We start from the raw sequence: 918,480 nt of genomic DNA on the forward strand, positions 1-918,480 counted from the left end.
CCATCAACGTTCTGGCTGAGACGACACTCGAACTTATCCCCCTCCACCGTCCACTCCACATTCTCCATGCGAGTCTGGAAAGTCAGGGCCTGGGCAGGCAAGGCAAGGCCCAGCAACAAAGCGATGGAAAGGCGTGGCAAAAGGAAAGCTCCCGCATCAACGGCTACAGGAACCACATCGGCGGGAGATGGGGAAACTTTAGTTAATACAGAGCAGTACCGGGCGGCACCTGGTTCCCTTCGGCAACCTGCACGTTATAGCCGCAGCATGACCCAACCTGCAAAAAGGCCCGCGCACCGACCACTACACCCCCGGCAAGTTGCACACCCACACCGATGTGCGAAAGGTCACCCATTTTCACATCATGATCCACAGTGGCATTGGTATTAATGATTACACCCTTGCCCACCTCGGCGGCCGAGCCAACCACCGCCCCAGCCAACACCGCAGTCCCCGCTCCAACGCTGGCTGACGGGCTGACCCAGGCTCTGGGATGCACCACAGAGGCCAGCGCGAGACCATGCCGTTCGATCGACTCGATCCACTGCTCTCGCACAGCGTTATTACCCACCGCCGCAATGGCCCCCTGGCAAAGCTCAGCCACCTTGCCAATATCCGCAACCTTTCCCATCACCTTGCAACCCAGTGACTCTTCGATCTGCGGCCATGCATCATCAAGGAAAATGACCGACTCCCATTCCCCCTGAAGTAACGCCGCTTCGGCAACCGACCTACCGTGTCCGCCTGCTCCTAATATCAGTAAAGTCCGCATGTCCTTATCTCTCACCCATTAGTAACATCGAAGCAGTGACGCAATCCTTGCTCCAGGCTGTAGGGCGGATCCCAGCCCAACACACTTCTCGCTTTACTGATATCAACCTGCAGAGAGCCCAGCAACCGTTGTGCTGTTACCTGCTTACCAAGGACAGAAGCCACAACGAGCAGAAGCCCAGCCGGTACCGGGACCAGGCGAGTGGTCCGCCCCATCGCCCGCCCCACCTCGCGCAAGAGCTCAGTAGTGGATATATCTTCGCCGTCTCCGACAAGAAACACTTCATTGGCCGCAGCCGGATGGGTAATACAGACCGTAATCAGGTCCAGAAGATTATCTAATCCAACCAGCGTTCGCTTGTTATGCACAGCCCCAAGCGGCAGAGGTGTCCCTTTTGCCACCCACCTTACCAACGCACCAAAGTTGCCTGGCGCATTGGCGCCATATGTCAAAGGGGGGCGAATGATGACCAACTCCATGCCTGTTTCCCTTTGCAAGTCCCAGAGACCTTGCTCCGCCTCCCATTTAGACAATGCGTATGGTCCAGCTGGGTTGGGGTCATCCTGCTCGGTAAACGGGCGCGAACTGGACGCGCCGTTTACGCCAATTGAACTGATAAATACAAAGCGCTTAACACCTGCAGCCGCAGCCTGACGGGCGAGATTCAACGTGCCGATTACATTGACCTGCCGACATTCGGCCAAAGGATCGGACGTACCACTCTCCTTGAGGACATGGGCACGTCCCGCAGTGTGAATCACCACCTGCTGCCCCTGGAGAGCAGTTGACCAATCTGTTTCTGCGCCCAGGCCACCCATGACGAAAACAGGAACATGCTGGATAGCGCAGGGAGAGCGTACTGCTGCAGATACCGCCACACCACCAGTGTCGGCAAGCCGCGCAAGCAACGCGGTTCCAATAAAGCCGGTCGCGCCAGTTAGCAGGATATTCATCACCCCTCCTCTGATACCGCGAACCTTACCCAGCTAGTCATTGAAGAATGCATCCATCATCCTCTCGCCGGCCATTTCATAGTATTTCTCAGGACTAAAATTCAATAACCTATTGGACTCTTTCCCCACGGATAACATTGCACTTGCAAAGCTCTGCACATCAGGCTTTACCACCAAGCACCCTGTATCCTGAAGCACTTCTCTAACGGCAGGAATATCACTCCCAATACAATAGGTGCCCAGACTCATAGCTTCCATCAAAACCAGACCCTGCCCCTCATAGAGGGAGGGAAACACCAAACAGTCAGCCCGCCGCATCAATGGGTAAGGGTTATCAACGTGTCCCGTAAAAATAACCTGATCGTAAACTCCTAATTCCGCCGCAGCAGAAACAAGGCTTTTAGAAATCCCACCGTCCCCTACGATCACGAGCACGGCATCTTCGTTCTGTTTCGCGACCAGGCTGAAAGATTCCAGCAACATATGCAGATTTTTTTCAACAGAAAGCCGAGACACTGAAATATAAACCATAGAGCTTTCCGGAATGCTAGCCAACTCTGGACATAGCACCTCCAGCGGCAGCATTGATTTCTCAGCGACCATATTAAAATCAACCAAGTTCGGTATTGATATACAAACCGCACCCTTATAATGGTCAGCCAGACTACTCTCGTTTACTTCCTTGATTGCTCCAGAAACAGAAGCGACCCTATCGAAAAACTGGTAATTATAAAAAACCTGCCGCAGATACTTGTGCCCTCTCAATGAGTTATCTGCTTCAGCCTTCATATCACTATGCTGATAGATAATTTTCCTGCCCGCAGGAATAGCCGATACAAATCTGGACCAATAATAAGAATAACCGGAGAAATCCACCACGCAATCAAGCCTAGCTTCTGGCAAATGACGCATTACCTCCCTGTCGAACATCCTCCGCAAGACGCTCTCATCGACAGAGGAAAACTCATTGAAACGAGAAGTAAACTTCTTTAGCGCCAAATACTCAGATGATTTTCGAGAACCAACCTGGCTTATAAAAATCACCTTCGCATTCTGAACGATAAACTCCAGATTTTGTTTAAAGGAAGCTATACCTTTTTCGTGTTTAGGGTCCACCACCACGTAGACATCGCATTCGATATGCGCCAAGAAAGAAAGCAAGCTTTTGAAAGCAGAGGTAATACCGTTTGCCTTTAACGACCCTGGAAAGATCAATATTGATTTTTTATCTCGGCTTTTAGGCAGATTATTCATTCCACCGAATGCCAGATCAACTACTCGATCGGAGGCGCCGCCATCCTCTTTAGGCAAAAAACGCGACATCATATTGCCATAAAGCGGGTAAGCTGATGGCCTCTTTAGCTTTCTAACTTCGTCGACCAGGCTATTAGCGGAGTACACAACAGAGCAGGGTAGTTCTGACAATTCTACATACATCCCCCGTTCAAGCCGGTAAGCCTCATAATCTGGGACATAAAGAACAACTGGCCTATCAAGCACTAAAAAGTCTACCAATATACTGGAGTAGTCTGAGATAAGAACATCCACTACCTGCAACAACTCATTTATATCGATAGTATCCGGAACCATATTTACCTGAAGGTTCCTTTCTTTCACACTTTTTCTAGTCAGGTGATGCAAGGACACAAATATTTCGTACTCTTGCCCCAAGCTTTTTTCTAAAGCTTGCAGTGCCTGGAGCTGGTCATCGATCTGAGAAGACACTGAGAATATAGATCCACGCCAAGTAGGTGCGTACAGTAGAACACGCTTCCCTTCTCCAACCCCCAGTCTTCTTAGAACATCTCCCCTACTGGCCGTTATCGTCAAATCGACCCTAGGCGACCCAACATAGTATACATTTCCTTTGTAACAAGCTGCTCCATACGCACGAACAACGTTATCAAACTCATACTCCCCAGCCACAGGAATAATATCAGCAACATTGAAGTTTCGCTGCGTATTCATAGAGTGAATCGCAGCCTGATCAATATCCAAGCCGAGCCTTTTTAATGGTATACCGTGCCAGGTGTTAATAAAAACCTGTTTATTTTTTTTCACAAAAAATGGAAGGAAGTTTGAGTTACATATAAGATATTTAGCAGTTAAGAGCGCATCTGCATACTCCTTGCTATCATGCTCCACAAAATCGACATTGACATTATCTGCAACATCATCAGGCGTAGACACCCCTTTATTCTTTACCCAAACGACCTTAAGGTCTGGGCGCCGCCTGACCATCGCCTTATATATCGCATAAGGGTCACCACCAACTTTCCTCCCCCAAAAACAATCAAAAAACGCCATATTTTCATCAACGTCGGTGAGGTCGAAATTCTTCACATAGTGGTGCGCAACCAGCTTTCTATGCAGCACCCTTCGCATCCCCAACGCGGTCCTAACGGCATTTAGCGTCTTATGAGAAATGTACTCATACGTCGAATTATCTCTTAACAGCACATCTCTCTCCTTGAACCTCCTTAGGAAAGAGAACACCGCACGCCTAAAATTAAAAGCCATAAAAACTCCCTTTCGCTCCCACTATTCCAAATCCCGACGCAGCAATTCTAAAACCTCAAATGCCTTCTTTAAATCATCTGGTGAAATAGACAAAAATCTCTTAAGGGATCTTTTCAGTTCTGTAGTTGAAATGTTTTTTGTGCGCGGCATATAAACCACTTCACAGTACTCGCTCAGGAAATCGAATTTCCCTTGCCAGTCATCCCCAATAGCAAACACGTTAACATCGTAATGCTGCACATCTAGAATCTTCTGATCCCAACATGTTTCAGGGATAACCATGTCCACGCAATCGATGGCCTCTACGATTGCAGCGCGCTGCTCGTATGGAATGAGCGTCTTCTTTCCTTTTTGGGAATTAAACTCATCTGCGGAAACGGCGACAATCAGCCTATCGCCCATCTCGGCGAGGCGCCGTAAAAGTTTAAGGTGTCCTATATGGAACATATCAAACGTCCCATAGGTGATAACTGTCTTTCCCATCAAAAACCCCGGATCACGGTATAAGCTTTATAATATAAAGGCTTTCAACCGAAAAACGGTTCAAAGCCTGAAACACCATTCTGGAAACCAGCAATAGAAATATGGCGGCATATACACCCATATCAAAATAAATGAGCTCTATCGCTAGAACAGCAAAAACCAACAAAAAATTCGCTGATGACACATAATCGATAAACTGACGCCTGTGCAGCTTGAGGAATGTCAAACGATCATGATCTGCAGCGTCAAAAGCATAGGCATGAAACAGCCACAGATTCAAATACAACAGCAGTAACCAAGATACTGCAACCATCGGATCAAGAACGAGGGCAAAAGCAACTGAAACACCTATTAACCCTGCTTCTGAGAAGGCCTTGGAGACATGGTTGTGTGCTTTTTTTACATGGTTGTTCGGTATCTTTTTACCGCTAATCAGCAACTCGTTTTTGCCAAAACGCATTATATGAAAATCTATAAGCCAGCGATAAACGATACCCAAGCCAATAAATGCCCCATAAATGACGGGTACCAGCACACAAAGTAGGAGAAGAATATCGTTTTGCTCCATGCTCTGCGGAAAAATATCAAAGTAGCTAGGCACTTCCCCAGAGTGGATGATAATAAAAATCTTGAGTGGCAGAAAAAATGCCGCCAGTTGGCAAACCCGGGAAACAGCCAACGCCGCGCAGCCAACAACAAAGGCAACAACGGACACTCTACTAAAGCCTAAAACTGCACTAACGACGCTACGCAAGTATCCATTAAGGGCGGTCATGGCGCACACGCTCTGCTGAGGGTTGTAGCTGCTGGAAACTACGAACCACTTTAAGCCCCCCTTCCTGCTCAATAGTCACGCCCGAAGCAATAAGCGTTCTACGTAACTTCTGCGCCTGCTGCCCATCATTGGCAGAAAAGACCGCAAGCCGCTTCAAAAATAGAGCGACGGACAAGAAGTTACGCGATACAACCAGGTTAGGCGTACCTGTGGTGCAATCAAAATCCTTTACTGGCGTCTTCCAGTCACCGTAGTTTTCGGCCAGATAGCGATCGGCATCTTCCGGTATATATACCGGAACACCTTCCAACTCACCTCGCGCCAGTGCAAATGGAGAATTCTCCCAACGATGAATGATGGAGCCGTGCCAACAGCTGCCGTTTTCTGTGTAATGGATGAATACATCCAGGTTGAGACCATTTTGATGTATCAGCTTGACCAGCGCTGGCACCTTTACCAGACGCAGGTGCCCCTCTGCATCTTGGGTAATATCAATGTGGTGGTCGACTTTCTTGGTGACAAAGCGGGAGTGGGCGTCCAACGTAGCAATCAGATTGTCTACCGAAACGCTTTCACCATGAATACCAATATCAATGTCGTAATCGTGGGCAAGGAATCCTCCCTCCCGGTGCAGTCCCAGAAACGTGCCCGACACCAGGTACCAGCGCCACTGCTCCAGCGGTAAAGCGTCGGCAAAGTCTTGCAGCGCTTCCACGGCATCGCGCTTGGAAAAATCATCCTTGCGGTCAATATCAGCTGCCAGCGCTGGCGGCGGACAAGCTGGAAGAGCAGCCAAGGCGCGATCTGCCTCGTCATAGAATCCGGTTACCTGCTGATTCAGGTAGAACCCGCGCCTGTCTTGCTCCAATAAGCCATGTAGGTCAGCCGCATGGATATAGAGCAGGTCGGTGGAGTACACAGAGTCGCTCAAGCGCTTGCGGTACCGTTTTATGAAACGCTCCAGTCCCGCACGCTCTTGGGAGCTGGTCTCCATGGTGAAATCAAAGAATGGGTCTTCAAATACGTTCAGCTTTGGGAATACGCGCCCCGCAAACCAGCCCGCACGACGGAACGCCAATCGAAAATCATCTCGGATAAAGTCGCGTCGCAATAATCCACCCACAGCGGAGGATTGTGAGAACAGACAACCCCCTAGCCAAGCAAACGCACCCAGAATATAGCGAGATAGAGCCGAATGCCGACGGTTGAGATAACGCAGCAACCGATAGCTCTTATTGAATTGCATGAGCAACACTCTCTAATACAAAACTCTTGAAACTGTCCATTCCCCCAACGGAAGCTCTGTCAGAGAATCCCCGCATGGTTTGGCCCTGATAGACAGCCAAAGACGGCTCTGCGAATTCCTGCCACACATCTCTGGTTAGGCCTACCGGCGGTGAGCTTGGAGGCCATGCGGGGTGAAGCAAGGCATCATCGGCGAGTTGAAATTTCATGATGTCATTTACACGGAACACAGGAGGTCTGCAGGAGATCAGATGGCCATTCAAAATAGGCGTGAAATCATAACGTAATATAAGCTGATGTATATTCAACGGCATGGGAGTGACCTTGTCGCAACCAGCGAGCTTGGCGCTAGTCGGCCAGGCTCACCTACAGTGAGCCTGATAAGCCCGCTTACCGTGACTAACCACAATGCCTCGACGCGGTCGATCTCACAATCCGTCGACGCACGCTTATATTGGACGAGAGGCATGGTACTCCTTTATCCGACAACAAATAAGAAAATCTGCATCCGCAGACCAGCGACCATACCTTATCGAGCCACAAACTAGCGGCCGACCCAAAAATTCTCTTACTGCAACGGACTAATCCTAACGGCAGCATTTACAACGGCAAACGAGCCCATGTGCGCTCAAATGCACACAGGCGACACAATTAGGGATGGTCAGTTTTGTATTTTTTCTTGTCTACCGCAGCCCAGCCTGAGCATCCCCAGGCTTGCAACTGCAAAAAGAATTGCAAACAGAACCGGACCCGAATGTGGCACACGATTAGCCAACCAGGATACCGGCACCAGAACAAACAGCATCACTGCGCCGTAACCCAAGGTAACCGGCAGGTGTCGCCCAGCAAAGCGGACCGTCAACTTCTGGTAAGCATGCAGCCGATGGGCAGCGAATATGTTCTGATGGGTGACAAAGCGCACAATCAATGTGGTTGTAGCATCGGCAATGAACAATGTCAGCAGGATGATCCAGCTCCACATGCTGACCGACGACTGCGCCGCAGACAGCAGCATCATGAAGCCGATAATAAAGCCAAGGAAGCCACTACCACCATCGCCCATGAATATCTTGGCCGGAGGCCAGTTCAGAATGGTGAATCCCAGGACCGCAGCCAGGATAAACAGACAGATCCACGCCCACTGTCCGTAGCCCAAATACCAGAAGTTCAACGCCATGCCAGCGAACAGCACCAACCCCTGAACCGCGGCCAGACCGTCAATGCCATCCATGAAATTATAGAGATTGATCAACCATACCCAGCTCAGCACCAACAGCGGCCACAGCAAAAATGCGACCGCGCTGTCCACTTCCATCCCGAACAACGAGAACACTGGCAATCGTGGAATCGACCACATGCCGACAATAACCACAGCAAAATGTGCGCACAAACGCAGCTTGGCCGAAACATCACCAAAATCATCCCACACGCCGAGCGCCAGCATCATGAAACCGAGGGATATAAAGGCAAGCATCGAAGAGTCCGGCACCCAATCCAGCACCGAAAACAGAACGCCCAGAATGATGGACATGGAAGCGATGGCGATGCCACCACCATGGGGAGTTGGGATAGTGTGCGAGCAGCGCTCACTCGGGTGAACCAGTGCGTTTCTCCGCATCGCCCAGGAACGTACGGCGACGGTAAGCCCAGCGGCCCCGATAACCACCGATAACATCATCAAACAAAGCGCGACAGACAGCGAAACAGGCGTAAGGTTCATGACACAATCCGAAAAATTTCCGCATTGTAACATACTGTGAAGTGATGGCAACGAGCCACTCAATGGGTCACCCTTTCCTGATCAAAAGATTATATTGTTGTGAGAGCCAACCTTAACTCCGGGCCTAAGAACAGCTGGCTTCCTCCCCCGTAGTGGGTATTGCAAAACCCATCCTGAACTTCTTATATGAAACGCTTGCTCCCAATGACAAGGACCAAGTCATGCCCCAACGCCGGCTCATCCTCTGCCTGGACGGCACCTGGAACTCCAACGACAAAAGCACCAAGGTAACCAACGTCGTCAAACTCCTGCGCTCCATCCCACCGGTCGCGGGCGACGGCACCAGCCAGATCCTCTACTACGGCCGCGGCGTCGGCACCGCCAAGGGTGACAAGATGCGCGGCGGCTTCAGCGGCGCGGGGCTGGACAACAATGTCATCGACGGCTACCGCTTCCTTGGCAATAACTACCAGCCGGGGGACGAGATCTACCTCTTCGGTTTCTCAAGGGGCGCCTATACTGCGCGCAGCCTGGCAGGATTGATCAACCTCGCCGGCATATTCCATCCGTCCTGCCTCGGCAAGCCATTGGAGCAGCTGCTCGATATTCGCCGATCAGACCAGCATTCTGATAGCGACGCAAGAAAAAGCGCCATCGCCACGATAGATAATCTAGAACGCTACGAACAGGTAAGCATCAAATGCGTAGGGGTCTGGGACACCGTCGGCTCACTGGGTATTCCCGGCGACTGGGCAAAGACACTCTCTTTCGCGTCCCGTTGGTACTTCCATGATGTCCACCTGGGCCCGCATATTGAAGTCGCCCTGCACGCCCTGGCCATCGACGAAAAGCGCGCCGCCTTTCCGCCTACCCTATGGGAGAAACCCATAGGCCAACCGCTACCGCCGGGCCAGATAGTCGAGCAGGTCTGGTTCTCCGGAGTACACTCCAACATAGGCGGCTCCTATCCCGACAGCGACCTATCCGACATCACCCTCGACTGGATGATCAAACGCCTCCGCGTTCACACCGGCCTGGCGATCGACATACACGACGTAACCCTGGACGCCAGCCGCCCCATGAAAGAACGTATCAAAGGCAAAGGTATCGAAAGCCGAACATTGCTGTACCGCGCCATGCTCAGCCATACCTACCCCTACCTGCGCACCCTCTGCAACGTCCTTACCCCGCCCACCGGCAAACTCGACGGCCTGATTCGCGACCATGTCAGCCTCGCAAACAGCCGGCGCAATTCACCCAAGCCAGGGGAAGAAACCGTCAACGAACGCCTACACATCTCCGCCCTGCAACGCTGGCAACTGCAGCACGTACAGCATGACGCGCCTGCGGACAAAGACACCAAACCAACACCCTATCGACCACCCAACCTGACCGCCGTAATCAAACAGGCGCAGGCTCAGCCATCCGCGATCATCCCCGTGGTCGATTGGAACGGTGAACTGATACCACCAGAAGACGTACCCTGGCCGATGCTGTAATTCTCGGGCGTCAGAAACAACAAAGCCACTGCCTGCAGAAGCAGAGCAGCGGCTTTGTTAAGACAATATGATTAAAGAGGCTAATTAAACCCCCGCCTCTCTCATCACCTCATCAATTGCGGCGCAGGTCTTCCTGATCTCATCCTCAGTTAACGTCGGATGCACCAGGAACATCAAGCTGGTTTCCCCCAGCTCCCGCGCCACCGGCAGGCGCTCAGCCGGACGCCAACCGGTATTATCGAAAGCCTTTTCCAGATACACCTCAGAACATGACCCCTGAAAACACGGCACACCCCGGGCTACAATCTCCTCAAGCACCCGATCCCGCGTCCAGCCTTCAGCCAACTGTTCCGGGCGCACCTGCACATAGCACTTGTAGTGCGCATGAACGTAATCAGCAGTCAGCATAGGTACCCGCAGGGCCGCATGCTGGCGGCAGGCTTCCCAGATCCGCTCCGCGTTACGTGTACGGGCAGCAGTCCAATCGGCCATACGCTTGAGCTGAATGCGACCAATCACCGCCTGAACTTCAGTCATCCGCCAATTGGTACCAAAGCTCTCATGCAACCAACGAAAACCCGGCGGGTGCTCTCGCTCATAAATGGCATCCCAGGATTTACCATGGTCCTTGTATGACCACATACGCTTCCACAGGTCCCGGTCGTTGGTAGTCACCATGCCACCCTCACCACCGGTGGTCATGATCTTGTCCTGACAGAACGACCACGCACTGATATGGCCAATCGAGCCAACAGCACGCCCCTTGTAGCGCGCACCATGGGCCTGCGCGCAATCCTCGATCACATACAGCCCGCGCTCCTGTGCCAACGCCATGATCGGGTCCATATCACAGGACCAACCGGCCAGATGCACACAGATCACCGCCTTGGTGCGCTCGGTCAGTACCGCACGCACAGTCTCAGCAGTAATGTTCTGCGAATCAGCATCCACATCTGCGAAAACCGGTACGGCTCCGGCGGTAACAATGCTGGAAGCCGAAGCCAGGAATGTACGTGACGTCACCACCACCTCATCACCCGGCCCAATCTCCAGCGCCTTCAATGCCAAGTCGAGCGCTACCGTGCCATTGGTCAACGCAACGGCATACTCAGAATCGGCCCAGGCAGCAAACTCCTTCTCAAACTCGCGGCCTTCCTGGCCTGTCCAGTAATTAACCTTATTGGACAGCAACACATCACGCGCAGCATTGGCTTCTTCCTCAGTGAAGGAAGGCCAGGGAGAAAAAGGAGTGTTAAGCATGGAGAAAACCTTCTAATGAAGAAAACCAGAATTAATCAACAACTACCGCACCCTCGCCGGCACACCAGCCACGACGCAGGCATCAGGAATATCCGACACCACCGCAGCCCCCGCACCAACCACAACATCGCAGCCGACCCGAGCCAACTGTCGCACAGAGCTGCCAATACCCACCCAACTGCGATCACCCACGCAAACCCCGCCCGCAAGGTGTGCGCCAGGACTCACATGCACCGCATCACCAAGAACGCAGTCATGATCAATCGTCGCACCGGTATTGATGATCCCGCCGTTACCAATACGGCAATCCACATTCACCACAGCACCCGCAAATAGAACCGAACCAGCACCAATCACCGCATAACGGCTCACGACTGCGGCCGGATGCACCAACACCGGCAACGTCGCCCCCTGCTCAGACAACGCGCGCAGCTTGGCTTCTCGTACACTGTTGTTACCGATGGCAACCAGCACACCATCAAAATCCCCAACGCGGGCCAACAATGAATCCGTATTACCGATGACAAACCAAGCACCATTGCTCTGCTTCTCCGGCCAGGCATCATCAAAAAAACTGACAGACTCCCAACCGCATAGCTCAGCGCAGTCAGCCACCACTTTGCCATGGCCACTGGCACCCAGAATCGCCAGTCGCTTCATGAACCGTTACCAGTGAATTTCGACATAGTCGCTTCACCATCAGCGCTGATGCCATCGCGCACCACCACCTTCTTGACCGTCAGAAACAGAATTTTGATATCCAACCATAGGGATCGGTTGTCGACATACCACACATCCAGCTTGAATTTCTCATCCCAACTGAGCGAGTTCCGACCATTGATTTGCGCCCACCCCGTTACACCCGGGCGAGCTTCATGGCGGCGGTATTGCTCAGTGGAATACAAGGGCAGGTATTCCATCAATAGCGGACGCGGGCCGACCAGACTCATATCACCCTTGAGCACATTCCACAGCTCCGGCAATTCATCCAGGCTGGACGAACGCAAAAACTGGCCGAACGGCGTCATACGCTCGGAGTCAGGCAGAGGATTACCGGCAGCATCAACAGCATCCTTCATGGTGCGGAATTTAACCATTTCGAAGGGTTTGCCATTCAAACCGGGGCGTACCTGGCGAAACAGTACCGGAGAGCCCATTTTGCGGCTGATTTGCCATGCAACGATTGCAATCACTGGAGACAGAAGCAACAAAGCTATTGCCGAGGCAACCACGTCGAATATACGTTTCAACATAACGTTAGCGTCCTGCCCCCGAAAAAGCATCCTCCAACCACCCCACCCACTGATCAGACAATTTATCTCGATCAAACTCCCGCTCCGCCAGCCCTCGGCTGTTAGCACCCATCGCTTTCAGTCCAACGCGATCTGCAGCTGCACCCTCCAAAGCGTCGGCAAATGCCTTCGGGTCTGCCGGCGGTACCGCATAACCGCATTGTTCGCGCTCAATCATGCCCGCCAGCCATCCAGGGTAGTTGTTCAATACCGGCAGTCCGGCAGCAATGTAGTCGAAGAATTTATTGGGTGAAGTTCCGTAGTAGAAGGCCGGCACATTCGCCAGAATCTGCATCCCCAGATCGGTGGACTTCATCAATCCGGCCAAGCGAGTCTTGTTTACCGGATCATGAAACACCACATTATCCAGTCCTTCTCTGCTCGCACGCTCCTGCAATGTTGGCTTGAACTTACCATTGCCTATCAGCAGCAGCTTGATATCACTACGACCACGCCGCTTGAGTTCAGCAGCAGTATCCAGAACCGCGTCCAGCCCGTTGGCCATCCCGTGAGTACCGGCAAATATCGTCATCAAATCAGAATCAGCGATTCCTTCCGGCCGCCACGGCTCCACATCCGCTGTAAAGATATCGAGATCGCAACCATTGGGGATCATCGTGATCCGTTCAGACGGTACGCCGCGTTTCTCGATACCCTCCACAATGCCAGGCGACAATCCAACCAGACGATGAGCGGAACGATAGCTAGCCCACTCAAGTACGCTCATTGCCCATAATATTACCGGGTTGGTGATCACGCCCATCGCCTTGGGCAGCTCGGGCCAGAGATCTCGTACCTCGAAAACAAACGGCTTGCCCCGCAGCCACCGCGCCAGAATGCCAGGTATACCCGCCGTCAAAGGTGTCGTCGTGGCAAAAACCAGATCGTACTTCTCGGTCATAGCAACTTTTACACTGCGAAAGGCGAAACTGAGGAACGTCTTGATCCGCTTGGCAAAGCCATCGCTATTGGAATATTCCAGATTCAATTCCAATACATCAATGCCATCAACCGTTCCTCGGCGCTGACCATTGACGAACTCACCCGTCAGGCCTGTGGTGCCGCCCTGGGCGCTGCCACACACCATGGTGACGCTATGGCCTCGCTCAATCAGCTTACGCGCCATGGCATAGGACCGTATTGCCCCTGCCCCTTTTGGAGTAACAAAATGCTGATGGAAATAAAGAACTTTCACACGGTCATCCATTCGATAGTGGTGATCAACTCACCTGATTGATCAATTTCGATTTCCAGAACCGGTAGCAGGTCTTGTCAGATGTTAGCGTGACTCGCACTCTTCAAGTACTCACAAATCCGCTCACTGGCCTTACCATCGCCGTAGGGGTTGTGGGCAAGAGACATTTTTTCATACAGCGCTACATCATCCAGCAGGCACTGCACTTCCCGCACAATCAGGTCGGCATCGGTTCCCACCAGCCTCACCGTACCCGACTCCACAGCTTCTGGGCGCTCGGTGGTGTCGCGCATCACCAGCACTGGCTTACCCAACCCAGGGGCTTCTTCCTGCACCCCACCGCTGTCGGTCAATACCAGATAAGCATTTTGCATCAGGTAAACAAACGGCTCATAGCCTAGCGGCTCGATCAACTGGACATTGTTTGAATCACCCAGCAAACGTTTCACAGGCTCTTGCACATTGGGGTTCAAATGCACGGGATAAATAAAGTGAGTGTCAGGGTTTGCGGCAGCCAATTGGCTAAGCGCCTCGCAGATATTCTCAAAGCCTTCACCAAAATTCTCACGACGATGCCCTGTTACCAGCACATATCGTTTGTTTAACAAATCCGTGTTTAATCCCGCCTGCTTCAAAACAGACTGGATACTGTTTTTCAGCGCAGCCGACTGATCAATCTTTCTCACTACCCACTGCAAAGCATCAATCACCGTGTTGCCGGTAATAGTGATCTTGTCGGAAGCAATATGTTCATGCAATAGAGCATTCTGATTACGCTCGGTCGGCGCAAAATGCACAGCGGCCAGGCGGCCGGTCAGCACACGATTGGCTTCTTCCGGCCAAGGCGAATACATATTACCGGTACGTAAACCTGCTTCCACATGACCCACAGGAATCTGCTGATAAAAAGCAGCCAGCGTAGCAGCAAAAGTGGTAGCCGTATCACCATGTACCAGCACGATATCAGGCTGAAACTCCTTCAGCACATCCCGCAGCCCAAGCAACACGCCCGACGTAATGTCGTACAAGTCTTGGCCGGCCTTCATCAGGTTCAGATCATAGTTCGGCGTGATCTCGAACAGCTCCAGTACTTGGTCGAGCATTTCCCGATGCTGCGCTGTCACGCACACCCTAGCATCAAAAAAATCATCTTCAGCCAGTGCCTTAGCCAGTGGAGCCATTTTAATGGCTTCCGGGCGTGTACCGAATACGGACAGAACCTTCATTATTTTGTCACCCCACAAAAATCCAGCACCACTTTGCCTGTAGGTATATCCAACTGTTTGAACTCATTGTGCGCGACCAGAAACACAACCATATCAGCCTGCTCAACCGCCTCTTTTACATCGGTTATCTTGTAGTAAGCATGTTCATGAATGTTCGGCTCTACAATGAAGTAATTCTCGTTACCGGCTTCCTGCAGTACTTTTTGCGCGATGTAAACAGCAGGAGACTCGCGTAGATCATCAATGTTTGGCTTGAAGGCGAGGCCCATCAAGGCAACAGAAGGAGCTCTACCCTGACTGATGGCAAAATCACGAATGGCATGTCTGGTCTTTTCTGCACACCAAAAAGCCTTGTAATTGTTTATTTCACGCGCCTTACCGATGATCTGAGACTCCATGGGGAACTCAGAAGTAATAAAGTAGGGGTCAACCGCGATGCAATGCCCACCTACCCCGCTACCAGGCTGCAGGATGGTTACACGGGGGTGCTTGTTGGCAAGACGAATAAGCTCCCATGCATCAATACCTGCTTTATCGCAAATGAGCGATAGCTCGTTGGCGAACGCAATCTGCACATCACGGCTGGCGTTCTCAGTAAGCTTGCACATTTCAGCGGTGCGGGCATTAGTGCGGTGTAATTCACCTTTGACAAACTGCTGGTAAAATTCACAGGCTTTCTGAGTGGCAGCATCATCCACACCGCCAATCACACGGTCGTTGTACACCAGCTCGTACATAACGTTGCCAGGCAGTACCCGCTCCGGACAATAGGCAATATGTAGCTTGCCATTTAACTCCGGCCGCTGGGAGTAGATAAAATCACGCATGCGCTCGGTTGTGCCCACCGGTGAAGTGGACTCAATGATGTACAAATCACCTTCTTTGAGCAGTTGTAAAATACTTTCGGTAGCCGCCTGAATATAAGAAATATCCGGCTCGTGACTCCCGCCCTTGAAGGGCGTAGGCACTACTACCAGATATACATCCGCTGGTACCGCCAAGGTGTCAGCACGCAGAAATCCCGCCGCCACCGCACTGGCTACCGCAGTATCCAGTTCAGGTTCAACAATGTGAATTTTGCCCGCATTGATGGTGTCCACCACCTTTTGAGAAATATCCACACCGTGAACGGAGATATTGTTGGCCGCAATTAGCGCGGAAGTTGGTAAACCTATATAGCCTAAGCCGATAGTGACGACATGTGGTTGCATCAATTTCAAAGTCTCCTTGGGTGTTTTCAACTTCAAGATATAGTGCTAGATCAGCGACTTATAGAGCCCGGACAGTTTTGACTCTTCTATAGACCAGTTGAAGACTCGCTCGACCGCTTGTCGGCCATTACGCCCCATCTGCTCAGCTTCCACAGGATTTTTGATCAAATAATCAATCGCATCAGCGATAGCTGCGGGCTCAAGTGGATTAACACAAACACCGCATTTATTTCCGTCAATGATCTCACACCACAGAGGAAAGTTTGACGCAATGACCGGCAAGCCAGCAGCCATGTACTCGAACATTTTAACGGGCAGCGAATCTAGGTAATTAATCGCGGGACGAAGCGTTACCAAACCTGCCACAGAGCCTGCAAAGCTGTCGCGAACACCTTCTCGATCAAGCCATCCTAGTGCATCGACCTTCAACCAGCCCTTCTCGGCCCGCACTTCTTTTTCAAAGCTTGCCTCAGTAAAGCTCCCACCTAACTGCAAGCGCGTATCCGTTTTTACAAAGCCCATAGCTTGCACCATTTCGAGAATACCGCGAATCCTGCCTAATCCGCCCACATAGCATACTTCGTCCCGTTTCTCGCTCCAGTCAACTTCTCCTAGCGCTAGTTCGCCCAACAGAGGAAAGTTATTGATATCGACAGACTTGACACCCATCGCGAGATACTTATCCCGGATATAAGGTGTAGCCGCAATCACCGCATCAAACTTAGGGGATGCCCAGCGCTCATACGCAGCAAAAGTTTTGGACAAAACCCATTTCGCAGCCTCATTCAAGTATGGTTTACCCAGCAATTGTTTGGGTACATCTTCATGAGCATCGAAGATTACAACTTTACCGGCTTTTTTCAATTTCAAGCCGATAGGAATTAGCTCAGGATCATGTAAATGGTAGATACTCGCATCAATGTCTAGCGCTTTTTTGAGCACAAGAGCAGGTGCATTGCGAATCCGATCCAAGCGCCCTTTTGATACTCCTACATCATTAATACTAATGCCATTCTTTACCTCGTCACCTTTACCATCAGCGACGACCAAGAACACTTCATAGCCAAGAGCCGAGAGAGAACCACACTCTTTTAGAAATATGCGGGTATCATAGCGACGATGAACAGAAGTAAGATGCGCGACTTTAAACATATCAATTACCATACTTAAGCAACTTGGGCTCTCGAATCCCTAAAAAGCAACAACATAACAAGAGCAATTAAGAGACCATGAGTTAACATAGTCGTAAGCAAATCAGATGCTATAAGAGTTGAGCGCAACGGAATTAACATCATACATACTGCCAACCAAGTTGGAATATCCGATTTAATCACCACGCAATCAACAATTTTTATAAAATATGCCAGTATCACAGAGTATATAACAACCCCCATAACTCCTGCATGCGCATAGCCTGAAGCAATAAACCCATTATTAGCTCCAGCGCCACTACCATTATACTCACCAATCACATGCGGTAAACCAACATCATATGGGTAAGCAATAAAGCTGGAAAGAACTGAGTTACTCCAATAAACAAACTGATTATTAAAGAAAAATTCGAAGTAATCAAACATCAATAAGGAGGGCACATAGAAAACACGACGAATAAACAATGAGCCTACCATTACCTCCCCAAGATAGAGATAGGCTGCCAGCGACCCAACGACCACAAGTAAAAAGCCCACCGGCATAATCGTCAAGCTATTAAAGCGCCTAAAATAGTACCAAACACCAAAAATCATAATTGGGGTAAAGAAAACAGCTTTGTGATTAGAAACTCCGTAAAAAAAGACTTGGGCAGCACAAAGGGCCGCAAAAAACAAAAAGTTTCTTTTGTAAAGTGAATAGCTTATCAGAAACACTGAAAATACTTTGTACACCCAGTTATTCAAATACGCTAGAACCCCTACATTTGCTAACTCTGCACTTTGCTCGCGGTAATCATAAACCTTGGAGAAATTCAGGTTAAAATGCATAACTGCGCCCGAGGCGAAGTACCAAAGAATCAGAAAAACGACAGCGACAAATGCGATATACAGTGAGACCTTTCTACCTCGGGCGAGCCTAGGCACCTTTGGCGGTGGCATTAGCGGTGAAAGGGGACCACCATATTGAAAAAGCTTAAAGAAAAAGAATACCGCGATAACCACAAAAAAAGGAAAAACGCTATAATTCCCCAAGCCGATCATACTGCTTAGCGGGGCTATAATAGCAAGTAAGAACGTGACTATGAAGTAGTCTGATATGACGTGTAGCATGTGCCTTACTAAAATGGTGCATATGCCATATACCAGCCACGACATCAAGTACCTATCTACAGAAACCTCGAGAGAATACCCTTCATAGAAAAAAACTTTACTAACAAACAAAACATATGAAAGATCAAGAGCCACCCGAAACAGCAGGCAGGAAAAAATGAACACCACCCTATTATTTAAAAGCTTAACCATAAATCAGTAACACCTTCTCTTAGATATGGCGACACATGCCATATGTAATGACACCCCTGTCTCGCTCCGACGTACAGTACCGATTGGCTTCTTGTAAACACCCTGTGCTTCCTGCCTCTTCTTAAACACAAGACGTCAGTACTTCATTTGATCACCAAGTCTTTATAAAACAGGAAATCATCTTGAGACATAAAATGGCTATTGTGCCATAACAGTGTAAACATCCCATTTACAGCCTTACACTTCCCTTTTAATTCTTGGAATTTTTCTAGGGCGCCCTGAGTGTAGGCAAGCCCCATATATCGTTCCGCAATGATGGTGCTCTCCATCACTATCAAAGGCCTTATTCTAAGCTCCAGCGCTTGCTGGCTTTGCGGGTTGAAGGCCGGGTACTCGAAGCAGGTTCCACAGCGAAAGCCTGGGTGATCAGCGTAACCTAGCGTGGTATCGTAAGCCATACCAGCATCTTCCCATGCTTGGAGGGTGGTGGGATGCTGCCACCGAAGAAAGTGCATACGCCCCCCCCATTGCTCTTGGTATATACCTTCTTCAGCACAGATATCTTTCAGTCGAGCCGCTTCTTGGCGAATCAACTCAGGTGCCTGGTAAGTATCGTAACTGGGATGCAGTCCGACTTCATGTCCACGCCGGTGAATACGTCGCATCAATTCACGAATAACTGGATGCTCCGGTTCATAGTCTGAATCTTTGCTGGGATCAGTACGACCACAGATAAAATAAAAAGCACTTTGAAGGTTATTTTCGTCGGAAATGTCCATCAGCCAATCAAAAGTATTGAATGGATCATCTATATGCAACTGCTGCTTCGTATTCAACCGTACCCAAGGTGCGAGCAGCGCGCGTTTGAAGTTTCGGTGCTTCAATATGTCGCCCGCTATGGAGCGCATAAACGAAGCGAAAGAGCTGAACGCATATCGACTAGGGTTGTCCACATCATGACTGACTTTCATACTGAATCTATGCCGTTTTAGCTCTATTAGCGGCCATACCCTCTGAATCACCTGTCCAAGGACGTGTAACCATTCATCAACAATCGGCCGTTCCAGATAACCATACTTAAAAGCATGCGACGATGCCGCAGGGAAGCGGCCATGATTGTCCAAGTCGTTGCGCCCAACCTCTTCCAAACGACTGAGCATCCAGTATGTAAACCCCAGAATATCGTAGTGTATAACCACATTATTACCCTGCTGCTCCACCAATGGGATCGGCGGATTTGCCAGGCCTGGAGTCGCCAAATGCTCATCCAGAGCGGGAGAGAACCCTTCATCCCTTGCATCCCAATGACCGCAAGGGAAGTCAGAATCGGCCTTATTAAAACAAGGCAGCATAACCGGGAAAATAATTGACCGGTAATCCTCCGATTTATCTGCAAGTCGAAGGTGAAGATGCTGATCAGCCCTCTCCACGATAAAATCATGGCCATAGCGCTCTTTCAAGAGCGTACAAAGCCAGGCTAATGCAGATTCAGTCAAGTTCTTCATTCATTGCCTTTGTTTTCTAACACCAGGTTATTTTACCTTGTCCTTCTGAGAGAACGGCGTAAAGGAAAAGCAGTTCATTCATTCCGGTACTTCACAACTTTAGCTGGACTACCAACCACCACTGCATTGGCAGGAACGTCGCCTACAACTACGGCACCCGCCCCAATAACAGCTCCCGTGCCTATTTTAACACCCTTAAGTATCGTCACGTTAGCAGCTATCCACACATCATCACCTATAACTATGTCTTCCTTGTGGTGCGGCTGTTTTTTCATTGGCATGCCTAACTGCATACCATGATCACGTCCCCAAATCACCGTCTTGGGGCCGATCATTACATCGTCACCAATAACTATATTGCCTAACAAATGACAATTAGAATTAAGGTAAAAATTATTACCTATAATAATCTTAGGATCGCCAACCAGACGGCAGTATGGCTCAATTACAGAACTACCCAGAAATGTGACACCTGAGAACACAGTATTGTTGTATATTTTCACCCCCTGCCGTCTCAGCGCAATTTTTTTGAAGGTCAAAATTATCGAATTTTTAATCGTTTTAGGCATGCGCTCACGACCGCTCTTGTTAAAAGGTAAAAACTGTAAACAAATGGTTTGATGTCGGATGACTCGTAAATCGCCCACACGCGCTTGTCACCTCCCCAAACATTATGCTTGAAGTGCCGCCAATACCCTTTTCTGCTTATTAAATTTCCAATCTCATGCATCATGTAGACGAAATGGATAACAACGTCTCTATTCTGTATATCTACTACAACCTCCTGATTTGTCGCATAATCGTACATGGACTTATGCAACCGTACGCCACTGATTTTGCCAGTGCGATTCCACATCATTGAACGGAGGTTTACTTCCATTAATTTATATTTCTTATCTCTGCAATCATATTTGAATTCTGGTTCAACTACCCCAAAGGCGTCCAGCGCTGTCACAAGCGCTCTTCCTTGCTTTAAAACCTCATCAGAGGCTTCATTGGAGGAGCTACAAAAGACACCGTAATTATCCGGATACTGAGTCAGCTTTTTACCAACCCACTCATTCTGTATATCCCCATCCGGCGAACGGAAGCAGGTATATGCGTAGATATTGGTATCATCACCTGGCACGAACTCTGAGACTATGAATTCGACACCATCACATAAAAAGTCAACGAACGTATGTTTATTCTTCTCGAAATCCGCCAATGATTCTATATACATATTCCGGAATATGTTTATTACAGCATCGACTCGAGTAGAGGGCTTTATGAGAACCGGAAAAACCAATTCACTTACCCTCTCCAGATCTTTTTGTTCTTTTATCTGTACTGTCTTAGGATACGGAATACCAATTTTTTCGCACACAGCATATTGATAATACTTGTCAAACGACTGCATCACTGTAACGGGATTCAAAGGTACAAAGCAAAAGTGCTCGATTTCGTGGCGGATTAGAGAAAGGTTCTCTACCTGCAAGTCATCTGTAGGGAAAATAACGATATAATCAAATTGCTTATTAAGCTCCTTAAGAGCATGCAGAAGCGAGCCAGGCGTCTTATCTATACGCGCATGGTAGTTAATTTTGTTACTATAACCAGCAACGGAACGTCCGTAATCAAATAGCGCTATATTAGAAACACCCTCTTCCGTGAGCTCCTTGACTATGGAATAGCCATTAACATATCCACCCAGGACCAGCGCAGCATTATTCATCCCATCTCCTAAAAATCTTTTTAGTGCTTTAGCAAGGTTACTTAACCCAACTGCTTAAAATTAAAAACCTGACCTACACTTACCCAGTAAGCGTGTAACAAATTCCACCGCATTTTTATCCGCAAAGTTTGGATAAGTTATCTGTGCTGGAGATTTTATCTAGAAAGTCGAAAACAAAAGATCAGACAGCCCACATGAGCTTTTTCCGTCATAATGACAGTACCTTGCTTGCATACGATGAAAATGCATACCTACAACTGCCGTAACAGCTTTATCAACCAACAACCTCTTGGGTAAGTTGTATATCTTCGATGGACGGACCCACACTTTCTCTATTCTCCAGTGGAGGTGCAATCACTTTAAGGCCGGCTCAAAATTAACAACCTTCGACAGCCTGATGAAAAAACGCATTAACAATGACACTATGACAGCTTGGACACAGCAGGTCTTCACCCAGAAATCAATCATCAGCAAATAGAATTCATATCTTTGCCTCAGAAACCAACTTTAGCAGCGCGAGCAATAATAAATAGTGGATCGTTATAACAATGGAGTATGTCCTTAGAAACATCTCAAAACTAAAATCAAGGTACCCGCAGACAAACAAACAAAGCATAGACAGCACCAGAAAAGCAACCTGCCAAATAAGTGACAGCTTTTGACGCTCAAAAATGCTGTTCGTATTACTGAGGGTGGCACTAACAAAGCGAACTGCGAACACAGGCAAAATTATTTGTGCATAAATTCCCGCCGCCTGCCATTGCTCGCCAAACGCCAGCTCAAAAAGCGCCGGCACTAAAAAATATAAAGGTATGAAAAATGCACATGACAACACTACAAGTCTTTTCGATGTAGCTCTAAATATCTTAACCGCCTTCCCGGTCTCATTTTTCTCTTTTGTAGCCTGCTGAAAATAAACCTGACCGATAGAAATGCCGATTAAATTAGTTGGCATCCCCAATATACGCTGAGCTAGAGAGTAAAAACCTAACGTAGCCACGCTATAATAAGCAGTAATTAATATGTTCAAAAGCTGTACCGACAAGGTATTCGCAAAAACCGCCCACATTGAATATTTTGGAAAATCTATGTAACGCCTTGCCACTCGACGCATACTTAACCACTTCACGCTCGCGATACGGTAGTTATTCCTCACGTTCATCGCCAAACGTGCGTTCGCCATTATATGCGATGCAATTTGACCACTAATCAAACCACTTGCTGTTCCCTTCAAGGCACCATAACCAAGCTGCACCATAGCCTGCGCAACAGATTTATAAACAGTGGCTTTGGCCATATCCATATAGGCTTTTTTTCTATTATTAAGATAGTTAAGCACATTATAAAGACCAATCAACCATACAACTAATGGAACAAAATATAACCAGTATGCGATAAACTCGTTATCTAGAACGGCAGCCAGATAGTTGTTAAAGTACACAGCAGGGAAAACAAGCATTAGCGCTAATACTGTAGCAATCAGCATTCCCATTGCTGCAATATTTAAGGCGTCATCATCCTCGACAGGCAACATAATTGCCAACTCATATCTCCCATTCGCTACCGACCCGATAATGGTAGCAATGGCTACAAATAGAGCGAAGACGCCAAAATCTTCCGGTGTGTACATCCTTGTCAGAACTGGGGTTATCGCAATAGGGATCGCTTGAGCAATAGTTGTGCCCGTCATCAGCGTGAGCACATTCTTGGCAAAACTACTTTTAGGCAATATCTTATTTAACATTAAGCCACTTCGATAAGATCATTTAACGGACAACCCCATTATTCCAAAACAGAAAAAACCACTCTCTCCACGTTCGCATCGGTCATGTAAGGATGCATGGGTAAGCTCATAATTTCGTCGGCCACTCTGTCGCCTACCGGCAGTTGAGCAGTGATGTCTGCTACTGCAGGCTGCTTGTTCAACGGAATAGGATAATGAACTGCGGTGGGTAGACCCTTCTGTTTGAGTTTCTCCTGCATGTCTGCACGATCTTGCAGGAGAATACTATATTGAGCCCAAGCACTAATGTTGTGGGGTTCGGTATAAGGAATTATCAATCTGTCGCTTTCGCGACAATGAAGCGTAAACAGTTCGCTATAACGAGCTGCAACTTGCTGCCGTAATGCTAGTTCGTCGTCAAAGATATCTAATTTCGATAGTAAAATGGCGGCTTGCATTGTATCCAAGCGGCTATTCACCCCTATACGAACGTGATGATAGCGACGATCCTGACCATGACGAGCAATCTGCCGAAGAATTGTTGCCAGCTCTTCATCGTTAGTGAATATGGCACCACCATCACCGTAGCAACCCAGTGGCTTACTGGGGAAGAAACTAGTGGTGGCTATGGTGCTGAGGTTACAAGAACGCTTACCCTTGTAGCTAGCGCCGAAGCTTTGGGCGGCATCTTCAATTACCGGTATTCCGTGTTTCTCGGCAATCGCATTGATGACGTCGAAGTCCGCACATTGACCGAACAATGAAACAGGGATGATTACTTTAGTGCGCGGCGTAATGGCAGCTTCCAGCAGTCTTGGATCTAAATTGTAGGTGCACGGGTCGATGTCCACATATACCGGCTTTGCGCCTAGCAGAGCGACGGTTTCGGCGGTCGCGATGTAGGTAAAGCCGGGAGTAATTACTTCATCATCCGGTCCTATGCCAAAAGCCATTTGGGCAATTTGTAAGGCGTCCGTGCCGTTGGCACATGTAATGCAGTGTTTAGCACCAACAAAGGCAGCAAGTTTTTCTTCTAGCTCGGTTACTTCCGGGCCGAGGATGTACTGTCCATGGGCAAGCACTCGCTGGATACCAGTATCAATCTTGTCTTTAATGCGTGCTTGCTGGGCTTTAAGGTCAATAAATTCAATCATTTACTGCGCATCCACTTTGTTTAGACGGTTGTCGCTCAAGACATAGCTCGCGCCCGTGTGGGCGCAGCTTACCTCGCCTGTCCCTTGCACCGGCAACTCCAGCTGCTCACCAAACTCGCTCATCCAGCCAATCTGTCGGGCCGGCACGCCAACCATCAGGGCGTAAGCGGGCACGTCTTTATTAATGACAGCGCCAGCCCCCACGAATGCATATTCACCGATGGTTACACCGCATACGATGGTGCAGTTGGCCCCCAGGGTCGCGCCTCTTTTTACCAAGGTATCGCGGTACTGATCTTTGCGTTCAATCAAGGAGCGAGGGTTATAAACATTGGTAAAGACCATGCTTGGTCCACAGAACACTCCTTCTTCGAGCGTGACGTTGTCATAGACTGACACGTTGTTCTGTACCTTGCAGTGATCCCCAATAAGTACCTTATTCCCCACGAATACGTTCTGCCCCAGAGAAACGCCCTTCCCGATGCGCGCGCCTGCGCACACGTGGACGAAATGCCAGACGCGCGAACTCTCGCCTATGTGCGCCCCTTCGTCCACGATGGCGCTCGGGTGTTGGTAGTAATCAGCCATGCAGCACCTTTTTGAGTAACGGGTGAGGGTTTTCCGGGTTCCGGACTAGTTCAGCTTTGCGCATTACGTCAACGGTTTCGATCGCAGCGCGATTATCTTCTACGCCATAACCTTGGCCAGTAAGAATACGCTGATAGCTTTGAGTGTGTAGATCGGTGAATCCACCCGAAAACTCCAGTTCCTCGCCTTCGATATCGATACTGCGATAGGTAAGCTTTTCACCCTGAACCGCATTTTCCGGCAGGTGCTTCGCATCGATGGATAGGAACCAGCGCACATTGGCGCGCTCGTACTTCAAGAAACCGGACGAGGTTTTTTCATCACGATAATGCACTTCGTTGTGGATAATTTTGCCGAAGATGAAGTGCAGCATGTCGTAGAAATGCACACCGATGTTGGTCGCTACGCCGCCGGACTTCTCGTCAAAGCCCTTCCAGGACTTCAGGTACCACTTACCGCGTGAGGTCAGATAGGTCAAGTCGACATCAAAAATCTTTCCAGCAGGAGCTGCCTGGACTTTGTCCCGTAGCGCGATGATGGAAGGGTGCAAACGCAGCTGCAAGATGGAGTTGACCTTCGCCCCGTACTCTTTCTCATACCGGTTCAGCGTATCCAGGTCGGCGGTATTCAGCACAAGGGGCTTTTCGCAGATCACATCAATGCCGTTTTGCAGTGCGAATTTCATATGCGGCAAATGCAGATAGTTCGGCGAGCAGATAGCGATGTAATCAAGCTTCTGGCCACTTTGTTTCAGGTCTTCAACAAAACCGGAAAACTCTTCAAACCGCGTGAAAAACTCGGCCTCGGGAAAATGACTGTCCATGATGCCGACGGAGTCGTTCACATCCATCGCTACAATCAGGTTGTTGCCCGTTTCCTTGATGGCTTTCAAATGGCGGGGGGCTATATAACCTGCGGCGCCAATCAGCGCAAAATTCTTCATAATCATTCCTTGCAGACTGCGGGGCTGGATCAAGCTTTGATGATGTTATCTGCCGGAGTACGGTACTTGCCGCGGCTATCAATGACCAAGCGTGCATGCTGTTTAATCAGCTCGTAATTAAATCCGTCATGATCGGTTGCCAATACAACTGCATCAAAGCTTGCGATATTGTCGGCGATCATAGGCTCGCTGCTTAGCTCGAAATGGTGTTCGCGCATTTTCGGGAATACTGGGACGTGCGGATCGCTGTAAGCCACGATGGCACCTTTGGCTTCGATCAGCTCCATTAACTCCACGGAAGGTGATTCGCGCATATCATCCACGTTCTTCTTGTATGCGATACCCAGTACCAAAACACGGCTGCCTTTCAGTGCTTTCCCGCTGTCGTTCAGACCTTCCACCAACTTACTCAGTACGTATTCCGGCATTGCACGATTGACTTCACCAGACAGCTCGATGAAACGCGTGTTAAGTCCGTACTCGCGCGCCTTCCACGTCAGATAGAAAGGATCGATCGGGATGCAGTGGCCGCCCAGGCCGGGGCCAGGATAATAGGCGGTAAAGCCAAATGGCTTGGTAGCGGCGGCATCTACGACTTCGAAGATATCTATCCCCATGCGGTCGGCGACCACCTTCATTTCATTGACCAAACCAATGTTGACGGCCCGGTGAATATTTTCCAACAGTTTGGTCATCTCCGCCGCCTTGGTTGAGCTGACGGGTACGACCTGATCAATGGCCTGCTCGTACAATGCCAATCCCACTTCCAGGCAGGCGGGGGTATGGCCTCCGATCACTTTAGGAATAGTACGTGTTTCGAAGTCAGGGTTGCCTGGGTCTTCACGCTCGGGGGAGTAGACCAGGAAAATGTTCTCGCCTACCACCAGGCCGCGTTCCTGCACACGCGGCAGCAGTTCTTCTTCAGTAGTACCGGGATAGGTTGTGCTTTCCAGCGAGACGATCTGCCCTTCACGCAGATATGGTTTCAGCGCATCCGTGGTGTTGATTACGAAGCTCATATCTGGTTCGCGATATTTATTCAGCGGGGTTGGGACGCAGAGAATCAGCGCGTCACACTCGCTGACGCGACTGAAATCAGTGGTCGCTTCAAACCCGCTTTGACCTGCCGCCGCTATTTTCTCCGCTGGGATATGCTCAATATAGCTTTCACCTGCGTTCAGCTTGCTTACTTTGCCTTCGTCAATGTCGATCCCCAAGACGCGAAACCCGATCGCGTTGTAGCGCAGCATCAGGGGCAGCCCAACATAACCCAGGCCGACGACGCCGATCAGCGCCTCTTTTTGTTTGAATTTCTGGATAGCGGTTTGTTGCGTGTTTGCAGTCATATGAAGACCTGATTGTTTAGTTGTGTAACGGACTGGAAGGTTCTGCGGAACCTGAGATGTCTATTCAACGGTGACTGATTTGGCCAGGTTTCTTGGTTTGTCTACGTCAGTGCCTTTTACCAATGCCACATGATAACTGAGCAGTTGCAGCGGCAGGGTGTAAATGATCGGCGATACGCTTTCGTATACCCAAGGCATTTTGATGTGGGTGATACCTTCGCCGTTATCCAGCTCTGCCCTTTCGCAGGCGAAGTTAATCAGCTGACCGCCGCGGGCGCGGACTTCCTGGAGATTGGATTTGAGTTTTTCCAACAGGCTGTCGCTGGGGGCAACGCTAACGACAGGCATGTCCTCATCCACCAGAGCCAAGGGGCCGTGCTTGAGCTCGCCAGCGGCGTAGGCTTCGGCATGGATGTAGGAGATCTCTTTGAGCTTGAGCGCTCCTTCCATGGCGATGGGGTAATGGGTGCCGCGGCCGAGGAATAATGCGTGATGCTTGTTAGCAAAGCTCGCAGCCAAAGCTTCGATTTCACCATTCAGCTCAAGGGTTTGCGCAGTGAGCGCCGGCAGGTTGCGCAGTGCGCGCACGTTGGCGGCAATCAGCTCGTTAGCGCGACCACGCTCCTGAGCCAGAGCGGTAGTCAACCACAGCAGCGCCACCAATTGGGTGGTAAAGGCCTTGGTAGAGGCCACACCGATCTCCGGGCCTGCCTGGGTCAGCAAGCGCCAATCCGCTTCGCGTACCAGGGAGCTGCCGGCCACGTTGCAGATGGCCAGGGTGCTGAGGTAGCCCTGGGACTTGGCGTGGCGCAGTGCGGCCAGGGTGTCGGCAGTTTCCCCTGATTGGGAGATGGTAATAAGGAGAGTATTCGCCGGTACGGCGACCTGACGATAGCGGAACTCGCTGGCCACTTCCACCTGGCACGGCAGGCCAGCCTGCTCTTCGATCCAGTAGCTGGCAACCAAGCCGGCATGGTAGCTGGTACCGCAGGCAACGATGTGGATGTTCTCGATATCCTTGAGACGGGTTTCTGCATCCGGCCCGAGAGTAGCTGTAAGAACGTGATCATCACCCAGGATGCCGCTCAGGGTATTAGCGATGGCAACGGGCTGCTCATGAATTTCCTTGAGCATGTAGTGACGGTATTCACCCTTGTCCAGACTGTGAGCGGCATGCTCATAACGCAGCACCGCATATTCCATCGGTACGTTCTGCTTATTCCAGATTTCCCGGCTTTCCAGGGTCAGGCGAGCGTGGTCGCCTTCGTCCAGGTAGATGAACTGGTCAGTTACCTGCAGCAGGGCCAGCGGGTCGGAGGCGATAAAACGCTCTTCACTTCCTTCACCAATGACCAGCGGGCTGCCCATCCGGGCACAATAGAGCGTATCGGGTTCATCCTGGTGAATGACGCCCAGCGCATAAGCGCCGTGCAGCTCTGTCAGGGTGGTACGGAAGGCGCAGAGCAGGTTCTGCTTTTGCTTGTAGTTGTGGGCCAGCAGGTGGGCAACAACTTCGGTGTCGGTATCAGATGTGAACGTGTAGCCCAGGTCCGTCAGCTTCTTACGCAGAGCACCGTGATTTTCGATGATACCGTTGTGAACGACGGCCAGGCGCTCGGACAGATGTGGGTGGGCGTTGTGTTCGGCTGGCTTGCCGTGGGTGGCCCAGCGAGTGTGGGCGATGCCCAGGTGGCCGTGGGCTGGTGTCAATTCCAGAGCATTTTCCAGCTCTGCCACCTTGCCGGCAGCGCGTACGCGCTTGATGCCGTTGCCGGTAGCCAGTACGGCCACACCGGCTGAGTCGTAGCCGCGGTATTCAAGGCGGCGCAAGCCTTCAATGAGGATGGGAGTGATGTTGCGTTTGGCTACTGCACCTACGATTCCGCACATATATTCTTCCTGCTGGATGCTGTGTTTTGTCTTTCAGTCGAGCTGTGACTGCGTGTGCATCCGTGCACCGTTATGGCGCTCTCACGCTGGCCTTGGCCACGCTACCGCCCCAAGATTTGATGTCGATCTCTTGAGGACATATCCGTTTTCAGATTTTGACGCCGACATATTGGCGCAGCGGCTCTAAGACCGCGCCAGTTTCGGAATGTTCAGATTGATTTGAGTTGTTGTATTGGTATACGGATCTGCTGTTCACGGTGCAGCATAGTTAGCAAAATGATGGCACGCTCGTCACCGTCAGACTTGCAGAAGATAGCATCCAGATCCTTGAAGGGGCCTTCAGTTACCATCACTTTGCCACCCTCTTCAAACAGGGGCCTGCCATGGATACTGGCCAATCGCGACTGCAAGTTATCAATTATCTCGTCCGCTACCGCCAGGGGTTCATTAGCAAAGGTCACCAGCCGCAGCACCCCCCGGGTAGAGCGGATGCTGTGCCAGTTGTCGGTGAGCCTGCACAGGTTTATGAAAAGATAACCGGGAAATAGTGGCTGTTTTGTGACAACTTTCTTGCCCTGCTGGATCTTCTCTACCGTATGAACGGGGCAATAACAGGGAAAGTGTTGGTTGCGCAGGTTCTCAGCGGCTCTGGCTTCCTGCCGTGGTTTGCACTGGATGAGATACCATTGTGCTGCTGCAGAGTCTTTAGCCACGTTACTTTTCCTTTTTCTAGCGCGGCTCTCGGAAAAGGCATCTTGTTAATGCCGCCGACCATGTCGCAAGGGCTGAGATATTACTCAGCCTAGGCTGACTGTTACAAGTCCTGAACGCCTCTACCACAGGACTTTTCGCATACTACAGCTGCTCTAACATTCGCATACTTATCTTGCAACTGTCTTTTCGTTATATACCGTCACTCGCCGGGAATAAGGATTTCAAACATATGTTTGCTTGAACTCGCTTTTTCCCGCAGCTTCACCGCCAGCGCTTGCTTGGCGCCCCTGTCACCATGCACCAACCGCACCTCCGCTGGCCAGTGGCGCATGCGAGTGACAAAGTTGACCAAGCCTTTTTGATCGGCGTGTGCTGAGTATCCACCCAGGGTAGTCACCCCAGCGCGAATGTTGAGCCGCTCCCCTTCCACGTCCACATAACCGCCCTGCGGGCCGTATTGCTGAATGGCCCGTCCTGGAGTACCCGCAGCCTGATAACCGGTGAAGACAATATTGTGCCGGGGCTCCTCCAGCATGGCCTTCAGATAGTTGACGATGCGGCCTGCACTGCACATGCCGTTACCGGTAATGACGATAGCCGGCTGACGGGTCTGGGCCAGCCGATTAACCATGGCCAGGTGCTGAGCGTGGGTATTGACCGTGAGTAATTGATCGAAGCCCAGCGGCTTGTGCCCCTTGGCCACACGAGCCAGTGCTTCCCTGGCCCAATAGGGTTTCAGTTCGCGATAAAGCTGGGTGAAGCGACTGGCCAATGGCGCATCGAGGATGATCGGCATCTGGCTCCAGACGCCCTTTTGGCTGGAGATGATGCTTTCCAACTCGTAAAGCAACTCCTGGGTGCGGCCGATGCTGAACGCCGGGATGAGCACGGTACCGCCATCGGCCAGCGCCTGCTCCAGTGCCGCTTGAAAGCGTTGACGGCGCGTGCGGCGGTCTTCGTGCAGGCGGTCGCCGTAGGTGCTTTCCAGCACCACTACGTCTGCTCGATAGGGAGTGTCCGGCGGTGGCAGCAAAGGGGCATGAGGTGCCCCTAGGTCGCCGGAAAAGATGATACGGCGCCTGCGACTTTCCTTCGGGTAATGCACATCGAACTCTACCCAGGCAGAGCCGAGAATATGCCCTGCTCGCTGAAAGCGGACTTTGCAGCGCAGGTCGGGTTGCTCTATCAGGGTTGTCCATTCCCGGTAGGGCTTGCCGTTGAGCATGGGCTCGACCAGCTTGATAAAGCGCTCGGCCAATCGGGCGTCACGCTGGATGCCGACCATGAAGGCATCTTCCAGCACGGTGGGCAGCAGTTTGGCGGAGGGCTTGGTACAGTAGATAAGGCCTTTGAAGCCGGCGGCCAACAGCCAGGGCAGCCTGCCGACGTGGTCTATATGAACATGGGTAAGCACCAGGGCTTGCACACTCTCTAACGGGAATTCGATGCCGAGATCGTTGGCTTCGGCGCCTCGTTTGGAGGCTTCTGCCCCCTGGAACAGCCCGCAGTCGATCAACACGCTGGCGGTTGGGGTCAGGTGGAGCTGATGGCAGGAGCCGGTGACGCCGTTGGTGGCGCCGTGGTGCTCGATGTGGGGGTAGCGGGTCATGGGAAGTCCTTTTCTTGTTTTTGGTTATTGCGCCCCGGGTCGTGCTTGGGTGTTGCGCTTGAGAAAGCGTACCGTAAGGAGGCCGCGGGCCGGGGTGGTGGCTTTGTAGACTGTGGTCGGGTAGACATTTTTAAAACAATTGAGCCGCCGTCATTAAAGTGGCATATACGCCATGCATGCTTCAGCACTTCTTGACCTTGATAGGGGTTCTATCTACAGTTGCGAACTTGATCGCCTGCCTATTTACGGATGCCACGGTACTGCATGTTCAAATCTATTCTGGTTGTTTGTGTGGGCAATATTTGCCGTAGCCCCACTGGCGAAGCCCTGTTGAAACAGAAGTTGGCAGGAAGAGACATAACCATAAGCTCAGCGGGGCTTGGCGCACTGGTTGGCAAGCCGGTGGATGTTACTGCTGCGGAGTTCCTCGACACCGCAGGCTGCCCCCTCCCCGATCACCAGGCTCGCCAAGTCACTCCAGAGATGTTGCGTGAGGCTGATCTGGTGTTGGCAATGGAGCAACGCCACCTGCAATCTATCCATTCACTCGCGCCTGAAGCACGGGGTAAAACTTTTTTGTTCTCCAAGTGGTCTGATGGGCGGGATGTGCCTGACCCCTACCGTCAGCAGCGCCCCGCTTTTGAGCATGTGTTCAAGATTCTGGATAACGCCGCCACTGCCTGGCTGCCTTATCTCAAGTGATGTTTTTTCAGTTATAGAGAGCCCCTGATGCAGAATACGCCTGCCGTTGCGCCACCTAAATCCAGTGATGAAATCGATCTATTGGCGCTGCTGGGCGCGCTGCTGGACAACAAGGCCATCATCATTGCCTGTACCGTTTTCTTTGCCGTAGTGGGTATTGCCTATGCGGTGTTGAGTACGCCGGTCTACCAGGCCAATGGCATGATCCAGATTGAAGAAAAGTCCTCCGGCGTTGGCAGCTTGCTGGGAGACAGCGAAATGTTCGCTACCAGCTCACCTGCCGTAACTGAGATCGAGTTGCTCAAGTCCCGCCAGGTGATTGGCCAGGCTGTGGACAACCTCAAGCTGACCATTGTTGCCGAGCCCAAGTTGTTTCCAGTGATTGGGCCCTTCATGAACCGCCGCTTTCAGGCCGAGCCTGAACAGCCCGTGGCCAGTGCCTTTCTCGGCTTTGGCAGCTTCGCCTGGGGTGGCGAGCGTATCGATATATTCCAGCTTGAAGTACCTTCTGCCTATGAGGGCAAACCCCTGGTTCTGGTAGCGGGTGAGAATGGTGCTTACACCCTTCTCAACGAAGATGGCCAAGAGCTGGTAAGCGGCACTGTGGGTGCTGCTGTAAGTATCGACGATTTCAAAGTTCAGGTAGCCGAACTCACAGCTCGCCCCGGCACCGAGTTTAACGTCGTGAAGCGTGGCCGACTGAGCACTATTCTTGGCCTCCAACGTCAGATTGCTGCCAGCGAGAAAGGCAAGGACTCCGGCATCCTCTCCGTCGCTCTTCAGCATACCAAGCCCGCCTTCGCCATAGCAGTATTGGATGAAGTCAGCCGGCTGTATGTGCGCCAGAATGTTGAGCGCAAATCCGCTGAGGCCCAGCAGAGCCTGGAGTTCCTGACCGACCAGCTACCCAAGGTACGCAAGGACCTGGAGCAGGCCGAGAGTGCGCTGAATGCCTACCAGGCCAGCGCGGGTTCGGTAGATATCACCATCGAAACTCAATCCGTATTGAATCAGGTCGTGGAGCTGGAGGCGGCCATCTCTGAACTCACCCTCAAGCGCGAAGAGCTGCAACGCCGCTTTACCCGTGACCACCCCAGCTATCAGGCGTTGATGAGTCAGATGGGCCAGCTGGAAAGCCGGCGGGACCGCCTGCTGGAAGAAGTCGGCGGCCTACCGGAAACCCAGCAGGAACTGCTGCGCCTGACCCGTGATGTGCAGGTGAGCACCGAGATCTACACCCAGATGCTGAATAAATCCCAGGAGCTTGACGTGATGCGTGCCGGCACCGTAGGCAATGTGCGCATCATTGACAATGCCGCCGTGGATACCAGCGCGCCGGTCAAACCGAAGAAGGCCTTGATTGTGGTGCTGGCTACCCTGTTGGGGGGCATGTTGGGTGTCGCTATCGCCCTACTCCGTCATGCGTTGAACCGTGGCATCGAGAACCCCGAGTTGATCGAGCAGATCGGCTTGCCGGTCTACGCCTCGGTACCCTTCAGTAAAGACCAGGAGGTAATGGAGCGCGACTTCAAGGGTAAGCCCAACCATGTACAAGGGTCGCACCTGCTGGCGGCCACCAACCCAGCGGACCTGTCAATCGAGGCGCTGCGCAGCCTGCGCACCAGCCTGCACTTCGCCATGATGGAAGCGAAGAACAATATCCTGATGATTTCCGGCCCCAGCCCAGGGGTGGGCAAATCCTTCATCTCGGCCAACCTGGCAGCCATCGTGGCCCAGAGTGGCCAGAAAGTGGTATTGGTCGATGCCGATATGCGCAAGGGTTATCTGCACAAGCTGGTCAACATCAGCCCGGACGCTGGTCTGTCGGGGTTGCTGGTGCATACCCACACCCTGGCGGATGTAATGCACAAGACCGAGGTGGAGGGCATGCACTTCATCAGCCGGGGTACCATTCCGCCAAACCCATCTGAACTGTTGATGCACTCCAACTTCCAGGCGCTGATGGATCAGCTCAGTTCGATGTATGACCTTGTCATTGTCGATACACCGCCTATTCTTGCAGTGACTGACGCCGCCCTGGTGGGCAGACTGGCTGGCACCAGCCTGATCGTGACCCGTTTCGGCCTTAACCCGGTGAAGGAAGTGGAGCTGACCGTACAGCGCTTCCGCAATAATGGTATCGAGATCAAGGGCGCCATCTTCAATGCGGTGGAGAAGAAGGCAGCAGCATACGGCTACGGTAATTACGGCTACTATCAGTACGAATACAAGTCGGACGCTAAATAATCAGTTTGCAATATGGAACCATTATGGTTTAGTGGGTTCCCATGGGTAACCAAGTCGGTATAATCCGACAGACACGAACTTTTAAGGGGTCGAGATATGAAAAAACAAGCAATCGCATTGGTGGCCAGTGGTCTTCTGCTCGCCTCCGGCTTTACCTTCGCCCAGCAGGACGCTCCTGCTGAAACAGGCGCACCGACAGCTGCTGCCGGCACCGACGCTGGCGCAGGCACAGGTGCAGCTGCAGGCACCCTGGGCTCCTACGGTGGCGTAGCACTGGGTGTTGCGGCTGTGGGCCTGGCTGTAGCAGCGGCTTCCGACAGCGACAGCAGCGGTGGCACTTCTACATCGACAAGTACTGCCACCCAGACCAACTGATTTATCGTTGCGGCTGGAAAGAGCCACCTGAAACCTCGCTTCAGGTGGCTTTTTTTTACTTGGAACACCACGGAAGAATACCAACCATGATCCGATTCCCGCTTGTCGCTCTGGGCGCCTCCACCCTTCTCCTCCAGGCTTGCATGTTCTCCCCCGGGATGCACATGGATACCGACCGCCTGATCAGTCAGGACTCCGCTGAAAACAGCATGGTGGAAATGGTCCAGATCACGCCCAAGCTGATCGCTCAGGATCAGGCTGTCAATGACAGACTGGTAGTACCTCAGCCGCTGCTTGACTATTCCCCGGAGAACTACCGGATCGGCGCTAACGATGCGCTGTTCATTACCGTTTGGGACCATCCCGAGCTGACCATTCCCGGCGGCCAGCAGCAGCCCTCCAGCGCCAACGCCCGGGTAGTGCGGGATGACGGCACGCTGTTCTACCCCTTTATCGGTAATGTGCATGTGGCGGGCAAGACCCTTGAAGAGCTGCGTGACATCATCGCCACCCGCCTGGCGCGCTATATCGAGCAACCTCAGGTTGACGTTAACGTCATCGAATACAACAGCCAGAAGATCTACTTCAGCGGCGCCTTCGAGAATGCCGGCATTCTGCCGGTGAATGCGCAACGGTTGACACTGCTGGAAGCGGTCGGCCAGGCCGGCATCAATCCCCAAACTGCTGACCTATCCAACCTGCAGATCATCCGCGATGGTGTGACCTACCGCCTGGACTATGACCGCCTGACCAGCATGCCGAGCCGCATTGGTGATGTTTACCTGCGCCCCGGTGATAAGGTGCATATGGGCCTGAACGATGCGCGCAAGATCTTGGTCATGGGCGAGATTGGTCGCCCTGGCGCACTGCCCTACCGCACCAGCAAGATGACCCTCAGCGAAGTGCTGGGTACCGTCGGCGGCCCTTCGCCTCTGAGCTCCAGTGGCAAAGAGGTGTATGTGATTCGCGGCGTCGAGAATATCGAGAACGAGAAAGCGACCGTGTTCCAGCTTAATGCCCAGTCACCTTCGGCCTTCATCTTGGCTAATCAGTTCGAGATGCAACCCCAGGATGTGGTGTTTGTGGGTGCTGCAGGCGTGACGCGCTGGAACCGCTTTATCAGCCAGTTGCTGCCCACTGCCACCATTCTCTATACCGGTGCCAGAACGGAAGATGAAGTAAGAAGCAACAACTGAGGACGCCCCGGTGAAGACCTTTTTACGTACGGTCGTACTGGGCATGGCCATGGCTGGCATGACCGGGTGCAATTCGCTGTCAGGCGATGCGCTGCAAACCATGAAGCTGGCCATATCCGGGCCTGAGTCGCCGATTACCGTTGACAAGGTGCACGCCGTCAACGGCCCGGCGCTGGCTGTTCGCCTGGGCGCGGCCGAGGCGATGCTGGTCAGCAATGGTACCGGCACCGGCCTGGTCGAGTGGTACGGCAATACGGAGATGCTGCTCACGCAGCATGGTCGTGTTACCCGGACGGCTGGGCTACCCGCTGACGTTATCGCGCCGCTGGTGGCAGGCGACCCCTTCAATGCTGGCTTGTTGAACGTGGCCGATGGCACCGAGGTTGTTCGCCTGGTGGATTACCCCGCTCAATACCAGACCGGCCTGCGCCAATATGCGCGCTATAAGCGTGGCCCCGTTGAAACCATCGAATACATGGGGCAACGCCACCAGCTGCAGCGCGTGGATGAGCATATCCGCATGCCGGAGCTGGGCTTCAAGGCCACCAATCATTATTGGCTGGAACCGGACACCGGGTTGGTGCGCCGCAGCGTTCAACACTTTGCTCCGGATCTGCCGCCCTTGCGCCTTACTCTGCTGAAAACCGCCGGGGGTCAACCATGATCGCCCTGCGCTCTCTTCGTCGCGCTGCCATGGCGGCGCTATTTACTGGTTCGCTGGTTGCCCCCCTCGCTGCTGACACCATTTATATCGATGGCGCGGTGTTGAAGCCCGGTGAGTATCAATGGCACCAAGGTGCTCGCCTGCATGACGCGGTAGTGGCCGGTCAGGTGAGTGCCCAGGCCTGGCCGCTGGGCGCCGCCCTGCTGCGCCAGAGCGCCATCGAGCCACAACAGCGCCTGAAGGCTGGTGTGTTGTACGAGTTGCGAGCCAATGGCTTGTATGCCCGGGGCGAGAATAACGCTGAGCTGCAACAGTTGCTCGAACGCATGCACTCCTTTGTCGAACGCCTGCCCGTTACCGGTCGGGTCGTCGCTGAGCTGGACCCTTTCCAATTGCTGCTCGCCAGTAAGAATGACTTGCTCGAAGCGGGCGATGAGCTGGTCTACCCCCGCCGGCCGAGCACTATTCGGGTGCTGGGCGCCGTGGCTGCCGATTGCCAGTTGCCCTTCGATGCCAGATTGCAACTCAAGGACTACCTGCGGCAATGCCCAGCCCATGCATCGGCTGGTCGCGACTATGTGCATGTAATTCAACCCGATGGCACCACCGAGCGGGTGGGTATTGCCCACTGGAATCAGCAACCGGTCACGCTGGCCGTTGGGGCGATCATTTACGTGCCCGTAAACTCCGCCGCCCTGTCACCGGATGCCCGGGACTTGAATAAGGACATGGCAGCGCTGCTGGCTACCCAGTACAGCCTGGGAGGCCGCTATAGTGAGTAAGTCTTTGCATAAGCAGGCAGCGGTTTTTGTACCCACGCTGCTGACCCTGGCCATTCTCTCGCAGAATGCGCTGGCTGATCGGTACCGTACCACCCAGAGTGATTTTGGCGGCGTGGGGCTGCTGCAGACTCCCTCGGCACGGTTTGCTGATGAAGGTGCTTTCAGCTTCAACGCCAACCGGGTATCGCCCTACAGTCGTTACAGTATTTCTGTCACCCCGTTGCCGTGGCTGGAAGGGACATTGCGCTATACCGCCATGACCAACCTTACCTATGGTGGCGAAGACAGCGACTTCGGCGGAGATCAAAGCAACAAAGATAAGTCCATGGATGCGAAGTTCCGGCTGTGGGAAGAGTCCTACTGGATGCCGCAGATCGCGCTGGGCTTTGTGGACATCGGCGGTACAGGTCTCTTCTCCAGCGAATATTTTGTGGCCAACAAACGCTTCTGGGATCTGGACCTGAGCCTGGGCCTCGCCTGGGGTTATCACGGCAGCCGGGGCGATATCAGCAACCCCTTCGGCGGCCTGCGCGACAGTGAACGCGCTGGGCGTGCAGAGGGTGACCGGGGCGGTAATTTCAATACCAGTACCTATTTCAGCGGTCCGGCGGCCTTTTTTGGAGGGGTCGAATACCAGACGCCCTGGGATCGGCTGCGCCTGAAAGTCGAATTGGACGGTAACGACTATTCGTCCGAGCCGGGCGACCCGGATTTTGAGGTAGCGGATTCGCGTTTCAATATTGGTGCGGTGTTCAAGGTCAGAGACGGCATTGATATCAGTGCCGGCTGGGAGCGCGGCAATACCGCGATGATCGGTATCACTTTCAGCACCAACCTGAAAACCGGGCGCGGGCCGGAAAAGTTTCTCGATCCCGAACCAGAAGCGCGCCGCCCCCTGCCCGCGGGTGTATCCGGGCAAACGGTCGATTGGGCCAACGTCAGCGATCGCCTGAAAGACAATGCCGGCTTCGAGGTGGAAGAAATCGCCATCAAGGACCGGGAAGTCATCGTTACCGGCGAGCAGACCACCTATCGCAACGAAGCCGAAGGCGTTACCCGCGCCTCCCGGGTGCTGGACAACAGCCTGGGTGAAGGCACCTACGACTGGTACACCCTGGTCAACAAGCCCCGCGGCATGGCCGTGAGCGAAACCAGCATCAATCCGCAGCGGCTGCGCGATTACGAGCAGAATGCAGCCGACACCGAAGACCTGCGCCGCGGCATCGTCAATGCCACGCCCAGCGTGGTGAGCAAGGATGTGGTGCATACCGCTGAGCTGGATAAGTTCGACTGGGGGCTGTCGCTGGGCTACAAGCAGAACATGGGTGGCCCAGACGGGTTCATTCTTTATCAGCTCCTGGCTCGCGTTAATGCCGAATACCGCTTCAACCGCAATAACTGGGTGCGCGGTAACCTGGGTGTGAACCTGCTCAACAACTACGACAAGTTCGAGATGCGCGGCACCAGTAATCTGCCCCAGGTGCGTACACATATCCGTGAGTATCTGGTGACCTCGGACGTGGTGCTGGAGAACCTGCAGTACACCCATACCCGACAGCTGGACCGTGATGTGTATGCCATGGCTTATGCCGGTCTGCTGGAGAGCATGTTCGGTGGTGTCGGTGGTGAGGTGCTGTACCGGCCCTTCGATGCTGGCTGGGCGATCGGTGTGGATGCCAACTGGGTGAAACAGCGCGGCTTCCGCCAGGACTTCGACTTCCGCGATTACTCCACCTGGACCGGGCATATCACCGGTTACTCCCAGACTCGCTTCTGGGACATCCTCGCCAAAGGCAGCGCCGGTCGCTACCTGGCCGGGGATTACGGTGCCACCCTGGATCTGTCTCGCCGCTTTGCCAATGGTGTGACTGTGGGGGCCTGGGCGACCAGGACAGATGTCTCGTCGGAAGACTTTGGTGAAGGTAGCTTCGATAAGGGGATCTATTTCACCTTCCCATTCGATGCCTTCTTCTCCCGGTCAACGACCTCTGCCGGCACCATCGCCTGGAACCCGACCACCCGAGACGGTGGTGCGAGGCTGGCGAGGCAGTATGGTCTGTACAACATGACCAATGCGCGGAACATTGACCATTTCAATGATGGCTTTGGGTTGATGACGGAGTGATCCACTCCGCTCTGCCAACCCCTTCGCGGGCAAGCCCGCTCCCACAGGAAGCGCTCATCCAGCAGCGCTTCAAGCCTAAGCTCGGTATTAGAGCAGGCTCTGTGGGAGCGGCCTTGGCCGCGAAGCTTTTCCATCAGCCAACGTCTGCTTTCCGTATTAGGAATTCTCTGCCGCTATGTGGATAAGCCTTTTCCGCCACTGGACCCGCTACCGGCTCCTTTACAAGATCCTGTTTTTCTCGGTGCTGTTCCTGGGCATGTATCTCGGCATGCGTCCGGGCCCGCCGCCGACGCCATTCAAATTCAATATGGTCTATTCCCTCTACCACGCCGGTGGCCTGTTCACCTGCACCCTGCTCAGCTACCTCGCCTTCCCCCGGTGGCGCTGGTGGTTGCGTGGCGTACTCATGTTCAGCGTGGGAGTGGCGGTAGAGTTCGTGCAGTCCTTCCACCCCACCCGCTCTGCGGACATCCACGATATCTACGCCAACAGCGTGGGGGTGGGAGCCGGGTTGCTGGTAGTATTGGCGTGGCAGTGTTATTCCATGCGCAGGGTGTGACGGCAGGCCGCGTATCATCCCGGCCAGGCCCTATCGCCACTTTTCAAGTTCTATTCCGGTCAATAGCGGGGTAAAAAGTGAAAATGACCAAGCAGAATGCAACGTCCGTGGCACTTGTAACAGGGGCTACGTCGGGAATTGGTGTAGAGATCGCCAGGCGGTTGATTCAGGACGGTCTGCACGTTCTCATTACCGGTCGATCAGAAGAGCGCGGGCGTCGGGTCGCTGATGAACTTGGTGAGCGCTGCCGATTCATCCGTGCCGACCTGAACCAGCCTGGTGCTGCAGACAAGCTGATCGAAGCAACGCTCGCCGAGTGGGGACGCCTTGATGTACTCGTCAATAATGCGGCAATCGACCATACGAATGACCTGCTCGCTGTGGGTGAGGAAGAGATTCGCAGTACCTTCGAGACCAACACCTTCGCTCCCATGAATCTTCTGATCGCTGCAGCAAGAACCATGAAAACGCAGGGTGAGGGAGGCTCGATCATCAATATCACTTCACGTCTTGCGAGCATCGGCGTCCCGACCATGGGTGTCTACAGTGCCAGCAAAGGGGCGATGCTCGCCTTCACCAAGGCCGCTGCCATCGACCTGGCCCCGGAGAACATTCGGGTCAATGCCGTTGCCCCCGGCATGACCCGTACCCCGCTTTATCAGCAGTGGCTGGATAGCCTGCCAGACCCTGAGGGGGAAGCAGAACGTGTGGCGTCTGCGATTCCTCTGGGCCGCATCGCCGAATCAAACGATGTTGCCTCGGTCGTGAGCTTCCTCGCTTCGCCAGACAACTCTTATCTGACCGGGATATCCATTCCCGTCGATGGTGGGTATCTGGCCAAATAGCCGTTGTATAACAGTATTACGCGCTCATGCTATGCTCAAAAAACCGCGATTTCACTCAATGAGGCGTCATGAGCCCGCATAAGCTCCGAACTGTTTCGGTAGTAGAAGCCATTGCTGAACAACTCAGCGAAGACATCTTCAGCGGGATGTTCCGCCCCGGAGAGACGCTCATCGAAACGCAGCTCGCGGCCCGATTCGAAGTACCACGGCAAACCATTCGCTCAGCCGTCGTGATGCTCATACATGATGGTATTCTGCGCCGCGAGCCCAACAGGAGTGTTTACATTCCTCGGTTTTCAGAAAGTGATATTCGTGATCTGTTCGCGGTGCGCCGGCTGATTGAGCTCGAAACAGTCCGTATTCTCACCACCCGGAAGGTGGTGCCGAAAGACGCCGAAAACGCGGTCAGGTTCATGGAAGTACTGCGCGACGAAGATGGTTGGGATGAAGTTCTCAAGTTCGATTTCGAGTTTCATCAGGCGCTGGTCGCAGCTACCGGCAGCACTCGTCTGCAAAAGTTTTACCGCAGTATCTCCGCGGAAAAGCGGCTTGCACTGACCTACTTCCGTTCCAGCCATGAATCACCCAGCGAGATTGCGCGCCAGCATCGCGTACTACTGGATACCATCCGCGCGGGAGACCCCGACGCCGCAGTCGAAGCGTTCAGCGTCCACCTGGATGAATCCGAAGCCTTTATCGACCAGGTTATACACTCCCAGCAAAAACAGCCCAGCCCTACCCCGCCATCCTCAGCGACGACGGAGAATGATGGGGTGGTATCGCATACTTGAACCCTGCGCCCCCGCCTGCGCAGGGATCCAGGGGGTGAGAGAGGGTTATTTGCCTAACCAGTTGGGCAAAAACATCGAGATCTGCGGCACGTAGGCTATGACGAATAGCATCACGATGAGCGCGGCCACGAATGGGAGCGCTGCGAGACTCACCTTTTCGATCGAGAGCCCGCTGATCGCACTGGCGACGTTGAGGTTATCCCCCACCGGCGGAGTGGCGAATCCGATCATCGACGCCATAATCATGACCACGCCAAAGTGCACCGGGTCCATGCCCATTGCCGTGACCACAGGCACAAGAATGGGGGCAAGAAGGATGATGCCTGCGATGGTTTCCATGAACATGCCAATGAACACCAGCAGGATCAGGATCACCGCCAGAATCGCCCAGAACGGTACTGGTAGTGCACCGAGAAAATCAGCGATGAGCGTGGGGATGCGTTCGAGTGTCAGCACCCTGGCATAGGTCGATGCGGTCGCAATGATGACCAGGATCATCCCCGAGATAAGGAAGGTCGCCTTCAGCATTATCGGGATCTGGGTAATCTTCGTCTCACTGTAGATGAGGGCGAGCACCAGGCTGTACGCCACGGCAACACCGGACGCCTCTGTGGGGGTGAAAATGCCTCCGTAGATGCCGCCAAGCACGACGACGGGCATCAGCAGTGTCCATTTGGCATGCCATAACGCAGCCCGGCGCTCCTTCCAGCTGGCCTTGGGTACATCACCACCATAACCGTGCTTCTTCGACATATGGCGGCTCATGAGGTACAGCAGAAGCACGATGGCGAACCCGGGGACAAAGCCCGCCAGGAACAGGTCGCCGATTGAGGTGTTCGTGGTGATCCCGTAGATGATGAGCGGAATGCTGGGCGGAATCACGATGCCGATCCCGCCACCAGTGGCCACCAGCCCGGCACTGAACCCTCGCCCATACCCCTCTCGGATCATCGCTGGGATCATGATGCCGCCAATCGCGGCCACGGTTGCGGGCCCCGAGCCGCTCAACATCGCGAATACTGCTGTGCCCAGCAAGGTAACTGCCGGCAGGCCACCGGTCATGTGGCCGACGAAGGCTTTCGCCGCATCGATGAGCCTTCGGGAGAGCCCGCCATACTCCATGATGACGCCGGAGAGTACAAAGAGCGGGACGGCCAGGAGCGAATAGGAGTCCACCGCGCCGAACATGGTCTGGGTGAGATAGTTGACCGGGACCACTCCGGTAGCGAGAACAGAGAGTAGCGATGAGATGCCGAGCGCAAACGCAACCGGCATGCCCAGGATAAGCAAGATCAGGAAGCTCAGGAAAAGAACGCTGATGCCCATGGGTCAGTCTACCTCGGTCTGTGACGGAGGGATGGGTGCAAAGGGTTGCCTGACGATATCGATGATGGCCCTGGTCGTGTGCTGCAATACGCGAAAGGACATCAGCAGCAACCCGAGGGGAAGCCCCAGATAAACAAGATACATGGGAATTTGAGAGGCCGGCGCGCGCTGCCCCGTTGTGAACTGCCGATCGACCATGTCAACCGCAAGCTTCAGCATGAAGATGAGAAATGCGAGCCAGAGTACCAGCACGAAAAGGCGGATGATTCGCTGGGCCAGAGGCACCTTCCTGCCAATCAGGTCGACGATCACATTGAACCTGACATGTCGCTGATACTTCACCGCATAGCTCCCGCTGAGATAGACGAACCAGACGAGGGCGTAGCGGGCGATTTCTTCGGACCAGACTGATGGGTTGTTGAATACATACCGCATGACGACTTGAAAAATGACGAGTGAGGCGAAAACGGTCAATGCCACGGTAGCCAGATAGGTCTCCACATGCTCATCGAAGTGCGCATAGATACTTTTGAGCATAGGCAGCAATCCCCCAAGTGCCGAGAAAACAGTGTGCCCCTGCCTGAGGACACTGTCCTTGGCAGGAGCACATTCAACAGCGACTACTGAATGGCTTCGAGGTAGGTAGTGTTACCTGCTGCCTCAAGAATGGCTTTGAGTTTCCCCGTGTCGACTTTGGATGCATTCTCCTTGTAGAACGGGATCGCGGAATCGATCCACTGTTGGCGTTCTTCATCGGTCAAGTCGGTTACCGTTCCACCGGCGGCCACGATCTTGGCCCGGATCTCGTCACTGATAGTCGACTTGAGCGAACGGATCTTCGCTACCATTTCATCTGCAGCATCTCGGATGATCTTTTGATCTTCAGCTGAAAGGCCCTCAAAGAAGGTCTTGCTGATGAGAATGACCTCGGGATCGTAGATGTGCCTGGTCTCGGTGAGGAAGTGCGCCGGCTCGGTAAATCTTGCCGAGAAGAGCAGCTCGTACGGGTTTTCAACCCCGTCGACTACGCCCTGCTGGAGGGAGGTGAAAACCTCGGGGAAAGGCATGGGGGTTGGCGCTGCGCCGATACTCCGCCAATAGGCGATATGCATTGGTACCTGCATGGTGCGCAGCTTGATACCCCGCATGTCCTCAGGCGTTCTGACCGTGCCTTTGACCATCGCCAGGTTGCGGAAACCGTTCTCGCCCCAGCCCAGTGCGATCAAGCCGCTGTTTTCAAGACCGGCAAGCATCTCGTCACCCAGCTCGCTATCGAGGACTTTATATGCGGTCTCGGCATCCTCGAAGATGAAGGGAAAGTCGAAGACCTCGAGTGACTTGTCAAAGTTGGCAAGCACACCGACCGAGGGAGCCGTCATCTCGATGTCACCGAACTGCGTGGCCTCGATCATTTCACGTTCGCCCCCGAGTTGACTGTCCGGGTAGACCTGCACCTTGATGCGTCCGTCAGAGCGCTCTTCCACAAGCTCAGCGAATAATGCGTACCCCTGGTTCTGGGTGTCACCGACCGAAATGACGTTGCCGAATTTAATGGTATAGCTATCGCTTTGCGCAACAGCATGACCACCCTCACCGCCTGCCCAGATAGAAAGCCCCAGTGCAGCGGCAATACCTACAGCGATACAACCAGCCTTGCGAATCATCATGAATCTCCTTTTATTAGACTTTGGTGTCCGGAGTATTTGGTTGATTCTGATTCCCTCCTCGGTGGCTCAGGCCACCTGCCGATGTCGCATTTACCGGGTCTCACGCCGGGCAATGTTGTAGAAACGGATCTCCTGGTACTCTTCGAGCCCCTCGTGACTCCCCTCTCGCCCGAGACCCGATTGCTTCATGCCGCCGAACGGCGCTGCGGGGTTCGAGGGTACGCCGTTATTGATACCGACCAGGCCGGTTTCCAGCTGGTCGGCGACGTTAAGTGCGCGGTCGAGGTTCTCGGTAAAGACGTATCCGGCCAGCCCGAACGGGGTGTCGTTGGCGCGCTGGAGCACCTCTTCCTGTGTAGAGAAGCGGGAGATAGCTGCAATCGGGCCGAAGATCTCCGTATTGGCGATATCTGCATCGGCCGGCACCCGATCGAGAACTGTGGCCTCGAAGAAGTAGCCGGCGCCCCCGGGAGCGCGGCCACCGGTGCGCAGCTCGGCACCCCGGGTGACCGCATCATCGACAAGGCGCTGGAAGTTGTTCACCGCGGCGCGGTTGATCACCGGGCCCAGGTCCACTCCCTCGGCGATAGAATGCCCGAGCACCATCTCCGACATTCTCTTGCTGAACGCCTCGACGAAGTCGTTGGCAATGCCGTCCTGGACGTAGATGCGGTTGGCTGCGACACAGGACTGCCCGCCATTACGAAGTTTCGCCAGTATCGCCCCTTCCACCGCACGCTCGAGGTCGGCGTCGTCGAACACGATGAGTGGCGCGTTACCGCCCAGCTCCATTGAGCTTTTAACGATGTTTTTCGCTGCCAGGCCCATGAGCGTGCTGCCTACGCTGGTGGAGCCAGTGAATGAAATCTTGCGCACGCGAGGGTCGGCGAGTACTGCCTCACTGAAGGCCGATGACTGGGTGGTGGTGACCACGCGCATCAGTTCGCGAGGCACGCCGGCCTCGGCCAGCAGTTCAACCGTGAGCAGCGTCGTAAGCGGAGTAAGCCCCGCCGGCTTGATCACCGATGCACAACCGGCCGCGATGGCGGGCGCGATCTTGCGGGTGATCATCGCCATCGGGAAGTTCCACGGCGCTATGAGCAGCGCGAGGCCGATCGGCGCTCGCTTCGTCAGAATCGTCGAGCCTCCGGCGGGGTTATCCCGGTATCCTCCCGCCGGACGCAATAGCTCATCCGCATACCACCGCACATAATCGGCGGCATACTGCACTTCACCCTGGGCCTCGGCGAGCGTCTTCCCCATCTCACGACTGATGACATAGGCAAGCCGTTCCTTGTTGGCGATGAGCACCAGGTAGGCGTTGTGCAGCGTGTCTGACCGATGGCGCGGTGTCGTCTTCGCCCAGGCTCGACCAGCTTCGTGCGCAATGGCAACCTGTGCGATGGCCTCCTCCGGGCTAAAGCTCGGCAGGGTGGCGATGCGCTCTTCGGTCGACGGGTCGAGTACGGCGAACTCCTGCGCGCCCGGCTCGTGATTGCTATAGCCCGGCAGACTTCGTAGCGCGTCGTCTGAAGCCGCAAGTCGCTCGGCTGAGGGGGTAGGCAGACTCATGATGCTCCGTTCTCCTTGGTTTGCTTACGCTATAGCGGCCGTCTTGGTCTTCGCGGCGTTAAGCACCGCGCGCACCGCACCAACGAGATCGCGTACTTCCTGATCCGTGGTGATGAAGGGCGGGCTGATCTGCACGGTATTGCCGCGCAATGGGCGAGTGATGAAGCCCCGCTCGATGATCTGATCGGTCACCAGCTCGGCGCTGACATCGCTGGACAGCTCGATGCCACCGAGAAATCCGCCGACGCGCGTACTCGTTACAAACTCATGCGATTCAATCGCCTTGAGCTCTCTGGCAAGCACCTGTTCAAGTTCCGCCGACCGCGCGACGAGACCCTCACGCTCCAGAATCTCGAGGTTCTTCAGCGCCAGGGCGGCGGTGACCGGATGCCCAGAGTAGGTGGTGCCGTGGCGATAGATTGGTGAGTTTGCACTTCTTTCAAAGAAGGGTTGCCACACCCGAGGGGCGACGAGGATGCCGCCAAGGGCTGCGTACCCCGAGGTTATCCCTTTGGCGAAGACGACAATATCAGGCTGTAACCGATATCGGCTTGAAGCGAACATTTCGCCCGTGCGGCCGAAGCCGGTGATGACCTCGTCGGCGATGAAGAGAATGTCATGCTCGCGGCACAGACGCTGGATCTCCTCAAAATAGCCTGCCTGCGGGGGATGCACCCCACCGGTGCCCATGACCGGCTCGGCGATGTACGCGGCGATATTCTTCGCGCCAATGCGCTCGATTGCCGCAGCGAAGGCACCTGCGTCGTGCATGGCAACGCGCTCGGTGTCTGCCACCAGGGAGTCGGTACCATAGCCTTCACGATTGAAGTCGAGACCGGCGATACTGGTGCCATATGCGTGGAGCCCATGATAGGAGCCTTCCCGGCTGATCATGACTTTCTTGTCCGTGCGCCCCACATGGTTCCAGTAGCGACGCGCCAGCTTCAGTGCGACATCGATCGAGTCGGAACCGCCGCTGTTCAGGATCACCTTCGGGTCATCGATTGGCGCAATGCTCACGAGTTTCTCGGACAGCTCGATCGCCCGCTCGTTGGTATAGCGGCCGAACACATGGTAGACCTCAAGCTTCTTCATCTGCTCGTATGCCACCTGCGCCATCTCTTCGCGGGCGTGGCCTATATTGGCGTACCAAAGCGACGCGGTACCGTCGAATAACCGCGCGCCGGTATCGGTGGTGAGATACGCACCTTCAGCGGACACCACGTTGATCTGGCGACCGATTACCGAGGGCATGTGCGCCTGTGCGCTCCATAATGCCGGAGTAGTCATATCGAACTCCTCTCAAAGTGAGAACAGGTAAATTGTAATACAATCCCTCACAACACTAACTGTAGTACTGTCTTACAATTAATCCAAACCACGACCTCAGACTTCCTGAAACGTTGGTCGCACGCTGGGTGCCCCGCCGTCAGAAATGGCTCTGGCAATAGCGCGGCCCAGGATCTCTGTCGTTCCCTGCCCTCCTATATCAGGCGTCAGCACGCTGTTGTCGCAGGCGGCAAGTACCGCCTCGAAAGCCGCGACAATGGCGTTTGCGGCCTCCTGATGACCCAGATGTTCGAGCAGCATGGCGCCGGACCAGATCTGGCCGATCGGATTGGCCACCCCGCGCCCGGCAATGTCCGGCGCACTGCCGTGTACCGGCTCGAACAGGCTCGGAAAGGTGCCCTCAGGGTTGATGTTGGCCGAAGGGGCCACACCGATGGTGCCGGTGCAGGCCGGGCCCAGGTCAGAAAGAATGTCGCCAAACAGGTTGCTGGCCACTACCACGTCGAACCAGTCCGGGTGCATGACGAAGTGGGCGGTGAGGATGTCTATATGAAACTGATCGACGGTTACCTCGGGATAGCGCTGCCCCATCGCCGCAACGCGCTCGTCCCACCAGGGCATGGTGATGGCGATGCCGTTTGATTTGGTGGCTGAAGTGAGTTTCCGCCGGGGCCTGCTTTGGGCCAGATCGAATGCGTACTTCAACACCCGGTCGGTGCCATGGCGGGTCATCACCGTCTCCTGGATCACCACCTCGCGCTCGGTGCCCTCGAACATTTTGCCGCCGACGCTGGAGTATTCTCCCTCGGTATTCTCGCGTACCACGTAGAAGTCGATATCTCCGGGCTGCCGGTCGGCTAGCGGGCTTTTGATACCGGGAAGCAGCCTGCAGGGGCGCAGGTTGACGTACTGGTCAAAGCGGCGACGAAACTGCAGCAGTGATCCCCATAGAGAGATATGGTCAGGCACCGTCTCGGGCCACCCCACGGCCCCGTAGAAAATGGCATCAAACCCCTTGAGGGTCTCGAACCAATCATCGGGCAGCATCTGGCCATGCTCGATGAAGTAATCGCAGCTGGCGAAGTCGAAATATTCGAATTCCAGCTCGATATTGAAGCGCTTGGCCGCGGCCTCAAGCGTCCGCACACCTTCGGGCATTACTTCTTTGCCAATGCCGTCGCCGGGAATCACTGCAATGCGATGGGCCACGTTCACTCCCCCTGCCAGTGGAATGACTCCAGTCTAGTCCCTGATGTGAAGGCGACAATCAGTCTAAGATGCAATCTACTATTGAATAAAAGTGGAGGGTTCATGTCCAAACTCGATGACCTGGCTTTCTTTCAACACCTGGCGCGGGCTGGCAATCTCACAACCACCGCCCAGGGGTTGGGCCTCTCCCTTTCGGCAGTAAGCAAACGCCTCAAGCTACTCGAGACCCGGCTCGGGGTTACTCTGGCCAGCCGCACCACCCGGCGGCTGACCCTGACGGCAGAGGGCGAGCGCTACCTGTTACGTGGTGCAGTCATACTCGAAGAGCTATCCGAGCTGGAGGAAGCCCTCGGGGCTCAGCGTGCGGCGCTGTCGGGGCCGCTCAAGATCAATGCCACATTTGGCTTTGGACGGCGTCATGTGGCCCCGCTGCTATCTGACTTCTGCGCGCGCAATCCTGGGATAGACGCATCGCTGGAGCTATCCAACTTTCCAATGTCCCCTGGTGAACAAGGGGTTGATATCGCCATCCGGGTAGGAGAGTTGCCCGACTCGCGATTGGTAGCCCGTCTGGTTCTCGCCAATCGTCGGGTGTTATGTGCCGCCCCCGCCTATGCGTCGAGCATTGCCCCGCTGGACACGCCGGCCAGCCTGGCAGATCACCCGTGTCTGGTGTTGCGCGAAAATAATGACAACTATGCTATCTGGCGCTTCACTCACCGCGAGCACGGCGAGCGAGAGCAAGCGGTAAAGGTGGCGGGGCCTTTGGAAAGCAACGATGGGGAAGTTATTGTGCGCTTCGCCCTGGATGGGCACGGGATCATTCTGCGTTCTTACTGGGATGTGCGCGAACACCTGTCAAGCGGCCGGCTGGTGGAGCTGCTCCCGGCCTGGAAGGCCGAAAGTGCAGACTTCCATGCGGTCTATGAGCATCGGCGCTTTGTTCCCGCCCGTATCAGAGAATTTGTGAGCTACTTGCAGGCCGAGCTCCCGGACCGCGTAAATCCAATCTACTAGCGACCCGTGCTGGCGTCTAGGCGCCTGTCGGGAGCCGCCCGGGCAGGCGGCTCCCAGCTCAGCTTACGCTGATAGCTCTTCCAGCGGCCCGAAGAACTCGTAGCGCTGGTTTTCTGCGGGAATGCCAAGGGCATTGAGCAGTTTCTGGCAGTTCTGCATGAAGGGCTTCGGGCCGAGGAAGTAGACATCCACATCGGGGCCGTCGGGCAACATGGCACTGAGCTTCTGCTGGTCGAAGAAGCCGGTATCATGGGGCTGGTCCCCTACCAGCGGGTGGCTGTACACATAGCTGATCGACAGGTTGTCATGCTGCTGCGCCAGCGCATCAACATGCTCGCGAAACGCATGGGTGCTGCTGTTCAGTGCGCCGTGCAGAAAGTGCACCTGACGACCACTTTCCAGTGCCGGCTGCAACATGCTGATGGCCGGGGTGATACCCACGCCGCCGGTCAACAGTACCAGCGGGCGTTGCTGCTGGTTCAGCATGAAGCTGCCGCTCGGTGCGGTCAGGCGCAGTTCATCACCGACCTGGATGCGATCATGCAGGAAGCTGGACACCTCCCCTTCGGCTTCGCGCTTGACGCTGATGCGGTAGTGCCCAAGGCCCGGGCGGTCGGACAGAGAATAGTTGCGGCGCACACTTCTGCCGTCGATATCCACCACCAGGCAGGTGAACTGCCCGGGCACGAACTCGGCCAGCGGGCCGCCATCACTGGGCACCAGGTAGAAGGAGGTGATCACGTCGCTTTCGCGCTCCTTGCGCTGCACGGTAAAGCTACGCTCGCCGCGCCAGCCACCGGTTTTCTGTTCGTTCTGCTGGTAGCGCTGCTCTTCGGCGCCGATCAGAATATCCGCCAGTTGCCCATAGGCTTCACCCCAGGCACCCAGCACGGCGTCGCTGGCGGCTTCGCCAAGGACTTCCCTGATAGCGGCCAGCAGACATTCGCCGACAATCGGATAGTGCGCCGGCTGGATGTTCAGCGATACGTGCTTCTGGACGATCAGCGAGACGGCATCACCCAGCACCTCCAGGCGATCCAGGTTGGCGGCGTAGGCAACTACCGCGTTGGCCAAGGCCTCGGGTTGCGTGCCCTGCCCTTGGTGCGCCTCGTTGAAAAAGCCCTTTACCTCGGGGTAGCGCTCGAACATCAACGGGTAGAACACTGCGGTGATGGTCGCGGCATGCTCACGCACGACAGGCAGCGTGGCGGCGATGATGTCTTTACTCTGTTGGGATAGCATTTTTTCTCTCTTGTAAAATTGACTCATATCAAGGCGGTATGAGGGAGAGCATGTATCGTGCCAGAGGCACGTTTGGCGCCAGGGTTGGACTTCAGCGCGGTATGTGTATAAATAACAACACTACTTTCGCTGTATTAAGCACAACCGAGTTGTATATATGACAGCACACCAGACCTCCCCATTGCTGAGCGTGATCAGCGATCTGGCCCGTGATATGGCGCCCAGCCAACGCTTCCAGCAGTTGCTGGCGACCATCCGCCAGGTGTTACCCTGCGATGCCGCTGCGTTGTTGCAGTTGCGCGGCACCGAGCTGATCCCGCTGGCGGTCGATGGTCTGAGCACCGATACCCTTGGCCGGCATTTCGTGACCGATGATCACCCGCGCCTGGCCAGGATCCTGCTCAGCCATGAGCCCGTGCGTTTTGCCGCCGACTCGCCGTTGCCCGATCCCTATGACGGACTGCTGCATGCGGTGGAGGGTGACCTGCATGTGCATGATTGTCTGGGTATCGCGCTGTATCTGCAGGGTGTGCCCTGGGGCGTGCTGACGCTGGATGCGCTGAATGCCAACGCCTTTGATCAGATCGATCCGGCGGAGCTGCGCTATCTGGCGCGCCTGAGCGAGGCGGTAATTCGGGTGGCCGAGCTGACCAATCAACTGCAGAGCCGCACCGAGCATCACCAGGCCATGACCCAGGCGCTGGTCGCCGATGGGCAGCAGCAGCTGATCGGCAGCAGCCGGACCATGCAGCAGTTGCAGCAGGAAATCGAGATGGTCGCCCACTCGGACCTGGCGGTGCTGATCACCGGCGAAACCGGCGTTGGCAAGGAGCTGGTGGCCCGGCAGGTGCATGGTCTGTCCAACCGCGCCCGGGCCCCACTGATCTATCTCAACTGCGCCGCGCTGCCGGAAAACCTGGTGGAGAGCGAGCTGTTCGGCCACACCCGCGGGGCGTTTTCCGGGGCGGTGCAGAGCCGGGTCGGCAAGTTCGAACTGGCCCATGGCGGCACCCTGTTTCTGGACGAGGTGGGCGAGTTGCCGCTGACGGTGCAACCCAAGCTGCTGCGCGCCTTGCAAAGCGGCGAAGTGCAGCGGGTGGGCAGCGACAGCCATCACCAGGTGGATGTGCGCATCATTGCCGCCAGCAACCGGGACCTGCACCGCGAAGTGGCCGAGGGGCGCTTTCGGGCAGATCTCTATCATCGCCTGGGGGTGTATCCCATTGCCGTGCCGAGTCTGCGGGAACGGAACAAGGATGTGCTATTGCTGGCGGGGCACTTTCTCGAACAGAACCGCCGCCGCATCGGCTTGCGCGGCCTGCGCCTGGATGCCAGCGCCCGCGAGGCGTTGCTGGCTTACAGCTGGCCCGGGAATGTGCGTGAGCTGGAACACCTGATCAGCCGCGCCGTGCTCAAGGCCCAGGCCGGCCAGGATGGTAATCGGCGACTGCTGACCATCCGCGCCGAGTTGCTGGCACTCGGCGGCCCGCAGTCGGACATACCCCAACAGACGCTTGCCGCCACGGTAAATACGACTCTGCCGCTCGCCCAGAGCCTGCGCGGCGCCACTGAGCACTTTCAGGTGCAGCTCATCCGCCAGGTGCTGGAAAAACACCAGAACAACCAAAGCCGCGCCGCCCGGGAGCTGGGTGTGGATCGGGGCAACTTCTCCAGGTTGGTGAGGCGGCTGGGGATCTGATCCCCAGTATGCGCACGGGTTTCGGGGCGTAGCGTCCTGCTCCGCAATGAGGCGCTACGCCAGCCAGCCGCGCAGTGCACTCACACCTCCACCGGTTCTCCCACCCACCCCCATCTGCTAGACTCTCGCCCCTCATCACCCGGAGTCCGTCATGAATACCAATCTGCCCTATCACCGCTACCACCTCGCCCTGCTGATGAGCCTGTTCGACACGCTGCGGGCGCAGTCCGTGCTGATGGCTCAGGTGCCTGAGGAAAGCAACGTGCTGTTCCTGGAGCGCTTCGAGGAGATGGTGACGCAGCTGCAGGCAGGTGATCAGGACGCGCTGTACGCTGGCCAGGAGATCATCTGCCAGATCATCACCCGCTACCCCCAGGTCGCCCACATGATCCCGCGGGATCTGCTGTGGTACTTCGGTGGCGACTGCCTGCACTACATGCCTGATGAGGAGATCGCCCAGTATCAACTGCTGGATGAGCACCAGGCACAGGCCGAGGCCCGTGGGGAAGAGTTTGATTGGGAGCAGGCGCGGCTGTTGCTGATGAGCGAGCATCTGCGTAATTCCTGAATCCGCGGAGCGCTGCCTGAAATAATGCTCATCGAGCTGGTGCTCGACGTTCCCAGGAAAGACAAAACCGGCGCCCACTCCCTGGGACGGTCGAGCACCAGCTCGACCAGCGCACCAACCCAAAACTCCAAATACCCTCAAGCTGGTGCTCGACGCTCCAGGAGAGACGAGCTCGACGCAGCCTCCTGGGACGGTCGAGCACCAGCTCGACCAGCGCACCAGCCCGAAACTCCAAATCCCCATCAAGCTGCTGCTCAACGCTCCAGAAGAGACGAGCCCGACGCAGCCCCCTGGGACGGTCGAGCACCAGCTCGACCAGCGCACCAGCCCGCCCCCCGCCCTCTCACCCCAGCGCCGTATCCAGAAACATCATCACCCCAAAGCCCACCATCAACCCGATAGTAGCCGATGTCTGGTGGCCGTTGCGGTGGGTTTCGGGGATGACTTCGTGGGAGACGACGAAGATCATTGCACCGGCGGCCAGACCCATGCTGACGGGATAGGCGACGGCGAAGGCACTGGACATGCCGATGCCGATCAACGCCCCCAGCGGCTCCATCAGACCAGTCGCCGCGGCAACCAGGGCCGAGCGCATGGCTGACAGGCCCGTCGTGCGCAGCGCCAGCGCGACGGCCAGGCCTTCGGGGATATCCTGGATGGCGATGGCCGATGCGATGGACAGGCCTACCGGCATATCCCCTGCGGCAAAGCCGACACCAATCGCCATACCCTCGGGGATGTTATGCAGGGTGATCGCCAGGACGAACAGCCAGACGCGGCTGATGCGATCGAATGCAGGGCCATGGTGGCCGCTTATTTCATGGTGGTGCGGGGTGAAGTAATCGAGTCCCAGCATCAGCACCACACCCAGCCCCAGCCCGATCGCCACGGTCGCGGCGGCAGCCATGCTGTTGCCGAGAATATCCTCCGCTGCAGCGATCCCCGGCAGGATCAGCGAGAACGCGGCGGCGGCGAGCATCATGCCCGCGGCAAAGCCGAGCATGCTGTCCTGTCGCCGTACGGAAATGGCCTTCATGGAAAGACCCAGGAAGGCGCCCAGCGACGTCGCCAAGAAACCTGCCGTACCACCCAGCAATGCGTGACGCAGATTGATGGTGTTGCCGCCACTCACCGCGCTGACGACGCTCGCAATAATCAGCGCGAGAATGACCAGTACCGCCCCGGCAAGGCCGAAGGAGATATAGGGGCTGCGTTGGGCCTGGTCAATCCAGGCGCTGCGCAGCTCTGCTGCCAATGAGACGGTTTTTTCCATGATCGCTGCTTACCGATGGTCTTGGTTGTCCGAAGTCTATCAGGTGACAATCCCGCGCACCGTTGATTCAGTGCAAGCGGATCATTGAGGAAATATATCGGGATAGGGAGGTTTCCGGGCAGCCTCCGCCACACTCAACTATATTGTGCTCTAACGATTTTGACCGTTGCGCTGATCCTTCCACTGCGGGGGTTAGGAAACGGTACCGAGGTAATGGACAGCACCCCAGAGCAGAGGGCATTTGCATGACAGACCAGACCTTTCAGTTAATCGCCATCAGCCTGTATTTCCTGGGGATGCTGGGTATCGGTTACTACGCCTATTTCCAGACCTCCAGCCTGGATGACTACATGTTGGCCGGCCGCAGACTCCCACCGAGCGTCGCGGCCCTTTCTGCCGGCGCATCGGATATGTCCGGCTGGCTGTTGATGGGGCTGCCGGGCGCCATTTATACCACCGGCCTGGTGGAAGCCTGGATCGCCATCGGCCTGACCATCGGCGCCTACCTGAACTGGCGCTTCGTGGCACCGCGACTGCGCTCCTATACGGAGGTGTCCAGCAACTCCATCACTCTGCCGAGCTTCCTGGAGAGCCGCTTCAAGGACGGCACCCGCCTGCTGCGAATCACTTCGGGCCTCATCATCCTGGTGTTCTTCACCTTCTATGTATCCTCCGGTATGGTCGCTGGCGGGGTGTTCTTCGAGGCATCCTTCGACGCGCACTACCTGTTCGGCATGCTCCTGGTGGCCGGCATCACCTTGACCTATACCCTGTTCGGCGGCTTTCTGGGCGCCTCCCTGACCGACGTTGCACAGGGGTTGCTGATGCTGGCCGCGCTGATTGTCGTTCCTCTGATCACTGTTTTCAGCATGGGCGGCGTGAGCGAGACCATTGCCGCGATCAATGCCGCAGATGCAGCCCACAACCTGGCCAACCCGGATGACGAACTACATCGCACCTCCTTGCTGTTCGGCGGCAGCCTGCTGGCGATCATCTCGGCCGCGTCCTGGGGGCTTGGCTACTTCGGCCAGCCGCACGTCATCGTGCGCTTCATGGCCCTGCGTTCATCGGCTGACGCCAAGGCCGGTCGCCGCATCGGTATTGGCTGGATGATCCTGGTCGCCACCGGCGCGGTATTTACCGGCCTGATCGGCGTCGGCTATTTTCACGCCAGCGGACAGACACTGGATAACCCGGAAACCGTCTTCCTGCTGCTGTCACAGATTCTGTTCCACCCGCTCATCGCCGGTCTGGTACTGGCTGCCGTGCTGGCCGCGATCATGTCCACCGTCTCTTCGCAGCTGCTCGTCTGCTCTTCAGCGCTGGTCGAGGATCTGTACAAGATTTTCGGCAAGGAACTGTCGGTCTCGCAGCAGGTATTGCTGGGCCGTCTGGGCGTACTGGTCGTAGCGGTGATCGCCGCCCTGCTGGCCATTGACCCACGCTCCAACATTCTCGGGCTGGTCGCCTTTGCCTGGGCGGGATTCGGTGCGGCATTCGGCCCGATCATCCTGCTGTCGCTGTTCTGGCGCAAGCTCACCGCGATGGGCGCGCTGGCCGGAATGGTTGCCGGTGCCGTGGTGGTGGGTATCTGGGGCAATATTGCCAGCTTGCAGGCGCTGATGTATGAGATCGTACCGGGCTTCCTGGCCTGCGCTGTGGTAGCCGTCGTCACGTCTCTGCTGACCAGGCGCCGGGAGAACGAACAGATCCAGTCAGAGTTCAGCAAGATGGAATCGTACCAGTGACCGGGCGCGCGCCAATGGCATCATCGCGTTGGCCGGACAGGACGGGGGAGCTTAAACCCGAATCGCAGACATGAAAAAAGGGCCTTTCGGCCCTTTTTTCACCAATCTGCAGACTCCGATAGATGCCTGCAGATCTATATTGGAGCGGGAAACGAGACTCGAACTCGCGACCCCGACCTTGGCAAGGTCGTGCTCTACCAACTGAGCTATTCCCGCAAATCTGACGCCGTAATGGCGTCCCCTAGGGGACTCGAACCCCTGTTACCGCCGTGAAAGGGCGGTGTCCTAGGCCACTAGACGAAGGGGACGTATCCGGACTTCACAGTGCCGAGGTATCAACCTTGGCTACTTGCTGCGTCTTCCGCGTTGCGTTGTTCGCTGCAAGTGGCGCGCATTTTAGGCATGGCCCCAGGGTCCGTCAACCCCCCAAGCCAATCTTTTTTCAGGTTTTTTCAGGTTTTTGATTCTCCCCGCGAAAACCGTGGCCTACAGCTGTGATGAGAGTCTGGTCACAATAATCATCCAGCGCAAGCCCACCTGTCGCTCCAGCTGATTGTATTGAAATGATGGATATGGCATAACGACAGCTCGTGCCCATGGAGAGCTTTCCCTTGTCCCCTATGCTCATCGCTGCCCTCGTCATTGGCGGCTTGGCGATACTTATCTGTATCGGCTTCATCAATCAGGCGGTGGAGCGAGCGCGCCTGGAGCGCGCCCGCAAGCAATCCGAGCTGCAGGCACGCTGGAAGCACTGCGCAGCGCTCGCCGCAGAGGTACCGGGCCAGTTCATGACCGCGGAGCTCAAAACGCTGCTGTTGCATATTGAAGCGTCGCTGCTGGAACGATTGATCCGGCTGGATAATAAACACACCGCCCATGCTGAGCAGTTGAAGGAAATACGCCAGCAGCTCGACAAGGGCGAGCCGCGTATCAACAATGCGCCAGTGGTGATCGCCGATGAGGTGGTCGCGCAACGGACCAAGCAACTGCTGAGTGACCTGCTCCGCTTGCTGGACCAGTCGCGGCAGGACGGTGTGCTGGACAATCCGGGCTTCCAACGCTGGAGCCAGGTGTTGAACCAATATCTGCTGCAAACCACCCTGACGATGTACCAGGCGGTCGCCAATAGCGCCCTGCAGTCCGGCAAGCCCCGGGTCGCCAAGTTGCAATATGAACGGGCAATCGACTTCCTGAACAAGCACCAGCAGGCCGATAAGGGCCAGCTGGCGGTGTTTCGGCAATTGCTGCTCAATGCTGAACAGGCTGCCTTGCAACAAGAGCGGGGCGCTGACCCCAGTACAAATGAGTTAAGCGCCGGTATACAGGCCCTGGAAGAAGACGATCAGGCCTGGAAGAAAAAAGCTCTGTACGATGACTGAGTTAACCCCTGACGGAATGTACCCCCATGTCCCTGATCCTCTACGGGGCGATTCTTTCGCCCTTCGTTCGCAAGATCCGCATTCAGCTCGCTGAGCAGAACATTGAGCATGAACTGGTCAACCAGACGCCCTTCATGCAGCCCGACTGGTATTACGAGATAAGCCCGCTGGGACGCATTCCGGCGATCAAGGACGGCGATTTGAGTCTGGCCGACTCCAGTGTGATTGCCCAGTACCTGCAGGAAACCCGCGATGGTATCCGCCTGTATGGCAGAACCCCGGCGGAAGCGGCGCGGGTGCGCTGGCTGGAAAAGTACGCAGACTATGAGCTCGCCGGCCCGGCGACCTTCAAGACATTCTTCAACCGCGTGGTTCATCGGCTGATGGGCAAAGCCTGCGATGAAGAAGCGGTGCAGCAAGCTGTGAAGCAGGATCTGCCACCGCTGCTCGATTACCTGGAAACGCAGCTGGGCAACCAGCATTACTTCCTCGGCGACCAGTTCAGCATGGCGGACATTGCCGTGTGCAGCCAACTCATAAACCTGGCCCATGCCGGCGAGCTGATCGACGAAGAAACCTGGCCCGCCCTGTCCTCCCTGCTGAGCCGGGTCACCTCCCGCACCAGTGTGAGCAGCCTGTTGCCGGGGGAGCACCGGATCGTGGGCATGGTGAATGGCGCGAGCGTCTCCGCGACGTAAAGGGCCCTTCCGGATGTAGCGCGCGGTTCGGGGTGTAGCGCTCTGGTCCGCAATCAGGCGCTACGCCTGCGGCCTCGCCGCTACCTCAAACCCCGTCGTCGAGCCCGAGCGTGGACCGGGGTTCGACAACCGACAACCACGCTCCGGCACTACTTCTTCAGCAGTTCCCGCCCTACCCACGACCGCGCAAATTGCCACGCACACCGACCGTTGCGGTTACCCCGTGCCTGGGCCCAGCGGATGGCTTCTTTCTGCAGCTGTTCGCCCCACTCCCACTCCAACCCGTGCTCCGCCGCCATCGCCGTCAGCCAGTGCCGTACCACTTCGAGATAATGCTCCTGGCTGAACGGATAGAACGACACCCATACCCCGAAGCGGTCCGATAGTGCGATCTTCTCCTCAATCGCCTCGCCAGGGTGCAGTTCGCCATCGACCATGCTGGCACCAAGGTTGTCGCTGCGCTGTTCGGGCAGCAGATGCCGGCGGTTGGAAGTGGCGTAGAGCAGCAGGTTGTCCGGCGTCGCCTCAACGGAGCCGTCCAGCACGGTTTTCAAGGTCTTGTAGGCACTGTCATCCGCCTCGAAAGCCAGGTCATCGCAGAACAGCAGGAAGCGCCAAGGCTGGTCGGCGATCTGGGCCACGAGCGCTGGCAGGTGAACCAGGTCGCCCTTGTCGATCTCGATCAGCCGCAGCCCCTGATCCGCCCAGGCTGCCAGCAGCGCTCGCACCAGTGAGGACTTGCCCGTACCGCGAGCGCCCCACAGCAAGGCGTTATTGGCAGGCAGACCTTTGACGAATTGTTCGGTGTTAGCCTCAAGCAAGGCTTTCTGCCGATCAACGCCCACCAGATCACCCAACCCATGCCCCGCGGTAACCTCCAACGGCTTGAGCCACCCCCCGTCGCCCTGCCCCACCCACCGCGCCGCTGGCGTCTGGCTCCAGTCGATGACCGGCGGCACAGGAGGCAGGCTCTGCTCATAGCGATCAAGAAAGGCGACGACCCGCTGCATGAAGTCGGCGGTGGAGATATCGGACATGGTGGTTTCCTGGCAGGTGAATGGGTGCGGCAATGTGTTTGCTATGGAAGAGGAAAATCGTTGGTGGGTCAACTGGTTGAGCAATCGTTATGGAAGGTCGAGCCAGATGATCAGCTTCGTTGGGCTGATGATGACTCCTTCATCGAGCTGGTGCTCGACGTTCCCAGGAAAAGCAAGCCGGTGCCCCTGGGAGGGTCGAGCACCAGCTCGACCAACAGAGGTGCAGGCAGACATCCCGGCCAAACCAAGCATCACATACGGAAGCCGGCTAGTCCGCTCATCGAGCTGGTGCTCGACGTTCCCAAGAGAAGCAAGCCGGTGTTCCCTGGGAGGGTCGAGCACCAGCTCGACCAATGGCGGCGCAGGCAGACATCCCAGCCTGACCAAACATCGCCTATGAAAGCCGGCTAGTCCGCTCATCGAGCTGGTGCTCGACGTTCCCAGGAAAAACAAGCCGGTGCTCCCTGGGAGGGTCGAGCACCAGCTCGACCAATGGCGGTGCGGGTAAACACCGCCGACCAAATCAGAGCACCACTCTATCTCGGCTCCAGTCGCAAACACACCGAGTTGATGCAATACCGCAGCCCGGTCGGGGGTGGGCCGTCGGGGAAGACGTGGCCGAGGTGGGCGTCGCAGCGGGCACAGAGCACTTCGGTGCGGTGCATACCATGACTGTAGTCCTCGGAGGTGGTGATGGCATCGTCGTTCACCGGCGCGTAGTAGCTGGGCCAGCCACAGCCGGCATCGAACTGGGTGTCGGTATCGAACAGCGGCGCATCGCAGCACACGCAGTGGTACTGCCCAAGCTCGCCCTTGAGGTGATACTCGCCGGAAAATGGCCGTTCGGTACCCTTGAGTCGGCATACCTGATACTGGGCGTCGTCCAGTTGGTCGCGCCAGGCGTCATCCGACTTGATTACTTTGTCCATATTTCCTCCGCAAGATTGTGTGTTCGGGCTTTCTTCGCCGGAACCGCAGTCGTATGATGCTCGCTTTGCTTTTGCGATCAAAGCCCCTCACCACCCGATGATTTACAGGTAAGTATCATGCAGGTTAGCAAGTCCAACAAATTGGCCAATGTCTGCTACGACATTCGCGGGCCCGTCCTGCGCCATGCCAAACGCCTCGAAGAGGAAGGTCACCGGATTCTCAAGCTGAACATCGGCAACCCGGCGCCCTTCGGTTTCGAAGCGCCCGAGGAAATCCTCCAGGACGTGATTCTCAACCTGCCCACGGCACAGGGCTACAGCGACTCGAAGGGGCTGTTCTCGGCACGTAAGGCGGTGATGCATTACTGCCAGACGAAGAACATCCAAGGTGTCGGCATCGAGGATATCTACCTGGGCAACGGGGTGTCCGAGCTGATCGTGATGGCCATGCAGGCGCTGTTGAACAATGGCGATGAGGTGCTGATTCCAGCGCCGGATTATCCGCTGTGGACCGCCGCTGTCAGCCTGTCGGGCGGCAAGCCGGTGCATTATCTGTGCGATGAGCAATCGGAGTGGTACCCGGATATCGAAGATATCCGCAGCAAGATCACCCCCAACACCAAGGCGATGGTGCTGATCAACCCGAACAACCCTACCGGCTCGGTATACCCGCGCGAAGTGCTGGAGCAACTGGCCGAGGTGGCCCGCGAACACAAGTTGCTGGTTCTTGCGGACGAGATCTACGACAAGATCCTGTACGACGGTGCCGAGCACGATTCCTTCGCCGCTATCGCTCCGGATCTGCTGTGCCTGACGTTCAATGGTCTGTCCAAGTCCTACCGGGTGGCGGGTTTCCGTTCCGGCTGGATGATCATCAGCGGGCCGAAGCAGAAGGCTGCAAGCTATATCGAAGGCCTGGAGATTCTGTCGTCCATGCGTCTGTGTGCCAACGTCCCATCGCAGCACGCCATTCAGACGGCGCTGGGTGGCTATCAGAGCATCAATGACCTGATCCTGCCTGGTGGCCGCCTGCTGGAGCAGCGTGATACCGCCTGGGAACTGCTCAATGATATCCCCGGGGTGAGCTGCACCAAGCCCAAGGGCGCGCTCTACCTGTTCCCGAAGCTGGATCCGAAGGTATATCCGATCCACAACGACGAGAAGATGGTGCTGGATCTACTGCTGCAGGAGAAGATCCTCGTTGTTCAGGGCACCGCCTTCAACTGGCCCTGGCCGGATCACTTCCGCATCGTCTCCCTGCCCCGCAAGGATGATCTGGAAATGGCGATTGGCCGGATCGCCAACTTCCTGCACGGGTATCGGCAGTAACGGGAGCCAGGTAGTGGAAGCCGCTTTTCCATAGGAGCGGCTCTTGGCCGCGAAGCTTTTCTGCCAGGTCCATTCGCGGGCAAGCCCGCTCCTACAGGACAGTGCCGGCTTGCTCGCCATGAAGCGCTGCCCAAGAGCTCGGACTCGTTTCTTGTGGTAGCGGCCTTGATGCGAAGCTTTTCTATCAGCCGACCCACTCGCTCACGCTCAACGCCCTACCCCGACACGCTTTGATACAGACTGCCGATTGAATCCCAACCGGCCAACCCCAAATATACGCCTAGCTATTAGCCTTAGGAGTTTCACTTAAATGATGCGTATTGTGCTTTTCCTGGCAACCAACCTTGCCATTCTGATGGTTGCCAGCGTCACCTTGAGCTTGCTGGGTGTCGGTAGCGTGCATGACGGTCAGGGCGGGATGAACCTGACATCGCTGTTGATTTTCTGTGCGGTATTCGGTTTTGCCGGTTCCTTTATCTCCCTGTTCCTGTCCAAATGGATGGCCAAGCGCGGTACCGGCACCCGGGTCATCACCCAACCGCAGACCCGCCAGGAACAGTGGCTGGTGGATACCGTTGCCGAGCTGGCGCGCGACGCCAATATCGGCATGCCGGAGGTGGGTATCTTCCCGTCGCGGGCGTCCAACGCCTTTGCCACCGGTTGGAACAAGAACGCTTCGCTGGTCGCGGTATCCGAGGGAATGCTACAGCGCTTCAGCCCCAACGAGATTCGTGCGGTCATGGCGCACGAGATCGGTCACGTGGCCAACGGCGACATGGTGACCCTGACCCTGATCCAGGGCGTGGTAAACACCTTCGTGATGTTCTTTGCGCGCATCATCGGCAACTTCGTTGACCGGGCGGTGTTCCGCAACGAGGGTTCAGGTCCGGGGATCGGTTATTTCATCTCGACCATCGTGGCTGAGCTGGTGCTGGGTATTCTGGCCAGCATCATCGTGATGTGGTTCTCGCGCCAGCGTGAATTCCGTGCGGATGCAGCCGCAGCGCAGCTGACCGGCAGTGGCAACATGATCGCCGCTCTGGAGCGCCTGCGCGCTGAACAGGGTATTCCGGTGGAGATGCCCGGCGAAATGACCGCCTTCGGCATCAACGGCAACCTCAAGAATGGCCTCGCCGGCCTGCTGATGACCCACCCGCCGCTGGAACAGCGTATCGCCGCGCTGCGCGCCGGGAATTATCGCTAACCGCAGATAAGTATCGGGCTCGCTTGTCGAGTGTAGCGCCCGGGCCCGCAATCGGGCGCTACACCGAAGGCTTACAGTCTCCCGAACCCTTGTCGTCGAGCCCCGAAACCAGCGCTCGACACACCTGTGCAAGGGGTTGTTTTTCGGGGTGTAGCGCACTTGCGCTACACCGGCGGGCTCCCAACTCCCCCCTTTCGCAAGCTTCTCACCCCACTTTTGCTCCTTCCCCCAGGAAATATTCTGTCATCCCGTGGTCACAACCTTGGTCTATCCTTCGTTATGTCAGGCATCGCAGAGTTGCCGGCATTACCCGATTAGAACTGGTTTGGAGAAGATCATGAGTCTACAGGTACAGCAGAAACAGCGTTCTCTCACCGAATTTCTGCCCCGCCCGTCTCTGCAGGCACGGGGCTTTCTGGTGGATGAACATGGCCGGGAGATTGCCATTACCGAACGCATGATCCAGCAGGCCTGTGAAGAGCTTGACCAGCAGTGGGTTGCGCCGCGCGCGGCCAATCGCTAACACCTGGGACGGTCGAGCACCAGCTCGACCAGCAGCGACGCAGGCAATACATCCCCCACCAAAACAAACATCGCGCCATGGAAGGTTGATTGCGGTGTTCCGTGGTCAACCTTCCATGACTGTCTGTTGACTCCGCTCATCGAGCTGGTGCTCGACGTTCCCAGGAGAAGCAAGCCGGTGTTCCCTGGGAGGGTCGAGCACCAGCTCGACCAACAGAGGTGCAGGCAGACATCCCGGCCAAACCAAACATCACACTATGAAAGCCGGCTAGTCCGCTCATCGAGCTGGTGCCCGACGTTCCCAGGAGAAGCAATCCGGTGTTCCCTGGGAGGGTCGAGCACCAGCTCGACCAATGGCAGTGCAGGCAGACATCCCGGCCAAACCAAACATCGCACTATGGAAGCCGGCTAGTCCGCTCATCGAGCGGGTGCTCGACGTTCCCAGGAATCCAGCAGCCCATCCACCGACATGATTCCGGGAAGAGGCCAATCCGGCAGACTCTTCAGCTCTCATCATCCGACACAAACCCCGCGGCCAGCAGGCGCCGGGCTACTTGAGGTTCGGACGTGGCGGTGCTGATCCGCAGCAGGTTGCATTCCCGGCGCAAGGGGTAGTCCTTGCGCAATCGATCGAACCCTTCCCGACTGGCCTGTTCTGATTCGGCAGCCGCGACCATGGCGCGCAGGCGGGCGTCATCGTCCCGTACGTCGTATACCTGCCGCAGGGCTTTGCTCAGCAGCCAGTCAGCCGGGCTGCCCGGCTCCATGATCCAGGCTCCCGCGCCGGTACGCGGCGCCAGTTGCTCCAGCGCCAGCGTCGCAGGGATATCAAGAAAGCGGCACAACGCCTGGTAGATCTGCGCAGTGCCGCGCAGCTTGCCATCGAGGCTGTAGCCGGCGATGTGCGGCGTCGCCAGGGCGCAGCGGGCAGCCAGTTGCGGGTCGACCAGGGGTTCGGTTTCCCACACATCCAGCGCGACCAATAGATCCGGGCGCTGCTCCAGTACTGTGTTCAGGGCGATATTGTCGATCACCGGCCCGCGGCTACTGTTGATCAACCAGGCGCCAGGGCGCAGGGCCGCCAAACGTTGCTCGTTGAGCAGGTGATGGGTAGCGTGGGGGCCATCGCTGGTCAGGGGAACGTGACAGCTGATGACATCGCAGCGGCTGATCAACTCATCCAGCGTAATCATGCCGTCGGCGCCCTGCTCGGCCCGCGGCGGATCGCAGAGCAGGGTCTTGATGCCGAGCGCCTGCAGCGTGCAGGCCAGACGCGAGCCCACCTCACCCACGCCGACAATCCCAACCGTCTTGTCTTGCCAGGCACTGGCGCTGCGCTCGGATAATGTCAGCAGACAGCTCAGCACATACTCGACGACGCCCCGCGCATTGCAGCCGGGGGCGCTGGCAACCTCGACACCGGCTGCAGCCAGGCCCGGCAGGTCGAGATGGTCGGTGCCGATGGTGCAGGTGCCGACAAAGCGCACCGGGGTGCCAACCAGCATGGCGGCGCTGACCTTGGTCACCGAGCGCACCAGCAATACATCGGCGTCCTTCACCGAGGTGTGATCGATCAGGCGCCCCGGCAAGCGGGTCAGGCGGCCGAAGCCAGCGAGAAATTCATCGAGCAGGGGAATATTTTCGTCAGCGACTATGTGCATGATGCGGGTCCGTGATGAGCAATGACTTCATTGTCGGAGTGGTTACGGGCCCTGTCCAGCGGGGCCGCTTACAGGCAGTCGAGATTGAAATCGCTGAGTTGCAGCGTCGCCTGGGGGCGGTAATGCATCAGCAGCGCATCGATGAACCGTGCCGGGCGCTCAGGAATACCATCGTTCAGGTAAGAATGGACGTGCTCGACCACGCGCCTCTTGAAGGGGGTCGGATCGGTTGCGTCGCCGCTGAGGTTGTCCAGACTGACCCGGAACCCATGCCCGGCCGCCGCACAGAACAACCACTCCAGTGCCTGGGGCTTGACTTCAACCTGCTCGAAGGCGCTCTGCTGATCCGCGCTGCGGCCATCGGGAGCGTACCAATAGCCGAAGTCCACCTGCTGACGACGAGCCGCACCCGCGACGCACCAGTGGGCGATCTCGTGCAAGGCGCTGCGGTAATAATCCCGGGTGAAGATGATCCGGTGCATGGGCTCGTCGGCATCGGCCGGCAGGTACACCGGTTCGGACGCGCCACCGACCAGCCGAGTATTGAAATCAACGGCGAAACAGTCTGCGAACAGGCGGATCAGATCCTGACAATCGTAATTCATTGAATGATGGACAATATTCGGCAAATTGATAGGATGGTCTGCTTTTTTCTCCGATGCCGCTGCATCAGGCTGATGATCAGATGACCCAAAACCTCCCTTCCCGCGGGCGCCGCAGTGTAACAGAATTGCGTGCGCTGATCTGGCTCGCGCTGCCTATCATCGCGGCGCAGATGTCGCACACCCTGCTGGGCTTCGTCGATACGGCCATGGCCGGCCGGGTGAGCGCGGTCGACCTGGCGGCCGTCGCCCTGGGGAATTCCTTCTGGGTGCCGACGCTGCTGTTTCTGACCGGTGTGCTGATGATCATCACCTCGAAGGTGGCTGCCAGCAATGGGGCCGGCCGCCCCGAGGAAACCGGCCCGCTGGTGCGTCAGGCGGTCTGGCTTGGGCTGTGTCTCGGGGTGCTTTGCGCTGTGGCGCTGTTTTCGGTTGAGTCGTTGCTGTACTGGGCCGGTGTACAGGAAGAGTTGATTCCCAAATCAGTAGATTACATCAGGGCAGTGGCTCTGGGCTTTCCCGCGATAGGCATGTACCAGGCGCTACGCGGCTTGAGCGACGGCCTGTCACGCACCAAGCCGACCATGGTGATCGGCTTTCTCGGGCTGGCGCTCAACGTGCCAGCCAATTATGTGCTGGTTTACGGCAAGCTGGGCTTTCCCGCCATGGGCGGCGTCGGTTGTGGCGTCGCCACCACGTTGGTGATGTGGTTCATGCTCGGCTGCATGTTGATCTATCTGAAGCGGTCGAAAATCTATGACGCCTGCCGGCTGTTCGAGCGCTTCGAGTGGCCACGCTGGACGGTTCAGCGACATCTGCTGGGGCTGGGTCTGCCAATCGGCATATCGCTGTTTTCCGAAACCAGCATGTTTGCCCTGATCGCCCTGCTGATCGGCAGCCTGGGCGCGGTAGTTGTGGCCAGTCACCAGGTGGCGCTCAATCTCAGCTCGATCGTGTTCATGGTGCCCTTCAGCCTGGGGTTGGCCATCACCGTACGGGTGGGCCACAGCCTGGGCATGGATGGCGCCCGGGCGGGTCTGTTCGCGGCCAAGGTGGGGATCGCCGTGGCGCTGCTGTTTGCCTTCCTGGCAGCGTCAAGCTTCTACCTGCTGGATGACCTGCTGCCTCGCCTGTATACCAACGACCCCGAGGTGCTGGCGCTGTCTACCGCTCTGCTGTTCTATGCGGCGCTGTATCAGTTTTCCGATTCGGTGCAGGTCGCCTGCGCCGGGGCGCTGCGCGGTTATCAGGACACCCGTATTCCCATGTTGTTGACGCTGGTCGCCTACTGGCTGATCGGCCTGCCCAGCGGTTATATCCTTGGCCTGACCGATCTCTACGGCCCGGCACGGGGGCCGGCAGGATTCTGGCAGGGGTTGATCATCGGGCTGAGTGCAGCGGCGCTATTTCTATCGCTGCGGCTGGCGGTTATTGGCGGGCGACGCAAGCGGCGGTTTCCGCAGGATCGGAGTCATTTGGTGGAGTGAGGCAGGAGGTTGCGCAACCTCCACCTTCTCCAGAGCCATTCATTGCACGAACCTTTTTTGCAGGAGCGGGCAAGCCGCTCCTACACGTGAACCTGGTTACGCGCCCTTGCGGATCAGATACCAGAACTCCCCGCCCCGCTCTCCCTGCTCCATCAGCTCATGCCCCAGAAAACTGCAGAATCGCGGAATATCCCGTTGTGTCGAGGGGTCGGTGGCGAGGACTTCCAGGCATTCACCGGCAGCTATATCACGCACCGCATTGTGCAGCAGCATGACCGGCTCCGGGCACATGAGCCCGCGGGTGTCGAGTTGGGTAGGTTCGGTTGACATGGCAATACACAGCTCTGAAACGTAATGCTGGATTATCCGCAAAACACCGGCCACTTGCCAGTCGCGACGTCCCGGTCAACACTGACGGTATCCATCATCAAGAAGGAGTGACCATGATCAAGGTGTTGATCGAACGCATCATTGCCGAAGGGCTCGAAGAGCCTTACGAAGCTGCGGCCCGCGGCATTCTGCAGCAGGCCATTCAGTCGCCGGGATACCTGTTCGGGGAATCATTCACCGACCTGCAACATCCCAATCACCGCTTCGTGATAGTGACCTGGCAAAATATCCGTTCGTGGGAACGCTGGGAGCAATCACCGGAGCGCCGGGAATGCCTGACGGCCTTCGCCCCGATATTGGTGGAGGAGGAAAAGATCACTTTGCTGGAGCCGCTATAGTTTGCGGCGGGAGAGTTTTTCGGGGTGTTACACCCCGAAAACCAGTAGCTTACTGCTCCACCTTGTAGCTCGCCGCATGCAGTATCCGCACGTGGCAGGTCACTTCTTCCCGGTCGGTATACAGCTGCTTGCAGGCGATATGGGCGCGGATGTTGGCTTCGTCCAGCGCATCCTGCACGTGCTCCAGGCATTGCATGACTTCCCGGTAGCGTTGCTTCATCGGCAGCTTGAAGTTGACGATAGCTTCACGGCACCAGCCACGGGTCAGCCAGCGGGAGAGCATGGCGCTGCTGCGGGCGGGTTTGTCGACGATGTCGCAGACCAGCCATTGCACCGGCTTTTTCGGCTTGAACATGTAACCGTCGGCTTCCACATGTTCGACCTGGCCGCTGTCCATCAGGCTTTTTGCCATGGGGCCGTTATCCACGGCGGTGACCTTCATGTGGCGATTGACCAGTTGCCAGGTCCAGCCGCCAGGTGCGGCGCCCAGGTCGACGGCGGTCATGCCTGGCGCCAGGCGCTTATCCCATTCATCCCGAGGGATGAAGTGGTGCCAGGCTTCTTCAAGCTTCAGCGTCGAGCGACTGGGTGCGTCGCGCGGCACCTTGAGCCGTGGGATGCCCATCGGCCAGGGTGCGGCATTGCCGGCCCAGGACCAGCCGACGAAGAGCCGCTCGCCGCTTTCAAAGAATACATGCAGTCGCGGCGCATCGGTTTTTGCCGGGCGCACGAAACGGGTCTTGGTCAGCGCTGTTTCCAGGGGGCGACCGAGCTTTTTGGTCAATGCGGCAAGCGCCTTGCCGTCGTTGGTGTCGGCGGTTTCCAGCCACATGCTGGATGCGATGGGGCCTTTGGCGCAGGCGCTGATGATCGGCGAGATGCGGTCGTCAGCCGGAACGTCGAGCCAGGTGCCTACCGCCCATTGGCGAACGAAGATCAGCTGGCGGAAATCGAGCTTGCGCATCAACCGGCCGGCATCACCGTCTTCGGGGCAGACAAAACGCACCACGGCAGCGCCGTCGCGGGTGATGGGATAGCCAGCGATGCCCTTCTGCGCCGATAGCTCCTGCATTTCGGCGGCGACTTCGCTTTCAAAACCCGGACGACAGTGCAACAACAATTCCTGCATGACAAACCCCAAAGGTGAGAACGGGCGCTACTGTAACGCCGCCGGGGGGTGTGGTGCCAGCGGCAATACAGGTCAATGGTCAGCTACGAGCCGGTACCAGAGGGAGCGAGCAGGCCCGCGAAAAGCCTGTCAGCAGACAGGAGGCGCCGGCTGATGGAAAAGCTTCGCAGCCTTGTGCAGCAGGCGCAGCATCTCTGCCACCTGCGGCACCCGTGGAGAGTGGATGTCGCCAATGATCAACGGCGGCTTCACGCAGAAGGTTGTGAGCCAGCGCCATTTCCATATCCAAGCCTGTCTCGTTGAATGGCACCTATGGTCACTACTAACAAATAATGAATCAAACTCATCATGTTAATGCTAAACTTCGATTTCACTCATGATGAAGGATGGACTCATGCTCGAACTGCGTCATTTGCGTACGCTGCTGACACTCCGCGAAGCCGGAAGTCTGGTCGAAGCTTCGGAACGGCTACACCTGACGCAGTCGGCGCTGTCCCATCAACTGAAGGATCTGGAGCAGCGCCTGGGTACCAGCCTGTTCGTGCGCAAGACCAAGCCAATCCGCTTCACCACTGCCGGCCTGCGCCTGCTGCGTCTGGGCGACAATGTATTGCCTCAGGTACGGCAGGCGGAACGGGACCTGCAGCGGCTGTCCGGCGGCCAGGCGGGCCGGTTGCACATGGCGATCGAGTGCCACAGCTGCTTCCAATGGCTGATGCCGACCATTGATCAGTTCCGCAATGCCTGGCCGGAGGTGGAAGTGGATTTCGCCTCCGGATTCTTCTTCGCGCCGCTGCCAGCACTGGCCCGCGGGGAGCTGGACCTGGTGGTGACGTCCGATCCGCAGGATATCCCGGGGCTCAGTTATGTGCCGCTGTTCACCTATGAGGCGATGTTGGCCATCGGCAATCAACACCGGCTGACCGAGCGCAATCACATAGAACCCCAGGACCTGGCTGGCGAGACGCTGATCTGCTACCCGGTGGAACGTAACCGGCTGGATATCTTCACCCAGTTTCTGGAACCTGCCGGCGTCGAACCGGCGGATGTGCGCAATGCAGAACTGACAATCATGATGATGCAGTTAGTGGCCTCGGGCCGTGGCGTGTGCTGCCTGCCGAGCTGGGCGATTACGGAATATCTGCAACGCGGCTACGTCAGCGCTCGCCCATTAGGGCCCGATGGATTGTTCGGTACGCTGTATGCGGCGGTACGCGAAGACATGCTGGATATGTCGTACCTGCAGGATTTCCTGCTGACAGCGAAGGACATTTCCTTTGCGACGCTGGAGGGGGTGACAGCCAAGACGGTGGGGTAAGCCGCCCGGCTCTAACTCCGCTGTCGTCGCGCTGATGTGCGACAACCCGAGACCTCACTCAATGCCACAATCGTATTCAAGACCGTCTCGCCATGGCGTTTTGATATCCTTGTGAGACTTGACTGCCAAAACGAGAACAACGTCAACTTGTATCACTTTTCACCCGTATAGGCGAGTGTCGCCCTCATGAACGGAGTCTAGGGTTTGTCTCGGACTGATAGCAATATCTGTCCAGCTATCCCTATAAGAAACCAACAAGAGACTCCCATCATGAAAGCACCTGCATTCAAGTTAACCGGTCTGGCTATGGGCATGTTGCTCTCTGCCGGCGCCATGGCGATCAACCCTGGCAATCCCGACCCAGATCCAGGTACGGGCTCCGGCTTCCCCGGCGTGTCCGACTTCGCGGCCAGCGGTCCTTTTTCGGTTACCAACAGCAACGTCAATACCACCTGCGCCGTCTACCGCCCGCGTACGCTGGGCGAGAATGGTCTGCAGCATCCAATTATCCTGTGGGGTAACGGTACCGGCAGCTCGCCCAGTACCTACGGCTCGCTGCTGCAACATTGGGCCAGTCATGGCTTTGTAGTCGCGGCGGCACGTACTTCCAATGCCGGCTCCGGCGAACAGATGATCGCCTGCCTGAATTATCTGGTGGAACAGAATGGCCGCAGCACCGGCACCTTCGCCGGCAAGCTGAATGTCAATCGCGTCGCCACTGCCGGCCATTCCCAGGGGGGTGGCGGCAGCATCATGGCAGGCCAGGATAGCCGCGTGACAGTGACCGCCCCCTTCCAGCCATACACCATCGGCCTGGGCCATCGCAGCTCTTCCCAGAGCAATCAGAACGGCCCGATGTTCCTGATGACCGGTGGTGGCGATACCATCGCTTCGCCGACACTCAACGCGCGGCCGGTATTCAACCGGGCCAACGTGCCGGTGTTCTGGGGTGAGCGACGCTCGGCGAGCCATTTCGAGCCGGTTGGCAATGGCGGCGATTATCGCGGCCCGTCCACCGCCTGGATGCGTTACCACCTGATGGATGACGAGAGCGCCGAAGGTACTTTCTATGGCAGCAACTGCGGGCTGTGCCGCGATGCTCGCTGGGATGTGCAGCGCAAGGGCATCAACTGATCTGACTTGAGCGGTGCATCAGGCCAGTCGCTTGCGGGCGACTGGCCTTTTTTATGTCCGCTGGCCACAAACCGTTCCGCTGCTTCGCTAGTCGCCTATTTGTCTCGCAGGTTAATTTTGGCTGTGACTGTCCAGTCCTCGATGTTTTTACCATGGACGGGACACTTTTTTCCTTGGTATCATCCAGCCATTATTATCGCAAGTACAATATCAAGGCATATTTATGAGCACCCCCGCTACACCTCTGTCCCTGGCTTTGTCCCAACGCAAGTCCGATGAACGTGCTACGCCATTGACAGCCTTTCGCATGGCGCGCCGCTGGTGGCTCGAAGGCCGCCGGCTGAACCTGTCGCTGCTGGCCGAGGAACTGGGCGTTGGCCGCGCCACCCTCATGCGCTGGGTCGGCAACAAGGACCTGCTGATGGGCGAAATCCTGTGGTCGCTGTACAAGGGCATCTATGATCAGGCGATTGAGAAAGCCAAAGTCGATCATCCGCAAAAAGGCATCGATTATCTGGGTCAGATCTACAACGACGTCAATATTGCACTGATCAATGCCAAGCCGATGCATGATTTCCTGGCTGCCGAGCCGCAATGGGGCTTGCAGCTATTGACGTCCAACCTTTCCGGTCTGCAGAAGCGGCTGATCGATGAATGGCAGGCGCTGTTCGAAGAGGAAATCAAAGCCGGCCGGATCAATCCGGAAATGGATGCGGACAGCCTGGCCTACTACATCATTCGCATTGGTGAAGGCGCCATCTACTGTGACCTGATCTGCGGTCGCACGCCTGATCCGGTACGCGCCGCCCAGGCGTTCCGCCTATTGGCCAACGGCCATACCCGGTAGGGCCTGCCGCTAGCGGCGCCGTAACGGCCATTCGATGACGAAGCAGGCTCCACCAAGGGTCTGCGACGCTTCAGCTCGTGCCCTGCCGCCATGCCAGAACATGACGCGGCGCACAATCGACAAGCCGAGCCCATAGCCCCCCGATGAACGTGTGCGACTCAGGTCCATGCGCATGAACGGTGTGAAGACTTTCTCCCGGTAGGCCTCGGGAATACCCGGGCCGTCGTCCTCGATGGATATCCGACACATGCCATGCTGCACCTGGGTAGTGAGCCTGACCTTGCGGACTGCATGACGCATGGCGTTGCCGGTGAGATTGGTAATCGCCCGCTGAATGTAGCGCGGCTCGGCATCCACATGCCGGCCCAGCCCCCAGGTGTTGTCTACATGCTCCAGCTCGATGCTGGCATCCAATGGCGCCAGCTCGGCGATGACATGCTCGACCATCCGTGGAATATTGGTGCCTTTCATGGTGATGGCCGGCGCGCCTTGCTCCAGCCGCGCATAGGTAAGGATCTCATCCACCAGCCGGTCCAGTTCGTTGAGGTCCCCATCCATCCCTTCGCTGAAGCGCTTGCGGTCTACAGCGGTTTCAGCGGCGTCGAGCATTTCCAGACCAAAGCGCAGACGGGCCACGGGCGTGCGCAGCTCGTGGGATACCGCCCCGATGGTTTCTCGCTGAATGCGCATCAACCGCTGCACATGGCCGGCCATTTCATTGAAGGCACGGGCCAATCGCCCCACCGAATCCTGGCTGTGAATATCGACCCGCGCGTCGAGATTGCCGCCACTGATCCGCACCGCGGTGGACTCCAGCGTCATCAGCCGCTGTTCCAGCTGGCGTACCAGCAGATAGATCAGCAGGCCGATCAGGGTCAGTGCCAGTAACCCCATGATGATCAGCAGCTCTGGTGGATAGGGGCGCATCTGGTACAGCGGCCCCAGGTGCAGGATCCACTGAGTGTCGGGAATTTTCAGATAGAGCATCACCGAATCGCCGTCCGGCCCGAGGGTCATCACGGTATCGCTTTCATCCAGGCGGCGGATCTGGTCCGGATCCAGATCCGACTCGTGTCGACGGGTAAGCTGCAACGGGTAACCGAAGCCCTTCTCCCTGCGCAGCTCCTGCAGCCGGGCCGGCATGTCTGCCTCCGGCCGGCGTACCAGTTCGTCGGCGATGAGAAAAAGCGTTGCCCTGCCCAACTGCTCGGAAATGCGCTGGATATCCGCCATCAACACGGCTTCATCGGCCATATCCACCAGCGCCAGCACCCGTATCTCATCCGGCTCGGCGGGCTCCACCAGGACCCGGCCACGAATCAGTTTCGTCCGACTGGATGAGTCCAGCCGCAAAGATTCGATGTTCTCGATATGCAATGGCACACCCATTAGCCGTTCCCACAGACTCAGTACGCGCTGGCGCTCGGACGTGTCCATCGGCTGGAGATTGTCCGCCATCATCCGAAAGGTGCCGCTGGCGATACGCTCACGGTAGTCTCCGGCCCGCACCCCGTTGATCAGCTGAATGCTCAGCAGACTGACCAGCGATACCGTGATCAACACCAACAGCATCCCCCCGTAGATGCGCAGGAAGATTGAGTTCACGGCAGATCCGGCTCAGGGGCAACGAACAGATAGCCCTTGCTGCGTACGGTCTTGATCAGTCGCGGCATATCAGGATCGTCACCGATTTTGGGCCGGATGCGCGAGATGCGTACGTCGATGGAGCGGTCCTGGCCGTCATACTCTATACCGCGCAGGGCGACGAAGGTCTCTTCACGACTGAGAGTGCGCCCGGCGTTGCTGGCCAACAACCAAAGCAGATCGAATTCGGCGCCGGTCAGATCGATCAACTCATTGTTCAGCCAGGCTTCACGACGAATGTTGTCGATCACCAGGGCACCGAAGGCGAGCCGCGTCGAGGGGGCCGCCGGGGCGCCGGCTTCGGTCCGCCGCAGCAGCACACGGATACGCGCGAGCAGCACCTGGGGCCGCACGGGTTTGCTGACGAAGTCATCCGCGCCCTGCTCCAGACCCTGGATATGATCCTGATCATCGTTGCGCGCGGTCAGCATCAGAATCGGGCGGGCGAAACCGCCCTCTCGCAGGCGACGGCAGATCGACAGACCATCTTCGCCCGGCAACATCAGATCCAGTACCACCAATGCCGGGGGGTTGGCCAGAATACGCTCGACCGCCTCTGCGCCATCTTCGATCAACTCGACCTGCAAGCCCTGCGACTGCAGAAATTCGCCGATCAGCGCTGCCAGCTTGATGTCGTCTTCGACAATGACAATACGTTCTTTCTCTGCGTGCATTCCCACTACCCTTGGGTTACATCCGGAAGGAGACGCAGATTGTATCATCGGCAATAGAAAAGGCCGGCGAAATGCCGACCTTTGTCTGAGGGGGAGTGGATCAGGTCTTGTCGATCTGGTCCTTCAATGCGCTCTTGGCGCGCCCTTTCACCTGCTGGGCTTCACCCTTGCGCTCCTGCATGCGACCTTCGGCGCGTGTGCTCGGCTTGCCACTGGCCTGCTTGCCCTTGCCCACGACTTCGTTCACTTTGCCTTTCATCTTGTCTTTTGCTGCGGTCATTATTTGAACCTCTGTCAGCTGAGTACATAATATCCGACTGGGCGAAGCGACAAGGGTTCAGTTATTTCACCAGCAGGACCGGCACGTTCACATCATGCACCACCCGCGTGGCGACCGACCCCATGACCAGATTGCCCAGGCTGCCCATGCCGCGGGTGCCCATGACCACCGTGTCGCAGTTATGCCGCTTTACCGCCGCGACAACTTCGGAAACCACATCACCTATCGTCTCGTGAGTTTCATAACGCACGGAGGCGGCCTGCAGCATCTGCACCGCTTCGGCATTGATTGAGGCCGCATGTTTCAGCGCTCCCTGACGGAGGTCTTCCAACATCGACGCAGGGACGTAATTGCCGTACAGATTGGCTTCCCGCTGGACGTTCAGCACATGCACCAGGATATCCGGATAGGCCTTGGCGGCCTCGACCAGATAATTCACGGCGCGCTTGGCGGAATCGGATCCGTCGAATGGAACCAGTACGTTCTGCATAATCTACTCCTTTCTCGTGTTCTGCTCTGCCTTGAGCATAGTTCGTAAACCCTTGTCGCGCATTTGATCTGCGTCAAGGATGGGCAAAAAGGCCGCTTGGCTTATCAAGCGCACCGGCGCGGTGCGGGCGTACTCATCCCGACCCACAATCTGGATTATGTTTTCCTGATAACCTATTGAATAAAAACGTAAAAATAGATATGGCGAGAAAATTGCTATGTAGAAAGTGCCAACCGATCCCTTTTGCGGATCATCGACACGGAGTAATACATTAAATGAAAAAGCTCACCATCTGCATAGCCACCATCAGCACGCTGGGTCTCTCCAACCTGAGCCATGGCGAATCCTTCGATACTGCCGTCGGCCAGATCGATACCAGCATGAATGTCATGCTGGCGACCGACTATATCTGGCGCGGCCAGTCACAGACCGCCGGCAAGGGCGCGATTCAGGGTGGATTGGATATCAGTCATGAAAGTGGCCTGTTTATCGGCACCTGGGCATCGAATGTGGATGACGAGGCGTTTGGCGGGGCCAGCGTCGAATGGGATTACTACGCCGGCTTTGCCGGCGAGCTGACCGAGGCGCTGAGCTATGACCTGACCTGGATCGCCTATGAATATCCCGGCGGCGATGATGTGGACACATCGTATGAGATCATCAGCACCCTGGGGTTTCACGACCTGACGCTGGGCGCCAAGTATGCCTACCACCCGAGCTCGGCCATCTACGGTTTCGTCGGGTATGAATTCGCCCTGCCGTGGGAGACCACACTTGGGCTGCATTATGGCTATACCGATAGCAAGGACAGTCTGAGCGAGGTGGAGAGCGGTGAGAGCTACCAGGATTGGGCGGTGTCGGTGGGCAAGACGGTGATTGGTCTGGACCTGGCGTTGATGTATTCGGACACCAGCCTGAAAGATGGGACCTGCGAGGAGTGGTATGGCAAGGCGACTTACTGCGATGCCAATGTCACCTTCTCGGCGTCGCGGTCGTTCTGACAGGCCCGCGCTCCGGGCACTTCATAAAGCAGCGAAGGCCGGGCTGGTGCCCGGCCTCCAGCAAAGAGGTAACTCAGGCCCGCGGCAGGGTAACGCCGCGCTGGCCCTGGTACTTGCCACCCCGATCCTTGTAGGACACTTCACAGGCTTCGTCGGACTCGAAGAACAGCATCTGCGCCACGCCTTCATTGGCGTAGATCTTCGCCGGCAGTGTGGTGGTGTTGGAGAACTCCAGGGTGACGTGACCTTCCCATTCCGGCTCCAGCGGGGTGACGTTGACGATGATGCCGCAACGGGCGTAGGTACTCTTGCCCAGGCAGATGGTCAGTACGTTACGCGGGATGCGGAAATATTCCACGGTGCGGGCCAGCGCGAAGGAGTTCGGCGGAATGATGCAAACGTCACTCTTGACGTCGACGAAGCTCTTCTCGTCGAAATGCTTCGGGTCGACGGTGGCCGAGTGGATGTTGGTGAACACCTTGAATTCATCGGCGCAGCGTACATCGTAGCCGTAGCTGGACACGCCGTAGGAGATCACCCGCTCGCCCTCCTCGCCACGTATCTGACGCTCGACAAAGGGCTCGATCATCCCATGTTCCTGGGACATGCGGCGTATCCAACGGTCCGATTTGATGCTCATGGGTTTGTCCTGATCCAAGCGTTGAAAAGAGGGCCTGCATATTACCGGGTATTGGGCGGACACTAAAGCCTCGGGCAACATCGTCCGCCTTTCGGGTGTAGCGCCCGGCGCCATGGGCGGTGGATCAGTCCTCGCTGATGCTGATATCCGGCATGGCGCTCTGGCCGGCGCGGGCGGCGATGCGGGCGCCGACATGACGGGCCATGTCCTGGTAGATCATGCTGATCTGGCATTCCGGCTCGGCGATGACCGTGGGTTTGCCGCCATCGGCCTGCTCGCGGATCATCATCGACAACGGCATGGATGCCAACAGGTCAACGCCGTATTCGTCCGACAGCCGCTCGCCGCCACCCTCCCCGAACAGGTGCTCGGCATGGCCGCAGTTGGAGCAGATGTGCACGGCCATGTTCTCCACCACACCCAGTACTGGAATATTGACCTTGCCAAACATCTCGATGCCCCTGCGCGCATCCAGCAGGGCGATGTCCTGGGGAGTAGTGACGATAACCGCGCCGGTAACGGGCACTTTCTGCGCCAGGGTCAGCTGGATGTCGCCGGTACCCGGCGGCATGTCGATCACCAGATAGTCCAGGTCATCCCAGACACTCTGGGTCAGCAGTTGCATCAGGGCGCCGGAGACCATCGGCCCGCGCCAGGCCAGAGGGGTATTGTCATCGGCGAGAAAGGCCATGGTCATGACCTGCAAGCCGTGGGCATGGGGTGGAACAAAGAATTTCTCGTCGCGTACCTGAGGGCGGGTACCGGAGGGCACGCCCAGCATCATGCCCATGCTGGGGCCATAGATATCGGCATCCAGTACACCGACCCGCGCTCCTTCACCGGCCAGTGCCAGCGCCAGGTTAACGGCGGTGGTGGATTTGCCGACGCCGCCCTTGCCTGAGGCAACAGCGATGATGTTCTTGACGTTGGCCAGGGCCGGAATGCTGCCCTGCGCAGGAGCGGCGGGCACTTCCCAGCGCACCGTGATGGCCGCCGAATCCACACCCGCCACATTCTCGACCGCCACCTTCAGCATCTCGCCGATGCCATTGACGATGTTGTTCGCCGCATAGCCCAGCACCAGCTCGGCAGTCACCCGGTTGCCATTGATCTGCAGCGACCGCAGACAACCCGAGCTCAGCAGGTCGGTCTTGAGGTAAGGGTCCTGGTAGCTGGCCAGGGCCTGTTCTACAGCGGAGCGGTCAATCTGCGTCATGGCGTATATCCTATGGGGAAACAATACCCCACATGCTACTGCCTGGAGCGCCGATTGACCACGCCGCAGAGCGGTCAGGGAGTTACCGACTCCGCAGCATCATCACTGGCGTTGTCGGCATGGTCCAGCTCGGGCTGCGTTGGCGACTCGCCCGGTGCGATGCTGTCATTGGTCTCGGTGGTCGGTACCGGCTCGTCCGCCGACTCGGGGGCGCCCTCCTCGACCAGTTCAAGCAATGCATTGAGCAGGTTCTCGCCCCGGTCACCGACCATGTCCACGAACACATCACGTACCGGCAGGCTGCGCTCACGGAACACCGCCCGCTCCTCAGGAGTGAGACGGATGACTTCGATGTCGCTGTTCTCGGTGATGATGTTCAGCCGCTCGGTGTTCAGCCGGGTCTGGACCTCGTGAATGTAAGGCACCAGCTCGACAACGGCATCTTCGATGACCTGCTCATGCTCGTCGGACAGGTTGTCGTACCAGTCGGCATTGGCCATGACGGTAGCGATGAACTGGGCCTGGTTGGCAAAGATCATGTAATCCTGCACCTGGTAAAAGTCCATTTCCTGGTGGGCGAACACCGGCTGGATGTTGCCGTCCAGCTGTCCCAGTTGCAGGCCGCTGTAGAGCTCGCCGTATTCCATGGTGGTGGGGTTGGCACCATAGGCGCTGTAGGTCTCGCGCAACAGCCGGTTATCCATGGTGCGGATGGCCAGCCCGGCGAAGTCCTCGGGAGTGCGTACCGCCTTGTTGGCAGTCCAGACCTGCCAGCCCTCGGGCACGATCGCCAGGGGATGCAGACTGCGTTCCCGGAAGGAGTCGATCAGATCATCGTTTTTGCGAAACGCTTCGTCATTGAGGATCTGGGTGTTGCGCAGCTCATCGTCGGTAAGAATGAAGTTCAGACTGAACAGCTGAGATTCAGGCACCGTGCCGCCGAGAAAGCCTGAACCGAACGCCAGTTGAACTGAACCAGCCTGCACCTGATCATAAATATCGGTGAGACCGCCAAGCTGGCCGTAGGGAAACAAGCGGACTTCCACTTGCCCGTCAGTCTTTTCACTGACTATTTCTGCGAAGCGATTGGCGTATTCATATTGCACACTGCCTTCGATTTCTTCCAACCCGAAACGCCAGACTTCGACCTGGCCGGTTGCCGGTTGTTCATCCTTGGCAGTCTGCGCTTTCTGCTGCTCATCGTCTCCGCCACAGGCCGTCAGAATCAAGGCCGCAGCGCCTATCCATCCATTTCTCCATTTCATGGAACATTCCTCATCTATTGTTCTTGTAACCACAGGAAACACTATCACAGGCTTCGCAGATGTCCATGTTTGGGCCGTGCAATTGAAAAAAAGATCCTGTATTTTTGAAAAACAAGCGCAGCGGCGGCGATTATCCTTCGTACAAGAATGATAAACTTAGCAGCAGCCGAACCAGGAAGGAGTGTATGCCCAAGCCCGCAGACTCGACGGCAAGCCCTGTTGTCCGAGCACTGAGCACCATCGACCGCCTCACCGAAGGGGTGGAAAAACTGATTCTCGGCGGCAGCGTACTGTTTCTGACTGCTCTTCTGGTACTTCATGTGCTGGCGCGGCAGCTGTTTGACAGTGGCATTCCCGGCCAGGTCGAGCTGACCCAGTTCAGCCTGGTCATCATGACCTTCGCCGGCCTGGGTTATGCCGTGCGCCGGGCACGCCACATCGCCATGTCAGCCTTTTATGATCAGTTGCGCGGCCGACCACGCAAGGCATTGCTGGTATTCATCTGCCTGGTCTCGGGCGCAATGATGATGTTCTTCGCGTGGCATGCCTGGGGTTATGTCAGCAGTATCCGTGCCGTGGGCCGTACGTCCTCAGCGCTGGGCATTGCTCTGTGGATTCCCTATCTGATGGCGCCGATCGGCTTTGCCCTGGCCGGCATCCAATATTGGCTGACGGCCACGCGCAATATCACCTCCCGGCACATCTACCGCTCCTTCACCGAGCTGGAACGCTACGACGACGTGCCGACCGAGGGTGCGGTCGAGACTGGGACCAACTGATGCTGACGCTCACCCTGATTGTGACCGTGATCCTGCTGCTGATGGGCTTTCCGATGATGCTGCCGCTGCTGGCCGCCAGCCTGATGCTGCTGTTTCTGGTATTGCAGATGGACAACGTCGGCCTGCTGATTGGCCAGATGATCAGCGGGGTGCAGAGCTGGGCGCTGGCCGCCGTGCCGCTATTCATTTTGGCCGCTGACATCATGACCCGCGGCCATACCGCCAACCGCCTGCTGGATCTGGTGCAAAGCTTCGTCGGCCATCTGCGCGGCGGACTGCCAATCACCACGGCCGCCAGCTGTACACTGTTCGGTGCGGTGTCCGGCTCGACCCAGGCAACGGTCGTGGCCATGGGCGGGCCAATGCGCCCCAAACTGCTGGAAAAGGGCTACTCGGATAAATTCAGCATGGCCCTGATCATCAATGCCAGCGACATTGCCCTGCTGATTCCGCCCAGTATCGGCCTGATCATCTACGGTGTGGTATCGGGCGCCTCGATTGGCGACCTGTTTATCGCGGGCATCCTGCCCGGGCTGCTATTGTTGGTGCTGTTTTCGATCTACTGCTGGATCGCCTCCACCCGCATGGGCATCGAACCCGAGCCGAAGGCGACCTGGCGATATCGTTGGCAGGCGCTGAAGAGAGCCGTTTTGCCGCTGGGCTTTCCGCTGGTAGTGGTAGGCGGTATCTATGGCGGTATTTTCAGCCCAACCGAGGCGGCAGCCATCGCGGTGCTCTATGCCGTGATTCTGGAAGTCGTGATCCTGCGGTCGGTCAAGATCACCGAGTTGTGGGATGTCGCCCTGTCCACTGGCCTGATCACCGCCGTGGTGTTCATTCTGGTGGCCGCGGGCAATGCCTTTACCTACACCATCTCATTTGCCGGCATTCCCCAGGCGATCCTCAATCCGATCATTGCCGATATCGGCCACAGCCAGGTGCTGGTGTTGTCGCTGATTGCGGTGTCTTTCTTCATCGGCTGCATGTTTGTCGACCCCATCGTGGTGATCCTCATCCTGACGCCACTGTTCAAGCCGGCGGTGGCCGCGGCCGGGCTGGACCCGGTGCATGTGGGCATCATTGTCACGCTGCAGGCGGCCATCGGCTCGGCCACCCCACCCTTCGGCTGCGATATCTTCACCGCCATGGCGATATTCCGTCGCCCCTACTTCGATGTAATCCGCGGCACACCGCCATTCATCGCCCTGTTGTTGCTGGCGACAATCATTCTGATCCTGTTCCCTTCGATTTCCCTGTGGCTGCCTTCTCTGGCGAACTGATTACAAATTGACACTCTTGTTTGAGACAGTTCTGCCGATAAGGTGGCGAGTAGCACTTTGAGACCCCATGTCTCAGGTGACTCATGGACGAAACATAACAATGCTCCGGAAAGGGGCAATGGGGGAATCATGCAGGCTATCTCCACACCCAACGACACCCAAACCGCTATACGTTTTTCCCCAGCTGGCGCCGTTACTGGTACCGGCGTGGCACTGGCGATCTGTATTCTCGGCCTGGGCAGCCTGCTGCTGTGGCTGGGGGACGGCCTGATCCGCACTCTTGCGCTGGGTCTGATGGCTGTCTCATTGTGCTTCATCTGGCAGTTGGTGCGACAACCACAACATACAAACCCTCTGGCTGAGCGGCTGGAGCAGGCCAATGCATTGCAGATCAACCTGGCCGTAGCGACCCTTCAGGATGACTCTGCCGCCAGTCAGGCATTTGCACGCTTCAGCGCCCGGCTGCGCAGCATGCTGCTCGATCTGCAGCATCAGAGCATGAGCATCGCCCTGGCGTCAGCACGCAACCGGGTACTGACCGAGCACGCGGAACGCGAGGCCAAGGCGCAACAGCAGCTATCCGAGCTGATCTTCCAGGCCAGCGACCAAACCAGCAGCGCGCTGCAAGATATCGCTGCCCGCACCAGCAATATCACCGGCATGACGGCACGCAACCTGGATGGTGCCAAGACATCCCAGGCGCAGCTGAGCGAAGCCTGTGAACGCATGCAGCAGATCAGCGAGGCGATGACCGGCTTCAAGGCCAACATCGACGCGCTGGGCGCCAGCTCCGGACAGATCCGCAAGATTCTGACGACGGTTCAGGATTTCTCCGCGCAAACCAATATGCTTGCGCTGAACGCGGCCATCGAAGCGGCGCGGGCCGGCGAGCAAGGCCGTGGCTTTGCCGTGGTGGCTGATGAGGTGCGTAACCTGTCGATCCAGGTCGGCAATGCCGCGGACCAGATCGACCAGCTCATGGGGCAAATGCTAGGCGCGATGAACGGTGCCGAGGAGCAGACCCTGCGCATGCAGCAGCAGTCGGACAGTGCCGGGGGCGCGGTGCAAGCGGCGGCGGCCCAGTTTGGCCAGATGGTCGAGGACTTTCAGTTGACCAATGATGACCTGCTGATGGTCAGCAGCGCCCTGGAAGAACTCGCAGTCGGCAATCAGGAGACCCATCAGCACAGCAGTGCCATCCGGGACAGCAGCCTGGGGATCAGCCGGAGCATGGAGCAAAGCTTTGTGCTGGCGGATCACCAGCGCGATGAAAGCAACGCAGCGCTGCAGACACTGAGCCTGGTCCGCCTGGGCGAAGGCCGGCTGGAACAGGTTAGCGATATATTGCTCGCGCGCCGCAGCCGGCTGGAATCCGCGCTGCAGGAACTCACTGAACGTGGCGTGGATGTGTTCGACCGCAATTACCAGGCAATCAATGATCAGCCGGGCAAACACCGGGTCAGTTGGGCAGAGCCCTTCCGCCAGTCGGTCCAGCCGCTACTGGATGAGTGGGACCGCGGCGGTGAGGATGGTGTGCTCTACACGACGGCCATCGATGACCACGGTTACATGGCTGCGGCCCGCACCGCCGCCTCCCAGCCGCCGAGCGGCGATCCCCGCAAGGATGCCATGCGCAGCACCCATATGCGCTTCACGATCAGCAACCCGGTGGAGCTGGAGAATCTGCGCAAGTGCACCTATATAGGCCTGGGCACCTTCATCCTGCCCGATGGACGCCCGATCTTCGTCCTGTTCGTCCCCCTGATGCTCAATGGGCGGCGCTGGGGCACCCTGACCGCCGGGATTCTGCCGGATGCCCTGGGATTGCAGTAACGGAAGCGTGCTAGCCCCTGGGAGCGTCGAGCACCAGCTCGATGAGCGGGGTTAGCCGGAAACACTGACGTCGCCGGCTGATTTTGGTACGAGCTGGTGCTCGAACCTCCCAGGGAGTGCCGGCTGGTTTTTCCTGGGAGCGTCGAGCACCAGCTCGATGAGCGGAGTTAGCCGGAAACACCGACGTCGCCGGCTGGTTTTGGTACGAGCTGGTGCTTGAGCCTCCCAGGGAGTGCCGGCTGGTTTTTCCTGGGAGCGTCGAGCACCAGGTCGATGAGCGGACTAGCCGGAAACACTGACGTCGCCGGCTGATTTTGGTACGAGCTGGTGCTCGAACCTCCCAGGGAGTGCCGGCTGGTTTTCCTGGGAGCGTCGAGCATCAGCTCGATGAGCGGAGCTAGCCGGAAACACTGACGTCGCCGGCTGATTTTGGTACGAGCTGGTGCTTGACCCTCCCAGGGAGTGCCGGCTGGTTTTTCCTGGGAGCGTCGAGCACCAGCTCGATGACCGGAGCTAGCCGGAAACGCTGACGTCGCCGGCTGGTTTTGGTACGAGCTGGTGCTCGAACCTCCCAGGGAGGGCCGGCTTGTTTTTCCTGGGAGCGTCGAGCACTAGCTCGATGACCGGAGCTAGCCGGAAACACTGACGTCGCCGGCTGGTTTTGGTACGAGCTGGCGCTCGAACCTCCCAGGGAGTGGCGGCTTGTTTTTCTTGGGAGCGTCGAGCACCAGCTCGATGAGCGGAGCTAGCCGGAAACACTGACGTCGCCGGCTGGTTTTGGTACGAGCTGGCGCTCGAACCTCCCAGGGAGTGCCGGCTTGTTTTCCTGGGAGCGTCGAGCACCAGCTCGATGAGCGGAGCTAGCCGGAAACACTGACGTCGCCGGCTGATTTTCGTACGAGCTGGTGCTCGAACCTCCCAGGGGGCGCCGCCCGGTGCCCGCGAATCAACCCAGCATAAAGGCTGCGGCCCGCTCCGCTGCCTGATCGATCAGGTCAGTCTGGGTCAGGCCACTGCTCTTGAGCGGCTTGAGGTCATGATCGCCGGTATCCAGCCAATCGACCTGGACCTGAGCTGATAACGGGTACCGCGCCACTTCATCGGTCTTGCCGAAGGGATCGCGGGTGCCCTGCAGGATCAGCGTCGGCGTGCGCAGCTCCGCCAGATGCGCAGTCCGCGTTTTTTCCGGCTTGCCCGGCGGATGAAAGGGATAGCCGAAGCAGATCAGCCCATCAGGCTGCAGCTCGTCGGCCAACAGACTGGCAACCCTACCGCCCATCGATTTGCCTCCTATATAAAGAGGCTGCGGCGCAGCACGGTAATGCTCGCGAAAACTGTCCTGCAGCACCGGCATGGGATTGGGCGGGCGTTTGCTGCCGCCTTCGCGCCTGCCGGCCATGTAGGGAAACTCGAACCGCAACACCCGCACGCCGCGCGTCGCCAGTGCCCTGGCTAGTTGATCCAGGTAGTCGCTGTCCATCGGTGCACCGGCCCCATGGGCCAGCAGCAGGGTTGCCCGAGGCGGGATGGCGGCCGGGGTGTCGAGAAAAGATGTCAAATGGCTGCTCCGATGGCGATATCTTGACGAGTAACTGTATCTTCGGCCAAATAACCTTGATCTTGATCATCTGCGACATCATGCCACAGCGGCGTGTCGGAACCATGCCTTCACAGGCACTACCCCGGGGACTATCCTAGCAAGCCCGGTCAGATGGCCCCGTGCCGAAGGCCGCCCGACCCCGGAGCAACCGCCACGGAATGACGCGGTTTGGCCTTCCCGAGAGCATCGCCAAACCACGCCAATTGCGCAGCACCGCCCCAGGCAGACCGGGCCATTACATTGACATGTGTCATTGCAAAGAGTACGGGCATTCCTCATACTTGCCGCCGCTTTGACCCCCTTTAACCATTGCTATCCGTGGAAATCTCTCGCATGAGCACAGCTACCACTCCGACAGCCTATAACTACAAGGTGGTTCGCCAGTTCGCCGTCATGACGGTGGTCTGGGGTATCGTAGGTATGGCATTAGGTGTCTTCCTTGCGGCCCAGTTAGTTTGGCCCGCACTCAACTTTGACCTGCCCTGGACCAGCTTCGGCCGCCTGCGCCCGCTGCACACCAACGCAGTGATCTTTGCCTTTGGCGGTTGCGCGCTGATGGGTACCTCCTTCTATGTTGTGCAGCGCACTACGCAGGCGCGGCTGTTTTCCGACCGTCTGGCCTCGTTTGTATTCTGGGGTTGGCAGGCTGTCATCGTGTTGGCCGTGATCACCCTGCCACTGGGCTACACCAGCACCAAGGAGTACGCCGAGCTGGAGTGGCCTATCGACATTCTGATCACGATAGTGTGGGTGTCCTATGCGGCGGTGTTCTTCGGCACCATCGCCAGGCGCAAGATGAAGCACATCTACGTCGCCAACTGGTTCTACGGCGCCTTCATCATCACCATCGCGGTGCTGCATGTCGTCAACAATGCGTCGATGCCTGTCAGCATGTGGAAGTCCTACTCCATGTATGCCGGCGCGACCGATGCGATGATTCAGTGGTGGTACGGTCACAACGCGGTAGGCTTCTTCCTGACGGCAGGCTTCCTCGGCATGATGTATTACTTCGTGCCCAAGCAGACCGGGCGCCCGGTATACTCCTACCGCCTGTCCATCGTGCACTTCTGGGCGCTGATCGGCCTGTACATCTGGGCTGGCCCGCACCACCTGCACTACACCGCCCTGCCTGACTGGGCACAGACCCTGGGCATGGTGATGTCACTGATTCTGCTGGCTCCGAGCTGGGGTGGCATGATCAACGGGATGATGACGCTGTCCGGCGCCTGGCACAAACTGCGCACCGACCCAATCCTGCGCTTCCTGGTGGTAGCACTGGCCTTCTACGGCATGTCCACCTTCGAAGGCCCGATGATGGCGATCAAGACCGTGAATGCCCTGTCGCATTACACCGACTGGACCATCGGCCACGTACACGCCGGCGCGCTGGGCTGGGTTGCGATGATCTCCATTGGTGCCATCTACCACATGCTGCCGAAGGTGTTCGGCCGCGAAGAGATGCACAGCATCGGTCTGATCAACGCGCACTTCTGGCTGGCGACCGTCGGTACCGTACTGTACATCGTCTCCATGTGGGTCAACGGCATCACCCAGGGTCTGATGTGGCGCGCGGTCAACGTTGACGGCACCCTGACCTACTCCTTCGTTGAAGCGCTGGAGGCCAGTCATCCGGGCTTCATCGTGCGCTGGATCGGTGGTCTGTTCTTCCTGATCGGCATGCTGCTGATGGCCTACAACACCTGGCGCACCATCCGTGCTGCCAAGCCGGCCGAAGCCCAAGCCGCAGCCCAGATCGCCTGAGGAATTGATTGATGAAACAGCATGAGATAGTTGAAAAGAACGTTGGTCTGCTGATCGTGCTGATCGTGGTAGCGATCAGCTTCGGCGGCCTGACCCAGATCGTACCGCTGTTCTTCCAGGACGAAACCACCCAGCCGGTTGAGGGTCTGCGCCCCTACACCGCGCTGGAGCTGGAAGGCCGCGACATCTATATCCGCGAAGGCTGTGTAAGCTGCCACTCGCAGATGATCCGTCCGTTCCGTTCGGAAACCGAGCGTTACGGTCATTACTCCGTTGCCGGTGAGAGCGTCTGGGAGCACCCCTTCCTGTGGGGCTCCAAGCGTACCGGTCCGGACCTGGCCCGGGTTGGCGAGCGCTACTCCGACGACTGGCATCGTGCGCACCTGATCAACCCGCGTGACGTGGTGCCGGAATCGAAGATGCCGGCCTACCCCTGGCTGCAGGAAAACGTCCTGGATGGCAAGCACACCGCCAAGAAAATGGAAGTACTGCGCAAGCTGGGCGTTCCATACACCGATGAAGACATTGCCGGAGCCACTGCGGAAGTCAAAGGCGTCGCCGAAATGGACGCCCTGATTGCCTATCTGCAGCACCTGGGCACTGTCATCTCCGACCGCCGGTAACCAACAATGGATATCAACACTCTACGCGGCATCGCCACCATATTCGCCATGGTGGCCTTTATCGGCATCGTGGTATGGGCCTACAGCTCGTACAAGAAGAAGGACTTTGATGAGGCCGCTCAGCTACCCTTCGCCGACGACGATGAAGACCAGAAGACGCGGGAGCAGCAAGACACCGGGAGTAATGAAAAATGAGCAATTTCTGGAGTGGGTACATCATTACCCTCACCTTGGTCTTCCTTTTCCTGACCACCTGGCTGCTGTTTGCCACGCGCAAGGGACAGCGGCCTGACCAGACCGACAGCACCACCGGCCATGAGTACGACGGCATCGCCGAGCTGGATAACCCCCTGCCCCGCTGGTGGTTCATGCTGTTCATCGCAACGCTGGTGTTCAGCGCGATCTATCTGGTCCTGTACCCCGGCATGGGCAAATGGCCGGGCGTTCTGAACTGGACCCAGGTCAATCAGTACGAACGTGAAGTGGCGCGCGCCGAGGAGCAATTTGCACCGATCTTCGCCCGCTACACCGATCTGCCGATCAGCGAAGTGGCCCGTGACGAGGAAGCTCTCCGCATCGGTCAGCGCCTGTTCGCGACCAACTGCTCGGTATGCCACGGTTCCGACGCTCGCGGCGCCTTTGGCTTTCCGAACCTGACCGATAATGACTGGCTGTGGGGCGGTGAGCCCGAGCAGATCCTGACTACCCTGCGTCAGGGTCGCCAGGCTGCGATGCCGGCCTGGTTGGCGGTGGTCGGTGAGCAAGGCGTTCGCAACGTCGCCGGCTATGTGCGCAGTCTCTCCGGGCTGGAGTCCGAAGGCGTAGATATCGACGCCGGCAAACAGGTATTTGCCAGCAACTGTGTGGCCTGTCACGGCCCTGATGGCAAGGGCAACCCGCTGCTGGGCGCGCCCAACCTGACCGATGATAACTGGCTGTATGGTTCCAGCATGTTGCAGGTCCAGCACTCCATCCGTGCCGGCCGTAACGGTAACATGCCGTCCCAGGCTCACCTGGGTGAAGACAAGCTGCACATGCTTGCCTCCTACGTCTACAGCCTCTCGCTGGACGACGAGTAACACCCCCGCGCGACGCCCTGTCGCATGGTTCGAGACGCCCGTCCGGTTTAAGCTGGTCGGGCGTCTTCGCATATCCTGACCAGCACTGCTCTGGCCAGGCGTCCCTTCTCATAACGATATGGCCAGCCTGATATGAGCGAGAAGATACCCGTTAAAGATGTTTCCCCGGACAAGATAGAAGCCGTCGACCTGTATGCCAAGCGCGAGAACATTCATACGCGCTCCTACCAGGGCTTTTTCAAGAACATCCGCCTGGCGGGTGTGGCGGCGTTGTTTCTGCTGTTCTTTGGTACCGTGTGGCTGAATATCGACGGTCGCCAGGCGGTGCTGTGGGATCTGCCCGCACGCCAGTTCCATATCTTCGGTGCCACCTTTCAACCACAGGACTTCTTTCTGCTGTCTTTCCTGTTGATCATCTGCGCCTTCGGCCTGTTCTTCATCACCACCTTCGCCGGGCGCATCTGGTGCGGTTATACCTGTCCGCAAACCGTGTGGACCTGGATTTTCATGTGGGCCGAGCGCGTCACCGAAGGCGAGCGCAACGCGCGTATCAAGCTCGACGCGGCGCCAGTAAGCGCCAACAAACTGCTGCGCCGCAGTGCCAAGCATACGTTGTGGATCGGTGTGTCACTGGTCACCGCGCTGACCTTTGTCGGTTACTTCACGCCCATTCGCGGCCTGCTGGTCGACCTGGTCACCTTCAACCTGAACGGCTGGGCGGCCTTCTGGATATTTTTCTTCACTGCGGCGACCTATATCAACGCCGGCTGGCTGCGCGAACAGGTGTGCTTCTACATGTGCCCCTACGCGCGCTTCCAGAGCGTGATGTTCGACAAGGACACCATGGTGGTGACCTATGACTATCATCGCGGCGAAGACCGTGGCCCGCGCAAGAAGGGCGTCGAACCCGCCGAGCTGGGCCTGGGCGATTGCATCGATTGCACGATGTGCGTACAGGTCTGCCCCACCGGGATCGACATCCGCGACGGCCTGCAACACGAATGCATCCAGTGCGCGGCCTGTATCGACGCCTGTGACGACGTCATGGACAAGATGGGTTACGACCGTGGCCTGATCCGCTACACCACCGAACACAACATGGCTGGCCAGAAGACCCGCATCCTGCGTCCGCGCCTGATCGGCTACGGGGCCGCGCTGGCGCTGATGATCGGCATGTTCATCTTCACCATTGGCAATATGGCTCAAGTCAGCCTGGATGTGCAGCGCGACCGAAACGTTCTGTATCGGGAAGCCCGTGGCGGGGCCATCGAAAACGTGTACATAATCAAGGTCATGAACAAGGGTCAGCAGGCCCGCACCTTCAATCTGACGGTAGAAGGTCATCCGGAACTGGAGCTGGTACTGGCCGCCAATCGGCTCGCCATCGAGCCCAGCAGCCTGCTGCAGGTGCCGGTCAACGTCCAGCTGGAGCCAGAGTTCATGCAAGGCACCAACATGCCAATCACTTTCATCGTTACCGCGGCCGATGATGACAGCGTCTCGGCAACCTCCGAGAGCCGCTTCATGGGCCCGACACTCAGGTAGACACATGCAACACGACGAAAACATACCCCCGTGGTACAAGCAATTCTGGCCCTGGTTCCTGATCAGCATCCTGGTGTTTGCCGTGGTGATCGGGCTGGGCCTGTTGTACGTCTCCATGCTCAACCCCGACAGCATGGTGCGCGACAACTATTACAAGGAAGGCCGCGCGATCAATATGCACATGGGGCGCGATCATCGCGCCAGCGAGCTGGGTCTGAGCGCCAGCTTCACGGTCGACGAGCTGACCGGTGATATCAGCCTCCAGCTTGATGGAGAGCTGCAGCAGTTGCCGCCCCAGTTAGCCCTGGAGCTCATATCACCCACCCATGCCGAGCGTGACCGTACAGTGATGCTGCAACAGATTTCCGGCAACCGCTACACCGGTCAGTTGGAGTGGGGCATCCGGGGTCGACATTATATCGACCTGAGCGATCCGGCCCTGCCCGGCGAAACTGGCTGGCGCCTGACCGACGAAATCACTCTGGTCATGGGACAGCAGCACCAGCTCGCCGCAAAATGACCCAACCCGCGCCTTGCTATCACTGCGGCGAACCGGTTCCGTCCGGTTCGTCATGGTGCAGTATCATTCTCAGCGAGCAGCGCGCCATGTGCTGCCCCGGTTGCCAGGCCGTGGCCGACGCCATTGTCGCCGGCGGCCTGGAGTCCTACTACACCCACCGTACGGAAAACTCCGCCAATCCTGAAGCCCTGCCCCGGGCTCTGCAGGATGAGCTGGAGATGCTCGATCGCAGCGATGTACAGCAACGCTATGTCCGCAGCGAGGGCGACCACCAGCAGATCGAACTACTGATCGAGGGCATCAGCTGCGCCGCCTGCGGCTGGCTGATCGAAAAGCGCCTGGCACAGATGCCGGGTGTAATCGAAGCCACGCTGAATCTGGGCAACAACCGGCTGAATCTGAGCTGGGGCGCTGCCGATACGCGGCTGTCCGCATTGCTGGGTGAGATCAAACGCATCGGCTATGCCGCCCATCCCTACGAGCCAGACAAGGCCAGCGAGCAGATTGCCAGGGAAAACCGCCAGTATCTGCGCCGCCTCGGCCTGGCCGGGCTGATGTTCATGCAGGTGATGATGGCGACCATGGCACTGTGGGATGGTTTCAATCAGGACCTGACCCAGGAGATGGCGGTTACCCTGCGCTGGGCCGCCCTGCTGATGACCACCCCGGTGGTGCTGTACAGCTGTGCGCCGTTCTTCCGCGGCGGCTGGCGCGACCTGAAGAACCGTCGACTGAGTATGGACGTGTCGGTCTCCATGGCGATCGGCAGTGCCTATGGCGCGGGCATCTGGGCGACCTTGACCAATTCCGGCGAGATCTACTTCGATTCGGTGACGATGTTCGCGTTCTTCCTGCTGGCTGGCCGCTATCTCGAACGCCGCGCCCGCCAGCGTACCGTGGAAAGCACCGCCAAGCTGGTCAACCTGCTGCCGCCCAGCACCATCCGGGTAGATGCGCAAGGCCAGCCACAGCGGATCATGCTGGACGATGTGCGCCCCGGCGATCTGCTGGAAATCAAACCTGGGGAAAGCATACCGGCGGACGGCATCATCACTCGCGGTGTCAGCAGCATCGATGAATCTGCCCTGTCCGGTGAATACCTGCCGCTGGCCAAGCAGGTCGGCGATCAGGTTACTGCGGGGACCCTCAATGTCGAAGGGCCGCTGCAAATCCGGGTCAATGCCGTGGGTACCGAGACCCGCCTGTCAGCTATCGTCCGCCTGCTGGAACGCGCCCAGGCCGACAAGCCCAGACTGGCGCAGTTGGCCGATCAGGTAGCGCAGTACTTCCTGATCACCGTGCTGCTGGCCATCGTACTGGTCGGCAGCGCCTGGTGGTGGTTGGTCAATGGCGAGACGGCATTCTGGATCATCATCGCCATGCTGGTGGCAACCTGCCCCTGCGCCCTGTCACTGGCCACACCGACAGCATTGACCACAGCCACCGGCAGCCTGCAGAAGCTCGGCCTGCTGATCACCCGCGGGCACGTGCTGGAGGGCCTGAACAAGATAGATACGGTCATTCTCGACAAGACCGGCACGCTTACCGAAGGCCGCATGACCCTGGAGCGGATCCTGCCCTTCCCCGGCCACGACGGGGAGCAGGCGCTGCTGCAGGCGCGCATGATCGAATCGCGCTCCGAACACCCTATCGCCCGCGCCTTCGGCCGTAGCGCGGCCCAGGCCGACAGCGTGACCAGTCATCCGGGTCTGGGGCTGGAGGGGCTTTGCGACGACCAATTGCTGCGTATCGGCAAACCTGGCTATGTGGCAGAGCTGGGCAGCTGGAGCGCACCCGCGGTGCCCGACGAACCCGGCCAGTGGCTGCTGCTGGGCGATGCCCAAGGGCCGATAGCCTGGTTCGTGCTCAATGATCGTCTGCGCACCGATGCCGGCCAACTGATCCGCCAGCTCAGGGATCGGGGCCTGCGGGTGGTGTTGCTGTCGGGGGACCATGCGCCGGTGGTAGAGCGCATGGCCCACAATCTGGGCATCGAGGAAGCCATCGGCAATGCCACACCGGCGGACAAGCTGGCCTTTGTTCAGCAGTTGCAGGATCAGGGCGCCCAGGTACTGATGCTCGGTGATGGCGTCAATGACGTGCCGGTGCTGGCCAGCGCCAATATCTCGGTGGCCATGGGCGAGGCTTCTGATCTGGCCAAGACCAGCGCCGATGCGGTGCTGCTCAGCAGCCACCTGCAAGTACTGAGCGATACCTTCACCGTAGCCAGACGCACCCGGCGGATCATGATCCAGAATCTGTTCTGGGCAGGGGCGTATAATGCCGGGATATTGCCGCTGGCTGCGCTCGGACTGGTCTCGCCGGCCCTCGCTGCGGCGGGCATGTCCGCCAGCTCGCTGCTGGTGGTACTCAATGCCTTGCGTCTCAGCCGGTTACCACACAGCACGCGACGCCCGTCATCCAAGCCCCTACAGGAGCAGTTCGCATGACTATCCTCTACATTCTGGTGCCGGTCGCCATAGTGCTGGTGATCATTGCCATCTGCGTCTTCAACTGGGCCGTCAACAATGGCCAGTACGACGACCTCGACAGTCCCGCCCACAGCATCCTGTTTGACGAGGAAGATCCTGCTCACCTGGCCGCCCGCAAGAAAGCCGATCAGAGCGGCACGCCATCGAAGGATGACGGTCAGGACGAGGGTCGCAGCTGAACATGGAGCTGTTACCGCTGTTTCTTACCGCATTGGCCCTGGGGTTGCTGGGCGGCGGCCATTGCATTGGTATGTGCGGCGGGCTGATGGGCGCGCTGACGCTGGCGATTCCTGCCGAACAGCGCCACGGCTGGCGACTATGGCGTGTGCTGCTGGGCTACAACGCCGGGCGCATCGCCAGTTACGGTATGGCTGGCGCATTGATCGGCAGTCTCGGCTGGCTGATTCAGGATCTGGGGCTGGGCCAGGGGCTGCGCGTCATCGCCGGTCTGCTGATGATTGCCATGGGGCTGTATCTGGCCAATTGGTGGGCCGGGCTGACGCGCATTGAGCGACTCGGCCGCGGCCTGTGGAAACATCTGGAGCCACATGCTCGCAAGCTGCTGCCGGTCAGCCGGCTGCCCCAGGCTCTGCTGCTCGGCGCCCTATGGGGCTGGCTGCCCTGCGGGCTGGTCTACAGCACCCTGGTCTGGGCCAGCAGTCAGGGCGATGCGGCGGTGTCCGCAGGCCTGATGATGACCTTCGGTCTGGGCACGCTACCGACGCTCCTGGCTACCGGGCTGTTCGCCAACCGCATGATGGCCATCCTGAAGAAACGCGCGGTGCGCATCACCGCCGGCCTGCTGATCATCCTGTTCGGTATCTGGACCATACCCGGGCCGCATACCGCCTGGTTGATGGGCGGGCATCATGGCAGCGAGCAACATCAGGCGCCCCATACCGGGCATTGAACTCAAAGCGGTGGTAGAATTCCTGCTTACCCGACAGAGCACGCCGGCTGTTCGGCTACCGGCCGCAGGAATAGTTGAGGATCGACCCGTCATGACCGATGCCATGCCATTGTCAGCCCGCGAGGCGCACTGCAAGGACTGCAGCCTGGCCTGCATGTGCCTGCCCATCGCGCTGCATGCCGATGAGATGGACGCGCTGGATCGTATCGTCAAGCGCGGCCGGCCGCTGCGCCGCGGCGAGGTGTTGTTTCGCCAGGGCGACGAGTTCAACTCCATCTATGCATTGCGTACCGGCGCGATCAAGACCTACAGCCTCTCCGATGAGGGCGACGAACAGATCACCGGCTGCCATCTGGCCGGCGAACTGATCGGTATGTCCGGGATGGACACCAGTCGCTATACGGTGACCGCCGTGGCGCTGGAGACCACCTCGGTATGCGAAATCCCCTTCGAGACTCTCGACGAGCTGACCGCGGTCCTGCCGCAGCTGCGCAAACAACTGATGCGCCTGATGAGCCGGGAGTTGCGTGAGGATCAGGAGATGATGTTGCTGCTGTCGCGCAAGAATGCCGATCAGCGCATCGCCACGCTGCTGATCAACCTCTCGGCGCGCTTCCGGGTGCGCGGCTATTCGGCCAAATCCTTCCGGCTGGCCATGTCGCGCAGCGAGATCGGCAACTATCTGGGGCTGGCGGTGGAAACCGTATCCCGGGTATTCACCCGCTTCCAGCAGCAGGGGCTGATCACCGCCGAAGGCAAGCAGATCGAAATCCTCGACTATATTCAGCTCTGTGCTCTGGCCGGCGGCCAGAACGATTGAACCAGGACCCGTTTATCCCATGATTTTTGACGAATTCACGATCAAGTCCCTGATCCGCCCGGTACCGGGCTTCCCCAAGGAAGGCGTCACCTTCCGCGACATCACCCCGCTGTACCAGTCGCCGCGTGCCATGCGCATGGTCGCTGACAGCCTGATCCAGCGCTATGTCGAATCACCGGTTACCCATATCGGTGCGATCGATGCCCGGGGCTTTCTGCTGGGCGCGGTACTGGCCTACGAGCTGAACAAGCCGCTGATCCTGTTTCGCAAGGCCGGCAAGCTGCCCGCCGATTGCCTGCGCGAGGCCTACAGCACCGAGTACGGCGAGGCCCATATCGAAGTCCACCGTGACGCCCTGAAAGAGGGTGACCAGGTACTGCTGCTCGATGACCTGATCGCCACCGGCGGTACCTTCCTGGCTGCCGCGCGCCTGGTTTCCCAGCTCGGCGCCGAGGTATACGAAGCAGCTGCCATCATTGACCTGCCTGACCTCGGTGGCTCGCGATTGATCCAGGACGCCGGCATCGCCACCTTTACCCTCTGCGCCTTCGAAGAGGCCGAATAAGCCGATGCCTGCAGAGGCAAGTGCCCCCGCTCTGATCGAGCGGGGCACACCCGCTTTCCGCCGCGCCAGCCTGGCGCTGTTCATCTCCTCGCTGGTGATCTTCGGCAACCTGTATGCCATTCATCCTCTGCTGCCGCTGATCTCCGCACAGTACGACGTGAGCACCCTGCAGGCCAGTAATGCCTTTACCCTGAGCAGCCTGACCCTGGGCCTGTCATTGCTGCTGCACGGGCCGCTGTCCGATGCCTTTGGCCGGCGTGCTCCATTGATCATCGGCCTGGCCATGACCTCGCTACTAACCCTGGGCATGGCCTTTATCAGCAGTTTCAATGCGCTGTTGTGGATGCGCGTGGCGCAGGGCGTCGCGCTCGGCGTGCTCCCTGCCACCGCCGTTGCTTACCTTGGCGACAGCATGAACCGCCAGGCCCTGATCGGCGCCGTAGGTCTGTACATTGGCGGCAATACCCTGGGTGGCGCCGGTGGGCGCGTGCTCGGCGGCTTCATTGCCGATCATCTCGGGCTGCAGATGGTGTTCCTGATCCTTGGCGCCGGCAGCTTGGTGTGCGCGCTCGCGGTCGCCCTGCTGCTGCCACCGGCCAAGGCCTTTCGTCCGCAACGTTTGTCGCTGGGCGGCAGCCTGCGCACCTTTGCCAGCCATCTGCGCAACCGCGCGCTGTTACCAGCCTATCTGGTCGGCGGGCTGGGGTTCATGGTATTCATCAATCTCTACACCTTCATCACCTTCCGTCTCAGCGCGGCGCCCTGGCAACTGGGCGCCAGCAGTCTCGGCCTGCTGTTTCTGACCTACATGGCGGGCACTTTCTCAGCCAGCATGTCCGGTCGCATCAACCCAGCGCGCGCGGCCCAGGGCATGGCTGTGGGGGTGGTAATCTTCATGGTGGGTTGCCTGATCACCCTGGCCGAACCGCTATGGCTGATCATTACCGGCCTGATCTTCAACGCGTTCGGCTTCTTCCTCACCCATTCGCTGGCCAACAGTTGGGTCAACCAGCATGCCGCCCACGGCAAGGCCAGCTCCGCCTCGCTGTACTCGGTGTTCTACTACCTGGGTGCGGCTATCGGTATCTACTATCTAGCCCCCTTCTGGCGCGCTGCAGGCTGGCCGGCGGTGGTTGCCGGGAGTCTGCTGGTATTGATGGTCAGTCTGGCACTGATCTTCCGCTTGCACCGCGTTCGGCAGCACAGCTGACTGGACGTACCCGGCGTGCTTGCCTATCATCACTCCGAGAACAAAAACACCATCCTGTCTCAAGACAGGACAAGCCAGGGAAATGCCGGCATGCCCATAGCTACTCTGCCCCCCGACACCCGTCTGTTGCTGATCGATGATCACCAGATTTATCTCGACGGTGTGACCTTGACCCTCAATACGCTGTGCAAGGGTATTGAGCTGGACCACGCCCGCAATGCCAGCGAAGCGGAACAGCAGGTCCGTCAGCACACTTATGACCTTATCCTGCTGGACCTGCATCTACCTGACAGTAACGGTCTGATCCTGCTGGAAAAGCTCCGCGCCATCGACCCGCTGACACCAATAGCCATTCTCACCGGCAGCAACAACCCAAGCGACATGGATGCCGCTCTGCACCTCGGTGCCGCCGGTTTCATCAGCAAGACCGCTGATGGCCCGATGCTGATCAGCGCCGCCTTGCGTCTGCTGTTCGGTGAACAGGTGGTAATGGCTAACGAACACCAGCCGCTGGATCGTCAGACCAATGCCCGCGAGCAAGGCATCACTCCGCGGCAGCTGGAGATCCTCGACCTGCTGGCCGAAGGGCTGCCGAACAAGGTGATCTGCCAACGGCTGTCCCTGTCCGAAGATACTGTCAAGACCCACCTCAAAGCCGTCTTCGCCGCCCTCGGCTGCCACAACCGCACCGAATGCGTAAACACCGCGCGCCGGCAGGGTTTGATCAGCAGTTAGCCGCTCACGCACGACAAGGAAAAGCGCCCAACCCGCGTTCGGGCGCTACGCCTGTGGCATTAGCTCAGGTGATGGATGCCATCTGTCCCTGCAGCAGTGACTGCACTAGTCGTCGCAGGCGCGCGGGCAAGACGGGTTTGTAGATGAGCAGGACATTTGCTGCTTCGGCGCTGCGGGCCAGCTCGTCGCTGGTGTCGGCAGTGACCAGCACGGCGGGTCCGGTGTAGAGCTCTTCCTGGCGCATTGCTTCGATCAACTCCAGGCCAGTCATGCCGCCTTCCAGATGGTAATCCGCGAGCAACAGGTCGACTTCGCCATCACGCCGGTCGCCGCGCAGCAGTCTCCCCCCCTGCTCATGACTTTCGACCTCGCAACCCCAGTGGCGCAGCAGAACTTCCATGGCCTGGCGGTTAACCAGGTCATTCTCCACCAGCACCACCCGACCCTGCAGCCTCGCGCTACCCGACAGGGCTGCAGGCTGTGCTTCCTCCTGCCACTCACCTTTGGGCACTTCAACCCAGAAGGAAGAACCCTGCCCCGGTTCGGATTCAACGCCGGAAGGGTATTCCAGCAGACGCTGCAGCTGACGACAGATCGACAATCCCAGCCCAACGCCCTTCTCCAGCGTACGCGCGGGGTTGCGCAGCTGGGTGAACTCTTCGAATATTCGCGCCTGCTCATCGCGACTCAACCCACAGCCATTGTCCACCACGGCAATGCGCAGTTGCTCGTCCCGTTCGCTCACCACGACCCGCACCTGTGTGGCGCCGGCGTGTACCAATGCATTGTTCAGATAGTTGCGCACCAACCGCTCCAGCAGCATGGGATCGGTATACAGCGCGCAGTGCGGCGGGCAGTCGAGCACCAGTTCGATATCCCGCTCCCCGGCGCTGACCTCGAAGCCAGCCAGCAGCCGCTGCAGCCAGCCGCGCAGATTGATGTGGCGCAATTGCGGACGCACCATGCCCACCGAGAGCCGGGAAATATCCAGCAGCGAGTTGAGCATCGCCTGCAGCAGATGGGTCGATTCGGCCAGCCGGGTGACGCTTTTGCGGGTTTCCGGCTCGATCACCTTTTCTTCCAGATGGCGGATGAACAGGGTCATGGCATGCAGGGGCTGGCGCAGGTCATGACTGGCGGTGGCCAGAAAGCGCGTCTTGCCCTGGCTTTCCCGCTCGGCACGGTCCCGGGCAGCCTGCAATAACTGCTCGTTGAGATAGGCCCGGCGCAGCATATGTTCGTAGGCATAGGCGCCGATGCTGCCCATCAGGGTGAAACAGCCGAGAAACAGGCCATTACCCAATACGATCTGCCGCGAGGAACCGATTGCCGCTTCCCCGGCCAGATAGCTGAGCACGATGAACCAGGAGCCCAGCGCGGAGCTGCGCATGGGCAGCCCCAGCAAGAAACAGCCCGACAGCAGAATCAGATACAGTCCATCGTGCGTGACCGCCACCGGCACTTGCTGCGTCCGGCAAACCAGGATGACCATGATCACCATCAACCCGGTAGATATATATCCCAGGGTGGCGATATCGAAGGCGGATCGCGGACTTACTCGCCCCGGCCGGTTGGAGTACCACAGGCAGAAGCACACCAGTAGCAGCACCAGCACCCGCACGGTGATGCTCAGGTGATACACGGATGCCGGCAGAAACGCGTAATCCACCCAGATGAACAACAGCATGAAGCCGATACTGGAGACTGCCACCGCCCATACCCGGCTGCACATTTTGCGGTGCATGTAGGCCTGGAAGTCCGCCTCGATCGGGACGGGAAATCGCAGCCGGCCAAGGCGACGACTTTGGGCCAACAACCCGGGTTCATCCAGCGGCTCGGCCAATCCGGCCTGGGTGACTTGCGTCATCTTGTTGTTATCCTTTGGTTCGGTATCGTGCAAGATTACCCCTTTGCGCTCAGACCACCAAGTACGCGCTGGGCCACAGGTTTCAGTTGCCCTCGCCCACCTTGTTTACTAACTTGATAGCTCATCCGCTACGCCCGCCATGCTCAGGCGAGCCATTTCACACCGGGGAAGTCACATGCCGCAAACCGCCACTATCAACCGCCAGATTCTGCTCGCTTCACGCCCGGTGGGCGCACCGGTGCCGGACAACTTCAAACTGGTCGAAACCCCGGTCCCCCACCCTGGCGAAGGTCAGATGCTGCTGCGCAACCTATGGATGTCGCTGGACCCATACATGCGCGGCCGCATGAGCGATGCCAAGTCCTATGCCGACCCGGTAGCGGTCGGTGATGTGATGCCCTGCGGTGCCGTCAGCCGGGTAATGGAATCCAACCTGGATGGTTTTTCCGCCGGTGATCTGGTGATGTGCTACACCGCCGGCTGGCAGGATTACAGCCTGTCCAATGGCAGCATGGTCTTCAAGCTTGACCCGAATATGGCCGAGCCGTCCCAGGCGCTTGGCGTGCTCGGCATGCCCGGTTTCACCGGCTATATGGGCTTGCTGGATATCGGTCAGCCCAAAGCCGGCGAGACGGTGGTAGTGGCTGCGGCCACTGGTCCGGTCGGCAGTGTGGTCGGCCAGGTGGCGAAGCTCAAGGGTTGCCGCGTGATCGGTATCGCCGGCGGACCGGACAAATGCGCCTATGCGGTGGATGAACTGGGCTTCGATGCCTGCCTGGATCACAAGCTCGACAGCCTGGCCAATGACCTGGCCAATGCCTGCCCCGACGGCATCGACGTATATTTCGAGAACGTCGGCGGCAAGGTATTCGATGCGGTCATGCCACTGCTCAACCCCCACTCTCGGGTTCCCATCTGTGGACTGATCGCCCAGTACAACGCCACTGAGCTGCCACCGGGCCCGGACCGCCTGCCGCAACTGATGCGCTTGATGCTGAGCCAGCGCATCCGCATGCAGGCGTTCATCATCTTCGACAACTACGGTCCGCATTATCCCGAGTTCCTGCAGACCATGACCCCCTGGGTCGCCGAGGGCAAGGTAAAGGTCAGGGAGGATCGGGTCGAGGGGCTGGAAAACGCGCCCCAGGCATTCATCGGCATGCTCGAAGGGCAGAACTTTGGCAAAATGGTGGTCAAAATAGCTGACTGAGACCGCCCATGACGCCCGCCACCAAAGTGCTCGACAAAGCCAAGGTCGGATACCAACTGCACCGCTACGAACATGATCCACAGGCCGAGTCCTATGGCGGTGAAGCCGCCGATAAACTCGGCCTCGACCCGCAACAGGTATTCAAGACCCTGTTGGCCAGCACCGACACCGGCGAACTGCTGGTGGCGGTGGTGCCGGTCAATGGAGTGTTGGACCTGAAATTGCTGGCCAAGGCTGCCGGGGCGAAGAAAACTGCCATGGCCGACCCCGCCGCCGCCCAGCGCAGTACCGGTTATCTGTTGGGCGGTATCAGCCCGCTGGGCCAGAAAAAGCGTCTGCGCACCTTCATCGATGCCAGTGCCAATGACTGGCCAAGAGTGTTCGTCAGCGGCGGACGACGCGGCCTGGAGATAGAACTGCAACCACAGGATCTGGCCAGCCAGACCGGCGCCAGCTTCGCCGCTATCGGCCGGGCCAGCTGATCATCCACAGGACCTCGGGGACCGCCTCAATGCCGAAACATCTTCTCGCCATCGATCAGGGCACCACCAGCAGCCGCGCCATGCTGTTCGATGAGCACTGCCAGCCGGTGAGCGTGGCACAACAGGAGTTCACCCAGCACTTTCCCCGGGATGGCTGGGTGGAGCACGATCCGGAGGACATCTGGCAGAGCGTGTTGGCGGTGGTACGCGAGGCGCTGACCAAGGCCGAACTGGATGCCGCCGATGTGCTGGCCATCGGTATCACCAACCAACGCGAAACTACTGTGGTCTGGGATGCAGCCACCGGTGAACCGGTCTATCCGGCCATCGTCTGGCAGGACCGGCGCACCGCCGCCTTTTGTGATCGCCTGCAATCCGAGGGGCACGAGCCCCTGATCAACCAGCGCACCGGACTGCTGATTGATCCGTATTTCTCTGCGACCAAGCTGCGCTGGGTGCTGGACAATGTCGCTGGCACGCGCGAACGCGCCGAACGGGGTGAGCTGCGCTTTGGCACGATCGACAGCTTTCTGCTGTGGCGCCTGACCGGCGGCCGGGTGCACCGCACCGACGCAACCAATGCCTCACGCACCATGCTGTTCAACATTCACAACCAGCAGTGGGACGAAGATCTGCTGCAGCTGCTGGACATACCGCGCAGCCTGCTACCGGAGGTGCTGGATAACGCTGCGGATTTCGGTCAGACCGACGCAGCGCTGTTCGGCGCCAGCCTGCCGATCGCGGCCATGGCCGGGGATCAGCAGGCCGCACTGGTCGGCCAGGCCTGCTTCGCCCCCGGCAGCGTCAAGAGCACCTATGGCACCGGCTGCTTCATGGTGATGAATACCGGCGAGCAGCCGGTAGCCTCTTCCCACCGGCTGCTGACCACGGTCGGCTATCGGCTCGGCGGGCGGACCACCTACGCACTGGAGGGCAGCATCTTCGTCGCCGGCGCCGCGATCCAGTGGCTGCGCGACGGCCTCAAGCTGATCCGCCACGCCGATGAGACCGAAGCCCTCGCCGAACAGGTGGGCGATCAGAGCGGTGTGTACCTGGTACCGGCCTTCACCGGCCTGGGTGCGCCCTACTGGGACCCGCTGGCGCGGGGGGCGATCTTCGGCCTGACGCGGGATACCGGCATCGCCGAAATCGTCACTGCGGGACTGCAGTCGGTGTGCTTCCAGACCCGCGATCTGCTGGAAGCGATGATCGCCGATGGCGCCATCGCCACCTCGGCCTTACGGGTGGATGGCGGCATGGTGGTGAATAACTGGATGGTCCAGGCCCTGGCCAATACCCTCGGCGTCCCGGTGGACCGCCCCCAGGTAACAGAAACCACCGCCCTCGGCGTGGCTTGCCTGGCGGGTTTGCATATGGGCCTGTTCGACAGCCTGGATGCCATTGCGGCGCGCTGGGATTGCGAGCGCAGCTTTCAGCCAGCCATGCCAGAAGAGCGCCGTGAAGCGCTCTACAGCGGCTGGCTGGATGCGGTCAGCCGAATCAGGAATCAGCATCCCTGATCGGCTTGTCCTGCGTCGGAATAACCGGCTCAGCCGTCGCCAGGGCGTTCTCTTCAGCCAGCTCGGCCTGAGACAATTCCTCGGTCGGCACGGCAACTACTTCCTGCTCCTCCCGGGCTTCGGCGTACAAGCTCCAGGCAGCGATGAATAGCGCCGCAATCAGCGGCCCGATGACAAAACCGTTGAGCCCGAACAACGCCAACCCGCCCAGAGTGGAAATCAATATCACATAGTCGGGCAGTTTGGTGTCCTTGCCTACCAGGATGGGGCGCAGTACGTTATCCGCCAGACCGATGACCACCGCGCCGAAAGCGGTCAGTATTGCCGCCTCCCACATGGCTCCGGTTGCCAGGAAGTAGATCGCCACCGGCCCCCAGATCAGTCCGGCACCGACTGCCGGCAGCAACGACAACACCGCCATGATCACACCCCAGAGCAGCGCGCCCTGCAGCCCCAGCGCCCAGAAGATGAACCCGCCCAGCGCGCCCTGCACCACCGCCACCGCGATGTTGCCCTTGACCGTGGCCTTGATCACCGTAGTGAACTTGCTGAGCAGGTGCTGTTTGTAGCCTTCACCCAGCGGAATGGCCCGGCGGATTCTCGACGCCACCTGCCGGCCATCGCGCAGCAGGAAGAACAGCAGATAGAGCATGATCGCGAAGCTGATCAGGAACTGGAAGGTGTTCTGACCGATGCTGAAGGCCTTGGTCGCCAGATATTGGCTACCGCTCATCGCCAGCTGGGAAATACGTTCCTGCACGCTGGAAATATCGGTCAGGCCGAATCGCGCCAGCAGATCCTGGGCAAAGCCGGGCAAGGCGTTGATGACCTGTTGCAGGTAGGCACCAAAGTCGAGGGTACCCGTATCGATACGCTGGTAGATGGCTGCCCCTTCCTGGACCAGCGCACCGGCCAGCAGGCTGACCGGCAAAATCACCATCAACAGGATGATGGCCAGGGTAATCAGCGCCGCCAACCCCCGCCGCTGATTGAGCCGCGTTTCGAAACGCCGCTGCATCGGCTGAAAGATCAATGCCAGGACAGTGCCCCAGAAGACCGCACCATAAAACGGCAACAGCAACCAGACGAAGGCCACCGAGACCAATGCCAGCAGCAGGATGAAACTCTTGTTTTCAAAATTCTCGTTGAGCATGACCGGCCAGCGACTCCAGATTCCGTGGAAACACGAAGAATACCAGTGGTAACCGATTGCAGATAGCACGCTGCATGGCAATTCCTGTACGTATGTGTGCTGCCGCAAAATTAACCAAACCCTGCGACCAGCTCATTGTCCCAATGGATGAGTACCATTTCATTGGCACACCGGAGATTCCCCATGAAAACCCTGGCACTGATCTTCACTACCGCGCTGCTGGCCACCCCGGTCGCGTTTGCCGAGGATGTCACCTGCACATCCAACATGCAGGAGCTGGCGCGCTATTCTTCGGCGCCCCTGGATCAACTGTCCGACGAAGCCCGCACCCAGCTCGAAGATCATATCCGCCTGGCCGGTGAAGCCCAGGCGCAAGGTGATGAGGAAAGCTGCGTCGTCCATTCCAGCAAGGCATTGCAGGAAATCAACAGCATCGGCAATGAAGAAGGCGCTATGGATAACGCCGACAGCTAGCGCTCAATCAGGCAACCAGAAACCAAAAAAGCCCTGACTCTTGCGAATCAGGGCTTTCGGTATTGGTCGGAGCGACTGGAATCGAACCAGCGACCTTCTCGTCCCGAACGAGACGCGCTACCAGGCTGCGCTACGCTCCGTGTTTGTGAGGCGGCATTTTACATAATCGTCCGTTTTTCACAAGAGGGGGTTGAAAAAATCTTTTGTCATCCGGTGCTTAGGGGAGCTTTCCCATACGGTCGGGCACAAAAAATCCCGTCACGACCAGGCCGGGACGGGATCTTTTCAGTCCACTGGACCTCACTCCGCAGTGGCGGCGCTCACCATGGTCTGCAGTTCGCCGGAGTCGAACAGTTCCTGGATGATGTCACTGCCGCCGACCAGTTCACCCTTTACCCACAGCTGCGGGAAGGTCGGCCAGTTGGCGTACTTGGGCAGCTCCGTGCGGATGTCCGGATTCTGCAGGATGTCAACGTAGGCGAACTTCTCGCCGCAGCTCATCAGCGCCTGAACCGCGCGGGCGGAAAAACCGCACTGGGGCGCGTTGGGTGCGCCTTTCATGTAGATGAGTACCGGGTGGCTGGAGATCTGCTCTTTGATGGTGTCGATGGTGCTCATGGGAGTCCTCAATGGCGTGGCCCGAAATTGCGCTCATTGTACCGCAAAGTGGATCTCGTTGCCGAGGAGCAGCGACAGGGGCACGGGTATTTGCCTTGCACCGGATTTTCCCTATAAGATCCCCGCTTCTCACTTTTTCGCGTATGGCTTGTACCGGGCCGTCAGGTCACGGTAAGGCCCACTGTTTCCGGTCGACAGCCGACCGATGTAACCAGGTAGCACAAGATGACTGTACGGCATTTTCTTTCGTTGATGGATTGCACCCCGGCAGAACTGGCTGGACTGCTGAAACGCGGTATCGAGCTCAAGTCACTGCATCAGCAGGGCGTCATCTACGAGCCGTTGAAAAACCGTGTGCTGGGCATGATCTTCGAAAAGGCCTCGACCCGGACCCGGGTGTCCTTCGAGGCGGGTATGATCCAGCTGGGCGGTCAGGCCATCTTCCTGTCACCCCGCGATACCCAGCTGGGTCGTGGCGAGCCGATCGAGGACAGCGCCCGGGTGCTGTCGCGCATGTGCGATGCGGTCATGATCCGTACCTTTGCCCACAGCACTCTGGACACCTTCGCCGCCCATTCACAGGTGCCGGTGATCAACGGCCTGAGTGATGACCTGCATCCTTGCCAACTGCTGGCCGACATGCAGACCTTCCTGGAGCACCGCGGCAGCATCAAGGACAAGGTAGTGGTCTGGATCGGCGACGGCAACAACATGTGCAACAGCTATATCCAGGCGGCGATGCAGTTCGACTTCCAGTTGCGTATTGCCTGCCCCGAGGGTTATGACCCGGACCCGGCGTTTCTCGAACAGGCTGGCGGTCGCGTCACCCTGCTGCGCGATCCCAACGAGGCCGTTGCCGGCGCCCACCTGGTATGCACCGATGTCTGGGCCTCCATGGGTCAGGAAGAGGAAGCACAGGCTCGCATGCAGAGTTTCGCGCCCTATCAGGTGACGCCAGCAATGCTCGACCGGGCGGACGAGTCGGTGATCTTCATGCACTGCCTGCCGGCTCACCGGGGCGAGGAAGTATCGGCGGCGCTGATGGAGGATCCGCGCAGCGTGGTCTGGGATCAGGCGGAGAACCGCCTGCATGCACAGAAGGCACTGGTTGAATTCCTGCTCATCGACTGACGGTAGCCCCCATGTCCGATATCGTTCTGGAGCTGAATAATCTCGCCTGCGGCTATGCCGGGCACAAGGTGGTACAGGAGCTGAGCATCCATCTGCGCGCCGGCGATATCGGCTGCCTGCTCGGCCCGTCCGGCTGCGGCAAGACCACGACCCTGCGCAGCATTGCCGGTTTCGAGCCGGTCAGCGCCGGGGAGATTCGCCTGGATGGCCAGGTACTGTCGAGCCCTACCCATAACGTACCGCCGGAGCAACGGCGGATCGGCATGGTATTCCAGGATTACGCCCTGTTCCCGCACCTGACCGTGGCGCAGAACATTGCTTTCGGCATCAACAAACACCCCGAACGCCAGCGCATTGTTGGCGAGCTGCTGGAGCTGGTCAAACTCGGCAAGCTCGGCCAGCGCTATCCCCATGAGCTGTCCGGCGGCCAGCAGCAGCGGGTAGCACTGGCCCGCGCACTGGCACCGGAACCCCGGCTGCTGCTGCTCGACGAGCCCTTCTCCAATCTGGACGGCGAGCTGCGCCGGCGGCTGTCGGGTGAGGTGCGCGACATCCTCAAGGCCCGCGGCACCAGTGCGATGCTGGTCACCCACGATCAGAGCGAAGCCTTTGCCGTTTGTGATCAGGTTGGGGTACTGCGCGAGGGGCGCCTGCAACAATGGGACACGCCCTATAACCTGTACCACGAGCCGGCTACGCCTTTTGTCGCCAGCTTCATTGGTCAGGGCTACTTCATTCGCGGCCAGTTGCTTACGCCCGATACGGTGCAGACCGAGCTGGGCGTGATCCGCGGCAACCGCGCATATCAGTTGCCCACTGGCAGCGCCGTGGATGTATTGCTGCGCCCCGACGATATCGTTGGCCAGGAAGGCAGCAGCCTGACAGCCACCATCACCGGCAAGCTGTTCCTCGGCGCCAGCACACTGTATCGCCTGCAACTTGCGACGGGCAGCGTGCTGGAGGCGATTTTCCCGAGCCATGACGATCATTCACTGGGCGAGGTGCTGGGCATCCGCGTGTCGGCCGACCATCTGGTGATTTTCTCCGCCCAGGGTAGCGTCAATGTCAGTGCGCAGTTGCCGCTGGAGCAGGTATTGGCGTCCGGGGTTTCGGTCTGACCCGTCGCGACTTGGCAAGAGCGCGACGGGTCCGGATAATGGCGCCTTTACAACCAGCCTGATGAGTCATTCATGCAGATCGCAAAAAATACGGTAGTCGAGTTCCACTACACCCTCTCCGATGCCAATGGCGAAGTCGAAAGTTCGCGCCAGCACGAACCCGTGCTGTACCTGCACGGTCAGCCCGGTCTGCTGGATGGTTTGGTCGAGGCCATGGAAGGGCGCGAAGCCGGTGACGTCTTCAGCGTCGAGCTGCCGGTCGACAAGGCCTACGGCCCGCGCCAGGACAATGCCACCCAGAAGGTCCAGGTCAAGCATCTGCAAGGTGCGAAGAAGTGGAAGCCGGGCATGCTGGCGGTGATTCAGACCGAACAGGGCCCGCGCCAGGTGACTGTGGTCAAGGTAGGGTTATCCCAGGCCGAAGTGGATGCCAACCATCCGCTGGCTGGTCGCGATCTGACTTTTGATATCGAGATTCTGTCGGTCCGCGAAGCGACTGCCGAAGAACTGGCGCATGGTCATGCCCACGGCGTAGGTGGCCACCAGCACTAAGCTTCCCCGGTGTCCTCAGAGCCGTTTTTGCGTAGACGAAACGGCTTTGAAAAAAGCAGCCAAGCAATGTTGACACAAATAGTGTATTATGGTTGTTTTTTCCGCCAAGAGGGTACCACATGTCCACCAAACCCGCTGTCAAACCTGCCGTCAAGCCCGCAGCAAAAACCGCCCCTGCCAAACGTAAAGCCGATGCGGCCGTAGCCACCAGCGAGTCCATCGACAACCAGATTGCAGCCTTCCTTGCCTCGGGCGGCGAAATCCAGAGCATCCCCAGCGGCACCAGCGGCCAGACCTACGGCAAGCCGGCCAGCAAGACTGCAGCCAAGCCCCAGAAAGCTTGATCCGCTTCCGCTTTCAGCACAATTAACGGCGGTTGTTGCCCAATAATCTCAGATCCTCGCTATACAGCGAGGTGAGCAACGCAGTCCCGTCAGCCGCCACCCGGAAACCACCCCAGTGCGCAGCCTCATAGAGCGCAGCCTTACCTTCCTGGAAGAAAAACCCATTAGGCCCCAGGCTTGCGCCACCCGCACCTGGCCGGATACGCATGGATACTCTGCCCGGCTCGTTGATGGGTGTGTCACCGGTACCGATGAAAGTCGTTCGCGCGCCTGCACCCAGCTGCAAATGGGCATAGGCAGGCCACTTGCCATTTTCGGCCCGCAGCTGTGAATCCAACTCAAAGCGCAGCGCCATATAGTCGCCCTGCATCAGCGAACGCGGGTCCACCGGGGCCAGGCGCAGCAGTACCAGTTGGCCGTCGCGCAAGGTACGTTCATGACCAAGGACCGCATACCCGGCCACTGCCATCACCAGCAACCAGGCAGCAATAACGCCCAAGACGTATCGACTCATTCAGCCCTCCTCAACGGCATGACCAGCCATTGGCGCAGCGCCAACAGCAACAAGCCACTGGCGACCAGCAATATCGATTTGACCAGCAGCGTGATATGCAGGCTGTAATACAGGTCGCTCAAGTAGAACGCCACACCCACTCCCACCAGCACCGACCAGAGCCGATCACAGGCGTGGAATACCGCCAGCCAGAGGGCCGCGGCAATCAGTAACCCCGGCGCCGGACTGCTCAGAGCGGCAAGCACAAGCACGCCGGCCAGAGCACCCAGCCGAACCGGCCATTGAACGGCGCTGGTCAGCCAGACCAGAGTCGCCAGCAACACCAGCGTGGCGCCCAGCGGATAGAGCCACGCCAACCATCCGGCGTTGTCGCCCTCCAGCGCCAGAATCCAGCGTAGGCCGCCCATTGACGGCTGGCCGATGATGCCTGATGCCATGGCCACTAGCGTAGCCGCACCGGCAACTGCGCGGATCATCCCGGCCTGAGGCAGATGTGCCCAGTGGGCGCGCCGCAGCCAGAGCCAGACGGCCAGCGCCGCCAGCACCACGGCTTGGATCGATAACAGGAAATAAGAGTCGAACAACAGCACCAGACCCAGCATGGCCGCCAGGGCGCAGACAAACCGGTGTCCACTGCCGGCAGGCACCAGCAGCATGCCAATAGCCACCAGTAGCGCCACCAGTGCCGGAAGCCTCAGAAAATCCATCTGCTGCAGCTCAGCACTGAAAAACACCAGCAATGCCTGCCCGAGCATGGAAAAGGCCAATCCCAGCTGGGGGACGAAGGCCCCCGAGCCGCGCAACAAACCAATAGCTGTCAGTAACAAAAGCACGCCGGCAAACAGGTTTGGCAGCGGCCCGCTGCCCAGACTCATCACCCAGGCCGCTAGAAGCATCAGCGCCGCAAACCAGGCGGCGAAGCCGGACAGCGCCGTCATATACCAGGGTGCCGCCTGCCCGGCCTGCAGTCGCATACCCTCGTCCTGCTCCAGTATCCGCCGCTGCTGCAACTCGTCGAGCAACGCCTGCTGCCAACTCCTATTCATTGCTGGTCCTCCCGATAGCAACGCTGCAGCCAGACCGACACCATGGCGCTGCCCACCAGCACGAACAGGCCGAGCAGCCAGACCAAGGCGAAGTCGTCGATATCCTGCAGCAATCGCGCCAGGCCCGCGGTCAGCACCGCCACCAGCGAATACAGCTGCATGGCCAGCAGCAACAGGTCAGGTCTGAAGCGTCGGTAGATGGGAATGCCCACCAGATAGATCGCAGCCAGTATCAGCAACAGGTGGCCCAGCCCCGGACGCCACCAGGCAATCATCGCGCCCAGACCGAGCGCGGCGAGTGCTCCACAGCCCGCCAGGCGTGGCAGGAGGCGGCTGGGCTGCAGCAGCAAGCGACCGCCCCAACATTCGAATAACACCAGCAGCAGCGCATTGAACGCGGCCAGACTCAATAATCCCGGAGAGACACCGTGCAGCCCGCCGAACAGCCAACTGCCGGTGCTGGCGAAATAGCGCACCAGCGCCAGGTTGGCGACCAGCCAGAATAGCACCCAACAGGCGGCAGACCGCGACAGCAGCGCCCAAGGCAGGCTCAATACCGCCCAGACGGCAAATAGCTGCCAGATATCCGCCCCGGTTTGATAAGTCTGTCCAATCAGCGCCAGCAATCCACCCGTCGCCAGCGCCGCCCCCATTAACGTGGCCCGCCCGACGACGGATTCCCGTGGCATCAGCAAGGCAATGCCGGCAAAGCCGCTCAGCGCCGCTGCGGCCAGCGCCAGTTTGGTGAAACGGTGCAGTTCTTCCCAATTGAAGGCGAAGAAGAACAGCACGCCAAGTGCCAGCAACAGACAACCATAGAACGCCAGCACTCGGTCGAGCGCCGCCAACCAATGGCGGGCGGCCGGCTGCGGCCGCTCCGGTACCAACGCCCGTTGAAGTTGCTCCCGGCTGAGCAGACCCTGCTCGGTCCAGTCCAGCAATTGATCGCGCCGTCGTATGTCGTCCATCAGCTTCATTTGCCAGCCCACGCCTTGAGTCGGTCGGTGAATTCGGGCACGGCCAGAAAGATATACAGACTGACCATTACGTTGAGCAGCGAAACCACCAGGAAGAGTTGCGGAATGCTAACCCCCACCAAGCCCAGCATCAACATGGCGAAAATGGCGGAAATCACCATCAGCAGGGAATTGAGAATATTGTTGGCGGCAATGACCCGGGAACGCTCGCTGTCCGCCGTTCTGGACTGGATCAAAGCATACAGCGGCACTATGTAGAAACCGCCGAAGACACCCAGACCCAGGATGCAGGCCATGACCGCCCAGGCGGCCGGCTGCAGCAGCAGATCCAACCAGCCGAGCCCACCCTCGCCCATGTCAATGAAACCCGCGCCGCCCCACAGCAGCAGCCCGAACAGCGTCAGGCCGATAGCGCCCAGCGGTACCAGCCCCAGCTCTACCTTTTTGTTCGAGAGCCGCTCGCACAGTAGCGAACCGGCGGCGATCCCGGTGGAAAAGACCGCCAGGATCAGCGTGACCACAGTTTCATCGCCGCCCAGGTAATCCCGGGTAAAGCCGGGAATCTGCGCCAGATAGGTGGCCCCAAGAAACCAGAACCAGGAGTTGGCCAGCAGCGACCGGGATACCGCCTTCGATTGCTGGACCAGCCCCAGATGAAGAATCCGCGCCGACTGGCGGAAGATATTCCAGTCCAGTTGCAGGTGCGGCAGCGCAGCGGCGGTGGGCGGAATCGCCAGACTGGTGAGAAAGCCACACAACGCCAACAAGACCACCGCTACCGACACCCAACTCGCCCACTGCTCACCAGACATCAGCACACCAGCGAACAGGGTGCCGCCGAGAATCGCCAGGAAGGTCCCCATTTCTACCAGGGCGTTGCCCCCGATCAACTCCCGCTCAGCCAGGTGCAACGGCAATATGGAGTATTTCACCGGACCGAACAGGGAGGATTGCGCCCCCATGGCAAAGAGCACCGCCAGCATCAACGGCAGATGCCCCAGTAGCACGCTGGCCGCCCCTGCCAGCATGATGATGATCTCGGCACACTTGATCAGACGGATCAGCCGCTGCTTGGGATATTTCTCGCCGAATTGCCCGCCCAGAGCGGAAAAGAGGAAGAACGGAAGGATAAACAGCAAGGCGCTGAGGTTGATCAATACATTGGGATCGGCGCTGACCCCGATCTTGAACAGGATCGCCAGCACCAACGCCTGCTTGAACACATTGTCATTGAACGCACCCAGAAACTGGGTGATGAAGTACGGCAGAAAACGCCTGCTGCGTAACAGACCGAACTGAGACCGCTCCGACATCGCTGCCATCCTTCCTAACCTCTGCTGAAGGATGACAGCATAACGGAACAACCTGTCAGTTGCGCGACTGCGATATGACTGGCGAAAAAAGCTTGGTGGCCAAGGCCGCTTTCACAGCCGCGCGACTCGGGCGCACCCAGACACCTCCCCTTTGGGAGCGGGCTCGCCCGCGAACAGACCAGGCACCGCAGTCACCCTTAATCTGCCTCCACAATCTGCAACCGCACATTGCGCCGCTGGATCCACTGGCGGATGCGCTCCTGTCGATCAGAGGTCAGCGGGTAACGGCGCGCCAGCATGAAGGCTGCCATGTACATGAGCACGGGGCCGATGATGTAAAGCACCCGCAACGACATCAACTGTTGCTCGCTGTGCACCGTCTGGGTCGCATCGAAGCCCACCAGCGCCAGCAGGCCCAGCGATAAGCCGAGACCGACGGCCATGGCCATCTTCTGGGCCATGCCGGACATGGCAAAGAACAAGCCGGTGCGATGTTCCTTGCTGCGCGCCGTGTCCAGATCGACGATATCAGCCAGCATCGACAGCGGCAAAAACTGGAAGGCCGCAAAGCAGAAGCCCTTGATTGCGAACATGATGGCAAACGGCAACAGCTGGCCAGCCTGCAGGAAGAACATGCCAAGGATACTGAGACTGGAGATGCCAACCGCCACACAGAAAGCGCGGTGCTTGCCAATCCGGCGCCCCAGCGCCAGCCAGAATGGGATACCCAGGATGCCAATGCCGAAATACAGCAGATACATCATGCCGATGTGCGCCTGAATCTGGATCACGTGCTGCATGAAGAACACCGACATGGCATTACGGAAGGATTCACCGGTAATCACGATCAGCAGAATCAGCATCAGACGTTTGAACGGCCCGTTATTCTTCAGTACACGCAGCCCCTTCTTCCAATCGGTACGTTGCACCGAACGCGGCGGCGCTTCGCGCACGCAGGTGACCACCAGCAACACGGTGATGGGCAGCAGGATCAGCAGCAACCAGCCCATCGAGGCCAGAATGGGCCCGTAGCCGATCCCCAGTTCGCCATCGCGGCCCACCAACCAGACTGCGGTACGCATCAGCAGACTGTCGGTATCGCCCGCCGCATAGCGCGCGCCCAGCGCCTGGACAATGGCCGGCGCCAGGGCAGCGATGAACAACCCCAACAGAATGAAACCTTCACGGGAGGCGGTAACGCGGCTGCGCTGATGATAGAGCGTCGACAGCTCCGCTCCCCAGGCGCCGTACGGCAGCGTGACCATGGTCCAGCCGAGGTACATCAATATGGTCCAGCCCATCAGATGCATGATCCCCGCCCCTTCCGGCGGCATGAAGATCATTACCGTGCCCAGCAGCATCAGCGGCGTACCCATTATCAGCCAGGGCTTGCGGCGCCCGAACCGCGTCTGCCAGCGATCACTGATCATGCCGACCAGCGGGTCGGTGATGACATCGGAAAATCGTGCCAGAACGAGCACCAACGCCATCAACGCCATGTTCAAGCCCATTTCCTGGGCGTAAAACGGTGGGAGATAGACGGCCAGCGGATAACCGATGATGGCCAGGGGGATGCCCACGGAACCGTGGACGAGAATGGTTGATCGTTTCAGAATGCCGGACTGACTCATGGGACGACTCCGTTGCTCAGGCAGGGAGCCAGGCCCCGCCCCTTTTCTTGTAATAGTCGATGCGAGTCTATGCCAGCCGGCGATCAATATCCGAGCCTGATTTCAACGAGATGTAACGAGGGTTTGCCCAGGCATCGCGCCGTACCGCTGCGCATCAGGACTGGCGCGGCATCCAGACATCATCAGAGCGGACGATGGGCGATATTCAGCGCACTGATGCCGTCCACAAGGGGGTTGCGCACTGCTTAAGCGGACCGCCCGTCTATCTTTTTGCGAATCGCATCGATAGTTGTTTGACAATTATTCTCATTATGATTAGCGTATAGCCATTGCTCAGCTGACACCTTGGAGTGGCACCGATGTACGTATGTCTTTGCAAGGGAATTACCGATACCCAGATTCGCGACGCTGTTACCGATGGCGCCTGCAGCATGCGGGATCTGCGAGAGCGTCTGGATGTCGCCAATCAATGCGGTAAATGCGGTCGTGAATGCAAGTCCATCATCGGTGAATACCGCCAGGCTGCCACCACCAGCTTCGTCAACGCAGGGCAGTTCGCAATGGCATGAATGCGTCTTGCATGCCATCGCGAAACATTTCTATCTTCTTGATTTTCAAGGCTTGTATTTGACAGTTCGCCGCGCGGATAGCACACTCAGTGAATTGATCCCGCACTGAGGAATTCCGTCATGAAAGGCGACGCACAGGCAATCCGCCATCTCAACATTCTGCTCGGCAACGAGCTGGTTGCCATCAACCAGTACTTCCTGCATGCCCGCATGCTGCAGGATTGGGGTCTGGATAAGCTCGGCGACCATGAATACCATGAATCCATCGATGAGATGAAGCATGCCGATGCTCTGACCAAGCGCATCCTGTTTCTTGAAGGCATCCCGAATCTGCAGGATCTGGGCAAATTGCTGATCGGCGAAAACACCCGCGAAATCCTCGAATGCGACCTGCGTCTGGAAATGAAGGGCATCCCCGATCTCAAGGCCGCCATCGCCTATTTCGAAAGCATCGGTGATTACGGCAGCCGAGAGCTGGCCGAAGACATCCTGACCTCGGAAGAAGAGCACGTCGATTGGATCGAAACTCAACTGAGCCTGATCGACAAGGTAGGTATCGAGAACTACCAGCAGTCGCAGATCAGCTGACAGTTCTACCGTGACAAAAAAGAGCCCGCCATATTGGCGGGCTCTTTCGTTTCAGCTGTTCAGGCTGTCCAGGATATCGGACACCGCTGCCGCCGGGTCTTCGGCACGCGTGATGGGACGCCCGATCACCAGGTAACTGCTACCGTTCTCCATCGCCTGGCGTGGCGTGACAATGCGCTTCTGATCATCGACACTGGCATCATCCGGGCGGATGCCCGGTGTCACCAGCTTGAAATCCTCGCTGAGTGCGTTTCTAAGCGCTTTCGCTTCACGCGCCGAGCAGACCACTCCATCCAGGCCGCAATCCTGCGTCAGACGTGCCAGGCGCTGCACCTGCACCATGGGCTCGATATCAATGCCCACTTCCTGCAGATCTTCCTGCTCCAGACTGGTCAACACCGTGACCGCGGTGAGCAGCGGGCTCGGACCGGAGCGGCGCTCCAATACCTCGCGGCAGGCTTCCATCATCCGCCGGCCACCGCTGGCATGCACATTCACCATCCACACGCCCAGCTCGGCCGCCGACCGAACGGCGCTGGCGGTGGTGTTGGGAATGTCGTGAAACTTGAGATCCAGAAACACCTCGAATCCCTTGCTCTGCAGCGCCTCCACGATGGCCGGCCCAGTCGCAGTGAACAACTCCTTGCCTACCTTGAGGCGGCACTGTGCCGGATCGAGACGGTCGGCCATGGTGACCGCGGCGGTCATATCGGGGAGGTCCAGGGCAACAATTATCGGGCTATTGCAGGGCATTTATCTTTCCTGTGTCAGATGGTTCTCAGCGACGGGCTGGCGTTAGCCGGCTCCGGTCCCTTCAAAGGTCTTGTCGTTGACCAGCCGTGGCAGGTCGGGCATTGCCAGTGCAACTGCCTGCCGGAAAAACCGCAGGCCTGGCAGCGATACTTGTGCTTGTCGATCAGCAATGCTTCAACGATCCCGCGCAGAATCATCAGATTGGCATGCCCGCGGGGCTCGACATTATCCTTGTGCAGATCAATCAGATACAGCAATCCGCGCAATGAGGGCTGCTGCTGCAGGTGGGCAAGCACGTACCGGCTGGTGGCAGCGAGTCCGGCGCGCTTGTTCAACTCATCGGCACGCGCCAGCACGGTCGCTACCATCGGCGGTTGGGCATTTTCCAGTACCTCGTCGAGAAAAGCCAGCAGATCCAGATGATCAGCCGCCGCAAGGTTCTGCAATAGCGGCAGCGCCTGGGGAATGAAATCCGGATCGTTCACCGCCAACCGGCGCAGCCACTTGAGCACCTCACGATCACGCCCCTGCCCCGCCTCCAGCTCGGCCAGCATCAGCATGGCGCGCACCGAGTTGCGCTGGGTAGCAAGCGCATCCAGCAGATGGCGCCGCGCCTGCGGCCACTCCTGACGCGCCTGCGCCTCGCGGGCCAGTTCGCAGTGGTAATGTGCCAAGGTGACCGCGAAGCTCTCTCGCTCACGCAGCAGGCGCTTGCCTACTGCCACCGCCTGTTGCCAGTCACGCTCGCGCTCGTGAATGCGCACCAGATCGGACAGCGCATCGGCGCTGAGGCTGGAGCCCGACTCCACCAGCTCGTCCAGCAGCCGTTCGGCCCGATGGTGCAACCCGACCGCCAGATAATCCCGGGCCAGCTCGAACTGCACCCGGTCGGCCTGCTGGGTAGTGAGATTGGGCCGCGCCAGTAGGTTCTGGTGCACCTTGATCGCCCGCTCGACATCACCACGCTGACAGAACAGCTTGCCGATGGCGATATGGGTCTCAACCGTTTCGGGGTTGACCTCAAGGGCGCGGATAAAGGTCTCGATCGCCTCGTCCGGTTGCTCATTGAGCAAGTAGTTGAGACCGATGAAATATTGCTTGTCGATGGCACTACCGTGGGGCGCCAGCATTACGCCGACCTTGATGGCCTCACGGCGACCAAGAAACCAGCCAATCCCCAACGCCGCCACGAACAAGCCGAGGAACATCAGTTCCTGCATGGCAATCAGCCTTTGACAGCCTGGGTACGCAGCTTGTCGACTTCCTTGCGATAGCGATTGAGTTCATTGCTCTGCACCATCAAACGCAGCCGCAGGCGGGTGGTCAGCAGCCAGCCAATCAGAACACCCAGCACACTGCCGAGAATGAAGGCGATGATGATGAAAAGGGAAACCGGATATTCGGGAGAGGATATTTCAAGAAACTGCAACGCGATGTTCTGCTGGTTTTCCAGCATGAAATCGATGGTCGCCAGTGCTACCAACAACAGCACGATGATCAGCACCGCGCGTTTCAGCCATTGCATGCCGCCACTCCCCTTTCTTGTGCAGGGAGGCAGTATAGCGCAGCCTGAGGATGAGTCATATGCCGGGTCAGGCGGTTTCCAGCGAGTCGTTGACCCGATCCCGCAACTCTTTACCGGGTTTGAAATGCGGCACGTACTTGCCGTCGAGCTGTACCGACTCGCCGGTCTTGGGATTACGGCCGACACGCGGCGCCCGATAATGCAGCGAGAAGCTGCCAAACCCTCGTATCTCGATACGCTCGCCCGTGGCCAGCGCGGTCGACATATGTTCCAGCATAGTCTTGATGGCCAGCTCCACATCCTTGGCTGATAACTGGCCCTGTTGTTCGACTATACGTTCGATCAACTCCGACTTGGTCATGATTTTCCCTTTTTATTCAATCGGCTAGGATCCGTTTTGATTTGTTTTACCATGCTTGACTGGATTTGAACAGCCTGATATGGCCAACCACGCCAGACCAGGAACAGCGAGCACAAAAAAGGGCGACCGAAGTCGCCCTTTTTCAATGGATCACACTGGCAATCAGTTGCCCTTGTTTTCCATCTGTTGCTTGATCAGATCACCAATGGTGGTCGGACCGGCAGCCAGCATTTCCTGCTTGCGCAGGTCCTGGATGGCTTCTTTCTCGTCTTCAACGTCCTTGGCCTTGATCGACAGGCTGATGACACGGCTCTTGCGGTCAACGCTGATGATCTTGGCTTCGACTTCGTCGCCGACGTTCAGCACGTTGCGCGCATCTTCAACGCGGTCACGGCTGATTTCGGAGGCCTTCAGAGTACCTTCGATGTCTTCGACCAGGGTGATTACCGCGCCCTTGGCGTCAACTTCCTTGACGGTACCGGTAACGATGGTGCCTTTCTCGTTCAGGGATACGAAGTTGGAGAACGGATCGTCTTCCAGCTGCTTGATACCCAGGGAGATGCGCTCGCGCTCCGGATCGACCGACAGGATGACGGTTTCGATCTCGTCGCCCTTCTTGAAGCGACGTACGGCTTCTTCGCCGACTTCGTTCCAGGAAATATCGGACAGGTGAACCAGACCATCGATGCCGCCGTCCAGACCAATGAAGATACCGAAATCGGTGATCGACTTGATGGAGCCGGAGATCTTGTCGCCCTTGTTGAACTTGCTGGAGAACTCTTCCCACGGGTTCATCTTGCACTGCTTGATGCCCAGGGAGATACGACGACGATCTTCGTCGATGTCCAGAACCATGACTTCCACTTCGTCGCCAACCTGAACGACCTTGGAAGGATGGATGTTCTTGTTGGTCCAATCCATTTCGGAAACGTGAACCAGGCCTTCAACACCCTCTTCCAGCTCGGCGAAGCAGCCGTAGTCGGTGAGGTTGGTGACCTTGGCGTTGACACGAGTGCCTTCCGGATAGCGACCGGTGATGGCAACCCATGGATCTTCGCCCAGCTGCTTCAGACCCAGGGAAACGCGGTTGCGCTCGCGGTCGAACTTCAGCACTTTGACGTCGATCTCGTCGCCAACGTTGACGATTTCGGACGGATGCTTGATGCGCTTCCAGGCCATGTCGGTAATGTGCAGCAGACCATCTACGCCGCCCAGGTCAACGAACGCACCGTAGTCGGTGAGGTTCTTGACGATACCTTTGACAACTTGGCCTTCCTGCAGGGTTTCCAGCAGGGCTTCGCGCTCGGCACTGTTCTCGGCTTCGAGAACGGCGCGACGGGAAACGACAACGTTGTTGCGCTTCTGGTCGAGCTTGATGACCTTGAATTCCAGTTCCTTGCCTTCCAGGTGCGCGGTGTCGCGGACCGGACGGACGTCGACCAGGGAACCCGGCAGGAACGCACGAATGGTGTTGACGTCGACGGTAAAGCCACCTTTGACCTTGCCGTTGATGACACCCTTGACGATTTCTTCTGCGGCGAAAGCTGCTTCGAGGACTTTCCAGGATTCGGCGCGCTTGGCCTTCTCACGGGACAGTTTGGTTTCACCGAAACCGTCTTCGACGGCGTCCAGTGCAACGTGTACCTCATCACCCACGCTGATGGTCAGTTCGCCCTGATCGTTCAGGAACTGCTCGCGCGGAATGACACCCTCGGATTTCAGGCCGGCGTGAACGGTGACCCAGTCAGAGTCGATGTCCACAACGATACCGGTGATGATGGAGCCTGGCTCCATATCAAGGGTTTTCAGGCTTTCTTCAAAAAGTTCGGCAAAGCTTTCGCTCATTTGGATTCCTGTAAAAGTGTAATAAGGCAGTAACCGCCTGGCCGCTCAAACGCGTGCCCTGCAGCCAACTTGCCCGCCACGCCACCAGCTTGCGTGGGTTGATTATATTGATACCTTTTCCGGTAGTGCTGATTACCCGGTCAAGGACTCGCCTGATCAGTCCAGCAGGTTGCGCTTGCGCGCTTCCGTCTGCACTGCTTCAAGTACTTTTTCGATGCTCATGTGCGAAGAATCGATCAGGATGGCATCCTCAGCTGGCCGCAATGGCGCGATGCTGCGGTTCATATCCCGCTCGTCCCTGGCATTTATTTCATCGAGAAGACCCGCAAGACTAGCAGTTTCGCCCTTTTCGAGCAACTGCCGGTAACGGCGTTCAGCACGGATTTCCGGGCTGGCGGTCAGAAATATCTTCAGTTGGGCATCGGGAAACACCACAGTACCCATATCGCGGCCATCGGCGACCAGCCCGGGCGCCTCGCGGAAGGCCTGCTGACGGCCTAGCAGCGCCTGACGAACGGCTGGCAGGGAAGCCACCCGGGATGCGCCGGCGCCGGCCGTTTCAGTGCGAATACCCCGGGTAACATCCTCGCCTTCGAGAATGATGCGCTGCTCCTGGCCTTCTTCAGCCAGGAACCGCACGTCCAGATGGGCTGCCAGGCTGGTCAGGGTCTGCTCATCGGCAAGATCCACCCCGTGATTGCCGGCGGCGAAGGCCAGCACCCGATACAGTGCGCCGGAGTCCAGCAGATTCCAGCCCAGCCGGGCGGCCAGCATGCCGGTGAGAGTGCCTTTGCCGGAGCCTCCCGGCCCATCGATGGTGATGACGGGCGCCATGTCTGTGTCAGCAGTCACGCGTTGTCCTCCTGGCGGATATTGATGCCCACCGAGCGCGCCAGATCGAGGAAGCCGGGGAACGAGGTGGCGACATGGACGCAGTCGGTGATGCGAATCTCGCCGGTGGCACGCAGCGAGGCGATGGCGAAGGACATGGCGATGCGGTGGTCCATGTGGCTGTCAACGGTCGCACTGCCCATCACGCCGCCATCGATGATGATGCCATCGGGGGTCGGCTCGGCCTTGATACCCAGCAGTTGCAGACCATCGGCCATGACCTGGATGCGGTCGGATTCCTTGACCCGCAGCTCTTCAGCGCCGCGTAACACGGTGCGCCCTTCGGCACAGGCCGCGGCAATGAACAGCGCCGGGAATTCGTCGATCGCCAGAGGCACCTGGTCCAAGGGGATCTCGATACCCTTGAGGCCGGCGTAACGCACCCGGATATCGGCGACCGGCTCGCCACCCACTTCGCGCTCGTTGCTCAGGGTGATGTTGCCACCCATGGCCCGCAGGATATTGATCACGCCGATGCGGGTCGGGTTGATGCCCACATGCTCCAGGGTCAGGTCCGAGCCTTCGGCGATGCTGGCCGCAACCATGAAGAAGGCTGCCGAGGAAATATCCGCCGGCACGTCGATCTTGCCGCCGGTCAGCTTGTGGCCGGATTCAACGGTCGCGGTGGCACCCTTGACCTGCACCGGGTAGCCGAAGCCCCTGAGCATGCGCTCGGTGTGGTCACGGGTCGGCGCCGGCTCGGTAACGGAGGTCTTGCCCTCGGCATAGAGGCCAGCCAGCAGCAGGCAGGATTTGACCTGGGCGCTGGCCATGGGCATGACATAGTCCATCCCCTTGAGCTGGCTCTGGGCGCCATTGATCAGCAGCGGCGGACGCCCCTCGGCGGCAGTATCGATGCTTGCCCCCATCTCCCGCAGGGGATTGGCAACACGACCCATGGGGCGCTTGCTCAGGGAAGCATCACCGGTCAGTTCGGTGGTGAAGTTCTGCCCGGCCAGCAGGCCCGCCAGCAGCCGCATGGAGGTTCCCGAATTACCGACATAGATCGGCCCGGGTGGAGCCTGCAGACCGTGCAGGCCGACGCCCTGGATGGTGACCCGTCCATGGTGTGGCCCTTCGATGACGACGCCCATGTCGCGGAATGCCTGCAGGGTGGCAAGACTGTCCTCGCCTTCCAGGAACCCCTCGACCTCGGTCACGCCTTCGGCAATGGAGCCGAGCATGATCGAGCGATGGGAGATGGACTTGTCACCCGGAACGCGGATACGACCCTGTACGCTGGCGCCGGGATTGGCGATGAAATTGATTGATTGAGTCTGCATGGGTTCCATATATGCCCTGCGGGCCAAAATCTTGCTGAAATGCTCGCGTGCGGATCGGGCTCGGGTGAATACCCCCAACAGGGCGTTGGCATCCCCGTCCTCGACCGCTGCGCGCAAGCGGCTTAAATCGTGGGTGAAGTTGTCCAGGCTGCGCAGAACTGCGTCGCGGTTGGCCAGGAATACATCCCGCCACATGACCGGATCGCTGGCAGCGATCCGGGTGAAATCTCGAAAACCACCGGCAGCATAGCGGAATATCTCCAGGTTTTCGCTGCGTGAGGCCAGGGTGTCGACCAGCGAAAAGGCCAGCAGATGCGGCAGGTGGCTGGTCGCTGCCAGCACCTCATCGTGGTCCGCCAGCGGCATATCCTCGACATCCGCGCCCAGCGCCCTCCAGCTCCGGCGCACCAGTGTCAACGCGGCCTCGCTGGTCTCGGCCAGCGGCGTCAGTATCACCTTGTGGTTGCGGAACAGCAGTGCATCGGCTGCTTCCACCCCGCTCAGCTCGGACCCGGCAATCGGATGTCCGGGCACGAACTGTGGCGGTAGATAACCAAAGGCCCCGCGCACGGCATCGACCACAACGTTCTTGGTGCTTCCGGCGTCGGTGATCACTGCCTGGCCCAATTCCAGCTGAGCCAGCTGGCCCAGCACCTGCTCCATGGCCAGCACTGGTACCGCCAGCATGATCAGATCGGCGCCCTGTACCGCGCTGGCCAGGTCATCGGTGATGAAGTCGACCACGCCCAGGGGCATGGCCTGGCGCAGCGTGGCCGGGTCGCGATCACAGCCCACCACTTCACGGCACAGACCGGACTCGCGCATGCCCTTGGCAAAGGAACCGCCGATCAGACCCAGACCGATCACCGCCAGACGACCGATTATCGGCTCGGCAGATGACGTCGTCATGACGCTGTCATTCACCGTTCAGAACCCGGGCCAGAGCATCAAGGAAGCGCTTGTTTTCCTGCGGCAAACCGATGGACACCCGCAAATGGTTGGGCATGCCATAGCCTGCTACCGGGCGGACGATGACGCCCTCCCGCAGCAGCCCCTGATAGACAGGTGCAGCCTCGCGGCCCAGGTCCACGGCGATGAAGTTGCCGCGTGAAGATATCCAGCCCAGGCCCAGCTCACGGAACCCCTGCTCAAGCTGCAGCATGCCTTCGCGGTTGGCGCGGCGGCTTTCGGCCAGATAGGCGGTATCTTCCAGGCTCGCCACAGCAGCAGCCAATGCCAGGCTGTTGACGTTGAAGGGTTGCCGCACCCGGTTCAGCACATCAGCAACCTGCGGATGGCTGATGGCGTAACCCACGCGCAGCGACGCCAGGCCGTAGGCCTTGGAGAAAGTGCGGGTGACGATCAGGTTGGGACAGCGATCAATGAAGTCGAAGCCGTTGAGCGCATCATCGGCGGTGACGTATTCAGTGTAGGCCTCGTCCAGCACCACCAATACCTGCTCCGGCACCTGTGCCATGAAGGCTTCGAACTCGGCGCGCTCGATCCAGGTGCCCGTCGGGTTGTTCGGGTTGGCGATGAACACCAGCCGGGTGGCCGGAGTGATGGCCGCAGCCATGGCTTCCAGGTCGTGACCCCACTCACGGGCCGGCACCTGCACCGCGGTTGCGCCCACTGCCTGGGTGACAATGGGATAGACGGCAAAGGCATGCTGACTGAACACGACTTCACTACCCGGTGCGAGAAACGCCCGGGCCAGCAATTCGAGCACGTCGTTGGAGCCATTACCCAGGGTGATCATCGACAAGTCGAAACCGAAACGCCGGGACACTGCCTGTTTGAGGGCAAAGCCGTTGCCATCAGGATAGCGGGTCAGCTCCGGCAGGGCTTCCTGGATCGCCTTCAGCGCCATAGGCGCCGGGCCGAGGGGGTTTTCGTTGCTGGCCAGCTTGATGATCTCGGCGGGATCGAGGCCGAACTCCCGGGCCAGCTCTTCCACCGGCTTGCCGGGTACATAGGGGGACAGTTCTTGCACGCCTGGCAGCGCCAGACCGAGGAAATCGCAACTCATGACAAAGCCTCAAGCTACAAGCCGCAAGCTCCGAGCAACCCTCTGCCAAACCGCGTGCAGCTTGCCGCCGGTAGCTTGCCGCTACGGTTAAAGTACCGCCTTCGGATAGGACCCCAGGATCTTCAGCGCCACGGATTCCTCACGAATCTTCTCCAGCGCATCGCGGATCAGCGGATCGTGCTGGTGACCGAAGAAATCGATGAAGAATACATAGGTCCATTTGCCGCTGCGTGAAGGCCGGGTTTCGATGCGGGTCAGGTCGATGCCGTTGTCATGGAACGGCTGCAACAGATGATGCAGCACGCCCGGACGGTTGTTCATCGAGACGATGATGGAGGTCTTGTCGTCGCCGGTCGGCGGGACTTCCTGGTTGCCGATCATGAGAAAGCGCGTGGAGTTGTCCGGGCGGTCCTCGATCTTCTCGGCAATACAGGTCAGGCCATACAGCTCGCCGGCGATGTCGCCGGCAATCGCCGCCGAGTTCCACTCACCCTTGACCCGGCGCGCCGCCTCGGCGTTACTCGCCACGGCCACCCGCTCGACATTGGGGTAATGGGCGTCCAACCACTTGCGGCACTGGGCCAGGGATTGGGCGTGGGAGTAGACCCGGGAAATCTTGTCGGTACGGGTGTTTTCGCCCACCAGCAGATGATGATGGATGCGCAGCTCTACTTCACCGCAGATCACCAGATCATGCTCGAGGAAACTGTCGAGGGTATGGTTGATCGCCCCTTCGGTGGAGTTCTCCACCGGTACGACACCGAAATGCACCGCCCCAGCCGCCACTTCGCGGAAGATCTCGTCGATCGCCGCCATGGGTATGCTGCGCACCGAATGGCCGAAATGCTTGAGCGCCGCGGCCTGGGTAAAGGTGCCCTCCGGCCCCAGGTAGGCCACCCGCAGGGGCTCCTCCAGCGCCAGGCAGGCAGACATGATCTCGCGGAACAGGCGCGCCACTTCTTCGTTGTCCAGTGGCCCCTTGTTCAGCTCCATGATGTGCTTGAGCACCCAGGCTTCCCGCTCGGGCCGGTAGAACACCGGCTTTTCGCCTTCGGTCAGGGTCTTCTGCTTGACCTCGGCTACCGTCTGGGCGCAGCGGGCTCGCTCGCTGATCAGTTCCAGCAACTTTTCGTCGAGCGAGTCGATCCGGTTACGCAGAGCAGAGAGTTGCGCTTCGTCTGACATGTCATTCAACCGTGCTGTTTTTCGAATTCGGCCATATAGGCCACCAGCGCATCCACTGCCGCTTCCGGTACCGCGTTGTAGATGGAGGCACGCATGCCGCCCACCGAGCGGTGACCTTTCAGGTTGAGCAGACCGCGCTCCTCGGCCCCGACCAGGAATAGCTTGTCCAGGCGGTCGTCGGCCAGACGGAAGGGAATGTTCATCCACGAGCGGTCGGCAATATTGATCGGGTTGCTGTATAGCTCGCTACCGTCGATGGCGGCGTACAGCTTGCGCTGCTTGGCGCCATTGATGCGTTCCATGGCTTCGACACCGCCCTGGGCCTTGAGCCACTGGAACACCAGACCGGACAGATACCAGGCGAAGGTCGGCGGCGTGTTGTACATGGAGCCGTTCTGTGCCGCGACACTGTAGTCGAGCATGGTCGGGCACTTGCTGTGGGCCTTGCCCAGCAGGTCGTCACGAACGATGACGACGGTCAGGCCGCTGGGACCGATGTTCTTCTGCGCGCCGGCGTACAGCAGGCCGAAACGCGACACATCCAACGGGCGCGACAGGATATCGGACGATACGTCCGCCACCAGCGGCTTGTCACCCACCTCGGGAATCCAGTTGAATTCCACCCCGCCAATGGTCTCGTTGGGCGTGTAGTGAACATAGGCCGCATCGGCAGACAACTGCCATTCGTTCTGGCCGGGAATGGCGAAATAGTCGTATTCCCTGGCGGACGCAGCGACATTGATGTGGCCGTAGCGGGACGCCTCTTCAATGGCCTTGCGCGACCAGATGCCGGTGTCGATGTAGTCGGCACTGCCATCTTCACCAAGCAGGTTCAGCGGAATCTGGGCGAACTGCTGGCTGGCACCGCCCTGCAGGAACAGCACCTTGTAGTCCGACGGGATGCTCAACAGGTCACGCAGATCCTGCTCGGCCTGCTCGGCGATGCTGACGAACTCGTCACTGCGGTGACTCATTTCCATGACTGACAGGCCCTTGCCGTGCCAGTCGGTCAGCTCGTCCCTGGCTGTCTGCAATACTGCTTCCGGCAAGGCTGCCGGTCCCGCACAGAAATTGAACAGTCGCTTGCTCACCTTAACCTCTACTCTTGATCGCCAGTGGTTCCGGCGCCTTCTTCAGCCGCGCCGACATCGGTCTCGCCAACATCACTATCTTCGCCCAGGTCGCCCTCGCCTTCCTCATCGGACGGCTCCTGCACGCGCTCCAGGCCGACCAGCTTCTCGCCATTGGCCAACTTGATCAGGGTCACACCCTGAGTGTTGCGCGACAGGCTGGACACTTCCGCTACGCGGGTGCGCACCAGGGTACCCTGGTCGGAGATCAGCATGATCTCTTCGCCATCGACCACCTGCACGGCGCCGATCAACGGGCCGTTGCGGTCGTTGGTGACCATGGCGATCACGCCCTGGCCGCCACGCTTGTACTGCGGGAAGTCTTCCACCGGCGTGCGCTTGCCGTAGCCGTGCTCGGAGGCGGTGAGAATCTCGGTACCGTCCTCGGCAATCAGCATGGAAACCAGGCGCTGACCTTCGGCCAGGCGCATGCCCCGAACACCGCGGGCAGTACGGCCCATGGCACGGACATCGGTTTCATTGAAGCGGGTAACCTTGCCGCCGTCGGAGAACAGCATGATCTGCTTGTTGCCATCGGTCAGCGCGGCGCTGATCAGGGTATCGCCCTCGTCCAGATCCAGCGCGATCAGACCGACGCTGCGCTGACGGCTGAACTGCGGCAGCGGGGTCTTTTTCACGGTGCCGTTGGCGGTCGCCATGAAGATGAACCAGCCTTCGGTATATTCCTCGACCGGCAGCATGGTGGTGATGTACTCACCCTCATCCAGCGGCAGCAGGTTGACCAGCGGACGACCACGGGCAGTGCGCGAGGCTTCCGGAATCTCGTAGGTCTTCAGCCAGTACACCTTGCCCTTGCTGGAGAACAGCATCAGCGTGGTGTGGCTGTTGGCAACCAGCAGGTGCGAGACGTAATCCTCATCCTTGACGCCCGTGGCGGCCTTGCCTCGCCCGCCTCTACGCTGGGCATTGTAATCAGAGAGCGGCTGACTCTTGGCATAACCGCCATGGGAGATGGTCACCACGCGATCTTCTTCGGTAATCAGATCAGCCACACTCAGATCCAGGCGCGAGTTGAGAATCTCGGTACGCCGTGCATCGCCAAAGTTGGTTCTGATTGCCTCCAGCTCCTCGACGATGACCTCCATCAGGCGCTGTTCGCTGTTGAGAATGCGCAGCAGCTCACCGATCTGCGTGAGGATCTCCTGGTATTCGGTCAGCAGCTTCTCGTGCTCCAGACCGGTCAGGCGGTGCAGACGCAGGTCCAGGATGGCCTGGGCCTGTTCCGGCGATAGATAGTAGCGACCGTCACGCAGGCCGTACTGCTCAGGCAGCTCATCGGGACGGCAAGCATCCGCACCGGCACGCTCGACCATCTCGACCACCGCGCCCGGCTCCCAGGCTTCGGCCAGCAGGCGCTCACGGGCTTCGGCCGGGGATGGCGACGCCTTGATCAGGGCGATCACCGGGTCGATGTTCGATAGGGCGACCGCCTGACCTTCGAGAATATGGCCACGCTCACGCGCCTTGCGCAGCTCGTAGACGGTACGACGGGTCACCACTTCGCGGCGGTGGCGGATGAAGGCGTCGAGCAGTTCCTTCAGATTGAGGATGCGCGGCTGACCATCCAGCAGGCCGACCACGTTGATGCCGAACACGTTCTGCATCTGGGTCTGGGCGTACAGGTTGTTGAGGATGACCTCAGCCACCTCGCCCCGGCGCAACTCGATCACGACGCGCATGCCGTCCTTGTCGGACTCGTCGCGCAGCTCGCTGATGCCTTCGAGTTTCTTTTCCTTGACCAGCTCGGCGATGCGCTCGATCAGCTTCGCCTTGTTCACCTGGTAGGGCAGCTCATTGATGATGATCTGCTGGCGACCGCCGACCTTGTCGATGTCCTCGATTTCGCAGCGGGCGCGCACGTAGATCCGGCCGCGGCCGGTCTTGTAGGCTTCGACGATACCCGCACGGCCGTTGATGATGCCGGCAGTGGGGAAATCGGGACCGGGGATGTGCTCCATCAACTCTTCGATGGAGATATCCGGATTGGCGATCACCGCCAGACAACCGTTGATGACTTCAGTCAGGTTGTGCGGCGGGATATTGGTCGCCATGCCCACGGCGATACCGCTGGAGCCGTTGACCAGAAGGTTGGGTACCCGGGTCGGCAGCACCTCGGGGATCTGTTCGGTGCCGTCATAGTTGGGCACCCAGTCCACGGTTTCCTTGTCCAGGTCGGCCAGCAGTTCGTGGGCCAGCTTGGTCATGCGGATTTCGGTGTAACGCATCGCCGCGGCGCTGTCGCCATCGACCGAACCGAAGTTACCCTGGCCGTCGACCAGCAGGTAGCGCAGGGAGAACGGCTGGGCCATGCGGACGATGGTGTCATATACCGCCGAGTCGCCATGGGGGTGGTATTTACCGATGACGTCACCGACCACACGGGCGGACTTCTTGTATGGTTTGTTCCAATCGTTGTTCAGTTCGCTCATGGCGAACAGGACGCGACGGTGCACCGGCTTGAGGCCGTCGCGCACGTCAGGCAGTGCCCGCCCGACGATCACGCTCATGGCGTAGTCAAGGTACGATTGCTTCAGCTCGTCTTCGATATTGACTGGAAGAATTTCTCTGGCCAGCTCACCCATGAAACGGCATTCCTTTTATTGTTGGCGACCTGATGGTGCCAATGCGCACGCAGCGCGGAACGGGCCCGGCTTGGTGCCGGATCAAAGCCCAGAATGATACCACACTGCTGAATCCGGCGGGAGATAGCGCACCTTCCTGAGCGCCAGTTCACACCGCCTGCCCGGCAGACCCGGGCAACGGCTCAGTGCAGCCGTCGCGGGCTCAGCAATCCGGCCAGCCTGGCCTGATCAGGGCGCTCGACGATACCCTTTTCCGTGACGATCACATCAATCAGATCGGCCGGCGTAACATCGAACAGCGGCTGCCCGCCCTGCCCTGCCAATACATCGCCAAGCTCGATATCGTCGGCCGCCTCCAATTCCAGATCGATACTGGCACTGGAGGCGACCACCATGAAACGCAAACCGTGATGCATGGCCAGCACCGCCAGGCCGTAGGTACCGATGGTATTGACCACGTCGCCGTTGCCGGCGATCCGCTCGGCGCCCACCACTACCCAATTCGGATTCGCGACTTTCATCAGATGCGCGACAGCGGCATCAGCATGCAGCACCGCAGGCAGATCGTTCTGGCTCAGTTCCAGATGAGGAATCGCGCCGGCGTTGCCCGGATAGCTCGCACAGACGTCCACCCGAGAAACCAGGCCAGCGTCATGGGCAGCCCGGATAACGCCCAGGGCGCTACCGTGACCAAAGGTGAGCAATGCCTGGGGCTGGCGATCATGCCGGCGGATCACTTGCGCGCCCAGCTTGGCCATGGCGCGGTTAGCTTCATCGTCACTGGTATGGATGGCGATCGCTGCCTCGGCCAGCAGCGCCGGTACATCTGCCGCCACGCCCAGCGGCCGGCGCAGCCGATCCTGCAGCATCCGCAGAGCCCAGCCGAGGTGCTCAGCCGACGGCCGCGCCGCCGCGAGCAGGGCGAAGTCCGCGCTCAGCGCCTGCGGCCAGTCCGCGGCCTGGCCGATATGCCTGGCTGCCAGAGCGATGCCATAGGCCGCCGCGATGCCCACGGAAGCCGCACCCTGCAGCACGCCATCGCGAATCGCTTCGGCCACCGACACGGCATCACGGCACTCGATCCAGAGAGTTTCTTCGGGCAGGTATCGCTGATCAAGGATGCGCAGGCTGTCACCGCACCACTCCAGGGCCTGGACGCCGCGCTGGTCGGCACTTTGGGGTTGAAACTGCATGAACGACTCCAGCGGGAAAACGTCATTATACCCGGGGGCGCACTGAATGACTGCAGGGCGACCTCGCCCCGTGAACAAATGTCGCTGCCCGCTGCAAAAGCCAGAGGGTATACTGCCAGCCATACGATGGACGAAGGGGGCAGCCAGCCCCTTGTGAACACACTGAACGCCGGGCCCGGAACGGGGCCAGGCAGATTCAACGAGGGGATCATGATGACGCTGAATGTCGACCGGGCGGAAATCGCCAAATTCGAAGCCCTGGCCAGCCGCTGGTGGGATCGCGAAAGCGAATTCAAGCCGCTGCATGAGATCAACCCGCTGCGTACCAACTGGATCGATGAGAAAGCCGCGCTGGCTGGCAAGGAAGTGCTGGACGTCGGCTGCGGCGGCGGCATTCTCGCCGAGGCCATGGCCCAGCGCGGCGCCCGCGTTACCGGCATCGACATGGGTGAGGCGCCGCTATCCGTGGCCCGCCTGCACCAGCTCGAATCCGGTGTGGAAGTGGAATACCAGCAGTGCACCGCCGAAGAAATGGCCGAACTGCACCCGGGCCGTTTCGACGTGGTGACCTGCATGGAGATGCTTGAGCACGTCCCGGACCCCGCCTCGGTGATCCGCGCCTGTGCCGCCCTGGTCAAGCCCGGCGGCCATGTGTTCTTCTCGACCATCAACCGTAACCCCAAGTCCTTCGCATTCGCCATCGTCGGTGCGGAGTACCTGCTGCGCATGCTGCCGCGCGGCACCCACGAATATGCCAAGTTCATCCGTCCGGCCGAGCTGGGCCGCTGGTCCCGCGACGCGGGGCTGGATATGCAGGACATTATCGGCCTGACCTACAACCCGCTGCTGCGTCACTACAAGCTGGCCAACGATGTGGACGTCAATTACATGATCCACTGCCAGCGCGGAGTCTGAGATGCTGGACAGCGTTCTGTTCGACCTGGATGGCACCCTGCTGGACACTGCCGATGATTTTCTGGCGATCATCCACAGCATGCGCCAGGATCGTGGCCTGCCGGAATCGCCGCTGCACCTGATTCGCTCGACGGTGTCCGATGGGTCAGCCGGCATGCTCTGCGCAGCCTTCTCCATCACCCCAGAACACCCCAACTTCGCTGGCTTGCGCGACGACTTTCTCGAGCGCTATCAACGTCAGCTGGCGGTGCACACCCGTCCTTTTCCTGGCGTTCCCGGGCTGCTCGACTGGCTGGATGCCGAGGGGCTGCCCTGGGGCGTGGTGACCAACAAGATGAGCTGCTTCAGCATCCCGCTGCTGGAAGCTGTCGGCCTGAGCAAGCGCTGCGCCAGCCTGGTCTGCCCGGACCAGGTCACGCACGGCAAGCCACACCCGGAACCCTTGCTCAAGGCTTGCGCCGAGATGGGCGTGGACCCTGCACGCAGCGTCTTCGTGGGCGATCATCTGCGCGATATCCAAGCGGGTCAGGCTGCCGGCATGCGCACCGTTGCCGCCCTTTACGGTTACCTGCCAGCGGGCGATGATCCGCAACACTGGAATGCCAGTTACAGTATCGAGAATGCCGCTGCTCTGCGCCCCTGGCTGGAGCAGCAACGGACCAAGGAGTTTTGCCATGTTTGACTACCGCGCCCCCGCTGACCTGCTGCAAGGACGAGTGATACTGGTGACCGGTGCCGGCGACGGCATCGGCCGGGCCTGTGCGCTGAGCTGCGCCGCCCACGGTGCCACCGTGGTGCTGCTCGGCCGCACCCTGAGCAAACTGGAAGCCGTATACGATGAGATCGAGGCCGCAGGCCACCCGCAGCCAGCGATCTGCCCGCTGAATCTGGAAACCGCCGTGGAGAAGGATTACAACGACCTGGCCGACCAGTTATTCGACACCTTCGGAAAGCTCGACGGCCTGGTACACAACGCCGCTCAGCTCGGCCCGCGAACGCTGATCGAGAGCGTCAAGCACGAAGCCTGGCTGGAGCTCATGCAGGTCAACGTCAACGCGCCCTTCTTCCTGAGCAAGGCGATGTTCCCCCTGCTGCGCGCCGCACCTGATGCCTCGGTGGTCTTCCTGTCTTCCACCGTTGGCCGCAAGGCGCGGGCTTACTGGGGGCCCTACGCGGTCACCAAGTTCGCTGTCGAGGGTCTGATGCAGGTAATGGCCGACGAACAGGACGGCACCAGCGAGATCCGCGTCAACAGCGTCAACCCCGGCGCCACCCGCACCGCCATGCGCAAGGCCGCCTACCCTGCCGAGGAGCCGGAGAAGAACCCGGAGCCTGCGGATATCATGCCGGTTTTCCTGTATCTGCTCGGACCGGATAGCAAAGGCGTGAATGGCCAGGCGCTGGATGCGCGGGGGTAACCGAGAGGCCGTCTTTGCACATTTGTCGCGCCCCTAGCGGGGCGTGTGCAGAATCATGACAGCGGTAAAGTCTTATTTGTTGCCGTGCAGCTTGAGCATCAATTCGGCTTCGCTGCGGGTCAGGCCGCAGGATTGCATGAGGTCGTCAAGGCTGGCGCCCATGCCGACCAGGCGGCTGGCCTGATTGTAGGGCATGGTGTGCATGTCCTGCTGTTCCAGCCGCTGCTGCTTGTTTTCCAACTGAGATAGCTTGTTGCGCAGGCTGATCAGCTCTTCACCCATACGAATATGGCTCTGCTGGTATTCAGCCAGCCGCTGATTGAGCTTATCCAACCGGACCTCGGTCGCGGCCTTCAGCTCAAGCTGTCGCTGCCCCAGCCGCCGGACCGCCAGGACCGAAGCCACCAGCGCGGCGACCAACAGACCCAGCAGCAATCCAGCCAACAACAGCAGGGAGCGCTCTTCCATGTGGCTCAGATATCCTGCAGTTCGGCCCACTCATCCTCGGTCATCATCTTTTCCAGATCGACCAGAATGAGCAGTTCGTCGTTCTTGTTGCTGACGCCTTGGATGAACTTGGCCGACTCGTCGGTGCCGACGTTCGGCGCGGTCTCGATCTCCGACTGACGCAGGTAGACCACTTCCGCCACACTATCGACCAGGATGCCGATCACCTGGCGATCCGCCTCGATGATGACGATACGGGTCTGGTCAGTGACCGGTGCCGACACCAGACCAAAGCGCTGGCGAGTGTCGATGACCGTCACTACGTTGCCCCGCAGGTTGATGATACCGAGCACATAAGACGGTGCACCGGGGACCGGAGCGATTTCGGAATGGCGCAGCACTTCCTGCACCTGCATCACGTTGATGCCGTAGGTTTCATTATCCAGGCGGAAAGTCACCCACTGCAGAATCGGATCGTCGGCGCGCTGTGCGGTATTGTCTTTCATCTTGTTCAGCTCTCAACCTTGTAGATTCCCTGCCAGGCTCTGCAGCTGGGTAGGGAGTTATGGGATTCATCCTAATCGCGCATCGGCCTGTTTGCCAGCGGTGATCAGTTCGGCAAGCGCCTCCACGTCCACCAGCGCGCACATCTGATCAATTACTGTGCCCGCCAGCCAGGGCCGCTTGCCCTGCCCGGATCGCCACTTCACCTGAGCCGGGTCCAGGTGAATCGACTGGCTCACGCCATGCACCGCCATGCCCCACTCGTGGCCCTGCACGGAAATCACGAAGCGCAGAGTGTCACGCAGCTCCGGCGCGTAACGCTCCGGCATGATCCAGCGGGCGGTATCCAGCACCTTCAGGTTGCCCGCCTGGGTCGGCAACAGGCCGAGAAACCAATCCGGCTGGCCGAACAGCGGCGTGATCGGGCCATCCAGGGAATGAATGCTGCCCAGGGAAATCAGCGGCACCGCCAGAGTCAGGCCGCCGACATCGAACAACAGGGCTTCGAAGGGTGCTTCACGCCAGGCCGGCGTGGCCGCAGCGGCAGGCGCAACCGGCTCGGGCTGCTCGATCAGCGGCTGCACCATTACCGGTTCCGGCACAGCGGCAATGGCCGGCCCAGGTGCAATGGGCTCCGGCCCCGCCACCGGTTGAGGCGCCTGCTCAGCCAGCGCCAGCTCCATGGCGGCGTCCTGCAACAGCGCATCCAGGTAGGACTGGATGGTCTGCTCGGGAACATAATGCTGTACGGGCAAGGGGTTGTTCATTTGTCGTCTGGGGTTCCGAATCGAATCTGCGAAGCCGGCACGGCCGGGTCTATCAGGTTATCGGCCGCGGGGCGCCGAGCATTAGCCAACAGCGCTGCACCGCCACTCAGGCCACCTCCCTCGAATTCGGCATTACATGTACCAGCAGGTAGCGCAACAGCGCACGGTAGGCCAGCACACCGCGGGCATTGTTTTCCAGGCGCGACGGCACGATACCGGCCAAGCTCGCGTCACGCAGCTTGGTGTCAATCGGCACGTAAGCCTGCCACAGCTGGTCGGCATAATCGCGCCGCAGCGTACGCAGGGTGCTCAGCGAGGCCTGGGTACGGCGGTCGAACAGCGTGGGCACGATGGTGTACGGCAGCGCCTGGCGCCGCGAGCGGTTGACCATGTTCAGGGTATGGACCATGCGCTCCAGCCCCTTCATGGCGAGGAACTCGGTCTGCACCGGAATCACCAGCTGCTCGCAGGCGGCCAGCGCGTTGATCATGGAAACACCCAGCAGCGGCGGACTGTCGATGATCGCGAAATCGAAATTCCCACGCAGTTGCTCAAGGGCTCGGGAGATTACCAGGCCAAACCCGCCCTGGGCCGCCGACTGACGTTCCAGCGTTGCCAGCGCAGTGCTCGAGGGCAGTAGCCGGATGTGCTCATGGGAGGTATCCAGCAGCAATGCCACTGCCAGCCCCTCGGGCACCCGCCCCTGATGCTGGAACAGGTTGAAGACGCTGCTGGTCAGGCGGTCCGGGTCGTGGCCGAAGTAACTGGTCATCGAGCCATGGGGGTCCAGGTCCACCACCAGCACGCGCTTGCCCTGGTCCGCCAGCAGACCGGCCAAGGCCACCGCCGAAGTGGTCTTGCCCACTCCGCCTTTCTGATTGGCTACTGCCCAGACTCTCATGTCGCTGTACTCCTAACCGTTTGCTGCCGCATCAGTTGATCCCCTGCATGCCGCTGCCGTTACCCGCATTGACCATCGACCGACCGCCATCAGCACTCTCGGCCCGGGCCTGACGCATATTCTGCAAATCCACCGCACCTTCCGTCGCCGGCTGATGCCGGGTTTCGGTATAGCGCGAGACCAGCAACACCACCCGGCGATTGGCGCGCCGCCCCGCCGCCGAGGCGTTATCGGCCACCGGCCGGTGTTCGCCATAGCCGACCGCTGCTAGCCGGCCAGCACCGATACCACCGGCGCTGAGCAGCCGCACCACGCTCGCCGCCCGCGCCGCAGACAGCTCCCAGTTGGTGGGATAGACCTGCGACTTGATCGGCACGTTGTCGGTAAAGCCTTCGACATGCACCGGATTGTCATAGGGCGCCAGGATCCCAGCGATCCGCTCGATCAGCCCAAAGGCGCCATCCAGCGGCAGTGCGTCGCCACTGGGAAACAGCAAACCGGAATTCAGTTCGATCTCGATCCACAGCTCGTTGGCATGAATCTGCAGATCCCCCACCGAGATCAGCTCACCAAAGGCCGCCTGCATGGCCTCGGCAATGGTCTCCAGCGGGTCATCGCCGGTGCCGCTGTCAGCCCCGGCCCCCATCAGCGACGACGCCGGCGGCGCTTCCTGCACCGGCGCCAGGGTGCGTGGCGTCTGCTCACCAATCTGGATCGGCTCGGCAGTTTTCGGTGCCTGGCTGAACACGCCGATCAGCGATTCCGTGAGGACCTTGTACTTGCCTTCATTGACCGAGGAAATCGAATACATCACCACGAAAAAGGCGAACAGCAGGGTAATGAAGTCCGCATAGGACACCATCCAGCGCTCATTATTGACGTGCTCCTCTTCGCGGCGGCGGCGCATGACTCAGTCCAGGAAGCCTTCAAGCTTCATTTCGATGGAACGTGGATTTTCCCCTTCGGCGATGGACAGCAGGCCTTCGAGCAGCATTTCCCGGTAACAGGACTGCTCAAGAATGACCGCCTTGAGCTTGTTGGCGACGGGCAAGAGGAACAGGTTGGCCAGTGCCACCCCATAGATGGTGGCGACAAAGGCCACCGCGATACCGCTACCGAGCATCGAGGGATCGGCGAGATTGCCCATGACGTGGATCAAGCCCATCACCGCGCCGATGATGCCGATAGTCGGGGCATAACCGCCCATGCTTTCGTACACCCGGGCCGCCCGCAGGTCACTGTTCTCCCGGCTGACCAACTCGACTTCGAGAATGCTGCGCAGGGTATCCGGCTCGCAGCCATCGGCCAGCAGTTGCAGGCCTTTGCGGGCGAACAGATCGGATTCCATCTCGGCGATGGCTTCCAGGCCGAGCAACCCGTCTTTGCGCGCGGTGTTGCTCCAGTTGACCACCTTGCCGATGCCCTCGCGCAGCGGGATATCAGGGGAGGCAAACACCCAATGGGCCAGCCCCAGGGCGCGTTTGAAGGCCGGCAACGGCGTCTGGATGAAGGCCGCTCCCAGCGTACCGCCGATGACGATCAGCGCCGCCGGCCCGTTGAGCAGTGCATTGATATGGCCGCCTTCCAGATGGTTGCCACCGATGATGGCAACCAGGGCCAGGATGACGCCGATGATACTGAGGATATCCATCAGCCCAGCTCCGTCAGGTAGCGGCCGATCTCATCGAGATCATAAATACCGTCGGCCAGATTGGCCTTGGCCACGGCCATTGGCATGCCATAGATCACGCAACTGGCTTCGTCCTGGGCCCAGATGCTGCTGCCGGCCTGCTTCAACATGCGGGCCCCTTCGCGGCCATCGGCACCCATACCGGTGAGAATGATGCCCAGCACCTGGTTCTGCAGCACCTTGGCCGCGGAACCGAAGGTCACATCCACACTGGGCTTGTAATTGAGCCGCTCATCACCGGGCAGGATGCGAATCACCCCGCGGCTATCGAGCATCATCTGCTTGCCGCCCGGCGCGAGCAGCGCCAGGCCCGGGCGCAGGGTGTCCCCGTCTTCGGCTTCGCGTACGGTGATGCGGCATAGCTTGTCCAGCCGTTCGGCGAACGCCTTGGTGAAGGTCCCCGGCATGTGCTGAATCAGCAGCAAGGGCGCCGGGAAACCGGCCGGCAGTTGAGTCAGGACTTTCTGCAGCGCCACCGGACCACCGGTGGAGGTGCCGATCGCCACCAGTTTGTAGCTGCGCTTGCGCGGTGCGGCGCTACGGCGGGATGGCTCTGCCGCAGGCTGAGCAGGCGATGACAAAGGGCGAGCCGGTGCCCGGGCCGCAGATGATGAAACAGCCGCAGAGGACGTGACCGGTGCCGTGGCAGGCGCAGGCGCGGTAGCAGGTGCTGCGGAGAAACCCAGCGAACGGCGATTACTGCGTGCCAGTGCATGCACCCGGTCACACAGCAGTTGGCGGACTTTATCCGGATTGCGCGAGATATCCTCGAAATTCTTCGGCAGATAATCGGCGGCGCCGGCATCCAGGGCGTCCAGACTGACCCGGGCGCCTTCGTAGGTCAGCGACGAGAACATCACCACCGGCGTGGGCTGCCGCTGCATGATATGACGTACCGCGGTAATGCCATCCATGACCGGCATCTCGTAATCCATGGTGATCACGTCCGGATGCAGCGCCAGCGTCTGCTCCACGGCCTCCTGGCCGTTGGTTGCGGTGCCTACTACCTCGATCCGCGGATCGGCTTCGAGTATCTCCTTGACTCGGCGGCGAAAGAACCCCGAGTCATCCACTACCAGCACCTTGACGGTCATATGTCCTCCCTTACCCTCGCCGCGCGTAGCGCTTGAGCAGGCCGGGAATATCCAGAATCAGCGCGATGCGCCCGTCACCAGTGATGGTCGCTCCCGCCATGCCGGCCGTGCCATGGAGCATACGCCCCAGCGGCTTGATGACCACTTCTTCCTGCCCCACCAGTTGGTCGACCACAAAACCGACCCGCTGGGTACCAACCGACACGATCACCACACTGGCGGCGGAGCGGTCGACTTGCTGGTCGGCACCGGGCATCAGCCAGCGCTTGAGCCAGAACAGTGGCAGCGCCTTGTCACGTACCAGGATCACTTCCTGGCCATCCACCACGTTGGTGCGCGACAGGTCGAGATTGTAGATTTCGTTGACGCTGACCAGCGGCAGGGCGAATGCCTGATTGGCCAGCATGACCATCAGCGTCGGCATGATCGCCAGGGTCAGCGGTACCTTGATAGCAATTTGCGTGCCCTGGCCCTTGGTCGATTCGATGGAGATAGTGCCGTTGAGCTGGGCGATGCGGGTACGGACCACATCCATACCGACTCCGCGGCCCGACACATCGGAGACCTCGGTCTTGGTCGAGAAGCCGGCGGCCAGGATCAGGTTGAAGCATTCACTCTCGCTCAGCCGCTCGGCGGCGTCGCGGTCCATCATGCCTTTTTCCACCGCCTTGGCGCGCAGCACTTCGGGGTCCATGCCCCGGCCATCATCGGTGATGGTCAGCAGAATGTGATCACCTTCCTGGCGGGCGGCGAGCACCATCGTGCCGACCCGCGATTTGCCGGCGGCCTCGCGCTCGTCCGGCATCTCGATGCCGTGGTCGACCGAGTTGCGCACCAGGTGCACCAGCGGGTCGGCCAGGGCTTCGACCAGATTCTTGTCCAGATCGGTATCTTCACCGATCAGCTCCAGGGTGATTTCCTTCTTCAGGCTACGCGACAGATCGCGCACCACTCGCGGGAAGCGGCCGAACACTTTCTTGATCGGCTGCATGCGGGTCTTCATCACCGAAGCCTGCAGATCGGCTGTCACCACGTCCAGATTGCCCACCGCCTTGGCCAGCTCTTCATCCTCGCTGCCGACACCCAGGCGCATCAAGCGATTGCGTACCAGCACCAGCTCGCCAACCATGTTCATGATTTCATCCAGGCGCGCGGTATCGACCCGCACCGTGGTTTCCACCACCGGAGCATCACCACCCGCCTCGGACTTTTTCTCTGCACGTGCGCTGGCCGGGGGCTTGCCCGCGACCGCAGGTGCAGCCGGTGCCGGAGTTGGAGCCGGAGCGGGCTTGGCTGCCGGAGCCGGCGGTGCAGCGGGCTCCGGCTGGCTGGCGGCAGGTGCCGCACTGTCAACACCCGGCCCCTTGCCGGGACCATGCAATTGATCCAGCAGGGCTTCGAATTCGTCGTCGCTGATCAGCTCGCCGGCTTCGGCCGTTACGCCGTCAGCGGGCTTTTCATTTTCAGATATCGCTACCGGCTCTGGTGACGTTGCGACCTCAGCCGCACCCGGCCCCTTGCCGGTACCGTGCAACTGGTCCAGCAACGCCTCGAATTCGTCATCAGTAATGTCATCGTTGTCCGCAGCGGGGGCTGGTTCGTCCTCTTCCGGCGTTACGTGCAGCGCTTCAAGCAACAGCTCAAACTCGTCGTCGGTAATGTCACCGTCGGCAGTTGCATTCGGTTCGGGCGACGTGGGCGCAGGTACATTGCTGACGGAAGCCGCTTCGGCAGCGGACGCTGCTGCGATAACGGCCTGGGGCTGGGCCAGAGCTGAAAGAGCCGCCAGCAGTTGCGGGTCGGCGGCAGTTGGCGCCTCTCCTTCACGCACCTGGGCGAACATGCCATTGATGGCATCCAGTGCCTGCAGCACCACATCCATCAGTTCGGCGTCGACCTGCCGCTCACCCTTGCGCAGGATGTCGAATACATTCTCGGCGATATGACAGCAGGCGACCAGGGCATCCAGCTGCAGAAAGCCGGCACCACCCTTGACGGTATGAAAACCACGAAAAATGGCATTGAGCAGATCGGTATCGCCCGGGCGGTTTTCCAGATCCACCAGCTGCTCCGACAACAACTCGAGAATTTCCCCAGCCTCTACCAGAAAGTCCTGGAGAATTTCTTCATCCGCATCAAAGCTCATTCAACGCTCCCTTGCCCCAGCGACAATAATACTAACGGTGTCACCAGCCTCTAGAACCCGAGGCTGGACAGCAGGTCATCGACTTCATCCTGTCCCGACACCACATCATCCCTCTTATCGGCATGAATCTGCGGACCTTCACCCTGAGGCGAGGTTTTTTTCCTATCCAGCCCCGGAAGGTTATGCTGAATACCCGCCATCCGGTCGACCTGACCGGCCATGCGCACCAGGTTCAGCAGACTTTCCTCGACATCGTGCACCAGGGTAATGACCCGTTTGATCACCTGACCGGTGAGGTCCTGGTAATCCTGGGCCATGAGAATGTCGTTCAGATTCGCTGACACTTCCCCGCTCTGCTGCTCGCTGCGCTCAAGGAACGCCAGAATGTTGCGCGACAGCTCGCGGAATTCCGCCGCGCTCATCTCGCGGCGCTGCAGCCGTGCCCACTCGGTGCGCAGGTTCGCCGCCTCTTGGCCCAGCGCGGACACCACCGGGGCGCTGCTCTCAACCAGATCCATGGTGCGGTTGGCGGCCTTGTCGGTCAGCCGAACGACGTAGTCCAGACGGTCCGAGGCGTCGGAAATCTTCGATGCCTCGGTCGCTTCGGCATCGCCGTCCAGCGTGCGGGCCGTGTCTATCTGGAAATTGATGATCGAGTTATGCAGCGCACGGGTCAGCTTGCCGACTTCGTAATACAGGCTGCGGTCGCGGGCCTGATTGATCTCGTGTATGACCAGTACTGCCTCGCCGTAGTCCCCCTCTTCGAGGTGGTCCACCAGCTTCCGGGCATTGTTTTTCAGGGAATGCTCGAATTCATCAGCGATTGCCTGGCCGGGATTGTTGCTCAGTGCCATAACGCCCCCCGGTGCCTATCTGGCCTCGATTCGCTCGAAAACCTTTTCGATCTTTTCCTTCAGTGCCTGGGCAGTGAAAGGTTTGACCACATAGCCGTTCACCCCGGCCTGAGCTGCTTCGATGATCTGGTCACGCTTGGCTTCGGCAGTCACCATCAGCACCGGCAGGTGTTTCAGGCGTTCGTCGGCGCGCACGGCGCGCAGCAGGTCGATACCGCTCATGCCGGGCATGTTCCAGTCGGTTACCAGAAAATCGAAACTGCCGCTCTGCAACATCGGCAGCGCGGTGGTGCCATCGTCCGCTTCGGCGGTATTGGTAAAGCCCAGATCCCGCAACAGATTCTTGATAATGCGTCGCATCGTCGAAAAATCATCGACGATGAGAATTTTCATGTTCTTGTCCAAGTCGACCTCCATACAAACCAGAAGAAGCGCACTTGCGTGCGCCTCGCGAAACTGTTGCTACTGACCAGGCGAAGCGCTGGGAAAGCCGGATCAATCGTCGCGCCAATCGGCCATCCGTGCGCGCAGGCGGGCGGCACATTGGCTGTGCAACTGACTGACCCTGGACTCGCTGACGCCGAGCACCGCACCGATCTCCTTGAGGTTCAGTTCCTCATCGTAATACAGCGACAGCACCAGTTGCTCGCGCTCGGGCAACCGACCTATCGCCTCGGCCAGCGCCTTGCGAAAACGTTCATCCTCCACTCCGTCGAGGGCTTCATGGTCAGAGCCGACTTCGGCCGGCGCCCCGGCCTCCAGCAGATCTTCGAAGCTGAACAGCCGACTGCCGGCCGTGTCGTTGAGAATCGCATAGTAATCTTCGAGGCTCATATCCAATTCGGCAGCAACCTCGTGATCTTTAGCGTCACGACCTACTTTTGCTTCAACGGCGCGGATCGCGCTGCTGACCAGGCGGGTGTTACGGTGGACCGAGCGGGGGGCCCAATCACCCTTGCGCACATCATCCAGCATGGCGCCACGGATCCGGATACCGGCATAGGTCTCGAAGCTGGCACCCTTGCCATGATCGAATTTGCGTGCAGCCTCCAGCAGGCCCAGCATGCCGGCCTGTATCAGATCTTCCACCTGCACGCTGGCTGGCAGGCGCGCCAGCATATGGTAGGCAATCCGCTTGACCAGCGGCGCGAACTGCTGCACCAGGCGGTCCTGCTCATTGGCCACGCCCATGGTGCGCGCATACATATTGACGCCACCTCCCCCCACGCTCATGAAGGGGTTCCGGTTCCGGTCCGCTGCACCAGGCGTTCGACGAAGAATTCCAGGTGCCCACGGGGGCTGGATGGCAACGGCCAGCCGTCCACGTTGCGTGCGATAGCGCGAAATGCCAGCGAAGCCTTGCTGCGCGGAAAAGCTTCATAGGTGGCGCGCTGTTTCTGTGCCGCCTTGCGTACTGTCTCGTCGTAAGGCACAGCGCCGACATACTGCAGCGCCACTTCCAGGAAGCGGTCGGTCACCTGCAGCAGTTTGTTGAATACGTTGTGACCTTCCTGGGGGCTGTGCACCATGCTCGCCAGGATGCGGAACCGGGAAACACCGTGGTCGCGGTTGAGCAGCTTGATCAGCGCGTAGGCGTCGGTGATCGAAGTAGGTTCATCGCATACCACCACGATCACTTCCTGGGCAGCGCGCACAAAACTGACCACCGAATCGCCGATACCAGCGGCGGTATCGACCAGCAGGACATCCATGTCATCACCGATATCGCTGAAGGCCTGGATCAGGCCAGCATGTTCACGCGGCCCCAGGTTGACCATCTCCGCTGCGCCGGACGCCGCCGGGACGATACGAATACCACCCGGCCCGTTGATCATCACCTCACGCAGATCGCAGTTGCCGGCCAGAACGTCCGCCAGGGTCGCCTTGGGCCGCAGACCCAGCTGTACATCGACATTGGCCAGCCCCAGGTCTGCGTCCATCAACACCACGCGACGGCCGAGCTCTGCCAGCGCCAGGGCGAGGTTGACCGACACATTGGTCTTGCCCACGCCGCCCTTGCCGCCAGTGATTGCAATTACCTGAACCGGATGATTGCCCATCTGTGCTGTCGCCTTTCTCAATTCGTTAACTTGCGCACTGGTTGTGGAGTATACCGGCAAACACATCGGCCATGGTCTGGTCCTCGGCCATCTCGTTACCGGCCAGACCAACCGCGCGACTGACCAATTGGTGACCAACACCACGAGACAGATCATCCGGGATGCGCTGGCCATCGGCCACATAGGCTACCGGGAGACGCTGTTCCATGGCCAGCCCCAATGCTTCGCCCAGCGTAGCAGCTTCGTCGACCTTGGTCAGAATGCAGCCGACCGGATGACAGCAGCGATAATTGTGCCAGGCGGCCTGGAGCACCCGATACTGGCTGGTCGCCGCCAGCACCAGCAGAGTGCTGATGCGCGCACCCTGGGCCGCGAGCTCGCTGAGCTGGCCACGCAGTTGCGGGTCCTGGGCTTGCAGGCCGGCGGTATCGACCAATACCAGTCGCTTGTTGCCGAACTCCTCCAGTACCTCGCTCAGGCTGTTCTGTTCATCGACCACCCGCACCGGTACGTTGAGAATGCGGCCCAGGGTACGCAGCTGTTCATGGGCACCAATACGGTAGGTGTCCATGGTAACCAGCGCCACATTCTGGCTGCCGTGCTTGAGCACATAGCGTGCAGCCAGTTTGCCCAGTGTGGTGGTTTTGCCGGCGCCGGTCGGGCCAACCAGGGCAATCACCCCGCCCCGGTCGATCAGCTCCTCGCGCATCACCGGCAGGCCCTGGGCCAGGTGGGCCAGCAGCAGGCGCCAGGCCTGGCGTACATCGGTCACGTCGGCAACCTTGGCCAGCAGCTGCTTGCACAGCTCGGCGGGCAGGCCCAGATGAATCAGCTTGCGCCACAGGCTGGCCTGGCGCGGCTGATGCTGATTGACCTGGCCCCAGGCCAGGCCACCCAGCTGGGATTCGAGCATGCCTCGCAGGCCGGCAATTTCCGAGCGCATGGCGTCGAGATCATCAGTTGCCGGGGGCTTGGAGGTCACCTCGGCTGCCGGCGCGGCACGTTCGCTGTTCAGGCGCTCCAGCAACCCCTGGGCGACCGGCGAGCCCTGCTCGGCAGCCTGGCGCATGCTGTCACCAAACAATTGACGGTTGACGCTGGGGCCATCGGCAGGACGCTCCCCCTCTTCCAGGCTGGCCCGGGCGCTGATAATGCGCTCCTGGGTCTTCTTCAGCTCCAGATCCAGGCCGGGCGTAGGCGGCGTCAGCCGCGGCGCTTCGTAATCCAGCGCCGCCGTCAGTTCGACACCACCCGCTACGCGCCGGTTGGCGATGATGGACGCATCCGCGCCCATCTCGTCCCGTACCAGCTTCATTGCCGTGCGCATGTCTGCCGCAAAAAAACGTTTGACTCTCATGGCCTGATCTCACCCTGTGTAATCAATTCTGTCCGACGGTGGCAACGATGGTGACCTGCTTGCTGTCCGGAATCTCCTGGTAGGACAGCACATGCGCGCCAGGCGCCGCGTAGCGGACGAACCGGGCCATCATGTTGCGAACCGGACCGGCCACCAGCAATATCGCCGGTTTGCCCTGTATCTCCTGGCGCTGCACCATGTCCGCCAGCGAACGTTGCAGCTTCTCCGCCATACCCGGTTCCAACAGAATGCCGTCATCATTGCCTTGCCCGGCCTTCTGCAGACTCTGAAGCAATATCTGTTCCAACCTCGGTTCCAGCGTGATTACAGGCAGCTCGGACTCAAGCCCGACAATGCTTTGCACGATAGAGCGAGACAGAGCGATGCGCACCGCACTGATCAACGCGCCGGTATCTTGACTCTTGCCTGACTGGTTGGCGATGGCCTCGGCAATAGTCCGAATGTCCCGCACCGGCACCTGCTCTTGCAGGAGCCCCTGCAGCACCTTGAGCAAACCCGACAGGGAAATTATGCCCGGCACCAGTTCCTCGGCCAGTTTCGGTGAGGCCTTGGCCAGCACCTTGAGCAGTTGCTGAACCTCCTCATGACCGAGCAGTTCATGGGAATGCTTGTAGAGAATCTGGTTGAGATGGGTGGCGACCACCGTACTGACATCCACCACCGTATAACCCAGCGATTGGGCCTGATCCTTCTGCGCCGGCTCGATCCATACCGCATCCAGACCGAATGCCGGGTCCTTGCCGGGAATGCCCTTGATCTCGCCGAATACCTGCCCGGGGTTGATTGCCAGTTCGCGGTCGGCGTGGACCTCCGCCTCGGCCACCCCGACACCCATCAGCGTGATGCGATAGACGTTGGGCGCCAAATCCAGGTTGTCGCGAATATGTACCGAGGGCATCAGAAAACCCAGGTCCTGGGACAGCTTCTTGCGGATCCCCTTGATCCGCGCCAGCAATTGCCCGCCCTGGCTGCGATCAACCAGCGGGATCAATCGATAGCCGACCTCCAGACCAACCATGTCCACCGGCGTCACGTCGTCCCAGCCCAGCTCGCGGGTTTCCGGCGACGGCACTGCCGGCAGTTGCGCCTTCTGCTCTGCCACCTGCTCGGCCTCGGCCTTGATCTTCTGCTGTCGGGCAATGTAATAAGCTCCACCGGCAGCAAGCACACCCAGACCGAGGAACGACAGGTGCGGCATACCCGGGATCAAGCCCATGACGATCATGATGGCTGCGGCGATGCCCAACGCCTTGGGCGACGCGAACATCTGCCGCTTGACCTGACCACCCATGTCCTCGGAGGTGGACACCCGGGTGACCATGATGGCCGCTGCGGTGGATAGCAGCAGCGAGGGAATCTGCGCCACCAGACCGTCGCCGATGGTCAACAGCACATAGATTTCGCCGGCGTCGGTAAACCCCAGTCCATGCTGCGCCATGCCAATGGCCAGACCGCCAATGACGTTGATGAACAGGATCAGCAGACCGGCGACCGCATCCCCCCGGACGAACTTGCTGGCACCGTCCATGGAGCCGTAGAAGTCCGCTTCCTGGGCGACTTCCAGGCGCCGGGTCTTGGCTTCCGTCTGATCGATCAGGCCGGCGTTGAGGTCCGCGTCAATGGCCATTTGTTTGCCGGGCATGGCGTCCAGGGTGAAGCGCGCACTCACCTCGGAAATACGCCCGGCCCCCTTGGTCACCACCACGAAGTTGATGATCATGAGGATAATGAACACGACCAGACCCACCACGAAGTTGCCGCCGATCACCACCTCGCCGAAGGCCTGGATCACCTTGCCGGCCGCGTCGCCGCCCTCATGGCCGTTCAGCAGTACCACCCGGGTCGAAGCCACGTTAAGCGCCAGGCGCAGCAGCGTGGCGACCAGCAGAATGGTTGGGAAGGCGGCAAAATCCAGCGGTCGCAACGCATAGGCGCAGACCAGCAAGACCACTAGCGACAGCGCGATATTGAAGGTGAAGAAGACGTCCAGCAGAAATGGCGGCACCGGCAGCATCATCATGCCCAGCATCGCCAGCAACAGGATCGGCACGCCCAGGCTACCGTGCCGCAGGCCCGCCAGGTTGCTGCGCATGGAACTGATCATCTCACCGCGGTTGGCAGCCATTCCCCTCAGATACTCCGATCAAAAATTTGACGTGAAAGCTTTCCTGATCTGTTTCAGGCAAGAACTGTTCCACAAATTCAGAAAAAACCCAGCGCGCAAAAGAAATTGCCTTACCGCCATCGCTCGGCACCATGCATAATCCGTGTCCACGGGGTGATGGTTCCGCAAACGAGAGAGCTCATGCGCGCATTATCCGTACTGTTGTTATCGTGCTGCCTGGCTGGCTGCGCTGCCTCGCCGGAAGAGTCCAGTCTATGGTCAGGTGCCGGTGAACTGGGGCAACGGTTGATGGGTGCGGTCGGCAGTGGCTCGAACGACAGCCGGGCGGCAGACCAGGCGATGCATGCTCAGGTCGCACAACTGCTGGACCAGCCGCGGATCGACCCGCTGACCCGGTTTCTCGAGCAACATGCCGCTCAGGATGCCAATGACCGCAGCTATCAGTACATCCTCCGCGAGCGCAACAGCCGCTGCCGCGCCATTGGTACGCGTTTTTCGCAGCAAGCACTCACCGACGAGAATCTGGCTTTGTTCCGCAGCGGTTACCAGTATTCCTGCCCGGATCAGGTCGATGCCTTCGCCCAGCGCCTAGCGCTCACTCCCCCGGCCACAGCGTCGCCCGCCGAAACTATCGCGCCCGGCCCTGTGTCGGCACGGCAGCAGAGGCAGGCGAACAGCTGCTATCTATTGTTCACCATCAAGAACTACCAGCAGGCGCTGCCGTCCTGTATTGAAACCGCCGAGCGTGGCGATGCCAAGGCGCAACATCACTTGGCCGGCATTCTGCAGGTTAACGACGATCCGGATCAGGCATATCACTGGGCCCGTCACTCCGCCGCACAGCACCACGCGCCCGGACAGTTGCTACTGGCGCAGTTGTACCAGCAAGGTCAAGGCACGCCCATTGATCAGGTCAAAGCACTGACGCTGTTAGAGGACGCAGCGGAGAGTGGTTTAGCCGCAGCGCAGTACGAGGCCGGTGTGGCCTATCTGCATGGCTCCGGCAAAGCGGCTGATCGAGGCGCAGCGCAGCGCTGGCTGGAGCGCGCCGCCGGGCAGGATCATCTCCCTGCGCAGCTGCAGCTGGCCGACCTGCACTTCAATGATTCTGGCGCCGAACAGGCCTACGCGCGCCAATGGTTGCTGCGCGCCGCCTCCCAGGGATCAGCCACCGCCCAGTACCGCCTGGGCGCCAGCTACATGGACGGCACCGGTGGCCCCCCCGATTACACCGAAGCCTATATCTGGCTGAGTCACGCGTTACGTAACGGTGAACCGCGCGCCAAGCCCCGAATACAGGCCCTGACCGGGCAGTTGACGGCCGATCAGCTCCACACTGCACGCCAGCGTATCGCCGCCGGGTTCAGTGGTCGACTGCCCTGAGCTTGCCCCCATGAACCGACGCAAAAGCTCCATCATGCTGGTCCTGCTACTGCTGATCAGCCTGTTCATCGCCGGCATGTGGCTGATGTCGAGTCTGAACCTCAACTTTGCCCAGCGCGCCATGTCGGAGCAGCGCCAACAGCAGATTGCCGACACCTTCCATTCCAATCTGGATCGCATCAATGCCCATCACTTTCTGATGGAACAGAATACCGGCGCCCTGGCCCGCATGGGCGAACTTTTCGCCCGGCAGAAAGAGATTTCCGGCCGCGATAACCTGGCCGAACTGGAGCGCAGCGTGGGCACAACCCTGCGTAGCCTGCATGACCTGTACGGAGGCGGCATCCTGTTCCATCCGGGCGCCTATCGGCTGTCCGATGTCGGCATCTACGGCCACAGGAACAGCACCGCAACCCATATCACTTATCGGGAAACCGGTTTCGAGAACAAGGATTGGTACCGGCGGCTGCAACCATCTTCCCCGCCGGGAAAGCCCAATGAGCTGTACCACTGGACTGCGGCCTACTACCGCCCACAGTTCGACACCGTGGTCATCAGCGTCAGCACCCCGCTGCACGACAGCACCGGCCAGGTCATCGGTCTGGCGGCCACCGACTGGCAGGCCGACGAGGTCATCCGTCTCGTCAGCCGGGTGCGCATTACTCCGGGCACCTTCTCTTTTTTGCTCGACCGGGAGAATCGCAACCTGTCGAGCCTGGCCGAAGCCGCCGACGTACAACAGGCCCAGCAACTGATGGAAGCCATCACCGCCCTGCAGCTACCACGGCAATCTCCAGCGCAACAGGTGCCGGCCAGTCTCGGCAGTCGTTACCCCGCCTCACCCATGCAGAGCCACAGGCTGTTCGTCGGCGAGGCCGAATATGCCCTGTTCCATGCGCCCACCGAAGCGGGCATGATCTTCGGCATAGGCATTCCCCAGGCGGAAATCGATGCGGTACTGGCACCGATGCGGGCCAGCAATTTTCGCATCGTGGCAATCATCGTCAGTATTCTGTTGTTGCTCTCGGGACTGATCCTTTACCTGGTCGCCACTACCCTGAAACAGCTGAACAGCCTCTACACCGACGCGCTGACCGGTCTGCCCAACCGCGAGCGGCTGCTGCTCGATCTGCAGAAGGACCGGCCCATGACGCTGGTTCTGCTCAATATCGACGCGTTCAAGGAGATCAATGATTTCTATGGCAACCAGTGCGGCGATCATGTCATTCGCGAGCTGGCAGACGGGCTGCGCCGCCATGTGCATGACACGCCTGCATGGAAGGCGGTGCGGGTCTATCGCATGCCCGGTGACGAAATGGCCCTGCTGTTTCCCGATAGCCCCGGGCAGGAGGTGCTTGAACAGCGGCTGGAGAATCTGCGGACTTTCATCAAGGGGCTGACCATCCGTTGGCAGGAAGAGCAGGTTCCGCTCCAGGCGACCCTGGGCCTGGCAGCCAGTGTGCAGCCAGACGGCTCGCCACTGGCCAGCGAGCAGCTCCTGCCCTCGGCCAATATCGCACTCAAGCTGGCCCGGTTGAGCAAACTGAACTATCTGGTTCACGATCCCGCGCACCGCATGCGCGAAACCTATGAACAGAATCTGGTCTGGGCCAACCGGCTGCGCACGGCACTGGAACAGAACCGTATCGTGCCGTGGTTTCAGCCGATCATGAACCTGCATACCGGCCGCATCGACAAGTTCGAGTGCCTGGTGCGCATGCTCGATGGTGACGATACGCCCATCAGTCCGGCCCACTTTCTGCCGGTCGCCCGCAAGATCCGCCTGTACCGGCAGATCACCCGGCGCATGGTCGACCAATGCCTGGCGCGTTTCGCCGAGACCGACCTGCAATTCTCGCTGAATCTCTCCTGCGACGACCTGCTGGACAGCGAACTGAGCGAGCACCTGTTGCAACGGCTACAGAATCCGGCGCTGGCCCGGCGGCTGATCTTCGAGATCCTTGAGTCAGAGGGTATTGAGAACTACCAGGCGGTGCGCCAGTTTATTGACAAGGCCAAGGCCCTGGGTTGCCGTATCGCCATCGACGACTTCGGCACTGGCTATTCCAACTTCGAACACCTACTACGGCTCGATGTGGACCTGATCAAGATCGACGGCAGCCTCATCCGCCAGCTGGACTGCGACGCGGATGCCCGGGCGGTTACCCAGGGCATCGTACGTTTCGCCCAGGAACTGGGCATGCAGACGGTCGCCGAGTTCGTGCACAACGAGGCAATTCTGCAGCAGGTGCGCGCGCTGGGCATCGACTTCGCCCAGGGCGCCCGAATCGGCATGCCCGCCCCCGAACTGCCCGCAGGGCTATGCCTTGATGACATCCAGGGTTAGCGCGCCATAGCTCAACCGAGTTCAGAAAAAAATCATGTCAGCCGCAGGTCTTCCAGTGCCAAGGCAAGCCGCTGCCGCTGTTCGCCCTGCAATGCTTTGAGCGGATCCGGTAGGCAGGGCTGCTGGACATGCCCGAGCAACTCCGCAGCGGTCGCCACTACCCGCAGACTACCGTGCTGACGAAACAACTCCCATATCGGCTCCAGCCGCTCGGACATCTGCACCGCCGAGCTGGCGTCGCGGGCCTGAGCAGCGCGAGTGATTCGCACCAGCACCTCGGGAAACAATCCACCGAGGGCCGAATACCAAGCGTCGCAGCCACCCAGCAGCCCCGCCACCGCAGTGGCATCACCGCTGATCCCAAGACTCACCTGGGCTGGCAATAACGCTCGCAGAGGCTCGATCCGCTCTCGGGCCAGCGCCAGATCACCCGACACCGGAGGAATCTTGATTGAGCGCACGTTCGGCAGCTGCGCAATTTCTGCGTGCAGCTCATCACTGAATGCAAAACGCGTGGTACCCGGGTTGTCATATACCACCAGCGGCACGGATAAGACACGAGTGACATCCCGGTAAAGACCGAATACCTCATCGGCGGTCAGTGGCTGATAGGACATCGGCGCCAACAACACCGCCCCGGCTCCGGCCCGCTGCGCATCCTCGGCCAAGGCCAGCACTCCGGCTGTACGCAGTGACGAAATCCCCACCATTAACGGCACCTCACCGGCGCTCGCCACCGCCAGCTCGGTAACCCGCCGACGCTCGCTACGCTCCAGATACGCATAGTTACCTGTCGAACCCAGCACGCAGATGGAATCAACATCCGCCATTGCAAGCCGCTCGACCAATCGAACGAATGCATCCTCGTCGATACGACCGTCCTGCAGAGGCGTCAAGGGAAAGGCGCTGAGACCAGTGAACATGGTGAATACTCCTGCTGTGGAACGAATCCGTGATGTCCTCCCTATCATTGCACTGTCGTTCCCAGTCTGTCATGGCGACAGCTACAGCGTCCCACTACGCTCGCCCAGTATTCCGATCTCGACGAGTCCAGGGCTATGCCTTGATGACATCCAGGGTTAGCATGGGCCATACATCCCTGCTGTTCCGGAGCCAACATGACCACCTCAGCCGTACCGCTCTCGATTCTGGATCTCTGTCCCGTCACCCTGAATTCGACCCCGGCCCAGGCCCTGCGCAACAGCCTGCAGCTGGCCAGGCATGCCGAGCAACTGGGCTATCAGCGCTTCTGGGTCGCCGAGCATCACAACATGACCGGGATCGCCAGCGCGGCCACCTCGGTGGTCATCGGCTACCTGGCCGCCGGTACCGAGCGTATCCGCATCGGCTCGGGCGGCATCATGCTGCCGAATCACTCGCCGCTGCAGATTGCCGAACAGTTCGGCACCCTTGAATCGCTGTATCCCGGTCGCATCGACCTGGGTCTCGGGCGCGCGCCCGGCACCGATATGGCCACCGCCCGCGCGCTGCGCCGTGGCCGCACCGATGGTGAGGACTTTCCGCAGATGCTCGACGAGCTGCGACACTACTTCGCCGAGCCCGAGCCCGGTCAACGGTTGGTTGCGGTGCCCGGCGCCGGTCTGGACGTGCCCATCTGGCTGCTCGGCTCCAGCACCTTCAGCGCCCAGCTGGCCGCCAGCCTCGGCCTGCCCTTCGCCTTTGCCGGCCAGTTCTCACCCGACTATCTGATGGCGGCAATGCGTGCCTATCAGGATAATTTTGTGCCGTCGGCCACGCTGGAAAAACCCCAGGCGATGCTCGGCATCAATGCCTTTGTCGCCGAAACCCGAGACGAAGCACATTATCTGGCCAGTTCGCACCAGCAATCTTTCCTCAACATGATTCGCGGCGAGCGCGGCCAGCTACGGCCTCCTGTAGAGGATATGGACGCGCTCTGGCAGCCCCATGAGCGCCATCAGGTACTCTCGACCCTGGCCGGCACCCTGATCGGTGACGAGCAGACCGTCGCCCAGCAGATGGCGGACCTGCTGGAGCGCACCGGTGCGAATGAACTGATCGTCAACAGCCCGATCTATGACCAGGACAAGCGCCACGACAGCTACCGACGCCTGATGGATGCAGCCGCGCGGCTTTGACCAGCGCGGCAACATGACTCGAACTTTGGCGGCGCAGGCCTTTCCAAAACGGTACCCCCGTCCGGAAAAGTCGAGAGCCCACCATGAGCCGCATCCCCCGGGACACCCAGTTTGATAGCAGCGCAGGCTTTCTGCGCAACGGTTACAACTTCATTGCCAATCGCTGCCAGGACCTTGGCAGCGACATCTTCCAGACCCGCATCATGCTGCGACCGGTGTATTGCATCACCGGCGAAGACGCCGCACGCATGTTCTATGTGCCCGGCCGCTTCACCCGCAACCATGCGATGCCACCGACCACGCTGTCGCTATTGCAGGACAAGGGCAGCAGCCTGACGCTGACAGGCGAAGCCCATGCCCGGCGCAAGGAAATGTTCATGGCGCTGATGGGCCCGGCCCGGCTGGAGCAACTGGTGGCGATCTTCGAGGAAGAATGGCAGGCGAGACTGGCCCGCTGGCAGAGCATGCCCGCGGTGGTACTGCAGACCGAAGCCGAATATATTCTCTGCCGCAGCGCCTGCCGCTGGGTCGGCATTACGCTGGATGAGGGCCAGGCAACACAACGTGCGACGGAACTGGCTGCCATGGTCGAAGGCGCCGGCAGCATCGGCCCGCGCAACTGGAAGGCGCAGCTGCTGCGCCAGCGCACCGAACACTGGGCTAAGGAACTGATCCACCAGGCCCGCAACCATCCGCGTGCCGATCCGGCCACACCGCTCGATATCATCGCCCATCACACCGCACTGCACGGCCATGGGGTGGACCACCGCACTGCTGCGGTGGAACTGCTCAACCTGCTGCGCCCCACCGTTGCCATCGCCCGGTATATCACCTATTCGGCGCTGGCCTTGCATCATCACCCCGAGTACCGCGACCGGTTGCAGCAAGGAGAGGAAGGCCTGGCAGAGCTGTTCGCCAACGAAGTGCGGCGCTTCTACCCCTTCTTCCCTGCGGTCGGCGGCATCGCCCTGGAAAACTTCGAATGGCGCGGCCACTCTTTCCACAAAGGCGACTGGATGTTGCTCGACCTCCACGGTACCAACCACGATCCGCGCATCTGGCAGCAACCGGAGCGCTTCTATCCGGAGCGCTTCAAAGATTGGGATCACAGCCCCTACAACTTCATCCCCCAAGGCGGCGGGGAATACTCGCATGGGCATCGCTGCGCCGGGGAATGGCTGACGATTGAGGTGATCAAGGCCGCATTGAGAATGCTCACCACCCGCATGACCTACCAGATCCCCCACCAGGATCTGAGCATTCGCCTGTCGCGCATGCCGGCCATGGTACAGAGCCGTCTGATCCTCACCGAGGTGCGCGGCGTCAGCCCAGAATAGATTGCCGAAGCCGTGACAACCGGCGTAGAATGCCTCGCGCTGCGGGTGTAGCTCAATGGTAGAGCAGAAGCTTCCCAAGCTTACGACGAGGGTTCGATTCCCTTCACCCGCTCCATTCAAGATGATCGATCAGCTTCGCACGTCGCTAATGCTGCCTTCGCTTCGCCGTTCCCCCCGCAAGAAAACAACCCTCCGGTAGCTCGCGACCGATGGACTGATACCGTCCGCTGATCGAGCATGAGCCCGATCAGCGGACGGTATCAGGCGTTCTGCCGCGGCGTCCGGCGAATGGTCTTGAGCAGTTCCTCGGGGGTGATCGAGCCGACGATATTGGCGCCGCTACCGGGCTGCGGCAGGTTGAGGATGTTGCCCTTGATCTTGCCGATGACGTGCATTTCACAGGGCTTGCAATCGAACTTCAGCGTCAGTACCTCATCGCCGTGGACCAGCTGCATGGGCGCAACCTTGGTGCGCACGCCAGTGACGCCCTTGGCCTGCTTGGGGCACAAATTGAAGGAGAAGCGCAGGCAGTGCTTGGTGATCATCACCGGCACATCGCCGGTTTCCTCATGCGCCTCGTAGGCGGCGTCGATCAGTTCCACGCCGTAGCGCTGGTAGAACGCCCGAGCCTTTTCGTTATAGACGTTGGCCAGGAAGGTCAGGTGTGATTGCGGATATACCGGTGGCGGTACGCTGACCGGTTTGCGATTGCCGTGTGGGAAAGCAGCGATACGCGCCTCGCTCAGTTGCTCGATCAGTTCCCGCCGCAGGCTCTTGAGTTGCGAGTTGGGCACGAACGGTACGAACGGTGCGTCGATTTCCACCTGCTCAGCGTGATACTGGGTGGTGCCCAACTGACCCAGCAGGTCGTGCAGTTGCTCCAGCGCCTGCTCGGGCTTTTTCGCCGACTCGAACGGACCGCTCAACTGATGGCTGACCTCGATGCCCTCTTCGCTGATCGCGGTGAGCTTGAGGCTGTCGGCACTCAACTCGGCATGCCAGCGCAGCCCGATACGACGCTCTGCGGACGTCTTTTGCAAAGCCTGCTGCCAGTTATGGTCCAGGTTGCGACTGAGCGTTTGCGGCAGGCGCGCGCGGCGCAGTTGCTCGGGCAGCTCGTTGGGCTCGATACGGTACTGCCAGCGCGGCTCGCCCTCTTCCTCGTAACGGGCCAACTCCTGGGCGACATTAGCGCGAAACCCTACTACCTCGCGCTTGACCAGGACGTTGAGGCCGTCCCCATTGGACAGGGGCTCGTGGGTCACCGCCAGCAGATCATGCTTGCGCACCTGCTGCAGCTCGCCCACCACCAGGCCGGTGAAGGTCGGTGAATCGAAGGCACCGATATCGATCTTGCGGTCGGTGACGAAGTAATCGGTGCTGCCCCGGTGGAAGGTCTTGTCCGGGTCGGGCACGAAGAAGTGGGCGGTACGACCGCTGGAAGCGCGCGCCAGATCGGGGCGGCCCTCCAGAATATCGTCCAGCCGCTGGCGGTAATAGGCGGTGATGTTCTTCACATAGCCCATGTCCTTGTAACGCCCTTCGATCTTGAACGAGCGCACACCCGCATCGACCAGCGCGCGCAGGTTGGCGCTCTGATTGTTGTCCTTCATCGACAGCAGATGCTTCTCATAGGCGACCACGCCGCCATGCTCGTCCTTGAGGGTATACGGCAGTCGGCAAGCCTGAGAGCAGTCGCCACGGTTGGCGCTGCGGCCGGTCTGGGCGTGGGAGATGTTGCACTGCCCCGAGAAGGCCACGCACAGGGCGCCGTGGATGAAGAACTCGATGGTCGAGTCGACCTCCGCATGGATCGCCTTGATCTGCTGCAGGTTCAGCTCCCGGGCCAGCACCAACTGGGAGAAACCGGCCTGATCGAGGAACCGGGCCTTGTCCAGGGTGCGGATATCGCACTGGGTGCTGGCGTGGATTTCGATCGGCGGAAGGTCCAGTTCCATGACGCCCATGTCCTGCACAATCAGTGCGTCGACACCGGCGTCGTAGAGCTGATGGATCAGCAGCCGGGCCCCTTCCAGCTCGTCGTCATGCAGAATGGTGTTGAGCGTGACGAAGATGCGTACATGGAACAGCCGGGCAAAGCGCACCAGCTCGGCGATATCAGCCACGCTGTTCTCGGCGTTATGCCGTGCGCCAAAACTCGGGCCGCCGATATAGATGGCATCGGCACCATGCAGGATGGCCTCACGGGCGATGGCGACATCCCGGGCTGGGCTGAGCAATTCGAGATGGTGCTTGGGAAGGGGCATGGCAGAACCGTCGAGTGGAAAAACGGCAGATTGTAGCTGTTACGGCAGAATGCTGCACGATCAGGTGATGCGCGGCCAGCCATGGCGACTTTTCGCCATGGCTGGTTCAGCTCAGTTCGCTCCGCAGGCAGGCAAGCCAGGCCGCTGAGGGTTGGTGAAGGTACAACCGTAGTCCGCATCAGCTACCACTGTAGCGTCAAGCACTTCATCCCCGGCCGGTTTGTCGTTGTCATTCACCCAGTCCAGCCAGTCGTTCATCGCCCGGGTAACTTCCTGGCTGGAGAATTCGCAGTGGCCGGTTGCCCGAATGGCGCGCTGCACCAGCAGATCTTCGTTGCCATGTGCCTCAGCCCCCTCGCGATACAGCTGCTGATGCCGGAACGGCACATAGAAGTCACCCAGCGTGTGCAAGGTCAGCACCGGCACCTCGAAATCCCCCTGGACCAATGGAATCCAACGCACCCCATCTTCCCGCTGTAGATTGGCGTCCTCATCAGCGCTGACTCGCGCGATCTGTTCGTTAAAGGCCAGCTCATCCGCGGTCGGCTCCGGATCGCTGGTCCAACGATAAACCTGATTTTCATTGCCGTAGCCGTTACGCGCAAGAATACCTTCGATATCACCCTCAGAGCCGCCGGTACCCAGCACCGCACCCTGCCACATATTAACCGCGAAGCCTTCGTCGAAGATCGGACGCTCCCCACCGGTGAGATTGCGGGCAATGCCTACGAGCCGCTCGCCGTTCACCCCGCGCGGCGAGCTCCAGTCCGGTGAGGTGCCGTTGAAATTGAATAAGGTACCGAGCATCTGCGGCAGCAGGTCCTGGAAGTCTGCATAATCCGCGTCACCATAGCCGCTCAGCTCCATCACCGCCCGGGGATAGTCGCCCAGCCACTGGAACTGGTTCTGTTCCGCCTGACACATCGGCATGGCGCCCGCATAAGGCACCTTGCTCAAGGTTCTTTCCATGTTCTCGCGATCCACCGCCGCCGCAGCAACATGACCGCCGAGAGATTCACCAGAAATCAGGTACTGATTGGGTTCGAGAAACCGCACACCATGGTCTGCCTCGAGATAGTCGATGAGGTTCAGCGCCAGCTTGTTGGTGTCTTCGACACCAGCTCGCACATCGTAATAGTTGGCCGAATAGGATGACGAAGCCCAGGCGTACCCTGCGGCCAGTGCTGCATCACGCCATGGATCCTGCGGTACCGATGGCAGCAGATTCTCACCGGTACCGCGATAGCCATGGGTATACATGATCAGACCATCGCCATCCCATTCATCGGGGATTTCGACGACATAGACCGCTCCACCCTGAATTCCATTATAGGTACCCACATAAGTGCTGCTGCCAGGGCGGGCCGCAATCTCAGCAACTACTGGTGTGAAAACGCGATCATCATGCTCTCTGGTCATTTCTGGCGGTGCGATATCATCATCAGAATCACCACCGCTGCTGCTTCCGCCGCCTCCACCGAGACAACCGGTCAGCAATAAGGCACTCAAGGTGAGGGGTAAAGCAGCCAGGGGGAAAGGTGTGATGCGCAAGGTAAACCTCCATTGTTTTTGTAATAACTACCTGGGCGCAGACAGCCCAAGCGCATTCATGAGCTTAGTCGAGGCGGCATGATCTGCCGCTCCATAAACTACGCTGATATCACCCTAAAAAGGCACCACTCAAATGGGTGATACGAAGCTCGCGATCGCGTCAGGCTACGAGTTTGGAGAACATCCGCGCCGATGGCCTGGAAGACAGGTCCACGCCGGCGCGAACGTTTCAGGCGAGTTACTTCAGCCCCAGCCGCCGCGCCAGCTTGTGCAGGTTGCTGGCATCCAATTCCAGCAGGCGCGCTGCGGCGCTCCAATTGTCATCAACGGCGAGCAGAGCCTGGCGGATCTGCTCGCGCTGGCAGGCTTCCACGCTAATGCGCAACGGTTGGATGTTTCCAGTATCAGCTGTGGCCTGAACATCAGGACTACTCGTGCTGGCATTGCCACCGCCGATGGGAATATCCAGCAGCGCCGCATCCAGCGACAACATGGACTGGCGGGACCCGTTACGCCCCAATGCCTTGATCGCCGCTCGGCTGATGACGTGTTCCAGCTCGCGTACGTTACCCGGCCAGTCATAGGTCAATAGCGCCTGCTCGGCATCCGGAGACAGGCGCAGACTGCGCACCCCGAGGCGGGCGCGGTTGAGTTCGAGGAAATGGCCTGCCAACAGCAACACATCATTGTCCCGATCTCGTAATGGCGGGACCGGTACCGGGTAGACCGAGAGGCGATGATAAAGGTCAGCGCGGAAGTCGCCCTTGGCTACTGAATCGGCCAGGTTGCGGTTGGTGGCAGCGATGATCCGCACATCCACCCGCAGCGGCTGGTCAGCACCCAGGCGCTGAATCTCGCCGTTCTGCAGGGTACGCAGCAGTTTGGCTTGCACATGCAGCGGCAGCTCACCGACTTCATCGAGAAACAGCGTGCCGCCGTTGGCCGCGTCGAAGCGCCCGCCCCGATCACTGCTGGCGCCCGAGAACGCACCTTTAACGTGACCGAACAGCTCGCTTTCCGCCAGAGACTCCGGCAGCGCAGCGCAGTTGACCTGCACCAGCGGTTTGTTCGCCCGTGGTGAGTGGCGGTGCAGCCAGTGGGCGAACAGTTCCTTGCCGACCCCGGTTTCACCGGTGATCAGCACGGTCAGGTCTGAATCTGCCACCACCGCCAACTCGTCCAGCAAGCGTGTTACCGCCGGGCTGTGACCGACGATGCCATGCTGTTGAACACCCGGCAGCGCCCGGTGATCATCGGCGCGAACCATGCGCAGCGCGCGGTTCTCCTGCTCCAGCCGGGTTACCCGCAACAACGCCTCGACCAACGGCAGCAGGCGTAGCAACTTGATCCGGGCGCGCTCGTCAAAGGTGCCGGCCTTGAGCGCATCGAGGGTCAAAGCACCCCAGAGCTCGCCCTCCACATATAGGCTCACTCCCATGCAGTCGTGCACCGGCAGCGGTTCGCCCGGTGACTCATCGAGCAGCCCATCGTAGGGGTCAGGCAAGGTGCTGTCGGACTCGAACCTGGTGATTTCCCGGCGCGACAGCAACGCCGCCAGGCGTGGATGCCGTGCCAGGTCAAAACGCCGGCCCAGGGCGTCCTGCACCAGCCCGACCGCAGCCACCGGCCGCAGGCAATCATCCTCGCGCTGCAACAGCACTACCGCACCGCAGGTAAAGCTTTCGCGCAATACCTGCACCAGGCGTTGCAGACGGACCGCAGCCGGCAACTCTGCCACCAGATCAGGCAAGAGAAAATCTTCAATCATGGTCAGATGCACCCCATATGGTTTGGAGAACCATAACGCAGCAGGGTATAAACAACCAATAAAAATAATTTCCTTTAAAATTCAATCAATTGCGTATGGCATATGTCTTGCTGGGTTAATCGATAGAAGCTGCGGTTGTTCATTCCCCTATCGGAGTAATCAGCATGTCCCACCATTCACCTGACATTTCCACCGCAATCACCGGCTCGGCGGTGGGCGATGACCAGCAAATCTGGGCGCAAGCGCCAACGGATGACCTGATTCACCATATCCTGATCCGCTATCATCAGCGCCACCGTGAGCAGTTGCCGGAACTGATTCGCCTCGCTCGCCGTGTTGAACAGGTGCATGGGGATCACGCGGAATGCCCGAACGGGCTGACTGACCATCTCTCAGATATTCAGCAGGCACTGGAAAGTCATATGTCCAAGGAGGAACAGATCCTGTTCCCCATGCTGCTGCGCGGCGAACACAGCCTATCGCGCGGGCCGATCAGCGTGATGCGTTTCGAGCATGACCAACACGATCAGGCGCTGGACCAGCTGTACGCATTGACCAACGACATCACCGCTCCACCCCACGCTTGTAATACCTGGCAGACGCTTTACCGGGGGTTGGACGAGTTCTGCCGGGACCTGGCCCAGCATATCCAGCTGGAAAACGAAGTACTGTTCGATGGCCCGGCGGCCGGGAAGACGCTATAGGACAAACATGCTCTTGGCGCAGATGACCAGCAGCACGGCATGTACCAGCAGGCTCACATTGATCAGGTGCATGCCCCGCTCGCCGATGTGCTGGCCGCGGCGCAGAAAGATCAGCGCGGCATAATGCCCTATGATCAACAGCGCCAGCAGGATCTTCAGGCTGAGCAGCGTGGCGAAATGGCTGGCAAAGGGATCGGCCAGCACACCGCGATAACGCCACGCCAACGTCAGCCCAGCCCCGTAGAGCACGATGGCAACCACATGAATCACTCGCCGCGCCTGCTGCCCCAGGGCTTGGCTCATGGGGCCACGAACCGACGCGTCCAGACGCCGACCTGCCGGCGCCAGAATCAGTACCTGAAAGAACAGCGTGCCGACAAAAGCCATCGCAGCGAGCAGATGCAGCGTTTTAATCAACAGATATGTCATACAGTTGTTCCAGAAAGAAAGGCGTAGCCTGACACGGCGCGCAACGAGCATAACAAGCAATCAGGAGATTTTCATGCCGAACAGTCGTACCCATCTACCCGCGCTGTTTGCATTGGGTTTTCGCCCTTTGTTTCTCGCGGGCAGCCTGTTTGCCGTTCTCGCCGTGCCGCTGTGGATCGCCGCTTACTTCGGGCACATCGATCTGACACCCGCTGGCGGCTGGCTGGCCTGGCATCGCCATGAAATGGTCTTCGGTTTCGGCGTGGCGATCGTCGCCGGCTTTCTGCTGACCGCAATCCAGGCCTGGACCGGGGTACCGGCCTTGACCGGTATGCCGGTGCTGTTGCTGGCGGCGCTGTGGTTGCTCGCCCGCGTGCTCTGGTTGTTCGGCGCGCCGCTGTGGCTGCTGATCCCGCTGGACGTAGCGTTTCTGCCGCTGGTCGCGGTGGCCATAGGCCGTTCACTGTGGAAGGTGAAGCAGGTGCGCAACTACCCGATCATCCTCATGCTGGGGTTGCTGACCTTCTGCAATCTGTTGGCGCTGATTGGCCTGGAGCGCAATGAGTTCGCCCTGCAGCGCCACGGCGCCGTCGCGGCCCTCTGGTTGATTGCCGGGCTGATGGGCCTGATCGGTGGTCGGGTCATTCCTTTCTTTACCCAGCGCGGGCTGGGCCTTCAGGAACCGGTCGAGGCCTGGCCCCGGCTGGATAACCTGCTGATGGCCGGCAGTATCTTCATCGCCCTGCTCATGCTGAGCGGTATCGGCCTGCGGCCCTCGCTATGGCAGGCGCCCCTCTATCTGCTACTGGGCCTGGGGCATATCGTCCGCCTGCTGCGCTGGCATCATCCGAAGATCTGGACCGTGCCGCTGCTCTGGTCGCTGCATCTGTCCTACGCCTGGCTGGCGCTGGCATTGATTGCCATGGCGCTGTGGCATGGCGGCTGGTTCGGCGGCTTCAGCCAGGCCACCCATTTGCTGGCTATTGGCGGCATGGCCGGAATGATCCTGGCGATGATCTCGCGCGTCAGCCTCGGCCATACCGGCCGGCCTTTGCAGCCAGCCAGGGCCATGAGTCTGGCCTTTATCCTGATCAATCTGGCGGTACCGCTGCGGGTATGGCTGACCATTGCCCTGCCCCAGACCGGGTTCTGGCTGGCGAGTCTGTGCTGGGCGGCGGCGTTTGGTTTGTTCGTCTGGTACTACGCGCCGATTCTGCTGGCGCCGCGGCCGGATGGGCGGCCGGGATAGGCTGGGGTTGTTTGCCCCTCTCCCCAGCTCTCTCCCGCGAGGGGGAGAGAGTAAGCCGTGCGGCTCGAAACGGATTCGCTAGCCTGCGGGGAGAGGGGCCCGGCTCACAGCAATTCCTTACGCAACTCCGCGCCTGACTTGGGCGACAGCAGCCCCGGCGCTACGTCCAGTACTGTCTGCGCACCAATCACGCCGCTCTGATTCAAACGCCAGGTTGCCCGGGCATAGGCAACCAATACCGCTGCGGTGAATTCGGGGTTGCTGCCCAGTTTGAGGGTGTATTCCATGACCTGGGTAGTACCGGCGTCCGAGGTACCGCTGCGGATCACGACGCCGCCGTGGGGCATGGCGGCATGGTCGCGACGCAGCTCCTGCTCGCTGATGAAGTTGACGGTGGTGTCGTAGTCGGCGAAGTAGTGCGGCATGCTGACGATGTTCTGCTCGACTTCCTTCGCATCGGCGCCGTCCGCCAGCACCACGTAGCATTCACGCTTGTGCTTCTCGCGGGTAGCCAACTCCGGTAGCTCGCCGTTGCGCACGCGCTCGATCGCGGCTTCGGCAGGCAGGGTGTACTGCACGCCCGCCTTGACGCCTGGTACCCGGCGCACGGCATCGGAATGCCCCTGGCTCAGACCCTTGCCCCAGAAGGTGTAAGTGGCGCCAACCGGCAGAATGGCTTCACCGTACAGGCGGTTCAGGGAGAACAGTCCCGGATCCCAGCCCACCGAGATCATCGCGGTGTAACCCGCTGGCTTGGCGGCACTATCCATTGCAGCGTGGTATTCGGGGATGGTGGCGTGGGTGTCGAAGCTGTCGACGATGTTGAACATGGCGGCCAGGGCCGGACCCTGTTCGGGCAGGTCGTTCTTCGAGCCGCCGCACAGGATCAGCACATCGATCTGGTCACGAAACTGGGCGATATTGTTCTGGGCATGCACCGGGATGTTGCTGTCGAGCAGTTGCACGTCGGCCGGATTACGGCGGCTGAAGACGCCGACCAGTTCCATGTCCGGACTCTGGGCGATGGCCATTTCCACGCCCTTGCCGAGGTTGCCGTAGCCGGCGATGCCGATTCTGATTTTGCGCTGCATATGAAGACCTGACCCCTTCTCTGTGTGCCAACCCCACCCTGAGTCATGCGGGGTAAAGCGCGAATTATACAGACTGTGACGGCGTTTTCGGCCCTGACGGCCAATGCGTCGCCTCAACCCTCGATGGCAGCGGTCTTGAGCCCTTCCAGCTCGCGCACCGGCACGCCCATGTCCCGCCACTTGTCCGGATGGCAGCTGAACAGCAGCACCTGATGCCGCTGGGCCGCATCAAACAGGATGCGTTTCATCTGCCCCAGCCGGGGTTGATCGCTGTGCACCAGGGCATCATCCAGAATGATCAGTGTCGGGCGGCCGGCTTCACGCAGCAGATCGGCATAGGCCAGCCGGCTGATCAGCCCCATCTGCTCCCGGGCGCCGAAACTCAGTGCCGCGAATTCGCTGGCGTCCTGACCATGGCGCAGCAGGCGGCCGGGCATCAGGTTTTCATCGACCTCCAGCGTTGCCTGGGGAAACAGCAGTTGCAGGTAATGATCCAGATGCTTCTGCAGCGGCGCTTGCAGGCGCCGGGTCAGTTGCTGACGTTTCTCGCTGAGCAGGTCGTGCAGCAGCGCCAGCGCCCGCGTGCGGCGGTCGAGCTGATGGTAGCGGCGATGCTCGCTTTCCAGCTCGGCGGCCAGGGAGGCACGGTGCTCTTCCAGACCATCGGCGCCCTCCCCCTGCAGCCTGCCCTGCAGCGCAAGCAGCTCTTCACGGCGCTGGTTGAAACCCTGTTCCAGTTGTGCGGCGCTGCTGCGGTAGCGCTGGATGTCCTGCTGCAGGATGTCCGGTCGGGCGCTGGCAATACGCGCGGCGCGCTCATTGCTCTGCTGTTCCAGCCGCGCCTCTTCGGCGCGCAGCGTCAGCAGGTTGTCATTGAGCTTGCGCTGCTGTTGCATACGCTGGGGATCATCCAGCCGCGTCTGCAGCAGGCGACATTCTTCTTCGGCGCTGGCCAGATTCTGGCGCAGACCGATAAGTTGCTCGTTGTGCTTGCCGGTGGCTGCTTCACGCTGCTGCAACTGTGCGGCGGCCTGCTGCAGTATCTGCTCGGCCAGGCCGGTATCGACGGCCGCCTCGCCCACCGGCATCTCAAGAGCACCCAGCTCCTGTTCCAGTTCGGCCAGACGCGCAACAACACCGGCCGCGTCCTGCTCCAGCGCCTCGATACCGGCGGGCGCATGACTGGCCAGTAGTTTGCGGTTGGCATGGATAGCGGCGTTCTGGGCCTTGGCAAGCTGCAGTTGCTCCCGCGCCTCATCCAGCGAGCTGACGCGCAACTGCTCCAGCAAGACTTGGAGCTGGTCCCGGGCGTGTTCGGTCTTGCGGGCCAGGGTAGCCAGATCTTGGCCGCCGGGCGTGATGATCAGCTTGCCGATACCGGCAATGTCCAGTTGGGTTTCCTGCAGCAGCAACAACTCATCGCTGCCACTGAGCTGCTGCTGATCCAGGCTGAGCTGCTGACCGGGCAGCAGTTCATAGCGCAGCCGCGTGGCAATGCTCTGCTGGCGAATATCCAGCTCCCGCAGTTGGTTATGCAATTGTTCCAGTTGGGCCAACTGCTGGTCATTGATCCGCACCGCGGCCAGCGCCTGCTGCTGAGTAACCAATTCGTTCTGCAACAGGCGCGCCTGCTCCAGACTGAGCTGCAACTGTTGCTGTTGCTTCAGCAACCGCTGCCGCTCCCGCTCCAGGGTCTCCCGGCGGGCCCACTGGCGCGCCTGACGCTCCTGCTGCTGGGCCTGCTGATAGGCGGCCAGCGCAGCATCCTGCGCAGCCACCAACTCGGCCTGCTGTCCGGCGAGTTGTTCCAGTTGTTGCTGCAGCTGCTGGCATTTGCCCTGGCGTTGCTGCAGGTCCTTGGCCTGCTCCTCATGGCTGCGCAGTTGCTCCAGCACTATCTGCCGATGGCCGCGTACCTGCTCCAAGGCTTGCAAGTCGCGCTGCTGCTCCTCGGTCTGGCGCTGGACTTCGGCATACTTGCGCTCAGCCTCCTGCTGCTGCACGCGCAGCGCCTCCCAGGGCTTGTCAGCTTCATCACCGGCTTGTTGCTGGCGCAGTTCACCCAGGCGGTCGACCTGCTGGCGATAGGCGCCGATGCGCTGATCCAGCGCCTGCAACTCTTCATCCAGCACCGCGATGCGCTCACCGCTGAGTTTGTAATCGCCACGGGGTTTGCCGGTGCCGGTGAGCAGTTCATCCAGTTGGACGCGGACCTGCCTGATAACCTCGTCGCCTCCGCTGCTGGTGACTTCCCCAAGGCTCGCGCCCAATACCGATTTAAGATGATCACCCGCATGGCTGACTGCCTCGTCCAGCTCCTGACCCATGCCCTGCTCGATCCACAGCAGCCCGGGGATACCCCAGTGCTCGGCCTTGCTCGCGCCCCGGGTCGCGACATTGAAGCCAAGCATGGCGGCGAGCTGTTCCTCCGCTTCATCACCATTGAACCGCTGGCCATCGATGGTCAGGTCACAGCGCTTGCGCTGCAGGAAACGCTTGCTCAGTTGCCATTGCCGGTCGGCGTGGGAAAAGCGCAGCTCCACCTCGGGCGCCGCGCCGGAATCGCCCCAGGGCCGCAGGTCGGTGAGCGTGCCGGAGCTGTGCCGTTCGAAGAACGCCGCGCGGATGGCACGCACCAGGGTGCTCTTGCCGGATTCATTGGGTCCGCAGATCAGGTTCAGCCCCGGGCCGAAACCGTCGATGACCAGCGGCTCGCGAAATTGCCGGAACTGACTGATACGCAACTGTTCCAGCTTCATACCGCTGTCCCTCCGGTCTGCCGTTCGCGCAGCAGACCCGCGAGGATCGCGAGTGCCTCCCGGGCGACTTCCGGCTCGTCGGCCTGCTGCATATCGCGCAACTGACCGACCACCTCGTCCAGATAGCCATCGGCCTGCAGCGCCGCGATATCCGCCTCGGTAGGCAGCAGGCGCATGCCATCCAGCTGGCATTCCAGCACCCGGTGCCGCGCTTCTGCGCGGCCCAGGGCCGCTTGCAGCCGCTGCTCGCCCGCCAGATCCAGCTCCCCTTCCAGGGTCAGGCTGATAACACTGCTGCGCTCGATCTGCTCCAGCTCCTCGATCAAGGCATCCAGGTCCGAGGCCACCTGCAGCCGCCGCTGCCATTGCAGCCAGGTGAACTCGCCCATGGCGACAGGTTTTACCTGCGGTGCGGCGCCGGGTGCATCGATCTGCACATCCAGCACCTGCCCGGCGCCATTGCTCTTGAAGCGGTCCTGCTCCGGCGTGCCGCTGTACCAGGTGCGATCGTCGATCTGCCGGCAGCCATGCCAATCACCCAGGGCCAGATAATCCAGGCGCGCGCGCGCGGCGCGCTGCGGGTCGATGGGGTTGGGCGAGTCGATATCCTCGGCGAGAATGCCCTGCACGCTGCCGTGGGCCAGGCCGATTCGCAGCAATTGCGGCGGTGTCGGCGCATGGTCGAACCAATCGGTCAGATCACTGAAGGTCTGGCGCTGGGTCAGCGGTGCCGGGAGAATCGCCAACCCCTGCTCGGCCAGCAGCAGCGGCTCGGCGGTCAGCAGCACATGGACATTATCGGGAATGGCATTCAATCGCCGGGCGCGGCTCCAGATGCTTTCCGCCAACGCGGCATCATGGTTGCCGGGCAGCATGACCCAGGGCCCGCCAAACCCCTGCAGCGCCATGAACAGGCGCCGTACCGTTCGGTCGGAGATGGTCTGGGCATCGAACACATCGCCTGCCACCAATACCGCATCCACGGCCAGCTCGGTGGCCAGGGCGGCAATCCGCTCCACAGTGGTCAACCGCGCCTGGGCCAGCGCGGGGCCGTCTTCCGGGCCGAAGCGGTCGTACTGGCGGCCGATCTGCCAGTCGGCGGTATGCAGAAAGCGGGGCATGTCCTCTCCTCGTCCGGGGCTGATGTCCGGATTGTAAACGCAAGAGGTGCCGAAGGGTGACGCAACACTCCGTTTGCTCAGATTATCTGGGCGTACCGACTCCGATCAGTGACATGCTGATAGGCATCGAACACCATGCATACGCTGGCTATCAATGGCCGGCCTGCCGGCAAGACCTCGATACCCGTCACGTCCAAGCGAATGACGCCGTCGCGGTGCAGTTGCCCCAGCATCCCCTGGCAATCGGCGAAATAGGTCGCGAAGTCGATGCCGAAGCGCTGTTCGATATCCGCATAGCGCAACTGATAAGTGCAGAGCAGGCGGTTGATCACTACCCGCCGTAGCCGATCATCGGCGGAACACTTCAGGCCGCGGTGCAATGCCAACCGGTGTTGCCCCAGGCTTTCCTGGTACAGCTTGATGTCGCCGGTATTGCGACAGTGAAGATCTCCCACCTGACTGATGGCCGAGACGCCCAGCCCGATCAGGTCGCCCTGCTCTCCCGACATATAACCCTGCAGGCCGCGCGCCAGCCGGCCGATCTCCTGGGCGTTGCTGAGACTGTCATCCGGCAGCGCGAACTGACCCATGCCGATATGCCGATAGCCCGCCGCCAGCAACTGGGCGAAGCTTCTGCGGCAGATCTCCAGCCGACTGTCCGAATCGGGCAACTCCGCCAGGCTGATCTTGCGCTGGGGCAGAAACAGGTCCGGCAGGTGGGCATAGTTATACAAGGTCAGCCGATCCGGATGCATCTCGATGACCTTGGTCACGGTACGGGCAAAGGAGTCGGGCGTCTGACCCGGCAGGCCGTAGATCAGGTCGATGTTGACCGAGCGGAAGGCCAATGCCCGCGCTGCGTCCACCACGGCCTGGGTCTGCTCCAGACTTTGCAGGCGGTTGATCGCTCGCTGCACATCCGGATCAAGATCCTGCACCCCAAAACTGATGCGGTTGAAGCCCAGCTCCCGCAGCAGGCCAATGGTCGCCCAGTCCGCCTCCCGCGGGTCGATCTCGATACTGTAGTCAGCGGTGTCATCTTCATGCAGCGTGAAGGCATTACGCAGACGCTCCATCAGCCGGCGCAGGTCGTCATGACCGAGAAAGGTCGGCGTACCGCCGCCCACATGCAGCCGCTCGACCCGCTGGCCGGGACTCAGATGGCGGCTGGTCAGCCTGATCTCGCGCTCCAGGGATTGCAGGTAAGGTTGCGCCCGGCTGCGGTCCTTGGTGATGATCTTGGTGCAGGCGCAGTAATAGCAAATATTGGCGCAGAACGGGATGTGCACATACAAGGACAGCGGTCGGCCGGCAGTACGGCTCTCCTGCAACGCCGTGATCAGATCAGCCGGCAGCACGCCTTCGGCATAATGGGCAGGCGAGGGATAGGCGGTATAACGCGAGCCTGCCTTGTCATAGCGGCGGATCAGGCCGGCGTCCCAACTGACTGAATCGGACATGGATGGGTGCTCCGGTGCGAGGCTTTCTTTATGGCCGCGAGACTACGCCCTTCCGGGGTGCGCCACGTTGACGCATATCAAGAAGACCGGGGATCAATCTTTGCAGGAAAATACTTCCGGGAGGTCTGGCCTGTACAACCGGAAATGCTTAACCTGCAACAAATCACTCAAAGGCGGCAGATATGGCTCTGACTCAGGAACAACGGCAGATGATTCTGAATCATTCGCTGTTTTCTCATTTCAACCCCCAGGCTCAGGAAGAGCTGTTGGCCGATGCCCAGGTACGCGACCACGCCCCGCAAGCGTTGATCCAGCGCCAGGGTGATCCCGCCGAGCGCTTCTATCTGGTGCACTCCGGCAAGGTGAAACTGTTCCGCATTTCCGCCGACGGCAAGGAGAAGGTGGTCGAGATAATTACCCCCGGCAACACCTTTGCCGAGGCGGTGATGTTCATGCAGAAATCGGTATTCCCGGTATGCGCCGAGGCACTGGAGCCGGTGAAGCTGATCGGCTTCTCCAATCGCCTGATGCTCCGGCATCTGGAACAGAACCCGCACACCTGCCTGCACCTGCTCGGCCACATGAGCGTGCGCCTGCATCAGCGTCTGGATGAGCTGGAAAACCTGACCTTGCAGAACGCCACCCAGCGGCTGGCGTTGTATCTGGTCAGCCAGGTCCGCGATCGCGCCAAGGACAGCGCCGAGATCGAGCTGGTGCTGCCCAAGAGCCTGATCGCCGCGCGATTGTCGATCAAGCCAGAGACCTTTTCCCGCGCCATCGCCAATCTGCGCGAGCGAGGGCTGATTGACAGCCGCGCCCGGCATATCAGCATCCCCAGCATTACCAATCTGCTGAATGAGTTTGCCGGCGGCCAGCAGCATATCGAGTACAAGGCAGGTTTAATCGCAACCGACAACAACTAGATGCTGATGAAATTGCTATGGCGCAGTGTCGCTTCGCTGGCGCTGGGACTCGGTGCTCTGGGGGTGTTGCTGCCGGGTTTGCCGACCACGCCCTTTCTGCTGGTGGCGGCCTGGGCCGGCTCGCGGGGCTGGCCGGAGCTGGAAGCACGTTTGCTCAAGCATGAGAAATACGGACCGCTGATTCGCAATTGGCGGGATCACCGCGCTGTGCCCCGCCGGGCCAAATGGTTGGCCAGCGGATTGATGCTCAGCAGTATCCTGATGATCTGGCTGTTGCCAGCGCCGATGATTCTGCGCTGGTTTCTCAGCCTGTTTCTGCCTTGTGTGGCTTTGTGGTTATGGACGCGGCGGGAGAGTTGAAATTGCCGCGTACATGACATGCCCTGGCCGGGAAACCCGGCCAGGGCATAGGGCTCAGTACACGTCGTGCTGAGTGTTGTGCACGTTGAACTTGCCGGTCGGCGTGATCAACCGCTTGTCACGGATCACCTTCTTCAACTCCAGGGTCTTGTCGTCGACCACCACGATAGCCGACTCCTCATCCTGGCCGCTCCACACCGAGAACCAGACCTCATCCCCTGCCTCGTTGTATTCGGGCTGCACCACACGGCGCGAGCCGCTTTCGATACCCGACCATTCGGCAATTGGCAGCACCTTGAAGCCAGCTTCTAGGTTATTGATGTCGAATACCGCAGCCGACTGGGCCACCGCCGCGGTCGGGTTGAAGGTGGTATCCACGTACAAGTTGGTGGATTTCGGGTGAGTCTTGATGAACAACGAACCACCGCCCTGCCCCTTCAACGTATCCACCACCTTCCAGGCCTGCTCGGGGTGGTTCTCGGGATCGGTGCCGATCAGCGAGATGGTGTCATCACCCAGGTGACTGGTGCCCCACACCGGACCGAATTCCGGATGCACGAAGTTGGCCCCCCGGCCGGGGTGCGGGATCTTGCCCACGTCCACGATGGCTGCCAGCTTGCGGTCCTTGGAGTCGATCACCACCACCTTGTCGGAGTTGTTCGCTGCGGTCATGAAGTAGCGGTGGCTGCTGTCCCAACCGCCATCATGCAGGAACTGCGCGGTGCCGATATTGGTGATGCTCATGTTGTCCAGGTCTTCGTAGTTGACCAGCATGACCTGCCCGGTCTCCTTGACGTTGACGATGAACTCGGGATGCTCGTGGGAAGCGATGATCGCTGCCACGCGCGGTTCCGGGTGGTATTCCTGGGTGTCCACCGTCATGCCGCGGGTGGAGACGATTTTCAGCGGCTCCAGGGTTTCGCCGTCCATGATGGTGAATTGCGGCGGCCAGTAATCACCGGCGATCACGTACTTGTCCTCGAAGCCCTCGAACTTGGAGGTTTCCACCGAGCGGGCCTCGATGCCCACCTTGATTTCCGCCACCTTGGTCGGCTCCTTGGCCCACAGGTCGATCATGTCGATCTTGGCGTCGCGGCCGATCACCAGCAGGTAGCGCCCCGAGGCGGACATGCGCGAGATGTGGACCGCGTAACCGGTGTCGATGGTCTTGACGATTTTCTTGCTGTTACCGTCGATCAGGGCAATCTTGCCGTCGTCACGCAGGGTCACCGAGAACAGGTTCGGCAGGTCCAGCTTGTTCAGCTGCCTGGTCGGGCGATCTTCCGGCTTGACCAGCACCTTCCAGCTGTCACGCATGGCGGCCATACCCCACTCCGGCGGAGTCGGCGGCTCGTGCTGGATGTAGTTGGCCATCAGGGTAATCTCTTCCGGCGTCAACTCGCCGGAGGTGCCCCAGTTAGGCATGCCGGCGGGTGAGCCGTAGGAGATCAGCGCCTCAAGGTAGGCCTGGCCGCGCTGCTGGGTGATATCCGGAGTCAGCGGCTTGCCGGTGGCACCTTTGCGCAGTACACCATGGCAACCGGCGCAGCGCTGGAAGTAGATTTCCTTGGCCTTGTCGAAATCGGCTTCGCTCAGATCCGGCGCGCCAGGGGTATGTACCACTCTGGCCAAGGCCGGATCAACGGCGGAAGCTTCGCCCTGGTAGGCTGCAGCTGCCTTTTCCGGGTCCGAGCCCTGGGCGAATGCAGCGGCGGTTATCGTCAGTGCCAATACACTGATTGCAGTGGTCAACGGTTTGGTCATTCTCATGTGCAGTCCTTTCCTGGAAAACATAGTTGGCTAATCAGGTACAGCGGTTGGTCAGTGTCGACGTGAGTGCATCATGGAGGATCCGTGAAACGGAACGTTTGACCTCTGTCAAGAGTTTATGCGTCAAGCTGACGCACACAACAGGGTGCGACATACCATCGCAGGCAAAATCAGGTAATTTAAACCACAAATGGTTTATCAAACCCAATTCAATCTAGGTTATAAAAACCACAAATAAAAATAACCCAGCATTTTCAGCATGTTAGACACTGGCATGATCCTTGATGGAGTAATAGCGAACGCATCTATCCAAGGACTCATCAATGGACGCAACCCGGTTAGACCTCCATCCGCAGCAGCAGTCGGGGCTGTACTACCACGCCAGTGGTGCAGAGGTTGAGCTCTTTGAGCAGGCCGACCGCTTCGGCATGCCGGTGCTGATAAAAGGCCCGACCGGCTGTGGCAAGACCCGCTTCATCCAACACATGGCCGACCGCCTGGGCCGCAAGCTGTATACCGTTGCCTGCCATGACGACCTGACTACCGCCGACCTGGTCGGGCGCCACCTGATCGGCGCCAACGGCACTTTCTGGCAGGACGGCCCGCTCACCCGCGCCGTGCGCGAAGGCGCCATCTGCTATCTGGATGAAGTCATCGAGGCGCGCAAGGACATCACCGTAGTACTGCATCCGCTGGCAGATGACCGGCGCATCCTGCCGCTGGAAGCCACCGGTGAAGAACTGCAGGCCGCACCCGGCTTCATGTTGGTGGTCTCCTACAACCCCGGCTACCGCAACCTGCTCAAGGGTCTCAAGCCCAGTACCCGACAGCGCTTCGTGGCGATGGCCTTCGATTACCCCGAGGCGGTGGCGGAAAGCCGCATCCTGCAGCACGAGTCCGGCCTCGATCCGGCCCAGGCCAATCAGTTGGTCGCCCTGGGCAATGCCCTGCGCCACCTTGGCCAGCATGATCTGGAGGAAGCCCCCTCGACCCGTTTGCTGATCCATACCGGCCGCCTGATCGCCGCCGGCATGGACCCGCGCCAGGCCTGTGAAGCCTGCATGGCACAGCCGCTCACCGATGAGCCCACCGCCCAGGCGGCGATCATGGACATCGTCCGCGTGCACTTTGCCGAACCCGGACAACAACCAACCAGAAGAACCGCCTGACCGGCGAGCATGCAATCCGCATAACCCGAGGAGATCAACATGTCGGAGCGCTTTACCAAGGGCATGGCCCGCAACATCTACTACGGTGGCGGCATGTTTTTCATGCTGCTGTTCATTGGCCTGACGGTAGATACCGTCACGGCGATCCCGGAACGGGAGAACCGTGACCAACTGACCGCCGAAGTCGCCCATGGCAAGGAGCTGTGGGAGCAGAACAACTGCGTCGGTTGCCACTCGTTGATGGGCGAAGGAGCGTACTTCGCGCCGGAGCTGGGCAACGTGTTTCAGCGGCGCGGCATGGATAACGAGGCAGCGTTCAAGGCCTACTTCGGTGCCTGGATGAAGGCCATGCCCACCGGTGTGGAAGGCCGTCGGCAGATGCCCCAGTTCCATCTCAGCGATGAGGAGCTCAATGCCATGGCCGAGTTCCTGATCTGGTCATCGCGCATTGATACCAACGGCTGGCCGCCGAACAAGGAAGGCTGACACCCTGACCACACTCTGACAGCATAAGGAATCACATCATGAAATACGCTTCACAGGCGGTGGCAAAACCCTATTTTGCCTTTGCCATGCTCTTGTTCGTCGGTCAGATCGTGTTCGGCTTGATCCTCGGCACGCAGTACATCATCGGCGATTTCCTGTTTCCGGAAATCCCCTTCAACGTGGCCCGCATGGTGCACACCAACCTGCTGATCGTCTGGTTGCTGTTCGCCTTCATGGGTGCCACCTACTATCTGGTACCGGAGGAAACCCAGACTGAACTCTGGAGTCCCAAGCTCGGCTACGCGCTGTTCTGGATCTTCGCCGCGGCCGGGGTGCTGACCATTCTCGGCTACCTGCTGGTGCCCTACTCGACCCTGGCGGAAATCACCGGGAACAAATACTTCCCGACCATGGGACGCGAGTTCCTCGAACAACCGACCATTACCAAGATCGGCATCGCGGTGGTCTGCGTGGGTTTCATCATCAATATCCTGATGACCGTGCTCAAGGGCCGCAAGACCGTGGTGAACATGGTGTTGCTCACCGGGCTGATCGGTCTGGCGGTGTTCTGGATGTTCTCCTTCTACAACCCGACCTCGCTGGTGATGGACAAGTATTTCTGGTGGTGGGTCGTGCACCTGTGGGTGGAAGGCGTCTGGGAACTGATCCTGGGTGCGATCCTGGCCTTCATTCTGATCAAGACCACCGGTGTCGACCGTGAAGTCGTGGAAAAATGGCTGTACCTGATCATCGCCATGGCCCTGATCTCCGGCATCCTGGGGACCGGTCACCACTACTTCTTCATCGGTGCGCCAGCGTACTGGCTGTGGATCGGCTCGATCTTCTCCGCCATCGAACCGCTGCCCTTCTTCATGATGATGGTGTTCGCCTTCAGCATGCTGAAACAGCGTCGTCGCGAGCATCCGAACAAGGCCGCCGTCACCTGGGCTGTCGGCTGCACCATCATGGCGTTCCTCGGCGCCGGCGTATGGGGCTTCCTGCATACTCTGGCTCCGGTCAACTACTACACCCACGGTACCCAGCTCACGGCAGCCCACGGTCACCTGGCTTTCTTCGGCGCCTACGCGATGATTGCCATGGCCATCATCTCCTACGCCTGGCCGAAACTGCACGGCAATGAATGCAGCAGCCCGCAGGCCCAGCGTCTGGAGATCATGTCTTGCTGGGTAATGAGTCTGAGCATGCTGGCCATCACCCTGCTGCTGACCTGGGCCGGCTGGATCCAGATCGAACTGCAGCGCCTGCCCGAATCAGCTGGAGCCCTCGGTTACATGCAGACCCAGGACGCCATCATGACCGTGTACTGGCTACGCCTGTTCGCTGGCCTCGGCTTTGCCGTCGGCCTGGGCATGTACCTGTACAGCTTCCTCGTGGCCCGCTCCACCCGTGAGGATGCCCCTGCACTGATGAGCGCCGCCTGATCTGAAATACCGGCGTCGGGCACCCGCCCGATGCCGGCTGCAGTACCGCGCTGCTCACCGCAGCGCCCCATTCTTCGATACCGGCCACGGCCGGGATCGACTTCGACCACTGGGAGAAATGCAATGGAAGAAGCCGTAGGTATCCGCTGGCACAAGCTGATCACCCGATTGGCCGGCAATGGCTTTCCCGCAGCGCAGATCCACCTCGATGACGAGGGCCCGCGCCTGGCCATGGTCTTTCGCGCTCTCAGTGGCGACCCGGGGCTGACCATCAAGGCCAGCACCGAACGCAGTATCAATACCTGGCGCCCCCTGGCCCATCGATTGGCCGGTACCGGCCGCCGCCATGCGCTGGCCTGGCGTGAAACCGACGCCTTGCGCGTACCGGAGAGCCTGGCGGTATTCCCCGACAAGCGCATGAACCGCGACCTCTATCTGTGGCTGACCGCCATGGCCAGTCTGGCCGAAAGCGATACCAGCGACGACTGGCTGCAGGCCAACCAGCAGCTGGTTCTCAAGACGCTGGCTGCCTACCCCGGACTGACCTGCCTGTACCAGCGCCTCGCCGAATGCCTGGTCGATATCCGCCGTGCCCAGCGCAAGCTACCCGCCATCCAGGCTGCGCGGGAAGCCGTGCTGCAGGCAGCATTACTGGCACCGGATAATCTGTCCCGGCTGCCCGCCGCCCCGGGCGAACCCTGGCCGGTACCCTTGTGGCTTTATCCGCGCGCCGAAGAAGTCCGGTCGATTCCGTCCGCCGCAAACGATGACGGCAAGGACGGCGAATCCAACGGCAACGGCAAGGTCCGTCAGAGCAAACAGCGCAAGCAGGGCCGTTATATCGACGATCCGAACAAGCGCAATGGCTTGATGATCTTCCGTCTGGAAAGTCTGTTTTCCTGGTCCGAGTTCGTGCCCGTCGATCGCTGCGAGGATGACCAGGATGACGACGATGCCGAGCGCATTGCCGAGGACCTGGATTATCTGACCCTGTCGCGCAACCCCAGCACCAGCGCCTCGCGCATCAAGCTCGACATGGACCTGCCGTCCGCCTCGGAAGATGACATTCCGCTGACCGACGGCTGTCTGTTTCCCGAGTGGGACTGGAAGCAGCAGCAGCTCAAGGACAACCATTGCCGGGTAATTCCCATGTTGCCCCGTAACGCCGAGCCCGCGCCCATGCCGGAACGCCTGGGGGCACTGGCCAACAGCCTGCGGCAACGCTTCGAAGGGCTGCGGCCCCAGCGCGTCTGGGAAAAGCGCCAGCCCAGCGGCACCCTGCTCGACCTGGACGCCTGCCTGCATCACGCAGCGCAAGTGCGCCGTGGCCGAGCCAGTTCACACCCGGCATTGTGGCGTCGGGAAACCGCCCGTCATCGCGACCTGTCCTGCCTGGTGCTGGCCGACCTTTCGCTGTCCACCGAAGCCTGGGCAGACAATACCCATCAGGTGATCGAGGTGATTCGCGACAGCCTGCACCTGCTGGGTGAGGCGCTGGACGCCGGCCAGGATGATTTTGCCATGTACGGCTTCTCATCCCGCCGCCGTGACCATGTGCGCTTCAACCTGATCAAGAACTTTGCCGAACCCTGGGGCGAGGCCATTCACGGTCGGATCAAGGCGCTGAAACCGGGCTACTACACCCGCATGGGTGCGGCTATCCGCCAGGCCACCGACATCCTCAAGGACAAGCCTGCCGAGCAGCGGTTGTTGTTGCTGCTGACCGATGGCAAACCCAATGATCTGGATGTATATGAGGGGCGCTACGGCATGGAAGATACCCGGCAGGCCTTGCTGGAAGCACGGCAGGCCGGCATCCAGCCCTTCTGCGTGACCATCGACCAGCAGGCCGCCGACTACCTGCCCTACCTGTTCGGCCAGCAGCGCTACCAGTTGATTCACCAGGCTGCGGAACTGCCGAGCCTGCTGCCGAAACTCTATCTCTTGCTGACCGGGAGGGCCAACTGATGTCCAGTGCCGAGTCCACTGTCATTGAAGCCGACAAGCAGGTACAAACCCGCCACCTGCCGGGCGATCTGGCAATGTGGTGCTTCATTCTCGCCGAGCTGCTGGCATTCCTGTTGTTACTGGGCAGCATGGCCTTCGCCCGTGGCCACTGGAACGAGATGTTCAGCGCCGGCATCGCCACCCTGCACCCAGAGGCCGGGCTGGTGAATACGCTGATCCTGTTGACCGGCAGCTACTTCGCCGCCAACGCGGTCAAGCGCACCGCAGCTGGCGACCAGCGCGCGCTGAGTCGGGGGTTCGTGTTGGCGGCGCTCTGCGGGCTGGCCTATGTGGCTATCAAGATCACCGAATACGGCATCCTGTTCGGCGACGGCTACAACCTGCGCACCGATACCTTCTACTTCTTCTATTTCTTCACCACCTTCTTTCATATGGCCCATGTGTTGATCGGCATGGCCATCCTGCTGGTGGTCGCCCAGCGCAGCCGCGCAGGCCACTATGCCAACCAGGAGAAAGTGCGCATGGCCGGCGAGTCGGCGGCCAGCTACTGGCATATGGTCGACCTGGTCTGGCTGGTGCTGTTTCCCCTGCTGTACGTCCTGCCCTGATGAGGTACGTCATGAAACATCTGCTGAAATTCGCCCTCGCCGGCCTGTTGCTGCTCACCCTGATCGGCTGGTGGCTCGGTCACAGCTTCGATGGCACCTGGGTGGTCGTCTGCGTGCTGGCACTGACCTTGGTCAAGGGCCAATGGCTGATCGATCAGTTCATGGACCTGCGCAGCGCGCCGCAGTGGCTCCGCTGGACGGTCAGTGGTTGGTTGGTGTTGGTGCTGGGTGCTGCGGCGCTATTCAATATCTGAGCCCGCGCAACGGCCTTTCGGGCTGTTGAGCACCCGCTCGACGACAAGGGTGGGGAGGCGGTGATCTCGCAGGCGTAGCGCCTGATGGATCAGGGCGCTGCATTTCGACAAGCAGCTCGGGCATATATTGCGCCGAGCGATGAGCCACCTTGCGCAACGCCGGGCTTCTAGGCCCGACTGACAGAGGTATGGAGGCCGTCCTGCTCCGCCTTCGCTGCTGCCCCTAACCAGCCAATCAACTGCCACAACCGGGGCGGCATCAGGTCCGAGTCCAGGCTGTCGACCAGGTTCTTGATCGCCAGCCCCAGATCGGTATCGCCCTCGATGATCAACCGGCGGCGGAAGAACAGGGTATCCGGATCCTCCTGCCGGCTGGCCAGCAGCAGAAACTCCTTCCAGTTGCCGCGGATGCACACATCCACCGGTGAGTGTTGTGCCAGGCGCAACCCCTTCCCGGCCCGCGTCAGGCTCCAGGCCAACCCCAGATCAGTGACCTCGATACGCATCCAGCGGCCCTGCAACACATCGAACTCCCCCTCCGCCAGCGGCTGGGAGAACAGCCGCGCCATGGCTTTCTCGATCACCAGTCGCTGCATGAAGAACGGCACATGCCGACTCAAGGGCAACACTGGCTCACCGACGCGCAACAACAATTGTGCGGCATTCAACATAACCCCACCTCCTCGACCCGTAACATACCTGCCTGGCCATGCCAGTAACCATTGCAACCATCCACTGCCAAGGGTGGCTGAACACCCTGGCGCACCGCATCGAACATCTCCACCACCTGCGCCATGTCCCGAGCGCGGGGGCTCAGACGCAAGGCGTCAATGCCCATGCGCTGCATGCGCGGGTACTCGGTCAGCAGATTGGTCGGGGTGGCGGACATGGTCTGGATGCCATTGAGGGTAAATACCGGCTGCCCTTCCTGACTGGTCAACGGCACGCCTTCGGGGTAGTTCTGGCAGATGAAACCGCAATCATCCTTGGGCAGATTCTCGGCCCGGGCAGTGAAGCAGCGCGCGGAATAGGCCAGCGGCAGGTGCCCCCAGGCGAACACTTCGATTTCCGGCAACGCCAGCTGATTCTGCTGCGCCTGCTGCATCAGGGCCGCCAGCAGGTCCGCGGAACACTCCACCGGCGGCACCCAGCGGGTCAGGCCGTTACGGGTCAGTTCTTCCAGGGCGAAGGCGTTATATACGTTCAGCGACGGACCGCCGACGAACTCGGCGCCCTTGCGGCTCAGATAATGCACCGCGGCCATATCGTTGGCCTCGACCTTGATCTCGCCGTTGTCGCACAACCGGCGCAGGCTCGACAGTTCGGACGCCGCCTCGATCAGTGCCAGTCCCGACAGCACCACCTCGGCGCCACTGGCCTCGCGCACATCGCGGGCCAGACCGATCCAGTCATCCAGCGACAAGGCCCGGCGCTTGGAACAGACGGTTTCGCCCAGATAGATCACATCCAGCGGTTGCTCGCTCATGTCGGCGTAGAAATCCATGATCTGCTGGCGTGGCCAGTAGAACAGGATCGGACCCAGGGTCAGTTTCATGTTGTTCACTCCTACTGCCAGGCGCGGTGATAAGCGCCCAGGGTGGTCTGGCTACCTTCGGATACGCCATCGAGTACCCGGCGCCAGCTGTCTTCCACGGCAAAACGCTGCGGGTTGACCTGATAGCTGTCCAGTGCCTTGCGCCAGACGCCGGCCACCTGCTCCACATAGGCAGGGCTGCGCTGGCGACCTTCGATCTTGACCGCCGTGACGCCGATGGCGGCCAACTCGGGAATCAGATCCATGGTGTTCAGGCTGGTCGGCTCTTCCAGCGCATGGAAACGCTTGCCATGAACCATGAAACGGCCCTTGCACAGCGTCGGGTAACCGGCAGCGTCCTCCGGCTGATAACGGTCGATCAGTACCCCACTGAGCCGAGATGTGAGCCCGTCGGGCTCCTCCTGCCAGCGCACCGCACTGGCAGGTGAGCACACCCCGCACAGGTTCGGCGACTCGCCAGTGACGTAGGACGACAGATGACAGCGCCCCTCGGCCATGATGCACAAACTGCCAAAGGCGAAGACTTCCACCGGCACCGGGCTGGAAGCCGCTACCTGCTTCACCTGATTCAGTGACAGCACCCGCGGCAGAACCGTACGGCGAATCCCGTACTGCTCGTGATAGAAGCTCAGCGCTCCGGCATTGGTAGCCGAGCCCTGCACCGACAGATGCAGATTCAGCTTGGGGTAATGCTTGCAGGCATAGGCCATGACGCCGGGATCGCCGACGATCAGCGCATCGACGCCCAGATCTGCGGCCTGGTCCACCGCCCGTTGCCAACGCCGCCAGCCATCCGGCAGCGCATAGGTATTGACTGCGATGTAGAGCTGCCGGCCTTCCTTGCGAACCAGTTCAAGCCCCTGTTGCAGTTGCTTGTCGGTGAAGTTGAGACCGGCGAAGTGGCGGGCGTTGGTATCATCGCGAAACCCGGTATAGACAGCATCGGCACCCTGTCGCACCGCCGCTTTGAGGGCGGGCAGGCTGCCTGCGGGACAGACCAGTTGCATGGGAACTCCCTGTGATCAAAGTCAGCCCGAGACTGTGCGCCGGATGGCGTTAAAGGTCTTTGATCAAGGTCAAGGCAACGGCTCTCTGGGAGGGACGAGCACCAGCTCGTCCATGCGAGGCCAACCGGAGTACTTTGGGTGACGGCTAACTCCGCTCATCAAGCTGGTGCTTGACGTTCCCAGGAGCTCGATGCGACGGCTTATCTGGCCCGCAGCACATCCGCCGGCGTCAGATAATCACTGCTGCTACCCCGACGGTCCTGCCCGTCGTCGATTTCCAGGCGGGCGATGCTGCGCAAATGCACCTCATCAGGGCCATCGGCAATGCGCAGGCAGCGCGAGCTGATCCACAGGTCGGCCAGCGGCGTGTCCGGCGTCAGCCCCATGGCGCCGAAAACCTGCATGGCACGGTCCACCACCTGGTTCAGCATGCCGGGCACCACCGCCTTGATCATGGCGATTTCCTTGCGTGCGCCCCGGGCGCCGACGTTGTCGATCATCCAGGCAGTCTTCAATACCAGGAGCCGCGCCTGTTCGATTTCCATCCGCGAGCGGGCGATCCATTCGGAAATGCTGCCATGCTGGTGCAGGTAACGACCGAAAGTCTTGCGCTCCTGGGCACGGTCCACCATCAACTCCAATGCGAGTTCGGCCATGCCGATGGCACGCATGCAGTGATGCACCCGGCCCGGCCCGAGGCGTGCCTGGGCCATCATGAAACCGTCACCCTCGCCGCCCAGCAAGTTTGCCACAGGCACCCGCACATTACGGAACACCAACTCACTGTGCCCCTCCGGCGCGAGGTGATGCATGACCGGGATGTTGCGCACCAGCTCCACACCGGGGGTATCGAACGGCACGATGACCATGCTCTGTTGGCGTCGCGGCTCGCCCTCCGGGTCAGTCTTGCCCATGACAATGAGGAAGGCACAGTCAGGATGCGAGGCATTGGTAATGAACCACTTGCGGCCGTTGATCACATATTCGTCGCCCTCGCGGCGAATCAGCGTCTGGATATTGCTGGCGTCGGACGAGGCCACATCCGGCTCGGTCATGGCAAAGGCCGAGCGGATTTCGCCATTGAGCAGCGGCTGCAACCAGCGCTCGTTCTGCTCGGGCGTGGCAAACATATGCAACAGCTCCATGTTGCCGGTATCCGGAGCATTGCAGTTGAACACCTCCGAGGCCCAACTGACCCGGCCCATGATTTCCGCCAGAGGTGCGTATTCGAGATTGCTCAGGCCCCTGCCGAGCTCGTCAGCGTGCAGCGACGGGAGAAACAGATTCCACAGGCCCTCTTCCCTGGCCAGGGCCTTCAGATCCGCCATGAAGGACACCGGAAACTGTCCGGCAGCAACATCCCTGTGCCACTGCGCAAGACGCGGTACAATGTGCTGGTCCAGAAAACCACGAACCTGTTGGCGAAGCGCTTCGGTTTCAGCGCTGTAGGCAAAATCCATCCCGTTATCTCCTCATGAAGTGAATCCCGCATTCATTGAACCGACATGCGAGGGGCTTACTCTCAAGGCTAGGAGTTGGATGAAATTCTGGCTATCTTGTATCAGGGGCTGAATCACCATGATTCATACGGTGAATTCTATTAATTGACCTAGATCAATTTAATTGATCCAAGTTGAAATAGCGTCACCCTATCCCCACATAGAGAAAAGCTATCCGGTGCTTAGATTGAATTTATTTTAAGTATCCGTCGAACAGCCCTACTATAGACATCGTTTCCAACCCATCGACAAAAGCTCAACAAGGAGTCTTCAATGTCCGTTATCAATACCGAAATCAAGCCGTTTACCGCTCAGGCGTTCAAGAATGGCGAATTCATCACCGTTTCCGACACCGACGTGAAAGGCAAGTGGGCTGTATTCTTCTTCTATCCGGCTGACTTCACCTTCGTTTGCCCGACTGAGCTGGGTGACGTTGCCGACCATTATGAAGAGCTGCAGAAGCTGGGCGTGGAAGTCTACTCCGTCTCCACCGACACCCACTTCACCCACAAAGCATGGCACGACAGCTCCGAAACCATCGGCAAGATCAAGTACACCATGATCGGCGACCCGACTGGCGTAGTGACTCGCAACTTCGAAAACATGCGTGAAGACATGGGTCTGGCCGACCGCGGTACTTTCATTATCGACCCGGAAGGCATCATCCAGGCTGTTGAAATCACTGCTGAAGGTATCGGCCGTAACGCTGCCGACCTGCTGCGCAAGGTCAAGGCTGCCCAGTACGTTGCCGCCCACCCCGGCGAAGTCTGCCCGGCCAAGTGGGAAGAAGGCGATGCCACTCTGGCTCCCTCGCTGGACCTGGTTGGCAAGATCTAATAGCTGACTGACAACCCGGCCCACCGCGGCGCACTGCGCGCGGTTGGTGGGCCGGGTTTTCTTTACCCAAAATTCACCACTTTTACAGGACACGCACCTATGTTGGACGCCAATCTGAAGAAGCAACTGGACACGTACCTGCAGAACATCGCCAAGCCGATTGAAATCAGCGTGTCCGTAGATGACAGCCCCAAGGGCAAAGAATTGCATGAACTCGCGGTCGAGATTGCTGAAATGTCGAGCAAGATCGGGCTGGTTGCCGTGGACAACAAACGTACCCCGAGCATGGGCGTGGCGGAAGCCGGCCAGAGCCCGCGCGTACGTTTTGCCGGCATCCCGATGGGCCACGAGTTCACTTCCCTGGTTCTGGCCCTGCTGCAGGCCGGCGGTCACCCCTCCAAGGCTGACCCGGCACTGCTCGACCAGATCCGCAACCTCGAAGGCGAATATCACTTCGAGACCTATATCTCCCTGTCCTGCCAGAACTGCCCGGATGTGGTTCAAGCGCTGAACCTGATGGCTACCCTGAACCCGAACATCAGCCATGTGATGATCGACGGTGCGCTGTTCCAGGACGAGGTCGAGAGCCGCCAGATCATGGCCGTACCCACCGTCTTCCTGAATGGCGAACACTTCGGCCAGGGCCGGATGACGCTGGCCGAGATCGTCAACAAGGTCGACAGCGGCGCCGCCAAGCGCAAGGCCGCTGAACTGAACGAGAAAGAGCCCTACGAAGTACTGATCGTGGGTGGTGGCCCGGCTGGTGCAGCAGCAGCTATCTATGCTGCCCGTAAAGGCATCCGCACCGGTCTGGTAGCCGAGCGTTTCGGTGGCCAGGTGATGGACACCGTGGGTATCGAGAACTTCATTTCCGTGCCCTACACCGAAGGCCCGAAGCTGGTTGCCAGCCTGGAGCAGCACGTCAAGGAATACGATATCGACGTGATCACCGAGCAGACTGCTGCCAAGCTGACCACAGACGACATGATCGAGATCACCCTGGAAAGCGGTGCCACCCTGTCCAGCCGCTCGGTCATCCTGGCTACCGGCGCCCGCTGGAGAGAAATGAACGTTCCCGGCGAACAGGCATACCGCGGCAAGGGCGTCGCCTACTGCCCGCACTGTGACGGTCCGCTGTTCAAGGGCAAGCGTGTTGCGGTGATCGGCGGGGGCAACTCCGGTATCGAAGCCGCTATCGACCTGGCCGGCATCGTCGAGCATGTGACCGTACTGGAATTCAGCGACACCCTGCGTGCCGACGAAGTTCTGCAACGCAAGGCCCGCTCGCTGCCGAACGTGAAGATCATCAAGAACGCCGCTACCACTGAAGTTCGTGGGGACGGTAACAAGGTCGTCGGCCTGACCTACACCGACCGGGTATCCGGCGAGAGCGCCGATGTTGATGTGGCTGGTATCTTCGTACAGATCGGCTTGGTGCCCAACACCGACTGGCTGAAGGACAGCGGTATCAACCTGACCCGCTTCGGCGAGATCGAGATCGATGCACGCGGCGCCACTTCGCTTCCCGGCGTGTTTGCCGCTGGCGACGTGACAACCGTGCCGTTCAAGCAGATCGTCATCTCCATGGGCGCAGGCGCCACCGCGTCACTGGCTGCCTTTGACCACCTGATCCGTACCTCGGCCCCGGAGGCTGTCGCTGAAAGCGCCTGAGGGAGCGGTCAACAGATAACTGGCAGTGATAAAAGCCGCTCCCTTACAAGGTGCGGCTTTTATGTGAAAGGTAAAATCCCGTTTATCAGTTCTTTTTCGGTACTCCATGGTCGTTGAATGATTTCAACGCCAGCAACAAATCCCGCCGACTGATCTGTCCCACCAAGCGACCATGTTCCATGACCGGCAGGCGCCGCCGGTTCCGCTCGATAAAGTGTTCCGCCGCCTTGAGGATATTCGCATCGGCATCAATGGTCTCGACCACCTCACTCATGAACGAACCGACAGTACCGCCCGCCTCCTCGAAATAGCTGCCGCCGAGGATCGCCCGCAGACAGTCGCTTTCCGACAGCACTCCTACCAGATACCCCTGGGCATCCACTACAGATGCTCCGGATATCCGGTAGGTCAGCAACATATCGACGGCTTTGAACAGATCGGTATCCGGTGAAAAAGTCACCGGTTCGGTGTTCATGTAGTCACGTACCTTCATTGACTTGAGCATGCCATGTACTCCCGCGAGGCGCGGTGCATGGCATATCATTATCAGCCAAACACCACGGTCTTGTTATCGTGAACCAGTACTCGGTCTTCCAAGTGATAGCGCAAACCGCGGGAAAGTACCATTTTTTCCACGTCTTTACCGAGCCGAACCATATCTTCCGCATTGTGCCGATGACTGATACGTACGACGTCCTGCTCGATGATCGGACCGGCATCCAACTCTTCGGTTACATAGTGGCAAGTTGCACCGATGAGTTTCACCCCCCGCTGCGCTGCCTGGTGATAAGGTCGTGCGCCGACAAAGGAAGGCAAGAAACTGTGGTGGATATTGATTACCCGCCGGGCGTATTGCTCGCAGAGCTCAGCCGGAAGAATCTGCATATAACGCGCCAATACAATACAGTCGGCCTGTTGCTCATTCACCAACCGGGTAACTTCATCAAATGCCGGCTTCTTGTCCTTCGGATCGACTGGAACATGATGAAAGGGAATATCATGCCATTCGACCATGCTGCGCAGATCGTCATGATTGGAAATCACACTGGTTATTTCACAATCCAGCTCACCACTGTGGAAGCGGTGCAACAGATCCGCCAGACAATGGGACTCGCGGCTGGCCATCAACACCACTTTCTTGCGCTCAGCCGAATCACTCACCTGCCACTCCATCTGATATTCCGCGGCAATGGGTGCGAACACAGTACGCAGGCCATCGACATCGAAAGGCAGTGAATCGGCGCGAATCTCATGGCGCATGAAGAACCAGCCGGACAGGTTGTCCGAATGGTGATTGGCTTCGGTAATCCAGCCGTTATAAGTCGCCAGCAGGTTGCTGACCTTGGCCACAATCCCTACCCGGTCGGGGCAGGCGATTACCAGTCGAAAGGTACGCATCTAATCAACTCCAGATATCATAAAGCTCTGTTTCACTGCGCTCCGCGCCGCGTTGCCGCTCCGACTGTCTCGACAAGGCGAGGATGACGTGAAAGCAGACCCCGAGGCAGGGCCCCAAAAGCGAGACATTCTACTCCTGACATGCGGAAATTTCAGCCGACACCGCGCTTTATCTCTGCATGTTCGCAATCAGATTCAATGAGTTCCTCTCGATACATAATAATTTGCTTGATCCATTAACAAAAAGTTGCCGTTAACCCGCCTTTAATACCTGCAACTTCTTGTGCATCCTGCCAGCGATAAACTATCATTACTTCACTTTCAATATTCACCGGGAGACACTAATGTCCATGCTTCACGAATACCGCCAGATTGAAGATACCATTCGCGACCTGACCGCGCGTCTGAACTCGCTGTCCAACGATGAAAAACTCAAGAAAGAACTTGAGTTCGAGAAAAAGCTGCAGGATCTGATGAAGCAGTACGACAAGGAATCAGCAGATGTTGTTGCTCTTCTCAACCCGCAGAGCAAGCCAGCAGCCAGCAAAACGGCAAAGGCTCCGGCAGTTGCCAAGCGCGCACGCAAGGTTAAGCAATACAAGAACCCGAACACGGGTGAAACCATTGAAACCAAGGGCGGCAATCATAAAACTCTGAAAGCCTGGAAAGAGCAATACGGCGCAGAGAAAGTGGAAAGCTGGGCTACTATTCTGGGTTAATTCTTCCGGAAGGTGGTATCAGATAAAGAAAGCCCAGGCATTATTCCAGTGCCGGGGCTTTTCAATGAGCGATGTCAACCAGCCTTGAGTTTCTCAGCCAGTGCCAGGGCATGTTGGCGCCATTGCCCAAGCAGCTCCCGCCCCGCATCATCCGTTTGCGCCAGTGCCAACTCCAGATCCCGCATGAACTCCTCGAACGTCAGGGGTGCGCCCGCGAGCTGGCCACTGAGTTTCTGCTGGCAGAAATTCAACCATTCTCCGGTTTCAGTCACGCTCAGTGAGTCGGGAAAGTTACGCGCGCGATAGCGTTTGAGCATATCCACCAGACGCTGATCTTTCAGTGGCCACTGGGCCGCAGTCAGTGCGGCGGCATCGGCTTCGCGTATAGCCGCAAGTAACCGGCGATCATCGTCCGCTGTGAAACCATCGTATAACTGCGTCTCAGGATCGCTTTCAGACTCTCCCGGCTTGCCCGACTGTGGTCGCTCGGCATAGATCGCCGCCAGCTTCTGCTGCCCTGCCACCCGCCATTGTGCCAGCCACCGGGCGCGCTCCCACTGCGTATCCATATCCAGTTGCAGCCGTTCGACGTCCTGCGCGCGAAGCACCTTGGCATCGGCCAGTACCGGGCACTTATTGACATGTACCAGCTTGAGGCCGGGCCGCTGTTCGCCGGCAGCCAACTCGTCAGTCCGCGTATAGAGTCGCTGGCACAGTTCATCGGCGGACAACTCCTGCAACAGCTGCGGCTCCACTGCCAGGTCCCAGACAATCAAGGCATTGCGGTTGCGTGGATGCCAGCCCAGCGGCATGACCAACCCCAGACCACTGCGCTCCCGGCCAAAGCGGCCAGAAACATGAACCAGCGGTCGCAGCTGCTGCAGATCAATCAAGTCACCGACCCGGTGCTTGCTGCGCAGCGCATAGAGGTAGGCATACAGCCGTGGCTGCGCCTGCTTCAGCAGCCGGGCCATGGCGATGGTTGCCCGCACATCCGCCAGCGCGTCATGCGCCTGGCCATGGTCGATGCCATTCGCTGCGGTCAGCAGTTCCAGCCGCAGGCTGGTGAAGCCGTCCTGCTGCGGCCAATTGATACCCTCGGGGCGCAGCGCGTGGGCGGTACGCAGCGCATCCAGCAGGTCCCAACGGCTGTTACCACCTTGCCACTCCCGAGCGTAAGGATCGAAATAGTTGCGGTACAGGGAGAACCGCGTCATTTCATCGTCATAACGCAGGTTGTTGTAACCGGCGGTGCAGGTCCCCGGCTGCGCCATCTGCTCATGCAGCAGATGCATGAATTGCGCTTCCGGCAGCCCACGCAATGCCCGGGCGGGGTCGATGCCGGTAACCAGGCAGGCCATGGGATGGGGCAATATGTCATCGGCGATGCGGCAATCGATGCACAGCGGCTCGCCGATCTCGTTCAGCTCTTCATCCGTGCGGACACCCGCAACCTGCAACGGTCGATCGCGCCGTGGATCGATGCCGGTTGCCTCGAAGTCGTACCAGAATATGCTCTTGCTCATTGCAACTCCCCTGCTCTTGATGCCGGCAGGGTAACCTGTACCGCCGGGTCAGGCATCTTCGGCGTGCATGAACGTGAAATAATGTTGCAGCGCGCCAGCCAGGCTGGTGAACAGAGGCAGGTTGTCAACAATGCTGAACCCGGCATCATGGTGACCCGGCGTCAGGTCCGGCCGACACCAACGGCTGATGGCGCGGAATCTCTCTCGTTGCAGCCCTTCCCCGGTGACCGAAGGCAGATGCAGCTCCATGTCATATTGCACCCCCAGCATAACCGGCAAGGGGCTGATCAACATAAAGCCATTACATGACAGATTGCCCATCGAGCCCATGAAATTCCCGGTATGGCTGTTATACACGCTCAGATAAGCAGGCAGCTGATGCCGTGCAATCCGATGGTTGAACCGGTCGGATGAATCAGGCAACGCTCCGTGCTGAAACATACCCTGCATAGTCAATAATGCTCCTGTTCTTGATCAGCCCAAGAATGGGTTCTTCAGCCCATTGGTGCTCTTGCAGCGTTCCGGTATGCACTTCGACCACTGGAAGTGCAGCCAATCACGCAACACCCGGACGATGAATATCCGCTCGAGCAGGCATTTCGAAGAGAGTAAAGCTGAGTTCAGAATAGTTGAGCGCGTCATGTGGCTTCCTGCGCCGGCTCGTTCCTGGGAAAGGTGAGTACAGAATAGACCAGCCGCGACCGTAGGCCAAGCACCGGCTGAAAACGCCATGGCTGTCCGGCGGAGGATTGATCTGAATCAGCACTATACTGCTAAGAGTGGCTTAGGCTGAACCCACCAGGATCAATAGGGGTGCGCAACATGAATATTCAGCACATATTGGTAGTCATCGACCCGACCAGTGATACAGACCAACCCTGTCTGCGACGGGCTGAACAGTTGGCCGAATACTATCCCGCGGTCCGCTTCACCCTGTTCATGAGTGATTACATTCCCGCGCTGAATGGCGGCATGCTGTTCGATACCGATGCCCTGGCCAAAGCGCGCAGTACGTTGCTCGGCCACCGGGAACAGGGTCTCGCCCGGCTAGCCGAGCCCCTGCGTAACAAGGGCTGTACCGTCAACACTACAGTGGTCTGGGGTAAGCGCTATGAAAGGCACATTCTGCGCGCCATTCACGAACAACAGCCGGACCTGGTGCTCAAGACGACCCATCACCACAATCTCCTCAAGCGGCTGGTATTGACCAATGCCGACTGGTATCTGATCCGCCATTGCCCGGCGCCGCTGTGGTTGGTGAAGCAGCCGGAAAACGGACTGAAAGCCATCGGCGTCAGTGTTGACCCTCTGCATGAAGCCGACAAGCCCGCCGCCCTGGATTACAAACTGCTGACCACGGGCCGGGCGCTGGCGGCGAATACGGGCGCCCAGGTACACGCTATCCATTGCTATAACCCCTTGCCTCACACCCTGGCGTTCGATACCGGGTTGGTCGCGGATTACGACGGTTACGCCACTCAGGTGCAACAGCACCATATGGAAGCCTTCCGCGAATTTTCCGCCCAGACGGGCATGAGTGAGAACGAACAGCATCTGCTGCGGGGCTATCCAGAACAGGCGATCCCGGATTTCATCGCTCAGCAGGCTATCGACCTCCTGGTGATGGGTGCCATTTCCCGTTCACGCATAGAGAGCGCATTGGTCGGGCATACCGCCGAGCGGTTGCTGGATGATGTGCCCTGCGATGTACTGATCGTCAAGCCGGATGGTTTTGTGGATCCGTCAAAGCCGGTTTGAACTGGGTGCCTGGGAAGCGTTGATCATTGCAAAAACTCGCAGGCGCGTTCGGGTACCGCCTACAGCGGACCGTCGGTTGCCAGGGATGGCAACCGCGAGCATACAGGGACGTACTTGCTGCGTGTCCGCTGTAGGCGGTACCCGAATGCGCGAACTCATGAATCCCCTCTGATCAATGCTTCCCGCTCAGCCTCTTCATTACCTCCCCTCAAGCAACCCCCGTAAACTCCCTGCACAACTGCGTAATCCCAGCCCAATCCCCCGCCTTCACCATCTCCGCGGGTGCCATCCAGGTGCCGCCGGTGGCCATGACATTGCCCAACGCCAGATAGTCCGGCAGGGTTGCCGGAGTGATGCCGCCGGTGGGGCAGAATTGCACATCGTGGAAGGGGCCGGCGAAGGCGCGCAATAACGCGACGCCGCCACAGACTGCCGCCGGAAACACCTTGAAATGGCGATAACCCAGGCGGTATCCCATCATGATTTCCGACGCGGTGGCAATGCCCGGCAGCAGCGGCACGGGGCTGTCGAGCCCCAAGGTCAGCAGCTCCTGTGTCGACCCTGGGCTGACCACAAACTGCGCTCCCGCATCCAGCACCGACTGGAACTGCCGCCCATCCAGTACGGTACCGGCGCCCACGCACAACTCCGGACGCTGCGCCGTGAGCAGGCGAATGGCGGCCAGCGCCAGGGGCGTACGCAGGGTGATTTCCAGGTTGGTCACGCCACCGGCGGCCAGGGCATCAGCCAGTGGCAATACATCCTCCTCGCGCTGGATGCTGAGTACCGGCAGGATGCGTTGGCCGGTAAAGATCCGCTCAAGGGTTTGAGTGTTTTCAGTCAATCTCATTCAAGGTTCCGGAAGCCTCAGGGGCTGTAGAAAATATCCATGGGTGGCGACAGGAAGGCAGCGATCGGTAGCGCCAACGGGTTTGCCGCGCCCAGCGCGCTAGCCAACTGCTGATGCTTGTCCTCGCCACTGACCACCAGCATCTTGTTGCGCGCACGGTTGATAACCGCCGCCGTCATGCTCAGGCGCGGCAGGCGTTCACCCGCCTCCGGCACGGCAATGCATAACTCCGGGTGCTGTTCAGACAGATAATCACCCAGCTTTGGCATATGCGGAAAAAGTGAGGCGGTATGCCCGTCCGGGCCCATGCCCAGCACGATCACATCCAGCGGCAGCAGGTTAACGAGCATATTGTGACAGTACTGCGCATCGCTTTGCAGTGATTGTCCCTGATACATCGGCAGCCAGGTGGCCCGCTGCAATACCTGTGGCATGCAGCGCTGGATCAGACCCGCATTGCTCTGTTCATGTTCCGCGGGCACCCAGCGCTCATCGACCTGCGTGATGGTAACCTTTTCCCAATCGAAATCGGCCTGCTCCAGGCGCCGCAGAAAGCGCTCCGGGCCACGCCCGCCGGACAGCGCCAGACTGGCTTGCCCGCGCTGCTCAATGGCGTCGCCTAACAACGCCAGGATGCGCTTGGCGACCGCCTCGGCCTGCTGCTCGGGCCCATCGGCAGCGTGCCAATCGAGGCTCCGTGATACTGCCTGTTGTTCTGCGGTCATGTTGCACCTCCATCAGCCTGAATCAGACTGTCAGTAAAGCAGCTCGCCCCCTGCTCTGCCGCGCTGGCAGTTGTGCGGGCGAAGGCAAAGAGCTCCCGGCCCCAGCCGCGGCGGACCGGCTCGGCATGCACGGCCGGCGTACGGGCCTGCCATTCGGCTTGATCAACCTGTACTTGTAGGGTCCCATTGACGGCATCAAGTTCCAGCAGATCACCATCGCGCAGGTAGGCGATGGGTCCACCGTTATGGGCCTCGGGTGTCAAGTGGATCGCCGCCGGCACCTTGCCGGATGCACCAGACATGCGCCCGTCGGTTACCAGCGCCACCTGCAGGCCGCGATCCTGCAATACCCCCAGATAGGGCGTGAGCTTGTGCAGCTCCGGCATGCCATTGGCCGCCGGCCCCTGGAAACGTGCGACGACGATCACATCACTCTGGAATTCATCCCGCTGAAAAGCGTCGACGAAAGCCTCCTGGCTATCGAAGATCCGGCACGATGCACTGACCCGCCAATACTCGGGTTGCACTGCGGAGACTTTGATCACGCTGCGCCCCAGATTACCTTCCAGCAGTCGCAGACCGCCGTCAGCGCTGAAGGGCGTCTGGCGGCTGCGCAAGACGCTTTCATCCAGGCTGGCTGCCGGGCCGTCGCGCCAGCTCAGGCGCCCGTCCGTCAATACCGGCTCGCGGGTATAGCGCTGCAGTCCCGGACCGGCAATAGTGTTTACATCGGCATGCAGCAACCCGCCGTCGAGCAGTTGGGCAAACAGGTAGGCGCTGCCACCCGCGGCCTGGAAGTGGTTAACATCGGCTTGGCCGTTGGGGTAAATACGCGCCAGGGTCGGTACGACTTCCGACAGCAGCGCCATATCGGTCCAGTTCAGTTGCAGCCCTGCGCATTGGCCGATCGCAATCAGATGCAGCGTCAGGTTGGTCGAACCGCCGGTGGCCAGCAGCATGACCAACGCGTTGACTAGCGCGCGCTCATCCAGAATCGAGGCCATGCTGCCCTCGCCCGCCCGCGCCAGCCGGGCCGCCTGCTCCGCCACATGAACCGTCAGGGCATCGCGCAGCGGCGTGCCGGGATTGATGAAGGACGCGCCCGGTAGCTGCAACCCCATGGCCTCCAGCAGCATCTGATTAGTATTGGCGGTGCCGTAGAAGGTGCAGGTGCCGGGCGCGTGGTAAGCCTTGCTTTCCGCGTCCAGCAACTCTTCGCGAGTCGCCAGCCCTTCGGCATAGCGCTGTCGCACCTTGGCCTTCTCGCCGTTGGGCAGCCCGGAAGGCATCGGCCCGGCGGGTACGAACAGGATCGGCAGATGACCAAAGCGTAGCGCGCCCATCAACAGCCCCGGCACTATCTTGTCGCAGATGCCCAGGCACAAGGCGGCATCGAACATGTTGTGCGACAGGGCGATAGCCGTGCCCATGGCGATCACATCGCGGCTGACCAGAGACAACTCCATCCCCGGCTCGCCCTGGGTGATGCCGTCACACATGGCCGGCACCCCACCAGCGACCTGTCCGGTGGCGCCGAAGGCGCGCAGCGCGGCGCGGATCTGCGCAGGAAAAGTCTCATAGGGCTGGTGGGCGGAGAGCATGTCGTTATAGGCCGTTACCATGCCGATATTGACCTCGTCGACCATCCGCAGGCGGTCCTTGTCCCCTGCCGGACACCCGGCCATACCGTGGGCGAAGTTGCTGCAGGACAGATCACGGCGCCCGCGGGGTCGGGCTGCCGCAGTAGCCATCTGCTGCAGATAGGCCGTCCTAGACAGCCGACTGCGTTCAACCAGCTGCTCGGTAACCTCGATAACTCGCGGGTGCATGCATTTCTCCTGTCAGACCAGTGTCATAGCGGCTTCTGCCTGTCATACATAGAGCGTATGATCTATTGTAAGCCACTGAAATGTAACTGAAGGGAAAACATTCATGACCCTGCGCCGTACCAAGATTGTCGCCACCCTCGGACCTGCCAGCAGCACTCCGGAACGTATCGAAGCCCTGATCAAGGCCGGCATGAACGTCGCCCGCCTGAACTTCTCCCACGGCACCCATGACGAGCACCGCGCCCGGGCGCAACTGGTACGCGATATCGCCGCGCAACAGGGCACCCACGTCGCTCTGCTGGGCGACCTGCAGGGGCCGAAGATTCGGATCGCCCGTTTCAAGGACGGCAAGATTCACCTGAACGTCGGCGACAAGTTCCGCCTGTCCACCAGCCATCCGCTGGATGAGGGCAACCAGGACGTGGTGGGCATCGACTACCCCCAGCTGGTGTCGGATTGCCGCGCCGGGGACGAGTTGCTGCTCGATGATGGCCGTATCGTTCTGCAGGTGGATAGCATTACCGCGGACGAGGCCCAGTGCACCGTGACCGCTGGTGGCGCCCTGTCCAACCACAAGGGCATCAACCGCCGCGGTGGTGGCCTGTCCGCCGCCGCGCTCACCGACAAGGACCGCGCCGACATCGTGCTGGCCGCCGAGCTGCAGATGGAATACGTCGCCGTCTCCTTCCCCCGTGATGCCAAGGACATGGATCAGGCCCGTGCATTGCTGACCGACGCGGGCTCCCAAGCCTGGCTGGTGGCCAAGATCGAACGCGCCGAAGCGGTGGCTGACGAAGCCGCGCTGGATGGCCTGATCGACGCCAGTGACAGTGTGATGGTCGCCCGTGGTGACCTGGGTGTGGAGATCGGTGATGCCGAACTGGTGGGTATCCAGAAGATCATCATTGCCCGTGCCCGGCGCAAGAACAAGACCGTGATCACCGCCACCCAGATGATGGAATCGATGATCAGCAGCCCGCTACCAACCCGCGCTGAAGTCTCCGACGTGGCCAACGCCGCACTGGATTACACCGATGCAGTGATGCTGTCGGGCGAGACCGCCGCCGGCGACTTCCCGGTGGAAACGGTCGCAGCCATGGATCGTATCTGCCGCGGCGCGGAGAAGAACCCGACCAACCAGCTGTCGGGGCACCGTCTGCATATGGAATTCGACCGCTGCGACGAAACCATTGCCCTGGCCGCAATGTACGCAGCCAACCACTTCCCGGCGGTCACTGCGGTGATCACCCTGACCGACAGCGGCTATACCCCGCTGATCATGTCGCGGATCCGCTCGCACCTGCCGATCTACGCCCTGTCACCCCACGCCCAGACCCTGGGTCGGGTGGCACTGATGCGCGGCGTGCAGAGTATTGCCTTCAACCCGGCCGAAGTGCCGGCCACTGAAGTGAATCAGCACGCGGTGAACAAGTTGCTGGAGCTGGGACATGTCAAACCGGGGGATTGGGTAGTGCTGACCAAGGGCGATGTCTACAACTCGCGCGGCGGCACCAACTCGATGAAGCTGCTGCATGTGGGAGAACAGCTCGTCTGATGACGAGCTGTTTCAGCTGAGAGCAGAGCGCTCTCGGCATGATTGACTCTGTGGGGGCGGCCAAGGCCGCTCCTACAACTGGCCTGCCCCACAGGGGGCAGACCATACTTACTTCTGACGCTTACTGCACTTCCACCGCCAGGCTGTCGGCAATCTTCTGCTTCCAGATCTGCGGGCCGGTGATATGCACTGACTCTCCGCTGCTGTCCACCGCTACGGTGACCGGCATGTCCTGCACGTCGAACTCGTAGATCGCTTCCATGCCCAGCTCCGGGAAGGCCAGCACCTTGGCTTTCTTGACCGCCTGGGAGACCAGGTAGGCAGCGCCACCGACGGCCATCAGATACACCGCCTTGTTGTCCCTGATCGCCTCGATGGCGATGGGGCCACGCTCGGACTTGCCGATCATGCCCAGCAGACCGGTCTGCTCCAGGATCTGGCGGGTGAACTTGTCCATGCGCGTTGCGGTGGTCGGGCCAGCCGGTCCAACGACCTCATCACGTACCGGGTCTACCGGACCGACGTAGTAGATAAAGCGGCCCTTCAGATCTACCGGCAGCTCTTCGCCCTTGTTCAGCATGTCGACCATGCGCTTGTGTGCGGCATCGCGACCGGTCAGCATCTTGCCCGACAGCAGCACGGTTTCGCCGGTCTTCCAGGTCTGTACTTCTTCCGGGGTCAGGGTGTCCAGATTGGCGCGGCGTACGCCGGTGCCCACTTCCCAGGTGATGTCCGGGTAGGCGTCCATGGGCGGCGGCGCGAGTTCGGCCGGACCGCTGCCGTCCAGCACGAAATGCGCATGGCGGGTGGCAGCACAGTTGGGGATCATGCACACCGGCAGGCTGGCAGCATGCGTCGGATAATCCATGATCTTGATGTCCAGCACCGTGGTCAGGCCGCCGAGGCCCTGGGCACCGATGCCCAGCGCGTTGACCTTGTCCATGATTTCCAGGCGCAGCTCCTCGACGCGATTCTGCGGGCCACGCTTGCGCAGCTCGTGAATATCGATCGGGTCCATCAATGATTCCTTGGCCAGCACCGCAGCTTTTTCCGCAGTACCGCCAATGCCGATGCCGAGCATACCCGGTGGGCACCAGCCGGCGCCCATGGTCGGTACCGTGTTGACTACCCAGTCAACGATCGAGTCGGAGGGGTTGAGCATGACCATCTTCGACTTGTTCTCGGAGCCGCCGCCCTTGGCCGCAACATGGAACTCGACGGTATCGCCGGGTACCAGTTGATAGTGGATTACCGCCGGCGTATTGTCCTTGGTGTTGGTGCGCTTGCCCGCCGGGTCGGCGAGAATCGAGGCACGCAGCACGTTTTCCGGCAGTTGATAGGCACGCCGCACGCCTTCGTTGATCATGTCATCGATACCCATGGTGGCACCGTCCCAACGGACGTTCATGCCCACCTTGACGAACACGGTCACGATGCCGGTGTCCTGGCAGATCGGCCGATGGCCGGTGGCGCACATGCGCGAGTTGATCAGGATCTGCGCCATGGCATCGCGCGCCGCCGGAGACTCTTCACGCTGGTAGGCTTCGTGTACGGCCTGGATGAAGTCTACGGGGTGGTAATAGGAGATGTATTGCAGCGCATCGGCAACGCTCTGGATCAGATCATCTTGCTTGATTACGGCCATTCTCGGACAGGCTCCTCTATAGGCTTGCTGGCCGCAGACGTGCCAATCGAGGCAGTGCGACCAGATTCACGGAATGCTTGGGCCGGGCCGACAACCCCCGGCTGAGTGAAAGCAGGCGACAAAGTATACCCGAGCTTGCGAATCCGGGTCAGCCGTTCAGCTGATAGCTTTGCGCTATAACAGGAGCAGACCCTAGGCAAACGATGCGGGGGCCGTTAAAGTGATATCAGCAAGCCACCATACAAGAAGACGCAATGATTGAAAGGGAGTTTGACCGACAGGCCCGGGACCAGGCGCTCCGCCTGCAGCGCTTCTTTCTGGCCCAGTGGGTTTATGGCATCACCTATGTGGTGATCGCAGTGACCTGGGCCACCGGTGCCTATATCGGCAGTCTGGGCATGGCCCTGAGTCATTATGGACTCGGCGTCGCTACCCAGGCGGTCTTCTTCTTCATGTTCCGCACAAACTTCAACCTGCGCTTCAAGGACCCCAGCCTGACCAGTCCGCAGATCGTCGTCGCCCTGCTGCTGCAGACCTACCTGCTGGCGATGGTCGGTCCGATCCGCGGCATCATACTGGCCGCTTATTGCTTGATCCTGCTGTTCGGCGTGTTTCAGCTGTCACGCATTGCCTATCTGGCCCACGCGGCGTTGGCCCTGGCCTGTTATGGCGGGCTGATCATTCTCAACCAGCAGTTGAATATCTATCCGCAGACGCGGTCCATTGCTCTGCTCGAATGGTTCGTGCTGGCCTGCTTCATGTTGTGGCTGACCATTCTCGGTAGTTACATCCGGGAGCTGGGCGAGCGTTTGCAGCGCCGCCACAGCACGCTGCAGCAACACCAGCAATCGCTGCGCAGCATGATGGACGAACTACAGAACCTGGCGACCACCGACGTGCTCACCGGCCTGCCCAACCGCCGGCATTTTCTTGACGAGGCGCAGCGCCGCATGACGTTGCAGCGCGACGGCCAGACGCTCGGGCTGGCATTGATCGATCTGGATCATTTCAAGCGTATCAATGATCTGTATGGCCACTCAGCCGGGGATGAGGTGCTTCAGGGCTTTGCCCGGATCGCCCGGGCCAATCTGCGGGGCGAAGATATGGTGGCACGTTTTGGTGGCGAGGAGTTCGTACTGCTGTTGAGCAACTGCGATCTGTCGTCCCTGCAGCATTGCGTGGAGCGCATCCGTCTGAACCTGGCGCGCACCTCTTTTCCTTCCCTGCCTGATGAAGTGTATTGCACCTTGTCTGCCGGGCTCTGCCTGATTCAACCTGAAGACAGTCTCGAACTGCGGATCAGCCAGGCCGACGAAGCACTCTATCGGGCCAAAGCCGGCGGTCGCAACTGCTCACAGACGCACCAGGACGCCTATGCCTGACGCCCACCGATTCAGCGCCTGACATCCAGCCCGGATGCCACCGCGCGATTGATAGTGCCCCACAGCCGGATCTTCAATCGGTGATACCACGGCAGCGCCTGCCAGTCGGCCAGGGTCCACTCTCGCGATTCGGCGAAATCGGCGGCGAAGCTTTCTTCTACCGCTCGAGTCATGCCGCTGTCGACGATGTTCTGGTTGGCTTCCAAATTCCAGTGCAACGTCCAGTGATCAAAGTTCGACGAACCCAGGCTGACCCAATCGTCCACTAACACGGTCTTGAGGTGCAGAAACCGCGGCTGGTATTCAAAGATGCGGATACCCGCAGCCAACAGCCGCTTGTAATAACGCTGTCCGGCATAGCGCACCGCCGGGTGGTCAGTGACTTCGCCGCACAACAGCAAACGCACATCCACGCCCCGTCGGGCAGCGTCCATCAAGGCCCGGCGAATACGCCGGGTCGGCGCGAAATACGGAGTGGCCAGCCATACCTGCCGCTGCGCCCGGGCGATACTGGCCAGCAGCGCCTGCACCAGTTCCCGGTGGGTGCGGCCGTCGGTCAGCGACACCCGCGCCCAGCCCTGCCCTGTCGGCGGGTGCGGCGGCAGGCGTACACGGCGCAGGCGCGCCGGTTGCCGACCACTGCGCCGTTCGGTTGCCAACCATTGCTGTTCGAATACCTCCAGCCAGTCGGCCACCACCGGGCCGCCTACCTCCAGCATCTGCTCATGCCAGAGACAGCGCCCACCAGGATCGGGAATGCAGAACTCATCGGTAAAGCCGGCGCCACCAATGAACACGATGCGCTGGTCGACGATGAGCAACTTGCGATGATCACGGTGCAAATTGGATCGACCACCCAGCAGGTTGAGCGGGTTATAGAAACGCAACTCCACCCCACCCTGAATCAGCCGTTCGCGATCGCCTTCCGTCAACTCGCGGCTGCCGAGACTGTCGAAGCGGCAGCGCACCCGCACACCACGCGCCACCGCCCGTAACAGTATGTCGGTCACCTTTTCGGTACTGTGACCGGACTCCACGAGGTAGAGCTGAATATCGATACTGGTGCGGGCCTGCTCCATGGCCTGCAACATCTTCGGAAAGAAGCAGTCCCCATCCATCATGAGTTCGAAGGTATTGCCTTCACGCCAGGGATAGATCGGGTTCGCCATGCGTCAGGTCTCAGGGTATCTGGTAGTCGTCCTGTTCCATCAGATCCATGCCACATTCAAGCTGGCTGATCCAATCGAGAAACTCCCTGATCATAGCAGCCCCGATAAACGGCCGACCATGTTGCGGCACGATCATCTTCGGCTGCAGTCGCAGGATCATGTTGGCCCAGAGCCGACAAGCCTTGTTGCCGGCCATGTAACGCCGATGGAAGCTTTCCATGGTGGGAATGTGGGCGGTGAAATCGCTGACCGGCTCCGCGTCATCCACCAGCGATGCGCCCATGTCGCCGGAAAACAGGATGCCACTGACCGGGTCATAGAACTGCAGGTTACCCACCGAGTGCAGAAAGTGCGCGGGCAGCGCCTTGATCACACATTGGCCCAGGGGAATATTCTGCCCCCGGTCGGGCACTGCGATCATGCGTTCCGTGGTACTCATGCCCGACGCTTTAGCCAAAAAGGCCGCGGACAGGTGCGGCAGAAAGCGTGCCCACAATTTGGAACAGACGACCTTGCAGCCGGTATGGAGAAACCACTTGTCCAACGAAGCGATAATGTCCGGGTCCTGGTGCGAGGCGAACACATAAGTCAGGTCGCGCACCACGATATGCCGGCTCAGCGCCAGGGACAGTGGCATATAGGTCAGGTCACCGCCCGGACCGAGCAATGCATGCTGATCATGATCGACGATCAGGAACTGGTTGGACTGCACGCCATCGCCGGTCACCAATTGATCGAAACACAGCACCTTGTGTACGCCGTTATCGAACAGCACCCTGGGGGTACTCGACATTTCAACTCCTTGTCTTGAATCTTGCGGGCCGTCTTTATAGGCGACGCGCGCCAGCCTCGTGCTGATCTGGATCAAACTCCCTGCAGTGTCACCCAACCGACATCAACCAGTCACTTTCGTGACATGGCTATTGATCAGCATGGTGGCACGAAATGGATGCTGCGCTGGAGGTAACGATGATGGGTATGGCACAGGCAACAGATCAGATCAATCAGACCCCATTGGTAGTCGAGCTGACCACCGAGCCCGCCGCGATCAGGGAGGCGCAGGCGCTACGCTACGCCATCTTCAGCGAGGAATGTGGCGCCAGACTGGAGAGCTCGGTACCCGGGCTGGATCATGATGCCTTTGACAGTCACTGCGAGCACCTGCTGGTGCGCGAGCGCAGCAGCGGCCAGGTGGTGGCCACTACCCGCTTGCTTGACAGCCACGGCGCCTCCCGGGCCGGCGGTTTCTACAGCGAGGGTGAGTTTCACCTAGTGGGGCTGGAGTACCTGCGCGGGCCGATCCTGGAAATCGGTCGCACCTGCGTGCATGCTGACTACCGTAACGGCAGCACCATCGCCGTGCTCTGGTCGGGCCTGGCGCAGCTGATGAATGAGCGCAATTACAGCTTCTTGATGGGCTGCGCCAGCATCGGCATGGGCGATGGCGGCATTCAGGCTCATGCCATCATGCAACGGCTGCGGGAACGTCATCTCAGTCGCGAATGGCTGAATGCCGTGCCCCGCCTGCCGCTGGCCGAACAGCACCTGCCCGCCAACGTTACCGCGCAGCTGCCACCGCTGCTCAAGGCCTATATGCGCCTGGGCGCGAAAATCTGCGGCGAGCCCTGCTGGGACCCGGCATTCAATGTCGCCGACCTGTTCATTCTGTTGCAACGCGAGCAGCTGTGCCCGCGCTACGCCCGGCATTTCAAGGCGGTCAGTTGATGGCAACCTGGCGCCGCCTGTGGCGAGCACCGCTGGTAGCGCTGTGGGTGCTGCTCGGTATGCTGCTGACAGCCCTGTTGCAGCTGTTGCCCGGCCGCTGGCGGGAACCACCACGCCAGGCCATTACCCGCTGGTGGATGCGCTGCCTGCTCCGCCTGTTGCCGCTGCATATTCGCTACCACGGGCAACCGGCGGCTGGCACGGCGCTATGGGTCGGCAATCATGTGTCCTGGGTGGATATCATTCTGCTCGGCGCCCGGGCGCCGGTCCGTTTTCTGGCCAAGGCCGAGGTGCGTCAATGGCCGCTGCTGGGATGGCTGGCAGACCGGGCGGGTACGGTCTTCATCCATCGCGGCCAGGCCGCCAGTCTCAATCAGCGCCTGGGCAATGTCCTGCAGCGGGGCCACAACCTGATGATTTTCGCCGAAGGCACTACCACGGCGGGTGACCAGGTGCGCACCTTCCATGGTCGCCTGTTCGGTTGCGCCATCGAACAACACCTGCCCATCCAGCCGGTAGCCCTGGCTTACCGCAATCATGGGCAACGGGACACTATTGCCCCCTTCATTGATGATGACGAATTCTCCCGCCATCTGTGGCGTTTGCTGGGCGCAGCGCGTATCGACGTCGATGTGCACTTCCTGCCTTTGATCGACAGTCACACCCTGGGCCGCAACGAGCTGGCCCGCAGCGCCCGCCAGGCAGTGATTCAGGCGCTGGGGCTGGAAGAGGACAGTAGCAACTGCCAATCGGTCGACTCGCTGAGAGCGGCCGCCTGAGCGTCGGCAAAGGCAATCACCTCGGGCATGAACTCCAGAAAATCAGCCTCGAAATCCGAGTAATCCCGCTCCAGTTCGCTGACCGCCCCTGGCAGGCGGTTTTCCGGGCGCAGGCGCCGGGCCATGTTGTCCAATGCCTGGTGCAGGTTCTGCAGCTCCGCATAACTGCCCAGCCAGTCCTGCTCGGCCATGCGCACCAGCACAATCCTTGCCCGTTCCGGCATCAGCGCCTGCTGGGCCAGCACCGCCTGCTGGTACATCCGGGTGGTGAACATGGCCAGGGACTGGTCGGCAAATTGCGCCCAATGGCGGGCCAGCAGATGGTCATAGAACATGTCGACCATGATGCCGGCGTAGCGGCGCCGCTCACCACTGACCCGCGCCTTGCTGCGCAGCACCAGCGGATGGCGATCGGTGAAAGCATCGATGCGCCGATGCAACCAGATGCCCTGGCGCACCCGGTCCGGCAGGGCCATGGCAGCCACCGGCCCCTTGACGAAATCACCCAGCAACCCACCCAGCGCCTGTTGCGGATCGTCCGGTCCCAGGCGCAGATGAGCCAGGAAGTTCATCAGCGCTGCCCCAACTGCTGCTGCAGATTGCCGAGCTGGTTGCGCAATGTGGAAATGGTGCGATTGGTCTGCAGGCGGAAGCTGTCGATCGCCCGCAGTGACTCTTCGGTGCTGGCCAGACGCTCCTCGATTTCACTGCGCAGCACCAGCATCTCCTGCTCGACATTGGCCCCGGATGACGCTTGCAGTAATGCCTCCAGTTCGCCGCGCTGACGGGCCAGTTCGCTATCCTGCTCCGCCAACCGGCGCTCCAGCTGGGCCAATGCCTGCAGTTGCTCGCTGGCCTGCTGCAGATCGCTGCGCAGGGCGGCCTGCGCCGTATTGGCCGATTCAGTCTGCTGGGCCAGCTCGGTCAATGCCTGCTGCTGTTGTTCAAGTTGCTCACCGAGCGTGCTGGCCAGCCCGTCCAGCGCCGTCATCTGTTCCACCCGGGCCGCATCGGCCTGTTGCAAAGCCTGCATCCTCCGTTGTTGCTGCTGCAAGCTGTCTTGCTGGCTCTGCAGTTCGTCCTGCTGAGTCTGCTGGGTAGCCGTCAGTTGCTCCACCCGCTGTTCCAGCTTGTTGAGTTGCTGTACCCGGTTCTGCTCATTCTGGCTCAGGCTGGATTCGGTCGCGACCACCTTGCCGCTGATATCCTGCAGTCGGCCCGCCGCTTCCTCACTGATCCGCGCAAAGCTTTCCTGGGTCGCCACCAGTTGCCGCTGCAGGCGGCTCTGCTGCTGGTGACTCCAATAACCCAGCCCGACCAGAGCAATCAACAGACTCAGACATACCGCCCAGAGCGCGCCATTGCGCTGGCGACGGGGCGGTGGTTCGCGCACCGCCCGTACCACTGGCGGCTCCGCTGGGTTGCCGCGGCGCGCGCCCGGTTGCGCGGTGACCCGATCCTCATCGGTTGCGCGAATTCCCGGGACGTCCCGGATATCATCATCACCCATAAAATCCCCTGTTGCCCTCAACCCGCTCTGGACTCTGTCGCTTTCGGAGGCACCGAGTTCCTCTCCGGCCTTGGCATTTTTCACCACTGCCTATTCTGCGCGCTGTGGAACGACCTGACCACCCGTGCCCGTCTCTGGGGTCAGTGCAGCACCGTGCGTGCCAATTGGTGAGTCAAGGCCTCCAGCAATCGTCCGCCGTTGCGCCAATAATGCCAGTACAACGGTACCTCCACCTGATTGCCGGGCAGGAGCTCCTGCAGCCTGCCGGCGGCCAACTCGGAGCGGATCTGCAAGGCCGGTACCAGGCCCCAACCCAATCCCGAGTCGATCAGCCGCACGAACCCCTCCGACGAGGGGCATAAATGATGCGGAAACCGTTCGGTAAATCCGCAGCCGGCCAGAAACCGATGCTGCAACTGGTCATCGGGACCGAAGACAATGGCCGGGGCCCGACGCAGCGCCGCTGGAGTGATGCCTTCAGCAAAGTGCCGCGCCATGAAGGCGGGACTGGCCACCGCCAGATAGCGCATGCTGCCCAACGATAAGGAACGCGCGCCCGCCACCGGTTGCTCCGTTGCGCAGACACAACCGGCCACCTCACCGGCGCGCATGCGGCGCAGTCCTACATCCTGATCATCTACCAGCAATTCCAGCAGCAGATTCTGCGCTTCGCACAGATCGGCCACCGCATCGGCCCACCAGGTTGCCAGACTGTCCGCATTCAGTGCTATACGCAATCGCGGGGCGGCATCAGTTTCGCTATCCATGGGCACATCCCGCTGCAGATCACGCTCGAGCAAGCGCACCTGCTGCACATGGTTGAGCAGTTTCCTGCCGGTCTCGGTCGGCGCAGGCGGCACAGCCCGCAGCAGGACCGGCGCCCCTACCCGTGATTCCAGCAGTTTAATGCGTTGGGATACCGCCGATTGGGACAGCCCCAACGCCCGTGCGGCCCGCTCGAAACCACCCTCTTCCACCACGGCGGCCAGCGCTTGCAACAGCTTGTAATCGAGCATGAGTAATTTTTATATCCCATCAGCAATATTTGTTTCTCTTATATTAAATCACCCATCAGACTGCCAGCCTTTCTTCTTGGCGGAGCCAGACATGCAGGGTATGGGCAGTTATATGAATGGTTTCCTGGTGGCCGCAGGGTTGATCATGGCCATCGGCGCGCAGAATGCCTTCGTTCTGGCCCAGGGGTTGCGGCGGGAGCATCACCTGAGCGCAGCGGTGGTGTGTATGACCTGTGATGCATTGCTGGTGACCGCCGGCACCTTTGGCCTGGCGTCGTTGCTGCAAAGGCATCCGCTGGCGATGGAAATCACACGCTGGGGTGGCATCCTGTTTCTGGTCGGATATGCGCTGTTGGCCTTGCGCCGTGCCCTCGGCAGCCAGAGCCTGGTTGGCATGGACCCTGACCGGCCAAGACGCTCGCGTCAGGCGGTGCTGATGACCACGCTCGCGGTGACGCTGCTCAATCCCCATGTCTATCTCGACACCCTGGTATTGATCGGCTCGGTCGGCGCCCAGCAGGACCTGCCGGCGTTGTTCGCACTGGGCGCCGCCAGCGCATCCGTGGTGTGGTTCTTCAGTCTGGCGCTCGGGGCGGCCAGGCTGGCGCCCTGGTTGCAACGCCCACTGACCTGGCGGCTGATCGATATCGGTGTCGCGGCCATGATGCTCAGAGTGGCCTGGTCACTGGTGTGGCCCGCTTGAGGCTTGCGGCATGGCTAGCCCGGGAACAGAATGCTATGATCTTGGCTGTTATAAACAGGGGCGGCGCCTGTGATTGACTGGCGTGAGGAGACCCCGGCCAGGCTTGCGCAATACCGAACCGACCCCGATAACCTGAAGATGGAGAGAGACCATGCCTTTCGAATTGCCCGCACTTCCCTATGAAAAGACCGCCCTCCAGCCGCACATCTCCGCCGAGACCCTGGAATATCATCACGACAAGCACCACAACACCTATGTGGTCAACCTGAACAACCTGATCGCCGGTACCGACTACGAAGGCAAGAGCCTGGAAGATATCATCAAGACCTCCTCTGGCGGCCTGTTCAACAACGCCGCCCAGGTCTGGAACCACACCTTCTACTGGAACTGCCTGAGCCCCAATGGCGGCGGCGAGCCCACCGGCGAACTGGCCGACGCAATCAACAAGGCATTCGGTTCCTTCGAAGCGTTCAAGGACGAGTTCAGCAAGGTCTCCATCGGCACTTTCGGTTCCGGTTGGGGCTGGCTGGTGAAGAAAGCAGACGGTTCCCTGGCCCTGGCCAGCACCATCGGCGCCGGCAACCCGATCACCTCCGGTGACACCCCGCTGCTGACCTGTGACGTCTGGGAACATGCCTACTACATCGACTACCGCAACGCGCGTCCGAAGTACGTTGAGGCGTTCTGGAATCTGGTCAACTGGGACTTCGTCGCGAAGAACCTCGCTGCCTGAAGCCTGGCCTGACTGATGTGAAACACCCCGCCTTGAGCGGGGTGTTTTGTTCTCAGCAGTTGCACCGCATCAGTTACGGATGCATGATGCGGAAAACAATGAAAAGGACGACATGTGTTGAAAGTGAGCCGCCGACACAGTCTTTCAATCAAGCTTTTGAAGCTGGTGTTGATGTGGGCACTGTTGGCAGGAATGCTGCTCAGCATGGGGCAAATCCTGTTCGACCTGCGCATCGAACGAGAGGCAATCAATCGGGACGCCAAGCAGATCCTGGCCATGTTCCACGACCCGGCGAGCCAGGCGATATTCAGCCTGGACAAGGAAATGGCCACCCAGGTGATCGAAGGCTTGTTCGCCAACGAGGCTGTCCATTTCGCTGCCATCGGTCATCCAGATGAACCGCCATTGGCCAGTCGCGAACGGCCACTGAGCACCCCCTCTTATCGTTTCATCACTGATCTGCTGTTCGGCGTCGAGCAGAGTTTCAGCATTCCGCTACGGGGACGGGCACCTTATAACGAATATTATGGCGAGCTGCGCCTGACTCTGGAGACTGCACCCTACGGTCAGAAATTCCTGCGCTACTCGCTGATCATTCTCATCTCCGGGGTATTGCGCGCCCTCGCCATGGCCGGTGCACTGTACCTCGTCTATCACGTGCTGCTGACCCGGCCATTGGCACGCATCATCGACTACATCGCCCATATCAATCCCGAGCAGCCGGGAAAAATGATGATTCCCATGCTGCCGGGTCAGGAGCGCAACGAACTGGGGCTCTGGATCACCAAGATCAACGAGCTGCTGCACTCCATCGAACGCAACCGCAACCAGCGCTATGAGGCCGAAGCCAACATGCAACACATGGCCCGGCATGATCAGTTGACTGGGCTGCCAAACCGCAGCCTGCTGTTGGAGCAACTGGCGCGCATTCTTGCCGAGGCGCGGCGCCGCCAGCATGGCGTCGCGGTACTTTGTTGCGGGCTGGATGACTTCAAGGAGGTCAATGACAGGTTCGGCTATCAGACCGGCGATAGCGTACTGGTAGCTGTCGCTGAGCGACTGCACGCCCACAGCGGGCGCCTGATCAGTATCGCCCGGCTGGGCGGTGATCAGTTCGCACTGGTTGTCGGCGCTGTGGACGAGCCCTATGAAGTGGCTGAACTGGCGCAGCAGATCCTCGATGAATTGGGCCTGCCCTTCCCCGTCAACAACAGCCAGGTGGCGATTCAGGCCACCATCGGCATCACCCTGTTCCCCGACGACGGTCTGGATGCAGGCAAGCTGCTGCAGAAGGCCGAGCAGACGATGATGCTGGCCAAGACCCGCTCGCGTAACCGCTATCAGTTCTACATCGCGAGCGTGGACAGCGAGATGCGTGACCGTCGCGAGCTGGCCGCAGACCTGCGCAATGCCTTGCTGCGCAATGAACTCCATCTGGTATACCAGCCGCAGGTCAGCCTGACCGACCACCGTGTGGTCGGCGTCGAAGCCCTGGTACGCTGGCATCACCCGGAACGCGGACTGGTGCCGCCAGACCTGTTCATACCGCTGGCCGAACAGAGCGGAGCGATCATTGCCATCGGCGAATGGGTGCTGGATCAGGCGTGCCGACAGTTGCGAGACTGGCACGAGGCCGGCAGAACGCATTTGCGCATGTCGGTCAACTTGTCGACCGTCCAGCTGCACCACCCCGACCTGCCGGAGATGGTGACCCAGGTGCTGCAACGCTACGGACTGCCACGCGCCAACCTGGAGTTGGAAGTCACCGAAACCGGGCTGATGGAGGATATTCACGCCGCCGCCCGGCACCTGAACGAGCTCAAGAGCATCGGTGTACAGATTGCCCTGGATGACTTCGGTACTGGCTATTCTTCCCTGAATTACCTGCGGCGGCTGCCGCTGGACAAGATCAAGATTGACAAGAGCTTCACCGGCGACCTGCTCACCGCCCCCGACGACCAGACTATCGTGCGAGTTATCATCCAGCTCGGCCGCAACCTCGGAATGCGGGTGATCGCCGAGGGCGTGGAGTCAGCCGGACAACAAGACTACCTGAGTGCCGAAGGCTGCGATGTCGGCCAAGGCTACTTCTATAGTCGACCGCTGACCGCGACCGCCCTCATCGAGTGGCTGGACGGTTATGAACGGGAGCACTACCGGGGCTGAAACAGCGGCCGCCTATTGCAGCAGGGCCAGCCAAAGCCAGCCGGCCAACCCACCAGCAAGCAACATGCCGGCCAGGCTCCAGCCCGACTGACGGCGCAACCGGCGGCTGAGGTCTTCTTCATGGTGATCAGACAGTAGAAAGGGCAAGTTCTTGTGCGGCGGCTTGACCAGCATGTGCACGGCTGGCGCCTCACCCGCACGGCGGATTTGCTGCTGCGCCTCCCGGGCTGCCGCGGCGCGCACCCGCTCCCATTCAGCCGGATCAAGCTGGCCATCAGCATTGCGATCAAACCGGGCCAACAGGGTTGGATAGTCCGCCTTCCAGCTGCTGATGATCTGTCGTGCAACTGACTGCGCATCCGTCGCCTCGCGCCCACCGCCGCGGCTTTCAAACCAGCCCAGGGCATAGAGCGGATCGCCTTCCTGCAACCATTCTTCGGTATAGCGATAGCGGCGAGCAAGCAAGGCGCCCAGTACGCCAGTCTGTACCACGTTACCCAACGGCCAGCGTCGATTGCCTTCCCAGCGCCGACGCTGACGAGGATGAACCTCCGCGGCCGCAGGCTGGATCCAACAGCTGCCGGTTTCATCCCGCAACAGGATAGGTCGGTCGGAGCTGCCCCGCTCGACAGTACGCCACTCCGTATTTCGGCCCCGACGTTGCAGCTCTTCGACGGTGAAGCGATACCACAGACACGGGCGACCAGCCAGTGGTGACAACAAGGGCGCATACCCACCCGCTTCTACCTGCCCGACCAGCTCGACCAGGCCCTGGGCCGCAGAGCGGATTTTCGAGGTCGGCGTATCCTCGACCCAGCGCGCCCGGCGCAGACGGCTGAACATACGATAGAGCAGCCACAGTGCCAGCACCGAGCTGAGGCCGGTGAACACCGCGTGTGCGCCCCGGGAAATGAGAAAAATGCCGTACAGGTCGATCATGAAAACAACTGGCGAAGATCCACGTCGGCCTTGTCCGCTTCGGAGAATTGCAACAACTCAGCGGGTCGAAAGGCGAAGAGCCGCGCGATCAACACATCCGGGAACTGTTCGATCCGCACGTTATTGATATTCACCGCTGCGTTATACAGTTCACGACGATCGGCAATGCCGCTCTCCAGACCGGAGATACGCTGCTGCAGATGCTGGAACGAGGAACTGGCCTGCAGCTCTGGGTAACCCTCAGCCAGGGCGAACAATTGGCCCAGGCCGCTGCGCAGGGCCGTTTCCGCCTGGCCCAGGCGCTTCAGATCGGCTTGATCACGCGCCTGGCTGACCGCGTTGCGCGCGCTGATAACCTTCTCGAGGGTCCCCTGTTCGTATTGCATGTACTGCCGACAGGCCTCCACCAGCTTTGGCAGTTCATCATGACGCTGACGCAGCAACACATCGATGTTGGCCCAGGCGCGACTGACCGCGTGCTTGATATTGACCAGTTGGTTGTACAGGGTGACGGCGTAGATCAACAGAACCACCAGCGCCGCCACAATCAGCAATGTGGGAAGATGACTCCAGTCCATTCGATACTCTCCTTTTGGTGCTGTTGAACACAGCCAGAGCTATCTTCGCACAGAATGGGATAGCGGCAACATGAAAAACGCAGGCCCCGGGAACACGCCGTTACAGCGCTGGCCAATCTAAAACGGGAACCCTGAGGTTCCCGTTTTAGATTGCTGTTGAGTGCCCTGGGCGAGCCGGGGAGTCACTGAAACAGTGATTCTCCGGACAGTCCATGCTGCTCGAAGATGTCACGCAGGCGCTTGAGCGCTTCGACCTGAATCTGCCGCACCCGCTCACGAGTCAGACCGATTTCCCGGCCTACCTCTTCCAGCGTGCTGCTTTCGTGACCGCGCAGACCGAAACGTCGGGTGACCACCTCGCGCTGCTTCTCGCTCAGCTCGGACAGCCACATGTCGATACTGGCGTTGAGGTCATCGTCCTGCAGTTGCTCACAGGGATCCTGCGCCATGTCATCGGCCAGGGTATCGAGCAGGGTCTTGTCCGAGTCCGGCCCCAGAGAAACATCGATCGATGCCACCCGCTCGTTCAGCCCGAGCATGCGCTTGACGTCCTCGACCGGGCGGTCGAGCAGCTGGGCGATTTCTTCCGGGGTCGGCTCATGATCGAGTTTCTGCGTCAACTCACGGGCCGCACGCAGATAGATGTTCAGCTCTTTTACCACATGGATCGGCAGACGAATCGTGCGAGTCTGGTTCATGATGGCCCGCTCGATGGTCTGGCGAATCCACCATGTGGCGTAAGTCGAAAAGCGGAAACCCCGTTCGGGATCAAACTTCTCCACCGCCCGGATCAGGCCGAGGTTGCCCTCTTCGATAAGATCCAGCAGGGTCAGCCCGCGATTGACGTAGCGACGGGCGATCTTGACCACCAGCCGCAGGTTGCTCTCGATCATCCGCTTGCGACCGGCTTCGTCGCCCTTCAGTGCCAACCGCGCGAAATAGACCTCTTCCTCGGGAGTGAGAAGCGGTGAGAAGCCGATTTCATTGAGATACATCTGAGTGGCATCAAGCTGCCGAGTGAATTCAAACGCATTTTCACGCTTGTGATTGCGAGGAGTTGCCACCCGAACGCGATCCGGTTCGTCCGCGGTCTCGGGTTCGTCCGGCCTGATCTGATCTACCAGTTCAAGATCCTCAGGCACATTATTATTAACAGCCATTTGCATGCCCCATCTTCAGTCGAAACACGATCGGATGCACAAAGGCAATCCGGTGCGTGTCAGCCTCCGCTGACTATCGCCGGGATTGGCACCCCCGCTTCGCCAATCCAGTGCTCCCTGCAGTTTGCCTGGAAACTATGACAACATTAAAACTGTTTTGTCTTGGAGCTAGTTCACAGTTTGGGCAAATAACCGAGAGGGTCCACAGGTTGGCCGCGACGTCGAATTTCAAAATGCAGCTTGACCCTGTCGGTACCACTGCTCCCCATCTCCGCGATCTTCTGCCCGACCCTGACTTGCTCCCCTTCCTTTACCAGCAAACGGCTGTTATGCGCATAAGCACTGAGGAAATCGTCGTCATGCTTGATGATGATCATGTCGCCGTAACCAATCAGCCCCCGCCCCGCATAGACCACCGAACCGTTTGCCGCAGCAAAAACAGGCTGACCCAATTGACCGGCAATATCAATCCCTTTATTCAAACTCGCGTTCGATTGGAAACGCGCTATTAAAGGGCCCTGGGCCGGCCATTGCCAGCCGGTAAGCGCAGCAGGAGCAGGTGTGGATGCCGGTTTATTTGTAACAGTTTGTTTCTCTGCACCACTTTTAACCGGGGCAGGCGCCGGTGCGGGGGTTGATCGCACCGGCGGCGAACTGGTGGGTCGGCTGGCCGCCGGTGGAGTTCGTGTGGGCGCGCGAGCAACAGCGGACGAGCGCGTTTCCAGGCTGATGCGCTGCCCAGGATAAATTGTGAAAGGCTGTCGCAGGTTGTTGTTGGCGGCCAGGGCTTTCCAGTCCCAGCCATAACGGAAGGCAATCTGATAGAGAGTTTCGCCGCGCTGGACCACATGGGAGCCGGAAGTCACCTGCTCGGCGCGGGAGCTGCCACGACTGCGGTCATCGACCGGAACACCGCCCGAGGGACCGGCGCAGGCCGACAGCAGCGATGCCAGAAGCAGGACTGCAGGTAACGCGATGCTGCTATAGCTCCATTGCCTCACGGTCATCCCCCCAGCCAATCGGCGTTCAATCCCGGCGCATCCGCTGGCCAATCCATTCAAGGCCCAGCACCACCACAACGGCCGCCAGCATCAGCGCCAGTCCGCCCAACCAGTGAGACGGTGCGCCAGTCAGTGATTCGTAGCTGCCCGGCAGCAGATTGGTCTGCTGCATGGGTTCCATCGCGCCCTGGCTGTTCTCACGCCAGGTCAGCGTCTGCTTCCACGGCCAGACCTTGTTCAATGACCCTATCATCAGCCCCGTCAACAGCGCCAGGGTAGCGTTCCTGGCATGCTGGAGCAGCCAGGACAGTAATCGCGAAAAACTCAGAATGCCGACCAGGCAACCGCAGATGAAAATCGTCAGCAGAGCCACATCGAAGGATTTGATCGCTCCGAGCACTGTCGTGTACAGGCCCAGCAGCAACAGGATGAAACTCCCCGAAATACCGGGCAGGATCATCGCGCAGATGGCAATGGCGCCAGCCAGAAAGATCATCAGGGGGTTGACCGGCCACTGCAACGGCACCGCCACGGTAATCACGTAGGCAAAAGCAGCCCCTGTAAACAGCATCAGGATGACGCCGATGCTCCAGCGATGGATCTCCCGACCGACCAGCCACACGGAGACGAGAATGAGGCCGAAGAAGAACGACCAGATCAGTTCCGGATGTTCTGCCAGGAGATAGCTGATCAGATTCGCCAGGGTGGCAATACTGGTAGCAACGCCGGCCAGCAGCGCTACCAGAAAGTTGCCATCGATGGATCGCCAGGTTTCCCTGACCCTTCCACGCAGCAGCCACAGCAGCTTGTTCGGTGTGCAGGAGCCTATAGCGGCCAGCAGGCGGTCATAGATACCGGTGATGAAAGCGATGGTGCCGCCAGACACGCCGGGGACAACATCCGCAGCCCCCATGGCCATGCCCTTGAAAAAAACCAGAAGGTACTCCGAGAAAAAACGATTCAAAAGCTGATAGCTCCTGCCAGCAGTGGGACAAAACGTACAGGTTCGACCTGCCGGCGGATGAATTGATCCCCTTCCCGGGTCACCAGGGTGAGAAATTGTTCATGCTCGCCCACCGGAATCACCATTCGGCCACCCTCGGCCAGTTGCCCAAGCAGTTCGGTAGGCACTTCGGCAGGAGCCGCAGTCACCAGAATCGCATCATAAGGTCCGTATTGCGGCCAGCCCCAGTTGCCATCGGCGTGCCGGTATACCACATTGCGAACGTCGATCTCCTTGAGCACCGCCTTGGCCCGCTCCTGTAGCGGCATGATGCGCTCGACGGTGAATACCCGCTCGACCACCTGCGCCAGGATCGCGGTCTGGTAGCCGGAGCCGGTGCCGACTTCCAGCACCTTGTCCAGCGGCCCGCCACCAAGCAGCAGCTCGGTCATCCGCGCCACGATATAGGGCTGGGAGAGGGTCTGGTTGTGGCCTATGGGCAACGCGGTATCTTCATAGGCCCGGTGCGCCAGCGCCTCGTCGAGGAACAGGTGACGCGGGGTACGACGGATCGCTTCGAGCACATGGAGATTGCGGATACCCTCTTCGAACAGCCGCTCCAGCAGCCGCTCGCGGGTACGCTGAGAGGTCATGCCGATCCCGGTTTTCCAGAGATCCTCACGCATCGTTCGTCATCCCCAACTTGCCCAGCCAGCCATCCAGGTGGTCAAAGACTTCATAGTGTGTCTTGTCGATACGCAGCGGAGTGACCGAGACATAGCCTTGCATGACCGCATTGAAATCGGTTCCCTCACCGCCATCTTCGGCATCGCCAGCCACGGAAATCCAATAGCCTTCCTTGCCACGCGGATCAGTCCACTTGACCGGCTTGGCGGCGCGATCACGGTGCCCCAGCCGAGTCAGCACCACGCCCTTGATGCGCTCCAGCGGCAGGTTCGGAATATTCACATTGAGGATGGTACGCGGCGGCAGTTCAAGCTGATCATGGGCCTCGACCAGACGGCGAGCAATGGCCGCCGCAGCGGGCAGGTTATCGGCCTCGCGACTGACCAGCGAGAAGGCCATGGCCGGGCGGGACAGGAAGCGCCCTTCCAGCGCGGCGGCGACGGTGCCGGAATACAGCACGTCATCTCCCAGGTTGGCGCCCAGGTTGATGCCGGACACCACCATGTCGACGCTGTCGGCGAACAGCGAGTTGACCCCCAGATGCACACAGTCCGTGGGCGTGCCGTTAAGGCCGACAAAACCGTTTTCCAGATAGAAGGGGCGCAGTGGCTTATCCAGCGTCAGTGCGCTGCTGGCACCGCTGCGGTCTTCATGGGGGGCTACCACCACACAATCGGCATAATCGTGCAGTGCACCGTGCAGGGCCGTCAGCCCTGGCGCCAGCACACCATCGTCATTGGCAATGAGAATACGCATCAGGTTTCACTTTCCAGTCCGCCGCCAGGCTCATCGGCCAGCACCAGCAACTCGCGCAACACCGCGGTGGCGAAGCAGCCGGTTGGCAGGGTGAATTCAATTTCAAGGCAATCCGGTGAGGGATAATGCCACGTCAAGCCGCTGATGGGGAGGCGCAAAATGCGTCGCTGCTGTTCAAGCCCGGCGCTTTCCAACCAATGGCACAGGACCGGTTCGCTCGCAGCCACCGCCTGCTCCAGCATTTGCGCCGTCTGCGCGGTCGGCAGCTCGCCCTGCCCCCACAACGGGCCGGTGGAATGCACGTCCAGCTCCTCGAAGCGCCGGTCATCTGCCGCCAGTCGCTGCGCGGAAAAATGGCTGCGGCTGTCAGTGAAGGCCAGGCAGTCGCCCTCCACCAGCTGGTTCCAGTTTCCCTTCTCGACCCGTTGCGCCAAAACCCGGTTGAATACCAGACTGCGCGCGGTGGACAACAACCGCGAACGAGTTCCCCGCGCCGGCGGCAGACCGCCGCGCTCGGCCCAGTGGCGCGCCTGATCGATATTACCGCCATCCCGACCAAAACGCTGGGGGCCGAAATAGTTCGGCACGCCGCTGGTAGCAATGCATTGCAAGCGCGCGTCCAAGGATTCCTGCTCGGCCTGCAGGCTGCTCAAGCGGATGACGAAGCGATTGGCACGGTGGGCGCCGCGTTGCAGCTTGCGGGAATGACGCTGGCTGGCCAGGCAGCGCAGGTTGTCATCCCATAGGGCAGACAGGTCCGGATCGGCCTTGCCCGGCAACTGCAGACTGAACCACTGGCTGGTGATCGCACGACGATCCTTGATGCCCGCGTAGCTGACATCACGCAACTTGATCCCCGCTGCCCGGGCCAACTGACGCGCCACCTCTTCGGTATTCAGGTCGCGCTTTTCAATCAACAGCCAGAGATGTTCGCCCTGCCCGCTCAGCTCGATATCCAGAATTTCCGTTACCCGAAAGTCTTCCGGCTGGGCCTTCAGAACGGCCCGCCCGCAGGGCTCGCCCAGCGCACGCGGCCCCAGCCACTGGCTGTCATCCATACTCATCGCGGCAGCAACAGGGCGACCGCATGCACGGCGATTCCCTCCTGGCGACCGACGAAGCCCAGCTTCTCGGTGGTGGTGGCCTTGATATTGACCTGATCGCGCACCACCTGCAGGTCCGCCGCGACCCGCTCGCACATGGTCTCGATATGCGGTGCCAGCTTGGGCGCCTGGGCAGCGATGGTAACGTCCACATTACCTACCTGCCAGCCCTTGGCATGCACCAGCGACAGGGCATGGCGCAACAGCACCCGGCTGTCGGCGCCCTTGAACTGCGGATCGGTGTCCGGAAAATGCCGGCCGATATCACCCAGCGCGGCGGCGCCGAGAATGGCATCGGTCAGCGCATGCAACACCACGTCCCCATCGGAATGGGCGACCAGCCCCCGATCATGGGCAATCCGCAACCCACCCAGAGTAATGAAATCGCCCTCACCGAAACGGTGAACGTCGTAGCCGTGACCAATGCGCATGGGATACCTGCTGAACTGAAAAACGAAGGGGGATATTACAGGGTCCGGGTTACAGGCAGAAGCATTGCGGGGTTTTGTGCATGCCCAAGGGGCGCGACTAGTTGCCACTTCCTATTGCGAGTGGCCTTTGCACCGGGAACAGCCTACCTGCGACACCCCGTAAATACATCCATGTAGGCTCGCGGTCGCCATCCTTGGCGACACGACGGTCGCAGGTAGGCTGTTCCCGGCACAAAGGGGGTGAGGATTTGTGTGGCTGAGGGGTTTAAAAACCATCAGCCATATATAAGGTTCCGACCAACCTGTACTCCCCCACAAATCGCAATCACAAGCGGCCCAATGCCCGAGCATGATGACGCAGATGATCATCGATAAAGCTGGCGATGAAGAAGTAGCTGTGGTCGTAACCCGGCTGGCGGCGCAGGGTCAATGGGTGCCCGGCAGCTGCCGCAGCGGCTTCCAGTGCCTCCGGCTTGAGCTGTTCAGCAAGGAAGTTATCCGCCTCACCCTGATCGACCAGCAATGGCAGCCGCTCTGGCGCATTGGCGATCAGCGCGCAGGTGTCCCACTGCTTCCACTGCTCCCGATCATCCCCCAGATAATTGCCGAACGCTTTGTGGCCCCAGGGGCAGTCCATGGGATTGGTGATCGGGGCGAAGGCAGACACCGAGCGGTAGCGCCCCGGATTCTTCAACGCACAGATCAGCGCGCCATGGCCGCCCATGGAGTGGCCGCTGATGCTGCGCTGGTCCGAGACCGGGAAGTTCGCTTCGATCACGGCCGGCAATTCGCTGACGACATGGTCATACATGCGGTAATGCCCAGCCCAGGGCTGCTCCGTCGCGTTGACGTAGAATCCCGCGCCGAGACCAAAATCCCAGGCCCCGTCCGGATCATCCGGCACACCCTCGCCACGAGGGCTGGTATCAGGCGCGACGATGACCACGCCCAGCTCCGCTGCCAGCTTCTGGGCGCCAGCCTTGTGCATGAAGTTCTCATCGGTACACGTCAGTCCGGACAACCAATAGAGCACCGGCAGGGGCTCCCCCCGATCGGCCTGGGGCGGCAGGTAGATACCAAAGACCGTATCGCCACCCAGTACTGACGAGCGATACCGATAGCGTTTATTCCAACCGCCGAAACTCTTGTTGGCGGCAAGCAATTCAATGGAAGAGTTCATGAGTCGATTCCTGATTGTTCAGCTGAAGCGCTGATGTAATCGTTGAAAATGATCCAGGCGGGTGTCGAGATGGAACTCGACACCCATCGGCTCAGAAATGGATAACCGAACGAATGCTCTTGCCTTCGTGCATCAGGTCAAACGCCTTGTTGATATCTTCCAGGCCCATGGTATGGGTGATGAAGGCATTCAGCGGGATCTCGCCCTTCTGCGCTTTCTCCACATAACCTGGCAGCTCGGTACGGCCTTTCACGCCACCGAAGGCACTGCCGCGCCAGACCCGGCCGGTAACCAGCTGGAAGGGACGAGTGCTGATCTCCTGGCCGGCGCCGGCCACACCAATGATGGTGGATTCGCCCCAGCCCTTGTGGCAACACTCCAGCGCCGCGCGCATCAGGTTCACATTGCCGACGCACTCGAAGGAGTAATCCACGCCGCCGTCGGTCATCTCGACGATCACCTGTTGGATCGGCTGTTCATGATCCTTCGGGTTGACGAACTCGGTAGCACCCAGCTCGCGGGCCTTATCGAATTTGTCGGGGTTGATATCGACCGCGATGATACGGCTGGCGCCGGCCATCTTCGCGCCGATAATCGCCGCCAGACCGATACCGCCCAGACCGAAGATCGCCACCGAGGAACCGGCCTCCACCTTGGCAGTATTGAGCACCGCACCGATGCCGGTAGTGACGCCGCAGCCGAGCAGGCAGACTTCTTCAAGCGGCGCCTCTGGCTGGATCTTAGCGAGCGATACTTCCGGCAGCACCGTGTACTCGGAGAAGGTCGAGCAGCCCATGTAGTGATAGATCGGCTTGCCCTGGTAGGAGAAGCGGGTGGTGCCGTCAGGCATCAGACCCTTGCCCTGGGTCTCGCGCACCGAGCTGCACAGGTTGGTCTTGCCGGACTTGCAGAACTTGCACTCGCGGCACTCGGCGGTATACAGCGGGATGACGTGATCGCCCACGGCCAGCGAGGTGACACCTTCGCCCACCGCTTCGACAATACCACCACCCTCGTGGCCGAGAATCGCCGGAAACACACCTTCCGGATCATCGCCGGACAAGGTGAAGGCATCCGTGTGGCAAACGCCGGTAGCGACGATGCGCACCAGTACCTCGCCGGCCTTCGGTGGCGCCACATCGACTTCAACAATTTCCAGGGGTTTGCCTGCTTCGAACGCCACAGCAGCGCGGGATTTGATCATGGGAATCTCCGTCCAGATGAATGAATGACGAAATGGAGTGTAGTAGACCAGCCAGGCGTGGATAATAGACCGCCAGACAAAACATTATTGCCATACAGGGATAATCATTATGAGTCGTTGGAGCGGACTGGACGAATTCGTCTGCGTGGCCGAGCTGGGGCACTTCAGCGGCGCGGCGCAACGGCTCGGCGTTTCCTCCTCCCATATCAGTCGGCAGATAGCCCGGCTGGAAGATCGCCTGCAGACCCGGCTGTTCTATCGCAGCACCCGCCGGGTCACCCTGACCGAGGCCGGGCGAACCTTCCTGCAGCATTGCCAGCACCTGCAGGATGCGCGGGACGAAGCTATCCAGGCGGTCACCGACCTTTCCAGCGAGCCCAAGGGGTTGCTGCGCATGACCTGTTCGGTAGCCTATGGCGAGGAATTCATCATGCCGCTGGTCAACGAGTTCATGCAGCAGTATCCGCAACTGCGCATCGAGATGGCCCTGACCAACCAGACTGTCGATCTGCTGCATGGCCAGTTCGATCTGGCCATCCGCCTCGGGCGGCTGCAGGACTCTCGCCTGGTAGCCACCCGGCTGGCACCTCGGCGCATGTTTCTCTGCGCAGCGCCCGCTTATCTTGACCACCATGGCGCGCCCCACAGCCTGTCCGAACTGCCCCGCCACAACTGCCTGATCGGCAGCACCGATACCTGGACCTTTCTCGAGTCCGGTCGCGAAATACCGGTGCGTATTCAGGGCAACTGGCGCTGCAACAGTGGTCGCGCGGTATTGGACGCAGCGCTGCGCGGCTTCGGCCTGTGTCAACTACCCGACTATTATGTGCAGGAGCATCTGCGCAGCGGCGCATTGCGCTCGTTGCTGACGCAACACCAGCCGCCACATACCGCCGTCTGGGCGCTCTATCCCCAACAGCGCCATCTATCCCCTAAGGTCAGGAAACTGGTCGACCATCTGAAAAGTGGACTGGAGCAGCGGGTGGAGTATCAACAGCCCGAGTGATTGAGAGGCAGGAATCGGTTGTGGGAGGTTGTGTGGGAGTGGGTTCCACCAGCAGCGGAACCGACAATAGAAAAGGGAGCCCGAAGGCTCCCTTTGTTACCGCTGCGCTGCCTTATTTCAGGCTTTCAACGCGCTGCTGCAGTTCCGGGTCAGTCTGCATGCGGGTAGCGATCTCGTTGTAGGTGGGTACGTCCAGATCGGCATCCTGTACGGCTTCGACCATTTTTTCCTGGGCTTCAAGCTGCAGTTTCTGCGCTTCTTCCTGGTCTTCAGCCTTGCTCAGCTTCTCGGAAAACTCGTCACGCAGCTCGGCCACTTCGGCATCGGCTTCTACGAATTTCTCCAGGTTCTCATCGCTGATCGGCGCAGCAGCCGGCTGACCCTGTTCATACTGCTGCTGAGCGGGAGCGCCTCCGGCCTGGGCCATGACAGCAGGAGCGCCGATCCCGAAGGTGGCAAAAGCGATGGCGGCGGTCAGTGTCTTGAGATTGTTCATGAGGTGCTTCTCCTTCAGTTGAAAGTAACGGAATCAATCCATTATCCGTGCCAGCTTTCCCAAAATCAAAATAAGCAATTGATATATAAGTAAATTATCTATTTCGGAAATTACCAGGATTGATCCATCGCTGTACCCAACGCGCCAATAAATGTATACATACTGCACATGAGCAAAAAATACCCGGTCAAAAATGAACACAGCCCCTTTCCAAACCCGGCTTCGCATCAATGGTCTGCAACGCACCCTGTTGCTGTTCGTCATCTTGCCGATAGTGCTGCTCAGCGCCCTGGGCATTCGCTTCGGGCTGGGACAGGCCAGCGAGTTTCAGGAACAACGGCTGAAGAATGATCTGGAACTGATCGGCCGCGCCATCAGTATTCCGGTGGGTAGTGCACTGAATAAAGGCGATATGCAGGCGGTGGAGCTGGCGCTGGGCTCGGTATTCGTACTGGGTGAGGTCTACGGCGCCTCGGTATTCGATGTGGATGGCAATCGCATCGCGTCGGCCGGCATCACCGAGACCGACCTGACCCGCACCACCATTCCCGACCGCATCCGCACCACCGGCGAAGGCCAGGAAGCCTTCAGCCGGGTCGCCGGGCGCAGCCTGTTTTCCCACTTCCTGCCGCTGTTCGATAACGTCGGGCAGATCCAGGGGCTGATCCAGATCACCCGGCGGGCCAGCGATTTCGGCCATGCCCTGCAACAGCTGACCATCATTGCCTGGCTGATCTGGGGGCTGTTCAGCCTGGTCATCCTGGCCGGTGTGCTGCTCGGCCATTACGGCGGGGTCGGTCGTCACGTGGATAAATTGCTCGCCCATATGGACCGGGTCGCCCGGGGCGACCTGTCACACCGCGCCGCCCTGGAAGGCCCCAACGAGGTCGCCAGCATCGCCCGCGGGCTGAATCAGATGCTCGACAGTATTGAACAGGCGCACCGGGATCTGGACGAGCACCGCGCCGCGGAAACCCAACTGGTGGCACGGCTCAAGGACAATGAAAAGATGGTCGCCATCGGCAGCATGGCCCGCGGCATCGCCCATGAGCTGGGCGCGCCATTGAGCGTGATCGATGGCCGCGCCCGGCGCCTGGAACGTTCGGGCAACCTGGATGAACAGCAACTGCGCAATGTCGAGGGCATCCGCAGTCAGGTCGGGCGCCTGACCCGTACCGTACGGCAACTGCTGGATTACTGCCGACCGGCGGCGACCCAGCCGCGGGACCTGACCCCGGCGCTGCTGATTGAAAGCGCGATCGAAGCCATGCGCCCCGAATTGGAAGCCGCCGAACGTACTTTAGTCCCAGATATTCCCACAGCGCTGCCGGTGTTCTGCGCCGACGCTGGCCGCCTCGAACTGGCGTTGCTGAATCTGCTGCGCAATGCGCTGCAGGCGTCCGCCAGCCAGATCGGTATCCAGGTAACCGCGGATGAACAGCAACTGACGATTTGCGTTACTGATGACGGCCCGGGGCTGCCAGCGGATCGCCCGCTGGAAATGTTGCTCGAACCCTTCTTCACCACCAAATCACCCGGCGAGGGCACGGGACTCGGACTGGCCATCGTTCAGGCGGTCGCCGAAGAGCACGGTGGCAGCCTGAAACTGACCAATCGCGCCGAAGGTGGCTGCGCAGCCTGCCTTACCCTGCCCCTCGCCCCGAGCGCAACGGAGATGCCGTCATGAACCAAAGCGAACATATATTACTGGTCGAGGACGACCGCGGTTTGCGCGAACTCCTGCAGGAAGAACTGGAAGCCGAGGGTTACCAGGTTACCGCTTGCGGCGACGCCGAACAGGGGCTGCAAATGTTACGCAGCCAGACGCCCGATCTGCTGATCAGTGACCTGCGGTTGCCGGGCGCTGACGGCCTCAGTCTGTTGCCGGCGCTGGCTCAGTGCGATGTGCCACCGGCAGTGTTGATCATCACCGCCTTCGGCTCGGTACAGCAGGCAGTCAAGGCGTTACAGGCCGGTGCCGACGACTTCCTGACCAAGCCACTGGAAATGGATCACTTCCTGCTGACAGTCAACCGCCTGCTGGAAAATCGGCGCCTGCGCAACGAGGTCCGGCATTACCGCAGCCTGCTGGCTGTCGAACAGTTCAACGGCATTATCGGCCAGAGCCCAGCCATGCAGCAGCTGTTCCATCACATTCGCCAGATCGCCTCCGCCGATGGGCCGGTACTGGTGCAGGGTGAGAGTGGCACCGGCAAGGAACTGGTGGCCCGAGCCCTGCATGATCAAAGCAGCCGTCGCGATGGCCCTTATATGGTGGTCAACTGCGGCGGTATTCCCAGCGAATTGATGGAAAGCGAATTCTTCGGCCATGCCGCCGGCGCCTTCACCGGCGCGCGCAACCAGCGTGCCGGCTTGTTCCAGCAGGCGGACGGCGGCACCTTGCTGCTCGACGAGTTGGGGGAAATGCCCCTGGCGCTGCAGGCCAAACTGCTGCGAGTACTGCAGGACGGCAAGGTGCGGCCGGTGGGCAGCGATCATGAAATCCAGCTCGACGTGCGCATCATCGGCGCCACCAATCGCAACCTGACCGAAGCCGTCGCCGACGGCAGTTTTCGCGAGGACCTGTTCTACCGACTGGAAACCTTCGCCCTGCAAGTCCCTCCCCTGCGCGCCCGGGGCGAGGATGTCCAGCGCCTGGCGGAGTTCTTCCTGACCCGTTTCAACGCCCGCCAGCAGCGCCGCATCAAGGGCTTCAGCGACGAGGCGCTGGCCATGCTGCAACGCTACGCTTTCCCCGGTAACGTGCGCGAACTGCAAAACGCCGTGGAGCGCGCCGCCACCTTCTGCGATACCCCACTGATCGAGGTGCGCCATTTGCCGCAGCGCATCTGCGAGCAGCCCGCTGGCCAACCGCTCCCCTCCCCAACCACCCGCGGACCAGCAACGCCGCCTCCAGCCAGCGGCGACCCGGAGGGCATGCCGACCCTGGAAACCGTCCAGCGTCAGTACATCCATCAGGTAGTCCAGGCCACCGGCGGCAACAAACGCCGCGCCGCCGACATCCTGGGTATCACCCGGCGCACGCTGTATCGCTGGCTGGAGTAAGTGCACCAGCTTTACAGTTTCTTTACCCAGCCGCTGCCCCGATTGACACTGCGCCTCGGTAAACTGTGCGCCATTGCCCCCCGATCGTATTCAAGGAATCACTATGTCATCTTCCAGGCGTTTCCTGTGGCTGTTCGCCGTCCTGGCGGGAATGGTCGCATTGCTCTGGTTTTTCTGGCTGGCGCCGGACAGCAAGGGGCCGGAGTTGGTCACGGCACCGGTCGAACGCGGTGATATCGAAGACAGCGTCACCGCCCTGGGCACCCTGGAGCCGCTCAACTATGTGGATGTCGGCACCCAGGTCTCCGGTCAGCTGGAGAAGCTGCATGTAGAAGAAGGTGAACAGGTCGAAGAAGGCCAGTTGCTGGCCGAGATCGACGCGACCATTTACCTGGCCAAGGTCGAGGCCACCGAGGCCCAGTTGGAAAACCTCCAGGCCCAGCTCGCCGACCGCGAAGCCACCCAGGTACTGGCCCGGCTGCAGGCCAAGCGCCAGCGTAACCTGATAAAGCTCGACGCCACCAGCCAGGAATCCGTGGAACAGGCCGATGCCACCCTGCGCTCGGCCACCGCGCAGATTGCCGCGCTCAAGGCGCAGATCCGCCAACTGGAATCCCAGCTCAAGGAAGCCCGCGCCGACCTCAGCTACACCCGTATCTATGCGCCCATGACTGGCACCGTGGTCGACCAACTGGCCAACCAGGGCCAGACCCTCAACGCCAACCAGACCGCGCCGATCATCGTGCAGATTGCCGACCTGAGTACCATGACCGTGCGTACCCAGGTGTCGGAGGCGGACATCACCCAGCTGCAGGTGGGCATGCCGGTGTGGTTCACCACCCTCGGTCAGCCCGATGTACGCCGCGAAGGCGTGCTGCGACAGATTTTGCCGACCCCGGAAATCGTCAACAACGTGGTGCTGTTCAACGCCCTGTTCGACGTGCCCAACCCGGACGGCAAACTGCTGCCACAGATGAGCGCCCAGGTGTTCTTCGTCAAGGCCGCGGCGGACAATGTGCTGACCATCCCGGTATCCGCGCTCAAGCCAGTGGAGCGCCGCCCGGGCGCCGGCGCAGACCAGCGCTACCGTGTACAGGTGCTGGAAAATGGCGAGCCGCAGCCCCGCGTCATCAGCGTAGGCACCATGACTCGGGTCAGCGCCGAGGTGCTGGAAGGGCTTGAGGAAGGCGACGAGATCGTCATCGCTGGCGGCAGCAGCGCTCCGCCTGCTGAGCGCAGCCAGCGCCGGCCGAGGTTCTGATGAACACTCCCTTGATCCGCCTCGAAGGCATCGGCCGGACCTACCGCAACGGCGAGCTGTCGACTACCGTGCTGCATGACGTCACCCTGGATATCCATGCCGGCGAGTTCGTCGCCATCATGGGCGCCTCCGGCTCCGGCAAGTCGACCCTGATGCACCTGCTCGGCTGCCTGGACCAACCCACCACCGGCCGTTACCTGTTCGAAGGCGAGGATATTGCCGAGCTGGATAGCGACCAGTTGGCCAGCCTGCGCAGCCGCACCTTCGGTTTCATTTTCCAGAGCTACCACCTGATTTCCTCGGCCAATGCCACCGAGAACGTGGAAGTACCCGCCATTTATGCCGGCCTGCCACGGGAGGCGCGCCATGCCCGCGCCGAGGAACTGCTTACCAGCCTGGGGCTTGGCGAGCGGCTGCAGAACCGTCCCAATCAGCTGTCCGGCGGCCAGCAGCAGCGCGTTTCCATCGCCCGGGCGCTGATGAACGACGCGCACATCCTGCTGGCTGATGAGCCCACCGGCGCACTCGACAGCAAGAGCGGTCATGACGTCCTGCAGTTGCTCAAGGACCTGCATGCCCGGGGCAAGACGGTAATCGTCATCACCCACGATCGCGAAGTCGCCAGCCATGCCGACCGCCTGATCGAGATCCGTGACGGCCGCATCATTCATGACAGCGGGCGCAAACCGAGCCCGGCCGAGCAAGTCGAGGCGCCACCGCCCCGCCCCGCTCGCCAACAGGGCCTGGCCGCTTTCGGCGATATCAACGAGGCAGTGCGCATGGCCCTGCGCGCCCTGAAAGCCAACTTGTTCCGCACAGTGTTGACCTTACTGGGCATCGTTATCGGTGTAGCCTCGGTGGTGGTCATGCTGGCGGTGGGCAACGGCGCGCGTCAGGATGTAGTCGAGCGCATCAGCGATATGGGCACCAACCTGCTGCTGATTCGCCCCGGCGCACCGAATACCCGGCGTTCGGCGGATGGCACCACCAACACGTTGACGCCGGAGGATGCCATCGTCGCCGCGCGAGTGGACAACGTGGTTGCCGCGGTGCCCGAAGCCGACACGCGGGCTACGGTACGCGCGGGCAACACCGACGCGCAGACCCAGATCACCGGTACCACCGCTGATTACCCGCTGGCCAAGAGCTGGCCGGTGGCCTCGGGGGTGTTCCTCAATGACGATGACAACCGTCGCTACGCCGCCGTCGCGGTGATCGGCCAGACCGTCGCCACCAACCTCTATGGCGATGCCGATCCGCTGGGCCAGTACATGCTGATCCGCAACGTGCCCTTTCTGATCATCGGCGTGATGCAGGAGAAAGGCGCCACCCCCTGGGGCCAGGATCAGGACGACGTGGTGTTCGTGCCGCTGAATACCGCCAGCAACCGGCTGATCGGCTCTCGCCATCTGAGCAGCATCAGCGTGCTGATCGAGGATCTGAGCCTGTCCGACGCCACCCAGGAAGCGGTCCGCCAGGCGGTGATGGCCAATCATTCGGGTATCGAGGATTTCCAGATCCGCAATATGGCCTCGCTGCTGGAAAACATCGCCAGCACCCAGGATACCTTTACCGTGCTACTGGGCTCGATCGCCGCCATTTCCCTGTTGGTCGGCGGCATCGGTGTAATGAATATCATGCTGGTGAATGTGTCCGAGCGCACCCGGGAGATCGGCATCCGCATGGCCACCGGGGCGCGCACCCGCAACATCCTCCAGCAGTTCATCGTCGAGGCCATGGTGGTCTCGGCCATTGGCGGCGCCATTGGCGTGGTTACCGGCCTGGGCTTTGCCAGCATGCTGCAATACTTCGGCACGCCGATCCAGTTCACCGCCGGCCCGGTGCTGCTGGCCTTCGGCTGCGCCTTCGCGACCGGTCTGATTTTCGGTTTCATGCCTGCCCACAAGGCAGCCCATCTTGATCCAGTGGTGGCCCTCAGTGCGGACTAGACAATTCATTCCCCTTACCCTCGCCATCTTGCTGGCCGGTTGCAGCCTCAACACACCCGTGCCGCAGACCGGCCTGCAGGCACCGGCACAATGGAATCAGGCAGCAGACTCCTCGGTCTGGCCCGAAGCGCGCTGGTGGACCCAGTATGATGCGCCGCAGCTGTCCCAGCTGATGGCCCAGGCACGGGTCGGCAACCTGGACCTGGCCAGCGCCGCGACCCGCCTGCTGCAAGCTGACGCGCAGTTGCGCCAGAGCGGCGCCGCCCTGCTACCGAGCATTGACGGCAGTGCCAGTGGCCGCCGTGGCGGCAACAGTGGTGATGGAGATGTGAGCAGCGGTTTCAATGCCGGCCTGAACGCCAGCTACGAAATCGACTTCTGGGGCCGCAACCGCGCCGCCGTTGAAGCCGCCACTGCCAACCTCAACGCCAGTCGCTACGATCTGGAGGCGCTGGCCATCACTACCGATGCCAGCGTGGCCAGCAGTTGGTTCCAACTGGTGGAGAACCAGGCGCGCCTGCAGTTGGCACGAGACAACCTGGCCGCGGCCGAGCAAGTATTGAATATCGTCGAAGCGCGCTACCGCTACGGCGCCGATGACAGCCTGGCGGTCAGCCAACAGCGCGCCCTGGTCGCCCAGCTGCGTGCCAACCTGCCCGCGCTGGAACAGCAGACCTTGCAGTTGCGCAACAGCCTGGCGCTGCTGCTGGGCCAAGGCCCGGACTTTACGCTCGGAGCGCTGCCCACCATGGACGACATCGCCGTACCCGAGCCCGGCGCCGGCCTGCCATCCGAGCTGCTCAATCGCCGCCCGGACATCCGCGCCAGCGAACAACGACTGCTGGCCGCCAACGCCAACCTGACCGCAGCCCGGGCCGCGCTTTATCCGAGTATCCAGCTCACCGGCAGCTACGGCGCCCAGAGCTCGGCGCTGTCCGACCTGGTCAGCAATCCGTTGAACCCTTGGAGCCTGGCCGCCGGGCTGACCCAACCCATCTTCGATGGCGGCCGCCTGCGTGCCCAGGTCGAGATCAGCGAAGCCAGCCAACAGGAGTCGCTGATCGGCTATCAACGGGCAATTCTCGATGCGTTAATCGATGCCGATACTGCCCTTGGTGCGTTGCAGCAGGCGCGCCGGCAGTATCAGCTGCAGCAGGCAGCTACCGCCGAATCAGAACTGGCCTTTGAATTGGCCCAGGCCCGCTACAAGGCCGGCGCCATCGACCTGCAGAACCTGCTCGACACCCAGCGCTCCTATTTCCAGAGTCAGGACAGCCTGGTCCAGCAACGCGCCGCCTGGCTGCTGGCGACAGTGGATCTGTACCGGGCATTGGGTGGCGGCTGGCAGGATGTCCCGGTAAGCTAGCCCTCCTGGATCATCATCGGGAGAGTTCCTTGTCAGCCGTCCTGCGTCTCGCCACTCTGGACCAGCGTCATTTCCAGCTTCACAGTACCGTTCTGCCGCAACTGGCGGAGCATCTGCAGGGGCTGGATGCGCTGTGCCGAACGCTCGGCGTTACCCCGCTGAGCCAGTTCGTCGACCTTACTGCGCTGGAATTTCAGGAAGCGGCCCAGTTGCTCAAGGACACCACACCTCCACAGCAGGATCCGGAAACCGGCCTGCCCTGGAGCATCGAGGACATGGCGTGGTATCCCATCAGTACCGGCATGACCACCCTCGAAGCGCTCAGCGGCCACCTGCAGCGCAACCGGCCGCGGGAGGTATCCGGTGCCAATCAGCGGCAGTTGCTCGAGGCCCTGATGTTCTGCGAAAGCTGCTTGCGGCCGATGGAAGCCGAAGGCGCACAATTTCATCTGGCCGCAGGGTACTGAATCCGCTCTGCTTTTCCCGCTGCCACAATAAGCGGGGCCATCCGTACATTATTTCTCCTGCCAATACAGCAGCCAGCGCCCGGTGAATTTGCCATAGTGGGGTAAAACAGAAATGGAGAGCGTACCCCATGCTGCAAACCGAACAACATATTCTGGACGTCAATGATATCCAGCTCAGCGTGCATGTCGCTGGGCCGGAGCATGGACAACCCGTCTGGCTGCTGCATGGTTTTCCCGAATGCTGGTATTCCTGGCGCCATCAGATGCAGGCCCTGGCCGATGCCGGTTACCGGGCTTTCGCCCCCGAGATGCGCGGCTACGGTCGCAGCAGTGCACCGGCCGCCATTGAGGCCTATGACATTCCCACTCTGTGCGGCGATATCCAGGCGGCGATGGACCACTTCGGCCATCAGCAGGTCGCCATGGTCGGTCACGACTGGGGCGCCAATATCGCCTGGTATCTGGCGTTGTACGAACCGGAACGGGTCAAGGTGGTGTGTGGCATGTCGGTGCCCTTCGGTGGCAGACCAAAGCGCCCGGCCATCGAGCGGATGCGCGAGCGCTTCAAGGACAAGTTTCTCTATATTCTCTACTTCCAGGAGCCCGGCCCGGCCGAGGCCGAACTGGAAGCCGATATTCCCCGCACCCTGCGCACCCTGATGCATGGTCGTCCCGCCGCCGGCAACGGCTTGATCTCGGACAAACCGGCCGATTCGCGCTGGCTGGATGATTACACCGACCCAGAAGTACCGCCGACCTGGTGTCCGCCAGAGGCCTTCGATGTCTATGTGGAAACCTATATCGACAATGGTTTCCATGGTCCGCTGAACTGGTATCGCAACTACGAGCGCAACTGGGAGCGCACCGCCGAGCTGGCCGGCAAGCAAGTGCAGCAACCGGCCCTGTTCATCATCGGCGACCGCGACCCGGTCGCCAAACTGGAAACCATCACCATCGAACGCATGCCCCAGGTCGTGCCCAGGGTCGAGCAGCATGTAATCGAGCGCTGCGGCCACTGGGTACAAAGCCAGAAGCCGGAAGAAGTGAACCCGCTGCTGCTGGCGTTTCTGCAACGGGAGTATCACGAAGCGCCCTGATATATGTGACTCTTGGAGTGTCGATCGCGATCGATGCTCCCAGGAGATATATAGCCACCAACCGACCAGCAGGCTGGCTCTTCCCGCCTTCAATCCGGTATAGTGCGCGCCGTCGTCATTCCGGCGGCATGGGTTCCCTAACCCCATCATTCAAAAAGGTGACATATGATTCCGGCATCCCTTTCGCGGCTGCGCATGGCTCTGTCCTGCCTGATCGCCTTCCATATTCTGATCATCATCGCCAGCAACTATCTGGTTCAGTTGCCGATCTCCCTGTTCGGCCTGCATACCACCTGGGGCGCCTTCAGCTTTCCGTTCATCTTCCTGGCGACCGACCTGACCGTACGCCTGCTCGGCAAAGCGGCTGCGCGCCGGGTGATCGCCCGGGTCATGCTGCCGGCATTGGTGGTCTCCTATATGTTCTCGGTGCTGTTTCAGGAAGGTGCGTTCCGCGGGCTCGATGCGCTGGCCCAGCTCAACTCATTTGTCCTGCGCATCTCGGTGGCCAGTTTCCTTGCCTATGTGGTGGGCCAACTGCTGGATATTCAAGTGTTCGACCGTCTGCGCAAGCTCCCGCAGTGGTGGGTCGCACCCAGCGCAGCGATGATCGTCGGCAACCTGATCGATACTTTTGTGTTCTTCTCGGTAGCCTTCTGGCGCAGCACCAACGAATTCATGGCCGCCAACTGGGTGGAGATCGCAGCAGTCGACTACGCCACCAAAGTCGTCATCAGCATCATGCTGTTCGTCCCGCTGTATGGTCTGCTGCTGAATGCCATCCTGCGGCTGCTGGCCGGGCGGCAGACCGCGACCGTCTGACGAGCTCAGCTCACCGCTGGCCGAGGTTCGTTTTCCTGGGAGGTTCGAGCACCAGCTCGTACCTTGCGGGCCCGATGACACCGGAAATGCCACCTCCTCCACACTTTCGGCATGGGTAACTTGCCTGCCCCAACCCTGCCCGTCACATTGCGCACTGATCAATCAGCAGGGATGCAGTCATGTTGCGCATATGGATAACCATCGGCCTCTACCTGGCTACCCGCCTGGCCAATGCAGATTGCGCCGACCTACCGGCCAAAGCTGACATTACAGCGCTTGCCGAGCAGGTCCAGCATTGGGATCAGGCCTACCACGAACAGGGCCACTCGCAGGTGCCGGATGACATCTACGACCAGGCGCTGTTGCAACTGCGACGTTGGCAGTCCTGCTCACCGGCCCCGTCGCCAGCGTATCGGCCGCGGGCCGGCAAGCAGGGCCATGCAGTACCGCAGACCGGCCTGGCCAAGGTCCATACCCAGGCCGAGACCGCCGACTGGATAAAACCCCGCACTGACCTCTGGATACAACCCAAGGTCGACGGCGTAGCCGTCACCCTGGAGTATCACCAAGGGCGCCTGGTGCGCGCCACCAGCCGCGGTGATGGCTGGCAGGGTGAAGACTGGACCACGACCGTGCAACGCCTGCCCGCCGTCCTGCAGCGATGGCCGCAATCTATCGATCTGGTATTGCAGGGCGAGCTGTACTGGCGATTATCCAACCACGTCCAATCCCGCGATGGCGGCGCCGGCGCCCGTAGCCGTATCGCTGGTTTGATGAATCGCCAACAGCTGGCCGATGATGAGCTGGCGGACATCGGCCTGTTCGTCTGGGACTGGCCCGACGGCCCGGCACAGATGACCGAACGCCTTGCCCAGATGACCAGAGCCGGGCTGGATACCGCCCGCTATACCCTGCCGATCACGGATCTGCGCAGCGCCCAGACTCAGCGCCAACACTGGTTCAGCACTCCCCTGCCCTTCGCCACCGATGGCGTGGTGCTGCGTCAGAGTCAGCGCCCATCCGCCTCCGACTGGCAGGCCGAGACACCTTATTGGACCGTTGCCTGGAAACACCCGCCGCAGCGGGCGCTGGCCCGGGTGCGAGATATCGAGTTCGGTATCGGTCGCAGCGGCCGCATCACCCCCGTGCTGCAACTGGACCCGGTGGAACTGGATGACCGCCGTATCCGCCGTGTCAGCGCCGGCTCGCTGCAACGTTGGCGAGCGTTGGATGTATTGCCCGGAGATCGGATATCGATCCGCTTGTCTGGCCAGACCATTCCGCAGCTGGAAGAAGTAATCATCCGCACGACCGACCGCACGACAGTGAACGTGCCGGACCCGACGCGTTATCACCCGCTGAGTTGCTGGACATCGGAGGATGGCTGCCGCGACCAGTTCCTGGCCCGGCTGGAGTGGCTGAGCAGCGCCAACGGGCTGGATCTGAGGGGCGTCGGGCCTGGCACCTGGCAATGCCTGCTCAATACCGGGGCGCTGACTGGCATGCTGGATTGGCTTGATACCCGGGCGCTGCCACCAACCTGTGGGAATCAATTGGCCGGGCTGTTGCAACCGGCCACCGAACGCGGCTTTCTCCCGTGGTTGCGAGCGTTGAGCATGCCGCCCAGCGGCGATGCGGTATTGCCTGAGCAATGGACAGTTCTGGCGGCTCGCACGCAGCAGGATTGGGAAACCCAACCCGGCATCGGGCCGCATCGCGCGCGGCAGCTGGTGGCCTTTTTCAATCATCCACAGGTAGAGTCGCTGCGGGCTAGATTAGCCGCAGCGGGAGTTCATGGCTTCGCGGTGAGCGGCTGATCTCAACTGCCTCCCAGATAAGACGACCGCGTCAGCCCCAACCGCAGGATATCCAGATAGTGCGCCCGCTCTGCCGCGCTCAGCCGCGCGCTGGCAACCTTGTCGCGGTAGCGGGCCATGAGTTCTTCCGGTTCGAAATGCACATAGCGCAGCATGTCTTCGATGGTGTCATGGGTCTCGACCCCACCGTGTACCACCCGACCGTCAGCCAGTTGGTAGACATTCACCGAATCGGTATCACCGAATAGGTTGTGCATGTCACCGAGAATCTCCTGGTAGGCACCCACCATGAAGATGCCCAGCAGATAATCCTCGCCCTCGCGCAGCTCATGCACCGGCAGGCTGCTCTCGATGCTCTGCTCGTCCACGTAATGGCGGATCTTGCCGTCGGAGTCACAGGTCAGGTCCTGCAGCACCGCGCGGCGCAGGGGCTCCTCATCCAGACGGTTGATCGGCACGATCGGAAGTACCTGATCGATGGCCCAGGTATCCGGCAGGCTCTGGAATACCGAGAAGTTGCAGATGTACTTGTCCGCCATCTTGTCGTTCAGCTCATCCAGCACCTGGCGGTGCGACCGCTGACGCGCCTTGAGCAACGCGTGCAGGCGGTTGCACAGCGCGAAGTAGCATTGCTCGGCCAGCGCCTTCTGCGATAACGAGACCTTGCCCTCGGCATACTGACCAGCTACATCACTCATGTAGTGGGTCGCCCGCCAGTAGGTTTCGGTGACCATCTCGATATCGGTCTGCCCCAACAATCCGACCAGATCACGCACCACCTGCGGCAGCTCATCCAGATCGTCGATTGGCGGTACCGTATCGTTGTGCCGCTCGACATCAGTCACCTGCACTACCAGCACCGCGTGATGGGCGGTCATCGCCCGCCCGCTTTCGGAAAAGATATGCGGGTGCGGCAGGCCCTGCTCATCACAGAATTCGCGCAGCATTGATACCACCGTGCGGGCATATTCGGACACGTCGTAATTGATTGAACTGGCGTTGCGTGAGTGGGTACCGTCGTAGTCCACCCCCAATCCGCCGCCGACATCGATATGGTCCACCGGCAAACCCAACGCCCGCAGTTCACCGAAGTAGCGAATCGCCTCGCGAAATCCGTGTTGATAGTCAGCCAGGTTGGCGATCTGCGAGCCCATATGAAAATGCAGCAGCCGTACCCCGGCCTCAAGCCCCGCCCCGCGGAACTGCTCGATCACCCGCAGTAACTGCGCCGCCGACAAGCCGAATTTGGACTTCTCGCCGCCGGTATCAGCCCATTTGCTGGATGTCAGCGAGGACAACCGCACACGCAGCCCGACTTGCGGCGTCAGCTCCAGGCGCGCAGCCTCCTCAATCACCAGGGCGACTTCGGATTCCTTCTCGATAACGATGAAGACGTTATGCCCGAGCTTCTGCCCCAGCAGCGCCAAGCGGATGAATTCCCGATCCTTATAGCCATTACAGACGATGGTGCCACCCTTGGGCGCCATCGCCAGGACCGCCATCAGTTCCGGTTTGGAGCCGGCCTCCAGACCAATGGGAACATGTTCAGTGGCGATGATGTTCTTTACCACTGCCTCCTGTTGGTTGACCTTGATCGGGAACAGCGCCGTGTAGCCGTTCGCGTAATCCAACTCGGCGATGTTCTGCTCGAAAGCACCGGTCAGCTGCCGCACACGGTCCTGCAGAATGTCTGGAAAGCGCACCAGCAACGGCAGATCCAAGCCACTGTCACGCAGCTGGGCCACCAATTCATGCAGGTCAATCGGTTGCTCAATCCCGGGCCGGGGCCGCACTTCGACATTGCCCTGCTCACTGGCATTGAAATAACCCGCGCCCCAATGGCGGATGCCATAGACACTTCGACTGTCTGCGACCGTCCAGGCGGAAGCATCCTCTTTACGCGAACGCCGCGATGACACCATGAAAGACTCCTTGGGAACTGTGCAATGGACCCCAGAATAAACCAGTTTCTCCCCGCGAGTCGTAAAACGAACCCGTTCCGGCCCCGGATTCACTCTTTATTGCAGAAAAAATCCAATTGAAAAAAGCATCCATCAGGACGCCTTGGAGTCGCGCAGCGGCAACCCGCCGTAACGCTTGCAGCATCGGGGCCAGGGCGTCATTTGTGACAAATATATAACACCTGTAAATATTGCCACGGCATACCAAATGGCACGCAAGCCACAGGAATGGCCGGTTGTGATCTTTTTTTGGATGTGTTTATTATAAAAATGAATTTACAAGTAAATATCAGGAAACGATGTCTTCCACCACATTCTCGCTGCGCCGTCCGGTTGCCACCGACGGCCATGCACTCAACCAGTTGATCGAGCGCTGCCCGCCACTGGATACCAATTCGGTCTATTGCAACCTCCTGCAGTGCTCTCACTTTTCCGCCACCTCTATCGCTGCTGACAACCTTCAGGGCGAACTGGTCGGCTTTATCTCCGGCTACCGACCTCCCGAGCGCCCCGACACGCTGTTCGTCTGGCAGGTCGCTGTGGACAGCAGCATGCGCGGCCAGGGTCTGGGCATCGCCATGCTGATGGGCTTGCTCGAGCGCACTGCCGCCGAAGGTGTTCGCTGGCTGGAAACCACTATTTCCCCCGGTAACAGCGCCTCCGAAGCGCTGTTCGCCAAAGCCTTTCGCCAGTTGGACGTAACCGCCAGCACCGAGGTGCTGTTCAGCCGGGCCAACCATTTCAACGGCCAGCATGATGACGAAGTGCTGTATCGCGCCGGTCCCTTTGCCTTACCAGTCAAACTTGATACCCAGGAGACTGCATGAACACTTTCCAACAGTTCGAACAACACGAATCCGGTATTCGCAGCTACTGCCGTTCCTTTCCGGTCATTTTCGACCAGGCCCGCGGTGCCGAGCTGATCACCCGCGAAGGCAAATCCTATATCGACTTCCTGGCGGGCGCCGGCACCCTGAACTACGGGCACAACCACCCGGTGCTGAAGAAGGCCCTGATCGAATATCTTGAGCATGACGGCCTGACCCATGGCCTGGACATGTACTCGGCGGCCAAGGAGCGTTTCCTCGAAACCTTCCACCGCGTCATCCTTGAGCCGCGCAAGTTGGGCGACTATGTCGTGCAATTCAGCGGCCCGACCGGTAGCAACTCGGTGGAAGCGGCACTGAAACTGGCGCGCAAAGTCACCGGTCGCAGTAATGTCATCAGCTTCACCAATGGCTTCCATGGCTGCACCGTAGGCGCCCTGGCGGCCACCGGCAATCAGCATCACCGTGGCGCCGCCGGCGTGCCGCTGACCGACGTCAGCCGCATGCCCTATGCCAACTACTTCGGTGACAAGGTCAACACCATCTCGATGATGGACAAACTGCTCAGCGACCCCAGCAGCGGTGTGGACAAGCCCGCTGCCGTGATCGTCGAAGTGGTCCAGGGCGAAGGTGGCCTCAACGCCGCGTCCGCCGACTGGATGCGCAAACTGGAAAAGCTCTGCCGCAAACACGACATGCTGCTGATCGTCGATGACATCCAGGCCGGCTGCGGTCGTACCGGCACCTTCTTCAGCTTCGAGGAAATGGGCATCAAGCCGGACATCATTACCCTGTCCAAGTCGCTCAGCGGCTTTGGCCTGCCGTTCGCCGTGGTAGTCATGCGGCGCGAGCTGGACCAGTGGGAGCCCGGTGAGCACAACGGTACGTTCCGTGGCAATAACCACGCTTTCGTCACCGCCGCCGCCGCGCTGGAGCACTTCTGGACCAACGAAGAGTTCGCCACCAGCGTCAAGGCCAAGGGCAACCTGATCCGTGAGCGCATGCAGAAGATCGTTCGCCGTCACGGCCCCGATTCCCTGTTCGTCAAGGGGCGCGGCATGATGATCGGCATCAGCTGCCCGGATGGCGACACCGCCGCAGCCATCTGCCGCGAAGCCTTTGACCGTGGTCTGATCATCGAGACCAGCGGCAACCACAGCCAAGTGGTCAAATGTCTGTGCCCGCTGATCATCAGCGAACAGCAGATCACCCAGGCCATGGACATCCTCGAGCAGGCTTTCGCCGCCGTGATGACTGCCGACGTCAAGAACCAAGCATCCTGAGGAATTCGAAATACATGATCGTACGCAACCTGAAAGACTGTGAAGCATCCGAACGCAAAGTCGTTACCGAAACCTGGGACAGCACCCGGATGATCCTGAAGGAAGACAAGATGGGCTTTTCCTTCAACATCACCACCATTTACGCCGGAACCGAAACACATATCTGGTATCAGAACCATCTAGAGTCGGTGTACTGCATGAGCGGTAATGGCGAGATCGAAACGCTCTCCGATGGCAAGGTCTACAAGATCGAACCAGGCACCCTGTATCTGCTCGATCAGCACGATGAGCACATGCTGCGCGGCGGCACCGAAGATATGAAAATGGCCTGCGTGTTCAACCCGCCTCTGACCGGCCGGGAAGTACACGACGAGAACGGCGTCTATCCCGCTGATCTTAGTCCCTGAGAGGCCGCAACATCAGGAGAAAAAATGTCTACCGTGCAAGCTGACCTTTACCCGTCACGCCAGCACAACGCACCCAGCTGGCAACCCCGAATCGACCCGGTGCTCTACCGGGAAGATCCGCACAATGCCCCGCTGACCACAGAGCAACTGTCGCGCTTCGAGCGCGACGGTTTCCTGGTCCTGCCGGAAGTCTTCTCTGCAGCGGAGGTGGCGGTATTCAAGCAGGAGCTTGAACGCATGAGCCACGCTCCAGAGGTGCTGGAATCACCTGCAGCCATTCGCGAACCCGACAGCGGCGCATTGCGCTCGGTATTCGCCATTCACCGCAGCAATCCGCTGTTCGCCCGGGTCGCCCAGGACGAGCGCACCGCCGGATTGGCTCGCTTTCTGCTGGATGGTGATATTTATGTGCACCAGTCCAGACTCAACTTCAAGCCGGGTTTCAAGGGCAAGGAGTTCTACTGGCACTCCGACTTCGAGACCTGGCACACCGAGGATGGCCTGCCGCGCATGCGCACCATCAGCTGCTCGGTGCTACTGACCGACAACCATCCGTGGAACGGCCCGCTGATGCTGATCCCCGGCTCGCACAAACACTATATCGGTTGCGTCGGCCAGACCCCGGAAAATCATTACGAAAAGTCCCTGCGCCGGCAGGAATTCGGTATTCCGGATGATGGCAGCCTCAGCAAGCTGGTCGATCAGGGCGGCATAGCCCAAGCCACCGGCAGAGCTGGCAGCGTCGTGTTGTTCGACTGCAACACCCTGCACGGGTCCAACAGCAACATCGCTCCCAGCCCTCGCAGCAATCTGTTCTTTGTCTACAACCATGTGGGCAACCGGCCGGTCTCGCCGTTTGACGGCATGCCGCCACGGCCCGACTTCGTCGCCGAGCGCGGTCCGGTCAAGCCGCTGGCCATAGGTCCGCAGCAGTATTCGTGAGCAGGGACGACATTCACTCAATAAAAGAACCCGGGATTATGCATACAGTAGAGAAAATCGGCGGCACATCAATGAGCCGCTTTGATGAAGTACTGAACACCCTTTTCATTGGTCAGCGTCGCAACAGTGCCTTGTACAACCGCATCTTCGTGGTCTCCGCCTATGGCGGCATGACCAACCTGCTGCTGGAGCACAAGAAAAGCGGCGAGCCCGGCGTATATGAACGTTTCGCCGATGCCCACAGCGAAGACGCCTGGCTGGAAACCCTGGAGCAGGTACGCACCAGCATGCTGGCGAAGAACGCCGAGCTGTTCACCAGTGATTATGAGCGTCAGGCGGCCGACCGTTTCATCACTGGTCGCATCAATGATGCCCGCGATTGCATGTTGAACCTGCAGCAGCTGTGCTCCTACGGACATTTCCAGCTCGATGGGCAACTGATGAAGGTGCGCGAAATGCTCGCCTCTCTTGGCGAAGCCCACAGCGCTTTCAATACCGTGCTGGCACTGAAGAAGAATGGCGTCAATGCCCGCCTGGTCGACCTGACCGGCTGGAACCAGAGCGAACCCAAGGCCTTTCAGGACATGATCGCCGACAGCTTCGCCGGCATCGACTTCAGCCGCGAGCTGGTGGTCGCCACTGGTTACGCCCATTGCAGCGAAGGACTGATGAGCACCTTCGACCGTGGTTACAGCGAAATCACTTTCGCCCAGATCGCCGCCAGCACTGGCGCCGGCGAGGCCATCATCCACAAGGAGTATCACCTGTCCAGCGCCGACCCGAACCAGGTGGGCGTCGACAAGGTGGTCACCATCGGCCGCACCAACTATGACGTCGCCGACCAGCTGTCCAACCTGGGCATGGAAGCGATCCATCCCAAGGCGGCACGCACGCTGCGCCGGGCCGGCATTCAGCTGCGCATCAAGAATGCCTTCGAGCCGGATCACGGCGGCACCACGATCAGCCAGAATTACTGCAGCGAGAAGCCCTGCGTGGAGATCATCGCCGGGCGCAAGGATGTGTTCGGGCTGGAAGTCTTCGATCAGGAAATGCTCGGCGATGTCGGTTATGACATCGAGATTACCCGCCTGCTCAAGCAGCTGAAGCTGTATGTGGTGAACAAGGACTCCGATGCCAACAGCATCACTTACTACACGTCCGGCTCACGCAAGGCGCTGACCCGCGCCATTCGCCTGATCAAGGAACGTTACCCGATGGCCGAAGTGCACCTGCACAATATCGCCATCGTCTCGGCCATCGGCTCCGACCTCAAGGTCAAGGGCATCCTGGCCAAGACCGTGGCCGCGTTGGCCAAGGCCGACATCAGCATCCAGGCCATTCACCAGTCGATCCGCCAGGTGGAGATGCAGTGCATCATCAATGAGGAAGACTATGACGCCGCCGTCGTCGCCCTGCACCAGGCGCTGATCGAGCCGGAGAACCACGGGGATGTGATAGTCGCGGCCTGACACCGTGCCCAGCGGTGGCGACGCCGCTGGCATGTCCGGGTAACTGCGGTGTCTTCCGAGACACGCTCGGTGCCGACGGTGCTGGGCAGTTGCCCTCCCTGGGAGGTTCGAGCACCAGCTCGTACCTGAGCAGCCTACCGCCCCCTCACAACAAGAACGCCAACACCCGCTGCGCCGTCAGCTCGCCATTTTCCTGCATGAAACAATGCCCACCGGGCAGTTGCTCGACCGTCACGTGCGGGTTCGAGGCTGACAGACGTGCGGCTGACTGCTGCACGAAGGGATAGGTCTGGTCACCGTGGATCAGGCGCATCGGAGTCTGGATCTTGCCCAGGGAACGCCACAATCCGCTGGGTGCAGTCTCGAATATCTCGGCCTCCCGGGTAGGCGCACATTTGAGTACTACGCCCTGCTGTGGCTCATCGCGCAACGCATGCTCGACATGGGCACGCAGCGCGGCATCTTCCCAACCATGGAAAATACCCCGCCCCTGCAGCTTGTCGAATGCTGTCTGCCGATCCGGCCATTGGCTGCGGCGCTTGCGGGTTGCCTCAACCAGCGGATTACGCACGAACCGCGCCAACAGCCGACGCTTGAACATCTCCTGCGCGGGAAACAGCACCGGGTCCAGTAGTACCGCCCGCTGAAACAGCTGCGGGTGCGCCGCCAGGATCAGGCTGGTCAGCACCCCGCCAAAACTGTGCCCCAGAGCAAAGCGCGGCACGTCGCCGAAAACCGGCTTGCCAGCGACGAAGGCTTCCACCGCCAGTTCGGCATTGCGATTCCAGCCGACAAAAGCGCCACCATGGTCGCTGTCGCCATGGCCCTGCATATCGCACAGCCACAGGTCGAAATGTTCGGCCAACTGCGCCAGCATCGGCTCGTAGGTGCGGCAACAGAACCCGTTGCCATGGATGAAGTGCAGCAGCGGCTTGCCGCTGGGTGGGCTATGCCAGCCTCGCAGAGTGAAACCGGCGGAACAGGAATGGGACCAAGGCAACAACGTCATCGACAGACCACTTACTGGAAACAGGACAGGCCAGTCTATTACGCAGGCGCCCGTCTGTCAGGCTCCCGCTGCGCTTATTGATGCCATGGATTACGCGGCAAATTCAGCGCAGGATATAGTCCACGCTGGTCACCACGCGGACCTTCTTGGTTTCGGGGGTGTAGGGGTCGACATCCTCGATCGAGAAATAGCCCTGGGAGGCGCGGCGGATACTGCCCACCTCGGCGCCGGCATCCCGGGCGAACTGATCCGCCGCGGCCCGCGCTTCCTGGGTAGCCAGCGCAATCATGTCCGGCTTGATGGAGTTGAGCTGGGTGAAGATGAACTGCGGCTGGTGCTCGTAGCTCTGGGTCAGTGCCACGCCGGACTTGACCAGATCACCGACGCTCTGCATGCCGCTCTTGACCCGGTCGATATCCGCGGTACGCACCAGCACGGTCACTTCCGCCCGATAGCGCTGAGGCGGCATGTTCGAGCCGTAGAGGTTGGCGTGCTGGTCGGTGATCTTGGGCATCGACAGTTGCAGATCGTCTTCGGCGAAGCCCTTGAGCAGCAGGAAAGAGCGGATCAGGTCCTGCTGGGTTTCGATATCGCCCTGCAGCACATCCAGGCTGTCGCCCATCACGGTGAAGTTGATCGGCCACAGGGCCAGATCCGCCTCCACGGTACGCTCGGCCAGCCCCTTGACGCTGACTACCCGGTCGGCATCGCGAAACTGCAGCAGACCGGTCTTGATGCTCACCGCCATAAAGGCCAACGCCAGCGCCAACAAGGCCGCCGCCACTACCGCAAAGAATGAAACCCGTGAACTGTCAGTCATCAACCCGCTCCTGTCGTTTGCGTACCCGCTCTATGCTTATACCTGCCCCCGGTGTCCGCACACAACCCTCAACCCCTGTCCTCGCGCCCAAGCGCGAACGGGGCTCGACAATCCGACAGACCGCGAACAGCATTTACTCATCCCTGCGCAGATCATTCGGTATTGGCGGCTCAGGCATCGGGCCGGGGCGCTTGCCCTTGCCTTCCTGAAACTGGCGGACCTGATAAACATAGGCCAGCACCTGCGCAACGGCCAGATACAACCCAGCGGGAATCGGCTGGTCCAGCTCGGTACTGTAGAACACCGCCCGCGCCAGCGGGGGTGACTCCAGCACGATCACATCATGCTCGGTGGCCACTTCGCGGATCTTCTGCGCCAGGAAATCCGCACCCTTGGCCAGTACCACGGGCGCGCCGCTGTGCACCGGGTCGTATTTCAGCGCCACCGCGTAATGGGTCGGGTTGGTGATTACCACGTCGGCCTTGGGCACTTCGCCCATCATCCGCCGCTCGGCCATTTCCCGCTGCAGCTGGCGGACGCGGGATTTGACCTCGGGTTTGCCCTCGGAATCCTTGTATTCGTCGCGCACTTCCTGCTTGGTCATGCGCGTCTTCTGCTTGTTGTCCCATATCTGGAAGGGCACATCCACGGCAGCGATCACGATCAGCGAACAGGCCAGCAGCAACAGCGAGGTGCCCAGCACCCAGCCGCTGTGAAAGATTGCCCCCGGCAACGCCTCATTGCTCAGCGCCATGAGATCATCGGTACGCATGTGCAGCACCAGCAGCGCCATGGCCAGCACCACCAGGAACTTGGCGATCGCCTTGAGCAGTTCGACCAATGCCTTGATCGAGAACATGCGCTTGAGCCCCGCCAGCGGGTTGAGCCGTTCACCCTTGGGCGCCAGCAACTTGGCGCTGAACAGCCAGCCGCCCAATAGCACCGGACCGACCAGCGCAGCGACCAGCAGCATCAGAAACAGCGGGCCAATAACACTCAGACCCTGGCGAATGGACGCCAGCAGGTGCAGCCCCATGGTGTCGGTGCTGTACAGCACCTCCCGCTCCAGGGAGAAGTTGTAGACCATCAGATCCATCAGCTTGCTGGCCATGCCCGGCCCGAGCAGCAGCAAGCCGAGCGCAGCCACCATCACCACCGCCAGCGTATTCAGCTCGCGCGAGCGCGCTACCTGCCCTTTCTCGCGGGATTCTTTCTGGCGTTTCGCCGTGGGGTCTTCTGTGCGTTCCTGACCGCTATCTTCCGCCATCAGCGCGCCCCCACCATTTCGCGCATCCAGATCAGCGCATCAGAGGCGAACAGGTGATACTGCTCTGCGGTGCCACTGAGCAATACCCAGAGGATGAACAACCCAAATACCAGGGTCAGGGGGAAGCCGATGGAGAAAATATTCAGCTGCGGCGCCGCGCGCATCATCACCCCGAAGGACAAGTTGACGATCAGCAGCGCAGTAATCGCCGGCAGACCGATCAGCACCGCCGCCGCCATTACCCAGGAGAACCGCAGCACCAGAGTATAAAAATCCCCCGCCTGCAGGGTCTCGCCGATGGGTAAGGAGGTGAAGCTTTCGACCAGTACTTCGATGACCACCAGATGGCCGTTCATCGCCAGAAACAGCAATGTCACCAGCATGGTGAATACCTGGGCGACCACCGCCACGGAGATACCCATGGCCGGGTCGTTCATCGAAGCGAAACCCAGACCCATCTGCATGGCGACGATCTGCCCCGCCACCACATGGATCTGGAACAACAGCTGCAGCAAAAAGCCCATCGCCGCGCCGATCAGGATCTGCTCGGCGATCACCACCCAGGTACTCAGCGCCAGCGCGTCCAGCTGCGGGACATCGGTGATCTGCGGGGCCACCAGAAAGGTCAGCGCCAGCGCCAGATATAAACGAATGCGCATCGGCACCAGCGCGGTGCCGATCACCGGCATGGTCATCAGCACCGCGCCGATCCGAAACAGCACCCACAGATAGCCGGCCACCCAGCGGCCGATATCGCTGCCGGCCAGTTCGATCATCAGCCAATCAATCCGGGGATGTTACGGTACAACTGGTCGGTGAACTCGATCAATTGGCTTACCAGCCAGGGGCCAAGCACGATCAACGTGAAGAAGGTAAACAGCAGACGCGGCAGGAAGCTCAGGGTCTGCTCGTTGATCTGGGTCGCCGCCTGGAACACCGCGACGATCAGACCAACCACCAGGCTCGGTAGCACGATTACCGCCACCATCACGGTGGTCAGCCAGACCGCCTGCCGGAACAGATCAACAGCGATTTCAGGTGTCATCGCCTCTCTCCTAGGTCACGGCAAAACTGGCAGCCAGGGTACCGATGATCAGCGCCCAGCCATCCACCAGCACGAACAGCATGATCTTGAACGGCAGGGAGATGATCAGCGGCGACAGCATCATCATACCCATGGCCATCAGCACGCTGGCAACCACCAGGTCGATGACCAGAAACGGAATGAAGATCATGAAGCCGATCTGGAACGCCGTCTTCAGTTCGGAGGTAACGAACGCCGGTACCAGAATGTGAAACGGCACGTCATCCGGGCCGGTCAGGTCGGTGCGCTTGGCCAGCCGCACGAACAGTTCCAGATCCGTCTCGCGGGTCTGTGCCAGCATGAATTCACGCAGCGGCACACTGGCCTGCTCCAACGCCTGCTGCGGCGCCAACTGCTCATTCAGGTAAGGCTGTAACGCGCTCTCATTGATGCGCTCGAACACCGGCGCCATGATAAACAGCGTCAGAAACAATGCGAGGCCGATGAGAATCTGGCTCGATGGCGTGGACTGCAAACCCAGCGCCTGGCGCAGGATGGCGAACACGATGATGATGCGGGTGAAGCTGGTCATCATCATGACAAAGGCCGGGATGAACGTCAGTGCGCTCATCAACAGCAGGATCTGCAGACTCACCGAATAGGTCTGCTCGCCTTCGGCGTCCGTGGTCAGGGTGATCGCCGGCAGACTCAGCGGGTCGCCCGCCGATTGGGCGAATACCGTCGGGGTCAGCAATGTCAGCAGCAACAGGCACCAGCGCATCATGGTTTCTGCTCCCGCTTGAGGATCGCCTGCAGCTTGCGGGCAAAGTCGCCGCTGGTCGCAGCCTCATCAGTGTCGACTACCGGCTCGGGAAAGACATGCAGAGTATTGATGCGCCCCGGTGAAATACCCAGCAGCATCTGCTGCCCCCCCACCTCGACCAGTGCCAACCGGTCGCGCGGCCCCAGGGGGTAACTGCTGATCACACGGATGTACTGGCCGCCCTGGGGCGCCATCGGTCCTACCCGGCGCATCAGATAGCCCAGCAGAAAGATCAGCCCGACCACGACAATCAGCCCCAGCCCCAGCTGCGTCAGCTGACTGGCGAGCCCGCTCGTGGCTTCACCATTACCGCCCGCCGGCGCTGCCGCCAGCGACGTAGACAATCCTGCCAGCAAGGCTGGCAGCAGTACATGCGACCACCGCATGTCAGCTGAGCTTCTTGATGCGTTCGGACTGGCTGATAACGTCGGTCAGGCGGATGCCGAATTTCTCGTTGACCACCACCACCTCGCCATGGGCAATCAGGGTTCCGTTGACCTTGACGTCCAGCGGCTCGCCGGCCAGGCGGTCAAGCTCCACCACCGAGCCCTGGTTGAGCTGCAGCAGATTACGGATGGTGATATCGGTATTGCCCACTTCCATCGAAATGGTCACCGGAATATCCAGGATCACGTCCAGATTGGGTCCCTCGGTGCCACCGAACAGGTCGCCGCTGGGCTGACGCTCGGGTGCGGAAAACTCCTCCATGGGCATCGCCCTGGAAAGGTCGTTGCCCGCCAGCATTGAGTCAATGTCGTCCTGACTGGCGTTACCGGCTTCATCCAGCGCGGCAGCCCACTCATCAGCCAGAGCCTGCTCCTCCGGACTGATGTCATCCTGTTTGTCCTCAGCCATCTTGCCTGATCCTCATTTATCTCTGTACAGAGTACTGCGTTTGCGAGTCGATCAACGCGGACGCGTGACCGGCCCCAGAATCTGCAATGCCAGATTGCCATTTACCGAGCCGAGCCGTGCCTTGAAGGTCGGCACGCCGTTGGCGCACATCACCATATGTTCGGGCATTTCCACCGGAATCACATCGCCGGCCTGCATGCTCAGCAGGTCCCGCAGTTTCAGTTCGCGGCGCACCACGGTGGCACTCAATGGCACCTTGGCGGCGGTGATTTCCTCACGCAGCGCGCGCTCCCAGCGCTCGTCGTGCTCATCCACATCCGATTGCACGCCCGAGTCCAGTACCTCGCGAAGTGGCTCGATCATCGAATAGGGCATGGTTACATGCATTTCGCCACCACCGCCATCGAGCTCGATGTGGAAGGTAGACACCACCACCACTTCGCTCGGGCTGACAATATTGGCCAGCGCCGGGTTGACCTCGGAGTTGACGTACTCGAACTGCACGTCCTTGACTGCCTGCCAGGCTTCGCGCAGATCGACGAAGGACTGCTCCAGCACCATGCGTACCACCCGCAGCTCGGTCGGTGTGAACTCACGGCCCTCGATCTTGGCGTGACGGCCATCGCCACCAAAGAAATTGTCGACCAGCTTGAATACCAGCCGCGCATCCAGGATGAACAGCGCGGTGCCGCGCAGCGGCTTCATCTTCACCAGATTGAGACTGGTGGGCACGTACAGGGTGTGCACGTACTCGCCGAACTTCATCACCTGCACCCCGCCCACGGACACATCGGCCGAGCGGCGCAGTAAATTGAACATGCTGATGCGGGTGTAGCGGGCAAAGCGTTCGTTGATCATTTCCAGCGTCGGCATGCGCCCACGCACGATACGATCCTGGCTGGTCAGGTCATAGCTCTTGATGCCGCCCGGCTCGTTGCTCTGATCGTTGTCGATGACACCTTCATCCACCCCGTGCAGCAGCGCATCGATTTCATCTTGTGAAAGCAGGTCTTGGACCGCCATATTATTATCCCTATTGCAGAACCAGATTGGTGAACAGTACCGACTCTATGACCGGCTTACCGAGCTCCTGTTCCATCAGGTCCTGCACTGCGAGGGTCGCTTTTTCACGCAGCGCCTCCTTGCCTTCTGCTGTCATCAGGGTTTCGAACTCCGCACTGCTGAACAGCATGACCAGCCGGTTACGGATCAGCGGCAGATGTTCAGCCAACGCTGCCATCGCCTCCGGATCGCGTCCCATCAATACGACACTGGCCTGCATGTAACGCTGCCGGCCGCCGTGGGCATAATTGACGGTAAAGGCTGGCTCCAGCGGCTGGTACAACGCCGGCAGCTTGACGGGCTCCTGACTTACCGCAGCAGCCGAGTCGCCCTTGTTGGCCAGCAACGCATAGGCCAACCCACCCGCGGACAACAATAGCGCCACCAGACCGATACAGATCAAGATCAATTGCTTGCTCTTGTTGGAAGGAGGAGCTGTTTCTGCCGCTGCTGCCTGATTCTTCGCCATGCCAAAATTCCGTCGCCTGATAGGGCAAATGCCCGCATTATCTGAAGTTGTGCATTGTTCATGCCAAAAATGGCGTGATGGCGGCGCGCGGGCCGTAATGCCCGCTTAGGATAAAGGCATGGGCGGGAAATGTCTCATGTTCAGCGCGGCAGATGGGGCTCGTCGGTGCCAGCGTGGCGCGTCCAAGGGAAAAATCGACCTTCGCTGGGGCCTACGAAGTCCCCGTCCTGTTTTGTGTCGAGATGGAAGTCGACCAGCAGATGTGAATCCAATCGCCCCCATAGTGCAAAACGCCTGGGAGGTTCGAGCACCAGCTCGTACCAAAGCCAGCCGGCACGACCGATGTTTCCGGCTGGCTGCGCTCATCAAGCTGGTGCTCCACGCTCCCGGGGGAAGCAAGGCGTCTCGGGAAAGAATAGCTCCGGTCAAGCGACGGAGTATCAGGCGTAATAGTCGACCAGCCGCTGCGTCGGCGTCCATTGGGTACGCGATTCGGGCTGTTCACTGGTGTCGTTGTTATTACCGGCCAGCAGCGTCTCACCGCCTGATCCACGACCGCCCGTACGCTCCGCCGGCTGCCCATCACGCTGCCCTGGCTGCTCACCTGCCGAACGATCGGCCACGGTGACCTCAGCCTGGTCCAGCCCCTGCTGGCCAAACATGTCACGGAGCCGGTGCATCTGGGCTTCCAACGCTTCGCGCACGCTGGGGTTCTGGCTGACGAACTGCACCTGCAGTTCCTGGCCGCGGTGCTGGATATGGATCTCCAGCGGGCCGAGTTCAGCCGGGTCCAGTTGGATCTCGACGCTGCGCAGATTCTGGCTGGACATCCACATCACCTTTTCAACCATCGCCTCGCCCCAGCTCGGCTGACCGAAGGGTACGCCCATGCTCTGAGTGGTCGCCACTACCGGTCGTGCGGTCAGAGCGGCAGCGGTCGTGCCGTAGGTGCCCGGTCGCGCCAAGCCATCAATCGCGTCGGTTTCGCCACCGCTGCGACCGGGGCTGCCGCGCTCCAGTTGCTCAGCGAGCTTGCCGAGCATGGCGGCAGACAATGGCTGACTATCGTTTTGCGTAGCAGCAGCGCGCTGCAGCGTTGCGGGGAAATCCGGTTGAGCATTCTGCGCCTGGGCTACCTGGCGCGACGGCCGATTCAGTTCGCCATTGAGCAGTTGCTTGTCTGTCCCCTCTCGAGACAATAGTTCACGACCAGCCTGCCCACCTTCGGTAGTCAGCCGTGCCGCGTCATCGCCATCGGTCAACATTGCCGGTTGCGCCCCCATCGGTTGCCCCGGCGAAGGCGTCAATGCCCCCGAGGCACTACTTATGGAGCCTGCCGGAACGGGGCCGGCACCGGGTCGGGTTGTTTCCTGCAGCCATTGCATCCATTGGCCAATCACCGTCAGCGCATCGTCACCGGCCTGTTCTGCAACCTCACCATCAAGCGGCAACTGCTCCAGCCAATTCTGGACCTGCGACGGCAAACTCTTGCCGTCAGCGGCAAGCGCGGCCTGCTCCAGCGTCGCCAGTTGCTCAGGACTCATCTGCTTGATTGCCGCCTGCAGCTCAGCCGGTAAATGTTCAGCGAGCAGGCCAGCAAATGCCTCGGCATCCTCCGCAGATGGCGCAGCATGGGCGCTGTCGTTCCGGACGCTCGGCCGCGCATCGGCATTCAACAGGGCCATCAGGGGTAGGCTGGCGGACATCAGGCTTTCTCCATGCAATCGCAAAGACAGATTCAATACAGGGATAGAGCAAGTTCCGGGCCACAACCTGCCGCGCTCAGCTATGGCGGGTCAGTTGGGGACGGATGCGCAGACAGAGGTGATCAATAAGATCGCAGATATAGGCGGCGGCAGCGGCGTCGGCATTGTGCGCGGCTTCTTCAGCCTGCTGGCAGGCCTTGCTCAGCGCCAAGGCGCCCATATTGCCGCAACTACCCTTGAAACTGTGAGCTGCCTGGCGAAAGGCCTCCCAATTCTTGCGAGCGAGACTATCGTGCAGCTGGCACAGGCGCCGGTCGGTGTCCTGCAGGAAGGTCCGCAACAGCGGCCCGTAGTCATCCTGCATCAGGTCACGGAGCATGGTCTGCACATCCGGATCGAGATCGGAAAGGCGTTCAGGCATGATTATGTCCGGTCAAGAAGATAAAACTGATCAAGCGGTCAGTGCGCAACGCACTGCGGGCAGGAGTATGCCCAAGCAACCAGACAAAGACTACCCAGGGAAAATTACCCTTTTATGTAATTGCGAACCAGATCACAGTTTTTCTCGGAACTTAATCGAACTGCCTGTAAACAAAGGCACGCTGGGTCAGTTCATCCAGCAGCTTCTGTTCTTGCTTGTCGGCCCGGGCGCGGGCTTCATCGCGGTATTTTTCAATCAATTTGCGCAGGGCTTCGACCCGCTGATAACGCTCCTGCCAGGTGGCGCGGGCGCGCTCCAGGCTCTGCTGATGCCAGCCCAGGGTCTGGCGCTGCTGTTCGATGGCGGTCTGCATCTGCGCCATGAAGCGCTGATAATTGAGCAGCCACTCCCGGCCGACCCCTTCCCCGCCGCGCTGCGCCCAGCCCTTGGCGTATTCGCCACTGTAGTGCTCCAGATCACGCAGTCGGGCCGTGGCCTCATCAAGTTGCTTCCGGCATTCGCCGAGCATGCCGGCGGCCTTCTTCTCCTCATCCAGTGCCAGATCCAGTACCGGCGTCATGCGCCGTACGCGGCTGTCACTCATTGATCAATTGCTCCATGGCCGCACGGCTGGCGGCCAGATCGAAGCTTTCGCGCAGCCCCTGGCGAAGGAACCCCTGGATTCCGGGAATCTTGGCGATGGCCTTGTCGGTCATCGGATCGGAACCGGCAGCATAGGCGCCGACGCTGATCAGGTCGCGATTCTGTTGATAGCGTGCGTACAGCTGCTTGAGCAGTTGCGCCTGTTGCAGATGTTCCGGCGGTACGATCTGCGGCATGGCCCGGCTGATCGAGGCCTCGATATCGATTGCCGGATAATGGCCCTCTTCGGCCAGCCGCCGCGACAGCACCACATGACCATCCAGAATGGCTCGGGAGGCGTCGGCGATCGGATCCTGCTGATCATCGCCCTCGGACAGTACCGTATAAAAAGCAGTAATCGAGCCGCCACCCTCCTCCGCGTTGCCCGCCCGCTCGACCAGCGCCGGCAATTTGGCGAACACCGATGGTGGATATCCCTTGGTTGCCGGCGGCTCGCCGATGGCCAGGGCGATTTCGCGCTGGGCCTGGGCAAAGCGGGTCAAGGAGTCCATCAGCAGCAGCACATTCTTGCCCTTGTCACGGAAGTACTCCGCCACCCGCGTGCAATACATGGCTGCCCGCAGGCGCATCAGGGGTGCATCATCCGCTGGAGAGGCGACCACTACCGAGCGGGCCATGCCTTCCTCGCCGAGAATCTGTTCGATGAACTCCTTCACCTCCCGGCCCCGCTCGCCAACCAAGCCGACGATGGTGATATCCGCCTCGGTAAAGCGGGTCATCATGCCCAGCAGCATGCTCTTGCCCACGCCGCTGCCGGCAAACAGGCCCAGACGCTGGCCGCGGCCTACGGTGAGCACGCTGTTGATCGCCCGAATGCCCACATCCAGCGGCGCCTCGATGGGATGGCGCTTGAGTGGGTTGATCACCGGGCCCGCCAGGTCGACCCAGTCTTCGCATTTGAAGGGGCCCTTGCCATCCAATGGCCGGCCGATGCCATCGAGTACCCGGCCCAGCATTTCGTTGCCCATCGGCAGCTTGCCGCCACCGGCTGCGGGTACTACCCGTGCTCCGGGCTGCAGCCCCTGCATGCGGTCCACCGGCATCAGATAGATCTTGCTGCCGGCAAAGCCCATGACCTCGGCCTCGACCCGGGTTTCACCTTGCGGGCTGTCGCTGATGACGACGCAGCGACTGCCAACTGGCGCTTGCAACCCTTCGGCTTCCAGCGTCAGGCCGACCATGCGAATCAACCGGCCCTCGACTATCGGCGCCACAGGCAGCTCAGTCGCCGCAGCATAGCGTGACAGGCGACGGGCGAAGCTGATGCGCTCAGGGCTGGTCATCATCAGCCTCCGCACTCACCGCGGAGACCACCAGGTCGGGCTCCGGTGGATGGGCGCGTTGCTCGCGTTGTTGCTCGTAGAGTTGCTCGATGATCTGCTGCAGGCGGGTTTCACGGGTCGCGTCCACCTGGCTGTGCTCGGTTTCGACCCGGCAGCCGCCAGGCCACAGCTGATCATCTTCCAGCAAGCGCCAACTTTCCTCGTGGCGCTCACGGATGTGTTTGACTGCCTCGAAATCGGCAGGGTTGAGATAGATGCGGATATTGTCAGCGCCCATCGGCAAAGCCTTGAGCGCGCCGCGCAGCACCTGGGCAATCTGGCTGGAATCGGTCTGCAGTTCACGCTGGAGCACCTGGCGCACCATGCCTTCCACCAACTCGAGCAGCATGTCCTCGATCTGGTCGTCCTGCTGCTGCATTGGCTCCAGCAGTTGGGCCATGAGCCCTTCCAGCTCGCCGAGCCGCGCCTCCAGCCGGGTTTTCGCCTCCTGCTGGGCCTTGAGTTGGCCTGAATGAAAGCCGTCGCGCTCGCCCGTGGCAAAACCCTCGTTGTACGCCTCGGTGCGGATCTGCTCCAACTCCTCGACCGTGAAGGGTTTGACCTCGGGCTCCGCCTCAAGCTCATCTTCCACCAGGGAGTCCGTCTCGGCTGCCGGCGGTACATCCGGCGCGGCGGTTTCCCGCGGGACATGATGCGGCGCCTCATCGAAGCTGGGCATGTCCCAGAGATTGAAATCCTGCAGCTGATCCGCGCGGATCAGCTCGCTATCCTTTTTCTCGGTCATTCATTCACCTCTGCACCGCAGTACAGGACCTCGTCAGATCATTTCCTCGGAGCCCTTGCCGCCGAGCACGATTTCGCCGGCATCGGCCATACGCCGCGCAATGGCGAGAATTTCCTTCTGCGCCGCTTCCACTTCGCTGATGCGCACCGGCCCCTTGGCTTCGAGGTCATCCTGCAACAGCTCCGAGGCGCGCTTGGACATATTACGGAAGATCTTGTCCTTGATGGCCTCATCCGCGCCTTTGAGCGCGATGACCAACACATCGGTGGACACCTCGCGCAGCAGCGTCTGGATACCCCGATCATCCACATCGGCCAGGTTGTCGAACACGAACATCAGATCCTCGATCTTGTTCGACAGGTCCTCGTCCATCTGCCGGATGGATTCTATCAGCTGCGCTTCGGTGCCGCTTTCAAGATAGTTCATGATATCTGCGGTACGCTTGACCCCACCCATATTGGCGCGGGTGGTGTTGGAGTTGCCGGCGAACTGCCTTTCGAGAATTTCGTTGAGTTCCTTGAGCGCGGAGGGCTGCACGGTGTTCAAGGCAGCCACGCGCAGCAATACATCCAGCCGCACCTTGTGGTCAAAATAGCCGATCACCTCAGCCGCCATGTCCGGGTCCAGATAGGCCACCACGATCGCCTGGATCTGCGGGTGCTCGTAGCGGATGACATCCGCTACCGCACGCGGCTCCATCCACTTGAGACTATCCAGGCCGGAGGTGCTGCCGCCCATGAGAATACGATCGACCAGGCTGTTGGCCTTGTCCTCGCCCAGGGCCTGGGTAAGCATGGTACGGATGTAGCCATCCGCGCCAACACCGAGCCCGGTCTGATCGCCAGCCACCTCAATGAAGTCGGCCATCACCTGCTGCACATGATCGCGCTGCACGGTGCGCAACGACGCCATGGCGCTGCCGACCCGCTGTACTTCCTTGGGGCCCATGTGGCGCAACACGGCGGCGGCGTCAGACTCGCCCAGGCTCAGCAGGAAGATTGCTGCCTTGTCGAGCTTGCTGAGTTTTTGCGTGCGTTTGGCTTCTTCACTCATCTGCATTGATCCACTCTTTCACGACCTGTGCTACCCGTCCCGGGTCTTCCGCCAGCAGGCCCTTGATGGCGTTGAGTTGCTGCTCGTAGCCGGCGCCCGGCGGCGGCAGCAGCACCGGCCCGCTGGCCGGCGCGGAAAGGCTGACGGTATCGTCGCGCAGGTCGTCTGCCAACAATCCGTCATCATTCAAGGCTGGATAGCCACCGCTTTCACCGGCTGCGTCACGATTGCCGCCACTGAGACTCTTCAGCACCGGGCGCAGCACGCCGAAGACCAACACCAGCACGAACAGGATACCCAGTGCCTGCTTGGCGATATTCCAGAACCAGGGCTGGGTCCAGAACGGCACTTCCGGAAGCTCGGTCACGTCGCCAGCGGGGACGAAAGCGCTGTTGATCACACTGACGCTATCGCCACGGGCCTGATCATACCCCACGGCGTCGCGCACCAGCTGCGTCAGGCTGGTCAGTTCGGCTTCGCTCAGCGGCACGCTGGTTGCCTCGCCGGTCTCGGCGTTGACCTGCTGACGATTGTCCACCACCACCGCGACGGATAGGCGATTCAACCGGCCCTGTTGCTGGCGGGTATAGCTGATCTGCCGGTCCAGCTCGTAATTACGGGTGGCCTGCTCGCGGGAGTCGCGCGGTGGAGACAGAACCACCGGCTCGCCGGTTTCCGGATCGATCACCTGCTCCGGTACCTGGGTGGTACCGGGGGGCTGGTTGCTCAAGGCGCCCGGGATACCCTGCGGCGATTGTCCGGCAGCGCGCTGCTCGTTGACGACCTGCTCACTGCGCAGCGAGGACTCGGGATTGAAATTTTCGGAGGTGGATTCCATCGTGCTGAAGTCCACATCGGCGGAGACCTCGGCTTTATAGTTGCCGGTGCCCAGCACCGGCTGCAGGATATTGTGCACCCGTCGGGTGAAGGTTTCCTCGAGACGGCGGGTATGGTCGAACTGGCGGCCGGCAATGGTCAGTTCGTTCAACTCGTTCTGGTCCGACAACAGATTGCCCTGCTGGTCGACTACCGTAACCTGATCCTTGCTCAGTTCGGGCACGCTGGTCGCCACCAGATTGACGATGGCCATCACCTGTGCCGGCTCCAGCTTGCGACCAGCATACATCTCCAGCAGCACCGAGGCGCTCGGCTTGCGATCATCACGCACAAATACCGTGGAACGCGGCATGGCGATATGCACCCGCGCCGCCTTGACGTTGTACAGGCTGGAAATAGTCCGTGCCATTTCACCTTCCAGGCCGCGACGGTACTGGGTCGCTTCCATGAACTGGCTGGTGCCCAGCCCCTTCTCGCGGTCGAGAATCTCGAAACCCAGATTGCCATCGCCCTGATTGACCCCGGCGCTGGCCAGCCGCAGCCGCGCGTCGGCCAGGTCTTCGGCCCGCACCAACAGCGCACCGCTGCTGGGCTCGACCTTGTAGCGAATCCGGCTCTGCTGCAGCACCTCGATCACCTGGGTGGCATCCAGATTGTCCATGTTGCTGTACAGCGGACGGTACTCCGGTTGCTGCGACCAGAGCACAACGGCGAAACCGATGGCAACACTGGCCGCCAGCCCCACCAGCAGGCCGAACTGGCGCAGCATTGGCAACTGCGCCAGGTTATCCAGAAAGCTCAGCCCCATGAACGGCTTGCGCGAGCTGGCAGCGGCCGGGTCAGGTCGGGTAGCGGGGGTGTTCGGAGTGCTCGCAGCATCCATCAATCAAATCCTCGATAACGAAACAGCGGGCTGAATCAGATAGGCATCTTCATGATGTCTTCATACGCGGTAATCAGCTTGTTGCGCACCTGGGTCATGGCCTGGAAGGCAACGCTGGACTTCTGCGAGGCCACCATCACTTCCGCCAGATCGATCCCCGGTACCCCACGCTCGTACCCGGTCTGCAACTCGCTGGTGGTCTTCTGCAATTCATTGACGCGGTTGACTGCCTGCTGCAACAGATCATCGAATGCCGGCGCGTTCACGTCCTGCGCCACCGGAGCCACCGCCGGCTGCGGACGGCTCATCGCCTCCATCTGCATGGAACGCATCTGCAACATCAGACGATTGAATTCGACACCCTGCGTCATGATTCCTCCAGGCCGTGGATATTTTGACGGCAAAATCAGCTTTGGAAGTTATAGAGCAAGATTGGTGCCAAATTAAGCCTGCCGCGACAAGCCGCTATCCGACAAACACCTTCCCTTCCACATCCAGCCCCGCATCCCGCATTTGCGCCAACTTATATCGCAGCGTCCGTGGGCTGATACCCAGCCGCTCCGCCGTCTCTTTACGCCGACCGCGCTCTGCGCGCAGAGTGTCGATGATCAGCTGAAACTCGCGCTGCTTCACGTCATGTCCCAACCCGGCACCGGCTACCGGGCTAGCCGGCACGGCGTACAGCTGACTGGGCGCCGGCAGCGGCGCAACCAGAGGCATTGCCATATCGGCTGGCATGATCGCGCTACCGGGCGCAGTGGCCAGACACAGGTCCTGCGCCCGAATCAGTCCACCCTGCTGCAAGATCAGCGCGCGTTGCACGGCATTATCCAGCTCCCGCACGTTACCCGGCCAGGCATGCTGCTGCAGTGCCTGACAGGCATCCGGCGCAAAGCGGACCGGGCTCTGATTCATCTTGCCGATATGCTTGGCCAGCAACCGCTCGGCGATCGGCAGAATATCCGCTGGCCGGCCACGCAATGGTTGCCACTGCAGCGGGAAGACACCGAGCCGGTAGTACAGATCCTCACGGAACCGGCCAGCAGCCACCTCGGCCGGCATGTCGCGGTTGGTAGTGGCAATAATGCGGATATCCAGCTGGATCAACTTGCGCCCACCAACCCGCTCGACCTCCCGTTCCTGCAGCACGCGCAACAGCTTGGCCTGCAATGCCAACGGCATCTCGGAAATCTCGTCCAGCAACAGGGTACCGCCATTGGCTTGTTCGAACTTGCCCGGCGCTGCCGCCACGGCGCCGGTAAAGGCACCCTTCTCATGACCGAACAGCGTTGCTTCAAGCATGTTCTCCGGAATCGCCGCGCAGTTGATGGCGATATACGGCTGGCTGGCACGGGGCGACTGCTGGTGAATATAGCGCGCCAACACCTCTTTGCCGGTCCCCGACTCGCCGGAAATCAACACAGTTGAGTCACTGGCAGCTACCCGCTGTGCCAGCTGCAGCAATTGCTGGCTGGCCGGATCGGCCGCCACGGGTCCATCATCCGCGCCAACTTGCAGCCGCCCCTGGGCATGCTGCGCTATCAAGCCCAGGAGCGCCGAGGGCTCGAAGGGTTTGACCAGGTAGTCCACCGCACCCATGCGCATGGCCTCCACTGCATTCTGCACCGTGCCATAGGCGGTCATCAGCAGCACCGGCAATTGCGGATGCCGCTCGCGCAATACTTGCAGCAGGGCGTGACCGTCCATGCCCGGCATGTTCACATCGCTGATGACCATCGCCACCGTGTGCCGCTGTAGCAATGCCAGCGCCTGCTCGCCATCGGCAGCCTCCAGATAATCGTAACCGCCCAAGAGCAGGGTATCGGCAAGTGCTTCGCGCAGTGCCCGGTCGTCTTCCACCAACAGAATGCGTGGTCCGGTCATGCTGGCTGGCCTCCGAATGATTGCACCGGCACGACCAGCTCCGCCCAGGTGCCCTGCCCGGCTCGACTCCGCAGCAGGAAAGCCCCGCCATGGGCGTGGGCTACTGATTTCACTACCGATACTCCCAACCCGGTGCCCTGGGACCGGGTGGTATAGAAAGGCTCACCGATTTTCGCCAGTTCCGCCGCCGTCATCCCACGCCCGGCGTCCACTACACTCAGACTCAACCGCCCTTCCTGCAGGCGTTGGCAGACCTTCAGCCGCGCGGCGGGTGCGCCGGCCTGTATGGCGTTGTCGATCAGATTGAGCGCCGCACCGATCAAGGTTTCCCGGTTACATTGCAGCTGCACGCCCGCCGGGCAATGGTCCTCCCACCGGCAATTCGCTGCGGACTCCTCGATCAGCGTCTCGGCCTGTTGCTGCAGGCTGGCAAAGAGGTCGCTCGCGCTCACCAGATCGGTCAGCGGCAGATCACCCTTGGCAAACAACAGCATGTCCCGCACTTGCTGCTCGATGGTTTGCAGGCGATCTTTGAGCCGCTGGCTGAAGCGCTGGCGGTGCGTGACCGAGAGTTCCGGCTGGTGCAGATGGCTGGCATATAGCAGCGCGGTGGACAGAGGTGTGCGGATCTGATGCGCCAGCGAGGCGACCATCCGCCCCAAAGCGGACAGCCGCTCGTTGCGCGCCAGTTGGGATTGCAGACGACGGGTTTCGGTCAGATCGGTCAGCAGGATGATCTGCCCCGGCTCACCGCGCAGGGAGCGCGTTGCCAGTGACACGCGACGACCGCTACGCAGAGATACTTCATGGTAGTCATCATCACGGGGGGCAAAGCGATCGCGGATCAGTTCGCGCCAGAGCTGACCTTCGAGGGGCTCGCCGAGCAAGTCGCGGGCCACCGGGTTGGCTTCACGCACCACACCACGGCCGTCCAGTACGATGACGCCACCGGGCAATAGGTCCAGGAGGTTCTGCAGACGGCCGGCCAGGCAGGCTTTCTCGGCCAACTCGCGGGTGCGCTGGGCATTGACCTCGAGCAGTTGCGCCTGCAACTGCTCAACCTGCTGTTCGAGCAGCCCATGCGACTCGCGCAACTGATCGGACATCCGGCTGAACAGACCGTAAGCCTGTTCCAGATTTTCCTTTTCCTGCGTGTCCTGCGGCAGATTTGGAGCAGTGGCAACCATCACAATCCCCTGATAAAAACACTACTCAAGGGACTCAAGCAAGGGCTGTGCCATTAAAAATAATTAGCTATAAATCAATAGGTTGGGCTATATACAACTGATTATACCGTCAGGCTTCTGACGCTTCCTTGTCGCCACTGCCATCACCATCACGCTGCATACCGTACTTACGCATCTTCTCCACCAAAGTGGTCCGGCGAATACGCAACCGCTCCGCCGCCCGCGCAACGACATAATTGGCTTCGTCCAGCGCCTGTTGAATCAGCGACTGCTCCAGACCAGCCAGATGGTCCTTCAGATCGAGGCCCTCAGGAGGCAAGCCCGCCGGATTGTCCAGCGATGGTGCGCCGGGCTGCCAGACGTTTTCTTCCCCCTCCTTGTGCAGTTGACGCAGGTCGTCATGGTCGTCTTCAACATAACGGAACTTACGCGGCAACTCGCCGACTCCGATCACCCCATGGGGATGCATGATTGCCATACGCTCGACCAGGTTGGCCAACTCCCGCACGTTGCCCGGCCAGGGATGCTGACACAGGGACATGATGGCCGCGCTGCTGAAACGAATGGAGCCACGCCGTTCCTTTTCCAGCCGGGTGATCAGCTCATTGAGCAGCAACGGCAGATCCTCGATACGCTCGCGCAGGGGCGGCATCTCGATGGGGAAAACGTGTAGACGGTAGTACAGATCCTCGCGGAAGGTGCCGTCGATGATCATCTGTTCCAGATTCTTGTGCGTGGCGGCAATCACCCGCACATCCGCCTTCTGCGGCTTGTTGCTGCCCACCCGCTCGAAGGTGCGTTCCTGTAATACCCGCAGCAGTTTGACCTGCATGCTCATTGGCATGTCGCCGATTTCATCCAGGAACAGAGTACCGCCAGCAGCCAGTTCAAAACGCCCAGCGCGGCTGGTAATCGCCCCGGTGAAGGCGCCCTTTTCATGGCCGAACAACTCGCTTTCCAGCAGCTCCGCGGGAATCGCCCCGCAGTTGACCGGTACGAACGGGGCATCTTTGCGCTGGGAATGGTAATGCAGATTGCGCGCCACCACTTCCTTGCCGGTGCCCGAATCGCCGAGAATCAGCACCGTGGCCTCGGTATCGGCCACCTGCTTCATCATCTGCCGCACGGCCTGAATCGGCCGACTGGTGCCTACCAGACTGCGAAACAGGTTCGGCTCGCGTTGGCGCTTGCGTTGCCCGTCGTCGAAGACCTCACGATAGACCTGTGCCCGATGCAGGGTATCCAATAACTGGTTATAGCTGAGTGGCGGCTCCAACACACTCAACAGGCGCTGGCGCAGCTGTTCCGGCCAGTTGGTTATACGTTCGCGGCCCAGCATCACCACCGGCAAGTGGGCATCCCACTTATCGAGCTGGCTGATCAGCGCATCCGTCCCCACCGGATGCTCGCACTGGCCCACGATCACGCATTTGACCGCCGCAGCAGAGGACAGTTGCGTGGCGACTTCTTCCTGCCACGCAGCCGAATTGGCGGACAGTGTATCTTCCCCGAGAAATCCGAGAATCAGATTGAGATCATGGCGGCTTCGCGGACAATCATCGATCAGCAGGATATGGCTATTGAGCTGCATGAGAGGCAGGAGGTCCTTTTTCCAGTTACACGCACAAAGCAATGGCATAGAGCCATAACTGCGGGTACAGAAGTAAAGGTAGAGGGATTGAAGGTACGAGTCAAATACTTGGCGCACTTTTATGGTGCTACTGATCGGATAGATGATCTATGACAATCATCACCCCTATCATCATCCTCGGCGCAAGCCGAGGATCCAGCCTACCGACCAACTATTAAGTGGGAGAGCGAAACTCAGCTGAACATCTGATAAACCTTGGCGCCTTGCCGGCTGCGCTGCACGCCCTGCAGCTCCTCGGCCAGCTTGCCCTGCACCGCCTGGCATAGACCAATCACCTCGCGATAGGTCTCGGACAGCGAACTCAGCAATTCGGCCAACGCCACTTCATCCCGGTCCGGCTGGGCCATGGCCTGCTGCACCTGCTCGCGGCACAGCCGATCAAGCTCGCCCACTTGCTGCCAATCTCCCGCCTGCACTGCAGTGATCAGCGCCTTGTGGGTTTCCTGCAATTGTTCAACGGCAACGGCCATGACTAATCTCCCGGGTGGCTCAGGACTGGCGAATGCCATCCCAACCCTCTTTGATCTCACGCAACAGTTTGGCGACGTCCTCCAGCATGGCCGGATCGTTCTTCAGGTTCGCCTGGCTCAGCCGCTGTTGCATGAAGGCATAGAGATTATCCAGATTTGCTGCTATTTCGCCACCTTTCTCGGTGTCGACTGCATCACGCAAACCACCAATAATACCCATCGCCTTGCCGATCAGCTCACCCTTCAATCCGATATTGCCATACTCCATCGCCCCCTTCGCCTGCGCAATCCGCTGCAGCCCGCCTTCCAGCAGCATCTGGATCAGCCGATGCGGATCAGCCTCGGTCACCTGAGCGTGGACGTTGACGGTCTGATACTGTTTCATTGCGTAGGCATTCATATGACAAGCTTCCTGAAGATGTGTTGCACATAATTCAGTTATCGGCAGCGGATGGGAAACTTGAGGAGAAAGTGAAAGGAGTTCCCCAGCCGAGCACCCGCTCGACGACGACCGGCAGCCACAACCAAACCCTGGCACACAACGAGCGCAGCCTGAACGACTCTACCCCAGAAACAACAAACCCCGGCGCACCGGGGTTTGTCATTGGTAAGGACTACATAACTAGCCTACTTCGGCTCAATCGCGTCCCAACCTTCCTTGAGTTCTTCCAGCAGCTGCTGCACTTCATCCAGCGAACGCGGCGTATCGTCCAACGCCACGCCTGCCAGCTTGCGGGTCATGTAGTCGTAGAGGCCATCCAGGTTCTCGGCGATCTCACCGCCCAGATCCTTGTCCAGCGAAGCCTGTAACGCGCCGATAATGCTGATGGTGCTGCTCACCGCTGTACCGCGCCGCTCCGGGTTGCCGGTCGCCTGGGCGTGACGAGCGAGCTTCAGGCGCTCGATTGCACCACCCAGCAATAATTGCACTGCGCGGTACTGGGACACTTCCTGCGCCAGGTTGACCTGCTTGTAGGTATCGATAGGGTTTTTCATGGTTATTTCTTGTGCTGGTTGACGACGCCGGGCAGGCTGTCGAGTTGGGCGGTCAGGAAAGAGCTGGTGCTGTTCATTTGTGAAATCAGCGCATCCATGGCGTTGAATTGGGCGAACAGGCGCGTTTCCATCTTGCTCAGCCGCATGGCCAGCGTTTCCCGCTGATCATCAACACCGCCGGGACCGGTGAGAGTGTTCTGCAGAGCCTTGGTGCGGTTATCCAGAATGCCGCCGCTTTCGGTGAAGGGCTTGACCCTTTCTTCCAACCGTCCCATCAAGCCCTGCTCACCAGTAAAGAAGCTGCTGACCTGCTCCAGATTGTTATCCAGTGCCTTGTCCAGCTTGTCATTGTCCAGCTTCAGCTTGCCGTCGCGCTCGGTGCTGATGCCCAGATCTGCCAGGATGCGTATGCCCTCGCCGCTGGCCGGTGATCCCAACTCGCTGCGCATGGCGTTCATGAAGGAGCGTACCGATGAATCACCCACCAGAGCGGCTGTGAGGGGTTCAGAATCTCCATCGGCGATTGGCGTCACATTGGTCAGCGCATTGACGCTGTCGAGCATCTTGTTATAAGCGTCGACAAACTCGGTAATGGATTTCTTGACGCCGGCCTGGTCCACTGCCACGCCGAGATTGACGGTTTCGGCATTATCCAGCGCTTCCTGCGACTGCGCCGCCTTGAGAGTCAGTGTCACACCCTCGATGGCATCTTCAACGGTATTGCTGGAATTGCTCAGGTTGATACCGTCAATGGCGAAATTCGCATCACGGGAATAGCTGATTACTCGGGCGGCGCGGGGGTTGTCAGCATCCACCGGGGTCGGCTGAAAGTCTGCGTCAGTGCCAGACGGCGGCGCAAATGCCAGCGCGCCCAACTCACCAGTTGCGTCCGACACCGCCACGCTGATGTCATTGTCGGTACCCGATGCCGTTGAACTCAGCACCAATCGGGCACCGCCCTCACCGCTCGGGTCATTGACGATGGTCGCGCTCAGCCCCATCTCCTTGCCGGCCGCGTTGATCGCATCGCGGATACCGGTCAGGCTGTTGTTACCCTCGCCCACGTCGATATCCAGTGATTCGTCGCCGACATTGATAGTCAGGGTACCGGTACCCAGCGCATCGCTGGCGTTGTCGAACCCGGCCAGCGCGACCTTGCTGGTCTGCGCCAGGTTGAACACCTGCACGTTGTAATTGCCGGCAACCGCCTTGGAGTCGGCGGTGATACTGACAATGCCAGCTGCGCTGGAAGTGGCACTGCGCTTCTCGAACAGAGAGGCATCATTCAGCTTGCCGAGGGCATCCTGGAAGGTCGACAAGGCACTGCGAAATTGCCCCAGTGCCGAGACCTTGGAGGTGGTAGATTTTTCCAGTCGATCAAGTTGGGCGGTCTTTGGCGCAGCCTCTGCATTGAGCAGTGCCTTGACCATGCCGTTAACATCCATACCTGAGCCGATACCGGTAATTGCCATAATCCTACCCTCTACGACCGTTTATTGACGGTTCGCCGCTGAATAATGAAACCTCACACACCTAAGCAGAAATCATGCCAGCATTCCACAGGTCAGGCCGGCGAGGACGCATACCAGGGTTTTGCGGGGCAAGCCCGCTCCTACAGCTTCGCCGCTGTCAGACCTCGCCACTGAACAATACACTGCGAATCTCTGACAAGTTCTCCGCCAGCCGCAACGCTTCCTCTGAAGGCATCTGGCGGATAACATCCCCCGTGCTCGCCTCGGTCACTTTCACCACCATGCGGCCGCTGTCATCATCCACCTGGAACTGGATATTGCGTCCGGCCGCCTGTACATAGTCCTGCATATCCGCCACCGCCGTCAGCACCTGCTCACGATCCGGTTCGGCCATGCTGTCATTCTTCCGCGCCTCGGTCACCGGTTGGGCGACAGCCGCGGTTGTTATCTCGTTCGTTCTGGCAGCAGGCGCGACAGCCCCTACCCCAGCCCTGTTGTTGAGCGATCCCATATCCATGGTTTTTCCTCCACACAGGACAAAACGGGAGAAGAGTCGCCCCTTCCCCCGCCAGTGATACCGCTAACTCTCCTTAGCCCAGCAGGCTGAGGACTGCTTGCGGCAGTTGGTTAGCCTGAGCCAGCATCGCAGTACCGGCCTGCTGCATGATCTGGTTCTTGGCCAGGTTGGCAGACTCGGCAGCGTAGTCGGTATCCATGATACGACCGCGAGCGTTGGAGGCGTTCTCACTGATGTTCTGCAAGTTGCTGATAGTCGACTCGAAGCGGTTCTGAACGGCACCCAGGTCGGCGCGGGTGCTGTCTACCGAGGCGATGGCGTCGTCAAGGGCCTGGATGGCCAGCTGGGCGTTGTCGGCAGAGAGGATGTCCAGGCTGTCGATGGTGTGGGTGTTAGGCTCAGCCAAAACTGGGCCGGTAACTGTCTCCTCCGTAGCAGTTGCCGCATCAAGGCCAAGTTCGGCACCAGCCGCTCCGCCCGAGCTAATGGTAAAGGTAGTCTCGGACGTTAAGTCGATGCCACCAGCAGCATTCGCAGAGGCGGTTACGCCAGTCGTGTCACTCTCCTCATTTATCTTGCCGATAACAGCAGCCAGATTGTCACCGGTTGCAAGAGCGATAGGAGCGCCGCCTCCAATAGTAAGTGTTGCAGCATCAGTGAGCGTAGTAAACGCAGCCCCCTCAGCTCGATGCACAGTGCTGGCGGCTTCACCACTCGCTTCAGCTAAACCAAGCGCAGTCAGACCACCTGCCGGAATCAGCTCACCAGCAGCATCAGTTTTAGTTCCATCCTCTACATTGAAATTATCGAGAGACGACAGATCGATACCCGTTTCACCCTTGGCAGCTGTTACACCAGTACTGGCGTTATTGATCTTGTCAACAATTTTATCGACAGAATCGCCGGCTTCGAAGTTGATAATAGTGCCGTTCAGCTTGATGCTGGTAGCCTCAGTCAACCCACCGGTTGTCGCATCAAGCCCCGCGACAACACCACCCTCAGCAGCAGCCCGAGTAGAAGTACCAGTCAGCCCCTTAGCACTCATATCCCCAATACTGAAGGACAGAGTTTCACCGGCGTTGGAACCAACCTGGAAGCTCTCACCGGTCAAAGTACCGTTCAGCAGGCTTTTACCACCAAAGGTAGTGGTTTCAGCAATGCGAGTCAGTTCACCTGACAGGTTAGTGAACTCCTGGTTCAGAGCCTTGCGCTCTTCAGCAGAGTTGGAACCGTTGGAAGCCTGCAGAGCCAGGTCACGCATGCGCTGCATGATGTTGGTGGATTCTTGCAGGGCACCTTCAGCGGTCTGTGCCATGGACATACCGTCGTTGGCGTTCTTGACAGCCACGTTCAGACCGTTGATCTGACTGGTCAGACGGTTGGAAATCTGCAGGCCGGCTGCGTCATCCTTTGCGCTGTTGATGCGCGAACCGGAAGACAGACGCTCCAGCGAAGTGGACAGGGCATTGGTAGAACCACTCAGGTTGCGCTGAGCGTTCAGGGAAGCAATGTTGCTGTTTACTGTCAGGGCCATGGGTAATTCTCCAATTAGACCGAAATAATGTTTGCCTGAGCTTGCGACTCATGTGCCCATCACCTCAGGCAACCATAGTGTTCGCATTCAGTTTCTGTATCGGCGTGCTGGCGAAGAGCTTTAATCATTTTTCAAAAAACTTTCGCGGTGCCTTGACAGGCTGGGAAGCAGCTGTCGCCAATGTAGGGGTTATCGGGCGAGACGGAGAAAGCTTTAGGGTGATTGCAGGGATCAGCTACATTCCCCAGCTGGCAAATAGCACGGGACGATGCGTAGCCTCTGCTCGACCAACCACCTTTCCCGGGATTGATCTTCAGGTCTGATAAAGGGGGGGCCATCCAGAAGGTTTGGCTAGCGCTCGCCAGGCTGGCAAACGAGTGCCATCGATACCATCCGAAATACCTGCACCTGCTTGATGAGTATCCAGCCATAAAGCTCAAAGGGGAGCTTTCGCTCCCCTTAATGGTGTTCTTGTTGTTCTTGAGCTTTTCTTGTTCTTTTGAGCCGGTGGCATTGCCACCCTGAAACCCATCCCGGGTTGCTTAAAGCAAGCGGATTGTTTTGAATGCGCAGGAAAGTTGTTCCCCATTCTCCAAAAAAATCAGTTTGCTGCACTCGCACGTTTTGTTCTTGTTATGTGTGGAGCTGAATCTTGTTTTTGTTATTGAGTTTTGCGCTTAGCGTTATTATTTTTATTGTGATCAAATACAAAGCAGATAGCGTGCCACCTTTAACATTCCGTTTAAAATCAATAAGTTACTAAAAATCAGCAATACCGAGGCCAGTCCCGCATGGGGCAAGTGATACCTTTCAACCCGCTTGAGTGTTACCGCTTACGCGAGCGGTAGCAGAAAAAGGGCCAGGTACGCTTTCCCGGGCTCAGACTACGGCGCAACCAAGCCTGCCCAGGTAACCCATTTCCAGCTCCAACCGGTCGCCGGCCTGAATCGGTACCATTGGCCCCAGTGAACCGGACAGGAGGATTTCTCCGGCCTGTACCGGGTTGCCGTCACGCGCGCGTTCTTGCACCAGCCAGCGACAGGCGTTCCAAGGGCTACCCATGCATTGGCTGGCATTGCCCTCGGCTATTGGCTTGCCGTGATTGGTCAGGGTGGCGCTCAGTTCTGCCAGCGCTAGGGGATCAGCTGGGTGGTACTGTTCTCCCAACATGAAGCCGCCCGATGACAGGTTGTCAGCGACCGCCTCGAACAACGAACGAGGGCCGCCTTGATAGGCCGAGTCACAGATTTCCAGCGCGACCGTTACGCCGGTGATCGCTTGCTGCAGGGCCGCATCAGTTATTCCCGGATCATCGATGGCAGCGGAAAACAGGAATGCCACTTCCATCTCGAGCTTGGGCAGCAGAAACTGACTGATGTCTAGCGTGCCGCCACTGATCTGCCAGCCGCTAAGCAGTATCGCAATCAACGGGCTATCCAAGCCCAGCGCTGCTTGCATGCGCGTATCGGTCAACCCGAGCTTGCTGCCGGCAATGGTCTGCCCACCGGCCAGATAGCGGGTTATCAGGTATTCACTTACTCGTTGCGCCTGATCCAGCGTCGCCAACGGATAGCGCTCGGCTAACCCGACACCGGGCTGACGTTGCCGCCGGGCCAGGTAGAGCTCATCAGCGAGAGCGTTTGGCTGGAAGTCCTCGCTCATGGCTGATCCGCCTGTTCCGGCGCCTCGCCGACGACGGTGCTACGGAACATTTCCCGGCGTGCCCCATGATAGTCCGACAATGGCAAGTGCCAGGTGCAGCGGTTGTCCCAGATCGCCAGGGTGCCTGGTGCCCAGCGCATACGGCAGGTGAAAGTCGCGGCCGAGGCCACCGAGAACAGGTAGTCGAGTATCGGCCGAGACTCCTCGGGTTTCATGCCCTCGATACCGAGGGTGTAGGCTGGGTTGGCGAACAGGACGCTGCGGCCGGTTTCCGGGTGTTTGGTTACCAGGGGATGGGAGCGCACCTCATCGTCCACCGACTCGCCGTAGAGTATGTTCATGTTTTCCAGGCCCGCATTGTGTCGGCTGTTGGGGCCATAGGCGGCCTCCGGGCTATGAACGCCACGCAGGCTGTGCAGCATCTTTTTCATCGCCGGAGACAGCCACTCGTAGGCCAGATACATATTGGCATACAGGGTGTCGCCACCACTGGCCGGCACATCATGGCCATAGAGCAAGGTGAAGGCCGGCGGGCGTTCCTGGAAGGTCCAGTCGGTATGCCAGGCACCGCCGAAGATGACCGGCGAGCCTTCACTTGCCTCCTTGACCACGTGGACGAGATTCGGGTGATCAGCCATGGTTCTGACGTAAGGCTCCTTGCCGAATTCGCCAAAGCGCTGGGTCACCGCCTCGAACTGGCCGAGACTCAGCTGTTGGTCCCGGATAAACAGAACCTGGTGATCCATCAATGCCTGGCGCAGTTCTGCCTGGCCTTCTTCTGACAGCTGGTTGAGGTCGATACCCGTCACATCGGCGCCCAGTGAACCAGCCACTGGCGTTGCGGTGAAATGGTGATGATCCCGGGCTGGATTGTTGGCAGCAGTGGTATAGAAGAACTCAGGCATGGCGGCGCTCTCTTGTTGGGTTTTGACTACAGTGCTGGATGCTGCCGCAGCAAACCATGATAATCACTGCCATCCCATGACTTTTACTGCCATCCTGCCGGGAGCATCATATGGATTGGCGACAGCAGCGCGACAATACCAATATCAACTACCTGTTACAGGTAGCAGCAACCGCTGGCATATCCGCCGATGCCTGTCTGGCAAATACCGGTTTGCAGCGGCAACGACTGGCTGAAGGCAATGGATACCAGCTGTGGCAGGAATTGGCTGCCATTCGCAATCTGGTAGCGCTCCGGCCAGACCCCGGCCTCGGGATGCAGATGGGGGATTGCTACCACCTGACCTGCCTGGGGCTGCTGGGCTATGCCATGTTATCCAGCCCCAATCTCTGGGAAGCAATCCGGATCAGCAGCCGTTTTCGCTCATTGTCGCTGGCGATCTGCCCGGTCACGCTTTCGCTCTGCGAAGAGGGAGTGTGGATGTCTCTGGATAGCAGCGTGCTACCCCAGGATGCTCGCGACCTGGTGGTCGGGCGTGGGCTGACAGCCTGGCTGCGGCTATTCAGCGAATTGCTGCAGCGTCCCTTCATGCCTCTGCAGATATCCTTGTCTGGGGCGGAGCCAGTGCTGGCAGATCGTTACCGCGACTATTTCAGTTGCCCTATTCTACTCGAGCAACCCCATGACGGCATGCTGATCGCCCGACAGGATCTGGACAGCCCGCTGCCCCTTGCCAACGCCCAGACCCAGCGCAGCTGCGCGCTGCTATGCGAACGCCTTTGTGACGGGCTGGCTGATATACAGGGCACGCTGGCACGGCAGGTACTGCAGCAATTGATGAGTCATTCCGGCAAACCATGCCGTGCCGACGAGATCGCCGCCCGGCTGGGCATGTCAGAGCGCACCCTGCATCGCCGGTTGGCGGATGAGAAACAGCCGTTTCGCATATTGCATGACCGGGTCAAACGCAATCTGGCGGAACGGCTGCTGCGTGACAGCATGCTGGGACTGGAAAGCATCGCGCAACAGCTGGGATATGCCGAGGCCGCCAGTTTTTCACGGGCTTTCAAGCGCTGGAATGGGGTATCCCCGGACCAGTGGCGTCGTCTTCAGGACGACGACAGCATGGCCCGAGCACTTACATAAGGGCAGACACGTCAGAAACGATCCACCGCAAACGGCGTCATATCAATCGCTGGCGTTTCCCCATCCATCATCTGCGCCAGCAATTCGCCGGTCGCCGGGCCGAGGGTGAAGCCCTGGTGACCATGCCCGAAGGCCAGCCACAGGCCGTCTTTGCCCGGTGCCGGGCCGATGACCGGTTTCATGTCCGGCATACAGGGACGGGCGCCTTTCCAGGGCTCGGCGTCGCGGCGTTTGCCAAGGGGAAAAAGATTGCGCGCGGCGCGTTCGGCCGCAGCGAGTTGTTTGTATTTGGGCGGTGCGTTCAGGTCGGCGAGTTCGGCGCCCGTGGTCAGGCGAATACCGGCGCGCATGGGCTCAAGCAGGAAACCACGTTCAGCGTCCATGACCCAGTGATTGAGGGTGGCGCCCTGCTCGGTCGAGTAATGCATGTGATAGCCACGTTTGACGAACAGCGGAACCTTGATGTCCAGCTGCGTCAGCAGGTCGCTCGACCAGGGGCCGAGGGCAACCACTACCTGGTCGGCTTCGAGTGCACCTTCGCTGGTGGTCACGTGCCAGCCGCTGCCTTCCCGGGCAACACCTTCAACACTGGCCTGCATCAGGCGCCCGCCCTGCTCGACGAAGCTGCGGGCATAGGCTTGTACCAGAGCGCCCGGGTCCGACACCATCCACGGCTGGGTCCAGTGAATGGCTCCCACCAGTTCCCTGGCAAGATGCGGTTCCGTTGCCTGCAACTGTTCAGCATTGAGCACTTCGTATTCCACGCCGAAACGCTCACGGTCTTCGCGTGCCTTCGCTATTCGCTCATCCAGCGCGCCCTGGGTGCGGTACAACTCCAGCCAGCCACCTTTGCGGATCAGATCTTCGGCGCCGGCGGCTTCGATCATGGGAGCATGAGCATCCTGGCAACGCATGATCAGTGAAGCCCACTCCTTGACGATACGTTCATAGCGCGACCCGCCGGAGTTGTGCCAATACTGCAACAGGGGAACGGCAGCGCTGACCATGCCGGTGGGCCGGTAACGGATGTCCACTTCACGGTTGGGCAATACACGCAACAGAGTGCCTAAATCCCGCGGGAAGGCGTAGGGGCGCACGGCCTCGCGCTGGATGATGCCGGCATTGCCGAAGGAAGTTTCACGGCCCGGCTCACGGCGATCTATCAGCGTGACGTTGTGGCCGCGACGGGCAAGGTGCCAGGCAACGGAAACGCCGACCATACCGGCGCCAAGGACGAGGGTGTTACGCGACATGAAGAACTCCTGGCTGTAGGACAAGGGGTGCTGGTGCTATGGGAGAGAGTCTAGCAAGGGTTTGGGTGGGTTGGGTCCTGAGGAGATGTGGACGAGCTGGTGCTCGTCCCTCCCAGGAGAAGCCCAAGGTCGGGGCTCGATAAGGGCGATCTATGCTTGCCTTACCAGGGATGCAGTTCGCCATTCCATTTGAAGAAGCTGCCGCTGCTCTCCAGTGTCAGGTTATCCGCTACGGACTGGATGCCACTGGCGCTTTCCTGGGGTGTGATGTCGGCGTTGGGGCCGCCCATGTCGGTCTGGACGTAGCCGGGATGCACCGTGGCGATGCTGACGCCCTTGTCCTTGAGGTCGATGGCCATGCTCAACATCAGCCGGTTGACCGCCGCCTTGGTGGCGCCGTAGACATACATCCCGCCGTAGGGCCAGGTGGAGGCAGCGATCTGGCTGCTGACGGTCAGTGCCTTGCCCTTGGCCGCGATGAGGTTGGGCAGCAGCGCTTGTACCAGTCGAAATGGGCCGATGGTCATGACTTCAAACGCCTCGCGCCAGGCGGCGAAATCCTCATCAGTGAACGGGGCCTGCGTCAAACTGTCGGTTCGGCCGCCGATAATGCCGGCGACGTTCAGCAAAACATCGACAGAAGTATTGCCCAGGGCCTGGGTGATGTTGTCGATCGATTGGCCGTCGGCCATATCAACCGGATGCAACGTCAGTTTGCCGGCAGCGCTGCTGGCGATCTGCTTGAGCTCGGTTGCCCGGTCCGGATCGCGGCAGAGTGCGTAGACGCGGTCGCCGCGGGCCACATAGTTTCTGACCAGAGCGAGTCCGATACCACGGTTGGCACCGGTAATGACGATATTGGCCATTGCCTGTTCTCCTTGATGAAAAGGGATGAGTGACGATGCCAGAGTCTGACCAAAGTAGCCAGACTGAGCATGCTGCAACAAGCAGGGCAGAGCCTTTCGCCCTGCCCTGCTTGCACAGCTTTGCCTCCCGGCCCCGATCGAATCACACCGGGGCACCGGTTATCGCCTTGTTACTACGGGCAATCGCCCAGATTGGCCTGGATGATGGCCAGATCCTGCCCATCGGTCAGGCCGTCATGGTTGAAGTCGTACATGCTGGACTTGCCCCACTCCGCACTGAGCTGCTGATAGTTGTCGATATCAGTCTGATCGACCACACCATCACCATTGCCATCGCCCGGACAGGCTTTGTGCGAGCTCAGCAACAGATCGAGTTGGTATTCCAGCTCTTCGAAGTTTTCCCGCTCGATGGCCGTTAGCGAACCTTCCAGGAGATCTGTTCCGTCGGCATCCAGAGTGGCTTGCGGCGCCGCCTGGTCGATACGGTAGAACTCCTCGGTTGCTATCCTCTTGCTTCCATCCGTGAGGGGGTCGTAGTCCAGCCCCAGGTTGCGCACCAGCTTGAACTCATCATTGCGCATGGCCATGTACTCGGTGGCTGCCATATCGATCTTGTTCTGCTCATAGTCGGCAGGGCTGTCTTCATGGATTGCCTGGTTGACCTGCCAGCAGTGTTCCACCTCCTTGAGAACGCCATCCACTCCAACGTCAGCCTCCGCCCCCCACCAGATCCCGCCGTTGTCTCCGCAAACGGATTTGGTGGTGGGTGTGTGGGAGCAGAGCGCGCCGTTGAACACGCAGGGCCCGTTCACACCATCATTGGCCTGGATATTCAGCCCGCCATGGGCGAAGTTGAGCTCGCGCACACTGCCTTGGCTCGGGTTACTCAGGTAGGAGAACATTTCCTCGGCATCATTGCCCTGGGGGGCTACCTCGGCCAGATCTACCCCTGCTACGTCCGCAAACAACTGGAACAGGTCAACGGCGTTAACCATGTGCTCCACGTTGCGGCTGGGTTGCTCGACCATGGGCCCGGACACCACCAGCGGCACCCACACACCGGTCTGGTACGCGGTACCCTTGGCGCGCTGCGGGTCGAAGCCTTCCTTGACTGTAAGCGGAAAGGAGCCGTTGTCGCCAACCACAACCACCATGACGTCAGTAGCTTGCGGATCATAGTTCAGGCTGCCGTCATTGGCTCGGGTGGCGATACCGGTTTCCACCAGCAGGCGTCCCAGCTCGGTGTCCAGTGATTCAATCATCGTGTCGGTGATGTTCTTCTGATTGAGTGGTGCACCGGCCGTACAGTCAGCGCTCAGAATCTGCGTAGCACCGGAGGGCACCAGAGCGGCGGGAGCATGCTGCAGCGGAGTGTGCGCCGAGCTGAAACTCACGGTGGCCATCCATGGGGTATCGTCACTGCGCGTGTTGATCCAGTCGATAGCCGAATCGACCTCGATAGTTGCACGATAGCCTCTGGAACGAGGATCAGCGAGGCTGACCTCCTCCACCTCGCCATCCCAGTTGATCAGCAGCGGGGAGACATAGTGGCCGTTTTCCTGATCGAACTTCACATAGCTTGGCTGCCCATCCTGACAGGTGGCATGCGGCACCAATACCCCGCCTTGAGTCAGGCACTGCAAACCGGCCGGCTCACCGAAGCTGTTGACACCGGCGATGTCGCTACAGCTGGCATTGCCACCTGGACTGGGCACGAAGCAGGCTCCCCCGTAAGCACCGCCCGGATCGTCTGCACCGGGCACGAAGCCGCAGGAATAATCACCTTCGTCACCGACACCGCCGGCAGTGGTATCGATCGAACCCGGCAGTCCACCCCACCCATAGAAGTATTCCCAGCCCAGGGCGGCAGGTGCACTGTTCTCGGCCGGGTTGTTCTCCGGACCGCCCAAATGAAACTTGCCGAACATGCCACTCTCATAACCGGCGGTGGCCAGTACTTTGGCAATGGTCATGTCCCAGGGTGAGACATGGGAATTGGACAGATCACTTGGCCCGATGGCCTGCAGCACATCGGTGCGCATCGGATAGAGGCCAGTCATGAAGGTCGACCGGCTCGGTGAGCATTCAGGCATGGCCCAGGCATTACGGAAACGTATGCCGCTGTCGGCAATGGCGTCGATGGACGGCACCGCTGGCGGCTTGTTACCGCCATAGCCGAAGGATTCCATCTGGTCGATACCGACGTCATCCATGATGACGAACAGGATATTCGGCGGCTGATCGGCTGCCGGTGGATCATTGGATGATGAAGAGCTGCTGTCACTGTCGAGCCAACAGGACGCCAGCGACATCGAAGCAACCAGCAACGCACCTTGACGTAAAAGTCTGAACTGCATGGCATATCCCTCTCTTGCTTTTTTTATCGGTCAGAGGCCCGACTGTCGCAGCAGCGGGTCACCGGGGTTTTGTGCAGCCAGCTCCGTCAACAGCGAGTCTGCCTCCACTTGATTACCTGCGGAACGCAGATAACTGATCAAGGCTTGCCGGGCTCTGCGATTGGTCGGCTGCGCCTGCACCTGGCTGCGCAACAGCTCCAGCGCGGCGTCTACCTGGCCATTGCCATGCAGGGCGACGGCCAATACATAGCCGTACTCGGCCTGCTCCGGTGCCAGTTCATGGGCACGTTGCAGGGCCCGCAACGCTTGCCCATATTCGCCCTGGCGCACCAGCGCCAAGCCATAGGCATGCTGCAGAGAGGGGTCCTGGGGATACTGTTCGGTGCCTTCACGCAGCAGGCTCATCCCGGCTGCGGGGTCGCCGGCGGCTTGCTCGTGCCATTGCGCCAGCATGATCCGTGCGGGATGGAAGGTCGGATCCTGGCGCAGCGCCTGCTGCAGCGCTGGCTCAACCTCCGCCAGGCGCCCGGTCAGTTGATAGACGCCAGCCAGATTGAACTGAGATTCGGCCCGTTCGAGCATGCTGCGCTGGCTCTGCTCGTATTCGCTGATCAGTTGCCGCAGCACCTGTGGCTCCACGTTGGACTCGGCAGCCAATTGCAATAACTGCCAGGCGGCCTCCAACCGGACCGCCCGCACCGGGTCATCCAGCAGGCTGGTCAACAATCTGATCTGCTCGTTTGGCGCGACCAACGAGCCGAGCAGCCCAGCGGCGGTGTGGCGCACCTGCGGGGAGGATGAACTCAACGCCTCGACCACGGCACGCTGGGCAGCGGCTGATGGATAGTGGGGCAGCTCGCTGAGCAGAGTGGCACGGCGGACATCCGCCAGATCGGTGCGCTCCAGTTGCCGCGTCAGAGCCTGCGCGGCGCCCTTCCTCCCTTGCCGGACCGCATGCAGATCCCGGGCGTAACTACCATCTCGGGGCTGGGCATCGGCGTACCACTGCTCAAAGGCTGCGACGATCTGATCTTCGGCTTGCTGATGGCAGCCGAGGCAGGCGTCGGAATGCTCCAACTGGCGCGCCTGCTGTGGATTTGGCGAAGTGAAGCTGTGGTCATGGCGCAGGTCATTGGTCATGTACAGTTTGCCGGGCATATGGCAACTGACGCACTGGCTACCCTGCGACCCGACAGCATGGTGGTGATGGGATGGATGATCGTAGTTCTTTGCCTGCAACCCGCTGGCGTCGATTCCGGCCCGGGTCGCCTTGCCGGTCGGGTTATGGCACTGGGTGCAGACGGCATTGGCCGGCGCCCGCAGTTCGGCGCTGTGGGGGTTGTGGCAATCCGAACAGACTACCCCAGCGGCGTGCATACGGCTTTGCTGAAAGGAGCCATACTCGAACACTTCATCCTTGATCTTGCCGTCAACCTCATAGAGGTCGGCGCTGAGGATCACCGGCAGGTAATCATCCAGCAGTTGATTGCCGTGGGCGTAGCCATTGTCCAGCGGCATGCGGCGGCTATGGCAGCGGGCGCAGGTTTCAGGCTCGCTGACGGTGCCCATCAGGTTCGCCTCGAAGCCCTTCGCAGTCGCAGCTCTATTTTCACTTTCCGCCCATTGCAGATGACCCGAAGCCGGGCCATGGCAACTCTGGCACCCCACACCCTCCGCCTGCCACTGGCTGGAATAGGTATTGGCTACCGGGTCGTAATCGCGCTGAAAGCCGGTGGTGTGGCATTCGACACACATGAAGTCGGCGTTCTGCTGCGCCCCACTCCAGTGCAACCGGTGCTGATGGTCCACGGCCTCGCCATCGTACAGATGAAACCAGCGCTGCTCTGGCACATCCCAGGCAGCGCCATGGGACTGCAAGCTGCCATCGGTCAGTTGCAGGAGATATTGCTGTAACGGCTCCAAGCCAAAGGTATAGGCCACCTGATAGTCAGCTGGTTTGCCATCAGCGCCTGGGGTGTTTATCCAGAAACCACCGTCACGGCGGAAAAAGCGGCTGGTTTCAGCATCGCTGGTCAAGGATTGCTGGTCGAAGTTGCCCAGCACAGTGTCTTCAGTGGCCGGTTGCATGGCCAATTGATGATGAGAATTCAGCCAGTCGGTAGTCTGCTCGGCATGGCAACTCTGGCAACTGGCCTCATCCACCCATTCCTGAGCTGCCGGCAAGGCGGCAGACGGCGATCCATCGAGAGCCGGAGCTAACTCCGCAGGACCAAATAGAATAAAAGGTGCCAGCAGCCACAGACGTCTTCTGATCATGGCTCATCAAAACTCTTTGTTGTTATTCGGCATCGTGACTAATGCAGGGGAGGCTCTGAAAAGGACTGCAATTCACGCAGTCCCGCCTCGTCTTGGGAAGGAGTCTAGCCCATAACTTCCCTGCCACCAAGCAGAATTAGAGTTTTTACTCCACGAACAGAATAACGTCTGATTTCCTTTCCCGCGTTACTCCCCCCAGCGCTTGAGCAATGTCTGCTCGATACCCAGCTGATTGAGTATCCGCGCCACCACAAAATCGACCAGATCATCGATGGACTGTGGCTGGTGGTAGAAGCCAGGGCTGGCTGGAAGGATCACCGCACCCATCCGGCTCAGCGTGAGCATGTTCTCCAGGTGGATGGTCGAATACGGACTTTCACGGGGGACCAGAATCAGCTGCCGGCGCTCCTTGAGGGCAACGTCGGCAGCACGTTCGATCAGGTTGTTGCTGGCACCGGTCGCGATCGCCGACAGGGTCCCGGTGCTGCACGGACAGACGACCATGGCCGAGGGGGCGCCGGAGCCGGAGGCGACAGGCGACATCCAATCCTGCTTTCCGTAAACGCGGATCTGCCCCGGCTTGGCCTGATAACGCTCGGTAAGAAACTGCTCCAGCGCCTGGGGCTTGGGCGGCAGTTGCAGCTCGGTTTCGGTGGCGACCACCAGTTGCGCGGCCTGGGAGATCAGGAACAACACCTGCACCTCAGCCTGCACCAGGCATTCCAATAACCGCAGGGCATATTGCGCGCCGGACGCGCCGGTCACCGCCAGGGTAACGCGCCGCTCAGCCATGTCTGATCTCCAGTGCGCGCTTCATCTTCTGGTGGATACCACCGAAGCCGCCATTGCTCATGATGACAATACGGGTGCCCGGCGCAGCCCTGGTTACCACCTGATCGATAATGGCATCAATATCCGTTGCGACCTGGGCCGGTACCGGGCTTTGCTCGACTACCGAATCCAGCGACCAGTCCAGCCCAGCCGGCTGATACCAGATCACTTCGCTGGCGCCCCGCACACTGGCCGGCAAGGCAGCCATGTGGCTGCCCAGACGCATGGTGTTGGAGCGTGGCTCGATTACCGCGATAAGTTGCTGCTCACCGATCTGCGCACGCAACCCAGCCAGGGTGGTGGCAATCGCGGTGGGATGATGGGCGAAATCGTCATACAGGATGATATCGTTGATTTCGATGAGTTTTTCCATCCGCCGCTTGGGGCTGGCGAAGCCGGCCAATGCGGCGATACCCTGCTGCGGCGTGACGCCGACATGCCGCGCTGCGGCCAAGGCGGTCAGCGCGTTGGCGACGCTATGCGCGCCGGTCTGGCTCCACTCGGCCACGCCCTGCAGCTCACCGTCCAGCCAGACTTCAAAACGCGAACCATCCTCGGCCAGCAGACGCGCCTGCCAGTTGCCACCCTCCCCGGTGGTCTGACAGGGCGTCCAGCAACCCATGTCGATAACCCGCTGCAGCGCCGATTCCTGTTGCGGATAGATGATCAGGCCACTGGCGGGCACGGTGCGGACCAGATGGTGGAACTGACGTTCGATCGCCGCCAGGTCCGGGAAAATGTCGGCGTGATCGTATTCCAGGTTGTTGAGAATAGCGGTGCGCGGGCGGTAGTGGACGAACTTGGAGCGCTTGTCGAAAAAGGCGCTGTCGTATTCATCGGCCTCGACCACGAAGAACGGCGTGTCGCCCAGCCGCGCAGAGATGCCGAAGTTCTGCGGCACGCCGCCAATCAGGAAGCCCGGCGCCATGCCGGCGTCTTCCAGGAGCCAGGCCAGCAGGCTGGAGGTGGTGGTCTTGCCATGGGTGCCAGCCACGGCCAGTACCCAACGATCCTGAAGCACGTGCCGCGCCAGCCATTCGGGCCCGGAGACGTAGGGTATGCCCTTATCCAGTACATGCTCCACCGCGGGGTTACCGCGGGACAGGGCGTTACCGATGATCACCAGGTCCGGAGCGGGGTCCAGATGTTCCGGCGAATAGCCTTCCATCAACTGAATGCCCTGGGCTTCAAGCTGGGTACTCATTGGCGGATAGACGTTGGCATCGGAACCACTGACCTGGTGCCCCAGGTCCCGCGCCAGCAGCGCCAGCGAACCCATGAAGGTACCGCAGATACCAAGAATGTGCAGATGCATCAGCCAACCCTGTAATCAATCCGTCAAGGGGCCGATACTACCATGCAGCTGGGTAGGTCCCAACGGCTTCCCCCTTTCGTCTTCCGGACAGCCAACCATGCAAAGCATCGCTCATTCAGCTATTATGCGCGCCATTCTTCACCCGACTATTGTTCTGCCGTCAGTGCAACCGTTCCGCTGGTCCGGTTGTCGTATCTGACATCAGCCCACACATCATGGAGTCAGCATGACCGTCAAGAATGCCTTTTATGCTCAATCAGGCGGTGTCACCGCAGTCATCAACGCCTCGGCCGCCGGGGTGATTGAAACTGCGCGTCAGCACCCGGACCGTATCGGCAAAGTCTATGCGGGTCGCAATGGCATTATTGGCGCTCTCACCGAGGACCTGATCGACACCAGCCTCGAATCTGCCGAGAACATTGCTGCGCTGCGCCATACCCCTTCCGGTGCCTTCGGCTCCTGCCGCTACAAGCTCAAGAGCCTCGAAGCCAACCGCGCCGAATACGAGCGCCTGATCGAAGTGTTCAAGGCCCACGATATCGGTTACTTCTTCTATAACGGTGGTGGTGATTCCGCCGATACCTGCCTGAAGGTATCGCAGCTGGCCGAAACCATGGGTTATCCGATCCAGGCCATTCATGTGCCGAAGACCGTGGACAACGACCTGCCGATCACCGATTGCTGCCCCGGCTTTGGCTCGGTCGCCAAGTACGTCGCCACATCCATCCGCGAAGCCGGCTACGATGTCGCCTCCATGTCCGCCACCTCCACCAAGGTCTTCATTCTTGAAGTCATGGGCCGCCATGCGGGCTGGATCACCGCCGCCTGCGGCCTGGCCAGCGAAGCCGAAGGCGAGGCGCCGCACATCCTGCTGTTCCCCGAGATCGAGTTCGATGAGGCGGCCTTCCTGGCCCGCGTCGATGAGTGCGTGAAGACCCACGGCTATTGCGTGATCGGTGTTTCCGAAGGCATCAAGAACGAAGCCGGCAAGTTCCTCTCCGAATCCGGCCTGACCGACGCCTTCGGTCACGCCCAATTGGGCGGCGTAGCGCCGACCATCGCCAACCTGGTACGCGACAAGCTTGGCTACAAGTACCACTGGGCCGTGGCTGACTACCTGCAGCGCGCCGCCCGCCACATCGCCTCCAAGGTCGATGTGGACCAGGCCTACGCCCTCGGTCAGGCTGCGGTACGCGTCGCCCTGGAAGGCAAGAACGCCATCATGCCGGCGATCCGTCGCCTGGAAGACGCACCGTACAGCTGGGACATCATCGAAGCGCCGCTCAAGGATGTGGCCAACGTCGAGAAGTTCATGCCGCGCGATTTCATTACCGATGACGGCTTCCACATCACTGATGCCTGCCGTCAGTATCTGTCGCCGCTGATCCAGGGCGAGGATATCCCGCCGTTCAAGAACGGCCTGCCTGACTATGTACGGCTGCAGAACCTGCCGGTCGAACGCAAGCTGGCACCGTTCAAAGTCTGAACCGGCTCAGCCCCGCCGCGCTTTTCAGCGCGTCGGGGCGAACCCGACTCAGCGTGCGCCATAGGTTTCACTTGGTAAAGATGACGCGAACGCCTATAATCTCCGCCCATATTTTTCCTGGTGTCGCCGGCAATGGCGGACACCGTTCCCATTTCAACATGCCCCGCATCAGGTAACCCATGAGCTACGACCAGATCCCAGCCGGCAAAGACATCCCCAACGATATCTACGTCGCCATCGAAATTCCGGCCAACCATGCGCCCATCAAGTACGAGATCGACAAGGACAGCAACGCCCTGTTCGTCGACCGTTTCATGGCGACCCCGATGTTCTACCCGGCCAACTACGGTTTCATTCCGAACACCCTGGCTGACGACGGCGACCCGCTGGACGTGCTGGTAGTCACCCCACACCCGGTTGCTCCAGGCTCGGTCATCCGCTGCCGCCCGGTGGGTGTACTGCACATGACTGACGATGGCGGCGGCGATGCCAAGCTGGTTGCCGTACCCCATGACAAGCTGAGCGTTCTGTACAAGGACGTGAAGGAATACACCGACCTGCCCGAACTGCTGATCCAGCAGATCCAGCATTTCTTCGAGAACTACAAGGATCTGGAAGCCGGCAAGTGGGTCAAGATCGACCGCTGGGGCAACGCTGACGAAGCCCGTGCGGAAATTGTAAAGGCAGTAGACGCTTACCAAAAATAAGCGTTTTGCCGAATAGGAGCCCGGCCACAAGCCGGGCTTTTTTATGTATGCAATTCAAGACTAAAGAATGAGCCCCTGTCGCGGTCAACGCTACCGCAGACGCCGCGGATAGGCGAAGATAGCTTCCCTGTTTTTGGTCCGTACCGCACAGGTAGCGGTTTATCTCCCACAAGAATCAATTGCCCATGTCCAATACCAGCGCCACCCAGACACCCGCCAACTCCCGCTCCCGCGTCATGCTCGCCAGCCTGGTCGGCACCACCATCGAGTTCTACGATTTCTACGTCTATGCCACGGCAGCGGTGCTGGTGTTCCCGCACCTGTTTTTCCCGCCGGGAAACGAGACTACCGCGCTGCTGGCCTCCTTCGCCATCTTCGGCGCGGCGATGATCGCCCGCCCGCTGGGCGCCGTGTTCTTCGGTCATCTGGGCGACAAGGTCGGGCGCAAGACGACGCTGATCTATGCCTTGCTGACCATGGGTATTGCCACCTTCCTGATTGGCCTGCTGCCCACCTACCATGCCATCGGCTGGTTCGCACCGCTGATGCTGGTTATCCTCCGGCTGGCGCAGGGGTTTGCCATTGGCGGTGAGTGGTCAGGCGCTGCCTTGGTGGCCACCGAAAATGCACCGGCTGGCAAGCGCGCCCTGTTCGGCACCTTCCCGCAGCTGGGCGCGCCGCTGGGTTTCATCATCGCCAATGGTTTGTTCCTGATCGTTGCAGCCGCCCTGCCCTCGGATAACCCATCGCGGCCCTCCGAGGCCTTTCTGGACTGGGGCTGGCGCATTCCCTTTCTGTTTTCCGCGGTGATGGTCATCATCGGCCTGTGGATCCGGTTGAACCTGGTGGAAAGCACCACTTTCTCCAAGGCCGTTTCCGCCGGCAAGGTGGTCAAGCTGCCGCTGGGCGAGGTAGTGCGCAAGAACTGGCGCGAGCTGATCCTTGGCACTTTCTACATGCTCGCCACCTATGTGCTCTTCTATTTGATGACCACCTTCTCGCTGAGCTACGGTCGCGCGCCGATCGAACCTGGCCCAGGTCAGTTGTCGGGACTGGGGTACAGCTATAACAATTTCGTGTTGATGTTGATCATCGGCGTGGTGTTCTTTGGCATATTCACGCTGTTGTCTGGCCCCTGGGCGGACAAGCTGGGCCGGCGCAAGACGCTGATCCTGGTCACGCTGGGCATCATCATCTTCAGCCTGCTGTGGGTGCCGCTGCTCAATATGGGCTTTGTCGGAGTGATGGCCTGGCTGATCCTCGGCTTCAGTCTCATGGGCATGACCTTTGGCCCCATGGGCGCCCTGCTGCCGGAGTTGTTCCCGACCAACGTGCGCTATACCGGCTCGGGGATTTCCTACAACGTCTCGTCCATCCTCGGCGCCGCTGTCGCCCCGTTCATTGCCGTCTGGCTGTGGGGAATGGGTGATGGCAGCCCCTTCCTGGTGGGAATCTATCTGGCTTCCATGGCGGTCATTACGCTGCTGGCATTGATTGTCGGCAAGGAAACCAAGAACATCGATATCGACCGCTAGAGAGCCAACCATGAAACGCTTCGTCCTGCTGGATACTGCCCCCATCCCCAATAACGGTGGCGCCCTGTGCCTGTTTGAATACGGCGAGGATTTCGTTATCAAGCTGGAAGGCGGCAAGGGCGGACAGTTGATGAATACCCGCATGCACGGTTCAGAAGATGCGCTGGCCGCGATTCCCTGCAAGAGGATCGCGGCGCGGGCAAGCGCCCGAGTATTGATTGGGGGTTTGGGCATGGGCTTTACCCTGGCCTCGGCACTGCAGCACCTCGGGGCAGATGCTGAGGTTCAGGTAGCGGAGCTGGTTCCCGGCGTGATTGAGTGGAACCGGGGACCGCTCGGCGCCAAGGCCGGAAATCCCTTGCAGGACCCGCGCGCCCGGGTTCTCAATGAAGACGTGGCGAAAATTCTCCAGGCCGAACCCAGGGGTTTTGATGCCATCATGCTGGATGTGGACAACGGCCCGGAGGGCCTGACCCACAGCGCCAATAACTGGCTGTATTCACTCGACGACCTGAGCGCCTGCGCTCGCGCTTTACGACCGCGCGGCATGCTGACGGTTTGGTCCGCCAGTGCCGATCGCCAGTTCTCCAACCGCCTCGCAAAAGCGGGTTTCAAGGCCGAGGAAGTACAGGTATTCGCCCATGGCAACCGCGGCGCACGCCATACCATCTGGGTCTGCGAGCTGAAATAAGACTCGCGTTATTGCTCGGACCGGCTCGGTTCAACCCCTAGTTCACCCAAGGTCGCAGCCATATCTTCAGCGGAGGTGGCCGGCTCCACATCGGTATCGATCTTCAGCACCTGGCCGTCCTTGCCGATGTAGACGGTATGACGCCTGGCGAACCCCAGCGGGTGCAGCACGCCATAGGCCTTTGCCACCGACTTGTCCTCGTCACTGAGCAGCGGAAAATCCGCACCCGTTTCGGCGGCAAAGCCCTTATTCTTGCTCAGAGGATCGACGCTGGCCATGAAATAGGCAACGTTGTATTCGCGGATCAGGTGGCCATTCTCCGCCAGAGATTTACACTCGATGGTGCAGCCGGAGGTATAGGCTCGGGGGAACCAGGCCAGCACCACCGCCTGCTTGCCGCGGTAGTCCGCCAATCGATGCGTCTCGCCATCCGAGCCAGGCAATTCGAAGTCCGGCGCCGGATCACCCACTTCCAATGCCTGGGCCGATACGGCCAATAAGGCCAACCCCACCCCCGGCAACCACCGTTTGAAATAATTGAACATGGATTTTTTGCTCCTGATCGATTCTGAAGAGGTATAGGCTTGGGGAACCGTGGCGCACCAGCGTGTACCAACATTAGCTGCAGAATAATGGAAACACCACAACGAGCCACCCCTTGCTCAAGTCACCACAGAGGTCATCATGAACACACGCAGTCTGCTTGATCAATTGCTCAACGCCGGAAAGGACCTGCTGCAGAACCAGAATGGCGGTCAGTCCAGCCAACCCAGCCAGCCCGCTGCGGCCGGCAATAATTCACCGCTGGGCGGCTTGCTCGGCAGCATCGGCGGTGGCGCGCTGGGTGGCGGCGCGGTCAGCCTGCTGTTGGGCAGCAAGAAGGCGCGCAAGATGAGTGGCAAGGTGATCACCTACGGCGGTCTGGCAGCGTTGGGCGTGGTGGCCTACAAGGCCTATAGCAACTGGCAGACGAAGCAGAACCAGCCGGGCGCTCCCGTGCTCGAAACGCCGCCGCGAACCGTGGATCGTGTGCCCCCTCTGGAGGTGGAACAACACAGCCAGGCTATCCTGCGCGCCGTCATCGGCGCCGCCAAGGCCGATGGCCATATCGATGATCGCGAGCGGGAACTGATCGACGGTGAAGTAGCCAAGCTCACCAACGATCCTCAGCTCAAGCAATGGTTCGATCAGGAACTGCGCAAGCCATTGGACCCGTCCGATATTGCGCAGTCAGCGCGCACCCCGGAAATCGCAGCCGAGATGTACCTGGCCAGCATCATCATGGTGGATGAGGAAAGCTATATGGAACGCGCCTACCTGGATGAGCTGGCCCGCCAGCTGAAACTGGAGCCCGGCTTGAAAAGCGAGCTGGAAACCCAGGCATTGGCCGCACTGCGCTGAGGTCGGCGCAGGATTAGCACAAAGGGCAGCCGAAGCTGCCCTTTGTCTATCACCTAACGATCACCTCAGACTCAATCAACCGACTCGGCCAGGCCAGTTTCCACTGTCGCCTCGGTGCCAGGTCCGATTTCAACGAAGGTGTCGGCGGACTCCGTATACACCGGCCAGTCCAGACTTTCAGTACTGGGATTGCCGGTCTTGGCGAAGTTGGTCCACATGGTCATCATCAGCTCCTCGATGGTCACATCGTCGGCGCCGTACTCCATCGATGCGTATACGTCCTCCGCGTCGCCCTGGCTGCCGGTGACACCATTGCCATTCAGATCACCGATTGTCGGCCGCGTCCCTTCCGCCGTCGTTACCAGCCCGAGCTGAAAGTTCTGCACCATCCCCGCCGGGTGACTGAACAGGTAGGGCAGCTCACAGCCGTGGCAGCTTCTGAGGCCCATATCCCGCCAGCCATCCGGAACGCGGCTGAACTTGTACACATACTGGTCCGACTCGTACTCTGCCGAACGCTGCGACAGCCAGACCGGCAGCGCAGCACGCAGGTCAGGGTAATCGCCGTTGGTCACGCCGGCCATCAGCGGAACATCACTTGGCATGCCCTCCAGCACGTTCTCGTAGTAGGTCTTGGTTTGATAATAGAAATCCGCATTGGGCCGATAGGTCTGACGCGGGATGCCGTTTTCCTTATCCGCCTGGGCAAAAGCCGTCCAGGGTAATGCACGCGCTTCTTCCAACGTGCTCACCCCGGTCCGGGCAAATAACGCCGCACCAATGGCCTCGGACTCAGCAAGCGAGTGCTCCGGCCCGTTTACCGTGTCCAGCGGCGAGGCGCCACTCTGGACGATAGCCTTGTGAAACAGGCCGGTAGCCAGCGGTGAGTTCATCAGCGAATAGGTCTTCCCGCCCCCACCCGACTGGCCAAAGAGAGTGACATTGCCCGGATCACCACCGAAGGCGGCGATATTATCCTTCACCCACTGCAGCGCCATCACCAGATCCATCTGGCCATAGTTGCCCGAGCCACCGTACTCGCTTTCGGCAGTCAGCAGCGGATGAGCGATATAACCGAACGGGCCCAGACGGTGGTTGACCGTCACCAGCACCACACCCTTGTTGGTGAGACCATCCGGGTTGTTGTACTGGCTGGAGTTCGCCGACAGGATGGCAAAGGAGCCACCATGGAACCAGACCATCACCGGCAGATCAGCAGCATCCTTGGGCGCGGTGATGTTGAGGTACAGCGAATCTTCGCTCATGCCGCCCTTGTTGATCGATTCCAGCGCCATATCCTGAGCCGACTGGTCAGCCCAGGACACCGCTTCCCGTACCCCGGTCCAGGGTTCGGCAGCAACCGGTGGTCGCCAGCGCAGCTCACCCAGCGGCGGCTTGGCGTAGGGAATACCGAGGAACTGCCAGGTGTCCTCGTTGGCGGCAAAGCCGCGTAGCTCGCCGCCGGTGGTGGTCACCACGATCCGTTCGCCGGTTGCCCGGGTGAAATGCTCCAGCGCATCGGTGGCCGTCACCACGGACCGCGCGCGCGGGTCAGTGTCAGAGAAGGCACCCGCCTCCTCCAGGGTCTCCAGCAACAGCGCCAGACTCGCCCGAAAATCAGCGGTGGTCTGGTCAAATTCCAGGACGCCGGCGTTCAGCGATATCTCCTCGCGAATGCTATCGGTAATCTGGATACCATTGTTGAGATCGCCGTCGGCATCGATGCTCTGTAACAGAATCAACTTGTTGAGCACCCGTTGATCATCGGCGGAGGTGGCGCCAGCCGTGATGCTCAGAGGTGTAAGGGTCTCTGCGCCCACTGCAGAGCCCAGCGCCAGATCGCCAATGGCGAAACTAATGGTTTCATTGAGCCGATAGTTGAACTGTCCATCATCATCGGTCCGGTTGGCGGGCGTGGTGTTGCCTCCGTAGTCCAGCCCGGCGACGGAGCTGTCGATAAAGATACCTGTCCTGACTACGGGCTTGTCATCGGAACTGGAGGAATCATCGAAGCAGCCTGCCAGGGGAAGCAATAGGCAGGCGAGTGATACCGAAGTGGCGAGCCGCTGCCCGCCCCTTCGATTGCTTTTGCGCTGAATCATAATCAAACCTCTTGTTATTGTTGTGGTTTATTCGGCAAATACGTCTGCAATCCTCAGCTTCACTTCGGCCTGATCGCTCAGTTCGACATAGCGCTGTGTCTGCCCGTCATACAGCGGGTAATCAAGCTCACCCGGAATGCTCGGGTCACCGGTCTTGGCGAAGTTGGTCCAGATGGTGAGCATGCGTTCGATCACTTCATCATCGGTTGCATCGAAGCCGGCGGAGGCGTAGATATCCGCCGCGTCGCCCTGCGAGCCGGTGACGCCGTTGCCGTTAAGATCACCGATCACCAACGACTCGCCGGTTGCCGGGTCGATAACCAGGCCAAGCTGGTAGTGGGTGATCACGCTTTCCCGCATGTTGAACATGTAGGCCAGTTCGGCGCCGTGGTAAGCCTCGACGCCCTGCTCCCGCCAGCCCCGGGGCTGATGGCTGAACAGCGTGGCGAACACCGGCGAAGTGTTGAGCGGCGCCATCCAGGGAAACACATCGATCACGGTATTGATCGGGTCGATGGTGTCGTTGGTATTGATGACGAACATGAACGGCACATCGTTCTGCACACCGCTTTCAAAGCTGACTCGTTCGGTATGGGGCAGATAGTGATTGTCCACGTTGGTATAGGGCACCAGCGTAGCTGCCGCGGAGACGACCTCCAGCCAGCTCTTGCTGCGCATTTCCTCCAACGAGGCAGCACCCAGCCGGGTCTGCAACTCGCTGCCAATGGCTTCTGCCGCCGCCAGGCTACGGGTATCAGGGTACAGGGTGCCGCTCTGGCTGATCGCCCGGTGGAACAGCCCGGCCGCCTCAGGTGAGGCCATCAGGGACAATACCTTACGGCCACCGCCGGACTCACCGAAAATGGTGACGTTGTTCGGATCGCCGCCGAACGCCTCGATGTTATCCTGCACCCATTCCAGCGCAGCAATCAGATCCATCTGCCCATAGTTGCCCGATCCGTTGTAGCCGCTTTCCGCACTCAACTGCGGGTGAGCGATATAGCCGAAGGGTCCCAGCCGCTGGTTCACCGCTACCTGCACCACGCCCTTGCTGGCTACCGCCTCGGGGTTATTGAACGGTTTGGTATTGCCGGTCAAAGAGGTGAACCCGCCGCCATGGAACCAGACCATGACCGGCAATTCGCTGGCATCCTTGGGCGCGGTGACATTGAGGTAAAGGGAGTCTTCGCTCATGCCGCCTTCCCCGAACCGCTCCAGCCCTGGGTTCTGCGCGGCCTGATCCGACCAGGCGACAGCCTCACGAATGCCCTCCCAGGATTCAACCGGCTGCGGCGCGCGCCACCGCAAGTCGCCCAGCGGCGGCTTGGCATAGGGAATACCGAGAAACTGCCAGGTATTGGCATCCGCTTCGAAGCCGCGCAGCTGGCCGCTGGTGGTGTCGACCACATGACGCTCGGCGGTCGAACGAGCGAAGTGCTCCAGCGCCTCATCGACCGCAACCACAGTGCGCGGCCGCGGGTCCGTGTCGGAAAACGCCCCGGCCTCCTCCAGCCGTGCCAGCAAAGGCTCGAGGCTGGTTCGGAAGTCACTGGCCGGTTGGTCAAATTCGATGGTAGCAGCCTCCAGTGATACTTCCCCACGGATCGCATCGCTGATCTGGATGCCATTGTTGAGGTTGCCATCGGCGTCAAGCGTCTGCAGCAGTATCAGCTTGTTCACCACACTCTGATCTGTCGGTGCGCTCGCCCCTTCGGTGATGCTCAGCGGTGTCAGCATCTCTGCCCCGACCGCTGAACCCAGCGCCAGGTCACCGATGGCGAAACTGATGGTCTCGCCCTGGAGGTAAGTGAATTGTCCCTGGGCGTCGGTGATGCTGGCGGCGGTGCGCTCGCCATGGTAGTCCAACCCCGCGACGGCGCTGTCAACAAAGACACCGGTCAGGGATCTGGGCTCGTCGTCAGAGCCAGATGAGCCATTGAAACAGCCGCTGAGCGGCAGCAATAGCGCAGTGAAAGAAACAGTAAGGAATACAGAACGAGGGCGAACGCCCCGGTTATTGAGGTACATCAGCAGATCTCCGCTTTATTTTTGTAATTGAGTCCCTTTTTGCGATGTTGTCGGACCGGCGTGGGGCAGGCCCGAAATATGCCTCCCCACATCCGTATGCTGTCGAGGCGCATCTCAGCAAGACACCGATCAAACCAGTGAAGTGTCTCTGAATGCACAAACGACTATAGTGAGCGGATTATGAAACGCTAATCTTAAATGGATTATTCACCAAGCAAATCCAGATATAAAACCAGTCATGATAACGAGGAGATAATTTCTCCCTCGGCTCAGTTCTTGCCGATGCTGGTGAAATCCGGCTTGCGCTTCTCGGCGAAAGCCCGGAATGCTTCCTTGGCTTCCGCACTACGCAACTGGGCAGAGAATATGCCGCTCTCCTGTTCCATTTGCGCCAATACGGCATCAGTGTTGCGCATCAGTCCCTTGGCCAGGGCTACCGCACCGGCGGGCTTTTCGGCGATGAGGGTGGCGATGCGCTGAACTTCCGAGCGCAATGTGTCGCGGCTGACAACTTTGTTGGCGATGCCCCAGGCATGAGCGTCCTGAGCCGACACCGGCTCGCCGAGCGCGAACATTTCAAATGCACGGACGTGGCCGATGCGCAGCGGCATCAGCAGGCTCGAACCAGCCTCGGGAACCAGCGCCAGATTGATGAAAGGTGCGATTAACTGAGCATCCTCGGCCAGCAATACGTAATCACAGTGCAGCAGCATGGTGGTGCCAACCCCGACCGCCTTGCCCTGCACTGCCGCCATCACCGGTTTGCCGGCCTTGACCAGGTTATTCAGGAAACGCTCGACGTGACGCACCGCTGGGCCATCACCCGTCGATTGCTTGGTGAAGTCGCCCAGATCATTGCCGGCAGAGAATATCTCGCCATCGGCCTGGAAAACGACCACGCGGATACCCGCCTCGGCTTCGGCGCGCTCCAGCGCATCAGCCAACGCCCCGTACATGGCATTGGTCAAGGCGTTCTTCTTGTCCGGACGCGAGATGGTGATGGTGAGTATGCCGCCACTCAGTTCGGTGGTTACTTCGCTCATCGGTTGCTCCTGATAGGCATGTTGCAATTTTTATCGAGAGCCCGAGAGTAGCCGCGCCGCGTTGGCAAGGCCATATAAAGCCAGGCGAATCAACAGCCTTGTGTGGGCAGCATCGGTTTGGTGAATGGATAGCGTCAACCGGCACATTATCTATTTGCGTCCCACCAAGCCACTGCTTGGCAACTGATCTCGGCGACCGGCAAGGTGGCATCCACGGTCAATACGCCTGGCTCGCCAGTTGGGCTTTGCAGGGTATCGAACTGACTATCAACCAGATCCCTGGACATGAAGTGGCCCTGGCGCCGGGCTACCCGGCGCTCCACCTCTTCCCGGTCGATATCCAGGAACACAAAGCCCAGCCCGGGTACGGCTGCTCGCAACTGCTCACGATAAGACCGCTTCAAGGCAGAGCAACTGAGCACCGGCCGCTGCCCCGCCGCCACCGCTTCGGCTAGCAACTCGCCGAGCTCAATGAGCCAAGCTTCCCGATCGGCGTCATCCAGCGCAATACCCGCGCGCATCTTGGCAATGCTGGCGGCGCTGTGGAACTGGTCGCCTTCGATGTGCACCCCATCAGCATGCTGAGCGATCGCCTCGGCGATGGTGCTTTTACCGCAGGCAGTCACGCCCATGACGACAATGGCGCTGATAATACTCTGCTGTTCACTCAGCCGATTCATGGGCAACCTCCCGTGAAAAGTTGAGGTCTGGCTCAATATACGGCCAAAAAACATCAAGCTGATTGATATCGATCATGAGCTGACCTCAGCAAACCGCGTTTAATACTCCTCAGAGTTCTGTTATTCAAGCTCACTCCGGGAGGGGTTATACGGTGCGTCACTTGAAATGGGTATTCTGGTCGAGCCTGGGGTTGATTGCCCTGCTCTGGCTGATCGCCGAGCCAGGTCTGTCCAACACGCGCGGGTTTTTCACCTGGCGTAGTCTGCTGGTACAACTGACCGGTGTGCTGGCCATAGGTTGCATGAGTCTTGGCATGCTGCTGGCACTGAGGCCGAAATGGCTGGAACGGTGGCTAAACGGACTCGACAAGATGTACCGGCTGCATAAATGGCTCGGCATGGGCGCATTGGTTCTTTCCGTTCTCCACTGGTTGGCTGCCAAAGGGCCAAAATGGGCAGTGGGTTGGGGCTGGCTGGTAAAACCGCAAAAAGGCCCCAAGGCTGTGCAGCAACCACTGGAAGCTTTTTTTTACAACCAACGCGGCCTCGCCGAAAGCCTGGGCGAATGGGCTTTCTATGTTGCGGTTATCTTCATCGTCCTGGCGCTGATCAAGCGCGTCCCCTACCGACTGTTTTCCCAGGTCCACCGGCTGTTGGCCATCATTTATCTGGTGTTGGCAATGCATAGCCTGGCACTGCTCAAGTTCAGCTATTGGGAATCTCCCATTGGCTGGCTGACTGGTCTGCTGCTGGTCGTTGGCAGCTGGGCTGCGGTGATCTCGCTGTTACGTCGGGTAGGTGCCCAGCGCCGGGTACCGGGCAGCATTACCGGGCTGCATTACTATGGCGGGGTCAAATCACTGGAAATACAGACCAGGGTCTCGGGTTGGCCGGGGCATCAACCCGGCCAGTTCGCCTTTGCCAGCTCGAATGCAAAGGAAGGTTTTCATCCGTACACCATTGCCTCCAGCTGGGACCCCAACGAGCCGGATATCACCTTTGTGGTCAAGGAGCTGGGTGACCATACCCGTACCTTGCATGAACGGCTGACTGTCGCCCAGCCGATCATCCTGGAAGGCCCCTACGGCTGTTTTACCTTCGACGACCCGCGCCCGCGGCAAATCTGGATCGGCGGCGGGATTGGTGTTACCCCCTTTGTCGCCCGCTTGAAACATCTGGCTGCGCATCCGGCGGCAAATCAGCCGGTGGATTTTTTCCATAGCACCGCCGAAGTGGATGAACAGGCACTCGCCCGCCTGACCGAGGACGTCAGCAGTACCGACGTGCGACTGCACCTGTTGATCGATGCCCGTGATGGCTATCTGACTGCCGAGCGCATCCGCGCCGCAGTTCCTGAATGGCGTAACGCAAGTATCTGGTTCTGTGGCCCGGCGAAATTTGGCGAAGCGCTGCGCCGGGATTTCGCCGCTTCGGGTTTCCCGGTCCACCAGCACTTTCATCAGGAACTGTTTGAAATGCGCTGACCTAAGCCAAGCTCCCCGGCCGGCGTCATCCAACGCACCGTGTTTTTGCCGCAGGCCGTCACCCCTGACCACCAATGCAGTCCTCTGCTGTATGAGGCTGCTCTCCTCCTACCGTCGTGAATGAGCGGCACTGTCAGTCTAGCCAAGACAACTAATGACCAATCATTCTGTTAGTGAATGCTTGGTCACTATAAAGACGGAAAATCAAAAGTAGGCCTGATTCAATTTTGCCAGGCATAAATAGCCTTAGGCGCTCTGCATCAGTAGAGACATATCTTGATAATGACTTAAAATCACATAGCGATCCCGCCTGATTCCATCCCGCCACCATCTGCACTTCTGTGCTCCAAGCCTAACCAATTTGGGTTACGTCTCACTATTCGCTTCTATACTGCCCGGCGTTCCCGATCGGAACGCAACGTTCTTTCGTTAGGCCATGGATGTGGCCCGCAACGGATATTCTCGGTGCGGAGCAAAGCATCTGTCCCGAAAGGCTTAAAACAACAATAATTGGAGTTCAATTCATGTATCGCATGACCAGACCAGGCAATCGCTCGATTGTATTGGCCACCTCCTTGGTACCCTTGCTGCTGGCCGGCTGTTTCGGTGGCTCTTCTTCCTCCTCGAAACCCACGGTGCTTACCGGCACTTTCATTGACAGCGCCGTGTCGGGGCTCGATTACCAGGGCACCGACACCGCCGCGAGCGCCACGGACGACCAGGGTCAGTTTCAGTATCGACAAGGGGAAACCATTACCTTCTCTATCGGCGCGCTGGAATTGGGAGCCGCCGAGGGAGCAGAGATACTGACGCCGCTGAGCATCACCGCAGGCGCCAGCTCGGCGCAGGATCAGCGGGTGAACAACAAGCTGATCCTGCTGCAGACTCTTGATGCCGATGGGGATTTGAATAACGGCATCCAGCTCACCGACACCATCAGTACTGAGGTGTCCTTACATGCTCCCGACATTGATTTCGACCAGCCAACGACTGATTTTCGCACCAGCCTCCAGCCGTTGATTACAGCATTGGAAGACGCCGGAGCGTTCTCCGATACCGACCCCCGTCCTCGTGTCATCGCCTCCGCTACGGATGCGATCGAACACTTCCAGCGCGCGACCAACCCGCGGATAACAATCAATACCACCGGGGGAGAGCTGCGCGGCTTCGAAGCGACCGAGGATACCTGGCAGTTTCTGGGTATTCCCTATGCCGCTCCCCCGCTCGGAGAGCTGCGCTGGCGTGAACCGGAGCCGCCCGAACCTTGGTCAGGCGTTCGCGACGCCATCGCCTGGGCGGACCAGTCAGCGCAGGACATGGCACTGGAAGGCATCAACGAAGGGGGCATGAGCGAGGATTCCCTCTATCTCAACGTCACCGCACCCAAGGACGCCGATGGCCTGCCGGTGATGGTCTGGTTCCATGGCGGGTCCTTCACCATTCTTTCGGCCAACTCTCGGCAGTACAACAACCCCGACAGCTTGACCAATGAAGGGGTGGTGCTGGTGACGGTCAACCACCGCCTGGGGCCCTTCGGCTATATTGCCCATCCCCAGCTGAGCGCTGAAAGCCAGTACGGTGGCTCCGGCAACTACGGTCAGATGGATCTGGTCATGGCGCTGAAATGGGTGCGGGACAATATTGCCGAGTTTGGCGGTGATCCTGGCAATGTCACCCTGTTCGGCCAGTCCGGCGGTGGCGGAAAAGCCTACTCGTTGATGAACTCTCCCCAGGCCACCGGCCTGTTTCACAAGGCCATTGTACAAAGCGCCTTTGCGCCCATGGATGAAACCGGCTCGCCCTCCGAATCGCTGCGTTCGGCAGAGGAGCTTGGGGTAGCCATGTTCGAGCGGATCGGTGCCAGCAACCTCGAAGAGGCCCGGGCGCTGCCGTGGACCGCCATCGTCCAGGCAGAAGCGGACAACAGCATCCCACGTCAGACTTATCGGCCGAACGCGGATCATTATTACCAGCCCGAGACCTATTACCAGAATGCTCTCAACGGCATGCCAAGCGATGTTCCGCTCATGGCCGGCGTTACATCGGGCGACGGACTGAACCATCGGTCATCGTTCCCCATCTGGCTGGAGCAGCGCTCGGACTACTATCAATCAAACCAGTTCATCTACAAGTTCAGCCGGGTACCCGATGGCTGGGCCGAGATGGGATTGAGAAGCTGCCATGGCTGTGAACTGCCCTACCTGTTCAATCATCCGACGGGCATGGTGCAGAACTTCCAGCTCGGCCTGGTAACCACCCCGGATGGTAGCCGGCCACAAATTGGCGACCTGAACGACAACGGTATCACCGGCAGCCAAGGGGATGCGGCGGATGTTTATGCATCCATGGAATGGGGCTCGAAGGACGCCGCCGTTGCGCAGCAGATGATGCTGATGTGGAGCAATTTCGCCAAGACTGGAAACCCCAGCACCAATGGCCTGGACTGGCCGGTCTACAACCTGTCCAACGATACATTTGTCGAGATCGGCCCGGAGACCGAGACGACCATAGAAACCGGACTGGCAGACGCGGTCAGGTAATATCTCTGTAAAGCGACAAAGAAGGGCAGCTTTCCAGCTGCCCTTCTTTCATTGCATTTCCTATTAGAAGAAGAACGTCAACACGATACTGAATATCAACGCAGCCACAATACCGATGGGCGCAGCCCGGAACAGCAGTTGCGAGAACAGGCCCGAACGTGCCTCTTCATTAGGGCAGGCACCGAGCATCAGGCTGCCACCGGAGGAAAACGGCGAGATGGACGTCGCCTGAGCGCCTGCGACGATGCAGATGAAAATGATCATCGGATCGAGGCCGAGGTTGCCGGCAATGGAGGGTACTATCGGAAACAGCGCGGGCGTCACCACACCCAGCGTGCTGGAGAAAAGCGACATCAGCGCTGCGACGACGCCAAACGCCAGAGGCACCAGACTGGTCGGAATGTTGGTACCGATCCATGAGGCCAGCATGTCGATGGTGCCCGCCTTGATCGCAATGGAAATCAGCATGCCCACACCGCAGATCATGATCAGTGTGCTCCAGGGCACCGACGCCATGGCTTTGCGCTCATCGCCCAGCTTCAGCAACAGTGCAATCACCGAGAAAACACTGGCGATCAGCCCGATATCCATCTTGCTGTTGATGAAAGTGGCAGTGGCGCTGTCCGGGAAGATCAGGTGAGCAATAGGCGCCATCAGCACCAGCGCCATCATCAAAAGGGTCAGCCACAGGGTGGTTTTCTGCTGCTGGTTGAATGCTGTCGGCAGGCTTACTCCGAGACTCGCACCCTGCATGGATTTCCTGTGGCCGGTAAAGAACACCAGCACGGTAATGACCGCCAGCGGAATCAGCATGGTGCTGGCGAAAATACCGAAGCTGTTGATGAAGGCAACTTCTTCGGCGATCCCCGAGTTGACCATCAAGCTGCGGAAAATGATCCCGCTCTGGCTGGATACGAAGTTGGCCCCGCCAAGCGCGCCATAGTTGACCGACATCGCCCCGATAATGAGGCTCATGCGGGTTTTTTCACACAGCATCAGCGTAATCGGCGCCATGAAGGCGAGCACCGTGTAGTAACCGGCGCCCATCGCGGCAATCAGCGCCGATGTGAAGAAAATGGCATAGGGCAGCAGATGTGGCACGTTTCGGCAACGATAGAGCAGGTGCTCCGACAACTTCTCCAATGTGCCGTTGACGATGGCGAAACTGTAGAACAGGCACACGGCGAAGATGATGAAGAACATTTTCAGCGGCCACATACCGATGACTTCGGACGGGCTCAGACCCATTACGAAGCAGCCGATGAGGTAGGCAAACGCGATGGCAAACAGGCCGATATTGATCCTGGTCTTATAGCCCAGGGCGATGGCGGCAATGATGGCAGCAACCACAATGAAACTCGTCATGCTGAAGTACCTTTGCAGTTGTGATCAGGCGAACTTGAACAGCTTGCCGGGATTGTCCACCAGCACCTTGGCGCGGTGCTCAGGATTCGGCAGCAGCGCTTCGATGATGGAATATTGGGAAACGTAGCTGACCTGATCCTCGAACTGGGTATGCGGCCAGTCGCTGCCCCAGAGGAATCGGTCATGACCGGCACAGGCACTGATCAGCACCCGCAGGTTGGCCGCTGCCTGGTCCAGCGTCAGGTTATTGCGATAGGTCGCGGAAAGCTTGATCCAGAGCTGTTCATGGGCCAGCAGGCTGAGGAAGCGGCCGTGACTACTGTGGTCCGGATCAATCATGCCTTTGGGCAGGCCGAAATGATCGATCACCACTGCCACCCCGGATTCGAGAATGCTGGGAAGAATCAGCGCCAGATCCTCCATCCCCCGCTGGATCTCAACCGACCAATGACGACGAGCCAGTTTCAGGAAGAACTCTTGCCAGCGTGGCTGGGCAAAATCTTCCAGCGCCAGACCCACCAGATTCAATCGTACCCCGACCGTACCCGAGGCCTCCAGCCTATCCAGCTCCGCATCGCTGATCTGCGGGTCGACCACTACCACGGCGCGCAGCTGCTCCGGGTAGCGGCGAACCGCCTCGAGCATGAAGCTGTTGTCGGTACCAAGAAAACTTGGCTGGATCAGCACCCCATGGGAAAGACCGCTGCCTAGCAGGTGGGCCAGGTAGTCTTCCACCAGCGCATCATAGGAAGGGCTGTAACGACGACCGGCCGCCATGGGCAGATCATGACGAAAAATATGGGCATGGGTATCAATCCCGGTTACTGCAAGCGGGGAGGACTTCATGGAAATACCTTTATGTTGTTATGGCGCAGGTTCGCCTAGAGATATACTCATATATATGACTAGAGGACAATATTGATGACGCAGCAGGCTGTCAAATCTTTTCACCTGCGACCTTGGTGGTAAGATGGCGCCTTCGCTCACATGGATATGCGCATGCCCGCGAGAATGAGACCTGACGAACGCCTGCCGTTGTATCAACAGCTCAGCGATGAAATGCTGGCTCGGATTGCCGCCGGAGAATGGCTGCCCGGCACACCCATTCCTAGCGAAACGGAGCTGACCAGGCTCCATGGCGTGGCCATCGGCACGGTCAGAAAAGCTGTCGATACATTGGTCAAGCAAGGGATACTGGAACGCAACCACGGGCGCGGAACCTTTGTGCGCAGACCGCAGTTTGCCGAATCGTTCTTCCGGTTCTTCCGTCAGGTCAGCCCCACGGGTAACCAACCGGTGCCCCAGAGCCGTATTCTCACGCGCTCGCTTGAGCTGCCTCCAGAAGCTGTTCGACACTCCCTTGCCCTGGAAAAAAACGAACCCACCGTATACCTGACGCGTGAACGGATCATTCAGGAAGATCGCCTGTTTCGCGAGGAGATCTGGCTGCCGAAGGACCGATTCTCCCCCTTGCTGGACATTGATCCCACCCAGTTTGCCAACATGCTCTACCCCTTTTATGAGGAACGCTGTGGCCAACTGATAGCCTCGGCTCGGGAAACCCTGACCATTGAATCAGCCGACAAGCATATGGCGAAGCTCCTCGGCATTGCCGCCGGTGAGCCGGTCGTGGCAGTTGAACGCATCGCCTTGGGTTATGATGCCACGCCGCTGGAATACCGCCTGTCACGGGGCGCGGCGGAAGGCTTTCGCTATCAGATCGACCTGCGCTGAAGGAGCGCCTGTAACCTCTTATGATTCAGCGCAACGATTTGCCGCCCCTGCTGACTGGCATGATGGCCACCCTGGTCGGCGTCGGGCTCGCCCGTTTTGCCTATACCCCCTTGATTCCGATACTGGTGCTGCAGGGCTGGTTCGATGCCAGTGCCGCGATCTATCTCGGCGCCGCCAATCTGCTGGGCTACCTGCTGGGCGCACTGATGGCCCATCGGCTCTCCGAACGCTTCGGCGCGCGGCAATTGCTTGCCTTCTGCTTTATCAGCATCGCCCTGAGCTTTTTCGCCAGCGCTACGCCCGGTAGTTTCGCCTGGTTCTTTTTCTGGCGGCTGCTCGCCGGTATTACCGGAGCGATTCTGGTGGTAGTCGGCCCTTCGCTGGCCTTGACCCGCGCCCCCATCGCTCGACGCCCGGTTGTCGGCCCGCTGGTATTCTGCGGTATCGGCCTAGGCGCATTGCTGTCGGCGACGCTGTTGCCGCTGCTTATCCAATACGATCTGATGTGGAGCTGGCTGACCCTCGGCGTGTTATCACTACTGGCTGGTTTTATCTGTGACCAGGGGCTGGCGCGGCTGCCGCCGGCCGCGACGATCGCAGCCGCCAACGGAACCGGCGGCGGCGCCCCTGTATTGAGCATCGCCATCATATTGGTGATGCTGGCCTACGCCATGGACGCCGCCGGGTTCATTCCGCATACGGTGTTCTGGGTGGATTATCTGGCCCGCGAGCAGGGCCAGACGAGCAGCGCGGCGGCCGCGCAATGGGCGATGTTTGGCGCCGGCGCGATCATCGGCCCGCTGGCCGCCGGACTGCTGGTCAGCCGCCTTGGCTGGCACCGCAGTCTGGCTACTGGCTACCTGATCAAATGCCTGGCCATTGCCCTGCCGTTGTTTGCCAGCGGGCTGCTCAGCAACTCGGTCTCTTCTTTCCTGGTCGGTGCCATGGTACCCGGTCTCGTGGCCTTGACCTCCGGGCGACTGGCCGAACTCGGTGGCCCTGCCGAGCATAAACGCCTGTGGGGCTATGCCACGGCCGCCTTCGCCGTGCTGCAGGCGGCGTCGGGCTATGCCATGTCCGGCCTGTACGCCCTGCTCGGCAGCTACCAACCACTGTTCGCCCTGGGTAGCGCCCTGCTCGGTCTTGGGCTGCTACTGATCATCTTCAGCGGTCGCTTTCAACCGGCCGCCTCACCACGGAGCCTGTGACATGAAACTCTACCTGAATGCCACTTCCCCCTTTGCCCGCGTGGCCCGCATCATCGCCTTGGAAAAGGGGCTGCAGGATCAGCTGGAGCTATGCTGGAGCGATCCGTGGACGAACGACCCGGCGCTGCTGCAGGCCAATCCGGTGGGTCGCATTCCGGTGCTGGTTACCGAGGACGGTCGTGCCATTGCCGAGTCGCTGCTGATTGCCCAGTACCTGGACAACCTGACGCCGTCGCCACGGCTGCTGCCACCGGCAGAGCTCGCCGCGGTATTGCAGCGCACCGGTCTGGGCTATGGTCTGATGGAAGCAGCCTTCACTACCGTGATCGGCCGCAAGCATGATGCCGAAGCGGATCAGTCAGTCCTCGGCCAGCGCCGCCTGCAGGCCATTGACCGCAGCATCCAGGCTCTTGCTTCGCAGCATCGGGATGATGGTCAGCAGACATTGGACCTCAGCATTATCGTGACGGCCGTAGCCCTGGATTATGTGCTGTTCCGGCTGCCCGAGATTGATTGGCGGTCCCGCTACCCGGAATTGGCCGCCTGGCACCAGCGGATCACCGTGCGGGCGAATTTCACTGAGACGGCCTTCAACTGAGCCATCTTAATATCGATTAATTTGATATGAATAACGCAAAATAAGCGATTTATTCATCGCCGATCATGATCGATAATCGCTACCATCAATAGCCCAATCATTCCCCGCCACGCCTGCGCGTGGCCCTTTGGAGACACCAATGAGCAATATCCATCTGGCAATCGTGGTAGGCAGCAACAACCGTGTATCCATCAACCGTCAATATGCCCAGGCGCTGGCTAAGCTGCTGCCCGCGCACTTTTCCGTGAGCTATCCGCAGATTGACGACCTGCCCATGTACAGCCTGGATCTGGAAGTCGAGCGTCCGGCGAGCGTTAACCGTTTCACCGACGAAATCAATGCTGCCGATGCCGTGCTGATCGTCACGCCCGAACATAACCGCTCGGTTCCTGCAGTGCTGAAAAACGCTCTTGACTGGGGTTCCAAGCCGATGGACAAGAACGTCTGGCGCGACAAGCCGGTCGCCCTCACCGGTACCTCGCCGGGTGCCATGGGTGCCGCACACGCCCAACAGCATCTGCGCCAGATCATGGGCATTCTGGGCTCCGTGGTGCTGGGCGGCGAAGCCTATATCCAGTTCAAACCGGAATTGATCACCAGCGATGGCGAGATCGGCCCTGCCAGCCACGGTTTCCTGCAAGCCTATATTGACCGCTTCGTTTCACTGGCGGAAAAGCTCAAGGGTTGATCAGGAGGCCAGTTGATCAGTTCGCGCCGCCATGATGAAGTCATTGCGGTGCAGCCCACCGATCTTGTGCGTCCACCAGCGTACCGTCACCTTGCCGTATTCCAGCAGCAGTGCCGGGTGATGGTTCTCTGATTCGGCAAGTTCCGCCACCTTGTTGGTGAAGACCAGCGCGGCGGCGAAATCCCGGAAAGAGAATACGCGCTTGAGCTGTTGCTCATTGCCCTCCTCAATGATCTCCCACCCGGGAATCTCGCGCTGCAGCTCCACCTGTTCCTGCTTGCTGACCTTGGGCGCATCTGCGCGACAAGCTTCGCAATGCTGCTGGGTCAATGTACTCATGTTGTTCTGCCTCCCGTGAACTGATCCGATGCTCCACCCACTATAGCGCGCCTGACTGAACAGCAAATAAATTAATGCAAATCGCTATCAGTAAGATTAATATTCCTTTCGTTTTTATCCCTGAAACGAAAAGGAACCTCCATGCCGCGCACCGCCATTCCCTTCAGCCTGTTGCTGCTGCCCCTGTCCATATCCCTGGCGCTACCGGTCATGGCCGCCGGCGAACCAGCCGAAGCAAGCACCGGCATTGAGCTGCAGCCCACCTACATCAGGGGCTCCCTGGGTAATGCGCTGGGTGAGACCGAAGGCTATCGCGCTACCCATAGCAGTGTGGCGACCAAGACCAGCATGCCACTGCTGGAAACCTCCCAGAGCGTATCCGTTGTCACCCGCAAGCAGATGGATGACCAGGGCGCGCAGAGCGTAGCCCAGGCCCTGCGTTACACCCCAGGCTTGATGAGTTCGCCCTATGGCGCGACCAGCCGCTACGACTATGTCGCCATGCGCGGTATTACCGACGGCTCGGTCGACAACCTGTATCTGGATGGCCAGAAGCTGTTGGGCGACAGCGCCACCTACAGCACGCTGCAGGTCGATCCCTACTTTGTCGAGCGGATCGACATTCTCAAGGGCCCGTCTTCGGTACTCTATGGTCGCAGCCTACCGGGCGGTCTGGTGGCGATGACCAGCAAGAAGCCGGGTTATGACACCCATCGTCAGCTGCAACTGTCCTATGGCAGTCACGATTACAAGCAGGCCGCATTCGATATCGGCGCCCCGCTGGATGAAGGGCGGCGGGTAAACTATCGCCTGGTCGGCGTGGTGCGTGATGCGGCGAGCCAGGTAGATGACATCAAGAGCGAACGCTTCGCGCTGATGCCGTCGCTGGCTATCGATTTCACTCAGGATACCCGCCTGACCCTGCTGGCGATGTTGCAACATGATCCCGAAGGCGGCTACCACGGTGGGTTGCCGGCGCAGGGTACGGTCACGTCGCACAACGGCCGGCGCATCTCCCGCAGTTTCTTCGAAGGCGATGAGGATTACGAGAAATTCGAGCGCCATCAGTACATGCTCGGCTATCAGTTGGAGCATCGCTTCAATGATGTGGTATCGGCCCGGCAGAATTTCCAGTATCTGGATTCGACGGTCGATTCCGGTCAGGTCTACCAGTATGGTTACGTTCCCGGCACCGATAACCTGGACCGCTATTACACCGGCGCCGATGAAGCGCTGCATGCCTGGAGTGTGGATAACCAGCTGCAGTTCGAGTTTGCCACCGGCGAGCTGTCCCATACGCTGGTCACCGGACTGGATTACCAGCGGCGCAAAACCAAGGTCGCTTATGACGCCGGTTATGGCCTCGCCCCAATCGACCCCTTTACCGGCGCCGAAGGAGCAGCCACTCCGGTGTTCTATCACCAGTATGACGAAGCCCGCTTTCTGGAGCAGACCGGCTTGTATGTTCAAGATCTGATCAGCCTGGGCAACTGGCGGTTATCGCTGGGCGCGCGTCAGGACTGGGTGGATATGGATTTCGAGCAGACCCGCTCGATGTACGGCAATCAAGCTGATGATGCGCGTATCGATCAATTTTCCGGTCGCATCGGATTACTGTACGCCTTCGACAATGGCCTATCACCCTACGCGAGTTTTTCTCAGTCGTTCAACCCCAACGCCACCGGCGCCTACAACGAAACCGCACCCGGCGTGTTTGACATCAGCCTGCTCGATCCAACCGAAGGCGAACAGACCGAAGTCGGCCTCAAGTTCCAGCCGCCCGGCACCCAGGACCTGTATACCATTGCGCTGTTCGACCTGACCCAATCGAATCTGGCTAACAAAGATTCCGGTGAGTCTTTCTACCGCGCAGTGGGCGAAATCAGCTCCCGCGGCGTCGAACTGGAAGCTCGTTTCAAACCTATCGAGCCGGTCAATGTGCTGGCCAGCTACACCTGGATGGACGTGGAGTATTCGAAGGATTTCACCGGCACTGCCGGCGTCAATAACCGTGGCAATACCCCCAATGCAGTGGCGAAGAACATGGCTTCATTGTGGGCTGACTACAGCTTCACCAGCGGCCCATTGGCGAGCCTGCAACTGGGCGCCGGGGTCCGTTATTTCGGCAAGAGCTGGGCGGACGCGGAAAATACCCTGCGCATCCCCTCCTACACCTTGTTCGATGCCTCGGTCGGCTACGATCTCAGCCAGTTGGGTGCGTCCGGGCTGGGCCTGCGCGTCAACCTGAACAATCTGACCGACGAAACCTACGTGGCGGCCTGCAACAGTTTGAGCCAGTGCTATTACGGCGACGAGCGCAACGTCATGGCGACCCTGACCTACGACTTCTGACCACCCGATAAGGCCGCCGGCAGTCTGCCGGCGGCCTTATGCATTTCGGATAAAAATCAATGCGTTCCATCCTGTTGTATCTTCACCGCTACCTTGGACTGGCCATGGCGCTGTTTCTGGCGCTGGCGGGCCTGACCGGCAGCATTCTCGCCTTTCACCATGAGCTGGATGAATGGCTCAACCCCGAGCTGTACCACACCAGCTCCACTGGCCCGGTACTGCCACCGGAGCAACTGGTCGAGCGGGTAGAAACCGCCTGGCCACGCATGCAGGTGTGGTACATGGAGTTTCCCGACGAGGCCGACCATGCCGCGCTACTGGCGATGGTCCCGCGCACCGACCCGGAGACCGGCAAACCCTGGCCCGACAGGCCAATAGTGCGCTATCTGGATCAGGTCACCGGCGAGCAGGTCGGCGAGCGTTACTGGGGTGATTGCTGCTTCTCCCGCCGTAACTTCGTGCCCTTCATGCTGGAGTTTCATTACAACCTGACCCTGCCCGGCAACTGGGGGCTGTGGCTGATGGGGCTGGTGGCCATCGCCTGGGTGCTGGACTGCTTCATCGCCCTGGTATTGACCTTTCCCCGTGGGCGGCCGTTCTGGCAGAAGTGGCAACGGGCCTGGAAGATCAAGCGCGGCCACGCCACGCGGGTCAATCTGGATATTCACCGCGCCGGCGGCCTCTGGCTATGGTTGCTGTTGTTGCCGGTAGCTGTGAGCAGCGTGGCGATGAACCTGCCGGAGCAGATCTTCAAGCCGGTGGTGTCGCTGGTCTCGCCGGTGGCGCCGAGTGTCTATGAAGCACGCAGCGAATTGCCGGCCGAGGAATTGGGCATCACCGGTTATGGCTACGGCGAAGCCTATCAATTGGCGATGGAGCATGCCCGTGAGCTGCAGTTGCTAGAGCCCATCACCGAGTTGTACTACAGCTTCGAATACAACTTCTATGGCGCGGGTTTTGGCGATCATGCCAGCAATGAAGGCAATGCCTGGATCTTTTTCCACGGCACGGACGGTCGTTTGCTGGGGCAGGAAATCCCCGGTCAGGGCACCTGGGGCGAGCGGTTCTTCCAGCTGCAGGCACCTATCCATGGCGGACGGATTCTCGGCCTGCCGGGGCGCATCCTGATTGCTGTCCTGGGTGTGGCGATTTTCGTGCTGTCGATAACCGGAGTGATCATCTGGTGGCGCAAGCGGCAGGCGCGGCAGTTGCGCCGGGCCTGAAAAAACGATCCCGCAGACGAGACCGGCTGCGGGATCACGGGGACAACTCAGCGATGGATCAGAACAGCACGCCCAGCTTGACGCCGAACTCGTTGCTTTCCAGCTCGGTGTTGTCTGCCAGCATGTAATCATCATCCAGCTCGTAATTGGTCTGGGTGTAATACACCCCCGCGGTGAAGGGGAAGCCTTGGCCACGGTCCCAGAGGAAGTTCAGCTCCGCATAGGGGTTGAACTTGTTCTTCAGATCAGCGGTTTCGCTGCCATACCCGGTCAGCTTCACCTTGCCCTCGCCTTCAATGCTGTAACGGGTACCCACCTCCAGCCGGGTGGTCAAGGTGTCACCTTGATGGTGCCACCCGATCGCGGCCTTGGCGAAGGGGCTCTTGTTACTCAGCTCCACGTCGGCGTTACTGCGTTCCAGCTCAAAGCGAGTCCAGTCGTAACCCAGACCGACCAGCATGTCGAAGTTGCTGTTGTTGCTCAACGGCATGCGCACACCGAGGTCCGCTTCAGCACGGGCGTCCTTGACCTCGTTGTCATTCTTTTCGCCGTAACGGATATCGGCACCAATCTGGAAAATCGTGCCGGGGCCACCCGTCATCTTGTTGCCGTAATTGTAGAAAATACCACCCTTGCCGACAGTCTCGTCACGACCATCGACATCATCGTTATCCGAGTTCATTTCATATTTGTCAGCAGCGATGATGATGCCCAGATTGGAGACCGGATCTGCAGCCAGAACATAGGTCGACCCAGCCATCAATCCCACGGCAGAAACCGGAATCAATATTTTGCTAAGGCGCATAAGGTATTTCCTCTTGGTTTATTACCTGAGTAAATACCGACCGGCCGGCCGCAAAGAAGTTCGTATTTTCCTACCGATTCGCTACGTAAGACCATGAATGTGAAGGCACCTGATATACTTCGAGACCTTGAATCCTCTCGTCCGCAGTCGCTTGTGATTGCCCATGCGCAGGTAGAAAATTCTTTATGACCGATCGGTATTTCGACCAGCTGGGCACCCATTTCGCGCGCAAGATATACGCCGGCCCCAAGGGTGCGATTCGCCTTGCGGTACTTACTCGCGACCTTCAGGAGTGGCTGGCCGAGCTCGCGCCCGAGGGTCAAGCGTTACGGGTTCTGGATGCCGGTGCCGGCTTGGGGCATATCAGCGAATGGCTGTTGCAGCGGGGCCACAGCGTGACGGTCAGCGACCCTGCCGAAGAAATGCTGGACGCCGCTCGCGAGCGCCTGGCAAGCCAGCCGCTGCAGCCGGGCCAGTCTCTGCAGTTTCTGCAGTTGCCGTTGCAGCAGTTGCCGGCCCGGGGCGAGCGCTACGATCTGGTGATCTGTCACGCTGTGCTGGAATGGCTGGCGGACCCGGCCAGCGCCCTGCTTTGCCTGCGGCAACTGATCAACGATGCGGGCGCCGTGTCACTGGCCTTCTACAACCGCGACGCGCTGATCTACAAGAACCTGATCAAAGGCCAGTTCCGCAAGCTGCAACGCAACCAGCTGGCCGGCGAAGGCAAGCGCAGTCTGACACCTCAGCAGCCATTGGACCCACGTGAGGTATATAGCTGGATAGCGGCGGCGGGGTTCGATCGCCGCGAGCAGACCGGCGTGCGGGTATTCCATGATTATATGCACGAGCCGTTCAAGGGCGAGGCCGATGCGCAACAGGTGATCGAGCAGGAATTGCTGTATAGCCGGCACCCGGCTTACCGGCATCTGGGGCGCTATCTGCATTGCTGGCTGAGAGCCGATTGACCTATGCGGGCATCCAGCGATCCCGCCGCCACAGCCAGATGAACCAACCGCCGAGCAATACACCGCGCGCCAGCATGAAAAGATAGAACCCCAGCCAGATTCCGTGGTTGCCGGTATCACGCAGCAACCAGGCAGCCGGCAGATAGATCAGCAGTACCGCCAGCACCATGGCATTGCGCATGGCGCGCGCGCGGGTGGCGCCGATGAACAATCCATCGAGCAGATAGCTCCAGACCGCCACCAGCGGCATCCAGGCCATCCACGGCAGATAGTCGAAAGCTACCTGGCGGATCGACTCGAGGTCGGTCAACAGGCTGATGATCTGATTGCCGAACAGATTGAATACCAGCACAAAACCCACCCCGACCACCAGTGACCAGAACGTGCTGACGACCAGCACGCGCTTGAGCGCCAGCCGGTTGCGCTGGCCCATGGCATGCCCACCGAGCGCCTCGACCGCGTGGGCCAAGCCGTCCAGTCCGTGGGAGGTGAGCAACAGGAAGTTCAGCAGCACCGCATTGGCCGCGACGACCGAGTCGCCCAGCCGGGCGCCTTGCAACACCAGCAGATAGAACACCAGCTCCAGCGCCAAGGTGCGGATCAGTATGTCCCGGTTGGCCCGAATCAGCGGCGCCGCACCACGCAGGCGCAGCGCGTCAGTCCAGCGCATCACCCCGGGATAACGCGCCAATACCGGGCGCAGCAACGCCAGCCCCAGCAGCAGCCCGACGTAATCGCCGATAACCGTCGCCCAGGCCGCCCCGGCCACGCCCCACTCCAACACCACGACGAGGAAAACGTCGAGCACGACGTTGGTGATATTCACCGCCAACAACAGATACAGCGGCGCACGGGCGCGCTGAGCACCGATGAACCAGCCGACCAGCACAAAGTTGGCCAGGGCCGCCGGCAGGCTTACCAGGCGGATATTGAAATAGATCCGCGCCTGTTCCAGCAGCTCGGCGCTGCTATCAAGAAAATACAGGCCCGCGGCCAACAACGGCTCATGTACCAGCCACACCAGCAATGCGAGCAGCAGCGCCAGCCATAGCGGCTGCAGCAATACCAGGCGCAGTTTGTCACCGTTATTTGCCCCGCATGCCTGGGCGGCGAAACCGGTAGTACCCATGCGCAGGAAACCGGCGGCCCAGAGAATGAAGGTCATCAGCGTCGCACCCACCGCGACCCCACCCAGATGATGGGCACCATCCAGATGGCCGACCACGGCGGTATCCACCAGCCCGACCAGGGGCACGCTGATATTGGACAGGATCATCGGCGTCGCCAGCGCCCAGACCCGGCGATGGGTCAGACGATGGCGCGCGGTGGCAAGCAGACCAGAGGGGGTCAAGACAGCGAGTCCCGCATTCAGATATCAGCCACCGGAGCGCTTGGCCTTGAAGCCTTCATCAATCAGCCATTGGCAAAGCATGTCAGCACGATCACCCTGAATCTCGATTACCCCATCCACCACCGACCCGCCGCAACCGCAGCGGGCCTTGATGCGCTTGGCCAGGGTCTTGAGTTCGTCGGCCGGCAATGCCAGGCCACTGATAGTGGTCACCGTCTTGCCGCCACGCCCCTTGGTCTCCCGGCGTACCCTGGCGACGCCGTCGCCAGCGGGTATCTGCGGCTGACCACAGGTACAGGCATCCTGCGGTTGTCGACAGTCGGGGCACATACGCCCCGCATCGGTGGAGAATACCAGCCCGCCAAGTGAGCCGAATCCTGTCTGGCGCTTGCTCATAATGCTGTTTGCCTCAACCCTGCTCAAGCAATCGACGCAGGTCGATCAGGGCCGCGTTGGCGCGAGACAGATAATTGGCCATGACCAGCGAATGATTGGCCAACACGCCAAAACCGCCGCCATTGAGGATCATCGGGCTCCACATGGGGGCCTGGGTGGCCTCCAGCTCACGGATGATCTGACGCAGGCTGACCAGAGCATTCTTGTTGTTCAGCACGTCAGCATAATCCTTCTCCACCGCGCGCAGCAGGTGGACCAGCGCCCAGGCACTGCCGCGGGCTTCGTAGAAGACGTTGTCGATCTGCAACCATGGGGTCTGCTTGCGTTCACGCCCGCCCTCGTTCAAGGGAGTGCGAGCCACACTGGCCGACAGTCGCTGGGACAGCGAGCCCAGTCGCGTGCTGACATCGTTGATCCAGCCAGCCAGGTTGTCGGCACGGGTGTAGAAACTGGCGTTGCCGCTTTCCAGGCGCTCGATGTAATCATCCAGCTGCCGGATCCCGGCACGGTATTCATTTTCACTGGCGGGCAGGGCCCAGCTTTTGTGATCGAAGTGGAACAGCGGCTCGGCCTTGGAGAGAGCCGCATCTTCAGTGGACTGGGATTGCGAGCGGGCCATGTCGCGGCGCATGGAGCGGGTAATATCTCGTACCTGCACCAGCACACCAAATTCCCAGCTGGGCATGTTGTCCAGCCAAAGACCGGGCGGAGTGATGTCATTGCTGATAAAACCGCCGGGCTTGTCCAGCAAGGTACGGGCAACTTCCCTGACGGTGCGGGCTGTGTAGGAGCCCGTGGTCAGCGAGTCCATATTGCCCACCGGCACGACGTTCAGATCTTCCAGATCAGGCTCGCGACTCCAGTACCAACCGAGCAGCAAACAGACGACCAGATAAACCAACAGCACCACGGCTATCGTCTTGCCCAGCACTCGCTTGTTCTCGTTATCGAGCAGGCCTGCCCCGCCCTCGGTATCGCGTCTACGCCTGGAAAATTTCATCGACCCTCTCCCCTTCTCTGTGCAGCCGCAAGCATAGCATCTGTGCCCGGCGTTCACACCGCTCAGACCGTTCAGAGCGGCCCTTTTGACCCATTTCGGTTAGAATGACTGCTCCCGCCTCTCAGGACACTATTCATGGCCGCCATCGGACACTTCAACAACCTGTCGATCGTTAAACATACGGGCTTCGGCCTCTACCTCGACGGCGGCCCACATGGTGAGATTCTGCTGCCCAATCGTTACATCCCCAAGGATCAGCCCACCGAGATCGGCGACTGGCTGCGAGTGTTCATCTATCGGGACAGCGAAGACAAGCTGATCGCCACTACCCAGCGACCCAAGGTCCAGGTGGGGGAATTTGCCAGCCTCAAGGTGGTCGAGATTACCCGCGTCGGGCTGTTTCTGGATTGGGGACTGCCCAAGGACCTGTTGTTGCCGCATTCCGAGGAGAAACGCCCGCTCCAGGTCGGCGATCATTGCGTGGTGTATGTCTATCTCGACAAACACAGCGAACGCATCACCGCCACCGCGCGACTGGACCGCCACCTCGACCAGACGCCAGCCAGCTATCAGTCTGGCGAAACCGTGGACCTGCTGATCGTCGAGCCCTCGGACCTGGGCTACAAGGCGATCATCAACCATCGTCACTGGGGGTTGGTGCACAAGAACGAGATGTTCAAACCCCTGCGGCCCGGCCGGCGCGAACGGGGATATATCCGCGAAGTACGCCCGGACGGCAAGGTCAGCCTGAGCCTGCAGCCGGTGGGACGCGATGCTGGCGACAGCCTGCAGGCGCTGATCATGCAGACACTGGAAGAAAACAATGGTGTGCTGAACCTCAGCGACAAGAGCGCGGCTCCGGAAATCGCCCGGCTGTTCGGCGTTAGCAAAGGCAGCTTCAAAAAGGCCATCGGCGGACTCTACCGCCAGGGGCTCATCGTCATCCATCCAGACCGGATCGAACGTGCCTGATAAATCCGGTGGCAATGTGTCACTGGTATTCGCGGCGCCAGCCTTTAATATACCGGCAAGCTCTTTTCGGATATGCCCATGTCGTTGATACGTCTTCTGTTGATCACCCTGCTGCTCGGCAACGCTGCCCTGGCTAGCGCCAATACCGCAGGCAATACCGGGCTCGATAACCTGTTCGGCAGCGCCAATGTGGGCAGCACCACCGAGTTTCTACCGGTGCACCAGGCCTTTCGCGCCGGTATTGTCGAGGCGGAGGACGAACGCATCCAGCTGCAGTTCGACATCGCTCCTGAGTACTACCTGTACCGGCACCGGCTGAAATTCGAGCTGCTCGGTGGCGATGGTCAGATCACCCAGGTCAAACTGCCGGATGGCGTGGACCGCACCGACGAGTTCTTCGGCGATGTCGAGGTGTACTACAACAGCCTCAACGTGCAGCTGGCTGTCGCGCCGGGCAGCGCCCCGGCCAGCCAGTTGCGCGTCGAGTACCAGGGCTGCGCCGATGCCGGATTGTGCTATCCACCGGAGATTCTGCTGCTGGACCTGCCGTCTGCAGGCGGCACCAGCGCCTCAGGCAGCACCGGCTCCGCTGCCGACAGCACAGCGCCTGCCAATGACTCCTCCCTGTGGCTGTCGCTGCTGTTGCTGTTCGCCGCCGGCCTGGCGCTGACTTTCACTCCCTGCGTGCTGCCCATGGTGCCGATTCTCACCAGCATGGTGCTGGGCCGCGAGAATATCGATCGCCCGCGGGCCTTTGCTCTGTCGCTCAGCTACGTACTTGGCATGGCGCTTACCTTCGCCGCAGTCGGTGCGCTGATCGGCCTGTTCGGCGCCGCATTGAATATCCAGGCACGCCTGCAATCGCCCTGGGTGCTGGGCGTGTTCGCCGTCTTCTTCGTGGTCTTCGCCCTGGCCATGTTCGACGTATTCAACCTGCGCCTGCCCGCCTTTATCCGCGGCCCGGCGGAAAATCTCGGTAATCGCGCCCAGGGTGGCTCGATCCCCGGCGCGGCGGTCATGGGCGCGCTGTCCTCACTAGTGGTCTCGCCGTGCATTTCCGCGCCACTGGCCGGCGCATTGATCTATATCAGCGCCACTGGTGACGCCTGGGGCGGCGCCCTGCGCCTGTTCGCCCTGGCCATCGGGATGGGTGTGCCTCTGATTCTGGTAGCGATGTTCGGCAAGACCCTGCTGCCCCGCTCCGGCCCTTGGCTCAACCAGGTCAAGCAGGCCTTCGGCTTCGGTTTGCTGGCCGTGGCCATCTGGTTGCTGGAACGAATCATTCCCGGCCCGCTGAGCCTGGCGCTGTGGGCAGCACTGGCGGCAGGCGTTGCCGTCCAGCTCGGCCTGTTCGACCGGGGGCCGCGCAGCGGCATCGCCCGGGTGGCCCAGGCTGCGGCGCTGTTGTTCGCCATCTACTCAGCCGCTGCCCTGTTCGGCGCGCTGGCCGGCAATTCCGATCCGCTGCGGCCGCTGCACGCGCTTGCCAACAGCAGCTCCGCAGTCAACAACAGCGAAACCAGCTATTTCACCAAGGTCACCACCGCCGAGGGGGTCCGCCAACAACTGGAGCAGGCGCGTGCAGCAGGTCGTCCGGCGATCGTCGAGCTGTCCGCCGATTGGTGCATCAGCTGCAAGGTGATTGAGCGGGAGATCATCAACCATCCCAGCGTGCGGGCGGGCCTGGACGGATTCGTACGCGTGCAGTTGGATGTGACCGATAATACAGCCGACCAACGCGCCTGGCTGACCGAACAACAACTGTTCGGACCGCCCGCGTTCCTGTTTCTGGATAGCCAGGGGCAGGAGATTCCAGAGCTACGGATTCAGGGCGAAGTGCCGCGCGAGACTTTCATTCGCTATATGAATGCAGCGGTGGAGGCTGGTTGATGGGCTCCGCCCTCCTCAATCAAATTCCGCAAAAACCCAGCCATCATGCTGACATCTGATGACATACCACTGGTTCTGGACAGCTCTTTAGTAATCCGGCAAACTCTTCGCCCATTGATGACCGTCGAGTCAATTGCCAACCAACGCCCCGGAATTTTCTGAATGGCCAGTTTCCTGGTTCTGCATGGACCCAATCTGAATCTGCTCGGCAGCCGCGAACCCGGTGTGTATGGTGCCGTCACCCTGGAGCAGATCAACAACCGACTGCTCGAACAGGCCCAGCGCGATGGTCACCAGCTGCAGGTGCTGCAGAGCAACGCCGAGTACCAGCTGATCGACCGCATTCACGCCGCCCGGGACGAAGGCATCGATTTCATCATCATCAATCCCGCCGCCTTTACCCATACCAGCGTCGCAATACGTGACGCATTGCTGGCGGTGAGCATCCCATTCATCGAAGTGCATCTTTCCAACGTGTACAGACGCGAAGCCTTCCGTCATCACTCCTATTTTTCGGACATCGCCGAGGGAGTCATCTGCGGGCTGGGAGCTGAAGGTTACGCACTGGCTCTGCAAGCGGCTGTACGCAGACTCGAACAAAACTGAAACGATCAACATTTGCCCTGGAGCGCAAGTACCAATGGATATCCGCAAAGTAAAGAAACTCATCGAACTGCTTGAAGAATCCGGCATCGACGAGCTGGAGATTCACGAAGGCGAAGAATCCGTTCGGATAAGCCGGCACAGCCAGCAGGCCGCCATGCCCCAACAGTATTTCCAGGCCCCGGTCGCCGCTGCACCAGCACCTGCCGCAGCTCCGGCTGCCGCCGCCCCTGCCGCCGAAGCCGCTCCGGCCGAGCCGTCCGGCCATCTGGTTCGCTCGCCGATGGTCGGTACCTTCTATCGCTCGCCGTCGCCTGAGTCGCCTTCCTTTGTTGAAGTCGGCCAGACCGTCAAGGCCGGCGACGTGCTGTGCATCGTTGAAGCCATGAAGATGATGAACCACATCGAAGCGGACAAGACCGGTGTCATCCAGGCGATCCTGGTGGACAACGGCCAGCCGGTGGAATTCGATCAACCCCTGTTCAGCATCGCCTGAGCCCGACCCGGAGGCTGCGATGCAGAAAGTACTCATAGCCAACCGTGGCGAAATTGCACTGCGCATCATCCGCGCCTGCAAAGAGCTGGGGTTGAAGACCGTGGCAGTGCATTCCACTGCCGACCGCGAACTCATGCACCTGGCGATGGCTGACGAAACCGTCTGCATCGGCCCGGCCGTCGCGACCGAGTCATACCTGAACATCCCTCGCATCATCAGCGCGGCGGAAGTCACTGGCGCCGACGGTATCCATCCCGGCTACGGCTTCCTAGCGGAAAACGCCGATTTCGCCGAACAGATCGAGAATTCCGGCTTCACCTTTATCGGCCCCAGCGCCGAGGTGATTCGCCTGATGGGTGACAAGGTCTCGGCCATTGCCGCCATGAAGAAGACCGGCGTACCGACGGTGCCCGGCTCCGATGGTCCGTTGCCCGAGAACGAGGACGAGTGCCTGAAGATCGGCCGTCGGGTCGGTTATCCAGTGATCATCAAGGCCGCCGGTGGTGGTGGTGGTCGCGGCATGCGCGTGGTGCACAAGGAAGAAGAGCTGATCAAATCGATCCGCCTGACCCGCACCGAAGCCGGCGCGGCCTTCGGCAACCCGATGGTCTACCTGGAAAAGTTCCTGACCAACCCGCGTCACGTGGAAGTGCAGGTACTGTCCGACGGCCAGGGCCACGCCATTCATCTGGGCGACCGCGACTGCTCCCTGCAACGCCGCCACCAGAAGATCATCGAAGAAGCCCCTGCCCCCGGTATCGACGAGAAGGCCCGTGCCGAGGTTCAGGCCCGCTGCGTTCAGGCTTGTATCGACCTGGGCTACCGTGGCGCCGGTACCTTCGAGTTTCTCTATGAGAACGGCGAGTTCTTCTTCATCGAGATGAACACCCGGATTCAGGTGGAGCACCCGATCTCCGAGATGGTTACCGGCATCGACATCGTCAAGGAGCAGATCCGTATTTGCGCCGGCGAGCCGTTGAGCATCAAGCAGGAAGATGTGGTCATTCGTGGTCATTCCATCGAGTGCCGGATCAACGCCGAAGACCCGAACAGCTTCATGCCAAGCCCCGGTACGGTGACTTTCTTCCACGCGCCCGGTGGCAACGGCGTGCGGGTAGATTCGCACCTGTACAGCGGCTACAAGGTACCGCCGAACTATGATTCGCTGATCGGCAAGCTGATCACCTACGGCGCCAGCCGGGATGAAGCCATGATGCGCATGCGCAACGCCCTGGATGAGCTGGTGGTTGACGGCATCAAGACCAATACCCCGCTGCACCGTGAACTGGTGCGGGACCCCGAGTTCTGCAAGGGTGGAGTCAACATCCACTACCTGGAACACAAGCTGGGTATCAGCTGATCCGATAAGCTCGTTGTCAGCTTATCAACCGGACCGGGAGGCAGAGCATCGCTTCCCGGTTTTTTATTTCCGCTGTTAGCTTTAAGCTTCCCCTTTTTCCCAAGGAAACATTATGCCCTGGCTCCAACTGCGTCTTGCCATTACCCCCGATCAGGCCGAGCCGATGGAGGACCTGCTGCTGGGGCTGGACGCCGTGTCGGTAACCTTTATGGACGCCGAGGATCAGCCGATCTTCGAACCGGACCTGGGTACGACGCCATTGTGGTCGCACACTCATCTGCTGGCGCTGTTCGAAGCCGACGCCGACCCGCAAACCCTGCTCGCTCAACTGCAACAGATCTGGCCAGGCGAGTTACCGGAACACCAATTCGAAGAGATCGCCGACCAGGACTGGGAACGCAGCTGGATGGACAACTTCCAGCCGATGCGCTTCGGCCGTCGCCTGTGGATCGTACCCAGCTGGCACGAGGCGCCGGAGCCGGACGCGGTGAATCTGCTGCTGGACCCCGGCCTGGCCTTCGGCACAGGTACTCACCCGACCACCGCCTTGTGCCTGGAATGGCTGGATGGCCAACAACTGGACGGCTTGCAGGTGATCGACTTCGGTTGTGGCTCGGGCATTCTGGCCATCGCCGCGCTGCTGCTGGGCGCCGACCGGGTCGTGGGAACCGATATAGACCCCCAGGCCCTGGAAGCCTCCCGGGACAATGCCCAGCGCAACCAGTTGGCGGACGCACGCCTGCCGCTATACCTGCCCGCTGACATGCCGGCCGAGCCGGCGGACTTGGTAGTAGCCAATATCCTGGCCGGCCCGCTGGTCAGCCTGGCGCCGCAGTTGACCGCCCTGGTCAAGCCCGGCGGGCGCATCGCTCTATCCGGTATTCTCGCCGAGCAAACCGAGGATATCCTGGCTGCCTACCGTGACGCCTTCGAGCTGGACCCGGTAGCCAACAAGGATGGCTGGATTCGGGTCAGCGGTGTACGGCGCGACGTAGCGCCGTGATGTGCTTGCGGGCACAATATCGCGCATATTGCATAGCGATGCGTCCCGATTGATCGCCGGAAAAGGATTCACATGAGCGAGCTGCTGGTCACCCAATGCCCTTTTTGCCAGACCCGTTTCCGGCTGACACCGGAACAATTGCAGGTCGCCGCCGGCAATGTGCGTTGTGGTGCCTGCCTGGAAGTCTTCCATGCTGCCGATACCGCCGTGCCTGCATCACCACCCGCTTCAGCACCGCAGCCGGCGGCACCGCAACGGCAGTCCGCATTGCTTGATGACGATATGGATGAACCCGACCTGCAGGCCCTGGGGTTGGACGAGTCGATCATCGATGAGGTCAACCCCGGTGGCATGACCGGCCATCGGCGCACCGGATTGGAAGCGGCAGCGACCGAGCCCCCTGCCGCTACTCAGACCACCGTCGAGGCGCAAGCTGACGAGCCGGCAACCGACGGTTTCGCCGATCTGCATGAGGACTTTCTCGCCACGCCTCCGGCCCAGGACTTTGGCCCGGACTTCGACCATAACCGGCGTGGCATCCAGAGCCTGCGACCAGTCGATGAGGAGTATGCCGACCGGGGCATCTTCCGCCGCGACCAGCCCGCCGATACGCCCCGACCCGCACCTGAGCCCATTAGCGACGATACCGGGTCGGCAGCCATCGCAGCCGACCCGACCGTCGCCGATGGCCCGGGGGCTGATGACCGTCAGGAGCCGATCATCAGCCCCATGCTCTGGCCAGCACTGGATGAGGCGCTACTGGAAACGCCGCCGGCCCGCCGCCGTCAGCGCCCCTGGCTGTGGGGCACGCTCTGTGTGCTGGCATTGTTGGCCTTGCCGGCACAGTTCATCTATTACAATTTCGATGCCCTGGCCCGTGACCAGCGCAGCCGGCCGCTGCTCGAGAACCTGTGCTTTCTCGCCCAATGCGAACTACCGGCACGGGTGGATATCAGCCGTATCCGCAGCGCCAATCTGCTGGTGCGTCAGCATCCCGAGTTTCCCAACGCCCTGGCCATCGATGTGATTCTCTACAACCGGGCGGATTTCGAGCAACCGTTTCCGGTGTTGCAGATGCACTTCACCGATGCTGGTGGTCGTAATGTGGCCAGCCGGCGTTTCCGACCGGAAGAGTATCTCTCGGGTGAGCTGGCCGGCGTCCGGCTGATGCCACCACAGACGCCAATCCATGTGGCCCTCGATATGCTTGATCCGGGCCCGCAGGCCAGCGGCTACAGTCTGGAATTTGCCAGCCCCTGAGCAATGGGGCTTGGCACGACTCAGTCGATCCATTGATCAAATATCAGCCAGACAGTCTTTATATGGTCATCGGTAGCAGGTATGATAGCGGCCCTCTTCACATTTCTGACCCTGCCCGAACACGTCCTGCGGTTTTGGGGCGCACACCATTGACCAACGAGTACAGGGATGGACATGCAGTGATCAGCATCGGACCCTATCAGTTGACCAGCCGCGTGATCCTGGCTCCCATGGCCGGTGTAACAGATCGCCCATTCCGCAGCATGTGCCGGAAACTGGGTGCCGGCCTGGTGGTCTCGGAGATGGTCACCAGTGATACCCGCCTCTGGCATAGCCGCAAATCCCGCCAACGCCTCGATCATAGCGGCGAGCCGGCACCCCGTTCAGTGCAGATTGCCGGCGGCGACCCGCAGATGATGGCCGATGCCGCGCGGATGAACCGCGACAATGGCGCCCAGATTATCGATATCAACATGGGTTGCCCGGCGAAGAAGGTCTGCAACAAGGCCGCCGGTTCCGCCCTGTTACGCGACGAGCGGCTGGTGACGGAGATTCTTGAAGCCGTGGTCGGCGCCGTGGATATTCCGGTGACGCTGAAGATCCGTACCGGCTGGGACCCAGAGCACCGCAACGGCGTGACGATCGCGCGCATCGCCGAGCAGAGCGGTATCCAGGCACTGGCCGTGCATGGCCGCACCCGCAGCGAGCTGTACACCGGGCAGGCCGAGTACGACACCATCGCCCGCATCCGCCAGGCAATTTCCATCCCGCTGTTCGCCAATGGCGATATCGACTCTCCGGAGAAAGCCCTCGATGTGCTGGAGCAGACCGGCGCCGATGCGGTAATGATCGGCCGCGCCGCCCAGCGCCGTCCCTGGATCTTTGGCGAGATCGAGCACTATCTGCGCCACGGCGAATCGCTGCCCGAACCGGGCCTGGCCTGGCAGCAGACCCTGCTGCTGACTCACCTTGATGCCTTGCATGAATTCTATGGCGAACAGCAGGGCGTGCGCATCGCCCGCAAGCATGTCGGCTGGCAACTGGAAGCACTCCCCGGAGCCGAAGAGTTCCGCCGCCACTTCAACCGCATGGATTGTGCCCAGCAGCAACGCCTTGCGATTGCAGACTTCTTCAACCGCTTGATGGATGGAGGCCTCGCGGCATGAACCAACTGAATACATCCCAGATCGACGGAAACCTACCCGTGAGCGAGACCCCCGAGGCAGATCTATCCTGCCCCCCGAACGACCCCCTGGCCGGAACACAGACCCTGCGCGACAGTGTCGAACAGGCGCTGCGTAACTACTTCGAGCATCTGGACGGCCAGGATGTCACCGACGTCTACAACATGGTGCTGGCGGAAATCGAAGCGCCGTTGCTGGAAAGTGTCATGGACTACGTGCGCGGCAACCAGACCCGCGCCTCGGAGGTGCTGGGGCTGAACCGCGGCACCCTGCGCAAAAAGCTCAAACAGTACGGCCTGCTCTGAGCGCGCAATCTGTTTTTCGCTTGAAGCCTCGCCGCTTGAAGCTGTTTTTTCACCAACCTGATATGGATCCAAGATGACCGACCAAACCACCCGCCTGCCGGTACGCCGCGCGCTGATCAGCGTCTCGGACAAGACCGGTATTGTCGATTTCGCCCGTGAACTCAGCGCGCTGGGCGTGGACATTTTGTCCACCGGCGGCACCTACAAACTGCTGCGGGACAATGGCATCGACGCCGTGGAAGTCGCCGATTACACCGGCTTCCCGGAAATGATGGACGGTCGGGTGAAAACGCTGCATCCGAAGATCCATGGCGGCATTCTCGGCCGTCGCGACCTGGATGGCGCGGTCATGGCCGAGCATGGCATCCAGCCGATCGACATGGTGGTGGTCAACCTTTACCCCTTCGCGGCGACCGTGGCCAAACCCGGCTGCACCCTGCCCGACGCTATCGAGAATATCGACATTGGCGGCCCGACCATGGTCCGCTCGGCAGCCAAGAACCACAAGGATGTCGCGATCGTGGTCAATGCTGGTGATTACGCCAGCCTGCTGGACGGCCTCAAACAAGGTGGCCTGACCTACGCCCAGCGTTTCGATCTGGCGCTCAAGGCCTTCGAGCATACTGCCGCCTATGACGGCATGATCGCCAACTACCTGGGCACCATCGACCAGGCCCGCGACACCCTGAGCACCGATGAGCGCGCCGCCTTCCCGCGCACCTTCAATAGCCAGTTCATCAAGACTCAGGACATGCGCTACGGGGAGAACCCGCACCAGAGTGCCGCCTTCTACCGCGAAGCCGAGCCGGCGGAGGCTTGCATCGCCACCGCCACCCAGCTGCAGGGCAAGGAACTGTCCTACAACAATGTTGCCGACACCGACGCCGCGCTGGAGTGCGTCAAGAGCTTCAGCAAGCCGGCTTGCGTCATCGTCAAGCACGCCAACCCCTGCGGTGTAGCGGTGGTCCCGGAAGACGAAGGTGGCATTCGCAAGGCTTATGAGCTGGCCTTCGCCACCGATAGCGAATCCGCCTTCGGCGGCATCATCGCCTTCAACCGCGAGCTGGACGGCGACACAGCCAAGGCTATTGTCGAGCGCCAGTTCGTCGAAGTGATCATCGCGCCCAGCGTCAGCGCCGAAGCCCGCGACATTGTTGCCGCCAAAGCCAATGTGCGCCTGCTCGAATGCGGCCAGTGGCCGGCCGAACGGGTCCAGGACCTGGACTACAAGCGCGTCAATGGCGGCCTGCTGGTGCAAAGCCGGGATACCGGCATGATCACCGAAGCCGACCTTAAAGTGGTGACCAAGCGCGCGCCGACCGAGAAGGAAATCCACGACCTGATTTTCGCCTGGAAGGTAGCCAAGTTCGTTAAATCCAATGCCATCGTCTATGCCAGCAACCGCCAGACCATCGGTGTGGGCGCCGGCCAGATGAGCCGGGTCAACTCCGCGCGCATTGCCGCCATCAAGGCTGAACATGCCGGTCTGCCGGTCGAGGGCGCGGTCATGGCTTCCGACGCCTTCTTCCCGTTCCGCGATGGTATCGATAACGCTGCGGCCGTGGGTATCCGTGCGGTGATCCAGCCCGGCGGTTCCATGCGCGACCAGGAAGTGATCGATGCCGCTGATGAGGCCGGTATTGCCATGGTATTCACCGGCATGCGTCACTTCCGTCACTGAGTAGGGTTACGGCCGCGCTGAAGCCGCATCTGCTGGCTTCAGCGCGGCCTTGTTTCGAGTTGCTAGCGGAACCCCAAATGCAATTTTGAGGTATACAGAATGAATGTACTGATTATCGGCAGTGGCGGGCGTGAGCATGCCCTGGCGTGGAAAGTGGCGCAGGATGAGCGCGTCGAGAAAGTCTTTGTCGCCCCGGGTAACGCCGGTACCGCAATCGAGGCCAAGTGCGAGAACCTGGCCATTGATGTGCTGGAACTGGACAAGCTGGCCGACTTTGCCGCTGCCAACGTTGCGCTGACCATCGTCGGCCCTGAAGCCCCGCTGGTTGCGGGCGTGGTCGACCTGTTCCGCGAGCGCGGCCTGCAATGCTACGGCCCGACTGCCGGCGCCGCCCAACTGGAAGGCTCCAAGGCTTTCACCAAGGACTTCCTGGCGCGCCACAAGATTCCCACCGCCGATTACGCCAACTTCACCGAAGTCGAACCGGCGCTGGCCTACTTGCGTGACAAAGGCGCGCCGATCGTGATCAAGGCCGACGGCCTGGCCGCCGGCAAGGGCGTGATCGTCGCCATGACACTGGCAGAGGCCGAAGCAGCGGTCCGCGACATGCTGGCGGGTAACGCCTTCGGTGCAGCCGGCTCACGGGTAGTCATCGAGGAGTTCCTGGATGGCGAGGAAGCCAGCTTCATCGTCATGGTCGACGGCGAGCATGTATTGCCGATGGCCACCAGCCAGGATCACAAGCGGGTCGGCGATGGCGACACCGGCCCCAATACCGGCGGCATGGGCGCTTACTCCCCCGCACCGGTGGTGACCAGTGCAGTACACCAGCGGGTCATGGACGAAGTCATCTGGCCGACCGTGCGCGGCATGGCGGCTGAAGGAAATGTCTATACCGGCTTCCTGTATGCTGGCCTGATGATCGACAAGTCGGGCGCACCCAAGGTGATCGAATTCAATTGCCGCTTCGGTGACCCAGAGACCCAGCCCATCATGCTGCGTCTGCAGAGCAGCCTGGTGGAGCTGATCGAGGCTGCCCTCGCAGGTAACCTAGACCGTACCGATGCCCGCTGGGATCCTCGCCCAAGCCTGGGCGTGGTGCTGGCGGCCGGTGGCTACCCGGGCGACTATGCCAAGGGCCAGGTTATCAGCGGTCTCGATCAGGCGACCAGCGCCGATGGCAAGGTATTCCATGCGGGTACCGCGCTGCAGGACGGCAACGTCGTCACCCAAGGTGGACGTGTGCTGTGCGCCACCGCACTGGGTGACAGCGTCAAGGCAGCGCAGCAGGGCGCTTATGATCTTGCCGAAAAGATCAGCTGGGATGGCTGCTTCTACCGCTCGGATATCGGCTACCGCGCCATCGAGCGGGAAAGCTGATTTACAACCCGCCGACCCTTGGTCCGGTCGGCGGGTTATCTGCCATGCCGTGGCTATCACCAGGCCAGCCTTGCACTCGGCCGTGCAGCTCAGCAGAATAGTCGTTCATTGCCCAAGGATAGGACAGATAAATTGAAGCAGACTCTGAGGTTGTTGTGCGCCAGTCTGGTGGGCCTTTGTCTGTTGATGGACAATCTGTGGGCTCAGGACGCTGGCAGTGCGCATTCAGGCTACCAGACCTTCGTCGATACCAGCGGTCAGCTGGCATTGAATGACATTCTTTCCAATCGCTACGCCAACCTGTTCGTTCCCAGCACCGGCAGCCCCTTCAAACTGCCCGGCGGGACTGCCGCACTGTGGGTGCAGGTGCCATTGCAGCATCAGGACACCTACCTGCTGGAACTGCACAACCCGAGCATTGCCCGTATCCATGTTTATCTCCTGAGAAACGATGTGTTGCGCGCGGCGTATACCGGCGGCACCACCAATGCCCGCGCCACGGTGCCCCTGCCCCATGAGGGTTTCGCCTTTCCCATCAACGTGCAGGCCAGCCCCGAACAGAAACTACTGGTACGGCTACAGAACGATTATCCGGTCAGCACGCATATCAGTCTGGTGACACTGAGCGAAGCCACCCGCATCCACACCCGGCATCAGGCGCTGCAGGGCATGCTGGTCGGTCTGCTGCTGGGGCTGGCGTTGAATTGCCTGTTGCAGGGTTCATTGCGCAACGACCCGCTGCATCTGCTCATGGCAATAAGCGCCCTCCTGTTCGGCCTGAGCAGCCTCAGCGGCGTCGGCTGGGCGCTGCATAACCTGGAGTTCCTACAAGGCCGTACCGGGGCCTTGCTGCATCTGTCCGGCCTGGTTGTACTTGCCGCGACCCTGCATGGCCTGTATCCGATCCCCGGCACCGCGGGTGATCGCAGTGAGCGCATCGCCATTCTGCTGGTCGGCGCCCTCATACTACTGCTCAGCATCGCACTGCCCGGTCTGCTCGAACAGACGCTGTCGATCGTACGCATCGGTCTGCCGCTGACCATGGCCTTGCTGAGCGCCGTAATGCTGTGGCGGCGTGAGCATATCGACCGGTTGTTTCTGTGCGGCACGCTGCTGTTGATCGGTAGCTGGCTGCTCGAACAGGCGCTCGGTGTACCGCCCCATGACCTGACCCGGCACCTGGTCGACTTTCTGTTGTGGGGCGCGCTGGCCTGCTATTCCGCCAGCCTTTACCGGCGCCTGCAACGCAACATGATCAAGCGCGTCAGGCAGCGCCACGAGGAAGCGGCCTTGCTGGCTCAGCGCAATGCCCGGGCGGAGTTCCTGGCCCGCATCAGTCATGAAGTTCGCACGCCCATGAACGGGGTGCTGGGCATGTCCGAGCTGCTGCTCAACACGGCCCTCTCGTCCAAGCAACGCGATTACGTGCAGACCATCCATGGATCAGGCACCGAGCTGCTGAGCCTGATCAATGACATTCTGGACATCTCACGGCTGGAGTCCGGGCAACTGACGCTCGATAACCTGCGCTTCGACCTGCACGCATTGATCAATGACTGCCTCGAGAACCATCGCAACCGCCTCGCCAGCCAGCCAATAGAACTCATCGGCTTTATTCACCCGGATGTCCCCCAATTGATGGAAGGTGATCCGGCCCGTCTGCGGCAGGTCATCATGAGTCTGCTGAACAGTGCCACGCTGAATACTGCCGACGGCGAGATTCTACTGGCCGTCGGTCTGGAACGTCAGGCCTCCGACCTCCCGGTGCTGCGTCTGGCCATTCAGGACAGCGGCCACGGCATGAGTGCCGATGCCCGCAGCAGCCTGCTGGACATTGCCACCCCCGGTGAGCGACTGCTGCGCATACTTGAAGGCCAGGGACAGTTGTCGCTGTACATTTCGCAACAGCTGATCCGCATGATGGGTGGCCAGGTGGGTATCAAGGAAGGCGCCGGAGGACTGCCCGGCGGCGCGGCGGCTGCCGGGACCACCGTGTGGGTGTCGATACCGGCACGCTTTATCGACAGCCCGGTGGAGGCCGATCAACAGGGCCGCTGTCTGGTCGACCGCAGCATCCTCATCGTCGATGACAATGCCACCTCCCGCAAGGTACTGCAGCAGCAGGCCAGCGCCTGGCAAATGGCACCCCGCACCGCCTCCAGCGGCCGTGAGGCGCTGGCCATCCTGCGCGCCCAGGCCAACCTTGACAGCCCCTTCGATATCCTGGTGGTCGACCAGTCCATGCCCGGCATGACCGGCCTGGAACTGGCCAGCAAGATCAAGGACGACCCGATCATCAGCAATGACCTGCTGGTGGTCATGCTGACCGGCGTGAACCAGCTGCCCAGCCGTATCGTTGCCCGTAATGCTGGGATCCACCGGGTGCTGAACAAACCGGTATCCGGCCATACTCTGCGGGCTACCCTGATCGACGGCTGGCTGCAACGTCGCGAACAAGCCACCGCCACGCTGCGCCGGGAAGCGCAGCAGCCTTCGGAACAGAGTTCGGAACAGGCTGATTTTATGGTGCTGGTCGCTGAGGACAACGCCGTTTCCACCCGTGTGATTCAGGGCATGCTGTCAAAACTGAAAGTGGCCTGCGAGGCGGTGGAGAATGGCCGGGAGGCGGTGCAAGCGGTTACCCAGAATCGTTATGACCTGGTCCTGATGGATTGCGAGATGCAGGAGATGGACGGGTTTACCGCCACGGAGCAGATCCGCCAATGGGAGCAGCAACATGCCCTGTCGCCGATTCCGATCATTGCCCTGACCGCTCACATCCTCCCGGAGCATCGCGAGCGGGCACGTCGCTCCGGTATGAATGGCCACATGGCCAAGCCGATCGACCTGGCCCAACTCAAGGCGCTACTGGATCATTGGATGGCGCAGCGAACGCCCCGATCAAAGGACCGTTGAGAGCCCGCCTGTGAATGCAGCCGGACCGCTGCACCCGTCGTGGCGACGGCATAGTTGGCCAGCAGGGTGTTGACTATGGTTTTGATCGACATGGGGGCAGCTCCTCCTGTTTGAACTGCCAACCATACTGCCCCGACGATACGGCCTCGACCATTGAAATGCTTCAATGGTCGCCATAGATCGAATTACCTGCCCAGAGAGTACCGCCCCGCTCCGTCAGGAGCCGGGCGGTCATTCAACGTTGCGGGCGATTTGCCCCACCACGCCGCTTGCTCTTGCCGGCACCGGTTTCCCGCGGCGGCAGGCCAGTGTGCTGAGTGAGCAGCTGGCCGGCCTTCGGAGTGCCCGGCTTGGTGGACTGCTTGCGCCGGGCGCTGTGGTAGCCGCCTTCGATCGCCGGCTGGAAGGTCGGAATCAGATGCTGCTTGCTGTTACCGATAAGATCGGCGCGGCCCATTTCCTTGAGCGCCTCGCGCAGCATCGGCCAGTTGTTGGCATCGTGATAACGCAGGAATGCCTTGTGCAAACGACGCTGCTTCTCACCTTTGACGATGCCCACCTCTTCGGTCTTGTAACCCACCTTGCGCAGCGGGTTCTTGCCTGAGTGGTACATGGCTGTGGCAGTTGCCATCGGAGAGGGATAGAACGCCTGTACCTGATCCGCCCGGAATCCGCTGCGTTTGAGCCACAGGGCCAGATTCATCATGTCTTCATCGGTGGTACCCGGATGGGCGGCGATGAAATAGGGAATCAGATATTGTTCCTTGCCTGCCTCCCGGCTGTACTTCTCGAACATCTTCTTGAAGGTGTCGTAACTACCGATGCCCGGCTTCATCATCTTCGACAGCGGGCCTTCCTCGGTATGCTCGGGAGCGATCTTCAGATAGCCACCGACATGATGACTCACCAGCTCCTTGACGTATTCCGGCGAACGTACCGCCAGGTCGTAACGCAAGCCCGAGGCAATCAGGATGCGCTTGACGCCCGGCAACTCGCGCGCCTTGCGATACAGTCCGATCAGCGAGGAATGGTCGGTATTGAGGTTATCGCAAACGCCCGGCCATACGCAGGACGGCTTGCGGCAGGACGCCTCGATCTCCGGGCTCTTGCAGGCCAGACGATACATATTGGCAGTCGGCCCGCCGAGATCGGAAATGGTCCCGGTAAAGCCCGGCACCTTGTCGCGGATCTCTTCGATCTCGTTGATGATCGACTCGTGGGAGCGGCTCTGGATAATGCGACCTTCGTGCTCGGTGATCGAGCAGAAAGTGCAGCCACCGAAACAACCGCGCATGATGTTCACCGAGAAGCGGATCATGTCGTAGGCGGGAATCTTCGCATCACCATAGGCCGGGTGCGGAATCCGCGCATAGGGCAGCCCAAACACGTAATCCATTTCTTCGGTGCTCAGGGGAATCGGCGGCGGATTGAACCAGACGTCCCGATCCCCGTGACGCTGCACCAGCGCCCGGGCGTTGCCGGGGTTGGTTTCCAGGTGCAGCACGCGGTTGGCGTGAGCATAGAGCACCGGATCATTGCGCACTTTCTCATAGGAAGGCAGACGGATCACGGTACGGTCGCGCTCCAACCGCGGATGATGCAGCAGCTCGACGACCTGCACCTCAGCCTCAGTCGCCGTCTCGGGCGCATCCCCCGCCGCCTGCTCTACCGCGCAAGCGGCGGTATCCTGGGTGTTAACGTAGGGGTTGATGATCTTGTCGACCTTACCGGGCCGGTCTACGCGGGTAGAGTCCAGCTCGAACCAACCCTCCGGCGTGTCCTTGCGGATGAACGCCGTACCGCGGATATCCGTCATGCTGCCAACGGGTTCGCCACGGCTCAGGCGATGGGCGACTTCCACCACGGCCCGCTCGGCGTTGCCGTAGATCAGGATATCGGCCTTGGTGTTGATCAGCAGCGAGGGTCGGACCTTGTCCTGCCAGTAATCGTAATGGGCAATGCGTCGCAGCGACGCCTCGATGCCACCGAGGATCACTGGCACATCCTTGTAGGCCTCGCGGCAGCGCTGGCAATAGGACAGGCTGGCGCGGTCCGGACGCTTGCCGGCCTTGCCGCCAGCGGTGTAGGCATCATCAGAGCGAATCTTGCGATCAGCGGTGTAGCGGTTGATCATGGAGTCCATGTTGCCGGCGGCGACCCCGAAGAACAGGTTCGGCTTGCCCAGCTGCATGAAGTCGTCCTTGCTGTGCCAGTTGGGCTGGCTGATCATGCCGACACGAAAGCCCTGGGCCTCCAGCAGACGGCCGATGATGGCCATACCGAAGGACGGGTGATCCACATAGGAATCCCCGGTCACGATGATGATGTCGCAACTGTCCCACCCCAACTGGTCCATTTCCGCACGACTCATCGGCAGGAAAGGCGCCGGTCCGAAGCACTCGGCCCAATAGCGGGGATGATCGAACAGCGGTCGGGCCGCCGGCATGCTGAGCGCCATTACCTACTCCTCCCCGTAGCCCTGGTATGAACCGGGCGCGAGGTTTTCAAATCGGGTGTATTTACCAATGAAGGCCATGCGGCACGTGCCGATAGGACCGTTCCGCTGCTTGCCGATGATCAGCTCAGCGATGCCCTTGTCCTGGGTGTCGGGATGGTAGACCTCATCCCGGTAGACGAACATGATCACGTCGGCGTCCTGCTCGATAGCGCCGGATTCACGCAAGTCCGAGTTGATCGGTCGCTTGTTCGGTCGCTGCTCCAGCGAGCGGTTGAGCTGAGATAGAGCCACCACCGGCACGTTGAATTCCTTGGCCAAGGCCTTGAGCGAGCGGGAAATCTCGGAAATCTCGTTGGTACGGTTCTCCGATGAGGCGCCGCCGATCCGCATCAATTGCAGATAGTCGATCATGATCAACCCCAGATCACCGTGCTCACGCACCACCCGCCGCGCCCGGGCGCGCATTTCCATGGGCGACAGGCCAGCGGTATCGTCGATGAAGAGTTTCCGATCATTCAGCAGATTCACTGCCGAGGTCAGCCGCGGCCAATCCTCGTCGTCGAGGCGACCGGAGCGGACCTTGGTCTGGTCGATACGTCCCAGGGACGACAGCATACGCATGATCAGCGATTCACCTGGCATTTCCAGCGAGAACACCAATACCGCCTTCTCACCGCCCATGACCGCATTCTCCACCAGATTCATGGCGAAGGTGGTTTTACCCATGGACGGACGACCGGCGACAATCACCAGGTCCGCCGGCTGCAGGCCAGAGGTCATGCCATCCAGATCGGTGAAGCCGGTGGACAGGCCGGTGATCGAACCTTCGCTGTTGAACAGCGTATCGATACGATCGATGGCCTTGGTCAGCAGCGTATTGACCGATTCGGGGCCGCCGGTCTTGGGGCGGCTTTCGGCAATCGCGAAGATCTTGCGCTCGGCATCGTCGAGCACCTCATTGGGCTGCAGGCCCTTGGGGTTGAACGCGGTGTCGGTGATTTCGGTACTGACGCTGATCAACTGGCGCATGGTCGCGCGCTCGCGGATGATCTGCGCATAAGCGCCGATGTTCGCGGCCGAGGGGGTATTCTTGGCCAGTTGCCCCAGATAGGCCAGGCCGCCAACTTGATCGATCAACCCTTCCCGGTCCAGATCCTCGGCCAGGGTGACCACATCAAACGGTTGATTGCGCCCAGCCAGACGCACCAGCGCACGGAAGATCAGGCGATGATCGTGACGATAGAAATCCGTTTCGCTGACCAGCTCGGCAACCCGCTCCCACGCGGTATTTTCCAGCATGACACCACCGAGTACAGCCTGTTCGGCTTCGATGGAGTGCGGCGGAATTTTCAATGCAGTGGTCTGCAGGTCAAGCTCGGGACGCTCGGCGTAAATCTGATCACTCATGGCTAGAGGCTCGAATCCTGAATCGGCGGGCTTCACATAAAACAACACGGCGCCTGTCGGGGACAAGCGCCGTGCTGGCAAGTCTACCAGAGCAAATCACCCGATCGCGACCATAGGTCGGGACCGGGTGACAGGTCTTGCAGTTGCGGGTACTGCTTAGCCGGCAACCACTACCAGCTTGACGGTAGCTTCAACGTCAGTGTGCAGGTGCACGGCAACGTCAAACTCACCGACAGTGCGCAGCGGGCCTTCAGGCAGGCGCACTTCGCTCTTTTCCAGCTCAACGCCAGCGGCGGTCACGGCATCAGCGATGTCGCGAGTACCGATGGAACCGAACAGTTTACCTTCCTCGCCAGCATTGGCGCTGATGGTAACGGACAGCTCGGCCAGCTTGGCAGCGCGTGCTTCAGCTTCGCCCTTGCGTTCTGCAGCAGCCTTTTCCAGCTCAGCGCGACGCGCTTCGAAGGCTTCTACGTTAGCGGCGGTAGCCGGAGTTGCCTTACCGAACGGCAACAGGAAATTGCGAGCGTAACCAGCTTTAACGGCGACCTTGTCGCCCAGGTTACCCAGATTCGCGATCTTTTCGAGCAGGATAACTTCCATTGCGATGACCTCTTTGAATTCAACCTTGGCTGTTCGGGTCGTCATCACCGGGCGACCCGGAGGGTGGCCTCATGCGTGAGCGAAAGTCGAACAAGCTATCTACAAATGCCAACAACACAATCAGGGGATAAGCAAATCGGACGAAGATAACGAACAACACATACATTCCGATCAACCAACCCGAACCCAGCTTCTTGATACCTACCACGCCGTGCATCAACGCCAGCCCGGCCAGCAGCAAGGGCACGCTGGCCACCGGCGACAGCATGGCCAACTGCGGCCATTGCGGTGCCATGATGACCAGCACCAGCAGGCCGATGGCAGCAAGCGGCGGCAGGCGCAGCTGATGAAAGTCCTGACGAAAACCGCCCGGGTTGTACAACCGGGCCTGCCAGGACCGTGCAATCATCAGGCTGACCAGAGCCATCAGCATATGCATGGCCCCCATCACCCCGCCGAGCACGGGTATCATCAGTTCATCGAGACGGGCCAGCAATGCGGCCTGTTCTGCCTCTGCGAGCTGCAACCCCATCTGCGGCAGCAGCTCCGGCAGCATCTCTCGGAACCCATCGGCCATCGCCTGTAACGGCTCGGCCAACGCCATCAGCAACGCCAGCGTGTAAACCACGCCGAGCGGTACGGCTAACAGCAGCACGCGGACCCAGTCGTTGTGCTGACGCAGCACCACGGCCAGGCCGGCACTGCCGAGCATGACCAGCAAGGGCGTCAGGTCCCCGAGAAAAGTCCAGACCAGTGCCGGCAACATGCCCCAGGCGAGTATCGGCAAAGCTTCCGACAGCCCGCGGCGCAGGATCACCAGCGCCAGGGCCGCCGCACTGAACCAGAACAGCAGTGGTATGGCCGCAGCGATGGCTACTGCAAAGGTAGCCTCTCTGCGACCGCGCATGATGTACTCAGCTAAACCACGCATGCCGGTTCGGTATCCCCTGATTACGGGTTTGAGCTGCCGCTCAGCGACCGTGACTGTCGGTGAAGGGCAGCAGAGCCAGGTAGCGGGCGCGTTTGATAGCGACTGCCAGCTGACGCTGGTACTTGGCCTTTGTACCGGTGATACGGCTGGGTACGATCTTGCCGGTTTCGGTGATGTAGGCCTTCAGGGTGTTGAGATCTTTGTAATCGATCTCTTTAACGCCTTCAGCGGTAAAACGGCAGAACTTTCTGCGACGGAAAAAACGTGCCATGGCAGCGTCTCCTTTTAACTGGAATGGGAACCGAAAAACTTACTCGTCGTCACCGGAATCGGTATCGTCGCTATCGTCAGCGTCTTTACCGGAATCGGTGTCTTCATCGCTGCGCTCACGGCGCTCACGACGCTCGCCACGACCAGTGTCTTCAGGCTTGAGCATGTCGGACTGTTCGGTGATGGCTTCGTCACGACGGATGACCATGTTGCGAATGACGGCATCGTTGTAACGGAAGTTTTCGGTCAGCTCTTCCAGTGCTTTGGCGCTGCACTCGACGTTGAGCATGATGTAGTGAGCTTTGTGGATCTTGTCGATCGGGTAAGCCAGTTGACGGCGACCCCAATCTTCCAGACGGTGAATCTTGCCGCCGTCTTCTTCGATCAGCTTGGTGTAACGCTCAACCATCGCGTTAACCTGCTCGCTTTGGTCCGGGTGAACCAGAAATACGATTTCGTAATGACGCATTTTGTGCTCCTTACGGGTTATAGCCAGCCACCCAAAATGGTCTGGCAAGGAGTAGAACTCAGGTTTGGGGCGGCCATTCTAGGGAAGTGGTTGCGAACTGGCAAGGAAAAGCGGGAGCACAACCGAAAAAGAGGCCAGCTTGGGGCTCTGTCAGCGTCTGCAAGGAAAAGGTTGGCCGGCAGGGCCACGCCGACACGCCGTAAACCCATCCCTGGGGGCTCGCGGTTGCCATCCATGGCAACCGACGGTCGGCCCAACCCTACCGACCAACCTTTTCGGAAAGCTCCATGCTGCTGTTGGTTTCAAACCCTCAACCACTCGACCGCTTTGTACTTCCGAGCCACGCAAATGCCACGGCCAGCCTATGTGTTGCATGTGGAGCAAAGCCTCTGTCGCCATGGATGGCGACAGGGAGCCTACAGGGAAGTATTCACGGCGTCTTTGCGTAATGTGCAACACATAGGCGGGCTGCACGGACTTGCAAGAACAGACTAACCAAGCGCTCTAGCAGTACGCTGACGCACCGCCTCGAACAGACAGACACCCGCAGCGACCGAGACATTCAGGCTGCTGACACCGCCAGCCATGGGCAACTTCGCCAGATAGTCGCAATGCTCGCGGGTCAGTCGGCGCATGCCGGCCCCTTCCGCGCCCATGACGATCACCGTGGGTATGGTCAGATCTACCTGATACAGCAGTTGATCCGCCTCCCCTGCCGTGCCAACCACCCAGAGCCCGCGCTGCTGCAATTGCTTGAGCGTGCGCGCCAGATTGGTCACCGCTACCAGTGGTACGGTTTCGGCGGCACCACAGGCGACCTTGCGCACCGTCGGTGACAAGCTGGCCGAGCGATCCTTGGGGATGATCACGGCCTGGGCTCCCGCAGCATCAGCACTGCGCAGGCAGGCGCCGAGGTTGTGCGGATCAGTCACCCCATCGAGCACCAGTAGCAAGGGCGTGCCATCCAGCTTATCGAGCAGACTGCCGAGCATATCCTCGGACCACAGCTGGCTGGGCGTAACCTGGGCGACGACACCCTGATGCACACCGCCATCCGCCAGGCGATCAAGCACGTCAGGCAACACGCGCTCTATATCGACCCCCGCGCCCGCTGCCAGATCCAGGACGGCCTGCATGCGCGCGTCCAGTCGACCGCGCTGCACTTCCAACTGTTTTACTCGACGCGGCGCACGTTCGAGCATGGCCTGCACCGCGTGCAGGCCATAGATGTATTCCAGATCACTCATGTTCCGTCAGTCCACCTTGCGCTTACGCGGCGCCCGCGGCTTGCCGCCAGGCTTGCGTTCGCTACCGCCCGGCCGACCGCCCGAACGGGCTGCCGGTGCAGAAGCACCACGCCCCCGGTCGGACTTGCCGGCCTTACCGGTCTTGCCGCCCCTGGCCGGCTTACCCGACCGCGAGCCCGACTCTCCAGCCTTGCGCGCGTCGCTCAGCAGCTTCTCGCGCACCGCACGACTGTTGTTGTGATCAGGTTCTGCGGGACGGTCGGAAGCCATCTCGAAATCGATCTTGCGTTCATCCAGATCCACCCGCGCTACCTGCACGCGAATCGAGTCACCCAGACGGTAGGTCCGCCCGGAGCGCTCACCCACCAGCTGGTGATGAACCTGGTCGAAATCATAATAATCCGCAGGCAAGGCGGTGATATGCACCAGACCTTCCACATAGATGTCGGTCAGCTCGACGAACAGACCGAATCCGGTGACTGCCGTGACCAGACCATCGAAGTTCTGGCCGACACGGTCCTGCATGAACTCGCACTTGAGCCAGCTGACCACGTCACGGGTGGCCTCATCGGCCCGCCGCTCGTTCTGCGAACACTGCTCGCCGAGCTTTTCCAGCGCGGCCAGATCGTACGGATAGACGGCTGCCTTGGGCAGCACGCCAGCACCACTGCGCTGCACCAGATCGGTCTTCTTGCGCGACCGGATCACCGAGCGGATGGCCCGGTGCACCAGCAGATCGGGATAGCGTCGAATCGGCGACGTGAAGTGGGTATAGCCTTCGTAATTCAGACCGAAGTGGCCGGCGTTGTGCGGGGTATACACCGCCTGGCTCAGCGAGCGCAGCATCACGGTCTGGATCAACTGGGCGTCGGGGCGATCCTGGACCTTGGCCAGCACTGCGGCGTAGTCCTCCGGCGTCGGGTCACCCTTCTTGCGCGTCAACGACAATCCCATTGAGCCAAGGAACTGGCGCAGGCGCTCAACCTTCTCCGGCTTGGGACCGTCATGCACTCGGTACAGACCGGGAACGTCCAGCTCCTGCAAGAAGCGCGCAGTGGCCACGTTGGCGCACAGCATGCATTCCTCGATGATCTTGTGCGCATCGTTGCGGGTAGTCGGCAGGATCTCGGTGATCTTGCGATCCTTGCCGAACAGCATGCGCGTTTCGGTGGTCTCGAAATCGATTGCACCGCGACCATGGCGGGCCTTGGCCAGCGCCTGATAGAGATCGTACAAACTCTTCAGGTGCGGCAGCACTTCGGCATATTCCGCGCTCAGCGCCTTGCCTTCACGACTGCGCGGGTGCTCCAGCATGCTGGAGACCTTGTTGTAGGTCAGGCGCGCATGGGAGTGAATGACTGCCTCGTAAAACTGGAAGTCAGTAAGCTCGCCGCTCTTGGAGATGGTCATTTCGCAAACCATGGCCAGGCGGTCCACATTCGGCATCAGCGAGCAAAGACCATTGGAAATGGCCTCGGGCAGCATCGGAATCACTTCACTGGGGAAGTACACCGAGGTGCCACGCAGCTCGGCTTCGGCATCCAGCGCCGAGCCCAGCGGAACGTAATGGGACACGTCGGCAATCGCCACATAGAGCTTCCAGCCACCGGAGAACAGCCTCCAACCGCTGGCCTTGCGCGGCTCGCAGTACACGGCATCATCGAAATCGCGGGCGTCTTCGCCATCGATAGTGACCAGCGGCAGATGACGCAGGTCGACTCGCTTGAGCTTGTCCTTCTCACTGACGCGATCGGACAGACGCGCTGCCTCGTCCAGTACTTCCTGGGGCCAGACGCTGGGAATATCGTAGCTGCGCAATGCCACTTCGATTTCCACACCGGGCGCCATGTAGTCGCCGACCACTTCAATCACTTCACCCTGAGCCTGACGACTCATGGTCGGCCACTGAGTGACCTTCACTTCCACGTACTGACCCTGCTTCGCCCCACCGGAACAGCCGGGCGCAATCAGTACTTCCTGTTTGATCTTGGCATTGTCCGCCGCCACGAAGCCGATGCCGCTTTCTTCATAGTAGCGACCGACCAGCAATTCGTGGGCCCGTTCGATAACCTCGACAATGGCCCCTTCACTGCGGCCGCGACGGTCAACGCCGGTAACTCGTCCCAGCACGCGGTCGCCATCGAAAGCGATGCGCATCTGCGACGGCCCGAGGAACAGATCTTCGCCGCCATCATCGGGAACCAGAAAGCCGAAGCCATCGCGGTGACCCTGAACCCGACCGCTGATCAGGTCGAGCTTGTCCACCGGCGCATAGGCGCCGCGGCGGGTATAGATCAACTGGCCATCACGCTCCATCGCCCGCAGGCGGCGGCGCAGGGCTTCGATGCCATCTTCATCATGCAGGCCGAATTCCTGTTGCAGTTGCGCCCGCGTTGCAGGGGCACCGCGCTCGGCCAACAGCTTGAGGATGAGTTCGCGACTGGGGATGGGGTTTTCGTATTTCTCTGCTTCACGCTTGGCGGCCGGATCCATATCGATCCAGCTGGTCGAACCTGCAGAGTGCGGGTCGGCAGCTTTGCTCGATGCAGGCATCGAGGCTTGGGGTTTGGTCTTTTTCGTCATAGACGCCTATTGAACCGCGAAACGCGATTTCTTGCACCTTATTTCCAAAGGGATAATTTTTTTGCAAACAGGGGTTTACAAGGTTTTTCCTGCTGCGTATCATTCGCGCCGTCAACACGACATCGGTTGCAGCGCGGGCCAGATAGGTTCAGCATAGCAGACGTGTCAAGTGACATGCCCAGGTGGTGAAATTGGTAGACACGCTAGCTTCAGGTGCTAGTGGCCTTACGGCCGTGGAAGTTCGAGTCTTCTCCTGGGCACCAATTCCGAAAACCGGACGCAAGTCCGGTTTTTCAGTTTAGACAGACATGCTTTGTCGGCATGATTGATCGAAGCCAGCAGCACCGGCAACGTGACATCGAATGACACGCCCAGGTGGTGAAATTGGTAGACACGCTAGCTTCAGGTGCTAGTGGCCTTACGGCCGTGGAAGTTCGAGTCTTCTCCTGGGCACCAATTCAAGACAAAGCCGAGCCTATGCTCGGCTTTGTCGTTTCTGCTCCCCTCCTCCTTCCAGTCCTTCTCTCGCCCTTCGCTCAGCCACCCCAACACCAGCAGCAGCCGCGGATACTTTGTTGCCTTGGTCCAACTCGTGCGAGAATTATGCCTGCCGCATAACAATTCATACTCCGGGCCGGGAAAAACAAGGCATGACGATAGAAATTGCGCTGGTCCTGGGTATCGCCCTGATCGCCGTAGTACTGTTTGCAACCGAAAAATTACGTATCGACGCCATAGCGCTGCTGGTGCTGTCCGGGCTGGCGATTCTTGGCCTGGTCAGCCCTGGGGATGCTCTGAGCGGCTTCAGCAACCAGGCGACGATCACCGTGGCGGCCATGTTCATTCTGGCCGCCGGGCTACAGAACAGCGGCGCGCTGTCTGGCATAGGGCGCTTGTTGAGCAAGGCCAAGTCGCCGTTCCTGTTTCTGCTCACTCTGTTTGGCGTACTGGCAGTGGTGGCTCCCTTCGTCAACAACACCGCAGTTGTTGCCGTGTTCATGCCCATCGTCATGACTGCCACCGCCGCCATCGGCATGTCCGCGTCCAGGGCATTGATCCCGCTGTCCTATGTTTCACAAATGGCCGGCGTCTGCACCCTGGTGGGCACCTCTACCAACCTGCTGGTCAATGCCATGGCGCGGGACCTGGGTCATCCCGGTTTCAGCATGTTCGAATTCACGCCCCTGGGCGTGATCTGTTTCGTCGCCGGCTGCGTTTACCTGCTTACGCTGGGCCGCTGGCTTCTGCCTTCCACTCGGGCCACCGAGCTGGTCGAACACTACGAACTGGGCAAATACATTACAGAGTTACGAGTGATGCCCGGCTCCTCGCTGATCGGCACCTCGGTCGGTGAAGCCAAGCTGGGTGAGGAGTTCGGCGTATTCGTTCTGGAATTGCTACGCGGTGATGAGAAGGTCTGGTCCCCGCGGTCGCAGACGCTGGAAGAAGGCGACATATTGCTGGCGCGAGGTGACTGGTCGAAACTGGATGAACTGAAGAACCAGTCCGGCCTGGAAATTGACTCGGAATTCAAACTCAAGGCTCGCAACCTCGAAGAAGGCACCCAGCAGGTACTGACCGAGGTAATGGTCGCCCCCCGCTCACGGGTGATCGGCAGCACCCTGGCGATGCTCGACCGCCGCTGGCAACACGACGCCACGGTTCTGGCGGTCCACCGGCGTGGTCAGGTATTGCGCGACCAACTGAAAAATGTTCGGTTGAATGTCGGTGATGTACTGTTGATGTTAACGCCGGAAAGCGAGATGCCTGCCCTGCGCAAGGACACCAACGTGATTGTGCTGAGTCAGCGCGACGCGGAAAAGCCGATGGGCTGGCGCGCACCCTTTGCCCTGGCCACCATGGTGCTGGTAATCGCCACTTCCGCCATCGGCTGGGCACCCATTGCCATTACCGCCTTGATCGGCGCGGTAGCCATGACCCTGGCAGGCTGCCTGGATGCCGACGAGGTCTACGACGCCATCGACTGGCGCATCATCATCCTGCTGGCGGGTCTGCTACCGCTGGGGGTCGCCATGAGCCAGAGCGGCGCCGCGGAATTTGTCGTCGCCAATACCCTGGGCCTGGTCAGTCACTTGGGGCCGGTGGTGGTAATGGCGGTCCTCTATCTGATGGCACTGGTGCTCACCGAGTTCATGAGCAACGCCGCAGCAGCTGTGATTCTCACCCCCATCGGCATATCGACCGCCAACCTGATGGGCGTGGACGCCACGCCCTTGCTGATCGCAATCACCTTTGCCGCCTCAACCAGCTTCGCGACACCGGTGGGCTATCAAACCAACACCATGGTCTACAGCGCCGGCGGCTACCGTTTCGTTGATTTCATCAAGGTGGGCTTGCCGCTGAACCTGATCTTCTGGGTATTGGGGGTGATCTTCATTCCGATGTTCTGGCCGTTCTGAGTGAAGGCTGCGCTGATATTCAGCGCAGCGAACTTCAATCCTTCCAGATATCCAGTGCAGCATCGACCACCACGGATGGCCGAATCTGCGAAACGCTACGGGAAAAGCGTGGCGCCGGGGCGCTGTGCAGGGCGCCGTCGATTTCCTGGTAAACCTGCCGCGCCGCCATATGCGGGTGCTGCTGGGCCTCTTCCAGCTCCAGTACCGGCGCGAAGCAGGCATCGCTGCCTTCCAGTAATTCACACCACTCATCCCGGCTGCGTTGGGCAAACAGCTGCGCCCAGTGCTTGGCCTGGACTGCCTGCCCTTCGCTGCTCATAGCTTGTTCTTGCAGCGCCTCGCCGGCACCGCTGCGCTGCACCAGCTCGTGATAGAACGCCGGTTCCAGCGCGCCTACGGCGATCTGTCGGCCATCGGCACAGAGATAGCAGCGGTACCAGGGCGTCGCGCCGCCCAGCAGGTTATGCCCTTGGCGCATGTCGATCCGACCCGTGGGGAGCAAACCACTGAAGAAAGACATCAGCGAGGCGGTGCCATCGACTATTGCGGCATCCACCACCTGGCCCTTGCCGGAACGCTCGCGCTCGAGCAGGGCCGCAAGAATACCCACCGTGAGAAACATCGAGCCGCCACCGAAATCACCCACCAGATTCAGTGGCGGCACTGCTTCCCCTTGCTGCGGACCGATGGCCGCCAGCGCCCCGGTCAGAGCGATATAGTTGATGTCATGGCCGGCGGTCTGCGCCAGCGGGCCCGTCTGCCCCCAGCCGGTCATGCGGCCGTAGACCAGCCGCGGATTGAGCTCCTGCAACTCATCCGGTCCCAGCCCGAGACGCTCCATCACCCCCGGGCGAAAACCTTCGATCAGCACATCGGCACGCTGCACCAGTTCCAGGCAACGCCGACGGCCGGCCTCGGTACGAATATCCAGGGTGATGCAGGTACGCCCGCGATCAACCACCGGGTTAGGCCAGCCGTTGCCGCCCGGCCGCTCGATGCGCAACACCTCGGCCCCCATATCCGCCAGTTGCATGGCACAGTGTGGCCCGGGGCCGATACCGGCGAACTCCACCACCCGCAATCCCGCTAACGGCCCTGCGCCCATTTCCGTTGCCGTCATGGTGGCCTCCCCTATGCCTGCACCTTGATTTGCTGTTCGGCCAGGTAGTTGTAATAACGATCGCGCAGCACTTTCTTGTCGATCTTGCCGGTGGCCGTCAGCGGGATCACGTCAACGATCATTTCATCGGGCATCCACCATTTGACGATCTTGTCTTCCAGGTGCGCCAGCATGGCCGCCGTGGTTACCTCGGCACCGGGATGCGGTTCGACGATCAGCAGCGGCCGTTCCTCCCACTTGGGATGGTAGACCCCGACCACGGCGGCCAGGCGTACGCCGGGGCAGGCCACCGCCGCGTTTTCGATATCGATGGAACTGACCCACTCCCCACCGGACTTGATCACATCCTTGGTGCGGTCGGTGATGCGCATGAAGCCGTTCTCATCCAACGTGGCGATATCGCCGGTATCGAACCAGCCATCGGCATCCAGTGCACTGGTTTCGCTGCGGAAGTAGCGTTCCACGGTCCAGGGACCGCGCACCATCAAGGTTCCGGCGCTTTTGCCATCTGCCGGCAGGCGCCGGCCATGGTCATCCACCACCTTCAGCTCGATACCGTATTGCAGGCGCCCCTGGCGGCTCCAGATCACATCATTGACCGCCTCCTCGCCCAGCTCCGCCAGCTTCGGCGTGGGTGTGGCCACTACGCCCAGCGGGCTGGTTTCGGTCATGCCCCAGAGTTGGCGCACGGCCACGCCGTATTTGTTCTGGTACTTCTCGGCCATGGCCCGGGGTACGGCCGAGCCGCCAATGATCAGGTGCGTCAGCTTGCCGGCATCCTCACCGGTACGCTCCAGGTGGTCCAGATACATGGTCCAGATGGTCGGCACGCCACCGGAGAAGGTCACGCCCTCATTCTGGATCAACTCCTGCAGGCTCTCGCCATCCATCTTGTCGCCGGGCAGGACGAACTTGCAGCCGTTGATCGCCGCAGCAAAGGGCACGCCCCAGGCGGTGCCGTGGTAGAGCGAGGAACACGGCATGATGCAATCGAAGGCCGAGAAGTTGAAGGCGCTGCTCAGCCCCGCCGCCAGCGCATGCAGAACGATGGAACGATGGCTGTACAGCACACCCTTGGGATTACCGGTAGTGCCCGAGGTATAACAGAGAATGGCGCCGTTGTTTTCATCGAAACTCGGCCAATCCTGCAACGATTCTTCCTCGGCCAGCAGCTGCTCATAGCCCTGCAGCTCGATGCCGGGCATGTCCGGCAGATCGCCATCTGCGAGCATGATGAAATGGCGGATATTGGTCAGTTGCGGCAGCAGACGCTGTACCAGTTCGGCGAAATTGCGCTCGAACAGCAGCACGCTGCTGCCGGCATGGTTGAGGGTATAGGCGATCTGCTCATCAGACAGTCGCGGGTTGCCGGTGTGCAGTACAGCACCGGTGCCGGGTACGGCAAAGAACAGTTCGTAATGGCGATGGGTATTCCAGGCCAGAGTGGAAACGAAGTCGCCCGCACCGATCCCCAGCCGGCGGATCATGTTCGCCGCGCGGCCGGCTCGATCAGCCAGGCCGGCATAGTCGTAGCGCCACAGCGGCTCCTCCACCAGTCGGGAGACGATCTCCCGGTCGCCGTGAGCCGCCGCTGCGTGCTGCAGAATGCTGCTGATCATGAGGGGGAACTGCTGCATGCTGCCGGTTTGGAAATTCTGCATTGTGCTACTCCTTGTTTTTGTTATCGAACCGCTTGGCGGCAGCGGCTATGCCGCTACTGCTGATATGTCTGTTTTCTGTTTATTCACCACCCAGATTGCGGGCAATCACCAGCCGCTGGATGTCGCTGGTACCTTCGTAGATCTGGCACACCCGTACATCGCGGTAGATGCGCTCCAGCGGGAAGTCCTTCAGGTAGCCATAACCACCCAGGGTCTGGATCGCCGCTGAACACACCTTCTCCGCCATCTCCGAGGCGAACAGTTTGGCCATGGATGCCTCGATCAGCGCTGGCTGACCGGCATCGCGCAAGGCCGCCGCGTGGTGCACCATCTGCCTGGCTGCGGTGATCTGGGTCAGCATGTCCGCCAGCCGGAAGGCTACCGCCTGGTGCTCGGTCAACGCCTTGCCGAACGCCTCACGTTCACGGGCGTAATCACGCGCCACCTCGAAAGCCGCCCGCGCCATGCCGACCGCCTGGGCGGCAATACCGATGCGGCCGCCTTCCAGGTTGGCCAACGCAATCCGATAGCCCTCGCCTTCTTCCCCAAGCCGGTTGGCCAGGGGCACGCGCAGACCATCGAAGGCGATCTGGCAGGTATCCGAGGCATGCTGGCCGAGCTTGTCCTCAACCCGCACCACCTGATAACCCGGGCTGTCCGTCGGTACGATAAAGGCGCTGATGCCCTTCTTGCCCGCGTCAGGATCGGTCACCGCAAACACAATCACGGTGCCGGCCTCACGGCCTGAGGTGATGAACTGCTTGGCGCCGTCCAGCACATAGCTGTCGCCATCGCGCCGGGCGCGGGTGCGCAGTGAACCGGCGTCGGAGCCGGCGTGGGGTTCGGTCAGGGCGAATGCGCCGATCTGTCTGCCACTGGCCAACGGCGGCAGGAAGCGCTGCTTCTGCTCCTCGCTGCCAAAGCGCAGGATGGGCGCACAGCCCACCGAGTTATGCACGCTCATGATGGTCGAGCAGGCGCCGTCACCGGCGGCAATTTCCTCCAGCGCCAGGGCATAGGTCAGGTAGCCGGTATCACAACCGCCCCACTGCTCCGGCACCAGCATGCCGAGAAAGCCCAGCTCGCCCATTTCCGCCAGCGCGCCAGCGGGAAACTGGTGCTCGCGATCCCACTCGGCGGCAAACGGCAATAACCGCTGCTGGGCGAATTGACGCGCCATATCGGCGATCTCACGTTGTTCATCGGTCAGCAGCATGTTCGCCTCCTCAGTCGAGCAATTCGATGGCCATGGCGGTTGCTTCGCCCCCGCCGATGCAGATGGCCGCGACGCCACGGCGCTGCTGCCGGGCCCGCAACGCACCCAGCAGAGTGACCAGAATACGGGCGCCCGAGGCGCCAATCGGATGACCCAGCGCGCAGGCGCCGCCGTGCACGTTGACCTTTTGCGGATCCAATCCGAGCTCGCGCACGGTCACCATGCTGACCACGGCGAAGGCTTCGTTGATCTCGAACAGATCGACCTCGTCCAGCGACCAGCCGGTGCGCTCCTGCAGAGCACGGATGGCACCGATCGGTGCCACTGGAAACAGACCCGGCTCGTCGGCAAAGGCGGCATGCCCACGAATCGCCGCCAGCGGGCGCAGGCCACGGCGCTGCGCTTCGGATTGGCGCATCAGCAGCAAGGCGGCAGCCCCATCGGAGATCGAGCTGGAGTTGGCCGCCGTTACCGTGCCGCCGTCACGAAAAGCGGGCTTGAGATGGGGAATGCGGTTCGGGTCGACCTTGAGCGGCGTTTCATCCGTCTGCATCTGTACCGCACGGCGCCCGACCTGAGCGCTGACCGAGGCCAGCTCCTCGGCAAACAGGCCCTGCTCGATGGCGGCCTGCGCCCGCTGCACCGATTGCAGCGCCCAGGCATCCTGCTCCTCACGGGTGAAGCCGTGGTTCTGGGCGCAGTCTTCGGCGAAGGTGCCCATCAACCGGCCCTTGTCATAGGCGTCTTCCAGACCATCGAGGAACATGTGATCGAGTATGCGCCCGTGCCCCATGCGCAGCCCCTGACGGGCCCCGTCCAGCAGATAAGGCGCATTGGACATGCTCTCCATACCGCCAGCCACCACCACATCGACACTGCCGGCCAGCAATCGGTCATGCCCGATGATCGCCGCCTGCATGCCCGAGCCACACATCTTGTTCAATGTGGTGCACACCGTCGACTTGGCCAGCCCGGCAGCCAGTGCCGCCTGGCGCGCTGGCGCCTGGCCAAGCCCGGCGGGTAGCACACAGCCCATCAGCACTTCCTGCACCGCCTCGGCGGGCAGACCGCTGCGTTCGACCGCGGCGCGGATCGCTACCGCGCCCAATTCCGGCGCCGGCACACCGGCCAGCTCACCTTGCAGCGCGCCCATGGGAGTACGCGCACTACCAACGATGACGATTGGATCCTGTTGCATGCGAACCTCCTCAGCGTGCGGCCATGCGCAGGGCGCCGTCGAGACGGATCACCTCGCCATTGAGCATGGGGTTTTCGATGATATGACGCACCAGCGCCGCGTATTCTTCGGGCATACCCAGGCGTGGCGGGAAAGGCACATCCTTGGCCAGGGAGTCACGTACTTCCTGGGTCATGCCGGCCATCATCGGCGTCTCGAAGATCCCCGGGGCGATGGTCATGACCCGAATGCCATGGCGCGCCAGTTCCCGCGCTGCCGGCAGGGTCATGCTGACAATACCGCCCTTGGAGGCGGCATAGGCGGCCTGACCGATCTGGCCATCATAGGCAGCTACCGAGGCGGTATTGATGATCACCCCGCGCTCGCCCTGCTCATTCGGAACGCCCTGCGCCATTACCTCGACGACCAGTCGCAGCATATTGAAGCTGCCCAGCAGATTGATCCGCAGTGCTCGATCGAAGCTGGCCAGCGCATGGGGGCCGTTACGGCCGAGGATCTTTTCCCCGGGGGCAATCCCGGCGCAGTTGACCAGGCCATGTATACCACCGAAGTCCCGCTGCGCCGCTGCCACTGCCTCGGCGGCCTGCTGTTCATCGGCAATATCGGCTACATAGGCCCGGGCGCGCTCGCCCAGTTCCTCGACGCGCTGCTGCAAGGCAGCGCTGTTGAGATCGACCAGCGCCACCTGGGCGCCCGCCTCGACCAGCAGAGTAGCGGCCGCTGCGCCCAAACCCGAGGCACCACCGGTGATCATGAAAGTATGGTTGTTCAGCTGCATGTAGGCTCCTGACACGGGCTGAGATATAGCCCGTTCACTTTGTTATGCAGCCATTCTGGTACGCCCCCGTCAGCCCCGGCAATGTTCCTTTGGCGCAACCTGTCTGACTGTTTTGGACATTGCCTCGCGGCTCAACCGTCACCGAGAATCAGCTGACGATAATGCCCGGGGTTGGTGCCGGTCCACTTGCGAAAGGCCTTGTAGAAGGCACTGACATCAGCAAACCCGAGCTGCTCGGCAATATCAGCGTAGCTGATCGCCGGGTCGGCCAGCCAGCGGGTCGCCCGCTCTTCCCGCAGGCTGTCCTTGATTGCCTGATATTGCAGTCCCTCGGCAGCCAGCCGGCGGCGCAGGGTTGAGGGGGACATGCACAGTGATCTGGCCAGTTGGTCGCTGATCGGCCAGTCTCCAGGGCGCAGCCCCCGCAGGACGGTCTTGATCTGGCTGGCCAAGCTGTTGGCGTCACGATAACGCACCAGAATATTGGCGGGTGCCTGAGCCAGAAAGGCCTGCATATCCGCTTCACTGCGCCGGACCGGCAGATCCAGCGCCTCGGCGGCAAAGATGATCCGCGTGGTCGGTCGGGCAAAGCGCAGGTTCTCGGAGAACATCACCCGGTAATCACCTATGTATTCCGGCTCGGTACACCGCAGCTCGACCGCCAGCAGCGGAATACGCCGCCCGGCCAGCCAACAGGCCAGTCCGTGCACTATCATCCAGTAGGTGAAATAGGCGAAGGGCCGCTGCGCCTGGCCGCCGGGCTCGCGCAGAACCACTTCCGCCAGGCTTCGACTCCTGATCAGCCGCCCCTCGAAATTGCCAAGCATCAAGCCAAGGAAGTTGAGGGTATGAATCAGCGCCTGTTGTACCGTCGGCTGGGTGATGCCGGTGCGACAGAGAAAGTTGAAACTGCCCAGCCGCAGCGGGCGCGCGGCCATGGCGAAGAACTCGTCATCATGGGCTGCCGCCAGGCGCAGCCAGATACTGCTGTACAGCTCGACCGGCACACGCAGGTCAGGACCATTCAGCAACGACGGTGACAACCCGATACTCGCCAGCACCGCACCGGCATCCAGCCCCGGGCGGGTGAATCCCAACAGGGCTTCCTTCACCAGACAAACCGAAATGGTATCTTTATGCACCACTGCCATAACGGCCCTCTCTAGGCTGCGCTACAAGTCGCAACACACCGACCGATCAATCAGATGAGCGCGAAGTGTAACGCAGGGGCCTGAGGGCTGCTATTGGCCATAGGGCTGAGACGCCGCCTGGCTATCAGAAGTCGAATGTGTAGCGAACGATCAATCGATTTTCATCGGCGCTGTCAGCGTAGGTCGATCGATTGGTGGAGTTGCGCCACTGCAGCGACAGATCCTTGAGCGGCCCGCTCTGCACGGTATAGGCAATATCCGTCATTCGCTCCCACTCCTTGCCCTTCTGTCCTACCGCTCGGAGTTCGGCAGCCTGAGCTGTGGTCAGCAGCGCGGGGTCGACCTGATCACCCTTGGCATACTTGATACCCAGCGTCAGCCCAGGCAGACCTGCAGCAGCAAAGTCATAATCGTAACGCACCAGCCGGACGCGCTCGCCAGGGGCCGTGAAGGTGCTGGCCAGCGACTCGGCAAACAGATAGGTGTCGGCGCCGTTGACGAAGGCAAAGGATGTGTCACCCCGCGCCTGCTGATAACCTGCGCCGAAGGTATGACCCGCCACCCGGTAGGCGAACAGGGTGCTGAGGGTCCGGTTGTCCACCTCACCCAGCCTCTCGTTGCCCGTTTCGCTGGCATCAAAATAGCGCACCTCGGCCAGCAATCGACCCACCCGCAACGGGTGATCGAATTTCAACCCGGCGAAGTGGGAACGGTACAGATCATCCAGCTCGGCGAGGTGATAGCTCAGCGAAAGATTGGGTGACACCTTGTAGTCGAGCGCCAGATAGTCGAGATGATCGGCTTCAACCGGGGCATAGCCAAAGGCCGTCAGGGATTCGAAGTCTGTCGAGTTGCGCTGCTTTACCGCATTCAGCCGCAGCAGGGTGATGCTCAACGGCTGCAGGTCATGGGAGACCAGCCGGCCGCCCCGAAAAATCTGCGGCAGCAGACGACTGTTATTGCTCCACAACATCGGCAGAGTCGGGTGCAACCCGCCAACATGCAACGTGCTCTGCCCGACCCGTGCCTTGGCGGTGAAGGTCAGCTTGCTGTACTCGCTCTCCACATTGCGCTGCGCGTCATGCGCCAGGATGCCCGAGCCCGTGCGATCCGGACTCGAGTCCAGCTTGATGCCCAGCATACCCAGCGCATCCACGCCAAACCCAACGGGGCCTTCGGTGAAGCCGGACTGCAGATTGAGAATAAAACCCTGGGCCCATTCATCCCGCTTGGACTGCGCTGCCCCCTCATTACGGAAGTCGCGGCTGTAATAGAAGTTGCGTAGCTCCAGGCTGCCCTTGGCATCGCCGATAAAGTCAGCCAGAACCAGGGGCGCTTCCACCAGCATTGCGCATGCCAATAACCCCTTGATCGTCTTTTGATACATGCTCCCTCACCTTTCTTGTTCTTCGATATGGAGAAAAATCCTGCCCGCCCGGCGCGCAAGCAAACGGAGCCCCTGCCTGCATCAGCATGGGCAGGGGCTCGCTGTTTGTTGCCGTGGTTAAGGCACCGGGTATGACAATCGCGCCGTTAGCGGCCTACGCCCGTATCAGTTGGCGAGCGTAGCCGCGGCCCTGACCCGTGCGGAGTCGGATCGCGTCTGGTTGACGAAGGTAACCGCGACGGCGCCCAGCACACCTGCGATGGCGATGGCCATGAAGTTCTGCTCCAGCGGCAATGCCAGGGATACCAGCCAGCCGATCAGAATGGGCGCAATGATGGCGCCGACTCGCCCTACTCCGGAGGCAAAGCCGACTCCAGTCGAGCGGATCGACAGTGGATAGAAGTCGCCGGCATAGGCGTAGGCCAGCAGCTGGGTTCCCAATGTCGAGGCGCCGACGATGAATACCATCACGAACAACAGTCCGGTGGAACGGGTAAAGCCCAGCACGGTCAACGCCACGGCGCCGATCAGATAGAAAACCACCAGCACATGCTTGATGTTCAACCGGTCGCTGAGCCAACCACCACCAACCGCGCCGACGATGGCGCCGATATTGAACACAATGACGAAGTTCAACGCCGAGCCGAGACTGAAGCCCGCCATCGCCATCAGCTTGGTCAGCCAGGAATTGAGCGCATATACCATGAACAGGCCGGTAATGAACGCCGTCCAGATCATTACCGTGCTGAAACCACGACCCTCCCGGAACAGATTACGCACTGGCGTATCCTGCTTGGCGGCGGTTGCATCCAGGCCGACAAAGACCGTTTGCTGGCTGCAGGTCAGCTGCGGTTCGATCTTCTGCACAATGGTCCGCAGCTCCTGTTGACGGCCCTTCTTCAGCAGAAAGGTCATCGACTCGGGCATGCTCTTGAGGATGAAGGGAATCAGCAGCACCGGTAGGCCGGCCATATAGAACACGGACTGCCACCCATGGCTTTCGATCAGCTGCTTGCCGGTCAGGGCTACCAGAATGCCACCCACCGAATAACCAGCGAACACCAGGGTCACCAGCCGTGCACGCAATTTGGCCGGAGAGAACTCGCTCATCTGCGCGGTCATCACCGGCAGTACACCGCCAATACCCAGGCCGGCGATAAAGCGCGTGACACTGAAGCTGACCGGATCATTGGTGAGGCCCGAAGCTGCCGTGAACAGGCTGAACAGTGCAACACAGATGGCGATCATCTTCGGTCGGCCAATGCGGTCGGCCAGCGTACCGAGGAACATGGCTCCGAGCATGGTGCCAAAGAGCGCGGAGCCGGCCATGATGCCGGCACTGGTAGGGTCGACGCCCATGTCGTCCATGATGGCGGGCAGTGCAGCTCCCACAACGGCCAGGTCGTAGCCGTCAATGATGAGGATCAGTACGCACCAGAACAGGATGAGTCCGTGAAAACGGTTGAATTTCGACTTGCCGGTAAGCTCGTATACGTCCACCGATTGCATGATTGCGTTTCCTTTAATCTTGTTTTTATTGGTCGGGCCTTGTGGGCCTTGCTGCGGCTTCAGCTGTGCGCTCGCTTGATCGATAGAAACCTGACCAAGCGCGCGGATATCTGAATGTTGTCCATACTAGGGCCGGGCGCGGGCGGATCAATGCTCGGAAAGATCGACTTGCCTGACCGGTTTGGACAGTGGCTGGTCTGGTGGCCTGGCGGTCTGATCGCCCTGTAAGCGGGGGCTTGCGTGGGGCGGCATAGGGATGCGATGGGAGACGGCAAGGGGCTGGAGTCTGGCCCCGATGGGTAATCTCCCGTTCACGTTTGGAGCTTGGGCCTAGCGGGTAGGCTCCCCGCTGCACCTGTGAAGTCTGGCCCGGCGGGTAGGCCCCCATTCCCGCCATCCATGGCGCTCGTCTACGACCGTCCCTGGCCGCAGACGGTTCTGCAATGGGGGCCTACCCGCCGGGCCTGTGTGGTTCTGTTTGGCTGATGGTATGTGGGTCGTTTGTGTCGGTGGAAGCGCCTGCATTCTTCTGGACGCTTCTGGTAAAGCTCACTAGCATATTCGTCCCGCCCATTATCCCGAGCGACCATGAAGCAGCGCCCACCCAGATCCGTACCTGTTCGTCCTTACGGCAAACCCCGTCGCACTCCGGCTGCCCCGCCAGCCAATCCGCGTCTGATCGCGCTGAACAAGCCCTTTGACGTGCTTACCCAATTCACCGATGACCAGGGCCGGGCGACGCTGAAGGATTTTGTGGATATCGCCGGGGTCTACCCGGCCGGGCGGCTGGATCGGGATAGTGAGGGACTGTTACTGCTGACCAATGATGGCCGGCTGCAGGCGCGCATTACCGATCCCAAGCACAAATTGGCCAAGACCTATTGGGTGCAGGTGGAAGGGGAACCGAGTGCGGACCAGTTGGCGCAGCTGCGCGCCGGTCCGGTGTTGAATGACGGGCCCACGCGCCCTGCGCAGGTGGAGCAGATAGCCGAGCCAGCGCTGTGGCCGCGCCATCCACCGGTGCGTTTTCGCCAGAGTATTCCCACCAGCTGGCTGGCGATCACCATCCGCGAGGGCCGTAATCGTCAGGTGCGGCGCATGACCGCCGCGGTGGGACTGCCGACCTTGCGGCTGGTCCGGGTGCGCATTGGCGAGTGGCAGCTAGGTGATCTGCAGCCGGGGCAGTGGCGGGAACTCTGACCCGGCCACATGCCCCTGCGCTGAAAGGTCGAGTTCCATCTCGACCTTTCAGCGGCCCCTTACTTGCCGCACTGCGACCGATCAGCCTTCGCTGGTCTGCGCCGCCGCAGCCGCCTGCCGTTCCTGTTTCCGGCGCGACAATACCCAAACGAAGAAGACCGGCACGAACAACACACCCAGCGCTGTCGCCGTGATCATGCCACCGATCACGCCGGTACCAATGGCGCGCTGACTGGCGGCACCGGCACCGCTGGCGATCGCCAGCGGCAACACGCCAAGCATAAAGGCCATCGAGGTCATGATGATCGGGCGGAAACGCAGCCGCGCCGCTTCCACCGCCGCTTCCCTCAAGGTGCGTCCTTCGGCATACAGATCCTTGGCGAATTCGACGATCAGGATGGCGTTCTTCGCCGCCAGGCCGATGATGGTGATCAGGCCGACCTTGAAGTAGACGTCGTTGGGCATGCCCAACAGGGTCACCGCCAGCACTGCGCCCAGGGCACCGATGGGGACGATCAGGATTACCGACAGCGGAATCGCCCAGCTCTCGTACAACGCCACCAGTAGCAGGAACACCACGGCCAGCGCCAGGCCCAGCAATATCGGCGCCTGCGCCCCTGCGACCTTCTCCTGGAAGGACAGACCCGTCCACTCGTAGCCTATCCCACTCGGCAGTTCGCCAACGATCCGTTCGATCTCCGCCATGGCAGCGCCGCTGCTGTAGCCTGGCGCTGCGTCGCCGGAAATCTTGAACGCGGGATAGCCGTTATAGCGCACGAACTGCACCGGGCCGTTTTCCCATTCCATATCGACGAAAGCAGACAGCGGCACCTGTTCACCCTGATGGTTGGGTACATACAGTTTGCTGATGTCTTCCGGTGTCATGCGGCTATTCACATCAGCCTGCACCACCACCTTCTGCATCCGCCCGAAGTTGGTGAATTCGTTGATGAGCGCCGAACCAAAGGCCGTGGACAGGGTGGTGCTGATCGCACCGAAGCTGACGCCGAGGGTCTCGGCCTTCTGACGGTCGATATGCAGACGCAGCTGCGGTGCATCTTCCAGACCTTCCACCATGGCGTAGGCGATCACTGGCGAGCTGTTGGCTTTCTGCAGCAGTTCGTTACGCGCCGCCAGCAGCGCCTCGCGCCCCAGGCCGCCACGGTCCTGCAGACGCAGGGCGAAGCCACCGGAGGTGCCCAGGCCTTCGATGGAGGGCGGCTGCACGGCGAAGATCGTGCCATCAGAAACGCTTGCCAGGGCCCGGTTGGCCCGCTGACTTTCGGCCTGCACCGATTCTTCCGCGCCACGTTCGGACCAGTCGACCAGGGTCGGGAAGGCCAATGCGGCGTTCTGCCCCATGCCGGAGAAGCTGAAACCCATCACCGAGACGACGCCCGCCACGCTGGGGCGGGAGAGGAAATGCTCTTCCATCGCCTCGACGGTCTGTTCCGTCCGGGGCGTGGTGGCGCCCGGTGGCAGCTGCACATCGACGATCAGGTAGCCCTGGTCTTCTGCAGGCAGGAAGGCTTCAGGCAGACGCAAGAAGGAGAAGACCAACGCTGCGATGATGACCAGGTACACCAGCATGAAGGTACCGGAGCGCCTGACTAGCCCCCCGGTGGTACGCTGGTAGCTGCGGGTCAGACCAGTGAAGCGGCGGTTGAACCAGCCAAAGAATCCTTTCTTCTCGGCATGATGCCCCTTGGGGATCGGCTTGAGCAGCGTGACACACAGTGCCGGCGTCAGGCTCAGGGCCAGGAAGCCGGAGAACAGGATGGACACCGCCAGCGACAGGGAAAACTGCTGGTAGATCACGCCGACCGAGCCGCCCATGAAGGCCAGCGGGAAGAATACCGCCGACAGTACCATGGTGATACCGACGATGGCGCCAGTGATCTGCTTCATCGCCTTGCGCGTGGCCTCCTTGGGCGAAAGCCCCTCTTCGGCCATGATCCGCTCGACGTTCTCGATCACCACAATGGCATCGTCCACCAGAATCCCGATAGCCAGCACCATGCCGAACATGGTCATCATGTTGACCGAGAAGCCGATCACCGACATCACCGCAAAGGTACCCAACAGACAGATCGGCACCACGATGGTCGGAATCAGGGTATAGCGGAAGTTCTGCAGGAACAGGAACATCACCAGAAATACCAGCACCACGGCTTCGGCCAGGGTCATCACCACTTTCTTGATCGCCACATCAACAAAGATCGAGGTGTCGTAGGGGGTGGAGTATTCCATGTCCTGGGGGAACAACGCCGACAGCTCCTCGAGCCGCTGCTTGACCGCGGTAGCCGTGGCAATGGCGTTGGCATCCGATGTCAGCTGCACAGCCGCCGCAGCGGCCGGCCGGCCATTGAGACGGGAGCTGAAGCGATATTCCTCACGGCCCATTTCCACCCGAGCGACATCACCCAGCCGTACCACCGAGCCGTTCGGGTTGGCCCGCAGCACGATGTCACTGAATTCTTCGGCGGTTTCCAGGGTGCCCTGCACCATCAGGGTTGCGGTCAATTCCTGCTCACTGGTGCCCGGCTGCTCGCCGAAACTACCCGCCGGTACCTGCACGTTCTGCGCAGCAATGGCGCGGTTTACATCCTCGATCGACAGGTCGTAGCCGACCAGCCGGGACGGATCGACCCAAACGCGCAGAGCCCGTTCGGAAGAGAACATCTGCACTCGACCAACACCGGGAATCCGGCGAATCTCGTTGTTGATGTTGCGCGCAGCATAGTCGGCCAGCCCGACGGGGTCCTTGTCCCCCTCCTTGTAGCTCAGCGCGTAGATCATCAGGAAGTTGCTGCTGGCCTGCTCCACCTGCAGGCCCTGCTGCAGCACCGGTTGCGGCAGTCGGGGCTCGGCGCGCTTGATGCGGTTCTGCACATCCACCTGCGCCAGATCCGGATCGGTACCCGGCTCGAAGGTGACGTTGATTTCGGCCATGCCGTTGGAGCTGCTGGAGGACTCGTAATAGAGCAAGCCCTTGGCACCATTGAGTTCTTCCTCGATGAGGCTGGTCACCGTTTCATTGAGGATGGTCGCCGACGCGCCCGGATAGGTCGCGTAGATCATGATCTGTGGCGGGGCCACGTTGGGGTACTGGGCCACCGGCAGCGATGGAATCGCCAGCAGGCCGGCCAGGCAGATGAAAATCGCCACCACGAAGGCGAAATTGGGGCGATTGATGAAGAACTGCGGCATGCTCTTTCCTCTGTTTGGCAATCAGAATGGCGGCCAGGGCTCAGGACCCTGGCAGTTCGCTCACTCGCCCGCCTGGTCCTGGGGCTGGTTGGTTGTCACCGGCTCGACGATGCTGCCGGGCTGGAACTTGGCCACGCCATCGACAATGACCCGCTCGCCCTGCTCAAGGCCGGACGTCACCTGCCATTCGCTACCACGCATGGCGCCCAGCGTCACCGCACGTTCCTGCACCGTATTTTCTTCATCAACAATCAGGACCCGTGGAATGCTATCGGTGCCCCGTCGTACCGCCCGTTGAGGCACAAATACCGCGGATGACTCCATGCCCAGCTCGGTCTCTACCCGCACATACATGCCCGGCAGCAATACTGCATCAGGATTGGGCAGTTCTGCCCGCAGGGTTACCTGGCCGGTGCTCGGGTCCACCGAAACATCGGAAAACAGCAGCCGTCCTTCCTGGCTGAAGCCGTCCTGGCCCAAGCTGATACGCACCCGGGCCGCGCCATCTTCCTGCACCGCAATGCGCCCCTCGGCCGCAGCCGCGCGCAGGCGCAGCAGATCATCTACCGATTGGGTGAAGTCAGCAAAGATAGGGTCCAACTGCTGGATGTGAGCCATGGGTGTGGCCTCGCCCTGACCAACCAGGGCGCCTTCAGTGACCAGTGCCCGGCCGATACGTCCATCGATCGGCGCCCGCACGGTAGCGTATTCCAGATTCAGCCGGGCCGTTTCCAACGCTGCCTGGGCCGACAGTTTCTCGGCCTGGGCACTTTTCTGCGCGGCGATGGCGTTGTCGTATTCCTGCTGACTGATCGCGCGCGCCTCGACCAGAGGCTCGTAACGCCGTACCAGGCTATCTGCCTGGTAGATGCTCGCCTCAGCTCGGGCCAATGCTCCGCGCGCCTGCGCCACCGCGGCCTCCAGCGGAGCCGGATCGATGCGGAACAGGATGTCGCCCGCCTTTACATCAGCCCCTTCTTCGAATAACCGCTCCAGCACAATCCCCGGTATCCGCGCGCGCACCTCAGCAGTGCGTGCAGGCTCGATACGGCCCGGCAGGTTACCGGTCAGCATGTGCGCTGCCGGTTCGATAACCTGAACCTTGGCCTGCGGCGCGGGTTGATCTTGCGCGGCGTCGCTCTGATCCTGCTGGCAGCCGGCCAGCGCCAGTGCGCCCAACAGAACGAAGATGGTATTACTTAAAAGATGCCGTGGAATGGGCATTGGTGCGCTTCCTTGGTCAAGGGTTACGGATACTGCATACGGACGTAGACGGCCCGAAAAAAAGCGATGCTACTCTTCGGAGTCATCTGAATCAAACTTGATTCACATGACTCAATCAATCCTTATGTGTACACTCGCGGCGATTGAAGCACGCAAACCATGGATGATCTCTCGCCCACTTGTCCGTTTAATGAAATTGAATGACACCTGATACTGAAGAAACCCTGTTACGTTCGCTGGCATTGACCTTGACCGAAAACCCCGGCGCCACCTTGCAGGAGATGGCCAAGGCGGCCGGCGTAAGCCGAGCTACCCTGTACCGTTTCGCCGCCACCCGCGAACAGCTGTTCGACACATTGCAGCAACATGTCATGGCCGTCATGTCGGGCATTCTGGATGATGCCGGACTGGAAAGTCAGTCGCCGCTGGACGCCCTGCGTCAGTTGATCACCGGTTATATCGCGCAACGGGAATTCTGCGTGTTCATGATCACCCAGTTCGAACCCTATATTAAGCGCAACACCCAACAGGCCTACCCGGACGAATGTCTCGCCCATGAACAGCGGCTGGATGATTTTTTCCTGCGTGGCCAGCAGCTCGCCATCTTCCGTCCGGACGTACCCTGTCGCTGGTTGACCGACCTGTTCTTCGGCTTCATCTATATGTTGTGCGAATCGGAGTACCGGGGCCGGATCGCTCGCGCCGACATGCAGCGGTTATTCGAAGACATGTTTCTCAACGGTGCGCTGGCGCGCCCGGCCTGATATACCCAGCACGCCAGACAGGATAGCTCAGTACCGCCAGCCCAGCCGCCGAAATACGAAGCCCATCAGCCACGCCGGCCCGATCAGCAGAAACTGCACATCCTTGAAGAAGGACGGTTTCTTGCCTTCCACCTGATGACCGATGAACTGCCCGATCCAGGCCAGCACGAAGATGATCACACAGGGCCAGAACACCAGCGGCATCAGACTCAGTATCCACAACATGAGCGCACTCTGGATCAACATCACTGCTGCCAGTTGCCAGGACAGCAACACATAGAACACCAACGCCAGGCCAACCAGCCCGACGGCGACCAGAGGATGCAAAGCCCATAACAGGCCCAGCACACTGAAGGTGATCAGCGGCACGCAGATCCAGTGCACCAGCTTGTTGACCGGATTACGGTGGCTTTCACCATACTCTTCAAACCATTCATTGATCGTCTTCATCAGCAGCTTCCCTCGCCGGTTATTGTTATAGTCCAAGGTTGATTGATAGTGGTCCGCCTACGCCACAACCCAGGCCACCCACCATACCGATACCCTCCCGCTGATGGTAAGCTTAGCGCATGAATACGCCTACTCCTTTTCGTCCCGTAGTACTCTGCCTGTCCGGTCATGATCCCAGTGGTGGTGCCGGCCTGCAGGCCGATATCGAAGCCCTGATCGCCCAGGGTTGCCACGCCGCGCCGGCGGTGACCGCACTGACCGTGCAGAACACTGTTGATGTCATGGATTTCCGGGTACTCGACCGCGAGTGGGTGCTGGCCCAGGCCAAGGCCGTGCTTGATGACATGCCGGTCTCGGCCGTCAAGCTGGGTATGCTCGGCAACCTCCAGATGGTCGACACCGTGGTCGAGATCATGCAGGCGCACCCCGAACTGCCACTGGTCTGCGACCCGGTGTTGCGCGCCGGCGGTGGCGGCTCGCTGGGCAAGGATGAGGTCGGCTACGCCATGCGTGAAAAGCTGCTGCCCATCGCCCGAATCGTCACTCCGAACCTGCCCGAAGCACGCATCCTCGCCGAGTTGCCCAATGGCACCGCCGATGAATGTGCCGACAAGCTGCTGCAACGCTGCCAGAACCTGCTGATCACCGGCGGCCATGGCGATGAGCTGGACATCCATAATCGGCTGTATTGCCGGGATGGCAGCACTCATACCTTCACCTGCCCGCGCCTGCCCGGCAGCTATCATGGCTCCGGCTGCACCCTGGCCAGCGCCCTCGCGGGCCGTCTGGCGCTGGGCGAAGAGCTGGTCAGCGCCGTCAAAACTGCTCTGGATTACACCTGGCGCACCCTGCGTGATGCGGAACAGCCCGGCCACGGCCAGTACGTACCACGCCGCCTGCCGCTGGACTTCTGCCAATGAGCCTGGGCGGCCTGTATGCGATTACCGACAGCGCACTGCTGACTGACGGCAAACTGCTGCCCTATGTAGAAGCGGCCCTGGCTGGCGGCGCCAGTCTGGTCCAGTATCGGGACAAGAGTGTCGATACCGTCCGCCGTCTGGAAGAAGCGACCCGGCTCAAGGAGCTGTGCGGTCAGTATGACGCTCACTTGCTGATCAATGATGACCTGGCGCTGGCCAGCCAGCTGCAGGTAGGCGTGCATCTGGGCAGGGACGACGGCAGCCTGCGCGAAGCCCGCCAGCAGCTCGGCCCCGATGCGCTGATCGGCGCCACCTGCCATGCCAGCCTGGAATACGCCGAACAGGCGGTGGCCGCCGGCGCCAGTTATGTCGCCTTCGGCCGCTTTTTCCCTTCCGTCACCAAGCCGGGCATACCTGCGGCGACGACCGGTCTGCTGGGAGAAGCCCGGGAGCGCTTTGCTATACCTATCGTTGCCATCGGCGGTATCACTGCTGATAACGCCCGGCAACTGTATGACGCGGGTGCCGACTTGCTTGCCGTAGTACACGGTCTGTTCGGCGCCGACTCCGCCGCCGAGGTCCGGCGCCGCGCCCTTGAATTCACCGCCTTGAAAATTTGTTGAGAGAATTGCCCATGTCCCGCTCGGAAACCCTTTTTGCCAGTGCCCAGAAACACATCCCCGGTGGCGTCAATTCGCCGGTACGCGCGTTCCGCAGCGTCGGCGGCACACCGTTGTTCATCAAGCACGCCGAGGGCGCCTATATCATCGACGAGGATGATCGGCGCTATGTGGACTATGTCGGCTCCTGGGGCCCGATGATCCTCGGTCACAGTCACCCGGACGTACTCGACTCGGTCCGCCGCCAGCTGGACCACGGCCTGTCCTATGGCGCTCCGACCGCCATGGAAACCGAGATGGCCGAGCTGGTCTGCTCCATGGTGCCGTCGATGGACATGGTGCGCATGGTCAGTTCCGGTACCGAAGCGACCATGAGCGCCATCCGCCTGGCCCGTGGCTATACCGGCCGCGATACCATCATCAAGTTCGAGGGCTGCTACCACGGCCACTCCGACAGCCTGCTGGTCAAGGCTGGCTCTGGTGCACTGACCTTCGGCGTGCCCAGCTCGCCGGGCGTGCCGGCGGCCTTCGCCCAGCACACCCTCACCCTGCCCTACAACGATATTGCCGCGGTGCGCGAAACCCTGAGCCGTGTGGCCGAGGATATCGCCTGCATCATCGTCGAGCCCGTGGCCGGCAACATGAACTGCGTACCACCTGCTCCAGGTTTCCTTGAAGGGTTGCGCGAAGCATGTAGCGAGTATGGCGTGGTCCTGATCTTCGATGAGGTGATGACCGGCTTCCGCGTTGCCCTCGGCGGCGCCCAAGCCCATTACGGCGTGACTCCCGACCTGTCCACCTTCGGCAAGATCGTCGGCGGCGGCATGCCGGTTGGCGCCTTTGGCGGCAAGCGCGAAATAATGGAATGCATCTCGCCGCTGGGCCCGGTCTACCAGGCCGGCACCCTGTCCGGCAACCCGCTGGCCATGGCCGCAGGATTGACTACCCTGAAGCTGATCAGCCGCCCGGGCTTCCATGACGAGCTGACCAGCTACACCAGCCGCATGCTGCAGGGCCTGCAGGACCGCGCCGATGCCGCCAGCATCCCCTTCGTCACCACCCAGGCCGGGGGCATGTTCGGTCTGTATTTCAGCGGCGCCGACAACATCCTGACCTTCGAGGACGTGATGGCTAGCGATCCCGAGCGCTTCAAGACCTTCTTCCACAAGATGCTCGAACAGGGTGTGTATTTTGCCCCCAGCGCCTACGAGGCCGGCTTCACCTCCATCGCCCATGGCGAAACCGAGTTGCAGCTGACCCTGGATGCCGCCGAGCGGGCATTCGCCACCCTATGATCGGGGCGCCTTCGGTAATGCCGCCGGTATCGATGCCGCCAGCCGCTCTGGTGGTTGGCCCCAGCATCGATCCGGCGCACAATGGCGCCATGCACTTACCTAGCCAGCGGGCCAGTCGACCATGAACACTGTTTTTCGCCGTACCGTCATCCTGTGCATGCTGGCCGGAGCAGGCAGCGGCGCATCCGCCGTCCTCGCCCAAACCCAGTCCCAGGCGCCATTGGTGATCAGCACCGAAGAGCGTTGCGCCTTCAACCGCGTCGATGACGACAGCCTGGCCCTGGCCCTGGAAAACTGCATGGAGCTGGCCGAGGCCGACGATATGCAGGCGCAATTCGAGATGGGTGAGCTGTACTACCATGGCGAGCGCGCCGAGCGGGATCTGAGCGCGGCACTGAAGTGGTATGAGCGAGCATCAATCCAGGGACATCCGGACGCCCAGTACCGCCTGGGCCTGATGCATATGAACGGCGAAGGGGTGGAGCGCAACCTGCCGCAGGCTTACATCATGTTGAAGATGGCGGCGGTCAATGGTCAGGACGCGGCGATGGACGCCAGTGATCTGCTGGCCGAGGAGATGCCCCCCGAGGAGATTGCCGCAGCTACCCAGGTACTGGGCACGCTATTTCGCAATTATCTACGGCATATTCGGGAAGAACAGTTGCGCCAGTTTCAGCCAGATACCAGCGCTCCCGTCGCCCCATAAGATCAGTTATTACTCGGCCCAGGCCCAGGCCCCGGCGGCATCGGGAAGGACATGATATTGCTGCCGCCCTTGGCCTCGCTGATCTTGGCCTGACCAACCCGCTCGACTTCGTCGATGCGCACTATGGCCTGCAGCGGAATGAAGCTGCGGTTGACGCCTTCGAACTGGCTCTTGAGCTTTTCCTCACCCGGATCGACCAGCATCTGCGAACGCTCGCCGAACACCAGCTCCTCGATCTCCAGAAAGCCCCACAACTCGCTCTGGAATATCTGCCGCGCATACAGTTCGTATACCTGGCCCTGATTGATGAAAATCACCCGGAAGATGGGTTGCTGCTTGTCTTTGCTCATGAAACTCACACAGGGACAACATGGATGGGACTGACGATGGCCGGACACCCGGCCAAAGGTCGCGGATCATAGCATATTCAGCAAAACCGTACGGCCAATGTCGAGCAAGCCGCAGTGGAGGCAGGCAGGGGCACTACAGAACCGTCTGCGGCCAGGGACGGCCGTAGACGAGCGCCATGGATGGCGGGGTGCGAGTGCTGTAGTGCCCCTACCTGCCTCCGCTGCCTACTCGGACTATCCTCCACTCATCCACACCGCAGCCCCGCTTCCTCCGACCAGCCACCATCACATTGTCCCCGCCATCCGTGTATAATCGCCGTTTTTCTTCACGAGTCACCCGCACATCCCCATGGCAAAGAAACTCTTTATCCAGACCCACGGCTGCCAGATGAACGAGTATGACAGCTCGCGCATGGCAGACCTGCTCGGCGACCACCAGGCAATGGAACTGACCGATAGCCCCGATGAGGCCGATGTCATCCTGCTCAACACCTGTTCGATTCGCGAGAAGGCCCAGGAAAAGGTGTTTTCCGAACTGGGCCGCTGGCGGCCGCTCAAGGAAAAGAATCCCGAGCTGATCATCGGTGTCGGCGGCTGCGTCGCCAGCCAGGAAGGCACCGCGATCCGCGACCGCGCCTCCTATGTGGACGTGGTGTTCGGTCCCCAGACCCTGCATCGCCTGCCGGAGATGATCGACGCGGCGCGCAGCACCGGCACCGCACAGGTCGACGTGTCCTTCCCGGAAATCGAGAAGTTCGACCGCCTGCCCGAACCTCGCGTGGATGGCCCGACCGCCTACGTATCGGTCATGGAAGGGTGCAGCAAGTACTGCAGCTTCTGCGTGGTGCCCTATACCCGCGGTGAAGAAGTCAGCCGCCCGTTCGACGACGTGCTGGCCGAGTGCGTGCACCTGGCCGAAAATGGCGTGCGCGAAATAACCCTGCTCGGGCAGAACGTCAACGGCTATCGCGGCCAGACCCATGACGGTGGTATCGCCGACCTGGCGGATCTGATCCGGGTTGTCGCCGAGATCGACGGCATCGACCGCATCCGCTACACCACCTCGCACCCGCTGGAGTTTTCCGACAGCCTGATTCGCGCCCACGCGGAAGTGCCGGAGCTGGTCAAGTACCTGCACCTGCCGGTGCAATCCGGCTCCGACCGGGTCCTGGCGGGCATGAAGCGCAACCACACCGCGCTGGAATACAAGTCCCGGGTGCGCAAGCTCAAGGCCGCGGTGCCGGATATCATCCTCAGCTCGGACTTCATCATCGGCTTCCCCGGTGAAACCGATCGGGACTTCGAGCAGACCATGAAGCTGGTGGAGGAGATCGGTTTCGACTTCTCCTACTCCTTCATCTATAGCGCCCGTCCCGGCACCCCGGCGTCCGATCTGCCCGACGACACCCCGGTCGAGGTCAAGAAACAGCGCCTGCAGATTCTCCAGGCCCGCCTCAACCAGCAGGGCTTCGAGAACAGCCGACGCATGGTCGGCAGCACCCAGCGCATCCTGGTTACCGACTACTCGAAGAAGGACCCGGGCATGCTCCAGGGTCGCACCGAGCACAACCGTATCGTCAACTTCCGCTGCGCCAATCCGCTGCTGATCGGCCAGTTCGTCGAGGTCCATATCGACGAAGCCCTGCCCCACTCCCTGCGCGGCAGCCTGCTGCACGAAACAGTGCAGTGATTCACTATCGAGCTACGGCCCGCTGCGCGCGGGCTGCGGCCGAAAGCCCATCTTTGCATAGCCTGGTTTGCGCGCTATGCTGTGTTTTTCCTGATAGCCACACGGCCACCAACGGACCACTTTGAACGTACCCTTGACTATCCATCGCTTCAGCATCGAGCCCGTAGACCCACGGCGCTTCGCCAGTCTCTGCGGTCAATTTGATGAAAACCTCCGCTTGATCGAACAACGCCTCGGCATCGAAGTCCGCAACCGCGGTAACCATTTCGAATTGATCGGCGACCCTGCTATTACGCGGTCCGCCGAGGCGGTCCTGCGCCAACTGTATCGCGAGACGCGGGACAACAAGGACCTGCCGCTGGATACCGTGCATTTGTATCTGCAGGAGTCCGGGCTGGAGAATCTCAGCGAATCGCTGCAGCACAGCGACGGCCACAAGCCAGTGGTACTGCGCACCAAGCGCATGACCATCCAGCCGCGCGGGCCAAATCAGCAGGCCTATGTGCGCTCGATCCAGGAGCATGACATCAACTTCGGCATCGGTCCGGCCGGTACCGGCAAGACCTACCTGGCGGTGGCCTGCGCGGTGGACGCGCTGGAACGCGAACAGATTCGCCGCATTCTGCTGGTGCGCCCGGCGGTAGAGGCCGGTGAAAAGCTCGGCTTCCTGCCTGGCGACCTGTCACAGAAGATCGACCCCTATCTGCGCCCCCTGTATGACGCGCTCTACGAAATGCTCGGCTTCGAACAGGTGGCCAAGCTGATCGAAAAGCAGGTGATCGAAGTCGCGCCGCTGGCCTATATGCGCGGCCGCACACTGAACAACAGCTTCATCATTCTCGATGAGAGCCAGAACACCACGCTGGAACAGATGAAGATGTTCCTCACGCGCATCGGCTTCGGCTCCACCGCAGTGATCACCGGTGACATCACCCAGGTCGACCTGCCGCGGGGCACCCGCTCGGGCCTGACTCACGTGATCGATGTGCTCAAGGATGTGAAAGGCATCGGCTTTACCCACTTCAAGTCCAAGGACGTGGTGCGCCACCCCCTGGTCCAGCGCATCGTCGAAGCCTATGACCGCTTCGACAGTCGCCAGGAGCAGGAACAGCAGCAGCGCAAGGAGCGCCGCGATGACCGTTGAGGTAGACATACAAAGGGCCACCGATGCGCCCGGCCAACCCGACGATGACAGCCTGATCCGCTGGGCCGCCCTGGCCTTGCGGAACAAGCCGGGGCAGGAACTGACCATCCGCCTGGTCGATGCCGAAGAAAGCCAGACCCTGAACAACGAGTATCGGCACAAGGACTATCCCACCAACGTGCTGTCCTTCCCCGCCGATCTGCCTCCCGAACTGGATATCCCGCTGCTGGGCGACCTGGTCATCTGCGTTCCGGTAGTCAATCGCGAGGCCGCCGAACAGGGCAAGCCGGCCGCCGCACACTGGGCGCATATGGTTATCCATGGCTGTCTGCACCTGTTGGGCCACGACCATATCGAGGACGACGAAGCCGAGGCAATGGAGGCGCTGGAACGCCAGCTGCTGGCCGAACTGGGTATCGCCGATCCCTATCTTGAAACCGACGAGTGATGAGTAACGACCCCATGAGCGAAGATCGATCGAGCAACGGACATAAGTCCTGGCTGGAGAGACTGACCCAGGCTTTTGTCCATGAACCCCGCAACCGTCAGGAACTGCTCGAGCTGCTACGTGAAGCGCAGCGCAATGAAGTTCTCGATATCGAAGCGCTGGCGATCATCGAGGGCGCACTGCAGGTCGCCGACATGCAGGTGCGCGACATCATGATCCCGCGCTCGCAGATGACCACCATCAAGGCCGCCCAGACACCTCGCGAGTTCCTGCCCTCGGTGATCGAGGCGGCCCATTCCCGCTTCCCGGTCATCGGCGAAAGCATCGACGATGTGCTCGGTATCCTGCTGGCCAAGGACCTGCTGCCGCTGCTGCTGGAAGAGAACACCGATCGGTTCAATATCAAGGACGTCCTGCGTCCGGCCACCTGCGTGCCCGAGTCCAAGCGGCTCAACGTGTTGCTCAAGGAGTTCCGCTCGACCCACAATCACATGGCCGTGGTGATTGATGAATATGGCGGCGTGTCCGGACTGATCACCATCGAAGACGTACTGGAACAGATCGTTGGCGATATCGAGGATGAACACGATATCGATGATGAGGATTACATCAAGGAGCTGCCCACCGGCGACTTCCTGGTCAAGGGCCTGACGCCGATCGAAGAGTTCAATGATCACTTCAGCACCGGCTTTTCCGACGAGGAGTTCGATACCTTCGGCGGGCTGGTGATGAACGCCTTCGGGCATCTGCCCAAGCGCAACGAGATTGTCGAACTGGATGGCTTTCGCGTGCGCATTCTCAATGCCGACAGCCGTCGCGTCCACCTTCTGCGAGTCAGCCTGATTCAGCCCTGACGTTGAAGCGAGCATATTTGTGGGAGCGGACAAGCCCGCTCCCACAAAACCGCCACTCACAGGCCATCTGTAGGGCGGATAAAATGGATGTTTGATGAGAGTCGCCATGCTACTGCTGGATAAATTGCTTGTTACCCTGCGCGCGCCCGGCTGGCGCGGCGACCTGCTTGCCCTGCTCGCCGGGGTGCTGACTACCCTGTCGTTCACCCCCTTTGACATCTGGCCGCTGGGTCTGCTGTCGGCCGCCCTGCTCTATCAGGGCCTGCATGAGCTGACCGGACGGCAAGCCCTGTGGCGAGGCTGGTGCTGGGGGCTGGGTCTGTTTCTCAGCGGCATATCCTGGGTCTATGTCAGCATTCATGTGCACGGCTATGCACCACCGGCACTGGCGGCGTTGCTGACTGGCGGGCTGGTTGCCGGGTTGGCATTGATTCCGGCAACCGCCGCCTGGCTATGGGCACGCTGGCTGCGGCCTGAAAAGGGCATCTGGCTGGCTACGACCGGTTTCGCTGCTCTGTGGGTGGCACAGGAATTTTTCCGCAGCTGGTTTCTTACCGGCTTCCCCTGGCTCTATCAAGGCTATGCCCATACCGATACCTGGCTAGCCGGCTGGGCCCCGCTGGGTGGCGTCTGGCTGCTCAGTTTTCTCAGTGTGTTCACTGCCTGTCTGCTCAGCGAAGGGCGGTTCTGGCGAAAGCCCCGCCAGGGATTGCCGGCAGCCGTACTGTTGATCGCCATCTGGGGCGGCGGCGCCCTGCTCACCCAGGTGCAGTGGACCCGGCCGGCCGGCACGCCACTGTCGGTGGCGCTGATCCAGGCCGACATCGAACAGTCCCGCAAGTGGGACCCGGCGCACATCGACTATACCCTGGCTACCTACCGGGACATGAGCTACGCCCAGCGCGCCGATCTGATCATCTGGCCGGAAACCGCCGTGCCCGTGCTCAGCAGCAGTGCCATGCCCTTCGTTCAGGGCATGGCCGCCAATCTGGCGCAGCAGGGCAGCACCCTGATCACCGGGATTCCGGTGGACGAGACCGACGCTCACGGCGAACGACGCATTTACAACGGCATCATGGTCGCCGGCGAGCAGCCCAACCATTACCTCAAACACAAGCTGGTGCCCTTCGGCGAGTATGTGCCACTGGAAGACGTATTGCGCGGGCTGATCGCGTTCTTCGACCTGCCCATGTCGAACTTCTCCCGGGGCCCACAACAGCAGGCGCCTCTGGAGGCCGCCGGTCATCGGCTGGCACCGATGATCTGCTATGAAACCGTTTATCCCGATTTCGCCGCCCGTCTGGCTGCTCAGAGCGAGCTGCTGATCAGCATCAGCAACGATAGCTGGTTCGGCGAGTCCATCGGCCCGCTACAGCATCTGCAGATGGCCCGCATGCGCGCCATCGAGAGTGGGCGCTGGATGATCCGCGGCACCAACAACGGCGTCACCGCACTGATCGACCACCGGGGAGACATCACCGCCCGGATACCACAATTCACCCAGGCCGCCCTGCACGGTTATGTACAGCCCCGCGAAGGACTCACTCCCTGGTTGCGCTGGGGCAGCTGGCCTCTGGGGACGTTAGTGGTGGCGGCTCTCCTGGTGTGCATGCTCGCTCGCCGCAAGCACTGAGGGCGATGCCGCCAGGCGATCAAGCTGCATGGTACCGAGGATCTGCCGCAGCAGCTGCATGTCCTGTTGGGTCAGGCCATAGACTTCCAGCTCGGTCGGCACGCAGGGCTGACCAGCCATCCATTGCCGAGTGCGCGCGACATCGAGAGCCTGATCAAGGCGGCGCAACAACCGTCCGTACGAGGAATCGTGACTACCAGCTGGAATCTCCCGCTGCACATGTTTCATGTGTTTTCTCCCTAATATATGACTGCCCAGAACAGCTGGACATCCTTTGCCCTCAGCATAGACCCGACATCTGATTTCTCCCGGCAGCGGCGACGAATGGCAGTAGCTGAGGGCCGACAGCCTTTTCCTTCCCGCCGTGCGGCCACCTGACGCAACAGCCCCTACCTGTGCCGGGCCCGGTGGTGTATCCTGCCTCATTCCTTTTTTCCCCTGACATACGAGTCGACATACAGTCCACGCCCATGCAAGAACAGTATTCTCCCCGCGATATCGAACACGCCGCCCAGACCGCCTGGGATCAAACCGACGCCTTCAAGGTGGAGGAGACCCCGGGCCGCGAGACCTACTACTGCCTGTCGATGTTTCCGTACCCGAGCGGCAAGCTACACATGGGTCACGTGCGCAACTACACCATCGGTGACGTGATTGCCCGCTATCAGCGCATGCAAGGCAAGAATGTACTGCAGCCAATGGGCTGGGACGCCTTCGGCATGCCAGCGGAAAACGCGGCGATGAACAACAAGGTCGCCCCCGCCGCCTGGACCTATTCCAATATCGACTACATGCGCAACCAGCTGAAAAGCCTGGGGTTGGCAGTCGACTGGTCCCGCGAATTCGCCACCTGCACTCCCGAGTACTACCGCTGGGAGCAATGGCTGTTCACCCGGCTGTTCGAGAAAGGCGTGATCTACCGCAAGAACGGCACCGTCAACTGGGACCCGGTCGACCAGACCGTACTGGCCAACGAGCAGGTCATCGACGGCCGCGGCTGGCGCAGTGGCGCGCTGATCGAGAAGCGCGAGATCCCGATGTACTATTTCCGTATCACCGATTACGCGGAAGAGCTGCTCAGCTCGCTGGATAACCTCACCGGTTGGCCGGAGCAGGTCAAGACCATGCAGCGCAACTGGATCGGCAAGTCGGTAGGCATGGAAGTGCATTTCCCCTACGACCAGGCCTCCATCGGCCACGCCGGCAAGCTCAAGGTGTTCACTACCCGCCCCGATACCCTGATGGGCGCCACCTATGTGGCCGTGGCCGCCGAACACCCGCTGGCCGCCCAGGCCGCCGAAACCGACCCATCGCTGCTTGCATTCATCGATGAGTGCAAGCGCGGCGGCGTTTCCGAAGCCGACATAGCCACCCAGGAAAAACAGGGCCGCGCCACCAGCCTGTTCGTCGAGCATCCGCTGACCGGCGAAAAACTGCCGGTATGGATCGCCAACTACGTCCTCATGGGCTACGGCGAAGGCGCGGTCATGGCCGTACCGGCCCACGACGAGCGCGACTTTGCATTCGCCAGCCAGTATCACCTACCAATCAAGCCGGTTATCCGCACCTCGGCTGGCGACACCACGCCAGAGCCCTGGCAGGACGCCTACGGTGAAAAGGGCATGCTGATCAATTCCGAGGAATTCGACGGCCTGGATTTCGACAGCGCCTTCACCGCCATCGGTGAAGTGCTCAAGCAGAAGGAACTGGGCGCGCCGCGTACCCAGTTCCGCCTGCGCGACTGGGGCATCAGCCGTCAGCGCTATTGGGGTTGCCCGATCCCGATCATCCACTGCTCCAACTGCGGTGACGTACCGGTGCCGGACGACCAACTGCCCGTGGTGCTGCCCGAAGATGTAGTGCCTGACGGCGCCGGCAGCCCGTTGGCCCGGATGCCCGAGTTCTATGAATGCACCTGCCCACGCTGCAACCAGCCGGCACGGCGCGAAACCGACACCATGGATACCTTCGTCGAAAGCTCCTGGTACTTCGCCCGCTACGCCAGCCCGCACTACGACAAGGGCATGGTCGACCCGGCCGCAGCCAACCACTGGCTGCCGGTGGATCAGTATATCGGTGGTATCGAACACGCCATCCTGCACCTGCTATATGCGCGTTTCTTCCACAAGCTCATGCGTGACGAGGGCCTGGTCGACTCGGACGAGCCGTTCAAGGACCTGCTGACCCAGGGCATGGTATTGGCCGATACCTACTACCGGATCGATGCCAAGGGCGCCAGAACCTGGTTCAACCCCGCTGATGTCGAAGTCGAACGCGATGCCAAGGGCAAGGTCGTCCGTGCCCACCTGGCCAGCGACGGGGAGCCGGTGGAAATCGGCGGTACCGAGAAGATGTCCAAGTCGAAGAACAACGGCGTGGACCCTCAGGCGATGATCGACCAGTACGGCGCGGACACCTGCCGGCTGTTCATGATGTTCGCCTCGCCGCCGGATATGAGCCTGGAATGGTCCGACTCCGGCGTCGAAGGTGCCCAACGCTTCCTGCGTCGTGTCTGGCGCCTGGCCCAGCAGCATGTCGGTAGCGGCCGGCCCGCCGCGTTGAGCGTCGACAACCTGACCGACGCCCAGAAAGACGTGCGCCGTGCCACCCACCTGGCCATCCGTCAGGCCAGTCAGGATATCGGCCAGCATCACAAGTTCAATACTGCTATCGCCGCAGTGATGACGCTGATGAACGTGCTGGAAAAAGCACCACAGGCCGAGGACCAGGATCGCGCAGTACTGCAGGAAGGTCTGGAAACCGTCACCTTGCTGCTGGCACCCATCGTCCCGCATATAAGCCATGCGCTGTGGCAGGCATTGGGCCAGCAGACACCGGTGATCGACGCACCCTGGCCAGTGCTGGACGAAAGCGCCCTGGTGCAGGACAGCCTTAAGCTGGTCATCCAGGTCAATGGCAAGCTGCGTGGCCATATCCAGGTGCCAGCCGATGCCAGTCGCGAAGCAGTGGAAGCTGCTGCCCGCGCCAATGAAAACGTGCTGCGCTTTACTGAAGGTCTGAGCATCCGCAAGGTGATTGTGGTGCCGGGCAAGCTGGTCAATATTGTCGCCAACTGATACGCAACGGAGAATCGGCATGCCACTGCAACGTCCACGTCATCTGCTGAGCTGTGCGGTACTCGGCGCCAGCCTGCTGCTCAGCGCCTGCGGCTTCCACCTGCGCGGTACCGGGGTCGATAACGTCAAGCTGGAAGAACTGAATGTCACCGCCCGCAACAGTTATGGTCCTACTTACCAGAGCGTGCTGGAAGCATTGCAGGCCAACGGGGTGGACGTGCGCAGCTCGGCGCCCTATCACCTGCAGTTGCTGAATGAGAACCAGGAACGCCGCGCGGTCACCTATACCTACCGGGCAACCCCGGCCGAGTACGAGCTGACCAGCGAACTGACCTTCCAGATCAGCGACCGCCAGGGCCGTCCCCTGATCGGGCCCGAGACCTTCACCACCTATCGGGTCTACGTCAACGACAAGGACAACCTGATCGGCACCAGCGAAGAGGAAGCCCTGTTGCACCGCGAAATGCGTCAGGACCTGACCCGTCAGTTGATGTTCCGCCTGTCGAGCATTTCCGCCAGCGACCTCGCGGCCCGCGAACAGAAGCTCGACCAGCAGGCTCCCTGAGTCGTGAAACTCAACGCGACCCAGCTGCAGCGCCAGCTCGGCGACGGCCTGGCGCCAGTATATGTCGTCAGTGGGGACGACCCGCTGCTCACCGGGGAAGCGGCTGACCTGATCCGCCAGGCCTGCCGCGATGCCGGCAGTGAGGAGCGGCTGGTATTCCATGTGGACCGCAGCTTTGAATGGGGTCAGCTGCATGACGCCAGTCACAGCCTGTCACTGTTCGCCCAGCAACGGCTGGTAGAGCTGCGCATCCCCGGTGGCAAACCCGGCGACGAGGGTGGCAAGGCGCTGCTGGCGTGGCTGGATAATCCACCGCCGGATACCACCCTGCTGGTGACCCTGCCCAAACTGGATGGCAGTACCCAGCGCAGCAAGTGGGCCAAGGGGCTGATCGAACATGAGCACAGCCGCTTCCTGCAGATCTGGCCGGTGGAAGCACAGCAGTTGCCGGGCTGGATGCGCGACCGCCTGGCCGCTGCCGGGCTTCACGCCACGCCCGAAGCACTGGATCTGCTCAGCGCCCGGGTCGAAGGCAACCTGCTGGCTGCCGCTCAGGAGATCGAGAAACTCAAGCTGTTTTGCGACAGCGGTCAGCTGGATCTGCAGACAGTGCAACAGGTGGTCGCCGACAGCGCCCGTTTCGACGTTTTCAACCTCACCGATGCTTTGCTCCAGGGTGAACCCCAGCATGGCCTGCGCATACTGCATGGGCTAAAGGGTGAAGGTGTGGAAGCGCCGGTGGTGCTCTGGGCGGTCAGCCGCGAGCTGCGCAGCCTGCACAACATGGCCCACGATCTTGCCCGGGGCATCCCCCAGGACAAGGTCTTTGCCAGCCAGCGCCCGCCGGTATGGGACAAGCGCAAGCCGCTGCTCTCCAGGGCCTTGCAACGCCATCCGGTGACTGTCTGGGAACGTCTGCTGCGCCTGGCCCAGCAAGCCGATGAACAGATCAAGGGCCAAAGCCCCGGCTCACCCTGGGACAGCCTGGCGCTGATCGTGGTGCAAGCTGCCGGCACTCGTCTGTCCCTGGCTGCAGGCTGATATCCAGAGCCCAGCCCGCAAACCTCAAGCCCTGCTGCCCCAAATCAATTGATCACCTATCAACTTTGGGGCATTCCAATCTGGGAGCCTTGGCCGCAAAGCCTTCCCATCAGCCTACCCCACTCGCGAACAAGCCCCTGGGACGGTCGAGCACCAGCTCGACCAAAGGGTTACCAGAACAGCTCAAGGCCGCGCCAGAATCAACGTCCCCAGTGGCGGCAGGTCCAGGCGCAGGGAACAGGGCTGGCCGTGACTGTCGCGCTCCTCGGTCCACACTTCTCCCTTGCTGCCCGCGCCCGAGCCGGCGAAAGCATGGTCATCACTGTTCAACAGTATTTGCCAGCCCCCTGCTTCGGGCACACCGACCCGATAGTCGCTGCGCAGCACCGGGGTGAAGTTGTGCACCACCAGCACCATGGCTCCGTCCTCGCCCCGCCGTAGCCAGGCATAAACGCTGTTGCTGCTGTCGTCACCGATCAACCATTGGAACCCGTCGGCACTGTGGTCACGCTGGTGCAATGCCGGTTGCTCGGTATACAGCCGATTCAGCTCCCGCACCAGATCGTGTACGCCACGATGGTCGTCATAGCTGAGCAGATACCAGTCCAGCTGCGCATCATGGCTCCATTCGCGCCACTGGCCGAACTCGCAGCCCATGAACAGCAGTTTCTTGCCCGGGTGGCTCCACATGAAGGATAGGTACAACCGCAAGTTGGCGAATTGCTGCCAGCGGTCGCCGGGCATCTTGCCGAGCAACGAGCCCTTGCCGTGCACCACCTCGTCATGGGAGATCGGCAGAATGAAATGCTCGGTGAAGGCATATAACAACCCGAAGGTGATCTGCTGATGATGATGCCGGCGGTGCAGCGGATCTTCCTTGATGTAATTGAGGGTGTCGTGCATCCAGCCCATGTTCCACTTGCCGGTAAAACCCAGGCCACCTTCCCGGGTCGGTTGGCTGACGCCCGGCCAGGCGGTGGACTCCTCCGCGATCACCAGTGCGCCTGGTGCTTCAGTGGCCACCACATCATTCAGGTGTCGCAGGAACTCGATGGCCTCCAGGTTCTCCCGGCCGCCGTGGCGGTTGGGTATCCATTCGCCGCTCTTGCGTGAGTAGTCCCGGTACAGCATGGACGCCACCGCATCGACCCGTAGCCCATCGACATGATATTCGCGCAGCCAGTGCAGCGCCGAGGCCAGCATGAAGCCATGCACCTCGGTACGCCCCAGGTTGTAGATGTGGGTATCCCAGTCCGGATGCCAGCCCTCGAAGGGATGGGCATATTCGTAGAGCGCGGTGCCATCGAATAGCCCCAGCCCGTGGGCGTCCCCCGGAAAGTGCGCCGGCACCCAGTCCAGAATGACGCCGATGCCAGCCCGGTGGCAGGCGTCGACGAAGCCGGCGAAGTCCGCCGGCGTACCATGCCGGGCGGTGGGAGCGAACTGCGACAGGGGTTGATAACCCCAGGAGCCGCCGAATGGGTGCTCCATCACCGGCAGTAATTCGACATGGGTAAACCCCATATCCTGCACATAGGGAATCAGCTGCTCGGCCAGTTCTGCCCAACCCAGCGGCTCACCACCGGCTTCACTGGTCTGCCGCCAGGAGCCGGTATGCACTTCGTAAATCGCCAGCGGTCTGGTATTGGACTGACGCCCCGCCCGTTCGTCCATCCACTGCTGGTCACCCCACTGGAAATCCGTCCCGGCAGCTACCACCGAACCGGTGGCCGGCGGTTTCTCGGTGGCCAGTGCGACGGGATCGGCCTTCAGTGGCAGGAGTCCGTCCTGGCCAAGGATTTCGTACTTGTAGACCTCACCCGGGCCAAGCCGGGGAATGAACAATTCCCAGATACCGCCGCTTGGATGCAGCCGCATGGGGTGCCGGCGGCCATCCCAGCTGTTGAAATTGCCAACCACCGACACCCGCCGGGCATTCGGCGCCCAGACCACGAAACGCACGCCAGACACACCATCGGCCACCCAAGGCTGGGCACCGAAGCATTGGCCGAGACGGCGATGGTTGCCTTCACCGAACAGGTAGATATCCATCTCCCCCAGCTGCGGGCCGAAGGCATAGGGATCTTCTGTTTCCTGCACCCCACCGTTCCAATGGATGTGCAGGCGGTAGCGGCGACGCTGGTCGAGTGCGCTGGTGAACAGGCCCGGAACAGGCTCGTCCATGGGGCCGATCAGCTGTCCGCCCTCATCCAGCAACTGGACTTCCAGCGCGCCCGGTTGCCAGGTTCGCACCTGGACGACGCCATCCTGATCATGGGGGCCGAGGAAGGCAAAGGGATTGCCGTGTTCGGCACGGATCAGGGCCTGGATATCCCCATTGTCAGTGCTCATCCGGTTGCTCATCAGGGCCGTTCTCCATCAGCGATTTGCATAAACCAATCAATCCTCCCAAGGGCACGTCCAGCCAGTCGGGCCGGTAACGGGCCTCGTAGTCCACTTCATAGGCCGCCTTTTCGATACTGAACAACGCAAGCGCCGCCGGGGTGCCCTGCTCCGCCCAGGTATGGGGCAGGTCGCTGGCAACCTCCAGATAAGATGTCAGAAAGGCGTGCGCGGCCTGCTCGCGGTAGGCCGCGCAGATATGTTGTCGGGCCTGCTGTGCCTGCTCCGACTGATCGGTGCCGTGGATGCTTCGCAGCGCCATTGCTCCGGCGTAATCGAAGGAGCGCAGCATGCCGGTGACGTCCTTCATGGGGCTCTGACGCTCACGCCGCTGCGTCAGGCTGCGGGTCGGCTCCCCCTCGAAATCGATGAAACAGGCATCGCCCTGCACTACCAGCACCTGCCCCAGGTGCAGATCGCCGTGCACGCGGATGCGCACGCCCCCAGTACAGCGTTGCGCCAGCGCTTTCACCGCCTCGCTCAGTTCTCCACGCCGCGCCAACAACCATTGGGCCTGTTCGGCAGCCACCGCGTCGAGCTGCGCGCGATGTTGATCGATGGCGTTGAGCGCGCCCTGCAGTTGTTCGCCGATATGTTCACCCCACTGAGCACAGTCAGCCTGGGTGGCAACTGCGAAACCGAAGCCCTCGCCGCCCTGCGGGTCAGCCAGCAACAGGTGCATTTCGCCCAGACGCCGGCCCAACGTGCCGGCAAAGGCCTGCAATTCGGCCAACGCCGTGTACTGGTTCTCCTGCTCTGACAGCCCACCCGCCAGTTGATCACGGATGGCCCGCTCCAGGGTGTCGCGAGTCCATTGCCAGGCATCCCCCTGGCTGTCCACATAACCCTGCAGAATCATCAGGGTATGGCTCTCGCCGGTTTCATCGATGCGTTGCACCTGGCCCAGCAACGGTGCGATCGCGGGAAACTCACGTTCGGTGAGAAAGCGGCCCATTTCGATTTCCGGGTGTACGCCGGGCATCACCCGGCGGATGATCTTCAACATCATCCGCTCACCGATGAGCACTGAGGTATTGGACTGTTCCACTGCCAGCGGCAGGATTTCCTCCTCGGGCCGCTCCTCCTGCTGCGCAAGCTTTGCCCCGGCGCTGAAGCGGATCTCCACGCCCTGCTCGTGCACCACCTGATGGCGACGCATATTGTCGATCACCTTGCGGGTAAAACCCGGCAACATGGCGGCATCGGTCAGCAGTCCCAGTCGTGGTCCGCGACGCAAACGCGCCAGCGCGAAGGCCGCAGCGGTCTGGCCGAACATGTCCGGTGTATCGGTATTGCGCAGATAGCCCAATGGCAACTGGTAGTGCGCGTCTCCCACCGTCACCTCACAAAGCACGCAGGGCTCGCTCTGTTCGCAGAAAGGGATCGCATAGCGCAGCCGAATTGGCTCACCGGTGTCGGTCGAGCCGGAAAACCAGCGGCGCTTGGCCAGCCACTGGGGCAGGATTTCCCGCTCCAGCACTCGACGGCAGGCGTCCTTCAGCAGGTCGGCCATATCATGCTTGATGACCAGGGTGGCCAGCTCCGGCAACGATTGCACCGGCTCGATATGCCAACTGGGCATCTGGCTTTCATCCGCCAACACGAACCAGTAGAAGCCATAGGGCGGCAGCGTCAGCAGATAATGCAGTTGGCCGATCGGTGGAAAGCTGCTGCCGCCCAGCATTTCCACTGGCACCTTGCCGGCCCAGGCAGATAGATCCAGCTCCGTAGCCTGGGCCGCCCGCGACAGGTTGGCGACGCACAGGATGATCTCGTGGCGGCCCTCCTCGGTGGTGAACTCGCGCAGATAGGCGATGACCTTGCGGTTGGCCGGCGCCAGCATCTTCAGCGTGCCACGGCCAAAGGCTTGCTGCTGCTTGCGGACCGTGAGCATGCGCCGGGTCCAGTTCAACAGCGAATGGGCATCGCGGGCCTGGGATTCGACGTTGACGGTCTGGTAGCCATACAGCGGGTCCATGATCGGCGGCAGCACCATGCTGGCCGGGTCGGCCCGGGAGAAGCCACCGTTGCGGTCGGTGGACCACTGCATCGGCGTGCGTACGCCATCCCGATCGCCAAGGAAGATATTGTCGCCCATGCCGATCTCGTCACCGTAATACAGTGTTGGTGTGCCCGGCATGGACAGCAGCAGGCTGTTGAGCAGCTCGATACGCCGCCGGTCACGCTCCACCAGCGGCGCCAGGCGCCGGCGAATGCCCAGGTTGATGCGCGCACGGCGGTCCGCCGCATAGTAGTTCCACAAGTAGTCACGCTCCTGATCGGTCACCATCTCCAGCGTCAGTTCATCGTGATTGCGCAGGAAGATCGCCCACTGGCAGTTGTCCGGGATGTCCGGTGTCTGGCGCAGGATATCGGTGATCGGGAAACGGTCTTCCTGGGCGATGGCCATGTACATGCGCGGCATCAGCGGGAAATGAAAGGCCATATGGCATTCGTCGCCCGGGCCGCCGTCCTCGCCACCAAAATACAGCTGGGTGTCCTCGGGCCACTGGTTGGCTTCGGCCAGCAACATGCGGTCGGGATAGCTGGCATCCAGCTCGGCGCGAATCTTCTTCAGGACCTGGTGGGTTTCCGGCAGGTTCTCGTTGTTGGTGCCGTCGCGTTCGATCAGATAGGGAATAGCGTCCAGGCGCATGCCATCCACCCCCATATCCAGCCAGAAGCGCATCACCGACAGCACTGCCCGCAGCACCTGGGGATTGTCGAAATTCAGGTCCGGCTGGTGCGAGTAGAAACGATGCCAGAAGAACTGGCCTGCGACCGGGTCCCAGGTCCAGTTGGATGTTTCGGTATCGAGGAAGATGATGCGCGTGCCCTGGTAGATCTGATCGGTATCGGACCAGACATAGAAGTTGCGCGCCTGCGAACCCTTGGGTGCCAGCCGCGCCCGCTGGAACCAGGGATGCTGGTCGGAGGTATGGTTGATCACCAGCTCGGTGACCACCCGCAGGCCGCGCTTGTGCGCTTCGCGAATGAAGCGGCGCACATCGGCCATGCTGCCGTAGTCCGAATGCACCCCGCGGTAATCGGCGATGTCATAGCCGTCATCGCGCCGGGGCGAAGGGTAGAAAGGCAACAGCCAGAGCGTGTTCACGCCCAGATCGACGATGTAGTCGAGCTTCTGGATCAGGCCCGCGAAATCACCGATGCCATCGTTGTTGGCATCGAAGAAGGACTTCACGTGAATCTGATAGATGATTGCATCCTTGTACCAGCACGGGTCGTTGAGAAAGGCTCGTGCTCGGGCTCGTCTTGCCATGATCACACCTCAGGCCGCAGGTCGGATACGCCATATTCCAAAGGGCAGATACCAGGGTTCGATACGCATCCACTGGGTCTTGCCGTGCCATAACCAGGTATGGCCATTCATCAGGTCCTCACCATGGGTGGTGGCGTCATCATTCAGACCGAACTCCCACAGCGGCAGTTCAAAGTGTGCTTCCTGGGCGTTGAACGGATCCAGGCAGACGGCCACCAGGATGAAGTTCGACAGATCCGCGGTGCGTTTGCCGAAGTACAGGATGTTGTCATTCCAGACGTGGTACGCCTGAAAGCCCAGGTGAGTCTGCAGTGCCGGGTTATTGCGGCGGATGCGGTTGAGCCGGGCGATCTCACCGATGATGTTGCCCGGTGCGTGCCAATTGCGTGGCCGCAGCTGGTACTTCTCCGAATCCAGGTACTCCTCGCGCCCGGGCAGCGGCTCCGCCTCGCAGAGCTCGAACCCGGAATACATGCCCCACAACCCCGAGCCCATGGTCGCCAGGGCCGCGCGGATGAGAAAGCCGGCGCGCCCGGAGCGCTGCAGGAAGTACGGGTTGATATCCGGCGTGTTGACGAAGAAGTTCGGCCGATAGCAATCGCGCCAGGGCGGCTGGTTCAGTTCGGTGAAATAGCTTTCCAGCTCCTGCTTGGTATTGCGCCAAGTGAAGTAGGTGTAGCTCTGGCTGAAGCCGATCTTGCCGAGCCGCGCCATCATTGCCGGCCGGGTAAAGGCCTCGGCCAGGAAAATCACCCCCGGATGCCGCTGGCGAATGTCGGCAATCAGCCACTCCCAAAACGGCAGCGGCTTGGTATGTGGATTGTCGACCCGAAACAGGGTCACCCCCTGCTCGACCCAGAACAGCACCACGTCACGCAACGCCAGCCACAGGTCCGGCATTGCGTCCTCGGCATAGAATTCGACATTGACGATATCTTCGTATTTTTTCGGCGGGTTCTCCGCATAGCGGATGCTGCCGTCTGGGCGCCAGTTGAACCAGCCGGGGTGCTCGCGCAACCAGGGGTGGTCCGGCGAGCACTGGATGGCAAAATCCAGGGCCACTTCCAGATCATGGGACCGAGCCGCGGTGACCAGGCGATGGAAATCCTCCAGGTCCCCCAGCAATGGATGCAGGGCATCGTGGCCGCCCTCCTCGCTGCCGATGGCGTACGGACTGCCGGGGTCGTTCGGGCCCGCCTGCAGACTGTTGTTCGGCCCTTTCCGATGGGTCAACCCGATGGGATGGATTGGCGGAAAATACAGCACATCGAACCCCATGCGGGCGATATCCGGCAACCGCTGAATGACGTCATCGAAGGTGCCATGGCGATTCACGTCCTCGGTCTGCGACCGTGGAAACAGCTCGTACCAACTGGCGAATTCCGCCAGTGGACGCTCAACATCCAGCGGGTACTCGGCACTGCGTACCAGCTGGACGCGTTGGCCGGCCAACCGCATGATATGCCCGGTATGAGGGCTCAGCAGCAGGGTTACCTGGGCATCGGTGTCGCGGGCTTCAGCCAATTCCACCAATAGCTCCTGAAGCATATCGATGTGGGCCGGCTCGGCCTGTGCCAGGGTGTCCTGGAGCAGCCGCTCCCCCTCCTGCAACTCCAGCTCCACCGACACATCCGCCTGGTATTTCTTGCCAAGCTCATCGCAATAGGAAGCCCAGGCATCCACCCAGGCTTCTATCGCAAAATGCAGCTGGTCAACCTGCCGTGGGGTCAGCTCAGCCTGCCACAGGTCATTACCTCGCGGCGCCAGCGGCAGCCGTTGCCATCCCGCCTGATCATCGGCCCGGCGCCAGATGAACTCAGCCGCCAGCTTGCCGTGTCCGTCGCATACCAGCACCGCAGACAATATCAAGGGCCGACCCTGTACGGCCTTGGCCGCGTAGCGACCCTGTTCCACGGTCGGTGTAATCGACTCGATAGCGATCCGCGGCAGGCTGACAGCCTGTTCGGCTGTCATCAGCTCAGCCATTGAGGACCGTGCCCCCATTGATGTGCAACACCTGGCCGCTCATGTAGGAAGAGTCGGAACAGGCCAGGTAGACATAGGCCGGGGCCAGTTCCGCTGGTTGCCCAGGCCGGCCCATAGGTGTGTTGCCGCCGAACTCCGATACCTGTTCCGCCGAGAAGGTCGAGGGAATCAGCGGCGTCCAGATGGGACCCGGGGCGACGCCATTGACGCGAATACCGCGACTGCTGAGGTTCATTGCCAGAGCACGGGTAAAGCTGACGATCGCGCCCTTGGTGGCGGAATAATCGATCAGCACCGGATTGCCCTTGTAGGCAGTGATCGAGGTAGTGTTGATGATTGCTCCACCCTCGGGAATATGCGGCAGCGCGGCCTTGGTCAGCAGGAACATACCGAAGATGTTGGTGCGGAAGGTTTGCTGCCATTGGTCCGCGGTGATGTCTTCAAGCTTCTCCTGGGGGTGCTGTTCGCCAGCATTGTTGACCAGCACATCAATCTGCCCCCACTTGCCGGTCACCTCCTCGACGACCTTGCGACAGAAACCTTCGTCAGCCACATCGCCAGCCAGGGTGATAACTTCGCCGCCGGCCTTGCGGATTTCATCCTCGGTCTTGCGTGCATCCTCATGGGAGTCGAGATAGAGCAAGGCGACCTTGGCGCCCTCCCGTGCGTAATGCACCACGACCGCGCGGCCGATGCCGCTGTCAGCACCGGTTACCACGGCCACCTTGCCCTGCAACTTGCCGCCTGACCGATAGTGCTCGGAAATGAATTCCGGTTGCGGATGCATCTGCTCCTCGGAACCGGGCTCCTCCTGATGCTGCGGAGGGGGTGTCTGTTTATCGTTCATGGCGGGTCTCCTCAGTGTCCGCTCACACCCAGCTCGCGGGCCAGCAGTGATCGGATGGTATTGAGATGGCGCTGTTCTTCAGTCAGAGCATGGGTGAAGCTGCTGCCGATATTGGCGTGCCCGCCATCATCAGCCAGCTTGATCAGCAACTCCCAGGCGGCGTTGTCGGTCAATTCGATGGTGAGCATGGCGTTCAATGCCTGAGCCAGATTGGTCCGCGGATCGGTGATCACCTTCAGCGCTCCCGAGCCGACCACCCCGGCGAGGTCGGCGCAGGGCGTCTGCGCCGTTGGATCGGCGCCGAGGGATTCCAGAGCATCGACCAGCAGGAACATGTGCGCCTCTTCATCATCGCGGATCTGCCTGAGCGTCGGGATCAGCTCCGCGCCGGTCTCGCAGGCACCCGCCTTGGCAATCAACGCCTCATACAGACGTACCCCGGTGCGCTCGAAGGCCAGCCGTTCGCCCAATTTGTCGATCAGCAGTTCCGGATCGTTGCCCAGGATCTTGTCGAAGGTGCTTTTCAGCATGCCTTTGACCGACCCGGGAATCGGCACCGAACCGACATCGCCCTCTTCGCGGTTCATCTGCTCGCGGGCATGGGCCAGCGTCGAGGCATCGCCCGGCACGTCGGCGGGCCGCTCACCGACGTATTCCACCATCTTGCGGGTGTCTTCGGGTGACATCTGGGCCCCGGTGAAGTTGTGTCCGAGTTTGGCTGCTTTATTCATTGTCAGGTCCTCACGGGGTTTTGCGGTTCAACTCAGTACCGGGCGCCCAGTCATAACCGGCGGAGACAATATCCGATGCGATCCCCTCGGAATTGATATGGCGACGGTATTCCAGCGACAGCGGGCTTTCCTGCTCCTTGGGTACGTAGGCGCTGCCGGAGGTGCGCAGATCGGTTTCTTCAGCCAGGACCTTGCGTACGAAGTCGCGCTGACTCTTGAACTGGATCATGCTCGGCAATGTACCGCCCAGCACTTCGGCCGGGTCGCGCCGATCAATCTGCTTGAAGATGTCGCAGGCCATATTCAGATGGCCCAACTCGTAATCGAGGAAGCGTTCCCACAACGCCTTGATCCGGGGGTTTTCTTCCTGTTCGGCGCAACTGGCGTAGGCGTAGACCTCCATCGCCTCGTGCACCAGCCACTTTTCCATCAGGCTTTCCGCAGGGTCCATGAGCGAGCCATATTGAGTCACGTGCTGCTCCTCCACCGAGGCGATTTCCGCGTAGAGCATGCGTGCAACCGGGTCGGTGAAGGTCGGCCCGATGTTCATGTAGTAGTCGTGGGTCTGGTATTCGGCGCCGGTGATCAGTGCCGCATGGATCTTGGTGATCAAATCCGCGTCGTTCTTGTCGTAATTTTCCCGCAGGTCGCTTTCCGGCGCCCGGTGGTGTTCGGAGGTTTTACGCCCCGGCACCAGGTCGGTATAACCCTGCAGGATGTTGTTGGCGTCCTTCCCTTCCAGCCGGTCGAGCATCGCCGCATAGCGATAGAGATGATCAAAATCCTCGAGCAGGCCAAAGCGGTACGTCTGCGCCTGGTAGGGATCGGGTTCGTTCTGCGCCACCGCAGCGGTCACTTCTATCGCCACCTGTTCATAGGCGATCGTGGTTTCCAGCGGCGAATGGTCCGCAGAGAGCAGCCAGTTGACCGCAGTGCATTGATGCTGCTCGACTCGGCGGATCTGGGCCAGGGGCAGTTGCAGCCGTTTGTCGAAGCGCGCAAGCATGTGCTTGACCCGCAATGCATCCGCTTCCACGCCATTCATGAGGATGATCCGCACCCGGGTAAACGCATCATCGTCCAGCTTGCTCATTGGCCGGCTGGCCATTTCCTTCCAGGTAAATTGCTGCTTTTCCAGCGGGGTGCCTTGATTGTCCAGGATTCCGGAAAGACCGTGCATGATGCCTCCTGTCGCAAACGCTATGGTTCGAGGGGAATGCAGAAAGAATCTTCGAGTAAATCGCCTGACAACCAACCAGGACGGCTTACCGCAAAACTCTCGTCCGGCGCTTCGTCACCAGATAGAAAACGGCGGCGGGAGATGGGTCTCCCCGCCGCCATCGAATCAGCTGCGCCGGCTCTTCTCGCCGCCCTTCTGGCCGGCTTCGGATGCGCGCTGCGGGTTATTCTTGAAGTTACCACCGCTGTTTTGTCCACCCTTCTTTCCGGCTTCCGATGCCCGCTTGGGATCTTCAGCGAAATTACCTTTACCACCACGATGTTCAGTCATTTCTGTTCTCCCGTTTCGTTTCGAAGTTAATAGCGGGTTCCACCAATGGAACTCACTATTAATAGGCCGGAGGAACTGGAACTCGTTCAGATCTTTTTTTATATCCAATAATCATCATTTCATTACCGAATATAACGTCACGAAAGACTAACGTTTCGCTTCCGTATCCGGGTTGGCCGAGCGTGCGAGAAAGGCCTGGGTGACTTCGGGAAGGTGTTGCAGCAGCCACTCAGCCATGGCGACTTCTTCCCGCAGATTCTGCTCGCATACTTGTTGGGTATCCATATCGCCAGCCGCTTTCGCCGCCGCACTGAGAATGGTGTAGGAGGCGATTTCCATATGCTCGAACACATAACCGCTCATGGCACCTTTCACCACTTCATCGCCCATCACCATGCCGGATACGCCCTGGGCCATTGCCATCAGCTTGCCGCCGATATCCTTGATCGTCGAAGGGCTGCTGCCGAGCCGTTTGATACAGGCTTCCAGTCGTTCCTGTTGGCCCCGTGTCTCCTCGATATGCTGGTCGATCCTGGCCTTGAGCACGGGGTAATGTTCCAGCCGGGCCGATTGGGATGACAACATGGTTTCTGCCTGCAGCTCCATGGCATGAGCATCGCGCAGCCAGTCGAGCAGGTTTTCTCGCGGGTGTTGATTCGTAGTCATGGAGGTCTCCGTTACGCTTAAACATATGAAGTTGTTACGCACAGAAATAGACACTCACTTGCCAGTAAAGTTGGGCCTGTAATAATTGCTGGCACATTAAAACCACACCTGAAGCACAACAACATCGTAATGATAACCAAGAGACACAGAGTGAAACATTACCCCGCTTATAACTTATAAATAACGACACGGGACGCGGCCTCCTTCTATCGGATTACCACTTCCTCAATTTGCAATCTCGATCGTCTCGTCTAAGTTGAATCAACCACCAACCACTCTGGAGGACACAATGCTTACCGATATGAGCGTATGGCGCGCTGCATTGCCGGATTGCAATATTTCCACGCAGGAAAGACCTGATGGCAGTGCTGTTCTGATAGTCAAGTCCGCGGATGGAAAGGAACTCAGACGTGTGCTGCCCAATGATCCAAAAGGTGCCCATCAGCTCCTGCGCCGGGTACAGTTGGATCTTATGCTCGCAAAGGGGCAGGCCCCTACCCGGGAAGTGATCGGCACTATCGATGTATCCAGTCTGCCGACCTATAACAATGGCCGCCTGCACAAGACTCGTGCAGCCAGCCTGTGGGAGCGGCGCCGCCTGGCGATGAAGGCTTCTGCCCACCGAGGCAATGGCTGACAAAGCCAGGCACAGCCCGAAAGCCCCCTGCTGATCAGGGGGCTTTCGCATTCAGCTGCTGCCAATGCTCCTGTTTGATACGTTGACGATTACGGTATCCCGCCCAGGGATCCTCGGTCAGCTGCGCCAGACGCTGATGCAGATTGCCGATATGCCATTGCGCTGCACTGTGCAGCCCCTGCAATTCATCCCGTGCGATGGGCACCGATACCGGTAATCCGGGGCGCGCCCGTACAGAATAGGCGGCCACGGTACTGGCACCGAACTGGTTGCGCAGATAATCGATGAAGATCTTGCCGACCCGGTTGCGCGGTCCCATCTTCGCGGTGAACCGATCCGGTAGCTGCTGCGCCATAAAGGCTGAAATCGCCCGACTGAAGTTCTTCGCCGTTTCCCAATCGATATGCCGCGCCAGTGGAATGATGATGTGCATACCCTTGCCGCCGCTGGTTTTCAGCCAGCTTTCCAACCCCAGTTCGTCGAGTACCGCCAGTACCAGCTCCGTCGCCTCGAGCATGCTTTTCCAAGGCAGGTCGGGATCCGGGTCCAGATCCAGCGTGAGGCGATCTGGTCTGTCGATGTTACTGCTGCCGGCGCCCCAGGTATGGAATTCGATGGTGCCCATTTGTACCGCACCGACCAGCGCCCGGACGTTGTTCACTTCCATGTAGCTGCCGTGCTCGGGATCCAGCGCTGGGTCGAGATGCCGAATATTGGGAATGGCCAGCCGCTCGGCATGCTTCTGGAAGAATGTCTCGCCGCCCACGCCCTCGGGTGCACGCAACAGGGATACCGGCCGCCCAGCCAGATGGGGCACAGCCCAGTCCGAAATGCTCTCGTAAAAGGCCGCCAGTTCGCCCTTGGTGGCGCCACTGCTCTGGTCGATCTGCCGCTGCGCGTTGCTGATCCTGACCCCGGCGACATTGCCGGAAACCTTTTTGCGCCCCATGATCTTTTCCACCTGCTCCGGCGCCAGAGGCTGCTCCCGAATGATCTCCTCGGCGGGCTTGTCGGTGCGCAGCGAGATGAAAACCGGCTGCCGGATCACACCGGCTCCCGTCCACTCGGCAAACTCCACCTCGCATACCAGTTGCGGCTTGACCCAGGTGGCGCTGCGGGAATCGGGCACGGTGCCGTTGACCGGCTGGCGCTCCTGTTGCAATTTCTTCAGTTGCTGATGAATGGTGCTGATCCGCGCCTGGTTGAAACCGGTGCCGACCCGGCCCGCATAGACCAGCTCGTTTTTATCTGCATCATGTACGCCAAGCAGCAAGGAACCGAATCCGCTGCGACTGCCCTTGGGCGCGGTAAAGCCGATGATCACGAATTCCTGGCGCTGTTTACACTTGAGTTTGATCCAGTCGGCGCTGCGGCGGGAAACGTAAGGGCTGCCGGCCCGCTTGCCGATAATGCCTTCCAGGGACATGGCGCAGGCGCTCTTGAAAATGGACCCATAGTCCGCATCGAAGATATCGGAGAACCGCAGCAACTCTCCCGCATGCGTGGATAGTATCCGGTCCAGCGCGGCCCGCCGGGTCTCCAGTGGTTGTTGCCGCAAGTCGTCATCATTGAGGAAGGGTGCATCGAACAGGTAGAGCAGCATCTGCTGGCTGCGCTCGGTATCGAAAGCATTCTGCAGCGCCTGGAAATCCGGCATGCCATCTTCGTCCAGCACCACCAACTCGCCATCCAGCCAGCTGTTTTTCAGCCTCAGCGTGCGCAGTTCTTTCACCTGTGCCGGCAACCGATGGCTCCAGTCGTGCCCATTGCGGGTAAACACAGTGACGTTGCCCTTGGCATCAAACCGCACCATCAGGCGGTAACCGTCGAATTTGATCTCGTACAGCCAATCACCTGCCGGCGGGCTGCTGGCCAGCGTTGCCAGTTGCGGTGCGAGCACCGCGGGGAAGCTCCCGGCCTTGGCGTTGGCCTTGCTCCTGGCTTTGGTCGGCTTCGCCTTGGGGGCTGGAGGAGTAACCTTGGGCTGGGCTTTGGCGGCCTTACTCTTACTTGATGACTCAGCGGCAACGGTACGGCCGGTCTTTTCATCGATGACCGCCCCGGACAGCACACTCTCGGGCCGCTCGCGTACAACGTCGTATTCATCGCTGGGCCGGGCAGCGTGGTCCTTCTCCTTGATCAGCAACCATTGCTCCTTGTCACCGCTGCCCGGCAGCCGGGTCCGTACCAGGGTCCAGTCGCCGGCCAGCTTTTCACCGATCAGCGTGAACTTGAGCTTGCCGTCCTTATAACTCTTGCGCGGATCACCCTGGGGCTGCCATACGCCGTGATCCCAAACGATGACATCCCCTCCACCATATTGCCCCTTGGGGATGCTGCCCTCGAAATCGCCGTAGCTCAGCGGGTGGTCTTCCACATGTACCGCCAGTCGCTTGTCCTTCGGGTCCAGGCTCGGCCCCTTGGGCACTGCCCAGCTCACCAGCGTGCCATCGAGCTCAAGACGGAAATCGTAATGCAATCGGCGGGCAGCATGCTTCTGGATGACGAAGCTCAGCGAGCCCGCCGCTGCCCGCTTACCTCGCGTTGTCTGCCCTGGTGGCTCGCGGGTTTTCTCGAAATCCCGTTTGCGGTTGTATTCGGTCAGGGGTCTGGGCATCGGCAGTGCTCCGTGGGCAGCTCAGAGGAGGTTCAACCGGATTTCTTCCGGCGTGTTGTACCTGGACCCGAATCGCTGGCCTTGCGCGTCCCGCCCTTGCCGCCTTTGCTATCTTTGCTCCCCTTGGCGTTCTTGGCTCCGCCCAGGCTTCGTTTCAGCAGCTCGGTCAAGTCCACCACATCGGCAGTTTGGCGCTCCTCGTCCTGCTCGACGGTTTCCACGGCCTGGATTTCACCGGCACTGGCCTTCTCCTCCACCAGAGCCATGATTTCGTCCTCGAAGGTGTTGCGGTACTCATCCGGTTCCCACTCGCCAGCCATGTCTTCCACCAGACGCTTGGCCATGTCCAGTTCCTTGGCGGTAGGCTTGGCTTTGGTGACGCTGCTTTTCAGATCCAGATAGGCGATGTCGCGCACCTCTGAAGGCCAGCGCAGCATGATCAGCGCCAACGCCGAGTCCAGCGGCATCAGTGCCGCCAGGCTCTGTTTGGTGCGCACCACCACATGGGCCAGCGCAACTTTGCCGGTGCTGATCAGGGTTTCGCGCAGCAGGGCGTAGACCTTCTCGCCGCGCCGGTCAGGTGCCAGGAAATAGGGCTTGGAGATATGCAGCAGCGGAATCGCCGCGCTGTCGATAAAAGAGAAGATATCGATGGTCTGGGTGGCTTCCGGCAAAGCGGCCTGGACTTCCTCTTCGCTGATGACAACATAGTTGCCCTTCTCCAGCTCTACGCCCTTGACGATGTGCTCGCTGGCCACTTCCTTGCCGGTGACCTTGTTCACCCGCTTGTAGCCCACCGGGTCCATGGTCCGCTCGTCCAGCCAGTCGAAATCGACCCCACTGGAGCTGGTGGCGGACACCAGCGATACCGGAATGTGTACCAGACCGAAACTGATTGCGCCTTTCCAGATTGCCCGTGCCATAACCTTGCTCCCGGCCATTGTCTACGGATGACCCGGCGGCGACGGGGAAAGTTCAGGCCATAGACGGCAGCCGCGACCGCCCGGCCGCCGGAGGGAAAAAACAATGAACCAACATCCCGCTTCCGCAGGTCTGTAGCTGTATGGATACCGCGATATCAGTGCCGACCTGAAACGGGGGAACAGACCAATGGGCCAGAAGCATCGGTTTCTCATCAGCTACATTCTCGACAGCCAGCCCATGAACATCGAGGTGGAAAGCACCGGCGAGCACATGACACCCGAGCAGGCCCGGGCGCATGTCGAGGCGCGCCACGACGACAGTTCCTCGGACCAGATTACCGATATTCGCATCTCTCCGATCCTGCATCCCGACTCGGAGCCCGGCCACAACTATCAACCCTGACCGCTACCCGCCTGGAGAACCCGCATGCGCGCACTCACCTACCATGGCAGCCATGATGTCCGTGTCGATACCGTGCCGGACCCAACCATCCTGGAAGATGACGACATCATTCTCAAGGTGACCTCCACCGCCATCTGCGGCTCAGATCTGCACCTCTACCGGGGTTCGATACCGCAGGTCAAACACGGCGATATCTTCGGTCACGAGTTTCTCGGCGAGGTGGTGGAAGCCGGTCGTGCGGTCACGGCGGTAAGCAAGGGTGACAAGGTCATCGTCCCCTTCGTCATCGCCTGTGGTGATTGTTTCTTCTGCAACCTGGACCTGCATGCCGCCTGCGAGACCACCAACCCTGATCGCGGTGCCATTCTCAACAAGAAGCAGATTCCACCGGGCGCAGCGCTGTTCGGGTACAGCCATCTGTATGGTGGCGTGCCGGGTGGGCAGGCGGAATACGTGCGTGTGCCCAAAGCCAATGCGGGCACCTTCAAGTTCCCCAACGAGCTGGATGACGAGAAAGTGCTGTTTCTGACCGACATCCTGCCTACGGGTTACCAGGCGGCAGTCAATGCCGGTATCAAGCCCGGCAGCAGTCTGGCTATTTATGGGGCCGGCCCGGTGGGCCTGATGTCAGCTGCCTGCGCTCGCCTGCTGGGCGCCGAGCAGATCTTCATGGTTGACCATCACGCCTACCGCCTGGAGTTCGCTCGCCAGACCTATGGGGTGATACCGGTCAACTTCAATGAATACGATGACCCTGCGGCGGCCATTATCGAGAACACTGCCGGCCTGCGCGGCGTCGATGCGGTCATTGACGCGGTCGGGTTCGAGGCCAAGGGCAGCACCACCGAAACCGTGCTCAAGACCCTGAAGCTCGAAGGCAGCAGCGGCAAGGCCCTGCGCCAGAGTATCGCCGCGGTGCGCCGCGGCGGTACGGTCAGCGTTCCTGGCGTCTATGCCGGATTCATCCATGGCTTCCTATTCGGCGATGCTTTCGAGAAAGGGCTGACCTTCAAGATGGGCCAGACCCATGTGCATGCGGTACTGCCAAAACTGCTCGACCATATCGTTCGGGGTGAGCTGCATCCGGACATCATCATCAGCCATCGCATGAGCCTGGAGCAGGCTGCCGAGGGCTACCGGATGTTCGACCGCAAGGAGCAGGAATGCCGCAAGGTCATCCTGCGTCCCTGATTTTCATCCAAAGAGGAGAATCGTCATGCCACAAGGCGATAAAGACAAATACACCGACAAGCAGAAGCGCAGGGCTGAACACATAGAAAAGAGTTACGAACGCAAGGGCGTCTCGGATAAGGAAGCCGAGTCGCGTGCCTGGGCTACCGTCAACAAGCAGTCCGGTGGCGGCAATCGTTCTGGCGGCTCCGGCCAGAAGAAATCCTCCGGCAGCAAAGCCGCTGACCGCAGCGATTCGGCCAAACAGGCCGCGGCTACCCGCAAGGCCGGCTCGCGCTCCGCTTCGCTGCAGGATCAGACCAAGGACCAGCTGATGGCCAAAGCCCGCGCGCGGGATATCAAGGGACGCTCCAGCATGCGCAAGCAGGAGTTGGTCAATGCCCTGCGCAAAAGCAACTGATGAGGCGAATATGTACCGGATATTACGCGACCTGACCCGCCCGCCGGCGACCAAGAATGTCAGCAGTACCGAGAAGTGGATATCCATCGGCGGCGGGTTGCTACTGATCGGCAAGGGCCTGGCCCGACCGGGCCCAATGCGGCTGGTCAAGCTGGCTCTGGGCGCTGCGGCGGTCTACCGTGGCGCGCGGGGCTATAGCTCGACCAAGCAACACCTGCGCCGGGTACGTGCACAACGGGTGACGCCTACCGCCCCACGCACCTGAAGCGCGCCAGCCCATTGCACGACCATGCGGGGGACGACTATGGACCGCCTCTCTTCGCCAGGTAAGTCAGCTCTCGCGCTGCTGATCACCGAGGAGCTCGAATCGGACCACGAAGCCCATGTGCGCCGGCATCTCGCAGAGCAGCTCGCCGGTGTGCTGGGTCTGCGCTTTACCGGTGTACGGCACGGCAGGCAGCTGGATGAAACCGATATCTATGTCATTCCCGATGCCACGCTGGTGACCCCGCAGCCCGGCATCCGCTCCGATCAGGATCTGTACGGCGGCGTAGTGGCCCGGCCGTTCATGGCCAGCAAAGCCATCTCCCATCCCCTGATCAGCAGCGACGCCGCCGCACCCGACGGTTGGACCGAACGCTTCATGGAGCTGGCCGGGGATGTGGTGCTGCCCGGTTACAGTGCCTTCAATCTGGATGATGCATTGCGCGCTGGCGCGCAGTTATTGCAGCAGGGCCCAATACGGGTCAAGGTCGTGCAGGCCCGTGCTGGCCGCGGCCAGCAGGTAATCCATGCAATGCCCGAGCTGGAAAGATGGCTGGCCCAGCAGGACGCCTCCCGCGTACGACAGGACGGCGTGGTGCTGGAGGTGAACCTGACCTCCATCAGAACCTTCAGCGTTGGCCAGCTGCGTATCGGCGGCATGGTGATCAGCTACTTCGGTTGCCAGAACCTGACCGACGCCAATGATGGCACTGCGGTGTACGGCGGCTCGGATCTGTGGCTGGTGCGTGGCGACTATACCGCCCTGCTGCGAGAGATACCCGATCCCGTGGCGCGCCAGCTTATCCACCAGGCCCACCGCTATGAGCAGGCGGCCGAAGCGGCGTTCCCCGGTTTCATTGCGTCACGGCGCAATTGCGACGTTGCCGTTGGTCGCGACCCGAGCGGACAGCAACGCAGCGGCGTGCTGGAACAATCCTGGCGTATCGGCGGCGCTAGCAGTGCGGAGGTTTACGCCCTGTTGGCCTTCGTCGCCGAACCGGCGCTGCAGCGCCAGCAGGCTTCGAGCTGTGAGATCTACGGCGAGGCGCCAGTCATCCCGCCGGACGTCACCCTGTTGTATCAGGGTGATGCCTCGGCTACCGGCCCCATCACCATCGGAGTAAGGGTTACCCCATGGCAGCAACCAGTGATTACATCGAACTGACAGTAGAAGGCGAACAGATCGCCGGCACTCTGCTCTCCCCCCAGAAACAGATGCCCGGTTTGCTTTTCGTGCACGGCTGGGGCGGCAGCCAGAGCCGCGACATGATGCGCGCACGGGGTGTCGCCGGCCTCGGCTGTGTCTGCCTGACGTTCGACTTGCGCGGCCACGAGAAGACCATGGCGCACCGGCAGAGGGTGACCCGCGGGCAGAACCTGGAAGATATTCTGGTGGCCTACGACCGTCTTGCCCAGCATCCGGCGACGGACCCTGAGCGTATCGCCGTGATTGGCACCAGTTACGGCGGTTATCTGGCAACCATCCTGACCACGCTACGGCCGGTGCGCTGGCTGGCCATGCGCGTGCCCGCGCTGTACTGGGACGAACAATGGAATCTGCCCAAGCAGCAACTGGATCGCGCAGAGTTGATGCGCTATCGCCAGAGCACTCTCGGTCCACTGGATAATCGCGCACTGGGCGCCTGCGCCACCTTCGAAGGGGATGTGCTGATCGTCGAATCCGAACACGACGAGCATGTGCCCCACGAAACCATCATGAACTACCGCTCCTCCTGCCGCAGAGCGCACTCCATGACCCACCGCATCATTGATGGCGCCGATCATGGCCTGTCCTCTGAACGTTGTCAGCAGGCCTATACCAGCATCCTGACCAATTGGATCAGCGAGATGATCATCGGCGACCGGATCGGTCACCTGTCCTGAGCCCCGCGCCATACTTAAGGTAGACGACGATTTAGGTTGAACCTTGCGGGCCGGAAATTCATCTATTCAGATACATACCCCAGTAGCAGAGGTGAATCATGCACAACGCACAACAACCGACGCATTTGAAATTACTGGCCTGCGCCGTCATGTCAGTGGCCCTGGGTTGTACCGCCGTTGCTGTCCATGCACAACAGGACGCACCAGCCGACATTGACCGATCCACGCAGACCTCGGGCCCGACCGGCACGCCTGCCACTACCGGTGACGGTGGCAGTGCCGATACCACCGGCGCCATTCGTGATAATGATGTGGATGGCGGCATGGCCGGCATGGATACCGATAACGACACCATTGATGCGAATGATTTTCTTGAAGAAGCCTCAGCCAAGGGCGTTGCGGAAATCGAAACCGCGCGCAAGGCGCTGGAACAGGGCCAATCGGAACAGGTCAAGGAATTTGCCAACATGATGATCAAGGATCATGCGGCAGCCAACGAGAAAATGGCCGAACTGGCCGCCTCGAAAGACCTGGAAATATCCGATGAAGCCACGCTGATGGACAAAGCCAAGGCGATGATTCTCGATGCGCGTGACGGCGAATCCTTCGATGCCGCCTATGCCAACAACCAGGTCGCGGCGCATGAGCAGACCATCGAACTGTTCGAACGGGCCGCCCGCTCGGATGATGCCGAGATCGCCAGTTTCGCCAAGGAAACCCTGCCGAAGCTCAAGGAACACCTGAAGCAGGCCCAGGCACTGGTCGAGTCCACTCCGGATACCTGATATCAGCCGCGCTTGATAATGGGGCCCGGCTTATGTCGGGCCTCTTGGTTTGTGGCTCTGAACCACCCCTCCCAAACTGATTCCCCCTGTCGTCAACTGACCGCCACTGGCGCAGCCGGCTCGAAACTGTCCGAGCGCGCCATGGACCACATTCGCCGATAGAATTCCCCCTGCACCTCGCCCTTGAGCAAGGCACCCGGTTCGAGAAAGACATGCATCTGCGAGTACAGCTTGACCTCAGTGGCGGACAATCGGTGCACAAGAAAATGGGGCTCCAGTTGCGCGGGATGGGACAACCCTGCCGCCGCCAGCATTTCCGCCAGGGCAATCATGGTATTGCGATGAAAGTGATACACCCGCTCAGCCTTGTCCGGCACCACCAGTGCACGTTGGCGTAGCGGATCCTGGGTAGCGACGCCGGTAGGACAACGGTTGGTGTGACAGGTGCGAGACTGGATGCAGCCAATGGCGAACATGAAGCCCCGCGCAGAATTGACCCAATCCGCCCCTATCGCCAGCACCGAGGCGATATCAAACGCGCTGATGATCTTGCCACTGGCGCCGATGCGGATCTGGTCACGCAGCCCCACGCCAACCAGAGTGTTATGGACGAACATCAGGCCCTCACGCAGCGGCACGCCCAGGTGATTGGTGAACTCCAAAGGCGCGGCGCCGGTACCTCCTTCCTTGCCGTCTACCACGATGAAATCCGGCACGATACCGGTCTCCAGCATAGCCTTGGCGATCGCCATGAATTCCCACGGATGGCCCAGGCACAGCTTGAAACCGACCGGCTTGCCTTCGGCCAATTCGCGCAGGTGTTGAATGAACTGCAGTAATTCGATGGGCGTGGAGAAGGTCGTGTGCCGCGCTGGCGAGATGCAATCGCGATCCTGGGGAATGCCGCGGGTCGCGGCAATTTCGACGCTGATCTTGTGTTTGGGCAGAATCCCACCGTGCCCGGGCTTGGCGCCCTGACTCAGCTTGATTTCGATCATCTTCACCTGGGGCCGGCGCGCCTGGACCGCGAAGCGCTCGGCATCGAATGCCCCGTTGTCGTCACGGCAGCCGAAGTAGCCACTACCCAGCTCCCAGATCAGGTCCCCGCCATGCTCCAGGTGATAGGGGCTGATGCTGCCCTCCCCCGTGTCATGGGCGAAGTTACCCAGCTGCGCCCCCTTGTTCAGCGCCGAGATGGCGTTGGCGCTCAGGGAGCCAAAACTCATCGCCGAAATATTCAGTACCGACGCCGAATACGGCTGACGACACTGTGGGCCACCGACGGTCACGCGGAACTCGTCCGGGTTGCCATGCACCACCGGCAGCATCGAATGGCTGATGAACTCGAACCCAGTGTGGTTGACGTCTTTCAGCGTGCCAAACGGGGTATCAGCCGTCTGATTCTTGGCCCGGGCATAAACCAGCGAGCGCTGCGCCCGGGAGAACGGCAATTGCTCGTTATCACTCTCGATCAGGTACTGGCGGATCTCCGGGCGGATGCTTTCCACCAGATAGCGGATATTGCCAAGAATCGGATAATTGCGCCGCACGGCGTGCCGACGCTGCAACATGTCGAATATGCCGAGCAGACTGAGCGCAGCGGCAACAAGGGTCAACGGCCACAACCAACCGATAGTGGACAGGAACGGCAGGCTGAGAAAGGTGAGCAGCACGCACAGGGCAAAGAAGGTATAGCGACCAAACAGTGGCAGTTTCATTCCGACTCCCGATGACAGACCAGTCAGGAGTCTAGCAGGAGCCCGGAACGAAAAAACCCTCGCATCTCTCGATGCGAGGGTTTCGGATATGGCGCAGTGGACGGGACTCGAACCCGCGACCCCCGGCGTGACAGGCCGGTATTCTAACCAACTGAACTACCACTGCGCGTTACCTCGAGTGGTGGGTGATGACGGGATCGAACCGCCGACCCTCTGCTTGTAAGGCAGATGCTCTCCCAGCTGAGCTAATCACCCATTTGCTCTCGAAGTGGGGCGCATTCTAGGCAGGTTTAAGACGTCTGGCAATACCTTTTGTGAAATAAATCCCGCTTTCTTTCAATATGTTATGCAGTCGTCCGGCGGGACTGGCTGAAAATCTCCTCACGCGCAATAATGCCCGCCCTTCCCATTTTCCAAATTCATGCATCATCACAAGGACTGCCCATGTGGTTTCGTAATCTATTGCTCTACCGTTTCAGCCAGGACGTCCCTTTTAACGAAGCAGAACTGCTCGCCGCCCTTGAACAACGCCCCGCTCGCCCCTGCGCCAGCCAGGAAACCCACACTCTGGGATGGACCACCCCCTTCGGTCGTCACTCCGAGAATCTGTTGCAGGTTGCCGAGGGTTACTGGCTGGTCGCGCTGCGCAAGGAAGAACGCATCCTGCCCGGCAGCGTGGTGAAGGACGCCCTGGCCGAGAAAGTGGAAGAGATCGAAGCCCGCGACGCCCGCAAGGTCTACAAGAAAGAGCGCGATACCCTCAAGGACGACATCATCATGTCCCTGCTGCCGCGCGCTTTCACTCGCACCCAGACCACCCTGGCCTGCATCGCCCCGCAGGAAGGCTGGATTGCCGTCGACACTTCCAGCGCCAAGCGCGCTGAAGACCTGCTCAGCCTGCTGCGCGAAGGTACCGGCAGCCTGCCGGTGCGGCCGATGAACGTGAAGATGGCCCCCGCCGCCTGCATGACCGATTGGGTCAAGACCGGCCAGGCCCCTGAAGGATTGCTGATCTCCGATGAATGCGAGCTGCGCGACACCGGCGAAGACGGCGGTGTGATCCGCTGCAAGCGCCAGGATCTGTCCAGCGACGAAATTCAGCAGCACCTGACGGTCGGCAAGCAGGTCAGCCAGTTGGCGCTGCACTGGCATGACAAGTTGTCCTTCACGCTGGATGACAAACTCGCGGTCAAACGCCTGCGCTTCGAAGAGCTGCTGCGTGATGAAGCGGATGATCAGGGTGGCGACGACATGGCCGGCCAACTGGATGCCAGCTTCGTCATCATGTCCCGCACCCTGTCGGAACTGCTTCCGGCCCTGACTGCGGCGCTGGGCGGCGAAGATATTCCGCAGGGTATCTGACCACCAGCCCAGCTATAACGGGGATTGGGCAAGCTATCCACAAAAGCTGTGGAAAACTCTGTGGATAGCCTGCCTAAAACTCTCCCCGCAGCAAGTAATACGTGGCTGCGAGTCAAAATGCTCAAAATATAACCACATGTTTTTTGCAATAAAATCAACAAGTTACAAACATGCGTGATATTTCAGTTAGTTAGACTGGCATTTTATCCACCACCGAAGGTCCCGCCCTTCCGCTGTGCACAATGTCAAGCGCCCATGTCTCAAAAATCGTTAAAAAAACCCCGATAAAAACCGCCGTACGCTCTTGACGGGCCGGGCAAAACCTTCCAACTAGATAGATGCAATACTCACTTCTCTCGCATCCGATCCAGCCAGGCGTTGGCTTCCCGACCGGAAGCGGTGTGCGCATAGTGCCGGGCAATATAATTCATGCGTTGCTCGGCAGTCTGCCGGTCACCCGCTTCGGCGGCCTGCATTGCGAGCCGGTATTCGGCTCCTGCCATATCCTCCAGCAGCTCGTGCAGCCGGGGTGCAACCTCGGTGCGGTAGTCGGAGTCGGGGTAGCGGCGGACAAAGTCGGCAAACTGCGCGTGAACCTTGCGGCCCTCTTTCAGACGCAGTGCATCATCATCGGCAGTCATCTCGAAGCGTGCATATTGCGCCAGGGTCAACAGATAGGCGGAATAGTCCGGATAAGGGGGCTCCACGTGCCGTTTCTGGTAATCATTGAGCAATGTCTCCACCGCCACCACTTCACCCTGCTGAAGACAGACATAGGCGGCTTGCTGTTCCAGCTCGGGCGCTTGGTGTTGGCGCAGATCCGAGATCAGTTTGGTGTCACAACGCCCCATGCTGATCTTCGCCCGGGCATCAACCAGGCCTTCCTCCTGACGCTGCTGCGAGCCCGTACTCGCACACCCGGCCAGACCGGCCAATAGCAACAGCACTACACATAAACGCATCGAATTTCCTCTGCCATCACGGCTATGGTTCCGTTTCACTGTAATTGCGCCTGCCAGCTCACCCAACCCTGCGGGTTCGGTCGGCCAAGCAGGCCTAGCCCCTCGGACAGCATGGGTTCGGCATCTGCCCGCGCCTGCAATTGCACATTGAGTTTCATTGGCTGACCTGGACGCCAGCGCGCATCCCCCATCAACCCCAAAGGCCCGCCCTGATCCTGCAGATCTAGGGTCAACCAGCCGTCCGCATTCCCCAGTGTCGCGGTCAGATGCCCGAATGGCATCGCCTGGGGCAAGCCACCGGCCGCATCCTGCCATACCAGGCGGCCGTTTGCTGCAACCACTGACTCGAAACCCTCCAGTGCCAGTTGGGGCACATCCAGCAACCAGGCGCCGCGCAGCACGAAGGGCGCATTGTTAATGGCTGCCATGCTCGCGGCATCGAGCGTGCCGTGGATATCGGTGAGCGTCAGCGAGCCCAGCCCAGCGTTCAGTTGTGCGTTGACGTTGCCGTTACGCGGCTGCCAGAGCAAATCAAGACCGACCTGACCGCCGAGCAGACGGGACGGCAGCCAATCCCAGCTGAGCCGTCCCTGATCAACCCCATCCACTTCCACTCGCGCCACCTGTCCGGACCACAGCGTGCCGGTCAGCCCATGCAGGGTCACTGCGGCGGGCAACTGCCCTTCCAGGCGCTTCCAGACAAAGGCCGCCGGCAGATTCCACAGCAGGGTCAGCAGGTACAACAACAGGGCGCAGACCAGCATAGCCTTGATATTCCAGCGTTTGATCATGACCGCGGCTCCACCTTGACCCGGGCCGATACCTGCCCCGGCGCCGCTCCTGCATCCACCGCCAACTGGCTGACCTGCAATCCGTGGCGCTGCTCCAGCTCCGCCAGCCACAATACCAACCTGTCGAAACTCGTTTCGCTGAACCACAGCCGTGCGCCCTGCCCTTCGGGCTGGACCCGCTCCATCGTCTCGCGGATGCCGGCAGCGCTGGCGGAGACCTCCACCAGGGTCAACACCGAGCCACCTGCCGCCGCGCCATTGCCCGGACGACCTTGTTGCGCCGCCTGGCGCTTGACCTGCGTCGCGACCTGCTGCATCCAGCTCAGGTCCGCCGACAAGGCGCTGATATCTGTCCGCAACTGCTCACGTTTCTGGGCCAACGGCTCCCAGATCAACAACCAGAGCACCAGGATGAACAGCAGCACCGCTCCGCCAGCCAGAATGATACGTTCCCGCGGGGCCAGCCCCGCCCACCAGGCATTCATGATCCACCTCTCTGAACTCGCAATCGGGCGGTTACCCCGTCTGTCCCTGAATCCGCACCTTGCAGGGTCTCGCTCAAACCCGGGCCGGCTGCCAGCTTAGCCCGGATACCTTCCAGTTCGGCGAAGGATGGCAACTGCAGCTCCAGCTCGATCTCCGTCGGTGTCGCCCGGAACTGCCTGATCCTGCGGGGCTCGCCCTCGCCCACCACAGCCAATACGTCGTACAACAGACTCCCGGTACCGTTCTCTCCCGCCTGTACATCCCCACCGGCCAACGCCTGCTGAAACTGGGTGACGGGATCAACCCGCCGGCTTTTCGGCAAGGTACGGTCGAACAACAAATCGATTTCAGTCCGCAGCCGTTCGCGTTCACCGGACAGGGCCATACCTTCAAGCACCAGTTGACCGACCAGCGCCGCCAGTAACACGCCGGCAGCGATCATCACCGGCCGCAGCTTGCGCCAGGGTGGCGTTGCCATGCCGTTGGTGTAGGGCCCGACCAGCAAGTTGAGCGCGCGCGCGGGTTGCTGAGCACGTTTGAGCGCTGCCTCCAGAGTCGCCAGCGGCTCCGTCTGGCGCAGCTCGGCGTTCCCTTCCGTCAGTCCCAGGTCAGCCAGCTGGAAACCGTGCAGATGCAGCACCCGCTGTTCTTCATCCAGTTGCGCCAGCCGCTGTTTGAGCCAGAAACCGAGCATGCTGGTCTCTATCAGCACTGGCTCCTGATCGGTACTGGTTACCAGCGCCTGGTCCACATCATCGGGCCATGGCGAGGGTTGTACATGCAGCCCCACCTCAGGTGCCGCCTCATCATGCAGGCTGGCCTGGGGCAACAGCGCTTCCAGGCGCCAGCCGGCGTCCTGGCATTCCTCCAGCCAGGCCTGCATATGGCGCTGTTCGGTAACCGCCGCAGCAAAACGACCATCGCCGCGGCGCGGGCCCGCCACCAGATGCAACTCCTCCAGTTCCTGACCAAGCTGGTCTTCCAGAGCATAGGGCAGCGCAGCGCGGGCGGCCGCGGCCCGGCGGACCGGGATGGCGACACGATACAGATTCACCGCAGTGGCTGGCGCCAGTGCGCGCAGGCGCTCCGCAGGGAAACGGCTGCGCAACTGGGTCAGAGGGTCCTGCCCCGATTCTTCCAGGGTGCCATCACGCCCGGTGCGCCACCATTGCAGGCGGGTGGGTTCCAGCGTCTCGATGCCCGGAAAATCAGGCAGTAGCACTATCAGCATGTTTTCATCCGTCGATTAATACCGGTCATGGCTCGCAGGCCGTCTGTTCTCTGATAACCACTTTTCCATTCGGTGCGTCCAGCAAGGTGCATTGATAGAACCGCCGTTCGGCGAATTCCGCCATGACCTGCAGGCGCATGTACCAGGGTGCGTTCTCGCCGGCGGCCCGGTCGGCAAAAATCTCCTGCATCAGCTCATGGCTGCGCTCCAGATCAATCGGGCTGGCCGTGCCGGGATAGGCCGTTACGAAGGGCGCCAGTGCCTGCCAGGCTTCAGCGGTCATGCCGCTGACGCTGTTCAGCTCCGATGCCACTACCATGGGCCGATTGCCCGATACCCTGACCGGCGTCTCCAGGCGATAGACGGGGTCGTCGGTTTCCGGGTTCATCCAGTCGCTTACCGCCATGGCGAGCTGCGCTCCGGCTGGCATTCTCACGCCACTCTCCTGGCCGACCTGGTCTACCAGCCGGGCGAAATAGCCCTGCTCGGTTTCATCGGCGCCAGCCAGCGCATTCAGATTGTAGCGACAGCGCATGTCATCCAGGGTGGCCTCCAGCCGCACACCATCCACTTCGAAGGGCAAAACCGGCGAGCGACAGGTATCCCACAGCAGATCTTCCGGCCCCTTGGCCCGCTCCAGCAGTTGCAGCACCATGTTCTCGGCGCCCAGCGCCACCTGGCGCGAGAAGTCCCGCTCGAATACCGCCGATGTACGCCGGATATCGGCCTGGCCGCGCATCGCCATGCCCACCGCGGCGACCACCGCCAGTGCCATCACCAGCAGCGCGGTTATCAGCGCCACTCCTTGTTGCCCGCGACGGGACGTCATAAGCCCACCGCCATCATCCGTCGTATCTCCCCCAGGCCAGGCAGATCCAGTACCACTTCCACTGCCACCGGCAGCCCTCCTGCCTCAGGGTCAGCGTCCGGCAAGGGCCAGGCATCGACTCGCTCCAGGCCCGAGGGTGTGCGCACGATGAAAACAAAGGCGCTATTGGCCCCGAGCAGGCGCGATTCATCCGCCAGTTCGGCAAACGGCCGGATACGCATCGCCTCGGTATCCACTATATCCACCCCCGGCCACAGTCGGCGTTCCAGCCCCCGATCGGTGATCTGCCAGGCGGTGCGGCGCAGGCGCTGCTCCCCGCCGGCACCGGCTCGCACCAACTCCAACAGATGCTCATCGGCGCCTGGGCGTAAACGCAGTGGCGGCAGGGGATCACCGAACTCGTCACGCACCGTGACATCCACTACCTGGGCCAGATCACGCTCCAATACGCTCAGGGTCACCTGCAGGTCCGCCAGGTGCTGCCCTTGCTCACGGGTGATGTAATCGGCGCTCAAGACCGCACGCAAACCCTGATAAGCCACCACGCTCATGACCGCGAACACCGCCATGGCAATCAGCACCTCCAATAAGGTGAAGCCTGACTGACGCTGTTTCATGGCAGCAAAAACGCGCTGGCGGTGGCACGCTGCGCATCCTCACCACGGTCGGCCAACCACAAACGTACATCCACTCTTCTCACTGCCGGCAGCGGGAAGGGCGACTGTGCCGTGTAGTCGCTCATCTCCACCTCGAAGCCGAAGCGATAAGGGCCCATGGTCACCTCACCAGTGCGCCCGCCTTCGGCAACGGCGCGCATGCCGGTCTGATATTCGGTCAACAGGTTCTGCCCGGCCCAGTGCGCCAGGGTGCGCTCCTGCAGGTAGGCCGTATTGCGTGCATGGTCCGCCCCGGTCTTGACCAGCGCCGCCAACGCGACGGCCAGAATGGTTAATGCCACCAGCACTTCCAGCAGCGTGAAACCGGCATCACGCCTAGTTCTGGGGGATGGCATCCAATACCTCGACACGGCCTTCCAGCCCGATTCTCATATGCCGCACCAGATCCTTTCCGGGTACCCGCAAGGTGATCAGTGCCGGCGTCATCTCGCCGGTATTGCCCAGCCGGATATGCGGCTCCCAGCCCCGGGTCTGGGGCAGCGGCGTGCGCTCCCCATCCAGTTCCAGCTCCACTTCGATCAACTCCTGGTCGAATTGCCGGGGCCCCAGTTGCGGATCAACCAGCGGCCGCCATTCGCGGGTACTGTCATCAAGCATCACCAGCTCGAGAAAACTGTAGCCATCGCGGCGTAGCCCCAGAGCGCGATCTGATTGGCCAGTAATCAGCAGTTCGTCCCGCGCCAGACTCAGGGTCGCGGCCAGCCGCTCGGTTTCAGAGCGAAGTTTGCGCTCGGCACCGTCACCGATGGACAGGCTGGCCAGCCCCGCCACGACGCCGATCAGCACCAGCACCACCAGCAACTCCATCAAGGTGAAGCCACCCTGGGCTCTCTCGGCAGGAGAGCGTGTCGGGTGCGGCTGATGGCGACGCTGGATCCCCATGATCAGTTACTACGCTCGGGATCTTCCACGTTCCAGTTGCCGATATCGGCGTTGGCATCAGTGCCGCCGGGACGGCCATCGGCGCCCAGGCTGTACAGGTCATATTCGCGGTTATCGCGGCCCGGGCGCAGGTACTGGTATTCGTTACCCCACGGGTCCTTCTGCAAGCGGTCGATATAACCTCCGGCGCGCCAGTTGCGCGCGGTGTCGTTGCCGCTGGGCCGCTCCACCAGGGCGCGCAGGCCCTGTTCGGTGGTCGGATAGTTGAAATTGTCCAGGCGATACAGGTTCAGCGCGCTTTCCATGGCGCGGATATCATTCTGCACCTTGGTGATCCGCGCCTGATCAGGCCGGTCCATCACCCGCGGCACCACTACTGCGGCGAGAATCCCGAGAATGACCACCACCACCATGACCTCGATCAGGGTGAAACCACGTTGTGCAAGGGAGGCTTTATGTACTGTAGGCATATCAATTGACCAGTTGGTTGAGTTCAAAGATGGGCAACAGGATGGCCAGTACAATGATCAGTACCACGCCTCCCATCGCCAGGATCAGCAAGGGTTCGAACACGCCCATGACCATGGCAATCCGTGCTTCCAGTTCCCGTTCCTGGGTTTCCGCGGCGCGTTCGAGCATCTTGTCCAGGGTGCCGCTGCTTTCACCACTCTTGATCAGGCTCAGGGTCATCGGTGGGAAATAGCCGCTGCGTTCCAGCGAATGCCCCACGCCTGCCCCTTCCCGGACCTTTTTCGCCGCGTCACTGACCGCATCGCGCATCGGCGTATTACTAATGACGCTGGCACTCATGTTCAGTGCATCCAGCAGCGGTACGCCGCTGCCAGCGAGGATATTCAGCGTACGGGCAAAGCGGGCGGTATTCAGCCCCCGGATCAGTCGTCCGATCAGCGGCAGCTTGAGCATGCCCCGATCCCAGCTCAAGCGCGCCGCAGGGCGTTTGAGTAACTGCCGGGTCAAGGTCACCAACGCCACAATCCCCAGCAGCATGAGCCAACCCCAGTTTCGCACGGTGTCGCTGGTGGCAATCAGCGCACGGGTCAGGGTGGGCAATTGCTGGTTCATGCCGGCAAACACCTGCACCACCTCCGGCACCACATAGGTCAACAGAGCGACCACGACCAGCAGCGCGACCACGGTGAGAATGGCCGGGTAGAACATGGCCAGCTGGATCTTCTGGCGCATGGCATTCTGTGCTTCGACGTTGTCAGCCAGCCGTTCCAGCACGACGTCCATACGCCCGGCCTGCTCACCGGCGGCGATGGTGGTGCGATAGATGGCGGGGAATACCGAGGGAAACTCGCCCATGGCATGGGCCAGCGGCAGGCCTTCCATGACCCGCGTACGTACCGCTGAGAGCGTGGCCTTGACCTTGGGCGACTCGCTTTGCCGGGCGACAGTACCAAGCACTTCCTCGATCGGCATGCCGGCCCGGGCCAGGGTCGCCATCTGCCGGGTTGCCAGGGACAATTCCAGCGGCTTGATCCGCCGTTGCAGGACCGGCATGCGCAGCACCGAGGTCTTCTCGGCGACCTCGTTCACCGCCATGGGCATCAACCCCTGCTCGCGCAGGCGACCACGTACCTGACGGGAGGAGTCGCCCTCCTCCACCCCCTTGCGGGTACGGCCAGCCTGATCCAGCGCGACGTATTCAAAAGCCGGCATGCTCAGTCCTCCCGGGTGACGCGCAGTACTTCTTCCAGCGTGGTATCGCCGGCCAGTACCCGGCGCAAACCATCCTGCCGAATGCCCATCTGGGCCAGTCGCGCATGCCGCACCATGGCGTGTTCACTGGCACCGTCGTGGATCAGACCACGCAGGGTATCGTCGATTTCGATCAGTTCGTAGATACCGGTCCGCCCGCGATAGCCCCCACCGTTACACTGCGAACAGCCCACCGGACTATACAGAGTGGGCGCGGCGGCCGGCTCCACGCCCAGCAGTCGACACTCGCTGGGCGTGGCCGTATGCGGTTTGCGGCAGTCCGGACAGAGGGTCCGCACCAGTCGCTGGGCCAGCACCCCGTTGAGGGTGGACGACAACAGGAAAGGTTCGATGCCCATGTCCCGCAAGCGCGTAATCGCACCCACGGCGGTATTGGTGTGCAGCGTCGAGAATACCAGGTGACCGGTGAGACTGGCCTGGATGGCGATCTGTACGGTTTCCACGTCGCGGATTTCGCCGACCATGACCACATCCGGGTCCTGACGGAGGATAGCGCGCAGGCCCCGGGCGAAAGTCATGTCGACCTTGGTGTTGATCTGGGTCTGGCCGATACCGTCAAGGTAGTACTCAATGGGATCTTCCACGGTGAGGATATTGCGGCTGCGGTCGTTCAGGCGCATCAACGCCGAATACAGCGTGGTGGTCTTACCCGAACCGGTCGGCCCGGTCACCAACACGATGCCGTGGGGCCGGCTGATAACCCGCTCCATGGACTGATAATGCTCATCGCACATGCCCAGATGTCGCAGTTCGAGCCGCCCGGCCTGCTTGTCCAGCAGACGCAGCACCACCCGCTCGCCATGCCCGGACGGCAGTGTCGACACCCGCACGTCCACCGCCCGGCCGACCAGTCGCAGGCCGATGCGGCCATCCTGGGGCAGGCGTTTTTCGGCGATATCCAGCTTGGCCATGACCTTGATCCGCGAGACGATAACCGGCGCCAGCGCCCGGGGCGGCTCCAATACCTCACGCAGCACACCGTCGACCCGCAAGCGGATCGACAGGCGATTCTCGAAGGGCTCGATATGAATATCCGAGGCGTTCTCCTTGACCGCTTCGGACAACAGCGCATTGATCAGGCGGATGATCGGGGCCTCGTCCTGGGATTCGAGCAAGTCTTCCGGCTCGGCCAGGGACTGGGCCACGGACATCAGGTCAGCGTCTTCGCCCAGGCCCTCGACAAACTGCATGGCATCGTTGGCCGAACGCTCATAGCGGTCTCGCAGGCGAGCGGCAAAGGCATCATCATCCAGCACGATGGGGCGCAACGGGTGCCCAGCCAGCCGGCGCAGTTCCAGCAGCGCCTGCGGGTCGCAGTCGGCACGAACGAACACATCCAACTGGTTTTCGCGCAGTTGGCCGGGCAGCACGCCGAATCGCCGGGCGAACCGGTAATCGGTCTCGGCCTGCAGCGCCACCTCGGGCAGCACCGCGCTGATATCAGCGTCGCTCACCGGCACCGTCATCTTGCCCCCGGTGGTGCGGGAATGGGCGCTTTCACCGCCAGGTTGTCCGAGCTGGCGTTCTCAAAGGGCGGCGGCAGGGTCAGCAGGTAGTTCCAGTCCGGCAGTACCGACATGTCGCTACGCGGCAACAGACTGTCATTGCGGCCCTGCTCTTTCAATTGCTGATCGCGGATGTAGCTGTACTTCGCATGGGTCAGGCTTTCTGCCACCGCGGTGTCGCGCACGATCACCGGCCGCAGGAAGACCATCAGATTACGCTTTTCCACGTTGGCCGTATCGTAGCGGAACAGCCGGCCAAGACCTGGTATATCACCGAGCAGTGGCACCTTGTCACGGGTTTCTACCATCTGGTCATCGATCAGACCACCCAGCACGATGAGCTGGTTATCATCGACCATGACGTGAGTATTGAGGCTGCGCTTGTTGGTGATCAGGTCCGCCGCACCGCTGGCGCCGGGAGCAATCTGCGACACTTCCTGGGCGATTTCCAGGCGCACCGCGTTACCCTCGTTGATCTGCGGACGAATCCGCAGCTTGATACCCACGTCCTCACGCTGGATGGTATCGAAGGCCTGACCGGAGTTTTCCACCGAGCGACCGACAATGAAGGGCACGTTCTGACCGACCACGATTTCCGCCTCCTCGTTATCCAGCGTCAGCAAGCTCGGGGTAGACAGAATGTTGCTTGAACTGTCGCCCTGCAGGGCATTGATCAGCAGCCCGATCTGGGTGCTGCCGATGGTGCCCACTCCGCCCAGGGTAGCGCCATCAGACAGCGACGGCGGCGTGGTGACATCGCCCTCCAGGAAGCCATTGATACCAGCCGCCAGATTGAGAATACCGCCGCCGCCGCGGGCAAAGTTGATCACGCCCACACCCGCACCCTCATTGGCGAAGCCCCACTGCACACCCAGTTCCTTGGCGCGGTCGTAGGACACCTCGGCAATCACCGCTTCAACCAGAACCTGGGCCCGGCGGATATCCAGCTGGCGAATGATCTGCGACATCTCCCGGGTCAGCTCGGCCGGCCCGTAGATGACCACCGAGTTGGTGCTATCGTGCGCCTGGATGCGCACCCGGCTGCTCTGATTGCCATACCCATAGGAGCCGGATGATGTGCCGCTGCTCGATGAACTGCTGCTACCCACTGCGCCGTTTTCCACATCGCGGCCTTCAGCGATCCCTCTCAGCACTTCGGCAACATCCTCGGCCTTGGCGTAGCGCAGATAATGTACCTGGGTATTGCCCACATCCCCAGCCACGTCCAACTGGCGGATCATCGCGCGATAGGCCAGACGCCTCTGCGGATCGCCCAGCAGCACCACGGTATTGGTGCGCTCGTCGGCAATCATGCGCACCCGCTTGGAGGCATTTTCCTCCGGTGATGAGGCTTGCAGGCCTTCGGTGATACGCACCAGGTCCAACGCCGAGGCGTGCTCCAGCGCAATCACCTCGAATTCCTCCATGGATTCCTGATCGATCCGTTGGATCAACGCTTCAATCCGCCGTACGTTGGCCGCGGTATCGGCAATCACCAGCGAGTTGGATTCAGCGGCCGCCGCCAGGTGCCCACCCTTGGGCACCAGCGGCCGCAGGATACGCACCAGTTGGCTGGCATCGAGGTGCCGTACGCTGATCACATGGGTAATGAATTCATCCCCCCGGCTGTTGCGTTCCAGGGTGCCCACCTCGTTCTCCTTGGCCTGTACCTCGGGGACAATACGCACTGTGCCCTCAGCCCCGGAGACTGCAGCGAAGCCGTAGGATTTCAGCACCCCCAGAAACAGATCATAAAGTTCGTCGCGCTTGATTGCCTGGCCGGAGACTACATTGACCTGGCCGCGCACCCGCGGGTCGACAATGAAGTTGATCCCGGTTTCCTGACTGACGATCTCGATCAAGCCATTGATATCGGCATCCCTCAGGTTCAGTACCAGCTCGTCACCGTCTCCCCGCTCCACCGGCGCCTGAGCCATGATGGCACCGCTCAGCAGACTCAGGCTCAAGGCCAGCGGCAAGGTGTAACGGCTTTTCGCAAACAACATAGGCATCCTGGTCTCAGTCCATGCTAATCGTTATGTTCATCGGTTCTCCGTTACGTTCCAGAGACACTGATACCGAACTGGCGTCGGCAAGTTCCTGCAGCAGATCACGGTAATCGCTGATGTCGGATACCGGGCTGCCGTTGACCTCGGTGATGACATCACCGGCAACCAGCCCCGCTGCTTCGAATTCGCGGGCATTGCGTGCCGGGCTGACCTCCAGGCCGTACAGCGCACCGTCTTGCATCACCGGGTTGGCGCTGATCACATCAAGGAAGCGTTGGGGATTGTCGATCCAGGCATTCCGGTCGATACGCGGCTCGCCGCCATCGGCAGCGAGCGCAGCGGATGGGGTCGAGGGCAGCGCCGGCGCCCGGCGACTGCCGGCAGTGGAGCCGGCAGTGTCATGGCGTTTCAGTCGCAGGGTTTCCAGACGGCCGCCGCGATTGAGGATAACGCGATCGGCCAGCACTTCCTGCAGGGTCACGTCCCCTGGCAGGCTGGCACCCACGCGATACAGTTTCTCAGATTGACCGCGGGGCAGAAGAATGGCCGCGCTGCGGCTCGGATCGGGGTCGGACAGCACCCCTTTGAGCGACCAGCTAAGAGAGGTATCCGGTGCGTTCAGCGCACGGCTACCAGCCTTGACGGCGGCGGTACCAAATACCGACAGGCTGGCAAGTTCAGCGAAACCGCCGCGAACAGGCGCGGTTTCTGCAGGCAAGTTCATGGTCATTGGGGCGTCGGCTGCCGGCAGGATGCTTGCGGGCTCCAGCACGGCCCAGGTCAAACGTCCCAGCAAAACAGCAGTGATAGCCACCAACACGAAGGTTGAAAACCTGACCACAGAATCCAGTGTGAAGCGGGCTACCAGTGGCATGCATTCTCCAGGCAAAGCCAGTGGCCGAAGGGCCACACGATCAGCCGCCAAAGGCTACCGATCTTTCTTTGCAGTTTTATTGTTATATCCCTGAAATGCGCTTTCAGTCGCATGATTGTCACGAATTTGCCACACACCGGCAACCCCCTTGTTTTGCATAGCAGAGCCCCAGCACGCTACCGGCCCGGCAAGACCGTGCTCAATAACCTGTTTGGGTGAAACAAAATGGGATAGATGTCTCATGCCGCCGCCACGGTCATCATGCTAAAACGTACCGACCGGGTGGCAAGAGGATGAAGCAGAATACCTGGGAGGGGATTCAGGGATGACTGCGGCCTAACTGCGCCGCAGCCATTCTGAAGGTAATGCCTGGATCAACTGCCGATCACACCGCCATCATCCTTCCAGATGACCACGGTGGCTGAACGGGGTGGCGTTCTGACCGGGTTACGGTCCGGCCAGGTGCTGCGCACGTAACGCTGGCCTGCGGCCCATTCATCTGGCGTGGTGGTGGCACCCGGATGCTGCACGTTGATGAACATGGTCTTCTGGTCCGGGGTAGTGATCACACCAGTGATTTCCTGGCCGATGGGGCCGGTCAGGAAGCGGCGCATTTCACCTGTTGTCGGATCAGCGCAGAGCATAGCGTTATTACCGAAGACTTCGAACACACCGTTGTTCTGACTGCCTTCACCGATATCGGTCTGAATCCACACGCGGCTGTCCTTGTCGATCCACAGACCGTCCGGCGAACTGAGCAGGTTGTCGGCGGTCAGCGTCTCACCATCGGGGCCTTTGCCTACCAGGTTGGCTTCGCCGCTCTGGCCGGAATCACCACCGAACAGGAAAATATCCCACTCGAAGGTGGTCGAGGCATGGTTACCCCCACTTTCCGCCCAGCGAATGATATGTCCATGGCGGTTCTGGGTCCGCGGGTTGGCTTTATCCGCCTCGCTGCGGCCACTGTTGTTGGTCAGCGTGAAGTACACATCGCCATTATTCGGATCGACAGCGCCCCACTCCGGCCGGTCCATCGGCGTACCACCGACGATGCCGGCTGCCAGGCGGGTATTGACCAGTACATCGGCCTGATCGGCAAACTCAGGTGCAGTCAGGCCGTTCTGGCCGTGCACCAGGGGCAGCCAATCACCGCTACCGTCGTCATTGAAACGACCGACATACAGCGTACCGGTATCCAGAATGGAGCCATCAGTAACGCCTTTCTGGAACGGCTGCTCACTGACAAACTTGTAGATGAACTCATTGGTCGAGTCGTCACCGGAATAGCAGACCACCGGCTCACCGTCCACGGCCGGGCCGAAGACCACACCCTCATGGCCGAAGCGGCCGAGGCTGGTGCGCTTTTTGGGGATGCTTTGCGGATCGAAGGGATCGATTTCCACCATCCAGCCGAAGCAGTTCGGCTCATTGCGGTAGTCCTCCGCAGCAGACGCGCCGGTGCTGGTGGCGTCGAAGCGGGTGAATTCCTCACCGCCGCCATTGGCCAGAGCCCAGCGGTAGCGGCTGTCACTGGCGCGGATACCGTAACGCTGATGCTCACGCGGCAGATTCTCGTCGCGGTTACCGAAATAGCCAGCCCAGTTCTCCTCGGCGGCCATATAGGTATTCCACGGCGTCACCCCCATGGCGCAGTTGTTCAGCGTGCCACGGGTAGCATGGCCATCGGGGCTGTACTTGGTTTTCACCAGATTGCTGCCGCGCACCGGGCCGTGCATCTCCATCGGGGTCAGACCGGTGACCCGACGGTTGTAGTCGCTCTGTACATGCTCCCAGCGGTTATCGCTGCGCTTCTGTACATGCACCACCGAAACACCGTGGGCGTTCAGTTCCTTGAGCGCCTGATCGCGGTCACGGGTGCCGTCGTCGCGCATGATGATGGCGCCGCTGTTCAGGGCCTCACCGATGTGGTTGGCGTGCATGAAACGCGGCTCGACGTATTCATGGTTCATCACCAGCAGGCCTTCATCGGAGCTGCCTTCGAACGGCTCTTCGCCTTCGATCGGGAAGAAGTGCATGCCGTCATGGTGCGAGCCCATCTGCATGCCTTGCTCGGCGCCCGTGTTGTCGATGGCAAAGGCCGGCATGTCACCCAGAATCGGCGTGCCCCAAGGCAGAATCACCTGAAAGCTGTAGCCTTTAGGAACAACGATATCGTCCGACTCGCTGGTCGACACCGCAGTGAACCCCAGCAGCGGACCGGCTTCACCGCCGTCACCCGCACCCGGAGCGCGATCATCATTATCGCTGTCGCTATCCAGGCAACCGGCCAGCCCCAGGCTCATGAAGCCCAGCGCGGCAGCGCCGGCGGTGCTTTTCAACACGGTACGACGGGCCAGGCGGGCTTCGAGCACGCTGGCGAAGTGTCTGTTGCCAGAATAGTCCATCTGCGGCTCATCGCCATTGCCGTTATCAACGATGATGGCCTTGTTACGAATTTCCTCAGACATCCGATCTTCCCTCTGCAGGCTTTATTTATGATCGCTAGAGAATGGGAGCCACAGATGAAATTCGAACGACAGTCAGATTACGGTTTGGCGAAGAAAAAATGGCACAGCGAGATCACTGTCATCTTGCTGGCGGTTTGATTTCCAAGAAACATGACCATGTAGTCAAAAGGCCAGTAATTCCTTTTTTCATAAAAAAGAAATATTTTATGCTTCGCTTAAAAAACAATTAATCAACTCCTTGTTATTAAGGGCGCCACACATGCGCAGCACGTTCCTGACCATCACCTTGGCAACCATCGCACTAGCGGGCTGCGCCAGCCAATCAGCAGAGTCGCAGTTGAAGCGCAAGGAGACCGTGCATGTATGCCAGGACGGCCAGTGCGCCCACCAGCCTGCCAGCACCGTTACCTTCAAGGGCGAACCCGTTGATGCGGCTGCGGAACAACGTCTGCAGGCACTGAAGCAACTGGCCGAACAGGACCCCAAGGCAGCCTATGACCTGGGCCTGCGTCTGCTCCGGGGTGATGGTGTGCATCGCGACAGTTATCAGGGCCTGCAATGGCTGCGTACTGCCGGTGACCAGGGACTGGACGCTGCACAGCTGGCGCTGGGCCGGCTCTATCTGGGCGGACACGAGGAAATGGGTGCCGATCCTGCCGAAGCCGAGGCCTGGTTGAGCCGCGCAGCGGCCCAGGGCAGCAGTGAAGCACAAGATCTATTAGCGGAAGCGCAAGCAGCCAAACAGGTGGCACGCGAGGACTATCGCGTACGTGAGGCAGAGCGCAAATACTGGGGTCGTTGGTACAGCTCCGCTCCCTACTACTGGTACTGGCAAGACCGGTCCTGGTATCTGCGCTGATAAGCAGGTAACTGATCGTCAGCACGTAATCTGTCCATTATGAGAAGTCGATAATGTTTAAAAAAACTCTGCCACTCATCACGCTGGCATCCGCGCTGGCCATTTCCGGCTGTGTTACCCCTGGCGGCATGATCAGTACCGGTAACAACGCCACCGCAGCGACCGGTGCCGCCGGCGGTGCCAGCAGCGTCAATGCCAATAGCTCCCTGGAGCGCTGCGACGCGCCGCTGGGCACTATCGCGGTAGACGACGGTCGCGGCAAGGACTGGTTCGCCAGCTTTGGCCAGGCTACTCAGGTGACCACCATCGAGCCGCTGATCCGGCTGGCCGTTCAGCAGTCCAACTGCTTCGTCATCACCTCCATCGGTAACAACCGCACCGAAAGCCGTCTGAGCGACATCACCAACAAGCAGCGCAACTCCGGCGAGTTCCGTGCTGGCTCCAATCAGCACGCTGGCCAGCGTGTTGCAGCCGATTACTACCTCGAGCCGGCGATCATCATCGGTAACGAGTCGGTCGGTGGCCTGGCAGCAGGCATGGGCGGCCTGATGAGCGGCTTCGCCGGTGCGGTTGCCGGTTCACTGCAGAGCAAGCAGTCGGTGGTCACCATGACCATGTTCGACATCCGCTCCGGTGTGCAGCTGTCGATCTCCGAAGGCAACGCGACTGCCACCAACTTCGGCGCAGCATTCGGCGCGTTGACCGGTGGTGCGGCTGGCGGCATGGGCGGCTTCTCCCGTACCCCCGAAGGCAAGGCCACCGTTGCGGCATTCATGGATGCCTACAACAACATGGTTGTATCACTGCGCAACTACAAGGCTCAGGAAGTCCAGGGCGGACTGGGTCGTGGTGGTCAGTTGAAAGTCGGCAACTGATCCAACCTGCGTAATGAAAAGATCCAGCCCCGGCTGGATCTTTTTACCCTCCTCCGCCCCGCAGCATCAGCAGTACCAACAGCACCGCCAATACCAGCGATACCCCCTGCCAGAAGACCACCGGATTGCGCTCCAGCAAGGGCGGCGTTTGCCTGCTCAACAGCCTGACATCCGGCTGGCACAAGGCGAAGGTAAACTCGGACAGCGCCGCGTAACGCTTATTCGGATCGGCCTGCACAGCGCCTTTCAACACCTCATCCAGCCACGGCGGCAGATCCTGACGATAACGGCTGATAGGGCGGTATTTCAGTCGCAACTGCGCAGCTCGGCTGGTCGCCTGCGCCACCTCGGTGCCGTAGGGCAACTGCCCGCTCAACAGCTGATAGGCAATCACCCCCAGGGAAAACAGGTCCGACTGGGCAGTCCCCGGATAGCCGAGAAAGTATTCAGGCGCCGTGTACTGGCGCGTGCCCAGAATCAATGCCGTGCTGTCAGGCTGCATTTCATCCAGCCCCGCCACGCTGACCGAGCCGAAATCAATGATGGTCACGGTACCGACAGCATCAATCATGATGTTCTGCGGGCGCAGATCCTGGTGCAGCATATCCAGCCGGTGAAACGCCCTGAGTCCTCTGGCTATCTGCTCGATAATATTGCGCACTGTCTGCAGGTCCGGCCGCGGATGATCCAGCATCCATTGGCGCAGTGTCTGGCCCTCAAGATACTGGCTGACGGTATACAGATAACCCCGCGAGCGGGTCTGGGCTGCGGCTTTGAGCACGTGGGGATCATGAATGCGCCGAGCCACCCACTCTTCCAGCATCAGCCGCTCCAGATACGCCTTATCCTCGCGCAGATCAATCGAGGGCACCTTCAAGACCACCCGCTCAGCGGACGCATTGTCCGTGGCCAGATATACATGGCTGCGGTTGCTGGCATGCAGCTCCCGCTCGATGGTGAAGCCTTCGAACTGCGCACGGCTTTCCAACAGCGGTGCCGGCGGCAGCTCCGTCAGGTGCTGGCTGAACTCCAGCGCCGTGCGGGCCGGCAGCGCGTCCATACGCAAGAGTTGCACCGTGAGATTGTCGTCACTGCCCTGGGTCAGGGCGTGGTCGAGCAGGGAGCGCGCGGCGCTGTCCAGATCATCCCCGTGCGCCTCGATCACCCTGGTCAGGGTGGCCGGATCAATGAACTCGTACAAGCCATCGGTCGCCAACATAAACACATCGCCCTGCTCCACCGCCAGGGTCTTGTGATCAATCTCCAGATGCTGACTGATGCCCAGCGCACGCGCCAGATAGCTGGTATCGGCGGCGACCCGCAGACGGTGATCGCGGGTCAGTTGCTCAAGCTCTGCACCGCGCAAGCGATAGATGCGCGAGTCGCCGACATGGAACAGGTAGGCCGTGGTCGATTTGATGATCAGCGCACTGAAAGTACAGACATAGCCGCGCTCATTGTCGTAGCGGTGTTCGCTCTGGCGGGTCTGGGAATACAGCCAGGAACTGGTCGCAGTCAGTACCCGCTGAGCCGACTGGCGTACTGACCAGGCGTCCGGGGTCGAGTAGTAGTCCGCCAGAAAGCCAGTCACGGCAGTCTGGCTGGCAATATGACTGACGCTGCTGGAACTGATGCCATCGGCCAGCGCCAGCGCGATCCCCTTCAAACCCAGCTGCGGCTCCGCTGGTATGCAGGCACCGTGAAAGTCCTGATTGACCGTCTTGCGCCCTCGATCAGAAGCCTGACCGAGGGCGATCTGCAGCCCCTGCTGTGCTCGGGTCCGATCAAGCATCAACAGGTTGGCGCAGTTGAGCGCGCTTGGGTGCGGTCCTGACATGCGTGGTGTACAGGGTCAAACCGGTGAAGGCCAGGCCGCCCACCAAGTTACCCAGCGCAGTAGGAATCTCGTTCCAGATCATGTAGTCCATTACCGAGAAGTCGCCGCCCATGATCATGCCGAAGGGGAACAGGAACATGTTCACCACCGAATGCTCGAAACCCATGTAGAAGAACAGCATCACCGGCATCCACATGGCGATGGCCTTGCCACTGACCGTGGTAGAGATCATCGCACCGACCACACCCAGCGAGACCATCCAGTTGCACAGCATGCCGCGCAGGAAGATCGTCGCCCAGCCGGCCGCACCGTATTCGGCGTAGCCCAGGGTACGGCTCTCACCGATATGCGATATCCTCGCGCCCACTTCGCCGGCATCCACGGAGAAGCCATAGGTGAAGACAAAGGCCATCATCACTGCCACGGTCAGCGCACCGGCAAAGTTGCCGAGAAACACCCAGCCCCAGTGGCGCAGGATACCAGCCGGGGTAACACCTGGGCGGCGATCCAGCAGCGCCAGCGGGGTCAGCATGAACACCCCGGTCAGCAGATCAAAGCCCATCAAATACAACATGATAAAGCCGACCGGAAAGAAAGCCGCGCCCAGCAGCGGCGAGCCGGTCTGGATGGTCACGGTAATGGCAAACACCGCCGCCAGCGCCAGGATTGCCCCGGCCATGAAGGCGCGGATCAGCGTATCGCGGGTGGACATGAACAGCTTGGACTCGCCGGCATCGACCATCTTGGTGACGAATTCGGCAGGGACTAGATAGGACATGGTGGTATTCCTTATGTAAGAGATGTCGTCCCGCCTGCGGCGGGCATAGCAAAGATGAGCGAAGAGCAAACCTTGTGGGAGCGGCCTTGGCCGCGAGGTTTTCTGCCAGACCATTCGCGGTCAAGACCGCTCCCACAATAGGCACCTACAGAGCGGCGAATGTTTGAGCAGCGAATGCTCATGGCACGGTGATTGCCAGTGGAAAAATCTCGACCCGGTCACCATTCAGCCGCACTGGCCAAGCCTGCAACGCCACCTCCGGCTGCTCCAGGCAGAGCCCATCCTCCAGTCGGAAATGCTGTTTATAGAGCGGTGACGCCACCACGGCGACACCCTGGATATGACCGATCATGCCCCGCCCGATAACGTTGGCCGCCGACTGTGGATCGCGGTTATGCAGGGCGTACACCCGCTCGCCACCCTCCGCCTCGGGCAAATGGAAGAGCGCAATCTGCGCGCCAGCGAACCAGGCGACCACGCCCGAGTTGGGCACCAGGTCCTGCCGATAACACAGCGAATGCCAGTTGGCTGTCGGGGGTTTCGAGTCAATGGTAAGAGCATGTGCCTGGGTCATCAGAGTGCCTCCTCGGTAACCGGGATGAGTGTCAGCTCGGTGGCGCGCGCCGGACGGCGCTGGCCGCGCTCCTTGACGAAGTGGATATCCGGATCGCCGCGCCCGTCGTTGACGAAGGTGCGGAAGCGCTTGAGCTTTTCCGGGTCGTTGATGGCGTTGGCCCACTCGCATTCATAGCGGTCCACCACCAGTTGCATCTGGGTTTCCAGCTCAGTGGCCAGCCCCAGACTGTCCTCGATGACCACTTCCTTCAGGTAATCCAGTCCGCCCTCCAGGCTCTCGCGCCAGGTCGAGGTGCGCTGCAGCCGGTCGGCGGTGCGGATGTAGAACATCAGGAAACGGTCGATGTAGCGCACCAGGGTCTGGTCATCCAGATCGGTGGCGAACAGCTCGGCATGGCGCGGTCGCATGCCGCCGTTGCCTGCCACGTATAGATTCCAGCCCTTGTCGGTGGCGATCACCCCGATATCCTTGCTCTGCGCCTCGGCGCATTCGCGGGTGCAACCGGACACGCCGAACTTGATCTTGTGCGGTGCGCGCAGGCCCTTGTAGCGGTGTTCCAGCTGCAGGGCCATGCCGACGCTGTCCTGCACGCCGTAGCGGCACCAGGTGCTGCCGACACAGGACTTCACCGTGCGCAGGGACTTGCCGTAGGCATGGCCGGTCTCGAAGCCGGCCGCGATCAGCTCGCCCCAGATATCCGGCAGGTCATGCAACTGGGCGCCAAACAGGTCGATGCGCTGGCCGCCGGTGATCTTGGTATAGAGATCGTACTTGCGCGCCACCTCACCCAGCACGATCAACTTTTCCGGGGTGATTTCGCCACCGGCGATGCGCGGCACCACCGAATAGGTACCGTTCTTCTGCATGTTGGCCATGAAGGTGTCATTGGTGTCCTGCAGGGGCACCAGCGCCGGGTTCATGACCGGCTCGTTCCAGCAGGAGGCGAGGATCGAGCCCACTGCGGGCTTGCAGATGTCGCAGCCGAGTTCGCCCTTGCCATGCCGGGCCAGCACCTGTTCGAAACGGGTAATACCCTCTACGCGGATGATGTCGTAGAGTTCCTGGCGGGTATGGGCGAAGTGCTCGCACAGGCTGCGATCGACCACCACGCCCCGCGCGCTCAACTCATGCTCGAAGACCTGTTTGAGCAGCGCGCTGCAGCCGCCGCAGCCGGTGCCGGCCTTGGTATTGGCTTTCAGCTCGCCGAGGTCGGTGACGCCAGCGTCGACCTGGCAGCACACCGTGCCCTTGCTGACGTTGTGGCAGGAGCAGATGGTGGCCGCCGCCGGCAGCGCATCGACGCCCAGCGCCGGGCTGCCGCCGGATTGCGGCAGGATCAGACTGGCCGGCTCCTGCGGCAGCTTGATACCGTTCTGCGCATATTGCAGCAGGGTATCGTAGTAACTGTTATCACCGACCAGTACCGCACCGAGCACATGCTGGCCATCCGCAGAAACCACCAGCCGACGATAGGCGGCGGTGGCCTCGTCGATAAAACGGTAACTGCGCGATCCGGGGGTAGCGCCCTGGGCATCACCGATAGAGCCAACATCCACGCCGAGCAGCTTGAGCTTGGTCGACATATCCGCCCCGGTGAACGGCTCGCAGGTCTGGCCAAGCAATCGCGCCGCCACCAGCCGGGCCATCTGGTAGCCCGGCGCGACCAGGCCGAATACCTGCCCATTCCAGCTGGCGCACTCGCCGATGGCATGGATGGCCGGGTCGCTGGTGCGACAGTGATTGTCCACCACCACGCCGCCCCGTTCCGCCATGTTCAGTCCCGCGCTGCGTGCCAGCGCATCCTGCGGCCGAATGCCCGCGGAGAACACCACCAGATCGGTTTCCAGATACTCGCCATCGGCGAAGTTCATCCGCCAGCGGTACTCGTCACCCCGGATGATCGCGCTGGTGGCGCGGGACAGATGCACCGCCACGCCCAACGCCTCGATCCGCGCCCGCAGCGCGGCGCCGCCTTCAGCGTCCAGCTGCACCGGCATCAACCGCGGCGCGAACTCCACTACATGGGCCTCCAGCCCCAGGGATCGCAGCGCGTTCGCCGCCTCTAGTCCGAGCAGACCACCACCGACCACCACTCCGCGACGGGCGCCATCAGCCGCCTGCCGAATGGCATCCAGATCATCCAGGGTCCGGTAGACCAGCCTTGAAGTACCTTCGGCGCCCTGGATCGGTGGCACGAAGGGAAAGGAGCCGGTCGCCAGCACGAGTTGGTCGTAAGCAGTGCGGCCGCTGGCCGTGACTACTTGCCGATGATCACGGTCGATCTCCAACACCGGCGTACCAAGGTGCAGATGTACACCCGGCTGCTGGTAGAGCGCTTGCTCCCCCATTGCCAGCGACTCGGCATCGCGCCCGCCGAAGTACTCGGACAGATGCACCCGGTCATAGGCCCGCTGGCGCTCTTCACCAAAGATATGGACTTCGTAATGAGACAAGGCGCCCAGCGCGATCAATTGCTCGACGCAATGGTGGCCCACCATGCCGTTGCCAATAACCACCAGCGTTTCCCGCCGGGTTGAAATGACATCCCCGCTCATAAGCCTTCCCTCTTCGCTCAAACCAAGTTATGCAGGAACTAGAGCAAGGGGCATGCCAGACAGCAGTATCGCGGCTCAGGTCTGCCCGCAATGCCGCACGAACACTGGGTTTGGAGGGTTTTCCAGGCGATGAGAGGATACTGGACGACCTGCGCGTAGCAGAGAAAGAGGCCCCTGATTGAACCATGGCAGGGCAACCCAGCGCACACAGGGCTCGCCTTTGGTGCGCCTCGCCCCGAGAAAGGCAAGAAACTCAAATGTTGGTGAGAGATCGGTCAGCAAATGAGCCGGAGGGGATCCGGCTCGGCTTCGGCGGTAAGCGATTGCTGGCAGTAACAGCTCAGGGTATCTGCGAATCGGGTAAAGGGTGCTGGTGCCAGTCAGTTATCACTTGATGGCAATCGGGTTCACCATCATCTGTACGGCCCCTTTAATCTTCGGTTGTCCCAGGACGAACATGAACTCATGAACATCATCCCTGGCTAACTCGGCGGTGTTCATGTTTTCGAGGATGTAAACGCCATGCTTTGCGAGCAGTGTTTGATGAACTTCGAACACGCCGGTGCCGTCCTCGAAGGGAATGACCTCAAGTCCCCAGTTATCAGCCCCCACAGCAACGACTCCCTGTTCAGCCAGGTATTTCGCCCCGTCGACGCCGAGGCCCGGCTGAGCCTTTCCAAATCGCTCGTTATCCTCACCGACCAGGCTGAGCCAGCCGGTATGGAAAAGTACCACGTCGCCTTTTTTGAAAGAAACGCGCGCCATAGGCCGGGAACTCGCGATTCAGCTCCACACCCAGCGAATAGTACTATTCAGAAATGACAGTAGAGGGTACCAGCGGCCGTTCGCGCGGATCGGCGATATCGATACCCAGCTGGCGGAAGCGTTCCAGAATGCGTCTATTGATCTCGCGCTGGACACCCCAACGGCCCTTGTCGGTACAGCGCATCTGGCCAGCCAAAGTGACCATGGAACCATCCACCGCGTCCACGCCCCAGACTTCCATATCCGCCAGAATCCGTGGTGAGAAAACCGGATCGTTACGCAGTGCTGCGCCAATCGCCTTCAGTTCTCCGATGGCCTGATTGATATCAGTGTCATAGCTGACGCTGATACGCACAGCCGCATTGCCGAGGCCGCGGTGCGCATTGTTGACCGTGGTCACCGAGCTGAACGGCACAATATGCAGCGAGCCATCACCGGCGCGCAGACGCACAGTGCGGATCGACAGGTTTTCCACGGTACCCGCCACACCGGCGACCGTCACCGAATCGCCAACCTGCATGGCGTTCTCCATCAGCAGGAAGATCCCAGTAATGAAATCCTGCACCAGCTTCTGCGAGCCGAAACCAATGGCTACACCTATGATGCTCGCACCAGCGATCAACGGCGTGGTGTTGACGCCGATCTGGTTCAACGCCGTCAGGCCGACGATCAGCGCAATAACCAGAAACAGCCCGGCGCGGAGCATGGGCAGAAGTGTATTGAGGCGCGCCGCACGTAACAGGTCGCCCTGCTCACGCCAGCGGGCAATACGCCGCTCAACGGAGACGTTGGTCGCTTGCCAGACCACCAGTGCAATCGCCACAGCAATGACAATGGTGACAAAAGCGGAAGCCAGGCTGCTGCCAATGGTGCCAGGTGCAAACCATTGCAACGCATTCAGCCCCCAGGCCTGCAGCAGCGCAACCAGGGTGGCTACCGTAATCACCAGCGAGACCAGCCAACGCAGCAGCGGGTAGTACTGCTCGGCAAGCTGACTGCGCAGATTGGCCGAACTATCCGGGCTGGACTCATCTGACAGATCCTCGCTGATACCCGCCAAACGCCCCAGGGCCCCCAGCGCCAATACAGCGGCCAGCCGGCCCAATACAATGATGGCGGCGGAAATGCCGATGAACTCCAGCAATTTGGTGAAACCATCTTCGATGCGCAGCGCCCAGACCACCCAGCCGCCCATGATCAACACCGCCATCAACAGCGGCCAGACACCCGCCAGCCAGCGTCGCAACGCATATGCCGCACCGTCACGCTCGGGTGAACCGGCGATCCACACGGCCACCGGCTGGCGGAAACGAAACACCAGAAAGATCAGGGCCAGATGCACCATCAGAGAGGTCGTTTTGACAATCACCAGCTGGGCCTCGGGGTCGGTGCCGAGGATGCCAAGTGCATTACCAGTCGCGACACCGAAGGTCGCTAGAACAACCAACCGACGCGTCCACCGATGTATCTGCTCAGCGGCGAAATCGCCCACCTGGATGATACGCAGGCAGGCATCCTTTGGTGCCAGCAACAGGCGCACCACGGCCATGACGACACGGGTGATCACATAGGCGTAAACAAACTCACGAGTCACCAGATGGGTACGCGCATCCAGCCCCGGCAACAGCTGCAGGACCAGCGCCGCGATGCCAAAAAACAGCCCCAATGGCAACAGATCCAGTACGAAGCCGGCCAGGGCAAAGGGCAATCGGCGCAATGCCTTCAGTTCGGATTCGACGGGGGAAGCAGCAGTCGAGGCAGCGGCAGTGGCGACTGCCGCTGAAGCGGCCCCGTTGGCAGACTCCACGGGCGAGTCTGCAGCGGAAGCATGGGGACCGACCGGCACTGCTTCCACATACTCAACCCCATCGCGCTGAGTCTGAACCAGCGCAGTGCTGTTATCCAGCGGACGCAGTGCAGCAAGCGCAACAGGGTCGGTGGTATCCGGAGCAGATACGGGAACAGATACAGGCGCGGGCACCCGCAACTCTGCCTGGTTGGCGCTGGTCAACAGGCTGCGCACAGATCTGCGCAACGCGCGGCGCAGCAGCCATTCCAGACAAAAGCCGACGCCAAAGACTATAGCCAGATCCATCAGCGTCTGCAGCGCCAACATGCGCCCCACCTCATTGAGGAAGGTGGCCTGGAACCAGGCGGGCAGATCAGCCAGCGCCCGGGCAATCCGCACCAGCTGTGCATGCAGCCCATCAGCCCAATCACCGACTTGATCCATGGTGCGCGCAACCAGACCACCAGCTTCCAGCGGCACTATGGCGCTTAACGGCGACTCCTCCACAGCCGGCGCTTCATCATCGGCCGGCGCCTCGCTGGCTATAACTTCCAGCGCCCGCACCACCTCATTCCGCCGCTCGTCATCCTGCAGCGTATCAAGCACCTGTCGCGCTTGTGCCGGGTCCAGCTCTGTTTGGTCAGCCGTTTGTGCCGACACCGCAGCGACCGGCATGAACAGCAGAGCCAGCATCAACACAACAAACCCAGGCAGTTTCGATCTCAGCATAATATCCGTCCAATAAACATTGCCGGTCCGCCAGGCAGGCCAGCTGTTCACTATTCGAGCCTGCCCAGGCCTTTGGGGTTCAGCTTTATGCCAACCGGGCGTCCAGGCTGTTCTGAGCCAGGCGCTTGGCTTGGCTTTCTGTCATCCCCAGGCTTTCATGCAAAGCCATGAAATTCTCATTTACATAACCGCCGAAGTAAGCCGGATCGTCAGAGTTCACGGTGACGTTAACGCCCTGTTCCAACAGGCTCAGAATATTGTGATCTCGCATATCGTCAAACACACGCAGTTTGATGTTGGACAATGGGCACACGGTCAGCGGGATCTGCTCGTCGATCAACCGCTCAATGAGTACAGGATCTTCCGCTGCACGTACGCCGTGATCAATGCGACTGACCTTGAGCAGATCCAGCGCCTGCCAGATGTAGTCCGGCGGCCCCTCCTCGCCCGCATGAGCAACTGCCAGGAGCCCTTCGGCACGGGCCTTGGCAAAGACCCGTTCGAATTTGCTGGGCGGATGACCAAGCTCTGAACTGTCGAGCCCGACGGCAAAAAAAGCATCCCGATACGGCAAAGCCCGGGCGAGCGTCTCGAAGGCGTCATCCTCACTCAAGTGTCGCAGAAAGCTGAGGATCAGCCCACCCTCGATACCCAGCTGCTCTTTGCCATCACGCAGTGCTGTGGTTATCCCCTCAAGAGCCACCTCGAATGCAATGCCCCGCTCAGTATGCGTCTGAGGGTCATAGAACGGCTCGACATGTACTACTCCCTGGGCCTGGCAGCGCTGCAGGTAGGCCCAGGTGAGATCGTAGAAGTCCTGCTCCGTGCGCAGGACGTTCGCGCCCTGATAGTAGAGATCAAGGAACTCCTGGAGATTGCCAAAGGTATAAGCGCGGCGCAGATCATCCACATCCGCCCATGGCAGCTTGATACCGTTGCGCCCGGCAAGCTGAAAGAGCAGCTCTGGCTCGAGGGATCCCTCGAGATGCATATGCAGCTCCGCCTTGGGTAAAGCCGCCAACCATTTTTCGTTCATTGTTACCTCTGTGCCAAGGCGCTATGCCACCAGTAGAAACAAAAAAGCCCCACACCGTTTTCAGGTTGTGGGGCTTTTTGTCTGATAGCAATCAAAAACTGTCGAAGTCATTGATTACCACGTCATATGGCGGAGAGCCAGGGATTCGAACCCTGGGTACCCTTGCGGGTACAACGGATTTCGAATCCGTCCCGTTCGACCACTCCGGCAACTCTCCAAGTCGGCGCGCATCATAGCAGCTTCGCTGCGGCCGTTAAAGGGTCAGGACAGCGGAACACCCAGTCTTTGAGCGACTTCTTCATAGGCTTCGATGACGCCGCCGAGGCCCTGGCGGAAGCGGTCCTTGTCCATCTTCTTGCGGGTTTCCTTGTCCCACAGGCGGCAGCCGTCGGGGCTGAATTCATCGCCGAGGACGACGTCACCCTTGAACAGGCCAAACTCCAGCTTGAAGTCCACCAGCAGCAGGCCGGCGTCATCGAATAGCTGCTTGAGAACGTCATTGACCTGCAGGGTCAGTTCACGCATGCGCTGCAGTTGCTCGGCTGTAGCCCAGCCGAAGGTGACGACATGGGATTCGTTGATGAAGGGGTCGCCTTTGGCGTCGTCCTTGAGGAAGAGTTCAAAGGTCGGCGGCAGCAACTCTTTGCCCTCTTCAATGCCCAGGCGCTTGACCAGGCTGCCGGCCGCGTAATTGCGCACCACACATTCAACCGGGACCATGTCCAGTTTCTTGACCAGACATTCGGTGTCGGACAACAGCTTGTCGAACTGGGTCGGAATGCCGGAGTCCTGCAGTTTCTGCATGATGAAGGCATTGAAGCGGTTGTTGACCATGCCCTTGCGTTCCAGCTGTTCGATCTTCTTGCCATCGAAGGCCGAGGTGTCGTTGCGGAACAGCAGGATGAGGCGATCCGGATCATCGGTGGTATAAACCGACTTGGCCTTGCCGCGGTAGAGTTCTGTGCGTTTTTCCATTATCGGCTCCCGATATGCGCCAAATGAGGTTGGGTATTACCTGTAATGTCCTGCCACGGCAGGCCATGATTCTGTACTGCCAGCCGCAGCTCGCCCTCCCAGCCATCCAGTACTCTGGACAACTCGCCGAGGGCCAGCTCCGGTCGGTTGTTCTTTTCGCTGATATGGGCGATCGCGACGTATTTCAGCGCGCTCATGTCGATCGCTTCGAGCAATCCCGCAGCCTGCTGATTGCTCAGATGGCCGAGCTGACCGCCAACCCGAGCCCGCAAAAAAGGCGGATAAGGTCCGTTGGCCAGCATCAGCGGATCATAGTTGGCTTCGAGAAAAAGCGCATCCAGACCGCTGTACATTTCCGTAATCAACGGAGTGATCATACCGGTGTCGGTTAGCACACCCAGGCGATGACTACCGCTATCGAAGATGAACTGGCAGGGCTCGCGCGCGTCATGGGGTACCGGCACCGGGGTGACCCGGATTTCGCCGATAACCAACTCCTGACCAAAACGGATCAACTCCACCGGCAACGCCGTCTCACCCATGCCCAGATAGGTGCCAGCGGTCATGTACACCGGCAGACGATAGCGCTGCGCCAGACGCTCGACACCCTTGATGTGATCAGAGTGTTCATGGGTGACCAGTATCGCGGTCAGCTGATGCGGGCTCAGCCCCGCTGCGGCCAGCCGTTGCTCGGTGGCGCGCAGACTGAAGCCGCAATCCACCAGCAGCCGGGTCCGGCCATATTCAATCAGAGTGGCGTTGCCCCGACTGCCACTCCCGAGCGAGCAATAGCGCATTTCAGTTCAGGTTGTCGTGGATCCGGCGGAGCAGTTCCCTGGCCTGGCTGGAATCGGTGCTGGTATCGATACTGTCTTCCACAGTGACCTGGATACGGTTGCCCACCGGCGTCAGTCGTACCTGGGTGCGCTGCGCGTTGTCCTGCTCAGGCTTGGCGTCACGGCCGAACAGCCGGCCGAAGAAACCGGGCTTGTCCGCCTCGGCGCTCTGATCGGGATTGACGTAGTAGACACCCGCGCTGCGGTTGATATCGGCGATCTGCACGTCCGCCTTGGCCAGTGCCTGACCCACCGCCGCCCAGGCGCGGTTGAAATCGGTCGACATGTTCAGCACCGGATTGCCGGCACCGTCCTGATCCAGCGTAGTGCGGCGAGCCGCTGGTGCTTCATCGACTGTCGACAGGGCTGCCGAATCCAGCTCACCGGCCTGGCTCAGGTAGGTTTCCAACTCGGCCAGCAGGGCACGCTCGAGGTTGCTGTTGTCCGAGACCGAAGGCCATTCGCTGCGGTCGCTGCCCTGGCTGCGCTGCATGTGCAGCACCTTGATTTCGCTGCTGCCGGATTGCACGCCCGGCTCCACACGGATGCGGAAGCGCTGTTCCTGCCCATCAGTGCGGCGATTGGCACCGACCGCAGGCAGCAGCCGGCGCATCAGCGGGTTATCGGCATCCTGGTCAAAGGCCAGCCAGCCGGTTTCCATTTCGCCGATGGTGGTGGACTCGGTAGCAACCGGCACCCGGTATTCACTGAGGAACTGACGCACCTGCGGCCACAGACTGGTCGGTGCGCGCTGCGCCTGCAACCAGCGCTCGCCGCCATTCTGCTGCATGGAGTATTCACTGAAATCCGCAGCGACGCTCAGCCCCTGGGGCCGCGGCAGTTCGAACTTACCTTCACTGGTGCTGGCGCCGCGCTGGCCGGGTACCGGCAGCAAATCGCCGATGGGCTTGCTGTTCAATTCGGCCGGGACCGTCATTCTCGGCTCCACCACAGCGGTGCGGTAATCGGAACCCCGATCACGGAAATAGCCGTCTTCGCCGAACAGGTAGCCACAGCCGCTCAGGCCGGCGCTGATCATTACCAGGGTCAGTGCGTTGAGCACAGGCTTCATTTGGAATTCCTTGATGGTATGGTTCCTCGGAGTCACAACAGGCCGCACTGCTTCAGGGCCTCACGTACTGCGGGCTGGCAATCTTCACTGAGGCTGGTCAATGGCAGGCGCAGACCGTCATCAACCAGACCCATTTCGTGCAGCGCCCACTTCACCGGAATCGGGTTGGACTCGATGAACAGCTTTTCGTGCAACGGCATGAGCATATCGTTCAAACGGCGGGCAGTGTCGGCGTCGCCCTGCAAGGCGGCAACGCACAGATCATGCATCGCCTTGGGGGCGACGTTGGCGGTAACCGAGATATTGCCTTTGCCGCCGAGCAGAATCAGCTCAACTGCGGTCGGGTCGTCACCGGAATAGATGGCCATGCGCTCACCGACGCGTTCGATCAATTCACGAGCGCGCTGCAGATCGCCGGTGGCTTCCTTGATGCCGATGATGTTGGGGATGTCAGCCAGCCGCACGACGGTATCGGGCAACATGTCACAGGCAGTACGTCCCGGCACGTTGTACAGGATCTGGGGAATGGCCACCGCCTCGGCAATGAACTTGAAATGCTGGTAGAGCCCTTCCTGAGTCGGCTTGTTGTAATACGGCGTGACCAGCAGGCAGGCATCGGCGCCCACACTGCGCGCCGCCTCGGTCAGCTCAACCGCTTCGCTGGTGGAGTTGGCACCGGTGCCGGCAATGACTGGAATACGGCCGGCAACCTGATCTACCACGCGGCGGATGACTTCCTTGTGCTCGTCCATGTCCAGGGTCGCGGATTCACCGGAGGTGCCCACCGCCACGATGCCATCGGTGCCCTGCTCCAGATGGAAATCGATAAGACGCTCAAGCGCCTGCCAGTCCAGGCTGCCACGCGAGTCCATGGGGGTTACCAGCGCTACAAGGCTGCCTGAAATCATGCAAGGGGCTCCACAAGGTATACGTTAATCGGCAATGGTACTTTCGCCATGGGTTCAGCACAAGGGAGGCCGGCTTCGTTAAGCGCTGCAGGGCAATAAAACTGATGGTTGAACCGCCGACGACAGACAGGGACAATAGACAGCTTGTCGCAACGCCATCATGCTGACGTCACGACCCGGCAATTCAGTCTTCGAGGAATCTTATGTCCACAGTGCCCAGCCCCCGGGAGCAATTCCTGGTGATCAATGCCATGGGGCAGCAAACCACCGCTCTGGCCAGCATGCTGACCCGCCTGTGCATGGAGCAGCGCTGCCTGATCGTCAGCAGCCGCATGAGCCGGCACGGCACCTGCACCGCATTGCTGCTGCAGGTCAGCGGCAACTGGGACGCCCTGGCGAGACTGGAAACCCTGCTGCCACCGCTGGCCAAGCGCGAACATTTCACGCTGTCCATGTACCGCAGCAGTGCGCTGGAAGAACGCCCCTCGGCGCTGCCCTACAACGTCTTCGTAACGGCAGCCCAACGCCCCGAACTGGTCGCTGAACTCTGCGCCTTCTTCCAGCATCTGGAAATTGACATCGAGGAAATGCTCAGCTTTACCTACATGGCTCAGCACACCGGCACCGCCATGTTGAATCTGACGCTGACCATTGCCATTCCGGTGAAAACCCAACTGAGCTGGTTGCGCGAGCAGTTCCTCGACTTCTGCGACGAACTCAACCTGGACGCCGTGATGGAACCCTGGCGTCCCCTTCACTGATACCGACCGCGAGACTGTCAATGAGCATAAAACTGGATTCCACCCTGCCCGACTTCACCGTGCCGGCCACCAGCGGCAAGACCGTCACTCTCTCGGAACTGGCCGGCAAGAAGGTGGTGATCTACTTCTACCCCAAGGATCACACCCCTGGCTGCACTACCCAGGGCCAGGACTTTCGCGACATGCATGACCAGTTTCTGGCAGCCGATACCCTGGTGTTCGGGGTTTCCCGCGATAGCCTGCGCACCCACGAGAATTTTCGCACCAAGCAAAGCTTCCCTTTCGACTTGATCAGCGACCCAGACGAGAGCCTGTGCCGGCTGTTCGATGTGATCCGCAAGAAGAAGCTGTACGGCAAGGAATACGAAGGCATCGAGCGCAGTACCTTCCTGATCGACCGCGAGGGCGTATTGCGCCGTGAATGGCGCAAGGTGAAAGTGCCCGACCACGTCGCAGAGGTGCTCGAAGCGGCGCGCGAACTGGCCTGATCAAGCTTGCGCTTTGCGCAACCAGTAATGAAACTCCCCCTCCTGCTCGCTGGCATGCAACAGAGCATGCCCGGCGAGTTCGGCAAAGCGGGTGATATCCCGTTGCGAGCCCGCGTCCGTGGCCGTCAGGTGCAATACCTGTCCCGCCTGCATACTGTTCAGCGCCAGCTTGGCGCGCAGCAGCGGTAGCGGGCAGGATAGCCCGCGGGCATCTACCAACTGGTCAGCCCGCAGTTCACTTTTTTCGTCAACCATGCTTACACTCCCGTTGAGCCAGCGAGTATACCCTCGCAGGACGATTGGCAGACAATTGAAACAGAAACGGGTTAGAGTGTTTTCATGCAATGTATCAAAGCGGCCCGCGTGCCTGCCAAAGCGCTACTGTTTTCACTGATGACCGCCATCGCGGTGCCGATACCCATGCCGGCAGTCGCGTCCGAGTTCAATCTGCCTTCACTGGGCGACACCAGTTCCTCGATCATGCCCCGCGAGCAGGAATACCAGCTCGGTCGCGCCTGGCTGTCCATGCTCCGTGGCTCGGTACGCACGCTGGAAGATCCGCTGCTCAAGGATTACATCGAGGGTCACGTGTTCGGGCTGGCGGAAACCAGCCAGCTGGATGACCGGCGCCTGACCTTCGTCGCAATCGACAGCCCGCAGCTCAACGCCTTCGCTGCCCCCGGCGGCATCATCGGGGTCAATGGCGGACTGTTTCTGCATGCCCATACCGAAGCGGAGTTCGCGTCGGTGATGGCTCACGAACTGGCTCACCTGTCGCAACGGCACTTCGCCCGCGGTCTGCAGCATCAACAGCAGAACCGTATCCCGCTGATGACCGCCATGCTCGCCAGCGTTATCCTCGCCGCCAGTGGCGGTGGCGATGCCGGCTTCGCTGCCCTGGCCTCGACCCAGGCGGCGGCAATTCAGGAGCAGCGGCGTTTTTCCCGACAGAATGAACAAGAGGCCGACCGCATTGGTCTGCTCAACCTGCAACAGGCGGGTTTCGATCCCAACGCCATGCCGGAGATGTTCGAGCGGCTGGCCAAGTTGAGCCGCTTCAGCCGTACCCCGCCGGAGTTCCTGCTGACGCACCCGGTCAACCAGTCACGGATTGCCGACTCGCGCAACCGCGCCGGACAACTCAGCAATGATGGCCGCCAGGACAGCTTGTATTATCAGATGATGCGCGCCCGCGTGCAGCTGTTCTATGAAGACAGCCCCGGTCTGGCGGCGCAGCGCTTTCGCGCACTGCTGGACGAGCATCAGGGCGAGCATGCCGCGGCGCGCTACGGTTTGGCCCTGGCCTTGATCCGTAGCGGCCAGGCAGACGAGGCGGCGCAGGAGCTGGATCCGCTGTTGGCACAGCACCCCGATAACATCGCCGTGCAACTGGCCAAAGTCGAGCTCGACAGCAGTCAGGGGCACCAGAATGAGGCGCTGACGCGTCTCGATAACCTGCTCAAGACCCGACCCGACAGCTACCCTCTGCTGAATGCCAAGGCCGATATCCTGTTGCGCCAACGCGACTATACCGGCGCCGAGCGGGTGACCGATCGGCTGGCGCGGCTGCGCCCCGAGGATCCGGACGTGTGGTATCTGGTATCAGAGATCCGCGGTCTGGCGAAGAATATCCTGGGTGTGCACCAGGCCCGGGCGGAATACTTCATGCTCGCCGGCGATCTGGATCAGGCCGACCAACAGTTGGATCAGGCGCTCAAGCGCACCGACAACTTCGTGGAAAGCTCCCGCATCAACGCGCGCAAGGAAGAAGTCGCGCGTCGGCGGGAGATCCTCAAGGGTTTCTGATCAGAGCTTGCTGGTGAACTCGAGCATCCGCTCCAACGGTCGCACCGCAGCAGGAATCAGCTCTTCCGGCACCAGAATCTCGTTGGCACCCTGCTCCAGGCTCTGCAACACCCGTGGCAGGGTGTTCATGGCCATCCACGGACAGTTGGCGCAGCTGCGACAGGTAGCTCCATCACCCGCGGTAGGCGCGTCAATCAACCGACGGCCTGGCGCCGCCTGCTGCATCTTGTAGAAGATGCCCTTGTCAGTGGCCACGATGAAGGTCGAGTTTGGCAGCTCCTGCGTCGCCTTGATCAACTGACTGGTGGAACCCACCACATCGGCCAGCTCGACCACCGCTGCCGGGGATTCCGGGTGTACCAGGATCGCCGCATCAGGGTAGACCGCCTTGAGATCGATCAACGCCTTGGCCTTGAACTCCTCATGCACGATGCAGGCACCGTCCCACAGCAGCATGTCGGCATCGGTCTTGCTCTGGATATAGCCACCCAGGTGCTTGTCCGGGGCCCAGAGGATCTTCTCGCCCCGGTCCATCAGGCTCTCGACGATCGGCAGGGCGCAACTGGAAGTCACCACCCAGTCGGCGCGCGCTTTCACCGCCGCCGAGGTGTTCGCGTAGACCACCACGGTACGGTCCGGGTGCTGATCGCAGAAGGCCGAGAACTCATCGATCGGGCAGCCGATATCCAGCGAGCAGGTGGCATCCAGCGTAGGCATCAGTACCCGCTTCTCTGGACTGAGAATCTTGGCAGTTTCGCCCATGAAGCGTACGCCGGCCACCACCAGGGTGCTGGCCGGATGGTTCTTGCCGAAGCGCGCCATCTCCAGTGAGTCGGATACGCAGCCACCGGTTTCCTCTGCCAGTTCCTGCAATAGCGGATCAGTGTAATAGTGTGCGACCAGTACCGCGTCGTGGGCTTTCAGGGCCGTAGCGATGCGTGCCTTGTAGTCGGCTTTCTCGGCATCGTTCAATGGCGCAGGCTGCTTTGCGGCCAGATGGGCCTGCACCAGCAACCTTTCGGAAATCTGAGACATCTAACAACCCCTCCGGGAATGGAACGGGCAATATCATACCACGGTCGTCCTGTTCTACCGATTGCCCCACTGGAACTCCCGGCAACGAGGCGAGTCAAGGATTAGGAAGGGGCTGCATTCGCACCTTCTGGGACACGCACATACAACAAGGCAGGATTCCCATGTTCAGACACGTACCCGGTCTATTCTATGCGCCAAGCGCCACCTGGAATCGCATTCACGATGATATTGAACACAGCCCCTGCGGTTTCCTGCCGCTGCTGTTGATCGGCTCACTGATTCCCGCATTGTGTATCTATTACGGGGCAGCGATAGCCGGGTGGTCATTGTTCGGCTCGGAACAACAGAAATTTCTCAGCCAGAGCAGTGCAGCCATGCTCGCGCTGGCGGTGTGGCTGGCCTATGTCACCAACGTCATTATCATGGGCTGGATGATCCGCTGGGTACTGTTCCGGACGCCCGTACGCCCGTCGGCATTGCGTGGCATGGCGTTTGCCACATTTCTTTCAGTGCCCTTCATGCTAGGCGCCCTGGCAGCCCTGCTCCCGGAGCGCTGGCTGATCCTGCTGGTCATTCCGCTGGTAGGCGGCTATTCGGCGCTGCATCTATATCTGGGGCTGCCCATTTACATGCAACTGAGCAAGTCAAAGGCTTATTTTTATGCCACCTGCATTCTTGCCGTGGGTTTGCTGACCATGCTCTGTGTCGGGCTATTCTATCTGGAAAGCTGGCGGGCGATTTCGCCGCCCGGTGAGTACCAGGGCATCGAGGAGCGTCGCGTCGAGCAATTGTCACCCTGACGACGGGGACGACGCGCAAGTCTGCAGAAAAACGATCAGATCGACCTCTGCCGGCTTGAGCCAGCGCCGTCTGGCTCGACCGGCACTCCAGCGCACCTTGTCCAGATCGCCTTGAAGATAGGCAGCCATGATGGCCGGATGAATGTAGCACTTGCGGCACACCGCCGGCGTATTACCCAACTCCACAGCCACTTGCTTCACCACCTCGGCGACCGCTTGCTTGCTCGGCGCGCGCCCCTGTGCGGTGAGCTCCCGCAAGCTGGCGAGCGCCAGGGTACTGCCAGCCCAGGTACGGTAATCCTTGGCAGTGAAGTCGGCACCGGCTATGTCATGCAGACACTCATTGATGTCCGAAGAGCTGACCGAGCAGGAATGGCCATCGGCATCCAGATACTGGAACAGAGGCTGCCCCGGCAACTCCCGGCAGCGGCGTAGAACCCGGGCCAACCGCGGATGACGCAGACTGACTTCATGCTTCACTCCACTCTTGCCCCGAAAGTGGAAGCTGATGTCGTCGCCGCGCAGGGTGACATGGCGGTTACGCAGAGTAGTCAAGCCGTAGGATTTGTTCTGCCTGGCATACTCCTGATTACCCACTCGCACACAGGTCTGGTCGAGCAGCAGGATGACGGCGGCAATCACCCTCTCCCGGCTCAGCTGGCGGGTTCTGAGCCGCTGATCCAGCTCGCGGCGCAGGCGTGACAGGGCATTACCGAAGGCGAGCAGCCGCTCGTATTTGGCCGCGTCGCGCACTTCTCGCCACAGGGGATGATAACGATACTGCTTGCGACCGCGAGCGTCCCGCCCGGTAGCCTGCAGATGACCTAGCGCGTCTGGGCAAATCCAGACCTCCCGGTAAGCAGGTGGAATAGCCAGAGCATTGATACGTTCAATTACCGCTTTATCGCGAATGCGGCGGCCCCGTTCATCGAAGTAGGCAGCCACGCCATTGAGCATTCTGCGGCTGAAACCCGGCGCGCTGTCAGTCACATAATGTAACGCCGGCGGGCACCCGTCGGGAGATTGCGTGCCCGCCGGCTTCATTTGGCGTATGCGGCTTAACTGCGAGCCCGTTCAGCATCGCGCAGCATTTTCACCTGGTCGTGGTTACGCAGAACGCCGTCATACTGGCGCTGGACCACTTGGCGAATATCTTCCGGCAACGCTTTATCGAGTGCCTTGCGATAGCTTCTCTTGGCAACGTCCTCGCCACGCTCGCATTCGTTGAGGATTGCCTCATCATCCTTGCCGGTGACCAACGACTTCAGATCGACCCAGCGCCGATGGAGATCGCCGCTGACACTAGTGCTGTCCTCCGGGTCACCGCCCAGGCGAATCACTATCGCTTGCAGCTCCTGAGCGGCCTTGGCACATTCTGCCGCGCGCTCACTGAACAGGTTTTTCAGCTCCGGGCGCTTGATATCCTCAGCACAGGTGCGAAAGCCCTCCTCGCCATCCTTGCTGGTTTCGATAAGATCGTTCAGGGTGGAAATCACTTCTTTAGAATCAATGGCATTCATGAATCAACTCCTGCTCTTACGCTGAGTGGTATACAAGTGACCTTGCGCATGCGGAGCCGGTTCAACCTGATTTCACCGATGGTCGACGATGCAAATAATCTGAACAGCAGCAGCCGCCAATCGTCCAACTTCATGGGTACCACCCTGATGAGGATAATGAAAAATGAATGCCATAGAGCTGTTGAAAGCAGACCACGAAACGGTCAAGCAACTGCTGGAAGAGATCAGCGCCACCACCGAGCGTGCCGTCAAGAAACGCGAGGAGCTATTGCAGAAAATCAAGCTCGAGCTGACCATCCACACCACCATCGAAGAAGAAGACTTCTACCCTGCTTTCAAGGAGGCAGGGGCGAAAGATGAGCTGAAGATGTATCACGAAGCCAAGGAAGAACATCGGGCTGTGGAGTCGCTGGTATTACCGGACCTGCTGAACACCGAGCCAGGCAGCGTCGAATTCTCGGGGCGAATCAAGGTGCTGAAGGAGTTGCTGGAGCATCACATCGAAGAGGAAGAACAGGAGATGTTCACCGATGCTGCCAAGCTGATGAGCAAAGAGCAACTGGAGACATTGGGAAAGCAGATGGAGGAGAAGAAAAACAATCTGAAGAAGGCAGCCTGAGCAGCGCCAGGCAATCAGAACATCCAGGAAATGGTGGGTCGTGTAGGATTCGAACCTACGACCAATTGGTTAAAAGCCAACTGCTCTACCAACTGAGCTAACGACCCTTTGGATGCGCGATATCTTACTGATTTATCACCGAAACTCAAGAATTTTTTTGAATAATTTTCCGGTGTGCCTGATCGTTGCACACCGTTTTTTCTTGTCCGCAAGACATTCTATTGCAGGTTGTTCAGCTCGCGGCGCGCCAACTGTGCCGCAGAGGCATTCGGGTGCTTGGTCAAGACTTCCTGATACAGCTGCGCTGCCTTGCTGGAATTCCCCATACGGCGTTCCACTTCGGCCAGCTTGTAGAGCGCATCAGCCTCCTTGCGATGACCGGCGTACTGGCTGATGACCTTGGCGAACGCCTGGCCGGCGGATTCCAGGTCCGCTTGGACCAGGTAGACCTCCCCCAACCAATACTGCGCATTACCAGCGTAATCACTGTTGGGATAGCGGCGCAGGAAGGCGCTAAAGGCCATCTCGGCCTTTTCAAAGTCGCGCGCCTTGACCTGATCGAAGGCCGCCTCGTAAAGCAGTTTCTCGCGCGCCGGATCGGCTTCGGCCGGCGCTTGGGGCGCGGTGTCGGAGGTCGCCCCGGGGGTGGCCGGAGTTACCGGCGGCAGGTTATTGCCATTGGCGGGTCCGCTCGAACCTGACGGCACGGGCGAACCTGCGGAAATTGCGGAAAGTCGCCGGTCGATATCCTGATATCGATCAAGCTGATCCTTTTCCAGTTTCTTCAGTCGATGCTCCTGCTCTTCGAGCAGGCCACGCAGCATGGAAACTTCCTGCTGCATCTGATACAGCTGCTGCATGAGCTGGCCCTCTACCGAGAGGCCAGCCGAGGACGATCGGGTATCGGGCAGCGATGGGGCCTGCGTTTGGTAGCTCGGTGCGTTGCCGCCCGAACTGCCTTCCATTACCGGAACCTGAGCCATGGCCGCGACCGGCAACAGCAGAAAACCCAGCGCTAATCCCTGATACCCTTTCATGCGACCTCTTACTTACGCAGTTCTACGCGACGGTTCTGAGCCCAGGCTTCTTCGCCAGTGCCAGTCACAGCAGCTTTCTCTTCGCCGTAGGAGACCAGCTCCAACTGAGCGGGAGAAACGCCCTGCAGAACCAGGTAGCGCTGAACGGCGGCTGCACGACGCTCACCCAGAGCCATGTTGTACTCACGAGTACCACGCTCATCGGTGTGGCCTTCCAGCACTACGCGGTTACCCTGCGCCTTGAGATCCTTGGAGTGTACGTCCAGGGCGCGCATGGCTTCGGGCTTCAGCTCAGAGCTGTCGAACTCGAAGTAGAAAGTGGTGATGGCGCGCAGAGCAGCTTCTTCGCTGCTGACGCTACCGGCACCCGCCGAAGAAGAAGTGGAGCTGTCATAACCAGCATTCGGATCGACCGCGCCGGTGCCGGCAGCATCACCGCCCTTGGAAGAACAGCCAACCACAACGCCGAAAGCGACAACCAGAGCTGCAAACTTGCCGAACTTGATAACTTCCATCATAGACTCCTGATAAACCCCGTTTGGTTTAGTGTTGGTATACCCTATGGCAGGTATGGGGACCATGATGGCACGCGCAGGTCTGTGAACTTCGTCGGAATCTCCGAGCGCGCACGACCATTGGTCGAAACCAGCATAAGTACACCCCGTCCCTGTTGACGGGTAGCGTAAATTAACATAGTGCCGTTAGGTGCGACAGTAGGCGACTCATCCAACGACGTTTCTGTTAATACTTTCAAGTTGCCGCGTTCCAGATCCTGGGTGGCAATATGAAAATTCCTGTAGCCGTCCTGCCGGTGAACCATGACCATGGTCCGGCCATCAACCGATAGCTTGGCATTGGCATTATAGTTGCCCACGAACGTTAGGCGTTCCGTATTTCCATTATTCAGACCCTGCTTATAGATCTGCGGCCGCCCTCCACGATCGGAGGTGAACACCAGGGTGTTGTCATCGAGCCAGGCTGGCTCGGTGTCAATCCCATAGTGATTGGTTACCCGGCGCATCTGCTTGCTTGCCAGATCCATGACGTAGATTTCCGGGTTGCCGTCACGTGACAGCACGAATGCGAGGCGCTTGCCATCCGGCGACCAGGCTGGCGCACCGTTGAGCCCTTCAAAACTGGTGATGCGTTCGCGCCGCCCGGTCTGGATGTAATGCACGAAAATTTCCGGACGCCGGGATTCGAACGAGACATAGGCGATGCGCTGCCCGTCCGGCGCATAGGAGGGTGTCAGGATCGGCTCACGCGACTGCAGCAGGGTGACGGCGCGGGCACCGTCATAATCCGAGCGCTGCAAGGTATAACGGGTGTTGTCAGCCGAGAAGCGCTCCGCCGCCACGTACAGCAACTTGGTGCTGAATGCGCCCTTGATGCCGGTGATGTGCTCGAATACCTCATCACTGATCTTGTGTGCCATGTCGCGCAGCTGGCTCTCGCTGCCACTCACGGTGCGCGACAGCAGCACCTGCTCCCGTGCCACATTGTACAGGTGATATTGAGCCTGATACCCCGCGCCGGTACTGGTTACCTCGCCGGCCAATACATACTCGACGCCCAGCATCTTCCAGTCACGGGGAAAGATTTCCTCGGCACGGGTCGGGTGGCTCAGCATGTTTGCCCGATCGAAAGGCGTGAACATACCGGAATTGCGCAGATTATTGCCGGTGATCTCGGCGAGATCCTCGGCCAGCGGCGCTCCGCCCTGCCAACCAAAAGGAACGACCGCGATGGGCGTGGCCCGGTCGCTGCCACGGGTGATTTCGATGGCGTCCTGCGCCAGTGCAAACTGGGCCAGGAGCAACATGGCGGCACATGTCAGCCAGTACTTCATGGTTTTCATCAAAATGCCAAATCCTCTGGTTTGAAGCGTAAGGTACGCTGTCTGTACATACGATCGAAGGTCGACGGACTTTCCCGGGACAGCTGCTGCATTTCCGGGATACGGCCCACGTTCCGCACAGCCTGCACCGCCGATTGATCGAAGCCCGCATCGCCGCTGGAGCGCACTACCACCACATCGGTGATGTCACCCGATGGCAGCATACTGATTTGCACCTCAACCACCATGCCGTTACGTGCGGTCGGCGGGCGACGCCACTGCTCACTCACATAACGTCGGATCACATCATCGTAGCTGGCTGCCACCTCATCACCAAACTGATCAGCCTGCGCCTGTTGATATTGTGTCTCGGACGCCAACAGCTCTGCCAGCGCCTTCGCTTTGGCTTCTTCCTGCTCACGCTTGAGCTTGGCGACCCGGTCGGCCTCCGCCTGCTTGGCCGCCGCCTCGGCTTCGGCCTTGCGCTTGGCGTCTTCCGCGGCCTTGCGTTTAGCTTCCTCGGCCTTTTTCGCATCTTCAGCCGCTTTGCGTTTGGCTGCTTCCTCGGCCGCTTTCTGCTTGGCCGCTTCTTCCTCAGCCAGTTTCTTCGCCGCGTCAGCCTTGCGTTTGGCCTCCTCGGCCTTCTGTTGTTCGACCCGCTCAGCCTGCTGACGTTCCTCAGCAGCCTGTTCTTCCGCGGCCTTGGCGGTTGCCGCCGCAGCCTGGCGCTGTTCTGCTGCCGCGCGCTGGGCCGCCTCCTGCGCCTCCTGCTGTTGCTGCTGCTCGCGCTGCAACTCTTCGGCTTCGTGGCGCTGGGCAGCAGTGCGTTCGGCTTCGCCGGCAATCTTCTGGTCGGTCTGGGTGGTCGCCGGACTTTTCGAGTTCAGCTGCACCAGGGTGGCCTGCACGATCGGTTTGGCCGGCTCGAATTCCGGCGCCGAACTGAAGGACACGAACAGCAAGATCAATACCAGCAGGTGCAGCCCCACCGCCTTGATAATGGAGGCAGTGAAACGCTCCTGACCGGGTTCCGGCATACGGTCGCGGTTACTCACGGTGCCTCGGTAATCAGGCCGACATTGGGTACGCCAGCTTGTTGCAGCGATGCCATGGCAGTGACGACGACGCCGTAATTCACGTCACGGTCGCCCCGGATGTAAACCAGGGTGTCCGGCCGTGCGTTCATGATCTTGGTCACACCGTCGGTCATTTCCTCCAGCGAGACGGCGCTGTCAGTCTGATTTTCGGTATCCACGGTTTCGCCCAGGTTCCAGTAGTAGGTGCCGTCAGCCAGTACCGACAGGGTCAATACCTGCTGGTTGGCGTCGGAGGGCAGAATCTCGCTGGATACCTGCGGCAGGTCGACCTTCACCCCCTGGTTGAGCATGGGCGCGGTCACCATGAAGATCACCAGCAGCACCAGCATCACGTCGATATAGGGCACGACGTTCATCTCGGCTACCGGTTTGCGTTTCTGCCGTCTGCCTCTGGGTTGCATGCTCACTCCCCTTCGCTGGCATGCACGCGGCGATGCAGGATGCTGGAGAACTCATCGGCAAAGGTGTAGTAGTGACCGATCAGGGTTTCCGAGCGGGCCGAGAAGCGGTTATAGGCGATGACTGCAGGGATCGCCGCGAACAGACCGATGGCCGTCGCGATCAGCGCTTCGGCAATACCCGGCGCCACGGTCGCCAGCGTCGCCTGCTGCACTGTGGCCAGACCGCGGAAAGAGTTCATGATCCCCCAGACGGTACCGAACAGACCAATGTAAGGACTGGTGGAGCCGACGGTAGCCAGGAATGGCAGGTGTTGATCGAGCCGCTCCTCCTCGCGGGAAATGGCCACGCGCATGGAGCGCTGCACGGCGTCCATCACGGCTTCGGGGTCCACACCCGGCTGCTGGCGCATGCGCGAGAATTCCTTGAAGCCGGCGCGGAAGATCTGCTCCAGGCCCGAGTCAGGATCAGGATTTCCGGTAACCTGGCGATACAATTTGGACAGGTCGATGCCGGACCAGAACCGGTCCTCGAAGTCATCCAGCGTCTTCTTCGCCGCACGCAATACAGCGCTACGCTGGAAAATCAGCACCCAGGAGGCGATAGACGCCGCCAGCAGGGTGAGCATCACCAGCTGTACCAACACACTGGCACCGCTTATCAGGTGCCACATCGACATTTGATCAGGTTGCACTATCCACTTCTCCTTCTTGGCTGCTTTGTCGCGTCCCGAAGGCGGCGCCCAGGGCAGCAGGAATCATTCTGGGCTTGTAGCGATCGGCGCTGACGCAGGCCACCAACACTTCCCCTTCACACAACAACTTGCCATCCGCTCGCCGAACCTGCTGAGCGAAGCGGACACTTGCACGCTTGAGTTCCAAGACAGCAGCACTGATCACAAGTTCATCGTCCAGGCACGCCGGTGCATGATAACGGGCAGCTACCGAATGGACGACAAAGATGATGTTTTCGCGTTGCAGCGCGCTTTGATCAAACCCCAGGGAACGGACCAGCTCGGTGCGGGCGCGCTCCATGAACTTCAGATAATTGACGTAGTAAACAATGCCGCCGGCATCGGTGTCCTCAAAGTAGACACGGGCGCGGAGCTCGAACGGCTGCCCTGGGGTCTGGACAGACCCGGGAATGTCAGGCGACATAATGTAGAGCCAAGTCGGTGGTTTGCATAGCGGGTTTGCCTCCAAATTGAAAATATTTTTATCCGGGGACCGTCGTGCGATAAAGGGTCACTGGCTGAACAGATCCCGATCGGGCTGCTGTTCCATCGCCACAGGCAGATTCATGCCGAAATGCAGATAGGCGTGGCGCGTGACCACCCGCCCGCGCGGTGTGCGCATAATGAAGCCCTGCTGGATCAGGAAGGGTTCAAGCACGTCCTCGATGGTATGCCGCTCCTCACTGATGGCCGCGGCCAGGCTGTCGATACCCACTGGCCCGCCATCGAACTTGTCGATCATCGCCAGCAGCAGCCGGCGGTCCATATGGTCGAAGCCCTGGGCATCCACATCGAGCAGGTCCAGCGCCTTGTCGGCGATGTCCTGACTGATGCTGCCCTGCCCCCGCACCTCAGCATAATCGCGCACCCGGCGCAGCAGGCGATTGGCAATTCGTGGGGTGCCACGGGAGCGCCGGGCGATCTCGAAGGCGCCTTCAGGATGGATTTTCAGACCCAGGATGCCAGCGGAACGGGAAACGATGGTGGCCAGGTCCTCAGTCCCATAGAACTCCAGGCGCTGGACGATACCGAAGCGGTCACGCAGCGGATTGGTCAGCATACCGGCACGAGTAGTGGCACCGACCAGGGTGAAAGGTGGCAGGTCGAGCTTGATCGAGCGCGCCGCAGGCCCTTCGCCGATCATGATGTCGAGCTGATAGTCCTCCATTGCCGGGTAGAGAATTTCTTCGACTACCGGGGAAAGGCGGTGAATCTCATCGACAAACAACACATCGCCGGCTTCCAGGCTGGTCAGCATTGCCGCCAGATCACCCGCCCGTTCCAGTACCGGCCCGGAGGTACTCTTGATCTTCACCCCCATTTCCTGGGCGATAATGTTGGCCAGCGTGGTCTTGCCCAAGCCCGGCGGACCAAAGATCAGCACATGATCCAGCGCCTCGCTACGCCCCCTGGCGGCCGCCATGAACAGCTCCATCTGCTCGCGCACCGCCGGCTGACCGATGTAATCAGCCAGTCGATATGGGCGGATGGCCCGATCAATGATTTCTTCCTGCTGCCGAGGTGCGGCAGCGATCAAACGGTCTTCTTCCAGCATGGGGCTTCCGTGGTGCTTCGATTGACGGGTGATCAATACGGGAATTAAACCATGCCCTTGAGGGCACGGCGAATCAACTCTTCACTGCTGAGTCCATCTTCCTTGATGTTGGCCACCGCACGACTGGCTTCCTGGGGTTTGTAGCCCAGCGCGATCAGCGCGCTGACCGCGTCCGCAGTGCCGGAGGCTGGCATCGCAGCGGTACTGCCGGCAGCCAGCGGGGCGGTCCCGCCGGGCAGGCTTTCCCAGGCCTTGAACCTACCCTTGAGCTCGACCAGAAGCCGCTCGGCGGTCTTCTTGCCGACGCCCGGTACGCGGGTCAACGCAGTGGCGTCTTCCGCATGCACAGCACCAATCAGCTCATCCACCTCCAGCCCGGACATCAGCGCCAGCGCCAGCTTCGGACCCACCCCGTTGAGCCGGATCAACTCGCGGAACAGTTCGCGGTCGCGCTTTTCGGCGAAGCCATACAGCAATTGGGCATCCTCGCGTACCACCAGGTGCGTATGCAGGGTAGTTTTCTCACCGATTGCCGGCAGGCGATAGAAGGTACTCATGGGCGAATCCACCTCATAACCCACACCGTTCACATCCAGCAGCATGTGCGGCGGCTGTTTCTCCAGCAGAACACCTGTAAGCCGACCTATCATCTCTCTACTCCTTAGCGACGCCGCATGCGGCCATTGCGCAATCCCAGCAACCCACCGCCGCCCACCTGTTCCTTGAGGACCCTGGAGTGAGCATGACACAGCGCGATAGCCAGGGCATCAGCGGCGTCGGCCTGGGGCGTACCGGACAGCCCCAGCAGCTGGGTAACCATATGCTGCACCTGGGCCTTGTCCGCAGCGCCAGTACCCACCACCGCCTGCTTTACCTGGCGCGCGGTATATTCGTGCACTTCCAACCCGGCGTGTACCGCCGCGACGATTGCCGCGCCACGGGCCTGGCCCAGCTTGAGGGCAGAATCGGGGTTGCGGGCCATGAATACCTGCTCGATGCTCAGCACCTCCGGTCGATAGTTGCCGATCAGCTCACCGAGACTGTCGAAGATCTGCTTCAGGCGCTCGGGAAACGGCCCGTCACCCAGGCGGATGCAACCGGAGGTGACATATTCGCAGCCATTGCGCCCCTCACGGACGATACCGAAGCCGGTAATCCGCGAGCCGGGGTCGATGCCGAGAATCAATGCCATGTTATCCACCTTCCTGGGGGTGACAAGAAAAAGGGAGGCAACGCCTCCCTTTTATCGAGAAGTCCTCGATTATTCCATCTGCTCCAGCACGTCATCCGAGATCTCGGCGTTGGAGTAGACGTTCTGCACATCATCCAGGTCTTCGAGCATGTCGACCAGCCGGATAACCTTCTGCGCCGTTTCCAGGTCCAGCGGCGTGGTAGTCGAGGGAATCATGCTGATTTCCGCTGCCTCGCTGGCAAATCCCGCCGTGTCCAGCGCATCCTTCACCGCGCCGAAATCCTCGAATGCGGTAAACACATCGAAAGAACCGTCATCATTGCCGACCACATCCTCGGCGCCGGCTTCCAGCGCCGCTTCCATTAGCCCATCTTCATCGATGCCCGGCGCGTAGCTGATCTGGCCACGGCGGGTAAACAGATACGCGACCGAGCCGTCGGTACCCAGATTGCCACCGCACTTGCTGAAGGCATGGCGCACTTCGCTGACGGTGCGATTACGGTTGTCGGTCATGACCTCGACCAGCACCGCCACGCCACCGGAGCCGTAACCTTCATAGGTCAGCTCTTCCATATTATCGGCATCGTTACTGCCGGCACCGCGGGCGATGGCACGGTCGATGGTGTCGCGGGTCATGTTGGCGGTCAGCGCCTTGTCCACCGCAGCGCGCAACCGCGGATTGTCTGCCGGCACCGGGCCACCCAACTTGGCCGCCACCGTCAGCTCACGAATCAGCTTGGTGAAGATCTTGCCGCGTTTGGCGTCCTGCGCCGCCTTGCGATGCTTGATATTCGCCCACTTGGAATGACCAGCCATGAAATCCTCCGTACTTACTTCAAAACCTGTATTGAGCAGCGCACCACGCCACCTGAACTTTGTGGGAGCGGGCTTGCCCGCGAAGAGGCAGGCCAAAACCTTCGCGGCCAAGGCCGCTCCCACCAATCTGCTGCAAGCCTCCTATAAGCCCGCCAGACTGTAGCAGCGAGCAGCTTACTCGACCTTCGGTTGCTCACGCAGGCGGATGCTCAGTTCGCGCAACGCCTTGGCATCTACCGCACCCGGGGCCTGGGTCATGACACAGGCGGCACTCTGGGTTTTCGGGAAGGCAATCACTTCACGGATCGATTGCGCACCAGTTACCAGCATCACCAGACGGTCCAGACCGAAGGCCAGACCACCATGCGGCGGCGCACCGTATTTCAGCGCATCAAGCAGGAAGCCGAACTTCTCCTGCTGCTCATCGGCGCTGATACCCAGAATATCGAACACCACCTGCTGCATTTCCTTGCGGTGGATACGAATGGAGCCGCCACCCAGTTCGGTGCCATTGAGCACCATGTCGTAGGCACGGGACAACGCCGCCCCCGGATTGGCCTGCAGCTCTTCCGGCGAGCATTTCGGCGCGGTGAACGGGTGATGCAGCGCGCTCAGGCTGCCATCGTCGTTCTCTTCGAACATCGGGAAATCCACTACCCACAGCGGTGCCCATTCGCAGGTGAGCAGCTCCAGGTCATGCCCCAGACGAATACGCAGCGCGCCCAGCGCCTCGGAGACGATCTTCGCCTTGTCGGCACCGAAGAACACGATGTCACCATCTACCGCGCCAACACGATCCAGAATGACGTTGAGATTGTCCTCGGGGATGAACTTGACGATCGGCGATTGCAGACCCTCGACGCCCTTGGCGCGCTCGTTGACCTTGATGTAGGCCAGGCCCTTGGCGCCGTAGATACCGACGAACTTGGTGTAGTCGTCGATCTGCTTGCGCGGCATGGCGGCGCCGCCCGGTACGCGCAGCGCGGCAACGCGGCCCTTGGAATCATTGGCCGGGCCACTGAACACCTTGAAGTCGACTTCAGTCAGTTGGTCAGCAACATCTACCAGTTCCAGCGGGATGCGCAGATCCGGCTTGTCCGAACCGTAGCGGCGCATGGCTTCTTCGAAGGTCATGTGCGGGAACTCGCCCAGATCCAGGTCCAGCACTTCTTTGAACAGACCGCGGATCATGCCTTCGGTCAGCCCCATGATGTCCTTTTCATCGAGGAAGCTGGTCTCGATGTCGATCTGGGTAAATTCCGGCTGGCGGTCGGCACGCAGATCTTCGTCACGGAAGCACTTGGCGATCTGATAGTAGCGATCAAAACCGGCCACCATCAGCAATTGCTTGAACAGCTGGGGCGATTGCGGCAGGGCGAAGAAATTGCCGGGATGGGTGCGGCTCGGCACCAGATAGTCGCGAGCGCCTTCCGGCGTAGCACGGGTCAGGATCGGCGTTTCCACATCCAGGAAGCCGTTGTCGTCCAGATAGCGGCGGATGCTGCTGGTGATACGCGAGCGCAGCTTCAGCTTGGCGGCCATTTCCGGACGGCGCAGGTCGATGAAGCGGTAACGCAGGCGGGTCTCCTCGCCAACGTCGGAATATTCGTCCAGCGGGAATGGTGGGGTATCGGCCTGATTCAGCACTTCCAACTCATAGCCCAGCACCTCGATGGCGCCGGAGGCCATGTTCGGGTTGACCGCACCGGCCGGGCGCGGGCGTACCTTGCCACGCACCTTGACCACATACTCGCTGCGCACCCGATCAGCTAACGCGAAGGTATCCTCACGGTCCGGGTCGAACACCACCTGGGCCAGACCTTCGCGATCACGAATATCGAGAAAAATCACCCCACCATGGTCACGGCGGCGGTGAACCCAACCGCAGAGTGTCACTTCCTGGTCCGCCAGCGTTTCGTTCAACTGGCCGCAATAGTGGGTACGCATCATGTGTGTGGAATCCTGTTTTCGACAGAGCGGCTGCGTCCTGACCAAGCACCTTGGTCATCCGTCAGCGCGGATAGATAAAAGCGCCATAATATACCCGATGTCACCTGTCCCAGGCGAGCGTTGCCGGCGCAATGTCCATCTCCCATAGCCGCTGCCAATGCCGACCATTAGCAAACAGGGCTTGAGCAAGGGCTGCTACGGCATATACTGGGTGAACATTTTCCGCTGCAACCCTGGAGATCAAAATGAAGATTGATATCGGTATCAACCAGAAGGATCGGGAACAAATCGCCAAAGGTCTATCCCATCTGTTGGCGGATACCTACACCCTGTATCTGAAAACCCACAACTTCCACTGGAACGTCAAAGGTCCGATGTTCCAGACCCTGCACACCATGTTCGAGACCCAGTACACCGAGCTGGCGACCGCGGTCGACGAGATTGCCGAACGTATCCGCACCCTGGGCTTCCCGGCACCGGGCACCTACAAGGCCTTCGCCGAGCTGAGCTCGATCAAGGAAGAGGATGGCGTGCCGGATGCCTCCGACATGATCCGCCTGCTGGTGGAAGGTCAGGAAGCCTGCGCCCGTACCGCGCGCGAGGCCTTCCCCGCCTGTGAGAAGGCCAGCGACGAGCCCAGCGCCGACCTGCTGACCCAGCGCATGCAAGCCCATGAAAAGACCGCCTGGATGCTGCGCAGCCTGCTGGAAAAGTAACAGCCGAGGCGGGGTGGGCTGCGCCCGCTCCGCTTCTCCCGCCCCCTCTCCTATCCTCTTTGTGGCTGCACGCGTTTCGGGTTAGAGTGCGCACCCGGCCTATCGCCGGCCTTCATAGCCACAGTTGCAATAGGATGAATCGTTTTGAACAATATCCGTTATCTTCACTTGATCGTCGGTCTGGCAGCATTGCTGTCCGGCCTGTACTACAGCATGCCTTTTTTCAGCCAGCAGGGTCTCATTGATCTCTCGGCAATCACCGCCCTGCTGCTGGGCCTCATCAACATTCAACAATTCAGCAATGGCAACCGCAGCCGCTCGCCGGCGCGCAACGCCCTGGCGGTAGTGGGTTCGGTACTACTGCTGATCGGCGCGCTGATTCCATTGGTCAGCGTGCTGGCCAACCCAGCCGCCGCCACCCTATTGACCCTGGCAGTAGGCATCAGCGTGGCCGCTGTCTGCCTGTTCGCTGTACTCACACTGACCGCGATGCTCTCCAGTGGCGCAAGACGCACCAACACCGGTCCGCGTGAAATGGGCACGGTCAAATGGTTCAACACCAGCAAAGGCTTCGGCTTCATCTCCCGGGATCAAGGCGAAGACGTCTTTGTGCACTTTCGCGCCATCCGTGGCGAGGGGCATCGGGTTCTGCTGGAGGGTCAACGCGTGGAGTTCATCGTAGCCCAGCGCGAGAAGGGTCTGCAGGCTGAGGATGTCGAGCCGCTGGATTGAGACCAACTGCTCAATAATGAGGCGGAGGTTGATCGTCCTCCGTCTCCCCCGGCATGGATGCCGCCAGATCAGCCTGCCGGCGAGCCAGCAACTCCAGCGCCCGCTGCAATCTTTCCAGCTGCGACTCCTGACGGCTCACCACATCGTTCAGCGCCTGTATGGTGTCGTCCTGAAATGCCAACCGCATTTCCAATTCATCCATCCGCGCAATCAGTTGGTCATTCATCTAAACCGCTCCGCATAGACAATGTTGGATGTCAGTACGCGCTGCAAACGCTTGATACAATCCTTTAATTGTTCCTCGGTATAGGCTATCGGTGGCAACTTCCCCCATACCGGCGCAGGCCAGGCTGGATCATGCCGATATCGAACTATATGATGTACATGCAACTGGCTGACCATGTTACCCAGCGCTGCGATATTGATCTTGTGTGCGGAAAAAGCATCTTTCAGCGCCTCGGCTAACCAGCAGGATTCGTTCAGCAATTGCTGCCGGTCAGCTTGATCTAGTTGAAATATTTCAGACACATCCTCGCGCTTGGGCACCAGCACAAACCACGGATACTGCACATCATTAATCAGTAACAGCGTACTCAAACTGAAGTCGCCTACCCAAATGCCATCATTGACGAGTTGCGGATGAAGACGGTACATAGGACTTCCTTACAGGGATCAAGTTGCGTAAAAATCTGCCGAAATCTGAGGCAGGTCAAGGAAATAGCGAAGGGAGCCGCTAAGCTCTTGCTGTGCATGACAATAATACACCAGGCCGAATGGTAGCCGAGGCCGGGTGATGGAACGCCGGACAGTTTTTTTGCGTATCGCTTTCGCATTTATGGAACTTTACTGCTTTAATCAAGGCGATACGATTTGAAGAAGCTGCGCCCGGGGATTGTAACCAGAGCACATTTCTTTATTACAGGAAGGAGCACAGGATATGAAAGAGACTATCAAATGGAGTTCCGTCGCCCTGGCTGTCGCCATGGCAAACGGGCTTGTTACCACCCAGGCTGTAGCCCAGGGCGAAGGATTCGTTGAAGGTGCTACCGCTACGCTGGAAAGCCGCACCCTGTATTTCAACCGTGATTACCGAGACCCTGGTCAAGCCAACCAGAACACCGGCAACATGAGCCGCGCAGAAGAAACTGCAACTGGCTTCATTCTCAACTTCCAGTCCGGCTACACCCAAGGTCCGGTCGGCCTGGGCGCAGACGTGCTGGCGCTAGCCGGCATCAAACTGGACAGCAGCGGCGGTCACAACGGTCGCCTGAACATGCTGCCGACCGACTCCAATGGCGATACCGCTGCCGAATATGCCGAGATCCGCGGCGCAGTGAAAGCCAATATTGCCGGTGATACTACTCTGCGTTATGGCGTACACCTGACCGAAAACCCGGTCATCAACTATGAAGATGCGCGCCTGCTGCCGAACCATTATTTCGGTTACAGCATTTCCAATACCTCGCTCGATGGCCTGTTCCTGGAAGCCGGCCGCATGACTGATCGCGGTGAAATGGGCATGTCCTCCCAACGCGAAGGCGGTTTCGTTGCAGACGAGGACCAGAAGGTCGACTACCTGGGTGGTACCTATGAGTTTGCTGACACCCTCAGCGCCTCGCTGTACACCTCCAAGGCTGAAGACCTGTGGAAGCGTCATTACGCAGGGATTACCCACACCCTTGATCTGGGTAATGGCCTGGATCTGACCACCGATCTGTCTCACTACAAGACCTCGGATGACAGCCCCGCTGCCGAAGAATATGACAACGACGCCACGTCGCTGGCATTTACTCTGGGTGCAGGCTTCCATGATCTCACCTTGGCCTATCAGCGTATGGGCGGCGATGCCGGCTTCGAATATTTCGACTCTGGCATCTATCTGGCCAACTCGGTGCAGGTGCTCGACTTCAACGCCAAGGATGAGCGCTCCTGGCAGGCCCGCTACGATTATGACTTCGAAGGTGTAGGCATTCCCGGTCTGACATTCATGACCCGCTATATCACTGGTGACAATATCGATACAGCACCGGGCGTCAGCGACTCTCGCTGGGAACGTGATACCGATATCCGTTATACCGTGCAGCGCGGCTTCCTGGAGGGAGTCAACCTGGTATGGCGTAACGCAACGGTCCGTCAGGACAGCGCACTCGGCGGCGACATCGACGAAAACCGTCTGATCGCTTCCTACACCTGGAATCTGCTCTAAGCAACCCAGCTGCAAGAAAGAACCCGGCCCTGGCCGGGTTTTTTCTTGCCTGACCGTCCGACGGAACAGCTGCAGCAGCACCGTGGTCTGCCCTGTGGCAGGCTATACGCCGTCAGGGGACGAACGTACAATAAGCCGCATTCTTCGATTCTGCCCTCAGGACCTTCTCCGCCCATGCGTACCAGTCAATATCTGATCTCCACCCTCAAGGAAACTCCCGCCGACGCGACCGTTATCAGTCATCAGTTGATGCTGCGGGCCGGCATGATCCGCAAGATCGCCTCAGGTCTGTACACCTGGCTGCCGATGGGCCTGCGGGTACTGCGCAAAGTGGAGAAGGTGGTACGCGAGGAGATGGACAGTGCCGGTGCGCTCGAAGTACTGATGCCGGCGATCCAGCCGGCGGAGCTGTGGCAGGAGTCGGGCCGCTGGGAACAATACGGCCCCGAACTGCTGCGCCTGCAGGACCGTCATGGCCGTGAATTCTGCGTGGGGCCGACTCATGAGGAAGTCATCACCGATCTGGCGCGCAACGAGATCAGCAGCTACAAGCAGTTGCCGCTCAACCTGTATCAGATCCAGACCAAATTCCGCGATGAGATCCGTCCACGCTTCGGCCTGATGCGGTCCCGCGAGTTCAGCATGAAGGACGCCTACTCCTTCCATCTGGAGCAGGGCTCGCTGCAGCAGACCTACGACCGCATGTATCAGGCTTATTGCAATATCTTCAGCCGTCTGGGGCTGGATTACCGCCCGGTGGTGGCTGACAACGGCTCGATCGGCGGCGAAGGCTCCCATGAATTTCATGTACTCGCCGATTCCGGCGAAGATGCCATCGTCTTTTCCGACACCGGCAGCTACGCCGCCAATATAGAAAAGGCCACGGCCCAGCCCCCGCAAGGTGAGCGCCCTGCTGCCGCCGAAGACAAGGCGCTGGTGGACACCCCGAACCAGCAGACCATCGACGCTGTATGCGAGTTCCTCGGCCTGCCGGCCGAGCGTACCGTCAAGTCTCTGATCGTGCTGGGCGTGGCCAAGGAAGAAGGCGCACCGCAACCGCTGGTGGCACTGGTCCTGCGCGGCGATCATGAGCTGAACGAGATCAAGGCCGAGAACCACCCTGCCATCCATGCCCCGCTGACCTTCGCCAGTGAAGCGCAGATCCAGCAGGCCATCGGCTGCAAGCCTGGCTCCATCGGACCGATCGCCCTGAACATGCATGTCATTGCCGACCACAGCGCTGCCCATCTGGCGGACTTTGTCTGCGGGGCGAACCAGGACGGCAAGCATCTGCGTGGCGTGAACTGGGAACGCGATGCCCGTTTCGACGAAGTGGCGGACCTGCGCAACGTAGTCGAAGGCGATATCAGCCCGGATGGCAATGGCACCCTGGTGATCAAGCGCGGTATCGAGGTCGGCCATATCTTCCAGTTGGGCAAAAAGTACAGCGAAGCCATGAACTGCAACGTGCTCAATGAGCAGGGCAAGATGTCGACCCTGATCATGGGCTGCTACGGTATCGGTGTATCCCGCGTGGTCGCTTCGGCCATCGAGCAGAACTATGACGCCCGCGGAATCATCTGGCCGGACGCGCTGGCGCCTTTCCAGGTGGCACTGGTGCCGATGAAGATGGAAAGCTCCGAGGCAGTACGCGAAGCCACCGAGCAGCTGTATAAGAGCCTGCAGCAAGCCGGCGTCGAAGTGCTGCTGGATGATCGTGACAAGAAAGTGAGCCCCGGTATGAAGTTTGCCGATATGGATCTGATCGGCATCCCCCACCGCGTGGTGATCAGTGATCGCGGACTGGCCGAAGGGCAGCTGGAATACAAATACCGCCGCGATCAGGAAGCGAGCAGCGTGCCAGCAGCCGAGATGCTCAACTTCCTGCTTGAACGCACCTGCACCCAATGAGATCACTTGGAATGCGTCAACCGATGCTGCCCTGGGCCCTGTGGCTATGCGCCGGACTGACCCTGACGGCCTGCAGCAGTCAGCCGCAGCCCTCGGGGGCCGCGACCGTGCGCGTGGAACGTGAACTGGTCAGCCACAATCTGCACATCGATGCTGGCGAACAACGGGTATTGGCCTCTCCCCAACGCAATATCCGGGTAACCGAGCAATGGTTGCACCGGGTAACGGAGTTCGATGGTCGTGATCGGCTGACCAACAGTCATGAGAGTTACCAGGCGCTGCCGTGGGACAACCAACTGGTCAGCATGATCGCCGAAGATCGACGTTTCGCATTGCGCACCAACCATGATGGCGTGCTGCGGTTGAACCTCCTGGACGAACAGTTCGTCGAACTCGACTTCGAGAATCTGCGCACCGTTCAACTTATCGCCCGCGCCGGACCAGCCGTGGTTGCCGAGCAGACGCTGCTCATCAGTCGCGAGCTGCGTTCGGTCCTGCGCGAAGCGGTGATGCTGGTGCATGACAACCTGGAGGAAAGCGGCGTCGAACAGTGGGTCTACCGTATCCACCGTCTCGATGCCCTGGGCCTGGAAGAGGAATCCAACCAGTTGGAGAACATGCTCATCGTGCTGACGGTCGGTGATCCCGAGTTGCAGGCCGAGTTCCTGCAAGCACTGGAGGGCGGCAAGCAGCCCTGATCATCATGCCACGCTACACATGGATTGTGTTCTGTCTTGCCCTGAGCCTCGCCCCGGCGGCAGCGGTGGCCAACCAGCCGCACCCACCGGTCGATCCCGATCTGCGGGCCCTGCTGATGCATACCGTGTCCCAGGCAGACAGCTTCGCCGACGCCTTCGATGCCGAAGTCTGGTTGCTGGACATGTCTACCCGGCTGCGCCGCTATTTGCCCGACGAGGCGGAACGGTTGCGTTTTCTGCAGTTGGTGCATAGGGAAGCCCGTCAGGCCGGCCTGGAACCCGACCTGGTGTTGGCGGTGATCCATGTGGAAAGCCTGTTCGACCGCTACGCCCTGTCCCGCGTCGGCGCCCAGGGTGTGATGCAGGTGATGCCATTCTGGAAAAACGAGCTGGGCCGCCCCGACGATAATCTGATCGATCTGGCGACCAACCTGCGCTACGGCTGCACCATCCTCAAATATTATCTCGACCTGGAAAAAGGCGATCTGCGCCGAGCCCTGGCACGCTACAACGGCAGCCTGGGCAGTCACCGCTATCCGGACAAGGTACAGGAGTACTGGTATCGGTACTGGTATGTAAAGGACTAGCCCCTATTCCAGCAGCGCCAGTAATGTCTCCTCGGTCTGTGGTCCCGCCAGGCTGTGCAGTAACTTCCCATCGGGGTTGAAGACGTAAGTGGTCGGCAATACCTGCGGACGTTCGAGGCCAAAGCTGTCGACGAAGTCCTGCCCCATCACGGCAAATTCGATATCCATTTCATCTGCCAGCTCATGCAACTCATTACCGCTGATGCCATCATAGTTAACGCCGAATACCGCCACGTTCGGTCTTTTTGCCAGACTGTTGAACTCGGGCAATTCATGTCGGCAGGGTGCGCACCATTCGGCCCAATAGTTCACCACCATCCAGCGGTCCTGCAGATCTGCCCGACTGACGCTCTCACCACGATGATCCAGCCAGCGCTCCTCACCGCAGCCAGCCAGCAGTACCCCGGCGCCCAGAATGACGCCCAACAAAGCAGTTCTCATTATTCCTCCCCAGTAATCGATGCGCCCCTGCCATCCCCACCCAGCCAGTTTTTTACACTGCCGGCGAGGATATGGCGGCGATTGTCTTCGAGTTCGACCAGCGCTTCGCGTACCGCCGGATACCAGACGTCATCCCCATGCAACAACAGCGGCAACGAGGCCACGCTGGGCACAGCCTCCGGCAATGCGTCCAGCAATTCCGTCAGCTCCATTTGATCGAGGTCCCGACTCAGCACATAGCCACCCTGCTGAGCACGAGTGATGATGCGCCGGGTTTCAAGCCACTCGGTCAACTGCAGCCACAGATCTTCCGGCACACCCCAACCGGCGGCATTCACCCGTGCCAGGTCCACTGTATGCCCTTGCCGCTGCGCGAGGAGAAACACGCGCAGCAACGCCAGCAGATGGATCAGCCGGGGATAGGTCGGACGCTGCCAGGCAGAGCTGCTGCCCAGATTACAGACCAGTTCGGCGCCGAACAGAATGATCATCCAGCTGACGTAGATCCACAGCAGAAACAGCGGAAACGCCGCGAAGGCACCATAGATCAGCTGAAAGCTCGGAAACAACGCCACATAAAGAGCAAAGCTGGCCTTGGCCCCCTCGAACAGCAAGGCCACCAGCAGCCCCCCGGCAAAAGCATGCTTGAGCCGCACCCGGGTATTGGGCACCGCCACATAGATCAGCGTAAAGGCCGCGATGCTCAGCAGCAGCGGCAACCAGCCCAGCAGCTGCCGCCAGGCAGATGCCAGCACCGCATCCCCAGATAGAAAAGACAAAGATGCCAGATAGGTACTGACCACAAACCCTGCCCCCAGCAGCAGCGGCCCCAGACTCAACACCGCCCAATACAGCAGGAAACTGGAAATGCCCCGACGCGGGTAGCGTATTCGCCAGATGGCATTGAACGCCTTCTCGATGTTCAGCAACATCAGCAGCGCGGTCACCATCAGCAGCGCCACGCCAATGCCGGTCAGCTGCCGGGCTTGCTGGGAGAACTCGGATAGGTATTCACGCAGGGTCGCCCCGGTGGAAGGAACGAAATTGTCGAAGATGAAGGTCTCGACCTGCCCGCCCACCTGATTGAATGCCGGTATTGCCGCCAGCATCGCATAGGTAACCGTCATCACCGGCACTACCGCGAACAGGGTGGTATAGGTCAGAGCTGCGGCATTTTTGGCGCAGTTGTCCTCGCCGAACCGCCGGAACAGATAACGGCAGAAGTACCATAGCAGTTGCAGTTGACGCGGCATTCAGACTCCCTGAAAAACGATACCCTCATAGTCCATTGCCTCCCTGGCGAGACGGGGTGGTTGTCAATGGTCTTCAAGCGCTTAGAATAGCCTTCATACCCCGCCCCGGCCACAGCGCGGCGGATCGAATCCGACCTGAACGGAGATTGCCATGTCCAGGGTAAGCATCTATCACAACCCCCGCTGCTCCAAATCACGCCAGGCACTGGCGCTGCTGGAACAGCAAGGCGATGAACTGGAAGTCATCCAGTACATAGACACACCGCCCGACAGCGCCACCCTCAGCGCCCTGCTGCAGCAACTGGGCCTCTCCGCACGCGAGCTGATGCGCAAGGGAGAAAATGTCTACAAGGAATTGCAGCTGGACGACCCCGATCTGAGCGAAGCCGAATTGGTTCAGGCCATGGTGGACTACCCACGCCTGATCGAGCGTCCCATCGTCATCCGTGACGGCAAGGCCATCATTGCGCGCCCGCCGGAGCGGGTATTGGAGCTGTACGCATGAATGATCCCTATGTTCTGGTGCTGTATTACAGCCATAACGGCGCTACCGCCAAGATGGCCCGTCTGATTGCCGAAGGTATCGAGCAGGCCGGCCTGGAAGCGCGCCTGCGCACGGTTCCCAAGGTAACCACCGAGACTCGCGCCAGCGCTCCGGAAATCCCCGACAGCGGCGCGCTCTACTGCACCGAGGATGACCTGAAGAATTGCGCGGCGTTGGTACTCGGCAGTCCAACCCGCTTCGGCAACATGGCAGCGCCGCTGAAATACTTCATCGACGGCACCAGCAGCCTGTGGCTGTCTGGCAGCCTGTCCGGCAAGCCAGCCGCCGTATTCACCACCACCGCCAGCATGCACGGCGGGCAGGAAAGCACCCTGCTCTCCATGCAGCTGCCGCTGCTGCACCATGGCATGCTGCTGGTCGGCCTGCCCTACAGCGAGGCCGCACTCACCGAGACCCGCGGGGGTGGTACACCCTATGGTGCCAGCCATCTGGCCGGTGGCGACGGCTCCCGCCCGCTGGACAGTCACGAGACTGCCCTGTGCCGGGCACTCGGCAAACGCGTGGCCACGGTCACTCGTCAGCTACTGGCCGGAGCCGTTCATGTCCAAAGCTGACAAACCCTTGCCATCACTGCATTACCTGGAACCGCGCATACGTATCAGCCGCCTGCTCGCAGCGCTGGGCTATGCCGGGCTGTTGCTGTGCCTGTTCATCTACAACGCCTTCATCGCCGACCTGCATGGTGCCAATCCGGTGGTAATCATCGGTGTATTGCTGGTACCGCTGCTGATCTTTCTGCCGGGTATTGCCCTGGGTAATGTGCGCGCCCATGCCTGGCTGTGCTTTGCCATCAACCTGTATTTCATCTATGGGGTACAGACCTGCTTTCAGCCGGGGCGTGAACTCTATGGCGCCATTCTGGTGGGTACCAGCGTGCTGTATTTCATCACTGCACTGGGCTATGTACGCTGGAGTTTCCAGGCGCAGCGGGTACGTGCATTACACCCCGCCGGAGCCTGATTACCAACCCATTACCCGTTTGACGAAAGGAATGGTCAATCGGTGCTGGGCCTGCAGGGATGCCTGGTCCAGCTGCTCAAGGGCGGAAAACAGCTCACTCATGCCCCGCGCGCCACGACTGAGAATATAGCGCGCCACCTCATCGGGCATTTGCAGGCCGCGCCGCTCGGCGCGCAACTTGAGCATCTGCTGCTTGCCGTCGTCATCCAACACCTGCAATTGGAATACCAGCCCCCAACCGAGGCGCGAGACCAGGTCCGGTAGTTGCAATGGCAACGCCCGGGGCGCGGCGGCGGCGGCAATCAGCAGCCGCCCTTGGCGTTGCTGAATGCGGTTGTAGAGGTGGAACAGGGCTTCCTCCCACTCCTCCCGGCCCGCCAGCGCATCCAGTTCATCCAGACACAACAAGTCGAACTGCTCCATACCTTCCAGCAATCCCGGACCGTGATCCAGCAGCTCGGCCAACGGCAGATACATCGCCAGGCCGCCTGTTTCCGCCATCCGGTGACAGGCGGCCTGCAACAAATGCGAACGACCGCTGCCAGACGCCCCCCACAGGTAGATATACAGCTCGGCCGGCGCAGATTGGACGTCGGCCAGGACTTGCAGCGCTGCCAGCACGCCGGCATTGGAGCCGGGATAATAATTGTCGAAGGTGGCTTCGTCCCGGAGTTTGACGCCCAGGGGCAGCTGCATGGGTTGCGCCATCAGACCGATTCCACCTTATGTGTCGCTCCGCTGCCCAGCAGCCGATGCGTCATCATCAGCCACGCCAGCGGAAATATAAGGTGGGTAGCGTCGGGGTGGCAGGCACCGCGGGCTGGTTCTGCTCGGGCTCAGCAATCGGCAGCGGGGCTTCAGCCGGCTCGGCGCCAGGCTCCTGAGCAAGACCGACATCCTCCTCGGGCGCCATCCCGACATCTGCCGGGTCGCTCGGCAGCTCGGTAGCAACAGGCTGCTCAACTATTGGCTCAGGCATGCGTTGCAGACGCATATCCAGATTGAGCAAGCGTTCCAGCTGGGCTTCGCTGCCGGGGAAACTCACTTGCAGCTGCACCTTGTCACCCTCGATGGCGATCAACTGCGGAGTCTGGGAGCCCAGTTGATTCACCGAACGCAGCAGACCGGCATAATCGGCCACGCTATTGATGCCCTCGACATGCAAACGCCAGCCGGACGCCCCGTCGGCAGCGCCGGCGGGTGTCGCATATTGAGTGAATACCGCATTGGCGATAGCGACCATCAGCTCATCCGCGGCGGCCTCGGCGGTGCCAGTGATGCGCCCCGAATCGCTCCGGTCATTCAGCCACAATGTCCAGTCCAGCGCGCTCTGATCCCCTTCTCCCGTCACCGTCATCGCCAAGGTGCCCTCTACTGGATAGCGCTCACTGGCCGCCAGCAGCTCGTCCCGGCTGGCCTGACGGATCAGTTGCTCGTCGACCTGGCTCATGTCCTGCAGGTCACCCAGCGGAAAACTCAGGGCAACGCCGCGATGCGCCGCCGCTTCTTTCAAGGTCAATGCCCAGGCACTGACCGGGCTCAGAGTACGATCACCCAGCTCGTTGGCTTCTACCGCCCAGAGCACGATACCCGGACGGTTGCGGCCCAGGGCGGGCAACCCGGCCTCGCGCACCAGCTTGGTCAGCGCTTGGGAGTCGAATTCAATGCGAAGCTGGCCACCCTCCGCTGTACCAATGCGGCGCATCATGTCTTGTGGCGATTTCATCGCATTGGCCAAGGGGCCACGCTGCAGTTCCACATCACTGCCCACCAGACGCTGGAACATAACCCGGGTGGCCCCCCGCAGCGCGTCGTCCCGGCTTTGGTCCTCGGCCTGAGCGACCTGCACCCGATAGAGATCATCCAGCACCGCAGCGCTGAGATTGAACGACGCCAGGGCAGCAACGCACAATAGAAGCAGCCGGACTCTTTGCTTGAAACGCATGGGTAATTCCATCTGGTGAATGCGACTGTCAGCCTCGAAACGGCGGTGAAACAGCGGCCCTAAAGCGCATACATTAAACAAGCACTGGAGCGGCAGCAACCGTAGCGGTGTAAAGTCGTCGGAGCATGGTCGCCTGCGCGATGAATTGGTACACTAGCGCGTTCCCCACTTTGATCACTCGAGACCCACGCATGAGCAGCCAAAAGCCCGCCAAGCCTTCCATCAGCTACAAGGACGCCGGGGTCGACATAGACGCCGGAAATGCCCTTGTCGATCGCATCAAACATGTCGCCAAACGTACCGCGCGCCCGGAAGTCATGGGGGGGCTGGGTGGCTTCGGGGCGCTCTGTGAAATCCCGGCGGGCTACACCCAGCCGGTACTGGTCTCGGGCACGGACGGCGTCGGCACCAAGCTGCGCCTGGCGATGGACCTGAACAAACATGACCAGATCGGCATCGACCTGGTGGCCATGTGTGTGAACGACCTGGTGGTCTGTGGTGCTGAGCCGCTGTTTTTCCTTGACTACTATGCCACTGGCAAATTGAATGTCGATGTCGCCGCCCAGGTGGTCACCGGTATCGGCGCTGGATGCGAACTGGCCGGCTGCGCCCTGGTGGGTGGCGAGACCGCGGAAATGCCCGGCATGTACGAAGGTGATGACTATGACCTGGCTGGCTTCTGCGTCGGCGTAGTGGAAAAGGCCGAGATCATTGATGGCACCAAGGTCCAGCCCGGCGACGTGCTGCTGGCCCTGCCCTCTTCCGGCCCGCACTCCAATGGCTACTCGCTGATTCGCAAGATCATCGAAGTCGCCGGTGCCGACATCAAGAACGTGCAGTTGGATGGCCAGCCGCTGACCGACCTGCTGATGGCGCCAACGCGCATCTACGTCAAGGCCCTGCTGCAGCTGATCAAGCAGACCGGCGCAGTGAAAGCCATGGCTCACATCACCGGTGGCGGCCTGCTGGAGAACATTCCCCGCGTGCTGCCAGAAGGTGCCAGCGCCATCATCGATCTGAGCAGCTGGCAGCGCCCGGCGGTATTCGACTGGCTGCAAGAACAGGGCAACGTCGACGAAACCGAGATGCACCGCGTGCTCAACTGCGGCGTCGGGATGGTCATCTGCGTCGCGGCCGATCAGGCCGACAACGCCTTGCAGGTACTGAAGGACGCCGGCGAGCAACCCTGGATCATCGGTTCCATCGACAATGCCGCTGCCAACGGTGAGGCTGTAGTACTGCGTAACGGCCGCGGATGAGCTGCCGCATCGTCGTCCTGATCTCCGGATCAGGCAGCAACCTGCAGGCTTTTATCGATACTCTGCATGCCCGGCAGGCTGACATTGTCGCGGTGATTTCCAACCGCGCCGATGCCTTCGGTCTGGAGCGCGCCGCCAGGGCCGGTATTCCTGGCGCCGTTCTCGATCATCGAGAATTCGCCGACCGAGCCACCTATGATCAGGCACTCGCCGCGCTCATCGATACCCATGCGCCCGACCTGGTCATTCTGGCCGGATTCATGCGCATCCTCACCTCCGAGTTCGTTCAGCACTATCAGGGGCGCCTGCTGAATATCCATCCGTCGCTGCTGCCGAAGTACACCGGCCTGCACACTCACCGGCGGGCACTGGAGGCCGGCGACCGCGAGCATGGCGCCACGGTGCATTTCGTCACCGAGGAGCTCGATGGCGGCCCGGCTATCATGCAGTCCCATGTGCCGGTGCTGGCCGATGATACGCCCGACACCCTAGCTGCACGGGTGCGGGACACAGAACATCGACTCTATCCACTGGCTGCTATGCTGTACGTCAGCGGTCGCCTGCGGCTGGAGGACGGCCAAGCTTGCCTGGATGGCACACCTATCGCTCCCTGTGGCCTCAGGCTGGATCAATTCGAAGCAGATACGCGAGGTCATTTGCATGATTGACAGCAGTTCGCTCTTGTTCCGTCGCCCGGGCCGCTGGCTGGCCGCCGCGGTACTGGCTCTCGGCAGCAGCCTGGTCCACGCGCAGGAGCTGGTTCCCTTTACCGCCAGCTACGCTGCCGACATGAAGAAGATTCCGGTCAACGGCGAGGCCACGCACAGCCTGCAGGCCAACCCCGACGGTACCTGGACCCTGTCCTTCCATGCCGGCATGTTCGTCGCAAGGCTGAACGAGGAAAGCCAGCTGCGGTTGGAGAACGACCAGTTGATCCCGCTCAGTTATCGCTACGAGCGCAAGGGCCTGGGCCGTGGCCGCGTGACCACACAGAACTTTGACTGGGAAGCCGGCGTAGTCACCGGCGAGCATAAGAAGGAATCCTTCAGCCTGCCGGCCGAACCCGGACTGCTCGACCGCACCACTTATCAACTGGCCCTGCAGCGCGATCTGATGGCAGGCAAGACCGAGATGAGTTATCGGGTAGCGGATGAAGACGAGATAGAGGAATACCGCTTCCGCGTCACCGGTGAGAAACGCGTCACCACCCGCGCCGGGCAGTTTGACGCCGTGGAGGTCGAACGCGTACGCGAGCCCGACGCCAAGCGGGAGACAACCTTGTGGTTCGCCAAGGATTGGCAGTATCTGCTGGTCCGCCTGAGCCAGATTGAGACTGACGGTCAGCATTATCAGATCATGCTCAAGGAAGCGACGCTGGATGGCGAGCCGGTGATCGGCACGCCGGTCAAGAGTGACTGACAGCAAGATCGGACGCTGCGCGGCCAAAGGGCCATTGGCGTAGCGCAGGTGCGCTACGCCCCGAAACCTGCGGCCTCATCAGTTCCTACGGCATCCCACCACTTTCGGATTGCCGCTCCCCTGCTTTCAGTACTGCTTTTCGGTGCCATAGCCTTCTCAGGCTATGGCAGTGTCCGGTCAACACTCAACCGATAAACTTCTCACCGGCCTCGGCACGCTTGACCAGACCAGCGGCCGGCTTCCAGAACTCGCCCTGACGCGCTTCCAGCTCACGGATCTGCTGTAGCACCACGTCCAGCCCCAGGCTGTCGGCATAGGTCATCGGCCCGCCACGCTCGGCCGGGAAGCCGTAGCCGAAACGGTAAACACGATCGATATCCTCGGCGCTTTCGGCAAAGCCCTCATCCAGAATACGCGCACCTTCATTGACCAGTGCCAGAATGCAACGCTGGACGATTTCTTCATCAGCCACGTCGCGGGCGGTATAACCGGCTTCTTCGGCCACTTCGCGGGCCATCATGTCGGTTTCTGGATCATGAATCGCCTGACGGCTGCCCGGCTCGTAACGGTAGAAGCCATGGCCGCTTTTCTGACCGAAACGCTCCATTTCACACAGGCGGTTGTCCAGCCACACGATCGGCTCGCCGCGGCCAACACCGGCCAACTGCCGCGAACGCCAGCCCAGGTCCACCCCGACCACGTCATACATACGATACGGGCCCATGGCCATGCCGAAGCCCTGGAGCGCCTGATCCACCTGCCAGGGCGTGGCACCTTCCAGCACTACTTCACGGGACTGGCGCGAATACATCGACAGCATGCGGTTACCGATGAAACCGTGGCAGTTGCCAGCCAGTACCGCTTCCTTGCCGATCTTCTTGCCGACCGCCAGGCAGGCATCCAGCACATCCTGGTCTGTGGCCTTGCCACGCACCACTTCCAGCAGCTTCATGATGTGTGCCGGGCTGAAGAAATGCAGGCCCAGCACCTGCGCCGGACGCTGGGTGGCGGAAGCAATCTCGTCGATATCAAGATAAGAGGTGTTGGTCGCCAGAATGCCAGATGGCTTAACCGCCTTGTCCAGCTCAGCGAAAATGGTCTTCTTCAGGTCCATGTTTTCATACACGGCCTCGACCACCAGATCCATGTCGGCCAGGGCGGCATAGTCCTGAGTGGTGGTGATGCGCTGTACGCGAGCCTGGGCCTCAGCCTCATCAAAACGTTGCTGGGCCACCGAACGCTTATACACATTGGCGATCTCGACCAGGCCCTTCTCCAGCATCTCGCCATTCACGTCCAGCCAGACCACCGGGTAACCAGCGTTGACAAAGTTCATGACGATGCCACGTCCCATGGTACCGGCACCGATTACACCTACCTGCTTGATGTCTTCAAACGAAGCCATGATTTCCTCTCCAAATCATCGTATTTATACGCCGGACCAGTTACTACAGCGGCTACCGGCAGGGACTGAACGGCCCATTACATTACGCAAAAGCCCCGTCGAATAAAAACGAAACCCGTCCATAGGCGGCATTCAGGATATGAATATGCGCCAGCAGATTATCTGACTCAAATGCGAGCCGATTGCGTCTGAACGGACACTTTCCGTTAGCCTTTCGGTACAATGGCGCCCGCTGTATCGGATACCCCGGTTCTCATTGCTATAAGTCGTTCAATGTCCAGATCCTGTCGTACCCTCGCACTCTGTCTCTTCGCTTTTCTGTTCCCATCCATCCTGTCCGCTGCGCCGGCGACTTTCGAGTCCGCCAAGACGCTGGCTCGCCAACAGGTGTACCACGACCGCAATGACCATGGCAGCTTCTATTGCGGCTGCAGCTGGGAATGGGTTGGCCGCTCCGGCGGCGTAGTGGATGCAGCCAGCTGCGGCTACCGCACCCGCGCCCAACCCAACCGTGCCGCCCGGATCGAATGGGAGCATATCGTCCCCGCTTCGCTGTTCGGCCAGCAGCGTCAGTGCTGGCAGCAGGGCGGTCGCAGCAACTGCAAGAAGACCGACCCGGTGTTCAGTGCCATGGAAGCCGACCTGCACAACCTCACGCCGGCCATCGGTGAAACCAATGCCGATCGCAGCAACTTTCGTTTCGGCATGCTACCGGGTACGCCCTATCAACATGGTCAGTGCGATTTCAAGGTGGCGTTTTCCGAGCGGACCGTGGAGCCGCGAAATGAAGTGAAGGGGCAGATCGCCCGGGTCTGGTTCTACATGCACGATCATTACGATCTGACCATGTCCAGTCAGCAACAACGGTTGCTGATGGCTTGGGACCGGCAACAGCCGGTAAGTATCTGGGAACAGGAGCGCAATCAGCGTATCAGCCGGTTGATGGGTCATGACAATCCCTTCGTCACCGGTGCGCGGCAATGGACGCTGAACCATCACAACAGCGGTGCCGGAGTGGTCGCCTCGACCCGCTCGACTGAGCGTGCCCCGGCGTCAGCAGACAACCGCATCATCGGCAACCGCAACAGCAAGGTTTATCACTTGCCCCAGGGTTGCCCGAGCTACGGTCAGGTCAGTGCCCGCAATATCCAGCGGTTCAACAGCGAAGCCGAAGCGCAGCAGCAGGGTTACCGCAAGGCTGGAAACTGCCGTTGAAGTAACCCGGCTCGCCTTCCGTCATCCCCGGCGCAGCCGAGGATGACGGAGTAGATGAACATCGCCAGACCCTTATTGCGGGATTTCCTTTTCCCCCTCGTCCTTGCCCTCCATGGAAAGATGTTCGATCACCGCATTGAGCTCAGCACCCAGCAGCAGGACGGCGGCAGTAATGTAGAAATACAACAGCAATACGATAATCGCCCCGATACTGCCGTAGGTCGCATTGTAGTTGGCGAAGTTCTGCACATAGATACCGAAGCCGACCGAGGCGGCAAGCCAGACGATCACCGCCACCACCGAACCCGGAGTGATGAACCGAAACTCCTGCTCGACATCGGGCGTAGCGTAATAGATCAGCGCAACGGCCAGCATCAGCAGCAGAATAGCCACCGGCCAGCGCAGCCAGCTCCAGACCACGACCAGCACCTGCTCCAGCCCGATCTGCGAAGCAAGCCAGGCCATCACCTGCGGCCCCAGGGTCATGAAGCCGGCCGCCAGCAGCAGCATTATGGCAATGCCTATGGTGTAAAGAATGGACAGGATGAACAGCTTCCAGCTGGGTCGCCCCTCCTTGACGTCGTAGGCCTTGTTCATCGCGTTCATCAGTGAGCGCACGCCAATCGACGCGGTCCACAGCGCCAGCAGGATGCCGAACGACAGCAGCCCACCTTGGCTTTCCTGCAATTGATCGATCACCGGGTTGACCTGATCCAGCGCCACCGGTGGCAGGACTATCGCCGCCTGGGCTCGCAGCCAATCAAAGAAGTTCGGCAAATGCAGGAAACCGAGCACCGCCATGAGAAACAGGACAAAGGGGAAAATGGAAAACAGCGCCCGGTATGCCAACGCCGCGGCATAGGTCGACATATCATCATCGCTGAATTCCTTCGCGGTTCGCTTCAAAACGGTAAAAACACCGGCATTGCGCAGCTGCAAAAATGACATGTCGCCCCCTTGCGATAGACCCATTAGCTGGGACGCCCCTGGCGGGCAAAAGTTTGGCCAAGTTGCTGGGCGTCGTTCGATCAGCTGTAGCAATTACTTACAAAATCAAATTACAATGATAAGGATTCGCATTACAAATACTGCCAACTGCAGAGAGCCCAGCACCATGCACCCATTTCGGCTGACCCTAACCGCCTTGTCATTGCCCTTGGCGCTCCATGCCCTTCCGCTTCTGGCCGAGGACAACGCCAATAGCCCATTGGCACTGCCGTCGACCGAAGTTCGCGCCAGTGCCGATGCTTCCGCTGGCGGTTTACCACCGGCTTATGCCGGCGGCCAGGTGGCCCGGGGTGGTCGGGTCGGACTACTGGGTAATCAGGATAATATGGAAACCCCATTCCAGCTCACCAGTTACACCCAGATGCTGATCCAGGATCAGCAGGCGGCCAGCGTCGCCGATATTGTCGAGAACGATCCGGCGGTGCGTGCCGCCCGCGGCTTCGGCAATTTTCAGCAGGTGTATATGGTGCGCGGCCTGCCGATCTATTCCGACGACATGTCCTACAACGGCCTGTATGGCTTGTTGCCCAGACAGTATCTGGACGCGGAGTTGATCGAGCGCGTGGAAGTCCTGCGCGGCGCCAATGCTTTTCTCAATGGCGCCGCGCCCGGCGGCAGTGGTCTGGGTGGTGCGATCAACATCGTGCCCAAGCGCGCGCCCAACCAGCCGCTCAACCAGATCACCGCCGGCGTGCGCTCAGGTACGCAAACCTATGTTACTGGCGACTTCGCCAGACGCCTGGCCGATGACCGGATCGGGGTGCGGCTCAATTTTGCCCGCCGCGATGGCGATACCGCCGTCGACGGCGAGTCCAATGAGCTGAGCCTGTTTGCCCTGGGTGTCGACTACCGTGGCGACCGGCTGCGCATCTCCGCCGACCTGGGCCATCAGGATCACCAGCTGGATGATATCCAGCCAGCCATCAGCATCGCACCCGGGGTGGATATCCCTTCCGTCCCCGATCCCGACAAGAGCATCGCCCAGCCCTGGACCTTCTCCAACGCCCGGGATACGTTCGGCACGCTGCGCGCCGAGTATGATTTCAATGAGTATTTCACCGGCTGGGTGGCGGCCGGCATGCGCAAGGGGGATGAGTCCGGCAGCTTCTCCGAACCGACCGTGAACAATGCCAACGGCGACAGCACTGCCAACCGTTTCAGTAATGTGCGTGAAGATACCGTGAAGACCGGCGAAGCCGGTGTACGCAGCGCCTTTCATACCGGCAGCGTTGGCCATCAGGTGACCCTGTCCAGTTCGATCTACCGCATGGACTCGCGCAATACCTATGAGTTCTCCGACTTCGCCGGCTTCCCAGGCAATATCTACCAGCCGGTCGACGTTCCCTCGCCACCTCCGGTGCTGATCGGCGGCACCTTCGATCATCCATTGCTTACCGACAAGACCCGGACCTCCAGCGTGGCGCTGGCCGATGTACTGTCATTCATGGATGAGCGCCTGCAGATCACCCTCGGTGCGCGTTACCAGAAAATCCGCAGTTACGGTTATGACTACAACAGCGGCGTACGCACGGGTGCCTACTCGGAGAGTGAGATCACCCCGGTAGCCGGCGTGCTGTACCGGTTGACACCGGAGCTGTCGCTCTACGCCAACCATATTGAGGGATTGGTCAAGGGCGATGTGGCACCCACCGAGGCCGGCGGCCAGCCGGTAGACAATGCCGGCGAGATCCTGGCTCCCTACAAGACCCGGCAGAACGAAGTGGGCATGAAGTATGACGGCGGCCGTATCGGGGGCAGTCTGGGGCTGTACCAGAGTCGCAAGCAGATGGCAGGCACGGAAAACGGCGTTTACGGGGTTATCGGCCATCAGCGCAACCGCGGCGTGGAGCTGTCGCTGTACGGCCAGGCCACACCGCAGTTGTCAATCCTCGGTGGGGTCAGCCTGCTGGACAGCGATGTGGAAGGCAACGACGCCATCGGCGCACCGAAAGTGCAGGCCAATCTGGGCGTCGACTGGATGGTGCCGACCGTCAGTGGCCTAGCGCTGGATGCACGAGCCATCCATACCGGCAGCCAGTATGCCGCCATCGACAACCAGCAGAAAGTCCCTTCCTGGACCCGCTTCGACGCCGGTGTGCGTTACAGCCTGTTGCTTGATGGCGATCAGCAGGTGACCCTGCGCGCCCGTGTGGAAAACCTGGCCGACAAGAAATATTGGGCCACGGCCGGCGGCTATCCCGGTGATGGCTCGCTGATTGTCGGCGCACCGCGCACCTTCATTCTGTCCAGCACACTGGACTTCTGAAACCGCCCGGAGCCTATTGATGTCTGTCCGATCCATGAAAGTCTGGTCCTGGCTGCATACCTGGACCAGCCTCGTCTGCATGCTGTTCATGCTGTTGCTGTGTCTGACCGGCCTGCCGCTGATCTTCCATCATGAAATTGGCCATCTGCTGGGCACCGAAATCGAGGCGCCCGAGATGCCGGCGGATACACCGCATATCAGCCTGGATCGGATACTGCAGATCGGCGAGGCACGCCATCCCAGCCAGGGCGGCATGTTCATTTCCCGCGAGCCCGATGACGACAGGGTCTGGTACCTGACCATGGCCGACACGCCGACGTCCACCAGCGGCCTGCATCAGGTGGCCATTGACGCCCGCACCGGCGAGATCCTCGGCGAGCCGCAGCTGGAAAGCGGCTTCATGTATATCGTCAATTCTCTGCACATCGACCTGTTCGCCGGCCTGCCGGGGATGTTGTTTCTCGGCCTGATGGGCGTCTTGCTGCTGATCTCGCTGATATCCGGCGCGGTACTCTATGCCCCCTTCATGCAGAAACTGGCTTTCGGTGAGGTCCGGCGCCAGCGCACCAAGCGACTCAAATGGCTGGACCTGCACAACCTGCTGGGCATCGTTACGCTGGTATGGTTTCTGGTGGTCGGCGCTACCGGGGTGCTCAACGCCTGGGCCGATCTGATCGTCAAGGCCTGGCAGAACGACCAGCTCAGCACCATGCTGGCGCCCTACCACGGCCAGCCGCCGCAGGAACGCGGTTCACTGGAAGCGGCTGTGCAATCCGCCCGCGCCTATCTGCCGGACATGCAGATCCAATTCGTCGCCTTTCCCGGCACCAGCTTCTCCAGCCCGCATCACTACGGCGTCTTCATGCATGGCAATCAGGCATTGACCGCCCACCTGTCGCAACCGGTGCTGGTCGATGCCAGCACTGCCCAGGTGACCGACAGCCGGCCTCTGCCCTGGTATTTCAACGCGCTGCAGTTATCCCGGCCGCTGCACTTCGGTGATTACGGCGGCAAGGCGTTGCAGATCATCTGGGCGGTGCTGGATGTGCTGACCATCATCGTGCTGGCCAGCGGACTCTATCTATGGCTTGCCAAACGCGGCAGGCGAAAAGCCGGTGCGTCCGCTCTGGCCCGCACCAACCAGTCTTCGACCGACGCGAGGCTACAGCCATGAAAGGCACCGGCAACTCGGCAATGCAAATCTGGCGCTGGCCCGTATTGTTCGGCACAGTCAGCGCCGCCGGGCTGATCGTCGCCCTGCTGGGGGATGGCTGGTATGACGTACTGTCCTGCCTGGCGCTGGGGCTGGTCGCCGCCGCCGGCATCTGGCTTGGCGCCGTTGCGCGGGCAGAGCCCTGAACGGCTCGGTCTGATCAGCCTGTTCGCACCTGCGGGTTGACCATATGCCGGGGCGTCTGCCCGAGCAGCGCCCGTTCCAGATTCTGCACCGCCAGCTCCGCCATGACCCGACGCGTCTCATGTGTGGCCGAGCCAATATGCGGTACGCAGACCAGGTTGGGCAGCGCGAACAGCGGTGACTCGGACAGCGGCTCCTGCTCGTAGACATCGAGCCCGGCGGCACGGATCTGTCCGTCGCGCAGCGCTTCGACCAGGGCTGCCTCGTCAACCACCGGGCCGCGGGCGATGTTGACCAGAATGGCGCTGGACTTCATCAGCGCCAGTTCACGTTGGCCGATCAGCTTGCGGGTACGCTCGCTGAGCGGAACGACGACACAGACAAAATCGGCCTCGCCGAGCAGGTCATCAAGGTCGCGAAACTCAGCGCCCAACTCCTGCTCCAGCTCCGGTTTGCGGCTATTGCTGGTGTACAGCACCGGCATGCCGAAACCGAAATGGCCGCGCCGGGCAATCGCCGCGCCGATATTGCCCAGGCCGATAATGCCCAGCGTCTTGCCATGCACATCGCAACCAAAATACTCCGGCCCCAGCCCGCCCCGCCAGTTACCCTCGCGCATCCAACCGTCCAGTTCGACGATCCGCCGCGCAGCCGTCAGCATCAGTGTCATCCCCAGGTCGGCAGTGGTCTCGGTCAATACATCGGGAGTGTTGGTCAGCAGAACGCCGCGCTCATTCAGATAATCCAGGTCGTAGTTGTCATACCCGACCGAAATACTGGAAACCACCTCCAAGCCTGAAGCCGCAGCAAGCTGTGGGCGGCCAAGCTGCCAGCCGGCACCAATCAGGCCGTGTACCGGACCGGCAGCCAGCGCATCCGCCAGCTCGCTGGCTGCACTCAATTGAACGACATTGAAGTTGGCTGCCAGACGCTCGATCAGATCCTGAGCAAGACGATTGAATATCACGACGTTCTTTTTCACAACACAGCCCCCTGGCGTTTAAATCCGCAGTATAGCTGTTCGGCCCGTCACCCCATCGGGAGGTTCGGGCCCACCGCGCAGCCGCGGCCCCGAAACGGGACGCGCCAGTCGGGCCGCTACACCTCGCCGCGGATGTACTGCTCCAGCTGCTGGATCAGCTCCTGCTGCTCGGCGATGGTCTCCTTGACCAGGTCACCGATCGACACCAGCCCCACCAGTCGCCCATCTTCCACCACCGGGAGGTGGCGCAGGTGAAGGTCAGTGATCAGCGAGAGGCATTCGGACACGCTCTGCTTCGGTGTCACGGTCGTCACCGGGCTGCTCATGATTTCGCGTACCATGGTGCCCACCGACGCCCGCCCCTTGAGCACACATTTACGAGAGTAGTCGCGCTCACTTATCACGCCTATCACCTGACCGCCCTCGGTGACCGGCAGCGCGCCGATATTATGCTCGGCCATCAACTGCAAGGCCCTGAGCATCGTCTCATCCGCCCCGATGGTATGCACCTGCTGGATCTGCTTGGTCTGGATAACCTGGGCCACGGTTCTCATCTGCTGCTCCTTTTATTTTCTGGTCCGGTGATAACAGTCAAGGATCAATCAAAGCGGCAGGCAAGGCCAAAAGGGTATTTCATGGACTATTGGCCTCCTTATTGCTGACAGCTACCCGCCATTGGCATTCCAGCGGCCCCAACATGTCACGGCTGCTGTAAGTCGCATACTCCAGGCATTCCACCGCTAGCGGTAAGGTGTCCGGTATCACCAATGATTGCAACCGCTGGCGCAGCTCTGTGGCACTGATCGCTCGGCGATATAACCCCAGGGTGATGTGCGGCACGTAGCTAGTCTGCCGAATTTCACTACAGCCTGCGCCCAGCGCCTCGCGCCAGCGCGACAAGTGGCCCTGCGGGTCGTCCACTGTGAGAAAGGCTGCGCTGGCAAAGCTATCCGGCGCGCCTATGCGTAGCTCGCAGGGCGGCAATGCCAACCGGTCGAGGCCCGTCAGTTGGCGCTGCAGCTGCGCTGACGTGAAATCGTCGTCGTACCTGACACTTTGTCCTTCGAAACCACAGACAAACAAGGTGATATGCGGCTGCCGCCGGCTGGGATGCAACAGGTCCGCCAGCGAGGCCGTGAGCTGGTCGATATGGGCCAGCGCCCGGGGACAGTTGATCGGGATCATCCAGATCGCATAGCGGCTGCGGCCACGGTGCCACTCGGTGTAATCACGCAGCTGCGCAACGGTGGTCTCGGCAAAAGGGACGGTATCGGATAACAGCATGCTCGGCGGCCAACAACGATGGCGAAGATACGGGCAGTATGCCCTGCCCGCCCGGCGCACTCCAGCCGCAGCTAGCCCTGTGCCATCCGGTCGCTTGTGTTTCCCCGATCAGGGGCATAAGATGCGCCGCTATTCATGCAGGTGTGCCTGATATCAGGCATGAAACGGAAAGCCGGTGCGCTCGCTCAGGTCGAGCAATCCCGGCACTGCCCCCGCAACGGTAATCGACCCCGATCATGGATCGGCGTCCGCTCAAGACCACTGTGCCACGGCATGGGAAGGTGAGCGGATGGGCGTCGAGAGTCCGGAGGCCGGCCCGCATGCAATATCGACTGGTGTTGCGGAGGGCATCACCGTCAAGTGCCGTGCCGGTTTGTCTGTTATCTGCCCCGTCCGCACTTGCTTATCTGCCCTCCTCGAAAGTCATCCGACCTTTTGAGGATTCATAATGAAACTGTCCCGTCTTGCCCTTGCTGTCGCCCTGGCCCCGAGCCTGACACTGGCTGCCCAGCCTGCTTCCCATGAACAAGCGCTGAAACTCTCCGACACCCTGATCACCGCCAACCGCGATGTGGAACAGCGCAGCGACAGCAGCGCCGCCAGTACGGTGTTCACCCGTGCAGATATCGAACGGCTGCGCCCGGCCAGCGTGCCGCACCTGCTGACCCAGGTACCGGGCGTGCAGGTCGCCAACTACGGGGGCCGCGGCGCGACCTACGGCCTGTATATCCGTGGCACCAATACCAGCCAGACCCTGGTGCTGATCGACGGTGTGCGGGCCGGTTCAGCCACCATGGGCGGAGCCGCCCTGCAGTTTCTCAGTGTCGACCAGATCGAGCGTATAGAGGTGCTGCGCGGCTCGCGCTCAGCGATTCATGGCGCGGACGCCATGGGCGGGGTTATCCAGATCTTCACCCGCCGAAGCGAGGGCGAAGGCCTGCGCCCCTACGCGCGCATCGCCGGTGGCAGTGACAGTACCTGGGAGCGCAACCTTGGTCTCTCCGGCGGCAACGAGCGCACGCGCTTCAATTTATCCGCCGGGTTAGAGGAAACTGCCGGTATCGATCGCACCCGCACTTCTTTCGCCAGTGACGCGGATGATGATGGTTACCGCAACCGCTCCTTGGCGCTGAGCCTGAGTCACCAGTTCACCGATGCATTTGAAGGTGGGTTCACCGTACTGGATCAGCGTGGCAAGACCGAGTTTGATAACCCGTTCGGTAACTGGGGCGCTCCAGCTGCTCCCTATGACGAGTACATCATCAGCACCAGCACGCTTTGGTTGGATGGGCGTATCAATGATATCTGGCGCAGCCGTATCGAACTGGGCCACAGCGAGGACAAGCAGGAGAACTTCGACAAACTGTTTCCCGGCAGCACGGTGAATAACAGTTATCGCGATTCGCTGAACTGGCTCAACACCCTGACCCTGGGCAATGGACACAGTCTGCGTCTGGGCGCTGACTACCTGAATGACAAGGTACGCAGCAGCAATGATTTCCAGGTCAGCAACCGGGACAACAAAGCGGTATTCGCCCAGCACAGCTTCCAGGGAGCGCGCTTCGGTACCGAACTGGGCATGCGGCATGACGACAACCAGCAGTTCGGCAACGAAAATACCTTCAACGGTGCGTTGAGCTACCGGCTTGATCCGGATAACCAGTTGATTCTGTCCTACGCCGAAGGCTTCCGGGTACCGACCTTTGCCGATCTCTATTGGCCCTTCGATGGTTTCTATGGTGGCAACCCCGAACTGAAACCGGAGAAATCCCGCAGCTATGAATTGCAATGGCGCAGCCAGCTTGCCCCGACTACCCAGTTGGAAGCCTCGCTGTACCGCACCGACTTCCGTGACCTGATCGTTACCACCAGCGATTTCAGCACCGTGGACAACATCAATCGCGCCCGCGTCAATGGCTTCGAAGCCACTCTGAAGCAGGAACTCTTCGGCTGGCAGGGTGATCTGGGTATCAGCATCATCGATCCACGCAGCCGTGAAAATGGCCACACCTTGCCCAACCGCGCCCGACGTACCCTGAACCTGAATCTGGATCGCCAGTTCGGCGATATCGGTGTGGGCGCCAGCTTTACCGCCGTCAGCAGCAGTTACGGCAACGGTGACAACACCACCGAGCTGTCCGGGTACGGCGTACTGGATCTGCGCGCCAGCTGGCAGGCCAGCAGCAAAGTGGCCTTCGACATGAAGCTTGCCAACGTAATGGACAAGGACTATAGCCGCTTGATGTATACCCATGCCGGACAGGGTTACGGTTACCGGGAGTTGCCCTTCACCGCTATGCTTGGAGTCACCTGGACCCCTGACCTCTGAATGGAATGACTACACACCCCCGCCATCAGCTGCATGCTGAACGCTGCTCCTTTGCCTCGGCCCTCACCGCTCGGGCAGGGGGGCGGCTGCGCCGGTGGGTGCTCTGCCTGGCAGCGATCCTGCTGCCAGTTGGCTTGCCTGCATTGGCAGCGACGCCTGAATCACCCCAACGCATCGTCTCCCTCGATCTATGCATGGACTGGGCATTGGCTCATCACGCCGATCCGGCCCGGGTGGCTGCACTGTCGCCTATGCATCTGCGCTACCCGATCCACTGGATCGACGCTGGCTGGCCTGCCCATGACGGCTCGTTGGAACAGGTGGTAAGTCTGCAGCCCGACCTGGTGTTGGCCGGCCAGTACAGCGCCCTGCTGCTGCGCGAGCGTATGCGAACCCTGAATTATCGAGTGGAGATACTGCCATTACCCACTACGCTGGGGCAGGTGGAATCCTATGAGCGCCAATTGCTGGAGCTGATCGGTCGCAACCCTGACCTCGCGCAACCGGCACCCGTTCGCCACACGCCACAGCCCGACGCCAAACGCCTGTTGCTGCTCGGTTCCAACGGTATCGGTACTGGCCGTGATACCTTCGAGCATCAAATCATCGAACAGGCCGGCTGGCGCAACTATCTGACCGACTCGGGGCATGTGCAACTGGATCTGGAACAGATCGCCAGCGATCCGCCGGACGCCATTCTGTTCGCGGCCCCCGAACACCAGGCGCTGGCCAACCGCTTTGCCGAACATCCGGTGCTGCGCCGCAGCATCCCGGCTGACGGCTGGCTCACCACCGACTACTGGCGCTGGCAATGTCCCGGCCCCTGGACCTGGGACCTGATAAGGCAACTCAATCAATGGCTCGACTGATCACTCCCGCCCTGCTGGCGTTGTTGCTGGTGACGGCGCTGGCCTCCTTGTCAGTCGGCTCAACCTCGGTGGCCGTACTGGCAGGGTTGGCCGACTTCCTTACCGGCCAAAGCAGCCTGGACGCCATTGTCATCGGTGAGGTTCGCTTGCCACGCACGCTGATTGCACTGGCGGTGGGCGCCGCACTGGGCCTGAGTGGTGCAGCGCTACAGGGACTGCTGCGCAACCCACTGGCCGAGCCCAGTCTGACCGGTGCCAGCCAGGGCGCAGCATTGGGCGCGGCCAGCGTATTCTACTTCGGCCTGTTTCCCGGCCTGGGCGCTGCCGCGCCAGGTGTAGCCGGCCTGATCGGCGCGGCCATCGCGTTGCTGTTGATGCTGGCCCTGGCCGGCTCGGCCCGCTCGCATATGGTGATCATGGCCGGGCTGGCGATTTCCACGCTGTGCGGTGCGGCGCTGGCTACCGTATTGAACTTCGCGCCCAACCCCTACGCCATGCAGGAATTGGTGTTCTGGCTGCTCGGCTCGGTTTCCGAGCGTGGGCTGGAGCATTTATGGCTGCTGCTGCCGGCGTTGCTGATAGGTAGCGCGCTGATTATCAGCCAACGCCGACTGCTCAGCGGTCTGAGCCTGGGCGATCAGGTAGCCCGCAGCATGGGACTGAATTACCGCAATGGCAGCATCATGATCGTGCTCGGTGCCGCCATGCTGGTCGGCAGCTCGGTGGCGGTGGCCGGCAGTATCGGTTTTGTCGGTTTGCTGGTGCCACATCTGCTGCGCCCATTGGTACAGCATCGCCCGGAGCGGCTGTTGATCCCGGCGGCGCTGGCCGGTGCCATTCTGGTCTGCCTGGCGGATATCGGCGTGCGCCTGTTGCCACCGGGCCAGGAACTCAAGCTGGGTGTGCTGACCTCGCTGCTCGGTGCGCCACTGTTCATCTGGCTGGTATGGAAGGAGCGTAAACGGTGGATCTGATCGATACCCGCCACCTGAGCGTCGGCCAGCGCCTGGTGAACATCAACCTGAACCTGGTGGCCGGGGAAATGCTCGGCATCATTGGCGCCAACGGCGCAGGCAAATCCACCCTGCTGCATTGCCTGGCGGGCATCCAGCCGTATCAGGGCAATATTCGGCTGGCAGGTACGCCGCTGGCCTCGATTGCCGAGCGCCAGCGAGCGCAGCAATTGGGCTTCCTGCCGCAGAGCAGTCACAGCGCCTGGGCATTGTCGGTGCGCGATGTGATCAGTCTCGGGCGGTTGCCCTGGGGCGATACCAATGCCGAGGCCATCGCCCAGGCCGCTGCCGCCGCCCAGGTGCAAGACTGGCTGGATCGCCAGATCGATCAGCTCTCCGGCGGGCAACAGGCCAGGGTCTGGCTGGCCCGTGTGCTGGCCGGCCAACCGCGGGTGCTGCTGGCCGATGAGCCAGTGGCCAGTCTTGACCTGTTCCAGCAGCAGAACGTACTGCGTCTGCTGCGCCGCTATGCCCAGAGCGGGCGTGGGGTGATGCTGTCGATCCACGACCTGTCACTGGCCGCCCGTTACTGTGATCGCCTGTGCCTGCTCCATGAAGGTCAACTGCTTGCTATCGGCACACCTGCCGAGGTACTGACCGGCCAGCATCTGCAGCAGGCGTTCCAGGTCGATGCGCATATCGATCTGGATAGCGACCCACCCATCATTATCCCCAGGTAAGTGACCATGGCCTTCAAGTTCGGCAAGAATTTCGACGAGATGTGTTATCCCTTCATGTACGAAAGCTCGTCGCTCTGCGACTTCGAAGTCATCACCGATGAGCTGTGCGGCCATATCGGCGCCATCATTTCCCACCTGCCGGACGACATGCCGGACATCGCCGCCGACCTGGAGCAGGTCCAGCCGCTGGCCTTCCATATCAATGGCTCGATCCGTGGCCGGCTGGCTGTCAGCGAGGAGGATCAGGCCTGGCTGCAGGCACGCCTGAACCACTATAAAGAGGAAGTTGCCGACCGCCTGGGCGGTTTCGTTCTGCCCCGCGGCACCCCACCCATTCCACAGCTGCACCTGGCCCGCTCCGCCTGCAAGAAAGCCATCCGCGCCATGGTTCGGGTCGATGCGGAAGGCAAGGAAGTTCCCATGCTGCTGCCGCGCATGTGCAATATGCTGTGCAACTTATTCTTTATGTTGACGCTGGTGATCAACAAGCGGCGCGGGTTGATCGAGCCGACCTTCATCAGCCGCAGCTATGGCCGACCGGACAGCTGACAACATGCCTGTTTCGGGCGACTTATCCGTTGCGTGGATGCACCCGCCTGCGTTTTAGTCGAGAATGGCTGCTGTTCATGACGATGTTTTTTATTCAGCGAGTGCTGCGATCAGCAACGGAGAATCAGTATGCGTATTTGTGGTATCGAGTTGACCGGCAATGAAGCCGTGGTGTGCTTGCTCAACGGGGAACAGGGGTTGTTCAATCTGCCGGACAGCCGCATCCGCAAGCTGACATTGAAGAAGGAGCACGCTCGCGCCGACTTGCAGCGATTCCAGAAGGAGCTGGTGCAGTTTCTGAAGGATTACAAAGTGGAGCGCGTGGTCATCAAGGAGCGCATGCAGAAGGGCAAGTTCGCCGGCGGCGCCATCAGCTTCAAGCTGGAGGCGGCAATCCAGCTGATTGCGGATTCGGACATCGAGGTCACCCTGCTCTCGCCGACGCAGATCAAGAGTGTCCTGTCAGCCAATCCCCTGCCCGTCCCCTTCGCGGACACAGGGCTGAAGCAGTTTCAGGAAGGCGCCTTTCTGACCGCCTATGCGGGGCACTTCTCCGGGTGATGAGCTTCGCCTGAGTGACGGCGGGTCGGTCGCTCTGCGCTAACCGGACCATGATGCACCTCTGGATGGCTATGGGACTGAGGTGATGTCATCGGCCGCCGGTAGCACCAGTTCGGCAACCAACCCGCCATCGCGATGATTGCTGATGGAAAAGCTGCCCCGGTGCTTCTCGGCAATCAACTGGACGATGGACAACCCCAATCCGCTGCCGGCGCCATCATGCTGGGCCCGCCAGAAGCGCGCAGCCACTTCGGGTATGTCCTCTGCCGCCAATCCCGGACCTTGATCACGCACCCGGATGCGGACCCGCAAATCAGGCTCGTGGTGCAACTCGACCGTCACCGGGCTACCCTGCGGTGAATAGCGCAGCGCGTTATCCAGCAGATTGCGCAGCGCGCTGGTCAAGAGCGAGGCGGGAATGACCGCAGCGATCTCCGTCACCCCCGGCGGCTCGACCAGGTTGACCCGCGAGCCGGCATCCAGCTCCAAGGGCTCCAGTTCCGCCAAGGCTTGTCGCGCGGCATCGGCAACAGAAGTGGACTGGGCTTCGGGAGATGGCTGGTTGCTGTCCAGCCGCGCCAGCAGCAACAACTGGTCCAGGGTTTCCTGCAACCGCACAGCCCCCTGCTCGGCGCAGGCCACGGAATCCCGGACCAGTTGGGTATCATTGCCTCTGGAAAGCGCAATCCGCGCTACTTGCAGATGGGTGCGGACGGCGGTGAGCGGCGTGCGCAGCTCATGGGCGGCATCATCCGTGAAGCGTCTTTCCCGGCGTATGGCCGCGGCCACCCGATGTAGTAACTCATGCACGGTGTCGATCAGCGGTTGCAGGTCGGCAGGCGCATCGATCGCCGGCAGCGGGGTCAGATCGGCAGGATCACGCCCGGCCAGGGCTGCCCGTACCCGATCGAAGGGGCGCAGTCCCTGCGTGGTTGCCCACCACACCAGGATCAGGCTGCCGATCAGCGCAAAGGCGAACGGCAAGCCAACAGACAGGGCCATATCCCTCAGCAGCGCACTGCGAACGCCCATCCGGTCTGCCACGGCAATACGCAGGCCGCTCTGCTGCAGCACATAAACCCGCCAGACATTACCATCACGTACATAGGTGCCAAAACCGGGTTCGACATCGGCAATGACCGGTCCGCCCTGCGTGCGCAGCAGCGTGCTGGTGATCTGCCCGCGCATGATGCTCACCTCGCAGGCCAACCCGTCCAGGGTAGCAATATCGATCTGCGGCTGGCTGGGCTCCATGTTCAGCACATCCCTCGGCATCTGTTCGATCAGCCCCGCCACCATCTGCGCTGACGCCTGCAGGCGGTTATCCAGTACCGATTGCAATTCCCGGCGCATATCCAGGAATAGCCACCCGGCCATGATGCTCCACAGGACGCTGAGCGAGATGCCGATGACCAGCAATAACCGCAGCCGGAGGCTCATGCCCCGCCCTCCCCCGACCCAAGCCGGTAGCCCTGCCCACGTACGGTTTCTATGATGTCCTGGCCCAACTTGCGGCGCAGATGATGGATATGGACGCTGAGTGCATTGCTCTCCACATTCTGCTCCAGACCATAGATGCTGTCTTCGAGCTGGGCGTTGCTCAGGATCTGCCGGGGATATTGGAAGAACACCTGCAGCAGGGCAAATTCCCGGCGAGTCAGCTCAACCGGATCGCCGGAGCGCCAGGCCTGCCCCTGCTCGGGGAGCAGCCGAATATCCCGCCAGCGGATCTCCCTGGCCGTGCGCCCACTGGCGCGGCGCAGCAGTGCCTGCAGGCGGGCGCGCAGCTCATTCAGGTCGAAGGGCTTGGTCAGGTAATCATCCGCTCCATCGCTCAGCCCGGCGATTCTGTGTGCCACGGCGTCGCGGGCGGAAAGGATAAGGATCGGCAGATCGCGACCACCGGCTCGCCAACGGCGCAGCAATGCAATGCCGTCTTCATCCGGCAGGCCGAGATCGAGAATCACCAGATCGACGTGGGTAGACCTGAGCACATTGTCAGCCGACCGGGCGCTGTGCACCGTGGTGACGGAGTAGTCGTGGAGCCGCAGCCCGGCGCTGACGCCACTGGCCACCAGCGCATTATCCTCGACCAGCAGTACATGCATATTCACTACCTTTGTTGGCTAGGGGTAGAAGATCGCACCCGAAAATGAAGTCGCCATTAAGAATCGGCTTAACCTGAGGTTAATCTGCCGCCGACAAGCTCAGTCCCCATTCTACTGGGTTATGGAGTGGCGGCATGGGTATGCGCTGTTCAAGACAACTGCTGAAGCAGAGCAGCAGACTCTGCCTTTTACTGCTACTGACGCTGGCCGGCCTGGCCCATGGCGATGACTTTCTTGCGCCGGAGCAGGCATTCCGCCTGCAGGTGCTGGAGCAGGATGCAGAGACCGGACGGCTGCTGCTGCACTTTGATATCGCCGATGGCTACTACCTGTACCGCGACCAGTTCGCCGCAAGGCCAACGGCTGGTGGCACGGTGGAGGCCGGCGAGTTGCCGGCTGGCGAGATGATCGAGGATATGACCTTCGGCCAGACCAGCATACTGCGCAATGCAGTGCAGTGGGAATTGCAGTCCCGTGACAGCACCGCAGTGGATATTGTCTGGCAGGGCTGCGCCGATGGTGGCCTGTGTTATCCGCCTCAGCAGCATCGGATCGAGTTTGCCAGCGCCAAGACAGCTACCACTGCCAGTGGCAACCTCAGCATGGCCCCTGCTGCACAACCCTTGACGACCCTCGCCAGCGCCAGTGAAAGCCGGCTATTCGACTGGCTGCAAAACTCCTCGCTGCCGTTGACCCTCCCCGTGTTCTTCCTGCTCGGCGTGGCACTGACGTTCACTCCCTGCGTGCTGCCAATGGTGCCAATCCTGTCCAGCCTGATTCTGGGTCGCCAGGTATCGACTGGCCAAGCGCTGCGTCTGACCACCGCTTTCGTGCTGCCCATGGCCGCCACCTACGCGTTGCTGGGTGCAGTTGCAGCACTGCTGGGCGCGCAATTGCAGGCAATGCTGCAGAACATCTGGGTCATCGGCACTCTTGGGGGCCTGTTCCTGGTGCTGGCATTGGCCATGTTCGGTATTTTCACCCTGCAGTTACCCTCCGGCCTGCGCACGCGACTGGATGAGCTGAGCCGCGGCACCCAGGGTGGCACTTATATCGGCGCGGCGCTGCTGGGTGTGCTCTCGGCGCTGCTGGTCGGCCCTTGCATGACCGCACCGTTGGCCGCCGTGCTGCTCTATGTGGCGCAAACCGGCGACGTCAGCGTGGGTACCGGCCTGCTGTTCAGCATGGGCCTGGGAATGGGGCTGCCGCTCATGGTGATCGGCACCCTAGGAGCCCGTTACCTGCCAAGGCCCGGGCCCTGGATGAATCTGGTAAAAGGGGCCTTCGGCTTCGCCCTGCTGGCCACCGGCATCTGGATGCTGGACCGGGTACTGCCTGCGGCGCTGGTGCTGGCGCTATGGGGAGTTTTGCTTCTCGCGCTGGGATTATCTCTGGCTCATCAGGCAACGACACGGCGACCGTCATCAATGCTATTGTTGCGCACTCTGGGCGTTGCGCTGGGCATCTGGGGTGGCGCGCAGTTGCTGGGCGCCTCGGCAGGCGCGGTGGATCCGCTGCGCCCTCTGAGCTGGGCACAACCTAGTGCATCACCAGCCGATGACCCTGCGGGGTCGCTCCAGTTCGAGCCGGTGACCAGCCTGCCGCAATTGCAGCAGCGACTGCAGCTGGCGCAAACCCAGGGGCAGGCGGTCATGGTCGACTTCACCGCTGACTGGTGTGTGTACTGCAAGGTGATCGAGCGGGACGTCTATACCGCCGATAGCGTGCTACGGAGCACCAATGGCATCACCTTGCTGCAGGTCGATGTGACCGACCACAGCGCTGAGCAGCGCGCCTTGATGCGCCACTTCCAGATCGCCGGGCCGCCGACGGTCATGGTCTTCAATCCACAGGGGCAGGAGCAGCGACAGGCACGCCTGGTAGGAGCCTTCGATGAGCAGAAACTGCTCGACAGCCTTGCCCTGATCACCGAATTTCAAGGATATTCCCAATGAATCTGTTCGTCCCGATCGGCCCTTTCTCCCTGCCATTGAATGCATTACTGGTAATGATTGCGGCTGTGCTGGGGTCATGGATCGCCGCGCGGCATGCCAAGCGTCTCGGGATCAGCAGCGAGGGGGCGGTGTGGCTCGCACTGGCGAGTGGCCTGGTGGCCGCACGCCTGGGTTTTGTTTTCAACTACGCCGACGTCTACCTTGCCGAACCATTGAGCCTGCTCGATATCCGGGACGGGGGCTGGAATGCCTGGTGGGGCCTGGCCACCGTCTGGGCGTGCACCCTGCTGATCATCCACCGACGCCCAGCATTGCGCCAACCCATGCTCAAGGGCATCTCGACCTTCAGTCTGATCCTGTTGCTGAGCATTGCCCTCAATGCACTGCCCACCAGCGCCAACCGACCACTGCCCAATCTGCCGGTGACTGCCTTGAATGGCGACAGCGTGAGGCTGCCGGACTTCGCCGGCAAGCCGACCGTGATCAACCTCTGGGCCTCATGGTGCCCACCGTGTCGCCGGGAAATGCCAGTGTTCGAGCAAGCCCAGGCAGAACGCGAGGACATGCATTTCGTCTTCCTCAATCAGGGCGAAGACGGCGCAACGGTACAGGACTTCCTGCGCGATACCGGTCTGGTCCTGGATAACGTGCTGCTGGACCGGATGGCCGATATGGGCCAGTCGCTGGGACAACGCGGGCTGCCGGTGACGCTGTTCTTCAACGCCGAAGGCAATCTGGAAGACATACGCCTGGGTGAGCTGTCGCGCGGCAGCCTGGCCCAACGGCTGGACGCCCTGACACCAGAACTTCTATCGGAGGAAAAATAACCATGGGCAAGATCAATCACCGGCTGACCGGTGCACTCCTGGTCGGCCTGCTGGCCTCGCCAACCCTGACTGCCGCACCGGAGCCGGCAGCACTGCAGCAACTACGGGATATGGGCGTACAGTTCACCGGGACCTTCCCGGCCAAGGGTGGTCTCACCGCCTGGGCCGGCTATCACGGTGACCAGCCACTGGCGGTCTACGAAGCGCCGGACGGCGAACATATCATTCTCGGCAGAATCCTGGACGCCGAAGGCCGCGACGTGAACCAGACCGCTCTGGAGCAGCAGGTCGGCTCGCATATGTCCACGGATGTCTGGGAACGCCTGGCCCAGAGCAACTGGATAACCGATGGCGCAGCAGACGCGCCCATGGTGGCCTATGTCTTCACCGACCTGAACTGTCCCTATTGCAACAAGCTATGGGTCGATGCCCGGCCCTGGATTGACAGCGGAAAACTGCAGCTGCGGCATGTACTGGTCGGCATCATTCGCGAGAACAGCGCCGCCAAGGCTGCCACCCTGCTGACCGCCGAGAACGCGGAGCAGCAGTTGGGGGAGCACGCGCGCCTGCACATGGAAGCCGGCGATGGTCGGATACGTCCCATCAGCGACGAAGGCGTGCCGCCAATGGCCAGGATTCCTGCGCCGATCCAGGCCCAACTGGATGCCAATCACACCCTGATGGCCGAGCTGGGTCTGCGCGCCACACCGGCGGTAGTCTGGCTGGATGAGAGCGGCAAGCTGCACAAGCAGACCGGTGCGCCGGATTCGCTGTTGCCGCACATTGCCGGTCCGATCGAATAATCCAGAGCCGGGCAAGCCGTAGTTCTTTATAGTAGCGGCACCGAATGGTGAGCAGATGAAGTGCTCAAGCGAGAAAGGAGACTAACCGATGTTGGGCACTCGCCAGGAACAGCGCAACACTATCTGGCGGCTAGCGATAGCCCAGGCGCTGGCAGGCGCCAATTCGGTGGTGATCTATGCGACGGGAGCCATTATCGGCGCCACGCTCGCGCCCATCGAGGCGCTGGCGACGTTGCCCATTTCGATCTTCGTGGTCGGGATGGCTGCCTGCATCCTGCCGACCGGCAGAATCGCCCGCCGCTACGGCCGTCGCGCCTCCTTTCTTGCCGGCAGTGCTTGCGGCGTACTGGCCGGTCTGCTGGCCATGCTGGCGGTAATGCTGGGGTCCTTCTGGCTATTTTGCCTGGCGACGTTCTTTGGCGGCGCCTATGCCGCCGTGGTGCTGTCTTTCCGCTTTGCCGCAGCGGATTGCGTCGAACCCGAATGGCGGCCTCGTGCCCTATCCATCGTCATGGCCGGTGGTGTGGCGGCCGGTGTGTTCGGGCCGCAGCTGGTGACCTACACCATGCATCTGTGGGAACCGCCCATGTTCGCCGCCACCTTCCTCGCCCAGGCGCTGGTGGCAGGCCTGTCAGCAATGGTGCTGGCCGGCGTGCGGTTGCCCATGCCCACCGCCGCCGAAATAGCCGGCGGGCGTCCGCTCATTGAACTGGTGCGCCAACGGCGCTTCATCATTGCCGTCATCTGCGGCGCCGTTTCCTACCTGCTGATGAACTTCCTGATGACCGCCGCACCGCTGGCCATGCGCATGTCCGGGCACACCCAGGAACATGCCAACCTCGGCCTGCAATGGCATGTGATTGCCATGTATGCGCCGAGTTTTTTCACCGGCAGGCTCATCACCCGGTTCGGCGCCGGCCGGATTGTCACGTCGGGCCTCGTCCTGATCGGCGCCTCGGCGGCCATCGGCCTGGCCGGTATCGATATTCCGCACTTCTGGATCATGCTGATCTTGCTGGGTCTGGGCTGGAACTTCGGCTTTATCGGCGCCTCGGCGATGGTGCTTGAATGTCACCGACCGGAAGAGAAAACCCGCGTGCAGGCGCTCAATGACTTCATCGTGTTCGGCACCATGGCCGTGGGCTCGTTCGCCTCCGGCGGCCTGCTGACTGCCCATGGCTGGGACACGGTGCTCTGGGTGTCGTTCGCGCCCTTGATACTGGCCGTTGCGGCGCTATTGCTGGCAGCAATGATGCGCCCCGCTTCGTCCATGGGAGCGGGGCCGTTGTGATAAACACTCACCGGCCGGCCTATCCCTCCGGTATGTAGATCATGCGTCCATCATTGAGCCGGTAGGTGACACCGGCGCGGCTGCCCTGGCCTTCTCCTACTTCGCCGCTGGCTTCGTAGCGGGTCAGCTCTTCGCCGTCCTTGATCGTCATTCGCATATCACTTTGCCCAGGATTCTCGATCACTATCACGCTTTCCTCGGTGAAGGGATTAAGCGGGTTCTGGACGATGATCACCAGCAGAATGCCAATCACAACCAGGAACAGGTCGATCAGGTTGACCATGGACAGCAGCGGATCGTCTTCGTCTTCTTCAAGAAAGCGCATCAGACATTTTCCCCGGCGCGTTCCATGCTACGCAATTCCTGCAACAGCCAGCGGCGGCGAACAGTCAGGATAAAGTAACTGATACTGGCGGCCAGCAGCGCCAGTATCACTGCGGAGAAGGCCACCACCAGATTATCGCCGATGCCCTGCGCATCGCTGCGGGTCAGCGCGAGTAGCGCCGGCCCCATCGGGATCATGGTAGCTACCAGCCCCAGCATGGGAGTGCTGCGTGAAGTGATACGCAACCATTCCAGGCGCTGCATGATATGCAACTCCAGATCATCACTGGTACCGCCATGGCTCTGCTGCCAGCTCGCAAGCAGCGGTCGATAACAACCCCGCCGACGCTGCCAGGCTTCCATAGCGAAGCTGCCCAAGGCAATCAGCGAGTAGATCAGTGCGGCGATAATCAACAGCAGCACCGGTGTGAGAAACCAGCGGGTGAGTTCGTATAGTCCGACTTCCAGAGCGTTCATGTTGCTTCCACTTGATATGTATTGATGGGGGTATTGCGATTGGCCCGCTGCTGCTTCCAGGCGCCGAAGAGAATGCAACCGAGCATGCCCTGCAGACCGGCCCAGATACGCCAGGGCGTTTGCGTCTCGCTCTGGGGCGAGACCTCCTGCATGACCTGACCACGCACCGAGGTGCTGTCAGCGGGCTGACTGGCGGCCTGTTCGGCGGAGACTGCCCGGTCATGCGGCTCATTCGCCGTGGCTCCACCAAGGCCGAAGCCGGCGGCCATATCGCTGATGAATTCCACGGTCAGCGCCGCGCCGCTATCGGCGCCATGCTCTTCGATCAGGGCCTGCCAGCGCTCCACCAGTTCGCGGCGGGTTTGCTGGTCGGCGTCCCAGTGGCCCTTGCGGATCGCCTCGACCATACGTTCGATGAGTTGCGCCTGGGCCGTCGGATTGTGTTGCTCGAACCAGGCGTTCAGGTCCAGCTCACGACTGTCCCGCACATAGCTGTCGTGTACCGCCTGCCACTGATCGTCGCGCACCATGTCGCTATCGGTGGCTTGCCAACCCCACAGATTGTTCACGATATTCAACAGCTCCAGTGTGCCGGCGTAGCCCTCCTGCTGCATGGCGCCGATCCACTGGGGATTGAGATAGCGACTGCGCAATTCGCCAGCGAGAAACTGGGCAGCGCCGGTGGTCTTGGGGGTGTTCTGACGCAGATCGCTGATATATAGCGCCGGCGCCTGGCCGTTGATCTGCCGCACCGCCTGCGACAGCCCACCGAGGTACTCGAAGGGATGGTCGGTGGACAGTAATCCATTGACCGTGGAGGATCGCGCCAGCACCGCGGCTTGCACTCCCTTGAGTTGTTCGGCAAACAGGTTCCCAGTGGGAGGCGGTGCGACCAGCCCGCTGCTGCCGTAGCCACGCTGCAGACGTTGCAGAAACTGCTCGGCCAGCACCGACTCATCTTCCCAAGTGGTGGAGTCCAGCGTCAGCTGGGTGACACCGGTGCCATAATCGCCGGGCGCATTGCTGAAAATCCGTACATTGGCCAGGCGGGAGGCTTGCTCACTATCCAGCCCCTGCATCTCCAGCCGCTCGATCAAGGCGCGGTTATTGCTGGCGAGCGGGTTGTCCGGCTCATTCAATTGCGCGAGTCGGTCGATGGCGTCGGCCAGCAACAGCATGAAACCATCGAACTGATCGCGGTAGACACTGGTGACCTGCAAGACCACATCGATGCGCGGCCGCCCCAGCTCGCTGCGCGGGATAATTTCCAGCGCGCGTACCCGGCCACCGCTATCCCATACCGGACGCAGACCCAGCGCATGCAGCACCTGGCTTTCGAGAATACCCAGATGGCGCATGGCCTCGGACGACCAGAGGCTGAAAGCGAGCTTGGTTGGCGCCTGGCCATCGTGCTCGTCGCGATAGGCTTGCAGCAATTGCTCCAGAGCTTGCTCACCGGCGTCATAGGCATTGGCGGTAGGCAGCTTGTCGGCCTCGAAGGCATACAGGTTGCGGCCACTGGGCACCTGCGGATTGCGTACCGGGTCACCGCCCGGCCCCGGGGCGATGAAGCCACCGGCCAATCCGGCCAGCAGCGCCTCGATCTCGCCGGTTTCGGCCAGGTTCTGCTGCTGCTCGCGGGCCGTTAGCAACCAATCATGCAGTTCGGTACCACCCATCTGCTGGATCGACTCTCCATGCAGCAAATGCCGTGCGAGTAACTGGTAGGCAGGGCTGCCCTGCAACTCGGCAAAATCCAGCGCAGCAGGCTCATCACTATCGAACGGCGTACCATTGGCAGCCGCCACCGCTTGCAGATAGGACGGACCGAGCTGCTGAATCACGGTGCTCAGCTGATGCTCGATAGCGGCGGGCTGTCCAAAGGTATGCAAGCCAAGTGGCAAGCTGTCTGCCGCCAGGGCATGCAGATAATCATGCAGGGCAGCAAAGAAGCCGGGAAAGTCCTGTGCTGCGCTTGCTTCATCCCAGCCGAGGTCGGCGAGCATGCCCTGCTCGGCCACCTGTTCCAGAATGGCCTCAGCCGTCTGCTCACGTACCGCACCTTCTTCCAGCTGCTGATACTGGTGGATCAGGTCATGCAGCTCGCGCAGCTCGTCATACAACCCGGCGGGGGCGAAGGGTGGCGTCTGGTGGCTGACCACCACTGCGCGCCCGCGTCGCCGGGCCTGCATGGCCTCGCCGATATTATCCTGGATATAGGGATAGAACACCGGCAGATCACCCAGCGCGAGGAATGGATAATCCTCCACTGCCAGTCCGCGGTCCTTGCCCGGCAACCACTCCTGAGTGCCATGGGTGCCGAAGTGGATCAACGCATCGGCTTGGTCGTGCAACCAAAGATAGGCCGCCAGATAGATATGGTCCGGCGGTAGCGCGGTATCGTGATAGGACTCGCCCGGACGGCCGGCCCGGGGCGGCTGCGGCATCACCAGCAACGTGCCAAGCTGAGCCCGGGGAATGATGAAATGTGGTTGACCGTCGATCTGGCGCAGCGCCCAATGACTGGCCGGATCGCCCCAGCGCTCCTGCATTTCCTGCTGCACCGATGCGGCCAGGCTGTGTAGCCACTGCTGGTAGGTAACCAGAGGCAATGCCGCTGCCAACTCGCCGCGGTAAAGGGCATCCAGGGTGTCGGGGCGGTAATAACCGGCGAGCAAGCGCTGGCCAAGATGGATGAACTGCTGCTCATCGGTGGCCGGTACCCGGTAGCCCGCCTCGGCCAGAGCCGCACTTAACGCAGCGAGGCTACGCGGCACATTCAGATTCGAGGCCGACAGGTTGCGCTCGCCGCCCGGATGGTTCCAGAAGAGCAGGGCCAGTTGCTTGTCCGTTGGCGGCAAATCCTGCAGGCGTACCAGCCGGTCGATCTTGCCCAGCAGAGCTTCAGCCTGTGCCGGTACCAACCGGGGCTCGCCCTGCTCCACCACGCCGATCACGAGCGGATCGCTAAGACCCCAGGTTTCCGGCACGCCGAGCAGCGTGGCTACGGCGTGGGTAGCAATGCCCGAACTGGACTGCTGCCAATCTTCCAGGCTGCTACGCTGGATAAAACCCTGCAATACCGGGATACCGAGCTGCCGTATCTCGGCCTGGCGCGCCGTGCCATTTTGCATGTGGGTCAGATTGACCAGCACCCGCAAATCCGCGGGCTCGACCACCTCACTCAGCGCCTGCGGATTCTGGCTGTCGATCCAGAACACCAGTGGTGCCTGGCCGCGCTGCTCGCTGGCGTAGATCAGCGCGTCCAGTAACGCCAGTTCGGCATCGGCAATGCTACTGCCATGGGTGATGAAGCCGATGCGCGGCGCCTGCTCAGGCCAGCGATCGTTCCCCCACTGCAGATAGTCCCGCACATTCTCGAATGGCGCTGGCGCATCGGGATGGTAGAAGCCCGCCGCCGGCAGCGGTGCAGCAGGCGGGACCGAAGCTGTGCTCTCACCCGAGCGATGCAACTGCCAGTAATCAAACAGGTGGCGCACGTTGGTCTCGCCGCCATTGCTGTAATAACCGATCAATTGCCAGGCAACCGGTGGTGATAGGTTACCGAAAGCCGGTGCGCCACCGCCGACCCTGATCCAGGGCGTATCGCTGCGCTCCAGCAGGTCGCCGAGAAAGACCTGCATCTGTGCCAGATCACCGGGCCGGGGCGTATCGAGAATCAACAGACCGGCCAACAGGTCTGCTGGCTCGGCCTCGCCGCTAATATAGCGACTGTCCAGTTGCAGACCGGCGTCTCCTGCCCACCGCTGCAGCCGCGCCAGCTTGCCCGACAACACGAAGTCATTGCTCAGCACACGGATATCGGGCCCGCTCTCCGACCATACCGGGCTGCTGCCCAGTATGAATAGCAGCATCACTAGCAGTCTGCCCATGGTCAAAAGCTCATGCTCAGGCCGACGTGGTAGGTGCGGCCTGGCTCGGGATAGTTGAACAGCACGTTGTCATCCGCCAGCCGCTCATCGCTGAGGTTCTCGATACCCCCGCGCAGGGTCAGGTCAGGCGTCAATTGCTGGCTCAGTTCCAGATGCCAGAGACTGTAGGCCGGTAATCCATACGCGACGTTGCGACTGTAGCCGAGCTGGCTGCCGACATACTCACCACGCAGCTGTGCGTCGAACCCTGGCGTGGGCGACCATTTCAGGTGCGTATTGGCCAGATGCCGCGAGCGGCCGGCCAGACGCTGATCGGCACTGCGATCGATGGCGTCCAGATAGGTATAGTTGATGCCCCAGTGCAGGTTTAGTGGCAGGTCCAGTTCCGTCCCCAGCTCGATACCACGGATGCGCGCCCGATCAACGTTCTCGTAATTGCGCAGCTCACGCCCGCGAACGCCGCAGTCGGCTACGCAGACGGTCTGGATCAGCCCCTTCAGGTTGTTCTGAAAGATGCCGGCGGAGGCAGACCAGCCGTCACCGACGTAATCGGCTACCAACTCATACGTGGTATTGAGTTCCGGACTCAGGTCGGGATTACCGCGGATGGTGAACTGACCGCCACCACCGATCGCCGAGTAACCGGGCGACAGCTGCTTCAAGGTGGGCGCCTTGAAGCCTCGTCCGCCACCACCCTTGATGGTCAGCGAGTCGCCATGGCTGTATACCAGATAGGCACGCGGGCTCTTCTGCCAGCCATACTCCTCATGTTGGTCAAAGCGACTGCCCAGCAGCAGCGACCAATCCTCATGCAACTGGATTTCATCCTGCAGAAACACTGCCCGGTGGGTTGCCTTGCCCTTGCCGCTGGCCAGGCTGTCATCCTCCAGCCGCTCGCGACGCCACTCGCCACCGAGGCTGAGCAAATGGTTGCCCGCCAGGGGCAGGCTGACGGTGGCATCGGCAATATCATCGCTCATCTTCTGCCATGACTTGCTGGAAGTCGGGCGGCTATCGCTGCTCCCACGGTTCAAGGTGTTGCCATAGGCGCGCACCGTGGTCTTGCCCCAGCTCCAGTTTCCTGTGTGGCTCAATGACCACTGATCTCGCTCGATATCATCCTGCGATTCGTATTCCACCCGACTATTCGGCCCGGCCGGGCTGCTGGTATTGCGCCAGCGATCCTCGCGGCCACTCGCCAGCATGAGATCGACCTGCTGCGCCGCGTCCGGAGTCCAGTGCAAGGTCACCCTGCCGCTCTGCGATTCGCGTCCTTCCAGCTCGGATAACGCTGGGTCATCCCGGTCGGTTGTTGCCTGACGCTTGCGGCTCTCGCCTGTGAAACTCAACCCCAGCACGTTCTCGATCAACGGGCCACCGGCATATACGCCCAACTGATGGGTCTGACCACCCTGCCCATGATCTGGTACACCGCCATTAACAGCGAGACTACCCCGCCAGTGGTCAGTAGCCGTACGGGTAATCACATTGACCACGCCGCCCAGCGCCTCGGAACCATACAGCGCGGACATCGGCCCCCGTACCACCTCGATGCGCTCGATAGCTTCTACCGGCACCCAACCGAGATCAAAATCGGCATGCGCGATCGCACTGGCGGCGGTGTTGATACGCTGCCCGTTGACCAGTATCAGCGTCTGCTCGGCGCCCATGCCCCGGATACTCACTCCCCGTCGCCCAAACCCGATACCGGTGAATTGCAGGCCGGGCGCGCCCCGCAGGGCATCCTCCAGATCCTGCACCGGTCGACTAGCCAACTCCTCGCGGGAAATCACCGTAATAGTCGCCGGCGCATCCTGCAGCGAACGTTCAGTGCTGGTAGCCGTCACCACCCGGGATTGCAGGGTGAGCACATCAGCAGCGGCTGAGATTGGCAGCATCGCGGCCAATGGCAGCAATAGAAGATGCCTAGCTTGGGAGTAGGTCATGGGGTCCGTCCTTATGGCTATAGAGGAAGGGCCGAGACACTACCATGTTATACTATAACAAAACAATAGTGGGCGACTGACCGGATTTCACGGTCCCTGGTGGCTGAGCCGTTGCGTACTGATTCAGCGCCACTGACGCCTGCACGGGCTAATCTTTGCAACTGATCCAGCGTTCACGCAGTCCATAGTATTGCGTGTACTTTCCGCTCTCCTCGGCGTGCGACGGACAGGTCAACTAGCGGAAGGTTTTCAGCCATCCAGCAAATCGAGACTGCTATGAAAAACAATATTGTTGCAGCGCTATGCTTCTCTCTCTGCCTGCTTCCTGGGCATACCTTTGCCCAGAGCGGGGACGGCGCGCGGGGCGGCGGCGAGATCGTCGACATCACCCTGATTGGCGGCGGCACCATGAGTGTGACGCTGGCCACCTGGCTAAACGAGCTGGAGCCCGACTGGAATATCCGACTTTACGAGCGCAGGGACGGCATCGCTCAGGAAAGCTCCGACGGCTGGAACAATGCTGGGACGGGACACTCGGCTTTCTGCGAGATGAATTACACCCCCCAGGATGAAGATGGAAGCGTTGATATTGCCCGGGCCATCAATGTCACCGAGCAGTTCGAAATATCGCGCCAATTCTGGGCGCACCAGGTCGAACGAGGCGCGCTCCGTGACCCGCAGAGTTTTATTTCCACAGTTCCGCACATGAGCGTTGTCTGGGGCCAGGAGAATATCGATTTCCTGAGCGAGCGTTACCAGAAGATGTCGAGCATCCCGCTGTATGCCGGCATGCAATATACCGAAGACAACGCCACTATCGCCGAGTGGATGCCACTGGTCATGGACGGTCGTGAAGACAATACCCCCATGGCGGCCACTCGTATGGACCTCGGCACCGAGGTCAATTGGGGTGTGCTGACACGTCAATTGGCAGACCACTTGGCCAACCAGCCGAACGTAACGCTGACTACCGGCAGCGAAGTGCGCGAGTTGGAGCGCAACGAAGATAGTACCTGGCGGATCACGGTCGCGGATGTCGATAGCGGCGAAGAGACTATCGTCAACAGCCGCTACGTATTCAACGGAGCGGGGGGAGCGGCCCTGTTGTTGCTGCAGGAATCCGGTATCCCCGAAGCCAAGCACTACGGCGGTTTCCCTGTAGGTGGCTCCTTCCTCTACACCACCAACCCAGACGTCGTGTCACGCCACCAGGCCAAGGTCTACGGCCTGGCTGCGGAGGGCTCGCCGCCCATGTCCGTACCTCATCTGGATCTACGTTACCTGGATGGAACACCAACATTGTTCTTCGGTCCCTTCGCTACGTTTTCCACCAGATTTCTGAAAGAAGGTTCCTGGACCAACCTCTTCGATTCCATGACCTTCAGTAATGTGCTGCCCATGATGAAAGTCGGGCTGAGCAATTTCGGTCTGGTGCGTTATCTGGTGGGAGAAGTGATGCAGGACCGTGAGGATCGCCTGGACGCGCTGCGTGAATATTATCCCGAGGCCAACCCTGACGACTGGCAGCTCTGGACCGCCGGCCAACGGGTGCAGATCATCAAGAAAACCGATGATGGCAGCAAATTGCAGTTTGGTACCGAAGCGGTCGTGTCCGAGGATGGCACCATGTCCGCCCTGTTGGGCGCCTCCCCTGGCGCATCCACCGCACCACCGATCATGCTCAACCTGCTGACGCGGGTATTTCCTGATCGGGTCGAAAGCGCAGAATGGCAAACCAAACTCAAGGAAATCATCCCTTCGCTGGATATGAAACTGGCGGATAATCCGGAGCTGTTGCGCGAGGTACGACTCAATACCGCGCGGGCGTTGGAGCTGGAGGGCCAGGAAGCGTTTATTCTGGCCAATATGGCCGCAGACGACAGCAGTGAAGCACAGGCGACCGAGGGCAGCAGCGAAACCTTCGAGCAAACTACCGAGCCAGAGAGTGGCGAAGTTGGCGATGTGGAGAATGCTGATGAAGAAGAGCGCAGGGAGAGTGCAACAGACCGATAATCCGCAGCAGGCAGGACAAGACTAACTGAGCAGAAACAACAAAGCCCCTGTTAAGGGGCTTTGTTACGTTTATCTGGCGGAGAGCGAGGGATTCGAACCCTCGATACGCTATTAACGTATACACACTTTCCAGGCGTGCTCCTTCAGCCACTCGGACAGCTCTCCGCAATCTCGGTACTGGGTTTCCCCTGTTCCGAGGCGCGCTAATGTACCTAAACCAAGCCGGTTTGGCAAACGCTATTTGAAGATGCCGCCCCACTGCCGGCGCGATCGCACCCTTGGGTCCAGAGCCGTTTCATGAGAGCCACCAAGGTCGGCGATAAAACGGCTGCCGGGCGCCAACGAGCCAGGATCCAGCTGAAAATCTCCCATCGATCAGCTACAAACACTTCAATTACATGTTACATTATAACAATTCGATAACCACTGAACGATTGCACCTCCCAACCGACATCGAGATTTATCCAATGATTCACCAACTTCCCGTTACTGTACTGTCCGGATTTCTTGGCGCCGGCAAAAGCACGTTGCTCAACCATGTACTGAAGAATCGCGACAACCGCCGAGTCGCGGTGATCGTCAATGATATGAGCGAAATCAATATCGATAGCAGCGAGGTACAGCGCGAGGTGACCCTGAATCGCGCTGAAGAAAAGCTGGTGGAGATGAGCAATGGATGTATTTGCTGCACTTTGCGCGAGGACCTGCTGGAGGAAGTCAGTCGCCTGGCCCGAGAGGGACGCTTCGACTATCTGTTGATCGAATCCACCGGTATCTCCGAGCCACTACCGGTGGCCGAGACGTTCACCTTCCGTGATGAGCAGGGCTCTAGCCTGTCGGACCTGACACGCCTGGACACCATGGTCACCGTCGTCGACGGCGTCAATTTCCTGCGTGACTTCCACGACTCGGAAAGCCTGGCCAGCCGTGGCGAGACGCTGGGCCAGGAAGATGAGCGCACTATCACTGACCTGTTGATCGAGCAGGTCGAGTTTGCCGATGTGATTCTGATCAGCAAGATCGATCTGATCTCCAGCGTCGAGTTCAACGAGCTGTCGGCCATACTCCATAGCCTCAACCCCCACGCGGAAGTCTTGCCTATGAGTATGGGGCGAATACCGCTGGAGAAGATTCTCGATACCGGCCGTTTCGACTTCGAGCGTGCCGCTCAGGCTCCGGGGTGGCTACAGGAAATGCGCGGCGAGCACGTCCCGGAAAGCGAGGAATATGGCATCGCTTCTTGCGCCTATCGCGCCCGTCGCCCCTTTCATCCCGAACGTTTCTACGATTTCCTCACTCGTCCCTGGCAAAACGGTCGGTTGCTGCGCTCCAAGGGCTATTTCTGGCTGGCCAGCAAATACCGTGAAGCAGGTAGTTGGTCCCAGGCAGGCGGGCTGATGCGCCATGGCCTGGCAGGAAACTGGTGGCGCTTTGTATCGAAAGCTCAATGGCCGCAGGACGAGGAAGCACTACAGTCCATCCTTGCTCATTGGGATGGTGAGACAGGCGATTGCCGCCAGGAACTGGTGTTCATTGGCCAGAACATCAACTTCGAACAACTGACCGCCGAGCTGAACGCCTGCCTGCTGGATGATCAGGAAATGGCGGCCGGCTTGGCCAGCTGGGAGCAGTTGCCCGATCCCTTCGGCGCATGGAGCGAAGATGTTGCCTGACAAGCGCACCAATGGACGATGCGGAAACCCTGCTCAAAGGGCAATGTATTAGAGACTCGCCAGTCACTGCTATCTTGGTAAACTGCCAGACGTATGCTGGCTCGTGGCTGGCTGATAATAATCGATGAGGGTTCCTGGATGAGCGAGCTGGTTTCCTACAGTTTTTCCGATGGTGTTGCCGTATTGGCGCTGGATAATGGCAAGGCCAACGCCCTGTCGCCCGAGCTGTTCGAGGCGTTCAATGCCGCCCTGGACCGGGCCGAGCAGGACCGGGCGGTGGTAGTCATCAAGGGCAAGGAAGGGATTTTTTCCGGCGGTTATGACCTCAAGGTCATGACCTCCAGCCCCGAAGCGGCCAAGGGGCTGGTTGCCATTGGCTCGACACTGTCCCGTCGCCTGCTGGCCCATCCTTATCCGGTAATGACAATGTGCACCGGCCACGCCATTGCCAAAGGCGCCTTTTTGCTGCTGTCAGCTGATTACCGTATCGGCGTCGAAGGCCCATTCAAGATCGGTCTCAATGAAGTGGCGATCGGCATGACCATGCACCATGTCGGCATTGAACTGGCCCGGGCACGTCTGACCCACAGCGCCTTCACCCGTTCAGTGATCAACGCCGAGCTGTTTTCGCCGACCGACGCGGTGACAGCAGGCTTCCTTGACCGGGTGGTCCCTGCCGAGGCACTGGAGACTGAAACCATGGCCATGGCCGCGCAGCTGACCAAGCTGAACATGACTGCCCATCGCAATACCAAGCTGAAGACCCGCAAGGCGCTGCTGGAGTTACTGGATCAGTCGATCGCCGAAGACAAGCTGCATAATCTCTGATGGACTCCATCACTCAGGCAGTGCTGGGCGCGTCGATACAGGGCGCCCTGCTCGGACGTTGGCAGGGCCGCAAGGCCCTGCTGTATGGAGCGATACTGGGCACGCTGCCGGATCTGGATGTCGTGCTGGACTACGGCGATGCCGTCGCCAACATGACCTATCACCGTGGTTTCAGCCATTCCCTGCTGGTACTGAGCGTCGTGAGTGTGCTGCTGGCCTGGGCAGTGCGGCGTTTTCGTCCGCATCCTGAGTACAGCGGCGTCCGGCTCTGGTTCTGCATCTGGCTGATCCTGATCACCCATGTGTTACTGGATGCCTTCACTACCTATGGCACCCAGCTGTTCTGGCCGCTGACGACGCCACCGGTGGCGATCTCCAGCATCTTCATCATCGATCCGCTGTACACCCTGCCGTTACTGCTGGCGGTTATCGCCGGGCTGGTATTGGGGCTGCGCAGGCGTAGCGGTCTGCGTCTGCAATATGCCGCGCTGGCCTTCAGCAGCCTGTATCTGGCGAGCACCCTGGCGGGCAAGCAGATGGCCGATCACCGGCTGGAACAAGCCCTGGCCAATGCGGGCATCCAGCCGCAAGCCACCTTCACCTCTCCTACGCCCTTCAATACGGTGTTATGGCGTGTGGTGGCGGTAGACGGGGATGATTATTACGAAGGGTTGGTCAGTTGGTTCGACCGCCAGCCAGTGCAGCTTGAGCGTTTATCGCGCCACGCCAGCGCGGCGCAGCCCGTGTTGCTGGACTCGCCACAACACCAGCGCCTGCGCTGGTTTGCCGGTGATCTGCTGCGCTATGACCTGATCGATGACCAGTGGGTAGTCACCGACCTGCGGTTGGGGATGACCGGCTACCATCCATTCCGCTTCGCCCTGGCTACGGTTGGGCCAGACGGGCAGGATGCCGAACTGATCGAGTTCGCCGAGCTATGGCCAGCGCCGAGTGCCGAGCTGCAGGCACTGTCCTGGCTGCAGCGGCGCGCGCTGGATGAGCATTACCCGGTCTCTCTGGTACGCCTGGCCGAACCGCTGACATTGCCGCCCACGCTGCCTTGAGCCCACCACTCAAGGCGGCGCTTAGCGTGACTCCTGATAATCGGCGACCAGTACCGCTGCGGTATCTTCTTCGTGCACCCACTCCCGCCAGATGGCCAGCAGCAACGCCATCAACACCGGGCCAATGAACAGGCCGACCAGCCCCATGGTGGTGACCCCGCCGATCAGGCCAAAGAATGTCAGCAGGAACGGCAGCTTGATCGGGCCACCGACCAGCGAGGGACGGATGGTCTTGTCGACAATGAACAGCTCCACCGAACCCCAGATGAACAGGCCCACCCCCGCCACAGTGTCGCCACTGCCGATCAGGTACAGCGACACCAGGGTGAAGGCGAGCGGCGCGCCTCCGGGAATCAGCGCCATGACCCCGGTGATCAACCCCAGCGCTACCGGCGATGGCACACCAGCGACCCAGTAGGCGATGCCAAGGATGATGCCTTCGCCGATGGCGATCAGGCCCATGCCGATGACTGTCGAGGTAACCGTCGCCGGCACCATGCGCGAGAACCGCTGCCAGCGTGCTGGCAGCACTTCCTCACCGACCCGGTCGACCTGCCTCACCAGCACGTAGCCATCACGGTACAGAAAGAACAGCGTAATCAGCATGAACAGCAGCGCCAGAGCCAGGGAAAAAGCCATGCCGCTCATGGCCATGATCACACGGGAGATGTTGCCCAGGTGTTGACCACTGGCCATCTGGATGATTTCACTGATGGCGTGGGGATGATTCAGATACTCGTCCCATTGCTCGGCCAGCCAGGAGCCGACCAGTGGCAGCGCGGCGATCCAGCCAGGCACATCGGTCCCTTCACGGTTGGCCTCTACCAACCAGGCCATCCACACCTGCGCCTCTTCCAGGGCGAAGGAAAACGCCATGGTCAACGGCACGATCAGCACCCCGAGAATCAGCAGAATGGCGACTGTCGCAGCCAGCGTTCGACTACCGCCACATAGCCGCAGCAGTCGCTGGAACAGCGGCCAACTGGCAAAGGCGATGATCAGCGCAGCCAGGACCGGGACAATAAAACCGTGGAAGAAATAGATCCCGGCGATGATTACCAGTAGCAATAGCCAGCGTGCCGCAGTATTCGACGGCATGATAGATGGGGGTGGCGTTGTACTCATAGGCTCCCTTCGTTGTCCGTTAATGGCCGGGTCGATTCCACGATCGCCCAACCATCATAACAGCAGGACGCGGAGCGGCAGCGGGAATACTTTTACCAGCTGTTATCCGATGGATACCGCATAAGTCCGATTGATACACGATGTGGCGCCCATCCTATCGCCCCATCTGCGATAATGGTGCGGTTTTCCGCCCGCGAGATATCCTGAATGCCCAGCCCGGAGGCGCCTTCCGCCCTGAACAGCAGAAATACCCTGCCCATTGCCGCGTGCATGCTGGCGCTGTTCACCACCATTCTTGCCAGCCACATGCCCACCCCTCTGTATGCCGTCTGGCAGCAGAACTGGGGGTTTTCCGCCACGGCGTTGACTGCAGTCTTCTCGGTGTATGTGCTGGGCGTGGTCATCACCCTGCTGACCTTGGGCTCGCTGTCGGACCAGCTTGGCCGGCGGCAGGTCCTGGTACCGGGCTTGCTGTTCATCCTGTCCGGCTCGATTATCTTCATGCTGGCCGGGGATATCTATGAGCTGGCCCTGGCGCGCCTGCTCACCGGTATCGGCACCGGCATGGTCACCGGCGCGGCAACGGCGGCCGTGGTGGAACTCGAACCGGATGGCAACTGGGCCCGGGGCGCGATTCTCACGGCACTGGCCTTCACTCTGGGCGCCGCTACCGGCCCGACAGTCAGCTCACTGATGTTGCGCTGGACCGACCATGGCGATGTGTGGCCGTTTCTGGTGGCCGTGGCGCTGTGTATCACCACTCTGATCATGCTGATAAGCGCGCCCTGGCCTGCCCACCTGGGACAGCGCCAGCAGGGCTTTCGCCTGCGCGCCTGGCGACCCACGCCGATCAAGGTGCCGCGTGCGCTGCTGGGTATCTTCCTGTTCGCTGCTGCGGCCATTTCCCTGGCCTGGTCCACCGGCAGCCTGTATTCGTCGCTGGGGCCGACCCTGGCACGGGAGCTGATCGGCATCGATGATCTGGCCATGGCCGGGTTGTTCGCGGCAGCGTGGCAGCTGGTGGCCGGGCTGAGCCAGTTTGCCGCCCAGCGCCAGCCGCTCAATCGGCTGATCATCGCCGGCCCACTCCTGCTGATCACCGGCCTGCTCGCACTGGGCGGCGCCGTGTGGCAGGCATCGGTCTGGCTGTTCATCGCGGCAACCCTGATCACGGGTATGGCTGCCGGTGCCATTGGTGTGGTTGCTACCGTGTCGATCGCCCGCGCGGCGCCCCCTGCCGAACGGGGCGCAACGACCTCGGCCTTCTATCTGGCCGCCTACCTGACCATGGCCACCGTGGTGCTGAGCATCGGTTTTGCCAGTGATCAGATCGGCCTGGTGAACAGCATGCTCGGCTTTATCGGGCTGATCTGCTGCGCGGCGCTGAGCATCATGCTGTTGCGCCACCGGCTTCAGCCATAGAACCAGCGCCAGAGGAAGAAGCACAGCATGCCGCCGGCGATGGTCGCCAGCAGATTACGCCAGCGGGCGGCAATGAGGATGGCGGCAACCCCGCCGACCAGGTAAGCATTATCCAGGGTCAATTGCAGGCCATCACCGTCCGGCATGAGCATGATCGGCGCAACAATGGCCGTCAGCACCGCCACCGGCACATAGGTCAGCGCCCGCGCCACCAGCGGATTGAAACGCACCCGGTGGCCGACGGCGAACAGGGTGTAGCGGATGACGAAGGTGATGACCGCCATACCCAGGATCAGGGCAATCTCGAAGCTGCTCATTCGACCTCCGGCACAGTCAGGCGCTCTCGCCCCGCTGCATGCTCAGCCAATACCCCGGTCACAACTCCGAGCAGCGCCGCCAGCATCAGGCCCAACTGGTACGGCAGCCCATGGGCCAGCACCGCAGTACCGCCCGCCACCAGGGCGGCGATGATCATCGGCCGATTGCGCAGCAGGGGCACGACAATGCCGATGAAGGTGGCCACCATGGCGAAATCCAGCCCCCAATCAGCCAGCCCCGGCAGCGCCTGACCGAGCAACACGCCGACGAGGGTGCAGACAAACCACACGCTGTACATGGCCAGGCAGGAGCCCAGAAAATACCAGTGCTTGTGTTCCAGCGGCCCCTTGTCGAGCAGGTAGTGCCGGTGTACCACGGCAAAGCTTTCATCGGTCAGCCAGAACGCCAGCGGCACCCGCCAGCGTTGCGGCAGGTGCCGCACATGGGGCAGCAGACTGGCGCTGTACAGCGCATGGCGCAGGTTGACGATCAAGGTAGTCAGCAGAATCACCACCAGCCCCGCACCAGACGCCACCAGACTGGCAGCGACGAACTGGGCGGAGCCGGCGAACACCAGCGCGGACATGGCCAGCGTCGCACTGATCGACAGGCCGGAGGAGACGGCAAGGGTGCCGAAGACGATACCGAACGGCAACGCGCCAACCAGCATGGGAATGGTATCGCGCATGCCGAGCAGCAGCTCTCTCGAACGTGACATCATGATCTCGATTGTTGGTACGGAAGGAGACACCCGAGGGGGCGTCATCGGATTCTATCAGCTTGCTCGTCCGCCGCGTCAGAGATTGACGTAGCGACTGATCAGCGCTCGCAACGCCGCCGGCTTCACCGGTTTGGGCAGGTAATCCAGGCCATTGAGGCGGATACGCATGATCAGCTCATCGCGCCCGTCGGCGCTGATCACCACACCCGGCAGCGTGGTGGCGGACAGCTCTCGCAGCCAGCTCATCAGCTCGATACCGGTATCGCCATCATCCAGGTGGTAATCGACCAGGACCAGCTCGGGGCAGAAACCCGAGTCCAGCAACTGCTGCACTTCCCCACGATCGCGGGCCACCGCGACATTGCATTGCCAGCGGCTCAGCAGGCTGTTCATGCCGGTGAGGATATTCGGCTCGTTATCGATGCACAGCACCTGGGCACCGCTCAGTGCCGGCGCGCTTTGCGCGTGGGGTGTGCGGGTCCGACGATCATAGCTGTCCACCGGCACCGTCACGCTGAATACACTGCCATGGCCCGGCCAGGAGCGCACCGCCAGCTCATGACCCAGCACCCGGCACAGGCCATCGGCGATGGCGAGCCCGAGACCCAGTCCCTTCTCAGCCTGAGTGCGATGGTTGTCCAGCCGCTGGAATTCCTCGAAGATGGTTTGCAGTTTGTCCCGCGGGATACCCGGCCCCTGGTCCCAGACCTCGATGCGCACCTTGCCTGGCAACCGGCGCATGCCCAGTACCACCCGGGAATTGGCCGCGTAACGGAAGGCGTTGGTGAGAAAGTTCTGCAGCACCCGGCGCAGCAGCCGGATATCACTGCGCACCCGCAAACGGCTGCCGTAAACCCGCAGGTCGACGCCCTGCTCCGCCGCCAGCGCACCGAATTCGATACGCAGCGGCTCGATCAGCTCGGTGAGCTGGAAGCTGCTCCATTCCGGGGTAATGCGGTCGGACTCCAACCGCGACAGGTCCAGCAGATCGGAAATCAGATCCTCGGCTGAGCGCAGTGAGGTGTCCAGATGCCGTACCAGTTCCTGGGCTTCCTGTGGCAGGTTGGGCTGATGCGCCAGCGAGGCGGAGAACAGGCGTGCCGCATTCATCGGCTGCATCAGATCATGGCTCACGGCGGTGAGGAACCGCCCTTTGGACTGGCTGGCCTGCTCGGTCTGCGCCTTGGCCTGGATCAGCGCCTGGTTCAACTCGGACAGTTCCCGGGTACGCTCGACGACCCGCTGTTCCAGCCCCTCGTTGGACTCCTTGAGCCCCTTCTCGGCTTCGCGGAACGCGGTAATATCGGTAAAACTCATGACAAAGCCGCCGCCGGGCATCGGATTGCCAATAATCTCGATCACCCGCCCATTGGGAAACAACCGCTCCGAGCGATGGGCGGTGCCCCGACGCATCCAGTTGACCCGCTTGTCCACATGCATCTGCGGATTGCCCGGACCACACAAGCCACGCCGGGCATTGCACAGGATAAGGTCGGCGATCGGCCGGCCGATGGTGATCAGCCCCTCCGGATACTGGAACATCTCCAGGTAGCGGTGATTCCAGGCTACCAGGCGCAGCTCCTTGTCCACCACGCTGATACCCTGGGTGATATTCTCGATGGCACCCTGCAACAATCCGCGGTTGAACTGCAACACCTCGGAGGCCTCGTCGACGATGCGCACCACATCCTCGAAGTGCATGTCGCGTCCTTCAATGGCCGCCTTCACCACCACCCGCGCCGACGAGGCACCCAGTACCCCCGCCAGCAGACGTTCAGTCTGGGTAATCCAGCCGCTGTCGGCGACCTGATTCGGGATGAAGGCTACATCCTGCGCCTCGGCAAAGCGCTCAAAGCCGGCGCGGGCGCGCTCGTCACCCACAAAGCGTGCCGCCAGAGTCAGCAGATCATCCACGGTAACCCGCAGCATGGCTCGGCTGGGGCCATCGGCCCACTGGTCGCCGTCCAGGCTGACGAAGCGGCTGGCCTGCCAATGTTCCAGCACCCGGGTGCGGCTGAATGTGGATACCACCACGAATACGGCAAAGTTGCAGCCCAGCGCGATCATGCTGCCCAGCGTCAGGCCATCGACCGGCAAGCCGAAGGCGTTGCTGTAGATTTCAGCGAGCAAGGGCCAGTCCGCAGTGCCATTAATGCCCAGCACCGGCAATATCAACAGATACAGCCACAGTGCGATACCGACCACCAGCCCGGCGAACACGCCAGTGCGGTTGGCCTGCTTCCAGAACAGCGCGCCGAACATCGCCGGCGCCAGTTGAACGATGGCAGCAAAGGCAATCTGCCCGGTATTGGCCAGACTGCCGGCGCTACCGATCATGCGATAAACCACATAGGCCAGCAGCAGGATGATCAGGATACTGCTGCGGCGAATATTCAGCAGCCAGCCACGAAACTCTTCATAAGAGCGTTCCGACTGCTTCTGGTTGCGCAGCAGCAACGGCAATACCACGTCATTGGACACCATGGTACTCAGGGCAATGGCTGCCACGATCACCATCCCGGTGGCCGCCGAAGCGCCCCCCAGGAAGGCCAGCAATGCCAGTACCGGCTGGCCTTCCATCAGCGGCAGATTGATCACGTAGGAGTCAGGGGAGTGGGCCGCGCCAAAACTCAATTGCCCGGCCAGACTGATCGGCACGACGAACAAGCCGGCCAACACCAGATAGGCTGGAAACACCCAGCGCGCCATGCGCAGATCCGACGACTTGATATTCTCCACCACCGTCACCTGGAACTGCCGGGGCAGGCAGAGGAATGCCAGGATCGCGATGAAAGTCTGGAACAGCAGGTTGGTGTGCATGGTTTCGCGCTGCCAGTACTCGGCCAGCTCTGTGCTGTTGCCCGCCCGCTCCAGCAGGTCGGCAAAACCACCGAACAACCCGAAGGTGACGAAAACCCCCACCGCAAGAAACGCCAGCAGCTTGACCACCGATTCAAAGGCAATGGCCAGCATCATGCCGCGATGATGCTCGGTGGCATCCAGACTGCGGGTACCGAACAAAATGGTGAACAGCGCCAGCAGGAAGGTTACCACCAGCGCAGTATCCTCCGCTCCCTGCGCGCCCTCGGCCAGGGCCGCTCCCTGCCCGGTCAGCAGGGTAAAACCCAGCACGATGCCCTTGAGCTGCAGGGCGATATAAGGCAGCACGCTGACCAGGCACAGTAGCGCAACCACCACGCCCAGCCCCTGGGACTTGCCGTAACGCGAGGCGATGAAGTCGGCGATGGAGGTGATATTTTCCTGTTTGCTGATCGCCAGCATGCGGGCGTACAGCCGCCAGCCCAGCATGAACAGGATCACCGGACCGATATAAATAGGCAGAAAGTCCCAGATCTGGCCCGCCGCCATTCCTACCGCACCGAAGAAGGTCCAGCTGGTACACCACACCGCCAACGACAAGCTATAGACCCAGACCCGCACACGCGGGCTGAACTCGTCGGTCTGCCGATCACCCCAGAAGGCGATAGCAAACAGGCAAGCCATATAGATCAGGAAGGTGGACGCAACCAGTCCGCCGGAAAGCATCATTGACGGTCAATCTCGGAAATGGAGAGTGCGTAGTCTGGCAGGCAGCGACCGCTTTGCCCAGAAGCGGCGCCTCATACCTAAGTCGAAGTAGACTTCAATTGCTCAGCAACACCAGCGCCCAGACCACCGCGATCAGAAACAGGCTCAACATCTGCGCGGCGCTGCCCATATCCTTGGACGCCTTGGACAAGGGATGGCGTTCCAGGGAAATGCGATCGATAGCCGCTTCGATGGCGGAATTCAACAGCTCCACCACCAGTGACAGCACCACACAGGCGATCAGCAGTGCTCTGGCTGGCGCCGAGACCGGCAGTACACAAGCGATTGGGACCAATACCATCGCCAGCCAGACCAACTGCCGGAAGGCCGCCTCCCCCTGGTAGGCCACCTTGAGCCCATCCAGCGAATAGCCGCAGGCAAGCCAGATGCGCCTGACGCCTGTGATGCCTTTGTAGGGGTTTTCCGGCGGCTCCATGTCAGGAGTGCGACTGGCGGCCCGACCTGGCCAGCTCCATATGCTGCAGCGCCAAGGCCGCCTGGGTACGGGTGCGTACACCCAGCTTGCGGAAAATAGCCGTTACATGCGCCTTGATGGTCGCTTCGGAAACGCTCAGTTCATAGGCTATCTGCTTGTTCAGCAAACCATCGCAGACCATGCTGAGCACCCGGAACTGCTGCGGCGTCAGGCTGGCCAGCTGGGTACTGATGGCTTCCTCCTCCGCACTCAGCGGAGCGACATTCTCATCAACCTGTGCCGGCCAGCAGACATCGCCATCGAGCACGTCCTGCACCGATTTCTGGATATTCTCCAGACTGGAGGATTTGGGGATAAAACCACTTGCGCCGAAGTCCCGCGCACGCTTGACCACCGCGGCCTCTTCCTGGGCTGATATGACGATCACCGGGACATGAGGATAATGGCTACGCAGCAATACCAGGCCGGAAAAACCGTGGGCGCCCGGCATGTTCAGGTCGAGCAGCACCAGATCCCAACTACTGCGCTGGTCGAGCAGGGCCTGCAACTCGGCAATCGAACCGGCCTCGGTCAGCTTGATCTCGGCACTCAGGCCACTGCTCAGCGCCTGAAACAGAGCGCTGCGAAACAATGGATGATCGTCCGCAATCAGAATCTCGTAGATAGGCCCCATGCCGCTTCCTGCCTGTGTTGTGTGTCCGGATATGTCATCGCGCAGCGACACAGCCTGACATTGGAGACAGCATCCGTCAATTTGTTTACCGGAACCCAACAGCACACGCGGTGTCTTTCTCCGGTTGCGCTGCTGGCGGGTGCCGCCTGCTGGGCAATCCATGTGTTGCTGGCCGGCATACTGGCCATACGATATGATCCGATTCGCGTATCCTTTATTCAGTTCAGCATCTGCGCCCTGGCTAGCCTGGCACTGGCGCTGCGGTTCGAGAGTATCGACCCTGATGCCATCCGCTGTATCGGCAACACCGCCAAGGTCCGGCCGCTGTTCAGCAGGAGCCAGCCGACCACCACTGAGGAAAATTCATGCCCCCTCAGAACCAGTAGGAGCGATGAAGGTCACAGATGTACGCTCGCAGATATGAACACAGCCCGGTGGAGAACCTATGCGTTACCTTATCGTCATGATTGCCCTGTTGATCGCCCTGCCCAGCCAGGCCGCATCTTTGCGCGAAACCCGTCTGGAAGCGACGTTGAAGAGTGTCGCTCAGCAAAGCAGCAAGGGTACCCCGCGGCAGGTCAATGCCAATATTGTGGATGAAGGCTTCACTGCCGAAGGGCAGGAGCTCATCAATCACCTGACCGTGGACCCTGCTTATGCCTCGCGCATGCAGAGTGACCCACTGGTAGTGCGCAGCCAGCTGCAAAGCAGTGTTTGTGCCGACCAGCGCTTTCGCCGTCTGCTGGACATGGGTGCCACGTTGACTTACCACTTCGTGCTGGCTGACTCCAACCAGCCGGTGCTGACCCAGAGTTTCGTGGCCGATCACTGCCAGGCCATGTAAGTCACGTCGGGATCAAAGTAGCCCCACATGGAGTCAGTTCGAGAAGTAGCCACCGAAGCCGCGATATTGCATGAAGCGTTGCTGCCTCGCTCGCTCCTTGAGGTCACTGGCCGGACCTTCAGGGAAGCGTTTGGCGAAGGCCATCTGGGCCAGAGCGGCCCAATCCCAGGCACCATCACGCAGTACTTCGTCGATCAGCCGCTCGGCCACGCCGCGCTGGCGTAGCTCTTCGCGCAGCCGGACCGGGCCATAACCGCGCTGGCTGCGGGAATAGACGTAAGCCTCGCAGAAGCGCTCATCGCTGAGCAGCCCCTGCTCCTGCAACCGATCCAGCTCCACTTCCGCCATCTCGGTTGCTGCGCCCCGCTGGCGCAGCTTGCGCACTAGCTCGGCGTAGCTGTGTTCGCGCCGGGCCAGCAGATCCATCGCCGAGCGGCGGATAGCCGCCGGGGTATCCAGGCTCTGTTTACCTAACACGCGTCAGTTGCCGATATCAGCCGTCGAGATCGGCATTCTCTTCGACCGCAGCCGTCTTGCTGCTGGCCTTGGGAAGCAACTCATCACGGATGGCCTTTTCGATCTCATCGGCGATCTGCGGGTTGTCAGCCAGGAACTTGGCCGCATTGGCCTTGCCCTGCCCGATCTTGTTGCCCTTGTAGCTGTACCAGGCGCCGGATTTCTCGATCTGACCGATCTGCACGCCCAGGTCGATGATCTCGGCATTATGGTAGATACCGGTGCCATACAGAATCTGGAACTCAGCCTGACGGAACGGCGGCGCCACCTTGTTCTTCACTACCTTGACCCGGGTTTCGCTGCCGATCACCTCGTCGCCTTCCTTCACCGCACCGGTGCGGCGAATATCCAGACGCACCGAGGAGTAGAACTTCAGCGCGTTACCGCCGGTGGTGGTTTCCGGGTTGCCGAACATGACACCGATCTTCATGCGAATCTGGTTGATGAAGATCACCAGACAGTTGGCGTTCTTGATGTTACCGGTAATCTTGCGCAGCGCCTGGGACATCAGACGAGCCTGCACGCCGACGTGGTGGTCACCCATGTCGCCTTCGATTTCGGCCTTGGGCACCAGTGCCGCCACGGAGTCGACGATGATCACGTCCACGGCGTTGGAGCGCACCAGCATATCGGTGATTTCCAGTGCCTGCTCACCGGTATCCGGCTGGGACACCAGGAGGTCATCCACATTCACGCCCAGCTTGCCGGCGTACTCCGGATCGAGCGCGTGCTCGGCATCGACGAAGGCGCAGGTGGCGCCGCTTTTCTGCGCCTGGGCAATAACCGACAAGGTCAGCGTGGTTTTACCGGATGATTCCGGACCGTAGATCTCGACGATCCGGCCCTTGGGCAGACCGCCCAGGCCCAGGGCGATATCCAGGCCCAGCGAGCCGGTGGAGATCGACGGGATCGCCTGACGCTCGTGGTCGCCCATGCGCATGACCGCACCCTTGCCAAATTGACGTTCAATCTGACTCAAAGCCGCTGAAAGCGCCTTCTTCTTGTTGTCGTCCATTGTGCATCCTCTGGTATGGGGGTACGCGAGCGCCCCGGAAAAATGGAAAATCAAAACACTGTATGTATGGTCAGTGATTATTCCACAGTTGTCCGGAATCGCCTACCCCCTTTCATCGAGACTGTGCGGCGATTGGCAACGCCTTCTGCTTCGCCCCTGCAACGACATCTACAGACACCTTAGGGAGCGGCTTGCCCGCGAATGGGTGCCGAGCAACGCTATCGCGCTCTCGCCAACTTCTCCAGCTCCATAATCAGCCCCTCCAGGCCATGCAACACCGCCTGGGCGCGCACGTCCCGGCGGCTGCCCTGGATGCGCCGACATTGACTGAGCACACCTCGATCACGGACAGCCCAGCCAAACCAGACGGTACCCACGGGCTTGTCCGGCGTGCCGCCCTCGGGCCCGGCAATCCCGCTCACCGCCACCGCCAGATCCGCCCCGGCAGCCTCCAGCGCTCCCTCCGCCATGGCCCGCACTACCGGCTCGCTGACTGCGCCGAACTGCAGCAGGTCCTCTTCACTCACATCGAGCCAGCGCACCTTGCTGTGATTGGCATAGGTGACGAAGCCGGTATCGAACCAGCCGGAACTGCCGCTGACCCGGGTTATCGCCTCGGCAATTCCGCCGCCGGTACAGGATTCGGCCGCGGTCACACGCAGGCCCTGCTGACGCAATGCATTGCCCAGTCGGGCGGCGGCGGAATCGATCAGGGGATCATATTGCGACATCGCATGCTCCTCATTCTTACGCTTAAAAGACGGCACCGTTTGTTAGACTATGCCCTTTTCTTGCAGAACTATCGATCAGGGACCTTCATGAGCCGCGCCGAGAAATCCGTTACCCACACGCCGATGATGCAGCAGTACTTTGGCATAAAGCAGCAGCATCCCGATCAGTTGCTGTTCTATCGGATGGGTGATTTCTACGAGTTGTTCCACGATGACGCGAAAAAAGCCGCGCGGCTGCTGGATATCACCCTCACCGCCAGGGGTAATTCCGCCGGCCAGCCGATCCCTATGGCCGGCATTCCCTTTCACGCCGCCGAAGGCTATCTGGCCAAGCTGGTCAAGCTCGGTGAGTCGGTGGTCATCTGTGAGCAGATCGGCGACCCGGCTACCAGCAAGGGGCCGGTCGAGCGGCAGGTGGTGCGCATCCTCACTCCCGGTACCGTAAGCGACGAAGCATTGCTGGATGAGCGCCGCGACAATCTGCTAGCCGCGCTGGTGGGCAACGAGCGACGTTTCGGCCTGGCCACCCTGGATATCAACAGTGGCCGCTTTACCGCGATGGAACTGGGCGGCTGGGAAACGCTGCTCGGCGAACTGGAGCGCCTGGCGCCGGCGGAACTGCTGATTCCCGACGACTGGGAAGCCAATACGCCGATCGAGCGGCGCCGCTCGGTGCGCCGCCGCGCGCCATGGGAATTCGACCAGGACAGCGCTTTCAAGACCCTGACCCAGCAGTTCGCCACCAAGGATCTGGTCGGTTTCGGTTGCGCCGACCTGACCCTGGGCCTCGGCGCTGCCGGTGCACTGCTTTGCTACGCCAAGGAAACCCAGCGCACCGCCCTGCCGCACCTGCGCAGCATTACCCAGGAGCGCTTCGAGGACAGCGTCGTGATCGACAGCGCCAGCCGCCGCAATCTGGAGATTGATTGCAACCTGGGCGGCAGCCGCGACAACACCCTGCTCGATGTGCTGGACCACAGCGCCACCGCCATGGGCAGCCGTCTGCTGGCCCGCTGGCTGAACCGCCCGCTGCGCGACATGGCAGTGCTGCAGGCGCGCCAGGACAGTATTGCCGGGCTGATCGATGGCTACCATTACGAGACCATTCACCCGGTGCTCAAGGGCATTGGTGATATCGAGCGCATTCTCGCCCGCGTCGCCCTGCGCTCGGCCCGTCCGCGGGACTTGGCGCGTCTGCGCGATGCACTGGCCACCCTGCCGGAGCTACAGGCCACGCTGGAGCCGGTAGCCACCCCGCACATAGCGCAGCTGGCGAGGATCGTATCTACCTATCCAGAACTCGCCGAGCTGCTGCAGCGGGCGATCATCGACAACCCGCCGGCGGTAATCCGCGATGGTGGCGTGATCAAGACCGGTTATGACAGCGAACTGGATGAACTGCAGAACATCAGCGAGAACGCCGGTCAGTACCTGATCGACCTGGAAACCCGCGAGCGCGAGCGCACCGGCCTGTCCACCCTCAAGGTCGGCTACAACCGCGTGCATGGCTATTTCATCGAGCTGTCCCGCGGCCAGTCGGCCGAGGCCCCGGCCGACTATATCCGCCGGCAGACGCTCAAGGGCGCCGAGCGTTTCATCACCCCCGAACTCAAGGAGTTCGAAGACAAGGCCCTGTCGGCCCGCAGCCGTGCCCTGGCCCGGGAAAAGCAGCTGTACGATGAACTGCTTGATCGCCTGAATGATGATCTGGCCCACCTGCAGGACAGCGCCGCCAGCCTGGCCGAGCTGGATGTGCTGACCTGCCTGGCGGAGCGCGCCGCCAGCCTGGATTACTGCCGACCGACCTTTGTGTCCGGCAGCAGCCAGCTGTGCATCGAAAAGGGCCGCCACCCGGTGGTGGAAAAGGTGCTCGACGGCCCCTTCGTGGCCAACGACCTGCAACTCACCGCCGATACCCGCATGCTGGTCATCACCGGCCCCAACATGGGTGGTAAATCCACCTATATGCGCCAGACGGCATTGATCGTACTGCTGGCTCATATCGGCGCCTTCGTACCGGCGGCGAAAGTTGAGCTGTCGCCAGTCGATCGCATCTTCACCCGCATCGGCTCCAGCGATGACCTGGCCGGTGGCCGCTCGACCTTCATGGTCGAGATGAGCGAAACGGCCAATATCCTGCACAACGCCACCGACTGCAGTCTGGTGCTGATGGACGAGGTGGGCCGCGGCACCAGCACCTTCGATGGCCTGTCGCTGGCCTGGTCCGCCGCCGAATACCTGGCCCAGGTGCGGGCATTCACCCTGTTCGCCACCCATTACTTCGAACTGACCGCGCTGGCCGATAGCGATCCGGGGGTCGCCAACGTGCATCTGAACGCCACTGAACACAACGAGCGCATCGTGTTCTTGCATACCGTTCTGCCGGGCCCGGCGAGCCAGAGCTACGGCTTGCAGGTAGCTCAACTGGCCGGCGTACCGCGCCCGGTGATCGACCGGGCGCGGCAGCATCTGGCGGACCTGGAACAGCAGAGCCTGCACCAGACGGCGAGCGGATCGGTACGGGACAGCATGCCGCTTCAGAATGATCTGTTCGCCGCGGCGCCGCATCCGCTGGTGGAGGCTCTCCAGCGCCTCAAACCGGACGAATTGAGTCCGCGCCAGGCACTCGAGCTGCTGTATCAGTGGAAGACGGAGTTGGGCTGAAATAGCGACAAATGATAGCCATTATCATTAAAGCTGCAGCCAAATGACGCAAGCGGGTAAAAAACATCCAGCGAAGTGCCCCACCGGGAAATTTGCTGCTAGAATACGCGCCATCTTTTGGCACGCCTTTTGGGAGACCTACCATGACCTTTGTTGTGACCGACAACTGCATCAAATGCAAGTACACCGATTGCGTTGAAGTATGTCCTGTCGACTGTTTCTACGAAGGTCCGAACTTCCTGGTCATTCATCCCGATGAGTGCATCGATTGCGCCCTGTGCGAGCCCGAGTGCCCGGCCAATGCGATTTTTGCCGAAGATGAGGTGCCGGAGAATCAGCAGGCCTTCATCGAGCTGAACGCCGAACTGGCCGACGTGTGGCCGAATATCACCGAGAAGAAGGACGCCCTGCCCGACGCCGAAGAATGGGATGGTGTGGCGGACAAGCTGGAGCATCTGGAGCGCTGAGTTCCGGGCCCCATGGTAGGAAAAAGGCTGATCATCCGATCAGCCTTTTTTATGGCACCTGTTGGCTTACCCCGCCGCTCAACGCGAGCGCGGCATGCCCAGGCCAAATTGCGCAATCAACTCCCGCTGAATCTCGTTGGTACCGCCACCGAAGGTCAGCGTGACACAAGCGCGTACATCGTATTCCAGCTCACCCTGCAGGAAAGCCGCCGCACTGCCCTCGCGGACCAGCCCATTGGCGCCAACCACCTCGCTGAGCTTGCGCAGGATATCAACCACCGCCTCCGAACCAAATACCTTGGTGGTCGAGGCCAACGCCACATCCATCCGCCCCTGATCCAGGTCGGCAGCAATACGGAAGTTGATCAGGCGCATCGCCTCGATCTTGGCATAACACTCCGCAAGCAGACTGCGTACCCAGGCCTGGTCCGCGGCGCGCCGGTCCTGTTCATCCTCCGCCCGCGCCCACAAATAGACCTTGCGGAAAATGCCCACCACCCGGTCTGACCAGGAACCCAGCCCCAGCCGCTCGTGGTTGAGCTGGGCAGTAACCAGTTGCCAGCCTTTGTTCAGCTCACCGACCAGACGGTTGTTCGGCACGAACACATTGTCATAGTAGGTGGCTGCGGTAGGGTTGCTGCAGGTCGGGATCAGGGTATGGGAAAAGCCCTCGGTCTTAGTATCGACAATGAGGATGGAGATGCCTTTATGCCGCGCCTCTTCCGGGTTGGTGCGTGCAGCCAGCCAGATGTAATCGGCGGAATGGGCACCTGAGGTCCACAGCTTGTTGCCATTGACGACAAAGCCATCCTCTTCAACCCGCGCCGTGGTCTTCAGCGTCGCCAGGTCTGATCCGGCGCCCGGCTCGGAGTAGCCGATGGCGAAATGGATTTCTCCGGCAGCGATGCCCGGCAGGAAGCTTTCTTTCTGCTCAGGCGTGCCGTGAGCCATCAACGCCGGTCCCACGGTGCTGATGGTAACGAAAGGCAGCGGTGCACCGGCGATGTTGGCCTCCTCGAAGAAGATCAGCTGCTCGGTGGGGCCGTAGCCCTGTCCGCCGTGCTCCTTTGGCCACCCTACCGCCAGCCAGCCATCCTGACCCATTTGCCGAACCAGCCGGTTCGACGTGTCCGAGCCCTCCGCGCCGCGCAGCTCGCAGCGCAGCTCATCGGTCATCAGGTTATTGAAGTAATCCCGTACCTCAAGACGCAGTTTTTTCTGTTCCGCGGTCAGATCGACAAACATGCTGCGCTCCTCAGGCTACGCCCAGAATCAGGCCGCTGGTCGGCACGCCGGTGCCAGCGGTAACCAGTACGTTCTCCACGTTGGCTACCTGGTTCACCGAGCTGCCACGCACCTGGCGCACACCTTCGGCAATGCCGTTCATGCCGTGGATGTAAGCCTCACCCAACTGCCCGCCGTGGGTGTTGATCGGCAGGCGTCCACCGCGGGCATGGTGCCCGGCGCGGATAAAGTCCTTGGCACCGCCACGATCGCAGAAACCGAATTCCTCCAGCTGCGGCAATACAAAAGGCGTGAAGTGGTCATAGATCACCGCTGTCTGGATCGCATCCGGACCCAGGCCGGACTGGCGGTAGATTTCCTTGGCTACCACGCCCATCTCCGGCAGGCCGGTGATGTCGTCACGGTAAAAGGAGGTCATGCTCTGCTGGCCATCGGCAATGCCCTGGGACGCCCCTTTGATGATCACCGGCTTCTGTTGCAGGTCACGGGCCCGCTCGACCGAGGTGATGACCATGGCGACCGCGCCGTCTGACTCCTGACAGCAATCGAGCAGGCGCAGCGGATCGCAGATCCAGCGCGAGTTCTGGTGATCTTCCAGGGTAATCGGCTTGCCGTAGAAGAACGCGGCCGGATTGGTTGCGGCAAAGTCGCGCACCGCTACCGCAATGCGACCGAAGTCTTCGGTAGTAGCGCCGTAGGTGTGCATGTAGCGCCGGGCGAACATGCCCACCCAGGAAGCCGGGGTATGGAAGCCATGGGGCATGTACCAGCCATAGTTGACGTTGTCGAACAGCGGCGTGTCACCGAAGCCGTAGCTACCGGTACCAAAGCGGTACCAGGAGCGCTCGTTCATTGCCCGGTACACCACCACGGTCTTCGCCACACCGGTCGCCACAGCCATGGCCGCATGCATCACCGGGCCGCAGGCGGCGCCGCCGCCATGGGGTACCTGGGAGAAGAACTTGACCTGGTCGCAGCCCAGCAGTCGGGCGATCTCGTATTCCGGTACCTTGTCCACCGAGTAGGAACTGAAGCCATCCACGTCCTTGGGGTCGATACCGGCGTCGGCCAGCGCGGCCAACGTCGCTTCCATCGCCAGACGCAATTCGGTGCGCCCGGAATTCTTGGAAAACTCGGTGGCGCCCAGGCCAGCGATCGCGGCCTTGCCGGAAAGCAATGCATCATTCATCTTCGCGTCTCCGTTATGCGGGCAGAACCAGGCTGACCGTACCGGCCGCGTGGTTACCCATGGAATTCTTGCCCTTGAGGCGGATCACGATTGACCGAGTGGCCTCATCGCGTTCGGTTACTTCACCGCTGAAGATCATGGTGTCGCCGGGGTAGTTGGGTACGCCCAACTTGATCTGGATATCACCGAAGCTGACCAACGGGCCGGCCCAGCCCTCGATGAAACGCTGCACCAGCGCTGTGGTGGTCAGGATGTTCATGAAGATGTGCGGCGAGCCCAGTTCGCGGGCGGCCTCCACATCATGGTGACCGGGAAAGTAGTCACGGGTGGCGATCGCGCCGCCATTGATCAAGGTCACGGTGATTGGAATCGCCAGCTCGGGCAGTTGCTCGCCGAGGCTGGTTTCAGCAAAGGTTCTGGTTTTCATCGAGGTCATATTTCCATCCAAGCTTGTCATTGTTGGCCAGCCAGTCACCGAGACGCTCGAGTGTGGCGGCAGATCCGCCCAGCACCAGGCTCAGGTAACGGCTCCAGTAGAGAAAACGGTGGATCGGATAGGTCAGATCGACGCCGATGCCACCATGTACATGCTGGGCCTTGTGACCGATCAGGTGCGCGGCCTCGGTACACAGGTAACGGGTGGCGAAGGCTTCCGAGTCGCTGGGCAGCCCGTTGTCCAGCCGATAGCACAGCTGATACAGCGAGGTGCGCAGCCCCTCAATGGCAATATGGCAGTCAGCCATGCTCATCTGCACTGCCTGAAAGGTACCGATCGCCCGGCCGAACTGTTCGCGCTGGTTGACGTACTCCACCGTACGCCGCACCTGCTCCTCGCTGACGCCCAGCTGCGCCGCTGCCACTGCCGCAATCGCCCGCTGTTCAAGCCAGGGCAAGGCCGCGACCGGCAGCAGTTGGGTAGCATCGATCAGTACATTGCGACACTGCACATCGGCCACCGCCAGACCATGGTTGGCCACGCCGGCGATCAGTTCCACGCCTTCGCTGCGCGTATCCAGCAATACCAGGCGCGGGCCATCGGCAGTACTGGCCACAAGCAACAGCTGATCGGCCTGGGCCGCTACATCCACTGCATTGGCCTGGCCCTGCAGCAGCAGCCGGCCATCCTGTTCACCCAAGCGCAGGCCCAGGCCGCGGCTGGCCGCCAGCCCCTGCAGGGAAAAGCTCAACAGCACGCTACCGGCAGCTGCCCGCTCAACCAGCTCACGCTGGCTGTCAGCGGCATATTCAGCCAGACAGGCCGCGACCAGCTGGTGCTGCCACAGCGGCACCAGGCCAAGGCCGCTGCCCTGGGCGCGTAGCACGCAATGCAGGTCGGTAAAGCCCATGCCGCTGCCGCCGAAGGCTTCCGGAATCGCCAACGCATGCAGGCCGGTCTCGATACAGGTCTGCCACAGCGGCTGCATGAATGGCTCACCGGCCAGATCAGCTTCGCGCATGCGCTCATCGGTGCAGTAATCACGGAACACGCTATCGGCCATCTCGGCAATCGCGCGCTGGTCGTCGCTCAATGAAAAGTCCATGGACGCCTCCTGTTAGGCCACCGGGCGGAATTGCGGCAGGGTCTGCCGGTCATCGAAACGATGGAATTCCACTTGCAGGCGCTGACCTATCTGCAACTGGTCGGCCTCGACGCCGACCAGACCGGCGATCAGGCGTACCCCCTCATCCAGCTCGATCAGACCGATCGGATTCGGGTAATCAAAGGGCGGCACTTCCGGATAGTGCATGACCACGAAGGAATACAGCTGAGCCTTGCCGCTGGCCTCCTGGGTATCCCACTCGAAGCTGTGGCACTTGATGCACACCGGCGCCGGTGGGTGGCGCAGGGTCTGGCAATCGGTGCAGCGCTGGATCAGCAGCTTGCCGGCCTCGCAGCCTTCCCAGAAGAAGCGGGTGTCGTCGCTCTTGCCGGGCAGCGGGCGCATGGCCTTGGGCGCCGCTTTCTGTTCTTCCGCTTTGGGTGCAGACGGACGCTGCGCCGGTTTGAACTTGAAGACGCGGAACAGTTGCTTGCCGACCTGCTCATCCGTGCCGCCATCCTCTGCCTGGGAGAAATAGGTCATCAGCACGGTGACGAAGAACCCCGTTCCCAGCGGCGTGGTTTTCTCCTCGCTGACCGAATCCAGGCGCGCGGTGAAATACAGGCGCTCGCCGGCAATGATCGGGCGATCGAAATACAGATCGGAGTTGACTGCCACCACCGCCGGATAGCCATAGGGCTCAATGAACTTGAGCACTTCGAAGTTGTTCTCGGTGCTGGAGCCTTCCGGGAAATTCTCCTGGTCCAGGCCACCCATGCACCAGATCTGCAACATGCCTGGCGGCGCCACCACGTCCGCATGCCCCTGGGCACGGGCAAATTCCGGGTCGGTATACAGCGGGTTATTGATCCCCATGATCTCGCACCACTGCCGGATCATGGGTGCATTCACCCGATCCCAGGCGTAGACGCGACCGTACTCGCGCCCGACCATGGCCTGTATCTTGTCTAGCAATTCTTGTTCAGCCAAGTTCGTCTCCTGATCGTTCTATTGGACGCTGCCGTTGTCGGCGTCGTCAGGTTGGGTCACGCCTTGCCGGCATTGGAGGCAGCCAGAAACGCTGGCCGTTCTCCGCCGCCGTGCAACAGCAGGTTGGTACCGCTGAAATAGGCCGCCATTGGCGAGCCGGCATACAGACAGGCATTGGCGATATCCTCCGGCTCGCCCATGCGGCCGGCGGGAATGCCCGCCCCCACCGCGGCAATACCGGCCTCGTCGCCATAATGCAGATGGGATTGTTCGGTGCGGATCAGCCCGGGACTGATGGTCAGCACCCTGACTTTGGGGCCCCACTCCACCGCCAGCGAGCTGGCCAGCGCCACGATGCCGGCCTTGGCAGCACCATAAACGGCAGTACCGGGCGAGGGACGCGAGGCGCTGACCGAACCGATAAAGATGATCACCCCACCCTCGGCCTGCTGCTGCATCAGCTGGTTGGCCTGCTGGGCGATGTTCAGCGGCGCCAACAGGTTCAGGCGCAGGATGCTTTCGCTGAAGCGCGGGGAGGCAGTGGCGGCCTCGGCATAGGGGCTGCCGCCGGCATTATTGACCAGCACATCGAGCCGGCCGGCCAGCTCGCCGATACGTTCGATCACGGCAGCCGTGGCCTCCACATCCCGCACATCGGCGGCCAGGAATTGCGCCTGGCGGCCGTCCGCCTCGGGCAGCTGCTCGGGCTCCTGGCGCCCGCAGACGAACACCTGCGCCCCGGCGGCCAGATAGGCACTGGCAATACCCGCACCAATACCCTTGGTGCCGCCGGTAACCAGCACCACCTTGCCGCGATAATCCAGTTGGCTGGGAGACTGCATACACCACCCCTCATTTGAAGTCATGGCCTCACTCTATGGGCTCGACCGTCTCCTCACTTCGTCTGAACGGACGATGAAGCACACCCATGCCAAACCAACAATCGAAGCCAGTTCCCATCCTCTGCAGCCATAGGCCTATCATGTCCTCATCCGACTCCCCCTGCGTCCTGCTCGACCTGCCCGCCCCGGGCGTGGCCAGGCTCACCCTCAACCGGCCGACAGTGACCAACGCCCTCAGCCTCGAGCTGCAGGCCCTGCTGGCCGAGCACTTCAGCCAACTGGCCACCGACCCGCAGATCCGCTGCATCATCCTCACCGGGGGCAACAAGGTGTTCGCCGCCGGGGGAGATATCTCCAGCATGGCGGGGGTAGGCGCCATCGATATCTACCAGCGCCATACCGAACGCACCTGGGCACCGATCCAGCATTGCCCCAAGCCGGTGATCGCTGCGGTGTGCGGCTATGCCTACGGTGGCGGCTGCGAGCTGGCGATGCATGCCGACATCCTCATTGCCGGGCGCAGCGCGCGCTTCTCCCAGCCGGAAATCCGCATCGGCATCATGCCCGGCATTGGCGGCACCCAGCGGCTGGTGCGCGCCGTCGGCAAGGCCAAGGCGATGCAGATGGCGCTGACCGGCCGCCCGATCAGTGCCGAGGAGGCATATGTCGCCGGGTTGGTCAGCGAGGTGGTGGAGGATGATCACGTACAGGACGCAGCCCTGGAGCAGGCCATATTGATTGCCGGGATGCCACCGCTGGCCGCCGAGCAGATAAAGGAAGTCATCCTCGCCGGGATGGACGCCTCGCTGGAGGCGGCGCTGGCACTGGAGCGTAAGGCCAACGCCCTATTGTTCGCCTCGCAAGACCAGAAGGAAGGGATGCAGGCGTTTATCGAGAAGCGCCGGCCAAGGTTTACCGGCGACTGACAAACAACAATCCCGCCGATGGCGGGATTGTTGTTTGCGGCGGTGGTCCGCCCTTGAAGGACGGCCCCCGGGGTCAGCGACCCGCGCGGCGTGCGGCCTCGGGGCCGAAGTCGCGGGATGACAGCCCACCCTGGTTGAGGAGAAAACCCTTGGGCTGCTGGTTGACCAGGTTGAACGCCAGGTAGCTGCGCGCCTGCAGGTCATGGTACAGACCGGCGCCGGCCTGCCAGGTCTGGGCTTCGGGCGCGTAGTAGTAGTTGACCATCGAGGTACGCCACAGGCCACCACGGGCATCGTAGTTATCGCCCATCACCATCAGCCAGGTATCCTCGTCCACGTACATGTGCCGCTTGGTGTACAGGCGGCGGTAGTTATCCTTGATGTTGGCTTCCAGCACCCACACCCGGCGCAGCTCATAGCGCATGTGTTCGGGCTTGACGTGCCCCGGGGTCAGCAGGTCTTCGTATTTCACATCCGGCGAGTGGATACGATAGGCGTTGGCCGGCACGTACATCTCCTGCTTGCCGACGATGCTCCAGTTATAACGCTGGCCCGAGCCGTTGAAGATCCGCACCTCGTCCACGGTGATGGTGCCGCCGGAGCCGGGGAACTGCATGTCGAAGCCGTATTCTGGCGACTGGCGCACGCGGCGGGTGCCCGGGTCATAGCGCCAGCTCTGGCGCGGCTCCTTGGTATGGTCGAAGAACTCGATCCCGGTGTTGATTTCGCCGCGGTCACGCTGGGGCAGCAGCGTCTCGTTGCGGTAATAGGACGAGGCGCCCTCGGTGGTGCCGATCTTGCCCGGCTCTAGCGGCGGCGCCAGGTTCTTCGAGGCTACCTGCCCCCAGGTGATGCGGCCATTGCTCAGTACGTAGGCGTTGTCCGACACCAGCTCTTCGGTCCAGGGGCGGTAGGTGAAGAAGGACGATGTCCACATCAGCTCCAGGCCGCTTTTCGGGAAGGGGAACAGGATGCCGCCGGTGGTCGCCTCGACGCCCTCGCCATCACTGACCAGCGTGGCCGACTTGGCATTCTGCAGGGTCGCCTCGCAAACGCTGTCAGGGAACCGGAAGTCCCGGCGGGTTTCGTATACCGGAATGGCAAAGGTATCGGGATAAGCCTCGAACAGGGCCTTCTGACCCGCCGACAGGCGCTCGGCGTGCTCGGCCATGTTCGCCGCGGTGATGGTGAACAGCGGCTTGTCATCGGGATACGGGTCTACCGGATGCTGGCCCGGCGTCGGCGCTTCCATGTGATCCGGCACACCCAGCCATTTGCCGGTCCAAGCCGTCAGGCTGCCGTCGGCGTTGCCCGCCTTCTCGGCGCCAACGCAGGTCAGGTCCTTGCCCAGGCGGGCGATTTCTTCGGGCGTGGCAGCGGCTTGCACCAGCCCGGCACCGAGCAGCATATTGGCGGCAACTACGGCCGCACCCAGAGGTTTGATCATGCGCATGCAGTTTGCTCCCTCAGAATGTGTATTTGACGTTGAATGACAGATAGTCGCGGTCCGCCATCAGGCGACCCTTGTTGACATCCGGCGATGACAGATAGTTGACCCAGGTGGTGCCGACCTCGAAGTTGCCCATGTAGCTGAAGTCCGCTCCCAGCGTCAGGGTTCTTTCATCGCGCCCCAGCCCCTGATAGGCACTGCCATCAAGATTCTGCTGCCAGGTGCCGGACAGAGCCAGATCCCAGCCGGTGAAGATGCTCGGGTAATCGAGAATCACGCTGAACCCGGCCAGGGTGCTGGAACGGGTCTGGGTGCCGTAGGTGTAGTCGTCGTCGGTGGAGATCACCCCGCCAGCGTCGATGTGGAGGGTGTCGACATCCATGATGCGCTGGTTGACCACCTCACTCATCACCGTGGTCTGGTTGGCCAGGCCGTTGGGCCCCATCATGTAGACGAAGTTGGCGCTGGTCATCAGCAGCTCACCGGTGGTCGGCGCACCGCCACGGGACGCCCTGGCGGAAATACCTTCAAAATATAATCCCTGTCTACAGCATCTATTGGACAAGTCTATTTAACGCATAAGCGACTGTAATACTTGTTATTTTTAAACGCATGCAGTTTTACATCATCGATGCATAAAAGCGACCTTCAGGAAATGGGCTTTTTTACACTCATAAGTGCAAAAAAAAACATTGCCATAATCTTTTCGATTGCTACATTAATCGTTGCCGTTACAACAAAATAAGAAAGAGAGAATAAAAATGATTCCATACTCAAAAATAGATTCAGAAAACCCAACCAGGTACGCTCGTGGATGGCATTGTTTTGGCTTAGAGCGCGATATTAAAAAAGGCGAAATTAAAAGTTTCGACGCCTTTGGGAGTAAAATCGTCGCGTACCGTGGCGAAGACAATCAAATTCGCGTATTTAACGCCTTTTGTCCACATATGGGTGCGGACCTCTCAATAGGCACAGTAAAAGGAAATAATCTCGAATGCCCATTCCATTCTTGGCAATGGGGGGACGGGGGAGCTTGTAAACACATCCCGTACGCCGACAGAATACCTCCCAAAGCGAGGTTAAAAGAATGGCCAACTCATATTGAAAACGAACTATTATTTATTTGGCACGACCACGAAGAATTGCCCCCCATAGATAATCAGAAAATACCGCCTCATAGAAGCAGCCACGAAAGGGACTGGTCGGACTGGACGGTTATTAGTCGCCCGGCGAACAGCAACTGCAGAGAACTGATAGACAACTTAGCGGATGTTTATCATTTTGAACCAGTCCACGGCTCCCCTGTAAGCAGTTACATAAACGTATCAGAAGGGCACAATTATTGCCAGATGCTTACAGGCGGGAACCAATTAATTGGTAGCGGCGACTCATTGAGCAGCGTGGCATTTTATCATGGACCTTCGTATGTGATAGCTGATATGGAAGCTGAGATGTGGGGGCATAAGATAGTATGTATCATGCTCATCGGTAGCGTGCCCATCTCACAAAATAAATTCATGATGCATTTCGGCATGAAGGTTAAGGCGGTACCTGAATTGTCATTTTCTGAGAATCAGAAGCTGATGGCTGAGTATATAGCGAATGGACAAGAAACTTTTTTCCAAGACCTTAGGATATGGGACACTAAAAAACGAGTTAACAACCCAGTCCTTTGTAGCGGCGATGGGCCAGTTTATCAACTCCGCGAGTGGTATGATCAATTTTATATTGACCGTGCTGACGTGCCTGAGTCGGTATTTAAGAAGAAGGTTTTCGTTTCACGTCAAAACAGCGATACCGAAAATTGGATAAGACGAGTTCACAATTGTGATCTGGAGGGAAATCCGCTACCTGCCGGCTCATCAGTTACCAAACCCATGACCCCTATACACTCTACAAAAGAGAATGTGATATGAATGTAAACTACCACAATAAATTTCCAACCGGGTGGTTCGGCGTACTATTTTCAGATGAGATAGCGTGCGAAGAAGTTAAAGCAATAAAGTACTTCAATAAAGACTATGTAGTATTCCGCGGAAAAAGCGGTGAGGTATCAATATTAGATGCCCATTGCCCACACTTGGGCGCGCATTTAGGTGGCGGTACCTGCGAAGGTGAAACAATCAAATGCCCATTCCACGGATGGGCTTTTGACATGTCCGGAAAGTGCGTAGATATTCCTTACTGCGATAGAATTCCCGTTAAAGCAAAAAAAGGGGAATTAAAGAAATACCCTGTACGAGAATTAAACCAAGTGATTCATATGTGGTTCGATCCGAACGGCAACGAACCTACTTGGGAAATTCCCGAAGGCGAAGGCATGAATGGACAGTCCGGATGGACAAAGTGGTATTTCAAAAGATGGCGCATAAAAACGCAAGGAAAGGAAATCATTGAGAACCTTGTCGATGGCCCGCACTTTGCGCATGTCCACCATGCCCCCATAAATACAATCGAAGTTAGTTTTGATGGACATATCGCTCAGCAGATAACCACCATTAAAGCACACCCTAGCCTTACAAACGACGGATCAGAACTAAAGACCGACGCAGTCTACTATGGACCTGCAGTTATGCATGTAAATATGCTTGGCAAGCACAAAAGCGTCCAAATTAATTATCATACTCCGATAGATCATGAGTATGTGGATCTATGCTATGGATTGAAGCTCTTCCGCGACCCCAGCTTACCCGACACTGGTGAAATTGCTCGTGATTATGCTGAGGCTGCGCATACATCTTTTGCTGAAGATGTCATTATATGGGAGAACAAGATATATAGGGACAACCCTTTGCTATGCGAAGATGATGGAGAGATCTTCCAATTGCGCCAATGGTATAGCCAGTTCTTTTAAATTCTTATCAGGGCTTTTAACTATCAAGGCTGCTATTAAACTTCCTAAATAGCAGCCTTCACTAAGCACATTCAAACTAGGAAACTATAAATCCATCAGAAGATAGCAGATACTTCTGAAGATCACTAACAATTAATTCTATTGCAGCTTGTACATTAATATCCAAAGGCACCGCACTAAGGCGCACTACATATAACTCACACCCTATTAAATCGACATCATGAAAAACTTTAGCGAGATTATCTTTTTCACTCACAAAGGAATCCAACAATATAGACAACCCCAGCCCCTGGCTAGTAGCCCTCTTTATTAGATCATAAGTATTGTACCGTGCGACTATGCACGCCTTATCGACTACATTGTCTTCAGTCCAGTTACTTAGAATTGATTCGGTTACGTTTTTGGTCCACCCAACCCATCTTTCTGAATCCCACTCTACATTGAGGCCCATTTGAAGATAGGAATCTGCTTTATAAACTGATGCGGAGAATCGGCCAACAAGAAACCCATCCATACCATCTTCTGGGACACTAGTTAATATTAAGGCGGCATCGGCCTTCCGTTGTTTGAGGTACTCCAATGGGCGAGCAACCAAGTCGGTGGAAATTCTTATATTATCGGTCATCTTTTGATCCTGCATGAGCGGATCTATTATTTCACTACATAGGCAAGTCGATACAGCCAGCCGGAGGCACCCAACGGCATCTGCCTCATGCTTTTTAATTTTCTCAGAGAACTCTCGCATCAGCTGGTCGACCTTATTAGAGCATGCTAAAACGTACTTTCCTACTGTTGTCGGATGGTAGCCTGTTGCAGTCTGCTCAAACAATGGCGCGTCTAGCTGTTTCTCTAGCGCATGAATGCGACGAGCGACTGTCGTCCTGTCAACGCCTAAGCGTCGCGAGGCCTCTATATATGATCCAGCTTTGACCGTCTCTAGGAAAAACTTTAAATCATTCCAGTCGACCATCTAGACCTCTCATAATATTTATAAATATCAATTATACCGTTGTAGGGTTTTGCGTAAGCTACAGATGATCATGAGACCTTGCTGCGTTGTAGGCGCGGACTCTCAGCCGACAAGGCAAAGACAATATCCTGCTCCCCTCACCGCTGACGATCGCGACCTTGTTTCCAAGCATTCTCATTATTCCCTTTCTAGATCTCTGTATTATGCTGAACAGCGGCGGCATGCCATGGGGCCGCGGGCCTGACGCTTGCCTGTGGTAAGTCAACCACAATGCTCCCTCAACTGCAGCGACCCCAAACCCAACCCGCACCATCCAAACCTTGCAGTTTGGACGGAGAGGGGGCGCCGCGGGTGACAACTACAAAAAGGGCGTCATGGACGCCCTTTGCAATTACCGTGAAGGATCGCTCAGCGGCCGCTGCGGCGAGCCGCTTCCGGGCCGAAGTCACGGCCTGACAGATCACCTCGATTGAGGATATAGCCCTTATCCAGCTCGTTAACCAAGTTGAAGGCCAGATGGGTTCGGGCCTGTAGGTCGTGATACAGCCCGACACCGGCCTGCCAGGTCTGCATTTCCGGGGCGTAGTAGGTGTTGATCATGGTGGTACGCCACAGCCCCCCGCGTGCATCGTAGTTATCGGCCAGCACCATCTGCCAGTTATCCTCATCAATGAAGATACGACGTTTGGTATACAAGTGGCGATAATTATCCTTGAGGCTGGCTTCCAGCACCCAGACCCGCCGCAACTCATAGCGCATATGTTCCGGATTGACATGACCGGGCGTCAGCAACTCGTCATAGGTAACGTCCGGCGAATGAATACCGTAGGCGTTGGCCGGAATATACATTTCCTGTTTGCCGACGATCTCCCAGTTGTAGCGCTGGCCAGATCCATTAAAGATACGCACCTCGTCCACCGTGATGGAACCGCCGGTACCGGGGAACTGCATATCGAAACCATATTCCGGCGACTGCCTTACGCGGCGGGTGCCTGGATCATACCGCCAACTCTGACGTGGCTCCTTGATGTTGTCGAAGAATTCAACACCAGTATTGATCTCACCACGGTCGCGCTGCGGCAATAGGGTCTCGTTTTTGTAGTAGGCCGAAGGCCCCTCGGTCTTGCCCAACTTGCCTGGCTCCAAAGGCGGAGCCAGGTTTCGCGAATGCACCTTACCCCAGGTGATACGGCCGTTGCTCAACACGTAAGCGTTATCTGAGACATATTCCTCAGTCCAGGCCCGATACGGGAAAGAAGAACCCCACATCAGTTCCAGGCCGGTTTTCGGGAAGGGGAAGTAGTAGCCCCCGGTAGTCCCCTCGATACCTTCACCGTCACTGACCACACGAGCCGACTTGGCATTTTCCAGCGTTGCCTGACATACCGTGTCGGAGAAACGGAAATCACGCCGGGTCTGATAGACAGGGATGCGGAAAGAATCTGGATAGTTCTCAAACAATGCCTTCTGCCCTGCCGACAGCCGCTCCGCATGCTCGGCCATGTTGGCGGCAGTAATGACGAACAGCGGCCTGTCATCAGGATAGGGATTCTGCGGATGAGCTCCAACTTCACCGGGCTCCATGCCATCGGGCCAACCCAACCACTTGCCAGTCCACTCGGTGATGCTGCCATCAGCGTTACCGGCTTTCTCGGCTCCGACGCAGTTCAATTCATTGCCTAGCTTGGCAATTTCCTCAGGCGTGGCCGCCTGGACCAGGCTAGCCGCCAGCAGTGTCTGGGCGGCGATGATGGCGAGCGCCATTGGTTTGATCATATGCATTGCCATAATCTCCCTCAGAAGGTGTATTTGACGTTGAATGACAAGTAGTCGCGGTCCGCCATGAGACGGCCCTTGTCGATATCCGGCGACGACAGATAGTTGACCCAGGTAGTGCCGATCTCGAAGTTGCCCATGTAACTGAAGTCCGCGCCCAGGGTCAGGGTCTTCTCATTCCGGCCCAGCCCTTGATAGGCGCTGCCATCGAGGTTCTGCTGCCAAGTACCGGACAGGCTCATATCCCAGCCGGAAAACACGCTCGGGTAGTCGAGGATGACACCCAGACCCAGCAGAGTACTGGAGCGAGTCTGGCCGTCGAAAACATAGTCGTCTTCGGTGGTGGTGACGCCATTGGCCGTCACCGACAGAGTATCCGCATCCAGGATATGCTGATTGGCCACTTCCCCCATCAGCGTGGTCTGGCTGGCGATTCTGTTCGGCCCCAGCATGTACATGAAGTTGGCGCTGGCCATCAACAGGTCACCGGTAGTCGGCGTAAAGTTGGATACCATCACGGGCGCATCCTGACGCAGACTGATATCAGAACCCAGTTGCACATCACCGACCTTGGAGCTGAGACTCAGACCGGTCAGCTTGATGTCCTCGAAGTAACCGAACTTGATAACCGGGCCCGCGGCATCCAGCTTGTTGATGGCATCCAGCGAGGAGTAGCGACTGTTACCCGCCATATCCAGGAACATGGAGGCGATGCGGTCGTGGTAGCGGTAATGATAGAGCCCGATTTCTGTATTGAAATCGATGTTCCAGCGCACACCCAAACCCCACTGACCGGAATCCCGCGGATCCTTATCGCCAGCGCTGGCGACCACGGCGCCATCGGGCAGGCTGCTTATAACCCCAGGTGCGAACCGCATGAACTGTCCGCCAGGACCGAAATAGTCGGTGGTACTGAAGAAGTCACCCACCGGGTTCAGGCGGGTCTTTTCCCACTCCAGCTGGTAGAAACCGGTGAACGCCCAATGATCATTCAACGCGTAGGTGAAGGAAACCTGGTTAACCGGCAGATAGGCGTCCTTGGCTTCGGTACCCGGTACGTTGAACTTGGTCGCATCTACCGGCGCCTGGCCCTGACTGATGTTTGGCCAGAACAGACTCTCGCCCCAGGCCACCAGATGCCGGCCCGCATTCAGCGACAGGTATTGCTCTTCGCCGATCGGCCAGTTGCCATAGACATAGGCATCCAGCAACTGAAAGCGGCTGCCACTCTCGCTGCGGGTCTTGCTGACGAAGTGCTGCTCGTCACCGCCCTGGCCCACCAGGCGGTTGACCGTGGCGGCGGAGTCGTTGTCGTTGGTGCCCTTGTAGACATCGTCATAAAAATGACTGGCACGCAGTACCGCACCGTAGTTGTCCTTGGTGGCGAGGATCTCGCCGAACAGGCTGACCCGGTTGTTCACCGGCGCATAGCGGTCGAAGTTGCGGGTGCCGTCGTCGTTGTTCAGCGCTTCCAGGTAGCGGCTGTCAGGGCCGCGGGTCCGGAAGGAATAGGTGTAGTTGGCAGTAATCTGGGAATCAATGCTCAGCCCGTTGCTGAAATCCAGCGAGGGCAAGGCAGTGGCCGTCGGGCTGTTCAACGCAACCGCAACGGCCATCGCCAGGGGTGTACCCCGCACTGCAAGGCGCGCAAGAGGGATCTTCTTGTTATTCACTGTCTGCTCCTGATGTTGTTGTTCGCACAGTGGTTTGCGAGCTTCAAGTATCAGAATGGCGACAGCGAACCGCATACCTCATACAGAGTATGAAGCGCTTTCTTCCTCTTGCAGCTGCCGAGCCAGCAGCAGCTTGTCCACCTTGTTCGAGGCGTTGGTGGGCAGTTGCTCGAAGAATTCCACCCGCCGCGGCACCTTGTAGTTGGCCATCCGCTCGCGGCTCCAGGTGATCAGCTCCGCTGCCGTCAGGGCCTCGCCCTGGCGCAGCACCACGCAGGCGCAACCGACCTCACCCATGCGCTCGTCCGGCACCCCCAACACAGCCACCTGGGCAATGGCGGGATGTTCGCTCAACGCTGCTTCGATTTCCGCCGGATAACAGTTGAAGCCACCGACGATGAACATGTCCTTGAGTCGCCCGGTAATGCGCAGGTTGCCCTGCCCGTCCAGGCTGCCGATGTCTCCGGTATGCAACCAGCCCTGGGCATCGAACGTATCCTGGGTGGCCCCGGGATCATCGAAATAGCCCTGCATCAGATGAAAGCCCCGCAGGCATATCTCGCCGTTGTGCCCCACCGGAACCGGCTTGCCCCCGGAGTCGAGGATCGCCAGCTCGGTGCCGGGAATCGGTTTACCACTGGTGCCGGCAATCACCTCGGCCGAGTCCGCCGGATCGCAGATCGTCGCCAGACCGCCACATTCGGTCAGGCCATAGGCGGTGGTGACCACCGCGCAGCCCAGCTCCTGGCGGATGCGCTGGATCAGCACCGGTGGAATGGTCGAGGCGCCGGTGACCGCGACCCGCAGGCTGGACAGGTCCTTGCGGCCCAGCTCGGGGTGATCGAGCATCGACAGGTACAGCGTCGGCGGCCCGGGCAGCACGGTGATGCGCTCCTCGGCCACCCGCCGGAAGACCTCATCGGCATCGAATACCGGTTGCGGCAGGATGGTTGCGCCGCCCAGCAGGCAGGTCAGCCAACCGGCCTTGTAGCCGAAGGAGTGAAAAAACGGATTGACCACCAGATAGCGATCCCCGGGCACCAGCCCGATGATCCGCACATATTCGTTGAAGGCGCGCAGGGACGGGCCATGGGCGCACATCACGCCCTTGGACTTGCCGGTGGTGCCCGAGGTGAACAGCAGGTCGGACAGGTCCGTCGGGGCGATGGAGCTGGCACTGGCCAGCGCCTGCTCCACGGGTACCTGCTCGGCACCGGCCAGAAACTGCTGCAGCTCCTGGTCGCCCGGCTGACTCGGCGCGGCACCGATGACAACCATGCGTTCCAGCGTGGCCGGGCGGTGCTGATCCAGCATCGCCGGGTAATCGGTCCCGAGGAAGCTGCCTTGGACGAAGGCCAGGCGCGCGCCGCTGCGGGCGACGATATCCGCCGCCTCGGCGCCCTTCATGCGGGTATTGAGCGGCACCAGCACCGCGCCGGCCGCCTGCAGCCCCAGGGCCAGCACTACCCACTCCACGCTGTTGGGCGCCCAGATCACCACACGGTCACCCTTGCCGATGCCGGCGGCGATCAACGCGCGCGTGACCTGCAACATGTATCCGGGCAGTTCGGCATAGGTGATGCGCTGCTCACCATGCTCCAACGCCGCGCGTGGGCCATGGCGTTCGGCAGCCTCCAGCACCAGTGCCGGGATGGATGCGGGCAGATCTTCAAAGCTCGGGTATACACTGGCCATGACTACTTGTCTCACTTGTTCAGTCGGGGAAACGCAAATGCACCCGGTCGCTGGTGGCGACCGCCTGGCAGGCCAGCGTCCAGCCTTCGTTCAGCTCCTGCTGGTCCAGCGCGTCGTTGTTCATCAGGTCCACGCTGCCTTCGACCAGGGTGCACATGCAGGACGCGCAGGAGCCGACCAGGCAGGAATGGGGCGGTTGCAGACCTTCGCGGCGCATGGCGGCCAACAGCAGTTCGCCCTCCTCGCAATCGATCTCATGGGTGCTGCCATCGAGCTCCACCACCAACCGGGTAGCCGCCGCCCCCAGGTGCTCCACCACCGATACATTCGGTTGTTCGCGCTCGCTGGGCAGCGAGACGAAACGCTCCACGTGCACTGCCTTGCTTGGTAAACCAGCCTCACCCAAAGCAGCGACACAGGCGTCCATGAAGGGGCCAGGGCCGCAGATGAAAGCCTCGGCGTGTTCGAAGCCAGCGGCCAGGTGGGCCAGTTGCGCCACACTCGGCAACCCCTGGACGCTGTTCAGCCAATGCACCACCTGCAGCCGCTGGGGATATTCGCGCACCAGCCCCTGGAGCAATTCCTGGAAGATCACCGATTTCTCATCCCGGTTGGCATACACCAGGCGCACCCGCCCCTGGGCCTGAGTCAGCACCGAGCGCAGGATCGACAGCACCGGCGTAATGCCGCTGCCGCCAGCAAACAGCAGGAAGTCGCCATCCAGGCTGCGCGGGACAAACACCCCAGCCGGGGCCAGCACCTGGACCCGATCCCCCGGCCGGACCTGATCACACAGCCAGTTGGAGCCCCGGCCGTCATCGACCCGCTTGACCGTCACCCGCAGGTTCTCGCCGGCAAAGGGCGAGCTGGACAGCGAATAACAGCGCGGCAACCAGTCATCGCCATGGGGAATGCGCAACGTCAGGAACTGCCCCGGGCGGTAACGGAAGCGCTCGGCCAGGTCCGGCGGCACTGCCATCTCGAAGGAGCAGCTGTCGTGGGTCTCGGCGATGACCGCAGTCACCTCCAGGGAGATATAGTCGGGCGTTGTCATAGTCAGATACTCATCAGAAATTGGCCGCTGTCCACCCGCAGCTCGATGCCGTTGACCGCCCGCGACTCGTCGGCGGCCAGATAGAGCACGGCCCCGGCTACGTCCTCGGGCAGGCAGGCACGGTTCATCGGGTCGTGGTCGATGGTCAGCAGCGCCGGGTCGATATCCTGGGGGTAGCCGCCACGGGTCATCGGCGTCATCACCCCATCGGGATGCACCGAGTTGCAGCGAATACGGTAGCGGCGGCGCCGGCAATGCACCGCCACGCTGCGAGTCAGGGCCGCCACCGCGCCCTTGCTCGCACCGTAGGCCAGGTAGTCATCCCGCGCCGCCAGCGCCGCGATCGAGGACAGATTGACGATCGATCCGCCGCCGCTGTCCTTCATCAACGCCACGGCGGTCTGGCAACCGAGAAAGACGCTGTCGGCATTAACCCGCAACAGGCGCTGCCATTGCTCGAAGGTTGCCTCCTCGATGCTGCCGGGCAGCAGGATACCGGCGTTGTTGACCAGCACATCCAGCCGCTGGTAGCGCTCACGCACCCGAGCCGCCAGGGCTTGCCAGGCCGCCGGATCGCTGACGTCCTGGTGCATGAAGGCCGCGCTATCGCCCAGCTCCGCGGCGATCCGCTCACCCGCCTCAAGGTTCAGGTCGGTCAGCAGCACCTGGGCCCCTTCGGCGATGAACAGCCGCGCCGTCGCTTCGCCGATGCCGCTGGCCGCCCCGGTCACCACTGCTACCTTATTCTGCAGTCGCTGGCTCATGCCGCCGCTCCTGCTGGACCTGGGCAATATGGTGCGCGGCGACATACCCGAAGGTCATCGCCGGCCCCAGGGTACCGCCGGCGCCGGGATAGGTGGTCCCCATCACTGAGGAAGAGGTATTGCCGATGGCATACAGGCCGGCGATCGGCTCGCCCGACTCATGCAACACCTGGGCGTGCTCATTGGTCAGCAACCCACCCTTGGTGCCGATATCGCCGGCGTACATGGGCATCGCGTAGAAGGGGCCTTTTTCCAGCGGCGCCAGGCAGGGGTTGGGCTTGACGTTGCTGTCGCCGTAGTAGCGATCGAACACATTGCCGCCGCGGCCAAAATCCTCATCGACCCCGCTGGCAGCAAACCCGTTGACCCGCTGCACGGTGGCGCTGAGCCCAGTGGCATCCACGCCGATCTGCGTGGCCAATGCATCCAGCGACTCGGCCTTGTAATAGACGTTGTTCAGCCAGGTCTTGCGCAGGCGGCTGTCGGGCATGATCTGCCCCGGCATCAGCGGGCCCATGGCATAGTTGAAACGGAACTTGCTGTCGAAAATCACCCAACCCGGAATGCTGGCACCGGTCTGCTGGTGGTCCTCATACATGGCGCCGACGAATTCCAGGTAGGGCGCCGCCTCATTGACGAAGCGCTTGCCCTGGCCGTTGACCACGATGGCCCCGGGGAAAGCGCGCTCGGCAAACACCCCGCGAGCGCGGTCTTCACCGGGCACCAGCAGGCTCGGCGCCCACCAGCCCCAATCCATCAGGTCGGTAGCCGCACCCAGTTGCAGGGCGGCTTCCAGCGCGGCGCCGGTGTTGGCACCGGCGGGCGTCGCGCTCCAGCTCACGTTGCTTGGCTGGGGGAGGTACTTGTCGCGCAGCGCCTGGTTCTGCTCGAAGCCGCCGGCCGCAAGAATCACGCCCTTGCGCGCGCCGAGACGCTGCAACTGCCCATCGCGCTCCACCAGCACGCCGGTCACCCGGCCGTCCTCGTGGATCAGCTCACGCAGATCAGTCTGGAGCCACAGGGCAATACCCCGGTCCAGCATGGAGGCCCGCAGGCTGGCTACCAGCGAGCTGCCCAGCGCCGCGCGGCGGTCTCGCCGGCTGTTGGTCTTCTTGCGCCAGCTGAAATCGAGCTTGTAGCGCAGCATCATCCACAGCACCATCAGGCGCCAGCCGCGGGATTTGGACATGGCGCGGTGCGCGTCCCGGGCGGTCCAGGCGATGCGGCCCATCAGCATATTGCCCGGCGAGCCTTCACGCATGGTGGAAAGCTCGTCACCCAGCTCGCTCAGGTCGAAGAGCTCCGGGTCCAGGCTGCGGCCACCCGGCAGCGAGCCCGGCAGGTGCGGGTAGTAGTCGGGGTACTTTTCCGCCACGGCATAGCGCACCCGGGTGTGCTTCTCCAGCCAGGCGATCATCTCCGGGGCCTTCTTCAGGTAGGTGCGCAGGCGACGCTCGTCGACCCGGTCGCCCACCGCGGCCTTCATGTAGGTCCAGGCCAGCTCTTCGCTGTCCTTGCCGCCCAAGGCGCGGAAGTAATGATTGTTGGGAATCCAGATGCCGCCGCCTGAAAGCGCCGAGGTGCCACCGTACTGCGCCGCTTTTTCCACCAGCAGGACATTCAGCCCCTGGTCGGCCGCGGTTACCGCAGCGGTCATGCCGCCGGCCCCAGAGCCCACCACAATCAGGTCATACATTGCGCTGAAATCGTTGTTGTTATGCATATCGATACTCATGGCCACTGTCAGCGAAAGGCCTCGCCGGCGCACCGCGCCGGCGAGCGTGATCAGACGTAGGGATCGGGGTTGGGCAGGCCCAGCTGCACCGCACCGTAGGTCCGGGCGAACGCCGCCACGTTATTGGAAATGTGGCCCCGCGCCTGGTGCAGATCGCGGAATACCCGCGCCACCGGGTTGGTGTTGTACAGCCCCGACGCGGCCATGCAGCGCAGCAGCTGATCCGCCTTGTCGGCGCAGATATTGGTCACGTAGGCCGACTGGTAACGGTACAGCAGGCGGGTTTCCACGTCGGGGAACTCGTTACGCTCGGCCAGCTCCATCAGCTGCGCCATGTTGCGCTCGAGCACCAGCCGGAGCTGGTCCAGGGTCAGGGTCGCGTCGGCCACCACTTCCTGGGCCAGCGGGTCTTCCGCGGTCTTGGCGCCGTGCTTGCCGATATGCTTGGCAGCATTGGCACGGAATTCGTTGATCGCCCCCTGCAACGCACCCAGGCAGGAGCTGGATACCGCGCGGGTAAAGATCTGCGCGAAGGGAATGGCGTACAGCGGATTGGTATTGACCAGGCGACCGGGGGTGGCCTCCATGCTGGTGTTGTTGGTGCGCTGGACCCGGTGGAACGGCACGAAGGCATCTTCCACCACGATGTCATGACTACCGGTGCCGCGCAGGCCCAGCACATCCCAGTTGCGCTCGATACGGTAGTCGCTGATCGGCACCAGGAAGGTGCCATGTTCGGCGCCCTCGCCATTGGCATCCGGCGGGATGATGCCGCCCAGCAGGGTCCAGGTGCAGTGCTCGCTGCCGCTGGAGAAGCCCCAGCGGCCGCTGATGCGATAACCGCCCTCGACCGGCGTGACCTTGGCGACCGGCATGTAGGTCGAGCCCACCAAGGTGTCGGGGTTGTCGCCCCACACATCTTCCTGGGCCTGCACGTCGAAGCGTGCCAGCTGCCAGGGATGTACACCCATCACGCCATAGATCCAGGCGGTGGACATGCAGCCTTCGGCCAGTGCCATCTGGATCTCGAAGAACCCACGCGGGTCCATCTCGAAACCGCCGAAGCGCTTGGGCTGCATGGCGCGGAACAGTCCCGCCTCGCGCATATCAGCCACGGTCTCGACCGGCACTTTCATGTCCCGGTCAGCCTGTTCGGCTCGCGCCCGCAGGGCCGGGATCAACTGCCGTGCGCTGGCCAGCAATTCGCGTTCTTTTTCACTTCTTTCGCGGGTGACACCCATCGTGTGCTCCTCCAGAGACTATCGGCAGCGCCCCTATGCGCAGCTGTTTCGATTATCTGGAGCCGGTGCCGGCCACTCATCGTCAAAGCGGACTATGGCTGGGCCAGTAGGCGAAAATGAGGTAATTCCGGCAACCGCAGAATAGCGGCAACGCCGAGCCACTGGTCGGTGGCCCAGCGCGCATAGGCGTGCAGGCATGGGGCAACTCCCGGCCAGGAAGGCCGAGAGACCCATCAACAGTGCGGGTTCAGCGGCTGATCTGCGACTGCATGACCGCAGTAAAACCCTCGTGGTAGGGCGGCAGCATGCCCCAGTCGCCGCGCGGGTCCGTGGCCGGCGCCTGGTATACCGTGCGCACGTGACTGAACTCGAGAAAGCCTTCATGGCCGTGGTAACGCCCCAGACCAGAGGCGCCGACGCCGCCGAAGGGTGCATTTTCCAGTGCCGCATGCATCAGCGCATCGTTGATGCTCACGCCGCCGGACAGGGTGTGGCCCAGCACATAGTCCTGCTCGGCCTGGTCGCTGCCGAAGTAGTACAGCGCCAGCGGCCGTTCGCCCTGATTGATCTCCTCGACCACATGGTGGATGTCGCTGTAGCTGAGCACCACCAGCGCCTGGCCGAAGATTTCCTCGCGCATGATGCGACTGGTCAAGGGCGGATTGATCACCAGGCTCAGGGGCCGCTTGCGCTGGCTGGCATCGAAAGCCACGTCGGGGCACTGGACAATCTCCACGCCCATGTCGCGGACCTCATCCAGGTAGGCATCAAGGCGCTGGAGATGGCGCTCATTGACCACACTGACCAGATCCGGGTTATCCGTCACCGTGGGGTACAACCCGCTATAGGCCTCGGCGAACTGGCGGATGAATTGTTCGCGCTGCGCCACCGGCACGAATACCCGATCCGGGGAAATGCAGATCTGCCCGCCATTGGTGCCCTTGGCAATGGCCAGCCGTCGGGCCGCCTCGGCGATATCGGCACTCTCACCGATAACGACCGGCGACTTGCCGCCCAGCTCCAGGGTCACGGGCACCAGGTTGTCCGCGGCCCGGCGCATGATGTCGCGGCCCACCTCGGTGCTGCCGGTGAATACCAGGTGATTGAAGGGCTGGCTGGCGAAGGCCTGCCCCACCTCCACCCCGCCGGTGATGATCGCCAGCTCAAGCGGGTCGAAGCGCTCGCCAATCAGCTGCGCCAAAAGCTCGGCGGTGCGCGGGACAATTTCCGATGGTTTGAGCACCGCCCGGTTGCCGGCGGCAAAAGCGCAAGCCAATGGGCTCAGCAAAGTAAACAGTGGTGCGTTCCAGGTGCCGATGATGCCGACACTACCCTTGGGCTGGTAACGAACCCAGCCCTGGGCGCCCAGCTGGTCATAGGGGGCAAACACCGGGCGCGGCTCGTCTGCCATCCAGCCCTCCAGATGATCGCGGGCATGCTTGAGTGAGCCCAGCGACCCCAGCACATCGTTCATCAGGCCGAAGCCCGGGTGGCGCCCGCCGAAGTCGGCATCCATGGCCTCGGCCAGCGGTTGATGGTGGTCGACCAGCAGATCGATCACCTGCTGAAGGCGGCCGCGGCGCTGCTCGGCACTGACCGGACCCTGCTGGTCAAATGCCTGGCGCTGAGCTGCAAGCAGGGAAGATAACTCGTCGATGGATTGCAGATGGGCACGCATGCAGCCTTCTCCTTGTTCTTGTTTGCCGTAGCATCGTAGTAGCCCGCAAGATAGATAAGCGCCCTGCCCCGCACCTCGTCCATTCGGACCAGTATCCCCGCTCTGCGTTAGTCCATAAAGACGATGACCGGCCAGTGTCCCCGCCCAATACTGCGGCCACTGAACCTGATTAATACGAGGCAGATATGACTGCTCAGGCAAGCTTCAATCCCAGGGCGTTCCGCGACGCCCTGAGCACCTTCACCACGGGCGTGACCATCATCACCACCCGTGCTGCAGATGGCTCACCGGTTGGCATTACCGCCAACAGCTTCAACTCGGTATCGCTCAACCCGCCACTGGTGTTGTGGAGTCTGGCCAAGTCCGCCTACAGCCTGGATGCCTTCGCCCATACCAAGCAGTGGAACGTGCATGTGCTCTCGGTAGAGCAGGAAGGCCTGTCGGGCCGTTTTGCCGCCCGTGGCGAAGACAAGTTTGCCGGCATCGAACTGGATCGCGGCATCAACGACATCCCGCTGCTGCACAACTGCACCGCACGCTTCCAGTGCCGCACCGCCTTCATGTACGAGGGCGGCGACCACATGATCTTTGTCGGCGAGGTGCTCGGCTTCGACCAGAGCCACCTGCCGCCGCTGGCCTTCCAGAGCGGGCAGTATGCCCTGACCGCACGCAAGCCGCGCGAAGGCGTGCGCCTGTCGCGGGTCGAGCAGGTCGCCCCGGACTGCAGTTATACCGAGGATCTGCTGGGCTACCTGGCCGGCCGCGCTCACTACCAGCTGGTGGCTTACCTGCGCACCCTGCTGCAGAACCACCAGCTCGACGAACACGCCTTCTTCGTGCTGTCGGTACTGAGCATCCAGGACAACCTGACCCTTAAGGAAATCAACCACTTCGTTGCTTATACCGGACGCGAGGTGTCGATCACCATGCTGCTGTTCCTGCAGAAACAGGGCTACATCGTGGCTGATGAACAATCCGGGGAACAGCGGTTCCTGTTGACCGGGGAAGGCCGCGAGGTCTCCCTGGAGCATGTGGCGCTGGCCAAGGCCGTCGAGGAAGAGGTCACCGAAAAGCTCGGCGTAGGCGATACCCAGGCGCTGAAGTTCCTGCTTAAGCGCCTGATCCAGGCGACCGACCCGGGTCTGCCCGATCTCTGGACCCTCGACGGCCCGGCTGATCAGCAACCTAACACTGATTAAGGGGCCGCGTCATGTCACTTCTTGAGCGATTTTCCCTGGAGGGCAGCGTGGCCCTGGTCACTGGCGCCGGCAAGGGTATCGGCCAGGCGATTGCCCTGGGCTATGCCGAGGCCGGTGCCAGTGTCGTATGCGCCGCCCGCACCCTGACGGATGTGGAAGCCGTTGCCGAGCAGATTCGCCGCCAGGGCGGGCGTGCCATTGCGGTCAGCTGCGATGTCAACGAGGCCGCCCAGCGCGAGGCCGCCGTTGCCGCCGCCGTGGAAGCCTTCGGCAAGCTGACCCATCTGGTCAACAACGCCGGCGGCGGCGGGCCCAACAGCCCGGTGAAACTGAGCTGGCAGGAGTTCGACCGCTCGCTGCACTTCAACGTCACCAGTGCCTATCACCTCATCCAGCTGTGCGCGCCGCACATGCGCGAGACCGGCCAGGGCAACATCATCAACATCACCTCAGGGGCGGCGCGCTATATCCAGCGCAATTTCAGCAGCTACGCCGCGGCCAAGGCGGCGTTGACCCATCTGGGCAAGATGCTGGCCCAGGACTTCGCCCCGGTAATCCGCATCAACGCCATCGCCCCGGGGCCGATCATGACCGATGCGCTGGGCGGGGTGATGACTGACGAAATCCGCCAGATCATGGAACGCAACACGCCACTGGGCTGCCTGGGCGAAGTAGAAGATATCGCCGCCGCGGCGCTCTACCTGGCGTCCCCGGCTTCGCGCTGGGTTACCGGCAAGGTCATCGAGGTCGATGGCGGCGCTGAAACCAGCGTCTTCCCTACCTGAACGGAACCCGATAATGGACGAACAACTGATCAAGGCGCTGGGCGATGAACTGCATGCCGCCCTGCGCGACCGCGCGGCGCTGGCGCCACTGACCGAGCGCTACCCGCAGATTACCCTGGACGATGCCTACCGTATTTCCCTGCAGTTCCTGCAGCGCCGCGAGGCGCTGGGCGAGCGGGTGATCGGCAAGAAAATCGGCGTTACCAGCAAGGCCGTGCAGGACATGCTCAATGTGCACCAGCCGGACTTTGGTTTTCTCACCGACCGCATGCAGGTGGCCGACGCCAGCGCCGTGAGCCTGGCCGAATACAACCTGATCGCCCCCCGCGCCGAAGGCGAGATTGCCTTCATCCTGGCCGAGGACCTGAACGGCCCCGGCATGACCGCCGGCGATGTACTGGCGGCGACCGAGTCGGTGGCGCCCTGCTTCGAGATTGTCGATTCGCGTATCGCCAACTGGCAGATCCGCATCGAGGATACCGTGGCGGACAACGCCTCCTGCGGGGTCTTCGCGCTGGGCGAGTCGCGCACCGATCCGCGCAGCCTGGATCTGGCCGCGGTTGAACTGAACATGCGCCTCAACGGCCAGCCGGCCGGTAGCGGCCTGGGTTCGGCCGTCCAGGGCCACCCCTGCGAGGCCGTCGCCTGGCTGGCCAACACCCTGGGCAAACTCGGGATCCCCTTCCGCCGGGGCGAAATCATCCTGTCCGGCGCGCTGGCGCCGCTGGTGCCGGTCAGTGCCGGCGACCATATCGACATGCACATCAGCGGACTGGGTAATGCCAGCCTGCGTTTCATCGACTAACGTCCGGAGGCAACCCATGAGCAAGAAGATCCGCTGTGCCCTGATCGGGCCTGGCAATATCGGCACCGACCTGCTGTACAAGCTGCAGCGCAGCGAGGTACTGGAGCCGGTGTGGATGGTCGGCATCGACCCCACCTCCGAGGGCCTCAAGCGCGCCGAGGAAATGGGCCTGAAGACTACCAGCGAGGGTGTCGATGGCCTGTTGCCGCACGTACGTGACGACGACATCCGCATCGCCTTCGATGCCACCTCGGCCTATGTGCATGCCGAGAACAGCCGCAAGCTCAACGAGCTGGGCGTATTGATGATCGACCTGACCCCGGCGGCGATCGGCCCCTTCGTGGTGCCCTCGGTGAATCTGCAAGAACACGCAGGTCAGCCGATTCTCAACGTCAACATGGTCACCTGCGGTGGCCAGGCCACCATTCCCATGGTCGCCGCGGTATCCCGTGTGCAATCGGTGGAATACGGCGAGATCGTCGCGACCGTGTCCTCCCGTTCGGTCGGCCCGGGCACGCGCAAGAATATCGATGAATTCACCCGCACCACCTCCGGCGCCATCGAGCAGGTGGGCGGCGCGAAAAAGGGCAAGGCGATCATCGTCATCAACCCGGCCGAGCCGCCGCTGATCATGCGCGACACCATCCACTGCCTGACGACCGACACCCCGGACCAGGCGCGCATTACCGATTCGATCCACAGCATGATTGCCGAGGTACAGAAATACGTGCCCGGCTACAAGCTGGTCAACGGCCCGGTGTTCGACGGCAACCGCGTGTCGGTGTTCATGGAGGTCGAAGGGCTGGGCGACTTCCTGCCCAAGTACGCCGGCAACCTGGACATCATGACCGCCGCCGGTGCCCGCACCGCTGAACTGTTCGCCGAGAAGATGCTTGATGGCAGCTTCGACCCCGACGCCATTGCCGCCACCCTGTAAGGAGCCGCCCATGAACCTGCAAGGCAAGAAGATCACACTGCACGACATGACCCTGCGCGACGGCATGCACCCCAAGCGCCATCAGATCAGCCTGGAGCAGATGCAGAGCATCGCCCAGGGCCTGGATGCCGCCGGCATTCCGTTGATCGAAGTTACCCACGGTGACGGTCTGGGCGGCAGCTCGGTGAACTACGGCTTCCCCGCCCATACCGACGAGGAATACCTGTCGGCCGTGATCCCGCTGCTGAAGAAGGCCAAGGTATCCGCCCTGCTGCTGCCGGGCATCGGTACCATCGACCACCTGAAAATGGCCCGGGAGATCGGCGTCAATACTATCCGCGTGGCCACCCACTGCACCGAGGCCGATGTGTCCGAACAGCACATCAACCTGGCCCGCAAGCTGGAGATGGACACCGTCGGCTTTCTGATGATGGCGCACATGAACAGCCCCGAAGGCCTGGCCGAGCAGGCCAGGCTGATGGAAAGCTATGGTGCCAACTGCGTATACATCACCGACTCGGCGGGCTATATGCTGCCCCATGATGTCAGCGCGCGGATCAGCGCGGTGCGCGCCGCCCTGCGCCCGGACACCGAGATCGGCTTCCACGGTCACCACAACCTGGCCATGGGCGTAGCCAACTCCATCGCCGCGATCGAGTGCGGTGCTACCCGTATCGACGCCGCCGCTGCAGGGCTGGGCGCCGGCGCCGGCAATACGCCGATGGAGATCCTGGTCGCCGTGTGCGCGCGCATGGGTATCGAGACCGGCGTTGACGTGTTCGGTATCCAGGACGTAGCCGACGACCTGGTGGTGCCGATCATGGACTTCCCCATCCGCAGCGACAAGGACGCCCTGACCATGGGCTACGGCGGCGTCTACGGCTCCTTCCTGCTGTTCGCCAAACGCGCCGAGAAGAAGTACGGCGTACCGGCCCGGGAAATCCTGGTCGAGATGGGCCGCCGCGGCATGGTTGGCGGCCAGGAAGACATGATCGAAGACACCGCGCTTACCCTGCTCAAGCAGCGCCAGGCCTGAGCCAGCGGCACCACCTGGGAGGTTCGAGCACCAGCTCGTACCAAGGCTAGCCGGCACCGCAACCGCTGCCGGCGGACTGGACTGGTCGAGTCGACCGCTGCAGACCCCGCCCGATCGGTCTAGCCGGGGGGAGTTGAGACTCCCAGGCCTGTTGTCCCCCCCAACCCAGGAGATCTACCATGTCGGCAACCGATATCCACACCAGCAGAGCCAGCCATACGGTACTGGCCCTGCTGGTCGGAGGTTACGCCAGCATCTTTCTCGGCCGCCAGATCATGGCGGTAATGATAGAGCCCATCAAACTCGAGTTCGGTGCCAGCGATACCGCCATGGGACTGATTTCCGGGCTGGCCTTTGCCGTGGCCTACGCCCTGATGGGCCTGCCTGCCGGGGGCCTGGCTGACCGCCACTCCCGGGTTCGCCTGTTGGCCCTGTGCGGCGTCGTCTGGGCGATTACCACGGTTATCTGCGGCTTTGCCGTCAGTTTCCCGATGCTGGTGGTGGCGCGCATGCTGGTGGCGGTGACCGAAGCACCGGTTACCCCTGCCTCCCTATCGCTGATTGCCGACCTGTATCCGGCACGCAACCGTTCCTTGGCCATCAGCTGCTTTACCGCCGCACCAACGCTGTCCGCCATCGTCGGGTTGAGCCTGGGCGCCTGGGTCATCGACACCTGGGGCTGGCGCACCGGCTTTCATATCATCGCCACGCCCCCGCTGCTGATCTCGGTACTGTTGGCGCTCGCCGTGCGCGAGCCACCCCGCGGCCGTTTCGACAATCCACTGCATGCCGGTGCACCGGGGCTGACCCTGTGGCGTTCGGCAGGGCAGCTGCTGGGCAATCCCCACTATCGCAAGCTGGTCGCCGCCTGCGCCTGGTTCAGTTTCAGCGGGCTGGCCTTTGCCATGTGGAACACGCCGTTCCTGATCCGCTCCCATGGCCTGTCGCTGCAGAGTGCCGGCATTCTCGCCGGAGTGGTCACCGGTTGCAGCGCGGCTGTGGGCGGGCTGTTCAGCGGCTGGCTGAGTGATCGGCTGAATGTGCGCAGCCCGGCCTGGCTGCTGGGCTTGCCGCTGATTGGCACTGGCTTCACCCTGCTCAGCATGCTGCTGTACCTGCTCTGGCCGCCGGGCATCGCGTTCCGGGTGGGCGCGGTCGATGTGCCAGCCGCCATGCTCTGGTGCGCGCTGGCGGGTTTCTTCACCATGTGGTGGGTGGCGCCCTGCTTCAATCTGTTGACGCAGATGGTCAGCCCCTGGCAGCGCGCTACCGCCATTGCCCTGCAAACCATCTGCACCACCCTGGCAGGTATCGGTCTGGGGCCGATTCTGACCGGCCTGTTGAGTGACCTTTTGCTGCCCTGGAGCGGAACCGAGTCGCTGCGCCATGCCCTGCTACTGGTGCATCTGAGTCTGCTGATACCTATGTTCCTGCTGCTGCAGCTATACCGGCAGCAGGCATTCGCCCCTCAGCCGGCATTGCAAACGGCGTAGGGTATGCCGCCCGGGGTTGTCGAGGCACGGGATCATGGTGTCAGCCCAGGCAAGTGAAAGGGCCAGACCTGGGGAATCAGCAACACTGCGACAGCGCCAGCCAGCACATTCAGTGGCACTCCGATTCTCATGTAATCGACGAACCTGTAGCGCCCCGGGCCATACACCATGAAGTTGGTCTGATAGCCCAGGGGAGTAATGAAAGAGGCCGAGGCAGAAAACATCACTGCAATGGCGAAGGGCAGCAGGCTGACTCCCAACTGCTCAGCCACGGCCACGGCAATGGGGAACATCAGCACTGCCGCGGCATTGTTGGTGATCACCTCGGTGAATATGCCCGTCAGCACATAAACCAGCAGCAGGGCCAGCCAGGGCGATATCTGCGCATCGCCAAGGAGGTTATCGGCAATCCAGCTGGCCGCCCCGGTCACGGTCATGGCAGTACCCAGGGCAAAGGATGCCGCGATGACCACCAATACCGGCAGGTCAATACTGCTGCGGGCTCGGCTGGCGGTTATGCAGCCTGTCACTATCATCGCGCCAGCAGCCAGGAAAGCCGCCTCCATGATCGGCAACAGCCCGGAGGCGCTGGCCACTACCATGAGCCCGAGAATAACCAATGCCCTCGGTGCTTTGGGGAAATCCGGCGGCGTTGAGTCATTCAAGGCGCTGACCAGCAGAAAATCACGCCGGAAGCGGTACTGCTCGACGAACTGCTCACTGGCTTCCAGCAGCAGGGTATCGCCCAGCTGGAAGGTGATGTCCCCCAACTTCCCCGGCACACGCCTGCCTTCGCGGGACAGGGAAAAGATCACCGCATTGAATCGTGTTCGGAAACGACTGTCACGAATGGTCTGGCCCAGCGCCGGAAACTCCGGCCCCAGGACCACCTCAACCAGACAGCGCTGGTGATTGGCCACAGCCAGTTTGTGCACATTGCCATTGGCCGGACGCAGCCCCTGAATACGGCGTAATTCGCTGGCACATTCCGGAGCACCGATGAATTGCAGACGATCGCCCCCTTCCAGCACCCGGCTCGGCTCAACCGCCGTTATCAAGCGTCCGCCACGTTCGATTTCAGCCAGGTAGCCAAAATTCAGGGCGCGCAGCCCGGCCTCGGTGATGGTCCTGCCTACCAGGGGGCCCCGGGCCATGACCTCGACTTCTACTCCATACTCACGAACCTGGTTCAGGTCCTCGCTGACACCAGCACGATCAGGTAACAGACGGGAACTGAACAGCACCAGGAAACCTCCCCCTATCACCAGCAACGGTACCCCGACCCAGGCGATGTCGAACAGCCCCAGACGGATACCGGCCTGAGATTGCAGCATGCCATCCACTACCAGGTTGGTACTGGTTCCGATCAGCGTGCAGGTGCCGCCCAGGATGGCAGCGTAGCTCAACGGCAACAACAGCTTGGAGGCAGGTATGCCCAGCCGTTGTCCCCAATCCTGGATAGCCGGAATGAACATGGCTACCACCGCGGTATTGTTCATGAAGGCACTGAGAATGCCTGTCGGCATTATCATCCGCAGCTGGGCACCCCTGGCCGATGCGGGATGGCCCAGCAGGTGCCGGGCGATCCATTGCACCGCCCCGGTCTCCTTCAGCCCTGCCGCGACCACATAGAGCGTAGCGATGGTAATGACACCGGGATTGGCGAAGCCGCCCAGGGTCTGGGCAGGGTCGAGAACGCCGGTGATCAACAGGAACGCGAGGGCCGACATGAGTACCATATCGGCCGAAAGACGAGTCAGAATCAAGACCGACAGGACAGCGAAGAGTGTCGTCAGTGTGAGAGCGCCCTGCCACTCCATTTACTAGAAGCCCCGCTATTATTCTGGTTGGAGCGCCATACCCCGGGCCGGTAGTATCGCCACCAGCCTCAGCATCGACCTGGTCCGTTCAGAAGCGGCTCGGGCGCATCATCGCATCCATGCCGCCATCGGCGAACAGCACCGTGCCATGGATAAAGCTGGCCTGGGGCGATAGCAGGAAGCGGATCACCTCAGCCAGCTCCTGCGGCTGACTGCCACGGCCCAGCGGAGCAACGAAGTTGCGGGTCGCCTCGCCGTAACGTGGATCTTCGGTGGAGGCCTGGTACAACGGCGTCTCGACCACTCCCGGGGCAACCACATTGAGCCGGACGCCACGCCTGGCCCACTCGTGCACGTTGCGGCGCACCAGCACGCTGACCGCATACTTGGAACCGGCATAGGCCAGGCTCGGCGAGACCTCCCGGTTGGCCAGCTCCAACGCTGCCGCCTCGTCACCGCCCAGCATCAGCTCGACGATCGGTTGCTGGTCGCCACCCGGCTGCACCGAGGCGACCGAACCGACCACCACCGCCGACGGCTGGCTGCCCTTGCCAAGCGCCTCGGCCAGCCCGTCGAGCAGGCTGCTCACGGCAAAATAGTTGACCGCCAGGATCAGCCCACAGTTGGGCGCGGTGATTCCCACGCCGGCGCACAGCACCAGGTGATCGAGCACGCCATTGCAGCGTTCAAGCACGTCGTTCACCGCCTGCTGACGGCCTTGCGCAGTGGAAAGATCGGCATTGATGTCGCTGTTGGCGCGATCGATACCGATCACCTGGTGACCGGCTTCACGCAGTTGCTGGCACAGCGCGGCGCCTATTCCGGAGGCGGCGCCGGTAACGGCAGTAATGGGCATGGGTAAACTCCTGTCATGACTGTGGTAGGTCCGGCTGGCCGCATGGCTGCCGGCCGGGTAGCGGGTAAAGCATGCGCAGCGCCGGCCTCAGACCGGCGGCAGGCGGTCGAACCAGGGGCGAGCCTGCTCCAACTGGCCGGCCAGCCGCAGCAGAGTACGCTCGGCGCCGAAGCGCCCGGCGAACATCACCCCGATCGGCAGCCCCTCGGTGCTCCAGTACAGCGGCACCGACATGGCCGGCTGACCGGTGATGTTGTACAGCACGGTGAACACCGAGCTGCGGGTGGCCAGCGGGCCGAACTCCTGCAGCGGCAGGTCCATGTCGACCACGCCCAGCGGCGGCGGGGCCCAGGTCATGGTCGGGCTGAGGACCAGATCGAAACCTTCCATGAAGCGGGCCATGTCGCGGGCGGTCTGGCGCAGCCCTTCCTGGGCGCCCATGTAGTCCACCGCGCTGACCTGTCGTCCCCACTCCAGCATCTCCAGGTTCACCGGTTCCAGGTCATCGATACCAACCGTCCGACCCAGTTGCGCTTCGCGCCGGGCGATGCGTTCGGCCAGGCTGGCAACGCTGAGCGTACCGGAGGCCTGCATGGCGGCATGCATATCCACCGCAGGTACCGCTTCCACCACCTCATGACCCAGCTCGGCGCACAGCCGCGCCGCATCCTCCAGCGCATCCATGCATACCTGGTCCACCGGCATCTCCAGCAATGGCTGGCGCATCAGGGCGATGCGCAATCGTCCCGGTGCCCGCTGCAACTGGTCGGCATACGAGCCCTGCTCGGCACCACCATCGAAGCCGTGCCCGGGGTTGTCCCAGGCCAGCACATCGAGCATGGCCGCCGAATCACGCACGCTGCGACTGATCACGTGCTGGGCCGACAGCAGGCCCCGCGCTTCACCCGGCCCATTGCCGATCGGCACCAGATCGCGGCTCGGCTTCAAGCCGAACAACCCACAGGAAGACGCCGGCAGACGGATCGAGCCGCCGCCATCACTGGCGTGCGCCACCGGCAGGATGCCAGCAGCCACTGCCGCCGCCGCGCCACCAGAGGAGCCGCCGGCGCTGTGCTCCAGATTCCACGGGTTGCGCGTATCACCGAACAAGGTGCCTTCGGTGGACGGGCTGTTGCCGAATTCCGGGCTGTTGGTCTTGCCAAAGATCATCAGCCCGGCCTGTCGCGCCTTGCGCACATACAGATCGTCCGCCGCGGCCTTGTCCTGGCGGAAAAAGCGCGAGCCGTGGGTGGTGACGGTATCGGCCATGCTGATGCCCAGGTCCTTGAGCAGGAAGGGCACGCCACGGAAGGGCCCATCGGGGATGGTCGAGCCGGCCAGTTTACGCGCGGCTTCATAATGCTTGATGACTACTGCGTTGATGCGGGGATTGACCTGTTCCGTACGGGCGATCGCCAGCTCCAGCAGTTCGGCGGGGCTGACCTCGCCCTGCCGGACCAGCCGGGCCAGCTCCAGGCCATCGCAGCGCCGGTATTCATTAAAACCCATGCTGCCTGCAGCCATTGCCGGCAGCGGGCGCAGGCCCAACGCGGTGCCGGCCGCCAGGCAGGCCGTGCCCTGCAGGAAATGCCGTCGTGTTATCCCGGGCATCACTCCTCCTTGTTATTATTGTGTGGTGTTTTGTCTTGTCTTGGTCACGGCTGAAAGGCGACGAACCTTTCCTGCAGGGTCGCCAGTGGGGTATCACATCGCTCGACCTGCACCATCCTCTGCAGCCCGGGCAATTGCGTCAGCGCGGCGGGTAGCGGCTCGCTGCGATCAAGCCAGTCGATCCATAACAGCGCGTTACAAGGCAGCGGGCAGCGCGGGTCATTGTCCAGCAGGTCCAGGTGCATGCCGTGCAGATCCGGGCGGGCACTCGCCAGTTGCTCGGCCAACTGCCGCGCCTCGGCCAGCATGCTGTCCCCCTGCCGTTCCAGCAGCAGGACCCGGCTGTCGAGCCGCCCCGCTGCAGCTTCCCGGGCTGGGGTGATCAATACATGTCGGCGCACCCCGGCGACGCGGATCCGCGCCGGGTCCATGAATTTCAGTTCATCGTCCATGACCAACTGCCGGGAGCGGGAGCCCATCACATCCACGTCATCCAGCCAGGCCGGGGCTTCGAATTCACTGATGCAATCGAAATCCAGCTCCGGATGATCGAGCAGATGGTTGCGCGTATAGCCCAGGAACGGGAAATACTGCATGGCCAGCGGGCAGTGGGTGGTTTCGTAGTAATCCCGAAACCCGGCGCGGTCCAGGTCGGCGCGCCGTGAAACCAGGGAAACGGCTTTCATTCCTTTTCCTTCGCCATCGGGTTGTCCGGCATCTCGCCGTACCAGCCAACCAGTACCAGGTAGCGGCCCACCCGCTGGATCAGCGCCGTCTTGGGCTCGACCTTCTGGGTCGCCGGGTTGCGCCACTGGTAACTGAACTGGCCAGTGTCACGGCCCTGCATGTATTCCAGCAGCGGCGCCCCCAGGGGCTCGCCGGCATGGTCGTCGACATTATCGAAGCGGCTGCCGACCAGGCCACGGTTGTAGCCATGGCCAACGAAACGCTCGGTCTCGCCGTCGATGATCACCGGATAGGTGTCATCCTGGTAGAACTGGGCATCCAGCTGGTTGATCTGGCGGATGGTCTGTTCCGCATCGTCGGTCAGCGCGGCCGCAACCCGTTCCAGCATGTTCTGCGCATCGGCGGGATCGGAGCGAGGAATGTAGTAGCCGACGGCAAGGATGTGTTCATCGAGTATCTGGTAGAAGGCCTTCTTGCGCTCGACCCGGCCCTGCCGCCAATTGATCCAGCGATACTCGCCTTGCTGGATCTGGCCGGTGACCGGCTGCGCCAGCACCGCCTCGAACCCCAGTTGCAACTGGTCATCCAGCAGGGGCGATATGTCCCGCCCGATCAGCTTGCGCGACGGGCCGCCGCTGGCCAGCATGGTGCCTTTACGGTCGACTACAAAGACGTACAGGTCATCCTCGGAGAAGGGCCCGGTCCGGCTGAAGGCGGCAAAAGCCCGTTCGCCCTCTTCCTGGTAATGGGCCACCGCCCGCTCCAGCAACGCCCGGGCGCGCTCCTCATCACTCTTGGTCGTGGTAGCGGCGACCAGTACGCCACAGAACAGCGCCGACAGCAGCATGCCGGCCGCCAGCCATTTCTTCATTGGTGTCATCAGCAACTCCCGATCCGTCACAGGGTAGCCCTGACGGTAGGATATGGCCCTGGCGGCAACATCGTCCGTTCGGACGGCAGCAACGAAAAAGGCCGCCCCATGGGGCGGCCCTGTTCACTGCCAGTCTGGCTCAGCGATTGTCGACGGTAATGAACTCGCGCAGCTCGTTCATCTCCGCCGGGATTTCGGCCTCGTCGGTGTAGAACTGTGCGTACCATTCACGCAGCTGGTAGATGGGACCGTCCCCTTCTGCCAGTACCGGGAAGTCCACCGGCCGCTTGGTGCTCCAGATATCCACGTCCTGGTAGAAGGAGTTGCGGTTCTGCTGCACGTACTCCAGCGCCAGCGCCTGGTTCTGTTCATCGGTCCAGCCGGGAATCTTCTTGACCAGTACGCCGAAACGCAGCTCGAACTGGTTCGGTTTGGTCGGCACGTGGCAGTTGAGCAGGATCGACTCCACCTTCATGCCGTCGTATTCCGCGGTCATCCGGGTGAAGTGGGTCGCCGGGCCGTAGTAGGCCGAGTCCGCCACCAGGTCACCGCCCAGGCGTTCGGAATCCCCGTGGAACAGCTGGGTACCGATGTGCCCCTGGAAGGTATTGCGGAAATACTTGGTCGGCGCATCGTGTACCGGACCGAAATGCTGGGCATCGACCAGGTTGTCCACCAGTTCCCGCGGGTGGGTGTCGATAAGCATCAGGTCCATGTGCCAGTCGTTGTCCCACTCGGGGCTGTCGATTTCCGGGAAGTAGGGAATCTCGACGCCCTCTGCCGGCGGCAGGCCTTCGGGGTTGTGCCAGACGAACAGCAGCCGGTTGACCTCGCAGGTCAGCCACTTGCGAGTCTTGGCCTTGGGCGGAATGCGCTTGCAGTAGGGAATGTCGGTACAGCGGCCGCTGGCATCAAATTGCCAATGGTGGAACGGGCAGATCACCTTGCCATCCACCAGTTGGCCCTGGGACAGGTCCGCGCCCATATGCGGGCAATAGGAGTCCAGCACGGCGATCTGGTCGTCCTTGCCGACGAAGGCCAGCAGGCGCGTGCCGAAGATATTCAGGGTGTGCAGCTTGCCATCACGGAAGCTGGCTGCTTCGCCAATACAATGCCAACCACGGGCGTAACGGTATTCGGCCGTTTCCGCCACGGGTTTGATTTCGATCATCTGATTCATAATCCTGATCCTCACTGAGCGTTGAGCGTTGTTATAGTTTTTCGGCACGGCTCGGTTCAGCCCACCATGCAGCACCGCCCGATGCGGCGGCATGAACCTGTCGGAAAACCACATCCGATGTGCGGTATCTTCGCGCCAGCATGGCGCCCGCTACATCCCTCACTTGGACTAGGGCGCCAGCGGGTGACGTCAGACGGCTTGGTCGGGAGAATTCCAGGCCGGCACTATGCCGTGCTCCAGGGCAAAGGGCTGGGCATGTACGGTGCGTTTCTGGTGCAGCCCCTGCTCGTCATGCAGTGCCAACCAGCAGATCACGGCAGCCGGAACCGGCGGCGGCGCCGAGCCGGCACCCAGCGCCCGCACCCCGGCCTCGCCAATAGTGGCTTTCAGTGCGTCCGTGGTGACCACCCCGGGGTTGACGGTGTAGGCGCGCAGCCCCTGCCCGCCCATTTCTGCCCTGAGCACGCCGGACAGCCGCGAGACCGCCGCCTTGCCGGCGCCATAGGCATAGCCCCAACCACCCTTGTCGGCAGCCACTGGCGGATTGCTCTCGCCGGCCCCCGAGGTGATGTTGATCACCACCCCAGCACCCTGCTCCAGCATGGTCGGCAACAGACGCTGGGTCAGCAGTACCGGCGCCAGCACATAACCCCGGTGCATGCGCTCCAGCGTGTCGGGGGTCAGGGCGAGGAAGGTGGCGTTCAGGTCGTTGCCCTGATACACCGCGTTGTTGACCAGCACGTCGATGCGTCCCGCCTCCCGCAGCAACTGCTCGGCGGCAGCCTGCACCGAGGCAGCGTCCAGCAGGTTCATCGGGATGCACCAGGCCTGGCGACCCAATGCGCGGATCTCGGCGGCGACCGCGGCCAGACTGCCCGGCAGTGGCTTGCCGTCCGCTCCGGTCAGCGCATGCTCATGCTGCTGCCCCTCTTCCAGCGTCCGGGCGCTGATCGCCACATCGAAGCCGGCCCGGGCAAAAGCCAGCGCGGTTTCCCGACCGATGCCACGACTGGCGCCGGTCACCAATACCACCTTGTTCATATTCTGCTCCTGAATGCCTGAGGCTATGCTGGGAGCAGTATCGAAGGGTGCTGCGCAGCGCTCATCGTCTGCGCAGACTAGGAACCGCCAGCAGGTGAGCCGCTCGTCGTTCAGCTGGCCGGTACCGCGCACAGCTGCGAGCGCCTGATCACATGGATCGGCTTGTGCAGCGGGGTGATGTCGCCGCCGCGCCCCAGCGAGCCGACGCTGTTGAGCATGACCCGCACCAGCTCGGCCTGGCGGCGCACGCCGGTCTTGGAGAAGATCGCACGCAGATGGGCGCGCGCGGTATTGCGCATGATGCCCAGCTCTTCGGCCGCCTCCTCCAGCGACAGCCCGTTGGCCAGCTGCAGCGACAGGGCGGTCTCCGCCGGCGTGAAGTTGAACAGCTCCCGGGCAACCCGGTTGTCCACCTGGGATTTGCCCACCGCATCCCGGATGTACACCATCACCGCCGGCTGACCGCGGCCTTCGGCCCACTCGGCGCCGGCAATGGGCTCGACCACCACACCCAGGCTGACTTCGCCGGAGGGCCGGGCGACCGAAAGCGCCTCCCGGGCGTCCCGGGGTTGCGGCGTGTCCTTGGACTCCACCGCATCGCGGATCAGTTTGTGCAGCTCCCGGTTGTCACTGGGGTAGCTGGCTTCCAGCCGCGAGCCGACCAGCTTGAGGCCATCGGCCTGACCCAGCAGCTCCCGGGCCACATCGTTGAGCTGCAACACGCCGCCCGAGGCATCCAGCACCAGGGTAGCCACCGACAGCCGGTTGACCGCCGCGGCGTACAGGTTGCCCAGCGACTCGCTGCGCCCCAGCAGGTTGTGCACCTGCAGACTACGACGCAGGTGCGGCAACAGCCGTAGGCACAGGGCCCGGTCCTGTTCACCGAACGCCGGTTGGCGCTGGTTGCGGGTCAGCCGAAAGCCCAGCACACCGGCATCAGCGGTGGCGATATTGGCGCCCATGATGTGGTAGACGTCATTGGGCTGGCTGTAGTCGCGGTAGTAGGTGCTGTTCTCCCACTCCTCGCGGCTCATCAACTGGTCCATGCTGTAGACCTGGTCGGCCGGCATGCGGCCCAAGGGCTCATCCCAGCGGTAATCGTTGAAATAGGCCAGCTTGCCGGCCCACTCCGGCTGGCCGGAGATCAGGGTGATGCCCATGCTGTCGGCGCAGGGCGCGCGCAGGATCAGGCTGACATAGTTGGCCTGGAACAACACGCGCAGCTCGTCCAGTGCCAGGGACAGTTGCTCGGTCTCCAATGCGCCATCATGAATCAGACCGACGATACGGTCGTAGTCATCCAGCGACAGGGACGGGTGGCTGATCGGGAGTGCAGTTACTGCCGTGGTCATTGTTGTTGTCATGCTGTAGTACCTCTGCCTTTGGCTTGGCTAAGCCGGCTTTTTATCGTTATTAGCGGTTGACCTTGGGGTCAGCCTGACAAGCCTCCGTGCTTTCCAGGTCGACCGTCCGGGGTCGACCTTCAGACCCTATTCAGCGGCTACGCAGGGAACGCAGCTCCGGTTGCGGGATGATTGCGCCGCGATTGCCCAGTGGGCTGACCTGGCCCCGGCCCAGCGAGCCGACGCTGTTGAGCATCACTCGGACCAGTTCGGCCTGGCGGCGCACACCGGTCTTGGAGAAGATCGCCCGCAGATGAGCCCGTGCGGTATTGCGCATGATACCCAGCTCTTCGGCTGCTTCCTCCAGCGACAGCCCGTTGGCCAGCTGCAGCGCCAGCAGGGTTTCTGCCGGGGTGAAGTTGAACAGCTCGCGGGCGATCCGGTTATCCACCTGGGATTTACCCACTGCATCGCGGATATACACCATCACCGCAGGTTGGCCGCGGCCTTCGGCCCATTGGGCGCCAGGGATGGGTTCCACCACCAGCCCCAGGCTGACCTCGCCGGAAGGCCGGGCAATGGACAGGGCTTCGCGCATCTCCCGGGGCTGCGGTGCATCCTTGGATTCGAGTACGTCGCGGATCAGCTTGTGCAGTTCGCGGTTGTCACTGGGGTAGCTGGCTTCCAGTCGCGAGCCAACCAGCTTCAGGCCGTCGGCTTGCTTGAGCAGAGCCCGGGCCACGTCGTTGAGCTGCAGCACGCTCCCCGCCTCGTCGAGCACCAGGGTGGCGACCGACAGGCGATTGATCGCCTCGGCATAGAGACTGCCCAGCGACTCGCTTCGCCCGAGCAGGTTGTGCACCTGCAGGCTGCGCCGCAGGTGCGGCAACAGCCGCGTGCACAGCGCCTTGTCCTGCTCGGAGAAGGCCGGCTGCTGGTGGCTGCGGGTGATGCGGAAACGCAGAACGCCGGCATCGGCGGTGGAGATATCCGCGCCCATGACGTGATAGACATCATTGGTCTTGCTGTATTCGCGGTAGTAGGCGCTGCTTTCCCACTCGGCGGGGCTCATGACATCGGCCACGGTGAATACCCGATCGGCCGGCATATTGGCAAAGGGCGTCTCGCCGTGCAGGTAGCGGAAATAGGTGACCTCGCCGCTGCCTTCCAGGTTGCCCGCCACCAGCATCAGACCCACATCCTCGACCCCGGGAATACGCAGGATGAGAGTGACGTAGTTGGCGCCGAACAGATTGCGCAGCTCTTCCAGGGCTACGGACAGCTGCTCGGTCTCCAGGCCGCCATCATGGATGTGCCCGATGATCCGGTCGTAATCATCCAGGGACAGGGACACGCTGGGCGGTAACTGCATTGTTGTGGTACGTGGTGTATGTGTTGTGTTTATTGTTGTCATCGCTGCAACCTCATGCCGTTTGTCGCTTCCGCAGAAGCCGGTCTCTTATCGTTATTTGGCACTTCAGGCTGGCGCCTATATTGCTCAGTTCGAGCAGATTAGGCCAGCCCCCCGTGCCTCCATCGGTACTACTGATCTGAATCCATCTTTTTGGCTGATCATGGCTGCCCCAGGGTCACCACACTGTTGAGCACCAGGCGGACCAGCTCGGTCTGTCGGCGTACGCCGGTCTTGGAAAAGATCGCCCGTAGATGGGCCCTGGCCGTGTTGCGCCGGATGCCCAGCGAGGCGGCCGCCTCCTCCAGCGACAGACCATTGGCCAGCTCCATCGCCAAGGCTGTTTCCGAGGGGGTGAGACCGAAGACCTGGCGGGTGACGGAGGTGCTGAGCAGCGACTGGCCCACCGCATCGCGGCAGTAGATCACCACCGCCGGCCTGCTCTCGCCCTCATCCCAGTTCTGTTGGGGCACCGGCTCGACGACGATGCCCAGGCTGACCTGCCCCGATGGCCGGGCAATGGACAACGCCTCAGCCAAGGCCACGCGGCCCTCGGTGGAGGCGCTGGCCGCCCGGATCGATTTGTACAACCGCTTGTTGTCGCCGGGGTAGCTGGCCTCCAGCCGCCCGCCGACCAGTTTGAGCCCGTCGCCGGCGGCCAGCATGTCCCGCGCCACCTGGTTGGACTCCAGCAGTTGGCCACTGCTGTCCAGGATCAGCGTGGCGACCGCCAACCGGCCCATCGCCTGAGCATAGAGCGCACTCAGGGAGTGGCGATGGCCGAGCAGGCTGTGGATGTGCAGCGCCCGGCTCATATGTGGAATCAGCGTGCTGCACAGGGCCCGGTCCGCTGCGGAAAAGGGCTGCTGGTCCGGTGCCCGGGTCACCCGGAAGCGAAACACCCCGCCACTGGGCGGGGCAATATCCACGCCCATGACGTCGAAGACGTTCTGCTTCCGACAGTAGCGCTGGTAGTAATCCGAGCTGCGCCAGCTGTCCATGCTCATCAGGTCGGTGACCGTGAACACCTGGTTGACCGGGCAGTTGACGAAGGGCGTCTCCGATAACGGGTAGGTGATATAGGAGATGCTGCCCTGCCCTTCAATGTCGCCGATCACCAGCATCAACCCCTTATCCGAATCCTGCGGGATACGCAGGATCAGGGTCACATAGTTGGCGCGGAACAACAGCTGCAGCCGCGTCAGATAGCGGCTCCAGCTGTGATCATCCATGGCCGCGTCGTAGAGCTCGCCCAGCAACAGGTCGAAGGACGAGCTCTCCAGCGGCAGCGATCGCTGATCGGCATTCATGGGGTGGTCAATGGCCCGCCCGGCGCGGCCGCATAGCCAGTGGTTGCCGATGCCGCCTGGACCGTCACCAGCGGCTTGCTGCGGTTGAACCAGGCCGCCAGCCCGGGCAGCAGGAAGATGGCGCCGAACACGTTGACCAGGAACATGAAGGCCAGCAGCACACCCATGTCAGCCTGGAACTTCAGCGGCGCGAATACCCAGGTGCCCACACCCACCGACATGGTCACGGCGGTGAACAGCGCCGCCGTGCCCCGCTGGCACATGGCTTCGTAGAAGGCGGTGCGCACGTCCTTGCCCATGGCCAGCTCATGCTGCATGCGCTCGTACAGGTAGATACCGTAGTCGACCCCTACCCCTACGCCGAGTGCCATGACCGGCAGGGTAGCGACCTTGAGACCGATGCCGAAGACCGCCATCACCGCGTTGCACAGGGTCGCAACGATGGCCAGCGGAATCAGCAGGCAGAGCACCGCGCGCACGGAGCGGAAGGTCAGCCAGCAGAACAGCGCCACCGCCAGCAGCAGTGAACCATGCATCTGGATCTCGGCCTTCTGCACTGCCTCGTTGGAGGCAGCCATCACGCCGATATTGCCGCCAGCCATCTTGAATTCCACCTTGGGCTCGTCGATCTTGGCGATAATCTGCTCCACCTGCTCGGTTACCCGGGCGATGGTGTCGCCTTCATGGTCGGTCAGGAACAGCAGCACCTGCATGGTCTGGCAACCGTCGACCACCAGCCCGTGGGAGCTGGAATAGGCGCGCGAACCGGGCATCAGGCCGCGGGACGAGCCGGGAATGGCCGCCCAGCGCGGGTTACCCTCGTTATTCCCGGCGATGGACACCTTGCCCATGCCCGCCACGCTGTGCACCGAGCTGACCCCGTCGATGCTGCGGGCGTGGAAGTCCAGCTCCTCTACCGCACGCATGACGCCGGCATCCAGACAGGCTTCCTCGATATCGGTTTCCAGGTAGATGGACAGCACGTCCAGCCCGATGGAGTATTTGCTGGAAATCTGCGCATTGTCCTGGTTGTAGCGTGAATCCTCCCGCAGCTCCGGCGCGCCCACGCCCACGTCACCGACGATCAGGTCACGGCTCTTCCAGGCCCCGGCCACCAGCAGTACCAGGCTGATGACAAAGACCCCCAGCGCCGCCTTGGGCGTTGCCAGTACCGACAGGCTCCACCACAGCGCATGCTTGCCATCAGCGTTCAGCGCGCGCTGCGCGTAGGCGCGCCGGTCCAGGCGCAGGTAGGACAGGATGATCGGCAGCATCATCTTGTTGGTGACAATCATCAGCAGACCGCCGATACAGGCCGTCAGGCCCAATTCATGCACGATCGGGATGTCGATCAGCATGATCACGCCGAAACCCAGGGCGTTCATCAGCAACGCCAGTGCGCCCGGGATGAAGATCTTGCAGAACGACACCCGCGCGGCTTCCAGGGAGTTGTGCCCGCCGATGATGTCCTGCTTCCAGGCGTTGGTCATCTGCACCGCGTGGGATACGCCGATCGAGAACACCAGGAAAGGCACCAGGATCGACAGCGGGTCGATGCCCATGCCGATCAGCGGCAGCACACCCAGCAGCCAGACCACCGGCACCAGCGCCACGCAGAGCGCGACTATGGTCTGCACCAGGGAGCGGGTATACACCCACAACATCAGCGCGGTAATGATGAAGGCGATAGCGAAGAAACCGATCACCATCAGCAGGCCGTCGATCACCTCACCGGTCAGCTTGGAGAAGCCGACGATATTGATCTGGATATTGTCATTCTCGAAACGGGTACGGATCTCTTCCAGCTGGGCGGCGATCTCGGTATAGGAGATCTGCTCACCGGTCTCGGGATTGAATTCCTGCAGCTCGGCATTGACGATGGCCGCGCTCAGGTCATTGGCCACCAGCCGGCCGATCTCGCCGGAGCGCGCGGTATTGCTGCGTACCTGCTCCAGATCCTCGGGGGTGCCGGAGAAATGCGGCGGGATCACCACATCGCCCACGAAGCCGTCCTCGGAAATCTCCACATAGCGCACATCGGGGGTGAACAGCGAGCGCACGCTGGCCCGGCGCACACCGGGAATGAAGAACACCTCATCGGTGACCTGCCGCAGCACATCGAGGAATTCGGCGTTGTAGATATCCCCTTCGCCCTTCCAGTTGACGCTCACCAGGATGGTGTTGGCACCGCTGAAGGTCTCGCTGTAATGCAGGTAGTTTTCCATGTAGGGGTGGGTGACCGGGATCTGCTTGTTGAAGCCCGGGTCGAGCTTGATCTGCGTGGCGCTGTAACCCAGCCCCAGGGTAATCAGCACGAAAATCGTGAGAAACAGCTTGCGGTTACCGAGCAGTCCATCTGCCATGGACTCCACCCAACGCGCTACCATCCGACTATGCTTGGCCATACTTCCCCCTTATTGACCGATGACAGCGAGATAACCACGGTCCTGCTGCAGCAGACCCCGCTGGCCAGCGACAAAGAGGTCGCCGCCTGGCAATACCACGGCGGACGTCAAGGTGCCCAGGCCACTGAGATAGCCGGTATCCTTGAGTTCGCCATCGCGTGAAATCTTGACGTAGGCACCGCCGGTGCCGACGATCACCAACCCCGAATCATCCTCGGCGTGGCCGTAGAGCGGCAGGCGGTGCGGCAGCTCGACCTGGCTCCAGTTCAGGCCATCATCGCGGCTGACAAACACGTGTCCCCGCATGCCATAGGTAACCCAGACGGCATCGCCCAGGTAGGCCACGCCGAACAGTGAGCCGCGATAGAAGGGTTCGATGCGTTCCCAGTTCTCGCCTTCGTCCTGGCTGCGCAGCACCAGGCCCATTTCACCCACCATCAGCTGCAGGCGCTGGCCGTCGCCGTCCATGTCGTTCAGGTGCTCGCCATGGATATCCAGCTCGCGCTCCTGCCAGCTCTGGCCATGGTCGCTGGAACTGAAAAACTTGCCGAAACTGCCGAAGGCGAAGATATTCTCGCCGTCCGCGCTCCAGGCGCCCAGCAGCGGTTCGCCCAGCTCCTGATCCTGCATCAATACATCCCAGCTGTCGCCGGCATCATCGCTACGCATGAGCACGGCGTCATGTCCCACCGCCAGCAGCGTGTCGCCGCCCAGCGGGCTGATGCCGGTCAGGGTGACGGGCAACTGGTCGTCGCCATGGGTCGCGCGCCAGGTATCACCCAGATCATCGCTGACGATAATGGTGCCGCGCTCGCCCACCGCGATGACGCGGTCGTCCAGTCGGGCCAGATCGTTGATCTGCAGGCGTGCCAGATCGAGTTCGACTTGCTGACCATCGGTCTGCTGCCGCGGAGAGAAGGCGTACGCCACCAGGGCGATGACGACGAGACAGAAGGAATAGCTGATCAATTTACTCATGGCTCAATCCAACCTGTGGGTATCCCTTGGCAGGGCACCTGTTGTTTTTATGAATCTGCAGCTGTTCATGCTTGAGACATAAAGGCAGCACAGCGAGTGATTTGATGGTGGTCCAGCAGCCGGCCTGTCAACATCGTCCAAACGGCTTATGTCCTTGATGGATATCAAGGGAGGCGGAGGCAACGCCTTTGCAGGAAAAGGTCACCCGGAAAAGCAAGAGCCCGCAGAATGCGGGCTCCGGTGAGACGGCAGGACCTCAGTCCAGCTCGAACAACCCAGCGGCGCCCATGCCGCCACCGATACACATCGAGATCACGACATAACGCACCCCACGGCGGCGCCCTTCCAGCAGCGCATGGCCAACCATGCGCGCCCCGCTCATGCCGAACGGGTGGCCGATGGAAATCGCGCCGCCATTCACATTCAGACGATCATCCGGGATGCCCAGGTGATCACGGCAGTACAGCACCTGGCTGGCGAAGGCCTCGTTGATTTCCCACAGGCCGATATCCTCGACCTTGAGATTGAAGCGCTGCAGCAACTTGGGAATGGCATACACCGGCCCGATCCCCATCTCCTCCGGCTTGCAACCGGCCACCGCAATCCCGCGGTACGTGCCCAGCGGCTTGAGGCCACGGCGTTCGGCTTCGGCGCGGCTCATCAGCAGGCAGGCGGCAGCACCATCGGAAAACTGCGAGGCATTACCCGCGGTGATGTGCTGGCCTTGCTTGATCCACTGCCCGTCCTTCCATACCGGCGCCAGGCCTTGCAGGCCTTCCAACGTGGTGCTCGGCCGATTGCACTCGTCGCGGTCTGCCGTTACCTGCTCATGCCCGGCCGGCTTGCCTTCCTTGTCGAACAGCAGTTTATTGGCCGTCAGCGGCACGATTTCCTCGTCGAACAGCCCCGCCTGCTGCGCCGCCGCAGTGCGTTGCTGGCTCTGCAGGGCATACTCGTCCTGCGCCGCGCGGCTGATGCCGTAACGCTCGGCAACGATTTCCGCCGTCTCGATCATCGGGATATACGCCGCCGGCGCGATTTCAATCACTGCCTCGGAGCGCGCCCGGTGGGCATTCTTGTGCTTGGTCTGGGTCAGCGACAGGGACTCCACGCCACCACCAATGGCCACATCCAGTTCGCCGGCAATAATAGCCTTGGCCGCCTCGCCGATGGCCATCAGGCCAGACGCACACATGCGATCCAGCGCCATACCCGGTACCGAATCCGGCAGCCCGCCGGTATAGGTGCACAGACGGCCGATGTTGTAGCCCTGGGTGCCCTGCTGCACCGCTGCTCCCATGATCACATCACCCACGTCCGCCGGATCGATACCGGCCCGCTCGACCACGGCCCGCACCACATGCCCGCCCAGGACTGGGGCCTCGGTGTCATTGAAGGAGCCGCGAAATGACTTGGTCAGTGCGGTGCGCGCAGTGGCGACGATGACTGCTTCTTGCATGCTGATTTTCCTCAAACTGTTTGATTGAAGGTGTAGCGACTGATGGTGTCGACGACGCAGCCAGGTCGCTCGCTGCCTTCCACTTCCACCGTCACCCGCACCACGACTTGTACCGAACCATTGGCCAGGGTCTCGACCTGGGTAATCTCACCGGCGCCACGAATCCGCGCCCCCACCTTGACCGGCGCCGGGAAGCGCACCCGATCGCAGCCGTAGTTGACGCCCATCTGCAGGTTTTCCACGCTCATCAATTGCGGCAGGAAGTAGTTGACCAGTGACAGCGTCAGGTAACCGTGGGCAATGGTGCCGCCGAACGGGCCGGTCTTGGCCTTCTCCGGGTCCACGTGAATCCACTGGTGGTCACCGGTGGCCTCGGCAAAGGTATCGACGCGCTGCTGGTCGATGGTGATCCACTCGGTTACGCCCAGGCTCTGGCCTATGGCTTGTTCCAGGGCGGCTGCGTTGTTGAACGTAGTGGTCATGTGTGTACTCCTCGAATTCTTCATGTCGTTGTGCTGGTGGTTCGTGTGCTGGTGGTTCGTGTGCTGGGGCAGGTCCGAGGCGCCTACCTCAGACACGCCGTGAATCCATCCATGGAGGCTCGCGGTTGCCATCCCTGGCAACCGACGGTCTGAGGTAGGCGCCTCGGACCCGCCCTTTCGATCGTGATGCGGGCTGGACGAAAACCCCACCCCCCAGCCTGGATAGATGTTTGGTTTTTCTCGCAGCCGGCACGATGTCAGTTACGCGTGCTTGCCTACGGGCTACTGCGGACCGTCGGTTGTCAGGGATGACAACCGCGAGCCTACATGGACGTACTTGCGGCGTGTCCGCAGTAGCCCGTAGGCAAGTGCGCAACCACAACGACACCCAGCACCCAACCGACCACCGACAAACAACCAGCGTCAAGCCTGCTGCGAACTCACCGGCACCACTTCGCCAGTCATGTAGCTGGAATAATCACTGGCCAAAAACATCATGACGTTGGCCACTTCCCAACACTCAGCCCCCCGCCCGTAGGCCTCGCGACCTTCCAGCTCCTTGAGCAGCGCCTCGGGGGCGGATTTGCGCAGCATGGGGTGGACGGCCAGCGACGGCGCTACGGCGTTGATGCGCACGTTGAGCTCGGCGGCTTCCAGCGCAGAACAGCGGGTCAGAGCCATCACGCCGGCCTTGGCGGCGGCGTAGTGGGCCTGTTCCTTCTGGCCGCGCCAACCCAGCACCGAGGCGTTGTTGACGATGACGCCGCCCTGCCCACGCGCCTTCATTACCTGCAGCATGTAACGGGTCATGCGCATGGTGCCGTTGAGGGTCACGTCGATGACCTTGTTCCACTCGGCGTCTTCCATCTCGATCAGCGCCTTGGTGGTGCCCAGCCCGGCGTTGTTGATCAACACATCGATGCCCTGCAGCTTGTCCTCGGCGAAGTCGATCAACGCCCGCACCTCGGCTTCATCGGTCACGTTGCACAATTTGCCCCAGACCTCAGCCAGGCCCGTGTCCTGCTTGAGCTTTTCAACCGATGCGGCAAGACGCCCCTCGTGTACATCGCTGATGACGATGCCGCGGCAGCCTTCCTCGACCGCCTTGAGCGCCGCGGCGCCGCCAATGCCAGCGCCCGCAGCAGCGGTGATCAATACCGACTTGCCCTTGAGCAGGCCGTGGCCGGATACATATTCAGGATTCTTCAGGTCTTTCATGGTTATCTGCCTTTGGCTTCCTTGGGCATGCCGAGGCCACGCTCGGCAATGATGTTGCGTTGAATCTGGTTGGTGCCGCCGTAGAGGGTGTCCGAGCGGGTGAACAGGAACAGCGACTGCAGCCGGGTCAGTTCGTAGGGCGCGGCGTCGATGATGTCCGCTTCCGGGCCCAGCACGTCCATGGCCAATGCGCCCAAGTGGCGGTGCCAGCTGGACCAGTGCAGTTTGTAGACCAGGGCGGAGCTGTCGGGCTGGCCCTGGTCGGTGCCGGAGAGCATGCGCATGGCGTTGTAGCGCATCAGCCGCAGACCGGTGTGGGCCTCGGCGATACGCTGGCGCAGGGCCGGGACCCTGGCTGCGCCGTTGGCCTTGGCGATGCGGACGATGTCGTCCAGTTCGTTCTGGAACTGCATCTGCTGGCCGAGGGTGGAGACGCCGCGCTCGAAGCCCAGCAGCCCCATGGCGACCTTCCAGCCGTCACCCGGCTCGCCGACGATATCCGCGGCGACGGCGTCGTCGAAGAACACCTCGTTGAATTCGGAGGTGCCAGTCAATTGCTCGATCGGTCGTACGGTGATGCCCGGCTGGTGCATGGACACCAGGAAGAAGCCCAGCCCGCGATGGGCCTGGGAGTCGGGGTCGGTACGGGCGATGACGAAGCACCAGTCGGACTCGTGGGCCAGGGAGGTCCAGACCTTCTGGCCGTTGATGCGCCATTGCCCGTCCGCGTGCTGCTGGGCGCGGGTGCGCACATTGGCCAGGTCGGAACCGGCGCCCGGCTCGGAGTAGCCCTGGCACCAGAGCTCGGTGCCGGCGCGGATGCCCGGCAGGTAGCGCTGTTTCTGGTCTTCGCTGCCGAAGGCGATCAGGGTCGGGCCGGCCAGGCCTTCGCCGATGTGGCCTACCCGGCCGGGGCCACCGGCGCGGGCGTATTCCTCGAAAAAGATTACCTGCTGTTCGATGGAAGCGCCGCGGCCGCCGTATTCCGTTGGCCAGCCGACACAGGTCCAGCCGCCAGCGGCCAGGTGCTGCTCCCAGCGTTTACGCTCGGCGGGGAACATATGCTCGTCGCCGGGGCCGCCGCGGAATTTCAGCTGGGCAAATTCGCCGGTGAGGTTATCGCGTAGCCAGCCGGCGATCTCTTCACGGAAGGCTTCGTCGGCAGCGCTGAAGGTCAGTTTCATGTTGGTTTCCTCAATCCAGCAGCAGGCCGGCAATCAGCTCGCGCTGCGCATCGCCGTTGCCCAGGTAGAGTTCGCTGGCCTTGGCCCGTTTGAAATACAGATGCACGTCATATTCCCAGGTAAAACCCACGCCGCCATGCAACTGGAGGGCGCTGCCGGCGTTGAAGAACAGGGTGTCGGAGCAGTACCCCTTGGCCATGGCGGCCGCTTCCGGCAACTCGGCGGCCAGTTGACTATCGCCCTGGGGATCAATGGCTTCCTGGGCGATGCAGGCGGCGTAGTACACCGCCGAGCGCGCCACTTCGCATTTGAGCTGCATGTCTGCGGCCTTGTGCTTGAGCGCCTGGAAGCTGGCAATGGCGCGGCCGAACTGCACCCGTTCCTGCATGTAGGCCACACTCATGTCCAGGGTCTTCTGGGCGGCGCCCATCTGCTCGGCGGCCAGTGCCACCTTGGCCAGGTCGATCAGCGTGCACAGTGCCGCGCCGCCCTGCCCGGCCTCGCCGAGCAGGGCGCTGCCCGGCACCTGCACGCGGCTGAGTTGCAGCGCTGCCTGGCGGCGGGTCTGATCCATGGTGGGCAGCCACTGGCGCTGTATGCCCGGCGTGGAGGCCGGTACCGCGAACAGGGAGATGCCGTCGGTGCCGCTGGTGCCCGGCTGGCGGGCGGCGATGATCAGCAGGTCGGCGGTATGCCCGTCGATGACGTAGCGCAGCTCGCCGTCCAGCTCGAAGCCGTCGGCGCCGGGCCGCCAGGTGGCGGTCACCGCGTTGCAGTCCCATTGCCCGCCGTGGTGCGCCGCCTGCGGGCCGGTCCAGGCCAGGGTCGCGGTCAGGCTGCCATCGACGATGGCTGGCAGGTATTGCTGCTTCTGCTCGTCGTTGCCCGCCACCAGCAAACTGCTGACACCCAGGCAGACGGTGCTGAAGAAGGGCGAGCACAGGAGTACCCGGCCCATCTGTTCCAGCACCGCGCAGAGTTCGACATAGCCCAGGCCCATGCCGCCGTACTGCTCCGGCACGCTGATCGCCTGGAAGCACAGTTCCTGGCAGATGCGTTGCCAGAGTTCCGGGTCAAATCCCGCTTCGGTGGCCATGGCCTGGCGCACCGCGGCCGGGGTGGACACGTCCTCCAGGAAGGCCCGGGCGGTGTCGCGGATCATCTGCTGCTCTTCGGTGAAACGGAATTCCATGGCGATTCCTCCGAATCAGGCGCCGTATACCGGCTGCGCTGGAATCTCGGCCGCCAGCAGGGCCTGCATGGCCTCGCCCACTTCGGCGGGCAGCCAGCGGGCGCCCTTGTCCACGCCCTGGGTAGTACGCCAGCCATCGGCGATGGAGATCTTGCCGCCTTCGGATTCGAATACCCGACCGGTGATGTGGGCCGCCTCGGCGCTGGCCAGCCAGGCCAGCAGCGAGCTGACGTTTTCCGGGGCCCAGTAGTCGAAGCTGCCGTCGTCCGGTTTGGCCATGCGGGTCGCCATGGATTCGACCGCGGTGGTCATACCGGTGCGGGCCGCCGGGGCCACGGCGTTGGCGGTGATACCGTAGCGGCGCAGCTCGGCGGCCTGGTTGAGGGTCAGCGCGGCGATGCCGGCCTTGGCGGCGGCGTAGTTGGACTGGCCGATGGAACCCTGCAGGCCGGCGCCGGAGGTGGTGTTGATGATGCGCGCATCGACCCTGTTGCCGGCCTTGGCCTGGTCGCGCCAATAGTGCACGGCGTGGGAGCTGATGCAGAAATGGCCCTTGAGATGCACGGCCATGATGGTGTCCCATTCGGCCTCGGTCATGGAGGCGAACATGCGGTCGCGGTTGACCCCGGCGTTGTTGACCACCACATGCAGGTCGCCGTAGGTCTCGATGGCCTGCCTGACCGCATTCTCGCTGTCGGCGTAGTGGGTGATATCGGAGGTGTTGACCACTGCCCGACCACCCGCCGCAACGATCTCGTCCACCACCTTCTGGGCGGCGTCACGGTTGATGTCGTTGACCAGTACGCAGGCACCTTCACTGGCAAACACCCGTGCATGGGCCGCACCCAGTCCGCCACCGGCGCCGGTGATGATGACTACTCTGTCGTTAAGAATTCCCATCTCTGTTCCCCTGTTCGTGTGCCGACGCCGCCCAGCGGCGCTGTCAGGCGTGGGGAATGATTGTTGCCAGCGGCCCCTTTGCAATCATCGTCCATAGAGACTAAAGGGCCGAGTTGACGGGTGCGGACCGCGAACGGGGGGCTAGCGCTCCGGCGTGAACCGCTGTTCCGGCTGGATGATTACCGGCGTTGGGCGCTGCTCCAGGTGGGCGATATCGCCCAGCCCGAGGGAGACGATGCTGTTGAGCATGACCCTGACCAGCTCGGCCTGGCGCTTGATGCCGGTCTTGGCGAAGATCGAGCGCAGATGCGCGCGGGCGGTGTTGCGGGTGATACCGAGCTTCTCGGCGGTTTCCTCCAGCGACAGGCCGTTGGCCAGCTCCAGCGCCAGGGTGGTCTCGGCCGGGGTGAAGGCGAACAGCTCCTGGGCCACCTTGCTGCTCATTTGCACGTCGCCCACCGCATCACGCACATAGACCATGACCACCGGCTGGCCGCGCCCTTCCATCCAGCCGGAGCTGCGGATGGGCTCGATGACTACGCCCAGGCTCACCTGGCCGGATGGCCGAGCCACGGATATCGCGCCGGAGACCGCCTGCGCGGTACGCAGGTCCCTGGATTCGGCGGCATAGCGGATGAACCGGTACAGCTCGCGGTTATCACTGGGGTAGCTGGCCTCCAGCCGCGAGCCTACCAGCTTCAGCCCGTCGGCCTGGGCCAGCAGGCTCCGCGCCACCGCATTGAGTTGCAGCACGTTGCCCGCCTCGTCCAGAACCAGGCTGGCAATTGATAAGCGATTGACCGCCTCGGAGTAGAGATTGCCCATGGACTCGCGCCGTTCCAGCAGGTCATGGAAGTCCAGGCTGCTGCGCAGATGCGGCAGCAACCGCGCGCACAGCGCCCGGTCCTCCTCGGCAAAGGCAGGCTGGCCATGGCCTCGGGAAATGCGCAGACCGATGATCCCCGACTGGGTGCTCAGATCCGCGCCCATGACATGGTAGGCGTCACTGGGCCGGGCGTATTCCCGGTAGTAGCGACTGCTTTCCCATTCGGCCCTGCTCATCAGGTCTTCGATGCAGAACACCCGGTCCACCGGCAGCCGCGCCAACGGTGTATCACCGGGAAAATACTTGAACAGCGCTACCCGGCCTTCCACCTGATGACTGCCGGCCACCAGCATCAGCGCCACATCCTCCGCCTCGGAGATATGCAGGATGAGCGATACGAAGTTGGCCGCGAACAGGCCGCGCAGCTCTTCCAGGGCATCATGCAGATGCTCGGTATGCAGTGCGCCCGAGTAGATCTTGCCGACGATGCGGTCATACTCGTCCAGCGACAACCGGGAGGAACGAGTTGCTTCAGTATTCACCGACATCAGAGCCTCCTTGCGATGCTGCACGCGCCCTGCGCAGCTCAGCTGCCCCCTAGCCTGGGGGCAGTCGAGCCGCCGCGGCGCTGCTACAGCCGCTCGATAATGGTCACGTTGGCCTGCCCACCGCCTTCGCACATGGTCTGCAGGCCATAGCGGCCGCCGCTGCGCTCCAGCTCGTGCAGCAGTGTGGTCATCAACCGTGCGCCGGTGGCGCCCAGTGGGTGACCGAGGGCGATGGCGCCGCCGTTGACGTTGGTCCTGGCCGGGTCGTAGTCCAGTTCCTTCTGCCAGGCCATCACCACCGAGGCGAAGGCCTCGTTGATCTCCACCAGGTCGATGTCGGCCATGCTCATGCCGGCGCGCTGCAGCGCCTTGCGGGTCGCCGGGATTGGCGCGGTCAGGTGCCAGATGGGGTCGTCGCCCATCACCGTGAGGTTATGGATGCGTGCCCGCGGGGTCAGGTTGTAGCGCTTCAGCGCCGCCTCCGAGACCACCAGCATGGCCGCCGAGGCGTCACAGGTCTGGCTGGACACCGCTGCGGTGATATCCGGAAACTGCGGGTCCACCGGCTCCAGCGAGGCCATCTTCTCCAGCGTGGTCTCCCGTGGCGTCTCGTCCACGGCCAGGCCGTTGAGCGCGACTATCTCCCGCTCGAAGCGCCCTTCGGCAATGGCCTGCAACGCGCGGCGATGGCTTTCCAGGGCGAAGGCTTCCATGTCGGCGCGGCTGATACTCCAGTGACTGGCAATGCGCTGGGCCGAGTAGAACTGGTTGACCGGCTGGTCGCCGAAGCGTGCCTGCCAGCCCTTGCTGCCGGAAAAGGGATCGGGAAAGCCCAGCGGCTGGCCGGCCAGCATGGCCGAGGAAATCGGGATCTGGGTCATGGTCTGCACACCGCCCACGGCGACCACATCCTGGGTACCGCTCATCACCGCCTGGGCGGCAAAGTGCAGCGCCTGCTGGGACGAGCCGCACTGGCGATCCACGGTGGTGCCGGGCACGGTCAGCGGCAGCCCGGCGGCCAGCCAGCTGGTGCGGGCGATGTCGCCGGCCTGGGAGCCGATGGTATCCACGCAGCCGAAGATGACGTCGTCATACTCGTCGGCGGGAATGGCATTGCGCTCGACCAGCGCCTTGAGCACATGGGCGCCGAGGTCGATGGCGTGGACGTCGGCCAGACTGCCCTTGCGCCGGCCGGTCGGGCTGCGCAGGGCATCAACGATATAGGCTTGGGCCATGGTTCATCACTCCGCGAAGGTGTATTGCGGGCCGATAGGGGCATCGGGCGCGAGGATGGCATTGGCCACCCGGGATTTGTGGAAGGCACGGTCGCCCCAGGACGAGTCCAGCGCCCAGGCGCGTTTCATGAACATCTGCAGGTCGACCTCCCAGGTGTAGCCCATGGCGCCGTGTACCTGGATGCCATGCCGGCCGGCCAGCCAGGCCGCTTCGCAGCAGGCCAGCTTGGCGTGGGAGACGTGCAGGTCGGCGTTGGCTTCGCCATGCGCCAGCGCATGGGCGGCGCGGTACAGCACCGGCTTGGCAAACTCGATCTTGCCCGCCACATCCGCCAGGTGATGCTTGACCGCCTGGAAGCTGCCGATCGGCTTGCCGAACTGCTTGCGCTGCACCACGTAGTCCACCGACAGGTCGAGCATGCGCTGGGCCAGGCCCAGGCTCTGGCCGGCCACCGCCAGCGCACCGCGGTTGAGGGTTTCGGCCCACACCCCGTGGCCCTGCTCGGCGCCCAGCACCAGGCTGTCGGCGCTGGGGTTGAAGTTAACCCGGCTCAGCCGCCGCGAGCTGTCGATGCTCGGGTTGCGTTCGTAGCCGATGGCGTCACGGCGCAGGCCGTGCACTTCGCCCTGGTGCTCCAGCAGCACCACATCGGCCAGGTGCACGTCGGCAATCAGCGGGTTGACGCTGTGGCCCACGGCGATGCGAACGTTGCCCTCGGCAATGCGCGACAGCATCTCGTCCCGGCGCGGTGTGTCTGCCGGCAGGGCATTGAGCAGGCCGGTGGCCACGTAGGCGGTATCGGCCATGGAACCGGCAATGGCGTAGTAGCCCAGTTCCTGGGTCAGCAGCGACCAGGCAATGTCATCCATGCCCAGGCCGCCCTGCTCTTCCGGTACCGACAGGGCGGTCAGGCCCTGCTCGGCCATCTTGCGGCGCAGCTCCGGGGAGCGGCCGTCATTGGTGTCCCAGATCTCGCGCAGCATTTCCGGCGGCGCCTCGGTCATCAGGAAGCGGCTGATCGCTTCGCGAAAGGCCAATTGGTCTTCGGTAAAGGTAAAGTCCATGTCGGCTTCCTCAGGCTTTCGGCAGGCCGAGCATGCGCTCGGCAATGATGTTGCGCTGGATTTCGTTGGTCCCGGCGTAGATCGGGCCGGCCTGGGCAAACAGGAAGCCCTCCAGCCAGTTGCCGTGGTCCACCGCTTCCGGCGCCTGGCCGGTCAGCTCGCCGTAGGGGCCGAGGATGCGCATGGCGGTTTCGTGCATCTTCAGGTCGAGTTCCGACCAGATCACTTTGTTGATACTGGCCTCGGCGCCGATCTTGGCACCCTTCTCGACCAGGCCGACGGTATGATAGGCGGCGTGGGCGTAGGCTTCGGCGCCCATCCAGCTCTCGATGACCGCATCGCGCACTCCGGGATCGCGCTCGGCGACCTGCGGGTTGGCCTTGTACAGGTCGACCAGGCGCCGGGCGGTCTGCTGGAAGCGCGCCGGCGAACGCAGCAGCAGGCCGCGCTCGAACCCGGCGGTGGCCATCGCCACATGCCAGCCCTGGCCTTCGGCACCCAGCAGGTTGCCGACCGGCACCCGCACGTCGTCGAAGAACACCTCGGCAAAGGCGTCCTTGCCGTTCAGCGCCTTGATCGGGCGGATGGTCACGCCGGGGCTGTCCAACGGTACCAGCAGGTAGCTCAGGCCATGGTGGCGGCTGCTCTGCGGGTCGGTGCGGAACAGACCGAAGATCCAGTCGGCGAAAGTCGCCCGGGTGGACCAGGTCTTCTGGCCGTTGATCACGAATTCATCGCCATCGCGCAGCGCCTTGCTGCGGATCGCTGCCATGTCGGAGCCGGCATTGGGCTCGGACCAGCCCTGGGCCCACATGTCCTCGCTGGAGGCAATGCGCGGCAGGAAGTGGCGCTTCTGCTCCTCGGTGCCGAATTCCATGAGGGTCGGCCCCAGCAGCAGCTGGCCGTTCTGGTTGACCCGCATCGGCGCGCCGGCGGCGTAGTATTCCTCTTCGAAGATCAGCCACTCGATCAGGTCGCAGCCACGGCCGCCCAGGTGTTCCGGCCACATGACCATGGACAGGCGGCTGTCATACAGCTTGCCTTCCCAGGCCCGGTGTTCCTCGAAGCCCTCGCGGGTGTCATAGCTGGCCAGCGGCTTGTTCGGCACATTGGCCTTGAGCCAGGCGCGCACTTCGGCGCGAAAGGCTTGTTGTTTGGCGGTAAAGGTCAGTTGCATGGCAGGTTCTCAGAAGCTGGCGTCGCGCTTTTCAACGAAGGCGCGGCGGGTCTCGGCGGAGTCCGGCATGGTGTAGGCTTCCAGCGTGAAGCCCTGCTCCCAGCGGTACTTGTCTTCCAGGTTGCCGTCTTCGATACCGTTGAGGGCTTCCTTGGCGATGCGGATCATCGCCGGGCTCTTGGCAGCGATCTTCGCCGCGATGTCGCGGGCGGTCACCACCAACTCGTCGCGCTCGACCAGCCGCTCGATGAAGTTGTACTGCATCGCGTCGGGGGCAGTGACGATTTCGCCGGTGAAGAACATGTAGCGCACCTTCTGCACCGGGAACAGCCGCTGCAGGTGGGCGCCACCGCCCATCGCACCCCGGTCCACCTCGGGCAGCGCGAAGGTCGCGCAGCGCGAGGCGACAACGATATCGGCGGCGCCGGTCATGCCGATGCCACCACCCAGCACGAAGCCATGCACGGCAACGATCACCGGCACCGGGCAACGGTGGATAGCCTTGAAGGTGGCGTAGTTGCCGGCATTGACCTTGACGATCAGGTCCGGGTTGGCGTCCAGCTCTTTGATATCGACCCCCGCGCAGAAACCGCGCCCTTCGGCGCGGATGATCAGCACCCGAACCGCTGCGTCGGCACCCAGCGCATTGATCTGCGCCGCCAGGGCCAGCCATTCGCTGCTGTCCAGTGCATTGACCGGCGGCTTGCAGATGACCAGCTCGGCGATGCCTTCGTTTACTTCCACCTTGAACGCAGTATTCATGCCTGGGCTCTCTCGTGTTGGTCGGCGGTCTGCTCCGCCGGGGTTTGTGGCGATTGCTGCAGGCGTTGGCACAGGCGCAGCAGACAGCCCTCAGCCTCGTCAGCGATTTCCTGGATGATCTGCTCGCAGCTCTGCAACTGGTCGATGGCCGCTGCCACCTGGCCGCTGGGCAGGATGCCCTCGTCGGGAAAACCCTCGACCATCGACCGCTGCAGCAGCACCGGCTGGTTGGCCGCCATGACCACCTGGGACATGGCGCCCGGGTCGTCCTTGATGGCGGTAAAGAAGGTGCGGATCATGTGGCCGGTGGTCATGCCGGTCTGGGCTTTCCACTTGCGCGCACTGTTCAGTGCAATCCACAGCCGGCCGATCGGGCCAGCCGCTTCGAGCTTGTTGATGAAGGGATTTTCCACCATCCGGTGGCGCATGCCGTCCACCGCCAGGGTGACGCGGATCTGCTGCGTATCCCGGGTTGCCAGATAGCGTTGCAGCGTGGCCTTCGGCGTGGGTGAGTCGCTGCTCATCATGAACCGGGTGCCCATGGCGATGCCCTCGGCACCGGCGGCCAGCGCCGACGCCAGCCCGCGACCGGTGGAGAAGCCGCCGGCGGCAATCACCGGCACATCCACCGCCGCCAGGACCTGGGGCAGCAGGATGGTGGTGGGCACGCCGCCGGTATGGCCGCCGCCCTCACCGCCCTGGATGGTGATCATGTCGGCACCCAGCTCCACTGCCTTGAGCGCATGCTTGAGCGCACCCACGGTGGGGATGCACAGCACACCGGCCTCCTTGAAGCGGCGGATAGTGTGCTGGTCCGGCCCGCGACCATAGCTCACCGCCCGCAGCCGATACTGGATGGCCAGATCGACGCACTGGGCAGCATTGTCCTGGAACATGTGGAAGTTGAGGCCAAAGTTGCTGCCACCGGTGGCGGCAATCACCTTCTGGATCTCCGCTTCCAGCTGGTCGGCGGCAATGGTGGCGCCGGCGAGGAAACCGAAGCCCCCCGCGCGGGTAGTGGCGATCACCAGGTTGGCGTCGGACACCCAGCCCATGGCCGTCTGCACTATGGGATACCGGCAACCCAGCGCGTCGGTCAGCCGCGTTTGCAGGGCCCGCATCAGCCTTGCTCCCGCTCGGCCTGGGCCTTGTTGGCAGCGGCCATAGCCTTACCGTCGAAGCCGCCGAGCTTGTCGCCGGAAATCTGCTCGTTGTGCACGTGGGCAAAATGATGCCAGGCGAACACCGCCTCCATCCCGGTACGCTTGCCCTGCAGATCCTCGATGTGGTTGACCGCCTGCTTGGTCAGCGCCAGCCCCATGCGCGGCTGCTTGGCAATGCGCTGGGCCAGCTCCAGGGTGGTGCTTTCCAGCTCATCACGCCGCACCACCCGGTTGACCATGCCCAGCTCGTAGGCACGGGACGCCGGCATGCGGTCGCCGAGCATCAGAAACTCCTTGGCGATACGCGGGTGCATCTCGAAGGCGTGGGCGAAGTACTCCACGCCGGGGATGCCCATGCGCACCACCGGGTCCTGGAAAAAGGCGTCGTCGCTGGCGACAATCAGGTCGCAGACCCAGGCCAGCATCAGCCCACCGGCGATGCAGCCACCCTGGACCATGGCGATGGTCGGCTTGGGCATCTCGCGCCAGCGCCGACACATGTTCAGGTAGACCTCCTGCTCGCGCACATAGAGGAACTCGCCACCGGGCTTGTTGGTGTGGTCCCACCACAGGTGCTTGTGCTCGAAGGACTTGGTTACATCCCGCCCGGGCGTACCGATATCGTGCCCGGCGGAAAAGTGCTTGCCGGTCGAACACAACACGATGACCTTGACCTCATCATCGTTGATCGCGCGGCGAAAACAGTCGTCCAGCGCGTAGGTCATCTGCGAGTTCTGTACGTTGTTGTACTGCGGGCGGCTCATGGTCACGATCGCCACGCCGTCCGCTACCCGATAGGACACCGGTTCCTCGGTCTCGTAGACCGCGGTGTCCTCACGCTCGACGAATTCGCTCATCCGCGCACCTCCTCCGCCGTACGGATACCGGCCGGATTGCCCTTGAGCTGGCGGGCCCGCAGGTTATGCGGATCCAGCCGGGCGATGCTCGCCAGCTGATCGGCGGTCGGATGCGGGGTCTCGCCCAGGTTGTCGACCTTGAGCAGCGGGAAGCCGGTACGCTCCTGCACTAACGCAAAGTCCACCCCGGGGTGCAGCGACAGTACCCGCGCCGCGTGATCCGGGCCATTGAAGTCCATGACGCACAGGTCGGTGATCACCCGGCCAATACCCATCAGGTCGTTACGCATGCCTGGCTGCCAGCGCTCGGGGTTGAAGCCGACGCCGGAGACCATGTCTACCTCGCCTTCGACGAACACCCGCTTGCTGTGGTTGGGGATGTAGAAGGAGTTGAGGTGGTTGATGCTGTTCCCCGGCAGGCCGCGCACACCGAGCATGGCCACCTTGGGCTTGGCGTAGTCGCCGATCACCGACAGGTTGGTCTGCGCCCAGCGGTCGACTTGGGTCGGTCCGACCATGGCATGGCGGCGGCCGTGCCAGACGCAGTCGAATACCCGCTCGAAGGGCAGGTAGCCGGAGTACTTGGGCACATAGTCGCCACGCGGGCCGACCGGAATCGGCTCCTCGACCAGGAAGGCCTCGCTGTCGGTCATCAGCAGCTCGGGGCTGTGGCTGACCTTGGCCAGGCTGGCGCCCAGCCGGGGAATGATGCCCAGGCCCGAGGCCAGCAATTCACCGTTGTCGCGCCAGGCTTCCGAGGCAGCAACGATCATCAGTTCAGCCAGGCTGAAAGTATTGGAACTCATGGTCTCACTCCTCAGAACGTCGGCAGGGGCAGGCTGGCCATGCGCTCGGCACCGCCGTTGCGCTCGCAGTAGTCGGCTTCGCTGCAATTGACATAGGTATCCAGGTAGCGCTGCCAGCCGTTGTCTTCGCCGGCGCTGTCGCTGTAGTCCTTCAAGTGCTGCATGTCCCAGCCATAGGCGGGGCCGCAGGCGGTGGGGTGCGCGCCCAGTGGGGCTTCCACCACGCCGGTGACCATGGAGCGCTCGAAGGTGCTGAAGCGGGCGGTCGCCGCGTCCAGTTCCAGGCGCTCGACCACTTCTTCGGCGGACACGAAGCACTGCTTGGAAGCGCGGGCGACGTGGTGGTCGAAATACACGTCGTTGCCGGTAATCAGGGTGTTGCCCAGGCGATCCGCCTTGTTCACGTGGACGAAGGCCACGTCCAGTTCCAGCGCCGGCATGGCCAACAGCACTTCGCCGTCGGCATAGGGCGAGGTGATGAGTTTCAGCTCTGGGTTATGGGTCAGCACATCGGTGGCCAAGCCGGCACGGGCGGGCAGGAACGGCAGGCGCATGGCTGCAGCCTTCAAGCCCCACTGGAACAGACCTTCATCCAGCTCCATGACATCCAGGGTGCCGGCTTCCCGGGCCTTGCGGAAATAGGGCTCCAGCGGAATGGCGTCCATGGTGGCGAAGCCGAAGATCAACTTCTTGACCTTGCCAGCCGCGCAGAGCATGCCGACTTCCGGGCCGCCGTAGGCCACCACGGTCAGGTCCTTCACATCACTGCGCAGGATCTCGCGCACGATCGCCATGGGCTTGCGCCGCGGACCCCAGCCACCGAAACCGATGGTCATGCCATCGCGTAATTGTCCTACTACATCCGCAGCAGTCATCTGCTTGTTCATTATTGCTCCTCCTGCCGGCCGGCATTGAAGTCATGTCCCCAAATGCTGACCTTGGTGAATTCGAAAGCGGTGTGCTGGTTCCAGTCGACCTGTAGCCCGCCGCAGCCGTACTCGAGATCGAAGCCGGACGGGGTTTTCATGTAGAACGAGGTCATCTTGTCGTTGAGGTGCTGCCCCAGGGTGGCGGACAGCGGTACGCCATGGGCCTGGCGCCGGTCGTGGGCGCGGCCGACTTCGGTCATGGAGTCGACCTCGACCATGACGTGGACGCACTTGCTCGGCACGTCGTACTCGGCGATGGCCAGGCTATGGTGCCGGGCGTTGCCACAATGCAGGAAGTGGATGCGGGTGGCGGGGGCGTCGGGGGCCGGACGGAAATTGAAGATGTCGGAGATCTCGAAGCCCAGCACCTGCTGATAGAAGGCTGCGCACTCATCGAAATTCGGCGCCGGCAATACGGTATGCCCCAGCCCCATGTCGCCGGTCAAAAAGCGCGGTACGCCCTGGGGGGAGACGAAGGGCTGGCAGTCGGAGCGGTAGCCCCAGGTCAGCTCGTGCCGGTTGCCCGCCGGGTCCTGCAGCAGCGCTGCTTCGTTGACCTGGCGCTGGGCGCAGAAGGCAGCGTCGGCCAGTTCATAGGCGACCGCGCTGGCATCCAGCCGGGCCAGCATGGCGTTGAAGGCGGTCTTGCTGCCCAGCTCCCAGCCGGAGGCCAGGTAGCGCGACTCGGCGCCTTCGACAATCAGTATGCGGAACGGACGATCGTCCATCTTGATATACAATCCGCCGCCGGGCGCCGGGCTGGTCATCATCCCCAGCACGTTTTCGGCATAGTGTTGCCACTTCTGCACATCACCAATCTGCGCGACGAAATAGCTCAGCGCTCGAATCTCACTCATGCCGCCACTCCTCATTCAGGGTCTTGAAGCATGAGTAGATTGTTGCCCTTGGGGGGCGGCGCATTCATCGTCCATTGAGACTAACGTTATGGGCTGCGGTGGGCGGGCATGTTGCGGTGAGTGTGTGCAAGGCCGTGCTGGGGTGCAGGGCCGTGCCGACACGCCGTGAATACATCCATGTAGGCTCGCGGTTTTCATCCCTGAAAACCGACGGCCGGCACAACCCTGCACCCCAGAACGGCCAGCGAACCCCGCGCCGCTGGGGGTAAAACCCTCAGCGGCGCGGAGTTTCTGCCGTTGCGTTGGGATGCCCCTGCCACGACCGTTTGATGCCAGGGATGGCATCAACGAGCCCCCATGGATGGGTTCACGGCGTGTCGTGGCAGGGGCATACCAACGCAGAGGCCTGCACAGATCGCCAGCCACCCCTACCAAGACAAGCAAAAAAAAATCGCCCATGGCACAAACCGGTGGGCGATAAAGGAACCGACCCTGGACCCAGGCCGGGCAGCACAACAAACGCTTACATGTAGAGGATGACCAGGTCGTTGATCACCGCCGGGCGCTCCTGACCTACCACGTGGATGTTGCATTCCAGCACCATCTGGGTACCTCGCGGCAGTACCTCTACCGATTTGACCCGGGTGCGTGAGTGCACCAGCGAGCCGGCCGGTACGGGGCTGGGGAAGCGCAGGCGTTCGGAGCCGTAGTTCACCATGTTGGTGAAACCGGTCACCTCGAAGCTCAGCGGCACCTGCATGCGAGACATCAGCACCTGCACCAGGGCGCCATGGGCGATGGTGCCGCCGAAGGGGCTCTCCTTGCGGGCCCGCTCGGGATCGGTATGGATCCAGTAGCTGTCACCGGAAAGCTCGGCAAACTGGTTGATCAACTCCTGGTCCACCAGCACCTGGTTGCTCCAGTCGCTGAACTCGCCGGTGACCAGGGATTTCAGCGTCTCGATGTCCTTGACGTCGATCTTGCGCTTGGGCGGGCCGGACTCGGCCGCCGGTGCCTCGGGCGCCCTGACGACTTCGTCACGCTCCTCCAGCGGCACGTCGGCGCCGGTATAGCGCAGCAGCACGGCGCCGTCGGCATTGACGGTGGCGCGCACCGGTTTGAGGCGCATGCCAACCTTGATCTGCCCGGGGTCGAGCCCGATCAGGGTAGTGTTCATGCGTACACCTTCGTCGAGTTCGACCACCGCCAGTATCTGTGGCTCGGCACTGGCGAACTCGGGCAGGGTCGGTACCCGTGCCACGGTGTAGGTGTAGAGCGTGCCGGTGCCCGACACCTGCTTCCAGCTCAGGTCGTGGGATAGGCAGCTGCTGCAGTGGCGCCGCGGATAGAAAATCCAGTGCTGGCAGGCGTTGCACTGCTGCAACAGGACCTTGCCTTCTTTCAAGCCATCCCAGAAGGGTGCGGAAATTGCCGTTGGCAGCGGCATAGGTTTGTTGCTCATGCTCAAGCCCCCTGAAGAATCAATGCGCCCTGCTCGCTCATGACACCGCCGGTGCCCGAGACGAATACCTGATCACAAACCTTGAGCTGGCGATCACCGGCCTTGCCTGCTACCTGCTGGTAGGCCTCGACCACCTGGGAGAACCCGCCCGCCGACCCGGCCTGGCCGAAGCTCAGCTGCCCACCGTGGGTGTTCATCGGGAAGTTGCCCTTGTAGGTCAGGTCGTTGTCCAGGATGAAACGCATGCCCTCACCCTTGGCGCAGAACCCGGCATCCTCCAGGCTGAGCAGTACGGTAATGGTGTAGCAGTCGTAGATCTGCGCCGCGTGCATGTCGGCGGGCTTGAGCCCGGCCATGGCGAAGGCGCTGCGGGCAGCCGGACCGACCGGGGTTTCGGTCATGTCGGGCGAATAGCTGGGTGATTTGTAGCCCAGGCGTTCACCGAAGCCGGTGATATAGGCCGGACGCCCCTTGCTGCGGGCGGCCAGCTCCTTGGACGCGACGATCACCGCGGCGCCACCGGCGACCGGCATGACGATTTCAAGAATGTGCAGCGGATCAGCAACCAGCTTGCTGCCCAGCACATCCTCGATGGTCAGTGGCTGCCCACGGAAGATCGCATCCGGGTGGGCCTGGGCATTGAAGCGCTGGTCCACGGCGATCTTGGCCATGGCGCGCTGGTCGTAGCCGTACTGCGCGGCGTAGCGCTGGGCGATCATGGCGTAGCCGGTGTTCTGGCCCATGTGGCCGTAGGGCAGGTCGAATTCGGCTTCCGGCGCACCGTACTGGGTGCTGTGGCCACCGAAACGCATGGCTCGGGCCATGGCCGACGGATCATCGTCCGGGCCGAAGGGTGCCATGCGCTGCGGGATCACGCAGAGCACGGCCTGGCAGATACCCAGCTCGATGGCAGCGGCGGCGCGCCAGATCATGCCCACGGCGGTGGTGCCGCCCAGGTCCACGACCTCAGCGAAATTCAGTGCGATGCCCAGATATTCCGCGGCCATTGCCGGCACGAAACTGGAGGCCTCATGAAAATGCGGACCATTGATACAGAGTCCGTCGATATCGCTGGCCTTGAGGCCGGCGTCGGCCAGGGCCTGCGCGGCCAGGTCCGCTACCTGCTCCAGGTGGAACATCTGCGGTGCGGTGGAATATTTTTCCGGCTTGTATTGCGCGGCGCCAACAATGGCGGCCGTTCCTTTCAAACCCATGACTGTCCCCTCATCGGCTGCGGGCGACCGGGAAAACGTCACCCTCTGCCCGGATTGTTGCGTCCCCTGCCCGGCGGCTCATCGTCCGTTAAGCCTACGTGGGGAGATTTTGTCGAAGCCGACATAGCAAAAGGCCGGCCCCTTGCGGGAGCCGGCCTCTGTGCTTGCCGAGACGGTCCGGGATCAGCGGCCGAGGGCGCGCAGCCGGTCCGGGGTGAACTGGCTCGGATCCATTTCGCCCTTGTTCAGGATGGCCGCCCGCTCACGCTCGTTGAACAGCGTATAGCCGATATAGCTGCCACTGTTGAGGTCGTGGAAGAAGGAGGAGCCAGCCTGCCAGGCGCTGGTGTCCGGATGGTAGTAATAGTTGATGATCGCGTGCTTCCACAACTCCCCGCGGCTGTCGTAGTTGTCCGCCAGCACTGCGTGCCAGGTGTCCTCGTCGATGAACAGGCGGCGCTTGCCATACAGGTGCCGGCTGCCTTCCTTGACGTTGGCCTCGATCACCCAGACCCGCCGCAGCTCGTAACGCAGGAACTCGGGGTTGGGATGGTTGACGGTCAACAGGTCCGCGTAGCTGATGTCCTTGCTGTGCACCTTGTAGGCGTTGGCCGGAATGATGACCTCCTGCTTGCCCACCAGGGTCCAGTCGTAGCGATCCGGCGCACCGTTGAACAGGCGGTCCTCATCGATGGTCATCAAGCCGTTACTGCCGCCCAGCGGTTGGTCGTAGCCATAGCCTGGGGCCAGGCGCACCCGCCGCGTCCCGGTGTTATAGGACCAGGCGGTACGCGCCGAGGTGCGGTAGTTATAGGGCTCATGGTTCATCGAGAAGTTGCCGCGCTCACGCAGTGGCAGCAGTACCTCGGTGGTGCAGTAGGCCGAGACGCCGTCATCGGTATGCGGACGCAGGCTCGGATCCGGATCCATGGGCGGCGCCAGGCAGCGACCATGGGAACGGCCCCAACCAATGCTGCCACTGGCAGTTACCGATGCGATATCGCGAATCTCATCCTGGGTCCAGGCGCGGAACGGCAGTTGATGGTTCCAGAGCACTTCCATGGCGCTCTTCGGAATCGGGAAGGGAATGTAGCCCAGGCCGGTGTAACCGAAGCCATCATCGACGATCTCGGCATTTTCCGCGTTCCACCGGGCGCGCTCGCACGCCACCTCGGGGTAGGCAAATTCGCGCCGACCTTCATAGACGTTGATCTTGTAGGTGTCGGGATAACGCTTGAACATCGCCTGCTGGCCTTCAGTCAGCTTGTCGGCATGCTCGGCCACGTTGGCGGCAGTGATGACCAGGATCGGTTGGTCATCGGCAAAGGGGTCGACCGGATGGGCGCCGCTGTGCGGCGGCGCATCCCAGCCGGGCACCTTGCCCACATGGGTGCCCTTGAACTCGGGGATGCTGCCATCGGCGTTGGCGGCACGTTCAGCGCCGACACAGGTCAGGTCCTGGCCCAGGCGCGCGGCCTCCTCCGGGGATACGGCAGCAGTGGCCAGCCCAGCAAGACTCATGCTGATGGCGGCGGCCAGGGAAACTACTACACCATGTCTACTCATTATTCTTCTCCACAGGTATACGCAATCCATTATTACCCTGCCGGTTAGCGTCTCATCGTCTGATCAGACTAAGCCGGCGGATACAGGGAAAGTCGCTTGGCTATTCATTGTCAGAACGAGTACTTGGCCGAAAGGGTCAGGTAATCGCGGTCAGCCAGCATCCGGTTGCGGCCGGGATCTGCCGAGTACAGGTACGCCGTGTAGGTGGTGTTCAGCTCCAGGTTGCCGAGGTACTTAAAGGTCGCGCCGACCGACATCCGCTTGTCTCCCGCACCGGCCGAGATGGCACCCTTCATCGGGGTATTGCCTTCCACCACGTGGGCCCAGTTGACCGGCACGTTCAGGTCCCAGCCCGAGAAGATGCCGGGGTAGGACAGTACCGCCTGCAGGGTGTAGGCCGTGGAGGTCTTGGTCTGCCAGGAGGTGTCGGTCTTGAAGGTGAAGTCGTCGTTGTCGCCGATCTTGTCCACATCGTCGGCCCGCACGTGCACCACTTCGCCCATCAGCGTGGTCGACTTGGCCCAGGGCATATCGCCGAGTGCACGAATGAAGCTCAGCTGCATCTGCTGGCCGGAACCGGTGGTGGTTCCGGCATTATTCGCCAGCATGACTGGCGCACCGGTACGGTATGACCACTCACCGCCCACCTGGGTATCACCCATGCTGGTGGAGAAACTCATACCGGTGAGCTTGATATCCTCAACGTATTCGATCTCATAACTCTGGAAATCCGGGGCGATAGTTACACCGGCAGGGTTACGATCGTGGTACCGCACATGAAAGAAGCCCAGCTCGGTGGACAGCGTGGGCCGATACATGGCGCGAATACCATACTGGCCACTATCACGCGGATCATTGGTGCCAGCATAAGCCGCATTGAAGCCCGGCCCGAGAATCATGAACTGACGACCCGGCCCGATCACATCCGAAGTCGACAGATATGATCCTACCGGATTCAGCTCGTTGCCCTTCCATTCGTACTGCACATACGCGGACAGGCCGAAGTCGGGGGTCACTTCCCAGTTGGCAGACACCTGACCAACCGGCAGCATGATGTCCTTGACCTCGATGCCCGGCTGACCGGAGTTGACCACGTTGACCGGCCCCTGCACGCCGTTTACCCCGGGGTAGAACAGGCCTTCACCCCAGGCCACTACGTGGCGGCCAGCCTTGACGCCCAGGCGCTGCCGGGCGGGCAATTGGAAGTCGGCAAAGACGTAGGCGTCCAGGAAGCGGCTGCGACCGCCGGAATATTTCTTGGCGTCGCTGGTGAACTTGTCGTGATCGCCGTCCTTGTTGACGGTGCCCGGCGAATCATTGTCGTTGTCGCGATGGTAGACGTCGTCATAGAAGGTACTACCGCGCAGCACGGCGCCGTAGTTGTCCTTGCGCAGGATCATCTCGCCCAGCGCCGTGGCGCGGTGGGTCATCAGCGAGTGACGGTCGAAGTTGCGGTTGCCGTCATCGGCGTTGGCCTGGCCGTCCAGCAGGTCGGAGTCGGCATCTTCCATGCGGATGCCCAGACCGTAGCTGGTGGTGACCGACCAATCCAGGGTGGCACCATTGTCGAAACGAAACGTCTCGCCGGCCTGGGCGTCGTGGGCAGGGAACGCGGCGACGGCAAGCGCCAGCGAGGCAAATGCAAACCCTGTCGAACTCCGCTGCATGACCTTCTTGTTATTGTTTTGCATAACTACTCCTGGGTTCAGGTGAAACAACGTGCCTGTTTGGTTAAACGTGGATGTCTTCAGCTGCAAAAACCTGCCCCCCACTGCTGGCCAGGCCGAAGCGCCAGGCCTCGTCCTCCAGCGTGCGGGTCAGTACTCCCTCCTCCCTGAGGAAATTGAGGTGGGCCAGGGTCTCGCCCATGGCCATCAACAAGTCGAAGCTGCTACGCAGCCGTGGAAACAGCACCGGACAGAGCGCCGCGGCCGTCTGTGGCCCGGTCTTCAGTACAGTGGTCAGCGATTCGAGATGGGCTTCGTGGTGCTGCTGCAACTGGCCGATACGGTGATGCAACCCATGGAAGGGCCGCTCGTGGGCTGGCAGCACCAGCACCGCGTCGGGCAACTGGCGAAACCGCCGCAGCGACGCCAGCCAATCACCCAGCGGGTTGGCTTCCGGCTCGGTCACCGAGACAAAGATGCTGGAGGTAATGCGCGGCAGGATCTGATCGCCGGCGATCAGCAACTGATCGTCTTCGCTGTACAGGCAGACGTGCTCCGGGGAGTGCCCCGAGCCGATGACCACCCGCCAGCAGCGCTCGCCGATTTTCAGCAGATCGTTTTCCCGCAGCCGCCGGAAGCTGGTGGGTGCGTGGGTGTCGTAGGCCATCTGGCTGAGCATCGGCCGGAAACCCGCCACCTGGTCGCTGTCCAGTCCGCAGCGCTGGAAAAACTGGGAGAATGCCCAATTCGGCTCATCGCCCTTGGGCGGGGTAACGAACAGCGCCTGGTATTCGGCGAAACTCATGTACGCCGGGCACTGGAAGCGATCCACCAGCCAACCGAGCATGCCGCTGTGGTCGTAGTGAAAATGCGTGGCAATCACCGCGAGCACCGGCGCACCGGCAAACACGTCGGTGAATACCGACTCCCATACCTCACGGCTCTGGGGCGTGTTCAAGCCAGTGTCCACCACCACCCAGCCATGCTCGTGGCGCAGCAGGTACAGGTTGATGTGATCCAGCGCGAACGGCAGCGGCATGCGCAGCCACAACACCCCAGGCGCCACCTCGCAGGTGTGGCCTGGTTGCGGCGGGGTTTCCCAGGGGAAGCTCAGCCTGTCCCGGGTCTGCCCTTCGTGCAGCTCCAGGCCGCTCATCAGGTCTCTCCGGCGAAGGCAGGCAGCTCCAGGCGCTCCAGCACCTCGGCGCTGAACGGCACATAGCTGCCGGCCTGGTCATCCTTGACGAACAGCGGATCAGTGAACAGCGCCGGGTTATAACCCTGACGCTGCAGGTCGATCTTGCGCAACTTGAAGGTGCTGGTCATGTCGGCCATGGCCGACACCCGCACGAACACCGGCAAGGCGTAATGGGGCAAACGGTCATTGGCAAAGGCAAAGAACGCCTGGGGGTCGAACTGCTGGCCTGGCTGCATCAGCACCGCAGCCATACCGGCTCGACCTTCATGGTTCGGCACCAGCACGCCGTAGATATTGATCAGCTCCAGCCCGGGGAAGTCGCCCAGCGCATCGGCCACTTCCAGAGTGGAGACGTTCTCGCTCTTCCAGCGGAAGGTATCGCCGATGCGGTCGACGAAGTAGCAGTAGCCGTCCTCGTCATACCGCAGCAGATCGCCGGAGGCCCACCAGGCGTCCCCGTCGCTGAACACGTTGCGCAGGATCTTGCCTTCGGTCGCCTCGGGCGAGGTATACCCCTCGAAGCGCCCCGCACCGATCTCCGGGAGGTTGACGATCATGCCGACCGCCTCGCCCACTTCACCGGGCTGGCAGTGGATATAGCGTCCCTCGGCATCGCGCAGATGGGTCTGGGTGCCGGTGTCGTACTTGAGCAGGCGCAGGTTGGTCTTGTCCCAGAACGGCACTCGGCCACAGGAACCGACGCGGTTATCCACGTTCAGCACCGCAGCATTGGCCTCGGTGGCGCCCCAGCCCTCGAAGATATCCAGTTCGCCGAAACGCTCGACCCAGCGGCTCCACACATCCCGGCTCAGGCCGGCGCCAAGCATGCAGCGCAGGCCATGCTCACGGTCATTGGCCTGGGCAGGCTTGTTCAGCAGGTAGCGGCAGATTTCGCCGATGTACTGGAACACGGTGACCTGATGCTGGCGAATCTCCGCCCAGAACTGGCTGGCGCTGAACTTGCGGCGAAACACGATGGACGCACCGGCGGCCAGCGCGGTGGAAGTCACCGAGGTAGCGGCAGCGCCATGGTAGAGCGGCAGGCAGCAATAGAAGATGTCCTCGGGGGTAATCTCCATGGTCACTTCCATCACATCACCGGAGGTCATCCAGCGCATGTGACTGTAGCGCGCCGCCTTGGGCAGGCCGGTAGTGCCGGAGGTGAAGATGTACAGCATGTCATCTTCAGCCTTGATGTTCGCCCGCAGCGCCGCATCGGGGCGATTGCGCGATGCATCCTGCACCTGGTCATGGAACTGACGGTCCAGGGTGGTTGGCAGCTGGCCAGGATCGACCGGGTTCTCGCTGTCGGGTACCAGCCAGCGCGGGTAGTCGGCGGTCTCCTCGGTCTCGAGGAAACCTTCCAGGCACTCCTCGCCGATCACCACGGCCTTGGCCGAAGTGGACTGCAGCGCGTGCAGCAGCGCCCGCCCTTTGAGGTGGTAATTGATAAAGGCCGTCACCGCACCGATTTTGGTCAGCCCGAACCAGCAGAAGAAGAAATCCGGGCGGTTCTCCAGCGCCATGGCGCAGACATCCCCCGGCTGGATGCCGCGGGCGAGAAAGGCATGGGCGTACTGGTTGGCGCGCTCGTCCACCTCGCGGTAACTGAAACGCTGCTGGCCATAGACCAGGAAGGCCCGCTCGCCGAAGCGATCCACCTGGGTTTCCAGCCGATCAGCCACGGTGTAGCGTTGTGCCGGCTTGATCCGGCTGGCGGCAGCCGAACGCAGGTCGAGCTTGGCCTGGGTCTGTTCCCGGCTGGGCAGAAGACTGGCGGTGGGGGCTTGCTGGGCCAGGGATGTGCTCATGACAACTCCTCCAGAGAACGTGAATCAGCGACGGGGTAATCGATGTAGCCTTCCGGACCGGGGGAATACAGCGTGTGGCGGTCGAATTCGGCCAGCGGCAATTGCTCATCGATGCGCCGGACCAGGTCCGGGTTGGCGATGAAGTGCCGGCCGAAGGACACCGCATCGGCCAGACCCTCGGCGACCATCTGCTCGGCGCTGTCGGGCTCGAAGCCATCGTTAACGATCAGCGGCCCACTGAAGGCGGCGCGGGCACGGGCAAAGGCGTCGACCTTGCGGGTATGCGCGCGCATGATGTGCAGGTAGGCCAGGTTCAACCCGTCCAGGCCGCGCAGCAGGGCGTCGAAGGTCGCGGCCGGGTCGCTGTCGGCGATGTCGTTGAACTTGTTGCCCGGGCAGAAGCGCACCCCGACCCGGCCTGGGCCGATGGCCTCGGCTATCGCCTGCAACACCTCGATGGCAAAGCGCACCCGGTTGTCCGCGCTGCCGCCATACTCATCGGTGCGCTGGTTGGCGTTCTCCGACATGAACTGCATGGGCAGGTAGCCGCTGGTGCAGTGCAACTCCACCCCGTCGAACCCCGCCGCCCGGGCGTTCAGCGCCGCCTGGCGATAGTCGGCAATGACCTGGCGGATATCGTCCCGGCTGAGGGCCTCGGGTACATCCGTATCGGTCATGCCCACGGCATCGGTAAACAGCTGGATCTCGGCGCGTACCGCCGAGGGCGCCACGGTGCGGCTGCCGGCGGGCTTGTTGTGCTGCGTCGCGGCCCGGCCGCAGTGCATCAGCTGCAGCACGATCTGGCCGCCCGCGGCGTGTACCGCCTCGGTGACCTGGCGCCAGGCGCCAATCTGCTGCTGGCTGTAGATCGCCGGCGTGCGGCAGTAGCCCATACCATCGGCCGAGGGCGCGGTGCCTTCGGCGACAATCAGGCCGGCCGCGGCCCGCTGGGCGTAGTAGTCGACCATGATGGCGGTGGGCACCGCGTCGCTGTCCGCGCGGCTGCGGGTCATCGGCGCCATGACGATGCGATTGGCCAGCTCGAGCTCGCCCATGCGCATGGGTTGCATCAATGCATTCATCATGGCCCCCTCAACGCACACGGATCTTGGGCGCAGGCGTGTCTGCCCGCATGCGCCGCAGGAACTGTTCAGCCGGTGCCGGTGCGGCCACCTCGGGCAAGCTGTCGCGTTCCGGCGCGTTGGCCCAGAAGGATTTCCACGAGGGAAACAGCGCCTGGAAGGTGCCGTGATAGGGCTCGCGGCCCGGCCAGCGCATCTTCATGTCGCCGATCGGCGGCTTGTTCAGGTCGGTGGCGTACCAGTAGCAGGGCAGCCGGCGGCGGAAGAACCACTCACCGTCGATGCGCTCGTAGTCATCCCAGTAGAGCATTTGCATGATCACCCACTCGGCGCCGGTCTCGTGCTCGTTCTTGGAATACACCACGCCCACCGCATGGTCAGCATCGGTGAATTCGATGATGTGCTGGCCGATGTGGTGGGAGGTGCCGGTGAACTGGTGGCGCAGGGTGTCATCCACCCACTGCTTGAGGTGGGCGCGGCCAACCTTGCCGCCGCCGACGCGGATATCCGGGGCGAACAGATTGACGTGGGCGTCCAGGTCACGCATATCCAGTGACAGGGAGTATTTGCCCACCAGCTGCCGGATGGCCTCGATCGACTCCAGCCGATCAAGACGCTGTAGAGTATTCTGATCCATGGTGTTGCCTTATCAGGTTGACTGCCGGGGCGGGCCCGCAGGCCCGCAGGTCATTCCAGTACGGTGTACAGATCGGAACTGCGACCGCCGTCGACCGGCAGGCTGGCGCCGGTGATGTAGGAGGCTTCATCCGAGGCGAGGAAGAACACGGCGTTGGCCAGCTCGTCGGCCTCGCCCACGCGCCCCATGGGGATGAGCTTTTCGGTGTTGCTGCGGGTCTTGTCATCGCCGAGCATGCCGGCGGTGGACGGTGTGGCGACGACGCCCGGGACGACCACGTTGCAACGCACCTTGTAGGGCGCACCTTCGGACGCCACGGCGCGACTGAAATTGATAACCGCTGCCTTGGCCGCGGAATAACCGGACATCCAGGCGGTACCGAACACACCGCAGATGGAGGCGATGTTGACGATGGCGCCACCGCCCTGCTCCTTCATCAGTTGCATCGCGGCGCGGGTACCCCAGAAGGTGCCGTCCACGGTGGTGGCGAAGTTGGCGTGCCAGTCGGCGGTGGTCATGGTGTCGACGCCGCCCCAGGTGTAGGCCATGGCGTTGTTGACCATCACGTCCAGGCGACCGAATTCCGCGGCGGTGGACTTGATCGCGCCGACGAAGGATTCCTCGTTGCTGACGTCGGCCACCCGGTAGGCGGCCTTGCCGCCAGCGCTTTCAATCTTTGCCACCACCTCTTGCAGCGGCTCTTCGCGGCGACCGCAGACCACCACGGTGGCGCCCTCGGCCGCCATCTTGATAGCGGTGGCGGCACCGATACCCGAACCACCACCGGTAACGAAGGCGACCTTGTTCTGCATGCGTGCTGTCATGTTCTTGCCCCTTAGATGAATGCCGAACCGCCGTTGACGGTAATGTTCTGGCCGGTGATGAAGCCGGCGTCATCGCTGGCAATGAAGGCCACCACGCGAGCGACTTCCTCGGGCTGGCACAGGCGGCCCAGCGGGATGGCAGCGATCATCGCCTGCATCCACTCATCCGGGATGCCGGCCATCATCGGCGTATCGGTCGGGCCGGGAACGATGGTGTTGACACGGATCTTCTGCGGCGCCAGCTCACGGGCCAGGCTGCGGGTCAGGCCCATCACGCCCGCCTTGGAGGCAACGTAGTGGCTGGGGCCTTCACCGGTCAGCGCACCGGTGCTGGAGAAGTTGATGATGGTGCCGGCAGTGCCCTTGGAGACCATCAGCCGGGCTGCTTCGCGGGCACAGAGGAAGGTGCCCTTGAGGTTGACGCCCACCACCCGGTCCCAGTGCTCCACCGGGGTATCGAGGAAGCTGTCCACCGAGCCGGTACCGGCGTTGTTGACCAGCACGTCCAGGCGCCCCGCTTCGTCAGCGATACGCTGCATGGCAGCCTGCACCGAGGCCTCGTCCATCACGTTGCAGACCACGGCGTGGGCACGACCCTTGAGGTCGGCAACGCTGGCGTTGATGGCTTCTTCATTGATGTCGGCGGCGTATACCACGGCACCCTGCTCCACGAACTGGCGGACAATGGCGGCCCCCATGCCCTGGGCGGCTCCGGTCACGAACGCAATCTTGTTATCAAGTTTCATCGCTGCTCCTATTGGCCGAACGGCATCGACCCATTAACGGTTGCAGCTATGATTCATGCGCGACCAACCCCCAACATCGTCCGTTGAGACTAAGCTGAATGCGCGTCGGGACCGGGCTTGCGGCGGCCCGCCGCCATGGTCTGAATGGACGATGAAGGGCTGGTGACCCCGGTGGATGATCGGCAAAACCAACAATAAGACCGGAGCACACCGTGAGCTCGCCAGCCGCCCTCCCCACGACCCAGCGCAGCGTCACCTGGCGTACCCACTATGCGCTGCTGATGCTCGCCCTGATCTACATCTTCAACTACATAGACCGGCTGCTGGTCTCCATCCTGATCGAGCCGATCAAGCTGGAATTCGGGGTATCCGATACGCTCATCGGCCTGCTCTCGGGGGTCGCCTTCGCCCTGTTCTACACGGTCTTCGGGCTGCCCCTGGGGCGCCTGTCCGACCGCATCGGGCGCAAGCCGGTAGTCGCCCTGGCCTGTATCGCCTGGAGCCTGATGACGGTGCTCTGCGGCATCGCCACCAGCTTCACCATGCTACTGCTGTTTCGTATCGGCGTGGCCATCGGCGAGGCCGGGGGCTCAGCCCCCTCGGTGGCCATGGTGTCGGACCTGTATCCCCCGTCGCACCGCTCCCGCGCATTGGCGGTATTTCTCATGGGGCCGGCACTGGGGGCGGTGTTCGGCCTGGGGATGGGCGGCTGGGTGGCGGACACCTACGGCTGGCGCTGGGCCTTTATCCTGATCGGCGCGCCGGGCGTGCTGCTGGGGCTGTTGCTGGCCTTTACCGTGCAGGCGCCGCGCCGCCAGCCGGCCAGCGCCGCGGATGCCCGGGAAAGCTTTTTCCAGACCATGAGATCCCTGGCGCGCACCCCCTCCTATGCACTGATCGTGTTCGCTGGCAGCACCGCAGCGATCGCCGCCTACGCCGTGGGTACCTGGGCGCCCAGCTTCCTGATTCGCTCGCACAATGTGACGCTCACCGAGGCCGGTGCGCTGTTGGGCATCGGCGGCGGCCTGATGTCGGTCATCGGCACCCTGACCTGCGGCTGGTTCACCGACCGCATGGTGCGGCGCGACACCGGCTGGCAGCTGGGCGCGGCGCTGCTGGGCACGGCCATGAGCATCCCTTTCGGCCTGCTGTTCTTCCTCTGGCCGGCCGGGTCGGCCCTGCAGATCGGCAGCCTCGCCGTACCCACCGCCTTTGCCCTGTACCTGGGCTTCGCCTTCTTTGGCACCTGGTGGTCAGTGCCCTGCTTCGGCGCCATGACCCATCTGTTCCCGGCCTCGCGCCTGGCCCAGGGCACCGCCATGTTCCTGATGGGCGTCACCCTGCTCGGCGTCGGCCTCGGTCCGCTGGTGGTGGGCATCCTCAGCGACGTGTTCGAACTGGCCATCGGCGCCGAAGCACTGCGCTACGCCATGGCCGCCACCATGGTCATCCTGCTGATCCCGTGCATCAGCCTGGCCCGCGCCATCCCCCAATACCGCCGACAGGTTGACGGCAATGACGTCGACCTGCCCGTTGAATCCCTGCCTGAAGGAGCCCGCACTTGAACACCACCAACAGTGACAACCTGCCTCTGCCGACCGGCCACTACGTCACCCTGGACAATGGCCTGACCCTGCATTACCTGGAAGCCGGCACCGGACCTACCGTGGTCTGGCTGCATGGCAGCGGCCCCGGTGCCAGCGGGTACAGCAACTTCAAGGGCAACTATCCGACCTTTGCCGAGGCCGGCTACCGCAACATCATCCTCGACCTGCCCGGTTTCGGCCGTTCCGCCAAACCCGATGACGTGGATTACGACCTGGATTTCTTTGTCAGCAGCCTGCAGGGCTTTCTTGACAAGGCCGGCATCGACCGCTGCACCCTGCTGGGCAACTCCCTCGGCGGCGCCATTGCCCTGGGCGCGACCCTCGCCTACCCGGAGCGGGTCGAGAAGCTGATCCTGATGGCCCCGGGTGGCGTGGAAGAACGGGAAACCTACTTCCAGATGCCCGGCATCCAGCGCATGGTCGAGGTCTTCAGCCAGGGTCCCATGGGCGTGGAGCAGATGCGTCATGTGATGACCCTGCAACTGTTTGACCCCACGCAGCTGGACGAGGCGCTGCTGCAGGAGCGTGCGGCGGTTGCGGTGACCCAGCCGGGCAATCTGTTCTCCAGCATGCTGGTGCCCAACATGACTGAGCGGCTGCAGGAAATACAGGTACCGATCCTCGGCTTCTGGGGCACAAACGACCTGTTCAACCCGCCGGCCGGGGCGTTCAAGGTGCTGGATAACGCCCCCCATGCCCGTTTCGTCATGCTCAACCGCTGCGGCCATTGGGTCCAGGTCGAGCATGCCGCCCTGTTCAATCGGGAATGCATCGACTTCCTGTCCGAATGAGTCATACCGGGGCCGGGCGGCCCCGGTTCCGAGGTTACTCCCATGAGCTACTCCCATCTGCTGCAGCCGGCTGCCATCGGTCAGCTCCAGCTGCGCAATCGCATCATCATGGCCCCAATGGGGTCCAACTTCGCCGAGTCCGACGGCACCTGTGGTGAACGCATCCAGGCGTACTATGAAGCCCGCGCTGCTGGCGGCGCCGGTCTGCTGATCATGGGCGTCGGTGCCATCGCTTTTCCGGCAGGCACCGCCGAGCCCTATCAGGTCGGGTTGTCCGATGACCGCTTCCTGCCCGGCCTGAGCCAACTGGTCGCCCGCGTGCACCGGCATGGCGCCAAGATCGCCATCCAGCTGCAGCACGCGGGCAAGACCGCCGTGCGCGATATCGCCGAGGGGCGCGAGCTCTGGGTGCCGTCGTTCCCGCCGCCTTTCAAGACCGACATGATGGCCTCGCTCACCGCCGAGGAGCTGGGCGCTTTCATCAGCTCCGGCAAGCCGAAGACCAGGCCCCAGGTGCGGGTCATGGACCGGGACGACATCGCCCAGATGGTGCAGTGGTTCGGTGATGCCGCCGACCGCGCCAAGCGCGCCGGCTTCGATGGCGTGGAAGTGCATGCCGCCCACACCTATATCATCGCCGGCTTTCTCTCGTCCTATTACAACAAGCGCGAGGATGAATACGGCGGCAGCCTGGAAAACCGCGCCCGCCTGATGCTGGAAGTACTGCATGAAGTGCGCCGGCGCACCGGCGACGACTTCGGTGTCTGGCTGCGGCTGGACGCCCAGGAGCTACGGCTGGACGGCGGTATCACCCTGGAGGAATGCCAGGCCTTTGCGCGCCTGGCCGAGCAGGCCGGCGTCGATGCCGTATCGGTGTCGGCCTATGCCGCCACCACGACCGGCGTCGCCTTTACCGAAGCACCCCTGGTGCAGAAGCCGGCCGGGTTCCTTGACTGGACGGCCAAGGTGAAACAGGCCGTCAGCGTCCCGGTGATCGCCGTGGGCCGCCTGGACCCGACCACCGCAGACCGCGCCATCGCCGAGGGCAAGTGCGACTTCGTCGCCATGGCACGCAAGCTGCTGGCCGATCCGGAGCTGCCCAACAAGCTCATCAAGGGTGACGCCGCGGCCATTCGCCCCTGCATCTACTGTTACGTCTGCGTCAGCCAGATCTTCGTCAACCAGCGGGTCAAGTGTGCGGTCAATCCGTTTACCGGCCAGGAGAGTCAGAAGGTCATCCTGCCCGCCGAACGGCCCCAGCATATCGTGGTGGTAGGCGGCGGACCGGCCGGCCTGGAAGTCGCCCGCCTGGCCAGCCTGCGCGGCCATCGGGTAACGCTGCTGGAACGCAGCAACCGGCTCGGCGGCACCCTGTTCTTCGCCGCGCTGGCCTACCCGGAAAACGGTGCGCTGCTGGACAACCTGGTGCATCAGGTCAACCAGTTGCCGATCGAAATACGGCTGAACACCGCCGCCACGCCTGCCCTGCTGCACGAGTTGGGTGCCGATCAGGTACTGGTCGCCAACGGCGCCTCACGCGCCGCGCCGCCGATACCTGGTGCAGAATTGAAGCACGTGTGGAGCGGCGATGAATTGCGCCGCATGATGACCGGCGACCGCGCCGATGAGATCGCCAAGGCCAAGCTGTCCCTGGCCCAGCGCACCATGATGAAGGCCGGCAGCCTGACCGGCGCGACCAACAGCACCGACGCCATCAAGCAGCTGTCAAAACTGTGGATGCCGCTGGGCAAGCGGGTGGTCATCATTGGTGGCGGGCTGGTGGGGCTGGAACTGGCCGAATTCCTGGTTGAACGAGGCCGCCAGGTCAGCGTGCTGGAGCCTGGCGCGGACCTGGGTCGCGAGTTGTCGATCGTGCGCCGCTGGCGGGTGCTGGACAATCTGCGGCAGCACGATGTCCCCATGTTGACCCAGGTGCAGGTAGACCGCATCGATGAGCGTGCTGTCCATTACCGCACCCAGGACGGCGACAACCTGCAGATCGCCGCGGATTCGGTGGTCCTGGCCATCGGCGCCGGCCCGAACCCCAGCCTGGCGGACGAACTGGCCAGCAGCGGCCTGCCCATCCACCGCCTGGGCGACAGCCACGAGCTGGGCTATATCGAAGGCGCGCTGCGCTTGGCTACCGAGGCCGCGCTGGCACTGTAGCCGGGAGGTCGACCCCAGCAAGGCTCAAGTCACCTGCCCGCATTCCGGGGTGTAGCGCACCTGCGCTACGCCTTGGCGGCTCTGGAATACTTCCATATCGCCGGTTAACGTCGCTCATCGAGCTGGTGCTCGACGCCCCCAGGGCAGGCTTGGCAATGGGGTTCCTGGGAGGTTCGAGCACCAGCTCGTACCAAGACTGGCCGACAGCAATGGTGTTACTGATTGGCTTCGCTCATGGAGTCGAGCACCAACCGGTCGCAAGCTGCGGTTTTATCTGCCCCGGGCATAGAAGTGCGGATTGTCCAGGTCCGGTTTGCCGTAGCGCAGCGGCTCGTCCTGCAGGGTCAGTAGCTGCCCACCGGCCGCCAGCAGTACCGCGTGGCCGGCGGCGATATCCCATTCCATGGTACGGCCCAGGCGCGGGTACAGGTCCGCTTCACCGACAGCCACCAGGCAGATCTTCAATGACGAACCGGCGCTTTTCAACGACCGCACCTTGCGCCCGGCAAGGAACACATCCAGCGCCTGGGCATCCCCATGGGAGCGGCTGGCCACCACGTCCAGTCCCTCGGTCGAGACCTCGCGGCACTCGATTGGCTTGCGCACCCCAGCCTCTTCGATAAAGGCGCCACACCCCCTGGCTCCGGCAAACAATCGCCCCAGCGCCGGTGCCAATACCACGCCCAGCACAGGTTCACCGCCTTCGATCAGGGCGACATTGACGGTGAACTCGCCGTTGCGGTTGATGAATTCCCGGGTGCCATCGAGCGGGTCCACCAGCCAGAAACGCTGACCCACCTCAGGTATATACCCGGCAGCGGCAGCCTCCTCGGAAATCACCGGAACCCCGGGCGCACATTGCGCCAGTGCCGCCAGAATCAGCGCCTCGGCTCGCTCGTCGGCCTCGGTTACCGGCGACGCATCCTCCTTGCCGCGCACCTCGAAGTCGGAGCGATACACCTGCATTACCTGCTCACCAGCGGCGCGGCTGATATCGATCACCTGCTCGAGTAACGCAGACATGACTTGGTTCATGGATTTCCCCTTTTCTTCTGGATTGGTCCAAACGGCCTATGCGCCGTTTTTTTCTAACCGCAAGAGTACAAGGGCCAACCCATTCACCAATCAGCAACTGGATGTTTAAAGGAGCGACCGTGTCACGTGGCCACCGCCTGCCCATCGAGCAGTTGAACAGCCTGCGTATCCAGGCCGTGAAGCTGCGCCTGGCGGGCAATACACTGAAGACCATCAGCGCCGCCACTGGGCTGTCCCCACCTACCATCATTGCCGCGCACAAGGCTTGGCAGAACGGCGGCTGGAACGCGGTACCCATCCGCGAGCGCGGCCGCAAGACCGGCGAGGGACGGATGCTGAGCGCCGAGCAGGAGCTGGAGGTATACCAGACACTGGTCACCAGCACACCGCAGGCGCACCAGTTGCCCTACCTGCTCTGGCAACTCGACGCCATGCGGGCATTGATCCACCAGCAATACCAGATCACCCTGCCCGACCGCACCGCGGCACACTACCTGCAACGCTGGCGGTTGAATGCCGAACGCCCGGCCCAGCGCATCGCCAACGCGCCGGTCAGTGTCAAGCGCTGGCACCAGAGTACCTATCATCAGATCGCCTGCCAGGCCCGGGCGGAAGGCGGCGACATTTTCTGGGTCGACGACGTCGGTGCACCGGAGCCGGGGCAGAAACGGCGACATGGTGTATTGCGAGCCATGAGCAACCGCGGCAAGGTGCTCTGGTTGCCCTATGACGGCAGCCTGCGCGCACCGCATCTGGAGAGCTTCTTCGATCGCCTGCAGCGCAGCACCGGACGCAAGCTGTTTGCCCTGCTCTCGGGCATGCAATGGCAGCGGGCGGCTACCTTCAGCGCATGGGCCAGCCGCCGCACCGAACAACTGCAGCTGTTTCACCTGCCCGAAGCCAGCGACATGCTGATCGGTGCCCATGCGCTGGCCGAGGATATGCGTCAGCCTCCCCGCGCTGCCGATGCCACCAACGCCACGAGCGATACCAGCTCCGCCGCGCCGCCCGACAACCCCATGCTGCTCATGCTGCAACGCATGTTAAAACTTCAACTCGCGCATAAGGCAGAGAATCAGCCCCGATACGCTGAGCGTCGACAACAACAAAAGTCGAAGGAAAACGCTATGACGTTGACGCACCTGCAGAGACTGGAGGCCGAAAGCATCCAGGCCATGCGCGAAGTGGTGGCCGAGGCCGAAAACCCGGTCATGCTGTATTCCATTGGCAAGGACAGCGCAGTGATGCTGCACCTGGCCATGAAGGCCTTCTACCCGGCCAAACCGCCGTTCCCCCTGCTGCATGTGGATACCACCTGGAAATTCCAGGACATGTATCGCTTCCGCGATCAGATGGTAGCCAGGCTGGGACTCGAGCTGATCAGCCACATCAACCCCGATGGGCTGGAAATGGGCATCAGTCCGTTCAAGCATGGCTCGCAGATCCATACCGACATCATGAAAACCGAGGGTCTGAAACAGGCGCTGGACAAGTACGGTTTCGATGTCGCCTTTGGTGGCGCCCGCCGCGACGAGGAGAAGTCCCGGGCCAAGGAACGTATCTTCTCCTTCCGCTCCGACCAGCACCGCTGGGACCCGAAGAACCAGCGCCCCGAGCTGTGGCATCTGTACAACGCCCGCAAGCACAAGGGCGAATCGATTCGCGTGTTCCCTCTGTCGAACTGGACCGAGTTGGATATCTGGCAATACATCCACCTGGAGAACATCCCCATCGTACCGCTGTACTTCTCCGCACCGCGCCCGGTGGTCGAGCGCGACGGCATGCTGATCATGGTCGATGACCAGCGCATGCCACTCAACCCCGGTGAAGTACCCATGGTCCGCAATGTACGTTTTCGCACCCTGGGCTGCTACCCGCTGACCGGCGCGGTGGAGTCGGACGCCGACACCCTGCCGAAGATCATTCAGGAAATGCTGCTGACCCGCACCTCCGAACGCCAGGGCCGCATGATCGATCATGACTCGGCGGCATCGATGGAGAAGAAAAAACAAGAGGGGTACTTCTGATGGCACACGTATCCAACCTGATTGCCGATGATATCGAGGGCTATCTCAAGGCCCACCAGCACAAGAGCCTGTTGCGTTTCATCACCTGCGGCAGCGTGGATGATGGCAAGAGCACGCTGATCGGGCGCTTGCTGTATGAGTCGAAAATGCTGTTCGAAGACCAGATGGAAGCGCTGGAGGCCGACTCGAAAAAGGTCGGCACCCAAGGCGGCGAGCTGGACTTCGCGTTGCTGGTGGATGGCCTGGCCGCCGAGCGCGAGCAAGGCATCACCATCGATGTGGCCTACCGCTTCTTCTCCACTGACCGGCGCAAATTCATCGTCGCCGACACCCCTGGCCATGAGCAGTACACCCGCAATATGGTCACTGGCGCCTCCACCGCCGACGTGGCTATCGTGATGATCGATGCCCGGCGCGGCGTGCTCACCCAGTCCCGGCGCCACAGCTTTCTGGCCTCGCTGATCGGTATTCGCAAGGTGGTGCTGGCGGTCAACAAGATGGATCTGATGGATTATTCGGAAAAGGTCTTCAATGAAATCGTCGACGAGTACCGCGCATTCGCCAGCCGGATAGGCTTGAGCGATGTTACCGCCATCCCGATGTCGGCGCTGCGTGGAGACAACATCACCGAGCAGACCGAACATATGCCCTGGTATCGTGGCACCACCTTGATGGGCTATCTGGAAACCGTCGAGATCGACGAGTCGCACCAGCAGAAACTGGCCTTCCGCATGCCGGTACAATGGGTCAATCGGCCGAACCTGGATTTTCGCGGCTTTGCCGGCACCATCGCCAGTGGCCTGGTGCGGCCCGGCGATCGGGTGCGCATTCTGCCTGCCGGTCGGGAAACCCATATCGCCCGCATCGTTACCCAGGACGGCGACCTGCAGCAGGCGGTAGCCGGGCAGTCCGTCACCCTGACCCTGAGTGACGAGGTGGATTGCAGCCGTGGCGATGTCATCGCTACCGCAGACGAGCCCTCCAGTGTCGCCGATCAATTCCAGGTCACCCTGATCTGGATGCATGAGCAACCCATGCTCGGCGGGCGCCCGTATCTGATGAAGATCGGTGGTAAAACCGTGCCGGTCACCCTCGCCGCGCCAAAATACAAGATCAACGTCAATACCCTGGAACACCTGGCAGCCAAGGAGCTGGCGCTTAACGAGGTTGGCATCTGCAACCTGTCCAGCAGCCAGCCGGTAGCCTTCGACAGCTACCAGAGCAACCGCGAAACCGGCAGCTTCATCCTGATCGACCGCCTGAGCAATGCCACAGTAGGTGCCGGCCTGATCGACTTTTCCCTGCGCCGCTCGCAGAACATCCATATGCAGCATACCGATGTGGGCCAGAAGGAGCGCGCCGAACAGCTGGGTCAGAAACCGGTGCTGCTCTGGTTCACCGGGCTGTCCGGCGCCGGCAAGTCGGCCATCGCCAACCTGCTGGAAACCCGGCTGTATGCCCGTGGCCAGCACACCTACCTGCTCGATGGTGACAATGTGCGCCATGGCCTGAACCGCGACCTGGGCTTCACCGACGCCGACCGGGTGGAAAATATCCGCCGCGTTGCCGAAGTCGGCAAGCTGTTCGTCGATGCTGGCCTGATCACCCTGACCGCCTTCATTTCACCTTTCCGTTCCGAACGGGAAATGGCCCGCAAACTGCTGGGCGATGAGGCCTTTCTCGAAGTGTTCATCGATACCCCACTGGCGGTTGCCGAAGAGCGCGACCCCAAGGGCTTGTACAAGAAGGTTCGGCGTGGCGAGCTGAAGAATTTCACCGGTATCGACTCACCCTATGAAACGCCGGAAAACCCGGACATCCATATCGACACCACCCGCGAGTCGCCCGAGCAGGCGGTCGACAGGATTATCGCCACCCTGATCGAACGCGGCCATATCGAGTGACACCCCATCACCTCCGGAGACAGACAATGACAACAAATACTGCCCATGACGCCCTGGTCAGCGGTCAGGCCTGGTCGGATTTCTGCGACCACCTCAAGCGCTGCGGCGAACAGATCCTGCGCCCGGAAGCCCCGGCTGACGCGGCTACCCGCGCCGAAGGGTTCCGCTACCTGACCCGGCTGCTGCGCATAGCTCTGGAAATGCACGTGGAGTTTGCCGACCCGGCGTTCCCCGGCTTTTTCAAGACCTCCCATGAAACCGCCAAGATCGGCGCGGACAACCCCGACAACCTGTATGAGTACGCCCGCCTGGACGGCAACCTGGAGTACCGCATCAAGGGCAACCGCGGCTCGGTCTACTACCTGAGCTTCGGCACCCAGAAAGGCGGTTACGAAACCGATGGCAAGATGATCCAGACCGGCTTCCTCGATGCCAGCACGCTGCAGGTCGATGAGGATGGCAACTTCGAGATTATCCTCAGTTGCCATCCACAACCGGGTAACTGGTTGAAGCTGGAGCCAACCAGCAATTCCGTATTGGTTCGCCAGACCTTCCTCGACCGCGACGCCGAGGTGCCGGCACAACTGTCCATCGAACGGATCGGCGCCGATACCCGGCCTGGCCCGCTGGACCCGGCCAGCTTCGAACAGGCACTGCAACGCGTGGGCAGTTACGTGGAGAGTACCGCCCGACTGTTCGCCGACTGGTCCCAGAGTTATCTGCCGCACAGCAACCAGCTGCCCCCCGCCGATCAGGCGCTGTGCCAGTCGGTGGGTGGCGACCCGAACATCTTCTACTACCACTCGCACTGGGCGCTGGCCGAAGACGAAGCATTGGTGATCCATGTCGAGAAAGTACCCGAATGCGATTTCTGGAACCTGCAGATCAACAACTACTGGATGGAGTCGCTGGACTATCGGCATCACCGGATCTGCTTCAACAAGCAACAGGCCGAATATGACGGCAACGGCGGCGTCACCCTGGTGCTCAGTGAACGCGATCCGGGCGTGGCCAACTGGCTGCAGACCGCCGGGCTGCGCCAGGGCACGCTGTGCCTGCGCTGGGTGGGTGCACAGGACCAGTGCCATCCGAGTACCCGGGTGGTCAAGATTGACCAGTTGCAGGAGGCGGTATGAACATGACCACGCAAACTACACGCCAGGCGCTGGATATCGACCAGTTGCTCAGTGAGGCCAGCCAACGTGCCAACGGACTCAGTCACTTCGGCGATGACAATTATCGACAGGCCCTGGAGGTATTGGTCGACGCGCTGGATCGCGAAGCCGGGCTGTCGGATACCGGCTGCTACCTGATGCGCGAGCGGCTGGTCGGCCAGTTGTTCAACCGGCTGGTGATGGAGGACTACCTGCGCAGGTTCCCGGAAATCACCCGAATAGCGATCGATGACCCACTGGTCATCGTCGGTCTGCCGCGCACCGGGACTACCATGCTGCAGCGTACCCTGGCGGTGGACTCACGCTTCCACTCCGCCGCCTGGTGGGAAACCCGTTACCCGGCGCCGCTGGAAGGTGAAACCCTGGCCGCACCCGAGCAACGCATCAGCCGGGCCAGGGCCGAGGTGCAACAGACCATCGAAGCCATCCCGCAGATTCTCTCGATCCATCCGTTCGACGCCATGCTCTGCGATGAGGAATTCATGCTCATGGAGCATTCGTTCCTGTGCGCGATGGACGCCTACGCCGACGTGCCCAGCTATACCCAGTGGCTCGACCAGCAGGACCAGCGCCCCGTCTACACCCAGTTGAAGAAGATGCTGCAGTTCCTGCAGTGGCAGAAGCAGCAACGCGGGGAAACCGGCGGTCAGCGCTGGCTGCTCAAGGCACCCCAGCACCTGCATACCATCGATCTGCTGCTGGAGGTGTTTCCTCGGGCACAGGTGATCCTGACCCACCGCGAACCGGCGCAGACCATTCCCTCGATGGCCAGCATGGCACACACCCTGTGGCAGATGTACAGCGATCAGCCCGACCCCAGATCCGCCGGCATCCAGTGGAACCGTCGCATGGCCCGGGGTATTCGCCACACCATGCAGGTGCGCGACCAGCATTCCCCTGACCGTTTCCTGGATATCCAGTTCGCCGACACCGTGGCCAGGCCGATGCAGGTGCTGGAGCGCGTATACAGCTTCGCCGGTATGCCCTTCACCGATAAGGCGCGCGCCGACGCCGAACAATGGCTGGCGAAGAATGGCCGGGAAAAACGTGCCAGCCACGACTACAGCCTGGAGCGCTTCGGTCTGGACGAAGCACAGATGACCCGGGACTACCTGGAATATCGCACCCGCCATCTGAGCGGCAATCACTGAACGCAGGCAGGAGCAACCATGGAAAAACTCATGTTGAGTCTGTGGAAACCGCCACAACACAGCGTCGAGCAATGGCGCCAGGCCCTGCTCGGCCTGCGCGACGACCTGGCTGCCGCCGGGGCACAGAACATCCGCGTCATGATGGTGGATGAGGCGGTAGCCGCCGCGTCCGCACAGCGCATCACCAATAGCGCCGTTCCCTTGGATGGAATGCTCTCGCTGTGGCTGGACAGCGCCTCGCAGTTGCCGTCCATCACGGACCTTCTGACGCCCTTGGTCAGCCGCCTGGAGGCATATCTGGTGCTGGAGTCCGAGCCCTACCCCGAGGAGCGCCAACCGCGCGCAGCCCGGTATCAGGTGCCGGTTGGCCAGCGCACCCCCGGCATGAACCAGGTGGTGCTGCTGCACAAGCCACATTGGATGAACTACGAACAATGGTACGACGTCTGGCGCAACGGGCATGGTCCCAAGGCCTATCCACTGCAGTCGATCTTCGGCTACCGACAGAACACGGTGGTCCGCGCGCTTACCTACGGTGCGCCAGTGCTGCACGCCATCGTCGAAGAAAACTTCCCGCCCGAGGCCATCGGCAATCCGGAGGGATTCTTCGCTGCCCTGGGCGATCCGGACAAGTGCGCGCAGCGTCAGCAGGCCATGTACGAGTCGACCAGCCGCTTTATCGACTTCGAGAAGATCGACTGCATCCTCACCAGTGAATACCGGCTGAGTGCCTAAGAACGCCACAAGGAGGCTACCCATGTTGGATCTAGAAGCAATCGAGCTGATCAAGCAGCTCAAGGCGCGCTATTTCCGCGCCATCGACACCTGCAACCTGGACATGCTCAGGGCCATGTTGACCGAGGACGTTAAACTGGCCTTCAAGAGCCCCACCTACCAGTTCCACCTGGAGGGCCTGGAGCCGGCGCTGGAGTTCTACCGGACCTCCTTCACCGCTACCCGCCTGGCCACGCACAACGGCCATACCCCTGAAATCGAGGTCGACGGCAACCATGCTACGGCGCTGTGGTACCTGAGCTACATCTTCATCAACCTGGAAGAAAACACCCATATGCATGGCAGCGCGATCTACCAGGATCGCTACGTCAAGCGTGACGGCCAGTGGCTGATCGCCGAGACCGGCTACCAGACGTTGCTGGAGACTGTCGAGCCGCTGCCTGAACAGCTGCAGATCACCTCCAAACCCATCAACTGACAACAACAAGAAGGATATCGACATGACCAAAGCCGCAAACCTTGTCACCTCGATCAAGGTCGAGATCGATGCCCCGGCCAGCGTGGTCTGGGAGGTACTGACCGATCTGGACAGATACGAGGAGTGGAACAGCTTCTGCTTCAGCATCCGCTGCGGCATGCGGATCAACGACCCGGTGGAGATGCTGGTACGCCCGCCGGGCACCGATGCCGTGGTACCGGTCGATGAATACCTGGTCGCCTGCGAGCCGGAGCAACTGCTGTCCTGGGAACAGCGACCAGTGCCTGAAAACAAGGACGCCGCCCGCCGCGATCAGTATGTCGAAGCCATCGACACCGGGCGCAGCACCTACTTCACCACCGATCAGTTCCTCGGCGTCAATGCCGACACCATCATGGCGGAACACGGAGCCTGGGTAAAAGAGGCCTTCGACCAGGTAGCCCGCGATCTCAAGCAGCGCGCCGAAGCTCTCTACGCCAGCCGCCGCTGAACATGCCCACATAACAACAAGAGAGGTGCACCATGCTGTTGAAAGACAAGACCATCATCATCTCCGGCATCGGCCCGGGGATGGGCATCAAGCTGGCGCTGCGCGCCGCCGAATATCAAGCCAAGGCCGTGGTGCTGGCAGCCCGCACGCCGGCCATGCTGGATGAGGCCGAAGCCGCCATCCGCGAAGCCGGTCACGGCTGCGATATCCTCAAGCTGCCGACCGACATCACCCAGACCGCACAGTGCGAAGCACTGGCCAAGCTGACAGTAGAGCAGTTCGGACGCATCGACGCGCTGATCAACTCCGCCTACGCCCACGGCACCTGGGGCTCATCCAGCAACTCGCAGATGGATGACTGGCGCAAAACCATGGAGGTCAACCTGTTCGGCAGCATGAACATGACCCAGGCGGTGGTGCCACAGATGAAACTGCAGAAGTCCGGCAGCATCGTCATGGTCAATACCATGGCCACTCGCCGTCCGAATCAACTGGAGGCCGGTTATGCGGTATCCAAGGGGGCATTGAAAACCGCCGTGCAATACCTGGCCGAGGATCTGGGGCCGTTCGGTATCCGCGTCAACAGCACCTTCAATGGCTGGATGTGGGGCGCGCCGGTAATCCAGTATTTCAACAGCGAAGCCGAGCGCCTGGGCGTCAGCGTTGAATCCCTGGTCGAGCAGATCGCCCAGCAGATCCCGCTGCGTGAGATTCCGGACGATGCCGACTGTGCCTCCGCCGCCCTGTACCTGGCCAGCGACTATGCCAAGGTGATTACCGGCGCCCAGTTGGATGTCAATGGCGGGCATTACCTGCCCCATTGATAGCCCGCTTCCTTCCCGATTAAAGGACAGACCATGCAAGAGCTGTATGACATCGAGCAGATCAAGCAACTCAAGGCCCGCTACTTTCGCGGCATCGATACCTGTAACCTGGAGCTGCTGCGCGACGTTCTGGCGCAGGATGTGCTGATCACCTTCGACAGCCCGACCTATCAGTTCGAGATCAATGGCATGAACGAAGCCATGGATTTCTATGCCAGCTCCTTCACCAACCGCCGCTTCGGTATGCACAACGGCCATACTCCCGAAATCAGCATCGATGGCGATGAAGCCGCTGGCCTGTGGTACCTCAACGATCTGTTCATCAACCTGGATGAAGGCACCATCCTGCACGGCAGTGCCATCTACGAAGACCGCTACATCAAGGTCGGCGGCCAGTGGCGGATCCTGCGTACCGGCTACAAGCGCCTGCTGGAAATGATCCAGCCGCTGGACAGCCAGTGCAATATCACCTCCAAACCGATCAACTGATCCCCTCGCAATACCGACCCGGCCCGCTGCTGCGGGCCGGTTTTTCATGCGCTGGTGAAAGCTAACTGTCCTGTCACTGAAAAATACCCATCAGCACTCAACGCGAGGCAACCGCCCCCACCTCACCGGAGACCGCCTGCACATCCGCCCTGCGCCCGAGCAACGGCGTCAACGCCAGCGCCACCACCAGCAGGCCGGTAAGCAGATAACCCACGCTGCTGATCGCCCCTCCAAGGGAGGCAACGGTAATGTTCTCCAGTACCTGCTCGACCCGGGCGCCGGACTCCAGCAACACCGCCGCCAGTTCCGCGCTGACTTCGGTGCCGCGCTGGGTCGCGACCTGCAGCAGCTCGGCGGCCTGCGGTTGATTCAGGCCCAGTTCGTTCGCGGTCTGTTCCGTTACTCGGCGGGTATGGTAGGCCGAGGACAGGCCGAAGATCGCCAGCGAAAAGGATGACCCCGTCGGCAGTCCCATATCCCGCAACATACTGAACAGGCCCGAACCGGCCCCGGCCTTGTGCGCGGGGATCGCGCCCAGCGCCAGCTTCATCAGGGCCGGCACGTTGGCCCCCATCATCAATCCGAGAAAGCCCACCAGGAACAGGATCCAGGTCAGGGACGCCGCGGTCTCCAGCTGGGAAAACAGCACCACCGCCACTAGGCTGCCAACCAGCGACAGGGTGGCGATCAACCGCGGCTCGACCTTGTCGATCAGGCGACCGGAGATTGGCGAGGCCAGCATGGTGCAGCCGAAGAAGGCCAGGGTCACCATGCCGAACTGGGAGGCGCTGCCGCCCGGCCGGGTGTTGATGAAGAACGCCAGTGAATAGACCAGCCCACTGCTGAGGATCATCTGCATCCAATAGATGGCGCTGGGGATGGCAAAGCGCCGATCCTTGAGCAGTGACACATCCAGTATCGGCGCCGGCTGCCGACCGCTGTGGCGCCACAGCCACAGCAGGCTGACGATACCGAGCACCACGATGCCCCAGGTCACCGCCGAGTCGCGGCCGAAATTGGCCGCCCAGGTGGGCAGCGACAGCAAGGCCGCTATGGTCACCAGCAGCAACAAGGCGCCAGTCCAGTCAAAGCGCCCCGCGGCCGGCGTGCCCTTGCTCTCCGGCACCCACAGCAGCAGCGGGATCAACCCCAGCAAGGCCAGCGCCCCGCTGACCAGATAGACACTGCGCCAGCCGAACGAGTCGATCATCAGGCCACCCAGCAAACCGCCGCTGGCGGCGCCGAAGGTCATGACGAACATCAGCACACCCAGGGCCATGCCACGCTGGTCCTCGCGGAACAGATGGTTCACATAGCTGAAGACCGCGGGAAAGATGCAGGCCACGCCCAACCCCTGGAGGAATCGCGCCGCCAGGAACAGCCAGAACTCCGGCGCCCAGGCGGCCATGAGTTCCGACAGGCCGAAGATGACCAGCCCGAGACTGATCATGTAGCGTCGTCCGTACTGGTCGCCCAGGCGCCCCATGGCCGGCGCGCACACGGCAACGGCAATGAAATAGGCAATCAGGATCAGCGCGGCCAGATTGACCGGAATGGAAAAATGCGCGGTGACGCTGGGCAGCACCGGCGCCTGGAACGCCGCCGCCTCGATGGTGACGAAGGTAGCAAACAGCAGGGCGATGAAGCTCACCCAGGGGTTGGCCGTTGTATTGTTCATGGCGGATCTCATCTGCAAGGGGCGATGCGGAAGGCGCGTCAGGACGGCAGCTGGGGTTCCCAGCGCACGCCATTGATATGCGCGCCGCCATCGACGAAGAAGGTATTGCCGGTGACATAGCGGCAGTCATCGCTGCCGAGGAACACCGCCACCGGGGCGATATCCTGCAGCGGATCGCCGATCCGGCCCATGGGGTTGGCCCGGGCTATGGCAGCGGCATTATCCGGGCTGGCCTCGGCAAACCGCCGATAGGCTTCACTGGCAGCCCCGGGGCAGATGATGTTGCAGCAGATCTGGTCCCGGGCCCACTCCCGCGCCGCGGTGCGCGTCAGGCTGCGCAGGGCTTCCTTGGCGGTGTTGTAGTCGGCGCTGTACATATGTGCATTGACGCCATTGAGCGAGCAGAGATTGATCACCCGCCCGCCACCCAGCCGGCGGAACTCCGGCAGCGCGGCCTGCATGGCCCAGAACGCGGCCATCACCGCCATGTCGAAGGCGCCCCGCAGCTGGTCGTCGCTCTGCTGTTCCAACCGGGCCAGCGGCGCGCCCCTCCAGGCATTGTTGACCAGGATGTCCAGGCAGCCGAAGTGGGCGATGGCCGCGGCCACCATGGCCTGCACCTGCTCCTTGCAGGTAACGTCCACCACCCGGCCCAGCACCTGGCCGGGACCGATGGCCTCCAGTTCAGCGACTGCCCGGTCAAGGGCGGCGCCGTTGATGTCACTCAGTAATACCTTGGCGCCGGCGTTGACGTAGGCCTCGGCAATGCCCCGGCCAATGCCCTGGGCACCGCCGGTGACGATGGCCACCTTTGCGTTCAGCTTGCTCATGTCAATCTCCCGCGAAGTGGCTCAGGCCAGGCCCAGCGACTGCTTGATTTGGGGTTTCTGCAGCTTGCCGGTGGCGTTGCGCTGCAGGGGCTGATCGGTAAACCAGATCCGCCCCGGCAACTTGAATGACGCCAGCCGGGTCGCCAGGAACTCGCGCAGCTCCGCTTCATCCACGGCGCCATTGATATGGGCGACCAGCGCCACGGACTCGCCGAGGGTCTCGTCCGGCAGGGCGAAGGCCGCGGCCTCGACGACCGCCGGATGCTCGGCGGCCCGCTGCTCGACCTCCAGCGCGGAAATATTCTCGCCGCCGCGGATGATGATGTCCTTGATCCGGTCGGTCAGGTAGATGAAGCCGTGCTCGTCGAGGTAACCCACGTCCCCGCTGAACAGCCAGCCATTGTGCAGTGCCTGCTCGGTTTCCTCCGGGCGATTCCAGTAGCGCTGCATCAAGGTCACCGACCGCAACCAGATCGGCCCGGCCTGACCGGGGGGCAGCGGCTGGTCAGGGGATTCGCCGACCACCAGGTCAATCAGCGGATAAGGCCAGCCGGAGCTCGTCGAGAAATGTACAAACTGCTCACCGGCCAGGGTCGCACCGATGCCGTTGCTTTCGGTCATGCCGTAGCCGGTGCCCGCCATGGCGGTCGGCTTGCAGGTCATCAATCGGTCGAGCATCACCCGAGACGAGGCGCCGCCGCCCAGGCCCAGGGCAAACAGCGTGGCGGTCGCCGGGCTGTCGAAACGCGGATGATTGATCAACTGCTGCATCATCACCGGGGCACCATTGAACTGGGTGCAGCGCTCGGTCTCGATCAGCCGCAGCGCCTCCTCCACATCCCACTTGTACATGATCACCATGCGCCGGCCATGGCGCAGCATGCTGAGGAACTGCGCGTGCAGGCCGCTGACATGGAACAGCGGAAAGCACAGCAGGGCCGTCGGCTGCAGGCCCGATTCGATGATCGGTTTGACTCGCTCCGGCGAGGTCATGCCGGAAAAGGCGCCCTGGTAATCCAGCGCGAACAGGGACTGGGCCACCGCGCGATGGGACGACAGCACGCCCTTGGCGCGACTGGTGGTACCCGAGGTATAGAGCAGCAGGGCTGGATCCTGCGGTGCTGCCTGCACCCGTTGCATGGGCGCCAGCTCGGCACGCATCAGGGCCTGCCAGGCATGGGCGTCCGGGCTATCGCCATCGACCAGGACTACCGCACGGCCCGCCAGGCTGCCATCGAGCTGCTGATGGCGCTCGGGGTCACAGAATACGACCCGGGCATCGGCATCCTCGATGGCATGCAGCAGCTCATCGCGCAGCCCCCAACTGTTCAGCGGCACCGGAATCGCACCGGCCTGGACGCAAGCCACGAAGGCAACCATCCACTCCGGCCGGTTGCGCATGGCAATCGCCACCCGCTCCCCCGCCTTGACCTGGATGCGCTGTTGCAAGGCGGCGGTGAGTTGATCCGCCGCGGCGTAAAACTCGGCAAAGCTCAGGCGCTGGTCGCGCCATAGCAGGAATGGCAGGTCCCCGTGCCGGCGGCCTTCCTGAATCGCATCAGTGAGGGTGGCCGGTGCGTTGACGAAATATTTCAGCCCCTGCTCGTCATCGGCCAGGGCGAAAGGTGATGGGGCGCTCAATAGCTGCTGGCGACACGTCCGCCACTGTTCCACAAGACTGGTGTGCATGGGTACCTCTTTGTAATTGTTGTAATGGGCCGACGGCTGTTTCAGGCGCCACGGTTGTCGCCGTACCGCTGGCAGTGATAATCGGCATTGCCCAACTGGTTCTGCGCCATCCGCATGCGCTTGAGAAACAGCCCCAGATCATATTCATCGGTGACGCCAATGCCACCATGCATCTGTATCGCCTCGTTACTGACCCGCTGTGCCACCTGGCCGGCCTGCCATTTGGCCAGGCTGACCAGGCGCCGACGTTCGCGGACATCACCGCCCGGGCGGTCGAGTTGAGCGAAGGCCGTCATCATGCTGCTGCGCGCCAGTTGCAGGTCGGCATACAGGCGTGCCGCACGATGCTGCAATGCCTGGAAGCTGCCGATCGGCACGCCGAACTGAACCCGGGTCTTGAGGTACTCGACGGTCATTGCGAAGGCGGTTTCAGCCAGGCCCAGCAGTTCAGCCGCCAGGCAGCTGCGCCCGCGGTCCAGGACCAGGTCGAGGGCGTCGGCGGCATCGGCGGTACCCAGCCGGCTGTCGGCATCGAGCCGTACATTGGAGAATCGCAGCGCGGCCATATTGCGCGAGTCGATCATCTGCCGCGCCTCGCACTGCACCCCCGGTGTTCCGGTGCGAACCAGGAACACACCACAGCCGCCGTCGGCCTCGCGCGCCACCACCAGCCAGCCATCCGCCTCACGGGCATCGGCGACCCAGGCTTTCTCCCCATCGAGCAGCCAGCCTGCGGCATCGGCCCGCGCGCTGACGGCGATACTGTCCGGTGCGTGGCGCGCCGACTCCTCCAGCGCCAGGGCCAGGCGCAACTCGCCCGCGATCAGTTGCGGCAACCATTGCTGGCGCTGCTGGGCGGTACCCAGTTGCTCGATCAGCCCGCCGCACAGCACCACGCTACCCAGCAGCGGCGACGCACTCAGATGACGACCGATCTCCTCGAACAGCGGGGCAAAACCGGCAAAGCCGAAGTCCAGCCCGCCATCCTCCTCGCTGAACGCCACCGCGCTCCAGCCCAGTTCCTGCATACCCTGCCAGACGTCGGCGTCATAGCCGGTCGCGACAGCCTGGTCGCGTATCGCCCGTTGCACGGAAACCGGCGAGCGCGCCGAGAGGAAGTCACGTGCGCTGTCCTGCAGTTGCAGTTGATCTTCGTTGTAAACCAGACTCACGGCACTCTCCTCACTTGGCTTCCGGCAGGCCAAGCACGCGCTTGGCAATCACGTTCAACTGCACTTCCGACGAGCCGCCGGCAATGGTCTGGGCAAAGCTCATCAGCCAGGCGCCGGTGAGATCCAGCTCACGCTGGTCGAAGCCGTCGCCCTCCCAGCCCATGGCATGGTTGCCCATGATCTCCAGCAACAGCTCGAACTTGCTGCGCTCCTGCTCGGTGTGCACCAGCTTGGCGATAGCCATCAGGCCGGAGGCGTCCTGCCGGGCACGCAGGGTCTCGAAGATCCGCTGGTTGGTCAGTCGGAAGCTCTCCTCCTCCATCAGGCAGGCGACGGCCCGTTGCTGCAGGACCGTTTCGGCCGTGGTCTGCGGGTCAGCCAGATATTTGTCAAGGAACTCGCCAAGGTCGAAGTGGGTTGGCAGGGCCGACTCGCTGAACTTCGACATGGCGCTGCGCTCATGCTGCAGCAGCGCCTTGCCCAGCGGCCAACCCGCGTTCAGCTCGCCGATCAGCTGCGAGCGCGGCACCCGCACATTGTCGAAGAACACCTGGCAGAAACTGGATTTGCCACTGATCAGGTCGATCGGTGAGACCGTCACCCCGGGCGAGGTCATGTCCAGTACGATCAGGCTGATGCCGGCCTGCTTCGGCTCCATGGGCCCGGTACGCACCAGCGCATACATCCAGTCGGACTTGTTGCCATAGGAGGTCCAGATCTTGGTGCCGTTGACCACAAAGTCATCGCCATCGATGACTGCCGAGGTGCGCAGGCTGGCCAGGTCGGAGCCGGCATTGGGTTCAGAGAAACCCTGGCACCAGCGGATTTCACCGCGGGCCATGGGCGGCAGGAAGCGCTGTTTCTGGTCCTCACTGGCAAATTCCAGCAACACCGGCCCAAGCATCCAGATACCCAGGTTGATCTGCGGCGGACGGCAGTGCAGACGGCGCATTTCCGCATCGAGAATGGCTACCTGCTGCGGACTCAGCCCGCCGCCACCATACTCCACCGGCCAGTCGGGGCAGAACCAGCCCTTGTCGCGCATACGCTCGAACCACAGGCGCTGGTCCTCGTGCTTGAATTCGACCGTACGTCCACCCCAGACCATCTCATCGGAGGGCATGGGCGTGCGTATGGAAGCCGGGCAATTGGCTTCGAGCCAGGCTCGGGTTTCCTGGCGAAATACTTCTAGCTCGTTCATCGTGTTACCTGCTTGTTATTCTCACCAGATCGCCGACCCGGCCTTGGTTATGCATCGACTCTAACGCCAGCATCCGCGTCGCGACGTCGTCCGGACGGACGAGTGCGATACCATCATCAATTGACGGCTGCCGCGCTGCGCCCGGCCAGCCGACCGAAGAAGGTCGAGTCGCCCAGTGACAGGCCCGAGCTGTAGCCCTCCCCCCAGCGCGGCAGTCCACAGGCGGTGCGTCCCGCGGCATACAACCCGGCGATGGGCTGGGCGTCGGCATCCAGCACCTCACCGCCAGGGCGCGTGGCCAGTCCGCCAAGGGTGAAGGCATGCCCTTGGAAATCGCCCTTGCAGTAGCTCAGCGCGGCAAACGGCGGCTCGGTCAAGGGGCGCAGCCACTCGGCGGTCTTGTGGAAATACGGATCCTGCCCTTGCGCCGCCAGCCGGTTGAATTCCTCGACGGTATGTACCAATGCACCGGCCGGCAAACCCAGCTCCTGCTCGACCTCCTCCCAGCTCTCGCCTACCGCCGCCACCTGGATATCTTCCTGAATCACCGGGCGGCCGAATATCTCGTTGTCGACCAGCAACCAGGCGCGGCCATTGGGCTGGCGCAGCACATGGTGGGCAACCCGCCCGTGATAGCAATCCTCATTGACGAAACGCTGGCCTCGTTCATTGATGAAGATCCCCTTGACCAGCGAGGCGGGCGGGAAGAACGGCAAGGTGGCGAAGAATTCCTGCATGTTCAGCGTGGCCGCGCCGACGCTCATGCCCATGCGTATGCCGGAACCATCATCATTGCCGGCACTGACCTGCAACTCGCAGTCCAGCGCAGAGGGAACGAAGCGCTCGACCATGGCGCTGTGGCTGATAAAGCCGCCGGCACAGAGGATCACACCGCGCCGGGCATGCACAAAGCGTGGAGTGCCGGCCTCGCGGGTGACCACACCGACCACACGCTGGCGCTCGTCCACCACCAGAGTCAGGGCCCGGCTGTCATAACGCACCTGTGCACCCAGCTCCTCGGCACGGGCACACAGGGTTTCCATCAGTACCTGGCCGCCGCCCCAGCCGACAAACTGCACGGTATGGCCGCGCGGCGCTGGCTTAGCCTGATCGAGATAAGGCCAGGACTTCTCATTGCCCGACCACAACAGAGTGTCATCGGTCGTGGGTTCGATCCACTTGCCCGGCAGGTAAGTACCCTTGAAAGGCACGCCCTGCTCACGCAACCAGTTGAAATGTGCCACACCATTGTCGGCGTAAATACCTACTCGCTCGGCATCGGCGGCCGGGCCACCGGCCAGCATCAGGTATTTCTGGAAGTCTTCGGTGGCATCTTCGAAGCCATGCTCGCGCTGCACATCGGTGCCGCCGTTGCCACCCACGTACACCTCGCCGCCCGACAGGCTGGCACTGCCGCCGCCCACACCGGCTACTTCCAGTACCACAACCCCCGCACCCGCCTGGCGCGCCTCGATCGCCGCGCAGGCACCGGCGGCGCCAAAGCCCACCACCACCACATCGGTTTCCAGATCCCAGCCCGGAATCGCCGCCAGCGGGCATGCACGGGCAGGAGAATAGGTATTGTCAGTCAGCATTGCAGCATCCTTCTGTATTGTTGTTATGGAGATATTCAGCCTGCCGCGGGTATACGGTTGATCACCGCATCACCCGGACTGCCGAGCACACAACTGGTGCCGCCTTCGGTATACATCATGGTCACGCATCGATTGCAGGCAGTACAGCCGGAGCGCTGGACCTGCCCCTCGCGCAGGCGGTTGACCCAGGTCGGGTCATGGATCAGCACCCGGCCCATAGCCAGCGTATCGAACCCCTCAGCCATCAGTTGGCCAACTCCCGCGGCCGAGGTCACTCCGCCCAGGTAGGCCAATGGCACATCCACCGCGGCGCGCACCTTGCGGGCATGCTCCAGCAGATACAATTCACGGAACGGAACCGGCTTCTCGACCAGCGACTGTAGGAACATCGCCCCTTTCATGATCGGGTTGGTCACTACCGCGCGGTTCTCCGGCGGGAACGAGGAGCCGAACATGGTGGTGATGGATTCGGCGTTCATACCGGCGCTCAGTACCAGCAGATGCGCACCCTCTGCTGCCAGCTCGCGGGCGATACCCACACCATCATCGATACTGTTGCCGCCACGCACACCCTCGGTGATGCTGAACTTGCAGATTACCGCCAGGTCATCACCCACCGCATCCAGCACCCGACGCAATACCTGGCGGGGAAAGCGCATCCGATTGGCGAGGTTGCCGCCATATTCATCCCGGCGCTTGTTGTACAGCGGCGAGATGAACTGGCTGAGCAGGTAGCCATGGCCCATGTGGATTTCCACCGCGTCGAAACCGGCCTCACGGGCCAGCTCGGCAGCCGTGGCAAAGTCCGCCGCCACCCGCTGCATGTCCGCCACGCTCATTTCCTGCTTGAAATATTGCCCACTCATCAGGCCGATCTTGTTGAAACCGCCGCTGGCCGAGAGCGGCCGTCCCGACCCCTTGATGAAGGTGAAGCAGCCGCCATGGGTAATCTGTGCCGATACCGCGCCGTTTTCCGCATGCACAGCATCAGTCAGGGCGCGCAGATGCGGCAGTGTGGCGCGGTCCATACATATCTGGTTGGGCAAGGTGCAGCCGTCGGCGCTGACCGCACAGTAGGCCACTGTGGTCAGGCCGACACCGCCAGCGGCCATCCCCGCGTGGAACTGCACCAGCTGACGCGAGGGCACCCCGTCCGGCGACATGCCTTCGTTGGTAGCGGACTTGATGAAGCGGTTGCGCAGTGTCAACGGGCCGATGGTAAGGGGGGTATAAGCTTGGGCGAGTTGTTGTTGTTCGGTGCCTGCCATGGTGATCTCCAGAGCGAATGGACCGGTCACCAGGCCAACCATGCCTCACGGCAACGGCTCGGCCCCAGCTGTCCGGTATCAATTGCATCGATTCTGGAAACTCTGATTGCGGCTGGCATCGTCTGATCAGACGAGAAGAAGATGACGCGCGAGGCAGGAGAAGCTGTCAATTCAAGATTGTGCAGAACAAAAAAAGGGGGCGGAATAATCCGCCCCCACTTTTTCTATCCCTACTGCCGTCCATGACCCAGTCATCCCGACTGTCACCATCCTGATGCTCCCTTGGCTCAAGCTCCCTGCCGAGCAGCGCATTCCGTCGCGCATGGACACATAGTACCCGGAAACGATCCCCGATCAATATCAAAAATCGTCTCACCCGTTAGGGCTATGATAGATATTTATGATTAATTTCAATTGGTTACTATTTTTCCACAGACAAAAATCCTATTCCGCTCACGACAAGTGACTGATAAGACTTACACAGAACATAGCCAATGTCTTACACGAGGCCTTCTTCGCCAGCTCGCTCAGGAGACAGAAACAAAAAAACCCGCCCCTGAATCAGGGGCGGGTTTCGGTGCTGCGCGGGGAGCGACTTACATCATGCCGCCCATACCGCCCATGCCACCCATGCCGCCCATGTCGGGCATGGCCGGCTTGTCTTCCGGCAGCTCGGCAATCATCGCCTGGGTAGTGATCATCAGGCTGGCAACGGAAGCAGCGGCTTGCAGCGCGCTACGGGTTACCTTGGCCGGATCGAGGATACCCATTTCGATCATGTCGCCGTACTCACCGGTAGCAGCGTTGTAGCCATAGTTGCCTTCGCCGGCACGCACAGCCTGCAGCACGACGGCAGCTTCTTCACCAGCGTTGGTGACGATCTGGCGCAGCGGTGCCTCGATGGCGCGACGCAGCAGCTTGATACCCACGTTCTGGTCTTCGTTGTCACCGGTCAGGTTCTCGAAGGCCACCAGGGTGCGCACCAGGGCCACACCACCGCCAGGTACCACGCCTTCTTCAACGGCGGCACGGGTCGCGTGCAGCGCGTCTTCAACGCGGTGCTTCTTCTCTTTCATTTCCACTTCGGTAGCGGCGCCGACCTTGATTACCGCAACACCGCCAGCCAGCTTGGCCAGACGCTCTTGCAGTTTTTCCTTGTCGTAGTCGGAAGTGGTTTCTTCAACCTGCTTGCGGATCTGGGCAACACGGGCTTCGATATCAGTCTGGGAACCGGCACCATCGATGATGGTGGAGTTGTCCTTGTTGATCTGCACGCGCTTGGCCTGACCCAGGTGCTCCAGACCAGTGGTTTCCAGGCTCATGCCGACTTCTTCGCTGATGACGGTACCACCGGTGAGGATGGAGATGTCTTCCAGCATGGCCTTGCGGCGATCACCAAAGCCCGGCGCCTTGACCGCAGCGACCTTGACGATGCCGCGCATGTTGTTGACTACCAGGGTAGCCAGCGCTTCGCCTTCAACGTCTTCAGCAACGATCATCAGCGGACGACCGGCCTTGGCGACAGCTTCCAGTACCGGTAGCATTTCGCGGATGTTGGAGATCTTCTTGTCAACCAGCAGGATGTACGGGTTGTCCAGCTCGGCGGACATGGTTTCCGGCTTGTTGACGAAGTAGGGAGACAGGTAACCGCGGTCGAACTGCATGCCTTCAACGACGGACAGCTCGTTGTCCAGACCGGAACCTTCCTCAACGGTGATCACGCCTTCCTTGCCAACGCGATCCATGGCTTCGGCAATGATCTTGCCGATGGAGTCGTCGGAGTTGGCGGAGATGGTGCCTACCTGGGCGATGGCCTTGGAGTCGGCACAGGGCTTGGCCAGGTTCTTCAGCTCGGCAACCACAGCCACGGTGGCCTTGTCGATGCCGCGCTTGAGGTCCATCGGGTTCATGCCGGCAGCAACGGCTTTCAGACCTTCGGTAACGATGGCCTGGGCCAGTACGGTCGCGGTGGTAGTACCGTCACCAGCATCGTCGTTGGCGCGGGAGGCAACGTCCTTGACCAGCTGGGCGCCCATGTTCTCGAAGCGGTCTTTCAGTTCGATTTCCTTGGCGACGGAAACGCCGTCCTTGGTGATCAGCGGCGCGCCGAAGCTGCGCTCGATCAGGACGTTGCGGCCCTTCGGACCCAGGGTGGACTTGACGGCATCGGCCAGCACATTGACGCCTTCCAGCATTCTGTTGCGCGCGGCAACGTCGAACAATACTTCTTTAGCAGCCATTTTCACTTTCCTTCAAATGAATTCGTTCAGGGATCGGACTGGTGGGCTTCAGCCTTCCAGGACACCGTAGATTTCGGATTCGCTCATCATCAGCAGTTCTTCGCCATCGATCTTGATGGTGCTGCTGCCGGAGTACGGTCCGAAAACAACCTTGTCGCCTTCTTTGACGGCCAGCGGACGCACTTCACCATTGTCCAGCAGACGCCCGGTACCAACAGCAAGGACTACGCCGGTGTTCGGTTTTTCTGCTGCAGAGCCAGGCAGAACGATACCGCCAGCGGTTTTTGTTTCTTCTTCGCTGCGACGAACGACTACGCGATCGTGTAACGGACGGATTTTCATCGTTGTGAGTCTCCCAAATGAATGTCAAAGGCCGGCTTGCCGGCATTTCAAGTTAATCAGGCCTGGGCCTGAAGGACGTGCCTGAGCTGCGTCCCTATCCAACACAGACTCCCGCAATGGGCGCCTGTAAAACTGGTGCCTTGTTTATGGGGCCCGGCCAATCCATTTCAAGGGGCCGGACGCAAATTTTTCAAGGCCGGTTCAAACGCTGGTCATCGGCTGGCGTGGGCTGTCCCGCTTCCCACTCCCCTTCGATGATGGTGTGTTCACCGCGTCGGTACATGCGTGGTCCGTTCTGGTCATCCGGCCCGGAACCGCCACCGCGGTGCATCAGCGCCATGATCAGACAGGGAATCGCCAGCACATCGCTGACCAACCCCGGAAACGCGATGAGCACTCCGGCCAGTACGCCCCACATGCCCGATTTGAGGACGTTGAACGGGCTACGATTGGTGACCATCTGCTGCTGCAACCGCTGCAGCATGCCCCAGCCGTTGCGCTGAATCAGCATCAGACCGACGACACCGGTAAACAGCACCCACAATAACGTCCAACCCACCCCGACCTCCTGGCCGAGCAGAATCAGGCTCGTCAGTTCGATCAGCGGTAATGCCAACAGCAGTATGCGCAACAAGGGCATGACAACCTCGTGAATGGTGACAAAGTTCCTATATGGGGCTGGCGAGATCAGTTTCAAGCCCGGCCCGCGACCAGCACGGCAACCGCCGACCAGGTCAATGGATGACTGAATTTTCAGAAAGGTATTCATAATGCGCAAGGCTTGTTGCATTCTTGCGGCCGAAACCAACAACTAACCAGAGGATCAATAACATGCAACTGAAAGACAGCGTGATCATCGTGACCGGCGGCGGCCAGGGCCTGGGCCGGGCAATGGCGGAATACCTGGCAGGGCGCGGCGCGCGCCTGGCGCTGGTGGACCTGGACCAGGCTCGCCTGGACGAGGCAGTCAATGCCTGCAAGGCGGCCGGCGGCGATGCCCGCGCCTATGTCTGCAACGTTGCCAATGAAGATCAGGTCAGCGCCATGGTCAATCAGGTGGCGGATGATTTCGGTACCCTCAACGGCCTGATCAACAATGCCGGCATCCTGCGCGACGGCCTGCTGCTCAAGGCCAAGGACGGGCAGATCCAGAAGATGAGCCTGAGCCAGTGGCAGTCGGTGATCGATGTCAACCTGACCGGCGTGTTCCTCGGTACCCGTGAGGTGGCGGCGAAGATGGTGGAGTTGGGTAGCAAGGGCCTGATCATCAACATCTCGTCGATCTCCCGCGCCGGCAACATGGGCCAGTCCAATTATTCCGCCGCCAAGGCGGGCGTGGCCGCGCTGACCGTGGTCTGGGCCAAGGAACTGGCGCGCTACGGCATCCGCGTGGCTGGCATCGCTCCCGGTTTCATCGAGACCGAGATGACCGGCGGCATGAAGCCCGAGGCACTGGAAAAGATGACTGCCGGTATTCCGCTGCGCCGCATGGGCAAGCCGGAAGAAATCGCCCATTCGGCTGCCTATCTGTTCGAGAACGACTACTACAGCGGCCGGATCCTGGAGCTGGATGGCGGTCTGCGGCTCTAATGCAATAACGGCCCGCCACCCGTTGCCTCGGCGTCACCAGTTGACGCCAAGGCCAACCTTGTAGCGGGTCTCGTTGCGACTCTTCTCGTCTGAGCTGCTGGTGTAATCCCACTCGGTCATCAGGCTCAGCGAGGCCCAGCTGTTGAGCAGATAGCGCAATCCCAGCTCCGTATCGACGATGTAGTTCACCTCGTCATCGTTGGGGATCAGGGTTTCCGCGTTGTGCACCAACTGGAAACGCTTGCCGAGCAGATATCGCCGGTAATCCCAGGCCAGACCCAAGCCGTTGTTGCGGGAGTCCGACCCGTCCCGGGCATCCATGCGCAGATGCTCGAAGCGTGCGGAGGTCTCGAAGCGGCCTAGCGCATTGTTCCACCACTCATAACCCGGACCGGAACCCACCTGGATCTGGCGCTTCACCTCGCCCAGATGGTCGCGCTGGTAGCTCACCCTATTCTGCCAGAACCATTTCTCGGCAAAGAACCAGCTCAGGGTATAGTCCGACTCCCAGAAGTGCCGGGTCTTGATGTCGTCCCGGTAATCGCGTTCAAAGTCACCGGTGAAGGCATGCCGCCAGTCACCGTGGCGCGCTTCAGTGGAAACATCGATGTCCAGATCACGTTTCTTCGAATCGGTATTCTCCAGTTCCAGCGACAGGTCCACCCGACCATCCCAGACCCAGTCCTCGATCACCGGCTGCGGCTCCATCATTTGCCGCAGCTGGGCAATCTGCAGCGGCTGAGGTTCGGGCTCGCCGTTGACCAGGAAAATTTCCCCAGCCTGCTCAGATGGTTGAATACGCCGGGCGTGCTGCGTATTGTCGCTGGTCTTGATCAACAGCTGGCGGTCACTTTCCAGCGTGAGGATGCGATTGACATTGACTGCCACCTGGCCGGCAAAATCGGTCTGGATGACCAGCTTGTTGCCCTCCATGACTTCGATACGACCGGTCAGCCGGTCACCGTTATCCAGCCAGAGGGTATCGGCAGACACAGGTAATGCGAACAGCAGGGACAACAACAGCAGATAGCGCGACTTGAACATGAAAACCAGCCTGGACAATCGACAAAGACAAAGAGAGAGGCATTATCCATGAGAGAAGGTTCCCCGGCATCTGCTTCGGCTGCCTCTCCGGATGATCGCAAGCAAATGCTCTGGCAAGTACTCGCCGCCATTCCTCCGGGCCGGGTGACCAGCTACGGGCGGCTGGCACAACTGGCCGACCTGGGCCGTGGCGCACGTCTGGTCGGACGCTGGCTGGGGCAATTGCCGGACGGCACGACCTTGCCCTGGCACCGGGTGCTGAATAGTCAGGGCCAACTCTCATTGCCACCGGACAGCCCCTCCGGGCAGGAACAATATCAGCGGCTGATGGCCGAAGGTGTCATCATTCGCAACCGGCGGGTGAACATGGCCCGTTTCGGCTGGCCGGATGAGAGTACAAGCGACAAGTGATCACACAATGAACGACACCACGACAACCCAGGCACGCGAAGGCTGGAAGGTCTATCTCAAGCCCCGGGTACTGGGCATGCTGTTTCTCGGATTCTCTGCCGGCCTGCCGCTGCTGCTGGTAGGGGGCACCTTCAGCGCCTGGCTGCGCGATCTGGGTATCGAGTTGGCTGCCATCGGCTTTCTCAGCTGGGTCGGCATGGCCCATTCGATCAAGGTGTTGTGGGCACCGCTGATCGACCGTGCGCCGGTCCCCTTGCTCAGCCGCCTGCTCGGCCGGCGCCGGGCCTGGATGCTGCTGGCGCAGTTGGTGATCGCCACCGCGCTGCTGGGTATGGCACTGACCGACCCGCGGGAGCATCTGGGTCTGGTCGCGCTATGGGCGGTACTGGCCGCTTTCGGCTCCGCCACCCAGGATGTGGCCATCGACGCCTACCGGGTCGAAGCCGAGGCCCGCCACCGCCAGGCTGCCATGGCCGCCACCTATGTTACCGGTTACCGGGTGGCCATTCTTGCCGCCGGCGCCGGCGCCCTGCATCTGGCATCCGTCGACAGCTGGACTCTGGCCTACAGCGCCATGGCGTTACTGATGGGCGTGGGTATAGTGACCACGCTGATCATCGCCGAACCGGCGGTCACAGTGACTAGCTCAACCCTGCACTTTGAACAGCGGGTAGCCGATTATCTGGCCCAAACCAGTCATGCTGGCTGGCGCCGTAACCTCACCGCCTGGTTCATCGGCGCCATGGTTTGCCCCTTCGCCGAGTTCTTTCAACGCTACGGCAAGACCGCGCTGCTGATTCTGGCATTCATCGCCACCTTTCGGATTAGTGACATCTTCATGGGCGTGATGGCCAACCCCTTCTATCTGGATCTGGGGTTCAGCAAGGCGCAGATCGCCAATATCGCCGCGGCCTTCGGTTTGGGAATGACATTGCTCGGAGCAGGATTGGGTGGTTTGCTGGTGGCCCGCTTCGGCATTGCGCCGATCCTGCTGTTGACGGCGTTCATGGCGCCGGTCACCAACCTGGCCTTCGCCTGGCTGGCCTTCATCGGCCCGGAAACCTATGGGCTGGTGCTGGCGATCGTGGCCGACAATATCACCGGCGGACTGGCCATTTCGGTGTTTATCGCCTATCTGTCCAGTCTCACCAACACCGCTTATACCGCCACGCAATATGCGCTGTTCAGTTCGCTGATGACCTTGCCCGGGCAGTTTGCGGCAGGCTTCACTGGCGTACTGGCGGCAAATGTGGGATGGGTGAGCTTTTTCATGACCACGGCGCTGACCGGCCTGCCAGCGATCATCCTGGCTGCCATGCTGTTGAAGTTTGCACATCCGGACCGGATGCAGCGGCCCGGAATCGATTGACCCAGCAATGGGCCGCCGCAGCGGCCCATTGCCCCGCCAGCGCGCCCTTAGGCCTGTGGCGCAACCTGATGCATGGTGCGCTGCGGATAAGGTATGGTGATGCCTTCCAGTTCGAAGACTTCCTTGGCCTGCTCCTGCAGCCCCCAGAATACGCCCCAGTAATCATCGGTCTTGGTCCACACCCGCAGGGACAGGTCCACCGAGCTTTCACCCAGCGCCGCCAGCCAGACGGCGGGCTCCGGGTCCTTCAGCACCCGGCTGTCGGCATGTGCCAGTTCCAGCAGCAGCTTGCGCGCGTGCTTGACGTTATCCTGATAGCTGATCCGCAGATCCACGCTCACCCGGCGGGTCGGCTGCCGCGAGAAGTTGGTGATGCTGCCGTTGGACAGGGTGCCGTTGGGCACAACCACCGTCTTGTTGTCGGCAGTCTTGAGAATGGTATGGAAGATCTGGATATTGTCGACCGTCCCCTCCACGCCCTGGGCCTGGATATATTCGCCAACCCGGATCGGACGCAGCACCAGAATCAGGATGCCGCCAGCGAAGTTGGCCAGGCTGCCCTGCAGCGCCAGCCCCACGGCCAGACCGGCGGCACCGATCAGCGCAATGAAGGAAGTGGTCTCGACACCCACCATGCCGGCGACGCTGATCAGCAGCAGTGCCTTAAGGCCGATATTGACCAGGGTACCGATAAAACTATGCAGGGTCGGGTCGACATTACGACGCTGCAGCATGGCCTGCGCCGCGCGGGTAACCCGCCCGACAATCCACCAGCCGACCAGCAGGGTAACCAGCGCCAACAGCAACTGACTGCCATAAGTCACCACCAATGGCAGCCATTGATCCTGAAAACCATCCAGCCCGTTCACTAATTCTTCCATTCTTACCTCTGATCAGTCGCGAAAGTTATTGAATTGCAATGGCATGTCGAGCTCTGCCGCCCGTAACAGTGCCATGGTTTCCTGCAGATCGTCCCGCTTCTTGCCGGTGACCCGCACCTGCTCACCCTGGATAGCCGCCTGAACCTTAACCTTGGATTCCTTGATCTTGGCGACGATCTTCTTCGCCAAGGCCTGGTCGATTCCCTCGCGCAGCACCGCGTCCTGCTTCATCTGCTTACCCGAGGCATAGGCCTCCTTCACCTCCATGCACTGGATGTCGATCTTGCGCTTGGTCAGGCTCAACCGCAGGATATCCAGCAACTGTTCGAGCTGGAATTCCGCATCGGCGGTAATGGTGACCGTGAGTTCCTTTTCCTTGAATTCGAAGCTGCCCTTGCCCTTCAGATCGTAGCGGCGATCCAATTCTTTCATGGCATTATCGACAGCGTTGGTTACCTCATGCTTGTCCAGTTCGGACACCACATCAAAAGACGGCATGGCTTGACCTCAAATAAACCTGATATTTGTGAACGGGGCGGCAGAACATTGCCCTGACATCATGGCATTATACCGACGTCAGTTAAAAAACATGCAGCAGGGAGCTCAGACATGCCCAACCCCCAACTCAGCATCATGGTGGTGGACGATACCAAGTTCAGCAGTGCCGTCATAGGCCACACCTTGTCTCAAGCGGGCTATACGGATATCCGCTTCGCCAGCTCCGCCATGGCCGCCCTGGCCATGCATGAGGAGCGCGCCGCCAGCGTCATGGTGGCCGACTGGCTGATGCCGGAGATGGACGGATTGCAACTGACCACGCGCATTCGCCAACGCGATGAACAGACCAATCACTACACCTACGTCATGCTGTTGACCGCCCGGGAAGGCGACAATGTGCTGGGCGAGGCCTTTGATCGGGGTGTGGATGACTTCATCAGCAAGTCGGCGATGAATGAACAATTGCTACCGCGCATCTATGCGGCCGATCGGATCACCCAACTGATCAATCGGCTGCTCGATGAAAACCGCCTGCTGGCCAGCAACAATGCCCAGCTTGAAGAGCACAATCTGGTCGACAGTCTGACCGCACTGGGCAACCGCCGTTACCTGCTGCAACGGCTGGAGGATGCCTTGCAGCAAGTCGAGTCCCGAGGTGGCTTCTGTTCGCTGCTGGTGCTGGGCATTCAGAACTTCGACGAAATGGGCAGCCGCTTCGGTGAAACAGTACAGCAGGAACTGCTGCGGGGCATCGCCCGGCGCTTGCAGCAACTGGTCCGGCCAATGGATGTGATCTCGCGTATTGGCGCCAACACATTCGCCATCTGCACCGTTGGCGACAGCGCCGATGACTGCAAACCCAACAGTTTCCGCCGCCTGCATGATGGCCTCAACCTCAAGGCGTTCAAGACCAGCGAAGGTTATCTCTCGGTACGTGCCGGCCTATCCGTCAGCACGGTGGACCGCAATGATCAGGGCGCCAACGCCGACACCATGCTGCAGCAGACCGAGCAGCATCTCAGTCAGGCCTACGCCACCAACCTGATCACTGAAGTGCGGATGCCGCAAGTTGTCTGAGCCGCTGCATATTCTCGGCGCAGGTAGCCTCGGCCTGCTGTGGGCAGCGCGTTGCGCCCGCGCCGGCATCGATTGTCGGCTGATCTTGCGCACCCCAGCCGCCCTGCGCGAATGGCTGGACCGTGACAGCGCTCTGCTGCTGGAGCGCCAGGAAACGATAGAGAGCCTGCCGGTCACCGTTGAACTGGCTGACAGCAGCAATGAGCCCATCCGTCATCTGATCATCGCCACCAAAGCCTGGGCTGTCGCCGGCGCACTGGAGAGTATCGCGTCACGGTTGCAGGCTGACAGTCAGCTGGTGCTGCTGCAGAACGGGTTGGGCAGCCAGCAGGCAACCAGCCAGCGTTTCCCCAGCCAGCGAGTGCTGTACGCCAGCACCACCGATGGCGCCTGGAAGCGCGCCGCCAATCATGTGGTCTGGGCCGGTATCGGCCAGACGCTGCTGGGCGACCCGCGACAGCAGCCGGCGCCGGAGTGGCTGGCGCTGCTGAGCCAGGCGGGAATCGACTGGCGCTGGGAGCAGGACATCCTGCCGGTGCTCTGGCTGAAGCTGGCGATCAATTGCGCCATCAATCCGATTACCGCATTGCACGACTGCCCCAACGGCGAGGTGCCCGAGCGGGCCGGGCCGCTGTTCGCCCCGCTGCTGGCCGAGCTGCACACTCTGCTCGGCAGCCAGGGCGTGCAGCTGAGTCTCACAGAACTGACCCAGCGCGTGCACAGCGTCATCCAGACTACCGCCGCCAACAGCTCGTCAATGCGCCAGGACGTGCACGCCGGCCGGCGTACCGAGATCGACTTTATCCTCGGCCACGCCTGCCGCACCGCCCGCAACGCCGAGCTGACCACACCGGTGCTTGATTCACTGCATCAACAACTGCAGGACCACCTGATAAACCTCGGCCTGCCGCCCGCCTGAACGGGGAGCGGGGGCGTCGGGCCTACGGGTCGCACTCGACTCGATGAACGGAGCTGCCTGGTATCAAGATGCTGCCGGCCAGCCTTGGTACGAGCTGGTGCTCGAACCTCCCAGGAGCTCCACTCCTTGAGCCACAGCCCAGACTTCAGCTTCTTGTACCATCAGAATGTTCGGGCTAGGCTGGCGCTCCCTTTTCTGCAGGAGATCGACATGGGCTACCGCTTGAGCAAACTCTATACCCGCACCGGTGATGCCGGCACCACCGGCCTGGCCGATGGCAGCCGCGTAGCCAAGGACAGCCCACGCATTGAGGCCATGGGTGCGGTGGATGAGCTGAACAGCTGTATCGGCGTGTTGCTGGCTGGGCTGACCAGCGAGGCGCTGGCCCCGGTGCAGATCGCCCTGGCACCGGTACAGCATCGCCTGTTCGATGTCGGTGGGGAACTGGCCATACCTGATGCGCTGATCATCAGCGCCGATGACGTTGCCGAGCTGGAGACCCTGATCGACGAATTCAATGCCCAGGTACCGCCGCTGAAAGAGTTCATCCTGCCCGGCGGCTCACTGTTGATCGCCCAGGCTCATCTGGCCCGCAGCGTGTGCCGCCGCGCTGAACGCCGCTATCAGACCCTGGCCGCGCAACAGGCCATCAATCCCCAGGCGCTGGCCTACCTCAACCGGCTGTCCGACCTGCTGTTCGTGTTGGCCCGAAGCGTTGCCCGGCTGGAAAATACCCCCGAGGTGCTATGGCAGCCGAAGCCCAAGCCGGCTGAGTGAAGGCTGTAGCAGGCCATGAATCAGCGCCCGCCTCACACCCGGAAGGCGCTGATGATCTTCTGCAGCTCCGCGACCAGCTCGCCCATCCGGCCACTGGCCTCCTCCGTGCGCCGCGCACCATCTGCGGTGCGTTCGCCGGATTGGTTGATCTGCACGATGTTCTGGTCAATATCGTGGCTTACCGCAGTCTGCTGCTCAGCCGCTGCGGCAATCTGCTGACTCTGGTCAACGATCTGGGTGACCGCCCGCAGAATATTGTCCAGCGCCGACTGGACCTTGATTGACGAATCCACCGCTTCACCAGTCATGCTGTGGCTCATGCCCATCGCCTTCACGGCCGCCCCGACCCCGCCCTGCAGGCGGTCGATCATCTGCTCGATCTCCTGGGTCGACTGCTGGGTACGCTGCGCCAGCGTGCGCACCTCATCGGCCACTACCGCGAAGCCGCGACCCTGCTCGCCGGCCCGAGCCGCTTCGATTGCGGCATTGAGCGCCAGCAGGTTGGTTTGCTCCGCCACGCCCTTGATCACATCCAGCACGCGGCTGATAGAGGCGCTGTCATCGGCCAGGTTATTGATCACCTTCACCGAGTTCTCGATTTCCACGGCCAGCTTCTCGATGCCATCAACCGAGGACTCGACCATACGCCGACCCGTGATTGTCTCGCTGTTGACCTGTTCGGCGTTGGTCACCGCCAAGGCCGCGCTACGCGCCACTTCCTGAGAGGTGGCAGCCATCTCATTCATCGCCGTGGCCACCTGTTCGATCTGGGTCCGCTGGCTCTCCACCGCCTGACTGCTTTCGCTGGAGATGCCGATCACCTGGCGCGATTGATCACCGACCAGCCCCGACGTCTGGCTGACATGGCGGATCAGCCCCTGGATGCGCTCGATGCTGCCGTTGAATTCTCCCGCCAGCTTGCCCAGCTCGTCACGGCTGGACAGGGTTACCCGCGCCGTCATGTCACCGACCGCCACCTTCGCCATGGTGTCAGACAGCGTCTGGATAGTACGTCGGGTCGCCATGTAGAAGCCCAGATACAGCCAGATGATCAGCACCAGGATAACCGCCAGCGCCACCACCAGTATCAGCATCGCCCGGTTGCCATGGCTCAGGCGTTCGGCCAGCCCCTGCTTGAGAAACTGCAGGATTTCGCGGCTGAAGGCGTGGGTGTGGCCCATCTCGGTGCTCATCCGCTGGAAATACCCATCCCAGGTATCGTTATAGGTGGCGGCAAGGATGATCTCGTCTTCGAAGATCGCCTGTGCCCGTTCCAGCGACGCATTGCTGGACTGCGCCGCGGCCCGTAGCGACTCCAGCTCCGGCTGCTGCAAAAAGGACTGCGCCTGGCTGTAGTTGACACCCAGGCGCTGGGTTTCCTCCAACAGGCGGTCCATGTCCCGGCTGGCATCGGAATTCAGGTAGCCCAGGCCCATGGAGTAGGCGCCCGTCGCACGACCGAACCCCAATACCGAGGTGATCTGCGGGGCGTGTTCGACCAGAAGATCGGTCAATTGACGTACGTTGCGCTCATAATCATGAGCCAACCCGCTGTACGCCGCGCTGAAGTTCAGCAGCGTCACCATCCCCACATGGGCCTGGGTCGACATCTGCCCACGGTTGCGCAGCGAGGCGCCATCGATCCTGCGGTATTCGGCCAGCAACTCGTCACGCTTGCCGATCAGCTCAGCCGCGTCGGGGTCGGCTGCGTTCAGTGGCAGGTTCTCCAGGCCGCTGACCAGGCGTTGCAATGCCTCGCTGCTGCGCCGTTCCAGCTCCTCCCCGTGTTCGCCGGCACCCAGATGAAAGGCAATGATATCGAGACCACGCAGATTCTCGGCATCGACCAGCAGCCCGGAAACCCGTTCCAGTAATTCCATGGAATCCAGCGCGTGATGAGAGACTTGTACCCGGTCCCACGCCTGGTTCACCAGCATCCCGCTGACCACAATCAATGGCACGAAACACAGGGCGCTGATCAGACAGAATTTCATCGCATAGCCGAGACGATTCATCAGGGCCATGGCGGGTGCCAGTAGGGTGTTCACATTATTCTCCTTGTCCGATTGCGCTCCAGCTCCGTGCTGCATCACGGCTCCTTGCGTCGGCTCACTTATTTTTTATTGCCAGCCCGCGACACTGGCGGGGCAGCATGTCCCTTCCCTATCGGCACAATGGATTTTTTCTTTAGCGGCAGGTATTCAGCTCAGCATCGACAAGAAGGCAATGATCACGGCCCAGGTGAGCAAGGCGCGGGTCATCAACTGACGGGTCTCGATGAGAATATCGTTCTGCTGCTCCGCGGCCACCAGCTCAACCTTGCTCCCGCTCAACGCCGCCCTGGCGCAGCGGGAGGCCAGTTCGCCACCCGGCAGGTCCCAGTCGCCCGCCAGGTCACGCAGCGTACGCAGGGTGACCTCAAAATGGCCGACCAACGCCAGACTGAGCCCAAGCAGACGGGCTGGTATCCACTCCAGTGCATGGGCAAGCATGGCAGCGGGACGGGCGGCAGGCAGTGTCGGCCGTTGCGCGGCCAACCACAACAGCCGCCAGGCCACCGCACCCAGCGGGCCGAGCAGCAGATACCAGAAGGCCGGCACGAAATAATCTTGCAGCGTCACGGCCACCAGCCGGCCTTGCACCGCCACGGGCAGTGTTTCGGTCTCATCGGCAGGCACCACACCGAGCTGCTGCTCGGCAATCAGCCCCGCCGCAGCGTGGTCACCCCGCTGCCATGCCGCATGGCAGTCTTGGATCATGCGCCCCAGCGGGTCGTGCCGGCCAACGCACAGCAGCAGCAGGGCAACATGCAGAATCAGCGTCAGCAGTCCATAGAACAGGCTCTGTACGCCCCACAGCAGCAGCCCCAGGGGCACCAGCAAAGAGAATATCGCCAGCAGCGCCAGCCAATCGCGCCCGCGGCGGCCTGCCCAGTTCACCCAGGGTGCGAGCACTTCCTTCGGATAACCGATGCGCCAAGGCGTCCAGAGCAGAATCAACGCCACCAACAGCAGTACCAGAAATGTCATGTGCAACCCTCATCCGTCGGTGCGGTATCAGTCAATTGATCAAGATAATGGGGCCAATCGAAGCAGGGACCCGGGTCGGTCTTGCGCCCCGGAGCGATGTGTTCATGGCCGGTAATCCGCGTACGGGTGATGCGGGGAAAAGCCTGCTGCAGGACACGGGTAAGCGCTATCAGGCTGGCGTACTGGGCCTCGGCAAAAGGCTCATCATCGGTGCCTTCCAGCTCGATACCGAGGGAGAAATCGTTGCAGTTTTCGCGGCCATCGAAGCATGATTGACCGGCATGCCAAGCCCGGTCCCTACAGGAAACGAACTGGGTCACGGCGCCGTCGCGCTCGATGAGAAAGTGCGCCGATACCCGCAGCTCGGCGATCTCGGCAAAATAGGGATGAGCCTGACGGTCAAGGGTACCGGAGAAAAACTGTTGGACACAGCCGGTACCGAACTGGCCCGGCGGCAGACTGATGTTGTGGATCACCAGTAGTGAAATGTCGACTCCCTCGGGGCGCGCATTGAAGTGCGCCGATGGACAATGCCGAATCCCCCTGAGCCAACCACTGGCCGTGTCAATCTGCATGAATCCACCCTGACAGCAAAACCACTATGATAGGGGCTGCTGTAGGGCGGGAGTCAATCCCTGCGGGTACGCAGTTGGCGCAGATTGCCGATGACCGACTCCAATGCCCGGTCAAACAGCTGGTCATCGGCGAGCAGGCGGATCTGTTGGCGCTCGTAATGATGCGCCAGCGCTGCGTTGGTGAATTCCGCAACCTTCATGCCGGCCCGGTTGATGAAGATGTACTTGCCGCTGAAGCTGATGATTGCCGCCAGCTTGCACCGCTGAGCAGGCTGCTCAGCGACCGCGGCCAGTTCGAACCAGCTGCCCGCATGCAGGCTTTCCACCCAACTGATGGCAGCGGCGCCCGGCAGATCATCCACCAGCTCAACCTGTTCATCACTGGCGGGCATGGGCAACAACGTCTCATCCACCAGCACTGTCTCGGTCAGCACCGGTATGCCGTCATCCGGCAATGCCTCGGCAGCCGCCTGGTAGGGCGCTGCGGGCTCCTGCACTACTTCGGCGGCCATGGCATCTTCATCCGCCGCGCGCTCCCCCGAAGGCAGTCGAGTTGCCTGGGCGCGGGCTGCACGCTGCAGTACGCTGCCCTGCAACGCTTGCAACTGCGCCATGCTGGGTAGATCTTGCGGATGCTCCTCACCGATCAGGCGCAGACCGTCGCACAGAGCTCGGCAAACGCTGACATTGAACTCCGGACGTTGCGCCAGTTCGGCCGCCGCCGGTGGCTCAACGCTCTGCACCAGCCGCTCGGCGGTATCGACCGCCTCGCGCCAGGCAGTCGAATTACCGCCTTCACGCAGATAAACCATCTGCAAGACCTGACTCCAGGTATCGCGCAGCAGGTCCACGGCGAATACCGGCAAGGTCCGCCCCAGCAACAGCGTATTGAGTACTTGCGCCGTCTGATGGCGCGCCGCATCAACCCGGGCCCGCCCTTCTTCGGCATCCCGGGTACGCTGCTCCAGACGTTCAGCGCGACGTTGTTCGATGCGCACGAAGCCGGCCAGCTCTTCATGCATCTGTTCGAAGAAGGCGGTGTCGGCCTGCTGCTCCCCGAGCAGCCGGTCGACCATGCGTTCCAGCAAACTGTGCAGTTGGTCACGTCGCAGATCATCGTGATCGCTCCAACCCATGGTTGCCCGTGCCAGTTCGTTGAGTAGACGCCGGGCCGGGTGAGAGGCGCGATTGAACAGACTCTTGTCGGCAATGGCAACGCGCAGGATGGGCAACTGCATACGGGCAATCAAGGCTTTCAGCGCCGCCGGCAGTTGCGCATCATCCAGCACGAAGTCGAACAACATCGACACCAGGCTGATGACGTCATCATCCACCCGGTCGAGCTTGCGTACTTCTCCGGTCTGCCGGAGCTGCTCGCTGAGTTGGCGATTGATATGCCCGCGCAGATCGTGGAGCGTCGTGTTGGGTCCGGCATGCTGTCGGTCGGCAAAGCTGTTGAGCATGCCGAGCAGTTCGTCGCTGCGCACCGGTGGCGCCGACGGCGCGCCCAGCGCACTCAGGGCAACATCACCACTGGCATGGCGCCAGCTGCTGATCAGTTCGCTGAACAGGGTCAGCACCTGGGGATCGGCGGCCTCTGAGGTGCCAGCAGTACCAGCAGATGTCCGCCCTGCTGCTGCGGGCCCTCGCGGGCGCATCGGCAGGCCGTCCTGCTTCAGATCAGGGAGAATACCGGCGTTCTTCAATAGCCCGTTCGCATCGAGGTACAGCGAATCAATAGAGTTGAATACGTGCCGCTCGAACATCTTGAGAATGATCAGGCGTACCTTGATATCCAGACCCAGCGGCGCGCAGCTGTCGGAAAACAATTGCACCAGGCAACTGGGAGCCAGCGGATTGTCCGCTCCATCCACCGGGCGCCCAACCAGGCTGCCGAGGCGCAGAGCCAGATGGGCCAGCGGCAACTGATTGCGCGCATTGACCCGGCCTACCATGCCATCCAGGGCGACCGTTTGCTCGAGCTCATCCGGCTGGACCAGGCTGAGGGTATCCACATCGAAGGGTTGGCCATTCTGGGGGGCGCTGGAGCGGCCGCTCTGCAGTGAGGCGAATTGCCGTTCCAAGCCATCACAGCAGCTTTTCTCGATGGCATGGCGCTGCAATCGCAGCAGGCGCATGGCATCGAAAAACAGGCTCTGGTCAGCGTTGCTGCTGGCCCGGTCGGCCTTCTCGAACAGCGTATCGTCAGCATTATCGAAGAGTTCACTCAGGCCGACCCGCAGAAAGGTCAGCGCACGATCCCGCACTGCAGCCAGGGGAGCCGGCAATAGGCCGCCGCGCTCGAACTCGGCTCGTTGCCTGCCAGCGGCAGCAGAGGCAAGTGAAACTACCTTGTAATCCTGGGACATGCCAACTCTCCGGGAATCGTTCCGTCGTTTAAACCCGTCTCTGACGAGTTTCTGGCGTCAAATTACTGCAAGTATACATAATTTAGGCAATCCGGCAGCTTCCGTAACCTTTTTCCTTGCTAGACCTCACAGTTTTGCAATACAAGGAAACAGAAAATAAAAACCAATCGGCAAAACATGGAGAAGCAGATGGATAATCTGATCGATGTGATCAATGCAATCAACGGGGTGGTGTGGGGGCCCTTCATGCTGGCGTTACTTGCCGGCACGGGGATCTATCTGGCGCTGGGCCTGAAACTCATTCCCCAGCGCAAGTTGGCCTACGGCTTCAACATGCTCTGGCGCGGTCGTAAAGACACCAAGGCAGACGGTGATCTCAGCCCTTTCAACGCGTTGATGACAGCGCTCTCGGCAACCGTGGGTACCGGTAACATCGCCGGTGTCGCCACCGCTATCTTCTTCGGTGGGCCTGGCGCTCTGTTCTGGATGTGGTTGATTGCCCTGATCGGCATGGCCACCAAGTTCAGCGAAGCGGTGTTGGCAGTACACTTTCGCGAGAAGGATGCGTTCGGCAACTATGTCGGCGGCCCGATGTACTACATTCGCAATGGCCTGGGCAAGAACTGGAAATGGTTAGGCGTGCTGTTCGCCATCTTCGGCATGCTTGCCGGCTTCGGCATCGGCAACACCATCCAGTCCAACTCCGTAGCCGATGCCATGCAGAGCACCTTCAACATCAATCCGGTGGTCACCGGGGTGGTGATCGGCGTACTGGTGGCACTGGTTCTGATCGGCGGTATCAAGCGTATCGGTGAGGTGGCAGGCAAGCTGGTGCCGCTGATGGCGCTCTTCTACGTCGGCGGCGGCCTGATCATCCTGATCATCAACGCAGCAGAAATTCCTGCGGCGTTCGGGCTGATTCTGCATCACGCGTTCAACCCGGCTTCTGCGGCTGGCGGCTTCGCCGGCGCCACGGTCTGGGCCGCCATACGCTTTGGTGTGGCCCGCGGCGTGTTCTCCAACGAGGCCGGCCTGGGCAGTGCGCCGATCGCCCACGCCACTGCCAAGACCAACAATCCGATCCGTCAGGGTACCGTAGCCATGCTCGGCACCTTCATCGACACTATCATCATCTGCACCATCACCGGCCTGGTAATTATCATCACCGGCGCCTGGCAGAGCGGTGAGAACGGCGCATCCCTGTCGGTGCATGCATTCAACCAGGGTCTGCCCGGCTGGGGCGAATATATTGTCAGCATCGGGTTGGCTACCTTCGCCTTCACGACCATTCTGGGCTGGAGCTTCTACAGCGAGAAATGTACCCAGTTCCTGTTCGGCGAGCGGGCGATCATGCCGTTTCGTATCGTCTGGATCATCGCCGTCCCACTGGGCACGTTGCCGATGATCAACCTGGGCGCCCTGTGGCTGGTCGCCGATACGCTCAATGCGATGATGGCCATTCCCAACCTGATCGCCCTGCTGCTGCTGAGCCCGGTCGTGTTCAAGCTCACACGGACCTACTTCAGTCAGCCCAGCACAGTGCGCGATGCTGACTAAGCAGCGTTAACCAAGACGCCCGCCCCGGTAGTCATCCACTGCCGGGGCGGGCGCAACTTCCCTCGGCTCAGCGTTTCGGACAATTCGAGAAGAGCCTCTATCGGGTATACTTCGGGGTTTCCATCCGATCCTCAGCGGAGCAACCCATGCCGAATATCACCCTGGACAGTCTGCAATCCTCCATTCAGGATCAAGTGCGCCGCGCCCTTGCCGAGGATGTCGGCGATGGCGATATCACTGCAGCCCTGATACCAGCGGATCGGCAGGCACAGGCAACCATCATCTCCCGCGAGCCGGCGATTCTCTGCGGTACGGCCTGGGCTGATGAGGTATTCCGGCAGGTAGATCCACAGATCAAGATCGAGTGGCTGGCCGCCGATGGCGACCGGTTAATCCCCAATCAACCCTTCTGCAGAATGAGCGGTCCAGCCCGTGGCCTGCTGACGGGCGAGCGCTGTGCACTGAACTTCATCCAGACGCTGTCCGCCACGGCGACCCGCAGTCAGCATTTCGCTGATCTGGTGGAAGGCACCGGCGTCAAGCTGCTGGATACCCGCAAGACCCTGCCCGGCCTTCGCCTGGCACAGAAATATGCGGTCACCTGTGGCGGTTGCCACAATCACCGCATCGGTCTGTTCGATGCTTTCCTGATCAAGGAAAACCACATCGCCGCGTGCGGCGGGATCAACGCCGCCGTGGCCCAGGCCCGCGTCATCAGTCCCGGCAAGCCGGTGGAAGTCGAAGTGGAAAGTCTGGATGAGCTGCGCCAGGCGCTGGAAGCCGGCGCCGATATCATCATGCTCGACGAACTGAGCAACGACGATATGCGCACTGCGGTGCAAATCACTGCCGGCAAGGCCAAGCTCGAAGCCTCCGGCGGCATCAACGAAAGCACTCTGCGCGCCGTCGCCGAGACCGGGGTCGATTACATCTCCATCGGCAGCCTGACCAAGGACGTCAAGGCAGTGGACCTGTCCATGCGCCTGAGCATGTGACCTGCCAGCCTGTGTCGAGCTGGTGCTCGATACAGGCTGGCAGCTTCTCGGTACGCGCTTCTGCCCTACTGCTCCCGAACGTTGTCGTAAAGCATATAGCGCGCCGCTTCATGCAGGCCGCGGGTCAGTGGCAGCAAACGCTGATATTCCTCGGGATACTGCTCGGCAACGTTGTCCAGCGGCGTGTCCGAATGCAGGTCATGCAGGCTCGGCTCGCTGCCGTCATGATTCATCTGCAGCAGAAAGTCCTTGGTAACCGCGCCGATCAGCGGGAAGGTACCCTCACGCAGCACCAGCGGCACGACTCGTTCCCCTTCCGGCGGCGTGGTCAACAGGTCGCGCCCCATGCTACGGGTCTCGTATTCGATACCCAGCAGCCCGGCCATGGTCGGCAGCAGATCGGTCAACCCGACCGCCTCATCGAACTTCCGCGCGCCCAGCAGCGCGGGCGCATGAATCAACAGCGGCACGTTGTTGCTCTCCAGCCCCAACTGGTCAAAGGCCGGCTTCATGTAGTCGATATTGGCAATGCGCGTATTGTGATCACCAAACATCACGAAGATGGTGTTGTCGTAGTAACCGCTCGCCTTGGCCATCTCCATGAAGCGGCCAATATTGAAATCCAGCAGCCGTACCGCATTGTATTGCTCGACACTGCGCGAGCCCGCCGCCTGCACCTCTTCCAGCGACCGATCGATGGCCTCGAAGCCATCATTTTCCTTGGGAATGGTAAACGGGCGATGGTTGCCTGCGGTCTGGATATAGGCAAAGAAGGGTTTGTCCTGCGGCAGGTCACGCAACAGCTGGTCGGTCTCCTTGAACAGATCAAGATCGGAGATACCCCAGACATCGACGTTCTTCGACTGCCAGTAGCCTTCTTCGTAGAGCTTGATGCCATCGATGCTCTGACGCACCAGGGCGTTCATATTGGCCCAGCCGGAGTTGCCGCCAATGGTGTACAGCTTGTGATAGTCCTGCAATTCGTTGATCAGAGTGTGCTGGTTGGTGATCAACGGGTTGCGGGTAGCGGTTTCCGAGCGTGACACATCGGGCACACCGGAGATGCTCGCCCAGACGGTTTTCGCCGTGCCAGTCACCGGCACGTAGAAGTGCTGGAAGAACCAGCTCTGTTCGGCCAGACGATCCAGGTTCGGCGTCGGGTTCAACGGGTTGCCATAGGCGCCCACCGCGGTAGTGCCCAGGGACTCCAGCATGATGAAAACGATATTCGGAGCCGCGCCGGCCAGCCGGTGTGGCTGCACCGGTACACGACGAGAGAAATCCAGCTGCTCGGCATCGGGCGTATCAACACCCAGATAAGCGCTGACCTGGGGATAATACTCGCCCACCTGCGCCTCGTCGTAGCGCTCCTGCGGCACCTTCAAGGTGTCATAGAAAAACAGCACCGGGTTGAGACCCAGCGCGCCCAACTGGCTATCACCGGCAAAGAAGGCATCGTTCCAGCGCAGCGGAACGGGGTTCTCCAGGTTGACGTTGCTGGTGCGGCCGATGAGTACGAAAAACACCACCACTACCATCGCCGCACTGCCCCAGACACGCGCCCAGAGCCCGATGGGCCGCACCTGCCGATCGAAAGTGACGCGTTCCAGACGAAACAACGCAAATACCGACAACCCCAGCAGAGCCAGCCAGCCGAGGGTGATCCAGACCACCGGGTAGCTCTCCCAGAGCATCTGCTGGGAGATCTGCACATCACCGAGAAACTTCAGTGCCGAAGCATTCAGTCGTACGCCGAGGTAGGCGTAGTGGCCGAAGTCGATGAAGTACATCAGCAGCACCACGGCCAGCGCCAGCAGGAACCAGATCCGGCTGACGCCGCGCAGCAACCCGCTACGCACACTGTTCCAGCGGGGCAGCCAGGCCAGCAGCATGGCCGGCAACATCAGCAGCACGGCCAGCCGCAGATCGAAGCGGACACCAACACCGAGGGTTTCGAGCACCAATGCCCAGGGGTGACTCTCGCCACCGGTAACCGAAGAAAAGCCGAACAGAAACACCATCCGCAGCGCGACCAGCAGCCCGAACAGAATGGCTACCCCGCCCAGGAAATAATGCAGGCGTCGGGATTGCAGCCAGCTCATAGGGATACTCCTTTGAAGATGTTGGGTTGGTGGCCACGACCACTCATGTCAGGTAATCCATGGCCCGTAACCGGGCCAACAGCGATTGGCAGTCGGGCACGTGCAGGTCCGTCATCTCCGGCCAGGCGTTTTCGGGAAACACCAGACAAGTCCGACAGCCGGCCGCCCGGCCCGCCTCCAGATCGAAGCGGAAGTCGCCAACCATCACCGCCTCGGCCTCGCTCAACTGCCAGTCGGCCAGCAGTCGATGAATGCCATCCGGCGCCGGTTTCGGTGGCGCTTCGCCACGCCCGATAATGTGCTCGGGGGTAAAACAGCCGAGCACCCCGATACGCTCCAGCGATGCCATCGCCACGCTACGCAGGTTGCGCGTGAGAATACCCAGGCGCTGGCCGCCGGCATGCAGTGCGCGGACCAATTCGGCCGCGCCGGGTGCCGGCGCTACATCGGCAGCCAGGCGCAGCTCGATGGCGTCGAGCTGATCGTTCAGGCGCTGACGCTCGGCAATGGGCAGGCGCCCGAGGTGAGTGAGGATGTCCTCGTCGGCGGGAATGCCCAGCTCTCGGCGAATCGCCGGAAAGTCATGCTGAGCGACCGTCAGGGTGCCGTCGAGATCGAAGATCCAGCCGCGTATTTGCTGCATATCAGCCGCGCCGATCGCGCATCAGCGATTCCTGGGCCACCGACGCCACCAGTTCACCGGCGCGGTTATAGACCAGGCCACGGGAGAAACCCCGGGCGCCATCGGCAGAGGGGCTGTCCATGGCATACAGCAGCCAGTCATCCATGCGCAGCGGACGGTGGAACCAGACCGCGTGGTCCAGGCTGGCGACCTGCATGTGCGGCGACCAGGTCGAGATGCCGTGGGGCAAGGCAGCGGTGCTCAGCAGATTGAAATCCGACGCGTAGGCAAAGAGATAGCGATGCAGGTGATCGTCATCCGGCAGTTGCCCATCGGCACGGAACCAGATGTACTGCTGGGGCTCAGAGGCCTTCGGTTTGAAGGGGTTATAGCCGTTGATCCGACGAATTTCGATGGGCTTGGGGCAAAGTACACTGTCACGCACTGCGTCAGGCAGCAGGTGCTGGTTCTCCAGGCAGATTTCCAGCTCGCTCTTCAAGCCTTCCGGACCCGGCACCTCCGGCATTGGCGACTGATGCGATACGCCCCGCTCATCGCCATGGAAGGAAGCCATCAACGTGAAGATCGCTCGCCCCTTCTGGATGGCACTGACCGTACGGGTGGTGAAACTGCCACCGTCGCGCGGCATCTCGACCTGATAGACGATCGGCATGCTGGCGTCGCCGGGGCGCAGAAAATAGCCGTGCACCGAATGCACCTTGCGCGCCGGGTCGACCGTCTGGCTGGCCGCCGACAGTGCCTGGCCCAATACCTGTCCACCGAACAGCTGACGGAAGCCCAGATCTTCGCTCCGGCCGCGGAACAGGTTTTCCTCGATTTTCTCCAACGCCAGCAAACTGACCAGATTATCCAGCAATTGGCTCATAGGGACTCCTCAACGTGTGACCCGGCGACAGAACGACGCACCAAAAGGCTGAGGATTTTAAACCTGAGCGGGCAATTGTTACAGCCTTTTGCTCGGAACCCGATATTTCGCGCTAAACTTCGCGGATTTTCAGCGCGGAATTCAGCATGCTCCCTACTTCGCCCTCCACTCCCGTCGTCGCGGTCATCGGTGGCGGCCCGGCCGGACTGATGGCCGCCGAGCGTCTGGCTCAAGCCGGACTAACTGTGCGAGTTTACGACGCCATGCCGTCGGTGGGCCGCAAATTTCTGCTGGCCGGTATCGGCGGTATGAATATCACCCATTCCGAACCCGCCGAGCCGTTCGTCGGCCGCTACCGCACGGCTGCCTCCTGGGTCGGCGAGTGGTTGCGACGACTGGATGGCCCGGCCCTGCGCGAGTGGATTCACGGGCTGGGTATCAATACCTTCATCGGCTCCTCCGGCCGGGTGTTTCCCGCCGATATGAAGGCCGCTCCGCTGCTGCGCGCCTGGCTCAAACGCTTGCGCGAGTCTGGCGTCACCCTGCACCCACGCCACCGCTGGCTGGGTTGGGATGCCCAGCAACAGCTGCTGTTCGATACGCCGGAAGGCCCGCTACCGATAACGGCCGATGCCGTGGTGCTGGCCCTGGGAGGTGGCAGCTGGGCACGCCTGGGTTCGGACGGCGCCTGGGTGCCTTGGTTGAGCGAACGGGGCGTCGAGGTGCGCGATCTGCGCCCGGCCAATTGCGGATTCATCACGATCTGGAGCGACCATCTGCGCCAGCGCTTTGCCGGCCAGCCGCTGAAACAGGTTATCGCTCGCGTGGTTGCTGTCGATGGCCAATCCCATGAACGCCGCGGCGAATGCATAGTGACCGAGGATGGCCTGGAAGGCAGCCTGATCTATGCCTTGTCGGCCGAGCTGCGGGGGCTTATCGAACATCAGGGTCAGGCTGAACTACAGCTCGATCTTGCTCCCGACCGCAGCCAGTCGCAGTTGGCCAGCCTGCTGGCCCAGCCGCGCAAAGGGCAGAGCCTGGCGGCGGTGCTGCGCAAGCGCGCTGGACTCGACCCGTTGAAAACCGCGTTGTTGCATGAGTGCCTGGGCAAGGAGCAATTGGCCGATCCACAGCGCCTGGCCACCGGCATCAAGGCTTTGCCCGTTCGACTGACCGGCACCCGGCCGCTGGACGAAGCCATCAGCAGCGCCGGCGGCGTTAGCGCCCAGGCGCTGGATGAGCGCTTGATGCTGAAGAGTCTGCCGGGCATATTCTGTGCCGGCGAAATGCTCGACTGGGAAGCTCCCACTGGCGGTTACCTGCTCACCGCGTGTTTTGCCAGTGGGCTGGTGGCGGCGGAAGGGGTAATCGAGTGGCTGGGAGCGTCGCGTTCTGCCTCGTCCAACGGTAACGTCTGACACTGCGCTGGCCGCGATGAAACCCGGCGGTGGCGGAGTGACTTGCAGGGAAAGCTGTCGAGCTGGTGCTCGACAATCCCAGAAGCGAGTTTCGTTGAGACTGTAGTCCGGGCAGATGGCCCCTGGGAGGGTCGATCGCGACCCGGTCGAGCACCAGCTCAACCAACGGTAACGCCTGTCACTACGCTGGCCGCGATGAAACCCGGCGGCGGCGGAGTGACTTGCAGGGAAAAGCTGTCGAGCTGGTGCTCGACAATCCCGGAAGCGAGTTTGGTTGAGGCTGGTAGCTCGGACACATGGCCCCTGGGATGGTCGAGCACCAGCTCGACCAACGGAGCGGCAGGAAGAATCAGGGCGCCAACCGCTCCCGTCGCCAATCATCCCCATCCCGGCAAAAGCGCAGCCGATCATGCAAGCGACTCGGCCGCCCCTGCCAGAATTCGATCATCTGCGGCACCACGCGAAAGCCGCCCCAGTGCGGTGGGCGCGGCGGTGGCGCGGCGGCGTATTGTGCTTCTACCTCGGCAAGCCGCTGCTCCAGCACCTCGCGTCCGCTGATTACCTGGCTTTGCGGCGAGGTCCAGGCGCCCAGGCGACTGCCCAACGGCCGGCTGTGATAATAGATATCGGATTCCTCATCCGTCACTACCTCGACCGCACCCTCAATGCGCACCTGCCGTTCCAGGTCCGGCCACCAGAAGGTCATGGCCGCCTTGGGGTGAGCCAGCAACTGCTGCCCCTTGGCACTCTGGTAATTGGTATAGAACACAAACCCACGCTCATCGAAGCCCTTGAGCAGCAAGGTACGCAGGTGCGGTTGCCCCTCGGCATCCACCGTGGCCAGCATCATGGCGTTCGGCTCAGTGGACTCCACCTCCACCGCCTGGCTGAACCAGGTGCCGAACAAGGCAAAGGGATCTGCCGGTGCCTGGCTTTCCAGCAGCCCGTCCCGGGTGTAGTTGCGGCGCATATCGGCAATGCTGAGCTTCATTCACGTACTCCTGGAAATGATAAGGCTAGCCTAGCACCGCGGCCGGGCAACGACCATTGACCTAGCTCAATCCTGCTCACGCAGGCAGCGATACACCGCCCGGCTCAGCTCGCCGGCCCGCGGATCGGTCAGCACGTAGGGCCCCATGGTATTGGTGACATAGCCAAAACCGACCTGGGTATCCGGATCGGCAAACCCCAGCGCGCCACCGGCGCCCGGGTGACCGAAGGCATTGGCGCCCATGCCGAAACTGCCGCCCTGCCACTCCTGCTCCAGCATGACACCGAGGCCAAAGCGAGTCGGGCAACGCAGGGTGCGATCCATGCCGACACTGTGTTCCCGGCGCAGCAACGCAACCAGTTCCGCATCAAGCACATGCACACCGTCCAGGCTGCCGCCGTGGGCCAGCACTTGCCAGAACCGCGCCAGTGAGCGGGCGTTGCCGGTACCATTGGCGGACAGGATCTGGGCCTGTTGCCATGCCGGCTTGTTGGTACTGGTCTGCAGACTGGTCGGGTTGCCGAAGGCTTTCCAGGCCAGCCCCTGCGGATCCCCCATGGCGGCAAACAGATCACGGGCATACTGATCACCGTGCTGATTGCGCAACCGGGAAACATGGGCAATACGCGACAGGTCCTGGTCGGCCACGCCGACATGGAAGTCCATGCCCAGCGGACCGCAGATATGCTCGCGCAGATAATCACCGGGCATCTGTGCGGTCAGCCGGCGCAGGGGCTCGCCGATCAACCAGGCATAGGTCAGGGGGGCATAGCCGTGCATCTCGCCGGGCGTCCACCAGGGCTCCTGGGCCGCGACCGCATCGGTCATCGCCTGCCAGTCGAACAGCGCCTCGGGTTCCAGCGGCGCGCTGATGGCGGAGAGGCCAGCCCGATGGCTGAGCAATTGGCGCAGGGTTATCTGCGCCTTGCCGGCCTGGGCAAATTCCGGCCAGATATCCGCCACCCGGTCATCCAGGCTGATGCGCCCGGCCTCGACCTGCTGCAGCAGCGCCACCGCGCCCAGTGGCTTAGTGCAGGAAAACACATTGATCAGCGTGTCCTGCTCCCAGACCCGGCTGTTGTCCTTGTCCATCACGCCCTGCCAGAGGTCCAGCACGGTGTCACCACCGACAGTGACGCACAGCGCCGAGCCCCGCGCCTGCGGGTCGGCCTGCTGCTGGGCGAACAGCTCACGTACGGATTCAAAGCGGGGATCAAAATAACCTTGGACCTGGGTCATGCGTGCTCTCTTCTTGTTGTCTGAATCAGTCGATTTTCCGGCGGAACGGGGGTAATGCATTGAGGATTGCCTTGCCGTAGCGCTGGGTGACCAGGCGCCGATCCAGCAGCGTCACCGTGCCGGTATCCTGTTCGGTACGCAGCAGCCGGCCGCAGGCCTGGATCAATCGCAGGCTGGCATCGGGCACGGCAATTTCCATGAAGGGATTACCGCCGTTGCGCTCGATCCATTCCGACAACGCCGCCTCGACCGGATCATCCGGCACCGCGAAGGGAATCTTGGCGATCACCACATGCTCGCAGTACTTGCCGGGCAGGTCGACGCCTTCGGCGAAGCTGGCCAGACCGAAGATGACACTCTGCTCGCCCTTGTCGATCCGGCCGCGGTGCTGGCGAATCAGCTCCTGCTTGGACAGATCACCCTGCACCAGCACACGCTCGCGGAAGTCCGCCGGCAGGCCGGCATATACCTCCAGCATCTGCCGGCGGGAGGAAAACAGCACCAGGCTGCCGCGCTCGTGCTCCAGCATGGTCGGTAGATGTTCGATGATCGACGCGCTGTGGCCGGCGTTGTCCCGCGGGTCGGCACCATGGTTCGGTACCCGCAGCACACCGCTTTCGGCATACCGGAACGGGCTCGGCGCCAGGGTGCATACCGCGCTCTTCGGCAAACCGGCGCGATGACTGTAACGGTCGAAGCGGCCGAGGGCGGTGATGGTGGCCGAGGTGACCAGCGCGGCGAAGGCGCTGTGCCAGAGATACTGGCGCAGGGTGTCAGCGGCCAGGATCGGGCTGACGTGGACTTCCAGATCGTTCTGCTCGGTCAGGGTCAGCCAGCGCGCGGTCGGCGGCTTGTCTTCCGGATCTACCAGGCTGAACTGGGTCCACAGCGTCCAGTTGCCCTCGGCCCGCGCCTGCAATGCGCCGAACAGCGGATACCATTCCTCGGCCTGGGTCTGGTGCACGCCTACCACCTCACCATCCATGGCCTCCTTGAGCGTGTCGACCATGCGCTGCAACAGATCACTGATACGCCCGAAGCCAGCCTTGAGCTCCAGCGACATTTCGCGCAGATGCTCGGGTACCACGCCATGTTCAAAGCGATGCTGCGGCCGCACCTGGCCGGAAAAGTCTTCGGCGCTGGCAAAGTCCGCCACTTCGCCCAGCGCCTGGCTCATGAATTGCTGATGCGGCTTGAGTTCGCGCGCCTGCTGCGGCACCTGCTCCAGCAGCCGGCCAAAATCACCCGGCAGCGGATGCTGCGCCAGCAACTTGCTCAGGTTCTTGTCCAACTGATCCAGCCAGTCGGCAGTGGCTGCCATGCGCGTGTGATGGGCGAAGTGGGCTATGGCCTTGTCCGGCAAGTGGTGGCCTTCATCGAATATATAGAGACATTCACGCGGGTCCGGCAGGATCGCTCCGCCCCCCAGCGCCAGGTCGGCCAACACCAGATCGTGATTGGTGACGATCACATCGATCTTCTGGATGCCCTCGCGGGCCTTGTAGAACACGCATTGGTTGAAATGACCGCAGCGGCGGTTGGTGCACTGGATATGGTCAGTGGTCAGCCGCGACCAGTCCTGGTCCTCCAGCGCCTCGGGCCAGGAGTCGCGCTCGCCATCCCATTTGTTGGTGCCCAGCGCCTCGACCATGCGGGTGTACAGCTTGAGCCCGGCCTCATCCACGTCGATGCGGAAACCTTCCTCCGCAAAGCCCTGCTGCTGGGCGGCCAGCGATTGGTTATCCTGCAGCAGCTGATCCAGCTTGGACAGGCAGACATAGCGCCCACGGCCCTTGGCCAGCGCGAAATGAAAGTTCAGCCCGGCGTTGCGCTGGATATCCGGCAGATCCTTGAGCACGATCTGCTCCTGCAGCGCCACCGTGGCGGTGGAGATGACCAGCGGCTTGCCCAGGTGCTTGGCGATGGGAATTCCAGCCAGACAATAGGCCACCGTCTTGCCGGTACCGGTGCCCGCTTCCACCACCGCCACGGCTGGTTCGCCATCGCGATGCCCCTCGTCGTCCAGCGCGACGCCGCCGAACAACTTCGCCACCTCGGCAATCATCACCCGTTGGCCATAACGCGGCTTGAGCGACTTGTTTTCGAGGAAGGTGCGGTAGGCCGTCTGGATCTGGCCTTTGAGATCATCGTTGAGCATGGGGTCTCCGAAGCAGAGCGCGGATGATACCATCTTGCGGCGATTATCAGCCCGGCAGACCAGACAGGTGACGAAAAATGCCACAGAGTTCAACCATGACCGCCTGCCCCTGCGGTGACGGCAAAGCCTATGCCGAATGCTGTCAGCCGTTGCACCAGGGCCAGCCAGCGGCAACCGCCGGACGGCTGATGCGTTCGCGCTACAGCGCTTATGCGCTGGGATTGATCGACTACCTGGTCGCCACTACCCTACCCGCCCAGCAATCGCGGCTGGAGCGCCAGGCCATGACCGAGTGGAGTCGCAACAGCCACTGGCTGGGCCTGAGCGTCGAGCAGGAAGATTCCGAGCCCACCGCCAACCGCGCACAGGTCACCTTCACTGCCCGCTGGGCCGACCCTGATGGCAGTCAGCACAGTCACCAGGAATGTTCGGATTTCTGCAAGCTCGGCGAGCGTTGGTATTTCATTGACCCCAATCATTCGCTGGATATCGGCCGCAACGATCCCTGCCCCTGCGGCTCAGGTCGCAAATTCAAGCAGTGCTGTCGTTACTGATTCCGCCGCTGGCTCAGCCTTCGTCGGCCAGGCGCAGATGGCCGGTGTCCGGTGCAGCCGGAGGCGGCGGCGCCCTCACCTGCTCCAGATCACTGCCGGGCGGCGCCAGGCTCAGGGCGGACAGGTCGAGATCCGGCGGCGCGGGGTCAGCGTAGCTGTCCTGCATATCCGCACCCAGAGGCGCGATTGGCAGATCCGGCGCATCGACATCCTTGAACGCTGCCATGTATTCATCCCGCGGTTGAACCGCAGCCCGCTGTTGCCGTTGGGGTGAAGCAACCGGTGGGGGCGTTGCGGCGGACGACGGCTCGGCCGGACTATCTGCCATGGGGCAGATATCACAGAGCGCACCCGCCCGCTCGATGGCTTGGCGGTATTTCTCCGCAGCGGCCTGATCCAACCCCTGCTTGATGACGATCCGGCGCCCCGAGAACAGCATCTCCAGTTGCCGGTCACCTACCTGAAACAGCTGACCGATACGCGCCCGAGCCTGTTCAGGCGCGACATCCGCACGCACCTGACCATGGAAAACCACCTCGAAAACTGCCATCTTGTCACTCCCTTGCCTAGATTAGGGGTTAGTATCTGCCGAACGCCGATAACTTTTCAAATAATGGCATGCGGTTAAAACGGAGGGGGTTCCATTTGATGATTCGTTCATATGGTTTGATGCTGACGGTACTGCTGACCGGTTTGTTCAGCCTCAATGGCTGCGCCGTCTTCGATCGCTCCTATACCGAACCGGAAGTCCACCTGGCCAATGTAGAGATGCTCAAATCCAATCTCTGGGAGCAATCCTTCCGCCTGCGGCTGCGCGTGGATAACCCCAACGACCGCAACCTGCCAGTGCGTGGCATGCACTATCAGGTCTATCTGAACAATATGCGCCTGGCCACCGGGGTGACCGACCGGGCTTTCGACGTACCGGCCTACGGCACGGAATATTTCGATGTGACGGTGCGTTCGAATATCTGGCGCCATCTGAGTGACCTGCTGAAGCTGGTGGAGCACCAGAAACCGATCGATTACCGGATCGAAGGGCACATCAGCACCGGACTGTTCCTCTCGCCCAAGCTGACCCTGCGGGAAGAAGGTACCATTAACCCTTCAGACATGAGTTTTTAAGGTCTCGTCCCATGACAATCAATGACTGGCTGATCATTCTCGGCCTGATCACCATCTTCGCCCTGGCGCTGTATGCCGTGATCCTCTGGCGCCGGGTGTGGCGCAATCAGCAGCGCCTGGCCAAGCAGGAGCAGGAACGCAATACCCGGCTGGAGGGCGACATCAGGATATTGGCGCAAAGTCTGCTCAGTGGTCAGTTGCCGCTGATCGAGGGTGCGATCCGCATCAAGGTCCTGCTGGATAATTACAGCGGGCAGCGGCGGGCCGATGTGGATCTACAGGTGTTCGAGACCATCTACGATGCCACCGCGCATATCCCCACTCATCAAGCGTGGACGGAACTGCCCAAGGCCCAGCGCCGGCTGCACGAACGGCAGATGGAAACCCTGGAAGCCCAGCACCGCAGCGAAGTGGTACAGGTCGCCAGGGTGCTGAGCAGCGGTGTGCGCCCGGCTACGTCAGGCGCAGCCGGCAAGGATCAGACGGCCGAATAACCGCCGTCCACTGCCACCGCCTGGCCGGTCACGTGGCGCGAGGCGTCACTGGCGAAGAACAGCGCCAGCCCCTTGATATCATCCTCACCGCCAACGCGCCCCAAAGGCGTGTTGCGGATGATCGTCTCGGATACGTGATCCAGCCCCTTCGCCAGTTTGGTGGGGAAGTAGCCCGGGCAGATGGCATTGACGTGGATACCATGGGCACCCCACTCGCCTGCCAGCGCCCGCGTCAGGTTGATGGCTGCGGCCTTGCTGGTGTTGTACGCGACGGTGAACACACCGGTATTGGGGCCATTGCCCTTGAGACCGGCGATCGAGGCGATGTTGATGATCTTGCCCGAGCGCTGGGGAATCATGAACCGGCGCGCCACTTCCTGGGCCATCAAAAAGCAGACGTCCACGTTCAGGCCCATCACCTTCTGCCAACCGGCATAGCTGTGCTCGGCGGCAGGTTGACCCCAGGTGGTGCCGGCATTGTTGATCAGGATATCCACAGTGCCAAAGCGCGCCTCGGCCGCGCCGACCAGGGTAGCAACCGGGTTACCCTCGGGCTTGCCCAGGTCACAGGCGATGCCGCCGGCCTCGATGCCCCGTGCATTCAATTGCGCCACCACCTCTTCAACCTCGGCGGGGTTACGCGCGTTGAGGAAAATCTTCGCTCCCTGCTCGCCCAGCGCCTCGGCCATTTGCAAACCCAGGCCCTTGGTTCCGCCAGTGATCAGGGCAACCTTGCCGGTCAGATCGAACAACTGCATTACACTCATGATGAATCCTCTTGTTTTAATCGCCAGTCAGGCCAGTGATCATAGCGCCCGCCACGGCTGAGACAGACCATCAGTGAGCTCAGTGATATGTCACCCTGCACCGGTGTTATCATGTGCCCTCTTGAAAACGGAGCTTCCATGGCTGAACACGACTTCCGGCGCACTGCGCTCAACCCCTCCCACACTCTGATCGAATGCCGCACGCTGGCCGGCGGACTGTATCAGGTCACCGGCCAGGGCGGTGGCATCCAGCCGGGTGATACGCTGATCTGCACGGTCAAGGGGAGCAAGGACCTGCCACTGCCCCTGGTGGTGGGCAAGGTGCGTTATCTGATCAACCCGGCCGGGCAGTGGACCGCCACCGCCAACGGTCCGGACCTGCGTGGCCAGATGGTGTTGGGCTGGTCGATCAAGTGTGATGAGTGCAGCAAGGAGCAGGCGTTCGAATTTCTCGCCGCGGAGAAAGATGACCTGCCCCAGCGCACCCGCAAGGCGGTGCAGCGGATCAGCGAACTTGGCTGGACGCCTCGGGACGACAACCATCTGTGCCCGCAGTGCAGCAAGGCTGCCCGTTCAGAACAGTAGCAACTGCTCACCCAGCGGGCTGTGGGCATTATCCAGCCGTACACCAACGCCGATCAGCCGCACCGGCCGACCACCCCGGGCAAAGGCCTGGCTGCAAAGATCGGCGAACCCCTGGGGCGTGATTGGCGCCCCGGCCTGTTCCAGGGTGGTCTGGGTGAAATCGTGGAACTTGAGCTTGATGAAGGGTTTGCTCACCCGATAGCCACCGTCCAGCCGTCCCAGGCGCTGGGCCAACTTGTCCAGTAGCGGTGGCAGGGCACCGAGGCATGACTGCAAATCCGGCAGGTCGTGTTCATAGGTATTCTCCACACTCACCGATTGCCGCACCCGCTCCACCACTACCGGGCGGTTATCAATGCCCCGCGCCAGCTCCCACAGACGCTCACCAAAACTGCCGAACTGACGGGCCAGATCCTGTTTGCGCCATTGGCGCAGCTCACCGCAGGTATCCACACCGAGCTTGTGCAGACGTGCCGCCGTTACCTTGCCCACCCCATGCAGCTGGTTTACCGGCAGCGCCAGTACAAAGTCATCCACCTCCTCGGGCAAAATGACTTTCAGGCCATCGGGCTTGTTCCAGTCACTGGCGATCTTGGCCAGAAACTTGTTCGGCGCCACGCCGGCGGAGACGGTAATGCCCTGACTGTCCTGGACCCGTTGGCGAATTTGCCGGGCGATCAGGGTCGCACTGCCCTGGCATGCCGACGAATCGGTCACATCGAGAAACGCCTCGTCCAGCGACAGCGGCTGCACCAGCGGCGTGTATTCATGAAAAATGGCCTGAATGGCCACGGAAACCTCTTTATAGACCTGCATCCGACCGGGCACGATCAGCAGATCCGGGCAGAGCTTCTTTGCATAGGCCGAGGCCATGGCCGAGTGCACGCCATAAGCGCGCGCCTCGTAATTGCAGGTGGCGATGACCCCGCGCTTGCCCGGATCGCCGCCGACCGCCAGGGGCCGGTTGCGCAGGCGCGGGTCATCACGCATCTCTATGGCCGCGTAGAAGCAATCGCAGTCGATGTGGATGATCTTGCGCAAGGTAATCCGTCCGGCCGGGTTTGCCGGACATTGTACATCAGACCATCACCACCCGATTACGCCCGGCACGCTTGCCCCGATACAATCCTCTATCCACCCGGCGCAGCGTCTCGCTGATGTCCGTCTCATCATCCAGCACCGCCGAAATGGAAAAGGTCGCTGTGAGCCGCCGCGGCTCACCCTGCAAACTCACCGGCGTATTTTCCAGCGTCTGCCTGAGCCGCTCGATGACCCGCTCAGCCTCCGCCGGCCCCGTATCCGGCAGCAGAATGATGAACTCCTCTCCGCCGAAACGCCCCACCACATCCCCTTCCCGGAGCTGGTTGGTGAACAGCGTGGCAACATGCTTCAGCGCCATATCGCCACAGTCATGGCCCAGTTCATCATTCAACGCCTTGAAATAATCCAGATCGACCATGGCCACGCAGATGGCCGTACCCTGACGCCGACACCGCTCACGCTCGCGGCGAAACAGCATTTCATACTGGCGGCGATTGAACAGCCCGGTCAGTGGATCTGTCGTCGCCTGGCGCTTGAGTTCCTGCTCCAGCAACTTGCGGCGCTCCACTTCCTCCTCCAGCGCGAGGTTGGCCTCCTTCGCCTGATTGAACATCGCATACTGCCGGCGCTGTACCATCTGCAACTGTTGCGCGCCGAAATAGCCGGTGGCCACGGGTAACATCAGAATAAAGAACGCGCCAAAGAGAATGTCCACACTGCGCCCGTTCCAGGCCATGCAGCTGAGCGTCAGCACCACGCCAGTCACAGCAGCCAGTAAAGTCAGCAGCAGGCGGTTGGGTACGAACAGGAACATCGACAGCAACATCAGGCCGATGACGCCGATGGTAAAAGCGGCCACCTCCGGCAGCAGAAAGTACACCGGCATGAATAAAAAGAAACCGGTAATCTCCAGCACGGTAACCACACGCCCGCTGGAAACCAACTGCGGCTTGCGGCCCAGCATGAAGACAAAGATGAACAACATGCCGGCTTGCAGCACTCGGCAGACCAGCAACGTCACGAAATCATCAGACCAGCCGAGGCTTAGCCAATCCTGCCCGACAAATAACAGCAGCAAGCTACCCCAGACAATCAGCGCTACCCGCAAACTGCGCGCCGCCAAGGGCCGGATATAAGCTCGAAAGGCCTGCTCTTCCGACGGATCGGTGAATTCCGCCGAGAATGCAGAAATCTGGTAAGGCTTAATGGAATCGTTCATAGACATCCCTTTATTCTTTCAAGCCATATAGCACGCCTGATCCCGTCACGGAAGTCTCCCACCACCTCCCGGCCGAAGCAAACGAATGATGTCACAACGACATCAAGCTGTCTTATGAAAATGGCATAGCCGCCTCACTCGCCCCCTGAAAATTCTTTTTGCATCAATTGCTTGACAGCCCTTCTTAAATCCGTAGAATGAGCCACCTCAGACGCGGGGTGGAGCAGTCTGGTAGCTCGTCGGGCTCATAACCCGAAGGTCGTAGGTTCAAATCCTGCCCCCGCAACCAACATAGAAAATGCCTCGGATGGTCACCCATCCGAGGCATTTTTGCATCTGCGCTCTGCTCCTTTTTCCCCTCGTTTCATAGCAGTAAAGCTGCCCTGGTTGCCAAGTGACATCCGGAAACTCACCGGCACCTCTATCGCCGGTATCCATTGCTATACTCCATAGCCTTGCCCCGTCTACCGCAGGACTTAGCACCAACGCAGCAGTATCGGGACGTTGTCGATCAAGCCGGGAGTTCTATGTGAAAAAAACCGTCATCCTTACCGCCTGCGCGAGCCTGCTGTCCGTCGCCAGCCTGCAGGCTGATACCTCCGTCGAATATGGCCCGGAATTGCAGGGCTTTGAATACCCTTACCCCGTCGAGCACTTTGCCTTTACCTCCCAGCAACAATCGCTGGAAATGGCCTACATGGACGTCAAACCGACTACCGAGGCCAATGGGCGGACGGTGGTGTTACTGCACGGCAAAAACTTCTGCGGCGCCACCTGGGAACAGAGCATCAAGGAGCTGAGCCAGGCGGGTTATCGCGTCATCGCGCCGGATCAGATCGGCTTCTGCAGCTCCAGCAAACCGCGCGGCTACCAGTTCAGCTTTGCGCAACTGGCCGACAATACACACGCTCTGCTTGAGGAGCTGGGTACGCACAAGACCACCGTTGTCGGCCACTCCATGGGCGGCATGCTGGCCGCACGCTTCGCGCTGCAGTTCCCTGAACAGGTCGAGCAACTGGTACTCGTCAACCCGATCGGCCTGGAAGACTGGCAGCAAAAGGGCGTGCCCTACGCCACCATCGACCAGCTCTATCAAGGGCAGCTGAAAACCACCTATGAAGGCATCAAGAACTACCAGTTGAAGTACTACTATAACGGCGAGTGGAAGCCCGAATACGACCGCTGGGTCGAGATGGCATACGGCATGTACGCCGGCCCCGGCAAGGAAATCGTCGCCTGGAATCAGGCGCAGACCGCCGAGATGCTGTTCACCCAACCGGTAGTCCATGAGTTCCCGAACATTCAGGCGCCGACCCTGCTGTTGATTGGCGGCAAGGATCGCACCGCCCCTGGTGCCAATCGCGCGCCCGAGGCCGTTGCCGAGCAGCTGGGCCAGTATCCCCAACTAGGCCAGGCAACCGCCGAGGCCATTCCCAACGCAACACTGGTGGAGTTTCCCGAGTTGGGACACTCACCGCAGGTGGAGGCACCGGAGCAGTTTCATGAGGCTTTGCTAAAAGGTCTTGCCCAACTGAACAAGTAGCTCCTTCCTCAGCCGTTCAACAATGAGGCGCCTGGTGCGCCTCATTCGCTACCAAAGCTCATTGCCTGCCGCGAACCGGCCCTGCGCGTTGCCACAGGTCAACGTGCGGGTATGCCTCATGCCCGCTTTACCAAACACCTTAGGAAGGATGGATCCGACCTATGCCGAGGATGACGGGGCTTGAAATCCTTCTTGACCCTGCTGCGGCATTGCTTTACAAAGATTAGAATAATTACTCCAATCCCGCCCGGAGCTTTTTCAGTGGATAGTAGCCCTTCCCGTAGCGACATCGAGGCGCCTCTGGCTTCGTTACTGAAGCAGCAGCGCAATGCTTTTCAGGCCGATCCCATGCCTTCGCTGGCAACTCGGCTGAGTTGGCTGAAACGGCTGCGCACAGTTCTGGTAGATGAACAGGAAGCGTTGGCTGAGGCGGTGAGTCGGGATTTCGGTAACCGTTCGCGGGATGAGACGCTGTTTGCCGAGATATTACCCAGCCTGCAATCCATCGATCACGTCTGCAAACATTTGCGCCGCTGGATGAAACCGGCACGACGCCCGCTGGGCATCGCCTTTCAACCGGGCTCGGCTCAGGTGTTCTATCAACCGCTGGGCGTCGTTGGGGTGATAGTGCCCTGGAATTATCCGATTTTTCTGGCCATCGGCCCGCTGCTCGGTGCGCTGGCGGCGGGTAACCGGGTAATGATCAAGATGAGTGAATCAACCCCGGCTACGTCCCAACTGGTCAAGGAGCTGTTGGCCAGAGCCTTTCCAGAGGATCAGGTCGCTGTGGTGCTGGGCGAGGCGGATGTGGGTGCAGCTTTTTCCCGCCTGCCCTTCGATCACCTCTTATTCACCGGCGCCACCAGCATTGCCCGACATATTCTGCACGCAGCGGCGGATAACCTGACCCCGGTAACGCTGGAACTGGGTGGCAAATCACCGGCCATTGTCTCGGCAACGGTACCGTTGGACGACGCTGCCGAACGCATCGCCTTCGGCAAGACCATGAATGCCGGGCAGACCTGCGTGGCGCCGGACTATGTACTGGTGCCGGAAGCGCGGGTGGACGCATTTGTCGAGGCTTACCGCAAGGTGATCAGCCGGTTCTATCCGCAGCTCAGTGATAGCCCCGACTACACCAGCATCATCAATCCGCGCCAGCAGGCGCGATTGAACAGCTATATCGACGATGCCCAAACCAAGGGTGCGCGGGTGCTCCCCTTGTTCGACGCAAGCCAGGAGCAACGCCTGCCCCCTACCCTGCTGGCGGATGTCAGCGATGACATGCTGGTGATGCAGGATGAGATATTCGGCCCATTGCTGCCGATCGTGCCCTACCGGCAGATCGACGACGCCATCGCCTATATCAATGCCCGTCCGCGCCCGCTGGCGCTCTACTATTTTGGCTACGATCGGGGTGAGCAACAGCGGGTAATGGAGCAGACCCATTCCGGCGGCGTGGGCCTGAACGAGACCCTGCTGCATGTCGCGGTATGCGACCTGCCCTTTGGCGGTATCGGGCCTTCCGGCATGGGCCATTACCATGGTCATGAGGGTTTTCTGACCTTCAGCAAGGCCAAGGCGGTATTGCGCAAGCCGCGCTTCAATGCCACACGGGTGCTTTATCCGCCCTACGGCAGCGCCATGCAGAAGTTGTTGCGCAAATTGCTGATTCGCTGACCAACTCACCAGGCCAAGGACAACAATAATAATGCCCGACACCACTGCAGACGCCCCCGGCATGAATCGTCGCCAGTTGCTCAAACTGGGATTGTTCGGCACCGCCGTCCTGACTACCGTCGGCGGCATCGCCAGCCTTGGCGGTTGCTCGGCCGATACCCCCGCGCAGGGTTTCCAGCAACTGCGCAAGGATGATCTGCCCATGTTGCGTCGGGTAATCCCAGTGGTGCTGGTTGGCGCGCTCCCGGCAGAGCAACAGGCCGCCATTGTAGAAGGCGTTCTGCTGGCGCTCGACAACAACCTGAATCAGTTGTCACCCAGCCTCAACACCCAGCTGTTGCAGCTGTTCGATCTGCTGACTCTGGGCGTCACGCGCGGCGCAGTAACCGGCATCTGGGGCTCTTGGGAGAGTGCCAGCGACGAGGCGGTGCAAGCCTTCCTCAAGCGTTGGGAAAACAGCTCCTTCGCCTTGTTGCAACAAGGCCAGAACGCTCTGACCAATCTGATTCTGCTGTCCTGCTACAGCACCCCGGCGTCATGGCCGCAATGCGGCTATCCGGGCCCACCGCGCATCTGAACAGGAGAGCCCCTGCATGCCCATTCCGGATCTGTTCACCGAAGGACTCAAGCGCGACTGGAAAGTGACCAACGCTGCACAACTGGAGCAGGACCTGACCCTGGAAGCGGATATCGCCATCGTCGGCAGCGGCGCCGGCGGTGCCACCAGCGCGGAAATACTCAGCGCGGCTGGATTCAAGGTCTTGCTGATAGAGGAAGGCGGCCTGTTCACCAGCAGTGATTTCAAGCTGCAGGAACATGAGGCCTACCCCGACCTGTATCAGGAAGGGCTGGGGCGCATGTCGAAGGACGGCGCCATTACCATCCTGCAGGGCCGCGCCGTCGGCGGCACTACCCTGGTCAACTGGACGTCCTGCTTCCGCACGCCCGAGCCCACCCTGGCGCATTGGGCCAGTGAGCATGAGGTACTTGGGCTCAGCGTAGAAGAACTGGCACCCTGGTTCGCTCGTATGGAAGAGCGCCTGGGCATCAGCCCCTGGGCCATGCCGCCCAATGCCAACAACGACGTGCTGCGCCGTGGCTGCGAGAAGCTCGGGCTGCATTGGCAGGTCATCCCACGCAACGTGCGCGGCTGCTGGAATCTCGGCTATTGCGGTCTCGGCTGCCCAACCAACGCCAAGCAGTCCATGCTGGTCACCAGCATCCCGGCGCTGCTGGATAATGGCGGCGAGCTGATCTACCTCGCCCGGGCCGAGCGTCTGCAGCTGGACGGTGGCCGTGTAACCGGGCTCGAGTGCGTAGCCATGGATGAGCGCTGCGTCGCGCCGACCGGTCGGCGGATCCAGGTTCACGCCCGGCATTACATCCTGGCCGGCGGCAGCATCAATACCCCAGGTTTGCTGCTGCGCTCCGAAGCGCCCGATCCGCATGGCATTCTCGGCAAGCGCACCTTCCTGCACCTCACGACCTTTTCCTGGGCGCAGTTCGAACAGCAGATCAATCCCTTCTATGGCGCTCCCCAGTCCATTTATTCCGACCATTTCCAGTGGCAGGACGGTGCCACCGGCCCGATGGGCTACAAACTGGAGGTGCCGCCCATGCAACCTGGCTTCAGTGCTACGGTCCTCGGCGGCACTGGCGTGGCCAATAGCAAGCTGATGCAGCAACTACCCAACGCCAACATGATGATTGCCCTGCTGCGCGATGGCTTTCACCCGGACAGTTCACAAGGCGAAGTACAACTGCGCAGCGATGGCTCCCCGGTGCTGGATTACCAGTTGACCGATTACACCTGGGAGGCCGTGCGGCGCACCTATCAGAGCATGGCCGAGATCCAGTTTGCCGCCGGCGCCCGCACCGTGACTCCGGTGCACAATGATGCTCGCCCAGCAAGCAACTTGGCCGAAGCGCAGGAGATGATCGACGCGCTCGACCTGCGCCGCTTCAAGGCCCGTCTGGGCAGCGCCCACGTCATGGGCGGCTGCGCCATGGGTGAAGACGCCAGCCGCGCCGTCACCGACAGCCTTGGCCGGCACCACCAGTTGGAGAACCTGTCGATTCACGACGGCTCGCTGTTCCCTACCAGCATCGGCGCCAACCCGCAGCTGTCGATCTATGGGCTGACAGCCAGGTTATCCAGCCTGCTCGCCGAGCGGTTAGCCGGTTAGCTGCACCCTTGAAAACGGAGAACAATAATGAACAAACAACGTTATGCCATAGGCTTGCTGGCTGCCAGCCTGTGCCTGCCACTTATCGCATCTGCCGATGGCCAACCAGCAGAACCCACCACCGTAAAGGCCAACGCAGCCGTATTGCAGCAACTGGACTTCAGTGACCGCAAGGCCTTCGAAGATGCCCGCCGCGGTTTTATCGCCGCCCCGGCAGACGGCCCGCTACGCAACCCGGATGGCAGCACCGCCTGGGATATGAGCGCCTATGCCTTCGTTGAAGGAGAAGCTCCAGACACGGTGAACCCCAGCCTGTGGCGTCAGGCTCAACTGAACGGCATCCATGGGTTGTTCAAGGTCACCGACGGGAGCTATCAGATTCGCGGTATGGACCTGGCCAACATGACCGTCATCGAAGGTCAGACCGGGCTGATCATCATCGACCCACTGCTGTCGCCAACCACCGCCAGGGCAGCCCTGGACCTCTATCTCGAACACCGCCCCAGCAAACCGGTGGTGGCGGTGATCTACACCCACAGCCATGTGGATCATTTTGCCGGGGTGCGCGGCATCGTCAGCGATGAGGACATCCAACAGCAGCGCGTGCGCATCTACGCGCCAGAAGGCTTCATGGAGCACGCGGTAAGCGAGAACGTGATTGCCGGCAACGCCATGACCCGTCGCGCCATGTACATGTACGGTACCGAACTGGACGCCAGCGCTACCGGGCATGTCGACAATGGCCTGGGCAAGGCACTGAGCCATGGCGCGCTGACACTCATTCCGCCCACCGACATCATTACCGCCAATGGAACCAAGGTGATCGACGGGGTCGAGGTCGAATTTCACCTGGCCCAGGGCAGTGAAGCACCCGCGGAGATGATGATGTATTTTCCCGCAGCCAGGGTGCTCAACACCGCCGAAGTCACCTCTCATCAGCTGCACAATATCTATACCCTGCGCGGCGCCGAAGTGCGCGACGCCAGCCTCTGGTCACGCTATATCGATGAGGTTCTGGAGAAATACGGGCCGCGCACCGACATTCTGATGGCCCAGCACCACTGGCCGGTCTGGAATCAGGACGATGCCCGGCACTTTCTTGCCGTGCAACGCGATCTGTACAAATTCATTCACGACCAGAGCGTACGGCTGATGAACCAGGGCTACCGCCCCGACGAAATTGCCGAGCAGCTCACGCTGCCCGCCAGCCTGGCGAAGGAATGGATCGCCCGCGACTATTACGGCACCCTGCGCCACAACGCCCGCGCCATTTACCAGAAATACCTGGGTTGGCATGACGCCAACCCCGCCAACCTCAACCCTCTGCCGACGCAGGAAGCAGCACGCAAGGCCATGGAGTACATGGGCGGTATCGAGCAGGTAATTTCCCGCGCCCGGCAGGACTTCGATCGCGGCGAGTACCGCTGGGTAGCCTCGGTCATGAGCCAGGCGGTGTTCGCCGAACCGGATAATCAGGCTGCCCGGCAACTGAATGCCGCCGCGCTGGAACAACTCGGCTACCAGGCCGAATCCGGCCCCTGGCGCAATGTCTACCTGTCCGGTGCCATGGAGTTGCGCAACGGGACGGCACAACAGTCTGCCGGTGCCATCGCCACCGATCTGCTGCAGGCGCTGGACACCGGCATGTTCTTCGATCTGCTCGGCGTACGCCTGAATGGTCCCCGAGCCGAAGGCAAGCAGATGCTACTGAACTGGAGCTTCACCGACACGGACGAGCAGTTCCGCCTCAACCTGCAGAACGCCACGCTGACCTGGCTGCCCGAGCGCAGCGCGCCGGATGCCGACGCCAGCATCACTATGACCCGGGCAACGCTCAATGCTATCCTGACGCAACAGAACAGCTTTCCAGCGGCCATCAAGTCCGGAGATATCCGCATCGAAGGCAATCCGCAAGTCTTTCTCGAGTTGCTGAGCCTGATGGATAACTTCACCCCGGACTTCGCGCTGATCGAGCCGATCACCGACTAAGCGACAGCCCCTCGGTCACTTCTCCAGTGACTGAGGGGAGCTGCCCAGCGAAACAATGAGAGACCTGACTATGGCTGCAAAGCCAAGCACCCGCGACCGTATCCTGCAAGCCAGCCTGCACCTGTTCAATACCCAGGGCGAGCGCAACATCACCACCAACCACATCGCCAGCCACCTGGGCATGTCACCCGGCAACCTCTATTACCATTTTCGCAACAAACCCATGATCGTTGCCGAGCTCTTCAACGAGTTCGAAAGCAAGATGGAGGTTTTCTTTACCTTGCCAGCAGAGGCCAGCGTCACCCTGGAGGACAAGGCCCGGTATCTGGAAAGCCTGCTGGACCTGCTGTGGCAGTTTCGCTTCATGCATCAGGGCCTGGAATACCTGCTCGAAGCCGACCCCGAACTGGCCGCCCGCTATCGACAATTCGCCCAGCGCAGCTTGCGCAGCACCCAGCACATCTATCAGGCCTTTGCCGACGCGGGCATCCTGTTGCTGAGCCCGCAGCAGGCGGAGTCCCTGAGTATCAATGTGTGGATCGTGCTGAGTTCCTGGATGCAGTTTCTGACGACCACCCGGGGTATCCAGTCCGATCTGGATGAGCAGCTCATGCGCCGCGGCATCTATCAGATACTGGTCCTGGAAGAAGGGTATGTGGCACCCGAGTATCAAGAGGCGGTCAGCGCCCTGCGCGACCGCCTCTATGTGCCGCTGGGAGAGATCAGCGACGGCGACGACGCAGTCGCGTCCGCAGCCACCAGCCAAGCAGCAGCACCAGAATGACCGCACCCAGCAGCAACTGATGGCCATGACGGTCAAGCAGCTGTTCACGGGCGTTGCGGTTCAGCTGTTCCCAGGCGTTGTAGTCCTCCGGCACCTCGACGAGCCCATGCTCGGCCACGAAACTGTGATAAGCCTCCATCAGCGCAGCGACACGTTCGGGCTGCTGAGCTGACAGGTCGTTACGCTCCAGTGGATCATCCTGCATGTTGAACAACAGCATGCCGGCACGTGAAGCAATGGCGCTGGAATTCGATACCACCAGTTTATAGTCGCCCTGCCAGATGGCTATGCCGCCGGCCAGTTCGTAGACAACCACCTCGTCGTCCGCATGAATGCGGTCACTCTCTCCACGCAGTAGCGGCGCCATGCTGGTGCCCATGATGCGATGCACCTCGCGTCCCTGATACTCACCGTCCGGCACCGCGGTGTTACTCAGCTCCAGCAGCGTGGGGGCGATATCAGTCACATAACCGAAGGCTGAGGTGCGTGAGCCCGGCTCGATCACACCCGGATACCGCACGATCATCGGCACCCGCAGCCCGCCATTGAAAGGCGAGCCCTTGTAGGAGTAGAACGGCGTGTTGGCGGCATAGCCCCAACCGGGGCCATATTCGCTCCAGCTGCCGGGGCGACCCAGGTCCGCATAGTCCTGATCGTAGCGCAAGCGGTAGAACAGCGGCGCTATTTCGGTCAGTACCGTGGACTCGGCGCCATTGTCGCTCATGAAGACAATCAGCGTGTTGTCATAATCGCCACTGGCCTTGAGGTGACTGATGACCCGGCCGATGCTTTCGTCCATGGCTTCGGCCATGCCTGCGTAGACCGCCATCTGCCGGGCGCGATAGGCGCGCTCTTCGTCGCTGAGGCTGTCCCAGTCGATTGGCTGGGTATCATAAAAAGTGCCCCAGTCGTTGCTGATGACCGACTCGGCAGTGCGGGGCAGCAACCCCATGGCGGTCAGCCGTTCATAGCGCTGCTGGCGAAGCACATCCCAGCCACCCTGGTAGGTATCGGCGTATTTTTCCACATAGGCTTCGGGCGCATGATGCGGCGCGTGCACGGCCTGGAATGCGAGGTAGGCAAAAAATGGCTTCTCACTGCCCTGCTCACTGCTCAGGTATTCGATCAGCTTGTCGGCATAGTAGAACGACGAATAGAAATCATCCGGCAGACTGATCGGCTGACCATCTTCAACCCAGGTCGCCGTGCCGGCGGGCAGGTAGTGCTTGGCTTCCCAGTTGTCAGCCCCGCTTTCAAGCAGGGCCACCGAACGATCAAATCCCCTGGCGTTGGGCAAGCTCTCCGGCCGTGAGCCCAGATGCCATTTGCCGGCCATATAAGTGCGGTAGCCGGCATCTCGCAGCAGGGTCGGCAAGGTCACGGCCTGATCATTGAGCCAGGTTTCGTAACCGGGCTGGCCTTTCTGGTTGTCGGCCATGATCTCCTTCATGTTGCCCATGCCGACCTTGTGGCTGGTCACGCCGGTCATCAGCATCGCCCGCGTCGGGGAGCAGGTCGCGGCCACGTTGAAGTTGCTGAACTGGATACCTTCGGCAGCCAAGGTATCGATATTCGGTGTACTGATCTCTCCACCGTAGGCGCCAGGATCGGAAAATCCCATGTCGTCGGCGACGATCAGCAGAATATTGGGGCGAGTGTCAGCCTGACCGTATAGCGGCGCGAGCAACGCAAGCGTGCCCAACAGCAGGGCCAGGGGAGGAAGTCTGAGCATGGTGTGCGATCTCGTCTGTCGTAGTTGTTATCCGTGTTCTTGATTATATAGAGCAATTACTCTACTTTGTAAACAAGCCGGCTGACCAACCCGCTCGGCGGATAGCTGCAAGTGCTTGATCAAGGCTCCAACGCAAGTCCAAAAACAACAGCAATTGGAGAAAGAAATGCATAAGACAAAAGCGCGGCTCTACGGCGTTACCCTGAGCATGCTGGCGACCGGGGCAGCAGCCCAGAGCCTCAGCCAGTCGGAGATCGATCAGTTGGGCACCAACCTTACCCCCATTGGTGCGGAAAAGGCCGGCAATGCTGACGGCACCATCCCGGAGTGGACGGGCGGGTTGCCGCAGGATGCGGGCCAGCCTCTGGCCAATCACTTCCTGGAAAACCCCTTCCAGGATGAACAGCCCGAGTTTGTGATCATCGCGAGCAACTACCAGCAATATAAAGACCAACTGACACCCGGTCAGGTGGCGCTGTTCGAGCGCTATCCCGACTCCTTCCGCATGCCCATCTATCCGTCCAGGCGTACCGTCGGTTACCCGCAGACGGTTTACGATCAGGTCAAAGAGACCGCCGGACAGGCCAGATTGCTGAATGGTGGCGATGGTGTGGAAAACGTCACGCCGGGCTCGTCTTTCATATTTCCGCTGCCCAAGTCAGGTGGCGAAGTGATCTGGAACCATATGACCCGCTATCGTTTGAATGCGCACCGCTGGTACATGCAGGTGATGCCGCAAACCAACGGTTCATATACCTTGATCAAGCTGGAAGAGAATATCGGCTACCCGGAACAGATGCCGGATATCGACCCCACGACCATGCCCAACACCCTGCTGTTCTTCAAGCAGCAGATCAACGCACCCGCGCGCCTGGCCGGTAATGTCCTGCTGGTTCACGATACGCTGGATCAGCTGAAAGAGCCGCGCATGGCCTGGGTTTACAATGCCGGCCAGCGGCGTGTACGCCGCGCTCCGCAGGTGTCCTATGATGGCCCGGGCAGCGCCTCCGATGGCATGCGTACCGTGGACAACTTCTCCATGTACAACGGCGCACCTGACCGGTACAACTGGACGCTGGTCGGCAAGAAGGAAGTCTACCTTCCGTATAACTCTGCCAAACTGACCACTCCAGGCCTGAAATACGCTGACGTCATCAAGGCCGGACACATCAATCCGGAGCATACGCGCTTCGAGCTGCATCGCGTCTGGGAAGTACAGGGCAACGTGAAGGACGGACAGCGGCACATCTACAGCCAGCGAAATTTCTTCATCGACGAGGATTCATGGATGATTGGCCTGGCGGATCACTATGATGGCCGGGGCGCGCTATGGCGTGTGGCTGAAGGCCACCTCAGCTTCAATTACCAGTACCAGATTCCCGGTTATGCCCTGGAAACCCTGTATGACATTATTGCCGGCCGCTACATAGCCCTCGGCATGTACACCGAGGAAGCCTCTGCCCCACAGCTCGACGGCACTCCGCCCACTTACAACCAATTTACCCCTGCTGCCTTGCGCGCTGCCGGCGTACGCTGATTCGACCGGGCCGTATTCCCCGGATGATCCGCCGACTTGCTAGAATAGGCTCCTTTCATCCCGGGAATCGGCACATGGATATCAGTCTGGCCCGCACCTTTCTGGAGATCGTCCGCTGCGGCAGCTTTGTCGCGGCAGCGGAGCGGTTGCATGTCACCCAGGCTGCCATCACCTCGCGCATCCAGAGCCTGGAAAGCCAGCTCAACTGCACCCTATTCATCCGCAACCGCTCCGGCGCCAGGCTGACGGTCGACGGCGAGGCATTCATTACCCATGCCACGCAGATGATCCAGGCCTGGGACAATGCCCAGCGCGACCTGCCGCTGCTGAAAGGCTTCAGTGATGTGCTGCACATTGGTGGTGAGGCCAGTCTGTGTACGCCACTGATTCTGGATTGGGTGCGTGCGCTGCGCCGGGAAATTCCAGAACATTCGGTGCGCGCCGAGATCGGCGACAGCAGCACCCTGATGCAACGCGTCGAACAGGGCTCGCTGGATGCGGCGCTGGTGTATCAACCGGAATACCTGCCCGGCCTGCAGGTGGAAGAACTGCTGGAAGAAAAGCTCATCCAGGTGAGCCTGCCCGGCCAGCCGGAACCCTACGTCTACATCGACTGGGGCGAAGGCTTCCGGCGCCAGCACGACGCCGCCCTGCCCGACAAGGCCCGCGCCCCGGTCGCCTTCAACCTGGGCCCGCTGGCATTGCAATACATCCTTGAAGCCGGCGGCTCGGGCTACTTCCGCAGCCGGGTTGTCCAGAGCTATATCGACAATGGTCTGTTGGAGCCGGTCAACATGGCGCCGGAGTTCAGCTTTCCGACTTATCTGGTGTATTCGCGCCAGCGGGAATCGGCCATCCTCGACCAGGCGCTGAAACTGCTGCGCTCTCTCGCCCATACCAATCAGGATTGGTCCCAGCGCTGGGATCCGATGATCTGAACCTGGCTTGCCGCAGCTTGCGATGAGCCAATAACAGACCTAGAATACGCCTCGCCCGCAGCAGGCTAACTCCCTCTAGCCCGCCGGCCTCCTTCCCCATCTGGTTCTGCTTTTCATGACAATGTCGAATACCGCCCACCAGGGCAGCTGGCTCAGCGTTGTTGCGCTGGCCCTGGCTGCATTCATATTCAATACCACCGAATTCGCCCCGGTGGCGCTGCTCAGCGACATCGGCGCCAGCTTCGGGATGCAACCCGAGCAGGTCGGCCTGATCCTCACCATCTACGCCTGGCTGGTCGCACTGATGTCGCTGCCGCTGATGCTGCTGACGCGCAATATCGAGCGTCGCCGGCTGCTGATGGGAGTCTTCATTCTGTTCATCATCAGCCATCTGCTGTCATTCGTGGCCTGGAGCTACGAGGTGCTGGTGATCAGCCGCATCGGGATTGCCCTCGCCCATGCCGTGTTCTGGAGTATCACCGCTTCGCTGGCGGTTCGCGTCGCCCCGCCGGGACGGGAAGCGCAAGCCCTGGGACTGCTAGCCACAGGCACCACCCTGGCCATGGTGCTGGGCATCCCGCTGGGTCGACTGGTCGGTGAAATGGTCGGCTGGCGAGTCACCTTCCTGGGCGTCGCCATGATCGCCCTGCTGACCATGGTCGCCCTGGCACGCATGCTGCCGTTGCTGCCGAGCCAGAACAGCGGTTCGCTCAGCAGCCTGCCGGTACTGGTCAAGCGCCCGGCACTGATGGTGGTCTATGGCCTGGTAGTCATCTGTGTAACCGCCCAGTTCACCGCCTACAGCTACATAGAACCTTTTGCTCGGGACATTGCCGGCCTGTTCGGCAACCAGATCACCGGGTTGCTGCTGGTATTCGGTGGTGCCGGTCTGTTCGGCGCGCTGATCTTCAGCCGCTGCAGCCCCTTCTATCCGCGCAGCGTGCTGGTCGGCAGCATGTTCGCCCTGACCTTCTGCCTGTTGCTGCTGTTGGCGTCGGCCACGAACATCTGGACCCTGGGTATTCTGTGCTTCGTATGGGGTGCGGCTATTCTCGGGTTGACGCTGGCATTGCAGTCCCGCGTTCTGCGCATCGCCTCGGATGCTACTGATGTGGCCATGTCGCTGTTTTCCGGCCTGTACAATCTGGGCATCGGCGCTGGCGCGCTGCTTGGCAGCCAGGTGACCACGCATATGGGCCTGGCAAATGTCGGCTTGGTCGGCGGCGTGCTGGGCCTCGGCGGCCTGCTCATCTGCCTCACCGCCCTGTGGCGCCTGCCGCCGCAGATGCCGGTGACCCAGGCGGCATAAGCCGACGCGGATTTTTGGCGCCGGCGGCCCAGCGCTGCCGACGCCCTTTGCCTTTCAGAATACGCAAGACCTTGGAAGGTCGAGCGAGCCCAGGCTCTACGTCCTAACCTACTCCTCCCGCCCTCGCAACAAGTCCGCCAACGCCGCCAACGCCGGGATACTCAACGGCATCGTCTGCGCACTGCTGGCAATCGGATGCGAGGACAGCCGCACCATCACCATCCCCACCGCCGGGTTGATGTGGATCATCTGACCATGCACACCCAGCGCTTCAAAGGCGCCATCCGGGTTGTGGCTGATCCACCACTGGTTGCGATAGGAATACCCCGGCTGGAAATCGCGGCCGGCCGCCTTGAACTTATCCCGGTCGCCACCCTCACGGATCTTTTCGATTGCCGCGGCGCTGATGATCTGCTGGCCGTTGAATTCACCACCCAGCCTGACCATCTCCGCAAACCGCGCCAGATCCCGCAACGTCACGTTCAGACCCGCGCCCGCCCACTCGGCCCCCTTGGAGTCGAGCAGCATATACGCATCCTCTTCAGTCCCCAGCTTGCGCCACAGACGTTGCTCAATCAACGCAGCGGTGGACATGCCAGTCACCCGCCGCAGAATCCAGCCCAGCACCTCGGTGTGGGTGGTGCGATAGCGAAACGATTGCCCATGTTCATCCACACCGGCAGCAATGGTGGGCAGATAACTGTACAGGTCCCGCGCGCCCGGGTAGTCATGGGGCACCGGCCCCATACCCGCGGCCAGCGAATACTTGACTACATCGGAATTGCGATCAGCATAAACCTCGCTGTAATCGATATCCGCAGTCATATCCAGCACCTGCTGCACCGTCGCCCCACGCCAACCGCTGTTTTCCAGCTCTGGCAGATAGCCCGTGACCAGCGCCGCAGGATCCAGCTCGCCTTCTTCGATCAACTGTGTAGCCAGCAGCCCCACAAAGGACTTGGTCACCGACCAGAGAATATGCGGCTCATCCTCGGGCACGCCCGCTTGATAGCGCTCAAACAGGACCTTGCCGTGCTGCATGATCAGCACGCCATCAACATAGGTCGAATCCAGATATTGCCCGAAGCTCATCTGCTCACCATCAGGGCCGGTGAAAGTCAGATCGGCAATCTGCTGCTCCATCCCCTCGGCCTGTGGCAATACGGAAACAGCCTCATGACCACGCGCCACCCGCCGCGAAGGAAACAGCTCCCGCGCATGATGGAAACTCCAGCGCGGATTGGGGTAAGGCCGCATGAAACCCGCCTGGGTTATCTGCTTATCGGCGGCTGGCGGGAAGCCCTGCATCAATTGCAGTTGGTCGGTACGTACAGAGACAGGGTCGGGAAGATCGGCAGCAATGCCGTGCGCGGATAGCAGAACAGTAGTCAAAGCCAGCCCCCTTAATCCAGATACTCTCATGACAGCGATCCAGGTGATTGTTGTTGTGGTTTGAGGGTATCCAACCTGGCGGGCTTAGGCCAATGAAAAACGGAGCGGATTATTTTGCTGAATGAGCGGGAATGACTTGGATGAGGATCGCATCTCTGACGCACATTATGAAAAATGCCAGCCCGTTGCGGGCTGGCTTCTCGATAGTAGCCTTATTTATTAGTTATTCCCACGAAGCCTCACCCGCACTTGTATAGGACAGAACGTCCATTCCCGACATCAGGCTCGATTGCGGGGTGGCCACGATGGTATAGCTCTGATTGGACGCTCCGACATTCACCACTGCCTGATAGTGTTCGCTAGCATCTAAATCTGGCGAAAGGGCAGCCGTAGCACCGTTATATGAAAAGTTCTTCGCCCGGTAAGCTTCCAACGCACTTGCCAACTCCATGATTTGCCCCTGCGCCTCAGCCTCACGGGTCTGCTGGACATAGCGTTGATAGGATGGATAAGCGATAGCCGCCAGAATAGCCACTATCACCACTACGATCATGAGCTCGATCAGGCTGAAACCTGCCGCTCCCCGTGACCATCTCCTCATTGCATTATTCATCCGCGTCTTCTTCCTCGAGAGTCCCTTCAGCTATTGCCCGGAACTTGTTGGCTTCATCCTTGGGCAACTGCATCCAGCGCCGCTTGCGGAGGTTCGGATCGCCGAGATCGCCTTCTCCAACCACCTCCGGACCTACCACGATCACCAGGTTACCGTCTTCATCCACCAGCAGTGTGGGTGTTGGAGGCGGTGTGCTCTGATCCAGGGATTGACTGCGACTGTCCGGTGCGTCTCCCGTCAGCGACGCTGGTGCGCCGGTGCGCATGTTCACCGTATGAAGATAGGCGCCACCGTAGCGAACCGCACAGGGGTTTTCGTACTCCTGATCCTCTGTGGGAGCGTAAGTCGAGAACATGATCTTGTTATCGAAAATCACCGGCGACGAAAGTGCTTTCTCGCCACTGCGCCCGGCCTCTTCCTTGAACAGGTAATACCAGCCTCGATCAGTGGTTTCCACCGCATTGGTAACTACGTTCGCCATATTCCCCAGCGTAGCCATGTCTGAGGAGCTCTCTTGCAGAGCCCCATCATCAATGACGACGAATATACCCTCCTCGGTATCTTCATCCAGAGGATGAGCGCGATAGCCGGAACCAGCTACCACATAAAGCAGGTTCTTGACTCCCGATTTGGCATACGCAACGGCTGGCGCCTCGAAGAACCGGCGGTGATCGGCACCGGTACCGCCCAGATCCGCAATACGGGTTACGCTGGGCTTATTACCCGTACCGCTCATGTCTGCCCGGAATAGCTGACCACCCAGATCACCGAAGTAGAGATGATCGGCAACCCCATCGAAGTCAATATCGACGACCGAAATGCCGCCTGGGATCGCCCATTTCATATCAGCATTGGAAAGGGCACTCCATATCAACGTGCCATCCTCCGCATTGACTATGTAAACAGCGTTGCCCTCACCGTCAGCCGCTGACCGCGTATGGGTCGGGCCATCATGATCATCCGGACTGTATCCGCCGCCGAAGATCAAGGCCGGCACATTTCCGGAAGCGGTCTTAACCTTGGTCAACGTTGGTGTAGACCAGGTTTGCCCGAGTTGCTCAAAGCCTGCGTCCCCGCTGCTGATTTGCCATTTCATTTTGGGAGAGCTGGGCGTTGTAACATCCAACGCATAGTAATGTTTACCTCCACGGCGCATACCGCCATAGATATATACTTTCTCTGGGCTATCTTCCAGCGTCTCTCCAGGCTTGCGCCAGGCGATCCAACTGCCATCCAGACCATAGATCTGGCGCCGGTTTGCTTGCGTCAGGCCCGGTTTCTCGATGGTGAATTTTTTGGCTTCCTTGAAGAGCTCATACGGCATAAAGGCGGCAGTCTCGCTGCCATCTTCGGTGTCGATAACATGCAACATGCCGCCATTGGTGGAAACGAAGACGTAGTTCTTGTCATCACCGTAGTTCACCATCAAAGGCACACTGTGCATGGGGTCACCCCATACGGTTTTCAGGCTGTCGAGCATCAAAGTGCGACTTGCTGCGGCATTACTCCCTGTCAGATCAAAAAAGGAATTATTGGGCGTATCGGTACTCGTCCAAGAAAACTCTTTGATTGCGCCACCAGCTTGGTCCGTATAAAACAGCTTGCGTGTGCCGACGTTCTCCCGGGCTCCGCCCTTGAACACGTCAGCTCCGTCAATTTCCGAACTCCAAAAGCTGCGCGCGTCCTGGCTGAAAAAACCTGTAGTAGCATCAACGGCTGGGCCATTCTGGCCATGAATCTGCTGATTTTTTAGCTGATAGCGTTTCAGGTTGCCTTCCCAGAAACTGCTCTCTGCTGGCTGAAACACCGCATAGTACAGTTCATCCAGATGCTGGAAGCGGTTCATGGAATTGACCGCGACGCCGGGCGCGGCGATCGTGCGAGAATCCTTGTCGATAAGATCGAGAATGTCGAGAAATGCCTGCGCCAACTCGTCGGCATCATCGGCGTATCGGACGTCGTCAGTACCACCCGCCTTTGCCACTTTGCGCATATTCTTGACTTCGTTGGAATCTTGGCCAACCCCGAATGCAATTTGCCAGGTCTTTATGGGTTTTTTACCTCGCGGGCTCTCGCCTTGTAAAAACTCGGCAAGCTTCGCCTGGCAGGCAAAGCTATTCTTCTCATGGCTCGTTCCAAAAAAATCGGATGTACTTTGGCAAGAGCCTCCAGAAATATCGGTGACCTTCGAATGATCGGAGTCTTGAGTAGGCGCACCGTCTGTCATGACAATGATATGGTTGCTTTCGCATTGATTGGCCATCGTCATCGGGCTTTCGTAGGACGCTGCGCTGACTACATTATCGGACCACTCTCGACAGGAACCTCCAGACCAGTATCTAGTGCAAACCCTCTCAATGCCCAGAAAGTTAACAGCAGGACGTGGGGAGTTGGATATAGCTTCCCCTATCTTTGCATAAGCAGTTGGCGACATCCCCAACATATATCGGGCGGCTTCCGAATAAGCTTCCATCACCGGTGTATTCGCTGTTCCCTGCAGATTATTGACGATGCTTTTAACATCCACCTTCTTGGTATTGTCCAGCTCCGACACAGGGTAAAAGACATAGCCGCCATAGCCAGAGTTGTCGTGTCCACCGTTGAACTTGGCCAAGCCGATTTTCACGTTTTCTTCCAGGCCCTCCACCATGGTAGAGAACGCGTTACGCAGTGCCACCATGGGAGTGTGTTGATTACTACAATTACGAGAAGTATTGTTGCCCGCCCGTGGGTCACACATACTCCCGGATGTATCGATCAGAAAGAGCACATTCGCAGAAGGCTTGTTCTCAGAATTTTCCGCATTCGCCTTGGCGAAGTATATTTCCGTATCATCGGCATAACTTAGAGCCGGTATGGATAGCCCCGCAGCAACCATCAGGCTGGTCGCAAGATTCCGTATGAGCGTGTGCATGTCCCTGCTCCTCATTTGATATCTGAAGCCGGCATGATTCCCCGCTTCAGCGCTTCCTGTAGATGATAGTTTTCTAGATTCAGACTTGGCATATCGCTTTCGGCGAGCATGTTAACCTGATAATCGACAAATACGCTGCCGGTTCCGGTAAGGCTAACCTGCGCACCATCAATGGGAGAGTATCCCGCGTGGTAACTTACTGAGCGCGCACGCAGCAGATTCCGTTCATCCATGAAGGTATTTGCACCACACGCACCTGTTGCGTCCGTGTTGGCGTTATCGACACAGAACTCGACGGCTCCACCACCCAGCGCCGCGTAGAGAGTCTGGTCTGTCATGGTGCTCAGATGCCGATAAGTTACTCCCAGAGCAGTCTCAGCTGCCTCAAAGGTCATAGCGTCAGCCTGAATACCCGTGGCCACCTTGCCGGAGAAAATACTCGAACGAAGGGCAGAAATTCCCATCACGGAAACCATCACAAGAATAATCAGCGCAACCAACAAAGCTGCACCGCGCTGCGAGGCACGCACCCCGGCTCCTGAGTTCCGTTTCATTACACACCTTCCCAGTCGTAGTTACGCAGTTGCACCGTGGAATTGAATACCCGCCGCAAGTTCGAGTCGGCGGAATCAACCTTCTGATCCAGCACCCAATGAGTGGTATTTGCCGATTGTGACTGACGGAATCGATCAGAGGACAATAACAACGCAAAGCGGATAGCGACCACCACGGAATCCGCAGTCAGGTTGTTCGCGGTAACGAACTGCGTTACGCCCAGCTCGCCATCTTTATTACCGTCAATACCGTAAAGAACCTGGAAGCTTTCGACTCCGCTCACCAAGTCCACGGTGGTGTTAGTCAATACGCTGCGACATTGCAAAACCTCGTTATTCACGCTGTAAACATTGTGAATTTCGCGCTCGAGCGAGTAGGTCTCACCTGCACAGGTCGAGGTACCCCAGTAATGAACTGCAAGCGCATCGTTGGTGCCATTGCTGCTGTTGATAAGATCGATGGGGGGGATAGCACCGGCTAGAGCGCTGCCGCGGCCCGCCTGGCGAATATCCGCCACCATATAACGGATCGCCTGCTGTCCATCTTCATGCAACTCCGCCACAGCTTGCTGTAATGAGAATGTCCGCTGGTTGGTCATGAAAAGTTGCAAGGCCGCCAGGGTCAGAATCAGCCCGATGAGCATCGCGACCATCAATTCAATAAGTGTGAAGCCTTGTTGGTTTCGCTTCATCGCGCGATCTCCATGACAAAACAGCGGCTACCTTCGTCCACCAGCAATCCGCTGTTATCCATGCAGGCGGCAGGGTCCTGCTCGTCCCAACTGACGATGACGCAGATCAACTGATTGTTGAATTCGCAATTAGATGCCATCACGCGTCCCGCCGGAAGGAGATTGGCGGCCTGCCAAGCAAGTTGTGCGATATCCCAGCTTGCTACAGCGTCTGCATCACAGGCACTGGTAATGCAATCGGCAGGGGGCGTTCCGCCTGCACTTCCAGCCCCCCAATTGCTAGTCAGGTAGCTTTCGCGCTTTGACGGGTTCAACTCAAACCGCTCGATCGCATCCTGCACGATCAGTACAGCAGCAGCCCGGTAATTGGCTTCATCGCTCTTGCTCAATGCGGTCATCTGCAGTCCAGCAAATCCCAGTACGCCCACGGCGAGCACTAGCAAAGCGATCAGCACTTCCAGCATGCCCACGCCCCGCTGGGATGATTGATCAATCATGAGCATTCTCCGGGCGCGATCTTGCCGAAGAAGGAAACGCAGAAAACTCGGCTCGCAATGTTGGTATCGGTATGTGAAATGGTGAACTCCGCTCCACCACCTTGTATGCCGCCTCGCGCGACAAATAGCAGCTCCCCGCTCCCCTGCGTACGAGCAACGCTTACCCCTTGCCGGGGCAGATAATCAGCGTCTTCTCCCATCGAGTCGTTCACAAAATTAAGGGCCCAGCCGTCATCCCAACCGCCTGCAGCTGGCCGAACCTCGATATTGGAACGGGTGCTCATTGATTGCTGGCGCGCCATGTTGATCGTAGACATCAGATCATTAGTAGTGGCTTTTACAGCATTATTCCGGGATACGGTCTGAAAGGAAGGAACCGCTACGCCCAATAGAATCGCGGCGACAGCGATAGTCACCATCAATTCAATTAACGTGAAGCCTTTCACTTTATCCATCACAATCCTCCTGATAGTGATAGCACTATATGGCGCGAGCCGGCTAGAGGCCCGTACTTGATGACAAGCGGCTGAATTCGAGGAGCAGATGGTATTGTCAGCTAGCAAACCCAATATGGATCATTGCTATTTATAGGTTCACTCCCACCCCACCAACAGATCCCCCGTCCCCCTTACATCCTGCCGCGTACTTCCCATCACCCGCACCGCCTGCGCCGCCCGCTCCGGCTGAAACACAAAACAAGCCCCCGCGCGTGCCCGCATGGCTACGCCCGCGTTGGGGATCAGGTCCAGGTCGAACCCCTTGCTCGCCGCCACCATCACCGCCCGTCGCTGTACGAACAAGGCTTCCAGCATCTGGTCATCCAAGTGCTCGTCCGCCCACGGCATGACGCTGCGCAGGTCTTGTTGGTTACACTGATCCTCGCTGTCGATTACCGTGCCACGCAGGCGCCAGTCGAGTAGTTTTTCATCATCCAGCCAGAGCTGGGCGTGACGGTACTCGTGCATCGCGCCGACCACTTTGGCGACGTATTCCCGCCTCCCCGGTCGCAGTGCCTGGGACAGGGCCACCATCAGCAGGTCATATTGATGCGTGCATTGCTGCTTGCTGTCGATATCCGGCAGGTTGATGGCGATGCGTTGGCGCAGGGGCTGACCAACGAAGGCCTGCAGTTGCCGCTCTGCCTCGGGGCAGAGGGTCCATGGCGTACGTCGGGCGGTGCTGGCTACTGAGGTGATGCACTCACCATCGTGACCCAGCTGTAACACGAAATAATGGTGCTCATCCTCCATGGCAACCAGGCATTCGGTCGGGCTTACATCAAAAATCACCCGGCGGAAGAAAACGTGGGGGGAGTCCAGCTCTTGCATGGCACGCCTCAATGTCTGTTTTTATTGGTCGGCATTGTCGCCCAGAATGTCTCAGTCATAGACAGCCTACCCGTTTATCGACTGGCCCAGAAGGCTGATTCGCCACATCAATACCTTACAAAAACAGAACAATCTCTACAGCTTCAAACGTCTTCTGGCGTGTTTCTATCTATACAATCACCCATTCGGGCCTGGATCACTACCGCCGAGTATCCGACAATTCATGCAGATATCAGGAGAACAGGCATGCATAAACTGATCGGCGCACCAGTTTCACTTTATACCGGCAAGGTACGCTGCTATCTGCAATTCAAGGGCATCAGATTTGAAGAAGTTCTGTCCACGCCGCAGATTTTCAAGGAGCTGATCATTCCCCGAACCGGGGTGCGTTATATTCCGGTGCTGGTGACGCCGGATGACCAGGTAATCCAGGACTCCACCGAAATCATCGACCATCTGGAACATCATTTCCCGAACAGGTCCGTGTACCCAACCGGTCCTTGTCAGCGGCTGGTTGCGCTGCTGCTGGAAATCTACGGTGATGAATGGCTGGTTAATCCCGCCATGCTCTATCGCTGGAAGATCGAAGAAAACCGCGAGTTTGCCATTCAGGAATTCGGTCGCACTCGCCTGCCCAGCGCCAGCGCAAAAGAGCAATATGCCGCTGGACTGGAGGCATCCGGTCCCTTTGCCGGCGCCCTACCCCGTCTGGGCATCACCGATCATTCCCGCGCTGCCATCGAGCAAAGTTATCTGTCGCTGCTCGATGAACTGAACATCCACTTCAGCGATCATGACTATCTGCTCGGCGATCAGCCCTGCATCGGCGACTTCGGCCTGATTGGCCCCCTGTATGCCCACCTCTATCGCGACCCTGCTTCCGGACGCTTGATGCGCGAGCGTGCGCCGCAGGTAGCGCGCTGGGTTGAGCGCATGATCAGCCCGGACGCAAGCAGCCATGACGGCGGCTTCCTGCCGAATGATCAGGTACCGGAAACGCTATTGCCCATCATCAACCGGATGTTCGATGAACAGGTACCCGTACTGCTGGAAACCGCTCGGCAACTGAAAGAATGGACCGAGGCCAACCCCGACGCCGAGGACATTCCCCGCGCTATCGGCACGCTGCGCTATCGGCTGGGTGACATGGAGGAAGAGCGACTGGTGTTTCCGTATAACCTATGGATGTGGCAGCGCGCCCATGATTTCTATGGCGAACTCACTGGCGATCATCGCGCGGGGATAACTGCGATACTTAACGACGCGCAGATCCATGCTCTCGCCACTCCGTTGTCCGTTCGGTTACAGCGGCGGAATAACAAACTGAAACGCCAGACAGAATCGGGGCAGTAAGCTGCCCCGTTTGCCGATGACTTTCAGCCTTTCAACACATAAGCCAGAATATCAACCACCTGCTCCGTAGTCGTCGCCCAGGCCATCGCCGCAGCATCAACTTCTTTCAGCGGGTGGACAATATCCTCGGCATGCAGGGTGACGTAGGGTGTACCCAGCGCAGCGCAGTAACCGGCATCGAAGGCGGCATTCCACTGCTTGTATTTATCTCCAAAGCGCACCACCACCAGATCGCTCTGCTCGATCAACGTCTTGGTGCGGATGGCGTTGACCTTGGCTGATTTGTGGTCGCGCCAGAAGGCATTGTCTTCCGCACCCAGATGGTCACCCGCCGCGTCGCTGGCGTCGTGATTGGTCACCGCCGAAGTGAAAACGACATCCAGGCCCTCGGCCTCAGCGCCGCGCTGAATCTCATCGCGCCAATCGGTATGAATTTCGCCGGAAAGATAAACGTAAAAGGACATGGAGCCTCCGCTAGCAAAAGGCCCGACCATACCAGAGGCACCGGCAAAGGCAAAACAGCGGTCTGTTTGTGAATCCATTATTCGCACGGCGCAAAAATTTCTTAACAGACGCAGGGCATCATCTATCAGCAAACCTCCATCCAGTGGAGGGCTGTTCCGCCATTACAGGGAGTTACACGTTGAAAACCACCTCAGGGCTGCGAGCCCGATTAGTAAAGTTATCGCTTGCCGGGCTTGTCTGCCTTTCTTTTCCAAGCATCGCCGCACCACTGCAACTACAGATTAATGGCTCCAACACCATAGGCGCTCAGTTGGCACCCCTGTTGGTTGAAGGCATGTTGAAAGAGTCAGGTGCTACGGAAATTGATATACAGCTCGATGCCGAACCGCAGGAACACCGCATCACCGCCGTAGGCGCTCAGGGCGAATCGATCGAAATCAGTCTGAACGCACATGGCTCTACCACGGGCTTTACCGGGCTGATCGACCGCACAGGGCAGATCGCAGCATCGTCCCGACCGATCAAGGACAGTGAAGTCACAGCACTGAAAAATGCCGGAAACATGCTCAGCAAGGAAGCAGAGCAGGTGATCGGCCTGGATGGCCTGGCGGTCATCATGCACCCGGAAAACCCGCTCGACAGCCTCAATATCGAACAGATTGCCCGGATATTTTCCGGCCAGGTCTCCGATTGGGCGCAGCTCGGCGGGCGCCAGGGTAAAATCAGGGTACACGCCAGGGACGGTAACTCCGGGACCTGGGAGACCTTCCGGGACCTGGTGCTGAAACCCAATCAGGTGGATCTGCTCGCAGATGCCCACCGCTACGAATCCAACGCAGACCTGTCCCGGGCCGTCAGCAGTGATCGCAATGCTGTCGGCTTTGTTGGCCTGGCCTATATACAGGAAGCCAAGGCGCTGTCCATCACCGCTGGTGACTCCCGCCCCATGTACCCCAGCAAAGCGCTGGTAGCCACAGAGGATTATCCGCTGGCCCGCCGGCTGTATATGTACATCAGCCCCGAGGAAACCAACCCGCTGGCACTGGGGTTAATTGCCTTCACCCAGAGCAAAGCCGGGCAGGATATCGTGGACCAGGTGGGCTTTGTCGGCCAGAACATCACAGCCGCTCGGATCGCACCGCAGCCCTATATGCCGGACGACTATCGCAAACTGGCCGAAGAAGCGCACCGCCTGTCGGTCAACATCCGCTTCAATGAAGGCAGCGCCCGGCTGGATAACAAGGCCTGGCAGGACATCGACCGCCTGCTCGAATATCTGCAGACTGAAAACAAGACCGAGTACAAGGTGGTCCTGGTAGGCTTTAGCGACCCGAGAACCAGAGGCGCCGAACTATTGTCGCGCCTGCGAGCCAGAACGGTCAGCGCCGCGCTGGCCGGCCAGGGCATCTTCGTCAAGGACGTTATGGGCATCGGCGATGACCTGCCGGTAGCCGCCAACACCCATGACGATGGCCGAAACAAGAACCGGCGCGTGGAACTCTGGGTGTACTGAGCCGCCCGGCATCAAGTTGGCAGAACCGCGCATAATCAGGGTTACAACGATTGCATTTTCTGGCAATGTAGCGCCCATGACTCCGCACCGCGTCGCCAGATTGCGCACCCGGGGCGGGTCAATGTGATATCGGGAGAGACTGCCGGCTTGATCCGCCGCAGCGCCGAAGGAGCAACCGCCCCGGAAACTCTCAGGCAAACGGACCGCTATCACCGGTAAACTCTGAAGAGCCGCCCGTTACGTCGTCGGGCGCACCGAAGGAGCAAGCGGCAGCGCATTGGCGCCGCCGTGAAACTCTCAGGTCCAGAACAGAGGGGGCGCTCGCCGCGCATGGTGCGCACGGGCCTCAATCCCCTGACGTTACTGGAGCTACAACAATGAAAACAATCGCTGTCGTTGGTGGCGGGATCACCGGTATCACCACCGCCTACGCCCTGAGCAAACGCGGCTTCGCCGTTACCCTGTTCGAAAAACACCGCTACGCCGCCATGGAAACATCCTTCGCCAATGGCGGCCAGCTGTCGGCCTCCAATGCCGAGGTCTGGAACCACTGGTCGACCATCGTCAAGGGCCTGAAATGGATGCTCAAGAGCGATGCGCCGCTACTGGTCAACCCCAAGCCCAGCTGGCACAAGCTTTCCTGGTTCGCCGAATTCATCGCCTCGATCCCCAGCTACAACCAGAACACCATCGAAACCGCACGCCTGGCAGTGGCCGCGCGTGAGCATCTGTTTGCCTGGGCTGAAGCGGAAGGCATCGACTTCGACCTGAAGAAAAAAGGCATCCTGCACATTTACCGCGACAAGGCAGGTTTCGACCACGCTGGACGGGTATCCCAGTTGCTAGCCAAAGGGGGCCTACCCCGCCGCAGCGTAACACCGGAGGAAATGCGCAGCATCGAGCCCACCCTGGCCGGCCAGTATTACGGCGGTTACTTCACCGAATGCGACTCCACTGGCGACATCCACAAGTTCACCAACGGCCTGGCGGCGGCTATCGATCGGCTCGGCGTGCGCTGCCTTTACAACCAGGACGTGAAAGCGGTCACCACCGATGGCAAGCGCGCCAGCGTGACCACGGGCAGCAATGCTGGCGATGAGACACAGCATTTTGACGGTGTAGTGGTCTGCGCCGGCACCGCCAGCCGCGACCTGGCCGCCCAGTTGGGCGACCGGGTAAACATCTACCCGGTCAAAGGCTACTCCATCACCGTCAACCTCACCGACGAGATCAGCCGCGCCTCAGCACCCACCGTCAGCTTGCTCGACGATGAAACCAAACTGGTCACCAGCCGCCTGGGCAATGACCGCTTCCGTGTGGCCGGCACCGCCGAGTTCAATGGCTACAACCGTGACATTCGCGCCGACCGCATTCGTCCGCTGGTGGATTGGGTGAATGAGTGCTTTCCCGGCGTCAACACCCGCAGCGTCGTGCCCTGGGCCGGCTTACGGCCGATGATGCCAAACATGATGCCCAAGGTCGGGCGCGGCAAGTCGCCCTGCGTGTTCTACAACACCGGGCATGGCCATTTGGGTTGGACACTGAGCGCCGTTACGGCGGATATGATTGGTGGTGTGGTCGAGCAGGCGTTGGGAAGTAATGCGAAAGCTGCTTCCCCGCAGCCGGCTCACGCGTAAACCCGGGGCAAGACAGCGAGACTGGTGTGGTCTCGCTGTCGCTTTATAGCGGTTGGGTGATGTATTTACCTGTCGCCCAGGCCGATTACCCGATCAGTAAGTCAGCTCAGTGCCGCTGACAGTAATCACCCGCTGATGGGAATATTCGTCCCGCGGGATGGTGCCAACCGAGGGACGGGCCTTCAGGTAATCCACCAGGCTCTGCGTGTATAACAAGCCGGTGTTGATCGACCGGCCATCTGCGGTCACCTCGCCCAGGGTTAGATACCCATCGCGCCCTTCACCAAGAAAATCATTGGTGACCATGACGTAGGTCTGGGTCGGGTTGATGGGTGCCCACAGGTCATCCGCACCTTTCACTTCGACGTTGCTGAAGCGGCTACCGCGTGGCTGCGACATATCCAGATCCCAGCGCAGCGCTGCAGCGTAAGGATGTGAACCGTCACCACCGCCATTTTCCACATGGCTCCACACGGCATCTTCCAGGGCGGCAACCGTCTCCGCACCAGTTATATCCAGCTCGACCAGCACGTTGGTGAACGGCAGCATGGTTGCAGCAGTATCGAAGGTGATGACACCTGCCGCCATGGGTGTTCTCACACCACCGGCGTTCTGCAGGGAGAAGTCAGCCCGCTTGCTGGCTTCAAGGAAAGCCCCGGCCACCAACTGCGCTGCGTCGCTGCCCTGGGCCAGCTGATCTGCCATCTCACAACCAGGAACCCCACCACTGCGGGTGGTCCCTGGCACTCGCACCAGGCAGAAGGGAACCTCGGCAGAACCAATCTGCTCCTGCCGGGCAGCGTCCAGTTGGTCCTGATAACGGTCGAGAATACTCTGGGCATCCGGGTCCGGCTGAGCCACCGCCACTTCCGGCATTTCGGCCAGCACCTGCAGCAGCGCCGCTGTTTCCGTCTCGTTCAAGGGCGCGTCATCGCGCTGGAACTCGTCGCCGATAACCAGCGACGCCTGACCGCCACAACTTTCCACCGCACCCTCGGCATTGAAGTTGACCGTCATCAGACCGAACACCTTGGTGTATTCCCAGGCCTGCCCGATGCAGACCATCTCGCCATCACGGTTGGTCACCACAGTCGGATAAGCCAGCGGCGTATCGTCAGGGCCCTGCAGGCCCAGATTGCGGAAATCCCCCACCAGCGTATGAGAGTCACCGCCGATAATCACATCCACCCCACTCAACCGGGCAGCCATGTCGACATCATTCTGATAGCCCTGATGCGTGAGCAGCACGATATGCTCGACGCCCTGCTCCTGCAGTTCGTCGATGCTGCGCTGGGCGGCAGTGACCTCGTCTTCGAATACCGTGGTGGGCAACGGGCGAGATGAATTCTGCGTCTTGCCTGCAATATCGATACCGACGATGCCCACCTGGACGCCATCCACCTCGGTCACCACATGTGCCTTGATGTAGTCATCCACCGCTGATGGGGCCAATGGCGTGCCCACCGCGGGCTTGACGTTGGCCGCCAGTGCGGGGGTGTTACAGCTGCCATCGGCCAGATGATCCAGGAACGCTTTCAGTTGGGCGTCGCCATCGTCAAACTCGTGGTTACCCAGGGCAAAGGCGTCAAAGCACACCGTGTTCATCAGCTCGGCATCCGCCCGACCTTCGTAGAAGGTGTAATACAGGGTGCCGGTAACGGCATCGCCGGCGTGCAACTTGAGCAGATTCGCGTGTTCGGCTTCCGCCTCGTTGAACAAACGGGTTATCCGCGGAAAGCCCCCCACCTCGACCGTCGTAGGCTGACCATCCAACTGCAGCGTCAGCTCGAGTGGCTCCAGATTGGAATGATGGTCGTTGATATGGGCAATATTCAGCACCAGCGGCTGGCCGCTGTCTGCGTTATCGGAGGATGAGTCACTGTCGCTGTTACAGGCGGCCAGGGCAATACAGGTTGCCAGAAGGCTGAAGCTTTTCCATTGCATACTGGGCATGACGGGGCGTCCATGAGAGGTGGATTCCCGTACAAACTATGGGCCCAGCGTGACGCGGCAATGACGGCAAAAAGACAATTGATTACAGGTCGGTAAGCAAGCCCAGAAGGCCCATCCTGAAGGAGTGCTCGATGATGCGGGCCATCGAGACTACGGAAGAGCGCCTTGTTATGAAGCAAGGCACTGAGGATGAGGAGTAAAGCATAGTCAGCACGCAGCTGGTTTGTGCATAAAGAGCGCACATGGCTACGATTCCGGCAAAAGCTGGTTTTCGTTCCAGAATGAGATAGCGTCTACTGTTGCTGCCACGTTGACCATCAGCGACTCACGCTGGGCCAGCTCCGCACATGTGCCCATGAATACAAATCCTCAATCAGGTTTTACCTTGATCGAACTGCTTATTGCGCCCTCGCTCTAGTCATCGGTCTGCTTGGCATAGCGTCGCTGACAATACACAGCAAGCAGTCGAACCAGAGCACTTATATGCGCAGCCACGGAAAAATATACCTGCCCCCTTTATTCTTGACCCTTTACTCCTGCCCCTCTTATTGTTCTCACGGCGCAAAGACCACTCAGAGCAGAAAGCAAGTCAGGTAGGAGCTCGCTACCTCAAAGCTAAAAAATAATAACCCCCGAATACCGGGGGTTATTTTGAAGCCAAGGGTACGGGGCAGATTAGTAACGAATGTTCATCTGACTCCAAGTACCAATACCGCACACAATTAAGGAGCAACACCTTGGGGACAGGAGTTAGGAGCAAACTTAGGGTCAGAAGCCCCAGCGGAGGCGCAAGCCCAAGTACCGTCAGCAGCAGTACGAGTCCATGTCAAGCTAGCGCCTGAAACTTGTGTTGGTGCGTTAAGGATAGCGCAACTGATGCTGGTTGCATCCACGGTGATAGTACAGTTATTAGTAGTCCCCTGTAGTCCAACCAGAGCGAGTGTCGGTGTATCACCGTTATTGACAATCTCTTCGAACGCAGTGCGTCCTGCAGATATTTCAGCAAGGCCCGCTGTCATCTTGGATCGCGCTTGATAATCGCTATAAGCTGGAATAGCGATTGCAGCCAGAATACCGATGATCGCAACAACGATCATCAATTCAATAAGAGTAAAACCTTTCTGCATTTGAGCTTTCATTTCTCAACTCCATTTGTATGTGAGATAGCCGTTGGGCTGGTGGGGTCACTGCAGCTTGTGTGCCAAGGTGGGTTGAAACGCGATGTATCGGGGCTGGAGCCCTGGATCCTCGGCCTTCGCCGAGGATGACGATGGGGGAGGATGTGACAGGAGCGGGCTGCTCGATGTGCTGAAAAGTGCTGGAGGAGCGACGTAAGCCGACAATAGGTGACGATTTTTGTCAGGCGCAGCGCGGACTGAGTTACGTGTTTGGCCGCTGCGCTTTTGGTGTATCGGCGCGGTGCTGTACTATAGTCGGCACTGTCTCACTACGTACCGGGAAGACTATATGGATACCCCCGCTCTCTCCGGCCTGGCCCGGCGGATTGTTCAGGAAGAACTGCTGGATGCGCAGGCGGCTGGCAAGGCCAGTCAACAGGCCAGCCAGGACAAGATTCCCCTCATTACTTATCTGGTGCAGAACAAGCTGGCCAAGGCGCGTGACCTGGCCATGGTATGTGCCGAGGAGTTCGGCTACCCCTATCTGGACCTGACTGCACTGGACCGCGACAGCCAGCCGGAGGTCAGCCTGGTTAGCGAGAAGCTGATCCGCCAGCATTGTGTGATGCCCTTATATAAGCGCGGTTCGCGGCTATATCTGGCGCTGTCCGATCCGACCAATCAGCAGGCACTGAGCGATATCCAATTCAATACTGGTTTGATGACCGATGCGGTGATTGTCGAGGACGACAAGCTGCGCACGGCCATTGACAAGTACCTGGAGAGCGCGACCAGTGGACTGGGCGATATGGACGATGGCGACCTTGATAGCCTTGAAGTTGAAAGCGCTGCCGATGACGATAAGCGCAAGGATGCAGCTGGCGACACAGAAGACGCACCCGTGGTGCGCTTCGTCAACAAGATGCTGTTGGATGCGGTGAAGAAAGGCTCCTCGGACTTGCACTTCGAGCCCTATGAGAAAACCTACCGGGTGCGTTTTCGTACCGATGGCGTGTTGCATGAGGTTTCCAAGCCCCCGGTGCAATTGGGGGTGAAGATTGCTGCGCGTTTGAAGGTGATGTCTTCCATGGACCTGGCCGAACGTCGCAAGCCACAGGATGGTCGCATCAAGCTGAAGATCTCCAAGAACAAGGCCATCGACTTCCGGGTCAATAGCCTGCCGACGCTGTGGGGCGAGAAGGTGGTGCTGCGTATTCTCGATGCGGACAGTGCCAAGATGGGTATTGATGCGCTGGGTTATGAGGATGACCAGAAGCAGATGTATCTGGAAGCGCTGAGCAAGCCCCAGGGCATGATTCTGGTCACCGGCCCCACCGGCTCCGGTAAGACGGTGTCGCTGTATACCGGTCTGAACATCCTCAATACCATGGAGCGCAACATCTCCACCGCAGAAGACCCGGTGGAGATCAACCTGGAGGGAATCAACCAGGTCAATGTGAATCCCAAGCAGGGATTGGATTTTGCCCAGGCTCTGCGCGCCTTCCTGCGCCAGGATCCGGATATCATCATGGTCGGTGAGATTCGTGACCTGGAAACGGCCGAGATTGCCATCAAGGCGGCGCAGACCGGTCACATGGTCATGTCCACCCTGCACACCAACAGCGCGGCAGAAACCCTCACCCGCCTGCGCAACATGGGCGTGGCCTCATTCAATATCGCCACTTCGGTAAACCTGATCATTGCTCAGCGCCTGGCACGGCGGCTGTGTTCACACTGCAAGAAGCCGATGGATATTCCCCGCGAGACGCTGCGCGAGGAAGGCTACTCTGAAGAAAAAATTGCTAGCGGGTTAACGATTTACGGTCCGGTGGGTTGCGAAAATTGTCAGGACGGTTATAAAGGGCGTGTCGGGATTTATGAAGTGGTCAGAATCACGCCGGCCATCCAGCGCATCATCATGGAAGACGGTAACTCCATGCAGATTTCCGACGTAGCCCAGAATGAAGGATTCAGAAGCTTGCGCCAATCCGCGCTGATGAAGGCGGAACAGGGTGTCACCAGCCTGGCGGAAGTGAACCGAGTGACCAAGGATTAAGTCATGGCCCAGCAAGCAGCAGTGAAAAGGACCAGGCCGGTCGCGAAACCCGCGAAGAAAGCCAAGGTTGAGAAGGTCTACCCGTTCAAGTGGGAAGGCAAGGATCGCAAGGGCGTCAAGCTGTCCGGTGAGATACAGGGCACCAACCAGGCACTGGTGAAAGCGCAACTGCGCAAGCAAGGCGTGCTGGTCACCAAGATCCACAAGAAGTCCTCGCTGCTCGGGCCGCGCGCCAAGAAGATCAAGCCGCTGGATATTGCCTTCTTCACTCGCCAATTGGCGACCATGATGGCGTCGGGCGTGCCCATCGTGCAGGCGTTCGAGATCATTGCTGAGGGTACCGCCAACCCCAACTTCGCCAAGCTGATCAACGAGATCAAGACCGATGTGGCCTCGGGTAATACCCTGGCGGCGTCCTTGGCCAAGCATCCGCAATACTTCGATGACCTGTTCTGCAACCTGGTGGAGTCCGGCGAGCAATCGGGCCGGCTGGAATCGCTGCTGGACCGTATCGCTACCTATAAGGAAAAGACCGAGGCGCTGAAGGCCAAGATCAAGAAGGCCATGACCTACCCCATTTCAGTGGTGGTGGTGGCGGTGATCGTGACGGCTATTCTGCTGCTCAAGGTAGTACCCCAGTTCAAAGAAGTATTTGCCGGCTTCGGCGCGGACCTACCCGCCTTTACTCTAATGGTGATTGGGTTGTCCGAATGGCTGCAATCCTGGTGGTTCATCATACTAATCGGACTCATTGTGCTGGGCTGGGGTTACACCCAGGCCCATAGACGTTCGAAGCCGTTCCGCGATGCTCAGGATCGAGCTCTGCTCAAAGCCCCCATCATCGGCCAGATCATCTACGAGGCGGCGGTGGCTCGTTATGCACGCACTCTGTCCACCACCTTTGCTGCCGGTGTACCGCTGGTGCAGGCATTGGATTCCGTGGCCGGGGCCGCAGGCAACGTGGTGTTCTACAACGCCGTGAACAATATCAAACAGGATGTATCCGCCGGTACCCAGCTCAACTTCGCAATGCGTACCACCAATGTGTTTCCCACCTTGGCTGTACAGATGGCAGGTATTGGTGAGGAGTCGGGTAACCTCGACGGCATGTTGGAGAAGGTGGCGGACTTCTACGAAGCCGAAGTGGACAACAAGGTGGACAACCTCACTACCCTGCTCGAGCCGATAATCATGTCGGTGCTGGGTGTACTGATTGGTGGTCTGATCATTGCCATGTACTTGCCAATCTTCCAGCTGGGCGCCGTTGTCTGAACCATGACCTTACTTGATTATCTGGCCAGCCAGCTGCTGGCCTTTGTTGTAGTCGCTGGGCTGCTGGGATTGATAGTTGGCAGCTTTCTCAATGTGGTGATTCATCGCTTGCCGAAAATGATGGAGCGCGACTGGCTGCAACAGGCCCGGGAGATGTTGCATCCGGACCAGTCACAGGCTGAGACACCGGTGTACAACCTGGTGCTGCCTCATTCCCACTGCCCGCATTGCCAGACCGAGATCAAACCCTGGCAGAATCTGCCGTTGATCAGCTATGCGCTGTTGCGTGGCCGTTGTGGCAGCTGTCGGGAGCGTATCAGTCCACGCTATCCGCTGGTGGAGCTGCTCACCGCCGTGCTGAGTATCGTGGTGGCCTGGCAGTTCGGCTTCGGCTGGCCGGCCGCCGGGATGCTGCTACTGACCTGGACGCTGATTGCCCTCAGCCTGATCGATGCCGATACCCAATTGCTGCCGGATGCCATTGTGCTGCCGATGTTGTGGCTGGGGTTGATTGCCAATAGCTTCGGGTTGTTCACCGATATGCATTCGGCGCTCTGGGGCGCAGTGTTCGGCTATCTTAGCCTGTGGTCGGTGTATTGGCTGTTCAAACTGATCACCGGCAAGGAAGGCATGGGCTATGGTGACTTCAAGCTGCTGGCGGTGCTCGGGGCCTGGGGCGGCTGGCAGGTATTGCCGCTGACCATCTTGCTGTCCTCGCTGGTGGGTGCGATTCTCGGGATCATTATTCTGAAGACTCGCGGCGACTCGAATTCTACTCCCCTGCCCTTCGGACCCTACCTGGCCATTGCCGGGTGGATTGCGATTATCTGGGGGGATTGGATTACTGGAACGTATTTGCGGTTTGCGGGGTTTTGAATCGGGGCCGGGTTCCGTCCCTGCCAGCGGGGATTCAGGCGGCTTTGCTGGTCGAGCTGGTGCTCGACCCTCCCAGGTAAAATCGGTGGCGGGGGCTGGCTTGCCCGCGAATGGGCTGGATGTAAAGGCTTCGCGGCCGAGGTCGCGCTCACAAACACCTTGCTGGTGCCGGAACTAGCCTGGCTCCGCTTGGAGTCTAGATCTTCTCATAGCCCCCCTTCCTCTGACCGGTCCACAGACCCATCCAATCTACGTATACTGGGCGCCTTCGATATAGACGCAAGGCGCTGATATTGCCATGAGCATCTCTAACCCCTTCATCATCGGTCTCACCGGCGGCATCGGCAGCGGCAAGAGCGCGGCAGCGGCGCGGTTTGCCGAGGCGCATGATATTCATGTGGTGGACGCTGATATCAAGTCGCGGGTGGTGGTGGAGCCAGGTCGGCCGGCACTGCAGCAGATTGTCGACCGTTTTGGTGATGCGGTACTCCAGCCAGACGGTTCGTTGAATCGAGCAGCCCTGCGCGAGCGGGTTTTTCAGATACCCGACGAGCGCCGCTGGCTGGAGCAGTTGTTGCACCCGCTGATCCGTGAGGAGATCGTCCGTGATCTGACCTCTGCCGAGTCGCCTTATGCGCTACTGGTGTCACCGCTGCTGGTGGAGTCAGGGCAGTATCAGATGACCCAACGAGTGCTGGTAGTCGATGTGCCCGAGGCGCTGCAGATCGCCCGCACCACGGCCCGTGACAAGGTGCCAGAGGAGCAGGTGCGCGCCATTCTCCGGGCCCAGGCGCAACGTGAAGACCGGTTGCGCCACGCTGATGACGTCATCACCAATGACCAGGACCTGGCGGCGCTGCACCGCCAGGTTGATCAATTGCACCAGTTCTATCTGGCGCTGAGTACAGGAGCCAAGCCATGACCACTACTGTTGAATGCCCTACCTGCAAGGCCCCCGTCACCTGGGATGAAAGCTCTCCGGACCGCCCGTTCTGCTCCCCCCGCTGCCGCCTGATCGATCTGGGCGCCTGGGCGGCCGAGGAACATGTGATCCCCGGCGATGAGCTGGAGCAGGATCTGTTTTCTGAAGACTTCTCCAAGCAGTAATTTCCCCCACCACAAATCCGAGAACTCCATGCGCCGTATCCATGTCATCGCCGCTGTCATCCGTGATGCGCAAAACCGTATTCTGATTGCCAAACGTCCCGACCATGTGCATCAGGGCGGGTTGTGGGAGTTTCCCGGTGGCAAGGTTGAAGAAGCCGAGACCCGCCGCGACGGGCTGGGCCGGGAGCTGCTGGAAGAGCTAGGCATTGCCGTTACCGAGGCCCGTCCGCTGCTGGATATTCGCCATGATTATCCCGACAAGTCAGTACGGCTGGACGTGTGGCTAGTGACGGGGTTTGATGGCGAGGCCCATGGCGCTGAGGGGCAGCCGGTGCGCTGGGTGGCGGCTGCGGAGCTGGATGAGTATGCGTTTCCTGCCGCCAATGCCCCTATCGTGCGAGCGGCGCAGTTGCCGGAGCGGTATCTGATTACCCCCGATGTGGTGGACGAGACGGAGTTGTTTGCTGGGCTGGAACGGGCTCGGGACGCGGGTATCAGAATGGTGCAATTGCGGCAGACCGGGCTGGACGACGCGGCGTATCAGGCATTGGCACAGCGAGTGTTGGAAAAGTTTGGCGGCGACGTTCAGTGGATGCTGAAAGGCGATACCTCACCTGCATGGCCGGGTGCAGGTTGGCACCTGACCAGTCGACAGCTGCGTGCGATGTGGACCAGGCAAACTCAGAGGCAGCCTGCGGCTACCATCGGCTCGGTACAGAACGAAGCTGCTGGTTCTCCGGAAGAAGCGGCGCCCTCGCCGCGGTCGCCTTTGCAGGGCTCCAGCAAACCGGACTCCCTGAACCCCCGAGCCCTACTCGCCGCCTCCTGCCACAACGCGGAAGAGTTGAAGATGGCCGCCGATCTAGGAGCCGATTTTGTGACGCTCTCCCCCATCAACTCTACCGCCAGCCATCCTGATGCCCAACCCCTGGGCTGGGAGCGCGCCAGGGAGCTGATCGACTCGGTGAACATACCTGTGTACTTACTGGGTGGGTTGTCGGCTGACGAGCTGCTGGATGCCTTCGAGGCAGGGGCTCAGGGCATAGCGGGGATACGGCAGCTCTGGGGATGAAGTCGGGGCGTCGCGCGGGTGCGCGACAACCCGAAACCGTCAGGTAATTTCCACTACCCGCAGTTCCTTGGGCATGCTGAAGACGATATTCTCTTCCCGGCCGTCCAGCTCCTGCACGCCGGTGGCGCCGCTGTCGCGCAGGTGTTGAATAACCTGCTGCACCAGCACATCGGGGGCGGAGGCGCCGGCGGTGACGCCGATGTTGGTAACGCCTTCTAGCCATTCCGGGAGGATTTCGTCGGCGCCATCGATCAGGTAGGCAGGTGTACCCATACGATCCGACAGCTCACGCAGGCGGTTGGAGTTGGAGCTGTTGGGGCTGCCGACCACCAATACCAGATCACACTCACCGGCCAGCTGCTTGACCGCATCCTGGCGGTTCTGGGTGGCGTAGCAGATGTCATCCTTGCGCGGGCCTTCGATAGCCGGGAAATGCTTGCGCAGGGCGTCGATGACACGTGCGGTGTCGTCCATGGATAGCGTGGTCTGAGTGACGAAGGCCAGGCGCGAGGGATCTTTCACCTGCAGCCGGGCGACATCGTCCTCGTTTTCCACCAGATAGATGGCGCCACCGTTGCTGCCATCGTACTGCCCCATGGTGCCTTCCACTTCCGGATGCCCGGCGTGGCCGATAAGGATGCATTCGCGGCCATCACGGCTGTAGCGCACCACTTCCATATGCACCTTGGTCACCAGCGGGCAGGTGGCGTCGAACACTTTCAGACCGCGGGCATCGGCGTCGTCACGCACGGCCTTGGATACACCGTGGGCGCTGAAGATGACGATGACGTCGTCGGGAATCTCATCCAGCTCATCGACAAAGACCGCACCGCGGTTACGCAGGTCTTCGACGACAAATTTGTTGTGCACCACTTCATGGCGCACATAGATCGGGGGACCGAACACTTCCAGCGCGCGGTTGACGATTTCGATGGCGCGGTCGACACCGGCACAGAAGCCGCGCGGATTGGCCAGTTTGATCTGCATGGGAAGCCTCGATTGAGTCATGGTCAATGGCGGCTCAGGCCGCCTTCACCTCGATGATTTCCACCTCGAAGGTGATGACCTTGCCAGCCAGCGGGTGGTTGAAGTCCACTTCAACCATAGTATCGTGAATGGTCTTGACCACGCCGGGCATTTCTCCGCCGGCGGCGTCCCGGAAGATGACCAGCAAGCCAGGCTCCAGTTCCATTTCGCTGAACTGGTCGCGGGGCACGGTCTGTATGTTCTGCGGGTTGCCGGGGCCAAAGCCACGCTCGGGTTCAACTTCAAAGCTGCGCTTGTCGCCGGCCTTGAGACCGAACAGGCTGGCTTCGAAGCCGGGCAGCAGGCTGCCGTCACCGACTTTGAAGGTGGCCGGAGCTTTGCCCACGGTGGAATCAACTACGTCGCCGCTGGGCAGTTTCAGGGTGAAGTGCAGAGTGACTTCAGTGTCGTGGTTGATGCGGATGTCGGTCATGTCTGTCTCAAATACGTTGAATGGCAGGGTATGGCTGCCGGAGAAACCCGGGCCCGCTTTGCGGACCAGCGCAGCGACAGCGCCGCTTCTGCAGGAGCCGGTCAGCTGTCTTTTTTCCCCGGCCGAAACATATCCAGAATCATCAGCGCCGCGCCTACGGTGATGGCGCTGTCAGCGATATTGAAGGCCGGGAAGAACCAGCTCTGCTGCCAGTGCACCAGAATGAAATCCACCACATGGCCATGCACGATACGATCGTACAAATTACCGAGCGCGCCGCCAAGAATCAGCGCCAGCGCCAGTGCTTCCAGCCATTTATCCCGGGCCAGACGCGACAACCAGACCAGCAGCATGACGCTTACGCCCACGGCAATGGCGATGAAAAACCAGCGCTGCCAGCCGCCGGCGTCCGACAGGAAGCTGAACGCAGCCCCGGTATTATAGGCCAGGGTGAAGCTGAACAGACCATCGATCACCGGAACCTGCTGGTACAGTCTCAGGCTGGACTCCGCCACCCACTTGGTCAGCAGGTCCAGCGCAATGACCACGACGCTGAGCCACAACCAGACCAGTCCGCTGCGACGCAGGTCAGGCATGCTTGCGCACCTCGCCCTGCCCTTCGATGTTCTCGACGCAGCGGCCACAGATCTCGGGATGCGCAGCATGGCTGCCCACGTCCGGCAGGAAATGCCAGCAACGGACGCACTTGCTGTGCCCCGATTTGACGATGCTCAGCTTCAGGCCGGATACCTCGGTGGCGACGGCACTGTCATTCGCGTCGGCCAGCGGCGCGATGCGCGCGGCGGAGGTGATCAGCACGAAGCGCAGCTCGTCGCCGAGCTTGTTCAGCGTGGCGCTGACCTGCTCGTCGGCGTACAGGGTAACTTCCGCCTGTAGATTACCGCCGAGGACCTTGGCGTTGCGCAGGTTTTCCAGTTCCTTGTTCACCGCGATCTTCACCGCCAGTACCTGCTCCCAGAAGGCCCGGTCCAGCTCAATGTCTGCCGGCAGCGCCGTCAGACCGTCATACCAGGTGTTGAGCATGACCGATTCGTTGCGTTCGCCCGGCAGGTACTGCCAGATTTCCTCGGCGGTAAAGGCTAGGATCGGCGCGATCCAGCGCACCAGCGCCTCGGCGATGTGGTACATGGCGGTCTGACAGGAGCGCCGTGCAGTGCTGTCGGCACCTGTGGTGTACTGGCGGTCCTTGATGATGTCCAGATAGAAACCGCCCAGCTCCTGCACGCAGAAGTTATGCACCTTCTGGTAGACGTTCCAGAACTTGTAGGTGTCGTAGGCTTCGCTGATTTCCTGTTGCAACAGCAGCGCGCGGTCCACGGCCCAGCGGTCCAGGTCGAGCATCTGCTCCGGGGGCAGAGCATGCTGCTTCGGGTCAAAACCATTGAGGTTCGACATCAAAAAGCGCGTGGTATTACGGATGCGGCGATAGGCATCGGCGCTGCGTTGCAGGATCTGCTTGGAGACGGCCATTTCACCGGAGTAGTCGGTGGAGGACACCCACAGGCGCAGGATATCGGCACCCAGACTGTCGTTCACTTCCTGCGGGGCCACCACGTTGCCCAGCGACTTGGACATCTTGCGACCGTTCTCGTCAACCACGAAGCCGTGGGTCAGCAGACCGCGGTACGGCGCGTGGCCGTCGATGGCGCAAGCGGTCAGCAAGGATGAGTGGAACCAGCCGCGGTGCTGGTCGGAGCCTTCCAGATAGAGGTCGGCACGCGGACCGTCTTCATGCCCCATCGGGTGCGAGCCGCGCATCACGTGCCAGTGGGTGGTGCCGGAGTCGAACCACACGTCCAGGGTGTCGCTGATCTTGTCGTACTGGGCGGCTTCTTCGCCAAGCAGTTCGGCGGCGTCCAGCTTGAACCAGGCTTCGATGCCCTCTTGCTCGACGCGCTTGGCCACTTCTTCCATCAGTTCGACGGTACGCGGATGCAGCTCACCGCTTTCCTTGTGCAGGAAGAACGGGATCGGCACACCCCAGTTGCGCTGACGGGAGATACACCAGTCCGGCCGCCCGGCGATCATGCCGTGCAAGCGCGCCTGCCCCCAGGCGGGGACGAACTGGGTCTGCTCGATGGCGTCCAGGGCGCGGCGGCGCAGGGAGCTGCCGTCGTGAACCACCTTGTCCATACCGACAAACCACTGGGCCGTAGCGCGGTAGATCAACGGAGTCTTGTGGCGCCAGCAGTGCATGTAGCTATGCTGGATCGGCTCGTGCTTGAGCAGCGCGCCAACTTCGTCGAGTTTGGCGACGATATTGGCGTTGGCCTTCCAGATGAATTGGCCGCCGAAGAATGGCAGGTCGCTGACATAGACGCCATTGCTCTGCACCGGGGTGAGAATGTCGTCATTCTCCATGCCGTAGTGCTTGCAGGTACGGAAGTCGTCCTCGCCGTAGGCCGGGGCCGAGTGGACGATACCAGTACCGGCGCCGGTCTCGACGTATTCCGCCAGGTACACCGGGGAGAAGCGCTCGTAGAACGGGTGACGGAAACGGATGTTTTCCAGTACACGACCTTCGCACCGGGCAATGATCTCGCCCTGCTTGCCGTAACGCTGCAGGCTGGACTCGGCCAGCTCTTCGGCCAGTACCAGCAGTTGATCGCCGGTATCGACCAGCGCATAGATGAAGTCAGGATGGACGTTCAGCGCCTGGTTGGCCGGGATGGTCCAGGGGGTGGTGGTCCAGATGACGATGCTGGCGGGCTTGGCCAGTGTCGCTACGCCAAAGGCAGCCGCCAGCTTGTCCGCATCTTCGACGACAAAAGCCACGTCGATGGCATCGGACTTCTTGTCCTGGTATTCCACCTCGGCTTCGGCCAGTGCCGAGCCACAGTCAAAGCACCAGTTGACCGGCTTCAGGCCCTTGAAGACGAAGCCGCCTTCGACCATCTTCGCCAGCGCACGGATCTCGCCCGCTTCGTTGGGGAACTCCATGGTCTTGTAGGGATTATCCCAGTCGCCCAGCACGCCCAGGCGGATGAAGTCATTTTTCTGGCCTTCGATCTGCTCAGCGGCATAATGGCGGCAGCGCTCGCGGGTCTGGTCCGCCGGCTGGTTTTTGCCGAAGGTGGTCTCGACCTTGTGCTCGATCGGCAGGCCGTGGCAATCCCAACCCGGTACGTAGGGCGCGTCGAAGCCGGACAGGGTGCGCGAGCGCACGATCATGTCCTTGATGATCTTGTTCACCGCGTGACCGATATGAATGCTGCCGTTGGCGTAGGGCGGGCCGTCGTGCAGCACGAACTGGGGGCGGCCTTGGCTGACCTCGCGAATTCGCTGGTAGAGACCGATACTGTCCAGACGTTTCAGGGTTTCCGGCTCGCGGGCCGGCAGGCCGGCCTTCATCGGGAAATCTGTTGCGGGCAGGTTCAGCGTCGCTTTGTAATCAGTCATCTTGTCCTGGCTCACTTGTTCAATTCGGCGGCCCATTGGGCCCGTGCGGTGGCGAAATCAGCCTTGATGGCGGCCTGCAACTCGTCCAGCGAGTCGAACTTGCGTTCGTCACGCAGTTTTTCATGAAATACCACGGTAATACGGCGACCGTAGAGGTCACCGTCGAAATCCAGCAGATGGACTTCCAGATGCGCCTGGCCATCCCCGTTCACCGTGGGACGGGTGCCAATATTGGCGGCACCGAGGTGCCGTGTGCCGTCCAGCTCGACGCTGACCCGGTACACCCCATTGAGCGGCGCACTGATGCGCTTGAGCTGCACATTGGCAGTCGGCGCACCCAGGGTCCGGCCCAGCTTCTGGCCATGCAGTACTCGCCCGGTAATGCTGAACGGGCGACCCAACAGGCGCTCGGCCTGGGGGAAGTCTCCCTCCGCCAGAACCTGACGCACTCGGGTGCTGCTGATGCGCTCGCCGCTTTCGGCCACGGTGCTGGCGGACTCGACAGTGAACCCTTGCTGCTGGCCACGCGCCTGCAGCAAGGCAAAGTCACCGGCACGATCGCAACCGAAGCGGAAATCATCGCCCACTTCCAGGTGTTTTACGCCCAGCCCATCGATCAGCACCTGCTGGATGAATTCATCCGCGCTCAGCTCGCGCAGGCGGCGATTGAATGCCAGGCACAGTACTCGGTCGACGCCCTGCTCTTCCAGCAGCGCGAGCTTGTCGCGCAGGCGGGTCAGGCGCGGCGGTGCGCTGTGGGGGGCGAAATACTCCCTGGGCTGCGGCTCGAAGATCACCACGCAACCGGGCAACCCCAGACGCGCAGCATGACGACTCAGACGCTTGAGAATCGCCTGATGCCCGGCATGTACACCGTCGAAATTACCAATTGTTGCCACGCACCCACGATGATGGGGACGCAGATTGTGCAGGCCGCGGACCAGTTCCATAGCGCTCGTTATCGGCAGATGGGTCAAAGCCGGAAAGTATACAGGGTTAGGGGGTGCGGCGTCATCGGGGAGGGCTATGGACAATCATGGCTGAACCTTGCCCTGGCTGATTGCCGGGCCATTGCTGGCAGGAGCGGGTTTCCTGGGATTGTCGAGCACCAGCTCGACAACGGCGTCTCAGGCGCCATCGCAGGTCGAGCCGGTGCTCGACCGTCCCAGGGCTCGGCAGGATCAGCGCCGCAGGTGCCGCATCCGCAAACCGGTGGCCACCAACGTAGCCACAAACACCCCGATACCCGCCACCACCAGAACAGCCATCTGCCAGGCCTTCTGCTGCCAGCCCCAGGCAAACCACTGCTCCACCCCGGGCGCCAGCCACAACACTACTGCCGCCAGCGCCGCACAGGCCAACACCAGCCGAATGATGAACAGCGGCCAGCCCGGCTGCGGCTGGTAGATACCCGCCTGGCGCAATCCCCACCACAGCATGCCGGCATTGAGCAGCGCCGACAGCGAAGTCGCCAGCGCCAGACCAACGTGATCCAGCGGCCAGACCAGGATCAGGTTGAACACCATATTGGCGCCCATGCAGATCATGGCGATCTTGACCGGGGTCTTCATGTCCTGCCGGGCGAAATATCCAGGGGCCAGCACCTTGATCAGCATGAAGGTCATCACCCCTACGGCATAGGCCCGCAATGCATTGGCGGCCTGCACCACGTCACGCTCGGTCATGGCACCATAATGAAACAACGTGGCGATCAGCGGCTCGGCCAGCAGCAACAGCGCCAGGGCCGCCGGCACACCGACCAGCAGCACCATGCGCACCGCCCAGTCCAAAGTGGCAGCAAAGGCTTTCGGGTCTTCCCCGGCATGCTGGCGCGATAGCGCCGGCAGGATCACCGTTCCGATAGCGATGCCAAAGGCGCCCAGCGGCAACTCAGACAGCCGGTCGGCGTAATATAGCCAGGAGATACTGCCGGTCTGCAGGAAGGACGCCAGCACCGTATCCAATAGCAGGTTGATCTGGCTGACCGACACGCCGAACAGTGCCGGCACCATCAAGGTCATGATGCGCTTCACGCCTTCATGATGACGATCCGGGCGCGGCACCGGCAGCAGCTTGATCTGCGCCAGGAATGGCAACTGGAACAGCAACTGCGCCACCCCGGCAATGAATACACCCCAGGCCAGCGCCATGATCGGCTGGTCGAAGTACGGCGTCATGAACAACGTCGCACCAATCATGCACAGATTGAGCAGCACAGGCGTGAAAGCCGGCACGGCGAAACGACCGTAGCTGTTGAGGATCGAGCCGCATAACGCCGTCAGGGAAATCAGAAACAGATAGGGAAAGGTAATGCGCAGCATATCGGTGGCCAGCGCGAGCTTCTCCGTCTGACCGTGAAAGCCCGGGGCAAACAAGGTGATCAATACCGGCGCCCCGGCCACCCCGAGCAGCGTAATCCCCGCCAGTGTCAGCCCCAATGTGCCCGTCACCCGGTTTACCAGATGCTGCACCTCGGCCAGGGTGAAGCGTGCGCGATACTCCGATAACACCGGCACGAAGGCCTGAGCGAAGGCCCCTTCGGCGAATAACCGACGCAGGAAGTTGGGGATCTTGAAAGCGATGAAAAAGGCGTCCGCCTCGGATTGGGAGCCGAAATAGGCAGCTACCACCACATCCCGCACCATACCCAGCACACGGGACAGCATGGTCATGATGCTGACTACCATGCCGGAGCGCAGCAGGCTGGGGGCCTTATCGGCAGGCTTAACCGGTGGAACAGTATCAGTCATGTATCACATCAATAGGTCTGGTTGGATAAGCAAGAAGCGACATCCACTACTCCGTCATTTTCGGCACTGGCCGGGAATGCAGCTGTGGTCCGGCTCCGGCGTTCCGGTAGATCCTTCGCGAAGGACGACAGCGCAATAGAGACATTGCGTTTCATCATTCGAGGCCTGGAGTCGCCCTAAAGAGCGCGATGATAGCGCTAACCGGATATACTTGGACACTTCACTGCGCCAGCCCGGTATCGAATAGAGGACACTGAACAATTCAGCGGCCTCTCCCTTGACATTGGTCACGCTCTACGGCACAGTACGCGACCTTATTTATACCCTAATTCACTAGATTTTCTGAGGAGCAAGACGGTGGCCAACTCACCTCAAGCCAAGAAACGCGCCAAGCAGGCCGAGAAGCGCCGCAATCACAATGCAAGCCTGCGCTCCATGGTTCGTACCTACATCAAGAACGTGATCAAGGCTATCGACGCCAAAGATCTGGAAAAAGCACAAGCTGCCTACACTGCTGCCGTTCCGGTCATCGACCGCATGGCTGACAAGGGCATCATCAACAAGAACAAGGCCGCTCGTCACAAGAGCCGCCTGAACGCACACATCAAGGCCATGGCTACCGCCGCTTGATTCGCGTTCCGCGTTGATACAAAAACCGGCTCATTGAGCCGGTTTTTTTGTGCCTGGGATAAAGAGCCAGCTCACCTACCGAAAAGCCGGCGATGCGGGCCTTGCGGCCCGCCAGATGCCTAGACCAATACCAGGTTATCCCGATGGACCAGCTCCGGCTCATCAACATAGCCGAGCACACTGACAATTTCCTCGCTGGACCGACCAATGATGCGCATTGCTTCCTGCGCCCCATAGTTGACCAGTCCCCGGGCAACTTCTCGGCCATCCAGACCGGCGCAGACAACCATCTCGCCGCGCCGGAAATTACCCTCGACCGCCTTGACCCCCACCGGCAGCAGACTGGAACACCCTCCCTCCAAGGCCCGCACTGCGCCTTCGTCGAGAACCAGCCGCCCGCGCGTCTGCAGATGTCCAGCCAGCCATTGCTTGCGCGCCGCCAGCATGCCTTTCTCGGGCAACAACAAGGTACCCAACTGCTCTCCCGCCTTCAGCCGGGCAACCACCTGCTTGATACGCCCACCAACAATAATGGTGCTGGCCCCGGAACGAGCCGCCAGCCGCGACGCGCGCAACTTGGTTTGCATCCCGCCGCGACCCAGCGCACCGGCACTGCCGCCAGCCATGGCATCCAGCGTCGGATCATCTGCCATGGCCTGGGAAATCAGCTCAGCTTCAGGATTGCTACGTGGGTCAGCGGTGTACAGACCATCACGATCAGTAAGAATCACCAACAGATCAGCTTCAACCAGATTGGTTACCAGCGCACCCAGAGTATCGTTGTCACCAAAACGGATCTCGTCGGTAACAACGGTATCGTTCTCATTGATGACCGGTATCACCCCCAAGTCCAACAAGCCACGCAGGGTGCTTCGAGCATTCAGATAGCGCTTGCGGTCGGACAGGTCATCATGGGTGACCAGCACCTGGGCAGTAGTCAGCCCGAACTCTTCAAAGCTGCTCTCCCAGGCCTGCACCAGATCCATCTGCCCTACCGCTGCAGCAGCCTGCAACTGATGGATGCTTTTCGGTCGCTCACTCCAACCCAGCCGGGTCATGCCCGCCGCTACGGCACCGGAGGACACCAGCACCACGTCCACCCCACTCTCACGCAGGGCCGCCATCTGCTGCACCCACACGGCCATAGCCTGGCGATCCAGGCCACGACCATCACCGGTCAGCAATGCACTGCCAATCTTGATCACCCAACGCCGGGCGGCAGTCACCTTGTCACGCATGCAATTTCAGCTCCGCTCAGCGAACGTAGATAATTTCCGGGCCATCTTCGCCATCTTCATCATCGTCGTCGAAATCCTCTTCGTCATCGGTGATGCCAGCCTTGCGCCGCGCCTTACGATCATCCAGCTCCTGGATATGCGCCCGCGCCTCATCTTCGATGCGCTGGTCCAGCTCGGCGACCTCAGCAGCATATTCCTCATCTTCCTGCATACGCAGCACACGCTCATCCAGCCAGTTCATGACTGCCTTGGCCAGCTCCTGAGTGCCTTCGCGCTCAGCCGCGGAAATGACGAACACCGGACCTTCCCATTCCAACCGCTCGACCACATCATCGAGAATCGCCTGCTGCTCATCTTCCAGCAACTGATCGCACTTGTTCAGCACCAGCCAGCGCTCGCGCAAGGTCAGCGCCGGGCTGAACTTGCCGAGCTCATGGATAATGGTCTCAATCGCTTCCACCGGATCGCTCTGATCCAGCGGTGCCATGTCCACCAGGTGCAACAGCAGTCGAGTGCGCGACAGGTGCTTGAGAAAACGCGTACCCAGCCCGGCGCCTTCGGCGGCACCGGCAATCACCCCGGGAATGTCGGCAATGACGAAACTGCGCAACTGACCCACGTCCACCACACCCAGATTGGGCACCATGGTGGTGAAGGGATAATCGGCGACCTTGGGCGTAGCCGCCGAGACCGAGCGGATGAAAGTACTCTTGCCCGCATTGGGCAGGCCCAGCAGACCGACGTCCGCCAACACCTTCAGCTCCAGTTTGAGATCGCGCAACTCACCCAGACTGCCGTTGGATGTCTGCCGGGGAGCGCGGTTGACGCTGGACTTGTAGCGCGTATTGCCCAGGCCATGGAAGCCGCCCTGAGCCACCAGCAGACGCTGGCCTGGCTCGGTCAGGTCGCCGATGATTTCCTGGGTGCCGGCATCGACCACAGTGGTACCCACAGGGACCGGCAGAACCATGTCTTCACCCTTGGCACCCGTGCAGTCGGAACCCCGACCATTCTCACCACGCTTGGCGTTGAAACGACGGGTATAACGATAATCGACCAGAGTGTTCAGGTTGGGATCGGCTTCCAGGAAGATGGAACCGCCATCACCACCGTCGCCACCGTCAGGACCACCCTTGGGGATGAACTTCTCCCGCCGGAAACTCATGCACCCATTGCCGCCATCACCAGCCTTTACCGTGATGGATACTTCATCTACGAATTTCATTGCGCTCCCCCTGAAGGGGTTGATTGAGGGGCCATTGAACAAGCCCTAAGCTACAAACAAAAAAGCCCCGTCGCAAGACAGGGCTTTTTGAAACCGGGATGCTATCAGCCGGCTACGACACTTACGTAGCGACGGTTGAACTCACCCTTGACTTCAAACTTGATCACGCCGTCAGCCTTGGCGAACAGAGTGTGATCCTTGCCCATACCAACGTTCTTGCCGGCGTGGAACTCGGTGCCGCGCTGACGAACGATGATGTTGCCGGCAGTAGCCTGCTGGCCACCGTACAGTTTCACACCAAGTCGTTTGGCTTCTGAATCGCGACCGTTACGTGTGGAACCGCCTGCTTTTTTGTGTGCCATGAGTTTATCTCCTCAATGCTTAGGCAGAGATGCCGGTGATTTTGATTTCGGTGTACCACTGACGGTGGCCCTGACGCTTCATGTGGTGCTTACGACGACGGAACTTGATGATACGAACCTTCTCGCCACGACCATGAGCGCTGATTTCTGCAGTCACCTTGGCGCCATCAACAACCGGTGCACCGATAGTGACGTCGTCACCGTTACCAACCAGCAGTACGCGATCAAATTCGATAGTGGAACCGGTTTCGGCTTCCAGCTTCTCTACTCTCAGGAATTCGCCTTCGGCGACCTTGTACTGCTTACCACCAGTAACAATTACTGCGTACATGTTGCTTTCTCCGTAATCCTGCTCACCCGGCGCTTGGGAATAATGGTTAGTGGCCGGCATGGCTGCAAGTGAACCCGCCTATCGGGCCCGAGCTTGCCATTGTCAAAACAGGGATGCTGTAAATCGGGTTTTCAGGGGCGGGGATTCTACCGACTTATCCTGCGCAACGCAATGCGCGGGCGGCTGTTTATGCGTGCGACTGCGCAGACCGCGCCACTCGCTTTCTTGACAGCACGCTGGCCGCCGCCTAGCATGCCGCGCAACCCTTCTGAAAGCGTGCTGTAGATGACCACCCTGCCCTTTTACACTGCGGTCACTGATGACTTCGAAGCTGTAAACCAGTTGATCATGCGTCAACTGCATTCCCGCGTCCCGCTTGTTGAGAAAATCGGTAGCTACATCATCAGCGCCGGCGGCAAGCGATTGCGCCCTCTTGTGGTCTTGCTTGGCGCCCGCGCCTGCGGCCTGACCGACGAACGGCCACACACCCTGGCGGCGATCATCGAGTTCATGCATACCTCGACGCTGCTGCACGACGATGTGGTCGATACTTCCGACCTGCGCCGCGGCCGTTCCACTGCCAATGCTCTGTGGGGTAATGCTGCCAGCGTATTGGTAGGTGATTTCCTTTATTCGCGCTCTTTCGAATTGATGGTCGAACTCAATGACATGCGCATCATGCGCGTGTTGGCCGGCGCTACCAACGTGATTGCCGAAGGCGAAGTGTTGCAGCTGTCCAAGATTCGCGACGCCAGCACCGACGAAGCCACCTATATGGAAGTTATCCGCAGCAAGACTGCCATGCTGTTCGAGGCTTCCACCCATACCGCCGCCCTGCTCGCCGACGCACCGGCCGAACAAACCGAGGCGCTGCGCCGCTATGGGGACGCGCTGGGTATCGCTTTCCAGTTGATAGACGACCTACTGGACTACAACGGCGATGCCGAAGCCATGGGCAAGAACGTCGGCGACGACCTGGCCGAAGGCAAACCCACCCTGCCGCTGATCTACACCATGCGCGAAGGCACGCCGGAACAGGCCAGCCTGGTGCGCAAGGCGATCCAGAAAGGCGGAACCGACGACATCGCAGTTATCCGTGAAGCCGTGGAAAACAGTGGCGCCCTGGAATACACCGCCAATCTGGCGCGCCAGCATGCGGATGAGGCGATCAGCCTGCTGCAGACCCTGCCGCCGTCAGTCTACCGGGATGCGCTGGAGCAGCTGGCACGGTTTGCGGTAGATCGTCAGTTCTGATTTGAAGCAATCGCTCCAGCAGCAATCCGACCAGACCATCCAACACGGGGCAACCGCAAGGTCGCCCCGCTGAAACGCCTTACAAAACCTGGATCAACTCGATATCGAAGATCAGTGTGCTGTGCGGCGGGATGCTGCCGGCGGCACGCTCGCCGTAGGCCAGGTTGGAAGGAATATACAGACGCCATTTAGCCCCTTCCTGCATCAGTTGCAGCGCCTCTGTCCAGCCAGCGATCACACCACCCACCGGGAACTCGGCAGGCTGACCACGCTTGTAGGAGCTATCGAACACTTCGCCGCTGATCAGCGTGCCTTCGTAGTGGGTGCGCACAGTGGAGCTGGCGGTCGGCGTCGCGCCGTTACCGGCTTCGATCACTTCGTACTGCAGGCCGGACGGCAGTGTTACCACACCGTCGCGGGCGGCGTTGCGCTCGAGGAATTCCAGGCCAGCCTTGCCGGCGGCGCGAGCAGATTCCTCGGCCAGCGCCTGCATCTTACCCTGCAGCGTCTGGAAAGCCGCCTGCATGGCTGCTTCGTCAACCGGGCTGGCCTGCTGAGTGTAAGCATCCCGCACGCCGTCCATGACCAGCTCGATCACCAGATCGGGGATATTGCTCGACAGCAGCTGGTCGCCCATTTGACGGCCAATGCCGTAGCTCACACGCTGTTCGTCGGTTTCGAAAGTATTGCTCATGACGGCTCTCCGGAAAAATGACCGTAAAGCCTGACACAACGTTGGTAAAAATTCACCCTCTGCGCTGCCGAACCTTACCGCGACGACTGGCGGCCCAGCGGGTACCGACAATGCTGCGCTGGGCGATCGAATAGGCTAAAATGCCGCCCTTTTCGCCCCCAATCCCAACCGAGACCCCGTCATGCTGGATAAATTGTTCCAACTCAAAGCCCATGGCACCACTGTGCGCACCGAGATTATTGCCGGTGTCACCACCTTTCTGACCATGGCTTACATCATCTTCGTCAACCCGGTGATGATGGCGGATGCGGGCATTGATCCGGGTGCGGCCTTCGTTGCCACCTGCATCGCGGCCGCCATCGGCTCGCTGATCATGGGGTTGTGGGCCAACTATCCCATCGCCCTGGCACCGGGCATGGGGCTCAACGCCTTTTTCAGCTACACCGTGGTCGGTTCGATGGGCTACAGCTGGCAAGTGGCACTGGGGGCAGTGTTCATTTCCGGCTTTATTTTCTTCCTGCTGAGCATCTTCAAGATCCGCGAGTGGGTGATCAACAGCATCCCCCTGCCGCTACGCTCGGCCATCGCTGCGGGTATCGGCCTGTTCCTGGCCTTGATTGCCCTGAAGAGCGCCGGCATCGTGGTGGACAATCCAGCTACTCTGGTGGGCGCCGGCGACATGACGCAACCCGGGCCGCTGCTCGCTTCCCTGGGTTTTGCCGTCATCGTCGCACTGGCCTACCGCCGGGTGACCGGTGCGGTAATGATCGGCATCCTGCTGGTCACCCTCATCAGCCTGGCGCTGGGCCTGACCAGTGCTACGGGTTTCGTTTCCGCGCCGCCGAGCCTCACTCCCACCCTGCTGCAGCTGGATATCGCCGGCGCCATGGAAGTGGGCCTGATCAGCGTGATCTTCGCCTTTCTGTTCGTCGACCTGTTCGACACCTCAGGCACCCTCATCGGAGTAGCGCAAAAGGCTGGACTGGTGGATAAGGAAGGCAAGCTGCCGCGCCTGGGACGGGCATTGATGGCCGACAGCACCGCCACCATGGCCGGCTCCATGCTGGGTACGTCCACCACCACCAGTTATGTCGAATCCACCGCCGGCACCGCCGCCGGTGGCCGCACCGGTCTGACCGCTTGCGTGGTCGCCGCACTCTTCCTGCTGAGCCTGTTCCTTTCTCCGCTGGCTGGCGCCGTACCCGCCTTCGCTACCGCACCGGCACTGTTCTTCGTTGCCGTGTTGATGACCAGCGGCCTGGTGCAGGTCGACTGGGAAGACCTGACCGAAGCAGCGCCCGTGGTGGTAACCGCGCTGGTCATGCCGCTGACCTTCTCCATCGCCAACGGCATCGCCCTGGGTTTCATTTCTTGGACCGCGATCAAGCTGTTGTCTGGCCGCTGGCGTGAGCTGAATCCGAGCCTGTATATATTGTCGGCCCTGTTCATCGTCAAACTCGGGTTCTTCAGCTGATGGGTACGGCATTCGATCCCGCTGGCTATGACCAGCAGCTTGAGGAAAAGCGCCAGCGACTGATGTCGCTGCTGCAGCCCTTCGCCGCACCCGAGCCGGAGGTATTCACCTCACCGCGCGAACATTTTCGTCTGCGCGCAGAGTTTCGCCTGTGGTACGAGCAGGGCCAGCCCCACTACGCCATGTTCGAGCCGGGCGACAACCGCCGGCCGATCCTGATCGAGCAACTACCGATCGCCAGCAAACGCATCAACGAGCTGATGATGCCCTTGCTGGAAGCCTGCAAGGCCGATCCGCTGCTGGGCCGCAAGCTGTTCCAGATCGAGTTTCTCACCACGCTGACTGGTGAGGCCCTGGTCACTCTGTGCTACCACCGCCCCATTGATGAAGAATGGGATGCGGCAGCCACGGCCCTGGCGCAACAGCTGGATATTCTGTTGATTGGCCGCAGCCGCGGGCGCAAACGGGTGCTGCAGCGTGATCACGTGCTGGAGGCGCTGAGCGTCAACGACCGCACCTGGCATTACCAGCAGGCCGAAGGCGGCTTCACCCAGCCCAACGGCCAGGTTAACCAGCATATGCTCGCCTGGGCGCAGGAGGTGGCCGATGATAATGCCGATGATCTGCTGGAGCTCTATTGCGGCAACGGCAACTTCACCCTGCCGCTGTCCACCCGCTTTCGCCGGGTACTGGCGACCGAACTGTCAAAGAGCTCGGTGCGCTCGGCGCTGGAGAATATCGCCCTGAACCAGGTGGATAACGTCACCCTGGTGCGCCTGTCCAGCGAGGAAGTCACCCAGGCCTTGACCGGCGTGCGCGAGTTCCGGCGGCTGCAGGGTATCGACCTGAGCGGCTATGACTTCGGCACCGTATTCGTCGATCCGCCCCGCGCCGGACTGGACCCGGCCACCCTCGAACTGGTCAAGGGCTACCAGCGTATCCTGTATATCTCCTGCAACCCGCAGACCCTGGCGGCCAACCTGGACGAACTGCATGAGACGCACCGTGTCGTCCGCTGCGCCCTGTTCGACCAGTTCCCCTATACCCATCACATGGAATCGGGAGTGCTGCTGGAGCGCCGCTGATTCAGCGCGGCGTCATCAACTGCAGCAGCGGCTCGTAGGCCTGGTGGGCGACCGGAATGATCCGCGCCGCCCGCTGCGATTGCAGAAAGACCTGCATCGCTGGCGAACGCTCGAGCATCAGTTCGCGAATCTGGGTTTTCAAGTCTTGACACAGCTCGCTGCTGAAGACGAAGGGATCATAGTGAATGGGTGCCGAGCGCCAGAGCACCCGTAGCGAATCGGTGGTGATAAGCCCGCGTCGGAGATACTCATCGGCACGTACGCTGGATACGAAAGCTGCCCCAACTCGCCCCAGCAACAGTGCATCCAATGCCTTGTCGTGTGATCCGGCATAGATCTGCCGATCGAAGTGCTGATGCAAAGGGCTGCCACCACTGACGGGGAATTCGCGGTGGGGGATCAGTGCTCCCGAAGTGCTGGCAGGATCGCTCAGCGCCAAGCGCTGCCCGCGGGTATCCTCCAGGCTATCCATGCCATTGTCGGCCCGCACCACCAGAATGGACTGGTAATAGTCCCCCGCCGACGAAAAATAACCACCCTGCATGGCCATGGAGGCAAAAGCCTCAATGCCGTCATTCTGCCGGTGCGCTGTGAGATAGGAGGCCGGACCGAGCAAGGCGATATCCGCACCACCGGAGACGATGGCATCAATTACGCTTTCATAGGAGCTGGAGCGCAGTATCTGTACTGGCATATCCAGCCCCTCGCTCAGCCACTCGGCCAGTGGCTGATATTCCTCGATAAGTTGGTCGATGTTCTTCACTGGCACCGTAGCGATGCTCAGTCCAGCCTGGCGGCAGTGCGCAGCGTCAGCCAGAACAACGGGAGCCTGCAGCGACAGCAGAAACACCAGACCACACAACAGGACTCTCATTCGGCATTGACCTTGGTGGCATGGAAACCACGCTCGAATTCAGCCACCTGTTCAGCGGGCATGGGCCGGCTGAAGTGATATCCCTGCACCAGGTCACAGCCGGCAAGACGGAGATAAACCAGTTGTTCTGGCGTTTCCACTCCCTCGGCCACCACCCGCAGCGACAGCCGCTTGGCCAGAGTAATGGTGAAGGACACGATCAGGCTGTCATCGTGGCTGTTGGATAACTGGGCGATCAGGCCACGGTCAATCTTCAGTTTGTTCACGGGCAGTGATTGTAGGTGCGCGAAACCGGCGTAGCCGCTACCGAAATCGTCCAGGCTTACTCCCAGCCCGGCAGCGCGTAGCGTTTCCAGGCTGGCAATAGCCATGCTTTCCTTCTCAAGAATAGCGGTTTCGGTAATTTCCAACTCCAACCGCCACGTTTCCACCCCCGTCTCAGCCAGTTGCCGCAACACCATACTGCTGAAATGCGGCTGACTCAGCTGTATCGCCGACACATTTACCGCCACCCGGGTATCGAGCCCTTCATCGCCCCAAGCGGCCAACTGCCGGCAAGCAAGCGTAATAACCTCCTCACCCAGCCCGATGATAAAGCCGCTGCGTTCGGCAATGGAAATGAAGCGGTCCGGGTAGATCAGCCCGAAATCAGGATGCTTCCAACGCACCAGCGCTTCGTAACCGGTGACCGACATCGAATCCAGGTCGATCTGCGGCTGATAGTGCAATACGAACTGGTGCTTTGCCAGCGCCTCGCCGAAGGCCTGCTCCAGATAGAATTCCTGCACATCGGCCACGTTCAATGACGGGTCGAAGAAGCGATATCGACCCCGGCCCGCCCGTTTGGCCGAGTACATGGCCGCATCCGCATGGCGAATCAAGCTGTCCACATCCTGACCATCACGCGGGCAGATACTGATACCGATACTCGGGCTGGTATTCACCTCGCTATCTTCCAATTGATAGGGCGCCGACAGCCGCTGCGTCAATTGGTCCACCCAACTGATGATCTGCTGCTCGGTGCGACTACCTGCCAATAGCACCACGAACTCATCACCACCGAAACGGGCCGCCTCGTCACCCGGCTCAAGCAGGCGGGTGATGCGCCCGGCAACTGCCTGCAACAGCAAGTCACCGATGCGATGACCGAGGGTATCGTTGATGGATTTGAACCGGTCCAGGTCGATGAACAATACAGCCAGCAGCCGTCGCCTGCTGCGTTGCTCAACCAGTTGCCGACTGGCCACTTCAATGAATTGCCGACGATTGAACAGCCCGCTGAGGTGGTCGGTGGAAGCGGCGCGGCTGCTGCGCTCATGTTCGCTTTCCAGGCGGGCGATCAACTGCTGGTTCTCCCCCTGCGATTGCTGCAAGGTGCGCAGTGCCGCCTGTTGGCCGTGCAGCATCCTGACCATCCAGAATACGCAGATCAACACCGCCAGGGTCATGACGCCATTGAACAACAACTGGCGCGATTGGCCGGCGCGAAATGACTGCAGTATCTCGTCGTACTGCTTGCTGATCACCACGGTGAAGCCATGCTGCGGCATGCCATGGAAGGCGCTTTGATAGAGCTTGCTGCCCACCCGCGAGGTGTACACGGCGCTACCATCCTGGCCAGGCGCCGGGCTCAGGGTCGCTCCGCCAATGATCACGCCACTGGAGTCGGCTCGCATGCGCTCCCTGTTGCTGGCATCCAGTAGCTGGATGAAGCCGGTCTGGCCGAGATCGATGTAGTGATACAGACTGACCAGATAGCCGATATCCATCTCCACCAGCATGACCTGGCCGTCACTGCCGGCCAGGGGAACGAGAAAGGGCAGACGCCAGTTGGGAAACGGCCAGTGCGTCTGGGCGTCGCCCAGGGCCGGCGGAATGAAAGGCTCGTTGGCCGTGACCTCGGTATCGCTATGCAACCTCTCAAGCCAGGCCGGTGGCAGCACCGCAAGACCGGCCTCATGACTGGCAAACAGTAACTGCCCCCGCGCCCCGAACACGCTCAATCGATTGAACACCGGGTCACCGGCCAGCAGCCTGGACAGGCGCTCGGCCACGTCACCACCCTGCTGTTGCTCACTGCGGTAGATACCACCGGCGGCCTTGGCACGGTCGGCCATCTGCCGCAGGTTCTCCGCAATAATGACCGACAGGTTCAGGTGCTCCGCTGCCTCGGCCTTCAGCCGCTCATCATGAATCTGGTCGTTGTGGTAGTAGAACATCACCCATAGAAACAGCACGATCAGCGCGCCCGATATGACGATGGCGCGCTGGACGAGACCGATTGGAACAGGCGAGCTGTGATGGTTGGCCATGGGGTACCGATTAGGAAAGAGACGCTATCAATCAGAATGGTGGCACAAAGACATTGCACAGAGATTGCAGCATCTTCTTGCCATGGCGCGAGGGCAAATGATCGGAACTGGCCGTTTGGCCAAAGGTCAGAAGTCTTGCAGGCCCCTGAACCCCGAGCGGTACCAGGCAAGGGCAGGCCACAGCCGCTCCGCAACCCTTCAGCCATCTTGGCTATGGCTACCCCAACTGCCATCAGACCGGCCCGATACCTTCTGGTTGCGCTTTAGCACGAGGTCCATATGCGCCAAGCTGGCTTTACCCTGATCGAATTGATGGTAGTAGTGGTGGTGATCGCCATTCTGGCGTCGATCGCCCTGCCTTCCTACCAGAACTACGTGACCCGGAGCCGTGCCCAGGCCGCGGCAGCGGACCTGGCGGGCCTGAGTGCGGCAGTGGAAAGCAACTTCCAGCGGACCTTGAGCTACCACCCGGACACCCGCACCGGTACCGCCGCTGTCACTGCGGCATTTACCCAATGGGCACCGGCACAAAGCGCGGACTTCTTCTCCTACAACTACACACCGGGCTCGCCCTATGTGCTCGAAGCCATCGGCCAGGGCGCCATGGCCGGCTGCGAGCTGACCCTCAACGGCGCCAACGAGCGTACCGCCAGCGCAGCCTGCGCGATAGGTTCGTCATGGTAGGCAGCAGGCAATCGAGCGGCTTCACCCTGGTGGAGCTGATGGTGGTGGTGCTCATCATCGGCCTGCTCGCTGCTGCCGCCGGTCCCTTTACCGGCGCCTGGACAGACAGCGCCAGCGTGCACAAGGCTCAGGGATATCTCGACCAGGCTGTTCGCCACGCCCGCGCCGTAGCACTGCGCAACGAATTCAAGGCTACCGGCGACGATCCCGCCGCCCGCCTGGTGTTCGATACTGGCAACCGGGAAATCAGGGTTTGCCGTGACCTGAACGATGCCAACTGCCGGGACGCCTGGTGGAATGTGGACATCCCTGCCGGGGTCGAACTTGATCTGCCCGCCGGCAATGCCATCGAACTGACCAACCGGGGTTTGCCGACGCAGCCGGTGCGCATCCGCATTTCCCGGGGAGGCGAGAGCCATGACTATGTCCTTTAAGGAGCATGGTACTTCGCTATTGGAGGCGATGATCGGCATCCTGCTGGTGGCAACCATGGGGCTGGGTCTGCTCATGGTGATATCCAATACCCTGAGCATTCAATCCCACGGCATTACCGAGAACCAGATTCTCACCGGCCTGCGCAATCTGACCATGCTGGACGACAACGAGATAGTGCTGGGGGTGACCGGCAGCGATGGCGGCCGCCAGGCGCTGACAGTGCCGGTGCAGCGGATCGCGGTCGACTCGGAGGTGGTGATTGATATCGGCGGTATCAGCCGGACCATGAGCGTGCCCGGCGAGCGCCTGGAGGTGCACAGCGAGGAGTATATTTCCGGCGACGGGCGCATCGTGGTGGCGCCATGAGGTCCGGCCGCAACAGGCAATGCGGTGCGACCCTGGTCAGTCTGATGGTCGGGCTGGTGGTGTCGATGGTCGCAGTGCTGGGCATGCTGGCCCTGTATCGCACCGCCGTGCAGGTAACCAGCGAATCCACCCGCTACGCCCGGGTTACCGGCGACCGGGCCGCGGCCATCATCAATGCCGAAACCCTGTTGCAAAATGCCGGCTATGGCATTGACGGGGCCGTCCTCACCTCGGCCGTAGTGCTCTGTGACGACATAAGCGCTGGCAGCAATGGCTATCAACCCAGCAGCTGCACAGCCGCCACCGTCGATCAGCAGCAGCCGGTGATGATCTGGCGTTTCGCGACCCTGGCCGCGCCGCTGGGCAATGGACCTGCCGCCTCTCGATGCGAAGGGCTGGCCATCAATAATGGGCAACTGCTGTACCTGCACGCCCTGCCCTGTGCCAGCACTACCGCCCTGCCCAGCTGGTCGCATGACGACGTGTCGGTCCTGTTCGCCACCTCCGGACTGGCCGGTGGCGTATTTGCCGGAATCGAACTGGAAAGCGAGTCCTGCGCCGCCTTCGGCGTGGGCGGCACGGGGACAGTCATGGCGACTCTGGAGGCTCATCACCCGATTACCGACGATCCCGAGAACTACCGCCCTACCGATCCGGCCACCTTTCGGCAGTTCTTCTCCCGCACCTGCCTGACCAATCTCGGAGGAAGTTGAGATGCAGTCCCGGTTCCGGCAACGCGGCATCGCTACCATTCTCATTGTGGTGTTGCTGGGCTTTTCCCTGTCGGCAACCATTCTCGCCGGGCTGAGCCAGGTGCGCTCGTCACAGGAACTGGGCGTGAGCCTGCACAGCCAGACAGTGACCCAGAAGCGCGCCTGGTCCGCAGCCGAAGCGCTGCGCCAGTACCTGCAACAGACGGCCGATAACCATGAGGACTGGACGGCCTTCGTTGCCCAGTTCTCCCCGCAGATTCAAGCCTACCCGGACATTCGCATGACGGGCTTCGAGGGTCTGGAGGCCCGTTTTACCGGTGTCGATTTTACCGATAGCGAACATCTGCTGTTCTCGACCACCATTACCGCCACGACCGCGCCAGACACCCGCATCGCCACCAACAGCTCGCTGCAGCTGACCTTCGCCATCCAGCCGCCGACTGCCGGAGGCACCGGCCCGACGGGTCCACCTAGCCGCAATGTCATTCACTTTCACGACGGTCTCGATATCAGCGGCGGCATCAATATCCATGCGGAGGCAGGGGAGGAATATGATGTGTTCGTCGAGGGCAACGTCAATATCGGCAGCGTCTCTCTGACCGGCATCGATACCATTCGCTCAACCCATTCCATCGCCTATCAGGGCGGCTCCGGCGGTGATTTTCGGGAGCTGCATGCCAGTTGCGATGTCAGGGTCGCCAATGTCGACGGCTTCAATATCGAAGCCATCCGCGCCACCAATAATGTCTGTGTACAGAACACGGCGAGTACTTCACTGATCGAAGCCAACGGCTTCGTCACCGTGGCCGGCGGGCAGCACGGCGGCATCTGGGCCAGCGCCAATCACGACGGCGTCGCCAGCTGCGCCATCGGCTCCGCCCGGCACTGTTCGGGTAACACCTACGGAGTGAATATCGAATGGTCGACACCGGTACGACAGGTGCACACCAAGGGCCAGATTCGCGCCCGGGAAGCCGCCGCGACGGTTGATCGCTGGCGGGCGGAACAACAGATCCTGCTCGATAGCTGCCCGGACCAGCGCGCCGATATCGTCTCGCGGACAGGCGTGCAATTTCCGTCCCGGTGCACCGCCCGCGCCGTGGTCAATCCGCAACTGCGGTTATCCATTCCCCTGGTGCCACCCGTACTGATCGAGCAGGCAGTATTCGATGCCAATCAACTGCGGGACTCGGCGCACTATCTCTACCGTCGCCATAATGGCGCCACCCGGGTGATCATTCGCAACGTACGGGGAGTCCGCGACAGCGATGACCCGAGCAACCCGCCGGATGTTCGGACAAACGGCTATTATCACCGGTCGGCACGGGACACTTCGGTCAACTGGAACCGCATGGTCGCCAACCATGCCTGCACCACGCCTGCAACCAGCATGGCGGACCGGGACAACTGCCGACGCCTGGCAACCGCATTGAACGATACCACCGCCCTGCCCGCCTACGGCAGCAGTGGGTGGGTTCTCGATGGCGTCCATCATGCTCCCGGCGTAGTACTGCTGGAAGGCGATGTTCGGATTGCCAATGGTCACTACACCAATACGTTCATCGCTACGGGCAATCTGCAAATGGTCTCGAGCAGCAACAGCATCGCCGCGCCAAACTATATAGGCCCAAGCTCCAGAACGGTGGCCATACCGGAATTTTCCAGCCCCAGCTTCCAGGGCGTATGCAGCAATACCTACAGTCTGGCGCCGGCGGATTTCTGCTCCGGCAGCAGCTTTGACTACTCTGCCCTTGGCGGGCTGGGCAACTTCGCCCTCCAGGCTGGCAGTTGCCCGCCGGGATCACCTGGCAGCTGTGCGCCTGCGCAATACATCGGTGGCAACATCAGCATCGCCGGTCCAGTGCTGGGGGCAATCAAGGCCGGCAACATGTTCAACACCTCCGGCAATACCCGGGTGGAAGGCTATGTCTCGGCACTGGCCCTGGGCAACACACAGGGCACCAGCAACCGCATCGGCAATCGCACCGTGATCGATCTGCGCCGCCTGCCCCCCGGCTATGACCCTACCGCCGGCGCGGTGGAAGGGGGATCGTCAGAAGGCGGCGGCGAGAACGGCGACGGCAGCGCAGGCACGCCGGGTATCGTTGAACTGAAGTGGTCGCGCTATCTGTGAGGTGGATCAACGTGATAAGCGTGAACCCTCTCGCAGATTCAGCCCTTAGTCCTAGCAGCCCGGATTGGCTGCGGTACACTTTCCAGTTCCGGAGATACCAGATCATTTCCATTTAAACGGGCAGCACAGGCAGTAGCCCCTACACCAGGGAGGACTACGCCATGCGTTGTCGTGGATTTACCTTGATTGAAATCATGGTAGCGATCGCCGTACTGGCCATCCTGTTGTCCATCGGCCTGCCCGCCTTCGGCAGCCTGATCGACAACCAGCGCATGGACAGCAGCGTCAACAGCCTGCTGCGCAGCATCAACCAAACCCGTACAGAAGCCACCCGCCGCAACCGCCACGTCACCATGGCGCCATTGTCAGGCGACTGGAGCAATGGCTGGAACATCTTCATCGATGCCAATAACAATGGCGCACTGGATGCCGGCGAGATCGTTCTGCATGAAGAGCTGCCCGCCCGCGTCCACCATGTGCATGTCAACTCACCGCTCGCCAGTTACCTGCGCTACAACGCTCAGGGCGAGTCGGAACTGTTGAACGGTGGTTTTCAGTCAGGGACATTTTCATTCTGTCCCAATGAGGCAGATGCCAAGGGGCGACAAGTGATCATCAACCGGATCGGGCGGGCGCGGCTGCAAGCGGCGGAGATCCCGGCAGCGAACTGTCCCAGCTAGATCATCAGCTATACAGCGATATCGGAGCAGTTATACTCCTTGCTTAAGAGGAAAAATAAAAACCTATAACCTCATGGAGACTGCTTCCCTTGCTGGGTCAGGATCTTTACCTATACGAGAGTATCAGCCTGCAGCTGCGTCGCCATATCGAGGGCGGCAGCTACAGACCTGGGCAGCGCCTGCCCTCCGTGCGCAGTCTCAGCCGTCTTTTCAACACCAGCGTCAACACCATAATCCAGTGCCTGCGCCAGCTTGAGCAGGAAAATTACATCGAAATAAGAGCCCGCTCGGGTACCTTCGTAGCCGCCTGCCCACCCGCGATTACCACGGGAGCTGCCGAGTTCGAATTCCTGCCGGTCGAGATATCGCTGAGCGATGATATTTTGCACTACATGGAACCCCATCATCAGCTCGACCTGATCCACCTGGGCATTGCGCTGCCCGACCCGCAATTGATGCCCATGGAGCGCATCATGACCACTCTGAGGGATATAACCCGCAAGCAGCCGCTTGACGTCTGGGACTACACCCACCCGAAGGGTCATCAGCGTTTTACGCTCCAGCTTGCCCGGCGTAGTCTCCACTACCCTAATCCGATTTCCCAGGATGATGTCATCATCACCAACGGCTGCATGGAGGCCATCGATCTCGCCCTGCGCACTGTCACCCGGCCAGGTGACACCGTAGCGGTTGAGTCTCCGACCTATTACGGCACCTTGCTCGCGCTGGAGGTGCTGCGGCGCAAGGTATTGGAAATCCCTACCGATCCGAGCCATGGCGTTTGCCTGACAACACTTGAGCTGGCATTCAAGCATCGTCGCGTGAGTGCCTGCCTGGTATCGCCCAACGCGCAGAACCCACTTGGGTTCACCATGTCAGAGGAAAACAAACAGAAGCTGGTTGAGCTGGCCACCCGCTACAATATTCCCATCATCGAGAATGATGTCTGGGGCGACACCCTCTACTCCGACGGAGCTATGCCGGCCAAAGCCTATGACCATGCCGGGATGGTTCTGTATTGCCATTCTTTCTCCAAGTCCCTGATACCGGGTATACGGCTGGGCTGGGTGGCTCCCGGCCGCTTTCACCACCGGTTGCGCGAATTGAAACTGGTGAGCAGCATTACCACCGCATCGGCTCCACAACTGCTGCTGGCTCGGCTGATGGAAAGCGGATTCTATGCCCAGCATCTGGTCTCGCTACGCCAGCAACTGGCCGCCCAGGCTGATCAAGTACGCCAGGCAGTACTGGAATGGTTCCCACCGGGCACCTCGGTACAGCAACCCAGCGGCGGCTGTGTGCTATGGGTAGTTCTACCAGCGCATATGAATTCCCACTCATTATTTGAAGAAGCTCTACAAAGCGGAATTCATATTTTCCCAGGGAGCGTTTTTTCTCCCGGACAGCGATACGCGCACTGCCTGCGCTTGAATGTCGGAAAGCCAGTAAACTCAGCTGTATTGCAAGCCGTGCGCCGACTGGGGGAGATAGCCCGAAGGGCTGGCCAGCCTCACGGAGGGGCCGACCTCTGACGGCTAATTCCCGTCTCATTCGTCGCGCTGTTTCAGTCAGATCAGACAATCTGTACCTGTTTTCCCTCCAGAGGGAGGCATAGGATCAAGGCTCCATAATAAGAAGACAGAGCGAGCCATTATGAAACCTGCAAAATTCTATTGGCTGCCCGGCGCAGCCAGCCTGCTAGCGATCGCCTTGACGGGATGCCTGAGTTCCGGAGGCTCAAGCTCCCGCTCCGACAATGCCCCTGACCTGGAGCTGAGCGTATTGTCCAGCGCAGCAGACCAGGTCAGCGGCGGCAGCGTTCTGGTTACGCTGGAAGGCGATGCTGCTCAAATCGACGAGGAGCTGGATCAGCTCGAGTTCTGGATCAATGATCAGGAAGTGCAGCCCGCGCGTCTGAGCCGCCGCAACGATCGTCTGGAAATCCTGCTCGAAGGGTTGGCGCAGGGCGAGAACCAACTGGAGTTGCACCATGCCAAGCATGGCCCATTGCATGACATTACCCTGACCAATCATCCAATCACCGGACCGATCTTCTCCGGGCCGCAGCAGTATCCTTTTGTCTGCACCTCGGTTTCCGAACTGGGCAGGCAGCCGCTGGTGGATACCGAGGGTGACGCTGGATTCCCGGTGTACGACGACAATGGTACGCAGATCGGCTTGAGCAAGGATTGCTCGATTGAGCCCTACGTGGTGTTTCTATACCGGACCAATGCCACCAACCCTACCTATCGACCCTTGCCAGCGGATGGTTCGCGCCCCGCTGATATGGCCACCACCACCCTCACCGATGGTCGGGTAGTGGATTTCATCGTCCGCCAGGAGCGCGGCACCATCAACCGCTTCCTCTACAGTTTCGCTACCCTCGCTACGCTGGGGGATGCCGCCGATGCCGCAGCAACGGACAAATGGAACGGGCGTCTGCTGTTCCACTTCGAAGGTGGCGTCGCCATTGGCCATACGCAGGGGCGAGTCAGCGGTAGGGCCCTGGCGCCGGAAGTGCTGGGCAAAGGCTACGCGGTCATTTACTCGTCGGGCACCCGTACCAACGCCCATTACAACCTGCAGGTGGGTGGCGAGACCGCGCTGATGGTCAAGGAGCATTTCATCAAGCGCTTCGGCACCCCGGATTACACCGTTGCCATTGGCGGATCGGGTGGCGGTATCCAACAATATGTCTATTCGCAGAACCACCCGGATCTGCTGGATGCTGGTGTGCCGCAATACTCCTATCCCGACATGGTCACCCAGACAATCCACATCGGCGACTGCGAGCTGCTCGAATACTATATGGACGCTACCGACCGCGACAACCCGTTCTGGCGCACTACCGCCAACCGTAGCCTGCTGGTCGGGTTGAACTCGACCGACGCCTACCCTGACCCCTTTGCTGGCGCAAAAAACATGCTGGGCTATAGCACCGCACCCGGCATGACCGAATGCATCCCCGCTTGGCGTGGCTTGACGCCGTTGGTGATGAATCCGCACTACGGCCAGGCCACAAACCAGGGGCAGATGCAGCCGCCCGGTGTGATGAACGATGTGCAATGGACCCATTATGATGACCTGCGCAACATCTACGGGGTCGATGACAATGGCAACCCACGCACCCTGTTCGACAACGTGGGCGTGCAATATGGGTTGAAGGCACTGAACGACGGAGATATTACCCCTGCCGAGTTCCTCAAGCTGAACAGCCAGATCGGTGGCTGGAAGCATCCCAACGAGATGATTCAAGAGGGCTTCCCGTTCATCGGCACCGAGGCTGACGTCCTGGAGGACCCTTCCCGTTTCGATCCGTGGAGCAGCCGCAACATGCGCTTGAGTCCGGATGGCAACAGCCCGGCTCCACGTACCGAGGGTGACCTGCAGGCCATCAATGCTGCCTATGACTCGGGCATGGTATTCGATGGGCAACTGAACATGCCGGTTATCGACTGGCGGCATTATCTGGAAGAAGTGCTGGATATGCACAACAGCCATCAGTCCTTCTCCGCCCGCCAGCGTATCCGCAACCGGATGGGCAACTCGGACAGTCAGGTGATCTGGTTCACTGATGCCCGGCCAACCGACCTGGGCGATCCCGACGAACCGCAGCCGCGGGAAGATTTCGATCAGACCTGGATGGCCCTGGACGTACTGCATGAGTGGCTGATGAATATCCGCGCCAACCCGGAGGACGGCATCGCCGGCAACAAACCTGCCGCGGCAGTGGACAGTTGTTTCGAAACCAATGGTGACCTGAAAGCTGCGGGACAGGATGTATGGGACGGCATACTGGATAACAGCTCCGCCGGGGCCTGTACTAACCTGTTCCCGACCTACACCACGTCACGGATGATCGCCGGTGGGCCGATTGAGGGAAGCATCTTCAAGTGCGCGCTGAAGCCGGTCAGCACTGCGCTCACGGACGGCACCTATGGCAGCTGGAACCCCACCACCGAGCAGGTAGCTGAGCTCAATGCCATCTTCCCGCAAGGCGTTTGTGATTACGCTCAACCGGATCAAGGCAGACCCGGCAGTTGAAACCGAGCCGGTACGCCTTGTAGGCGTACCGGCACTGCCGTCTCAGGTACGGTATTCGGCGTTGATACGTACGTACTCGTGAGACAGGTCGGTGGTCCAGATGGTCTCGCTGAATTCGCCCCGCCCCAGCTCGATGCGGATGGTGATTTCAGCCTGGGCCATCACCCGAGCGCCCTGCTCTTCGGTGTATTCCGCGGCGCGGCCACCATTGCGGGTAATGCAGACCTCATCGAGATATACGTCGATGCGCTCCACATCCAGATCCGGCACTCCGGCGTAACCAACCGCAGCCAGAATTCGACCCCAGTTCGGATCGGAGGCAAACAGCGCAGTCTTGATCAGCGGTGAATGAGCCACGGCATAGGCCACATCCAGACACTCGTTGCGGTTACCGCCACCGTTGACCTGCACGGTAACGAACTTGGTGGCGCCTTCGCCATCGCGCACGATCGCCTGCGCCAGCTCCAGCATGACGGCATTTACCGCTTCGGCCAGTTGGGCATATTCACTGCTCGCCGGATCGGTGATTTCTGCCATCGCCGCCTGACCGGTGGCGATCAGCATGCAGGAGTCGTTGGTGCTGGTGTCACCGTCGATGGTGATGCGATTGAAAGACAGGTCGGCGGCCTGACGCAGCAATTGTTGCAGTACCGGCTGCGCCACCTTGGCATCAGTCGCCACGTAGCCGAGCATGGTCGCCATGTTCGGGCGAATCATGCCGGCACCCTTGGAGATGCCGGTAATGGTCACCGTCTGGCCTGCCAGCTTGATCTGCCGGCTGGAACCTTTAGGCTGGGTGTCGGTGGTCATGATGCCTTCGGCGGCCATGGCCCAGTTATCCTCAGCCAGGTTCGCCAGCGCCTGGGGCAATACCGCAATGATCTTGTCCGCTGGCAACAGCTCACCGATGACCCCGGTACTGAAAGGCAAAACCTGGTCCGGCTCGACACCCGTCAGCTCGGCCAGAGCTGCGCAGGTCTTCAGCGCTGCGGCCATACCGGGTTTGCCGGAGCCGGCATTGGCGTTACCGGTATTGACCAGCAGATAGCGTGGCGCCTGAGTCAGGTGCTGCTTGCACAGGGTAACCGGTGCGGCGCAGAAGGCATTGGTGGTAAATACCCCGGCGATCGCCGTGCCCGGCACCGCCTCCATCACTACTACATCTCGGCGCCCAGGCTTCTTGATACCAGCAGAGGTAATACCGAGACGAAACCCGGGAACCGGGTGCAGAGCGGGAAGAGGACCGAGTCCGACGGGCATGAAAGGAACTCCAGAAATAGAATAGATAGAAACTGAATGGCACTTACTTAAGGTTTTTTACAATCGACATTCCACCACACCCCGCCGTCCTTGGCGCAGGCCGAGGATGACGGGGTTGAGGGTCTACTCCCGACAGGGCGGGACGTCGTAATCAGCCGATCTTGCCGTGACACTGCTTGTATTTCTTGCCCGAGCCACAGGGGCAAGGGTCGTTCCGGCCGATCTTGGGGCCGTCGCGGGTGATCGGCGTACCGGGCATCGAGGTTGCCGGTTCACCGGTCTGCTCCTCGGCCTGCGCTTCTTCGCCGACTCCAGGCAGCTCCTCATGCTTGAACTGCATACGCTTGGCCAGTTCCTCGGCCTGCTGACGCAGCCGGGCTTCTTCCGCGGCCGGGTCTTCCCGACGTACCTGCACGTGGCTGAGCACACGAATGGTATCGTTCTTGATCGATTCGAGCATTTCCTCGAACAGATTGAAGGCCTCGCGCTTGTATTCCTGCTTCGGGTTTTTCTGGGCGTAGCCGCGCAGATGGATGCCCTGACGCAAATGGTCCATTGTCGCCAGGTGTTCCTTCCACAGATCGTCCAGTACCCGCAGCAGCATCTGCTTCTCGAACGAACGCAGCGCTTCCGGTCCGGTCAGTTCTTCCTTCTCGGCGTAGGCGTTGTTCAGCTCATCCTGCACGCGCTGACGAACGCCTTCTTCGTGCAGGGTGTCGTCCTCATCCAACCACTGCTGAATGGGTAGGTCCAGCGCCAGTTCGGTACGCAGGTGCTGCTCCAGGCCGGGGATATCCCACTGCTCGGGTACGCTCTGCGGCGGCATGTATTGGCTGATCGTATTATTCACCACATCCGCACGGATGGCCTTGATCGTCTCTTCCACGGAGTCCGCGGCGAGAATCTCGTTGCGCTGGGTATAGATCACCTTGCGCTGCTCGTTGGCCACGTCATCATATTCCAGCAGCTGCTTGCGGATATCAAAGTTGCGGCCTTCGACTTTGCGCTGGGCCTTCTCGATGGCGTTGGTGACCATGCGATGCTCGATAGCCTCGCCCTTCTCCATCCCCAGCGCCTTCATGAAGTTCTTCACCCGATCCGAGGCGAAAATACGCATGAGGTTGTCTTCCAGCGACAGGTAGAAGCGGCTGGACCCCGGGTCACCCTGACGGCCGGAACGACCACGGAGCTGGTTGTCGATACGGCGGGATTCGTGGCGTTCGCAGGCGATGATGTGCAGACCGCCGGCATCCAGTACCTGCTGGTGGCGTTCCTGCCATTCGGCCTTGATCTGATCAATTTGCTCGGGAGTGGGGTCTTCCAGGCTGGCGATTTCCGCTTCCCAGCTGCCGCCGAGGATGATGTCGGTACCACGACCAGCCATGTTGGTAGCGATGGTTACCGCGCCCGGCCGACCGGCCTGGGCAATGATCTCAGCTTCCTTTTCGTGATACTTGGCGTTGAGTACCTGGTGCGCGATGCCTTCCTTGTTCAGCAGTTGGGACACCACCTCGGAGGATTCGATCGAGGCGGTACCCACCAGCACCGGACGCCCGCTCTCCTGGCATCCCTTGATGTCGGCGGCAATGGCGGCGAACTTCTCACCGATGGTCAGGTACACCAGGTCGTTGTAATCCTTGCGGATCATCGGCTGGTTGGTAGGAATAACCACCACGTCCAGATTGTAGATCTGGCGGAACTCGAAGGCTTCGGTGTCAGCGGTACCGGTCATACCGGCCAGCTTGTTGTACAACCGGAAATAGTTCTGGAAGGTGGTCGAGGCCAGGGTTTGACTCTCAGCCTGGATATTCAATCCTTCCTTGGCCTCGATGGCCTGATGCAGCCCCTCGGAGAGGCGGCGACCCGGCATGGTGCGGCCGGTGTGCTCATCAACCAGCAACACCTGACCGTCTTGCACGATGTACTCGACGTCGCGGTGGAACAGGGTATGCGCACGCAGGCCCGAGTGTACATGGTGCAGCAGGTTGAGATTCTGCGCCTGGTACAGGCTGTCGCCTTCGGCCAGCAGGCCTTCGCGGGTGAGCAACTCCTCGACGTACTGATGGCCGTCTTCGTTGAGCTCGACCTGACGGGTCTTCTCATCGATGAAGTAATGACCGTCCACGCCCTCTTCGCCCTCTTCCGCCCTGACGCCGCGCTTGAGCAGCGGGATCAGTTTGTTGATGGCGGTGTAGAGCTTGGAGCTGTCCTGCGCCGGACCGGAAATGATCAACGGAGTCCGCGCTTCGTCGATCAGAATGGAGTCCACTTCGTCGACAATGGCAAAGTTCAACTCGCGCTGGAATTTGTCTTCCAGGCGGAACGCCATGTTGTCACGCAGGTAGTCGAAGCCGAATTCGTTGTTGGTGCCGTAGGTGATGTCGCAACGGTAGGCAGCACGCTTTTCCGCCGGGTCCTGGAAAGGCACGACCACCCCGACGCTGAGGCCAAGGAACTCATGCAGCGGACGCATCAGGTTGGCGTCGCGGCGGGCCAGGTAGTCGTTCACCGTGACCACATGCACGCCCTTGCCGGACAACGCGTTCAGATAGGCTGGCAGGGTGGAGACCAGCGTCTTGCCCTCACCGGTCTTCATCTCGGCGATCTTGCCTTCATGCAGGACCAGACCACCGATGAGCTGCACATCGAAGTGCCGCATGCCCATCACCCGCTTGCTCGCTTCACGCACCAGGGCGAAAGCTTCGGGGAGGATGGAGTCGAGACTTTCGCCTTTGCTTACCCGTTCCCTGTATTCAACGGTCCGGGCTTTGAGCTCGTCATCGCTCAGACCGTTCAAGCCTTCCTCGAGTGCATTGATGGCATGAACGATCTTGTTCATGCGTTTCAACTCACGCTCGTTCTTGCTTCCAAACATCTTCTTCAATAAAGGCGCAAACATAATCGACTTCGATATCCATGTGATGATGGCAAGGCTGGCCCGTGCGCAGGCCATTCACCGAAAAAACCATTCTACTCTGAAAGTCTGGAGACAATAAACCGCCGTTGCGGCAGAGCAGATGGCGGCGAGCAAAGGGGAAGACCCGAAGACCCGGCATAAGCCGGGTTTGGGTGAGTAAGGCAGGGAGTTATTTCAGGGCGAGAAAGCGTGCCGGATTGATGGCCATGCCGTTGTGGTAGACCTCCAGATGCAGATGCGGTCCGGTTGAGCGACCTGTCGAGCCGACGGTTGCGACCTGCTGCCCCTTCTTCACCAATTCACCTTTCTTGACCAGCAAGTCCTGGGCGTGAGCATAACGGGTCTTGTAGCCACCCGCATGACTGATCTCAATCATGTTGCCATAGGCGCCACGACGGCCGGAGAACGTCACCACGCCCGCTCCCAGGGCATGAATCTCCGTACCTCGCGGAGCAGCGAAATCCAGCCCCGAATGCATGGCCGAGCGACGGGTGATGGGGTCGGTGCGCCGACCGAAGCCGGAGGAAATATAACCGGTCTGCACTGGAATGAAATCCAGCATGGCATTGGCGTCGTTGTGCCGGTTGAGCATCAACTCTTCCAGCAGCCGCAATTGCTGGGTGCGATCGTCGATCCGGGCAGACAGGCGATCAAGCACCGTCTGAATGTCAGCACCCTCATAGGAATCGCTGTGGCTCGGCAACTCCGGACCACCCATGCCAGGGTCGGTACTGAAGTTGAATTCGCCGTCAGACAGGTCGGCCAGTTCGGTAAGTCGTTCACTCAGGGCGTCAAGACGCGACAGCCGGGTCTGCAACCGACTCAGCTGCTGAGTCATGTGCTCCAGCTGTACCTGGGATTCTTCCTTTATATAGTCGCTCTCAAGCTCATACCCTTCGAGAGACTGCTCCCAGATCTGTTCGTAATCCAGCGCGGCACTGGATTCTTCAATGGCCTTGCCGGCCCCGCTTAACTGCCAGGTTATCACTGCGGCGGCAATCGGCATGGCGAGTACCGCCATGATGCCGGAAATGACCCAGGGCGAGCCGAGCGTCAGTGCCTTGGTAGCACCCTCGCGCCCGGTAAGAATGATGATGTTCAATATTGTAGATCCCCAAAATCTTCCTGCGGTTCTGGTACGATGACCGCTGATTCAGCCACTCCGGACGACACGATGTCTTTTCATCCTCTGCATGCCCGTCGCCCGGGCGACCTGCTAAGAACCCACTCCACCCTGAAGGGCCTTTTCAATCAGGCAAGGGCCGTAGAACGATTGCAGATTCTGCTCGAATCCGTACTCGAACCCGCCGCCAGAGAGCATTGCCGCGCAGCATCCTATCGTGATGGCGTGCTTCGGTTGCTGGTGGCCGACAGTCAGTGGGCAACCCGGGTCCGATATCAGCAACGACGCCTCATCCGACAACTTCAGGCTTACGCGGAATTCGCCACCTTAACGAAAATCCACTGCAAGGTACAACCGCCATTGGTCAAAAAAGCACCACCAGTTCGCAAAATGAGGCGATCGGCGGTGGCAGCGGATAGTCTGAGCGAGACCGCAGGCCATATCAGCGACCCGAATCTGCGCTCGGCATTGGAACGCCTGGCACGCCACCATCGCGGCGAATCAGACGAATAAAAAACGGCCACCGAGGTGGCCGTCAAACGAAACGAGAAAATATCAGACCGCAGCGGCCGGGCGCATGAAGGAGATGGGCGCGGTTCCGGCATCTTCAAAGGTGACTATTTCCCAAGCATCGGCATTGGCCAGCAGCGCGCGCAGCAGCTTGTTGTTGAGCGCATGCCCCGACTTGAAGCCGCGGAATTCGCCCACCAGGCTCTTGCCCAGCAGATAAAGATCGCCGATGGCATCGAGAATCTTGTGCTTGACGAATTCGTCCTCGTACCGCAGGCCGTCTTCGTTGAGTACGCGATACTCATCCACCACGATGGCGTTATCCACGCTGCCACCCAGCGCCAGGTTCTGCGAGCGCAGGTACTCGATATCCCGCATGAACCCGAAAGTCCGGGCGCGGCTGACTTCCTTGACGAAAGACGTGCTGGAGAAGTCCACGCTGGCAAACTGGCTCCGGCCACGGAAGACCGGATGATCGAAGTCGATGCCGAACGATACCTTGAATCCCTCGAAAGGAACGAAGGTAGCCGTCTTGCCCTCTTCTTCAACCGTGATTTCACGCTTGATGCGAATGAACTGTTTCGGAGCTTCCTGTTCCTCGATGCCTGCTGACTGAATCAGGAATACGAAAGGACCGGCGCTGCCATCCATGATCGGCACTTCGGGGGCACTGAGCTCTACCACGGCGTTGTCGATACCCAGACCGGCCATGGCTGACAGCAGGTGCTCGACAGTGTCCACCTTGACACCATCCTTGATCAGGGTGGTGGACATGGTGGTTTCGCCCACGAATTCCGCACGCGCCGGGATCTCGACCACAGGGTCGAGATCGGTCCGGAGGAACACGATGCCGGTATCCACCGGCGCCGGTTTCAGCGTGAGGTAAACCTTCTCACCCGAATGCAGGCCAACACCGGTGGCCCGGATGATGTTCTTCAGTGTGCGTTGTCTGATCATGCTTGAACTGGCTTCCGCTCTAGTTGCGAATAATTTTCAACAAGTGGCGCACATCATAGCAAAACCCGCCTTCGTTGAACACTAATCAGCCCTATTCCATCGATTGATCAAATCAATCTGCCTGACGACGCAGGAAGGCCGGGATGTCCAGATAATCCAGGTCTTCAGCCGGCTGGGTCAGACGTGCCGCGGCTGCACTGCCGCCCGCGTTGGAATTGCGCATGACGGTCGGGCGGTCCAGATCGCGGTAGTTCGGCGCGGTCGCATCCGACTGACGGGCTGCTGCCGGTGCCGGAGTATTATCCACCACCTTCACTGGTTTCTCCATGCGCGCGCCCAGACCGGTGGCGACCACGGTGACCCGCAGCTCGTCGCGCAGCTCGGGATCGATCACGGTGCCGACCACTACAGTGGCGGTTTCCGAGGCGAATTCCTCAACGGTATTACCCACTTCCGAGAACTCGCCCAGGGACAGGTCCGGACCAGCGGTAATATTGACCAGGATACCGCGGGCACCCATCAGGTTGACATCTTCCAGCAGCGGGCTGCGGATTGCCGCTTCGGCAGCTTCACGGGCACGGTTCGGGCCGCTGGCGTGGCCGGTACCCATCATTGCCATACCCATTTCGCTCATCACGGTCTTCACGTCGGCGAAGTCGACGTTGATCATGCCGGGGCGGATGATCAGGTCAGCGATGCCCTGTACCGCGCCCAACAGTACATCGTTGGCTTTGCTGAAGGCCGACAGCAGGCTGGCGTCCTTGCCCAGAACGGTCAGCAGCTTCTCGTTGGGGATGGTGATCAGCGAGTCGACGTGTTGACCCAGCTCGCGGATACCTTCTTCGGCGATCTGCAGACGCTTGCGGCCTTCGAACGGGAACGGCTTGGTCACTACGGCCACGGTCAGGATACCCATTTCACGGGCGACCTCGGCCACGATCGGCGCCGCGCCGGTACCGGTACCACCGCCCATGCCGGCGGTAATGAATACCATATCAGCACCCTGCAGCACTTCTGCGATACGCTCGCGATCTTCCATCGCGGCTTCGCGGCCGACCAGCGGGTTAGCGCCGGCACCCAGCCCCTTGGTCACGGCCGAGCCCAGTTGCAGCACGGTGCGCGCGGTCATGTTCTTCAGGGCTTGAGCATCGGTATTGGCGCAGATGAAATCCACACCTTCAACATTGTTGACCACCATGTGCTGCAGGGCGTTGCCACCGCCACCGCCGACACCGACGACCTTGATCACTGCGTTTTGCGGGAGGTTATCAATTAATTCAAACATGGTCCCATCTCCTCGAGTCTGACACTCGTCTTGTTTCATCTGGTTTCGTTTCGTTTGGTACCGCTTGCCGGGTTACCCCCGGCTGCCCGCTTGTGCGGGTCTGTTAAAAATTCCCCTTGAACCACCGCTTCACTTTGATCAGCGGCGACTCCCTGCTCTGCTCCGAGCTACTTTGATTGCCATCGGCATGGTGCTTCATGCCGTAGTGCAACAGCCCCACCCCCGTTGAGTAGATGGGGTTGCGCACCACGTCAGCCAGTCCCTTGAATTCCTGCGGTACGCCCAGGCGCACCGGCATATGGAATATCTCTTCGGCCAGCTCGACAGCACCTTCCATCTTGGCGGTGCCGCCAGTCAGTACGATGCCGGCCGGAATCATGTCTTCGTACCCGGACCGGCGCAGTTCGGCCTGGATCAGGGTGAACAGTTCGTCGTACCGCGGCTCGACCACCTCCGCCAGCGCCTGGCGTGACAGGTCCCGCGGCGGGCGTTCACCCACGCTCGGAACCTTGATGGTTTCCTCCGGGCCGGCCAGTTTGGCCAGTGCGCAGGCGTAGCGGATCTTGATCTCTTCAGCGTGCTGGGTCGGGGTGCGCAGGGCCATGGCGATATCATTGGTCACCTGATCGCCGGCAATCGGAATCACTGCGGTATGGCGGATCGCACCCTCGGTGAAGATGGCGATGTCAGTGGTGCCCCCGCCGACATCCACCATGCACACGCCCAGTTCTTTCTCGTCCTCGGTCAGCACCGAGTAGCTGGAGGCCAGTTGTTCGAGGATCACGTCCTCGACTTCCAGGCCGCAGCGACGGATGCATTTCTCGATGTTCTGCACTGCATTCATGGCGCAGGTGACCAGATGCACTTTGGCCTCCAGCCGCACACCGGACATGCCACGGGGCTCGCGGACGCCTTCCTGGTTATCGATCACGTATTCCTGCGGCAGGATGTGCAGCACTTTCTGATCAGCGGGAATGGCTACCGCCTGGGCTGCATCCAACACACGTTCAATGTCCGCCTGCACCACCTCGCCCTCGCGAATGGCCACGATGCCATGGGAGTTCATGCTGCGGATGTGGTTACCGGCGATGCCGGCGAACACCGAATGAATCTGGCAGCCAGCCATCAGCTCGGCCTCTTCGATGGCGCGCTGAATGGACTGCACGGTGGATTCGATATTCACCACCACGCCCTTCTTCATGCCGCGGGACGGATGCGAGCCGATGCCGACGATTTCCAGCTCACCGTCTGCGCCGAACTCGCCGACCAGAGCGACTACCTTGGAGGTGCCGATATCCAGTCCGACGATCATCCTGCTACCCTGCTTGCTTGCCATGATTACTCGTTACTCCCCGATTGAATCGTTGCAGGCTCGCGCCATGCCACTGCCATGCCGTTGCTGTAGCGCAGATCGACCCGCGCAATGAGTTCGCGGCGGTCCGACAGCATCAGCTTGTCGATGGTCAGAAAGCGCTGCATTTTTTCCACCACATCCCCCTGCCCCAGCAGGATCTCGATTCCTTCGCGGGTGGTCAGGAACCAGCTGCCGCGGTCCCGTAATTCCAGTTGCGCCACGCGATGCCCGTAGGGCCGCAGTAGCCGGTTGAATTGCTGATAGGTCTGCATCACCCGGCGCTTGGTCCGTTCCGGCCCGTTCAACAGGGGCAAACCTTCAAAGCTGTCGATATGTTCTGGCACAAAGGCCCGTCCAGCGTTGTTCAATAGTGCTGAATCCCCCCACCGCGCCACCGGCAGGTGCTCGTCCAGCGTGATCACCAACTGGTCCGGCCAGACCCGCGTGACCGCTGCGCTGGCAACCCAGGGCATTGCGATAAGGTCGGCGCGCAGCGCCTCCAGATCGATGGTCAGCAGGCTTTCTTCCAGATACGGCTCGATGCTCTGATGCACCGACTCGCGGTCGATGTACTGCAGATCGCCCTCGACATTGATCAGGCTGATAGGCCGCTGCGCCAATGGCTGCAGGCGGTTGGCCAGCTCGTACAGCCCCATGCCCAGCACCACCAGCAATAGCGGCCAGAGCAGCTGCTGCATGCGGCGTGCGGCGTCATTGACAGACGGCATGCTCAACCGCGGCCAGCTGCGTGGGGCCGGCGGGGTCACGCGCACGGCGCCCCGGTTCGGCGCATTGCGCCGCCCGGCAGTCCTGCCTGCGCGTTGGTCCCGGATCATCAGCCCCAGCAACATGTGCAGTCCTCAGTAACGGGCACTGGCGAGAATCGCCAGCACCAGATCAGTGAAACTCAGACCCGCCGCGGCTGCGGCCATGGGCACCAGGCTATGGTCAGTCATCCCCGGCGAGGTATTGACCTCGAGCAGGTAGAAGTTGCCATCGCTGTCCTGCATCAGATCCACCCGCCCCCAACCGCGACAGCCGACGGCACTGAAGGCCTGCAGGCAAAGTTCAGCGAGTTCGGCCTCGCGCTCCGGCGGCAGACCGCAGGGGCACTGGTACTGGGTATCATTGGCCAGGTATTTGGCCTGGTAGTCATAAAAGGTGTTTGGTGTGCTCAGGCGAATCGCCGGCAGCGCCTGGCCGTCAAGAATACCGACGGTGAACTCGGCGCCGGTTACCCACTGCTCGACCAGCGCAACGTCGTCGTACTTCAGTGCCTGTTGCCAGGCAGCCTTGAGTTCGTCCAGCGAGTGCACCTTGGCCATGCCGATGCTCGATCCTTCATGGATCGGCTTGATGATCAACGGCGTGCCGAGGCGCTCGACTACCGCGGCGCACTCCTGCTCGTCGCGCAACACGGCGTAAGCCGGCGTCGGCAGGCCCAGGCTCTGCCACACCTGCTTGGTGCGCAGCTTGTCCATACCCAGTGCCGAGGCCATGACGCCGCTGCCGGTATAGGGCAGCTGCAGGCATTCAAGCAGCCCCTGCAGGCTACCGTCCTCACCGCCGCGGCCGTGCAGCGCAATGAATACCCGGTCAGGACGCTCGGCGATCAGGCGCTCGGCCAGGTCAGCCCCGGCGTCGATGCCAAAGGCGTTCACCCCGGCGCCCTGCAGCGCGGCCAGTACCGCAGCACCGGACTTCAGCGAAACTTCACGTTCAGCTGATGTGCCGCCGTACAGCACCGCCACTCGACCAAAGGCTTCTACGTCGACCATTACGCCTTATCTCCTTTTCGTTCATTGCCCAGCTGGGTCAATGCCTGCGCCAGCTGCGGTGCCAAACCGCCAATATCGCCGGCGCCCTGGGTCAGCAGGATGTCGCCCGGCTGCAGCACGGCCCGGAGCAGCGGCATGAGATCCGCATCACGCTCGACATACAGCGGGTCGATCTGCCCGCGCAGACGGATACTGCGGCACAGGTGCTTGCTGTCCGCACCCGGTACCGGCTCCTCGCCAGCGGGATAGACTTCCATCAACAACAACACATTGGTATCGCCCAGCACCTGCACGAAGTCTTCGTACAGATCACGGGTACGTGAATAGCGATGGGGCTGATAGATCATCACCAGCCGGCGGTCAGGCCAGCCGCCACGCACAGCCTTGATCACTGCAGCCACTTCGCGAGGGTGGTGGCCGTAATCATCCACCAGCATTACCTCGCCCTCGTCGCCCAGCGGGAAATCTCCATGCACCTGGAAGCGGCGACCGACACCCTCAAAGCCAGTCAGCCCCTTGACGATGGCCTGGTCGCTGACCCCCTCATCGGCGGTGACGGCAATGGTGGCCAGGGCATTGAGCACGTTGTGCACACCCGGCATGTTGACGAACACCCGCAGCGGCTCATGACCCTCACGCAGCACGGTGAAATGGGTTTGCATACCCCGCTGTTCGATATCCACCGCGCGAATGTCGGCATCCTCGGACTGGCCGTAGGTGATGACCTGGCGGTTGATCTGCGGCAGGATCTCGCGCACCACTGGATCATCGATGCACAGCACTGCCAGCCCATAGAACGGCAGGTTGTGCAGAAAATCGACAAAGGTGCGCTTGAGGCGATTGAAGTCGCCTTCATAGGTCGCCATGTGATCGAAATCGATGTTGGTAACGATGGCGGTCATCGGCTGTAGGTGCAGGAAGGAGGCATCGCTTTCATCGGCTTCGGCCACCAGATAGCGGCTTTCGCCCAGCTGGGCATTGGTGCCGGCACTGGTCAGCCGGCCACCGATGACGAAGGTCGGACTCAGGCCTTCGGCAGCCAGCACCGAGGCCACCAGGCTGGTCGTGGTGGTTTTGCCATGGGTACCGGCCACGGCGATACCGTGGCGATAGCGCATCAGTTCGGCGAGCATTTCCGCACGGGGCACCACCGGGATGCGCTTTTCCATCGCCGCGGCCACTTCCGGGTTGCTCGGATTGATCGCGCTGGACACCACCAGCACATCGGCGCTCTGCACGTTCTCGGCGCGATGACCGATATCCACCCGGGCGCCGAAGCTTTCCAGGCGTGCGGTCACCGCCGAGCGCTTGAGATCGGAGCCGGATACCTCATAGCCCAGGTTCAACAGCACTTCGGCAATACCACACATGCCCGCACCGCCGATCCCGACGAAATGAATGCAACGGATACGGCGCATGGCCGGGAGACTATAGGTGGCCTTAGTGTTCACGGACGACCTCCAGGCAGGCGCGGACCACATCCGCTGTGGCGTCGGGTTTGGCCTGCTTGCGGGCATGTTCTGCCATCTGTTGTAACGTCTCCGGTTGGGTAAACAGGGTGTTCAGCCGCTGCGCCAGCTGCGCGGCGGTCAAGGTGTTCTGCGGCAGCAGCTCGGCTGCACCGCGATCAGCCAGATAACGGGCGTTGGCGCTCTGGTGGTCATCAATAGCGTGGGGCAACGGGATCAGCAGCGCCGGGCGCCCGGCAGCCGCCAGTTCGGCGACTGTCAGCGCCCCAGCGCGACACACCACCAGGTCGGCCCAGGCGTAAGCCTCGGCCATATCGGCGATGAAGGGTTCAACTGCGGCCTCCACACCGGCACTGGTATAGGCCTCACGGGCCGCTTCCACATGCTGTTTGCCGCACTGGTGGCGCACCTGCGGCCGCTGATCGGCAGGCAGCTGCGCCAGCGCGTCGGGCAATAGTCGGTTCAACGGCAATGCGCCAAGGCTGCCGCCGAGTACCAGCAAGCGCGGCGAGCGACTGCCGTCCCAGCTCATTGGCGGCACGGCAAAGATATCTTCACGCACCGGGTTGCCGGTGCTGCGCCGCTTGGCACTCGGCGCAAAACTGCCATCAAATCCTTCGCAACGACGCGCGGCGATGTTTGCCAGCAGCCGGTTGGTGGTACCGACCACGGCGTTCTGTTCGTGAATCACCAGGGGAATGCGCCGTAACCAGGCCGCCACACCGCCGGGACCGGTGACATAGCCGCCAGCACCCAGTACACAAACCGGTTGCAGCTGGCGTACCACCTTGAGGGATTGGCTCAGGGCCCGCAGCAGCCGCACCGGCGCCTTCAACAGGCCAGCCTTGCCCTTGCCGCGCAGCCCCTGGATATCGATGTAATGCACGGGAATCCCGGCCGCCGGAATCAGCTCGGCTTCGATGCCACGGCGAGTGCCCAGCCAGTGCACTTCATAGCCCTGCGCCTGCAACTGCCGGGCGCAGGCCAGCGCCGGGAATACGTGTCCACCGGTACCGCCCGCCATGATCAATACCTTACTGGTCATTGGCAGCCTCCCGCAGCGCCTGCCGGCGCTCCCAGTCGATACGCAGCAACAGCCCCAGGCTGATACAACAGACCACCAGCGAGCTGCCCCCGTAACTGAGGAACGGCAGGGTCAGCCCTTTGGTGGGCAGCAAGCCGATATTCACGCCGACGTTGATCAGCACTTGGCCACACCACATGATCGCCAGGCCATAGGCCAGATAGGCGGAGAAATAACGTCCGGCCTTCTCGGCCCAGAGACCAATATACAGGGCCCGCACCGCGACGAAGATCAACAGCGCGAAGGCCGCCAGCGCGCCGATCAGGCCCAGCTCTTCGGCCAGCACCGCGAACACGAAATCGGTGTGAGCCTCGGGCAGGTAGAACTGTTTCTGGATGCTGTTGCCCAGTCCGGTACCCAACCATTCGCCGCGGCCGAAGGCGATCAACGCCTGGGTCAGCTGATAGCCGGTGCCGTAGGGGTCGTTCCAGGGATTGAGGAAACTGGTCAGGCGCTGCAGGCGATAGGGCTCGAACAACACCAGCAATGCCGCCAGACCGCCCAGCGAACCGAACAGCAGGGTGAAGCGGAACAGCCCGACGCCGCCAAGGAACAGCATGCCGGTAGCCGCGCCCATGAGTACCACGGTGGCACCGAAGTCCGGCTCGATGATCAGCAGCCAGGCCATCGGCCCCAGCACCATGAATGGCTTGATAAAGCCGAACCACTGTTCCTTGACCTCGTCCCGCCGATGGACGAGATAACCGGCCAGGAACACCACGGCGAACAGCTTGGCCAGCTCCGAGGGTTGCACGTTGATCGGCCCGACGGCAATCCAGCGCCAGCTGCCATTGACCTCCCGCCCGATACCCGGAATCAGTACCGCGATCAACAGGGCAAAGCCGAGGAACAACAGCGGGAAGCGGAACTGCTCCCATAATCCGACCGGCACCGCCAGGGTGGCCAGCAGCGCCATCACACCGATCAGCATGTACACCAGCTGACGGTTCATATAGTAGAGAGGGTTGCCCAGCTGCCCGGCGGCCACTTCCATGGACGCGGACGTGACCATTACCAATCCCAGTCCGAGCAAGGCCAGACCACCTACCAGCAGCGGCATATCCAGGTCGAAGCGGCGCTCGCCGATCAGCGGAGCAAGTGAGCGTTGCATGGCGTCGGTGAAGATCATACCGGCAACCTCCCGACCGCGTCGGCAAACAGCCGGCCGCGTTCTTCAAAATTGCGGAACATGTCCAGGCTGGCGCAGGCCGGTGACAACAGCACCGCATCGCCCGGCTCGGCTGCCGCTGCAGCTGCCGCAACCGCTTCGTCCAGGGTAGTCACCCGCTGTACCGGCACATGACCGGTCAGCAGTTGCTCCAATACCGGAGCATCCCGGCCGAGCAGAACGACCGCCCGGCAGTAACGGCTTACCGGCTCGATAAGCGCCGAGAAGTCAGCCCCCTTGCCGTCGCCGCCGGCAATCAACACCTGCTTGCCCTGCAGGTCAGCGCCAAAGCCTTCGATGGCCGCCAGCGCCGCACCGACGTTGGTCGCCTTGGAATCGTCGTAGTAATCCACCCCGCCGTGCTGGCCGAGCCATTGGCAGCGATGCGGCAGACCGGCGAACTCGCGCAGGGCATCCAGCATGGCTGCCATCGGCAGGCCGATGGCGTGCCCCAGCGCCAGTGCCGCCAGAGCGTTAGCCTGATTGTGCGCGCCGCGGATCTTCAGCTTGGCGGTAGGCATCAGCGCCTGGAATTCGAAGGCCAGCCAGTTTTCGCCATTCTTTTCCACCAGACCAAACCCCTTGAAGTCGGGGCGGGACAGGCCAAAGCTCCAGCACGGCAATTGATCGGCCACCAGCGGGCGGGTCAGGTCATCATCCCGATTGATCACCACCTGCCGGGCACCGCGGAAGATGCGGTGTTTGGCCAGGTGATAGGCCGCCAGGCCGCTGTAGCGATCCATATGGTCTTCGCTGACGTTCAACACGGTGGCCACTTCGGCGTTCAGCGCCTGGGTGGTCTCGAGCTGGAAGCTGGACAACTCCAGCACATAGAGGTCGGCGCGCTGATCCAGCAGATCCAGCGCAGGCGTGCCGATATTGCCGCCCACCGCCACCTGCCGGCCGGCCTTCTCGGCCATGGCGCCAACCAGGGTGGTGACGGTGCTCTTGGCATTGGAACCGGTGATCGCGACGATCGGCGCATCCGCCTCGCGAGCGAACAGTTCGATGTCGCCGACCACGCTCACGCCAGCGTCGATTGCCGCCTTGATCGCCGGCGTGGCCAGGGCGATACCCGGATTGACGATCAGCTCGCCGGCACTGCTCAGCAGCTCGGCGTCCAGCTCACCCAGATGCAGGTCGGCCATGGGCGCGAAGCGCTTGAGCTTGTCCAGGCCCGGCGGGTTGGCGCGGGTGTCGCAAACGGCAAACGGCATATCACGACCAGCCAGGTACCGGGCAACCGACAGGCCGGTCGCCCCGAGTCCGACTATGATCCGCTGTTTGTCCGTAGTGATCAGTGACACCTTGTTTTCCTCAACGCAACTTGAGCGTGGACAGACCGATCAGCACCAGTACCACGGTGATGATCCAGAAACGTACGATGACCCGCGGCTCGGGCCAGCCCTTCAGTTCGAAATGGTGATGAATGGGCGCCATGCGGAACACCCGGCGGCCGGTCAGCTTGAACGAGGCCACCTGAACGATCACCGACAGGGTCTCGACCACGAAAATGCCGCCCATGATGAACAGCACTATTTCCTGACGGACGATTACCGCGATCACGCCCAGCGCCGCCCCCAGAGCCAGCGCCCCCACATCGCCCATGAAGACCTGGGCCGGATAGGTGTTGAACCACAGGAAACCGAGGCCGGCACCGATCAGCGCGCCGCAGAAGATCAGCAGCTCACCGGAGCCCTGCACATAGGGAATCAGCAGGTACTGGGAGAACTGGAAGTTACCCGACAGGTAGGCAAAGATGCCCAGCGCACCGCCCACCATCACCGTCGGCAGGATCGCCAGGCCATCCAGCCCGTCGGTGAGGTTGACCGCGTTGCTGGAGCCAACGATGACGAAATAGGTCAGCACCACGAAGAAGATGCCCAGCTGGAACTCGAGATTCTTGAAGAACGGCACGATCAGGGTGGTTTCCAGCGGGGTTTCCGCCGCCAGGTACAGCACCACCGCCGCCATCAGGCCGAACACCGATTGCCAGAAATACTTCCAACGCGACGGCAGGCCGCGGGAGTTTTTCTCCACCACCTTGCGGTAGTCATCGACCCAGCCGATGGCGCCGAAGCTGACGGTCACGCCCAGCACCACCCAGACGTACAGGTTGCTCAGGTCGGCCCAGAGCAGCGTGCTGACGGTGATGGCCATCAGGATCAGCGCACCCCCCATGGTGGGTGTGCCCTTTTTCGACAGATGCGATTGCGGCCCGTCATTGCGTACTGCCTGGCCGATCTGGCGCAATTGCAGGGTACGGATCATCCAGGGACCGAGAAACAGCGCCAGTCCCAGGGCAGTGAGCACACCCAGGATGCCGCGCAGGGTCAGGTACTGAAATACACCGAAGCCGGTGTGAAACTGTTGGAGATATTGAGCAAGTATCAGCAGCATGTCGGCTAGCCCTCGTCCGTGATTTGCGAGCCTGCCACCAGAGCGGCGACGACTTCTTCCATACCCGCACTGCGCGAGCCCTTGACCAGTACCCGGGAGTTCGAGTCCAGCCGTGTCTTGAGTGCCGCCACCAGTGCGGCGCGATCGGGGAACACCTGGCCGCCGTTACCGAAGGCCGCAGCTGCCAGCGCCGACGGTCGGCCGGTGGCATACAGGCCATCGAGCCCCTGCTCCCGAGCGTAGGCACCGATGTCGGTATGTGCCTGGTCTTCCAGTTGGCCCAGCTCTCCCATGTCACCCAGCACCAGCAGACGCTGCCCGGTCAGACTGGCCAACAGCTCGATCGCCGCGCGTACCGACGCCGGGTTGGCGTTGTAACTGTCATCAATAACTGTTGCGCCGTTGTAACCGGACAGGCGCTGGCCGCGACCGGCCATTGGCTGGAGCTTACCCAGGCCACGACCGACGGCATCCAGCGGCACGTTCAACGCCAATGCCGCGCCCGCCGCCGCCAGGGCGTTGGCGACGTTGTGCTGCCCCGCCAGCTGCAGCTGGATGTCGACCTGCCCGGCGGGCGCTATCAGGGTGAACTGGGCGCAGCCGGAATCATCGAGGCGAATGTTCTCGGCACGCAGCTCGGCGGTCGGGTTCTGGGTGCTGAACACGTGTTTCTTGCGCTGGCCCAGGGTCTGGTACCAGTTCTCGAACCACGGACTGTCGAGGTTGATCACGCCCTGGCCCTGGCTGTCCAGACCGGCAAATATCTCGCCCTTGGCTTCGGCGATGGCCTGCTCGCTGCCGAACCGGCCGATATGCGCCACACCCGCGTTGGTCAACACACTCACGCTGGGCTTGGCCAGGCGCATGCTGTAGGCGATATCGCCGAGCGCGGCCGCGCCCATCTCCACCACGGCATACTGATGCTCGGGGGCCAGTTCCAGCAGGGTCAGGGGCACACCCAGTTCGTTATTCAGGTTGCCGCGAGTGGCCAGTACCGGACCGCATTCGGCAAGAACGGCTGCCAGCATCTCCTTCACTGTGGTCTTGCCGCTGGAACCGGTAATGGCCACCAGCGGACCAGTGAAGGCCGCACGGTTCAAGGCGCCGAGCTGACCCAGCGCATAGGCACCGTCATGCACCACCAGTTGCGGCAGCGGGTCATCCACGGCCCGCTCGACCAGGGCGGCGGTCGCACCGTTGGCGCGGGCCTGGGCGAGGAAGTCATGGCCATCCACTCGGCTGCCGGGCAGCGCCACGAACAGCGCACCAGGGCGCACCGCACGGGCGTCGATACTGACACTGTCGAAGCTGGCATCGCTGCCATTGAGTGCAGCGTTGAGCGGTTTGAGCAAATCCGACAGGCGCATGGCTTCAAGCATGCTGATCCTCCCGGTACTGCAAGGCGCGTTCGGCCTGTTCGATATCGCTGAAAGGGTGACGCACCCCATGAATCTCCTGATAGGTTTCGTGGCCCTTGCCAGCCAGCAGGATCACATCCCCCGGCTCGGCACGGGCGATAGTCTGGCTGATGGCCTCGGCACGGTTGGCTATGACTGTGACCCGCTGTGGTTGTTCAATACCGGCGCGGATTTCCTCGATGATCGCGACGGATGGCTCGGTACGCGGATTATCATCGGTCACCACCACCTGGTCGGCGCCCTGCTCGGCGATGCGTCCCATCAGCGGACGCTTGCCGCGATCACGGTCACCACCACAGCCGAACACGCAGATCAGCCGCCCGGCCACATGGGCGCGCAAAGCAGCAAGTGCCTTTTCCAGGGCGTCCGGGGTATGGGCATAGTCAATCACTACCAACGGCTGGCCGTTGCCACCCAGGCGTTGCATGCGGCCATCCGGCGGCAGCAGCTCGCCGAGCAGCTCGGCAACCTGGTCCAGGGATATCCGCAGGGCCAGCAAAGCGCCAGCGACCGCCAGCAGATTCGACAGGTTGAATGTGCCGAGCAGCGGGCTGCGCAGGTCGATGCTACCGGCGGGAGTATGCAGTCGCGCTTTGATACCTTCGGCGTCGAAGCGGATATCGCTGCAATGCAGGTCGGCCGCCTCGTCGCTCACGCTGTAGGTAGCAACCGGTACCGGGCAATTGGCCGCCAGTTGTCGGCCGAAGTCGTCATCGAGGTTGATGACAGCAGTCCGCGACTGACCGAACAAGCGGGCCTTGGCCGCACCGTAGCTGGCCATGTCGCCGTGATAATCCAGATGATCGCGACTCAGGTTGGTGAACACACCGACCTCGAACTGCAATGCAGCCACCCGGCCCTGCTGCAATGCATGGGACGACACTTCCATACTGACCCGCTGAGCGCCCTGATCACGCAGCGATGCCAGCTGCTGTTGCACCGCCAGCGCATCGGGAGTGGTCATGCCATGGTCGAGCAAGGCTCCCGGCAGGCCACTGCCGAGGGTGCCGATGACACCGCACGGCTGGCCCAGACGGTTCAACGCCTGGGCCAGCATCTGGCTGACACTGGTCTTGCCATTGGTGCCGGTAATACCGATCAATCCCAGGCTATCCGCCGGTTGACCGTAGAATCGTCCGGCAATGGCGGACAGCTCATTCGCCAGTTGTACAACCGGCAGCGTGGGAATATCGGCGTCGCAGCTAAAGCCATCGCCGGCCTCATAGGCCACCGCGGCGGCACCAGCAGCAATGGCTTGCTGGATATGCTGACGGCCGTCGTGGCGTTGCCCCGGCATGGCCAGGAACAGGAAGCCCGGCGCCACCTTGCGACTATCCAGGGTCAGACCGGCAATCTCTACCGGTGCGCCCTGCCACTGGGGAATGAGGTGCTGGAGCTGCATCATCCGCGCTCCTCCCCGGCATCCACGGTCGGCAACTCGACCTGTTGCATCTCGGCCAGATTGTCCGGAGCGATATTCAGCAGGCGCAGGGCGTTGGACATCAAGCCGCTGAACACCGGTGCCGCGACCAGGCCGCCGTAATAGCCGCCCTTGGTCGGTTCATCGATGACCACGGCAATGGCGATGCGCGGATCGGTACTGGGGGCGAAGCCGGCAAACAGCGAACGGTAGGAGTCTTCCTTGTAGCCCTTGCTGCCGACGCTGGTCTTGCGCGCCGTACCACTCTTGCCGGACACGTGGTAACCAGGCACTTGGGCCCGAAACGTACCGCCCGGCAATTCGATCACCTGCTGCAACATGCCCTGTACAGTCAGGGCCACGTCCTCGGGAATCATCTGCTGGGTGCCCGGCTTCTCGTTGATGCGCAGCAGCGACATTGGCGCCTTGCGTCCATCATTGGCGAGAATCGCGTAGGCCTGGGCCATCTGCATGGTGGTCACCGAGAGGCCATAACCGTAGGACAACGCGGCGGTTTCAGCCTGGCGCCACTCGCGGTAGCTCGGCAGGTTGCCGACCCGCTCGCCGGGGAAGCCCAACCCGGTATATTGGCCGAAACCGACATTCTGCATGGTTTCGCGCAGCGCGGGGCCACCGATATCGAAGGCGATCTTGCTCATGCCAACGTTACTGGACTTGAGCAGAATACCGGTCAGATCGAGTACGCCGCCCGGCGCCCGGGACACGTCACGAATGGTATAGCGCCCGATACGCAGAGTGCCGGGGTAGACATTGACCTGATCGGTGGGTGACCAGCGACCGGATGCCAGCGCGGCGCTCATGGAGATCGGCTTGACCGTGGAACCGGGCTCGAACACATCGATCAGCGCGCGATTACGCATCATGTCCGGCTTGAGGTTGGCGCGGTTGTTGGGGTTGTAGGTGGGATGGTTGACCATCGCCAGCACTTCGCCAGTGCGCACGTCGAGCATGACGATGGAGCCGGCCCGCGCCTCGAATTCCTGCAGCGCTTCGCGCAGTTGACGGTGCGCCAGATACTGCAGGCGCAGGTCGATGGACAGCGCCAGGTCATTGCCCGGGCGGGCATTCTTGACCACCTGCACATCCTTGATCAGCCGGCCGCGCCGGTCCTGCAATACTTGGCGCTTGCCCGGCAGGCCTTCCAGCCAGTGGTCATAAGCCAGCTCGACACCTTCCTGACCCTTCTCATCCACGTTGGTGAAGCCGACCAGATGGGCCGCCACTTCTCCCGCCGGATAAAAGCGTCGATATTCCTCGATGCTGTAGACACCCGGCACCTTGAGCGCCATGACCGCTTCGCCAGCCGCCGGCACCATGCGTCGACGCAGGTAGATGAATTCCTTGTCGGCATTGCTCTGCAGGCGCTGACTGAAGGTGGACAGGTCAGTACCCAGCGCCTCGGCCAGCGCAGGCCACTGTTGCTGCTGGTTGATCAACTGGGACGGATTGGCCCAGATGGTCAAGACCGGCGTGCTCACTGCCAGCGGCTCACCATTGCGGTCGGTAATCTGCCCACGGTGGGCGGGAATGGGTACGTGGCGCACGCTGCGCTTGTCGCCCTGGTTCTTGAGGAAGCCCTCGTCCAATACATGCAGTTCGACAATGCGCCAGGTCACCGCCACGCAGCACAGTCCGAGCAACGCGATGACCAGCCGGAAACGCCAGGGATAGAGACTGCCATTGGGCTTGAGGGCAAATTTCTTCATGGCTGCACCAGAATCACTTCGTTGGGCTCGGGAACCCGCATGCCCAGCTGGCGGGTCGCAATCGTCTCAACCCGGCTGTGCGCCGTCCAAGTGCTCTGCTCGAGGATCAACCGACCCCACTCTGCCTGCGCCTTCTCGCGCTGGGTCATCTCGGCTGCCAGTTCATTAAGCAACTGACGGCTCCAATGTGCGCTGTAGGGTACCGCCAGCGCACTACCCAGAATCAGGATCCAGACCGTAAGCAACCAGCCGCTGCCGGCGGGGAGGCCGGAACGGGTCTGGTTGGTGGCGGACTGGGTCTGTTCGCTCATCTGTGTTTCTCCGCCACGCGCAATACCGCACTGCGGGCGCGTGGGTTGGCGGCGACTTCGTCAGCCGATGGTTTGATGGCTTTGCCGATCAGTTTCAGACTGGTGTGAATATCTGCATCACGCACCGGCAGTCCACGGGGCAGTGGCGCACCTTTGGCTTCGCGGCGCATGAACTGCTTGACCTGACGATCCTCCAGCGAATGGAAGCTGATGACGGCCAGACGGCCGCCCGGCGCCAACACCTCGAGGGCGGCGCGCAGGCCGTCAGCCAGATCTTCCAACTCGCGGTTGATGAAGATGCGGATCCCCTGGAAAGCGCGGGTAGCCGGATGCTTGTGCTTTTCCCAGGCGGGGTTGGCAACCTTGATCACTTCAGCCAGGTCCGCGGTACGGGTGAACGGCTGCTCGGCGCGACGGTTGACGATAGCCCGGGCCATGCGGCGGGAGAAACGCTCCTCGCCATATTCCCAGAGCACAGTGGCAATGTCGGCTTCGTCAGCGCTGTTGATCCAGTCGGCGGCGCTCTGGCCGATATCAGGATTCATGCGCATATCGAGCGGGCCGTCGTTGAGAAAACTGAAGCCACGCAGCGGGTCATCCAGCTGCGGCGAGGACACGCCCAGGTCCAGCAACACGCCATCGATACGGCCATGCAAGCCGCGCTCGCGCAGCTCTTCGGCCATATCGGCAAATGAACGTTGTACAACGACAAAGCGGCCATCTTCGGCCGCCAGCTGTTTCCCGACCCGTATTGCCTCCGGGTCCTTGTCGAAGCCGAGCAGCCGCCCCCCTTCGGCCAGTTGCTGGAGAATGGCGCGGCTGTGCCCGCCGCGGCCGAAAGTGCCATCTATATAGGTGCCTTCCGGTCGAACCGCCAGTCCTTCCAGCGCTTCGTTCAGCAGTACACTGACATGTTTCAATTCGGTCTGCTGATTCATAGGCTCAGTGAATGCAGTTCTGCCGGCAGCTCGCCGACATCCTGCTCTTCTTCCAGATAAGCTGCGGTGGTGGCCTGCCAGACCTCTTCACTCCACAGCTCGAATTTGCTCAATTGACCTACCAGCATGACTTTCTTGTCCAGGCCAGCGTGATCGCGTAACAGCGGCGGCACGACAAAGCGGCCATGGCTGTCCAGTTCTATTTCGTTGGCATTACCGATCAGCAGGCGGTTGAGCCGCTTGACCGCCGGATGCATGTTCGGCGCCTTGCGCAACTGCTGCTCGACGGCTTCCCACTCGTGCATCGGGTAGATCCACAGGCAACGTTCTTCGAGGGCAATGGTCGCGACCAATTGACCGCCACAGGAGTCCAGCAGACGGTCACGATACCGGGCAGGCATCGCGAGTCGCCCCTTGGCGTCCAGATTGATGGCGTTCGCTCCACGAAACACGTTTTGTTATTCCTCTGATGAGACCACTGTTGTGACAACGCCAAACCCAAAAAAATCCACTTTCACCCACTTCACCCCACTTTCGCACACTATAGAAAGGCGGCCAAACAGCGTCAAGTCACCAATTCAGAGAAAAAGCCTTATATGGCGAGGGTTTAGCGGCAATAAGGAAGGAAAACCGTCCGTCGGGCCAGAACTATTCAGAGATAAGAGAAGAAATAACAAAGACATGCTCATGCAACTTAATGTTGAACATGAGGTTTGCGGAGGTGTTTTTCAGAAGAGAAGAAAAATCTTGCTGCGGGAAAAAATAGGAGTTGGCCTGTAAGCCGGGTTCTGTCGAGAACAGTCATTCCTCTGCGACAGCCATCACTGACTGCCTGTAGCAACCTACCCGAACCCAGTGCGGGCCGCACCATAGGGTTCCTATTTGGTCTTGCTCCGAGTGGGGTTTACCATGCCACGAACTGTTGCCAGTCGCGCGGTGCGCTCTTACCGCACCCTTTCACCCTTACCGGCGCTTGCGCGCTTAGGCGGTCTACTCTCTGCTGCACTTTCCGTAGGCTCACGCCTCCCAGGCGTTACCTGGCACTCTGCCCTGTGGAGCCCGGACTTTCCTCCATACCGCCAAAGCGATACAGCGACTGTTCGGCCAACTCCTGGGCGCAAGATTAGCCCGGTTGCTGGCTGACAGCAAGCGCTGATCGCTCAAGAACGGGGATTTTCCCGCGGCCTCGACGCCACCAAACCAAGCCGTTCAGGTCAGGCATTCTTGCCCAGAGCCAACTGATACAGCCGGTTCTTCTTCAGCCCGGTGATCTGCGCCGCCAGTGCCGCCGCCTGTTTCACCGGCAACTCTGCCAGCAGGATATCCAGCACCCGCTCGGCAGCCGGGTCCAGCGCATCGCCGTCGTCCGGCTGCGGCGCACCTTCGACAATCAGCACACATTCCCCCCGCTGCTGGTCTGCATCGGCGCGCACCCACTCCACCAGCTCGGCCAGCGGCGCACCCTTGATGGTTTCGAAGGTCTTGGTCAGCTCCCGCGCCAACACCACCTGACGCTCCGGCCCCAGCAGCTCCAGCAGATCTTCCAGGCATTCAAGCAGCCGATGCGGTGCCTCATAGAGCATCCAGGTGCGCTGCTCCGTCGCCAACCCCTGAATGCGCTGGCGGCGACCATGGGACTTGGCCGGCAGAAAGCCTTCAAAGGCAAAACGGTCCGATGGCAGGCCCGCTGCACTCAACCCGGCGATCAAAGCACAAGCGCCGGGCACCGGGCAGATGCGTACCCCTGCCTCCCGCGCCAGGCGCACCAGATGAAAGCCCGGATCGGAGATCAGCGGCGTGCCAGCATCGGAAATCAGCGCCAGGTCTTCGCCGGCCAGCAGGCGCTCGACCAGCCGCTGGCTCTTGCCCCGCTCATTATGATCATGGCAGGCGGTGGTCGGCGTCTGGATATTGAAATGTTGCAGCAGCCGGCCGCTGTGCCGGGTATCCTCCGCGGCGATCAGGCTGACCGCATTGAGGATATCCAGCGCCCGTGGCGTCATGTCCTGCAGATTGCCGATCGGGGTAGCGACGATATACAAGGTACCGGTAGTGACAGCCATGACGAATCCTGTGACGAGTTTGTCGCACATTGTACAGGACGTGACCAGGTTCCACCCAAGCGCATGGCGGGGAGCACGGGCCTTGGTTACAATGCAGGTCAATTGCTCACGCGCCACAAGGTACCCTGCCTGATGCTCCGCATGAATCGTCTGCCGCTTGCCGGCCTGCTGCTGGCTTCGCTGATTGCCGGCTGCTCCTCGACTCCCCGTCAGTTGTCGGAACTGCCCGCTACCACCGACTCCCCTATCGAGGACATTCTCCGCCAGGCCGAACGCCGCTCCGGTGCCGAAGCACACCTGCTGCGCCTGCATGCGGCCCAGACCGCTCTGAACCGCAATCAATTCGATCAGGTGCGCAGCATTCTCGCAATGATCCCGCAGAGCGACCTGCCACTGGACCAGCAACAGCGCTTCAGTGAACTGCAGGCGCGCAGCGAACTGGCGCTGGACCAACCGGCTGCCGCGCTGCGTGCCCTGCGTCACCCGTCGCTGCAACAGCTCGACAGCCTGACGCCCGAAGCGCAACTGGATATCCAGCTGCTGCGCGCGCAAACCATGGCCGCCGCCGGTGAGCATTTGAGCGCGGCTCAGGAGCGCGTCTTTATTCACAATCTGCTGCCTGCCCACGCCCAGCAGGACAACTTGGCGCAGATCTGGACCAGTCTGAATCAGGCACCGACCGAGCAATTGCGCGAGGCTTCCACTACCGCCAGCGGCGACCTGGCTGGCTGGCTGGAGCTGGCGCTGATCGTACGCGACCATGGCAATCTGGATTTGCAGGTCCATGCCATGCAGCAATGGCAGGACCGGCATGCCAGCCATCCGGCGGCGGTCACACCACCCGAGGCCATCAGCCGGCTGCTCGAACTGCACGCCGAGCGCCCACAACACATCGCTCTGCTACTGCCGTTCGCGGGCGGATTGGCCGCCGCCGCCGATGCTCTGCGTGACGGCTTTCTCTCCGCCCAGTACCACGCTTACAGCGAAGGCCTGACCCAGCCCCGGATCAGCCTGTATGACAGCGGCGCCTACGGCAATCTGCTGCAGTTCTACCAGCAGGCCCAGGCCGATGGCGTGCAATGGGTCGTCGGCCCGCTGGATCGTCAGCAGGTCGGAGCCCTGGCCGCCCTACCCGAACTGCCGCTGCCGACCCTGGCGCTGAATTATGCCGACTCCACCGCCACGCCACCGCCCGGACTGTTCCAGTTCGGCCTGGCCCCGGAAGATGAAGCCCGTTCCGCTGCGTTGCAGGCCTGGCAGGATGGACATCGACAGATGGCAATTCTGGCCAACCGCGATGACTGGAGCCAGCGCTCGGCGCGTGCCTTCGCCGACCACTGGCAAGAACTGGGCGGCCTGCTGGTTGGCCACGAAACCATCGACGAACCGGCACGCATCTCCGGGCAGATCGCCGACCTGCTGCAAGTGCGCGAAAGGCAACAAGCCAATCAGGACGTGCAGGGCGGCCTCGGCGACGTCGGGGTGACACAACCCGCACCACGGCCGGACCTGGACGCCCTGTTCCTGGCCGCCGACCCACTGCAGGCCCGCCAGATCAAGCCGACTCTGGTATTCCAGTATGCCGGCGACCTCCCGGTGTATGCCGCCTCCCGCGCCTATCGGCTATCTCTCAATGGCGAGCCGAACCCCGATATCGACGGCATCATGATTGCCGAAATCCCCTGGCTGCTGACCCGCGCCGACCCGCTCTACCAGCCGGTGGTAGACAACTGGCCGACGGCGGCCGGTCCCATGGGCCGGTTGTATGCCATGGGCGTGGATGCCCAGCGCATTTTCAGTCGCCTGCTGCAGATGCAGGAGCAGCCTGACACCCGCATCGACGGCGCCACCGGCACCCTGTCTCTGGATGGCAATGGCCGGGTTCTACGGGTCCTGCCCTGGGGCGAGATGGTCGATGGCCAGCTGCAACCGATAATGGAATCCCCGTTACTGCTGCAATGACTCAACTGACCGACAAGCAGCGCACCGGCAACCAGGCCGAGCGCGCCAGCGAACGACTGCTGATCAGCGCCGGGCTGCGCCTGCTCGCCCGTAATTACCGCTGCAAACAGGGCGAGCTGGATCTGGTCATGCGCGATGCGGATACAGTAGTATTCGTCGAAGTGCGCTACCGGCGACGAAACCAGTGGGGCGATGCGGTAGAGACCGTGGACTGGCGCAAGCAGAAACGCCTGATTGCTGCCGCCCATCACTACCTGCTGACCCATCCCCACCTGGTCAACCAGTCCTGTCGCTTCGACGTTGTCGCGGCTACCGGCGATCCCGCGGACCCGGCCTCATACCGATGGATCCGAGAAGCCTTCACCTGCTAGCGAGTTCTTCTTATGGACATGCAACACCGTATCAGACAGCTGTTCACCGACAGCATTGAAACCAAGACCCGTGCCATGGATGTACTGGGGCCAAGCATCGAGCAAGCCAGCCAGCTGATGGTCAGCTGCCTGCTGAGTGAGCGCAAGATCCTTACCTGTGGTAACGGCGGCTCCGCCGGCGATGCCCAGCACTTTTCTTCCGAACTGCTCAATCGCTTCGAGCGCGAGCGTCCCAGCCTGCCGGCCATCGCCCTGACCACCGACAGCTCGACCATTACCTCGATCGCCAACGATTACAGCTACGACGAAGTCTTTTCCAAGCAGATTCGCGCCTTGGGACAGCCCGGCGACGTGCTGCTGGCGATCTCCACCAGCGGCAATTCCGGCAACGTCCTGCAGGCCATCCAGGCAGCCCATGACCGCGACATGCTGGTAGTGGCACTGACCGGGCGTGATGGCGGCGGCATGGCATCGCTGCTGCTGCCCGAAGATGTGGAAATCCGCGTACCAGCCCGCTCCACCGCGCGTATCCAGGAAGTCCACCTATTGGCGATCCACTGCCTGTGTGATCTGATCGATCGGCAACTGTTCGGGAGCGAAGAATGATCCGCCTGACCGCCGTGATCCTGGCGGTGACCCTGACTGGTTGCAGTGGCGTGCTGACTGCGACCCGGGAGAACCCCATCAATCACAATTACGGCACCCGCACTTTGGGTAGCAGTATCGATGACCAGTTGATCGAAACCAAAGCCCGCGTCAATGTCGCCAAGGCTCACCCCGACCTGGAAAGCCAGGCCCGCTTCGATGTGGTGAGCTACAACGGCGTGGCCCTGCTCACCGGCCAGGTTCCGCGGGCCGAGCTGCGTGAAGTGGCAGGCAATGCAGTGAAACAGGTGCAACGAGTCAAGGTGGTGCATAACGAGCTGACAGTGGGGCCCAAACTGTCATTGCTGGCGCGCAACAATGACGCCCTGATCACCTCCAGCAGCAAGACCCGCATGCTGGCCGACAGCAACATACCCGGGCGCCGCGTCAAGGTCGTCACCGAGGCCGGTGCGGTCTATCTGATGGGCCTGGTCACCCATGCGGAGGCCAATGCCGCCGTGGCTGCGGTGCAGCAGGTCGGCGGCGTGCAGCGCATAGTCAAGCTGTTCGAATATATCGACTGAATGAAAAACGGCGATGCCTTTTGGGGCATCGCCGCTGTATTTATCAGTTACTGCTTACTTGACCACCTTCAATGACGGCCGGCCAGCTGGCTTCGGCGAGTCTTCCGGCGGAGTATCGCCATCCGGCGGCGGCGTTTCGGTCTCGATCTCGAAGACCATGCCCTGGCCGTTCTCCCTGGCGTAAATTGCCATGACCGCGCCCATAGGGATCCAGACTTGCTGGGCCACCCCACCGAAACGCCCATCGAAACAGACCCGCTCGTTATCCATGTCCAGATGCCGGATAGCACTGGGCGACAGATTGAGCACAATCTGCCCCCCTTCCACGAAGCCTTCTGGCACCACGGTGCCCGGATAATCAGCGTTGACCAGCACGTAGGGAGTGCTGTCGTTATCCAGAATCCACTCGTACAGTGCCCGGACCAGATAGGGACGGCTTGAGCTCATGCGCACCATGCTCACTCCTGTGCTGTAAAGATGAATGGCGGGTTACTGCATATCCCGTTCAGCGGCAGACAGGCTGCCGATAAAACCTTCACGCTGGAAGATACGTTCCATGTAGTCCTGCAGCGGTTTGGCCTGGCGCGGCAGTTCAATCCCCAGCATGGGCAGACGCCATAGGATCGGCGCCAGACAGCAATCGACCAGACTGAATTCGTCACTCATGAAGAAGGGCATCTCGGCAAATACCGGCGCCACGCCTGTGAGACTTTCCCGCAGCTCCTTGCGCGCCTTGGTGACAGCTGCGGCAGGGCTTTTCGGGTTGCTGAGGACATCCACCAGCACGCTCCAGTCCCGCTGGATACGGTACATCAGCAGACGGCTGTTGGCTCGCGCCACCGGGTATACCGGCAACAGCGGCGGATGGGGGAAGCGCTCATCAAGATATTCCATCATGATGTTCGGCTCGTACAACACAAGATCCCGATCAAGCAGCGTAGGCACCGTATTATAGGGGTTGGCCTCCGCCAGCTCCTGCGGATGGTTGTCCGGCTCGACATTGACGATGTCGACGGTCACCCCTTTTTCTGCCAGCACAATGCGCACCCGATGACAATACTGGTCGGTCGGATCGGAAAAGAAAGCCATCGAAGAACGCTTGTTGGCGGTAACACTCATATATCAACCCTCATCCTGTGGCGATTACGGTAAAGCGCCCGCGGATGGTCAGCATAGCGAAACGCTGGCCAGGCCTTTATCGAAAGCGAGCATTATACCCCAGAAACAACAACGCGCCCCAAAGGGGGCGCGTGTTTTGCTTCGGACAGACCGGAATCAGTGCACATCTCTCCAGAATTCGCGCTTCAGCAAATAGGCGAAGACGAACAGGATGGCCAGATACAGCAGCACGTATACACCGATGCGATGACGGGTTTCCTTGATCGGGTCAGCTGAATAGCTGAGGAAGGCGACCAGATTGCGCACCGTGGTATCGAACTCTTCCTCGGTTTGCGTACCGGTATCTTCAACCACGGTCAGAACATCACACTGCTCTTCCAGCATCGGCTCACCAGTCAGGGTGTCACGCACGATGCTGTTGCCATCCTTGACCGGCATCGGCTTGCAGCCCTTGACCTGGCGACCCTGCAGTTCAGCCAGAACGTTCGGCATCCCCACGTTGGCGAAGACAGTATTGTTCCAACCCAGCGGACGGGACGGATCCTCATAGAAGCCGCGCATATAGGAGTACAACCAATCCTCGCCACGCACACGGGCAACCATGGTCAGATCCGGCGGCGCAGCACCGAACCACACCTTGGAATCTTCCGGACGCATGCCGATTGTCATGTGCTCGCCATACAGAGTGCCTTCGCTGAACACCAGGTTTTCCATCATCAACTCTTCAGGAATACCCAGATCGGTCGCAACACGCTCGTAACGCTGGTACTGGGTCGAGTGGCAACCCATGCAGTAGTTGACGAAAGTGCGGGCACCGTCTTGCAGGGACGCCTTGTCCGACAGGTCGATATTGGCTTTATCCAGCGGCACGCTGGGGCCGGCAGCCAAAGCAAAGCCCGGCAGCAACGCAAACATCAAAGCAATCAATTGTTTTTTCATCAGCCAGTAACCCTCTCCGGAACCGGTTTGGTCTTCTCCATACGGGTGTAGAACGGCATAAGGATGAAGAAGGCAAAATACAGAACGGTGCACACCTGCGACAGCAAGGTACGACCCGGTGTTGCGGGAATGGCACCCAGCACACCCAGGATCACGAAGCTGACACAGAAAATCACCAGCCACAGCTTGCTCATCCAGCCCTTGTAGCGGATCGATTTGACCGGGCTGCGATCAAGCCAGGGCAATACGAACAGCACGGCAATCGCGCCGCCCATCGCCAACACACCCGGGAATGCGGAACCAGCAATAGCAGGCACGGCGCGCAGGATGGCGTAGAAGGGAGTGAAGTACCAGACCGGTGCAATGTGGTCAGGCGTCTTCAGCGGGTTGGAGATTTCAAAGTTCGGCTTCTCCAGGAAATAACCACCCATTTCCGGGAAGAAGAACACCACGGTGCAGAACACGAACAGGAAGACCACCACGCCGACGATGTCCTTGACGGTGTAGTAAGGGTGGAACGGGATACCATCCAGCGGGATACCGTTTTCATCCTTCAGCTTCTTGATTTCGATACCATCGGGGTTGTTGGAGCCGACTTCATGCAACGCGATGATATGCAGGACCACCAGGCCCAGCAGCACGATCGGCACAGCGATCACATGCAGCGCGAAGAAGCGGTTCAGGGTAATCCCGGAAATCAGGTAGTCACCGCGCACCCATTGAGCCAGATCCGGACCAATGAAGGGGATCGCACCGAACAACGAGATGATCACCTGGGCACCCCAGTAGGACATCTGCCCCCAGGGCAGCAGGTAACCCATGAAGGCTTCGGCCATCAGCGCCAGATAGATCAGCATACCGAAGGTCCAGACCAGCTCACGGGGCTTGCGGTAGGAGCCATACATGATGCCGCGCAGCATGTGCAGATAGACCACCACAAAGAACGCGGAAGCGCCGGTGGAGTGCAGATAGCGCAGCAGCCAACCGTACTCCACATCACGCATGATGTATTCGACCGAGGCGAAGGCGCCTGCGCCGGAGGGCTCGTAGCTCATCGTCAGCCAGATACCGGTGATGATCTGGTTGACCAGCACCAGCAGCGCAAGCGAGCCGAAGAAGTAGAAGAAGTTGAAGTTCTTCGGTGCGTAATACTTGCTCAGGTGGTCTTCCCAGACCTGAGTGACGGGCAAACGTTCGTTGACCCAGTTAAGCAGCTTGCTCATCAGGCTGTCTCCTCATCCACACCGATGATGATGACGTCATCGGACTCATAGGTATGCGGTGGCACGGGGAGGTTCAGCGGGGCAGGCATACCCTTGAACACACGACCGGACATATCGTAGAACGAGCCATGGCAGGGACAGAAGTAGCCACCCTTCCAGTCAGCTCCCATGTCAGCGGCGCCAACTTCCGGCTTGAACAACGGCGAGCAGCCCAGGTGTGTGCAGATACCCAGCACAACCAGCAGCTCGGGCTTGATGGCACGGGTCTTGCCGTCTACATACTCCGGCTGATCGGACGACTCGGAATTGGGGTCGGCTACGACGCTGTCCATTTCATCCAGCAACGCCAGGGCTTCCGGTGTTCTGCGCGAGATGAAGATCGGCTGGCCGCGCCACTCGGCAACAATCTGTTGGCCCGGCTCGATCTTACTCACATTCACCTTAACCGGCGCACCTGCCGCCTTGGCTCTTGCGCTTGGGAACCATGACCCCACAAAGGGCACAGCAACCCCCACTACACCAGCAGCACCCACCACACTCGTGGCTGCTACCAGGAAGCGACGCCGGCCGTTATTTACGCCGTCATTACTCATCCAGTCGTCTCCCATCAGCTAATTCAGCCCTTTGAAACAAGGGCTTTTCAAGTTTTTAACTGCCTGCACAAAATGAAACAGATGGTAATGAAAAAGCCCCATCATGACAAGGCGATCTCCATTAACCAAGCATCTGCGAAGTTTACCCCAAGCGAGGCGCGACGGGCGTTCCGGATGCGCCCCTGAATACGTGACACCTTGTCGCAGATACAGAAACGCCCGGGTTCCTGTGAAGGAAACCGGGCGTTTTCGAGGCCGCAGCCTGAAGACTTAGCGCTTGGAGTATTGCGGACGCTTACGCGCTTTACGCAGACCCACTTTCTTACGCTCGACTTCACGTGCATCACGGGTTACGAAGCCGGCTTTGCGCAGCTCGCTACGCAGAGTCTCGTCGTAATCCATCAGCGCACGGGTGATACCGTGACGGATAGCACCAGCCTGACCGGAAATACCACCACCTTGAACGGTGACGTAGACGTCAAACTTCTCGGTGCTGTCGGTCAGCTCGAGCGGCTGACGAACCACCATGCGGGCAGTTTCGCGACCGAAGAAGGTCTCGATGCTGCGGTTGTTGATGGAGATGTTGCCAGTACCCGGACGCAGGAAGACCCGAGCGGTAGCGGTTTTACGGCGGCCAGTGCCGTAGTTCTGTGTAACCGACATAGTGAGCTCCTGTTAGATCTTCAGTTCTTGGGGTTGCTGAGCAGTATGCGGGTGAGCAGCACCGGCATACACTTTCATCTTGCGATACATCGCACGACCCAGAGGATTCTTGGGCAGCATGCCCTTGACTGCGATCTCGATGATACGCTCAGGAGCGCGCAGGTTGAGCTTCTCGAAATTGATCGACTTGATACCGCCCGGGAAACCGGAGTGGCTGTAGTAGATCTTGTCCTGAGCCTTGTTGCCGGTCACGTGGATTTTTTCGGCATTGACGATCACGATGTAATCACCAGTGTCCACGTGCGGGGTGTACTCAGGCTTGTGCTTGCCGCGCAGGCGGGAAGCAACTTCGGTAGCCAGACGACCAAGGGTCAGACCAGTGGCATCTACTACGTACCAGTCGCGTTTTACTGTTTCCGGTTTGGCGCTGAAGGTTTTCATTAAATCCTAGCCTCAGAGGCCGCTCTTATATTGAAGAGGGCGAATCTTACAGAATGATATGTGTTTTTACAAGCCAACAAAGCCTAGACAGACACTCAGTGGGGGCTCTGTGGGTCTGGGTGGCATCTGCGCTGTAACAACAACGACAGGCTAGGCATCCTGTCGAAAGTGGCGGGCATTATGCCAACGTGGTAGAAAATTACAACCCTTAATGTTGAACCATCACCAGCCGCACCAGACATTCCTGGCATTATTGGCCACATGACCAATAATGGCGGTTCATTTCCTGATCGGGAGCCATCACATGCTATACCGCCCCCTCGGCAGCAGCCCCCTGAAAGTGAGCGCCCTGTGCCTGGGCACCATGACCTGGGGCGAACAGAACACCCAGCGCGACGCCTTCGCCCAGATCGACCGAGCACGGGACGCCGGCGTCAATTTCATCGACTGCGCCGAGATGTATCCGGTACCGCCGCGCGGCGAGACCTATGGTTCGACCGAAACCATCATCGGCCAGTACCTGCGCGAACGAGGCCAGCGTGACAACTGGGTGCTGGCCAGCAAGATTGCCGGCCCGAGCCGCGACATGCAGCATATCCGCGGCGGCCAGACCCGCTTCAATCGCCACCATATCACCGCCGCCCTGGATGCCAGCCTGCAGCGTTTACAGACTGATTATCTGGATCTTTATCAATTGCACTGGCCCGACCGCAACACCAACTTCTTCGGCAAGCTCGGCTACCAGCATGATCTGGAGGAACAGATCACGCCGATTGAAGAATCGCTGGAGGTGCTGGATGAGTTGGTGCGGGCTGGCAAGATCCGCTATATCGGGCTGTCCAACGAAACCCCTTGGGGCACCAGTCGCTTTCTGCAGTTGGCAGAAGCCCGCGGCTGGCCGCGGATCGTGTCAATCCAGAATCCCTACAATCTGCTCAATCGCAGCTATGAGGTCGGGATGGCCGAAATATCGATACGCGAGCAGGTCGGCCTGCTCGCCTACTCGCCACTGGCCTTCGGTACTCTCACGGGCAAGTACCTGAATGGCCTGCGACCGGAGAAAGCACGCCTCACGCTGTTCAGCCGCTTCAGCCGCTATACCAACCCACAGGCCCAGAAGGCCTGCGCCCGCTACGTACAGCTGGCTCGGGACCATGGCATGGACCCGGCACAGATGGCGCTGGCCTTTGTCACCCGGCAACCCTTCGTTACCAGCAATATCATTGGTGCGACCAATATGGACCAGCTGAACCGCAACCTCAGCAGCATCAATATGGGGCTGACGGACAAGATCCTGGAAAGCATCGAGGAAATTCACCGCAGCCAACCCAATCCCGCACCTTAAGCGTCTTCCATAACGACAAAGGGCAGCCACTCGAGCTGCCCTTTTCGTTACGCCGCGTCATCACCAGCTCAAGGCTTGTGCGGCCGAGCCAGAAAATCATGAGACTGCATTTCCAGCAGGCGGCTGAGGGTACGCTGGAATTCGAACTCCAGCCGGCCACCGACATACAGATCCTTGAGTGGCACCTCTGCCGAGACGATCAACTTGACGTTGCGATCATAGAACTCGTCAACCAAATTGATGAAGCGTCGCGCCATGTCGTCCTTGGCCAGATTCATCTGCTCAATATTTGAAATCAGCACCGCCTGGAAGATCTTGCCCAGGGCGATATAGTCGTTCTGGCTGCGCGGCCCGTCACAGAGCTCGCGGAATTCGAACCAGGCGACGTTCTCGTACATCCGCACCGCCTTGACCGCGCGATTCTCGATAGTCAACTCGGCATTATGCTGCACATGCTCCGGCTCCAGCACCAGGCTGTCGAAGCTGCATTGCAAACTGGAGTCCGCTTCCTGACCCAGCGGCCAGTGATACAGATCGGCCTGCTCCAGCGCGCGCAGACGATAGTCCACGCCGTTGTCCACGTTCACCACCTCGGTATGTTCCTTCAGCAGCGCAATGGCTGGCAGGAAACGCGCCCGCTGCAAGCCGTCCTTGTACAGGCCATCAGGTACGATGTTGGAGGTGGCGACCAGGATGACACCGTGATCGAAGAGCTCTTCCATCAGTGTGCCGAGGATCATGGCATCCGTGATGTCAGTGACGAAGAACTCATCGAAACAGATCACCCGCGCCTCATCGGCGAACTTGCGGGCGATGAGCTTCAGCGGATTCTTCTCGCCCTTGAGTTCACGCAGCTCCTGATGGACCCGCTGCATGAAGCGGTGAAAGTGCGTACGCATCTTGCGCTTGATCGGCAAGGCATCGAAGAAGGTATCGACCAGATAGGTCTTGCCCCGGCCGACGCCCCCCCAGAAATACAGACCCTTGACCGGTATGCTGCGCTTGGGACGAAACTTGCCGAACAGGCCGACACTGCGCGGCGGACCCGCTTCGAGAATCTCGTCGTAGAGCCGCTGCAGATGCCTGACTGCATTTTCCTGCGCAGGATCATGGAAAAAGTCCGGACGCTTGAGGTCCGCCTGATAGCGTTCAAGAGGCGTCATGCTGGGTGGGGTCCAGTGAAAAACAGGGGCCCGTACTCTACCTGCCATGCCGCCACTTGGCAATCAGCCAAGCGCCTGCTCCGCCGCCGCTTTCAGCTCCACCAGCTTGCCGTGGAAGAAGTGACTGGTATCGGCGAAGCGTACCACCTCAACATCAGCCTGATCCTCGAATAGCCCGAACACCGCCTCCGGTGCGACTACCTCGTCCGCCTCCCCCATCAGCACCGTGGTCGGCCCCGGCAACGGCAGCAGATCGGCGAAGGGCATGCGCTCAACCGAGGGGGCTACCAGCACTACCCGAGCCGGCCAGTCAGCCTGCTCGCAGGCAGCCGCAGCGGCCACATAACCGCCAAAGGAAAAGCCCATGAGCCACAGGGGCAGATCACCGAACTCCCGCGCCGCCCACTCGATCACCGCCTTGCAGTCGTCGGTTTCACCTACCCCGGCGGCATGCTCACCGCCGCTCTCCCCCACCCCACGGAAATTGAAACGCACTGTATTGGCGTTGAGGTCCCGCGCCGCGCGCATCAATGTGGAGACCACCTTGTTGTGCATGGTCCCGCCATGCAGCGGGTGCGGATGACAGATGATCGCCACCGCCTGCGCCTGCTCGGCACGGGTCACCAGCAGCTCCAGCGCCCCGGCGGGACCATCGATCAGTAATTTGTCTTCAGCGTTGTGCTTCATTCAGTTTCTCCGTGACTGCTGTATTCCCACCTGCGTCGCATAACCTACACTGAAGCTAGTCAGTTCCGGCCCGCAGCAACAGGCGCTAGCCTTGTTTGCGAAATGCCGTTACCGTAGCAGCAGACCCAAGCAGCGCGTTGGCGCCGCACGTTTCAGTTCAATGAGGGACCCAAGGTGGAAACAAGCGAAAACCTGTGGATTGCAATAGCTATCGCCCTGGCAGTGGGCTTCATCGTCGGCATCATTGTAGCCCGTCTGGCGCCACGTATCAGCGGCGGACAGTCATCCAGCACTCAAGCCCAACTGGAGAGCCTGCAGCTGCGCTTCGAAGAATACCAGCAGGAAGTCGCCAGCCATTTCAACACCACTGCCAATCTGGTCACCCGCCTGAACCGCAGCTATCAGGATATCCAGGAGCATCTGGGCCAGGCTGCCGTAGATCTCGCGCCTGACGACATGACCCGGCAACGTCTGTTGGCCGCGCTGGAGCAGGAAAATGACCCGGTCTCCTCTCGCGACCGTATCGAGCCAGTGTTCGACACGCTCGAACCGCCCCGTGACTATGCCACCAAAGCGGACGAAGACCCCGGCATGCTATCCGAAGAATTCGGCGTAAAACGCAAATAAAGCCCGCCCTCGCCGGTGGCGCTAAACGGATTCCTCCATGCCCGATGCCGAACAACGCTTTGTAACCAGATCATCGGACGACCCGTCCCATCTCGTCATACGTGGTGACTGGGTCCTGGAGCACTACGCCGAACTGCGTCAGCTGGTTGGCCGGCTGCGCAACGAGCAATCTGCCGACGTAGAGGCGGACCTGAGCCAGATCGGCAGACTGGATACCGCTGGCGGCCAACTGCTGACCGAGCTGCTCGGCAGCGAGCGCATCCAGACCCTGACCGATGAAGGCGCCAGCCTGCCCGAGGAGCGCCGGGTATTGCTGCGCCGTATCGCCCATAGCCTGCAGCGGGAGCCGCAACCGCAACCGCACCATGGCGCCGTATTCGAACTGCTCGGCAATATAGGCAAGGGCACGCTGGCGTTTCATGACCATGTGCGCACTCTGCTGGGCTTTGTCGGCCTCACCCTCGCCGGGCTGGCCTTCGGTTTGCTGCGCCCTTCAACCTGGCGGCTGACCTCCGTGGTTGCCCAGGTCGAACAGATTGCCCTGAATGCCGTCGGCATCGTCGCTCTGCTTACCTTCATGGTTGGCGCGGTCATCGCCTTCCTCGGCGCCACCGTGCTGGCAGACTTCGGCGCGACCATTTATACCGTCGACCTGATCGCGTTCTCTTTCCTGCGTGAGTTTGCCGTACTCTTGACCGCAATTCTCATGGCCGGGCGTACCGCCAGTGCCTTCACCGCGCAGATCGGTTCGATGAAGGCCAACGAGGAGATCGATGCAATTCGCACGCTCGGCCTCAATCCGCTGCAGATTCTGGTCATCCCCCGCGTCATTGCCATGATGATTTCACTGCCGATCCTCACCTTTATCGGCATGCTGTCCGGCCTGCTCGGCGGCGCCGTGGTCTGCTCGCTGGCGCTGGATATATCCCCGACCATGTTTCTCAGCATCCTGCAGCAGAACGTGGCGGTGCAGCATTTCTACCTGGGCATGGTCAAGGCGCCATTGTTCGCGTTCCTGATTGCCATCATCGGCTGCATGGAAGGCTTCAAGGTCAGCGGCAGCGCCGAGTCGGTCGGCGAGCACACCACGTCCAGCGTGGTGCAGTCGATCTTCGTGGTCATCCTCATGGATGCACTGGCCGCGCTGTTCTTCATGGAGATGAACTGGTGACCGACAAGCAAGCACCATTGGTGGAGATACGCGGCCTGGTCAATCGCTTCGGCAAACAGACCGTACATGACAATCTGGACCTGGATATCCACCCCGGAGAGATTCTCGGCGTGGTGGGCGGCTCGGGCACCGGCAAGTCGGTACTGCTGCGCTCCATCGTCGGCCTGCGGCGGCCCAATGCCGGTAGCGTCAGGGTTTTCGGCAAAGACCTGCAGCAACTGGATGAACAGCAGCGTTCCCAGGTCGAGCGACGCTTTGGCGTACTGTTTCAACGCGGCGCACTGTTCTCCTCGCTGACGGTGACCGAGAACGTCGCCCTGCCGCTGATCGAACATGCCGGGCTCAGCCGCGACGACGCTGAACATCTGGCCTGCATGAAACTGGCGCTGGCCGGTTTGCCGCCCGGCGCCGGTGACAAATTTCCCTCCGAGCTGTCCGGCGGCATGGTCAAACGCGCAGCCCTGGCGCGCGCACTGGCCCTGGACCCGGACATCCTGTTCCTTGACGAACCGACCGCCGGCCTGGACCCCATCGGCGCCGCCGCCTTCGACCAGTTGATTCTCACCCTGCGCGACGCCCTCGGGCTGAGTGTATTTCTGGTCACTCACGACCTGGATACCCTGTACGCTATCTGCGACCGGGTGGCGGTACTGGCGGAGAAGCGCGTCCTGGTCGCCGATACCCTGGAGCGCGTCGCGGCCACCGAGAACGACTGGATCCAGGAGTATTTCCACGGTCCCCGCGGACGCGCCGCAGTAGCGGCCACTGCCAATCAATCCAGCCATCAGCCGGAGTTCCGCTAATGGAAACACGCGCTCACCACGTCATGATCGGACTGTTCACCCTGCTCGCTGGTGTCGGTGCGATTTTCTTTGCCATCTGGATCAGCAACGCCACCACCAGCAAGGACTACCGCTATTACACGGTGGTCTTCCGCGAAACGGTCACCGGCCTGTCCCGCGGCAGCGCCGTGCAATACAGCGGCATTCCGGTAGGTGACATCAGCGAGCTGACCCTCGACCCGAGCGACCCAGGCCAGGTGCTGGCCCGCGTACGGGTGAGCGCCACCGCCCCGGTCACCCAGGATACCAAGGCCAGACTGACCTTCACCGGTATCACCGGCAACTCAGTGATCGAGCTGGTGCCCGGCGACCCGCAAAGCCCATCTCTGGAGAGCGTCGATGGTGAAGAGCCACGCATCTATGCCGTGCCCTCCCCACTCTCCAGCCTGCTGGCCAACGGCGAGGATCTGATGACCAATATCAATCAGTTGGTGATCAGTGCGCGCAACCTGCTGTCGGACGAAAACGCCGAGCGTATCGCCAGCACCCTGGAGTCTATCGATACCGCCGCCAGCAGCCTGTCCAGCCAAGGCGATGATGTAAAAGCCCTGGTCGGCGAGTTGACGCTTGCCAGCCAGCAGGCCGGCGAGCTGATGGGCAGCATCAACACCCTGGTCAATAATCAAGGCAGCCAGACGCTGAACAGCGCCGAGCAGACCCTGGAATCCATCGCCCGCGCCAGCGAAACCCTGGAGAACATGCTGCAGGACAACAGTGAAGCCTTCACCAACGGCATGCAGGGCCTCGGCCAGTTGGAGCCGGCAATCAATGAATTGCGTGGCAGTCTCAACGCGCTGCGCTCGATCACCCGCCGCCTGGAAGACAACCCCGCACGCTTCCTGCTGGGCCGTGACACCTTCGAGGAATACCAGCCATGATCCGCCGCCTGACATCCGTTGCGCTGTTTACCGCTCTGCTGGGGCTTGGTGCCTGCACCGTACTGCCCGAATCCGAAGCCCTGAGCGTCTACCAATTCCCGTCGCCGCCAGCCGGCAGCGCCAGCAGCGAGCCGCGGTTGCCGTTGTCACTGCGGGTGAATACGCCACAGGCCGGCTACGCTTTCAGCGGGCCGCGCATCATGGTGGTCACCGCCGATAACCAACTGCAAAGCTACAAGGGCGTCCGCTGGAGCGATCCCTCACCCCAGCTGCTGCGCGAATACCTGGCGGTATCCCTGCAGCGCTCCGGCGCGCTGAGCAGCGTCACCACCGATGAGCATGCACTGCATGCCGATGTCCATCTGGATACCAACCTGCGCCGCTTCCAACTGAACACCGACGACACCCCCCGGATCGTCATCGAGCTGGATGCCCGCCTGGTCAATCCGGAAAGTCGGCGCATCTATGTCAACCACAGCTTCCTGGTTCAGCAGCCGGTCACCAGCACCCAGATCACCGACGTGGCCCAGGGATATGGCCAGGCGACGGAGGAACTGACCCGGCAATTGCTGGCTTGGACCCGACAGCAATTGGCGCCGCTCTCCCACGACTGAAGCCGTTGCCTCGCCGCATCATGACATTTAGTGATATGGAATCATGCTGGAACAAAAGCGCAACCTGTTGCATGCTTCGGCACACAACAACAAGCTGCGCTGGAGCTCCCGCCAATGAAGACCATCGGCTATGCTGCCCATGATCCGCAATCACCTCTGACGCCCTGGGAATTCGACCGTCGGACGCTTCGTGCCGACGATATCGCCCTGGATATCCTGTATTGCGGGGTATGTCATTCCGACCTGCATATCGCCCGGAACCATTGGGGAGTCACCCGTTATCCACTGGTGCCGGGGCACGAAATCATCGGGCGGGTTATCGCGGTGGGCGAAGAGGTCAGCGGCTACCGGGTGGGTGATCATGTCGCGGTCGGCTGCATGGTCGACTCCTGTCAGCAGTGCGATCAGTGCCACCAGGGTGAGGAACAATTCTGCCGTCAGGGTATGACCAGCACCTATGGCGGTCGTGACCGTATCACCGGCGAACGCACCCAGGGCGGCTATGCCCGTCAGCTGGTGGTGCGGGAGAAATTCGTTCTCAGGATGCCTGACGGCCTGGACCTGGCCCGCGCCGCGCCGTTGTTATGTGCCGGTATCACCACCTACTCTCCACTGCGCACCTGGCAGGTCGGGCCGGGCAGCCGGGTAGCCATCGTCGGACTTGGCGGGTTGGGCCACATGGCCGTCAAGTTCGCCGTGGCCATGGGCGCCCAGGTCACGGTACTTGGCCGCACCGATGCCAAGGCTGCAGATGCCACAGCCTTGGGTGCCACAGCATTCCTGGCCACCAATGATGCCGAGGCCATGGCTGCTGCTCGTGCCAGCTTCGACCTGATCGTGGATACCATCCCGGTCCAGCATGACCTCAAACCCTACCTGCCATTGCTGGACATCGATGGCACCCTGGCGGTAGTCGGCCAGATAGGCCCGGTGGACAGCCTGACCACGGTCCCCCTGATTAGCGGCCGTCGCCGGGTGGCCGGCTCGGCCATTGGCGGCATTGCCCAGACCCAGGAGATGCTCGAGTTCTGCGCAGAGCACAACATCCTGCCCGAGTGCGAAATGATCCCCATGCAGCAAATCAACGAGGCGTTCGACCGCATGGAGGAAGGCGACGTGCGTTACCGATTCGTCATCGACATGGCGTCGCTGGCGTAACCCTCAGCAGATTGAGGGGCTACCGCCCGTCATAACACCAGCAGCAACAGCACCGGCAAGGTCAGCATCGCCAGTAGTGTCTGCAGGGTAATGACCCCCGCCATCAGATGCGCATCGCCGCCGTACTGCCGTGCCAGCACATAGGCAGTGGGCGCGCAGGGCAGCGCAAAAAACAGCACCAAGGTGACCCGCTCCATCGTCGGCATGCCCAGCAGCCCGACCAGCAGCCAGGCCCCCAACGGCATCAAGATCAACCGCACCAGGGTGCTGATCAACAGCGCACGTGTCTCACCGTGCAGATTCTGAGGCTGCAGCGCAGCGCCAACACACAGGAGCCCCAGGGGCAGGCTGCTCGCCGCCAGCAGCGTCAACAGATTATCCATCCCCCCGCCCAACCGCAGGCCGGAGAGATTTGCTGCCACCCCGAGCAAGCAGGCCAGGATCAGCGGGTTCTTCAACAGGATCAGCAGCTGCGCGCGCCGGTTCAGACTCCCCCCCGACGTCAGCGCCTGCACCGACAGGATATTGACCGCCGGCACCGTGATCGCCAGCAACAGCGCCATGAGCGTCAGTCCTTCACCACCAAATAACGCGCCAACGGTAGCCAGGCCGATGTAGGTATTGAACCGCAACGTACTCTGCACGAACACACCAAACCGTGCCGCCGGCCAGTCCAGCCAGCGCCGCAGCACGATCAGCCCCAGCCATGCCACGCCGAGCACCACGCCCACACACAGTGCCACCCGCGCCAGCGCCGGGCTGTTCAACGGCGCTCCGGCCAGACTGCTGAACAGCAGCGCCGGGAACAGTACAAAGTAATTGATGCGCTCGGCACCGGGCCAGAATTCAGCATTGGGAAAGCCCGCCCGGCGCAAGACATAACCGCCCAGAATCAGGGCGAACAGCGGCCAGAGGGAGGCGAGTAACTGGGTCATTCGAGGATATATCCAGATCAGAGACGCGGCAGGCAGGTTACCTGACGAAGGTCATGTCCGACCAGCCCGACGTAGCGCAATACCTTGCCGCCCTTTGATACAGCGGCGCTGCCAGTCATTAAGCCCAGTGCTCGTTGAAACCTACGCCCAAGCTCACTACGACAGTATTTTTTTTGAAGGCTGTCGAAATTATTGTCTGGAAACCGACTACCAGGTAACCAAAAAACAAACAGGAGATGATTATGTCTAGCGAAACCGGCACCGTCCGCCTACACCGCGTATTGGCAGCACCCGTTGAGCGAGTTTACAAAGCGTTTACCGATAAACAGGCATTGGAGTACTGGCTACCGCCCTACGGCTTTACCGGTACGATCCATGAAATGGATATCCGCGTGGGTGGTGGCTACCGTATGTCTTTCACCAATTTCGGTACTGGGGTCAGTCATTCGTTTACCGTTGAATATATCGAGCTGACACCTAACGAACGTATTCGCCATACCGATCGCTTTGACGATGAAAACCTCCCCGGCGAAATGCAAGTTGCCATCGAACTGAAAGCCGTATCCAGTGGCACAGAGATACGCATAGTTCAGGAAGGCATTCCTTCGGTCATCCCCGTTGATAGCTGTTATCTGGGCTGGCAGGAATCACTGGAGCAGCTTGCCCGGCTGGTTGGGCCGGATATCCCCGATCATGGCTGAAAATGATGAATGCCATCATGGCAGAACAATAAAAGCCCGCATGTGAGCTGCACCCCAAAAGTTGGACTCATCCGACCTTTGGGGTGTTTTTCATGGCGAGATATGACGAAGATCTCAAGATAGAGATTACACAGCTTGGTTTGCGATACTGGTATGCGTTATCGCCATAAGCAACTTCAGCAGCGCAGCATGACAAAGTCACTTAGCAGCGTCGTCCGTGTTGGAGGTTTACCGGTAGGCTTGAGGCGATTGCCAAGCCGATATAGGATGCGGTAGGAGATTTTTCCATAGCACCTGCATCGCACTAGGGCTTTTCATGGCTTTGCCGGGGCAGGCCCAGACTTCAGCAGGCGCAGTCGTCTTCGACAACCTGCGCATCTTTAATGGTACCACCTTGACTGAGCCCAAATGATGACGGGAGCAGAAGCCGAAGCGACACGCATGCGCGACCTCACCAGTGTTCACGCTCTGGGTGGCCCGGCATTCGGCCTCAAGATGGCGATCGATAGAGGCGTTATATCCGGGCCACGTATTTGGCCGCCTGGGGCGCCGCGCCATCCCGCATCGATAATAGAACCACGATGATTAAGAATGACTAAAAATCCATACGGTTTGCGAACGTCTTTCTGTCGTTTTGGTCTTATCCTGGGCTCTCTCTTCTTTGCCGCCTCTTTCACACCAAGCCTGATACCCCGTAATTTTGAGATTCAGGGCGCCCTCGCCGGAATTGCCTTCGGTGCTGGATATGGCATTGGCGTCATTCTGAACACGCTGTGGCGTTATCTGGAACTACCGGGACTTGATCGGCGACTTTTAAAATTTGTAAAACCGTTGATTAGCACGATTGTTCTGGCAATTATGCTTTTGGCGCTCTACCACTCGGCAAGCTGGCAAAACTCTGTACGCCATGCTGTCGGCATGGATTCCGTGGATAGCGCCTATCCTTTCAGCGTCACGCTTATCGCCATTCTATGCTTTTTGATTCTCCTTTTTATTACGCGAGGACTGATCATCCTGGGGCGGTCCATCGCAGGTAAGTTCTACAATCGTTTCCCACGCAGAATTTCCATTGTGGCCGGCGCAGTGATTACGATTGCCCTCACGTTTACTTTCGCAAACGGCGTGCTTGTGAAGTACACATTCCGCTTTTTGGATAACTCGTTTCAACGATTTGACGCACTGCTGGAGCCAGATCGTCCGCAACCGCTTATCCCAGAACGGGCAGGCAATCCTTTATCTAAACTTGAATGGCGAAAACTGGGGCGCGCAGGCAGAGAATTCGTGGCATCGGGGCCAAGGGCGGAGGAAATCAGCGCTTTTACACAGCAAAAGTCGTTTGAGCCCATCCGGCTATATGCTGGCTTGCAAATAGCCGAATCTCCCGAGGAAAGGGCTGCCTTACTGCTCGAAGAACTGATCTCGTTAAATGCGTTCGAGCGCCAAGCATTGCTTATTATTACGCCGACCGGAACGGGCTGGGTTGATCCATCAGCCATAGATGGACTTGAATTTCTGCTTAATGGCGATATCGCCAGTGTCGCGTTGCAGTATTCCTATTTAAGCAGCCCTCTTTCACTGTTGTTTCAACCTGAAAGCGGGCTCGCTTCGGCGGAAGCACTGTTCCGGGTGGTTTATGATCACTGGAAAGAGTTGCCTGCAGAACACCGGCCCAAGCTGTATCTTCACGGGCTAAGTCTTGGTGCGCTCAACTCGCAACGTTCGATCACTTTCTTCGATATGCTGGGGGATCCAATCGACGGAGCAGTGTGGAGCGGCCCACCCTTCGCAAGTACAAAATGGCGTTCGCTGACAAACAATCGCGATACGGGTTCGAGCGAATGGCTACCCATTTTTCAAAATGGGCGGTTTATACGTTTTATGAACCAAGATGGAACACCGGAAGGCAATACCGCGCCATGGGGCGACCTGCGCTTCGTCTATCTGCAATATGGTAGTGATGCGATTACGTTTTTCGACAGAAGCCTTCTCTATCGCGAAGCGGACTGGATGAAATCTCCGCGTGCGCCCGACGTATCCCCCTTGCTTCGGTGGTACCCGATTGTCAGCATGCTCCAATTGTTTATCGATATGCCGCTGGCGGACACCGTACCGATGGGATACGGCCATGTTTTTGCCCCCGAACACTACCTGAATGCATGGCTGGAAGTTACCGGTGGTGCAAAGTGGGACACTCAGAAGATCGATACTCTCAAGACGCTCTTAAAACAGCGCAGCTTGCACGCCGATGGGTATGAGCATCGGGGCGGCTAGAACGCATCACGCTTATTCAAGCGGGAATCATCTCCAACCTTGAAATAGTTGGCGCATTCGACAGGAGTGAAAAGCCCAAAATAAAGGCCGCCGCTGTTTCACAGCGGCGGCCTTTATTGAGTCTTAATTTTTAATCCAACTCAACATCTACAAATCAAGCTCACTCCCATTCAATCGTCGCCGGCGGCTTGCTGGAGATATCGTAGGTGACCCGTGACACACCGCTGATTTCGTTGATGATGCGGTTGGAAACGGTTTCTAGGAACTCGTAGGGCAGGTGCGCCCAGCGCGCGGTCATGAAGTCGATGGTTTCTACGGCGCGAAGAGCAATGACCCATTCGTAGCGACGGGCGTCACCGACCACACCGACAGATTTGACCGGCAGGAATACTGCGAAGGCCTGGCTGGTCTTGTGGTACAGGTCAGCCTTGCGCAGCTCTTCGATGAAGATGTGGTCGGCGCGGCGCAGGATGTCGGCGTATTCCTTGCGCACTTCAGCGAGGATACGCACGCCCAGGCCCGGACCGGGGAACGGGTGACGGTAGACCATGTCGTAGGGCAAGCCCAGTTCCAGACCGATCTTGCGCACTTCGTCCTTGAACAGTTCACGCAGCGGCTCGACCAGTTCAAAGGCCATGTCTTCCGGCAAGCCGCCAACGTTGTGGTGAGACTTGATCACATGGGCCTTGCCAGTCTTGGCGCCGGCCGATTCGATCACGTCAGGATAGATGGTGCCTTGGGCCAGGAACCGGACATCCTGCAGCTTGGTCGCCTCCTCGTCGAATACTTCGATGAAGGTGCGGCCGATGACCTTGCGCTTGGCCTCCGGGTCGGTCACGCCGAGCAGGCGGGACAGGAATTTCTCTTCGGCATTGGCGCGAATCACCTTGACGCCCATGTTCTCGGCGAACATGGCCATGACCTGCTCGCCTTCGTGCAGACGCAGCAAGCCGTTGTCGACAAAGACGCAGGTCAGCTGATCGCCAATAGCGCGGTGCAGCAGCGCGGCAACCACCGAGGAATCGACACCGCCAGACAGGCCAAGCAGCACCTTGGCGTCGCCCACCTGGGCACGCACGGTGGCGATGGCATCTTCAACGATGTTGGCCGGCGTCCACAGCGCTTCGCAGCCGCACAGCTCGAGAATGAACCGGGACAGGATCCGCAGCCCCTGCTTGGTGTGGGTCACTTCCGGGTGGAACTGCACGCCGTAGAAATGACGAGCGTCGTCACCCATGGCTGCGATCGCGCAGCTCGGCGTGCTGGCCAATACCTTGAAACCGTCCGGCAGTTCGATAACCTTGTCGCCATGGCTCATCCAGACGTCCAGGTTCAGCACACCGTCATCGGCTACCGCATCCTCGATTCCATCGAGGAAACTGCTCTTGCCAACCAGATCAACCCGCGCATAACCGAACTCGCGCTCTTCGGAACCCTGCACCGCGCCACCCAGCTGGGCAGCCATGGTCTGCATGCCGTAGCAGATACCCAACACCGGCACCGCCAGCTCGAACACGACCTGTGGCGCGCGCGGGCTGCCGTTTTCGGTAACGGACTCGGGACCGCCGGCCAGGATGATGCCCTTGGGTGCGAACTCGCGGATAGCCGCTTCGTCCATATCCCAGGCGTGGATTTCACAGTAAACGCCGATTTCACGTACGCGCCGTGCAATCAGTTGAGTGTACTGGGAACCGAAATCCAGGATCAGGATGCGGTGAGCGTGAATGTCATGGGACATGGTGTGTTCTCGATAAAGTAAGAGCTGCGAGTTACAAGCGGCGCCCGAAGACGCCACTTGTGGCTGATGACTGAACCGGATCAGCTGACCCGGTAATTCGGCGCTTCCTTGGTGATCTGCACGTCATGCACGTGGGATTCGCTCATGCCGGCCCCGGTGATGCGGACAAATTCGGGCTTGGTGCGCATCTCTTCGATGCTGCCGCAACCGGTGTAGCCCATGGAAGCACGCAGCCCCCCCATCAACTGGTGCAGAATCGCCGCCAGCGCACCCTTGTAGGGGACGCGGCCTTCGATGCCTTCGGGTACCAATTTCTCGGCACCGGCGCCGGCGTCCTGGAAGTAACGGTCTGCCGAGCCACCGCTGGCATTGGCCATCGCACCCAGCGACCCCATGCCGCGGTAGGCTTTGTAGGAGCGACCCTGGAACAATTCGACCTCACCCGGGGCCTCTTCGGTACCGGCAAACATCGAGCCCATCATCACTACCGATGCGCCAGCGGCAATGGCCTTGGCCAGGTCGCCGGAGAAGCGGATACCACCATCGGCAATCAGTGGCACACCGGTATCCTTCAGAGCCGCGGCAACGTCGGCAATCGCGGAGATCTGCGGCACGCCAACTCCAGCAACGATGCGGGTGGTGCAGATGGAGCCGGGGCCGATACCGACCTTGACCGCATCGGCGCCAGCGGCAGCCAACGCCAGTGCAGCGGCACCGGTAGCAATGTTACCGCCGACCACCTGAATGTCCGGAAACGCCTGCTTGACCCAGCGAACCCGCTCGATCACACCCTTGGAATGGCCGTGGGCGGTATCAACGATGATCACGTCAACCCCGGCCTTGGCCAGAGCAGTTACCCGCTCCTCGGTATCAGCGCCCGTGCCGACAGCCGCACCAACTCGCAGCCGGCCCTGCTCATCCTTGCTGGCCAGCGGATAGGCCTTGGCCTTCTCGATGTCGTTGACCGTCATCATGCCTTTCAGGCGGAAAGCATCATCAACGACCAGCACCCGCTCGATGCGATGCTTGTGCAGCAGCTTGCGTACTTCGCCGGTGGAAGAGCCTTCCTTGACGGTGACCAGGCGTTCCTTGGGCGTCATCACGTCCCGCACTTTCGCGTCCAGACGGGTTTCGAAACGGATATCACGGGAGGTAACGATGCCGACCAGATCGTCGTTGTACAGCACCGGCACACCGGAGATGTTGTTCTGGTGGGTCAAGTCGAACAGGTCGGCTACGGTTGCATCGGCGCCGATGGTAATCGGATCCTTGACTACGCCGGCTTCGAACTTCTTGACCTTGCGTACTTCGTTGGCCTGCTGTTCGATGGTCATGTTCTTGTGAATGATGCCAATGCCACCTTCCTGAGCCATGGAAATGGCCAGGCGGGCTTCGGTCACAGTGTCCATGGCCGCCGACACCAGCGGAATGCTCAGCTCGATCCCTCGGGTCAGGCGAGTTTTGAGACAGACATCCTTGGGCAGCACTTCGGAATAACCGGGCACCAGCAGAACATCATCGAAAGTAAGGGCTTCTTGGCGAATACGCAGCATAGCAGGGGCTCCCGAGCGGGAAAAATGGAAGCGCGTCATTATACCCATGCTGCCAGCGGTACTCAATTGGAATCATCACAATGCAGTATTCCGCCGACCGGGAGCTGGTAAGATGCGCACATGAATAATGATGACGCCATTTTCCGACGGTTGGGCACAGAGCGCGAGGTGCTCACCGTCAGCCAACTCAATGCCCGGGCACGCAGCCTGCTGGAAGACGTTTTTCCACGGGTCTGGGTGGAAGGCGAATTGTCGAACCTCGCCCGCCCTTCCTCCGGTCATCTGTACTTTACCCTGAAGGATAGCGGCGCCCAGGTGCGTTGCGCCCTGTTCCGACAGAATGCCGCGCGCATTCGGCTCGATCTGCGCGACGGCTTACTGGTACAGGCCCGCGGCCGGGTGAGTCTGTATGAAGGCCGCGGCGATTATCAGATGATCATCGACAGCCTGGAGCCAGCCGGCGATGGTGCTCTGCGCCAGGCTTTCGAGGCACTCAAGGCCAAGTTGCAGGGCGAAGGGTTGTTCGCCGCCGAAGGCAAGCGTCCGATGCCGACCCATCCCACTCGCATCGGCATCATCACCTCGCCCAGCGGCGCAGCGGTACGGGACATCATCAGCGTATTCGGCCGCCGTGCGCCTTTCATCGAGCTGGTCATCAGCCCTACCGCGGTACAGGGCCGCGATGCCGCGCCGCAGATCGTGCGTGCGCTGGAACGGGCTGACCGGGGTGGTTTCGATGCGCTGATCCTAGCCCGCGGCGGCGGCTCGCTGGAAGATCTCTGGCCCTTCAATGAAGAGCTGGTCGCCCGCGCCGTTGCCGCCTGCCGTACACCGATCATCAGCGCGGTAGGGCATGAAACCGATGTATCGATCAGTGACTTCGTCGCCGACCTGCGCGCACCCACCCCATCGGCGGCAGCAGAACTGCTGAGCCCTGACACCCAGGCCATGCTGGCCCAGCTGCAGCGCAGCCACCGTCAGCTGCAACAATGCATGAAGGTAAGATTGGCCCGCGACAACCTGCGCCTGGATAACCTGCGCCGGCGTCTGCGCCATCCCGGCGAGCGCCTGGCGCAGCAGGCCCAGCGGCTGGACGAACTGGAAATGCGCATGCAACGCGCCCTGCACCACCGCCTGCAACACCGCCGCCAGCGGCTGGAGCATCTGCAGGGTCGCTTGCAGCACCAGCATCCCGGCCGGCGCCTGGCGCTGCTCGGCGAACGCCTCGAACAACTGCAGCTGCGCCTGCCGCGCAGCATGCAACAGCGCCTGCAGCAGCATCGCCAGCAGTTGGGTAACGCCGCGCAGACCCTGCAGCTGGTCAGCCCCCTGGCCACCCTGGGCCGCGGTTACAGCATCCTGCTGGACGAGCGCGGCCAGGCAATTCGCAGTCGCAATGAAACCCGCCCCGGCCAGCAGCTGAAGGCGCGGCTCCACGACGGCCAATTGACCCTGCGCGTCGAGGAAGAGCAACCACATACCCTGCCACTGCTGGACTGAGTCGGCACAGCAATCGTCATCCGTCTTTGCTAGGATGGCCGGCGCCGCACCCTGCGGCGCCAAACCCACTCCATAATTGGGAATGTCATGGAATCGCAATACAACGACGTCATCAACTGGCTGGAAGATTATCCCCAGCTCTATACCCTGCTCGCGCTCACCGCCCTGATCCTCGGCGCCTGGATCGCCAACTGGATCGTCAAGCGCATCCTGATCCGCGGCCTCATGCACCTACTGCGCTCCACGCCAGTGGGCAACGACCGAGCGCTACATGATTCCCATGTCATTTCCCGGCTGGCCAATATTGTCCCGGCGCTGATTCTGTCCATCGGTATCGGCGTGATTCCCGGCCTGTCCGAGACGCTGATCACCATCGTGCGCAACGTATGTGGCGCGTTCATCATTCTCACTATCGCCCTGGCTATCGCCAGTGCGCTGACGCTCGTCAACACCATTTACGAACGTCGTCCCAAGGCACGGATGAAGCCCATCAAGGGCTACATTCAGGTGATCAACATTGTCATCTATTCGATCGCCACCATCCTGATCATCGCCACGCTGATCGACCGCTCGCCGCTGATTCTGCTCTCCGGTCTGGGTGCCATGGCAGCCGTGTTGATGTTGATCTTCCAGGACACTTTGCTATCGCTGGTCGCCAGTGTGCAGATCAGCTCCAACGATATCGTGCGGGTGGGCGACTGGGTGGAAATGCCCGCGCTGAGCGCCGATGGTGATGTGATTGATATCTCCCTGCACACCGTCAAGGTGCAGAATTGGGACAAGACCATCACGACCATTCCGACCAAGCGCCTGATCAGCGACCCGTTCAAGAACTGGCGGGGCATGCAGGAGTCCGGCGGTCGGCGCATCAAGCGCAGCCTCATGCTTGATCAGCAGAGCGTGCATTTCCTGGACGATGACGAGTGCCAACATCTGCACCGCTTCCGGTTACTGAGCGATTACCTCAAGGACAAACAGACCGATATCGATGATTGGAACCGCCAGTTGCAGGAACAAGGCCAGGAGCCGGTGAACACGCGTCGAATCACCAATATCGGCACCTTCCGCGCCTATGTTGATCGCTACCTGCGCAGCCACCCAGGCATTCATCAGGAAATGACGCTGATGGTCCGCCAGCTCGCGCCCACACCCGACGGCCTGCCGATGGAACTGTATTGTTTCACCAATACCGTGGCCTGGGTCGCCTATGAGGGAATCCAGTCGGATATCTTCGATCATCTGCTGGCGATCCTTCCGGAATTCGGCTTGCGTGTATTCCAGCATCCGAGCGGCGATGATCTGCGGCACATGAATCTGCCCCAGCGTACTTCCTCGGAGGCTGGCGTCACGTCGCTGGGCTGAGGATCACCGGCGCGCCTGACCGGGCGCGCCGGATTCTGGCGTAGGAAGCGGAAAAACGACACTTCCGAGCAACCAGAAAGCCGAATCCACTCCTGAATCAGCAGAATATTGCTTTTTCTTCGCCCTTATTGCCATCAAACCTACATAGTCGTAAAGTTTTCAGCATGAAAACACCACAAACACTCATCACCCTTCGGCAGCATGCCTGCCTCTGCCTGGTCAGCCGGCGACTGCGTCACTGACGCGCTTTTCCCTGCCCGATGCACTAAGGCCCGCCGTGGTCCCCCACCGCTAGCCCGCCCAGAATACAGAACAGGATTTTCATCATGACCATGCTCACCGATCCGTCCAGCAAGTACCGTCCGTTCACTCCCATCGCGCTGCCTGATCGCACCTGGCCGGACAAGGTCATCAACCAGGCACCGATCTGGCTGTCCACCGACCTGCGCGATGGCAATCAGTCGCTGATCGAACCGATGGATGCGGAAAAGAAGATGCGCTTTTTCAAGTGCCTGGTCGCGATCGGCGTGAAGGAAATCGAAGTCGGCTTCCCATCCGCCTCCCAGACCGATTTCGACTTCGTGCGCGAGTTGATCGAGGGCGGGCATATTCCCGATGACGTCACCATCCAGGTACTGACCCAGGCCCGTGACGATCTGATCGAGCGGACGTTCGAGTCGGTCAAAGGCGCCAAGCAGGCCATCGTGCACTACTACAATGCCTGTGCCCCCGCCTTCCGCAAGATTGTTTTCAATCAGGACAAAGCCGGGGTGAAAGCCATTGCCATCGCCGCGGGCAAAACCATCCGGCGCCTGGCTGAAGCCGCGCCGGAAACCAACTGGGGCTTCGAGTACTCCCCTGAGGTGTTCAGCTCGACCGAGACCGATTTTGCCGTCGAGGTATGCAACGCCGTGATTGGCGTGTTCGAGCCGACCCCACAGCGCAAGCTGATCCTCAACCTGCCCGCGACTATCGAATGCGCTACGCCGAACAACTATGCCGACCAGATCGAGTGGTTCGGTCGGCATATCGACCGGCGTGACAGCGTGCTGATCAGCGTGCATACCCACAATGATCGCGGCACTGGCGTTGCCGCCTCGGAGTTGGCGGTAATGGCCGGCGCTGATCGCGTCGAAGGTTGCCTGTTCGGCAATGGCGAACGCACCGGCAACGTCTGCCTGGTCACCCTGGCGCTGAACCTCTATACCCAGGGCGTCGATCCGCAGCTGGACTTTTCCGATATCGACGCGGTACGCAAGGTAGTCGAGGATTGCAATCAGTTGCCGGTTCACCCGCGCCACCCCTATGCCGGCGACCTGGTGCACACCGCCTTCTCCGGCTCGCACCAGGATGCGATCCGCAAGGGCTTCGCCCAGCAGGACCCGAACGCCGTCTGGGAAGTACCCTACCTGCCGATCGACCCGGCGGATATCGGTCGCAGCTACGAGGCGGTGATCCGCGTCAACAGCCAGTCCGGCAAAGGCGGCATCACCTACCTGCTGGAGCAGGAGTATGGAATCGCCCTGCCGCGGCGCTTGCAGATCGAGTTCAGCCAGGTGGTACAAGGTGAAACCGATCGCCTCGGTCTGGAAATGACCGCCGAGCAGATCCACCAACTGCTGCAGCGCGAATATCTGCAGGCCACCACCCCCTATGCCCTGGTTCGCCACCGGCTGCAGGAAGAGAATGGCACCAGCGCGGTGGATGTCGAGGTAATCAACGCTGGCACTACCCAGCATTGGCGCGGCATTGGCAAAGGCCCGCTGGAGGCATTGGTCGCCGGCCTGCCGGAAGCCGTGGAGATCATCGACTACCATGAACATGCCATCGGCTCGGGCAGCGATGCCAAGGCAGCAGCGTATATCGAGGTCCGCCTGGATAATGGCCGCCCCTTGCACGGTATTGGCATCGATGAAAACCTGACTGCGGCCAGTTTCCGGGCGCTGTTCAGCGCATTGAACCGGGCCAAGCAACAGGCCGCAGCCCAGGCCGCCTGAGTTCGGCATTAGGCGGGATACAAGCCCTTCACCAGTTGGCGGCGAGGCTTACTCCCAAACCGAACCGGCAGGCTTGTGATAGAACGCCAACAGCACCTAGAATCAGCGCATGTCCATTCAACATGCGCTGCTTACCTCACTTCTGGAAAAACCCTCCTCCGGCTACGAGCTGGCTAACCGCTTCGATCATTCGATCGGCTATTTCTGGCAGGCGACCCACCAGCAGATCTACCGAGAGCTGGGACGCATGACCGAGGCTGGCTGGCTGCTGGTCGAGCATAACCCTACCGGTACCGGCCGGCGGAAAAAGATCTATCACGTGCTCGATGCTGGTCGCCAGGAGCTGGCGCGCTGGGTGGGTGACAGCGGGGGCCCGGGCAGAAATGATCAGGCCCTGCTGATCAAGCTGCGCGCCGAAGCGGTCATGGGGCCGCTGGGAGTGGGCAGGGAGTTGCGGCGCCTGGTCGAGCAGCACCAGCAACGCCTGCAAATGTATCGCGATATCGAACAGCGCGACTTTTCCAACCCCACGATGAGCCATGCGCAGAAACTGCAGTATGCCGTCTTGCGCATGGGCATCAAGACTGAAGAAAACTGGTTGGCCTGGGCCAAGGAAACCTTGCCGCTGGTGGAGTGATACCGGCTAACAGCGGCTCCCCGCACTGGTCCGGGAGACAAGCGTCACCGCAGCGGCGTTGAGCCCCGCTCCACCGGTCAAGAGGGAACTCGATCTTCCAGAAGTCCGAGTTCCCTCGATGCAGTTACAGGCTCGACAAGCGTTCGCGGGCGGCCTGGTACTCTGTCCGCAAGCGCTCGATCAGCTCCGCTGCGGGCACCACCTGCTTCACCGCACCAACGCCCTGCCCCGCACCCCATATATCCCGCCAGGCCTTGGCCTTGCTGCTGCCGCCAGAGCCAAAGTTCATTTTCGACGGGTCGGACTCAGGCAGCGCTTCCGGGTCCAGGCCACTGTTGACGATGCTCTTTTTCAGATAGTTGCCATGCACACCGGTAAACAGGTTGGAGTAGGTAATATCCGACGCAGTGCTGTCGACGATCATGTCCTTGTAGGCCTGTTCTGCGTTGGCCTCGGCGGTGGCGATGAACGCCGAGCCGATATAGGCCAGATCCGCGCCCGCTGCCTGGGCGGCAAGGATGGCGTTGCCATTGGAAATAGCCCCGGACAACAGCAGAGGTCCATCGAACCACTCGCGGATCTCGTGAATCAGGGCGAAGGGTGACAGGGTACCAGCATGTCCACCGGCGCCTGCCGCCACGGCGATCAGGCCGTCGGCGCCTTTCTCGATGGCCTTCTTCGCATAGAAGTTGTTGATGACATCATGCAATACGATGCCACCATAGGAGTGAATGGCCTCGTTCACATCCTCGCGGGCCCCCAGCGACGTGATGATGATCGGCACCTCATACTTCACGCACAACGCCAGATCCTGCTCCAGGCGGTCATTGGACTTATGCACGATCTGGTTGACCGCGAAGGGCGCCGCGGGCCGCTCCGGATTCTGAGCATTATATTCAGCCAGCTCGCTGGTAATACGCTGCAGCCATTGCTCGAATACTTCTATCGGACGGGCGTTCAGCGATGGAAAAGCTCCCACCACGCCAGCCTTGCACTGGGCAATGACCAGATCGGGGTTGGAGATGATGAACAATGGCGAGCCAACTACCGGAATGGATAACCGGCCCTTGAGAAGATCAGGTAAAGACATTGTCACTCCACATACAATCAGATTGTTGAAACAAGGGGTCAGGCGCCGGCCTGGCCTTTGAGAACCGCGATATGGGGCGCCATCCGCTTGCCCATTTCCTCGGCCAGCGCCTGCAGGCCGTTGAGCGGACGCACCATGACTTCGAACTCGAGGATCCGGCCCTCAGCATCAAAACGCAGCATATCGATACCCTTGAGCTGCTTGCCCTTGACGGTGGCACTGAACTCCAACACCGCGCTGGTGCCGTCATCGCTGACGAAACTGCGGTGGTAGGTGAAGTTCTCGAATACCTGATTGACGTTCTTCAATACCAATTTGATGGCAGTTTTACCTGGATAAGGTTGATGCGCGACCGGCGAGCGGAACACGATGTCATCGGCCAACCAGGGATCAAGTTCTTCCATGGCATTGCGCTCGAGAATCTCATGCCAGGCGGCCAGTGTGCGCTGCGCTGCGGCGGATAATTGTTGTTCTTGCATGATTGCATTTCCGTGTTTGGCAAAAAGGGCAGCCGCCTGACCGATTGACCAGCATTCAGGTGACCCGTTGGCAGATAACACCGGAATGAAATTAGCAAACTCCAGCCAACCAATGCAACTAGTTGCATATTATGTGGCGCGAATTGGATGCAGCAACCCCATAAACGACAATCCCGCCTACGTGGCGGGATTGTCGTGAACTGAATGGCTGGCTCGATCAGCGCTTGTCTCTACGCTTTTTCTCGGCCTTCTTGTGGTGGCTCATCAGGCGGCGTTTCTTGTTCACCTGACGCTCGGACAGCTTGTTCTTCTTCTCCGCGAAGGGGTTGTCGCCACCCTTGTATTCAATGCGGATCGGCGTACCGGACAGCTTGAGCACCTTGCGGAAGGTGTTTTCCAGATACCGGGTATAGGAGCGCGGTACCGCGTCCACCTGGTTGCCATGGATAACGATGATCGGCGGGTTGGAACCACCCAGGTGGGCATAGCGCAGCTTGATCCGGCGCCCATTGACCAGCGGCGGCTGGTGCTCGGATACCGCGGCTTCGAGGATCTCGGTCATGCGTTTGGTGGGAATCTTGGCCATGGCACTTTCAAAGGCCTGATCAACCGACTTGTAGAGCAGCCCGACGCCACTACCGTGCAGCGCGGAAATGAAATGCTGATCGGCAAACTGGGTGAAGATCAACCGACGCTCCAGCTCCTTCTTCACGTACTCCTTCTCGCCCTGCTCCATGCCATCCCACTTGTTGATGGCGACCACCAGGGCACGGCCGGACTCCAGCACGAAGCCCAGCAGGTGCAGATCCTGTTCCACGATGCCTTCCCGGGCGTCGACCACGAAGATCACCACGTTGGCGTCCTGAATCGCCTGCAGCGTCTTGATCACCGAGAACTTCTCGATGGCCTCGAAGACCTTGCCGCGGCGCCGCACACCAGCGGTATCGATCAAGGTGTAGGGCTTGTCATGGCGCTCATAGGGAATATAGATGCTGTCGCGGGTGGTACCGGCCTGGTCGAACACGACCACCCGCTCCTCGCCCAACATGCGGTTGACCAGGGTGGACTTGCCCACGTTGGGACGGCCGATCACCGCGATCTTGGTGCCGATGGGCGTCACCGGCAGGCGTTCGACGGGGTTACCCTCCTCGTCCAGCTCCGGCTCGGCCTGGATGTCGCCCTTGACCAGTACGGCTTCGAGCATGGGGTTGATATTGCGTCCATGAGCCGCGGCGATGCCAATCGGAGTACCCAGGCCCAAGGGAGCAAACTCACCGAGGATCGAATCCTGATCAGCACCATCGACCTTGTTGGCAATCAGGAAGGTGTGCTTGTCACGCTTGCGCAAATGTTCGGCAATCATCTCATCGCCAGCAGTACGACCGGCGCGCGCGTCGACCAGGAACAGTACCGCATCGGCTTCCTCGATGGCCTGCAGGGACTGCCCGGCCATGATGGTATCGATGCCGTGCTCGTCACCGGTCAACCCACCGGTATCCACGAGGATATAGGGCTGCCCCTGCCAGACCGCCTCGCCGTACTGGCGGTCACGGGTCAACCCCGCCACGTCGGCGACTATGGCGTCACGACTTTTGGTCAGACGGTTGAACAACGTGGATTTGCCGACATTCGGCCGGCCCACCAGGGCAATGACAGGAACCATGATTACTCCGCGCACCTTATTGGTGCCAAACAAAAACAAAAAGGCCGCTGCTCCTTCTTTGGGCAGCGGCCGGAAAGTATAACCTGTTTCGGCGTCAGCGCAGTTGGTAAGCCGCCAGATCGCCGCTGTTGCCATACACATACAGGGTGTCGCCCTGCACGATCGGTGTTACCCGCACACCCTTGCGGTCGACCCGCACGCGCCCTACCAGGCGGCCATCGGTCTGGGCCAGCAGATGCACATAGCCTTCGAAGTCGGCCACCGCCACATAGCTGCTGAAGGCCACCGGCCCGGTAAGCTGGCGACGTTGCAGGCTGTCATTGGTCCACAGCGGCGTAGCACGATTCTGATCATAGGCTTCGACGGTGCCGCCGGCCTGACTCAGATAGACGCTGCCAAAACCAATGGCGGCACCGGCGTGGCTGGAGCTCGGGCGCTGCCAGCGAATGGAGCCGGATTCTGCATCCAGCGCCACAAGGTTACCCTGGTAGGTGGCTGCGTAGAGGGTCTGATCATCCAGCAACAGCCGGCCATCGATGTCTACCATGCGCTCCAGCTCCGAACGACCAACCGGCTGGGCGATACGCTGTTCCCACAAGGGAATGCCGTTCTGCGCATCCAGTGCCACTACACGACCGCTGGCCAGGCCTGCGTAGACGCGATGCAAGGATACGATCGGCTCACTGTGCCCGCGCACGGTCAGCACTGGCAGGCTGGACTCATAGAGCCAGCGCTGCTCGCCGGTACCGATATCCAGGGCCACCAGCTTGTCGTCCTGGGTCTGCACCACTACCACGTCGCCGTTGGTCTGCGGCGGGGCCAGCACTTCGCTGGACACCTGCGCGCGCCAGAGTTCGCTGCCATCGGCTTCATCAAGAACAATCACCACGCCATTGAGCGTACCCAGCATGACGCGGCCACCGCCAGCGCCCACCGCACCGGACAGCGGCTCCTTGAGCTTGACCTGCCAGTTGACCGAGCCAGTATCGCGATCCATGGCCACTACCCGGCCCTTGGCATCGGCGGCGTACAGAGTCAATCCGTCGATGCTCGGCTGCAGCTGGTTGAACAGTTCGCCCTGTCCAACGCCAATATTGCGTTTCCAGCTGCGCTCCAGTTGGACCTCAGCATCGAATTTTTCCAGTTCTGCCGGGGGCAATTCCTTCTTGCCGGAACTACCACAGCCGACCAGCAGCAGGGCAGCAAGCCCGGCGGCCAGAGTTCGGGACATCAGCTTCAAGAGGCTTCCTCCGCCAGGTCATCCAGTTTCAGCTGCAGTTGCGGCCGAGTACGTGGGTCAGGAGTGGCTTCCAGCGCCGCCTGATAGGCCTGACGCGCATCCGCCACGCGATCCAGGCTCAGTAGCAAGTCACCGCGCACTTCCTCGCGGCCGGCCAACAGCTCGCCGGTCACCGGCACAGTGAACAGTTCGAGGCCTTCCTCGGCGCGCTCCAATTGACCCAGCACACGGGCCAGACGCTGACGAGCCACTTCCTGCAGGGCCAGGTCGTCGCCATCTTTGGCTACATCGCGCAGCAGGGCTTCGGCGGAATCGAAATCACCAGCCTCCACCGCCAGACGCGCCTGCATCAGCGCGGCAAAGCTGGCGTAGCGGGTACCGGGATAATCCTTGCGCAAGGTCTCGGCCAACTCGGCACCACGTGTGCGGCTCGCCTCGCTGTCATCCTGCAGTACGTTCTCCAGCATGCTCTGGTAGACGGCTGAGGCATTACTGGCCTTGTTTTCCTGGTAGTTGGTCCAGCCATTCCAGCCGAACACGCCGGCCAGCGCCAATACCACGCCGGTCAGCACAGGCACACCATGGCGATGCCAGACTTCCTTGATCCGCTCTACCTGTTCTTCTTCTGTCTGGTTACTCACCCTGCTCTCCTTTACCGCATCCGATTAATCGCTATTACTGCAAAACCTTGCGCAGTTGTTCAGGCACCGCATCCCAGGCCAGCGTCAGCTGCTCGCCGTCGCCACGCAGGGGCTTGAAGCCAACCTGCCCCGCTGCTGCTTCTTCTTCACCGAGAATCAGCGCGTACAGTGCGCCGGATTTGTCGGCCTTCTTGAACTGGCTCTTGAAACTGCCGCCGCCACAATGCACTACCAGACGTATGCCGGGCAAGGCGTCGCGCAGCTGTTCAGCCAGACGGATAGCCGGCTGCTGTGTTTCAGTGCCCAGAGTGACCAGATAGACATCAACCTGCCGGGACAGTTCGGCGGGCACCTTGCCAAGGGTCTCGATCAGCAGCAGCAGGCGTTCGATGCCCATGGCAAAGCCTACCGCCGGCGCCGGCTTGCCGCCGAGCTGCTCGACCAGGCCATCATAACGGCCGCCAGCACAGACGGTGCCCTGGGCCCCGAGCCGGTCAGTGACCCATTCAAACACTGTCAGTCCGTAGTAATCCAGTCCGCGGACCAGCCGGGGATTGATTACATAGGGAATGCCGGCAGCGTCCAGCAGCGCGCGCAGGCCCTCGAAATGAGCGCGAGCCTCATCATTCAGGTAATCGGCGAGCTTCGGCGCGTCGGCCAACAGAGCCTGGGTATCGGGGTTCTTGCTGTCCAGTACCCGCAGTGGATTGCTGTCGAGGCGGCGCTGGCTGTCTTCATCCAGTTGCTCGAAGCGCTCGCGCAGGTAGGCGACCAGATCGTCCCGATAACGGGCCCGGTCGGCGCTGGAGCCGAGACTGTTGAGCTCCAGAGTCACCGCCTCGTCCAGCCCGAGCATACGCCACAGGCGCCAGCTCAGGATGATCAGTTCGGCATCGATATCGGGGCCACCCAGGTTGAAGGTTTCCACTCCCACCTGATGGAACTGCCGATAACGGCCTTTCTGCGGCCGCTCATGGCGGAACATCGGCCCGGTGTACCAGACCTTGTGACTGACGCCGCCACCGAGCAGGCCGTGTTCGAGCATCGCACGCACACACCCGGCGGTACCTTCGGGGCGCAGAGTCAACGAGTCGCCGTTACGGTCGGCGAAGGTGTACATTTCCTTTTCGACGATGTCAGTGACCTCGCCGATGGAGCGTTTGAACAGCTCGGTGGGCTCGACGATCGGCAGACGGATCTGCTGATAGCCGTAACCGGCCAGGACCTTGCCCACGGTAGCTTCAAAATATTGCCACAGCGCACTGTCGGCGGGCAGGATGTCGTTCATGCCGCGCACGGCTTGCAAGTTCTTCAAAATCGTTATTCCTTGTCTGCTACCAACTGCTCAACCGCGGGCGATGGTGTTGTCATCCAACGCCTGCTTGGCAGCAATCTTGTCGCGAATCAGTTTTTCCAGGCGGTCCACCATGTCGTCGTTGGTCACCTTCTGGCTCGGCGCCCCGTCGACATAGACCAGATTGTTCGGCGAGCCACCGGCCAGGCCGATATCGGCTTCCTTGGCTTCGCCCGGGCCATTGACTACGCAACCGATAACCGCCACGTCCAGCGGCACGACCACGTCGTCCAAGCGTGCTTCCAGCTCGTTCATGGTCTTGACCACATCAAAATTCTGCCGCGAGCAGCTGGGGCAGGCGATGAAGTTGATGCCACGTGAGCGCAGGCGCAGAGACTTGAGAATGTCGAAGCCGACCTTGATTTCCTGGACCGGATCGGCCGCCAGGGAAATACGGATGGTGTCGCCGATGCCTTCAGCCAGCAGCATGCCCAGGCCGACCGAGGACTTCACTGTGCCCGAGCGCAGGCCACCGGCCTCGGTGATGCCCAGGTGCAGCGGTTGCTCGATCTGCGCGGCCAGCAAGCGGTAGGCGCCAACGGCCATGAACACGTCGGAGGCTTTCACGCTGACCTTGAAGTCCTGAAAGTCCAGCTTGTCGAAATGATCGACATGGCGCAGCGCGGACTCCAGCAAAGCTTCCGGGGTCGGTTCGCCATACTTCTTCTGCAGGTCCTTTTCCAGCGAACCGGCGTTGACGCCGATGCGGATCGGAATGCCGTGGTGGCGCGCGGCATCGACCACGGCGCGAATCCGGTCTTCGCGACCGATGTTGCCCGGGTTGATGCGCAGACAGTCAACACCCAACTCGGCCACCCGCAGTGCGATCTTGTAGTCGAAATGGATATCGGCCACCAGCGGCATGCTCACCTGCTTGCGGATTTCGCCGAAGGCTTCGGCGGCTTCCATGCTCGGCACGGACACGCGCACGATATCGGCGCCAACCGCTTCAAGCTGGCGAATCTGGCCCACAGTAGCTGCCACATCGCAGGTTTCGGTGTTGGTCATGCTCTGTACGGAGATGGGCGCGTCGCCGCCCACCAGCACCGAGCCTACGCGGATCTGGCGTGATTTTCTGCGTTTGACCGGGGATTGCTGATGCATTGCGTTACCTCTTACTGGCCCAGGCGAAGTCGCGCAACGCCGGAACTGGCATTGCTCGTGAGCTCGACTGGCTGCCCATTATATTCCATCCTCGACACCGCACTGGCTGCTCCTATCACCAGATCCAGCGGACCCTCGCGGTCGATATTCAGCGTCTGACCCTGCTGCATCTGGCCGCTGTGCAACACTCGCCCATCGGTGGTGCTGACCTGCACCCAGCAGTTGCCGGAGAAACTCATCACCAGGCCATTCTGACTGACTGCTGCAGGCGCTTCCGGCGCAACAGGCTCAGCGGGCTCAGCGGGCTCAGCAGCAGGAGCCGGTGATGATTGGGCTGCCTCGTCAGTCGCCGTGCTGGCTGCCTGATCCGCATCCACCTGCGGCGCGGTTGCCGCCGCTTCGTCAGGCTGGTATTCGGCGTTTGCAGCAGGAGCATCTGCCGCCGGGATCTCAATCGTCGGGCCGCTTATGGCCAGCTCATTGCCGTCCGGCTGGCTGAAGCTGTCCGGCAGCACCATCGAGTCCACCTGCACGTCGTCCATGGCGCCGGTTTCCCGCACCTGGGTAGTCGCTTCACGGCTCACGTTCCACCACCACAGACCCAACGCCAGCATAATGACCACGATCAGCACCGTGCTGAGCGTCATGACCAGCCGCGCGCCACGCTTGGGATTGACGTCCACCTTATCGATGGTACTCACGCGGCTTTCCCGGGCGTCGATGCCAACATAGCGGTCGTAGTGCTCAACGAACCGGCTCGGGTCGAGTTTCAGCAAACGCGCGTAGGCCCGCACGTAGCCGCGGGCGAAGGTATCTCCTGGCAGGCGATCAAACTTGCCGTCTTCCAGATAGCCCAAGGTGGCGCGGGTCAGACGCAGGTGGGTTGCCACCTCATCGGCGGTAAAGCCGACCCGCTCGCGCTCATCGCGCAGCAGTTCGCCGGGATTGATCCGTGCGGCGTTCTGAGCGCCCGTTGCGGTTTCCATTTCGTCGGTCATCAGGACTGCTCCGACTCAAGCAGGGCACGGGCTTCCGGGCTGGCCGGGTACAGCCGGCGCAGCTGCAGTGCGTAACTGGCGGCGCGGTTATGATCATTGAAGCGCCGCGCCAACTGAACGCCCAGCCACAGACTCGGTGCGTTCTGCGCCGATATCTGACTGAAGTTCAGATAGTGGTTCCATGCCGGCACGAAATTCTGCTCGGCGAATTCCAGCCGGGCCAGCTCAAGCAAAGCCAGCGGCTGGCGGCTGTTCAGCCGCAGCGCCCGCTCGAAGGCCGCCTTGGCTTCTTCAGGTTGCTGCAGACGCTTGTAGGTCAACCCCAGATTCTCGAATACCCGCGAGCGTTCGACGTAGAAGGTGTCTTCCGCGGCGCGCTGGAAGTACTTGAGCGCCTCATCGTTACGCTGCTGTTCCAGAAGAAAGGCGCCGTAGTTGTTCAGTATGCGGGCATTGTTCGGTGCGCTGGCCAGCGCCGCGCGAAAATGCTTGTCCGCCAGCGGAGCTTCCCCTTCCTGCTGGAAGACCAGAGCGAGGGCAACGTTGGCCGACTCAGAGCGCGGATCGATCTTCAACGCTTCACTCAGGGGCGCCTTGGCTCGTTCGGTCTCACCTTTCTGCAGATAACCCAGCCCCAGCTGGATATAAGCGTCCCGCGCTTCGGCGGGATCGGTCTTGCGGGTCGGCTGGTCGGTGGTGGTCACACAGCCACTGAGCACCAGGCTCAATAACCAGATCACGACAATATGCTTGCTCATCACAATCGTTCCTCGGCTGGATGTTATCGGCGATTTGTCGACGGCGTAATCTCAACTTGCTCTTCGGCAAGCTGGCGTACCGCAATATAGCGTTCACTGCGCCGGGTCCTGTCCATGACCTGGCCGACCAGCTGTCCGCATGCTGCATCGATATCCTCACCCCGCGTGGTGCGCACCGTGACGTTGTAGCCGGCGTTGTGCAGCAGGTCCTGGAAACGGCGGATGGCATTGTTGCTCGGCCGCTCGTAGCCGGAATGGGGAAAGGGGTTGAAGGGAATCAGGTTGATCTTGCAAGGCGTCTCGCGCAGCAGCTCGATCATCTGGCGAGCGTGCTCCGGCTGGTCATTGACGTCCTTGAGCAAGGTGTACTCGATGGTCAGATAGCGCTTTTCACCCAGCCCGGCGATGTAATTGTTGCAGGCCGGCAGCAATACCGCTAACGGGTACTTCTTGTTCAGCGGCACCAGTTGATTGCGCAGTTCGTCGTTGGGCGCATGCAGCGACAGGGCAAGCGCCACATCGGTGACCTTACCCAGCTTCTCGATCATCGGCACTACGCCCGAGGTGGACAGAGTCACCTTGCGCTTGGAAATACCATAGCCCAGGTCGTCCATCATCAGCGTCATGGCATCGACGACATTGTCGAAGTTGAGCAGCGGTTCACCCATGCCCATCATCACCACGTTGGTGATGGCCCGATCGACCTTGGCCGGCACGGTGCCGAAGGATTTGTTGGCGATCCACACCTGGCCGATGATTTCGGCAGCGGTCAGATCGCTGTTGAAGCCCTGCTTGCCGGTGGAGCAGAAACTGCAATCCAGGGCACACCCCGCCTGGGACGAGACACACAAGGTGCCGCGGCCATTCTGCGGAATGTACACAGTCTCGACGCAACTGCCCGATGCCACGCGCACGACCCACTTGCGCGTGCCATCCTTGGAAATATCCTCGCTGACCACTTCCGGGCCGCGAATTTCGGCGCGGGCCTTGAGCTTGTCGCGCAGGGCCTTGCCGACATTGGTCATGTCATCAAAATTGTCGACACCGAAGTGATGGATCCACTTCATGACCTGCCCGGCACGAAAACGCTTCTCCCCGAGCTCTTCGAAAAAAGCTTCCAGTTTCGGCTGTGTCAGGCCCAGCAGGTTGATCTTGCCGGTGGTCTCAGTCATTGCAATCCATCACTCAGTTGGTGTCTTTGGCAGGGCTCAGCGGGTGCGCTGGCACAGCTCGGTTTCGGCGAAGAAGTAGCCGATTTCGCGGGCAGCGGAGGTCGTGGAGTCCGAACCGTGAACGGCGTTGGCATCGATGGACTCGGCGAAGTCAGCGCGAATGGTGCCAGCAGCGGCTTCCTTCGGGTTGGTAGCGCCCATCAGGTCACGGTTCTTCAGTACCGCGCCTTCGCCTTCCAGCACCTGGACGACCACCGGGCCGGAAGTCATGAAGCTGACCAGATCCTTGAAGAACGGACGCTCTTTGTGCTCGGCGTAGAAACCTTCGGCATCAGCCTGGGACAGTTGAACCATCTTGGCCGCAACGATGCTCAGACCAGCCTGCTCGAAGCGGCTCAGGATCTGACCAATCACGTTCTTGGCAACGGCATCGGGCTTGATAATGGACAGGGTACGTTCTACGGCCATGAAACTCTCCAGAGAAATGGGGTTGGATGATAAATAAAGGGGTGTCAACCCGCAGATTATACGCAGGTTGACTGCAAATACGTAACAGGCGCTGCAATCGAGTTGCAACGCCGTATTTACCTGCTCTGACGCAGGCGCGATACCGCTTTGCACAGCACCTCGGCGGCGTGCTGGACCTCTGCCTCGGTAGTGAACCGACCCAGCGACAGACGGATGGAGCTGTGCGCCAGCTCATCCGGCAGGCCAATGGCACGCAGCACATAGGATGGCTCGACCGAGGCCGATGTGCAGGCCGAACCGGTGGACAGCGCCAGATCGCGCAGAGCCAGCAACAGCAGCTCCCCATCCACGCCGGTAAAGGCCAGGTTCAGGTTGTGCGGCACCCGCTGCTGCGCGGAGCCGTTGAGCGACACCCCGTCCAGGCTTGCCAGCCCTTCGAGCAATTGGTCACGTAACGCGGAAATGCGCTCGTTCTCGGCTTTCATTTGTGCACCGGCCAGGGCGAAGGCCTCGCCTATGCCGACCAGTTGATGGGGCGCCAGGGTGCCCGAGCGCATGCCGCGCTCGTGACCGCCGCCATGGATCAGCGCCTCGATGCGCACATCCGGTGAACGGCGCACATAGAGCGCACCAATACCCTTGGGGCCATAGCTCTTGTGGGCGCTGAACGACATCAAATCAACCGGCAACTGCTTGAGGTTGATCGGCAGCTTGCCAGTGGACTGCGCCGCGTCGACATGGAACAGAATCCCCCGCTCGCGCACCAGCGCGCCCAGGGCCGCAATATCGTTGACCACCCCAATCTCGTTGTTGACGTGCATCAGCGACACCAGGATGGTGTCTTCACGCAGCGCGGCCTGCAGCTGTTCAACGCCGATCAGACCGTCGCTATCCGGCTTGAGATAAGTGACCTCGAAGCCTTCCCGCTCCAATTGCCGGCAGCTGTCGATCACCGCCTTGTGTTCGATCTGCGAGGTAATGATGTGGCGACCACGCTCGGCAAAGGCCCGGGCGGCGCCCTTGATTGCCAGATTGTCGGATTCGGTGGCACCAGAGGTCCAGACGATTTCCCGCGGATCGGCGCCGACCAAGTCGGCGACCTGACGCCGCGCCAGCTCGGCTGCTTCCTCGGCTTGCCAGCCATACAGATGCGAGCGCGAGGCTGGGTTGGCAAAGTTGCCATCCATAGTCAGACAGGCACACATTTTTTCTGCCACCAGCGGGTCGACCGGCGTGGTGGCAGCATAGTCCAGATAAATCGGCAGTTTCATGGCAACACCTCAGCGCGGCGCAGACGAGTCAGCGTCCGGCTTGGACGGCTCGGGCTCCGCATCATCCATGAGCGCTTCAAAATCCTCGGTATCCAGTTTCGGCAGGTCGCGGGCGCAGTAATCGCTACCCAGCTCCTTCAGGGCCTCGCACATGCTCTCGATACGACCATCGACCGCATGCATGTGATCGAGCATCAGCCCAATGGAACGGGCGACCGGGTCAGGCATGTCGCGGGTCTCGCCATAGGCATCGAAGCCGATCTTCTCGGCCATCGCCTGGCGCTTGACCTGCTGCTCCGTGACGGCCTCCTCCCTGACGATGATGCGTCCGGGAATCCCCACCGCGGTGGCACCGGCCGGCACCGCCTTGGTGACCACGGCGTTGGAACCGATCTTGGCGCCTTTGCCGACGGTGAACGGCCCCAGCACCTTGGCGCCGGCGCCCACCACCACACCGTCTTCCAAGGTCGGGTGGCGTTTGCCCTTGTTCCAGCTGGTGCCGCCCAGAGTCACGCCCTGATACAGGGTCACGTCATTACCGATCTCGGCGGTCTCGCCGATCACCACGCCCATGCCGTGGTCGATGAAGAAACGGCGGCCCACCGTGGCGCCGGGATGGATTTCGATACCCGTCAGCCAGCGCCCGAGGTTGGACACCATGCGCGCCAGCAGCCGCGCATCGCGCACCCACAGGCAGTGGGCCAGGCGGTGGAACCAGATGGCATGCAGGCCGGGATAGCAGAACAGCACTTCAAGCTTGTTGCGGGCCGCGGGATCGCGATGGAATACGCTGGCGATATCTTCCTTCATTCTGTCGAACATGCTTAACGTCTCCGCGCACCGGACGCCTGGACGCCGATGGCTTTCTGGGTTTCGGTCAAGATGCCGCGCAGAATGTTCATCTCGACGAGATTGGGATGGATACGCCCGTACAGACGACGCAAACGGGGCATCAGCTTCCTGGGATGCTGGGGGTCGAGGAAGCCGATTTCAACCAGCACCTGCTCAAGATGCGCATAGAATTGCTCCATCTGCTCGGCGGTGGCCGGCACTTCGTTGTCCAGCGCGGTGGTTTCTATCTTGTGCATCTTGGTCGGCTGCCCCTGACGCTGCAGGCTCTGCATGCGCAGCTCATAGGCCAGCACCTGTACAGCGGTGGCCAGGTTCAGCGAGCTGAAGGCCGGGTCCGAGGGAATATGCACATGGAACTGACAGCGCTGTAGCTCGTCGCTGGTCAGGCCCGAATCCTCACGGCCGAAGACCAGGGCAATCGGGCCGGCAGCCGGACCTTCCAGTTGATCCAGCACCTTGTCGGCCGCCTCCCGTGGGTCGACCACCGGCCAGGGGATGCGCCGGTCCCGGGCGCTGGTGCCGAGCACCAGTACGCAGTCGGCCAATGCCTCTTCCAGGGTAGCGACCACCCGTGCATTGGCCAGCACATCATCGGCGCCGGAGGCACGGGAGGTGGCGTCGGGATCGGGAAAACGCTGCGGGTCGACCAGCACCAGCTGGCGCAGGCCCATATTTTTCATGGCGCGCGCAGCGCCGCCGATGTTACCCGGATGACTGGTGTTGACCAGAACCACGCGAATTTTGTCGAACACGGACACTCCAGGGTTGCACTGCAAATAGAAGAGCCCTGCATCTTACTAAAATCCGCCCCCTACTGACTACGACGCTTTTTTTCAGTTTGCCCCGCAACCCTGCTATAATGCCCGGCTTTTCGTACTTCCATTCAGAGATGCCCCCGTATGCAGCCCATGTTGAACATCGCCCTGCGCGCCGCGCGCAGCGCCGGAGAATTGATTTATCGCTCCATGGAAAGGCTGGATGTCCTGACCGTCAGCGAGAAAGAAGCTAACGACTACGTCAGCGAAGTGGATCGGGCTGCGGAACAGGTCATCATCCAGCAACTCCGCAAGACTTATCCGGATCACGGCATCCATGCCGAAGAATCGGGCTTCCAGCCCGGCCACGGCGAGGGCGCTGACATCGTCTGGATCATCGACCCATTGGACGGCACCACCAACTTCCTGCGCGGCGTACCGCATTTCGCCGTCAGCATTGCCTGCCGCATCAAGGGCCGCATCGAGCATGCCGTGGTTCTGGACCCGGTACGCCAGGAAGAATTCACCGCCAGCCGCGGCCGCGGCGCCGCACTGAACGGCAAGCGCCTGCGCGTCAGTGCACGCAAGAGCCTGGAAGGCGCCCTGCTCGGCACCGGCTTCCCGTTCCGTGAAGACCAGACCGAGTCGCTGGACAACTACCTGGGCATGTTCCGCAGCCTGGTCGGCCAGACCGCCGGCATTCGCCGCTGCGGCGCCGCCAGCCTCGATCTGGCCTACGTCGCCGCCGGCCGCTATGACGCCTTCTGGGAATTCGGTCTGGCAGAGTGGGACATGGCCGCAGGCAGCCTGCTGATTCAGGAAGCCGGCGGACTGCTGAGCGACTTTACCGGTGACAACCATTTTCTGGACAAGGGCCACATCGTGGCCGGCAACCCGAAATGCTTCAAGGCGGTGCTAACGGCCATCCAGCCACACCTGCCGGCGTCGATGAAGCGCTGAAGCCATTCCAGCAATGCAGAAGGCCGGCCCCGCATGCGGGGCCGGCCTTTTTCATTCCCAAACAACCTCTTTCGCCACTCCATGCAGCCATTAAAAAACCCGACACACGCGAACGTGGTCGGGTTTTTCAGCTTCGGCTGTCGACTCAGGGCCGGTCGTCGACCTCTTCGAGCTGCGTCGGGATCAGGTCTTCCCGGGTCAGCTTGAGATTGACCAGCAGACCGTTGGAGACGTAGATGGACGAGTAGGTACCGACAACGATGCCGACGATCAACGCCAGGGCGAAGCCCCGAATGCTCTCCCCGCCGAACCAGTACAGTGCCGACAATACCAGCAAAGTAGTGACCGATGTCGCCAGGGTACGGGCCAGAGTCTGGGTAGTGGATACGTTGATCACGTGCTCCAGATCCGCATTGCGCATCAGCCGCAGATTCTCTCGCACTCGGTCAAATACCACGATGGTGTCGTTCAACGAATAACCGATGACCGCCAGCACTGCCGCCAGCACCGTGAGATCGAACGACAGACCCAGCAGGGAAAAGAACCCCAGCACGAAGATCACGTCGTGCACCAACGCAGCGAGCGCACCCACGGCAAATTTCAACTGGAAACGCAAACCGACGTAAACCAGAATCCCCGCCATCGCCAGCAACATACCCAGGCCGCCCTGGTCGCGCAGCTCTTCACCGACCTGCGGGCCGATGAACTCGACCCGCTTGACCGATACCTCGCTGCCGTCCTGCTGCTTCACCACGCGGGCGATTTCGTTGCCCAGCTCGGAATCATCACTGGACAGGCGGATGATCACATCTGTGCTGGCACCGAAGTTCTGCACAATGGCATCATCCCAGCCGCCCTCACGCAGGGTGGTACGCACCGAATCCAGATCAGCCGGCTCACTGTAATTGAGTTCAACCAGCGCGCCGCCAGTGAAATCCAATCCGAAATTGAGCTGCTTGACTGCCAGCGATGCAATGGAGCCGATCATCAGGATGACGGCAAGAACGTAAGACGCCTTGCGCAGCCGCATGAAATTGATGGTTTTAAGATTGTTCATGATCTGCTCCTCACAGCCATAGCTTCCAGGACTTCTTGAGGTCGCGCCCGCCGACAGACAGGTTGACCAGTGCGCGAGTGACCAGGATGGCGCTGAACATGGAGGTAACGATACCCAGCGACAGGGTGACTGCGAAGCCCTTGATCGGCCCGGTGCCCATGGCGAACAGGATCACGCCCACCAGCAAGGTGGTCAGGTTGCCGTCGATGATGGCCGAGAAGGCCTTGTCGAAACCTTCATGTACTGCTCGCTGAATGGAGGCGCCATTGGCGATTTCCTCGCGGATCCGCGAGAAGATCAGCACGTTGGCATCCACCGCCATCCCCAGCGTCAACACGATACCGGCGATCCCCGGCAACGTCAGCGTGGCGCCCAGCAGCGACATCAAGGCCAGCAACAACACCAGGTTGAAGCTCAGCGCGATGCTCGCCAGCACACCAAAGCCGCGGTACACCACCACCATGAACAGCACGACCAGCAGGAAGCCGATCTGGGTAGCGGTGATACCGCTGGAGATATTCTCCGCCCCCAGGCTCGGACCGATGGTGCGCTCTTCGGCGAAGTACATGGGCGCAGCCAGGCCACCAGCACGCAGCAGCAACGCCAGCTCGGACGCTTCGGCCGGGGAGCCCAGGCCGGTGATGCGGAACTGGTTGCCCAGAGTGCTCTGGATAGTCGCCAGGCTGATGATGGACTTGTCTTCAACGAAGGTCGGCACCGACACTTCCTGCATCACGCCATCCACTTCCTGGCGCACCGTACGGGGCACTTCGCGCTGCTCGATGAACAGTACCGCCATGCCGCGGCCGACGTTATTGCGGGTCGCCCGGGTCATCAGCTCGCCGCCATGGCCATCCAGACGGATATTGACCTGAGGCTGGCCGTTTTCGTCGAAGTTGGACTGGGCATCGGTGACCTGATCACCGGTGAGGATGATGCTGCGCTCGATATCCGCCGGCGGACGGCCCATGCCGTCACGGAATTCGAAGGTTTCCACGGTGGCCCGCGGTGCATTTGGTTCGGCCGCCAGACGGAATTCCAGGTTGGCAGTCTTGCCCAGGATTCGCTTGGCTTCAGCGGTGTCCTGTACCCCGGGCAGCTCAACCACGATGCGATTGGCACCCTGGCGCTGTACCAGCGGCTCCGCCACACCCAGCTCATTGACCCGGTTGCGCACCGTGGTCAGGTTCTGGCTTACCGCGTAATTACGGATTTCACTTTGCTTGGCGTCGGTCAGTGCCAGGCGCAGCACTTCCATATTGTCACGACTGGTCGTAGTGACCTGAAATTCGTTGTACTTGCCGGCAATGGCGCGTTGTGCGGCACTCAGCTCTGCTGCATCGGTGAAGCCAAACTGCAGCGCAGTGCCCTGGTGGGGCAAGCTGCGATAGCGGATGCGCTCGCCGCGAAACAGCGTACGCAACTCGCTGTCATAAACGTTCATACGGGCTTCAATGGCCTTGTCCATGTCCACTTCCAGCAGGAAGTGCACACCACCAGCCAAGTCCAGGCCAAGCTTCATGGGGCCAGCGCCGATATTCAGCAACCAGTCAGGGGTAGTGGCCGCCAGATTCTGGGCAACGACGAAGTCATGCCCCAGGGTACGGCGTACAATGTCTTGAGCCGGCAGCTGGTCTGACATCCGGATCAGTCGCACCAGACCGGAGCTGGCATTGGAGCTCAGCTCCGCGCCTTTGGTCTCGATCCCGGCCTCGTTCAGGGCTTGCTCGATGCGCTGCAGGTCAGCCTGCTGGATGGTTTGGGTGGAGCTGGCACCAGAGATCTGGATGGCCGGATCGTCGGGATAGAGATTAGGTGTGGCATAGATCAGGCCGAGCGCGAGCACAGCCACGATAAGCAGATATTTCCACAGGGGATAACGGTTGAGCATGTGAGAGCCCGATAACGATCCGGGCGCAGAAAGCGCCCGGATGCAATGTCTGGAAGGGTTAGATGGCTTTCAATGTGCCTTTGGGCAGCGCCGCGACGACAGCTCCCTTCTGGAACTTGAGTTCCTGACCTTCACTCACTTCCAACACGATGAACTCATCAGTGACTTTCTTGACCTTGCCCAGAATGCCACCACCGGTCACGACCTCATCACCCACGCTCAGGCCACCGATCAGGTTCTTGTGTTCCTTGGCCCGCTTGGACTGTGGACGCCAGATCATCAGATAGAAAATGACCACAAAACCAACCAGAAAGATCATGCTCATCGGGTCAAAACCTCCCGGAGCAGCGCCAGGTGCAGTTTGAGCCATGGCCTCGGAGATGAAAAAACTCATGTAGAACTCCTGTTTTATATAGTCGCAAGAAAAGAATAATGGGGCTTCCTGACCGTTATTCAAGCCTCCAGAGGAGGTACCGGTTGGCCGAGACGTGCATAGAAGTTATCCACAAAGGCGGTCAATGTACCCTGTTGAATCGCACCGCGCAAACCATGCATTACCCGCTGATAATGCCGCAGGTTATGGATGGTATTGAGCATGCTGCCGAGCATCTCGCCACACTTGTCCAGATGGTGCAGATAGGCGCGGGTGAAGTGGCGGCAGGTATAGCAATCACACCCTGGGTCCAGCGGCGAATCATCATGGCGATGGGCCGCGTTGCGGATCTTCACCACGCCGGTGTCGGTGAACAGATGACCATTGCGCGCGTTGCGCGTGGGCATCACGCAATCGAACATATCGACACCCCGACGCACGCCCTCAACCAGATCCTCCGGTTTGCCCACGCCCATCAGGTAACGGGGTTTTTCCGGCGGCATCAACGGCGGCAGGTAATCAAGAATGCGGATCATGTCTTCCTTGGGCTCGCCGACCGACAGCCCGCCGATGGCCAGACCATCAAAGCCGATCTCGCACAGACCATCCAGCGAACGGGCGCGCAGCTCTTCATGCATGCCACCCTGGACAATACCGAATAGCGCCGAGGGGTTACCCTCGTGGGCATCCTTCGAGCGCTGTGCCCAGCGCAGCGACAATTCCATCGAACGGCGGGCGGTGTCCACATCCGCCGGGTACGGGGTGCATTCGTCGAAGATCATCACGATGTCCGAACCCAGATCGCGCTGCACCTGCATCGACTCTTCCGGCCCCATGAACACCTTGGCACCATCTACCGGTGAAGAGAAGTACACGCCCTCCTCCTTGATCTTGCGCATGGCGCCCAGGCTGAACACCTGAAAACCGCCGGAGTCGGTCAGGATCGGCCCTTGCCACTGCATGAAATCATGCAGGTCGCCGTGCTTGCGGATCACCTCGGTGCCGGGCCGCAGCCACAGGTGGAAGGTGTTGCCCAGAATGATCTGTGCGCCGATGTCCTCGACATCGCGCGGCAGCATGCCTTTGACCGTACCGTAGGTACCTACCGGCATGAAGGCCGGGGTTTCCACCACGCCACGGGGAAAGGTCAGTCTGCCACGACGGGCCTTGCCGTCGGTAGCCAATAATTCAAACTGCATATGACTCATTGCATGTCCTCGGGCCCGCAGGCAGCCGGATTGCGGGTGATGAACATGGCATCACCGAAACTGAAGAATCGATAGTCGTTATCCACTGCCGCCCGGTACGCCGCCATGGTCTGACGGTACCCGGCAAAGGCCGACACCAGCATCAGCAAGGTCGACTCGGGCAGATGGAAATTGGTTACCAGCGCGTCCACTACATGGAACGGCCGCCCCGGATAGATAAAGATGTCGGTATCGCCGCTGAATGCCTTGAGCTGGCCGTCCCGTGCGGCGCTTTCCAGTGAGCGTACACTAGTGGTGCCAACAGCGATCACCCGACCGCCACGCGCCTTGCAGGCGTTGACCGCATCGACCACCTGCTGGCTGACTTCCAACCACTCGCTGTGCATATGGTGATCTTCGATGCGCTCGACCCGCACTGGCTGGAACGTACCCGCCCCCACATGCAGGGTAACCTGGGCAGTAGCCACACCCCGGGCTTCAATGGCCTGCAGCAGCTCATTATCAAAGTGGAGACCCGCCGTCGGCGCCGCCACCGCCCCGGCTTTCTGCGCATACACCGTCTGGTAGCGCTCCCGATCAGCCGTTTCGTCGGGCCGATCGATATAGGGTGGCAACGGCATGTGCCCGACGCGATCCAGCAGCGGCAGCACCGGCTCATCGAACTCCAGCTCGAACAATGCATCATGCCGCGTCAGCATGGTCGCTGCGCTATCGCCTTCCAACAGAATGCGGCTGCCGGGCTTTGGCGATTTGCTCGAGCGGACATGAGCCAGCACCCGCCGGTTGTCCAGCACCCGCTCCACCAGGATCTCCAGCTGCCCGCCGGTTTCCTTGCGGCCGAACAGGCGCGCCGGAATAACCCGGGTGTTGTTGAACACCATCAGGTCGCCGGGGCGCAGATACTCCAGCAGGTCGGCGAATTGCCGGTGCGCCAGCTCGCCGCTCGGCCCATCCAGGCACAACAGCCGGCTGGCACGACGCTCGGCCAGCGGATGCCGGGCAATCAGCCGGTCAGGCAGGTCGAATTGAAAATCGCTGACGCGCATACAGAGGAAATCCGCGGATGACAAAAAGGGCGCATATGGTAGCGGAAATATGCCTTTTCGACCACGCAAAGCATTGACCTGAACGCCCAACGGTTCGTATACTCCGCGCGGCTTGCACAAAGCCTCGGTGGCGGAATTGGTAGACGCGGCGGATTCAAAATCCGCTTCTGGTGACAGAGTGGGAGTTCGATTCTCCCCCGAGGCACCATTCGATGATGCGAATGGTGCGATACAACGGCAGCAAGCATGACAAGAACCGGCCCTGAGCCGGTTTTTTTGTGCGTGTGATTTGCAAGAGGCTCCCCGGCCTTCGCCGAGGGAGCTCCGTTTATTCCGCCTTACTGCTGATCCAGAAACCGCTCCGCATCCAGCGCCGCCATACACCCGGCACCTGCCGAAGTGATTGCCTGACGGTAGACGTGGTCAGCCACATCACCCGCGGCGAACACACCCGGGATGTTGGTGGCAGTGGCGTTGCCTTCGGTGCCACTGTTGATCTTCAGGTAGCCGTCTTTCATCGTCAGCTGACCTTCGAACAGGCCGGTGTTCGGCGTGTGGCCGATGGCGATGAAGACGCCCGCCAGAGCCACTTCTTCCGTACCGCCGCTGTTAAGCGCCAGACGCATGCCGGTCACGCCGCTGTCATCACCCAGCACTTCATCCAGGGTGGCGTTGAGTTTCAGCTCGATCTTGCCTTCGGCCACCTTGGCCATCAGCTTGTCGACCAGGATCTTCTCGGCGCGGAAGGTATCGCGGCGGTGTACCAAGGTGACTTTCTTGGCGATATTGGCAAGGTACAGCGCCTCTTCCACGGCGGTGTTACCACCGCCGACCACAGCCACGTCCTGGTTGCGGTAGAAGAAACCGTCACAGGTGGCGCAGGCGGAAACACCCTTGCCCATGAAGGCTTCTTCGGATGGCAGACCGAGATAACGGGCCGATGCGCCAGTGGCAATGATCAGCGCGTCACAGGTGTATTCGCCCTGGTCGCCGGTCAGGACGAAGGGACGCTGGTTCAGTTCGACCTTGTTGATGTGATCGAAGACGATCTCGGTCTCGAAGCGCTCGGCATGTTTGCGCATGCGCTCCATCAGGTCCGGTCCCTGCAGCCCTTCCACGTCACCGGGCCAGTTATCCACTTCGGTGGTGGTGGTGAGCTGACCGCCCATCTGCATGCCGGTGATCAGCACCGGCTTGAGGTTGGCCCGAGCAGCGTATACAGCGGCGCTGTAGCCGGCCGGGCCGGAGCCCAGGATGATCAGACGGGAGTGGCGTGCTTCAGACATTGATTCCTCCAGATCGCTGCCGGAGCAGCGTTATAGTCAAAAAAAGAAAATCTTCGAACCAGCGCTGCGCAACGCTGACCAACAACCCTGGCGGCCGGCGGGTCGGCACTGTGCCCTGCAACCGTGGCGGTAGATAATCCAGTGCAGCGATTTGCTGTTCAAACTCCTACGATAGCGCCATTCAGGACCGGTCAAGGGATCGGCTGGCGTTGCCGTCGCGTAGACATCGGTCACAGCGGCAGGCGGTGTATGGTTGAGCACCCTACCCGATGATCGAAACTGCTGTCACTATATCAGCCGGATAGTCTATCTCTATAGTCTCCAGGCATCATTCCCATGAAGGAAACCGCAATGGCAAACGCCCTGGCCCCGTTACGGGGTACCGAATATCTGAGAGAAGGTTGGCAACGCATTCGCCAGCCGGGATTGCGGCGCTTTCTGATCATCCCCCTGATATTGAATCTGACGCTGTTCATGGCGCTGATTGGCTGGGGCGTTCGGCAATTCAACTACTGGATGGATCGGCTGATGCCGCATCTGCCAGAGTGGGCTGCCTTTGTCGAATGGTTGCTGTGGCCGCTATTCGCGCTGGTGGTGTTGCTGGTGCTGTTCTTCGGCTTCAGCATCCTCGCCAACCTGATCGCCTCGCCGTTTTACGGCTTTCTGGCCGAGAAGGTGGCTGAACAGGAACGCGGACTGGTCAGCCCGCCGACCGGCTGGCAGGAGATTCTCATGGTGGTGCCGCGCAGCCTGGGACGGGAATTTCGCAAGATCGCCTATTATCTGCCGCGCCTGATCGGCCTGTTGCTGCTGACACTGATTCCGGTGGTGAACCTGGCTGCCTCGCCCCTGCTGCTGGCATTTGGCGTGTGGATGATGGCAGTGCAGTATATTGACTATCAGGCCGACAACGACCAGGTGGATTTCCGCGATATGCTGCGCTGGATGCGCGGTCGTCGGGCGCTGTCGCTCGGTTTCGGGCTACCGGTGTATGTGGGCATGCTGATTCCGTTGATCAATCTGCTGGTCATGCCCTCGGCGGTGGCTGGCTCGACGCTGCTATGGGTGCGGGAAGGGCCGAAGGACAGCTTGCGCTGACATGAATTAGTCATGTATTCGTCACATGCCGATCACCGACAGGCACCATACTGGTGCCCATGACCACTATTCCTTCGCAGCATCAGCACTACGCCCTGGTTACCGAAACCTGGAGACCACAGATCAACGGCGTGGCCAATACCCTTGGCCGCCTGTTCGACGGGCTGTTGCAGAACAATAACCGGATCCAGCTGGTGCGTCCCGCCCAGTCCGGGGAAGCAACAGGGCTGATCGACCATGGCCTGGCCCAGGAAGTCCTGGTGCGCGGCATGCCGATCCCCGGCTACCCCCAACTGCAGTTCGGCCTGCCCGCAACGCGCCGGCTGAAGGCGCACTGGCAAAACAATCGGCCCGATGCCATTTATCTGGCTACGGAAGGCCCGCTGGGCTGGTCGGCGCTGCGGGCCGCCCGGCAGCTGGGCATTCCCATCGTGAGCGGCTTCCACACCAATTTCCAGCAGTACAGCGAATGCTACGGGCTTGGGCTGTTCTACCGTCCGGCCGTGGCCTGGTTGCGCTGGTTTCACAACCAATCGGTGCTGACGCTGGCGGCCAGCAGCAGCCAGCAACGCGAGCTGTCGCGTATGGGCATCACCAATCTGATGCTGCTCGGCCGTGGGGTGGACTGCGAGCTGTTCCATCCCGCGCGCCGTGATCAGATCCTGCGGACCAACTGGGGCGTGGGTGAGCAGGACCTGGTGTTGTTGCACGTCGGTCGCCTGGCCGCGGAGAAGAACCTGCAACTGCTCAAACGCAGCTGGACAGCATTGCGCGACATGCCGGGTTATGAAGGGCGCCTGCGGATGGTGGTGATTGGCGATGGCCCGTTGCGCGAGACTCTGGAGCGGGATATGCCCGACGCCATATTCACCGGCGCGCTGGCCGGAGTGGAGCTGGCGCGAGCCTATGCCAGTGCGGACATCTTCGTGTTTCCCAGCCTTACCGAAACCTTCGGCAATGTGGTGACCGAAGCCATGGCCTCCGGCCTGGCGGTCAACGCCTTCGATCTGGCTGCGGCGCATCAGCACCTTCGCGACCGCTACAGCGGCGGCTTGGCACCAGCGGCCAATGAGGAGGTGTTTCTGAGCAATCTGCGCTGGCTGATAAGCGACAGCGAAGGTCGACGCAGTGTCCGGTTACATGCCCGGCATCGCGCCTGCCAGCTCGGTTGGCCTTTGATACTGCAACGCTTCGAGGATTACCTGCGGCGGGCCAGTCTGTCGTCCCGACGGGTAATGGGGGCTATCCCCAGCAAACAGGGATAGCCTCCGCCAGCTTTACACCAGCTGCTTCAGCGCTTCACGGCTGTAGGGCAGCACTTCGTCGAAACGCCCTTCGCGCAGCTTCGCCGGCCAGGCCGGGTCGACGATCAACACCCGACCCAGCGCAACCAGGTCGAATTCGTTGTTGTCCAGCCGCTGCAGCAGATCATCGATATTGGCAGTCTCGGCCACTTTGTCGGTCTTGACCATGTATTCCAGGAACTCACTGTCCAGCCCGACGCTACCCACGGTAATGCAGGGTTTGCCGGTGATCTGACGGGTCCAGCCAGCCAGATTCAGCGGCGAGCCTTCGAATTCCGGCTCCCAGTAACGGCGCTGCGAGCAATGGAAGATATCCACACCAGCGTCGGCCAGCGGAGCGAGGAATTGCTCCAGCAGCTCCGGCGTGGGTGCCAGGCGGGCGCTGTAGTCCTGCTGCTTCCATTGGGAGAAGCGGAAGATGATCGGAAAGTCCGGCCCCACTGCCTGACGTACCGCACGGATGATCTCGACTGCGAAGCGGCCGCGGTTGTCCATGTTGCCGCCGTACTCATCGTCGCGCTGGTTGCTGCCTTCCCAGAAGAACTGATCAATCAGGTAACCGTGGGCGCCATGCAGTTCCACCGCATCGCAGCCAATGGCCTTGGCGTCCTTCGCGGCCTGGGCAAAAGCATTGACCACATCCTGGATATCGTCACGGGTCATGCCGTGCACAATGACCTTGTCATCCTTGCGCTTTTCCATCGGGCCATAGCCCGGCACGTTGCCATCGGGTCCGGTACCCAGGCGGCGCACATTCCCAACGTGCCACAATTGCGGGGCGAATTTGCCGCCAGCCTCGTGCACGGCATCCACCACCTTGCGCCAGCCAGCCAAGGCATCTTCATCGTGAAAGCGCGGTACATCGGGATAGCCATTGGCGGCGCAATGGTTCACCGTGGTGCCTTCGCTGATGATCAGGCCCACGCCCTCTGCGGCGCGGCGACGGTAATACTCCACCACCTGCTCGGTCGGCACGCCACCGGGCGAGAAGTTGCGTGTCATGGGCGCCATGACCAGGCGACTGGGGAGATTCAGCGAACCCAGCACAACGGGCTGGAACAGGGAACCGGCATCGGTCGACATCATGCACTCCTGCGAAAATGTTTCGGGCCGCCACTATAAGTGCAGAATAGTCGTTCAGGAGTTCAATTGATGACATTGATGGCAGGATAGAAGCTGTTGCCATCAAAGCCCGATCACAATCGCTGCAGAGTTTGAATGGCAGGCATGAAAAAGCCGGCCACAAGGGCCGGCTTTCGGTGCTACTCAGTGAAGCCTCAGGCCTCAGTGGTGCACGCCGCCTTCGCCATGGATATGACCATGGGCCAGCTCGTCTTCGGTAGCATCGCGGATGTCGGCGACCTTGACTTCGAAAGTCAGGCGCTGACCGGCCAGCGGGTGGTTTCCATCGACGGTGACTTCATCGCCATCCAAAGCGGTGATGGTGACGATCTGCATGCCGCCATCCGGAGCGGAGGCATGAAACTGCATGCCCACTTCCAGCTCATCGACACCTTCAAACATGTTGCGACCCAGTACCGCCACCAGCTCAGCACTGAATTCGCCATAGGCATTTTCCGGATCGATAGTCACTTTCAGCTCGTCGCCGACCTGCTTGCCAGCCAACGCCTGTTCGAGACCCGGAATGATGTTACCCGCGCCGTGCAGATACACCAGCGGCTCGCCGCCAGCGGAGGTATCCAGCGTTTCGCCGGCATCGTTGGTCAGTGTATATTCAATCGATACGGCTTTGTTGGCAGCAATCTGCATAAAAAAATCCTGTGTTTTCGGGCTCTGAAGTGGTCAGTTTACGCATAAATGACCGGAAACGCACGGCCAGCTAAGGTATAAGTTGGGTTAATCGAAGAGGCGCACGCCGACACCCCGCGCCTTCCTGACTGATAAGAATGGAGCACCATGACTGATAGATTGGTACTTGTCATAAATTGTGGAAGTTCGTCCCTCAAGTTCGCGCTGCGCAGCGAATCCGAGCAGAAGCCGCTGCTCAGTGGCCTGGCTGAGCGCCTCGGCACCGCCGATGGTGTGATGAACTGGAAAGCCGGCGATATCCGCGAGCAAGTCGCGATTACCGATGGCAAACACAGCACCGCCATGGCCAGTCTGCTGCCGCTGATCGAGCGCTTCGCTCATCGTCCGCTGACCGCCGTCGGTCACCGCGTAGTCCATGGCGGCGAACACTTCACCGGCGCCAGCCTCATTGACGACGAAGTGCTCGCTGCCATCGAGGACAGCGCGCCCCTGGCGCCGCTGCACAACCCAGCGCAGCTGACCGGCATCAGCGAGGCACGACAGGTATTCACCGACATCCCGCACATCGCCATCTTCGATACCGCCTTTCACCAGAGCATGCCACCCCACGCCTACCGTTACGCTTTGCCCGAGGCGCTGTACAGCCAGCATGGCGTGCGCCGGTATGGTTTCCATGGCACCAGTCACCGCTTCGTATCGACCCAGGCCAGCCTGCTGATGGGCCTGGAGCCGGGCCACGGCGCCTGGCTCACTGCACATCTGGGCAATGGCTGCTCGACCTGTGCCGTGCTCGACGGCAAGAGCCTCGATACCAGCATGGGCATGACACCACTGGAAGGCCTGGTCATGGGCACCCGCAGCGGGGACGTGGACCCCAACCTGCATTCGCACCTGGCCCGCACCCTGGGCTGGGACCTGGAGCGCATCGACAACATGCTCAACCGCGAAAGCGGCCTGCTGGGCCTTTCCGGGGGGCTGTCCAACGACATGCGCACGTTGGTCGCCGCCCGCGCCGAGGGCCATGCCGGCGCCAGCCTGGCGGTGGAGGTGTTCTGCTATCGCCTGGCCCGCTCGCTGGCTGGCCTGGCCGTGGCGCTGCCGCGGATCGATGGCGTGATCTTCACCGGCGGCATCGGTGAAAACTCACCGCTGGTGCGCGAGCTGACGGTACGTCATCTGGCGCTGTTCGGCCTGGCCATCGATCCGGCGGCCAATGCTACCCCACCGGGCAATCCGGCCCGGCAGATTCAGGCGGGCAACTCCCCCGCCATTCTGGTGATACCGACAGACGAGGAGCGGCAGATCACCGAAGAGTGTCTGGCATTGCTCGACCTCGCCGCCACCCAGCCCGTGGAACAGGAAGCCTGATCGATGCATACTTTTTTTCTTGCCCCATCCGGATTCGGCGTCGGCCTGACCTCGGTCAGCCTGGGTCTGATCCGTGCCCTGGAGCGCAATGGCCTGCGCGTCCACTTTCTCAAACCCATTGCCCAACCGCACCCCGGTGATGACGGCCCCGAGCGCTCCACTGCGCTGATCAGCGGCACCATGGGGCTGGCTCCGCCGACGCCGCTGGAACTGCCAGAAGTAGAGCGGCGGCTGGCCAATGGCGAACTGGATGAGGTGCTGGAAGACATCGTCAGCCGCTACCGCGAAGCGGCCCGGGATGCCGATGTGGTCGTGGTTGAAGGCATGGTGCCGACACGCCAGGCCGCCTATGCCGCGCGCATCAACCAGCATCTGGCCAAGAGCCTGGATGCCGATGTAATCCTGGTCTCCGCGCCGGACGACAACGATCTGGCCACCCTGGCCCACCGCATCGAAGTGCACGCCCACGGCTTCGGCGGCCCCCAGGACCCCAAGGTGCTGGGCGTCATCATCAACAAGGTTCAGGATCTGGACCTGGGCGGTGACGTACCCCATGACCGCGGCCAGCTCAAGCGCACCTTGAAGGAGTATGCCGCCGCGCTGAAACAGCATTCGCGGGTGCTGGATACCGAAGGCTTCCGGCTGATCGGCTGCGTCCCCTGGCAGAGCGAGCTGAGCGCGCCGCGCAGCGCCGACGTAGCGGCCATCCTGAACGCGAAGATCCTGCACCCCGGCGAGATGCAGCAACGCCGGGTGCTGGATATCGTACTGTGCGCCCGCACCGTGCCCAATACGCTGCACCTGTTCCGCCCCGGCACGCTGCTGGTGGTGCCCGGTGACCGCGACGACATCATCATTTCCAGTAGTCTGGCTTCGTTGTCCGGCACGCCCTTGGCCGGCCTGCTGCTGACCGGCGACATCATGCCCGATGAGCGCGTCATGCAGCTGTGCCAGCCGGCGCTGGACAATGGCCTGCCGATCTTTCTGGTTGGCACCGGCAGCTTCAAGACCTCTTCGCTGCTGGACCGGATGAACCGGGAGATTCCGATCGACGACCACGAACGGGCCATGCTGGTGACCGACTTCGTCGCCTCGCATATCGACCACAGCTGGCTGCAGCACCGCTGCGGCATGCCCCGCGAGCTACGCATGTCTCCGCCCGCGTTCCGCTACGATCTGGTCAACCGGGCGCAGCAGGCAGGCAAACGCATCGTATTGCCCGAAGGCGACGAGCCACGCACCGTACAGGCAGCGGCGATCTGTCAGCGCCGCGGTATTGCCCAATGCGTGTTGCTGGCCAAGCCAGAAGCGGTCGAAGCAGTGGCCCGCGCGCACCACATCACCCTGCCGGACGGGCTGCAGATAATCGATCCGGATGAGGTGCGCGAGGACTATGTCGCACCGATGGTCGAGCTGCGCAAGGATCGTGGCATGACTGCACCGGTCGCGCTGCAACAGTTGGAAGACAATGTGGTGCTCGGCACCATGATGCTGGCTCTGGACGAAGTCGACGGCCTGGTATCCGGCGCGATTCACACCACCGCCAATACCATTCGCCCGGCGTTCCAGCTGATCAAGACCGCGCCGGAATACAGCCTGGTCTCCTCGATCTTTTTCATGCTGCTGCCCGACCAGGTGCTGGTCTATGGCGACTGCGCAGTGAATCCGGACCCCAACGCGTCCGACCTGGCCGAAATTGCCATTCAAAGCGCCCGCTCGGCGGAGGCCTTCGGCATCCCGCCGCGGGTGGCCATGATCAGCTATTCCACCGGCAGCTCCGGTACGGGTGAGGATGTGGAAAAGGTCCGCGAAGCGACCCGCCTGGCCCGCGAGCGTCAGCCGGGGCTGTTGATCGATGGCCCGCTCCAGTATGATGCCGCCGCGATAGCCAGCGTCGGGCGGCAGAAAGCACCGGACAGCCCGGTTGCCGGCAAGGCGACGGTCTTCATCTTCCCGGACCTGAACACCGGTAATACCACCTACAAGGCCGTCCAGCGTAGTGCCAACGTGATCAGCGTCGGTCCCATGTTGCAAGGCCTGCGCAAACCGGTGAATGACCTGTCCCGGGGTGCGCTGGTGGACGATATCGTGTTTACTATCGCACTGACCGCCATACAGGCCGATGCGGACGATAGCTGATTGACGTGCGCTGGCAGCCTGTGTGGTCAGCGAAACCCCACAGGCTGCCAAGCCCCATGGACGAGTTCATCAGATAATGCTGTATTTCTTGCCTGCTTTCCTGCGCGGGAGCCTCTCGCTCCTGTTGCTGATCCTCAACACGCTGTTCTGGTTCAGCCTGCTGTTTCCCTGCGCCTTGATCAAGCTGCTGCCCATTCCTGCGCTACAGGCTTTTCTCACGCGGGTCATGATCCGTATCGCCGAAAGCTGGATACGCTGCAACAGTGGCTGGATGCGGCTGGCAGGTCGTACCCAATGGGATGTCCAGGGCCATGAGCAACTGGACCATGACGGCTGGTATCTGGTGAGCAGCAATCACCAGAGTTGGGTCGACATTCTGGTGCTGCAGCACAACCTCAACCGTCGCATGCCCATGCTGAAATTCTTCCTCAAGCAGGAGCTGATCTGGGTACCGGTCATCGGCATCTGCTGGTGGGCGTTGGATTTTCCTTTCATGAAGCGCTACAGCAAGGCCTATCTGGCCAAGCATCCGGAAAAGGCCGGCCAGGACCTCCTGGCCACTCAACGCGCCTGCGAGAAGTTCAAGACCACCCCGGTGGCGGTGTTCAACTTTCTGGAAGGCACCCGACTGACACCGGAAAAGCATGCCGAACAGAACTCACCCTATCGCCACCTGCTCAGGCCAAAGTCCGGCGGTATCGCCTTCGTTCTGGATGCCATGGGTGAGCAGCTGCGCTCGCTGGTCGATATCACCATCCATTATCCCGATGGCAGCCCGACCTTCTGGGACCTGCTCAGCGGTCGGATTCGCAAGGTCGTGATGCGCTGTGAGACCCGGCCGATTCCCGCCGAGTTCCTCGGCAAGGACTATCAGAACGATGCGGCTTTTCGGGCGGAATTCCAGGCCTGGGTCAACGGTCTGTGGGAAGAGAAGGACGCCCTGCTCGCGCAACTGCACCGGGATTATCCACCGCAGACGTAGGCTTTCCTCGGGTTGGCGCGCCGATATCAGGTGCCACACCTGGGAGCGTCGAGCACCAGCTCGATGAGCGCGCTCAGCCGGCAACATAGGGCTTATCCGGCCAACTCGCAGGATACGAGCTGGTGCTCGAGTCTCCCAGGTAACCGACTTCCCAACAGAAACGGGACGCCAAGGCGTCCCGTTTTCACATCAACCAGATTCCAATTACAGCGGACGCAGGTTGATCTCCACGCGACGGTTCTGCGCCTTGCCGGCGGAAGTGTCGTTACTGGCGATCGGCTGGCTCGGGCCGACCCCACGGCTGCTGATGCGCGCGCCGGATACGCCCTGGCCGGTCAAGTAGGACGCCACACTGGTGGCGCGCTCCTGGGACAGGCGCATGTTCAGCTCCAGCGAACCAGTGCTGTCGGTATGGCCAACGATGTCGATCCCGTTCTTGTCGAACTCCTTGAAGACCTTGACCAGCGAATTCAGGGTCGGGTAGAAGCTGCTGGAGATGTCCGAAGAGCTGCTGGCGAAGGTGATATTGCCCGGCATGATCAACTGCAGATTGTCACCATTGCGAACGACCTGCACACCCGTACCGGTCAGCTCCTGGCGCAGACGTTGCTCCTGGCGGTCAGCGTAGTAGCCGTAACCCGCACCCGCAGCGCCACCAACGACCGCACCGATCAAGGCGCCCTTGCCACGGTCCTTCTTGCTTGAGGTAGCGGCGCCAATCAACGCACCGGCCGCAGCGCCACCGCCGCCATAGACACCGGCCTTGCCAGCTTCCCGCTCACCGGTATAGGGATTGTTGGTACAACCTGTCAGCAGTGCCGCACAGGCAGAGGCGGCAATAAGTGCTTTGATTTTCATGCTTTTTTCCTTAATTGGCTTCTTCATCATCGCAGCGCGGCACCCCAGCCGGGATGCGTCCGGAACATAGACCGTTACGCTTGGCCTTTTATCCCTCAATAGTGCAATTATGATCACTTTATCCGCGAATGAAAGGGTTCTCGCGGATCTCTTCCCCGATCCGGGTATCCGGACCGTGCCCCGTCACCACCACCGCGTCTTCATCCAGAGTGTATAGACGGGTCCGAATCGAGGTTTCGATCTTGGCATGATCACCGCCCCACAAGTCGGTACGGCCGATCCCCCGGCGGAACAAGGTGTCTCCGGCAATCAACAGCTTGGCCTGGGGAAACCAGAAGCTCATCGAGCCCGGCGTGTGTCCCGGCGTATGCAAGGCCACCCCACAACCGCAGGCCAATTCCTCATCGTCCTGCAGCCACTGATCCGGCGCTGGCACCGGTGTGTAAGGCACACCGAACATCTTGCACTGCATTTCCAGGTTGTCCCATAGGAATTGGTCTTCCTTGTGCAGGTGCAAGGTCGCCCCGGTGGCCTTCTTCATCTCTCCCGAGGCAAGGAAGTGGTCCAGGTGAGCATGGGTATGGATGATGCTCACCACCTTCAGGCCGAGCTGATCGAGACGGTCCAGTATCAACTGATGATTGCCGCCAGGATCGACTACGACGGCTTTCTTGGTGATGGGGTCGCCGATGATGGTGCAGTTGCACTGCAACGGACCGACGGGAAAGGTTTCGCGGATCAGGGCAGGTTGGGTGGCTTCCATGGGAGTCCTTGTAGCTGTTTGCATGGCCGAAGTATGACAAATCGAGACGAAGAAAGCCTCCACCCTGGCCGCAGCAGAGCCAGCCTGCGTCAAATAGACCGATAGCCTGCGAACAGGCGCCAATCTGTGTACAATTTGCCACTTTTTTACAGCCAGCTCCCCCGCCACGGATTCTCCATGACCGAACCAGCACCCCAAGGCCAGCTCAAGCGCGGCCTGACCAATCGCCATATTCAACTGATCGCCCTGGGCGGCGCCATTGGTACCGGTCTGTTTCTCGGCTCCGCCGGGGTGATGAAAAGCGCTGGTCCTTCGATGCTGCTGGGGTATGCGATTGGTGGCTTCGTTGCCTTTCTGATCATGCGCCAGTTGGGTGAGATGATTGTCGAGGAACCAGTGGCGGGGTCCTTCAGTCATTTCGCCCACAAGTACTGGGGGCCCTTCGCCGGCTTCCTGTCGGGCTGGAACTACTGGGTGCTCTACGTGCTGGTGGGCATGGCCGAGCTGACGGCGGTGGGCAAGTACGTGCAGTACTGGTATCCGGACATCCCGACATGGGCCACTGCGCTGGCGTTCTTTGCGCTGATCAACCTGATCAACCTGTCCAACGTGAAGGCCTTCGGCGAGGCGGAGTTCTGGTTCGCGATCATCAAGGTGGGCGCTATTCTCGGTATGATCGCGCTGGGCCTGTATCTGCTGGTATCCGGCGCCGGGGGTGAGCAGGCCAGTGTCAGCAACCTGTGGGCCCATGGTGGATTCTTCCCCAACGGCATCGGCGGGCTGGTGGTGGTGATGGCGGTGATCATGTTCTCCTTTGGCGGCCTGGAGCTGGTGGGCATTACCGCCGCCGAAGCGGAAAATCCAAGCAAGGTGATCCCGAAAGCGATCAATCAAGTGGTCTACCGGATTCTGCTGTTCTATATCTTCGCCCTGGGCATTCTGCTGTCGCTGTACCCCTGGGATAGTCTGGTGGAGACGCTCACCAGCGGCACTGATCCCTACGCGCGCAGCCCCTTCGTGCAGATCTTTTCGCTGATCGGCAGCGACACGGCGGCCCATGTGCTGAACTTCGTGGTCCTGACTGCGGCGCTGTCGGTCTATAACAGCGGCGTCTACTGCAACAGCCGGATGCTGTATGGCCTGGCCGAACAGGGCAACGCACCGCGGGCATTCCTCAAATTGAGTCGCAACGGGGTGCCGGTGCGGGGGATTGTGGTGTCCGGCGCTGTTACCCTGCTGTGTGTCGCCTTGAACTATGTGCTGCCGGAGGGTGCGCTGATCATCCTGATGTCACTGGTGGTCGCCGCACTGGTGCTGAACTGGGCAATGATCAGCCTGTCCCACCTGAAATTTCGCCGCGCCTTGCGTGAGCGAGGGGTGGAGCCGAGCTTCAAGGCGCTGTGGTCACCCTTCGGCAATTACCTCTGCCTGGCCTTTGTCGGTTTTATTCTGCTGGTGTTGCTGCTGGACGCCGGCACCCGCATGTCGGTCTTTGCGCTGCCGGCATGGGTTGCAGTGATCGGTCTGTGCTATCTGCTCAAGAACCGCAAGACCGGCTGACCTTGCGCAGAAAACGGGGCCGAGCAGGCCGCTCCCGCATAAGCGACTGGGGGAGCGGGCGCTACGCCCCCTGCTCCACCTCATCCTCGGCGAGCTTCTGAACCACCAGACTGCCGATGATATCCCCTTCCACGTTGACCGCCGTACGCACGGTATCGAGCAGGCGATCGATGGGTAGCAGGATGGCAATCGCCTCCGCCGGCAGCCCCACCGCCTGCAGCACCATGACCATGGTTACCATGCCCGCGCTGGGAATGCCTGGCGCACCCGACGAGGCGATCATCGCTGTGAGAAACACCACCAACTGCTGGGCGAGTGACAGTTCGACGCCAATCAGGTTGGCGACGAACAGGGCCGCGGCCGCCTCGTAGAGCGCGGTGCCGTCCATGTTCATGGTTGCCCCCAGGGGCAGAACGAAGCCGGCGATCCGCCTTTTCACGCCGAGATTATCCTGGGCGCAGCGCAGGGAGATCGGTAATGCCGCCGAGCTGGAACTGGTAGCGAAGGCCGTGATGATGGCCTCGCGCGCACCGCGCCAGAACCACAGCGGTGACTTGCGTGTCACGGCGTAAAGGATGCTGGGCAGCGTGACCATGCCATGAAATAGCGTCGTGCCGAAAACCAGCACGATAAAACCGAGCATGGTGACCAACAGCGCGACATCCTGCTCGGCGACCAACCGGATCAGCAGCGCAAGAATACCCAGCGGTGCCAACCACATGATCCAGCCGATGATGCGCAGCAGCAGATCGAGAAACTCCTGCATCACTTGCAGCACCGAGCGATAACGCTCGCCGCCCGCGACCAGGGCGACACCGACGAAGATGGCAAACATCAGCACCGAGAGAATGTCGCCGTTGGCGAAGGCTTCGAAGGGGTTCTTGAACAACCCGCTGAAGAAATACTGGAAGAACTCGGGCATGGTCATCTGCCGCGCTTCGAATGATTCCATCGCATCGGCGAACATATCCAGCGACAGCCCGGCGCCCGGCTTGAACACATTGGCCACTACCAATGCCAATAGCATCGCCAGGGCAGTAGTCAGCATGAAATACAGCACGGTGCTGATCCACACCCGGTGCACCTGATGATGCGCCTGCAGGCTCGCCACCCCTACAACAATGGAGGTGAAAACCAGCGGAATCAGCACCATCTTCAGCAGACCGATGAACACGCCACCCACCAGCGTACTGCCATAAAGCACGCCTGTACGCAGGGCGGTCTCTTCCGGCATGCCACCGAGCAGCCAGCCGATAAGCACACCAAGGCCGGCGGCAATGAAGATCAGGCGATTCAGGCTGGGCACGGGCATTCTCCTTGTCTATTTATGCAGAAGAATACCTTTCAAACAGCAGACCCGCACCCGCAAACATGCCGAAGGCGGTTTCCCTGGGAACCTCGAGCACCAGCTCGATGAAAGGAACTGCGCCACGGCACCTTGGACGAGCGGGCGCTCGTCCCTCCCAGGACTCCGGTGTCAGAGCGAGGAAATGCAGGGTGCCTGCTGCTCCAGCCAGTCGGCGATTTCCACGCGAATGCGTTTCTTGTCGAGCTTGCCGACACTGGTCTTGGGGATCTCGTCGATAACGGCAATCTGTGTGGGCACCGCCCACTTGTTGATGCGGCCATCATCCACGAAGGGCTGCAGATGTTCAGCGAGGCGCCTGGCGTCCATCTCCTGCCCCGCGGCAACCACCACCAGGGCAAAGGGCCGCTCGTCCCAGCGCGGGTCCGGAACACCGACCACCGCCACATCCCGGATCGCCGGATGCAAACTGATCAGGCTTTCCAGTTCCAGGGACGACAACCATTCGCCGCCAGTCTTGATCACGTCCTTGATCCGGTCGCGGATGTCGATGCTGCCGGTAGGGTCGATGGTCGCCACGTCGCCGGTATGCATCCAGCCATGTTCCCATAGCTCGCGGCTCTTTTCCGGCTCCTTGAAGTAGCCCTGGGTAAGCCAGGGCGCGCGTAATACCAGCTCGCCTTGAGTGTGTCCGTCATGGGGCAGGAAATGACCTTCGGTATCCATGATCCGTGCTTCAACCAGAGGCACCGGCACGCCGGCCTTGATCTTGTAGGTGATCTGCTCCTCTTCGCTGCCGGCCTCGATCTGCAGGTTATTGTAGCCAGCGGAAATAAGCGGGCAGGTTTCCGACATGCCGTAGGCACCGGACAGGCGAATGCCCCGGGCGCCAGCCGTCTTGTACAAACCGCGGGTCAGGGCGCTGCCGCCGATGATGATTTTCATCCCACCGAAATCGTGTCCCTCGGCTGCCTTGGCATTGAGCAGCATCTGCAGAATGGTCGGTACGCAATGCGAGTAGGTCACCTGCTCCTGCTGGATCAGCTTGACCAGCAGCTCCGGATCGTAACGGCCGGGATAGACCTGTTTTACACCGAGCATGGTCGCGGTGTAGGGCATGCCCCAGGCATGCACATGGAACATCGGCGTGATCGGCATGTAGACGTCACGGTTACTGAGCAGTTGCTCATGCCCCAGGCCATTGAGCATGCCGGCCTGGGTCAGGGTGTGAAGCACCAATTGCCGGTGGGTGAAATACACACCCTTGGGGTTGCCGGTGGTGCCGGTGGTGTAGAAGGTGGTGGCGACCGAGTTCTCGTCGAAATCGGCGAATTCATAGGTGCTGTCCGCCGCAGCCAGCAACTGCTCATACTCACCGGCGAACCCGCGCAGTTCGGCAGCCTTGTCTTCACCGTCGGTGAGCAAAATGGTCGACGTCACTGTGGTCAGTTGCGGCTCAATGGCTTGGTACAGCGGCAGGAATTCGCTGTTGACCAACACCATGATGTCGTCAGCGTGATTCATGGTGTACACGATCTGCTCCGGCGACAGCCGCACATTCACGGTGTGCAGCACCGCGCCAATCATCGGAATGGCAAACATGCATTCCAGATAACGGTGGCTGTCCCAATCCAGTACCGCCACGGTATCCCCGGCCTTGACCCCCGCCTGGGTCAGCGCATTGGCCAGCCGGCAGATACGCTGGTTGAAGGTGGCATAGTCGTAACGGCTGATGTCCCGATAGACAATTTCCTGCGAGGCTTCATAACGCACCCCCGACAGCAACAGGTTCTTGATCAGCAACGGCGTGGAGTGAGCCTGCTCGGTGGGCGGTAAAATCCGTGTATTCAACATGATGCGACCTTTCTTGTTGTTGGCTTGCCGGGGCCTGCCCCGCGGTTCTGCATTTAATATAGCGACAGCGGAGCAGGACAACCATGGCTCTTGTGTATCCCGATCATACAAAGGTTTGCAGTCGACAATAAGGGTTTAAAGCGCGTATAAAGTCGCTTGATGACCACAAATAAACAATCAGTCATATTTTCAGGAGTCACCATGTCCGAAAGCATTGTCATTGTCAGCGGCGTCCGTACGCCCATGGGTGGTTTTCAGGGAAGCCTGTCGAGCGTATCGGCAGTCGACCTTGGTGCTCTGGTCATCCGCGAGGCGGTGGCACGGGCCGGCATCGCCCCGGCGGATGTCGAAGAGGTGATCATGGGTTGCGTATTGCCAGCCGGCCTCAAGCAGGGTCCCGCCCGCCAGGCCAGTCTCAAGGCCGGGCTACCCAGCGCCACCGGCTGCACCACCATCAACAAGCTCTGCGGTTCAGGCATGAAGGCAGTGATGATGGCGACTGACATGCTCAAGGCTGGCTCCAATCAGATCATGCTCGCCGGCGGTATGGAAAGCATGTCCAATGCCCCCTACGTGATCGAGAAAGCGCGCGGCGGGCTGCGCATGGGCCATGGCGAAATCAAGGACCACATGTTCCTCGACGGCCTGGAAGATGCGCAGACCGGTCGGCTGATGGGCTCCTTCGCCCAGGAAACCGCGACCAAGTACGGTCTGACCCGCGAAGATATGGATGCCTACGCCATCGAGTCCCTGACCCGGGCCAAGAAGGCCATTGACAGTGGCGCCCTGAACAGCGAAATCATTCCGGTGACCGTGGCCTCGCGCAAGGGCGACGTGGTAGTCAAGGATGATGAACAGCCGCACAACGCCAATATCGAGAAGATTCCCGGCCTGCGTCCGGCCTTCGCCAAGGACGGCACCATCACCGCTGCCAACGCCAGCTCGATCTCCGATGGTGCCAGTGCCCTGCTGCTGATGACCGAGTCCGAAGCCAAGCGTCGCGGCCTCCAGCCGCTGGCCCGGATCGTCGGCCACGCCACCCAGAGCCAGGACCCGAGCGAGTTCACCCTCGCCCCGGTCGGTGCCATGACCAACCTGTTCAACAAGATCGGCTGGAGCAAGGATGATGTCGATCTGTTCGAGATCAACGAAGCCTTCGCCATGGTCACCATGCTGGCCATGCGCGAACACGGGCTGGATCACAGCAAGGTCAACATCTTTGGCGGCGCCTGCGCCCAGGGTCACCCGGTGGGCTCCACCGGCTCGCGGCTGATCGTGACGCTGATCAACGCCCTGCAACAGACCGGCGGCCAGCGTGGCGTGGCCTCGTTGTGCATCGGTGGCGGTGAAGCGACTGCGGTAGCCATCGAACTGGTGTGACCAATGGCTGACGCCTGCCCGCTGGGCGGGCGTCTTTCGCCCTCAAGCTCCCTGTCTCGCTGCCGATACGACCTTGACGTAACCGACCGGGCACCTTCTGGCCCGGCTTTCCGTTTTCCAAGGTACAGGCGGCCATGAACCTCAAATTCAGTCATAAAATCCTGCTTGCCGGCTGCGGCATCGTCATTCTGGCGTTCTCTCTATTCGCGCTGTACAACGATTATCTGCAACGCAACAGCATTGGTAACAATCTGGAATTCTCCATCGACCAAGCCGGAAAGCTCACCGCCAGCAGCGTAGAGAACTGGCTCAGCGGCCGCCTGTTGTTAATGGAGAACCTGGCCGAGAACATCGCCAACCACCCGCTGGAAACTACCCGGGCTGAGCTGGTTGGCCAACCGACCTTCAGTTCGCAGTACCTACTCACTTACCTTGGCAGTGCCGATGGCAGCCTCATCCAGCATCCGCCTGTGGAGCTGCCCGACGACTTCGATGCCCGCACCCGGCCGTGGTATACCGATGCGGTGAAGGCCAACGGCAGCATCCTGACCAAACCTTATCTCGATCAGGTCACCAATGGATTGGTATTGACCATGGCCACACCGGTCACGCGTCATGGTCAACTCGCTGGCGTGGTCGGCGCTGACCTCAGCTTGGACACCCTCGTCGGCATCATCAATTCGGTGGACTTCGGTGGTCTGGGCCATGCGTTCCTGGTCAGTGATAGCGGTCAGATCCTGGTCTCTCCCGAACAGTCCCACTTGATGAAGCACCTCAAGGAGATCTACAGCGCGAGCGAGTTGCGTATGGAGCGGGAGCTGCAGCAAGTACAGCTGGATGGTCAGGAGCGCATGCTGTCCTTTACGCCGATCAGCGGCCTGCCCTCGGTGAACTGGTACATCGGCCTATCCGTCGATCGGGACCAGGCCTACGCCCCGCTGGCGCAGTTCCGCACCTCGGCGATCATCGCCATGCTGGTCGCAGTAGTCGCCATTGCCATGCTGCTGAGCCTGCTGATCAAAATACTGATGCGTCCGCTGCAGAACATGGGCCGGGCGATGGCGGATATCGCCGACGGTGAAGGTGATCTGACCCGCCGGCTGGCGGTCGAAAGCCGCGACGAATTCGGTGAGCTGAGCGCCTCGTTCAATCAGTTCGTCGAACGCATCCATGCCTCCATCAGCGAAGTGGCCTCTGCTACAGGTCAGGTGCATGACCTGGCGGTGCGGGTAATGAACGCGTCTAACTCGTCCATTGCCGGCTCCAACGAACAGAGCGCTCGCACCGAAAGCGTGGCCGCAGCCATCAACGAGCTGGGCGCCGCCGCTCAGGAAATTGCCCGCAACGCGGCCGACGCCTCCAACCAGGCCAGCAACGCCAGCGAGCAAGCGGAAGATGGGCGGCAGGTCATGGCCAGGACCATTCAGGCGATGACTGCGCTGTCCGATACCATCAATACCTCGCGGGAACAGATCGAGACCCTGAATACCAGTACCGAGGACATCAGCCATATCCTCGATGTGATCAAGGGCATTTCCGAGCAGACCAACCTGCTGGCACTCAACGCCGCAATCGAAGCTGCCCGAGCCGGCGATGCGGGTCGCGGGTTTGCCGTGGTGGCCGATGAAGTACGTAATCTGGCCCACCGCACCCAGGAGTCCGCCGAGGAGATTCACCGCATGATCACCACCCTGCAGCAGGGCTCCCAGGAAGCGGTGAATACCATGCACGCCAGCCAGGCATCCAGCGTCGAGAGTGTCGATGTGGCCAACCAGGCCGGCGAACGGCTGGGCACCGTGATGGAGCGGATCGTCGAGATCGACGCCATGAACCAGTCGGTGGCAGCCGCCACCGAGGAGCAGACCACCGTGGTCGAAGCGCTGAACATGGATATCAGCCAGATCAACCTGCTCAACCAGCAAGGCGTGGCGAACCTTCAGGAAACCCTCGGCGATTGTGATGCCCTGTCCCATCAGGCCGGCAGGCTCAAGCAGTTGGTGGACAGCTTCAAGATCTGAGCCAGCTCAGCGCCCTGCCCGCGGCTGATTCCAATTGACGGGCAGGGTCAGCCAGCGGCTGATAGGTGCGGAAAACAGATAGCGCAACTGCAGCCGCTGGGCGATGGCCAGCGCGAGCAGCGGCAGCAACAGGCCGCCGGCCACCCCCGCCACGGCGTGCAGCAGGAACGAATCCACACCACCGACCTTGAGCAACACACGCACGCCGCTGCCGGCCAGGATATGCATCAGATAGATCGCCATGGAAGCCGTACCCAGATAGGCGACAAATCCCAACGGCCGGCGGGCGGACCAGCAGCAGAGCGTTACCACAGCCGCGATCGAGAGCAGCGCCAGCAGCAGCGACAACATTCCCCGATCGGCATAATGCAGTTCCAGCAGACCATGGAAGCCGTATTGGGCGGCCGCGAACAACCCCAGCATGAACAATACCTGCCAGCCAGACGCAACCATTCCACGCACCTGGTCCGCATAGAGGATACCCAACGCGAAAAACACGAAATTATCCGCGATATAGCGCAATGCCACGACTTCTGGCAGCAGCGGCGGGAATAGATAAAGCAGCGCCGCGATCACGACTACTGGCAAGATCGAGCGCCGGGACAGGCTGAACACCGCAACGGCCAGCAGAAAGCACAGCAGCAAGGCATACAGGAACCAGAATTGCGCCCGCGGCGCCCATAGCAGCGCAAACACCTCCGCATAGGTGACCGCGCCGTTGGTGTAATCGGCCAGAGCAGCCTCGATCAGCCCCTGGAGAATGGACCACAGCACATAGGGGTAGAAGATGCTGTCGAGCTTGCTGAACACCATCCCACGGGCGCCCTTTGCCGCCAGCGATTGCCGGAAGAATAGCCCCGCCAGAAAGAAGAACAACGGCATGTGAAAGCTGTAGACAATGCTGTCCGACAGTTGATAGAAGGTTTCCGGCATGGGAATTCCGGCGCTGTGCAGCCCACGCAATACATGCCCGTATACCACCAGGACGATACCCAGTGCCTTGGCGTGATCCACCCAGAGGTCCCGATTCTCCATCACCGTCTCCCATCAGGCGCATAATGTCGCAGCCACCGAGCATAGCGCCGTGCGCCGATCGGCCACCTATCGAATGGCTAATGCTTTATTCGGGGTGGGCAGATTATTTATGTCAGACCATTCACCAGCCCGGAACGGCTTGCCGGTTATCGGCAACTGCATGACACTGTGCGGCAACTTTTCCGTGGTGCCTTCGGGTTCCGCAATGCATTCCTGCCAAGGAGATCTCCATGAGCGACATCCGTTTTGAAGACAAGGTGGTCATCGTCACCGGCGCCGGTGGTGGCATCGGCCGCGCTCACGCACTGCTGTTCGCCAAGCATGGCGCCAAGGTTATCGTCAACGATCTGGGTGGCAGCACCCAGGGAGAAGGCGCCAACAGTGAAGCGGCGCTGAAAGTGGTCGAGGAAATCAAGGCCGCCGGCGGGACCGCGATCGCCAACCCGGACAGCGTGGTGGACGGCGACAAGATCGTACAGTGCGCCATGGACAACTTCGGCCGGGTCGATGTGGTGGTCAACAATGCCGGTATCCTGCGCGACAAGAGCTTCGCCAAGATGTCCGATGCCGATTGGGACCTGGTGTACAAGGTGCATGTCGAAGGGGCCTACAAGGTGACCCATGCCGCCTGGAACCACATGAAAGAGCAGAACTTCGGCCGTATCATCTTCACCGCGTCCACTTCCGGCATCTATGGCAACTTCGGTCAGGCCAACTACGGCATGGCCAAGCTGGGGCTGTATGGTCTGACCCGCACCCTGGCCATCGAAGGCCGCAAGAACAACATCTTCGTCAACGCCATCGCCCCGACCGGTGGTACGCGCATGACCGAAGGCCTGTTCCCGCCCGGTGCGTTCGAGAAGCTCAAGCCCGAGCTGGTCAGTCCGCTGGTGGTCTACCTGTGCTCCGAGCAGTGCCAGGAAACCTCCAGCCTGTTCGAAGTCGGCGGCGGCTGGATGGGCAAGGTGCGTTGGGAGCGTTCGCTGGGCATCGGCTTCAATCCGGATGAAGGCTTCAGCCCGGAAGATGTACAGGCCAATTTCGACCAGCTGTGCAGCTTCGAGAATGCCGTGCATCCGAAGGACAACATCGAAGCACTGAAGGAACTGATGCAGAATATCCAGAAGTTCAGCTGAGAACGTCCTGCCTCTGACCCATTTTTTGCCCCATTTTGGGGCAAAATGGGCATTTCGCTTTCAACCCGTTGCGTTCGCGGAGTAGAATCCAGCGCTTTATCTCTGGCCACCGGCCCAGGACCCGAGCGCATGAAGATCATCACCGTCAAGAACTACAACGAGCTCAGTACCACCGCCGGCCGGATCATCGCGGACCTGGTAAGCAGCAAACCCCGCTGCACCCTGGGGCTGGCCACCGGCAGCACACCTCAAGGTACCTACCAGTATCTGGTCGAACGCTACCGGGCAGGTGAGATTTCCTTCAAGGAAGTACAGACCTTCAATCTGGATGAATATTGCGGTCTGCCGCGCAGCCATCCGGAAAGCTACTTCCGCTTCATGCACGACAACCTGTTCAGTCACATCGATATCCAGCCGGAAAACCGGCATATCCCCTGCGCCGAAGGGGGCGATCTGCAGAGCCAGTGCGACGCCTACAACGCCCTGCTGCGCCAGGCGACAGTCGACCTGCAGCTACTCGGCATCGGCAGCAATGGCCATATCGGCTTCTGCGAACCGGGCACGCCCTTCGAACGGGAAACCTTTCTCACCCTACTGGCCGAGAAAACCCGACAGGATAATCAGCGCTTCTTCAATTCCCTGGAGGAGGTGCCCACCACGGCCATCACCATGGGCATCAAGAACATCCTGGAAGCACGCTCCATCCTGCTGATCGCCAGCGGCAAGGCCAAGGCCGAATGTATCAGCCAGATGGTCAACGGCCCGGTCACCGAAGCTGTCCCGGCCTCAGCCCTGCAGCGTCATCCGGATACGACCATTATTCTCGACGAAGAAGCCGCTGCGCTGCTGTAGTCGCGGGACGGTTCTACCGCAACGACCCGGCAAGTTCCAGCAGCGAAAAACCGGCACCGACTACAGCGATAACCAGCAGAAACCCGGCGGAGAGGATCGAGATGATTCGCCGATTGCGCTGGAAGATCCCACCCTTCATTACCGCAATGTAGGCCACCAGAATCAGCAGATCGAAAACGATCCACAAGGCAGTAAGAATCGTCAGGCTCAATCCCGCGCCAGCGGTGATGCCGATGAACTGTGGAAAAAAGGCAATGAAGAACACAATGTCCTTCGGATTCGAGATCCCGACCAGAAAACCGTTCAGCATGGGATATTGCCGCCGGCTGGCAGCAGGGGTGGCAACTCTATCCGCTACTGCTGGCGTCACGGCAAATTCGCTGCGCAATGTTGCGCAGGCGACCCAGCCAATAAAGACACAACCCAGCAGACTGACCCAGCGCAACCAGAGATCATTGATCGATAGCAGCCCGGAAATCACCAGCGCCGCACTGCCGATGAGCAGCAACGACGCCAGGTTGGTGCCCAGCACGGTACGCAAGGCGTGACGAAACCCAAACCGGGAAGCATCGCTGATGACCAGCGCAACAACCGGGCCGGGCGTCGAAATCAGCAGCGTGATAGTCGCCAGGTACATCAGTAACAGCGGGTAATTCATGCAGTTTCCATCCCCGCATCATGGCTATGAGTCGGGCGCGACCCGGTCGAGCGCGCCCCGCCCCCGTCGCCACCTTCTCAGACGTAAAACGCCTCCAACGGCGGGAAGCCATTGAACTCGATCGAGCTGTAGCTGGTGGTGTAGGCACCGGTGGACAGCCAGTACAGCCGGTCGCCGATCGCCAGATTCAGCGGCAGGCCGTATTTGTAATTCTCATACATGATGTCGGCGCTGTCACAGGTCGGGCCGGCAATGACGGCTTCTTCCAGCTCGCCGCGCTTGTCGGTCCAGATCGGGAACTTGATCGCCTCGTCCATGGTTTCCACCAGGCCGGAGAACTTGCCCACGTCGGTGAATACCCAACGCTCCAGCGCAGTATGGGATTTGCGCGAGACCAGCACCACCTCGCTGACCAGGATACCGGCGTTGGCAATCAGCGAACGCCCTGGCTCCAGAATGATTTCCGGCAGTTCGTCACCGAAATCTTCCTGCAGGAAACGGGTGATTTCCTCAGCATAGGTCTGCAAGGTATTGGTCTTGGTCAGGTAGTTGGCCGGGAAGCCGCCGCCCATGTTGATCATCTTCAATACGATGCCGTCTTCTTCCTTCAGGCGCTCGAAGATTACCTTGACCTTGGCGATAGCCGCATCCCAGGCGCCGATGTCGCGCTGCTGCGAGCCGACATGGAAGGAAACGCCATAGGGGTCCAGGCCCAGCTCCTTGGCCAGTACCAGCAGATCCATGGCCATGTCGGTCTGGCAGCCGAACTTGCGCGACAGCGGCCAGTCGGCGGTGGTGGATCCTTCGGTCAGGATGCGTACATAGATCTTCGAGCCCGGCGCGGCCTTGGCGATGTTGCGCAGGTCAGCTTCGGAGTCGGTGGCATACAGGCGTACGCCCTTCTCATAGAACGCGCGGATGTGTGCCGATTTCTTGATGGTGTTGCCGAAGCTGATCTGTTCCGGCTTGACGCCCAGCGCCATCACCTTCTCCAGCTCATAGATGGAGGCGATATCGAAATTCGAGCCCTTGTTCTTCAACAGGCTCAGCACTTCGTTGGCTGGGTTGGCTTTGACGGCATAGTAGATCTTGCCATAGGGAAAGCCCTCGACCAGCTCGTCATAGGCGCGGTCGATGGTTTTCAGGTCCACGACCAGAAAGGGGGTTTCATGCTGATCAGCACAGGCACGGATACGGCTGAAGGTATCGCGGTCAAAATATTCGTCGAGCTTGATGGTCATGGCGTCGGCTCCAAAGCATAAGGTCTGGTGTCGGGCCGCGTGGGGACATTGGGATCAGCTGCAGGGCAGACAGGCGTACCTATCCCCTGGTCAGGAACCAGGACGAGGGACGCCTTCCGTAAGCGACTCTGAACGCATAGCCAACACACAACCCGGGGGTGCGAACGTCTGATCAGTATCCCCACTTTGGTTCGCCTACTTCCCAAGGCGTGCGCCGAAAGCAATAAGTCCGCTCCCCTGGGGAACCGGTCTTGCTGTCTCGTCGTCAGTACTTGAGCCGTATGGATCGTGCCAGCCTCAACGTTCGGTGCGCACCATAAAACCAAGCGAGTTCGCGGTCAATAGGTTGAGGCTGCTCATATGCAATAATCCATCGTGGGTGATGTTCGTGGCCCACTCAGCAGAGGAATTTCCGACATGCGGGACGCACCCGTTCACAGTCCAAGCCTGGCAGCAGATGATGACATTCATGATGTAATCATCATCGGAGGGGGCATCAATGGCTGCGGCATCGCCATGGATGCTGCCGGGCGCGGTCTGAAGGTATTGTTGTGCGAACAGGATGACCTGGCCTCGGCCACCTCCTCGCGCAGCAGCAAACTGATCCACGGCGGGCTGCGCTATCTGGAGTTCTACCAGTTCCGCCTGGTCGGCAAGGCCCTGGCCGAACGTGAGGCGCTCCTGCGCAACGCGCCGCATATCATCTGGCCGATGCGTTTTCGCCTGCCCCATCGGCCGCACTTGCGCCCGGCCTGGATGATCCGCCTCGGATTGTTCCTCTATGATCATCTGGCTCGCCGCGAAACCCTGCCCGGCTCCCGCGGCCTGCGCTTCGACCAGACCAGCCCGCTGAAACCGGAAATTGTTCGCGGCTTCGAGTATTCCGATGCCTGGGTCGATGATGCCCGGTTGGTGGTGCTGACCGCGCGGGCCGCTGCCCAGCGGGGCGCCCGCATTCTGCCCCGTACCGCCTGCGTCGATGCCCGGCGCGCCGACGACCTCTGGCAGGTGACACTGGAGGACCGCCAGAGCGGTCAGCGCCGCAGCTACCGCAGCCGGGCACTGGTCAATGCCGGCGGCCCCTGGGCGGCTGACCTGCTGGAGTCGGTCATCGATACACCGATCCGGCGCCCCCTGCGCCTGGTCAAGGGCAGCCACATCGTGGTGCCGCGCCTGCATGCCGGGGAAGAGTCCTACATCCTGCAGAATGAAGATAACCGCATCGTTTTCGTCATTCCCTATGAACAGGATTACTCCCTGATCGGCACCACCGACGTGGACTACCAGGGCGACCCCGCTGCAGCTGAGCTTTCAACTGAAGAAGGCAATTACCTGCTGCATGTGGTGAACAACCACTTCCGCCAGCAACTGACCCGGCGCAATATCCTCTGGAGCTATGCCGGCGTCCGGGCGCTGTTCGACGGTGAGGATGGTGCGGCCCAGGCTGCGTCCCGGGATTACCTGCTGGATGTGCATGCCCAACACGGCCACCCGCCATTGCTGTCGATACTCGGCGGCAAGATCACCACCTACCGCCGGCTGGCGGAGGAAGCCACCGACCAGCTCTGCGAGCTGCTGCACAGCCCGGCGCGGGCATGGACCCGCGAGGCGACCCTGCCCGGCGGCGACTTCCGGGATCAACAGACATTGCTGGCCGACCTGCAGAAGCTCTATCCCTGGCTACCCGACGCGACAGCCCGACGCTTCACCCGCAGCTACGGTACGCTCACCCATGAACTGCTGAACGGCTGCCGCAGCATGGATGACATGGGCCGCCATTTCGGTGCCGATCTGTACGCCCGGGAAGTGCATTATCTGATCCAGACCGAGTGGGCCACCACGGCCCAGGATGTGCTCTGGCGCCGCTCCAAGCTGGGCCTGCATATCCGCTCCAGCGAGGCCGCGGTGTTGCAGGACTTCATGGATATTCGCAGCAAGTGGCGCCCCACCTGAGGGCGCCGCATGCCGCCCTGCCCGACACCTACGGGCCAGCGCGGGCGCACCAAATCCACTCGCCCCATCACCCGCTGGCACTGAAAGGGCGCGCAGCCAGCCTGTCCACCCACTCCAGACGACCCGGTAATCAGGTTATCTAACCCGCTGCTATGCATTGATTTTATTAATATTTTTTAACCCATAAAATTATTTTCCGCGGTTGGCACGCTCCCTGCTGAACACCTCTTGCATACAAGACGGTATTCAGACGCACGGGAGGTTCAATGTCGCAGCAAACCGGATGGACGCTCGAAGAATGGCGCCAGGCCTATCGAAATAGATCCATAACCCCCTCTGGCGCCCTGCACAATCTGCGCGCTCAGCTGCATAGTGGGGACCCGGCATGGATTCACGTGGTCTCCGGCGCCGAACTCGATGCCCAGCTCAATGAGCTCGACGCCCTGCCCGATGCGATCAATCTACCGCTGTACGGTATTCCCTTCGTGGCCAAGGACAACATCGACGTGGCCGGACTGCCGACCACCGCCGCCTGCCCGGCCTTCGCCTATACCCCCAGCCAAGATGCCACCAGTGTCGCCCGGTTGCGCGCGGCCGGGGCCATCGTGCTGGCCAAGACCAACCTCGACCAGTTCGCCACTGGCCTGGTCGGTACCCGTTCACCCTACGGTGCGGTGCCCAACAGCTTTAACCCGGACTATGTATCCGGTGGCTCCAGCTCCGGTTCGGCCGTCGCGGTCGCCCGTGGCCTAGTGCCGTTCAGCCTAGGCACCGATACCGCCGGCTCTGGCCGGGTGCCCGCCGGCTTCAACAATATCGTCGGGCTGAAGCCTACCCGCGGGCGCTTCAGCACCAACGGTGTGGTTCCCGCCTGCCGCAGCCTGGACTGCGTCTCGGTATTCGCGCTGAACGTGGCGGACACCGAGGCGGTGGCCGCAATACTCGAAGGCTTCGATCCTAGCGACAGCTATTCGCGCAGCGCGACGCTGCCGGCCAGCCCCATGGGCGAACACCCGCGCTTCGGTATTCCCGCCAGGCCGGAATGGTTTGGCGACAGCCAGGCCGAAGCAGCCTGGGCAGCCGCCCTGGCCCAGCTGGGTGAGATTGGCGTGGAATTGCTGGAGCTGGACTTCAGCCCCATGCAGGAATTGGCGCAGCTACTTTACGGCGGGCCTTGGGTAGCCGAGCGCTACGTCGCCATCCAGGAATTCATCGGCGGGCATGCCGAGCAGATGAACCCCGTGGTACGCGGCATCATCGAGCAGGCTGGCCATTTCAGCGCCACCGACAGCTTCCGCGCCGAATACCGCCGCGCCGATCTGGCGCGCCAGATCCAGACCCTGATGCAATCGGTGGATGCCTTGCTAGTGCCCACTGCGCCGACCCTGCCGACCCTCGCCACCCTGGCCAGCAACCCGGTAGACGGCAACAGCCAGTTGGGCATCTGGACCAACTTCGTCAATCTGGCCGACTGCTCGGCCCTGGCCTTGCCCGCCGGTATCCGCGCCGATGGCCTGCCCTTCGGCATCACCCTGGTCGGCGCCGCCTGGCAGGATGCCGCCCTGGCCGAATTCGGCCGGCGCTGGCAGGCCCACGCGCCCTGGGCACTCGGCGCCACCGATCGCCGCCTGCCGACACCACCGGTCAGCAACCAGGTACCCGACGGCCATATACGCCTGGCCGTGGTCGGCGCGCACCTGCGCGGCATGCCGCTCAACGGGCAGCTGACCGAGCGCCATGCGCGCTTCGTCGAGGCGACCTACAGCGCAGGCAACTACCGCCTGTTCGCCCTGCCCGACACCACGCCACCCAAGCCCGGCCTGATTCGCTCGGCCAGCGGCGCACCGATCGCCGTGGAGCTGTGGGACATGCCGACCCATCTGTTCGGCAGCTTCGTCGCGCTGATTCCCGCCCCGCTGGGCATCGGCACACTGACCCTGCAAGACGGCCGCGAGGTCAAGGGCTTCATTTGCGAGGGTGCCGCTGTCGAGGGCGCAACCGATATCACTCACCTGGGCGGCTGGCGCGCCTATATCGCCTCGCGCGGTTGATAAAGGAATGACTCCAATGCTGCATACCGTACTCATAGCCAACCGCGGCGAGATCGCCGTGCGGATCGCCCGCACCCTGAAGCGCATGGGCATCAAATCGGTCGCGGTGCATTCCGACGCCGACCGCAACAGCGCCCATGTCAGCGCCTGCGATCAGACCATCAGCCTGGGCGGCAACAGCGCCGCCGAAAGCTACCTGCGCACCGACCTGATTCTCGCTGCCGCCCGCAACAGTGGCGCGCAGGCAATCATTCCCGGCTACGGCTTTCTCTCCGAAAACGCCGCCTTCGCCGAACAATGCGAAGCCGCCGGTATCGCCTTCTGCGGCCCGACACCGGAGCAGATTCGCCAGTTCGGCCTCAAGCACAGCTCGCGCGAAATCGCCGAACAGGCCGGCGTGCCGCTGACGCCCGGCACCGGCCTGCTTGGCTCGCTGGACGAGGCGCTCAGCGCTGCGGAGCGGCTGGGCTACCCGGTGATGCTGAAAAGCACCGCCGGCGGCGGCGGTATAGGCCTGACCCGCTGCGACGACCAGGCGACGCTGATCGACGCCTATGACAGCGTCAAGCGCCTGGGAAAGAACTTCTTCAGTGACAGTGGCGTATTCCTCGAACGCTTTGTCGACAACGCCCGGCATGTCGAAGTACAGATCTTCGGTGATGGCCAGGGCAGCGTAATAGCCCTCGGCGAGCGCGACTGCTCGCTGCAGCGGCGCAACCAGAAAGTGGTTGAGGAAACCCCGGCGCCGCAGCTGCCGGCCGCCACCCGCCAGCAATTACTGGACGCCTCGGTGAACCTCGGCAAGGCGGTCAACTACCGCTCCGCCGGCACAGTGGAGTACATCTACGATGCCGCCCGCGACGCCTTCTACTTTCTCGAGGTGAACACCCGCCTGCAAGTAGAGCATCCGATCACCGAAGCCTGCACCGGCGTCGACCTGGTCGAATGGATGATCCGCACCGCCAGCGGCCAACCGCCGACGCTGGACATCGACATCCAGCCCAGCGGCGCTGCCATCGAAGTACGCCTGTATGCCGAGGACCCGGTCCGCGACTTCCAGCCCTCGCCGGGAGTGTTAAGCGACGTCAGCTTTCCCACCAGCGCCCGCATCGATACCTGGGTCGCCACCGGCACCGAAGTGTCACCCTATTACGACCCGATGATCGCCAAGATCATCGTGCATGGCCGCGACCGCGCCGAGGCGCTCGGTAAGATGCGCGAGGCGCTCGACGCCACCCGCGTGGCCGGCATCGCCAGCAATCTGGATTACCTACGGCAGATCATCGCCACCGAGTTCTTCGCCCAGGGCGACGTAGCCACTAACCGGCTGGCCACCTTCACTTACCGCCCGCCGGTGGTGGAAGTCATCCAGCCCGGCACCTATACCAGCGTGCAGGATTATCCCGGCCGCGCCGGTTACTGGAGCGTCGGCGTGCCCCCGTCCGGGCCGATGGACGACTATGCCTTCCGACTGGCCAACCGCATCGTCGGCAACCATGCCGGCGCCGCAGGGCTGGAATGCACCCTGATCGGCCCGACCCTGCGCTTTCACAGCGATACGCTGATCGCCCTCACTGGAGCCCGCTCGGATGCCCGGCTGGACGGCGAAAGCGTGCCCTTCTGGGTGCCGGTTGCGGTCAAGGCCGGACAGGTGCTGGTCGTCGGCAAGGCCGAGACAGGCTGCCGCGGTTACCTCGCGGTGCGTAACGGCTTCGATGTGCCGGTGTATCTGGGCAGCCGTTCGACCTTCGTCCTCGGCCAGTTCGGCGGCCACGCCGGCCGTACGCTGCGGGCCACCGACATGCTGCCGATCAGCAATCCGCAGATCGTCGCCTGCACCACGCCAGCGCCGCTGTATCCACCCGCTGCCGCGCCAGCAGCACTGGTTCCCGACTATCCCAGCGAGTGGGAAATCGGCGTGCTCTACGGCCCGCACGGCGCCCCAGACTTCTTCACCGAAGACGCCATCGAGATGTTCTTCGCCACCGCCTGGGAAGTGCACTACAACTCCAATCGCCTGGGCATTCGCCTGAACGGGCCGAAGCCGACCTGGGCCCGCAGCGACGGCGGCGAAGCCGGGTTGCACCCGTCCAATATCCACGACACCGAGTACGCCGTCGGCTCGATCAACTTCACCGGCGATATGCCGGTGATCCTGACCAAGGACGGCCCCAGTCTTGGCGGCTTCGTCTGCCCTGTGACCATCGCCAAGGCCGAGTTGTGGAAGGTCGGCCAGGTCAAGCCAGGAGACCGCATCCGCTTCAAGCCCCTGAGTTTCGACCAGGCCCTGGCGATGGAACGGGCAACCGACCGCGCCATCGAGCAATTGGCCGAGCAGCCGATGCTCGCGCAGGCAGTGCAACCCCCGTCGGCAACCGGTCTGCCCGATTGCATCCTGGCCAGCCTGGCCGAGCACGGCGACCGACCAAGCGTCACCTACCGGCAGGCCGGCGATAAATACATTCTGCTCGAGTATGGCGCCAACGTACTGGACCTGAGCCTGCGCCTGCGTGTGCATGCGCTGATGGAAGCGCTCAAGGCCCAGCCCATTGACGGCATCATCGAGCTATCCCCCGGTGTGCGCTCTTTGCAGTTGAACTACGACAGCCGGATCATTCACCAGCATGTGCTGATCGACCGGCTGGTCGTGCTGGAAACCGAGTTGCCGGATGCCACCAGCCTGCGCGTACCCAGCCGCGTCATCCACCTGCCCATGGCCTTCGAAGACTCCGCCACCCTGGATGCCGTGGTCCGCTATCGCCAGTCAGTGCGCGACACCGCGCCCTGGTTGCCAAGCAATACCGAATTCATGCGCCGCATCAATGGTCTGGACAGTGTCAATCAGGTACGCGACATCCTGTTCAGCGCCAGCTATATGGTGCTCGGTCTGGGCGACGTCTACCTCGGCGCACCCTGCGCGGTGCCGGTCGATCCACGCCACCGCCTGCTGACCTCCAAGTACAACCCGGCGCGCACCTATACCGCCGAGGGCACGGTGGGCATCGGCGGTGTGTACATGTGCATCTACGGCATGGACTCACCAGGCGGCTACCAGTTGGTCGGACGCACCCTGCCGATCTGGAATACCTTCCTCAAGAGCCCGGCGTTCATCAACGGCGAGCCCTGGTTGCTGAAATTCTTCGATCAGGTGCGCTATTACCCGGTCAGCGAAGCCGAACTGGACGAACAGCGCGACGCCTTCCGCGAAGGCCGCCTGAGCCTGCGTATCGATGAGGGCTGGTTCGATCTGGCCGAGCACCAGGGGTTTCTGCACCACAACGCTGACAGCATCGCCGCCTTCAAGGCCAGCCAGCAAGCGGCATTCACCCGGGAGGTGGCGCTGTGGCGGTCCGACGAAGAGGCCCAGGTCGACGCCGCCCTGCAGGTGAATATCCAGAGCGGGCCGATCGAGGTGGACGGCCATGCGGTCACCGCCGATATCAGCGGCAATATCTGGAAGCTGCTAGTGGAGCCTGGCCAACGCGTGGAAGCGGACCAGCCGCTGCTGATCGTCGAGGCGATGAAAATGGAATTCGCCGTGCATGCCGATCGCAATGCCCGGGTCGGCGCCATTCACTGCGCGGCAGGCCGGCAGGTGAACGCCGGGGACCTGTTGCTGGTTCTCGAGGAATGAGCACCGTGCGCAGGCAGAACCTGACCGAGCGGATCTACCAGCAGTTGAAGCAGAGCATTTTCGATTTCCAGCTACTGCCCGGTGATCGATTTACCGAAAGCGAAATTGCCGCGCGCATGCAGGCCAGCCGCACGCCGGTGCGCGAGGCGCTGAGCCGCCTGCAGCGGGAGGGCTTCGTCGAGGTGTCGTTTCGCAGCGGCTGGCAGGTCAACCCCCTGGATTTCCAGCAGTTCGAGCAGCTGTATGACGTGCGCATCGTGCTGGAAATGGCTGCCGTCAAGCGCCTTTGTGCAATGGAACCAGCCCCCGACTTGAGCGCGCTCGAGCGCATCTGGCTGGTAGCAGCGGAAGACCGTTTGGAGCATGGCCCGACGGTCTGCAGCCTGGATGAGCGCTTCCATGAACAGCTGGTGGAAGCCTGCGGCAATACGGAAATGGCGCGCATTCACCACGACGTGACCGAACGCCTGCGCATCGTACGGCGCATCGACTTCACCAAGCGCCCCCGGATCGAGGCCACCTATGTGGAGCACGCCAACATCCTGCGCCACATCATCGAGCGCCGCAGCGACGAGGCGCAATGGCTGCTGAAAAGCCATATCGAGGACAGCAAGGCAGAGGTCCGGCGGATCACCCTGCACATGATTTTCCAGGCACGACACCAACCGAACAACAGCTACCCGCCACTGCAGGCAAATAGCTGAAACCAGAAGGCCCGGCGCAGGACGACCGGGCCCGGAGTGCTGCACCCGCTGTTCGAAATCGATTTTCACAGCTGTTGGACACGATCACGACAATGGAGATGGACACATGAAACTGAAGAAAATGGTCAAACAGGCCGGGGCGCTCGGCGTTGCCTGTAGCATGGCCCTGACCGCTCTGGCGGCGCAGGCGGACACCATCAAGGTCGGCGTACTGCATTCGCTGTCCGGCACTATGGCAATTTCGGAAACCACCCTGAAAGATACCATGCTGATGCTGATCGAAGAGCAGAACAAGAAAGGCGGTCTGCTCGGCAAGAAACTGGAGCCCGTGGTGGTCGATCCTGCCTCCAACTGGCCGCTGTTCGCCGAACGCACCCGTGATCTGCTTGAGCAGCATCAGGTCGATGCAATTTTCGGCTGCTGGACCTCGGTATCACGCAAGGCGGTACTGCCGGTCATCGAGGAACTCAACGGCATCCTGTTCTACCCGGTGCAGTACGAGGGCGAAGAATCCTCGCGCAACGTATTCTACACCGGCGCCGCGCCGAACCAGCAGGCGATCCCGGCCGTCGACTATCTGAAGGATGAACTGGAGATCGAGCGCTGGGTACTGGCCGGCACCGACTACGTTTATCCACGCACCACCAACCGCATCCTTGAAGCCTACCTGAAAGCCAATGGCGTGGCCGACGAAGACATCCTGATCAACTACACCCCGTTCGGTCATGCCGACTGGCAGAACATCGTCGCCGAGATCAAGCGCTTCGGCAGCACCGGCAAGAAGACCGCCGTGGTATCCACCATCAACGGTGACGCCAACGTCCCCTTCTACCGCGAACTGGGTAATCAGGGCGTGTCCGCCGAAGACATCCCGGTGATCGCCTTCTCGGTCGGTGAAGAGGAGCTGTCCGGTATCGACACCGCTCCGCTGGTCGGCCACATGGCCGCCTGGAACTATTTCATGAGCGAGGAAACCCCGGAGAACGCCGCCTTTATCAAGACCTGGCACGATTTCATCGGCGACACCGAGCGCGTCACCAACGACCCAATGGAAGCCCATTACATCGGTTTCAACATGTGGGTAAAAGCAGTCGAAGCGGCTGGCACCACCGACAGCGACAAGGTGATCGACGCCCTGGTTGGCGTGGAAGTGCCGAACCTGACCGGTGGTGTCAGCAAGATGCTGCCCAACCACCATATCACCAAGCCGGTGCTGATCGGTGAAATCCAGAACGACGGCCAGTTCCTCACCGTGTCGAGCACAGATGAACTGGTGCCCGGCGATGCCTGGTCCGACTACCTGGAAGGCAGCAAGAACCTGGAAGCCGATTGGACCGCACCGATCAACTGCGGCAACTACAACACCGCCAGCAAAACCTGCCTGGGCGCCCAGCCCGAGTAACCAGCAGACCGAACCGCTGGCGGCACTATCGCCAGCGGAATCCGCAGCAGCAGCCCATCGCCGCTGCGTTTGATTACTCCGAACCATACCAGGACCGCCGCTATGAACCCTCCTTGCCGCTTCACACCCCGGCATACCCTGCACGCCGTGCTGCTCTGGCTGATGTGCTTCAGCGCCCTGCCCCTGCACGCCAGCGCGCAATCCCCCGCGGCCCCCGCCGAAGCCCGGACGGGTGCCGTGCCTGCCGCGCAGCCGAGCTTCGAGCAACTGGTCCAACAACTGCCTGGCGGTAGCCTGCGCGACCGCACCGCCACCATCAACCAGCTGTCCAACCAGCGCGACGAACGCCTGGCCGACATTTTCAATGCCCTGCTGGCCGGTGAGCTGCTGGCCGACAAGGATACCCCGCCCACCATTGCCATACGCAGCGGCGAACAGCTGACCGATGCACTGACCGGTACCGCGCTGAGCGATAGCACCGGCTTGCGCCGGATTCCGGTCAACAACAACCTGCGCACCCAGCTGCGCGGCCAGGTGGCGCAGCTGCACCTCAACCACTCCGATACCGACAAGCGCTACGCCGCCGTGCAGCGCTTTATTCGTGATGGCGTCAATGCCGACACCGCTGCGCTGCTGCACGCGCATCAGGAGCTTGAAGAGTCCGATCGAGTGCAGGGTGCGATCACTACCGCACTGGCGGTGTACCGGCTGCAATCGGCCGACAGCGGTATTCGCCAGGCCGCCATCAATGAGCTCAGCGGCTCGCTGGAGCAGGAAGCGCGCAACGCCCTGCGCGGGATTGCCGCGAATGACGCCGATCCCGAGCTGCGCGCCGCCGCAGCGGAGGCCATCGAGTCCATTCAGGGACGCATCGGTTTCTACCGCTTCGTAGAAAATCTGTTCTTCGGCCTCAGCCTCGGCTCGGTACTACTGCTGGCGGCGATCGGACTGGCCATCACCTTTGGCGTGATGGGCGTGATTAACATGGCCCATGGCGAGTTGATCATGATCGGCGCCTACACCACCTGGGGCGTGCAAGTGCTATTTCCCAACCTGATCGAGTGGAGCCTGCTGATCGCCATTCCCGCGGCTTTTTTGATCACTGCCCTGGTCGGCATCGCCATCGAGCGTGGGGTGATCCGCTTCCTCTATGGACGGCCGCTGGAAACCCTGCTGGCCACCTTCGGTCTCAGCCTGGTGCTGCAACAGGCGGTGCGCAGCCTGTTCAGCCCGCTCAACCGTTCGGTGAGTTCACCCGAGTGGATCAGCGGCACGCTAACCATCAACCCGGTGCTATCGATCACCTATACCCGGCTGTACATCCTGATCTTCGGCCTGCTGGTGTTCTTCGCCCTGATGCTGGTGATGAAACGCACCGCGCTCGGCCTGAAGGTCCGCGCCGTCTCGCAGAACCGCGCCATGGCGCGCGCCGTTGGAGTGCGTTCCAGCTGGGTCGATGCACTGACCTTCGGCCTCGGTTCCGGCATCGCCGGGGTCGCCGGGGTCGCGCTGTCGCAGCTCACCAACGTCGGCCCCAACCTCGGTCAGGCCTACATCATCGACTCTTTCATGGTGGTGGTGTTCGGCGGCGTCGGCAACCTCTGGGGCACCCTGGTCAGCGCCATGAGCCTGGGGCTGATCAACAATTTCCTGGAGCCCTATGCTGGCGCCATGCTGGCCAAAGTACTGGTGCTGATCATGCTGATCCTGTTCATCCAGAAGAAGCCCAAGGGACTCTTCCCACAGAAAGGGCGGGCGGCGGCGGACTGAGGCTCGCCTGCCATCCACAGCCAATGATATCGAGAGGGAAGTATGCTAACCCAACGTCTATTACTCAGTGATCGCGGCGGCATGGTGGTGCTCGGACTGGTCGTCCTCACTGCCATCCTGGTGCCGATCCTCAATCTGGTGGTGCCCACCAGCTCACCGTTCTACGTGTCCAACTTCACCGTGGCGCTGCTCGGCAAGTTTCTCTGCTTCGCCCTGCTGGCCCTGTCGGTGGACCTGATCTGGGGCTACTGCGGAATTCTCTCGCTCGGCCACGGCGCCTTCTTCAGCCTCGGCGGCTATGGCATGGGCATGTACCTGATGCGCCAGATTGGCGATCGGGGCGTATACGGCCACCCGGAACTGATGGATTTCATGGTGGTGCTCAACTGGGAGTCGCTGCCCTGGTACTGGCAGGGCTTCGACATGTTCTGGTTTTCCCTACTGATGATCCTGCTGGTGCCTGGGTTGCTGGCCCTGGTGTTCGGCTGGCTGGCGTTTCGCTCGCGGGTGACCGGGGTGTATTTCGCGATCATCACCCAGGCCCTGACCTATGCGCTGATGCTGGCGTTTTTCCGCAACGAGATGGGCTTTGGCGGCAATAACGGCCTCAATGACTTCAAGGAAATCCTTGGCTTCGACCTGGCTGCCAAGACCACCCGTGTCGGCCTGTTCGTCGCCTCGGCCATTGCCCTTGTGCTCGGCTACCTGGCCTGCCGCTATATCGTCACCTCGCGTATGGGCCGGGTGATCGTCTCGATCCGCGACGCCGAAAGCCGCACCCGTTTCTGCGGCTACCAGGTGGAATCCTACAAACTCTGGCTGTTCGTCTTCTCGTCGATGCTGGCGGCTATTGCCGGCGCCCTCTATGTACCGCAGGTAGGCATTATCAATCCCGGCGAATTCTCACCGCTGAACTCCATCGAGATGGTCGTGTGGGTCGCCACCGGCGGGCGCGGCACCCTGTTCGGTGCCATCGTCGGCGCTTTCTCGGTGAACTACGCCAAGACCTTCTTCACCACCTTCTCGCCGGAAACCTGGCTGTTCATCCTCGGCGCCCTGTTCGTGCTGGTGACGCTGGTGCTGCCAAAAGGAATAGTCGGCCTGCTCGGCCATGTACGCCGCAAGGGAGACAAGTCATGACCCCACTCGATCGCCTGCGGGAAACCTGGCGCCGCGACCAGATCTTCGACTTCATGCTCCCCAAGCCGGAATTCGGCAAGGCGGTGGATACCAGTCACGGCCCGATTCTTTATGTCGAGGATGTCAGCGTCAGCTTCGATGGCTTCAAAGCGTTAAATAACCTCAACCTATATATCGACGACGGTGAGCTGCGGTGCATCATCGGCCCCAACGGCGCCGGCAAGACCACCATGATGGATGTGATCACCGGCAAGACCCGGCCGGATACCGGCAGCGTGTACTTCGGCCAGCGCATCGATCTGCTGAAGCTGCCCGAGCATGAGATCGCCCGGGGCGGCATCGGCCGCAAGTTCCAGAAGCCAACTATCTTCGAAGCGCTGTCGGTATTCGAGAACCTGGAGCTGGCCACGGCTTCGGACAAGCATGTCTGGTACACCCTGAACCACGACCTGAGCGCAGAGCAGCGCGACCGCCTCGATGAGGTACTGACGCTGATCGGTCTGACCCCGCAAGCACACCAGGACGCAGGCGCCCTGTCCCATGGCCAGAAGCAGTGGCTGGAAATCGGCATGCTGCTGGTGCAGAACCCGCGGGTGCTGCTGGTCGACGAACCGGTGGCTGGCATGACTGGCGAGGAAGTCGAGCACACCGCCCGACTGCTGACCTCGCTGGCTGGCCGGCATTCGGTGATCGTGGTCGAGCACGACATGGCTTTCGTGCGCTCCATCGCGCGCAAAGTCACCGTACTGCATCAGGGTTCGGTGCTGGCCGAGGGCAGCATGGATCAGGTACAGAACGACCCGCGGGTCATCGAAGTCTATCTGGGGGAGTGACATCGTGCTGAGCATTCAAGGCATCAACCAGTTCTACAACCAGAGCCATATCCTCTGGGATCTGGACCTGGAACTGAAGGAAGGCACCTGCGGCTGCCTGCTGGGCCGCAACGGCGTCGGCAAGACCACGCTGCTCAAATGCATCACCGGCCTGTTGCCGGTAAAGGACGGGCAGATCCTGTTCAATGGCCAGGACATCACTCGCCTGAGCACCGAGAACCGCGCCCGCGCCGGCATCGGCTACGTGCCCCAGGGCCGCGAGATATTCCCGCTGCTGAGCGTCGAGGAAAACCTGAAGATATCCCTCGGCGCCCGCCCCGACCGGGCCAGGCAGATTCCGGAACAGATCTACCAACTGTTCCCGGTGCTCAGGGAAATGAAGCATCGCCGCGGCGGTGATCTCTCTGGCGGCCAGCAGCAACAGTTGGCCATCGGCCGTGCGCTGGTGCTCGACCCCAAGCTGCTGATCCTCGACGAGCCGACCGAAGGCATCCAGCCGAATATTGTCCGCGACATCAGCGATGTGATCCGCAAGCTGAATAGCGAACTGGGTTTGACCGTGTTGCTGGTGGAGCAGAAATTGCCCTTCGCGCGCCGCGCCGCCGATGATTTCTTCATCATGGAGCGCGGGCGCGCGGTGGCAACCGGACCGATGGCGACGCTGGATGACGAACTGATCCAGCGGTATCTGACGGTGTGAACTGATTCCGCGGCGAGGCCATGGCGGATTTAAATTTTGTCTTGCTCCGACTAATCGGCCACAATATGCGCCGATCCCATGACCCTCGCCCGGAGCCGACCGGCACGCCGCCGCCTCCCCGCCCCAGCACGAACCGAACAGGCAACATGTCCAATATCGAGAAAGAAGTCGCCAAGCGCCGCACCTTTGCCATTATTTCCCACCCCGATGCGGGTAAGACCACCATTACCGAACGCTTGCTGCTGATGGGCAAGGCGATCGAGGTGGCCGGCACGGTCAAGTCGCGCAAGTCCGACCGGCATGCAACCTCGGACTGGATGGCGATGGAGCAGCAGCGTGGCATCTCCATTACCACCTCGGTCATGCAGTTCCCCTACCGGGACCATATGATCAACCTGCTCGATACCCCCGGCCACGAGGACTTCTCGGAAGACACCTACCGTACCCTGACCGCCGTGGACAGTGCCCTGATGATGATCGACGGCGGTAAGGGCGTGGAGCCCCGTACCATCGCCCTGATGAACGTCTGCCGCCTGCGCGACACGCCCATCATCAGCTTCGTCAACAAGCTCGACCGGGATATCCGCGACCCGATCGAACTGCTCGACGAGATCGAAGAGGTGCTCAGCATCAAGGCCGCGCCCATCACCTGGCCGATCGGCTGCTATCGGGAGTTCAAGGGCGTCTACCACTTGGCCAACGATCGCATCCATGTCTACACCCCCGGCCATGGCCACGAACGTACCGAGGACAAGATCATCCAGGGTCTGGACAGCGACGAAGCCCGCGCCCTGCTCGGTGACATGTATGACAACTTCGTGGAAGAACTGGAGCTGGTCCAAGGCGCGTGCCACGACTTCGATCCGGAGGAATTCATGGCGGGCAAGTTGACCCCCGTGTTCTTCGGTACCGCGCTGGGCAACTTCGGCGTCAGCCATGTGCTGGATGCCTTTGTCGACTGGGCGCCGGCACCACTGCCGCGCATGAGCCAGGAGCGTGAGGTCAAGCCCACCGAGGAAACCTTCAGCGGTTTCGTATTCAAGATCCAGGCGAACATGGACCCGCGCCACCGCGACCGCATCGCCTTCATGCGCGTGTGCTCGGGCAAGTACGAGCAAGGCATGAAGATGCGCCATGTGCGCATCGGCAAGGACATCAAGATCGCCGACGCCCTGACCTTCTTCTCCAGCGACCGGGAACGCCTGGAGGAAGCCTGGGGCGGCGATATCATCGGCCTGCACAACCACGGCACCATCCAGATCGGGGACACCTTCACCGCCGGCGAGAACGTCAGCTTTACCGGCATTCCGCACTTCGCGCCGGAACTGTTCCGCCGCGTGCGCCTGAAGGACCCGCTCAAGTCCAAGCAGCTGCGCCAGGGCCTGCAGGAGTTGGCCGAGGAAGGCGCGACCCAGGTGTTCTTCCCCGAGCGCAACAACGACATCATCCTCGGCGCCGTCGGTGTGCTGCAGTTCGATGTGGTGGCCAGCCGCCTGAAAGAAGAATACAAGGTGGAATGCATGTATGAGCCGATCAACGTCTGGTCGGCCCGCTGGATCGAGTCCACCGACAAGAAGAAGCTCGCGGAATTCAGCAGCAAGGCCACGGACAACCTGGCCGTGGACGGCGGCGGGCACCTGACCTATCTGGCACCGACCCGGGTGAACCTCAGCCTGACCGAGGAGCGCTGGCCGGAAATCCGGTTCAACGCCACCCGCGAACACCACTGATCTGCCCGTACTGAATGCGGCCCGTTGAACAGAGCCTGCTCGTCGAGTGATCGACGGCGGGGCGGCAAAGTCGCCCCGCTTTCCATTATTCAGAACAGACCGGACTGTACCGGGTCATCGCCCGCCGCATCCCGCTGGGCGGCGGCCTCCTGTCTGGCCCGCAATACTCTTGCCTTGCGCGACTGGCACAGACGTACCACCTGTCGTTTCTGCTCGGTGGATAATTCCAGCCAATACAGGCGCTCATCCCGCGAGCGGAAGCAGCCCTTGCAGAAGCCCTTGCTGTTGACTTCGCAGACACCGACACAGGGACTGGGTATTTCAAAAAACTCAAGCTGATTTTTCATGTTTTTCAATTTGACCCCAGCCATTTCACACTCTATATTGCGTTCATTCCAACCCATATCACTACATATAGTGATTTCACCCATACAATGAAATCACCGTATATTCAAGCCTCAATGTCCCAGGATTTGCACATGACCGATTTCCAGTCCCTCAAGGTAACCAAACGCAACGGCCGCCAGGAATCCATCAATCTGGACAAAATCCACCGAGTGCTCGATTGGGCCGCCGAGGGCCTGGACAATGTATCGGTTTCCCAGGTGGAGCTGAAATCCCAGATCCAGCTGTATGATGGCATCCGCAGCCAGGACATTCACGAAACCATCATCAAGGCCGCCGCCGATCTGATTTCCCAGAACACACCGGATTATCAGTACATGGCCGCCCGCCTGGCGATCTTCCATCTGCGCAAGATAGCCTATGGTCAGTTCGAACCGCCACACCTGTTCGACCATGTCACCACACTGACCGAAATGAATCGCTACGATCAGCATATCCTGCGTGACTACAGCCGCGACGAGTTCGACACCCTCAATGACTATATCGACCACAGCCGCGATCTGAATTTCTCCTACGCAGCGGTCAAGCAGCTGGAAGGCAAATACCTGATCCAGGACCGGGTCAGCCGCCGGGTCTATGAAAGCCCGCAGATGCTCTACATGCTGATCGGCATGTGCCTGTTCGCCGATTACCCGCAGGACACGCGGCTGGGTTACATCAAGCGCTTCTATGACGCCATCTCGCTGTTCAAGATTTCCTTGCCGACACCAATCATGTCCGGCGTGCGCTCGCCGTCGCGGCAGTTCAGCTCCTGCGTGCTGATCGAGTGCGGTGACAGCCTGGACTCGATCAACGCCACCACCTCGGCGATCGTAAAATACGTCTCGCTGCGCGCCGGCATCGGCATCAACGCCGGTCGCATCCGCGCCGTGGGCAGCCCGATCCGTGGCGGCGAGGCCCAGCACACCGGCTGTATCCCGTTCTTCAAGCTGTTCCAGGCGGCGGTCAAATCCTGCTCCCAAGGCGGCGTGCGTGGCGGTGCCGCTACCCTGTTCTACCCCCTGTGGCACCTGGAAGTGGAGTCGCTGCTGGTACTGAAGAACAACCGTGGCGTGGAGGAAAACCGCGTACGGCATATGGATTACGGCGTGCAGATCAACCGCACCCTGTACCAGCGCCTGATCAAGAACGGCAATATTACCCTGTTCTCCCCCCATGAAGTGCCCGGCCTGTACGAGGCATTCTTCGCCGATCAGGACGAGTTCGAGCGCCTGTACGAGAAATACGAGCAGGACCCGGCGATTCGCAAGCGCAGCATGCCGGCGGTCGAGCTGTTCTCGCTGATGATGCAGGAGCGCTCCAGCACCGGCCGTATCTACATCCAGAACGTTGACCACTGCAATACCCACAGCCCCTTCGATCCGAAGGTCGCGCCGGTGCGCCAGTCCAACCTGTGCCTGGAAATCGCTCTGCCGACCAGCCCGCTGAATGACATGAACGATGACAGCGGCGAAATTGCCCTGTGCACCCTGTCGGCATTGAACCTGGGCGCGATCAACAGCCTCGACGAGCTGGAAGAACTGGCCGACCTGGCGGTACGTGCACTGGATTCGCTGCTTGATTACCAGGACTACCCGATCGAAGCGGCGCGCAAGGCTTCCATGAAGCGTCGCACCCTCGGCATCGGCGTAATCAACTTTGCCAACTACCTGGCAAAAAATGGCGCGAAGTATTCCGACGGCTCGGGCAACAACCTGACCCACCGAACCTTCGAGGCCATCCAGTACTACCTGCTCAAGGCCTCCAACCAGCTGGCCCGCGAGCGCGGCGCCTGCTCCGGTTTCGATGAAACCACCTATGCCAAGGGCGTACTGCCGATCGACACCTACAAGAAGGAGCTGGATGCGGTCTGCTCCGAGCCTCTGCACCTGGACTGGGAAGCACTGCGTGCGGATATCGTCGCCCACGGCCTGCGCAACTCGACCCTGTCCTCACTGATGCCGTCGGAGACCTCCAGCCAGATCTCCAACGCCACCAACGGCATTGAGCCGCCGCGCGGCCTGGTCACCGTCAAGCAGTCCAAGGACGGCATCCTCAAGCAGGTAGTGCCGGACTACGAGGAACTCAAGGGCGCCTATGAACTGCTGTGGCAAATGCCGAGCAATGACGGCTACCTGCAACTGGTCGGCATCATGCAGAAATTCGTCGACCAGGCGATCTCGGCCAATACCAACTACGATCCGCAGCGCTTCGATGGTGGTCGCGTGCCGATGCGGCAGTTGCTCAAGGACCTGCTGACGGCCTACAAATTCGGTCTCAAGACTCTGTATTATCAGAACACCCGCGACGGCGCCGACGACGCCCAGAGCGATATGGCCGACGATTGCGCTGGCGGCGCGTGCAAGATCTGAGATATGACCATGAAAATGAAATACAGCACTTTTTCCCAGGCCGACAATAACCAGATGGGCGAGCCGATGTTCTTCGGCCAGCCGGTCAACGTGGCGCGCTATGATCAGCAGAAATACCCGATCTTCGAGAAGCTGATCGAGAAGCAGCTGTCGTTCTTCTGGCGCCCCGAGGAAGTGGACGTATCCCAGGATCGCATCGATTTCCGCAACCTGCCGGATCATGAAAAGCACATATTCCTCGGCAACCTGAAATACCAGACGCTGCTGGATTCGATCCAGGGACGCAGCCCGAACGTGGCCTTTCTACCGCTGGTGTCCATCCCCGAGCTGGAAACCTGGATCGAGACCTGGTCGTTTTCCGAGACCATCCACAGCCGGTCCTACACCCATATCATCCGTAATATCGTCAACGATCCAGCGGTGGTGTTCGACGATATCGTGCGCAACCGCCACATCATCGAGCGGGCCGGCGATATTTCCACCTATTACGATGAGCTGATCCAGTACGCCAACCTGTACAACCAGTTCGGTGAGGGCACGCATCAGCTCAATGGTGAAACTATCACTATCGACCTGTTCGAGCTGAAGAAGAAGCTGTACCTGTGCATGATGTCGGTGAACGTGCTGGAGGCGATCCGCTTCTATGTCAGCTTCGCCTGCTCCTTCGCCTTCGCCGAACGCCGGTTGATGGAGGGCAATGCCAAGATCATCCGGCTGATCGCCCGTGACGAGGCGCTGCATCTGACGGGCACCCAGCACATCATCAACATCATGCAGGAAGGTGATGACGACCCGCAGATGGCCGAGGTGGCCCGGGCCTGCCATGAACAGAGTATCGAGATATTCCGCCATGCCGCCGAGCAGGAGAAGCAGTGGGCCGAGTACCTGTTCAAGGACGGCTCCATGATCGGCCTGAACTACAGCATTCTCAGCCAGTACGTGGAATACATCACCAATCTGCGCATGAGTGCGGTGGGACTGGAGCCGATCTTCCCGGGCGCCAATCAGAATCCGATTCCCTGGATCAACGCCTGGCTGGTGTCGGACAACGTCCAGGTCGCGCCGCAGGAAGTGGAGGTCAGTTCCTACCTGGTCGGTCAGATCGACTCTGAAGTATCCCTGGAAGATCTCGGCGAGTTCGAGCTGTAAAGCAGTGCAGGTGATTACCCGGGATACCCTGTTCGAACTGGCGGAAGGAGAAACCCTGCTCGAAGGGCTGGAACGTACCGGTCACCATGTCGAGTATCAGTGCCGCAGTGGCTACTGCGGCGCCTGCCGGATCAAACTCAAGGTTGGCAGCGTGGTCTATCCCAAACCACCGCTGGCCTTTGTCAAACGCGACGAGATCCTGCCCTGCTGCTGCCTGGTCACCGAGCCGATCGTCATCAACGTGCCCCTCAAAAGCAAACTGTGAGTGCCGCCATGTTCGAGATACAACCGATGGACCCGGAACGTTACCGCGAACAGACACGCCGCAGCACACTGATCATCGTCGCCCTGCTGGCAGTATCGTGCATTGGCATGGCGACCCTGTCCATCGCCCTGTTCGGCACGCCCGGTGGTAATAACTTCCGCTGGAACCTGGGTGGCGTGCTTGCCGGCCTGCTGCTGGCCATCGCCATCGTGCGTTTCTATTGCTGGCAACAACCCTGGATGGCGTCGGCGGTCTACGGCTTTCGGCTCAAGCGCAACCTGATGAAAGTGACCAACATCATGCATCAGGTCGAAGCCGGCGTCGCCGCCAACGATCCTACCGCCATGCGGGTGCTGCGGTTCTATCATCTCGGGGTGACGCAGATGTACCAGCTGGATGGCAACACCAGTGCTCTCAGCGATATGGTCCGGCAGGTCGACGAGCATCGCGAGCGCATGCTGGCGCAAGGATTGACGCCAGAGCAGGAACGTCTCGACCCGGCCTGGCTCAGCGCTGTCAGTGAGCGCTGGCGCGGCGGCAAGGACTAAGCAGGCAGGTAAAACAGCCTGAACCAATAGCGCGACTGCCAGGACCAATTCTCTGAAGCCATCGTTCGGAGAGACCTGATGTCACTCACCGCCCTAGCCCTGAACTGCACCCTGAAACCCTCCCCTGCCGACTCTTCCTGCGACCTGCTGCTCAAGCAGACCCTCGCCGCGCTGCAGGAGCAGGGCGCGCAAGGCGAGTTGCTGCGAGTCGTCGATTACAACATCAAACCCGGCGTCACCTCGGATGAAGGCGACGGCGATGACTGGCCGATGATTCGCCAGAAGATGCTGGCCGCTGATATCCTCATCCTGGGCACACCGGTCTGGCTCGGCCATCCGTCCAGCCTGTGTCAGCGGGTGCTGGAACGACTGGATGCCCTGCTCAGCGAAACCGATGATCAGGGCCGCATGCTGTCCTATGGCAAGGTCGCCGGCGTCGCCGTGGTGGGCAACGAGGACGGTGCTCATCACATCGTGGCGCAGGTCTATCAGGGGCTGAATGACGTCGGTTTCACTCTGCCCGCCAATAGCTGTACCTACTGGGTTGGCGAGGCCATGGGTTCGATCGATTTCAAGGATCTGCCAGCGACACCGGACAAGGTGGTGCAGACCACCCGCGTGCTGGCACAAAACTGCGTGCACCTGGCCAGGCTGCTGAAACAGCAGCAGTACCCAGCGCAAAAATGATGAGCCGCTGGGAGCGGCTCATCGAGTGGTGTCAGTTGCCGGCGCGGCGCAGCGCCTGGGGCGAGAAGTCCCGGGGAGACATCTCGTAGTTGAAATCGTACATCGGCTCGTTGTTGTCCAGGCCGTCGACGAAGTAATTACCGGTCTTCAGGTAGTAGAGCGTTTCCAGGGTGCTGTTGAACATCGGCAGCTCGTAGTAGCTGATCGGGTGGCTTTCCTGCAGCCCGACCAGCTCGCCCTTGTCATCACGCAGGTCCACCGCCAGGATCTGCCAGCTGTCCTCGTCCACATAGAAACGCCGCGTGTGATAGGGATGGGAATAGCCGGTCCGCAGGTTGGCCTCCACTACCCAGACCCGGTGCAGCTCGTAGCGCAGCAGCTCGGGATTCAAGGTCTTGGGCAGCACGATGCGGTCGTAATCGATGCCCTGCTGATGCACCGCGTAGCTGTTGTAGGGCACCAGCATTTCCTGCTTGCCAACCAATGACCACTCATAACGATCCGGCGCGCCGTTGTAGGAATCCACCACATCGGCGGTGGCCAGACCACTGGTATCCGGCTGCACCGAATCGTAGGCCAGCGACGGCAGGCGCCGGACGCGGCGGTCACTCGGGCTGTAGCGCCAGGCACGGCGTGTGGTCAACACCTGATCCAGCGGGTCCTGCACCACCAGCGAAGTACCGGACAGTTTGGCCGGCGCCGTCACCTGATAGCGGTAGTACAGCAGGGTGTTGTCCATTTCCTCAATGGTCATACCCTCGCGGTTGTAGACATAGTAAATATAGCGGTCACGTTTGATCAGGTTGCTGCGACCATTGATCACCACTGCCTGATTGTTGATGAAGCGGGTCTGCTCGCCCTTGTAGTGCAGGATGTGGTTCCAGATGACTTCCATGCCACCCTGCGGAATCGGGAAAGGGATGCCCGCCACGGCGCCGGAGACACCATTGCCGTTGGAGATCAGCTCGGCACGTTCGGCGTTGGCCCGCGTGGCATCGTAGATGCGCTGCGGCGCTGCGGCGCTACGCCGGGTCGGATAGACCTGCAGATAGTAGTCGGGATTTCGCTCCAGCAAATCGGCCAGGCCAGCCGGCAGCAATTCCCGATGCTGGGCCAGATCGGCACCGTCGACGCGATACAGCATGGCATCATCGGCAAACGGATCGGGATGGTGCATGCCCGGCTGGTAGTGTGCTGGCGGCTGCACGCCGCCGGTCCAGGCGGGAATGGTACCGGCGGCATTGCCGGCACGCTCGGCCCCCAATGGGGTCAGATCGGCCCCCAGACGTGCTGCCTGGGCGGGGTCCACCTTGGCCTGAACCTGGCACGCCAAAGCGGCCAGAATGACAACGCCGAACTTCCTGTACATGCACCACTCCTTGAGAGACCGACTCGCTGCTTATCACTGAAGCCGACCGGGAATCCGATTGAATCAAAGCGTCAAAATCGCGGAATTGTAACGCGAAACGCCGAGCCCGCTCCACTCCGCTACAAAATGACACAGTTCAGTGAGCCTTCGATGACATATGCCCCCTGCCTGAGGCATCATTGCGCATGACATGACACCCTTCAGCCCAATGGAAATAGCAGCATGGCCTACTGGCTGGTGAAGACCGAACCTGCCGAATGCGGCATCGAGGATTTTGCCCGCGCACCGGATACCCCGGTTCGCTGGGATGGCGTGCGCAACTTCCAGGCGCGCAACTTTCTCATGCAGATGGCAGTCGATGATCTGGTGCTGATCTACCATTCCAGTTGCCGCCATATCGGCATCGCCGGCATCGCGCGGGTGAGCACCAGCGCTTATGCCGATCCGAGCCAGTTCGACCCCAACTCGCCTTATTTCGATGCCCGAAGTACCCACGACAAGCCGCGCTGGCAGGCGGTCGATCTGGTCTTCGAACGCCAGCTACCGCGGTTGCTGCCGCTGGACGAGATCAAGGCGCTGGCGGGCCTGGAGGGGCTGGCGCTGGTGCAGCGCGGCAGCCGGCTGTCGGTGATGCCGGTGAGCACCGAGCAGTGGCGGATACTGCTCGGGCCACACCAGTAGCGCAGGTGCGCTCAGAATCATCCCGATCTCAGCTGGCATGTCGAGCGCCTCAATAGCCGACAGGCCCAGCTTCCCCGCTGCACTTGCTCCTTGGCTCATCAGCGGCGAAGCTATACCCATGACCATCTATATCGATACCCACACCCATCTGGACTTTTCCGACTTCGACGATGATCGCGACGCGGTGCTTGCCGACAGCGGCCGTCTGGGTGTGCGTCGTCTGCTGGTCATGGGGGTGGCTCGCAGCAATTGGGATACGCTCTGGGATTTGGTAGAGAATGATCCCAGGCTGTACGCCGCTTTCGGAATGCACCCGGTGTTCCTCGATGAACATCAGCCGGAGGATCTGCAACACCTGCGTGAGCGCTTGGAACAGCATGCGGCAGACCCGCGCTGCTGCGCGGTTGGCGAGTTCGGCCTGGACTACTATATCGAGGAGCCCGACCGGGAACGCCAGCAGCAGCTGTTCGAAGCCCAACTGCAGATCGCCGCGGATGTCGATCTGCCGGTGTTGCTGCATGTGCGCCGCGCCCACGCCCCGGTGATCGCCGCACTGAAACGCTACCAGCTGCGCCGTGCCGGCATCATCCATGCGTTTTCCGGCAGTTATGAAGAGGCCCGTGAATATATCCGCCTGGGCTTCAAGCTGGGCATGGGCGGCGCGGCCACCTGGCCCCAGGCCAAGCGTATGCATCGGGTCATCGCACAGCTGCCGGCCGAGAGCCTGGTCCTGGAGACTGACTGCCCCGATATGGCGCCGGCGTTCCGCCCCTATCAGCGCAACAGCCCGCAGAACCTGCCGCAGATCTGCGCCGAGCTGGCTGAACTGCGCGGTGAAACTGCTGAACAACTGGCCCGCCAATGCCTGCATAACACCTGTGAATTGTTCGGCTGGTCTGCCACTGCGGTGTCGTAAACCCATGACTCTGGTAGAGTCGGACCATCAAGCGGAAATCACTGCAAGGAGACAGGATGGCACTGGGCATAGCACTACTGCTGATCTGGCTGGTACTACTGGTGCGCTTTCCGCGCATCATGTTGCCGGCCAGCGCGATCATCGTCGGCCTGACCGTAGTCCTGGCGGCCGGCGTCGGTATCTGGCAATGGCAGTACGGCAAGGATGTCCAGCGCCTGGATATCAGTATTCAGCATATGCCCGACGCGTGCGACTTCGGCAAGCCGTTGCAGGTGCGTATCCATAATCAGGCAGACCGCACCGCCAGCCATATCAGCTGGCGACTGCTGGCCCGCCAGCCGGGGTATAACACCAACCTGCTGGATACCGGGGTGACCGAAGGCATCTATCAGACCAGTCAGCCATTGGCCGCCGGCGAGCACTGGCAGCAGTGTTACAGCGTACCGCGTCTGCGCAGCGGGTATCACCCGGCGGACCTGGAATACCTGGCCGACAAGGTGCGCGCCGACTTCATCAAGACCGAATAAACACAAGAAAAAGGGATGACCATGAGTAAACCCGTCGCACTGATTACCGGCTGCTCCAGCGGCATCGGCCAGGCCCTGGCTCATATCTGCCTGGATGAAGGCTATGCGGTGTTCGCCGCCGCCCGCAACCCCGCCACCTTAGCCCCCCTGACCGCGCGGGGCGCGACGGCAGTAACGCTGGATGTGAATGATGCCGCGCAGATCGCCGCCTGCCGCGAGCGGTTGTCCAGCGAAGCTGGCCGATTGGATCTGCTGGTCAACAACGCTGGCTACGGCGCCATGGGGCCAATACTGGATGCCGACCGCGAAACGCTGTTGCGGCAGTTCGACACCAATGTCTTCGCTCCCGTGCAGTTGGTGCGCGCCACCGCCGATCTGCTGCGTGACAGCGGCGGACTGATCGTCAATATCGGCAGCGTATCGGGCGTGACCACCACACCATTCTCCGGCGTGTATTGCGCCTCCAAGGCGGCGCTACATGCATTGTCCGAGGCAATGCGCATGGAACTGGCGCCCTTTGGTATCGAGGTGCTGACGGTACAGCCCGGCGCCATCGCCTCGGATTTCGGCAACAATGCCACCGCGGCCATTACCTTGGCCGAGGGTTCCTGGTTCAAACCCTGGGAAAAGGCCGTGCAGGCGCGGGCCAATGCCTCGCAGAAGGCCAGCTCCACTTCCGCCCGGGAATTCGCCATGGAGCTGATGGACTACATCAAGAACCCGCTGCGCCCGGAAACCGCCGTGATCGGCTCCGGCAGCCGCAGCATGCTGCGCTTGAAACGCTGGCTGCCGGCCTCGGTGCGCGAGGCGCAAATGCGCAAGCGGTTTGGTCTGGATCGCAAGCCCGGTTAAGGCCGGCGGCAAACCACCGAAACATTTTAGCGCTGGCGAGCGTCGCACATGTTTGGCACTATCGCTCGATTAATAATTCTGGAGACCTGCCCATGCGCTGGCTGTTACCCCTTTTCACCGTATTTCTGATGGTCGGTCTGGCCGTCCCCGATGCCGAAGCCCGGCGCATGGGCGGCGGCAAGAGCTTCGGCGCCGCGCCGATGCACAAGAGCCAGCCGGCTCAGCGTCAGACCCCACAGCAGCAAGCCAACCCGCGCAACCAGCAGCAGAACCCGGCAGCCACTTCCGGCGCCAGCCGCTGGCTTGGCCCGTTGGCTGGTATCGCCGCTGGCGGTCTGCTGGCCTCCATGCTGTTCGGTGACGGTTTTCAGGGTCTGCAGCTGTTCGACATCCTGATCTTCGGCCTGATCGCCTTCGTACTGTTCAAGCTGTTCTCCCGCCGCAACGCGCCAGCCATGCAGCGCCAGCCACATCCGGCCGGCGGACCGATTGAACAGCCGCAAGCACCGCAAAGCTGGTCACCACAAGGCGGCGCCGCAGCGCAGCCGGCAGTCCAGCCGGTGGCGGCCCCGTCGCTCACCATGGATGCCCCGGCCTGGTTCAATGCCGACAGCTTCCTCAAGGGTGCAGAAGAGCACTTCTATACACTGCAGCGCCATTGGCGCGACGGTGACAGCGCCGGCATGGCCGAGTACCTGGACCCGGCCCTGCTGCAACAAATGATGATCGAACGCGTCGACAACCCGCCGAGCACTAACGGTTTCGTTGAAGAGCTGGAGGTACGCCTGGAAGGGATCGAACAGCGTGACGGTCGGACCATCGCCACTGTCGGTTTCACTGGCCTGGATCGCGAGTTCCCGCAGGATGAAGGCGAGCGCTTCGATGAAAGCTGGCGTCTGGAACGTGCCGATGGCGAGAACCAACCGTGGGTGATCTGCGGTATCCGCCAGAACTAAGGCGAAGCAGCAACAAGTAAAAACCCTCGGTTTTCGGACCGAGGGTTTTTTATGGTTACCACGGGGCAGGCTGGGAAGAGCGCTCGGCCTGCCAGCCGGGACGTTGATTTATTGCCTATTGCTCAGCGCCGTACCGGGCGCTTCTGCAGTTTGCGCTGCAGCGTGCGGCGATGCATGCCCAGGGCGCGCGCGGTGGCGGAGATATTGCCGTCGTGCTCGGCCAGCACCCGCTGGATATGCTCCCATTGCAGCCGGTCCACCGACATGGGGTGCTCGGGCACCAGGCTTTCCGGGTCGGCCTGGTCCGACAGCAGCGCAGTCAGTACGTCATCGGCATCGGCCGGCTTGCACAGGTAATTGCAGGCGCCCCGCTTGATCGCTTCCACAGCGGTGGTGATGCTGGAATAACCGGTCAGGATGACCACCCGCAGGTCCGGATACAACTCCAGCAACCGCGGCAGCAGGACCAGCCCCGAGTCGCCCTCCATTTTCAGATCCAGCACCGCATAATCAGGCTTCTGCCGCTGCGCCACGACCATGGCCTCCTCCGCATCGCCGGCAGTACTGACCTGCAGACCGCGGCGGGTCAGCGCCCGGGCCATTACACGGGTAAAAGTCGGGTCGTCGTCCACCAACAACAATAGCGGCTGCTCGTCCTGATTGAATTCTTCAGTCATGCCTGCTCCTTAATAGCAATGGAGTCGCTGAAAAGCGCTGCCAACGCAGCCGATTTCATTGATGTCCTATCGGCAAGATTACCTCGGTGAGTGTCCCCCCGCCATCCTGGTTGAACAGTTTCACACTGCCGCCGATACGCTCGACGGCCGCCTGACTGAGAAACAACCCCAGCCCGAAACCCTTCTTGCCCTTGGTGGTAACAAAGGCAGTACCCAATTGTTCAGCGATATGCAGTGGTACTCCCGGCCCGTTATCTCGAATGCTCAAGCGCAGCCGCTGGGCATTCCATTGCAGGGCCACCGTAATATTGTCGGGACACGCATCGGCGGCGTTATTCAACAGATTGAGTATCGACTGGCTCAGCTCGGGGCTGGCACGCACCATGGGCACCTCGCCCACGGGTAAGGCTTTGAGTTGCCAGGAGGCTTCCGGGCGCATCAGTTGCCAGCGCGCCAGCAAGTCCTTGAGCCAGGCATCGGCTGGCTGGTTACTATGCGGCTGGCTGCGGTTGAGCTCGGCGCTGCGGACCATCTGCTGCAGGCTTTCCTTGCATTGACGCACCTGCTCCTGAAGCAGTTCCAGGTCTTCCTGAATCTGCGGATCGGCATAGTCCGCCCGCAGGTCCTTGAGAAGTACGCTCATGGTCGACAAGGGCGTGGACAGCTCATGGGCAGCCCCGGCCGCCACACTGGCAATGCCGAGCAGTTGGGAATCGCGCATACTTTGCTCACGCCGCTCGGCCAGGCGCTCGGCGTGCCGGCGCAGGGCTTCGGCCATATGCACAACGAACAGCGTGATCAGGCCGGCGCTCATGGCAAAGTTCAGCCACATGCCGATCACCCGGATATCGATCTGGCTGGCACGCACCGGCATCTCGAATAGCGGCAACGGGTGATACCAGAACAGCAGCAGACTGTAGGCCACCATCGCCACGCTGGCCAGAAATGCCGTGTGCTTCCAGGACAGGGTGGCCGCGGCAATCGTCAGTGGCACCAGAAAGTAGGACGCGAACGGGTTCGTCGGGCCGCCGGCGTAGTACAGCAGTACGCTGTGCACGAGGATATCGAACAACAGCTGCGAGCCGTATTCCACATCCGTCACCGGCCAATCGCGCAATAGCCGCAGCAGCGACAACAGACTGACTACACCCGATATGCTCAGGGTCAGCAGCAGCGGCGTCCATTCCAGCGCGAACCAGCCGCTGAGCCAGGCACCCAGCACCGATACGGCTTGGGCCAGAAGCACCAGTAACCGGATGAAAATCAGTCGCCAGAGATTCTGCCGGGAAGGGGAAAGTGCCAGTGCGTTGGGGTTCATCAAAAATCGCTGCTGCAAGGTTCGCTCCAGTATAGAATCGACCGAAACCGGGCCTGATGTGACATAGGGTCGCATAAACACGCGCATGTCGGCATCTCGGGAACCGTCATGCCAGACTTGGGGTCACAGAATCTCATAGCCGGAGCGGCTTAAGGAGAAGTCATATGCGTTCATTTCTGATGTTCCCGCTGGTAGTCAGCCTGGCATTTGCCGGCCAGGCACTCGCCGAACCGTTGAACTACAACCAGATTTCATTGCGAGCCGACGTGCAGCGCTCGGTGAACAACGACACCCTGACCGTGGTGCTGTTTACTGAAGCGCAGGACAAGGACCCGGCCAAGTTGGCCAACCGCATTACCGAGACCCTGAACCAGGGCCTGGAAACCGTGCGACAGAACACCGCGATCAAGGTGAGCAGCGGCAGCCGCTACAGTCAGCCGGTGTACGATGAAAAGCGCGAGAACATCGTGGCTTGGCGCGAACGCGGCGAGATTCGCCTGGAAGGCACCGATTTTGCTCAGGTCTCCAGCGTCACCGGTGAGCTGCTCGGTACGCTCAACCTGGGCAGCATGGAGTTCAGCCTGTCACCGGCCGGCCGCAGCACCACTGAGGATGGTCTGATCAAGGAGGCCATCGAGGCATTCCGCCAACGCGCCGATATCGCCACCGAAACCCTGGGCGGCTCAGGCTACAAGATAGTGAACCTGAACCTGAACACCCAGTTCATGTCGCCCCGCCCATTCATGCGCAGCAGCAAGATGGCCATGGCCGCCGATGCAGAGATGGCCGCCCCCGCCGTTGAAGGTGGCGAGGCTGATGTCAGCGTGAACGCCGACGGCGTGATCGAAGTGCAGATGCCCTGAGCCTCGGCTCAGGGATCCTCGTCAAAGGGCTCCTGCAGATAGCGATCGGTATCGAAGGTTTCCACCCATTCCGGGTGGAATACCACCAGTGCAGCCACCCCCATCCCGTTGATGAACCCCTCGGGGAACATCACCATGATCATGTAACCGAGCAGTTCGAGCAGTGAGCCGGGTGGCGTCAGCTGGCCTGACCAGGCCAGCAGCCCCATGCCGGCCAGCATGGTGCCTACCGCCGCGAAGGACGCGGCGAAGAACCCACTGATGAATATATACAGAAAGAGATTGGTGGGCTTGAAGCGCTCCAGGAAACGGCTCGCTGCCACCGTCACTACCACCGGAATCAGGATCCGCAGCAGTCCGTTGATCCCCAGCGCGGCCGCGTCATCCAACCCCAGCGCCACCATGCCCAGTTGCGCCAGCGTCCCGGCAACCAGAGCCAATGGCCAATCCAGCATCAGCGTCACTACCGTCAGCCCGAGAAAATGGAAGGTCAGTCCATTATCGAACTCCTTGCGCAGCAGCCACAGCACAAACAGGGCAAAAACGCTGCCATAGAACAGATGCTGACGACGGCTGTCCGCCACCAGTTCCACCCAGGATATCCGCGCCAGCGCCCACAACAGACTGCCACCGTACAACAACAAGCCGAGAAGAATCTGGGTGGTGGTTAACAGGCTGGCTGACAGCATGTGATCTCCCGGGCAGATGGTATGGGGGCGGTTGGCGCGGCAATCATAGCAGGCCGCCCGGCTTCCTGCAGGTTACCTCCCGGAGGTGCAATATCCAGCCGTGAAGCATAGAATAACCACATAGTCAGTCAGACTCATATGCAATACGAAATTCCACCATAAAAATAACGCAAGGTGACCCATGGCCAGCCGTCTGTATCCTGAAGATCAGAAACGCGTCGAAGAATATCTCAACTCCCCTCTGCACCAGGTTGAACGCAAGCCCTTCAGGGTCTGGTGGCTGCTGCTCGCCATCGTTGCAGTGATTACCGGCCTCGGCCTGCTGGCCCGCTTTCTTGCTGCTCTGGTTATTGCATGACTCTGACAGGCGCCTGATTCCTGTCACTTAGAGAGCTTTACAATGTCACAGTCTGGCGTTTCATCACTACCCCATATTGTCGTGGTCGGCGGTGGGGCGGGCGGCCTTGAGCTGGTCACCCGCCTCGGCCGCACCCTGGGCAAGCGCAAGCGCGCCCGCATTACCCTGATCGATGGCAATATGACCCACATCTGGAAGCCGCTGCTACATGAAGTGGCCGCCGGCTCGCTCAATGCCACCGAGGAGGAGCTGAACTACGTCGCCCAGGCCAAATGGAACCATTTCAACTTCCAGCTTGGCAGCATGATTGGCGTCGACCGGGAGCAGCGTCAGGTTCAGCTGGCGCCAATCAATGACGAGAACGGTGATGCGCTGATCCCCGCGCGGCAGCTGGATTATGACTATCTGGTGGTGGCGGTGGGCAGCAATACCAATGATTTCAATACTACCGGTGCCGCAGAGCACTGCATCTTTCTCGATACCCGGGCCCAGGCCGAACGCTTTCATACCCGCCTGATCAATCAGTATCTGAAAGCCCAGGTACGTGGCGAGATGGTCCCTGACGAATCCATCAACGTGGCGATCATCGGCGCAGGGGCGACCGGGGTGGAGCTGGCCGCGGAGCTGCACCACGCGGCGCTGATGCTGCGCTCCTACGGATTGGACCGGGTGCGAGCCGAGGACCTGAACATCAGCCTGGTGGAGGCCGGACCGCGCATATTGCCCGCCCTGCCCGAGCGGCTTGCCAGCAAGGCGGCGGCTACCCTGAACGGGCTCGGGGTGCATATCCGCACCGGCTCGCCGGTCAAGGAAGTACAGGCTGACGGCCTGCTGCTGGCGGATGGGCAGTTCATCCCTGCCTCGCTCAAGGTCTGGGCGGCCGGTATCCGCGCACCGGCCTTTCTCGCCGGGCTCGGACTGGAAACCAACCGTATCAACCAGCTGCTGGTCGACAAGACCTTGCGCACCGCGGATGAGCGGATCTTCGCCTTTGGCGACTGCGCCGCCTGCCCGATGGACGAGCCCGGCACCTTCGTCCCACCCCGCGCCCAATCCGCCCACCAGCAGGCGACCCTGTTGAGTAAGAACCTGAGCCAGCTGCTGGAGGGCAAGCCGCTCAAGGAATATCGCTACCGCGATCACGGCTCGCTGATTTCCCTGTCCAGCTTCAGTGCCGTGGGCAACCTGATGGGCAACCTGACCGGCAGCATCACGCTGGAAGGCTGGCTGGCCCGCATGTTCTATATCTCTCTGTACCGCATGCACCAGATGGCTCTATACGGCCTGCCACGGACCATCATGTTGATGCTCAGCGACCGCATGGGTCGCAGCACTGAACCGCGCCTGAAGCTGCACTGAGGCCGCCAGAAGGATGCAGCGAAGCGCTCTTCGCTGCATCCTTCACCTCTCCGAGCGCCGGGTTTCGACCATTCTTCCATCTATTGCACAGGAAGCTCAAATTCGGGCTTGACACCCCCGCCGTTGCCGGTAAAATGGCGCGCCTCAGCAGGGGATATGTGGCACCAACCCACAGTAACTTGTTGAGAGTTTTCAAGATAATTCCGCGATAGCTCAGTTGGTAGAGCAAATGACTGTTAATCATTGGGTCCCAGGTTCGAGTCCTGGTCGCGGAGCCATCTTGTAAATATCGGGGTATAGCGCAGTCTGGTAGCGCGCCTGCTTTGGGAGCAGGATGTCGGGAGTTCGAATCCCCCTACCCCGACCATTTTTTTGAGCATTGGGTCGTTAGCTCAGTTGGTAGAGCAGTTGGCTTTTAACCAATTGGTCGTAGGTTCGAATCCTACACGACCCACCACTCAAAACCTCTTCTGTTCTTCGCAACACCTTTCAAAATCGCACCCTTACTTCCAGCCCGGGACAGAAACTGTCTTGTCGGGGCCAAGTGCTGTCCGCCCACCCTACTCTGATGCCTTCCGAGCGCCTGCTATAGCGGCGGAACACCCCGATAACGGACTATCAAAAGCTATGCCCACTCCAAAAACAACAAACCCGCCAGAAGGCGGGTTTGTTGTTTACCGGATGGCGCTTACAGCTGCGGACCGGCGCTGGTAATGGCATCAGCCACGTCGAACTTCTTGAAGTTCTCGATGAACAGACCGGCCAGATCACGAGCAGCGGCATCGTAGGCGGCAGCATCGGACCAGGTATTGCGCGGGTTCAGCAACTTGGTCTCGACGCCCGGCACGGCCTTGGGCACATCGAGGTTGATGACCGGGACGTGCTCGGTCTCGGCACCGACCAGCGCACCGGACTGAATGGCGGCAATAATGGCACGGGTGGTCGGGATGCTGAAGCGGCTGCCGACACCATAGCCACCGCCGGTCCAGCCGGTGTTGACCAGATAGACCTTGCTGCCAAAGGCGTTGATGCGCTTGATCAGCAGTTCCGCATACTCACCAGCCGGACGCGGGAAGAACGGCGCACCGAAGCAGGTAGAGAAAGTGGACTTGATGCCGCCACCAGAACCCATTTCAGTGGAGCCAACCAGCGCGGTGTAACCGGACAGGAAGTGGTACGCAGCCTGTTCGTTATTCAGGATGGATACCGGCGGCAGCACCCCGGTCAGGTCGCAGGTCAGGAAGATGATCGCGTTCGGCTCACCAGCCAGGTTGGCCTCGACGCGCTTCTCGACATGCTCCAGCGGATAGGCCGCACGGGTGTTCTGCGTCAGAGAGACGTCAGTGTAATCCGCCTTGCGGTTGTCCTCATCGATGATGACGTTTTCCAGCACCGAGCCGAACTTGATCGCATCCCAGATAATGGGCTCGTTCTTCTGCGACAGGTCGATGCACTTGGCGTAGCAGCCACCTTCGATATTGAATACGACACCCTCGCCCCAGCCATGCTCATCGTCGCCGATCAGGTTGCGCGCCGGGTCAGCGGACAGGGTGGTCTTGCCGGTGCCGGACAGACCGAAGAACAAGGTGGTGTCACCATCGTCACCGACGTTGGCAGCACAGTGCATCGGCAGCACGTCCTTGGCCGGCAGCAGGAAGTTCTGTACCGAGAACATGGCCTTCTTCATTTCGCCAGCGTACTGCATGCCAGCCAGCAGCACTTTGCGCTGGGCGAAGTTGATGATCACGCAGCCATCACTGTTGGTGCCATCACGCTCGGGCTCGCAGACGAAATGCGGCGCATTGAGGATCTGCCAGTGATCCTTGCCGGCCGGGTTGTACTGCTGCGGATTGATGAACAGGGTACGACCGAACAGATTGTGCCATGCGGTTTCGGTTTCCATGACCACCGGCAGGTAATGCTCCGGGCTGGCGCCGACATGAACGTGGGACAGATAACTTGGGCCTTCGGCGAGGTAATCCTCGACTCGGGTCCACAGGGCGTCGAACTTGTCCGCCGGGAACGGGCGGTTGATCGGACCCCAGGCGATGGCGGAGCTGGTCGATGGCTCATCAACGATGAAGCGATCCATCGGCGAGCGGCCGGTGCGTGCGCCGGTCTTGACCACCAGGGCGCCGGTATCGGCCAGTCGACCTTCGTTGCGCTGGACCGCCAACTCGATCAGCTCGGCAATACTCAGGTCGTTAAATACTGTGTTGGTAGCTTGCGTCATCAAACTTCGTCCTCTTCGGCTTGACCGAAATATCCACAAGACCGATGGATTCGGCCTCAGCACCTAGGTTTTTTTACAGCTCATGAAAAAGCGCCATCACCGCGCAAGCCCGGCATTATGCCAAAGTTTTGGCCGTGGCGCTAAACAGCGGACGCCATGGGCATCAATGCAGACTCTGGGCGTGATCCCGGGCCTTTTCGAACAGCTCGACCAATGCCGCGCGGTCAAACAGATAGCGGGTATTGCAGAACTCGCAATCGACCTCGATTTCGCCGCCCCGCTCCTCCAGCAACAGGAATGCATCCTCCCGCCCCAGACTGACCAGCGCGTTGCCGGATCGTTCCGCCGAGCAGCTGCACCGGAAGCTAACGGATCGCTCATCAAACAGCCGGACATCTTCTTCGTGATAAAGACGATGCAGAATGGTCTGGTTATCCAGTGCCATCAGCTCCTCGACGGTGAGGGTGTCGGCCAGCACACTCAGACGATTCCAGGTTTCCTTGCGCTCGTCCGGGTCGGCCTGACGATTTGCGGGCAACGCCTGCAACATGAAACCCCGGGCGGTGCGCCCGTCAGCCAGCAGGCGGAAACGGCTGGGTAATTGTTCGGAGCTATCGAAGTAACCGGCCAGCGCGTCGGCCAGCGAGTCCCCCTCCAGCGCGACCACACCCTGATATCGCTGCCCCTGATCGGGATCAATGGTGATCGCCAGTACACCATCGGGCATGAGTTCGGCCAATCCTTCGCCACTCAGGTCGTCACTGTATCTGGCAATGGCGCGGACTTCCTGCTGGCTGGAACATTCGACCATCAGGGTCGACAGCGGACCGGAAGAACGAGCCTGCATGATCAGCAGCCCATCGAATTTGATCGCAGTGGACAACAACACCGCGGCGGCCAGCATCTCGCCCAGCAGCGCCTTCACCGGCTCGGGATAGGTATGCTTGGCAAGAATCTCGTTATAGCTCTGGTTCAACGACACCAGCTCGCCGCGCACGTCGGCATGCTCGAACAGAAAACGCTGGGTGACATCCTGGGAGGACATGGCTTGCACCTTGGAAAAAACCTTGATTATACCCAATCAGTCATCGGAAGGCGCATTGCGCTCGTCGCGAAAGCGGTGGATCTGTCGGCGCTGCTTCTTGGTCGGGCGATGCTCGCTGATCAGCAGGCCCGGACCGGCCGCCCGTCGCTGGGCTGCCGCCGCTTCACGCTGGGCAACGCTGGCGGCGGTTTCTTCGTACAACAGCTGCGCCTCGACCGCCCCACGGCGGACCATGGACAGCTCCCGAACCACTACCACACGGGTGTCATGCCCCTGGCGAATCTGCAGTTCATCGCCCACTTTCGGCTCCTTGCTGGGCTTGCAGCGCTCGCCCCGGCAGTGCACCTTGCCGCCTTCTATCGCCGCCTTGGCCAATGCACGGGTCTTGAAAAACCGAGCTGCCCACAGCCATTTATCCAGCCGCGCCTTGCCATCATCGCCCATCGAGTCTGTACTCCTGTGAACCGGGTTGATGCCGCCAGTGTATCAAGGACAGCACCGCAGCATTTCGGCCCGGCTGCAGAGCAACTGTGACGGAGGATGAATGGCGCCCGTACTGACGTTTTTCCCGCTTGTTGAAACAATGATCTTGGCCCATGATGCGCGCCATTGCAGCGGACCTGGAGAGACCACAGGATGAAGACCTTCGATCATCTGACCGTGATCGGCCTGCGTGAGTGGATCGGGCTGCCCGGGCTGGGGATAGCCAAGGTCAGGGCCAAGGTTGACAGCGGCGCCAAAACCTCTGCGCTGCATGCCACCGACATCGAGACCTTCGAGCGTGACGACGAGACCTGGGTGCGCTTCAAAGCGCATGTCGGTACGCCGCGCAAGCCGCAGGATATCGATTGCGAGGCCCGGCTGGTCAGCTTCAAGCGGATCAAAAGCTCCAACGGTCACCTGCAGGAACGTCATGTCATCCGTACCCCCATGGTGCTGGGCGACAAATGCTGGTGGGTGGATTTCTCCCTCACCTGCCGTAAGTCGATGCGCTACCGGGTGCTGCTCGGCTGCACCGCGATGCTGGACGGTCAACTGGTCATCAATCCTGGGCTACGCTTTGTGCAGGACCAACCTCAGACCAACCTCTTTCATTCAGAAGGCTGAAAAAAACACCATGAAAATTGCGGTATTGTCGCGCAACCCCAATCTCTACTCTACCCGCCGCCTGGTTGAAGCCGGACGGGAGCGCGGCCACGAGGTAAAGGTAATCGATACCCTGCGTGCCTACATGAACATCGCCAGTCACAAGCCGAGCATCCATTACAAGGGCTCGGAGCTTGAGCCCTTCGATGCAGTGATCCCGCGGATCGGCGCTTCGATCACCTTCTATGGCGCGGCGGTCCTGCGCCAGTTCGAGATGATGGGCGTGTTCCCGTTGAACGAGTCGGTGGCCATTAGTCGCTCCCGCGACAAGTTGCGCTCGCTGCAACTGCTGTCGCGCAAGGGGGTAGGGCTGCCGGTCACTGGTTTTGCTCACTCGCCGGATGATATTCCCGACCTGATCAATATGGTTGGCGGCGCACCGCTGGTGATCAAACTGCTGGAAGGCACCCAGGGCATCGGCGTGGTGATGTGCGAGACCGAACAGGCCGCCGAGTCGGTGCTGGAGGCCTTCATGGGTCTGAAAGCCAATATCATGGTGCAGGAATATATTCGCGAGGCCGGTGGCGCGGATATCCGCTGCCTGGTGGTCGGCGACAAGGTGATCGCGGCGATGAAGCGCCAGGCCAAGCCAGGAGAGTTCCGCTCCAATCTGCATCGCGGCGGCAGTGCCAGCCTGATCAAGATCACGCCCGAGGAACGCATGACCGCCGTGCGCGCGGCGAGGGTCATGGGGCTGAACGTGGCCGGGGTGGATATCCTGCGCTCCAATCACGGCCCGGTGGTCATGGAGGTCAACTCCTCGCCGGGGCTGGAAGGTATCGAATCAACTACCGGCAAGGATATTGCCGGACTGATCATCGCGTACATCGAGAAAAACGCCCGACCCAATCAGACCCGTACCAAGGGCAAGGGCTGATTGCGGGTCAGCCCGGTCGCCGCCTGATCAGAGTGCCGATGCTCAGGCGTTCTGCGCGGCGGTGATCGCCGCCACCAGGGTGGCATAGTCCTCTACCGCGTCGAACTCCTCGGTATCACGCAGCTCGCCGCGGCTGTCCGGCTGACGGACGGCCAACAGCTGGGCAACGCCAAACTCGCGGGCAGCGCGCAGGATGCTCAGGCCGTCGTCGATGAACAGGGTACGCTCCGGATCGAACTCCACTTCGCTGCGCAAGGCGTGCCAGAAGGCTTGCTCTTCCTTGGGATAGCCGAAATCGTGGGAGCTGATCAGCCGCTGGAAATAGGTGCGCAGCTCGACCCGTTCCATCTTCAGCGACAGCGAGTCGCGGTGCGCATTGGTAATCAGGATCACCTGCCGACCGCTCTGCTGCAAGGCCTGGAGAAAGGTGTCGGCGTCCGGGCGCAAACCGATCAGGTGGGCTACCTCGCGCTTGAGCTCGACGATCGGCAGGCCCAGCTCGCGGGTCCAGAAATCCAGACAATACCAGTCCAGCTTGCCCTGGATGCGCTGCATCAGCGGATGGATTTCCCGTTTCGCCCAGGCCAGTGACTGACCGTGGTGCTCGGCATAGCGCTGGGGCAGGTATTCGACCCAGAAATGGTTGTCGAAATGCAGGTCGAGCAGCGTGCCGTCCATATCCAGCAGGACGGTGTCGATGGTGTTCCAGTTGAGCATGGATGATTGGGCTTTGCTGAAATGGACGGCTATGATAACAAACCATTCATTGATCACGGAGCCAGCATGCCGCAGAAGCCAGAGATTCTCGATGCCCGCGTTGTCGCCAAGAGCCGCCTGTTCACCGTCGAGCAGATGCAGCTGCGCTTCAGTAACGGCACCGAGCGCACCTATGAACGCCTGGTCGGCTCGGGCGTGGGCTACGGGGCGGTAATGGTGGTGGCGCTCAAGGATGCACGTACCGCCCTGCTGATCGAAGAGTATTGCGGCGGCACCCAGGATTATCAGCTGTCCCTGCCCAAGGGCCTGGTCGAGCCCGGCGAAGATGTGCTGGATGCGGCCAACCGCGAACTGATGGAAGAAGCCGGCTTCGGTGCCGAGCGCCTGGAATTGCTGGGCAAGCTGGCCCTGTCGCCCGGCTACATGAGCCAGAGCATCTCGGTGGTGCTGGCGCGCAATCTCTATGAGAAGCGCCTGCCCGGTGACGAGCCCGAGCCGATCCGGGTGGACAGCGTCGATCTCTATGCCTTGAGCGAGCTGATGACCCGGCCGAGCTTTTCCGAGGGCCGGGCACTGGCCGCGCTGTATCTGGTCCGCGATCTGCTGGAGCAACGCGGGGAGCTGCAGCGATGAGTCTGCCGGTTGCCGCCGAGCGGCTGTGCCAGCTGACCCGCGATGCCGGTCGAGCCGCCCTGCCCTGGTGGCAGCATAATCCCGAGGTCATTACCAAAGCCGACGATTCGCCGGTTACCGCCGCCGATCTGGCGGCCAACCAGGTGATCATGGACGGCCTGCACGCACTGACGCCGGAAATCCCGGTGTTGTCCGAAGAGGCAGCTGACGTGCCACTTGATCAGCGCCAGCACTGGGATCGTTTCTGGCTCGTCGATCCGCTGGACGGCACCAAGGAATTCATCGCCGGATCAGAGGAGTTCACCGTCAATATCGCGCTGATCGAGCATGGCCAGGTACGTTTTGGTCTGGTCGGCGTACCCGCGCGTGATACCCTCTACTGGGGCGGTGCCGGGCTGGGCAGCTGGCGCCAGCAAGGCAGCGATGCACCCCAGCCCATCCATTGCCGAGCACCCTCCATGCCGTTGCGTATCGTCGCCAGTCGCCGACATACCAGTCCGGAACAGGAAGCTCTGCTCGATCGTTTGCAGCAGGCCCATGGCACCGAGCTGGCCGGCGTTGGCAGTTCACTGAAATTCTGCGTACTGGCCGAAGGCGCAGCGGACCTGTATCCGCGCTTTGCCCCCACCAGTCAGTGGGATACCGCCGCCGCCCAGGCAGTGCTGGAAGGAGCCGGTGGCCGCGTACTCGGGCTCGATGGCGAGCGCTTCACCTATCCCCATCGGGCTGACTGGCTGAACCCCCATTTCATCGCCACCGGCCAGCCCGACGACGCCCTGCTGCGCCTGCTGCTGGGGTAATCATCAACCATTGCAGGAGCCTGCCATGTTTTTCCAATCACCGCCGGAACACAAACTGCGCATGCCGACCGCCAGCGAAGCCTTGCCCGGACGCGCCGAACCAGTTCACACCAGCAGCACCCATGCGGTGCTGGGTGCGCCGCTCAAGCCACCGTTCCCAGCAGGCATGCAGCAAATCATTGTCGGCATGGGCTGTTTCTGGGGTGCCGAGCGGCTGTTCTGGCAACTGGATGGGGTTTATACCACCGCGGTCGGCTACAGCGCCGGCCTGACGCCCAATCCGACCTATGAGGAAGTCTGTTCCGGACTGACCGGCCATAACGAAGTGGTGCTGGTGGTATTCGATCCCGAGGTTTTGGCGCTGGACGAGTTGCTGCGGGTGTTCTGGGAGAGTCACGACCCAACCCAGGGCATGCGCCAGGGTAATGATATGGGCACGCAATATCGCTCGGGAATCTACGTCAGTGATATGGCGCAGCGGGCCCAGGTGGAAGTCAGCAAAGCCCGCTTCGCCGAGGCCCTGCAGGCAGCCGGCAAGGGTGTCGTCACCACCGAGATCCTGCCCGCGACAACGTTCTATTATGCAGAGCCTTATCATCAGCAGTATCTACACAAGAATCCGGGTGGCTACTGCGGCCTCGCCGGGACCGGAGTTTGCATGCAGTAATATCTTTTTGCTTGCAGATTCAGGTAATTACTAATAAAACATCCGCTTTGCGGAATATCTCATCGGCATCAAGCATGCCCGGAGTGCCGGCGCGACCATGTTGCCGCTGCCATTGATCGAGGCTCGAACGCAAACCCACTAACCTCTGACCATCTCCTGGGAGCTCATGCTGTTACTGATCCTGATCCTAATCCCCTTCATCGGGAGCTTTCTTGCGGCCTTGCTGCCGGCAAACGCTCGTAACCGTGAAGCCTGGTTGGCCGCAGCCATTGCCCTGGCCGGCCTGATCATCATCGGCATCCAGTTTCCCCAGATCAATAACGGTGAGGTACTGCGCTATCAACTCGACTGGATGCCCGAGTACGGGCTGAATCTGGTCCTGCGCATGGATGGCCTGGCCTGGCTGTTCAGCATGTTGATCATCGGTATCTTCCTGCTGGTGGTGGTCTATGCCCGCTACTACATGTCACCGGAAGATCCGGTACCGCGCTTTTTCTCCTTCCTGCTGGCCTTCATGGGCTCGATGCTCGGCATAGTGCTGTCGGGAAACCTGGTGCAATTGGTGCTGTTCTGGGAGTTGACCAGTCTGTCGTCCTTCCTGCTGATCGGCTACTGGCACCACCGGGCCGAGGCCCGGCGCGGTGCGCGCATGGCGTTCACCGTGACCGCCACCGGCGGCCTGTGCCTGCTGGCCGGGGTGCTGATGCTTGGTCATATCATCGGCAGCTACGATCTCGATGTGGTGCTGGCCTCAGGCGAAACCCTGCGCGAGCACGCGTGGTACCTGCCCACGCTGATCCTGATCGCACTGGGCGCCTTGACCAAGAGCGCCCAGTTCCCCTTCCACTTCTGGCTGCCCCATGCCATGGCCGCGCCGACGCCGGTATCGGCCTATCTGCACTCGGCGACCATGGTCAAGGCCGGTATCTTCCTGCTCATGCGCCTGTGGCCGGTGCTGTCCGGCACGCCGGAATGGACCTGGATCATCGGCGGCGCTGGGGTCTGCACCCTGCTGATCGGCTCCTTCATCGCGATCTTCCAGCATGATCTCAAGGGTCTGTTGGCCTATTCCACGATCAGTCATCTGGGTCTGATCACCGCCCTGCTCGGCATCGGCACGCCGCTGGCAATGGTCGCCGCCATCTTCCACACCATGAACCATGCCACCTTCAAGGCCTCGCTGTTCATGGCGGTGGGCATCATCGACCATGAGAGCGGCACCCGTGACATGCGCAAACTGCGCGGCCTGTACCGGATGATGCCGCAAACCGCGACCCTGGCGATCGTCGCCTCGGCGGCCATGGCCGGGGTGCCGTTCCTCAATGGCTTCCTGTCCAAGGAAATGTTCTTTGCCGAGGCGCTGCTGGTGGGCAGCGCCAGCAACTGGTGGATGCCGCTGGCCGCAGTCACCATGGGTGTATTCAGCGTGGCCTACTCGCTGCGCTTTATCTATGTCTTCTTCGGCAGGCCGGCCACCGACCTGCCGAAAACGCCCCACGAGCCGCCGCGCTGGATGCGCTTTCCGGTGGAAGTGCTGGTGTTGTTCTGCCTGATTGTCGGCATTGTGCCCAGCCTGAGCGTCGGCCCGCTGCTGCACAACGGCGTGGAAGCCGTTCTCGGAGAGAAAACGCCGTATTACAGCCTGGCACTGTGGCATGGCTTCAATATCCCTCTGTTGATGAGCTTTGTCGCCCTGGGTGGCGGAGTGCTGCTGTACGTCATCCTGCGCACCCGGTTCAATCTCACCTATCGTGACCAGGTGCCGCTGCTGTACCGCTTCAATGGCAAGCAGGCCTATGAAAGCACCATGCTGGAGTTACGCAGCAGTGCCTCGCGGCTGGAGAAACTGCTCGGCACCCGGCGCCTGCAACCTCAGCTGCTACTGATGATACTGGTGGGTCTGGGCGCGGCCGTTGCTGCCGCCGCGACGGCACCCCAGGTCTGGTCGGCCCTGCAACCGAGCGATCCTCACCTGCCCTTCACCCTGCTCTGGATCATCGGTGGCGGCTGCGCCGTCGCCGCCGCCTGGCAGGCCAAGTATCATCGCCTGGCCTCCCTGAGCCTGGTCGGCGGAGCCGGCCTGGTGGTGTGCCTGACGTTCCTCTGGTTGTCCGCGCCGGACCTGGCCCTGACCCAGCTGATGGTGGAAACCGTGACCACCATCCTCATTCTGCTGGGCCTGCGCTGGCTGCCGCCGCGCATTCTGTCGATCGAGCAGGACCGGAAGGAAAACCGCCGGGCCCGGGCACGACGCATGCGTGATTTCATCGTCGCGGCACTGGCCGGCCTGGGCATGGCGGCCATCAGCTACCTGGTATTGATGCTGCCCGCCGGCAGTGGTATCGGCAGTTTCTTCCTGGAACGGGCATTGTTAGAAGGCGGCGGCAGCAACGTGGTCAATGTGTTATTGGTAGATTTCCGCAGCTTCGATACCCTGGGCGAGATCGCCGTACTGAGCATCGTGGCGCTGACGGTCTACGGTCTGCTGCGGCGGTTCCGCCCTGCGGCGGAAAGCATGTCGCTGCCGCCCCAGCAGACCAATTTCGTCGACCCAGCGGCCCAGCAGCCACCGGCCGAACAGGCGCAAAGCGGATATCTCATGGTGCCGGGCATCTATCTGCGCCTGCTGCTGCCGATCATCCTGGTGTGCGCCGTCTACTTTTTCATGCGTGGACACAACCTGCCCGGCGGCGGCTTTGTCGCCGGGTTGATCTTCGCGGTGGCGATCATTCTGCAGTACATGCTGGCCGGCACCCTCTGGGTCGAGTCGCGCCTGCACCTGCAACCGCACCGCTGGCTGGCCCTGGGGTTGATCCTGGCGGTACTTACCGGGCTGGGCGCATTGCTGCTGGGCTACCCGTTCCTGACCACTCATACCGCGCATATTGACCTGCCGGTACTAGGTGCATTGCATCTGCCCAGCGCCTTCTTTTTTGATCTCGGCGTGTTCTGCGTCGTCGTCGGCTCCACCATGCTGATCCTGGTGGCCCTGGCCCACCAATCGATCCGCAGTCACCGTCTGCCGCTGTCTGCTGCTGACGTTGCCGATTCCACTGACAAGGAGAAACACTGATGGAAGCCGTCATTGCCATCGCCATCGGCGTCATGTTTGCCTCCGGGGTCTGGCTGATCCTCCGGCCGCGGACCTTCCAGGTCATCATTGGCCTGCTGCTGATTTCCTATGCGGTCAATATGTTCATCTTCATCATGGGCCGGCTGTCGATCAACAAGCCACCGCTGACCCTGGACAGCCCGGTCGAAGTCGGCATGTTCGCCGATCCGGTCACCCAGGCATTGGTGCTTACCGCCATCGTCATCGGTTTCGCCACCTCGGCCCTCTATCTGGTGCTGTTGCTGACTTCGCGCGGCCTGACCGGTACCGACCATGTGGATGGTAAGGAACCGCGCCAATGAGGTTCTGGGCCGACCAATTGATTCTGTTGCCCATACTGCTGCCATTGCTGTTCGCCGCACTGTTGGTCTTGCTCAACGGCCGTCGCCAGCAATTGAAGTTCGCCATCAACCTGACCGGCACCCTGGCTCTGCTGGTAACCGCCATCGCCCTGTTCTGGCTGACCGACAGCGAGGTCTGGCCGAATGGTGTGGGCGCCTATCTGGCCGCCAACTGGGTAGCACCCTTCGGTATCGTGCTGGTGGTGGACCGGCTGGCGGCACTGATGCTGACGCTGTGCGCAGTGATCGCCACGGCGGCACTGGTGTTCTCCTATCGACGCTGGAGCCGCTCCGGTGTGCATTTCCATTCACTGTTCCAGTTCCTGCTGGCAGGGATCAACGGCGCGTTCATCACTGGCGACCTGTTCAATCTGTTCGTGTTCTTCGAGATCATGCTGGCGGCATCCTACGGCCTGCTGCTGCTCGGCCTGCAACCCAACCGCATCCGCGCCAGCATGCAGTACGTGGTCATCAACCTGCTCGCCTCGTCATTCTTCCTGATCGGCGTCGCTCTCATTTACGCTGCCGCCGGCACGCTGAACATGGCCGATCTGGCGGTGCGCGCCGCCAGTATGGATGACAGCGAACGACTATTGCTGGAAGTGGGAGCAGCGATCCTGGCCATTGCCTTCCTCACCAAGAGCGCCATGTGGCCACTGGGTTTCTGGCTGCCGACCACCTATGCGGCCGCCGCTCCGCCAGTGGGCGCCATGCTGGTGTTGATGACCAAGGTTGGCGTCTATGTGCTGCTGCGCCTGTGGCTGCTGGTCTTTGCCGACCAGGAGACCTCGCTGCAGGCCATTTCCGGCACAGCGCTGGTGGTCGCCGGCTTGCTCACCCTGGCGTTCGGTACCATCGGTCTGCTGGGTAGCCAGGAACTGGGCCGCATGGCCGGCTTCAGCGCGATCATTTCCTCCGGCACGCTGCTGGCCGCGGTGGGCTACGGCGAGCAACAGGTGGTCAGCGCCGCGCTGTTCTATTTGCTCAGCTCGACCCTGGCAGTGGCCGCCTTCATGCTGTTGATCGAGCTGATCGAACGCATCCGCAAACCCAGTGCGGCGATGCTGGCGCTGACCATGGAGGCCTTCGCCATCGACAATGACCCGGAAGAATCCGCGGGGGTGATCATTCCAGCGGCCATGGCCTTTCTCGGGTTGGCCTTCGTTGCCTGTGCACTGATCATCGCCGGTCTGCCACCCCTATCCGGCTTCGTCGCCAAGTTCACCCTGTTCCATGCATTGCTCAACCCAGCCGGCATGTTCATCGATAATCTGTACACCGCCGGCCCGCTGGCCTGGACCATGCTGGCCCTGATCATTCTGTCCGGCCTGGCCGCCATTATTTCGCTGATGCGTTTCGGTGTGCGCACCTTCTGGTCCACCGACGCCACCGCACCGCGCCTGCAATTGACCGAGGCCATGCCGGTATCCCTTTTGCTGGCACTCTGTATCTCCATGACCGTGCTGGCTGGCCCGGTCAGTGCCTATCTCGACCGTACCGCCAGCGCGCTGCACCAGCCGAGCCTGTATATCGACCGCGTCATGTCCATCACAGCGGTACCTGGCGTCGTCATCAACGAAGGAGCCACACCATGAAACGCTGGCTGCCCTCGCCTCTGCTGTCGGCCTTTCTGCTGCTGCTCTGGCTGATGCTCAACCAGAGCATCGAGCCGGCGCACCTGCTGCTCGGTGCCATCCTGGCGATAGCCGTGCCGTTGCTGGTCGCACCGCTGCGGCCGACACCGGTGCGGATTTCCCGCCCCTTCACCATCATCCGCCTCATCATCTATGCCCTGATTGAAATATTCCGGTCCTGCTTCAACGTCTGCACGCTGATCGTGTTCGGGGGCGGCCGGCTCAATTCCCAGTTCATCCGCATCCCGCTCGACCTGCGTGACCCCCATGGCCTGGCGGTGCTGGCGTGCATCATCAACTCCACACCGGGTACGGTCTGGGTGGAGATCATTCCGGGCAGCAACGACCTGGCGTTGCATGTATTCGATCTGCATGATGCCCATTGGTGGGTGAACATGATCAAGACCCGCCTGGAAAAGCCCTTGATCGATATTTTTGAACAGGAGGCGCCATGACCGTCGTTCTCGCCCTGGCTCTCGGCTTTGCTCAGTTTTGCGTCATGCTGGCCCTGGCATTCTGCGCCATTCGGCTGCTGCTAGGGCCCACGGCGCAGGACCGGATCCTGGCCCTGGATTCGCTGTGGATGGCCGCCATGCTGTTTATTCTGCTGCTGGGTATCCGCTTTTCCAGCATGGTGTATTTCGAGGCGGCACTGGTGATCGCCCTGCTCGGCTTCGTGTCGTCTATCGCCCTGGCCAAGTTCCTCATTCGCGGGGAGATCATCGAGTGAGCGAATTACTGACCGCCTCCATGACCGATCTGAGCCCCTGGCTAGCGATACCCGTGGCACTGCTGCTAGTCCTCGGCGGACTGATCACCCTTATCGGCGCCCTGGGATTGCTGCGCCTGCCGAATTTCTTTCAGCGGATCCATGGCCCGGCGGTGTTCATTACCGTGGGGACCGGCTGCTTCCTGATCGCCTCCATGCTCTACTTCAGTGGCACCGAGGAACGGCCGGTCGTTCATGAACTGCTGATCACCGCCTTCGTACTGCTCACCGCGCCGGTCACCTCGATGCTGCTGATGCGCGCCGCGGTGTATCGCAACCTGCGCGCGCGCAATGCACGCAACGGCGCCAGTTCGACTGATGCCTACCAATTCCCGGATGATGAGTAACACCACGACCCGTGGGCACCATCATCCAGGCGCCGCTCCAATGAAAAAGCCTGCAGGATTTTGCCAAAAGCTCGATCAGATGGCGTAGTCTGGACTTGCCGCCATGCAGCTCTTGCGGATATCCGAGTCAATGAAGAGGAACAGGCTTATGCAAATTCAAGTTCATTGTGACAACCATACCGAAGGCAGCGCCCGGTTGGTGGAATGGGTAACGGACAGCGTAACCAGCAAGCTGGGGCGCTTTGATGAAAACTTGACCCGCATTGTGGTGCATATCAACGATGAGAACGGCGAAAAGGCCGGCGCCCATGACAAGCGCTGCCAGATCGAGGCGCGGCCAAAGGGGCAGCAACCCATTTCGGTCAGCCACAAGGCCGACTCGATAAACCTCGCCGTCGACGGTGCCGTCGAAAAACTGCACGCCTCTCTCACCAGTCTGTTCGGCAAGCTGCGCAGCAAACGCGCTGGGCTACAGACCGCACCCGCCACAGCCGATCCGGATGTCCAGGACGCGCTGATGGAAGAGGACTTCGACGAAGACGAGCAGGCGCGGAACGTCTGAGATTATCGGGCAGCACGATCATCGATTCCACACGGCGGCGCCTGAATCGGCGCCGCAGCACGGAACCTCAGAATATCAGGGTGTGTCTTCCAGCGTAGGACTGGCTGCAATGGCCATGCCCGGCATCACCAGACTGGCGAAGCGGAATATGTTCATGCCCTGTCGCGCCACCGCCATCGGGCCACCGTGGCCCGCCGCCAGCTTGCCAAGGATCAACCCCGCCACTGCCGAGCCGGCCACCCACCATAGCGGTGAAATGCGCCGTATGGCTGCGCGTCGTTCCCGGGCATCCAGCTTGAGCAAGCTGAACTCGACGGCGAGCTGCTCATCCAGTTCTTGAATCTGACTTATCAGCTTCTTGCGGTCCACTGGCTTCCTCCTTCAGTGTTTTCAGCTGTCGGCTGGTCGCTGGAAATGACAGGCTCTTCGAGTACTTCTTGCAATTGATCGCCATGATCCCCAAGGCCGCCAGCTGCACGATGATGAACATTACTATCCCCCAGGCGACCGAGCCACTCCAGGCGAACACCAGCCAGCCCAGCAACACGGACAGCCCGATCCAGGCAAGCAACAGCAAGGGCACCATGGCCAACGCCAGCCCCACCAGCTTGCCCGAATCAGCAGCAGCAAGCCGTAATTCGAGCGCCGCCAGCCGAACCAGATCGCCACCCGCCAGGGCCGCGTGTTCCAGCCACGCCAGAGAGGATTTCAGTTCATCCTTGAGCGGCTGCCGGGGCTGCTCCTGCCCCCCGGCATCGCCGCTTTCCGGACGGTTCTCTCCGGGAGTGCCCGTCATTTTCTGGACATCATCTGGGATACGAGAAAGCCCGCTGCGAAGGCGATACCCAAGGTAGCCAGCGGCTTGTCATGAAGGTAACTGTTGGCGTGATCGCATAGCTCACCGGCCTTGTCCTTGCCTTTCATGAGCTGACCTTCAGCATCATGCTTCCAATCCATCCCGGCGGATTCGGCGGCATGCTTGAAGTGTTCCTTGGCTTCCATCAGCTTGCTGTAAGCGGCTGCTACCGCTTCCTTGCCGGAGTCGATTTCCTGTTTTTTGCTGACCTGGTCCTGATTTGAAACGGGTCCGTTTTTGTCAACAGCAGTCATATTCGTGTGCTCCTTGATAGCTTCGGATAAGTCGATGTTCAGCACACCGACACAATACTTGACCCGGGGCCCGGCGGCTTGTTCCCCCTTTTTTACGGTTTCGCTATCAGACGCTCAGGGTTCGCCAACCAGCCAATCCATGCGCCAGTCACCGGCGCCGGACTGGGCGAACTGACCTGCCATCTGCGGCAGCACCTGCTCCAGCTCCTCCCATAGCGGCCAGGGCGGGTTGACCAGCATCAATCCCGAGCCGTTGAGCCCCAGGGAGGTGTCGGCGGGCCGCACATTGAGCTCGACCCGCAACACCTTGGGCAACTGAGCGGTGCCGATCTGCCGATAGAAGTCACGTAACAGGCGCTGGTCCTTGATCGGATACCAGAGCGCGATGACCGTCTGGCGCATGCGCTGGATGCCCTGCTCCATGGCTTGCAGACAGCGCTGCAGGTCATCGCCTTTCTCGAAGGGCGGGTCGAGCAGCCACAGCGCACGTTTCTCCGCCACCGGCAGGAAAGCCTTGGCCAATTCGTAACCGTCACGCTGGTGCACTGCGATACGCGGCTCCTCGGCAAAGTGCGCCTTCAGGGTCTGGGCATCCTCGGGATGCAGCTCACTGAGGATCATCCGGTCGTGCTCGCGCAGGGTATCGGCTACCAACTGCGGTGAACCAGGGTACAAACGCAGCTCACCGTCTGGATTGTGCCGCGCTACGGCATCCCGGTAATCGGCGAGCAGCCCGGGCAGGTCATCCTGTGCCCACAGCCGGCCGATGCCATCGCGATATTCCCCGGTACGCTCCGCCGCTTCGCCCTGCAGATCGTACAACGCCGTCCCGGCGTGGCTGTCCAGATAGCACAACGGCGCGTCTTTGCGCTGCATCAGGGTGACCATGCGCAGCAGAATGGCATGTTTGAGGACATCGGCATGGTTGCCGGCGTGGAAGCTGTGACGGTAATTCATGAGGGGGTTCCTGAACGGCAGAACGCGCATCTTAGCGGAATGTGAAATGAAAGGCGTGTCCGGCAAGGCGGAGGAGTGCCTGTGCTTACCGGCAGGGCTTGCACAAAACCTACCCCTGCTGACTGGTGGGCGTTACCCGCAGCACCTCTTCGATGGTGGTCAGCCCCGCCGCCACTTTCTGCGCTCCCGACAGACGCAGGCTGTGCATACCCTCCCGGTAGGCCTGGCGGCGCAGGGCGTTGAGGTCGATGTCGGTCTGCACCAGGGGTTTGAGGCTATCGGTCAGCGGCATCAGCTCATATACCCCGGCCCGTCCACGATAGCCGGTTTCCCGGCATTCCGGGCAGCCCACGGGCCGATGCGCCCGGGTCGGCAATGGCGAGTTCCAGGGTTTGGTCAGTTCCTGCCAATCCGTCTCGTCGATCTCCACCGGCTCCTTGCAATGCGGACACAGCGTACGCACCAGCCGCTGGGCCATGACCCCCAGCACCGTGGCCTTGATCAGGTAGGCCGGCACACCCAGCTCGACCAGCCGGCTCACCGAGCTGGGCGCATCGTTGGTATGCAGGGTGGACAACACCAGGTGACCGGTCAGCGCCGCCTGGATCGCCATTTCCGCGGTCTCCAGATCACGGATCTCGCCAATCATGATGATGTCCGGGTCCTGGCGCATCAGTGCCCGTATACCGCTGGCAAAGGTCAGCTCGATGTTGTGCTGCACCTGCATCTGGTTGAAGCTGTCCTCGACCATCTCGATCGGATCTTCGATGGTGCAGACATTCACCTCCGGCGTGGCCAGCTGCTTGAGGGTGGTGTACAGCGTGGTGGTCTTGCCCGACCCGGTCGGGCCGGTGACCAGCACGATGCCGTTGGGCTGTTGCACCATGCCCTGCCAACGGCGCTGGTCCTCGGCGGAAAAACCCAACTGATCGAAACTGCGCAGCAGCACGTCGGGATCGAAGATACGCATCACCATCTTCTCGCCGAAGGCGGTTGGCAGGGTGGACAGTCGCAGTTCAATCTCGTTGCCCTGGGGTGACTTGGTCTTGACCCGGCCGTCCTGCGGCTTGCGCTTCTCCGCCACGTTCATCCGGCCCAGGGTTTTCAGCCGGCTGACCACCGCTACCGCGACCTGCAGCGGAAACTGATAGACCGTATGCAGCACACCATCGATGCGCAGCCGCACGCTGCCGTTCTCGCGGCGCGGCTCGATATGGATATCACTGGCCCGCTGCTCGAAGGCGTACTGGAACAGCCAGTCGACGATGTTGACCACGTGGGCGTCGTTGGCGTCCGGCTCCTGGCTCATGTTGCCCAGATTGAGCAGCTGCTCGAAGTTGCCGATCGAGCTGTTCTTCTGATCGGTGGCATTGGCACCGTGGACCGAGCGGGCCAACCGATAGAATTCCGCTGAATAGCGCTGGATATCCGCCGGGCTGGCGACCACCCGACGGATATCGCGCTTGAGGACATGTACCAGATCCGCTTCCCAGCCGCGCATGAACGGCTGGGCGCTGGCCACGGTGACCTCCCGCTCGTTGATGTCCACGGCGAGAATGCCGTGGCGCCGGGCGAAGGCAAAGGACATCAGCGGGGTGACGGCCGAGACATTGATCTTCAACGGATCGATGCGATAGAAGGCTTGGCCCGATTCGCCGGCCAGCCAGCGAGTCAGCGAATCCAGATCCAGCGGTTTGCCGGGGCGCAGCAGGTCATCCGGCGCCTGGCTGGCGATGAACTCCAGCGGGTGCAGCCGGGCAGTGTCGCCGGTTGCCGCCCGGCGCAGGCTGCTCAGGTGCTCGGCGCTGTCCAGCCCCAACCGCCCCTGCGCCGCCAGCGCCTTGAGAATATCCGTCAGATCCAGCAGTCGATCGCTACCGGGGATTGCCAGATCGGCCAGATGCATCATCCCTGTTCATCTCCCTGTCGTTCTATCGTTGCCGGTACCGTCTCAGCTATTGAGCTCGCGCCAGGCATTCAGTTTGCGCAGCCGCTGCCCCTGCTTGCGCAGAGCCGTAAGTAGCGCCGGGCGTAGTTCCTCATCGACCAGCGGGTATTGCTCCAGCAACGCCTGCAACTTGTTCAGTTCACCGAACAGCCGATCCGGCTCCGGCGTCTCCAGTTGATCACGAAAGTGCGCCAGCAGAAAGTGCAGCCGATTCAGCCGCGGCTGTTGATCCATCCACTCGCTGACATCCGAATCCGGGTCATTGTGATGCGGTACGCGCAACTCCTGAATCTCCCGCGCCACCGCCGCCAACAGCCAGCGCGGCAGCGCCAGGTCGCCGACCCGCTCACCACGCGGCGGGCGGTTGGTCTTCCACCCGGCGGTGTGCAGCCACAGGGCCAGACCGATGAACAACTGCCCCCACTGAGGATCGGCCACCGCCTGCTCGAATGCCTGGGGCGCCTGCTCCCGTGCATTGCGGCCATCCTCGTCATCTGCCCAGCCCGACAGAACCAGGGGCCGCCAATGGCTGATGAGCTGATCCAATGCCGGCGTGAAGGGCTGAGCCGTGCTGCGTGGCAGCGCCAGATCGAATACACCAAAGAAGGCGCGCAGACTGGTCAGGTTGGTCAGCAATTCACGGAACAGCTTCCATTGACCACTGAACCGGTACTGCTCAGCCAGCCGCTGAGTGTGTCCAAGCAACTGCCAGCCGGCAACGGCGATTACCTGGTCTACCGGGGTATCGGCCGACCAGTCATGGGCATCGAGTCGCAGGTCGTAGCTGGCCGGGTCAAACAGTCGGTAACCGCGCTCGGCCTTGCTGATATCGCAAGGCATCAGGGCGATATCCTCCGCCAGGGCAGCGGCCAGCTCCAGCAGTGCCGCCGCCGGGCCGCTGCGCAGCTCCAGTTCCAGCTCGCAGATCGGCTCTTCACGACCGTCCGCGATGACCATACCCTGATCCAGCGCGGCTTCCACCTCCACGCTTTCACCGTCACGCTCCCAGTGCAGCATGGCCTTGGTGCGCTTGAAGTCGGTAGTGAATACCGGTAGCAGATTCAGCTTGTCCAGCGGGGCGAGACTGGCCGGCCAGCAGCTGTCATCGAGCAGAGTCAGGTCAAGCGCCGCTGCCCCCACGGTCCAGTCCCATTCGCTGCGCTCGGACAACCCGGCAACACTCTGGCCGCTGCTTTTCAAGGTCTGGATAAACTGCTCGCCATCACGGCGCACCCGCAACGCCACACGCGCTGCCGCCAGCTCCCGGCTGGCGGTGTCATAGTACTGGTTGTACAGGGTACTGGTGGTCCATTCGCCCTGCAGACGTTCCTGCAACAGGGGATGATTGCGCAGCGCCGACAGCGCGTCGGGACTGATGCGCAGTTTGATTTCTGTTTCCTGAGCCATACTCTGTCTCTGATGATGTTGCCTTGTGACCGCTGGGAGGCTAATTGCGGCAAATATGTGTCAATTGGGTGACCACTTGCTCTGCCATGATTATAATCCGCTCCCAGACATGCCTCGGAGTTTTCCCATGCCCAACAATCCTTTCATGAATCTGTTCGGTCGTTCACCCATCGGCCCGATGCAACGGCACATGGTGAAGGCACATGAGTGCGCGTCCTGTCTTATCCCCTTCGTCGATGCCCTGATGGCGGAAGACTGGGTCGAAGCAGAGCGCGTCCAGCAAAAGATCTGCGAGCTGGAGCGAGAAGCCGACCAGATGAAGAAGGATGTCCGGGTTCATCTGCCCAACAGCCTGTTTCTCTCGGTTCCGCGCTCGGATCTGCTGGAGTTGCTGAGTGTACAGGACAAAGTCGCCAACCGCGCCAAGGATGTGGCCGGTTTGATGCTGGGCCGCAAGATGAAGATTCATCCCGAGGTGCAGCCGCAGTTCCGTCGCTTCGTCGAACGTTCCGTCGAAGCCGCCACCCAGGCCCTGCGGGCCATGGAGGAGTTGAGCGACCTGATGGAAACCAGTTTCGCCGGCCGCGAGAGGAAGCTCATGGAGAAGCTGATCACCGAGCTGGAGCACATCGAGCATGACACGGATGAAATGCAGATCAAATTGCGGGCCGAGCTGTATAAACGCGAGTCCGTATTACCCCCTGTCGACGTCATGTTCACCTACCAGATCATCGAATGGATCGGTGATGTGGCTGACCGGGCCGAACGTGTAGGCAATCGCCTGGAAATCCTCATGGCCCGTTGACGGGCCATCATCTGTCAACATCCAACAGAGCTTCTCTTATGACTCTTATCGCAGAATATGGCACCATTTTGCTGGTGCTGGCCTGTCTATTCGGCTTTTTCATGGCTTGGGGCGTGGGCGCCAACGACGTGGCCAATGCCATGGGCACCTCGGTGGGCTCCCGCGCCCTGACGATCAAGCAGGCCATCATCATTGCCATGGTCTTCGAGTTCCTGGGAGCCTATCTGGCTGGCGGCTCGGTTACCCAGACGATTCGCAGCGGTATTGTCGATTCCTCAATGATTACGCCGGACCAGATGATCTTCGGCATGCTGGCCGCCCTGCTGGCCGCCGGCACCTGGCTGCTGATTGCCTCCCTCAAGGGCTGGCCGGTCTCCACCACCCACTCAATCATCGGCGCGGTGATTGGCTTTGCGGCGGTGGGTGTGTCCGTGGAAGCGGTACACTGGGCTGGGGTAGTGCCTATCGTATCCAGCTGGATTATTTCCCCGCTGCTGGCCGGTAGCATCTCCTTCATGATCTTCGTCACCGTGCATAAGCTGATCCTGGATACCGACGAACCATTCGCCAACGCCAAGCGCTATATCCCGCTTTACATGTTCGCGGTGGGCTTCATCATCGCGATGATGACCCTGACCAAGGGCCTCAAGCATGTCGGTCTGAACCTCTCGGTCCTGGAGAGCTTTGGCCTGGCAGTACTGTCGGGTGTCATGGTCACCGTTATCGGTGTGGCGCTGATGAGCCGTATCAAGGATGAGTCTTCCGGCAAGTCCCACCTCAACAGCGTTGAGCGGGTCTTCGCCATCCTGATGATCTTCACCGCCTGCGCCATGGCTTTCGCCCACGGCTCCAATGACGTGGCCAATGCCGTAGGTCCGCTGGCCGCCATTGCTGGCGTGCTGCAATCGGGTGAGATTCATGCGCAATCGACTGTGCCCGGCTGGGTGCTGTTGTTGGGTGCGCTCGGCATCGTGGTGGGTCTGGCGACCTACGGCTACCGGGTGATCGCCACCATCGGCAGGCACATCACCGAGCTGACACCCAGCCGCGGGTTTGCCGCCGAACTGGCCGCGGCCTCCACCGTCGTCGGCGCTTCCGGCCTCGGCCTGCCGGTATCAACTACCCACACCCTGGTCGGTGCGATTCTCGGGGTTGGCATGGCGCGCGGTATCGCCGCCCTCAACCTGCGTGTGATCGGCACCATCTTTACCTCTTGGGTCGTGACCCTGCCTGCCGGGGCTATTCTGTCGATCATTTACTTCCTGATCTTCTCGGCCATTTTCAGCTGACGCCCCTGCCTGGCTGACGTAAGCTGTCCATTCAGCTGACGTCAGCCAGGAGTCTGTCATGCCCCTCCCCTCGCTCAAGGCGCAATTTGCCGCCCTGCTGCAAACCCCCTCCATCAGTTGCACCCAGCCAGAACATGACCAGTCCAACCTGGCGGTGATCCATCTGCTCAGCGACTGGCTGAGCGAGCTTGGCTTCGAGTGCACCATTCAGCCAGTCGCCGGCGCGCCGGACAAGGCCAACCTGATCGCCAGTCTGGGTAGCGGGCCGGGCGGACTGGTGCTGGCCGGGCATACCGACACCGTGCCCTGCAATCCCGAGCGCTGGCAGTATGATCCCTTTGCCCTGACCGAAGCGGACGGACGCTGGTACGGGCTGGGCAGCTGTGACATGAAAGGTTTTTTCCCGCTGATTATCGAGGCGGTTCGTTCGCTGCTGGAGCAGCCGCTGCAACGCCCCTTGATCATCCTGGCCACCGCCGACGAGGAAAGCGCCATGGGTGGGGCCCAGGCGCTGGTGGCGGATGACCTGCTCGGCGCCCGCCACGCACTGATCGGCGAGCCAACCGGGCTGAAACCGATCCGCGTGCACAAGGGCATACTGATGGAGCGCGTGGATATCATCGGCCAGGCCGGGCATTCCTCCGATCCATCTTTGGGACGCAATGCCATCGAGGCCATGCATCAGGTGATCAACGAGTTGCTGGCACTGCGCAGCAGCTGGCAGCAACAGTGGACCAACCCGCTGTTCAGCGTACCCACGCCGACCCTGAATCTGGGTTGCATTCACGGTGGTGACAATCCCAACCGCATCTGTGGCCGCTGCGCCCTGGAGTTCGACCTGCGCCCGCTGCCCGGCATGGACCCGGATGCCTTGCGCGCCACCATCGATCAGCGCCTGAAGACCGTCGCCGAAGCCCACCAGGTGCAGATCGATTACCAGCCGCTGTTTCCCGGCGTCCCGCCGATGGACACGCCCGCCACTGCCGAGATCGTCCGCGCCTGTGAGCAACTCACCGGCTACAGCGCTGGCAGTGTCGCCTTTGCCACTGAAGGCCCCTACCTGAACCAGCTCGGCCTGCAGACCATCATCCTCGGCCCCGGTGACATCGCCCAGGCGCATCAGCCGGATGAGTTCCTGGCGACAGACCGGATCGCACCGACGGTGGAATTGTTGAAGCAGTTGATTGGACGGTTTTGTCTGTAGGCAGCTTTCCCTCTCCCTCGCCGCGCCCCGACCCTCTCCCGCAAGGGAGAGGGGAACCCTTACCTACCGAAACAACGGCTCATCAAAACTGCGCAGCTTGCGCGAATGCAGGCTGTGCAGTTGGCCACGCAGCAGATCCAGCGCGGCGATGCCGATGTGCAGGTGCTGGGTGACGGCGCGCTCGTAGAAGGCGCCGGCGGCGCCGGGAAGCTTGAGTTCGCTGTGCAGCGGCTTGTCCGAGACGCACAGCAGCGTGCCGTAGGGCACCCGCAGACGGTAGCCCTGGGCGGCGATGGTGCCGCTTTCCATATCCACGGCTACAGCGCGGGACAGATTGATCAGAGGACGCTCCTGGGCCCAGCGCAATTCCCAGTTGCGGTCGTCATAAGTGAGGATGGTGCCAGTGCGCAGGCGCCGTTTCAGCGCATCGCCCTTGTCACCGGTGACCTGCGCGGCGGCATCCTGCAGGGCCTGCTGCACCTCGGCCAGCGCTGGCAGCGGTATGTTCGGCGGCAACACCCGGTCGAGAATACCGTCGCGGCGCATATAGGCGTGGGCCAGTACATAGTCGCCAATGGTCTGCGATTGGCGCAGCCCCCCGCAATGGCCGATCATCAGCCAGCAATGCGGACGCAGCACCGCCAAATGGTCGGTGATGTTCTTGGCGTTGGACGGGCCGACACCAATATTGACCAGCGTAATGCCGTCCCCATCGGCTGCTTGCAGGTGATAGGCGGGCATCTGGTATTTGTGCCAGACCACGCTGTCGAGTACCGACTGCATTTCCCCTTCGGCCATGCCGCGTTCGACCACTACGTTACCCGGCAGCACCATACGACAGAACCGCGAGTCGGCGAGCAGCATATCCAGCCCGTGGCGGATGAACTGATCCACATAGCGGTGGTAGTTGGTCAGCAGAATCCAGGGCTGCACGTCACGCCAGTCGCTGCCCGTGTAATGCACCAGCCGGCGCAGGGAGAAATCTGTCCGCGCCGCGTCGAACAGCGCCAGTGGCAGCGGATCGCTCCGCTCCCAGTCGACCAGACCATCAGCGATGCCATCGGTGGCGGCAGCCAGGTCGGTACTGGGAAATACCCGAGCCAGCTCGGCGGCCGTCACACCCGAGCCGGCCAACTCATCGCCCTGCTCTACCACATAGGGATAGGGAATCGCCTGCAGACTGACGCCTACTTCCAACTGCACGTTGAACTCGCTGGTCAGCGGGCGCAGTTGCTGCAACAAATAACTGCGAAAGGCCTTGGGGTGGGTGATGGTCGCGCTGTAGGTGCCCGGCACCTGCACCTTGGCCCAGGCACGGACGCTGGTCGGCGCCGGATCGCTGCCGGTCCAGGTCAGGCGCAGCTCGGGATAGCGGAACAACCGCAGCTGCTCCGCGGTCGGCCGGGTGCGGTCCCGCAGATACTCTTTCAATGAACGGCTCAATGCGCCTACCGCCTGCTCGTACAGAGCGGACAGCTGGTCGACAGCCTCTTCGGGGGTCTGCACAACGATGAATTTTTCGGTACCTGGATGCACGGCTTTCTCTCTTTTGTCTCACTGTCAGGTAGGGGCTGAGCCCCGACATCTTGCCCGCATTCCATTCGCAACGGCAATTCCGGCCCCGCGCTATTGAAGAGCAGGGCTGAATATCTCAAACTGGCGTTTTTCACGGAACAGTCGCATGTCCGATTACGTCAAATGGTTCCGCCACTCCACACCCTACATCAACACCCACCGCGATCGCACCTTCGTCGTGTTGTTGCCGGGTGAGGCCATCGCGCACCCGAACTTCAACAACATAGTCAACGACATCATGCTGCTCAACAGTCTTGGGGTGCGGCTGGTGCTGGTGCACGGTTCACGCCCCCAGATCGAGGACCGGCTTGGCGCGCGGGGACTCAGTTCACGCTATCACCAGGATCTGCGGATCACCGACAGCGACACCCTGGGCTGCGTGATGGACGCCGTGGGCAGCCTGCGCATCGCCATCGAGGCTCGACTGTGCACGCTTGCCGGTCAGGGTAGTCGCCTGCGCGTGGTCAGTGGCAACTTCGTCACCGCCAAGCCAATCGGCGTGATTGACGGTGTGGACCTGCACCATACCGGCGAAGTACGCCGGATCGATCGCAAGGCGATCAGCCGCCATCTGGACGACGAATCCATCGTGCTGCTGTCCTCCATTGGCTATTCACCGACCGGCGAAGTATTCAATCTGGCCTGCGAAGACGTGGCCACCAGCGCCGCCAGTGCCCTGGAGGCTGACAAGCTCATTCTGTTCGGCCCCGATACCGGCATTTTCGATGCCGAAGGGCGGCTGCTGCGTGAACTCAAGCCCAGCCGCGCCCAGTCATTACTGGCGGCGCTCGGCAACAGCCTACCGGGCTCGTTGCTGACCGCCGCCTGCAAGGCCTGCAATGCCGGTCTGCGGCGCAGCCATATCATCAGTTATGCCGAAGATGGCGCCATGCTCACCGAGCTGTTCACCCGTGACGGCGGCGGTACCCTGGTCACCCAGGAGCCGTTCGAGAAGATCCGCACCGCAACCATCGAGGATGTGGCCGGCCTGCTGGAATTGCTGCACCCGCTGGAAGAAGCCGGCGTTCTGGTGCGCCGCTCCCGCGAGGTGCTGGAGACCGAGATCAACCAGTTCACCCTGGTCGAGCGCGATGGCACCATCATTGGTTGCGCCGCCCTGTACCCGCTGGATGAACACAGCGCCGAACTGGCCTGCGTCGCAATTCACCCGGACTACCGCCATGGCGGGCGGGGTGATCAGTTGCTCGAACATATCGAGACCCAGGCCCGGGCGCGGTCGCTGACCACGCTGTTCGTGCTCACCACCCGTACCGCACACTGGTTTCGCGAACGCGGCTTTGAGCCCAGCTCGGTGGCACGCCTGCCCCAGCAGCGCGCGTCGCTGTACAACTATCAGCGCAATTCGAAGGTATTCGAGAAGAGCCTGTAACACCCGGGCGGTCCGAACATCGGCTCGTACCTTGTGTACCTGCAGATTACACGCTCCCGACCGGCCCCGCTCATCGAGCTGGTGCTCGACGCCCCCAGGGCTCCGCCTGGCGGGCGGGGCTGCAGGGGCGACGGCAAATTGATATGCTAGGCGCATCCTGCATCACCGTATAACGAGACAACATCACATGCCTGATTATCGTTCCAAGACGTCCACCCACGGTCGCAACATGGCCGGTGCCCGCGCCCTGTGGCGCGCTACCGGTATGAAAGATGAAGACTTCAAGAAGCCGATCATCGCCATCGCCAACTCCTTCACCCAGTTCGTGCCCGGGCACGTGCACCTGAAGGACATGGGTCAGTTGGTCGCTCGCGAGATTGAGAAGGCCGGTGGTGTAGCCAAGGAATTCAATACAATCGCGGTGGACGACGGTATCGCCATGGGCCATGACGGCATGCTGTACTCCCTGCCCAGCCGCGAGATCATCGCCGACTCGGTGGAATACATGGTCAATGCGCATTGCGCTGATGCCATCGTCTGCATCTCCAACTGCGACAAGATCACCCCCGGCATGCTGATGGCCGCCCTGCGCCTGAACATCCCCGTGGTGTTCGTCTCCGGTGGCCCGATGGAAGCCGGCAAGACCAAGTTGGCCAGTCATGGCCTGGATCTGGTCGATGCCATGGTGGTAGCCGCCGATGACAGTGCCTCCGACGAGAAGGTCGCCGAATACGAGCGCAGCGCCTGCCCGACCTGCGGCAGTTGCTCAGGCATGTTCACCGCCAACTCGATGAACTGTCTGACAGAAGCCCTCGGGCTGTCGCTGCCCGGCAACGGCTCGATGCTGGCTACCCATGCCGACCGCGAGCAGCTGTTCCTGCGCGCCGGCCGCCTGGCGGTGGAGCTGTGCAAACGCTACTACCAGGACAATGATGAATCTGTTCTGCCGCGCAATGTTGCCAATATCAAGGCGTTCGAGAATGCCATGACCCTGGATATCGCCATGGGCGGCTCGACCAATACCATCCTGCACCTGCTGGCCGCAGCCCAGGAGGGCGAGGTTGATTTCGACCTGCGTGATATCGATGCCCTGTCGCGTAAGGTGCCGCAGCTGTGCAAGGTAGCGCCGAACATCCAGAAATATCACATGGAAGATGTACACCGCGCCGGTGGCGTGTTCTCCATTCTCGGCGCGCTGGCCCGCGGCGGTCTGCTGCACACCGAAGTACCCACCGTTCACAGCCCGAGCATGGCCGAGGCTATCGCCCAGTGGGATATCACCCAGACCAGCGATGCAGAAGTGCATGAGTTCTTCAAAGCGGGTCCGGCCGGCATTCCGACCCAGACCGCCTTCAGCCAGAACACCCGCTGGCCGAGTCTGGATGATGACCGGGAAAACGGCTGCATCCGCTCGGTCGAGCATGCCTATTCCCAGGAAGGTGGTCTGGCCGTACTGTATGGCAACATCGCGCTGGATGGCTGCGTGGTGAAGACCGCTGGCGTCGACGAATCGATTCTGGTGTTCGAAGGACGTGCGAAGATCTTCGAGAGTCAGGACAGCGCGGTACGCGGTATTCTCGCCGACGAGGTGAAAGCCGGCGATATCGTCATCATCCGTTACGAAGGCCCCAAGGGCGGCCCGGGCATGCAGGAAATGCTTTACCCGACCAGTTACCTGAAATCCAAGGGCCTGGGCAAGGAATGCGCCTTGCTGACCGACGGTCGCTTCTCCGGCGGTACCTCCGGCCTGTCCATCGGCCATGCCTCGCCGGAAGCCGCGGCGGGTGGCGCCATCGGGCTGGTACGCGACGGCGACAAGGTCCTTATCGATATTCCCAACCGCACCATCAATCTGCTGGTGAGCGATGAGGAACTGTCACATCGCCGTATCGAACAGGACAAGAAGGGCTGGAAGCCCGTGGAAACCCGTCCACGCAAGGTGACCACAGCGCTCAAGGCCTACGCCCTGCTCGCTACCAGTGCCGACAAAGGCGCGGTGCGTAACAAGGCGATGCTGGAAGACTGATCACTGGAAGACGCTGAGCGAATCCCGGCGGGAGTACGTTTACTCCGCCCGGGCTTCGTTCAGTTCCTGCAGCGCTTCGGTCAGTTTGCCCTCACGCTTTTCGATCTTGTCCTTATCCCCGTCGCGGATGGCTTCGGCCAGATCTTCCCGGCGCTCCGCCACCTCCGCCTCACTTTCGGCGATACGCTGTTTTCGCTCGGCAGCCAGCCCTTCCTCGGTGCAATGGTCGCGCACTTCCTTCAGCGCTTTATTCAGGCCCCGCACCTGCCCCTGATTATTCGCGGCTTCAGCCCGCTGCAGGCGCTCCATGATGCGCTGTTCCTTGTCGGCACAGGTTTCGTGACCCGCCGCCGGGGTACCTGCGTGAACCGGCAAGGACAGCAACAGGGCTACCAGTAAAGTCTTCTTCATCAGCATTACTCCGTATGTATGACACCTGCCATCAGCATAGACAATCCAGCGACAGCGCGAGCCTTGCAGGCAAGCGATCAGTCGCTGGTCGAGGGGACCCAGGTTTCGAAGCGGAAAGCGGGTGTGGTTTCCCCAGCGGCGTGGGCTTCACTCTCAACCAATTGCCAACCAGTGAATTCCGGAAAGAACGCATCCCCCGCCACCGTCAGGTCGATCCGGGTCAGGTAGATACGTGCGGCCAGTGGTAACGCCTCGGCATAGAGCTGGCCCCCACCAATCAACATGATTTCATCCACACCTTGCTCCCGCGCCCACTGATCGGCCCGGGCGATGGCAGCGGCCAGACTGGCGAACACCTCCGCGCCCTCGAGCTGCAGACCGGCCTGACGGCTGATTACCAGATTGAGCCGGCCCGGCAAGGGCCGCCCCAGAGAATCCCAGGTCTTGCGACCCATGATGATGGGTTTGCCCAGGGTGGTCTGCTTGAAGTGTTTGAGGTCCGCTGGCAGATGCCAGGGCATGCGGTTGTCCAGCCCGATTACACGATCATGTGCGCAGGCGGCAATCAGGGAAAGCGGAAGATGGTTTTTCATCGGCGCAGAATACCTTTCCGCGTCCCGGGCGGCAATGTCAGCTGGCTGCTTCCAAATGGTCATGCAAGGCGACGAACTGCTGGGTCAACTTGTGCCTGGGGTCCAGGTGCACCAGCGGCAAGCAGGCCTGGTGCGATTCGCGCATCTTCACCGAACTAGACAGGTATACCGGCAGAATCGGCAGACCTTCTTCCAGTAGCTCGGCAACCATCTGTTGTGGCAATGCCGCCCGCGGCTGGAATTGGTTGACGATAATACCCTCAACCTCCAGGCGCTCATTATGATCGTCGCGGATATCGTCAATTTCTTCCAGCAGGGCATATAGCGCCTGGCGGGAGAAACTGTCGCAGTCGAACGGGACCAGGCAACGGTCGGCGGCGATCAACGCCGAGATGGAGTAGAAGTTCAGCGCTGGCGGGGTATCGATATAGATACGCTCGTAGTCACCGTCGAGCTTGTCCAGCAGCCGGTTGAGCTTGTTGATCTTGTGTTTGGCCTCCAGCTTGGGCTGCAGGTCTGCCAGTTCCGGTGATGCGGTAATCAGATGCAGATTGGGATAGGCGGTTGCCAGGATCTGCGGTCTGGCTTTCTTCGCGGCAATGCCCGAGGAGAGGATCAGGTGAAAGAACTCGGCAATGCCGGTGGGAATGTCAGCGCCGGTCAGCCCCGTCAGGTACTGGCTGGAGTTGGCCTGGGCATCTAGGTCAATAAGCAGTGTTCGATAGCCCTGGGCGGCGCTGATCGCCGCCAGGTTGCAGGCAATGCTGGATTTGCCGACACCGCCCTTCTGGTTGAAGATGACCCTGCGCATTGCCGCTCCCCATTTCCATATATAAGCCGATTAAGCATATGACGAAATTGTTGCAATACGATGACAGGTGCCACCCGCCCCGGCATCACACCGCCACGGGCGCCTTGATGTGCGGATGGGATTGATAGCCTTCCAGGGTGAAGTCATCGAAGCTGAAGGCAAACAGGTCCTTGACCTCGGGGTTGAGTCGCATCGTCGGTAATGGATAGGGCTCGCGGCTCAACTGCAGATCCGTCTGCTCGATATGGTTGGCATACAGATGGCAGTCGCCGCCGGTCCAGATGAACTCACCGGGCTGCAGATCGCAGACCTGTGCCACCATCAGGGTCAACAAAGCGTAGCTGGCGATATTGAAGGGTACGCCGAGGAAGATGTCCGCCGAGCGCTGATATAACTGACAACTGAGCTTGCCGTCGGCCACGTAGAACTGGAACAGCGCATGGCACGGCGGCAGCGCCATCTCATCCACCAGCGCCGGATTCCAGGCCGAGACGATCAGCCGGCGGGAATCGGGGTTGGTCTTGATCATCTGGATCAGCTTGCTGATCTGGTCGATCGACTCGCCGTTGGGCGCCGGCCAGCTACGCCACTGGTAGCCGTAGACCGGTCCCAGATCACCGTTTTCATCGGCCCATTCGTCCCAGATGGAGACGCCATTTTCCTTCAGGTAGCGGATATTGGTATCGCCCTGCAGGAACCACAACAGTTCATGCACGATGGATTTCAGATGGCATTTCTTGGTGGTCACCATGGGAAAGCCGTCGGCCAGATCAAAGCGCATCTGATGGCCGAACACGCTCCAGGTGCCCGTGCCGGTACGATCGCTCTTGAAGGTGCCGGTATCGCGCACCCGGCGCATCAGCTCAAGATACTGTTTCATGCCTTGCATCCTCTTTGCGGTAGGCCCACCACATCAGGGCGGCGCCGGCCAGAATCATGGGTATACACAGCAGCTGACCCATGGTCAGCCAGCCAAAGGCCAGATAGCCGAGGTGAGCATCCGGCTCACGAACAAATTCGACGATGAAGCGAAACACGCCGTAGCAGATGCCGAACAAGCCGCTGACCGCCATGGTCGGGCGCGGCTTGCGCGAGTAGATCCACAGGATGGTGAACAGCGCCACGCCTTCCAGGGCGAACTGGTACAGCTGAGACGGGTGCCGCGCCAGTTGCGCCGGGTCGGTGGGAAACACCATGGCCCAGGGCACATCCGTCGCCCTGCCCCACAGCTCGGCATTGATGAAGTTGCCGATGCGCCCCGCGCCCAGACCGATAGGCACCAGCGGCGCAATGAAGTCCATCAACTGGAAGAAGCTCTTGTGGTGACGATGGGAAAACCACAGCACCGCCAACAGCACCCCGACCAGACCGCCATGGAAAGACATGCCGCCCTTCCAGATCTGCAGCACCAGCGAGGGGTCATTCAGATACGCAGCCAGATCGTAGAACAGTACATACCCCAGGCGCCCCCCGGCGATCACCCCGAGCGCCACCCAGAACACCAGATCGGACAGGGTGTCCCCGGTCCAATTCGGGTCGAAGCGCTTGAGGCGGCGGCTGGCCAGATACCAGGCGCCACCGATACCAACCAGATACATCAGGCCGTACCAATGGATCTGCAGCGGCCCCAGGGACAGGGCAACCGGATCGATCTGCGGATAAGTCAGCATGGGATTCCCCAGGTCAGAGCAGAAAATTGATGCCTACGGCTACCAGCAACAGGGCAAAGAGTCGCTTGAGCAGGCGTTGTGACAGCCGGTGGGCCAGACGTGCACCGTATCCGGCAAAGAATATACTGGTCGCCGCGATGCCGACCAGTGCCGGCAGGTAGACATACCCCAGGCTCCATTCCGGCAAGGGCGTGGCCGACCAGCCGGTCCAGATGAAGCTCGCGGCGCCCGCCAGGGCAATCGGCATGCCGCAGGCCGCCGAGGTAGCCACCGCCTGCTGCATGGGTACGCTGCGCCAGACCAGGAACGGCACGGTCAGCGAACCGCCGCCGATACCGAAAATACTCGAGGCCCAGCCGATCACGCCGCCGGCGATGGTCAGCGCCGGTTTGCCCGGCTCGCCGAGGGCGGCCTTCGGCTTGAGTTCGAATGCCATCTGGATGGCCACGCAGATAGCGAATACACCAATGATCTTCTGCAGCAGCGGGCCGGTGATGGCCGAGGCGGTCAGCGCGCCCAGCACGGCGCCGAAGACGATGCCCAGCGCCAACCAGAGGAACAATGGCCAGCGCACCGCGCCCAGCTTGTGGTGCGCCCGCACTGAATTGACCGAGGTGAAGGCAATAGTCGCCAGGGACGTACCCACGGCCATATGGGTCAGCACCTCGGGAGCGAAGCCCTGCAGGGCGAAACTGTAGACCAGTACCGGGACGATGATCATGCCGCCGCCGACGCCGAACAAACCGGCCAATACCCCGGCACAGGCGCCCAGTACCAGATATATGACAAACTCCATCATTGCTCCCCAGGATACGCCGCGCTTTGGGGCGGCGGCACAATCCGCTAGTGTAACGAAAACCGCCCCCGCCCGCTGCCCCGGATCGCAGGAGACGCTCCATGTGCGAGCCGGTACACTGGACCAAGGAAAACGCTGAACCATCAGGAGTCGACCATGTGTCTGATCGCTTTCGCCTGGCAGTTGTCGGGCCGACCGTTGGTGTTGCTCGGCAACCGCGACGAATTCCATCCCCGGCCCACGCGGGCCGCCACGTTCTGGAACGAGGAAGGCCACCCAGAGCTGCTGGCGGGCAAGGATCTGCAGGCCGGAGGCACCTGGCTCGGCGTGACCCGCGGCGGCCGCTTCGCCGCGCTGACCAATATCCGCTCGCCCCAGGCCGGACCCGGCCCGCGCTCACGGGGCAGCCTGGTGCTCGATTATCTGACCGGGGACATGAGTCCGGGCGATTATCTGCAGAGCCTGGCCGGCGATCTGGATGATTACGCCGGCTTCAATCTGCTGGTCGGTACACCCGAGCAGCTCTGGCATCTCAACAGTCAGGAAGGGTCGGCGAGCGCGCTGGCGCCCGGTCTCTATGGGCTATCCAATGCATCGCTGAACAGCCCCTGGCCGAAGCTGCAGAGCCTGCGCCAAGGATTGGAAGCCAACCTCGATAGCGACAGCAACAGCTTGCTGGCGCTGCTCAGCGACACACAGGAGTATCCGGATGGGCAGTTACCCGATAGCGGCGTCAGTTTGGAATGGGAGCGCCGATTGTCGGCGACCTTTATCCTTGGCGCCGACTACGGCACGCGTGCCAGCAGCCTGCTGACTATCGAGGCCGATGACAGCATCACCTTCGTGGAACGGAGCTTCGGTCCGGCAGGTGCGGACCTGGGTGAATCGAGCTGGAAACTCTAAGGTAACCGGTGCTCAACGCACCGGCATCAACACCTTGCCCAGTCCCATGTTACGCAAAGCCAGATGCAGGATACTCTGCACCAGGTAGGCGTTGTCCTGCTGCAGCGCTACGTCCAGCAAGGCCTGGGCATCGCTCAGGCTGATCTGGCGCAGCAGCCATTTGACCCGCGGCAGGTTGGTGGCGTTCATCGACAGCATATCGCAGCCCATGGCCAGCAAAAGCACCGCGGCGGCGGGATCACCGGCCATTTCCCCACACACGCTCATCGGCTTGCCGGCCTCCCGGCAGGCGCGGGATACGATCTGCAGTGCCTGCAGCACCGCTGGGTGCAGCGAATGGTACAGGTCCGCCACCCGCGGATTGTTACGGTCCACTGCCAGCAGATACTGGGTCAGATCATTGGTGCCGACCGACAGGAAATCCACCAGCTGTACCAGTTCCCGCGCCTGATAGACCGCCGCCGGCACTTCGATCATCACCCCTACCGGGGGCATGGGCACCTTGACGCCCTCATCCAGCACTTCGCTATAGGCGCGGTGGATCAGGTGCAGCGCGTCCTCTACCTCATAGACGCTGCTGATCATCGGTAGCATTATGCGCAGATTATCCAGACCCTCGCTGGCCTTGAGCATGGCGCGAATCTGCACCAGAAAGATTTCCGGATGATCCAGGGTGACGCGAATGCCACGCCAACCAAGGAAAGGGTTGTCTTCCTTGATCGGGAAGTAGCTCAGCGCCTTGTCGCCCCCCACATCCAGGGTGCGCATGGTCACCGGCAACGGATGAAAGGCCTGCAACTGCTCCCGATAGGTTGCCTGCTGCTCTTTCTCGCTGGGGAAGCGGTCCTGGATCATGAAGGGCACTTCGGTACGGTACAGCCCCACCCCCTCGGCGCCGCGATCCAGCGACCGGGCGATATCGGCGAACAGACCGGTGTTCACCCACAGCGGTACGCGATGGCCGTCCAGGGTAATGCAAGGCTCGGCACGCAGTTTCTCCAGCCCATGGGACAGTTCCATTTCCTCGCGGATCAGCTCGCGGTAGTGCCGCCGCAGCTCCTGGGAAGGGTTGGAGTAGACCTCACCGGCGTTGCCGTCGACGATCAGTTCCAGCTTGTCCATGCGCAGGTACGGCAGGTCCACCGCGCCCATGACGGTGGGGATGCCCATGGCCCGCGCCAGGATGGCCACATGGGAGCTGCCCGAGCCCAATACCGAGACCAGCCCGACCAGTCGATCCTTGGGTACCTCGCCGAGCATCGCCGGTGTCAGCTCCTCGGCGACCAGAATGGTCCGCTTCGGAAACACCAGTCGCTGGCGCCCGGCTTCCTGCAGGCAGGCCAGCAGCCGGCGACCAAGATCCTTGATATCCGACGCCCGCTCCTGCAGATAGGGATCATCCATCAACTCGAAACGCGCCACATGGGCGTTGATGACATCGCGCAGGGCACCCTGGGCCCACTGCCCTTCGCGAATGCCCTTGATGATTTCATTACCCAGGGATGAGTCGTCCAACATCATCAGGTAGACATCAAACAGCGCCAGCTCTTCGGGGCGCAGCTGTGCAGACAGCTTTGCCGACAGCCGCTTGATATCGACCCGCACCGCCTCCACCGCCTTGCGATACAAGGCGATTTCAGCATCGATATCCTTGATTTCCTTGTCCGGTACGGCCTTGAGATCAGCGGGCGGCAGCATCACCACCGCACGGCCCATGGCAATACCTGGCGCGCCGGGCACCGCATCAAAGCGGGTGTCCTGAATCACCTCGCCACTCCAGCCCAAACCGCGCATCGCTCCGGTCGCCTCGGCATGGGCGATGACGCCAGCGAGCTGGGCGCTCATGGTCACCAGGAAGGACTCTTCCACCTCGTCGAACTGACGGCGCTCTTTCTGCTGGATCACCAGTACACCCATGACCCGACGGTGGTGGATGATGGGCACGCCGAGGAAGGAGGCATAGCGCTCCTCGCCGGTCTCGGCGAAGTAGCGGAATCGCGGGTGGGCGGCGGCGTCCTCGAGGTTGACTGGCTCCTCGCGAATACCGACATAGCCGATCAGGCCTTCATTGCTGCCCAGGCTCACCACCCCGACCGCGTCCTGGTTCAGGCCCTCGGTGGCCATCAATTCATAGCGATCGGTATCGGGATTGAGCAGATAGACGGAACAGACATGGGTTTCCATCGCCTCGCGCACGCGGCGGACGATGATTTTCAATGCAGACGCCAGGTCCTTGGCCGAATTGACTTCCTGGACGATACGCCGAAGCGTATTGAGCATATTCAACATCCGGTCAGCTCACTCAGCGGCAGACGCGGTGCCAGCTCCTTCATGGCCCGGCGATACACGTCCCGCTTGAAGGCCACCACCTGACCCAGCGGATACCAGTAACTGACCCAGCGCCAGCCATCAAACTCGGGCTTGGGGGTCCGGGTCATGCAGACTCGTTCATCCTCGCAGGCCAGCCGCAGCAGGAACCACTTCTGCTTCTGGCCGACGCAGACCGGCTGGGAGTGGCTGCGAATCAGCCGTTGCGGCAGACGATAGCGCAGCCAGCCACGGGTGCAGGCGAGGATTTCCACATCCTCCGGCAGCAAGCCGACTTCTTCATGCAGCTCCCGATACAGTGCCTGCTCGGGGCTTTCATTGCGCTGGATACCGCCCTGCGGAAACTGCCAGGCCTCCTGACCGATACGCCTGGCCCATAGCACCTGACCCAACCCATTGGTCAGGATGATGCCTACATTGGGACGAAAGCCGTCGGAGTCGATCACTGCCGGTATCCTTATCTGTTTTCCCATGCATTGTTCCATAAAGACGCGCGCCCCAGCAATTGCATAAATGCCGCCTGGACCAAGCATTTCTCCCGCGCCTGAATTATCCTTGCAGCTTCGCTACATCCAACGACAGGAGCATTCCGTGGCACTGGCCATCTTCGACCTCGACAATACCCTGCTGGGCACCGACAGTGACAACGCCTGGGGGGAATTCGTCGTTGCGCACAATATCGTCGATGCGCAGACATACGGCGCACTCAATACCAAGTTCTTCAATGATTACCTGGATGGCAAACTCGACGTTACCGACTACCTCGACTTCTGCCTTGAACCTCTGGGCCGGCACAGCCGCGAGCAGCTGGAGCAGTGGCACACCCAGTTCATGCAGGAAAAGATCGAGCCCTTCGTCCTGCCCAAGGCGCTGGAGTTGATAGCCCGCCACGAGCAGGCCGGTGATACCACCATGATCATCACCGCGACCAACCGCTTCGTCGCCGGCCCCATCGGTCGCCGCTACGGCATCGATATCATGCTGGCCTCCGAATGCGAGGAAATCGATGGCCGCTATACTGGTCGCTCCTGCGATATTCCCTGCTTCCGCGAGGGCAAGGTCACCCGCCTGGAGCGTTGGCTCGAAGAGACCGGCAACGATCTCGCGGACGCCTGGTTCTACAGCGACTCGCGCAACGATCTGCCGCTGCTATCGATGGTCGACAACCCGGTCGCCGTCGATCCAGACGATGTGCTGCGTGCCCATGCCGAGCAGCACGGCTGGTCGATCATCAGCCTGCGCGACTGATCCCGCTCCCGCAAAACAAAAAGGCTCCGGCAATCTACTCTGCCGGAGCCTTTTTTGGTAAGAACCTCAGTTCAACGGGGCGCCCTGCCCCGTCAGACCGGCAATACCCGGCAGAAGTAGCTCTTGATGTAGCCGGTTTCCGGAATGGCCGGATGCAGCGGATGATCGGCGCCCTGGAAGCCGCGCTCGGCGATCACCAGATGACGATCCAGATGCCGGCTGGCGGCCAGCAGGATATCGCGCAGGCTGTTTTCGGCCAGGTGCATGGAGCAGGATGCCGACACCAGGATGCCGTCCCGATTCAACAGGCGCATGGCCTGTTCATTGAGGCGGCGATAGGCATTCTCGCCGTTGCGGATATCCTTGCGCTTCTTGATGAAGGCCGGCGGATCGGCAATCACCACATCGAACTTCTCGCCCGCGCCCTTGAGTTCGCGCAGCGCGTCCATCACGTCACCTTCGACCACCGCCATCTTATCCGCCACGCCGTTCAGCGCCGCGTTGTGTTCGACCAGATCCAGCGCCGCCGCCGAGCTGTCCACGCACATGACTTCGCTGGCGCCGAAAACCGCCGCCTGCACGCCCCAACCGCCAATGTAGCTGTACAGATCCAGCACCCGCTTGCCCTGGACGTAAGGCGCCAGGCGCGCACGGTTCATGCGGTGATCGTAGAACCAGCCGGTCTTCTGCCCGGTGTGTACCGGTGCCTCGAAGCGCACGCCATTCTCTTCCAGCGCTACCCGCTCGGGCACTTCGCCGAAGGCCACTTCCACATAGGAAGCCAGTTTCTCGGCCTTGCGCGCCGCCCCGTCGTTCTTGAACAGGATACCCGCCGGCTTCAATACCTGCACCAGGGCGTCGATGATCTCGCTACGTACGCGCTCCATGCCTGGCGTGGTGATCTGCACCACCAGGTAGTCGCCGAAACGGTCCACAACCACTCCCGGCAACAAGTCGGACTCACCGTACACCAGTCGGTAGAAGGGCTTGTCGAACAGCTTCTCACGCAAGCTCAGGGCGACTTTCAACCGATGCACCAGCAGCGACTTGTCCAGCCCGTGGGCAGCATCGCGGCTATGCAGGCGGGCACAGATCAGATTGTCCGGACTGACGGTAGCCAATCCCAGCAGCTTGCCCGAGGCCGTCTCCAGCTGAACCTCCTGGCCTGCTTCCAGGGCGGTGAGCGGAGTCTGGGCAATATCGACTTCATTGCTGAATACCCACAGATGGCCGCCCTTGATGCGGCGATCACTGTTGGACTTGAGGCGCAGGCTGGGCAGACTCATCACTAACTCCTGGATATGGCTGGCTGGAACATTCCGCCGGGACGGCAGTATACAGGAGCCAGGCCGGATGCCTGCGGGTTCTCTATTGCGGATGGCTGAAAGGTACTGATCAATCTCGACCCAATGAATCACAGGAGCCGGCTACACTGAACAGTCCGGCCCCCTCACACTGATAGCCAGGAGCATGCCATGACCATTCCGCTGATTCTCACCGTGATTTCCGTCGACAAGCCCGGGCTGGTGGAAAGCCTGGCCCAGGCCATCAACCGACATGGCGGCAACTGGCTGGACAGCCGTATGGCGCGGATGGCCGGGCAATTTGCCGGCATCCTGCGGGTGGATGTGCCCGCCGGCGAGGTCGAAGCCTTGCGGGTGGAACTGGAGAACATGAGCAGCGCCGGCATCAATATCCAGCTGGCAGCCAGCGGTCAGGGGGAGGAGCTACCCCTGGGGACGCTGATGCTCAACCTGGTAGGCAATGACCGCCCCGGTATCGTCCACGAGGTTTCTGCGATCCTGGCGCGGCATGGCGTCAATGTGGAACAACTGGACACCTGCCGTGAGCCGGCGCCCATGACCGCCGATCTGCTGTTTCGCGCCACTATCCGCCTGGGCGTGCTGCCCCAGACCGATATCGACGCGCTGCGCGCCGATCTGGAAAACCTCGCCGATGACCTGATGGTCGAGCTGGAGGAAACGGCAGGGTCCGATACTAGCGCCCATGCAATGGCTCGCCATGAATGACCAGGGCATGGGGCTTGGTTACAGCAAAAATACCGTCGCCAGCCCGAGGAAGGAGGAGAAGCCGACTACGTCGGTGACCGCCATCAGTACCATGCTGCCAGCCAGCGCCGGATCAATGCCGAAACGTCGCAGGATCAATGGAATCAGCAGCCCGGCGAGTACCGCGCAGACCAGGTTGATCAGGATTGCCAGACCGATCACCCAACCGATACCCAGACTGCCGAACCAGAGTATCGCCACCCCTGCCACCAGCACGGCCCAGAGCAGCCCATTGAGCGTGCCTATCCCCAGCTCCTTGCCCAACAGCACCTTGAGGTTACCGGTATCAACCTGGCCGAGGGCCAGACCGCGAATTACCAACGTCAGGGTCTGACTGCCGGCAATCCCGCCCATGCTGGCCACCACCGGCATCAATACCGCCAACGCGACTATCTGTTCCAGCGCTCCCTGGAACTGGCCGATCACCGAGGCCGCGAGAAAGGCAGTGATCAGGTTACAGCCGAGCCAGACCGAGCGGCGGCGGGTACTGGTCAGAACCGGGGCGAACATATCCGCCTCGTCATCCAGACCGGCCATGCCCATGATGGCCCGCTCGGAATCCTCGCGGATGCTATCCATCACATCATCCACCGTGATGCGCCCGAGCAGGACGCCATCCTCGCTGGTCACCGCCGCCGAGAGCATGTCCAGATCCTCGAACTGGCGCGCCACTTCCTGGCTGCTGGTGAGCACGTCCAGCGCCTTGAACTCGCTGTCCATTACTTCACTGACCAGCTCATCAGCCATGCTGGTGACCAGCCGGCTGAGGCGCAGCACGCCGAGATAGTGGTTCTCACGGTCGACCACCATCAGCTTGTCGGTGTGGTCGGGCAGGTCTTCAAGCAGACGCAGATAACGCAATACCGACCCCACCCGCACATCCGCACGCACCGAGATGTGGTCGATGTTCATCAGGCCACCGGCGGATTCTTCCGGGTAGGACAGCATGTCCGCCAATTGCTGGCGCTTCTTCACGTCCATCGACAGCAGCAGCTGCCGACCGGGGCCGAAGGGCAGCGCCTGGATCAGGTCCACCAGGTCATCGAGGTCGAGTTGCCGGGCGGCATCAAGCAATTCACCATCGGCCATTTCCATGGCCAGGCCCGCACCCACTTCCTCGCGCAGGTGCACCAGAATGCGTCCGGCCCGGGCGCTGTCCAGCCGCGACCAGATACTGCTGCGTTCGCTGGGCGGCAAGGCTTCCAGCAGACCGGCTGCCTGCGCGGGATGCAGTTTGCCGAGGATCTTCAGCGCCCGCTTGAACCGCCCCCCTTCCAGCGCTTCACGCACCTGGGCGATCGGACTGACCTCCTCGGCCTCATCCGCCTCCGGCTCCAGGGTGTCGGGATTGTCATTGCTGTGCAGCAGCAGGTGTTCGGCCAGTGCAGGATCGAGCAGCAGGAGAATCTCCTGCTCGGCCTCGTCGCCGATCTGGTTCCAGACCAGCTGTTGCTGCTGTTCGTCCAGCTGCTGCAGCAGGTCGACGGCTTCCTGGGCGGTCAAATCGCGCAGGATCCGCCGCACACGCTTGAGCTTGCCCTTGCCCAGCGCCTCGGTAACGGCTTCCTGGAGTTCGACAGCGGATAGGGCTTCTTCACTCATGGCTTACTTCCATCGGGCGGTGGTTCAATTGACGCACAGCCAGACGCCTGAGATACAAGCGGCAGCGGCCGGCCCGCTAAAATACCACAATGGCCGGCGCCCCGGCCGCCCTACTGCGCGTCGTCGGCCCAAGCCTCCAGCGGCGGACAGGCACAGAACAGGTTGCGGTCACCGTAGACGTTGTCGATGCGGTTCACCGCCGGCCAGAACTTGTTATGGGCCACCCAATCCAGGGGGAACACCGCTTCCTGCCGGGAATAGCTGCGCTGCCAGTCACCAGTGATATCCGCCAGGGTGTGCGGCGCGTTGTGCAGCGGGTTGTCCTCGGCACTCCACTGGCCCTGCTCGACCCGCGCGATTTCGCTGCGAATGGTCAGCATGGCATCGATGAAGCGGTCCAGTTCGGCCCTGGATTCACTTTCGGTCGGCTCGATCATCAGCGTGCCGGGCACCGGGAATGACATGGTCGGCGCGTGGAAACCGAAGTCCATCAGGCGCTTGGCAATGTCTTCCTCGGTGACGCCCGAGGCCGCCTTGATCGGCCGGATATCGATGATGCACTCATGGGCGACCCGGCCGTTACGCCCACTGTAGAGCACCGGGTAGGCTTCTCCCAGGCGCCGGGCGATGTAGTTGGCGTTGAGAATCGCCACCTCGGTGGCCTGCCGCAGACCGCTGGCACCCATCAGTGCGATGTAGGTCCAGCTGATCGGCAGAATGCTCGCGCTGCCCCAGGGCGCGGCACTGACCGCGTCGTTTTCCGGGTTCGGCCCGTCCAATGGCACCACCATATGATTGGCAAGATACGGCGCCAGATGCGCCTTGACGCCGATCGGCCCCATACCCGGCCCACCGCCGCCATGGGGAATGCAGAAGGTCTTGTGCAGATTCATGTGCGAGACATCGGCACCAAAATCCGCCGGCTGCGCCAAGCCGACCAGGGCATTGAGGTTGGCGCCGTCCATGTATACCTGACCGCCATGCTGATGGACGATGTCGCAGATCTCGCGGATGCCCTCTTCATACACGCCGTGGGTCGAGGGATAGGTGATCATCAGGCAGGACAGGTCCGCGGTGTGCTCCACAGCCTTGCTGCGCAGATCGTCGATATTGACGTTGCCCTGCTCGTCGCAGGCCACCAGCACCACGCGCATGCCCGCCATCATCGCCGAGGCCGGGTTGGTGCCGTGGGCCGAGGTCGGGATCAAGCAGACATCACGGTGTCCGTTACCCGTTTCTTCATGGTATTTGCGGATCGCCAGCAGCCCGGCATATTCGCCCTGGGCGCCGGAGTTGGGTTGCATGCTGATGGCATCGAAGCCGGTGATCGCTCGCAGCATGGCTTCCAGCTCGTCGATCATGGCCTTGTAGCCAGCCGCCTGGGCCAGCGGCGCAAAGGGATGCATGCGAGCGAATTCCGGCCAGGTGATGGGAATCATCTCGCTGGTGGCATTCAGCTTCATGGTGCAGGAGCCCAGCGGAATCATCGCGTGGTTCAGCGCCAGGTCCTTGTTCTCCAGGGACTTGATGTAGCGCAGCATGGCGGTTTCCGAGCGGTGCCGGTGGAATACCGGGTGCGTCAGAATCGCCGACCGGCGCAAGAACTGATCGGGTATGCCCGACTCCTTGCCGGCCACCGACCGATCCAGCTCGGCCAGATCCTGGTTGTGGCCATCGCCGACAAAACAGCGCAGCAGCGCTTCGACCGTCTCTGCCGTGGTGGTTTCGTCCAGGCTGATGCCCAGATGGTCAGCGTCGATCAGCCGCAGGTTGATGCCCTGGCTGCGCGCGCGGCCGACAATGGTATTCGCCTGCCCCGGCACGTTCAGCGTCAGGGTATCGAAGAATCGATGATTGCTGCGGTTAATGCCGCCCCGCTCAAGCCCGGCGGCGAGCATGGCGGTCAGCCGATGCACCCGGCGGGCAATCATCTGCAGCCCTTCCGGGCCATGGTAGACCGCATAGAAACTGGCGATATTGGCCAGCAATACCTGAGCGGTACAGATGTTGGAGTTGGCCTTTTCCCGGCGGATATGCTGCTCGCGGGTCTGCAGCGCCATACGCAGCGCCCGGTTACCGCGGGTATCCACCGATACGCCGATGATGCGCCCCGGCATGGCCCGCTTGTAGGCATCCCGGGTGGCGAAGAAGGCGGCATGGGGGCCGCCATAGCCCATGGGTACGCCGAAGCGCTGAGATGAGCCGAACACCACATCGGCGCCCAGTTCGCCGGGCGGCGTCAGCAGCACCAGACTCAGCGGGTCCGCCGCCACGCAGGCCAGCCCCTGCTGTGCCTGCACCTGCGCAATCAGTGGCGCCAGGTCGCGGATTTCGCCCCAGGTAGTGGTGTACTGGAACACCGCCCCGAAGACCTGATGCTGCGCCAGCGCATCGACCGAGTCGACCAGCAGCTCGAAGCCAAAGGCTTCGGCGCGGGTGCGTACCACCGAAATGGTCTGTGGGTGGCAATCCTCATCGATGAAGAACAGGTTGCTCTTGCTCTTGGCCACCCGCCGCGCCAGGGTCATGGCCTCGGCGGCGGCAGTGGCTTCGTCGAGCAAGGAGGCGTTGGCCAGCTCCATGCCGGTCAGGTCCAGGGTCATCTGCTGGAAGTTGAGCAGCGCTTCCAGGCGGCCCTGGGAAATTTCCGGCTGGTAGGGCGTGTAGGCGGTATACCAGCCGGGGTTTTCCAGCACGTTGCGCAGAATCACCGGCGGGGTGATGGTGTCGTGATAACCCATGCCAATACAGGAGGTGAAGATCTGGTTGCGGCTGGCCAGTCCCTTCAGGTACGCCAATACCTGAGTCTCGGTGCGCGGCTCGTCCAGCGCCAGCGCTCCGCCCATGGCGATACTCTGCGGCAGGGTCTGTTCAATCAGCTCTGCCAGCGACGCCACCCCCAGGGTCTCGAGCATGCTCTGCTGCTCCGCCGCATCCGGGCCGATATGGCGGCGGATAAAGGCGTCAGGCTGTTCCAGTTCACGGAGACTCGGGGTATGGCTCATATACTGACCTCTTGTGTCATGGGCTATGTGTTAAAGCGCCTCAGAGGCTGGCCTGGTAACCTTCGGCGTCCAGCAGCTTGTCCAGTTCGCTGCTATCGGTGGGCTGGATGCGGAAGAACCAGGCGGCGCCGTACGGGTCTTCGTTGACCAGCTCCGGCGTGTCGGCCAGCGCCTCGTTGATCGCGACCACCTCGCCGCTCACCGGGGCGTAGATATCGGATGCGGCCTTGACCGACTCGACCACCGCGCATTCCTCACCGGCGGTGAGCTGGCGGCCGACTTCCGGCAGTTCGACGAAAACCACATCGCCCAAGGCATCCTGGGCGTGGTTGGTGATGCCCACGGTGATGCTGCCATCGGCTTCCTGGCGGCTCCATTCATGGCTGCTGGCGTAACGCAGTTCGCTGGGGGTATCGCTCATTTCAATTGTCCTCGATGGATCGTCAGGTTATTCGAATATCTGTTTGCCGTTGCGCACGAAGCCGGGGCGGATCACCCGCACTTCCAGCTGCTTGCCGCGGATCTCGACCTTGGCTGTGTGACCGGTAGCCGCCGGCACCCGCGCCAGGGCGATGGAGCAGCCAAGCGTGGGGGAAAAACTGCCGCTGGTGATCTCACCTGCCCCGACTCCGTCGACAATGACGGTCTGGTGGGCGCGCAATACCGCGCGCTCATTCAGGACCAACCCCACCTGCCTGGGCTGATCACCGGCCTGGCGCTGCGCTTCCAACGCCGGACGGCCGATGAAGTCACGGTCGGCGGGCTCCCAGGCAATGGTCCAGCCCATGTTGGCGGCCAAGGGTGAAGTCTGCTCGTCGATGTCGGCGCCGTACAGGTTCAGGCCCGCCTCCAGCCGCAGGGTGTCGCGGGCGCCCAGACCGCAGGGCTTGCAGCCGGCGTCGTTCAATGCCTGCCAGAGATCGGGAGCCTCGTCGGCTGGCAGCATGATTTCCAGACCATCTTCACCGGTGTAGCCGGTGCGGGCCAGGAACCAGGTGCCTTCCGGCTGCCCCTCGAAGGGCTTGAGGATGGAGATAAGTGCGGCACGACTGTCGCTGACCACACTGGCGCACAGCTCACGGGCGCGCGGCCCCTGCACGGCAAGCATGGCCAACTCAGTGCGTTCGGTGATGGTGACCGCAAATTCGCCAACCTGCTGGCGCATCCAGGCCAGATCCTTGTCGCGGGTGCCGGCGTTGAGTACCAGTCGGTAGCCATCGTCGGTGCGGTAGACGATAAGATCGTCGAGGATGCCACCATTGTCGTTGAGCATGGCGGTGTACAGCGCCTTGCCAGTCTCGCTCAGGCGCGCCACATCGTTGGCCAGCAAGTACTGCAGCCAGGCCTTGGCATCAGCACCGGCCACATCCACCACCGCCATGTGCGATACGTCGAACATGCCCACATCCCGACGCACCTGGTGATGCTCCTCGATCTGGGAGCCGTAGTGCAGCGGCATGTCCCAGCCGCCGAAGTCGACCATCCTGGCGCCAGCGGCCAGGTGGTGATCATAAAGTGGCGTGCGCGAACCCATGGCTGTTCCTTTGTTGTCATCAGACCAGTGTCTGATTGTAGTCACAATGATGCGGCTTTGGGAGCGGATCAGTGGCGACCGGAACGCCTGATCAGCACAATGACCGGCAGCAGGCCAACCAGCACCAGGGTCAATGCCGGCAGCGAGGCGCGGGTCCAGTCACCTTCGGTAGTCAGCGCGTGAATGCGCACCGCCAGGGTATCCCAGCCAAACGGCCGCATCAGCAGGGTGGCGGGCATTTCCTTGAGCACATCGACGAATACCAACAGCGCGGCGCTGAGAATGCCCGGCAACAACAGCGGCACGTAAATGCGCCAGAACACCACCCAGCCGGGCTGACCAAGACTCTGGGCCGCCTCTGGCAGCGATGGCCGAATCCGCGCCAGCGAGGTATCCAGCGGCCCGTAGGCCACGGCCATGAAGCGGATCAGGTAGGCCAGCAGCAGCGCGAACAGACCACCCAGCAGCAGCGGCGCAGGATTGGCCATACCGAGCCAGGCTTGCAGCGGCACCACCAGATGGTTATCCAGGTAACTGAAGAAGAACATGATGCCCACCGCCAACACCGAGCCGGGCAAGGCATAGCCGAGATTGGCCAGGGCGACGGCGCTGCGCACCCGGCGAATCGGCTGCAGACGCTGGGCCAGCACCAGCAGGATCGCCACGCTGACGGTCAGCGCCGCGGCGATACCGCCGAGCGTCAGGGTATTGCGAATCAAGCCCCAGTAGCGGCTGTCCAGATCGGCAATACCGCTGCTCAGCAACCAGAACAGCAATTGCCCCACCGGAATGACGAACGCGATTGCCAGCACCAGCAGGCAATAGCCGCTGGCCAGCCAGGCCAGCGGCCCCTTGAGCCGGTAAAGCGCACCTTTGCGCGGTTTGTCATTGGCTGGAAAGCGCTTGTTGCGGCCCTGGGCGCGGCGCTCGGCAAACAATGCCAGAAATACGAACAGCAGCAACAGGCTGGCCAACTGAGTGGCGCTTTGCAGGCTGAAGAATCCGTACCAGGTCTTGTAGATGGCGGTGGTGAAGGTGTCGTAGTTGAACACCGAGACCGCGCCGAAATCGGCCAGCGTCTCCATTATCGCCAGGGCAGTACCAGCACTGATGGCTGGCCGCGCCATGGGAATGGCCACCCGCCAGAAGCCCTGCCAGGGCGTTTGTCCGAGAATCCGTGAGGCTTCCATCAGGCCGCGGCCCTGCGCCAGGAAGGCGCTGCGCGCGAGCATGTAGACGTAGGGGTAAAAAACCAGCACCAGCGTCAGGATCACCCCGCCGGTGGAACGGATCGGCGGCAACCGGAAATCATTGCCGAACCAGTCGCGCAGCAGACTCTGCAACGGCCCGGCGAAATCCAGCAGACCGACCATGACGAACGCCAGTACATAGGCGGGTACGGCAAAGGGCAGCATCAACGCCCAATCCAGCCAGCGCCGGCCGGGAAAATCGCACAGGCTGGTCAGCCAGGCCAGGCTCACCCCCAGCAGGATGACGCCTGCGGCAACACCGGCGATCAACCACAGGGTATTGCTGATCAACCGCAGCATCTGCGTCTGCAGCAGGTGACCCCAGATCTGCTGATCGATGTCCTGCCAGCTGATCAACAGGACCAGCAGCGGCATCAGCACCAACGCAGCGCACAGATAGGCAACAAGTTGCCAGCGGGTTTTCCTGGCAGTGGATTGAAGAGGCACTGACAACGTCCTGTAGTAATAAACGAACACGCCCGTCGGGGGACCGACGGGCGTGCAGTATATAAGCAAAAGCGGCCGCCGGGTTTACCTCGGCGGCACTGCGCTGCGTATCAGTTCCAGCCCAGACGATCCATCAACATGATGGCCTCGGGCTGGCGGCGACCAGCTACTTCGATATTGACGTTGTCCGCCTTGAAGTCACCCCAGGTTGCCACTTCTGCGGAGGGCTCCAGCGACGCGTTGGCCGGGAACTCCATGTTCACATCAGCGAAGACCCGCTGGGCTTCTTCGGTAGTCATCCACTCAAGCAGCTTGATGGCTTCTTCCGGCTGCTTGGCATGCTTGGTCACACCGGCGCCGGAGATGTTGACGTGCACACCACGGTCTTCCTGGTTCGGCCAGAACAGCTTGACCTTCACATCGGGCTCGGCCTTGTGCAGACGACCAAAGTAGTAGGAATTGACAATGCCCACGTCGCACTGGCCGGCGTCGATGGCCTTCAGCAGCGCGGTGTCGTCAGAGAATACCGGGGTGGCCAGATTGGCCAACCAGCCCTGGATAACCTCGGTGGTTTTTTCTTCACCGATGGACTCAAGCATGGTGGCGACCAGCGACTGGTTGTACACCTTCTTGGAAGTACGCAGGCAGACACGGCCCTTCCAGCTGTCGTCGGCCAGGGCTTCGTAGGTGCTCAGCTCTTCCGGCTTGACCCGCTCGGTGGAGTAGGCAATGGTCCGCGCGCGCAGGGACAGACCGGTCCACATATCGTTACTGGAGCGCAGGTGCGCCGGGATATTTTCCTTGATGGTCGCCGAATCAACGGCCCGGAACAGCCCCTGCTCTTCCGCTTGCCACAGGTTGCCCGCGTCCACGGTCATGAACATATCCGCCGGGGTGTTGGCACCCTCGGCACGCAGGCGCGCCATCAGCGGCGCTTCCCTATCGGTAATGAAATTGATCTCGACGCCGGTCTTTTCGGTATACATATCGAAAACCGGTTTGATCAGGTGATCCTGGCGGGAGGAATACACCACCAGCTCCTTGGCTTGGGCAACGCTGGTGAAGGCGGTAGCAGCCAGGGTCAGGGCAACGAGGTTACGGGTAAAGGACATCGGACAAGCCTCTGGGTCGAAAAGCGAATCCAGATGATAATGAGTTTAATTCTTCCAATCCAGAGCGCAGCTGAAAAAACCGCTCCATCAGCTGCGTATAACGCCCTCGTTGAGCAGTTCCGGCGGTTGCGCCAGCGGCGGCAGCTTGCTGCCCAGCCCCATGGCGCGTCGAATGACACCGGCCTTGAGCGCATCCTGCCCGTCCAGCCACTGCATGCCGGTGTTGCGCAACCAGCGCAGCGGCAGGGCGTCGGCATGGAACAGTCGCTCGAAGCCTTCCATGGCCGCCATCATCGACAGGTTGGCGGCCATGCGTCGCCGCTCATATCGCTGCAGCACCGGCAGGCTGGCAATATCTTCCCCGCGACGCAGTGCCGCACCCAGCACATCGGCCAATTCGGCGACGTCCAGCAGGCCCAGGTTCACCCCCTGCCCTGCCAGTGGATGAATGCTGTGCGCTGCGTCGCCGATCAGCGCCAGCCCGGGCTTCACGTAGCGCCGGGCATGGCGCTGGCGCAGCGGGATGCAGTGGCGCTGGTCAGCCTGGAGAATGCGACACAGGCGCCCCTCGAAGGCCCGTTCCAGCTCCCCGGCGAACGCGGCCTCGTCCAGCGCCATGATCCGCTGCGCCGCCTCCGGCAGCAGCGACCAGACGATGGAGCAGTAATGGCCGTCCTCGCGGTCATTGAGCGGCAGCAAGGCCAGCGGGCCGGTGGGCAGGAAGCATTGCCAGGCGGTATCGCAGTGATGCCGCTCGGTGCGGATGGTGGTGACCACCGCATGGTGCAGATAATCCCACTCACGCATGGCAAAACCGGCCAGATCCCGCAGCCGGGAACGGGCACCGTCGGCCGCGACGATCAGTGGCGCCTGCAGCGCCTCGCCACCCTCCAGCTCCAGGCGCCAGCCGGCCTCGCCCTGGATCAGGTCGGTTACCCGGCGACCACCCAACAGCGCCACGCCGGTGCCGGCCAGGCTGTCCAGGACGGCCTGCTGCACCCGCCGGTTTTCGATGATGTGACCGAGGCGGTTTTCACCCAGCGCACCGGCATCGAAGCGGATCTCACCGGTGCCCTCGCCATCCCAGACGCACATATGCCGGTAGGGGCTGCGCAGCGTTGGCGCGATATGCTGCCAGGCACCGAGATTGGTCAGAATATTTTCCGAAGCAGCGCTCAATGCGCTGACCCGCGGATCGTACCCCGATTCGGTCGCCCGGGCCGGCACCGGCCGGTCCAGCGGCGTGGCATCCAGCAGCGCCACACGCAGAGAGCTGTCGGCCATTGCCCGCGCCAGGGTTGCGCCGACCATACCGGCGCCGACAACAATCAGATCGAACTGCTGCGCCATGGCGCCTCCGGAAGTATCACTGCTCATCCGCGCAGCCCCATGCCCTGACGGGCGAACAGGCTCTTGAGCGGTGGCAGCAAGTCCAGCGCCAGCAACCCGGCATTGCGGCCGGTCACCAGTGCGGGGTTACGATTGCTGAACAATTGGGTCAGATAATGGCTGAAGGCAACCGTGGCAGCCTGGTCGGCAAACTGGGCATCGACATAGCCCTGCAATACTGCCAATGAGCCGGGGCCGCGCTGGTCGCGCTGAGCCTTCAGCAGGTGATCGGCCAGCGCCATGGCGTCGCGCAGGGACAGGTTGAAGCCCTGGCCGGCGATGGGATGCAGGCTGTGCGCGGCGTTACCCAACACCACCAGATGCGAGCGCACCTGCTCTTCCGCCTCGATGAGGTTCAGCGGATAGCTGGCCCGCTCACCCACCTTGGTCAGCGCCCCCATGCGAAAACCGAAGGCCGCCTGCAGACGCTGCAGAAACGCCTCGTCGGGCAGCGCCGCGACCGCGTCGGCGACATCCACCGGCAGGCTCCAGACCAATGCGCTGCGCTGGCCGGAAAGCGGTAATAGCGCCAGCGGCCCACTGTCGGTGAAACGCTCGTAGGCCACCCCGCCGTGACCATCAGCGGAGGTGATATTGGCAATCACTGCGACCTGCTGATAGGGATTGACCTTGCGCCGGATGCCCAGTTGATCGAGCAGACCGGAGCGTCCGCCATCGGCAATGATCAGCAGATCGGAGGACAATTGCTGCTGCCCGTCGGGGGTCTGCACATCCAGCGCATAACCACCTGGCTGCGGCCGGGCATGCGCCACCCGCGCCGGGGCCAGCCATTCGATGGCCTGATGATCCAGCGAGCCGAGCAGCACCTCGCCCAGCCAGGCATTCTCGACGATATAGCCCAGTGCCGGCACGCCTTCATCCGCGGCGTGCATGCGCGCCGAGCCGGGATGGCCCTGATCGGAGACATGAATCTGGCGGATCGGCTCGGCGCGCCGGGCCAGGTCGGACCAGATCCCCAGGCGCTCGAACAGTCGGCGGCTGCCATGGGACAACGCCGTGGAGCGGTTGTCGTAACTCGGCTGCCAGCCGCCCTTGACCGGCGGCAGGGCCTCGATCAGGCGAATCTTCCAGCCGGCCTGGCGGGCGCAATCCTGCAACCCCAACGCCAGACTGGCACCGACCATGCCGCCGCCGACGATGTTCAGGCTGGTGCTCACGCGGGCAGGTCCATCGCAGCGCGGGCCCGGGCCATCAGCGCCTCGATCTCATCCGCCTCGCGGGGGACATTGCCGGTCAGCACATCGTGGCCGTCCCGCGTCACCACCACATCATCTTCGATGCGGATACCAATGCCACGCCATTTGGCCGGCACATCCATGTTATCCACCGCGATGTAGATACCCGGTTCGACGGTCATCACCATGCCTGGCTCCAGTACCCGCCATTCGCCGCCGACCCGGTATTCACCGACATCGTGCACGTCCATGCCCAGCCAGTGACCGGCACGGTGCATGTAGAACGGACGGTAGGCGCCACTGACGATCAACTCTTCCAGTTCCCCGCGCAGCAGGCCCAGCTCCAGCAACCCGGCAGTGATTACCCGCACGGTGGCGTCATGGGCCTCGTTCCAGTCCCGGCCAGGGCCGATGACGGCAAAGGCAGCGGCCTGGGACTTGAGTACGATGTCGTAGATGGCCCGCTGTTCCGGGCTGAAGCGCCCATTGGCCGGAAAAGTGCGCGTGATGTCGCTGGCATAGCAGTCCAGCTCGCAACCGGCATCGATCAGCACCAGATCACCATCACGGATCTGGCTGGTGTTTTCGGTGTAATGCAGGATGCAGGCGTTGCGCCCGGCAGCGACGATCGAGGCATAGGCCGGCGATCGGCTGCCGTGGCGCATGAAGGTATGCTGCAGCTCGGCTTCCAGCTGGTATTCATACATACCGGGACGGCAGACCTCCATGGCCCGGGTGTGCGCTTCGGCAGAGATATCCCCGGCGGCCTGCATGACCCGCAGTTCCGCGGCGCTCTTGTACAGGCGCATGTCATGCAGCAGGTGATCCAGGGCGACGAATTCCTTCGGCGGCTCGGCACCCAGCCGCGCCTTGCTGCGGATGGTGTTGATCCAGCCGGTCAGGCGCATGTCGAATTCCTGATTGGCACCCATCGCGTAGTAGACCCGCTCGCGGCCTTCGATCAGACCGGGCAGGATGTCATCCACATCGCTGATCGGAAAGGCGTCATCGGCGCCGAAGTCCGCCACCGCCCCTTCCTGACCGGCACGATAGCCATCCCACAATTCGCGCTCGGGGTCTTTTTCCCGGCAGAACAGCACATATTCGCCATGCTCGCGGCCAGGGATCAACACTGCCACCGCTTCGGGTTCGGGAAAGCCGGTCAGATACTGAAAGTCGCTGTCCTGGCGGTATTGATGTTCCACATCGCGGTTGCGGATATAGACCGGTGCGGCCGGCAGGATGGCGATGCTGTCGGGTTCCATCTGCGCCATCAGCGCCTTGCGGCGACGGGCATATTCCTGCTTGCTGATGTACATGAATTTTCTCTCAGTGCAGTGAAGCGGGCGGTTGGTCCGGAGCCTGGTCGGCCGGCTGACATTCGCTGAACAATAACAGCACCGCCATGCGAACGTATTCCATGACTTCCATGAAATCGGCTTCGTTGGCGTCGGACTCTTCCAGATCGGTCTGTACCTGGGCGATGGCGGCGAAGTCAGCGAGCACGCTGCTGGCTTCCTCGCTCAGCTCACCCTTGCGCCCCACCAGGCCGAAGCCGCCGAGAAACCCTTCGCACCACTGCCCCAGGGACAGCGTGCGGCGATCGATGGCGGCTTCGTCATCGGGCAACAGCAGGGTCAGGTCAAAGCCACTGCCGGCCAGTTGCGCCAGGCTGGCATCGTACAGCTGGATCAGAAACACCTTGTCGGCCTCGGACAGGCTGCCACGACCATCGATGACCTCGCGGGCCACCTCCAGCCAGGTTCCATGGTCGAGCCGCGCACCAGCGGCGAGCCGGCCAACCAGGTGGCCGTGCAGTTCAGCGGGGAAGCCGGCGGCAGACTGTTCGTTGAACAGTTGCTCGACTCGGTCGTAATCAAAAGCGGCGGGCATCAGAGCCATGGTTTTCCGGCCTCTCGGACAAGGGGGGACATCGGGCTGGGAAGCGTTCCAGTCAACTGGCATATCCTACAGACCCGAGCGCCCCGGGAACAACCAGCGACCGGTCGACAGATTACCGCATCCGGGGTTTGACCGTCCTCCCTACCCCCTCTATAGTTCGGCAACAGCGGGATGACTACTGACGGCGACAATGGACGATTCCAACATCAACGACCTGATTGAAAAAATTGACCGGTTGATTGCCACCTGTGATCGACTGCAGCAGCAGAACCAACAGCTCCTGGCTCAGGAACGTTCCTGGCGTGACGAACGATTGCAATTGATCGAGAAGAACGATTTGGCCCGACAGAAGGTCGAAGCCATGATATTGCGTCTGAAATCCCTGGAGCACGATTCATGAACCAACCCCTGACAGTCACCCTGCGCATTCTCGACAAGGAATACCAGGTCGCCTGCCCCCCCGAAGAACGTTACAACCTGGAAGAAGCCGCCCGGCATCTGGACAACACCATGCGCGACATCCGCAATCGCGGCAAGGTCGTCGGACTGGAACGGATCGCAGTCATGGCCGCCCTCAACATCAGCCATGAAATGCTCAGCGGCAATCTGCAGAAGGGCCGCCTGATGAGCGATCAACAGCAACAGATAACCGAGCTGACCAACCGTCTCGATCAAGCTCTGGCGCGCCATCAGGAATAGCCCCCGACAGCCCGAGGTCTGGAATAGCAGTGAGTTTTCTGTATACTCGGTCACATCCCTGGGATGTTTGCCAGTCGGTGATGTCCCTGAGCCGATACTCCTGTAGAAGGGGGGCACGCGTTGCCGTCGGTGTGCATGTCCGCTTGCCGGAAAGCCTAAAACGGTACCATGTCCTCCGCCTTGAACTTTCGGGTTCAAGGGCTAACCCGACAGCGGCATTCCGGGGTCCCTTTTCATGAATGGCGAAAGCCGCTCCACCCTGCGCCGGCAACTGCGCGCCGCGCGACGCTCCCTCAGCCCCCAGCAGCAACATCAAGCCAGCCAGCAGTTGTGGCGGCAACTGGCGCAACATCCACTATTTCGCCGCAGCCGACATATCGCGTTTTATCTGGCCAATGATGGTGAAATCGATCCCTCGGTGCTGATGGCCCATGCGCGCCGCCTGGGTAAGCATTGCTATCTGCCGGTGATCACCGGCTGGCCAGCCGATCGCATGCATTTCCAGCGCCTGGTGCCCGGACAGCGCTGGGTCAGCAACCGCTTTGGTATCCGCGAACCGCTGATTGATCCCGGCCTGCAGGCGCGCCCCTGGCGTCTGGACCTGATCCTGATGCCCCTGGTCGGTTTCGATGAGAACGGCAACCGCCTCGGCATGGGCGGCGGTTTCTATGACCGCACCTTCGCCTTCCGGCGGCGGCGCCAGCACTGGACCGGCCCTCGCCTGCTGGGCCTGGCCCATCATTGTCAGAAAGTCGCGCAGCTGCCTATCGCCAGCTGGGATATCCCACTGGACGGCATCGTCAGCGATCAGCAGATCATTCTGTTGCGTTAGATTCCATCCCGGTCGGGACAGCGGGGCGATCGAAGTAGCTCTGGGTGTATCCCGTGGTCACCACCCCCAGGGTAAACACCAACACGAGAATCCATATCAAATCCGGCTTACGGCGCATTACTTGCCCTCCAATACTGGCCAACTACCTTGTCTGGTCCATCAGAGCGTCCGGCATACGGGCGCACAAACACATTTCGAGACAATACATTCCGACGTATCGAGCGACACCGATATACCCTATCCAGAACAGCCTGTCAACCAGCGCCTCCCCGGCACCTCATCCCCTGTTCCGCACCGTCATGCTTCTCCATGCATTGGCCAAACCAGCACCGCGGATCAAGTCCTAGCCCAGATAGAGCTGGTACGCAGGGTTGTCAGTCTCGTCCCAATAACGATAACCGATGGCATCCAGCGCTGCCGGCACCTTCGACCGCTCAGCCTCGGGTACCTGCAGGCCGACCACCACCCGCCCGTAGTCGGCACCGTGGTTGCGGTAGTGGAACATGGAGATGTTCCAGCGCCCGCCCAACTTGTTGAGGAAGTTGAATAGCGCGCCGGGGCGCTCGGGGAATTCGAAGCGGTACACCACCTCGTCTTCCACCTGTACCGAGTGCCCGCCAACCATGTGCCGGATATGCAGCTTGGCCAGCTCGTTGTCGGTCAGGTCCAGCACCGGGAAGTCGCGCTCGATCAGCCCGGCCACCAACGCCTCACGTGGATCCAGCTCGGGGTGGGTCTGCACGCCGACAAAGATGTGCGCTTGCTGCTGGTCGTGATAGCGATAGTTGAATTCGGTAATGGCGCGCTTGCCGATGGCCTGACAGAACGCCTTGAAGCTGCCCGGACGCTCGGGGATGGTCACTGCCAGCAATGCTTCGCGTTGCTCGCCGATCTCGGCACGCTCAGCAACATGGCGCAGGCGGTCGAAGTTGATGTTGGCACCCGAGTCGATGGCGACCATCACCTGGCCGGCGCAGCCTTCGCGCTCGACGTACTTCTTGATACCCGCCACTCCGAGACAGCCCGCCGGCTCGCAGATGGAGCGGGTGTCATCGTAGATGTCCTTGATGGCCGCGCACATCTCGTCGGAGGACACGGTGATCACCTCATCCACATACTTCTTGCAGATATCGAAGGTGTACTTGCCGATCTGGGCCACTGCCACACCATCGGCAAACTGCCCGACCTGGCTCAGCGTCACCCGCTTGCCCCGCTGCAGCGCAGCCTGCAAACAGTTGGAATCCTGCGGTTCGACACCGATCACCTTGATCTCCGGGCGCAGGTACTTCACATAGGCGGCGATACCGGCAATCAAGCCGCCGCCGCCAACCGGCACGAAGATGGCGTCCAGCTGCCCGGGATGCTGACGCAGAATCTCCATGGCCACGGTGCCCTGTCCGGCAATGGTGTCAGGATCATCGTAGGGATGAATGAACACCCATCCCTTTTCTTCTACCTGCTTCTGCGCGTAGGCCAGCGCCTCGTCGAAGGCATCGCCATGCAATACCACCTTGCCGCCCCGCGCCCGCACCGCCTTGACCTTGATCTCAGGTGTGGTCTTGGGCATCACGATGGTTGCCTTCACCCCCATGTGCCGCGCCGCAAAAGCCAGGCCCTGGGCATGGTTGCCCGCCGACGCCGCAACCACTCCACGGGCGCGCTGCTCATCGGTCAACTGCTTGAGCTTGTTGTAGGCGCCGCGAATCTTGAAGGAGAACACCGGCTGCAGGTCTTCACGCTTGAGCAGAACGGTATTGCCGAGCCGCTCGGAAAGGAAGGGCGCGCGGTGAATGGGGGTTTCGACGGCGACATCGTAGACGGGGGAGCAGAGGATCTTCTTGACGTAGCTTTCCAGGGTAGGCATCGGGTTTCGGCTTGGTGATAGGTGAGGTAAAAGCGCCAGTCTAAACGAATCGGGCCCGATCCGACTACACGCTGTCCGGACAGGGCCGTATAATTGCTGCTTTATTCAAAGCACAGAGGTGACCGGCATGACCCAGGACGAACTCAAGCAGGCCGTGGGGCAAGCCGCGGTGGATATTCTGCTGCCCCAGCTGGAAGATCAGAGTGTCATCGGCGTCGGCACCGGCTCGACCGCCAATTGCTTCATCGATGCGCTGGCCAGACACAAGGGCCGCTTCGATGGCGCCGTGGCCAGCTCCCAGGCCACCGCCGAGCGCCTGAAGCAACATGGCATTCCGGTTTATGACCTCAATAGCGTGGCCAATCTGGATTTTTATGTTGATGGAGCCGATGAGGCCAATAAGCATCTGGAACTGATCAAGGGCGGCGGCGCCGCCCTGACCCGCGAAAAGATCGTCGCCGCCGTGGCGCGCACCTTCATCTGCATTGCCGATGAGAGCAAGCTGGTCGCGACTCTCGGAGAGTTTCCACTACCGGTGGAAGTGATCCCCATGGCACGCAGCTACGTGGCCCGGGAAATCGTCAAGCTCGGCGGCGATCCGGCCTATCGCGAAGGCGTGGTAACCGACAACGGCAACGTGATTCTCGATGTGCATAACCTGCAGATCCATGATCCACGCGGACTGGAAGAGCAGCTCAACGCCATTGTTGGTGTGGTCTGCAACGGGCTGTTTGCTGCGCGGCCGGCGGATATTCTGCTGCTGGGTACTGCCAAGGGCGTGCAACGACTGGAACGCAGCGCCGGCTGACCCGTTCGCGGGCCAGTCCACTCCCACGGAAAAAATAAGCGCATGACGCTTACCGGCATGACGGATAAATGCGGCTATTCCGTGGGAGTAGTTGGTCTGGGGTAGCGGCCTTGGCCGCGATGGCTCCGCTGGATGCCTACCCAGCTCATTCCCGTCCCTCACCCTTCAGACGAATGCGAAATGCCGCGCCTCCCAGTGGCGAATCTGTCAGGCTCAACTCGCCGTTGTAGCTTTCGACGATATCCCTGACCACCGACAAACCGATTCCCTGTCCGGGGTGGGTGGTATCCAGCCGCTCACCGCGGCCGATGATGCGCTGGCGCTGGCTTTCCGGTACGCCCGGCCCGTCATCCTCGACCAGCAGGTCGCATACCCCGTTCGTTACCGAGGCGCTTACGCGGATGTGCGAGATACACAGCCGGTAGGCATTTTCCAGCAGATTGCCGAGCAATTCGAGCAAGGCACCCTCCTCCATCGGCACGCGCAGCTCGTAATCTATAACGCATTCCAGCGTAACGAACTTGTCCCGGTAAACCTTGCTCAAGGCCGCACTCAGCCGCTGCACCAGTGGCGCCAGGTGCGCCCGATGCCGAACCAGCCCACTGCGCCGCAAGCTGGCGCGCTGCAATTGGTAGTCGATCTGCTGGCTCATCCGCTCGATCTGATCCTGCAACACCCGCGACTGTTCCTGTTGCTGCGCCTGCACGCGCAGGTTCTCCGCCACGGTCTGCAACACTGCCAGAGGAGTCTTCAGGCTATGCGCGAGATCGCCCAAAGAATCGCGGTAACGTGCCCGCTGCAGTCGCTCGCTATCGAGCAGACGGTTCAATGATCGCGTCAACCGGGCCAGCTCGCTGGGGTGCTGGTCACTCAAGGCATCCCTGGTGCCCGACTCGATTTCATTGAGTTCGCGGCGCACCCCCTTGAATGAACGCAGGCTCCAGGTCAAACCCAGCCATAGCAACAGCAACAGCAACAGCAAGCCCCCACCCAGCCACAGGCGCAGCTGGTTACGAAAATCCCGCTGCATGGGGGCAAACTCGCTGCTCGGCAACATGGTGACGAAGCTCAGCGGCAACTCATCATCTCCCGCCAGGTGCACCTCCACGTCATAGACGTAGTATTCCTGCTGGTTCCGGTCACGAATACGCAGAAAGTCGATGCGCCCACCACTGAAGTGAGGGGAATAGTTGAGTTGCTCATCCTCGGTGGAGCGCGAATGCCAGATCAGATTGCCATCCATGTCATGCACATAGCCCAGCAGCTTGGCTTCCGGCAGGTTGAATTCTTCGTCCGGCATGCGCTCGGGCATCACCAGTTGGCCATTGACCACACTGGCCGCGCTCACCAGGGTCGATGCATCGGCGGCCAGGCGCTGCTGAATGATCTGCTCCATGGTTTGATCAAAGACGTTCTGCAACACCGGCAGCAATGCGAGCATGAACAACATGGCAAAGCCGGCCGCGCTGAATACCAGCCGCGAGCGCAGCGAGCGGATCATTGGCACTGTCCGGTGAACAGATATCCCTGGCCCCGTACGGTCTCGATCGGTCGCACCTCGCCGGCGGCTTCCAGCTTGCGGCGCAAGCGTCCGACCAGCACTTCGATGACGTTGGGGTCACGCTCTTCATCATCGGGATACAGCTGCTCGATAAGGCGATCCTTGGCCACCACCTGCTGGTGATGACGCATCAGGTACTCGAGAATCCGGTACTCGAAGGCGGTCAGCTGCAGCGGTTCATCCCCGACCAGGGCGTGCTTGCGGTGCAGGTCCAACACCAGCTCGCCGCTGCGGATCTGCGCCTGGACAAAGCCCGACGAGCGCCGCACCAGTGCATTCAAGCGCGCCTCCAACTCCTCGAACTGAAATGGCTTGACCACATAATCGTCCGCCCCTGAGGTCAGGCCTTCGACCTTGTCCTGCCAGTTGCCACGCGCAGTGAGAATCAGGATTGGAAAGGTGCAGCCCATGCTGCGCAGTTGGCGAATCAGATCCAGACCGCTCATACCGGGCAAGCCGAGGTCGACGATGGCGATGTCGTGATTGAAATGCTGGGCCTGGAACAGTCCTTCCTCGGCGCTGTCCACGGCATCGATGATATGTCCGACCTCGGCAAAGCGAGTGGACAGATGATGGCGCAGCAACGCCTCGTCTTCGACCAACAGGAGTTTCATACCATCCTCCGAAAAACCAGCCGGCAGCTACCATGAAAGCCCGCCTGGCGAGACCGGGCGGGCTGGGAGTCATGCCGGGATCAGAAGTGGTAGTTTAAACCGAGATAGGCCATATCCGAGCTTTTCAGGTCAAATGAGCCGCCAACGCTGCGGTCACGGGCATTCAGGCTGGCATCAGCGGTGGTGCGCAGGTAGCGATAGCCGCCCTCGATCGAGAATTCCGGAGCCAGGCTATGCAGGACGCCTACCTGCAGACCGCCGGCCAGGCCAAGGTCGCTGTCACGGTGGTAGCCAGGGGAATCCTGTTCCAGCTTGACCAGACCGGCAGTGACACCGCCGAACAGCCGGGTGTTATCCGCCACCGGCAGGAACAGATCATAGCTGCCGAGCAGATTCTGCTGACGCATCTTGTAGCTGCCGGAATAGGTATCCGATACATACTCGTAGCTCAGGTACATACGACCGGTATCGTCCTGGATACCAGCGCGCACACCCCAGGTACCGGAGTTGTTGATGGTATCGTCCAGACGACGGGCTTCCGGTTCGCCTTTCAGCGAGCTGGAGCGGTCCATGTTGTTGCTGGTCTCACCCCAGGTGAGGCCGACGAAGCGATCCTGGGCCAGAGCGGGAAGACTGGCAAAGGCCAGCGTGGTACCAACGGCAAGCAGTTTCAGAGTGGTTTTCATTGGGTGCGTCTCCTTGATGACAACGGGAAACAGCATGCCAAATGCCAGCTGAACGCAACCTGAACCTTTGCTGAACCTCAGCTGAACAAAAGCGGGGGGAAATCTAGACGCGCCAGAATTGGTTGGCGTGACCGCAGGAAATCGCGCCGCGGGGGCGCTCCTGCGCGCAGTGTGCGGAATGCCTGAAGGCAACGTGGCGGAGTGCAACCCCGCCACGTCGTGACATCAGAACAGCACGCGGCAACGGATGGTGCCGTTGACTTCGTTGAGCTTTTCCAGCGCCAGATCGGAGTAGGCAGCATCAACGTCGATCACCACATAACCGACTTTTTCGTTGGTCTGCAGATACTGACCGGAGATGTTGATGCCATTGCTGGCGAACACCTGGTTGATCTCGCTCATCACCCCGGGGATGTTCTGGTGGATGTGCAGCAGACGATGCTTGCCCGGATGCGACGGCAACGCCACTTCGGGGAAGTTGACCGAGGTGATGGATGTGCCGTTGTCACTGTAGCGCACCAGTTTCTCGGCAACTTCCAGACCGATGTTGGCCTGGGCTTCCATGGTCGAACCACCGACATGCGGGGTCAGCAGGCAGTTGTCGAATTCACGCAGCGGCGAGATGAACTCATCATTGTTGGAGCGCGGCTCGACCGGGAACACATCGATGGCAGCGCCGTGCAGATGCTTGTCGCGCAGGGCGGCGGCCAGTGCTTCGATATCGACCACAGTGCCGCGGGCAGCGTTGATCAGGTAGCTGCCCTGCTTCATGGCACGGATTTCCTTCTCGCCGATCATCCACTTGGTAGCGGCGGTTTCCGGCACGTGCAGGGTAACGATGTCAGCCATACCCAGCAGCTCGGTCAGCGAGCCAACCTGCTGCGCATTGCCCAGCGGCAGCTTGGTCACCACGTCATAGAAGTACACCTGCATGCCGAGGTTTTCCGCCAGCACCGACAGCTGGGTGCCGATGGAGCCGTAACCGATAATACCCAGCTTCTTGCCGCGGATTTCAAAGGAGTTGGTGGCGCTTTTCAGCCAGCCGCCGCGGTGGGCTACCGCGTTCTTCTCGGGAATGCCGCGCAGCAGCAGGATGGCCTCGGCCAGCACCAGCTCAGCCACCGAACGGGTGTTGGAATAGGGCGCGTTGAACACCGCGACACCCATTTCCCGGGCAGCTTCCAGATCAACCTGGTTGGTACCGATGCAGAAGCAGCCGACGGCAACCAGTTTGTGTGCATGTGCCAGTACGTCCGCAGTCAGCTGGGTACGCGAACGGAGACCGATGAAATGCGCATCGGCGATCGCTTCCTTGAGCTGTTCTTCCGGGAGGGAGCCGGTGTGATAATCGATATTGGTGTAACCGGCTGCCTGCAGAGTGTCGACGGCAGTCTGGTGCACACCCTCGAGGAGCAGAAATTTGATCTTGCTTTTGTCCAGCGAGGTTTTAGCCATGTGTCAGTTACTCGTAATGCTGATGTATGATGGTCCGGCAGGTTTTTCGGCGTTTTCTCCGTCGCTGACCTGTTTCGGAAGCCGCTTATGCTAGCATAATCTCCCTTTTCCAGATGCCTGCGACCCATGAATTGTGTTCAGGCAGCGCATGAATTTTGTTTGAGAGCCGCCATGACCCCAGAAGCCATTATCGAAACCCTGAAAACGCTGGTCGATGCCGACAAGGTCCGCACCGACAGCGCGTCGCTGGACACCTGGGGCCGGGACTGGACCAAGCAGTTCGAGCCGGCGCCGCTGGCCATCGTGTTTCCCAAGAGCATCGAGCAGGTTCAGGCGGTCGTTCGCTTCGCCAATGAACACAAGCTGGCCCTGACGCCCTCCGGCGGCCGCACCGGTTTGTCGGCTGCCGCCGTGGCTGCCAATGGCGAGATCGTGGTGTCCTTCGATTACATGAACCAGATCCTCGACTTCAATCCCTATGACCGCACCGTGACCTGCCAGCCGGGCGTGGTTACCGCCCAACTGCAGCAGTACGCCGAAGACCAGGGGCTGTACTATCCCGTGGACTTCGCCTCGGCCGGCTCCAGCCAGATCGGTGGCAACATCGGCACCAACGCTGGCGGCATCAAGGTGATTCGCTACGGCATGACCCGCAATTGGGTGGCCGGCCTGAAGGTGGTGACCGGGAGCGGCGAACTATTGGAATTGAACAAGGGCCTGGTGAAGAACGCCACCGGCTACGACCTGCGCCAGCTGTTCATCGGCGCCGAGGGCACCCTGGGTTTCGTCGTCGAAGCGACCATGCGCCTGGAGCGGGCACCGAAGAACCTCACCGCCATGGTGCTCGGCACCCCCGACTTCGACTCGATCATGCCGGTACTGCACGCCTTCCAGGGCAAGCTGGACCTGACCGCCTTCGAGTTCTTCTCCGACAAGGCCATGGGCAAGATCATGGCCCGCGGCGATGTACCCGCGCCCTTCGAGACCGACTGCCCCTTTTACGCCCTGCTGGAATTCGAGGCCGTGAGCGAAGATATCGCCAACCAGGCGCTGGAAACCTTCGAGCATTGCGTGGAGCAGGGCTGGGTGTTGGACGGCGTGATGAGTCAGAGCGAGCAGCAACTGCAGAACCTGTGGAAGCTGCGCGAGTTCATCTCCGAGACCATCTCCCACTGGACCCCGTACAAGAACGACATCTCGGTCACCATCAGCCAGGTACCGGCGTTTCTGCGGGATATCGACGCCATTGTCGGCGAACACTACCCGGATTTCGAGATCGTCTGGTTTGGCCATATCGGCGACGGCAACCTGCACCTGAACATCCTCAAGCCCGACGCCATGCCCAAGGAAGAATTCTTCGCCAAGTGTGCCAGCGTCAACCAATGGGTATTCGATATCGTCAAACGCTACAACGGTTCGATATCCGCCGAACACGGCATGGGCATGACCAAACGCGATTACCTGGGCTACAGCCGCAGCCCCGAGGAAATCGCCGTGATGAAGGCAGTCAAGGCGGTATTCGATCCGAACGGCATCATGAATCCGGGCAAGATCTTTCCAGACTGAGAGGCAACCATGACCTACCAGCATCAGTTCAGTGACGGCACGCCAATCGATTTACCCCTGGGCAAGGTGGTTTGCGTAGGCCGAAACTATGCGGAGCATGCGCGGGAGTTGAACAACCCGGTTCCCAGCGAACCGCTGCTGTTCATCAAACCGGCCACCTCGGTAGTGCCGCTGGCCAACGGTTTCCGCCTGCCGACCGGCCGTGGCGCCGTACATTACGAGACCGAAATCGCCCTGCTGATCGGCACCCCGCTATCCGGCACCATCAGCCCGGCGGATGCCGCGGGCGCCATTGCCGGTGTTGGCCTGGCGCTGGATCTGACCTTGCGCGAGCTGCAGGACCAGCTCAAGGCCAAGGGGCATCCCTGGGAACGGGCCAAGGCGTTTGATGCGGCCTGTCCGCTATCATCCTTTGTCCGTCTCGAGCAGGCCCCGGCACTGAATGCCATTCCACTGCAACTGACGATCAACGGCGAGCTGCGCCAGCAAGGCAACAGCGCGGACATGATCACACCGATCATTGCCCTGCTGCAGCATATCGCCGGGGTCTTCACTCTGCTGCCGGGTGATGTGGTGATTACCGGAACCCCCGCCGGGGTCGGCGTGCTGAATACCGGCGATGAACTGGAGCTGGCGATTCCCGGAGCCCTGCAACAGGCCACCCGGGTAATCGGCTGACCGCCACTGACCGCACCGGGAACTTTCCCGGTCAGCGGGCAGTCTTGACAGCTTTACACCTCCCTCAAGGAACAGCCGTTTGAAACGTTATCTGCTGGCCGCCATTACGCTGTTGATGGTCGCAGGCTACACCTTCCTGCATTCCAATAATCTCGATGTCCTGCTGTGGCAAAGCTGGAAACTCAATCGTCAGCCGATGCCGGAACAAGCCTTCGACCTGGGCCGTTACAAGGTCGATATCGAAGCGCTGCCCATTCCCGAGCTGGGAGACGACCTCTCCGCACTGACCTACAACAGCGACAGCGATACCCTGTTCGGCTTGCTCAATGGTACGCCGCTGATCGTCGAGCTGAGTCTGGACGGCAAGCTACTGCGCAGCATCCTGATCAAGGGGGTGGAGGACATGGAAGGGCTCACCCATGTGTCCGGCGACCGCTATGTGGTTGCCGAGGAACGACGGCGGCGACTGCTGGAAATCGAGATCCCCGACGATGCCGTGGAACTCGATGTGACCGACGCCCCCAGCCTGACGGTGGCCCTGGACGAAGAGCCGGACAACAAGGGCCTGGAAGGCTTGTCCTGGGACGCCCAACGCCAGCGCCTGATGGTGGTCAAGGAGCGAGACCCGATGCGGGTGTTCGTGGTCACCGGCTTCGTCGGGCAACCGGAGAACGCGTCGATCAGCATTCATATGGAGCCCTCGCTCCAGCCCGACAATCTGTTCATGAGCGACCTGTCCTCGCTGTCCGCGGACAACCTCACCGGCCAGTTGCTGCTGCTCAGCGATGAATCGCACATGGTCGTGGAGTATAGCGCCGCCGGCCAGCCACTCAGTCTGCTGGGATTATGGCGCGGTATGAGCGGCCTGAGCCGGACGGTCCCCCAGGCGGAAGGGTTGACCGTCGACAGCCAGCGGCGCATCTACATCGTCAGCGAGCCAAACCTGTTCTACCGTTTTGCACCCGTCAATCCGTCAGCAGCGCAGCCAGCGACTCCAGCTCGTTCTCGTTGAACACCTGCACCCCGTGGCGGCGTAAAGCCGCCGTGGTGACGCCCTCGCCGGCGACGCGGGAGCCGCTGAAGCTGCCGTCATAGGTTTCATGGTTGCCGCAGGAGGGGCTGCGGGCCTTGAGCACAGCGAATGCGATATTGTGACGACTGACCAGTTCCACTGCGGCAGCAGCGCCGGCGAGGAAGGCGGCGCTGACATCACGCCCATCGACATCCACTACCGGCACCAACCGATCCAGTACCGCCGCGCCCTGCCCGCCTGGAATTTCGGCTGGCGGCCTGGGTGTGGGTAGTCCACCGCTCACTTCCGGACACAGCGCAACCACCCGCCCCTGCGCCTGCCATTGCTGCAGCAGGGAATAGGGGCCGTGGGCACCGCCGTCATAGCGGACCGGCTGGCCCAGCAGGCAGCTGCTGACGAGAATCTTCTGCATATCTGCTCACACCATCAACGGATTGTCCGGGCGCCGCCGGAACCAACCCACCAGACTGGCCCGGTCACGCTGCGCCTGGAGTACTTCATGGGGCAGGCTGTCACTCATGAACACTGCCAGGGTTCCCGCCCGTGGCGGTACATCCATCGCGCCGTCGGGCAAATATAGCCGCAGCTCGCCGCCATCGCCCGGTTGCCACTGGCTGTTGAGATAGAGAACTACCGAGACGGTGCGCAGCGGGTTGTCCTTGAACCGGTCCACATGGCGCTGGTAGCCGGCCCCGGGCGGATAGAGCGCATAATGCGTCTCGAAATTGTCCAGACCGAGGAACAGTGTCCGGTTCAACGCCCAGCGCAGGTCCTCCATGGCCTGCAGATAGGCCGCGGCGGCAGGATTGGGCGGGCAGTCGTCCAACCAGCGGATATGATCGCCGCGGATTTCCGGCACCACCACCTGCTCCCCAGCCCGCCCCACTGCCGCCGGCTGCAGCGCCTCGCTGGCCCACAGGGAACGGCAATTGCGCTCCAGCTCGCCGAGCAGCTCAGCGGGCAATGCGCTCTCGGTTATCGACCAGCCGTGCACAGCAAGGCTATCAGCCACACAGACCAGACGGTCGGGCGCAGTGGCAGGGAACTCGGGCATCCTGTTCATACTCAAATCGGGTAGCGGCATCGCCCTGCCACGGACGGGGCACGGCGGACAAGACCCGGGGATCCGGGCGCCGTATAGTGTAAACGGACCGCCTCTTGCGTAACAGCACCCAATACTTCCCTGACTCCATGATTGCGAGGATCCATGCGCCCCTTCCCCCTGTCTTCTCTGTGGTTCATTTTTGCTGCCATGCTGCTGGGCAGCCTGTATGCCGGTTATGCCAGCGCCAGCCCAGCCGAGCTGTATCAACGCTCCGGCATGGCGCAACATCAACAACACTTCCAGGCGGCGCTGCAGAGTGCGCAACAGCGCTATGCCCGGCAACTTCCGCCGGCAGTACAGGAAACCCTGGTACGCAACAGCAGCCAGCGCTTCGAACCCCAGGGCATGCATGATCGCGCCCAGGCGCGGCTGGCCCTGGCCATGGAGCCGGCCGCCATCCAGCAGGCACTGACCTTCTTCAACAGTCCACTGGGAAGCAAAATAGTTTCAGCGGAAACCCGGGCCAGTGCACCGGCCTCGGTCGCAGCCATGCAGCAAGGCCTGCCAGTCCAGCAGCTGAGTCCTGAGCGTCGAGCGCTGATCGAGCGATTGGCCACCCGGTTACCCGCGTTGGAGTTGGGCGTGGAAGTTTCCATGGCGTTGACCGGCCTCGCGGCCCAGAGCGCCAATGATCTGCTCGGCGGGCTGATGAAGATTCCACAGCAAGGCGGCAGCGACAGCCGTGATCGCCTGCGCTCACAGATGCGCCCGAACCTGCCGGATACCCTGGCTTATGTCTATCGCGATCTGAGTGACGATGAGCTGACGCGCTTTGCGCAATGGACGGAGTCTGCCGGTGGGCAAGCCTTCTACCGCGCCACGGAGCAAGCCGTGCGCGATGCCCTGAATCCCTGATGTTGGATTGGGAGCTGCCATGCAGCTCCCGCTCAGTGGCCCAGGCGCTCGCCCAGCCAGTCGAGATACTGCCGGCGATACCTGGGCTTTTCATTGGCCAGGTGATGACGCGCCTCGGGCAGATAGAACAGCTCCGGGGCGTCGAACTTGTCCTGCAGGACCTTGATGTTGTGTTGCCAATCCACCGTCCCATCAGCCTGACCCTGCACGATCAAGGGTCGATGGGAGGCCGGAGTGGCCGTCTCGATGCGCGGGATCCACTTGTCCAGTGCCTGCACCCAGGCGACGGGTAGCACCTGCGCCTGCAGCGGATCATGCTGGCGAATGAACTCGAGGAAATCCACATCCGTGGAGTTGTCGCTGAAGCGCCGCCCCAACTGCTGGATGAAACCGCCCAGCAGCTTGAGACTGAATTGCGAAACGCCCCACTGGCGTGGCCGCACCAGTGGGGCCATCAGAATGGTCTGGCCCGACTGCTCCGGCATCGGCCCATGCAGCAGCCGGTCGATCAGAATCGCCCCGCCGGTGCTCTGTCCGAGGAAATGCCAGGGCGCTGGCAGCTTCCACAACCGCCCCTGCTCGAAAACCCCGTCCAGCACTTGCTGATAACGCAGAAAACAATCGATGCTGGCCCGCTCGCCGCTCGACAGGCCGTGCCCCGGCAGATCGAAGGCCAACACCGCCAGCCGCTGCCCGAGCGCCCAGCGGATCAGGTGTCGGTACAGCCCCATATGGTCGTAATAGCCATGCAGCAGCACCAGCGTGCCGCACGGCGCCGATGGCCGCCAAACCTGCACCGCGACATCGAAGCCGTCCACGGTGATGCGCCCCAGATGTTGCTGCACCTCGGCACTGAAGTCGATACCGTAATAGGCAGCATACTGCCTGGCGGCCGGGTTGAAGGGCTGACCCGGTTCCAGCTCGGGCAACTGCTCGACGAGCGCATCCAGAAAGGATTGATCCATTAACATCCCGGCTTGTCCTGAGGCAGCAGACGGGTAAATCTCTGCCGCTTTAGTCTGATATCGACACAATTCCATGTTTTGAGCATGATTTGCAAACGATCATCATGTAACATGCTGCGTTTCCAAATGCCACGTCCTTATGCGCTATCGCGCAGTATCTCAGCAGAGTGAGAGGTTTTCATGACTGAACGCGTCCAGGTTGGTGATCTCCAGGTTGCCAAGGTTCTTTTCGATTTCATCAACGAACAAGCCATTCCCGGCACCGGTGTACAGGCCGATGCGTTCTGGGCCGGCGTAGATGCACTGCTCCATGACCTGGCGCCCAAGAACCGCGCCCTGCTGGCCAAGCGTGACGAGCTGCAGGCCACTCTCGATGCCTGGCACCAGGAGCGTACCGGCCAGCCCCACGATGCCGCTGCCTACAAGGCGTTTCTCCAGGACATCGGCTATCTGTTGCCTGAACCCGCCGATTTCAAGATCACTACCGAAAACGTCGACAATGAAATCGCCACCATGGCCGGCCCGCAGCTGGTGGTGCCGATCATGAATGCCCGTTTCGCGATCAATGCCGCCAACGCCCGCTGGGGTTCGCTGTACGATGCCCTGTATGGCACCGATGCCATCAGCGAAGCCGACGGTGCCGAAAAAGGCCCCGGCTACAATCAAGTACGTGGCGACAAGGTCATTGCCTTTGCCCGCACGTTCCTTGATGAGGCAGCACCGCTGGCCAAAGGTTCCCATGTGGACGCCACCGCTTATACCATCGATCAGGGTCAATTGCGCGTTGCCTTGAAAGACGGCAGCCAGACCGGTCTCAAGGAGGCCGGTAAGTTCGTTGCCTTCCAGGGCAATGCCGCCGCTCCCCACGCCGTGCTGCTGAAGAACAACGGCCTGCATTTCGAAATTCAGATCGATCGCGAAAGCCCCATCGGCCAGACCGACGCGGCTGGCGTGAAGGATGTGCTGATGGAAGCCGCCATCACCACCATCATGGACTGCGAAGACTCCACCGCCGCCGTTGATGCCGAAGACAAGACCGTGGTCTACGGTAGCTGGCTGGGTCTGATGAAGGGCGATCTGGCCGAGCAGGTCAGCAAAGCGGGCTCCACCTTTACCCGCACCATGAACGCCGACCGCATCTATACCCAGGCAGATGGTTCCGAGCTGACCCTGCATGGCCGCTCGATGCTGTTCATCCGCAACGTCGGCCACCTGATGACCAACGATGCGATCATCGACAAGGACGGCTTCGAAGCGCCGGAAGGCATCCTTGATTGCGTGTTCACCGCACTGATCGCCCAGCACAACCTCAAGGGCAACACCAGCCGCGCCAACAGCCGCACCGGCTCGATGTATATCGTCAAGCCAAAGATGCACGGCCCGGAAGAAGTCGCCTTCGCCAACGAGCTGTTCAACCGCGTGGAAGACCTGCTCGGCATGGCGCGCAATACCCTGAAAATGGGCATCATGGATGAGGAACGCCGCACCACCGTCAACCTGAAAGCCTGCATCAAGGCTGCCAGCGAGCGCGTGGTGTTCATCAACACCGGCTTCCTCGACCGTACCGGTGACGAGATCCACACCTCCATGGAAGCCGGCCCGGTGGTGCGCAAGGCTGCCATGAAGGCCGAGAAGTGGATCGGCGCCTATGAAGACTGGAACGTCGATCATGGTCTGAACTGCGGCCTGTCTGGTCGTGCTCAGATCGGCAAGGGCATGTGGGCCATGCCCGATCTGATGGCCGGCATGCTGGAGCAGAAGATCGGCCACCCCATGGCCGGCGCCAACACCGCCTGGGTGCCCTCGCCCACCGCCGCCACACTGCACGCCCTGCACTACCACAAAGTCAACGTGTTCGAGCGCCAACAGGAACTGGCCAAGCGCACCTTCGCCTCGGTGGACGACATTCTCACCATTCCGCTGGCCAAGGACACCAACTGGACCGCGGAAGAGAAGCAGAACGAGATCGACAACAACGTTCAAGGCATTCTCGGTTATGTCGTGCGCTGGATCGACCAGGGCGTTGGTTGCTCCAAGGTGCCGGATATCAATGATGTCGGCCTGATGGAAGACCGCGCGACCCTGCGTATCTCCAGCCAGCTGCTGGCCAACTGGCTGCGCCACGGCATCATCACCGAGCAGCAGGTGATCGATAGCATGCAGCGCATGGCCGAAGTGGTTGATCGGCAGAATGCCGGCGATCCAGCCTACCGCCCGATGGCGCCCAACTTCGATGACAGCGTCGCCTTCCAGGCCTCGCTGGAGCTCATCCTCCAAGGCACCAAGCAGCCCAACGGTTACACCGAGCCGGTCCTGCATCGCCGCCGCCGCGAGCTGAAGGCCAAGCTGGCACGATAAACAACCGCAGCACCCCGAGCCCGGCAGGTTTCCTGCCGGGCTTTTTTGTTTCCGCGGCCTGATCGTGTACGGAACGCGAAAGTGCCGGCCGGGTCTGAGTCTGCATGGATACCGATACCCTGATCAATCTGCTGCAATGGCCAGCCATGATCGTCACCCTGGTGGCGGCCTGGCTGGTGGGATCACGCCAACGACTGAAACGCCTGGCCGGCTTCGTCTGTTTCATCGCCAGTAATGTGCTGTGGATCATCTGGGGCTGGCACACCCATGCCTGGGCGCTGATCGTGCTGCAGATCGGCCTGTTTCTGATGAACCTGCGCGGCACCCGCAAGAATGCCGAGTCGGCAGAGACCGATACAACATTGACGCAAAAAGGGGCGTCATCATGACGCCCCCATTGTCGCTCACAGACGGCGCTTAATCCTGCGCGGTTCCGGTCGCATAATCCCTGAACTGGACCGATACCGAACGCACCTTGTCAGACGGCCAGTTCGGCACGTTGATTACCTGCTCCTCGCCCCCACCGCGCGGCTGCAAGCGGATCGCAATGATCTCGCCAGCATGCGATGACGCCGGCAGGAACAGGTCCAGCCCGGACATGAAGGGCAAAAGGTGGAACAGCTGATCAGGCTCCGCCAGGTTGCTGCGCTGATCGCTGTTGCGATCATGCAGGAACAAGCTGCTCAATCGCTTCAGCAAGGGTGCCGTCAGCTCGGTTACCACATCGATCCCATTGACGGTCAGGCGATCATTATCATCACCCTGATCACCCCACAGCTCCTTGTCCCGGCCGATGATGATATTGGTATGTGCCGCGCTGCGATGCAGATACTGGCCAACGCCGGTTCCCGGCAGGGAGGTATTCAGCCGCACCAGGAAACTGTCCTGCGGGTATCCCTCACGGTAGAAATATTGATCATTGCCTGGTTCGGGATGCAGCAGGGCATATTCGAGAACGGCGTCCCGGTCGACCTGCAGCGGTCCCCAATCACCGCTGACTCCGATTCGCTGTGTGTGCAACGGCACGTCACTGAGCCGTACCCCGGTATGCGGGTCGGTCTGGTAGATTTCCAGGGTAGTGCCTTCTGCACCGATATTCTCGGGGAAGATATGCGTCTTGCCGGCGATCCAGACCTGTTGGCCTGCAGCCTGCGGAATGGCAGTTTCGGCCGGCGCCTCACCGTTGAAGAAATGGTACATGCGCTCGAACGACTCCGCCGACGTGGCGACCTCGATGTGACCTACCGGGGCGTCTGCCGGAGGATAGACATTCTGCGCGCCCACTACGGTACGGTCGACATATTGCCCCCACAACGCCAGCGTCGGTACGTCGCCGGGCTGATGATCAACCGCCGCACCGTCGACACTGACATAGCGGGCTACCTTGGCAGCATTGGCCGGTTCGGAGAGATACACCAGGCTGACCCGGGTGCCCATGGAATGGCCAATCAGATTGACCTGCTGCGCTCCTGTGGCGAGCAATAGCTGGTCGATGATGCGGTTGATACTGGCGTTGCGGGCCGCCGCCTGCTCCGGATCGAACGGGTCCTGACCCGTAGCGGTGTTGTATTCATAGACCCCGATATGCGCCAACGGGTAACCGTTGGCGCGCAAGCGCTGGGCCTGGGACTCGAACTGCGACGCCGAGCCTGCGCCGCCATGGATGAACAGCACTGGCAGCCGGTCGTGTTGCAGCTCGGCGCCGTCCAACTGCGCCAACGAGTCCTGCAGATGTTGCCAGGCCGGCAGCCGCGCGCGCAATGAACGCTCACCGGCACGGCTGTTCTCATCGAAGACGCCCGCCTGGTTGAGCTCGTCCAGCAGACCGGCCACGGCTTGCTCGAAGGCTTCGTCATCGCTGAAGTCAAGGTTCTCCAGGCGATGCTGCTGCGCATACTCGGTCACCTGCTGGTCGATCCCATCGGAGATCTGGATGCCATTGACCAGGTTGCCATCGGCATCCAGGCTCTGCAGCAGCCGGGCCATGTTCACCACAGCGGCATCCGCTGGGTCCGCGTCGGGCAGCAGGTTAATCGGGGTAATGACGCTCTGGCCGGCAGCCGAACCCAGCTGGATACCGCCCACGGCAAAATCGATATTTTCTCCCGGGCGGTAGACGAAGGCGCCCTCGGCGCTGGTCCTGCCCTGCTGAGTCTCTGTACTGAACCTCAGTCCGCTCACCGCGCTGTCAATGAAAACCCCTTCGCTCAGCTCATCGGAGCGGGAGTCGGAACTACCCGAGCCGGAAAAACACCCCGCCAGCATGACTGATGCGATACCTATAGCCGACATGCGCAAGCCGCTTGCAGACGGCAGAGACCTCTTGTTCCTGTTCATTACATACCTTCAGTTTTTGTAGTTATTGTCAGGGGTCGCCTCTGGAGCGGGGCAACCATTGTCAATCCGAGACAGCAGACGAGACACTCCCCCTTACCGTTTCGCCATGGAGCATATATGAGAAGCGGATCACACAAGCCCACATAAACAGAATGAATATTCACTCATCAGGCAAGACAGAAAGTACCGACTCGACTAGTAGGTAAAGAGGGGAACCAGGGAAGGCGGGAAAGGTGAAGCTGATCAGTCCACCGATTGAAACTGGGCGACCAGCGCAGTCAGGCGGTGCTCCGCCTGCTGCAGCTGTTCGTTCTGCTGGATCTGGGAAACGCACAGCGCCAGCGCCGTGGTCACCAGCAATTGGTGCGCATCGCTACCGGCACGTTGCTCGCGGGATTCGTTCAATTTCTGCTGCAGCAGCTCAGTGGCCTGCTGGAACAGCAGTTCCTCGCTCTCGCTGATGCGGAACGAATAATCCTGCCCCAGAAAACTGACTACCCGCACGTTGCTCATGCCTCAGCGCTGACGCCACTGCGCTGCAGAATGGCCTGCAGCCGACCCACCGTGGAGCTCAATTGCTCTTCCTGCTCCATGGCTGCCAATTGCAGACTGTCGTTCTCATCCTTGACCTGCTGCAACTCCTGTTCGAGGCGAGTGACGTTCTCGTTCTGCGTGCGGTTCTGCTCCAGCAGATCGGTAACCAGTCGTTCGAGCTGGGTGAGAGTGGTTTCCAGCATGTCATACCCCCTGGGAAAAAGGCGCAGAGGATATCCCAAAGCGCCCCGCACCACCAGCCGCCCTTCACCGGTCAGCGGGAATGGGTGCCATAGATACGCAGAAAGATCTCCACCACTTCGGCGACATGCTGCTGGCGATCCACCGCGTTCATCGATTGCTCATGGCCGATCAGCAGGCGAAAGTTGTGATCGCCCTTGAGCAGACAGAAGAAATGGCGCGCCGCATTGATCGGGGTTTCGATCTCCAACTCGCCACGGCCCACCGCCCGTTGCAGCACCTGCACCATGCCTTCGCATACCCGCTGCGGCCCGGCTTCGTAGAACAGTTGCGCCAGCTTGGCATCCTGCCCGGCCATCCGCACCAGCAGGCGATGCAGCGCCAGCGACTCAGGACCGTTGATCAGCAGGCAGAACGCATCGCCAATACGCTGTAACAGGATGCGGATATCCGTCTCGGCGGGATGTTCGAAAAACAGCTGCGGCATCTGGCTCTCGCAGACATTCCGGATGGCCGCGGCATACAGGGTGTCCTTGTCAGTGAAATGGCTGTAGACGGTGAGCTTGGAGACTTCAGCTTCCCCCGCGATGGCCTCCATGCTGGTGCCCTCGTACCCATTGCGCAGGAACAAGGCCTGGGCCGCATGCAGGATGGCTTGACGCTTGGCCGGGTCTTTCGGACGGCCGGGACCGCTGGGGCGTAATTTTTTTTCAGACATGTCTTTAAATACTGGACTGGCGGGTTTGGTATTAATACTATACCTGTCAGTTCAATTATTCCAACTCTGTGACAGGTCGCCGCCCATGTCCCGCCATGCCCTACTCGGCTTTATCGTTCTCGTCCTCACCAGCGCCCTGAGCGGCTGCCGTGAGCCTGAAATCGTCGAAACGCCACCCCGCCCGGCGGTCGTGGTACACCCCCAACCGGCCGAGGCGCAGGTGCAGAGTTATCCCGGTGAAGTACGGGCGCGCTTCGAGCCGGAGCTGGCATTCCGTATCGGGGGCAAGGTCACCAAGCGCATGGTGGATGCGGGTGATCGGGTCCGTAAGGATCAACCGCTGGCCGAACTCGATCCCGAGGACGTGCGCCTGCAGCTGGAAGCCGCGCGGGCGCAGGTGGCAGCCGCCGAGGCCAATGTGCACTTGGCCAGGACCGAGCGCGACCGCTATCGCACGCTGCTGGATCGCCAGATGATCAGCTCTTCGCAATATGATAATGCCGACAATACCTATCGCTCGGCCGCAGCGCGGCTAAAGCAGGCCCGGGCCGAGTTCGATGTGGCGGATAACCAAGCCACCTACAGTGTGCTGCGGGCGCCACAGGATGGCGTTATCGCCCAGCGCGCGGTCGAGGTCGGGCAGGTGGTTGCCGCCGGTCAGCAGGTTTTCGTGCTGGCGGCCGATGGTGAGCGCGAGGCGCTGATCAGCCTGCCGGAAAGCAGCATTGGCCATATCGCCATTGGCCAGGCGGTGGACGTACAACTGTGGTCCCGCCCCGAGGACCGTTTTGCCGGCACCATCCGCGAGCTGTCGCCGGCCGCCGATCCGCTGACCCGCACCTTTGCGGCCCGGGTCAGCTTCAACGCCGATGCGCAGCGAGTCGAGGTCGGTCAGAGCGCCCGCGTCTTTATCCGCCAGTCCGATCAGGTGCCGCTGGCAGTCCCCCTGTCTGCGGTGAGCGCGGAGCAAGGTGAGAGCTTTGTCTGGGTGGTCGATCCGCAAACCCATGCGGTGGTTCGTACGCCGGTGCGTATGGGCAACTATGGTCAGGAGCACGCGACCATTCTCGATGGGCTGCAGGCTGATGATTGGGTCATCGCTGCCGGGGTGCATATGCTGGTCGAGGGCCAGCAGGTGCAGCCGGTGGATCGGCAGAATCGCAGCGTGACACTCGCCGGAGAATAGACATGTCATTCAATCTTTCCGCCTGGGCACTGCGCAACCGCCAGATTGTTCTGTATTTCATGCTGGTGCTGTCGGTGGCCGGGTTCCTGTCCTACGGTGAGCTGGGCCAGAGCGAGGACCCGCCCTTCACCTTCAAGGCCATGGTGGTACGCACCAATTGGCCAGGGGCGACGGCCGAGGAAGTGGCGCGCCAGGTCTCCGACCGGATCGAACAGAAGGCCATGGAAACCGGTGCCTACCAGCAGGTGGTGTCCTATTCCCGGCCCGGCGAATCGACCCTTACCTTCGTCGCGCTGGATACGCTCGACTCCAAGGAAATCCCCGAACTCTGGTATCAACTGCGGAAGAAAATCGGCGACATTCGCCACACCCTGCCACCGGATGTCGTCGGCCCCTTCTTCAATGATGAGTTCGGCACGACATTCGGCAATATCTATGCACTGACCGGTGACGGTTTCGATTACGCCCTGCTCAAGGATTATGCCGAACGCCTGCAATTGCAGCTGCAGCGGGTCAGGGATGTGGGCAAGGTGGAGCTGATCGGCGTTCAGAACGAGAAGATCTGGATCGAGCTGTCCAACCTCAAGCTGGCGACTCTGGGCCTGCCGCTGGCCGCTGTGCAGCAGGCGCTGGAAGAACAGAACACCTTGCACGAGGCGGGCTTCTTCGAGACTGCCGATGAGCGGGTGCGCCTGCGGGTATCCGGACAGTTCGAGACGGTCGAGCAGATCCGCCAGTTTCCCATTCGCATCGGTGACCGCACCTTCCGGATCGATGACATTGCCGACGTGCACCGGGGGTTCAATGACCCCATGGCACCACGCATGCGCTACATGGAGCAGGACGCGCTGGGCCTGGCGGTCTCGATGAAGCCCGGTGGCGACATCCTGGCGCTGGGCAAGACCCTGGAAACCGAATTCGAACGCATGCGCCAGACGCTGCCCGTCGGCCTGCAATTGCACAAGGTATCCGATCAGCCAGAGGCCGTGCGCGAGAGCGTCGGCGAGTTCGTCAAGGTGTTAGCCGAAGCGGTCATCATCGTGTTGCTGGTGAGCTTCTTCTCCCTCGGTCTGCGCACCGGCCTGGTGGTCGCGCTATCGATTCCGCTGGTGCTGGCGATGACCTTCACGGTGATGAACTACTTCAACATCGGCCTGCACAAGATTTCCCTGGGCGCCCTGGTTCTGGCGCTGGGCCTGATGGTGGACGATGCCATCATCGCGGCGGAGATGATGGTGATCAAGATGGAGCAGGGTTTCGATCGCCTCAAGGCGGCCAGCTTCGCCTGGACCAGCACGGCGTTCCCGATGCTCACCGGCACGCTGATCACCGCTGCGGGCTTTCTGCCCATTGCCACCGCTGCTTCGGGGACCGGTGAATATACTCGGGCGATCTTCCAGGTGGTGACTATCGCGTTGCTGGTTTCCTGGATCGCTGCGGTCATCTTCGTGCCCTACCTGGGGTACAACCTGCTGCCCGACATGGCAAAACTGCATGCCAAGAAACACGGCGGCAGCCCAGACGGCCATGACCCCTACGCCACCCGCTTCTACCAACGGGTCCGCAGCACGGTGCAGTGGTGCGTGGTCCACCGCTGGCTGGTGATCGGTGTGACCCTGGGGCTGTTCATCGGCTCGATACTGCTGTTCCGCCTGGTACCGCAGCAGTTCTTCCCGCCCTCGGCGCGCACCGAACTGATGGTTGATCTCACCCTGGCCGAGGGGGCATCGCTCAAGGCCACCCAGGCCCAGGCCGAGCGCCTGGAAGAGCACCTGCGCGAACATCCCGGCATCGACAACTTCGTGGCCTATGTCGGTACCGGCTCGCCGCGCTTCTATCTGCCGCTGGATCAGCAATTGCCGGCGACCAACTTTACCCAGTTCGTCATCAAGACCCACTCGATCGCAGACCGCGAGCAGTTGCGCAGCTGGCTGATGACGTTGCTGGATCAGGAGTTTCCCGAAGTGCGAGCGCGCGTCTCTCGCCTGGAGAACGGCCCGCCGGTGGGTTATCCGATCCAGTTCCGCATATCCGGTGAACACATCGACGAAGTGCGGCGCATCGCCCGAGAGGTCGCTGCCAAGGTGCGGGCGAATCCGGGGGTGGCCAACGTCCATCTCAACTGGGAGGCACCCAGCAAAGTGGTGCTGCTGCAGATCGATCAGGAACGCGCCCGGGCGCTGGGCCTGAGCACCAGCGACGTCTCGGGCTTTCTCTCCAGCCAGTTGACAGGTACCACCGTGAGCCTGTTCCGCGAGGGGGACGAGCTGATCGAGATTGCCCTGCGCGGCACCGTTCAGGAACGCGAGGCGCTACAGCACCTGCCCAGCCTGGCGATTCCCACCGGCGATGGACGCAGCGTAGCGCTGGAGCAGGTGGCGACCCTGGAATACGGCTTCGAGGAAGGTGTCATCTGGCGACGCGATCGCCTGCCGACGGTGACCGTAAGGGGCGACATCCATGGCAGCGAACAGCCGGCCACCCTGGTACAGCAGATCATGCCCAGCCTCGACCCGATCCGAGCCGAATTGCCGGCCGGATACCGCTTCGCAGTGGGCGGTACCGTAGAAGACTCGCAGCGGGGGCAGAAGTCGATCATCGCGGGCATACCGCTGTTTCTGCTGGTGGTGATGACCCTGCTGATGTTGCAACTGCGCAGTATCTCGCGCTCGGTCATGGTGTTCCTCACCGCACCACTGGGGCTGATCGGTGTGACGCTGTTCCTGCTGGCCTTCCGCGAACCTTTCGGCTTCGTCGCCATGCTCGGCACCATTGCCCTGTCCGGCATGATCATGCGCAACTCGGTCATCCTGGTCGATCAGATCGAGCAGGATATCGCCGCCGGGCATGACCGCTGGCATGCCGTCATCGATGCCACAGTACGCCGCTTCAGGCCCATCGTATTGACCGCGCTGGCGGCCATCCTGGCGATGATTCCGCTGTCGCGCAGCGAGTTTTTCGGGCCGATGGCAGTGGCCATCATGGGTGGTCTGACCGTGGCCACGGCGCTGACGCTGCTGTTTCTGCCCGCGCTGTATGCCGCCTGGTTCCGGGTGCGCGAAACCGAAGGGCAGAACTGATGTCCCCGGCCCGCCTTTGTTGTCACTTTCGGCGAATTTGACTACACGGGGCGGGATTAGAGCGACGCAGGAAGCCGAGGCCGAGACCCGAATTTGCGGTCCGGCCCCGGTGTCGCCGATGGATCCTTCGCCTTGGCGAAGGACGACGGGTTCCGGCTATACGCTCGAATACCGCGTGGTAAAGCGCTCCGTGAGTGAAAGGTTAGGAGTTTTTGTTTAGATAAGAACCATACTTGTTTGCATTGCGCCATTCTCAAGTATTGCTGGCATCCCCTTAACGCTTCCCCGTTGTACTGCCAGGAAGCCTCGCAGGAGTGCCACGGTTGACTGCCACCTTCAAATCCATCGATACAGCTACCCATGCCCGGCTGGTTGCCGATATTCGCAGGCAGGGCTTCGCCTGCATCCCCGACTACCTCAATGCCGAGCACCTGGCCCGCCTGCGCAGCGAGCTGTCGACCCAGGCAGTGCAGCACCATGGCAACTATTTCGCCTACCATGGCGGCTCGGCGGTCGAACGCAGCCTGCTGGGTCTGCTGGCCGAATCCACCGAGTTCTGCGCGCTGCTCGACTCCATCCATCGCCTGAGCTGCGCCCGGCCCGCCCATGATCCGGTAATCCGTCAGGTGCTGCGCTGCGTGCAAGGCCAGACCGGCCGACGCGAGTCCAATGCCTTCCATTACGATGCGACTCTGGTCACCGCCCTGGTGCCCATCGAGATTCCTCAGGACGCGGAACAATGTGGCGATCTGCTGATGTTTCCCAATATCCGGCCGGTGCGCTCCAATGCCGCGTTCAACCTGCTGGAGAAGGCGCTGCTGCAGAATCGCCTGAGCCGCGCACTGCTGGTCATTGCCATCCATCATGGCTGGGCCAGGCCGCTGCGATTGCTACTGCAACCAGGCAATCTCTATTTGTTCTGGGGCTACCGCACCCTGCATGCCAATGAGCCCTGCAGCCCCACACACCGCCGGGCCACGGCACTGTTCCATTACGGCGACCCCCACGCCGGCTGCCTGCTGACCCGCATGACCCTGAAACTGACCGAGCGGCGCGCCCGCCGGCGCAGCCGCCCGCCCCTGGGCAACCTCTAGCGACTGGCTGCCTGCAGTCGGGCGCCGCGCCGCTCGACCTGCTGGCCGATAGCGAATTCCGCGCCTGGCGAGCGGACCACCCGCTCCGCGCCATTGGCATCGCGCACTGCATAGGCCCTTTCTTCCAGGCCGCTGGCGGTCTGCAGACCCTGACCGACGAACAGCCCGACGCCAGCGCCCACCAGCGCACCCAGCGGGCCACCGGCGGCGCCGCCGAGCATGAGGCCGGTACTCACTCCCAGGGCGCCGCCGGCGGTGGTATCTGTGGTCTCGGCGACGACCTCGTCGGCCAGGGCAAGATGGCCGGCGGTGGTCAGCGCCAGGGTCAGTGCGAGGGTGATGATGGATTTCATAGGATTCTCCTGTGGGATGTAAAAGCTCCCGGTTCACCTATCACAAAGCGTGCCACCGCCGGAATTGACCGAAATCAAGGATTTGCCGGCCGCGAGTGGTCATATTCACAACCGTGTTTCTGGTAATGAAAACCCAAGCGTTGTGGATAGGACATGACTCCCAGCCCCGTGCTCACCACCCTTCTCCCGCTGCTGGATGATCTCAGTCGGGATCTGCCCCAGGCCGAACACTACCGGCGCCTGCTGCTGGCGCTGCGCGCCTGTCTGCCGTGCGATGCGCTGGCGCTGTTGCGTCTGGACGGTGATCTGCTAGTGCCGGTGGCAGTGCTGGGACTGAGTCCGGACACCCTGGGCCGCCGCTTCCGGGTGAGCGAGCATCCGCGGCTGGCGCAGGTTCTGGGCAGCCGGGGTGCCATCCGCTTTGCCGCTGACTGCGACCTGCCAGATCCCTATGACGGTCTGGTCGAAGGGACACCGGGGCGCCTGCAGGTCCATGACTGCCTGGGTTGCCCGCTGACCATTGATGACCGCCCCTGGGGTCTGCTCAGCCTGGATTCGCTGGACCCAGCCCGCTTTGGCCATATCGATCTTCCCAGCCTGGAAGCATTCACCCGCCTGGCGGCAGCCACGGTCAAGGCGTGCGAGCGTATGAACAGGCTGACGCGTCAGGCCGAGGATGGGCGAAAGCTCGCGGAAACCTGGCGCCAGGTCGCCAGCTGCGCTACTTCCCGAGAGCTGATCGGTGCCAGCCAGGCCCACCGGCATCTGCTGAAAGAAATCGATCTTGTAGCCAGAAGTGATCTTTCGGTATTGATCAGCGGCGAAACGGGCGTGGGCAAGGAGCTGGTCGCCCAGGCGGTCCATCAGCGATCCGAGCGCCGCAACAAGCCGTTGATCAGCCTCAACTGCGCCGCGCTGCCCGAGTCGCTGGTCGAGAGTGAGCTATTCGGTCATGTGCGCGGCGCATTCTCCGGCGCCACCGGCACCCGCGGTGGCAAGTTCGAGCTGGCCGATGGCGGCACACTGTTTCTCGATGAGGTCGGCGAACTGCCGCTGAGCGTGCAGGCCAAGCTGCTGCGGGTACTGCAGAACGGCCAGTTGCAGCGTCTGGGGTCGGATCAGCAACTGCACGTGGACGTGCGCATCATCGCCGCCACCAACCGGGATCTGGCAGAGGAAGTGCGCGCCGGGCGTTTTCGCGCCGACCTGTACCACCGTCTCGGCGCCTATCCATTGCGTGTGCCCGCGCTGCGTGAGCGCGACGGCGATGTGCTGTTGCTGGCCGGCTACTTTCTGGAACAGGGCCGCACCCGGCTCCAGGCTCCCGGGCTGGGGTTGAGCCAGGCGGCTCGCGACGCCCTGCTGGCCTATGACTGGCCGGGCAATGTGCGCGAGCTGGAGCACCTGGTCAGTCGGGCCATTCTCCGAGCCCGGGCCAGGGGCGCGGGCGCGCCGTTACCGCTGCAGCTGTCTGCGGCGGATCTGGATCTGGCCGCAGTTGTCGCTCCCGCCAGCGTCGCCGCGCAGATCGCCAATGCACAGTTGCCGCATTACGGGCTGCGCCAGGCGGTAGACGCCTATCAGCGCCAGCTCATCGAAACCGTACTGACCCACAATCACGGCAACCTGTCGGCGACTGCCCGTGCCCTGCAGATCGATCGCGGCAATCTGCACCGGCTGGTCCGGCGGCTCGGGCTGGTAGTCACAGGCAGACCCGATCGCCGCGCTGGCTCCGGAAGTGATAGCGATACTCATCAGAAAATTGCCCCGTATTTGACAGGATGTTGATACTGATCAAGTCTTCTTTAACTGGGGGTTATTAGAATGAAAATACTCTTGATATGGAAAGAACTGCTATGAAGTTGTCGATAGTTGCCGCGGTTCTCAGCAGATGGATGCTGGCCATCGGCCTGTTGTTCGCGACCCTGTCACTGGCACCCGTGTTGGCCGCCGATCAATCCCTCATCGATCAACGGATCGAACAGTTCTTCCCCCAGGCGACCGTCATTTCCGAACCGGAAGGCGACTACGGGGTGCGCACGCTCAGCGATGCCGTCGGCACGGTGTACGGTTACGCCTTCGAAAGCATCAACGTGCTCAACATTCCTGCCTATTCCGGCAAGCCGATCAATATGCTGGTGCTGATGGACACCGACGGGGTAATTCAGGACGCCTACGTGCTGGAACACCACGAACCTATCCTGCTGATCGGTATTCCCGAGCAGAAACTGCATGATTTCACTGCCCTGTATGCCGGCGTCAAGGCGGACCAGCGGGTGGTGGTTGGCCGCTCCAGGGATGAGAACGCCATTACCGTCGATGCCGTGTCCGGCGCGACGGTGACGGTGATGGTGGTCAACGAGATCGTCATGCGCGCGGCGCATGACGTGGCCGCATCGCTGGGCCTGGTCAAGGGCAATCTCACCGCCCGCGGCAAGCCGGCGACCGTCCGTGAGGATGTCTACCAGGAGGCCAGCTGGCCTGAGCTGACCGGCGACGGCTCGATCCGCCGACTGCTGTTGAGCAACGCGGATATCAACCGCGCCTTCCAGGGCACTGAAGCCGAGGGTGTCGACGAGGCTCCGGCGGAACGCAGCGAGGAAACCTTCATTGATCTGTATACCACCTGGCTGAACGCGCCGACCATCGGCCGCGCCGTGCTGGGCGACAACCAGTATCGTTTCCTGATGGACGATCTCAAGCCCGGCGAACATGCCTTCGCGGTGCTGGGCAGCGGCCAGTATTCGTTCAAGGGCTCGGGCTATGTGCGCGGCGGCATCTTCGACCGGGTACAGATTCGTCAGTTCGGCAACATCCACAGCTTCCGCGACCTGGACCATATCCGCCTGTATGACGTGATGGCCGAGGGCGCCCCGCCATTCCAGGAAATGGCCATCTTCATCCTCCGTGAAGATGCCGGCTTCGATCCCGGCACGCCCTGGACCCTGGAGTTGCTGGTCCGCCGCCAGACCGGCCCGGTGGACAGTATCTTCGTCAGCTTCGAGCTGCCCTATGAAACGCCCGAGCACTACATCGAACGCCCGGTACCCACGCCCGAGGAGCTGCGTGCCATCGAGGAGGCCAATCGGCCGGTGTGGGTCAACATCTGGTATCAGAAAAGCTTCCAGGTCGGGGTGGTCCTGGCCGCCCTGCTGCTGTTGACGGTGATCCTGTTCTTCCAGGACAACTTCGCCCGGCATCCGAACTTCCTGCGCTGGCTGCGTCATGGCTACCTGACCTTCACCGTGGTGTTCATCGGCTGGTACGCCCTGGGCCAGCTGTCGATCGTCAACGTGTTGACCTTCGTCCATGCGCTGGTAACCGAGTTCCGTTGGGAGCTGTTCCTCAGCGACCCGGTCATCTTCATCATCTGGACCTTCACCGCTGCCAGTATCCTGCTCTGGGGTCGCGGGGTGTTCTGCGGCTGGCTGTGCCCCTTCGGTGCATTGCAGGAGCTGATCAACGAGATCGCCCGCAAGCTGAAGATTCCCCAGTACGAACTGCCCTTCGCGGTGCATGAGCGGCTGTGGGCGATCAAGTACATCATCCTGCTGGTGCTGTTCGGCATTTCCCTGGAATCCATGGCGCTGGCCGAGAAGGCCGCCGAGGTGGAGCCATTCAAGACCGCTATTACCCTGAAGTTCGATCGCCAGTGGTGGTTCGTGCTGTACGCGGTGATCCTGCTGGTGGTGAACATCTTCACCCGCAAGGTGTTCTGCCGCTACATCTGCCCGCTCGGCGCGGCCCTCTCGGTCACCAGCCGCGTGCGCCTGTTCGACTGGCTCAAGCGCCGCAAGGAATGTGGCAACCCCTGCCAGCTGTGCGCCAAGGAATGCGAGATCCAGGCGATTCACCCCGATGGGCACATCAATCACAACGAGTGCCATTACTGCCTCGATTGCCAGATGACCTATCACAACGAGAACAAGTGTCCTCCGCTGATCCTCAAGAACAAGCGCAAGACACGTGGAAAGAAGGCGCCGGACGAGCAGTTGATTCCGGTGGTGCAAGTAGTCGAACCCTGACCCGCAAGGTCAATGAAGATGGCCCAATAAGGAGCTGAACATGAGCGACAACCCCAACAACCTTCCGGCCAACCCGGAATCCAAAGGACTGAGCCGGCGCGGCTTTCTCGGCGCCAGCGCGATGACCGGGGCGGCGGTAGCGGCCACTGCCTTCGGCGGGGCGGTGATGAGCCGCGAAACCTGGGCCCAAGCGGTCAGCGACGCCCAGAAAAAGGCGCAGGCGAAAATTCATGTCGGGCCCGGCGAGCTGGATACCTATTACGGTTTCTGGTCCGGCGGCCACCAGGGTGAAGTGCGGGTCTTCGGTGTGCCCTCCATGCGCGAGCTGATGCGTATCCCGGTATTCAACGTCGATTCCGCCACCGGCTGGGGTCTGACCAACGAGAGCCGTGCCATATTGGGCGACAGCGCGAAGTTCCTCAATGGCGACTGCCACCACCCGCACCTGTCCATGACCGATGGCAAGTACGACGGCAAATACCTGTTCATCAACGACAAGGCCAACAGCCGTGTGGCGCGTATCCGTCTGGACATCATGAAAACGGACAAGATCACCACCGTGCCCAACGTGCAGGCCATCCACGGTCTGCGCCTGCAGAAGGTGCCGCACACCAAGTACGTGTTCTGCAACGCCGAGTTCATCATCCCGCATCCGAACGATGGCAAGAATTTCGCCATGGATGACGAGAACAGCTACACCATGTACAACGCGATCGACGCGGAAACCATGGAAGTGGCCTGGCAGGTCATCGTCGATGGCAACCTCGACAATACCGACGCCGATTACACCGGTCGTTTCGCCGCCTCCACCTGCTACAACTCGGAAAAGGCGCTGGATCTGGGCGGCACCATGCGCAATGAGCGCGACTGGGTGGTGGTATTCGACGTGGAGGCCATCGAAGCTGAACTGAAGGCCGGCAACTTCATCACCTTGGGCGACTCCGAGGTGCCGGTGCTCGACGGCCGCAAGAAGGATGGCCAGGACAGCAAGGTCACTCGCTACATTCCAGTACCGAAGAACCCCCACGGCCTGAATACCTCTCCTGACGGCAAGTACTTCATCGCCGCCGGCAAGCTGTCGCCCACCGCCTCGATCATTGCCATCGACAAGCTGCCTGACCTGTTTGCCAACAAGTTCGAAGATCCGCGCGAGGTCATTGTCGGTGAGCCCGAACTGGGTCTGGGGCCGCTGCACACGACCTTCGACGGCCGCGGCAACGGCTACACCACCCTGTTCATCGACAGCCAGGTGGTCAAGTGGAATATCGAAGAAGCGATCCAGGCCTACAATGGTGAAAGCGTCAATTACATCAAGCAGAAGCTGGATGTGCATTATCAGCCGGGCCATACCCACGCATCACTGACCGAAACCTCCGAAGCCGATGGCCAGTGGCTGGTGGTCCTGAGCAAGTTCTCCAAGGACCGCTTCCTGCCAACGGGCCCGCTGCATCCCGAAAACGACCAGCTGATCGACATCTCCGGTGAGGAAATGATCCTGGTGCACGACGGCCCCACCTTCGCCGAACCGCACGACTGCATCATGGCGCGCCGCGATCAGATCCGCACTAAGAAGATCTGGGACCGCAACGACCCCTTCTTCGCCGATACCGTGAAGATGGCCGAGGCCGATGGCATCAACCTGACCAGCGACAGCAAGATCATCCGCGACGGCAACAAGGTCCGGGTGTACATGGTGTCGATGGCACCGTCCTTCGGTATCAACGAGTTCACCGTCAAGCAGGGCGACGAAGTCACCGTGATCATCACCAACATTGACCAGATCGAGGACGTATCCCACGGCTTCGTCATGGTCAACCATGGTGTGAGCATGGAGATCAGCCCGCAACAGACCTCGTCGATTACCTTCACCGCCGACCAGGCCGGGGTGTATTGGTACTACTGCAGCTGGTTCTGCCATGCCCTGCACATGGAAATGTGTGGTCGCATGCTGGTCGAACCGGCGTGATGCGTTGCCCGGCGCCTCCATCGACGCTCCGGGCATCAGCATAAAGCGGTTGTAGGAGCGGTCTTGACCGCGAAGCCTTTCGTCAGGCCCGTTCGCGGCCAAGGCCGCTCCCACATAAGCCCGGCCCGGAAAAAGCAAGATCCGCCTAAGGGCGCGCATTCCAAGCGGCATAAGGAAACAGCATTGTTCGAGCATCAGGCCATACGCTGGCGCCTCCCGGCATTCATATTGTTGTGCGGCCTCGGCACGACGGTACGTGCCGCCCCTCAACCCTTATCTGCCCTGCCACTTCAACCCGCCGCCGATGGCTGGGTGCTCCCCGCAGGAGACCATGTCGGCCCGTTCGTCATCGACCAGCCCATCACCCTGCGCTGTGCGGAGGGCGCGGTGCTCCAGTCGGCAGGCCAGGGCAACGTCCTGACCATCAGCGCGAGCGATGTCACCATCGAGAATTGCGATTTGCGCAACTGGGGACACAACCTGACCGACATGAACGCGGCCATCTTCGTCGAACAGACGGCCAAGGACGTGGTATTGCGCAACAACCATCTGCGCGGACCGGGGTTCGGTATCTGGTCGGATAGCACGCGCAATCTGCGGGTCGAGCGCAATCTGGTCGAGGGCGATCCCGAGCTCCGCTCCCAGGATCGTGGCAACGGTATCCACCTGATCAATACCAACGAGGCCACTGTTATCGACAATCGCGTGTTGAACACCCGCGACGGCATCTACCTGGGCAACTCGAACAACAACCTTATTCAGGGCAACCTGATGGAGGACCTGCGCTTCGGCATCCATTACATGTTCTCCCAAAGCAACCGGGTGATCGACAACACCACCCGCCGCACCCGCACTGGCTACGCGCTGATGCAGAGCCGCATGCTGACGGTCGAGAACAACCGCTCCGAGGATGACCGCAACTACGGCATCCTGATGAATTTCATCACCTATTCCACAATCAGCAATAACTTCGTGTCCAACGTCCAGCGTGGCCAGACCGGCGACGACAGCATGATCAAGGGCGGCGAAGGCAAGGCGCTGTTCATCTACAACTCGCTGTTCAACACCATCCACAACAACCACTTCGAACGCAGCAACCTGGGCATCCACCTCACCGCCGGATCGGAGAACAACAAGATCAGCAGCAATGCCTTCGTCGGTAACGAACAGCAGGTCAAATACGTCGCCACCCGCACCCAGGAATGGTCGGTCGAGGGCCGCGGCAACTACTGGAGCGATTACCTGGGCTGGGATCGCAACGAGGACGGCCTGGGCGACGTCCCCTATGAGCCCAACGACAACGTCGACCGCCTGCTGTGGATGTACCCGCAGGTGCGGCTGCTGATGAACAGCCCGGCCATTCAGTTGCTGCGCTGGGTACAGCGGGCCTTCCCGGTCATCAAGATGCAGGGCGTGCAGGACAGTCATCCGCTGATGCAGTTGCCCACCACCCATCTGACTCAACGAACACAGGAATCCCCTTGATGAATGCGGTTGAAATTCGCGGCGTCAGCAAACGTTACGGCAAGGTGACCGCGCTGCGCCAATTGGATCTGCAACTGGCGCCGGGCGAAGTGCTGGGCCTGTTCGGGCACAATGGCGCCGGCAAAACCACCACCATGAAACTCATCCTCGGCCTGCTTACGCCCACCGAGGGGCAGGTGCAGGTACTGGGCGGCACGCCGAACACCCCGGACATCCGCCGCCAGCTTGGTTATCTGCCGGAGAACGTGATGTTCTACCCGCAGCTGACCGGCCGCGAGACCCTGCATCACTTCGCCCGCATCAAGGGCGCCGCCGGCCAGCAGGCCGATGATCTGCTGGAACAGGTCGGGCTGGCCCATGCCGTCGACCGACGGGTCAAGACCTATTCCAAGGGAATGCGCCAGCGTCTGGGACTGGCCCAGGCACTGCTCGGCAACCCGCAGCTGCTGCTGCTCGATGAACCCACCGTGGGGCTGGACCCGATCGCCACCCAGGATCTGTACATCCTCATCGATACCCTGCGCCAGCAAGGCACCAGCGTGGTGCTCTGCTCCCACGTGCTGCCAGGGGTGGAAGCCCACATCAACCGCGCTGCCATCCTTGCCGGTGGTCAGCTGGAAGCCAGCGGCACCCTGACCAGCCTGCGCAGCGAAGCCGGTCTGCCGTCACGTATTCGCGCCAGCGGCCTGCAGCATCGGGAGCAATTACTGCAGAGCCTGGGCGCAGAGGGCCAGACCCCACGGCCGCTGGGCAGCGACAGTATCGAGCTGGTCGGCAGCAGCAGCGGCAAGATCGCCCTGCTGCGCCAATTGCTGGAGCAGGACCAGCCCAGCGATATCGAGATCATCCAACCCTCGCTGGAGGATCTGTACCGTTACTACACCGACCGTGCAAAGCAGGCGCAGGCCGCGGAGGGCAAGGCATGAATCAGATCTGGAATATTGCCCGCAAGGAACTGAGCGACGGTCTGCGCAACCGCTGGTTGCTGGCGATCAGCCTGCTGTTTGCGGCGCTGGCGGTGGGCATCGCCTGGCTCGGCGCGGCGGCCTCGGGGCAGTTGGGCTTTACCTCGATCCCGGCGACCATCGCCAGCCTGGCCAGCCTGGCGACCTTTCTGATGCCGCTAATCGCCCTGCTGTTGGCCTATGACGCCATCGTCGGCGAGGACGAGGGCGGCACCCTGATGTTGCTGATGACCTACCCCATCGGCCGCGGCCAGATCCTGCTCGGCAAGTTCGTCGGCCACGGCCTGATCCTGGCGCTGGCGGTGCTGATCGGTTTCGGTTGCGCGGCGGTGGCCATCGCCCTGCTGGTCGAGGATATCGAGGTCGGCCTGCTGGTCTGGGCATTCGGCCGCTTCATGCTGTCCTCGACTCTGCTGGGTTGGGCCTTCCTGGCGCTGGCCTATCTGCTGAGCAGCATGGTCAGTGAGAAATCCAGCGCCGCCGGCATGGCCCTGGGCGTGTGGTTTCTGTTTGTGCTGGTGTTCGATCTGGCGCTGCTGGCACTGCTGGTATTCAGCGAAGGCGAGTTCAATCCCGACCTGCTGCCCTGGCTGTTGCTGCTCAACCCGACTGACATCTACCGGCTAATCAACCTGTCCGGCTTCGACGGCGCCAATGCCATCGGCGTACTGTCGCTGGGCGAGGACCTGCCCATCGGTGGCGCCCTGCTCTGGCTGTGCCTGCTGGCATGGGCCGGCCTGGCGCTGCTATTGGCCTATATTGCATTTCGGCGCCGTGCCGCCTGATCAGAAAACCAGAATAGGAAAACTGTCATGAACATGAGTTACAAATCTGGCCTACGCACCGCTCTGCTGATGCTGTTCGCGCTCACCCTCACCGCCTGCGGTGAACAGGAGGAGGCGCCGGTGAAGCTGGACCCGGTCGCCTTTCACGAGGCCGATGAGTGCCACGTGTGCGGGATGATCATCGCGGACTTCCCCGGCCCCAAAGGCCAGGCAGTGGAGCGCAATGAGGTGAAGAAATTCTGCTCCACTGCGGAAATGCTGAGCTGGTGGCTGCAACCGGAGAACCGCATTCTGGATGCCCGACTCTATGTGCATGACATGGGCCAGAGTCAGTGGGATCAGCCCGACGACGGCCATCTGATCGACGCCCGGAAAGCCTGGTACGTATCCGGCACGCCACTGAAGGGCGCCATGGGTGCGTCCCTCGCGTCCTTCGCCGACCAGGCTGCCGCCGAGGCATTGGCCGCGGAGCACAACGGTACGGTGCTGCACTTCGACGAGATCGACCAGGAATTTCTGCAGCAGGCTGCAGCGGCGCAGCACGGTGACATGCACGACATGATACAGCAGGGCGATATGCACGATATGGGCGACATGATGCAGGGCGACCTGCAGTGACCAACCAAGACAACCACGCCGGCCATCGTGGCCGGCCAACACGGTAAGGGAGTAACTCGAGATGATGGGCATCAGTATCTGGCAACTTCTGATCATTCTGCTGATCGTGGTCACGCTGTTCGGCACCAAGCGCCTGCGCGGACTGGGTAACGACGTCGGTAGCGCCATCAGCGGCTTCCGCAAGGCGGTCAACGACGGCGAAAACAGTCCCCAGGCACTGGAGGCGGAAAAGCTCAAGAGCCAGCAATAATGGCTACCAGCGAGCCGCGACAAATTGCCACTATGGCTCATGTCATGGTTACCTCGGCCGATATAGCAGGAAAGGAATCGATCGGCAGAGGTGACCATGTGGTGGCGCAGCAAGAACGACGAAGTACAGGCTCTGCAACAGGACAAGCAACGGCTGGAAGCCGAAGTGGCCAGACAGGCCTGCCATATCGCCCAACTGGAACGGCAACTGGCCGAGCGCGAGCAGGGTGATCAGCGCCAGCTGCGCTACTACCGCCACGTCTCCGGCAACCTTATCCGCTTCAGCACCTCGGTCACCCACCTCGGCGACTCCTTCGAATATCTGGCCGGTCAGCTCAATCGCGACCGCGAGCATGCCGCCCAGGTAGCCAGCGCCGCGCTGAGCAACCAGCAGCGCTTCGATGAGCTGCGCCACAAGGCGACCGCCATGGAAAGCGGGCTGATCGGCGCCTCGAACCAGGTCGAGACGCTGTCCGAACACTCCGCGGAGATCAACGGCATCGTCGATCTCATCGGCGGCATCGCCAGCCAGACCAATCTGCTCGCCCTCAACGCCGCCATCGAAGCCGCCCGCGCCGGTGACGCCGGGCGCGGTTTTGCTGTGGTGGCCAGCGAGATCCGCCACTTGGCTGAGCGCACTGCCCAGGCTACCAGCGACATCGTCGCCCGGATCGATGAGCTGCAGCACATCACCGGCGCGGTGCAGCAGTACATCCAGTCCCAGGGCGCGCTGGCCGAGGACTTCAGCCGCACCACCCAAGATGCCGTGGCCGGCATGGACGTGTTGCACGGTCTGGCTGGGGAAATGCAACGCGGCATCGAGACCTCGGCCTTCCGCGCCGGGGTTGAACTGGCCAACCTGGATGAGCTGTCACTCAAGTTCGTGGTCTACAACCACCTGCTGGGCCAGCGCGGCGCGCCCTTGCCGGCTCTGCCCAGCGAGCGCGAATGCCGCTTCGGCAGGTGGTACTACGGCGACGGCAGCCAGAGCATCCAGCAATTCCAGCACTTCCGGGAGATCGAACGGCCGCATACCGCGGTACACAGCGAGGGGCTCGCGGCCATGCGCTGTTTCAACGAGGGCTCGCTGGAGACTGCCGTGCAGCATCTCGGCGAGATGGAAGAAGCCAACCTGGCCGTGATGCGCATCGTCGCGGAGGTGGTGACGGCCTTCGAACAGCGCCAGGCTGCCGTCTGAGCGGGCCACCGCGACAATAAAAGTCCGAATCTTTGCCCTCCCTGCCCGTCCAACAGGTACAGGATCACCAGTGGAGAAACAGAGATGAACGACACGCAGAATTACGTCTATCAGAAAGAAGGCTGCCCCTTTGCTGACAAGGCCACCGCACTGCTGGACAAGCATCGAGTACCCTACCGGGTACATGTGTTCGCCGATGCCACCGAGGAGCAACTGTTCAAGGAGGAACAAGGGGTCGATACCACCCCGCAGATCTTCCTCGACAGCCAGCGTATCGGCGGTTACGACGAGCTGGTGGCGCATTTCGGTGAACAGCCGGAGGCGGAGTGATAGAGGCGACCGCGCCAACTATCTCGCCAGTGAACAAACCCGACGAGTGGCCTATTGCCTTTGGGTTTCAGATGATTGATGCTCTCGGGGGTCAGCTTCGCTGAATGCGCCGCATCAGCGACACCTACAGGGAGAACAAGAATATGCTCAGAGCATATCTGGATATGGAGTTCACCAGTCTCGCCAGTCATGCGCGATTGATCAGTCTGGCGCTCGTGACCAACGACGGCCGCGAGCTGTACCTGGAACTGATCGATAACTGGGAAGTGGATGATTGTTCGGGATTTGTCCAGGCCACCGTGCTGCCCAAGCTCGATCTGCAATCCCATGGCCTGACTACCAGCAAGGCGCGCCAGCGCCTGCGCACCTTTCTCGCCGCCATCGCCCCGGTGGAAATCCTTACCGCTTCGCCCCATTGGGATCGGCCTTTGCTGGACTGGCTGCTGGGCCCCGATGGGCTACCCTTGAATGTGCGCATGCGCGCCATTGCCACCGCCTCGATCAGCGGGGATGGCATGCTGGAAGTGCCGCATCATGCGCTGGCGGATGCGCGCCTGTTTGCCGGCCAGGCCGAGCGCGCCTGCATGGCCTGATCATCGCAACCTAAGGTTGCGCGGGCCTGATCGAGAAAGCCGGCCGGCTATCGCGATGGGACCCTCTGCATGACACAGCCATGGCCGCTCCCCTGGGAGCCCAACCCGCAGTACCGCAAACG

The 918,480-nt window shown here is 60.8% G+C and carries 835 protein-coding genes, 16 tRNA genes, 2 other RNA genes, 3 pseudogenes and 3 riboswitches (2 of these 859 cut by a window edge); of the genes and pseudogenes, 360 read left to right on the forward strand and 496 right to left on the reverse strand.

Annotation, left to right across the window (positions count from 1 at the left end; translation table 11 throughout):
* From DHB74_RS00275 to DHB74_RS00310, 8 genes are all read right to left on the reverse strand, one after another.
* Positions 1–140 carry the start of a flagellar protein MotY gene (locus DHB74_RS00275; RefSeq protein ID WP_499160524.1) on the reverse strand. It extends 709 nt beyond the left edge of the window, so only the first 140 of its 849 coding nucleotides appear in the window; the start codon lies at positions 138–140; its stop codon lies beyond the left edge, outside the window.
* A 62-nt stretch (positions 141–202) separates the two neighbouring features.
* Positions 203–772 carry an acetyltransferase gene (locus DHB74_RS00280; RefSeq protein WP_499160525.1) on the reverse strand — a complete coding sequence of 190 codons (570 nt, stop codon included), beginning with the start codon at positions 770–772 and terminating at the stop codon, positions 203–205.
* An 11-nt stretch (positions 773–783) separates the two neighbouring features.
* Complete coding sequence (locus tag DHB74_RS00285; RefSeq protein ID WP_499160526.1) at positions 784–1,725, reverse strand: UDP-glucose 4-epimerase family protein; 942 nt, start codon at positions 1,723–1,725, stop codon at positions 784–786.
* A 33-nt stretch (positions 1,726–1,758) separates the two neighbouring features.
* Positions 1,759–4,185 carry a CDP-glycerol glycerophosphotransferase family protein gene (locus DHB74_RS00290; protein WP_499160527.1) on the reverse strand — a complete coding sequence of 809 codons (2,427 nt, stop codon included), beginning with the start codon at positions 4,183–4,185 and terminating at the stop codon, positions 1,759–1,761.
* 81 nt (positions 4,186–4,266) lie between these two features.
* Positions 4,267–4,728 carry a glycerol-3-phosphate cytidylyltransferase gene (gene tagD / locus DHB74_RS00295; RefSeq protein ID WP_499160528.1) on the reverse strand — a complete coding sequence of 154 codons (462 nt, stop codon included), beginning with the start codon at positions 4,726–4,728 and terminating at the stop codon, positions 4,267–4,269.
* Between the two features lie 13 nt (positions 4,729–4,741).
* A complete protein-coding gene (locus tag DHB74_RS00300; protein ID WP_499160529.1) occupies positions 4,742–5,503 on the reverse strand; it encodes a hypothetical protein in 762 nt (253 codons plus the stop codon).
* Positions 5,490–6,749, reverse strand: coding sequence for a LicD family protein (locus DHB74_RS00305; RefSeq protein ID WP_499160530.1), 1,260 nt, complete (start codon positions 6,747–6,749; stop codon positions 5,490–5,492). The genes DHB74_RS00300 and DHB74_RS00305 overlap by 14 nt, the downstream gene beginning before the upstream one ends.
* A gap of 660 nt (positions 6,750–7,409) precedes the next feature.
* Positions 7,410–8,468 (reverse strand): MraY family glycosyltransferase, encoded by a 1,059-nt coding sequence (locus DHB74_RS00310; RefSeq protein WP_499160531.1) that lies wholly within the window; start codon positions 8,466–8,468, stop codon positions 7,410–7,412.
* 221 nt (positions 8,469–8,689) lie between these two features.
* Between DHB74_RS00310 and DHB74_RS00315 the strand changes: the two genes are divergently transcribed.
* Positions 8,690–9,967, forward strand: a complete 1,278-nt coding sequence (locus tag DHB74_RS00315) for a T6SS phospholipase effector Tle1-like catalytic domain-containing protein (protein WP_499160532.1) — start codon at positions 8,690–8,692, stop codon at positions 9,965–9,967.
* A gap of 84 nt (positions 9,968–10,051) precedes the next feature.
* On the opposite strand, the gene DHB74_RS00320 is transcribed toward DHB74_RS00315, so the two are convergent.
* From DHB74_RS00320 to DHB74_RS00410, 19 genes are all read right to left on the reverse strand, one after another.
* Entirely contained in the window at positions 10,052–11,227 is a 1,176-nt protein-coding gene (locus DHB74_RS00320) for a DegT/DnrJ/EryC1/StrS family aminotransferase (protein WP_499160533.1), read from the reverse strand.
* 42 nt (positions 11,228–11,269) lie between these two features.
* Positions 11,270–11,887 (reverse strand): acetyltransferase, encoded by a 618-nt coding sequence (locus DHB74_RS00325; protein ID WP_499160534.1) that lies wholly within the window; start codon positions 11,885–11,887, stop codon positions 11,270–11,272.
* The gene (locus tag DHB74_RS00330; protein WP_499160535.1) at positions 11,884–12,480 is read right to left on the reverse strand and encodes a sugar transferase; all 597 of its coding nucleotides are present in this window, start codon (positions 12,478–12,480) and stop codon (positions 11,884–11,886) included. The genes DHB74_RS00325 and DHB74_RS00330 overlap by 4 nt, the downstream gene beginning before the upstream one ends.
* 4 nt (positions 12,481–12,484) lie before the next feature.
* Positions 12,485–13,714 carry a glycosyltransferase family 4 protein gene (locus DHB74_RS00335; RefSeq protein WP_499160536.1) on the reverse strand — a complete coding sequence of 410 codons (1,230 nt, stop codon included), beginning with the start codon at positions 13,712–13,714 and terminating at the stop codon, positions 12,485–12,487.
* A 77-nt stretch (positions 13,715–13,791) separates the two neighbouring features.
* On the reverse strand, positions 13,792–14,940 hold the full coding sequence (gene wecB / locus DHB74_RS00340; RefSeq protein WP_499160537.1) for a non-hydrolyzing UDP-N-acetylglucosamine 2-epimerase: 1,149 nt from the start codon (positions 14,938–14,940) through the stop codon (positions 13,792–13,794).
* A complete protein-coding gene (gene wecC / locus DHB74_RS00345) occupies positions 14,940–16,151 on the reverse strand; it encodes a UDP-N-acetyl-D-mannosamine dehydrogenase (RefSeq protein WP_499160538.1) in 1,212 nt (403 codons plus the stop codon). The genes wecB and wecC overlap by 1 nt, the downstream gene beginning before the upstream one ends.
* 45 nt (positions 16,152–16,196) lie before the next feature.
* Positions 16,197–17,303: a glycosyltransferase family 4 protein gene (locus DHB74_RS00350; protein WP_499160539.1), complete on the reverse strand. Its 1,107-nt coding sequence runs from the start codon at positions 17,301–17,303 to the stop codon at positions 16,197–16,199.
* A gap of 14 nt (positions 17,304–17,317) precedes the next feature.
* Entirely contained in the window at positions 17,318–18,604 is a 1,287-nt protein-coding gene (locus DHB74_RS00355) for a hypothetical protein (protein ID WP_499160540.1), read from the reverse strand.
* A 143-nt stretch (positions 18,605–18,747) separates the two neighbouring features.
* The gene (locus DHB74_RS00360) at positions 18,748–20,109 is read right to left on the reverse strand and encodes a polysaccharide deacetylase family protein (protein ID WP_499160541.1); all 1,362 of its coding nucleotides are present in this window, start codon (positions 20,107–20,109) and stop codon (positions 18,748–18,750) included.
* Positions 20,110–20,183: 74 nt separating this feature from the next.
* The gene (locus tag DHB74_RS00365; protein ID WP_499160542.1) at positions 20,184–20,678 is read right to left on the reverse strand and encodes an acyltransferase; all 495 of its coding nucleotides are present in this window, start codon (positions 20,676–20,678) and stop codon (positions 20,184–20,186) included.
* Complete coding sequence (locus DHB74_RS00370; RefSeq protein WP_499160543.1) at positions 20,651–21,823, reverse strand: carboxylate--amine ligase; 1,173 nt, start codon at positions 21,821–21,823, stop codon at positions 20,651–20,653. Before DHB74_RS00370 ends, DHB74_RS00365 begins: the two co-directional genes overlap by 28 nt.
* Positions 21,824–22,304: 481 nt before the next feature.
* Positions 22,305–23,567 carry a lipopolysaccharide biosynthesis protein gene (locus DHB74_RS00375; protein WP_499160544.1) on the reverse strand — a complete coding sequence of 421 codons (1,263 nt, stop codon included), beginning with the start codon at positions 23,565–23,567 and terminating at the stop codon, positions 22,305–22,307.
* Positions 23,568–23,605: 38 nt separating this feature from the next.
* Entirely contained in the window at positions 23,606–24,700 is a 1,095-nt protein-coding gene (locus DHB74_RS00380; RefSeq protein WP_499160545.1) for a DegT/DnrJ/EryC1/StrS family aminotransferase, read from the reverse strand.
* Positions 24,701–25,288, reverse strand: a complete 588-nt coding sequence (gene wbpD, locus DHB74_RS00385; RefSeq protein ID WP_499160546.1) for a UDP-2-acetamido-3-amino-2,3-dideoxy-D-glucuronate N-acetyltransferase — start codon at positions 25,286–25,288, stop codon at positions 24,701–24,703.
* Positions 25,281–26,231 carry a Gfo/Idh/MocA family protein gene (locus tag DHB74_RS00390; RefSeq protein ID WP_499160547.1) on the reverse strand — a complete coding sequence of 317 codons (951 nt, stop codon included), beginning with the start codon at positions 26,229–26,231 and terminating at the stop codon, positions 25,281–25,283. Before DHB74_RS00390 ends, wbpD begins: the two co-directional genes overlap by 8 nt.
* 29 nt (positions 26,232–26,260) lie before the next feature.
* Complete coding sequence (wbpA, locus tag DHB74_RS00395; protein ID WP_499160548.1) at positions 26,261–27,577, reverse strand: UDP-N-acetyl-D-glucosamine 6-dehydrogenase; 1,317 nt, start codon at positions 27,575–27,577, stop codon at positions 26,261–26,263.
* 60 nt (positions 27,578–27,637) lie between these two features.
* Positions 27,638–29,467 carry a glutamine--fructose-6-phosphate transaminase (isomerizing) gene (gene glmS / locus DHB74_RS00400; RefSeq protein WP_499160549.1) on the reverse strand — a complete coding sequence of 610 codons (1,830 nt, stop codon included), beginning with the start codon at positions 29,465–29,467 and terminating at the stop codon, positions 27,638–27,640.
* Between the two features lie 209 nt (positions 29,468–29,676).
* Positions 29,677–30,180 (reverse strand): transcription/translation regulatory transformer protein RfaH, encoded by a 504-nt coding sequence (gene rfaH / locus DHB74_RS00405; RefSeq protein ID WP_036989496.1) that lies wholly within the window; start codon positions 30,178–30,180, stop codon positions 29,677–29,679.
* Positions 30,181–30,380: 200 nt separating this feature from the next.
* On the reverse strand, positions 30,381–31,790 hold the full coding sequence (locus DHB74_RS00410; protein WP_499160550.1) for an MBL fold metallo-hydrolase RNA specificity domain-containing protein: 1,410 nt from the start codon (positions 31,788–31,790) through the stop codon (positions 30,381–30,383).
* Between the two features lie 264 nt (positions 31,791–32,054).
* On the opposite strand from DHB74_RS00410, the gene DHB74_RS00415 reads away from it, so the two are divergent.
* The 10 genes from DHB74_RS00415 to DHB74_RS00460 all read left to right on the forward strand — a co-directional run bounded on the left by DHB74_RS00415 (position 32,055) and on the right by DHB74_RS00460 (position 42,076).
* Positions 32,055–32,492, forward strand: coding sequence for a low molecular weight protein-tyrosine-phosphatase (locus DHB74_RS00415; RefSeq protein WP_499160551.1), 438 nt, complete (start codon positions 32,055–32,057; stop codon positions 32,490–32,492).
* Positions 32,493–32,519: 27 nt separating this feature from the next.
* Positions 32,520–34,739, forward strand: coding sequence for a polysaccharide biosynthesis tyrosine autokinase (locus DHB74_RS00420; protein WP_499160552.1), 2,220 nt, complete (start codon positions 32,520–32,522; stop codon positions 34,737–34,739).
* 96 nt (positions 34,740–34,835) lie between these two features.
* On the forward strand, positions 34,836–35,114 hold the full coding sequence (locus DHB74_RS00425) for a hypothetical protein (protein WP_499160553.1): 279 nt from the start codon (positions 34,836–34,838) through the stop codon (positions 35,112–35,114).
* Positions 35,115–35,278: 164 nt separating this feature from the next.
* The gene (locus tag DHB74_RS00430) at positions 35,279–36,310 is read left to right on the forward strand and encodes a polysaccharide biosynthesis/export family protein (RefSeq protein ID WP_499160554.1); all 1,032 of its coding nucleotides are present in this window, start codon (positions 35,279–35,281) and stop codon (positions 36,308–36,310) included.
* A gap of 10 nt (positions 36,311–36,320) precedes the next feature.
* Positions 36,321–36,974: a YjbF family lipoprotein gene (locus tag DHB74_RS00435; RefSeq protein WP_499160555.1), complete on the forward strand. Its 654-nt coding sequence runs from the start codon at positions 36,321–36,323 to the stop codon at positions 36,972–36,974.
* Positions 36,971–37,756 (forward strand): capsule biosynthesis GfcC family protein, encoded by a 786-nt coding sequence (locus tag DHB74_RS00440; RefSeq protein ID WP_499160556.1) that lies wholly within the window; start codon positions 36,971–36,973, stop codon positions 37,754–37,756. Before DHB74_RS00435 ends, DHB74_RS00440 begins: the two co-directional genes overlap by 4 nt.
* Positions 37,757–37,793: 37 nt before the next feature.
* A complete protein-coding gene (locus DHB74_RS00445; protein ID WP_499161013.1) occupies positions 37,794–39,881 on the forward strand; it encodes a YjbH domain-containing protein in 2,088 nt (695 codons plus the stop codon).
* 175 nt (positions 39,882–40,056) lie between these two features.
* Entirely contained in the window at positions 40,057–40,440 is a 384-nt protein-coding gene (locus tag DHB74_RS00450; protein WP_036989489.1) for a VanZ family protein, read from the forward strand.
* A gap of 83 nt (positions 40,441–40,523) precedes the next feature.
* Positions 40,524–41,285, forward strand: a complete 762-nt coding sequence (locus DHB74_RS00455) for an SDR family NAD(P)-dependent oxidoreductase (protein WP_036989487.1) — start codon at positions 40,524–40,526, stop codon at positions 41,283–41,285.
* Between the two features lie 68 nt (positions 41,286–41,353).
* On the forward strand, positions 41,354–42,076 hold the full coding sequence (locus DHB74_RS00460; protein ID WP_499160557.1) for a GntR family transcriptional regulator: 723 nt from the start codon (positions 41,354–41,356) through the stop codon (positions 42,074–42,076).
* 45 nt (positions 42,077–42,121) lie between these two features.
* On the opposite strand, the gene DHB74_RS00465 is transcribed toward DHB74_RS00460, so the two are convergent.
* The 6 genes from DHB74_RS00465 to DHB74_RS00490 form a co-directional block, all read right to left on the reverse strand.
* Positions 42,122–43,402, reverse strand: coding sequence for a TRAP transporter large permease (locus DHB74_RS00465; RefSeq protein WP_074778314.1), 1,281 nt, complete (start codon positions 43,400–43,402; stop codon positions 42,122–42,124).
* A gap of 3 nt (positions 43,403–43,405) precedes the next feature.
* Entirely contained in the window at positions 43,406–43,939 is a 534-nt protein-coding gene (locus tag DHB74_RS00470) for a TRAP transporter small permease (RefSeq protein WP_051610793.1), read from the reverse strand.
* 83 nt (positions 43,940–44,022) lie between these two features.
* A complete protein-coding gene (locus tag DHB74_RS00475; protein WP_499160558.1) occupies positions 44,023–45,069 on the reverse strand; it encodes a TRAP transporter substrate-binding protein in 1,047 nt (348 codons plus the stop codon).
* A 90-nt stretch (positions 45,070–45,159) separates the two neighbouring features.
* Complete coding sequence (locus DHB74_RS00480; protein WP_499160559.1) at positions 45,160–46,641, reverse strand: NAD-dependent succinate-semialdehyde dehydrogenase; 1,482 nt, start codon at positions 46,639–46,641, stop codon at positions 45,160–45,162.
* Between the two features lie 24 nt (positions 46,642–46,665).
* Positions 46,666–47,931 carry an aminotransferase family protein gene (locus tag DHB74_RS00485; protein WP_499160560.1) on the reverse strand — a complete coding sequence of 422 codons (1,266 nt, stop codon included), beginning with the start codon at positions 47,929–47,931 and terminating at the stop codon, positions 46,666–46,668.
* Between the two features lie 96 nt (positions 47,932–48,027).
* Positions 48,028–49,146 carry a tartrate dehydrogenase gene (locus DHB74_RS00490; RefSeq protein ID WP_499160561.1) on the reverse strand — a complete coding sequence of 373 codons (1,119 nt, stop codon included), beginning with the start codon at positions 49,144–49,146 and terminating at the stop codon, positions 48,028–48,030.
* Positions 49,147–49,242: 96 nt separating this feature from the next.
* Between DHB74_RS00490 and DHB74_RS00495 the strand changes: the two genes are divergently transcribed.
* The gene (locus DHB74_RS00495; protein ID WP_499160562.1) at positions 49,243–50,157 is read left to right on the forward strand and encodes a LysR family transcriptional regulator; all 915 of its coding nucleotides are present in this window, start codon (positions 49,243–49,245) and stop codon (positions 50,155–50,157) included.
* A 63-nt stretch (positions 50,158–50,220) separates the two neighbouring features.
* On the opposite strand, the gene hmpA is transcribed toward DHB74_RS00495, so the two are convergent.
* Complete coding sequence (hmpA, locus tag DHB74_RS00500; protein WP_499160563.1) at positions 50,221–51,399, reverse strand: NO-inducible flavohemoprotein; 1,179 nt, start codon at positions 51,397–51,399, stop codon at positions 50,221–50,223.
* 157 nt (positions 51,400–51,556) lie between these two features.
* On the opposite strand from hmpA, the gene norR (DHB74_RS00505) reads away from it, so the two are divergent.
* Both norR (DHB74_RS00505) and DHB74_RS00510 read left to right on the forward strand, forming a co-directional pair.
* Positions 51,557–53,098, forward strand: coding sequence for a nitric oxide reductase transcriptional regulator NorR (gene norR, locus DHB74_RS00505; protein WP_499160564.1), 1,542 nt, complete (start codon positions 51,557–51,559; stop codon positions 53,096–53,098).
* A 151-nt stretch (positions 53,099–53,249) separates the two neighbouring features.
* Positions 53,250–53,666, forward strand: a complete 417-nt coding sequence (locus tag DHB74_RS00510; protein ID WP_036989478.1) for a PA2817 family protein — start codon at positions 53,250–53,252, stop codon at positions 53,664–53,666.
* 343 nt (positions 53,667–54,009) lie between these two features.
* Here the strand turns inward: DHB74_RS00510 and DHB74_RS00515 are convergent, their stop codons facing one another.
* Positions 54,010–54,939, reverse strand: a complete 930-nt coding sequence (locus DHB74_RS00515) for a ZIP family metal transporter (RefSeq protein ID WP_036989477.1) — start codon at positions 54,937–54,939, stop codon at positions 54,010–54,012.
* Between the two features lie 245 nt (positions 54,940–55,184).
* On the opposite strand from DHB74_RS00515, the gene putP reads away from it, so the two are divergent.
* Positions 55,185–56,687, forward strand: a complete 1,503-nt coding sequence (gene putP, locus DHB74_RS00520) for a sodium/proline symporter PutP (protein ID WP_280164279.1) — start codon at positions 55,185–55,187, stop codon at positions 56,685–56,687.
* 140 nt (positions 56,688–56,827) lie between these two features.
* On the opposite strand, the gene DHB74_RS00525 is transcribed toward putP, so the two are convergent.
* A tRNA-Gly gene (locus tag DHB74_RS00525) sits at positions 56,828–56,903 on the reverse strand.
* A 16-nt stretch (positions 56,904–56,919) separates the two neighbouring features.
* Positions 56,920–56,995 (reverse strand) — tRNA-Glu (locus tag DHB74_RS00530).
* 303 nt (positions 56,996–57,298) lie between these two features.
* Between DHB74_RS00530 and DHB74_RS00535 the strand changes: the two genes are divergently transcribed.
* Positions 57,299–58,066, forward strand: a complete 768-nt coding sequence (locus tag DHB74_RS00535; RefSeq protein WP_499160565.1) for a hypothetical protein — start codon at positions 57,299–57,301, stop codon at positions 58,064–58,066.
* 26 nt (positions 58,067–58,092) lie between these two features.
* On the forward strand, positions 58,093–58,764 hold the full coding sequence (locus DHB74_RS00540; protein WP_499160566.1) for a glutathione S-transferase family protein: 672 nt from the start codon (positions 58,093–58,095) through the stop codon (positions 58,762–58,764).
* A gap of 149 nt (positions 58,765–58,913) precedes the next feature.
* Here the strand turns inward: DHB74_RS00540 and DHB74_RS00545 are convergent, their stop codons facing one another.
* Complete coding sequence (locus DHB74_RS00545) at positions 58,914–59,801, reverse strand: ATP-binding protein (RefSeq protein ID WP_499160567.1); 888 nt, start codon at positions 59,799–59,801, stop codon at positions 58,914–58,916.
* 536 nt (positions 59,802–60,337) lie between these two features.
* On the reverse strand, positions 60,338–60,730 hold the full coding sequence (gene msrB / locus DHB74_RS00550) for a peptide-methionine (R)-S-oxide reductase MsrB (protein WP_499160568.1): 393 nt from the start codon (positions 60,728–60,730) through the stop codon (positions 60,338–60,340).
* A 117-nt stretch (positions 60,731–60,847) separates the two neighbouring features.
* Between msrB and DHB74_RS00555 the strand changes: the two genes are divergently transcribed.
* The 3 genes from DHB74_RS00555 (at position 60,848) to DHB74_RS00565 (ending at position 63,786) form a co-directional block, all read left to right on the forward strand.
* Positions 60,848–62,059 (forward strand): pyridoxal phosphate-dependent aminotransferase, encoded by a 1,212-nt coding sequence (locus tag DHB74_RS00555; protein WP_036993444.1) that lies wholly within the window; start codon positions 60,848–60,850, stop codon positions 62,057–62,059.
* A gap of 310 nt (positions 62,060–62,369) precedes the next feature.
* The gene (gene htpX / locus DHB74_RS00560; protein ID WP_036993446.1) at positions 62,370–63,263 is read left to right on the forward strand and encodes a protease HtpX; all 894 of its coding nucleotides are present in this window, start codon (positions 62,370–62,372) and stop codon (positions 63,261–63,263) included.
* Between the two features lie 337 nt (positions 63,264–63,600).
* Positions 63,601–63,786 carry a PA1571 family protein gene (locus DHB74_RS00565; RefSeq protein WP_036993447.1) on the forward strand — a complete coding sequence of 62 codons (186 nt, stop codon included), beginning with the start codon at positions 63,601–63,603 and terminating at the stop codon, positions 63,784–63,786.
* Between the two features lie 502 nt (positions 63,787–64,288).
* Here the strand turns inward: DHB74_RS00565 and pdxB are convergent.
* Positions 64,289–65,446 carry a 4-phosphoerythronate dehydrogenase PdxB gene (pdxB, locus tag DHB74_RS00570; RefSeq protein WP_499160569.1) on the reverse strand — a complete coding sequence of 386 codons (1,158 nt, stop codon included), beginning with the start codon at positions 65,444–65,446 and terminating at the stop codon, positions 64,289–64,291.
* Positions 65,447–65,514: 68 nt separating this feature from the next.
* Positions 65,515–66,051 carry an elongation factor P hydroxylase gene (locus DHB74_RS00575; RefSeq protein WP_499160570.1) on the reverse strand — a complete coding sequence of 179 codons (537 nt, stop codon included), beginning with the start codon at positions 66,049–66,051 and terminating at the stop codon, positions 65,515–65,517.
* 80 nt (positions 66,052–66,131) lie between these two features.
* Here DHB74_RS00575 and DHB74_RS00580 point away from each other — a divergent pair, with 80 nt between their 5' ends.
* Positions 66,132–67,535, forward strand: coding sequence for an MATE family efflux transporter (locus tag DHB74_RS00580; RefSeq protein WP_499160571.1), 1,404 nt, complete (start codon positions 66,132–66,134; stop codon positions 67,533–67,535).
* A gap of 96 nt (positions 67,536–67,631) precedes the next feature.
* On the opposite strand, the gene tusA is transcribed toward DHB74_RS00580, so the two are convergent.
* Entirely contained in the window at positions 67,632–67,865 is a 234-nt protein-coding gene (gene tusA, locus DHB74_RS00585; RefSeq protein WP_036993451.1) for a sulfurtransferase TusA, read from the reverse strand.
* 113 nt (positions 67,866–67,978) lie between these two features.
* Between tusA and DHB74_RS00590 the strand changes: the two genes are divergently transcribed.
* Positions 67,979–68,263 carry an antibiotic biosynthesis monooxygenase family protein gene (locus tag DHB74_RS00590; RefSeq protein WP_074778285.1) on the forward strand — a complete coding sequence of 95 codons (285 nt, stop codon included), beginning with the start codon at positions 67,979–67,981 and terminating at the stop codon, positions 68,261–68,263.
* Between the two features lie 49 nt (positions 68,264–68,312).
* Here DHB74_RS00590 and rlmM read toward each other — a convergent pair whose 3' ends face one another.
* Complete coding sequence (rlmM, locus tag DHB74_RS00595) at positions 68,313–69,392, reverse strand: 23S rRNA (cytidine(2498)-2'-O)-methyltransferase RlmM (protein WP_074778283.1); 1,080 nt, start codon at positions 69,390–69,392, stop codon at positions 68,313–68,315.
* A 394-nt stretch (positions 69,393–69,786) separates the two neighbouring features.
* On the opposite strand from rlmM, the gene DHB74_RS00600 reads away from it, so the two are divergent.
* The 3 genes from DHB74_RS00600 (at position 69,787) to DHB74_RS00610 (ending at position 72,691) form a co-directional block, all read left to right on the forward strand.
* Positions 69,787–70,710, forward strand: a complete 924-nt coding sequence (locus tag DHB74_RS00600) for a LysR family transcriptional regulator (protein ID WP_499160572.1) — start codon at positions 69,787–69,789, stop codon at positions 70,708–70,710.
* A gap of 270 nt (positions 70,711–70,980) precedes the next feature.
* On the forward strand, positions 70,981–71,844 hold the full coding sequence (locus DHB74_RS00605; RefSeq protein ID WP_036993457.1) for a poly(ethylene terephthalate) hydrolase family protein: 864 nt from the start codon (positions 70,981–70,983) through the stop codon (positions 71,842–71,844).
* 223 nt (positions 71,845–72,067) lie between these two features.
* Positions 72,068–72,691: a QsdR family transcriptional regulator gene (locus DHB74_RS00610; protein WP_136869724.1), complete on the forward strand. Its 624-nt coding sequence runs from the start codon at positions 72,068–72,070 to the stop codon at positions 72,689–72,691.
* A 9-nt stretch (positions 72,692–72,700) separates the two neighbouring features.
* On the opposite strand, the gene DHB74_RS00615 is transcribed toward DHB74_RS00610, so the two are convergent.
* From DHB74_RS00615 to DHB74_RS00630, 4 genes are all read right to left on the reverse strand, one after another.
* Positions 72,701–74,296, reverse strand: coding sequence for an ATP-binding protein (locus tag DHB74_RS00615; protein WP_280164286.1), 1,596 nt, complete (start codon positions 74,294–74,296; stop codon positions 72,701–72,703).
* On the reverse strand, positions 74,293–75,009 hold the full coding sequence (locus DHB74_RS00620) for a response regulator (protein ID WP_499160573.1): 717 nt from the start codon (positions 75,007–75,009) through the stop codon (positions 74,293–74,295). The genes DHB74_RS00615 and DHB74_RS00620 overlap by 4 nt, the downstream gene beginning before the upstream one ends.
* A gap of 100 nt (positions 75,010–75,109) precedes the next feature.
* Positions 75,110–75,289, reverse strand: a complete 180-nt coding sequence (locus DHB74_RS00625) for a CsbD family protein (protein WP_036993462.1) — start codon at positions 75,287–75,289, stop codon at positions 75,110–75,112.
* 61 nt (positions 75,290–75,350) lie between these two features.
* Complete coding sequence (locus DHB74_RS00630; RefSeq protein WP_499160574.1) at positions 75,351–75,779, reverse strand: universal stress protein; 429 nt, start codon at positions 75,777–75,779, stop codon at positions 75,351–75,353.
* Between the two features lie 275 nt (positions 75,780–76,054).
* On the opposite strand from DHB74_RS00630, the gene DHB74_RS00635 reads away from it, so the two are divergent.
* Positions 76,055–76,780 carry a TorF family putative porin gene (locus DHB74_RS00635; protein ID WP_036993465.1) on the forward strand — a complete coding sequence of 242 codons (726 nt, stop codon included), beginning with the start codon at positions 76,055–76,057 and terminating at the stop codon, positions 76,778–76,780.
* 73 nt (positions 76,781–76,853) lie between these two features.
* On the opposite strand, the gene dcd is transcribed toward DHB74_RS00635, so the two are convergent.
* The 3 genes from dcd to dctP all read right to left on the reverse strand — a co-directional run bounded on the left by dcd (position 76,854) and on the right by dctP (position 79,901).
* Positions 76,854–77,420 (reverse strand): dCTP deaminase, encoded by a 567-nt coding sequence (gene dcd, locus DHB74_RS00640; RefSeq protein ID WP_036993466.1) that lies wholly within the window; start codon positions 77,418–77,420, stop codon positions 76,854–76,856.
* Positions 77,421–77,544: 124 nt separating this feature from the next.
* Complete coding sequence (apbC, locus tag DHB74_RS00645; RefSeq protein WP_036993468.1) at positions 77,545–78,636, reverse strand: iron-sulfur cluster carrier protein ApbC; 1,092 nt, start codon at positions 78,634–78,636, stop codon at positions 77,545–77,547.
* 74 nt (positions 78,637–78,710) lie between these two features.
* Positions 78,711–79,901, reverse strand: a complete 1,191-nt coding sequence (dctP, locus tag DHB74_RS00650; protein ID WP_280164290.1) for a TRAP transporter substrate-binding protein DctP — start codon at positions 79,899–79,901, stop codon at positions 78,711–78,713.
* Between the two features lie 185 nt (positions 79,902–80,086).
* On the opposite strand from dctP, the gene DHB74_RS00655 reads away from it, so the two are divergent.
* The 3 genes from DHB74_RS00655 (at position 80,087) to DHB74_RS00665 (ending at position 83,793) form a co-directional block, all read left to right on the forward strand.
* Positions 80,087–80,680 (forward strand): TRAP transporter small permease, encoded by a 594-nt coding sequence (locus DHB74_RS00655; protein ID WP_499160575.1) that lies wholly within the window; start codon positions 80,087–80,089, stop codon positions 80,678–80,680.
* Positions 80,680–81,960 carry a TRAP transporter large permease gene (locus DHB74_RS00660; protein WP_499160576.1) on the forward strand — a complete coding sequence of 427 codons (1,281 nt, stop codon included), beginning with the start codon at positions 80,680–80,682 and terminating at the stop codon, positions 81,958–81,960. The genes DHB74_RS00655 and DHB74_RS00660 overlap by 1 nt, the downstream gene beginning before the upstream one ends.
* A 726-nt stretch (positions 81,961–82,686) precedes the next feature.
* Positions 82,687–83,793 carry a methyl-accepting chemotaxis protein gene (locus DHB74_RS00665; protein WP_499161014.1) on the forward strand — a complete coding sequence of 369 codons (1,107 nt, stop codon included), beginning with the start codon at positions 82,687–82,689 and terminating at the stop codon, positions 83,791–83,793.
* A 946-nt stretch (positions 83,794–84,739) separates the two neighbouring features.
* Here the strand turns inward: DHB74_RS00665 and DHB74_RS00670 are convergent.
* Positions 84,740–85,351: an alpha/beta fold hydrolase gene (locus tag DHB74_RS00670; RefSeq protein WP_499160577.1), complete on the reverse strand. Its 612-nt coding sequence runs from the start codon at positions 85,349–85,351 to the stop codon at positions 84,740–84,742.
* Positions 85,352–85,726: 375 nt separating this feature from the next.
* Here DHB74_RS00670 and ccoN point away from each other — a divergent pair, with 375 nt between their 5' ends.
* The 13 genes from ccoN to DHB74_RS00735 all read left to right on the forward strand — a co-directional run bounded on the left by ccoN (position 85,727) and on the right by DHB74_RS00735 (position 97,653).
* Entirely contained in the window at positions 85,727–87,154 is a 1,428-nt protein-coding gene (ccoN, locus tag DHB74_RS00675) for a cytochrome-c oxidase, cbb3-type subunit I (protein ID WP_074778260.1), read from the forward strand.
* Between the two features lie 11 nt (positions 87,155–87,165).
* Complete coding sequence (ccoO, locus tag DHB74_RS00680) at positions 87,166–87,777, forward strand: cytochrome-c oxidase, cbb3-type subunit II (RefSeq protein ID WP_036993473.1); 612 nt, start codon at positions 87,166–87,168, stop codon at positions 87,775–87,777.
* Positions 87,778–87,783: 6 nt separating this feature from the next.
* Positions 87,784–87,972: a CcoQ/FixQ family Cbb3-type cytochrome c oxidase assembly chaperone gene (locus DHB74_RS00685; RefSeq protein ID WP_036993474.1), complete on the forward strand. Its 189-nt coding sequence runs from the start codon at positions 87,784–87,786 to the stop codon at positions 87,970–87,972.
* The gene (gene ccoP, locus DHB74_RS00690) at positions 87,969–88,856 is read left to right on the forward strand and encodes a cytochrome-c oxidase, cbb3-type subunit III (RefSeq protein WP_074778256.1); all 888 of its coding nucleotides are present in this window, start codon (positions 87,969–87,971) and stop codon (positions 88,854–88,856) included. Before DHB74_RS00685 ends, ccoP begins: the two co-directional genes overlap by 4 nt.
* A 132-nt stretch (positions 88,857–88,988) precedes the next feature.
* Complete coding sequence (ccoG, locus tag DHB74_RS00695; RefSeq protein ID WP_036993476.1) at positions 88,989–90,401, forward strand: cytochrome c oxidase accessory protein CcoG; 1,413 nt, start codon at positions 88,989–88,991, stop codon at positions 90,399–90,401.
* 4 nt (positions 90,402–90,405) lie between these two features.
* Positions 90,406–90,921 carry a FixH family protein gene (locus tag DHB74_RS00700; RefSeq protein WP_036993478.1) on the forward strand — a complete coding sequence of 172 codons (516 nt, stop codon included), beginning with the start codon at positions 90,406–90,408 and terminating at the stop codon, positions 90,919–90,921.
* Positions 90,918–93,371 carry a heavy metal translocating P-type ATPase gene (locus DHB74_RS00705; RefSeq protein ID WP_036993481.1) on the forward strand — a complete coding sequence of 818 codons (2,454 nt, stop codon included), beginning with the start codon at positions 90,918–90,920 and terminating at the stop codon, positions 93,369–93,371. The genes DHB74_RS00700 and DHB74_RS00705 overlap by 4 nt, the downstream gene beginning before the upstream one ends.
* Positions 93,368–93,592 (forward strand): cbb3-type cytochrome oxidase assembly protein CcoS, encoded by a 225-nt coding sequence (gene ccoS, locus DHB74_RS00710; protein ID WP_036993483.1) that lies wholly within the window; start codon positions 93,368–93,370, stop codon positions 93,590–93,592. Before DHB74_RS00705 ends, ccoS begins: the two co-directional genes overlap by 4 nt.
* 2 nt (positions 93,593–93,594) lie before the next feature.
* The gene (locus DHB74_RS00715) at positions 93,595–94,323 is read left to right on the forward strand and encodes a sulfite exporter TauE/SafE family protein (RefSeq protein WP_036993484.1); all 729 of its coding nucleotides are present in this window, start codon (positions 93,595–93,597) and stop codon (positions 94,321–94,323) included.
* 91 nt (positions 94,324–94,414) lie between these two features.
* Positions 94,415–95,143, forward strand: coding sequence for a fumarate/nitrate reduction transcriptional regulator Fnr (fnr, locus tag DHB74_RS00720; RefSeq protein ID WP_036993485.1), 729 nt, complete (start codon positions 94,415–94,417; stop codon positions 95,141–95,143).
* Positions 95,144–95,162: 19 nt separating this feature from the next.
* On the forward strand, positions 95,163–95,708 hold the full coding sequence (locus DHB74_RS00725) for an adenine phosphoribosyltransferase (RefSeq protein ID WP_036993487.1): 546 nt from the start codon (positions 95,163–95,165) through the stop codon (positions 95,706–95,708).
* A 4-nt stretch (positions 95,709–95,712) separates the two neighbouring features.
* Positions 95,713–96,918 (forward strand): MFS transporter, encoded by a 1,206-nt coding sequence (locus DHB74_RS00730; protein WP_211242662.1) that lies wholly within the window; start codon positions 95,713–95,715, stop codon positions 96,916–96,918.
* Positions 96,919–97,008: 90 nt separating this feature from the next.
* Positions 97,009–97,653: a response regulator gene (locus DHB74_RS00735; protein ID WP_074778250.1), complete on the forward strand. Its 645-nt coding sequence runs from the start codon at positions 97,009–97,011 to the stop codon at positions 97,651–97,653.
* A gap of 64 nt (positions 97,654–97,717) precedes the next feature.
* Here the strand turns inward: DHB74_RS00735 and DHB74_RS00740 are convergent, their stop codons facing one another.
* Positions 97,718–99,520 (reverse strand): hybrid sensor histidine kinase/response regulator, encoded by a 1,803-nt coding sequence (locus tag DHB74_RS00740; RefSeq protein ID WP_499160578.1) that lies wholly within the window; start codon positions 99,518–99,520, stop codon positions 97,718–97,720.
* A gap of 175 nt (positions 99,521–99,695) precedes the next feature.
* On the opposite strand from DHB74_RS00740, the gene curA reads away from it, so the two are divergent.
* Genes curA through glpK form a run of 3 tightly spaced genes read left to right on the forward strand, consistent with a single transcriptional unit; the run spans position 99,696 to position 102,732 of the window.
* Positions 99,696–100,730: an NADPH-dependent curcumin/dihydrocurcumin reductase gene (gene curA, locus DHB74_RS00745; RefSeq protein WP_036993492.1), complete on the forward strand. Its 1,035-nt coding sequence runs from the start codon at positions 99,696–99,698 to the stop codon at positions 100,728–100,730.
* A gap of 8 nt (positions 100,731–100,738) precedes the next feature.
* Positions 100,739–101,212 (forward strand): Cys-tRNA(Pro) deacylase, encoded by a 474-nt coding sequence (gene ybaK, locus DHB74_RS00750; RefSeq protein WP_074778244.1) that lies wholly within the window; start codon positions 100,739–100,741, stop codon positions 101,210–101,212.
* 29 nt (positions 101,213–101,241) lie between these two features.
* On the forward strand, positions 101,242–102,732 hold the full coding sequence (gene glpK, locus DHB74_RS00755; protein ID WP_499160579.1) for a glycerol kinase GlpK: 1,491 nt from the start codon (positions 101,242–101,244) through the stop codon (positions 102,730–102,732).
* On the opposite strand, the gene DHB74_RS00760 is transcribed toward glpK, so the two are convergent.
* The gene (locus DHB74_RS00760; RefSeq protein WP_063608071.1) at positions 102,713–103,885 is read right to left on the reverse strand and encodes an AI-2E family transporter; all 1,173 of its coding nucleotides are present in this window, start codon (positions 103,883–103,885) and stop codon (positions 102,713–102,715) included. The genes glpK and DHB74_RS00760 overlap by 20 nt on opposite strands.
* Before the next feature lie 183 nt (positions 103,886–104,068).
* On the opposite strand from DHB74_RS00760, the gene DHB74_RS00765 reads away from it, so the two are divergent.
* Complete coding sequence (locus DHB74_RS00765) at positions 104,069–104,359, forward strand: PA2433 domain-containing protein (protein ID WP_074778238.1); 291 nt, start codon at positions 104,069–104,071, stop codon at positions 104,357–104,359.
* 63 nt (positions 104,360–104,422) lie between these two features.
* Here the strand turns inward: DHB74_RS00765 and DHB74_RS00770 are convergent.
* Both DHB74_RS00770 and grxD read right to left on the reverse strand, forming a co-directional pair.
* A tRNA-Pro gene (locus tag DHB74_RS00770) sits at positions 104,423–104,499 on the reverse strand.
* Between the two features lie 160 nt (positions 104,500–104,659).
* On the reverse strand, positions 104,660–104,977 hold the full coding sequence (gene grxD, locus DHB74_RS00775; RefSeq protein WP_036993498.1) for a Grx4 family monothiol glutaredoxin: 318 nt from the start codon (positions 104,975–104,977) through the stop codon (positions 104,660–104,662).
* A 225-nt stretch (positions 104,978–105,202) separates the two neighbouring features.
* Here grxD and argF point away from each other — a divergent pair, with 225 nt between their 5' ends.
* From argF to DHB74_RS00795, 4 genes are all read left to right on the forward strand, one after another.
* Positions 105,203–106,108 carry an ornithine carbamoyltransferase gene (argF, locus tag DHB74_RS00780; protein WP_499160580.1) on the forward strand — a complete coding sequence of 302 codons (906 nt, stop codon included), beginning with the start codon at positions 105,203–105,205 and terminating at the stop codon, positions 106,106–106,108.
* A gap of 11 nt (positions 106,109–106,119) precedes the next feature.
* The gene (locus DHB74_RS00785; protein ID WP_074778234.1) at positions 106,120–107,226 is read left to right on the forward strand and encodes an ABC transporter ATP-binding protein; all 1,107 of its coding nucleotides are present in this window, start codon (positions 106,120–106,122) and stop codon (positions 107,224–107,226) included.
* 72 nt (positions 107,227–107,298) lie between these two features.
* Positions 107,299–107,778 (forward strand): FKBP-type peptidyl-prolyl cis-trans isomerase, encoded by a 480-nt coding sequence (locus DHB74_RS00790; protein WP_074778232.1) that lies wholly within the window; start codon positions 107,299–107,301, stop codon positions 107,776–107,778.
* 119 nt (positions 107,779–107,897) lie between these two features.
* Positions 107,898–108,122, forward strand: a complete 225-nt coding sequence (locus DHB74_RS00795; RefSeq protein WP_036993506.1) for a PFL_1563 family small protein — start codon at positions 107,898–107,900, stop codon at positions 108,120–108,122.
* A gap of 22 nt (positions 108,123–108,144) precedes the next feature.
* Here DHB74_RS00795 and DHB74_RS00800 read toward each other — a convergent pair whose 3' ends face one another.
* The 5 genes from DHB74_RS00800 to DHB74_RS00820 form a co-directional block, all read right to left on the reverse strand.
* On the reverse strand, positions 108,145–108,636 hold the full coding sequence (locus DHB74_RS00800) for a GDYXXLXY domain-containing protein (protein WP_036993507.1): 492 nt from the start codon (positions 108,634–108,636) through the stop codon (positions 108,145–108,147).
* Positions 108,633–109,682: a DUF4401 domain-containing protein gene (locus tag DHB74_RS00805; protein ID WP_036993508.1), complete on the reverse strand. Its 1,050-nt coding sequence runs from the start codon at positions 109,680–109,682 to the stop codon at positions 108,633–108,635. The genes DHB74_RS00800 and DHB74_RS00805 overlap by 4 nt, the downstream gene beginning before the upstream one ends.
* Positions 109,679–110,650 (reverse strand): DUF2157 domain-containing protein, encoded by a 972-nt coding sequence (locus DHB74_RS00810; RefSeq protein WP_169304611.1) that lies wholly within the window; start codon positions 110,648–110,650, stop codon positions 109,679–109,681. The genes DHB74_RS00805 and DHB74_RS00810 overlap by 4 nt, the downstream gene beginning before the upstream one ends.
* Positions 110,651–110,655: 5 nt before the next feature.
* A complete protein-coding gene (locus DHB74_RS00815) occupies positions 110,656–111,981 on the reverse strand; it encodes an MFS transporter (RefSeq protein WP_328591605.1) in 1,326 nt (441 codons plus the stop codon).
* A 188-nt stretch (positions 111,982–112,169) separates the two neighbouring features.
* Positions 112,170–113,603: an MFS transporter gene (locus DHB74_RS00820; RefSeq protein WP_051611477.1), complete on the reverse strand. Its 1,434-nt coding sequence runs from the start codon at positions 113,601–113,603 to the stop codon at positions 112,170–112,172.
* 359 nt (positions 113,604–113,962) lie between these two features.
* On the opposite strand from DHB74_RS00820, the gene DHB74_RS00825 reads away from it, so the two are divergent.
* Both DHB74_RS00825 and bfr read left to right on the forward strand, forming a co-directional pair.
* Entirely contained in the window at positions 113,963–114,172 is a 210-nt protein-coding gene (locus DHB74_RS00825) for a bacterioferritin-associated ferredoxin (protein ID WP_036993511.1), read from the forward strand.
* A 120-nt stretch (positions 114,173–114,292) separates the two neighbouring features.
* A complete protein-coding gene (bfr, locus tag DHB74_RS00830) occupies positions 114,293–114,760 on the forward strand; it encodes a bacterioferritin (protein ID WP_036993513.1) in 468 nt (155 codons plus the stop codon).
* Positions 114,761–114,811: 51 nt separating this feature from the next.
* Here bfr and pyrF read toward each other — a convergent pair whose 3' ends face one another.
* The 12 genes from pyrF to DHB74_RS00890 all read right to left on the reverse strand — a co-directional run bounded on the left by pyrF (position 114,812) and on the right by DHB74_RS00890 (position 129,558).
* Positions 114,812–115,513 (reverse strand): orotidine-5'-phosphate decarboxylase, encoded by a 702-nt coding sequence (gene pyrF / locus DHB74_RS00835; protein WP_036993514.1) that lies wholly within the window; start codon positions 115,511–115,513, stop codon positions 114,812–114,814.
* Between the two features lie 14 nt (positions 115,514–115,527).
* Complete coding sequence (gene lapB, locus DHB74_RS00840) at positions 115,528–116,733, reverse strand: lipopolysaccharide assembly protein LapB (protein WP_136869708.1); 1,206 nt, start codon at positions 116,731–116,733, stop codon at positions 115,528–115,530.
* Positions 116,734–116,738: 5 nt separating this feature from the next.
* Complete coding sequence (locus DHB74_RS00845) at positions 116,739–117,038, reverse strand: LapA family protein (RefSeq protein ID WP_036993516.1); 300 nt, start codon at positions 117,036–117,038, stop codon at positions 116,739–116,741.
* Positions 117,039–117,105: 67 nt separating this feature from the next.
* Complete coding sequence (gene ihfB / locus DHB74_RS00850) at positions 117,106–117,399, reverse strand: integration host factor subunit beta (protein WP_036993517.1); 294 nt, start codon at positions 117,397–117,399, stop codon at positions 117,106–117,108.
* A 162-nt stretch (positions 117,400–117,561) separates the two neighbouring features.
* Positions 117,562–119,244 (reverse strand): 30S ribosomal protein S1, encoded by a 1,683-nt coding sequence (gene rpsA / locus DHB74_RS00855; RefSeq protein WP_036993519.1) that lies wholly within the window; start codon positions 119,242–119,244, stop codon positions 117,562–117,564.
* A gap of 156 nt (positions 119,245–119,400) precedes the next feature.
* On the reverse strand, positions 119,401–120,078 hold the full coding sequence (gene cmk / locus DHB74_RS00860) for a (d)CMP kinase (RefSeq protein WP_036993520.1): 678 nt from the start codon (positions 120,076–120,078) through the stop codon (positions 119,401–119,403).
* 14 nt (positions 120,079–120,092) lie between these two features.
* Positions 120,093–122,303, reverse strand: coding sequence for a bifunctional prephenate dehydrogenase/3-phosphoshikimate 1-carboxyvinyltransferase (locus tag DHB74_RS00865; protein ID WP_499161015.1), 2,211 nt, complete (start codon positions 122,301–122,303; stop codon positions 120,093–120,095).
* 31 nt (positions 122,304–122,334) lie between these two features.
* Positions 122,335–123,447, reverse strand: coding sequence for a histidinol-phosphate transaminase (gene hisC, locus DHB74_RS00870; RefSeq protein ID WP_036993521.1), 1,113 nt, complete (start codon positions 123,445–123,447; stop codon positions 122,335–122,337).
* 87 nt (positions 123,448–123,534) lie between these two features.
* A complete protein-coding gene (pheA, locus tag DHB74_RS00875) occupies positions 123,535–124,632 on the reverse strand; it encodes a prephenate dehydratase (RefSeq protein WP_036993522.1) in 1,098 nt (365 codons plus the stop codon).
* A 5-nt stretch (positions 124,633–124,637) separates the two neighbouring features.
* Positions 124,638–125,723: a 3-phosphoserine/phosphohydroxythreonine transaminase gene (gene serC, locus DHB74_RS00880; protein WP_499160581.1), complete on the reverse strand. Its 1,086-nt coding sequence runs from the start codon at positions 125,721–125,723 to the stop codon at positions 124,638–124,640.
* Between the two features lie 8 nt (positions 125,724–125,731).
* Positions 125,732–128,365 (reverse strand): DNA gyrase subunit A, encoded by a 2,634-nt coding sequence (gene gyrA / locus DHB74_RS00885; protein WP_074778219.1) that lies wholly within the window; start codon positions 128,363–128,365, stop codon positions 125,732–125,734.
* A gap of 182 nt (positions 128,366–128,547) precedes the next feature.
* Entirely contained in the window at positions 128,548–129,558 is a 1,011-nt protein-coding gene (locus tag DHB74_RS00890) for a s-methyl-5-thioribose-1-phosphate isomerase (RefSeq protein WP_499160582.1), read from the reverse strand.
* A gap of 213 nt (positions 129,559–129,771) precedes the next feature.
* Here DHB74_RS00890 and ubiG point away from each other — a divergent pair, with 213 nt between their 5' ends.
* From ubiG to DHB74_RS00905, 3 genes are read left to right on the forward strand one after another with little or no spacing between them, the layout of a single operon-like run.
* Positions 129,772–130,473 carry a bifunctional 2-polyprenyl-6-hydroxyphenol methylase/3-demethylubiquinol 3-O-methyltransferase UbiG gene (gene ubiG / locus DHB74_RS00895; protein ID WP_036993582.1) on the forward strand — a complete coding sequence of 234 codons (702 nt, stop codon included), beginning with the start codon at positions 129,772–129,774 and terminating at the stop codon, positions 130,471–130,473.
* A gap of 1 nt (position 130,474) precedes the next feature.
* Positions 130,475–131,155: an HAD family hydrolase gene (locus tag DHB74_RS00900; protein WP_499160583.1), complete on the forward strand. Its 681-nt coding sequence runs from the start codon at positions 130,475–130,477 to the stop codon at positions 131,153–131,155.
* Entirely contained in the window at positions 131,148–131,891 is a 744-nt protein-coding gene (locus DHB74_RS00905) for a YciK family oxidoreductase (protein WP_036993531.1), read from the forward strand. The genes DHB74_RS00900 and DHB74_RS00905 overlap by 8 nt, the downstream gene beginning before the upstream one ends.
* Positions 131,892–131,963: 72 nt before the next feature.
* Here DHB74_RS00905 and DHB74_RS00910 read toward each other — a convergent pair whose 3' ends face one another.
* The 14 genes from DHB74_RS00910 to flhA all read right to left on the reverse strand — a co-directional run bounded on the left by DHB74_RS00910 (position 131,964) and on the right by flhA (position 145,836).
* Positions 131,964–132,359 (reverse strand): DUF2802 domain-containing protein, encoded by a 396-nt coding sequence (locus DHB74_RS00910; RefSeq protein ID WP_136869705.1) that lies wholly within the window; start codon positions 132,357–132,359, stop codon positions 131,964–131,966.
* A 5-nt stretch (positions 132,360–132,364) separates the two neighbouring features.
* Positions 132,365–132,844 (reverse strand): chemotaxis protein CheW, encoded by a 480-nt coding sequence (locus DHB74_RS00915; RefSeq protein WP_036993533.1) that lies wholly within the window; start codon positions 132,842–132,844, stop codon positions 132,365–132,367.
* Positions 132,845–132,910: 66 nt separating this feature from the next.
* A complete protein-coding gene (locus tag DHB74_RS00920) occupies positions 132,911–133,609 on the reverse strand; it encodes a CheW domain-containing protein (protein ID WP_499160584.1) in 699 nt (232 codons plus the stop codon).
* A 106-nt stretch (positions 133,610–133,715) separates the two neighbouring features.
* Positions 133,716–134,510 carry a ParA family protein gene (locus DHB74_RS00925; RefSeq protein ID WP_499160585.1) on the reverse strand — a complete coding sequence of 265 codons (795 nt, stop codon included), beginning with the start codon at positions 134,508–134,510 and terminating at the stop codon, positions 133,716–133,718.
* A gap of 31 nt (positions 134,511–134,541) precedes the next feature.
* Positions 134,542–135,417 carry a flagellar motor protein MotD gene (gene motD, locus DHB74_RS00930; protein ID WP_499160586.1) on the reverse strand — a complete coding sequence of 292 codons (876 nt, stop codon included), beginning with the start codon at positions 135,415–135,417 and terminating at the stop codon, positions 134,542–134,544.
* A gap of 3 nt (positions 135,418–135,420) precedes the next feature.
* A complete protein-coding gene (locus DHB74_RS00935; RefSeq protein ID WP_036993535.1) occupies positions 135,421–136,161 on the reverse strand; it encodes a flagellar motor protein in 741 nt (246 codons plus the stop codon).
* Positions 136,161–137,294, reverse strand: a complete 1,134-nt coding sequence (locus DHB74_RS00940) for a protein-glutamate methylesterase/protein-glutamine glutaminase (RefSeq protein ID WP_499160587.1) — start codon at positions 137,292–137,294, stop codon at positions 136,161–136,163. Before DHB74_RS00940 ends, DHB74_RS00935 begins: the two co-directional genes overlap by 1 nt.
* A gap of 10 nt (positions 137,295–137,304) precedes the next feature.
* Complete coding sequence (locus tag DHB74_RS00945; protein WP_499160588.1) at positions 137,305–139,440, reverse strand: chemotaxis protein CheA; 2,136 nt, start codon at positions 139,438–139,440, stop codon at positions 137,305–137,307.
* A gap of 50 nt (positions 139,441–139,490) precedes the next feature.
* Complete coding sequence (locus DHB74_RS00950) at positions 139,491–140,294, reverse strand: protein phosphatase CheZ (RefSeq protein WP_136869700.1); 804 nt, start codon at positions 140,292–140,294, stop codon at positions 139,491–139,493.
* A gap of 15 nt (positions 140,295–140,309) precedes the next feature.
* Positions 140,310–140,687, reverse strand: a complete 378-nt coding sequence (locus DHB74_RS00955; RefSeq protein ID WP_177173376.1) for a chemotaxis response regulator CheY — start codon at positions 140,685–140,687, stop codon at positions 140,310–140,312.
* Between the two features lie 102 nt (positions 140,688–140,789).
* Positions 140,790–141,527 (reverse strand): RNA polymerase sigma factor FliA, encoded by a 738-nt coding sequence (locus DHB74_RS00960; protein ID WP_407920265.1) that lies wholly within the window; start codon positions 141,525–141,527, stop codon positions 140,790–140,792.
* Positions 141,524–142,354, reverse strand: coding sequence for a MinD/ParA family protein (locus DHB74_RS00965; RefSeq protein WP_136869699.1), 831 nt, complete (start codon positions 142,352–142,354; stop codon positions 141,524–141,526). The genes DHB74_RS00960 and DHB74_RS00965 overlap by 4 nt, the downstream gene beginning before the upstream one ends.
* Before the next feature lie 25 nt (positions 142,355–142,379).
* The gene (flhF, locus tag DHB74_RS00970; protein ID WP_499160589.1) at positions 142,380–143,711 is read right to left on the reverse strand and encodes a flagellar biosynthesis GTPase FlhF; all 1,332 of its coding nucleotides are present in this window, start codon (positions 143,709–143,711) and stop codon (positions 142,380–142,382) included.
* 22 nt (positions 143,712–143,733) lie between these two features.
* The gene (gene flhA, locus DHB74_RS00975) at positions 143,734–145,836 is read right to left on the reverse strand and encodes a flagellar biosynthesis protein FlhA (protein ID WP_407920268.1); all 2,103 of its coding nucleotides are present in this window, start codon (positions 145,834–145,836) and stop codon (positions 143,734–143,736) included.
* Positions 145,837–146,037: 201 nt separating this feature from the next.
* On the opposite strand from flhA, the gene DHB74_RS00980 reads away from it, so the two are divergent.
* Together DHB74_RS00980 and DHB74_RS00985 are read left to right on the forward strand one after the other, a co-directional pair.
* The gene (locus DHB74_RS00980) at positions 146,038–147,240 is read left to right on the forward strand and encodes a tetratricopeptide repeat protein (protein WP_499160590.1); all 1,203 of its coding nucleotides are present in this window, start codon (positions 146,038–146,040) and stop codon (positions 147,238–147,240) included.
* A 10-nt stretch (positions 147,241–147,250) separates the two neighbouring features.
* Entirely contained in the window at positions 147,251–149,587 is a 2,337-nt protein-coding gene (locus DHB74_RS00985; RefSeq protein WP_499160591.1) for an EAL domain-containing protein, read from the forward strand.
* A 32-nt stretch (positions 149,588–149,619) separates the two neighbouring features.
* On the opposite strand, the gene DHB74_RS00990 is transcribed toward DHB74_RS00985, so the two are convergent.
* On the reverse strand, positions 149,620–150,510 hold the full coding sequence (locus DHB74_RS00990) for a dihydrodipicolinate synthase family protein (RefSeq protein WP_499160592.1): 891 nt from the start codon (positions 150,508–150,510) through the stop codon (positions 149,620–149,622).
* Positions 150,511–150,705: 195 nt separating this feature from the next.
* Between DHB74_RS00990 and DHB74_RS00995 the strand changes: the two genes are divergently transcribed.
* The 3 genes from DHB74_RS00995 to DHB74_RS01005 all read left to right on the forward strand — a co-directional run bounded on the left by DHB74_RS00995 (position 150,706) and on the right by DHB74_RS01005 (position 153,156).
* Positions 150,706–151,704, forward strand: a complete 999-nt coding sequence (locus DHB74_RS00995; protein ID WP_499160593.1) for an LLM class flavin-dependent oxidoreductase — start codon at positions 150,706–150,708, stop codon at positions 151,702–151,704.
* Between the two features lie 83 nt (positions 151,705–151,787).
* Positions 151,788–153,041 (forward strand): cytochrome P450, encoded by a 1,254-nt coding sequence (locus DHB74_RS01000; RefSeq protein WP_499160594.1) that lies wholly within the window; start codon positions 151,788–151,790, stop codon positions 153,039–153,041.
* 41 nt (positions 153,042–153,082) lie between these two features.
* Positions 153,083–153,156: transfer RNA gene (locus DHB74_RS01005), tRNA-Gly, on the forward strand.
* A gap of 145 nt (positions 153,157–153,301) precedes the next feature.
* On the opposite strand, the gene DHB74_RS01010 is transcribed toward DHB74_RS01005, so the two are convergent.
* The 3 genes from DHB74_RS01010 to norR (DHB74_RS01020) all read right to left on the reverse strand — a co-directional run bounded on the left by DHB74_RS01010 (position 153,302) and on the right by norR (DHB74_RS01020) (position 158,627).
* Positions 153,302–155,308 carry a peptidase U32 family protein gene (locus DHB74_RS01010; protein ID WP_499160595.1) on the reverse strand — a complete coding sequence of 669 codons (2,007 nt, stop codon included), beginning with the start codon at positions 155,306–155,308 and terminating at the stop codon, positions 153,302–153,304.
* 111 nt (positions 155,309–155,419) lie between these two features.
* A complete protein-coding gene (locus tag DHB74_RS01015) occupies positions 155,420–156,649 on the reverse strand; it encodes an alpha/beta hydrolase (protein WP_280164403.1) in 1,230 nt (409 codons plus the stop codon).
* Positions 156,650–157,097: 448 nt separating this feature from the next.
* Complete coding sequence (norR, locus tag DHB74_RS01020; RefSeq protein WP_036990100.1) at positions 157,098–158,627, reverse strand: nitric oxide reductase transcriptional regulator NorR; 1,530 nt, start codon at positions 158,625–158,627, stop codon at positions 157,098–157,100.
* 164 nt (positions 158,628–158,791) lie between these two features.
* On the opposite strand from norR (DHB74_RS01020), the gene DHB74_RS01025 reads away from it, so the two are divergent.
* Complete coding sequence (locus DHB74_RS01025; protein ID WP_083392389.1) at positions 158,792–159,331, forward strand: hemerythrin domain-containing protein; 540 nt, start codon at positions 158,792–158,794, stop codon at positions 159,329–159,331.
* Here DHB74_RS01025 and DHB74_RS01030 read toward each other — a convergent pair.
* Positions 159,326–159,760 (reverse strand): hypothetical protein, encoded by a 435-nt coding sequence (locus tag DHB74_RS01030; protein WP_036988890.1) that lies wholly within the window; start codon positions 159,758–159,760, stop codon positions 159,326–159,328. The two genes, DHB74_RS01025 and DHB74_RS01030, sit on opposite strands and share 6 nt — an antisense overlap.
* Positions 159,761–159,833: 73 nt before the next feature.
* On the opposite strand from DHB74_RS01030, the gene DHB74_RS01035 reads away from it, so the two are divergent.
* Positions 159,834–161,009, forward strand: a complete 1,176-nt coding sequence (locus DHB74_RS01035) for an NnrS family protein (RefSeq protein WP_074778186.1) — start codon at positions 159,834–159,836, stop codon at positions 161,007–161,009.
* Positions 161,010–161,113: 104 nt separating this feature from the next.
* Here the strand turns inward: DHB74_RS01035 and DHB74_RS01040 are convergent, their stop codons facing one another.
* From DHB74_RS01040 to hemN, 4 genes are all read right to left on the reverse strand, one after another.
* Positions 161,114–162,100, reverse strand: a complete 987-nt coding sequence (locus DHB74_RS01040) for a diaminopimelate dehydrogenase (RefSeq protein ID WP_136869692.1) — start codon at positions 162,098–162,100, stop codon at positions 161,114–161,116.
* Positions 162,101–162,213: 113 nt separating this feature from the next.
* Positions 162,214–164,859 (reverse strand): AAA family ATPase, encoded by a 2,646-nt coding sequence (locus DHB74_RS01045; protein ID WP_136869691.1) that lies wholly within the window; start codon positions 164,857–164,859, stop codon positions 162,214–162,216.
* Entirely contained in the window at positions 164,856–165,980 is a 1,125-nt protein-coding gene (locus DHB74_RS01050; protein ID WP_136869690.1) for a metallophosphoesterase family protein, read from the reverse strand. Before DHB74_RS01050 ends, DHB74_RS01045 begins: the two co-directional genes overlap by 4 nt.
* Before the next feature lie 77 nt (positions 165,981–166,057).
* A complete protein-coding gene (gene hemN, locus DHB74_RS01055) occupies positions 166,058–167,440 on the reverse strand; it encodes an oxygen-independent coproporphyrinogen III oxidase (protein ID WP_499160596.1) in 1,383 nt (460 codons plus the stop codon).
* 182 nt (positions 167,441–167,622) lie between these two features.
* Between hemN and DHB74_RS01060 the strand changes: the two genes are divergently transcribed.
* Complete coding sequence (locus DHB74_RS01060; RefSeq protein ID WP_074778178.1) at positions 167,623–168,363, forward strand: Crp/Fnr family transcriptional regulator; 741 nt, start codon at positions 167,623–167,625, stop codon at positions 168,361–168,363.
* Between the two features lie 6 nt (positions 168,364–168,369).
* Positions 168,370–168,723 carry a YbaN family protein gene (locus tag DHB74_RS01065; RefSeq protein WP_235818233.1) on the forward strand — a complete coding sequence of 118 codons (354 nt, stop codon included), beginning with the start codon at positions 168,370–168,372 and terminating at the stop codon, positions 168,721–168,723.
* Positions 168,724–168,777: 54 nt separating this feature from the next.
* On the opposite strand, the gene DHB74_RS01070 is transcribed toward DHB74_RS01065, so the two are convergent.
* On the reverse strand, positions 168,778–170,493 hold the full coding sequence (locus DHB74_RS01070) for a nitrite reductase (protein WP_136869688.1): 1,716 nt from the start codon (positions 170,491–170,493) through the stop codon (positions 168,778–168,780).
* Positions 170,494–170,816: 323 nt separating this feature from the next.
* On the opposite strand from DHB74_RS01070, the gene DHB74_RS01075 reads away from it, so the two are divergent.
* From DHB74_RS01075 to DHB74_RS01100, 6 genes are all read left to right on the forward strand, one after another.
* Positions 170,817–171,662: a CbbQ/NirQ/NorQ/GpvN family protein gene (locus DHB74_RS01075; protein WP_280164412.1), complete on the forward strand. Its 846-nt coding sequence runs from the start codon at positions 170,817–170,819 to the stop codon at positions 171,660–171,662.
* 39 nt (positions 171,663–171,701) lie between these two features.
* Positions 171,702–172,148, forward strand: coding sequence for a c-type cytochrome (locus tag DHB74_RS01080; RefSeq protein WP_036988881.1), 447 nt, complete (start codon positions 171,702–171,704; stop codon positions 172,146–172,148).
* Positions 172,149–172,186: 38 nt separating this feature from the next.
* Complete coding sequence (locus DHB74_RS01085) at positions 172,187–173,590, forward strand: cbb3-type cytochrome c oxidase subunit I (RefSeq protein WP_036988880.1); 1,404 nt, start codon at positions 172,187–172,189, stop codon at positions 173,588–173,590.
* A gap of 123 nt (positions 173,591–173,713) precedes the next feature.
* Positions 173,714–175,558 carry a nitric oxide reductase activation protein NorD gene (locus DHB74_RS01090; RefSeq protein ID WP_280164413.1) on the forward strand — a complete coding sequence of 615 codons (1,845 nt, stop codon included), beginning with the start codon at positions 173,714–173,716 and terminating at the stop codon, positions 175,556–175,558.
* Entirely contained in the window at positions 175,558–176,166 is a 609-nt protein-coding gene (locus tag DHB74_RS01095) for a cytochrome c oxidase subunit 3 (protein WP_136869686.1), read from the forward strand. The genes DHB74_RS01090 and DHB74_RS01095 overlap by 1 nt, the downstream gene beginning before the upstream one ends.
* An 11-nt stretch (positions 176,167–176,177) precedes the next feature.
* Positions 176,178–176,420, forward strand: coding sequence for a cytochrome C oxidase subunit IV family protein (locus DHB74_RS01100; protein WP_499160597.1), 243 nt, complete (start codon positions 176,178–176,180; stop codon positions 176,418–176,420).
* Between the two features lie 167 nt (positions 176,421–176,587).
* Here DHB74_RS01100 and ubiT read toward each other — a convergent pair whose 3' ends face one another.
* From ubiT to DHB74_RS01120, 4 genes are all read right to left on the reverse strand, one after another.
* Positions 176,588–177,091, reverse strand: coding sequence for a ubiquinone anaerobic biosynthesis accessory factor UbiT (gene ubiT / locus DHB74_RS01105; protein WP_499160598.1), 504 nt, complete (start codon positions 177,089–177,091; stop codon positions 176,588–176,590).
* Positions 177,085–177,975, reverse strand: a complete 891-nt coding sequence (locus DHB74_RS01110) for a U32 family peptidase (protein ID WP_499160599.1) — start codon at positions 177,973–177,975, stop codon at positions 177,085–177,087. Before DHB74_RS01110 ends, ubiT begins: the two co-directional genes overlap by 7 nt.
* An 11-nt stretch (positions 177,976–177,986) precedes the next feature.
* Positions 177,987–178,982, reverse strand: coding sequence for a ubiquinone anaerobic biosynthesis protein UbiU (ubiU, locus tag DHB74_RS01115; RefSeq protein ID WP_499160600.1), 996 nt, complete (start codon positions 178,980–178,982; stop codon positions 177,987–177,989).
* Between the two features lie 200 nt (positions 178,983–179,182).
* A complete protein-coding gene (locus DHB74_RS01120) occupies positions 179,183–180,442 on the reverse strand; it encodes an acyl-CoA dehydrogenase family protein (RefSeq protein WP_499160601.1) in 1,260 nt (419 codons plus the stop codon).
* 312 nt (positions 180,443–180,754) lie between these two features.
* Between DHB74_RS01120 and ahpC the strand changes: the two genes are divergently transcribed.
* The gene (gene ahpC, locus DHB74_RS01125; RefSeq protein ID WP_036988874.1) at positions 180,755–181,318 is read left to right on the forward strand and encodes an alkyl hydroperoxide reductase subunit C; all 564 of its coding nucleotides are present in this window, start codon (positions 180,755–180,757) and stop codon (positions 181,316–181,318) included.
* Between the two features lie 99 nt (positions 181,319–181,417).
* Positions 181,418–182,989: an alkyl hydroperoxide reductase subunit F gene (gene ahpF / locus DHB74_RS01130; protein WP_499160602.1), complete on the forward strand. Its 1,572-nt coding sequence runs from the start codon at positions 181,418–181,420 to the stop codon at positions 182,987–182,989.
* 85 nt (positions 182,990–183,074) lie between these two features.
* On the opposite strand, the gene DHB74_RS01135 is transcribed toward ahpF, so the two are convergent.
* Both DHB74_RS01135 and purU read right to left on the reverse strand, forming a co-directional pair.
* Entirely contained in the window at positions 183,075–183,494 is a 420-nt protein-coding gene (locus DHB74_RS01135) for a CBS domain-containing protein (protein WP_036988872.1), read from the reverse strand.
* A gap of 41 nt (positions 183,495–183,535) precedes the next feature.
* Positions 183,536–184,387, reverse strand: a complete 852-nt coding sequence (gene purU, locus DHB74_RS01140) for a formyltetrahydrofolate deformylase (protein WP_074778160.1) — start codon at positions 184,385–184,387, stop codon at positions 183,536–183,538.
* Between the two features lie 344 nt (positions 184,388–184,731).
* Here purU and mvaT point away from each other — a divergent pair, with 344 nt between their 5' ends.
* Positions 184,732–185,106 (forward strand): histone-like nucleoid-structuring protein MvaT, encoded by a 375-nt coding sequence (gene mvaT, locus DHB74_RS01145; protein WP_499160603.1) that lies wholly within the window; start codon positions 184,732–184,734, stop codon positions 185,104–185,106.
* A gap of 74 nt (positions 185,107–185,180) precedes the next feature.
* On the opposite strand, the gene sbcB is transcribed toward mvaT, so the two are convergent.
* Positions 185,181–186,632: an exodeoxyribonuclease I gene (gene sbcB, locus DHB74_RS01150; protein WP_036988868.1), complete on the reverse strand. Its 1,452-nt coding sequence runs from the start codon at positions 186,630–186,632 to the stop codon at positions 185,181–185,183.
* Positions 186,633–186,680: 48 nt separating this feature from the next.
* A complete protein-coding gene (locus DHB74_RS01155) occupies positions 186,681–187,082 on the reverse strand; it encodes a hypothetical protein (RefSeq protein WP_083392387.1) in 402 nt (133 codons plus the stop codon).
* A gap of 372 nt (positions 187,083–187,454) precedes the next feature.
* Here DHB74_RS01155 and DHB74_RS01160 point away from each other — a divergent pair, with 372 nt between their 5' ends.
* Positions 187,455–188,390 (forward strand): universal stress protein, encoded by a 936-nt coding sequence (locus DHB74_RS01160; protein ID WP_280164420.1) that lies wholly within the window; start codon positions 187,455–187,457, stop codon positions 188,388–188,390.
* Between the two features lie 208 nt (positions 188,391–188,598).
* Here DHB74_RS01160 and DHB74_RS01165 read toward each other — a convergent pair whose 3' ends face one another.
* Genes DHB74_RS01165 through edd form a run of 3 tightly spaced genes read right to left on the reverse strand, consistent with a single transcriptional unit; the run spans position 188,599 to position 191,794 of the window.
* Positions 188,599–189,240 carry a bifunctional 4-hydroxy-2-oxoglutarate aldolase/2-dehydro-3-deoxy-phosphogluconate aldolase gene (locus DHB74_RS01165; protein WP_280164421.1) on the reverse strand — a complete coding sequence of 214 codons (642 nt, stop codon included), beginning with the start codon at positions 189,238–189,240 and terminating at the stop codon, positions 188,599–188,601.
* A gap of 17 nt (positions 189,241–189,257) precedes the next feature.
* Complete coding sequence (pgl, locus tag DHB74_RS01170) at positions 189,258–189,965, reverse strand: 6-phosphogluconolactonase (protein WP_499160604.1); 708 nt, start codon at positions 189,963–189,965, stop codon at positions 189,258–189,260.
* Positions 189,962–191,794: a phosphogluconate dehydratase gene (gene edd / locus DHB74_RS01175; protein WP_499160605.1), complete on the reverse strand. Its 1,833-nt coding sequence runs from the start codon at positions 191,792–191,794 to the stop codon at positions 189,962–189,964. The genes pgl and edd overlap by 4 nt, the downstream gene beginning before the upstream one ends.
* Before the next feature lie 103 nt (positions 191,795–191,897).
* Here edd and pyk point away from each other — a divergent pair, with 103 nt between their 5' ends.
* Complete coding sequence (gene pyk, locus DHB74_RS01180; protein WP_036988862.1) at positions 191,898–193,349, forward strand: pyruvate kinase; 1,452 nt, start codon at positions 191,898–191,900, stop codon at positions 193,347–193,349.
* 121 nt (positions 193,350–193,470) lie between these two features.
* Here the strand turns inward: pyk and DHB74_RS01185 are convergent, their stop codons facing one another.
* Positions 193,471–194,994: a fumarate hydratase gene (locus tag DHB74_RS01185; protein WP_074778145.1), complete on the reverse strand. Its 1,524-nt coding sequence runs from the start codon at positions 194,992–194,994 to the stop codon at positions 193,471–193,473.
* A 254-nt stretch (positions 194,995–195,248) separates the two neighbouring features.
* On the opposite strand from DHB74_RS01185, the gene DHB74_RS01190 reads away from it, so the two are divergent.
* Positions 195,249–196,376 carry a GGDEF domain-containing protein gene (locus DHB74_RS01190; protein ID WP_499160606.1) on the forward strand — a complete coding sequence of 376 codons (1,128 nt, stop codon included), beginning with the start codon at positions 195,249–195,251 and terminating at the stop codon, positions 196,374–196,376.
* 11 nt (positions 196,377–196,387) lie between these two features.
* On the opposite strand, the gene DHB74_RS01195 is transcribed toward DHB74_RS01190, so the two are convergent.
* Together DHB74_RS01195 and DHB74_RS01200 are read right to left on the reverse strand one after the other, a co-directional pair.
* Positions 196,388–197,545 (reverse strand): phospholipase D-like domain-containing protein, encoded by a 1,158-nt coding sequence (locus tag DHB74_RS01195; RefSeq protein ID WP_136869677.1) that lies wholly within the window; start codon positions 197,543–197,545, stop codon positions 196,388–196,390.
* A gap of 10 nt (positions 197,546–197,555) precedes the next feature.
* Complete coding sequence (locus DHB74_RS01200; RefSeq protein WP_499160607.1) at positions 197,556–198,338, reverse strand: oxygen-binding di-iron domain-containing protein; 783 nt, start codon at positions 198,336–198,338, stop codon at positions 197,556–197,558.
* 176 nt (positions 198,339–198,514) lie between these two features.
* On the opposite strand from DHB74_RS01200, the gene DHB74_RS01205 reads away from it, so the two are divergent.
* Both DHB74_RS01205 and DHB74_RS01210 read left to right on the forward strand, forming a co-directional pair.
* Complete coding sequence (locus DHB74_RS01205) at positions 198,515–199,270, forward strand: GNAT family N-acetyltransferase (protein WP_036990088.1); 756 nt, start codon at positions 198,515–198,517, stop codon at positions 199,268–199,270.
* A complete protein-coding gene (locus DHB74_RS01210) occupies positions 199,270–200,049 on the forward strand; it encodes a lysophospholipid acyltransferase family protein (RefSeq protein ID WP_136869676.1) in 780 nt (259 codons plus the stop codon). Before DHB74_RS01205 ends, DHB74_RS01210 begins: the two co-directional genes overlap by 1 nt.
* Here DHB74_RS01210 and DHB74_RS01215 read toward each other — a convergent pair.
* The 3 genes from DHB74_RS01215 to DHB74_RS01225 form a co-directional block, all read right to left on the reverse strand.
* A complete protein-coding gene (locus DHB74_RS01215) occupies positions 199,980–200,621 on the reverse strand; it encodes an acyl carrier protein phosphodiesterase (protein ID WP_136869675.1) in 642 nt (213 codons plus the stop codon). The two genes, DHB74_RS01210 and DHB74_RS01215, sit on opposite strands and share 70 nt — an antisense overlap.
* Positions 200,621–201,559: a coiled-coil domain-containing protein gene (locus DHB74_RS01220; RefSeq protein ID WP_136869674.1), complete on the reverse strand. Its 939-nt coding sequence runs from the start codon at positions 201,557–201,559 to the stop codon at positions 200,621–200,623. The genes DHB74_RS01215 and DHB74_RS01220 overlap by 1 nt, the downstream gene beginning before the upstream one ends.
* 140 nt (positions 201,560–201,699) lie before the next feature.
* The gene (locus DHB74_RS01225; protein WP_036988851.1) at positions 201,700–202,575 is read right to left on the reverse strand and encodes a LysR family transcriptional regulator ArgP; all 876 of its coding nucleotides are present in this window, start codon (positions 202,573–202,575) and stop codon (positions 201,700–201,702) included.
* Positions 202,576–202,666: 91 nt separating this feature from the next.
* Between DHB74_RS01225 and DHB74_RS01230 the strand changes: the two genes are divergently transcribed.
* From DHB74_RS01230 to DHB74_RS01240, 3 genes are all read left to right on the forward strand, one after another.
* A complete protein-coding gene (locus DHB74_RS01230; RefSeq protein WP_074778135.1) occupies positions 202,667–203,278 on the forward strand; it encodes a LysE/ArgO family amino acid transporter in 612 nt (203 codons plus the stop codon).
* Positions 203,279–203,429: 151 nt separating this feature from the next.
* The gene (sodB, locus tag DHB74_RS01235; protein ID WP_074778133.1) at positions 203,430–204,011 is read left to right on the forward strand and encodes a superoxide dismutase [Fe]; all 582 of its coding nucleotides are present in this window, start codon (positions 203,430–203,432) and stop codon (positions 204,009–204,011) included.
* A gap of 117 nt (positions 204,012–204,128) precedes the next feature.
* A complete protein-coding gene (locus tag DHB74_RS01240; RefSeq protein WP_280165678.1) occupies positions 204,129–206,177 on the forward strand; it encodes a putative bifunctional diguanylate cyclase/phosphodiesterase in 2,049 nt (682 codons plus the stop codon).
* Between the two features lie 12 nt (positions 206,178–206,189).
* On the opposite strand, the gene DHB74_RS01245 is transcribed toward DHB74_RS01240, so the two are convergent.
* The 11 genes from DHB74_RS01245 to DHB74_RS01295 all read right to left on the reverse strand — a co-directional run bounded on the left by DHB74_RS01245 (position 206,190) and on the right by DHB74_RS01295 (position 216,159).
* Positions 206,190–207,116, reverse strand: coding sequence for a GIDE domain-containing protein (locus tag DHB74_RS01245; protein WP_051610732.1), 927 nt, complete (start codon positions 207,114–207,116; stop codon positions 206,190–206,192).
* Complete coding sequence (locus DHB74_RS01250) at positions 207,113–207,694, reverse strand: LemA family protein (protein WP_036988844.1); 582 nt, start codon at positions 207,692–207,694, stop codon at positions 207,113–207,115. Before DHB74_RS01250 ends, DHB74_RS01245 begins: the two co-directional genes overlap by 4 nt.
* Before the next feature lie 182 nt (positions 207,695–207,876).
* Positions 207,877–208,860: an RNA polymerase sigma factor RpoS gene (gene rpoS, locus DHB74_RS01255; protein ID WP_412778936.1), complete on the reverse strand. Its 984-nt coding sequence runs from the start codon at positions 208,858–208,860 to the stop codon at positions 207,877–207,879.
* A 167-nt stretch (positions 208,861–209,027) separates the two neighbouring features.
* Positions 209,028–209,861, reverse strand: a complete 834-nt coding sequence (locus tag DHB74_RS01260; protein ID WP_036988843.1) for a peptidoglycan DD-metalloendopeptidase family protein — start codon at positions 209,859–209,861, stop codon at positions 209,028–209,030.
* A gap of 19 nt (positions 209,862–209,880) precedes the next feature.
* Entirely contained in the window at positions 209,881–210,774 is an 894-nt protein-coding gene (locus DHB74_RS01265; RefSeq protein ID WP_074778732.1) for a polyprenyl-phosphate transporter, read from the reverse strand.
* Between the two features lie 41 nt (positions 210,775–210,815).
* Complete coding sequence (locus DHB74_RS01270; protein ID WP_036988842.1) at positions 210,816–211,484, reverse strand: protein-L-isoaspartate(D-aspartate) O-methyltransferase; 669 nt, start codon at positions 211,482–211,484, stop codon at positions 210,816–210,818.
* Positions 211,477–212,241, reverse strand: coding sequence for a 5'/3'-nucleotidase SurE (surE, locus tag DHB74_RS01275; protein WP_499160608.1), 765 nt, complete (start codon positions 212,239–212,241; stop codon positions 211,477–211,479). Before surE ends, DHB74_RS01270 begins: the two co-directional genes overlap by 8 nt.
* Entirely contained in the window at positions 212,241–213,299 is a 1,059-nt protein-coding gene (gene truD, locus DHB74_RS01280; RefSeq protein WP_499160609.1) for a tRNA pseudouridine(13) synthase TruD, read from the reverse strand. The genes surE and truD overlap by 1 nt, the downstream gene beginning before the upstream one ends.
* A 2-nt stretch (positions 213,300–213,301) precedes the next feature.
* A complete protein-coding gene (gene ispF, locus DHB74_RS01285; protein WP_036988840.1) occupies positions 213,302–213,775 on the reverse strand; it encodes a 2-C-methyl-D-erythritol 2,4-cyclodiphosphate synthase in 474 nt (157 codons plus the stop codon).
* A gap of 325 nt (positions 213,776–214,100) precedes the next feature.
* Positions 214,101–214,955 (reverse strand): S-formylglutathione hydrolase, encoded by an 855-nt coding sequence (gene fghA / locus DHB74_RS01290; RefSeq protein WP_136869670.1) that lies wholly within the window; start codon positions 214,953–214,955, stop codon positions 214,101–214,103.
* Positions 214,956–215,046: 91 nt separating this feature from the next.
* Positions 215,047–216,159 (reverse strand): S-(hydroxymethyl)glutathione dehydrogenase/class III alcohol dehydrogenase, encoded by a 1,113-nt coding sequence (locus DHB74_RS01295; protein WP_036988837.1) that lies wholly within the window; start codon positions 216,157–216,159, stop codon positions 215,047–215,049.
* A gap of 109 nt (positions 216,160–216,268) precedes the next feature.
* Between DHB74_RS01295 and DHB74_RS01300 the strand changes: the two genes are divergently transcribed.
* Entirely contained in the window at positions 216,269–217,165 is an 897-nt protein-coding gene (locus DHB74_RS01300) for a LysR substrate-binding domain-containing protein (protein ID WP_169304609.1), read from the forward strand.
* Between the two features lie 112 nt (positions 217,166–217,277).
* On the opposite strand, the gene DHB74_RS01305 is transcribed toward DHB74_RS01300, so the two are convergent.
* Complete coding sequence (locus tag DHB74_RS01305) at positions 217,278–217,661, reverse strand: DUF4168 domain-containing protein (protein WP_036988835.1); 384 nt, start codon at positions 217,659–217,661, stop codon at positions 217,278–217,280.
* 193 nt (positions 217,662–217,854) lie between these two features.
* Between DHB74_RS01305 and DHB74_RS01310 the strand changes: the two genes are divergently transcribed.
* The 9 genes from DHB74_RS01310 to ligB all read left to right on the forward strand — a co-directional run bounded on the left by DHB74_RS01310 (position 217,855) and on the right by ligB (position 229,503).
* Positions 217,855–219,348, forward strand: a complete 1,494-nt coding sequence (locus DHB74_RS01310) for a sensor histidine kinase (RefSeq protein ID WP_499160610.1) — start codon at positions 217,855–217,857, stop codon at positions 219,346–219,348.
* On the forward strand, positions 219,345–220,727 hold the full coding sequence (locus tag DHB74_RS01315) for a sigma-54-dependent transcriptional regulator (RefSeq protein ID WP_036988833.1): 1,383 nt from the start codon (positions 219,345–219,347) through the stop codon (positions 220,725–220,727). The genes DHB74_RS01310 and DHB74_RS01315 overlap by 4 nt, the downstream gene beginning before the upstream one ends.
* A 103-nt stretch (positions 220,728–220,830) precedes the next feature.
* The gene (locus DHB74_RS01320; RefSeq protein WP_499160611.1) at positions 220,831–221,988 is read left to right on the forward strand and encodes an efflux RND transporter periplasmic adaptor subunit; all 1,158 of its coding nucleotides are present in this window, start codon (positions 220,831–220,833) and stop codon (positions 221,986–221,988) included.
* Entirely contained in the window at positions 221,988–223,937 is a 1,950-nt protein-coding gene (locus DHB74_RS01325; protein WP_499160612.1) for a MacB family efflux pump subunit, read from the forward strand. The genes DHB74_RS01320 and DHB74_RS01325 overlap by 1 nt, the downstream gene beginning before the upstream one ends.
* Entirely contained in the window at positions 223,927–225,303 is a 1,377-nt protein-coding gene (locus DHB74_RS01330; RefSeq protein WP_499160613.1) for an efflux transporter outer membrane subunit, read from the forward strand. The genes DHB74_RS01325 and DHB74_RS01330 overlap by 11 nt, the downstream gene beginning before the upstream one ends.
* 29 nt (positions 225,304–225,332) lie before the next feature.
* Positions 225,333–225,770 carry a hypothetical protein gene (locus tag DHB74_RS01335; RefSeq protein ID WP_499160614.1) on the forward strand — a complete coding sequence of 146 codons (438 nt, stop codon included), beginning with the start codon at positions 225,333–225,335 and terminating at the stop codon, positions 225,768–225,770.
* Positions 225,771–225,898: 128 nt separating this feature from the next.
* Positions 225,899–226,867: an alpha/beta fold hydrolase gene (locus DHB74_RS01340; protein ID WP_036988827.1), complete on the forward strand. Its 969-nt coding sequence runs from the start codon at positions 225,899–225,901 to the stop codon at positions 226,865–226,867.
* Positions 226,868–227,032: 165 nt separating this feature from the next.
* Positions 227,033–227,686 (forward strand): 7-cyano-7-deazaguanine/7-aminomethyl-7-deazaguanine transporter, encoded by a 654-nt coding sequence (locus tag DHB74_RS01345; RefSeq protein ID WP_499160615.1) that lies wholly within the window; start codon positions 227,033–227,035, stop codon positions 227,684–227,686.
* Positions 227,687–227,865: 179 nt separating this feature from the next.
* Positions 227,866–229,503, forward strand: coding sequence for an NAD-dependent DNA ligase LigB (ligB, locus tag DHB74_RS01350; RefSeq protein ID WP_499160616.1), 1,638 nt, complete (start codon positions 227,866–227,868; stop codon positions 229,501–229,503).
* A gap of 2 nt (positions 229,504–229,505) precedes the next feature.
* Here ligB and speA read toward each other — a convergent pair whose 3' ends face one another.
* The gene (gene speA / locus DHB74_RS01355) at positions 229,506–231,422 is read right to left on the reverse strand and encodes an arginine decarboxylase (protein WP_136869780.1); all 1,917 of its coding nucleotides are present in this window, start codon (positions 231,420–231,422) and stop codon (positions 229,506–229,508) included.
* A 341-nt stretch (positions 231,423–231,763) separates the two neighbouring features.
* On the opposite strand from speA, the gene ectA reads away from it, so the two are divergent.
* Genes ectA through DHB74_RS01380 form a run of 5 tightly spaced genes read left to right on the forward strand, consistent with a single transcriptional unit; the run spans position 231,764 to position 236,392 of the window.
* Positions 231,764–232,291, forward strand: a complete 528-nt coding sequence (gene ectA, locus DHB74_RS01360; protein ID WP_280164429.1) for a diaminobutyrate acetyltransferase — start codon at positions 231,764–231,766, stop codon at positions 232,289–232,291.
* Positions 232,288–233,574: a diaminobutyrate--2-oxoglutarate transaminase gene (gene ectB / locus DHB74_RS01365; RefSeq protein ID WP_280164430.1), complete on the forward strand. Its 1,287-nt coding sequence runs from the start codon at positions 232,288–232,290 to the stop codon at positions 233,572–233,574. Before ectA ends, ectB begins: the two co-directional genes overlap by 4 nt.
* Positions 233,575–233,588: 14 nt before the next feature.
* Complete coding sequence (locus DHB74_RS01370; protein WP_074778121.1) at positions 233,589–233,981, forward strand: ectoine synthase; 393 nt, start codon at positions 233,589–233,591, stop codon at positions 233,979–233,981.
* A gap of 24 nt (positions 233,982–234,005) precedes the next feature.
* Complete coding sequence (thpD, locus tag DHB74_RS01375) at positions 234,006–234,923, forward strand: ectoine hydroxylase (RefSeq protein WP_499160617.1); 918 nt, start codon at positions 234,006–234,008, stop codon at positions 234,921–234,923.
* A 38-nt stretch (positions 234,924–234,961) separates the two neighbouring features.
* The gene (locus DHB74_RS01380; protein ID WP_074778119.1) at positions 234,962–236,392 is read left to right on the forward strand and encodes an aspartate kinase; all 1,431 of its coding nucleotides are present in this window, start codon (positions 234,962–234,964) and stop codon (positions 236,390–236,392) included.
* Positions 236,393–236,537: 145 nt separating this feature from the next.
* Here DHB74_RS01380 and DHB74_RS01385 read toward each other — a convergent pair whose 3' ends face one another.
* The 29 genes from DHB74_RS01385 to DHB74_RS01525 form a co-directional block, all read right to left on the reverse strand.
* Positions 236,538–237,401 (reverse strand): alpha/beta fold hydrolase, encoded by an 864-nt coding sequence (locus tag DHB74_RS01385; RefSeq protein WP_499160618.1) that lies wholly within the window; start codon positions 237,399–237,401, stop codon positions 236,538–236,540.
* Positions 237,402–237,504: 103 nt separating this feature from the next.
* Positions 237,505–238,221 carry an SIMPL domain-containing protein gene (locus DHB74_RS01390; protein WP_074778115.1) on the reverse strand — a complete coding sequence of 239 codons (717 nt, stop codon included), beginning with the start codon at positions 238,219–238,221 and terminating at the stop codon, positions 237,505–237,507.
* A gap of 133 nt (positions 238,222–238,354) precedes the next feature.
* Positions 238,355–239,488, reverse strand: coding sequence for a flagellar biosynthesis protein FlhB (gene flhB / locus DHB74_RS01395; protein WP_136869659.1), 1,134 nt, complete (start codon positions 239,486–239,488; stop codon positions 238,355–238,357).
* A complete protein-coding gene (gene fliR, locus DHB74_RS01400) occupies positions 239,488–240,264 on the reverse strand; it encodes a flagellar biosynthetic protein FliR (RefSeq protein ID WP_280164435.1) in 777 nt (258 codons plus the stop codon). Before fliR ends, flhB begins: the two co-directional genes overlap by 1 nt.
* Positions 240,264–240,533, reverse strand: coding sequence for a flagellar biosynthesis protein FliQ (fliQ, locus tag DHB74_RS01405; RefSeq protein ID WP_036988810.1), 270 nt, complete (start codon positions 240,531–240,533; stop codon positions 240,264–240,266). The genes fliR and fliQ overlap by 1 nt, the downstream gene beginning before the upstream one ends.
* 10 nt (positions 240,534–240,543) lie before the next feature.
* Positions 240,544–241,296, reverse strand: coding sequence for a flagellar type III secretion system pore protein FliP (fliP, locus tag DHB74_RS01410; protein WP_036988809.1), 753 nt, complete (start codon positions 241,294–241,296; stop codon positions 240,544–240,546).
* Positions 241,293–241,721, reverse strand: coding sequence for a flagellar biosynthetic protein FliO (fliO, locus tag DHB74_RS01415; protein WP_499160619.1), 429 nt, complete (start codon positions 241,719–241,721; stop codon positions 241,293–241,295). Before fliO ends, fliP begins: the two co-directional genes overlap by 4 nt.
* A 1-nt stretch (position 241,722) precedes the next feature.
* Positions 241,723–242,190 carry a flagellar motor switch protein FliN gene (gene fliN / locus DHB74_RS01420; protein WP_036988807.1) on the reverse strand — a complete coding sequence of 156 codons (468 nt, stop codon included), beginning with the start codon at positions 242,188–242,190 and terminating at the stop codon, positions 241,723–241,725.
* A 51-nt stretch (positions 242,191–242,241) separates the two neighbouring features.
* Complete coding sequence (fliM, locus tag DHB74_RS01425) at positions 242,242–243,213, reverse strand: flagellar motor switch protein FliM (RefSeq protein WP_074778111.1); 972 nt, start codon at positions 243,211–243,213, stop codon at positions 242,242–242,244.
* Positions 243,214–243,223: 10 nt separating this feature from the next.
* Positions 243,224–243,721, reverse strand: a complete 498-nt coding sequence (locus DHB74_RS01430; protein WP_136869658.1) for a flagellar basal body-associated FliL family protein — start codon at positions 243,719–243,721, stop codon at positions 243,224–243,226.
* Positions 243,722–244,161: 440 nt separating this feature from the next.
* Positions 244,162–245,427 (reverse strand): flagellar hook-length control protein FliK, encoded by a 1,266-nt coding sequence (locus DHB74_RS01435; RefSeq protein ID WP_051610729.1) that lies wholly within the window; start codon positions 245,425–245,427, stop codon positions 244,162–244,164.
* Positions 245,428–245,503: 76 nt separating this feature from the next.
* Positions 245,504–245,848, reverse strand: coding sequence for an Hpt domain-containing protein (locus tag DHB74_RS01440; protein ID WP_074778106.1), 345 nt, complete (start codon positions 245,846–245,848; stop codon positions 245,504–245,506).
* Positions 245,849–245,999: 151 nt separating this feature from the next.
* Positions 246,000–246,452, reverse strand: a complete 453-nt coding sequence (gene fliJ, locus DHB74_RS01445; protein ID WP_074778104.1) for a flagellar export protein FliJ — start codon at positions 246,450–246,452, stop codon at positions 246,000–246,002.
* The gene (gene fliI, locus DHB74_RS01450) at positions 246,445–247,794 is read right to left on the reverse strand and encodes a flagellar protein export ATPase FliI (RefSeq protein WP_074778102.1); all 1,350 of its coding nucleotides are present in this window, start codon (positions 247,792–247,794) and stop codon (positions 246,445–246,447) included. Before fliI ends, fliJ begins: the two co-directional genes overlap by 8 nt.
* A complete protein-coding gene (fliH, locus tag DHB74_RS01455; protein WP_499160620.1) occupies positions 247,781–248,578 on the reverse strand; it encodes a flagellar assembly protein FliH in 798 nt (265 codons plus the stop codon). Before fliH ends, fliI begins: the two co-directional genes overlap by 14 nt.
* A gap of 33 nt (positions 248,579–248,611) precedes the next feature.
* On the reverse strand, positions 248,612–249,631 hold the full coding sequence (gene fliG, locus DHB74_RS01460; protein WP_036990070.1) for a flagellar motor switch protein FliG: 1,020 nt from the start codon (positions 249,629–249,631) through the stop codon (positions 248,612–248,614).
* Positions 249,624–251,351, reverse strand: a complete 1,728-nt coding sequence (fliF, locus tag DHB74_RS01465) for a flagellar basal-body MS-ring/collar protein FliF (RefSeq protein WP_499160621.1) — start codon at positions 251,349–251,351, stop codon at positions 249,624–249,626. The genes fliG and fliF overlap by 8 nt, the downstream gene beginning before the upstream one ends.
* Positions 251,352–251,386: 35 nt before the next feature.
* Positions 251,387–251,722 carry a flagellar hook-basal body complex protein FliE gene (gene fliE, locus DHB74_RS01470; protein WP_074778096.1) on the reverse strand — a complete coding sequence of 112 codons (336 nt, stop codon included), beginning with the start codon at positions 251,720–251,722 and terminating at the stop codon, positions 251,387–251,389.
* A gap of 94 nt (positions 251,723–251,816) precedes the next feature.
* Positions 251,817–253,235, reverse strand: coding sequence for a sigma-54-dependent transcriptional regulator (locus tag DHB74_RS01475; protein ID WP_499160622.1), 1,419 nt, complete (start codon positions 253,233–253,235; stop codon positions 251,817–251,819).
* A complete protein-coding gene (locus tag DHB74_RS01480) occupies positions 253,232–254,422 on the reverse strand; it encodes a sensor histidine kinase (protein ID WP_499160623.1) in 1,191 nt (396 codons plus the stop codon). The genes DHB74_RS01475 and DHB74_RS01480 overlap by 4 nt, the downstream gene beginning before the upstream one ends.
* A gap of 109 nt (positions 254,423–254,531) precedes the next feature.
* Positions 254,532–256,013: a sigma-54 dependent transcriptional regulator gene (locus DHB74_RS01485; protein ID WP_499160624.1), complete on the reverse strand. Its 1,482-nt coding sequence runs from the start codon at positions 256,011–256,013 to the stop codon at positions 254,532–254,534.
* Positions 256,014–256,246: 233 nt separating this feature from the next.
* Positions 256,247–256,543, reverse strand: coding sequence for a flagellar protein FliT (locus DHB74_RS01490; protein ID WP_036988792.1), 297 nt, complete (start codon positions 256,541–256,543; stop codon positions 256,247–256,249).
* A gap of 19 nt (positions 256,544–256,562) precedes the next feature.
* On the reverse strand, positions 256,563–256,943 hold the full coding sequence (gene fliS / locus DHB74_RS01495) for a flagellar export chaperone FliS (RefSeq protein ID WP_074778088.1): 381 nt from the start codon (positions 256,941–256,943) through the stop codon (positions 256,563–256,565).
* Positions 256,944–257,170: 227 nt separating this feature from the next.
* Entirely contained in the window at positions 257,171–257,539 is a 369-nt protein-coding gene (gene fliS, locus DHB74_RS01500; protein WP_499160625.1) for a flagellar export chaperone FliS, read from the reverse strand.
* Positions 257,540–257,541: 2 nt separating this feature from the next.
* The gene (gene fliD, locus DHB74_RS01505) at positions 257,542–259,011 is read right to left on the reverse strand and encodes a flagellar filament capping protein FliD (RefSeq protein ID WP_499160626.1); all 1,470 of its coding nucleotides are present in this window, start codon (positions 259,009–259,011) and stop codon (positions 257,542–257,544) included.
* Between the two features lie 157 nt (positions 259,012–259,168).
* Entirely contained in the window at positions 259,169–259,528 is a 360-nt protein-coding gene (locus DHB74_RS01510; RefSeq protein ID WP_499160627.1) for a flagellar protein FlaG, read from the reverse strand.
* A gap of 73 nt (positions 259,529–259,601) precedes the next feature.
* A complete protein-coding gene (locus DHB74_RS01515) occupies positions 259,602–261,062 on the reverse strand; it encodes a flagellin (RefSeq protein WP_499160628.1) in 1,461 nt (486 codons plus the stop codon).
* 879 nt (positions 261,063–261,941) lie between these two features.
* Positions 261,942–262,724 carry a 2-keto-4-pentenoate hydratase gene (locus tag DHB74_RS01520; RefSeq protein WP_499160629.1) on the reverse strand — a complete coding sequence of 261 codons (783 nt, stop codon included), beginning with the start codon at positions 262,722–262,724 and terminating at the stop codon, positions 261,942–261,944.
* Positions 262,721–263,629: a TauD/TfdA dioxygenase family protein gene (locus DHB74_RS01525; RefSeq protein ID WP_499160630.1), complete on the reverse strand. Its 909-nt coding sequence runs from the start codon at positions 263,627–263,629 to the stop codon at positions 262,721–262,723. Before DHB74_RS01525 ends, DHB74_RS01520 begins: the two co-directional genes overlap by 4 nt.
* 110 nt (positions 263,630–263,739) lie before the next feature.
* Between DHB74_RS01525 and DHB74_RS01530 the strand changes: the two genes are divergently transcribed.
* The gene (locus tag DHB74_RS01530) at positions 263,740–264,774 is read left to right on the forward strand and encodes an AraC family transcriptional regulator (RefSeq protein WP_499160631.1); all 1,035 of its coding nucleotides are present in this window, start codon (positions 263,740–263,742) and stop codon (positions 264,772–264,774) included.
* 11 nt (positions 264,775–264,785) lie between these two features.
* Here DHB74_RS01530 and DHB74_RS01535 read toward each other — a convergent pair whose 3' ends face one another.
* The 6 genes from DHB74_RS01535 to mpl form a co-directional block, all read right to left on the reverse strand.
* The gene (locus DHB74_RS01535) at positions 264,786–266,027 is read right to left on the reverse strand and encodes an NAD(P)/FAD-dependent oxidoreductase (RefSeq protein WP_499160632.1); all 1,242 of its coding nucleotides are present in this window, start codon (positions 266,025–266,027) and stop codon (positions 264,786–264,788) included.
* Between the two features lie 161 nt (positions 266,028–266,188).
* Positions 266,189–266,893: an SDR family oxidoreductase gene (locus DHB74_RS01540; protein ID WP_499160633.1), complete on the reverse strand. Its 705-nt coding sequence runs from the start codon at positions 266,891–266,893 to the stop codon at positions 266,189–266,191.
* 173 nt (positions 266,894–267,066) lie between these two features.
* Positions 267,067–269,250 carry a sulfatase-like hydrolase/transferase gene (locus tag DHB74_RS01545; protein ID WP_499160634.1) on the reverse strand — a complete coding sequence of 728 codons (2,184 nt, stop codon included), beginning with the start codon at positions 269,248–269,250 and terminating at the stop codon, positions 267,067–267,069.
* Positions 269,251–269,280: 30 nt separating this feature from the next.
* A complete protein-coding gene (locus DHB74_RS01550) occupies positions 269,281–271,527 on the reverse strand; it encodes a tetratricopeptide repeat protein (protein ID WP_499160635.1) in 2,247 nt (748 codons plus the stop codon).
* A gap of 186 nt (positions 271,528–271,713) precedes the next feature.
* On the reverse strand, positions 271,714–272,319 hold the full coding sequence (locus DHB74_RS01555) for a flavin prenyltransferase UbiX (RefSeq protein WP_036988753.1): 606 nt from the start codon (positions 272,317–272,319) through the stop codon (positions 271,714–271,716).
* A complete protein-coding gene (gene mpl / locus DHB74_RS01560; RefSeq protein ID WP_036988751.1) occupies positions 272,312–273,673 on the reverse strand; it encodes a UDP-N-acetylmuramate:L-alanyl-gamma-D-glutamyl-meso-diaminopimelate ligase in 1,362 nt (453 codons plus the stop codon). Before mpl ends, DHB74_RS01555 begins: the two co-directional genes overlap by 8 nt.
* A gap of 226 nt (positions 273,674–273,899) precedes the next feature.
* Between mpl and DHB74_RS01565 the strand changes: the two genes are divergently transcribed.
* The 4 genes from DHB74_RS01565 to DHB74_RS01580 all read left to right on the forward strand — a co-directional run bounded on the left by DHB74_RS01565 (position 273,900) and on the right by DHB74_RS01580 (position 278,092).
* On the forward strand, positions 273,900–275,159 hold the full coding sequence (locus DHB74_RS01565; protein ID WP_499160636.1) for a 6-phosphofructokinase: 1,260 nt from the start codon (positions 273,900–273,902) through the stop codon (positions 275,157–275,159).
* Positions 275,160–275,338: 179 nt separating this feature from the next.
* Positions 275,339–275,866, forward strand: coding sequence for an inorganic diphosphatase (gene ppa / locus DHB74_RS01570; protein ID WP_036988749.1), 528 nt, complete (start codon positions 275,339–275,341; stop codon positions 275,864–275,866).
* A gap of 185 nt (positions 275,867–276,051) precedes the next feature.
* Complete coding sequence (locus tag DHB74_RS01575; RefSeq protein WP_036988748.1) at positions 276,052–277,401, forward strand: MFS transporter; 1,350 nt, start codon at positions 276,052–276,054, stop codon at positions 277,399–277,401.
* Between the two features lie 10 nt (positions 277,402–277,411).
* A complete protein-coding gene (locus DHB74_RS01580) occupies positions 277,412–278,092 on the forward strand; it encodes a spermidine synthase (protein ID WP_499160637.1) in 681 nt (226 codons plus the stop codon).
* Positions 278,093–278,100: 8 nt separating this feature from the next.
* Here DHB74_RS01580 and DHB74_RS01585 read toward each other — a convergent pair whose 3' ends face one another.
* Positions 278,101–278,637, reverse strand: coding sequence for a peroxiredoxin (locus tag DHB74_RS01585; RefSeq protein ID WP_499160638.1), 537 nt, complete (start codon positions 278,635–278,637; stop codon positions 278,101–278,103).
* A gap of 139 nt (positions 278,638–278,776) precedes the next feature.
* Between DHB74_RS01585 and DHB74_RS01590 the strand changes: the two genes are divergently transcribed.
* On the forward strand, positions 278,777–279,493 hold the full coding sequence (locus tag DHB74_RS01590) for a tellurite resistance TerB family protein (RefSeq protein ID WP_036988744.1): 717 nt from the start codon (positions 278,777–278,779) through the stop codon (positions 279,491–279,493).
* A 71-nt stretch (positions 279,494–279,564) separates the two neighbouring features.
* On the opposite strand, the gene DHB74_RS01595 is transcribed toward DHB74_RS01590, so the two are convergent.
* The 4 genes from DHB74_RS01595 to DHB74_RS01610 all read right to left on the reverse strand — a co-directional run bounded on the left by DHB74_RS01595 (position 279,565) and on the right by DHB74_RS01610 (position 285,346).
* The gene (locus tag DHB74_RS01595) at positions 279,565–281,595 is read right to left on the reverse strand and encodes a carboxylesterase/lipase family protein (RefSeq protein WP_499160639.1); all 2,031 of its coding nucleotides are present in this window, start codon (positions 281,593–281,595) and stop codon (positions 279,565–279,567) included.
* Positions 281,596–281,622: 27 nt separating this feature from the next.
* Positions 281,623–283,623 carry a carboxylesterase/lipase family protein gene (locus DHB74_RS01600; protein ID WP_499160640.1) on the reverse strand — a complete coding sequence of 667 codons (2,001 nt, stop codon included), beginning with the start codon at positions 283,621–283,623 and terminating at the stop codon, positions 281,623–281,625.
* A gap of 269 nt (positions 283,624–283,892) precedes the next feature.
* Positions 283,893–284,666 (reverse strand): enoyl-CoA hydratase, encoded by a 774-nt coding sequence (locus DHB74_RS01605; protein ID WP_136869634.1) that lies wholly within the window; start codon positions 284,664–284,666, stop codon positions 283,893–283,895.
* 146 nt (positions 284,667–284,812) lie between these two features.
* A complete protein-coding gene (locus DHB74_RS01610; RefSeq protein WP_074778052.1) occupies positions 284,813–285,346 on the reverse strand; it encodes a gluconokinase in 534 nt (177 codons plus the stop codon).
* Positions 285,347–285,498: 152 nt separating this feature from the next.
* Between DHB74_RS01610 and DHB74_RS01615 the strand changes: the two genes are divergently transcribed.
* Both DHB74_RS01615 and DHB74_RS01620 read left to right on the forward strand, forming a co-directional pair.
* Positions 285,499–286,830 (forward strand): ferredoxin reductase family protein, encoded by a 1,332-nt coding sequence (locus tag DHB74_RS01615; RefSeq protein WP_136869633.1) that lies wholly within the window; start codon positions 285,499–285,501, stop codon positions 286,828–286,830.
* A gap of 524 nt (positions 286,831–287,354) precedes the next feature.
* On the forward strand, positions 287,355–289,370 hold the full coding sequence (locus DHB74_RS01620; RefSeq protein ID WP_169304608.1) for a carboxylesterase/lipase family protein: 2,016 nt from the start codon (positions 287,355–287,357) through the stop codon (positions 289,368–289,370).
* A 63-nt stretch (positions 289,371–289,433) separates the two neighbouring features.
* On the opposite strand, the gene DHB74_RS01625 is transcribed toward DHB74_RS01620, so the two are convergent.
* Positions 289,434–290,735: an SLC13 family permease gene (locus tag DHB74_RS01625; RefSeq protein ID WP_074778046.1), complete on the reverse strand. Its 1,302-nt coding sequence runs from the start codon at positions 290,733–290,735 to the stop codon at positions 289,434–289,436.
* A gap of 24 nt (positions 290,736–290,759) precedes the next feature.
* Complete coding sequence (locus DHB74_RS01630; protein WP_074778044.1) at positions 290,760–291,581, reverse strand: amidohydrolase family protein; 822 nt, start codon at positions 291,579–291,581, stop codon at positions 290,760–290,762.
* 141 nt (positions 291,582–291,722) lie between these two features.
* Between DHB74_RS01630 and DHB74_RS01635 the strand changes: the two genes are divergently transcribed.
* The 4 genes from DHB74_RS01635 to DHB74_RS01650 all read left to right on the forward strand — a co-directional run bounded on the left by DHB74_RS01635 (position 291,723) and on the right by DHB74_RS01650 (position 294,963).
* A complete protein-coding gene (locus DHB74_RS01635) occupies positions 291,723–292,469 on the forward strand; it encodes a GntR family transcriptional regulator (protein WP_499160641.1) in 747 nt (248 codons plus the stop codon).
* Between the two features lie 20 nt (positions 292,470–292,489).
* The gene (locus tag DHB74_RS01640) at positions 292,490–293,677 is read left to right on the forward strand and encodes a YbfB/YjiJ family MFS transporter (protein ID WP_074778042.1); all 1,188 of its coding nucleotides are present in this window, start codon (positions 292,490–292,492) and stop codon (positions 293,675–293,677) included.
* A 1-nt stretch (position 293,678) separates the two neighbouring features.
* Positions 293,679–294,275 carry a glutathione S-transferase N-terminal domain-containing protein gene (locus tag DHB74_RS01645; RefSeq protein ID WP_136869631.1) on the forward strand — a complete coding sequence of 199 codons (597 nt, stop codon included), beginning with the start codon at positions 293,679–293,681 and terminating at the stop codon, positions 294,273–294,275.
* 139 nt (positions 294,276–294,414) lie between these two features.
* Positions 294,415–294,963, forward strand: a complete 549-nt coding sequence (locus DHB74_RS01650) for an NADPH-dependent FMN reductase (protein ID WP_136869630.1) — start codon at positions 294,415–294,417, stop codon at positions 294,961–294,963.
* On the opposite strand, the gene DHB74_RS01655 is transcribed toward DHB74_RS01650, so the two are convergent.
* Entirely contained in the window at positions 294,964–295,302 is a 339-nt protein-coding gene (locus DHB74_RS01655) for a 4a-hydroxytetrahydrobiopterin dehydratase (RefSeq protein ID WP_036988729.1), read from the reverse strand. It abuts the gene before it with no gap.
* 141 nt (positions 295,303–295,443) lie between these two features.
* Between DHB74_RS01655 and DHB74_RS01660 the strand changes: the two genes are divergently transcribed.
* Both DHB74_RS01660 and DHB74_RS01665 read left to right on the forward strand, forming a co-directional pair.
* Positions 295,444–297,654, forward strand: coding sequence for a TonB-dependent siderophore receptor (locus DHB74_RS01660; RefSeq protein WP_136869629.1), 2,211 nt, complete (start codon positions 295,444–295,446; stop codon positions 297,652–297,654).
* 59 nt (positions 297,655–297,713) lie between these two features.
* On the forward strand, positions 297,714–298,877 hold the full coding sequence (locus DHB74_RS01665; RefSeq protein ID WP_136869628.1) for a PepSY-associated TM helix domain-containing protein: 1,164 nt from the start codon (positions 297,714–297,716) through the stop codon (positions 298,875–298,877).
* A gap of 58 nt (positions 298,878–298,935) precedes the next feature.
* Here DHB74_RS01665 and DHB74_RS01670 read toward each other — a convergent pair whose 3' ends face one another.
* On the reverse strand, positions 298,936–299,682 hold the full coding sequence (locus tag DHB74_RS01670; RefSeq protein WP_036988726.1) for a hypothetical protein: 747 nt from the start codon (positions 299,680–299,682) through the stop codon (positions 298,936–298,938).
* 185 nt (positions 299,683–299,867) lie between these two features.
* Here DHB74_RS01670 and DHB74_RS01675 point away from each other — a divergent pair, with 185 nt between their 5' ends.
* On the forward strand, positions 299,868–300,647 hold the full coding sequence (locus tag DHB74_RS01675) for a methyltransferase (RefSeq protein WP_074778032.1): 780 nt from the start codon (positions 299,868–299,870) through the stop codon (positions 300,645–300,647).
* 1 nt (position 300,648) lies between these two features.
* Here DHB74_RS01675 and DHB74_RS01680 read toward each other — a convergent pair whose 3' ends face one another.
* The 3 genes from DHB74_RS01680 to DHB74_RS01690 are packed head-to-tail and all read right to left on the reverse strand — an operon-like array spanning position 300,649 to position 303,394.
* A complete protein-coding gene (locus tag DHB74_RS01680) occupies positions 300,649–301,998 on the reverse strand; it encodes an MATE family efflux transporter (protein ID WP_235833924.1) in 1,350 nt (449 codons plus the stop codon).
* A gap of 24 nt (positions 301,999–302,022) precedes the next feature.
* The gene (locus DHB74_RS01685) at positions 302,023–302,394 is read right to left on the reverse strand and encodes a translation initiation factor Sui1 (protein WP_036988723.1); all 372 of its coding nucleotides are present in this window, start codon (positions 302,392–302,394) and stop codon (positions 302,023–302,025) included.
* Positions 302,395–302,407: 13 nt separating this feature from the next.
* Positions 302,408–303,394, reverse strand: coding sequence for a DUF2333 family protein (locus DHB74_RS01690; protein WP_036988721.1), 987 nt, complete (start codon positions 303,392–303,394; stop codon positions 302,408–302,410).
* A 135-nt stretch (positions 303,395–303,529) separates the two neighbouring features.
* On the opposite strand from DHB74_RS01690, the gene DHB74_RS01695 reads away from it, so the two are divergent.
* The 12 genes from DHB74_RS01695 to DHB74_RS01750 all read left to right on the forward strand — a co-directional run bounded on the left by DHB74_RS01695 (position 303,530) and on the right by DHB74_RS01750 (position 318,444).
* Positions 303,530–304,366, forward strand: a complete 837-nt coding sequence (locus tag DHB74_RS01695) for a CvfB family protein (RefSeq protein ID WP_074778026.1) — start codon at positions 303,530–303,532, stop codon at positions 304,364–304,366.
* Between the two features lie 78 nt (positions 304,367–304,444).
* Positions 304,445–306,256 (forward strand): protein-disulfide reductase DsbD, encoded by a 1,812-nt coding sequence (dsbD, locus tag DHB74_RS01700; protein ID WP_235833923.1) that lies wholly within the window; start codon positions 304,445–304,447, stop codon positions 306,254–306,256.
* A 162-nt stretch (positions 306,257–306,418) separates the two neighbouring features.
* Positions 306,419–306,862 carry a type II 3-dehydroquinate dehydratase gene (gene aroQ, locus DHB74_RS01705; RefSeq protein ID WP_136869627.1) on the forward strand — a complete coding sequence of 148 codons (444 nt, stop codon included), beginning with the start codon at positions 306,419–306,421 and terminating at the stop codon, positions 306,860–306,862.
* 34 nt (positions 306,863–306,896) lie between these two features.
* Positions 306,897–307,355, forward strand: coding sequence for an acetyl-CoA carboxylase biotin carboxyl carrier protein (gene accB / locus DHB74_RS01710; protein WP_036988715.1), 459 nt, complete (start codon positions 306,897–306,899; stop codon positions 307,353–307,355).
* Positions 307,356–307,374: 19 nt separating this feature from the next.
* Positions 307,375–308,715 carry an acetyl-CoA carboxylase biotin carboxylase subunit gene (gene accC, locus DHB74_RS01715; protein WP_074778020.1) on the forward strand — a complete coding sequence of 447 codons (1,341 nt, stop codon included), beginning with the start codon at positions 307,375–307,377 and terminating at the stop codon, positions 308,713–308,715.
* A gap of 112 nt (positions 308,716–308,827) precedes the next feature.
* Positions 308,828–309,718, forward strand: coding sequence for a 50S ribosomal protein L11 methyltransferase (gene prmA, locus DHB74_RS01720; protein ID WP_074778018.1), 891 nt, complete (start codon positions 308,828–308,830; stop codon positions 309,716–309,718).
* A gap of 72 nt (positions 309,719–309,790) precedes the next feature.
* On the forward strand, positions 309,791–310,978 hold the full coding sequence (locus tag DHB74_RS01725) for a zinc-ribbon and DUF3426 domain-containing protein (protein ID WP_499160642.1): 1,188 nt from the start codon (positions 309,791–309,793) through the stop codon (positions 310,976–310,978).
* 230 nt (positions 310,979–311,208) lie between these two features.
* The gene (gene dusB, locus DHB74_RS01730; protein WP_235833931.1) at positions 311,209–312,144 is read left to right on the forward strand and encodes a tRNA dihydrouridine synthase DusB; all 936 of its coding nucleotides are present in this window, start codon (positions 311,209–311,211) and stop codon (positions 312,142–312,144) included.
* Positions 312,141–312,467 (forward strand): DNA-binding transcriptional regulator Fis, encoded by a 327-nt coding sequence (gene fis, locus DHB74_RS01735; RefSeq protein ID WP_036988711.1) that lies wholly within the window; start codon positions 312,141–312,143, stop codon positions 312,465–312,467. The genes dusB and fis overlap by 4 nt, the downstream gene beginning before the upstream one ends.
* A 73-nt stretch (positions 312,468–312,540) precedes the next feature.
* Positions 312,541–314,148, forward strand: coding sequence for a bifunctional phosphoribosylaminoimidazolecarboxamide formyltransferase/IMP cyclohydrolase (gene purH / locus DHB74_RS01740; protein WP_499160643.1), 1,608 nt, complete (start codon positions 312,541–312,543; stop codon positions 314,146–314,148).
* Between the two features lie 99 nt (positions 314,149–314,247).
* Positions 314,248–315,528: a phosphoribosylamine--glycine ligase gene (gene purD / locus DHB74_RS01745; RefSeq protein WP_136869622.1), complete on the forward strand. Its 1,281-nt coding sequence runs from the start codon at positions 314,248–314,250 to the stop codon at positions 315,526–315,528.
* A 132-nt stretch (positions 315,529–315,660) separates the two neighbouring features.
* Positions 315,661–318,444 carry a response regulator gene (locus DHB74_RS01750; protein ID WP_280164473.1) on the forward strand — a complete coding sequence of 928 codons (2,784 nt, stop codon included), beginning with the start codon at positions 315,661–315,663 and terminating at the stop codon, positions 318,442–318,444.
* 235 nt (positions 318,445–318,679) lie between these two features.
* On the opposite strand, the gene DHB74_RS01755 is transcribed toward DHB74_RS01750, so the two are convergent.
* From DHB74_RS01755 to rnr, 8 genes are all read right to left on the reverse strand, one after another.
* A complete protein-coding gene (locus DHB74_RS01755; RefSeq protein WP_348273410.1) occupies positions 318,680–320,890 on the reverse strand; it encodes a YgiQ family radical SAM protein in 2,211 nt (736 codons plus the stop codon).
* A gap of 15 nt (positions 320,891–320,905) precedes the next feature.
* On the reverse strand, positions 320,906–322,309 hold the full coding sequence (dnaB, locus tag DHB74_RS01760) for a replicative DNA helicase (protein WP_036988706.1): 1,404 nt from the start codon (positions 322,307–322,309) through the stop codon (positions 320,906–320,908).
* 156 nt (positions 322,310–322,465) lie between these two features.
* On the reverse strand, positions 322,466–322,912 hold the full coding sequence (gene rplI / locus DHB74_RS01765) for a 50S ribosomal protein L9 (RefSeq protein WP_036990051.1): 447 nt from the start codon (positions 322,910–322,912) through the stop codon (positions 322,466–322,468).
* Positions 322,913–322,931: 19 nt separating this feature from the next.
* Positions 322,932–323,819, reverse strand: coding sequence for a YybS family protein (locus DHB74_RS01770; protein ID WP_235818228.1), 888 nt, complete (start codon positions 323,817–323,819; stop codon positions 322,932–322,934).
* A gap of 64 nt (positions 323,820–323,883) precedes the next feature.
* Entirely contained in the window at positions 323,884–324,114 is a 231-nt protein-coding gene (gene rpsR / locus DHB74_RS01775) for a 30S ribosomal protein S18 (RefSeq protein WP_036988704.1), read from the reverse strand.
* Positions 324,115–324,153: 39 nt separating this feature from the next.
* Positions 324,154–324,582 (reverse strand): 30S ribosomal protein S6, encoded by a 429-nt coding sequence (gene rpsF / locus DHB74_RS01780; RefSeq protein ID WP_036988703.1) that lies wholly within the window; start codon positions 324,580–324,582, stop codon positions 324,154–324,156.
* Positions 324,583–325,073: 491 nt separating this feature from the next.
* Positions 325,074–325,829: a 23S rRNA (guanosine(2251)-2'-O)-methyltransferase RlmB gene (gene rlmB / locus DHB74_RS01785; RefSeq protein WP_280164474.1), complete on the reverse strand. Its 756-nt coding sequence runs from the start codon at positions 325,827–325,829 to the stop codon at positions 325,074–325,076.
* A gap of 6 nt (positions 325,830–325,835) precedes the next feature.
* Complete coding sequence (gene rnr, locus DHB74_RS01790; RefSeq protein ID WP_074778006.1) at positions 325,836–328,322, reverse strand: ribonuclease R; 2,487 nt, start codon at positions 328,320–328,322, stop codon at positions 325,836–325,838.
* Positions 328,323–328,588: 266 nt separating this feature from the next.
* On the opposite strand from rnr, the gene DHB74_RS01795 reads away from it, so the two are divergent.
* The 3 genes from DHB74_RS01795 to DHB74_RS01805 all read left to right on the forward strand — a co-directional run bounded on the left by DHB74_RS01795 (position 328,589) and on the right by DHB74_RS01805 (position 330,832).
* Positions 328,589–328,675 (forward strand) — tRNA-Leu (locus DHB74_RS01795).
* Positions 328,676–328,781: 106 nt separating this feature from the next.
* A tRNA-Leu gene (locus tag DHB74_RS01800) sits at positions 328,782–328,868 on the forward strand.
* A gap of 194 nt (positions 328,869–329,062) precedes the next feature.
* A complete protein-coding gene (locus DHB74_RS01805; RefSeq protein WP_074778004.1) occupies positions 329,063–330,832 on the forward strand; it encodes an SLC13 family permease in 1,770 nt (589 codons plus the stop codon).
* Positions 330,833–330,866: 34 nt separating this feature from the next.
* On the opposite strand, the gene DHB74_RS01810 is transcribed toward DHB74_RS01805, so the two are convergent.
* From DHB74_RS01810 to DHB74_RS01845, 8 genes are all read right to left on the reverse strand, one after another.
* On the reverse strand, positions 330,867–331,952 hold the full coding sequence (locus tag DHB74_RS01810) for a CaiB/BaiF CoA transferase family protein (RefSeq protein WP_499160644.1): 1,086 nt from the start codon (positions 331,950–331,952) through the stop codon (positions 330,867–330,869).
* 11 nt (positions 331,953–331,963) lie between these two features.
* Positions 331,964–333,589: a long-chain fatty acid--CoA ligase gene (locus DHB74_RS01815; protein ID WP_499161016.1), complete on the reverse strand. Its 1,626-nt coding sequence runs from the start codon at positions 333,587–333,589 to the stop codon at positions 331,964–331,966.
* Positions 333,590–333,692: 103 nt separating this feature from the next.
* Complete coding sequence (locus tag DHB74_RS01820) at positions 333,693–334,829, reverse strand: acyl-CoA dehydrogenase (RefSeq protein WP_499160645.1); 1,137 nt, start codon at positions 334,827–334,829, stop codon at positions 333,693–333,695.
* A gap of 10 nt (positions 334,830–334,839) precedes the next feature.
* Positions 334,840–336,027 (reverse strand): acetyl-CoA C-acyltransferase, encoded by a 1,188-nt coding sequence (locus tag DHB74_RS01825; protein WP_136869620.1) that lies wholly within the window; start codon positions 336,025–336,027, stop codon positions 334,840–334,842.
* A gap of 10 nt (positions 336,028–336,037) precedes the next feature.
* On the reverse strand, positions 336,038–336,805 hold the full coding sequence (locus DHB74_RS01830) for an SDR family NAD(P)-dependent oxidoreductase (protein ID WP_136869619.1): 768 nt from the start codon (positions 336,803–336,805) through the stop codon (positions 336,038–336,040).
* A 131-nt stretch (positions 336,806–336,936) separates the two neighbouring features.
* Positions 336,937–337,956: an AraC family transcriptional regulator gene (locus DHB74_RS01835; RefSeq protein WP_136869618.1), complete on the reverse strand. Its 1,020-nt coding sequence runs from the start codon at positions 337,954–337,956 to the stop codon at positions 336,937–336,939.
* A 124-nt stretch (positions 337,957–338,080) separates the two neighbouring features.
* Entirely contained in the window at positions 338,081–339,343 is a 1,263-nt protein-coding gene (locus DHB74_RS01840) for an OprD family porin (protein ID WP_499160646.1), read from the reverse strand.
* A gap of 165 nt (positions 339,344–339,508) precedes the next feature.
* Positions 339,509–340,852 (reverse strand): MFS transporter, encoded by a 1,344-nt coding sequence (locus DHB74_RS01845; protein ID WP_074777994.1) that lies wholly within the window; start codon positions 340,850–340,852, stop codon positions 339,509–339,511.
* A 588-nt stretch (positions 340,853–341,440) separates the two neighbouring features.
* Here DHB74_RS01845 and DHB74_RS01850 point away from each other — a divergent pair.
* Positions 341,441–342,052: a pseudouridine synthase gene (locus tag DHB74_RS01850; RefSeq protein ID WP_499160647.1), complete on the forward strand. Its 612-nt coding sequence runs from the start codon at positions 341,441–341,443 to the stop codon at positions 342,050–342,052.
* Between the two features lie 81 nt (positions 342,053–342,133).
* On the opposite strand, the gene DHB74_RS01855 is transcribed toward DHB74_RS01850, so the two are convergent.
* Both DHB74_RS01855 and DHB74_RS01860 read right to left on the reverse strand, forming a co-directional pair.
* Complete coding sequence (locus DHB74_RS01855; RefSeq protein ID WP_499160648.1) at positions 342,134–345,262, reverse strand: multidrug efflux RND transporter permease subunit; 3,129 nt, start codon at positions 345,260–345,262, stop codon at positions 342,134–342,136.
* Between the two features lie 60 nt (positions 345,263–345,322).
* Positions 345,323–346,486 carry an efflux RND transporter periplasmic adaptor subunit gene (locus tag DHB74_RS01860; protein WP_499160649.1) on the reverse strand — a complete coding sequence of 388 codons (1,164 nt, stop codon included), beginning with the start codon at positions 346,484–346,486 and terminating at the stop codon, positions 345,323–345,325.
* 200 nt (positions 346,487–346,686) lie between these two features.
* Between DHB74_RS01860 and DHB74_RS01865 the strand changes: the two genes are divergently transcribed.
* On the forward strand, positions 346,687–347,250 hold the full coding sequence (locus tag DHB74_RS01865; RefSeq protein WP_036988689.1) for a TetR/AcrR family transcriptional regulator: 564 nt from the start codon (positions 346,687–346,689) through the stop codon (positions 347,248–347,250).
* Positions 347,251–347,277: 27 nt separating this feature from the next.
* Here the strand turns inward: DHB74_RS01865 and DHB74_RS01870 are convergent, their stop codons facing one another.
* Positions 347,278–347,700: an Mpo1 family 2-hydroxy fatty acid dioxygenase gene (locus tag DHB74_RS01870; protein WP_136869613.1), complete on the reverse strand. Its 423-nt coding sequence runs from the start codon at positions 347,698–347,700 to the stop codon at positions 347,278–347,280.
* Positions 347,701–347,819: 119 nt separating this feature from the next.
* Between DHB74_RS01870 and DHB74_RS01875 the strand changes: the two genes are divergently transcribed.
* The 4 genes from DHB74_RS01875 (at position 347,820) to DHB74_RS01890 (ending at position 351,241) form a co-directional block, all read left to right on the forward strand.
* Positions 347,820–348,620: a hydroxymethylpyrimidine/phosphomethylpyrimidine kinase gene (locus tag DHB74_RS01875; RefSeq protein ID WP_074777986.1), complete on the forward strand. Its 801-nt coding sequence runs from the start codon at positions 347,820–347,822 to the stop codon at positions 348,618–348,620.
* Positions 348,617–349,243: a thiamine phosphate synthase gene (thiE, locus tag DHB74_RS01880; RefSeq protein ID WP_499160650.1), complete on the forward strand. Its 627-nt coding sequence runs from the start codon at positions 348,617–348,619 to the stop codon at positions 349,241–349,243. The genes DHB74_RS01875 and thiE overlap by 4 nt, the downstream gene beginning before the upstream one ends.
* A gap of 11 nt (positions 349,244–349,254) precedes the next feature.
* Positions 349,255–350,535: a glutamate-1-semialdehyde 2,1-aminomutase gene (gene hemL / locus DHB74_RS01885; RefSeq protein WP_036988684.1), complete on the forward strand. Its 1,281-nt coding sequence runs from the start codon at positions 349,255–349,257 to the stop codon at positions 350,533–350,535.
* A 121-nt stretch (positions 350,536–350,656) separates the two neighbouring features.
* Positions 350,657–351,241 (forward strand): tetratricopeptide repeat protein, encoded by a 585-nt coding sequence (locus tag DHB74_RS01890; RefSeq protein WP_083392376.1) that lies wholly within the window; start codon positions 350,657–350,659, stop codon positions 351,239–351,241.
* Between the two features lie 2 nt (positions 351,242–351,243).
* Here the strand turns inward: DHB74_RS01890 and DHB74_RS01895 are convergent, their stop codons facing one another.
* Positions 351,244–351,591 carry a DUF1820 family protein gene (locus DHB74_RS01895; protein ID WP_136869611.1) on the reverse strand — a complete coding sequence of 116 codons (348 nt, stop codon included), beginning with the start codon at positions 351,589–351,591 and terminating at the stop codon, positions 351,244–351,246.
* A gap of 349 nt (positions 351,592–351,940) precedes the next feature.
* Here DHB74_RS01895 and miaB point away from each other — a divergent pair, with 349 nt between their 5' ends.
* The 5 genes from miaB to lnt all read left to right on the forward strand — a co-directional run bounded on the left by miaB (position 351,941) and on the right by lnt (position 357,360).
* The gene (gene miaB, locus DHB74_RS01900) at positions 351,941–353,281 is read left to right on the forward strand and encodes a tRNA (N6-isopentenyl adenosine(37)-C2)-methylthiotransferase MiaB (RefSeq protein ID WP_280164488.1); all 1,341 of its coding nucleotides are present in this window, start codon (positions 351,941–351,943) and stop codon (positions 353,279–353,281) included.
* A 121-nt stretch (positions 353,282–353,402) separates the two neighbouring features.
* Complete coding sequence (locus DHB74_RS01905; protein WP_036988682.1) at positions 353,403–354,425, forward strand: PhoH family protein; 1,023 nt, start codon at positions 353,403–353,405, stop codon at positions 354,423–354,425.
* Positions 354,415–354,873 carry an rRNA maturation RNase YbeY gene (ybeY, locus tag DHB74_RS01910; RefSeq protein ID WP_074777979.1) on the forward strand — a complete coding sequence of 153 codons (459 nt, stop codon included), beginning with the start codon at positions 354,415–354,417 and terminating at the stop codon, positions 354,871–354,873. The genes DHB74_RS01905 and ybeY overlap by 11 nt, the downstream gene beginning before the upstream one ends.
* A 14-nt stretch (positions 354,874–354,887) precedes the next feature.
* A complete protein-coding gene (locus tag DHB74_RS01915) occupies positions 354,888–355,727 on the forward strand; it encodes a CorC family transporter (RefSeq protein ID WP_036990042.1) in 840 nt (279 codons plus the stop codon).
* A 94-nt stretch (positions 355,728–355,821) separates the two neighbouring features.
* Positions 355,822–357,360, forward strand: a complete 1,539-nt coding sequence (lnt, locus tag DHB74_RS01920; RefSeq protein WP_499160651.1) for an apolipoprotein N-acyltransferase — start codon at positions 355,822–355,824, stop codon at positions 357,358–357,360.
* Here lnt and DHB74_RS01925 read toward each other — a convergent pair.
* Positions 357,310–357,588 carry a hypothetical protein gene (locus DHB74_RS01925; protein WP_036988679.1) on the reverse strand — a complete coding sequence of 93 codons (279 nt, stop codon included), beginning with the start codon at positions 357,586–357,588 and terminating at the stop codon, positions 357,310–357,312. The genes lnt and DHB74_RS01925 overlap by 51 nt on opposite strands.
* A 242-nt stretch (positions 357,589–357,830) precedes the next feature.
* Here DHB74_RS01925 and leuS point away from each other — a divergent pair, with 242 nt between their 5' ends.
* Genes leuS through holA form a run of 3 tightly spaced genes read left to right on the forward strand, consistent with a single transcriptional unit; the run spans position 357,831 to position 362,043 of the window.
* Positions 357,831–360,437 (forward strand): leucine--tRNA ligase, encoded by a 2,607-nt coding sequence (gene leuS, locus DHB74_RS01930; protein WP_499160652.1) that lies wholly within the window; start codon positions 357,831–357,833, stop codon positions 360,435–360,437.
* Positions 360,438–360,456: 19 nt separating this feature from the next.
* Positions 360,457–361,002: an LPS-assembly lipoprotein LptE gene (locus DHB74_RS01935; protein WP_280164491.1), complete on the forward strand. Its 546-nt coding sequence runs from the start codon at positions 360,457–360,459 to the stop codon at positions 361,000–361,002.
* Positions 361,003–361,005: 3 nt separating this feature from the next.
* Positions 361,006–362,043, forward strand: a complete 1,038-nt coding sequence (gene holA / locus DHB74_RS01940) for a DNA polymerase III subunit delta (protein ID WP_036988677.1) — start codon at positions 361,006–361,008, stop codon at positions 362,041–362,043.
* A gap of 183 nt (positions 362,044–362,226) precedes the next feature.
* Here the strand turns inward: holA and glgB are convergent, their stop codons facing one another.
* From glgB to DHB74_RS01980, 8 genes are all read right to left on the reverse strand, one after another.
* Positions 362,227–364,407 carry a 1,4-alpha-glucan branching protein GlgB gene (gene glgB, locus DHB74_RS01945; RefSeq protein WP_036988675.1) on the reverse strand — a complete coding sequence of 727 codons (2,181 nt, stop codon included), beginning with the start codon at positions 364,405–364,407 and terminating at the stop codon, positions 362,227–362,229.
* On the reverse strand, positions 364,385–367,726 hold the full coding sequence (gene treS / locus DHB74_RS01950) for a maltose alpha-D-glucosyltransferase (RefSeq protein ID WP_499160653.1): 3,342 nt from the start codon (positions 367,724–367,726) through the stop codon (positions 364,385–364,387). The genes glgB and treS overlap by 23 nt, the downstream gene beginning before the upstream one ends.
* 9 nt (positions 367,727–367,735) lie before the next feature.
* Positions 367,736–369,712, reverse strand: a complete 1,977-nt coding sequence (locus DHB74_RS01955) for an alpha-1,4-glucan--maltose-1-phosphate maltosyltransferase (RefSeq protein WP_499160654.1) — start codon at positions 369,710–369,712, stop codon at positions 367,736–367,738.
* Positions 369,705–370,559: an SDR family oxidoreductase gene (locus tag DHB74_RS01960; RefSeq protein WP_499160655.1), complete on the reverse strand. Its 855-nt coding sequence runs from the start codon at positions 370,557–370,559 to the stop codon at positions 369,705–369,707. The genes DHB74_RS01955 and DHB74_RS01960 overlap by 8 nt, the downstream gene beginning before the upstream one ends.
* A gap of 11 nt (positions 370,560–370,570) precedes the next feature.
* Entirely contained in the window at positions 370,571–371,290 is a 720-nt protein-coding gene (locus tag DHB74_RS01965; RefSeq protein WP_036988665.1) for a DUF892 family protein, read from the reverse strand.
* Between the two features lie 10 nt (positions 371,291–371,300).
* On the reverse strand, positions 371,301–372,470 hold the full coding sequence (locus DHB74_RS01970; protein ID WP_280164498.1) for a hypothetical protein: 1,170 nt from the start codon (positions 372,468–372,470) through the stop codon (positions 371,301–371,303).
* 165 nt (positions 372,471–372,635) lie between these two features.
* Complete coding sequence (locus DHB74_RS01975) at positions 372,636–372,800, reverse strand: con-10 family general stress protein (protein WP_036988660.1); 165 nt, start codon at positions 372,798–372,800, stop codon at positions 372,636–372,638.
* 147 nt (positions 372,801–372,947) lie between these two features.
* Positions 372,948–373,466 carry a ferritin-like domain-containing protein gene (locus DHB74_RS01980; RefSeq protein WP_499160656.1) on the reverse strand — a complete coding sequence of 173 codons (519 nt, stop codon included), beginning with the start codon at positions 373,464–373,466 and terminating at the stop codon, positions 372,948–372,950.
* 289 nt (positions 373,467–373,755) lie between these two features.
* Between DHB74_RS01980 and DHB74_RS01985 the strand changes: the two genes are divergently transcribed.
* Positions 373,756–374,103 carry a DUF3509 domain-containing protein gene (locus DHB74_RS01985; RefSeq protein WP_074777967.1) on the forward strand — a complete coding sequence of 116 codons (348 nt, stop codon included), beginning with the start codon at positions 373,756–373,758 and terminating at the stop codon, positions 374,101–374,103.
* A gap of 34 nt (positions 374,104–374,137) precedes the next feature.
* On the opposite strand, the gene ligD is transcribed toward DHB74_RS01985, so the two are convergent.
* Together ligD and ku are read right to left on the reverse strand one after the other, a co-directional pair.
* Positions 374,138–376,720 (reverse strand): DNA ligase D, encoded by a 2,583-nt coding sequence (ligD, locus tag DHB74_RS01990; RefSeq protein ID WP_499160657.1) that lies wholly within the window; start codon positions 376,718–376,720, stop codon positions 374,138–374,140.
* Between the two features lie 32 nt (positions 376,721–376,752).
* Entirely contained in the window at positions 376,753–377,643 is an 891-nt protein-coding gene (ku, locus tag DHB74_RS01995; protein ID WP_499160658.1) for a non-homologous end joining protein Ku, read from the reverse strand.
* 187 nt (positions 377,644–377,830) lie between these two features.
* Here ku and DHB74_RS02000 point away from each other — a divergent pair, with 187 nt between their 5' ends.
* The 7 genes from DHB74_RS02000 (at position 377,831) to DHB74_RS02030 (ending at position 382,570) form a co-directional block, all read left to right on the forward strand.
* Entirely contained in the window at positions 377,831–378,046 is a 216-nt protein-coding gene (locus DHB74_RS02000) for a hypothetical protein (protein WP_036988651.1), read from the forward strand.
* A gap of 24 nt (positions 378,047–378,070) precedes the next feature.
* Entirely contained in the window at positions 378,071–379,237 is a 1,167-nt protein-coding gene (locus DHB74_RS02005) for a zinc-dependent alcohol dehydrogenase (RefSeq protein WP_036988650.1), read from the forward strand.
* Positions 379,238–379,262: 25 nt separating this feature from the next.
* A complete protein-coding gene (locus DHB74_RS02010) occupies positions 379,263–379,637 on the forward strand; it encodes a Rho termination factor N-terminal domain-containing protein (protein WP_499160659.1) in 375 nt (124 codons plus the stop codon).
* Positions 379,615–379,902, forward strand: coding sequence for a hypothetical protein (locus DHB74_RS02015; RefSeq protein WP_136869599.1), 288 nt, complete (start codon positions 379,615–379,617; stop codon positions 379,900–379,902). The genes DHB74_RS02010 and DHB74_RS02015 overlap by 23 nt, the downstream gene beginning before the upstream one ends.
* A 39-nt stretch (positions 379,903–379,941) precedes the next feature.
* Positions 379,942–381,066, forward strand: a complete 1,125-nt coding sequence (locus DHB74_RS02020; protein WP_499160660.1) for a DUF3182 family protein — start codon at positions 379,942–379,944, stop codon at positions 381,064–381,066.
* Positions 381,036–381,785, forward strand: a complete 750-nt coding sequence (locus DHB74_RS02025) for an alpha/beta hydrolase family protein (RefSeq protein WP_036988645.1) — start codon at positions 381,036–381,038, stop codon at positions 381,783–381,785. Before DHB74_RS02020 ends, DHB74_RS02025 begins: the two co-directional genes overlap by 31 nt.
* Before the next feature lie 323 nt (positions 381,786–382,108).
* Complete coding sequence (locus DHB74_RS02030; protein WP_051610908.1) at positions 382,109–382,570, forward strand: DUF4142 domain-containing protein; 462 nt, start codon at positions 382,109–382,111, stop codon at positions 382,568–382,570.
* Between the two features lie 92 nt (positions 382,571–382,662).
* On the opposite strand, the gene DHB74_RS02035 is transcribed toward DHB74_RS02030, so the two are convergent.
* From DHB74_RS02035 to DHB74_RS02045, 3 genes are all read right to left on the reverse strand, one after another.
* Positions 382,663–384,288: an FMN-binding glutamate synthase family protein gene (locus DHB74_RS02035; RefSeq protein WP_499160661.1), complete on the reverse strand. Its 1,626-nt coding sequence runs from the start codon at positions 384,286–384,288 to the stop codon at positions 382,663–382,665.
* Positions 384,289–384,377: 89 nt separating this feature from the next.
* A tRNA-Asp gene (locus DHB74_RS02040) sits at positions 384,378–384,454 on the reverse strand.
* Positions 384,455–384,467: 13 nt separating this feature from the next.
* Positions 384,468–384,543, reverse strand: a tRNA-Val gene (locus tag DHB74_RS02045).
* Between the two features lie 189 nt (positions 384,544–384,732).
* Between DHB74_RS02045 and rdgC the strand changes: the two genes are divergently transcribed.
* On the forward strand, positions 384,733–385,650 hold the full coding sequence (gene rdgC, locus DHB74_RS02050; protein WP_036988642.1) for a recombination-associated protein RdgC: 918 nt from the start codon (positions 384,733–384,735) through the stop codon (positions 385,648–385,650).
* 347 nt (positions 385,651–385,997) lie between these two features.
* Here the strand turns inward: rdgC and bamD are convergent, their stop codons facing one another.
* From bamD to DHB74_RS02120, 14 genes are all read right to left on the reverse strand, one after another.
* Entirely contained in the window at positions 385,998–386,612 is a 615-nt protein-coding gene (bamD, locus tag DHB74_RS02055; protein ID WP_074777951.1) for an outer membrane protein assembly factor BamD, read from the reverse strand.
* A gap of 35 nt (positions 386,613–386,647) precedes the next feature.
* Positions 386,648–387,403 (reverse strand): type II secretion system protein N, encoded by a 756-nt coding sequence (locus tag DHB74_RS02060; RefSeq protein WP_499160662.1) that lies wholly within the window; start codon positions 387,401–387,403, stop codon positions 386,648–386,650.
* Positions 387,400–387,888, reverse strand: a complete 489-nt coding sequence (locus DHB74_RS02065) for a type II secretion system protein M (protein ID WP_499160663.1) — start codon at positions 387,886–387,888, stop codon at positions 387,400–387,402. Before DHB74_RS02065 ends, DHB74_RS02060 begins: the two co-directional genes overlap by 4 nt.
* Positions 387,885–389,120: a type II secretion system protein GspL gene (gene gspL / locus DHB74_RS02070; protein ID WP_499160664.1), complete on the reverse strand. Its 1,236-nt coding sequence runs from the start codon at positions 389,118–389,120 to the stop codon at positions 387,885–387,887. The genes DHB74_RS02065 and gspL overlap by 4 nt, the downstream gene beginning before the upstream one ends.
* 25 nt (positions 389,121–389,145) lie before the next feature.
* A complete protein-coding gene (locus DHB74_RS02075; RefSeq protein WP_499160665.1) occupies positions 389,146–389,949 on the reverse strand; it encodes a type II secretion system minor pseudopilin in 804 nt (267 codons plus the stop codon).
* On the reverse strand, positions 389,946–390,566 hold the full coding sequence (gspJ, locus tag DHB74_RS02080) for a type II secretion system minor pseudopilin GspJ (protein WP_499160666.1): 621 nt from the start codon (positions 390,564–390,566) through the stop codon (positions 389,946–389,948). Before gspJ ends, DHB74_RS02075 begins: the two co-directional genes overlap by 4 nt.
* The gene (gene gspI / locus DHB74_RS02085) at positions 390,563–390,961 is read right to left on the reverse strand and encodes a type II secretion system minor pseudopilin GspI (protein ID WP_074777941.1); all 399 of its coding nucleotides are present in this window, start codon (positions 390,959–390,961) and stop codon (positions 390,563–390,565) included. The genes gspJ and gspI overlap by 4 nt, the downstream gene beginning before the upstream one ends.
* Entirely contained in the window at positions 390,942–391,508 is a 567-nt protein-coding gene (locus DHB74_RS02090; protein WP_051610709.1) for a GspH/FimT family protein, read from the reverse strand. The genes gspI and DHB74_RS02090 overlap by 20 nt, the downstream gene beginning before the upstream one ends.
* 2 nt (positions 391,509–391,510) lie before the next feature.
* Positions 391,511–391,978: a type II secretion system major pseudopilin GspG gene (gspG, locus tag DHB74_RS02095; RefSeq protein ID WP_074777939.1), complete on the reverse strand. Its 468-nt coding sequence runs from the start codon at positions 391,976–391,978 to the stop codon at positions 391,511–391,513.
* A 1-nt stretch (position 391,979) separates the two neighbouring features.
* The gene (gspF, locus tag DHB74_RS02100; RefSeq protein WP_036988632.1) at positions 391,980–393,191 is read right to left on the reverse strand and encodes a type II secretion system inner membrane protein GspF; all 1,212 of its coding nucleotides are present in this window, start codon (positions 393,189–393,191) and stop codon (positions 391,980–391,982) included.
* A gap of 2 nt (positions 393,192–393,193) precedes the next feature.
* Entirely contained in the window at positions 393,194–394,705 is a 1,512-nt protein-coding gene (gene gspE / locus DHB74_RS02105; RefSeq protein WP_051610906.1) for a type II secretion system ATPase GspE, read from the reverse strand.
* Positions 394,706–394,713: 8 nt separating this feature from the next.
* Positions 394,714–396,762: a type II secretion system secretin GspD gene (gspD, locus tag DHB74_RS02110; RefSeq protein ID WP_280164510.1), complete on the reverse strand. Its 2,049-nt coding sequence runs from the start codon at positions 396,760–396,762 to the stop codon at positions 394,714–394,716.
* Positions 396,763–396,775: 13 nt separating this feature from the next.
* Positions 396,776–397,639, reverse strand: coding sequence for a type II secretion system protein GspC (gene gspC / locus DHB74_RS02115; RefSeq protein WP_051610707.1), 864 nt, complete (start codon positions 397,637–397,639; stop codon positions 396,776–396,778).
* A 374-nt stretch (positions 397,640–398,013) separates the two neighbouring features.
* Entirely contained in the window at positions 398,014–400,107 is a 2,094-nt protein-coding gene (locus DHB74_RS02120) for a PhoX family protein (protein WP_499160667.1), read from the reverse strand.
* 259 nt (positions 400,108–400,366) lie between these two features.
* Here DHB74_RS02120 and DHB74_RS02125 point away from each other — a divergent pair, with 259 nt between their 5' ends.
* Together DHB74_RS02125 and DHB74_RS02130 are read left to right on the forward strand one after the other, a co-directional pair.
* On the forward strand, positions 400,367–400,966 hold the full coding sequence (locus tag DHB74_RS02125; RefSeq protein WP_499160668.1) for a tetratricopeptide repeat protein: 600 nt from the start codon (positions 400,367–400,369) through the stop codon (positions 400,964–400,966).
* A gap of 53 nt (positions 400,967–401,019) precedes the next feature.
* Positions 401,020–401,841, forward strand: a complete 822-nt coding sequence (locus DHB74_RS02130) for a hypothetical protein (protein WP_499160669.1) — start codon at positions 401,020–401,022, stop codon at positions 401,839–401,841.
* A gap of 43 nt (positions 401,842–401,884) precedes the next feature.
* Here DHB74_RS02130 and DHB74_RS02135 read toward each other — a convergent pair whose 3' ends face one another.
* The 12 genes from DHB74_RS02135 to dapA all read right to left on the reverse strand — a co-directional run bounded on the left by DHB74_RS02135 (position 401,885) and on the right by dapA (position 415,698).
* Positions 401,885–403,633, reverse strand: coding sequence for a bifunctional protein-serine/threonine kinase/phosphatase (locus DHB74_RS02135; protein ID WP_499161017.1), 1,749 nt, complete (start codon positions 403,631–403,633; stop codon positions 401,885–401,887).
* Positions 403,626–404,456: a formate/nitrite transporter family protein gene (locus tag DHB74_RS02140; protein WP_499160670.1), complete on the reverse strand. Its 831-nt coding sequence runs from the start codon at positions 404,454–404,456 to the stop codon at positions 403,626–403,628. The genes DHB74_RS02135 and DHB74_RS02140 overlap by 8 nt, the downstream gene beginning before the upstream one ends.
* Positions 404,457–404,634: 178 nt before the next feature.
* Positions 404,635–405,030, reverse strand: coding sequence for a nitrite reductase small subunit NirD (gene nirD / locus DHB74_RS02145; protein ID WP_499160671.1), 396 nt, complete (start codon positions 405,028–405,030; stop codon positions 404,635–404,637).
* On the reverse strand, positions 405,030–407,588 hold the full coding sequence (gene nirB, locus DHB74_RS02150) for a nitrite reductase large subunit NirB (RefSeq protein WP_499160672.1): 2,559 nt from the start codon (positions 407,586–407,588) through the stop codon (positions 405,030–405,032). The genes nirD and nirB overlap by 1 nt, the downstream gene beginning before the upstream one ends.
* Before the next feature lie 387 nt (positions 407,589–407,975).
* On the reverse strand, positions 407,976–408,353 hold the full coding sequence (locus DHB74_RS02155; protein ID WP_499160673.1) for a cyclase family protein: 378 nt from the start codon (positions 408,351–408,353) through the stop codon (positions 407,976–407,978).
* Between the two features lie 43 nt (positions 408,354–408,396).
* Positions 408,397–410,871, reverse strand: a complete 2,475-nt coding sequence (locus tag DHB74_RS02160; RefSeq protein ID WP_499160674.1) for a mechanosensitive ion channel family protein — start codon at positions 410,869–410,871, stop codon at positions 408,397–408,399.
* Between the two features lie 85 nt (positions 410,872–410,956).
* On the reverse strand, positions 410,957–411,907 hold the full coding sequence (locus tag DHB74_RS02165) for an adenosine deaminase (RefSeq protein ID WP_136868959.1): 951 nt from the start codon (positions 411,905–411,907) through the stop codon (positions 410,957–410,959).
* A 127-nt stretch (positions 411,908–412,034) separates the two neighbouring features.
* A tRNA-Ser gene (locus tag DHB74_RS02170) sits at positions 412,035–412,124 on the reverse strand.
* Positions 412,125–412,168: 44 nt separating this feature from the next.
* Positions 412,169–412,882: a phosphoribosylaminoimidazolesuccinocarboxamide synthase gene (gene purC / locus DHB74_RS02175; protein WP_036988619.1), complete on the reverse strand. Its 714-nt coding sequence runs from the start codon at positions 412,880–412,882 to the stop codon at positions 412,169–412,171.
* Positions 412,882–413,679: an MBL fold metallo-hydrolase gene (locus DHB74_RS02180; RefSeq protein ID WP_051610705.1), complete on the reverse strand. Its 798-nt coding sequence runs from the start codon at positions 413,677–413,679 to the stop codon at positions 412,882–412,884. Before DHB74_RS02180 ends, purC begins: the two co-directional genes overlap by 1 nt.
* A gap of 1 nt (position 413,680) precedes the next feature.
* A complete protein-coding gene (gene bamC, locus DHB74_RS02185) occupies positions 413,681–414,790 on the reverse strand; it encodes an NlpB/DapX family lipoprotein (protein ID WP_036988618.1) in 1,110 nt (369 codons plus the stop codon).
* Between the two features lie 32 nt (positions 414,791–414,822).
* Entirely contained in the window at positions 414,823–415,698 is an 876-nt protein-coding gene (gene dapA / locus DHB74_RS02190; protein ID WP_036988617.1) for a 4-hydroxy-tetrahydrodipicolinate synthase, read from the reverse strand.
* Positions 415,699–415,901: 203 nt separating this feature from the next.
* On the opposite strand from dapA, the gene DHB74_RS02195 reads away from it, so the two are divergent.
* Positions 415,902–416,459, forward strand: coding sequence for a glycine cleavage system transcriptional repressor (locus DHB74_RS02195; RefSeq protein ID WP_036988616.1), 558 nt, complete (start codon positions 415,902–415,904; stop codon positions 416,457–416,459).
* Between the two features lie 20 nt (positions 416,460–416,479).
* Positions 416,480–416,947, forward strand: a complete 468-nt coding sequence (locus DHB74_RS02200; RefSeq protein WP_036988615.1) for a peroxiredoxin — start codon at positions 416,480–416,482, stop codon at positions 416,945–416,947.
* Here the strand turns inward: DHB74_RS02200 and DHB74_RS02205 are convergent, their stop codons facing one another.
* Entirely contained in the window at positions 416,948–417,202 is a 255-nt protein-coding gene (locus DHB74_RS02205) for a sulfurtransferase TusA family protein (RefSeq protein ID WP_074777932.1), read from the reverse strand. It lies immediately after the preceding gene.
* Positions 417,203–417,286: 84 nt separating this feature from the next.
* Between DHB74_RS02205 and DHB74_RS02210 the strand changes: the two genes are divergently transcribed.
* Positions 417,287–418,753 (forward strand): M48 family metalloprotease, encoded by a 1,467-nt coding sequence (locus DHB74_RS02210; protein ID WP_499160675.1) that lies wholly within the window; start codon positions 417,287–417,289, stop codon positions 418,751–418,753.
* On the opposite strand, the gene nadA is transcribed toward DHB74_RS02210, so the two are convergent.
* Positions 418,754–419,788 (reverse strand): quinolinate synthase NadA, encoded by a 1,035-nt coding sequence (gene nadA, locus DHB74_RS02215; protein WP_036988609.1) that lies wholly within the window; start codon positions 419,786–419,788, stop codon positions 418,754–418,756.
* A 161-nt stretch (positions 419,789–419,949) separates the two neighbouring features.
* Between nadA and DHB74_RS02220 the strand changes: the two genes are divergently transcribed.
* Complete coding sequence (locus DHB74_RS02220) at positions 419,950–420,588, forward strand: Yip1 family protein (protein ID WP_051610704.1); 639 nt, start codon at positions 419,950–419,952, stop codon at positions 420,586–420,588.
* Here the strand turns inward: DHB74_RS02220 and DHB74_RS02225 are convergent.
* Both DHB74_RS02225 and DHB74_RS02230 read right to left on the reverse strand, forming a co-directional pair.
* Positions 420,580–421,632, reverse strand: coding sequence for a DNA topoisomerase IB (locus DHB74_RS02225; protein WP_074777930.1), 1,053 nt, complete (start codon positions 421,630–421,632; stop codon positions 420,580–420,582). The two genes, DHB74_RS02220 and DHB74_RS02225, sit on opposite strands and share 9 nt — an antisense overlap.
* Before the next feature lie 14 nt (positions 421,633–421,646).
* Positions 421,647–422,108, reverse strand: a complete 462-nt coding sequence (locus DHB74_RS02230) for a ferritin-like domain-containing protein (protein WP_036988607.1) — start codon at positions 422,106–422,108, stop codon at positions 421,647–421,649.
* 163 nt (positions 422,109–422,271) lie between these two features.
* On the opposite strand from DHB74_RS02230, the gene DHB74_RS02235 reads away from it, so the two are divergent.
* Entirely contained in the window at positions 422,272–422,727 is a 456-nt protein-coding gene (locus DHB74_RS02235) for a PA2171 family ribosome-binding persister protein (protein WP_036988605.1), read from the forward strand.
* Positions 422,728–422,758: 31 nt separating this feature from the next.
* On the opposite strand, the gene DHB74_RS02240 is transcribed toward DHB74_RS02235, so the two are convergent.
* From DHB74_RS02240 to aspS, 13 genes are all read right to left on the reverse strand, one after another.
* A tRNA-Lys gene (locus DHB74_RS02240) sits at positions 422,759–422,834 on the reverse strand.
* A 111-nt stretch (positions 422,835–422,945) separates the two neighbouring features.
* On the reverse strand, positions 422,946–423,764 hold the full coding sequence (gene ybgF / locus DHB74_RS02245; RefSeq protein WP_036988604.1) for a tol-pal system protein YbgF: 819 nt from the start codon (positions 423,762–423,764) through the stop codon (positions 422,946–422,948).
* A gap of 8 nt (positions 423,765–423,772) precedes the next feature.
* Positions 423,773–424,279 (reverse strand): peptidoglycan-associated lipoprotein Pal, encoded by a 507-nt coding sequence (gene pal / locus DHB74_RS02250; RefSeq protein ID WP_036990021.1) that lies wholly within the window; start codon positions 424,277–424,279, stop codon positions 423,773–423,775.
* 44 nt (positions 424,280–424,323) lie between these two features.
* Complete coding sequence (gene tolB, locus DHB74_RS02255; RefSeq protein ID WP_136869018.1) at positions 424,324–425,613, reverse strand: Tol-Pal system beta propeller repeat protein TolB; 1,290 nt, start codon at positions 425,611–425,613, stop codon at positions 424,324–424,326.
* Positions 425,614–425,621: 8 nt separating this feature from the next.
* Positions 425,622–426,638: a cell envelope integrity protein TolA gene (gene tolA / locus DHB74_RS02260; RefSeq protein ID WP_036988602.1), complete on the reverse strand. Its 1,017-nt coding sequence runs from the start codon at positions 426,636–426,638 to the stop codon at positions 425,622–425,624.
* Between the two features lie 14 nt (positions 426,639–426,652).
* A complete protein-coding gene (tolR, locus tag DHB74_RS02265) occupies positions 426,653–427,099 on the reverse strand; it encodes a protein TolR (protein ID WP_036988600.1) in 447 nt (148 codons plus the stop codon).
* 2 nt (positions 427,100–427,101) lie between these two features.
* Complete coding sequence (gene tolQ, locus DHB74_RS02270; protein ID WP_036988599.1) at positions 427,102–427,776, reverse strand: protein TolQ; 675 nt, start codon at positions 427,774–427,776, stop codon at positions 427,102–427,104.
* Between the two features lie 4 nt (positions 427,777–427,780).
* Positions 427,781–428,254 carry a tol-pal system-associated acyl-CoA thioesterase gene (ybgC, locus tag DHB74_RS02275; protein ID WP_051610702.1) on the reverse strand — a complete coding sequence of 158 codons (474 nt, stop codon included), beginning with the start codon at positions 428,252–428,254 and terminating at the stop codon, positions 427,781–427,783.
* A gap of 87 nt (positions 428,255–428,341) precedes the next feature.
* Positions 428,342–429,385, reverse strand: coding sequence for a Holliday junction branch migration DNA helicase RuvB (gene ruvB / locus DHB74_RS02280; RefSeq protein ID WP_036988598.1), 1,044 nt, complete (start codon positions 429,383–429,385; stop codon positions 428,342–428,344).
* A gap of 44 nt (positions 429,386–429,429) precedes the next feature.
* Complete coding sequence (ruvA, locus tag DHB74_RS02285) at positions 429,430–430,035, reverse strand: Holliday junction branch migration protein RuvA (RefSeq protein WP_074777926.1); 606 nt, start codon at positions 430,033–430,035, stop codon at positions 429,430–429,432.
* Positions 430,036–430,046: 11 nt separating this feature from the next.
* Positions 430,047–430,577 (reverse strand): crossover junction endodeoxyribonuclease RuvC, encoded by a 531-nt coding sequence (gene ruvC / locus DHB74_RS02290; RefSeq protein WP_036988596.1) that lies wholly within the window; start codon positions 430,575–430,577, stop codon positions 430,047–430,049.
* Between the two features lie 69 nt (positions 430,578–430,646).
* Entirely contained in the window at positions 430,647–431,393 is a 747-nt protein-coding gene (locus tag DHB74_RS02295) for a YebC/PmpR family DNA-binding transcriptional regulator (RefSeq protein ID WP_036988595.1), read from the reverse strand.
* A 174-nt stretch (positions 431,394–431,567) separates the two neighbouring features.
* Entirely contained in the window at positions 431,568–433,343 is a 1,776-nt protein-coding gene (gene aspS, locus DHB74_RS02300) for an aspartate--tRNA ligase (protein WP_036988594.1), read from the reverse strand.
* 245 nt (positions 433,344–433,588) lie between these two features.
* On the opposite strand from aspS, the gene DHB74_RS02305 reads away from it, so the two are divergent.
* Both DHB74_RS02305 and DHB74_RS02310 read left to right on the forward strand, forming a co-directional pair.
* Positions 433,589–434,059, forward strand: coding sequence for a Dps family protein (locus DHB74_RS02305; protein ID WP_074777923.1), 471 nt, complete (start codon positions 433,589–433,591; stop codon positions 434,057–434,059).
* Positions 434,060–434,203: 144 nt separating this feature from the next.
* On the forward strand, positions 434,204–434,791 hold the full coding sequence (locus tag DHB74_RS02310; protein WP_280164520.1) for a cold-shock protein: 588 nt from the start codon (positions 434,204–434,206) through the stop codon (positions 434,789–434,791).
* 10 nt (positions 434,792–434,801) lie between these two features.
* On the opposite strand, the gene DHB74_RS02315 is transcribed toward DHB74_RS02310, so the two are convergent.
* Together DHB74_RS02315 and DHB74_RS02320 are read right to left on the reverse strand one after the other, a co-directional pair.
* A complete protein-coding gene (locus tag DHB74_RS02315; RefSeq protein WP_074777921.1) occupies positions 434,802–435,017 on the reverse strand; it encodes a SlyX family protein in 216 nt (71 codons plus the stop codon).
* Positions 435,014–435,445 carry an HIT domain-containing protein gene (locus tag DHB74_RS02320; RefSeq protein WP_074777919.1) on the reverse strand — a complete coding sequence of 144 codons (432 nt, stop codon included), beginning with the start codon at positions 435,443–435,445 and terminating at the stop codon, positions 435,014–435,016. The genes DHB74_RS02315 and DHB74_RS02320 overlap by 4 nt, the downstream gene beginning before the upstream one ends.
* A gap of 283 nt (positions 435,446–435,728) precedes the next feature.
* Between DHB74_RS02320 and DHB74_RS02325 the strand changes: the two genes are divergently transcribed.
* From DHB74_RS02325 to DHB74_RS02340, 4 genes are all read left to right on the forward strand, one after another.
* Entirely contained in the window at positions 435,729–436,997 is a 1,269-nt protein-coding gene (locus tag DHB74_RS02325) for an OprD family porin (protein ID WP_036988586.1), read from the forward strand.
* Positions 436,998–437,171: 174 nt separating this feature from the next.
* Positions 437,172–438,908 carry a proline--tRNA ligase gene (locus DHB74_RS02330; RefSeq protein ID WP_074777917.1) on the forward strand — a complete coding sequence of 579 codons (1,737 nt, stop codon included), beginning with the start codon at positions 437,172–437,174 and terminating at the stop codon, positions 438,906–438,908.
* Positions 438,909–438,919: 11 nt separating this feature from the next.
* Positions 438,920–439,606, forward strand: a complete 687-nt coding sequence (locus DHB74_RS02335; RefSeq protein ID WP_136868953.1) for a hypothetical protein — start codon at positions 438,920–438,922, stop codon at positions 439,604–439,606.
* A 5-nt stretch (positions 439,607–439,611) separates the two neighbouring features.
* On the forward strand, positions 439,612–440,193 hold the full coding sequence (locus DHB74_RS02340; protein WP_136868952.1) for a lytic transglycosylase domain-containing protein: 582 nt from the start codon (positions 439,612–439,614) through the stop codon (positions 440,191–440,193).
* Positions 440,194–440,196: 3 nt separating this feature from the next.
* Here the strand turns inward: DHB74_RS02340 and DHB74_RS02345 are convergent, their stop codons facing one another.
* Both DHB74_RS02345 and DHB74_RS02350 read right to left on the reverse strand, forming a co-directional pair.
* Positions 440,197–440,634 carry a TlpA family protein disulfide reductase gene (locus tag DHB74_RS02345; protein WP_074777912.1) on the reverse strand — a complete coding sequence of 146 codons (438 nt, stop codon included), beginning with the start codon at positions 440,632–440,634 and terminating at the stop codon, positions 440,197–440,199.
* The gene (locus tag DHB74_RS02350; protein ID WP_074777910.1) at positions 440,634–441,887 is read right to left on the reverse strand and encodes a YihY family inner membrane protein; all 1,254 of its coding nucleotides are present in this window, start codon (positions 441,885–441,887) and stop codon (positions 440,634–440,636) included. The genes DHB74_RS02345 and DHB74_RS02350 overlap by 1 nt, the downstream gene beginning before the upstream one ends.
* Before the next feature lie 151 nt (positions 441,888–442,038).
* Here DHB74_RS02350 and arsC point away from each other — a divergent pair, with 151 nt between their 5' ends.
* The 3 genes from arsC to DHB74_RS02365 are packed head-to-tail and all read left to right on the forward strand — an operon-like array spanning position 442,039 to position 443,412.
* A complete protein-coding gene (gene arsC / locus DHB74_RS02355; protein ID WP_036988577.1) occupies positions 442,039–442,392 on the forward strand; it encodes an arsenate reductase (glutaredoxin) in 354 nt (117 codons plus the stop codon).
* Positions 442,389–443,006, forward strand: coding sequence for an NAD(P)H:quinone oxidoreductase (wrbA, locus tag DHB74_RS02360; RefSeq protein ID WP_036988576.1), 618 nt, complete (start codon positions 442,389–442,391; stop codon positions 443,004–443,006). The genes arsC and wrbA overlap by 4 nt, the downstream gene beginning before the upstream one ends.
* On the forward strand, positions 442,993–443,412 hold the full coding sequence (locus tag DHB74_RS02365; protein ID WP_036988575.1) for a DUF2069 domain-containing protein: 420 nt from the start codon (positions 442,993–442,995) through the stop codon (positions 443,410–443,412). Before wrbA ends, DHB74_RS02365 begins: the two co-directional genes overlap by 14 nt.
* Here the strand turns inward: DHB74_RS02365 and hda are convergent, their stop codons facing one another.
* Together hda and DHB74_RS02375 are read right to left on the reverse strand one after the other, a co-directional pair.
* Positions 443,413–444,120 (reverse strand): DnaA regulatory inactivator Hda, encoded by a 708-nt coding sequence (gene hda / locus DHB74_RS02370; protein ID WP_036988574.1) that lies wholly within the window; start codon positions 444,118–444,120, stop codon positions 443,413–443,415.
* Positions 444,121–444,175: 55 nt separating this feature from the next.
* The gene (locus DHB74_RS02375; protein WP_036988573.1) at positions 444,176–445,357 is read right to left on the reverse strand and encodes a DUF2066 domain-containing protein; all 1,182 of its coding nucleotides are present in this window, start codon (positions 445,355–445,357) and stop codon (positions 444,176–444,178) included.
* Positions 445,358–445,548: 191 nt separating this feature from the next.
* Between DHB74_RS02375 and purM the strand changes: the two genes are divergently transcribed.
* Genes purM through DHB74_RS02390 form a run of 3 tightly spaced genes read left to right on the forward strand, consistent with a single transcriptional unit; the run spans position 445,549 to position 448,035 of the window.
* On the forward strand, positions 445,549–446,616 hold the full coding sequence (purM, locus tag DHB74_RS02380) for a phosphoribosylformylglycinamidine cyclo-ligase (RefSeq protein WP_036988572.1): 1,068 nt from the start codon (positions 445,549–445,551) through the stop codon (positions 446,614–446,616).
* A complete protein-coding gene (gene purN, locus DHB74_RS02385) occupies positions 446,613–447,284 on the forward strand; it encodes a phosphoribosylglycinamide formyltransferase (RefSeq protein WP_074777908.1) in 672 nt (223 codons plus the stop codon). Before purM ends, purN begins: the two co-directional genes overlap by 4 nt.
* Positions 447,277–448,035, forward strand: a complete 759-nt coding sequence (locus DHB74_RS02390; RefSeq protein ID WP_051610699.1) for a DUF3108 domain-containing protein — start codon at positions 447,277–447,279, stop codon at positions 448,033–448,035. The genes purN and DHB74_RS02390 overlap by 8 nt, the downstream gene beginning before the upstream one ends.
* 184 nt (positions 448,036–448,219) lie before the next feature.
* On the opposite strand, the gene DHB74_RS02395 is transcribed toward DHB74_RS02390, so the two are convergent.
* Positions 448,220–449,440 carry a 3-hydroxyacyl-CoA dehydrogenase gene (locus DHB74_RS02395; RefSeq protein WP_074777906.1) on the reverse strand — a complete coding sequence of 407 codons (1,221 nt, stop codon included), beginning with the start codon at positions 449,438–449,440 and terminating at the stop codon, positions 448,220–448,222.
* A gap of 273 nt (positions 449,441–449,713) precedes the next feature.
* On the opposite strand from DHB74_RS02395, the gene DHB74_RS02400 reads away from it, so the two are divergent.
* The gene (locus DHB74_RS02400; protein WP_036988570.1) at positions 449,714–450,655 is read left to right on the forward strand and encodes an endonuclease; all 942 of its coding nucleotides are present in this window, start codon (positions 449,714–449,716) and stop codon (positions 450,653–450,655) included.
* Between the two features lie 72 nt (positions 450,656–450,727).
* On the opposite strand, the gene DHB74_RS02405 is transcribed toward DHB74_RS02400, so the two are convergent.
* Positions 450,728–451,603 (reverse strand): YihY/virulence factor BrkB family protein, encoded by an 876-nt coding sequence (locus tag DHB74_RS02405; RefSeq protein ID WP_036988569.1) that lies wholly within the window; start codon positions 451,601–451,603, stop codon positions 450,728–450,730.
* Positions 451,604–451,769: 166 nt separating this feature from the next.
* Between DHB74_RS02405 and DHB74_RS02410 the strand changes: the two genes are divergently transcribed.
* From DHB74_RS02410 to DHB74_RS02420, 3 genes are read left to right on the forward strand one after another with little or no spacing between them, the layout of a single operon-like run.
* Positions 451,770–453,929 carry a TonB-dependent receptor gene (locus tag DHB74_RS02410; RefSeq protein ID WP_499160676.1) on the forward strand — a complete coding sequence of 720 codons (2,160 nt, stop codon included), beginning with the start codon at positions 451,770–451,772 and terminating at the stop codon, positions 453,927–453,929.
* A 19-nt stretch (positions 453,930–453,948) separates the two neighbouring features.
* Positions 453,949–455,103: a PepSY-associated TM helix domain-containing protein gene (locus DHB74_RS02415; protein ID WP_036988568.1), complete on the forward strand. Its 1,155-nt coding sequence runs from the start codon at positions 453,949–453,951 to the stop codon at positions 455,101–455,103.
* Positions 455,100–455,288, forward strand: a complete 189-nt coding sequence (locus tag DHB74_RS02420) for a hypothetical protein (protein WP_074777902.1) — start codon at positions 455,100–455,102, stop codon at positions 455,286–455,288. Before DHB74_RS02415 ends, DHB74_RS02420 begins: the two co-directional genes overlap by 4 nt.
* 14 nt (positions 455,289–455,302) lie before the next feature.
* On the opposite strand, the gene DHB74_RS02425 is transcribed toward DHB74_RS02420, so the two are convergent.
* From DHB74_RS02425 to DHB74_RS02435, 3 genes are all read right to left on the reverse strand, one after another.
* Entirely contained in the window at positions 455,303–456,268 is a 966-nt protein-coding gene (locus DHB74_RS02425) for a 2-hydroxyacid dehydrogenase (protein WP_036988566.1), read from the reverse strand.
* A 116-nt stretch (positions 456,269–456,384) separates the two neighbouring features.
* The gene (locus DHB74_RS02430; RefSeq protein WP_036988565.1) at positions 456,385–456,822 is read right to left on the reverse strand and encodes a CBS domain-containing protein; all 438 of its coding nucleotides are present in this window, start codon (positions 456,820–456,822) and stop codon (positions 456,385–456,387) included.
* A 79-nt stretch (positions 456,823–456,901) separates the two neighbouring features.
* On the reverse strand, positions 456,902–457,552 hold the full coding sequence (locus tag DHB74_RS02435; RefSeq protein WP_499160677.1) for a 2'-5' RNA ligase family protein: 651 nt from the start codon (positions 457,550–457,552) through the stop codon (positions 456,902–456,904).
* Positions 457,553–457,674: 122 nt separating this feature from the next.
* Positions 457,675–457,886: riboswitch (cobalamin riboswitch) on the forward strand.
* A 114-nt stretch (positions 457,887–458,000) separates the two neighbouring features.
* Between DHB74_RS02435 and DHB74_RS02440 the strand changes: the two genes are divergently transcribed.
* The 6 genes from DHB74_RS02440 (at position 458,001) to DHB74_RS02465 (ending at position 463,553) form a co-directional block, all read left to right on the forward strand.
* Complete coding sequence (locus DHB74_RS02440) at positions 458,001–459,881, forward strand: TonB-dependent receptor domain-containing protein (protein WP_499160678.1); 1,881 nt, start codon at positions 458,001–458,003, stop codon at positions 459,879–459,881.
* Positions 459,882–459,886: 5 nt separating this feature from the next.
* Positions 459,887–460,750 (forward strand): ABC transporter substrate-binding protein, encoded by an 864-nt coding sequence (locus tag DHB74_RS02445; RefSeq protein WP_235833881.1) that lies wholly within the window; start codon positions 459,887–459,889, stop codon positions 460,748–460,750.
* Positions 460,738–461,724, forward strand: a complete 987-nt coding sequence (locus tag DHB74_RS02450; RefSeq protein ID WP_136868942.1) for a FecCD family ABC transporter permease — start codon at positions 460,738–460,740, stop codon at positions 461,722–461,724. The genes DHB74_RS02445 and DHB74_RS02450 overlap by 13 nt, the downstream gene beginning before the upstream one ends.
* Positions 461,715–462,443, forward strand: a complete 729-nt coding sequence (locus tag DHB74_RS02455; RefSeq protein ID WP_136868941.1) for an ABC transporter ATP-binding protein — start codon at positions 461,715–461,717, stop codon at positions 462,441–462,443. The genes DHB74_RS02450 and DHB74_RS02455 overlap by 10 nt, the downstream gene beginning before the upstream one ends.
* Positions 462,444–462,449: 6 nt before the next feature.
* Positions 462,450–462,992, forward strand: coding sequence for an ATP:cob(I)alamin adenosyltransferase (locus DHB74_RS02460; RefSeq protein WP_499160679.1), 543 nt, complete (start codon positions 462,450–462,452; stop codon positions 462,990–462,992).
* Between the two features lie 129 nt (positions 462,993–463,121).
* Positions 463,122–463,553 (forward strand): DUF3010 family protein, encoded by a 432-nt coding sequence (locus tag DHB74_RS02465; protein ID WP_499160680.1) that lies wholly within the window; start codon positions 463,122–463,124, stop codon positions 463,551–463,553.
* A gap of 69 nt (positions 463,554–463,622) precedes the next feature.
* On the opposite strand, the gene DHB74_RS02470 is transcribed toward DHB74_RS02465, so the two are convergent.
* Positions 463,623–464,993 carry an ATP-binding protein gene (locus tag DHB74_RS02470; RefSeq protein WP_499160681.1) on the reverse strand — a complete coding sequence of 457 codons (1,371 nt, stop codon included), beginning with the start codon at positions 464,991–464,993 and terminating at the stop codon, positions 463,623–463,625.
* On the reverse strand, positions 464,990–465,661 hold the full coding sequence (locus DHB74_RS02475; protein ID WP_499160682.1) for a response regulator: 672 nt from the start codon (positions 465,659–465,661) through the stop codon (positions 464,990–464,992). Before DHB74_RS02475 ends, DHB74_RS02470 begins: the two co-directional genes overlap by 4 nt.
* 134 nt (positions 465,662–465,795) lie before the next feature.
* Here DHB74_RS02475 and dsbD (DHB74_RS02480) point away from each other — a divergent pair, with 134 nt between their 5' ends.
* The 4 genes from dsbD (DHB74_RS02480) (at position 465,796) to DHB74_RS02495 (ending at position 470,537) form a co-directional block, all read left to right on the forward strand.
* Positions 465,796–467,616 carry a protein-disulfide reductase DsbD gene (dsbD, locus tag DHB74_RS02480; protein ID WP_499160683.1) on the forward strand — a complete coding sequence of 607 codons (1,821 nt, stop codon included), beginning with the start codon at positions 465,796–465,798 and terminating at the stop codon, positions 467,614–467,616.
* Entirely contained in the window at positions 467,613–468,443 is an 831-nt protein-coding gene (locus DHB74_RS02485; protein ID WP_280164535.1) for a prolipoprotein diacylglyceryl transferase family protein, read from the forward strand. The genes dsbD (DHB74_RS02480) and DHB74_RS02485 overlap by 4 nt, the downstream gene beginning before the upstream one ends.
* Positions 468,444–468,445: 2 nt before the next feature.
* Positions 468,446–469,246 (forward strand): thiol:disulfide interchange protein DsbG, encoded by an 801-nt coding sequence (gene dsbG, locus DHB74_RS02490; RefSeq protein WP_280164536.1) that lies wholly within the window; start codon positions 468,446–468,448, stop codon positions 469,244–469,246.
* 88 nt (positions 469,247–469,334) lie between these two features.
* A complete protein-coding gene (locus DHB74_RS02495) occupies positions 469,335–470,537 on the forward strand; it encodes an MFS transporter (RefSeq protein WP_036988555.1) in 1,203 nt (400 codons plus the stop codon).
* Between the two features lie 19 nt (positions 470,538–470,556).
* On the opposite strand, the gene DHB74_RS02500 is transcribed toward DHB74_RS02495, so the two are convergent.
* From DHB74_RS02500 to DHB74_RS02515, 4 genes are read right to left on the reverse strand one after another with little or no spacing between them, the layout of a single operon-like run.
* Complete coding sequence (locus tag DHB74_RS02500) at positions 470,557–470,862, reverse strand: DUF2149 domain-containing protein (RefSeq protein WP_036988554.1); 306 nt, start codon at positions 470,860–470,862, stop codon at positions 470,557–470,559.
* Entirely contained in the window at positions 470,862–471,338 is a 477-nt protein-coding gene (locus tag DHB74_RS02505) for a MotA/TolQ/ExbB proton channel family protein (RefSeq protein ID WP_036988553.1), read from the reverse strand. Before DHB74_RS02505 ends, DHB74_RS02500 begins: the two co-directional genes overlap by 1 nt.
* The gene (cobN, locus tag DHB74_RS02510; protein ID WP_499160684.1) at positions 471,335–475,231 is read right to left on the reverse strand and encodes a cobaltochelatase subunit CobN; all 3,897 of its coding nucleotides are present in this window, start codon (positions 475,229–475,231) and stop codon (positions 471,335–471,337) included. The genes DHB74_RS02505 and cobN overlap by 4 nt, the downstream gene beginning before the upstream one ends.
* A 2-nt stretch (positions 475,232–475,233) precedes the next feature.
* Positions 475,234–477,177: a TonB-dependent receptor domain-containing protein gene (locus DHB74_RS02515; protein WP_036988551.1), complete on the reverse strand. Its 1,944-nt coding sequence runs from the start codon at positions 477,175–477,177 to the stop codon at positions 475,234–475,236.
* Positions 477,178–477,453: 276 nt separating this feature from the next.
* Here DHB74_RS02515 and mqo point away from each other — a divergent pair, with 276 nt between their 5' ends.
* Complete coding sequence (mqo, locus tag DHB74_RS02520; RefSeq protein WP_499160685.1) at positions 477,454–479,190, forward strand: malate dehydrogenase (quinone); 1,737 nt, start codon at positions 477,454–477,456, stop codon at positions 479,188–479,190.
* A 74-nt stretch (positions 479,191–479,264) separates the two neighbouring features.
* Here mqo and DHB74_RS02525 read toward each other — a convergent pair.
* Positions 479,265–479,355 (reverse strand) — tRNA-Ser (locus DHB74_RS02525).
* Positions 479,356–479,657: 302 nt separating this feature from the next.
* Here DHB74_RS02525 and zigA point away from each other — a divergent pair.
* The 3 genes from zigA to DHB74_RS02540 all read left to right on the forward strand — a co-directional run bounded on the left by zigA (position 479,658) and on the right by DHB74_RS02540 (position 482,755).
* A complete protein-coding gene (gene zigA, locus DHB74_RS02530) occupies positions 479,658–480,863 on the forward strand; it encodes a zinc metallochaperone GTPase ZigA (RefSeq protein ID WP_036988549.1) in 1,206 nt (401 codons plus the stop codon).
* 138 nt (positions 480,864–481,001) lie between these two features.
* Positions 481,002–481,691 carry a crotonase/enoyl-CoA hydratase family protein gene (locus tag DHB74_RS02535; RefSeq protein ID WP_036990008.1) on the forward strand — a complete coding sequence of 230 codons (690 nt, stop codon included), beginning with the start codon at positions 481,002–481,004 and terminating at the stop codon, positions 481,689–481,691.
* On the forward strand, positions 481,691–482,755 hold the full coding sequence (locus DHB74_RS02540; protein WP_136868930.1) for a metal-dependent hydrolase: 1,065 nt from the start codon (positions 481,691–481,693) through the stop codon (positions 482,753–482,755). Before DHB74_RS02535 ends, DHB74_RS02540 begins: the two co-directional genes overlap by 1 nt.
* 21 nt (positions 482,756–482,776) lie before the next feature.
* Here the strand turns inward: DHB74_RS02540 and DHB74_RS02545 are convergent, their stop codons facing one another.
* Positions 482,777–483,880: an AI-2E family transporter gene (locus DHB74_RS02545; protein ID WP_036988546.1), complete on the reverse strand. Its 1,104-nt coding sequence runs from the start codon at positions 483,878–483,880 to the stop codon at positions 482,777–482,779.
* Between the two features lie 207 nt (positions 483,881–484,087).
* On the opposite strand from DHB74_RS02545, the gene DHB74_RS02550 reads away from it, so the two are divergent.
* Positions 484,088–485,302 carry an MFS transporter gene (locus DHB74_RS02550; protein WP_499160686.1) on the forward strand — a complete coding sequence of 405 codons (1,215 nt, stop codon included), beginning with the start codon at positions 484,088–484,090 and terminating at the stop codon, positions 485,300–485,302.
* Here the strand turns inward: DHB74_RS02550 and DHB74_RS02555 are convergent.
* The 5 genes from DHB74_RS02555 to DHB74_RS02575 form a co-directional block, all read right to left on the reverse strand.
* Positions 485,293–485,619, reverse strand: a complete 327-nt coding sequence (locus tag DHB74_RS02555) for an AzlD domain-containing protein (RefSeq protein ID WP_036988543.1) — start codon at positions 485,617–485,619, stop codon at positions 485,293–485,295. The two genes, DHB74_RS02550 and DHB74_RS02555, sit on opposite strands and share 10 nt — an antisense overlap.
* Positions 485,616–486,338 carry an AzlC family ABC transporter permease gene (locus DHB74_RS02560; protein WP_499160687.1) on the reverse strand — a complete coding sequence of 241 codons (723 nt, stop codon included), beginning with the start codon at positions 486,336–486,338 and terminating at the stop codon, positions 485,616–485,618. Before DHB74_RS02560 ends, DHB74_RS02555 begins: the two co-directional genes overlap by 4 nt.
* Before the next feature lie 78 nt (positions 486,339–486,416).
* Positions 486,417–489,890, reverse strand: a complete 3,474-nt coding sequence (locus tag DHB74_RS02565; RefSeq protein WP_499160688.1) for a hybrid sensor histidine kinase/response regulator — start codon at positions 489,888–489,890, stop codon at positions 486,417–486,419.
* A gap of 94 nt (positions 489,891–489,984) precedes the next feature.
* Positions 489,985–490,365: a diacylglycerol kinase gene (locus DHB74_RS02570; RefSeq protein ID WP_036988541.1), complete on the reverse strand. Its 381-nt coding sequence runs from the start codon at positions 490,363–490,365 to the stop codon at positions 489,985–489,987.
* Position 490,366: 1 nt separating this feature from the next.
* Entirely contained in the window at positions 490,367–491,038 is a 672-nt protein-coding gene (locus DHB74_RS02575) for a response regulator transcription factor (RefSeq protein ID WP_036988540.1), read from the reverse strand.
* Positions 491,039–491,483: 445 nt separating this feature from the next.
* Between DHB74_RS02575 and DHB74_RS02580 the strand changes: the two genes are divergently transcribed.
* On the forward strand, positions 491,484–491,882 hold the full coding sequence (locus tag DHB74_RS02580; protein WP_036988539.1) for a PA3611 family quorum-sensing-regulated virulence factor: 399 nt from the start codon (positions 491,484–491,486) through the stop codon (positions 491,880–491,882).
* Positions 491,883–491,915: 33 nt separating this feature from the next.
* Here DHB74_RS02580 and DHB74_RS02585 read toward each other — a convergent pair whose 3' ends face one another.
* The 3 genes from DHB74_RS02585 to DHB74_RS02595 all read right to left on the reverse strand — a co-directional run bounded on the left by DHB74_RS02585 (position 491,916) and on the right by DHB74_RS02595 (position 494,144).
* Positions 491,916–492,308, reverse strand: coding sequence for a regulatory protein RecX (locus DHB74_RS02585; RefSeq protein WP_051610695.1), 393 nt, complete (start codon positions 492,306–492,308; stop codon positions 491,916–491,918).
* A gap of 67 nt (positions 492,309–492,375) precedes the next feature.
* Positions 492,376–493,413, reverse strand: a complete 1,038-nt coding sequence (recA, locus tag DHB74_RS02590) for a recombinase RecA (RefSeq protein ID WP_036988537.1) — start codon at positions 493,411–493,413, stop codon at positions 492,376–492,378.
* Between the two features lie 218 nt (positions 493,414–493,631).
* Positions 493,632–494,144, reverse strand: coding sequence for a CinA family protein (locus DHB74_RS02595; RefSeq protein WP_036988531.1), 513 nt, complete (start codon positions 494,142–494,144; stop codon positions 493,632–493,634).
* A gap of 87 nt (positions 494,145–494,231) precedes the next feature.
* Between DHB74_RS02595 and mutS the strand changes: the two genes are divergently transcribed.
* Positions 494,232–496,808, forward strand: a complete 2,577-nt coding sequence (gene mutS / locus DHB74_RS02600; protein WP_499160689.1) for a DNA mismatch repair protein MutS — start codon at positions 494,232–494,234, stop codon at positions 496,806–496,808.
* 143 nt (positions 496,809–496,951) lie between these two features.
* A complete protein-coding gene (gene fdxA, locus DHB74_RS02605; protein ID WP_280164547.1) occupies positions 496,952–497,275 on the forward strand; it encodes a ferredoxin FdxA in 324 nt (107 codons plus the stop codon).
* 78 nt (positions 497,276–497,353) lie between these two features.
* On the opposite strand, the gene DHB74_RS02610 is transcribed toward fdxA, so the two are convergent.
* The 6 genes from DHB74_RS02610 to DHB74_RS02635 are packed head-to-tail and all read right to left on the reverse strand — an operon-like array spanning position 497,354 to position 503,082.
* On the reverse strand, positions 497,354–498,520 hold the full coding sequence (locus tag DHB74_RS02610) for an acyl-CoA dehydrogenase family protein (protein WP_499160690.1): 1,167 nt from the start codon (positions 498,518–498,520) through the stop codon (positions 497,354–497,356).
* Between the two features lie 10 nt (positions 498,521–498,530).
* Positions 498,531–499,709 carry a lipid-transfer protein gene (locus tag DHB74_RS02615; protein ID WP_499160691.1) on the reverse strand — a complete coding sequence of 393 codons (1,179 nt, stop codon included), beginning with the start codon at positions 499,707–499,709 and terminating at the stop codon, positions 498,531–498,533.
* A 13-nt stretch (positions 499,710–499,722) separates the two neighbouring features.
* Positions 499,723–500,145 (reverse strand): MaoC family dehydratase, encoded by a 423-nt coding sequence (locus DHB74_RS02620; protein WP_499160692.1) that lies wholly within the window; start codon positions 500,143–500,145, stop codon positions 499,723–499,725.
* Positions 500,114–501,250, reverse strand: coding sequence for an acyl-CoA dehydrogenase family protein (locus DHB74_RS02625; protein ID WP_499160693.1), 1,137 nt, complete (start codon positions 501,248–501,250; stop codon positions 500,114–500,116). The genes DHB74_RS02620 and DHB74_RS02625 overlap by 32 nt, the downstream gene beginning before the upstream one ends.
* A 12-nt stretch (positions 501,251–501,262) precedes the next feature.
* Positions 501,263–502,240 carry a bifunctional MaoC family dehydratase N-terminal/OB-fold nucleic acid binding domain-containing protein gene (locus tag DHB74_RS02630; RefSeq protein WP_499160694.1) on the reverse strand — a complete coding sequence of 326 codons (978 nt, stop codon included), beginning with the start codon at positions 502,238–502,240 and terminating at the stop codon, positions 501,263–501,265.
* Positions 502,241–502,296: 56 nt separating this feature from the next.
* Positions 502,297–503,082 carry an SDR family oxidoreductase gene (locus DHB74_RS02635; RefSeq protein ID WP_499160695.1) on the reverse strand — a complete coding sequence of 262 codons (786 nt, stop codon included), beginning with the start codon at positions 503,080–503,082 and terminating at the stop codon, positions 502,297–502,299.
* A gap of 140 nt (positions 503,083–503,222) precedes the next feature.
* Between DHB74_RS02635 and DHB74_RS02640 the strand changes: the two genes are divergently transcribed.
* Entirely contained in the window at positions 503,223–504,008 is a 786-nt protein-coding gene (locus tag DHB74_RS02640) for an enoyl-CoA hydratase (protein ID WP_499160696.1), read from the forward strand.
* Between the two features lie 73 nt (positions 504,009–504,081).
* On the opposite strand, the gene DHB74_RS02645 is transcribed toward DHB74_RS02640, so the two are convergent.
* Positions 504,082–505,461, reverse strand: coding sequence for a DUF1329 domain-containing protein (locus DHB74_RS02645; RefSeq protein WP_499160697.1), 1,380 nt, complete (start codon positions 505,459–505,461; stop codon positions 504,082–504,084).
* A 13-nt stretch (positions 505,462–505,474) separates the two neighbouring features.
* Positions 505,475–505,930 carry a DUF1302 family protein gene (locus DHB74_RS02650; RefSeq protein WP_499160698.1) on the reverse strand — a complete coding sequence of 152 codons (456 nt, stop codon included), beginning with the start codon at positions 505,928–505,930 and terminating at the stop codon, positions 505,475–505,477.
* Positions 505,931–506,219: 289 nt separating this feature from the next.
* Between DHB74_RS02650 and DHB74_RS02655 the strand changes: the two genes are divergently transcribed.
* The gene (locus tag DHB74_RS02655) at positions 506,220–507,374 is read left to right on the forward strand and encodes a 3-ketosteroid-9-alpha-monooxygenase, oxygenase component (RefSeq protein WP_499160699.1); all 1,155 of its coding nucleotides are present in this window, start codon (positions 506,220–506,222) and stop codon (positions 507,372–507,374) included.
* On the forward strand, positions 507,371–508,312 hold the full coding sequence (locus DHB74_RS02660; protein WP_499160700.1) for a 3-ketosteroid-9-alpha-monooxygenase, oxygenase component: 942 nt from the start codon (positions 507,371–507,373) through the stop codon (positions 508,310–508,312). The genes DHB74_RS02655 and DHB74_RS02660 overlap by 4 nt, the downstream gene beginning before the upstream one ends.
* Before the next feature lie 76 nt (positions 508,313–508,388).
* Here DHB74_RS02660 and DHB74_RS02665 read toward each other — a convergent pair whose 3' ends face one another.
* The 9 genes from DHB74_RS02665 to DHB74_RS02705 form a co-directional block, all read right to left on the reverse strand.
* Positions 508,389–509,282, reverse strand: a complete 894-nt coding sequence (locus tag DHB74_RS02665; RefSeq protein ID WP_499160701.1) for a LysR family transcriptional regulator — start codon at positions 509,280–509,282, stop codon at positions 508,389–508,391.
* Between the two features lie 408 nt (positions 509,283–509,690).
* On the reverse strand, positions 509,691–511,058 hold the full coding sequence (locus DHB74_RS02670) for a DUF1329 domain-containing protein (protein ID WP_499161018.1): 1,368 nt from the start codon (positions 511,056–511,058) through the stop codon (positions 509,691–509,693).
* 20 nt (positions 511,059–511,078) lie between these two features.
* Positions 511,079–512,731: a DUF1302 domain-containing protein gene (locus DHB74_RS02675; RefSeq protein WP_499160702.1), complete on the reverse strand. Its 1,653-nt coding sequence runs from the start codon at positions 512,729–512,731 to the stop codon at positions 511,079–511,081.
* 78 nt (positions 512,732–512,809) lie between these two features.
* Positions 512,810–514,426 (reverse strand): FadD3 family acyl-CoA ligase, encoded by a 1,617-nt coding sequence (locus tag DHB74_RS02680; RefSeq protein WP_499160703.1) that lies wholly within the window; start codon positions 514,424–514,426, stop codon positions 512,810–512,812.
* A gap of 19 nt (positions 514,427–514,445) precedes the next feature.
* Positions 514,446–515,480 carry a 2Fe-2S iron-sulfur cluster-binding protein gene (locus tag DHB74_RS02685; protein WP_499160704.1) on the reverse strand — a complete coding sequence of 345 codons (1,035 nt, stop codon included), beginning with the start codon at positions 515,478–515,480 and terminating at the stop codon, positions 514,446–514,448.
* Positions 515,481–515,482: 2 nt separating this feature from the next.
* Positions 515,483–516,244, reverse strand: coding sequence for a glucose 1-dehydrogenase (locus DHB74_RS02690; RefSeq protein WP_499160705.1), 762 nt, complete (start codon positions 516,242–516,244; stop codon positions 515,483–515,485).
* Positions 516,222–517,967 carry an FAD-dependent oxidoreductase gene (locus DHB74_RS02695; RefSeq protein WP_499160706.1) on the reverse strand — a complete coding sequence of 582 codons (1,746 nt, stop codon included), beginning with the start codon at positions 517,965–517,967 and terminating at the stop codon, positions 516,222–516,224. Before DHB74_RS02695 ends, DHB74_RS02690 begins: the two co-directional genes overlap by 23 nt.
* A gap of 62 nt (positions 517,968–518,029) precedes the next feature.
* Complete coding sequence (locus tag DHB74_RS02700; RefSeq protein WP_499160707.1) at positions 518,030–519,220, reverse strand: acyl-CoA dehydrogenase family protein; 1,191 nt, start codon at positions 519,218–519,220, stop codon at positions 518,030–518,032.
* Positions 519,221–519,467: 247 nt separating this feature from the next.
* The gene (locus tag DHB74_RS02705; protein WP_499160708.1) at positions 519,468–520,898 is read right to left on the reverse strand and encodes a coniferyl aldehyde dehydrogenase; all 1,431 of its coding nucleotides are present in this window, start codon (positions 520,896–520,898) and stop codon (positions 519,468–519,470) included.
* A 185-nt stretch (positions 520,899–521,083) separates the two neighbouring features.
* Here DHB74_RS02705 and DHB74_RS02710 point away from each other — a divergent pair, with 185 nt between their 5' ends.
* The 6 genes from DHB74_RS02710 (at position 521,084) to DHB74_RS02735 (ending at position 527,153) form a co-directional block, all read left to right on the forward strand.
* Positions 521,084–522,097 carry a flavin reductase gene (locus DHB74_RS02710; RefSeq protein ID WP_499160709.1) on the forward strand — a complete coding sequence of 338 codons (1,014 nt, stop codon included), beginning with the start codon at positions 521,084–521,086 and terminating at the stop codon, positions 522,095–522,097.
* An 11-nt stretch (positions 522,098–522,108) separates the two neighbouring features.
* Positions 522,109–522,882: a glucose 1-dehydrogenase gene (locus DHB74_RS02715; protein WP_499160710.1), complete on the forward strand. Its 774-nt coding sequence runs from the start codon at positions 522,109–522,111 to the stop codon at positions 522,880–522,882.
* 13 nt (positions 522,883–522,895) lie between these two features.
* Positions 522,896–523,687 carry a fumarylacetoacetate hydrolase family protein gene (locus DHB74_RS02720; protein ID WP_499160711.1) on the forward strand — a complete coding sequence of 264 codons (792 nt, stop codon included), beginning with the start codon at positions 522,896–522,898 and terminating at the stop codon, positions 523,685–523,687.
* Positions 523,688–523,703: 16 nt separating this feature from the next.
* Positions 523,704–524,624 carry an acetaldehyde dehydrogenase (acetylating) gene (locus tag DHB74_RS02725; protein ID WP_499160712.1) on the forward strand — a complete coding sequence of 307 codons (921 nt, stop codon included), beginning with the start codon at positions 523,704–523,706 and terminating at the stop codon, positions 524,622–524,624.
* A 10-nt stretch (positions 524,625–524,634) separates the two neighbouring features.
* Positions 524,635–525,660 (forward strand): 4-hydroxy-2-oxovalerate aldolase, encoded by a 1,026-nt coding sequence (gene dmpG, locus DHB74_RS02730; RefSeq protein ID WP_499160713.1) that lies wholly within the window; start codon positions 524,635–524,637, stop codon positions 525,658–525,660.
* 179 nt (positions 525,661–525,839) lie between these two features.
* A complete protein-coding gene (locus DHB74_RS02735; protein ID WP_499160714.1) occupies positions 525,840–527,153 on the forward strand; it encodes an MFS transporter in 1,314 nt (437 codons plus the stop codon).
* 32 nt (positions 527,154–527,185) lie between these two features.
* Here DHB74_RS02735 and DHB74_RS02740 read toward each other — a convergent pair whose 3' ends face one another.
* The 38 genes from DHB74_RS02740 to DHB74_RS02925 form a co-directional block, all read right to left on the reverse strand.
* Positions 527,186–528,973, reverse strand: coding sequence for an SLC13 family permease (locus DHB74_RS02740; RefSeq protein WP_499160715.1), 1,788 nt, complete (start codon positions 528,971–528,973; stop codon positions 527,186–527,188).
* 88 nt (positions 528,974–529,061) lie between these two features.
* Complete coding sequence (locus tag DHB74_RS02745; protein ID WP_499160716.1) at positions 529,062–529,829, reverse strand: SDR family oxidoreductase; 768 nt, start codon at positions 529,827–529,829, stop codon at positions 529,062–529,064.
* Positions 529,830–529,916: 87 nt separating this feature from the next.
* The gene (locus DHB74_RS02750) at positions 529,917–531,440 is read right to left on the reverse strand and encodes an amidase (RefSeq protein WP_499160717.1); all 1,524 of its coding nucleotides are present in this window, start codon (positions 531,438–531,440) and stop codon (positions 529,917–529,919) included.
* Between the two features lie 44 nt (positions 531,441–531,484).
* Positions 531,485–532,126: an EthD domain-containing protein gene (locus DHB74_RS02755; RefSeq protein ID WP_499160718.1), complete on the reverse strand. Its 642-nt coding sequence runs from the start codon at positions 532,124–532,126 to the stop codon at positions 531,485–531,487.
* Positions 532,123–533,007, reverse strand: coding sequence for a cache domain-containing protein (locus DHB74_RS02760; protein WP_499160719.1), 885 nt, complete (start codon positions 533,005–533,007; stop codon positions 532,123–532,125). The genes DHB74_RS02755 and DHB74_RS02760 overlap by 4 nt, the downstream gene beginning before the upstream one ends.
* Positions 533,008–533,137: 130 nt before the next feature.
* Positions 533,138–534,178, reverse strand: coding sequence for a 3-ketosteroid-9-alpha-monooxygenase, oxygenase component (locus tag DHB74_RS02765; RefSeq protein ID WP_499160720.1), 1,041 nt, complete (start codon positions 534,176–534,178; stop codon positions 533,138–533,140).
* 189 nt (positions 534,179–534,367) lie between these two features.
* Complete coding sequence (locus DHB74_RS02770) at positions 534,368–535,219, reverse strand: SDR family NAD(P)-dependent oxidoreductase (protein WP_499160721.1); 852 nt, start codon at positions 535,217–535,219, stop codon at positions 534,368–534,370.
* A 110-nt stretch (positions 535,220–535,329) separates the two neighbouring features.
* Positions 535,330–536,583, reverse strand: coding sequence for a helix-turn-helix transcriptional regulator (locus DHB74_RS02775; RefSeq protein ID WP_499160722.1), 1,254 nt, complete (start codon positions 536,581–536,583; stop codon positions 535,330–535,332).
* A gap of 130 nt (positions 536,584–536,713) precedes the next feature.
* Positions 536,714–537,934 carry a helix-turn-helix transcriptional regulator gene (locus DHB74_RS02780; RefSeq protein WP_499160723.1) on the reverse strand — a complete coding sequence of 407 codons (1,221 nt, stop codon included), beginning with the start codon at positions 537,932–537,934 and terminating at the stop codon, positions 536,714–536,716.
* 200 nt (positions 537,935–538,134) lie between these two features.
* Positions 538,135–539,283 carry a helix-turn-helix transcriptional regulator gene (locus DHB74_RS02785; protein WP_499160724.1) on the reverse strand — a complete coding sequence of 383 codons (1,149 nt, stop codon included), beginning with the start codon at positions 539,281–539,283 and terminating at the stop codon, positions 538,135–538,137.
* Positions 539,280–541,688, reverse strand: a complete 2,409-nt coding sequence (locus DHB74_RS02790; RefSeq protein WP_499160725.1) for an efflux RND transporter permease subunit — start codon at positions 541,686–541,688, stop codon at positions 539,280–539,282. The genes DHB74_RS02785 and DHB74_RS02790 overlap by 4 nt, the downstream gene beginning before the upstream one ends.
* Before the next feature lie 9 nt (positions 541,689–541,697).
* The gene (locus DHB74_RS02795) at positions 541,698–542,666 is read right to left on the reverse strand and encodes a WD40/YVTN/BNR-like repeat-containing protein (protein ID WP_499160726.1); all 969 of its coding nucleotides are present in this window, start codon (positions 542,664–542,666) and stop codon (positions 541,698–541,700) included.
* 256 nt (positions 542,667–542,922) lie between these two features.
* Positions 542,923–544,125 carry an acetyl-CoA C-acyltransferase gene (locus tag DHB74_RS02800; protein WP_499160727.1) on the reverse strand — a complete coding sequence of 401 codons (1,203 nt, stop codon included), beginning with the start codon at positions 544,123–544,125 and terminating at the stop codon, positions 542,923–542,925.
* Positions 544,126–544,136: 11 nt separating this feature from the next.
* A complete protein-coding gene (locus DHB74_RS02805; RefSeq protein ID WP_499160728.1) occupies positions 544,137–544,607 on the reverse strand; it encodes a MaoC family dehydratase in 471 nt (156 codons plus the stop codon).
* 423 nt (positions 544,608–545,030) lie between these two features.
* On the reverse strand, positions 545,031–545,825 hold the full coding sequence (locus DHB74_RS02810; RefSeq protein ID WP_082049982.1) for an SDR family oxidoreductase: 795 nt from the start codon (positions 545,823–545,825) through the stop codon (positions 545,031–545,033).
* Positions 545,826–545,827: 2 nt separating this feature from the next.
* Entirely contained in the window at positions 545,828–547,009 is a 1,182-nt protein-coding gene (locus tag DHB74_RS02815; RefSeq protein WP_044498429.1) for an acyl-CoA dehydrogenase family protein, read from the reverse strand.
* 10 nt (positions 547,010–547,019) lie between these two features.
* Complete coding sequence (locus DHB74_RS02820; RefSeq protein ID WP_499160729.1) at positions 547,020–548,201, reverse strand: acyl-CoA dehydrogenase family protein; 1,182 nt, start codon at positions 548,199–548,201, stop codon at positions 547,020–547,022.
* Between the two features lie 15 nt (positions 548,202–548,216).
* Positions 548,217–549,101, reverse strand: coding sequence for an SDR family oxidoreductase (locus DHB74_RS02825; RefSeq protein WP_499160730.1), 885 nt, complete (start codon positions 549,099–549,101; stop codon positions 548,217–548,219).
* 141 nt (positions 549,102–549,242) lie between these two features.
* Entirely contained in the window at positions 549,243–550,475 is a 1,233-nt protein-coding gene (locus DHB74_RS02830; protein WP_499160731.1) for a helix-turn-helix transcriptional regulator, read from the reverse strand.
* Between the two features lie 83 nt (positions 550,476–550,558).
* Positions 550,559–551,710: an acetyl-CoA C-acetyltransferase gene (locus DHB74_RS02835; RefSeq protein ID WP_499160732.1), complete on the reverse strand. Its 1,152-nt coding sequence runs from the start codon at positions 551,708–551,710 to the stop codon at positions 550,559–550,561.
* Between the two features lie 6 nt (positions 551,711–551,716).
* Complete coding sequence (locus tag DHB74_RS02840) at positions 551,717–552,775, reverse strand: acyl-CoA dehydrogenase family protein (protein WP_499160733.1); 1,059 nt, start codon at positions 552,773–552,775, stop codon at positions 551,717–551,719.
* Between the two features lie 10 nt (positions 552,776–552,785).
* Positions 552,786–553,952 carry an acyl-CoA dehydrogenase family protein gene (locus DHB74_RS02845; protein WP_499160734.1) on the reverse strand — a complete coding sequence of 389 codons (1,167 nt, stop codon included), beginning with the start codon at positions 553,950–553,952 and terminating at the stop codon, positions 552,786–552,788.
* A 9-nt stretch (positions 553,953–553,961) separates the two neighbouring features.
* The gene (locus DHB74_RS02850) at positions 553,962–554,714 is read right to left on the reverse strand and encodes an enoyl-CoA hydratase family protein (protein WP_499160735.1); all 753 of its coding nucleotides are present in this window, start codon (positions 554,712–554,714) and stop codon (positions 553,962–553,964) included.
* A complete protein-coding gene (locus tag DHB74_RS02855) occupies positions 554,711–555,838 on the reverse strand; it encodes an NAD(P)H-dependent flavin oxidoreductase (protein ID WP_499161019.1) in 1,128 nt (375 codons plus the stop codon). Before DHB74_RS02855 ends, DHB74_RS02850 begins: the two co-directional genes overlap by 4 nt.
* A complete protein-coding gene (locus tag DHB74_RS02860; protein ID WP_499160736.1) occupies positions 555,835–556,734 on the reverse strand; it encodes an enoyl-CoA hydratase in 900 nt (299 codons plus the stop codon). The genes DHB74_RS02855 and DHB74_RS02860 overlap by 4 nt, the downstream gene beginning before the upstream one ends.
* A complete protein-coding gene (locus tag DHB74_RS02865; protein ID WP_499160737.1) occupies positions 556,731–557,540 on the reverse strand; it encodes a CoA-transferase subunit beta in 810 nt (269 codons plus the stop codon). Before DHB74_RS02865 ends, DHB74_RS02860 begins: the two co-directional genes overlap by 4 nt.
* Positions 557,541–557,551: 11 nt before the next feature.
* Positions 557,552–558,427 carry a CoA transferase subunit A gene (locus DHB74_RS02870; protein WP_499160738.1) on the reverse strand — a complete coding sequence of 292 codons (876 nt, stop codon included), beginning with the start codon at positions 558,425–558,427 and terminating at the stop codon, positions 557,552–557,554.
* A complete protein-coding gene (locus tag DHB74_RS02875; RefSeq protein ID WP_499160739.1) occupies positions 558,427–559,326 on the reverse strand; it encodes a VOC family protein in 900 nt (299 codons plus the stop codon). Before DHB74_RS02875 ends, DHB74_RS02870 begins: the two co-directional genes overlap by 1 nt.
* 523 nt (positions 559,327–559,849) lie before the next feature.
* Positions 559,850–560,788 carry a bifunctional OB-fold nucleic acid binding domain-containing protein/MaoC family dehydratase gene (locus DHB74_RS02880; protein WP_499160740.1) on the reverse strand — a complete coding sequence of 313 codons (939 nt, stop codon included), beginning with the start codon at positions 560,786–560,788 and terminating at the stop codon, positions 559,850–559,852.
* Between the two features lie 2 nt (positions 560,789–560,790).
* Positions 560,791–562,002 carry a thiolase family protein gene (locus tag DHB74_RS02885; RefSeq protein WP_499160741.1) on the reverse strand — a complete coding sequence of 404 codons (1,212 nt, stop codon included), beginning with the start codon at positions 562,000–562,002 and terminating at the stop codon, positions 560,791–560,793.
* A 183-nt stretch (positions 562,003–562,185) separates the two neighbouring features.
* Entirely contained in the window at positions 562,186–563,568 is a 1,383-nt protein-coding gene (locus tag DHB74_RS02890; RefSeq protein ID WP_499160742.1) for a DUF1329 domain-containing protein, read from the reverse strand.
* A 110-nt stretch (positions 563,569–563,678) separates the two neighbouring features.
* Positions 563,679–565,259: a DUF1302 domain-containing protein gene (locus DHB74_RS02895; protein WP_499160743.1), complete on the reverse strand. Its 1,581-nt coding sequence runs from the start codon at positions 565,257–565,259 to the stop codon at positions 563,679–563,681.
* 40 nt (positions 565,260–565,299) lie between these two features.
* The gene (locus DHB74_RS02900) at positions 565,300–566,391 is read right to left on the reverse strand and encodes an MBL fold metallo-hydrolase (RefSeq protein ID WP_499160744.1); all 1,092 of its coding nucleotides are present in this window, start codon (positions 566,389–566,391) and stop codon (positions 565,300–565,302) included.
* Positions 566,391–568,244: a long-chain-acyl-CoA synthetase gene (locus tag DHB74_RS02905; RefSeq protein ID WP_499160745.1), complete on the reverse strand. Its 1,854-nt coding sequence runs from the start codon at positions 568,242–568,244 to the stop codon at positions 566,391–566,393. Before DHB74_RS02905 ends, DHB74_RS02900 begins: the two co-directional genes overlap by 1 nt.
* Entirely contained in the window at positions 568,241–569,326 is a 1,086-nt protein-coding gene (locus DHB74_RS02910; protein WP_499160746.1) for an alkene reductase, read from the reverse strand. The genes DHB74_RS02905 and DHB74_RS02910 overlap by 4 nt, the downstream gene beginning before the upstream one ends.
* Positions 569,327–569,336: 10 nt before the next feature.
* The gene (locus DHB74_RS02915; RefSeq protein ID WP_499160747.1) at positions 569,337–569,963 is read right to left on the reverse strand and encodes a nuclear transport factor 2 family protein; all 627 of its coding nucleotides are present in this window, start codon (positions 569,961–569,963) and stop codon (positions 569,337–569,339) included.
* A 50-nt stretch (positions 569,964–570,013) separates the two neighbouring features.
* Complete coding sequence (locus DHB74_RS02920) at positions 570,014–570,787, reverse strand: SDR family NAD(P)-dependent oxidoreductase (protein ID WP_499160748.1); 774 nt, start codon at positions 570,785–570,787, stop codon at positions 570,014–570,016.
* 11 nt (positions 570,788–570,798) lie between these two features.
* Positions 570,799–571,533, reverse strand: coding sequence for an SDR family NAD(P)-dependent oxidoreductase (locus tag DHB74_RS02925; protein WP_499160749.1), 735 nt, complete (start codon positions 571,531–571,533; stop codon positions 570,799–570,801).
* A 281-nt stretch (positions 571,534–571,814) separates the two neighbouring features.
* On the opposite strand from DHB74_RS02925, the gene DHB74_RS02930 reads away from it, so the two are divergent.
* From DHB74_RS02930 to DHB74_RS02940, 3 genes are read left to right on the forward strand one after another with little or no spacing between them, the layout of a single operon-like run.
* Positions 571,815–573,098, forward strand: coding sequence for a spinster family MFS transporter (locus DHB74_RS02930; protein WP_499161020.1), 1,284 nt, complete (start codon positions 571,815–571,817; stop codon positions 573,096–573,098).
* Positions 573,095–573,931 carry an alpha/beta fold hydrolase gene (locus tag DHB74_RS02935; RefSeq protein WP_499160750.1) on the forward strand — a complete coding sequence of 279 codons (837 nt, stop codon included), beginning with the start codon at positions 573,095–573,097 and terminating at the stop codon, positions 573,929–573,931. Before DHB74_RS02930 ends, DHB74_RS02935 begins: the two co-directional genes overlap by 4 nt.
* Positions 573,932–573,973: 42 nt before the next feature.
* A complete protein-coding gene (locus DHB74_RS02940; RefSeq protein WP_499160751.1) occupies positions 573,974–576,097 on the forward strand; it encodes an oxidoreductase in 2,124 nt (707 codons plus the stop codon).
* 270 nt (positions 576,098–576,367) lie between these two features.
* Here DHB74_RS02940 and cysQ (DHB74_RS02945) read toward each other — a convergent pair whose 3' ends face one another.
* Positions 576,368–577,132 (reverse strand): 3'(2'),5'-bisphosphate nucleotidase CysQ, encoded by a 765-nt coding sequence (cysQ, locus tag DHB74_RS02945; RefSeq protein ID WP_499160752.1) that lies wholly within the window; start codon positions 577,130–577,132, stop codon positions 576,368–576,370.
* Between the two features lie 1,040 nt (positions 577,133–578,172).
* On the opposite strand from cysQ (DHB74_RS02945), the gene cysD reads away from it, so the two are divergent.
* Genes cysD through DHB74_RS02990 form a run of 9 tightly spaced genes read left to right on the forward strand, consistent with a single transcriptional unit; the run spans position 578,173 to position 586,405 of the window.
* Entirely contained in the window at positions 578,173–579,159 is a 987-nt protein-coding gene (gene cysD / locus DHB74_RS02950; RefSeq protein WP_285260450.1) for a sulfate adenylyltransferase subunit CysD, read from the forward strand.
* Positions 579,159–581,063 carry a sulfate adenylyltransferase subunit CysN gene (gene cysN / locus DHB74_RS02955; RefSeq protein WP_499160753.1) on the forward strand — a complete coding sequence of 635 codons (1,905 nt, stop codon included), beginning with the start codon at positions 579,159–579,161 and terminating at the stop codon, positions 581,061–581,063. Before cysD ends, cysN begins: the two co-directional genes overlap by 1 nt.
* A 26-nt stretch (positions 581,064–581,089) precedes the next feature.
* Complete coding sequence (locus DHB74_RS02960; RefSeq protein ID WP_499160754.1) at positions 581,090–582,199, forward strand: DUF1214 domain-containing protein; 1,110 nt, start codon at positions 581,090–581,092, stop codon at positions 582,197–582,199.
* A 2-nt stretch (positions 582,200–582,201) separates the two neighbouring features.
* Positions 582,202–583,389, forward strand: a complete 1,188-nt coding sequence (locus DHB74_RS02965; RefSeq protein ID WP_499160755.1) for a sulfotransferase family protein — start codon at positions 582,202–582,204, stop codon at positions 583,387–583,389.
* A gap of 18 nt (positions 583,390–583,407) precedes the next feature.
* Positions 583,408–584,124 (forward strand): EthD domain-containing protein, encoded by a 717-nt coding sequence (locus tag DHB74_RS02970; RefSeq protein ID WP_499160756.1) that lies wholly within the window; start codon positions 583,408–583,410, stop codon positions 584,122–584,124.
* Positions 584,125–584,146: 22 nt separating this feature from the next.
* On the forward strand, positions 584,147–584,602 hold the full coding sequence (locus DHB74_RS02975) for a nuclear transport factor 2 family protein (RefSeq protein ID WP_499160757.1): 456 nt from the start codon (positions 584,147–584,149) through the stop codon (positions 584,600–584,602).
* Between the two features lie 22 nt (positions 584,603–584,624).
* Positions 584,625–585,092 carry an SRPBCC domain-containing protein gene (locus DHB74_RS02980; protein WP_499160758.1) on the forward strand — a complete coding sequence of 156 codons (468 nt, stop codon included), beginning with the start codon at positions 584,625–584,627 and terminating at the stop codon, positions 585,090–585,092.
* A gap of 32 nt (positions 585,093–585,124) precedes the next feature.
* Complete coding sequence (locus DHB74_RS02985; RefSeq protein WP_499160759.1) at positions 585,125–585,916, forward strand: SDR family oxidoreductase; 792 nt, start codon at positions 585,125–585,127, stop codon at positions 585,914–585,916.
* Positions 585,917–585,949: 33 nt separating this feature from the next.
* Positions 585,950–586,405 (forward strand): nuclear transport factor 2 family protein, encoded by a 456-nt coding sequence (locus tag DHB74_RS02990; protein WP_499160760.1) that lies wholly within the window; start codon positions 585,950–585,952, stop codon positions 586,403–586,405.
* Between the two features lie 97 nt (positions 586,406–586,502).
* Here DHB74_RS02990 and DHB74_RS02995 read toward each other — a convergent pair whose 3' ends face one another.
* From DHB74_RS02995 to DHB74_RS03040, 10 genes are all read right to left on the reverse strand, one after another.
* Positions 586,503–588,083, reverse strand: coding sequence for an MFS transporter (locus tag DHB74_RS02995; protein WP_499160761.1), 1,581 nt, complete (start codon positions 588,081–588,083; stop codon positions 586,503–586,505).
* A gap of 38 nt (positions 588,084–588,121) precedes the next feature.
* Positions 588,122–588,913 (reverse strand): SDR family NAD(P)-dependent oxidoreductase, encoded by a 792-nt coding sequence (locus DHB74_RS03000; RefSeq protein ID WP_499160762.1) that lies wholly within the window; start codon positions 588,911–588,913, stop codon positions 588,122–588,124.
* A gap of 21 nt (positions 588,914–588,934) precedes the next feature.
* Positions 588,935–590,602 (reverse strand): class I adenylate-forming enzyme family protein, encoded by a 1,668-nt coding sequence (locus tag DHB74_RS03005; protein ID WP_499160763.1) that lies wholly within the window; start codon positions 590,600–590,602, stop codon positions 588,935–588,937.
* A gap of 41 nt (positions 590,603–590,643) precedes the next feature.
* On the reverse strand, positions 590,644–591,774 hold the full coding sequence (locus DHB74_RS03010; RefSeq protein ID WP_499160764.1) for an acyl-CoA dehydrogenase family protein: 1,131 nt from the start codon (positions 591,772–591,774) through the stop codon (positions 590,644–590,646).
* Between the two features lie 10 nt (positions 591,775–591,784).
* Positions 591,785–592,975: an acyl-CoA dehydrogenase family protein gene (locus DHB74_RS03015; protein ID WP_499160765.1), complete on the reverse strand. Its 1,191-nt coding sequence runs from the start codon at positions 592,973–592,975 to the stop codon at positions 591,785–591,787.
* A gap of 116 nt (positions 592,976–593,091) precedes the next feature.
* Complete coding sequence (locus DHB74_RS03020) at positions 593,092–594,570, reverse strand: FAD-dependent oxidoreductase (RefSeq protein WP_499160766.1); 1,479 nt, start codon at positions 594,568–594,570, stop codon at positions 593,092–593,094.
* Positions 594,571–594,605: 35 nt separating this feature from the next.
* Positions 594,606–595,838, reverse strand: a complete 1,233-nt coding sequence (locus DHB74_RS03025) for an NADH:flavin oxidoreductase (protein WP_499160767.1) — start codon at positions 595,836–595,838, stop codon at positions 594,606–594,608.
* 596 nt (positions 595,839–596,434) lie between these two features.
* Positions 596,435–598,078: a chaperonin GroEL gene (groL, locus tag DHB74_RS03030; RefSeq protein ID WP_036988528.1), complete on the reverse strand. Its 1,644-nt coding sequence runs from the start codon at positions 598,076–598,078 to the stop codon at positions 596,435–596,437.
* Positions 598,079–598,126: 48 nt separating this feature from the next.
* Positions 598,127–598,420, reverse strand: coding sequence for a co-chaperone GroES (locus DHB74_RS03035; RefSeq protein WP_036988527.1), 294 nt, complete (start codon positions 598,418–598,420; stop codon positions 598,127–598,129).
* Between the two features lie 190 nt (positions 598,421–598,610).
* Entirely contained in the window at positions 598,611–599,060 is a 450-nt protein-coding gene (locus DHB74_RS03040) for an FxsA family protein (RefSeq protein WP_499160768.1), read from the reverse strand.
* Between the two features lie 191 nt (positions 599,061–599,251).
* Between DHB74_RS03040 and DHB74_RS03045 the strand changes: the two genes are divergently transcribed.
* Entirely contained in the window at positions 599,252–600,010 is a 759-nt protein-coding gene (locus tag DHB74_RS03045; protein WP_499160769.1) for an SDR family oxidoreductase, read from the forward strand.
* Positions 600,011–600,043: 33 nt separating this feature from the next.
* On the opposite strand, the gene DHB74_RS03050 is transcribed toward DHB74_RS03045, so the two are convergent.
* Positions 600,044–601,054: a DUF481 domain-containing protein gene (locus tag DHB74_RS03050; protein ID WP_499160770.1), complete on the reverse strand. Its 1,011-nt coding sequence runs from the start codon at positions 601,052–601,054 to the stop codon at positions 600,044–600,046.
* 105 nt (positions 601,055–601,159) lie between these two features.
* Here DHB74_RS03050 and DHB74_RS03055 point away from each other — a divergent pair, with 105 nt between their 5' ends.
* Both DHB74_RS03055 and DHB74_RS03060 read left to right on the forward strand, forming a co-directional pair.
* On the forward strand, positions 601,160–601,465 hold the full coding sequence (locus tag DHB74_RS03055; RefSeq protein WP_499161021.1) for an MGMT family protein: 306 nt from the start codon (positions 601,160–601,162) through the stop codon (positions 601,463–601,465).
* A gap of 7 nt (positions 601,466–601,472) precedes the next feature.
* Positions 601,473–602,834 (forward strand): AmpG family muropeptide MFS transporter, encoded by a 1,362-nt coding sequence (locus DHB74_RS03060; RefSeq protein ID WP_499160771.1) that lies wholly within the window; start codon positions 601,473–601,475, stop codon positions 602,832–602,834.
* 47 nt (positions 602,835–602,881) lie between these two features.
* Here the strand turns inward: DHB74_RS03060 and DHB74_RS03065 are convergent, their stop codons facing one another.
* The gene (locus DHB74_RS03065) at positions 602,882–603,715 is read right to left on the reverse strand and encodes a mechanosensitive ion channel family protein (protein WP_036988523.1); all 834 of its coding nucleotides are present in this window, start codon (positions 603,713–603,715) and stop codon (positions 602,882–602,884) included.
* A 12-nt stretch (positions 603,716–603,727) separates the two neighbouring features.
* On the reverse strand, positions 603,728–604,213 hold the full coding sequence (locus tag DHB74_RS03070) for a YajQ family cyclic di-GMP-binding protein (RefSeq protein WP_036988521.1): 486 nt from the start codon (positions 604,211–604,213) through the stop codon (positions 603,728–603,730).
* Positions 604,214–604,324: 111 nt separating this feature from the next.
* On the opposite strand from DHB74_RS03070, the gene DHB74_RS03075 reads away from it, so the two are divergent.
* From DHB74_RS03075 to DHB74_RS03085, 3 genes are all read left to right on the forward strand, one after another.
* A complete protein-coding gene (locus DHB74_RS03075; RefSeq protein WP_136868923.1) occupies positions 604,325–605,290 on the forward strand; it encodes a GGDEF domain-containing response regulator in 966 nt (321 codons plus the stop codon).
* Complete coding sequence (locus tag DHB74_RS03080) at positions 605,283–606,209, forward strand: 2-dehydropantoate 2-reductase (RefSeq protein WP_499160772.1); 927 nt, start codon at positions 605,283–605,285, stop codon at positions 606,207–606,209. The genes DHB74_RS03075 and DHB74_RS03080 overlap by 8 nt, the downstream gene beginning before the upstream one ends.
* Positions 606,210–606,419: 210 nt before the next feature.
* Entirely contained in the window at positions 606,420–606,986 is a 567-nt protein-coding gene (locus DHB74_RS03085) for a cob(I)yrinic acid a,c-diamide adenosyltransferase (protein WP_074777867.1), read from the forward strand.
* A gap of 32 nt (positions 606,987–607,018) precedes the next feature.
* Here DHB74_RS03085 and DHB74_RS03090 read toward each other — a convergent pair whose 3' ends face one another.
* The 5 genes and pseudogenes from DHB74_RS03090 to DHB74_RS03110 form a co-directional block, all read right to left on the reverse strand.
* Complete coding sequence (locus DHB74_RS03090; protein ID WP_499161022.1) at positions 607,019–607,732, reverse strand: methyl-accepting chemotaxis protein; 714 nt, start codon at positions 607,730–607,732, stop codon at positions 607,019–607,021.
* 144 nt (positions 607,733–607,876) lie between these two features.
* A pseudogene (locus DHB74_RS03095) lies at positions 607,877–609,076 on the reverse strand (HAMP domain-containing protein); the annotation flags it as partial.
* A 111-nt stretch (positions 609,077–609,187) separates the two neighbouring features.
* Complete coding sequence (gene ampE / locus DHB74_RS03100; RefSeq protein WP_499160773.1) at positions 609,188–610,015, reverse strand: regulatory signaling modulator protein AmpE; 828 nt, start codon at positions 610,013–610,015, stop codon at positions 609,188–609,190.
* Positions 610,012–610,590, reverse strand: a complete 579-nt coding sequence (gene ampD, locus DHB74_RS03105) for a 1,6-anhydro-N-acetylmuramyl-L-alanine amidase AmpD (RefSeq protein WP_280164610.1) — start codon at positions 610,588–610,590, stop codon at positions 610,012–610,014. Before ampD ends, ampE begins: the two co-directional genes overlap by 4 nt.
* A gap of 53 nt (positions 610,591–610,643) precedes the next feature.
* A complete protein-coding gene (locus DHB74_RS03110; RefSeq protein ID WP_499160774.1) occupies positions 610,644–612,959 on the reverse strand; it encodes a DUF1631 domain-containing protein in 2,316 nt (771 codons plus the stop codon).
* Between the two features lie 189 nt (positions 612,960–613,148).
* On the opposite strand from DHB74_RS03110, the gene DHB74_RS03115 reads away from it, so the two are divergent.
* A complete protein-coding gene (locus tag DHB74_RS03115; protein WP_136868918.1) occupies positions 613,149–614,516 on the forward strand; it encodes an alanine/glycine:cation symporter family protein in 1,368 nt (455 codons plus the stop codon).
* Between the two features lie 146 nt (positions 614,517–614,662).
* A complete protein-coding gene (nadC, locus tag DHB74_RS03120) occupies positions 614,663–615,511 on the forward strand; it encodes a carboxylating nicotinate-nucleotide diphosphorylase (RefSeq protein ID WP_499160775.1) in 849 nt (282 codons plus the stop codon).
* A 65-nt stretch (positions 615,512–615,576) separates the two neighbouring features.
* On the opposite strand, the gene DHB74_RS03125 is transcribed toward nadC, so the two are convergent.
* The 3 genes from DHB74_RS03125 to tesB are packed head-to-tail and all read right to left on the reverse strand — an operon-like array spanning position 615,577 to position 619,121.
* Positions 615,577–617,613: an LTA synthase family protein gene (locus DHB74_RS03125; RefSeq protein ID WP_136868916.1), complete on the reverse strand. Its 2,037-nt coding sequence runs from the start codon at positions 617,611–617,613 to the stop codon at positions 615,577–615,579.
* Between the two features lie 43 nt (positions 617,614–617,656).
* On the reverse strand, positions 617,657–618,256 hold the full coding sequence (locus DHB74_RS03130) for an HAD family hydrolase (protein ID WP_280164614.1): 600 nt from the start codon (positions 618,254–618,256) through the stop codon (positions 617,657–617,659).
* A 1-nt stretch (position 618,257) separates the two neighbouring features.
* Positions 618,258–619,121, reverse strand: a complete 864-nt coding sequence (gene tesB / locus DHB74_RS03135; protein ID WP_499160776.1) for an acyl-CoA thioesterase II — start codon at positions 619,119–619,121, stop codon at positions 618,258–618,260.
* Positions 619,122–619,267: 146 nt separating this feature from the next.
* Between tesB and DHB74_RS03140 the strand changes: the two genes are divergently transcribed.
* The gene (locus DHB74_RS03140) at positions 619,268–620,539 is read left to right on the forward strand and encodes a TIGR03862 family flavoprotein (protein ID WP_499160777.1); all 1,272 of its coding nucleotides are present in this window, start codon (positions 619,268–619,270) and stop codon (positions 620,537–620,539) included.
* A 349-nt stretch (positions 620,540–620,888) separates the two neighbouring features.
* Here the strand turns inward: DHB74_RS03140 and pdxH are convergent, their stop codons facing one another.
* From pdxH to dinG, 3 genes are all read right to left on the reverse strand, one after another.
* Positions 620,889–621,530, reverse strand: coding sequence for a pyridoxamine 5'-phosphate oxidase (gene pdxH / locus DHB74_RS03145; RefSeq protein WP_499160778.1), 642 nt, complete (start codon positions 621,528–621,530; stop codon positions 620,889–620,891).
* A gap of 66 nt (positions 621,531–621,596) precedes the next feature.
* Positions 621,597–622,769: a serine hydrolase domain-containing protein gene (locus tag DHB74_RS03150; RefSeq protein ID WP_499160779.1), complete on the reverse strand. Its 1,173-nt coding sequence runs from the start codon at positions 622,767–622,769 to the stop codon at positions 621,597–621,599.
* A 25-nt stretch (positions 622,770–622,794) separates the two neighbouring features.
* Complete coding sequence (gene dinG / locus DHB74_RS03155; RefSeq protein ID WP_499160780.1) at positions 622,795–624,927, reverse strand: ATP-dependent DNA helicase DinG; 2,133 nt, start codon at positions 624,925–624,927, stop codon at positions 622,795–622,797.
* A 77-nt stretch (positions 624,928–625,004) separates the two neighbouring features.
* Between dinG and DHB74_RS03160 the strand changes: the two genes are divergently transcribed.
* On the forward strand, positions 625,005–625,481 hold the full coding sequence (locus tag DHB74_RS03160) for a YchJ family protein (protein WP_280164617.1): 477 nt from the start codon (positions 625,005–625,007) through the stop codon (positions 625,479–625,481).
* A gap of 13 nt (positions 625,482–625,494) precedes the next feature.
* Here the strand turns inward: DHB74_RS03160 and DHB74_RS03165 are convergent, their stop codons facing one another.
* Positions 625,495–626,031 (reverse strand): hypothetical protein, encoded by a 537-nt coding sequence (locus DHB74_RS03165; RefSeq protein ID WP_280164618.1) that lies wholly within the window; start codon positions 626,029–626,031, stop codon positions 625,495–625,497.
* A 98-nt stretch (positions 626,032–626,129) separates the two neighbouring features.
* On the opposite strand from DHB74_RS03165, the gene DHB74_RS03170 reads away from it, so the two are divergent.
* Together DHB74_RS03170 and DHB74_RS03175 are read left to right on the forward strand one after the other, a co-directional pair.
* Positions 626,130–626,606: an LEA/WHy family protein gene (locus tag DHB74_RS03170; RefSeq protein WP_036988504.1), complete on the forward strand. Its 477-nt coding sequence runs from the start codon at positions 626,130–626,132 to the stop codon at positions 626,604–626,606.
* Positions 626,607–626,617: 11 nt separating this feature from the next.
* Positions 626,618–627,100, forward strand: a complete 483-nt coding sequence (locus DHB74_RS03175) for a DUF2489 domain-containing protein (protein WP_280164619.1) — start codon at positions 626,618–626,620, stop codon at positions 627,098–627,100.
* On the opposite strand, the gene DHB74_RS03180 is transcribed toward DHB74_RS03175, so the two are convergent.
* Positions 627,085–627,867 (reverse strand): SDR family oxidoreductase, encoded by a 783-nt coding sequence (locus tag DHB74_RS03180; RefSeq protein ID WP_499160781.1) that lies wholly within the window; start codon positions 627,865–627,867, stop codon positions 627,085–627,087. The two genes, DHB74_RS03175 and DHB74_RS03180, sit on opposite strands and share 16 nt — an antisense overlap.
* Positions 627,868–628,005: 138 nt before the next feature.
* Between DHB74_RS03180 and DHB74_RS03185 the strand changes: the two genes are divergently transcribed.
* Positions 628,006–628,452, forward strand: coding sequence for a hypothetical protein (locus DHB74_RS03185; protein WP_036988500.1), 447 nt, complete (start codon positions 628,006–628,008; stop codon positions 628,450–628,452).
* Here the strand turns inward: DHB74_RS03185 and dinB are convergent.
* Positions 628,441–629,499 (reverse strand): DNA polymerase IV, encoded by a 1,059-nt coding sequence (gene dinB / locus DHB74_RS03190; RefSeq protein ID WP_036988499.1) that lies wholly within the window; start codon positions 629,497–629,499, stop codon positions 628,441–628,443. The genes DHB74_RS03185 and dinB overlap by 12 nt on opposite strands.
* A gap of 31 nt (positions 629,500–629,530) precedes the next feature.
* Positions 629,531–630,712, reverse strand: a complete 1,182-nt coding sequence (locus DHB74_RS03195; protein ID WP_036988498.1) for a GGDEF domain-containing protein — start codon at positions 630,710–630,712, stop codon at positions 629,531–629,533.
* A gap of 212 nt (positions 630,713–630,924) precedes the next feature.
* On the opposite strand from DHB74_RS03195, the gene DHB74_RS03200 reads away from it, so the two are divergent.
* The 7 genes from DHB74_RS03200 to DHB74_RS03230 all read left to right on the forward strand — a co-directional run bounded on the left by DHB74_RS03200 (position 630,925) and on the right by DHB74_RS03230 (position 638,894).
* Positions 630,925–631,001 (forward strand) — tRNA-Met (locus DHB74_RS03200).
* A 240-nt stretch (positions 631,002–631,241) separates the two neighbouring features.
* A complete protein-coding gene (locus DHB74_RS03205) occupies positions 631,242–632,255 on the forward strand; it encodes an alpha/beta fold hydrolase (protein WP_036988464.1) in 1,014 nt (337 codons plus the stop codon).
* 261 nt (positions 632,256–632,516) lie between these two features.
* Positions 632,517–633,935, forward strand: a complete 1,419-nt coding sequence (locus DHB74_RS03210; protein WP_499160782.1) for a coniferyl aldehyde dehydrogenase — start codon at positions 632,517–632,519, stop codon at positions 633,933–633,935.
* 31 nt (positions 633,936–633,966) lie between these two features.
* Positions 633,967–634,512 (forward strand): twin-arginine translocation pathway signal protein, encoded by a 546-nt coding sequence (locus tag DHB74_RS03215; RefSeq protein ID WP_499160783.1) that lies wholly within the window; start codon positions 633,967–633,969, stop codon positions 634,510–634,512.
* Positions 634,513–634,528: 16 nt separating this feature from the next.
* A complete protein-coding gene (locus DHB74_RS03220) occupies positions 634,529–636,121 on the forward strand; it encodes a GMC family oxidoreductase (protein WP_499160784.1) in 1,593 nt (530 codons plus the stop codon).
* 27 nt (positions 636,122–636,148) lie between these two features.
* Complete coding sequence (locus tag DHB74_RS03225; RefSeq protein ID WP_499160785.1) at positions 636,149–638,110, forward strand: alkyl/aryl-sulfatase; 1,962 nt, start codon at positions 636,149–636,151, stop codon at positions 638,108–638,110.
* Positions 638,111–638,180: 70 nt separating this feature from the next.
* Positions 638,181–638,894 carry a TetR/AcrR family transcriptional regulator gene (locus DHB74_RS03230; RefSeq protein ID WP_051610688.1) on the forward strand — a complete coding sequence of 238 codons (714 nt, stop codon included), beginning with the start codon at positions 638,181–638,183 and terminating at the stop codon, positions 638,892–638,894.
* On the opposite strand, the gene DHB74_RS03235 is transcribed toward DHB74_RS03230, so the two are convergent.
* Complete coding sequence (locus DHB74_RS03235; protein WP_036988460.1) at positions 638,833–640,626, reverse strand: arylsulfatase; 1,794 nt, start codon at positions 640,624–640,626, stop codon at positions 638,833–638,835. The genes DHB74_RS03230 and DHB74_RS03235 overlap by 62 nt on opposite strands.
* Before the next feature lie 166 nt (positions 640,627–640,792).
* Here DHB74_RS03235 and DHB74_RS03240 point away from each other — a divergent pair, with 166 nt between their 5' ends.
* The 3 genes from DHB74_RS03240 (at position 640,793) to DHB74_RS03250 (ending at position 644,410) form a co-directional block, all read left to right on the forward strand.
* On the forward strand, positions 640,793–642,163 hold the full coding sequence (locus DHB74_RS03240; protein ID WP_499160786.1) for a DUF1329 domain-containing protein: 1,371 nt from the start codon (positions 640,793–640,795) through the stop codon (positions 642,161–642,163).
* Positions 642,164–642,237: 74 nt separating this feature from the next.
* Positions 642,238–643,101: a LysR family transcriptional regulator gene (locus DHB74_RS03245; protein ID WP_036988458.1), complete on the forward strand. Its 864-nt coding sequence runs from the start codon at positions 642,238–642,240 to the stop codon at positions 643,099–643,101.
* Between the two features lie 121 nt (positions 643,102–643,222).
* Positions 643,223–644,410 (forward strand): sugar transporter, encoded by a 1,188-nt coding sequence (locus DHB74_RS03250; protein WP_499161023.1) that lies wholly within the window; start codon positions 643,223–643,225, stop codon positions 644,408–644,410.
* 108 nt (positions 644,411–644,518) lie between these two features.
* Here the strand turns inward: DHB74_RS03250 and DHB74_RS03255 are convergent, their stop codons facing one another.
* From DHB74_RS03255 to DHB74_RS03290, 8 genes are all read right to left on the reverse strand, one after another.
* Positions 644,519–645,802, reverse strand: coding sequence for a serine hydrolase domain-containing protein (locus DHB74_RS03255; protein WP_499160787.1), 1,284 nt, complete (start codon positions 645,800–645,802; stop codon positions 644,519–644,521).
* 223 nt (positions 645,803–646,025) lie between these two features.
* Positions 646,026–646,415 carry a type IV pilin protein gene (locus DHB74_RS03260; protein ID WP_499160788.1) on the reverse strand — a complete coding sequence of 130 codons (390 nt, stop codon included), beginning with the start codon at positions 646,413–646,415 and terminating at the stop codon, positions 646,026–646,028.
* Positions 646,408–649,329 carry a PilC/PilY family type IV pilus protein gene (locus DHB74_RS03265; protein ID WP_499160789.1) on the reverse strand — a complete coding sequence of 974 codons (2,922 nt, stop codon included), beginning with the start codon at positions 649,327–649,329 and terminating at the stop codon, positions 646,408–646,410. The genes DHB74_RS03260 and DHB74_RS03265 overlap by 8 nt, the downstream gene beginning before the upstream one ends.
* An 11-nt stretch (positions 649,330–649,340) precedes the next feature.
* Complete coding sequence (locus DHB74_RS03270; RefSeq protein ID WP_499160790.1) at positions 649,341–649,859, reverse strand: pilus assembly PilX family protein; 519 nt, start codon at positions 649,857–649,859, stop codon at positions 649,341–649,343.
* A 23-nt stretch (positions 649,860–649,882) separates the two neighbouring features.
* On the reverse strand, positions 649,883–650,575 hold the full coding sequence (locus DHB74_RS03275) for a PilW family protein (protein WP_499160791.1): 693 nt from the start codon (positions 650,573–650,575) through the stop codon (positions 649,883–649,885).
* On the reverse strand, positions 650,572–651,072 hold the full coding sequence (gene pilV, locus DHB74_RS03280) for a type IV pilus modification protein PilV (RefSeq protein WP_499160792.1): 501 nt from the start codon (positions 651,070–651,072) through the stop codon (positions 650,572–650,574). Before pilV ends, DHB74_RS03275 begins: the two co-directional genes overlap by 4 nt.
* Entirely contained in the window at positions 651,069–651,527 is a 459-nt protein-coding gene (locus tag DHB74_RS03285; protein ID WP_499160793.1) for a GspH/FimT family pseudopilin, read from the reverse strand. Before DHB74_RS03285 ends, pilV begins: the two co-directional genes overlap by 4 nt.
* A 138-nt stretch (positions 651,528–651,665) precedes the next feature.
* Entirely contained in the window at positions 651,666–652,400 is a 735-nt protein-coding gene (locus DHB74_RS03290; protein ID WP_499160794.1) for a DUF2889 domain-containing protein, read from the reverse strand.
* Positions 652,401–652,646: 246 nt separating this feature from the next.
* On the opposite strand from DHB74_RS03290, the gene DHB74_RS03295 reads away from it, so the two are divergent.
* Entirely contained in the window at positions 652,647–653,753 is a 1,107-nt protein-coding gene (locus DHB74_RS03295; RefSeq protein WP_499160795.1) for a glutathione S-transferase family protein, read from the forward strand.
* Positions 653,754–653,776: 23 nt separating this feature from the next.
* Here DHB74_RS03295 and DHB74_RS03300 read toward each other — a convergent pair whose 3' ends face one another.
* Positions 653,777–654,217 (reverse strand): YtoQ family protein, encoded by a 441-nt coding sequence (locus DHB74_RS03300; protein ID WP_499160796.1) that lies wholly within the window; start codon positions 654,215–654,217, stop codon positions 653,777–653,779.
* Between the two features lie 335 nt (positions 654,218–654,552).
* On the opposite strand from DHB74_RS03300, the gene DHB74_RS03305 reads away from it, so the two are divergent.
* Positions 654,553–655,731, forward strand: coding sequence for a substrate-binding domain-containing protein (locus DHB74_RS03305; RefSeq protein ID WP_499160797.1), 1,179 nt, complete (start codon positions 654,553–654,555; stop codon positions 655,729–655,731).
* 120 nt (positions 655,732–655,851) lie between these two features.
* Positions 655,852–655,947: riboswitch (glycine riboswitch) on the forward strand.
* A riboswitch (glycine riboswitch) is annotated at positions 655,948–656,053 on the forward strand.
* Positions 656,054–656,108: 55 nt separating this feature from the next.
* Positions 656,109–657,368 carry a D-amino acid dehydrogenase gene (locus tag DHB74_RS03310; RefSeq protein WP_036988452.1) on the forward strand — a complete coding sequence of 420 codons (1,260 nt, stop codon included), beginning with the start codon at positions 656,109–656,111 and terminating at the stop codon, positions 657,366–657,368.
* 93 nt (positions 657,369–657,461) lie between these two features.
* On the opposite strand, the gene DHB74_RS03315 is transcribed toward DHB74_RS03310, so the two are convergent.
* Complete coding sequence (locus tag DHB74_RS03315; RefSeq protein ID WP_499160798.1) at positions 657,462–659,321, reverse strand: bifunctional metallophosphatase/5'-nucleotidase; 1,860 nt, start codon at positions 659,319–659,321, stop codon at positions 657,462–657,464.
* 355 nt (positions 659,322–659,676) lie between these two features.
* Between DHB74_RS03315 and DHB74_RS03320 the strand changes: the two genes are divergently transcribed.
* A complete protein-coding gene (locus DHB74_RS03320) occupies positions 659,677–659,739 on the forward strand; it encodes a prepilin-type N-terminal cleavage/methylation domain-containing protein (protein ID WP_499161024.1) in 63 nt (20 codons plus the stop codon).
* 304 nt (positions 659,740–660,043) lie between these two features.
* Here DHB74_RS03320 and DHB74_RS03325 read toward each other — a convergent pair whose 3' ends face one another.
* Complete coding sequence (locus DHB74_RS03325) at positions 660,044–660,460, reverse strand: pilin (protein WP_499160799.1); 417 nt, start codon at positions 660,458–660,460, stop codon at positions 660,044–660,046.
* Between the two features lie 328 nt (positions 660,461–660,788).
* Between DHB74_RS03325 and pilB the strand changes: the two genes are divergently transcribed.
* From pilB to DHB74_RS03355, 6 genes are all read left to right on the forward strand, one after another.
* A complete protein-coding gene (gene pilB, locus DHB74_RS03330; RefSeq protein WP_499160800.1) occupies positions 660,789–662,495 on the forward strand; it encodes a type IV-A pilus assembly ATPase PilB in 1,707 nt (568 codons plus the stop codon).
* Between the two features lie 3 nt (positions 662,496–662,498).
* Positions 662,499–663,767: a type II secretion system F family protein gene (locus DHB74_RS03335; protein ID WP_499160801.1), complete on the forward strand. Its 1,269-nt coding sequence runs from the start codon at positions 662,499–662,501 to the stop codon at positions 663,765–663,767.
* A 3-nt stretch (positions 663,768–663,770) separates the two neighbouring features.
* Complete coding sequence (locus tag DHB74_RS03340; protein WP_499160802.1) at positions 663,771–664,643, forward strand: prepilin peptidase; 873 nt, start codon at positions 663,771–663,773, stop codon at positions 664,641–664,643.
* 298 nt (positions 664,644–664,941) lie between these two features.
* Positions 664,942–665,565 carry a dephospho-CoA kinase gene (gene coaE, locus DHB74_RS03345; protein ID WP_280164640.1) on the forward strand — a complete coding sequence of 208 codons (624 nt, stop codon included), beginning with the start codon at positions 664,942–664,944 and terminating at the stop codon, positions 665,563–665,565.
* Positions 665,562–665,750: a DNA gyrase inhibitor YacG gene (gene yacG, locus DHB74_RS03350; RefSeq protein WP_499160803.1), complete on the forward strand. Its 189-nt coding sequence runs from the start codon at positions 665,562–665,564 to the stop codon at positions 665,748–665,750. The genes coaE and yacG overlap by 4 nt, the downstream gene beginning before the upstream one ends.
* Positions 665,751–665,778: 28 nt before the next feature.
* Complete coding sequence (locus DHB74_RS03355; protein ID WP_499160804.1) at positions 665,779–666,822, forward strand: Nudix family hydrolase; 1,044 nt, start codon at positions 665,779–665,781, stop codon at positions 666,820–666,822.
* Between the two features lie 39 nt (positions 666,823–666,861).
* Here DHB74_RS03355 and ispH read toward each other — a convergent pair whose 3' ends face one another.
* The 6 genes from ispH to murJ form a co-directional block, all read right to left on the reverse strand.
* Positions 666,862–667,809 (reverse strand): 4-hydroxy-3-methylbut-2-enyl diphosphate reductase, encoded by a 948-nt coding sequence (gene ispH / locus DHB74_RS03360; RefSeq protein WP_280164642.1) that lies wholly within the window; start codon positions 667,807–667,809, stop codon positions 666,862–666,864.
* Between the two features lie 34 nt (positions 667,810–667,843).
* Positions 667,844–668,281, reverse strand: a complete 438-nt coding sequence (gene fkpB, locus DHB74_RS03365; protein ID WP_499160805.1) for an FKBP-type peptidyl-prolyl cis-trans isomerase — start codon at positions 668,279–668,281, stop codon at positions 667,844–667,846.
* Positions 668,282–668,382: 101 nt separating this feature from the next.
* The gene (lspA, locus tag DHB74_RS03370) at positions 668,383–668,877 is read right to left on the reverse strand and encodes a signal peptidase II (protein WP_074777779.1); all 495 of its coding nucleotides are present in this window, start codon (positions 668,875–668,877) and stop codon (positions 668,383–668,385) included.
* Complete coding sequence (gene ileS / locus DHB74_RS03375) at positions 668,870–671,701, reverse strand: isoleucine--tRNA ligase (RefSeq protein ID WP_499160806.1); 2,832 nt, start codon at positions 671,699–671,701, stop codon at positions 668,870–668,872. The genes lspA and ileS overlap by 8 nt, the downstream gene beginning before the upstream one ends.
* Before the next feature lie 11 nt (positions 671,702–671,712).
* Complete coding sequence (gene ribF / locus DHB74_RS03380; protein WP_074777778.1) at positions 671,713–672,651, reverse strand: bifunctional riboflavin kinase/FAD synthetase; 939 nt, start codon at positions 672,649–672,651, stop codon at positions 671,713–671,715.
* Between the two features lie 231 nt (positions 672,652–672,882).
* Positions 672,883–674,451, reverse strand: a complete 1,569-nt coding sequence (murJ, locus tag DHB74_RS03385) for a murein biosynthesis integral membrane protein MurJ (protein WP_499160807.1) — start codon at positions 674,449–674,451, stop codon at positions 672,883–672,885.
* A gap of 357 nt (positions 674,452–674,808) precedes the next feature.
* Between murJ and rpsT the strand changes: the two genes are divergently transcribed.
* Complete coding sequence (gene rpsT, locus DHB74_RS03390) at positions 674,809–675,081, forward strand: 30S ribosomal protein S20 (protein WP_036989467.1); 273 nt, start codon at positions 674,809–674,811, stop codon at positions 675,079–675,081.
* A gap of 119 nt (positions 675,082–675,200) precedes the next feature.
* Here the strand turns inward: rpsT and proB are convergent, their stop codons facing one another.
* The 4 genes from proB to rplU form a co-directional block, all read right to left on the reverse strand.
* A complete protein-coding gene (proB, locus tag DHB74_RS03395) occupies positions 675,201–676,319 on the reverse strand; it encodes a glutamate 5-kinase (RefSeq protein WP_036989466.1) in 1,119 nt (372 codons plus the stop codon).
* Between the two features lie 16 nt (positions 676,320–676,335).
* Positions 676,336–677,544 carry an Obg family GTPase CgtA gene (gene cgtA / locus DHB74_RS03400; protein ID WP_036989465.1) on the reverse strand — a complete coding sequence of 403 codons (1,209 nt, stop codon included), beginning with the start codon at positions 677,542–677,544 and terminating at the stop codon, positions 676,336–676,338.
* Positions 677,545–677,648: 104 nt separating this feature from the next.
* Positions 677,649–677,906 carry a 50S ribosomal protein L27 gene (gene rpmA / locus DHB74_RS03405; RefSeq protein ID WP_036989464.1) on the reverse strand — a complete coding sequence of 86 codons (258 nt, stop codon included), beginning with the start codon at positions 677,904–677,906 and terminating at the stop codon, positions 677,649–677,651.
* Between the two features lie 19 nt (positions 677,907–677,925).
* On the reverse strand, positions 677,926–678,237 hold the full coding sequence (gene rplU / locus DHB74_RS03410; RefSeq protein WP_036989463.1) for a 50S ribosomal protein L21: 312 nt from the start codon (positions 678,235–678,237) through the stop codon (positions 677,926–677,928).
* A gap of 285 nt (positions 678,238–678,522) precedes the next feature.
* On the opposite strand from rplU, the gene DHB74_RS03415 reads away from it, so the two are divergent.
* Positions 678,523–679,491: a polyprenyl synthetase family protein gene (locus DHB74_RS03415; protein ID WP_036989462.1), complete on the forward strand. Its 969-nt coding sequence runs from the start codon at positions 678,523–678,525 to the stop codon at positions 679,489–679,491.
* A 79-nt stretch (positions 679,492–679,570) separates the two neighbouring features.
* Here DHB74_RS03415 and bamJ read toward each other — a convergent pair whose 3' ends face one another.
* Complete coding sequence (bamJ, locus tag DHB74_RS03420; protein WP_036989461.1) at positions 679,571–680,185, reverse strand: BamJ family beta-barrel-assembly machinery protein; 615 nt, start codon at positions 680,183–680,185, stop codon at positions 679,571–679,573.
* Positions 680,186–680,366: 181 nt separating this feature from the next.
* On the opposite strand from bamJ, the gene DHB74_RS03425 reads away from it, so the two are divergent.
* Positions 680,367–681,659 carry an NCS2 family permease gene (locus tag DHB74_RS03425; protein WP_036989460.1) on the forward strand — a complete coding sequence of 431 codons (1,293 nt, stop codon included), beginning with the start codon at positions 680,367–680,369 and terminating at the stop codon, positions 681,657–681,659.
* The gene (gene trmA / locus DHB74_RS03430; protein ID WP_280164647.1) at positions 681,659–682,744 is read left to right on the forward strand and encodes a tRNA (uridine(54)-C5)-methyltransferase TrmA; all 1,086 of its coding nucleotides are present in this window, start codon (positions 681,659–681,661) and stop codon (positions 682,742–682,744) included. The genes DHB74_RS03425 and trmA overlap by 1 nt, the downstream gene beginning before the upstream one ends.
* A 1-nt stretch (position 682,745) precedes the next feature.
* On the opposite strand, the gene DHB74_RS03435 is transcribed toward trmA, so the two are convergent.
* Positions 682,746–683,618 (reverse strand): phosphate/phosphite/phosphonate ABC transporter substrate-binding protein, encoded by an 873-nt coding sequence (locus DHB74_RS03435; RefSeq protein ID WP_280164648.1) that lies wholly within the window; start codon positions 683,616–683,618, stop codon positions 682,746–682,748.
* On the reverse strand, positions 683,615–685,930 hold the full coding sequence (locus DHB74_RS03440; RefSeq protein ID WP_280164649.1) for a putative bifunctional diguanylate cyclase/phosphodiesterase: 2,316 nt from the start codon (positions 685,928–685,930) through the stop codon (positions 683,615–683,617). Before DHB74_RS03440 ends, DHB74_RS03435 begins: the two co-directional genes overlap by 4 nt.
* A gap of 279 nt (positions 685,931–686,209) precedes the next feature.
* Here DHB74_RS03440 and DHB74_RS03445 point away from each other — a divergent pair, with 279 nt between their 5' ends.
* The 8 genes from DHB74_RS03445 (at position 686,210) to DHB74_RS03480 (ending at position 694,986) form a co-directional block, all read left to right on the forward strand.
* The gene (locus tag DHB74_RS03445; RefSeq protein WP_499160808.1) at positions 686,210–686,614 is read left to right on the forward strand and encodes a type IV pilin protein; all 405 of its coding nucleotides are present in this window, start codon (positions 686,210–686,212) and stop codon (positions 686,612–686,614) included.
* On the forward strand, positions 686,608–687,048 hold the full coding sequence (locus DHB74_RS03450) for a type II secretion system protein (RefSeq protein WP_499160809.1): 441 nt from the start codon (positions 686,608–686,610) through the stop codon (positions 687,046–687,048). The genes DHB74_RS03445 and DHB74_RS03450 overlap by 7 nt, the downstream gene beginning before the upstream one ends.
* Complete coding sequence (locus DHB74_RS03455) at positions 687,032–687,415, forward strand: hypothetical protein (protein WP_499160810.1); 384 nt, start codon at positions 687,032–687,034, stop codon at positions 687,413–687,415. Before DHB74_RS03450 ends, DHB74_RS03455 begins: the two co-directional genes overlap by 17 nt.
* Positions 687,412–688,128 carry a PilW family protein gene (locus tag DHB74_RS03460; protein WP_499160811.1) on the forward strand — a complete coding sequence of 239 codons (717 nt, stop codon included), beginning with the start codon at positions 687,412–687,414 and terminating at the stop codon, positions 688,126–688,128. The genes DHB74_RS03455 and DHB74_RS03460 overlap by 4 nt, the downstream gene beginning before the upstream one ends.
* 1 nt (position 688,129) lies before the next feature.
* The gene (locus DHB74_RS03465) at positions 688,130–690,262 is read left to right on the forward strand and encodes a hypothetical protein (RefSeq protein WP_499160812.1); all 2,133 of its coding nucleotides are present in this window, start codon (positions 688,130–688,132) and stop codon (positions 690,260–690,262) included.
* Between the two features lie 161 nt (positions 690,263–690,423).
* Positions 690,424–690,942 (forward strand): GspH/FimT family pseudopilin, encoded by a 519-nt coding sequence (locus DHB74_RS03470; protein WP_499160813.1) that lies wholly within the window; start codon positions 690,424–690,426, stop codon positions 690,940–690,942.
* A gap of 89 nt (positions 690,943–691,031) precedes the next feature.
* A complete protein-coding gene (locus DHB74_RS03475; RefSeq protein WP_499160814.1) occupies positions 691,032–692,474 on the forward strand; it encodes an aminotransferase-like domain-containing protein in 1,443 nt (480 codons plus the stop codon).
* 121 nt (positions 692,475–692,595) lie between these two features.
* On the forward strand, positions 692,596–694,986 hold the full coding sequence (locus tag DHB74_RS03480; protein ID WP_499160815.1) for a DUF6351 family protein: 2,391 nt from the start codon (positions 692,596–692,598) through the stop codon (positions 694,984–694,986).
* Between the two features lie 42 nt (positions 694,987–695,028).
* Here the strand turns inward: DHB74_RS03480 and argJ are convergent, their stop codons facing one another.
* The 3 genes from argJ to DHB74_RS03495 form a co-directional block, all read right to left on the reverse strand.
* Positions 695,029–696,246 carry a bifunctional glutamate N-acetyltransferase/amino-acid acetyltransferase ArgJ gene (gene argJ / locus DHB74_RS03485; protein WP_499160816.1) on the reverse strand — a complete coding sequence of 406 codons (1,218 nt, stop codon included), beginning with the start codon at positions 696,244–696,246 and terminating at the stop codon, positions 695,029–695,031.
* 151 nt (positions 696,247–696,397) lie between these two features.
* On the reverse strand, positions 696,398–699,145 hold the full coding sequence (gene secA, locus DHB74_RS03490; protein WP_036990244.1) for a preprotein translocase subunit SecA: 2,748 nt from the start codon (positions 699,143–699,145) through the stop codon (positions 696,398–696,400).
* 187 nt (positions 699,146–699,332) lie between these two features.
* On the reverse strand, positions 699,333–700,265 hold the full coding sequence (locus DHB74_RS03495) for a M23 family metallopeptidase (RefSeq protein ID WP_036989456.1): 933 nt from the start codon (positions 700,263–700,265) through the stop codon (positions 699,333–699,335).
* A 72-nt stretch (positions 700,266–700,337) separates the two neighbouring features.
* On the opposite strand from DHB74_RS03495, the gene DHB74_RS03500 reads away from it, so the two are divergent.
* On the forward strand, positions 700,338–700,799 hold the full coding sequence (locus DHB74_RS03500; RefSeq protein ID WP_036989455.1) for a DUF721 domain-containing protein: 462 nt from the start codon (positions 700,338–700,340) through the stop codon (positions 700,797–700,799).
* 42 nt (positions 700,800–700,841) lie between these two features.
* Here DHB74_RS03500 and lpxC read toward each other — a convergent pair whose 3' ends face one another.
* The 18 genes from lpxC to rsmI all read right to left on the reverse strand — a co-directional run bounded on the left by lpxC (position 700,842) and on the right by rsmI (position 720,168).
* Positions 700,842–701,753, reverse strand: a complete 912-nt coding sequence (gene lpxC / locus DHB74_RS03505; RefSeq protein WP_036989454.1) for a UDP-3-O-acyl-N-acetylglucosamine deacetylase — start codon at positions 701,751–701,753, stop codon at positions 700,842–700,844.
* Between the two features lie 112 nt (positions 701,754–701,865).
* Positions 701,866–703,038: a cell division protein FtsZ gene (ftsZ, locus tag DHB74_RS03510; RefSeq protein WP_036989453.1), complete on the reverse strand. Its 1,173-nt coding sequence runs from the start codon at positions 703,036–703,038 to the stop codon at positions 701,866–701,868.
* A gap of 103 nt (positions 703,039–703,141) precedes the next feature.
* Positions 703,142–704,374: a cell division protein FtsA gene (gene ftsA / locus DHB74_RS03515; protein ID WP_036989452.1), complete on the reverse strand. Its 1,233-nt coding sequence runs from the start codon at positions 704,372–704,374 to the stop codon at positions 703,142–703,144.
* A gap of 2 nt (positions 704,375–704,376) precedes the next feature.
* Positions 704,377–705,240 (reverse strand): cell division protein FtsQ/DivIB, encoded by an 864-nt coding sequence (locus DHB74_RS03520; protein ID WP_036990242.1) that lies wholly within the window; start codon positions 705,238–705,240, stop codon positions 704,377–704,379.
* 12 nt (positions 705,241–705,252) lie between these two features.
* Entirely contained in the window at positions 705,253–706,170 is a 918-nt protein-coding gene (locus tag DHB74_RS03525; protein ID WP_036989450.1) for a D-alanine--D-alanine ligase, read from the reverse strand.
* Positions 706,170–707,588, reverse strand: coding sequence for a UDP-N-acetylmuramate--L-alanine ligase (gene murC, locus DHB74_RS03530; protein WP_051610787.1), 1,419 nt, complete (start codon positions 707,586–707,588; stop codon positions 706,170–706,172). Before murC ends, DHB74_RS03525 begins: the two co-directional genes overlap by 1 nt.
* A 22-nt stretch (positions 707,589–707,610) precedes the next feature.
* Positions 707,611–708,684 carry an undecaprenyldiphospho-muramoylpentapeptide beta-N-acetylglucosaminyltransferase gene (gene murG / locus DHB74_RS03535; protein ID WP_036989449.1) on the reverse strand — a complete coding sequence of 358 codons (1,074 nt, stop codon included), beginning with the start codon at positions 708,682–708,684 and terminating at the stop codon, positions 707,611–707,613.
* Complete coding sequence (ftsW, locus tag DHB74_RS03540; protein WP_083392364.1) at positions 708,674–709,852, reverse strand: putative lipid II flippase FtsW; 1,179 nt, start codon at positions 709,850–709,852, stop codon at positions 708,674–708,676. The genes murG and ftsW overlap by 11 nt, the downstream gene beginning before the upstream one ends.
* Positions 709,849–711,198 carry a UDP-N-acetylmuramoyl-L-alanine--D-glutamate ligase gene (gene murD / locus DHB74_RS03545; protein ID WP_280164660.1) on the reverse strand — a complete coding sequence of 450 codons (1,350 nt, stop codon included), beginning with the start codon at positions 711,196–711,198 and terminating at the stop codon, positions 709,849–709,851. The genes ftsW and murD overlap by 4 nt, the downstream gene beginning before the upstream one ends.
* Positions 711,199–711,208: 10 nt before the next feature.
* Positions 711,209–712,291 (reverse strand): phospho-N-acetylmuramoyl-pentapeptide-transferase, encoded by a 1,083-nt coding sequence (mraY, locus tag DHB74_RS03550; protein ID WP_280164661.1) that lies wholly within the window; start codon positions 712,289–712,291, stop codon positions 711,209–711,211.
* A gap of 5 nt (positions 712,292–712,296) precedes the next feature.
* Positions 712,297–713,670, reverse strand: coding sequence for a UDP-N-acetylmuramoyl-tripeptide--D-alanyl-D-alanine ligase (locus DHB74_RS03555; RefSeq protein ID WP_280164662.1), 1,374 nt, complete (start codon positions 713,668–713,670; stop codon positions 712,297–712,299).
* Complete coding sequence (locus tag DHB74_RS03560; RefSeq protein ID WP_280165689.1) at positions 713,663–715,111, reverse strand: UDP-N-acetylmuramoyl-L-alanyl-D-glutamate--2,6-diaminopimelate ligase; 1,449 nt, start codon at positions 715,109–715,111, stop codon at positions 713,663–713,665. Before DHB74_RS03560 ends, DHB74_RS03555 begins: the two co-directional genes overlap by 8 nt.
* Complete coding sequence (locus DHB74_RS03565; RefSeq protein ID WP_280164663.1) at positions 715,111–716,856, reverse strand: peptidoglycan D,D-transpeptidase FtsI family protein; 1,746 nt, start codon at positions 716,854–716,856, stop codon at positions 715,111–715,113. Before DHB74_RS03565 ends, DHB74_RS03560 begins: the two co-directional genes overlap by 1 nt.
* Positions 716,853–717,167, reverse strand: a complete 315-nt coding sequence (gene ftsL / locus DHB74_RS03570) for a cell division protein FtsL (protein WP_036989440.1) — start codon at positions 717,165–717,167, stop codon at positions 716,853–716,855. Before ftsL ends, DHB74_RS03565 begins: the two co-directional genes overlap by 4 nt.
* Positions 717,164–718,105, reverse strand: a complete 942-nt coding sequence (rsmH, locus tag DHB74_RS03575; RefSeq protein ID WP_280164664.1) for a 16S rRNA (cytosine(1402)-N(4))-methyltransferase RsmH — start codon at positions 718,103–718,105, stop codon at positions 717,164–717,166. The genes ftsL and rsmH overlap by 4 nt, the downstream gene beginning before the upstream one ends.
* On the reverse strand, positions 718,102–718,557 hold the full coding sequence (gene mraZ, locus DHB74_RS03580; protein WP_036989437.1) for a division/cell wall cluster transcriptional repressor MraZ: 456 nt from the start codon (positions 718,555–718,557) through the stop codon (positions 718,102–718,104). Before mraZ ends, rsmH begins: the two co-directional genes overlap by 4 nt.
* Before the next feature lie 309 nt (positions 718,558–718,866).
* An RNA gene (gene rnpB / locus DHB74_RS03585) (RNase P RNA component class A) lies at positions 718,867–719,217 on the reverse strand.
* Positions 719,218–719,319: 102 nt separating this feature from the next.
* Positions 719,320–720,168 carry a 16S rRNA (cytidine(1402)-2'-O)-methyltransferase gene (gene rsmI / locus DHB74_RS03590; RefSeq protein ID WP_499160817.1) on the reverse strand — a complete coding sequence of 283 codons (849 nt, stop codon included), beginning with the start codon at positions 720,166–720,168 and terminating at the stop codon, positions 719,320–719,322.
* A 141-nt stretch (positions 720,169–720,309) separates the two neighbouring features.
* Between rsmI and DHB74_RS03595 the strand changes: the two genes are divergently transcribed.
* From DHB74_RS03595 to DHB74_RS03610, 4 genes are read left to right on the forward strand one after another with little or no spacing between them, the layout of a single operon-like run.
* Positions 720,310–722,130 (forward strand): penicillin-binding protein activator, encoded by a 1,821-nt coding sequence (locus DHB74_RS03595; RefSeq protein WP_499160818.1) that lies wholly within the window; start codon positions 720,310–720,312, stop codon positions 722,128–722,130.
* A 5-nt stretch (positions 722,131–722,135) separates the two neighbouring features.
* Positions 722,136–722,501, forward strand: a complete 366-nt coding sequence (locus tag DHB74_RS03600) for a YraN family protein (RefSeq protein ID WP_051610941.1) — start codon at positions 722,136–722,138, stop codon at positions 722,499–722,501.
* Positions 722,502–722,513: 12 nt separating this feature from the next.
* The gene (locus tag DHB74_RS03605) at positions 722,514–723,107 is read left to right on the forward strand and encodes a phosphoheptose isomerase (RefSeq protein WP_036989435.1); all 594 of its coding nucleotides are present in this window, start codon (positions 722,514–722,516) and stop codon (positions 723,105–723,107) included.
* On the forward strand, positions 723,104–723,670 hold the full coding sequence (locus DHB74_RS03610; protein ID WP_036989434.1) for a BON domain-containing protein: 567 nt from the start codon (positions 723,104–723,106) through the stop codon (positions 723,668–723,670). Before DHB74_RS03605 ends, DHB74_RS03610 begins: the two co-directional genes overlap by 4 nt.
* A gap of 54 nt (positions 723,671–723,724) precedes the next feature.
* On the opposite strand, the gene DHB74_RS03615 is transcribed toward DHB74_RS03610, so the two are convergent.
* The 7 genes from DHB74_RS03615 to rplM form a co-directional block, all read right to left on the reverse strand.
* On the reverse strand, positions 723,725–724,117 hold the full coding sequence (locus DHB74_RS03615; protein WP_036990234.1) for a ClpXP protease specificity-enhancing factor: 393 nt from the start codon (positions 724,115–724,117) through the stop codon (positions 723,725–723,727).
* Between the two features lie 42 nt (positions 724,118–724,159).
* Positions 724,160–724,789, reverse strand: a complete 630-nt coding sequence (locus DHB74_RS03620) for a glutathione S-transferase N-terminal domain-containing protein (RefSeq protein ID WP_036989432.1) — start codon at positions 724,787–724,789, stop codon at positions 724,160–724,162.
* Between the two features lie 156 nt (positions 724,790–724,945).
* Positions 724,946–725,728 carry a cytochrome c1 gene (locus DHB74_RS03625; protein ID WP_036989431.1) on the reverse strand — a complete coding sequence of 261 codons (783 nt, stop codon included), beginning with the start codon at positions 725,726–725,728 and terminating at the stop codon, positions 724,946–724,948.
* A complete protein-coding gene (locus DHB74_RS03630; protein ID WP_036989427.1) occupies positions 725,728–726,951 on the reverse strand; it encodes a cytochrome b in 1,224 nt (407 codons plus the stop codon). Before DHB74_RS03630 ends, DHB74_RS03625 begins: the two co-directional genes overlap by 1 nt.
* The gene (gene petA / locus DHB74_RS03635; protein WP_036990232.1) at positions 726,951–727,544 is read right to left on the reverse strand and encodes a ubiquinol-cytochrome c reductase iron-sulfur subunit; all 594 of its coding nucleotides are present in this window, start codon (positions 727,542–727,544) and stop codon (positions 726,951–726,953) included. Before petA ends, DHB74_RS03630 begins: the two co-directional genes overlap by 1 nt.
* Positions 727,545–727,814: 270 nt before the next feature.
* The gene (gene rpsI / locus DHB74_RS03640; RefSeq protein ID WP_036989423.1) at positions 727,815–728,207 is read right to left on the reverse strand and encodes a 30S ribosomal protein S9; all 393 of its coding nucleotides are present in this window, start codon (positions 728,205–728,207) and stop codon (positions 727,815–727,817) included.
* A gap of 12 nt (positions 728,208–728,219) precedes the next feature.
* Positions 728,220–728,648, reverse strand: a complete 429-nt coding sequence (gene rplM / locus DHB74_RS03645; protein ID WP_036989420.1) for a 50S ribosomal protein L13 — start codon at positions 728,646–728,648, stop codon at positions 728,220–728,222.
* Between the two features lie 304 nt (positions 728,649–728,952).
* Between rplM and DHB74_RS03650 the strand changes: the two genes are divergently transcribed.
* Positions 728,953–729,993 carry an NADP(H)-dependent aldo-keto reductase gene (locus DHB74_RS03650; protein ID WP_280164665.1) on the forward strand — a complete coding sequence of 347 codons (1,041 nt, stop codon included), beginning with the start codon at positions 728,953–728,955 and terminating at the stop codon, positions 729,991–729,993.
* Between the two features lie 68 nt (positions 729,994–730,061).
* Here DHB74_RS03650 and zapE read toward each other — a convergent pair whose 3' ends face one another.
* Positions 730,062–731,156 carry a cell division protein ZapE gene (gene zapE / locus DHB74_RS03655; protein WP_499160819.1) on the reverse strand — a complete coding sequence of 365 codons (1,095 nt, stop codon included), beginning with the start codon at positions 731,154–731,156 and terminating at the stop codon, positions 730,062–730,064.
* Positions 731,157–731,219: 63 nt separating this feature from the next.
* Positions 731,220–731,843, reverse strand: coding sequence for an alpha/beta hydrolase (locus DHB74_RS03660; protein WP_499160820.1), 624 nt, complete (start codon positions 731,841–731,843; stop codon positions 731,220–731,222).
* Positions 731,844–732,017: 174 nt separating this feature from the next.
* On the opposite strand from DHB74_RS03660, the gene DHB74_RS03665 reads away from it, so the two are divergent.
* From DHB74_RS03665 to DHB74_RS03690, 6 genes are all read left to right on the forward strand, one after another.
* A complete protein-coding gene (locus tag DHB74_RS03665; protein WP_036989414.1) occupies positions 732,018–732,470 on the forward strand; it encodes a Z-ring associated ZapG family protein in 453 nt (150 codons plus the stop codon).
* A 37-nt stretch (positions 732,471–732,507) separates the two neighbouring features.
* A complete protein-coding gene (locus DHB74_RS03670; protein ID WP_499160821.1) occupies positions 732,508–733,641 on the forward strand; it encodes an ABC transporter permease in 1,134 nt (377 codons plus the stop codon).
* Positions 733,638–734,444 (forward strand): ABC transporter ATP-binding protein, encoded by an 807-nt coding sequence (locus DHB74_RS03675; protein ID WP_499160822.1) that lies wholly within the window; start codon positions 733,638–733,640, stop codon positions 734,442–734,444. Before DHB74_RS03670 ends, DHB74_RS03675 begins: the two co-directional genes overlap by 4 nt.
* Positions 734,444–735,361 carry an MlaD family protein gene (locus DHB74_RS03680; protein WP_499160823.1) on the forward strand — a complete coding sequence of 306 codons (918 nt, stop codon included), beginning with the start codon at positions 734,444–734,446 and terminating at the stop codon, positions 735,359–735,361. Before DHB74_RS03675 ends, DHB74_RS03680 begins: the two co-directional genes overlap by 1 nt.
* Positions 735,358–735,975, forward strand: coding sequence for an ABC-type transport auxiliary lipoprotein family protein (locus tag DHB74_RS03685; protein WP_499160824.1), 618 nt, complete (start codon positions 735,358–735,360; stop codon positions 735,973–735,975). The genes DHB74_RS03680 and DHB74_RS03685 overlap by 4 nt, the downstream gene beginning before the upstream one ends.
* 114 nt (positions 735,976–736,089) lie before the next feature.
* On the forward strand, positions 736,090–737,133 hold the full coding sequence (locus tag DHB74_RS03690) for an NAD(P)-dependent alcohol dehydrogenase (RefSeq protein ID WP_499160825.1): 1,044 nt from the start codon (positions 736,090–736,092) through the stop codon (positions 737,131–737,133).
* 29 nt (positions 737,134–737,162) lie between these two features.
* Here DHB74_RS03690 and DHB74_RS03695 read toward each other — a convergent pair whose 3' ends face one another.
* Positions 737,163–738,068: an AEC family transporter gene (locus DHB74_RS03695; RefSeq protein WP_136868867.1), complete on the reverse strand. Its 906-nt coding sequence runs from the start codon at positions 738,066–738,068 to the stop codon at positions 737,163–737,165.
* Positions 738,069–738,310: 242 nt separating this feature from the next.
* Here DHB74_RS03695 and DHB74_RS03700 point away from each other — a divergent pair, with 242 nt between their 5' ends.
* Complete coding sequence (locus DHB74_RS03700) at positions 738,311–738,769, forward strand: SRPBCC family protein (RefSeq protein WP_499160826.1); 459 nt, start codon at positions 738,311–738,313, stop codon at positions 738,767–738,769.
* A 591-nt stretch (positions 738,770–739,360) separates the two neighbouring features.
* Positions 739,361–741,040: an alpha/beta hydrolase gene (locus DHB74_RS03705; protein ID WP_499160827.1), complete on the forward strand. Its 1,680-nt coding sequence runs from the start codon at positions 739,361–739,363 to the stop codon at positions 741,038–741,040.
* 160 nt (positions 741,041–741,200) lie between these two features.
* On the opposite strand, the gene guaA is transcribed toward DHB74_RS03705, so the two are convergent.
* A complete protein-coding gene (guaA, locus tag DHB74_RS03710; protein ID WP_499160828.1) occupies positions 741,201–742,778 on the reverse strand; it encodes a glutamine-hydrolyzing GMP synthase in 1,578 nt (525 codons plus the stop codon).
* Positions 742,779–742,858: 80 nt separating this feature from the next.
* Positions 742,859–744,331 carry an IMP dehydrogenase gene (gene guaB, locus DHB74_RS03715; protein ID WP_499160829.1) on the reverse strand — a complete coding sequence of 491 codons (1,473 nt, stop codon included), beginning with the start codon at positions 744,329–744,331 and terminating at the stop codon, positions 742,859–742,861.
* Positions 744,332–744,451: 120 nt separating this feature from the next.
* On the opposite strand from guaB, the gene xseA reads away from it, so the two are divergent.
* The 4 genes from xseA to DHB74_RS03735 all read left to right on the forward strand — a co-directional run bounded on the left by xseA (position 744,452) and on the right by DHB74_RS03735 (position 749,827).
* Positions 744,452–745,831, forward strand: coding sequence for an exodeoxyribonuclease VII large subunit (gene xseA, locus DHB74_RS03720; RefSeq protein ID WP_036989395.1), 1,380 nt, complete (start codon positions 744,452–744,454; stop codon positions 745,829–745,831).
* Positions 745,832–745,918: 87 nt separating this feature from the next.
* The gene (locus DHB74_RS03725; RefSeq protein ID WP_036989393.1) at positions 745,919–747,193 is read left to right on the forward strand and encodes a mechanosensitive ion channel family protein; all 1,275 of its coding nucleotides are present in this window, start codon (positions 745,919–745,921) and stop codon (positions 747,191–747,193) included.
* A gap of 326 nt (positions 747,194–747,519) precedes the next feature.
* Positions 747,520–749,190, forward strand: coding sequence for a 2-isopropylmalate synthase (gene leuA / locus DHB74_RS03730; protein ID WP_136868865.1), 1,671 nt, complete (start codon positions 747,520–747,522; stop codon positions 749,188–749,190).
* A gap of 109 nt (positions 749,191–749,299) precedes the next feature.
* Positions 749,300–749,827 carry a PadR family transcriptional regulator gene (locus tag DHB74_RS03735; RefSeq protein WP_036989390.1) on the forward strand — a complete coding sequence of 176 codons (528 nt, stop codon included), beginning with the start codon at positions 749,300–749,302 and terminating at the stop codon, positions 749,825–749,827.
* Positions 749,828–749,951: 124 nt separating this feature from the next.
* On the opposite strand, the gene DHB74_RS03740 is transcribed toward DHB74_RS03735, so the two are convergent.
* From DHB74_RS03740 to trmJ, 14 genes are all read right to left on the reverse strand, one after another.
* Positions 749,952–750,917: an NAD(P)H-dependent flavin oxidoreductase gene (locus DHB74_RS03740; protein WP_036989388.1), complete on the reverse strand. Its 966-nt coding sequence runs from the start codon at positions 750,915–750,917 to the stop codon at positions 749,952–749,954.
* Positions 750,918–750,955: 38 nt separating this feature from the next.
* Positions 750,956–751,396, reverse strand: a complete 441-nt coding sequence (locus tag DHB74_RS03745; protein WP_136868863.1) for a nuclear transport factor 2 family protein — start codon at positions 751,394–751,396, stop codon at positions 750,956–750,958.
* A 217-nt stretch (positions 751,397–751,613) separates the two neighbouring features.
* Positions 751,614–753,059, reverse strand: a complete 1,446-nt coding sequence (der, locus tag DHB74_RS03750; RefSeq protein ID WP_036990224.1) for a ribosome biogenesis GTPase Der — start codon at positions 753,057–753,059, stop codon at positions 751,614–751,616.
* Between the two features lie 94 nt (positions 753,060–753,153).
* Entirely contained in the window at positions 753,154–754,290 is a 1,137-nt protein-coding gene (bamB, locus tag DHB74_RS03755; protein ID WP_036990222.1) for an outer membrane protein assembly factor BamB, read from the reverse strand.
* 5 nt (positions 754,291–754,295) lie between these two features.
* Positions 754,296–754,940 carry a YfgM family protein gene (locus tag DHB74_RS03760; RefSeq protein WP_036989384.1) on the reverse strand — a complete coding sequence of 215 codons (645 nt, stop codon included), beginning with the start codon at positions 754,938–754,940 and terminating at the stop codon, positions 754,296–754,298.
* Between the two features lie 34 nt (positions 754,941–754,974).
* Positions 754,975–756,258, reverse strand: a complete 1,284-nt coding sequence (gene hisS / locus DHB74_RS03765; RefSeq protein WP_036989382.1) for a histidine--tRNA ligase — start codon at positions 756,256–756,258, stop codon at positions 754,975–754,977.
* Between the two features lie 27 nt (positions 756,259–756,285).
* Positions 756,286–757,398 carry a flavodoxin-dependent (E)-4-hydroxy-3-methylbut-2-enyl-diphosphate synthase gene (ispG, locus tag DHB74_RS03770; RefSeq protein WP_036989380.1) on the reverse strand — a complete coding sequence of 371 codons (1,113 nt, stop codon included), beginning with the start codon at positions 757,396–757,398 and terminating at the stop codon, positions 756,286–756,288.
* Positions 757,399–757,409: 11 nt separating this feature from the next.
* On the reverse strand, positions 757,410–758,396 hold the full coding sequence (locus DHB74_RS03775; RefSeq protein ID WP_136868861.1) for a RodZ domain-containing protein: 987 nt from the start codon (positions 758,394–758,396) through the stop codon (positions 757,410–757,412).
* Positions 758,396–759,154, reverse strand: coding sequence for a type IV pilus biogenesis/stability protein PilW (pilW, locus tag DHB74_RS03780; RefSeq protein WP_036989376.1), 759 nt, complete (start codon positions 759,152–759,154; stop codon positions 758,396–758,398). Before pilW ends, DHB74_RS03775 begins: the two co-directional genes overlap by 1 nt.
* Positions 759,155–759,177: 23 nt before the next feature.
* Complete coding sequence (gene rlmN / locus DHB74_RS03785) at positions 759,178–760,326, reverse strand: dual-specificity RNA methyltransferase RlmN (protein WP_036989374.1); 1,149 nt, start codon at positions 760,324–760,326, stop codon at positions 759,178–759,180.
* Between the two features lie 36 nt (positions 760,327–760,362).
* The gene (gene ndk / locus DHB74_RS03790) at positions 760,363–760,794 is read right to left on the reverse strand and encodes a nucleoside-diphosphate kinase (protein WP_036989372.1); all 432 of its coding nucleotides are present in this window, start codon (positions 760,792–760,794) and stop codon (positions 760,363–760,365) included.
* Between the two features lie 116 nt (positions 760,795–760,910).
* Positions 760,911–762,065 (reverse strand): IscS subfamily cysteine desulfurase, encoded by a 1,155-nt coding sequence (locus DHB74_RS03795; RefSeq protein ID WP_136868860.1) that lies wholly within the window; start codon positions 762,063–762,065, stop codon positions 760,911–760,913.
* Positions 762,066–762,074: 9 nt separating this feature from the next.
* A complete protein-coding gene (cysE, locus tag DHB74_RS03800) occupies positions 762,075–762,887 on the reverse strand; it encodes a serine O-acetyltransferase (protein ID WP_036989370.1) in 813 nt (270 codons plus the stop codon).
* 2 nt (positions 762,888–762,889) lie between these two features.
* Positions 762,890–763,669, reverse strand: a complete 780-nt coding sequence (gene trmJ, locus DHB74_RS03805) for a tRNA (cytosine(32)/uridine(32)-2'-O)-methyltransferase TrmJ (protein WP_036990218.1) — start codon at positions 763,667–763,669, stop codon at positions 762,890–762,892.
* A gap of 147 nt (positions 763,670–763,816) precedes the next feature.
* Between trmJ and suhB the strand changes: the two genes are divergently transcribed.
* Entirely contained in the window at positions 763,817–764,632 is an 816-nt protein-coding gene (suhB, locus tag DHB74_RS03810) for a type III secretion system regulator SuhB (RefSeq protein ID WP_036989367.1), read from the forward strand.
* A gap of 145 nt (positions 764,633–764,777) precedes the next feature.
* Here the strand turns inward: suhB and secF are convergent, their stop codons facing one another.
* Genes secF through queA form a run of 5 tightly spaced genes read right to left on the reverse strand, consistent with a single transcriptional unit; the run spans position 764,778 to position 770,207 of the window.
* Positions 764,778–765,689, reverse strand: coding sequence for a protein translocase subunit SecF (gene secF / locus DHB74_RS03815; RefSeq protein WP_074777708.1), 912 nt, complete (start codon positions 765,687–765,689; stop codon positions 764,778–764,780).
* A gap of 10 nt (positions 765,690–765,699) precedes the next feature.
* A complete protein-coding gene (gene secD, locus DHB74_RS03820; RefSeq protein ID WP_074777707.1) occupies positions 765,700–767,580 on the reverse strand; it encodes a protein translocase subunit SecD in 1,881 nt (626 codons plus the stop codon).
* Between the two features lie 58 nt (positions 767,581–767,638).
* Positions 767,639–767,974, reverse strand: coding sequence for a preprotein translocase subunit YajC (gene yajC / locus DHB74_RS03825; RefSeq protein WP_499160830.1), 336 nt, complete (start codon positions 767,972–767,974; stop codon positions 767,639–767,641).
* Positions 767,975–768,033: 59 nt separating this feature from the next.
* Positions 768,034–769,152 (reverse strand): tRNA guanosine(34) transglycosylase Tgt, encoded by a 1,119-nt coding sequence (tgt, locus tag DHB74_RS03830; RefSeq protein WP_499160831.1) that lies wholly within the window; start codon positions 769,150–769,152, stop codon positions 768,034–768,036.
* A 5-nt stretch (positions 769,153–769,157) separates the two neighbouring features.
* On the reverse strand, positions 769,158–770,207 hold the full coding sequence (queA, locus tag DHB74_RS03835) for a tRNA preQ1(34) S-adenosylmethionine ribosyltransferase-isomerase QueA (RefSeq protein ID WP_499160832.1): 1,050 nt from the start codon (positions 770,205–770,207) through the stop codon (positions 769,158–769,160).
* Positions 770,208–770,328: 121 nt separating this feature from the next.
* Between queA and DHB74_RS03840 the strand changes: the two genes are divergently transcribed.
* Positions 770,329–770,415: transfer RNA gene (locus DHB74_RS03840), tRNA-Leu, on the forward strand.
* 130 nt (positions 770,416–770,545) lie between these two features.
* Here DHB74_RS03840 and trxB read toward each other — a convergent pair.
* Positions 770,546–771,493, reverse strand: a complete 948-nt coding sequence (gene trxB / locus DHB74_RS03845; protein WP_036989355.1) for a thioredoxin-disulfide reductase — start codon at positions 771,491–771,493, stop codon at positions 770,546–770,548.
* Between the two features lie 351 nt (positions 771,494–771,844).
* Between trxB and cysZ the strand changes: the two genes are divergently transcribed.
* Both cysZ and DHB74_RS03855 read left to right on the forward strand, forming a co-directional pair.
* Positions 771,845–772,591 carry a sulfate transporter CysZ gene (cysZ, locus tag DHB74_RS03850; protein WP_036989353.1) on the forward strand — a complete coding sequence of 249 codons (747 nt, stop codon included), beginning with the start codon at positions 771,845–771,847 and terminating at the stop codon, positions 772,589–772,591.
* A gap of 59 nt (positions 772,592–772,650) precedes the next feature.
* Entirely contained in the window at positions 772,651–773,856 is a 1,206-nt protein-coding gene (locus tag DHB74_RS03855) for a glycosyltransferase family 4 protein (RefSeq protein WP_136868856.1), read from the forward strand.
* Between the two features lie 12 nt (positions 773,857–773,868).
* Here DHB74_RS03855 and DHB74_RS03860 read toward each other — a convergent pair whose 3' ends face one another.
* Positions 773,869–774,978, reverse strand: coding sequence for an NADH:flavin oxidoreductase (locus tag DHB74_RS03860; RefSeq protein WP_499160833.1), 1,110 nt, complete (start codon positions 774,976–774,978; stop codon positions 773,869–773,871).
* 201 nt (positions 774,979–775,179) lie between these two features.
* Positions 775,180–775,665: an FKBP-type peptidyl-prolyl cis-trans isomerase gene (locus DHB74_RS03865; protein WP_036989351.1), complete on the reverse strand. Its 486-nt coding sequence runs from the start codon at positions 775,663–775,665 to the stop codon at positions 775,180–775,182.
* A 147-nt stretch (positions 775,666–775,812) separates the two neighbouring features.
* Between DHB74_RS03865 and DHB74_RS03870 the strand changes: the two genes are divergently transcribed.
* The 3 genes from DHB74_RS03870 to yihG all read left to right on the forward strand — a co-directional run bounded on the left by DHB74_RS03870 (position 775,813) and on the right by yihG (position 780,154).
* A complete protein-coding gene (locus tag DHB74_RS03870) occupies positions 775,813–777,033 on the forward strand; it encodes an acetate kinase (RefSeq protein WP_136868855.1) in 1,221 nt (406 codons plus the stop codon).
* A 3-nt stretch (positions 777,034–777,036) separates the two neighbouring features.
* Positions 777,037–779,172: a phosphate acetyltransferase gene (pta, locus tag DHB74_RS03875; protein WP_136868854.1), complete on the forward strand. Its 2,136-nt coding sequence runs from the start codon at positions 777,037–777,039 to the stop codon at positions 779,170–779,172.
* A gap of 76 nt (positions 779,173–779,248) precedes the next feature.
* Positions 779,249–780,154 (forward strand): 1-acylglycerol-3-phosphate O-acyltransferase, YihG family, encoded by a 906-nt coding sequence (gene yihG / locus DHB74_RS03880; RefSeq protein WP_036989345.1) that lies wholly within the window; start codon positions 779,249–779,251, stop codon positions 780,152–780,154.
* A gap of 204 nt (positions 780,155–780,358) precedes the next feature.
* Here yihG and DHB74_RS03885 read toward each other — a convergent pair whose 3' ends face one another.
* Together DHB74_RS03885 and DHB74_RS03890 are read right to left on the reverse strand one after the other, a co-directional pair.
* Positions 780,359–781,012 (reverse strand): YiaD family glycine zipper/OmpA-like lipoprotein, encoded by a 654-nt coding sequence (locus tag DHB74_RS03885; RefSeq protein WP_499160834.1) that lies wholly within the window; start codon positions 781,010–781,012, stop codon positions 780,359–780,361.
* Positions 781,013–781,130: 118 nt separating this feature from the next.
* Complete coding sequence (locus DHB74_RS03890) at positions 781,131–781,775, reverse strand: MBL fold metallo-hydrolase (protein WP_036989341.1); 645 nt, start codon at positions 781,773–781,775, stop codon at positions 781,131–781,133.
* 177 nt (positions 781,776–781,952) lie between these two features.
* Here DHB74_RS03890 and DHB74_RS03895 point away from each other — a divergent pair, with 177 nt between their 5' ends.
* Positions 781,953–783,335 (forward strand): amino acid permease, encoded by a 1,383-nt coding sequence (locus DHB74_RS03895; protein WP_074777704.1) that lies wholly within the window; start codon positions 781,953–781,955, stop codon positions 783,333–783,335.
* A 61-nt stretch (positions 783,336–783,396) separates the two neighbouring features.
* Here the strand turns inward: DHB74_RS03895 and DHB74_RS03900 are convergent, their stop codons facing one another.
* Both DHB74_RS03900 and DHB74_RS03905 read right to left on the reverse strand, forming a co-directional pair.
* Positions 783,397–784,641 (reverse strand): dicarboxylate/amino acid:cation symporter, encoded by a 1,245-nt coding sequence (locus tag DHB74_RS03900; RefSeq protein ID WP_136868852.1) that lies wholly within the window; start codon positions 784,639–784,641, stop codon positions 783,397–783,399.
* A gap of 171 nt (positions 784,642–784,812) precedes the next feature.
* Positions 784,813–786,495: a fatty acid--CoA ligase gene (locus tag DHB74_RS03905; RefSeq protein WP_074777702.1), complete on the reverse strand. Its 1,683-nt coding sequence runs from the start codon at positions 786,493–786,495 to the stop codon at positions 784,813–784,815.
* A gap of 201 nt (positions 786,496–786,696) precedes the next feature.
* Between DHB74_RS03905 and DHB74_RS03910 the strand changes: the two genes are divergently transcribed.
* From DHB74_RS03910 to DHB74_RS03920, 3 genes and pseudogenes are all read left to right on the forward strand, one after another.
* Positions 786,697–787,875, forward strand: coding sequence for an acetyl-CoA C-acyltransferase (locus tag DHB74_RS03910; protein ID WP_036989332.1), 1,179 nt, complete (start codon positions 786,697–786,699; stop codon positions 787,873–787,875).
* Positions 787,876–788,009: 134 nt separating this feature from the next.
* Positions 788,010–789,038: pseudogene (locus tag DHB74_RS03915) on the forward strand (HAMP domain-containing protein); the annotation flags it as partial.
* A 69-nt stretch (positions 789,039–789,107) separates the two neighbouring features.
* Positions 789,108–789,893 (forward strand): methyl-accepting chemotaxis protein, encoded by a 786-nt coding sequence (locus DHB74_RS03920; protein ID WP_499161025.1) that lies wholly within the window; start codon positions 789,108–789,110, stop codon positions 789,891–789,893.
* 6 nt (positions 789,894–789,899) lie between these two features.
* Here the strand turns inward: DHB74_RS03920 and DHB74_RS03925 are convergent, their stop codons facing one another.
* The gene (locus tag DHB74_RS03925; RefSeq protein ID WP_051610781.1) at positions 789,900–790,928 is read right to left on the reverse strand and encodes an acyltransferase family protein; all 1,029 of its coding nucleotides are present in this window, start codon (positions 790,926–790,928) and stop codon (positions 789,900–789,902) included.
* A 230-nt stretch (positions 790,929–791,158) separates the two neighbouring features.
* Between DHB74_RS03925 and DHB74_RS03930 the strand changes: the two genes are divergently transcribed.
* Together DHB74_RS03930 and nagB are read left to right on the forward strand one after the other, a co-directional pair.
* Entirely contained in the window at positions 791,159–792,064 is a 906-nt protein-coding gene (locus DHB74_RS03930; RefSeq protein ID WP_036989329.1) for an SDR family oxidoreductase, read from the forward strand.
* Positions 792,065–792,193: 129 nt separating this feature from the next.
* Entirely contained in the window at positions 792,194–792,916 is a 723-nt protein-coding gene (gene nagB / locus DHB74_RS03935; protein ID WP_499160835.1) for a glucosamine-6-phosphate deaminase, read from the forward strand.
* A 13-nt stretch (positions 792,917–792,929) separates the two neighbouring features.
* On the opposite strand, the gene DHB74_RS03940 is transcribed toward nagB, so the two are convergent.
* On the reverse strand, positions 792,930–793,574 hold the full coding sequence (locus DHB74_RS03940) for a LysE family translocator (RefSeq protein WP_499160836.1): 645 nt from the start codon (positions 793,572–793,574) through the stop codon (positions 792,930–792,932).
* Between the two features lie 77 nt (positions 793,575–793,651).
* A complete protein-coding gene (locus tag DHB74_RS03945) occupies positions 793,652–794,815 on the reverse strand; it encodes a type III PLP-dependent enzyme (protein WP_036989320.1) in 1,164 nt (387 codons plus the stop codon).
* A 417-nt stretch (positions 794,816–795,232) separates the two neighbouring features.
* Here DHB74_RS03945 and glpD point away from each other — a divergent pair, with 417 nt between their 5' ends.
* From glpD to DHB74_RS03995, 10 genes are all read left to right on the forward strand, one after another.
* Complete coding sequence (glpD, locus tag DHB74_RS03950; RefSeq protein ID WP_136868849.1) at positions 795,233–796,768, forward strand: glycerol-3-phosphate dehydrogenase; 1,536 nt, start codon at positions 795,233–795,235, stop codon at positions 796,766–796,768.
* 266 nt (positions 796,769–797,034) lie between these two features.
* Positions 797,035–798,819, forward strand: coding sequence for an allophanate hydrolase (gene atzF, locus DHB74_RS03955; RefSeq protein WP_499160837.1), 1,785 nt, complete (start codon positions 797,035–797,037; stop codon positions 798,817–798,819).
* Positions 798,820–798,835: 16 nt separating this feature from the next.
* Positions 798,836–802,453: an urea carboxylase gene (uca, locus tag DHB74_RS03960; protein ID WP_499160838.1), complete on the forward strand. Its 3,618-nt coding sequence runs from the start codon at positions 798,836–798,838 to the stop codon at positions 802,451–802,453.
* Positions 802,450–803,157, forward strand: a complete 708-nt coding sequence (locus tag DHB74_RS03965; RefSeq protein WP_036989310.1) for a GntR family transcriptional regulator — start codon at positions 802,450–802,452, stop codon at positions 803,155–803,157. Before uca ends, DHB74_RS03965 begins: the two co-directional genes overlap by 4 nt.
* 106 nt (positions 803,158–803,263) lie before the next feature.
* Positions 803,264–804,559 (forward strand): urea ABC transporter substrate-binding protein, encoded by a 1,296-nt coding sequence (gene urtA, locus DHB74_RS03970; protein ID WP_074777694.1) that lies wholly within the window; start codon positions 803,264–803,266, stop codon positions 804,557–804,559.
* Positions 804,560–804,661: 102 nt separating this feature from the next.
* The gene (gene urtB, locus DHB74_RS03975) at positions 804,662–806,329 is read left to right on the forward strand and encodes an urea ABC transporter permease subunit UrtB (protein ID WP_074777693.1); all 1,668 of its coding nucleotides are present in this window, start codon (positions 804,662–804,664) and stop codon (positions 806,327–806,329) included.
* Positions 806,330–806,371: 42 nt separating this feature from the next.
* Positions 806,372–807,469 carry an urea ABC transporter permease subunit UrtC gene (gene urtC, locus DHB74_RS03980; RefSeq protein ID WP_074777692.1) on the forward strand — a complete coding sequence of 366 codons (1,098 nt, stop codon included), beginning with the start codon at positions 806,372–806,374 and terminating at the stop codon, positions 807,467–807,469.
* A gap of 53 nt (positions 807,470–807,522) precedes the next feature.
* Positions 807,523–808,302 carry an urea ABC transporter ATP-binding protein UrtD gene (gene urtD, locus DHB74_RS03985; protein WP_074778693.1) on the forward strand — a complete coding sequence of 260 codons (780 nt, stop codon included), beginning with the start codon at positions 807,523–807,525 and terminating at the stop codon, positions 808,300–808,302.
* Positions 808,303–808,306: 4 nt separating this feature from the next.
* Positions 808,307–809,002, forward strand: a complete 696-nt coding sequence (urtE, locus tag DHB74_RS03990) for an urea ABC transporter ATP-binding subunit UrtE (protein WP_036989304.1) — start codon at positions 808,307–808,309, stop codon at positions 809,000–809,002.
* Between the two features lie 146 nt (positions 809,003–809,148).
* Positions 809,149–810,732 (forward strand): peptide chain release factor 3, encoded by a 1,584-nt coding sequence (locus DHB74_RS03995; RefSeq protein WP_074777691.1) that lies wholly within the window; start codon positions 809,149–809,151, stop codon positions 810,730–810,732.
* A gap of 89 nt (positions 810,733–810,821) precedes the next feature.
* Here DHB74_RS03995 and DHB74_RS04000 read toward each other — a convergent pair whose 3' ends face one another.
* On the reverse strand, positions 810,822–811,079 hold the full coding sequence (locus DHB74_RS04000; protein ID WP_036989302.1) for a DUF1289 domain-containing protein: 258 nt from the start codon (positions 811,077–811,079) through the stop codon (positions 810,822–810,824).
* Positions 811,080–811,211: 132 nt separating this feature from the next.
* On the opposite strand from DHB74_RS04000, the gene nrdA reads away from it, so the two are divergent.
* From nrdA to DHB74_RS04025, 5 genes are all read left to right on the forward strand, one after another.
* Positions 811,212–813,488, forward strand: coding sequence for a class 1a ribonucleoside-diphosphate reductase subunit alpha (nrdA, locus tag DHB74_RS04005; protein WP_499160839.1), 2,277 nt, complete (start codon positions 811,212–811,214; stop codon positions 813,486–813,488).
* 3 nt (positions 813,489–813,491) lie between these two features.
* Positions 813,492–814,637 carry a class Ia ribonucleoside-diphosphate reductase subunit beta gene (gene nrdB / locus DHB74_RS04010; RefSeq protein WP_177173371.1) on the forward strand — a complete coding sequence of 382 codons (1,146 nt, stop codon included), beginning with the start codon at positions 813,492–813,494 and terminating at the stop codon, positions 814,635–814,637.
* Positions 814,638–814,647: 10 nt separating this feature from the next.
* The gene (gene yfaE, locus DHB74_RS04015; protein WP_268873966.1) at positions 814,648–814,902 is read left to right on the forward strand and encodes a class I ribonucleotide reductase maintenance protein YfaE; all 255 of its coding nucleotides are present in this window, start codon (positions 814,648–814,650) and stop codon (positions 814,900–814,902) included.
* A gap of 8 nt (positions 814,903–814,910) precedes the next feature.
* Positions 814,911–815,450, forward strand: a complete 540-nt coding sequence (locus tag DHB74_RS04020; protein WP_074778691.1) for a DUF3087 domain-containing protein — start codon at positions 814,911–814,913, stop codon at positions 815,448–815,450.
* A 78-nt stretch (positions 815,451–815,528) separates the two neighbouring features.
* Positions 815,529–816,137, forward strand: a complete 609-nt coding sequence (locus tag DHB74_RS04025; protein ID WP_036989299.1) for a flavodoxin family protein — start codon at positions 815,529–815,531, stop codon at positions 816,135–816,137.
* 31 nt (positions 816,138–816,168) lie between these two features.
* Here DHB74_RS04025 and DHB74_RS04030 read toward each other — a convergent pair whose 3' ends face one another.
* Positions 816,169–817,506 (reverse strand): DUF1329 domain-containing protein, encoded by a 1,338-nt coding sequence (locus DHB74_RS04030; RefSeq protein WP_136868842.1) that lies wholly within the window; start codon positions 817,504–817,506, stop codon positions 816,169–816,171.
* Between the two features lie 222 nt (positions 817,507–817,728).
* Here DHB74_RS04030 and DHB74_RS04035 point away from each other — a divergent pair, with 222 nt between their 5' ends.
* The 5 genes from DHB74_RS04035 (at position 817,729) to DHB74_RS04055 (ending at position 821,438) form a co-directional block, all read left to right on the forward strand.
* The gene (locus DHB74_RS04035; protein WP_036989296.1) at positions 817,729–818,187 is read left to right on the forward strand and encodes an EVE domain-containing protein; all 459 of its coding nucleotides are present in this window, start codon (positions 817,729–817,731) and stop codon (positions 818,185–818,187) included.
* A gap of 118 nt (positions 818,188–818,305) precedes the next feature.
* A complete protein-coding gene (locus DHB74_RS04040; RefSeq protein ID WP_036989293.1) occupies positions 818,306–819,103 on the forward strand; it encodes a TatD family hydrolase in 798 nt (265 codons plus the stop codon).
* Between the two features lie 56 nt (positions 819,104–819,159).
* Positions 819,160–819,630: a hypothetical protein gene (locus tag DHB74_RS04045; protein ID WP_074777687.1), complete on the forward strand. Its 471-nt coding sequence runs from the start codon at positions 819,160–819,162 to the stop codon at positions 819,628–819,630.
* Positions 819,631–819,651: 21 nt separating this feature from the next.
* Positions 819,652–820,482, forward strand: coding sequence for an SDR family oxidoreductase (locus DHB74_RS04050; protein ID WP_499160840.1), 831 nt, complete (start codon positions 819,652–819,654; stop codon positions 820,480–820,482).
* Between the two features lie 92 nt (positions 820,483–820,574).
* Positions 820,575–821,438 (forward strand): Tim44 domain-containing protein, encoded by an 864-nt coding sequence (locus DHB74_RS04055; RefSeq protein WP_499160841.1) that lies wholly within the window; start codon positions 820,575–820,577, stop codon positions 821,436–821,438.
* A gap of 122 nt (positions 821,439–821,560) precedes the next feature.
* Here DHB74_RS04055 and DHB74_RS04060 read toward each other — a convergent pair whose 3' ends face one another.
* Together DHB74_RS04060 and DHB74_RS04065 are read right to left on the reverse strand one after the other, a co-directional pair.
* Positions 821,561–822,115, reverse strand: coding sequence for a response regulator transcription factor (locus DHB74_RS04060; RefSeq protein ID WP_036989287.1), 555 nt, complete (start codon positions 822,113–822,115; stop codon positions 821,561–821,563).
* A 55-nt stretch (positions 822,116–822,170) separates the two neighbouring features.
* Entirely contained in the window at positions 822,171–823,433 is a 1,263-nt protein-coding gene (locus tag DHB74_RS04065; protein ID WP_499161026.1) for an ATP-binding protein, read from the reverse strand.
* A 164-nt stretch (positions 823,434–823,597) separates the two neighbouring features.
* Here DHB74_RS04065 and DHB74_RS04070 point away from each other — a divergent pair, with 164 nt between their 5' ends.
* Positions 823,598–824,296 (forward strand): SIMPL domain-containing protein, encoded by a 699-nt coding sequence (locus DHB74_RS04070; RefSeq protein ID WP_499160842.1) that lies wholly within the window; start codon positions 823,598–823,600, stop codon positions 824,294–824,296.
* 8 nt (positions 824,297–824,304) lie between these two features.
* On the opposite strand, the gene DHB74_RS04075 is transcribed toward DHB74_RS04070, so the two are convergent.
* Positions 824,305–824,985 carry an energy-coupling factor ABC transporter permease gene (locus DHB74_RS04075; RefSeq protein WP_136868839.1) on the reverse strand — a complete coding sequence of 227 codons (681 nt, stop codon included), beginning with the start codon at positions 824,983–824,985 and terminating at the stop codon, positions 824,305–824,307.
* A gap of 181 nt (positions 824,986–825,166) precedes the next feature.
* On the opposite strand from DHB74_RS04075, the gene DHB74_RS04080 reads away from it, so the two are divergent.
* The 5 genes from DHB74_RS04080 to DHB74_RS04100 all read left to right on the forward strand — a co-directional run bounded on the left by DHB74_RS04080 (position 825,167) and on the right by DHB74_RS04100 (position 827,159).
* Positions 825,167–825,343 carry a DUF3094 family protein gene (locus DHB74_RS04080; RefSeq protein WP_036989283.1) on the forward strand — a complete coding sequence of 59 codons (177 nt, stop codon included), beginning with the start codon at positions 825,167–825,169 and terminating at the stop codon, positions 825,341–825,343.
* Between the two features lie 42 nt (positions 825,344–825,385).
* Positions 825,386–826,702, forward strand: a complete 1,317-nt coding sequence (locus DHB74_RS04085; RefSeq protein WP_036989281.1) for an NAD(P)/FAD-dependent oxidoreductase — start codon at positions 825,386–825,388, stop codon at positions 826,700–826,702.
* Between the two features lie 202 nt (positions 826,703–826,904).
* Positions 826,905–826,980, forward strand: a tRNA-Asn gene (locus DHB74_RS04090).
* 12 nt (positions 826,981–826,992) lie between these two features.
* Positions 826,993–827,069 (forward strand) — tRNA-Pro (locus DHB74_RS04095).
* Positions 827,070–827,083: 14 nt separating this feature from the next.
* Positions 827,084–827,159: transfer RNA gene (locus tag DHB74_RS04100), tRNA-Lys, on the forward strand.
* A 231-nt stretch (positions 827,160–827,390) separates the two neighbouring features.
* Here DHB74_RS04100 and DHB74_RS04105 read toward each other — a convergent pair.
* From DHB74_RS04105 to DHB74_RS04115, 3 genes are all read right to left on the reverse strand, one after another.
* Positions 827,391–828,935 (reverse strand): phosphoenolpyruvate carboxykinase, encoded by a 1,545-nt coding sequence (locus DHB74_RS04105; protein WP_036989279.1) that lies wholly within the window; start codon positions 828,933–828,935, stop codon positions 827,391–827,393.
* Positions 828,936–829,098: 163 nt separating this feature from the next.
* On the reverse strand, positions 829,099–829,980 hold the full coding sequence (hslO, locus tag DHB74_RS04110) for an Hsp33 family molecular chaperone HslO (RefSeq protein ID WP_499160843.1): 882 nt from the start codon (positions 829,978–829,980) through the stop codon (positions 829,099–829,101).
* Between the two features lie 36 nt (positions 829,981–830,016).
* Positions 830,017–830,424: an RNA-binding S4 domain-containing protein gene (locus DHB74_RS04115; RefSeq protein ID WP_036989278.1), complete on the reverse strand. Its 408-nt coding sequence runs from the start codon at positions 830,422–830,424 to the stop codon at positions 830,017–830,019.
* 192 nt (positions 830,425–830,616) lie between these two features.
* On the opposite strand from DHB74_RS04115, the gene rimB reads away from it, so the two are divergent.
* Both rimB and rimK read left to right on the forward strand, forming a co-directional pair.
* Positions 830,617–831,087, forward strand: a complete 471-nt coding sequence (gene rimB, locus DHB74_RS04120) for a retropepsin-like aspartic endopeptidase RimB (protein WP_074777680.1) — start codon at positions 830,617–830,619, stop codon at positions 831,085–831,087.
* A gap of 10 nt (positions 831,088–831,097) precedes the next feature.
* Positions 831,098–832,003, forward strand: a complete 906-nt coding sequence (rimK, locus tag DHB74_RS04125) for a 30S ribosomal protein S6--L-glutamate ligase (RefSeq protein ID WP_036989272.1) — start codon at positions 831,098–831,100, stop codon at positions 832,001–832,003.
* Positions 832,004–832,045: 42 nt separating this feature from the next.
* On the opposite strand, the gene yrfG is transcribed toward rimK, so the two are convergent.
* The gene (gene yrfG, locus DHB74_RS04130; protein ID WP_036989270.1) at positions 832,046–832,720 is read right to left on the reverse strand and encodes a GMP/IMP nucleotidase; all 675 of its coding nucleotides are present in this window, start codon (positions 832,718–832,720) and stop codon (positions 832,046–832,048) included.
* A gap of 66 nt (positions 832,721–832,786) precedes the next feature.
* On the opposite strand from yrfG, the gene nudE reads away from it, so the two are divergent.
* The 10 genes from nudE to DHB74_RS04180 all read left to right on the forward strand — a co-directional run bounded on the left by nudE (position 832,787) and on the right by DHB74_RS04180 (position 841,585).
* Positions 832,787–833,353, forward strand: a complete 567-nt coding sequence (gene nudE / locus DHB74_RS04135) for an ADP compounds hydrolase NudE (RefSeq protein WP_499160844.1) — start codon at positions 832,787–832,789, stop codon at positions 833,351–833,353.
* A complete protein-coding gene (gene cysQ, locus DHB74_RS04140; RefSeq protein WP_036989268.1) occupies positions 833,350–834,153 on the forward strand; it encodes a 3'(2'),5'-bisphosphate nucleotidase CysQ in 804 nt (267 codons plus the stop codon). Before nudE ends, cysQ (DHB74_RS04140) begins: the two co-directional genes overlap by 4 nt.
* 25 nt (positions 834,154–834,178) lie before the next feature.
* Positions 834,179–834,820 carry a peptide-methionine (S)-S-oxide reductase MsrA gene (msrA, locus tag DHB74_RS04145; RefSeq protein ID WP_036989267.1) on the forward strand — a complete coding sequence of 214 codons (642 nt, stop codon included), beginning with the start codon at positions 834,179–834,181 and terminating at the stop codon, positions 834,818–834,820.
* Positions 834,821–834,986: 166 nt separating this feature from the next.
* Positions 834,987–837,893 (forward strand): monovalent cation/H+ antiporter subunit A, encoded by a 2,907-nt coding sequence (locus tag DHB74_RS04150; RefSeq protein WP_499160845.1) that lies wholly within the window; start codon positions 834,987–834,989, stop codon positions 837,891–837,893.
* On the forward strand, positions 837,893–838,234 hold the full coding sequence (locus DHB74_RS04155; protein ID WP_036989265.1) for a Na+/H+ antiporter subunit C: 342 nt from the start codon (positions 837,893–837,895) through the stop codon (positions 838,232–838,234). Before DHB74_RS04150 ends, DHB74_RS04155 begins: the two co-directional genes overlap by 1 nt.
* Positions 838,231–839,868, forward strand: a complete 1,638-nt coding sequence (locus tag DHB74_RS04160) for a monovalent cation/H+ antiporter subunit D (RefSeq protein ID WP_036989264.1) — start codon at positions 838,231–838,233, stop codon at positions 839,866–839,868. The genes DHB74_RS04155 and DHB74_RS04160 overlap by 4 nt, the downstream gene beginning before the upstream one ends.
* Positions 839,865–840,362: a Na+/H+ antiporter subunit E gene (locus tag DHB74_RS04165; protein ID WP_074777675.1), complete on the forward strand. Its 498-nt coding sequence runs from the start codon at positions 839,865–839,867 to the stop codon at positions 840,360–840,362. Before DHB74_RS04160 ends, DHB74_RS04165 begins: the two co-directional genes overlap by 4 nt.
* 44 nt (positions 840,363–840,406) lie before the next feature.
* Entirely contained in the window at positions 840,407–840,637 is a 231-nt protein-coding gene (locus DHB74_RS04170) for a K+/H+ antiporter subunit F (RefSeq protein ID WP_407920267.1), read from the forward strand.
* Positions 840,634–841,023 carry a monovalent cation/H(+) antiporter subunit G gene (gene mnhG / locus DHB74_RS04175; protein ID WP_235818220.1) on the forward strand — a complete coding sequence of 130 codons (390 nt, stop codon included), beginning with the start codon at positions 840,634–840,636 and terminating at the stop codon, positions 841,021–841,023. Before DHB74_RS04170 ends, mnhG begins: the two co-directional genes overlap by 4 nt.
* 148 nt (positions 841,024–841,171) lie before the next feature.
* Positions 841,172–841,585: an HPF/RaiA family ribosome-associated protein gene (locus DHB74_RS04180; protein ID WP_036989261.1), complete on the forward strand. Its 414-nt coding sequence runs from the start codon at positions 841,172–841,174 to the stop codon at positions 841,583–841,585.
* A gap of 75 nt (positions 841,586–841,660) precedes the next feature.
* Here the strand turns inward: DHB74_RS04180 and DHB74_RS04185 are convergent, their stop codons facing one another.
* The 6 genes from DHB74_RS04185 to DHB74_RS04210 form a co-directional block, all read right to left on the reverse strand.
* Positions 841,661–841,954, reverse strand: coding sequence for a hypothetical protein (locus DHB74_RS04185; protein ID WP_280164710.1), 294 nt, complete (start codon positions 841,952–841,954; stop codon positions 841,661–841,663).
* Complete coding sequence (locus DHB74_RS04190; RefSeq protein ID WP_036989260.1) at positions 841,911–842,381, reverse strand: phage holin family protein; 471 nt, start codon at positions 842,379–842,381, stop codon at positions 841,911–841,913. The genes DHB74_RS04185 and DHB74_RS04190 overlap by 44 nt, the downstream gene beginning before the upstream one ends.
* On the reverse strand, positions 842,378–842,740 hold the full coding sequence (locus tag DHB74_RS04195; RefSeq protein ID WP_036989259.1) for an ElaB/YgaM/YqjD family protein: 363 nt from the start codon (positions 842,738–842,740) through the stop codon (positions 842,378–842,380). The genes DHB74_RS04190 and DHB74_RS04195 overlap by 4 nt, the downstream gene beginning before the upstream one ends.
* 69 nt (positions 842,741–842,809) lie before the next feature.
* Positions 842,810–843,652, reverse strand: coding sequence for a 23S rRNA (adenine(2030)-N(6))-methyltransferase RlmJ (locus tag DHB74_RS04200; RefSeq protein WP_036989258.1), 843 nt, complete (start codon positions 843,650–843,652; stop codon positions 842,810–842,812).
* 109 nt (positions 843,653–843,761) lie between these two features.
* On the reverse strand, positions 843,762–845,558 hold the full coding sequence (tfpB, locus tag DHB74_RS04205) for a type IV pilus assembly ATPase TfpB (protein WP_280165691.1): 1,797 nt from the start codon (positions 845,556–845,558) through the stop codon (positions 843,762–843,764).
* 45 nt (positions 845,559–845,603) lie between these two features.
* Positions 845,604–847,007, reverse strand: a complete 1,404-nt coding sequence (locus tag DHB74_RS04210) for a CYTH domain-containing protein (RefSeq protein ID WP_036989257.1) — start codon at positions 847,005–847,007, stop codon at positions 845,604–845,606.
* Between the two features lie 127 nt (positions 847,008–847,134).
* On the opposite strand from DHB74_RS04210, the gene DHB74_RS04215 reads away from it, so the two are divergent.
* Genes DHB74_RS04215 through argE form a run of 3 tightly spaced genes read left to right on the forward strand, consistent with a single transcriptional unit; the run spans position 847,135 to position 850,305 of the window.
* On the forward strand, positions 847,135–847,812 hold the full coding sequence (locus DHB74_RS04215) for a TIGR00153 family protein (protein ID WP_036989256.1): 678 nt from the start codon (positions 847,135–847,137) through the stop codon (positions 847,810–847,812).
* Positions 847,813–847,850: 38 nt separating this feature from the next.
* On the forward strand, positions 847,851–849,101 hold the full coding sequence (locus DHB74_RS04220; protein WP_074777670.1) for an inorganic phosphate transporter: 1,251 nt from the start codon (positions 847,851–847,853) through the stop codon (positions 849,099–849,101).
* 58 nt (positions 849,102–849,159) lie between these two features.
* Positions 849,160–850,305 carry an acetylornithine deacetylase gene (gene argE / locus DHB74_RS04225; RefSeq protein WP_036989254.1) on the forward strand — a complete coding sequence of 382 codons (1,146 nt, stop codon included), beginning with the start codon at positions 849,160–849,162 and terminating at the stop codon, positions 850,303–850,305.
* Positions 850,306–850,368: 63 nt separating this feature from the next.
* Here the strand turns inward: argE and amn are convergent, their stop codons facing one another.
* A complete protein-coding gene (gene amn / locus DHB74_RS04230; protein WP_036989253.1) occupies positions 850,369–851,841 on the reverse strand; it encodes an AMP nucleosidase in 1,473 nt (490 codons plus the stop codon).
* A gap of 145 nt (positions 851,842–851,986) precedes the next feature.
* Here amn and argA point away from each other — a divergent pair, with 145 nt between their 5' ends.
* Both argA and ilvD read left to right on the forward strand, forming a co-directional pair.
* Positions 851,987–853,270 (forward strand): amino-acid N-acetyltransferase, encoded by a 1,284-nt coding sequence (gene argA, locus DHB74_RS04235; protein ID WP_036989252.1) that lies wholly within the window; start codon positions 851,987–851,989, stop codon positions 853,268–853,270.
* A gap of 187 nt (positions 853,271–853,457) precedes the next feature.
* Positions 853,458–855,296, forward strand: a complete 1,839-nt coding sequence (gene ilvD, locus DHB74_RS04240; protein ID WP_036989251.1) for a dihydroxy-acid dehydratase — start codon at positions 853,458–853,460, stop codon at positions 855,294–855,296.
* A 39-nt stretch (positions 855,297–855,335) separates the two neighbouring features.
* On the opposite strand, the gene DHB74_RS04245 is transcribed toward ilvD, so the two are convergent.
* From DHB74_RS04245 to DHB74_RS04270, 6 genes are all read right to left on the reverse strand, one after another.
* Positions 855,336–855,707: a DUF1090 domain-containing protein gene (locus DHB74_RS04245; RefSeq protein WP_036990190.1), complete on the reverse strand. Its 372-nt coding sequence runs from the start codon at positions 855,705–855,707 to the stop codon at positions 855,336–855,338.
* Between the two features lie 77 nt (positions 855,708–855,784).
* Positions 855,785–856,300, reverse strand: a complete 516-nt coding sequence (locus tag DHB74_RS04250; protein ID WP_083392359.1) for a dihydrofolate reductase — start codon at positions 856,298–856,300, stop codon at positions 855,785–855,787.
* A gap of 37 nt (positions 856,301–856,337) precedes the next feature.
* A complete protein-coding gene (locus DHB74_RS04255; RefSeq protein WP_036989249.1) occupies positions 856,338–857,111 on the reverse strand; it encodes a ParA family protein in 774 nt (257 codons plus the stop codon).
* 85 nt (positions 857,112–857,196) lie between these two features.
* On the reverse strand, positions 857,197–857,991 hold the full coding sequence (locus tag DHB74_RS04260) for a thymidylate synthase (protein ID WP_499160846.1): 795 nt from the start codon (positions 857,989–857,991) through the stop codon (positions 857,197–857,199).
* Positions 857,975–858,781, reverse strand: a complete 807-nt coding sequence (lgt, locus tag DHB74_RS04265) for a prolipoprotein diacylglyceryl transferase (protein WP_280164716.1) — start codon at positions 858,779–858,781, stop codon at positions 857,975–857,977. Before lgt ends, DHB74_RS04260 begins: the two co-directional genes overlap by 17 nt.
* A 13-nt stretch (positions 858,782–858,794) precedes the next feature.
* Positions 858,795–859,577, reverse strand: coding sequence for a sulfite exporter TauE/SafE family protein (locus tag DHB74_RS04270; protein WP_280164717.1), 783 nt, complete (start codon positions 859,575–859,577; stop codon positions 858,795–858,797).
* Between the two features lie 156 nt (positions 859,578–859,733).
* Here DHB74_RS04270 and DHB74_RS04275 point away from each other — a divergent pair, with 156 nt between their 5' ends.
* Positions 859,734–860,480, forward strand: coding sequence for an NRDE family protein (locus DHB74_RS04275; RefSeq protein WP_499160847.1), 747 nt, complete (start codon positions 859,734–859,736; stop codon positions 860,478–860,480).
* A 12-nt stretch (positions 860,481–860,492) separates the two neighbouring features.
* Here the strand turns inward: DHB74_RS04275 and ptsP are convergent, their stop codons facing one another.
* Positions 860,493–862,760, reverse strand: coding sequence for a phosphoenolpyruvate--protein phosphotransferase (ptsP, locus tag DHB74_RS04280; RefSeq protein ID WP_036989245.1), 2,268 nt, complete (start codon positions 862,758–862,760; stop codon positions 860,493–860,495).
* Between the two features lie 2 nt (positions 862,761–862,762).
* Positions 862,763–863,254: an RNA pyrophosphohydrolase gene (gene rppH / locus DHB74_RS04285; protein WP_036989244.1), complete on the reverse strand. Its 492-nt coding sequence runs from the start codon at positions 863,252–863,254 to the stop codon at positions 862,763–862,765.
* 145 nt (positions 863,255–863,399) lie between these two features.
* Here rppH and DHB74_RS04290 point away from each other — a divergent pair, with 145 nt between their 5' ends.
* Entirely contained in the window at positions 863,400–864,056 is a 657-nt protein-coding gene (locus DHB74_RS04290; RefSeq protein ID WP_036989243.1) for a histidinol-phosphatase, read from the forward strand.
* A gap of 92 nt (positions 864,057–864,148) precedes the next feature.
* Here DHB74_RS04290 and DHB74_RS04295 read toward each other — a convergent pair whose 3' ends face one another.
* On the reverse strand, positions 864,149–865,342 hold the full coding sequence (locus tag DHB74_RS04295) for a class I SAM-dependent rRNA methyltransferase (RefSeq protein WP_036989242.1): 1,194 nt from the start codon (positions 865,340–865,342) through the stop codon (positions 864,149–864,151).
* Positions 865,343–865,531: 189 nt separating this feature from the next.
* Between DHB74_RS04295 and DHB74_RS04300 the strand changes: the two genes are divergently transcribed.
* On the forward strand, positions 865,532–866,086 hold the full coding sequence (locus DHB74_RS04300) for a glycine cleavage system transcriptional repressor (RefSeq protein ID WP_051610777.1): 555 nt from the start codon (positions 865,532–865,534) through the stop codon (positions 866,084–866,086).
* An 18-nt stretch (positions 866,087–866,104) separates the two neighbouring features.
* Here DHB74_RS04300 and mgtE read toward each other — a convergent pair whose 3' ends face one another.
* The 10 genes from mgtE to DHB74_RS04350 form a co-directional block, all read right to left on the reverse strand.
* Complete coding sequence (mgtE, locus tag DHB74_RS04305) at positions 866,105–867,727, reverse strand: magnesium transporter (RefSeq protein ID WP_083392358.1); 1,623 nt, start codon at positions 867,725–867,727, stop codon at positions 866,105–866,107.
* Positions 867,728–867,837: 110 nt separating this feature from the next.
* On the reverse strand, positions 867,838–870,732 hold the full coding sequence (gene gcvP, locus DHB74_RS04310) for an aminomethyl-transferring glycine dehydrogenase (protein ID WP_499160848.1): 2,895 nt from the start codon (positions 870,730–870,732) through the stop codon (positions 867,838–867,840).
* 40 nt (positions 870,733–870,772) lie between these two features.
* Positions 870,773–871,153 carry a glycine cleavage system protein GcvH gene (gene gcvH / locus DHB74_RS04315; RefSeq protein WP_036989240.1) on the reverse strand — a complete coding sequence of 127 codons (381 nt, stop codon included), beginning with the start codon at positions 871,151–871,153 and terminating at the stop codon, positions 870,773–870,775.
* Between the two features lie 27 nt (positions 871,154–871,180).
* Positions 871,181–872,266: a glycine cleavage system aminomethyltransferase GcvT gene (gene gcvT, locus DHB74_RS04320; protein ID WP_499160849.1), complete on the reverse strand. Its 1,086-nt coding sequence runs from the start codon at positions 872,264–872,266 to the stop codon at positions 871,181–871,183.
* Between the two features lie 68 nt (positions 872,267–872,334).
* On the reverse strand, positions 872,335–873,963 hold the full coding sequence (locus tag DHB74_RS04325) for an ABC transporter permease (RefSeq protein WP_036989238.1): 1,629 nt from the start codon (positions 873,961–873,963) through the stop codon (positions 872,335–872,337).
* Positions 873,964–874,073: 110 nt separating this feature from the next.
* Positions 874,074–875,075, reverse strand: a complete 1,002-nt coding sequence (locus DHB74_RS04330; protein ID WP_036989237.1) for an extracellular solute-binding protein — start codon at positions 875,073–875,075, stop codon at positions 874,074–874,076.
* 87 nt (positions 875,076–875,162) lie between these two features.
* Positions 875,163–876,425: an FAD-dependent monooxygenase gene (locus DHB74_RS04335; protein WP_499161027.1), complete on the reverse strand. Its 1,263-nt coding sequence runs from the start codon at positions 876,423–876,425 to the stop codon at positions 875,163–875,165.
* A gap of 23 nt (positions 876,426–876,448) precedes the next feature.
* Positions 876,449–877,642 carry a 2-octaprenyl-6-methoxyphenyl hydroxylase gene (ubiH, locus tag DHB74_RS04340; RefSeq protein ID WP_499160850.1) on the reverse strand — a complete coding sequence of 398 codons (1,194 nt, stop codon included), beginning with the start codon at positions 877,640–877,642 and terminating at the stop codon, positions 876,449–876,451.
* Complete coding sequence (pepP, locus tag DHB74_RS04345) at positions 877,639–878,979, reverse strand: Xaa-Pro aminopeptidase (RefSeq protein ID WP_036989234.1); 1,341 nt, start codon at positions 878,977–878,979, stop codon at positions 877,639–877,641. The genes ubiH and pepP overlap by 4 nt, the downstream gene beginning before the upstream one ends.
* 10 nt (positions 878,980–878,989) lie before the next feature.
* Positions 878,990–879,562 (reverse strand): UPF0149 family protein, encoded by a 573-nt coding sequence (locus DHB74_RS04350; protein WP_051610776.1) that lies wholly within the window; start codon positions 879,560–879,562, stop codon positions 878,990–878,992.
* A gap of 190 nt (positions 879,563–879,752) precedes the next feature.
* Between DHB74_RS04350 and DHB74_RS04355 the strand changes: the two genes are divergently transcribed.
* From DHB74_RS04355 to DHB74_RS04370, 4 genes are all read left to right on the forward strand, one after another.
* Positions 879,753–879,962, forward strand: coding sequence for a TIGR02449 family protein (locus DHB74_RS04355; RefSeq protein WP_036989233.1), 210 nt, complete (start codon positions 879,753–879,755; stop codon positions 879,960–879,962).
* On the forward strand, positions 879,959–880,261 hold the full coding sequence (locus DHB74_RS04360; protein WP_036989232.1) for a cell division protein ZapA: 303 nt from the start codon (positions 879,959–879,961) through the stop codon (positions 880,259–880,261). Before DHB74_RS04355 ends, DHB74_RS04360 begins: the two co-directional genes overlap by 4 nt.
* Before the next feature lie 52 nt (positions 880,262–880,313).
* Positions 880,314–880,492: non-coding RNA, 6S RNA (gene ssrS / locus DHB74_RS04365), on the forward strand.
* 4 nt (positions 880,493–880,496) lie between these two features.
* The gene (locus DHB74_RS04370; RefSeq protein WP_499160851.1) at positions 880,497–881,093 is read left to right on the forward strand and encodes a 5-formyltetrahydrofolate cyclo-ligase; all 597 of its coding nucleotides are present in this window, start codon (positions 880,497–880,499) and stop codon (positions 881,091–881,093) included.
* Positions 881,094–881,436: 343 nt separating this feature from the next.
* On the opposite strand, the gene ilvA is transcribed toward DHB74_RS04370, so the two are convergent.
* Complete coding sequence (ilvA, locus tag DHB74_RS04375; RefSeq protein WP_036989230.1) at positions 881,437–882,957, reverse strand: threonine ammonia-lyase, biosynthetic; 1,521 nt, start codon at positions 882,955–882,957, stop codon at positions 881,437–881,439.
* Between the two features lie 127 nt (positions 882,958–883,084).
* Here ilvA and rpiA point away from each other — a divergent pair, with 127 nt between their 5' ends.
* On the forward strand, positions 883,085–883,765 hold the full coding sequence (rpiA, locus tag DHB74_RS04380) for a ribose-5-phosphate isomerase RpiA (protein WP_036990183.1): 681 nt from the start codon (positions 883,085–883,087) through the stop codon (positions 883,763–883,765).
* A gap of 145 nt (positions 883,766–883,910) precedes the next feature.
* Here the strand turns inward: rpiA and DHB74_RS04385 are convergent, their stop codons facing one another.
* The 4 genes from DHB74_RS04385 to serA all read right to left on the reverse strand — a co-directional run bounded on the left by DHB74_RS04385 (position 883,911) and on the right by serA (position 888,081).
* Positions 883,911–885,266, reverse strand: a complete 1,356-nt coding sequence (locus tag DHB74_RS04385; RefSeq protein WP_499160852.1) for an ATP-binding protein — start codon at positions 885,264–885,266, stop codon at positions 883,911–883,913.
* Entirely contained in the window at positions 885,263–885,940 is a 678-nt protein-coding gene (locus DHB74_RS04390; protein ID WP_036989228.1) for a response regulator, read from the reverse strand. The genes DHB74_RS04385 and DHB74_RS04390 overlap by 4 nt, the downstream gene beginning before the upstream one ends.
* Positions 885,941–886,020: 80 nt before the next feature.
* Entirely contained in the window at positions 886,021–886,626 is a 606-nt protein-coding gene (locus tag DHB74_RS04395) for an outer membrane beta-barrel protein (RefSeq protein ID WP_280164722.1), read from the reverse strand.
* Positions 886,627–886,851: 225 nt separating this feature from the next.
* Positions 886,852–888,081, reverse strand: a complete 1,230-nt coding sequence (serA, locus tag DHB74_RS04400) for a phosphoglycerate dehydrogenase (RefSeq protein WP_499160853.1) — start codon at positions 888,079–888,081, stop codon at positions 886,852–886,854.
* Positions 888,082–888,252: 171 nt separating this feature from the next.
* On the opposite strand from serA, the gene DHB74_RS04405 reads away from it, so the two are divergent.
* The 3 genes from DHB74_RS04405 (at position 888,253) to DHB74_RS04415 (ending at position 891,337) form a co-directional block, all read left to right on the forward strand.
* On the forward strand, positions 888,253–889,647 hold the full coding sequence (locus DHB74_RS04405; RefSeq protein WP_499160854.1) for a D-2-hydroxyglutarate dehydrogenase: 1,395 nt from the start codon (positions 888,253–888,255) through the stop codon (positions 889,645–889,647).
* Between the two features lie 9 nt (positions 889,648–889,656).
* Positions 889,657–890,325, forward strand: coding sequence for a fumarylacetoacetate hydrolase family protein (locus DHB74_RS04410; protein ID WP_499160855.1), 669 nt, complete (start codon positions 889,657–889,659; stop codon positions 890,323–890,325).
* Between the two features lie 79 nt (positions 890,326–890,404).
* Entirely contained in the window at positions 890,405–891,337 is a 933-nt protein-coding gene (locus DHB74_RS04415) for an SdiA-regulated domain-containing protein (RefSeq protein ID WP_499160856.1), read from the forward strand.
* On the opposite strand, the gene DHB74_RS04420 is transcribed toward DHB74_RS04415, so the two are convergent.
* Together DHB74_RS04420 and DHB74_RS04425 are read right to left on the reverse strand one after the other, a co-directional pair.
* Positions 891,291–891,770, reverse strand: a complete 480-nt coding sequence (locus tag DHB74_RS04420) for a 2-thiouracil desulfurase family protein (RefSeq protein WP_499160857.1) — start codon at positions 891,768–891,770, stop codon at positions 891,291–891,293. The genes DHB74_RS04415 and DHB74_RS04420 overlap by 47 nt on opposite strands.
* A 6-nt stretch (positions 891,771–891,776) precedes the next feature.
* A complete protein-coding gene (locus DHB74_RS04425; RefSeq protein WP_407920263.1) occupies positions 891,777–892,421 on the reverse strand; it encodes a 2OG-Fe(II) oxygenase in 645 nt (214 codons plus the stop codon).
* A gap of 144 nt (positions 892,422–892,565) precedes the next feature.
* On the opposite strand from DHB74_RS04425, the gene DHB74_RS04430 reads away from it, so the two are divergent.
* Positions 892,566–893,318, forward strand: coding sequence for a DUF2059 domain-containing protein (locus DHB74_RS04430; RefSeq protein WP_074777627.1), 753 nt, complete (start codon positions 892,566–892,568; stop codon positions 893,316–893,318).
* A gap of 32 nt (positions 893,319–893,350) precedes the next feature.
* Here the strand turns inward: DHB74_RS04430 and bipL are convergent, their stop codons facing one another.
* Positions 893,351–894,283 carry a phospholipase BipL gene (gene bipL / locus DHB74_RS04435; RefSeq protein ID WP_280164725.1) on the reverse strand — a complete coding sequence of 311 codons (933 nt, stop codon included), beginning with the start codon at positions 894,281–894,283 and terminating at the stop codon, positions 893,351–893,353.
* A gap of 180 nt (positions 894,284–894,463) precedes the next feature.
* Between bipL and DHB74_RS04440 the strand changes: the two genes are divergently transcribed.
* Both DHB74_RS04440 and DHB74_RS04445 read left to right on the forward strand, forming a co-directional pair.
* Positions 894,464–896,641, forward strand: a complete 2,178-nt coding sequence (locus DHB74_RS04440) for a malate synthase G (protein WP_136868833.1) — start codon at positions 894,464–894,466, stop codon at positions 896,639–896,641.
* Between the two features lie 104 nt (positions 896,642–896,745).
* The gene (locus DHB74_RS04445; protein WP_499160858.1) at positions 896,746–897,030 is read left to right on the forward strand and encodes a hypothetical protein; all 285 of its coding nucleotides are present in this window, start codon (positions 896,746–896,748) and stop codon (positions 897,028–897,030) included.
* Positions 897,031–897,058: 28 nt separating this feature from the next.
* Here the strand turns inward: DHB74_RS04445 and DHB74_RS04450 are convergent, their stop codons facing one another.
* The 4 genes from DHB74_RS04450 to DHB74_RS04465 all read right to left on the reverse strand — a co-directional run bounded on the left by DHB74_RS04450 (position 897,059) and on the right by DHB74_RS04465 (position 900,431).
* The gene (locus DHB74_RS04450; protein ID WP_499160859.1) at positions 897,059–898,933 is read right to left on the reverse strand and encodes an alpha/beta fold hydrolase; all 1,875 of its coding nucleotides are present in this window, start codon (positions 898,931–898,933) and stop codon (positions 897,059–897,061) included.
* Between the two features lie 288 nt (positions 898,934–899,221).
* A complete protein-coding gene (gene zapA, locus DHB74_RS04455) occupies positions 899,222–899,491 on the reverse strand; it encodes a cell division protein ZapA (protein ID WP_036989217.1) in 270 nt (89 codons plus the stop codon).
* Positions 899,488–899,715 carry a hypothetical protein gene (locus tag DHB74_RS04460; RefSeq protein WP_036989216.1) on the reverse strand — a complete coding sequence of 76 codons (228 nt, stop codon included), beginning with the start codon at positions 899,713–899,715 and terminating at the stop codon, positions 899,488–899,490. Before DHB74_RS04460 ends, zapA begins: the two co-directional genes overlap by 4 nt.
* Positions 899,716–899,786: 71 nt before the next feature.
* The gene (locus DHB74_RS04465; RefSeq protein WP_036989215.1) at positions 899,787–900,431 is read right to left on the reverse strand and encodes a TetR/AcrR family transcriptional regulator; all 645 of its coding nucleotides are present in this window, start codon (positions 900,429–900,431) and stop codon (positions 899,787–899,789) included.
* 85 nt (positions 900,432–900,516) lie between these two features.
* Here DHB74_RS04465 and DHB74_RS04470 point away from each other — a divergent pair, with 85 nt between their 5' ends.
* The 3 genes from DHB74_RS04470 to DHB74_RS04480 all read left to right on the forward strand — a co-directional run bounded on the left by DHB74_RS04470 (position 900,517) and on the right by DHB74_RS04480 (position 905,791).
* On the forward strand, positions 900,517–901,617 hold the full coding sequence (locus tag DHB74_RS04470) for an efflux RND transporter periplasmic adaptor subunit (protein ID WP_036989214.1): 1,101 nt from the start codon (positions 900,517–900,519) through the stop codon (positions 901,615–901,617).
* Positions 901,618–901,619: 2 nt separating this feature from the next.
* Positions 901,620–904,697 (forward strand): efflux RND transporter permease subunit, encoded by a 3,078-nt coding sequence (locus tag DHB74_RS04475; RefSeq protein ID WP_036989212.1) that lies wholly within the window; start codon positions 901,620–901,622, stop codon positions 904,695–904,697.
* 323 nt (positions 904,698–905,020) lie between these two features.
* The gene (locus DHB74_RS04480; protein WP_499160860.1) at positions 905,021–905,791 is read left to right on the forward strand and encodes a hypothetical protein; all 771 of its coding nucleotides are present in this window, start codon (positions 905,021–905,023) and stop codon (positions 905,789–905,791) included.
* Here the strand turns inward: DHB74_RS04480 and DHB74_RS04485 are convergent.
* Positions 905,788–906,144: a hypothetical protein gene (locus DHB74_RS04485; RefSeq protein ID WP_499160861.1), complete on the reverse strand. Its 357-nt coding sequence runs from the start codon at positions 906,142–906,144 to the stop codon at positions 905,788–905,790. The two genes, DHB74_RS04480 and DHB74_RS04485, sit on opposite strands and share 4 nt — an antisense overlap.
* Positions 906,145–906,297: 153 nt before the next feature.
* On the opposite strand from DHB74_RS04485, the gene norR (DHB74_RS04490) reads away from it, so the two are divergent.
* The 13 genes and pseudogenes from norR (DHB74_RS04490) to glgP form a co-directional block, all read left to right on the forward strand.
* Entirely contained in the window at positions 906,298–907,932 is a 1,635-nt protein-coding gene (gene norR / locus DHB74_RS04490; RefSeq protein ID WP_063607982.1) for a nitric oxide reductase transcriptional regulator NorR, read from the forward strand.
* Between the two features lie 68 nt (positions 907,933–908,000).
* Positions 908,001–910,169, forward strand: a complete 2,169-nt coding sequence (nosR, locus tag DHB74_RS04495; RefSeq protein WP_499160862.1) for a transcriptional regulator NosR — start codon at positions 908,001–908,003, stop codon at positions 910,167–910,169.
* Between the two features lie 40 nt (positions 910,170–910,209).
* Positions 910,210–912,135: a TAT-dependent nitrous-oxide reductase gene (gene nosZ, locus DHB74_RS04500; protein WP_499160863.1), complete on the forward strand. Its 1,926-nt coding sequence runs from the start codon at positions 910,210–910,212 to the stop codon at positions 912,133–912,135.
* Between the two features lie 183 nt (positions 912,136–912,318).
* Positions 912,319–913,620 carry a nitrous oxide reductase family maturation protein NosD gene (locus DHB74_RS04505; protein WP_499160864.1) on the forward strand — a complete coding sequence of 434 codons (1,302 nt, stop codon included), beginning with the start codon at positions 912,319–912,321 and terminating at the stop codon, positions 913,618–913,620.
* Positions 913,620–914,546: an ABC transporter ATP-binding protein gene (locus DHB74_RS04510; protein WP_036989207.1), complete on the forward strand. Its 927-nt coding sequence runs from the start codon at positions 913,620–913,622 to the stop codon at positions 914,544–914,546. Before DHB74_RS04505 ends, DHB74_RS04510 begins: the two co-directional genes overlap by 1 nt.
* Positions 914,543–915,370, forward strand: a complete 828-nt coding sequence (locus DHB74_RS04515; RefSeq protein ID WP_036989206.1) for an ABC transporter permease — start codon at positions 914,543–914,545, stop codon at positions 915,368–915,370. The genes DHB74_RS04510 and DHB74_RS04515 overlap by 4 nt, the downstream gene beginning before the upstream one ends.
* 27 nt (positions 915,371–915,397) lie before the next feature.
* A complete protein-coding gene (locus DHB74_RS04520) occupies positions 915,398–915,988 on the forward strand; it encodes a nitrous oxide reductase accessory protein NosL (protein WP_036989205.1) in 591 nt (196 codons plus the stop codon).
* Positions 915,989–916,049: 61 nt separating this feature from the next.
* Complete coding sequence (gene tatA / locus DHB74_RS04525) at positions 916,050–916,238, forward strand: twin-arginine translocase TatA/TatE family subunit (protein WP_177173370.1); 189 nt, start codon at positions 916,050–916,052, stop codon at positions 916,236–916,238.
* 468 nt (positions 916,239–916,706) lie between these two features.
* A pseudogene (locus DHB74_RS04530) lies at positions 916,707–916,958 on the forward strand (methyl-accepting chemotaxis protein); the annotation flags it as partial.
* Positions 916,959–917,042: 84 nt separating this feature from the next.
* Positions 917,043–917,435 carry a CZB domain-containing protein gene (locus DHB74_RS04535; RefSeq protein WP_499161028.1) on the forward strand — a complete coding sequence of 131 codons (393 nt, stop codon included), beginning with the start codon at positions 917,043–917,045 and terminating at the stop codon, positions 917,433–917,435.
* A gap of 84 nt (positions 917,436–917,519) precedes the next feature.
* Entirely contained in the window at positions 917,520–917,765 is a 246-nt protein-coding gene (locus DHB74_RS04540; protein WP_036989203.1) for a glutaredoxin family protein, read from the forward strand.
* A 143-nt stretch (positions 917,766–917,908) separates the two neighbouring features.
* Positions 917,909–918,358 (forward strand): hypothetical protein, encoded by a 450-nt coding sequence (locus DHB74_RS04545; RefSeq protein WP_499160865.1) that lies wholly within the window; start codon positions 917,909–917,911, stop codon positions 918,356–918,358.
* A gap of 69 nt (positions 918,359–918,427) precedes the next feature.
* Positions 918,428–918,480 carry the 5' end (the start) of an alpha-glucan family phosphorylase gene (glgP, locus tag DHB74_RS04550; RefSeq protein ID WP_499160866.1) on the forward strand. It continues 1,594 nt past the right edge of the window, so the window shows 53 of its 1,647 coding nt (coding positions 1–53); it begins with the start codon at positions 918,428–918,430; its stop codon lies off the right edge, out of view.

Source organism: Pseudomonas sp. G11-1 (assembly GCF_024031555.1).
GTDB classification, from domain to species: Bacteria; Pseudomonadota; Gammaproteobacteria; order Pseudomonadales; family Pseudomonadaceae; genus Halopseudomonas; species Halopseudomonas bauzanensis.

Excerpts from the sequence above, each read along its gene's own strand:
- DHB74_RS01665 (WP_136869628.1), top strand. The coding sequence starts at position 297,714 with ATGCGTTCCATCCTGTTGTATCTTCACCGCTACCTTGGACTGGCCATG.
- DHB74_RS00360 (WP_499160541.1), bottom strand. The coding sequence starts at position 20,109 with ATGAAGAACTTGACTGAATCTGCATTAGCCTGGCTTTGTACGCTCTTG.
- DHB74_RS03015 (WP_499160765.1), bottom strand. The coding sequence starts at position 592,975 with ATGAACGAGCTAGAAGTATTTCGCCAGGAAACCCGAGCCTGGCTCGAA.
- DHB74_RS02940 (WP_499160751.1), top strand. The coding sequence starts at position 573,974 with ATGAGCTACTCCCATCTGCTGCAGCCGGCTGCCATCGGTCAGCTCCAG.
- DHB74_RS01845 (WP_074777994.1), bottom strand. The coding sequence starts at position 340,852 with ATGCAATCGGTGGACGTATACGAGCTTACCGGCAAGTCGAAATTCAAC.
- DHB74_RS01605 (WP_136869634.1), bottom strand. The coding sequence starts at position 284,666 with ATGAGCGAAGTAACCACCGAACTGAGTGGCGGCATACTCACCATCACC.
- DHB74_RS01695 (WP_074778026.1), top strand. The coding sequence starts at position 303,530 with ATGGCCGCCATCGGACACTTCAACAACCTGTCGATCGTTAAACATACG.
- motD (WP_499160586.1), bottom strand. The coding sequence starts at position 135,417 with ATGCGCCGCCGCCGCGAAGAGGAGCACGTCAATAATGAGCGCTGGATG.
- DHB74_RS02715 (WP_499160710.1), top strand. The coding sequence starts at position 522,109 with ATGTCACTTCTTGAGCGATTTTCCCTGGAGGGCAGCGTGGCCCTGGTC.
- DHB74_RS00430 (WP_499160554.1), top strand. The coding sequence starts at position 35,279 with ATGGATACCGACCGCCTGATCAGTCAGGACTCCGCTGAAAACAGCATG.
- rlmB (WP_280164474.1), bottom strand. The coding sequence starts at position 325,829 with ATGAGTGATCTGGAATACATCTATGGCCTGCACGCGGTGCAGGCCATG.
- DHB74_RS01075 (WP_280164412.1), top strand. The coding sequence starts at position 170,817 with ATGGACGCAACCCGGTTAGACCTCCATCCGCAGCAGCAGTCGGGGCTG.
- mvaT (WP_499160603.1), top strand. The coding sequence starts at position 184,732 with ATGTCCATGCTTCACGAATACCGCCAGATTGAAGATACCATTCGCGAC.
- tatA (WP_177173370.1), top strand. The coding sequence starts at position 916,050 with ATGATGGGCATCAGTATCTGGCAACTTCTGATCATTCTGCTGATCGTG.
- DHB74_RS03860 (WP_499160833.1), bottom strand. The coding sequence starts at position 774,978 with ATGTCGACCGATGCCGGTTCCCTGTTCCAGCCCGTTGTGCTGGGTTCG.
- DHB74_RS00940 (WP_499160587.1), bottom strand. The coding sequence starts at position 137,294 with ATGACCGTCAAGGTGCTGGTAGTGGATGACTCGGGGTTCTTTCGCCGC.
- pilV (WP_499160792.1), bottom strand. The coding sequence starts at position 651,072 with ATGATTGATCAATCATCCCAGCGGGGCGTGGGCATGCTGGAAGTGCTG.
- DHB74_RS00905 (WP_036993531.1), top strand. The coding sequence starts at position 131,148 with ATGTTTGACTACCGCGCCCCCGCTGACCTGCTGCAAGGACGAGTGATA.
- DHB74_RS04275 (WP_499160847.1), top strand. The coding sequence starts at position 859,734 with ATGTGTCTGATCGCTTTCGCCTGGCAGTTGTCGGGCCGACCGTTGGTG.
- DHB74_RS01620 (WP_169304608.1), top strand. The coding sequence starts at position 287,355 with ATGTATCGCATGACCAGACCAGGCAATCGCTCGATTGTATTGGCCACC.
- ilvA (WP_036989230.1), bottom strand. The coding sequence starts at position 882,957 with ATGCCTACCCTGGAAAGCTACGTCAAGAAGATCCTCTGCTCCCCCGTC.
- tolA (WP_036988602.1), bottom strand. The coding sequence starts at position 426,638 with ATGCCGGAACCCGGTCAGGAGCGTTTCACTGCCTCCATTATCAAGGCG.
- DHB74_RS00455 (WP_036989487.1), top strand. The coding sequence starts at position 40,524 with ATGACCAAGCAGAATGCAACGTCCGTGGCACTTGTAACAGGGGCTACG.
- DHB74_RS01265 (WP_074778732.1), bottom strand. The coding sequence starts at position 210,774 with ATGGCCATGGGGGCTGCGGATGTTGTCCCCGGCGTGTCTGGCGGCACC.
- DHB74_RS01645 (WP_136869631.1), top strand. The coding sequence starts at position 293,679 with ATGAAACTCTACCTGAATGCCACTTCCCCCTTTGCCCGCGTGGCCCGC.
- DHB74_RS03265 (WP_499160789.1), bottom strand. The coding sequence starts at position 649,329 with ATGCACACGCTCATACGGAATCTTGCGACCAGCCTGATGGTTGCTGCG.
- mqo (WP_499160685.1), top strand. The coding sequence starts at position 477,454 with ATGAAAAACAATATTGTTGCAGCGCTATGCTTCTCTCTCTGCCTGCTT.
- DHB74_RS01685 (WP_036988723.1), bottom strand. The coding sequence starts at position 302,394 with ATGAGCAAGCGCCAGACAGGATTCGGCTCACTTGGCGGGCTGGTATTC.
- msrA (WP_036989267.1), top strand. The coding sequence starts at position 834,179 with ATGTTTTTCCAATCACCGCCGGAACACAAACTGCGCATGCCGACCGCC.
- DHB74_RS02665 (WP_499160701.1), bottom strand. The coding sequence starts at position 509,282 with ATGGTCGACTGGAATGATTTAAAGTTTTTCCTAGAGACGGTCAAAGCT.
- rpiA (WP_036990183.1), top strand. The coding sequence starts at position 883,085 with ATGACCCAGGACGAACTCAAGCAGGCCGTGGGGCAAGCCGCGGTGGAT.
- glmS (WP_499160549.1), bottom strand. The coding sequence starts at position 29,467 with ATGTGCGGAATCGTAGGTGCAGTAGCCAAACGCAACATCACTCCCATC.
- DHB74_RS00660 (WP_499160576.1), top strand. The coding sequence starts at position 80,680 with ATGCTGACGCTCACCCTGATTGTGACCGTGATCCTGCTGCTGATGGGC.
- DHB74_RS04040 (WP_036989293.1), top strand. The coding sequence starts at position 818,306 with ATGACCATCTATATCGATACCCACACCCATCTGGACTTTTCCGACTTC.
- DHB74_RS01670 (WP_036988726.1), bottom strand. The coding sequence starts at position 299,682 with ATGCGCCTTAGCAAAATATTGATTCCGGTTTCTGCCGTGGGATTGATG.
- DHB74_RS01340 (WP_036988827.1), top strand. The coding sequence starts at position 225,899 with ATGCTGCAAACCGAACAACATATTCTGGACGTCAATGATATCCAGCTC.
- edd (WP_499160605.1), bottom strand. The coding sequence starts at position 191,794 with ATGCACCCGCGAGTTATCGAGGTTACCGAGCAGCTGGTTGAACGCAGT.
- DHB74_RS04215 (WP_036989256.1), top strand. The coding sequence starts at position 847,135 with ATGCCCAACAATCCTTTCATGAATCTGTTCGGTCGTTCACCCATCGGC.
- DHB74_RS02430 (WP_036988565.1), bottom strand. The coding sequence starts at position 456,822 with ATGAGAACCGTGGCCCAGGTTATCCAGACCAAGCAGATCCAGCAGGTG.
- DHB74_RS02610 (WP_499160690.1), bottom strand. The coding sequence starts at position 498,520 with ATGTTTGTCGATCTGACCGCGGAACAGAAAAAACTGCGTCTTGAGGTA.
- thpD (WP_499160617.1), top strand. The coding sequence starts at position 234,006 with ATGTCTACCGTGCAAGCTGACCTTTACCCGTCACGCCAGCACAACGCA.
- DHB74_RS01830 (WP_136869619.1), bottom strand. The coding sequence starts at position 336,805 with ATGCAGCTGAACAACCATACTTTCATGATCACCGGTGGTGCCTCGGGT.
- DHB74_RS01635 (WP_499160641.1), top strand. The coding sequence starts at position 291,723 with ATGGATATGCGCATGCCCGCGAGAATGAGACCTGACGAACGCCTGCCG.
- DHB74_RS02585 (WP_051610695.1), bottom strand. The coding sequence starts at position 492,308 with ATGGATCTGCTGGCCCGGCGCGAACACAGCTACGCCGAGCTAGTGCGC.
- DHB74_RS04370 (WP_499160851.1), top strand. The coding sequence starts at position 880,497 with ATGAATGGCGAAAGCCGCTCCACCCTGCGCCGGCAACTGCGCGCCGCG.
- DHB74_RS02475 (WP_499160682.1), bottom strand. The coding sequence starts at position 465,661 with ATGCATGTACTGCTGGTCGAGGATAATGCGCTGGTGGCCAGTGGCGTC.
- DHB74_RS00800 (WP_036993507.1), bottom strand. The coding sequence starts at position 108,636 with ATGAGTCGATACGTCTTGGGCGTTATTGCTGCCTGGTTGCTGGTGATG.
- DHB74_RS02785 (WP_499160724.1), bottom strand. The coding sequence starts at position 539,283 with ATGAATGCCGATCAGCGATCGCTGCCGCTGGAGAGCTCGTCCTTCGAC.
- norR (WP_499160564.1), top strand. The coding sequence starts at position 51,557 with ATGACAGCACACCAGACCTCCCCATTGCTGAGCGTGATCAGCGATCTG.
- DHB74_RS00605 (WP_036993457.1), top strand. The coding sequence starts at position 70,981 with ATGAAAGCACCTGCATTCAAGTTAACCGGTCTGGCTATGGGCATGTTG.
- DHB74_RS04470 (WP_036989214.1), top strand. The coding sequence starts at position 900,517 with ATGTCCCGCCATGCCCTACTCGGCTTTATCGTTCTCGTCCTCACCAGC.
- cmk (WP_036993520.1), bottom strand. The coding sequence starts at position 120,078 with ATGGCGCCCGTCATCACCATCGATGGGCCGGGAGGCTCCGGCAAAGGC.
- DHB74_RS01035 (WP_074778186.1), top strand. The coding sequence starts at position 159,834 with ATGCCGAACAGTCGTACCCATCTACCCGCGCTGTTTGCATTGGGTTTT.
- DHB74_RS03525 (WP_036989450.1), bottom strand. The coding sequence starts at position 706,170 with ATGGTCGACGTAGAAGCCTTTGGTCGAGTGGCGGTGCTGTACGGCGGC.
- DHB74_RS01060 (WP_074778178.1), top strand. The coding sequence starts at position 167,623 with ATGGCTCTGACTCAGGAACAACGGCAGATGATTCTGAATCATTCGCTG.
- DHB74_RS01370 (WP_074778121.1), top strand. The coding sequence starts at position 233,589 with ATGATCGTACGCAACCTGAAAGACTGTGAAGCATCCGAACGCAAAGTC.
- DHB74_RS02820 (WP_499160729.1), bottom strand. The coding sequence starts at position 548,201 with ATGGAATTCCGTTTCACCGAAGAGCAGCAGATGATCCGCGACACCGCC.
- DHB74_RS03070 (WP_036988521.1), bottom strand. The coding sequence starts at position 604,213 with ATGCCGTCTTTTGATGTGGTGTCCGAACTGGACAAGCATGAGGTAACC.
- DHB74_RS03440 (WP_280164649.1), bottom strand. The coding sequence starts at position 685,930 with ATGGCCAACCATCACAGCTCGCCTGTTCCAATCGGTCTCGTCCAGCGC.
- aspS (WP_036988594.1), bottom strand. The coding sequence starts at position 433,343 with ATGATGCGTACCCACTATTGCGGCCAGTTGAACGAAACGCTGGCGGAC.
- DHB74_RS04335 (WP_499161027.1), bottom strand. The coding sequence starts at position 876,425 with ATGGCGCAGCAGTTCGATCTGATTGTTGTCGGCGCCGGTATGGTCGGC.
- DHB74_RS00590 (WP_074778285.1), top strand. The coding sequence starts at position 67,979 with ATGATCAAGGTGTTGATCGAACGCATCATTGCCGAAGGGCTCGAAGAG.
- cobN (WP_499160684.1), bottom strand. The coding sequence starts at position 475,231 with ATGGGCAGACTGCTAGTGATGCTGCTATTCATACTGGGCAGCAGCCCG.
- DHB74_RS01000 (WP_499160594.1), top strand. The coding sequence starts at position 151,788 with ATGAGCCGCATCCCCCGGGACACCCAGTTTGATAGCAGCGCAGGCTTT.
- DHB74_RS03125 (WP_136868916.1), bottom strand. The coding sequence starts at position 617,613 with ATGAGCTGGCTGCAATCCCGACGCCTGCATTATTTCCTGGGCGGGGTA.
- aroQ (WP_136869627.1), top strand. The coding sequence starts at position 306,419 with ATGGCCAGTTTCCTGGTTCTGCATGGACCCAATCTGAATCTGCTCGGC.
- DHB74_RS04155 (WP_036989265.1), top strand. The coding sequence starts at position 837,893 with ATGGAAGCCGTCATTGCCATCGCCATCGGCGTCATGTTTGCCTCCGGG.
- DHB74_RS01580 (WP_499160637.1), top strand. The coding sequence starts at position 277,412 with ATGAAACGCTTCGTCCTGCTGGATACTGCCCCCATCCCCAATAACGGT.
- pilB (WP_499160800.1), top strand. The coding sequence starts at position 660,789 with ATGGATACCCCCGCTCTCTCCGGCCTGGCCCGGCGGATTGTTCAGGAA.
- DHB74_RS03745 (WP_136868863.1), bottom strand. The coding sequence starts at position 751,396 with ATGCAAGAACAACAATTATCCGCCGCAGCGCAGCGCACACTGGCCGCC.
- DHB74_RS01245 (WP_051610732.1), bottom strand. The coding sequence starts at position 207,116 with ATGATCGACCTGTACGGCATTTTTCTCATTTCCCGGGGCGCACACGCG.
- DHB74_RS00280 (WP_499160525.1), bottom strand. The coding sequence starts at position 772 with ATGCGGACTTTACTGATATTAGGAGCAGGCGGACACGGTAGGTCGGTT.
- DHB74_RS04440 (WP_136868833.1), top strand. The coding sequence starts at position 894,464 with ATGACTGAACGCGTCCAGGTTGGTGATCTCCAGGTTGCCAAGGTTCTT.
- guaA (WP_499160828.1), bottom strand. The coding sequence starts at position 742,778 with ATGTCCCATGACATTCACGCTCACCGCATCCTGATCCTGGATTTCGGT.
- dinG (WP_499160780.1), bottom strand. The coding sequence starts at position 624,927 with ATGCTCAACGATGATCTCAAAGGCCAGATCCAGACGGCCTACCGCACC.
- DHB74_RS01575 (WP_036988748.1), top strand. The coding sequence starts at position 276,052 with ATGTCCAATACCAGCGCCACCCAGACACCCGCCAACTCCCGCTCCCGC.
- ccoG (WP_036993476.1), top strand. The coding sequence starts at position 88,989 with ATGAGCGAGAAGATACCCGTTAAAGATGTTTCCCCGGACAAGATAGAA.
- fliH (WP_499160620.1), bottom strand. The coding sequence starts at position 248,578 with ATGACCGAGAAAAAGGATAGCGAGCTGATCCGCGCGGATCAGCTGCAG.
- DHB74_RS02885 (WP_499160741.1), bottom strand. The coding sequence starts at position 562,002 with ATGGGTTTGAAAGGAACGGCCGCCATTGTTGGCGCCGCGCAATACAAG.
- DHB74_RS01545 (WP_499160634.1), bottom strand. The coding sequence starts at position 269,250 with ATGCAGTTCAGACTTTTACGTCAAGGTGCGTTGCTGGTTGCTTCGATG.
- pilW (WP_036989376.1), bottom strand. The coding sequence starts at position 759,154 with ATGAGCAAGCATATTGTCGTGATCTGGTTATTGAGCCTGGTGCTCAGT.
- DHB74_RS02225 (WP_074777930.1), bottom strand. The coding sequence starts at position 421,632 with ATGAAGCCGGCGGGCACGCAATCTCCCGACGGGTGCCCGCCGGCGTTA.
- DHB74_RS00330 (WP_499160535.1), bottom strand. The coding sequence starts at position 12,480 with ATGTTGAAACGTATATTCGACGTGGTTGCCTCGGCAATAGCTTTGTTG.
- DHB74_RS02010 (WP_499160659.1), top strand. The coding sequence starts at position 379,263 with ATGCCACAAGGCGATAAAGACAAATACACCGACAAGCAGAAGCGCAGG.
- DHB74_RS02880 (WP_499160740.1), bottom strand. The coding sequence starts at position 560,788 with ATGAGCAACAAACCTATGCCGCTGCCAACGGCAATTTCCGCACCCTTC.
- gspI (WP_074777941.1), bottom strand. The coding sequence starts at position 390,961 with ATGCCATCCCCCAGAACTAGGCGTGATGCCGGTTTCACGCTGCTGGAA.
- DHB74_RS02335 (WP_136868953.1), top strand. The coding sequence starts at position 438,920 with ATGCGTCAACCGATGCTGCCCTGGGCCCTGTGGCTATGCGCCGGACTG.
- DHB74_RS03290 (WP_499160794.1), bottom strand. The coding sequence starts at position 652,400 with ATGCAAGAGCTGGACTCCCCCCACGTTTTCTTCCGCCGGGTGATTTTT.
- DHB74_RS03660 (WP_499160820.1), bottom strand. The coding sequence starts at position 731,843 with ATGAAGCACAACGCTGAAGACAAATTACTGATCGATGGTCCCGCCGGG.
- DHB74_RS00600 (WP_499160572.1), top strand. The coding sequence starts at position 69,787 with ATGCTCGAACTGCGTCATTTGCGTACGCTGCTGACACTCCGCGAAGCC.
- DHB74_RS02805 (WP_499160728.1), bottom strand. The coding sequence starts at position 544,607 with ATGACCACTACGTTCAACAACGCAGCCGCCCTGGAACAAGCCATAGGC.
- miaB (WP_280164488.1), top strand. The coding sequence starts at position 351,941 with ATGGCAAAGAAACTCTTTATCCAGACCCACGGCTGCCAGATGAACGAG.
- DHB74_RS03775 (WP_136868861.1), bottom strand. The coding sequence starts at position 758,396 with ATGACCGACGAAATGGAAACCGCAACGGGCGCTCAGAACGCCGCACGG.
- DHB74_RS01490 (WP_036988792.1), bottom strand. The coding sequence starts at position 256,543 with ATGGCCGTTGCCGTTGAACAATTGCAGGAAACCCACAAGGCGCTGATC.
- DHB74_RS01215 (WP_136869675.1), bottom strand. The coding sequence starts at position 200,621 with ATGAACTTCCTGGCTCATCTGCGCCTGGGACCGGACGATCCGCAACAG.
- DHB74_RS03160 (WP_280164617.1), top strand. The coding sequence starts at position 625,005 with ATGCCACAGAGTTCAACCATGACCGCCTGCCCCTGCGGTGACGGCAAA.
- DHB74_RS03685 (WP_499160824.1), top strand. The coding sequence starts at position 735,358 with ATGATCCGCCGCCTGACATCCGTTGCGCTGTTTACCGCTCTGCTGGGG.
- DHB74_RS02975 (WP_499160757.1), top strand. The coding sequence starts at position 584,147 with ATGTTGGATCTAGAAGCAATCGAGCTGATCAAGCAGCTCAAGGCGCGC.
- fnr (WP_036993485.1), top strand. The coding sequence starts at position 94,415 with ATGACCGATGCCATGCCATTGTCAGCCCGCGAGGCGCACTGCAAGGAC.
- DHB74_RS03295 (WP_499160795.1), top strand. The coding sequence starts at position 652,647 with ATGCATAAACTGATCGGCGCACCAGTTTCACTTTATACCGGCAAGGTA.
- DHB74_RS03275 (WP_499160791.1), bottom strand. The coding sequence starts at position 650,575 with ATGAAGCGAAACCAACAAGGCTTCACACTTATTGAATTGATGGTCGCG.
- DHB74_RS02470 (WP_499160681.1), bottom strand. The coding sequence starts at position 464,993 with ATGAGCCTCCGGCTGCGGTTATTGCTGGTCATCGGCATCTCGCTCAGC.
- DHB74_RS04520 (WP_036989205.1), top strand. The coding sequence starts at position 915,398 with ATGAACATGAGTTACAAATCTGGCCTACGCACCGCTCTGCTGATGCTG.
- DHB74_RS04460 (WP_036989216.1), bottom strand. The coding sequence starts at position 899,715 with ATGCTGGAAACCACTCTCACCCAGCTCGAACGACTGGTTACCGATCTG.
- DHB74_RS03090 (WP_499161022.1), bottom strand. The coding sequence starts at position 607,732 with ATGAATGAGATGGCTGCCACCTCTCAGGAAGTGGCGCGTAGCGCGGCC.
- sodB (WP_074778133.1), top strand. The coding sequence starts at position 203,430 with ATGCCTTTCGAATTGCCCGCACTTCCCTATGAAAAGACCGCCCTCCAG.
- mgtE (WP_083392358.1), bottom strand. The coding sequence starts at position 867,727 with ATGAGTGAAGAAGCCCTATCCGCTGTCGAACTCCAGGAAGCCGTTACC.
- DHB74_RS00825 (WP_036993511.1), top strand. The coding sequence starts at position 113,963 with ATGTACGTATGTCTTTGCAAGGGAATTACCGATACCCAGATTCGCGAC.
- DHB74_RS03040 (WP_499160768.1), bottom strand. The coding sequence starts at position 599,060 with ATGCCCTTGTTGCGCATACTGCTGTTGGCATTACCGCTGATCGAACTG.
- ybgC (WP_051610702.1), bottom strand. The coding sequence starts at position 428,254 with ATGTCGCCTGACATTCCCGGGTCTGTCCAGACCCCAGGGCAGCCGTTC.
- fliO (WP_499160619.1), bottom strand. The coding sequence starts at position 241,721 with ATGCGGTGGTCGCATGTACTGCTGCCAGCCTTGCTGGCAGGATTGTCT.
- ectA (WP_280164429.1), top strand. The coding sequence starts at position 231,764 with ATGTCTTCCACCACATTCTCGCTGCGCCGTCCGGTTGCCACCGACGGC.
- lpxC (WP_036989454.1), bottom strand. The coding sequence starts at position 701,753 with ATGATCAGACAACGCACACTGAAGAACATCATCCGGGCCACCGGTGTT.
- DHB74_RS03000 (WP_499160762.1), bottom strand. The coding sequence starts at position 588,913 with ATGAGCAAGCTGAACGCAAAGGTGGCCATCGTCACCGGCGGTGCCCAG.
- DHB74_RS04510 (WP_036989207.1), top strand. The coding sequence starts at position 913,620 with ATGAATGCGGTTGAAATTCGCGGCGTCAGCAAACGTTACGGCAAGGTG.
- DHB74_RS03025 (WP_499160767.1), bottom strand. The coding sequence starts at position 595,838 with ATGGCAGGCACCGAACAACAACAACTCGCCCAAGCTTATACCCCCCTT.
- dapA (WP_036988617.1), bottom strand. The coding sequence starts at position 415,698 with ATGATTTCAGGCAGCCTTGTAGCGCTGGTAACCCCCATGGACTCGCGT.
- DHB74_RS01630 (WP_074778044.1), bottom strand. The coding sequence starts at position 291,581 with ATGAAGTCCTCCCCGCTTGCAGTAACCGGGATTGATACCCATGCCCAT.
- argJ (WP_499160816.1), bottom strand. The coding sequence starts at position 696,246 with ATGCCCGTCGGACTCGGTCCTCTTCCCGCTCTGCACCCGGTTCCCGGG.
- ligB (WP_499160616.1), top strand. The coding sequence starts at position 227,866 with ATGTTGCGCATATGGATAACCATCGGCCTCTACCTGGCTACCCGCCTG.
- DHB74_RS01725 (WP_499160642.1), top strand. The coding sequence starts at position 309,791 with ATGAGCGAGCTGCTGGTCACCCAATGCCCTTTTTGCCAGACCCGTTTC.
- ybeY (WP_074777979.1), top strand. The coding sequence starts at position 354,415 with ATGACCGTTGAGGTAGACATACAAAGGGCCACCGATGCGCCCGGCCAA.
- mutS (WP_499160689.1), top strand. The coding sequence starts at position 494,232 with ATGAGCCGCGCCGAGAAATCCGTTACCCACACGCCGATGATGCAGCAG.
- apbC (WP_036993468.1), bottom strand. The coding sequence starts at position 78,636 with ATGACGCAGATTGACCGCTCCGCTGTAGAACAGGCCCTGGCCAGCTAC.
- DHB74_RS01095 (WP_136869686.1), top strand. The coding sequence starts at position 175,558 with ATGTCCAGTGCCGAGTCCACTGTCATTGAAGCCGACAAGCAGGTACAA.
- DHB74_RS00995 (WP_499160593.1), top strand. The coding sequence starts at position 150,706 with ATGACCACCTCAGCCGTACCGCTCTCGATTCTGGATCTCTGTCCCGTC.
- rpsI (WP_036989423.1), bottom strand. The coding sequence starts at position 728,207 with ATGTCGGTTACACAGAACTACGGCACTGGCCGCCGTAAAACCGCTACC.
- DHB74_RS02615 (WP_499160691.1), bottom strand. The coding sequence starts at position 499,709 with ATGAATGATGCATTGCTTTCCGGCAAGGCCGCGATCGCTGGCCTGGGC.
- DHB74_RS03185 (WP_036988500.1), top strand. The coding sequence starts at position 628,006 with ATGGCTGAACACGACTTCCGGCGCACTGCGCTCAACCCCTCCCACACT.
- rsmH (WP_280164664.1), bottom strand. The coding sequence starts at position 718,105 with ATGAATCAGCAGACCGAATTGAAACATGTCAGTGTACTGCTGAACGAA.
- DHB74_RS03340 (WP_499160802.1), top strand. The coding sequence starts at position 663,771 with ATGACCTTACTTGATTATCTGGCCAGCCAGCTGCTGGCCTTTGTTGTA.
- DHB74_RS00700 (WP_036993478.1), top strand. The coding sequence starts at position 90,406 with ATGCAACACGACGAAAACATACCCCCGTGGTACAAGCAATTCTGGCCC.
- ccoS (WP_036993483.1), top strand. The coding sequence starts at position 93,368 with ATGACTATCCTCTACATTCTGGTGCCGGTCGCCATAGTGCTGGTGATC.
- DHB74_RS02555 (WP_036988543.1), bottom strand. The coding sequence starts at position 485,619 with ATGAGCAGCTTCGAGATTGCCCTGATCCTGGGTATGGCGGTCATCACC.
- DHB74_RS02725 (WP_499160712.1), top strand. The coding sequence starts at position 523,704 with ATGAGCAAGAAGATCCGCTGTGCCCTGATCGGGCCTGGCAATATCGGC.
- accC (WP_074778020.1), top strand. The coding sequence starts at position 307,375 with ATGCAGAAAGTACTCATAGCCAACCGTGGCGAAATTGCACTGCGCATC.
- DHB74_RS00795 (WP_036993506.1), top strand. The coding sequence starts at position 107,898 with ATGTCCACCAAACCCGCTGTCAAACCTGCCGTCAAGCCCGCAGCAAAA.
- DHB74_RS04250 (WP_083392359.1), bottom strand. The coding sequence starts at position 856,300 with ATGAAAAACCATCTTCCGCTTTCCCTGATTGCCGCCTGCGCACATGAT.
- purN (WP_074777908.1), top strand. The coding sequence starts at position 446,613 with ATGAGCTGCCGCATCGTCGTCCTGATCTCCGGATCAGGCAGCAACCTG.
- nosZ (WP_499160863.1), top strand. The coding sequence starts at position 910,210 with ATGAGCGACAACCCCAACAACCTTCCGGCCAACCCGGAATCCAAAGGA.
- DHB74_RS03940 (WP_499160836.1), bottom strand. The coding sequence starts at position 793,574 with ATGAATTACCCGCTGTTACTGATGTACCTGGCGACTATCACGCTGCTG.
- DHB74_RS00495 (WP_499160562.1), top strand. The coding sequence starts at position 49,243 with ATGTCCAAACTCGATGACCTGGCTTTCTTTCAACACCTGGCGCGGGCT.
- DHB74_RS01185 (WP_074778145.1), bottom strand. The coding sequence starts at position 194,994 with ATGGCCGTAATCAAGCAAGATGATCTGATCCAGAGCGTTGCCGATGCG.
- gspD (WP_280164510.1), bottom strand. The coding sequence starts at position 396,762 with ATGTTGTTTGCGAAAAGCCGTTACACCTTGCCGCTGGCCTTGAGCCTG.
- DHB74_RS03230 (WP_051610688.1), top strand. The coding sequence starts at position 638,181 with ATGGCTGCAAAGCCAAGCACCCGCGACCGTATCCTGCAAGCCAGCCTG.
- fliM (WP_074778111.1), bottom strand. The coding sequence starts at position 243,213 with ATGGCGGTCCAAGACCTGCTTTCACAAGATGAAATCGATGCGCTGCTG.
- DHB74_RS03630 (WP_036989427.1), bottom strand. The coding sequence starts at position 726,951 with ATGAGCAAGCTGCTTAACTGGGTCAACGAACGTTTGCCCGTCACTCAG.
- DHB74_RS03170 (WP_036988504.1), top strand. The coding sequence starts at position 626,130 with ATGATTCGTTCATATGGTTTGATGCTGACGGTACTGCTGACCGGTTTG.
- DHB74_RS04165 (WP_074777675.1), top strand. The coding sequence starts at position 839,865 with ATGAAACGCTGGCTGCCCTCGCCTCTGCTGTCGGCCTTTCTGCTGCTG.
- rplU (WP_036989463.1), bottom strand. The coding sequence starts at position 678,237 with ATGTACGCAGTAATTGTTACTGGTGGTAAGCAGTACAAGGTCGCCGAA.
- glpD (WP_136868849.1), top strand. The coding sequence starts at position 795,233 with ATGCGGGACGCACCCGTTCACAGTCCAAGCCTGGCAGCAGATGATGAC.
- fdxA (WP_280164547.1), top strand. The coding sequence starts at position 496,952 with ATGACCTTTGTTGTGACCGACAACTGCATCAAATGCAAGTACACCGAT.
- nirB (WP_499160672.1), bottom strand. The coding sequence starts at position 407,588 with ATGAGCGGGGATGTCATTTCAACCCGGCGGGAAACGCTGGTGGTTATT.
- argE (WP_036989254.1), top strand. The coding sequence starts at position 849,160 with ATGCCCCTCCCCTCGCTCAAGGCGCAATTTGCCGCCCTGCTGCAAACC.
- DHB74_RS00635 (WP_036993465.1), top strand. The coding sequence starts at position 76,055 with ATGAAAAAGCTCACCATCTGCATAGCCACCATCAGCACGCTGGGTCTC.
- wbpD (WP_499160546.1), bottom strand. The coding sequence starts at position 25,288 with ATGGCTGATTACTACCAACACCCGAGCGCCATCGTGGACGAAGGGGCG.
- DHB74_RS01120 (WP_499160601.1), bottom strand. The coding sequence starts at position 180,442 with ATGGATTTTGCCTACAGCGCTGAAACCGAAGCGCTTCGCCAACAGGTT.
- DHB74_RS01110 (WP_499160599.1), bottom strand. The coding sequence starts at position 177,975 with ATGAAACTGACCCTGGGTCCGATCCTGTTCTACTGGCCACGCCAGCAG.
- DHB74_RS02640 (WP_499160696.1), top strand. The coding sequence starts at position 503,223 with ATGTCCTCATCCGACTCCCCCTGCGTCCTGCTCGACCTGCCCGCCCCG.
- DHB74_RS02350 (WP_074777910.1), bottom strand. The coding sequence starts at position 441,887 with ATGCCGCGTCAACTGCAACTGCTATGGTACTTCTGCCGTTATCTGTTC.
- DHB74_RS01870 (WP_136869613.1), bottom strand. The coding sequence starts at position 347,700 with ATGAAGACGATCAATGAATGGTTTGAAGAGTATGGTGAAAGCCACCGT.
- yihG (WP_036989345.1), top strand. The coding sequence starts at position 779,249 with ATGCTGTATTTCTTGCCTGCTTTCCTGCGCGGGAGCCTCTCGCTCCTG.
- mpl (WP_036988751.1), bottom strand. The coding sequence starts at position 273,673 with ATGCATCTGCACATTCTTGGTATCTGCGGTACCTTCATGGGTTCGCTG.
- DHB74_RS01200 (WP_499160607.1), bottom strand. The coding sequence starts at position 198,338 with ATGTCGAGTACCCCCAGGGTGCTGTTCGATAACGGCGTACACAAGGTG.
- dsbD (WP_235833923.1), top strand. The coding sequence starts at position 304,445 with ATGTCGTTGATACGTCTTCTGTTGATCACCCTGCTGCTCGGCAACGCT.
- lapB (WP_136869708.1), bottom strand. The coding sequence starts at position 116,733 with ATGCAGGAACTGATGTTCCTCGGCTTGTTCGTGGCGGCGTTGGGGATT.
- DHB74_RS01590 (WP_036988744.1), top strand. The coding sequence starts at position 278,777 with ATGAACACACGCAGTCTGCTTGATCAATTGCTCAACGCCGGAAAGGAC.
- DHB74_RS03415 (WP_036989462.1), top strand. The coding sequence starts at position 678,523 with ATGACCACCCTGCCCTTTTACACTGCGGTCACTGATGACTTCGAAGCT.
- DHB74_RS01205 (WP_036990088.1), top strand. The coding sequence starts at position 198,515 with ATGATGGGTATGGCACAGGCAACAGATCAGATCAATCAGACCCCATTG.
- pyrF (WP_036993514.1), bottom strand. The coding sequence starts at position 115,513 with ATGCCCTGCAATAGCCCGATAATTGTTGCCCTGGACCTCCCCGATATG.
- DHB74_RS01585 (WP_499160638.1), bottom strand. The coding sequence starts at position 278,637 with ATGTTCAATTATTTCAAACGGTGGTTGCCGGGGGTGGGGTTGGCCTTA.
- DHB74_RS03115 (WP_136868918.1), top strand. The coding sequence starts at position 613,149 with ATGGATAATCTGATCGATGTGATCAATGCAATCAACGGGGTGGTGTGG.
- DHB74_RS01475 (WP_499160622.1), bottom strand. The coding sequence starts at position 253,235 with ATGACCGGACCACGCATTCTGTTGGTGGAAGACGACCGGGCACTGCGC.
- DHB74_RS00465 (WP_074778314.1), bottom strand. The coding sequence starts at position 43,402 with ATGGGCATCAGCGTTCTTTTCCTGAGCTTCCTGATCTTGCTTATCCTG.
- bipL (WP_280164725.1), bottom strand. The coding sequence starts at position 894,283 with ATGGATCAATCCTTTCTGGATGCGCTCGTCGAGCAGTTGCCCGAGCTG.
- DHB74_RS04105 (WP_036989279.1), bottom strand. The coding sequence starts at position 828,935 with ATGACGCAAGCTACCAACACAGTATTTAACGACCTGAGTATTGCCGAG.
- DHB74_RS00990 (WP_499160592.1), bottom strand. The coding sequence starts at position 150,510 with ATGTTCACTGGTCTCAGCGCCTTTCCCTTGACGCCTCTGCAGGACGGT.
- urtA (WP_074777694.1), top strand. The coding sequence starts at position 803,264 with ATGAAACTGAAGAAAATGGTCAAACAGGCCGGGGCGCTCGGCGTTGCC.
- pta (WP_136868854.1), top strand. The coding sequence starts at position 777,037 with ATGCATACTTTTTTTCTTGCCCCATCCGGATTCGGCGTCGGCCTGACC.
- DHB74_RS03690 (WP_499160825.1), top strand. The coding sequence starts at position 736,090 with ATGAAGACCATCGGCTATGCTGCCCATGATCCGCAATCACCTCTGACG.
- mraY (WP_280164661.1), bottom strand. The coding sequence starts at position 712,291 with ATGCTGCTGATACTTGCTCAATATCTCCAACAGTTTCACACCGGCTTC.
- DHB74_RS01835 (WP_136869618.1), bottom strand. The coding sequence starts at position 337,956 with ATGGCAGTGGTGCATAAAGATACCATTTCGGTTTGTCTGGTGAAGGAA.
- DHB74_RS02200 (WP_036988615.1), top strand. The coding sequence starts at position 416,480 with ATGAGCATAAAACTGGATTCCACCCTGCCCGACTTCACCGTGCCGGCC.
- secA (WP_036990244.1), bottom strand. The coding sequence starts at position 699,145 with ATGTTTGCGCCTTTATTGAAGAAGATGTTTGGAAGCAAGAACGAGCGT.
- DHB74_RS03500 (WP_036989455.1), top strand. The coding sequence starts at position 700,338 with ATGTCTTTTCATCCTCTGCATGCCCGTCGCCCGGGCGACCTGCTAAGA.
- DHB74_RS03005 (WP_499160763.1), bottom strand. The coding sequence starts at position 590,602 with ATGCACACCAGTCTTGTGGAACAGTGGCGGACGTGTCGCCAGCAGCTA.
- DHB74_RS02325 (WP_036988586.1), top strand. The coding sequence starts at position 435,729 with ATGAAAGAGACTATCAAATGGAGTTCCGTCGCCCTGGCTGTCGCCATG.
- dcd (WP_036993466.1), bottom strand. The coding sequence starts at position 77,420 with ATGAGCATCAAATCGGACCGTTGGATACGCCGCATGTCCCAGGAACAT.
- DHB74_RS01270 (WP_036988842.1), bottom strand. The coding sequence starts at position 211,484 with ATGCGTGAGGATCTCTGGAAAACCGGGATCGGCATGACCTCTCAGCGT.
- ybgF (WP_036988604.1), bottom strand. The coding sequence starts at position 423,764 with ATGAAAGGGTATCAGGGATTAGCGCTGGGTTTTCTGCTGTTGCCGGTC.
- treS (WP_499160653.1), bottom strand. The coding sequence starts at position 367,726 with ATGGCAAGACGAGCCCGAGCACGAGCCTTTCTCAACGACCCGTGCTGG.
- DHB74_RS02825 (WP_499160730.1), bottom strand. The coding sequence starts at position 549,101 with ATGGGAATTCTTAACGACAGAGTAGTCATCATCACCGGCGCCGGTGGC.
- DHB74_RS01840 (WP_499160646.1), bottom strand. The coding sequence starts at position 339,343 with ATGTATCAAAAGACGATCAAGGGGTTATTGGCATGCGCAATGCTGGTG.
- DHB74_RS03150 (WP_499160779.1), bottom strand. The coding sequence starts at position 622,769 with ATGACCCAGGTCCAAGGTTATTTTGATCCCCGCTTTGAATCCGTACGT.
- DHB74_RS01155 (WP_083392387.1), bottom strand. The coding sequence starts at position 187,082 with ATGCAGGGTATGTTTCAGCACGGAGCGTTGCCTGATTCATCCGACCGG.
- fliJ (WP_074778104.1), bottom strand. The coding sequence starts at position 246,452 with ATGAGTGACAGCCGCGTACGGCGCATGACGCCGGTACTGGATCTGGCA.
- DHB74_RS02495 (WP_036988555.1), top strand. The coding sequence starts at position 469,335 with ATGTTGGGCACTCGCCAGGAACAGCGCAACACTATCTGGCGGCTAGCG.
- DHB74_RS02650 (WP_499160698.1), bottom strand. The coding sequence starts at position 505,930 with ATGACCAGCGCCAACTTCGTCTACATGATGGGGCCCAACGGCCTGGCC.
- DHB74_RS00310 (WP_499160531.1), bottom strand. The coding sequence starts at position 8,468 with ATGAACCTTACGCCTGTTTCGCTGTCTGTCGCGCTTTGTTTGATGATG.
- DHB74_RS01955 (WP_499160654.1), bottom strand. The coding sequence starts at position 369,712 with ATGGCTGAGCTGATGACAGCCGAACAGGCTGTCAGCCTGCCGCGGATC.
- DHB74_RS04065 (WP_499161026.1), bottom strand. The coding sequence starts at position 823,433 with ATGAACCCCAACGCACTGGCACTTTCCCCTTCCCGGCAGAATCTCTGG.
- DHB74_RS01535 (WP_499160632.1), bottom strand. The coding sequence starts at position 266,027 with ATGTCGCGTAACACCCTCGTCCTTGGCGCCGGTATGGTCGGCGTTTCC.
- zapA (WP_036989217.1), bottom strand. The coding sequence starts at position 899,491 with ATGAGCAACGTGCGGGTAGTCAGTTTTCTGGGGCAGGATTATTCGTTC.
- ftsW (WP_083392364.1), bottom strand. The coding sequence starts at position 709,852 with ATGATCTTCACCGACGCCATGCAACGCTCACTTGCTCCGCTGATCGGC.
- groL (WP_036988528.1), bottom strand. The coding sequence starts at position 598,078 with ATGGCTGCTAAAGAAGTATTGTTCGACGTTGCCGCGCGCAACAGAATG.
- DHB74_RS00285 (WP_499160526.1), bottom strand. The coding sequence starts at position 1,725 with ATGAATATCCTGCTAACTGGCGCGACCGGCTTTATTGGAACCGCGTTG.
- DHB74_RS02840 (WP_499160733.1), bottom strand. The coding sequence starts at position 552,775 with ATGGACTTTACCTTTACCGAAGACCAATTGGCCTTTCGCGAAGCGATC.
- dsbG (WP_280164536.1), top strand. The coding sequence starts at position 468,446 with ATGGGCAAGATCAATCACCGGCTGACCGGTGCACTCCTGGTCGGCCTG.
- fliI (WP_074778102.1), bottom strand. The coding sequence starts at position 247,794 with ATGACCAGCCCTGAGCGCATCAGCTTCGCCCGTCGCCTGTCACGCTAT.
- rpsR (WP_036988704.1), bottom strand. The coding sequence starts at position 324,114 with ATGGCACGTTTTTTCCGTCGCAGAAAGTTCTGCCGTTTTACCGCTGAA.
- rimB (WP_074777680.1), top strand. The coding sequence starts at position 830,617 with ATGAAGACCTTCGATCATCTGACCGTGATCGGCCTGCGTGAGTGGATC.
- DHB74_RS04150 (WP_499160845.1), top strand. The coding sequence starts at position 834,987 with ATGCTGTTACTGATCCTGATCCTAATCCCCTTCATCGGGAGCTTTCTT.
- proB (WP_036989466.1), bottom strand. The coding sequence starts at position 676,319 with ATGCGTGACAAGGTGACTGCCGCCCGGCGTTGGGTGATCAAGATTGGC.
- DHB74_RS02655 (WP_499160699.1), top strand. The coding sequence starts at position 506,220 with ATGATTCCATACTCAAAAATAGATTCAGAAAACCCAACCAGGTACGCT.
- DHB74_RS01160 (WP_280164420.1), top strand. The coding sequence starts at position 187,455 with ATGAATATTCAGCACATATTGGTAGTCATCGACCCGACCAGTGATACA.
- DHB74_RS00820 (WP_051611477.1), bottom strand. The coding sequence starts at position 113,603 with ATGAGTCAGTCCGGCATTCTGAAACGATCAACCATTCTCGTCCACGGT.
- DHB74_RS03885 (WP_499160834.1), bottom strand. The coding sequence starts at position 781,012 with ATGAAAATCAAAGCACTTATTGCCGCCTCTGCCTGTGCGGCACTGCTG.
- gspF (WP_036988632.1), bottom strand. The coding sequence starts at position 393,191 with ATGCCGGCTTTTGAATACGTCGCGCTGGATCAGGCTGGCCGTACCCGC.
- DHB74_RS01565 (WP_499160636.1), top strand. The coding sequence starts at position 273,900 with ATGACCGTCAAGAATGCCTTTTATGCTCAATCAGGCGGTGTCACCGCA.
- fliS (WP_074778088.1), bottom strand. The coding sequence starts at position 256,943 with ATGAATGCCTACGCAATGAAACAGTATCAGACCGTCAACGTCCACGCT.
- DHB74_RS02545 (WP_036988546.1), bottom strand. The coding sequence starts at position 483,880 with ATGAGTACAACGCCACCCCCATCTATCATGCCGTCGAATACTGCGGCA.
- nirD (WP_499160671.1), bottom strand. The coding sequence starts at position 405,030 with ATGACCCAGGCACATGCTCTTACCATTGACTCGAAACCCCCGACAGCC.
- DHB74_RS01315 (WP_036988833.1), top strand. The coding sequence starts at position 219,345 with ATGAACCAAAGCGAACATATATTACTGGTCGAGGACGACCGCGGTTTG.
- DHB74_RS02965 (WP_499160755.1), top strand. The coding sequence starts at position 582,202 with ATGACCACGCAAACTACACGCCAGGCGCTGGATATCGACCAGTTGCTC.
- DHB74_RS00665 (WP_499161014.1), top strand. The coding sequence starts at position 82,687 with ATGCAGCAGATCAGCGAGGCGATGACCGGCTTCAAGGCCAACATCGAC.
- DHB74_RS01625 (WP_074778046.1), bottom strand. The coding sequence starts at position 290,735 with ATGACGAGTTTCATTGTGGTTGCTGCCATCATTGCCGCCATCGCCCTG.
- uca (WP_499160838.1), top strand. The coding sequence starts at position 798,836 with ATGCTGCATACCGTACTCATAGCCAACCGCGGCGAGATCGCCGTGCGG.
- DHB74_RS03455 (WP_499160810.1), top strand. The coding sequence starts at position 687,032 with ATGACTATGTCCTTTAAGGAGCATGGTACTTCGCTATTGGAGGCGATG.
- DHB74_RS02330 (WP_074777917.1), top strand. The coding sequence starts at position 437,172 with ATGCGTACCAGTCAATATCTGATCTCCACCCTCAAGGAAACTCCCGCC.
- fliN (WP_036988807.1), bottom strand. The coding sequence starts at position 242,190 with ATGGCTGAGGACAAACAGGATGACATCAGTCCGGAGGAGCAGGCTCTG.
- DHB74_RS01510 (WP_499160627.1), bottom strand. The coding sequence starts at position 259,528 with ATGGATATGGGATCGCTCAACAACAGGGCTGGGGTAGGGGCTGTCGCG.
- DHB74_RS03235 (WP_036988460.1), bottom strand. The coding sequence starts at position 640,626 with ATGCTCAGACTTCCTCCCCTGGCCCTGCTGTTGGGCACGCTTGCGTTG.
- DHB74_RS02375 (WP_036988573.1), bottom strand. The coding sequence starts at position 445,357 with ATGCGTTTCAAGCAAAGAGTCCGGCTGCTTCTATTGTGCGTTGCTGCC.
- DHB74_RS03560 (WP_280165689.1), bottom strand. The coding sequence starts at position 715,111 with ATGCAGCTCCAGCACCTCATTCCCCAGTGGCAGGGCGCACCGGTAGAG.
- DHB74_RS00440 (WP_499160556.1), top strand. The coding sequence starts at position 36,971 with ATGATCGCCCTGCGCTCTCTTCGTCGCGCTGCCATGGCGGCGCTATTT.
- DHB74_RS00955 (WP_177173376.1), bottom strand. The coding sequence starts at position 140,687 with ATGAAAATTCTCATCGTCGATGATTTTTCGACGATGCGACGCATTATC.
- DHB74_RS02765 (WP_499160720.1), bottom strand. The coding sequence starts at position 534,178 with ATGAATCAGATGATCGAAATCAAACCCGTGGCGGAAACGGCCGAATAC.
- DHB74_RS03680 (WP_499160823.1), top strand. The coding sequence starts at position 734,444 with ATGGAAACACGCGCTCACCACGTCATGATCGGACTGTTCACCCTGCTC.
- DHB74_RS00845 (WP_036993516.1), bottom strand. The coding sequence starts at position 117,038 with ATGCAATGGCTGAAACGCGCGGTGCTGATCATCGTGCTGTTGTTGGTA.
- DHB74_RS02305 (WP_074777923.1), top strand. The coding sequence starts at position 433,589 with ATGAAGATTGATATCGGTATCAACCAGAAGGATCGGGAACAAATCGCC.
- DHB74_RS02230 (WP_036988607.1), bottom strand. The coding sequence starts at position 422,108 with ATGAATGCCATTGATTCTAAAGAAGTGATTTCCACCCTGAACGATCTT.
- DHB74_RS02800 (WP_499160727.1), bottom strand. The coding sequence starts at position 544,125 with ATGCAAGAAGCAGTCATCGTCGCCACTGCGCGCACCGCACTGACCAAG.
- DHB74_RS04220 (WP_074777670.1), top strand. The coding sequence starts at position 847,851 with ATGACTCTTATCGCAGAATATGGCACCATTTTGCTGGTGCTGGCCTGT.
- flhF (WP_499160589.1), bottom strand. The coding sequence starts at position 143,711 with ATGAGAGTCAAACGTTTTTTTGCGGCAGACATGCGCACGGCAATGAAG.
- DHB74_RS02890 (WP_499160742.1), bottom strand. The coding sequence starts at position 563,568 with ATGAGTAGACATGGTGTAGTAGTTTCCCTGGCCGCCGCCATCAGCATG.
- DHB74_RS02930 (WP_499161020.1), top strand. The coding sequence starts at position 571,815 with ATGCTCGCCCTGATCTACATCTTCAACTACATAGACCGGCTGCTGGTC.
- xseA (WP_036989395.1), top strand. The coding sequence starts at position 744,452 with ATGAATAATGATGACGCCATTTTCCGACGGTTGGGCACAGAGCGCGAG.
- DHB74_RS01030 (WP_036988890.1), bottom strand. The coding sequence starts at position 159,760 with ATGACATATCTGTTGATTAAAACGCTGCATCTGCTCGCTGCGATGGCT.
- DHB74_RS02810 (WP_082049982.1), bottom strand. The coding sequence starts at position 545,825 with ATGAAAGACCTGAAGAATCCTGAATATGTATCCGGCCACGGCCTGCTC.
- DHB74_RS01825 (WP_136869620.1), bottom strand. The coding sequence starts at position 336,027 with ATGCAACAGGATCCAATCGTCATCGTTGGTAGTGCGCGTACTCCCATG.
- ribF (WP_074777778.1), bottom strand. The coding sequence starts at position 672,651 with ATGGAACTGGTCCGCGGCCTGCACAATCTGCGTCCCCATCATCGTGGG.
- murJ (WP_499160807.1), bottom strand. The coding sequence starts at position 674,451 with ATGACTGATACTGTTCCACCGGTTAAGCCTGCCGATAAGGCCCCCAGC.
- fliD (WP_499160626.1), bottom strand. The coding sequence starts at position 259,011 with ATGGCAATTACCGGTATCGGCTCAGGTATGGATGTTAACGGCATGGTC.
- DHB74_RS04075 (WP_136868839.1), bottom strand. The coding sequence starts at position 824,985 with ATGCTGTCAGCCAGCCTGTTAACCACCACCCAGATTCTTCTCGGCTTG.
- DHB74_RS04475 (WP_036989212.1), top strand. The coding sequence starts at position 901,620 with ATGTCATTCAATCTTTCCGCCTGGGCACTGCGCAACCGCCAGATTGTT.
- DHB74_RS01080 (WP_036988881.1), top strand. The coding sequence starts at position 171,702 with ATGTCGGAGCGCTTTACCAAGGGCATGGCCCGCAACATCTACTACGGT.
- DHB74_RS01390 (WP_074778115.1), bottom strand. The coding sequence starts at position 238,221 with ATGACTGACAGTTCACGGGTTTCATTCTTTGCGGTAGTGGCGGCGGCC.
- ahpF (WP_499160602.1), top strand. The coding sequence starts at position 181,418 with ATGTTGGACGCCAATCTGAAGAAGCAACTGGACACGTACCTGCAGAAC.
- DHB74_RS02960 (WP_499160754.1), top strand. The coding sequence starts at position 581,090 with ATGACAACAAATACTGCCCATGACGCCCTGGTCAGCGGTCAGGCCTGG.
- DHB74_RS01935 (WP_280164491.1), top strand. The coding sequence starts at position 360,457 with ATGCCACTGCAACGTCCACGTCATCTGCTGAGCTGTGCGGTACTCGGC.
- DHB74_RS02315 (WP_074777921.1), bottom strand. The coding sequence starts at position 435,017 with ATGAATGACCAACTGATTGCGCGGATGGATGAATTGGAAATGCGGTTG.
- nadA (WP_036988609.1), bottom strand. The coding sequence starts at position 419,788 with ATGTCTCAGATTTCCGAAAGGTTGCTGGTGCAGGCCCATCTGGCCGCA.
- DHB74_RS00685 (WP_036993474.1), top strand. The coding sequence starts at position 87,784 with ATGGATATCAACACTCTACGCGGCATCGCCACCATATTCGCCATGGTG.
- nadC (WP_499160775.1), top strand. The coding sequence starts at position 614,663 with ATGCCGAATATCACCCTGGACAGTCTGCAATCCTCCATTCAGGATCAA.
- gspL (WP_499160664.1), bottom strand. The coding sequence starts at position 389,120 with ATGCTGATAGTGCTACTGCCTGATTTTCCGGGCATCGAGACGCTGGAA.
- DHB74_RS03075 (WP_136868923.1), top strand. The coding sequence starts at position 604,325 with ATGCCCAACCCCCAACTCAGCATCATGGTGGTGGACGATACCAAGTTC.
- grxD (WP_036993498.1), bottom strand. The coding sequence starts at position 104,977 with ATGAGCACCATCGACACCATCAAAGAGCAGATCTCCAGCCACCCGGTA.
- urtD (WP_074778693.1), top strand. The coding sequence starts at position 807,523 with ATGCTCCCCAAGCCGGAATTCGGCAAGGCGGTGGATACCAGTCACGGC.
- DHB74_RS02835 (WP_499160732.1), bottom strand. The coding sequence starts at position 551,710 with ATGGCCCAAGCCTATATCGTTGATGCCCTGCGCAGCCCGACCGGCCGG.
- DHB74_RS04070 (WP_499160842.1), top strand. The coding sequence starts at position 823,598 with ATGCGTTCATTTCTGATGTTCCCGCTGGTAGTCAGCCTGGCATTTGCC.
- DHB74_RS01890 (WP_083392376.1), top strand. The coding sequence starts at position 350,657 with ATGAACACTGTTTTTCGCCGTACCGTCATCCTGTGCATGCTGGCCGGA.
- hemN (WP_499160596.1), bottom strand. The coding sequence starts at position 167,440 with ATGTCCGATTCAGTCAGTTGGGACGCCGGCCTGATCCGCCGCTATGAC.
- DHB74_RS01895 (WP_136869611.1), bottom strand. The coding sequence starts at position 351,591 with ATGAGCAAAGACAAGCAGCAACCCATCTTCCGGGTGATTTTCATCAAT.
- DHB74_RS04190 (WP_036989260.1), bottom strand. The coding sequence starts at position 842,381 with ATGACGGGCACTCCCGGAGAGAACCGTCCGGAAAGCGGCGATGCCGGG.
- arsC (WP_036988577.1), top strand. The coding sequence starts at position 442,039 with ATGTCCAGGGTAAGCATCTATCACAACCCCCGCTGCTCCAAATCACGC.
- DHB74_RS02390 (WP_051610699.1), top strand. The coding sequence starts at position 447,277 with ATGATTGACAGCAGTTCGCTCTTGTTCCGTCGCCCGGGCCGCTGGCTG.
- DHB74_RS00300 (WP_499160529.1), bottom strand. The coding sequence starts at position 5,503 with ATGACCGCCCTTAATGGATACTTGCGTAGCGTCGTTAGTGCAGTTTTA.
- DHB74_RS04260 (WP_499160846.1), bottom strand. The coding sequence starts at position 857,991 with ATGAAACAGTATCTTGAGCTGATGCGCCGGGTGCGCGATACCGGCACC.
- DHB74_RS00380 (WP_499160545.1), bottom strand. The coding sequence starts at position 24,700 with ATGATTGAATTTATTGACCTTAAAGCCCAGCAAGCACGCATTAAAGAC.
- DHB74_RS04350 (WP_051610776.1), bottom strand. The coding sequence starts at position 879,562 with ATGGCTCTGATGCCCGCCGCTTTTGATTACGACCGAGTCGAGCAACTG.
- DHB74_RS02130 (WP_499160669.1), top strand. The coding sequence starts at position 401,020 with ATGTTTAAAAAAACTCTGCCACTCATCACGCTGGCATCCGCGCTGGCC.
- surE (WP_499160608.1), bottom strand. The coding sequence starts at position 212,241 with ATGCGTATTCTCATTGCCAATGACGATGGTGTGCTGGCGCCAGGGCTG.
- DHB74_RS04390 (WP_036989228.1), bottom strand. The coding sequence starts at position 885,940 with ATGAAACTCCTGTTGGTCGAAGACGAGGCGTTGCTGCGCCATCATCTG.
- DHB74_RS02165 (WP_136868959.1), bottom strand. The coding sequence starts at position 411,907 with ATGAACGAAAAATGGTTGGCGGCTTTACCCAAGGCGGAGCTGCATATG.
- DHB74_RS01190 (WP_499160606.1), top strand. The coding sequence starts at position 195,249 with ATGATTGAAAGGGAGTTTGACCGACAGGCCCGGGACCAGGCGCTCCGC.
- DHB74_RS00565 (WP_036993447.1), top strand. The coding sequence starts at position 63,601 with ATGAGTCTACAGGTACAGCAGAAACAGCGTTCTCTCACCGAATTTCTG.
- DHB74_RS02410 (WP_499160676.1), top strand. The coding sequence starts at position 451,770 with ATGCACCCATTTCGGCTGACCCTAACCGCCTTGTCATTGCCCTTGGCG.
- fliQ (WP_036988810.1), bottom strand. The coding sequence starts at position 240,533 with ATGACACCTGAAATCGCTGTTGATCTGTTCCGGCAGGCGGTCTGGCTG.
- DHB74_RS04170 (WP_407920267.1), top strand. The coding sequence starts at position 840,407 with ATGCTGGCCCTGGCATTCTGCGCCATTCGGCTGCTGCTAGGGCCCACG.
- gspJ (WP_499160666.1), bottom strand. The coding sequence starts at position 390,566 with ATGAAACAGCGTCAGTCAGGCTTCACCTTATTGGAGGTGCTGATTGCC.
- DHB74_RS02195 (WP_036988616.1), top strand. The coding sequence starts at position 415,902 with ATGTCCACAGTGCCCAGCCCCCGGGAGCAATTCCTGGTGATCAATGCC.
- DHB74_RS01970 (WP_280164498.1), bottom strand. The coding sequence starts at position 372,470 with ATGCACGGTCTTTCCGGAATCCTGGACAATCAAGGCACCCCGCTGGAA.
- DHB74_RS02920 (WP_499160748.1), bottom strand. The coding sequence starts at position 570,787 with ATGACAGCACGCATGCAGAACAAGGTCGCCTTCGTTACCGGTGGTGGT.
- DHB74_RS02680 (WP_499160703.1), bottom strand. The coding sequence starts at position 514,426 with ATGGCCAGTGTATACCCGAGCTTTGAAGATCTGCCCGCATCCATCCCG.
- fghA (WP_136869670.1), bottom strand. The coding sequence starts at position 214,955 with ATGAACTCTTCCATTGAATTGCTTGCCGCCAACAAGAGTTTCGGCGGT.
- fliP (WP_036988809.1), bottom strand. The coding sequence starts at position 241,296 with ATGATGCGCTGGTGCCTGTTGCTGCTGACATTGCTGACCCCGACGGTA.
- DHB74_RS03045 (WP_499160769.1), top strand. The coding sequence starts at position 599,252 with ATGCAACTGAAAGACAGCGTGATCATCGTGACCGGCGGCGGCCAGGGC.
- DHB74_RS01555 (WP_036988753.1), bottom strand. The coding sequence starts at position 272,319 with ATGGCTGAGCGGCGCGTTACCCTGGCGGTGACCGGCGCGTCCGGCGCG.
- DHB74_RS00730 (WP_211242662.1), top strand. The coding sequence starts at position 95,713 with ATGCCTGCAGAGGCAAGTGCCCCCGCTCTGATCGAGCGGGGCACACCC.
- DHB74_RS02450 (WP_136868942.1), top strand. The coding sequence starts at position 460,738 with ATGGCTCGACTGATCACTCCCGCCCTGCTGGCGTTGTTGCTGGTGACG.
- DHB74_RS04030 (WP_136868842.1), bottom strand. The coding sequence starts at position 817,506 with ATGTACAGGAAGTTCGGCGTTGTCATTCTGGCCGCTTTGGCGTGCCAG.
- DHB74_RS04025 (WP_036989299.1), top strand. The coding sequence starts at position 815,529 with ATGTCACTCACCGCCCTAGCCCTGAACTGCACCCTGAAACCCTCCCCT.
- nrdB (WP_177173371.1), top strand. The coding sequence starts at position 813,492 with ATGACCATGAAAATGAAATACAGCACTTTTTCCCAGGCCGACAATAAC.
- purU (WP_074778160.1), bottom strand. The coding sequence starts at position 184,387 with ATGCGTACCTTTCGACTGGTAATCGCCTGCCCCGACCGGGTAGGGATT.
- DHB74_RS02090 (WP_051610709.1), bottom strand. The coding sequence starts at position 391,508 with ATGGGGATCCAGCGTCGCCATCAGCCGCACCCGACACGCTCTCCTGCC.
- DHB74_RS00630 (WP_499160574.1), bottom strand. The coding sequence starts at position 75,779 with ATGCAGAACGTACTGGTTCCATTCGACGGATCCGATTCCGCCAAGCGC.
- DHB74_RS04430 (WP_074777627.1), top strand. The coding sequence starts at position 892,566 with ATGCGCCCCTTCCCCCTGTCTTCTCTGTGGTTCATTTTTGCTGCCATG.
- DHB74_RS00890 (WP_499160582.1), bottom strand. The coding sequence starts at position 129,558 with ATGCAGTTTCAACCCCAAAGTGCCGACCAGCGCGGCGTCCAGGCCCTG.
- ybaK (WP_074778244.1), top strand. The coding sequence starts at position 100,739 with ATGACGCCCGCCACCAAAGTGCTCGACAAAGCCAAGGTCGGATACCAA.
- DHB74_RS02440 (WP_499160678.1), top strand. The coding sequence starts at position 458,001 with ATGAAACTGTCCCGTCTTGCCCTTGCTGTCGCCCTGGCCCCGAGCCTG.
- tolR (WP_036988600.1), bottom strand. The coding sequence starts at position 427,099 with ATGCAACCCAGAGGCAGACGGCAGAAACGCAAACCGGTAGCCGAGATG.
- DHB74_RS03130 (WP_280164614.1), bottom strand. The coding sequence starts at position 618,256 with ATGCAGCAAATACGCGGCTGGATCTTCGATCTCGACGGCACCCTGACG.
- DHB74_RS03325 (WP_499160799.1), bottom strand. The coding sequence starts at position 660,460 with ATGAAAGCTCAAATGCAGAAAGGTTTTACTCTTATTGAATTGATGATC.
- DHB74_RS00910 (WP_136869705.1), bottom strand. The coding sequence starts at position 132,359 with ATGGAAGAGCGCTCCCTGCTGTTGTTGGCTGGATTGCTGCTGGGTCTG.
- DHB74_RS04515 (WP_036989206.1), top strand. The coding sequence starts at position 914,543 with ATGAATCAGATCTGGAATATTGCCCGCAAGGAACTGAGCGACGGTCTG.
- ruvC (WP_036988596.1), bottom strand. The coding sequence starts at position 430,577 with ATGGCATTGATTCTCGGCATCGACCCCGGCTCGCGGATTACCGGCTTC.
- DHB74_RS03240 (WP_499160786.1), top strand. The coding sequence starts at position 640,793 with ATGCATAAGACAAAAGCGCGGCTCTACGGCGTTACCCTGAGCATGCTG.
- DHB74_RS00945 (WP_499160588.1), bottom strand. The coding sequence starts at position 139,440 with ATGAGCTTTGATGCGGATGAAGAAATTCTCCAGGACTTTCTGGTAGAG.
- DHB74_RS00425 (WP_499160553.1), top strand. The coding sequence starts at position 34,836 with ATGAAAAAACAAGCAATCGCATTGGTGGCCAGTGGTCTTCTGCTCGCC.
- DHB74_RS04160 (WP_036989264.1), top strand. The coding sequence starts at position 838,231 with ATGAGGTTCTGGGCCGACCAATTGATTCTGTTGCCCATACTGCTGCCA.
- DHB74_RS02140 (WP_499160670.1), bottom strand. The coding sequence starts at position 404,456 with ATGTCCTATCTAGTCCCTGCCGAATTCGTCACCAAGATGGTCGATGCC.
- DHB74_RS02540 (WP_136868930.1), top strand. The coding sequence starts at position 481,691 with ATGGACTCCATCACTCAGGCAGTGCTGGGCGCGTCGATACAGGGCGCC.
- DHB74_RS01980 (WP_499160656.1), bottom strand. The coding sequence starts at position 373,466 with ATGACTACGAATCAACACCCGCGAGAAAACCTGCTCGACTGGCTGCGC.
- DHB74_RS04180 (WP_036989261.1), top strand. The coding sequence starts at position 841,172 with ATGCAAATTCAAGTTCATTGTGACAACCATACCGAAGGCAGCGCCCGG.
- rpsF (WP_036988703.1), bottom strand. The coding sequence starts at position 324,582 with ATGCGTCATTACGAAATCGTATTTCTGGTTCACCCGGACCAAAGCGAG.
- DHB74_RS02005 (WP_036988650.1), top strand. The coding sequence starts at position 378,071 with ATGCGCGCACTCACCTACCATGGCAGCCATGATGTCCGTGTCGATACC.
- DHB74_RS03435 (WP_280164648.1), bottom strand. The coding sequence starts at position 683,618 with ATGAGAGTCCTGTTGTGTGGTCTGGTGTTTCTGCTGTCGCTGCAGGCT.
- DHB74_RS00935 (WP_036993535.1), bottom strand. The coding sequence starts at position 136,161 with ATGGATATCCTCAGTATCATCGGCGTCATCCTGGCCCTGGTTGCCATC.
- DHB74_RS00305 (WP_499160530.1), bottom strand. The coding sequence starts at position 6,749 with ATGCAATTCAATAAGAGCTATCGGTTGCTGCGTTATCTCAACCGTCGG.
- DHB74_RS02535 (WP_036990008.1), top strand. The coding sequence starts at position 481,002 with ATGAGCGAGCTGGTTTCCTACAGTTTTTCCGATGGTGTTGCCGTATTG.
- ispF (WP_036988840.1), bottom strand. The coding sequence starts at position 213,775 with ATGCGCATTGGTCACGGCTACGACGTTCACCGTTTCGGTGAGGGCGAT.
- nudE (WP_499160844.1), top strand. The coding sequence starts at position 832,787 with ATGCCGCAGAAGCCAGAGATTCTCGATGCCCGCGTTGTCGCCAAGAGC.
- DHB74_RS02570 (WP_036988541.1), bottom strand. The coding sequence starts at position 490,365 with ATGGAGCCGCCGGAAAACCCCTACAAAGGCATCACAGGCGTCAGGCGC.
- DHB74_RS03315 (WP_499160798.1), bottom strand. The coding sequence starts at position 659,321 with ATGCCCAGTATGCAATGGAAAAGCTTCAGCCTTCTGGCAACCTGTATT.
- DHB74_RS03910 (WP_036989332.1), top strand. The coding sequence starts at position 786,697 with ATGTCCGAAAGCATTGTCATTGTCAGCGGCGTCCGTACGCCCATGGGT.
- DHB74_RS03215 (WP_499160783.1), top strand. The coding sequence starts at position 633,967 with ATGCCCGACACCACTGCAGACGCCCCCGGCATGAATCGTCGCCAGTTG.
- DHB74_RS04115 (WP_036989278.1), bottom strand. The coding sequence starts at position 830,424 with ATGGGCGATGATGGCAAGGCGCGGCTGGATAAATGGCTGTGGGCAGCT.
- DHB74_RS03225 (WP_499160785.1), top strand. The coding sequence starts at position 636,149 with ATGAACAAACAACGTTATGCCATAGGCTTGCTGGCTGCCAGCCTGTGC.
- ku (WP_499160658.1), bottom strand. The coding sequence starts at position 377,643 with ATGGCACGGGCAATCTGGAAAGGCGCAATCAGTTTCGGTCTGGTACAC.
- ligD (WP_499160657.1), bottom strand. The coding sequence starts at position 376,720 with ATGCCCAGACCCCTGACCGAATACAACCGCAAACGGGATTTCGAGAAA.
- DHB74_RS03110 (WP_499160774.1), bottom strand. The coding sequence starts at position 612,959 with ATGTCCCAGGATTACAAGGTAGTTTCACTTGCCTCTGCTGCCGCTGGC.
- DHB74_RS01850 (WP_499160647.1), top strand. The coding sequence starts at position 341,441 with ATGAAGCAGCGCCCACCCAGATCCGTACCTGTTCGTCCTTACGGCAAA.
- DHB74_RS02995 (WP_499160761.1), bottom strand. The coding sequence starts at position 588,083 with ATGAACAATACAACGGCCAACCCCTGGGTGAGCTTCATCGCCCTGCTG.
- DHB74_RS02900 (WP_499160744.1), bottom strand. The coding sequence starts at position 566,391 with ATGAGCGGCCTGGAGCTGCACGAAGGGCAGACCCGGGACAGGCTGAGC.
- DHB74_RS03300 (WP_499160796.1), bottom strand. The coding sequence starts at position 654,217 with ATGTCCTTTTACGTTTATCTTTCCGGCGAAATTCATACCGATTGGCGC.
- DHB74_RS00390 (WP_499160547.1), bottom strand. The coding sequence starts at position 26,231 with ATGAAGAATTTTGCGCTGATTGGCGCCGCAGGTTATATAGCCCCCCGC.
- DHB74_RS00315 (WP_499160532.1), top strand. The coding sequence starts at position 8,690 with ATGCCCCAACGCCGGCTCATCCTCTGCCTGGACGGCACCTGGAACTCC.
- DHB74_RS02695 (WP_499160706.1), bottom strand. The coding sequence starts at position 517,967 with ATGCATAACAACAACGATTTCAGCGCAATGTATGACCTGATTGTGGTG.
- DHB74_RS03855 (WP_136868856.1), top strand. The coding sequence starts at position 772,651 with ATGACCACTATTCCTTCGCAGCATCAGCACTACGCCCTGGTTACCGAA.
- DHB74_RS00355 (WP_499160540.1), bottom strand. The coding sequence starts at position 18,604 with ATGGTTAAGCTTTTAAATAATAGGGTGGTGTTCATTTTTTCCTGCCTG.
- DHB74_RS02180 (WP_051610705.1), bottom strand. The coding sequence starts at position 413,679 with ATGCGCTATTGCTCGCTCGGGAGTGGCAGTCGGGGCAACGCCACTCTG.
- argF (WP_499160580.1), top strand. The coding sequence starts at position 105,203 with ATGACTGTACGGCATTTTCTTTCGTTGATGGATTGCACCCCGGCAGAA.
- DHB74_RS03445 (WP_499160808.1), top strand. The coding sequence starts at position 686,210 with ATGCGCCAAGCTGGCTTTACCCTGATCGAATTGATGGTAGTAGTGGTG.
- DHB74_RS00365 (WP_499160542.1), bottom strand. The coding sequence starts at position 20,678 with ATGCCTAAAACGATTAAAAATTCGATAATTTTGACCTTCAAAAAAATT.
- DHB74_RS01040 (WP_136869692.1), bottom strand. The coding sequence starts at position 162,100 with ATGCAGCGCAAAATCAGAATCGGCATCGCCGGCTACGGCAACCTCGGC.
- DHB74_RS03705 (WP_499160827.1), top strand. The coding sequence starts at position 739,361 with ATGACTAAAAATCCATACGGTTTGCGAACGTCTTTCTGTCGTTTTGGT.
- DHB74_RS04450 (WP_499160859.1), bottom strand. The coding sequence starts at position 898,933 with ATGTCGGCTATAGGTATCGCATCAGTCATGCTGGCGGGGTGTTTTTCC.
- DHB74_RS03140 (WP_499160777.1), top strand. The coding sequence starts at position 619,268 with ATGCTCCCTACTTCGCCCTCCACTCCCGTCGTCGCGGTCATCGGTGGC.
- DHB74_RS02815 (WP_044498429.1), bottom strand. The coding sequence starts at position 547,009 with ATGAAACTGACCTTCAGCGCTGCCGACGAAGCCTTCCGTGAAGAGATC.
- purM (WP_036988572.1), top strand. The coding sequence starts at position 445,549 with ATGAGCAGCCAAAAGCCCGCCAAGCCTTCCATCAGCTACAAGGACGCC.
- yajC (WP_499160830.1), bottom strand. The coding sequence starts at position 767,974 with ATGAGTTTTTTCATCTCCGAGGCCATGGCTCAAACTGCACCTGGCGCT.
- DHB74_RS02895 (WP_499160743.1), bottom strand. The coding sequence starts at position 565,259 with ATGCAAAACAATAACAAGAAGGTCATGCAGCGGAGTTCGACAGGGTTT.
- DHB74_RS02395 (WP_074777906.1), bottom strand. The coding sequence starts at position 449,440 with ATGGCTTCGTTTGAAGACATCAAGCAGGTAGGTGTAATCGGTGCCGGT.
- DHB74_RS00985 (WP_499160591.1), top strand. The coding sequence starts at position 147,251 with ATGAACCGACGCAAAAGCTCCATCATGCTGGTCCTGCTACTGCTGATC.
- DHB74_RS01100 (WP_499160597.1), top strand. The coding sequence starts at position 176,178 with ATGAAACATCTGCTGAAATTCGCCCTCGCCGGCCTGTTGCTGCTCACC.
- DHB74_RS04300 (WP_051610777.1), top strand. The coding sequence starts at position 865,532 with ATGACCATTCCGCTGATTCTCACCGTGATTTCCGTCGACAAGCCCGGG.
- DHB74_RS01640 (WP_074778042.1), top strand. The coding sequence starts at position 292,490 with ATGATTCAGCGCAACGATTTGCCGCCCCTGCTGACTGGCATGATGGCC.
- DHB74_RS01960 (WP_499160655.1), bottom strand. The coding sequence starts at position 370,559 with ATGAACGATAAACAGACACCCCCTCCGCAGCATCAGGAGGAGCCCGGT.
- DHB74_RS04540 (WP_036989203.1), top strand. The coding sequence starts at position 917,520 with ATGAACGACACGCAGAATTACGTCTATCAGAAAGAAGGCTGCCCCTTT.
- prmA (WP_074778018.1), top strand. The coding sequence starts at position 308,828 with ATGCCCTGGCTCCAACTGCGTCTTGCCATTACCCCCGATCAGGCCGAG.
- rpmA (WP_036989464.1), bottom strand. The coding sequence starts at position 677,906 with ATGGCACACAAAAAAGCAGGCGGTTCCACACGTAACGGTCGCGATTCA.
- DHB74_RS02400 (WP_036988570.1), top strand. The coding sequence starts at position 449,714 with ATGTCCAGATCCTGTCGTACCCTCGCACTCTGTCTCTTCGCTTTTCTG.
- DHB74_RS03670 (WP_499160821.1), top strand. The coding sequence starts at position 732,508 with ATGCCCGATGCCGAACAACGCTTTGTAACCAGATCATCGGACGACCCG.
- DHB74_RS02210 (WP_499160675.1), top strand. The coding sequence starts at position 417,287 with ATGCAATGTATCAAAGCGGCCCGCGTGCCTGCCAAAGCGCTACTGTTT.
- DHB74_RS02980 (WP_499160758.1), top strand. The coding sequence starts at position 584,625 with ATGACCAAAGCCGCAAACCTTGTCACCTCGATCAAGGTCGAGATCGAT.
- wbpA (WP_499160548.1), bottom strand. The coding sequence starts at position 27,577 with ATGACTGCAAACACGCAACAAACCGCTATCCAGAAATTCAAACAAAAA.
- tolQ (WP_036988599.1), bottom strand. The coding sequence starts at position 427,776 with ATGTCGATGTGGCACCTGATAAGCGGTGCCAGTGTGTTGGTACAGCTG.
- DHB74_RS03905 (WP_074777702.1), bottom strand. The coding sequence starts at position 786,495 with ATGTTGAATACACGGATTTTACCGCCCACCGAGCAGGCTCACTCCACG.
- ispH (WP_280164642.1), bottom strand. The coding sequence starts at position 667,809 with ATGCAGATCAAACTGGCCAATCCGCGCGGCTTCTGTGCCGGTGTCGAC.
- DHB74_RS02575 (WP_036988540.1), bottom strand. The coding sequence starts at position 491,038 with ATGGGGCCTATCTACGAGATTCTGATTGCGGACGATCATCCATTGTTT.
- DHB74_RS04330 (WP_036989237.1), bottom strand. The coding sequence starts at position 875,075 with ATGTCCTTTACCCGTAACCTCGTTGCCCTGACCCTGGCTGCTACCGCC.
- DHB74_RS04055 (WP_499160841.1), top strand. The coding sequence starts at position 820,575 with ATGCGCTGGCTGTTACCCCTTTTCACCGTATTTCTGATGGTCGGTCTG.
- trxB (WP_036989355.1), bottom strand. The coding sequence starts at position 771,493 with ATGTCTGAAGCACGCCACTCCCGTCTGATCATCCTGGGCTCCGGCCCG.
- DHB74_RS04405 (WP_499160854.1), top strand. The coding sequence starts at position 888,253 with ATGACCCCAGAAGCCATTATCGAAACCCTGAAAACGCTGGTCGATGCC.
- DHB74_RS02465 (WP_499160680.1), top strand. The coding sequence starts at position 463,122 with ATGCGTATTTGTGGTATCGAGTTGACCGGCAATGAAGCCGTGGTGTGC.
- ilvD (WP_036989251.1), top strand. The coding sequence starts at position 853,458 with ATGCCTGATTATCGTTCCAAGACGTCCACCCACGGTCGCAACATGGCC.
- serA (WP_499160853.1), bottom strand. The coding sequence starts at position 888,081 with ATGGCTAAAACCTCGCTGGACAAAAGCAAGATCAAATTTCTGCTCCTC.
- ccoN (WP_074778260.1), top strand. The coding sequence starts at position 85,727 with ATGAGCACAGCTACCACTCCGACAGCCTATAACTACAAGGTGGTTCGC.
- DHB74_RS02760 (WP_499160719.1), bottom strand. The coding sequence starts at position 533,007 with ATGACACCAATGAAGAAATGGCTGGCGGCCGGCATGCTGCTGTCGGCG.
- bfr (WP_036993513.1), top strand. The coding sequence starts at position 114,293 with ATGAAAGGCGACGCACAGGCAATCCGCCATCTCAACATTCTGCTCGGC.
- DHB74_RS04270 (WP_280164717.1), bottom strand. The coding sequence starts at position 859,577 with ATGGAGTTTGTCATATATCTGGTACTGGGCGCCTGTGCCGGGGTATTG.
- DHB74_RS00915 (WP_036993533.1), bottom strand. The coding sequence starts at position 132,844 with ATGAAAGACAATACCGCACAGCGCGCCGACGATCCGATTCTGCAGTGG.
- urtC (WP_074777692.1), top strand. The coding sequence starts at position 806,372 with ATGCTAACCCAACGTCTATTACTCAGTGATCGCGGCGGCATGGTGGTG.
- DHB74_RS01135 (WP_036988872.1), bottom strand. The coding sequence starts at position 183,494 with ATGCTCAAGTCAATGAAGGTACGTGACTACATGAACACCGAACCGGTG.
- DHB74_RS00370 (WP_499160543.1), bottom strand. The coding sequence starts at position 21,823 with ATGAATAATGCTGCGCTGGTCCTGGGTGGATATGTTAATGGCTATTCC.
- DHB74_RS04210 (WP_036989257.1), bottom strand. The coding sequence starts at position 847,007 with ATGGCTCAGGAAACAGAAATCAAACTGCGCATCAGTCCCGACGCGCTG.
- DHB74_RS00900 (WP_499160583.1), top strand. The coding sequence starts at position 130,475 with ATGCTGGACAGCGTTCTGTTCGACCTGGATGGCACCCTGCTGGACACT.
- DHB74_RS02580 (WP_036988539.1), top strand. The coding sequence starts at position 491,484 with ATGCGTTACCTTATCGTCATGATTGCCCTGTTGATCGCCCTGCCCAGC.
- DHB74_RS00470 (WP_051610793.1), bottom strand. The coding sequence starts at position 43,939 with ATGCTCAAAAGTATCTATGCGCACTTCGATGAGCATGTGGAGACCTAT.
- DHB74_RS00350 (WP_499160539.1), bottom strand. The coding sequence starts at position 17,303 with ATGTTTAAAGTCGCGCATCTTACTTCTGTTCATCGTCGCTATGATACC.
- DHB74_RS01655 (WP_036988729.1), bottom strand. The coding sequence starts at position 295,302 with ATGAGTACATTGACCCAGCAGCATTGCGAAGCTTGTCGCGCAGATGCG.
- ftsA (WP_036989452.1), bottom strand. The coding sequence starts at position 704,374 with ATGGCAAGCAAGCAGGGTAGCAGGATGATCGTCGGACTGGATATCGGC.
- bamJ (WP_036989461.1), bottom strand. The coding sequence starts at position 680,185 with ATGAGCAATACTTTCGAAACCGACGAACAGCGTGTGAGCTACGGCATT.
- norR (WP_063607982.1), top strand. The coding sequence starts at position 906,298 with ATGACTCCCAGCCCCGTGCTCACCACCCTTCTCCCGCTGCTGGATGAT.
- DHB74_RS02845 (WP_499160734.1), bottom strand. The coding sequence starts at position 553,952 with ATGCAACTGACCTTTACCGCCAAACAACAAGCCTTTCGCGCCGAAGTG.
- DHB74_RS00450 (WP_036989489.1), top strand. The coding sequence starts at position 40,057 with ATGTGGATAAGCCTTTTCCGCCACTGGACCCGCTACCGGCTCCTTTAC.
- DHB74_RS02505 (WP_036988553.1), bottom strand. The coding sequence starts at position 471,338 with ATGAACGCTCTGGAAGTCGGACTATACGAACTCACCCGCTGGTTTCTC.
- dsbD (WP_499160683.1), top strand. The coding sequence starts at position 465,796 with ATGGGTATGCGCTGTTCAAGACAACTGCTGAAGCAGAGCAGCAGACTC.
- DHB74_RS03965 (WP_036989310.1), top strand. The coding sequence starts at position 802,450 with ATGAGCACCGTGCGCAGGCAGAACCTGACCGAGCGGATCTACCAGCAG.
- DHB74_RS02790 (WP_499160725.1), bottom strand. The coding sequence starts at position 541,688 with ATGGCCAAGCATAGTCGGATGGTAGCGCGTTGGGTGGAGTCCATGGCA.
- DHB74_RS02670 (WP_499161018.1), bottom strand. The coding sequence starts at position 511,058 with ATGATCAAACCAATGGCGCTCGCCATCATCGCCGCCCAGACACTGCTG.
- leuS (WP_499160652.1), top strand. The coding sequence starts at position 357,831 with ATGCAAGAACAGTATTCTCCCCGCGATATCGAACACGCCGCCCAGACC.
- DHB74_RS00610 (WP_136869724.1), top strand. The coding sequence starts at position 72,068 with ATGAGCACCCCCGCTACACCTCTGTCCCTGGCTTTGTCCCAACGCAAG.
- DHB74_RS02220 (WP_051610704.1), top strand. The coding sequence starts at position 419,950 with ATGTTCAGACACGTACCCGGTCTATTCTATGCGCCAAGCGCCACCTGG.
- DHB74_RS03895 (WP_074777704.1), top strand. The coding sequence starts at position 781,953 with ATGACCGAACCAGCACCCCAAGGCCAGCTCAAGCGCGGCCTGACCAAT.
- pepP (WP_036989234.1), bottom strand. The coding sequence starts at position 878,979 with ATGTACATCAGCAAGCAGGAATATGCCCGTCGCCGCAAGGCGCTGATG.
- DHB74_RS02970 (WP_499160756.1), top strand. The coding sequence starts at position 583,408 with ATGGAAAAACTCATGTTGAGTCTGTGGAAACCGCCACAACACAGCGTC.
- queA (WP_499160832.1), bottom strand. The coding sequence starts at position 770,207 with ATGCGCGTCAGCGATTTTCAATTCGACCTGCCTGACCGGCTGATTGCC.
- DHB74_RS01165 (WP_280164421.1), bottom strand. The coding sequence starts at position 189,240 with ATGAGATTGACTGAAAACACTCAAACCCTTGAGCGGATCTTTACCGGC.
- truD (WP_499160609.1), bottom strand. The coding sequence starts at position 213,299 with ATGGATGACAGCCAGTGGCTGGGGCCGCGTGCGCTGGGCGAGCCCTGC.
- bamB (WP_036990222.1), bottom strand. The coding sequence starts at position 754,290 with ATGTCCCGAACTCTGGCCGCCGGGCTTGCTGCCCTGCTGCTGGTCGGC.
- DHB74_RS01855 (WP_499160648.1), bottom strand. The coding sequence starts at position 345,262 with ATGCCGCAGTTCTTCATCAATCGCCCCAATTTCGCCTTCGTGGTGGCG.
- DHB74_RS02420 (WP_074777902.1), top strand. The coding sequence starts at position 455,100 with ATGAAAGGCACCGGCAACTCGGCAATGCAAATCTGGCGCTGGCCCGTA.
- leuA (WP_136868865.1), top strand. The coding sequence starts at position 747,520 with ATGACCATGCTCACCGATCCGTCCAGCAAGTACCGTCCGTTCACTCCC.
- DHB74_RS00375 (WP_499160544.1), bottom strand. The coding sequence starts at position 23,567 with ATGTTAAATAAGATATTGCCTAAAAGTAGTTTTGCCAAGAATGTGCTC.
- DHB74_RS03920 (WP_499161025.1), top strand. The coding sequence starts at position 789,108 with ATGAACGCGTCTAACTCGTCCATTGCCGGCTCCAACGAACAGAGCGCT.
- DHB74_RS02015 (WP_136869599.1), top strand. The coding sequence starts at position 379,615 with ATGCCCTGCGCAAAAGCAACTGATGAGGCGAATATGTACCGGATATTA.
- putP (WP_280164279.1), top strand. The coding sequence starts at position 55,185 with ATGACAGACCAGACCTTTCAGTTAATCGCCATCAGCCTGTATTTCCTG.
- DHB74_RS00735 (WP_074778250.1), top strand. The coding sequence starts at position 97,009 with ATGCCCATAGCTACTCTGCCCCCCGACACCCGTCTGTTGCTGATCGAT.
- DHB74_RS03020 (WP_499160766.1), bottom strand. The coding sequence starts at position 594,570 with ATGCTGACTGACAATACCTATTCTCCTGCCCGTGCATGCCCGCTGGCG.
- DHB74_RS01025 (WP_083392389.1), top strand. The coding sequence starts at position 158,792 with ATGTCCCACCATTCACCTGACATTTCCACCGCAATCACCGGCTCGGCG.
- tusA (WP_036993451.1), bottom strand. The coding sequence starts at position 67,865 with ATGTCAACCGAACCTACCCAACTCGACACCCGCGGGCTCATGTGCCCG.
- DHB74_RS02925 (WP_499160749.1), bottom strand. The coding sequence starts at position 571,533 with ATGAAACTTGATAACAAGATTGCGTTCGTGACCGGAGCCGCCCAGGGC.
- ruvB (WP_036988598.1), bottom strand. The coding sequence starts at position 429,385 with ATGCTGGAAGAAGACCGTTTGATCGCTGCCGCACCTCGGCAGCAGGAA.
- lspA (WP_074777779.1), bottom strand. The coding sequence starts at position 668,877 with ATGCCTGACCTGCGTCGCAGCGGACTGGTCTGGTTGTGGCTCAGCGTC.
- rpsA (WP_036993519.1), bottom strand. The coding sequence starts at position 119,244 with ATGAGCGAAAGCTTTGCCGAACTTTTTGAAGAAAGCCTGAAAACCCTT.
- DHB74_RS03220 (WP_499160784.1), top strand. The coding sequence starts at position 634,529 with ATGCCCATTCCGGATCTGTTCACCGAAGGACTCAAGCGCGACTGGAAA.
- gyrA (WP_074778219.1), bottom strand. The coding sequence starts at position 128,365 with ATGGGTGAGCTGGCCAGAGAAATTCTTCCAGTCAATATCGAAGACGAG.
- DHB74_RS02770 (WP_499160721.1), bottom strand. The coding sequence starts at position 535,219 with ATGAACAAGGTGGTATTGGTGACCGGCGCCAGTCGTGGCATCGGTCGG.
- flhA (WP_407920268.1), bottom strand. The coding sequence starts at position 145,836 with ATGATCAGTTCCATGCGCAGCAACCTGGCGGGCCTGCGGCACGGTAGC.
- DHB74_RS04245 (WP_036990190.1), bottom strand. The coding sequence starts at position 855,707 with ATGAAGAAGACTTTACTGGTAGCCCTGTTGCTGTCCTTGCCGGTTCAC.
- DHB74_RS04355 (WP_036989233.1), top strand. The coding sequence starts at position 879,753 with ATGGACGATTCCAACATCAACGACCTGATTGAAAAAATTGACCGGTTG.
- gcvH (WP_036989240.1), bottom strand. The coding sequence starts at position 871,153 with ATGAGCGATACCCCCAGCGAACTGCGTTACGCCAGCAGCCATGAATGG.
- DHB74_RS01975 (WP_036988660.1), bottom strand. The coding sequence starts at position 372,800 with ATGACTGAACATCGTGGTGGTAAAGGTAATTTCGCTGAAGATCCCAAG.
- DHB74_RS02850 (WP_499160735.1), bottom strand. The coding sequence starts at position 554,714 with ATGAATACTGCGTTCAAGGTGGAAGTAAACGAAGGCATCGCCGAGCTG.
- DHB74_RS03425 (WP_036989460.1), top strand. The coding sequence starts at position 680,367 with ATGCTGGATAAATTGTTCCAACTCAAAGCCCATGGCACCACTGTGCGC.
- DHB74_RS03890 (WP_036989341.1), bottom strand. The coding sequence starts at position 781,775 with ATGGAAGCCACCCAACCTGCCCTGATCCGCGAAACCTTTCCCGTCGGT.
- DHB74_RS00410 (WP_499160550.1), bottom strand. The coding sequence starts at position 31,790 with ATGACCCGCTACCCCCACATCGAGCACCACGGCGCCACCAACGGCGTC.
- DHB74_RS01385 (WP_499160618.1), bottom strand. The coding sequence starts at position 237,401 with ATGACGTTGTTGCCTTGGTCCCATTCCTGTTCCGCCGGTTTCACTCTG.
- DHB74_RS02905 (WP_499160745.1), bottom strand. The coding sequence starts at position 568,244 with ATGAGCACATCCCTGGCCCAGCAAGCCCCCACCGCCAGTCTTCTGCCC.
- dusB (WP_235833931.1), top strand. The coding sequence starts at position 311,209 with ATGGCCGGTGTAACAGATCGCCCATTCCGCAGCATGTGCCGGAAACTG.
- der (WP_036990224.1), bottom strand. The coding sequence starts at position 753,059 with ATGGTTCCTGTCATTGCCCTGGTGGGCCGGCCGAATGTCGGCAAATCC.
- DHB74_RS01325 (WP_499160612.1), top strand. The coding sequence starts at position 221,988 with ATGAACACTCCCTTGATCCGCCTCGAAGGCATCGGCCGGACCTACCGC.
- DHB74_RS02795 (WP_499160726.1), bottom strand. The coding sequence starts at position 542,666 with ATGAGTAAATTGATCAGCTATTCCTTCTGTCTCGTCGTCATCGCCCTG.
- DHB74_RS02595 (WP_036988531.1), bottom strand. The coding sequence starts at position 494,144 with ATGTCGCAATATGATCCCCTGATCGATTCCGCCGCCGCCCGACTGGGC.
- coaE (WP_280164640.1), top strand. The coding sequence starts at position 664,942 with ATGAGCATCTCTAACCCCTTCATCATCGGTCTCACCGGCGGCATCGGC.
- secF (WP_074777708.1), bottom strand. The coding sequence starts at position 765,689 with ATGAACAATCTTAAAACCATCAATTTCATGCGGCTGCGCAAGGCGTCT.
- ftsZ (WP_036989453.1), bottom strand. The coding sequence starts at position 703,038 with ATGTTTGAATTAATTGATAACCTCCCGCAAAACGCAGTGATCAAGGTC.
- DHB74_RS01320 (WP_499160611.1), top strand. The coding sequence starts at position 220,831 with ATGTCATCTTCCAGGCGTTTCCTGTGGCTGTTCGCCGTCCTGGCGGGA.
- DHB74_RS03605 (WP_036989435.1), top strand. The coding sequence starts at position 722,514 with ATGGACATGCAACACCGTATCAGACAGCTGTTCACCGACAGCATTGAA.
- purH (WP_499160643.1), top strand. The coding sequence starts at position 312,541 with ATGACCGACCAAACCACCCGCCTGCCGGTACGCCGCGCGCTGATCAGC.
- DHB74_RS00965 (WP_136869699.1), bottom strand. The coding sequence starts at position 142,354 with ATGGGCAATCATCCGGTTCAGGTAATTGCAATCACTGGCGGCAAGGGC.
- zapE (WP_499160819.1), bottom strand. The coding sequence starts at position 731,156 with ATGACGCCTCTTGAACGCTATCAGGCGGACCTCAAGCGTCCGGACTTT.
- yrfG (WP_036989270.1), bottom strand. The coding sequence starts at position 832,720 with ATGCTCAACTGGAACACCATCGACACCGTCCTGCTGGATATGGACGGC.
- ileS (WP_499160806.1), bottom strand. The coding sequence starts at position 671,701 with ATGACTGATTACAAAGCGACGCTGAACCTGCCCGCAACAGATTTCCCG.
- DHB74_RS00715 (WP_036993484.1), top strand. The coding sequence starts at position 93,595 with ATGGAGCTGTTACCGCTGTTTCTTACCGCATTGGCCCTGGGGTTGCTG.
- DHB74_RS04200 (WP_036989258.1), bottom strand. The coding sequence starts at position 843,652 with ATGAATTACCGTCACAGCTTCCACGCCGGCAACCATGCCGATGTCCTC.
- DHB74_RS03035 (WP_036988527.1), bottom strand. The coding sequence starts at position 598,420 with ATGAAAATCCGTCCGTTACACGATCGCGTAGTCGTTCGTCGCAGCGAA.
- DHB74_RS00805 (WP_036993508.1), bottom strand. The coding sequence starts at position 109,682 with ATGAATAGGAGTTGGCAGCAGGCGTTGCTCGACGAGTTGCAGCAGCGG.
- DHB74_RS01430 (WP_136869658.1), bottom strand. The coding sequence starts at position 243,721 with ATGGCGAAGAATCAGGCAGCAGCGGCAGAAACAGCTCCTCCTTCCAAC.
- DHB74_RS00740 (WP_499160578.1), bottom strand. The coding sequence starts at position 99,520 with ATGACGCAAGTCACCCAGGCCGGATTGGCCGAGCCGCTGGATGAACCC.
- DHB74_RS04080 (WP_036989283.1), top strand. The coding sequence starts at position 825,167 with ATGGCCAGCCGTCTGTATCCTGAAGATCAGAAACGCGTCGAAGAATAT.
- DHB74_RS01820 (WP_499160645.1), bottom strand. The coding sequence starts at position 334,829 with ATGCTGCTGACCGATGAACAACGTGAGATCGCCGATATGGCGCGTCAA.
- DHB74_RS03650 (WP_280164665.1), top strand. The coding sequence starts at position 728,953 with ATGCTATACCGCCCCCTCGGCAGCAGCCCCCTGAAAGTGAGCGCCCTG.
- nagB (WP_499160835.1), top strand. The coding sequence starts at position 792,194 with ATGAAGATCATCACCGTCAAGAACTACAACGAGCTCAGTACCACCGCC.
- DHB74_RS01010 (WP_499160595.1), bottom strand. The coding sequence starts at position 155,308 with ATGCCCCTTCCCAAGCACCATCTCGAATTGCTCAGCCCAGCCCGGGAT.
- DHB74_RS02125 (WP_499160668.1), top strand. The coding sequence starts at position 400,367 with ATGCGCAGCACGTTCCTGACCATCACCTTGGCAACCATCGCACTAGCG.
- secD (WP_074777707.1), bottom strand. The coding sequence starts at position 767,580 with ATGCTCAACCGTTATCCCCTGTGGAAATATCTGCTTATCGTGGCTGTG.
- DHB74_RS02775 (WP_499160722.1), bottom strand. The coding sequence starts at position 536,583 with ATGACAACAACAATGACCACGGCAGTAACTGCACTCCCGATCAGCCAC.
- ubiG (WP_036993582.1), top strand. The coding sequence starts at position 129,772 with ATGACGCTGAATGTCGACCGGGCGGAAATCGCCAAATTCGAAGCCCTG.
- DHB74_RS02635 (WP_499160695.1), bottom strand. The coding sequence starts at position 503,082 with ATGCAGTCTCCCAGCCAACTGGATTATCGCGGCAAGGTGGTGCTGGTT.
- DHB74_RS00785 (WP_074778234.1), top strand. The coding sequence starts at position 106,120 with ATGTCCGATATCGTTCTGGAGCTGAATAATCTCGCCTGCGGCTATGCC.
- DHB74_RS01045 (WP_136869691.1), bottom strand. The coding sequence starts at position 164,859 with ATGAAGCTGGAACAGTTGCGTATCAGTCAGTTCCGGCAATTTCGCGAG.
- cgtA (WP_036989465.1), bottom strand. The coding sequence starts at position 677,544 with ATGAAATTCGTAGATGAAGTATCCATCACGGTAAAGGCTGGTGATGGC.
- DHB74_RS02120 (WP_499160667.1), bottom strand. The coding sequence starts at position 400,107 with ATGTCTGAGGAAATTCGTAACAAGGCCATCATCGTTGATAACGGCAAT.
- DHB74_RS01660 (WP_136869629.1), top strand. The coding sequence starts at position 295,444 with ATGCCGCGCACCGCCATTCCCTTCAGCCTGTTGCTGCTGCCCCTGTCC.
- DHB74_RS01380 (WP_074778119.1), top strand. The coding sequence starts at position 234,962 with ATGCATACAGTAGAGAAAATCGGCGGCACATCAATGAGCCGCTTTGAT.
- DHB74_RS00950 (WP_136869700.1), bottom strand. The coding sequence starts at position 140,294 with ATGGCACTGAGCAACAATCCCGGCCAGGCAATCGCTGATGAATTCGAG.
- hemL (WP_036988684.1), top strand. The coding sequence starts at position 349,255 with ATGTCCCGCTCGGAAACCCTTTTTGCCAGTGCCCAGAAACACATCCCC.
- DHB74_RS00725 (WP_036993487.1), top strand. The coding sequence starts at position 95,163 with ATGATTTTTGACGAATTCACGATCAAGTCCCTGATCCGCCCGGTACCG.
- DHB74_RS03795 (WP_136868860.1), bottom strand. The coding sequence starts at position 762,065 with ATGAAACTGCCGATTTATCTGGACTATGCTGCCACCACGCCGGTCGAC.
- murG (WP_036989449.1), bottom strand. The coding sequence starts at position 708,684 with ATGACCAGTAAGGTATTGATCATGGCGGGCGGTACCGGTGGACACGTA.
- DHB74_RS01260 (WP_036988843.1), bottom strand. The coding sequence starts at position 209,861 with ATGACCGTGAGGCAATGGAGCTATAGCAGCATCGCGTTACCTGCAGTC.
- ectB (WP_280164430.1), top strand. The coding sequence starts at position 232,288 with ATGAACACTTTCCAACAGTTCGAACAACACGAATCCGGTATTCGCAGC.
- DHB74_RS02560 (WP_499160687.1), bottom strand. The coding sequence starts at position 486,338 with ATGTCACGTTCGAGAGAGCTGCTGCTCGGCATGCGCGATACCATTCCC.
- msrB (WP_499160568.1), bottom strand. The coding sequence starts at position 60,730 with ATGGACAAAGTAATCAAGTCGGATGACGCCTGGCGCGACCAACTGGAC.
- pyk (WP_036988862.1), top strand. The coding sequence starts at position 191,898 with ATGACCCTGCGCCGTACCAAGATTGTCGCCACCCTCGGACCTGCCAGC.
- DHB74_RS02160 (WP_499160674.1), bottom strand. The coding sequence starts at position 410,871 with ATGCTGAGATCGAAACTGCCTGGGTTTGTTGTGTTGATGCTGGCTCTG.
- DHB74_RS00325 (WP_499160534.1), bottom strand. The coding sequence starts at position 11,887 with ATGAAGCGACTGGCGATTCTGGGTGCCAGTGGCCATGGCAAAGTGGTG.
- tfpB (WP_280165691.1), bottom strand. The coding sequence starts at position 845,558 with ATGCATCTGGCCGATCTGGCAATCCCCGGTAGCGATCGACTGCTGGAT.
- DHB74_RS03285 (WP_499160793.1), bottom strand. The coding sequence starts at position 651,527 with ATGGATAAAGTGAAAGGCTTCACGTTAATTGAATTGATGGTGACTATC.
- DHB74_RS02710 (WP_499160709.1), top strand. The coding sequence starts at position 521,084 with ATGACTGCTCAGGCAAGCTTCAATCCCAGGGCGTTCCGCGACGCCCTG.
- fliR (WP_280164435.1), bottom strand. The coding sequence starts at position 240,264 with ATGATCGAACTGGCCGGCAGCGATATCGGCCGCTGGGTGGCCGGCTAT.
- DHB74_RS01805 (WP_074778004.1), top strand. The coding sequence starts at position 329,063 with ATGACGATAGAAATTGCGCTGGTCCTGGGTATCGCCCTGATCGCCGTA.
- DHB74_RS03050 (WP_499160770.1), bottom strand. The coding sequence starts at position 601,054 with ATGTTCAAGTCGCGCTATCTGCTGTTGTTGTCCCTGCTGTTCGCATTA.
- DHB74_RS02865 (WP_499160737.1), bottom strand. The coding sequence starts at position 557,540 with ATGAGTTCCAATACTTTCAGCCTGGCTGAACTGATGATCGTTGCTGCC.
- DHB74_RS01965 (WP_036988665.1), bottom strand. The coding sequence starts at position 371,290 with ATGAATAAAGCAGCCAAACTCGGACACAACTTCACCGGGGCCCAGATG.
- DHB74_RS03995 (WP_074777691.1), top strand. The coding sequence starts at position 809,149 with ATGTCCAATATCGAGAAAGAAGTCGCCAAGCGCCGCACCTTTGCCATT.
- cysD (WP_285260450.1), top strand. The coding sequence starts at position 578,173 with ATGTTAAAACTTCAACTCGCGCATAAGGCAGAGAATCAGCCCCGATAC.
- hmpA (WP_499160563.1), bottom strand. The coding sequence starts at position 51,399 with ATGCTATCCCAACAGAGTAAAGACATCATCGCCGCCACGCTGCCTGTC.
- DHB74_RS01675 (WP_074778032.1), top strand. The coding sequence starts at position 299,868 with ATGACCGATCGGTATTTCGACCAGCTGGGCACCCATTTCGCGCGCAAG.
- DHB74_RS02295 (WP_036988595.1), bottom strand. The coding sequence starts at position 431,393 with ATGGCTGGTCATTCCAAGTGGGCGAATATCAAGCATCGCAAGGCGGCG.
- fliS (WP_499160625.1), bottom strand. The coding sequence starts at position 257,539 with ATGAAAAACCCTATCGATACCTACAAGCAGGTCAACCTGGCGCAGGAA.
- rdgC (WP_036988642.1), top strand. The coding sequence starts at position 384,733 with ATGTGGTTTCGTAATCTATTGCTCTACCGTTTCAGCCAGGACGTCCCT.
- DHB74_RS02910 (WP_499160746.1), bottom strand. The coding sequence starts at position 569,326 with ATGAATGCATTGATGCAACCCATGCGCATGGGCGAGCTCGAGCTGGCC.
- ubiU (WP_499160600.1), bottom strand. The coding sequence starts at position 178,982 with ATGCAACTGGTCTGTCCCGCAGGCAGCCTGCCCGCCCTCAAAGCGGCG.
- fliG (WP_036990070.1), bottom strand. The coding sequence starts at position 249,631 with ATGAGTGAAGAAGCCAAACGCACGCAAAAACTCAGCAAGCTCGACAAG.
- DHB74_RS00460 (WP_499160557.1), top strand. The coding sequence starts at position 41,354 with ATGAGCCCGCATAAGCTCCGAACTGTTTCGGTAGTAGAAGCCATTGCT.
- DHB74_RS03165 (WP_280164618.1), bottom strand. The coding sequence starts at position 626,031 with ATGGCAGTTTTCGAGGTGGTTTTCCATGGTCAGGTGCGTGCGGATGTC.
- DHB74_RS00540 (WP_499160566.1), top strand. The coding sequence starts at position 58,093 with ATGTCCCTGATCCTCTACGGGGCGATTCTTTCGCCCTTCGTTCGCAAG.
- bamC (WP_036988618.1), bottom strand. The coding sequence starts at position 414,790 with ATGAAGCCTGTGCTCAACGCACTGACCCTGGTAATGATCAGCGCCGGC.
- DHB74_RS02435 (WP_499160677.1), bottom strand. The coding sequence starts at position 457,552 with ATGCTGTTATCCGATACCGTCCCTTTTGCCGAGACCACCGTTGCGCAG.
- DHB74_RS04425 (WP_407920263.1), bottom strand. The coding sequence starts at position 892,421 with ATGAACAGGATGCCCGAGTTCCCTGCCACTGCGCCCGACCGTCTGGTC.
- DHB74_RS00555 (WP_036993444.1), top strand. The coding sequence starts at position 60,848 with ATGCAGGTTAGCAAGTCCAACAAATTGGCCAATGTCTGCTACGACATT.
- DHB74_RS01770 (WP_235818228.1), bottom strand. The coding sequence starts at position 323,819 with ATGCGCGGTCGCAGAGAGGCTACCTTTGCAGTAGCCATCGCTGCGGCC.
- DHB74_RS01300 (WP_169304609.1), top strand. The coding sequence starts at position 216,269 with ATGAGTCGTTGGAGCGGACTGGACGAATTCGTCTGCGTGGCCGAGCTG.
- DHB74_RS03480 (WP_499160815.1), top strand. The coding sequence starts at position 692,596 with ATGAAACCTGCAAAATTCTATTGGCTGCCCGGCGCAGCCAGCCTGCTA.
- cysE (WP_036989370.1), bottom strand. The coding sequence starts at position 762,887 with ATGTTCGACAGAATGAAGGAAGATATCGCCAGCGTATTCCATCGCGAT.
- petA (WP_036990232.1), bottom strand. The coding sequence starts at position 727,544 with ATGAGTAATGACGGCGTAAATAACGGCCGGCGTCGCTTCCTGGTAGCA.
- murC (WP_051610787.1), bottom strand. The coding sequence starts at position 707,588 with ATGCGCCGTATCCGTTGCATTCATTTCGTCGGGATCGGCGGTGCGGGC.
- DHB74_RS01295 (WP_036988837.1), bottom strand. The coding sequence starts at position 216,159 with ATGATCAAATCCCGCGCTGCTGTGGCGTTCGAAGCAGGCAAACCCCTG.
- DHB74_RS03250 (WP_499161023.1), top strand. The coding sequence starts at position 643,223 with ATGTCGAATACCGCCCACCAGGGCAGCTGGCTCAGCGTTGTTGCGCTG.
- ampD (WP_280164610.1), bottom strand. The coding sequence starts at position 610,590 with ATGCAGATTGACACGGCCAGTGGTTGGCTCAGGGGGATTCGGCATTGT.
- DHB74_RS04295 (WP_036989242.1), bottom strand. The coding sequence starts at position 865,342 with ATGAGTCTGCCCAGCCTGCGCCTCAAGTCCAACAGTGATCGCCGCATC.
- DHB74_RS01310 (WP_499160610.1), top strand. The coding sequence starts at position 217,855 with ATGAACACAGCCCCTTTCCAAACCCGGCTTCGCATCAATGGTCTGCAA.
- pgl (WP_499160604.1), bottom strand. The coding sequence starts at position 189,965 with ATGACCGCAGAACAACAGGCAGTATCACGGAGCCTCGATTGGCACGCT.
- DHB74_RS04255 (WP_036989249.1), bottom strand. The coding sequence starts at position 857,111 with ATGCGCAGGGTCATCTTCAACCAGAAGGGCGGTGTCGGCAAATCCAGC.
- DHB74_RS02515 (WP_036988551.1), bottom strand. The coding sequence starts at position 477,177 with ATGACCTACTCCCAAGCTAGGCATCTTCTATTGCTGCCATTGGCCGCG.
- hslO (WP_499160843.1), bottom strand. The coding sequence starts at position 829,980 with ATGTCCTCCCAGGATGTCACCCAGCGTTTTCTGTTCGAGCATGCCGAC.
- DHB74_RS03610 (WP_036989434.1), top strand. The coding sequence starts at position 723,104 with ATGATCCGCCTGACCGCCGTGATCCTGGCGGTGACCCTGACTGGTTGC.
- DHB74_RS00580 (WP_499160571.1), top strand. The coding sequence starts at position 66,132 with ATGACCCAAAACCTCCCTTCCCGCGGGCGCCGCAGTGTAACAGAATTG.
- lgt (WP_280164716.1), bottom strand. The coding sequence starts at position 858,781 with ATGCTGACTTATCCGCAGATCGATCCGGTTGCCCTGTCCCTGGGGCCG.
- suhB (WP_036989367.1), top strand. The coding sequence starts at position 763,817 with ATGCAGCCCATGTTGAACATCGCCCTGCGCGCCGCGCGCAGCGCCGGA.
- pdxB (WP_499160569.1), bottom strand. The coding sequence starts at position 65,446 with ATGCACATAGTCGCTGACGAAAATATTCCCCTGCTCGATGAATTTCTC.
- rpoS (WP_412778936.1), bottom strand. The coding sequence starts at position 208,860 with ATGCAAATGGCTGTTAATAATAATGTGCCTGAGGATCTTGAACTGGTA.
- curA (WP_036993492.1), top strand. The coding sequence starts at position 99,696 with ATGCCGCAAACCGCCACTATCAACCGCCAGATTCTGCTCGCTTCACGC.
- DHB74_RS02745 (WP_499160716.1), bottom strand. The coding sequence starts at position 529,829 with ATGCCCATTACTGCCGTTACCGGCGCCGCCTCCGGAATAGGCGCCGCG.
- ispG (WP_036989380.1), bottom strand. The coding sequence starts at position 757,398 with ATGCATCAGCAATCCCCGGTCAAACGCAGAAAATCACGCCAGATCCGC.
- DHB74_RS04445 (WP_499160858.1), top strand. The coding sequence starts at position 896,746 with ATGGATACCGATACCCTGATCAATCTGCTGCAATGGCCAGCCATGATC.
- DHB74_RS04360 (WP_036989232.1), top strand. The coding sequence starts at position 879,959 with ATGAACCAACCCCTGACAGTCACCCTGCGCATTCTCGACAAGGAATAC.
- DHB74_RS01540 (WP_499160633.1), bottom strand. The coding sequence starts at position 266,893 with ATGGCCAATATCGTCATTACCGGTGCCAACCGTGGTATCGGACTCGCT.
- gcvT (WP_499160849.1), bottom strand. The coding sequence starts at position 872,266 with ATGGGTTCGCGCACGCCACTTTATGATCACCACCTGGCCGCTGGCGCC.
- DHB74_RS02340 (WP_136868952.1), top strand. The coding sequence starts at position 439,612 with ATGCCACGCTACACATGGATTGTGTTCTGTCTTGCCCTGAGCCTCGCC.
- DHB74_RS01345 (WP_499160615.1), top strand. The coding sequence starts at position 227,033 with ATGATTCCGGCATCCCTTTCGCGGCTGCGCATGGCTCTGTCCTGCCTG.
- DHB74_RS01525 (WP_499160630.1), bottom strand. The coding sequence starts at position 263,629 with ATGCCTGAGTTCTTCTATACCACTGCTGCCAACAATCCAGCCCGGGAT.
- DHB74_RS00920 (WP_499160584.1), bottom strand. The coding sequence starts at position 133,609 with ATGAACAACCCCTTGCCCGTACAGCATTATGTTCCCGAGCAGACCATC.
- ahpC (WP_036988874.1), top strand. The coding sequence starts at position 180,755 with ATGTCCGTTATCAATACCGAAATCAAGCCGTTTACCGCTCAGGCGTTC.
- rnr (WP_074778006.1), bottom strand. The coding sequence starts at position 328,322 with ATGGATCCGGCCGCCAAGCGTGAAGCAGAGAAATACGAAAACCCCATC.
- DHB74_RS03355 (WP_499160804.1), top strand. The coding sequence starts at position 665,779 with ATGCGCCGTATCCATGTCATCGCCGCTGTCATCCGTGATGCGCAAAAC.
- DHB74_RS02830 (WP_499160731.1), bottom strand. The coding sequence starts at position 550,475 with ATGTCGGTGAATACTGAAGCAACTCGTTCCTCCCGGTTGTCGCTGGAC.
- DHB74_RS03460 (WP_499160811.1), top strand. The coding sequence starts at position 687,412 with ATGAGGTCCGGCCGCAACAGGCAATGCGGTGCGACCCTGGTCAGTCTG.
- DHB74_RS02990 (WP_499160760.1), top strand. The coding sequence starts at position 585,950 with ATGCAAGAGCTGTATGACATCGAGCAGATCAAGCAACTCAAGGCCCGC.
- DHB74_RS03865 (WP_036989351.1), bottom strand. The coding sequence starts at position 775,665 with ATGCAGATTGCTGCCAACAAAGCCGTATCGATTGAATATACACTGACC.
- DHB74_RS01985 (WP_074777967.1), top strand. The coding sequence starts at position 373,756 with ATGCTTACCGATATGAGCGTATGGCGCGCTGCATTGCCGGATTGCAAT.
- DHB74_RS02155 (WP_499160673.1), bottom strand. The coding sequence starts at position 408,353 with ATGGCGCGCGTTTCTTTCAAAAAAGGCGACGTGGTACTTTTCCATACC.
- ubiT (WP_499160598.1), bottom strand. The coding sequence starts at position 177,091 with ATGTTGAATGCCGCACAATTGTTGTTGCGCGTCGGTGAGCCAGTGTTG.
- DHB74_RS02460 (WP_499160679.1), top strand. The coding sequence starts at position 462,450 with ATGGCCTTCAAGTTCGGCAAGAATTTCGACGAGATGTGTTATCCCTTC.
- DHB74_RS00960 (WP_407920265.1), bottom strand. The coding sequence starts at position 141,527 with ATGAGCGTGGGGGGAGGTGGCGTCAATATGTATGCGCGCACCATGGGC.
- DHB74_RS04535 (WP_499161028.1), top strand. The coding sequence starts at position 917,043 with ATGCAACGCGGCATCGAGACCTCGGCCTTCCGCGCCGGGGTTGAACTG.
- DHB74_RS02565 (WP_499160688.1), bottom strand. The coding sequence starts at position 489,890 with ATGATGCTTTCCGGCGGACTGGTTGCGTCCACCTTCCTGATCTATATG.
- fis (WP_036988711.1), top strand. The coding sequence starts at position 312,141 with ATGAACCAACTGAATACATCCCAGATCGACGGAAACCTACCCGTGAGC.
- zigA (WP_036988549.1), top strand. The coding sequence starts at position 479,658 with ATGATTCACCAACTTCCCGTTACTGTACTGTCCGGATTTCTTGGCGCC.
- DHB74_RS02750 (WP_499160717.1), bottom strand. The coding sequence starts at position 531,440 with ATGCCCGGGATAACACGACGGCATTTCCTGCAGGGCACGGCCTGCCTG.
- recA (WP_036988537.1), bottom strand. The coding sequence starts at position 493,413 with ATGGACGACAACAAGAAGAAGGCGCTTTCAGCGGCTTTGAGTCAGATT.
- DHB74_RS01690 (WP_036988721.1), bottom strand. The coding sequence starts at position 303,394 with ATGAAATTTTCCAGGCGTAGACGCGATACCGAGGGCGGGGCAGGCCTG.
- DHB74_RS02755 (WP_499160718.1), bottom strand. The coding sequence starts at position 532,126 with ATGAAAGCCGTTTCCCTGGTTTCACGGCGCGCCGACCTGGACCGCGCC.
- DHB74_RS02720 (WP_499160711.1), top strand. The coding sequence starts at position 522,896 with ATGGACGAACAACTGATCAAGGCGCTGGGCGATGAACTGCATGCCGCC.
- DHB74_RS00655 (WP_499160575.1), top strand. The coding sequence starts at position 80,087 with ATGCCCAAGCCCGCAGACTCGACGGCAAGCCCTGTTGTCCGAGCACTG.
- DHB74_RS04045 (WP_074777687.1), top strand. The coding sequence starts at position 819,160 with ATGGCACTGGGCATAGCACTACTGCTGATCTGGCTGGTACTACTGGTG.
- hda (WP_036988574.1), bottom strand. The coding sequence starts at position 444,120 with ATGGCGCAACCCATGCAGCTGCCCCTGGGCGTCAAACTCCGGGACGAA.
- tesB (WP_499160776.1), bottom strand. The coding sequence starts at position 619,121 with ATGAGCCAATTGCTGGATAATCTGGTCAGTTTGCTGGCGTTGGAGAAA.
- DHB74_RS02235 (WP_036988605.1), top strand. The coding sequence starts at position 422,272 with ATGAATGCCATAGAGCTGTTGAAAGCAGACCACGAAACGGTCAAGCAA.
- DHB74_RS03695 (WP_136868867.1), bottom strand. The coding sequence starts at position 738,068 with ATGACCCAGTTACTCGCCTCCCTCTGGCCGCTGTTCGCCCTGATTCTG.
- DHB74_RS01865 (WP_036988689.1), top strand. The coding sequence starts at position 346,687 with ATGACACCTGATACTGAAGAAACCCTGTTACGTTCGCTGGCATTGACC.
- ptsP (WP_036989245.1), bottom strand. The coding sequence starts at position 862,760 with ATGCTCAATACGCTTCGGCGTATCGTCCAGGAAGTCAATTCGGCCAAG.
- thiE (WP_499160650.1), top strand. The coding sequence starts at position 348,617 with ATGAGCCTGGGCGGCCTGTATGCGATTACCGACAGCGCACTGCTGACT.
- dnaB (WP_036988706.1), bottom strand. The coding sequence starts at position 322,309 with ATGAGTGATCAGATTTACGCCGAGCGTCCCGAGCTTGACCTGCAGACC.
- bamD (WP_074777951.1), bottom strand. The coding sequence starts at position 386,612 with ATGCGTTTATGTGTAGTGCTGTTGCTATTGGCCGGTCTGGCCGGGTGT.
- DHB74_RS00625 (WP_036993462.1), bottom strand. The coding sequence starts at position 75,289 with ATGACCGCAGCAAAAGACAAGATGAAAGGCAAAGTGAACGAAGTCGTG.
- pal (WP_036990021.1), bottom strand. The coding sequence starts at position 424,279 with ATGGAAGTTATCAAGTTCGGCAAGTTTGCAGCTCTGGTTGTCGCTTTC.
- DHB74_RS00815 (WP_328591605.1), bottom strand. The coding sequence starts at position 111,981 with ATGGCAGCGATGTCGGAGCGGTCTCAGTTCGGTCTGTTACGCAGCAGG.
- DHB74_RS00510 (WP_036989478.1), top strand. The coding sequence starts at position 53,250 with ATGAATACCAATCTGCCCTATCACCGCTACCACCTCGCCCTGCTGATG.
- DHB74_RS01550 (WP_499160635.1), bottom strand. The coding sequence starts at position 271,527 with ATGATCAGAAGACGTCTGTGGCTGCTGGCACCTTTTATTCTATTTGGT.
- DHB74_RS01600 (WP_499160640.1), bottom strand. The coding sequence starts at position 283,623 with ATGTACCTCAATAACCGGGGCGTTCGCCCTCGTTCTGTATTCCTTACT.
- DHB74_RS01925 (WP_036988679.1), bottom strand. The coding sequence starts at position 357,588 with ATGAAACATGTGCAGCGGGAGATTCCAGCTGGTAGTCACGATTCCTCG.
- DHB74_RS02700 (WP_499160707.1), bottom strand. The coding sequence starts at position 519,220 with ATGGGTGTCACCCGCGAAAGAAGTGAAAAAGAACGCGAATTGCTGGCC.
- purD (WP_136869622.1), top strand. The coding sequence starts at position 314,248 with ATGAATGTACTGATTATCGGCAGTGGCGGGCGTGAGCATGCCCTGGCG.
- DHB74_RS01915 (WP_036990042.1), top strand. The coding sequence starts at position 354,888 with ATGAGCGAAGATCGATCGAGCAACGGACATAAGTCCTGGCTGGAGAGA.
- norR (WP_036990100.1), bottom strand. The coding sequence starts at position 158,627 with ATGATTGAAGATTTTCTCTTGCCTGATCTGGTGGCAGAGTTGCCGGCT.
- gspC (WP_051610707.1), bottom strand. The coding sequence starts at position 397,639 with ATGCCACTGGTAGCCCGCTTCACACTGGATTCTGTGGTCAGGTTTTCA.
- DHB74_RS02025 (WP_036988645.1), top strand. The coding sequence starts at position 381,036 with ATGGCAGCAACCAGTGATTACATCGAACTGACAGTAGAAGGCGAACAG.
- DHB74_RS02320 (WP_074777919.1), bottom strand. The coding sequence starts at position 435,445 with ATGTACCGTCTTCATCCGCAACTCGTCAATGATGGCATTTGGGTAGGC.
- DHB74_RS02685 (WP_499160704.1), bottom strand. The coding sequence starts at position 515,480 with ATGACAACGCCCGACTATATCTCCCTGGAGGTGACTGCGGTCATCGCC.
- DHB74_RS02660 (WP_499160700.1), top strand. The coding sequence starts at position 507,371 with ATGAATGTAAACTACCACAATAAATTTCCAACCGGGTGGTTCGGCGTA.
- wrbA (WP_036988576.1), top strand. The coding sequence starts at position 442,389 with ATGAATGATCCCTATGTTCTGGTGCTGTATTACAGCCATAACGGCGCT.
- tagD (WP_499160528.1), bottom strand. The coding sequence starts at position 4,728 with ATGGGAAAGACAGTTATCACCTATGGGACGTTTGATATGTTCCATATA.
- DHB74_RS02625 (WP_499160693.1), bottom strand. The coding sequence starts at position 501,250 with ATGGACTTTTCATTGAGCGACGACCAGCGCGCGATTGCCGAGATGGCC.
- DHB74_RS02075 (WP_499160665.1), bottom strand. The coding sequence starts at position 389,949 with ATGACGTCCCGTCGCGGGCAACAAGGAGTGGCGCTGATAACCGCGCTG.
- DHB74_RS03470 (WP_499160813.1), top strand. The coding sequence starts at position 690,424 with ATGCGTTGTCGTGGATTTACCTTGATTGAAATCATGGTAGCGATCGCC.
- DHB74_RS00515 (WP_036989477.1), bottom strand. The coding sequence starts at position 54,939 with ATGGAAAAAACCGTCTCATTGGCAGCAGAGCTGCGCAGCGCCTGGATT.
- DHB74_RS00415 (WP_499160551.1), top strand. The coding sequence starts at position 32,055 with ATGTTCAAATCTATTCTGGTTGTTTGTGTGGGCAATATTTGCCGTAGC.
- ccoO (WP_036993473.1), top strand. The coding sequence starts at position 87,166 with ATGAAACAGCATGAGATAGTTGAAAAGAACGTTGGTCTGCTGATCGTG.
- ampE (WP_499160773.1), bottom strand. The coding sequence starts at position 610,015 with ATGACATTTCTGGTACTGCTGTTGGTGGCGTTGATTCTGCTCTGGACG.
- DHB74_RS01440 (WP_074778106.1), bottom strand. The coding sequence starts at position 245,848 with ATGCCTGAACGCCTTTCCGATCTCGATCCGGATGTGCAGACCATGCTC.
- DHB74_RS01520 (WP_499160629.1), bottom strand. The coding sequence starts at position 262,724 with ATGAGCGAGGACTTCCAGCCAAACGCTCTCGCTGATGAGCTCTACCTG.
- DHB74_RS02690 (WP_499160705.1), bottom strand. The coding sequence starts at position 516,244 with ATGAGCCAGCGACTGCAGAATAAGGTAGCAGTGGTGACCGGGGCGGCC.
- DHB74_RS02875 (WP_499160739.1), bottom strand. The coding sequence starts at position 559,326 with ATGAGTGAGATTCGAGCGCTGAGCTATTTCGTCGCGCAGATTGGTGAT.
- DHB74_RS03195 (WP_036988498.1), bottom strand. The coding sequence starts at position 630,712 with ATGAACGATTCCATTAAGCCTTACCAGATTTCTGCATTCTCGGCGGAA.
- rlmN (WP_036989374.1), bottom strand. The coding sequence starts at position 760,326 with ATGACTGAGACCACCGGCAAGATCAACCTGCTGGGCCTGACACAGCCG.
- DHB74_RS01480 (WP_499160623.1), bottom strand. The coding sequence starts at position 254,422 with ATGGTTGCCACTGCTCCAAATCTGCCGCAGGACACGCAGGAAAAGGAA.
- DHB74_RS02985 (WP_499160759.1), top strand. The coding sequence starts at position 585,125 with ATGCTGTTGAAAGACAAGACCATCATCATCTCCGGCATCGGCCCGGGG.
- fliF (WP_499160621.1), bottom strand. The coding sequence starts at position 251,351 with ATGGATGCTGCGAGCACTCCGAACACCCCCGCTACCCGACCTGACCCG.
- ftsL (WP_036989440.1), bottom strand. The coding sequence starts at position 717,167 with ATGAGCGAACAGACCCAGTCCGCCACCAACCAGACCCGTTCCGGCCTC.
- DHB74_RS00475 (WP_499160558.1), bottom strand. The coding sequence starts at position 45,069 with ATGATGATTCGCAAGGCTGGTTGTATCGCTGTAGGTATTGCCGCTGCA.
- DHB74_RS03930 (WP_036989329.1), top strand. The coding sequence starts at position 791,159 with ATGAGCGACATCCGTTTTGAAGACAAGGTGGTCATCGTCACCGGCGCC.
- DHB74_RS02550 (WP_499160686.1), top strand. The coding sequence starts at position 484,088 with ATGCCCAGCCCGGAGGCGCCTTCCGCCCTGAACAGCAGAAATACCCTG.
- DHB74_RS00320 (WP_499160533.1), bottom strand. The coding sequence starts at position 11,227 with ATGCTTAACACTCCTTTTTCTCCCTGGCCTTCCTTCACTGAGGAAGAA.
- DHB74_RS03085 (WP_074777867.1), top strand. The coding sequence starts at position 606,420 with ATGGGCTACCGCTTGAGCAAACTCTATACCCGCACCGGTGATGCCGGC.
- DHB74_RS03700 (WP_499160826.1), top strand. The coding sequence starts at position 738,311 with ATGTCTAGCGAAACCGGCACCGTCCGCCTACACCGCGTATTGGCAGCA.
- DHB74_RS03740 (WP_036989388.1), bottom strand. The coding sequence starts at position 750,917 with ATGTCTTTACCTGATCTTCTCAAGGGCCGGTTATCCATTCCGGTAGTT.
- DHB74_RS03310 (WP_036988452.1), top strand. The coding sequence starts at position 656,109 with ATGAAAACAATCGCTGTCGTTGGTGGCGGGATCACCGGTATCACCACC.
- DHB74_RS03245 (WP_036988458.1), top strand. The coding sequence starts at position 642,238 with ATGGATATCAGTCTGGCCCGCACCTTTCTGGAGATCGTCCGCTGCGGC.
- DHB74_RS01815 (WP_499161016.1), bottom strand. The coding sequence starts at position 333,589 with ATGCAGCAGTTCCCCCTCATGATCAGCAGCATTCTGCAGCACGCAGCG.
- DHB74_RS01810 (WP_499160644.1), bottom strand. The coding sequence starts at position 331,952 with ATGACGGCAACGGAAATGGGCGCAGGGCCGTTAGCGGGATTGCGGGTG.
- DHB74_RS00545 (WP_499160567.1), bottom strand. The coding sequence starts at position 59,801 with ATGTCCGATATCTCCACCGCCGACTTCATGCAGCGGGTCGTCGCCTTT.
- argA (WP_036989252.1), top strand. The coding sequence starts at position 851,987 with ATGTCCGATTACGTCAAATGGTTCCGCCACTCCACACCCTACATCAAC.
- urtB (WP_074777693.1), top strand. The coding sequence starts at position 804,662 with ATGAACCCTCCTTGCCGCTTCACACCCCGGCATACCCTGCACGCCGTG.
- DHB74_RS03450 (WP_499160809.1), top strand. The coding sequence starts at position 686,608 with ATGGTAGGCAGCAGGCAATCGAGCGGCTTCACCCTGGTGGAGCTGATG.
- dctP (WP_280164290.1), bottom strand. The coding sequence starts at position 79,901 with ATGAAATGGAGAAATGGATGGATAGGCGCTGCGGCCTTGATTCTGACG.
- DHB74_RS01305 (WP_036988835.1), bottom strand. The coding sequence starts at position 217,661 with ATGAACAATCTCAAGACACTGACCGCCGCCATCGCTTTTGCCACCTTC.
- DHB74_RS02030 (WP_051610908.1), top strand. The coding sequence starts at position 382,109 with ATGGCCGGCATGGATACCGATAACGACACCATTGATGCGAATGATTTT.
- wecB (WP_499160537.1), bottom strand. The coding sequence starts at position 14,940 with ATGAAGGTTCTGTCCGTATTCGGTACACGCCCGGAAGCCATTAAAATG.
- dmpG (WP_499160713.1), top strand. The coding sequence starts at position 524,635 with ATGAACCTGCAAGGCAAGAAGATCACACTGCACGACATGACCCTGCGC.
- tolB (WP_136869018.1), bottom strand. The coding sequence starts at position 425,613 with ATGAAGTACTGGCTGACATGTGCCGCCATGTTGCTCCTGGCCCAGTTT.
- DHB74_RS02870 (WP_499160738.1), bottom strand. The coding sequence starts at position 558,427 with ATGAACAAGCAGATGACTGCTGCGGATGTAGTAGGACAATTACGCGAT.
- cysQ (WP_036989268.1), top strand. The coding sequence starts at position 833,350 with ATGAGTCTGCCGGTTGCCGCCGAGCGGCTGTGCCAGCTGACCCGCGAT.
- wecC (WP_499160538.1), bottom strand. The coding sequence starts at position 16,151 with ATGCAACCACATGTCGTCACTATCGGCTTAGGCTATATAGGTTTACCA.
- trmA (WP_280164647.1), top strand. The coding sequence starts at position 681,659 with ATGGGTACGGCATTCGATCCCGCTGGCTATGACCAGCAGCTTGAGGAA.
- glgB (WP_036988675.1), bottom strand. The coding sequence starts at position 364,407 with ATGAGCAACCGGATGAGCACTGACAATGGGGATATCCAGGCCCTGATC.
- DHB74_RS03305 (WP_499160797.1), top strand. The coding sequence starts at position 654,553 with ATGTTGAAAGAGTCAGGTGCTACGGAAATTGATATACAGCTCGATGCC.
- fliE (WP_074778096.1), bottom strand. The coding sequence starts at position 251,722 with ATGACGCAGGGTGTCGAATTCAATCGTCTGATGTTGCAGATGCGTTCC.
- DHB74_RS01435 (WP_051610729.1), bottom strand. The coding sequence starts at position 245,427 with ATGTCCGCCAGCCTACCCCTGATGGCCCTGTTGAATGCCGATGCGCGG.
- DHB74_RS03060 (WP_499160771.1), top strand. The coding sequence starts at position 601,473 with ATGAACGACACCACGACAACCCAGGCACGCGAAGGCTGGAAGGTCTAT.
- DHB74_RS03925 (WP_051610781.1), bottom strand. The coding sequence starts at position 790,928 with ATGGAGAATCGGGACCTCTGGGTGGATCACGCCAAGGCACTGGGTATC.
- rimK (WP_036989272.1), top strand. The coding sequence starts at position 831,098 with ATGAAAATTGCGGTATTGTCGCGCAACCCCAATCTCTACTCTACCCGC.
- DHB74_RS02405 (WP_036988569.1), bottom strand. The coding sequence starts at position 451,603 with ATGTCATTTTTGCAGCTGCGCAATGCCGGTGTTTTTACCGTTTTGAAG.
- DHB74_RS01050 (WP_136869690.1), bottom strand. The coding sequence starts at position 165,980 with ATGCCCCGCTTTCTGCATACCGCCGACTGGCAGATCGGCCGCCAGTAC.
- DHB74_RS04545 (WP_499160865.1), top strand. The coding sequence starts at position 917,909 with ATGCTCAGAGCATATCTGGATATGGAGTTCACCAGTCTCGCCAGTCAT.
- rplM (WP_036989420.1), bottom strand. The coding sequence starts at position 728,648 with ATGAAAACCTTCAGCGCCAAACCGGAAACAGTAAAACGCGACTGGTAC.
- DHB74_RS00575 (WP_499160570.1), bottom strand. The coding sequence starts at position 66,051 with ATGAATTACGATTGTCAGGATCTGATCCGCCTGTTCGCAGACTGTTTC.
- yacG (WP_499160803.1), top strand. The coding sequence starts at position 665,562 with ATGACCACTACTGTTGAATGCCCTACCTGCAAGGCCCCCGTCACCTGG.
- DHB74_RS02000 (WP_036988651.1), top strand. The coding sequence starts at position 377,831 with ATGGGCCAGAAGCATCGGTTTCTCATCAGCTACATTCTCGACAGCCAG.
- cysN (WP_499160753.1), top strand. The coding sequence starts at position 579,159 with ATGGCACACGTATCCAACCTGATTGCCGATGATATCGAGGGCTATCTC.
- DHB74_RS02860 (WP_499160736.1), bottom strand. The coding sequence starts at position 556,734 with ATGAGCGAATTCGTCGAGCGTGAGGACACCGCGGTCTACGAGACCGAG.
- ccoP (WP_074778256.1), top strand. The coding sequence starts at position 87,969 with ATGAGCAATTTCTGGAGTGGGTACATCATTACCCTCACCTTGGTCTTC.
- DHB74_RS02135 (WP_499161017.1), bottom strand. The coding sequence starts at position 403,633 with ATGCTTGATCGGACCCGAGCACAGCAGGGGCTGCAGATCGCCCTCGGT.
- DHB74_RS02445 (WP_235833881.1), top strand. The coding sequence starts at position 459,887 with ATGACTACACACCCCCGCCATCAGCTGCATGCTGAACGCTGCTCCTTT.
- purC (WP_036988619.1), bottom strand. The coding sequence starts at position 412,882 with ATGGAAAAACGCACAGAACTCTACCGCGGCAAGGCCAAGTCGGTTTAT.
- DHB74_RS00420 (WP_499160552.1), top strand. The coding sequence starts at position 32,520 with ATGCAGAATACGCCTGCCGTTGCGCCACCTAAATCCAGTGATGAAATC.
- ruvA (WP_074777926.1), bottom strand. The coding sequence starts at position 430,035 with ATGATAGGTCGGCTTACAGGTGTTCTGCTGGAGAAACAGCCGCCGCAC.
- DHB74_RS01210 (WP_136869676.1), top strand. The coding sequence starts at position 199,270 with ATGGCAACCTGGCGCCGCCTGTGGCGAGCACCGCTGGTAGCGCTGTGG.
- DHB74_RS02740 (WP_499160715.1), bottom strand. The coding sequence starts at position 528,973 with ATGGAGTGGCAGGGCGCTCTCACACTGACGACACTCTTCGCTGTCCTG.
- DHB74_RS02620 (WP_499160692.1), bottom strand. The coding sequence starts at position 500,145 with ATGACCTCGATGAAAACCAGAACCTTTGCTGAAACCAGCCTCGGCGAG.
- DHB74_RS00620 (WP_499160573.1), bottom strand. The coding sequence starts at position 75,009 with ATGCACGCAGAGAAAGAACGTATTGTCATTGTCGAAGACGACATCAAG.
- DHB74_RS03555 (WP_280164662.1), bottom strand. The coding sequence starts at position 713,670 with ATGCTTGAAGCCATGCGCCTGTCGGATTTGCTCAAACCGCTCAACGCT.
- DHB74_RS00705 (WP_036993481.1), top strand. The coding sequence starts at position 90,918 with ATGACCCAACCCGCGCCTTGCTATCACTGCGGCGAACCGGTTCCGTCC.
- DHB74_RS01875 (WP_074777986.1), top strand. The coding sequence starts at position 347,820 with ATGAATACGCCTACTCCTTTTCGTCCCGTAGTACTCTGCCTGTCCGGT.
- DHB74_RS01090 (WP_280164413.1), top strand. The coding sequence starts at position 173,714 with ATGGAAGAAGCCGTAGGTATCCGCTGGCACAAGCTGATCACCCGATTG.
- DHB74_RS04395 (WP_280164722.1), bottom strand. The coding sequence starts at position 886,626 with ATGAAAACCACTCTGAAACTGCTTGCCGTTGGTACCACGCTGGCCTTT.
- DHB74_RS00480 (WP_499160559.1), bottom strand. The coding sequence starts at position 46,641 with ATGAGTCTGCCTACCCCCTCAGCCGAGCGACTTGCGGCTTCAGACGAC.
- DHB74_RS04420 (WP_499160857.1), bottom strand. The coding sequence starts at position 891,770 with ATGCAGAAGATTCTCGTCAGCAGCTGCCTGCTGGGCCAGCCGGTCCGC.
- fkpB (WP_499160805.1), bottom strand. The coding sequence starts at position 668,281 with ATGACCGACATCCGCATCAACCACGACACTGAAGTCACTCTGCACTTC.
- DHB74_RS01610 (WP_074778052.1), bottom strand. The coding sequence starts at position 285,346 with ATGAATCGGCTGAGTGAACAGCAGAGTATTATCAGCGCCATTGTCGTC.
- rlmM (WP_074778283.1), bottom strand. The coding sequence starts at position 69,392 with ATGCAGGAATTGTTGTTGCACTGTCGTCCGGGTTTTGAAAGCGAAGTC.
- cysZ (WP_036989353.1), top strand. The coding sequence starts at position 771,845 with ATGGCAAACGCCCTGGCCCCGTTACGGGGTACCGAATATCTGAGAGAA.
- nrdA (WP_499160839.1), top strand. The coding sequence starts at position 811,212 with ATGACCGATTTCCAGTCCCTCAAGGTAACCAAACGCAACGGCCGCCAG.
- gspG (WP_074777939.1), bottom strand. The coding sequence starts at position 391,978 with ATGCCTACAGTACATAAAGCCTCCCTTGCACAACGTGGTTTCACCCTG.
- nosR (WP_499160862.1), top strand. The coding sequence starts at position 908,001 with ATGAAGTTGTCGATAGTTGCCGCGGTTCTCAGCAGATGGATGCTGGCC.
- accB (WP_036988715.1), top strand. The coding sequence starts at position 306,897 with ATGGATATCCGCAAAGTAAAGAAACTCATCGAACTGCTTGAAGAATCC.
- DHB74_RS01195 (WP_136869677.1), bottom strand. The coding sequence starts at position 197,545 with ATGGCGAACCCGATCTATCCCTGGCGTGAAGGCAATACCTTCGAACTC.
- ppa (WP_036988749.1), top strand. The coding sequence starts at position 275,339 with ATGAGCTACGACCAGATCCCAGCCGGCAAAGACATCCCCAACGATATC.
- rplI (WP_036990051.1), bottom strand. The coding sequence starts at position 322,912 with ATGGAAGTTATCCTGCTCGAAAAGATCGCGAATCTGGGTAACCTGGGC.
- glpK (WP_499160579.1), top strand. The coding sequence starts at position 101,242 with ATGCCGAAACATCTTCTCGCCATCGATCAGGGCACCACCAGCAGCCGC.
- pdxH (WP_499160778.1), bottom strand. The coding sequence starts at position 621,530 with ATGAAGCTCAGCATTGCCGATATGCGCCGCAACTACACCCGGGACGGG.
- htpX (WP_036993446.1), top strand. The coding sequence starts at position 62,370 with ATGATGCGTATTGTGCTTTTCCTGGCAACCAACCTTGCCATTCTGATG.
- DHB74_RS04385 (WP_499160852.1), bottom strand. The coding sequence starts at position 885,266 with ATGATCCGCTCGCTGCGCTCGCGGCTGGTATTCAGCGCGGCCGGCTTT.
- atzF (WP_499160837.1), top strand. The coding sequence starts at position 797,035 with ATGTCGCAGCAAACCGGATGGACGCTCGAAGAATGGCGCCAGGCCTAT.
- cysQ (WP_499160752.1), bottom strand. The coding sequence starts at position 577,132 with ATGAACCAAGTCATGTCTGCGTTACTCGAGCAGGTGATCGATATCAGC.
- DHB74_RS01230 (WP_074778135.1), top strand. The coding sequence starts at position 202,667 with ATGCAGGGTATGGGCAGTTATATGAATGGTTTCCTGGTGGCCGCAGGG.
- DHB74_RS03725 (WP_036989393.1), top strand. The coding sequence starts at position 745,919 with ATGGAATCGCAATACAACGACGTCATCAACTGGCTGGAAGATTATCCC.
- DHB74_RS01860 (WP_499160649.1), bottom strand. The coding sequence starts at position 346,486 with ATGCCCATTCCACGGCATCTTTTAAGTAATACCATCTTCGTTCTGTTG.
- guaB (WP_499160829.1), bottom strand. The coding sequence starts at position 744,331 with ATGCTGCGTATTCGCCAAGAAGCCCTTACTTTCGATGATGTTCTGCTG.
- DHB74_RS00790 (WP_074778232.1), top strand. The coding sequence starts at position 107,299 with ATGCAGATCGCAAAAAATACGGTAGTCGAGTTCCACTACACCCTCTCC.
- DHB74_RS02915 (WP_499160747.1), bottom strand. The coding sequence starts at position 569,963 with ATGGATCAGAATACTCTACAGCGTCTTGATCGGCTGGAGTCGATCGAG.
- DHB74_RS00925 (WP_499160585.1), bottom strand. The coding sequence starts at position 134,510 with ATGAGAGTCTGGGCAGTAGCCAATCAGAAAGGCGGAGTGGGCAAGACC.
- DHB74_RS03945 (WP_036989320.1), bottom strand. The coding sequence starts at position 794,815 with ATGACCATCAAGCTCGACGAATATTTTGACCGCGATACCTTCAGCCGT.
- DHB74_RS04410 (WP_499160855.1), top strand. The coding sequence starts at position 889,657 with ATGACCTACCAGCATCAGTTCAGTGACGGCACGCCAATCGATTTACCC.
- DHB74_RS01085 (WP_036988880.1), top strand. The coding sequence starts at position 172,187 with ATGAAATACGCTTCACAGGCGGTGGCAAAACCCTATTTTGCCTTTGCC.
- DHB74_RS00765 (WP_074778238.1), top strand. The coding sequence starts at position 104,069 with ATGAAAACCCTGGCACTGATCTTCACTACCGCGCTGCTGGCCACCCCG.
- DHB74_RS04000 (WP_036989302.1), bottom strand. The coding sequence starts at position 811,079 with ATGAAAAATCAGCTTGAGTTTTTTGAAATACCCAGTCCCTGTGTCGGT.
- DHB74_RS03260 (WP_499160788.1), bottom strand. The coding sequence starts at position 646,415 with ATGAATAATGCAATGAGGAGATGGTCACGGGGAGCGGCAGGTTTCAGC.
- DHB74_RS02500 (WP_036988554.1), bottom strand. The coding sequence starts at position 470,862 with ATGCGCTTTCTTGAAGAAGACGAAGACGATCCGCTGCTGTCCATGGTC.
- DHB74_RS02780 (WP_499160723.1), bottom strand. The coding sequence starts at position 537,934 with ATGCAGTTACCGCCCAGCGTGTCCCTGTCCCTGGATGATTACGACCGG.
- DHB74_RS01485 (WP_499160624.1), bottom strand. The coding sequence starts at position 256,013 with ATGCAGCTCAATAGCCATATCCTGCTGATCGATGATTGTCCGCGAAGC.
- DHB74_RS02345 (WP_074777912.1), bottom strand. The coding sequence starts at position 440,634 with ATGAGAACTGCTTTGTTGGGCGTCATTCTGGGCGCCGGGGTACTGCTG.
- DHB74_RS03870 (WP_136868855.1), top strand. The coding sequence starts at position 775,813 with ATGACTGATAGATTGGTACTTGTCATAAATTGTGGAAGTTCGTCCCTC.
- ihfB (WP_036993517.1), bottom strand. The coding sequence starts at position 117,399 with ATGACCAAGTCGGAGTTGATCGAACGTATAGTCGAACAACAGGGCCAG.
- DHB74_RS04050 (WP_499160840.1), top strand. The coding sequence starts at position 819,652 with ATGAGTAAACCCGTCGCACTGATTACCGGCTGCTCCAGCGGCATCGGC.
- DHB74_RS03055 (WP_499161021.1), top strand. The coding sequence starts at position 601,160 with ATGCTCTGGCAAGTACTCGCCGCCATTCCTCCGGGCCGGGTGACCAGC.
- DHB74_RS03175 (WP_280164619.1), top strand. The coding sequence starts at position 626,618 with ATGACAATCAATGACTGGCTGATCATTCTCGGCCTGATCACCATCTTC.
- DHB74_RS02020 (WP_499160660.1), top strand. The coding sequence starts at position 379,942 with ATGGACCGCCTCTCTTCGCCAGGTAAGTCAGCTCTCGCGCTGCTGATC.
- DHB74_RS00980 (WP_499160590.1), top strand. The coding sequence starts at position 146,038 with ATGCGCGCATTATCCGTACTGTTGTTATCGTGCTGCCTGGCTGGCTGC.
- DHB74_RS03335 (WP_499160801.1), top strand. The coding sequence starts at position 662,499 with ATGGCCCAGCAAGCAGCAGTGAAAAGGACCAGGCCGGTCGCGAAACCC.
- DHB74_RS00810 (WP_169304611.1), bottom strand. The coding sequence starts at position 110,650 with ATGGACGACATACGACGGCGCGATCAATTGCTGGACTGGACCGAGCAG.
- DHB74_RS01515 (WP_499160628.1), bottom strand. The coding sequence starts at position 261,062 with ATGGCCCTGACAGTAAACAGCAACATTGCTTCCCTGAACGCTCAGCGC.
- DHB74_RS02735 (WP_499160714.1), top strand. The coding sequence starts at position 525,840 with ATGTCGGCAACCGATATCCACACCAGCAGAGCCAGCCATACGGTACTG.
- DHB74_RS01250 (WP_036988844.1), bottom strand. The coding sequence starts at position 207,694 with ATGGACTGGAGTCATCTTCCCACATTGCTGATTGTGGCGGCGCTGGTG.
- rsmI (WP_499160817.1), bottom strand. The coding sequence starts at position 720,168 with ATGGCTGTCACTACCGGTACCTTGTATATCGTCGCTACCCCGATCGGC.
- gcvP (WP_499160848.1), bottom strand. The coding sequence starts at position 870,732 with ATGAGCCATACCCCGAGTCTCCGTGAACTGGAACAGCCTGACGCCTTT.
- DHB74_RS04060 (WP_036989287.1), bottom strand. The coding sequence starts at position 822,115 with ATGACTGAAGAATTCAATCAGGACGAGCAGCCGCTATTGTTGTTGGTG.
- DHB74_RS04020 (WP_074778691.1), top strand. The coding sequence starts at position 814,911 with ATGTTCGAGATACAACCGATGGACCCGGAACGTTACCGCGAACAGACA.
- DHB74_RS01755 (WP_348273410.1), bottom strand. The coding sequence starts at position 320,890 with ATGCCGGCGGCCCGACCGCTGTTCGATCATCCCCGCTATTGGGCCGAG.
- DHB74_RS03625 (WP_036989431.1), bottom strand. The coding sequence starts at position 725,728 with ATGAAAAAACAATTGATTGCTTTGATGTTTGCGTTGCTGCCGGGCTTT.
- DHB74_RS03620 (WP_036989432.1), bottom strand. The coding sequence starts at position 724,789 with ATGAGTGTTACCGCCAACAAGCGTTCTTCGATGGCTTTCTTTTCCGAT.
- DHB74_RS00485 (WP_499160560.1), bottom strand. The coding sequence starts at position 47,931 with ATGACTACTCCGGCATTATGGAGCGCACAGGCGCACATGCCCTCGGTA.
- DHB74_RS02065 (WP_499160663.1), bottom strand. The coding sequence starts at position 387,888 with ATGAATGCCTGGTGGGCGGGGCTGGCCCCGCGGGAACGTATCATTCTG.
- DHB74_RS01220 (WP_136869674.1), bottom strand. The coding sequence starts at position 201,559 with ATGGGTGATGATGATATCCGGGACGTCCCGGGAATTCGCGCAACCGAT.
- DHB74_RS02485 (WP_280164535.1), top strand. The coding sequence starts at position 467,613 with ATGAATCTGTTCGTCCCGATCGGCCCTTTCTCCCTGCCATTGAATGCA.
- DHB74_RS02415 (WP_036988568.1), top strand. The coding sequence starts at position 453,949 with ATGTCTGTCCGATCCATGAAAGTCTGGTCCTGGCTGCATACCTGGACC.
- DHB74_RS03065 (WP_036988523.1), bottom strand. The coding sequence starts at position 603,715 with ATGGAAGAATTAGTGAACGGGCTGGATGGTTTTCAGGATCAATGGCTG.
- pheA (WP_036993522.1), bottom strand. The coding sequence starts at position 124,632 with ATGTCAGACGAAGCGCAACTCTCTGCTCTGCGTAACCGGATCGACTCG.
- tgt (WP_499160831.1), bottom strand. The coding sequence starts at position 769,152 with ATGCAGTTTGAATTATTGGCTACCGACGGCAAGGCCCGTCGTGGCAGA.
- DHB74_RS01595 (WP_499160639.1), bottom strand. The coding sequence starts at position 281,595 with ATGATTCAGCGCAAAAGCAATCGAAGGGGCGGGCAGCGGCTCGCCACT.
- hisC (WP_036993521.1), bottom strand. The coding sequence starts at position 123,447 with ATGAGTTGCGATTTCCTCGGTCTGGCGCTGCCAGGCGTGCAAGAACTG.
- DHB74_RS04085 (WP_036989281.1), top strand. The coding sequence starts at position 825,386 with ATGTCACAGTCTGGCGTTTCATCACTACCCCATATTGTCGTGGTCGGC.
- DHB74_RS01530 (WP_499160631.1), top strand. The coding sequence starts at position 263,740 with ATGGATTGGCGACAGCAGCGCGACAATACCAATATCAACTACCTGTTA.
- lnt (WP_499160651.1), top strand. The coding sequence starts at position 355,822 with ATGAGAGTCGCCATGCTACTGCTGGATAAATTGCTTGTTACCCTGCGC.
- DHB74_RS02060 (WP_499160662.1), bottom strand. The coding sequence starts at position 387,403 with ATGATCAAACGCTGGAATATCAAGGCTATGCTGGTCTGCGCCCTGTTG.
- DHB74_RS02705 (WP_499160708.1), bottom strand. The coding sequence starts at position 520,898 with ATGCGTGCCCATCTGCAATCCATCGACGAGTTATCTTCCCTGCTTGCA.
- flhB (WP_136869659.1), bottom strand. The coding sequence starts at position 239,488 with ATGGCGGAAGATAGCGGTCAGGAACGCACAGAAGACCCCACGGCGAAA.
- DHB74_RS01070 (WP_136869688.1), bottom strand. The coding sequence starts at position 170,493 with ATGAGAATGACCAAACCGTTGACCACTGCAATCAGTGTATTGGCACTG.
- DHB74_RS04465 (WP_036989215.1), bottom strand. The coding sequence starts at position 900,431 with ATGTCTGAAAAAAAATTACGCCCCAGCGGTCCCGGCCGTCCGAAAGAC.
- DHB74_RS01225 (WP_036988851.1), bottom strand. The coding sequence starts at position 202,575 with ATGCTCGATTACAAGCTGTTGCAAGCGCTGGCCGCCGTGGTGGAAGAG.
- DHB74_RS04485 (WP_499160861.1), bottom strand. The coding sequence starts at position 906,144 with ATGAAATCCATCATCACCCTCGCACTGACCCTGGCGCTGACCACCGCC.
- DHB74_RS02035 (WP_499160661.1), bottom strand. The coding sequence starts at position 384,288 with ATGAAACTGCCACTGTTTGGTCGCTATACCTTCTTTGCCCTGTGCGTG.
- DHB74_RS03615 (WP_036990234.1), bottom strand. The coding sequence starts at position 724,117 with ATGAGCTCAAGCCGTCCCTATCTGGTCCGGGCACTGTACGAGTGGATT.
- DHB74_RS04035 (WP_036989296.1), top strand. The coding sequence starts at position 817,729 with ATGGCCTACTGGCTGGTGAAGACCGAACCTGCCGAATGCGGCATCGAG.
- DHB74_RS02365 (WP_036988575.1), top strand. The coding sequence starts at position 442,993 with ATGTCCAAAGCTGACAAACCCTTGCCATCACTGCATTACCTGGAACCG.
- DHB74_RS01065 (WP_235818233.1), top strand. The coding sequence starts at position 168,370 with ATGAAATTGCTATGGCGCAGTGTCGCTTCGCTGGCGCTGGGACTCGGT.
- DHB74_RS02645 (WP_499160697.1), bottom strand. The coding sequence starts at position 505,461 with ATGCGCATGATCAAACCTCTGGGTGCGGCCGTAGTTGCCGCCAATATG.
- sbcB (WP_036988868.1), bottom strand. The coding sequence starts at position 186,632 with ATGAGCAAGAGCATATTCTGGTACGACTTCGAGGCAACCGGCATCGAT.
- DHB74_RS03595 (WP_499160818.1), top strand. The coding sequence starts at position 720,310 with ATGAATCGTCTGCCGCTTGCCGGCCTGCTGCTGGCTTCGCTGATTGCC.
- DHB74_RS00760 (WP_063608071.1), bottom strand. The coding sequence starts at position 103,885 with ATGCTCAACGAGAATTTTGAAAACAAGAGTTTCATCCTGCTGCTGGCA.
- DHB74_RS01650 (WP_136869630.1), top strand. The coding sequence starts at position 294,415 with ATGAGCAATATCCATCTGGCAATCGTGGTAGGCAGCAACAACCGTGTA.
- DHB74_RS03180 (WP_499160781.1), bottom strand. The coding sequence starts at position 627,867 with ATGAGTGTAATGCAGTTGTTCGATCTGACCGGCAAGGTTGCCCTGATC.
- DHB74_RS03735 (WP_036989390.1), top strand. The coding sequence starts at position 749,300 with ATGTCCATTCAACATGCGCTGCTTACCTCACTTCTGGAAAAACCCTCC.
- DHB74_RS03565 (WP_280164663.1), bottom strand. The coding sequence starts at position 716,856 with ATGAAGAAATTTGCCCTCAAGCCCAATGGCAGTCTCTATCCCTGGCGT.
- DHB74_RS03465 (WP_499160812.1), top strand. The coding sequence starts at position 688,130 with ATGCAGTCCCGGTTCCGGCAACGCGGCATCGCTACCATTCTCATTGTG.
- DHB74_RS02205 (WP_074777932.1), bottom strand. The coding sequence starts at position 417,202 with ATGGTTGACGAAAAAAGTGAACTGCGGGCTGACCAGTTGGTAGATGCC.
- ndk (WP_036989372.1), bottom strand. The coding sequence starts at position 760,794 with ATGGCCGTAGAACGTACCCTGTCCATTATCAAGCCCGATGCCGTTGCC.